The organism is Saccharothrix algeriensis, assembly GCF_016907655.1.
In the GTDB taxonomy this organism is placed as follows: domain Bacteria; phylum Actinomycetota; class Actinomycetes; order Mycobacteriales; family Pseudonocardiaceae; genus Actinosynnema; species Actinosynnema algeriense.
The window spans coordinates 748298-1664251 of record NZ_JAFBCL010000001.1; the positions used below are offsets into that span (position 1 = coordinate 748298).

Here is a 915954-nt window from a genome sequence, read left to right on the forward strand (position 1 = left end):
GCCAGTTGATCGGGGCGCTGGGCGTGGGCCCAGCCCCAGATCGCCGGGTCGTGCGCCCACTCGTCGAGGTGGAAGTGCCCACGGCCCACGGCCGCGGTGGGCAGGGGCCACTCCGCTGCGGATCCGGGCAGCGCGGGTGCGCTGGTGCGGTGGGGGGCGGTGCGGGTGGGGCCGACGGTGCTGCCCACATGTCCCTGCGGGTTGGCCAGCCACACGACCTGCTCGCCGGGGGCGACCCAGTGCCGCTGGGCGATCTCGCCGATCTTCGTCCGGTTCTTGGGCACGTCGTTTCCTAGGCGTTGACGAGGGCAAGCAGCCGTTGCGCGATTTCCGGGCGGCCCTTGGCCAGCACGTCCACGCCGGAGCCGTCGACCAGGGACACGCGCAGCACGGCCACAGAGCCGGGCACGGAGCCACGGGGCATCCTGCGCTCGGCGAGCGCGACGCCGGTGATGTGCTGTCGGGGCACCTCGGCGGTCGAGGTGACCGCGGCGGTGGGCACTGGTTGGTGTGGCGGATAAGGGCTCTTGCCGGCGAACGCGTCGCGGGCACCACGGGCGAGGTCGCCGACCCGGTCGAACAACGACTTCTCCGGCTCGGGCTCGACCGGCTCAGGCACGGCCGCCACCCAGGCCAGGCGGCGCGGGGTGAGGACCAGCCAGGCCACGGCGGCCTGCCGGGCGGCTGCGGCGGCCGCCGGCACGAGCGCGTCGGGCGAGGCGCCGAAGACGACGAGGCCGGGCAGTTCCCGGGCGCCGAGATCCTCGTTCGCCGCGGCGGAGACGACGCTGCCGGCGAAGCCCGCCACGCCCCGCAGCGCCCTGCCCGCCAGTCCGGCGGCGGGGTCGCCGGACCAGTCCAGGCCGGGCACGTCGAACCGCGTGGACGCCCCGGCCGCACTCGCGCACAGCAGCACGGGTTCGTCCGGCGCGGCCCAGTGCTCCCTGATCGCCAAGACCCCGTCGAGCCTCACCAGGTGAACCCGCGTTCCTGCGCCTCGCGGCGCTCCTGCTCCGACGGCGCGTTGCGCGCCTGGTCGTAGACCTCCTGGGTGCCGAACTTGACCGCGCCGTCCACGGCCGCATCCACACCGGCGCTGAAGGCGGCGCCGCCGACCCGGGTCTGACCGCCGAGCATGCCGCTGAGCACGGTCTGGGCGATGTTGCCGGCCAGGGCGCCCTCGCCGGTGACGTTCTGCATGAACCGGTTTCCCGTGGTGGAGGCCAGCGAGACGTCGTCGGCCCTGGTCATGATGTTGACCAGCGGGTTCGAGCCCAGATGGCGGCCGGCGAACTGCTGGGCCATGTTGCCTCCGCGCAGGCCGTTCATCCGCTGGATGACCTGGCGCAGCGGGCCGCGCAGCCGGGTGAGCAGGGCCTCCAACCGCTTGACGATCTTGAACAACTCCATCTGGAGCTTGGACACGCGCATGGTGATGCGCATACCCGTGCTGCCGACCTGGACGGTGGTGGTGGCCCCGGCGGCGGCCACCGAGCCGCCCGCGGTGATCCAGGAGGCGGCCAGCGCGGCCAGCCACTGCACGATCAGGCCGATGATCAGCTCGGTCAGGATCTGGACCACGAACTCGACGAACATGTCGAACAGCTCAGCGATCATGTCCAGGGTCTGCTTGAGGCCCCGCACGTCCTCGGCCAGCGCCGACACGCCCTCACCGAACTCGGTGACCTGGGCGCGGAAGGCGTCGCCCGCGGCGCCCTCCCACACCCCGGCGGTGGCCTGGGCGCGCTTCTTCTCGGCCTCGGCGACCTCGTCCAGCCAGCCGGCGACCTGTTCCCAGCCGGCGCCGGTGGCGCGCATCTGCTCCGGGTCGCCGACCGCCCACTCGGCGATCTCGATCAGCGGGCTGAGCACGATGGAGACCAGGAAGCCCAGGCCGTTGTCCAGCAGCGCCTGACCGGGGCCGGCCATCGTCTGGAGCAGCTCCACGCGCCCGGAGATCGTGGCCGCGGCCATCTCCGGCGGGCTGGTGGCGTCGGCCAGGTCCTGCAACGCCCCGATGCCCGAGCTGCCGCGCCCGGCGGCCTGCTCGAACCAGTTCTTCTGCTCACCCCCGTTGAGGTCGGCGAACGTGCCCGGACCCGACGCGCCGGTCATCGGCCACCGCCCAGGCCGCCGCCGATCTGCGTCAGCGCTTGCGAGATGCCGTCGTCAACACCGCGGTAGACCTCGAAGCTGTCGCGCAACTGCTCGCCGGTCTGCTCCAGGAAGTCCTTGGCGTCGTTCGCCAGCTGCCGGCACTCGTCCAGGCTGGAGAAGTAGCCGCTGCTCAGCCCCACCGCGTCACCGATCAGCCCGAAGCACTGGTCGTCCACCCTGGCCTGTTCCAGCAGTTCGGCGAGCTGCCCGAACTTCCCGGCCAGGCTCTCGCTACCGGCCGCGAAGGCGGTCAACGCCTCCGGGACGATGCTGAACGCCATCCGCCCCTCCCCTCAACGCAAGTACGTGCTCGGCGGTTCGTCGTCTTCGACGCCGGCTGGAGCCGGACGGTTCCGCGGCGGTCGGCTGGATGGCGGAGCAGGCGGTGGCTGCCCGAACCGCGGCCCTGTGGCAGGTGCCGCAGGCTGCCCCGACTGCGGCGGCGTGGCCTGGGGCTGCCCGGCCGGCGGGGGCGCAGACGGCATGATCGGCTCGACGCCGGACGCCGCCATGCCCTGCTTGAACTGCTCCAACCGGTCACCCAGGATCGGGGCCAGCGCCGCGTCGAGCTGCCGGGCGGCATCCTGGGTGGCCGCCCGGATCGCGTCCAGGATCTCCTGCTGCAACGCCACGTGCGAGCGCCCCATCGCAGCCGGCGCAAGCTGCAACCCCAGCACGGCCCCGGACGGCGCCGCGGTCACGGTCACCGCACCGTCCCGGCTGCGCCCGACCCCGCGCAGCTCCTTCATCGCCTCCTGGAGCTGACTGGCCTTCGCCGCCTGCTCCTGGAAAGTCCGCAGCATGTCCTGCACACGCCTCTGCGGATCGACCACGACAACCCTCCGTTCGGTGGAACACCCGCTTCCGCCCAGGCTCCTGGGACCACGGGGACCTCGCCAGCACGGTAGCGGCACCGGTCCCGTCCGGCGGCGGCAACCGGACAACTCCCGGACCGATGACAAGATTGATGTTCGCCGGGAGATCGTGTCGACAGGGACGCGGTCCGCCGCCGACCACTGTGATCGTCACGCTATCGCGAGTGCCGTCATGGCGTGCTGCGAGTGGACGCGCGGTGCAGTTCAACGAGGACACCGAGCTGGACACGCCACAAGTCTCGACCAGCTTGGTGTGGGTGGTCGGCCGCGTCGCAGTCGCAGGAGCCGACCCGGACGGTCACGGGAGGTCGAAGGGGGCGGGGAAGTGGCCTTCCCAGACCTGACGGGACGCCTGTTCGGGGTAGGGCAGGGTCTTCGACTCGGTGTCCAGGACGCGGGTGAGGTGCTCGCCGGGCAGATGGGCGGACCAGCCCGCGTCGCCGGTGGTGACGAAGCGGACCCATGCCTCCCGGAGTTCGCGGGAGAGCGCGACGGCTTCGGCAGTGGGCTCCTCGCCGATGAGCTGGGTGCCGACGGGGCTGTCCAGCGTGCCGAACGCCAGGGGCATGTCGAGGCTGTGGCAGGCGCCCAGGATGCCGTCGAGGACCGGGGCGACCCAACGCAGCTCGAACAGGTACGAGGTGCCGCCGGCTGCGGTGTTCGCCTCGGCCAGCTTCTGTGATGGCATGCGGAAGAAGGCGTCGGAGTACACCGTCTCCACCAGCTCCTCCGGGGTCGCCTGCGGGAACGCGGCGCGGTAGGCCCGCGCGCCGTCCGGCTGCGGGGCGTGCGCTTCCAGGGCCACGCGGGCGTCCTCCTCGGTGAAGGTGCCGTACCGTCCGCTCACGACGCTGAAGTACCGGAATTCGTCCCGGGTGTGGCCGACGAGCAGTTCGGTCCCGCTGGCGCGCGCGCCGGTCAGCGCGGGCCAAGGCATTTCCGGGAGGACTTCGCCGTCGACGACGGGGCACAGCGCGGTGCCGGCCTCCGCGAGGCGTCCCCAGCTCTCCCGGTGCGCGTGGAGACCGGCGTTGAAGGAGGTGAGCTCGGCGGCCAGGCGCCACGGGTCGATGTCGCGCAGGGCCTCGGCGGTGGGGGCCGCCGCGCCGAGCCGGTCCGCGAACGCGGCGGTGGCCTGCCGTGCCAGCGCGGGGGTGCTGTACAGCCCCGGCACCGAGTGGGCGATGGCCCGCCGGAACAGGCCGCGCGCGGACTTCATCGTCAGCAGGGCGGCGACCGAGCCCGCCCCGGCGGACACCCCGCCCACGGTGACCCGGCCGGGGTCGCCCCCGAAGGCGGCGATGTTGCGCTGCACCCACTCCAGCGCCGCGATCTGGTCGAGGAACCCGCGGTTGGGCGGCACGTCGTCGAGGAACGCGAACCCCTCCGCGCCCACGCGGCAGTTGGCGGTCACCACGACGACCCCCGCCTCGGCCAGCGCTGCCGGGTCGAACATCGGGTCGCTCGACGCCGCCGAGAGGTAGCCGCCCACGGGGATCCACACCAGCACCGGCAGTCCCGCCGCGCCGGGGTCCGGGGTGCTGACGTTGAGCGTCAGCCAGTCGGGGCCCTGCGGGGACACGTCGACCGGCAGGGACAGCGGCACCGCGGGGCCGAACTCGACCGCCTGCCTCGTCCCCTCCCAGCGGTGCGGCGGCGCGGGTGCGGCGAAGCGGAGCGCTCCGACCGGGGGCTGGGCGTAGGGGATGCCGCGGAACACCGCGTGCCCCTGCCGCCGGCGCCCCTGCACCACGCCTTCCGCGGTCCGCACCTTCGGCTGCTCGGACATGGCGATTCCTTCCCTCGAGTGGATCCCAGGGTTATGGGTCAGATGTATTATGTCAACCGTATTGGAACGGGCACGGGCACGGAAGAGGGGCCGGCGATGCCGAAGCAGGTGGATCACCGCGGACGCCGCGAAGCGATCGCCCGCGCACTGTGGCGGGTGGTGGAGCAGCGCGGCGTCACGCAGCTGACGATGCGCGTGGTGGCGCAGGAGGCGGGCATGTCACTCGGGCAGCTGCAGCACTACTTCGCCTCCCGGACCGCCATGCTCTCCTTCGCCATGGATTTCGCGTCCGAGCAGACCTCGGCGCGCGTGCACCAGGGGCTCGAGAAGCTCGGTGACCGCCCGCACCCCCGTGACGTGCTGCGACTGACGCTCGCGGAAATGCTCCCCCTGCACGCCGACGCCCGCGCGACCAGCCGGATGAGCGCCGCCTACGTCCTGGAGGCGCTGCACGACGAGGCCGTGCGCGAGCAGGCGCGCCGCGGCCTCGTCCAAGGACGGGCCCTCGTCGAGCAGCTGATCCGCCGGGCGATCGCCGACGGGCACATCGATTCCGCCCGCGACCCGGCGACCGAGACCAACCTGCTCCTCGCCCTCACCGGCTTCACCCCCCTGATCGAACTCGACGTGATCGAGCCCCAGGACGCGCTCGCCGCGATCGACGTGCACCTGGACCGGCTGTTCAGGAGCACGTGACCTGCCCCCGGGCACGCTCGAAAGCCGCCTCCGACACGATCCCCTCCGATCACGGGACGAGCGGAATTGACGTGCCGCGCCGTCGCATTTAGAGTGAACTTCTGTTCATTCAATACTCCGGCGGAGGACGCGGTTGCCGAGGACCGAGGCGCAGTACGAGGCCATGCGGGCCGACACCCGGCGCCGGATCGAGATCGCGGCGGTGAGGCTCTTCGCGCGGCAGGGCTTCGCGGCCACGAGCGTGCGGGACATCGCGCGCGAGGCGGGGATCAGCACGGGGTTGATGTACCGGCACTACCAGACCAAGCAAGACCTGTTCGGCGACCTGGTCGCCCGGGCGGCGGACGGCCTCGGCGCCCTCGCCCGGCGGTTTCGGGACGACGTGCCCCCGGCCGCGCTGATCCGGGAGTTCACACGGGAGTTCGTGCACGACGTCCTGGCCGGCGACGGGTTCGTCGAGTTCTTCCTGATCATGAACCAGTCGTTCACCATGGCGGAACCGCCGGCGCAGGTGCGCGCGCTCAGAGCACGGCACGTCACGATGATGCGCAGCGCTGTCGGGCTGATCGGGAGAGGGCAACGGCTCGGCCAGTTCGACCAGGGGGACGCCGCGGAACTGGCGAGCTGTTACTTCGCCGCGCTCGGCGGGCTGGCGATGATGAGTTTCACGCTCGGGGATCGGTTCGTGGCGCCCAACCCCGCGATGCTGACGAACTTCTTGATCAAGGAGGGTACCGGTGCTGGAGATCCGACGGGCCGATGAGCTCGGCGAGAGCGCGCGGGCCGGGATCTGCGCGGTCTTCGTCGACGGTTTCGGCGAGTACCTGGACTACTTCGCGAAGGACCGGGCGAGGCTGGTGGACGCGTTCGCGCACATGCTGGTCCTCGACCTGTTCCACGTCGCCGTGATCGACGGGCAGCCCGCGGGCATCGCCGCCTGCACGGACGGGCAGCAGTTGCCGCTCCGGCACGATCGGGCGGTACTGCGGCAGCAGCTGGGCTTCGTCAAGGGGACGATCGCCGACTTCGTGTTCCGGCGCGAGTTCCAGAAGCCGTGGGCGACGACGACGGACGGGGTGGCGTCCGTCGAGTTCGTCGCGACCGCAGCGCAACACCGGGGCAGAGGCGTCGCGACCGCCTTGTTGAACCACCTGCTCGCGCTGCCGCAGTACCACGAGTACGTGCTGGAGGACGTCGCCGACACGAACGCGCCCGCGCTCGCCGTCTACGAAAAGCTCGGATTCCGCGAGTTCAGGCGGGAGAAGGTGCGACACACCAGGCGGACCGGCATCAACTACTACGTGTCGCTGAAGCTCGTTCAGGAGTAGGTCGGCGCGCCAGGACCATGTCACCACCTGCAGCCGCGGCCCGGTGCCAAGGAACCGAGCCGGTCACATCCCGCGGCCGAGCAGACTGCCATGCGGATCACCGCAACTCAGCGGTCCTCAGCAGTCAACTGGTGAACAAGCACCCCGGCATCTTCAACCACACCGCTGCACTCGCCACCACTGCCTCGGACACCCGGTCCGAGACCTGCCCATCACCGACCGCCCGGACAGCGCCCTCCCGGGGGAGCGTGAACCTGTTGCGGATCATGACGTTGGTGACGGCTGTCAAGGGCCGAGCAAGGGGACGGGTCTTCGGCGGCAGGATGGAAGTGCGGCCAACACATCCGCCGAGCAGAAAGACCCGTCCATGCTCCACCGTGACGCCCCGCTGTCCGTCGAAGGCCGCCACCGCCTGGTCCAACGCTGCCGAACCCGCCCGATCTCCCACGTCGCGGTCGAGATGGGCATCTCACGCCAGTGCGCTTTGAAATGGACCGCTATCGCCGCTTCGGCGAGGCCGGTCCGGTCGACCGTCCCAGTGCTCCGCACCGGCAGCCCACCGCGACCCCGGCCGCAGTGGTGGTCCGGATCGAGCGGCTGCGGCGGGAGCGCAAGTGGTCGGCCCGCCGCATCGCCCCGGAGCTCGGGGCCGAGGGCACGGCCGTGTCGGTGCGCACCGTCGGCCGGCACCTGGCCCACCTGGGGTTCAACCGCCGCCGGTTCCCCGACCCGACCGGGGAGAACAACCACGCGCCGCGGCGGATCGTCGCCCGGTGGCCCGGCCACATGGTCGACCTGGACGTCAAGAAGGTCGGGGTGATCCCTGACGGCGGAGGGTGGGGAGTCCACGGCCTGGCCAGTGAGCAGGCCGAACAGGTCGAACGCGCCAAGCACACCGGCACCGGCAAGACCGCTACGCGGCGCAGTCACACCTACCGCACTCCGCGGTCGACGGATTCTCCCGCCTGGCCTACAGCCTCATACACCTAGGCGGGACGCGCCTTCGTCACGATGGCGCTCATCGCGACCTCGAACAGGCGCTCGGCGCGCGCCTCCAGCCCCGGCTGGTCGCTGAGCCAGACGAGTGAGGAGACCAGGGCGAACAGGTCGGCGCCGTCGAGGTCGGCGCGTGCAGCGCCGGCCTCCTGGGCGCGGGTGAGCAGCCGCGCCCCGGACCCGCGCATCGCGACGCAGGAGGTGTGCAGCGCCGATTCGGGGTCTTCGATCGCCTGCACCATCGCCGTGACGACGCCGCGGTAGTTCGTGCAGACCGCGATGAAGTCGCGCAGCCACAGCACCAGCGCCTCGTCGGGCGGGTTCGAGGTCTCGACCTGCGCCGCCCGTTCGGTCAGCTCGTCGAAACCCGTGCGGAGCAGGGCTTCGAGCAGCGACTCCCGGGTCGGGAAGTGCCGCTGCAACGTGGCGAGCCCGACCCCGGCGCGGCGCGCGATGTCGCGCATCGACGCCTCGGCGCCCTGCTCGGTGATGACGGCGCCGGCGGCGACGAGCAGGCGGTCGTGGTTGACCCGGGCGTCCGCCCTCATCCGCTCTCCTTGCCTAAACGGGTCACTGACCCGTATTATCGGGTCAGTGACCCGGAAAAACGGGTCTCTGACTCGTTTCGAGTCTACCCCCGCGGGACGTGGAGGCAGCTGTGCCGACGGAGACCATGAACGCGATCCGCCTGCACGAGTACGGCGGACCCGAGGTGCTGCGCTACGAGGCGGTGCCCGTGCCCGAGCCGGGGCCGGGCCGGCTGCTCGTCCGGGTGCACGCGGTCGGCGTCAACCCTCCCGACTGGTATGCGCGCGAGGGGATGCCCGGCGTGCCGGCCGAGCTGAAGCCGCCGGTCGAGCTGCCCCTGATCCCGGGGACCGACGTCTCGGGCGTCGTCGCGGCGGTCGGCACCGGCGTCGAGGGCTTCGCGGTCGGCGACGAGGTGTTCGGCCTGCTGAACTTCCCGACCTCCTTGCAGGGCAACGCCTACGCCGAGTACGTCACCGCGTCGGCGGCGGACTTCGCGCACAAGCCGGCCGGTGTCGACCACGAGCACGCCGCGGCCGTGGCCATGTCGGGGCTGACGGCGTGGCAGTTCCTGATCGAGCTCGGCCACGACTTCCCCTCACCGTTCCAGCAGGCCCAGCACCGCCCGATGGCGCTCGACGCCGGGAGCACGGTCCTGGTCAACGGCGCCGCCGGCGGCGTCGGGCACCTCGCGCTGCAGCTCGCCAAGTGGCAGGGCGCGCGGGTCGTCGCCGTCGCCTCCGGCGCCCATGACGCGTTCCTGCGCGACCTCGGCGCCGACGAGGTCATCGACTACACGAAGGACCGCCCCGAGGAGGTCGCCCACGACGTCGACCTCGTCCTGGATTGCGTCGGCGGACCGCGGAGCAAGCGCTTCCTCAAGGCGATCAAGCGCGGCGGCTCCCTCTACCCGGTCTACTTCGGCGAGTTCGACGACGAGGAGAACGCGAGGCTGGGCATCACGGTCACGGCCACGCAGGTCCGGTCGAGCGGCGCGCAGCTGGCCGCGATCGGCCGCCTGCTCGAAGACGGCGCCCTCCGCGTCGCGATCGACAGCGCCTTCCCGCTCGAGGACGCCCGAGCCGCGCACGAGCGAGCCGCGCAGGGGCACCTCCAGGGCAAGATCGTGCTCACCGTCGCATGAGCCCGGCAGAGCGGCTTACCGTCCACGGGCCCCGGCCCGCTGCGCCTGCGCGCCGGACCGGCCTGATCGACAGGCGGAAGTAGGCCGTGGGAGCAGAACGGGAGCCATCCGGCGCGTTCAACCGCACCGAACCGCACCCGATGCCCTCGACAGCTTCACCCCATCTGCGAAAAGTGTGTCTTCCCGGTGGAGGGCCCGCATGGGATTCATTCCCACCGGAGAGGTCACCGGTCCGATCCCGATATCGCCCACAGGACACTTACCCGGTCAACGCCCATAGACGATTTTTGCCTGCGGACCGCTGACCGTTGCGAGGAGCAATCGCTCCCGACGTCACGGCACCCCCGGCTCAGCGCGTGTTCGTGATCAGCAGCACGACGTCCAGGACGGCGATCAGGAGGGTCAGCCGGAACGCCACGGGGCTGCGCGGTGCGCGGATCGCGGCCGCGGTGGTGGCGGCGGCCAGCGCGATCCCGAGCGCCGGCACGGCCAGCGCGAACCCCGTCGACGTGCCCGCGGGGGCGAGGCCGAGCACGACCGACGCGGCGGCCAGCGCCAGGGCCATGGCGATCACGCCGGCACGGGGGCCGAGCCGGTGGGGAAGCCCGCGCACCCCGGTCGCCGCGTCCGCCCGCAAGTCGGGTAGGACGTTGGCGAAGTGGGCGCCGAACCCGAGCAGCGCGCCGACGACCGGCACCCACCACGGCGGCCACTGCTGCCCGGGCAGCGCGGCGTAGGGCGCGACGGGCAGGGCGCCGAAGGCGAGCAGGTAGGCCGCGCCGGACCAGATCGTGGACTTGAGCCCGAGGTTGTACGCCCAACCGGCCGCGACCACGACCAGCAGGGCCGCCGCGGCGGCCGGCCCGAGCAGCGCGGACAACACGGCCGTCACCACCAGGGCGGTCGTCGCGGCGGCGGCGATCACCGCCCGCGGCACGGTCCCGGCGGCGACCGGCTTGTCCGTTCGCCCGACGGCGCGGTCCCGCGCGGCGTCGATCCAGTCGTTGGACCAACCGATCGACAGCTGGCCGGTGAACACCGCGGCGCCGAGCAGCGCGACCCGCCCCGCGGGGAGCCCCGTGCCGGCGGCCAGCGCCACGGCCACCGCGGTCACCGCCAGCCCCGGCACGGGGTGGCAGGCGCCCGCGAGGCCCCGCGACAACTCCAGCCTGGTCCGCGTTGCGCCCGGTACTGCCGTCGAGCCGGTCATCTGCCGAGTGTAGGCACAAGCCGTACCGTGGCACCGGTGACGACGATCCCGGCGGTCCGCGGTGTCCTGGCGCCGCACCGATACCCGCAGGAGCAGCTGACCGAGTGGTTCGGTCGGCTGTGCCTGCCCGACCGGACCGCGCGAGCCGTGGCGAGCCGGCTCCACACCAGTGCCCGGGTCGAGTCCCGCCACCTGGCGTTACCGCTGGAGCGCTACACCGAGCTGGACGGCTTCACGGCGGCGAACGACGCGTTCCTCCCGGTCGCGGTGGACCTCGGCTGCGAGGCCGCGCTCGCCGCCCTCGCCGACGCGGGCCTCGCGCCCTCCGACGTGGACCTGGTGGTGTCCACGACCGTGACCGGCATGGCGGTGCCCTCCCTCGACGCGCGCATCGCGTCGCGGATCGGCCTGCGCCCGGACGTCAAGCGGCTGCCCGTCTTCGGGCTGGGCTGCGTGGCCGGTGCGGCGGGGATCGCGCGGCTGCACGACTTCCTGCGCGGCTGGCCGGACTCGGTGGCGATGCTGGTGTCGGTCGAGCTGTGCTCGCTCACCCTCCAGCGCGAGGACGCCAGCACCGCCAACATGGTCGCGTCCGGGCTGTTCGGCGACGGCGCCGCCGCGGTGGTCGCGGTGGGTGAGCGGCACCCGGCCGCGACGGCGGGACCGCGCGTGGTCGACTCGGTCAGCCACCTGTACGAGAACTCCGAACGCGCGATGGGCTGGGACATCGGCAGCACCGGGCTGAAGGTGGTGCTCGGCGCGGAGGTCCCCGAACTCGTGCGCGCGCACCTCGCGGAGGACGTCGAGCGGCTGCTGTCGCCGCACGGTTTGGAAGTCGGCGACGTCGCGCGCTGGATCTGCCACCCCGGCGGGCCGAAGGTGATCGAGGCGATCCAGTCGGTGCTGGGCCTGGACGAGGACGACCTGGCGATGACGTGGAACTCGCTGCGGCGGATCGGCAACCTGTCGTCGGCCTCGGTGCTGCACGTGTTCGCCGACACGCTGGCCGACCGGGCGGCGGCCAGCGGTGATTGGGGCGTGGTCATGGCGATGGGCCCGGGGTTCTGCGCCGAACTGGTGCTGCTGCGGTGGTGAGCCAGGTGTGGTACTCGGTCCTGGTCGGGCTGGTCGCCGTCGAGCGGCTGGCCGAGCTGGTCGTGGCGAAGCGCAACCTGGCGTGGAGCCTGGCCCGGGGAGGGCGGGAGACCGGGTTCGGGCACTACCCGTTCATGGTGGCGCTGCACACCGGGCTCCTCGCCGGGTGCCTGGTCGAGGTGTGGGCCGCCGACCGGCCCTTCGCGCCCGCGCTCGGCTGGTCGATGCTGGCGCTGGTGGTGGCCTCGCAGGCGCTGCGGTGGTGGTGCATCCGCGTCCTCGGCCGGCAGTGGAACACCCGCGTCGTGGTCGTCCCCGGGCTGCCCCGCGTCACCGGCGGCCCGTACCGCCTGGTCCCGCACCCCAACTACGTCGCCGTCGTCGTCGAGGGCTTCGCCCTGCCGCTGGTGCACGGCGCGTGGCTGACGGCCGTCGCGTTCACCGCCCTGAACGCCGGGCTGCTGGCGGTGCGCATCCGCGCGGAGGACCGGGCGCTGGAGTCGGCCGGTGCCTGAACGCCTGCACGACGTGCTCGTCGTCGGAGGAGGTCCGGCCGGGCTCGCGGTGGCGCTGGGCTGCGCGCGTGCGGGCATGGACGTGGTGGTGTGCGAGAAGCGCGCCGGGGTCATCGACAAGGCGTGCGGCGAGGGCCTGATGCCCGGCGCCGTGCGCGCCCTGGCCGCGCTCGGCGTCGACCCGCCGGGGTACCCCATCGAGGGCATCACCTACCGGCAGGGCCCGCTGACCGCGCACGCCGCGTTCCGCACGGGGCCCGGCAGGGGGGTGCGGCGCACCGTGCTGCACGACGCGCTGCTCGGCGAGGTGCTCCGGCACGGCGTGCCGGTCCTGCCGATCGCGGTCGCGGACCTCTCGCAGCACGACGACCACGTGCGGGCCGGCGGCCTGCGGGCGCGCTACCTGGTCGCCGCCGACGGGCTGCACTCCGCGGTCCGCGGCCTCGTCGGCCTGGCCGGGGGCGGCGCGGGCACGCCCCGCTGGGGGCTGCGCCGCCACTACGCCCTCGCGCCGACCACCACCGCGGTCGAGGTGACGTGGGCGGCGCGGTCGGAGGCTTACGTGACGCCGGTCGGGCCGGGCACGCTCGGCGTCGCGATCCTCTCGTCGGCGCGCGGCGGGTTCGCCGAGCAGCTCGCCGCCTTCCCCGACCTCGCGGCCCGGGTCCGCGGGGCGGAGCCGGTCTCCCCGGTCCGGGGCGCGGGCCCGCTGCGGCAGCGGGCGTCGGGCCGGGTCGCGGGGCGGGTCCTGCTCGTCGGGGACGCGGCGGGCTACGTCGACGCCCTCACCGGGGAGGGGCTCGCGCTGTCCCTGACCACCGCGGCCGAACTCGTCCGCTGCCTGCGCGCGGGCCGCCCCGCCGACTACGACCGCGCCTGGAAGCGGACGTCGCGGCGGTCGCGCTGGCTGACCGAGGCCCTGCTGTGGGCGCGCGGGCGCCCCGCGCTCGCCCGTCGGATCGTGCCGGCCGGCGCCCGGGCGCCGGGGTTGTTCGCCGCCGTCGTCGACCAGCTCGCGCGCTGATGAGCGGGGTCGACTGGGACGTGGTGGTCGTCGGGGCCGGGCCCGCCGGGTCGACGGCGGCGATCGCCGCGCTGCGCGCCGACCCGTCCGCGCGCGTGCTCGTGCTGGACGCCGCCGACTTCCCGCGGGACAAGGTGTGCGGTGACGGCGTCGCGCCGCACGCCCTGGACGTGCTCGCCGGCCTCGGCGTGGACGTCGCCGGGCTCGCGGCCGGCACCGGGCCGGTCACCGCGCTGCGCCTGGTGTCGCCCAACGGCGTGCAGGCCAGGCGGGGCTTCGCGCGGCCGGCCTCCGTCATCCCCCGCGTGCTGTTCGACGCGAGGCTCGTGCGGGCCGCCCAGGACGCCGGCGCGGTGCTCCGGCGGCACCGCGTCCGCACGCTGGTCCAGCAGGACCGGGCGGTGCTCGTCGACGGCGCGATCCGCGCCCGGACCGTCATCGGCGGGGACGGCGCGGAGTCCGTGGTGCGGCGGCGGTGCGGCGCGGGGAGTGCGCGGGCCGGCACCGTCGCGATCGCGCTGCGCGGCTACACCGGCGCCGACCCGTGGCCGGGCGACGAGCAGCGGCTCGTCATGACCACCGCCCACTGGCCCGCCTACGCCTGGGTGTTCCCGGTCGGCGACGGCACCGCGAACGTCGGCTACGGCCAGCTCGTCCGCACCCCGCCGCCCACCCGCGCGGAGCTGACCGCGCGGCTGCACGACCTGCTCCCCGACCTGCCGCCGGTGCCGCTGCGCGGGCACCGGCTGCCGCTGTCACCGGGGCGCCCCGGCGTCGCACACGGCCGGGTGCTGCTGGCGGGCGACGCCGCGTCGCTGATCAACCCGCTGACCGGCGAGGGCATCTACTACGCGGTCCTCTCCGGCGCCCTGGCCGGCGCCGCCGCCGTGACGCCGGACCCGGCGGGCTCCTACCGCCGGTCCCTGCGGCACCGGCTGGGCAGGCACCTGCGGCACACCGACGTGCTCGCCCGGCTCACCCGCGGGCCGCGGCTGGTCGACCTGGCCACGGCCGCGGCCCGCGACGGCCGGCGCGCCTTCGACCGCCTCGTCGAGATCGGCCTCGGCGCGGGCACGCTCGACCTCCCGCTGGCCGCGGCGGTGCTCACCGCCTCCGTGCGGCGCGAGAACGCGCCGTGACCCGGGCCCGGGGGTCTCCCGATCCGGGGCATCCGGTGTCGGCCGGGATCGAACGGGTATGCCACTCCCATGTTCCCCAAACGGCCGGTCGAAGGTCGAGTCGTGCTGGTGACGGGCGGTTCCGCGGGCATCGGGCGCTCGGTCGCGGCCCGTCTCGCGGCCTCCGGCGCGACCGTCGTGACGTGCGCCCGCGACGGGACGCGGTTGCGGGCGCAGGCCCGCGACCTCCCCGGGAACGTCGACCCCGTCGCCTGCGACCTCACCGACCACCGACAGCGCCGTGAGCTGGTCGACCGCGTCGTCGAGCGCCACGGCCGGCTCGACGCGCTCGTCAACAACGCCGGCCAGGGCCGGGTCGGGATGCTCGCCGACCTGGACGCGGACGCCGTCGACGAGGTGATGGCGCTCAACGTCGTCGCGGTCACCGACCTCACCCGGCTGGCCCTGCCGCACCTCGCGGCGCGGCGCGGCGACGTGGTGATGATCGCCTCCGTCGCCGGGTGGGTGCCGATCCCGCCCCTGTCGCTGTACTCGGCCACCAAGGCGGCGGTCGACGGGCTCGTCCACGCCCTGCGGCGCGAATCACCGCCCGGGCTGCGCGTGCACAGCGTCAACCCCGGCCCGGTGCGCACGGAGTGGCTGCTGCGCGCGGCGGGTCTCCGGCCGAGCGACGACGAGGGCCGACGCGGGCACACGTTCGGCGTCCGACCGGAACGCGTCGCCGACGAGGTGCACCGGTGCCTCACCGGACGCCGGCACCGCACCGTCACCGTGCCGCGCTGGCTCGGTCCCGCGCGGTTGGCCGGCGCGCCGCCGCTGAGCAACGCCCTCGACCTCGTCCTGCCACCGATCGCGCCCCTGGTGGCGCGGTGGGGGCGCCGCTACCAGGACACGCTGGTGCGCCGGGCACGCGACCAAGGGCAACGGGACGACGACCCGGCCGCGCCATGAAGCCGCCCGGAGGTGCGCCGGCATGACGGCTCGGCCCGGAGGGGCGGATCGCCTCGGGCGACCGAGGAGCACTTCGGACACGCTGCCCTCGATGAGCCGGGTCTGACGTCGGGGCGCCGGCCGCGGTGGTCCTGGAGCAGAGTGGTCAGGGATCGCGGCAGGTTCACCCCGGCCACCTGCGGTCGGGCGAAGTTCGCGACAGGGATCAGCCCCGATCAGGCCCTCGCGGAACGCCCCTTTCAGGTGAACGTTACGCCCGGTCGGTGTAGGGCTGCCCCCTTCCGTGAACCCTGCCTGCGAGTCAGCAGCGGTTGGGCGCCGCAAGGAGGCGTGGGAGGACCGCCTGTGCCTCGGCGCCCTGGCGCGGACCACGGGGGTTTCCGACCGCACGCGGCCGGGGCGGTCGAGCGAACCCGCAGTCCGGCTGCCCGGGACTGCCTGAACTCCACGGGAGGCGTTTCCCACGTGTTCATGGAGCCTTTTCGCATCAAGGTGGTGGAACCCATCCCGCTGCCGTCCGCCGAGCAGCGGTCCGCCGCCCTGCGCAACGCGGCGTACAACGTCTTCGGCCTCCACTCCGAGGAGGTGACCATCGACCTGCTCACTGATTCGGGGACAGGCGCGATGTCGACTTCCCAGTGGAGCGCCCTGATGAAGGGGGACGAGTCCTACGCGGGGGCCGCCTCGTTCGAGCTCTTCGAGTCGGCCGTGCGCGAGTTGACGGGATTCCCCCACGTCCTGCCGACGCACCAGGGTCGCGGCGCGGAACACGTCCTGTTCAGCCTGCTGCTGGACGAAGGGGCGATCACCGTCAGCAACGGGCACTTCGACACGACCGCCGCCAACGTGAAGCTCGCCGGCGGTGAACCGGTGGACCTGCCGTGCGAGGAGTCGAAGTCGGCGGAAAGCGACTTCCCCTTCAAGGGCAACCTCGGCCTGGCGGCGCTGGAGGAACTGCTGGCCGGCGACCGGGGCGGCGACGTGGCGGCCGTGATCCTCACGCTCACCGACAACGCCAGTGGCGGCCACCCCGTTTCACCGGCCAACGCCCGCCGCGCGCGGGAGATCTGCGCAGCCCACGGGCTGCCGCTGTTCCTGGACGCGGCCCGCTTCGCGGAGAACGCTTACCTGGTCACCCAGCGCGATCCCGACTACCGCGAGAAGCCCGTTCACGAAGTAGCCCGGGAGTTCTTCGGGATGGCCGACGGAGCCTGGTGCTCGCTGAAGAAGGACGGTTTCGGCAACATCGGCGCTTTCCTCGCCCTCGAGGACGAAGGTCTGGCCGACCGCTGCCGCCAACTGGTCATCGCCACCGAGGGTTTCCCGACTTACGGCGGACTCTCCGGACGCGACCTCGAAGCGCTGGCCGCGGGGATCAAGGAGGCGGTCGACCCCCACCACCTCGCCTACCGGGCCGCCGGCGCCGAGTGGCTGGCCAGCGCCTTGGACGAGGTGGGGGTACCGGTCGTGCAGCCGACCGGCTGCCACGCCGTCTACGTGGACGCGGGCCGGTTCCTCCCGCACTTGGAACCGCAGGAGTTGCCCGGCGTGTCCCTGTCCTGCGAGTTGTACCTGGCGGGCGGCATCCGCACGGCGGAGATGGGCACGCTGGCGATGGGCCACCCCGATCCCGACGGTGGACCGGATGCTCCCGCACCGCGCGAACTGCTGCGCTTGGCCTTGCCGCGCCGCGTCTACACGCGAAGCCACCTGGAGTACGTCGTCCGCACGGCAGCCGGAATCGTCGAGCGCGCGGCGGAACTCCCGGCGTACCGCATCACGTCCCAACCCGAGCAGCTCAGGCACTTCTCGGCGAGCCTGGCCCCGATTCCCGGGGGCTGACCGGCGATCCGCTCCGCGGGCGAGGAAGGCCACCGGAGCACCCGGTGGACGTGTCCGGTGATCCACGCCGGCGTTCGCGGTGGAAAACCCGGTGCCCGGGACCGGCCGCACCGCACAGCAGGAGGAAGGGTGAACCGCTCCACGCGAGACGACCGCGGTGAACGCCGGGGGGAACCGGCGAAGGACGGCGGATCGGTCATGGTGACGGCCCGCCGGTTCTGGGACGGGGTGTCCCGCTCCCCCACCGGTCCCGTCGAGGTGCTCGTGCAAGGGCGGACCATCACCGCCGTCGGCAACGGGTTGGAACGGCCGCGCGGCACGTCCGTGATCGACCTGGAGGACCGCACGCTGCTGCCGGGGTTCATCGACTGCCACGTGCACACCGTCGACAGCCCTCCCGAGACGACCATCAGCGGGCAGACCCTCGCGGCGCTGCCGGCCCTGCGTTCCCTGCTCGCCAACGGCTTCACCACGGTTCGGGACCTGGGCTGCGCCGACCGGTCGGTCACCGTCGACTTGCGACAGGCCCAGCGGGACGGGATCGTCCAGGGGCCCGCGATGATCGTCGCGCCGCACATCATCTCCGCCCGCGGCGGCCACGGCGACAAGTCCATCGCGTTCGCCCCCCGGTTCGACGTGGAGGTCGGGACCCTGGCCGACGGGGTCGAGGAGATCCTCCGGGCCGTCCGGAGCGAAGTGCGCCTCGGCGCCGACTGGATCAAGTTCGCGGCGACCGGCGGGTTCAACTTCCCGCAGGACGACCCGGAACGGGTCACCTACACCGCGGAAGAGATGACCGCGCTCGTGGCGGCGGCGCGCGACCTGGGGATGCCCAGCGCCGCACACGCCTTCAACGACGAGGGGGTGCGGCGGTGCGTGCACGCGGGCGTCCGGACGGTGGAGCACGCCGCTCTCGCCGCACCGGACACGCTGGCGTTGATCGCCGGCCGCCGCGACTGCTGGCTGGTGCCGACCCACATGGTCACCGTCGGGCACCTGGCGCACCTCGACGACGACGCGTTCTGGACCGACAAGCCCGCGCACGTCCGGGAAAAGGTCCGGCAACACGAGGACCGGCTGCGGCGGAGCATTTCCACCCCGATCTCCGACGACATCCGGGTCGCGTTCGGGTCCGACTCCAGCGTCTTCCCGCACGAGGAGAACTGGCGCGAGTTCACCGCGATGGTGTCCACCGGCATGACCCCGCTGCGCGCGTTGCGGGCGGCCACCGTCGAAGCCGCCGCGCTGCTCGCCGTGCCCGACCGCGGCGCGGTGCGCCCCGGCCTGCTCGCCGACCTCGTGGCGATGCCGGGCAATCCCTTCGACGACATCGCCGCGACCGGAGAGGTCGACTTCGTCATGCAGCACGGCGCCGTCGTCAGCGGGCCCGGACAGCGAGGGGGCGCAGTCGCACGCGGGCAAGCCTGACGCGACCGCGAAACGTGTTGCGCCCCGATCGGCGCCGGGCGGTTTTTCTGGCGGATCGATCACGTGCCCCTGCGGGGAAACACCTGTTCGAGTGAAGGTCGAATTCGACGCCTCTGATCTTACCGGTGTTTTCGCCTCGCAGCGGAGTGGGTTGACGACGCCCGATCGGGGAACTCGAGTCACATGTGATGCGCGTTCACGTGAACGTGGGCGCGCGCGAAGACGACGGAGGTCGGGATGGGCGTCAGGGTGAACGGGAATCCGCCACCGATCCCGGGCGAGGACACCTTCCCCCGTCGAACGGCGACGCGGATCACCGCCGGCGGGGCCGGTGTCCGGTCGTCCGCCCGGACTGCGGGACGGGTCGGCGCCGGAGCCCCCACGCGGACGGGTGAGCGAGGGGCGTCGGCGACACCGCGTTCGAGGCATCGACCGTGCTGCCCGACGGCACCGGCGTGACGATCGGGGTGGAGGAGGAGTTCCTCCTGGTCAGCCGCGAATCCCTGCTGCCCGTCGACGGCGCCGCGGCGGTGCTGGCCGGCGTGGCGCCCACCGAGCTGGCCGGTGGGAGCCACGCGTCGCGCGAGCTGTGGGACACCGAGGTCGAGACGAGCACCGGGGTCTGCTCAGACCTCGCGCAGGTGCGGGACCAGCTCGCCCGCAACCGCGCCGCGCTGCGGCGTTCGGCTCGGGCCCACGGCCTGGAGCTGGTCCCGGCGGGACACCCGCTGTTCGGCGCGGAGACCGCACCGCCCAGGCGTGACGGCCACTACAGGTGGATGAGCGACACCTACGCGGGAGCCCTGGCCGACCAGGAGATCTGCGGCTGCCACGTCCACGTCGGGCTCGGCGACCGCGACACCGGCGTCGCCGTGCTCAACCACCTGGCGCCGTGGTTGCCGACCCTGCTGGCGCTCACCGCGAACTCGCCCTTCCGCCGGGGACGGGACACCGGGTTCCACAGCTGGCGGATGATGGTCCTGACCCGCGTGCCCGCCTCCGGCATCCCCCCGTGGTTCGGCTCGGCCGCCGAGTACGACGCCGACCTGGCCCGCCTTCGGGAATGCGGTCTGCTGCCCCCCGACCACGGTGGCTCGCGCCTGGCACGCCTGTCCAACCACCTGCCCACCATCGAGGTCCGCGTCGCCGACACCGTTGCCACGACCGATGAAGCGGTGCTCTACGCCGCCTTGGTCCGCGCCCTCGTGCGCACCGCGCTGGGCGAGTTGGACGCCGGTCGGGAAGGCCGCCGATCCAGCGACACCGTGCTCGGCGACGCGCTGTGGGCAGCCGCTCGGCACGGCCTCGACGGCTCTGCCGTCGACCCGTGGAGCGGCACGCGCGCATCACCGCACGCGATGGCGTCGCGCCTCTACCGGCACACCGAGGACGCCTTGACCACGACGGGCGACCTCGACGAGGTGCGCACGCTGCTCCGCACGCTGCTCACCCGCGGCAACGGGGCCATGCGGCAGCGCCTCGCCGCCGCGCGGCACGGCGTGCCGGGTGCGCTCGACATGCTCGCCCGGGACACGGGGGCGGAACACCTGCACCGCTCGGAAAGTCATCATCTCCGGTAGTCCTCCGGCTCGACCACCACGACGTGGTCCCGGTGCCACCCGGTGGTGTCGATCACCGGGAACGTCCGGCACGGCCTCGCCGGCCAGAGCCACCGCTCGACGCCAGGTGCGGAATGTGGACATGAGGGCTCTCCTTGCGTCAGGGTGGTCGGCACCGCTGTTCACATGTCGGTACCGGCCGACAAGAGATCCGGCGACGTGGTGCAGGAGTGGCTCGGGAACGCCCGCTGGGCACCGGTCGGGCCACCGGGAGTTCCCCCTCTGCCGACACTCGCCGCCGGAAACCGCGGTCACTGCGGGGCGACGTCGGCGCAGTCGACCCTCTTGTCCGGCAGCCGGCCGGTGGTCAGGAACGTCACCGTCGCCTCGTCCACGCACGTGGAGCCCTGGTTGTAGACGTAGTGGCCGCCGTTGTCCGCGCCGACGAAAGCCGCCCGCTCGCCGAGGACCCCGTACAGCCCGAGGCCGTCCTCCCACGGCGTGGCGTTGTCCCTGCGGTTCTGCAGGATCAGCGTGTTGCGCGGCCCCTTGTCGGTCACGCGGACGGGCTCTTCGACCGGCTCCGGCCAGAACGCGCACGCCCAGACGTTGGCCGGCATCCCCGCGGTGAGCGGCCAGGCCGCGCGGTCCTCGGCGGTGCGGCGGGCGTACTGCTCGACGTCGTCGGGCCACTGCGCGTCACCACAGGTCAGTGCCAGGAACATGGTGGCCTGGTTGTCGGCCGGCACGCCCGGGGTCGGCGGCGGCGCGGTGAACACCTGCCGCAGCACCTGGCCGTCCGCCTCGGTGAGCGTGCCGTCGGCCAGCGCGACGGCGGCCTTCCAGAACTGCGCGAGCACCGGGAGGGTGTCGTTGTGCAGCAGGAGGCTGTAGGTGACGGTGCGCAGCACCGAACCCGTCAGGGCCTGTGAGGTGCCGGGGACGGGCGCGGGGGTGCGGTCGAGGCGGTCGGCGAGGGCGAGGTACTTGCGGGTCACCTCGTCGGCGGTGCCGCCCAGCCCGAGCGTGGCGTGCTGCGCCGCGGCGACCTTCGCCGCGTCGGGGAAGCGTTCCGACATGGCCTTGCCCCAGTTGTCCGTCGCGTCGGCCCAGACCTTCGTGGGGTCGACGTTGCCTTCCAGGACCACCCGGTCGGCGCGATCCGGGAACAGCGAGGCGTAGACGGTGCCGAGGTACGTGCCGTAGGACTGGCCCCAGTAGGAGATCTTCTCCTCACCGAGCCCCATGCGGATGCGGTCCATGTCGCGGGCGGTGTTGGCGGTGGTGAAGTGCCGGAGCTCCTTGCCGGCGTTCGTCGCGCACCGCTCGGCGTCGGTGCGGGCGTGGTCGACGTTCGCGGTGATCGAGCCGTCCGCGGCCGGGTACGGGAAGAGGCCGGCCAGGGACGGGTCGTCCAGACCGCAGCTCTGCGGGGTGCTGTGCCCGACCCCGCGCGGGTCGAAGCCGATCAGGTCGTAGGCCGCCAGCACCGACGGCGGCAGGGTCGGCGCCACGGCACCCGGCGTGTCCAGGCCGGGCGAGGCCGGGCCGCCCGGGTTCAGCAGCAGGGCACCGCGGCGGTCGCCGGACTCCGCCGCCGGCAGCTTCGAGACGGCCACCTCGATCTCCCCGCCACCGGGGTTCCGGTAGTCGAGCGGGACCTTCACCGTCGCGCAGGTGAGCCGGGGGTCGCGACTGGCGCCCTCGGCCAACGCCGGGCACGCGCCCCAGGTGATGCGCGGCGCGGCGACCGCCTCGGTGACGGCCGGTGGTGCGCCCCCGCCGGTCGCGTCCCCTTCCGAGGCGGCGTCACAGGCCGCCACCGCCGCGACGGTGAACGCCACCGCGATCACCCTTCCGGCCCCTGTTGACCGTTGCACTGTCTTCAACGCCCTTGCCCTCCGGTTTCTCGGCGTGCCGCAACGCACTGACGCCGTCGCTGACGAAACCTACGAGAGGCTGCGACGCCACGAATCCCCCTGGCGTGGACACTCCCCTGTAGTCCTCACGGGGGACAACGGCCTGCGGTCGACCGACCGTCGCCCGATGCGTGGGCGGCGTCGCCCGAGAGCTGATCGAGTGGCCGAGCAACGACTTTTCGCGTGGGTCCGAACAAGGCCCGAGCGGTTTGCGCGGAACACGACGGCCTGGCAAGCAAAACGGTGTCCGCCCGAAACCTCGGCCCATCACCCGGAGGGTTGATTTCGTTTCGGCGTGAATTCGGCAATCGCTAGGCTGTCCCTGCTCCCGCCTCTTCCGCGGTCATCGAAGGAGATCGGATGCGCGCCCCGTCACGCCTGGCCTGGGCCCTGCTGGCCGTGGTGCTGGCCGCCCCGGCGCCGATGCCCGTGGCCGCCCAGCGGTTGCGCACCGGCGCGCCGCAGTGCTCGGTCGACCCGGTGACGCCCGACCCGACGCCGCAGGCGCGCAAGCTGCTCTGCTACGTGTACTCGCAGTACGGCAACCACATCCTCTCCGGCCAGCAGGAGTCGACGTGGATCGGCGGCCCGGACTACGAGATCGACCACATCCACGACAACACGGGCGAGCACCCGGCCATCCGCGGCCTGGACTTCGGCGACTCCAAGGACCTCGCGCCGCGCGCCATCGCGTGGTGGAACGCGGGCGGCATCCCCATGATCGGCTACCACATGGGCGCCCCCACCGAGCCCGACACCTACGACGGCACGAAGACGCCGGTGTCGATCGAGGCCGTGCTGACGCCGGGCACGGCCGAGCACCGCTCGTTCACCGACCGCCTGGACCAGGCCGCGGCCATGCTCCAGCAGCTGGAGGACGCGGGCGCGGCGGTGATCTGGCGGCCGTTCCACGAGGCCGGCGGCACGTGGTTCTGGTGGAGCATGGAGGGCGGGGCGCAGTACAACCGCCTGTGGAACTTCATGTTCGACCGCTTCACCCGCGTCAAGGGCCTGAACAACCTGGTGTGGCTGCACGGCTACGACGGCCGGCCGCAGTCGTCGTTCCACCCGGGCAAGGCCGTCGTGGACATCGACGGCGCCGACACCTACGCCGGCGACGGCGACTACGACCCGCAGAACGCCCTGTACAACTCCGTGCGCGACATCGTCGGCTCGTCGATCCCGATCGCGCTGCACGAGAACGGCCCCATCCCCGACCCCGACCTGCTCCGGTCCACCGGCACCCGGTGGGTGCTGTTCGGCACCTGGCACGGCAACCACCTGACCGCCGGCAACAGCGTCAGCCACCTGCGGAAGGTCTACGGCCACAGCTACGTCGTCACCCGCGACGAGCTGCCCGACCTCGGGTAACGGCCCCCGCGGGCGTCGGGGACGAGCGCCTCGACGTCGGCCGGGTGCGGCGGGCCGGTCCGGCCGAGCCCACGACCCGGTGAAAATCCGTGCCGCGAGTTTCCCGCTCGGCCGGTTTCTGGTTGCGTGGGCCGCATCGTCTTCCCGGAGGTGTCGTGCGCCGGTCGGTAGCCAAGGTCGCGCTCGCGGTGCTGTTCGCCTCCGCGGTGGTCGGGGTGGCGCCTCCCGCGGTCCACCCGGTGTCGGCGGGCTTGGCGCCGACTCCCCCGATGGGGTGGAACACGTGGAACCGGTTCGGTTGCGACGTGGGAGAGCGGATGGTCCGCGAGATCGCGGACGTGATGGTGGCGTCGGGTATGCGCGACGCCGGCTACACGTACCTGAACCTGGACGACTGCTGGATGGCGCGTGACCGGGACGAGCGGGGCAGGCTCGTGCCGGACCCGGTGAAGTTCCCCCACGGCCTCGCGCCGGTGGCGGACTACGTGCACGAGCGCGGGTTGAAGTTCGGCGTCTACGCCGACGCGGGCTCGAAGACGTGCGCCGGTTACCCCGGCAGCCTGGGGCACGAGCAGGTCGACGCGCGCAGCTTCGCCGAGTGGGGTGTCGACTACCTCAAGTACGACAACTGCAACAACGACGGCAGCCCGGCGGCCGAGCGGTACGCGACGATGGGGCGCGCGTTGCGCGAGTCGGGCAGGCCGATCGTGTTCAGCATCTGCGAGTGGGGGCACGAGCGCCCCTGGGAGGGCTGGGGGCGCAAGGCGGGCGGGCACCTGTGGCGCACGACCCGCGACATCGCCGACTCCTGGGCCAGTTGGACGGCGCTGCTGGACCTCCAGGTCGGGTTGGAGGAGCACTCCGGGCCGAACGGCTGGAACGACCCGGACATGCTGGAGGTCGGCAACGGCGGCATGGCCGAGCACGAGGACCGGGCGCACTTCACGATGTGGGCGCTGCTGAACGCGCCGTTGATCGCGGGGAACGACCTGCGGGTGATGAGCCCGGTGACCAGGGGCATCCTGCTGGACCGCGACGTCATCGCCGTGAACCAGGACTGGGGCGGGAAGCAGGGGCACCGGCTGCACGACGACGGCGAGCAGGAGGTGTGGGTGAAGCCGATGTCGGACGGGTCGGCCGCGGTGGTGCTGTTCAACCGGGGGTTGTCGGACCGCGAGATCGGCATCACCGTCGACGCGGTCGGCCTCCCGTCCGCGGCGGAGTACCGGGTGCTCGACCTGTGGACCAAGCAGCAGAGCACGACCACCGACGAGCTGCGCGCCCGCGTGCCGGCGCACTCCGTCGTGGCCTACCGGGTCTGGCTGACGTGAGCGATCCTGTCTGAAATCCCGGGGAAATCACCCGCACGAGTGCCGTCCGGTTCGTCGCGTGGGGGGTGCGGGGATTCCCCGGTAACGTCGTCCTGGTTCCGTCCCCGGACGAGGAAATTGATCAAAAATGACCTTTGGAACAGCGAGAAAACTGCTCACCTTGGCGGCCTCCATTGTCGTCTGCGGTTCCGTCATCGGCTTCGCGGGCACCGCGTCGGCCCAGGACGGCATCACGGTCCGCAACAGCAGCAGCGCCCGTTGCCTGGACGCCGACCTGGGCACCATCAGCGGCAACGGGACCAAGGTGCAGCTGTGGGACTGCCACAACGACGACAACCAGCTGTGGGACTTCGAGCACGGCGGCCTCATCCGCAACAACCAGAGCGGGCGCTGCCTGGACGCCGAACTGGACGACATCGCGCACAACGGCACGAAGGTCCAGTTGTGGGACTGCCACGGCGACAAGAACCAGATCTGGGATTACGACGCCGATCGCGGGGCGCTGGTCAACTACCTGAGCGGGCGCTGCCTGGACGCCGATCCGGGCGCGATCAACGGCAACGGCACGGGGATCCACCTGTGGGATTGCGACGGCCGGGCCAACCAGCAGTGGCGGTTCCAGTCGCCCTGAGGCGGCCGGGGCGTCGGTGGCGAAGCACCCGTGGAGGCGTGACAGGACTCGCGTGGGTCGGCTCCGGCCCACGCGGGTCAGTCGAGCGGTTGCCGGAGCGGCGCGTGGCGTTCCCCGTGCTCCCCCACCAGGCCGTGGCGCGTGAGCTCCCAGTGGTGGCGCTTGCCGGGGCGCAGCAGTTGGACCAGCGCCTTGTAGGCGGCGACGCTCATCAGCGCCCAGTACAGGGGAACGGTGAGCATGGTGGGCACGGCGCGGTGCAGGTCGCGCTGCATGCAGCCGGCCATGACCTGGTAGAGCATGGCGAGGTTCCCCGCGAGCATGGCGGCCGTTCCCGCGTAGAGCGCCGCCGGGGTGAACAGCGGTTGGATCAGCTCGGGACCGGTGACGAGGTACAGGCACGTCAACGACCAGAACAGCGGGTTGACCAGCGTGGTGAGGGTGGTGAAGCCGAACGTCAGCTGGAAGGCGAGGAACCCCCGCGGTCCCAGGTCCCGCAGCAGTCGCCAGGGGTCGCGCATGTGCACCAGCCAGGTCTGGAGGTAGCCCTTGATCCAGCGGCTGCGCTGGCGCACCCAGTTGCCCAGCTCGCTGTTGGCCTCCTCGTAGGTGACCGAGTCGAAGATCCGCACCTCCCAGCCGCGGCGGGCGATGCGCACGCCCAGGTCCGCGTCCTCGGTGACGTTGTGCGGGTCCCAACCGCCGAGCACGCGCAGGGCGTCCACCCGGAAGTGGTTGGACGTGCCGCCCAGCGGGATGGGCAGCCGGAAGCGGTCGAGCCCGCGCAGCGCCAGCGCGAAGTTCACGGCGTACTCGGCGGCGAAGTGGCGGGTCAGCCAGTTCGTCCAGGGGTTCCAGTAGGCCAGCTCGGCCTGCACGCACACCACCCGGTCCGGTTGGGCCTCCAGCGCCGCGGCCGCCTTGCGCAGCTGGTCGGCCTCGGGTCGGTCCTCCGCGTCGTAGATGACGCACAGCTCACCGGTGGCGCGGGCCAGACCGGCGTTGCACGCGTTCGGCTTGGTGCGTGGCCCGCCCTCGGGCACGAGCACCACCTCGAACTCCGGCGGCAGATCGAGGCGGTCCAGCGCCGCGCGGGTGACCTCGTCGTCCTGCTCGACCAGCAGCAGCACCTGGAGCCGTTGCGCGGGGTAGTCGAGCCGGTGGACGGTCTCGACCAGCTTCGGCAGCACCACCGCCTCGCGGTGCACCGGGAGGAGCACCGTGTAGGGCGGCAGGTCCCGGTCGGGGGTCCGGGCTCCGTCCCGCGCCCGGATGATGCGCGCGCCGGGGCCTGCGATCACCAGCAGGCACCGGAAGGAGATCAAGACCACGTAGACGGCCGTGACAGCGGCCACCGACGCCCGCGCCCACCACAGCGGGCTCGGCGCGGCGGCGGTCACGGCGCCCGCCACGACCGCGCCCGCCAGGGCGACGGACACCGCGGCCAGGGCGACCCGCTGCCCGCGGCCGAGCAGCCTGCGGGCGCTGAACCGCTCGGGGAGGACGGGGTGACCCGCCTGGTGCGGTGGGGAGCCGGTCGTCATGCGCGGCGCGGTTCCGCGTTCCGCCGCGGGAACCCGTTCGGGCGGTTCACGAAGACCTCCTCGCCGTGGCGGATCACCGTGTCGCGGCCCGTGCTCGCGGGCGGGCTCGTGCCGGTGACGGGTTTCACCGGTTCAGCATCCGGTCGCCCGGCTGCGCGGACCGGTCCGGCGCGGCCTGCGCCGGAACGCGCGGGTCGGTGGCCGTGCGCACGGACGAGACGGTGTAGAGGGGCCGGCCCTGCGCCTCGGCGTAGGTGCGGCCGATGTAGCTGCCCAGCACCCCCTGCATGGTGATCTGCACACCGCTGAGGAAGAACAGCGCGATGGAGGTGAAGGCCCAACCGGGCACCGCCGTCTCCGGCGCCAGGACCTTCACCCCGACCGTGTACACGATCCCCAGGAAGCTCAACAGCGAGATCGCGTAACCGAGCCGGCTGATCAACCTGAGCGGGGCGACGGAGAAACCGAGGAGGGCGTCCGCCGCCAACCGCAGCATCTTGCTCAGGGAGTAGCCCGTGGTGCCGGCGTGCCGCCGGTCCCGGTCGAACAGCACCCCGGTCTGGCGGAAGCCGATGTAGCTGACCAGGCCCCGGAGGAACCGGTCGCGCTCGCGGAACCGGCGCAGCTCCTCGACCACCTTGCGGTCCAGCAGCCTGAAGTCGCCGGTGTCACGCGGGATGTCGATCGAGGCGATCCTGCGCAGGACCCAGTAGAACGCGCTCGCGGTGAGCTTCTTGAACGTCGGGTCGCGGCGCGAGCGGCGTTGGGCGTACACCACCTCGTAGCCCTGCTGCCACTTCGCGATCAGCTCCAGGCTCACCCGTGGCGGGTCCTGCAGGTCGCTGTCCATGATGATCACGGCGTCGGCGTCGGCGAGGTCCAGGCCCGCGGTGACCGCCGTCTGGTGGCCGAAGTTGCGCGCCAGTTCGATCACCGTGACCCGGTCGTCCGCGTCGGCCAGCGCCTGCAGCCGACCGGCGGAGTCGTCCTCGCTGCCGTCGTCGACGTAGATGAAGGTGAAGCGGTAGCGGTCGGCGAGGTCCTGCGTGACCCGGCACACCGTGCCGTGCAGCAATTCGACGTTCTCCGCCTCGTTGTACACCGGGAAGACATACGCGATGGATCGCCGCCCGTCCCGTTGCCCGCCTCGGTCCACGGTGCCACCAACCCTTCCTTACTCGGGAACCGCTCGTGGGGTGGGCTGACCCGGTGCGGTGAGGTCCACGCGCCGGTAGAAGACGTGGTGGTCGTCGGCGTAGGCCGGTTCGTACCCGGAGCGCACCAGGGGGCTGTCGTGCAGGCGCCGCCACACCTCGTCCTCGCCACCGGGGGTGCGTCGCATGTGGATCCAGCGGATCCCCTGCGCGACCGGGTCGTGGAGAGCCTGCTCCCACTGGCGGAAGCTGCCCTCGTAGACGATCCGCCCCGTGGGCGCCCGGGAGTCGAAGCTGACGGTCTCGTTGCTCCACGACTGCATCAGCACCCGGCCGCCGTCGTAGTGCTCGCGCAGCCAGGAAGCGGCCTGCGCGTTGACGCGTTCGGCGGCGCTCGCGCGGAAGACCTCCGCTTCCCGCGCCGTGACCGGTGCGGCCAGGAGGAGCTGACCGCAGCCCGCCAGCACCGCCGCCGCGGGCAGGAGCCTGAGCGGCACCCGATCCGCGGCCACGGCGAGGTAGGCGGTGAACACCGCGGCGGGCAGCACCATGACGAGCGCGAACCGGACGTTGTAGAGGTCGCCGCCGATCTCGGGCACGTGCAGCGGCCGTTGGCCGGAGTACAGCGCGCAGACGAAGAACGGCAGGAACACCAGCAGGGGCAACGGCGCCAGGGCCGCGCCCCGCAGCCTGGTCCGCCACGCGAAGCAGGCCAGGCCGACCGCGCTCAGCGCCGCCACGACCGGCCCGAGGACGTGGACCGCGGCGTGCGCGTAGGTCCGCAGCGACGTGCTCCAGTCGCCGACGGCCCGCTCTGCCCCGTCGACCCACAGCGCGGGCTTGGCGAACTCGCCCCGCAGGAAGTGCAGCGGGTCGCCGAAGATCGCGGCGTTCCACATCACCCAGCCGACCGCGCCGCTGACCGCCAGGCAGCCGAAGAAGAGCAGGTCGGCTCGCACGAGGACCAGGGGCTCCGGTGCGCCCCTCGACCGCTGCCACGAGCGCACCGCGACGACGACCGCCACCGCCGCCAGGAACACCCAGCCCTCGTAGCGCACCAACGTCGAGCAGAACACGGCGAGGGCGGTCGCCAGCAGGTGCCGGTAGTCGCCCTCCCGGCACCAGAGCAGCAGGTGCCAGGTCGCCGCGGCCAGGCAGGCCAGCAGCAGCGCCTCGGTCATCGGCGTGCTCTGCAGGTACAGGACGTTGGGGTTCGCGCAGAACACCAGCGCCGCCGCCACCGCGCCCGCGCGGCGCCCGGTGAGCGCCAGGCCGATGCGGTACAGCCACCCCGCGGTGGCGACGTAGGCGCACATGGACACCGCGCTCGGCAGGACGCCGGCGTGGTACCAGGGCTCCGCCACGACGAGCGGCAGGGCCAGCACGTGCGGCAGCGGCAGCCAGACCCCGCCGAGCTGCGCGGCCCCGGGCGTCGAGGCGTCGAGCACCCGGCGGGTGATCAGCAGGTGCGACACCGCGTCCGGGTACGCCAGCGTCATCCCGCTCGCGGCCACCGCGGCGCAGGCGCCGACCGACAACACCACCGCGACCGCCAGCACCGCAGGCAGGAGCGGGTCGCGTGGCCGGACGACCCGGTCGGCGACGCGGCGGACCAGGCCCTTCCGGAGGTCCGGCACGCTCACCACCGGACCACCGCCGTCCCGTCCGGGCGCGGTCCGGACCAGGATCCTCGCGTCACGTCGACGCAGCTCGTCGAGCAGGTGCTCGCGCGTCCCGGCGGATCGCGCGGTCAGGTCCAGGTCGGCGAGCGTCCGCCGGTCGACGAGGTGGTGGGCCGGGCCCCGGCGGAGGCGGCCGGTGCGCGGCGCGGCCGGGAGCACCGCGGACCGCAGCCACGACAGCCCGCGACGCGGCGCGTCGGCCCGGTCGCGCCAGTACGCGACCACGAGGTCGGCCCGCTCCGCCCGCGCCGTCGCGAGCATGAAGGGCAGTTGCGCCGCGGGGATGCGGCCGTCGGTCAGGAAGATCCGCCGGTGGTCGGTCTCCGCCAGGGCCACCGCCAGCCCCGCGCGCGGCGACCCGTGCTCGCCCTCACCCGTCCCGTGGCGGACCGCCCTCACCCGGTCCGGGTAGCGGTCCGCCAGCCCGGCGGCGACGTCGCCGGTGGCGGGAGGGCTGTCGTCGGCGAGCACGAGGAGCACGCAATGCCGTTCGCCGGCCCGGTCCAAGGTGGACAGCATGTCGTCCACCGCGACTGCCAGGTCGCCCTGGTCCCGCTGCACGGACATGACCACGGTGACGCCCTCGGCGGCGCGCGGCTCGGCTGGACCCGGGCGGGGCATCTGGGTAGTCACCTCTCGTGGCGGGGACCGGCTCGTCGCGGTACGGCCGACGCGACCGGATCGCGATCACCCGACGGCCCTCTACCGCGACCGAGCATGGATGTGGCGCACCGTTGCCGCAAACGGAACGGATGCGATAGCGAGCCCTTACACCCGTGCAGGTGACGACGGGGCAGCGCCGTGATCGTGACGCCCGTCCAGGGCGCGAGGTCGACCGAGCAGGTCCTGGCCGGTTCGCCGGGCCAGGGCACCGACGAGTCGCGGCTGCGCCATCGTGCAAGCGGCCGAACGCCTTCGGCTCAACACGTGCGTGGTGTGATCCACGCGTTCAACGAGCGGGGGTTCGCTGCGCTGAACCCGAAATGAAGTGGGGGACGCCAAGGTGATCGGTGAGCTGTGCGGTAGCAGTGGCCCATTGTGCGGACTGCGGGCACACCATGTCCTACAAGCTATCGTGCAGCGCAAGGTAGCCTGTAGAGCATGAGCGATGGGCGGGACCCGTTGACGCAAATGCGGCGCGGGGTGGTCGAGTACTGCGTGCTCGCGCTGCTGGGGCAGCGGGAGCGGTACGCGGTGGAGCTTGTCTCCGTGCTGGGTCGGCACGGGCTGATCGGCGGTGAGGGCACGATCTACCCGTTGCTGTCCAGGTTGCGCAGGCAGGGACTCGTGGAGACGACCTGGCAGGAGAGCGCGACCGGACCACCACGCCGCTACTACCGGATCAGTCCGCAGGGCGCCGCGGCGGTGGAGCGGTTCGCCCGGGACTGGACGGCGTTGAGCGAGTCGGTGCGCGAGATCATGACTGGAGAGGGCGATCGGGCATGAGCAAGTCGGTGACGCAGCACCCGCTGATCTCCTCCTACCTGGACCGGCTCACGCGTGAGGCCGTGCCGCTGACGCCGTCTCGCCGTGAGGAACTGGTGCAGGAGATCCGGTCGCACATCGAGGACCTGCTGCCCGCCGGTCCGTCCGAAGCGGAGGTCTCCGACGTGCTGGGCAGACTGGGCACGCCCGAGGAGATCGTGGAAGCGGAACTGGTCGACATCGAGGAGGCCACCGGCGGACGAGCAGGCAGGTCGCCGCTGCGCACCGCGATCGCCTCACTGCGGCCACGGGATGTGCTCGGGATGGTCCTGTTGTTGACAGGAGGCGCGGTGCTGCCTCCTGTGGGCTACCTGGCCGGCGCCGCGCTGGTGGGCCTGTCGCCACGCTGGTCGCCGGCGGCGCGACTGCTGCTGGTGGCGCTGCCCTGCACGGCGGGGATGATCGTCCTGACCGGTTTGGACGGCTGGTACACGCCGGCCGATCTGGTGGAGGACCCCCGCCGGATGTTGACGGGGTTCCTCCACCTGGGCTTCGACGTGCTGCCCTGCACCGCTGTCCAGGTTCTGGCGCTGATTGCGGTACGGCTCCTGCCCGGTCGGCTCGGCGCCGGGCGCAGGTGAGTCCGACGGCAGCACCGGTCGCCTGTCGGCGACCCGTCCGCCTCGGCGGCGCCGACCGATCGTTGTGTGCCACCCGGCCCGGGTGGCACACAACGATTCCGGCTGCGCAGCGAACGCGCTCTCGTGACTAGCAGTTCCTCATCCGGTCGACCGGCGTCCAACTTCCGCTGGCATCCTTGCTGTGCGCGGGCGGCGTCTCGTAGATCACCGTGCCGGCATCGTTCATCATCCGCGCCACGGTGTTCTTCGACTGGTTGTTGTCCCACGATCCCGGACCGACCCACGTTTCAGGGATGTCGTACACCTTGCAGGCGTACATGTCGATGTGCGTTCCGGTGAACCCCTCACCCCGGTATGCGCAGAAGTGCAGGTGGTCCGCGTGCCTTCCGTCGCAGTTCGCGTCCAGGGCGCCGGGGCCGAGCTTCCGGGGCTGCGCCTCGCCCGGCAGCGCGATCCTGATGGTGGCGCCGTCGAGTTCGATCCGGTTCAGCGCGACCTGCCTGCCGCCGAGTTCTTCCAGGTACCCGTCGGCCTCGGCTTGCAGGGTGTCGACCTGCGCGGTGGTCAGCCCGGCCGCTGCCCCCTGCGCGGCGAAGTCGCCACCGACGACGGGTGCGGCGTGGGCCGCCGCAGCTCCACCGATGGAGAGCACCGCGGACAACAACACGGTGCCGAGCCTGCTCGTGAATCGCATGTGAAATCCCTCCGCTTTTCGCACTTTCCTCGATCGGATCGCAGTGGTCCGTGGACGAGGAGAACTCCCCTCCTCCACCGGCCCGGTCCGCCGGGTGTTCCGGGCACCCCCCGTTCTTCCGGCCCGGCCACCCGGCAGGATCGACCTGTTGCGCTCGACCCGCGGACCGGCGACACCATGGCAGACGGAAGCTGAAGGCGACCTGTAGAAGCCTGAAGCGGATTTCAGGGACAAGCGGCGGCGGCTGCGCCATGGTGGAGGTATGCGGGTACTGGTGGTGGAGGACGACCGGCGTCTGGCGGGCCTGCTCGTTCGTGGACTCGTCGCCGAGAATTTCGCGGTCGACGTGGAGCACGACGGCTCGGACGGCCTGTGGCGGGCGACCGAACACGCCTATGACGTGATCGTGTTGGACGTGATGCTCCCGGGCCTCAACGGCTACCGGGTGTGCGGCCGACTGCGCGCCGCCGGGGTGTGGACACCGATCCTCATGCTCACCGCCAAGGACGGCGAACTGGACGAGACCGAGGGCTTGGACACCGGCGCCGACGACTACCTGACCAAGCCGTTCTCCTACCCGGTCCTGGTCGCCCGGCTGCGGGCACTGGTGCGCCGCGGCGGCCCGGCCCGCCCGGTCGTGCTGCGCGCCGGGGACCTGGAACTGGACCCGGCCGCCCGGACCTGTCGGCGCGGGCACCAGGCCATCGCCCTCACCGCCAAGGAGTTCGCGGTGCTGGAACTCCTGCTGCGCCACCAAGGGCGAGTGGTGACCAAAGCCGAGATCATCTCCGGGGCCTGGGACGAGGCCCGCGAACCGGACCCGAACCTGGTCGAGGTCTACATCAGCACCCTGCGCCGCAAGATCGACGCACCGTTCCACCGGCACACCATCACCACCGTCCGCGGCGTCGGCTACCGCCTCGACGGCCGTTGAGAGGCCCACCCGTGAACGGACGGACTTCCCAGTCGCGCGGGCTGCGCCGACGCGTGACCGCGATCGCCACGGCGGTCCTCGCCGCGCCTGTCCTCGCCGTCGCCGCGTTGGCGGCGGTCTTCCTGCGGGAACAGGCCATGCGGCCGGACGCCGCCCCCTACCGGTACGCGATCATCTGCGCCGGGACGTCCGCCGACAGCACCAAGCCACGAGTATCCCTTGCCGGCGAACCTTCGCCGTCCACACCCCTCCGGGACCGCCACTGCGTCCGTGATGCGAACCGCATCGAGACGCCTTCTCTGAGGCTCGGTGACCTCGGGCCGCGCAAGTTACTGGACCCGGACGACACGGTGCGCGTCTTCGCGTACCACTACTCGACCGTCTCTGTTCCCGACTTGTCGTTGTGGCCATTCACGGACCCCTACGACATCATGCACGTGCAGATGGTCGCCTTCGGCGAAACGGCTGGTTTCCACCCGTTACCGGCAGGGGAGAGCACGCGCATCGAAGAATTCGAGTCGGTGACCGCGGTGAGCATGGAGGTGCAGAAGGCACGGGAACAACTGGCGCAGGCACAACGAACCCTCAACCACCAAGTGCTGTCGCTGTCGGGCGGCGCGTTGGTGCTGATCGGTCTGTTCGGGTGCGTGGTGTGGGTTGCGATGGGTCGGGTGCTACGGCCCGTGGAGGCGATCCGACGTGAGATGGCCGACATCACCGAGCACGACCTGTCCCGCCGCGTTCCCGTACCCCGCAGGCTCAACGAGGTCGCCCACCTGGCCGCCACCGTCAACGCCAACCTGGACCGACTGGAAGTCGCCGTGGAGGACAACCGGCGCTTCGTCGCCGACGCCTCGCACGAACTGCGCAGCCCCCTCGCCGCACTGCGCGCCGAACTGGAGATCGCCACCGCACACCCCGGACAGGCCGACTGGCCGGCCGTGGTCGACGCCGCCCTGGCCGACACCGACCGCCTGCAACGCCTGGCCACCGACCTGCTCCTGCTCGCCCGCCTCGACCACACCACCAGCGCGGGTGCCGCCGGTGAGAACGTCGACCTGATCGCCCTGGTCCGCGACCACACCACCCACCGCCGCAGCCGCCACGCCCTCACCGTCGGCCTGCCCGACCGCCCGACACCGATGCGCGGCCGGCGCGCCTTGCTGGAGCGCCTGCTGGGCAACCTGCTCGACAACGCCGAACGCCACGCCGCCACCACCATCACCGTCCGCCTGAGCACCGTTGACGGCCGCACGGTCTTGGAGGTTCTCGACGACGGCCCCGGCATCCCGCCCGAAGACCGCGAACGCATCTTCGACCGCTTCACCCGCTTGGACGACGCCCGCACCCGCGACACCGGCGGCACCGGACTCGGCCTGCCCATCGCCCGCCGCATCGCCGCCGCCCACCACGGCACCCTCCACGCCACCGACCGCCCCGACACCGCCGGCGCACGACTCGTCGCCGCCTTTCCCAGCGGCCCGCACGACACTTCGAGGAACACCGGTACCGGCGCGGAGCACACCACCACGGACCGCGGAGGGCGGTGACCGCCTCAGGCGGCAGCAGCGGCGTCACCACCGGGTCCAGCGGAATCCTCAGGCGGCGCAGGCACCTCCGCTGGAGCAGGCCGTGGGCAGCGCACCCGACACCTCCACCCCCGCCGCGGTCGAGCACGCCGCGGGTATGCATCCCCTCGATCCGCACCCCGCACACACGCAGCCGACGCCGCCCGCACAAACCGCACGGCGACAAGGCTTACGACACCGCCACCTGCGCGACCGGTTACGCGCCCAGGGCATCATCCCGCGCATCGCCACGCCGGACGCGGCACCGCAACCCGCCCAGGCCACCGCTGCCGGGTCGTCGAACGCACCCTGTCCCGGCTCGCCGCCTTCCCCGGCCGACAGGCGTCCAGGTCATCGTGCATCGTTCGCGCACAACGATCGCCTCGTCCGCCTGGTCACAGCTGCACGGCGCGGATGGCGCCCGCCCACGGCTCGGCTTCGAGGTGCGTGAGGTCGGGGTTCGCGTCGAGGCGCACGGCCGCCGCCGACACCAGCCGCTGGAACGGCAGCACGGTCACCAGCGGGCGCGCCAGCGGGTGGGTCGCCGCGAACCGCACGTCGCCGTCCTCGGCGACGATCAGCGTCGTCGCGCCCAGCTCGTCGAGCAGGCCCTTCAGGTCGGCGGTCCGGCCGCCGTCGGCCGCGGAGCGGAGGAGGAACGCGGCGGTCGAGGAGGAGAACACCGCGGGCGTGCCGTGCAGCGCGAACTCGGTGTGCAGGCCCTCCGCCCAGCGGTAGGTGCCCTCCTTGAGCTTCAGGGCCGCCTCGTCCGCCGTGATCGCGTCGAGCCCGGTGCCGGTGACGATGGTCGGCGTCGCGGACACGACCGCGTCCACCGCGTCGGCGGGAAGCGGCAGGGCGAGGGTCTCCCTCATCGCCGCGGGCGCCTCGGCGAGCGCCTCGGCCAGCCCGGTGGCGTCGAACGCCCGCGCCACGAGGCGTCCCAGCACGACGAGCGCCGCCGTGTACGACACCGTGTGCGTGCTCGCCTTCTCCTGGGGGCAGGTATGCACGACCGCGTCGGCGACGGGGGCGTCGACCCCCGCGCCGGTGACCGCGATCGTCGACGCCCCGGCCTCCCGGGCCGCGGCCAGCACCCGGTTCGGGTAGCGCTTGGTGCCCCTGTGGCTGACCACGACGACCTGGTCGGCCGGCTGCACGGACTCGCCCAGCGCGAGGTCGTGCGCGTCGATCGCGGCCGGGCGGACGCGGCCGTCGGTGGCGATCCTGGTCCACGCCGCCGCCACCCGGCAGGCGTGCAGCGACGTGCCGATCCCGGTGAACACGACGGGGCGGTCGGGGTCGAGCGCGGGCAGTTCGGCGTCCAGCAGCGCCGCGACCACGTCCGGCTGCTGTAGGACGTGCTGGTCGAAGGCGAAGCCCGTCATGGCGTGGTGTCCTGTCCGTCCTGGTAGCGCGATAGGTTCTCGGGGAAGACCAGCTGGAAGACCGCGAGGTCCACCAGCCTGCCCAGCTTCATCCCGATGTGCCGGATCAAGCCGGTGCGCACGAACCCGTGCCGCTCGACCATCCGGATCGACGCGGTGTTGGTGTCCGTGTTGAAGCTGATGATGGTGCTGTAGCCCACCTCGCGCGCGAAGTCCACCAGCCACCCGGTCAACGTCCCGCCGACGCCCGTGCCCCGGGCGTCGGCCGCGACGTAGATCGAGATCTCCGTGCTGGGGAAGTACCCGCCTCGGGCCGCGAACGGGCTCAGGGTGCCGTAGCCGAGGACGCGACCGTCCCGCTCGGCGACCACCGCGGCGTTGCGACCGCTGTGCGCGGCCAGCCACGCGACCATCTGCTCGGCCGTCTTCTCCTCGGTGTCGAGGGTGGCATCGGTGTGCCGCACCGCGTGGTTGTAGATCGCCCGCACGGCCTCCAGGTCGGCGGCGGTGGCCGCCCGGACGGTCGTGGTGGGTGCGGAGGTGGTCATCCGGTGGACTCCTTCAAGCGGACCGGGTTCTTCGAAGCGGTCACGTGCCGCCGGGTCGCGAACGGCGTGCGGCGCTCCGGGGGCGCGGTCGCCGGTTCGGCCGTTCCCCCGGCGCCGGCTCGGACGAGCGCGGCCTTCGGGCGCGCGGTGAGGGCGGGTACAACCGGTGGACAGCCCGTTCACCCCTCACACGGCAGCCCGTTCCTCCGGTACACGCCGACGCCTTCGGACGTCGGGATCACGCGGTGCACGTCGTAGAACTCCCCCAGGTGCGCCGCCCACTTGGCGAACTGGGCCTTGTTGTCGGCGATGCGGCCCGCGAAGTAGCGGTTCCCGGTCGGGTTGTCCAGCAGCACGTTGTGCGCCACGAGCAACGCGCCCGGCGGCAGCGCGTGGCTGGTCGCCCGCGTGTGCGGGTAGTAGATCGCCTTGTCCCGCAGGTCGGGGTCCGGCGCGTCGAGGGGGCCCTCGGCGTCCAGCACGCACAGGTCCACGTCGCGCAGCGTGCGCGCGTACTCGGATGCGTCGGCGACCACGAAGTCGACCAGGTCCGAGTAGCCGAGCGCGGCGATGTTGCGCTCCGCCAGCGACATCACGCCCTCGTCGATGTCGACGAGCGTCACGCGCCCGCCCGCGGCGGCGACGGCCGGCAGCGCCCAGATCGCCCAGTACCCGTAGTAGGAGCCGAGGAACACCGGGTTGCGCGGTCGCACCTGGTGCGAGAGCGCGAACATCAGCCGGGCTTCCTCGGGGAAGATGAAGGTCGTCCGGCCGGCGTGGTCCCACCCTTTCGCCACGCGTTCGGCGAGTGCGTCGAACGCGTCGACCGGGTAGTCGCTGCCCGGCACGAGGCCGTCTTCCGCGAGCAGCTCGAGCGCGTTCGTCACGAAGGCGTGGTCGTCCACCGGAAAACGCGTGGACAGGTTCTGCTTGTCGCGGTCGAGTCCGAGTTCGGCCAGCTCGTCGAACCGCGACTCGACCCAGCACGAGTAGTCCGCGCGTGCCATCAGCCCGTTCCGGAAGTTCCGGTATTCCGCGTAGCCGCGCAATGTCGCGTCGATGACGGCGTAGGCCGTAGCCAACCGCACGGTGGCAGTCATTGAATCTCCCTGTGGGACTCGCGGCGGATTCGCCTTCGCGGGTTCGCCGGGAACCGGTCGGGCGAGTGGTGGGTGTTCACTCCTCCGGCGGGAGGCCGGCGCGCGCCGGGGCCGCCGGGCTCTTCCGCGCGGTCGCGGCCGAGGTGCGCCACACCGGGGCGGCCTGCCGCCAATCGGAGCATCGCCGCAGGTAGGAGGGCAGGTCGAAGGCTTCCCTGGCCCAGTCGCGGGGAAGCACCCCCCAGTCGGCGTCCGCACGTGCGCCCGCGACGTACGCCCCACCGCGGCCGACGTCGAGGTCGATCTCGCGCAGTTCGTAAGAACGCGCTTCGAACGCGTCCACTATCCGCCATTCGGTTGACGTGAGGTCGGTGAGGAGCACACCGACGGCTACTCCCGCACCGGGCACGAGAACGGGGAAGGGCCGGTCGCGCAAGGCGGCAATACGCCATCCGGGTGCTGTTGCCGGCACGGCCGCCGGAACACGGCCGAGCAGGACTTCCAGCACTTCCGGGAAGGTGAGGCTGCCATACGCGAACAGCGCATCGGGCCGGTCCGCGAGTCGGTCGCGCCCAGTGGGGTCGATCACGCCTGCCACTGTTCCGGAAGCCTCCCGAAGTGGAAAGGAAGCCCTGGGAATCGACGTGTGATCTTCATCACACCACATTGTGCGTGAAATGCCCCCGTGTGAATGTGCGTGGGTGGGCAGCGCACGAGGGGGCGGTTTCGGGCTGCTGTGGGCCGGTCAGACGGCCAGCGTGGTCGGGGGCCAGATCGGCGACGTGTCCGTGCGGCTGTTCGCCGCGACCGCGCTCGCCGCGACACCACTCCAGCTGGGCTTCCTGTCCGCGGCCCAGACCATCGGCTTCCTGCTCGTCGCGCTGCCCGCCGGAGTGCTGGCCGACCGGGTGCGCCGTCGTCCCGTGCTGATCACCTGCAACCTGCTGCGCGCGGGTCTGCTCGCGCTCGTGCCCCTGCTGTGGTGGCTCGACCTGCTGACGCTCCCCCAGCTGCTCGCCGTCGTGGTCGCCGCGGGCCTCGCGCAGGTCGTGTTCGACGTGACCTACCAGTCGTACGTGCCCGCCCTGGTCGGTCGCGCGGGACTGGTGGCCGCCAACGGACGCCTGGAGTCCACCCGCTCGACGGCGGTGGCCGCGGGCCCGGCTCTCGGCGGCGTGCTGTCCCAGGCCCTCGGGGCCGTCAACGCCGTCTTCCTGACCTCCATCGGCTACCTCGCCTCGGCGTTCCTGCTGTCCCGCATACGCGCGGTGGAGGAACGGCCCGCGCGTCCCGAGGCGCGCTCGCTGCGCGGTGAGATCGCCGAGGGTCTGAAGTTCGTGCTGGGCAACGGTCTGCTGCGCGCGACCACGGTGGCGGCCACGATCTTCAACTTCAGCTACGGCATGACCCAGCCGCTGGTCATCGTGCTGCTGGTGCGCGAGCTGGCGCTGACGGAGGCCGCGGTCGGTGCGATGCTCGCGCTGGCGGGGGCAGGCGGCCTGGTCGGCGCCCTGGTGGCGGGCAAGGTCGCCGACAGGATCGGCCGCTCGCGCGCCATCTGGGTGTCGGAACTCGCGTGCGTGCCCGCGTTCCTGTTGCTGCCGCTGTCGTTCCCGGGTCGAGGGCTCGCGTTCTTCGCCGTGGGCTTCTTCCTGATGCACCTGATCCTGTCGGTGTTCAACGTGTCGAACCTCAGTTTCCGCCAGGCGATCTGCCCCGACCGGCTGCTCGGTCGCATGAACGCGAGCGTGCGCTTCCTGATGTGGGGCGCGCTGCCGCTGGGTGGTGTGGCGGGAGGTGCGCTGGGCACGGCGCTCGGCACGCGTTGGGCCCTGGTGGTGGCCGGCGCCGGTTTCCTCTTCGCCGCCCTGGTGCTGCTGGCCTCCCCGCTGCGGCGGTTGCGGGACCTCCCCGAGGCGGTGGCGGCGTGAACCCGGTGACGGCGCGGTACCTCTCGAACCCGGCGCTGGTCGACGCGGTCGGTGAGGCGGAGGTGCCGCCCGCCTACCGGCACTACCGGAACGGCAACCTGCTGTCCCGCCCGCTCTTCGTGCCGGAGACCGAGCTGCTGGCGTGCGCCCGCGACGCGATCGCCGTGCTGGACCTGCTGGGATCGCTGCCCTCGCGCGTGTTCGACGGCGACGTGGCGCGCTACTGCTCGGCCCTGGGCATCGATCCGGCGACCTCGGACCTGCTCGTGTCCTACCACGACGGACCACCCGTCCGGTACGGCCGCGCGGACTTCTACCACGACGGCTCCTCGTTCAGGATGCTGGAGTTCAACGTCGCCAGCGACCTCGGCGGCCTGGACAACGCCTCGCTGCACCGGGCGCTGCTGGGCGTGCCCGCGTTCGCCTCGTTCGCCGCGGAGCACCGGCTGGGGTACGTCGACACGGCCGCCGAGGTGGCCCGGTCGTTGCGCGCGGCGGCGGGGGCGCCCGATCCGGTGGTGGCCCTGGTGTGCGCCGACTCCGACCTGCCCGCGTACCGCGACCTCCTGGGTTCCGCGCTCGAGGCGTTGTCCCGGGCCGGCCTGGAGGTGGTGCTGGCCGGGCTGGGCGGGGTGCGTGCCCGCTCCGGGCGGCTGCTCGTCGGCAGCAGGCGGGTCGACGTGGTGCTGCGGTACTTCACCGTCGACCACGTGCCGGCGAACGCTCCGGCGGTCGCCCGGATCCTGAAGGCCCACGCCGACGGCACGTGCGTGCTGTTCACGCCGATGAGCAGCTCGCTGTACTCCAACAAGGGCGCACTCGCGCTGCTGTCCGACGCGCGCTGGACGTCCGCCGCGGAACGGGCGCTGGTCGACCGCGTGCTGCCGTGGACCAGGCGGATCACCCGCGACCTCGTGGACCAGTGCGTCCAGGAGCGCGAGCAGCTGATCGTGAAGCCGTCGCGCGACTTCGGTGGCCGCGGTGTGGTCGCGGGCTGGGAGACGCCCGAGGAGGACTGGAAGGTGTTGTTGGACGAGGCCGTGCGACGGTGCCACGTGGTGCAACGCCGCGTGGTCCCGGCAACCGAGCCGATGGTGGACGTGACGACGGGCGAGGTGGGCGACTGGACGCCAACCTGGGGCCTGTTCGTGACGCCGGAGGGCTTCGCCGGCTCGATGATCCGGGCGGCGCCGCGAGGCAGCGGCGCGGTGGTGAACCTGGGCGCGAACTCGAAGGCCCGAGCGACCGTGGCCTTCACCTATCGCGACTGACCCTCCCCGGACGGCCGGGCGGGGCCGGGTCGCCGGCGGCGCCCTGACCGCCACCACGACGAGCGCCCGCTGACAGGCGCTGGAGGACGGGGTCGGGGTCCACCGAGGTGGAGAGGGTCGAGGCGGACGGCGCCGAGCAGTGGTTCGGCGTGCGGTCCCCGGTCACGCCGTCCGGTTGAACTCGTGCACCCGCCAGGCCGCTGACCGGCGTCGACCGACCTGTCGCCCCCGTCGGCGCGGCCCCCGGTCGCGATGGCGGCGTTCCGCTCCGCGTGGTTTGGTGGGCGGTGCCGTCGAAGGCGGCATCAGGCGGAGGGGAGCGGAATGCGTCTCGACCTGACCGGGAAGACGGCTCTGGTCACCGGTTCCACGCAGGGCATCGGTGAGGCCATCGCCACCGCCCTGGCCCGTGCGGGCGCCCGGACGGCGGTGAACGGGCGCAAGCCCGACGCGGTGGCGGGCGCCGTCGCGCGGATCCGGGCCGAGGCGCCGGGCGCGGAGCTGGTCGAGGCCGTCGGTGACGTGGCGTCGGCGGAGGGCGTGGCCGGGCTGCGGTCGGCGGTGCCCGAGGTGGACGTGCTGGTGAACAACGTCGGCGTCTTCGGCGCGCGGCCCGCGTTGGAGATCGGCGACGACGAGTGGCGGCGCTACTTCGAGGTCAACGTGCTGTCCGCGGTCCGGCTGACGCGCACGTACCTGCCCGGCATGAAGGAGCGCGGTTGGGGCCGGGTCCAGTACATCGCCAGCGACTCGGCCGTGGCGATCCCGGCCGAGATGATCCACTACGGGGTGTCCAAGACGGCGCTGCTGGGCGTGTCGCGCGGGTTCGCCAAGGAAGCGGCCGGGACGGGTGTGACGGTGAACAGCGTCATCGCGGGCCCCACGCACACCGGCGGTGTCGAGGGCTTCGTCCACGAGTTGGTGGACGACTCCCTGCCGTGGGAGCAGGCGCAGCGCGAGTTCATGCGCCTGCACCGCCCCCAGTCCCTGCTCGGCAGGCTGATCGAACCGGAGGAGATCGCCAACCTGGTGGTCTACCTCAGCTCCCCGCAGGCTTCCGCCACGACCGGCGCCGCCGTCCGCGTGGACGGCGGCTACGTGGACTCCATCCTGCCGTGACCCGGCGTGGGGCAGGTCGGCTTCATCGGCGGCCCGGCGGGTCGAGGCGGTCGGCCCTGTCGTGCAGGTACCGCTGTTCGACGTGGTTGTCCGTGAGGGCGGCTGCCTCGCGGTAGAGGGTGGCCGCGTCGGCGGTGTCGCCGGTCAGCTGGAGCAGGTGGGCGCGGACGGCGCGTTCCCGTTGGCGGGTCAGCGGATCCCGGTCCAGGCGGTGGCGCCGGTTGAGGTCGTCGAGCAGTGCCAGCCCCCGTCCGGGGCCGTGGGCCCGGGCTACCGCGACGACCCGGCTGAGCCGGACCGGTGCGGTGGGGGCGAGTCGCTCCAGCCACAGGTAGAGCGCCGCGATCCGCGGCCAGTCGGTCAGCTCGGCCGACCCGGCGGTGGCGTGCGCGGCGGCGATCGCGGCCTGCAGCCGGTACGGGCCGATCCCGCGCCGGTGCCGGACGCCGTCGAGCAGCGCGGTCCCCTCGCGGATGAGGTCCGCCCGCCACCGCGTCCGGTCCTGTTCCTCCAACGGCACCAGTTCGCCGTCGTCGCCCGTGCGGGCCGGCTGCCGGGCCTCGGTGAGCAGCATCAGCGCCAGCAGGCCGGTCGCCTCGGCGGTTGTCGCGTCGTCGGCCGGCAGGCTGTCGCGGAGCATCCGGGTGAGCCGGATCGCCTCGCGGGTCAGGTCGACGCGGGTCAGCTCGTCGCCGGACGAGGTCGTGTAGCCCTCGTTGAAGACCAGGTACAGCACCTGCATGACGGCGGCCACCCGGTCGGCCCGGTCGGCGTCGGAGGGCGGGGTGAAGCGGGCGCCCGCGCGGACGAGCTGCTGCTTGGCGCGGGCGATCCGCGTGCCCATCGTGTTCTCCGAGACGCCGTGGGCGTGGGCGATCTCGGCGGTGGTCAGGCCGCCCACCGCGCGCAGCGTGAGCGCCACCCGGGAGGTGGTGGACAGCGCGGGGTGGCAGCAGAGCAGCAGCAGGGTGAGGCTGTCGTCGGTGTCCGGTGGCGGGCCTGCGGCACGGGCGGGTTCGCGCATCGCCGACTCGGCGAGGCCGGCTTCCTGCTCGCGCCTGCGCCGGGCCCGGTCGGAGCGGAGCAGGTCGACCATCCTGCGGTAGCCGACGCGGATCAGCCAGCTGCGCGGGTCGTCCGGCACGCCGTCGGCGGGCCACGCCCGGCTCGCGGCGAGCAGCGCTTCCTGCACCGCGTCCTCGGCGGTGTCGAACCGGCCGAACCGCCGCACCAGCGCGCCGAGCACCTGCGGCGCCTCGGCGCGCAGCAGGTGCTCGACGGTCGCGGTGCGGTCGCTCACCCGGTGAAGTCCTCGCCCGTGATCGGGCGGATCTCGATCGGTTCGCCCAGCACCTCGACGATGCGCGCGGCGATCTGGACGGCCCGCTCGTGGCTGGCCACGTCGATCACGGCGAAGCTGGCCAGGACCTCCTTGAGCTCGGCGAACGGCCCGTCGGTCGCCACCACGCCGTCCGCCGTCCTGCGGACGGTGGTGCTGACCGCGGGGTGACCGAGGCCCTCGCTGCCGACGAACTCGCCGGTCTCGACCAGTTCCTGCTCGAACTCGCGGTACGCGGCGAACGCGGCCAGCGCGTCCTCGGAGGGTGTGTCGGCGGTGTCGGCGTCCCAGGCGGCGGCCGGGGTGTAGCCGAGCAGCAGGTACTTCACGGTGGTCCCTCTTCCTCGATCGTGCCCGGCAACGGTACGTGGCCCGGGCGGCGTCACGCAGTGACAGCGCGACGGCGGTGGTCACGGCTCCTCCCCGAGTGAGTGCTCGCCGTGACCACGTCGCCGGTCCGCTCGCCTCGACACGGTTCGAGTGTGACCCGGGTCACGACAGGTGGGTGTCGAGACCGCGGTGACGCCTCCGAGGTACCGGCGACCAGCAAGCGACCCGAGGAGGACGAGATGTCCGGAACGACCACCCGACCGAGCGCCGACCTGCAGGCCCTGGACCGACTGGTGGGCACGTGGGCGGTGAGCGGTGGCGCCGGGGGAACCGTGCGGTACGAGTGGATGCCCGGCCGGTTCTTCCTGCTCCAGCACGTCGAGCTGACCCAGTTCGGGCAGCCGGTCACGGGCCTGGAGGTGATCGGCAACCTGCGCCCGTTCGGCGAACCCGCCGGCGCGGACGTGGTGTCCCGGTTCTACGACTCGACCGGCAACACCCTCGACTACGTCTACGAGCTGACCGGCGACACCCTGACCATCTGGGGTGGCGCGAAGGGCGGCCCGGCCTACTACCGGGGCACGTTCAGCGCCGACGGCGCCACCGTCACCGGGGAGTGGGTCTACCCCGGCGGCGGCGGGTACCCGTCCACCATGACGCGGGTCTGATCCCGGCCGGGAGCGGTGGCCCTGCCGGAACACGCCACCGCTCCCGGCCGGGCGCCGATCCCGGCGGTCCGCTTCCACCCGGTGGGGCGGCACTCCCCTGCTCGACCCGGCACCGCCTGCCGCGGTCGCGGCGCCCGCAGAGGCGGGCCGGCGACCGGTGCGAGGACGCCGGGGCCGCCGCGCCCGAAGGGGGGCGCCGCCCCACGACGGTGTCGCGGGGCGGCGCGTCCTCCGACCCGTCCGGCGTCAAGGCCGCCGAACCGGGTGGCCGAGCGCGTGTTCCGGAAGGGCCGGACCAGGGGGCTCCGGGGTCGCTGCTTCGAGGACGTGGCGTCGGCCACGGTGCAGTGCGACCGTTCCGCCCTCGTCCGGGTGCGGGCTGTGCCATGCTGCTCGTCGCTGTTGATCGACGGGGGCACGGGAGTACGCGGTGAAGACGCCCGACGAGTGGATGCGGGAGTTCGAGGCGAAGATCGCCGACGCGCAGCGCAAGGCTGCCGCGGTGCAGGAGGGGTTGGCGAGCGCCCAGGGGTCCGCGACCTCGAAGGACGGGTCGATCTCCGTCACGGTCGCGCCCAACGGCGCGCTGACCGACCTGAGGTTCACCGCCGACGTCATGCGCAGGTCGCACACGCAGCTCGCCGCGGAGGTCGTGGCCGTCGCGAGGGAGGCCCAGCGGGCGGCCGCGGTGCAGGTCGCGGAGACGTTCGGGGCGATCGAGGGCACCGACTCCGAGACGTACCGGGTCATCACCGAGTACCTGCCCGAGCCGGTCGAGGACGAGCCGGAACGGCCGCGGTACGCGTTCGAGCAGGAGCTCGACGGGCCGGCGGCGCGCAGCGACCCGCCGCCGCGCCGGTCCGCGCCGCCGCGTCCGGTGGACGACGACGACCGCGATTTCAGCAGCGAGTCGATTTTCCGGAACCAGTAGGTCGGTCGGCGGGTAACAGTGGCAGAAGAAGAGAGCACCACCACCTGGTCCACCGGCGCAGGTGTGTTCGACAGCGTCAACGGGCTGGTCACCTCGCTGACCGCGGAGTCCGAGGGCGAGGGCGTCGACGTCATCGACGTCGCGCTGGGCGGCGCGGGCGTCGTGGTGGACCTGGTCGGCGTGGCGGTGAACCCGCTGGGCGCGCTGGCGTCGGCGGGCGTGGGGTGGCTGCTGGAGCACGTGAGCTTCATCCGGGAGCCGCTGGACGCGTTGCTGGGCAACCCGGACGAGATCAACGCCAACGTCGACCAGCTCAAGCAGGCGGCGCTGGAGATGAAGGTGATCGCCGAGGAGCACCGCCGGGACCTGGACTCGGTGTCCGGCTGGGAGGGCCGGTCCGGCGACGCGTTCCGCTCCGAGATGGACACCATGGCGGCCGAGTACGAGGCGCTCGGGTCGACCATGGACGGCACGGCGGCGATCTACGCGCTGTCCGGCGCGCTGGTGTGCGAGCTGCGGGCGCTGATCTTCGGGTGGATCTCCGACCTGATCGGGGAGCTGATCGCGGGCGCGCTGATCGCGGCGGCGTCGGCGGTGGTGACCGCGGGCGGGTCGATCGCGGCGTACGCCGGGTACGCGGGCACGCGGGCGGCGATGCTGGCGACCAGGATGGCGACGCGGCTGTCGAAGCTGGGCGCGGCGATGGCGCGCATGGGCGGCCGGATCGCGAAGCTGGCCGACAAGATGCAGGGCCTGGTCAAGGGGCTGGAGCGGTTCGCCGAGTACGGCGGCTACGCCAAGACGGCCTACGACGCGGTCAAGCCGTACGAAATGCCGCCGGCCAACGCCTGATGGCCGGCAACCGGACCGGTCGCGGTCCGTCCTCGCACCGCGGCGGTGACGACGGCAGGTCGTCGTCACCGCCGGCGGCGTCCACCCCCGCCGGCACCGGGGGTTCGATCGGCGGTCGCGGCACGCGGATGGACACCGACGCCGTCGAGAACCTCGGCGGGCGGATCACCGGCCGCGGCGAGCAGCTGCGGACCGGTGTCGCGGCGAAGCTGAACATCAGCGCCGGTTCGAGCAGCGCGGGCGTGTTCGGGCAGGTCGCGATGATCCAGGCCGACCGCGCCATCGCGACCGCGCGCAACGGCGCGGACAAGGCGGCGGAGGCGGCGGACAACGCGGGCGCGAAGACCAAGGCCACCGCGCAGACGGCCCGCGACACCGACCAGTCGGCGGCGAACTCCCTGCGCCGCATCGAGAGCCGCCCCCCGGTCACGACGTCCACCGGTTCGACGGGCACGGGCACGTCGTCGTCCCCGTCCTCGTCCTCGGCCGGCCGCACGTCCGCCGCGCCGACGCTGCCCGGCGGTCCCGCCGGCACGTCGAGCCCGGCCCGGCCCGGCGGCGCCTCGACGCCCGCGAGCCCGCCGCCGTCGTTGGGCAACCGCCTCGGCGGGCCGCCGGCGACCGGTGGGCCCTCGACCACGCCCGGCCGGTCCGGTGGCCCGGTCCCGCCGGTCACCCGGCCCGGTGGCCCCGCGCCCGGTGGCCTTCCGGGTGGTTCTCCGGGTGGCTCTCCGGGTGGTCTTCCGGGCAGCCCGGCTCCCGGGACCACGCGACCCGGTGGCGCGCCGGCCGCGCTCGACCGGCACGCCGGCGGGCCGCAGGCGGCGACGCGTCCCGATGGCGTGCCGCGCGCCGGGGGCGTGCCGGGCGGGCTCCCCGCCAGCGGGCCGCAGGCTGGTGGGGCCCAGGCTGGTGGGGCGCGTCCGGGCGGTGTGCCCGGTGGGAGCGCGCCCGGTGGTGCTCCGCGGACCGGTGGGGTTCCGGGCGGTGGGGTTCCGGGCGGGACGCCTGGCGCGCCGCGGGCGAGCAATGCGCCCGGTGGGATGCCGAGTGGTGTGCCCGCTGCGACGCCGAGTGGTGGGGCGCGGCCCGGCGGTGCGCCAGGCGCTGTCCCGGGTGGTGCGCCTGGCACTGCCCCCGGTGGTGCGCCGCGGCCCGCCGGCACGCCTGGTGGGATGCCGCCGCAGGGCGGGATCCCACCGCGAGGTGGGCACACTCCCCCAGGGGGCGGGATGCCGCCGCAGGGCGGGCCCGCGCGACCGGGTGGACCGCACGACCGCCCGTCTCCCGGCACCGCGCCAGGGGGGCGGCCGATGCCGGCCGGGAACGCGCCGCACCCCGGGCCCCCGCCTTCCCCGCAGCAGCCGAACCCCGGCCGGCCACCGCACCCCGGACAACCGCACACCGGACAGCCGCACACCGGACAAGCACACCCCGGGCAGCCGCACACCGGGCGGTCGCACACAGCGCCTTCGCACGCCGGCCAACCGCACGCCGGCCAACCGCACGCCGGGCAACCGCGCCCGGAACAGCCGTTCTCCAGGCCGCACACCGGACAGCCGCACCCTGCGCAACCGCACACCGCACACCCTCACAACGCTCAACCTCGCGCCGCGCAACCTCATCCCGGGCAACCTCACCCCGGGCAGACGCCGCGCCCCGGCCAGGTGCCGCACTCCGGGCCACCACCTCGGTCCACCCCACCGCCGAGTGGAATGCACGCGCCCCGGGCGGGCACCGGTCCGTTCGCCCCGCCGCACGGCGGGCAGCAGACGCGCCCCGGCGGTCCGCCCGCACCCGGCCGCGCGCCGGACTTCGGGCAGCGGCCCCACCAGCCCGCGCCGTGGGCCCCGCCGGGCGCGGCTCCCCCGCCCGAGCGGGCGAACGCCGGGGGCGCGCCTCCGCAGGGCCCGCCGGACAGCGGAACCGCCCCGCGCCAGGACGGGCCGCCACCGGTCGCGCTGCACCACGTCGACCCGTCGACGTACGGCGTGTCCACTGTGGTCACGAGGGACGTCGAAGGGTGGGCGCGGGACGAGAACGCGCTCTACCGCGGGGACACCCGGTCGCCGGAGGAGGTCCGCGCGGCGGGCGGGTTCCACCCGCACCGGCCGGACGCGCCCGACCTGCGGCAGCACGTCCACGGTGACACGAACGCGTTCGTCAGCACGTCCACCGACCAGGAGGTCGGCGTGGAGCGGGCCGGGCGCGGCGCCGTCTACGTGATCCACGCGCCGGGCGGGGTCCTGACCGACCCGACCATGCGCGCCAACGGGGACACCCGCGGGTACGGCGAGTCGGAGGTGCTGTTCCCGGGCGGGGTGGACTGGCGGTACGTCGCCGGGTGGCACGAGGTCCGGTACGACCCGGGCGAGCGCAGGTTGGTGCCCGGACCGTTCGTGCCCAACCCGAACTACATCGGTGACCGGGTGGCGGGCACGCCCGGCTCCGGCGCCGTTTCCCGCTCCGACGCGTCGCCGAGCACGCCGCAGGCCGCCGACCCGACGCCGAGCCGGGCACCGGACCCCGCACCGCCGCCGCCCCGGACCGCACCCGATGTCGCCACGCACAGCCCCGCGCAGGCGTGGCCGCCGGCCAGGCAGGAGCCGGCGGCGCAGGGCCGGCCGGGAGACGCGCGGCAGCCCGCCCCCGGACAGCCCGCCCCCGGACAGTCGGGCCACGGACAGGCGCGGACCGACCACCCCCACGGCGGGCAGCCCCGGCAAGACGGCGCGCCCCACCAGGGCCGGCAGCACCCCGGTCAGCAGCCGGGCCAGCAGCACCCGGGCCAGCAGCACTTGGGCCAGCAGCACTTGGGCCAGCAGCACCCAGGACAGCAGCACCCAGGGCAGCGCCAGCCGGGACAACAGCACCCGGGACAGCACCAGCCGGGACAGCACCAGCCGGGCAACCGGCACCCGGGCCAGCAGTCGCCGGTCGGCCAGGCGCAGCCGCACGCGCCGTTCCGCGGCGACCAGTTCCCGCCGCCCACCGACCGCGCACAGCAGCCCCACCCCTACGACGCCCACAGCCGGCCACCGGCCGGCCCGTTCGATCCGCGGGTGCAGCAGCCCAGGCCGCACGACGCCCCGCCGAACCCGTACGCGGATCGGACCCAGCCCCAACACACCCAGCCCCAACACACCCAGCCCCAGCACTTCCCGCCCGGTCACCCGCCCACCCAGCAGCCCTCGTTCGGCCCGATGGGCAGCGAGGCGTGGGAGGCGCAGCGGCGCGAAGCGGAGGCCGAGCAGGCGCGGCAGGCCCAGCGGACCGCCGAGCAGGAGCGACCGCGCAGGTTCGAGGCGCCGCCGCGGGAGGAGCGACCCCGGCGGCCGTTGGGCGAGCGGCTCCGGGAGCTGCCCGACGAGCGGCTGGACCGCCACCGGCAGCACATGCAGGCCACGCCCGCCGGCATGTCGATCTTCCCCAGCGGCGAGAGCGGCGAGCGGTACTCGGCCAACCAGGTGCCGAAGATCCCCGGCAGGTTCGTGGTCGACGTGCACGGCTCCGCCGGGGCGGTCCGCGTCGACCGCTCGAACCTGAGCGCGGACGACCTCGCCGACATCCTGATGGCCAACCCGGACTGGGACGGCAAGACGCCGATCACGCTCGCGGGCTGCCGGACGGGCCAACTGCCGGACGGGTTCGCGGCCCGGCTCGCGGAGCGCACGGGCGTGCCGGTCACCGCGCCGACCACCGACGCGTGGGTCGACTACGACGGCAACATGTTCGCGTCCGACACGCACGGCACGCCCAACGGCGACCGCCCGGGTTGGCCGCCGAACGGCGAGTGGCACACCTTCGGCCCCGACGGCTCCCACCACGTCGACGAAAGCCCTTACCCGCCGGGCCACCCCCCGACGTGGGGCGACGACCTGCCGGCCGAGGCCCCGTCGCACGCGACCCAGCGCGGCGAGGTGGTGTCGGAGCTGAAGGTCCTGGAACCGAACCAGGTCTCCGGCCGCTCGATCCTCAAGGACGTGCGGGAGGAGTACGTGCGGGACTACCGCGACCGGATCGAGCAGCAGGGCAAGCAGGTCGCGGTGATCCGGTTCGACCCGCAGCCGACCGACCCGGACTCGTGGAAGGCCAAGATGGACGCCTCGCGCGCCTCGGCCGACCAGAAGGAGAAGAACATCGGGGCGCTCGGCTACCAGGTGCACCACCACCTGCTGCCCCCGAACGCGAGCCGCGAAGACCTGCAAGCGCTGATGGACCGGTTCAACAACGACAGCGACGTGAGCGGCATCATCCTCCAGATGCCCGCACCGCAGCGTTTCCAGGACTTCGTCGAGCAGATCAGCCCCGAGAAGGACATCGACGCGCTGCTGCACGACGACGCCTCGCCGCACGACGCGTGCGCGACCGCGGACGGCATCGTGCGCGTGGTGGACCCCTTCCTGGAGGGGCGGCCCACGGTGGCGGTGGTCGGCTCGGACGGGTTCGTCGGCGGCGGTGTGGTGCGGCTGCTGGAGCAGCGCAGCGCCGAGATGGTGCTGCTGGACCAGGGCAGCGACCTGATGCGCGTCCGGGACGCGGACATCGTCGTCTCGGTCACGGGCGCGCCGCGCATCCTGGGGCCGGAGCACCTGCACGAGGGTCACCTGCTCGTGGTGGACTCCGGGTTCGTGCCCCAGCCGGGCACGAAGACGATCCTCAGCGACGTGCAGCAGGAGGCGTCCGCGCTCCCCCGGCTGGTCACGCCCGTGCCGGGCGGCATCGGGCCGGTGGAGATGGCGGTGCTGCTGGACCGCCTGGTGCGCCGGGACGTCGACCCGGACCTGCCGCCGTGGCGGGTGGTGCGCCCGGAGGGGACGTGACCGGGTCAGAACTCCCAGCCGAGCGCCCGCACCGTCTCGGGCACCGGGTCGAGCCCGAGGTCGCCGTACAGCTCCTCGAACTCCGCCGCCCGGTAGTTGCGGTGCTTCTTGATGTCGTCGTGGTAGTGCCCGTTGAAGTAGAGCAGGTCGGTGACGACGAACTCCTCGGGAGCGCCGTCGATGTACCGGTCGGAGAACTCACCGAAGTGCTGCACCCACAGGACTTGGTCCCACGGCACCTCCACCGAGTCGCCGACCGCCGCGCGCAGCGCCTCGGCCGGCCGGTCGAAGTAGCCGAGCGACCAGTGCCGGGAGTTGCTGCGGATCTCGGTGAACACCGCGACCGGCGGCAGCGGCGGCTCGCGCAGGACGAGCCGGGCCAGGCAGTGGGCGTCCCGGCTGTCGCGCAGGTGCTCGTAGCGCAGGATCATCCGGATCTGGGCGCCCTGCTCCTTGGTCACCACGTCGCGGTGGTCCTGCCCCATCGGCGCACCTCGTCGGAATCGGCTCCGGGAGCGGGGCCCGGTCGGCTCCGGGCGCGCCCGCGGGACGAACGCTACCAGCCCCGCCACCGGTTTTCGGCCGTTCCGCCGACGACCGCCGACCGCCGGGCGATATCGTCGGGCGCACCGAGTGCAGGGGAGATTTCCGCGTGAGCGAGCCGTTCGACATCGCGATCCGGGGCGCGGAGGCGTTCCGCTTCGAGCACGCGCCCGAGGCGACGGCGTACGTCGCGCCCGAGGCGACGGCGGACGAGAGCTGGCCGCCGTTCGACCTGGACGGTCGGTCGGTGCGCCGCATCCCGCTGTCGGAGTTCGAATCGGTCGTGTCGATCCGGACGTGGCGGGTGCCCGCCGACGGCGCGCCGGAGCGGATCGACGTCGACCCGTTCGAGGGGCGCCTGGCGGCCGGGGAGCGACTGGTGCAGGTGCGCGAGGACGCGCCGCCGCCGGGCCTGTGGCCGCCGTACCCGGTGGTGCCCGCCGGCGACTCGTGGCCGCCCGACCACGAGTCGCTGTTGGACACCGTCGAGGAGGAGCTGCCGAAGCTCGCGCCCGAGGGGTGGCGGGTGCTCGCGGTGGAGTGCCGGGCCACGGCGCGGCGCGTCGAGTTGGAGGCCGGTGTCACGTTCGACGACGGCGTGGCGCGCGCGTGGTCGCCGCCGCCGTTGGTCGGGCAGTGGCTGCACCGGCTGCGGATGCGGGACTACAGGTCCACGCTCGGCGTGTGGTACACGGCGCGGTTGGAGTTCACCCGGGACGAGCCCGTGCGGCGGCACTTCGACATCGAGGGCAAGCCCGCGTGGGTGGCGCCCCTGTCGTTCCGCGAGGAGCTGGACCACTACGCCGACGAGCTGCGGCTGCTGCCGCGCCGCCCGGAAGCGATCCTCCCGTGGCTGTACGAGGCGGCGGCGAAGGCCCAGCAGCACGCGATGGCGGGTGTGCTGGCGCGCCCGGACCGCGTGGACCCGGAGGACGAGCCGGCGGCGCTGATCGCGCCCGTGTTCGACGACGTCGACGCGAGCGGCCGTCCCGTGGCGTACCGGCCGATGGTCGGCGCGCGCGAGCGGCACGCGATCCTGGAGTACCTCGACGGCGCGCCGCTCGCGCTGTCGGGGCGCGGCCTGGCCGTGGACCGGTTGAGCGACGACGACGAGCCGGTCGTCCCCCTGGGCTACCGGACCGACGGCCGTTGGGTGTGGCACACGTCCGTGCCGTACTACCTGCGCAAGTACCACGTGTCCCCGGCCCTGCCGCTGGTGGACCACATCCGGCGGCGGCGCTACCGGCTGCCCGAGCGGGTGCCGTCGATCGCGCTGGGACGCGCGGCGGACCTCGCGATGGGCCGGTACGACAACGGGTCGCGGGCGGAGAGGGCGCTCGGGCGGGCGCTGGAGCCGCTGTTCGACGTGCTGCGGACGTGCCAGACGAGCCCCCGGCACTACCGGCTGGACGGTCACCAGGACCAGTCGTGGTGCCTGGTCCGCGAGGGCGACTGGTACCTCGTGTACTGGGCGGAGGGCAAGGAGAAGCAGCGGCTCGTGCGGTTCGCGGACGTGCGGGAGGCGGTCGCCTGCTTCGCCGGGCACGTGCAGCTGGAGCAGGGCGCGCTGCGGTACGACGTGGACGAGGAGCTGCCGTGGTGGCAGGTCCCGTTCACCGTGGTGTCCGAAGTGGACCCCCCGCTGTCGGAGTACGGCGAGGTGGCGCTGACGGTGGCCGTCGACCTGGAGGTCGACCGGTACGGCACGCCGGACGGCAACACCGGGTACGTCGCCGACACGCCGTTCGAGCAGCGCGGGCTGCCCGCCGAGCACGCGGGGCGCGAGTACCACCGGTACCGGCTGCGCGGGCCGTGGAAGCTGGTGACGGCGGTGTCGCCGGCCGGCGGGCGGCTGTACGTGCTGCCCCGGCCGTTCGCGGACTACCTGGCGTCGGGCGACGTCGAGGAGGTCACGCCCGACCACCCCGGCCTGCCGCCGGTCACGGACGCCCTGCGCGCCGAGGCGCGGCGCAACCCGGGCGGCTGGGTGTGGTGCGCCGACCCGGACGTCGACCCGCGCTTCATCCAGGGCGTGCCGGACTTCGCCCTGCTGGGCGCCTACCGCGTCGGCCCGTCCGGCGAGCTGACCGGCGAGACGCACCTGAACCCCTCCTACCGCCCCTCCCCCCGCCGCCGCGGCTACCCGGAACCGCAGTCGGACTTCGAGGCGGTGCTCGGCTTCGTCGCGGCCGGCTGGCTGCCCCAGGACCGCGTGCTCCAGGCCGCGCTGGAGGGGCTGTTCCTGGTGGAGGCGGACCCGCAGGGCAGCTTCCGGCTGGGCCAGACCCCGGCCGGCGCGCGCTTCCTGGCGGTCTACACGTCACCGGGGTACGTGCCCGCGGGCGCGAACACCGTGCAGGTGCCGGGGCGCGCGCTGCTGCCCGTGCTGGCGGGCACGACGCTGGTGATCAACCCCGGTGGGCAGATGGGCATCGAGCTGCCGGGCGACGACCTCCTCGCGGCGGGGTCCTGAGCGGTGGCCGCGGCGCCCGTGCCGCGGCTCGCCGGGGAGGGCGCCGCCGTCGGGCCGGCCTCCGAGTGATCGGGCGGGCGCCGGGCCGGGGTGCCGGGGCATTGGTGCCAACAGGGGTACCGGGCGCTTCCCGGGCGGCTACGGTCGGGTGTCGAGCGGTACCCCACTGCAGGAGTTCGTCCGCTGCCGGACTTCCTCGTCCTGTAGGAGGTCGACGACATGTCATGGGTTTCACGCATTTCCTTGATCGCGGCTGCCGTTGTCGCCGGGTCGTTCATCGCCGGACCCGCGTCGGCGGTCGAGTCGCCGGGGGGAACGCAGGTCGGGCCCGCCATCATCGGCGGCAGGGTCGTCACCACGCCCTATTCGTTCTTCGCCTCGCTGCAACGCGGTGGCCGGCACTTCTGCGGGGCGTCGCTCATCGCCCCGCAGTGGCTCGTCACCGCCAGGCACTGCGTCCAGGGTTCCACCGGTGGCGGTTTCTCCGCTCGGATCGGATCGCTCACCACGGGATCCGGTGGTGAACTCGTCACCGCGGCCGGCGCGATCCTCGGCGAGAACGACATCGCCGTGGTGAAGCTGTCCAGGCCCGCCGCCTCCCAGCCCATCCGGATCGCGGCGAGCAGCCCGGCCGTGGGCACCGTCAACAAGCTGATCGGCCATGGGCAGACGTGCGGCACCCCGGGTTGCGGCGGCCCTTCGCCGCAGCTCCGCGAAGTGGACACGAACACCGTCGCGGATTCCCGGTGCACGGCCTCCTTCAAGAGGGGCAAGGAGATCTGCTTCCAGGGCGCACCGGGCACCAGCGCCTGCTACGGCGACTCCGGCGGGCCGTCCGTCCTGGGCGGCGAGCTGACCGGCGCCACCAGCCGATCCGGCAACAACAGCCGCAACTGCCTCGACGGTCCCGGCATCTACAACAGCGTTCCCGGCTACCGGGCCTGGATCGACCGGGTCACCGGTGGCGCGGTGAGCGCGTGGGAGGCGACGCCGCAGGCGTGGGCCACCGGGGCGTCGGCGTCGGCGAGCTGAAGGGGTTCGGCCGCTGGTGAACGCCTTTTCCGGAGGCCCCTGCCGATCCGGTCGAGCCCGCTCACGCCCGGCGGGAGCGGGCTCGCTGGATCAGCAGGATCGCGACCGCCATCGCGGTGACGACGGCGCCGTTGCCGAACGCCCACAGCACCGCGTGGTCGTGCACGACGTCACGGGTGGCGGTCGGATCGCGGAACACCGGGTTGACCCGCGTGATCAGCAGGACCTTCAGCACGACCGACACCGCGAGGCACCCGAGCGCCGGCCGCGGCACGCGCGCGACGACCGCCAGCACGACACCGAGCGGCCCCCACGGCAGGTAGTAGTAGATCGGGCTGCCCGCCGCGAACACGCCGACGAGCGAGCCCGGCCGCGGGTCGACCAGCACCTGCGGGTTCCACACGACCTGCTCGTAGAGGTTCCCGAAGAACCACATGCTCAGCAAGGGCACGACCAGCTTCGAAGGGATCACCGGACCATGATGTCGCGCACCACGACCGGCCGGCCTCGTCGCGCGTCGCCTGCCCACCGCGACCCGGGCGGCGCCCGCGAGACCGCCGAGAACCCCACCGCCACCGGGTGATCGCAATTCCTCGACCCTGGGGCAGCGGTGACGGCGAATATTCCACAATAATGTTCTACCACCCGAAAAAATCATCGGATTCGACCGGACAGGCCCTTCCGCAAAACCCGCCGCCCTTGCAGCATGGGGCACGGGGAGAAGCACACTTCCAGTCGCCGATCGCACCTTGCGAACGGCGTCGGGACCGGCACTGCGGAGGGCGCGATGGACAGTCGAACGGATGCCGAGCGGACGACCACGATCGACGACATCAAGGGGGCGGTCGAATCGGACGGCGGCGTCGACCTGGTGGAGCTCGGCGAGTACGCCGAGAGCTGCTGGACGGGCTGCTGAAGCGATCCGAAAACCTTCGGTCGCCTTGAAGCGGGCGGAGCCCTGCCCGGATCCGGGCAGGGCTCCCACCGGTCCCGACGCGTGGAGGGTTCCGCCATGGGTGCTCCGAGGATCGAGGACTACATCCCCGAGGCCGTCTACGAAACCCTGCGCAAGCGCCTGCCCGGCCGCAGCTCCGCCGAACTGCGGCTGCAGACGGAGGAGTGCCTGAAGTTCCTCGTCATCGCGTCGGAGGCCGATCCGCTGTTCATCCCGATGACGCGCGAGGTGGACGAGGTGTGGCACGAGCTGATCCTGCAGACCCACTTCTACGCCGAGCTCTGCGCGCGGCTGCCGGGCAGCAGGTTCATCCACCACCAGACGGTCGGGATCGGCGAGTACGCGGCCGGCGGGCGAAGGGCCGGCCTGCTCGACGAGCTGGTGTCCTGGATACCGGCGTACGTCAGCCGGTTCGGGGAGTTCACGCCCGAGCGGGCGCGGTACTGGAGCGTGCTGCGGTACCTGGCCGAGAAGCACGGGATACCGCTGGACGCGATCAACTCGGCGGGCCGCTCGGCACTTCGGGGATGAGGCATGGGACAGCTGCCGGGCGAACGGCCCATCGGGGCGTGCGCGGGGGCGCCCGACCCGCTGCGGGAGGCGGTGCTCCGGGACCTGCGGGAAGCGCGCTGGCACCAGCAGCCCCGGCTCGGCGGGGAGTTGCGCGCGCGGATCGGCGCCCACTACGGGGTCGCGCCGGAGAACGTGCTGGTCGCCAGGGGGTGCACCGAGGCGGTGGCCTGGGCTTTCTCGTGGGCGGTCCGCACCGCCCCGCGACACCGGCGCGCCGTCCTGGCGATACCGCGGCCGAGTTGGCCGGGTTTCACCCGCCTGGCGGACCACGCGGGGATCGCGTGGTCGCACTACGACGCGGGTGATCCCCCCGCCCCGGACCGGATCCCCGTCGTCTGCTCACCGAACAACCCCACCGGGCACGTCGTCGACGAGACCCGGTTGGCGCGGTGGTGCTCGAGCGCGACGGTCCCGGTGGTGGTCGACTGCACCTACGACGACTTCGCCGACGACCCGGTGCTCCCCCGCGCGCACCGGTACCTCGGCGGCCCCGTCGCCTTCTGCGCCAACCTGACCAAGTCCACCGGGCTGGTCGGCGTGCGCCTGGGGCTGCTGATCGCCGCCGCGGACGTCGTGGCCGGGATCGAGGCCGGCGTCGACCCGTTCCGCCTCGACCTGTTCCAACTGGCCGTGCTGAACGCGCTGTTCACCACCAGCGGCCGGGCAGCGTGGCGGGACCTGGTCGTCAGGACGCGCGACGCCGGTGCGCGTTGCGCCGCGTTGTTGGCCGAGTTGCTGCCGTGCGGCGCCATCGGCCCCACTGTCGGCAACGTCGTGTACGGGCGATCGGACGGCTGCTGCGACGAGCACCGCGCGCTTCTGGCCGCGATGGCGGACGTGACCGTGTTCCCGGTCGAGCGCCGTTTCCGGCTGCACGTCGACGACGGCACCGCGGAGGCGCTCACCGCGCTTGCCCGCGACGGGAAGGGGTGCCGATGACCCAGGCGCCGAGGCTCGCACCGGAGGAACTGCTCATGGCGCTGGCGGACCGGTTCTACGCGGAGGTCTCCGCGGACGAGGTGCTCCGCGCGCTCTACCCCGACGAGGACCTGACCGACGCGGCACGGCACCTCGGCTGGTTCCTGGTGCAGGCCCGGGGCGGCCCGCTGACCTACTTCGACCGCCGAGGGCACCCGAGCCTGCGCGCGAGGCACGTCCCGTTCCCGATCACCGGCGGTCTGCGGGACCGGTGGCTCCGCCACATGCGCACCGCGCTCGACGGCAGCGGTATCGACGACGGCGAGCGGGCGAAGCTGTGGCGGTGGTTCGTCGCGAGCGCGGACGCGCTGGTGAACGTGCCGTGAACGAGCACGCGCACGACACCTCCGCCGCGGCGGAGGCCCGTGCGAACGCCCTGCTCCGCGCCGGACGCACCAGGGGCGCGGCAGCGGCCTTTCGCACGGCCATGGCCCTCGCCATCGCCGAACACCCGCACGACGGGGACCGGCTCGTCGCGCTGCGGCACCGCCTCGCCTGGTCGTTGTGGGAATCGGGCCGCAGCGACGAGGCCATCGCGGTGTACGAGGAGGAACGGGTGCCGCTGGATCACCACGGGTGCCGCACCCTGGGCGACCTGTACGTCGAGACCGGGCGGCTCGCCGAGGCGCTGCGGGCTTACACGGTCGTGCTGGACTGGGTCCGGCGGCGGCTGGCAGCCCGGTTCGCCGGCATGGCGGTGCTGGCCGAGGCCCTGGCGACCGCGCCGGGCCGCGGGCTCAACCTCCTCGTCGTCGACGTGCTGCGCGAGAACCTGCACGGCCTCGGCGCGGGCTACCGGCGCAGGTCCCTGGGGTTGCCGATGCTGTGGTCGTGCCTGGCGGACGTGCACCGGCGGCTCGGCGAACGCCGTGAAGAGGCCCGCTACCGCGAGGACTTCCTGCGGTACTGGGCGTGGTACGCCGGCCGGGAGCACGAAAGCGTCCTGGCACTGGCACGTGGAGGTGGTCCGCATGCGTGAGTTCGACCTGGCCCCCGCGCGCGGTGCGCACGCCGCGCCGGTCGAGGAGGCGCGGCGGGCGCTCGTCGAGGACGGGTGCCTGCTGCTGAGGGGCGCGCTGCCCGTCCCAGCGGTCCGGCGACTCCGGCGGGAGCTGGCCGGCTCCTACTCCCGGCTCACGGGCGAGAGCTGGGACTGGGCGCGCCTGCGCCGGTCCGCGGCGGACGACGACCTGCTCGGCCTGCGACGGGCGCTGTTCGGCTGCGCGTCGAACGGCGCCCTGTTCCGGCACCGCCGGCTGGTGTCCTTCCTCGAAGGTCTGCTCGGCGCGCCGCCCTACCTCCACCCCCGGCGGTGGTTGCGCCTGAACCCGCCCGGCGGCGGGCTGGGGCAGTGGGCGGTGCCGTACCACCAGGACTACCGGTTCGTGCAAGGCACGCCTGACGTGGTGACGGTGTGGCTGCCCCTCCACCGGTGCCACGGCGGCGGCATCCGGGTCGAGTCGCGGTCGCACCGCCGCGGGCTGCGGCCACTGGGTGACCGGATCCCCTCGAACCACCTGCGGCCCGTGGCCGGCGTCAGGCAGGAACGCGTCGACGAGCCCGCCTGCGACATGGGCGACGTGGTCCTGTTCCACAGCCTCACCGTGCACGGCACCGCGCCGAACACCGGCTCGTTGAACCGCATCTCGGTGGACGCCCGGTTCCAGCGCCGGGACGACCCGATCGCGCGCGAGCAGTTGCGGCCGGCGATCGCACCGCAGGACGGTCTGCCCATCGGCGTTCCCGGCGCCACCGCCGAGGACCCCTCGGCGTGGTCGGGTGATGCGCTCGCCGACCCGGCGGCCGACATGCCGCTCGTGCCGGCCGGCCCCTTCTCCGCCGACCGGCTGCTCACCTCGTCCCGGTTCGTCCCCGCCGGCTGACGCCCGGCCGACCGATCACCGCGCTGCGAGGGGGACACCCGGTGGCCAAGGAAGTCGTCTACCTCTGCCGGGGCCACGGGTTCGGCCACGCCGCCCGCGCGCTGCCCGTCCTGTCGGCCCTGCGGGCCAGGAGGCCGGACGTGCGGGTCCGGGTCGCGTCCGGCACGACCGGGCTGTCCTACCTCAGGGCGAACGGGCAACCCTGCGACGACCTCGCCTGGACCGACCGCCTGGACCACTCGGCGCCCGTGGTGCGGGAGGTTCACCGGTACCTGGGGCGAAGCGGCGACGACCTGGCCCTGGTCGTCTCGGACGAGTTGGCCTACGTCCCGATGCTGTGCCGGAGGATGGGCCTGCCCTCGCTGTTCCTCACGTGCCGGCTCGGCAGCGAGAAGGGCTCGCCGCGGCTCGACCACGCGCTCGGCCGGGTGGGGCGTGAAATCGTCATCCCGGACTGGGCCTTCGCCCACCGGGTGCCGGACTTCCTGGCGGACCTCGTGACGTTCACCGGACCGATCGCGCCCATCATCCCGTTCGACCGGTCCCGCGCCCGCGCCCTCGTCGGAGCGGATCCCGAGGAGTACCTCGCGGTCGTGTCCTGGGGCGCGCCGCACCCCGCGAAAGCGCGGTTGCAGCGGAAGATGGCGGCTTCGGTGCTCGACCTGTGGAGGCGGGACCGGCCGGCCGGCGGGCGGCTCGTGGTGCTGGCCGACGAGGGCGAGACCGCTGCCCGGCTGGGGGTCGACACCCGGGTCCCCGGTGTCGAGTGGCCGGGATTCCGCGCCGACGCCCCGGCGTTCCACCGGGCGGCGGACGTCGTGTTCGCCTCGGGCGGTTCGACGGCCCTCGAACTGGCGCGCAACCGGGTGCCGACGGTGGCGTTCTGCTCCTCGGGCGGGTCCGTCGTCCCGAGGCGCCTCCGCGCACTCGAGCGGTGCGGTTTGCTGGCGTTGTCCGAAGGGCTCCGACCGGACGGCGTCGACCGGTTGAGCGGACTCGTGGAACGAGCGACGGCACGGGGTGCGCCGCACCGGGGCTGCGAACTGCGCTGGGGCGACCCGGAGCAGGTCGTCGACATGATCGTGGACGCGGTGGACTCGGTGGACGCCACCGGGTAGCCGAAGGGCCGCCGGGAGCGCCCCTCGACCGGTCGGTCCCGCTGCCCGCCACCGCGCATCCCCGCAGCGACAGCGCCCTGCCACGCGGGACGGGACGACCTCACTGCGTGATCGCGGGTCCGGGTCGCCGCTCCAACGGTTGGGCTATCGGGTGGTCGGAACGGGCCGGAGTTGCCCGGTGGGCGGGTTCTGCTCACGGTGGGGGTGAAGGCGCGGTCCGCGCGGCGTCCCCTCACGGCCGCCGCGCACGCCGCGGCGGGCATCGCCGAGGTGGTGGGCGCTTGCGGAGCGGAACGGTTGGGGCACCGGGTGGGGACACAGGACGGCGACGGGCGGATCGGCGGCGCGCGGCAGGCCGCGGCGGGTTCGGGCGGGTTGCGATGAGCGGGCCGGAACCGGTCCGGGGCGTTCGCGGGGGACGGCCGTGAGCGTCTTCGACCTGCCCCGGCTGCACTTCCGCGGCACCGCGCGGACCAGCCTGCCCACCGGGCCGCGCTGCGGTCTGGTGGACGTGACCACCAACACCGCGCTCACGCACGAGGGTCCGTTCCCGGTGGACCGCCCGGCCCACGAGTACCACGACTACCTGGCGAACCGGGGCGCCCGGTACGACGCCGCGGGCCGACCGTGCCGCGACGGGGTGTTCAGCGAGGTCATGGGCTGGAACTTCGGCGGCAACGGGCATTTCGCGACCGAGGCGGCGATCACCGGCGTGGAGCGCGAAGCCGGGCGGGTGGAGGTGGACGACCCGCTGGTGGGCAGCAGCGTGGACATGTGGGGCCACTACAACGAGTACCTCGCGACCACCGTCAACCGGGCGCGGGTCTTCGACGTCGACCCGACCGCCACGGACACGATGACCCTGATGGTCGGCCAGTTCGGCTTCGGCCGCGTCGGGCGGTCGCACGACGTCGGGTACGTGGTCACCGGGCGGGTGAGGGGCACGTCGCCGCCGCGGTGGCAGAACCCGCACCACGCGCTCGACGTCGGCGAGCACTTCATGGCGGCGGAACTGCGCCGGTCGGTGGTCTACCAGTTCGCGGTCGAGGACCCGCAGTGGCTGGAAGGCCCTTCCCCCGCGGTCGAGCACCTGAGGTCCGCGGCGGGCGAAGGGCTGGTGGTCCAGTTCGCGCTGTGCCACATGGCCGCGCCCACGGCGCCGGACACGCCGAACCGGTGGCGGCTGCGGGGCACCATCGCGCCGTGGCACGCGGCGGAACTGCGCACCTACCCCGCCGGGCGGCTGCTCGTGCCGTGCGGCGAGCGCACCGGGGTGCACACCCTCAGCGTCGACGTGTCGCCGACGCACGTCACGTTCAACCTGATCACCGCCGTGCCCCGGCCCTGGGACGGGGGCGACCTGCTGCTGCGCACGGCCGACTCCGACGAGCTGGTCGCGACCGTGCCCGCCAAGGCGCACGAGCACACGCCGACCGGCGGGATCGTCACCGTGCCGGCGGCGTCCGGGGCGCCCTCGGCGCACGACCAGGCGTTGCGACTGGTCCACCTCGACCGGCACGCGCGCCCCGTGGACCTCCTGCGCGAGGTCGAGCTGAACGTCCAGTCCGACGAGGCGAGCCTGATCCTCGACCACACCGACGGCACCCCGGAGCACGACGCGCTGGTGACGTTCCGGGCGTTCCTGCGCGGCCGGCCGCACCCGGTCGCCCCCGTCGTGCGCCCGCGGGACGACCTGCTCGGGATCGGCGAGGTCGGCGTCGACGGCGCCGGCCGGGGCCGCTTCACCGTCCGCGGGCTGCGAGCCGGTGTCACCCGGATCCCGCTCGGACCGCACGGCGCCGTGGCGGTCCGGGTCCTGCCCGACGACCGGGACCTCGACGCCGTCCCGGAACAGGACGTGACCTTCGAGCTGGTGCACGAGAAGGTGCTGGCCTACTACGAGCTGGTGTCCTCGTTCATGCGCGCCGAGGTGTTCAGCCTGGCCGACCGGTGCAAGGTCGAGACCTACGCGACGCTGATGTGGCAGATGTGCGACCCGCGGAACAAGGACAAGACCTACTACATGCCGCCCACCAGGGACCTCTCGGCGCCGAAGGCGCGGCTGCTGCTGAAGTACCTGCGCCGGCAACAGCGCCACGCGCCGCGCCCGGCGCCGCTGGAGACGCCGTGGACGCCCCCGATCACCACCCGCGGCGAACTGGTCGCCGCGCTGCGCCAAGCCGTCACCCTCGAACTGGCGGTGATGCTGCAGTACCTGTACGCCGCCTACTCCGTGCCGACCTACGGCGCCGGCGAGGCGCGGGTGCGCGAAGGTTTGTGGACCGCGGAGCAGCTCGCGCTCGCCTGCGGCGACGGCGGTCGGACGCTGCGCACCGGGATCCGGGGCAGCCTGCTCGAAGTCGCCCGCGAGGAGATGGTCCACTACCTGGTCGTCAACAACGTCCTCATGGCCGTCGGCGAGCCGTTCTTCGTGCCCCGGGTGGACTTCGCCACGATCAACGCCGACCTGCCGCTGCCGGTGGACTTCGCGCTCGAACCGCTGCACCTCGGGAGCGCGCAGCGGTTCATCGCCATCGAGGAGCCCTGCGACGGCCGGGTCGGCGGCGGGCCGTACCGGTCGCTGAGCGAGCTGTACGGCGCCATCCGCGAGGGCCTGTCCCGGGTGCCGGACCTGTTCCTGGTCGACCGCGGCCGGGGCGGCGGCGAGCACCACCTGTTCCTGCGCGAGTCGGTCAACCTGACCCACCCCGACTACCAGTTCGAGGTGGACGACCTGTCCAGCGCGCTGTTCGCGGTCGACTTCGTGACCGAGCAGGGCGAAGGCGCCGTGCTGCCCGCGACCGGCGACCCCGGCCCGTCGCACCACGAGACCTTCCGCCGGATCGCCGGCCTGCTGATGACCGAGCAACTGCGCGGCGGCGGCCGGCCGTGGGACCCGGCCTACCCGGTGCTGCGCAACCCGACCGCGGACCCCGGTCGCGGAGCGGGCCGGCTCGTCACCGACCCCGGCACCGCGCCGGTCATGGCGCTGTTCAACCGGGCCTACCACATGATGCTGCTCCTGATGGCGCAGCACTTCGCCGAACGGCCGGACGCCAGCCTGCGCCGGTCCGAGCTGATGAACGCCGCGATCGACGTCATGACCGGGATGATGCGGCCCCTCGCGGAACTGCTGGTGACGCTGCCCTCCGGCGTGCCCGGCCGCACCGCGGGCCCCTCCTTCGAGCTGCCGGAGCCGCCCGTCCCGGTGTCGCGGCCCGACGTGGCCCGCCGCGGGATCGCGCTGCGGTTCGAGCACCTGGCGGCGGGGTGCCGCCGGGACGCCCGGGTGCCGGAACGGGTGGCCGGGATGAGCGCCCACCTCGCGGCGCAGTTCGGCAGGCCGCCGTGCTGACCGGACCGCCGCCCGCCGACCCGTTCCCCGAGGAGCCGACGTGACCGACCTGGTCGAGATCCGCCTCGACGTGGGCCCCGGCGACGTCCAGGAGCGCCTGCTCGACGTGGCGCGCCGCCACCCGCTGGCCCGCGTGGCCTGGGCCGGCGGCGAGGTGTGGCTGGTGAACGAACCCGACCTGGTCCGCCTGGCGTTCTGCGACCACCGGCTCACCAAGGAGGCCGGCGCGGCGCCGCCCTGGTTCGACGACGTGACCGGGCTGATCGGCTCCGCGCAGACCTCCCGCGCCGCCGAGATGATCACCAGCGAGGGCGCCGAGCACACCCGGCAGCGCCGGCTGCACGCCGCGATCTTCTCGCCCCGGCACCGGGCGCGCTGGCAGCAGCTGATCACCGGTGTCGTGCACGACCTGCTGGGGTCGCTCGACGGTGAGGTGGACCTGGTGCCCCGGCTCGCCTACCCGCTCCCGGTGGCGGTCATCAGCGCCGTGCTCGGCCTGCCGCCCGACATGCGCGAACCGCTGACCACCGCGTGCCGGCTGGTCACCCACGGCGCCGACGAGGCCGAGCGCGAGCGGGGGCGCGTGCAGCTCTACGGCGGCGTCGGGGCCTTCCTCGGCCCGCGCCGGCACGAGCTGCGCCCCGGCATGATCGCCGACCTGCTGGCGCTGCACGAGGCCGACGGCTCGGTCAGCACCGTCGAGATCGCGACCTGGACGCCCGGGCTCGTCATCCCGGGGCACGAGTCCACGACGAGCGTGCTGGCCGCGCTGCTGGCCGACGTGCTGGCCGAACCACCCGACGAGCGCCCGTCCACCGACGAGGAGATCGGGGCGCGCGTCGAGCGCGCCCTGCGCGACAACCCGCCGTTCCCCCTGGCCACCTGGCGGTTCAGCACCTCCCGGGTGCTGTTGCAGGGGCACGAGATCCCGGCGGCCGTGCCCGTCCTGCTGAACATCTCCGCCCTCAACCACGCCTCACCGTCCACACCGCACTACACCTTCGGCTACGGCGCCCACTACTGCGTGGGCGCGGGCCTGGCGCGCACCGAACTGCGGATCGCCCTGGCCGAGTTCCTCCGGCGGTTCCCGGGCGCCACGCGGAAAGCCGGCGAGCCCCGCTGGGTGAGCGGCTACGCCATCCGGCAGCTCACCTCGCTGCCGGTCCACCTCACCCCCGCCCGGAGCGCGGCGAGGTCCTCGGCCGCGCGGTGAAGGCTCCCGGCGCACTCGCGTTGCGCGGCAAGGCGATGGCAGCGGCACGGCGATGGCGGCACGGCGGGCGATCGGTCACACCGGCCAACCGGTGCGCAGCGGCAGGGTTTCCGGGCCGTGGAAGATCAGGTCGCGGTGGTAGCGCACCGGCCGCTCGGCGACCCGGGGCGCGGGCAGGCCGCGCACCAGCGCGGTCAGCGCGACCTGCGCCTCCAGGCCGGCCAGGGCCGCGCCCAGGCACCGGTGGGCGCCGTGCCCGAACCCGCAGTGCCGGCGGGGCGACCGGTCCAGCCGCAGCTCGTCGGGCTGCTCGAAGCGGTCGTGGTCGCGGTTGGCGGCGCCGAGCACCAGCACCACCTTGTCGTCCGCCCGGACCCGCCGGCCGCCCAGCACCACGTCCCGCCTGGCCCGTCGGCTCACCATCTGCACCGGACCGTCGTAGCGGATCAGCTCGTCCACGTGGTCGCCGGTGCACACCGGCCGCGACCGCAGCACCCGCGGCCGGCCCAGCAGCGCCAGCATGGACTTGCCGATCAGGTGGGCGGTGGTCTCGTGGCCCGCGGTGAGCAGGTGCACGCCCGTGCCGGCGACCTCGTCGAGGTCGCACCCGGCCCGGACGAGCGGCGCGAGGAGCCCGTGCTCGGCCGGTTCCCGGGCCGCCCGGCGGAAGTAGTCGCCGAGTTCGCGGGCCGCCCGCTCGGCGGCGGCGTAGTCGCCCCGGCGGGTCGAGCTGGCCTGCTGGAGCGCGAGCGCGCTGCGGTGCAGCCACGCCCGGTCGGCCGCGGGCAGGCCGAGCAGGTCGCACATCACGTACAGCGGCAGCCGGGTCGCGAAGTCGGCCACCAGGTCGATCTCCGGGCGCCGCCCGAGAGCGGCGACGAGGTCGTCCGCGACCCGCTGGACGCGCGGGCGGAGGGAGCGCACCGCGGCGTGCGTGAACCTGCCGGCGAGCACCGACCGCAGCCGCGTGTGCCGCGGTGGGTCGAGGAACACCATCCAGGTGCTCACGAGGTCGGCGAGCGCGTCGCAGCCGGGCGGGAAGCTCAGCCTGCCGCGGGTGAAGTCCCGGCTCGCCAACACCTCCACCGTCGGCTGGTAGGCGAACACGTACCACGCGCCGCTCGCGGCGCTCCAGTGCACCGGCTCCGCCGCCCGGTACCGCCGGTACAGCGGGTACGGGTGGGCGATCTCCTCCTCGCCCAGGGCCAGCGGGTCGAACGGCGGCAGGTCGGGCGCGCTCACGCCGGCACCGCCGCGCGCGACCGGCTGTCCAGGTGGATGCGCCGCACGGCGTCGACCGCGGACTGGATGGCGCCGTCGATCCACGCCGGGTTCGCCGAGCAGTGGTCGCCCGCGAAGTACAGCCCGTTCTCCGGGCTCTGCGCCCGCGCCCGCTCCTGCGAGCGGGTCGCGCTGTCCAGCTCCCACTGGCTGACCGCCGCGCCGCTGCTCCACCAGTGCTGGCCCCAGGCCATGCTGGCGGCGTCGAGCACCATGCCGGGCTCCAGCAGTTCCGGGTGCATCCGGCTCAGCTCCCGCAACACCGCCTCGTGGCGGTCGACCACGGGCATCCGGCCGAAGGCGTCGGCCTCCTCCCCCAGCGTGTAGCTGGCGAGCAGCACGGCCCCGTCGGCCGGTTCGCCGTCGGCCGGCACGTAGTAGGTCTGGCGGACGCGGCCACCGCTGAACGAGGCGCCGCCGGAGATCCCGTCCCTGCCCCAGAACGCCTCCCGGCAGTGGAAGGCGACCTTCGTCGCCGACCAGTAGGTCATCCCGCGGATGGCGGCGACCTTGGTCCGGCTCAGGTTGCGCAGCCTGAGCCGGCGCAGGACCGAGAAGGGCAGCGTGCACAGCACCTTGGAGCGACTTCGCGTGACCACGCGGTCGCCGATGCGGAGGTCCACCAGCACCCGCCGGTCGCGCACGTCCAGCCCGACCACCTCGCAGCCGAGGCGGATCGGCGACCGCACCCGCGACACCAGCCGGCGGACCAGCTGGTCCATCCCGCCCTCCAGCCGCACCAGCTCGGGGCTGGTCTCCGACAGCACGTCGTCGATGAACCTGGCCAGCCGGCCACCGCAGCCGGCCCGGACCTCCGGGTGCCCGGCGAAGAAGCCGTGCAGGTCGATCTGGTCGCGGCCGGCGCCGACCACGAACGGCCCCAGGTCGATCCGGTCCACCGCGTCCAGCAGCTCCACCGTGAACCGGCGGTCGCGGAAACCCGCCGGGCCGATCGCGTTGCCCATCGCCGTCAGCCACGCGCCGAACAGCACGGTCTCCTCCCGGTACCGGCCGTGGGGCAGGTCCGCGCGGAACCCCTCGACGAGGATGCGCGCGGCCTGGTCGAGGCGGACGTAGCCCCGGCCGGTGGCGTGGTAGGCCCGCGGCTCGGAGAACAGGCTGCGGAACGGCCGGATCCGGTCGGACAGGCCGAGTTCGGCGATGTAGTCCAGGGTGTGCTGGTGGGTGCTCGGCACCCGCATGGCGCCGAACTCCACCAGCGGCCCGGTGGCGTCGGAGCCGAAGCGGTGGGTGAGGATGCGGCCGCCCACGCGGTGGCTGCCCTCCAGGACCTCCACGCGGTAGCCCAGCCGCTCCAGCTCGTACGCGGCCACCAGCCCGGCGATGCCCGCGCCCAGGATCGTGATCGGTCCGGCGCCCGCACGGGGCTCGGCTGCCGGGCACCCGGTCGGGATCACGACCGGGGCACCGCGCGCCGGAGCGGGCAGCGTCGCCCCGCCCTGGGCGCCGGTGCCGGAAAGCGGTGGTCGGCCACGTGCACGGCGGACATCGAACCTCCTCGGATCGGAGCGCCGCGACGACCACGGCTCAACCCCTCGCCCCGCAACCACGGTGAGCAGAACCCCGTTGCCGCAGCAACCCCGCGGCCCTGCGGCCACCCGAAATCGCAACCGTCAGAGCGGCTGCCGGGACACCGGTGACCCAGTGAAACCGGCGCGCACAAGGGAAAGGGGCGACCCGGGCGTCCCGGCGGGCGCCACCTCCGTCCTCACCGGACCGGCGGGAAGCGGGTCTTCCCGAGCCTGCCACCTGATCGGATGACCGAAGGTGTGGGCGCGCCGCCCCGGCGGGAGAATCCACATCGGACGCAACCAGGTCCGACGATGTCCGGAGGTGGTCCCCGTGCCTGCCCGCGGCAAGCCCTCGCCCTCCCGCGAGACGGACGTCCTGGTCGTCGGGGCCGGCCCGGTGGGCATGGCGATGGCGCTGGACCTCCGGTACCGCGGGGTCGACCACCTGGTCGTCGAACGCCGCGACGGGCGCACCCCCCTGCCCGGGGTGAGCACGATCGGGCCGCGCTCGATGGAGCTGTTCCGGAGGTGGGGCCTGGCGGACAGGATCCGCGCCGCCGGCTGGCCGCCGGACCACCCGCTGGACGTCGCGTGGGTCACCCAGGTCGGCGGGCACGAGCTGCACCGCTTCGAGCGGGGCACCGCCGCCACCCGCCCGGAGTTCCGGCACACGCCCGAACCGGACCAGGTCTGCCCGGCGCACTGGCTGCAACCGCTGCTGCTGGCCGCGGTGGGCAGGGCACCGGACGGCCCGCTGCTGCTGCGCCACCGGCTGGACGCGTTCACCCAGGACGACGACGGCGTCACCGCGCACGTCACCGACCTCGACGCCGGCGCGACGACCGCGATCCGAGCCCGGTACCTGGTCGCGTGCGACGGCGCCTCGTCCCCGGTCAGGCGCGAGTGCGGCATCGGCGCGCCCGCGCGGCACGAGGCCAGGGTGCTGCGCAACATCCTGTTCCGGGCGCCGGAGCTGACCGACCAGCTGCGCGCACGCGGCCGGCGGGTCGCCATGGTCTACTTCCTCATGCTCTCGAACGAGCTGCGCTACCCGCTGCGGTCGATGGACGGCCGGGAGCTGTTCAACCTCACGGTGTCCGGCCCGGCGCTGGCGGCGGACGCGAAGGCGCTGCTGCGGGACGCGATCGCCTTCCCCACGCCGGCCGAACCCGTGTCCGACGGCGAGTGGCACCTCACCCACTGGGTCGCCGACCGCTACCGGCACGGCCGGGTCTTCCTGGTCGGGGACGCCGCCCACACCGTGGCGCCGTCCGGCGGGTTCGGGATGAACATCGGCATCGGCGACGCCGCGGACCTGGGCTGGAAGCTGGCCGCCCAGCTGCGCGGCTGGGCGGGCGAGCGCCTGCTGGACAGCTACGAGGCCGAGCGGCGGCCGGTCGCCCTGCGGAGCCTGGAAGCCGCCAACCGGCACCTGCGGCGGACGCTGAGCCGCGAGCTGCCCGCCGACCTGCGCGCGGACACGCCGGCGGGCGCGCGGAAGCGCGCGGAGGCGGCCGAACGGCTGCGCGCCAGTGGCGCGAGCACGGAGTTCGACAACCCCGAGATCCACTTCGGCTACCGCTACCGGTCCCCGCTCGTCGTCGGCGACGCCGGTGCGGACGTGACGCCGGACTGGCGGCCGGGCAGCGACCCCGGCACCCGGGCCGCCCACGCCTGGCTGCGCCCCGGGCTGTCCACATTGGACGTCTTCGGCGAGGCGTTCGTCCTGCTGTGCTTCGAGGACGACCCGCGCGGCGCCCGGGGGGTGCGCGCGGGTTTCGACGCGCGGGACGTCCCGCTGCGCGTCCTGGAGTGCGACGACCCGGAGCTGGCGCGGTTGTACGCGTGCCCCTTCGTGCTGGTCCGCCCGGACGGCCACGTCGCCTGGCGGGGTGAGCGGCTGCCCGCCGAACCGGCCGGGCTGGTCGACGCGGTCCGCGGTTCGGCCTGAACGGCCACGCGCCCCGCCCCCGGCTCAGGCCCGCTCGACGAGGTCGTGGCCGTCCGCGCCGACCTGCTCCGGGATCCCGGCGCCGGCGCCGCGGCCGGCGACCTGCTCCAGGCGCGGGACGAGGTCCTCGATCGGCGGCAGGGCGAGCATGTGGCGCTGCGCGAGCCGGGCCCGCGCGATCGCCGCCGGGTCGGTCAGCAGGGTCCGGCACACCGCGGCGATCCCCTCCGCCGCGCCGTCGGTCACGCGCAGGCCCAGGCCGAGGGCGTCGACCCGGTCGGCGTTGGCGAACTGGTCGCCGAACCGGGGCAGCACGGCCATGGGCACGCCGGCCACGACCGACTCGCGGATGCTGTTGTAGCCGCCGTGGGTGATGAACAGCTGCGCGCAGCGCAGCAGCAGGGGCTGGGGGAAGTGGTCGACGAGTCGGACGTGGCCGGGCGCCGGGGAGTCGGCCGGGACCAGCCCGCCGGTGGCGACCACGCCCACGCAGTCGAGGTCGCCGAGCGCGGTGGTGACGGCCAGCAGGGCCGACAGGGCGTCGGCCTGCACGCCGACCGTGAACGGGTCGGTGGCCTGCTCGCGCAGCTTGGGGATGACCGTCCCGATCGACGCCAGCACCAGGGGGCGGTCCGCGGGCAGGGCGAGGACCCAGTCCGGCAGGACCTCGCCCCGGGCGACGGTGTCCGGCTGCCGGTAGGTGATCGCGGCCGGCAGGTCGGGCGGGGTGAACGGGTACCGCGCGGGCATGAAGTCCAGCCGCCCGTGGCGGTGGAGCGGCCCGAGGTCGTCCCACCCGGGTCGGGCCAGTTCGAGGTTGCGGGCGTTGAGCAGGGACAGCAGGTCGTCCGCCGGGAGCGCGTTGGCGCTCCCGGAGGGGGCCGAGACGTGCGGGACGCCGAGGTGCTCGGCGAGCAGCACGGCCGCGAACTCGGCCCCGCCGCGCAGCACGAGGTCCGGGCGGAACCGCTCGGCCACCGCCGCGAGGGCGCGGTAGCCGTCGGTGATGTGCGGGCCGGCGAAGAGGCGGGCGCTCATCCTGCCGGCGAGGGCGATGTCGTCCTCCTCGCCGGTCAGGGCCCCGGCCAGGTCCGCGAGGGATTCGTTCGCCCGGGGGAACGGCGCCGGCAGGTCCGGCCGGGCGCGGAACGGCTCGCCGTCGAACACGCGCAGCAGCGGCGCCGTCGTCGCCATCCGGACTTCGTGCCCCGCGTGCGCCAGGACGCGCGCCACCGGCAGCAGTGCCCTGGCGTGGGAGACAGAGGTGGACACGCAGCAAAGAACCCGCATGGTGAACCCTTCGGACGGCACGTGATCCGATCACAGCCCGGTGCGCCGATTGCCCTTCGACGGCAACGATAGGGCGAATCGGGTCGCGCCACACGCGCACGCACCTGAACGGGTTGGCGTGCCCCGGGGTGCGGTGCGACCCGTCCGTCCGCGTCGCGGGGTGCGCGCACCCCGGCGGGCGGGCAACTCGTGGCGAGAGCGGGTGAACCCTCGCCTCGGCAGGGTGAACACGGGCATGGGGCCGGCGCAGCGGGTGGCGGCGGCGGTAGGCACGGTATGTGGGCGGCAGCGGTCGCGGCCGTCCCGTCAACGGTTGTCTGCCACGAGGATGGGCGATGTCCGCGCCGACGATGAACCACCAGGCCACCGGGTACGACGCACAGCAGGCGTACTGCACGGCCAAAGCCGCCGAGCTGGCCTACCGGGACCACGAGCAGATCGAGGCCACCGCCCGCGAGTGGGGCTTCGACCGCGTCCGCCACCACCGGTCGACGTTCTCAGCGCGGAAGAGGCTCCCGTTCGCCCCGATCCCCGTGGGCGACGTACGTCCACTTCGGACCGTGAAGGCTCGGCCGCGGGCACGCCGGATCCGTTCCCGGCACAGCGCGCTGTGCTCCATCGGAGTGCGATGACGGCGAACCGACCGCCGGGGGCTGCGGCGCCCGATAACGTCCCGGCCGTGAGGAAGAAGAGCCGCAGCGCCTTATGGCCGACGACGATGTGCTTGCTGGCGACCGCCTGCACGGCCTCGCCGCCACCGGCCCCGGTCACCGTCACCGTCACACAACCGACGAGTTCCACGCCCTCCGGCCCCACCACCACTTCGGCGGCGCCGTCGATCGTCGCCAGCGGGTACTACGCGGTGTGCGAGGGCCGCGGCTTCCCCGACGCCGCGGCCTACGCCGGTCCGGGCCCGCACCCGATCGGCATAGCGGTCCTGTCCGCGAAGGGGCCGGCGACCGGGGTCGACGTCGACCTGACCTCGGACGTCGCCACGGTGCCCGCCGAGTGGAAGTCGCCCGCGAACACGGCCCTGCAACTGGTCGCGTGCGTGACGGTGCTCGACGTGGTGGAGGTGCGGGAGTGCGAGTACCGGGTGATCGGCGGCACCGCGGGGAACGCCCTGTTCAAGAACCGCCTGTTCAACCGCGTCCTGCGCATCGAGGTGCTGTCCGCCCGCACCGGCGAGCCGGTCGCCGACGCCGTCCGGGCGACGACCGGGACGACCACGTGCGCGGCCAGCGCCAAGCAGCCGCCGGTCGGTTCGAGCGCGAGCCCGAACCAGTTCGGCACGCTGACCGACGCCGAGCGCGACGCCCTGCTCGGCGGCGTGGTCACCGCGACGGTCTGACCGACCGCGCCCACCGGCGGGCCGGGCGCCGGGGCGGGTCGCCCGGACCGACCCGCCCCGGCGCGGGTCAGTCCGCGAACCCGATGGCGAGGTGGGCGAGGGCGGCGTCGGCGGCGACGGCGGCCTCGGCCGGGGTGTCGGCGGCGGTGATGACGTAACCGAGGCGTTCGTGGCTGTTCGTCGGCCAGCGCGTGGTGGCACCCGGGCCGACCTTGACGCGGTGGCCGACGACCTCGGGGAAGTGCTCCGCCAGGTCGTCCACGCCGGAGACCGACGTGACCGTGCCCGCCCGGCCGCCGATGAAGCGGATGGCCGAGCCCCGGCGCCACCGGGGTTCGAGGTCGGGCGCGCCGCCGGTGTGGGCGGTGATGGACCGGGCCAGCAGGGGCACGCCCAGGGCGTTGCCGACCAGGTCGGGGATGAAGTCGCCGCCGGTGCGGGCGTTGATCTCGATGAGCACCGGGCCGCGCGGGGTGAGCTTGACCTCGACGTGGGCCGGGCCGAAGTCGAACCCGATCGCGTCCAGCGCGGCGCGCACCACGCCGACGGCCGCGTCGGTCACCGCGGCGGGCAGGACCGACGGGAACGTGTGCCCCAGCTCCAGGAAGTGCGGCGTGGCGCCGAGCAGCTTGTCGGTGACACCCAGCACGACCGTGCGCCCGTCGTGGGCGAAGACCTCGACGCTGACCTCGTGGCCGAACAGGCACTCCTCGACCAGCCCGCCCGGCCTGGTGGCCTGGCCCTTGGAGTTGGCGGTGCGCCCGGCCAGCTCGGTGATCCGCGCCACCACCTGCTCGCGCGTGCGGCACAGCGTGACGCCGATGCTCGCCGACTCGTCCACCGGCTTCACCACGCACGGCAGCCCGACCTCGGCCAGCGCACCGTCCACTTCGGACAGCTCGCCGACGTAGCGGAAGCGCGGCACCGGCACCCCGGCCGCCGCGCACACCGTGCGGGTGGCGAGCTTGTCGCGCGCGGTGCGCGCCGCCCGCGGCGAGAGGCCCGGCAGGCCGAGCGCGCTCGCCGCGGCGGCCACCACCGGCACGTAGTACTCCATCACCGTCATCAGGCCGTCGGGCTGCAACCCGTTGTCCCGCAGGCACTTCTCCACCGCGACCGGGTCGGTCGTGTCACACGCCAGGACGTGCTCGACCTCGCCGGTGATGGTGTCGAACGCCACCGGGTCCACCCGGTAGCGGTCGAGGTCGGCGGTGAGGAACGCCAGCCGCAGGCCCTGCTCCTTGGCCAGGGTGATCGCCTGCACGCCGGTGCCGGTCAGGTTGCTCTCCACGAACGCCAGCAGGCCCGCCATCAGTGCTTCCGCCCCTTCGAAGACGGGATCCAGTACGACTGCGCGTTCTCGTCCCACCGGCGGGCCATCGGGTCGCGCACGAGCCGCGCGACGAGCCCGATCGGCGTCACCACCAGGAAGTAGAGCGCTCCGAGCAGCAGCGTTCTCACGTTGTTCACCCCTCCGCCCGCTCAGTCGAGCGGGATCTCGTCGCGCCAGTCGCGGTCCTCGCGCCACTGCGGCTGCTCCGCCTTGTCCAGGAGGAAGTTGCCGAGCGCCAAGTGGTCGATGTCGGTGCGCATGAAGCAGGCGTACGCGTCGCGCGGGGTGTTCACGATCGGCTCACCGCGCACGTTGAACGACGTGTTGACCAGCACCGGGCACCCGGTCTCGGCCTTGAAGGCGCTCAGCAGCGCGTGGTAGGCCGGGTTGCTCGTCGGCGTGACGGTCTGCACCCGTGCCGAGTAGTCCACGTGCGTCACCGCCGGGATGGTCGAGCGGTGCACCTTGAGCAGGTCGAGGCCCTTCGCCGCCGAGGTCGCCTCCAGCCGCTGCGCGGACGCGACCGGCGCGACGACGAGCATGTACGGGCTCTCCTGGGGCAGGTCGAAGTAGTCCTTGGCGTCCTCGGCCGGCACCGAGGGCGCGAACGGCCGGAACGACTCGCGGAACTTGATCTTGAGGTTCATCTGGGTCTGCGTCGCCGGGTCGCGCGGGTCGCCCAGGATCGACCGCGCGCCCAGCGCGCGCGGCCCGAACTCCATCCGGCCCTGGAACCACCCGACGATCCGCCCCTCCGCCAGCAGCCCGGCCACCGTCGTGGCCAGGTCCGCCGGGTCGAGGCGCCGGTGCGGGATGCCCTCCGCGGCCAGGAAGGCCGCGATCTCCTCGTCGTCGTAGCCGGGGCCGAGCAGCGACGACGACATCGCGTCCCGCCCGGTGCCCAGGTGCGCCCGGCCCGCGCCGCGCTCGACGGCCACGGCCAGCGCCGCGCCCAGCGCGCCGCCCGCGTCGCCCGCGGCGGGCTGCACCCACACCTCGTCGAAGACGCCCTGCTCGATGACCTTGCCGTTGGCCACGCAGTTCAACGCGACCCCGCCGGCCAGGCACAGCCGCGACTCGCCGGTCACCGCGCGCGCGTGCCGGGCCAGCTTGAGCACGACCTCCTCGGTGACCTCCTGCACCGACGCGGCGAGGTCGAACTCGCGCTCGGTCAGCGGGCCCTCCGGCTGCCTGCGCGGCCCGCCGAACAGCTGCTCGAACCCGCGGCCGGTCATCACCTGGCCGCGCAGGTACTCGAAGTAGGCCATGTCGAGCCGGAACGACCCGTCCGGCTTGACGTCGATGAGCCGCTCGCGGATCAGGTCGGCGTGGACCGGCTTGCCGTAGGGCGCCAGGCCCATCAGCTTGTACTCGCCGGAGTCGACCTTGAACCCGCAGAAGTAGGTGAACGCCGAGTACAGCAGGCCCAGCGAGTGCGGGAAGCGGATCTCCGAGATCGGCCGCACCTCGTCGCCCCGGCCGTGCCACAGCGTCGTGGTCGCCCACTCGCCGACGCCGTCGACGCACAGCACCGCCGCGGAGTCGTAGGGGCTCGGCAGGAACGCCGACGCGGCGTGCGACTCGTGGTGCCGGCGCACGACGACCTCCGGCACCGGCCCGCCGATCGCGGCGAGCCGGTCGCGCACCACGTCGGCGGTCCTGCGCTTCCACGACAGCCACTGGGGCAGCGTCTCGCGGAACGACGCGAAACCGCCCGGGGCCGCGGCGGCCAGCGTGCTCAGCACCCGGCCGAACTTCAGCCCCGGGTCCTCGTAGTAGGCGACGGCGCCCAGGTCGCCGACGCCGATGCCCGCCTGCTCCAGGCAGTAGCGCACCGCCGAGGCGGGGAACGCGGAGTCGTGCCTGCGCCTGCTGAACCGCTCCTCCTGCGCGGCGGCGACGGTGACCCCGTCCACCACCAGGGCGGCTGCGCTGTCGTGGTAGAAGGCCGAGATCCCCAGGATCGGGGCGCTGCCGGTCATGGGTGCTCCACGGGGGTTCACCGGCGCGCCGCCTTGCGCTGCGCGCGGCGGGCCAGGTGGCCGTCGGGTGGGGTGAGGGAGCGGAAGCCGACGCGGACGCGCGACCACGCGTGGTCCGTCGCGTCCGCCGGCAACGCGCACATGTAGGTGGCGATGGCGTCGGCCGCCCAGGCGGAGTGGCCGCTCGCGACGTTGTCGATGGTGTTGTGGATGTCGACGAAGCGGGTGCTGAACCCGTGCTCCTTCAAGGCGATCCGCGCCCGGCGGTAGCTGCCGCCCACGCCGGACAGCTCCATCGCCAGGTTCATGCCGAGCACCTCGGGCAGGAAGGTGCGCGGGAACCGGCCGAGGCTGAGCCAGTACACCGGCAGCTCGAACGACCGGTCGTGGAAACCCTCCCACCGCGCGAACGCGGGCGTCGCCGTCGGCGGCGGCTCGACGCCCATCTCGCGCAGCAGCGCCCGGTAGATCAGCGGGTGGTTCAGCCGCACCTCGCCGTTGCCCAGCTCGTCCCAGTAGGTCTCGAACAGCGAGAACCCGATCTGGCCGGACGCCTGCTCGTAGTCGGTGAAGCCCTGGAGCCAGGAGCCGTCGATCAGGGTCAGCGGCGCGAGCTGCACGGTGGACTCGACCAGCGCCTGCCTGCTGGGCACCGTCCCGCCCGAGCCCGCCTCGAACTCGCGGTCGTGCCGGTCGTGCTGCTCGACCAGCCACGGGCGCAGCCCCTCCGCGGGCCAGGCGCGCGGCAGCATCAGCTCGGTGTCGTCGATGTGGTGCGCCGAGCGGGCCAGCCAGCCGCGCACGTACCGGCGCGCCCACGCGCGCAGCGCCGGTGTGTCGGCGCGCGACAGCAGGCGGTGGTACGCGTCGCGGATGTCCGCCGGCTCGGTCCCGTGCTCGTCGGGTTCCAGCGGCGGCAGCGCGGGCAGCGCCGTGCCGACCCGCGGCGGGGCCGTCCGGGCGTCGGGCAGGCCGTCGATCCACCGGCGGATCACCGTGACGTCCTCGGGGGCGAACACCCGGAACATCGGGCCGCGCTCGCCGATCAGCCCGTTCACCAGCGGGCTGCCGTCGGCGTCGCCCGGCTTGACCAGCCTGCTGCCCGCCAGCGCGGCCAGCACCGGCGCCGGGTCGGTGCGGGCCCGCGCGAGCAGCGCCGAGAGGGTGTCCTCGCCGAGCCGGTAGTCCTGGTGGTAGACCGCGCCCTCCCTGGCCCGCAGCCGGATCAGCTCCGCCATGTCGTGCGCCGGGTCGAGCGCGGCGTCCAGGTCGGCGCGCAGGTCCTCGTTCCAGCGGCGCAGCGCCGCGCACGCCCACCGGAAGCCCAGGGCGACCCGCTCGGCGTCGGCGGCCCGCGCGGTCGCGACCTCCTCGGCCAGCGCGAGCGCCGGCTCGCCGCCCGGTTCGCGCGCGCAGGCCGGGTCGATGGCGGCCCAGTCGGCCGGCACCGAGTCGCGCGGCAGCCGGAGCGCGGGCAGCAGCCCCACCGTGCGCAGGCACAGGTCGGCGCCGAGCAGTTCGGCGTCGAACTCGTCGGGCCGCCTGCTCATCAGCAGCAGCACGGCGGGCACGTGGAACGCCCAGTCCGGCACGCGCTCGTCGAGCACCAGGTTGGCCGCGGGCACGGCGTGCTCGGCCAGCCGCAGCTCCCGCAGCACCGCCAGGAACGCCGCGCCGCGCGACGCGTGCGGGTGGCCGGCCCCGACGTCCCCGGCGTAGAGCGCCAGCACGCGCAGCGACACCGCGTCCTCGGCGCGGCCCATGCCGCTGAGCCACTGGAGCCACGCGCCGGAGCGCAGCGCCAGCGGCGCGCAGCCCAGCACGGCCCGGCGGACCAGGCTGGCCCGGTCGCCGTCGCCGACGGCCTTCTCCCCCAGGGCGAGGTACCTGTCGCGCTCGGCCCGCGCCCACGCAGCGACGTCGGCGCGCAGCTCGGGCAGCGGGCGCGCCGGGTCCGCGTCGCGGTCCAGCACCGCGCGCAGGCCGCGGACGACCGCCTCGCCCGACAGCAGGCACTCCGGGTCCAACGCGCTCGCGTAGGCGGAGCGCGCGGTGGTCAGGTCGGCGCTCATCAGAACATCGGGTAGATCGAGGCGTCGTCGGCCTTCTTCTTCTTGCGGCCGAACAACTTCGCCACGAGTCGACGGAGGAAGCTCATCGGGTGGTCCACCTCTCCTGACGCGTCAGTTCGATAATCCGAGGACGTGCTTGGCCAGCAGGCCGGAGACCAGGTCGTGGCCTTCGTCGGTGAAGTGGATCCGGTCGACGAAGACCCAGTCGCGGGGGCCGACCGCGTCGGCCAGGACGGGGTTCAGGTCGACGAACGGGACCCCCAGGCGCGCGCAGCCCTCGGCGAGCCCGGCCGCGTAGCGCCGGCCCGAGGACATGGCCGCGATGTCGCCGTAGGCGCGGCCGAAGTCGGAGATCGCGTCCAGCTCGGCGAACAGGGCCCGCTCCTGCGGGGCGTGCTCCTCGCGCACCCACGTGGCCAGCGGCTGGAGCACGTAGGTCAGCTTGGCGCCGGTCGCCTGCGCCAGCAGCCGCCAGATGTCGAGGTGGCGCAGCGTCAGGTCGACCGCGATGGCGATCTGCTCGTCGAGCTCCGGCACGGGCTCCGGCGCGGGCGCGGGCCGCGACCGCAGCCGGGAGAAGGCGGACTTGCGCCCCTTGGCGCGCAGGTCGTCGATCGCCTCGAAGAACTCGGCGGAGTTGAAGAACCCGCCGTGGTCGCCGCGCTTGGACTCGGGCAGCCGGGCCAGGCCCAGGTTGTTGAACCCCGAGAACAGCACGATCTCCTCGACCTGCGGCACCAGGTGCCGGTACAGCAGGAACAGCATCAGCTCCTGCGTCGAGTTGTGGCTGCGACCGCCGAAGTTCAACCACGGCGTCGACGGCGCGTGCTCGGTCCACAGCCGCGAGGCGAGCGTCGCCTCGTCGCGGGAGGCGCCGATGCCGAAGACGGTGGACGAGCCCGCGATCAGCCGCACCGGCCCGTCGGGCACCCGGCCGCCCGCCGAGGCGTGGCCGTCCGCGCCGTGCGAGAGGCGGAAGCCCAGCGCGTCGGTGTTGACCACCTCGCTGCGGTGGTCGGTGGGGTGGAAGTACATCAGGTAGGGCAGCCAGCGGATGTCGCCGCGGTCGTCGAACTTCTCGGCGTACTGGAGCATCTGTGGCGTCAGCTCAGCGCGTTGCGATGTCACGAGAGTGGTGTCCCTGTTCCCAGTCGAGGCGCGGACGGCAGCTTTTCTTCGGTTGTCGCGATCCTGGTGTACCGGTCCCTGGTTCGTTCGGCCCAGGCGACCACGAAGGGGGTGACCAGCCCGGCGGCGGCGAACAGCGCGCCCACCACGAGCCAGCCGGGCGCGCCCCACCCGATGCACAGCGCGGTCAGCAGGGCGGGTCCGGTGCTCTCGGCCAGGGCCATGCCGATCCCGAACACGCCGAGGTACTGGCCCTGCGCCCGGGTGGGCGCGAGCGCGAAGGACAGCTCGAACCCGCCCGCGGCCTGCCACAGCTCGCCGATGGTGTGGATCACGGCGGCGACCAGCAGCAGGGCCACCGCCGCCCACGTCGGGGCGCCCGCCGACCAGGCGATCACGACGCAGGCCGCGAGGAGCGCGAACCCGGCCCGGCGCATGGTCCGGCCGCCCTCGGCGGGCGTGTCGACGTTCCGGGCGGCCCGCACCTGGAACAGGACCACGATCGCCGTGTTGAGCACGACGATCGCCGAGATGACCCAGCGCGGGGCCGTGGTGGCGGTGACCACCCACAGCGGGATGGCCACGGTGAGCACCCGGTACTGGATCGACAGCACGCCGTCGAGCAGGGACACCGCCAGGTACGGCAGGTCGCGCAGCGCGGTCCAGGTCGGCCCGTCCGCCTTCGGCTCCGGTCGGATCGCGGGCACCCGCAGCATCACCGCGGCCGACCCGACCAGGCAGGCCGCGTTGAGCAGCAGCACCAGGACGTAAGCCTGGCGGGTGTCCACAGTGGCCACCCACCCGGCCAGCGCGGCGCCCGCCGCGATGCCGACGTTGGTCACCGACCGGATGTAGGCGCGGAACTCCTGCGGCCGGGCGCCGCCGTACCGGTTGATGATCGGGCCCCTGGCCACCAGGCCCGCGGACTGCGCCGCGGTGGCCACCGCCGCCAGCACCAGGAACACCCAGAACGAACCGACCAGCGTGAACGCCCCGGTGGACGCGCCGCCGGTGACCAGGCACGCGACGTATGCGCCGCGCGGCCCCCACCGGTCGGCCGCCCGGCCGACCAGGATCCCGCTGACCACCGCCACGAACCCGGCGACGCTGAGCCCCAGCCCCACCAGCTCCGGTTCGAGGCGCACCACCCGGACGAAGTACAGCACGGCCGCGGTGAGGAAGATGCCCTTCCCGACCGTGCCGATCAGGGTGGCCGCGGCCAGCGTCCTCTTCGGGCCGGGCTCAGGAAGCAGCGGCACCGGTGCGCCCAGCCGACAGCGCGATTTCCCGCACCACTCGATTCACCCAGCCCACGGCGATACCGCGCGCGTGTTTCGCTGACAAGATTTCCCCCAGAGCCGACGACGAACACCGCCGATATTTAAATCACGCTACATACGCTCTTTTCACCGGTCAATCGTGATGCGTGTCACAAGGGGTGAACGGAGTGCGGATTGATCCGGACCACGGGTGGACCGGCGTTTCACCACTGCTCCGTTCGAGTGGTGACCGGAACTCTTCCCACATCGCGGGAGCAAAAGCCCTGCTCGCCCGGCTCGCGTCTCAGTTGGCGCCCGACGGGTCAGGAGCGTTGGCGAAGACCGAACCAGCGCCGGCGGCCGGGCACGGCGCTTTCATCGGAGGCCGCGGGGACGTGACGCACTGCGGGTTCACGCAGTGGATCGCGGCAAATCGGGATCGGGCGGTTCGCGTGCCCGTCGGACTTCACCACCGGTCGCCGAAAGCGCATTCATCCGGCATACCGGACACCGACACCTCGCCGAAATCACGTGCCTGAATAGACCGCCCACTCCGGGCAGGGCATTGTGGAAGGGTTCGGGCGCGCGCGGGGCGCTCCGGGCGTCGCACCGCCGTGGTGCCCGCGCCCGGCACGAGCGGGTCGGGCGGCGGGTGCGCCGGCGGCGCGGCAGGCGCTCAGCCCGGGTGACCGCCGACGTCCGGGTTCGCCGACGCGGCGACCCGGAGGAGGCGCAATTGCCCGATCTCGGACACGTTCTTCATCAGTTCGGCGTTCACCCACGCCACGGTGTGCCCGACCGTGCGGTCCCGCCACGGGAAGGTGGACGGCGCGGACAGGTCCAGGGTCGGCAGCAGCCCGGTCCACTCGTCGCGCAGGCCGCGCAGCCAGTCCGCCGCCCGGTCCGGCCCGGGCCACGAGACCTCCGCGCGGTGGCGCGGGGTGCGCCCCAGCACGTGGTCGATCGCGACCGACCACCACCAGCCCACGTGCCAGGACACCCAGGCGATGGTGGGCACCGGCACCGGTTCGGGCTCGGTCTCGGCCCAGTCCGGCGCCCCGTCCCGGATCGTCCACACCGAGCCGACCGGTTCCCAGAGGTGGTCCTCGGGCGCCAGCCGTTCCAGGTGGTACTCGAACAGCGACCAGGTCAGGTCGAACTGCCAGCGGAGCAGGTCGCGATCGGGCACGCCGTGATTGTGCACGGCGCGCGGCGGACCGCGGAAGCCGATTTCACCGACCTGCCGCCGGCCGGCTCCGGGGCGGCGCTCCCCGCCCCGGAGCCGGCCGGCGGGCCCCTCGTGCCGCTCGACCTCGGCCGGGGCGGCGCATCACCGCTGGTGAGCGGGCCTCTGTCACCCAGACGAGTAAATCTGTGCCAGCGGGAGTAGACATTCGCGCCCCACTGCGTGTAGTGTTCTCCTCGTCGGAAGAGAAGGATTCGATGGCACGGGAGATGACGAACTGCCCGTGAGTTCGAGGCAAGACGGTCGGACGTGCCGGGGGCCAGTCGGTGAAGGGGCCTCGCGGCAGTGGACCAGGGGTCGATCGGCGGTCAAGACCGGAGGAACGATTCCGGCGCCGGCGACCGGGTGAAGTGGAAAGTGGTCGAAGCAGTAGCAAGAGGTAGCAGCAGGTGCAGTACGGCCAGGTCTGCCGGAGCCGATCGGTGAAAGGGGCTCCGCGCAGGTGGCCGAGGGCGGTCGGCGAGGTGATTCCGGCATGTGCACCAGGACCGGTGCCGACCGTCACGTGAGGTTGTACGAGTCAGTGATCAGAGGAGAAGGGAAGGGTTGCACACCATCGGATCGCCCGGTCTCGGTTGAACTCGACCGGACGGGTACCGCGGTTCCATCGGAACGGAAGGTGGTCTTCGGTCACGCACAAGCGATCCCCGCAGCGCCCGCTTCCAGTGCGGGTGGCGCGGACAGAGGAAGCCGGTCTCACGGTCGGCTAGGTGGAAGTGGAACCCAACACCCCGGGGCCCCGGCGCTACTGCGCCGGGGCCCCTCGTGATGCGGAGGCGCGATGACCCCAGACGAAGCCCACGAACGGCAGAACGCGGAAGCGCGGGCCAAGGCCGAGAAGCCCAAGGCCGAGAAGTTCGACGACGACGACTACCCCGCCTACACCATGGGGCGGGCCGCGGAGATGCTCGACACCTCGGCGGGGTTCCTGCGGAGCCTGGACGAGGCCGGGCTGATCGCACCGCAGCGCTCGGCCGGCGGCCACCGCCGGTACTCCCGTTCCCAACTGCGCTTGGCCGCCCGCGTCCGGGAACTGGTCGACCAGGGCACCGGCCTGGATGCCGCCTGCCGGATCGTCACCCTGGAGGACCAGCTCGAAGAAGCCAGGAACGCCAACAGGTCGCAACACCCGCCCGGCGAGCCCTACCCGCCCCTGCGGGGGGTGTGACCCGGCCCGACCGCTCCGGCGCGGCCGGGGTCGGATCGCCACCGACCGCCTCGGCGGGAGTTGAGCGCGCCGGAACAATTCGATAGGACTGAGGACTCGGCAGGCACGGCAGCCGCCCTGGGGGGAGGGAGTCCCTTGCGCTACGCCTTCCACCCGACCCTGTCCGCGGGGGAACCCGACACCACGGCGCCGCGGCGCGACGGCCGTCGCGCCGCGACCCGGGCGGAGTGACACCGTGGGGACGCCGAGGAAGCGGGCCGGGGAAGCGTCCACGAGCCTGCGGGCCATTTTCTCCGGGCGGCGCGGCGCGATCCTGCTCGCGCTGCTGTTCACCGAGTTCGGCGGAGCCGTCCAGAGCATCGCCTACTCGTCGGTGCTGCCGATCGCCGCCGACGACCTCGACGGCGCGAGCCTGTACGGCGCGACGCTCGCCGCCGGGTCGTTCGCCCAGATCCTGGTCCTGGCGGTGGGTTCCGCGCCGTTCGCGCGGCTGCGGCCGATCACCCTGCTGGGCGTGGCGACCGGCCTGTTCGTCCTGGGGTCGGTGCTGGCGGTCGCGGCGGTCGGGATGCCGATGATCCTGATCGGCACGGTCGTCCGCGGCGTCGCGGGCGGGATGCTCGCCGGGTTCGGGCTGTCGATCCTCGGCGGGCTGTTCCAGGACGAGGAGCGCACCCGCGTCTACGGCCTGTTCGCGATCATGTGGCTGCTGCCCTCGATGGTCGGCCCGGCGATCAACGCCGTGGTCACCCTCGCGTGGGGCTGGCGGGCCGCGTTGGCCTGGCCCGCGCTGCTGGTCGTCGTCGGCCGGGTGCTGATCGGCAAGCAGATCGACCTGGTGCCGTGGCAGCGCAGCACGGCGGCGCGCCCGTCGCTGGTCTGGGTGGCCGCGCTGCTGGGCGGGCTGTTGCTGGCGACCTCGGCCACCCTCCCCGGGGGCGCGGCCGGCATCGGCCTGCTGGCCGCGGGCTGCGCGGTGGCCGTCGTCGCGAGCCTGCGCATCCTGCGCGCCCAGGTCGGGCCGGAGCGGGCCCGGCTGGGCAAGGTGGTGCTGCTGCACCTGCTGTGCCTGTGCTACTTCGGCGGGGCGGGCATCATCTCGCTCGCCGCGATCACCGGTCTGGGCCACGACATCGTGGCCGGCACGGTCGCCGTCGGCGCGGGCCTGGCCGCCTGGTCCATCACCGGGTTCAAGCCGGAGCTGGCCGAGCGGTGGCTGCCCCGGCCGCAGGTCGTCGGCCTCGCCCTGGTCACCCTCGGGCTGCTCGCCGCGCTCGCCACGCAGACCGCCCTCGGCGGGACGGTGGCGCTGGTCGTGCTGATCGGCGGGTGGTTCGCCGCGGGGCTCGGGATGGGGGTCGCCTACCCGAGGTTCTCGGCCACGGCCATGGACGACCTGCCCGCCGACCGGGTGCTCCCGGTGGCGACGGCGGTCGCGTTCTCCGAGACGTCGGCCACCGCGATCGCCGGTTTCGTCGGTGGCGGCACCTACTCGGTGGGCCGCTCCCTGGCCCTCTCCCCGACCACCGCGCTGAGCTGGGCCTTCGCCCTGCTCGTCGGGTTCGGCGCGGCGTCGGTCGCGCTGCACCGGCGGCTGGGCGCGGGTGGGCCGGCGGCGAGCGCCGACCCGGCGGAACCGGCGGCGCGGTCGGGTTCGCCGGACCGGGAGTAGCCGCGCGGCCGGGCGCGCCCCACCCGGCGTGCTCGCCGCGACCGGGACCGGGACCGGGCTCAGCGCCTGCGCGCACGGATGACATGGGTCCGCGACGGCACCTCGAACTCCCGGTCCGCGCCCAGGGCGTCGGTCAGCGCGGCCCGCGTCGAGGCCAGCCGCCGCGCCCGTTCCGGCTCCGGCAGCCGCAGCAGCGCCGAGTACGTCGCGATCGTGCTCACCAACGAGTCGACGGTGTGCCGGCGCGGGTTGGCGAAGGAGCGGTGCGACTCGTCGGTGAACAGCCGGTCCGGGAAGTACCCCTCCCACCGGGCGTCCTCCCCGGCCGCGTCCTTCCCGGCCGCGTCCTCCTCGTTCAGGACCTGCGCGATCCACTGGAGCTCGTCGGAGTTCCACAGCCCCGCGACGGCGCCGCCGGGCCGCAGGACCCGCGCCACCTCCGGGTAGGCCCGCTCGCCGTCCACCCAGTGCAGCACCTGCCCGGCGAGCACGGCGTCGACGTCCGAGTCCGGCAGCGGGATCCGCTCCGCCGAGCCGACCAGCGCCGGGACCCCGGCGTGGGCCGCGGACAACTCGGCCAGCATCGCGGGATCCGGTTCCACGGCGACCACCTCGTGCCCGGCGGCGAGCAGCGCGGCGGTGAGCTTCCCCGTTCCCGCGCCGAGGTCCAGCACCCGGGCCGGGTGGTCGAGACCGATCGCCCACGCCACCGCCTCCGGCGGATAGCCTGGCCTGTGCAGCGCGTACTCGCGAGCATTCGCGCCGAACACCGACTGCGCTTCACCGAAATCCATGAAATCCACTCCTGCGGACTCGTGCGGCGCGTTCGAAAGGGCCCGGGTCGCACCCCCGGCAACAGAAGATCACCTCGCCCACGCCGTGGTCGGCGTACTGGTCCACGGTCCTGCGGAGACCTTCGGGGGTGGTGACCGTGTAATCGACGATGCGGTGCGCTTCACCCGTGCAGCCGTAACCGGCCGGCACGGCCGGCGTGACCAGTAGACGAGGGAAATGGGGTCGTGGAGTGGCAGGCTGATTCCTACTTCCACGGTTCCCTCCCCCGGGTCGATGCAGGACGGCCGATATGCGCGCCGCTTTCTCCAGGTCGACTCGAATCGCAGGGCGCGGTGCCGCGAACGGACCACCGGCGATCCGGGAATCGGATGGCCCCTCCCTGGGCCAGTGCACCCCATGATCCTCATGAGCCGCCCGTGACTACCATCCGCCATACAGGTGACGAGATAACGACGATCAGTGGCAAGGGGGTGGCGCGGAGATCCACCGGAAGTCCCCGACCACGTGCGGGTTCCGTTCAGGATTAAAGGGCCCCTGACCGGTCCTCTTTTGCCGCAGGAGACCGCTGAGCCGGGCCGACGGGTCGGGTGCGGGTCCGGTCGACCTGCGGCGGTGCGGGCGCGGATCACGGCCGGGGTCGGGCGGCGTCGGTTCCCGGTCCACCGGGTGGTGGTTACCATGGCAAGTCGTGCGCGCCGTTTTCCCCGGCTCCTTCGACCCCGCCACGCAGGGGCACCTCGACGTGGCGCGCCGCGCCGCCGGCCTGTTCGACGAGGTCGTCCTGTGCGTGCTGACCAACCCGGACAAGGCGGGCCGGCTCCCCCTGGCCGAGCGCCTGGCCCTGCTGACCCGGATGACCGGCGACTTGGCCAACGTCGTGGTGGACTCCAGCCCCGGCCGACTGCTGGTCGACTACTGCCGCGCGGCGGGGATCGACGTGATCGTGCGCGGCGTGCGCACCCCGGCCGACCTGGCGCACGAGTTGCCGATGGCCCGGATGAACCGCCACCTCGGCGGCATCGAGACGCTCTTCGTCCCGACCAGTCCCGGGCAGGCGCACATCTCCTCGACCCTGGTCGCGGCCACGGCCCGGCGGTAGCCGCCGGCCCTGGTCGCCGGGCGGATCGTCGTCAGCGGCCGGGTCCACGACCGGCCGGCGTCGGCGAGGTCGTGACCGCCGGGCAGGACGCGCCGCCGCGGTCCGCCACCGTCAGGGCATCCGGGCGGCGATGGCGGCGGCGACGGGTTCGAGGCGGGCGCGCATGTCGGCGGGGGTCCAGTCCGCGTTGCCGTTGGTGAGCCCGCAGTCGACGCGGACCTGGTGGGCGCCCTTCGTGAACACCAGGGCGAAGGCGGAGCCGGCCACTCCGAACACGGCGCCGTCGCCGAGGCCGGGGAGGTCCACCGCGCCGGAGATGCCGCGCCGGTCCTTCGCCGCCGCCGCCCGCGCGGCGGCGGCATCGGGGTGCCGGGTGGTCGTGACCTTGGGCGCCATCGCCCCTTCCAGGTAGGTGGTGCCCTCCGGGGCCGGGCGCTTGCGGTCGAGCGTGGCGGTGGTGCGCCTGCACGTCCTGGTGACCGCGCCCACCAGCGTCGTGTGGTAGCCGCGGTGGACGTTGGTCGGGTCGACGACGTAGTCCACCGCGTCCTGGAAGTCCTCGCCGGTGAACACGGTGCAGGCGTCGGTCACCGTCGCGCAGCTCACCGAGGTCCGCGGGCGCGCTGGGGGCGTCGGCCACCCCTTTGACGATGCCATCGACCAGCGCGGTGAGCGTCGTGTCGGGGATGGGCGGTTTCCTGTTGCTCCAGACCAGGTCCAGCCTGAAGCGCGTGTTGCGGACCCGGCCGAAGACCTTCGCGGCGCCGTCCTCGTCCTGCACGACGGCGTTGTCGACGCCCGGCAGCGACCGGCCCCGCTGGGCGGTTCCCTCCTCCACCACCCCGTCCTTGGAGTACTGCTCCAGCTCCAACGTCACCGTGCGGAACGCCGCCTTCTCGTAGTCGACGGTCCTGACGTCGCAGCGCGACCGCACCGAGAAGGGCCACGTCGGCGGCGAGGCCGGGTCCGCGGTCGGCAGGGGGTCGCTGAAGGACTCCTGCACGTGCAGGCCGTCGTTGCCGATCGGTCCGATCCGGGCGGCCGTGCTCGACGGGTCGAGCAGGCCGCAGGCGTTGACGTACCGGTACCCGCCGATGCAGTAGTCGCCCGAACACCCCGCGTCGTCGGCCGCGTTGCCGTCCCGGGCGTCACCCGGAGACCCGCTGTCGTCACCGCCCAGGGTCAGCCAGGCCGCGACGCCACCGGCCACCAGCACCACGACCAGCGCCAGGACCACCCACACCACCCCGCTCCTGCGCGGCGGGGGCGGAAGCGGGGGCGGCGGCCACGTCGGTCCACTGTGCACCGGCCCGGTGGGGTACGCGGGCCAGGGCTGAGGTCCACTACCCGGCCCCGGTCCGCCCAGACCCTGCGGATGCGGTGGTGGCGACGACATGCGCGACACTCAATCACACCCACCGCCCCGGGCAGGTCGGGAGCCTTATCACATCTTCCGGACGAGGAAGCCCTGCTCCGGGCGGACAACGGCCGTCGGCGTGGGCGGCACCGCGGTGGAGCGCCGACCGGGCCGGTCCTCTCACGCGCGTGAGAGGACCGGCCCGGCCACCGGCTCGCGGACCGCGCTACAGCCGCGGTGCGGGCCCCTCGCACGAGGGCCGCACGCGGTCAGCCGAAGGTGAACGGCACGGAGTTGCTCTGGCCGTTGCTGCCCAGCAGCCAGGTCGACCCGACGCCCGCGGTCATCCCCGACGGGACCACGGAGGTCGCCGACGCCCCACCGCCCAGAGCGGCGGCCGGCACGACGTTCGTGTTGTTGGCGGAATCCTTGAAAGCCGCCCCCTGGACCTGGCCCAGGTTGTAACCGTTGTAGGTGATGGCGGCGCCTCCGGCGCCGGAGTTCGGCTGCGCCGAGGTGAGCACCATCGTGCCGGCCGCGACGGACACCGTCTCGGTCTCGACATCGCTTGCATCCGAAGTCACTGCGCCTCCCAATGGACAGGAAAAGACCTGGGATATGTCGACTCCCCGGGGAGACGACCTCCCGGGCACATCGTCGCAAATCGCACGATAGTGACCGGCGGTTCCCGGAGCAATCGTCCGGTTGTGTCAGCTTGACGAGCCCCCGCGAGGTGCGCGATCCACTGCGCCGCAAGACCACCTGCAACTTTCGGGCTAACACCCGGATAACGAGCCGCACTCACTTCCCGACCTCCCCGATCAGGCCCGGAAGATCATCGCCGAGCTGGGACGCCGACCCGGTCCGCCTGCGGGAGGCCAAGGGCCGGGAGGACGTGACGGCGGAGCGGGACGACACGAAGGCGCTTTCGGTATGAGCCTCCGCCACACGGCGCTATTCGCAAAGTAAGTACTTCCGACCGACCTATCACAACGGGCATCAGGCGCAACCACGTGTTTCCATCGCCTTGCACCTCTCCCCCACCTCGACGGAACAGCCGAGCAGGTTTCACCGAACGCGCCGGCACGGGGTTGTGAGGGCCGTCCACCATTTCTGCTCACCGTTCTTGCGGATCAACCGCAAAACTGTTCTGCCATACCGCGCGTCGGGTGGCACCTTGCCGTCGGTGCGGTAAGCCGTCCCGGTGTGCTCAAGGTGCGCCCAGGCCACGTCGGCGATGTCCGCCGGCCACGAGGAACAGCGCAAGAACGGCGTAGTGCTGCCACGACCACAGGGGCAGAACCGTGTGGCCCAGCAGCCGGACTGGTTGGACACTCTCTGCGGTTCGGTGGGCTGCGGCGTGGACATCGTGAGCGAGGGTGGCGTCGGGGCACTTGAGCGCAGGCGGTCATGACCATGCCGTGGCCGAAGACCTGAGGCGTCGCGCGGGTCTGAGTGGCGGGGGTCACTCGGCTTGGTAGACCTCGGGTCGCAGCACGGTTCGTTTGACGACATGGCGGCGATCGTGCATCCGTTCCAGCACGTGGACAGCGTTCTCGGCGAGGTGGTGCGCATCCTGGACCACGGTCGCCCGCAACGGGCTCGTGCCTGCGTCGATCATGGTCCGGACCTCCGGGATGCCATCGACGCCGATCACCACCGTGGCGGCGGTGATCGGCGAGGCGAAAGCGTGAAGCGCGTCGACCGCGCCTAGGGCCATTTCGTCGTTGGTGCAGAACACGGCGTCCAAGCGGCCGCGTCTCCGGTCGAGCAAGCGGATGTGGGACTGGACTGCGTCGTATGCCTTCGAGCGGCGGTAGGCGCAACCGTCGTTGATGGTGATGTCGACGTCGGGAACGCGGTGTCGCAGGACTTCAGCACAACACGTCTGCCGATCCTGGTGCTCCAGGCTGGCCACGATCAGCACGTGGGGCTGTCGCAGGCCACGTGGCCGCAGGTAGGACGCCAACCACTGACCGGCCAGGGCACCGATGTCCGCGCTGAGGTACCCGACGAAGGCCGCGTTCTCCGGGTACTGGTCCTCCCCTTCGAACGGCTCCAGGTCGGTGAAGACCACCGGCACCGCCGACTCGCCGCAGAACTCGACCAGGTCGCGCCGCATCCGGTGCACCTCCGCCGCGAGGACGAAGCCACCGACGAAGTCGTGCCGAGCGGTCAGCACCCGACGCATGTGGTGCGCCTGCGCCGCGGCGTCGTAGTCCCGGTCGGGCACCTTGAGCACCAGGTCGATCCCGCTGCGGTCGAGCGCGCCGTGCAGTCGCTGGACGAACCCCGCCAGCCAGTGCTTCTCGCTGAATGCCGATACCACCAGGAACACACGCCGCGCGGATCCACGCCGTCTCCGCTTCCCCGTGTGCAGCACCAGGGCGGCAACCAGGACACCTGTGATCGGGATGATCCACGCCGGCACCGGTCGCAGCAATGCTCCCCCGTGAACCACCGTCCCGACACCGGCCACCACCGCGATCCCGGTGAACACGGCGAGAACGCCGGCACCTGAGCGCGTCAACCACACCGCCGCCCGTGAACTCGGGTGCACGTGATGCTGGATGGTGAGGCTGAGATCCCGACCCGCTTGGACCACCGAACCGGAGGACCCCACCCGCGCCCGCTGCACGCTTCCCAGTGCGCTCCTCGGGACTCCCCCGCCCCCTTGATCCACAGCACCGCCTGGGCGGTCGTGGGCACTGTCTGACCGGCCATCGCGCACGGGGAGATGGTCCCGCACGAATCGTCACCGTGTGGCCGGATCCCGCAGATAGCCGACTCGGGCCATGACGAGGTGGTCCGCACGGGTCGACCAGGCCCGAAGCAGCCCCACCGACGACGCCCATCAAGTCGGTGCCCGAACCGGAGTGCCGCCGTTCACCGGCACCGACAGACTCCACCATCGCGACCACCGGTCGTAGCGATGATCCGGCACCGTCGCGGTGACGACTGCCGGACATCACTCGGTCGAGGCTTTTCGGCACCTGTTCAGGCGTTGTCCGGCCACTCCCGGCCGCACCATCCTGTGCTTTTCGCGCCGAACGATCTCCCACGGAGGGTTCATGCCGGTCAACGACCTGCTCAAAGCGAAGATCAACCACGGGTTCGACCACCTCGACGTCGACGGGGACGGGCTGCTCACCGAGCAGGACCACGTCCTGATGGGCAGCCGGGCCGCCGACTCCCTCGGGCACGCGCCCGGTTCGCCGCAGGAGCGGCGCATCGTCGACGCCTACCTGCGGATCTGGCACGACCTGCACCTGCCCCACGTCCCCGACGGCGGCACGGCCATCTCGCGCGAGCAGTTCCTCGCCTCCACCGGCTCGCTCGCCGACGACCCGCACGCCGCCCGCGCCGGCGTCGGCGCGCTGGCCGAGGCGTTCCTGGCCATCGCCGACACCGACACCGACGGCCGCGTGAACGCCGCCGAGTACCTGGTGTTCCAGCGCGGCCACTTCCCCGGCCTCACCGAAGCCGAGGCCGCCGAGGCGTTCGAGCACCTCGACACCGACGGCGACGGCCACCTCACCGCCGAGGAGTTCGTCCGCGCGTGCGTGGAGTTCTGGTCCAGCACCGACCCGGAGGCGCCGGGCAACTGGTGGATGGGGCGCCCGGTGACGTGATCCGGGCCGACCCTCGACCGCCGACCGCCGCGGCAGGGCGTCCGCGGCCGTCGCGGCCCCGGGTCGGGGACGCGCTACTGTTCAACCCCGTCCACCTGCACGCGGTGCGCCCCCGCGAGGGGCGTCGTGCGGCGTTCGCGTCCCTCGCGGGGTCGACCGCCGTCGACCGCCCGGTCGTGACCACGGAAAGGCTGTTGTGGAAGCACTGTCCTACGACGACGTCCTCGCCGCCGCCGCGCGCGTCGAGGGCGTGGTCCGCCCCGTCTCGCTGCTGCCCGCGGACGCCGACGCCCTCGGCCCGGCGGAGGTCTGGCTGGCAGCGGAGTACATGCAGCACACCGGCTCGTTCAAGGCCCGCGGCGCGGTCAACTTCACCGCGGCGCACCTGAAGGGCGGCGCCATGCCGGACGCGGGGGTCGTCATCGCCTCCGGGGGCAACGCGGGGCTGGCCTGCGCCTGGGCGGCGCGGCGGCACGGCATCGCCGCGACGGTGTTCGTGCCCGAGACGGCGCCACCGGTCAAGGTCGCCAGGCTGCTGACCTACGGCGCGCAGGTGCGCCAGGTCGGCACCGAGTACGCGCAGGCCCTGGAGGCTTCCCACGAGTTCGCCGAGGCCACCGGCGCCATCGCCTCGCACGCCTACGACAACCCCCTCATCGCCGCGGGCGCGGGCACCCTGGCCGAGGAGATCGTGGAGTCGCTCCGGCGCCGCTCGACGTCCCCGGCGGTGACGACGATCGTGACGGCCGTGGGCGGCGGCGGCCTGTTCGCCGGGATCGGCGCGGTCGCCGCGCACCACGGGCTGCGGGTGGTGGCCGTCGAGCCCGAGCACAGCCGCGCGTTGAACGCCGCGCTGGAGCACGGGCGACCGGTCGACGTCCCCGTCAGCTCGATCGCCGCCGACTCCCTCGGCGCCCGCCGCGCCTCCGCCACGGCGCTGGAGGTCGCCCAGCGCGTCCGGGCGACCTCGGTCCTGGTCGACGACGCCTCGATCGCCGCCGCCCGCCAGGCCCTGTGGGACCACCGGCGCGTCGTCGTCGAGCACGGCGCGGCCACCGCGCTGGCCGCGCTGCTCACCGGCGCCTACCGGCCCCGGCCCGACGAGCGCGTGGTCGTCGTGCTCTGCGGCGCCAACACCGACCCCGCCGACCTGGTCAGCCGGGCGTGAGCGACCGGCCGCGCCACGCGGCCCGGCACCGGGCCGGTTCCCCGCCGCGGCCGGGCCGGCGGTGCTCGCCGCGGGCGCCGGGCCGGGGCCGGCCGGGCTGAGCGGTCGGGGCCGGCGCCTCCCCACCGGACCGTCCACTTCGGACAGGCGGAGCCGGCCCCCGTCACCGCCCGCGGCGGACCGCGTGCGCGCTCAGCAGCACCCGGTAGGCCAGCAGCAGGACGATGTGCAGCAGGTACAGCCACAGGCCCAGGGCGGCCACCGCGCCCACCGCCGTCAGCCCGGCGAACGGGAACGCCCAGTCCACCGGGATGGCCAGGAACAGCAGGAAGCCGTGCAGGAACCCGGTCAGCACCGCGCCCGTGCAGAACCCGCCGGCGACGGCGAGCCCGCGCGGCAGCAGGCTCGGGCCCGTGGTCAGGAACACCAGGCAGATCGCCACCGACAGCGCGATCCAGTCGACGTGGAACGACACGACCACGCCCCACGCCGCCGACCAGCCGCCCGCCCGGTAGTCGGGGGCGACCGACGGCGCGAGCGCGAGCGGCGCGGCCACCAGCACCGGTGCGGCGAGCAGCACCGGCACGAAGCCGATCCGGCCCAGCCACCCGGTCTTCGCGCCGGCCGGCTCGCCCGCGATCTGCAGCAGGCCGCGGCGCAGCCCCTCGCCGTACAGGCTGGCGGGCAGCAGGGTGGACAGCAGCACGGGCCAGGACGCGCCCAGCGCGGCGTCGGTCAGCGCGCGCAGCGCGGGCCCCGGGTCCTGCGCGTCGGGCAGGGCCTCGCCCAGCAGCCGCGCGCCGTCGGTGACCAGCCCCGGTCCGAAGAGGACGGCGGCGCCGCGCAGCGCCAGCAGCAGCACCGGGACCACCGCCAGGGCCGCGAAGAAGGTGATCCCGGCCGCCCACAGGGCCAGGTCGCGCCCGCGCAGCGCCGTCAGGGCGTGCCGCAGCACCGCGCGGACCGTTCGCATGGTCGCGTGTACCCCGCGTCCGGCAAGCGCACACCGGCCGACCTACGGTGGTGCGGTGGACGAGGTGCGGGGTTGGTCACGGCTGCACGGGCACGACGTGTCCGGCAACCCGCTGGCGGTGGGGTGGATCAGGCTCGTCCACGTGCTGGCGAAGGGCCTGCTGCGGGTGCCGCCCGACGTGCTGTCGGCGGCGGGCGTGGTGGCCGCCGCGGGCGCGGTGGGCGTGGCGGCGGCGGGCGGGCGGTGGGCGCTGGCGGCGGGCGCGCTGGTCGTGGTGTCGGGGCTGCTCGACGGCGTGGACGGGGCGGTGGCGCTGCGCACGGGCCGCGCCCGCCCGCTGGGCGCGGTGGTGGACGCGGTGGCCGACCGGCTCGCCGACGTGTGCCTGGTGGTGCTGCTGGTCGTGCTGGGCGGGCCGGGGTGGCTCGCGGCGGCGGTGGGCGGGTCGCTGTTGCTGCACGAGTACGCCCGCGCCCGCGCCCAGGGCGCGGGCATGGCCGGCGCGGGCGCGATCACGGTGGCCGAGCGCCCGACGCGCGTGGTGATCGCGGCGGTGGCCTGCCTGGGCGCGGGGCTGTGGACCGGCGGCACGCCGTGGACGGGGTGGTCGTGGGGGGTGGTGTGCCTGGCGCTGTGGGCGGTGGTGGCCGCGGCCGGCGGCGCGCACCTGGCGGTCGCGCTGCGCCGGGAGCTGCGCGACCGCGTCGGGCCGGACCTCACGCCGGGCCGATGAGGTCCGCGGCGATCCTGGCCGACATGGCCACCAGCGGCAGCCCGCCGCCGGGGTGGGCGGAGCCGCCGACCAGGTAGAGGCCGGGCACGGGGCTGCGGTTGGCCGGGCGCAGCAGCGCGGCGCGCGCCCCGTTGGACGACGAGCCGTACAGCGCGCCGCCGACCGAGCCCGTGTCGCGCTCCCAGTCGGCCGGGGTGCGGACCTCGCGCCACAGCAGGCGGTCGCGCACGTCGTGCCCGCGGTCGGCCAGCACGGCGAGCACGTGGTCGGCGTACCGCTCGGCGACGCCGGGCGCGGTCCAGTCGACCTGGCCCTGGCGCGGGGCGTTGACCAGCACGAACCACGCCTCGTGACCGGCCGGGGCGACGGCCGGGTCGGCCGGGGAGCACACGTAGACCGCCGGGTCGGGCACCGGGCGCGGCGCGGGGCCGAACAGGGCGTCGAACTCGGCGTCGTAGTCGGCGGGGAACAGCACGCGGTGGTGGCGCGGGCGCGGCGAGCGCCCGCGCAGCGCCAGCAGCAGCACGAACCCGGACAGGGACGGCACCGCGCGGGCCAGGGCGCGGCGCGGCCGGCGGGCCCGGCGGTCGGTGAGCAGCCCGTCGTAGAGGTGCCGCGCGTCCGCGTCGGAGACGACGACGTCGGCGGGCACGACCGCGCCGCCGGCCAGCACCACCCCGCCGCCGGCCGGGCGCACCGCCGTGACGCGGGCCCCGAACTCGAAGCGCACGCCCAGCCCGCGGCAGTGCGCGAGCAGCGCGTCGCCGAGCCGGCGCAGGCCGCCGCGCACGTACCAGCCGCCGTAGCGCTGCTCGATGTAGGGCACGACGGTCATCAGGCCGGGCAGGCGGCGCGGGTCCGAGCCGCTGTAGGTGGCGTAGCGGTCGAGCAGCACCCGGGCGCGCGGGTCCGACAGCCGCCGGCCCACCGCGCGCAGCGTCCGCCACGGCGCGAGCGCCCACAGGTCGCGCACGCTCGTCGAGCGCCGCAGCAGGTCGCCCACGCCGTTGAGCGGGCGCTGCAGCACGGACTCGCCCACCAGGTCCCACAGCCGGGCGGCGTCGGCCATCAGCTCGGCCCACTCCCGCCCGGCGCCGCCGCCGAACGCCGCCTCCAGCGCGCCGGGCACGGCAGCCGGGTCGTGCGGGAGGTCCACCTCCGACCCGTCGGCGAACCGGTAGTGGCACGTGGGGTCCACCGGCTCGATCCGCACCGCCGCGTCCAGGTCGCCGCCGGTCTCGGCGAACAGGTCGCGGTAGACGTGCGGCAGGGTCAGCAGCGACGGCCCGGTGTCGAACGAGAACCCGTCGCGCCGCAGCTCGCCGAGCTTGCCGCCGTGCGTGCCGGACTGCTCCAGCACCGTCACCCGGTGCCCGGTGGCGGCCAGGCGCGCGGCGGCGGCCAGCCCGCCCATGCCCGCGCCGACCACGACGACTCGCGCCATCAGCGGCTCCCGTGCAGCGGTCGGTTCTTCCAGGTCAGCGTGCCCGCGCGGCGGGCCCGCCAGGAGCGCGCCAGCAGGCGCAGCAGCACGCCGACCGACACCGGGTGCGCCAGCGCGTCCGGCCACGCCCGGCCGCCGGTGCGCCGGGCCGTCACCGCGCGCCCGGCCACCGCCGCCGCGTACCCCAGCAGCCCCGCCCCCGACCCGGTCAGCGCGGCCAGCGGCGGCAGCAGGAACACCCACCCCAGCAGGGCGGCGAGCAGCGCCGCGCGCACCGGGCTGCCGGTGGCCGCCCACAGCGACTTCTCGTAGCCCGCCGCGACCTCCGCCCACCCCCGGTACATGCGGCACCGCGCCACGCCCGACCCGTCGGCCACCGCCCCGCGCCCGCCGGAGCGCTTCACCGCCCGCATGAGCGCGATGTCGTCGAGCACCGCGTCGGCCACCGCCTCGAACCCGCCGCAGCGGCGCAGGGCGTCCGCGTCGATGACGAAGAACTGGCCGTTGGCCGCGCTCAGCGCCTCGCGCGGGGACCGCTCGGCCACCCGCAGCGGCAGGAACACCAGCCAGGACCACTGCAGCAGCGGCTGCACCAGGCGCGTCGCGGCGTCGTCGGCCAGCTGGCGCGGGAACGGCGAGACCGCGTCGAGCCCCGCCGACCGCAGCAGGTGCGCGGCGGCGGCCACCGCGTGCGGCTCCAGCACGACGTCGGCGTCCACGCACACCAGCACCCGGCCGCGCGCCTCGGCGGCCAGCCGCGCGCACGCGCCGGGTTTGCCGGGCAGGCCGTCCGGAGGGGGCGAGCCGGTGATCAACCGCACCCTCGGGTCGCCGGCGACGACGGCGCGCACCACGTCGGCGGTGCCGTCGGTGGACCCGTCGTCGCAGACCAGCACCTCCAGGTCGGGCACGCCCCGCTGCGCCAGCAGCGACCGCAGCGTCGGCGCGATGCGGTGCGCCTCGTCCCGGGCGGGCACCAGCACCGACACCGGTTCCGCGCACGGCGGCGGGTCGGCGGCCGGCGCGCGCACGAGCCGGGCGTTGACCAGGGCGTGCGCCGTGCCCAGCGCGGCGACCGCCGACCCGCCCGCGACCAGGGCGCCCAGCACCCGCCTCACCGGTGCGCCCGCCACAGCGCGACCGCGAACGGCACCGCGACCGCGCCCATCAGCAGCCCGCCGACCAGCGACGAGCCGGGCCGGTCGAAGAACGCCGCGTGCGCCCACACCGACGAGCCGTAGGTCCACAGGTACAGCACGGGCGCGGGACCGCGGCGCAGGTCCACGGCGAGCGAGGGGCCGCGCCGCAGGTCCACGTCGGGCGTGGGGCCGCGCCGCCGGTCCGCGCCGCCCAGCAGAACGTGCAGCGCGCCGGTGATCAGCGCGGCGACCAGCAGCCAGCCCGCGAAGTTGGTCAGCGGGACGTCGGCCACGCCGGGCAGCGCGGGCGTCGGGTGCGCCCACGTCCAGTGGCCCGCGTCGACCATCTGCGGGTCCAGGAACACGTCCCACGACGCCAGCGCCCACGTCGCGACCGGGACCACCGCCCGGCCGCCGCCCGGCAGCCGGGCGCCCAGCGCGCGCCCCACCAGCAGCGCCGGCCAGGCCATCATGACCCACGCCATCGGCACCACCACCGGGACGCCCAGCAGCTGCGCGCCCAGCGTCCCGGTGTAGGCGTACCGGCCGAACGGGAACCCGGTGTGCACGCCCACCGCCTCGGCCAGCAGCCCGCCGCCGCCGGCGACGAGGACCAGCAGCCCGGCGGCGCGGGCGCCGAACCGGGCGGCGGCGTCGAGCACCGAGGCCGCGCAGAACAGCGCGACCGAGAGCACCGTGGTGACGATCCGGTCGGCGGGGTCGGTCATCGAGTAGACGATCTGGGCCAGCACCACGCCGGCCGCCAGGACCCAGGCGGCGACCGGGGCCGCGCGGGCGGGAACGCGGAGGGCCGGGCGCGTCGACATGTCACGAAACCCTAGCGGCGGTCACCCGATCGGGCCGGACGAGCGGGTTCCCGCTCATCGGGCGGGACGGGTGCGGCGGTGCCAGGATCGCTGGCATGACCGCGTCCCCCGGCCTGCCCCTGCTCCTGCTCACCGGCCGGAGGTCCCCGCCGGCCGGTCGCGACCGCCGCGCGCGCCTGCTGCCCGGCCACCCCGGGCGGGCGCGGCCCGAGCGCGGGCGCGAGCCGCGCGTCGCCGTCGTCGGCGGGGGCGTCGCCGGGGTGGCCGCGGCGGTCGCGCTGGCCGAGCGCGGCGTGCGGGTGGTGCTGCACGAGCGGCACGACGAGCTGGGCGGCCGGGTGCGCGGGTGGACCACCCCGACCGGCGAGACGATGACGCGCGGCTTCCACGCCTTCTTCCGGCAGTACTACAACCTGCGGGCCCTGCTGCGCCGCGCCGACCCGGACCTGGCGCGGCTGCGGCCGGTGCCGGACTACCCGCTGCTGCACGCCAACGGCACGCGGGAGAGCTTCGCGCGGTTGCCGCTGACGCCGCCGTGGAACGTGGCCGGGTTCGTGCTGCGCAGCGAGACGTTCACGCTGCGGGACCTGACGAGGATGGACACCCGCGCGGCCACCGCGCTGTTCGACGTGTCGCTGCCGCGCACCTACACCGAGCTGGACGGCGTGGACGCCGACGGGTTCCTGCGCGGCATCCGCTTCCCCGAGGCGGCCCGGCACCTGGCGTTCGAGGTGTTCTCGCGCAGCTTCTTCGCCCACCCGTCGGCGCTGTCGGCCGCCGAGCTGGCGACCATGTTCCACATCTACTTCCTCGGCTCCAGCGAGGGCCTGCTGTTCGACGTGCCGGACGACACCTACCCGGCGGCGATCTGGGAGCCGATGCGCCGGCACCTGGCGGCGCTCGGCGTGCAGGTGCGCACCGGCAGCGCGGTCGAGCGGGTGACCCGCCGCGCCGACGGCTACCGGGTGGTCGCCGGCGGCGAGGAGGACGTCGACGCGGTGGTGCTGGCGGTGGACGTCACCGGCCTGCGCGCCCTGGTCGGGGCCTCGCCGGAGCTGGCCACCCCGGGGTGGCGCGCGCGGGTGGCCGACCTGCGCACGACCCCGCCGTTCCTGGTGAGCAGGCTGTGGCTGGACCGCCCCGCCCGCCCCGACCGCGCCCCGTTCCTGGGCACCAGCGGCTTCGGGCGGCTGGACAACGTCAGCGTGCTCGACCACTTCGAGGCCGAGGCGCGCGCCTACCGCGACCGCACCGGCGGCTCGGTCGTGGAGCTGCACGCCTACGCCCTGGCCGAGGACTGCGACCAGGACGAGGTGGTGGCCACGCTGGTGCGCGAGCTGGAGGCGGTGTACCCGGAGCTGTCCGGCGCGCGGGTGCGCCAGGAGGAGCACGTCCTGTCCGCGGACTGCCCCCTGTTCGCGCCCGGCTCGTTCACCGCCCGCCCCACCGTCACCACCCCCGACCCGACGCTGGTGGTCGCCGGCGACCTGGCCCGGGTGGACCTGCCCGTCGCCCTGATGGAACGCGCCGCCACCACCGGTTTCCTCGCCGCCAACAGCCTGCTCGGCCGCTGGGGCCTGCGCGGCCACGACCTGTGGACGGTGCCCAACCGAGGCCGTTCCGCCCTGCTGCGCCACGCCGCGACCAGGGCACGGGCGGTGGCACGGGTCTGAGGCGGGTGGCCCGCCCGGCGCCGGGCGGACTGTCCACACCGGAAACCCCTGGTGGGCGGGAGGGGTGCGGCCACGCGCAACACCCGCGCGACCGCACCGGGTCACTCCGCCCAGGGCAGCGGGATCTCGTTGTCCGAGCCGGACATCCGGGCCCTGCCGCCGACGGCCATGGCGACCAGCGCCTCGGCGTCGCCGACCGCGGTGACCACGCGGACCTCGCCGGCGGCGATGGTGGCGGCCTGGCCGACGCCGACCTCCTCGGTGGTGTCCCAGACCCTCCATGCCCTGGAGGCCGAACTCGCCGCGAAACTGGGTGATCCACCCTCTGCGGGGAGATGACCGGCCTGATCCGGGCCATGGCGGGCGACGACGTGCCCCCTCTGCGCCCCATCTGGTGAAGGGCCGCACCCCGTCCGACGGGACGGGCGGCCCGCACCCGCCGACGAGCACCACCGGCCCTGCCGGCGGCCCCGCCGTCGACGCGACAAGGCTCATCCGGTCCACTGTGGACGGTGGGATTTCCTCCGGTGCCACAGCAGAGCCCTTGGGAGCGCACACCCAGCGCGGCGCCGATCAGCAGCACGTGGTCCCCGGGGAGTGCCGGGCGCAGCGCGACGTGGGCGTCGAGCAGGCACGGCAGGGCCGTGCCGGGGCGGTGGCCTCCCCGCCCCGGCACGGCCGTCGGTCCGCGGTGCGGGCCGCGTCGCTCAGAGGTGCCCGAAGAACAGGCTGCCCGCGCTGTCGGGGTCGGTCGAGTGGTAGTACTCGCGCAGGGAGCGGATGAACTCCTGCCGGGAGATCCTGCCGTCGCCGTCGGCGTCCAGCTTGGCGAAGGACTCCATGGCGTCGGGGGCGGCGATCCGCCAGACGTCCCTGAGGTAGCGCTCGAACTCGGCCCGGTTGATCTGGTTGTCGCCGTCGGCGTCGACGCAGTCGAAGATCGCGTGGCTGGCGCCCTCGACCACGTTGAGCCGGCTGGTGTCGATGCTCGCGAGGCGGTTGGCCGTGACGAACTGCTCCTTGGTGAGCCGGTCGCCCTCCACGCCCGCGTGGCGCAGCAGCTCGACCCAGTACAGCTGGCAGAAGGCTTGGATCCCCCTGGCCCGGCGGTCGTCCCGGTCGAGGTCGTAGGCCGTCAGGTAGCGGTCGACCAGGCTCTGGTAGTCCGACCACTCCAGGTAGCCGTTCCGATCGGCGTCCAGGGTGTCGAACGCGCGCTCGATCTTTTCGCTGATGATGTCCGAAGTGGCGGTGGTCATTGTGTTCAGGCCCTCCCGTGGACGGTGGCTGTCGGCAAGGGGGATTGTTCTGCCGTCCCGGGAAGGGCGTGGGCCGAGAACCGCTTGTTCACCTCTTCAGGTGGAGTGCGGGTTTCGGCCGGCCCTCCGCGGCGCGTTCAGCCCAGGAAGCCGGCGACGGTGTCGGCGCCGAGCTGGACCACGGCGAGGAAACCCGGCGCGGGCAGGATCCCGTCGTCGTCGAAGGCCGAGCGGTAGTCGCCGGGCACCGAGCGGTTCGGTGGCCTCCAGCCGGGCACCGGCGCCCGGTGGCCGGAGCCCCGGTCGAGTTCCTGCCACACCAGGTCCGCGCCGGTGTCGGTGGAGCACAGGCGCAGCAGCGTGGTGCGCGTGCCGGCCACCGTGAGCTGCCGGGCGCACGGCACCTCGGCGACCGCGCGGACCGCGTCGGTGGCGGGGTCGGCCACGAAGGTGGCGGTGACCGCGTTGTCGGTGTCGCGGACCTGGCCCACCGGCAACGGCCCGGCGCTCGCCCAGAACCGCGGGCGCGGGTCGGGTTCGGCGATGGGGCGGCCGTCGCGGGAGTGGATCAGGGAGCCGGTGGTGAAGTGGGCGGTCAGCGACACCACGTCGCCGTCGTGGCCGACGTCGGCCACGAGCCGCTCCGGCTGCCCGGTCCGGGTCAGGGAGCGCCAGCGCTCGTGCCCGTCCCGGTCGTCCAGCCCGGCCAGGCCGTGCTCCTGCCCGCACGTCAGCGGGACCAGCACGGTGTCGGCCGCGGCCTCGATCACGGGGTGGGGCGACCGGCACCCGTCCGGGGCGCGCCACGTCCACAGCCGCCGCCCGGTGCGCAGCTCCACCGCCGCGGCGGTGTACTCGACCTGCCCCAGCGGCAGGTCGGTCCGCTCCCACGTCACGGCCGCGGTGTCGGTGGGGCGCGGGTAGGTCGCGTCGGCCGCCGGCCCCGCCCACTGCCGCACCACCGCGCCGGTCACCGGGTCGAGCACCACCCACAGGGCCTCGTCGCGCTCGAACGGCCCGGAGCCGCCGAACACGGCCACCACCAGCGACCCGTCCGGCGTGGCGCGCAGCGCGGTCACCTCCGCCCCGGCGCGCCGGTACCGCCAGCCCTGCTCGCCGCCGCGCACGACGAGGGCGACGGCGCCCGTCCTCGTGCCGACCACCACGCCCGGACCGGCCGCGACCGCCGCCACCACCGGGCCGTCCGCGGTCCACCGCCACGGCGCGCCGGTCGGGCGGTCGGCGATGTCGCCCGCGGGCAGCGGGCGCGCCCCGGCCGCGTCCACCACCACCGACCGCGCCACCCGTGGCACGACCAGCACACCGGCGCCCGCCACGACGAGCACGACCACACCGGCCACCGCGGCCCACCGCGCACCGGACGGCCTGCGCCGCACCGCACCGGCCACCAGCACCAGCACCGCCCCCAGCAGCAGCGCCGACGCACCGCCGCCGGAAACACCCGAGGCCAGGTCCCCCGCCAGCAGGAGGCCCGCGCCGAGCACGCCCGCGACCGCGGCCACGACACCGGCCACCCGCTTGCCGGCGAGCACCACCCAGGCCGCCACCAGGACGACGGCCACGCCGAGCACCAGCCACGTCGGGTCGGCGCGCGGCGCGTCGCCGCCGAACACCACCCCGCCGGTCCGAGCCACCTCCGGCACCTCGAACAGCACCGACGACGCCGCGAGCACCGCGCCCGCGACCGCCACCACGACACCGACCACCGGCCCCACCCCCGTCCGGTCGACGTCGCGCGAGGGGCGGGCGTTCCCCCGGTCACCCGGATGGCAGCGGCGCCCGGCACGGCCGCCCGGCACCCGATCGGCGGCTCCCCGGTCGCGGCGGTCCTGCGCGAGGTCGCCTGCCCCCGCTCGGCCGGGCCCCGCTCCCGGGGGAGAGCGGGCCGGCCCGCCGCCGCGGGGGTGTCAGCGGTTGCGGCCGGACAGCGCGTCGCGCAGCCGGTCGATCAGGCCGGTGCCGGGGTTGAGCAGCAGGTTGGCCGGGGGCCTGTCCGGCGCCGCCGGGTGGGGGCGGGTGGGCGCGACCTTCTTGGCCGCGATGACCTTGCGCCCCAGCTCCTGCAGGTCCTCGGCCGAGCAGCGGGTGGCCAGCTCCGGCAGCAGGTCCTCCTCCTCGTCCGCGATGTGGTGGCGGATGTCGCGCATCAGCTCGCCCAGCAGCTCGTCGAAGCGCGGGTCGGTGGGCTCCAGCCCCTCCAGCTCCTTCATCACCCGCTCGGCCTCGGCGTGCTCCTCGATCTCGTGGTCGGCCAGCTCGTCGCCGTTGGGCAGGACCTTGCGCGCGGCCGGGTACAGGAACTGCTCCTCGGCCACCGAGTGGCGCACCAGCTGGGTGATGACGTGGTCGGCCAGCGCACGCCGGTGCTCCGGGGTGCCCTGCCCGGACTCCAGCTCCCGGAACACCTGCTCGACCTCGCGGTGGTCGGCGGTGATCACACGGATCAGGTCGGTGTCGTGCTCGCGCTCAACGGCCATGGGATCTCCTCCGGAGGTCGGTCCACCGCCACTTACCCGGAGCGGGGGCGGCCAACCCGGGCGTCACCCGATCAGGCCAACATCACCCGTTGCCGGTCCTGGCGCGACCGGACCCGCCCGGCCGGGTCCGGTCGTCACGGGTCCCCGCCCCGCCGGGTGGCGGTGGCTCCTGCCACGCGTCCCCGGGCCGGGAGTGCGGATGCCCGTGGGACCGGGATAATCGGATGTCCCGGCACTTCGGGACGAGGCCGGGGCGCGTCCGCGACGTACCGCGTTCGTGCGAGAGGCCACCGAGGGCGGCGAGCACGGCGGGCGCCTGGTCCTCGTCGGCTCTCACCTGCGACGACGGGGACGGGTGTTGGACGGGCAGCGTCGGGAGCGGCTGGCGCGGGCGGTCGCGGGGAGCACGGCCTCCCCCGGCCGCGCCGGGTGGGCGCAGGCGCTGTGCGAGGTGTGCGTCCGGGTCCTGACCGGCGTCGACGCCGCCGCGATGACGCTGCGCACCCGCTCGCGGGCCCAGGAACTGCTCGGTGCGAGCGAGCGCTGGGCCGCGGTGCTGGAGGAGCTCCAGTACACCGCCGGGGAGGGTCCTGGGGTGGCGGCGTTCACCACCGGCGAGCCGGTGCTGGTGGCGGACCTGAGCGCGCGCCGCGAGAGGTGGCCCGGTTTCGCCGACCTGGCCGAGGGCGAGGGGCTGGCGGCAGCGTGCGCCTTCCCGCTCCAGCTCGGCGGCATCCGGCTCGGCACGCTGACCCTCTACCGCCGCCGGCCGGGCGGCCTGCCGCCCGACGTCGTCACCGACGCCGCCGTGCTGGCCGACCTGACGGTCCTGGCGCTGCTCGACCACGGCCGGGCCGGCACCGGGGGGTTGCGCGTCGAGGTCTCCTACCAGGACGTCAACATCGCCACCGGGATGCTCTCGGCGCAGCTGCGGATCAGCCTGGAGGACTCCTTCGCCAGGCTGCGGGCGCACGCCTTCGCCAGCCGCCGGTCGGTGCTCGACGTCGCGCGGGACGTGCTGGCGCGGCGCCTGCCGCTGGACCGGCTCGCGGACTGACCGCCACGGCGCACCGCACCCGCGGCGCGCCGTGTGCCGCCGACGTGCCCAGCACCGACCGGATCGCCGCCGCGTCGAGCGGGATCACCGGCGCGCTGGTCGACGGTTCCCCGGACCCGGCCACCGACGCTGCCCCCCCCCCCCCCCCGGCCGACACTGCCCCGGCCGACACTGCCGCCACAGTCGCTGCCCTGGCCGACGTGCGCAGGCCGACGTGCGCAGGTCGCTGTGCACAGGTCGCTGTGCACAGGTCGCGGCCGCCGGCCGGCTAACGCCCGTCCCAGTCCGGATCGGCCCGCCCGTCCGCCGCCTCGTCCACGATCGCCGCCATGCGGGCGGCTTCCGCCCGGCAGTGGGCGTCGTCGTACCGGGCGGAGAACCGCTCCTCGGCCGACGTCGGGTCACCACCGCCCACCCCGCCCCGGACGATGCCGACCGCCTCGTACACCGCGCCGCGGTCGACCACCTCGGCCAGCAGCCGCCGCGCCGCGGCGACGTGGTCGAGGGGGCTGCCCGCCGGGTGCGCCATCACCCCACCATCCTCCCCGGCCCGGACGGGCGCCACACCAGGACGCCCCTGGCCCGGTCGATCACGGCCCGGGAGGCGAGCGCGGTCCGCGGCTGCTCGGCCCTGTCCCGGGCCTGCCGGTAGCGCCGGGCGGCCTCGGCGGCCCGCGGACGTCCCTCCACAGGGTCAGCCGACCCGCGACCTGCTCAACCCCCGCCCCTGATCGCCGTGCGCTCCACCGGGAACCGGTTGTCCGACAGGTGGTCCACCGCCCGTTCGGCTTCCGCGCAGGTGCCGTGGGAGCCCACCACCTGCCCCGGACCGGTTCCCCGCTGTGGTCGGGTCACCGCACCCGGCTCCTCGGCCTCGTCCGCGCTCCCGCCGCGCGCTCGGCTTCCCCGCTCCGGGGGTTCAACCGCGGGGCGCGCGCCGGGCGTCGGCTCGTGCGGCCGGCGGGCCGCCCACCGCGGCGGCGCTCGCCCGCAGCGCGAGCATCGCCGCGGCGACCTCGTCGGCGGCCGGGTCGGGGATCGCGGTCGAGGCCGCGTCGAGCACCAGCAGCCGCGCGCCGGGGATCTCGCGGGCCAGCGCCTCGCCGTTGCCGAGCGGGAAGAACGGGTTGCGGCGGCCGTGCACCACCAGCGTCGGCAGGGCGAGGCCGGGCAGGCGTTCGCGCCAGCGCGGCGTGCAGTCGAGCCGGGAGAACACCATGCCCAGCTGGTTCGCCATCGCGACCGCGGGCCGCGTGCTCGGCGTGCGGTCGAAGACGCGCTCGGCGGTCGCGCGCGCGGCCGCGGGGTCGTCGCCGAGGACCTCGGCGCCGGCGGCGGCGAACCGCGCCACGGCCGCGCGGTCGGACCAGTCGGGCAGCGGCAGCGCGAACCTCCGCCGCATCGTCTCCGCGTCGTGGTCGGGCAGGTCGTCGTCGACCGGGCCCGGCGCGACGGGCCGCGTCCCGACGAGGGTCAGCGCCGAGAACGCGTCCGGGTGGTCGAGCGCGGCGACCTGGGCGACCATCCCGCCGACGCCGATGCCCGCCAGGTGCGCCGGCCGGTCGTCGAGCCCGCGGGCGAGCGCGGCGGCGTCGGCGGCGAGGTCGCACAGCGCGTACGCCGGCGCCTCGGGGTCGACGGTGGTCGACGCGCCGGCGTCGCGCAGGTCGTAGCGCACGACGTGCCGCCCGCCGCGGGCGAGGGCCCGGCAGAGCGCGTCGGGCCAGGAGAGCATGGTCGTGCTGCCCGCGAGCAGCACGAGGGGCGCTGCCCCGTCACCGAAGTGCTCGACCCCGAGCGTGACGCCGTCGGGCGTGCGGAACGACCGGACCGTCGAGGACATCGTCAACTCCAGGGCAGCTGAGGGGGACCGCGGCACACCCTACGGGCGGGCACCGACAATCCGGCTCGACGCCCGCCGAGCCCGCCGCGCCGCCCCGGGCGGGATCGGCCGGTGGCCGCCACTCGCGCCGCGGAGTGGGTCCGTTGGGCCGATTGTGGCTTCCCGCGCGCTCCTGAACACTGCGTTGACCTGATCGGGTGATGGAATTCCGGAGGCGACCTGTGGGATCGACGGCCAGGGCACTGGGCGGTCTGGGGGCGGTGCTCGCCCTCGTCGCGGGGGCGGTGGTCCCGGGAGCGGCGGCGGTGGCCTCCGGCGCGCCGCAGGAGGACTTCCGGCCCGCCGCCGTCGACTGGGCCCCGTGCCCCGAACTGCCCGAGGTCGAGTGCGGCACGCTGCGGCTGCCGGTCGACTGGGCCAGGCCGCGCGGTGAGGCGTTCGACCTCGCCCTGGCCAGGCGCAGGGCGACGGACCCGGCCCGGCGCGTCGGCAGCCTGGTGATCCACCCCGGCGGTCCCGGGCCGTCCGGTGTCGAGTTCGCCTTCGCCGCGCCCCAGTGGTTCAGCCCGCGGCTCCTGGCCCGGTTCGACGTCGTCGGCTTCGACCCGCGCGGCGTCGGGCGCAGCGCGCCGATCACCTGCTCCGCCGACCTGATCGCCCGCGGCCCGTCGACCCGCCCCACGACGCAGGCCGGTTTCCAGGCGCTGGGCCGCCACAACCGCGACCTCGCCGCCGACTGCCGCGCGCGCAGCGGCCCGATCTTCGACCACGTCGACTCGGCGGCGGTGGCCGAGGACGTGGACGCGATCCGCCGGGCGCTGGGCGAGCGGAGGATCAGCTACTACGGCCTGTCCTACGGCACGCTGGTCGGGCAGCAGTACGCCGAGCGACACGGGCGCAACCTGCGCGCCATGGTCAACGACTCCAACCTCGACCACGGCCTGGACGCGTGGAGCTTCAACGAGGGCACGGCGAGGGCCGCCGAGGACTCGTTCCGCGAGTTCGCGAAGTGGTGCGGCGCCACGCCGTCCTGCGCGCTGCACGGCCGGGACGTCGGCGCGTTCTGGGACGACCTGATCGCCCGTGCCGACCGCGGCGAGGTCACCGAGCCCGGCGACCCCACCCGGCCGGTGCCGGCGAGCCGGATCGTCGACTACGCCCTGCTGTCCTTCTACGACCCGAGCTGGACCCAACTGGCGGAGTGGCTGCTCGCGCTCGCGCGCACCGCGCCGGCGGCGGTCCGGGCCGCCCCGGCGCAGCAGGAGGAGGCGGTGGCCTTCCCGTTCCCGGCGGCGTTCTGCCAGGACTGGCAGATCCGGCCGCGCTCGCTGCGCGAGTACACGAGCCTGCTGCGCCGCGCCGACCAGCTCGCGCCGCACATGTCCCGCGCCTTCCTCGGCCACCAGGTCGCGCACAGCTGCGTCGGCCTGCCCGACGCGACCAACCCGCAGCACCGGCCGCGGCTCGACGACGCGCCGAAGATCCTGCTGCTGAACAACCTGCACGACCCGTCGACCGGCTACGACTGGGCCAGGTCCCTGCACCGCCGGACCCGGGGCGCCACCGTGCTGCTCACCTACGAGGGCTGGGGCCACGGTTCCTACATCCGGACGGACTGCGTGCGCGACGCGGCCGACCGCTACCTGATCACCCTGGACCCACCGGCCGACGGCGCCCGCTGCGCGCCCGCCGAATCACCCGAGCTGCCCGTCCCGACCGCGGCGCGATCCGCGGCACCGCGCCCGGCCCCCGTCGGCCGGTAGCGTCCACGGAGGACGGTTCCGGGCGGGCTCGGGCGCAGCCCTACTCCATGCCCTGGTAGTGCTGCACCACCTTGCCGCCCGCGTCGATGGTGAACGTCGCCGTGGCGATCGTCCCGTCGAGGTGCTTGAAAGCGGGCGAGGTACTGCGGACCGTGACCGAGCACTTCCACTTGATCCCGCCGCCGTCGGGGCGCCCCACCGCCGTGCCCTGGCAGGTGGCGACGTCGCCGCCGTCGGCGGCGGTCACGACGCTGTGGGCCGAGCCCAGCAGGAACCCGCCCTCCTGCGCCCTGGACACGTAGGTGATCACGTCGGTGACCTCCCGGCCGTCGAACGTGCCCCCGCCCGCGTAGGAGTACTCGACGTTGGCCCGGCCGTCCTCCGCCGGCAGCACCCGGGTCGCGGTGATGCTCCCGGTCAACTCGGCGGTGAATTTCCTGCCCATGACTACCTCCGGTTCGAAAGCGGGACCTCACCCAGGCAACCACCCGCGATCGACGCGGTGCAATTCGGCGGGAGAGGTGCACTCGAACAGCCGAGCAGCGGAGTCCGTTCGGGAATTTTGTCGCCACTGACGTCCGGGGCACCGCGGAAGGGTTGCGGAGGGACGTCCGCCGGGCCGCGGAAGGCACAGCGTGCCGCTGGCGGAGGAATGCGCCCCGACGCATTGGACCCTGTGGGTGACCAGTGCGGTTTTCGACCACACGGTCGGACAAATCCCTGGTCACCCTGCGCGCCAGGGCCCGTTCACCGCTCCGGCGCAGTTGCCGTTCCGCGCAGCGGAACCATTCGCACTCGCCTGGACCGCGGACGGGGGCGGGCCCGTCGGAATCGCCGCGTCTTCCGCCCCACCGGGAAGAGGGCCGGGTGTTCCGACGCGCGGAACGATTGCTTGGCCGCGACACCGCGGCGAAATACGATCCGACTGCCGGCCCGCGCTGCGCCACTCGCGGAGCGCATTCTCGCCATTCCACCCGGGAGGAACGCCACCGATGCCGCCGGACTGCTGCGACGAATGCGACCGCTCCGCCGTGGATTTCGGTGACGCCGCGCTGTACGCGAACGGCCACCCCCACGCGGTGCTGGAGGGGTTGCGCGCTGCGGCGCCGGTGCACCGGTTGTCCTCGCCCGCGCTCGGGCACGACTTCTGGGGCGTGTTCCGCGCCGAGCAGGCGCGGGAGGTCCTGGCCGACGACAGGACCTTCGTCTCCGGCCTGGGCGTGTTCCCGTGGAACGGGCCGCACAACCCCGACCCGCTACGCGGCAGCATCCTCATCGCCTCCGACGGCGCGCGGCGCGCCACGGTGCGCGCCGCCGTGGCGGGGCTGTTCACCCGCCAGGCCGTCGAGTCGCGCCGCCCCGGGCCGGCCGCGCTGTTCGAGCGGTTGCTGGCGCCGCGGCTCGACGGCGGAGCGTTCGACTTCGGCTCCGACGTCGCCCGGCCCGCGGCCATGGCCGCGGTGGCGGACCTCGTGGGGCTCCGGGCCGAGCACGCCGCCCGGGTGGACGAGCAGGTCGCGGGCGTCCTCGGCGACACCGGCCCGGTCGAGGGCGTGCGCGGCGACCGGGCCGCTGCCGGTGGCGCGTTCGCCCGTGCGGCGCAGGTGCTCGACGAGGCCGTGGCGGAGCGCCGCGGCGCCGACGCGGACGACGTCATCGGCGCGCTGGAACGCGCCCGCCGCAGCGGCTCGCTGTCCCGGCGGGACGTGCTGTCCAACCTGATCGGCGTCGTCGTGGGCGGCACCGAGGCACCGCGCCTGGTGCTGACCGGTGTCGCCGTGGTGCTCGCCCACCGGCCGGACTGGCACGACCGGCTGCGCGAGGACCCGGCCCTGCTGCCCGGCTTCGTCGACGAGGCGCTGCGCTGGACGGCCCCGACGACGATGGTGGGCCGCACCGCCGCTCGGGACGTGCGCCTCGGGGGCAGGCAGGTCCGCCGGGGTGACGTGGTGCGCGTCATGCTCGCCTCGGTGTGCCGCGACCCGGCGCTGCACCCCGACCCCGGCACGTTCGACCCCCGGCGGGCGGGGCGCGCCGATCTCGCCTTCGGGCACGGGCCGCACCGCTGCCTCGGCGCGGCGCCGGCCAGGGCGCAGGTGGCCGCGCTGCTGGAAACCCTGGTGCGGCTGGACGCCCGGCTCGTGCCCGCCGGTCCGACCACCGGCGCCCGGTCCAACGCCTTCTCCGGTCACCTCGACGCACGCCTGGTGCTGCGCCGCGGCGCCCGCCGACCGGACCCCACCGCCCCCGACGCCGACCCGGCCCGCTCACCGGGCGGGCGGAGGACCGACACCGACCAGGAGGCCACCCCGTGACCACCCGACCGACCGGCGCCGGCACGCAGGACGAAATCGTCGCCGTGCTGGCCTCGGTGCTGCTGCTGGAACCCGAGCAGGTCGACCGCTCGCTGCCGTTCGTGGACATCGGCCTGGACTCCATCCTGGCCGTGGAGTTCGTCACCGCGCTGCGCGCCGGGTTCAGCGGCGACATCTCGCTGGACACGCTCTACGCCCACCCCAGCGTGACGGAGCTGGCGGAGCACCTGGACCGCACGGCCACGCGGGTGCCCTGATGGCGGCGCCGACCCGGGACGAGGTGTTCGCCGTCCTCAAGGAGCAGGTGCTGGCCGTCGCACCGGACCTCGACCCGGTGGCCGTCGTGCCGGGCGCGAGCATGGCCGAGCTGGGGGTGGACTCCCTGGACCGGGTGGACGTCGTGGTCGCCGCGGTGGAGGCGCTGGGCGTCGACGCGCCGCTGCACGGCCTCGGCCGGGCGGCGAACCTCGGCGAGCTGACCGAGTTGCTGCGCGCGGGGGTCGCGCCGTGACCGCTGCCGACGGCGTCGGGGTCGGGGTCGGCGTCGAGGACATCGGGGCCTACTTCGGCACCGCGAGCGTCGAGGTCGCCGACCTGTTCGCCGCGCGCGGCCTGGACCGCTCCCGCCTGCCGAACCTGATGATGCGGCGCAAGAGCGTCGCCCTGCCGTGCGAGGACGTCGTCTCCTACGCGGTCAACGCGGCCCGCCCGGTGCTGGAGCGGCTGGGCGAGGAGGGGCGCGCCGAGGTCGAGACCCTGGTCGTCGCCACGGAGAGCGGCGTCGACCTGGCGAAGTCGGCCGCCGCCTTCGCGCACGGCTTCCTCGACCTGCCCCGGACGTGCCGGCTGTTCGAGGTCAAGCAGGCGTGCCACGGCGGGGTGGCGGCGCTGCAGGTCGTCGCCGCCACCCTCGCGGCGGACCCGCGGCGGCGCGGCAAGGCGCTCGTCATCGCCGGTGACCTCCCCCGGCCCGCGCGCCACAGCTACGCCGAGCCCAGCCAGGGAGCGGGCGCGATCGCCGTCCTGCTCGGCGAACCGCGCCTGGCCGCCTGGCACCCCGGCAGGCACGGCAGCCACAGCTTCGCCAACACCGACTTCGCCCGCCCCGCCGCGGACGTGGACGTGATCGACGTCGACCTGTCGATCATGTCCTACGTGGACTGCCTCCTGGAGTCCTACTCGGACTACGCGCGGAAGGAGGGTTCCGACTTCCGCTCCTCGTTCGGGGCCCTGGCGATGCACACGCCGTTCCCCGGCATGGTGCGGGGCGCGCACCGCACCGCCGCCCGGCGCCTGGCCGGCCTTGGCCGCGACGAGGCCGACGACGACTTCCGGCGCAGGGTGGAGGCGTCGGTGCTGGTGCCGCGCGAGGTCGGCAACATCTACTCGGGGTGCGCGCTGATGGCCGCGGCCAGCTCCCTGCGCCACCACTCGACGCCGACCGGCCACGAGCTCGGCCTCTACTCCTACGGGGGCGGCTGCTCCTCGGAGTTCGTCGGCCTCACCGCGGCCGGCGACACCGCGCTGGCCCCGTTCGCCGGGCAGCTCGACGACGCCCTCGCCGCACGCGTCCCGATCCCCGTCGACCGCTACGACGCCGTGCTGGACCGCGCCGGCAGCACGGTCCTGGGCGCCAGGACCGTCGACGCCGGGATCGACGCGCACGCCGACCTCATCGCCGGCGCGCGACGAGCCGGCCCGCTGCTCATGCTCGACTCCATCGACGACCACCGGCGGACCTACCGCTGGTGCGGCCGGGACGCGCCGTGAGGACCGGCGGCGCGGTGCGGGCGACCCGCAAGCCGGGGCACCTGCTGGTCGAGCTGGTCGGCGAGGGCACGCGCAACGCCCTGACCCCCGAACTCGTCGCGGCGCTGCACGGGGTCCTGGACCGCGCGGAGGCCGACCCGGACTGCCGGCTCGTCGTGTTCGCCGCGACCGGCGAGGCGTTCTGCGCGGGCAGCCACCTCGCGCAGCTCGACGCCGAGCGGTTCCGGGGGCTCAGCACCGGCTTCTGGGAGCTGCTGCGCCGGATCTCGGGCAGCAGGCTGCCCGCCGTCGCCCTGGTCGAGGGCTGGGCCGCGGGCGGCGGTGTCGGGCTGGCCGCCGCGTGCGACGTGGTGATCGCCGCGCCCCCCGTGACCTTCCGGCTCACCGAGGTGTGCTTCGGGATGCTGCCGACGATCGTCATGCCGTGGGTCGCGCGCCGCGTGGGCGAGCACCGGGCCCTGCGGCTGGCGCTCCTCGCCGAGCGGCTCACCGCCGCCGACGCGCAGCGCTGCGGCCTGGTCGACGTGGTCGACGACGCGCCCCGGCAGGCGCTGCGCCGGGTGCTGGCCGCCGTGCGCCGGTCCGACCGCGACACGCTCGGCGACCTCAAGGACGTGCACCGGGTGCTGTTCCCCGTCGACAACCGCTACGGGCTGCTCGCCGAACGCGTGTTCGGCGCCCGCATCGACGACCCGAAGGTCTCCGCGCGCATCCGCGCGCTGGTGGAGGAAGGTCTGCTGTGACCGGTGACCGGGAGTTCGGCGCCATCTCCGTGCAGTTCGGCGCGCCGCTGGCGACGGTGCGGTTCGCCGACCGCGCGCACGGCAACACCTTCCGCCGCGAGTGGCTGGACGACCTGGTCGCCGCGGTGGACGCCGCCACCGCCGCACCCGGGACGCGCGTCGTCGTGGCCGCCGGGCTGCCCTCGGTGTTCTGCGCGGGCGCCACCAAGGACACCCTGGTGGGCATCGCCGACGGGCTGCCGCTGCCGGAGTACCGGCGCTTCGCGCGGGTGTTCGCCACCAGCCCGGTGCCCGTGGTGGCCGAGATGCAGGGCCACGCCCTGGGCGGCGGGTTGGTGCTGGGCCTGTACGCCGACGTGGCGGTGCTGAGCGAGCGGTCCTACTACGCGGCCAACTTCCTGCAGTACGGCGTGGCCCCGTACGTCGGCGCCACCTACGTCGTCCCGGCCCGGATGGGCGAGGCCCTGGGCACGGAGATGCTGCTGACGGCCCGCGGCTACCGGGGCGCCGAGCTCAAGCGGCGCGGCTGCGGGGTGGCCGTGGTCGCGCACGACGACGTGCCGGCGCACGCCCGGGACATGGCGCTGACCATCGCCCGCACGCCCCGCGCCGGCCTGGAACTGCTCAAGCAGGAGCTGAGCCGCAAGTGCTTGCTCGCCTCGGACGCGGCGATGGACCTGGAACTGGGGCCGCACCTGGCGTCGCGCGCGCTCGCCGACGTCGCCGCCCTCGCCGAGAGGAGCTACGGCGTGCTGCGCACGGTGGACCGATGAGCACGTCGCCGGGGTGGTCCGGCGGTGCGGCGCCCCGGCCGCCGGACCGGCGCCTCCCCCGCCCTCACCGCGGGCCGCGACCGACCGGGGCCCGGCGGTGACCGTCGGGCTGCCCTTCCCCGGCCGGGGTTCGCCCGGGGCGGGCCCGGGGCTCGACCTGCTCGACCGGTTCGCCGGCCTCGCCTCGCAGCGCCCCGGCCCGGTCCTGCGCGAGGTGCGGGCCGACGGGCGGCGGCTCGCGCGCACCCGCCGCGCCCGGCCCGCCGCGCACGTGGTGGACGCGCCGGCGCGGCGGGCCGCCCGCGAGGGGGGCTCGGCCCCCGACGTCGTGCTCGGCCACAGCCCCGGTGGGCACGACGCGCCGGGGGCCGGCGCGTCCGGCTTCGCCGACGACCTCGACCCGGTGCGCCGCCGGGCGGGCACCACCGCGGCGTCGCCCGGCGGCGCGGTGACCGCCGTCCGGGCTCCAAGCGGGGACGCCCTGCGCGACCCCTTCGCCCCGGCCGGCCCGGAGGGGGTCGAACCGGCCGGCCTCGACACGCCCGTCCCGGCCGTCCCGGCCGCTTCCCGCGACGGGGTCGCCGCGGCGGAGGAGCCGGCGCGGCCCCCGCGCGCGGTGGACGCGCGGCGGCTGCCGGTCGCCGGCGCCTTCCACAGCAGCCGCACGCGGGCGGCTGCCCGGCGCTTCACCGACGTGCTCGCGGCGTCCCCCCTCCGCCCGCCGGGCGCCCCGGTCGTCGCCGACCCCGCGGCGCGACCGCACACCGCCGGCACCGCGGCGACGCCGACCACCCGGTCGCGCCACCCCGTGCGCCGGCGCGGAGCCGTGCCGCGGGTGGTGCGGCGGCACCCGGACCCCCGGTTCCACCGGCCGGGGCCGAGCCGGGCCCCGGCGCGGGCGCCGCGGCAGGACCCCGGCGTCGCCCCGAGCGCCGCGCCGCCACCGCCCGGCCGGGCCGCCGCGACCGCGAAGCGGCGGCGATGAGCGCCGCGGGAGCGGCGCCGGTGGCCGTCGTGGGCATGGCCGCGCGGGTGCCCGGCGCGGACGACGCCGAGGCGTTCTGGCGCCTGCTGGTGAGCGGCGCCCGCACCGGTCGCCCCGCACCCGCCGACCGGCTGCTGGGCTACCGCCCCGACCTCGCGGGCGTCGCCGACCCCGTGGTGTCCCTGCTGCCCGACGTGGGCGAGTTCGAGCCGGGCCTGTTCGGGATCACCCCCCGCATGGCGGCCTGGCTGGACCCGCAGCAGCGCCTCGTGCTGGAGTCCGCGTGGCACGCGCTGGAGTCGGCGGGCATCGCGCCGGCCACCCTCGCCGGACGGGACGTCGGGGTCTTCGTCGCCACGACCGGCGCCGACATGCGCGACCGGATGGCCGGCCTGCACGTCGTGGACCGCTACAGCGCCATCGGCCTGCTGTCCGCGTTCACCGCCAACCGGGTCTCCCACCAGTTCGACCTGCGCGGGCCCAGCGTCACGGTGGACGCGGCCTGCGCGGGCGGGTTGACCGCCGTCACCCAGGCGGTGTCCGGCCTGCGCGCCGGCGAGTTCGGGACGGCGCTCGTCGGCAGCGCCAACGTCCTGCTGCACGGCCACATGCAGGCCGTCATGCAGCGCTTCGGCGCGTTGTCCCCCACCGGTTCGGCCCGGTGCTTCAGCGCCGACGCCGACGGGTACGTCCGCGGCGAGGGCGTGTTCTGCTTCGTGCTCAAGCTGCTGGCCGACGCCGTGTCGGACGGCGACCCGGTGCTCGCGGTGATCCGCGGCTGCGCGCTCAACCACGACGGCCGGCGCGGCACCCTGACCCGCTCCGACCCCGGCTCGCAGGTCGAGCTGCTGGGCCGCGCGCTGGCCCAGGCCGGCTGGGAGCCGGCCGAGCTGGGCTACGTCGAGTCGCACGCGGCGGGCACGGGCAAGGGCGACCCGATCGAGGTCCGCGCGGTGCTGGAGCTGCTGCGCTCCCGGCCGGGGCCGCCCGCGGCGGCCGGTCCCGGCGGCAAGCTGTGGATGGGGTCGGCGAAGGGCGGCATCGGCCACCTCGAAGGGGCGGCGGGGGCCGCCGGTCTGGCCAGGGCCGTGCAGGTCCTGCGGCACCGGGTGATCCCGCCGACGCCGGGGATCTCGGCGCTGCACCCGGACATCCCCGCCGACCGCCACCCGGTGGAGATCGCTTCGGCAGCCGTGCCCTGGCCGGACGGGGCGCCGCGGCGGGTGGGCGTCACGGCGCTGGGGGTGGGCGGCGCCAACGCGCACGTCGTGCTGGAGGAGGCCCCCGTGCTGCCCGGCGCCGGCCGGCGGCGTCCCGGGCGGTGGCCGGTCCCGGTGAGCGCCCGCACCGCCAACAGCCTCGCCCGCCTGGCCGCGGGCCTGGCCGACCTGCTCACCGGCGCGCCCCCCTCCGCCCCGCCGCCGCCCGACTTCCCGGCCGCGGTGTGGACGCTGCAGACCGGTCGGGCCGGCCTGGCGCGGCGCGCGGTGGTGGCGGCCTCCGGCCCGCGGGAGTTCGGCGACGCCGTCGGGGCGCTCGCCCGCGGTGAGCCGCACCCGCTGGTCTTCCGCCCGGACGACGCCGACCGGCGCCGCCTGGTCGACGTGGGGCTGGCCGCGGGCGAGGCGGCCATGGCGGAGCGGTGGCTGGGCGGTGCGGTGGTCGACTGGGCCGCGCTGTGGCCGCACGACCGGAGGCCGCGCCGCGTCCCGCTGGTCGCCTACCCGTTCGACCGGGTCCCGTGCTGGCCGGAGGAGGCCGGTCCGCTCCCCCGCGACCGCGCCGACGCGCCCCGGGAGGACACGTGAGCGCACTGCGGGCCCCGCCCGGGGCACGACCCCCCGCTCGGCAGCGGCACCCCGTCCGACCGACCCCCTCGTGGAAGCGAGTTGCGCCGTGAACACCATCTTCCAGCGAATCGGCGAGATCCTCGTGGGCGACTTCGACGTCGCCCCGGACGCCCTGCGCGAGGACGCCTCCTGGGAACAGCTGGACCTCGACTCGCTGGCCCGGGTGGAGCTGGGCGAAGTGCTCGGCGACGACTTCGGCGTCGACATCGCCGACGACGAGTTCGCCCGGCTGCGGACGCTCACCGAGGTGGTCGCGCTGCTGCGCGCCAAGGGGGCTACCGGATGAGGAGCGGGTTCGCCGCCGTCGTCACGGGGCTGGGCGTGGTCAGCCCCGCCGGGCACGGGGTCGCCGACAACTGGGCCGCGGTCGTGCGCGGCGACCCCGTCGCCGCGGCGCACCCCGACCTGGCGGGGCTGCCCGTCGACGTCGCCTGCCGCGTGCCGGCCTTCGACGCCGCACGGGCGTTCGGCGCGCAACGGGCCCGCGGCACGGACCGCTACGCCCAGCTCGCCCTGCTGGCCGCCCGCGAGGCCGTGGCCGACTCCCGGCTCGACACCGGCTCGTGGGACGCCGCGCGCGTGGCGGTCGTCCTCGGCACCGCCGCGGCGGGCACGGCGACCGCGGAGGAGCAGCAGGCCCGCCTGCTGGACCGGGGGGCGCACCGGGTCTCGGCGGCGACCCTGCCGATGGCCCTGTCGAACGTGGCGGCGGCCCGGGTGGCGATGGAGTTCGGGGCGCGCGGGCCGAGCCTGTCGGTGTCCACCGCGTGCGCGTCGGGCGCCACCGCCATCGGCGTGGGGCGGGACCTGCTGCGCACCGGCACGGTGGACGTGGTGATCGCCGGTGCGGCCGACGCCGCGGTGACCCCGCTGTACATCGGCGCGTTCCACCGGATGCGGGCGCTCTCGCGCGGGCGGCCCGACCCGTCGACCGCCTCCCGGCCGTTCGACCGGGAACGCGACGGGTTCGTGCTCGGCGAAGGCGCGGGGGTGCTGGTGCTGGAGACCGAGCGGCACGCCGCCGGGCGCGGCGCACGGGTCCTCGGTTCGGTCCGCGGCCACGGCGCCACGTGCGACGCGCACCACATCACCGCGCCCGACCCCGAGGGCACGGGCGCGGAGCAGGCGATGCGCGCGGCGCTGCGCGACGCCGGGGTCGACGCCCGCGAGGTCGGCTACGTCAACGCGCACGGCACGTCGACGCGGCTCAACGACGCCGTCGAGGCCGCGGTCGTGCACCGCGTCCTCGGCGGTGGGGCGGCGGTCAGCTCGACCAAGGGCGTCATCGGGCACCCGCTGGGCGCCGCCGGCGCCATCGAAGCGGTCTACTGCGTGCTGGCGCTGCGCGAGGGGCGGCTGCCGCCGACCGCCAACTTCGTCGAGGGGGATCCCGGGATGGCCCTGGACCTGGTGACCGGCGCCGCCCGCGACCGCCGGACCTCGGTGGCGCTGAGCAACTCGTTCGGGTTCGGCGGCCACAACGCCGTGCTGCTGTTCACCTCGGAGTGATGGCCGGGCGGGCCGGCCTCGGCGACCCGTTCCGCCGCGGGGCGGGGTTCGGCGGACGTTGTGCGCGCAGGTCGCGTTGTCGGTGTCGAGGGTGCGGCTGTCGAGCAGGGCCCGTCGGTCCACCCGGGGTCGTCGCCGACCCGGGGTGGACCGCGGCGCCGGCCTCCGTCCCGGAGACCCCGAACGCGCCCGGCACCTCCGCGGTGGCACCCGGCGTCACCGACACCCGAAAGGACTTCCGCACGACGTCGCCCCGTGAAGTCGACGGGGAACCGGGCAGGCCCGACGGCCCGGACCGGGAAGGCGTGGAACACCCCGCGCCGCGTCGACGGGCGCCTGAACCCCGCGTGCCCTCTCTGCCTCTCGAACGGGTGATGGCGACCGCCTTCGTCACGCGTCGGCCGCGTCGCCCCGATCGTCGCGCTCCTCGAGATCGCCGGTCGGCTCGTCCCCAGGCAGCGAGGCCCTCCTCCTGCTCGGTGGCCGGCTTCGCCAGGCCGGCGCGCACGGCTTCCTCCTCGGGTCCGGCCCCGTCGATGTCCTCCATACCGGTCCGACACCCGGCCGGAGGTGCCGAAACACAGGGATTGCGCCGAGCTGCGCGGGCGTTGCACACCATAGGTGGTCGGTGCGCCTGGCCGTGGGTTGGAGCCGCGCGACGGGGGTAGCACCACCGTATGACTTCTTCGCTGACCGCACTCGCGTTGACCTGCACGCTCAAGCCCTCGCCCGCGCCGTCGAGCAGCGACAGGATCGCCCGGCAGGTGCTGGACGAGCTCGCCGCGCACGGCGTGGAGGGCGACGTCATCCGGGTGGTGGACTTCGACGTGCGCCCCGGGGTGCAGACCGACATGGGCGAGGGCGACCAGTGGCCGCGCATCCGGGAGCGGATCCTGGCCGCGGACATCCTGCTGCTGTCCACCCCGACCTGGGTGGGACACCCCTCCAGCGTCGCCCAGCGGGTCATGGAGCGGTTGGACGCGGAGCTGTCCGAGACCGACGACCAGGGCCGCCCGTCGATGTACGGCAAGGTCGCGGTGGTGGCGGTGGTGGGCAACGAGGACGGCGCGCACAAGATCATCGCCGACTGCTTCCAGGCGCTCGACGACATCGGCTTCACCATCCCCGCCAGTGGCGGGACGTACTGGAACTCCGAGGCGATGAACCCCAAGGACTACATCGAGCTGGAGCAGACCCCGGACCCGGTCGCCGCGACCAACAAGAAGCTCGCGAGCAACGCCGCCCACCTGGCGCGCTTGCTCAAGCAGTCCCAGTACCCGCCCGTCGACTGAGCCCGCCGCGGCGACGCGGCCGAGCCGGCGAAGGGCTCGGCGGAAGAGGGCTTCCCCGCCGCGCGAACCGGCCGGCGGGAACCCTACGAGCCCCCGGCGCGGGCCGCGACCGGCGACGCCCTCACCGCGCCGCCCGCGCCGGTCGGATCCGCTCGGGGCGTGGTCGGTGTCGTGCACGGCCATTTCTCCTTCGGATCGCGAGGGCTGCGCGAGCCCCCGCGATCCGCCTTCACCGGCGACGACGCATTCCCGGTGGCCATGGGTGGCGTCCCGGCCCCGGTCGCCGGCTCCGACCTGATCACGCGCGCCGAGGCGTGGAGCGCCCCATCGGCGCACCGGACGGCGCGGAGCGCAGCGAACGGCGGTGCGGCTCACCATCGCCGCCCGGGACGCCGTGAGCGGCGGTCAGGCCGCTCGTCGGCCTTCCGCCGGCACCACGACGACCGGGCACAGCGCGTGCTCCAGGCAGTGCCTGATCACCGACCCGAGGACGGTGACCCCGCCCCGGCTGTACCCGTGCCGGCCGAGCACCAGGCCGTCGGCTCCCCCCGCCAGCTCCACCAGCGCCGGGCCGGGTTCGCCGTCGAGCACCGACTCCTCCACGTGCACGCCCCCGCCCAGCCGCACCCGCGTGACGGCGTCATGCACCCTGCGCGAGCGGATCGCGTGGAAGACGTCCGCGCCGCCGTTGGGCGTCCGGATCCCGCACACCGAGACCGCCACCACGACCCCACCGGCCCGCGTGTGCCCCACCGCCCACTCCAAGGCCGCGGCACTGGCCGCCGAGTTGTCCATGCCGACGACGATCCGACCGGCCTCCATCACGCCTCCTCGCACGCGGCGCCCCGCCTCGGGCCCGCTCACCGAACCCCGACCACTCCCGACCCTCGCGTCGGCCCGGCCGGGCACCGCACCGGGACTCCGGAATGCGCAGCCCTGCCGGGACGCCGTCGAACGCGCACGAGAATGGTGGAACCGCCGCACATTCCCGTCGAGCCGCCGGCGACGATATTTACACTAATTTTATAACGCCCGCCGATCGAATAAAAAGAAGATCTACCAACCCTTCACACCCCTTTGACCCGCACACCGCCGAGCGTGCGGAGGCAACGGTCGAATACAAAGCGAGGAATCCTCCCGAAAAGCGCCCCCAGGTGCCCGGTCCCCGGCCCCGGTCCGGCGACGACCACACGATCAACACCGCGTTCGGCGTGAACCCGCAACCCGCGCAACCGCAGGGCAACGCTCCACCGAGCCTCCCGCAGGCACCCGCTCGCGCAACCGGCGTACCGTCACGGCGCGTGCCGCCCTTACCCTCCCGACCCGAACAGCCCGCGTGGTACCTCGAAGTTCCGCTGCTGATCGCCGGCTACATCGCGTTCGGCCTCGCCCGAGCGGCAGTCGACCGCGGCGAACCCGCGGCGACCGACAACGCCTTGAGGGTCCAGCGCCTGGAGCAACTCCTCCACATCGCGATCGAGCACCCGCTCAACAACGCGGTGCTCGCCCACCCCGCCGCGATCCACTCGACCGGCTACTTCTACCGCCTCAGCGTCCTGGCCGTGCCGGCCGTCCTGATCTGGCTCCGCCTCGCCCGGCGGACGCACTACGGCCACCTGCGGACCGCACTGGTCGTGACGATGCTCCTCGACCTGCCGCTCGTGTGGCTCTACCCGGAGGCCCCGCCGCGCTTCGCCCAACCCGGCATCGTCGACTACATGGCCACCCACGACATCCTCCACAGCGCCCAGTCCCGCGTTCCCCGTCCCGGCGTGAACCTGTTGGCGGCCATGCCGAGCATGCACGTCGCCTGGACGACCTGGTGCGCCTACGCCGTGTGGTCCGCCCTGCGCGACCGCGCTCCACGGGCCGCCCACGCGGCCTGGCTGTTCCCCTCGGCCACCGCGTTCGTCGTCCTCGTCACCGGGCACCACTACGTCCTGGACGTCCTGGCCGGTGTCGCCCTCGTGGCGGTCGCGGTCGCCTTGACCGGGTGGGTGACCCGGTGGTCGCGGCGGCGGTCGGGTGAATTTCTGCCCGCACTGAAGCAATAGTGCATAACATGAAAAGTTCTCACGACGAGGGGCCGCGCCCCTGCGGGGTGGCGCAGGCGGACGGGTGAATTTCCCCGGCGCCGAGCGGGAGCCCGGCGCCGGGGTGCGACGCTGAGGTGATCCGCGGACCGGGAGCCGGAACGGGATCGCACCGCACGACGTCGACGCGCGATGGGGGAATCCAGCATGACCGACACCACCGACGCTCCGGGGAGCTCGCTGGTCGACTCGGTGACCTACTCGACCGACACCCGCCGGCTGACGGTCGAGGAGGAGCGCGAGCACCGCACGAGCAGGCTCGTCGCGGCGGTGCGCACCTTCTCCGACCTCGGGTTCGACGAGGGGGTCGCCGGCCACATCACCGTGCGCGACCCGGAGGACCCCGAGTCGTTCTGGGTCAACCCCTACGGCGTGCACTTCTCCCTGGTGCGCCGGTCCGACCTGGTGCGGCTCGACGCCGACGGCCGGGTCGTGGCCGGGCGGCACCGGGTCAACAAGGCGGCGTTCGCCATCCACCACGCCATCCACCGGGCGCGGCCCGACGTCGTCGCGGCGGCGCACGCGCACACCGTGCACGGCCGGGCGTGGTCCACGCTCGGCCGGCCGGTCGCGCCGATCGTCCAGGAAGCCTGCGCGTTCCTGGACAACCACGCGGTCGTCTCCGACTACGGCGGGCTGATCACCGAGGACTCCGAGGCCGAGGCGGTCGTCAAGGGCCTGGGCCACCGCCGCGCGGTCACCCTCATGCACCACGGCAACATCACGGTGGGCGGCTCGGTCGAGGAGGCCGCGTGGTGGTTCGTCGTGCTCGACCGGTGCTGCCGGATCCAGCTGCTGGCCGAGGCGGCCGGCACCCCGGCCCGGATCCCGCCGGAGGGCGCCGCGCTGGCGGCCCGGCAGTTCGGCAGCCCCGCCAAGGCCCGCGTCAGCTTCGAGATGCTCTACCAGGTGGCGCTGGCCAAGCACCCCGACATGCTCGACTGAGCGGCCGGGCGCTCACGCCAGGTGGGCGCGCAGGGTGGCGGCGAAGTCCTCGGCGCGGGCCAGCTGGACGCGCAGCCTGTCGATCTGCTCGACGGCGGCGCGTTCGTAGCGGCGCACGCGCTCCAGCAGGGCCGCGCGCTCACCGGGGTCGAGGTCGCCGCCGCCGTCGAGGCGGTCGGTGGCCGCCAGCAGGTCGCGCATCTGGTCCAGGCTGAAGCCCAGCGGTTTCATCCGGCGGATCACCATGAGGCGGGCGACGTCGGCCTCGGTGTAGAGGCGGAAGCCGCCGCGGGAGCGCGCCGAGGGCACGACCAGGCCGGTCTCCTCGTAGTGGCGGATCGTGCGCAGGGACAGCCCGGTGCGCGCGGCGACCTCGCCGATCTGCATGTGGTCGTCGTCCACTTCCCGCGCCCTCGTCCCGCCGCCCCGCGGGACGTCCGACACACCCCGCACGAAACTACCCTAACGTCAGGGTAGAGTTCCCCGCGGCGATGGCGGCCGCCCGCCGTCGTGTCGGGGTCGGTGCCGCCTCCGGTCGAGAGTCGAATCGCGCAGGAGACGAGCGTGCCCGAACCCATGACGCCCGGCGCCGCGGCCTGTCCGCCGTGACGCCCGCGCCCTAGGAGTCCGGGGCGCCGCCCTGCCCTCCCCTGCCCTCCCCCTGCCGGCCCGTCCCGCACGGGCCCTCCTCGCGGGGCGCCGACCCGGTGCCGCCGCGTCCCACCGCGCGCCCCGCCGGGTGCGCGCCCGAGCACGACAGGTGCCTGTTCCCGTGCCCTTCCCCACCCCTTCGCCCGCGCCCGGACGCCTGCGCGCCCTGACACCCGACTGGCTGCGCGATCCCCGGGTCTGGCGCACCGAGGTCCTGGCCGGCCTCGTCGTCGCGCTGGCGCTGATCCCCGAGGCGATCTCGTTCTCCATCATCGCCGGTGTCGACCCCGCCGTGGGCCTGTTCGCCTCGTTCACCATGGCCGTGGTGATCTCCGTGGTCGGCGGTCGCCGCGCCATGATCTCCGCCGCCACCGGGGCGGTAGCCCTGGTCATCGCACCGCTCAACCACGAACACGGACTGGGCCACCTCGTCGCCGCGGTCATCCTCGCGGGCGTGTTCCAGGTCGTGCTGGGCGCGCTCGGCGTGGCCCGGCTGATGCGCTTCATCCCCCGCTCGGTGATGGTGGGCTTCGTCAACTCCCTGGCGATCCTGATCTTCCTGGCCCAGGTGCCGGAGCTGCGCGACGTCCCCTGGGCGGTCTACCCGCTCGTGCTCGGCGGCCTGGCGCTGATGGTGCTCTTCCCGAAGGTCACCACCGCGGTGCCCGCCCCGCTGGTCTCGATCCTCGCGCTGACCCTCATCACGATCGGCGCGGGCATCGCCGTGCCGACCGTCGGCGACAAGGGCTCGCTGCCCTCGTCGCTGCCCGTGCCGGGCCTGCCGGACGTCCCGCTCACCCTGGACACCCTGACCACCATCGCCCCCTACGCCTTCGCCATGGCGCTGGTGGGGCTGATGGAGTCGCTGATGACCGCCAAGCTGGTCGACGACATCACCGACACCCACTCCGACAAGACGCGCGAGTCCGTCGGCCAGGGCGTGGCCAACATCGTCACCGGGTTCTTCGGCGGCATGGGCGGCTGCGCGATGATCGGCCAGACGATGATCAACGTGAAGGTCTCCGGCGCCCGCACCCGCCTGTCGACCTTCCTGGCCGGGGTGTTCCTGATGGTGCTGTGCATCGCCTTCGGACCGGTCGTGTCCGACATCCCGATGGCCGCCCTCGTCGCGGTCATGGTCATGGTCTCGTTCGCGACCTTCGACTGGCACTCCGTCGCGCCGGCGACCCTGCGCCGGCTGCCGCTGGGCGAGATCGCCGTCATGGCGACCACGGTCGCCTGCGTGGTGATCACCCACAACCTCGCGATCGGCGTCGTCGTCGGCTCGGTCGCCGCGATGGTCGTCTTCGCCAAGCGCGTCGCCCACCTCGCCGAGGTCACCGCGGTCACCGACCCCGACGGGGGGACCGTGGTCTACCGGGTCACCGGCGAGCTGTTCTTCGCCTCCTCCAACGACCTCGTCGGCCGGTTCGACTACGCCGGCGACCCGCCCCGCGTCATCGTCGACCTGAGCGCGGCGCACGTCTGGGACGCCTCCTCGGTCGCCGCGCTGGACGCGATCGAGACCAAGTACGCCAGGCGCGGCAAGACCGTCGAGATCACCGGGCTCAACCCCCACAGCGCCCGCCTGCACCGCAAGCTCACCGGCGAGCTGACCGCGAACCACTGAGCGGGGACCACTGACCGCGAACCACCGGGCGACGGGCGGCACCGCCGCCGCGCCCCGGTCGCCCCGCGGCTCGGCGCTCGGGCGCGGGCTCGACTCCCACCAACCGGAGGCAGGGCAGCGGAAGGACCTCCGGGCGGCTCGGGCGCTGGCGGACGAAGCGCTCGAACGTGCGCGTGCCGCTCCCGGGCGTCGGCGCCACCACCGTCACGACCACCACCACCGACGACAGGAGGACCAGCAGCCCCGCCAACGCGATGCCCGGCCATCGCCCTCCCACAGCGCCTCCCCCGAATCCACGCCCGCCGGGCCGCCGCCCGCCGGGCCGGTGGACGCCCGGCAGGGCGCGGTCCTCGACGCGCCACCCTGGTCGGGGGACCGACCGGTCGCACCCGCCCCCCGACGTGGCCGCCCCTCCGGCCGGTCCCCCGCGACACCGCGGTGTCGACGTGGCACCGATGCTGCCGCGCGGGATCCCGCCGGACAACGCCGTCGCCCGGCGGATCGGTGGCGGTGTTGCTTGCCGACTGTCGGCAAGGTCGGGGCGAGAGCAGGCGGGAACCCGGCACGGCCGCCCTGGGCCGGTGCGCCACCCGGCCCCGCCGATCACCCCGGGACGCGCACGCCGGAGCGGCGGCCGACCCCGCTCCGCCACTCGGCCGCCGCCCTGACGACCGCGCCCAGCGACGCGACCACGACCACACCGCCGGTGACCACGTCGTTGAGGGCCATGCGCCCCGCTTCCGGCAACCCCCCGGTGGGCGGCGCGACGACCAGCCAGGTCCCCATCACCAGCAGGGCCACGCCCAGCCACGGCGTCTCCCGCACCGCCATGACGTGCACCAGGGAGCACACGGCCACCGCGAACCCGACGAGCACGGAGTTCCAGTGTGCGCCGAAATCCACCTCGATGGTGTCGTAGCCCAGCGCGAACGGCGCCATGACCAGCCACAGGCCGGCCAGGAAGCTCACCGCCGGCCCGAACGAGGCCGCCGCCTCAGCCACGGGCGCGAGCCGCGCCGCGACGCGGCGGCGCAACCCGGCCGACCGTGCTCCTCCGGACATCACCGCACCCCCTCCAGCGGACCGCGAACGGCCGCGCACCGCCGCGCGGACCGACTCGATCATGGCACCGCCCGACGCCGTCGAACCTGACGCCTGCCTTGCGATGCGCCGGCCCGGCACGACCGCGCCGCCGGCCGACCACCGCACGCGATCGGTCACCGCACGCGATCGGTCACCGCACGCGCGGTCCGGAGTGGACCTCGCGGGCTCACCCCTCGCACTCGGCGCACCGGTGCGGGCCGAGCCACCGGTCGAACCCCCGCCACCCCGCGGCCGTCGCCCGCTCCCACAGCCGTCGCCAGCCCTGCACGGGTTCCGCGCCGTCGAACGCGCGGCCGCAGTCGTCACAGATCAGGAGCAGCGTGGAGCGGTGCTGACCACCGGGGATGGCTGTCACAGCAGGAGGGGTCGACTTCCATGACGGGTACGTGCCGGCCCGCGCGGTGGCGGCCGCCGGCCGCACCCGGGCGGCGACGCCGGCTCCCGCGCGGCTTCTCACGCAACACTGTTGTGGAAGACCGGGCTCAGTAGTGCGCAATCTCCTTGCGGTCTCCTTGCGATTGCCGCCGGCCGGCCCGCGCTCGGGGATGATGGACGCCCCGGGTCCGGTGGCCGACCGGCCGCCGGCCGCCCGGGAGGCGGTTCGCACAACGTGGAGGCGTGCCGGGACCAGCGGGCGGTGGCGGGCTGCCGATCACCCGCCACCGCTCGGGCCCGGGACCGCGGGGTCGGCCCGCTCGCGAGGGCGGCGCCCGGCGGCGGAGCGCCCCGGCGCCGGGGCGGCCGTCAGCGGTTGGCCAGGCCGTCCACGCGCAGCGTCGTGGACGCGTCCCGGTGGGTTCCGGTGCTGCCGACGTGCTTGTCGCTGATCTCGACGCCGTTCTTGAGCACGTGGTGGAGCGCCATGCCGTGACCGCGCCCCAGGCCGTAGTCGGCCTTGAGCCAGTCGAGGACCACGCCCGCCTTGGTGGTCGCGCCGTAGCCGCGCTCGGCGGCCTCGGCCAGCAGCTCGGCCGGGGTCTTGCCGGTCTTGTTCTCGATGGCGTCGAGGTAAGCCTGGAAGGACATGTCGGTCTCCGTTCGTCGTCGGCGCGGCCAGCCTATGACAACTTCTCTTGTACTGACAAGTTTAGTTTTCGGTGAGGTCCGGGTCCCCGGACCGGCTCCGGCCGCACACCCGACCGGGCTGCACGGCGGTGGCGTCGGGATGCGGGACACCGGCCGGGGTTGTAGACGTGGAGGTGGTGCGCCGGCTCTCGTGCGCAGCAGGTGGACGGGCGCGGGAGGTTCCGGTGCGGATTTCGATGGTGTCGCTGAGCGCCGACCCGCTGGCCGCGCCGGGCGACGGCGAGGCGGGAGGGCTGTGCGGGCACCTGGGCGACCTGTGCCCGGCGCTGGCCGCCGCCGGGCACGACGTGGAGGTCCACACCCTGGCCCGCGACGGGGAGCACTCGGTGGCGGAGGTCCCACCGGGCTTCCGCGTGGTGCGCCTGCCCGTCACCGGCCACCGCGCCGCGATGCCCGACCCCACCCAGGTCGACCTGTGGGTGAGCGGGGCCGAGGTGCCCGTGCAGGGCCCGCGACCGGGCACGCCGGCGCCGGACCTGGCCGACGTGGTGGAGCACCTGCGGGACCGGTGGGCGGGCCGGCCCCCGGACGTGGTGCACGCCCACGGGTGGACCTCGGCCCTGGTGGCGTTGGCCGCCGCGGCCGCCACGCCGGTCCCGGTGCTGGTCAGCCCGCACGGCGCCCACCCCGGCGGGGGCGAGGCGGTGCGGCGGCGCGCGGCGGGCTCCGGGATGGCGCGGGCGGTGGGCTGCCGGGTGGCGGGGGTGCTGACGGCCGGCCCGTTCCAGACCGGGCGGCTGGTCGACGCCGGGCTGCACCGCGCCGACCTGCTGGCCGTGCCCTACGGGGTGGACACCGACCTGTTCAACCCCGACGGGCCCGCCGCGCCCCGCACCGCGCGCCACCGCCTGCTGGCCGCCGGCCGCCTGGTGGACCACGACGGCCTGGGGCGCCTGGTCGCCGCGCTGGGCGCGCTGCCGGACACCGAGCTGGTCGTCGTGGGCGGCCCCGCCGGCGACGCGCCGGACCACGACCCGGCGGCGCGGGCGCTGGCCGAGGCCGCCCGGCGCGCGGGGGCGCACGACCGGGTGCACCTGCTCGGCCGCGTCCCGCGCGCCGCGATGCCCGCCCTGCTGCGCTCGGCCGACGTCGTGGTCTGCCCGGCGCGCCACCAGCCGCTGGGCCTGCTCGCGCTGGAGGCCATGGCCTGCGGCGTCCCGGTCGTGGCCACCACCGCCGGCGTCCTGCCGGACCTGGTGGTGCACGGCGCCACCGGGCTGCTCGTCCCCTCGGGCGACACCGCGGCCCTGACCCGGGAGCTGCGCGCCCTGCTGGCCGACACCACCCGGCGCGAAGCCTACGGCGCGGCCGCCGCCGACCGCGTCCACGCCCGGTACACCCTGGCCCGCACCACCGCCGACACCGTCAACGCCTACCGGCAGGTCCGCGCCCGCCCGCCCCGCGCCGGCAGCGGCGTCGCCACGACCTCCGGCCCGCGCGGCTGACCGGGCGCCCGGACCCGCGGCCCGGTGCGCCCGGTGTCCCGAGGACGGGTTCCCCGCGCGACCCGATCGGGCGGCACCGGCCCGGCGTTCCCGGGCAGCTGGAATGGCCGGGTTTCCCGGACCGGCCGCCGGGCACTCAGACACATGCGCACACCACTGCTGGACGACTCGCTCGGCCTGCTCGCCCACGGCTACAGCTGGCTGCCCGGCCTGCGGCGCGACGCACCGGACGGTGTCGCGCTGACGCGGGTCATGGGTCAGCGGGCGGTGGGCGTCTGCGGGCCGGAGGCGACGCGCTTCTTCTACGACGAGGACCACGTCCAGCGCCGCACGGCCATCCCCGGGCCGGTGCAGAGCACGCTGTTCGGCCACCACGCCGTGCACACCCTCGACGGGGCGGACCACCGCCGCCGCAAGGGGCTGTTCCTGTCGGTGCTGACACCCGACGGCGTCGCCGACCTGACCGGGCACGCGGCGCGGGCCTGGGACGACGCGGTCGCCTCCTGGCGGCCCGGCCGGGACGTGGTGCTGTTCGACGCGGCCGCCCGCGTCCTGACCAGGGCGGTCTGCCGGTGGGCCGGCGTGCCGCTGGAGGACGGCGAGGTGGCCGGCCTCGCCGCCGACCTCACCGCCATGGTGGACGGCTTCGCCACCCCCGGTCCGCGGCACTGGCGCGCCCGCCGCGCCCGCGGCCGGCGGGAGGCGTGGCTGGCGGGCCTGGTCGAGGACGTGCGCGACGGCCGGGCGGTGGCGCCGCCGCGCTCGGCGCTCGACCGGGCCGCCCACCACCGCGAGGACGGCGGCGAGCTGCTCGAGCCGCGCCTGGCCGCGGTCGAGCTGCTGAACTTCGTGCGCCCGACCGTCGCGGTCGCCTGGTTCGTCGCGTTCGCCGCGCACGCGCTGCACCGGTGGGAGGGGCACCGCGCACCGCTGGCCTCCGGCGACCCGGCGTTCGCCACCGCGTTCGTGCACGAGATCCGCCGGTTCTACCCGTTCGCGCCGTTCCTGGGCGGCCGGGCGGTGCGCGACCTGTCCTGGCGCGGCGTGCCCGTCCCGGCCGGCTCGCTGGTGCTGCTGGACGTCTACGGCCAGAACCACGACGCCGGGCTGTGGGGCGACCCCTACGCGTTCCGGCCGCAGCGCTTCCTGGACCGGCCGATCAGCGCCTTCGACCTGATCCCCCAGGGCGGCGGCGACCCCGCCACCGGCCACCGCTGCCCCGGCGAGACCGCGACGATCGGCCTGCTGGAGACCCTCGCCACCCGCCTGGCGGGTGCGGACTACGAGGTGCCCGACCAGGACCTGACCATCTCGCTGCGCCGCATGCCCGCCCTCGTGGAGAGCGGGTTCGTCATCACCCCCGCCGCGTGACGACCCCGGCCCGGCCCGCTCTGGCGGGCCGGGCCGGGGTCGCGCGGGCCCCGTGGCTCCGGGCGCTCAGAGGAGCGCGCAAAGGAGCGCGCAGAGAAGGGCTCAGGGGAGCGCTCAAGGGCGGAAGACCGACCGGGTGCAGTCGTCCTCCTTGGTCTTGAAGATCTCGTACCCGCGCGGCGCCTCCTCCAGCGGCATCACGTGGGTGGCCAGGTGGGTGGTGGTGATCTCGCCGGCGGCGATGCGGTCCAGCAGCATCGGGATGTAGCGCTGCCCGTGCTGCTGCGCCCCGCGCAGCGTCAGGCCCTTGTTGATCACCGCGCCGAGCGGGAACTTGTCCACGAACCCGCTGAACACGCCGAGCACGAACACCGTGCCGCCCTTGCGGCAGGCGTGGATCGCGTCGCGCACGGCGATGGGGCGGTCGGTCTCCAGCTTCAGCTTGCTCTTGACCTGGTCGTAGACGTGCTGGGGGCCGTAGCTGTGCGCCTCGCAGCCGACCGCCTCGATGCACACGTCCGGGCCCCGGCCGCCGGTCATCTCCCGCAGCGCCGCGCCGACGTCGGTGCGCCCGTAGTTGAGCGTCTCGACCCCGAACACCCGCTCGGCCTGCTCCAGCCGGTAGTCGAAGCGGTCGATCACCACCACCCGCTCCGCGCCCAGCAGCTGCGCCGCGCGGGCGGCCATCTGCCCCACCGCGCCGCAGCCCCACACCGCCACCACGTCGCCGGGCGCGACCCCGCCCAGGTCCGCGCCCATCCAGCCGGTGGGCACCGAGTCGGAGACGAACAGGGCGCTCAGGTCGTCGACCCCGCCCGGGATCGCGATCGCGGTGTGGTCGGCGAACGGCACCCGCACGTACTCGGCGTGGCTGCCCTTGAACCCGCCCATCGCGTGCGAGTAGCCGAAGATCCCGCCCGGGTCGGCTCCCCAGAGCGCCTGGGTGATCCCCGGGTTGGTGTTGGTGTTGTCACACAACGACCACAGGTCGTGCTTGCAGTACCAGCACGAGCCGCAGCCGATGAACGAGCACACCACCACGCGGTCGCCCGGCCGGTGCTTCGTCACGCCCGGACCGACCTCGACCACCTCGCCCATGAACTCGTGGCCGATGACGTCACCGGCCTGCATGAACGGGATGTGCCCGGTGATCAGGTGCAGGTCCGAGCCGCACGACGTGCTCAGCCCCACCTTCAGGATCAGGTCCTGGTCGTTGAGGATCCGCGGGTCGGGGACCTGCTGGACCTTCAGGTCGTTGACGCCTTCCCAGCACAGCGCTTTCACAGCCTGCCCTCCCCCTTCGCCCGGCGCGTCACCAGCCGCAGCACCCGCCCGGCCGGGCCGGGGTGGGTCGCGGGCGGGTCCGGCCGCAGCACCGACCCGGTCTCGATCAGGGACTTCGCCTGCCGCAGGGCGGTCCGCAGGTCGGCGCGCGACACGTCGCCGATCGGCCGGGCCAGCACCTCGGTGCCCTTGTCCCCGGTGGCGGGCCGGATCCTGATCTCGACGTCCGCGCGCAACCGCGCCAGGGGCTCCGGCAGCTCGTGGACCTGCTCCGGCGAGCAGTTCACCGTCACCGCCAGCCAGCGGTCATCCCGGTCGGACGCCTTCCTGCCCACGACGGCGCGCCCGCCGATCGCCACCGCGGCGCCGGCGCCCACCCACACCGCGGCTTTGGTCGATGTCTTCATCATCAGCCCTCTCGTCCGGTCCTGCGGGTACCCCGGCGGCCGGCGGGCAACCAGGCCGGGGCGCCGGGAAAACCGGTGGCCCGCCCCGGTGCGCCGCACAGCCCGGCAGCGGTGACCGCGGGTGACGGGAAGGGCGTGCCGACGCCCCCGTCGAGTGGTCGACGGGGGCGGGGGACGAGCAACCTCCGGCCGCGCTGGGGGGAGGCGGCGGCCGGAGGCGGGTTGAAGGGGTCGGTGCGGCGGTCGCCTCTCGGCGAGTAGCACGACGCGGCTCCAGCCGAACGGTATTCCGCGAAGGCGTTGAGATGAGGCCCGGGGGACACGGACCGCACCGACCACTCGTCACAACGGCTCGGCGGGCCCCGGTGTTCCCGGCCCGGAGTGCCCTGCGTCTCACCCGTTCGCGGGTGCCGGGAGGCGCCCGCCGTGCTCACCCGGCCGCGATGAGGGCCTGGGGCGCGGCCTGCTTGATCCGGGTGCGCAGCCAGGTCAACTGGCGGGCGGTGTCCTGCTCGCAGGTGTCGACGACGTCGAGCAGCTCGTGGTCGCGCAGCCCCTGGGCGGCCTGGCCGACGACGGTCCAGGTGATGTCGGTCAGGGCGGCCAGGGTGTAGAGGTCCTGCAGGTCGCGCAGCAGGCCCACCGGGCCGCTGCGGGTGGAGTCCAGACCGGTGGCGTGCAGGCGTTCGGGCTCCTCCTCGCGGTGCTCGCCGTAGCGCCGCACGACCGGCGCCAGGGCCTCGGCCTGGCGCTCGACGCGACCGGCCAGGACCTGGCAGGTGTGCTGCACGTCGGGTTCCTCGCCGTGGCCGCGCCCGACCTCGCGGAAGGCGTCGGCCAGCGTGGTCAGCGAGGTGTGCAGCAGTCCCAGGTAGGTGGCCAGGTGCACGGTTCAGCCCTCCGGCGGCACGTTCGGGGTGTGGTCGGGGGTCGGCGGCGGCGCGGGCGGGTCGGTCGGCGCGAGGTCCTCGCGCACGTCGTCCTCGCCCGCGGTCGGGGCGACGCCGGCCGGGTCGTGCGGAGCCGACGCCGTGGTGGTGGGCGCGGGCGCGGGACCGGTGGCGTCGGCCAGCTTGACCACCCGCGCCGCGCCGATCTTGAACAGCGGCTGCTTGGACACCGGGTCCCACTCGGTGAGCGTGACCTCGTTGGCCGCCCGCACGTGCCGGTCGTCCTCGGCGTCCCAGTAGCCGTAGTGGAACGGCAGGAAGACCACACCATCGCGGCCCCGGCCGACGCGGGCGGGCGCCTCGACCCGGCCGCGGGGCGACTCCACGCGGACCAGGTCGCCCTCGCCGACGCCCAGGGCGGCGGCGTCGCGGGCGGACAGCTCCACCCACGGCCGCGGGGCCGCGCGGCGCAGCTGCCGGGACCGGCCGGTTTTGGTGCGGGTGTGGAAGTGGTAGGCGGTGCGGCCGGTGGTGACCGCGAACGGGTACTCCTCGCTCGGCCGCTCCGGTGGCGGGGTGTGCTCGGCGGCTTTGAGGAACGCCCGGCCGTCGGGGCGTTGCGCCTTGTACCGCTCGGGTGAGGTGGTGCCGCCGGTGAGCAGGTCGTGGCCGTAGCTCTCGCACACGTCCGGGTGCGTGGGGAACACGCCGTCGGCGTAGAGCCGGTCGCACCCGTCCGGGTGCTCGGCGTCGCACGGCCAGGGGATGCCGCTGCCGCCGCGCAGCTTGGCGTAGGACAGGCCGGTGTAGTCGCACAGCCGACCGCGGCTGCACTCCTTCCACGCCTCGAACGCGCCCTCGGGATCCGACCACTTGACCAGCGGCGCGCCGTCGAGGTCGCGGAAGTCCATGCGGCGGGCGTAGTCCAGGAAGATGTCCAGGTCCGAACGCGCTTCGCCCGGTGGCTCGACGGCCTTGTCCGACAGGTGCACGGTGCGGTTGACGTTGGTGAAGGTGCCCTGCTTCTCGCCCCACAGCGCCGCCGGGAGCACCACGTCGGCGCACTCGGCGGTCTCGGTGCGGAACCCGTCCTGCACCACCACGAACAGCTCCTGCCGCCCGAGGATCTCCCGGACGCGCCGCAGCTCGGGCAGCGACACCGCCGGGTTGGTCGCGGAGATCCACAGGAACCGGATCGAGCCCTGCTCGGCGTAGCGCCAGATCTGCATGGCGTGGGTGGGCGGCGCCCAGTGCGGGATGGTCAGCGGGTCGACGTTCCACAGCTCGGCCAGCTCCCGGATGTGCTCGGGGTTGTCCCAGTTGCGGAAGCCCGGCAGGTCGCCGTCCGCGCCCGTCTCGCGGGTGTTCTGCGCGGTGGGCTGGCCGTTCATCTGCAGGATGCCGCAGCCGGGCGCCCCGATCAGCCCGCGCAGCAGGTGCAGGTTGTTGACCTGGCAGGACGCCGCGGTGGCCTGGTGGGACTGGTAGAAGCCCTGGAGCACGGTGGACAGCACGCGGTCGGAGGTGCCGAAGACCCGCGCCGCCCGCCGGACGTCGTCGGCGTCGACGCCGCAGGCGCCCGCCACGTGCTCGGGCGTGTACGGCTCGACGGTGGCGGCCAGCTCGTCGTAGCCGAGGGTGTGCGCGGCGACGTAGTCCCGGTCCACCCACCCGTTCACGATCAGCTCGCGGACCAGGCCGTTCATCAGGGCCTGGTTGGTGCCGGGCAGCGGGGCCAGGTGCACTCCCCCGGACTCCACCGCCGCGGCGGCCACGTCCGTGCGGCGCGGGTCGACGGCCACGACCACCGGCCGGTCCGGGCCGCGCAGCCGGTCGAGCACCCGCGCCCACAGCACCGTCTGCGTCTCGGCCATGTTGTGGCCGAACAGGAACAGCGCGTCGCAGAAGTCGATGTCGGTGTAGCTGCCGGGCTGGCCGTCGGAGCCGAAGCTCTCCTTCATCGCCGCCGCCGCCGTCGCCGTGCACAACCGCGTGTTGCCGTCCATGTGCGGCGTGCCCAGACCCGCTTTGCCGATCACGCCCAGGGTGTAGTACTCCTCCAGGAACAACTGGCCACTGGTGTAGAACCCGTGCGACAACGGCCCGACCTCGTCGAGCAGCTCCCGCGACCGACGCACCACCAGGTCCATCGCGGTGTCCCAATCGGACTCCACCAGCACACCGCCGCGCCGCACCAGCGGCCGGGTCAGGCGGTCCTCCCCGTTCCACTGCCACGAGCCGTACAGGCCCTTGGGCCCCAACCTCCCGTGGTTGACCACATCCCCGGCACGACCGCGCACACCGACCATGCGCCCACCCTTGACCGCGATGTCACACCCGCAGCCGTTGCTGCACAGCACGCACGCGGACTGCACCCACTGGTCCACATCGGACTCCGACAGCCCCCGGTCCAGGTGCAGGTCCACCCGCACCGGCCACGGGTCGCCCTTGGCGTGCGGGGTACGCGCTCCCCAGATGTCCGAGATGCGGTCGGCCATGCGATCCCTCCGTCGAACCGAGGCAGTCTCCTCGTCGGCTACCCCCGATCCCGACCACCAACCACCCCCAGCGCCCCCCAGCGCTCCCACGACCCACAACTCCCGACTCGCCGCTTGACGCCGGCGACTCGCCGCGTGCGGCTTTCGCTTTCGGTTTTCGGCACGCCCCGTGCAGACCGGTGCTCTCGTGTTCTCCCCGTATGGCCTGCCCGGAGGGCTACCATGCTTTCTTGGGGGGTGCAAGCACGCTTTTCGCTTGCACCCCCCAAGAAAGCATGGTCGTCTTTGACAGGTCATGCGGGGAGAACACGACCGCTGTTTCTTTTCCTTCTCCTTGGCGGCCTGCCTGTCCGGCGAGGACTCTTTTGGTTTTTAATCTTGGATCGGTACGGCACCTGATATTTCCTGGATCGGTGCGGGACCCAAGTATGAAGAGCGGCCGGGAGGCCCCCAAGGAGGAGGGAAGTGCGTCGTGTTCTCCCCGCACGGCCTGCCGGAGGCAATCATGTTTTCCGGGGGGCGTCAAGCGAAGAGCGTGCTTGACGCCCCCCGGAAAACATGATTGGGCTGCGCCCAGGCCGTACGGGGAGAACACGAGGCACACGGCTGCGCTGAAGCGCCGCCGCGCGGAGCGCGGCTGAGGCTAGAGCTGCAGCGCCGCCGCGCGGAGCGCGGCTTGCGGTGCGAGCTGAAGCGCCATCGCGCGGGGCGTCAACCGCCTGCCGGAATCACTCCCCGTGCCCCTCGGCGGCGCGCTGGCGGCGCAGGTGCTCCCGTTCCGCGCCGCCCTCGGGCTCCTGGTCCAACCCCTGGTGGATCTTCGCCACCTTCTCGTCCGGCAGGTGCGGCGCCAGCAGGGGCACGGCCGGGTCCACGACGGCTTCCACGACCACCGGCCGGTCCGCGTCGAACGCCTCGCGCCAGGCGCCGCCGACCTGGTCCGGCGAGTCGACCCGGATGCCGCGCAGGCCGAGCAGCTCGGCGTAACCGGCGTAGGGGAAGTCGGGGACGCGCTGCGAGGTCGGGAACCGCGGGTCGCCCTCCATCTCCCGCTGCTCCCAGGTGACCTCGTTGAGGTCCCGGTTGTGCAGCACCAGCACGACGAACCTCGGGTCGGCCCAGGTCCGCCACAGGTCGGCGACGGTGATCAGCTCCAGCAGGCCGCTCATCTGCATGGCGCCGTCGCCGACCAGCGCGACCACCGGCCGGTCGGGGGCGCGCAGCTTCGCCGCCACCCCGTAGGGCAGGGCGCAGCCCATGGACGCCAGGTAGCTGGACGTGTGAGCGGGCGCGCCGACCGGCAGGGCCAGGTGGCGGGCGTACCAGTACGTGGACGAGCCGACGTCCACGGCGACCTGCACGTCCGGCGGCAGGGCGCCCGACAGCTCGTGCACCACCAGCTCGGGGTTCAGCGGGTCGGCGGGTGTGCGGGCGCGCTCCCCCGCCAGGGTGCGCCACCGGGACACGTCGGCGAACACCTTCTGCTCCCAGTCGCGGTCGGGGTTGTGCCGCAGCAGCGGCAGCAGGGCGCGCAGCGTCTCGCCGGAGTCCCCGACCAGCGCCGCCTCCACCGGGTACTTGCTGCCCACCACGCGCGCCTCGATGTCGACCTGCACGGCGCGGGCCTGCCCCGGCTCGGGGTAGAACTCGGTCCACGGGTCGTTGCAGCCCACGATCAGCAGCGTGTCGCACCCGGCCATCAGCTCGGCGGAGGCGGTGGTGCCCAGGTGGCCCATGACGCCGGTGTGCCACGGCGCGTCCTCGGGGACGACCGGCTTGCCCACCAGCGACGCGGTGGCGCCCGCGCCCAGCGCCTCGACCACCCGGGCGATCTCGTGCTCCGCGCCGGCGGCGCCGCGGCCGATCAGCAGCGCGGGCCTGCGCCCGGCGTTGAGCACGTCGGCGGCGCGGCGCAGGTCGTCCTCCCGGGGCAGCACGCGGGGCCGGGCGGTGACCGCCGAGGAGGGCACCACCCCGTGGCTGTGCGGCAGGTCGTCCACGGCGTCGGCGCGCTGCACGTCGTGCGGGATGATCAGGCACGTCGGCACGCGCTCGGAGATGGCGGTGCGCATGGCGTTGTCCAGCAGCACGGGCAGTTGCTCGGCCGCGAACACCGTCTGCAGGTACTGGCCGCACACGTCCTTGAACAACGCGTGCAGGTCGACCTCCTGCAGGTAGCCGGTGCCCAGCGCGGTCGAGACCACCTGGCCCACGATCGCCACGACCGGGCGGCGGTCGAGCTTGGCGTCGTAGAGACCGTTGAGCAGGTGGATCGCGCCCGGTCCCTGGGTCGCCAGGCAGACGCCGACCTCGCCGGTGTACTTGGCGTGCCCGGTGGCCATGAACGCGGCCATCTCCTCGTGCCGCGCGGGGACGAACTCCGGGTCGCCGCCGGAGCGGTGCAGGGCGGCCAGGATGGGGTCGATGCCGTCGCCCGCGTACCCGAACACCCTCGGCACGCCCCACGTGCGCAGCCGTTGGACCAAGGCGTCGGCGACGGTGCTCATGCGATGTCCGGGGTGGTGTCGAGGTGGTCATCGCCGTGCGCGTGCAGCGCTTGACCGGCGACAGGATCGCCGCCGGGCGGCGCGAGGGGTGATTCGGGCGCGCACGGGGGCACGAGTGGTGTCTGCTTCGTAGAGGCCATGCACGGTGCCTACCCGCGCGTGCCACCGCCCCAACCCGACAGGCCGGGTGAAAGTGCCGGGCTCCCGCCACCGCGAGGCCGCCCGCCCGCTCCGGGGGCCGAGGACCGGGCCGGCGCGGTGCGCGGGCGCCGGCGCCCTGCGGCGCGGCGCCGGCGCGGCGGAAAACCGGTTCACACGGGTGTCTGCGACGCCTTGTCGGGATCACCGTGCCGCTTCCGGGCCGCGCGCTCCCGCAGGCGGTCCAGGAGCCGGATCGCCGGGGTCGCGGTGACGCCGTGCAGGACGATCGAGCCGATCACCACCAGGCCGACCACGCGCCAGATCGCGTGCTGGTCCGCGAAGTGGCCCTCCTGGAGGGCGTAGGCGACGTAGAACAGCGAGCCGACGCCGCGCACGCCGAAGAACGAGATGACGGCGCGCTCGCGCGGCCCGGTCTTGCCGCGGGCCAGGCCGACCAGCCCGGTCACCGGCCGCACCACGAGCAGGATCACCAGCGCCACGACCACTTCCCGCCACCCGGCGCCCGCCAGCAGGCCGGTCACGGCCGCCCCGCCGAGCAGGAAGATGATCAGCACGGTGAGCATCCGCTCGACCTGCTCGACGTACTGGTGCAGGACGCGGTGGTAGCCGTGGGACCGCTCACCCGCCCGGATCGTGCAGGCGCACACGAACACCGCGATGAAGCCGTACCCCTCGGCCAGCTCGGTCAGGCCGTAGGCCAGGAACGTGGCGGCGAGCGCGACGAAGCCCTCCGCGTGCTCCGCCAGGCGGAACTTCTCCGACGGCGCGGCGAAGAACAGCTTGCGCAGCACCCAGCCGGTGAGCAGGCCGACCAGGAGGCCGCACGCCAGCCGCCACAGCAGGTCCACCGCGAGCCAGTGCGGCAGCCAGGCGGCCGGCGCGACCCCGACGACGCTGATCGCGACCGCGGCGTAGGTGAACGGGAACGCCAGGCCGTCGTTGAGGCCCGCCTCCGAGGTCAGCGCGAACCGGGCCTCGTCCTCCGCCGAGCCGGGGTCGTCGGGGCGCTCGGCGGGCTCGGCCACCTGGACCTCGCCGGCCAGCACCGGGTCGGTGGGCGCGATCACCGCCGCCAGCAGGACCGCCGACGCCGCGCCCAGGCCCAGCGCGCCCCACCCGAGCAGGCCGATGGCGAGCATGGACAGCGGCATCGTGACGGCCAGCAGCCGCCAAGTGGTCGCCCAGCGGCGCAGGCCGACCGGCCGGTTGAGCGCCAGGCCCGCGCCCATCAGCGAGATGATCACGCACAGCTCGGTGAGGTGCAGCGCGACGCCGCCGTACCGGATCGGGTCGGGGTCGGGCAGCGGGTCGATGACCGTGAACGCGACCGCGCCCGCGGCCAGGAACACCATCGGCATCGAGACCGGGGCCTTGCCCAGGGCGCGCGGCAGCAGCGCGGCCAGGAGCGTCGCGACGCCGGCACCGGTGTACACCACGGCGTTCGCACTCACCACCAGGCTCCTCTCCGCCGGTCGACGGGTCGAAGGGGTTCCGGCCGCCGCCCCGGCCAGGTACCCGGGCACGCCACCGCTTACCCCTCCCCCGGCGCACCGACCGCGGGGGCGCCACCACTCACTAGCCGACTTTGGCTAGTGAGTGGTACCTTCGCGGCGACAGGTAGCCAAATTTGGTCAGTCAGGAGGTGGGCATGACCTCGGTGACGCCCTACGTCATGGTGGACAACGCGAACACCTACAGCGGTTTCCTCGAAAGCGCCTTCGAGGCCGAGGTGGGCAACGTGCTGCGGTTGCCCTCGGACCCCGAGCGGGTGCTGCACGCCGAAGCGCGGATCGGCGCCGCGGTGGTGTTCTTCGCCGACTCCGGCGCGAACGGCTCGCGGTGCCTGCGCTCGCCCTCCGAGCCGGCGCACGTCCAGCTGTGGGCCACCGTGCCGGACGCCGACGCGGTCTACGCGCGGGCGGTGGCCGCCGGCGCCACGCCGGCCCAGGAGATCACCGCGCAGGAGGACGGCAGCCGGATGGGCGGCTTCGTCGACCCCTTCGGCACACTGTGGTGGATCAGCACCGACCGGCCCAGCGCCGGCTGACGGGGGGAGGGCGCGTGTCGGCGGTTCGCCTGCTGGTGCTCGGCGCGGTGCGGCGGCGCGGTCGGGCGCACGGCTACCAGGTGCGGTCCGACCTGGAGTCGTGGGGCGCGCACGAGTGGTCCAACGCCACGTCGGGATCGGTCTACCACGCGCTCAAGGCCATGAGCGCGCAAGGTCTGCTGCTCCCGCACGAGACCACGCCGAGCGAGGCGGGCGGGCCGCCGCGCCTGGAGTACGAGGTGACCGAGGAGGGCGAGCGGGAGTACTTCGCCCTGCTCCGCGCGGCGCTCACCCGCCACGACCCGCGGCTGGACGTGCTGGCCGCCGCCGTCGGCCTCATCGAGGACCTGCCCCGCCCGCAGGCGGTCGACCTGCTGCGGGAGCGCGCGCGGGCGATGGACGACTGGCGCACGGCCGTCGCCGGGCAGCTGCCGCCGGGGACCGACCTGGAGACCTGGGGCCCGGTCGGCGAGGTCATCGGGCTGTGGCTGCACACCGCCGAGAGCCGCGCGCAGTGGACCCACCGGCTCATCGGACGCCTGGAGGCGGGTGCGTTCCGCATGGCCGGTGAGGACTGACGTCGTGGGAGGCCGACGGCGCGGTCCCCGGCTTCGCCGCGGCCGGCGGGCTCACCGGGGCCGCACCGGGACGGGATCGCCGGGGACTCCCCCGGCGATCCCGCCGGGACCGGGCCGTCAGTCGCCGACGCGCTCCGGCGAGCGGGCCTGCGCTCCGCTCGCCGCGCCGGCGCGCCTGCGCCGCACGGCGTTCGCCGCGGCGAGCACGACCCCCAGCCCCACCAGCACCAGCCCGCGCGCCCACACACCGGCCTCCACCTGCGTGAACAGCAGCAGGCACGACCCGATGCCCAGCACCGGCACGACGAGCGGCACCCGGAAGTGCTCGGCGTCGCCGGGGTCGCGGCGCAGCACGAGCACGGCGGCGTTGACGGCGGTGAACACCACCAGGAGCAGCAGCACCAGCGTGGTGGCGAGCGCTTCGACCTCCCCGGTCAGCGCCAGGACCAGCGACGCGCCGGACGTGGTCAGCGCGGCCACCCAGGGCGTGCGGCGGCCGGGCAGGACGCGGCCGAGCACGGCGGGCAGCAGGCCGTCGCGGGCCATGCCGTAGGCCAGGCGGGAGGACATGATGCCGGTCAGCAGCGCGCCGTTGGCCACCGCGACCAGGGCGACCAGGCCGAACAGCCACTCGGGCACGCCGCCGGCGGCCCGGACCACCTCCAGCAGCGGCCCGCTGGAGGCCGCCAGCCGGTCGGTCGGCACGGACGCGCTGGTCACCAGCCCGATGAGCAGGTAGACGACGCCGACGGTGGCCAGCGCGCCGAACAGCGCCCGCGGGTAGGAGCGCCGCGGGTCGCGCACCTCCTCGGCGAGGTTGACCGAGGTCTCGAAGCCGACGAACGAGTAGTAGGCGAGCACCGTCCCGGCGAGCACCGCGCCGAACGCCCCGTGCCCGGTGTCGACCTGCGCGAGCCGGGCGGGCTCCGCGTCGCCGCGCAGCACCACCCAGGCCCCGAGCCCGATCACCAGCAGCAGCCCGCCGAGCTCGACGACCGTGGCGGCGGCGTTGGCCCGCAACGACTCCTTGACGCCCCTGATGTTGAGCAGCGCCAGCCCGGCCAGCAGCAGCACGACGACCAGGACCACCGGCACGGACACCATCGTCGCCAGGTAGTCGCCGGCGAACGCGCGGGCCAGCGCGCCCACCGACACGATCCCGGCGGCGAGCATGCAGAACCCGACCACGGAGCCGACCGCGTTCCCGAACGCCCTCGTCGCGTAGTGCGCCGACCCGCCCGCCCTGGGGTACTTCGTGGCCAGCTCGGCGTAGGAGGCGCCGGTGAGCGTCGCCAGCGCGAGCGCGCACAGCAACGGCAGCCACACCGCTCCCCCGGCCTTCCCCGCGACCGAGCCGACCAGGACGTACACGCCGGCGCCGAGGATGTCGCCGAGGATGAAGAAGTACAGCAACCGCCCGCTCACGGCCCGCTTCAACGAGAGCACCATGCCCGCTCCCTTACCCGGCGGCGGAAACCCCGAACCCGCTGCCGCCTGGTCGTGACCTTCGTCGCCGCCCCGAGCAGCGTCCCGAGCGGCGCCCCGGCCGGTTTCGCGGCGCCGGGTCGCGGTTGGGTGCGGCCGTGCCGGGTACGCCGAGCGCATGACTGACGACACCGGCACGATCCGCGGGCGGGACCTGCGCCGCCTGCTCGACTCCGACCTGGCCGACCCGACCCTGGTGCTGGTGGAGGGCCGGGTCGAGGTGGTGTCCGCCGCCGACCGGCAGGGCGGGGGCCTGGAACTGGTCACCCGCCGGGACTTCCTCCACCGCGCGGGGCAGGAGGGGTTCACCGACGCGGAGCTGGAGCAGCACGCCGTGAAGCTGTCCGCCGCGGTGGACAACCTCGGCGGCTAGCCGACCGGCGCCGGTCAGCTCCGGCGGGGCCGGGGCAGCAGCAGGTGGACGGCGAAGGCGGCGGCGGTGGTGAGGACCGCCTGGTGCAGGGTGGACAGCTCGCGGTGCGGGGCGATGGCGAACACCGCGTCCAGCCCGGTCGGCACGATGCCCGCGAGGGTGACCAGGCCGGTGGCGTGCCAGCCGAAGAAGCCGGCCGCCCACGCGGTCAGGGGCCAGCGGCTGTGGGCGGGGCGGCGCAGCAGCCACGCGGCCGAGGCGACGGCGGCGGCGTTGAGCGCCACGGCGACCACCGCCGGTTCGCCGCCCGGACCGGTGAGCAGCACCGCCAGGACCTGCGCCGCCGCCAGGGCGATCATCAGCCACGCGCCGAGCCGGGTCCGGTCCACGCCCGGATGCTAGTGGCACCGCCCGCGGGGCCGGACCGGTGGTCGCCCACCCGGCGTCCCGGCCGGTCCCGGGCGGGACCGGCCGGGAGGGCGCGGGCGGGGTCGCCGCCCGCGCCCGGTGCGCGCCCCGCGCGGTCGGGCGACGGGGCGGGCGCCGCGGCGCTACGCGCAGTCGCCGTCGGTCGTGCAGACCGACGTCGGCGCCGCCGCGACGCCGGCGTGCCCGGCGGCCGGGCCCGCGTCGAGCAGGCGGGCCACGGCCGCGGCGACGGTCATGTCGTCGACCGCCCCGAGCTGGTGGCCGCGCACGTTGCCGTCGCGGTCGATGAGCACCAGGGAAGGCGTGCCCCGCATCCGGTAGCGGGCGAAGGTGACCGGGGTCGGGTCCTCGCCCCGGTGGGCGTCCACCGCCACGGGGAAGCGGATCCGGTACTCGTGCAGGAACGCTTCGAGGCTGGTCGGGGTCATGGCCGCGTGGTGCTCGAAGACGCTGTGCAGGCCGATCACGGCGAGGTCGTCGCCGAAGGTCTGGGTCAGTCGCACGGCCTGCGGCAGGCCGTGGGCGACGCACCCCGGGCACAGCATCTGGAACGCTTCGAGGACGACCACCCGGCCGCGCAGGTCGGCCAGCTCCAGCGGGTCACTGTTGAACCACCGGGTCGTCGTCCACGGCGGCGCCGGTGTGACGGGCCCGGAGGCGGGTGAGGGGACGATCGGCACGGCTGCTCCTGTGGTTGCGGTCGATCACCAGGCCGTGCCGGCGTAGGGCTGCGACCACAGGGCGATCTGGAGGGTGACGGCCTTGAACCAGGCTTGGAACATGGCCTCGACCTCGGCCTCGTCGTGCCCGTTCGCGGCCAGGAAGGGCCGGATCGTCGCGGTGATCGGGTAGATGAACGCGATGAGGTAGCGCAGCGGGATGTACGGCGTCGAGTCGACGCCGTCGGTCGCGTTCTTCTTCTCCCGCGTGTGCCGCAGGGCGATCTCCTGCTGGTAGGCCAGCCACTGCTCGTCGTAGGTGCGGGTGCAGGTGTCGATGATCCAGCGCCCGAAGCGCGCCCGCACCCGGTCCAGGTACTCGCCGATCGGCTCGCCGGAGGGCGTGGAGAAGTAGGCGAGCAGGTGCGGGTGCGAGCCGACGAAGCCGTACCAGACGTCGAGGACCTGCTCGACCTGCCCGCCGAGGACCTCGCCCGCGGTGCGCAGCGCGGCCTGGTCCTCGGGGCCGAACAGCACGCTGGCCAGCAGCTTGTCGAGGTCGTCCTTGGTGACCGGCGAGGGGGCGAGCGCGGCGTCGTCGTGCAGGTAGCCGGGGATGTCGTCGCTCATCTGGACTCCTTCGTGGTGGTGGGAGGAGAAGCGGGCGCGGATCCGCCCTGCCCGGCGGCCGGCGTCGTGCCGTGCAGCCGGGCCGTCTGGTCGTCGAGCCGTCCGTCCAGGCGCTGCCGCAGCAGCCCGACCCACGAGTCGGGCAGCACCTCGGGGTGGTCGAGCAGGCGCCGCGCGGCGGCCAGGTCGGCGCGGTCGACGTTGATCACGCGGTGCGCCTCGGCCGCGGTGATGCCGTGCCCCGGCCGGGAGAGCAGGTCGACCCGGTCGCCGGCGGCCACGTGGCCGGGGGTCAGCACGCGGCAGTAGAAGCCGGTGCGGCCGGTGCGCTGGGTCAGCACGGCCATGTCGGCGACGCCGTGGTGGGCGGCCAGCCGGTAGCAGGGCCGGCGCGGCTGGGTCACCTGCACCACGGCGGCGCCGATGGCGTAGACCGCGCCGAGCACGGCGTCGCCCTCCAGGATCCCGGCGGTGGTGAGGTTCTCGCCGAACGCCGGCGCGGTGAGGTCGCCGAGCTGCCCGGCCCAGGCCGGGTAGTGCTCGCTCGGGTAGAGCAGGACCGCCTTGTCCGGTCCGCCGTGGCGCTTGAGGTCGCCCTGCTGGTCGCCCGCCACGCCGTGCTCGGTCAGCTCCACCGGGCCGGCCACGGGCGACTTCCTGATGCCGGAGAGCACGGTGCGCCCGTGCCAGGGCAGCGGCTGCACGGCGCCGACGGACACGACCAGCACCCGGGCGCCGGTCATCGCCGGGCCTGCAGCGGCGCGGCCGACCTCGCTCGCGGGCGCTCGGACAGGGCGGACCGGACCACTACCGCGTGCACACGGGCCTCCTCGTTGTCGTGCGGACGCGCACAGCATGCCACAAAATCGTTAGGAGTCCTATATACCTCGTGGCGTGGCCCGGGACACACCCGCCCTCCTGCGGCAGGGCGCCGCCGTGCGGGTGCTCGTGCGGGGAAACAGCCGGGACCTCCGAGCGCGCCTGCTCGTGGCGGGGCCGTTCGGGAGGGCGCCGGCTACGGGGTGTCGTCCACGGTGTGCTCGACCCAGACGTTGGGTTCGACGTAGACGCCCACGTCCGACGCCGTCGACGCCAGCACCGGGGCCAGGGCGCCGCGGACGACGTTCTGCCCGTCGACCAGCGGCGACCCGGTCCACGACTCCCACTGGGCCAGGCTGCCGACGACGGTCATCGAGAACGGGGCCACCTTCACCACCCGCGCGCCGAGGCGTTCGTGGGTGCGCAGCCACGGGTCGCGGGACAGGCCGTCCGGGCGACGCCGCGCGAGGAACTCCGCCATGCCCAGCCGCGGTCGCCGGTCCTTGGACGTCGGGCGGACCGGGATCACCAGCCGGCGCAGGCGCTTCCGGCGCGCGGCGGCCCGCAGGGCGTCCAGCGCCACCGCCGCGATCCCCTGCCCGCGCCGGTCGCCGGCGACCTGGACGTCCAGCGCCGCCAGGCAGGTCGGGGCCCGCCCGTCGAGCGCGTCCTCGGCCGCCCACAGGACGGCCCCGTCCCACCCGTGGTCGGGCAGCTGCTCCCGGCCGGGCTCGGGGAACACCAGCGGCACGCCGACCGCCCGCGCCACCGGGACGTCGCCGTCGAGCACGACCAGGAAGCAGTCCGGCCAGCGCGCCGCCAGCCGGCGCGCCCGCGCCAACCCGCCCACCCGGTCGTGCCGCATGAACTCGTGGCCGACGCCGCCCAGCTCCACCGCCGGCCCCAGCAGGTCGGGCCGCTCGGCCACACTCGTGACGATCACGGCTCGACCCCCTCCGGGCGCGACGGCGCGGCGCGGCGAACGTCGCACCGACGCCCCCGCGCCGGCAACCCGTTTTCCGGCGCGGCCCGCTGCCCGCGCCGGCGCGCACCCGTCGTGGTCGGCCGCGGCGGAGGTCTTCGGGGCTCAGGGCCGGCGCGGCGCCACCGCGCCGGGACGTGCGCCTGCTCCCGCGCGCCCGGTCAGACGACCTGGTCGGCGGGGACCGCGAACTCGGTGCGCCCCGACCGGTCGGCGACGCCGTGGCGGAGTGCGACGACCACCAGCTCCCGGCCGTGCCGGTCGCGTTCGCGTCGGAGGACCCGGCACGCCAACTCGACCGGGACGGGGAGCGGCGTGCCCGCCGTCACCCCGTCCAGGCCGAACGCCGGGACCTTGTCCGTCAGCGCGGCGACGGTGCCGTCCGCCTCGACCAGCCGCACCTCGACCCACCCCGGGAAGGCGTCGTCCACCCACCGGGTCACCGCGCACCTGATCCGTGCCATGCCGCCCAAGCTGCCACATCACGGTCGGTGTGCCGCGCGGGCCGCGGCGGTCTTGATCGCGGCGACCGCCGCGTGCGGCTCGTCGGCGCGGAAGCGCACCGCCACGGCCTCGCCGGTGGGGCCGCCGGGGTCCGCGACGGTCACCGGCTCGGACAGCACCAGCAGGACGTCGGTCTGGTTGCCGGCCGCGATGCTCAGCTCCGCACCGCCCTCCGGGCCCGGCCGGGCGGTCAGCTCCCTGGTCCGTCCACTGTGGAGCCTGCGGTCGACCCGGACCGCCGCCACCGAGGCCAGCGGCACGCGCACCTCGAACAGCGCCCCTTCGCGCAGCACCAGCACGTCGTCGTGGAGGTAGTGGGGCCGGGTCACGGCGATCGCAGCGACGCCGAGCACCTGGAGCACGGCGAGCGCGTCGAGCACGTGCACCGCGGGCCACGGCACGAGGAAGCCCACGACCGCCGCCTCCACGGCCAGCACCCCCGCCAGCGCGACGGTCATCGACGTCCGGTCGCGGGCGTGGCCCAGCGCCACGTCGCCGGGCCCGACGTCCTGCCGCCGACCGCGGACCCACCACCACAGGCTCGCCACCCCCCTCGCCTGGTGCAGCAGCGCGCGCCGGGCACGGCCGCTCACCGCGCGCCCTCGCCGCGGTCCGCGAGGATGCGCAGGGCCCGGCGGACGACCTCGGCCTGCGCCGGGGCCATCGCGTCCAGCACGACGGCGCTGAACGGGTGGTCCGGGCCGAACTCGGCGGGCGGCGGGAGGACGGCCAGCAGCTCCCGCGGCACGCTGTCGGCCAGCTCCGCGGCGAGCGGCGGCACGCGGGGGTCGTCCACCGGCGCGTCCGACAGCTCGTCCAGCCGCCGGTGCACCTCCTGCCCGCGCGCCACCGCCGCGGGGTCGTCGGCCTGCGCGCGCAGCACCGCGACCACGCGGTCGCGCTCGGCCGGCTCGGCGGTGGTGTCCAGCAGGGCCAGCAGCTCCCGCTCCGCGGCGGCCACCGGCGACGCCGGCTCGGCGCCGGTGGGCCCGTCGAAGCTCCTGAGCACCTCGGCCAGGTCCGCCGACACGGCGTCGTCGGCCCGGACGCCGCCGCGCGCGATCAGCTCCGCCAGGCGCGCGCGGCGATCGCGGATCCGGGCCTCCTGCCGGGCCAGGTCGCCGTCCAGCTCGACCAGGATCTCGTGCAGGTCCCGGCCGCGGTCGTCGGCGAGGGCGTCGTGCACCTCGTCCAGGCTCAGCCCCAGTTCCGCCAGCCTCCGGATGCGCGCCAGCGCGATGGCCTCGCGCAGCCCGTAGTCGCGGTAGCCGTTCGACCGCCGGGGCGGCTCGGGCAGCAGCCCTCGGCGGTGGTAGTGGCGGATCGCCCTCGGGGACGACCCCACCAGGGCGGCGAGTTCACCGATCTGCATGGGACGAGTACAAACCCCGTCCCTGCGACAAGGTCAAGAGCGGGGAGCGGGGTCAGAGGCGCCGGCCGAGCACCTCGGCCTCCGCGCGCAGGCGCTCGGCGAGGTCGGTGCGGCCCAACCGCTCGTACTCCCGCGCGGCGACCGAGCGCTCCCGCACCTCGCCCTCGACGATCGAGCGCAGGTCGGCGTCGGTGAGGTGGCGGCGTTCGACCTCCGCCGCACCCAGGCCGCCCACCGCTCCCGCGACGTGCTCGCTCGTGGCCGCGGTGGCGCCCGCCGGTCGGTCGACCGGAACCGCCTCGGCGTTCTCGATCGCGGCCAGGGCGGAGCGCAACGCCGTGACGGCGACCCGGTCCCGGCTCTTGAGGGCCGCTTTCAGGTCGTCGCGCAAGCTCGTGCGGATCATCGGGGTCCTCGGGGCGGGGGATCTCGGTCGCGGACGACGGTAGCAGCACGACCGGGTGACCCCGGGACCTCGACCGCGGTCAGCGACCGATCCCGGGCACGCGGGAGGTCCACCCGCGCGCCGCCGGTCCAGCGGCGGCACGGCCCCGGGTCGTGCCGCGGGTCAGCGGAGCCGGTCATCCGGTGGGCGGTAGGCCGCCGAGCACACCGGGCAGCGGGCCGGCTGCGGCGCCAGGGGGACCTGCGTGGCCGGGACGGTGTCGCCGCGCAGGCACGCCGCGGCCTCACCGCGGGTGGTCACGCCCAGCTTGCTGAAGATGCTGTGCAGGTGGGACTTCACGGTGCGCTCGGAGATCCGGAGCTGCCGGGCGATCGACCGGTTCGGCATCCCGGTGACCATCAGGGTGATGACCTGGCTCTCCCGCGGCGTCAGGTGCACCAGCGGAGTGGTCTGCCGCCTGCGCGACCGGGGTGGCTGGGGCTGGGCCGGAGGCGGCGGCTGGGATTGCGGCGACTGGGGTTGCGGCAGCGGCGACTGCGGCAGCGGAGACTGCGGCAGCGGGGATTGCAGCGGCGGGGATTGCGGCGACTGGGGTGGGGACTGCGGCTGGACCGCCTGCGGCTGGGTGGCCTGCGCCCGCTGGACCTGCGCCCACGCCTCGCAGGCCAGGCGCTGCAGCTCGAGGGCTCTGCCCAGTGCTCGGTGGAAGTCGTCCTCCGGTGGTGGGGGCATCCGGACCGTCCTGCGTCTGTGGTCGGGCAGCGCCGGCACTGCCGCTACCTGGCGTGACATTAGCATTTACGTTGCGTCACCCACAGACTCTGAACGGTCGGTTCGAGGTATCGGACGGACGCGTACCGGTAGTAGGGCGAAGGTTCGATGTCCGCCGGGCCGCGCGCGGTTAGGGTGAAAGCCGGGGAATGAGCAGAGGAGCGGCGCGGTGAACGGCAGCGCAATCGTGGACGAGTTTCCCGTGGCGGTCCGGGAACACGTGGAGAACAACGAACTGCTCGCGGCGGCGCGCGCCGAGCAGGTCGACCTCAACCAGCTCAAACGGCTCCTCATCGCCGAATTCCAGTCGCAGGAAGCCGAGTTCACCACCTATTCGACCCTGGTCGCCCGGTTCCACCACGAGGTGCCCGGCAGCCTCTTCGTGTTCATCGCCGACACGTTGATGGCGGCGCGGCGCTTCCTCGTCCAGGAGGTGCTGGGATCGGTCGGGCTGACCGCCGACGAACTCCGCCGGACGGGCATATCGCCTCAGGTGAAGCGGTTCACCGAATTCATCTCGTGGGTGGCCCTGCACGCGGGCGCGGGCGAGGCCGCGCTGCTGGCGCGCACCGACTTCGTGCTGTGGTGCGGGGTGTGCGCGCCGCTGGCCGAGGCGCTGGACGACGCCGGCGTGCCCGCCGAGGTGCAGCAGTACGTGCAGCAGTACGCGGAGCTGCCCCCGGAGGTCGCGGACGGCGCGGTCGAGGTCGTCGACTTCGGCCTGGCGGCGGGGGAACGCCCGGAGTGGATCACCCGCAGCGCGCCGGCCATGGAACCGCTGCTGCGCGGGTTCTGGCACTTCGTCGCCGCGGGCTGACCGGCGAACGCCCAGGCGACCCGGCCGGCGCCGCGCCGGCCCCCTCCCCCGTTGACGGCCAGCGCCCCGCAGGAGGCAGTCGTGCCCGAACCACCGCCCGCCGACCTCCAGGTCGACTTCCCGTTCGACTACGCCGCCTACGTGGGGCAGGGCCGGCACATAGGCAGGCTGCCCGCACGGGCGCTGGGCACGCCGGTCGCGATCGTCGGCGCGGGCGGCAGCGGGCTGACCGCCGCCTACGAGCTGCTGCGGATCGGCTGCCGGCCGATCGTCTACGAGGCGGAGACCTCGGCGTCCGGACCGGGGGGCCGGCGGCTGGGCGGGCGGATGTTCTCGCTGCGGATGGCGCCGCAGGACAGCGCCGTGGTGGAGCTGGGCTGCATGCGGGTGCCCGAGTCGGCCAAGCTGCTGCGGCAGTACACCGACCTGTTCGGCCTGCACTGGCGGCCGTTCCGGGACGACTACGCCGCCGACGTCACCCCGTGGACGGTGCTCGACGTCGACGGGGTGACCCGGGCGGTGCGCGAGATCACCGACCTCTACCCCGGCGACGAGCTGTTCCGGCAGGCCCACACCCGGTGGCAGGAGGCGTTGGAGCGGGTCGGCCTGACCGCCCTGCGGGAGGCGGTGGCGGCGCGCGACCCGGCCGGGATCCGCCGGACCTGGGGCGGGCTGGTCGCCCGCTTCGAGACCTGGAGCTTCTACCGCTTCCTGCGCGACCCCGACGGCGTGGGGCTGACCTGGGACCAGGCCCGCCTGCTGGGCACGGCGGGCGTGGGGACCGCCGCGTGGGACACCTTCTACGAGCTGGGCGTGCTGGAGGTCTTCCGCCTGCTGCTGGCCACCGAGGGCGGCAGCACGCACTACCTGCACGAGGGGCTCAGCGCGGTGGCCGAGGCGTTCTGGACGCGCCGCACCAGCGCGCCGGACGGCCGGTTCACCAGCCTCGCCGAGGTCAACGGCGGCGCGCCCCGGCCGCGGGTCACCGCCCTGGAGGTCGGCGAGACCGCCGACGAGGGCGTGGTCGTGCACAGCGAGGACGGCCGGGCCGAGCACTTCTCCGCGGTGGTGTTCACCCCGCAGCTGCACGTGCTGGAGACCTCGGTCGAGGTCCGCCCGGCCCGGCCCGGCGGGGCCGCGCCGTTCGGCCCGCGGCTGCTGCGCGCCATCCGGCGGCTCAACTACTGGCAGTCCGCGAAGACCGCGCTGGTGACCGACACCCCGTTCTGGACCGGGACCAGCCTGGACGGCGTCACCCTCACCGACCGGCTGCCGCGGGCGACCTACACCCTGGACTACGGGGAGCCGCCCGAGCCGGGCGGGCGGCGCGCCGTGCTGGTGCTGAGCTTCACCTGGGCCAAGGACGCCGTGAAGGTCGGTCCGTCCACACTGGACGAACGGGTCGCGGTGCTCACCCGCGAGCTGGCGCGCGTGCACCCGGAGGTGGCCGAGGAGCTGCGGCGGCGGGTGGCCCGCGGTGGCGCCTGCACGATCTCCTGGGAGCTGGAGCGCAACTTCCGCGGCCTGTGCCGGTTCTCCCGGCCCGGCGAGCACAACTACCAGTGGGACCTGTTCGCGCACTTCATGAAGGACTTCGCGGGCGCGCCCGCGGTGCCCGGCGAGGCGCCGAACCCGCTGTTCCTCGCCGGCGACGACACCGCGTGGTCCTCCGGGTGGCTCGACCACGCCCTGGCCTCGGGCCTGAACGCGGCCTGGGGCGTGCTGCGCTACCTCGGCGGCGACACCCTGCCCGACAACCCCGGCCCCGGTGACGTGTGGGGCGACCGGCTGTACCGGCCCGTCACCGCGCCCACCGCCGCGACCACCTCCGCACCGGGACCGGGGTCCGACCGCGCGGAACCGGGGTCCGACGCGGAACCGGGTCCGGGACCCGGCACGGGGTCCGACCGCGCGACCGCCGCCACCTCGGTCCACGAGCCCGCGGAGGGCCGCGACCGGCTGGTGACCGCCGAGCGGCTGTGGGACGGCGAGCGGATGCGGTCGGGCCGCGCGGCCCGGGTGCTGGTCCGGGACGGCCGCTTCGAGGCGGTGGGCGAGGACGTGGCGCCGCCGGCCGACGCCGAGGTGGTCGACCTGCCGGGGCACACCCTGCTGGCGGGGCTGATCGACTGCCACGTGCACGTGCTCGACGAGGGCCTGAACACCGCCCCGATCGGGACGCAGCTGCTGCGGGCGCTGCCCGCCCTGCGGGACCTGCTCGCCAACGGGTTCACCACCGTCCGCGACCTGGGCAGCGGCGACCACCCCGGCACCGTCGACCTGCGGGACGCGCTGGCGGCCGGGATCGTCGAGGGGCCGCGCATGGTCGTCGCGCCCAACATCCTGTCCGCGAGCGGGGGCCACGGCGACAAGGAGCCCGCGCTGACCACCCGGTTCGGCCTCCGGGTCGGCACGCTGGCCGACGGGGTGGAGCAGGTGGTCAACCAGGTGCGGGGGCAGGCGCGGGCGGGCGCGGACTGGATCAAGTTCGCCGCCAGCGGCGGGTTCTCCTCCCCCGTCGACAGCCCCGCCACCGTGACCTACGGGCAGGCCGAGGTCGACGCGCTGGTCGGGGCGGCGACCGACCTCGGGCTGCCGTGCGCCGTCCACGCGTTCAACGACGAGGCCGTCCGGCGGTCCGTGCGGGCCGGGGTGCGCTCGGTCGAGCACGCCAACCTGGCCGGCGCCGAGACCTTCGCCCTGCTCGCCGAGCGGGGGGTGTTCCTGGTCCCCACCCTGCAGGTCGTGTTCCACCACCTCGACCGGTTGGACGACGACGGGTTCTGGGCGGACAAGCCCGGGTTCCTCAGGACCAAGTTCGCCGACCTCGCCGAGCCGCTGCGGGCCTCCGCCGGCCTGCTGGCCGACAGCGACGTCACCCTGGCCTTCGGCACCGACGCCAGCCTGGTGCCCTACGACGAGACGTGGCGGGAGTTCACCGCCATGACGCGGGTCGGCATCAGCCCCGAGCGCGCGCTGGCCGCGGCGACCGGCGCCGCGGCGGACCTGCTGCGCGCGCCGGACCTCGGCCGGGTGCGGCCGGGGTGCGTGGCGGACCTGGTCGCCGTGCCCGGCGACCCGCTGGCGGACATCGCGGTCATGGGCGGGGTCGACTTCGTGATGCAGGCGGGCGTGGTCCGCCGGCGGTGAGGCGGCGACCCGCCCGGCCGCGGCGACCGGCGGGCCCGACCGCCGCAGCCGGGCTCCGGGTTCCGACCACCGGAGTCCGGCCGGCGGGTTCCGATCACCGGGTTCCGACCGCCGCAGCCGATCACCGGGTTCCGATCACCGACCACCGGGTTCCGGGTTCCGATCACCGACCGCGGTCGCCGAAGGCCCGTCCAGCACGCGATTCCGCCGCGCGCCGGACGGGCACCGGTACGTTCGGCGCGGGAGCCGATCCGGTTCACCCCGATTTCCGGTCCGGGCGGAACCGCCGGTCAGGGCGCTCCGGCCGGGCGGTGGTGGCCGTACGGGACGGCGTCGAGCAGGGTCACGCGGACGGTGCCGCCGGCGGGGACCCGGTAGGTGCGCTGCTCGCCCCGGCGCGCGCCCGACAGCGCCGCGCCCAGGGGCGAGTCCGGGGAGTAGACCTCGATGTCGCCGTGCTCGGCGGCGCGCATCCCCAGCAGGAACGTCTCGGTGTCGGCGGTGTCGTCGTACCGGACGGTGAGGACCATGCCCGGCTCGGCGACGCCGTCGTCGGGCGGGTCCTCGCCGACCACGGCGGTGTTGAGCAGCTCCTGGATCTCGCGGATGCGCTCCTGGCGCTGCCGGCGGCGGGCGGGGCTGCGCAGGTCGCCGTCGGGGTCGCCGGCCTCGTCGGCGACCCCGACGACCGGGGTCGCGTCGACGGCGAACAGGTCGGCGAGCTCGGCCCGCAGTCGTCGGTGGGCGTCCGGGGTCAGCCAGACGCGCTTGGTGGCGTGGTGGGTGCTGGTCATGGTCAGGCCCTCGTGGGTCGGGTGGCCGGGCGGCGGTGCGCCCGGCGCGGGAGCGGAACGCGGTGCGGGAGTGCGGGGTGCGGTGCCGTCAGGGCGGCCGGGGGTGGGCCGCCCTGACGGCGGAGCGTCCGTGGGACCGGGTGGTGTTCGGCGCCGGTCCCGCGGACGGGAGGGTGGTCGGTGTGCTCAGCGGCGCGGCGGTCCGCCGGCGGTCCCGGGCGGCGCGGTCCCGGGCGGCACGGCCCCGGGCGGCGCGGTCCCGGGCGGCGCGGTGTCGGCGGCCGGCACCCTCGGCGGCTCCGACGCCGCGCCGGCCCCGGCGCGGCGGCCGAGGATGACCTCGACGTCGCGGGCGTAGCCGGTGGCGATGCGGGTGAGCATGTCGCGCTGCACGCGCAGCAGCTCGTTCTCCGCGCGCAGCCAGGTCAGCTCGGCGCGCTCCTCGCCGGTCAGCGGGACGCCGGCGGGCTCTGCGGTGTCCACGCCGCCGCTCAGCGCAGCGGGTCGAACGCGCGCAGCGCCTCGGGCTGCTTGCCGGTGGTGATCCGCTCGGCCAGCAGCCGCCCGGTGACCGGCCCGTGGGCCAGCCCCCACATGCCGTGCCCGCCCGCGACGTAGACGTGCCGGGCCCGCACCGCGCCGATCAGCGGCCGGCCGTCCGGGGTGACCGGGCGCGGGCCGACCCAGACGTCGCGGCGCTCGTCCCAGCGCACCCCGTCGAGCAGCGGCCGGGCCGAGGCGATGATCGCCGCGAGCCGCGCCGGGACGCCGGGGTCGTCGGGGCCGCGGAACTCCATCGTGCCCGCCACCCGCAGCGCGCCCTGGTACGGCGTGCACGCCACCCGCACGTCGGGCAGGTAGACCGGACCGGGCACCGGGCGGTCCACGGGCACGGTGAAGGAGTAGCCGCGGCCGGCCCGCACCGGGACGCGCACGCCCCACCTGCGCGCCATCCCGGACAGCCACGCCCCGGTGGCCACGACCGCCACGTCGGCCGCCACGGCCTCGCCGCTGCGCGGGTGGACCGTGACCCCGGTGGGGTGGGTGCGGATGCCGACGGCCTCGAACAGCCGGATCGTGGCGCCCCGGGCGACCACCGCCCGGGCCAGGGCCTGCACGAAGCCGCCCGGGTCGAGGTAGCGCTGCCCCTCGATGCGCACGCCGGCGTTGAGCGCGGGCGAGGCCAGCGGCACGTGCTCGCGCAGCCGGTCGCCGGACAGCTCGGTGTGCTCCACCGGCTGCCCGGCCTCGGCCATCCGGCGCAGCTCCCGCAGCAGCCCCCGCGCCTGCCGCGGGGTCTCGAACGCGGCGGTGATCGGCGCGTCGAGCGTGGGCGCGTCCACGCCGTTGGCGGTGAGGACGTCGAAAGCCTCCAGGCACTCGTCGTTGAGCGGCAGGTTGGCCCGGACCGCGCGGGTCCAGGACGACCAGCGGCAGTGGGCGGCGAACCGCAGCAGGAACGACCACAGCCCCGGGTCGGCCGACAGGGGGATGTGCAGCGGCGCGGTCGGGCTCAGCAGCGACCGCAGGCCGTAGCGCAGCACGGAGGGCTCGTTGAGCGGGATCGCGAGGCCGGGCGCGATCCACCCGGCGTTGCCCCAGGACGCGCCGGCGGCCACGCCCTTGCGGTCGACCACGGTCACCGCGACACCGCGCTCCTGGAGGAACCACGCGGTCGACAGGCCCACGATCCCCGCGCCGACCACGACCGCCGACCGCGGCCCGCCGTCGATGCGCTCGACGTCGACCATGACCACCTCCACCTGCGTCGTGCCTGCTGACGAAGCCAGCATCACCCGGACGCCCGAGCGGGGCGTTGTCCGTCCCCGACAATCTCGACCCGCGGTCTTGTCAGGGGTCGACAGCACTGCGGCCACGGGACTGCGCGAGCGCCCCGACCACGGGCTCGCCGGGCGCCCGCGGGGCCCCGGCCGGCGCCGGGATCAGTCGTCCCCGGCCGCGGCGAGGTCGATGATCATGGCCAGCCGCTTGCGCGGGTCGTCCAGGCCGAGGGCGGTCACCTCGGCCATCCGGCGCAGCCGGTACCGGATGGTGTTCTGGTGCACGCCGAGCCGTTCGCCCGCCCGCACGAGGTCGCCCTGCGCCTCCAGCCACGCGCGCAGCGTCGGCACGTAGTGGGTGGCGTGCTCGCGGTCGTGGCGGCGCAGCTCGGCCACCGGACCGCGCGCCGGGGTCCGCCCCGACCGGGCGGCGGCCCGCAGGCGCTGCAGCAGGATGTCGTCCCAGGACTCGTCGTAGGCGGGCGGCGCGGCCTCCGGGGTGCGCGCCTCGTGCAGCGCCAGGCACTCGTCGGCCTCCTGCCTGCTCGCGGGCAGGTCCGTGGCCGTCGCCGGTCCACCGATGCCGGCGGTCACCGTCACCTGCGCGGGCAGCGCGGCGCGCAGCAGCGCCACCCACTCCCGCGCCGCCACCACCTGCTCGCCGGGCAGGATCGTGTAGAGCGTGTTGCCCGACAGGGTGCTGCGGCCCGGCCGCGACCAGCCGAAACCGGTCGTGGCGCGCTCGAAGGCCAGCAGGAGCGCGGCGTGCCGCTCCGCGGCGATGTGCGCGCGCACCGCGATGATGCGCAGGCAGTCCTGGGGCAGCCCGAGCCGGCTGAGCACCGTCGCGGCGTCCGCGGTGCCCTCCAGCAGCCGCATCGTCAGGTCGGACTCGACCTGGCGCTCCAGGTCGGCGCTGGCCCGCGAGCGCAGCAGGTGCAGCGCGACCGTGCGGGCGCCGTCGGCCAGCGCGGCGCACCGCGCGCCGGTCAGCGGGCCGCCGCAGGTCACCCACACCGACCCCAGCAGCTCCCGGCCGGCGCGCACCGCCACCACCATGCGCCCCTTCAGGCCCTGCCCGGCGTCCGGCTCGACGAACAGCGGCTCGTCGGAGGCCGCCAGGTGGGCGAACACGCCGCGCCCCTCGAACAGCCCGCGCAACCGGTCGGGCGCCTGCCGCCCCAGGATGGTCTCCAGGCGGGCCGGGTCCGCGCCCTGCTGCGAGCTGGAGTAGGCCAGCACCCGGGACAGCCGGTCCTCGATGGTCACCGCGCCGCCGACCGCGCCGGCCAGGCTGTCGGCCAGCGCGAACAGGTCGGTCGGGCCCCGGCCGGACTCGGTCTCGCGGCCTTCCAGCACCAGCCCGTAGACCACGCCGGCGAGGTGGCTCCACGACACCTCGGGGTCCACCACCATCACCGCGACCCGCGCGGCCTCGCCGGCCGGCACGGCCGCCCGCTCGGCCTCGGGACCGCCGTGCACCAGGACCACGCAGGCCCGCGCCGCCACCGCCCACTCCACGGCCCGGTCCACCGACTCCGCGCCCACGGCCAGGAACACGTCGCCGTCCACGGCCCGCGTCCCGGCGGCCTCGCGGATCGCCACGCTGCGCAGCTCCGCCGACCGCGGGACCGGGCAGCAGGCCAACCGCACCCCGTAGCCGCCCAGCACGTTCACCAGGCGGTCCAACCTGACCATGAGCACCCCTGTCCCGAAGCCGACGACCCACCGTAACCGGCTGCGGGCGCGCCCCGCGCCGGGAGGAGAATGGGCCCGACAACCGCGCCGCGCGGTCGCGGCGCGCGGGGGCGAGGAGGAGGGGACCGCGGATGGCGGAGTCCGACGAGGGCGGCGACCCGGTGTGCTGGCTGTCGCGGGTGTGCCCGGAGTGCGGGGCGTTCGTCGAGGACGAGCCGCCGGCGGCGTGCCCGCGGTGCGGCGCGGTGGTGGCCGGGGGCGGTGCCCGGTGATCCTCGCCGCGGGCTCCCCCGGCGCGACCGCCACCGCGGTGGTCGCGGGCGCCGCCTGGGTGTGGCTGGGGATGGTGCTGGCGATCTCCTTCCTGGAGGCGCCGCTGAAGTTCCGGGCGCCCGGCGTGACGATCGCGCTCGGGCTGGGCATCGGCCGGCTGGTGTTCCGGGCGCTGAACACCGCCGAGGTGGTGCTGGCGGCGGTCGCGGTGGCGGCGGTCGCGGTGGGCGGGCCGCCCGCCCCGGTGCCGGTCGCGGTCGGCGTGGCGGTGGCCGTGCTGCTGGCGCAGCTGGCCGCGGTCCGGCCGGTGCTCAACCGGCGGTCCGACCGGGTCCTGGCGGGCGAGGACCCGCCCCGGTCGCGGGCCCACCTGGCCTACGTGGCGCTGGAGGTCGTCAAGGTGGTGGCGCTGGTCGTGCTGGGCGTGGCCGCGCTGGCGGCGGTGTGAGCGGCGGCCGGTCCGGCGGCGACCACCCCTGGGGGTCACCGGACCGGCCGGCGGGTCAGACGGTCTCCACGTGCTTGCCGGTCAGGTCGTAGCGGACCTGCTTGGAACCGCGCGGCGCGGACACGTTGACCAGGATCCGCAGGTCCTCGCTGCACGGGAGCACCCGCTTGACGATGGCGTTGGTCGTCTTCGCGTCGGCCAGGCCGGTGGAGCCCGCCGCCTCGACCGGCTGGACGAGGCGTGGCGGCGGCACGCCGCCGCCCTGGCCCTGGCCACCGACCTCGGCGTGCCCGACAGCACCGCCGCGGCCCTGACCGCGCTGGGGTCCACCCGCGCCGCGCTGGGCCGCCGGGCGGAGGCGGTCGACCACCACCGGCGGGCGCTGGAGCCTGCGCGCGACATCGGCGACCGGGAGACCGAGGCGCCGGCCCACTGCGGCCTGTCCGAGCTGGGCGAGGACCCCGGGCGCCACCGCGCCGAGGCGCTGCGGCCGGCCGAGGAGCTCGCCGACCACGCCATCGGCGTGCGCGCCCGCGCCCTGCTGCCCGGCTGAGCCGGGCGCGCGGGGCGGTCGTCCCCTGCTGCCCGGCCGCCCGGTCCTCAGACGCCCGGTCCCCGGCCGCCCGGTCCCCGATCCTCAGCGCCAGGTCCTCGGCGCCAGGTCCTCGGCGCCAGGTCCTCGGCGCCCGGTCCTCGGCGCCCGGTCCTCGGCGCCCGGTCCTCAGCGCTCGCCGAGCTGCCACTCCGGCCGGACGTAGTGGCAGGTGTAGCCGTTCGGGAAGCGCTCCAGGTAGTCCTGGTGCTCCGGCTCGGCCTCCCAGAAGTCACCGGCCTGGGTGACCTCGGTGACGACCTTGGCGGGCCACTTGCCCGACGCGTCCACGTCGGCGATGGTCTCCTCCGCGATCCGCTTCTGCTCGTCGCCGTCGTAGAAGATCGCCGAGCGGTAGCTCGTGCCGACGTCGTTGCCCTGGCGGTCGCGGGTCGTCGGGTCGTGGACCTGGAAGAAGAACTCCAGGACCTGCCGGTAGGTCAGCTGCGCCGGGTCGAAGACGACCTCGATGGCCTCGGCGTGGCCGCCGTGGTGGCGGTAGGTCGCGTTCGGGACGTCGCCGCCGGTGTAGCCGACCCGGGTGGACAGGACGCCCGGGTGCCGGCGGAACAGGTCTTGCATGCCCCAGAAACAACCGCCGGCGAGGACGGCCTTCTCGGTCACGGTGGCCATGTGGTCGCTCCGCTCCTCAAGTCTCGGGCGCCTCGTGTCGTGGCGCCCACTCGGCTGAACGCCGCCGGGGCCGCGGATCATCCCGGCGCGGCTGTGACCCGCGACCGGTCGCGGGGACCGGTCGCGGGTCAGCCCTGCGAGCGGGCCGGGTTGAGGTCCTCGACCAGGTCGAACAGCGGGGCGAGCAGGTCGAGGACCACCTCGCGGACCGGCGGCACCAGGATCACCAGCGCCACCAGCAGCGCCACGTACGGCGCCACACCGCCCCTGCGCTTCGCGGCCATGCTCGCTCACCCCCGCACACGTTGCCGATCACAGCATGGCACGCGCCCGGCCGGCCCGAGGGCTACGGGGCCGCCACCAGGGGTTCGGCCGAGAACACCGCGCTGTCGTCCGGGGCCGGGCCCGCCGGGGACGCCGGTCGGCGCGACCAGAACCGGTCGACGGCCGCGCGCTCCTGCGCGTTGGGCTGCGCGTTGTCGCACCGGCCGCCGGCCATCACCTTGTCGCAGTTGCCGATGTCCTGCGGGTGGTTGAGCCCCAGGACGTGGCCGAACTCGTGCACGACGACCCGCAGCGTGCCCGCGCCGGACTGCTTGATCTGGTTGCGGTAGAAGGTGATCGTGCCCCTGGTGCAGCCGACGCAGCTCGCCGTGCCCGGCGCGGGCCCGTTCTGCGCGGTGACCGCGCTGATGCCGCCGGCGCCCTTGACCAGCCGGACGGCGGTGACGCCGGAGTTCCAGACCTGCGCCGCTTCGTCCACCAGGGGCGCCAGCTCGGCCGCCCGGCTCGCCTCGTAGTAGATGGTCCGCACCGCGGCTTCCGCCCGTGGCCGCGCGGTGGCGGCCGGCGCGCCGACCAGGCCGGCCGCGGTCGCACCGGCGATCAGCGCGGCGACAATCCTCGTTCGGGACAAGGGAGTGGCTCCTTCGCTCGCCCGACGTCGGCGCGGCGGTCCCGACACCGGTGGGTGACCAGCCCGAACGTAGCGGCGCGCGGTCCCGCCGACCAGATAGCAGCCGGCTATAACACCCCCCGCCGAATACCGCGCCGGCTCGGGGCGCCCTCGGCCCGCGATCGACCAGGGCACCGCTCAGTCCACATCGGACGAATTTGCCGGATTTCACGTCGATCACCGCTCGTCTGGAACTCCTGGCGTTGATCGCTCGTCCACCTGGACCACAGCACGGTATCGCCTGCCCTCGGGCTCGGGTTGCGAACGGTAGCGGGTCCGCCGGATCGCGTCGGCGGAGGCGCGCGGGCACTCGGAGTGCTGCCGGGAACGGGCCGGGGGTGTGGCCGGGGACGCGCCGACGGGCACGGCCGGTCCCTGCACCGGTTCGGACCCCGGCAGCGCTGACCGGCAGCGCGGGCCGGTGCCCGAGAAGACCCGTCACGGGGGCGGCGCGTCCTCACGGCGGGCGCCGGGCCGGGGGTCCGCCTACGATCCCAGGGCCACGGCCGGCACGGCGGTGGTGGGTTCGCGGCACGGGTGGGGAGGGCGTCACGGCATCGGTCGGGGTACCGCGCGCGCCGCGCCGGCGGCCGGTCCGCGAGGCGCTGCTGCGCTACCGGCGGTCGGCGAGCAGTGTCGGGTTGGCGTTCGCGACGGTGTTCTTCGCCTGGTCGATGACGCCCTCGCTGCTGCCCCGGCCGTGGTACCTCCAGGGGGTCGCGGCGGGGATCTGCTCGGCCACCGGGTACCTCGTCGGGGTCGGGGTCGCCCGGTTGACGCGGTGGTTCGGGGTGCGGCCCCGGTGGTCGCCCGAGACCCGGCGGTGGGGCAACGCGGTGTTCGCCGCCGTCGCCGCGGTCTGGGTGCCCGGGTCGCTGGTGCTGGGGGCGCGCTGGCAGCGGCAGGTCCGCGAGCTGGTCGGGGTCGACCCGGACCAGCCCTTCTACTACGGCCTGGTGCTCGCCGTCGCCCTGGCCGTGGCGGTCGGGCTGCGGGAGGTCGGGCGGCTGCTGCGGGCGGCGTCGCGGCGGGTGGCCCGGTTCTGCGGGCGGTTCGTGCCGGTGGGGGTCGCGCGGTTCGCCGCCGTCGTGGTGGTGGCCGTGCTGACCGTGACGTTCGTCGACGGCGCGCTGGTCAACGGCTTCCTGGGCGTGGTCAACCGGATCGCGGCCACGGCCGACCGCGGTGACGGCCCGGGCGTGGTGCGGCCGGCCGCGGCCGAGCGGTCCGGGTCGCCCTCGTCGCGGGTGAGCTGGGAGTCGCTGGGCCGGGAGGGCCGCGCCTTCGTCGCGGGCGGCCCCACGGCGGCCGAGCTGTCGGCGTTCACCGGCCGTCCCGCGCCGACGCCGATCCGCGTGTACGGCGGCCTGTCCTCGGCCGGCTCCCTGGCCGGGGTCGCCGAGTTGGTGGTCGCCGAGCTGGAGCGCACCGGGGCGTTCGACCGCGCCGTGCTCGCCGTCGCGACCACCACCGGCACCGGCTGGGTCGACCCGGCGACGGCCGAGGCGCTGGAGTACGTCCTGGGCGGCGACACCGCGATCGCCGCCCTCCAGTACTCCTACCTGCCCAGCTGGGCCGCGTTCGTGGCCGACCGGGACAGCCCGCGGGCCGCGGGCTCGACGCTGTTCGACCAGGTCCACGCCGCCTGGGAGCGGCAGCCGCCCGACCGCAGGCCCCGGCTGGTCGCCTTCGGGGAGAGCCTCGGGGCCTTCGGCGGCCAGGCGGCGTTCAGCGGCCTGCAGGACATGGCCACCCGGACCTCCGGCGCCCTCTGGGTCGGCACCCCGAACTCCACGGCGGTGTGGGAGGAGCTGACCGCCGCCCGCGACCCCGGCACCCCGGAACGGCTCCCGGTCGTCGGCGACGGCGCCCGGGTGCGCTTCGCCGACCGGCCCGCCGACCTCGACCTGGGCACGCCGTGGGAACCAGGCCGCGTCGTCTACCTGCAGCACGCCACCGACCCGGTGGTCTGGTGGTCACCCCGGCTGCTCACCGGGCGCCCGGACTGGCTGGCCGAACCGCTGGGCCCCGACGTGAGCCCGCAGATGACCTGGCTGCCCGCCGTCACGTTCTGGCAGCTCACCATGGACATGGTCTTCTCCACCGGCGTCCCGCCCGGCCACGGCCACCACTACGGCCCCGTGGAGAACGTCGAGGCGTGGTCGCGGATCCTCGCGCCGCCCGGCTGGACGGCCGAGGACACCGCGCGGTACGGGGACCTGGTCGAGGCGCGCGCGGGCCGGTGAGGCCGCCGGCGACCGCCCTCCTCGGCCGGTTCGCCGTTGTCGCGCAGGAACCTCTCCAGCGCGGCCACCGACGCCGGCGGTGCCCGCGCCCGGCGGCGTGCCGCACGAGCCGGCGGACGGCGAGCACGTACCGCCACAGCAGCGCCTCGGCCGCCGGCGCGGTCGACCCGGCCGGCGCGAAGCGGCGCAGTTCCCCGCCGGCGGCGTCGTCCGGCGTGATCAGGCAGGTCTCGCCGGGGCCCGCGCCGCCCGGCACCAGGCGCGCGCAGATCGCGCTCTTGTCGGAACCCCGGCTCCCGATGACCGGTTCCTGCGCCCGGTCAGCACTTCGGAGCAGGCCGTGGTGGGCAGGAAGCCCTGGTGCAGCAGGCCGTGCGCCAGGTCGTGCTCGGCGTCGTCGCGGCCGAAGGGCAGCGGGCCGACCACGTCCACGTCGTCGGGGATCACCGCTGCCCCGGCCCCCGGTCCGGCGCGCGCGAGCCGGCCGACCGGGTCGGCCACCGGCCGCCGGGCCGGCCGGTCCGGCCGTGGCGCCCGGTGACCGGGAGCCACGGACGGACCGGGACGGGCGTCACTTGGGCGGGGCCGGGATCTTCGGGATCCCCACGGTGGTTTCGTTGGCGTTGGCTTCGTCTTCCTCGGTGCCGTGCCGGGTGGTCATGCCGGTTCCTCCTCTCTGCTCTCGCGATTCGGGTGCGGGACCGGGGAACCCGGTGGCGCGCAGCGCCGCCGGCGCCACGGGGGCGCGGGCGGCGCGGCGCGCGACCGGAGGACTGGAGCGGTCGCGGCGCGGAGCGTAGCCACCCTGATCCCTTCAGCCGGTCTGTCACTCCCCAGAGTGGAGGCGATGCCGCCGGCCCGTCCAGCCCCGCTCATCCGGTCGAGTGAGGGAGACGACCGGTGTGGGGCAGCCCGGCGAGTCGGGCCGGCGGTCACCGGCGAACCCCTCAGAAGAACTCGTCGAGCAGGCGGTAGTAGCCGGTGCGCCACGGGTCCGCCCCGGTGCGCCGGGCGACCCGCTCCGCCGGTCCCGGGCCGTAGGCCGGGTTGAGGTCGGTCGCGGCCAGCGAGCGGGTGAGCAGGGCGATGTCCTGGTGGCGGTCGGCGACGCCGAGGCGGCCGACGTCCAGCACCCCGGTCACCTCCAGGGTGTCCGGGTCGAGCAGCACGTTGGGCAGGCAGAAGTCGCCGTGGCAGACCGCGAGGTCCGCCGGTTCCAGGGCCTCGGCCCGCTCCCGGCCGGCCACGAGGTCGGCCAGGACGCCCGCCGCGGTCCGCCCCCGGCGCTCGGCGTCGAAGTCGGTCTCGTCCACCCGTCCCGCCGCGACGTTGGCCGCCGCCAGCGGGACGGTCACCGCCAGCCGCCGGTCGAAGGGGCACTCGCGCACCGGGATCCCGTGCAGGTCGGCGAGGAACTCCACCAGCCGCCGCGCCACCGCGTCGGCCCGGCGCCGGGGGAACCCGCAGGCGGGCGTCCCGGGCAGTGCGGAGGTGACGAGCGTGGCGCGGCCGTCCCGCTCCTGCCAGTCGAGCACGCGCGGGACGCCGATGCCCACCGAAGCCGACCACACCAACCGCTCCCGCTCATCGCGCAGCTCGGCCGACGTGGCCGCCGGCGTCGTCTTGGCGTAGCTGCGGCCATCGGGGCTGCGGCGCACCAGCGCCGAGGAGTGCCCCGTGGTCACCGGTTCCCAGTCGCGCACACGAGCCAGTCTGCCAGCGCGATCGGGGCGGACCCGGTGGAGCGCGCCCCACGACGCCGCGCCGACGACGGGCGTGTTCGCGCGGGCGGTCCCACGACCGCCCCGCCACCGCGTTCCCGCATCGCGAATACCGAATATCCGACAAAGCGACACGAAACACACCCCGACCGTTCCGGGAACCGCTTTCCGATTCCCGGCCTCGGCCATTGCCGGCGACGCGGCGACGTCGCCGGTGGGAGGCCCGTCGGGGGCCCCGGTCCGGCGGCCCTGCCCGCCCTGCGCCCGAGCTGGACGCCGCTGACCAGGCACGTCCCAGCATTGGCAACGGAAGTTGTGCTTTTGCCACCCCTGGATCCAACCTAGGGAGCCGGAGGTGACCACCCCGCGCAAAGCGCTGGACAACCGGAAGACCCGTGCCGGGCGCGACTGACGGGCGTATTCCACGCCAATGCGGCCAGGACGGCGCGGTCGGTCGTCCGGGCGTCGCCGTCGACCAGGACCGGCGGCCGGGGCGGAACCGCCGAGAGCACCGTCGCGACCATTCGGTGATCAGCCGCGCGCACGCCCCGATCCGCACATCGAACAAGGAGATCCCCAGGTGCACAACACGCCAGGTGTGGTGAAAGCCGTCACCGCGCAGACGTTTTCCGAGCACGTGCTCCAGGCCGAGCGGCCCGTCCTCATCCAGTTCTGGGCTACCTGGTGCCGGCCGTGCCTGATGGTCACCCCCATCGTCGAGCAGCTGGCCGCCGAGCGGGCCGACGAGCTCGACGTCGTCAAGGTCGACCTGGACCAGAACCCCGAGCTGGCGGCCCGCCACGGCATCTCGGCCGTGCCCGCGTTCGTCGTCTACTCCGGCGGCCGGCCCATCGGCGCGTGGACCGGCGCGGCGCCCAAGCACGTGCTCGCGGACAAGCTCGCCGCCACCATGCGCGCCGGTGGTGCCGCGCGATGACCACCACGACCGCGCCGGTCGAGCCGACCACGCGAAGACTGCCCTTCGGCGTCTACCTGCTCTCGTTCACGCTCTTCGCGATGGGTAGCGCCGAATTCCTGGTGGCGGGCGTCCTGCCGGCGGTCTCGGCGGACCTCGGCATCTCGCTGTCCGCGGCGGGCGCGATGATCGCGGCGTTCGCGATCGGCGTCGTGATCGGCGGGCCACCGATGGCGGTGCTGACCCTGCGCTGGCCGCGGCGGACCACCCTGGTCGTCACGCAGGCCGTCTTCGCCGCCTCGGTGGCGGCCGGCCTGCTGACCGACGACTACACCCTCGTGCTGGCCACCCGCTTCGTGTCCGGCCTGGCCTACGCCGGGTACTTCGCGGTCGCGACGGTCACCGCGATCAGCCTCGTCACCCCCGACCGCACCGCGCGCGCCTCCGGCGTCGTGATCAGCGGGCTCAGCCTCGCCATGCTCGCCGGTGGCCCGGCCAGCGCGCTGATCAGCCACTTCACCGGGTGGCGCGGCGGGTTCTGGGCCGTGGTGGTGCTGACCGGCATCGGCGCGGTGCTGACGGCCACCGCCCTGCCCTCGACCCGCGCGGAGGTCGAGCCCAGCCTGCGGCGCGAGATGCGCACCATGCGCAAGCCGCAGATCTGGCTGGTCCTGCTCATCACCGTGCTGAGCACCGGCGCCTACATGATCACCTACAACTTCCTCGCGGCGTTCCTGACCGAGGTCACCGGCATCGGCGCGGTCTGGGTGCCGCCGATCCTGACGCTGTTCGGCATCGGGGCCTTCGTCGGGCTGTCCATCGGCGGCCGGATCTCCGACGTGCGGCCCCACCAGGCGCTGCTGATCGGCGCGGCCGGCATCGCGGTCTGCTCCGCGCTGCTGGCCACCGTCTCCGACCAGGCCGTCGTCGTGGTCGCCCTGGTGCTGCTGCTGGGCATCGCGGGCTTCGTGCTGAACCCGGCCATCTACGGGCGGCTGTTCGCGGTCGCGTCGGACGCGCCGACCCTCGCCAGCGCCACGTCGATCTCGTCGTTCCAGCTCGGCATCAGCCTCGTGCCGGTGCTCGCGGGCGTGGCGCTCAACGCCGGCGCCGGCGTCGGGTCGATCCCGTGGATCGGCGTCGCCCTGGCCCTGCTCACGATCCCGGTCGTCCTCCTGGAACGGGCCCTCGCCCGGACCCGGGGCTGACCCCGGCGACCACGCGGGAACCGACCCGCCCGAATTGCCCGCCGGCGCTCCCGCCACCACTTCCGCTCACCTGATCCGGTTCGCCGTTGCCGATTTCGGGACGGCAATTGACCGGTCCGGGGCGCCGTGCCACGGTTCCCCCCGACCGAATCGGTCGACAGTGGGCGCAGTGGTTTCGCGGCGCCCCGGTGGTGCGGCGGAACCGCACGGCGCAGCCGCCATCGCGGTTGTGCCGTGCGAATCCGCTGCTCCCTCCCGACCATTCGCCCGGTGAATCCGGGGCGAATCGCGGGAACAGCTTCCCGGCGCGTTTTCCGGTTCCGCCGGGTGCGCACCGGCGAACACCCACTCCCCGTGCACGAGTTCCGAGGGCGGCGACCCCGGGCTCCTTCCGAACGGGCGGGTCCGACGGCGTGGGCGCCTGGCAGGGATAAAGCCCCCGCACGTCGGTGTGCCCGCCCCCGAGGCCGGCCGGACGGGTTGGCGCGGCGCAGCCGCCGTGGCACGACGTGGTGCCACCGGCCGCCTCGGGCCGGGCGCGACACCGCCCGCCCACCGCCACCGCCCGGCCGGCCGAGGTGGGACCGGGACGGGACCACCCCGCCGCCACCGCCGGGCCTCCGCGCACGGGCGGCCCCTTCTCCCGGGCGCCGCCCGCCGCCCACTCGGGCCGGCCGGGCCCGACAGCCCGGCGCACCCCGCCCGGCGCACCCCGCCCGGCCCCTCCCCGCCCGGCCCCTCCCCGCCCGACCATCCGGTCGCCCACCTGGTCCCCGCCCGCCCCTGCGCCCGCCCCCTCCCCGGAGCGCCCTCGTCCGCCTCGCCCACGGACCCCTCGTCCACGCGCACCCCCGCCCGCGTGCGCCCGGACGTGTGCCGGGTGTTGCCATTTCCGGGACGTTCGTTGTCACCAACCGCTCACAGGCGGTAACTTCGCCAACGCGCCGCGACCGTTCGCGCTTCCCCTCCCGCTCACCCAGGACGCCGACCCTCCCCGGGAGTCGACCCCCGGCGTGGGCGGGACGGCGTGACCGGCACCGCCGGCGTCACCGTCATCGGAGGAGTTGTTTGATGCCGAGCGATATCGCCCCCAGGGCAGGTCTGCGCGAGTGGATCGGACTTGTCACGCTCACCTGTCCCGCCCTGTTGATCGGCCTTGACTTCACGGTGCTGCACCTGGTGCTGCCGCACCTCGCGGCGGAGCTGAACCCGAGCAGCGTCGAGATGCTGTGGATCGTGGACATCTACGGCTTCGTGATCGCCGGGCTGCTGATCCCGATGGGCGCCCTGGGCGACCGGATCGGCCGGCGGCGGATGCTGCTGATCGGCAGCGTGCTGTTCGCGCTGGCGTCGGTGCTGACGGCCTACGCCAACAGCCCGGAGATGGTCATCGCGACACGGGCGCTGCTGGGGTTGACCGGGGCCACCCTGCTGCCGTCCACGCTGTCGCTGATCACCAACATGTTCCGCGACGACAACCAGCGCCGGCTGGCGATCGCGGTGTGGAGCACCGCCTTCAGCATCGGCAACGCGGCCGGCCCGGTGGTCGGCGGCGCGATGCTGGAGCACTTCTGGTGGGGCTCGGTCTTCCTGCTGGCGCTGCCGGTGATGCTCGCGCTGATGGTGCTCAGCCCGTTCGTGGTGCCCGAGTACCGCGACGCCGAGGCTTCCGGCCGGATCGACATGACCAGCGTGGCGCTGCTGCTGGCGTCGCTGCTCACGATCGTCTACGGGATCAAGGAGATCGCCAAGGACGGCCTCGGCCTCGTGCCGGTCGCCGCCATCGTCGTGGGCCTGGCCGTCGGCGCGGTGTTCCTGCGCCGCCAGCGGAAGCTGCCGGACCCGCTGCTGGACCTGGTGCTGTTCACCCGCCGGGCGTTCACGGTGTCCATCGGCGCGCAGATGCTGGTGCTGTTCACCCTGGCCGCGTTCCAGTTCTTCCTGATGCAGTACCTCCAGCTGGTGCTGGGCCTGTCGCCGCTGACCGCCGGGCTGTGGACGCTGCCGGGCATGCTCGCCGGCGTCGTCGGCGCGCTGCTCGGGCCCGTCTTCACCCGCAAGTACACGCCGCACCAGGTGATCACCGGTGGCCTGGTCGTGGCGACGGTCGGCCTCGTCGGCGCGGTGTGGGCGGTGCAGGCCCTGCTGCCCACCGTCGTCGCGTTCGTCGTGATGAACCTGGCGATCAACATCGTCTGGGCGCTGAGCTACGACCAGATCCTCAGCGCCGCGCCGCCGGAGCGCGCGGGCACCGCCTCGGGCGCCGCGGAGACCGGCAACGAGCTGGGCATCGCGCTGGGTGTGGCGCTGTCGGGCAGCCTGGGCGCCGCCGTCTACCACGCCTCGGTCGCCGATTCGCTGCCGGCGGGCCTGTCGCCCGAGGACGCCGACGCCGCCGCCGACACCCTGACCGGCGCCACCGCCGTGGCCGAGCGGGTGCCGCGGGAGCTGGCCGACCAGGTGCTGGAGGTCACCCGCGACGCCTTCACCAACAGCATGCAGCTCACCACGGGCGTGCTCGCGGTGCTGATGGCCGGCATGGCGCTGGCCGTCGGGAGGCTGCTGCGCAACCGGTCCCGGGACGGCGAGCCCGCGCAGGACGACACCGCGACGGAGCAGCCCGCCGGCTGACCGCCCGGTTCTCGGAGAACGGTCCGGGCCACCTCTCGCGAGAGGTGGCCCGGACCGTTTCCCGTTGCGGTGGCGGCTGCCCGGCGCAACCGCCGGGGCGCGGGGGAATTGGCTGGAATGCGCGTCGAGGCCGTCCCTATGCTCGGCGGATGCGCTTGTTGTTCGTCGTGCTCACCGGGGACGGGCACATCATCCCGACCTTGCCGCTGGTGCGGGAACTGGTGGAGCGCGGGCACGTCGTGCAGTACGCGACCGGGGCCGAGAACGCCGACGCGGTGCGGCGGTCCGGGGCCGACTGGGTGGCGTTGCCGCCGCTGCCCCCGTTCGCACCGCCGTCGCGCATCGGCCCCGAGGTGCTGGCGGTGTGGCTGCGGCACTACTTCGCGGCCCTGAGCGCCACCTACCCGGTGCTGGTCGCGCACTGCGCCGCCGCCCGGCCCGACGGCGTGGTGTACGACGCGACGAACTGGCCGGCGCGGCTGGCGGCCCGGCGGGCGGGGGTGCCCGCGGTGCGGTGCCTGCCGCACCTGGCCTCCGACGGGTCGTTCTCGATGGGCGACCGGATGACCGCCGGGCTCGGCGAGGGCGACCCGGCCCTGGCCGCCGACTGCGCCCGCTTCTCGGCCGCGCACGGGGTGGACCTCGACGTCGCGGGCACCCTGGACGTGCCCGAGGACCTCAACCTGGTGTTCGTCCCGCGCCGCTTCCAGCCCGGGGGCGACGGCTTCGACGAGCGGTTCCGCTTCCTCGGGCCGACCGCCGCCGACCGGCCCGGGGACTTCGCGCCGCGCGACCCCGGCGCGCCGCTGGTGTACGTGTCGCTGGGCAGCCTGCTGACCGACGTCGCCTTCTACCGCACGTGCGCGGCGGCGCTGGGCGACGGCCCGTGGCAGGTGGCGATGGCCGTCGGCGGCACGGACCGGGCCGACCTCGGCCCGCTGCCGCCGACCGTGGAGGTCCGGCCGCGCTACCCGCAGCCGGCCGTGCTCCGGCACGCCGCCGCGTTCGTGACCCACGCCGGCATGAACTCCACGATGGAGGCGCTGCGCGCGGGCGTCCCGCTGGTCGCGGTCCCCCGCACCCCGGAGCAGGTCGTCAACGCCGAACGCGTCGAGCAGCTCGGCCTGGGCGTCCACCTGTCCCCGGACGGGCTCACCGCGCGGGCGCTGCGCGACGCCGTCGCCGGCGTCGTGGACGACCCGGCCGTGCGCGCCAACCTCGCCGCCATGCGGGACGAGATCGCCGCGGCCGGCGGGGCGGCCCGAGGCGCCGACGAGATCGAGCGCCACCTCTCCCCCACCGCCGGCCGCGGCTGAACGCCCGGCCCCTGTCGCCGGAACCGGGCGGCGCCGCCCGGGGCCGACCGCTCTCCGGGGCTCTGCGACGGGCAGGGCGGCGGGCAGGGCGGCGGGCGGAGCGGCCCAGGCGGGCTGGGCACCGGGCAGGGTGACCCGGATGGGCGGAGCGGCCCAGGCGGACAGGGCAGGCGGGGCGCTCGGACGGGCGGGGCGGTGGGCGGTCGGACTAACCTGCTCGGTGTGCCCGCCGGGCGGCCCCCGCTCCCCGGCGCGCCGCCGGCACGCAGCGCCTCGCAGGGAGCCACGACATGACCGACCAGCCGACCCGCCCCGACGCGACCACCGCCGTCACCGGCGCGACCGGGCGCCTCGGCGGGCGCGTCGCCCGGCGGCTGGCCGCCGCCGGCGTCCCCCAGCGGCTGGTGGTGCGCGACCCCGCCCGCGCCCCGGAGCTGCCCGGGGCCTCGGCCGTGCCGGGCGACTACGCCGACCGGGCGGCCGTCCGCGCCGCCCTGGCGGGGGTGGACCGCGTGCTGATGGTCTCCGCGCCGGAGACCGCCGACCGGGTGGACCAGCACCGCTCGTTCGTCGAGGCCGCGGCCGAGGCCGGGGTGCGCCACCTGGTCTACATCTCGTTCTACGCCGCCGCGCCGGACGCGACGTTCACCCTGGCGCGCGACCACCACGCCACCGAGGAGCACATCCGCGCCTCGGGCCTGGCCCACACCTTCCTGCGCGACAACATGTACGCCGACCTCATGCCCTCGCTCGCCGGCGACGACGGCGTGATCCGCGGGCCCGCCGGGGACGGCCGGGTCGCCGCGGTCGCGCTGGACGACATCGCCGACGCCGCCACCGCGGTGCTGCTGGACGCGGAGCGGCACGCCGGCGCGACCTACGAGCTGACCGGCCCCGAGGCCCTCACCCTGGACCGGGTCGCCGAGGTGCTGACCGAGGTCACCGGGCGCGCCACGACCTACCACCGCGAGACGGTGGAGGAGGCGTACCGCTCGCGCGCCCCCTACGACGCGCCGGACTGGCTGCTCGACGCGTGGGTCTCCACCTACACCGCCATCGCCAACGGCGAGCTGGCCGGCGTCACCGACCACGTCGAATGCCTCACCGGCCACCCCGCCACGCCGCTGGCCGACGTCGTCCGCGCGCAGCGCGCCACCGGCTGACCCCGACCGCCCGCGGGAGGACGTCCGACGAGCCCCGGCTCCCCGGGGCGCACCGCCCCGGGGTCCGCGCGCCCGCCGCCCCGGGCCGACCGGGTCCCGAGGGGGTTTCACGACGCGGGGACGAGGTATCTGCTGACCATGACCGCACAGCCGACCGAGCGGACCCCGTCGGCTCCCTCCGCCTGGGCCCCGCTGCGCCGCCGGACCTACCGCGCCCTGTGGCTGGCCCAGTTCGCGTCCAACATCGGGACGTGGGCGCAGACCGTCGGCGCGCAGTGGTTCATGGGCGACCTCGGCGGCAGCGAGCTGGAGATCGCGCTGGTCCAGGCCGCCACGACGCTGCCGGTGTTCCTGCTGGTCGTGCCGTCGGGAGCGGTCGGCGACATCCTCGACCGGCGGCGGGTGCTGATGTCCGGCCAAGCCCTGATGCTGGTCGGGGCCGCCGCGCTGGTGGTGCTGGCGGCCGGTGGCGCGGCCTCGCCGGCGACGCTGCTGGCGTTCATCGCGGTGATGGGCGTGGGGCAGGCGCTGTCCATGCCGTCGTTCCAGGCCATCCAGCCCGAGCTGGTCTCGCGCGAGGAGATCCCGCAGGCGGCGCTGCTCAACGGCGTGAACATGAACGTCGGGCGCGCCATCGGGCCCGCGCTGGGCGGGGTGCTGATCGCGGCGGTCGGGCCGGAGGCCACGTTCGCGTTCAACACCCTGTCCTTCCTCGGGGTGCTGCTGGTGCTGTGGCGGTGGCGGCGGCCGTCCGACCTCCGGCCGCTGGGCGCGGAGCACGTGGTCACCGCCGTGCGCAGCGGCGCGCGGTACGTGCGCAGCTCACCGCTGTTCTCCCGGGTGCTGGTGCGGTGCGTGCTGTTCGTGGTGTTCGGCAGCGGGCTGTGGGCGCTGCTGCCCGCCATCGCCCGCGGCCCGCTCGGGCTCGGCGCGGGCGGCTACGGCGTGCTGCTCGGCTGCATCGGCGCGGGGGCGATCGGCGGGGCGTTCGTGGTGCCCCGGCTGCTGCGGCGGATCGGGAAGAACCTGCTGATCACCATCGCGACCGGCGCGTACGCGGTGGCGATGGTGGTGGCCGGGCTCACCTCGTCGATGGCGGTGGCCGTGCCGGCGATGCTGGTCGCGGGGTCGTCGTGGATCGCCGTGCTGTCCACGCTCAACGCCACCGCCCAGGTGCTGCTCCCGGCGTGGACCAGGGCCCGCGCCCTGGCGTACTACCAGCTGATGTTCATGGGCGGCCAGGCGTTCGGCGCGGTGGCCTGGGGCGCGGTCGCCACCGCGGCGGACCTGCGGGTGGCGATGCTCGCCCCGGCGGCGGCGATGGTGCTGGTGGGGCTGTTCGCGGCCCGCCGGCTGCCGCTGACCGACCGGCGGCTGGACACCACGCCCGCGAGCCTGTGGGACGCGCCGCCGGAGGTCGTCGACGCCGGGACGGGGCCGGTGCTGGTGACCGCCGAGTGGCGGGTGCCGGCGGCGCGGGCGGAGGCGTTCGCCGAGGCGATGCTCCGGGTCGGCCGGTCGCGCAGGCGCACCGGGGCGACGACGTGGGGCCTGTTCCGCGACTCCGAGGACCCGGAGCTGTTCCTGGAGACCTTCCTGGTCGCGACCTGGCACGAGCACCTCCGCCAGCACCTGGAGCGCACCACCGCCGTCGACGTCGCCGCGGAGCAGGCCGCCCGGGAGCTGGCCACGGGCGCGCCGCGGGTGCGGCACCTGCTGTGGGCCCGCCCCGGCGGCGACCGGCCGGGCGCCACGCCGGCGCCGAAGCCGGAGGCGTGACGGGCCCCGCGCCCGCACCACGCCGGGTCCCGTCACGCCGCTCCGCCCGACGCCCGCCGCGCCCGGCCACGGCCCCTCACCGACGCCCGTACCTCGTTCGTCCCAGCGCACTGCGCCGACCGGGCGCGAGGAGCCGCCGGCGGCCGTGACCCGCCCCACCCGCGGAATACGACCCCGACTGGTTCCGTTGAACCGGGCATCGGCGCCCTCAGCGGCGCGTGGGCGAAACCGCCGTTCCCGGACCGCCCCCCTCGATTCCCTGGTCACCACGACCCCGCCACGGCTGTGGCGGGGTCGCCACCCGGCAAGGAGACGGTCATGACGACGATGCAGAAGCCCCGCCCGACGCGTCCGGCCTCGACCGGTCGCGAGTGGTCGGCCGACGCCGACCTGGTGGGCCACTACCTGCGCGAGGTGGGCGCCACCCCGCTGCTGACCGCCGACGAGGAAGTCGACCTCGCCCGGCGGATCGAGGCGGGCGTGTACGCCGCCGAGCTGCTGCGCCGCGCGGACGAGCACGTGGACGAAGGCGCCCTCGACCCCGAGCGCCGCCGCGCGCTGCGGGCCGTGGCCGCGGATGGCGAGCGCGCGAAGGAGCACATGATCCGGGCGAACCTGCGCCTGGTGGTCTCGGTGGCCAAGAAGCACTCGTTCCGGGGGCTGCCGTTCCTGGACGTGGTGCAGGAGGGCAACCTGGGCCTGATCCGCGCGGTGGAGAAGTTCGACTACGCCAAGGGCTACAAGTTCTCCACCTACGCCATCTGGTGGATCCGCCAGGCCATCGAACGCGGCCTGGCCGACCAGACGCGCACCGTCCGGCTGCCGGTCCACGTGGTCGAGGAGCTCAACCGCACGGTCCGGTCCGAGCAGCGGCTGCGGCGGGAGCTGGACCGCGAGCCGACCGACGACGAGGTCGCCGCGGCGGCGCGGGTGTCGGTCGCGCGGCTGGCGGAGCTGCGCCAGGCCGGCCGCACCGTGATCAGCCTGGAGACGCCGGTCGGCGACGACGGCGGCGCCTCGGTGGCCGACCTGATCGAGGACGCCGACGCGGTGCAGGCGCAGGAGGTCGTCGAGCAGGCCCAGCTGACCGCCGCCCTGCACGCCCTGGTGAACACCCTGCCCGAGCGGCAGGCGCGCATCCTCAGCCGCCGCTACGGCCTGGACGGCGGCCGGCCGCTGACCCTCCAGGAGGTCGCCGGCGAACTCGGCCTGACCCGCGAGCGCATCCGCCAGCTGGAGAAGGAGTCGCTGCGCCTGCTGCGCGACCCGGAGCGCAACCGGGCGGTGCTGGAGCTGGCCGGCTGACCGCGCCCGGCCACCACGACCCCGTCCCCGACGGCACCGCCCCACCGGGGCTGGACCCCGACCGCGCCGCCCGCACCCCGCGGGCGGCGCGGTTCAGCTCCTGCGCAGCACCACCAGCGCGATGTCGTCGCGCTTGTCCTGGCCGAACCGGTCGAGCAGGCGGTCGCACAGCTCGTCCATGTCGTCGGTGTGGGACACCGCCGCCCGGAGCATCTCCATGCCGTGGTCCAGGTCCTCGCCGGAGCGCTCCACCAGGCCGTCCGTGGTCAGCAGCACGGTGGTGCCCGGCGGCAGCGGGAACACCGCGGCCTCGGGCCGCTCCAGGCCGATGCCCAGCAGCGGCCCGCCGACGTCGAGGTAGCGCGTGCCGCGCTCGTCGGCCACCAGCGGCGGCACGTGGCCCGCGTTGGCGACCGCCACCGTGCCGGCGGCGAGGTCGACCTCCAGCAGGCACATGGTGGTCAGGCCGCCCACCGGGTGGAAGCGGTCCAGCATGGTGTCCAGCCAGCGCAGGATCCCGGCCGGCGAGTGGCCCTCGACGGCGTAGGCGCGCAGCGCGTGCCGCACCTCGCCCATGATCGTGGCCGCCCGGATCGAGTGCCCGCACACGTCGCCGATGGAGATCAGCGTGCGGCCGTCCAGCTCGGTGACGTCGTAGAAGTCGCCGCCGATCTCGGCGTTGCGCGACGCGGGCAGGTAGCGGGCGGTCATCGGCAGGTCGGGGCAGTCGGGCAGGGCGCGGGGCAGCAGGCTGCGCTGGAGGGTCAGCGCGAGGCCGTGCTCCTCGGCGAAGGTGCGCAGCCCCTCCGCGGCCAGCGCGGTCGCCTGGGCCAGCTGCAGCAGCAGGTTGCGGTCGTCGTCGCTGCCCGCCGCGTCGGGCGCGACCGCGACGCAGACCGGCGGCCGGCTCGACTTGGTGCGCGCGAAGGCCGCCAGGGCGGGCGTCGCGGGTCGCCACGGCGGCCCGTCGACCGCGCAGACGGCCGCGCCGGCCTCCGGCGCGGCCGAGGCCAGCCAGTCGCCCAGGGCGGTGGACTCGGAGCGGACCCCGGTCGGGCGGTCGCCGCCCGACGTGGCCGCCCGCGCCACGCCCGAGGGGGTGACCAGGACCGCGGTCGCCTCGGTGTCCAGGACGGCGGCGGCGCCGTTCGCCGCGGCGGCGGCCAGCTCGTCGAACGTCGTCGCCGCGTTGATGCGCAGCGTCGCGCCGGTCAGCCGGGTGAGCCGCTCGGCCAGGTGCTCGGCCAGCGCCCGCGCCCGGTGGTAGCGCAGGGCCGCCTCCACGTTGGCCAGCAGCTCGCCGGGGTCGACCGGTTCGGTCAGGTAGGCGTCCGCGCCGCGGGTGAGGCCGGCGATCTTGTCCTCGGGCTCGATCGAGGTGGCCGAGATCAGCACGACCGGGATGGAGCCGGTGCGGGGGTCGGCCTTGATCCGCTCGGTGATGTCGTACCCGCCCATGTCCGGCAGGTTCACGTCCAGCAGGACCAGGTCGAACTCCTCGGCGGCCAGCGCGGCGAACGCCTCGGCGCCGGTGGTCGCCTCGGCCACGGTGTGCCCGGCCCGGCGCAGCCAGCTCGCGGCGATGAAGCGGCTGGCCTCGCGGTCGTCGACCACCAGGACGCGGGCCGGGCGGGCTGCCGCGGGCGGCGGTGTCGTCGGGGTGGTCATCGGCTCTTCGTCCTCCGCGCCGCGAACTGGGCGTCGCGCACCGCGCGGCGCACGCTCTCCGGTGAGATCCGCGAGTGGTGCAGCAGGGCCGCGCCGAGCCCGGTCACCGTCCGGGCCAAGCCGCCCGGGTCGTCGCCGCACACCACGACGACCGGGGTCCCCTCCAGCACCGGGTCCAGGCGCAGCACCGACAGCACCGCGCTGCCGCTCATCAGGGGCGTGCTCGCGTCGAGGAAGACCAGGTCGGGCCGCCGGTCCTTGGCCTCGGCCAGCGCGCCGCGCCCGTCGCCGGCCTCCACGACCTCCGCCACGAGGTCGCCCAGGGCGGCCCGCAGCCGCCCGCGGGCCGCGGCGTCCTCGTCGGCGATCAGCGCGCGGGCGACCGGGGCGGGCGGGGTGTCGTCGGCCGTGCCGACCGGGAGCGTGAACACCACCTCGGTGCCGACGCCCGGCTCGCTGGTCAGGGTGAGCGTGCCGCCGAGGATCTCGGCGAGCCGGCGCGCGTAGGGCAGGCCGAGCCCGGTGCCGCCCGCGCCGACCTGCAGCGCGCTGGGCACCTGGTAGAACTCCTCGAAGACCTTGCGCTGCTCGTCGGCCGGGATGCCGATGCCGGTGTCGGTGACCACGAGCCGGATCTCGCCCTGCTCCCGGTCGGGGCGCACCGACAGGCGGACCTCGCCCTCGGTGGTGAACTTCACCGCGTTGGACAGCACGTTGCGCAGCACGCGCACCAGCATGGTCTCGTCGGTGACCAGCGGCGGCAGCTCGGGCAGCGGGTCGACCACCAGGCGCACGTCGCCGGAGCGCAGCACGGGCTGCAGCGCGGCGCGCAGCTGGACCACCACGTAGTCCAGGGCGACCGGCGCGGGCCGGGGCCGCAGGCTGCCCGATTCCGCCTTCGCGGTGTCCAGCAGCTCGTTCACCAGCGCCAGCAGCGTCGCGGCGGACTCGTTGATCAGCTGGACGTGCTGCCGCTGGCCGTCGGTCATCGGGTCGCCGCCCGGCGCGCCGAGCAGGCGGGTCAGGCCGACCACCGAGTTGATCGGCGCGCGCAGCTCGTGGCTGATGTTGGACCAGAAGCGGATGCGCGCCGCCGCGGCCTCGCGCAGCTCGGCGGACTTGGCGTCCAGCTCGGCGTAGAGGGCGACCACGCCCTGGTTGGTCTGCTCCAGCTCGTCGGACAGCTCCTGGTAGAGCGCGACGACACCCCGGTTGGTGTCCTCCAGCTCCTCGTTGAGGCGCTCCAGCTCCCGGCTCTTGTGCTCCAGGGTCTCCAGGGTCTCCAGCAGCTCCTGGTTCTGCGCCCGCAGCTCGTCCAGCGCCGTGCCGCCGTCCGCGTCGCCGAGCCGGCGGCGCAGGTCCGCCACGCGGTCCGGGGCGAGTGCGGCGGCGCCCGGCTGGGCCGCCTTCACCAGCGTCGTGGCGGCGCCCGCGGTGTGGACCTCGTCCATCAGCCGGCGCGCGGTGTCCCAGCCGGGGCCGGAGTCGGTGGACACCGCGCCCTGCCAGCTCAGCTCCACCAGCAGCGCCGGCCGCGGCTCGCGGCGCAGCCGGAACACCACGGTCGCCGACGCGCCCTGGCGCACCAGGTCGCGGCCCACGTCGCTGAGCGCGGTGGCCACCCGGACCTGGTCCTGGCCGTCGAGCCCGAGGGCCGCCGCCACCTGCCGGCCGCGCTGCCGGACGCGGAACACGCCCGGCTCGTCCGCGATCACCACGCGCAGCAGCTCCTCGGGTGCGCCGCCCGCCGTCATGTCGGTTTGCCGACCAGCACGCAGGCGTCGTCGTTGCGGACGCCCGCCTCGCGCAGCAGCGTCGCGGCGATGAGGACGGGCGCGTCGACGGCCAGGTCGCTGCCGTGGTCCACGCCCCACCGCTCGGTGAGCCCGTCGGAGTGCAACACCACCACCGCCCCTTCCGGCAGCGCGTAGTCGAACGCCCGGATCGTGCGGGCCTGGTGGCCGGCGACGCCCGGCACGGAGATCATCCCCTGCTTGCGCCCCTGCCCCAGCACCGCGCCGGCGATGTTGCCGAGCCCGGCGAAGCGGACGGTGCGGGCGGCGGAGTCCACGTCGGCGACCGCCACGGCGCCGCCGCGGGTGCCGCGCAGCACCGCGTGCAGGCGGGCGACGGTCTCCTCCGGCGGCGCGGTCGGCCGGCTGCGGAACTCCCGCACCGCGGCGGCCGACGCGGCGGCGGCCAGCAGGCCGTGCCCGGACCCGTCGCACACCATCAGCACCAGCCGGTCGGGCAGGCGGCACACCGCGTAGGCGTCGCCGCACACCGACTCGCCGCCGATCGGCCTGGTCAGCCCGGCCGCGAGGGCGTCGCCCCGCTCCGGCGCGGACCTGGCCGACTGCTCGAACCGGGCGACCAGCGCGGTGCCCAGGCCCGGCCGCGAGGTCATCGAGCAGGTGTTCGACAGCCGCGCCACCGCGCCCAGGCCGAGGCCGAGCGTGCCCGTGGTGGACTGGCCGTCCTCCCGGGCCAGCGCGAGGTCGCCGATGCCCGGACCGCGGTCGAGCGCGACGACCTCCACGGCGGCGTCGCGCTCGCCGCGGACCGACCGGACGAGCACGGCGCCCTGCCGGGCGTGCTTGTGCAGGTTGGTGCCGACCTCGGTGACCGCGAGGCCGACCTCGGCCGCGCGCGCGGCCGGGAAGCCGAGCTGCTCGGCCAGCGCCGTCGCCACCCGCCGCGCCCGCCCGACGTGGGCGGGCTCCTCGACCGGCAGCCAGGCGACGTCCTCGACCACCGGCAGGCAGGAGGGGTCGCTCACCGCTTCCACTTGACCACCGTCACCGTCGTGCCCCGGCCCACCTCGGTGTCCAGGTCGAACCGGTCGACCAGGCGGCGGGCGCCGCTGAGCCCCAGGCCCAGCCCGCGCCCGCTGCTCCAGCCGTCGGCCAGGGCGAGGGTGAGGTCGGGGATGCCCGGCCCCTCGTCGTGGAAGGACGCGCGGACGCCCACGCGGTGGCCGTCGACGACCTCCTCGACCCGCGCGAAGCCCCCGCCGCCGTAGATCAGCGTGTTGCGCGCCAGCTCGCTGGTCGCGGTGACCAGCTTCGTCTGGTCGACCAGCGACAGCCTGGCCCGCTGCGCGTAGACCCGCGCCAGCTGCCGCACCCGGACCACGTCGTCGTCGCCGGTGATCGGCAGGTCCTCCCCTCCGCCGGCTCCCCCGTCGGTCCGGGAGGTCACCGGGAGTCCTGCGGCGGCTCGCCCGAACGCGCCCGCGCGCCCCGGCGCTCGGCGCCCAGCTGCCCCAGGATCTTCATGCCGCGCTCCAGGTCCAGGGCGGTCCGGACGCCGCCGAGGGTCAGCCCCAGCTCCACCAGCGTGATGGCGACCGCCGGGCGCATCCCGACCACGACCGTGTCCGCGTCGAACAGCCGGGAGATCGAGGCGATGGTGGCGAACATCCGGCCGATGAACGAGTCGACGATGTCCACCGCCGAGATGTCGATCACCACGCCGTGCGCGCCGGTCGCGCTGATCTTCTCCGCCAGGTCCTCCTGCAGGGCCAGCACGCTCTGGTCCTGCAGGTCGATCTGGATCGAGACCAGCAGCACGCCGCCGATCTTGAGAATCGGCACGCGCTCCATCAGGTCGTCCCCTGGCCCGCGCGGCGCACCACGTCGAAGCCCTCGCGGCGCAGCGCGTGGCGCAGGGCGTCGGCCAGCGACGCCTTGGTGACGATGTCGCCGAACTCGATGCCGAGCGCGACGATCGTCTGGGCGATCTGCGGCCGGATGCCGGACACGGTGCACTCCGCGCCCATCAGGCGGGCCGCGACCACGGTCTTGAGCAGGTGCTGGGCGACCTGGGTGTCCACCGCCAGCACACCGGTGATGTCGATGATGGCGTGCTCGGACCCGGTCTCCACCAGCGCTTCGAGCAGCTTCTCCATCACCACCTGGGTGCGCGCGGAGTCCAGGGTGCCCACCAGCGGCACCGCCAGCACGCCCTCCCAGAGCTTGACCACCGGGGTGGTCAGCTCCAGCAGCTGCTCGGACTGGTCCTTGATGATCTCCTCGCGGGCCCGGCTGTAGCTCTCGAACGTCCACAGCCCCAGCGCGTCCAGCAGGCCGGAGAAGGCCACGAGCTGCTTGAACAGCTGCGCGTCGGCGTCCTCGCCGACCAGCTCGAACACTTCCCGCTTGAGCAGGAACACGCTCGACGCGGTCTCCGACGGCGTGAAGCCCTGCCGGGCGCGCGACCGGGAGTACTCCTCCAGCAGCGACCTGATCTCGACGAACTCCGGGCCCGCCAGGCCCCGGCCGTCGTGGTGGGCCACCGGCACCAGCGCCTGGAAGAACTCGCGCAGGTCGCGTTCGACCTCGGCCGCCGTGGCACGGCCGCGCAGCGTGGCCGCCACGGCCCCGACCCACTGGTCCAGCAGCGGTTCGGCGTTGGTCCGCAACAACTCCGCCAAGCGGTGGTCCTGCCCCGCGTTCGCAGTCACTCCAGCCTCCTCAGGCTTCGCACACGTAGGCAGACACTAGTCCGCGCGACACGGGCGCCCGTCACCCGGAACCCTCTCGTTCCGCCGGGGGCGCGTCGTGATGATCGAACACGGTGGCCGACACGATGGTCGCGCGGTGATCGAACACGTGGTCGACGCGGTGGTCGAACGCGGTGCGCGGGAACGCGGCAGGCGAACGCGGCAGGCGAACGCGGTGCGGGCGGATCGGGGCGTTCCGGGCGGGAGGCGGGGCGGGTCGCGCGGGCGGGCGCGGGCGCGGCGGTCGCCCCCTTCCGAGGACCGCCGCGCCCGCGCCGCCCGCCCGCGCCGGCCGCCCACCCGCGGTGACCGCGTCAGGCGCGCCGCAGGCCCCGGACGCCCGCCTCGACCACGAAGGTGGCGTCGGTGCCGATCACGGCCTTGGCGGGGTCGGTCTGCCGGACGTCGGAGACCACCCGGAAGTCCGCCGTCAGCAGCTGCGGCGTGGCCGTCACGCGGAGGTAGCCGCGCTCGTTGCGCGCGTACTTCACGTGCGGGTTGCGGGCGAACCAGGTCGCGTCCGGCGGCCCGGAGTCGTTGTTGCTGGTGACCGACGTGACCACCAGCTCGGAGCCGACGACCGGGTCGCCGTGGTCCCAGTAGTCCTGCCGCAGGTCGGCCGCCCAGTGCCGGTGCACGTCGCCGGTGAGCACCACCGGGTTGGGCACCCGGCGGTCCACCCAGCCCCGGGTGATCCGGTCCCGGGAGGCCGCGTAGCCGTTCCAGGAGTCCGGCGCGTGGCAGGTCGCCCGGTCGCCGTCGTCGTCGCGCTGGGCGAAGAAGACCTGCTGGCCCAGGAAGTCCCAGGTGGCCGGGTGGGTCTCGAAGTTCTTCAGCAGCCACTGCTCCTGCGCGGCGCCGGTGATGGTGCGCCTGGTGTCCCGGTAGGGCCCGCAGTCGCTGCCCTTGGCCTGCGCGCTGCGGTGCTGGCGGGTGTCGAGCAGGTGGAACCGGGCCAGGTCGCCCCACAGGACGTCGCGGTGGAGCCGGATGCCCGCCCCGCTCGGCCGCGCCGTCGAGCGCAGCGGCATGTTCTCGTAGAACGCCTGGAAGGCGGCGGCCTTGCGGGCGCCGGGAGCCGGGTCGTCGGTGCTGTTCCAGTTGTTGTCGACCTCGTGGTCGTCGAAGACCACCAGCCACGGGGCGACGGCGTGCGCGGCCTGGAGGTGGGGGTCGGTGCGGTACTGGCCGTAGCGGGCGCGGTAGTGCGCCAGGCCCGTGGTCTCCTCGGTGAAGGCGACCTGGCGGACCTTGTCGGCCGCGGGCAGGCCGGAGGGCTTCTCGTAGATGTAGTCGCCCAGGAACAGCACCAGGTCCGGGTGGTCGGCGGCGATGCCGCGGTGCGCGTGGTACCAGCCGTCCTCCCACTGCTGGCAGGAGGCGACGCAGTACTCCAGCCTGCCCACCGCGGCGCCCGCGGCCGGCGCGGTCCGGGTCCGGCCCACCGGCGAGACGTGCCCGCCCGCGCGGAAGCGGTAGAAGTACTCGCGCCCCGGCGCGAGGCCGGCCGGTTCGACGTGCACGCTGTGGCCCAGCGCGCGGGTCGTGGTGGTGGTGCCGCGCAGCACCACCGAGCCGAACGCCTCGTCGGTGGCCACCTCCCAGTCGACGTCGTAGGCGGCGTCGGGCATCCCGCCGTGGCCGTCGGGGTTCAGCGGGGCCGGGGCCAGCCGGGTCCACAGCACCACGCCGTCGGGCAGCGGGTCGCCGGAGGCCACGCCGAGCCGGAACGGGTCGCGGATCGGCGGCGCCGCCGCGGTGGTGCGGGTGTCCGCCCACGACGGCAGGGCGGGCAGGGCCGCCGCGCCCGCGGCGGCCAGCCCGCCGAGCAGCACGGCGCGTCGGTTCATCGGGGCCATGGTCCGTCCTCTCAAGCCGCGTAGTCGGTCAGCCCGGCGCTGCACGCCAGGAGCTTCGGGTCGGTGGCCGAGTAGTCGGCGACGCAGACCCGGTAGTAGACCCAGTCGTCGCGGGCCGCGGCGACGGGCCGGTCCACGGCGGTGCCGTTGCCGCCGGAGTTCCAGGCGTACAGCGGGCCGATCCCGCCCCCGAGCCAGTAGGCCACCACCGCGGACCTGCCGTCGGCGGCGCGGTCGCGGACGGTGAAGGTCCGGGCGGCCGAGTCGAACGAGGCTTCGCCCGCGCACGCGCCGGTCGAGCACGCCGCGCTGCCGGTGCCCACGCCGCAGTCGGGCGCGACCCGGCCGTCGGAGCCGGTGCGGACGTAGGCGTCGGAGACGTACCCGCCCAGGGCGGGCACGTGGTCCCAGATCGTGGTCGTGCCCAGCGGGCCGGTGACCGACGTGCCGGTGGTCTGGCAGTCGATGGCGACCGACGCGCCGTCGGCGACGGCGCCGACCGCGCTCGCCGAGGTCGTGGGCGCCCGGCGGACGGTGAGCGGGCCGCCCGAGGTCTCCACCGTGCCGGTCACCGCCGCCGCGGCGGGTGTCGTGAGCGCCGTCAGTCCCGTCGCGGTGGCGGCGAGCACCGCCGAGGCCGCGGCGAGGCGCCGAATCCGTGAAGAGGTCATCCGGCGAGGGTCGCCACCGCCCGTACACGAGCCGTACATCCCGAGCGGTTATCACGTTGTCACCGTCCGTAGGCGGCCCATACCATTCCGGGCACGGACGGAACGGCGAGGTCCTGGGGGGGGAGCCGCCCGCGTGACTGCCATCGAATTCCGGCTGCTGGGCCCGTTGGAGGTCGTGGTCGGGGGGCGGCCGGCGCCCCTGGGCGGGGTCAAGCCGCGCGCGCTGCTGGCCGCGCTGGCGCTGGAGCCGGGGGTGACGGTGTCCGGCGACGGGCTCGCCGACGTGCTGTGGCCGCAGGGCCCGCCGCGCTCGGCCGCCGCCAACATCCGCACCTACGTGCACACCCTGCGCCGGGTGCTGGCCCGGCACGACGCCGGGCTCGCCGACCGCATCGAGAGCCGGTCGGCCGGGTACGCGCTGCGCGCGGCGCCCGAGGAGGTCGACCGCGCGGTGTTCGAGTCGCTGGTGGCCGCCGCGCACCGGGCGCTGGAGGCGGGCGAGCCGACGGCCGCGCTGGCCGACCTGGCCCGCGCGGAGCGCCTGTGGCGGGGGTCGGTCCTGGCCGACCTGCCCCACGCGCACGGCTGGAGCGCGCCGCTGGCCCGGCTGACCGAGCAGCGGCTGGCCGCCCAGGAGCTGCGCACGCGGGTGCAGATCGAGCTGGGCCGCTACGACGACGCGGTGGTGGAGCTGCGCGGCCTGCTCACCGACGACCCGCTGCGCGAGGAGCGCTGGACGCAGCTGGTGACGGCCCTGGACGCGGCGGGGCGGCGGGCCGAGGCGCTGGGCGCGTACGCCGAGGCCGAGCGGGTGCTGCGCGCGGAGCTGGCCACCGGGCCGGGACCGCGGCTGCGCCGGATCCGGTCGTCGCTGGCCTCGGTCGCCGACGTGCAGCGGGCGCCGGTCTGCCAGTTACCGCTGGACCTGCCGGACTTCACCGGCCGGCAGGCCGAGGTGGACCGGCTGGTGGGGCTGCTGCGCGCGCGGGGGCGCGACAACCTGCCCGCCGTCGCCGTCGTCACGGGGCCGCCCGGCGTCGGCAAGACCGCCGTCGCCGTGCGGGTGGCGCACGCGGTGCGGGAGCTGTTCCCCGACGGGCAGCTGCACGTCGACCTCGGCGGCACCACCGACAACCCGCGAAGACCGGCGGACGTGCTGGCCGAGCTGCTGCGGGCGCTCTGCGTGCCGGAGGCGGCGCTGAGCCGCGACCTGTCGGGCCGGGCGGCGCTGCTGCGCTCCCGGCTGGCCGGGGCGCGGGTGCTGGTCCTGCTCGACGACGCGGGCGAGGCCGCGCAGGTCCGGCCGCTGCTGCCGGGCGCGGGCGCGTCGGCGGTGCTGGTGACCAACCGGGGGCGGATGCCGGACCTGGCGGGCGCGCACACCGTCGAGCTGGACGTGCTGCCGCCGGCCGAGGCGGCGGACCTGCTGGCGGGCGTCATCGGCGCGGACCGGGTCGCCGCGGAGCCCGCCGGCGCGGCGGCCATCCTGGAGTCCTGCGGTTGCCTGCCCCTGGCGATCCGGATCGTCGGCGCCCGCCTGGCCAACCGGCCGAACTGGACGTTGGGGCGGATCGCCGAGCGGCTGGCCGACGAGCGGCGGCTGCTCGACGAGCTGCGGGTGGGCGACCTCGCGGTGCGCGCCAGCGTGGCGCTGAGCTACGAGCAGCTGCCCGGCACGGCGGCCCGCGCGTTCCGCAGCCTGGGGCTGATCGGGCGGGAGCGGTTCCCCGCGTGGGTCGTGGCGGCGCTGCTGGACCGGCCGGAGGCCGACGACGTGCTGGACGCCCTGGTGGACGCGCACCTGGTCGAGCAGACCGAGCCCGACATCATCGGCGAGCCCCTGTACCGGCTGCACGACCTGCTGCGGGTCTACGCGCGCGAGCAGGTCGACGCCGAGCCGCACGCGGTGCGCGCCGCCGCCGTGCGCCGCATCGCGGAGGGCTACCTGACGCTCGCCTCCCAGGCGGCGAAGGGGCTGCCCGCGGACTACTTCGGCCTGGTCCCGGAGTGGGACGCCGAGTGGGACGCCACGAGCGCGTGGCACGCGCGGCCTCCGGCGGCCCTGACGAGCGACGCCGCCCGCTGGTACGACGCGGCCGGCCGCATCGGGGTCATCGGCGTCTCCGGCGCCGTCGAGTGGGGGCACGACGACCTGGCCTGGCGGATCGCCGCCACCCTGGCCCCGTACTTCGACCTGCGCGGCAGGCACGAGGACTGGCTGGCCACCCACCGGGTCGCGCTGGACGCGGCGCGCCGGGCGGGCGACGAGCGCGGGCAGGCGATCGTGCTGCGCAACCTCGGCCAGGTGCACCTGTACCAGGACGGCTACGCCGAGGCGCGGGCCGCCTTCGAGACCTCCCGCGAGCTGTTCGCCCGCGTCGGCGACGAGCACGGCGCGGCGGTCGCGCTGGCCGGCACGCTCACCGTGGCGCGCGTCCTGGGCGAGCACGACGACGCGCTGGAGCGCGGCAGGCGGGCGCTGGCGGTGTTCGTCCGGCTCGGCGACGGGCGGCGGGAGGCGGCGCTGCGGCTGTCGCTGGGCTCCGCGCACCTGGCCCTGGGCGACCACGACGAGGCCGGGCGGTGGTTCGCCGACGCGCTGGCGCTGGCCGAGTCGCTGGGCGACCGGCACCGCGCCGCGCACGCCCGGCACCGGCTCGCCGGGCTGGCCCGGCTGCGCGGGCGGCTGGACGAGGCGCGCGAGCTGCTGGACGCGGCCATCACGGCGTTCGACGAGCTGGGCGACCACAAGTGCGTCGTCTACTCGCACCAGGCGCTGGGCGAGGTCCACCTGCTCGACGGCGACCTCGCGCACGCGGAGGTGCTGCTGGGCAACTGCCTGGCGGCCCACCACCGCCACCGCGACCGGCGTTCGGCGGCGAGGGTCTGCGAGCTGCTGGGCGAGCTGCACCAGCGGTCCCGGCGCCCGGAGCTGGCCCGCGGCCACTTCGAGGCCGCGCTCGCCCTGTGGCGGGAGCTGGCGGCGGAGACCGAGGAGCGGGCCCTGCTGGCGCGGCTGCGCACCGCGCCGGCCTGAGCGCCGGCGGCGGGCGCGGCGGGTCTTGTACGGATCGTGTAGCCGCGGTCCCTTGACTGCTGCCCAGGCGCGGGACGCCCGCGCCACTGGGGAAGGGAACTCCGGCATTGACCAGGAACACCAGGGCCACCGGACGGGCCGTCGCGCTCGGGCTGGCGGCGCTGACGCTGCCCGTCCTGCCGGCGGCGCCCGCGCAGGCCGAGCCGACCGGCGCGGCGTGGTCCGCCGACCTGTCCGTCGTGGACTCCGATGACGTCAACGTCGCCGTGCGCGGCGACGCGCTCACGCTGCGCGACCCGGCGTGGCGGCCCGCCGAGGGGGCGGGCCAGGGCTACCTGCTGTCGGCCGAGCGGACCGTCGACCGGCCGGTCGACCGGATCACCGCCCGGACCCTGGCCGAGGTGCCCGCCGGCGCCGCGGTCGAGGTCGACGTGCGGGGCAGGACCGCGGGAGGGGGCTGGACCGGGTGGGCGCCGGCGGGCGGGGTGCTGCCCGAGCCGGTGACCACCGTGCAGGTGCGGGTCGCGCTGACCGCGACCGGCGCGGCGCCGGTGGTCGAGCGGGTCGACCTCGTCGGCGACCGGGCGCCCGCGGCGGGCGCCGCGGTGGCCGCCGCGCCGCTGACCTACCGCGTGTTCGCCACGCGGGAGGGCCTGCCCGGCGGCACCACCGCCAACGGGCACGTCATCAAGGCCCGCGACCACTTCGTCGCCCTGCCCTCGCGGCGCGGCCTCGCGCCGCGCGACACCGGCGACTACACCGTCCGGGTGTGCCGCACCGACCGCAGCCGCTGCGAGTACGCGCCGGTGTGGGACGTCGGCCCGTGGAACACCAAGGACGACTACTGGAACCCGCCCGCCCAGCGCCAGATGTGGAAGGACCTGCCGCAGGGCAAGCCCGAGGCGCAGGCCGCCCACCAGAACGGCTACAACGGCGGCAAGGACGAGTTCGGCCGCCGGGTGGCCAACCCGGCCGGCATCGACCTGGCCGACGGCACCTTCTGGGACGGCCTGAAGATGTCCGACAACGGCTGGGTGGACGTGTCCTACCTGTGGACCGGCTCCGGCCCGACCGGCGTGGTGACCACGGCCGGCGACCCGCTGAACGTGCGCGCGGGCGCGAGCACCACCGCCGCGGTCAAGGGCCTGGCCGCCAACAGGGCGCGGGTGGTCGTCGAGTGCCACGTCGAGGGCGAGTCGGTCACCGGCCCGCTGGGCACCAGCACCATCTGGGACCGCATCGGCCCCGACCACTACGTCTCCGACACCTACCTGAGGACCGGCTCGGACGAGCCGGTCGCGCCGAAGTGCTGACCCGACCGGGGAGGAAACCCACCATGAGGCTCGCAACCCTGGCCCTGGCCGCCGCGACGGCGCTGGCCGGCCTGGTGCTCACCGGCCCGCCCGCGTCGGCGGAACCGCTGTTCCAGCTGCCGTTCCCCTGCGGCCAGGTCTGGAACGGCGACAACGACGACAGCAGCGCGCACAAGTCCTACGAGATCGACTTCAACCGGGGCAGCTCCGGCAACGCCGACGAGGGCGACACCGTCCTCGCGGCGGCGAGCGGCAAGGTCGAGATCTCCGCGCACCAGGGCTCGACCAACCGCTTCGGCAACCTGGTCAAGATCGACCACGGCGGCGGCTGGTTCACCTACTACGCCCACCTGCGCGTGCGCAGCGTCAGCGCCGGGGAGCAGGTCGAGCAGGGGCAGAAGATCGGCGAGGTCGGCCGCACCAGCTCGCCGGGCAACAACATCATGGCCCACCTGCACTACGAGGTGCGCGTGCCGGGCACCTGGCCGGGCAACATCCGCCCCGCCTACTTCAACGGCGTGAAGTTCGGCTACCCCAACCAGAACGTCAGGTCGCACAACGACTGCGACGGCAACCCCTACGAGGCCAAGGACGTCTGCTCGGGCGCCGGCTACCGGGTGATCGACTCGGCGGCGCTGCCCGGTTCGGCGGGCACGGTGCACCTGCTCTACGACGCCACCACCGCCAAGAACTGCGTCGCCACCATCAAGGGCGCCTCGATCGGCGCCGCCAGCCCGACGTCGGCCTACCTGGAGGTGCAGGGGGCCGCCAGGCAGACCGACGAGGGCAGCTTCACCCACTACGCCGGACCGGTGAGCGCGCAAGCCGGTGACCGGTGCGTCAAGTGGGGCGGCTCGGTCGGCGACGCCCGGTACGACAGCGAGTTCGAGCACTGCGACTGAGGGGGACCGACGATGCGAGTGCTGACCGGGGCGGTGGTCGCGCTGACCGCCGCCTCGGCCGTCGGGGCGCTCCCGCCGGCCGAGGCGCGCGCCGCCAACGACGTGCCGAACACCGTGGTGTACCAGGAGAAGAGCGAGGGCTACGACTGCTTCCGCATCCCGGCGGTGGTCCGGGCGGGCAACGGCGACCTGCTCGCGTTCGCCGAGGGCCGCAACGGCGGCGACAGGTTCTGCAGCGACCTGGGCGACATCGACCTGGTCCTCAAGCGGTCCACCGACGGCGGCCGGACCTGGGGCCCGCTGAAGGTCGTCATCCAGGGCCACGGCGACACCAAGGGCAACCCGACGCCGATCGCCGTGCCCGGCACCGGCCGGGTCGTCCTGCTGTCGGTGATGCAGTGCCACACCAGCCCGGCGTGCGGTCGCGTCCCGCGGGTGTCGATCAGCGACGACAACGGCGCCACCTGGGGCGTGCCCAGGGTGCTCACCGAGCAGCTGGGCTTCCCGACCGCGCCGCGGTGGCTGGCCACCGGCCCGTCGCACGGCCTGGTCCTGACCAGGGGCGCGCACGCGGGCCGGCTGGTGGCCGGCATGAACCACCAGGTCGACGGCGGCGCCCACGGCTCGATCATCTACAGCGACGACCAGGGCGCGACCTGGCGGCGCGGCGCCACCGCACCGGGTGGCGCGGGCCTGATCCCGCAGGAGATCAGCCTGGTGGAACTGGTCGACGGCCGCCTCTACGCCGCGGCGCGCAACAACGCCAACCAGGACGACAAGTGCCTCGACGGCGGGCGGCGCAACCGCGCCTACGCCGTCAGCCCGGACGGCGGGGCGAGCTTCTCCACCGGCTTCGCCTTCGAGGAGGACCTGGTGACACCGGTCGTGCAGGCCGCCACGCTGCGGATGAGCGCGACCGACCGGGGCGGCTCGCACAACCGCGTGCTGTTCGCCGCGCCGGCCACCTGCGACCGCCGCAGGGAGCTGGTCGTGCGCTCGTCGTTCGACGAGGGCGGCAACTGGACGCCCGGGGCCGACGGCGTCCTGGTCTGGGACCAGGGCGCGGCCTACACCGACCTGGTCCAGCTCGGCGCCACCTCGGTGGGCGTGCTCTACGAGGCGGGTCCGGCCAACAACGCCAACGCCTCGATCCGCTGGTCGGTGGTCACCGAGACCGACCTCGGCGCACCGGTGTGCGGCAGCGGGTACCGGGTGGTGGACTCCGAGCGGCTGCCGGGCTCGGCCGGCACGGTGCACCTGTCCTACAACGCGGCCACCGGCGCCAACTGCGTGGCCACCACCAAGGCCGCGGAGGTGGGGACGGCGTCGCAGACCTCGGCCTTCCTGGAGGTCCGGGGCGCGGCCCGGCGCACCGATGCCGGCCGGTTCGGCTACTTCGCCGGCCCCGTCGTCGCGCCGGCGGCCGGGAAGTGCGTCCGGTGGGGCGGGAGCGTGGGCTCGGCGGCCTACGAGAGCCCGTTCGAGCACTGCGGCTGATCCGGCGGGAACGGACGAGCGCACGCCGCCTCGGGCAGGTGGCGTGCGCTCGTCCGTTCCCGCGCTCGTCCGTTCCCGCGCTCCCCCGCCGGCGGCAGTCCGCGTGCGACGGTCCACCACCACCGGCGGTCGGCTCGTCGCCCACAACCGCCGCGCGCAGCGGTCACAACGCGCGGTTGTGCCTCTATGGTCCGTGCGTGGATCTCAACGCCGTGCGCACCTTCGTAGTCGTTGCGGACACGGGCCGGTTCCAGGACGCGGCCACCGACCTCTCGGTCACCCAGCAGGCCGTCTCCAAGCGCGTCGCCGCACTGGAGAAGGACCTCGGCGTGCGGCTGCTCACCCGCACCGCGCGCGGGGCGCGGCTCACCGCCGACGGGCAGACCTTCCTGCCCCACGCACGCGACCTGCTGCGCGCGGCGGAGCGGGCGGCGTCCTCGGTGCGGCCCGACCGGCGGGCGCTGCGCGTCGACGTGATCGGCCGGCAGCTCCCGCCGGCGGGCCTGCTGCGCGACTTCCACCGCACCCACCCCGGCACCGCGCTGGACGTGGTCACCCTGTTCGACGCCGCCGGGGCGATCGACGCCGTCCGGTCCGGCGCGATCGACGCGACCTTCCGCGCCCTGACCGGGCCCGACCGGCTGCCCGGGTGCGTCGCGGCCCTGCCCGTCCTCGACGAGCCCCTCCAGCTGCTCACCGGGCCGGACCACGCGCTGGCCGCCGCCGCCGAGGTCGCGCCCGCCGACCTGGCCGGGCACCGCATCTGGATGCCCGGGAACGCCGCCGGCACCGAGTGGGCCGCCTACTACGACCGGTTCGCCGCCGCGTTCGGGCTCACCATCGACTCGCTGGGCCCCGACTTCGGCGTCGAGGCGCTGCTCGACGCGGTCGCCGCCGGCCCGACCGTGGCGACCCTCGTCGGCGAGCGCATCGAGTTCGCCGACCGCGGCCTGCGGCGCATCGCCCTGCGCGGCCCCACGCCGGTCTACCCGCACTCGCTGCTGTGGCGGACCGACAACCCGCACCCCGCGCTGGCGTCGCTGCGCGCCCACCTCTCCGCCACCCGGCCCGACCGGCCCCGCCGCGACACCTGGGCGCCGGGGCGGTAGCGACCGCCGGTGCTGAGACGTCGGTCACCGCTGGCCGGCGGGTGTCACGTCGCGGGCCCCCGCCCCGTCCACCTGTCACCGGACAGGACGGCAGGAGGAGCACACGGTGAAGGTCGCGGTAGTGGGAGCAGGCGGGCGGGTCGGGCGCGAGGTGGTCGACGTCCTGGCCGAGCGGGGGCAGGAGGTCGTGGGGATCAGCCGGACGGCCGGCGTCGACGTCCGGACCGGCGAGGGGCTCGCGGGGGCGCTGGCCGGGGTGGACGTGGTCGTGGACGCGCTGAGCACCCCCGACAGGGAGACCGAGGCGGTGACCGGGTTCTTCACCGAGGCGGCGCGCAACCTCCAGCGGGAGGCGGCGGCGGCCGGCGTGCGGCGGATCGTCCTGGTCTCCATCATCGGCATCGACGGGTTCGCGGGCGGGCACCAGGCCGGGAAGCTCGCCCAGGAGCGGGTGCTGCGGGAGGGGCCGGTGCCGGTGCGGATCGTGCGCGCCGCCCAGTTCCACGAGTTCCCCGGCATGGTGCTGGAGTGGACCACCCAGGGGTCCGTCGCGCGCGTCCCGGCGGCGCGCACGCAGCTGGTGGACATCCGCGCGGTCGCCGAGAAGCTCGTCGAGGTGGCCCTCGACGAGGGGGACGTGCCCGCGCTGATCGACATCGCCGGGCCGGAGGAGGTCCGGCTCGCCGACGCGGCGGCGGCGCTGGCCGCGCGGCGGGGCTTCCCGGAGCGCGTGGAGGAGTTCACCGACGAGAACGACCCGGACCTGGTGCTCCAGGCCGGCGGCGCGCTGCTGCCCGGACCGGGCGCGGTCCTCGCCGGGCAGTCCTTCGGCGAGTGGCTGGACCGGCACCACCCGGCCCGCTGACCCGCCGGGCGCCTGCGCCGCGGGGATGACGCCGGTCGCCCGTCATCCCCGCGCGGTACCCGGGGTGCCCCCGCCGACCGACGCGCCCGCGAGCCGGGCGCCCCTGGCGTTCACCGGGTCGGCGGCGACGGCCGCCGACCCGGTGACCGAGGGAGACCGACGATGACCACACCCGCGAACCCGCCGCGCCGCCGCGCCGCCGCCGCCCGGTCGGCGCTCCGGCGCGGTGGCGCGGCCGCCGTCGCCGGCCTGCTGCTGGTGACGGCGGGGGCCGCCGGCGCGGCCGCGGCCACGCCGGACCGGGCGCGGGCCGGCGTGCCGCGCCTGCCCGCGCCGACCGGCCCGCACGCGGTCGGCCGGACGGTGCTGCACCTGACCGACACCTCCCGGCCCGACCCGTGGGTGCCCGGGGTCCGCGGCGCGGGAGCTGATGGTGTCGGTGTGGTACCCGGCGGAGCGCTCCGCCGGCCCGCGGGCGCGGTTCATGACGCCGGCGGAGTCGGAGCTGCTGCTCGCGCGGGGCGGGGTGACCGGTGTGCCGCCCGACGTGCTGAGCACGACGCGGACCAACGCGGTCGAGGGCGCGCGGCCGGTGGGCCGCCGGCACGGCCTGCCGCTGGTCGTGCTCTCGCCCGGCTTCACCAAACCCCGCGCCACGCTGACCTCCCTGGCCGAGGACCTGGCGAGCCGGGGCTACGCGGTGGTCGGCGTCGACCACACCCACGAGAGCGTCGGCACGTCCTTCCCGGACGGGCGGGTCGCCACCTGCGCGGCCTGCGCGGTGCCGCACGACCCGGCGTTCCGGGAGGAGCTGGTGGCGGGCCGGGTGGCCGACACGTCCTTCGTGCTCGACGAGCTGACCGGGCCGCGCCCGCCGTGGCCGGACGCCTGGCGGCTCGACCCGGCCCGGATCGCGGTGGCCGGCCACTCCGCCGGCGGCGCGAGCGCCCTCGCCGCCCTGGCGGGCGACCCCCGCGTCCGGGCCGGCGTCGACGTCGACGGCAGCACGACCGCGCCGCTGCCGGCCGGCGGCGTGGCCCGGCCGTTCCTGTTCCTGGGCAGGCGGTCCCAGCACACCCCGGGCAGCGGCCCGGCGGCCGGGACGTGGGAGCGCGACTGGGCCCACCTGACCGGGTGGAAGCGCTGGCTGGTCGTGACGGGCGCCGAGCACGCCTCGTTCACCGACGTCGGGCTGGTGGGCGAGCAGCTCGGCCTGGACCTCGGCGCGGACCTGCCCGCCGCCCGCGCCTCGGAGATCACCCGCGCCTACACCGGCGCGTTCCTCGACCGGCGCCTGCGCGGCCGGCCGCAACCCCTGCTGGACCGGCCGTCGCCGCGCCACCCCGAGGTCGGGTTCTGCGCGGTCGAGGCCGGGGCCTGCGGGTAGCGGACCGGGAGGGGGAGGGCCCCGGGCGCGGACCGGTGACCGGTCCGCGCTCAGGGCTCGAGCACCAGGCGGATGGGGTCGCCCTCCTTGCGGATCAGCCGGTCGACGGCCTCCTGCGCCCGGTCCAGGGGCAGCACGTCGGAGATGGAGCGGCCGAACTCCACCCGGCCGTGCGCGACCAGGTTCACCAGTTCGGTGAGGTGCACCGGCTCCGAGCCGTAGTGGCCGCGCACCTGCTGCTGGAAGTAGCTGAACGCGGTGCCGTTGCTGATGGTCAGCGGCTTGTTCGTCAGCCCCACCAGCACCAGCCGCCCGCGCGCGTCCAGGCACGCCACCGCCTGCTCCCGCACCGCGGCCACCCCGGCGAAGTCGAACGCGACCGCCAGCCCCCGGCCGCCGGTCGCCTCCCGCACCTGCCGCGGCAGCTCCGCGTCCGCCGGGTCGAGGGCCAGGTCCGCGCCGAACGCCACCGCGCGCTCCCGGGCCGCCGGCAACGGGTCGACGGCGATCACCGGGGCCGCGCCCACCAGCCGCAGCAGCTGGACGGCGTGCGCGCCCAGCCCCCCGGCGCCCCACACCCCGACCGCCTCCGCCGGCCGCACCTGCCCGGTGGCGGTGATCGCCGCCCACGGCGTGCTCACCGCGTCGGGCAGGATCGCCGCCTGATCGAAGGGCAGGCTGTCCGGGATGGGGATGACCGTGTCGGCCGCGGCGAGCGCGTACTGCGCCCACCCCCCGTCGTAGTCCACACCGCGCGTGTAGATGACGCCCTCGCGCTCTTCACCGGCTTGCAGCAGCACCCGCTGCCCTTCGGCCAGGGTCGTCACACCGGGACCCAGGGCCTCCACGGTGCCCGCGACCTCGTGGCCGAGGGTGACCGTGTCACCGGCCAGGAACAGCGGCGCGAGGCTGCCGTCGATGAGGTGCACGTCGGACAGGCACACGCCCGCGGCGGCCACCTCGATGCGCACCTGCCCCGGCCCCGGCTCCGGCGTCGGCACCTCCTCCATCGCCAACGAGCGCGTCTTGACGTTCAACCGGGCAGCCAACATGAGCACTCCTCGGCGGACCAACCTGCGGAACCGGACTGCTCCGTCCTACTTTCCCCGGCAGGCACCCGCAACAGGAGACGGGATGACTGCACCCAGGGTCACCACACTTTCAGCCCGACCCACGAAGGAGTGGCGCACCCGACGCACCCCCCACAAAGCGGCAGCGCACCCAGCGCGCACCCCACAAAGCGGCAGCGCACCCAGTGCGCACACCGGTCGCTTCGTGTTCTCCTCCCCGTACGGCCTGGGCGCAGCCCAATCAGATTTGTCCGGGGGTGTCAAGCACGCTTTACCGCTTGACACCCCCGGACAAATCTGATTGCCTTCGGCAGGCCGTACGGGGAGGAGAACACGACCGCCCTTTCTTTTCCTCCTCCTTGGGGGCCTCTCGGCCGCTCTTCTTACTGAGATCGCGCACCGATCCAGGTGATATTAGGTACTGTACCGATCGAGGCTGAAGAGCTTTAAAGAGTCCTCGCCGGACAGGCAGGCCGCCAAGGAGAATGAAAAGAAACAGCGGTCGTGTTCCCCCCGCATGGCCTGTCTAAAGACGACCATGCTTTTCCTGGGGGTGCAAGCGAAAAGCGTGCTTGCACCCCCAGGAAAAGCATGGTAGCCCTCCGGGCAGGCCATACTGATCTTCAATTGTTGGGGTCTGTGGTGGCTTGTGTCGGTGGGTGGGGCTGTCCCGGGGGTACCCGTGGGGTATGCGCTATCCCGATGGTGGTGGCCTGACCGGACGGGAACGGGCCCGACGTGAGGCGGTGCGGATGCAGGCCGCCGACTGGTTCGAGCGTGGTGTGGGCGCCTGCGAGGTCGCTCGTGGTCTGCGGGTGTCGACCAAGTCCGCCTATGCCTGGCGGCGTTTGTGGCGTGCCGGGGGCCGGCAGGCCCTGCGCTCCAGGGGGCCGGGCGGGCCGGACTGCCGTCTGGACCGGGCCCGGCTCGACCGGCTGGTCCAGGCCCTGGAGCAGGGGCCGGCCGCCCACGGGTACACCGAGGATCGACGCTGGACCCTGGCCAGGGTCGCGGAGCTGGTCGCGCGGTTGTTCGCGGTGCGCTACACCCCGGCCGGGATGTCGCTGGTGCTGCACCGCATCGGTTACAGCCCCCAGGTGCCGGCCCGGCGGGCCGACCGCCGTGACGAGGCCGCGGTCACCGCCTGGCGGCGGGAGTCGTGGGCGCGGGGAAAACCCTAGCCGCGGACCTGGGCGCCTGGTTGTGCTTCGAGGACGAGACCGGCTGCAACACCCGCCCGCACAAGGCCCGCACCTGGGCAAGGCGCGGCCACACCCCGGTCCTGCCCTACTGGGCCGGTTCCCAGGGTCGGATCTCGGTGGCCGGCCTGCTCTGCGTCAAACCCGGCGAACGCACCCGGCTGCTGCACCGGGTGCTCGTGCACCACCGCCGCCGCAGCCCGCCGGCCCCGCGCAGCTTCCTCGAGCGGCACTACCTCGCGCTGCTGGACGACGCCCACCGTCGCCTGGGCGGCCCGATCGTGCTGATCTGGGACAACCTCGACCGGCACATCAGCGCCCGGATACGGCCCGCCCTCGCCGCCCGGGACTGGCTGCACGTGATCCGACTACCCGCCTACGCCCCGGAACTCAACCCGGTGGAAGGGGTGTGGTCACACCTCAAACGCGGTCTGGCCAACCTCGCCCCCGTCGGTCTGAACGACCTGGTCCCGATCGTGCGCCGCCGACTCCGCCTCATCCGGAACCGGCCCGACCTGCTCGACGGATTCCTCGCCCACACCGGCCTGACCCTCACCCCCGAACCAACCTGACCCCAACAATTGAAGATCAGTACGGGGAGAACACGAAGGCACCGGTCTGCACGGGGCGTGCCGAAAACCCCAAAGCTCACGAGTTCGGATCGGGCCGTAGGTGGGCGGTGGGTGGGGATGGTCGCGCGGGCCGCGGTGGGCAGTGGGGGCGCGGCGGCCCGCGCGAGTCGGGGTTACCGCTCCTGGCCGCCCGCGTAGTAGTCCCGCAGGTCGGCCGGCACCGCAGGGATCTCGACGGGCACGCCGCCCGAGCGCAGTGACTCCGTGGCCGCGCAGCCCGTGGCCACAGCTTCCCGCGCGGCGACCGGAGAGGTGAGCGTCTCGCCGCCCTCCCGCACGAACCGGAGGAACTCCGCCACGATCCCGGGGTCGGCGCCGCCGTGGCCGCCTTCCGCGGCGGCGACCGGCACGACGAGGTCGGCCGGGGCGTGCCCGCGGTGGCGGCGGTTCCACACGTGGACCGTCGCGTCGGACGTGTCGCCGATGTTCTCCAGCCGGCCCTCGGTGCCGATCACCGTGTAGTTGCGCCAGTAGTCGGGCGTGTAGTGGCACTGCTCGTAGGAGGCCAGCACGCCGTTGTCCAGCGCCATGTTGACCATGCTCAGGTCCTCGACGTCGATCACGGGGTGGAGCCCGGTCTGCGCCAGCGGCGGCCAGGTGTCCAGCACGTGGCTCGCCTTGTACTCCGAGAACGGCGCGACCGGCGCGCGGTCGGTCACGCGGTCGTACAGGGTGAGCGCGCCCATCGCGTTGACCCGCCTGGTGTAGCCGCCGGCCAGCCAGTGGATCACGTCGATGTCGTGGGCGGCCTTCTGCAGCAGCAGGCCGGTCCCCTTGGCGCGCTCGGCGTGCCAGTCCTTGAAGTAGTAGTCGCCGCCGTGGCCGACGAAGTGCCTGCACCACACGGCTTTCACCTCGCCGATGGCGCCGTCGCCGATCAGCTCGCGCATCGTCCGGACCACCGGCATGTGCCGCATGTTGTGCCCGATGTAGAGCTTCACCCCGGCCTCGCGCGCCCGGTCGAGCAGCACGTCGCACTGCTCCAGCGTGATCGCCAGCGGCTTCTCCAGGTACACCGGCACGCCCGCCTCGAACGCCGCGAGCGCGTGGTCGAAGTGCAGGTGGTCCGGGCTGAGCACGAACACCGCGTCCAGCCCGGCCGCCAGCACCTCGGCGGCGTCGTCGGTGACCAGCGCGCCCGGCCCGAAGTCGGCCGCGGCCGTCTCCCGGCGCTCCGGCCGGGGGTCGGCCACCGCGACCACCGCCGAGCCCTCGCCCGGCCGGTGGGCGTGGTGCGCCAACGGCCCGCGCAGCCCGTAGCCGACGACTCCGACCCGCAGGTCCTCCATGCCCTACCCCTTCGTTCCGGTGAAGGCGATGCCTTCGAGGACCCGGCGCTGCATGACGACGAACACCGCGATGACCGGCAGCGTGGCCAGCAGCGACCCCGCCATCAGCACCGGGTAGTCGGTCAGGTGCTCGCCCTTGAGCGTGGCGAGCCCGGCCGAGAGCGTCATCTTCTCCGGGTCGTTGTTGGCCACCAGCGGCCACAGCAGGTCGTTCCACGACCACAGCACGGTGAGGATGCCCAGCGCCACCAGGCCCGGCCGGGCCAGCGGCAGCATGACGTGCCAGTAGATGCGCAGCGGGTTCGCGCCGTCCAGCGCCGCGGCCTCCTCCAGGTCCTTGGGCAGGGACAGGAAGAACTGCCGCAGCAGGAACGTGCCGAACGCGCTGAACATGCCCGGCACGATCAGCGCCGCCAGGGAGTTCAGCCAGCCCAGCTCCTGCATGATCTGGTACTGCGGGATCAGGAACAGCTGGCTCGGCACCATCAGCACCGACAGGAACAGCAGGAAGAACGCGTCCCGGCCGGGGAACTGCAGCCGCGCGAACGCGTAGGCCGCCATCGAGCACATCAGCAGCTGCCCGGCGGTGCGCCCGACCGTCATCAGCACCGTGTTCAGGAACTGCTGCCCGAACGGGATCGCCTCGAACACCTTGCCGTAGTTGGACCAGTCCCAGGTCTCCGGCAGGATCGTCGGCGGCATCCGCACCGACTCGCCGAACGACTTCACCGAGGTGAGGAACTCCCACAGCAGGGGCGCGACCATGACCAGGGCGCCGACCACGAGCACGACGTGCACGTGCCAGGTGGGGTGGCGCCGATCGACCCGGCTAGGCATAGTGCACCCACTTCTTCTGCGCCCGGAACTGGATGGCGGTCAGCACCAGGATCACCAGCAGCAGCACGAACGCCACGGCCGCCGCGTAGCCCTTGTCGTTGTCCACGAACGCCCGTTCGTAGAACAGGAACACGATCGTCTTGTTCTCGTCGATCGCCGGGTTGCGCAGCGCGGAGCTGTTCGTGCCCAGCATCAGGTAGATCACGTCGAACACCTGCAGCGCGCCGATGGAGGTCAGCACGGTGATGAAGAACGCGGTGGGGCTGAGCATCGGCAGCGTGATGGAGAAGAACTGCCGGATGCGGCCCGCGCCGTCCAGCTCGGCGGCCTCGTAGTAGTCGCGCGGGATGCCGTTGAGGCCGGCCGCGAAGATCACCATGTTGTAGCCGACGGTCATCCAGATGCCCACGACGACCGTGGCGTACAGGGCGAAGCGCGGGTCGGCCACCCAGTGCTGCCCGCTGATGCCGAACAGCGAGAGCACGTAGTTGACCAGGCCGAGGTCGCCGTTGTAAAGCCACCGCCACACCATGCCCACCGCGGCGGGCATGGTGACCACGGGCAGGAAGTACAGCACCCGGTACACCGGCGCGCCGCGCAGGCCGGGCGTGTTGATCAGCGCGGCGAGCACCAGCGAGACGGGGACGCCGAGCAGCACCAGGCCCGCGTAGACCAGCGTGTTCTTCAGCGCCTTGAGCACTTCCGGGTCGCCCAGCAGCTTCGCGTAGTTCTCCAGGCCCACCCACCGGTGGCCGCCGAACGCGCCCCACTCGGTGAAGCTGAAGTACAGGGTCTGGAACACCGGCCAGATGTAGAAGGCCAGCAGGCCCAGGCCGGTCGGCGCGATGAAGGCCAGGCCCCACAGCCACTCCCGCCGCCCGGCGATGCCGGTGGGCCGGGACCTGCGCCGGGGTCCGCGCGCGGCGGGCGCTTCCGCCGCCGCGGCCACGGGCTGCTCCGCGACGGCGGTCACTTCTCGTTGCCCAACTCGGCGTCCACTGCCTCGGCCAGCGACCTGGCGACCTCCGCGACGTCCTGCTCACCCGACCACGCCTTGAGCAGCGACTCCTCGGTCTTCTTCGTCCACGCCGCGGTGTTCTTGGAGCGCGGCAGCGGCACCGAGTCGGGCACCTGGTCCAGGAACGACTGGAGCCGGTACTGCGGCATCGCCTTGAGCCAGCCCTCCTGCGTGCCGTCGTGGGCGGAGATCACCGCGCCGGTCTCGGCCTGGATGCGCTGCGCCTCCCGGGACCCGGCGAACACCGCGAACTGCGCGGCCTGCTCGGGGTGCTCGGACTTCGCGTAGACCACGTTGGACAGGCCGTGGATGACGACGGCCTCCTGCTTGCCCCTGGGCAGCGGCGCGACGTCCACCTTGCCGGTCAGGTCGGCGTTCTTGGCGAACCCGACGGCCTCCCACGAGCCGCCGTAGTACATCGCGACCTTGCCGGAGGAGAACATCTGCGCGGGCTCGGTGTCCGACATCTGCTGGACGGTCGGCGACACCTTGTCCTTGTTGATCAGGTCGACCCAGAACCGCAGGCCCTCGATCGTCGCCGGGTCGCCGAAACCGGACTTCTTCCCGTCCGGCGCGATGACCGAGCCGCCGGCCTGGAAGATCGTGTTGTAGTAGTTGGCCTGCGAGTCGGCCGCCGCGGCGATCCCGTACTGCCCCTTGGCCGGGTCGGTCAGCTTCCGCGCGGCCTCGCGCAGGTCGTCCCACGTCCAGTCCGCGGTCGGGTGGGCCACGCCGGCCGCGTCGAACAGCGCCTTGTTGTACCAGAGGCCGATCGTGTCGAAGTCCTTGGGCAGGCCGTACTTCTTGTCCTCGAAGGTGTAGAGGTCGACCAGCTGCCGGGGGTAGGCCCCGGTGTCGACCCCGGCGGCGGCGATCTGCTCGTCCAGCGGCAGCAGCACGCCCTGCGAGGCGTAGAGCTGGAACCGGGGGCCGTTCATCCAGAACACGTCGGGGGCGCTGCCGCCGGTGACCGCCGTCTGGAGCTTGGTCCAGTACTCCTTGTTGGAGGTGAGCTGGACCTTCACGTCGACGTCCGGGTGGGACTTCTCGAACTCGGCCGCGATCTTCTCCATCGCGGGCACCTGCTCCTTGTCCCAGACCGCGTAGGTGAGGGTGACGGGCCCGTCCGAGGACGCCGCGCCGCCACAGGCGCCGGCTCCCAGGACGGCCACCGCCGCCAGGGCCACCTTCCACCAACGATTGCTCATCCAGACTCCTCGCGCTGCTCTGCGCCGCCGGCCGTGACACTGCCGACCGGGGTCGACAGCCGTTGCGATGGAGCGGACACTACGTGCGCAATGTTGCTCAGTCAACGGCGGTTTGAGACATCTTCGAGCAAGTCATCCACCGCCGACTGCAATGACACGGCCGAACGGACCAGTCCTGTTGTAGTCCTCCGCCCCGCGCGGCAGCCGGTCGACCCCCCGAGCCCGCCGACCCGACAGCGGACGGCACCGGAGCGGTGTCCGGGCGTGACGGGAAGGGCCCGGCGGGCGGCGCCGAACGGGCACGGCGGACGGCGCCGGGCGGCGCGGGGCGGGCACGGCGGGCGGCGGGCGGCCGGGCGCGGGCAGCGACGCCCGCCGCGTCGCGGCGAGCCGTTCCGCAGAAATCGGGCATTGCGCCGACCGGGCGCGCCGGGCGCGCCGGATTGCGGTTCACCGAAAGCCGCGAAGTCGGGTATTCCGGTTCACCTGTCATTGGATCATAAATTGTCCGCACCCGGTTCCCGTACCGCCGTGCGGGCCCGGTGAACGGCGTCCTGCTCCGCTCAACGGCGCATTGCCGGACCAACGCCCGCCGGTACTGTGTAGCCGTGGCGGATCGCCGTTTCCTCCCCCTTCTCCTGGCCCTGCTCACCGGAGTGGTCGGCTGCCACCCGGGACCGCCGGCGCCGCCCATTCCGACCGGATCGGGCGGCGGGCTGGTCTACCAGCTCCAGGGGTACGCGGACGGGCGGCTGGACGCGGTGGCCGGCGCGTCGGCCCGGTTCGCCGTGATCGACCTCGCGCGCGACGGCGGGGACTCCTACTTCACCCCGGCGGAGATCGCCCGGGTGAGGGAGTCGGGCACAACGGTGCTCGCCTACTTCGAGATCGGCTCGATCGAGTCGTTCCGCCCGGACTTCGCCGAGGTCCGCGCCGACCCGGCCGACCTGCTGCTCAACGAGTGGCCGAGCTGGCCCGGCGAGCACTTCGTCCGCTACTGGGAGCCGAGCTGGTGGGAGGTGGCCGTCCGGCCACGGCTGGACCGCGCCCTGGCCGCCGGCTTCGACGGCGTCTACCTGGACACGCCGCTGGCCTACGAGGAGATCGACCTGGGCCTGCTCGACGGCGAGGGGCGCGACGAGCTGGGCCGCCGGATGGTCGACCTGCTGGTCCGGGTCAGCGAGCACGTCGAGCGCGCCCGGCCGGGCTTCCTGGTCTTCCCGCAGAACTCGCCGGAACTGCTGCGCCACCCCGGCTACCTGGCCGCGGTGGACGGCATCGGCCTGGAGGAGCTGTTCTACGAGGCCACCGACCGGCCGTGCTCGGCGGATTACTGCCGGAGCAACCTCGCAGCCACCAGGGAGCTGCGGAAAGCCGGGAAGACGGTGTTGGCGGTGGACTACGCGACCGATCCGGAGAACGTCGCGATCGCCTGCCGCCGCTATCGCGAGGAAGGGTTCGAGGGGTATGTGACGGTACGCGCGCTGGACCGGATCAGCGCGCCGTGCCGGTGACCGCGCAAAAGCACCGGACGGACAAGGAGCGGAATGTGACGGACGTGTCGCCCGAATTGCGTCGGGTCGGAATAGTCGGAATGGGTTACGTCGGCCTGACCCTGGCCGCCGCGATGGCCCGGCGGGGGTACGAGGTGCACGGCGTCGACACCCAGTCCGCCGTGCTGGACTCGCTGTCGCGGGGCCGTCCGCACATCTTCGAGCCCGGCGTCGAGGAGGTCTTCGGCGAGTGGGTCGGCAAGCGCATCTTCCTGTCGCCGGAGCTGCCCGACAACGGGGTGGACGCGGCGGTCATCTGCGTCTCCACGCCGGTGGACCAGGCCGGGCACGAGCCGTACCTGGACAACCTGGCCGCCGCCGCCGAGCAGATCGCGAAGCGGTGCTCGCCGGACACCCTGGTGGTGGTGCGCAGCACGGTCCCGGTCGGCGCGACCCGGTCGGTCGTGCTGCCCCGCCTGGTCGACGCGTGGGGCTCGGCCCGGCTGGTGATGGCGCCCGAGCGCACCATCCAGGGCCAGGCGCTGCGCGAGCTGGTCGAGCTGCCGCAGGTCGTCGGCGGCCTGGACGCGGAGAGCCTGCGGCTGGGCGTCGAGCTGTTCGGCGGGCTGTCGAGCCAGGTCGTGCCGGTGTCCGGGCTGGAGACCGCCGAGCTGGTCAAGCTGACCAACAACTGCCACACCGACGTGATCTACTCCTTCGGCAACGAGGTCGCCCGGCTGACCGAGCGGCTGGGCCTGGACCCGCTGGAGGTGATCCGGGCGACCAACCTGGACTACCCCCGGCCCGACATCGCCAAGCCGGGCTACGTCGGCGGCGGCTGCCTGTCCAAGGACCCCTACATCCTGCTCTCCAGCGCCGAGCGGGCCGGGTACCCGCTGCCGCTGATCCGCGCGGCCCGCGAGGTCAACGAGGAGACCCCGGTGCACGTCGCCGGCCGGGTGGTCGACCTGATGGCGCAGACCGGCGGCCGGACGCTGCTGGTGCTGGGCTGGGCCTACAAGGGCTGGCCGCCCACCGACGACATGCGCGGCACGCCGATCGCGTCGATGATGCCCGCGTTCACCGCCGCCGGGCTGCGGGTGCTCGGGCACGACCCGCTGGTCCCCGACGACGTGGTCCGCGGCTACGGCGGCGAGCCGGTCGGGCTGGCCGACGGGTTCGCGGCGGCCGACGCGGTGCTGGTGATCACCGACCACCCGGAGTACCGGGGGCTGGACGTCGACGCCGTGCTGCCGGGGTCGAACGTCCGCCTGGTCTACGACTCGTGGCGCGTGCTCGACGGCGACCGGGTCGCCGGGCACGGCGTGCGCTACGCCGGCCTGGGCTACGAGCGGGGCGAGCGGTGAGGGCGCTGCTGCTGGGTGGCGCCGGGTTCATCGGCGTGCACCTGGCCCGGCGGCTGCTGGCCGACGGCCACGAGGTCGGCATCGTGGACGACTTCTCGCGCGGGCGGGACGACCCGGAGCTGGCGGCGCTGGACGTGCCGGTGTTCTCCGCCGACCTCACCGACCCGGCGGCGCTCGCGGCCGTCCCCGGCGACTACGACCACGTCTACCTGCTGGCCGCGGTGGTCGGCGTGCGCAACGTCGAGCGCGACCCGGAGCGGGTGATCCGGGTCAACACCCTGGCCGTGCTCAACGCGCTGGCGTGGGTGAAGCCGCACCAGAAGCTGTTCTTCGCCTCCACCAGCGAGACCTACGCGGGCGGGGTGACCGCGGGAGTGGTGCCGGTGCCCACGCCCGAGACCGTCCCGCTGGTGGTGCAGGACGTCACCGCGCCGAGGTTCGCCTACGGCATCAGCAAGATGCTCGGCGAGGCCGCGGTGGTGCACGCCGGGCGGGCCAAGGGCGTGCCGGTCGTGGTCGGCCGGTTCCACAACGTCTACGGCCCCCGGATGGGCGCGGACCACGTCATCCCCGAGCTGTCGCTGCGGGCGATCCGGCAGGAGGACCCGTTCCGGGTCTACGGCGCGGACCAGTTCCGGGCGTTCTGCCACGTGGACGACGCGGTGGACGCGGTGGTGCGGCTGATGGCCGCCGACGACGCGGCCGGCCGCATCGTGCACATCGGCAACGACTCGGTGGAGACCAACATCGGCGAGCTGACCGAGCTGGTGCTCAAGGTGGCCGGGCACGCGCCGCGGCTGGAGCACGTGCCCGCGCCGCAGGGCTCGGTGCACCGGCGGTGCCCCGACCTCACCGCGCTGCGGGAGCTGACCGGCTTCGAGCCGGCCGTGTCGCTGGAGGACGGGGTCCGGCGGACCTTCGAGTGGTACCGCGACAACTGGGCGTGAGGTCCCGGGTGGGTGGAAAGGTCGTCGTCACGGCCGTTCCACCCACTCACGCGCGTCAGCGGGACGCGGCCCACAGGTCGTGGACCGAGGCGCGCAGGTCGTGCCGGGGCGACCAGCCCAGCGCCCGGCGGACCCGGGTCAGGTCCGCCTCGATCCAGCCCACCGCGCCGGACCGGGCGGGCGCGGGGTCGGCCTCCACGACCCGGCCGGTGAACCCGGCCGCCTCGACCAGCAGCTTGACCGCTTCCCGCACCGGGACCGCCGCGCCGCTGCCGACGTTGAGCACCGGCTCGGGCGCGCCGTCCGCCAGCGCCGCCGCCGCGACCGCGCCGGCCACGTCGCGCACGTCGACGAAGTCCCGGTGCGCGTCGAGCGGCCCGAGCCGGACGTCGCCGCCGGGCGCCGCCGCCCGGATCGCCGCCGCCGCCCGGCCGAGCACCGTGTCGGCGGGCATCCCCGCCCCGATCGGGTTGAACACCCGCAGCACCACCGCGTCCAGCCGACCCGCGCCGACCGCCGCCCGGACCAGCGCGGTGCCCGCGGACTTGGTGATGCCGTAGGGGGCGACCGGGGCGACCGGGGCGTCCTCGGCGACCGGCACGCCGTCGGGCACCACCCCGTACTCCGCCGCGGACCCGAGCGCGACCAGCCGGGCCGCCGGCGCGGCGGCCGGTATCGCGTCGAGCAGCCGGGCGGTGGCCGTCACGTTGGCCGCCACCAGCTCCGCGAGCGTCCCGCCGAGCAGGCCGACGCAGTTGACCACCGCGTCCGGCGCGGTCGCGCGCAGCAGGTCGGCGAGGTCGTCCGGGCTGCCCGCCACCAGGTCGTGGCGGGCCCAGCCCCGCTCGTCCGGCGCCGTCCGGCCGACCCGGACGACCCGCGCGCCGCGCGGGTGCGCCGCCAGCGCCCGGTCGACCTCGCGGCCGAGGTACCCCGAGGCGCCGAACAGCAGCACCCGGGCGACGGTCACGAGACCGCTCCCAGCGGCGCCGTGCTGCGCGGACCGGGCAGCAGCGCCGAGCGCACCTGCTCGAAGCACCGGTTCGCCTCGTCGTAGTCGTCGGGGCGGCCGATGTCGAGCCAGTAGCCGTCGAACTCGTAGGCGGCGGGCCCCTGGTCGCGGGCCAGCAGGTCGAGCACCAGCTCGTCGAGCCCGAACGGGACGTCGCGCGGGTACGGCGCGAGCGTCTCGCGGGCCATCGCGTAGACGCCCATGCTCACGCCGTAGGACAGCTCGGGCTTCTCCACGAACTCCACGATCCGCCCGTGGTCGGTCTCCAGCGTGCCGAAGTCGATCTTCACCTTGCGCCGGTAGGTGGCCACCGTCAGCGGCGCGCCGGCGGCCATGTGGTGGTCGAGCAGGTCGAGGTAGTCCAGGTCGGTCAGCACGTCCCCGTTCATCACCAGGAACTGCTCCGGCAGCCGGTCCAGGAAGTTGAGCAGGGGCCCGATGGTGGACAGCGGCTTGGTCTCCTCCGCGTAGTCCACCTCGATGTCCCACTTGGCCCCGTCGCCCACGAACGCCCGGATCAGCGCGCCGAGGTGGCCGATGGCGAGGGTGACGCGCTTGAAGGAGTGCGCGCGCAGCTGCTGGAGGATGATGTCGAGGATCGCGTACTCCTCGCCGATGGGGACCAAGGGCTTGGGCAGCGCCGTGGTGTAGGGCCGCAGTCGCACACCCTGACCGCCGGCGAGTATCACCGCGTGCATTCGGGGTTTCCCCTTCCGTCATCTGTAGTGGCGAACTTGTCCGACGCTCCGCCGGAGCGCCGCGAGCAGGATGACCGACAGGACGGCGCAGGCCCCGGCGAAGACCGGCACGTCCAGGTGGGCGCCCGGGTCGCCGGCGGTGGCGGCGACCAGCACGACGTCCAGCAGCAGCACCGCGCCCAGGCAGGCCGAGGCCCAGCCCGCGCCGCCGGTGCGGATCAGCACGAAACCGAGGAAGAACGCGCCGCCGAGCACGATGTGCGCGTCGATCAGCAGCGCGCCGTGCACGGTCAGCGCACCGGCCCACTTGAGCGCGGCCAGCAGCGCCAGGGCGACCGCGCCGAGCGCGAGCAGGCAGGTGGCGAACTCGCGCAGCAGCAGCCGCCACATCGCCCGGTCGAACAGCTCGGGCGAGGGCGTGCTCCGCAGCAGGGCGGCGGCCTGCTCGAACAGCCGGTGGACCCGCCACTCGACCGCGCCCATGCCGATCACCAGGGGCGTCACGCCGACGGCGAGGTCCACCGGGCCCATGACGTAGCGCGCGTCGGCGTGCAGCAGGAACGCCGCGCACAGCGCCGCGTAGACCGTGCTGGGCAGCGCGCCCAGCGCCAGCACCCGGGCGGGCGGCACCTGGCCGGGGTCGCCGGTCGGCCCGGTGAGCCCCGCGCGGCGCGCGAAGCCCAGCGCGAGCGCCACCGAGCAGCCGCCCAGCACCAGCACGGGCGCCACCGGCCAGTCGGCGTAGCCCGTCGCCAGGTGCACCAGCCCGGCGGCGGTCACCGGCAGCATGGCGGCCAGCAGCCGCCCCTCCGCGCGGTGGAAGACGAGGATGCCCGACGCGATCTGGAACCCGGTCTGCGCCAGCACGAACAGCACCAGCGCCGGCCCGCCGCCGAACCACCGGTGCAGCACCAGCGCGCCGGCCAGCGCCAGCGCCAGGCCGACGCCGCCGAGCAGCAGCATCGAGCGCGCCGCCACCCGCGCGGCGCCCGCGCCGGCCAGCCGGTGGGCGACCCAGCTCGTGCCCGCGCCCCAGATCCACCCGGTGGTGGTCGCGAAGATCAGGCCGCGCAGCATCCCCGGGCCGCCGAGGACCGCGAACACCGCGGGGTAGGCGGCGCTGGGCATCAGGTACAGCACGCCGTGCGACACGTCGGTCCACCACCGGCGGGGCGGTTCGCCGCCGTCGGGCCCGCCGTCGGGCGCCGCGCCGGCCGCCGCGTCGGGCGCTTCGGCCAGCAGCCGGAGGTGGACCTCCTGCGCCAGCTCGAAGACGTCGGCCGTCCCGTACCGCTCGACGGCCGCGTCGTCGGTGACGCCCTGGCTCTCCAGCACCGCCGCGACCTGCAGCTCATCCACCGGTTCGGGCAGCAGCGGCCGGATGCGGCCGACCAGCTCGTCCAGCATCAGCCCGACCTCCCCAGCAGGGCGAGCTCGGCGTACCTGGCCTGGTAGCTGTCGTTCCAGCGCTGGAGCGTGAAGTGCTCCAGCACGCGCCGGCGGGCCAGCTGCCCGAGCCGGTGCCGCAGGCCGCTGTCGGTCAGCAGCTTGACGCAGGCCCGCGCGACGGCCTCGTGGTCGCGCGGCGGCACCACGAACCCGGCGTCGCCGACCGCCTCGGGCACGCCGCCGACGTTGGTGCACACCGTCGGCCGGCCGGTGGACATGGCTTCCACCAGGGAGAACGGGAAGCCCTCCGACTTGCTGGTCAGCGCGACGACGTGCCCGGCGTGGTAGGCGTCGACCTGGCGGGGCACGCGGCCCTCGAACACCGCCGAGTCCGCCAGCCCCAGCTCCCGCACCAGGTCGACGCAGCTCGCGTGGTAGGTCTCGTTGGCGCGGGTCACCGGCCCGAACATGCGCAGCCGGGCCGTGGGCAGCTCGGTGCGGACCACGCGGAAGGCCCGGATCAGCGTGTGCAGGTCCTTGAGCGGGTCGATGCGGCCGACGAACACGATGGTCGGCTCGTCCGGTTCCCCCTGCGCCAGGGGGAAGTCCTCCGGGTCGATGCCGTTGTACATGGTCCGCGTCCGCGCCTCGTCGGCGCCGTTGCGCAGCTGCCACCGGCGGTTGTAGCCGGAGTGCGGCGCCAGCATGTCGCAGCTGCGGTAGGCGGCGCCGGCCAGCGCGCGGTGGAAGCCCAGCAGCAGCCCCTTGACCGCGCGCGGCATCTTCTCGTCGACCAGCCCGAGGTAGCGCTCGCGCAGGTAGACGCCGTGCTCGGACATCAGCACGGGCGTGCCGTGGGCCCACTTCGCCGCCAGGCCGACCAGCGCGCTGAGCCCGTTCATCGCCAGGTGGCAGACGTCGGCGCGCACCGGCGGGTGGGACAGCGGCCGGAGCATGTGCTCGAACATGTCGGCCACCAGCACGGCGTGGTGCAGCGGCAGCGGTGCGCCGTGCGCCTGCGCGGCGACCTCGACCAGCCGGCCGACCGCCTCGTTGGACACCAGCGCCGCGCCGAGGTCCGAGGTCTGCGCGAGGTCGAACAGCCGCCGCAGCGCGGCCAGGAACGCGTCGGGGGTGTCCGCGGTGTGCGGGATGAACGAGCGCAGGAACGCCTCGTGCGCCTCGGCGAACCCCTTCGGCCTGCCCCGGGCTCGCCGGGGCCGTCTCCCCCACAGCGGCAGGCTGACCACCTCCACGAGGTTGTCCGGGCTCGCCCAGGTCTGCCGCTCCGAACCGTCGACGGTCAGGGTGACGACCGTGAAGGCGTGCTCGGGCATCCCCCGGACGAGCTGGTCGCACCACAGGCTCACGCCGCCGGGGTGGAACGGGTAGGTGCCCTCGGACACGAGCGCGATGCGGGTCCGGGTGTCCGGTAACGAGGTCGTCCTCGTGACCGGGAGCGCTTCGCGGGTCGTCATGGGCGGGGGCTCGCCCTCAGGACGACCCGCTCGCCCCTGGTCAGCCCCAGTCGCGACACCGGGTCGGACCCGTAGGTCTCCCCCTCGTCGGGCGAGGTCTGGTCCGCCTCGGTGGCGGGCCTGGTCCCGACGCCGGTCACGAACAGCGCCCCGCCGCCGTCGGCGGTGTACTCGACCGCACCGGTCGCCCGGTTCCACACCGCGTCGCGGCGGGAGGACAGCTGCGCGAAGTGCGCGTTGCGCGCCTCGACGTAGCCGGCCAGGAAGAGCCAGTCGGGGTTCTTCAGCGGCACGGAGTAGTAGGCGGCGTACTTGGCGACAGTGGCGTTGATCCAGTCGAACGCCAGGCTGCGACCCGGCGCATACTCGCGGACGTTGCCCTGGTGCAGGGTGTGCGCGTAGGCCGAGCCGCTCATCAGGTGCTGGGCGGCGGTGTCGGCCTCCACCTCGACGATCTCCTCGTAGGTCAGGTCTCGGTCGCCGTGCTCCGGCTCGGTGCCGGCACGGCCGTAGGCGGCGTTGAACAGGGCCGTCTGCTCCTCGGGGTCCGTGGCCTCGAACGCGATCGAGGTGGGCCAGTCGGGCACGACGAAGATCTCGCCGCGCAACGGGTGGTGGATGCCGCAGTTGGCGCAGGAGGGCCGGTGGCCGGCGAACGACATGTTGCCCTGCAGGTAGCGCACGCCCAGGTCGTGCGCGGCGTCCAGCAGGGCCTTGTTCGACCCGGCGAGGCCGAAGTCGGTCGGCGGGCCGGAGGTCGCGGAGCGGTCCGGGTGGTAGACGCCCAGGCCGGAGTACTCGGGCGTCTTGAGGATCGTCGGCGGCACCGGCAGCCCGGCGAACGCGGCCAGCTCCAGGTTGCGCTCGATCTCGGCGCGGCTGACCGCGTAGTCGGTGTCGTTCATCTGCGGGTGGTTCGCGGTGTGGTTGATCCACCGGAACCGGTCGACCAGGTGCTTGGAGCAGCCGCTGAGCGTGTCCGCCGCGCCGGTGTCCTCGCACGTGGCGGGCGCGTCGGTGGCCAGGCGGCTGCCGTTGTAGGGCAGGTTGAGCTTGAACCCGGCGGCCTGCGGGTGGCGCCGCTCCAGGTCCTGCTGCGCGGTGTGGGCGGCCACGGCGTCCCGGCCGGTGAGCCGGAACAGCTCCGCGCCGCCGTCGGCGCGCCGCCGGGTGGTGACGTTGAACCAGTCGTCGACGTCCACGCTGAACCAGTGCCGCTGCTCGCCCAGCAGCACGCCGCGCGCGGCCCACCGCAGCAGGCCGTAGCCCAGCAGCAGCTCGGGCGTCGTGCCCGCGCTCAGCGAGAACGCCACCGCCAGCCGCTCCCGGCCGTCGGGCGACCGGCTGGTCACCGCGACCACGTCGTCCCCGGCGGTCAGCAGGGGTTCGGCGGCGCAGCCGGGCGCCAGGCCCGCCCGGTACAGGTAGGAGCCGGCCAGCGGCACCCGCGCGTCCGGGTGGAGGTAGTCGAAGACCGGCCGGCCCGCCGGGGCGATCCCGAGCGGCACCGGGGTCTCGCCGACGGCGGTTTCACCGCGGTGGCTCAGGCAGTAGTCCTCCGGCGAGGTGGTCTGCGAGGTGTTCAAGGCGACCTGGCGCACCCGGTAGGCGCGCTCGTAGTCCCACAGCGCCGTCCACTGTGGGCTGTCCAGCGCGGCGGTGTACGAGCCGTCCGGTCCGGCGCGCAGCAAACCGCTGCTGGCCAACAGGATCGCGTTGTACCGCCCGGTGCCGTCCGGCATGACCAACCGCTCCGGGGTGATCGGCTCCGAGCCGGCCAGCAGCACGTCGTACGGCGAGCCGACGCGGTCCAGCACGGACTTCCAGGCCGCCAGGCCGGTGTCGTCCGGCCCGGTGGCCACGACGAGCGGGCGCAGCGCCACCAGGTCGCCCCGGCGCGGCGGGTCGGCGGGCGCCGCGGCGAGCCGCACCGGCACCTCCCGCTTGGCCGCGACGGGCACCGGGACGGCCGCCGGCGGCGCGCCGCCGGGCCCCGGTTCGACTCCACCCGGTTGGTCCACCGCGGACGGGCTGGTCACTGTGATCACCCCGATCGCGAGGGCGAGGACCGTCAACAGGGGGACGCGGAGGGAGGAGCCGAACCGGGAGCGGGTCATCAGCGCGGGACCGCCGTGGTCACGACGCGGGCGCCCGCCTTGACGGGGATCCGGGTGATGCGGTCCGTCCCGTACTTGTCGGTCTCCCCGCCACCGCCGGTCACGCCGGTGAGGAACAGGGAGCCGGTCGTGGCGGCGGTGTGGGTGACGGTCTTGCCGGCGCGGTCCCACACCGGGTCGCGCTTCGCGGCGGTCTCGGCGAAGTGCTCGGTGCGCGACTGCACGTACTTCGACAGGGCGGGCCAGTCCGGGTTGCGCAGCGGCACCTGGTAGCGCTCGCTGTACTTGGCGGCGACCACCCGCAGCCAGTCGAAGGTGAGGCTGCTGCCCTTCGCGTACTCGCGCAGGTTGCCCTGGTGCAGCGTGTGGGCGTAGGCCGAGCCGGACATGACGTGCTGGAGGGTGATCTCCGCCTCGTAGTCGAGCATCTCGGCGTAGGTCAGGTCGTGGTCGAAGGCGGGGAACTTGCCCTTGGGCCCGTACATGCTGTTGTAGAACAGGATCTGCTCGGACGCCGCGGTGGTGTGGTAGCCGATGTTGGTCGGCCAGTCCGGCACGACGAGGATCTCCGGCCGCAGCGGGTGCCGGATGCCGCAGTTGAAGCAGGCCGGCTTGTGGCTCTCGAACGACATGTTGCCGTGCACGTACCGCACGCCGGCGTCATGGGCCGCGTCGAGCATCGCCTTGTTGGACTTGCGGAGCCCGAAGTCCGTCGGCGGGTCGGTGTCCGGCGCGTTCGGGTCCGGGTTGTAGACGCCGAGCCCGGAGTAGGCGGGCGTCTTGAGCACCTCGGTCGGCACGGTCAGCCCGATCCCGCGGCCGATCTCGAGGTTGTCCTGGATCTCGGCGCGGCTCTCGGCGTACTCGGTGAAGTTCAGCTCCGGGTGGTTGACCGTGTGGTTGACCCACCGGAAGTTGCCCGACAGGCAACGGGTGTAGCTGGTCAGCGCGTCCGAGGTGTTGGTGCCCGAGCAGCGCTTGGGCGCGTCGGGGTCGAGGTCGCCGCCGTTGTAGGGCAGGTTGAGGGTGAAGCCCGTGGCGAGCGGGAAGTTGGCCCGCAGCGACTTCTGCTGGGTGTTGGCGGCGTTGGCGTCCTCGCCGGTCATCCGGTAGCCCGGGTCGGTCTCCAGGCGACCGTCCGGGTGGAGGTGGTCGGTGTGGTTGAACCAGTCGTCGACGTCGACGTTGATCCAGTGCCGGTGCTCGCCGACGAGCACGCCGCGCGTGGCCCACCGCACCAGGCCGTAGCCGAGCATGTCGGTCTGGGCCAGGGCCTCGTGGGAGGAGAACGTCAGGCCGGCGCGCTCGCGCCCGTCGGCCGACGTGCTGGACACGCCGACGACGTGGTTGCCGACCTTCAGCAGCGGCTCGGCCCGGCAGCCCGGCGCCAGGGTCGACCGGTAGGTGTAGGAGAAGGAGACCGGGACGCGCGCGTTCGGCCTGAGGTAGTCGAAGAACCGGGCGCCGACGGGGGTCAGGTCCGCCGTGAAGGCGTGGTCGTTCTCGGTGCCGGGCCGCAGGCAGTAGTCCTCGGGGAAGGTGCCCCAGGAGGTGAACAGCGACGCCTGCCGGACTTTGTAGGCGCTCTCGTAGGCCCACAGGGCCTGCCACTCCGCCGCGTCCAGCGCGCTGACGTAGTCGCCGGAGCCGTCCGGCAGCAACAGCGCGTTGTCGGTCAGCAGGATCGCGCTGTAGCGGCCGGTGCCGTCGGGCAGCACCAGCCGGTCGGCGGTGAGCCGCTCGGTCCTGGCGCGCAGGACGTCGTAGGGCGAGCCGATCCGGTCGAGCACGGCCTTCCAGGTGGGCAGGCCGATGTCGGTGTCGTCCGTGGCGACGATCAGCGGCCGGAGCGCCACCCTGTCAGTGGCCGCGGGCGACGCCGCGAGGACCGGGAGCGGGCCGTCGACCGGCCGCAGCCGGGTGGGAGGAGGCGGTTGGGGGCGCGTGACCGCGCCGAGGATGTGGCCGTGCCGGTGCGACCTCCGGTCGTCGCCGGCGGCTTCCGCCGTCGGCGCCAGCACGCCCGCCGCTACGACGAGCGCAGCCAGCACGGGTGCGATGCGCTTCGCACGTGAACAAAGTGCCACCTGGTCAGAACCCCTTCAAGTAGTCGCAGAAATCCGCAATTTTGCGGTCGACCGAAGGACAACCGACCGGCCCGACTCCCTTCCCGACCGCCGTCGAGAAGATGCGGCACCAAGCCCGGAAGAACCTTCGGCGACCATTCACGGCAACCGATCACCGCATTTTGCGGTCCCGTCCCAGGTGCGATGGCAACCCCTCAAGGCGGCCTCCGGCCCTCCCCACCCGACGAGCCCCGAAACATACCTCGAATAAGGTAGACGGTTTACTTCGGCGACCGGTACCGCAATTCGCAGTACTCACGTTTTGCCCTGGAGTAGCCTTCGGGGACCCGAACGGCCCACGACTCGAAGCCGGCTACCAGGACGTTCAGGCGAACCGGCTCGGTCGGGCGGAATATTCCAGGTGAGCCGAGCACCGCTCCCCCGGTTCCCCGCCGGTCGCCACCAGCCCCCCTCATTACGCGCGCACCGGACGATCTCCGCACATTGCCGGACACCCGGATTGCCCCCGACGCGAACATGAGCACCACTCGGTCGGCCATCCCCGATCGCCCGGCCACCGCAACCACCGACCATATCGAGCAGGTACGCGCGCCGTACCGGGAATGACCGGAATCCTCGGGGTCGGAGTTTCCGGCGCCGCGCCGGCCGACATGCGCAGGGGCATTGCGCGCCGAGCCGGCGGCGGGGTCGTGACCGGGGCGCGCTCCGCCCGTTCGGCGCACCGGTGGCGCGGCCGGTCGCCCGGGTCCGGGCCGGCCGGTGGGAGGACCGGTCCTTGGCGCCACCGGCCCCGGGTGGGGCGCCCGCACCGTTCCGTCGGCCCACCGCAACACCGGCCGCCCCGCTCACCACTCCGGACGGCTCGGCCACCCCTTTCGCACGGGCGCGCGCAGGCCCAAGTGACGTTCACAGCAGGAATTGCGTTTATCCGCCGTTGACGGGAAGCGGTTTCCCGCGATGCGTGGAATTCCCGCCCGGCCCGCGCTCCCGGGAGCCGCCCCGGGTGGTCCGGCGACGGGTGGTCCGGCCCCAGGTGGTCCGGCCCCAGGTGGTCCGGCCCCAGGTGGTCCGGCCCCAGGTGGTCCGGCCCCAGGTGGTCCGGCCCCAGGTGGTCCGGCGTCGGGAAGCGCCCGCCGGGCGACCGGTCACCCGGCGGGCGGCCAGTTCCGCAGCAGCGCGTCGAGGGCGTCCAGCGTCCGCGACCACGAGGTGTCCGACCCGCGCGGCCGGTGGCTGAACCCCCCGGTCGCCTCCAGGCTCACGTAGCCGTGGAACGCGCTGTGCAGCAACCGCACCGCGTCGGTCTGGTCGGGCTCCGCCAGCCGGTAGCCGCGCAGGATCGCCCGCGTCATCTCCGCGTGGCGGCGGGCCGCGCTGGCCGCCAGCGTCTCCGCGTCGAGCTCCACCTGCAGCGCGGCGTACCTGCCGGGGTGCTCCCGCGCGTAGTCCCGGTAGGCGTTCGCGAAGGCCACCAGGGCGTCCTTGCCCGCGCGCCCGGCCAGCGCGGCGGCGACCCGGTCCGCCAGCTCGGCCAGCGCGAGCACCGCCACCCTGACCTTCAGCTCCCGCACGTTCCGCACGTGCGAGTACAGGCTCGCGTCCGTGACGCCGAACCCGCGGGCCAGCGCCGACACCGTCACGTTCCCGAAGCCCACCTCGTCGGCCAGGTCCGCCGCCGCCCTGGTCAGGCGTTCGACCGTCACCCCCGCACGCGCCATGCCTCCCCCTCGGATACCTAGGAGGTCTAGGTTAGCGGTTAATCAGTCGCGCCAGGGTCAACGGGTGGGTAGCTTCCCGCCCATGAGACCGGCAACCGAACGCGACATCCGCGCGTCGTTCGTGAACTGCACCAAGGGCGAGGCCAAGCGCCTGCACGTGCCGCGCGACCTGGCCGAGCGCCCCTGGGCCGACCTGGACTTCCTCGGCTGGCGCGACCCGGCCTCGCCGCAGCGGGCCTACCTGGTCACCGAGTCCAGCGACGGGTTCGTGGGGGTGGCCCTGCGGCTGGCCGCGCCCGGCGCCGCGCACACGCGGCGCACCATGTGCGCGCTGTGCCTGACCACGCACAAGGGCGACGGCGTCTCGCTGATGACCGCGCGCAAGGCGGGCCGCGAGGGGCAGGCGGGCAACTCGGTGGGCACCTACCTGTGCAGCGACCTGGCGTGCTCGCTCTACCTGCGCGGGAAGAAGGACGTCGAGCCCGGCGGGCGGCACCACGAGTCGCTCACGCTGGAGGAGAAGGTCGAGCGGACGGTCGCGAACCTGGCCGGGTTCCTGGCCAAGGTGGTCGCCTGACCCGGCCGCGCCCGGGAAGCGCGCGGCCCGGCCGCGCGCCGGCCCCGGGCCGGGTCAGGCGGACGGGTCGCGGAAGGCCGGCAGCCGCTGCTCGACCTCGTCGAACGGTCCGATCGCGACGACGCGCCCGCCGTCGAGCGCGACCACGGTGTCGGCCAGCCGCACGGTGGTGTCGCGGTGGGCGATCACCAGCAGCGCGCACTCGGTGGCGACCTGCCCGATGGTGCGGGCGAACGCGGCCTCGTTGGCGGCGTCGAGGTGCGCGGTCGGCTCGTCCAGCAGCAGCAGCCGCGGGCGCGGCAGCAGGGCGCGGGCGATGGCCAGCCGCTGGCGCTCGCCGCCGGAGATCATGCTGCCGTGCTCGCCGACCTGGGTCTCCAGGCCGTCGGGCAGCCGGTCGACCATCCCGGTCAGGTTGGTCATGGCCAGCACGCGGCGGATCTCCTCCTCGGGCGCGTCCGGCACGGCGTAGGCGACGTTCTCGCGCAGCGTGCCGTGCAGGACCGGCGAGGTCTGCTCGACCAGGCCGATGAGCGCCCTGGCCTGCGCGATGGTCAGGTCGTCGTGCAGGTCCCGCCCGTCGAGCCGGATCACGCCCCGGTCCGGGTCGTAGAAGCGCTCGACCAGCGCGAAGATCGTGGACTTCCCCGCGCCGGACCCGCCGACGAGCGCGACGTGCCCGTGGTGCGGGACGGTGAACGACACCCCACGCAGCACCGGCCGGTCCGGCTGGTAGCCGAACCAGACGTCGCGCAGCTCCAGCGCCGGCCGGGCCGGGTCGTCCGGGCGCGGCGCGGTCGCGGTCGCGGCGGCGCGGTGCGGGGCGGGGCGGTCGGCCTCCACCGGCAGGTCGGTCACGTCGCGGACCCGCTGCAGCGCGGCCAGTCCCTTCTGGAGGGTCCCGGCGACCTCGAACAGGCCGGCCGCCGGCATGGCGATGTAGCTGACGTAGAGCAGGAACGCCACCAGCTCGGCGAGGGTGAGGTGGCCGTGGGCGACCCGCGTGCCGCCGATCACCAGCACCACGATCAGCGAGCCGTGCGCGGACAGCGTCACCGCCGGGCCGGAGATGGAGTCCAGCCGGGCCGAGCGCAGGTTCTGCCGGTAGCTGACGCGGGCGCACTCGGCGATCCGCTCCTTCTCCCGGTCCTCGGCGCGCATCGCGCGGACGGTGCGGATGGCGGTCAGCGCCCGCTCCAGCTCCGCCGACATGCGGCCGAGGTTGTCCTGGGCGCTCTCGGTGGCGTTGCGGATGCCGCTGAGCACGAACAGCGTCACCCCGCCGATGCCGCCGACGACGACCGCGACGATGAGGAACAGCAGCGGGTCCAGCCACACCATCGCCGCCAGCCCGCCGACGACGATGAACGCGCCGGAGAACATGTCCACCAGGTCGTAGGCGATGGCGTCGCGCAGGAGCGTGGTGTCGCTGGTGGTGCGCGAGAGCAGGTCGCCCAGGCGGTGCCGGTCGTAGGCGCGCATCGGCAGCCGCAGCAGGCGGTCGACCAGGCGGATCCGCAGGCTCAGCACGATGCCCTCGCCGGAGCGCTCCAGCCAGTACCGCCCGAAGGTGTCGATCACGGCCTCGGCCACGAACATGACCGCGAGCAGCGCCAGCAGCCACCCGATCACCCCGCCGGCGGTGACGGTCTCGATGGTACGCATGGCCACCAGCGGCTGGACCAGGCCCAGCCCGGCGCCCAGCAGCGTCAGCGCGAGGGCCAGGGCGATGCTGCGGCGGTGGCCGCGCGTGGTGGCGAACAGCTCGCGCAGGCCGACGCGGGGGCGTTCCGGCTCCTCCCGCACCGCGGTCGGTCCGGGGGCGTGCTCGGGCGGTGCGACGACCGTCATCCGGTGTGGTCCTCTTCTCCGGTCGGGCGAGGGGCGGGTCGGGGGTTCGGGGGGCGCGCGGTGGTCACCCGCGCCCGGCGGTTCAGCGGTCAACCGGCCCCTCGCCCGGGTCGCGGGCGCCGGGCGGGCCGGGCGGCGGGACGGTCATCAGGACGTGGAGGCGGTCGGTGCCCGGCGGCTCCGCCACCGGCCGGCCCTCGGCCTCCACCCAGGCGTGCGCGGAGAACGGGGAGGTGCGCACCCCCACCCGCCACGTCGGCCACGCCCCGCGCAGCCGGCACAGCAGGGCGGTGGCGATGGAGCGCGGCAGGCACCCCGGCCCCGCGCACCGGAGGCTGACCGCGGTGACCGTGCGCCGCGCGGCCTCCGCCTCGGCGTAGCTCGCCGGCCGGGCCCGCGCGCTGGCCAGCGCCAGCGCGGACCGGATCCACCGCGGCGGCAGCACGGCCAGCGCCCGCGCCACCGCGGTGACGCCCCAGCCGACGACCCGCCGGCCCGCGCCCACCGCGCCGGAGCCGCCCGGCAGCGCGGCGGGGGCGCTCACCGGCGCACCGCCAGGCCCGCGGCGCACAGGTGCGCCACGACCTCGGCGACGTCCGCGTCGACCGTCGCCGCGTCGGCGCCCTGCCGCTCCACCAGCAGCCGGGCGGCGCCGGCCTGGTCGCCGCCGTCGAGCAGGGTGTGCAGCACCGCGGAGCCGGCGGGGTTGAGCTGCCAGTACCGGCCGGTGCGCTCGTCCAGCAGCACCGCCCCGTCCTCCGTCCTGGTCACCGACACGTGGTCGGCCAAGCGCAGCGTCATCCGGGCGCTCCCGTCATGAGGGCCGTGGGGGAACCGGTGGGCTCCAGGTCGCGCAGCCAGCGCTCGCAGCCGACGGTCTGCTCGACCATGATCGGCATCGCGTCGGTCAGCCAGACCCCGTGCAGCGCCGACCGCAGCCGGTCGACGTCGACCAGGCCCAGCTCGGCGAGCCGGGAACCCTCGCACAGGGCCAGCAGGTCCGGCCGGTACCGGGGCAGGGCGGCGTACTCGGGCGTGGTGCCGCCCTTGGTGGCGCGGGCCAGCGACCGCTCCGGGACGATGCCGCGCAGGGCTTCGGCCGCCAGCGGCTTGTACCGCCAGGGCGTCGTGCGCTCGTGCGGCCGGACGGCCAGGCACGCCTCCACGACGCGGTCGTCGAGGAGCGGCGCGGCCACCGGGAACCCGTCGGCCGCCGCCGCCTGGGCGGTGCGGCGCTGCAGCCGGCCGCCGTGGCGGACCAGCTCCACCGCGTCGCGCAGCGCCCGGTCCCGCCCCGTCGGGTCCGCCTCGTCCGCGGCCCGGCGCAGCAGCTCCCGCGCGGCGTCCACGGCGGCCGGCGTCGCCCACGGGGGCAACCGCACGGCGTCGGGGCGGCCGTCGTCCGGCCGGGTGAGCGCGCGGGCCTGCGCCAGCAGCGCGCGCCGCTCGTCGCGCGGCGGCGCCAGCGCGCGCCGGACCTCCGACCACGACCAGGCGTGCAGGGCCCGGTGCCCGCGCAGGTGCGCCAGCCCCAGCAGCGGGCGGCGGCGCAGCAGCTCGGGCAGGTAGGCCGGGGACGCGTGCAGCACCTCGTCGCCGCCGTCGCCGGTCAGGTGCAGCTCGGCGCCGTGCGCGGCCAGCAGGCGGGCGCGGGCGGCGTCCTCGGCCCGCAGGTGGATGTCCGGGTAGGGCTCGTCCCTGGCCACGCCGGGGTCGAGGATGCCCGTGTAGGGCGCCGGGAGGTCGTCGTCGGTCACCACCAGGTGGTGCACCGAGGGCAGGCCCGCGGCGGCGACCGCGGCCCAGTGGCCGTCGTCGTCGGCCGGGTCGGGACTGGCGACGGTGAAGGCGGGCAGCCGGTCGACCCGGGCCGCGGCCACCGAGCACACGGCGGTGGAGTCGACACCGCCGGACAGGTCTGCGCTGACCGCGCGCCCCGACCCCGTCCGGGCGGCCACGGCCGCGACCAGCGCCTCGCGCAGCAGCGGCGCGCCCTCGCGCAGCGAGCGGGTCGGCCGCGGCGGCTGCCACCAGCGCACGGTGCGGGCCCGGCCGCCGCGGGGCAGCAGCAGGTAGTCCTGCTCGGGCACGGCCACGACCTCGCGCCACAGCGAAGCGCCGGCCACCGCCGGGGGCGCGGCCGGGAACATCAGGCAGGACACCAGCCGGCGCTCGTCCACCCCGGACCCGGTGAGCAGGGCGAGGACGTCGGCGCGGTCGGCGGCCACGTCCGAGCCGCCGGCGCGGGCGCGGAACACCCGCCGCGTGCCGAAGGCGCTGCCCTGCACGCGGACCGCCCCGTCGACGCTCGCGACCAGGTGGAAGCTGCCCACCAGCGAACCCGCCACCCGGTCGAGGTCGGCCGGGTGCGCCGTGCGCCGGGCGATCGCCGCGAGGTCCTCGGCCGTGGCCGGGCAGTGCCCCACCACCGCGACCCTGGTCCGCCCGGCCGCGCCGACCACGAGGTCGCGCGGGTCCCAGTCGCCGATCAGCCACGGCCGGCCGGACGGGTGGTCGAGCCGCCGCGCCGCGGTGAACGGACCGGCGCCCGACCCCAGCGCGGCGGCCACGGCGGGAGCGGACTCGTCGTCCGGGAGGACGACGAACCACTCCTCGCCGCGGCCGGTGGCCGGAAGACCTGCGCTCACAGCCGGTTTCCCCTCGGTCACCCGCTGGTTCCCGCTACCGGTCAGTTCTTCTGCCTGCGCCGGGAGTCGCGCTGGCGACCCCGGGAGCCCAGGGTCAGCCCGGCGAACCTGCCGACCTCCACCAACAGCGGCTTGACGTACGCGGACGGCTTCTCCTGCATGGTCGAGTCCTTCCGTCGGAAACAGCTCCGGACGAACCCACCGTGGCACAAGCCGACCGGTCCGAGAACCACCTGCCGACGCCTCCACACCTTCGTGCGGGGGCGTTCACCGTGACGGGCGCGGGGTGCTTCCCGGCCATGACGGAACGCGCAAAGTCACGGCGTGGTGGGGAGTTCGTACGTGTCACCGCGGTAGACGTAGGTGACGGACGTGTCGGGCCGCCGACGCCGCACCTCGACCACGAAGTCCGACAGCGGCGACTTCATCACGCCGTAGTCGTCGTAGTGCACCGGCACGGCGTGGCGCGGTTCGAGCAGCTCCAACAGGTCCACGCCCTGCTCGCCGTCCATGGTGAGCAGGATGCCGAGCACCCTGGTGCCGCCCAGGTGCAGGACCGCCACGTCGATCTCCGGGAACCGCTCGCGCACCTCGTGGAGCCCGTTGTGCATCAACGTGTCCCCGCTGAGGTAGATGCGCAGGGGCCGCGCGCCGGCGGTCGGGCGGTACTCCAGCATCGAGCCCATCACGGGCGGCAGCAGCGCGTTGAGCAGGCCGGGTCCGTGCCGCCCCGGCAGCGCCGTGACGGTCAACGTCGCGCCCTGCTTGGCGAAGATGTGCTCCTGCCAGGTGGACAGCGCCTCCGGCGCGCGGAAACCGCGGCGGGACAGGCGTTTCGCGGCGTGCGCGGTGGTGACGATCGGCAGGTCCCGGTCCAGCTCGCGGCTCGCCACCCGGTCGAAGTGGTCGCCGTGCAGGTGCGAGAGCACGATCCCGTCCAGGGCGGGCAGGTCGGCGACGGTGATGGCCGGTTCGGTGCGGCGACGCGACACCAGTCCCTGGCCGATGTGCGTCCACTGCCCCCGGTGCAGGAAGTTCGGGTCGGTGAGCAGCGTGAACGGCCCCAGGGTCAACACCGTCGTCGCGGTGCCCACGAAGTACAGCGAATCAGCCATCGGATCCCCGTTCCCGGTGTCGGGCCGTGATGTCAGTCGAAAGTGGACAGCAGTTCCCGACAGGCGCGTTCGCAGGCCCGGCAGGCTTCGGCGCAGATCCGGCAGTGCTCGTGCATGGACGCGTGGCTCTCGCACTCGTCACCGCACGTCTTGCACGCCACCACGCACGCCTCCAGCACCGCGCGGCTGATGTCGGCGTCGTAGTGGGTGTGGCGCGAGAGCACCCTGGCGGTGGTCGCGCAGATGTCGGCGCAGTCCAGGTCGGTGCGCACGCACTTGGTCAACTCCGCCACCGAGTCCTCGCTCAGGCAGGCGTCCGCGCACGCCGTGCACGTCTGCGCGCACGTCGTCAGCGCGTCGATCGCCTCGGCCAGCCTGCCGCGGTCGAAGCCGATCTTCGCCGGGTGGGACTCCAGCATGGGCGTGGTCGTCGTGGACATCGCGATCACCTCTCGTCGGCAGTGGTGTGCTCCACTCCGGCTACCCCCTCCGGCCACGGCGAACCCGCGCGGCGCCCGGTGGCGGGAACGCCGGCGGGGGTGTGAGCGCGCTTCCCGGGGGAAGACCGTTGGCATGAGCGATGACCTGCCACCCCCGGCCCCTCCGCGCAGCGCGCTGACCCTGCGCCTCTGGCTGGCCGGTTTCGGCATCGTCTTCAACGGCGTCGCGGCCGTGCTGGCGGCCAGGGCCGGGCTGACCTGGCTCGCGTGGCTGCTGGGCGTGCTCGTCGTCGTCCTGGTGGTCGACCTCGGCCGGGTTATCCAGCGCAAGCGGCGCGGTGAGCCCGGGTGACACCGGGACGTGCACCCTCGGTCCGGCGGGGCGCGCGCCGCCGGGGGCCCGGCGGCGCGGGTCCGCCGGCGAGAGGCCCACGACGTGGCAAAAGCGCGGATCTATACTGGACGCGGGCGTTCCGCGATGTGGGAGGCCCACCCGTCGGGTGTCGACCGGCGTCGCGCCCGCGGGGCTCCCGCGGGAGCCCCGCGGCGCCCGTGCGGCACGAACCCACGAAAGGCCGCGACCGCATGACCGAATCAAGGAACGACCGCAACCAGCGGATCGTCGCGGAGTTCCGCGCGAACGGGGGTGTGGTCGGCGGGCCCTTCGAGGGCCGCGACCTCCTGCTGCTGACCACCACCGGGGCCAGGAGCGGGCAGCCGCGGCTCACGCCGCTGGTCCACACCCGCGACGGCGACCGCCTCGTCGTCGCCGCCTCCTACGGCGGCGCGCCCAAGCACCCGGACTGGTACCACAACCTGGTGGCCAACCCGAAGGTCACGGTCGAGGTCGGCACGGAGAAGTTCGAGGCGACCGCGACGGTGGTGACCGACCGCGCCGAGCGCGACCGCCTGTACGCCGGCATGGTCGCGCACGCCGAGGGCTTCGCCGACTACGAGAAGAAGACCGACCGCCTGATCCCGGTCGTCGTGCTCGAGCGCTGACCACCGGCCCGCCGGCCGCGGCGCCGGGGTGGGCGCGCCCGCCCCGGCGCCCGGACGCGGTCGGGGGCCGGGGCGGGCGCCCGGGTCCCGGCCCGGTCAGGTGGTGCAGTTCCTCTGGGCGTCGAGGCGCACCTTGCGGCCGGTGAACTCCTCCAGGACCGAGATGTTCTCCGGCGCGTAGTTCGCGGCGGTGATCTTGTCGGCGGCGGCGCTGCCCAGCTTGCCCGTGTAGGGCGCGGACTTGTCCAGCCAGTAGGCCGTGCGCAGGAACTGGGTCAGCACCAGGTCGCGCAGCTTGGGCTCGTTCCTGATCTTCGCCCAGTAGGTCGGGTACCGGTCCTTGGCCACGCGCAGGTACAGCAGCAGGTACCGCAGGTTGGTCGCGGCGATGTCGCGGGCGTTGCTCGCGCCCACGCCCTTGATGTGCTCCTGCACGACGGTCACCGCGGGCAGGCCCGTCAGACCGGCGTTCAGCTCCGCCAGCACGCCTTGGAGGTGGTACTCGCCCTGCGTCCGGTCGCGCAGGTAGATGCCGTCCATGGAGTCGCTGAGCCGGTCCTTGATCAGCGGCAGGATCTCCTTGCGGGCGAAGCCGTCGTGCAGCGGCACCGCCGTGACCTGCCGGGAGGCGTCGATCCACGCGGCGGTGTGCACGTTCCACCGCGTCCGGGACGGGTCGAGGTCCCACATGTGGGTCTCCTCGTGGATCGCCACCATCATCGACTCGGCGAACGCCTCGAAGCTGGTCTTCTTCACGAACTGGTTCCAGTACGGGTCCTTGGCCTGCGCGATCGCCAGCGCCTCGCCGCTGGGCCAGCGCCGCTTGTACATCGCCTGGAGCGTCTGCATCCAGTTCGCGGAGGTGAACCGGGCCTTCAGGTCGCTCAGGTCGGCCTGCGGCTGCGAGGGCTCCTCGTAGCAGTAGGGCGCGGCGGTGCGGCCGGGGCCGGTCGGCGTGGTGGCGGCGGCGGTTCCCGCGCCCAGGGACAGGGCCAGGAGCGCGGTCGCCACGCGCAGGACGGGGGTGCGACTCACGGGGACCTCATTTCGCGGGCGGCGCGGGCGGTGCAGGGGCCCGGGGCCGCTCGTGGCTAGTCGTCACCCGGACCGTAGCGACCGCGCCGCCCGCGCACCCACTCCCAGCAGGCCATAACACCGGGGCCCGGCACGCCCCCTCGCCCGTGCCGGACCTCCGGCGCGCCCGGCGCCGCACCCGGTGCCGCCGGCTCCGGGCCGACCACTGCCGCAGGGCCGCGGTCAGGGCCGCGCGGTCGGGGTCGACAGCGTCGGCTCCGCCACCCCCGGACCGCCGCAGCAGCCGCCCGCCGCGGCGTCCGCTCCGACCCCGGGCCCCGGCTCGGCGTCGAACACGCCGGAGCCGCCGCACACCCCGGTCTCCGGCAGGGTCAGCTCGACCCGCGCCGCCGCCGCGCGGTCCCCGGCGATCTCCGCCACCACGCTGCGGACCTGCTCGTACCCGGTCAGCGCGAGGAAGGTCGGCGCGCGGCCGTAGCTCTTCATCCCGACCAGGTACACGCCCGGCTCGGGCTGGCGCAGCTCGGCCGCCCCGTGCGGCGGCACCGTGCCGCACGAGTGCGCGTTCGGGTCGATCAGCGGGGCCAGCGCCCCGGGCGCCTGCAGCACCGGGTCCAGGTCGAGGCGCACCTCCGACAGCCACGACAGGTCCGGCCGGAACCCGGTCAGCGCCACCACCTCGGCCACCGGGTCGAGCCGGCGCCCGTCCTGCGACACCAGCACCAGGCCGTCGGCCGCCCGCTCGACCGCCGCCGTGCGGAACCCGGTGACGACCTCGACGTGGCCGGCCCGCACCGCGGCCCGCGCCCGCAGCCCCAGCGCCCCGCGCGCGGGCAACTCGTCGGCCTCGCCGCCGCCGAACGCGGAGCCGACCGCGCCGCGCCGCAGCAGCCACGTCACGTGCGTGCCGGGGTGCTGCTCCACGAGCCCCGCCAGGGCCACCAGCGCGGTGAGCGCCGAGTGCCCGCTGCCCGCGACCGCGATCCGCCGACCCGCGTAGCGCCGGCGCTCCACCACCGGGTCCGGCACCCGGTAGGCGATCCGGTCCGCCGCCGCCGACTCCCCCAGCGCCGGCAGGCCGTCACCGCCCAGCGGGTTGGGCGAGCCCCACGTGCCCGACGCGTCGACCACCGCGCGGGCTTCGACGCGCTCGCCGGCCAGGTGCACCGTCAGCGGCTCGCTGCCGCGGCCGGCGTCCACCACCCGGTCACGCCCCCGGCGCGCCACCCCGACGACCCGCGCGTCGTACCGGACGTGGTCGGCCAGCGCGCGGGCCAGCGGCTCCAGGTAGCCCGACACCCACTCGGCGCCGGTCGGCCGCCCCTCCGGGACGCGCCAGCCGGTCGGCTCCAGCAGCCGCCGCGCCGCCGGGTCGACCAGCTCCGGCCAGGCGGAGAACAGCCGCACGTGGTTCCACCGGGCGACCGCCGCGCCGGCCCGCGACCCCGCTTCCAGCACCAACGGCCGCACGCCGCGTTCGAGCAGGTGCGCCGCCGCCGCCAGCCCGACCGGGCCCGCACCCACCACGACCACCGGGAGCCCGTTCACGAGCCCACCACCCTTCATAGATGTTCTTCTATCAATCTGACGGGAATCTATAGACAATCACCTATCAACGCAAGCATCGATGTCGGTCGATAGAGTGGTGCCATGACGCCGCCGCCCGGACTCCCCCTCCAGGACGCCACCACCTACGCGCAGTGGTTCGCCTGCCTGTCCGACCCCACCCGCGTCCGGCTCCTGCACACCGTCGCCACCCACCCCGGCGAGATCACCGTCGGAGCGCTCAGCGAGGCCCTCGGCGTCACCCAGCCCACCTGCTCCCACCACCTGCGCAAGCTCGCGGACACCGGTTTCGTCCGCCTCCGCCGGGAGGGCACCGCCACGCTCGTGTCGGTCAACCCGGCCTGCTGCACCGGCCTGCCGCACGCCGCCGACGCCGTCATGGGCACCATCGCCGCCCGCGCCTGCTGCCCGGCCGACCTGCCCGACGACGTCACCGTCCGCGCCCTGGCCGACGACGACTGGGCCGACGTCCGCCGCGTCTACGCCGAGGGCATCGCCACCGGCAACGCCACCTTCGAGACCGAGCCGCCCAGCCAACGCGCGCTGGACGCCAGGTGGCTGCCCGACCACCGCTGGGTCGCCGAGGTCGACGGGCGCGTCGCCGGCTGGGCCGCCGCCGCCCCCGTCTCCGCCCGCGAGTGCTACGCGGGCGTCGCCGAGACCTCGGTCTACGTCGGCGCCGGGCTCCGCGGCCGGGGCGTCGGGAAAGCGCTGCTGCACCGGCAGGTCACCGCCGCGGACGCGGGCGGCCTGTGGACGCTGCAAACCGCGATCTTCCCCGAGAACCGCGCCAGCATCGCCCTGCACCACTCCGCCGGCTTCCGCACCGTCGGGGTCCGCGAGCGCATCGCCCGACACCACGGCGTGTGGCGCAACACCGTCATGCTCGAACGCCGCGCCGAGACCACCCCGGCCTCTGCCCGCTGATCCACCGATCGGCGGGCGCGGTGACCGGACCGGAGTGCCGGACCGCCTGCGCCGCAAGGGGTTCCTCGCGCGTCACCCACCCGCCGGCGGCGCCCAACTGGGGCCGAACCGCAACCGGAAGTCGGTGAGGACGACCCCGAACAGCGGGCGCGCGCCCCGCAGCCAGGCCAGCGGCCCGGTGGGCTCGACGCGCCACCGCACCCGCGCGAGCGCGACGCTCCCGCGCACCCGCACCGGCGTCCGGACCGTCCCACCGGGAACGTCCTGCCACATCGACGCGCCCGCCCGGACCGGGACGCCCCACCGCGGCGGCCGGGCGAGGCGCGCCGCGGCGATGACCCCGCTCCCGTCGCGCGCGGCGGCGGCGAACCGCGGCCGCCCGGTCAGCTCGAAGCGCGCCATCTCCTTGGGGATGCCCCACAGCGCCCGCCCGCCGGCCCGCGAGGTGTGGCTGTCGACCCAGGCGTGCGTGCTCGTCAGGCCGAGCCGCGCGCCCTGGCGCACCAGCACCGCGGCCAGCAGCTCGCGGTAGACCAGCACGCCGCCCGGCCGGTAGTCGGCGAACGCGGTCGCCACGACGGCCTTGCCCAGCACCGCCACCGGCTCCACGGGCGCGGGCAGGGCGGGCAGCGCCGCCGCGTCCACCAGCCACGCCGTCGCCCAGCCGGCGCCGCGCAACCGCCAGGGCTCGGGAGGATGAACCGCACCGTCCACTCCGGACTCCCCTCGTCGGGCACGCGCCCCTCCCCGAACAGTACCCAAGTGGACCGGTCGCCTCAGCGCGGCGCACCGGGTCCTGTTCGCCCGCCGGGCACGCGGGACCCCGGGCCGCGCACGGCTCCGGACCCCGCCCGGCCCGTCACCCGTCAGGTGCGCGGGACTCCCCGAACGGGGAGGTCCGCGGGTCGGCGGGCTGCGGTAGCGTCGCTTCCCGGCCGGCAGGTCCGCCCGGGTCGCCCCGCGATCCGCCGAGCACCCCCGGGAGGGCGCCGTCGAACCCGTAGCCGTCGTCGGGCAGGGCTGCGTCCTGCCCGACGCGCTGACCCCGGCCGCCCTGTGGCGCAACGTCCGCGACGGGGTGTGCGGCATCGGTCCCGTCCCACCCGGCAGCTGGGGCCTGCCGCGGGAGGCCGACGAGGGCCGCGGCGGTGTCGTGCGGGGGTTCGAGGCGGTGTTCGACCCCGGCGGCTTCCGGGTGCCCGCCGCCGAGCTGGCCGGTCTGGACGAGGTGTTCCGGTGGGTGCTGCACGCCGGGCGCGAGGCGTTGCGGGAGTGCGGCGGCGAGCACCTGCTGCCGCGCGCGGCGCTGGTGCTGGGCACCCTCTCCTACCCGTCGCCGGGCGCGGTGCGCTGGGCGGCGGGGGCGTGGCTGTCGGCCGGGCCGGGCGCGGACCCGCGCGACCGGTTCTTCTCCGGCCTGCCCGCGCACCTCGCGGCCCGCGCGCTCGGGCTCGGTCTGGGCGGGTTCGCGCTGGACGCGGCGTGCGCGTCCTCCCTCTACGCGGTCAAGCTCGCCTGCGACCGCCTGTCGCGCGGCGCGGCCGACCTGGTGCTGGCCGGCGGGGTCAGCCACGCCGACCCGGTGCTGCTGCACCGCGGCTTCCGCGAGCTGGCGGCGCTGAGCCCGACCGGCCGCAGCCGCCCGTTCCACCGGGACGCCGACGGGCTGGTGCCCGCCGAGGGCGCCGGGGTCGTGGCCCTGGTGCGGCTGGCCGACGCGCGGGCGGCCGGGATGCCGGTGGCGGCGGTGATCCGGGGCGTCGGCCTGGGCAACGACGGCGCGGCCGGCGGCCTGCTCGTCCCGTCGGGCGAGGGCCAGGAGCGGGTGCTGCGGCAGACCTACCGGGCGGCGGGCGTCGACCCGGCGACCGTGTCGCTGGTGGAGTGCCACGCGACGGGCACGCCGGTCGGCGACGCCACCGAGGCGCGCGCCGTGGCGCGGGTGTTCGCGGGGCGGCGGGACCTGCCGATCGGGTCGGTGAAGGCGAACCTCGGCCACGCGCTGGCCGCGGCCGGGATGGCCGGCCTGCTGAAGGTGGTGGGGGCGCTGCGGGCCGGGGTGGTGCCACCCGCGCCGCACGCCGACGAGCCCGCGGAGGCGTTGCGCGGCACCGCTCTGCGCCTGGTGCGGGAGCCCGAGGAGTGGCGGGGGCCGCGCCGGGCGGCGGTCAACGCCTTCGGGTTCGGCGGCGCCAACGCGCACGTGGTCCTGGACGCGGGTGATGACGGGGGTGGCGGCGGGGTCGGCGCGCCCCTGCCGCCGGACCGCACCGGCCGCCCGGCCGCCCACCGCAGCGGGTCCGCCGGGGTGGAGGACCGGGTCGGGGTCGCCGTCGTCGGGCTGGCGGTGCGGGTGGGCGGGGTCGGCACCGCGGAGTTCCGGCGCGGCGTGCGCGCGGGCGAGCCGCGCGGCGGCCCGGTCGAGGCGGTGGAGGTCGGCCTGCCCGGGTTGCGGTTCCCGCCGGCGGACCTCGCGGACGCCCTCGGCCAGCAGCTGCTGGTGCTCGACGCGGCCACCGAGGCCGCCCGGGGCCGCGCGCTGCCCCGCGACCGCACCGCCGTGGTCGTGGGCATGGGCGGGGACCTGCGGGCCGCCCGGCACGGCGTCTCCTGGCGGCACGGCGGCGACGTGCCGCCGCTGACCGCGGCGGGGGTCACCGGCACCATGCCGAACCTCGTCGCCAACCGGATCAGCGTGCAGCTCGACCTGGCCGGGCCGGGGTTCACCGTGTCGGCGGAGGAGGGCTCGGGACTGGTGGCGCTCGACGTCGCGGCGCAGGCGCTGCGCGCGGGCGAGTGCGACGCCGCGCTGGTCGGGGCCGTGGACCTGGCGCACGAGCCGGCGCACCGGGCCGCGGCGGTCGCGCTCGGCCTGCCCGACGCGCCGGGCGACGCCGCGGTGGCGCTGGTGCTCAGGCGGCTCGACGACGCCGACCGGGCCGGCGAGCCGGTGCTGGCGGTGCTGGACGACGGCGCCGCCCCGCCGGACCTGACCGTCGGCGACCTGGGCCGGCCGGGCGCACCGCACCTCGACCCGACCGCCCTGTTCGGCCGGCCGCACGCGGCGGTGGGCCTGCTGGCGGTGGCCGCCGCGATCACCGCGCTCGACCACGCGCCGCCCGCCTCTGCGGACCCGGAGCCCGCGGCCACCCCGCGAGCGGACCCGGGAACCGCTGCCCCACAAGGAAATCCAGAGGCCACCGCCCCACGAGCGAACCCGGAGGACACCGGCCCACGAGCGAACCCGGAGGACACCGGCCCACGAGCGGGCCCGGGGACCGCTGTCCCACGAGCGGACCCGGAGCCCGCCGCAGCCCCACGAGCGGACCCGGGGTCGGTCCTCCCGCGGGCGGTCGTCGTGGAAGTCGCGGTGCGCGTCCTGGGCGCACGACCCCGGCGCGTGCGGTTGCGCCGCCCGGCGGCGGTCGGGAACCGGGAGGCCCCGCTCGGCGCGTCGGCGCGGGCGACCGCCGAGGCACGGCCGGAGCCGACGATCTCCCTGCCGGCCCTCCGCCCACCGGTCCGCCCCACCGCCACCGCCCCGGTCGCCCTCGCGCCCGCCCCACCGCTGCCGCCGGTCCCCGACGACCCGGTCGCACCCGTCCCGCCCCCGGCCGACCCGCTCCGCGCCGACCCGATTCCGGCCGACCCGATTCCGGCCGACCCGTCCCCGGGCAGCCCGATCCCCGACGACCCGGCCCCCGACGACCCGCCCCGGCGCGCACCGAACCCGGCCGTCCCGGCCCGGAGCGCTCCGGCCCCGAGCGCTCCGGGCGCCCTGGCCGTGCGCGAACCGCTCCCGGGCGGTGCGGAGCGGGTGGGTGCGGCGACCGGGGAACCGGCCGCGATCGCCGCCCACCGCCGCGCGACGGTCGAGGCGCACCGGGGCCTGATCGGGCAAGCGAGCGACGCGCACACCCGGTTCCTGCGGACCCGCGCCGCCTGGCACCGGTTGCTCCTGACCACGGCCCGGGGCGCCGCGCCCACCGTCGAGCCGGTCGGGCAGCGGCCCGCCGACGGCCCGCTGTTCGACCGCGCCCAGCTCGAGCACCTGGCCACCGGCCGGATCTCCGACCTGTTCGGGCCCCGGTTCGCCGCGCAGGACCACCGGCCCAGGCAGACCCGCCTGCCCGCCCCGCCCCTGCTGCTGGTGGACCGGGTGCTGGCCATCGACGCGCCGCCGCTGCGCCTGGGCCCCGGCGCCATCCGCACCGAGACCGACGTGCGGGTCGACAGCGGGCACCTGGACCCGGCCGGCCGCCTGCCCGCCGGGCTGCTGGTCGAGGCGGGGCAGGCCGACCTGCTGCTGATCAGCTGGATGGGCGTCGACCTGGTGCTCACCGAGGACCGGGTGTACCGGCTGCTCGGCTGCGAGGTCACCTTCCACGGCCCGCTGCCCGCTCCGGGGGAGACCCTGCGCCACGAGATCCACGTCGACGGGCACGCCGAGCACGGCGGCGTCCGGCTGTTCTCCTTCCACTCCGACTGCCGGGTGGGCGACGAGCTGCGGCTGACGGTGCGCGGCGGGCAGGCGGGCTACTTCACCGACGCCGAGCTGGCCGCGACCGGCGGCGTCGACTGGGACCCGGCCGCCGACCGGCCGGAGCCCGCCCGGGTGGACCCGCCGGTGATCGCCGGCGCGGCGCGGTCGTTCGACGCCGCGGCGGTCCGGGCGTTCGCCGAGGGCGACCCGGTCGCCTGCTTCGGGCCGCGGTGGCGCGTCGCCGGCAGCCACGTCCGCACGCCCCGCATCGGCTCGGGCCGCTCGCTGCTGCTGCACGAGGTGGCGGAGTTCGACCCGGCGGGCGGTCCGTGGGGGCGCGGGTACCTGCGCGCGCAGACCCCGGTGAGCGGCGCCGAGTGGTTCTTCGACGGGCACTTCCACAACGACCCCTGCATGCCCGGCACGCTGATGCTGGAGGGCTGCCTGCAGGCGATGGCGTTCCACCTCGCCGCGCTGGGCCACACGGCCGACCACGACGGGTGGCGGTTCGAGCCGGAGCGGGGCAGGACCAGCGCCCTGCGGTGCCGGGGGCAGGTGACGCCCCGGTCGCGGCGGCTGGTCTACGAGGTGTTCGCGGTGTCGGTGACCGCCGGGCCGGTGCCGACCCTGGTCGCCGACGTGCTGTGCTCGGTCGACGGTGTCCCGGCCTTCCACGCCGCGCGGCTGGGGCTGCGGCTGGTCCCGGACTGGCCGCTGGACCACTGGCGGCTGCTGGGCCCGCACCGGGAGCAGGCGACCGGCGACCCCGTGCCGCTGCCCCTGCTGGGCGGGCTGCGCGGCCACGCCGAGGCCGGGCCGGTGGCCCTGGTCGACGGCGTCCCGGCGGGGTTGCCCGCGGTGCTGGCGGCGGCGTGGGGGCGGCCGTCGGAGGCGTTCGGTGAGCGGTTCGCCGTGTTCGACGGCGTCCGGCGCTGCCCGCGGCTGCCGGGCCCGCCGTACCTGTTCCTGAGCCGGGTCGTCGCCGTCGACGGGCCGTTCGCCGGGATGCGGCCGGGCAGCCGGGTGACGGCGGAGTACGACGTGCCCGACCGGGCCTGGTACTTCGACCGGGACCGCCCGGCGATGCCGTTCGCGGTGCTGATGGAGGTGGCGCTGCAGCCGTGCGGCTGGCTGGCCACCTACGTCGGCAGCACGCTGGGCCGCGAGGACGTGGTGTTCCGCAACCTCGACGGCGACGGCACCGTGCTCGGCGAGGTCGGGCCGGGCGTCCGCGTGCTGCGCACCGAGGTGGGGCTGGTCAGCACCAGCGAGCACGGCGGGGTGGTCGTCCAGGTGTTCACCGCGCGGTGCAGCGCCGACGGCGTGCCGGTGTTCGACGTCCGCGCCGCGTTCGGCTTCTTCCCGCCCTCGGCGTTCGCCGACCAGCCGGGACTGCCGCCGACCGACGCCGACCGCGCCCGGCTGCGCGCGCCCGGCGGCCCGGTGGCGCCCCTGGCCGCGCCGGCCGCGCCGATGCTGCGGGTGCTGGACCGCGTCACGGGCCACTGGCCGCGGGGCGGGCGGGCCGGGCTGGGGCGGCTGCGCGCGGAGAAGGACGTCGACCCCGGCGACTGGTACTTCCGCGCGCACTTCTTCCAGGACCCGGTGCAGCCCGGCTCGCTCGGCGTCGAGGCGGTCTGCCTGCTGCTGCGCCACCACCTCGTGGTCACCGGGTTGGTCGACGGGAGCGCCGGGTTCGAGCCGGTGCTGCCGGGCGCGATCGCCTGGAAGTACCGGGGCCAGGTGACGCCGGCCGATCGCCTGGTGACCGTGGAGCTGGAGGTGACGGAGGTCGGGACGGACGCCCGCGGCTGCTACGCGCTGGGCGAGGCGTGGCTGTGGGTGGACGGGCGGCGGATCTACCACGTGCCGCGCATCGGGGTGCGCGCGCCGGCCCACGAGGTCGTGGACCCGGCCGTCGACACGTGGGTGCGCGACCACCGCCCGACGTGGGCGGTCCCGGTGCTGCCGTTCATGTCGGTGGTGGACGCCCTCGCCCGCGCGGTGGCCCGGCGCACGGGCGGCGCGGTGGGCGAGGTGCGCGACGTCCGGCTGCGCGGCTGGCTCGTGGCCGACCGGCCGGTGCGGTTGCTCACGGCGGTGCGCCGGGTCGGGCCGCACCACGAGGTCACCCTGACCACCGCCGACGCGAGCGCCCAGCCTGCCGCGCCCCCGCCCGCCGACTCAAGCGCGCAACCACCGGCGACCCCGCCCACCGACCTCAGCGCGCAACCACCGGCGACCCCATCCACCGATCCAGGCGCGCAGCCCTCCACGACCCCACCCACCGACGGCGCGCGACCCCACGGACCCCCACTCCCCGACCCGGGCGCACGACCACCGGCGACCCCGCCCACCGACCACGACGCGCAGCCACCCGGCCACCCGCCCACCGGCCCCGGCGCGCAGCCCCTGGCGACCGGGACCGTGGTCGTGGGCGCCCCCGCCGGGCAGCGACCCGCGCCGTTCGCCCCGTTGACCGACGCCCGCCCCGCGCCCGACCCGTACCGCGGCGGGATGCTGTTCCACGGCGAGGCGTTCCACTACCTCGCCGAGCACTCGATCGGCTCCGCGGGGGCCTCCGGCACGCTCGTCGCCGACGCGGGCGCGCTGCCCCGGGGCCAGTTGCACCAGGGCCTGCTGGACGGGGCCCTGCACGTGGTACCCCACCAGGCGCTGTGGCGGTGGTCGCCGGACATCGACCGCGACCGGGTCTCGGTGCCGCACCGGCTCGTCGTGCTGCGGGTGTTCGAGCCGCTGCCGGACGCGGGCGCGGTGGGCGTCGAGGCGCGGTTCGCCGGGTTCGACGGCGGCAACCGCCTCCTGCCCGTGGTGGACCTCCAGCTGCTCGTCGCCGATCGCGTGGCGGTGGCGCTGCGCGTGGTGCTGGCGCTGGTGCCGCTGGGCCGCCTGGGCGCCGCGGGGCCGGCCGAGCGCCGGGCGTTCCTGCGCGACCGCCGACCGGTGCCCGGCCTGGGGTTGTCCACCACCACCGACGGCGTCACGGCGCTGGCCGTCGACGACGTGGCCGCCGTGGACTGGCTGCCCGGCACGGTGGCCGACCTCTACGGCCTGCCGCCCACCGCCGACGTCCGCGACCACGCCGCCGCGATCGCGGTGCGGGAGCACGTCGCGCGGCTGGCCGGGGTCCACCCGTCGGCCGTCGACGGGGACCTGCGCGCGGCCGGACCGCGCGACCGCCCCGACGAGCGCTACCCGGTCCGGGTCGACCGGCGGGCCGGCGTGGTGACCGTCCGGTCCGCCTGACCGCGCGGCAGCCACCAGTTCGCCGCGCCGAGCAGCCGCACCGAGGCCGGGACCAGGACGGCCCGCACGAGCGTGGCGTCCACCGCGACCGCGACGAAGATCCCCACGCACAGCTGCTTGACGAACATGACCTCGCTGGTCGCCGTCACGGCCGCCACCACCATCACCACCAGCGCCGCGCCGGTGAACACCGGCGCCGAGCGCCGCAGGCCCGCCACGACCGCCGCGGCGGTGTCGCCGGTCCGGTCGTACTCCTCGCGGATGCGCGACAGCAGGAAGAACTCGTAGTCCACCGCCAGCCCCACCGCGATGACCAGCAGCAGGAACGGCTGGAAGACGTCCAGGTGGCCGGTGGCGCCCGCGCCGACCAGCCAGGCGAGGTTGCCGTCCTGGAAGACCCAGGTGAGCACGCCGAACGAGGCCCCCAGCGGCAGGACGTCGACCACGAGGGCCTTGATCGGCAGGACGAGCGACCGCAGCGCCACCGCGAACATCGCGAAGGCGGAGCAGGCGATCACCAGCAGCACCCACGGCAGCCGGTCGCGCAGCAGGTCCAGCACGTCGACCGCCATCGCCGAGGCCCCGCCGACCAGCACCGAGCCCCCCTCGGGCGGCGGCAGCGCCCGCACCGCGCGCACCACGTCGAGCGCCGCCGGGGACTCCGCCGCGCCCGCGTGCAGGTAGAGCACGGCGTGGTGGCCCGACTCGGCCGCCGTCACCACCCACCGCACCCCCGGCAGGCCCGCCAGCCGCCGGGTCCAGTCGCGCGCGGCCCCGGCGCGGGCCGGGTCGCCCACCGGGGCGTCGAACGCGGTGACGACCTGCACCAGGTCGAGCGCGGGGAAGGCGAAGTCGCGGCGCTGCTCCTCGGTCGCCACCCTGGCCGGGTCGCCCGCCGGCAGCGTCCGCTGGTCCGGGAAGCCCAGGGTGACGTGCAGGAACGGGACGGTCAGCACCACCAGCACCACCACGGCGGTGATCAGGTGGGCCACCGGCTCGGCCACCACCGCCCGGCCGACGCGCGCCCAGAACCGGTCCACCACGCCCGGCCGGACCAGGCGCGGGACGGGCAGCCGCAGCAGGTCCACGCGACGCCCCAGCACGGCCAGCAGGGCCGGCACGGCGGTGAGGCTCACCACCGTGCCCGCGGCCATCGCGACGGCCGTGCACAACCCGAGGGAGCGGGTCACGCCGACGGGGAACAGCACCAGGCTCAGCGCCACCACGCCGACGGTCAGCCCGGAGAAGAAGCACGTGCGGCCCGCGGTGGCGACCGTGGCGACCACGGCGCGGCCGACGTCACCGCCGTCACCGCCCCGGGCCAGCTCCTCGCGGAACCGCCCGACCACGAACAGCGCGCTGTCCACGGCCAGCGCCAGGCACAGCACGCTCAGCGCGTTGACCGCCAGCACCGAGATGTCCAGCACCCCGGTCAGCGGTCGCAGCAGCGCGAAGGTCACGGCCAGCGCCGCCGCGCCGGCCAGCACCGGCAGCAGCGCCGCGACCAGGCTGCGGAACAGCAGCACCAGCAGCAGGAACACCGCCGGCAGCGCCAGCAGCTCCCGGTGCAGCAGCTCGTCCCGCGCTTCGGTGACCACGGCCTCCCGGATCGCGACCGGGCCGGAGAACGACACCTCGACCCCGGCCGCCCGGACGGCGGCGCGCAGCACGCGGTAGTTCCTCGTCCGCTCGGTGTCGTCCGCGCCCGCGAGCACGACGGCGACCACGGTGGCGCGGCCGTCCACGGAGTCCAGCGCGGGCAGCCCGTCGCGCCAGGACGTCAGGGTCCCGGTCACCAGCCCCGCGGGCGCGCCGGCCAGCGAGGTCTCCACGGCGCGCCGGAAACCGGGGTCGCGCGCGGTGGTGGGGCTCCGGTAGGTGAGCAGGACGTCGGCGCCGCCGCGCCCGACGTGGTCGCGCACGGCGTCGGCGGCGCGGGCGGACTCGGCGTCCTGCTGGAGCTCCCCGCCGTAGCCGAACCGGTCGAGCCCGCCGACGCCGACGACCGAGGCCAGCGCGACGACCGCGAGCGCCGCGGCCAGCACCTGCCACCGGCGCCGGACGGCGAACTCCCCCAGCGCGACGAAGGCGCCCCGACCGCTGCCGTCGGCCGGCGGCGGGCAAGGCGCGCCACCGCCCGCCGGGGCGCGCCCGTCGGCCGGGGGGCCGGGAGCCCCGGTCCGGGCGCCGTCGTCCGCCGCCGGCGCGGAACGCGCCACCCGTCAGTCCTCGTCGACGCACAGCACGAGGTCCACGTCCAGCATTTCGAGCACGGGCACGCCGCCGTCGTCGAGCAGCGCCACGTCGCACAGCGCGTCGGAGTGGTGCACCCGCCGCGCCAGCAGCACGCAGCGGCCGACACCGGCCAGCGGGCCGGGCCGGTGCACTCGGGTCTCCCCGACGGCCATCGGCAGGCAGCGACCGCCCAGCACGCGCTCCGCCCACAGGCAGGCCAGCTGCAGCCCGCCGTCGGCGGCGGCCGGGTCGACCAGCCAGTCGCCCGCCTCCCAGCCCAGCTTCGCGGCGCCCACCACCGCGCCCGCCGCCCCGGCCGCCGACACCCCGTCCACGGCGACCAGGGACTGGAAGCGGGGGCCGTGGAACAGGACGTGGCCGTCGTAGACGTCCCTGCCCAGCGCCTGCAGGTCGGCGGGCGGCGCCCACCCCGTCCCCGGCGCGGCGTCGCGCGGGTCGCCCGGCCGGGCGCGGTAGTGCAGGACGCCGTCGGCGGCGCGCAGCTCCACCAGCGGGCCGCCCGGGTCCGCCGCGGTGTGCAGGAACAGCCGCCCGTGCCCGCCCGGCAGCGCGACCTTGCGCAGCACCCGCAGGTCCCGCAGCACCAGGCGCTGCGCCTCGCCCTCCCGCGCGGCGGCGGCGAACCAGTCCAGCACCACCGCGACGGGCAGCACCGGCACCCCCGCGAGCACATGGTCGGCGAGCTGCGGGTGCGTGCGCGGGTCGACGCGGACCTCCCGCGGCCCCACCGGTCCGAACGCCGGGCGCGGGTCGCCGGCGGCGACGAGCACCCGCGCGTCCTCGACCGGGCCGTCCAGCTCGGCGGTGAACGCCTCCGCGCCGTCGTCGGGCCGGATGAGCGCCAGGCCGGTGGAGCGGAACCGGTCCGCGTGCGCCGGGGTGACCATCCCGCCGTCCCACGGCCCCCAGGCGATCGACCGGACCAGGCAGTCCGGCCGCCGGGCGCGCTCGGCCGAGGCCACCCGGTCCAGCACGGCGTTGGCCATCGCGTAGTCGGCCTGCCCGGCGTTGCCGAAGCACCCGACCACCGAGGAGAACAGGCACAGCAGCCGCAGCGGGTCGTCCGCGGTGGCCGCCAGCAGGGCGTGCAGGCCCGCCACCTTCGTGTCGAAGACCTGCCGGAACCGCTCGTCGGTCTGGTCGGCGATGGCGCTGTCGGCCAGCGCGCCCGCGCCGTGCACGATCCCGGTGATCGGGCCCCACTCCGCGCGGACCTCGGCGATCACCGCCGCCACGGCGGTGGCGTCGCGGACGTCCACCGCGCTGTAGCGGACCTGCGCGCCGGCCTGCCGCAGCGCGTCGAGCGCCGCGCGCACCTCGCGCACGGCCAGCACGCGGCGGGCCTCGGCGGTCAGCGCCAGCGGCGGCCGTCCCGGCTCGCGCACGGCCAGGGCCCGGACCAGGGCGGCCTCGTCGGCGGTGGCGGGCAGGCCGTCGGGTTCGGCGTCCAGGGCGGTGCGGCCCAGCACCAGCAGCCGCGGCCGGCGGGCGCGGGCCAGGTCGAGCAGCGCCCGCGCGGTCATGCCCCGCGCGCCGCCGGTCACCACGAGCACCGAGCCGGGGTCGACGCGCGCGGCGCCCACCGCGGCCGGCGGAGCCGGGTCCCAGCGCGGGACGAGCCGGCTGCCGTCGGCGCGCAGCCCCACGTCGGGTTCCGCGCCGCCGCCGAGCAGTTCGCGGACCACGGCGTCGGCGACGGCCTGCGGGTCGCGCCCGCACTGCTCGCAGTCCACGGCCTTGACCGACGCGCGCGGCCACTCGGCGGCGGCCGTGCGGGCGAGCGCGCCGAACCCGCCGAACCAGGCCCGGCCGGCCGGTCGGCCGCCCAACCCGAAGTCGCCCCCGGTGTCCTGCACCGCCACGAGCAGCCCGCCGTCGGCCCGGAACCGGGCCGCCACCGACCGCACGGCGCGGAACGCCTCCAGCGCCACGTCCGCCGCCCGTGCGGCGGGTGACGCGGCGGCCGGTTCGGGGCCGGCCTCGCCGAGCCCGCCGAGCAGCACCAGGCCGCGCGCCGCCGGCGGCGGCCGGTCGGTCACCTCGGCCGGCACGCCGTGCTCGGCGAGCCCGCGCGCCACCAGGCCGGCCACCGCCGCCGGTCCGCCGACCACCGCGACCGGGCCGTCCCCCAGGCCGGGCACCGGCACGCCGGGGGCGGGCTCGGCCACCGCCCGCAGCGCCAGCCTGGTGAGCGGCGGCGGGAGCGGCCGGCCCCCGACCCGCGCGGCGGGCGGCGGGAGCGGTTCGGGGCCGATGTCCGCGCCGGGCGGGGAGAACGGCTCAGCGTCCACCGCGGGGGGTGGCTCGTCCGCGGTCGGCGGCGTCCCGCTCGCGGTCCGCGCGGCCGGTGGCGGGAGCAGTTCGGGGTCGACCCGCTCGGGCAGCGGCGGGAACGGCCCGGCCCCGGGCGGCGGCGGGAGCGGTCCGGGCTCGGGCGGCGGCGGAGGCGGCTCGCCGGTCCCCCGCGCAGGCGGCGGGTCCGGTTCGCCCGCGGCAGCACCCGGGTGGGCGTCCCGGCCGCCGATCCGGTCGGCGACCTCCCGCAGCGTGCGCAGCTTGGACAGCTCGGTCAGCTCCCCGATCGGCGACGCGCCCGCCACCCCGTCGCCGATCCGCTGCCGCAGCGCGGAGAAGATCTCGACCCGCTTGATGGAGTCGATGCCCAGGTCCTCGTCCAGGGCCATGTCCAGCCGCACCATGTCCTCGGGGTAGCCGGTGCGGTCGGCCACCACGGACAGCAACTCCCGCTCCACCTCCCGCGCGTCGGCTCCCGCCCGCGCGGCCGGTTCCTCCCGCACGACCGGCTCGACCAGCACGACCGGCTCAGCCCGCTCGGCCCGCTCGACCGGGATCAGCGGCGCGGGCGCGGGCTCGGGCATCGGCGTGGACGCCACCACGACGGCCGGCGGCGGGAGCGGTTCGGCAGCGGGCACGTCGACCGGAACGGCCGGCGGCCCGGCCGGCGCGGCGGCGGGCGCCCCGACCGGTGTCGGCGCCGGGCGGTCCGCTGCGACACCGCCGGAGCGCGCGCCCTCCACGCCGAGCAGCATCGCGAACGACGCCTCCGACATGCGCAGGAACGCCAGGTGGCTCTCCGTCAGGCTGCGCTGGTACTCCTCGTGCGCCCGGGCCGTCTCCCGCTGCGCCTCCGCGAACAGCCGCAGCAGCCCCGCGTCCACGGCCCCCGCGGCGGCCCGGACTGGCGGGCCGGCCCCCTCGTCGGGCGCACCGGCGACCACGACCGGCGGCGCGGCGGCGGGCGGCTCGGGGTTGGGCGGCGGCAGCGCGGACGCCCCGCCGGCGGGCGGGTAGGGCTTGCCGTGGTTGGCGCCGTTGATCTGCACTGTCATCCCCTGCTTCCGCTCCGGCGCGGTGCGCGCGTAGGGCTCCCACAGGGCGGCGAGGTCGAGTTCGACGCCCGCCGCGGCCAGCCGCGCCAGCCCCCGGTGGAGTTCGGTCATCCCGTTGTGCCGCGGGCGCTGCAGGCCGACCACCAGGTGGTCGCGGCCGGCCAGGACCGCGCCGGTCAGCCCGCACAGCGTCGTGCGGGCGCCCACCTCCACGAACGTCCGCACGCCGTCGGCGTACATGGCCTCGACGGTGTCCGCGAAGCGGACCGGCGACACCACCTGCTCGGCGATCCGCCCGCGCACCGCGCCGGGGTCGCCCGGGTACGGCGCGGCGTCGGCGTTGCCGTAGACCGGGATGCGCGGCGGGGCCACGTCGACCCGGTCCAGGAACGCCCGCAGCGGCCCCACCGCGCCCGCCACCAGCGGGCTGTGGAACGCGGTGGCCGCCGCCAGCCCCACGACGTCGTGACCGTCCGCGCGCAACCGCCGCGCGACCGCTCCCACCGCGTCCACGGCCCCGGACAGCACCACCTGCGCGGGCCCGTTGTCGTTGGCGATCCAGACGCGCGGCTCGTCGCAGCGGGCCAGCGCGGCGGCGACCTCCGCCCGGCCGGCCGCGACGGCGACCATGGCGCCGGGCGCGGCGGCGGCGGCCACCGCCTCGCCGCGCTCCCGCGCCAGGGCGACCAGGTCCGCCGCGGTGAGCACGCCGGCGCAGTGCAGGGCGGTCAGCTCGCCGAAGCTGTGCCCGGCCGCGCAGTCCGGCCGCAGGCCCACGGCGGCCAGCACCTCCAGCAGCGCCAGGGCGTGCACGGCCAGCGCGGGCTGCGCCCACTCGGTGCGGGTGAGCAGGTCCCGCTGCGCGGCGCGCTCCTCGTCGGTGAAGGCCGGCGGCGGGAACACCACCCGGTGCAGCGGGCCGTCGCCGAGGTCGGCGGTGGCGTGGCGGTCCCACGCGGCCAGGGCGCGCGGCTCGTGCATCGCGAGGTCCGCGCCCATGCCCACGTGCTGGGAACCCTGGCCGGGGAACAGGAACGCCACCCGGCCGGTCCGGGCGGGGCCGGCGGCGTAGCACGTGCCGGCCGGGGTGGCGAAGGGCGCGCCCGGCCGCTGCCGGACCGACCGCGCGGCGCGGGCCAGCTCGGCGCGCAGCCCGTCCGCGTCGCCGGCGACGACGGCGAGGCGGTGCGACCGGGCCGCGGAGAACGCCCGCGCGGCGTCGCGCGCGAGGTCGGCCGGCGCCCGGCCGGTGTCCAGGCCGTCGATCCGGGCCAGCAGCTCCTCCGCCGAGTCCGCGCCGAGCAGCACCAGTTCGGTCGGCGCGGTCCGGAGCCGCCCCGCGCCCGACGGCGCGTGCTCCTCCAGGGTCAGGTGGAAGTTGCTGCCGCCGAAGCCGAAGCTCGACACCGCGGCGCGGCGCGGGTGGTCCGGGCCGCGCACCCACGGGCGCGCCACCGTGTTCAGGTAGAAGGGGCTGCCGGCGAAGTCCAGCTCCGGGTTCGGCCGGTCCACCTTGATCGTCGGCGGCAGCACCCCGTGGTGCACCGCCAGCACGGCCTTGAGCAGGCCGGCCGCGCCCGCGGCGGCCTTGGTGTGCCCGATCTGCGACTTCACCGAGCCCAGCGCGCACCACCGGCGGTCCTCCCGGTCGCCGTCGTCGAACACCTCGCGCAGCGCCCGGAACTCGGCCCGGTCACCGGCCGCGGTCCCGGTGCCGTGCGCCTCGACCAGCTCGACGGTGCCCGGCCCGTAGCCCGCCTGCCGGTAGGCGCGGCGCAGCGCCCGCGCCTGCCCCTGCGGCACGGGCGCGTAGATCGCCGTGCCGCCGCCGTCGGAGGACGCGCCGAGGCCGCGCAGCACCGCGTACACGCGGTCGCCGGCACGCTCGGCGTCGGCCAGCCGCTTGAGGGCGAACATCGCCAGGCCCTCGCCCAGCATCGTGCCGTCGGCCCCGGCGGAGAACGGGCGGCAGTCCTCGGTCGGGGACAGCGCGGGCGTCTCGGTGAAGCACATGAACGTGTCGATGCCGTTGGCGGCGTCCACGCCCCCGGTCAGCACCAGGTCGGCCCGGCCGAGGGCCAGCTCGGCGACGGCGCCGTGCACCGCCGCCAGCGAGCTGGCGCAGGCCGCGTCGGTGGTGTGGTTGGCGCCGTGCAGGTCGAACCGGTTGGCGATGCGGCCCGCCACCACGTTGGTCAGCAGGCCCGGGAAGGTGGCCTCGGTGCCCGGCGCGTACTGCGCCGAGATGGCGTCGACCGCCGCCCGCACCCGCGACTCGGGCAGCCCCTGCTCCCGCAGCGCCTTGCGCCACAGGGGGTACTGCACCCGGCAGGCGACCGTGGACAGCAGCTCCAGGCTGGAGGCGCCCAGGATCACGGAGACCCGCTCCCGGTCCAGCCCCGCCAGGCCGCCGGCGAGGTCGGCCAGCACCTGCTCCGCGACCACCAGCCCCAGCAGCTGCGCGGTGTCGGTCATCGGCACGTCCCTGGGCGGCACCCGGTGCCACAGCGGGTCGAAGTCGACCGGGGGCAGGAACGCGCCGCGCCGGACGTAGGTCTTGCCCGGCGTGCCGGGCTCGGGGCTGTAGTAGTCCTCGACCAGCCAGTGGTCCGGCGGGACGTCGGTGATCAGGTCCCGCCCGTCGACCGCGTTGCGCCAGAAGCCGCGCACGTCGACCGCGCCCGGCATGATCGCGCCCAGGCCGACCACCGCGACCGGCACCTGCTCGTGCTCCCGCCCGGCGTCGGCGCGCGGGCCGCTCCCCCGCACGGTCAGCACCCCAACCGGCGCGGGCGGAAGGCGAACGCCCGGCCCGGGACCGGCAGGCCGGCGGAGCGCAGCTGCTGGGCCCTGGTCACCACCGCGGCGCCCTCCAGCAGGTTCAGGGCGATCTGCACGGCGGTCCGGTCCGCGGGCTCGGCCAGGAAGCCGCCCGCCACCCACCGGTTGAACGCGCCCATCGCCGGGCCGCACCAGACCTGGTAGTCGGCCCGGCGCGCGGTCTCGCCCGCGATCGCCCAGCGGCTGGACATGCCCAGGTACCAGCGGAAGACCAGGGCCATGCGGTGCTTGGGGTCGCGCTCGGCGCGGTCGACCTCGGCGGGGTCGCGGTGCTGCCAGAACAGGCGGGTCCGCGCCCACACCCGGTCCACCGGCTCGCCCAGCACGTCCCGCTCGATGTCCGCGAGCAGCGGCGCGGGCACCGCCTCCAGCGACGGGTGGTCGACGTAGGTCCGGTAGAGGCGGGCGGCCCGCGCGGCGAACATCGTCCCCCGGCCCAGCACCTGGAGCCGGACGCCCTGCTCGAACATGTCGGCGGCCGGGGCCATGGCCACGTCGGCGACGCCCGCGGCGGCGAGCATCCGCTTGGCGTCCCCGGACAACCCCGACTCGACCGCCGCCTGGTTCACCGAGCCGGTCACCACGTAGGCCGCGCCGGCGGCGAACGCGGCGGCCACCGCGCCCGGCGTGCCCAGGCCGCCGGCCGCGCCCACCCGCGGCGGGCGCGCGTAGCCGAAGCGGCGCGCCAGGTCGTCGCGCAGCCCCAGGACCGCGGGCAGCACGGACACCAGCGGGCGGTTGTCGGTGTGCCCGCCGCTGTCCGCCTCGACCGTGACGTCCTGGGCGATCGGCACGTGGCAGGCCAGCTCGGCCTCCGCCCCGGTGAGCGCGCCGCGCCGCACCAGCTCGCGCAGCACGTCCGCCGGCGCGGGCGAGAGGAACCGCTCGGCCACCTCCGGCCGCGACACCTTGGCGAAGACCCGGACCGGCCGCACGACCCGCCCGCCCCGGTCGCGCCGCAGCCCCGAGGCCGCGCACCGGACCGCCGCCGGCGTCGGCGCGGTGAAGGCGGACAGCGAGACCACCGGCACCGCCTGGCCCAGCAGCAGGTCCGCGACCCGCTCCTCCAGGGCGGGTTCGTTCGGGGTGTGGATCAGGTTGACGCCCCAGTTCGGCCGCCCGCCCAGCTCGCCGCGCAGCTCGGCCACCGCCCGCTCGACGGCGGGCAGGTCGAGCCCCGCCGCGCCGAAAAAGCCGAGCAGCCCCGCCCGCGCCACGGCCGCGACCAGGCGGGTGGTCGCGATGCCGCCCGCCATCTCCCCCGCCGCGTAGGGGAACCGCGTGCCGTGCGCCTCGCAGAACGACCGGTCGCCCAGCCGTTCCGGGTACAGCGGCGGCAGCACGCCGACGACCGGGTGGCCCGCGCCCGGCTCCGGCCCGCCCGCGTCGGCCGCGACCGCGCCGCCGAGCGCGAACCCCAGGCCGCCGGTCGCCTCGTCGAGCACCACGTACCCGGTCTCGCGCACCCGCTCGACCGCGGCGACCAGCTCGGCGGGGGTGAACGCCGCCGGGTGCGCGTCGGGGCGCCACGTCAGCCGGGCGCCCGCCACCGTGCCGGTCAGCACCGCGCGGCCGGGCTGGGCGGGCACTCGGCGGGCCGGTCTTCAGCGGGCCGGTCTTCAGCGGACCGGTCGGTAGCGGCTGCCGGATCGCCGGCAGCCGCCGGATCGGTGGCAGGTGACGGGTCGGTGGCAGGTGACGGGTCGGTGACTGTTGACGGGTCGGTGACGGGTGACGGGTCGGTGGCGGGTGACGGGTCGGTGGCGGCGCGGGGCGCGGCGGCGGCCAGGTCGTCCAGGGCCCGCTGCCACAGCCGGCACAGCTCCTCGCCGTCGGGCAGCGACGAGTCGACCGCGAAGCCGACGCACACCCGGTCGTCGTGGGTGATGAGGTAGGCGGCCAGCGGGTGGCCGCGGGGGACGAAGCCCAGCGGGGCCATCCGCTCCAGCGGGACGCCCTCGTACTCCAGCACCCACCGCGGTCCGCGCACGTTGCTGGCCAGGAGGTCGATGTGCGCGCGGGAGAACGTCAGCGCGAACACCGCCCGCACGAACCACCCCGGCAGCGAGCGCTCGGCGGCGCCGGCCACCCCGATCCGGCCGTCGCCCTTGGCCCGCGCCGTCGCGCGGCCGATCGCGCGCAGCCGCCGCAGCGGGTCCGGCTCGTCGCAGGGCAGCGGGACGCGCAGGTTGACCACCCTGGTCCTCAGCTCGTGGTCCTCGTGCCGGTCGTGCAGGTCCACCGGCACGAGCGTCCACACCGGACGGGCGCCGCGCCGCCACGGGGTGTGCGGCCACTCGCGCAGCACCGCGGCCAGCGCGGCGAGGAAGACGTCGTTGCGCGTGCAGCCGTGCGCGTCGGCCAACTCCCGCAGCCGGGCCGCCGACGTGGTGGTCCACGCGAAGCGCCGCTGCCCGGTGCGGCCGGCGGTGGTGAAGGCGCGGGTGGCCGGCGGCAGGAACCGGGCCAGGTAGCCGACCGCGCCGCGCGCCACCGTGCCGAGATCGGCCCGGCGGACCCGCCGGGCGCGCCGGGGCGCGGGCGGGCGGTCCGGCCCGCGGCCCGCCAGCAGGCACGTCGCCTCGATCAGCGACGCGCCGTCCAGCAGGGCGTGGTGCGCCTTGAACAGGATCGCCCACTCGTCGTCGGCGTGGCCGCGCACCAGCCAGAACTCCCACGGCGGCGCGCCCCGGACCAGCCGGCGCGCCATGATCGCGTCCGCCGCCGCCCGCAGCCCGCCCGGCGCGGCCACCCACTCGTGGACGTGCCGCGCGGGGTCCGCGCCCGACCGACGCACCCAGCGCAGCCGCCCGCCCTCGCGGCGCAGCGCCGAGGACAGCGCCGGCAGCGCGTCGAGCTTCGCCGCCACGAACCGGCGCACGTCGACCAGCTCCGGCGGCCGGCCCGCGAACGACGACAGCCCGCCGATCTGGAGGTTGCCCACCGGCAGGCGGGACTCGTAGCGGACGAACGCGTGCTCCAGCCCGGTCAGCGGGCGCGCCGCGGGCCTCACGGGGCCGCCCCGACCGCCGGCGCGCCGGCCCGCAGCCCGGCGAGCAGGTAGTCCGCGTCGACCACCCGCGGGGCGGGGCGGCTGCCCAGCACCTGGCGCACCCGGCTGTCGTCGTAGCGGCGGCGGTGGCGCAGGTAGGGCGCGAAACCCGCCATCGGCAGGACCGGCGCGCCCGCCGGCGCGCGCCGGTCCACCAGCTCCGACCGGATCCGGAACAGCCGCTCGAACGCCTGCCGCAGCTCGGTGACGGCCACGTCGCGCTCGTGGACGACGTGGTAGGTGTCGACCAGCCCGGACGGCGGGGCCTCGACCAGCTTGACGATCAGCTCGGCCGCGTCGTCCACCGGCATGAGGTTGAGGTGGGCGTCGGGCTCGCCCGCGACCCGCACCGGGGGCGCGGCGCGGCGGAGCGGTTCGTGGTCGGGCAGCCCCCGCCCGCGCACCACGTCGAGCCGCGCCCCGCGGTCGGACCCGCCGCGCGGGCCGCGGTCGGACCGCCCGTCGCCGCCCGGGTCGTCGCCGCGCGCACCGCCGGCGCGCGGCCGGTGGTCGGACCGCTTGCCGCGCGGCCCGCCGGCGCCCCGCCCGTCACCGCGCACCCCGTCGCCGCCCCTCCCGTCACCGCGCGCACCACCGCCGAGCGAGCCGCCGCCCAGCGGACCGCGGCCGGGCAGGGCGTCGCGCGAGCCGTCGCGGGCCTGCGGGAGCCCGCCGACCGTCGCCGCCACCACGCGCGCCACCACCTGCAGCGGGTGCGCGGGCAGGCCGGGCTCCGGCGGCCGGTCGTCCACCAGGATGCTCGGCCGCAGCACGACCGCGGCCCGCCGCTGCCGCGCCGACCAGGCGCGCACCAGCAGCTCCGCCTCGTACTTGGACTGCTCGTACGGGTTCTCGAAGCCCCAGCTGCCGTCCAGCTCGTCCTCGTAGACCACGCCCGAGCGGCGCGCGCCCGCCACGAACGCCGTGCTGACGTGGCACAGCAGGGGGCGGCGGCGGCCGGCGGTGGCCAGCTCCAGCACGTGCCGCGTGCCGCCGACGTTGACCGCGCGCAGCGCGGACAGGCGGCCCTCCAGGTCGATGCCGCCGGCGCAGTGCACCACCAGGTCCAGCTCGTCGGCCAGGTCCCGGAACCGCGCGGCCGGTAACCCCAGGTTCGGCGCGGTCAGCTCGATCCCGACCACGCGCAGCCGGTGCCCGAGGCCCGCCTCGGGCACCCCGGCCCGCTGGAAGTGCCGCGCGATGCGCTCGACCGGGTCCGCCGAACCGGCGTGGGCGAGGACGGAGATGCGTTCGTACCGGGCCAGCAGCTCGCGCACCAGGCGGACGCCGAGGAATCCCGTGGCACCGGTCAACGCGATGTGCATCGGCACGACCTTTCGCTCCACCGCCAGTGCCGCCACGACCGTTGCACCGGTGACCGCCGAGCGGCAACAACCGTGCTTCCTTCGGGTGAACGCGCGGGTCCGCGCCGCCGGAGCGCCGATTCCCGCGGCCGACCGGGCCGATTACTGCGGTCTCACACGATCGGTAAGCGCAAATATCACCGAAAAGAAGTAAAGAATCACCGTGTCGTTGAAGCGTCGATTTCCTCCGTGCCACAGTCGCGGCACCGGCCGCCGATTGTTCCGGCGGACTCGACACGGGGAGTCGACATGGCAACTTCGGACGGGACGACGGACGCGACCCGACCCGCGCGCCGCCGGGGCGCCCTGGTGGCGGCGGTCGCCGTGGTGGTGGGAGCGGCGCTCCTGCTGCCCCGGCTGGTCGGCGCGGCCGAGCGGGCCGACGCGGCGGACGGGGCCGCGCAGCAGGACGCGGTGCGGTGCTCGCTGTGGGCGATGGCCGTGCCGACCGTGCCGGTGGCGGCCGAGGGCGAGCCGGTGGAGGTCGGCGGGGCGCTGGAGGCGGGCACGGCGCGGTGCGAGGACCCGCGGGGCGAGATCAGCGGCGTGCGGTACGAGATGGCCGAGGAGGCCCGGGTCCTGGCCACCTGCTCGCGGCTGGAGGTCGCCGACGCGGAGGTCGCGGTCGAGTGGGTGCTCGCCGACGGGTCGACGCAGCGGAGCACCCTGCGGATCGGCAGGCTCACGGTCGACGGGACCGGCCCCGCGCTGGCGGACGCCGTCGTCGAGGGCGGTCCGGCCGCCGTGGCGGGCAAGCCGGTGGCGGTGTCGGCGGACCAGGAGACCATCGACGCCGCCAAGGCCGCCGCCGCGACCCAGTGCACCACCGGCGGCGTCAAGAGCCTCGTCGGCACCGTCGAGGTCCGGTTCGGCTGATCGCCGGCCACCCGACCCGCGCCCGGCACGACCGACCGGCGGTGACCGGCCGGGGTGCGCCGGGCCGCGGGCGCGTGGGATCTTGGTCGGGCGGCGGCGGGCGCTTCGCGCCGGTCGACCGCGCTCGGCCGGGTCGGCGCAGGAGGAGGGTGGCATGGTGACGCGGGTGTTCCTGGTGGATGACCACGAGGTCGTCCGGGTCGGTGTCCGCGAACTGCTCAACGGCGACGGCGGCTTGGAGGTGGTGGGTGAGGCCGGGTCGGTGGCCGAGGCGTTGGCCCTGGTGCCGGTCAGCGGTGCCGAGGTGGCGGTGTTGGACGTGCGGTTGCCCGATGGCAACGGCATCGAGTTGTGCCGTGAGCTGCGTTCCCGGATGCCGGAGCTGAAGTGCCTGATGCTGACCTCGTTCACCGATGACGAGGCCCTGTTCGACGCGATCATGGCCGGTGCGTCGGGGTTCGTGCTCAAGCGCATCCTGGGCCACGACCTGCAGAACGCCGTGCGCACCGTCGCCGCCGGCGAGTCGCTGCTCGACGCCCGTTCCACCTCGGCCCTGCTGAGCCGCATCCGCCGGGAGCGTGAGCAGGGCGATCCCACCCGGTCGTTGACCGAGCAGGAACGCGCCGTGTTCGACCTCATCGGTGAGGGCCTGACCAACCGCCAGATCGCTGAGAGGATGTTCCTGGCCGAGAAGACGGTCAAGAACTACGTCTCCCACCTGCTGGCCAAACTCGGCCTGGAACGCCGCACCCAGGCCGCCGTCTTGGCCACCCGACTGCGCAAACCCACCCCCTCCGACGAGGAGTGATCACAACGGCACCCGCCACGTCAGGCGCGTGCCACGTGCTCGGACACCCCGACGCCGTCGTCCACCACCGGGCTCACCAGCGCGTCGGCCGCCTCGGCGGTCGGGCCTTCCGCACCTCGCCGGGCGGCTCGTCCAGGCGCGAACCGCCCGGCAAGCGGTGCGGGCGGTCGTGCTCGGCGAGCACGGGCCAAGGCTCGCACGGGTCGAGCGGGCCGCCATCCCGGCCGGGTCAGTCCTGGGCGGCCCGCTTCGCGAGGTCGTAGCCCAGGTGCAGCCAGTCCGAGCCGGCCACCGCCGCGAGCGCGCCCGCGACCAGGCGGCTCGCCCGCGGCGCCAGCACCAGGCCCGCGGTCAGCGCGCCGGCGATCCACACGCCCGAGCAGAACGGGCAGCTGACCAGCTCGCCGACCGAGTGCCGGACACCGCTGCCGCCGCGCACCGACTCGTTGACCTCGGCGAGTCCGGCGGGTTCCTCGTAGCGGGTGAACGGCGCCCGCACGGCGCTGCCGACCGCGCTCTTGGTCAGCAGCCGGCTGGACTTGTGCGTGGCCACCGCGAGCAGGGCGATGTCGCCCGCCGACAGGCGCTCCGGCAGGCGCGCGCCCCTGCGGCGGCCCACCGCGACGGCGACGCCCACCAACCCGGCGTAGGTGCCCATCGCGGCCAGGTAGCCGCCCAGTGGGCGATCCGCCTCCCCCGAGTAGGCGCTGCGGACACGGTCGAACATCGCGGCGATCGACATGGGCGAGGGATAGCCGTCGGCGGGAACTCCAAACCGCCCGTCGCGGGGCGGGTCGCGCGGCCCGCCCCCGCGCGACCCGCCCGACGCCTCAGCCGCGCGGGGACGTCCCGGACCGCCGCGCCACCGCGGCCAGGCCCGCCGCCCCCAGCGCCGACGCCACCAGCAGCGCGGCGACCACCGCCGGGGAGCGGTGGCCGAAGCCCGCGGCGAGGGCCGCGCCGCCCAGCAGGGGTCCGGCGGTCGCGCCCGCGTTGAGGGCCGCGGTCGCGAACGAGCCGCCCAGCGACGGGGCCTCGTCCGCCGCGTAGAGCACCCGCGTGATCAGCGTGGACCCGACCGCGAACGACAGCGCCCCCTGCGCGAACACCAGCGCGGCCAGCGCCACCGGGTCGCCCGCCGTCGCCGCGAGCAGCAGCCAACCGCCCAGCAGCGCCACCCCGCCGGGCAGCAGGACGACCCGCGGCCGCGCGTCCGACAGCCGCCCGCCGACGGTCACGCCGACGAACGTCCCCAGGCCGAACAGCGCCAGCAGCACCGGCACCCGGTCGGGGCCGTACCCGCCGACCTCGGTGACGAGCGGGGCCAGGTAGGTGAACGCGCAGAAGGTCCCGCCGTTCACCAGGGCCGTCACCAGCAGGGTCACCAGCAGCCGGGGACGGCGCAGCGCCCGCAGCTCCCGCCGCGCGCCCGGCGCCCCGGCGGCCGGCGGCCCGGCCGGGACCGACCGCAGGACCGCGAGGACCGCCGGGGCCGAGAGGGCGGCCACCGCCCAGAACGCCGAGCGCCAGCCCCACGCCTGGCCCAGCGCGGCCCCGGCGGGCACCCCCGCGACGCAGGCGAGGGTGACGCCGCCGAGCAGCACGGCGGTGGCCCGCCCCTTGGCGTCCGGCGCGACCAGGCCGGTGGCCGTCGCGAGGCCCACGGCCAGGAACCCGGCGTTGGCCAGCGCCGCGGCGAAGCGGGTGGCGAGCAGGACGCCGAAGTCGGTGGTCAGCGCGCCGACGACGTGCGCGGCCACGAAGGACAGCAGGAACACCAGCAGCGCCCGCCGCCGCGGCCGGCGCAGCGACAGGACCGCCGCCGACGGGGCCCCGACGACCATCCCCAGGGCGAACGCCGAGGTGAGGGCCCCGGCCTGCGGGACGGACACCCCCAGGTCGGCGGCGATCCCCGGCACGAGGCCGGACAGCATGAACTCGGACGTCCCCTGGGCGAAGACGGCCATTGCGAGCAGGTAGACGGCAAAGGGCATGACGAACTCCAACCGCGTCGCGAACGGGTGCGCGGTGGACCTCGGCGGCCGGACGGCTCGGCGGTCGTCCGGGCGCGCGGGGGGCCGCCGCGCGGGGGGAGCCCGGGGCGCGCGGCAACGCGGTCGGCAGGACCGCGGCGCGGCGTCCGGGCGGGACGGCCCGGCGATCCGGTGGGGTGGCGTGCCCGTCGACGCCGATCAGCCGACGCCGATCAGCCGACGCCGATCAGCGGGCGCCGATCAGCGGGCGCCGATCAGCGGGCGCCGACCTGACAGGGCCGACCCGACAGGGCCGACGGCGGGACCGGCCGCGCCGGCGCACCGCGCTCGGCGGTGCGGGAGGAGCGCTCCCGGTGCGGTGCGGTCGGTGCGGTCGGTGCGACGAGGTCGGCACGGCGCAGGTCGGCGCGGTCAGCGTGCGGGCGCGGTGAGCCACCGGAAGACCGGTGGCCGGGGTCTGGACGCCTCGGGGCTGGACACGGCGCGAACCCTAGCCACTGCCCGCTCGCGCCGTCCACCGCGTTGCCGCCGGGACGTCGCCGCCGGCCGCACCGAGGACCGGCCGGTGGTCGCCGGTCGTCGTCGTTCGGGCGTCATCGCCGCCACCCTCGCGCCCGGCTCAGCCGGGAATCCCGGCCGGATCCCGAACGCGCGGGCCAGGCGGGCGGACCGGGTGCCGATCTTGATCGGATCAGTGCCGCGCCGGGGATTAGCCGATCACCGCCCGGGGGTATCCGGGGCCGCGCGCCGAGGGGCCGGCGCCAGGGGCAGACGAGCAGCGGGCGGTGAGTGCGGTGGACGAGGAATTCGACGACGCGGTGGCTCGGGAGCTGCGGCGCTACATCAAGCGGGTCACGGCGGCCCTCGGGCTCGGTGGCGAGTCCTCCTACGTCGACGCGGGCCCGCCCGCGAACGCCTACCTCGCGCTGGAGGGCAGGCTCCCGTCGTTCCCCGACCAGGACGTCGCCCTGCTGTGGGACGAGGAGTACGGCTGGTCCGCCGCGATCGAGGCGCCGGTCGTCGGGCAGGACCGGGTCGTCGCCTACCTGCACGGCCGGCCGGTGCCGCCGCCGGCCGAGGTCGCGCGGTTCGCCCAGGGGCTGCTGCGCGGCGAGCGCCTCGGCGACCCGCGACCGGTCCGCCTGGCCACCCCCGGCGACCACCGCACCGGCCTGCTCCCGCGGCTGCGCGCGGTGACCGGGGCCGAGCTGGTCGAGGTGCTGCGCCTGCCGAACCGCCCCGCGGCCGAACCGCTGCGCCTGGTGGCGGACGCCCGGCCGGCCGCCGAGCCGGCGCCCCGCCGGGCGGGGTGACGGCGAGCGGACGTGACGACGAGAGCAGGCGTGACGACGAGCGGGAGTGACGACGAGCGGGAGTGACGACGAGCGGGAGTGACGACGAGCGGCGTGAGGGCGAGCCGGCCCGGCGGGTCCGGCTCGTCGCCGCGGGCGGGGCGCCGCGGCGCGGGGCGGGTCAGCCGCGCGCGCCCAGGTCGAGCACGACCCGGACGGTCGTGCCGCCCGCCCCGGTGTGCACGCGGACCAGGTCGGCCAGGTCGTTGACCAGCAGCAGGCCCCGTCCCGACCGCTGACCGGGCTCCGCCGGCCTGCGCCCGGCCAGCGGGTCGGCCAGCCGGCCGGTGTCGCGGACCTCGCACACCAGCCGGTCGTGCTCACGCCGGACGGACAGCCGGCACGGCCCGTCGGTGTGCCGCAGGCCGTTGGTGGTCAGCTCGGTGACGATCAGTTCGAGGTCGGGCACCCGGTCGGCGGGCAGCCCGAGCGCCGCGGCCCACCGGGCGGCGGCGCGCCGGGCCGGCGCCAGGTCGGCGGTCACCGCGATGACGACCACCTCGCCGGCGTCCGGGAAGGGCTCGTTGTAGCGGGCGACCACCGCGTCGGGCGCGTAGCGGTCGCTGGGCAGGCGTCGGGCGCCCTCCCAGATCTCCGGGTGGGTGGCCCTGGCGTCGGCCAGCGCGCGGTCGTCCAGGGCGGAGACGTCGTACGGGCACAGGATGGTGACGTCGCGCCCGGTGAAGGCGGTGTTGATCAGCGCCTCGTGCTGGGCGCACGCCGGGTACTCCTGGTCCGTGCGGCCGGCCCAGACCGGTTCGCCGACGATGCGCACGCGCCGGTCCCGGTGCCGGTCGGCGAAGCGGCGCAGCACCCGGGCGATGATCCGGCCGGGGTTGCGCCCCTCCCGCGCCATGTCGAGCAGCGTGACGTGCCGGGCGTGGCCGCCCAGGCCGTCCCGGACGAGGTCGAGCCGGCGGCCGGGCACGGCGACGGCGACCGGCTGGTCCGCCGCGAGGCCGTCGACGGCGAACGGGACGAGCGCGGCGAGGTAGTCCTCGTCGGTGCGGTAGAACAGGGCGGGGTGGACGAACCCGTCGTCGGCCGGTGCGGTCATCCCAGGGGCTCCACCCGCACGTCGGCCAGGTCGAGGGCGTCGACGACGCGCGCCGCGCCGAGCCAGCCGGTGCGCAGCACCGCGGTCGTCCCCCGCTGCCGGGCGTAGGCGGCCAGCGCCAGCAGGCCCTGGTGGTCGATGAAGGTCAGCTCGGGCGCGTGCAGGACGATCTCCCCGCCCTCCGGGCGCAGGTCGACGTGCGCCAGCAGCGCCTTGAACCGGTCCTGCCCGTTGAGGTCGAGCTCGCCGGCCAGCCGGGCGCTGACGCCGGGCTCGGCCGTGGCGTGCAGCCGGAACGGCCCCGGCCGGTTGGTGCGGGGGTGCACGCCGGCGAGCCACGCCACGGCGTCCTCCCCCAGGACCGAGGTGTCGTAGGCGCACAGCGCGGAGAACGGGTGCCCGGCCGCGTAGCGGTCCACCAGGTGCTCGTAGCGCAGGAAGGCGGCCAGCTGCTCCGGCGTGCGCACCAGCGGCGTGGCCTGGGCGGCGACCCGCAGGCCGGTGTAGCCGTCGGCGAGGGCCCGCTCGGTGGCCGCGGCGTAGGCGTCGACCTGGGCGGGTGGGTCCACGACGCCGCCGCCGCCGTAGGTGTCGTCGATCGAGCAGACCTCGGCCGCGCCGGTGGCCAGCGCCGCCGCCGCCCCCTCCACCCCGCTCAGCGCGGCGGCCAGGGACTCCGGGCTGCCGGGGCCGACCAGCAGGACTCGTCGGCCCAGCGCGAGCCCTTCGTCCAGGAACTCCGCCGCGCCGCGCTGGAATTCGGCGTGCCCGTCGTAGGACCAGCACACGTGGGCGTGCCCGGTGGCGTCCGCTCCGTGCCCGTCGAGCCGGTGATCACCGCTGTGCGGCATGGCGCTCGGTCGACCCTTCCGTGGGAACCCGCGTGGGATTCGGCGCGGCGGGCGCCTTCCCGCGACCGCGGCCGGTCCTGGTGCCGGCCCGTCCGGTGCCGCCGTGGTGGCGCTCCGGCCCCCACCGGAGCCCGCTCGCCACCGGCCGGCTGCTCGACCTGCGGCGTCATCGCTCCGACGGGGTCCTGTGGCCCCCGCGACGACTGGTCACGATACAGCCCCGTCCACCGGGTTCGGTGTCCAACACCGCGGATCGGGCACGCCACCGGCGGGCGCCGGAGCGGCCCACGACCGGGGGACCGGAGTGGTGGTCCGCGAGCCCGCGGCGACCGGTGCGGACCGGCCCGCGCCCCTCGCGCTCCGAACAACGCCGAAAACCCGATGCGGCGGCCGGGTCCGCTGTCGGGTGCAGTCGAAAGGGGCCCCCGGGGCAATTGTTCCCGGAGCGGTACCACACGCCTTCCCGGTCACCCGATTCGCGGACCGGTCACCCGTTGTCCACTCGGTCACCGCAGGTGACAACCCCTTCACACGTCCGCGCGGCGCGGTGGCCGAAGTGGTTGAACCCGGTTTTCCGGCCGGCGGGGAGCGATCCGCCCAGTACGCTGCCCCGGGGAGTGGAAATGGCCCGAAAACATTTCCGATTTTCCCACCGCCGCCTCGTGGCGGCCCACCCGGCCAGACCGCCGCCGCTTCGGCGCGGCTTCTTCCGCAGCACGCCCGACGGAGGGGTCCCACCGTGACCGACACCCGGCGACCGGCGCCCGAACTCCCGGCGGTCCGGTGGAGCGCGCCGGCCGGGCCGGCGCTGCTCGCCCTGTTCGCCCTGCTCCACACCACCGCGCAGTACCTCCTGCAGGTCAAGGGGTGGCACCCGGCGGCGGCCGGCCTGGGCGTCCTGCCGTTCGCCCTGGGCCTGCACGCGGTGGCCGGCCGGAACGCGGCCATGGCGCGCGTGCTGGGCGAACGGCCGCTGATCACGGCGGGTGCGCTGCTGCTGGCCTGCGCGCTGCTGCTGATGTCCACCGCGCGGGCGCACACCCCTTATGCCCTCTACTGCCTGTGCCTGGCGCTGGCGGGCGTCGGCGCCGGGATGTGCGCGCCCCCGCTGGCCGCCATCGCCGGCGCCCCGCCCCCCGGTCCGGAACCGGGCCCGACCCCGGCGCGCACCGGCCCGGCCCGCACCGGGTTCCCGCGCCACCTCGGCCCCGTGCTCGGCCTCCTCGTGCCGGGAGCGGTCCTGGCCGCGGCGCCCGCCTCCCCGCCGCCGTCCGCGCGCGCCGCGCTGGGCGGCCCCGCCGCGTCCGCGCCCGACGCGGCGGGGCCACCCGTTATGTCCATTGTGGATAGTCAGGTCGCCGCGGCGGCCGTCACCGACGGGATGCGCGTCGCCTTCACGGCCGGCGCGGCGGTGCTGATCGCGTTCAGCCTGCTCCACGCCCTGCTCCACCGGGGCGATCCGGGTCCCTCCCGGCCGTGACCCTCCACTGTGGAATGCGTCACCCCCGCTCGCGACGCCGCACCGCACGGGGTCGCTGGACGGCGCACCGGAACGGATCGCCGGTGTTCCGGGCCGGTTTCCGGGGAACCCGGCACCCATGGCGCACGCACCCGACGCACCGACGCAACTGCCGAAGCGGTCCTGGTGGGCCGTCCTGAAGCGGACGGTCAAGGAGTTCAACGACGACAACCTCACCGACTGGGCCGCCGCGCTGACCTACTACGCGGTGCTGTCGCTGTTCCCCGGGCTGCTGCTGCTCACCTCGCTGCTGGGGCTGCTCGGACCGGACGCCACGCAGTCGATCAAGGACAGCCTGGACGTGCTCGGGCCCGGCGAGGCCAAGGACCTGATCGTCGGCGGGATCGACAACCTCCAGAAGTCCAGCGGCGTCGCCGGGCCGCTGGCGATCGTCGGCCTGGTCACCGCGCTGTGGTCGGCCTCCGGGTACGTGGGCGCGTTCATGCGCGCCGCGAACTCCATCTACGACGTCGAGGAGGGCCGCCCGTTCTGGAAGGTGATCCCGCTGCGGCTCGCGCTGACCGTCGGCGTCGTGGTGCTGCTGGCGCTGACCGCGCTGGGCGTCACGCTGACCGGCGGCGTGGCCCGGTGGCTGGGCGACCTGCTCGGCCTGGGCGAGACGTTCGTCTCGGTGTGGGACATCGCCAAGTGGCCGGTGCTGTTCCTGCTGGCCAGCCTGGCGATCGGCCTGCTGTTCTGGGCCTCGCCGAACGTGCGGCAGCCCAGCTGGCTGTGGATCACGCCGGGCGGCGTGCTGGCCGTGCTGGCCTGGGTGGTGGCGTCCACGGGTTTCGCGCTGTACGTCGCCAACGCCGGTTCCTACAACAAGACCTACGGCTCGCTGGCCGGCGTGATCGTCTTCCTGGTGTGGCTGTGGATCTCCAACCTCGCCCTGCTGCTCGGCGCCGAGCTGGACGCCGAGCTGGAGCGCGGCCGGCGCATGGCGGCGGGCGAGTCCGACGGCGCGGACCCGGTCGCCCCGCCGCGCGACACGCAGGCAATGGACGAGCCGGACGACGGGCGGCAGCGCCCGGCCGGCGGCCTGTGAGGGGTTCCCCGCGCCGCCGCGCCGGACCGGTCGCCGCCCGGTAATCCTCCGGCGGAATGCGTTCATTGTTGCTCACAATTGACTGCACCACTCCTTAGCCCTCTCGCAGTAACCGCGATTGCTCTGCCCCGAATTGCCGACCCAAGGCCCTTGACGGCCGTTCCGCGCGTCCCCGATGATCGAGCGGCTCACCGGTTTGTGGTCCGCCTTATTCGTCGACCACGCCGAAAATCGCGGCTTCTCCGGGGGAGGTCCCGTGCGCGTCGTCCACCTGCTCGTCGCCGCGCTGGTCGGGCTCGCCCTCGTCACGGGTGCGCACGCCACCGAGTCGAGCACCCGCTGCGAAGCCGACCGGGCACACCTGGCCTCGACGGCTCCCGCCACCGTGTTCACCCACCCTGACCTGGGGTTCGCGGAAGAGGCCAAGCCCTGCGAACCCGCCGTCGCGCACCTGTGGACCACCGTCCGCACGGCGGTCGCCGCCCCGGTGGCGCCGACCGCCGCCCGCGTCGACACCCGGGTCGCCCGCGGGCCGCCGGGCGTTCGCTGAATCACCCCAGCCGCACCGCCGTCGCCGAAAACCGACCGCGGTGGCCCTGTCGCGCCCATAAAAAGGACAATTCGATGCCCGGCCAACCCAATCGTGCCCGGCCGACCGGTCGACCGCCCGCCGCGACGACCCGCCGACCTCCGAAATCCGACCTGAAGTCCGGTTTCCTGGTCGCCCTGATCGCGTTGCCGCTGTGCCTGGGCATCGCGGTGGCCAGCGGTTTCCCACCCATCGCGGGGGTGCTCACGGCCATTGTCGGCGGCATCCTCGGCGGGCTGCTCGGCGGCGCCCCGATGACCGTCAAGGGCCCCGCCGCCGGGCTGATCGTGATCGCCGTCGGAGCCGTGCACGACCTCGGCCAGGGCGACCTGCTCGCGGGCTACCGGCGAGCCCTGGCGGTCGGCGTGGTCGCCGCCCTGGTGCAGATCGCGTTCGGGCTGCTCCGCGCGGCGGGCGTCGGCGTGGCGATGTCGCCCTCGGTGGTGCACGGGATGCTGGCCGCCATCGGCGTGATCATCATCGCCAAGCAGGCGCACGTCGTGCTGGGGGTGCAGCCGACCGCCGGGACGCCGTTCGGCCTGCTCGCCGAGCTGCCGCGCAGCGCGGCGCACGCCAACCCGTACATCCTGCTGGTGGGCGCGGTGTCGCTGGTGCTGCTGTTCGGGCTGCCGCTGGTGCGCGCCCGCTGGAGCAGGGTGGTGCCCGCGCCGCTGGCGGTGCTCGCGGTGGCCATCCCGATCAGCCTGTGGCTGCACCTGGACCGGCCGCACGACTACACCTTCCTCGGCGCGAGCCACCACCTCGGCCCGGAGCACCTGGTGCGCTTGCCCGGCTCGCTGCTCGACGCGATCGCCTTCCCCGACTTCTCCCGGGTGTTCAGCGCCACGTCGATCCAGTACGTCGTGATGTTCGCGCTGATCGGCACGATCGAGTCCACGCTGACCGTGCTCGCCGTCGACTCGGTGGACCCCGCCAAGCGCGTCTCGGACGTCAACCGCGACCTGCTGGCGATCGGCGCGGGCAACCTCACCTCGTCCCTCGTCGGCGGCCTGCCGATGATCTCCGAGATCGTGCGCAGCAAGGCCAACCTCGACGCGGGCGCGACCAGCCGGTGGTCCAACGTCTGCCACGGCGCGGTCCTGCTGCTGTTCGTGGCGCTCATCCCCGGCGTGGTGCAGACGATCCCGCTCGCCGCGCTGGCCGCGATGCTGGTCTACACCGGGTTCCGGCTCGCCTCGCCCCGCGGGATCGGGCACATCGCCCGGATCGGCCGGGACCAGCTCGCGCTGTTCCTGACCACCCTGCTGGTCACGCTGGCGACCGACCTGCTGGTCGGCGTCGCCTCCGGGCTGGTGCTCAAGGTGGTGCTGCACCTGGCGCGCGGCGTGCCGCTGCCCGCGTTCCTGCCCCGGCCCCTGGTCTCCACCGCCGACGGGGAGCTGCGCGTCCGGGTGCGCGGCGCGGCGATCTTCCCGGCGCTGCTGCCGGTGCGCAGGCTCCTGGACCGGGCCGGGCCGGGGATCACGCGGGTGGTCGTGGACGTGCGGGGCGCGACCCTGGTCGACCACACGTTCCTGGCCCGCCTGGCGGAGCTGGGCCGGGAGCTGCCGACGGCGACGCTGACCGTCGAGGGCCTCGACGAGCTGGAGCCCGTCTCGGCCGACCCGCACGCCACCCGCCGCAGGCGGTCGCGGTGAACCTCACCGAGCTGGTGGAGCGCGCCGCGCGGCTGCTGCCCGAGCAGGGACCGCTGCAGGCTTTCGTGCACCACAACACGTTGCACGCGTTCGAGCACCTGCCCTTCACCGACGCGGTGGCGCGGGCGGCCGAGGTGTTCGGCGCCGAGCCCTACCAGAGCGAGGCCGCGTTCCACGGCTTCCTGCGCGCGGGCCGGATCACCTCAGACGACCTGGACGCGGTGGTGGCGGCCGAGGTCGCCGACGACGGCGTGCCGGTCGTGCCCGGCGGCCCGACGCCGCGCCGCTTCCACGCCACCCGGCTGCGCCACCACGTCGAGGTGCCGCGCGGGCCGGCGCTGGGGTGGCTGCTCGCCGAGACCGACGCCGTGGACACCGCCGACCCGCGGTGGGACCTGCTGCGGGCGAGCGCCGCGCCACCGGCCGCCGCGCCACCGCCCCGGCGCCCGCGCGACCGCCTCCTCGCCGCGACCGGGGTCGACGCCGACCACCTGGCGCACCCGCTGCTGATCCGCTTCACGGCGGCGTTCCTGGACCAGGGCGTCGCGTACTGGCCGATGCCGGAGCGCGAGCACGGCCTGCTGGCGGCGTTCCGCGCCCTCTACGGCCGGGCGGGCGGCCCGCCGGACCCGTTCCTGCGCGGGCTCCCGGCGTGCCTGCGCGCGCAGCGGGGGTGGGCGGCCGAGCGCACCGCCCGGTGGGCGCTGGCCGAGCTCGGCGTGCCCGAGGAGGACCACGCCGAGGTGGTCACGGCGACGCTGTTGTCGTTGCGCGGCTGGGCGGGCATGGTGCGCCAGTTCGAGGTGCGCCCCGACCGCGCGCCGGTCGAGCCGCGGCCCGCGCGACTGGTCGACTACCTGGCGGTGCAGCTCACGCTGGACCTGTTCGCCGCCCGGCACGTCGCGGCGACCGCGGACCCGGCGCCCGTCGCGCCGCCGGCGGCGCGGCTGGAACTGGTCTACGAGGCGTTCGTGCTGGCGCGGCTGATGGACGTGCCGCTGGCCGACCGGGAGCGGGCGGCGGCGTGGCTGGCGGTCGTGGACGGCTGCGACGCGGTGGAGCGCCGCCGGCTGCTGCACCTGGCCTACGAGCGCCGGCACCGGATCGGCGTGCTGGACGGGCTCGCCGCCCACCAGGGCAGGTCGGCGCCGGTCGGCGCGCCGGCGTTCCAGGCGGTGTTCTGCCTGGACGAGCGCGAGGAGTCGGTGCGCAGGCACCTGGAGGAGTGCTGCCCGTCGGCCGAGACGTTCGGCTTCGCGGGGTTCTTCGGCGTCGCGATGAACTACCGGGGCGTCGAGGACGTCCGCCCGCGCCCGCTGTGCCCGGTGGTCGTCACACCCCGGCACGCCGTGGTCGAGCGGCCGGTGCGCCCCGGGCGGGAACCCCGCCGCCTGCGCGCCCGGTGGGCGCGCTCGGTCGCGGTGGGCAGTCGCACGCTGGCGCGCGGCGGGGTCGCCAGCATCGCGCTCGGGGTCTTCGGCCTGGCGTCGCTGGTGGGCCGGTGCCTGTTCCCGCTCGTCGCGCACCGCCTGTCGCAGCGGCACAGCACGGCCGCGCCGACCCGGCTGGACCTGGGGTTCACCACCGCCGAGCAGGTCGACGTCGTCGCCGGGGTGCTGCGCACCACCGGGCTGAGCCGCGCGCTCGCGCCGCTGGTGCTGGTGGTCGGGCACGGGTCGTCCAGCCTGAACAACCCGCACGAGTCCGCGCACGACTGCGGCGCGACCGGCGGCGGGCGCGGCGGGCCGAACGCGCGGGCGTTCGCGGCGATGGCCAACGACCCGGCCGTCCGAAGTGGACTGGCCGAGCGCGGGATCGCGATCCCGAGCACCACCTGGTTCGTCGGCGGCTACCACGACACGTGCGACGACACGGTGGTCTACTACGACCGGGACCTGGTGCCGGACGGGCACCGGGAACCGCTGCGGCGGGCCGAGGAGGCCCTGGCCGAGGCGTGCGCCCGGGCCGCGCACGAGCGGTGCCGCCGGTTCGAGTCGGCCCCGCCCGACCTCGCCCACGCCGACGCGCTCGCGCACGCCGGGACCCACGCCGTCGACCTGGGCCAGCCCCGGCCCGAGTACGGGCACGCCACCAACGCGGTGTGCGTGGTCGGCCGCCGGTCCCGCACCCGCGGGCTCTTCCTGGACCGCCGGGCGTTCCTGGTCTCCTACGAACCGGCCGCCGACACCGGCGACGAGCTGCTGGCCGCGCTGCTGGCGGCGGTCGGCCCGGTGTGCGCGGGCATCAACCTGGAGTACTACTTCAGCTTCGTCGACCCGGTGGGCTACGGCTGCGGGACCAAGCTGCCGCACAACATCACCGGCCTGATCGGCGTGATGGACGGCCACTCCTCCGACCTGCGCACCGGGCTGCCGTGGCAGATGGTGGAGATCCACGAGCCGGTGCGCCTGCTGCTGGTGGTCGAGGCCGCGCCGCGGCGGCTCGCCGCCCTCGTGGCGGCGAACCCGGCGCTGGACCGGCTGGTCTCCGGCGGCTGGATCCAGCTCGTGGCCTGGGAGGCCGACGCCCTGCACGTGTTCCGGGACGGCGCCTTCCAGCCGCACCGGCCGGAGCGCACCGCGTTCCCGGTGGTGGCGCGGTCGGCCGACGTCTACGCCGGGCGGCGCGACCACCTCGACTGCGCGCACGTGCTGGCCGGCGCCGACGTGCCGGTGCCGGTCCCGTGAGCGGGGTGCTGGCCGCGGCGGCGGCGGTCCCGTTCGCCGCGGTCCCGGTGCTGGGCGCGCTGTCCTGGCTGGGCCGGCCGCCGGCGGAGCGGGCGGTGGCGGCGGTGGTGGTGCTGTCGGCCGCCGCGTCGGCCGGGCTGGTGGTCGCGGCGGCGTGGTCCGGTCCGGCGCGGGCCGACCTCGGGCCCTGGTTCGCCGGGTTCCCGCTGGTCCTGGTGGCCGACGGGTGGTCGGCGCCGGTCGGGGCGGTGGCGGGGCTGCTGGGCGCGCTGATCGGCGCGTTCTCCCGGCGCTACCTGCACCGCGACCCCGGTTACCTGCGGTTCTACCTGCTGCTGGCGCTGTTCGTCGCGGGCGTGCAGCTCGTGGTGCTGGCGGGCGCGCTGGACCTGCTGGTGGTCGGCTGGGAGCTGACCGGGCTGGCGTCCGCGCTGCTGATCGCCTTCTTCCACCGCAGGCGGGGGCCGGTCGCGCACGGGCTGCGGGCGTTCGTCACCTACCGGGTGTGCGACGTCGGGCTCGTCGGCGCGGTCGTGGTCGCGCACCACGGCGGCCCGCCGCTCGCGATCGGGTTGCTGCTGCTGTGGGGTTCGATGGGCAAGGCCGCGCAGTTCCCGCTCGGCGGGTGGCTGCCGCGGGCGATGGAGGGGCCGACGCCGTCCAGCGCGATCTGCTACGGCGCGATCTCGGTCAGCCTCGGCCCGTACCTGCTGCTGCGCACCGGACCGGTGTGGTCGCAGGCCCCGGCGGTGCCCGTGCTGATCGCGGTCGTCGGCGGGCTGACCGCGCTGCACGCCACGCTGGTCGGGCGCGCGCAGACCGACGTCAAGACGTCCCTGGCCTACGCCTCGGCCACCCAGGTCGGCCTGGTGTTCGTGGAGATCGGCCTCGGGTGGCACGCGCTGGCGCTGGCGCACCTGCTCGGGCACGCCGCCCTGCGCAGCGCCCAGGTCCTGCGCTCCCCCAGCCTGCTGCACGACCACCACCACCTGGAGCAGGCGCTGGGCGGGCCGGTGCCGCGCACCGGGGCGTTCTGGGAGCGGGTGGTGCCCCGGCCGGCGCGGCTGTGGCTGTACCGGTTCGCCCTGGAGCGCGGCTACCTGGACGCGGTGGTGGTGGACCGGGTCGCCGGCGGCTTCGCGCGGCTGGTCCGGCGGTTCGCCGCCGCCGACGAGCGCTGGGTGCGGCGGTTGGCGGCGACCCGGTGATCGCCTCGCTCGCGGTCGTCGTGGTGTGGCTGGCCACGGCGGTGGTGGCCGGGGCGGAGGCCGACGCCCGCGCGGCGCGGCGCAAGGCGGTGCTCGGGGCCGCGGTGGCGTTGCCGGTGTCGTTGGCGGCGTTCCCCGACGGCCTGCTGCTCACGGCGTTCTGCCTGGCCGGGGTGCTGGTGGCGGCGCTGAGCCCGGTGGCGGCGCACCCGCCGCGCGTGCTGGCCAGGGCGCTGGTGCTGGTGGGGCTGGCGTGCGCGTTCACGGCCGTGCGCTCCGAAGCCGTCGACGCGGTGCTGTGGGCGTTGACGGCGGTCGTGGCGTGGACGGGCGCGCGGGACCGGCGGCTGTTCGCGGTGTACCACGTGCCGAGCGTGCTGCTGGTGGTCGTCGGGGCGGTGCTGCCCTCCCCCGCGGGGGAGGTGCTGGTGCTGCTCGGCGTCGCGGTGCGCGCGGCGGTGGTGCCGCTGCACAGCTGGTTCCCCCGGTTCGTGGCGCGCACGCCGATGGCCGTGGTGGCGGCGTTCCTGCTGCCGGTGGGCCTGGTGGTGCCCGACACTCCGGCCGCGGCGGTGGTGGGCGCCCTGGCGGCCCTGGTCGGCGCCGTGTTCGCGGTGGTGCAGGCGGACGGGGCGCGGGCGCTGGCGTTCCTGCTGGCCGGCGTGAACGGGCTGGCGCTGGTGGGCGGCGCGCAGCCGGCGGCGGCGGTGGCGGCCACCGGGCTGGCGATGACCGTGGCGGCGCTGGTCGCCCGCCGGGGCCCGCTGTCGCCGACCGCGCCGGCGGGCGACCTGGCGCGGACGCCCCGGCTCGCCACGGCCTACCTCGGCTTCGGCCTGGCGCTGGCGGGCTTCCCGCTGCTGCCCGGGTTCGCCGACGTGCACCGCCTGCTGGAGCACCCGGCGGCGTTCGTGGTGTCGGCGGTCGTGGTGGCCGTGGCGGTCAACGGGATGACGGTGCTGCGCGGTTTCCTGGGCCTGTTCGCGGGCCACCCCGGCGAGACCGGGGAGCGCGACCTGACGCCGTTGGAGCACCGCGCCGTGGCCCTGGCCCTGGCGCTGCTGGTGATCGGCGGTGTGGCGCCGGGGTTGCTGGCGCGGTGAGGCGCCCCGGCGGCCGTTCACACCGGGGTTCACCCGATCCGGGGGTTTACGAGTCATGATCGTTCCGCTGGTCGCCGGGGCTCCTACAGTGGTGATCGTGACCAGCGTGCCGGCGGGGAACCCCCAGGTGTGGCTGCCCACCTATGACCGGGGTCTGGTGCGGGCGGACCTGCTCATGCGAGTGGGCGCGGCACTGCTGCTCACCCCCGACCCGCCCCAGCCCTACGGGATCGTCGTCCAGCTGCACGGCGACGCGGACGGGCAGCGCGGCCGGGCGCACGAGTATGTGATCGCCCACGCCGACACGCTGGAGCGCGCCCAGCTGGTGCTGCTGGAGATCCTCGCCGAGGTCGACCGGGCGCTGGCGACCGGCCAGTCCGGCGTGATCGAGTTCGACGCCAACAGCCACCCCGTCCTGGTCAACCTGCAACACCCGGTGGAGGCGCCGGAGCAGCGGACACCCGCCGATCACGTGATCGAATGACCTGATCGACTACTATTCGTCAGCCTTCTTCACTGATTGTCCACTGCGCCATCCGGGCGTATGGTGAGGGCGCAGCACCGCGGCCGGATGTCCCGGGGGCCGCGCGGCCGTTCGAGCAGCCGGCCTCGTCCGGCGGCCCGCAGGCGGGAGGCGTTCTCGTGGACGACCGGCTCGACAGGGGTGGCCAGGCCAGGGTGGAGACGACCGAGGTGCGGGGCGCGGTCGTCGTGACGGTGACCGGCGACGTCGACATGGCCCCGGCGTGCAGCCCCCGCGAAGAGGTGCTCGACCGGCTCGACCACCGCCCCAGCGCCCTCGTGGTGGACCTGACCGGGGTGACGTTCTTCGGCTCGCCCGGCATCTCGGCGCTGGTGGCGGCCAGCCGGCGGGCCGAGCGCCTCGGCGTCCCGTTCGCCGTCGTGGCCGACCACCGCGCGGTGCTCCGACCGCTCCACGTCACCGGCGTGGCCGAGACCCTCGACGTGTACGCCACGCGGGCCGCCGCGTTCGCCGCGCTGCCGAGCACCTCCTCGCCGTGACGGCCCCTCGCGGCGCCGGCTGGACCGGGGCGCCGGGCTCCGGCCGGGGGCGGCGGCCTGGGCGGCGGCCGAGCCGGCGGCGACGGGCCGCCGCCGGGGTGACGACGGCGGTGTGATCCCCGACCTGACCGGGTACCCGGCGTCCGCCGTGTGCGCGTGCGCGCGTGATCTGCACGGTAGGGCCGCTGCGGCGGCTCGCCCTGACCCGGCGCGGTGTCGTTGAAACACCCAGCGCCCGTGCCGGGTCAGGGTTTCCCGCCGGGGCCCCTCCGTGCGCGGGCAGCGGCAGCGACCACCCGCGCGCGACCGGGCCGCCCCGCGCGGCGACCGGACCGGGCCGCACAATGCGGGGGTGCCCACCGATCGCCCCCTCGACGAGTTCGAGGCGCAGCGCACCCGCCTGTTCGGCCTCGCCTACCGGCTGCTCGGCTCGGCGCACGACGCGGAGGACGTCGTGCAGGACGCCTACCTCCGGTGGCACGGCGCGGACGGGGTGCGCACCCCGTCCGCCTGGCTCACCCGCGTGGTCACCAACCTGTGCCTCAACCGGCTGACCTCCGCGCGGGCCCGGCGGGAGCGCTACGTCGGGCCGTGGCTGCCCGAGCCGGTGCCCACCGCCGACGGCGCGCTGGGCCCGCTGGAGACGGCCGAGCAGCGCGAGTCGGTGTCGTTCGCCTTCCTGGTGCTGCTGGAACGGCTCACCCCGGCCGAGCGGGCGGTGTTCGTGCTGCACCGGGCGTTCGGCTACGGCCACCGCGAGATCGCCGAGCTGACCGGCCTGTCCGAGGCGAACTGCCGCCAGCTGCACCACCGGGCGCGGCAGCACGTGGCGCGGGCCGCCCCCCGCTTCCCCGGCGACCGCGCGGCCGGGGCCCGGCTCGTCGAGCGCTTCCTCGCGGCGGCGCGCGGCGGCGACGTGGCCGGCCTCGCGGAGCTGCTGGCGGCCGACGTCACGTCGTGGGCCGACGGCGGCGGCCGGGTGTCGGTCGCGCGCCGCCCGGTGGTGGGCCGGGACCGGGTGATCCGCTACCTCGTCGGCGGGATCACCCGCTTCGGCGCCGGGCTGGACGCCGCGGTCGTCGAGGTCAACGGCCTGCCCGCGGTGCTGGGGACGGCCGGCGGCGCGGTCGTCGGCGTGCTGGCGCCCGACCTCGCGGACGGGCGGATCACGGCGCTGCGGATCGTCGCCAACCCGGCGAAGCTGGAATTCCTGCGCCGCGGGCTGTCACATCCGGGCGGCCTCGTCGGTTCCTGACGGGTGACACACGACCCGGGAGGAGCTTCTCGTGCGGATTCTGGTGACCGGTGGGACCGGCGTGCTCGGCCGGCCGGTGGTCCGGCGGCTGGTGGACGCGGGGCAGGAGGTGCGCGTGCTGAGCCGCGGCGCGCCCGTCGACGACCGCCACGCGTCGGCGGACCTGGCGACCGGGCGCGGGGTGGCGCGGGCGCTGGCCGGCGTCGACGTGGTGGTCCACTGCGCCACCGCGTTCGGCCGGCGGGCGGAGGTCGCGCTCGCCGGGACCCTGGTGCGGGCGGCGCTGGGCGCGGCCCGGCCGCACCTGGTGTACGTCTCGATCGTCGGCGTCGACCGCGTCCCCCTGGGCTACTACCGGGGCAAGCTGGCGGCCGAGCGGCTGATCGCGGGCTCCGGCCTGCCGCACACGATCCTGCGCGCGACCCAGTTCCACGACCTGGTGCGCGTGCTGCTGGCCAAGGGGTCCCGCCTGCCGGTGCTGCCGGTGCCCGCGCTGCGCTGCCAGCCGGTCGACGTCGTCGACGTGGCGGGCCGCCTGGCCGAGCTGGCGGTCGGCTCCCCCGCCGGCCGCGCGCCCGACTTCGGCGGCCCCGAGACCCTGGACGCGCGGGAGCTAGCCCGGTCGTTCCTCCGGGTCACCGGCCTGCGCAAGCGGTTGGCGCCGGTCCGGCTGCCCGGCCGGGTGTTCCGCGCCTACCGCGCGGGCGGGCACCTCGCGGCCGACCACGCGGGCCGGATCACGTTCGAGGACCACCTGGCCGCCCACCCGGACCCGCTCGGCGGGTACCGGGCGTGAGGGCGCCCGGGCCGGGCGCACGAGGGGCGCGCCCGGCCCGGGCCCGCTCCCCGGAGGGGCCCCGGCGGGCCCGCGTCAGGACGAGGGCCACGGGTTGGGGGTGCACGACTTGCCGTCGGGCGGGATCACCGCGCCCTGGTCGACCCCGGAGGTGATGGCGGCCAGCTCGTCGTTGTCGGTGCTCAGCGTCTGCTGCATCATCAGGGGGGCCGGGGCGCCGTCCACCGGGCACGGCTCGTGGCCGTGCCCGAGGAAGTGGCCGACCTCGTGGTTGACCATGTAGAGCCGGTAGGCCCGCAACTCGCCGCCGTACGCGTGCGAGCCGCGGAACCAGCGGGCCGAGCTGAGGTAGACCTCCGCGCCGATCCGGCAGGACGTGTCGAAGGGCAGGTCGAACCCGCACAGCCGCCGTGCCGTGTCCTGCGAGGCCAACCGGATGCGCAGGGCCGGCTCGGCGGCGGCGTCGACGCGGTGGAACCGGTGGCCCGCCCGCGCCCAGCCGCGCGGGTGGGCCAGCGCGTAGTCGACCACGGCGGCGAAGTTGTCGTCGCCGCGCGGGAGCGACACGCCGTCCTCGACCTCGACCGAGTACGGGGTGCCGCCCGTGCCGGTCGTGCCCGGCACGACCCGCCACGTGCCCGCGCCGCGCAGCGGGAACGGCGGGCCCGGCGGCAGGTCGGCCGTGCGGGCGGAGACCAGCGGCGGCGCGGGCGGGGGCGCGGGCGACCGGTCGGTGGACCGGGCGGCCTCCGGCACCGCCACCACCTCGGGCGCCGGCCACCGGACGGTGGCCGTCGGGGCCGCCGCCCCGAACTCCAGCGCCAGCACGGTGGTCACCGCCAGGCACAGGCCGGTCAGGTAGGCGACGAAGGGCACCGCCCTCATGCGGGCTCCAAACCGGCCGAGCCGTAGTCGCACGCCGCGTTCCACAGCAGGAACGACGGGGCCCCCGCGTCCCGGGTGGCCGTGACCTGGGCCTGGATCTCGCCGGGACCGTAGTGGTGGCCCAGCGAGAACGCCTGGAGCCACGGGATGACGACCGTGCCGGTGCCGCGGGTCAGGTCCAGGAAGTTCGCGACCGACGCGCGCACGATGTCGTACGGCTGGGCGTTGGGGTTGGCCACGCCGTACTCGTCCGGGCCCCAGTGCGAGGGGTAGACCATCGGCGAGACGTAGTCCACGTGCGGCGACATACCGGGGATGTCCTGCGCCACGTCGCCGGGGCTGTGCGCCGCAATGCCGAACACCGACGCGCCCAGGTACGCACCCAGCGGGCGGACGGCGGCGCGGCTGTCCCGCAGGAAGTCCACGATGGACTGCTCGGGCGAGGTCGCCAGGCCGGGGAAGGACATCTGGCCGAGCGGGCCGTCCGGCCGGCGCACGTAGTCGTAGAGGATGTCGTCGAAGCCCAGCTGCGCGGCCTCCTTGGCGATGGCGATGTTGTAGTCGCGCACCTCGGTGTTGGCGAAGTTGGTGAACGCGTACTCGCCGTAGTGCGCCGACCAGGGCGCGCCGGAGGTGTTCTGGGTGACGCGGTCGCGGGCGCCGGACTCCCACGACGCCCTGCCCAGCACCGGGTCGCGGAAGGCCACCAGCCGGCCGACCACGCGCAGCCCCATGCCGTGCAGCTCGTCCAGCGCGGCGCGGGCGTCGTAGTAGGCGCGGGTCGCGCCGATCTCCCTGGCCAGCGGCACCTGGGAGTCGTAGCCGATCTCGCCGCTCTCGTCCTTGATGTCGAGCTGCACCGTGTCGATGCGGCGTTCGCGCGCCATCGCCAGCACCGGGTCGCGCAGCTCCGGCGTGGCCCACGCGGTGGCGCTCATGTGGACCGCGCGCATCCCCGGGTGGGTGACCTTCACGGGGACGTCCTGCTGCGCGGTGTTGCCGGCGGCGTCGACGGCGCGGACCCGCAGCTGCGCGGGCACGGAGTCCAGCGACGCCTCGAACCGGCCGTCGCGCACCGGCACCTCCTGGTCGCCCAGGTGGACCGCGTCCGCGCCGTCGGCGGTGCCGCGCACGGTCAGCGGGCCGCGCGGCGACTTCGCCTCGGCCAGCTCGACGGTCACGGCGGGCGGCGTGGCGTCGATGGTGAAGACCCGCTCGACGGTGGCGTCGGGCAGCCACGGCAGCGGGTTGGGCACCCGCACCGACAGCGTGTGCTCGCCCTCCCCCAGCTCCGTGCCGGCCAGCGTCATCCGGCCGTCGGTCTGCCGGACCTCGACCGGCCGGCCGTCCACCTGCACCGAGACCCGCTGGAGCTCGGCCGGGTCGTCCGCCGTGATCGCCACCTGCTGGACGCCGGACGGGGTGATGGAGGAGCCGTCGGCGAGGTCGGCGACGGCCAGGCTGACGTCGCGGCTGTGCACGACCGTGGTGACGACACCTGCCACCACCAGCAGCACCGCGATCGCGACTACTGGTATCAGGACGCGCTTCGCCCTGAGTGGTGAATCCGACACCGGCGGCTCCCATCTTGGTGCGGCATAGTCAAGCAGCGACTAGCCCACCGGGCGGTCCGGCAAACGGAAGGTCATCCGAAGGTGGGTATGTGGTTTCCCGGGGCCGTCGCGCAGCGGGATCCGCGCCACCATCAGGACGTGAACAGCACAACCACGACCGCCCGCCGGAGCCCGCTCGCCGTCGCCCTCCTCGCGGCCGTCTGCTGCGCGTGCTCCGCGCAGCCCGTGCCCGAGGCGCCCGCCGCCGCACCCGCGAGCGCGGCGCAGCCCGCCGCGCAGGACTCGTCCCCGCCGCCCGACCCGGTCTCGGTGGGGGCCAACGAGCTGGGCGAGGTGCCGGTCCTGATGTACCACCGCCTGACCGCGCAGCCGTCGTCGGTCTACGACCGGACGCCGGAGGCGTACCGGGCGGAGCTGGAGCGGCTGGCGGCCGAGGGCTACGTGCCGGTGACGGCGGCCGAGTACGCCACCGGCCGCCTCGACCTCCCGGCCGGGCGTCACCCGGTCGTGCTGACGTTCGACGACGGCGACCCGACCCAGTTCGCGCTGGGGCCGGACGGCCAACCGGTGGCGGGCACGGCGATCGCGATCCTGCTCGACGTCGCCGCGCGCAACCCCGGCTTCCGCCCGGTCGCGAGCCTGTACGTCAACGCCGCGCCGTTCGGCACGGCCGACGGCGCGGGGGTGCTGCCGTGGCTGCGCGACCACGGCTTCGAGATCGGCAACCACACCCAGCAGCACACCAACCTGTCGGCCGCCGGCGACGAGCAGGTGCAGGAGGCGATCGTGCTGGGGCAGCGCGAGATCCAGCGCGCCGTGCCGGACTACCCGGTGGTCAGCCTCTCGCTGCCGTTCGGCGCGATCCCCGGCAACGGGCCGCTCGCCCTGCGCGGCGCGTTCGACGGCACGTCCTACGAGCACCGGTGCGCGCTGCTGGTCGGCGCGGGCCCGGCGCCGTCGCCGTACTCGGCGGGCTTCGACCCGCAGAACGTGCCGCGCATCCGCTCGCAGGACGCGTCCGGGGACGAGGCCGAGTTCGGCTCCACCGCGTGGCTGGACAAGCTGGCCGCGAACCCGGCGACGCGCTACACCTCCGACGGCGTGGCGGACCGGATCTCCTTCCCGGCCGCGGCGGGCGCGGAGCCGGCGCAGCAGTACGCCGACAAGGTCTTCAAGTACTGAACAGGCCGCCTCGCGCGACGGCGCTCCGACCCCCGTAGGCCGCGCCCCGCGCGACGGCGCTGCAGCTCTCGCAGGCCCCGCCCCGCGCGACGGCGCTTCAACTCTCGCAGGCCGCGCCCCGCGCGGCGGCGCTTCAGCGCAGCCGTGTGCCTCGTGTTCTCCCCGTACGGCCTGGGCGCAGCCCGATCATGTTTTCCGGGGGGCGTCAAGCACGCCCTTCGCTTGACGCCCCCCGGAAAACATGATTGCCTCCGGCAGGCCGTGCGGGGAGAACACGACGCACTTCCCTTCTCCTTGGGGGCCTCCCGGCCGCTTTTCTCACCAAGATCGCGCACCGATCCGGGTGAGATTTGGGGCCGTACCGATCTAAGCTGAAGAACTTTAAAGAGTCCTCGCCGGACAGGCAGGCCGCCAAGGAGAATGAAAAGAAACAGCGGTCGTGTTCCCCCCGCATGACCTGTCAAAGACAACCATGCTTTTCCTGGGGGTGCAAGCGAAAAGCGTGCTTGCACCCCCAGGAAAAGCATGGTAGCCCTCCGGGCAGGCCATACGGGGAGAACACGAGAGCACCGGACTGCACGGGGCGTGCCGAAGGCCAAAAGCCGGAAGCCGCGAACTTCGGGCTTCAGGCTGGAGTTGTCGGGGCTTGGGGCGTGGGGCCGTCGGCTGCCGGTGGGTGGTGTCAGCGGAGGCGTTGGAGGTAGCCGTTGTCGAGCAGCCAGAGCACGTTGAGGCGTTCCGGCGCGCCGGGTACGAGGTCGCCGCGCAATTGGTACTGGAGGCCGCCGCCGAGCTGGTGGAACCAGGGTGCGATCGGGCCCGCGTCCACCCGGAACGGCCTGGTCACCAAGTACACGTGGTAGTTGCAGCCCGCTGCCGGGGTGGAGACCAGGTTCTGCGGCGGGATGGAGCGGGTGGTGTAGGGCAGGCCGGCGGGGGCCAGGAAAGCGCCGTACTCGCTGCCGTAGCGGTCGATGCGCTGTCCGGTGCGCAGGTCCTGCTGCCACTTGACCGGGTCACCCGAGGGGGTCAGCAGGTAGCCGTCCTTCGGCGGGTACCGCCACGTGTTGCCGGCCTGGTCGTAGTAGGTGGCGAGGAACTGCTCCTCGGAGCGGTGGCCGGTGCGGCTGTAGCCGACCAGTTGCAGGCCCACCGGGCCGAGCACGGGCAGCCGCTCGGGGCCCAACCTCCGGTCGCCGCGGTGGTGCTCGGCGGAGCACTCGGTGAGCCCGGTGGGCGCGGCCTGCGCCGGCGTTGCGCCGGTCAGGGCAGTCGCCAAGGCCAGTGACGCCGCGGCCACCGCCGTCGCGGTGTGCCTGGTCAACCGGCGTAACCACTTCATCCGAACACCCTCCCGAGATCGAAGTCCGGGGAGACGCTAGCGCCGCCCGGCGCGCGCCCGGGGCGCGTCGGAGCGGGTTCACCTGATCCGCCGATGGTGATCCACTGTGAGTGGTCCCCGGTCCGCGACCGGCCCGGGTTTTCCGGTCGGCCGCCGGGGTAGCCGAGCACCTGACCCACCGAGAGGAGCGACGATGGCTGACCAACGACCCCGTTCCGAGCAGCAGGAGGAGCTGGACCGCGGCACACCGGTCGGCGACTCGGTCGACGAGTCGGTGAACGACGCCGGAGGGGACGGCACGAGCGGGCCTCAGTTCACTCGCCCGGAGGATGCCGGCACGTCCCGGGACGAGGAGCCGACCGAGATCGCCGAGGCCGCGGGCCTGGACTACACCGCCGGGCCGGAGGAACGCGCGATGCGCGTCGAGGACGGCGGCTGACCCCGGCGCTCACCCGTGGTGGCCCGGCGGGCGGCGGACCAGTTCCGCGAACGGCGTGACCAGGCCGTCGCGGGCGGTCCGGGCGAAGTCGCGGCGGTGGCGGGCGAACTGGAGCAGCGCCAGCGCCCCGTACACCGCCGACAGCACGATGATCACCACCCGGTTGCCCTCGGCGGGCAGCGTCAGGCTCGCCGTGAACTGCACCGCGAACAGCACCACCAGGGTGATCGCGCCGATGCTGGTCAGCGCCAGGTCGGCCAGGATCGCGACCGCGAACAGCGACTGCGCGGCGGTGATCAGCAGTTCGAGGCGCTGGTGGCCGTCCAGCGGCAGGCCGTGCGTGGTGCCGGCGGACAGCGCGAACACGATCGGGATGGTGCCGACCAGCAGCGTCCACTGGTTGACCTTGCTGGACAGCAGGGTGCCCAGCGACTCCGACGCCTTGAGCCGCGCGGCGAACAGGCAGGCGACGATCAGCTCCGGCGACTCGCTGGCCAGCGGCGCGATCCACTGCACGAGCAGGAACTCGTCCACCCCGAGCCGGGCGCCGGTGCCGACCAGGTTCTCCGCGAAGTGCTCGGCGGTGGTCAGGATGACCAGCCCGGCGACCGCGAACAGGCCGATCACCAGGCTCCGGCGGGCGCGGGCCGGTTTGCCGCCCACCCAGGCCGAGACGCCCGCCAGGTCGGGCTCCTCCGCCGGGGCCTTGGACAGCCGCCACGCGTACGCGGCGAAGATCGCGACGAACACCGCGGCGTCGACGAGGGTCAGCGAGGAGCGCAGCGGCAGGGTCAGCGAGTACAGCGTCGCCACGCCGAGGAACACCACGTCGGCCGACATGGCCGGGGCCAGCGCCACGCGCCCCGGCCGGGCGGAGTCGCTGCGCCGGCGCGCCCGCACCGCCGCCACGCTGGCCACCAGCACCACCAGCGGCCAGCCCACCCCGACCAGGATGCGGTTGGCCCCGGTCATGTTGGCCAGCGCGAGCGAGCACGGGTTCACCCCGCCGGGCTGCCCGCAACTGCCCTGCTCGGCGTACTGCTGCCCGGCCTGGAAGGTGAACACCAGGTCCACCGCGTACTCCGGCAGGACCGCGAGCACCGCCAGCAGGGCGATCGCGAGCCCCGCGCCGATGTCCACCTGCGCCGCCTCGGCCGCCCACGACAGCAGGAAGGCCGCGCCGACGATGGCCGCCCCGAACACGGCGGCGGCCACCGGCGGCTCCAGGTGCGGGTGCGGCAGGCCCAGGTAGTCGGCGGCCCCGAGCAGCGCGCCGGGCGCCACCACGGCCACCGCCCACCACAGCCGGGCGACCACCCCCGACCGGGGCGGCACGGCGGCGGACGTCGACGAGCCCGGTTTGTCGCGCATGGTCCGTGGTGTTCCCCTGCGACGGCCCGATGATGCGGCGCGCCGCCCACTCACCCGGTGGAACCACCGGCGCCGACTCGCCCCTCACGCGGGCCCCCGATCGTGCAGGGTGGTGCCATGACCTCACCCGACCAGCCCGCGGAGGTGCCCGCGCGGCCCCCGGGATCGTCCGACCTGCCCCCGGTGGCCGCTCCACCGGCGCGGCGGCGCGCTCGCGGCTGGTGGCTGCTGGGCGTGTTCCTCGTCGCCGAGGTGGTGATGGTGCTGGCGGCCGTGCTGGTGCTGGTGCCGTTCGCCGCGGCCGACCCGGACCTGCTGGAGGGCAGGCTGCCGCCGTGGCCGCTGCTGGCCCTGCTGGTGGTGCCGACCGCGGTGGCGGCGCTGGCCGCCGCGGGCGGGACGGCGCTGCTGGGCGGTGGTCCGCGAGCGGGCCGGGTGCGGCGGGAGCTGGCGCTCCGCTGGGACCTGCGGGACGCGGGCAGGGGGCTGGTGTTCGGGGCCGGCGGCCTGCTGCTGACCATCCCCGCCGCCGCGCTGTGGGCGGCGTGGGTCGGGGGCGACGCGAACTCGGCGGTGGGTGACGCGTTCGCCGGGCGGCAGTTGGGGCCGGTGGCCGCGGGCGTCGCGTTCCTGGCCGTGTGGCTGCTCGCGCCGCTGGGAGAGGAGGTGCTGTTCCGCGGTGTGCTGTGGCGGGCGCTGGAGCACTGGGGCTGGAACCGGTGGGTGGTGTTCGCCGTGACCACCGTGGTGTTCTCGGTGGCGCACCTGGAGCTGGTGCGCACGCCGCTGCTGCTGGTGCTGTCGGTGCCGATCGGGTTGGCCCGGGTGTTCACCGGCAACCTGCTGGCGTCGATCGTCGCGCACCAGGTCAACAACTTCCTGCCCGCCGTGGCGGTCCTGCTCACCACGACCGGCGTGCTGGGGTGAGCGCCGCGTCATATCGATTGCGGCGGGGGCGGTCCTTCACCGACCATTGCGCGCACTGACCGGTCGGCGCGATCAAGGGGAGAACGGCATGGCGGAGCACACCTACCGGGTCATGGTGCGCGGCCGGTTCGCCGACCTGGACGACGCCGGGCGCGCGCGGCTGCTGGCGGCGGTCGACCGGCACGGCGTGCTGGTCAACGGCTTCTCCGAGGAGGGCGCGCTGTCCTACGACCGGGGCCTGGACTTCTTCAGCTTCCGCGTGCAGCTGCGCGCCGAGGTCGAGGCGACCGACCGGGCGGTGTGCGATCGGGCGCTCGCCCTGGCCGCCGAGGCGGTCGAGCGGTACGGGGTGGACTTCCGCGACCTGCGCGCCTCGGCCACCGACATGGACCTGATCAAGGTCCGGCGGCCCAGGGGCGCGGCCAGGAGCTGACGCGGCGGGGTGCGGGCGCGGGCCGCGGGGACCTGCGGGGCCGGAGGCGTGCGCGGCCCTGCGAGGCGCGGGCCTGCGGAACGCGACCCTGCGGGACGCGGGCCTACAGGACGCGGGCCTACGGGACGCGGGCCTCGGTCCAGGCGCGGTCGAGGATTTCGGCGACCGTCTCGTCCGGCGTCTGCTCCGAGGTGTCCAGCCAGAGCCCCAGGCGCGGCGTGCCGTGGCGCAGCACGTCGTCCAGCGCGGCGGCGGTCCACTCGTCGTAGGCGTGCTTCGCGCGGGCGGCCTCCCGCTCGGCGATCGCCCGCAGCCCCGGCGCGAGCACCACCACCAGCAGCGGCCTGGACCGGATCAGCCCGACCACCTCGGCGAGGTGCGGGCCGAGGACCACGTCCTGGGCCACGACGGTGAAGCCCGCCTCGCGGTAGGCGTCGGCCGTGGCGGCCGTGAGCCGGTGGCGCAGCCGCAGCTGCCGCACCGCCTCCTCGGACGGGTCGGGGGTCATGTCCTCCCGACCGCCGACCACCATGCGCCGGAACACGTCGCCGCGCAGGTGCACCGAACGGGGCAGCCGTTCGGCCAGCAGCTGGGCCACCGTCGACTTCCCGGCCGCCTGGACGCCCGTGACGAGGACGACGGCCGGGTCCCGCTCGGCGGGCCCCGACCTCACCGGGCGGCCGACGGCGGTTCCTGGAACAGCATCACCGGGATGTCGCGGGCCTCCCGCCGCGCACCGCCGTCCGCGCGGTCGAAGGAGGCGGCGGTCAGCGCGATCTCCGGCGCCTCGGGCACTTCGACGGGCTGCGGCTCGGGCGCTTCGAGCGTGGCCTTGGCGGGAGCGGTCGGCGTGAGGTGCTGCTGGGCCTGGTTGACCCACAGCAGCCACATGACCTCGTCGCGGTGGCCGCGGAACTCGGCCTTCAGCCCCGCCAGGGCGCCCCGCACGCGCGCGGCGAGCACCTGGTCCTCCCCCACGACCTCCCAGACGGCCCGGGCCCGCGCGTCGTGGGCCTTCACGGTCAGCCGCACCTGCTCCGCCAACTCCCCGGTCGACAGGGTCGACCAGACCGCCGCGGTCTTTCGAGCTTGATTCACGCCGCCATTTTCGCCGATGTCCGGTCGAATTCCGGGCAGGACGCGAAGTAATCCATATCTCGTTTCACAATGCGGACGGCCGGTGGGCGACGGGACCACCGGCGGCCGGTGGTCCGGTCGACCGGCCGGGGCCAGGGACGGGAGGGCGACCGCCGCGGTGGGGAACGGCCGGCCGCCCGCGCCGCCCCCTCGGCACCCGCCCGCGCGGACCACCGCCGGGAGCGGTCAGAGGTCCAGCTCGGGGTCCTCGGCCACCGACCGCAGCGGGGTCAGCGTCGGGTGGCCCTCGGCCAGCAGCGCGGCGTCGCTGCCCGGCGGCAGCTCGCCCTCCACGAAGACCGCGTTGAGGCTGATCGAGCCGTCGTCGGTCTCCTGGATCAGGCTGCGCACCGCGCCGAACTCGGCCAGGCCCGCCCGGCGCGGCGCGCCGACCTCGGCGGCGTTGGGCACGTTGAGGTTGAGCGTCGTGCCCGGCGGCAGCGCGGCGAGCCGGTCGAACAGGCTCGCCGCCACCGCGACGGCGGTGTCCCAGTGGTGCTCGACGACCCCGTCCAGCCCCACGTCGAGGGAGACCGCCATCGCGCGCGCGCCGTTGATGGACGCGGTCAGCGCGGCGCCCACGGTGCCGGAGTGCAGCACGGCGCGGCCGACGTTCGCGCCCCGGTTCACGCCCGAGAGCACGATGTCGGGCGCGTCGCCGAACGCGCCCTGGGACGCCACCAGGGCGATCAGCCCCGGGTGCGCGGAGACCGCGTAGCCCGCCACGCCCGGCAGCCCCGGCAGCTCCCGGCGCTCGACCCGCACCCGCCGCTCGTCGCCGGCGGCCGTCAGGCCCGCGCTGGTGCCGCTGGACTCCCCGGCGGGCGCGGCGACCACCGTCGCCCACCCGTGGTCCACCGCACCGCGGGCCAGGGCCGCCAGCCCCGGCGAGTCGATGCCGTCGTCGTTGGTGATGAGCACCCTCACCTGTCGTCCTCCCACCGCTCCAGTCGCACGCGGCCGACCAGCTCGCGCACCACGTCACCGCTGCCCGAGCCCAGCCCGTGCCGCATGACGTTCACCGCGCCGGCCGCCGCGCCCAGCTTCAAAGAGTCCAGAGTGGACAAACCCTGGGCCAGCCCGGCGGCCAGGCCCGCGGTCATCGAGTCACCACCGCCCTTCGTGTCCACAGTGGACAGCTTAGGCGACGCGACGAGGTAGAACCCGCCGTCGACCAGCGCCAGCGTGTCGTCGGCGGCGCGCGACACCACGACCGCGCCGACACCCGACGACGTCAACCGCTCGCAGGCGGTCGCCAGGTCGGGCAGCGAGTCGGACTTCGCCAGCCCGTCGGACACCAGTTCCTCGTGGCTGACCTTCACCACCGCCGGCCCGCCCTCGACCGCCGCGGCGAGCCGCTCGCCGGACAGGTCGACCACGACCCGGCACCCGTTGCCGCCCAGGTCGCGGGCCAACCGCTCGTAGACCGAGTGCGGCACCGGCTCGTCGTCCGCGGCGGGCCCGCTGAGCACCGCCACCCCCGCCGACAACGCCTCCACGAGCGTCATCTCGTACAGGTCGTCCAACTCGTGCCGGGACAGCGGGTCCGCCGGCATCACCACCACCGGATCCCGCACGCCGTCCCGCCGGTCGTGCACGTACCCGCCGTTGCGCGCGGTCACGTCCCGCGCCTTCAACTCCACGTCGACCAGGTGCTTCAACACCCGTCCGGTCTCCCCGCCCAACGCCGCGCAGAGCACCACCTCGACACCCAGGGACTCGATCATCCGCGACTGCCACACCCCTTGCCCACCCGCGTGGATGTGGATGTCGGGCGCGCCGTCCAGCTCCTCCACCGTCACCGTCAACTGCGGGGACGGTGCGAACACCGCCACTCGACCTGTCGTCATGGACACCAGTTACCCGTTTTGCCCGATTACCAACGCCCCGTTCCGCAGCCCCCCGAAGGCGCCCCGACCCGCCCGTCCCGGACGGGCCGCGGTCCGGCTAGTTTGGCGCTCCGTGGACAGCATCCAGGAACGCCTGTACCCCTCGTTGCCCTGCTTCGGCTGCGGCCACGCGAACCCCAACGGCCTGCGGCTGCGCAGCTACCCCGGCGACGACGGCGTGGTCACCGCTTCGTTCAAGCCCTGGCCGGAGCACGACAACGGGTTGGGGTTCCTCAACGGCGGCATCATCTGCACGGTGCTGGACTGCCACAGCGCCGCCGCCGTCATGCTGGAGGCCGACCGGCAGGGCTGGAAGCCGCTGGGCGACGCGGCGCTGTCGTACGTCACGGCCGGCCTGGACGTGCACTACCTCCGCCCTTCACCGCTGCACGAGGCGGTCGAGCTGCGCGCGTCGGTGCGGGAAGCCTCCGAACCGCAGATGACCGTCGACGTGCAACTGATCTGGGACGGCAAGGTCCGCGCCGAGGCAAGCGCCCTGTGGAAGCGCTGGCGCCCCCGCATTTAGAACACACCACGCTTCCACCTCGACCAACGGCTTTTGCTTCTGGCTTTCGGCACGCCCCGTGCAGTCCGGTGTCTTCGTGTTCTCCCCGTATGGCCTGCCCGGAGGGCTACCATGCTTTCTTGGGGGGTGCAAGCACGCTTTTCGCTTGCACCCCCCAAGAAAGCATGGTCGTCTTTGACAGGTCATGCGGGGAGAACACGACCGCTCTTTCTTTTCATTCTCCTTGGCGGCCTGCCTGTCCGGCGAGGACTCTTTTAGTTTTTGATCTTAGATCGGTACAGCACCTAATATTTCCAGGCTCGGTGCGCGATCTTGGTAAGAAAAGCGGCCGAGAGGCCCCCAAGGAGAAGGGAAGTGCGTCGTGTTCTCCCCGTACGGCCTGCCGGAGGCAATCATGCCGAGCTGGGGGTGTCAAGCGGTGAAGCGTGCTTGACACCCCCAGCTCGGCATGATTGGGCTGCGCCCAGGCCGTACGGGGAGAACACGAGGCACACGGCTGCGCTGAAGCGCCGCCGCGCCGAGCGCGACCGAGGCGAAAGCTGAAGCGCCGCCGCGCGGAGCGCGGCCCACGCGCAAAGCCATGGGGAGCGCGGCTCGGTTAAGACTCGGCTCGGTCCGCCTCGACGCTGCTCAGCCCAAATGGCCGGCCAGCGCCTCGGCGATCGCGGCAGCGCTCACCCAACCGTCCGATTCCCGGGCCACCTGCTCGACGGTCACCACCGCAGGTCCGGCAAGCGCGATTCCCGGACCGGCCGGGTAGATGCGCACGACAGTCGAACCGGGGCGCAGCGGGATCACCACCGGAGCGCCCGCCACCGACCCCGCGACCGCCATCACCTGGTGGTCGTCCTCAGCGGGATCGACGCGGACCTGGTCGACTTCCGCCCGGATCCCCCGCGCGGCCAGGAGCGCGACCACCGCGTCCGCCAGGCCGTCGCTGATCGCGATCAGCCGGGCACGGCGGAGGATGTCGGTGTACCGCTCGCCCGGCGCGTGCTCCACGCCCCGGTCGTCCCGGACGGGCGGGACGGTCGTGTCGAGGTCGGCGAAGCGGCTGCGCGCTTCCTGTTCGAGGCGCGCGGGATCGGCGGTCTTCGCCACGGTCGGGGTGCTCCTTGCCTGGTCGTGCTTGCGGTGCGGACAGACCATACGTCGCCGGGCCGCAAAATTGCGGTTCGATCTACACCCGAACGGCCGATCACGCGCGTCCTGTTGCGTACGGTCATGGCATGACCACAGCAACGCGTCGCCGCCCCCTCCGGACGGCGGTCCGGCCATGACCGTCGCCCGTTCACTGGTGCTGTTCGCCCTCGCGGCGCTCGCCGAGATCGGCGGCGCGTGGCTGATCTGGCAGGGCGTGCGCGAGCACCGGGGTCTGCTGTGGATCGCCGCCGGCGTCGTCTCGCTCGGCGCGTACGGGTTCGTCGCGACCCTCCAGCCCGACGCCGACTTCGGCCGCATCCTCGCCGCCTACGGCGGGGTGTTCGTCGCCGGCTCCCTGGCCTGGGGCGTGGTGGTCGACGAGTTCCACCCCGACCGGTGGGACTACCTCGGCGCGGCGATCTGCCTGCTGGGCGTGGCCGTGATCATGTACGCGCCCCGCGGCTGACGCCCTCCCGCAGCCGTCCGTCGCGCACCTCGACCACGCGGTCGACCTCCGCCAGGTGCGCGTGGTCGTGGGTGACCAGGACCGTCGCGGTGGGCGTCCGGCGGGTCAGGTCGGTCAGCAGGGCGACGACCGCCGCGCCGCGCTCGTGGTCCAGGGCGCTGGTGGGCTCGTCCACCAGCAGCACGGCCGGCTCGTTCACCAGCGCTCGGGCGATGGCGACGCGCTGGCGCTGGCCGCCGGAGAGCTGGTGCGGCCGGCGGTCGGCCAGGTCGGCCAGGTCCACGGCGGCCAGCAGGTCGCGGGCGCGGTGGTGGGCGCGGTGGCGGGTGGCGCGTGGTGGCCGGCCGCCGAGGTGCGCCATCACCAGCAGCTGCTCGACCGCCGTCAGCGACGGCAGCAGGTTGGGCTGCTGGAAGACGATGCCGACGGTGTCGCGGCGCAGGCGGGCCAGGTCGGACCGGCTCAGGCCGGCGGTCGGCGTGCCGTCGACGACCACCGCGCCGGAGTCGGGCTCGACCAGCGTCGCGGCGACCGCCAGCAGGCTGGACTTGCCCGATCCGGACGGCCCGATGACGGCGGTCACGCAGCCCTTCGGGACGTCCAGGCCGACACCGTCCAGCGCGGTCAGCCGGCCGCCGCCGTCGGGGTAGGTCAGCGTGACGTCGGTCAGGCTCAGGCTCATCGGACGCTCCCCAGCGCGGTCAGCGGGTCGACGGAGGTGATCCGGCGGACGGACAGGGCGGCCCCGAGCGCGCCGAGCGCGACCATCACGGCGGCGGGGAGCAGGACGGTGCCCGGTGACAGCGCGAACGGCACGGCGGAGCCGCCGACGAGCGCGCCGACCCCCGCGGCGAGCGCCGTGCCGACGAGGGTGCCGCCGATCAGCAGGACGAGGGCCTGGCCCAGCGCGTCGCGCAGGACGGCGGACGTGGGCGCGCCCAGGGCTTTCAGCACCGCGATGTCACCGCTGCGCTGGATCGTCCACACGGTGAAGAACGCGCCGACCACCAGGGCCGAGATGGCGAACAGGAAGCCGCGCATCAGTTGCAGCGAGCCGTTCTCCGCCGCGTACGAGCCGATCGCGGGCAGCGAGTCGCCGACGGTGGTGGTCCGGGTGCCGAACCGGGCGTCCAGCGCCGCGGTGTCCACCCCGGGAGCGGTGTCCAGCGCGATGACCGTGGCGCCGGGCCCGCCGGTCCGCTGCCAGTCGGCCAACGTGGTCCACACGACCGGCAGGTGGCTGTGGGCCGCGTCGCCGGACACCGCCGCCACGGTGGCCGCCCGGCCGCCCACGGTCACGGTGTCACCGGGCCGCGCGCCCAACTCGTCGGCGGCGGTGCGGGACAGCACCACGCGGCCGTCGGCGGGCGGGGCGGGCGCGAGCCCGGACCCCGGCGGCACGCCGAACGCCGCGACCGGGAGGCCGAGGTCGCCCGCGCCGGCCCGCGTGGTCGCGATGCCCAGCGGGTGGGCGGCGGTCACGCCGGGCGCGGCGGCCCACTGCCGCCACTGCTCCTCGGTGACCTCGGAGTCGGCGTAGGACGGCGACCTGCCCGCGGCCGGGGCGGCGAACGCGATCCGGTCGGCCGGCAGCCCGGTGATCGCGGAGGTGTTCTGCCGCGCCAGGCCGGCGGTCAGGCCGGACAGCAGTCCCACCAGCAGCGTGACGAGCACGATCACCGAGCCCACCAGGGCGAACCGCCCCTTGGCGAACCGCAGGTCGCGCCAGGCGACGAACATCGGGAGTCCCTTCGGTCGGGGCGTGGTCGGTACCTCCCCAGCGTCGCCGCCGGACCCCGGCGCGGGCATCGCGCCGAGGATCGCCCCGTGCGCGCCGGAGGTGGGCGCCGGACTTCAACCCTTCGATCGATGCGCCCGGCGGCAGCGCCCCTAGGCTGGGACGATCGTGAACGTGACAGCGCCGACCCGTGTCGCGCCCGTGCTGGTCCGGTGCGTGCACCTGCTGGTCGCGGGCCTGCTGGCGTTGGTGGCGGTGCGCGCCGCGCTCGGCGGCGACGCCCCGGCGCTGGTCCTGTGCGGGGTGCTGGCCGCGGTGTACGCGGTCGGGCCGGCGGCGCGGGTCGGTTCGTCGGGCGTGGCCACCGCGCTGTGGCTGCTCGCGCTGGGCGGCGCGTGGCTGGGGCTGCTGGCCGTGTCCGCCGACGGGATCTGGTTGGCGTTCCCGCTGTTCTTCCTGCAACTGCACCTGCTGCCCCGGCGGGCCGGCCTGATCGCCGTGGTCGCCACCACCGCCGCCGCCGTCGCGGGGTTCGCCCGCCAGCAGGGCGCGTCGTCCCCGGCGGTGGTCATCGGGCCGGCGCTCGGCGCGGCGGTGGCCGTCGCCGTGGTGCGGGGCTACCAGTCGCTGTACCGGCAGAGCGAGGAGCGCCGCCGGCTGATCGAGCAGCTCACCGCCACCCGCGCCGACCTGGCCGCCGCCCAGCACACGGCCGGCGCCCTGGCCGAGCGGGAGCGGCTGGCCCGCGAGATCCACGACACCCTGGCCCAGGGGCTGTCCAGCATCACGCTGCTGCTGCGCGCCGCCGAGCGCGCCCTGCCGCCCGGGGCCGACACCGCCGCCCGCCACGTCGGGCAGGCCCGGCAGGCGGCGGCGGACAACCTCGCCGAGGCCCGCCGCTTCGTCGCCGCGCTCGCGCCGCCCGCGCTGGACGGCACGACGCTGCACGCGGCGCTGGAGCGGCTGTGCGCCACCACCGCGGCCCGGCACCCGGTCGCGGCGGCGTTCCACCTGACCGGCGACCCGGTGCCGCTGCCCGCCGCGCACGAGGCGGCGCTGCTGCGCGTCGCGCAGTCCGCGCTCACCAACACCGTGCGCCACGCCGACGCCCGCACCGTCGACGTCACCCTGAGCTACCTCGGCGACGCGGTGGCGCTCGACGTCGTCGACGACGGCAGGGGCTTCGACCCGGCCCGACCGACCCCGGCCGCCCTCGCGGCGGGTCCTCCGGCCGAGGCCGCCACCGGTCCCGCCACCGACCCTGTCACCGATCCCGCCACCGACTCCGGGGGCGGCCCCGCGGCCGGTTTCGCGGCCGGCGGTTTCGGGCTGGCCGCCATGCGGGCCCGGATGCACGCGCTCGGCGGCGCGCTGACCGTCGAGTCCGCGCCCGGCGCGGGCACCGCCGTCGCCGCCCAGCTCCCGCACCCCGGCGGGCGGCCGTGACCACCCGGCTGCTGATCGCCGACGACCACCCCGTGGTCCGCGCCGGGCTGCGGGCCGTGCTGGAGACCGAGCCGGACCTCGTCGTCGTCGCCGAGGCCGCCACCGCCGAGCAGGCCGTGGCCCTCGCCGCCGAGCTGCAGGTCGACGTCGTGCTGATGGACCTGCGCTTCGGCCGCGGCATGACCGGCGCCCAGGCCACCGCCGCCATCACCGCCCGGCCCGACCCGCCGCGCGTGCTGGTGGTGACCACCTACGACACCGACGCGGACACCCTGCCCGCGCTGGCCGCCGGCGCGACCGGCTACCTGCTCAAGGACGCGCCGCCGGAGGACCTCGCCGCCGCCGTCCGCACCGCCGCGGCGGGCCGCGCCGCCCTCGCCCCGTCCGTCGCGGACCGGCTGGTCAGCCGGATGCGCACCCCAGCGACCTCGCTGACCGGCCGGGAGACCGAGGTGCTCGCGCTGGTGGCCCGGGGGCTGTCCAACCAGGCCGTCAGCGCCCGGCTGCACCTGAGCCAGGCCACGGTCAAGTCCCACCTGGTGCACATCTACGCCAAGCTCGGCGTCGACTCCCGCACCGCCGCCGTCGCCGCCGCGACCGAACGGGGCTTCATCCGCCCGCACGGCCTGTAGTCCACTGTGGATATTAAAGAACCACCGAAGGCGCACCGCACCGGATCCGATTGCGCCGTATGTCCATAGAGGACTCAGCGGGCATCGGCCCCGGACGACCGGTGGCGCGCGAGCACTCGATCGGTCAAGCGCGCCGACGCCCCCGTGTAGCCCGCCGGGTCGCACAGGGCTCGCCAGTGGTCCGCGTCGCCGTGCTCCGGCAACCGCTCGGCCAGCACCTCCGGCAACCGGGCCGGGTCGTCGGCGGTCGCCCGCGTCGCCTCGGTGAGCAACCGCTTCGCGGCGGCCTTGCCCAGCAGCGGGGCCAGCACGGCGGTCAGGCGCTCCGAGACGATCGCGCCGCCGGTCAGCTCCAGGTTGGCCCGCATCCGGTCCGGGTGGGCGGTGAGGCCGCCGGTCAGGTCGGCCGCGTTGCGGGCCGCGCCGGCGGCCAGGCGCAGGCACTCCCGCAGCGGCTGCCACTCGGCGTGCCAGCCGCCAGCGGACCGCTCGTCGGGCACGACCATGGACTGGTGCAGCACCGACACCAGCGCGGGCACCTGCCGGGACGCGGTCAGGATCGCCGTGGCGTAGACCGGGTTGCGCTTCTGCGGCATCGCCGAGGACCCGCCGCGCCCCGGCGCGGACGGCTCGGTCAGCTCGCCGATCTCGGTGCGGGAGAGCACTTCCACGTCCGCCGCGAGCTTGCCCAGGGTGCCGGTGACCAGGGCGAGCAGACCGCCGGTCCGGGCGACCGGCGCGCGGGAGCCGTGCCACGGCACGAGCGGGGCGGCCAGCCCCAGCTCGGCGGCGAACGGCCCCACGAGGTCCAGCGCGTCGTCGGTGGCCTCCTGGTAGGCGGCCAGCGTGCCGGCCGCGCCGCCCAGCGAGACCGGCAGCTCGTGGTCCGCCAGCAGGTCCAGGCAGTCCAGCACGGCGTTGAGCCAGCCCGCCGCCTTGAGCCCGAACGTCATCGGCACGGCGTGCTGGGTCAGCGTGCGGCCGGCCATCAGCGTGTCGCGGTGCTCGGCCGCCAGCGCCGCCAGCGCGTCGGCGACGCGCGCCAGGTCCTGCCGGACCCGGTCGAGGACCGAGCGGCAGATGAGCATGGTGGCGGTGTCCAGGACGTCCTGGCTGGTGCTGCCCCGGTGCACGTGCTCGGCGGCCTCCGGGTCGCGCTCGGCGACGAACCCGGTCAGCGCCCCGACGAACGCCACGACCGGGTTGCCGCTGGCCCGGACCCCGGCCGCCAGGGCGGGCAGGTCGAACCGGTCCGGGTCGACGGCGGCGATCGCCTCGGCCACCCCCGGCGGCACCGCGCCCAGCCGCTCCTGGGCGCGGGCGAGGGCGGCCTCCACCGCGATCATCGCGGCCACCCACGCGCGGTCGTCCACGAGGGACTCCGCGCCGGTGTCCGCCCAGCCGGGTGAGAGCAGGCCGCTGTCGCCGATCATGGCACCGAGCGTGCCCCACCCGGCCGCCGAACGCACGCCGCGCCCGGTCAGCCGGCGTCCGCCTGGTGGTCGATGGCCCAGCCGTCGCCCGCCCGGACCAGCGTGTACCGGTGCCGTTCCACGAGGGTCGAGCCGTTCTTGTAGACGTAGGTCACGGTGGCCGTCACCCGGTCGCCGTCGACCTGGACGCCGTCGAGCAGGATGTCCTGCTTGTCGGACCAGAACTGCCGGTAGGTCGCGAGCGTCTGGTTGCGGTCCGCCTTGAACCGGTCGGTGAGGCGGGCGAAGCCGGCCTCGGTGTCCTCGGGCAGCAGGCCGTAGTAGGCGATCAGCGCCTGGTCCGGCCCGGCGGGCTGGGGCGGCGGCGTCGTGGTGGCCTGTTGCGCGGTGGTGGTCGTCGTCGGCTGCTGGGTGGTGGTCGTCGGCTGCTGGGTCGGCGGCGGCTGGACGGGCGGCGTCCCCCCGGTGGGCTGCCCGTCGGGCTGCCCGTCGGACGGGGCCGAGGTGGGCGTGCCGGAGCCGGTCCCCTGGGCGGCCGGGGACGGGTCGCCGTCGCCCCGGTTGAGCCACACCACCAGCGCGACGACCAGCAGCGCCGCCAGCACGCCCGTGGCGAGCAGGGCGGCCCGCTTGCGGTTCGGCTCGGGCTCGCCGTCGGGCGGGGCCGGTGGGGCGCCGGGGTGCGGCACGCGGGTCGGTGGGGCGTCGGCCGGCGCCGGGTGGGCCGTCGGGGAGGCGGAGGAGCCGGCCGGCAGCGGTGTCGTGGCGGCCGGTGTCGTGGCGGCCGGTGTCGTGGCGGCGGCCCGGTCCCCGGTCGGCGGCGGGGCTGCCGCGCCCCGGGCGGCGTGATCCTGGGCGGCGTGATCCTGGGCAGCTTGGCCCTGGGCAGCGGAGTCCTGCGCGGCAGGGGCTTGAGCGGCGGAATCCCCGGCAGCCGCGTCCTGGGCAGCGGAGTCCCGGGCAGCCACGTCCTGGGCAGCCACGTCCTGGGCAGCCGCGTCCTGAGCAGCCGCGTCCTGAGCAGCGACGTCCTGCGCGGTCGGGTCCGCGGCGGGCGGCGCGGTGTCCGCCGGGGGCTCCTCGGCGGGCGCGGGCGGGACCACGATGCGGGTCGCCGCGGCGGCGGGCAGGGCCGAGGCGAGCACCGTGGGCGGCTCGGCGGAGTCCTCGGCCAGCATCCGCACGGCCTCGGCCATGCTCGGCCGCGTGTCCGGGTCCGGGTCGAGCAGGCGCGTCAGCACCGGCTCCAGCGACCCCGCGTTCGCCGGTGGCGCGTACTTGCCCTCGGCCGCCCGGTGCAGCAGCACGATCGGGTTGCCGTCCAACCCGAACGGGGGCGTGCCCTCCACCGCGGCGTAGAGCGTCGCGCCGACGCCGAACACGTCGGCGGGGAAGCCCGGCTCGCCGCCCCGGGCGACCTCCGGCGCGAGGTAGGCGGGCGTGCCGACGAGCAGCCCGGACCCGGTGAGCGTGCCCTCGCCGGCGACCCGCGAGGTGCCGAAGTCGGTCACCTTCACCGTGCCGAACTCGGTGACCAGCACGTTGCCGGGCTTGACGTCCCGGTGCACGACGCCCGCGTCGTGCGCGGCGGCCAGGCCCGCCGTGAGCTGCCGGCCGATCCGGCGGGCCTCGTCGGGCGGCAGCGCGCCCCGGTCGGCCAGGATGCCCGCCAGGCTGCGCGACGGCAGGTACTCCATGACCAGCCACGGCCGGCCCTCGTCCTCGATCACGTCGTAGAGCGCGATGACGTTGGGGTGCTGGAGCCGGGCCGCGATCCGGCCCTCGCGCACCGCGCGCTTGGCGGAGTCGGCGTCGAACCCGTTGCGGGTCAGCAGCTCCTTGACCGCGACGATCCGCCGCAGCCGGGTGTCCTCGGCGCGCCAGACCACGCCCATGCCACCCTCGCCGATCCGGGCCGTCAACCGGTACCGGCCCGCGATGGTGCGCTCGTCCACCACTGCTCCCATTCCCCCAGCGCGCTCGTCGACTACCACCGAAACCCGATCAAGCGACCGCCGATCGTGTGTACCCGCTCACGATGCCGGCCAACCGCCGCGCGGGAGGCGAACGCCTCGCGGTGTGTCGCGCCCGCGGGCCCGGCCGAGCCGCCCGGAAACCGGTTCCCGAGAACGGCCCGCAGGTATTTCCACATTCCATGGTTAGCCTTACCTAAATGTGCCCGTGTTGCGACCGCGGAATACCGGTGGCAATCTTGGTGAACACCCGAACCTGCCGATCGAGGAGCGGTCATGACCACCACAGAAATGCCCGCCGTCAGCGAGTGCACCGTCGCGGGCTGTTCCTACAACCACGACGGCTGCCACGCCTTCGCGATCACGGTCAGCGGCGCCAACGGGGCCGCCGACTGCGGCACCTTCGTCCCCCTGGGCACCAAGGGCGGCCTGCCCAAGGTGGTGGCGCAGGTCGGCGCGTGCTCGCGCACCGACTGCGTCCACAACGCCAACCTGGAATGCACCGCCAGCGCCGTCCGGGTCGGCCCGGGGGTCGGCGACCACGACGCGAACTGCCTGACCTACACGCGCGGCTGATCCTTTCAGCGAATGCGGATCGCGGGGGCCCGACCGCCCTCGCGATTTCGTGCGCGTCGGTTGTTCACGGGCGGGCGGATTTCGCCGCCAGGTCGCGCGCCCGGCGGTGGTGCCGCTCGGCGTCGCCCGGTCGGCCCAGCGCGGCGGCGAGGTCGCCGAGGTAGCGGGCGACGGGGCCGAGGGTGAGCACCCCGCTGCCCGCGCCGGCCAGCTCGCCGGCCGCCGGCAGCAGCTCCCGGTACACCCGCCGCATGAGCGCGTGGTCGCCCAGGCCGATCGCGACGGTCGCCGTCAGGCACGTCCTGGCTTCGTGGAGCAGGTCGCGCGGCGACTCCCGGACCGCCGCGCGGGCCTGCTCGGGCCGGCCGGCGGCGAGCGAGCGCACCGCCCGCGCCCACGGCCGGTACGGGCCGAACTCCTCGTCCGCCCACGGCCACGGGTCGGGCAGCCGGCCGGCGCGGACGTCCAGGCACAGCAGGGCGAACGGCAGGATGCCCGCCTCCAGCCCGGTCATCCCCGTGCCGCCCAGCCGCGCGGCGGTGGTGCGGTAGGCGGCCCGCGCCTCGTCGTCGCGCCCGGCCACCGCCGAGCGCAGCGCGCCGTAGAAGCCGGTGAACACGCCGACCAGCGGCAGGTCGTGGCGCGCGGCGAGGCGGTCCGCCGTCGCGGCGTGCTCGTCGGCGGTGGCGAACTCGGCCTGCGCGGCGGCGGCCTGGACCAGCACGAGGTGGGCGAGCACCTCGAACACCACCAGGCGGTGCCCGGTGGCCACGGCCAGCAGGTCCCGCCCGATCACCGCCCGCAGGGGCGCGCGGCCGGCGCGGTCGAAGGACTGCATGAACCGGCCGTTGAGCGCGAACGCCAGCAGGGCCGGGTCGGCCAGCCGGCGCGCGATCGCCTCCGCCTCGCGCGCCGCCTCCCGCCCCCGCTCCCCCGCCGTGCCGCGCAGCTCCAGCGCCAGCGTGGCGAGCAGCCTGCCGCGCGTGGCCGGGACGTCGGGACCGAGCGCGGCCAGCGTGCGCTCGGTGACCTCGACCACGTGGCCGGACAGGGCCGGGTCGTCGTTGCCGGTCCAGATCGCGGGGACGTCGAACGACCCGATCACCGCCGCCGTCAGCGCGGGGTCGCCCAGCCGCTCGGCGGCGGTCAGCGCCTCGGCGCGGTGCCGGCGGGCGGCGGCCAGCTCGCCCGTGACGGCCAGCGCCCGCACCATGCCCGTGACGCAGGCGAGCCGGGCGCGCACGTCGTCCGAGCCCGAGCGGTCGTGCGCGCCGATCGCGTCGCGCCACAGCCTCGCGGCCTCGTGCGGGGCGAACCGCCGCTCGGCGCGTTCGGCCGCCGCGCGCGCGTAGCGGGCGGCGCGGGCCGCGGTGGCGCGGCTGCCCGCGCGGAGGTAGTGGTGCGCGAGCAGGTCCACGTCGTCGGGCCGGGTGCGCTCGACCTCCTCCGCGACGGCGGTGTGCCACCGCGACCGGCGTGACCGGGGCACGTCGGAGTACAGGGCGTCGAGCACCAGGTCGTGCGCGAACCGCACCTCGTCCGGGCCGCGCTCGGTCACGAAGCCCTTGAGCTGGGCGGACTCCACCGCGTCGAGCACGGCCTCCTCGTCGCCGGACAGCGCGATCAGCAGGTCCAGGTCGACGTCCCGGCCGAGGACCGAGGCTTGGCGCAGCACCAGCCGGGCGGGCTCGGGCAGGGTCGCGACCCGGCGGCGGATGACGTCCCGCACGCCCTCCGGCACGGCGGACAGCACCTCGGCGCCCTCGTCCTCCAGCAGCCGGGCCAGTTCCCGCGCGAAGAACGGGTTGCCGCCGCTGCGCCGGTGGATCACGCGGACGGTGTCGTCGTCGACCTCCCGGAAGGCGGTGTCCCGCACGAGCCGGGCGACGGCGGGGCCGTCCAGCCCGCCGAGGTGGACGCGGGTCGGCTCGGACCGGGCGAACCTGGCCAGCGCCTCGCCGAGGGCGGCGGTGGTGTCGGTGGGCCGGTAGGCGCCGACGACCAGGACCGGCGCGTCGACCGGGTCGGCGACCAGGGAGGCCAGCAGCGCCGGCGCCTCGTCGCCTGCCCAGTGCAGGTCGTCCACCACCAGCAGGACCGGCGCGTCGGCGGCCATCGCGGTCAGGTGGGCGGCGACGGCGGCGAGCCGCCGGGACCGCTCCGCGGCGGGGTCCTCGGTGGCGGCGGACGGGTCGACGGTGGACGGGCCGGCGGCGGGCGGGTCGGGCACTTCGGGGAGGAACCGGCCACCGCCGTGTTCCGGGTTGCGGCTGTGGAGCACGGTCCAGCCCCGGTCGGTCAGCCGCCGCGCCAGCACCTCCGCCAGCGCCGTCTTGCCCGCCCCGGCGTCGCCCGAGATCAGCGCCAGGCCCAGCCGGCCGCGCGCGACGACGTCCGCCGCCGCGGCCTCCAGCCGGGCCACCTCCGCCGCGCGCCCCACGAACGACCGGTCCACCACGACCGGCCCGGGCGCCCTCGCCGGCTCGCCCGCCAGGTGCGGCGCCTGGTCGAGGATGTCGGCCTCCAGCCGGCGCAGGTCCGGCCCGGGGTCGACGCCCAGGTCGTCCGCCAGGGTCCGCCGCGCCCGCCGCAGGGCGGTCAGCGCGTCCGCCTGCCGCCCCGACCGGTACAGCGCGAGGGCCAGCAGCCGCCAGCCGTCCTCCCGCCACGGCCGCCCGGCGACGTGGGCCGCCAGGTCGGCCGCCGCCTCCGCGGGCCGGCCCAGCGCGAGCACCGCCTCGGCCCGGCGCTCCGCGGCGAGCAGGCGCAGCTCGTCCAGCCGCGACGCCTCGCCCCGCGCCCAGTCCGCCTCGGCGAACTCCGAGTACGCCGGGCCCCGCCACAGCCCCAACGCGTCGTCCAGGGTGGACAGCGCGGCCTCCGCGCCGCCCGCCGCGAGCAGGTCGCGCGCCGCGTGCACGGCCGACTCGAACCGCACGGCGTCCACCCCGTCCCCGGCGTGCAGCGCGTAGCCCGGCGCGGCCGTCACCAGCAGCCGGGACGGCGTGCGGGGCGGCCGATCGGGTTCCAGGGCGCGGCGCAGGGTGAAGACGAAGCTCTGGACCGCGCCGACCGCGCCCTCCGGCGGCTCCGCCCACAGGTCGTCCACCAGCCACGACACCGGCACGACCCGCCCCCGGGCGACCAGCAGCCGGGCCAGCACGGCGCGGTGCCGGGGCCCCTTGAGGTCGACCGGCCCCCGGTCGCCGCCGGCTACCAGCGGACCGAGCACCCCGAAGACCACCGACACACCGCCAGCCTAACTCCCCTGGTCAGGCCGGGAAGCCGACGCTGATCGGCTGCTGATCGGGCGCGCGCAGGCTGGTCACCGAACCGACCGAGAGGAACCACCCGTGACCATCACCGGATTCGACCGCCGGCGCGTCACCGTCGCCGACGGCGTGCGGCTCACCGCGGCCGTCGGCGGCTCCGGCCCGCCGGTCGTGCTGCTGCACGGCTTCCCGCAGACGCACCTGATGTGGCGGCACGTGGCCGCCGACCTGGCGGCCGACCACACCGTGCTGTGCCCCGACCTGCGCGGCTACGGCGACAGCGACAAGCCCGTCGACGGGCCGTACGACAAGCGCACCATGGCGGCGGACGTGGTGGCCCTGGCGCGGGCGTTCGGCTTCGACCGCTTCGCCCTCGCGGGCCACGACCGGGGCGCGCTGGTCGCCGTCCGGGCGGGCCTGGACCACCCGGACGCGATCACCCACCTGGCGGCGCTGGACGTGCTGCCGACGCTGCCCATGTGGGAGGTGCTGAAGGGCCGTTCGGCGGCGGTGGGCTTCCACCTGTACCTGATGGCCCAGGCGCCCGACCTGCCCGAACGGCTCATCGCCGGCGCGCCCGACGCGTTCTTCGGCCACTTCCTGGACACCTGGGCCACCACCCCGGGCGCCATCCCGGCCGACGTGCGCGAGGCTTACCTCGCGGCGTCGCGGGCGGCCGTGCCGTCGATCGTGGCGGACTACCGGGCCTCCGCCACGGTCGACGTGGAGCACGACGAGGCCGACCGGCGCGCGGGCAACCGGCTGCGGATGCCGGTGGCGGTGGTGCAGCAGGACTGGGGCGCGGCGCTGGGCTTCGACGCCGAGGAGCTGTGGCGGCGGTGGGCGGACGACCTCGTGCACCGGACCGTGGCGTGCGGGCACTTCATGGCCGAGGAATCCCCGACCGACGTGGTGAAGGCGTTGCGGGACCTGCTGGCCCGGTAGCGCCCGCGGCGCCCGGTCGACCGGGCGCCGCGGGTTGCACCCGCGGCGGCGGGCCTGCGGAAGGGCCGGCCCCGCGGCCCGGGGCTTGCGAGCGGGACGGCCCGAGGCGCGGGTCCTGTGGGTGGGGCGGCCCGGGGTCCGCCGGTGGACCCCGGGCCGCCGCGCCCGGTCAGGCGACCGGCGCGGGCGCCTTCGGCCGGGTGGCCGCGGTGACCGGGCGGGCGTCGGGGGTGGTGCCCCGGAACCCGCGCAGCCGCAGGCTGTTGGTCACCACGAAGACCGACGACAGCGCCATCGCCGCGCCCGCGATCATCGGGTTCAGCAGCCCCGCCGCCGCGAGCGGCAGGGCGGCCACGTTGTAGGCGAACGCCCAGAACAGGTTGCCCCTGATCGTGGCCAGCGTCCGCCGCGACAGCCGGATCGCGTCCACCGCCGCCAGCAGGTCGCCCCGGACCAGCGTCAGGTCGCTCGCCTCGATCGCCGCGTCGGCGCCGGTGCCCACGGCCAGCCCGAGGTCCGCCCTGGCCAGCGCCGCCGCGTCGTTCACGCCGTCGCCCACCACGGCGACGACCCGGCCCTCGGCCTGCAGCCGCGCCACCACGGCGACCTTGTCCTCCGGCAGCACCTCGGCGATGACCTCGTCGATGCCGACCTCGGCCGCGACCGCCCGCGCGGCGGCCTCGTTGTCGCCGGTCAGCAGCACGGGGGTCAGGCCGAGGCCGCGCAGCCGCCGCACGGCCTCCGCCGAGGTCGGCTTCACCGCGTCGGCGACCACCAGGACCGCCCGCGCCGCGCCGTCCCACGCCACCAGCACGGCCGTGCGGCCCTGCTCCTCGGCGGCGCGCTTGGCCCGCGCCAGCTCCCCGTCCAGGTGCACGCCCCACTCGGCGAGCAGGCGCTCCCGGCCGACGACGACCGCGTGGCCGTCGACCACGCCCTGCACGCCCAGACCTTCCGCGTTCCGGAAGCCCTCCACCGGGGGCAGGTCGCCGACCCGGTCGGCCGCGCCCGCCGCGACGGCCTTCGCGATCGGGTGCTCGGAGGCGTTCTCCAGCGCGCCCGCCAGCCGCAGCACCTCGTGCTCGGGCGTGCCGGCCGCGGTGTGCACGGCGAGCAGGCTCATGCGGCCCGTGGTGACGGTGCCGGTCTTGTCCAGCACCACCGCGTCCACCCGGCGCGTCGACTCCAGCACCTCCGGCCCCTTGATCAGGACGCCCAGCTGCGCGCCGCGCCCGGTGCCCACCAGCAGCGCGGTCGGCGTGGCCAGGCCCAGCGCGCACGGGCAGGCGATGATCAGCACCGCCACGGCCGCCGTGAACGCCGCCGCGACCCCGCCGCCGGCGCCCAGCCAGAACGCGAGCGTCCCGACCGAGAGCGCGATGACGACCGGCACGAACACCGCCGACACCCGGTCGGCCAGCCGCTGCACGCGCGCCTTGCCGTTCTGCGCGTCCTCCACCAGCTTCGCCATCTGCGCGAGGCGGGTGTCCGCGCCGACCCGGACGGCCCGCACCACCAGCCGGCCGCCGGCGTTGACCGTCGCGCCGACCACGGCGTCACCCGGGCCGACCTCCACGGGCACCGACTCGCCGGTCAGCATGCTGACGTCGACCGCCGAACCGCCCTGCTCGACCACGCCGTCGGTGGCGACCTTCTCGCCCGGCCGCACGACGAACCGGTCGCCCACCGCCAGCTCGTCGGCCGGGATCCGCACCTCGCGGCCGTCCCGCAGCACCGCGACGTCCTTCGCGCCCAGGTCCAGCAGCGCCCGCAGCGCCGCGCCGGCCCGGCGCTTCGACCGCGCCTCGAAGTACCGGCCCGCCAGGATGAACGTGGTCACCCCGGCCGCGACCTCCAGGTAGATCGAGCCCGCGCCGTCCGTCGGCGCGATGGTCAGCTCGAACGGGTGCGTCATGCCCGGCTCGCCCGCCGTGCCGAACAGCAGCGCGTACAGCGACCAGGCGAAGGCCGCCAGCGTCCCCATCGAGACCAGCGTGTCCATGGTGGCCGCGCCGTGGCGCAGGTTGGTCCACGCCGCGCGGTGGAACGGCAGCGCGCCCCACACCAGCACCGGCGCCGCCAGGGTCAGCGAGATCCACTGCCAGTGGGTGAACTGCAGCGCCGGGACCATGGCCAGCAGGACCACCGGCGCGGACAGCGCCGCCGAGACGACCAGCCGCTGTCGCAGCGACCGCACGGGGTCGTCCGCCGCAGCGGGCGCCCGCTCCTCGGGGGCGGGCAGCGCCGCGCCGTACCCGGCCGCCTCCACCTGCTCGACCAGCGCCTTCGGGTCGAGGTCGGCGGGGAAGGAGACCTTCGCCTTCTCGGTGGCGTAGTTGACCGTCGCGGTCACGCCGTCGAGCTTGTTGAGCCTGCGCTCGATCCGGGCGGCGCACGAGGCGCACGTCATGCCGGTGATCGACAGCTCCAGGTCAGTGGACACGACCGGCCTCCACGGTGAACTCGGCGGTGCGCACCGCGCCCGCGCGCCGGAAGTCCAGGAACAACCGGTAGCGGCCGGCGGTGGGCGCCTCGACGACGAACGGGACGTCCGGCCCCGGCGCGGTCTTCCCGTCACCGGGCGCGCCCACGGGGTGCACGTGCAGGTAGGCGAGGTCGCCCTCGCGCAGGGCCACCAGGTGCCCGTAGGCGCCCAGGTGGGGTTGGAGGTCGGTGACCGGCCGCCCGTCCTCGGTCACGGTGAGCCGGACCGGGGAAGCCTCGCCCGGCACCAGTTCCCCGGTCAGCCGGACCCGGAGGCCGTCGACCTCGGCGACCCGCGACGGCGCGTGCCGGCGCGGTTCGTAGTGGCCCGCGACCGACACGTCCACGCCCAGCGCGGTGGCCTCGCCACCGGTCGGCCGGAAGTCGGCGAAGACCCGGTACGACCCGCCCTCGGTCAGGTCCAGCGGCGCGGACCACGTGCCGTCGGCGGCCATCTCCGGGTGCACGTGGCGGTAGTTCGCGGTGTCGCGGCGGACGACGACGAGGTGCATCCGCTGGTCGTGCTCGACCTCGAACGCGGTGACGGCGCGGCCGTCGCGGTCGAGGACGCGGAAGGTGAACGGTGTCCCCGCGGTCAGCGTCGAGTCGGTGGGCGCGAGGGTGAGACCGCCCCTGGACGACGCCAACCCGGCGGGCTGGTCCTGCTCGGCCCCCGCGACGGTGGCGCCGTGGTCGTCCCCGTGGCCGGCGTCCTCCGCGCCGCGCGTCCCGCCGTGACCGCGCTCGGCGGAGTCGGCGGGCAGGGGACCGACAGCGCTCCCGGCCGCCCAGGCCGCGCCGGCGACCAGGGCGAGCACCGCACCGTAGGCGGAGAGCTTCGCTGCTGTGTTCATGGTGATCCTCGGACCGGGGAGCCCGCCGCGCGGGCGGGCTCCGGGTGGGTGGTGCTCAGCCGGCGAGCGCGTAGCCCGCTTCCTCGACCGCCGCGCGCACGTCCGCCTCGGCGACCGGTTCGGTGCTGGTGACCTCGACCGCGCCGGTGGGCAGGTCGACGGACACGGCGCTGACGCCCGCGATCCGCGAGACCTCGTCGGTCACGGACGCCGCGCAGTGACCGCAGGTCATGCCGGTGACGGTGAAAGTGGACTCGAAAGTGGGTTCGGACATCGTGGTGCCTCCTCGTTCGTCGGGTCAGGACCGCACCAGGCGGGCGATCGCGTCGCTCGCCTCGCGCACCTTGTGCTCGGCGCCCTCGCCGCCCTGCGCCAGCGCCTCGGCGACGCAGTGCCGGAGGTGCGCGTCCAGCAGGCCGAGCGAGACCGCTTGGAGCGCCTTGGTCGCGGCTGCGATCTGGGTGAGGACGTCGATGCAGTACTCGTCGCCCTCCACCATCCGCTGAAGACCGCGGACCTGGCCCTCGACGCGGCGCAGCCGCGCCAGGTAGTCGTCCTTGCCGGTGCTGTAACCCCGCATGTCCCGCTCCTCCCTGCCACCGCATTTATACCCCCCTAGGGTATCTGGGGGTCAAGCCGACGAGACGCGCGTTACACCCCCAGGGGGTATGAAGCCGTGATCGGGCCGGAATCCCCGTCCACTCGGGACTTAAGACCCTGCGCAGCACCCCTCCGCCGGTGGCACCTTGGTGGAGGTCGCCGCCACCGCGGACTTCGCGGGACGGACGCGGGGTGGTCGGACCGGTACTCGGAGCGGGTGATTCGGGCGCCCGCTCCCGCCCGGCGACGCCGGGGACGGCGCCCTAAGCCACCCCGCGGGTCGCGCCCGGACGGACCACCCGGCTCCCGCCGGGTGGTCGTCCCGGGCCCACCGGCCGCGGACATCGGATCACGGGGCGCTTCGGCCGCATCGGCCGCTCGCCGCACCGCAGCCGCCCAGGGTGCCGCGGTTCCCCGGACACCGCAGCTCCCAGGGGCGCCGCGGTCGCCCGGGACACCGCAGCCCCCAGGGCACCGCGATCGCCCGGGGTGCCGCGGTGATCGTCCGGGATGCCACAGTGGGAGCCATGGCCTACGACGTCGACGCCCTCCGCGCCCGCTTCCCGTCCCTCGGCGCCACCGCCCACTTCGACTCCCCCGGCGGCTCGCAGGTGCCCGCCGCGGTCGCCGACGCCGTCCGGGACGCGCTGACCTCCTCGCTGGCCAACCGCGGCCGGGTCACCGCCGCCGAGCGCGCCGCCGACCACATCGTCACCGAGGCCCGCCGGGCCATGGCCGACCTGCTGGCCGCCGACCCGTCCGGCGTCGTGTTCGGCCGCAGCTCGACCCAGCTGACCTACGACTTCGCCCGCGCGCTGGCCAAGACCTGGCGGCCCGGCGACGAGGTGGTGGTCACCCGCCTGGACCACGACGCCAACGTGCGCCCGTGGGTGCAGGCCGCCGAGGCGGTGGGCGCGGTGGTGCGGTGGGCCGGGTTCGACCCCGCCACGGGCGAGCTGACGCCCGACGACGTGGCCGAGCAGCTGTCCGACCGCACCCGCCTGGTGGCGGTGACCGGCGCGTCCAACCTCATCGGCACCAGGCCCCCGGTGGCCGACATCGCCGCGCTCGCGCACCGCAGCGGCGCGCTGCTCTTCGTCGACGCGGTGCACCTGGCGGCGCACCACCCGGTGGACCTCGCCGCGCTCGGCGCGGACCTCCTGGTCTGCTCCCCGTACAAGTTCTTCGGGCCGCACTGCGGCGTGCTCGCGGGCCGCCCCGAGGTGCTGGCCGACCTGCGCCCGGACAAGCTGCTGCCGTCCGGCGACGCCGTGCCCGAGCGGTTCGAGCTGGGCACGCTGCCCTACGAGCTGCTGGCCGGCTGCACCGCGACGGTCGACTTCATCGCGGGCATCGCGCCGGTCGGGGCGGACCGGCGGGCGCGGGTCGTGTCGTCCCTGGAGGCCGTCGCCGAGCACGAGGACCGCCTCCGGGCGCGCGTCGAAGCGGGGCTCGCGGAGCTGCCGGGCGCCACCGTGTGGTCGCGGGCGGAGCTGCGCACGCCGACGCTGCTGGTGACCTTCGCCGACCGCGACCCGGCGGAGGCGTACCGGTTCCTGGCGACGCTCGACGTCAACGCGCCGGCCGGGTCGTTCTACGCCCTGGAGACCTCGCGGTGGCTCGGCCTCGGCGACGCGGGCGGGCTGCGCGTCGGCCTGGCCGCGTACTCGACCGACGCCGAGGTCGACCGGTTGTTGGACGGTCTCGGCCGGTTCCTGCGCTGAACAACCCCGGTCGAGGGAAACCGCTTGACCGATCGGGCGACATTCCGGGGACGCGCGTGACGGACGTTGCGTGCGCGCAACTATCATCGGCGGGGTGAGCGCAGACCAGAACACACCGTCGCCCCTGTGGACCTACATCGAGACCAACCTGGAGAACCGCGGCCTCACCACCGGAGACCTGGCCCGCGCCACGGGCGTGCACCGCAGCCGCTTCACCGACTGGCGACGCGGCAAGTCCATCAGCATCGAGACCGCGCGGGCCATCGCGACCCTCTTCCAGGTGAGCCCGCTGGAGGTGCTGGTCGCCGCCGAGCTGATCACGGCCGAGGAGGCGCAGCTGCGGCACACCCGGCCGGACCCGGCGGCGCTGAGCGACGAGGAGCTGGTCGCGGAGCTGCGGCGGCGGCTCAAGCGCAAGTAGGCCCGCGGGGCAGCCGGGCCCGCCCTCCGCGGGGGCGGGCCCGGCCACCGCCGGCGAGCGCGCCGGCGGCCGGCTCCGACGGGAGCGCCCCTACCTGCCCCCGGCCTCGGCGGCGCGCTTGAGCCGGGCCAGCGTGGCCTCGATGTTCAGCCGGTTCTGCCGGCCGCGGTCCCGCACTCCGGTGGTCAGCGCGCTCACCGGGCGGAACCAGGCGGGTCGGCGGTCCCAGGTGCTCTCGGTGACGCGGCAGCCGTCGGCCGCGGGCTCGATGTCGTACTGCCAGCGCGACACCGGCACGCCCAGCGAGCGCACCTCGAAGGCGAACCGGTCGGGCCCCGCGTCGGTCACGGTGGCGACGGTGGACCAGGAGCGCCCCCCGCGCCGGTTCGCCCCCTTGAACCGCGCGCCGACCCGCGGCCCGCCGGCGGGGTCCAGCCACCTGCCGCCCGTGTACTCCGCGGCCAGGCTCCCCATCCCCGCCAGGTCGCTGATCAGCCCGTACACCCGTTCAGCGGGTGCGGCCACGTCGATGCTGCCACTCGCGTCCGGTGCGTCCACCCCTCGCAATCTACTGATCGCGGTGACGCGGGGAACCCCGCGTTCCGGTTGACCGGCGCCGCAGGCGGTCGTATGTTCGTATGTAGAACTTCTGTTCGGGATGCGAACAAGTGAGGATGTCCAGTGGCGGAGATCGCAACGTTGGCGGACGCGGTCGGCGAGCTGGTGGCCGACGGCGACGTGGTGGCCCTCGAGGGCTTCACCCACCTCATACCGACGGCGGCCGGGCACGAGATCATCCGGCAGGGCCGGCGCGACCTGACCCTGGTGCGGATGACGCCCGACATCGTCTACGACCAGCTCATCGGCGCCGGCTGCGCGCGCAAGCTGGTGTTCTCGTGGGGCGGCAACCCCGGTGTCGGCTCGCTGCACCGGTTCCGGGACGCGGTGCAGAACTCCTGGCCCGCGCCGCTGGAGATCGAGGAGCACAGCCACGCCGGGATGGCCAACCGGTACGTCGCGGGCGCGTCCGGGCTGCCGTTCGCGGTGCTGCGCGGGTACGTCGGCACCGACCTGCCGTCCGTCACGGCCACGATCAAGCCGATCACCTGCCCGTTCACCGGCGAGCAGCTGACCGCCGTGCCGGCGCTGAACCCGGACGTCGCGATCGTCCACGCCCAGCGCGCCGACCGCGAGGGCAACGTCCAGCTGTGGGGCCTGCTCGGCGTGCAGAAGGAGGCCGTGCTCGCGGCGCGGCGCAGCCTCGTCACCGTCGAGGAGGTCGTCGACGAGCTGACCCCCGTCCCGGGGGCGGTCGTGCTGCCGACGTGGGCGGTCACGAAGGTCGCCGAGGTGCCCGGCGGGGCGCACCCCTCCTACGCGCAGGGGTACTCCGAGCGGGACAACGCCTACTACGCGGCCTGGGACCCGATCAGCAGGGACCGCGAGGAGTTCGCGAACTGGCTGCGCCAGATCCGGGAAGGGGTGCCGGCATGAGCCACACGGCCGACGAGATGATGGCAGTGGCCGCCGCCCGCGCGCTGTCGGGCCGGCAGCGGGTGTTCGTGGGCATCGGGCTGCCCTCCACCGCCGCCAACCTGGCCCGCCGCACCCACGCGCCGGACCTGGTGCTGGTCTACGAGTCGGGCACGCTCGGGTCCAAGCCCGACCGGCTGCCCGCCTCCATCGGCGACGGCATCCTGGCCGAGACCGCCGACGCGGTGATCAGCGTCCCCGAGGTGTTCAACTACTGGCTCCAGCCCGGCCGGATCGACGTGGGCTTCCTCGGCGCGGCCCAGCTCGACCGGTTCGGCAACATCAACACCACGGTCATCGGCGGCGACTACCACCACCCGAAGGTGCGGCTGCCCGGGGCGGGCGGCGCGCCGGAGATCGCCGCCTCCTGCCGCGAGGTGTACGTCGTGGTGCGCCAGACCCGCCGCAGCTTCGTGGACCGGGTCGACTTCGTCACCTCGTTCGGGCACGGCACCGGCAAGGGCGACCGCGAGCGGCTGGGGCTGCGCGGCGCGGGCCCGACGCTGGTGATCACCGACCTCGGCGTGTTCCGGCCCGACCCGGCGACGGCGGAGCTGGTGCTCACCGACCTGCACGAGGGCGTGGCGCTGGACGACGTGCGCGCGGCCACCGGCTGGGACCTGAAGACCTCGGCCGACCTGGGCCGCACTCCCCCACCCACCGCCGAGGAGCTGGCCGCGCTGCGGGCGCTCAAGGAGGCATCGAAGTGACCGACGTGTTCGTGCTCGACGGCGTGCGCACCCCGTTCGGCCGCTACGGCGGCGCGCTGTCCCGCGTACGGCCGGACGACCTCGCCGCGCACGTCGTGCGGGAGCTGACCGAGCGCTCGGGCCTGGACCCGGCGACGGTGGACGAGGTGGTCCTCGGCGACGCCAACCAGGCGGGCGAGGACAACCGCAACGTCGCGCGGATGGCGGCGCTGCTGGCGGGCTGGCCGACGTCCGTGCCGGGGACCACGGTGAACCGCCTGTGCGGGTCCGGGATGGACGCCGTCATGCAGGCGTCGCGCACCATCGCCGTCGGGGACGCCTCGCTGGTCCTCGCGGGCGGCGTCGAGTCGATGAGCCGCGCGCCGTGGGTGCTGCTCAAGCCCGGCAAGGGCTACCCGGCCGGGCACGAGACGCTGCACTCCACCACGCTCGGGTGGCGGATGACGAACCCGGCGATGCCGGCGGAGTGGACCGTGTCGCTGGGCGAGGCCACCGAGCAGCTCGCCGAGCGCTACGGCATCACCCGGGAGCAGCAGGACGAGTTCGCCCTGCGCAGCCACCAGCTCGCCGCGAAGGCTTGGGACAACGGCTTCTACGACAGCCACGTGACGGCGGTGCCGGGCGTGGACCTGGCGCGCGACGAGGGGATCCGCGCCGACACCAGCCCGGAGAAGCTCGCGGGCCTCAAGCCGGCGTTCCGCCCGCAGGGGACCGTCACCGCGGGCAACGCCTCGCCGCTCAACGACGGGGCCTCCGCCCTGCTGCTGGGCGACCGGGCGGCAGCCGACCGCCTCGGCGCCACCCCGCTGGCGCGGATCGCCGGCCGGGGCGCGGCGGGCGTCGACCCGCAGGTGTTCGGCATCGGCCCGGTGCAGGCCGCCGAGACCGCGCTGCGGCGGGCCGGCATCGGGTGGTCGGACCTGGCGGCGGTGGAGCTGAACGAGGCGTTCGCCGCGCAGTCCCTGGCGTGCCTGGCCGACTGGCCCGACCTGGACCCGGAGATCGTCAACGTCAACGGCGGCGCGATCGCCCTCGGCCACCCGCTCGGCGCGTCCGGCGGCCGGGTGGTCCTCCAGCTGGCGCACGAGCTGCGGCGGCGTGGCGGCGGCTGGGGGCTGGCGGCGCTGTGCATCGGCGTCGGCCAGGGCTTGGCCGTGGTCCTGGAAGCCTGAGGTCGGGGAAGTCGCGGCGCGGCCCAGCCGGACCGGACCGGGCCACGCCGGCCGGACTGGACCACACCGGACCGCACCGGGCTGGACCACGCTGCCGCAGACGGTCCCGGGCGGCCATCGCGGGGTGGCGGCACGACCGCCGTAGCCGCCACTACTGCCGGATAGGGTGGGCGACACCATGGTGGAGCAGGACGAGTCGAACGGGCGCGGCGCGCACTACGTGCAGTCGTTGGAGCGCGGCCTGGCGGTGATCCGCGCGTTCACCGCCGCCACGCCCGCGTTGACGCTGACGGACGTGGCCAAGTCCACCGGGCTCACGCGGGCGGCTGCGCGGCGGTTCCTGCTCACCTTGGCGGACCTGGGTTACGTGCGCACGGACGGCAAGCACTTCTCGCTGACCGCCCGGGTGCTGGAACTCGGTTACGCGTTCCTGTCCGGCACGTCCCTGCCCGATGTCGCCCAGCCGCACCTGGAACGGCTGTCCGGCGCGGTCCGCGAGTCGACCTCCGCTTCGGTGCTCGACGGCCCGGACGTGGTGTACGTGGCCCGGTTCGCGGTGTCGCGGATCATGGCTGTGTCGATCACCGTCGGCACGCGGTTCCCGGCCTACGCGACGTCCATGGGCCACGTGCTGCTCGCGGGCCTGCCGGCCGCCGAGCTGGACGGGTACCTGGACGGCGTGCGGCTGGAGCCGTTGACCCCGCACACCATCACGTCGCCGGAACGGCTGCGCGCCGAGCTGGACGGGGTCCGCGCCCAGGGCTGGGCGGTCGTGGACCAGGAGCTGGAGGAAGGTCTGCGCTCGGTAGCCGCTCCCGTCCGGGACCGCTCGGGGCGGGTGGTGGCCGCCGTCAACGTCTCCACGCACGCCAGCCGCACACCGCTGGACCGGATCGAGCGCGAGATCCTGCCGCCGCTGCTGGCCGCCTGCGACGGGATCGAGAAGGACCTGGCCGCCGACCCTCGCCCGAACGCCGGCCGGCTCCGATAACGCCCCGCACCCCTACCGGCGGCGCCCCCTGCCCCGTACCGGCCCGCCTCCCGGCGCGCGCCGACGATCACGGCCCTGCCGACCCGCGATGTGAGCACCGAACCGCAGCAGGAACCGTGCAGCACGCACAACGCGCCGCCGTGGACGCCCACCGCGTCCTCGTGGGAACCCTGCAGCGGGTCGCCGGGACCGCCCGTTGCGGGGCCGGCCGCCGGCGCCCGAGCCGGCTTCAGCGCGCGCCGAGCCGGCGGGCGGGCCGCCGCGCCAGCATCCGCGCCAGGCGCACGCCCTGCCGGACGCCCAGGCCCGGCAGGTAGGCCCGCCCCACCGCGTTCGCGATCCGGGGCAGCGCCGCCGGGTCCGGGTAGGCCATGAACATCGGCTTGTACAGGGGCTGGAACTTCGCCTTGAAGGCGAACAGCGAGCGGAAGCCGTAGACCGGTTCCAGCACCTGCCCCGTGAAGTCCAGCAGGCGCTGCAACCGGCAGGGCCGCACGCCCCGGTCGAGCCGCGCCAGCGGCGCGCCGGACAGGCTGAGGAACCCCGCGCCCTCCTCCTTCAGCGTCATCGCCGCCGACGCGATGAGGAACTCCATCGACCCGGTGAAGGCGTTGCCCCGCCGCCGCATGAAGTCCAGCGTCCACCCCGCGACCCGACCGTCCACGTACACCGGCAGCCAGCTCGTCACCCCGTGCACGGTCCGGTCGGCGTCCACGGCGATCAGGCACCGCACGCCCTCGCCGGACAGCTCCGCCAGCCCGCCGAGCGTGAAGCCCATCTCGGGCAGCCCCTTGTCCGCCACCCACTCCGCCGAGATGGAGCGGATCTGGTCGGTCAGCGCGGGCGGCGCGTCCGGGTAGTGCCACCACTCGGCCGTGATCCCCTGCTTGGCCGCCTTGTTCAGCGCGGTGCGCACGTCCTGCCACTTCTTGCCGGTGAACCGCAAGTCCTCCAACGGGATCACGGTGTCCTCGGCGACCTGCACCGCGTGCCACCCCAGCGGGGCGACCTCGTCCCGCAGCTCCTCGCTGATGCTGTAGAGGCACGGCGTCCAGCCCTTGTGCGCGCAGAACTCGGAGAACCCGCGCACCGCGTCCCGACACGCCTCGGGCGGGCCGATCGGGTCGCCGACGGTCAGCGCGATCGTCGCCACGACCCGGTAGGCGACCACGGCCCGACCGTCGGGCGTGAACCAGTACCGGTTGCCGCGCCAGGTCGTCATGTAGGACAGCGAAGTCCCGCCGTGGCGCACCACCAGCTCACGGGCCCGAGCGGCGGCGCCCGCGTCCTCCACGACGCCGGCGCTCCACGTGGCCCGCAGCAGCGCGTACAGCACCAGCGACCAGAACGCCACACCCGTGTACTGGAACAGTACCGCGGCGATGAGGTCGTCCGGCCGGTACGGCATGGACACCAGCCCCAGGTAGCCCGGCGGCAGGAAGCGCGCGGGCAGGTCCGCCACGAGGTCGGCGAAACCGGGCTGCGGCACGAATTCCGAGCGCACCAGCATCCCGCCGAGCACGTACACCGCGCCGAGCCCGACGAACCCGCCCGCGGCCATCCCCCAGAACCGGCGCACGGGTGTCGCCAGCGGGAAGTGCCGCCGCGTGGCCAGCAGCACGACCACCATCCCGAGCGGCAGCAGGACCGGGACGCAGTACTCCGCCAGCACCACCGGTGACACCGAAGTGCCCGCCAGCAGCAGGGATTCCCGGACGTACCAACCGATCAGCCCCGCCATGCCCGCGTTGAGCACCAGCGCCGCCCACCACGCGAACCGCCGACCGCGCCGCAACCCCTCGGCCAGCACGAGCAGCAGCAGCGCGGGCATGACCGACATCAGCAGGGCGGGCACGCGGTCGTACGCGGCCTGGGCCTCCACCGTGCGGCACAGGTCCACTAGGACGGGGTCCGCGCAGTAGGACGCGACGGTCTCCGCGTCCGGCTGCGGCACCGCGAGGACGTCGGCGAACCACGAGAGCGGTCCATCCGCATGAGACGACAGCAGCACCACCACGGGGCCCAAGGCGGACGCGGCGATCAGCAGCGCGACGAGCACCCGCGTTTCCTCACGCGAAGGCGGCGCCGGCGCGGGACGCCCGCGCACCGCCAACGCGCCCACCAGCAACCCGACCGCACCGCCGCACAGCCGGAGCACGTCCTCCAGGTGCCCCGAGTACAGCGCCGGCACCAGCAGCCCGAGCACGACGAGCAGCCGGACACGTCGACGCCACAACGGTGACAGCCGGAAGCTCGACGCGAGCGCGAGCCCCGCCGCACCCGGCGACGGACCGACCGCGAGGTCGTGGTTCAGGTGGGACAGCCAGCTCCACGCCTCGCCCGCCCGGACCAGGCCCACCCCGGCCGACACCCCGAGCACGTGCGTCACGCCGACGAGGCCCAGCGCGCGGACCGTGCCGAACTCGCGTTCCGCGACGGGTCCGAACAGCAGCAGCAACACCGTCGTGGCGAGGTAGCCCGTGAGGTCGGCGCACCACAGCGCCGAGGTCGCCACCGTCCACAGCGGCGAGGACACCCCGGTCCCGACGGTGTCGAGCAGCCCGTCGGGCGGCCCCGACCACAGGCTGCCGGTGGCCGCGCCGAGCACCCACAGCGCCACCACCGCGCCGACGGTGCCGGGGGCGCGGCGGATCACCGCGCCGAACCGGTCCGCGGCGCGGGTCACGGCGGGCCGCACGGCCCCGACCACGACACGCCCCCGCCGCGCCCACCGGGCGACCCGGCCCGGCGCACGTCCATCCCCGCCCGTTGACACGCCTCGAACACCTTCCTGCCCACGTCGCGTTAGCACGGGTCGCACCGACCCGTGACGACGACGCGGCCGTGACCGGCGACCCGGTGGTCGCCGGTCACGGGCCCGTCGAGCAACGAGGTGTCGAGCGGGTTGGTCATCGGTTCCCCGTCACATCAGTGCGATGCGACCAGTCCACCCCTTGACCGCGTGCCACCACATCGGACCAACGGCTCGTCCTCGTCCGCCCCTGGTGTGAAGGACCGTCAGCCCGGAGGCGGACGGGGGTGTCAGCCGTTGGTCACCACGACCCCGAGGTCACCGGCGCAGGGCCCGGTCGAAGAACGACCCGACGAGCCCCCTGACCAGCGGCACGGACCGCGCCGGCCCGATCGCCCCGACCAGCCGCACCCGGTCCTCCCGGGTCATCAGCCCCGCGGCCTGGAACTGCGGCGCCATCGCGGCGAAGTCGGTGAACACCCAGTGCGTCGCGTCGGCCACCTCGCGGTGGGTGGTGGGCCCGCCGTGGGCGAGCATCGCGGCCCACGAGCTGTCGTACCGCGCGTCGCGGTAGCCGTCGGTGCCCAGCAGGAGCAGCGGCCGGTCCACGCCGTGCCGCGCGACGGGCAGCAGCTCACCGGGCTGCCCGGGTTGCCCGGTGCCGTGGTCGAGGTAGCCCTCCAGGTTCACCGCCGCGTCGACGCGGCGGTCCTCGTACATCAGCTCGGCCGCCGTCGTGCCGCCCGCCGAGTGCCCGTACGCGCCGACCCGCCGCAGGTCCAGCGCCCGCCCGAGGTGGCGGGGCAGCGCGCGCCCGGTCACGTCGGGGTTCCCCCCGCCGGCCAGCACCGCCAACCGGTCGAGCACGAACTTCGCGTCGGCCAGCCGGGTGTCGATCATGGCCCGGAAGACGGCCGGGTCGACGCGCGGGTCCGCGGGCAGGGCGATGGTGCGCACCCGGCCGTCGGGGAACTCGACCTCGCTGGTCTCGCCGGGGTGGTCGAACGACACCACCACGTAGCCGCGGCTCGCCAGGTCCTCGGCCAGGGTGGTGTTCAGCGTGCGCGGGTCGGCCGCGCCGGGGCTGTAGAGCAGCACCGGGCGGCGGACCGGCGACGCGGGCGCGCCCACGTGCGAGTGCGTCCTGGTCGCCGCCCAGTCCACACCGGACTTCGGCAGCTCCGGGTGCGCGTGGTGGACGTCGATCTGCGCGAACTTCTCCGCCGCGCCCGGCGTCATCTGCGGTGCGACCGGGTACCCGCGCACGTCGCGAGCCGGGTAGAACACCGTGGCCACCAGCTCGCGCGGCGCCCCGGCGGCATCCGGCCACGGGTCCGGCCGGTCGTGGTCGACCAGGTGCAGGGTGGTGACGCCGACCCGGTGCGGTCCGGTCGGCGCGGGCAGCCGGACGGTGTCGGCGGCCTGCGCGACACCTCCCCCGGCGATCAGCAGCGCTGCCGCCGCAGCGGCGGTCGTGCGCAGCATCATGGGATCCCCCTTCGGTTCTCGGGCGATGTCGCCCGGGTCGTGCGGTCGGGTGCCCGGCGCACCCCCCAGATCCGCCGGGCACCGGTCAGCGCGCGGCCGAGTGCACCCGGCTCACGTAGTCCCACAGGCCGTCGTCCAGGTCGGACAGCGGCTGGTCGGGCAGCACCTCGCGGAGCAGGCCGTGCCCGTGCTGCCGGAAGAACGCGCTCATCGAGCGGAGGATGCCCGGGTCGCTGCCCGCGAAGTCGCGCCCGATGCGGGCCAACCGCCGCCCCAGCTCCCGCACCTCCGGGTCGTCGACCGGGGTGTTCGCGCGGTGGTGCGCGATGATCCCGGCGAGCACCCTGGGCCACTCCGCGTCCAGCTCCCTGCGCCCGGTCTCACCGAGCCGGTCGGCCAGCTCCGCCAGCGCTTCCCGCTGCTCGTCGTTCAGGTGCTCGTCGAAGATGCCGGTGCAGCCCAGGACGGACAGCAGCGCGGCGGGGTCCTGCCGGGGCGGCCCGTCGAGCTGGTCCAGCAGCCCCTTGGTCTGCCGGCGCAGCGCTTCCAGTCGCCACATCCGGTCGTCCAGCTCTTCCAGGTGGCTCGTGAGCACCTCGCGCAGCGGGCCGTGGGACGGGTCGGCCAGCACTTGGCCGACCTCCTCCAACGACATGCCGAGCCGCCGCAGGAGGAGGACCCGGTAGAGCCGCCGGAGGTCCGACTCGGTGTAGCGGCGATGCCCGGACGGCGTCCGCTCACTGGGGCGCAGCAGGCCGAGCTCGTCGTAGTGGTGCAGGGTCCGCACGGTCAGCCCGGTCACCTTCGCCAGCGCTCCGACGCTCCAGCGCCGCTGCTCCACGTGCTCGGTCACGCAGACGACTGTAAAACCTCACGGGACGTCAGGTTCAAGGGCGAATCCCGGGCAGCGGCCCCTTCAGCCCCAGCAGGCCGCGCTCCACGCGACGGCGCTTCAGCTCTCGCCTCAAGCCGCGCTCCGCGCGGCGGCGCTTCGCTCTCGCCGCAAGCCGCGCCCCGCGCGGCGGCGCTTCAGCGCAGCCGTGTGCCTCGTGTTCTCCCCGTACGGCCTGGGCGCAGCCCGATCATCTTTGTCGGGGGGTGTCAAGCACGCCCTTCGCTTGACACCCCCCGACAAAGATGATTGCCTCCGGCAGGCCGTACGGGGAGAACACGACGCACTTCCCTCCTCCTTGGGGGCCTCCCGGCCGCTCTTCATACTTGGGTCCCGCACGGATCCGGGTGAGATTTGGGGCCGTACCGCCCGAAGCTGAAAAGAAAAAGAGTCCTCGCCGGACAGGCAGGCCGCCAAGGAGAAGGAAAAGAAACAGCGGTCGTGTTCCCCCCGCATGACCTGTCTAAAGACAACCATGCTTTTCTGGGGGGTGCAAGCGAAAAGCGTGCTTGCACCCCCCAGAAAAGCATGGTAGCCCTCCGGGCAGGCCATACGGGGAGAACACGAGAGCACCGGACTGCACGGGGCGTGCCGAGGGCCAAGAGCCATGAGTTCCGGGTGGGTTGAGTCGGGTTGCTGTGCGGGTTCTTGCGGGGGTGGGTTCAGGTCCATTCCCAGCCGATGCCGAGCACGCCGGGCTGGACGTCCCTCGCCGTGAGGTGGACCATTCGTCCGGGTGGGAGGTCGAGGTCTTCCTCCTGGGTCAGCACGCCTTCCGCGCCGAGCTGCGACAAGCCGAAGCAACGTACCGGGAGCTGCGGTTCGGTGAATTGCACGCTCAGCACGTAAGCGCCCACCGGGTAGCGGAAGGCACGTCGGTAGTCGTGGGCGCGGGTGCCTTCTGCAACGGTGAAGCAGTACTCCAGCAGGTGTGTTCGACCGGTCGGCAGGGGGTGGTCGAAGAGCAGCTCCACCGCGATGACCGGGGCGCGCGGGTGGCGGCGGACGCGGCCCAGGCGGCAGTTCGCGACCGCCTCGGCCGTGATCGAGGCCGGTGAGGTTCCCGGGTCGCCGCAGTACACCGCGACGTGCCGGTCGGGGTGGCCGTCGACCGCCCGCAGCACCTGCCGCGTGTGGATGCGGCGGATCACGCCGGCCTCGTCGACCGCCACCGCGTCGTCCTGGGACCACAGCCGCAGGTCGTCGTCGGAGGGGCCGACCAGTGCCTCCACCGTCTCCGCCAGCGACTGCGCGGGCTCCAGCATCCGCCCGTACCGCCGGGCCTGCCGCTGCCGGGCCACCCACCGGCCGCGCGGGCGGGGTGGGCCCAGCAGGGCCTCCAGGGAGCGGCGGGGCAGGCCGAGGATCGTCTCGATGGCCTGCACGGCGCGCAGCGAGTCGGCGCGCTCCGGCCGGCTGCGGCCCAGTCGCCAGTAGCTCAGGGTGGACAGGCTGACGTGGATGCCGCGGCGGTCCAGGCGGTCGCGCAGGCGTTCCAGGGTGAGCCCGCTGCGTTCGACGGCCGCGCGCAGGGCCTCGTGGAACGGGCCCGTCCGGAGCAGCACGTCGACCTCGTGGTCCGCGCCGTCGGCGCCGTTCGGTCTAGCGGCCACCGCTGGTCCCCTCGACTGTGGAAGAACACAGTTTAGGAGCCGGCCCCCTCGCCGTGACCGGGACGGCGGTGGGTAGTCCTCCACAGTTTTGCCCTGCGCCTCCACAGTTTCGGCGCGCGGCGGCCGGCGACCTTGACCGCGTCGGACCGCCGGTATGTCATCGGCGCGGCGGCCGGCCTGCACCGGTTGCCATCCCCTGCCCGTGTGCCGATTCCCTGGAGGGCACATGTCGAACCCGCACGCCGCGCGACGGTTCGCCGCGCTGTTCGCGGCTGTCACCGCCGGTATCGCGGTCCTGGTCGTGCCGCAGACCGCTGCCGCCGGCCCCACCGAGGACGACCTCGCCGCCACCGTGCGCGCGACCGTGCTCCAGCAGCACGGCGAGTCGTTGAAGCAGCAGTGGGGCACGCAGTCCCTGCGTGAACCGCTGTTCGAGCCGACCCGCAGGGCCGGCTCATGGGTCTTCGGCAGCACCACCGTGCCGATGACCTACCACCAGGAGCACGGGACGCCGTTGATGGCGCTGTTCCTGGCCCGCCGTGACCGGTCCGCCTGGCGGGTCGAACTCGACGGAACGGCCGGCTTCGCCGAACTGGCCGCCCAGGCGCCGACGGCTGTGCTCAGCGAGGGCGAGAAGCAGACGTTCGCGCGCAACCACACCAGCACTGCACTGGCCGACACCGGTCTCGGCCTGCCCTGGCCGCAGGGCGTGGCGTGGTGGATGGGCGGTGGCCCGCACGGCAACAGCGGCAACAGCCGGCCGTTCAGCTCGATCGACTTCAACGGCGGCGACGGGCGCGTGCTGTCCGCCGGGCCCGGTCGCGTCTACAAGAGCTGCGTCGTGGGGCGCAGTGCCGTCGTGAAAGTCGTGCACGACAACGGTTACAACACCACCTACTACCACATGTACGACCTGACGACATTGGCCGACGGCAGCGCCGTGCGGACCGGGACGTACCTGGGGCACATCGGCAACGAACTGCCGTGCGGTGGCTCCAGCACGGGTGCGCACGTGCACTTCTCGTTGCTGCGCGGGAACAACCACATCAGCGTCAACGGGATGACCATCGGCGGCTGGACGTTCTACGAGGGGTCACAGGCTTACGGCGGCTACGCCCAGCGGGGCTCGGCGCGGGTCGGCGTCGGCGGTCGGGTCACGAACTACGGCGGTGGTGGCACGACCCTGCCCACCGGCACGGTCGACGGCGGCCCCAACAGCACCGTCAACCTGCGTTCGGGCCCCGGGTTGAGCTTCGCCGCCGTGGGAACGGTCGCGGACGGCGCGGTGGTCTCGATCTCGTGCACGGCGCGCGGTGAAGCGGTGGACGGCGTCTGGGGCCGGACCGACCTGTGGAACCGGCTCCAGGACGGCAAGTGGATCAGCGACGGCTTCGTGGACACCGGTTCCAACGAACCGGTCGCGCCCGCTTGCTGAACCGCAGGGGGACGGGGTCGGCGCCCAACCGACCCCGCCTCCCTGCCCCACGACCACCCGGCCGGGCCGGCACCGGTCCTCGCCCGAGGGCGCGGTGCTGCGCGAGCTGGTGGGCGGCATCGGCGCGACCGAACTGCCGGCGCAGCTGCGCGACGAGGTGGCCGACGCGGGCAGCGCGCTGTGGCCGACCGTCCCGGGCCGGGCCGTGGCGCGCGGTGAAGCGCGGCCGGAGGCGTTGCACCCCCCGCGTCGCCACGGTCGCGATCGCCTTGCTGCGCAACGAATTCCCCACCAGCGGCACGCCCGCCGTGCCCGACGGCGCGCTGGTCGGGACCGTCGGCGAGGTCTACCTGCCGCTGGTGGGCAACCGGTGAGCTACTGGACGGGGCGCAGTTCGCGGCCGGACGCGACGAGGTGCTCCCAGGTGCGACCGCGCTGGCTGGGCGGCACGTCGCCGTCCGCGGTGCGCATCGGGTACACCAGCCCGAACGGCGTGGGCTGGTCGAACTCGTCGCCGCTGCGGATGTCGATCAAGTTGCGGACGTGTGCCATCACGACCTCCTTGCGGGAATGGGGTCCCCGCCGCGGCAGCGGGGGCGTATCGGGTGTGCGCGTTGAATACCCCGTGCGCACCGCCGACAAGCTGCGACATCAGGGTGAAAACAGCCCCGCCGCGGCGTGTCCCGCCCCGGACGCGGAGCGCCCCCCGGAGCGGCCCCCGAAATTGTCCACTGTGGACACGCGGCCCGCCGCTCAGGGCAGCGCGGGCGCGCCCACGATCCGGCACACGTCGGTGAGCGCCCGCCCCAGCGGCAGGTCCACGCGAGCCGTCGCGTGGGCGTCGCCCCGCGTCTCGCCCCGGTTCACGATCACCACCGGCTTGCCCGCCTTCGCCGCGTGCCGGACGAACCGCAGGCCCGACATCACCGTCAGCGAAGAACCCAGCACCAGCACCGCCCGCGCCTCGTCCACCAGCCGGTAGCACTGCCGCACGCGGGGCGGGGGCACGTTCTCGCCGAAGAACACCACGTCCGGCTTCAGCACTCCCCCGCAGGCCGCGCAGTCGACCACGCGGAAGTCGCGCACGTCCTCGTCGGCCAGGTCCACGTCGCCGTCCGGGTTGATCCGCGCGGCGGTGGCGGTGAAGCCCGGGTTCGCCGCGCGCAGCCTGCGGTCCAGCTCCTCGCGCGGACCGGTCCGGCGGCAGCCCAGGCACACCACCCGGTCCAGGTTGCCGTGCAGCTCGACGGCGTCGGCCGTGCCCGCCGCGCGGTGCAGGCCGTCGACGTTCTGGGTGATCACACCGGCCAGGAAGCCCCCGGCGCGCAGCGCCGCCACGGCGTGGTGGCCCGCGTTCGGGTCGGCGCGGGCGATGGTGCGCCACCCGAGGTGGCTGCGCGCCCAGTACCGGCGGCGGCCCGCCGCGCTGCCGGTGAACTCGTCGTAGGTCATCGGGGAGTGCCGGCGCAGGCTGCCGGCCTCACCGCGGTAGTCCGGGATGCCCGACTCGGTGGACAGCCCCGCTCCGCTGAGCACGACCGCGCCGCCCGCGGCGACCACCCGCACGACCTCGTCCAGGCTCGTCGTGCGCGGCAGCGGCTCGCCGGTGGCGGTCCAGGTCAGCGTCGGCCGAGTGCGCACCGCACCAGCTTACGTGCTGCTCAGGCCCACCCGCCGCGCTGCGCGGGGGCGGCGCCCCGACCCGACGCGGTGAGCGGGACGTCGCGCCCCGCCCACCACGCCAGGAGCGTGGGGGTTGGTCAGAACTTGACGGTCGCGCAGCCCACGCGCGGACCGGCCGTGCCCGCCTTGCCGGGCTCGGTGGCGGTCTTCTCGGCGTGGATCACGACCGAACCCGCGCGGCGGTCGTCGAACCGCCACGGCACGGTGGTCGTCACCGTGGCGCGACCGCGGGCGTCGGTGGTGAAGTCGAGCCAGATCTCGTTGGTCGGGTTGGCGTAGGCCGGGTCCACCGACGGCTGGTTCGGGTCGACCACGTGCTGGTGGTGCGCGCCCGAGTCGGCGGGCAGCTGCCCGCACTGCTTCTGGTGGGCGTGCGAGCCGTACGTGCGGTTGGGCACCAGCCCGTACACGCTCAGCTGCACCTTCGTGGAACGCCACTTTGGCGTGGCCACCACCATGACCTTCGCGCCCGGCGCGATCAGCGCCGTGTCGTAGGTGAAGGCGTTGGTGGCCGTCGCGGGCGGCGCGAACCGCCCGTGGGTCACGACGACGCCGCCGCGGCCGTGGCCGAAGCCGTCGGAGCCGACGGGCTGGTCGGGGCTGTACGCGAGGGCGGTGCCTGCGGCTGCCACCAGGGCGGTGGCCGCTCCGAGCAGGGGGAGGAGACGCTTCACACCTCATGCCTTTCCGAGTGGTCGGCGGCCGTTTTGTCCGTACCGCCCGACGCTAGCACAATGATCATGAAGCGATTCCCGCGTGGAATCGTCGGTGTTCCCCCGAACCGGTGAAACGCGACGAGCCGGCGAATTCACTGTGAATAGTGGAGGACCCCACACGTCCGGCTGGTGCCGGCGGCGGTGTCCGCCGGGGCGATTCCCGCTCCCGCAAGGCGTCGCGGATCCCGTCAGGCCCCCGCGGACTGCCGCGCCCGTGCCGGGTGGACGCCGCGGGTCTTCTCGGGGCGCGGGTCGGGCTCTTGTTCCACCGGCACCCGGCGACGACGCGCAGGACCACCTCGTCGGAGGACCCGGAAATCACCCGCACGGCCGTGGAGCGCACCGGGCGGGGCACTCCGCGCCGATCACCGGTCGGCGTGGAAGAACCGCCGGACGCCGCGCACCACGGCGGCGCTGTGCTCGGGGTGGTGGCGCGGGTCGTCCTCGTCGCAGAAGCCGTCCTCGGCGTCGTAGACGTCGACCGCCACCGTCGGCCCGGCCAGCCGCCCGGCGAGGTCGCGGGGCGCGGGACCCGGCCCCCGCGCGGCGACGACCAGCAGGCAGGGCCGGCGCGGCCGGTGGTCGGCGTGGTCGTGCAGGCGGGCGCAGCACACGCAGGCGATGGCGTCGAACGCCTCCGCGGCCAGCCACGCGGCGGTCGCGCCGGCGCTGAACCCCAGGCACAGCAGGCGGTCGTGGTCGGCGCGCAGGGCGGCGGCGTGCGCGGCCAGCGCGGCGGCCAGCGCCACCGCACCCGTTTCCGCGCCGGGTTCCGCACCCGTTCCCGCGCTCGTTCCCGCGCTCGTTCCCGCACCGGCCGCCCGGCCCGCGCCGGCCGCGAGCACCGGCCGGAGGTCGGGGACCGACACCGTCCACTCCGGACGGCGCACCGCCGCCGCGAGCCGGTGGGCGTGCCGGTCCGGGCCGCGGCCCTCGTGCACGACGACCAGTGCCGTGCTCATGCGGGGTAGGTCCGGATCTCGGTGGCTTCGAGCGCCGCCCACAGCCGGTCGCCGGGGCGCACCCGCAGGTCCGCCAGCGCCGCCGTGGTGATGTCGGCCAGCACGGCCGGCGGGCCGGCCAGCCGGAGCCGGGTGGTGTGGGCGTGCTGCTCGACATCCGTCACGGTGACCTGCCAGGCGTTGCGGGGGCTGCCGGCGGGCGGCCCGGGGTGGAGGCTGACGGCGCTGGGCGGGAACGCGACGTGCACCGTACCGGTCGCGGGTCCGGCGACGGTCAGGACACCCCCGCCCGCCAGGGTGACGGTGGCGCCGGCGGCCTCGCCCCGGTGCAGGTTGAGCCCGACCAGGTTGGCGACGTACGGGGTGCGCGGGTGGCGGGCCACCTCGCCGGGCGGCCCCTGCTGGACCTCCCGGCCGCCCTCCACGATCACCAGCCGGTCGGCCAGCACCATGGCGTCGAGCGGGTCGTGGGTGACCAGCAGGGTGTGGCCGGGGAAGTCGGCGAGGTGGCGGCCCAGTTCCGCGCGCACGGCCAGCCGGGTGCTCGCGTCCAGCGCCGCCAGCGGCTCGTCGAGCAGCAGCAGGCGCGGCCCGGTCGCCAGGGCGCGGGCCAGCGCCACGCGCTGCGCCTGGCCGCCGGACAGCGCGCGGGGCTTGGCGTCGGCGTGCTCGGCCAGGCCGACGCGGTCCAGCCACCGCCGGGCGAGCGCGCGGGCGGCGGTCCGGCGCGCGCCGCGCGCCCGCGGTCCGAAGGCGACGTTCTCCAGCGCGGACAGGTGCCCGAACAGCAGGTGGTCCTGGAACACCACCCCGATCGGCCGGCGCTCGACGGGCACGAAGGTCGCCGGCGGCTCGTCCCACGGCTCGCCGTCGAGCCGGACGTGCCCGGCGGTGAGCGGCTGCAGGCCCGCCAGCGCCCGCAGCGCCGTGGTCTTGCCCGCGCCGTTGGGGCCGAGCAGGGCGACCACCTCGCCGGGCTCGACGGTCAGGTCGAGGTCGAGCCGGAACGCGCCCCGGGTGACCCGCAGCGCGGCGCGCACCGTCACGTCGCACCGCCGGTCCACCGGTCCCGCAGCCCGGCCAGCACGCCCACCGACACCAGCAGCAGCACGACGCTGAGCACGACCGCCGCGTCCGGGTCGGTCTCCAGGGCGAGGTAGACCGCCAGCGGCACGGTCGTCGTCTCGCCGGGGAAGTTGCCCGCGAACGTGATGGTCGCGCCGAACTCGCCCAGCGCCCGCGCCCAGCACAGCACCGCGCCGGCCACCACGCCCGGCAGCACCGACGGCAGCGTGACGCGGCGGAACGCCAGCCACCGCGACGCGCCGAGGGTCGCGGCGGCCTCCTCGTAGCGGCGGTCGGCCGCGCGCAGCGCGCCCTCCACCGAGATCACCAGGAACGGCATGGCCACGAACGCCTCCGCCACCACCACGCCGGCGGTGGTGAACGGCAGCGACACCCCGAACCACGCGTCGAGGTGCTGCCCCACCAGCCCCCGCCTGCCCAGCACCAGCAGCAGCGCCACGCCGCCCACCACGGGCGGCAGCACCAGCGGCACGGTGACCAGCGCCCGCAGGAAGCCGCGCCCCGGCAGGTCGCCGCGGGCCAGCAGCCACGCCAGGGGGACGCCGAGCAGCAGGCACACCGCCGTCGCCAGGGTGGCGCACACGACCGAGAGCCGCAGCGCCTCGCCCACCTCGGGGCTGAGCAGCCGCGCGGGCAGGTCGGCCCACGGCGCGCGGACCAGCAGCCCGACCAGCGGCAGCAGCAGGAACAGCAGCCCCAGCGCGGCGGGCAGCACCAGGACCGCCGGCAGCCGCCCCCGCGCGCGTCGCGGCGTCACGGGGTGTCGAACCCGGCCCCGGCGAGCACCGCGCGACCCTCGTCGGACCGCACGAAGGCCACGAAGGCGCGGGCCCCCGCCGCGTTGGGCGCCGCGGCCAGCGGCGCGATCGGGTAGTCGTTGGCGGCGCGGTCGGCCTCGGGGAAGTCGATCCCCTCCACCTCCGCCCCGGCGGCGCGCACGTCGGTGCGGTAGACCAGCGCGGCGTCGACCTCGCCGAGCCGGACCTTCACCAGCGCCGCCTTGACGTCCTGCTCGACGGTGTCCGGCCGGGGCGTGACGCCGGCCGCACCGAACACCTGCTCCGCCGCCGCACCGCACGGCACCTGCGCGGCGCACAGCGCGATCCTGGCCTCCTCGCGGCCGAAGTCGGCGAGCCCGGTCACCCGGCCGGGGTTGCCCCTGGGCACGGCGATCCGCAGCGCGTTGCGGGCGAAGACCTCGGGTTCGCCCGCGACGCCGCCGGCGTCGGACACCTGCCGCATGGGCGCGGGCGCGGCGGAGGCGAACACGTCGGCCGGCGCGCCCTGGCCGATCTGCCGGGCCAGCCCGGAGCTGCCCGCGAAGTTGAACCGCACCCGCGCGCCGGGGTGCGCGGCCTCGAACTGCTCGCCCAGGTCGGTGAACGCCTCGGTGAGCGACGCCGCGGCGAACACGACGACGTCCCCGGCGCCGGCCGACCCCGCCGCCGTCCTCGCCTCCGGCCCCGCGCACCCGGCCAGGAGCACCGCGGCGGTGAGCGCCAGCGCGCCGCGCGGCACGGCTCAGCCCTCCGGGATCTCGACGACGACGTGCGTGGACTTGATGGAGGCGACCGCGACGCTGCCCACCTCCAGGCCGAGGTCGTCGGCGGCTTCCCGGCTCATCAGCGACACGACGCGGAACGGCCCGGCCTGCATCTCCACCTGCGCCATCACCCCGTCCTTCACCACGCGCGTGACGATGCCCCGCATCCGGTTGCGGGCGGACGCGGCGACCGTCGCGCCCGGCTCGGCCGCCTCGCCGAGCCGCTGGGCGAACTCGGCCAGGTCCCGGCCGCCGACCCCCTTGCGACCGCTGTCCAACCGCACCGCGGGCAGCCGCCCCTGGTCGATCCACCGCCGCACGGTGTCGTCGCTGACGCCCAGCAGGGCGGCGGCCTCACTGATCCGCAGGTTCGGCACCCGAGCATCGTAAACGCCGCGAACGCGGACCGGGAAGGCAGTTCTGCGGCGCAGGTGCGCCCGGAGCCCGGCGCGGGCCGCTCCGCACGCGCGGGCCGGCCCCCGACGACGCGCGCCGACGGTCGGCCCGGCTCCCGACTTCCGGCTGTGCCGCACCGGCGAACCGCTACGTAACCTCCCGCTCGACCCCTTCCACCACTCGCGAGGGAACCTCGATGCGAAGACTCCTGATCGGTACCGCCGCGCTGGCGCTGATCGGCGCGGGCATCACCGCCGTGCCCGCGGCAGCCGCCCCGGACACCGTCCCCGAACCGGCGGCGCAGCAGCGGCTGGACGAGCTGCCCAACCCGCTGGAGGACAAGCGGCGGGCGATGCGCCAGGAGGCGCTGGCCAAGGTGCTGACCGGCGAGGCGACCGCGGAGCAGCGCGGCCCGAGCAAGGTCGTCAAGCTCGGCCGCAAGGCCGAGGCCGGCAAGCGGCGGCAGGTCGACGAGTACGTGGAGCTGGAGCGGGAGAAGGTCGACAAGGTCTTCGTCGTGCTCGCCGAGTTCGGCGACGAGCGCCACCCGCAGTACCCCGACCAGGACACCGCGCCGCACGTCCCCGGCCCGCAGCGCTTCGACGGCCCGCGGCACAACCAGATCCCCCAGCCGAACCGGGCGGTGGACAACACCACCATCTGGCAGCCGGACTTCAGCCGCCGGTACTTCGAGGACCTCTACTTCTCCACCGCGCCGGGCGCCAACTCGGTCGCCAACTACTTCGACAAGCAGTCCTCCGGCCGCTACAGCGTCAGCGGCGCGGTGACCGACTGGGTCAAGGTCCGCTACAACGAGGCCCGCTACGGCCGCTCCGACGGCTACCCGTGCGCGTCCAACCTGTGCAACAACAGCTACGAGCTGGTCAAGGACGCGGTCACCCAGTGGGTCGCCGACCGGAAGGCCGCCGGGCTCACCACCGAGCAGATCCGGGCGGAGCTGGCGCGGTTCGACGAGTGGGACCGCTACGACCACGACGGCGACGGCGAGTTCAACGAGCCGGACGGCTACCTCGACCACTTCCAGATCGTCCACGCGGGCGGCGACCAGGCCGACCGCGACCCATGGCAGGGCGAGGACGCCATCTGGAGCCACCGGGGCTACGCGTTCAAGAACTACAACACCGGTCCGGGCACCAACAAGCTGGGCGGCACGCCGATCGGCGACACGGGCCTGTGGGTCGGCGACTACACGATGCAGCCGGAGAACGGCGGCGTCAGCGTGTTCGCCCACGAGTACGGCCACGACCTCGGCCTGCCCGACCACTACGACACCACCAACGCCGGCACCAACGGCGTCAACTGGTGGTCGCTGATGGGTCAGACGCGCGTCGGCGAGCCGGGCGAGGCGCCGGGCACGCGGGCCAACGAGCTGTCCGCCTGGGACAAGCTCCAGCTGGGCTGGCTGGACTACGAGGTCGCGGTCGCCGGGCAGGAGCGCACCTTCGAGCTGGGCCCGCACGAGTACAACACCGACCGCGCCCAGGGCCTCGTGGTGGTGCTGCCCGACGTGCAGAAGAAGTTCGAGTACGGCGCGCCGTTCGCCGGGTCGAGGATGTGGTGGAGCGACCGGGGCAACGACCTGGACAACTGGATGGCCCGGCCGCTGGACCTGACCGGGAAGTCCACCGCGGAGCTGACCCTCAAGGCGCGCTACGACCTGGAGGCGGACTTCGACTACCTCTACGTGGAGGCGCAGAACGCCGACGGCAGCTGGACCCAGCTGGACGGCACGGCCGACGGCCGGGCGTTCGCCCGCGACTCCGGCGACGCGCCCGCGCTCAACGGCTCCTCGGCGGACCGCTGGGTCGACGTCCGCGTGCCGCTGACCGCCTACGCCGGCAAGAACACCAGGATCCGCTTCGCCTACCGCACCGACGGCGGCCTGGCGCTGCAGGGCTTCTTCGCCGACGACATCGCGGTGACCGCCGACGGCGCGCCGGTGTTCCGGGACGGCGCGGAGGACGGCACGGGCTGGACCACCAAGGGCTTCCGGGCCACGGCGGGCTCCGAGACCAAGTCGTTCGACCAGTTCTACATCGCGTCGAACCGCACCTACGAGTCCTACGGCAAGTACAACCGCACCGGTCCTTACCGGTACAGCTTCCCGAACAAGCCGAAGTGGGTCGAGCACTTCCCGTACCAGGACGGCCTGCTGGTGTCCTTGTGGGACACCAGCCACCTGGACAACAACACCAGCGAGCACCCCGGTGAGGGCCTGATCCTGCCGATCGACGCCAACCCCGCGCCGATCTACAACCTGGAGGGCGCGGCGTGGCCGCCCACGGTCGCCGGGTACGACGCGCCGTTCGGGTTGCAGAAGTCCGACTCGTTCACCCTGCACGTCAACGGCAAGCCGTCCTATGTGCGCGGACAGGCGGCCAAGCCGGTGTTCGACGACACCAAGCAGTTCTTCTACCCGGAGACGCCCACCACGGGCGTCAAGCTGCCCGCCGCGGGCGTGGGCCTGCGGGTGCTCTCGCAGTCCGGCACGTCGATGAAGGTCAAGCTGTTCCGCACCAGGTAGCAGGCGCTGCTAGGCCGTTCGGCGCCGGACGTGATCCATTCAGTGTCACGTCCGGCGTCCGTCCGGCGATGTAGAGGGACATGGTGAGATCACGTGGTGCGGTGGCCGCCGCCGTCCTGGTCGCGGGTGTCTCGATCGCGGGCTGCGCGCAGCAGGTCGAGTCGGCGGGCCCCGCCGGCTCGACCACCGGGACGACCGAGCCGCTGCGCATCAGCCTCTGCGACAAGCCGGGCGACCTGACGGCGTGGATGCGCGCCGAAGGTCTGCCGGTCGACGCCGCCCGCTGCACCGCCGAGCCGCCCGACGGGCGGGCGGTGCGCGCGTTCGGCAAGTGGGCGTTCCCGGCCGGCGGCCGGCCCCGGGTGGAGTCGGTGGAGATCGCCGTGTTCGCCGACCGGGGCGCGGACGGCGCCAGCGCGTTCGAGCGCCTCAAGGGCTCCTACCCGCCGCACGAGCAGCGCTCGGTGGCCGGGCACTACTCGCGGGTGGCGCACGCGCGCGGCCGGACCCTGGTCAACCTGCCGGAGTTGGCCGAGCCGCTGGACATCACCGTCACCACGGCGGTGGTCGACGCCTCGGAGGCGGAGTACGCCGACATCCGGGCCGCCCACCTGGGCGCGTTGGAGCAGCTGGTCCCCGCGCTCGCCAAGCCCTGAGCGCGGCGGGCCGGCCGGGGGCCGCTGCGGTCCGGTGGCGGTGTCAGCCGCGGAACCAGGCGCGCCGCACCGGCTCGCCCACGGCCAGCACCTCGCCCAGCGACCGGGCGACCAGGCCGCGCGCGCCGAGGGCCCGCAGCAGCGAGCGGGTCAGCCCGCCCCGGTCCACCAGGGGCGCGGGGCCGTCGTCCACGCCGTCGGCCGGCCCCGCGAAGCCGTCGTGCCCCAGCACGATCGCCCCGGCCCGGCTGCCGCGCAGCGCGCTCGCCACCCGGTCGGCCTGCGGCACGTCCGAGGTGTCCCGCAGCGTCGGCCCCCACAGCACCGGCACGAGGCCCGCCCGCACCACCGCCCGCCACGTCCGCAGCGACTGCGCCCCGTAGGGCGGGCGGAACCAGGCGACGCGGCGCCCGGTCAGGTCCTCCAGCTCGGCCCGGCCGGCCCGGGTGCGCCGCTCGACCTCGGCGCCGGGGAATTGCGTGAGCCGGCGGTGGTCCACCCCGTGCAGGGCTATCTCGTGCCCGGCCGAAACGATTTCCCCGAGCAGCCTCGGAAACCGCCGGGCGCGGGTCAGCAGCACGAAGAAGGTGGCCGTCGCGTGGAAATCGGCGAGCGCCGCCAACACCGCCCCGGTGCCGCCCGGCTCCGGCCCGTCGTCGTAGGTCAGCACGACGTGCGGCGTCTCGGTCCGCACCGCGCACACCGACCCGGCCACTCCGCCGAAGAGGTGCTCCACCGGTCTCGCCAGCCGCCGCGCCTCGAATGAACTCCCCACCCGGACCACACCCCCGGTCGTCGGTCCCCTCACCTCTAGCACGCGAACCGGCACCCCCTCCACCGCACTCCTGCGGAACCGGCCGGATCGCACCCGACAGGCCCAGCCCCGGCCCGAAAAAGAATCCCCGAAGCCCCTCCGGGCGCGACGCGCCCCTGTGCTGCCGCGACGTGGAATATTCCCGAATGGTGGAAATAAGCGCCCGATCCCGCCGATTCCCGCCCGATCCGCACCGGAATGAGGTATGGCGCCCGCGCGGTCCTGCGCGTTTCGCACTTTCACCCGTTCAGCCGCTTTCGGCCCTCCGGGACCGCCTAATACCGTCTCGCTCGAACCGCGCTCCCGAGGTGAGCGTGGTTCCACTGGGGGACAGGGTTCGCTTTAACGCACTCTCCACCCTGCTCATTCGCACAATGGGCAGACACCGTTGCCACGCTTCGCGTCAGGCGAGGTCCCCCAGTCCCGCCTGACGCCTGCGAGGGTCGGGGAGTCCGTCCACGGGACTCCCCGGCCCGGTAACAACCCCGGCCACACCACTCCGGACGGTCCGTCGCACCACGACACAACCCGGCCACACCACGACATCGCCCAACCCCTGTGGCCCACCTCACGCACCACACGCGACCGTCCACACCCGCAGCCCCACCCCGCAGCCCCAACCCTGCGGCCCGCAACTCCCCGCACAGCCCCATGCCGCCTCCGGCACACCCCGCACAGCCCCATGCCGCCTCCGGCACACCCCGCACAGCCCCATGCCGCCTTCCGCACGCCCCGTGCAGACCGGTGCCTTCGTGTTCTCCCCGTATGGCCTGCCCGGAGGGCTACCATGCTTTTCCTGGGGGTGCAAGCACGCTTTTCGCTTGCACCCCCAGGAAAAGCATGGTCGTCTTTGACAGGTCATGCGGGGAGAACACGACCGCAGTTTCTTTTCATTCTCCTTGGCGGCCTGCCCGTCCGGCGAGGACTCTTTTGTTTTTGTCTTAGATCCGCACTGCACCTATATATCACCTGGATCGGTGCGCAACCCAAGTATGAAGAGCGGCCGAGAGGCCCCCAAGGAGGAGGAAAAGAAAGGGCGGTCGTGTTCTCCTCCCCGCACGGCCTGCCGAAGGCAATCGCATTTGTCGGGGGGTGTCAAGCGAAGAGCGTGCTTGACACCCCCCGACAAATGCGATCGGGCTGCGCCCAGGCCGTACGGGGAGGAGAACACGAAGCGACCGGTATGCGCATCGGTGCGCGGCTGGTGGGTCCGGGTGGCGGGGGTCCGGGTGGCTGGGGGCCTGGGTGGCTGGTGGACCTGGGCAGCTGGCGGGCCCGGGTGTCAGTGCCCGAGTGGCGTCACCTCGGCGGCGGTGCCCACGGGCCCGGGGTTGCCTACCTCGGGCAACGCGCAGCCGCACGTACCGGGCCTCGACGGGGCGCAGCGCGGGTCGGGCCCCAGGTCCTGGGTCCCCGTCCCCGAGCACCGGGACAGCCTCCCCTCGCCGTGGAGCCGGAGAATTATTTACACGAATGGATGGCAGTCGGGCAGGCGGCCGGGAAGGGCTCGCGCCCTCCGCCGACGTGCGAGCGAGTGCTCGGAGGCGCAGCCCACCAGCAGCGCCCCCGACAGCAGGACCAGCGATTCACCGCCCTGGACCGCGCACGCGCAGACCAGGACGGTCCATAGCAGCAGTCTCATGGAACAAGGCTAGGGACCCGGACCACAGCGGTCGACGGATTTGAGGGAGCCTTAGGGTTTTCCTGCCCGGGAAACCCTGATATTGCGGACTGCGCCCCGATTTCTCAGGCAACCGCGTGCAAGTTGCCGTCCGCCCCTTGCAGGCAGCGGGCCGCGGGCGCGCCGCCCCGGACGAATTCGGTGACGCAGCGCCCCAGCTGCGCGTGCGCGGCGGCGTTGGGGTGGAACGACTGCTGAGCCAGGTGCAGGCCGATGGCGTCCAGGCCGCCGTTGACCAACGCGTACGGATCCACGGTCAGGCGGCGCTGCCACTCCCCGACCGGGCTCACCCCCCGGCTGCACCCCTCGCGGCCCTCCGTCGCCCGGGAGAGGTCGAGGAACTTCACGCCGGTCCGGTCCGCCACCCCGCGCAGGGCCTCGGACAGCTGCGGCACGGCCACCGTCCGGCCGTAGCCGGCGTCGGCGAGCCGCAACGGGCAGCCCTGCGGGCCGTGCAGCAGCTTGTCCATCTTCTCCGTCACCGGGGATGCGTACGAGGTGAGCACCAGCGAGTACGCCTCCGGCGGGTACCCGGCCAGCTCCATCGCCGACCGCACGTCCCGCACGGCCTGCTCGACCTTCGGCGCCATCGCGGCCAGCCGGGCGGGCCACCGGGCGGCCAGCTCCGACCGGCAGCCCGCGCGCAACGGGTTCACCCAGGCCGCGACGCAGTCGACCATCGTGTCGGCGAACCTCGGGTCGTCGTTGGCCCCGACCTGCACCAGCACGGTGGTCACCCGGTACTGCCGGGCGACCTCGACCAGCCGCCGGGCCTGGGAGCCCTCGGTGTAGTGGGTGGTGTCGGCCAGCGACACGTGGGCGGAGTCCGCGCCCGAGCACGCCAGGTTCACCGTGCGCTCGGCGAGCCGGGTCATGTGCACCATGGACCGCGTGGAGCGGTGGCACCAGTTGCCGTTCTCGCCTTCGGTGCCCTCCTCGTACGAACCCGCGCCCTCGCCCGACATGGCGCTGTCCCCTAACGAGACCACCGCCGTCTCCCGGGTGTCCACCGCGCCGGCGGACACCGGCAGCGCCACCAGCGAGGCGCCCACGAGTGCCACCGCGCCCACGACCCGACTCCACGTCACCGCGAGACCTCCAGCCGCTCGGGGCGCCCGCGCTCGGGCGCCAGCCCACGGTAAGGGCGTTGGCAGGCAACGACAATGAGCCGATCCGGCTATTCGCGCCGCGCGCGGAGCGGGCAGCCGCACCGCCTCGGGCCCGGGTGCTCCGGCGCTCGGCGGGGTCAGCGGGCCGGCCGGGCGCCGAGCGACCACAGGTAGCTCAGGGGTTCGCCGTCGGGGTCGTCGCGGCCGGTGAAGTCGCCGAGCAGCTCCTCCAGGCGGGCCTTCAGCTCGGCCTGGGACTCCGCGTTGAGGCGCAGCACGCCGCGCGCCACCTCCCGGTAGGCGTCGGGTCCCGCCTCCACCAGCTCCGCGCGGTGCGCCGCCAGCATCGCCAGGTCCACCTGCTGCACCAGGCCGACGCCCTCGACGTCGATCAGGCCCAGCCGCCAGGTGCGGCGGGTGGTGCGGTACGGGCGTTCCAGGGCGCCCTTCGCGCCGGTGCGGACCGGTTCGGCCGCCAGGAAGCCCTGCTCGACCAGCGCGCGCACGTGGCGCAGCGCGGTGGCCGGCGCGATCCCCAGCCGCTCGGCCAGCTCCTGGTTGGTCCACGCCCGGTCCAGGCACAGCCGCAGGATGCGCCAGCGCAGCGGGTGCGCCAGCGCCTTCAGCTCTTCCACGGAGGCGGTGCGCTCGGGCTGGTCGGTGGGCACGGCCAAGAGGCTAACCGAGGAGGGCCTTGCCCGGCGCGGCGGTGGTTTGGTTCACTGACATCGATTGCAGAAAATGAAATCACTTGGGGGGCCGCATGGAGTTGGCCGAACGGGTCGCCGGCTGGGTGCGGGACCGGGAGCCGGAGCTGCTGGCCGAACTCGCCGCGTGGATCGCCCAGCCGAGCGTGAGCCGCACCGGCGAGGGGATGGCGGAGGCTGCCGCGCACGGCGTGGAGCTGTTGCGCCGCAGCGGTCTGACGCCCGAGGTGGTCGCGACGGGCGGCCGGCCCGCGCTGGTCGGCACCGCGCCCGGCCCGCCCGGCGCGCCGCACGTGCTGGTCTACGGCCACTACGACGTGCAGCCCGCCGGGCCCCTGCACGAGTGGGTCACGCCGCCGTTCGAGCCGGATTTCCGGGACGGCCGGGTCTACGGCCGGGGCGCGGCGGACAACAAGGGCCAGCACCTGGCCCAGCTGCTGGGCCTGCGGGCGCTGCGCGAGGTCGGCGGCGGGCTGCCGTGCCGGGTGACCGTGCTGCTCGACGGCGAGGAGGAGGTCGGCAGCCCCAACCTCGCGAAGGCGTTGCGCGGCCTGGACAAGCCGGACCTGGTGCTGTGGAGCGACGGGCCGGTGCACGAGTCCGGGCGCGCGTCGGTGGTGCTCGGGGTGCGCGGCGTCGTCACGTTCGAGCTGCGGGTGCGGGGCGCGTCCGGGGTGCTGCACTCGGGCAACTGGGGCGGTGTCGCGCCCAACCCCGCCTGGCGGCTGGTGCACGTGCTGGCCGGGATGCGCGACGCGCGGGGCCGGGTGCTGGTCGACGGGTTCGCCGACGGCGCGGCGCCGCTGAGCCCCGGCGAGCGGGACGCGCTGGCCGAGCTGCCGGTGGACGTGCCGGGGGTGCTGGCCGGCATCGGCGTGTCGGGCATGGAACCGCCGAGCGGGCCCGGCTTCCACGAGCGGCTGACCGGGCCCACGTTCAGCATCAACTCGCTGACCTGCGAGGACGGCGGCGAGCACCGGACGGTGATCCCGAACGTCGCGGTCGCCCGGTGCGACATGAGGCTGGCCGGCGGCCAGCGGGTGGACGACGTGCTCGCGGCCCTGCGCGCGCACCTGGCCCGGCACGCCCCCGACGTCGAACTCGTCCCGGGCGGCGCGATGAACCCGTCCCGGACGCTGCCGGAGGCGCGCTGGACCGGCGCCGTGGTGCGCGGCGCGGCGGCCGGCCTCGGCGAGGAGCCGCTGCTGCTGCCCGCCCTGGGCGGGAGCCTGCCGATCGCGGCGTTCAGCGACGAGCTGGGCGTGCCCTGCTACGGCGTGCCGCTGGCCAACGTGGACGAGCGCAACCACGCGCCCAACGAGAACCTGGCGCTGGACTGGTTCCGCCGGGGCGTCGTGGCGGCGGCGACCCTCCAGCGGGCGATCGCGGAGGAGGGCCGGTGACGCTGACGGACTTCGCGTGGGTGTGGGGCTCGGACGTCGGGCCGGACGACCGGGTGGCGTGGATCAGCGACGCCACCGGCCGCCCGCAGCCGTGGGTGGACGGGCGGCCCCTGCCGGTCCCCGGCGCGGTGCGGCGGTGCGCGTGGCGGCCGGACGGCGCGCGGCTGCTGGTGCTGGTCGACCCGGACGGCGGCGAGGACCACCGGTTGGGCGAGCTGGACCCGGCGACCGGCGAGGTGGAGTGGCTGGTCGCGGAGGAGGGGGTGCGCTGCGAGGTCGGCGCCCCCTACGGCAGCACCGGGAACCCGTACAGCGCCGACGGGTCCATGCTCGCCTACGCCGACAACGCCCGTGACCGCACGGTGTTCGACGTCCTGGTGCGCGACGCGAACGGCACGCGCACCGTGCTGCGCGGCGACGACCGCTACCTGCCGATGGGCTTCTCCCCCGACTCGCGGCTGCTGCTGGTGCTGAAGCTGCACCAGAACGCCGACCACGAGCTGTTCGTGGTGGACCTGGCCACCGACACCACGCGGCAGTGGACGCGGTTCGACGGCCCGGCGAAGTACGAGCCGATCGCGTGGCTGCCCGACTCCGCCGGCATCCTCCTGTGCACCACGCAGGGGCGCGACCACCTCGGCCTGGCGATACTGGCCCTGGACGGCGCGCTCACCTGGCTGGACACGCCCGAGTCCGATGTGGAGGGTGGCGCGCTGTCGGCCGACGGCTCCCGCATCGCCTGGGGCCGCAACGAAGACGGGTGCACCAGGCTGCTGTGGTCCGAGGCGGGCGGCGCGCCCCGCGAGGTCACCGGGCTGCCGCGCGGCCTCGCGGTCACCGAGTTCGGCCTCGGCGGGCACGCGCTGCGCTTCACCCGCTCCGGCGAGCTGCTCGTGCAGCTCGCGCGGGGTGACGCGGCGACCGAGCTGTACCTGGCCGACCTCGACGCGGGCACGGCGCGCCGCCTGACCGACTTCGGCGCGGGGCTGCCCGACGACCTGGTCGCGCCGACCGTCGTGCGCGCGACGAGTTCCGACGGCCTGGTGGTGCCGTGCCTGCTCTACCGGCCCCCGTCCGCGAGCGCCGACGCGCCCGCGCCGGTCGTCATGACGGTGCACGGCGGGCCGGAGAGCCAGGCTTACCCCGCGTTCGACCCGGTGGTGCAGGCGCTGCTGGCCAACGGGATCGGCGTCATCGCGCCCAACTACCGGGGCTCCTCCGGCTACGGCCTGCGCTTCCAGCGGCTGATCTACCGCGACTGGGGCGGCGGCGACCTGGCGGACCTGGCCGCCGCCGTCGCGCTGCTGGCGGACGTCGAGTGGGCGGACGCGTCCAGGCTCGGCGTGCACGGCGCGTCCTACGGCGGTTTCGCCGCCCTGTCCTGCGCCTCCCGGCTGCCCCACCTGTTCCGGGCCGCGGTCAGCGAGTGCGGCACGTCCGACCAGCTCACCGACATCCGGGACGCGCCGCCGACGTGGCGGCGGCGGATGCTCGAATGGGTCGGCGACCCCGACGACCCCGAGGACCGCGCGCGGCTGGTCGAGCACAGCCCGCTGCACCACGCGCACCGGGTGCGGGCCCCGGTGCTGCTGCTGCACGGCGAGAACGACACCCGCGTGAACCCCGAGGAGTCGGAGCGGATGTACCGGCGGCTGAAGGAGCTGGGCAAACCGGTGCGGCTGCTCCTGCACCCCGGCGTCGGGCACGAGGTCGACCGCGGGGGCCTGGCCGACACGGTGGCGCTGGTCGTCGGCTGGTTCACCGACCACCTGTGAACGCCGGGGCCGCCCGGCCCGGCTGCCCGGGGCGTCGTCGGAAACGTTCTCCGGCGGCGTGGAATAATTTCCTCTGATCAATTTTTCACGTATCGGATCACACTTCTCCCGATCATTTTCCTGTATCCACCGAATGGCCGTCGGCACCTGTCCTGGTGAGGGCGGCGGCAGGGGGTGCGGCCGCCCCGACGGGGGTTGTCGACACCAACACGGGGGGACAGGGTGGAGCACCACGGCATCGAGAGCTTCTTCGTAGTGGGCGAGGGGGTGCTGGAGTTCGACGGGTCCGGGCGGCCCGCGACCCGGCAGCCGCTCGGCGTCGAGGAGCTGAGGAGGTTCCGGTTCTCGCGACTGGGCCCGGAGGGACCGCAGGTACCCGAGGACACCCGGATCGCACTGGCCACCGCGGTGACCGCCGACGTGCCGCAGCCGGACTCGGCGGACCCGGTCGTCCCGGCCGGGTTCACCTACCTCGGCCAGTTCGTCGACCACGACCTGACGCTGGACCGCACCGGGACCCGGCTCGGCGCGGACGTCAACCTGGACGACCTGGTGCAGGGCCGCTCGCCCGCGCTCGACCTGGACGCGGTCTACGGCCGCGGTCCGCACGACCCGGTCGACCGGGCCTTCTACGCCGACGACCAGGTCAAGCTCAAGGTCGGCAAGACCTCGGCCACGACGTTCCCCGACGAGCGGGTCAACGTCGAGCTGGAGGGCTTCGACCTGCCCAGGGCCGGGTCCGGCGCGACCCGCGCCGACCGGCGGCGCCCGCTGATCCCGGACGCCCGCAACGACGAGAACCTGGCGGTCGCCCAGACCCACCTGGCGTTCATCCGGTTCCACAACCGGGTCGTGGACGAGCTGGCGCTGACCGGGCTGTCCGGCCGGCGGCTGTTCCAGGCGGCGCGGGAGCAGGTCGTCCGGCACTACCAGTGGCTGCTGCGCACCGACTACCTGCCGCGCGTCGTCGACCCCGCGATCGTGGACGACGTGTTCGGCAACGGCCGCCGCTTCTTCGAGGCGCCCGGCCGCGGCTACGCGGGCGCGAACCAGCCGCCGACCATGCCGCTGGAGTTCTCGGTGGCGGCCTACCGGCTCGGCCACAGCCAGATCCGGGCGCTCTACCAGTGGAACCGGGTGTTCAACGGCGAGGGCCCCGGCGCGCCCGCGACCCTGCTGCAGCTGTTCACCTTCTCCGGGACCAGCGGCAACTTCGAGGGCGGTTCGGGCCTGCCGCAGCTGGACGACCCGGACTCGGGCACGGTCGACACGCTGCCGACCAACTGGGTGGCGGACTTCCGCCGGCTGTTCGACTTCACCGAGGCCGACCGGCCGGACCTGGCGCCGGGCGCGGGCGGCGGCAACGTGGCCAAGCGGGTCGACACGCTGCTGGTCAACCCGCTCACGCAGCTGCCGGCGGGCGCGTTCGAGGGCCGCGGCAGGCAGGTCGCCGACCTGCACCGCAACCTCGCGTTCCGCAACCTGACCCGGGCGAACATGGTCAGGCTGGCCAGCGGTCAGCAGATGGCGTCGCTGTTCAACCAGCCGCCGCTGACCGCCGAGCAGATCCTGGACGGCAACGGGGGCGTGGTGCTGGACTCGCTGACCGGGCAGCAGCGCGCGGCGGTGGTCGAGGCGACCCCGCTGTGGTTCTACGTCCTGCGGGAGGCCGAGGTCGGCAACGGCCTGCTCGGGCCGGTGGGCGGTCGCGTCGTGGCCGAGGTCTTCCACCGGGCGATGGAAGCCTCGCGCACGTCGATCGTGCGGGAACCGTGGTGGCGGCCGGTGCTCGGGCCGGACGCCGACACGTTCCGGATGACCGACCTGCTGCTGTTCGCGTTCGAGGGCAAGGCCGACCTGCTCAACCCGCTGGGTGACTGACGTGCCCGCGGCCGAGGACCGCGGGGGCGGGCGGGCCGGCCACCACCGACCGACCGGTCGGTGATCCGGACGGCCCTGCCGGCGCCACGGGGCCCGGCAGGGCCGTCGCCGGGTGCGGCTTGGACCGCCCGGTGCCGCCGGGCCGTCCGGTGCCGCCGGGCCGTCCGGTGCCGCTGGGACCGCCCGGTGCCGCTTGGGCCGTCCGGCGCCGTCGCCGGGGCCGCCCGTGCTCCGCGGCGCCGTCAGCCCACCGAGGCGGGCCGGCGCTCGGCCAGGGCGCGGCCGGTGGTCACCAGTTCGGACGCCACCCGGTCCACCGCCTCGGTGAACTCCGGTTCGTCGCAGTCCCAGTCGACCAGCTTGCCGCGCAGCCAGTCACGCCAGGAGCCCACCAGCCGGGCGAACACCTCGGTGCCCTGCGGGGTGAACCGGTAGCGGTCGCCCGATTCGGTCACCAGGCCCTTGACCAGGAGCTGGCGCGCCACCGGCTCGAACACGCCGGCCGGGACCCCGGTGTCCTCGGCCAGCCGTTCCAGGGTCGCGTCGCCGTGGCGGGCGCTCTGGCGGAACACCTTGACCACCAGCCACGCCTGGGCGTGGCTGAGCGGCAGGCCCGACGCGGCGACGACCTGCGGCGTCGGGTCGCGCCGCTCCTTGCGCACCACCAAGGCGACCAGCTTCTCGAACTCGTGGTCGGACTCCCACGTCTGGGGCACGGCGAAGCTCTCGCCCACCCCGTTGTTGCCCGACGCCGCCGTGCGTGCGGTGTCGCGCAGCGGCACCTCGCGCAGGAACAGGGCCACGACGAACGCGACGGCCGCCACCGGGGCGGCGGCCAGGAAGACGTCCTGGAGGGTCTCGGCGTAGGCGGCGACGATCGGGGCTTTCACCTGGTCGGGCAAGGTGTGCAGGGTTTGCACGTCGGACGCGGCCCGCGGGTCGAGGCCCGGTGGGATCGCGGTGGCCAGCCGGTCGGGCAGGGTGCTCGCGTAGATCGTGCCGAAGATCGCCACGCCGAAGGAGCTGCCCAGCGTGCGCAGGAAGCTCACGCCCGAGGTGGCCACGCCCAGGTCCTCGTAGCTGCTGGTGCTCTGCACGACCACGACGGGCACCGGCATGCACATGCCCACGCCCAGGCCGAGCACCAGCATGTACCCGGCGGCCTGCCAGAACGACGTGTCGACGTCCAGCAGGGACAGCAGGAGCAGCCCGCACACCATCAGCACGCTGCCCACGAGCGGGAACACGCGGTAGCGGCCGGTCTTGCCGATCACGGTTCCGGTGACGACGGACGCGATGAGCAGCCCGACCACCAGCGGCAGCATCTCCAGGCCCGACTGCGTGGCCGACGCGCCGTGCACGTACTGCAGGTAGGTGGGCAGGAACGTGACACCGCCCAGCATCGCGAACCCGACCACGAAGCTCAGCACGCTGCACACGGTGAACACCCGGCCGCGGAACAGCCGCATGGGCAGCATGGGCTCCGCCGCCCGCTGCTCCACCGCGACGAACAGCCCCAGCGCCACCAGCGAGCCCGCCGCCATCCACAGGATCGTCGGCGAGGTCCAGTCGTACTCGACGCCGCCCCAGCTCGTGACCAGGGTCAGGCCGGTGGCCGCCAGCCCGATCAGCAGGATGCCCGCGTAGTCGATGCGCGGCTTGCCCCTGGCCCGCACCCCGGGCATCGCGAGCGCGCCGACGACCAGGACCACCACGCCCAGCGGCAGGTTCACGTAGAACGCCCAGCGCCAGCTCAGGTGGTCCACGAACAGCCCGCCCAGCAGCGGGCCGACCACGGTCGAGACGCCGAACAGCGCGCCGATGAGCCCCTGGTACTTGCCGCGCTCGGACAGCGGCACGACGTCCGCGATCACGGCGCTGGAGGTGACCATCAGGCCGCCCGCGCCCAGGCCCTGGACCGCCCTGGCCAGGATCAGCCACGTCATCGAGTCGGCCCAGCCGCACAGGAACGAGCCGGCCATGAACAGCGCGACGCTGGCCAGGAAGGCGGGCTTGCGGCCGTAGAGGTCGCCGAACTTGCCGACCAGGGCCGTCATGATGGTCTCGGCGAGCAGGTACGAGGTGACCACCCAGGACAGGTGCCCGGCGCCGCCGAGGTCGCTGACGATGGTCGGCAGCGCGGTGGCGACGATCGTCTGGTCCAGCGCCGCCAGCAGCATCCCGAGCATGATCACGGCGACGACGGCGTTGCGCGTCCCCCGCCCCACCTCGACCCGTTCGACCACGCGGAACCTCCCGAGTGGACGATAGGGCCACCGCCCCGACTCCGCCCGCCGTGCGCGACCGCTCAGGCCAGGTCGAAGACGCCCAGCTTCGCGCCCCGCGTGAAGAACTCCCACTCGGCGTAGGTGAACCGCTGCGGAGCCTCACCCGGCCGGTTCGAGTTGCGGACCAGGACCTCGTCAGTGATGGCAGGGCTGAGCCGCGCACGGCTCACCTGAAGGTGGCGTCGAAGACAAGCCTCGACTGGGTCGGTATAGCGCGCGTGCGTCGCTGCGGGGACGTCTACCGGCTGGCACTATCAGACCTTCGTCTGCACGAGGGGACCAGAAGCATTGACATCACTGGGCGACGTGGCCGGGAGCGTAGCCGCTGCATGTGACAAGGCGTCGTTGTGCAGGGACGCCTTGGGCACAGCCGCGGACCTGGCCGAGGACGCCCGAACCAGCCTCGGTATCGCTTTGGCGGGTGATACCACGGGCGAAAAGGACATCGTTCTGGCGTACTTCCAGGAGGTAGTCGACAGGGGTACGGCGTTGTGGAAGACCTTGAGCAGGGGCATGGATCACGCACAAAAGGCGCTCGACGCTCTTCAAGTGCCCGCCGCGCCGCCTTCAGCTTCCCGATCCCCGATGATCTCAAGCGGGCGGGCGCGTACTACCACGGCGTCATCGGCCTCACTGCGACCAACCTCAACACAGCCACTCTCACCGCATCGCATCGAGGAACTGCGCCAGGAACTGCCGCCACCAGTGGAACCGGGCACCGGACAGAAAACCCATGGCCGGTGGGTTGCGCCCGACGGCAGCACCCAAACCATCGTCAGCGAACGCGACCAGTGGTCGACCAAGGTCAACGAGGCCCTGACCGCCGAGGGCTGCCCCAAGATTCCGGTGATCACCGATGGAGACGTGGAACTGAAACTGGCCGCTCGTATGCGCGAGGAGGGCCCGGTCGACCCGGCAATGCGACACGTGACTGTCGTGATCAACCACGTGATCTGTCAGGGACCATTGAGTTGTGACACGCTGGTCCCCGTCGTTCTGCCCGAGGGTTACACCCTGACCGTTCACGGCCCCGGCTACTACAAGCAGTTCACAGGAGGTACACCACCTTGGCGTCGCTGATCGCCCACTACCAGGCGAGCGAAGATCCTGTTCCGGTTCAGGCCGTCGCCGACCTCGACGCGCTGCTGGACCGCATGGCCGCCGACCACGCCACCCGGTCGGGACCGGTACCACCGATGGTGGAACTTTCGCGTCCCGACCCGTGGGCCGAAGGCTGGGTGATCGTGCGCTTGGGCGTCGACCACGACCGGGGCTTCCTCGCCCACGCCGACGCCTCCGGCTCGTTCATCACCACCGGTGGCGCCGACCGGCACGGCACCGCGGTGGTCTACGACCACATGGGCCACCCTCGCGAGTTTCCCGCCGACGCCGAAGTGCCCCTGCACGACCTGCGCAAGGCAGCCCATGACCTGATCACCACCGACGGCGGCCGGTCACCGGCCGTGGCGTGGCGGCCCTGGGAACGCTGAGCCCGCTCGCCACTGCACCGCGACACCCCTGGACCGCCCTGGCCGGGATCAGCCACGTCATCGAGTCGGCCCAGCCGCACAGGTCGGCAGCGCGGTGGCGACGATCGTCTGGTCCAGCGCCGCCAGCAGCATCCCGAGCATGATCACGGCGACGACGGCGTTGCGCGTCCCCCGCCCCACCTCGACCCGTTCGACCACGCGGAACCTCCCGAGTGGACGATAGGGCCACCACCCCGACTCCGCCCGCCGTGCGCGTCGCCCGAGCCGTGACCACCGGGCAGGCCCGCGCGGGCGTGCGACGGGGGTCGTCCCGCTGCGCGGGGCGGGGGTCGGTGCCCTCGATCGCCGGAGCACACCCCGAGGTTGCCACTCTTTCGGGTGGATCCGTCGAAGGAGGACAACCGCCTCCGGCGGCCGATATCACGCCGGGCGGGAGGCGCACGGACGTGGACATCCGGGGTGGACTTCGTCGCGCCTCGGGATCGGGAATACCCCGAGGGGGCGCCGGAACTCCCCAGGGCGTTCCGAGTGGAGTCGAATTCTGTTGTGGTGCAACGGGGTTCGGCCGTTCCGTGGATCGCCAACCGTTTGCCGGATGGTCGATGGTGGGGGTACTGGTGAGCGAGAGGGGTGCTGATGCGCGGGAATGTTTCGGTGGTCGGGGTCCTGGTGTTGGGTGTGGGTGTGGTGGTCGTGCCGCCGGCTGTTGCGGTCGCGAGGCAGGTTCCGTGTGACACGCCGAGTCTGGTGAAGGCGGTCGGGGATGCCAACGCGGCGGGAAAGCGGGTTCGGTTGTCGTTGGCGGGTGGGTGCACGTATCGGGTGGATCGGGCGATCGGGGACAACGGGTTCCCGGTGGTCACGGGGGATGTGGAGTTGGTGGGTGCGGGGACGGTGATCTCGCGGCATCCGGCCGCGCCGCGGTTCCGGTTCTTCCGGGTGGCGGTGGGTGGGCGGTTGGGTATCGAGGGTCTGGTGGTCACCGGTGGGCATACCCGTGACGGTCTGGCGCCGGGTGGTTCCGGTGGTGACGGTGGCGCCGTGCACAGTTCCGGTGAGTTGGTGATCGGTCGTAGCACGTTGTCGGGCAACCGCACGGGTGACGGCGCCGTCGGCGTGATCGGCGCGGACGGGAACCTCGACACCGCCCGGGGCGGCGGGGGTGGTCACGGTGGTGCGGTCTTCAGTGACGGCATCGCGCTGCGGATCTCGAAGTCGGACCTGAAGGGCAACAGCACCGGTCGGGGTGGCTGGGGCGCCCACGGGCTCCGCGGCAAGGACAATGCCGCCGACGCGGAGCAGCTTCGCGGCGGGCCCGGTGGCGAGGGCGGCTGGGGTGGGGATGGTGGCGCGATCGCGAACCACGCCGGGGTGTTCGAGTTGCTGCACTCCTCGGTCGAGGGCAACCGGACCGGGGCGGGTGGGCCGGGCGGTGCGTCCGGTCGCGGCGGCGACAACGCCAACGGACCCGGCGGCGACGGCGCCAGGCCCGTGTCGGGCGGTCCTGGCGGTTCCGGCGGCGCGATCGACCTGAGAGACAGCGAGGTGAACGTCCAGGGCGGTTCGGCGACGGGGAACACCACCGGCGACGGCGGCCCAGCCGGCCGCGCCGGCGACGGCGGCAACGGGGTCGAAGGGGGCAAGGGCGGGGGCCGAGCCGGCGGGCGCGGGCGGGCCTCGGGCGGCGACGGCGGTTCGGGCGGCGCCCTGTCGATCCGCCCCATCACACCGGGGGAACGGACGGTCACCCTGTTCGGCTTCGAGGCGAAGGGCAACCGGACCGGCAACGGCGGCAACGGCGGGGACGGGGGCTTCGGCGTCCCGGGGCTCCAGGAGGGCCACGGCGGCTCCGGCGGCAGGGGCGGCAACGGCGGCGGCCTGCACGTCGCGAGGCGAGGTCCCGTGCACCTCACGCTCGACTACTTCGTGCACAACGCCACCGGGGCCGGTGGCCGGGGCGGCCTGTCCCCCGCTCCCGACATCCCCGACGCCGGCCCCGGAAACCGCGGCGTCGGCGGCGCCATCGACAGGGAGTCGCTGACCACGGAGGTCACGCTGAACCAGGTGTACTTCACGGACAACGACCCGGACAACTGCCGCGACATCCCCGGGTGCTGACCGACGCGCGGCCCCACCTCACGCAGGCCGGGGCCGCGCACCACCGCGTGCGGGAGCTCGGGCAGCGGTCACCGGACAGGGCGGGACCGCCCGACCCGCGAACCCGGCAGCGCCCCCGACCTTCGCATCGTCATTGGGCCGATGAGGTGAGCGGGACGGCGGTCGGGATCTGCCCGGTGCCGCCACCCCTCAGGTCAGGTCGAAGACGCCCAGCTTCGCGCCCCGCGTGAAGAACTCCCACTCGGCGTAGGTGAACCGCTGCGGAGCCTCACCCGGCCGGTTCGAGTTGCGGACCAAGACCTCGTCGGCAGTGCGCATCACCTCGACGCAGTTGGAGCCGTTGGCACTGTGCTTGGTCCACTCGTGCAACTTCAGGGTCATCTCGTGTCCTTCATGATCCGGGCCAGGAGTTCACGGCTCTCCTCGATTCCCAGCGCCTTCGCACGAGTGTGGTCGAACCAACGGCTCGCCTTCTCCACCTGCTCGGGCCGGTCCACGAAGTGGTCGCCAAACGGCGTGTCGACGCTGATCAGCGACGGCAACCCGTCGGGCAGCCGGAACAAGGTCAGCGTAGTCCCGGTGAGCGCGTGCGCTCCTGCCCCCTCGGGCATCACCTGCACGTCGACGTGCGCCAGTTCGGATATCCCGAGGATGTACTCGATCTGGTCTTTCATCACCCGCGGGCCGCCGAAGTTCGCGCGCAACAAGGGTTCCGCGAGCACTGCCCACAGGCGCAGCGGTGGCTTCCGGTCGGTAAGCAGTGCGCGTCGACCTGCCCGCAACTCCAGGTTCTTCTCCAGCGCCTCGCCCGTCACACCGCCACCGACCATGAGCGCACGGGTGTAGCCCTCGGTCTGAAGGGCCGCCGGAACCAACTCGAACGATGAGTAGAGCGCCTCCGTCGCGCTGGCCTCGACGTCCAGGATGCGACGCATGTACGGGGCGATCATCCCGCCGATCTTGCTCCGCTGACGCCGGCGGTGGGCTTCGGAGTTCAGGCCGAGCAGGTCTTCGCGAGTCTCCTCGTCCGCTTGGTACAAGTCCAGGAGCTTCTCCAACTCGGCCTGCCGGATGCCGCTCACAGCGGTCTCGATGTTGCCGATCTTGGTGAGCGTGCAGTTCAACACTTCGGTCGCCCGCTCACGAGGAAGTCCGGCCTCCTCTCGCATCCGTCGCAGCGTGGTTCCGACCTGGATCCGCGCGGCGCTGCGATGGGGGTTGGTCATGGCGCGCTCCTCACAGGTTCACCCGTTAGCACAGGTGACAACATCGGGTACCCAATATAGCCTCCCCATATCCGTAGAGTATATGCCTGTAGCAGGGAGTGATGATCAGTGGCCCGTCGGTTCCAGCAGTTGAGCGTCATCGAGAGCACCGGGCGGCAGTCGGCCTACCGCCTCCTGGAACGCCTGGAGGAGGTGACCGAGCAGACCCTGGAGCAGTGGGCGGCCGAGCGGCTGCTCGCCGGCGGCTACGCGAGGGGGCTCTACGTCGCCGAGCGCGGGCGCGTCGCGGACGACTGGCCCGAGGAGGAGTTCGACGCGGACGTCGAGATCGTCTCCGACGGCCTCGGGACGGTGAAGGTGGTGTGAGCCGCCCGGAGCCGCTCAGGACTCCTTCAGGCCCAGGGCTCCCAGGAAGGTCCGGAACTTCGCGCTGGTCTCGGCCAGCTCGGCCGCCGGCGTGGAGCCGGGCACCACGCCCGCCCCCGCGTACAGCCGCAGCGTCCGGTCGGTCACCTCGCCGCACCGGATGGCGATCACCCACTCGCCGTCGCCCCGGTCGTCGGTCCAGCCCACCAGCCCGGTGTAGAAACCCCGGTCGAACGGCTCCAGCTCACCGATCAGCGAGCGCGCCGCCTCGACCGGCACCCCGCACACCGCGGGCGTCGGGTGCAGCGCCGCGGCCAGCTCCAGCGCCGAGGTCCCCTCGTCGCGCAGGGTCCCGGTCACTTTGGTGGACAGGTGCCACATCGTCCTGGTGGGCAGCAGCTCCGGCGCGCTCGGCACGACCAGCTCGCGGCAGAACGGGGCCAGCGCGTCCGCCACCGCGCCGACGACGAACGCGTGCTCGCGCAGGTCCTTGGGCGAGGACAGCAGCTCCGTGGCGTTGCGGCCGTCCTGCTCGGGGTCGGCGCCGCGCGGGCGCGACCCGGCCAGCGGGTTGGACACGACGTCCCGCCCCGTGCGCCGGACCAGCAGCTCCGGGCTGGTGCCGACGAGCGTGCCGCCGCCCAGGTCGGTGGCGAAGGTGTAGCCGCGCGGGTCGCGGGCGGCCAGCGCGGCGAGCACCTGGCGCACGTCGATGCGCTCGGCGGCGGTGAGGTCCAGCGTGCGCGCCAGCACGACCTTGTCCAGCGCTCCGCCGGCCATCGCCTCCAGCGCCCGCCGCACCCCGGCGGTGTAGGACTCCGCGTCACCGCGCTGGTCCAACCACCGACCGCCGGGCGTGGGGCGCTCGGGCAGCGACACGGTGTGCAGCGGCGCGCCCCGCAGCACCGCGCGCGGCACGGTCAGGCGCGGTGGCACGTCCGGCCGGAACGGCAGCGCGCCGACCGCGGTCCGGCCCGGCGGCACCACTCCCCCGTACCGGTCCCCCGCCCCCTGCGCGGTCACGACGCCGAGCGGCGAGGCGAAGAAGAACCCGCCCTCCCGGTAGGCGTCCAGGCCGGACGCGGGGTCCACCCGGTCGGCGGAGGTCCGGTCGGCGGAGGTCTGGTCGGCGGGGATCTGGGCCGCTGGCACCGGCTGCTCCGTTCGGTCCGCGTGGCTCAGGCGCGCAGCGTCGCGCCGCCGTCCACGTAGAGGTTCTGCATGGTGATGTGCCGGGCCTGGTGGGAGACCAGGAACAGCACGGCGTCGGCGATGTCGGCCGGGTCGGCGATGCGCCCCAGCGGGATGCCCACGCGGAACGTCGCCAGGTCCCCCGCGATCACCCGGTCCGGCGCGGCGTCGTCGGTCCACAGCCCGCGCTGCATGGCGGTGTCGGTGGAGCCGGGGGACACGACGTTGCACCGGATGCCGTGCTCGGCCAGCTCCAGTCCGAGGCACCGGGTGAACATCGTGGTGGCGGCCTTGGAGGCGGCGTAGGCGCCCATTCCCGCACGGGGCACGCCCGCCGCGTTGGAGCCGACCGTGACGATGGCGCCGGACTTCCGGGGCGCCATCCGCCGCGCAACGGCCCGCGACACGTGGAACACGCCGTCGGTGTTGACCGCGAACGTGCGCCGCCAGTCCTCGTCGGTGGTGTCCAGGATCCGGCCCGTCCGCAGGATCCCGGCGACGTTGACCAGGATGCCGATCGGCCCGGCGGTCCGCTCCACGCGGTCGACCACCGCTTCGACGGCGTCCGCGTCGGAGACGTCCACCCGGTGGTCCGCGCCGTCGAGGTCGACCCCCGCGACGACCGCGCCCGCCTTGGCCAGCGCCGCCGCCACGGCGGCCCCGATGCCCTGCGCCGCGCCGGTCACGAGGGCGACCGTCCCCGCGATACCCCTGTCGTCCATGGTGGTTGCTCCCGGTGAAAGCTGTGGACCTGATCGTCACCCTACCGTGTTATTTAGGTAAGGCTAACCTACTTTAGTAGGTGATCAGGAGCTCTCCCCGGAGCGGACCGCTGCGCCCGCGTCTCGACCGGAGGGCGAACAGCCCTCCGGTCAGTCCTCGTCCTCGGAGTGGTGGTCGAAGTTCTCCTGGCCGCGCTTCCAGTAGCCGTCCACGTCGCAGGCGTCGCGGTGCAGCCCGCGCTCGTCGCGCAGGTGGCGGCGGAGGGGCTTGAGCGCGCCGGCCTCGCCCGCCACCCACGCGAACCCGTCGCCCTCGGGCAGCACCAGCGCGGCGATCGCGTCGTGCAGCAGCGTGGTCGTGCCCGCCGGCGCGCCGGCGCGGTGCAGCCACGTCAGCCGGACGTCCGCCGCGGACGGCAGGGGCTGCTGCTCGGCCTCGTCGGCGACCTCCACGAACGCGAAGACCCGCGTGCCCGCCTCGGCCTGCGCCAGCCACCGCGCGATCGCGGGCAGGGCGGTCTCGTCCCCGCCGATCACGTACCAGGCGAGCCCCTTCGGGACCAGCACCGAACCGCGCGGCCCGAGCACGCCCACCGCGTTGCCCTCCACCGCGCCCGCCGCCCACGTCGAACCGGGGCCGTCGCCGTGCACCACGAAGTCGATGTCGAGTTCGCCGGCGTCGGCGCGGTGCTCGCGCACGGTGTAGTCCCGGAACACGGGGCGCGGCGCGCCCGGGTCCCGCTCCAGCCCCGCGGGGCCGACCTTCGGCATCACCGGCAGGCCGTCGCGCTCGGCCGGGAAGAACAGCTTCACGTGGTCGGCGGGCCCGGCCTCGCGGAACCCGGCCAGGTCCGGGCCGGCCAGCGTCACCCGGACCATGCGCGGGGTCAGCCGGCGGACCGCCTTCACCCGCAGCACGCGGGGCACGAGCTCGTAGCGCACGACCTCCGGCGCGGCAGCGGTCACCGCGCGTCCGTCAGGCTGCGGGGGCGCAGGTCGGTCCACTCCCGCTCGACGTGGTCCAGGCACGCCTGCCGGGTGTCGGGTCCGTGCGCGACCGACCACCCGGCGGGCACCTCGGCGAAAGCGGGCCACAGCGAGTGCTGGCCCTCGTCGTTGACCAGCACCAGGAAGGTGCCGGCGTCGTCGTCGAACGGGTTGGTCACGACCGACTCCTCGTGTTGAAGGTAAGGCTCACCTTACCTTCGCAGGCGCGCTCCCGCCATGCTCGGCCACTCCACCCCGAAGCCGGCTCCCCTGACCGTGACGGCCATGACCCAGAACCCGGAACGGCCTTCGGAGCGCCGCGGGCACGTGGTCGCCGAGCCCCCGGCCGGGGCTCCCGGGCGCCGCTGCCCACCGGGGCCGGGGCCTGCCCGGCTCCCCCCGCCCCACTAGGCTCGGCGGTGCTGGTGGTCCGCCCCGTTCCGACGGGGCGGGGCAAGAGGGAACCCGGTGCGAGTCCGGGACTGCCCCGCAGCGGTGAGTGGGAACGAAAGCCGTAGTCACAAGCACTGGAAGCCTCCGGGAAGCCACGGCCGGTAGGGACGAGACCGACGCCCACGAGTCCGAAGACCTGCCACCGGTCCGCGCGCCGCCCGGCGCGCGGTGGTCCGGGGCCTCTCGGGTGGGCGACGCGGACGCGGCACGTCGTGCCGCCCGCGCAGCGCGCCCGGAACACGGCCCGGACCTGTCCGCACGCTCGCGAGGAGAGAGCTTGTGAACACCATCGGGGCCACCGTCCTGGGTTACCCGCGCATCGGTCCGCGCAGGGAGCTGAAGCGCGCCGTGGAGCGGTACTGGTCCGGCGCGATCGACGCGCCCGCCCTGCACGGGGTCGGCGCGGACCTGCGCGCCGCGACCTGGCTGGACCTGCGCGACGCCGGGCTGGGCTCGATCCCCGGCAACACGTTCTCGTACTACGACCAGGTGCTGGACACGGCGGTGCTGTTCGACGCCGTGCCGCGGCGGTTCCGCGCGCTGGATCTGTCCGAAGTGGACACCTACTTCGCCATGGCCCGCGGGCACGGCGACGCGCCGCCGCTGGAGCTGACCAAGTGGTTCGACACCAACTACCACTACCTGGTGCCCGAGATCGAGCCCGACACGAGCTTCCGGCTCGTGGGCGACAAGCCGCTCGCGGAGTACCGGGAGGCGCTGGCGCTGGGCGTGACCACCCGGCCGGTGCTGCTGGGGCCCGTGACGTTCCTGCTGCTGGCCAAGGGCCGGGGCCGGCCGGGGCTGCTGGGCGGGCTCCTCGACTGCTACGCCGAGCTGCTGTGGACGATGGCCGCCGAGGGCGTGGAGTGGGTGCAGTTCGACGAGCCCGCCTTCGTCGGCGACCGCTCGGCGGGCGACCTGGCCGCGCTGCGCGAGGCGTACCACCGGCTGGGCGAGCTGGTCGACCGCCCGCGGATGCTGGTGACGGGGTACTACGGCGACCTGGGACCGGCGCTGGACGTGCTGGCGTCCACCCCGGTGGAGGCGATCGCGCTGGACCTGGTCGCGGGCCGGGTGCCGGCGCTGCACGCGTTGCGGGACAAGACGGTCGTGGCGGGCGTGGTGGACGGGCGCAACATCTGGCGCACCGACGTCCCCGCGGCGGTCGCGACGGCGGCGACGCTGCTGGGCACGGCCGGCGAGGTGGCGGTGTCCACCTCGTCCACGCTGCTGCACGTGCCCTACGACCTCGACGCCGAGCAGTCGCTGCCGGCGCCGGTGCGGGACCGGCTGGCGTTCGCCCGGCAGAAGGTCCGCGAGGTCGTGCGGATCGCGGAGGCCCTGCGCGGCGCGGCCGGCCCGGAGCCCGCGCCGGCCGCGGTCGTCCGCCGGGACGACCACGTGCGGGCGCGGATCGCGTCGCTGCGCCCGGAGCACCGGGTGCGGGCGCCGTACGCCGACCGGGCGGCGGCGCAGGAGGCCCGCCTCGGCCTGCCGCCGCTGGCGACGACGACGATCGGGTCGTTCCCGCAGACCCCGGCGATCCGCGCGGCGCGGGCCGACCTGCGAGCCGGCCGCCTGGACGACGCCGGGTACGCCGAGCGGATGCGCGCGGAGATCGGGCGCATCATCGCGCTCCAGGAGGACATCGGCCTGGACGTGCTGGTGCACGGCGAGCCGGAGCGCAACGACATGGTGCAGTACTTCGCCGAGCACCTGGAGGGGTTCGCCACCACCGAGCACGGATGGGTGCAGTCCTACGGCTCGCGGTGCGTGCGACCGCCGGTCCTGCACGGCGACGTGTCCCGGCCCGCGCCGATCACCGTGCCGTGGAGCACCTACGCGCAGTCGCTGACCGACCGGCCGGTCAAGGGGATGCTGACCGGGCCGGTGACGATCCTGGCGTGGTCGTTCGTGCGCGACGACCAGCCGTTGGCGGAGACGGCGAACCAGGTGGCGCTGGCGCTGCGCGACGAGATTCGCGACCTGGAGGCCGCCGGCATCCGGATCGTGCAGGTGGACGAGCCCGCGCTGCGCGAGCTGCTGCCGCTGCGGGCCGCGGAGCAGGCCGCGTACCTGGAGTGGGCGGTGGGCGCGTTCCGGCTGGCCACGGCCGGCGCGTCGCCGGCCACGCAGGTCCACACCCACCTGTGCTACTCGGAGTTCGGGGAGGTGATCGACGCCATCGACGGGCTGGACGCCGACGTCACCACCATCGAGGCCGCGCGCTCGAAGATGGAGGTCCTGTCCGACCTGGACCGGGCGGGGTTCGGGCGCGGGGTCGGGCCGGGCGTGTACGACATCCACTCGCCCCGCGTCCCGACCACCGAGGAGGTGGTGTCGCTGCTGGAGGAGGCCGCGCGGGTGGTGCCGGGGACGCGGCTGTGGGTGAACCCGGACTGCGGCCTGAAGACCCGCGCCTACGCCGAGGTCGAACCGGCGCTGCGCAACCTCGTGGCGGCGGCCCGGCAGGTGCGGGCCGCCCGCTGACGGGGCCACCCGGCAGCGGGGCGCACCGCTGACGGGGCCACCCGGTGACGAGGTCGCCCGGTGACCGGGGCCGACCCGTTCGGGGTCGTCGGGCGTCCCGCCCGACGACCCCGAACGGCGGGCGCGCGCGAGGGCGCGCCCGCCGAGGTCGTCACCACTGGATGTCGTCCAGGGAGTCCAGCGGTTCGCGCTCGTCCAACGACTCCGGCACCACGACCGTGTCCGCCGCGCGCAGCGCCGCCGGGAACGTGAAGCCGCACCGCGCCTCCACCTCCGCCAGCTTCACCTGGAACACGCGGAACTCGTCGAGTTCCAGCGCCTCCAACTGGTTCAGGTTCTGGGTGAGCACGAACGCCCGCGCCTTGAGCGCGCCCCGCTCCACGAACGCGATGACCTTCCAGTACTCGCGCGGCAGCCGGACGCCCCGGAACACCCGGTCGTCCTCGTGGAACACCGGACCGCCGTAGACGCTGACCCGCAGGTCGTCCACGTCGACGTCGGACAGCACCGCGTCCTCCAGCCTGCCCCACAGGCCCTTGCGCGCGCTCTGGTTGAAGTCGTCCATCTGGGGCGCGATGTTGGTGAAGAAGAACGAGTCGGCGTTCGCCCGCTCGGCCTCCTTCTTGCTGCCCCACAACAGGTCCGCGCGCCGCGCCAGGTGGCCCCGGTCGAGCCGGTTGCCCTTGTACAGCTCGTCGCCGACCTGGAACTCGGCCGGGATGCGCGGGTCCAGGACGAACCGGGTGCCGCTGCGGCTGATCGCCTTCAGCGTCCTGCCGTCGACGTTCCAGGCCACCCAGAACGCGAACCGCCGCGACTTGCTCTGCGCCAGCGAGAAGTGCGTGTAGTCCACCACCTCGGAGCCGTCGACCAGCACGGCGTCGGCCCTGGCCGCCTCGCCCAGCACCGGCACGCCCGCCGCGACGCCCAGGAAGTCCGCCGCGAAGCCCTTCGCGGCCAGGGCTTCCGGCTTCGGCGGCTTGATCGTGACGTCCAGCTTCTCGAACACCGACTGCGGCAGGCAGGCGAGCGCGTGCTCGTCGGCGCTGCCACCGGCCTCACCGCCGAAGTGCAGGCCCGCCAGCGTCCTGCCGACCCGGCCGTTGGCGGACTTGAACAACCACGCCGCGCCCGAGTCACCGCCCATGCTGATCTCACCGCCGGGCGCGGGGCGCGCCGGGTCGGGCCCGATCTCGAAGCAGCCGATCTCCTTGACCCCCACCGAGCCGCCGTAGTCCAGCTTCACGATGGTGTCGACGCGGCGCACGATCCCGTGCGTCACCCCGGTCGTCCGACCGCTCTTGACGACCTTGTCCCCCAGCTCCGGCTCCCCGATCCGATCCGCCACCACGCCGAGTTCCACGATGTCGCAGATGAAGTCCCGGTCCTCGATGGTCGCGATCGCGCAGTCGCCCGCCGCACCGAGGTGCGACCGGACCAGCCTGCCCAACCGGTTGCGGTCGACGCGGTTGTCGTCGTGCGGGCCGGGCTGGACGACCACGTCACCCAGCTCGCCGTCCGGCCCGTGCAGGACGTGCCAGTTCGACAGCACGTACGGCGTCCCGTCGACCCGGTCGTAGACGATGCAGCCGACGGTGCCGGCGGGCACCTTCGGGTGCCCCACGCTGATGCCCGGTGCGATCGTGTCGAGGCGGGCCTTGCGATCGCCGGAAGCGCGCTCCGGCACGACCTGGAAGTCGGCGCGGTAGTCGCGCTGCACCACGTCGGTCGGCACTTCCACGCCGTCCACGGTGACGCACTCCGGCAGCAGCACCGTGCCCAGCGCGCCCAACGCCTCCGGCTCCGCCTTCTCCCGGACGGTGAACTGGACCGCGATCTCGTCGGTCGGCTTGCCGTCCACGACCTTGTAGCCGATGCCGATCGAGGACACGTTGCCGTCGCGCAGGTAGTCCGACCCCTTCGCGCGCACGAACCGCCGCAACGCGGCCAGCAGTGCATCGTTCTTCTTCTTGGCCATGACCGCATCCCCCTGAAGTGCGCACGTCGATCGCCCTGCTGTCGACGTGCCGCGAAGCGTTGTTAGCAGCGAACGAACGGGTTCACCCGTTCAGCCCAGGTGCAGCCGCCGAACGCCGCTATGATCAAGCTTCTCCAAGCAGGGCAACAAGAACACCAACGACGAGCGACCCGACGCTGAACGAGCGGTAGCCGATCACCCCCGCTCGCAGCCGGCGGCTTCGCCTCCCGGCACGCCCCGTACAGCCCTATGCCCCCTCCGGCACACCTCGCACAGCCCCATGCCGCTTTCCGCACGCCCCGTGCAGTCCCATTCCCCTTCCGCACACCCCGTGCAGACCGGTGCCTTCGTGTTCTCCCCGTATGGCCTGCCCGGAGGGCTACCATGCTTTTCCTGGGGGTGCAAGCACGCTTTTCGCTTGCACCCCCAGGAAAAGCATGGTCGTCTTTGACAGGCCATACGGGGAGAACACGACCGCTCTTGCTCTTCCTCCTCCTTGGCGGCCTGCCTGTCCGGCGAGGACTCTTTAAAGCTCTTCAGCCTCGGGCGGTACAGCACCGAATCTCACCTAGATCGGTGCGCGATCCTAGTAAGAAGAGCGGCCGAGAGGCCCCCAAGGAGGAGGAAAAGAAAGAGCGGTCGTGTTCTCCTCCCCGTACGGCCTGCCGGAGGCAATCATGTCGAGCAGGGGGTGTCAAGCGGTGAAGCGTGCTTGACACCCCCTGCTCGACATGATTGGGCTGCGCCCAGGCCGTACGGGGAGGAGAACACGAAGCGACCGGTATGCGCACTAGGTGCGCTGCTGCTGGCTGCAAAAGCGCGGGGGCGTAAGGGCGCGGGGGCAGGTTGACCGCGAGGTCGCATCACGTTTGTCGGCCATTCGGGCGAAATCACGTACTGCAGCCGGTTCGGCACCCCGCGTGTACACCTTGCGGACGGCCGGGGATCACCTTCCGGGTGTACGCACTGACCATGTCCCCACTGACACGGCGAACCCTGATCGCCGGCGGCATCGCCAGTGCCGGCGTCACGGTCCTCGCTCCCCCTTCCGCAAGCGCCATCGCCTATCCGTTCACGCTCGGTGTCGCGGCCGGTGAGCCCGCGCCGGACGGGTTCGTCATCTGGACGCGCCTCGCGCCCAGCCCGCTCGACGCCGACGGTTTCGGCGGGATGCCCGCCGAGAACGTCGCGGTGGACTGGCAGGTCGCCACGGACCGCCGGTTCACGCAGGTCGTGAAGTCCGGCACGCACACCGCTGCCCGGACGTGGGCGCACAGCGCCCACGTCGAGGTGACCGGGTTGCAAGCGGGCCGGGAGTACTTCTACCGGTTCCGCGCGCTGGGTTTCCTCTCACCGGTCGGCCGCGGGGTGACCGCGCCCGCGCCGGGCACCTCCCCGGCGCTGACGATGCTGTTCACGTCGTGCTCGCACTACGAGGCCGGGTACTTCACCGCCTACCGGCGGATGGCGGAGGAGAACCCGCACCTGATCCTGCACCTGGGCGACTACATCTACGAGGGCGCGGCGTCGACGACGAACGTCCGCAAGCACGCGCCCTCGCCCGAGATCTCGAACCTGGCCGACTACCGGGTGCGCCACGCCCAGTACAAGACCGACCCGGACCTCCAGGCCGCGCACGCCGCCGCGCCGTGGCTGGTCGTGTGGGACGACCACGAGGTGGAGAACAACTACGCCGACCTGATCCGCAACGACGGCTCCCCCGCCGGGGACTTCAAGGCCCGCCGCGCGGCGGCGTACAAGGCGTACTACGAGCACATGCCGCTGCGCCCGGCACAGGCCCCGGTCGCGGAGAACATGCAGCTCTACCGGCGGGTGCGGTGGGGCGGCCTGGCGACGTTCCACATGCTCGACACCCGTCAGCACCGCGACGACCAGGCTTGCGGCGACGGCACCAAGGTGTGCCCGGAGGCCGACAACCCGGCCCGCACGCTCATCGGCGCCGCGCAGGAGACCTGGCTGCTGGACGGGATGCGGCAGAAGCTCGGCACCTGGGACTTCCTGGGCCAGCAGGTGTTCTTCGCGCAGAAGCTGGCTTCCGCGGAGGGCGCCAAGTCGATGGACTCGTGGGACGGCTACAGCGCCAACCGCGACCGGCTCCAACGCGGGTGGGACGCGGCGGGGCTGCGCAACACCGTGGTGCTGACCGGTGACGTGCACCGGTCCTGGGCCGCCGACCTGATGCTCGACTACAGGACCCAAAACCGGGTCGTCGGCACCGAACTGGTCACCACGTCGGTGACCTCGGGCGGCAACGGCAACGCCGCCGACAACGCGCTGTCCGGCCTCAACCCGCACGTGAAGTTCTACAAGAACCTGCGCGGTTACGTCCGCACCGTCACCACGCCGAGCCAGGTCGCGGTCGACTTCCGCTTCGTGGACAAGGTGACCGCGCGCGACTACCCCGTCCGGACGTTGCAGAGCTACGTCATCGAGGCGGGCAACCCCGGATTGCAGGCGCCGTGAAGAAGATCATCGCTCTGACCGCCACCGCCGCGCTCCTGCTGGTCGGCACGGGCGCCGCGACCGCCGCCGTCGCCTGGACCACCGCCAACTCCACCGCGACCGGCGACCAGGACAACGCCGCCGTGTCGGCCGTCCGCAGCGGCTACACGGCCGTGGTGTGGGAGGACGACCGCGATTCGGCGAACCCCGGCGACCCCGTGCACAGCGACGTGTGGATCAGGCTGTTCGAGGGCGGCGTGTCGCGGTACGAGAAGAAGCTGTCGGCCGGTGGCAGCGGGAACTGGCGGCACGTGCAGCCGGACGTGGCGCTGCACGACGACGGCAGCGCGGTCGTGGTGTGGTCGGAGGACCCGGACGGCAACGGGTTCTACAACATCGCGGTCCGGGTCGTGCGCACCGACGGCACGATCGCGGGCTCGGCGACCGCCAACGCCTCGGCCGCCGGGCAGCAGCGCTTCCCGGCGGTGGCCGCCGACCCGGACACCGCCGGTTTCGCGGTGGCCTGGGAGGACGAGCAGTCCGGCGCGGGGACCACCGTGCGCGTGTCGGGTTTCGCGTCCGTGACGACCAAGACCTACGAGGCGCAGGTCCACGCCGCCGGCGGCGCCCACCGGCGCCCGGACGTGGCGATGGGGGCGGCGGGCAACGCCGTCGTGGTGTGGGACGAGGACGGCGACGGCAACGGCTTCTTCAACATCGGCCGCAAGGTCCTCACCCCGTCCGGCGGGGTGAAGCTGGCGCAGGGCGTGGTGAACGCCGACGGTGGCGGGCAGCAGCGGCACGCGGCCGTGGCGGCGAACTTCAACGGTGACTTCGCGGTGGCGTGGGAGACCGACCACACCGGCGCGCTTCGGACCGCCGTCCGCTCGTTCAGCGCCAACGGCGTCGCCCAGTCCGCTGTGGACGTGCTCGTGGACGGCGTCGACCCGCAGGTCGGCATCGACGACCAGCGCGGCGTCGTGGTCACCTCGGTGGTCGCGTCCGACGTGCACACCCAGGGGCTCGACCCGGACGGCTCGGTCGAGGGCAGGCTGCCGCGGCAGGCGACCGTCCAGACCGCGACGGGCCGGCAGGACGAACCCGCGCTCGGCGTCGACGCGTGGGGCCTGATCACCATCGCCTACACCGACGACTCCGACGGCAACGGGTTCGACCAGGTCCGCCTGGGCACCGGGTGGCAGAACAGCACCTGGTGACGCCCGCGTGGTGCGGCGCGCCCACCGGGACCGCGCCGCACCACGACTCGCCCGGCACCACGACTCGCCCGGCACCGCGGCGCGCCGGCGCGCCGCCCACCGGGGACGAGCGGCTTCCCTCAGGGCTTGTCCGCCAGGAACCGCTCCGCCAGCCGCCGGGGCGCCCTGCACAGCCACGCCTCGGTGAGCAGCTCGGCCAGCTCGCCCTCGCCGATCCGGTCCAGCCGGACCAGGATCGTGGCGTAGCCGTCGAAGTGCGGAACGGTGAAGTAGACGTCCGGGTCGTCGGCGAGCAGGGCGTCCTTCGCGCCGAGGTCCGGCACGCTCGCCGCGAGCACCGGTCCGTCGGGGGCCGCCCGGCCCAGGGCGGCGGTGTCGGTGCGGCGCAGCGGTCGCTCCCAGGTGAACAGCTTGTCCTTCACCCGCCAGGCGGGCACGCCCCCCGCCGTCGGGCGTTCGGTGACTTCGGGCAGGGCCGTGGCGAGCCGGCGCACGTCGTCCCAGGTGGCCATGTCGCACGATAACCCGATCGCGCCTTCGCGCAACGCCTGCCCGGCCTTCTCCCGGCGGCACCGCCGGGAGGTGGTCACCGGAGTCGACCGACAGGGGGAATCACGACACGGCGGCGTGGCGCGGGGCTGCCGAAGGCGTCGCGGCCCGGTGCCAGGGGGGAGACCGGGGCGGCGGCGCGGCGTCAGGCCACCAGCGCCAGGGAGATCCCGGTCGCCGTCACGACGACCGCCACCGCGCCGTCGAGCACCCGCCAGGCCGACGGCCGGGTGAACAGGCCCGACAGCCACCGCGCGCCGAACCCGAGGGTGGTGAACCACAGCGCGCTGCCCGTCATCGCACCGAGGCCGAACCACCAGCGGTCGTCGCCGAACGACGTGGACGCGGTGCCCAGCAGCAGCACGGTGTCGAGGTAGACGTGCGGGTTGAGCCAGGTCAGCGCCAGGCACGTGACGATGGCCGCCGACGCCGCGCCGCCGAGCTGCAACGCCGCCGGCCGCAGCACCCGCCGCGCCGCGAGCACCCCGTAACCGACGAGGAACGCCGCGCCGAGCCACCGGACGGCGGTGAGCGCGGCGGGCCACGCGGCGAGCACCGCGCCGACACCGCCGACGCCCAGGGCGATCAGCAGCGCGTCGGACGCCGCGCAGATCGCCACGATCGCCGGGACTTGTTGGCGCAGCACGCCTTGGCGGAGCACCAGCGCGTTCTGCGCGCCGATGACGACGATCAGGGACAGCCCGGCGCCGAGCCCGGCGAGCAGCGCGTACATCACGGGATCCACGCTAGGAACCGCGTTCACATAAGGCCAGCTACACTTCCTTAAGTATCATTAGCGTTCGTGATGCTGGACCCGGAGTCGGTGCGGACCCTGCTGGCCGTCGTGGACGAAGGCACGTTCGACGCGGCGGCCCGCGTGCTGCACGTCACGCCGTCGGCCGTGAGCCAGCGCATCAAGGCGTTGGAGCAGCGCACCGGCCGCGTGCTGCTGGTCCGCGCGAAACCCGCCCGGCTCACCGAGTCCGGCGCGGTGATCGCCCGCTACGGCCGCCAGCTCGCGCTGCTGGAGCAGGACGCGTTCGCGGGCCTGGGCCTGGCCGAGCGCCCGACGCCGATCCAGGTGGCGGTCAACGCGGACTCGCTGTCGACGTGGTTCCGCACCGTGGTCAAGGAGCTGGCGGGCGAGGACGACATCGTCCTCGGGCTGCTGCGCGACGACCAGGACCACACCGCCGAGGCCCTGCGCCGGGGGCTGGTCGTCGCGGCCGTCACCTCGTCGCCGCAGCCGGTGCAGGGGTGCAGCGTCCGCCCGCTCGGGAGCATCCGCTACCACGCGGTGGCCGGCCGGGCGTTCGCGCGGCGCTGGCGGGACCGGCCGCTGTCGGACCTGCCGGTGGTGGTGTTCGACGAGAAGGACGACCTCCAGGACGCGTTCTGCCGCGCCGTCACCGGCCGCGCCGCCTCGGGGCACCGCCACTTCCTGCCCGACGGCCCGGTGTTCGAGGACGCGGTGGCGGCGGGCGCGGGGTGGGCGCTGCTCAGCGAGCACCAGGTCAGGCGCCACCGCGGCCTGGTCCACCTGCACCCCGACCGGCCGGTCGACGTGCCGCTGCACTGGCAGCAGTGGAAGCTGGACTCGCCGCCGCTGCAACGCGTCGCCGACGCCGTTTTCCGCGCCGCGCGGGCGGAGCTGCGCTGAAGCGCGCCCCGGGCCCCGATCGGGCGCGGGGGCCGGCCGGGGTCAACCGCCGATCCGGCCGAACCAGCCGCGTTCGCCGACCACGACCCGGCGCAGCCCGCCGCGCTCGTCGGCGATGAACAGCACGTCGGTGGTCGGCGTCGTGATCGGGAAGTTCAGCCGGCCGTGCAGCTCGGTCGACGCCGCGACGACCAGCTGCCCGGACGGCGCCGTCATGGCGCGGACGACATCACCGTCGATCCCGGCAGTCGCGGTGGGTTCGCCGGTGGCCAGGTCCACGACGGTGAGGGACCTGGTGTCGGCGTTGAGGTCGGTCCTGCTCAGGATCACCGCGTGCCCCGACGCGAGCACGGCCGTCCTGGCGGTGTGCGGACGGCCTCCCGGGTGGACGTCCTCGTGCGGCGCGCGGCCGGGGCAGGCGCGCCGCCGCGGCTCGACCGGGGTGTGGTCCACCAGGAAGCCCGGTTCGGCGAAGTCGGTCGCGGACAGCTCGCGGTGGGTCCGGTCGCCCGGCCCGCGCTCGTGCAGGCGCAGCAGCGGCAGGCCCCTGGGGCGTCCGACGGGCCGCGCGAGCGCGACCGTCCGGCCGCCGGGCAGCGCGGCGGTCTCCGCGGTGCCGTCGTAGTCGGCGGGTGCCGCGCCGCTCCTGCCCAGCAGGCACGACCAGGTGTCGGTGAGGTCGGCGTCGGCGGGCGCGGCGGCCGTGCCGTCGAGCGGGACGGCCCGGACCTGGCCGGCTGCGGTGACGGTGACGATCGCGTTCCGCGCGCGGTCGTACCGGTACGCGCCGGCCGCGCCGACGCCGACGTAGCGGTCCGCGCCCAGCCCCTCGACCGACTCGGCCTCGGCGACGACCTCGCCGTCGGCCAGGGAGACGATGTCGAGACCCGCGCCGCTGCGGACGTAGGCGAGGCTCCGCCCCGCCGCGACGACCTCCGGGAGGTGGTGGCCGTCGGGCAGCGGCTGGTCCCAGAGGGTGTCCCCGGTGGCCAGGTCGACGGCCGTCACCCTGCGCTCCGTGCCGCCTCGCACACCGGCGAACCCGGTGGCCTCGTAGGCGAGGACGACGGCGTCGCGGCCGTTGACCGCGGCGAACGCCATCTCGGCGCCGATGGCGCTGGAAGTGCTGATGACCGGGCCGGGCACGACGAAGAACACCAGCAGCAGCACCGGCACCAGCGAGTAGCCGAGCACCGAGGCCGCTTTGCGCAGGACCCGTCCGAGGGTGCGGAGAGCGGTCGGTCCCGGTCCCGGCGCGCCGTTCGTCGGGTTCACGTGGTCACCCCCTCGTCAGAAGCCGATGAAGTCGACATCGCCGACCGGGCAGCCGTGGATGCCGTCGGCGGTGACGACGACGAGCGAGCCCAGGAGCACGCCGTCGACCTCGTCCGCGGTCAGCACGACGACACGTCCGCGCGGGGACACCACGGCGTTGCGCACGCCGTCCGCGGAGTTGTAGGTGTGCTCGACGCGGCCCGTGGCCCGATCGACCACCCTCAGCGCGGACCCGTGGGTGGAGTTCTCGACCACGAGGTCGCGATCGGCCCGGCCGGGCAGGGCGATGGACTCCGGGACGTCCTCCGACTCGGTGGCGGCCAGCGGTCTCCGGTCGTCGTCGAGGTTGAGCCGGTCGCGCCACCGGGCCGCGGTCGACTCGCCCGCCGGGCGCGCCGCGATGTCGTCCAGCGGGATCGCCAGCACCTCGCCGCGCGCGGTCAGCGCGACCACCGCGCGTTCGTCGGCGTCGTAGGCGTAGGCGGTGCGGGAGGCCAGGTACGCCCCGCCGAGGCCGGCGAGGCCGGCGCCCCTCGCCACGACGTCACCGGTGCGCAGGTCCAGGACGGCCAGGCCGAGGTGGTCCGCCACGTAGGCGAGCCGGTCGCCGACGGCGACGACCACCGCCTGCCGCGACTCGCGCCCGGTGGAGATCCCGGTCCGCCACAGCTCCTCCCGCGTGTCCAGGTCGATCGCCGCGACCTCGGCGTGGTGGAGGTCCACCAGCCACGCCGGCACCCCGAGCAGGCCCGCGGGCGCGTCCGACCCGTAGGGCACGATCGCGACCTCGCGCCCGTCCAGGGCGCCGAAACCGATGTCCAGCGACGGCACGGTCACCGGGTTCAGCGCGTGGTACCGGACGGCGCCGACGATCAGCGAGCCCATCGCGGTGTAGAGGGCCAGGGCGGCCAGCGCCGCCCGCGCCAGGCCGCGGGCGGTGGACCGGAGCCGTGACCGCGGCGTGGTGGGGGCCGGTTGCTGCGGATCGGTCATGCCGCGATCGTGCCGCACCCCGCCCCCTACCGATCACAACTCCGGCGCGGGGAGGTCAGGCGCGGCGGGGGCCGACGTCCTGGAGCAGGTCGAACCCGATGCCCGCCTTCGCCAGCCGCGAGGTCAGCGCGTCGCCCATCGCCACGGCGGTGGTCACCTGGCCCGAGGTCGCCGGCAGGCGGTCGAAGGCCAGGCACAGCGCGGATTCCGCCAGCATCTTCGCCGTCTCGTCGTAGCCCGGGTCGCCGCCCGAGACCTCGGTCACCACGCGCCGGCCGCCGCCCTCGCCGAAGAAGCGCACCCGGAACCACGCGCGGGCCCGCTGCCGGGCCGAGGGGCCGTCGCCCGGCTTCCACCGCTCCTGCAACCACTTCCGGGCCGGCGGCAGCTGGGCCAGCGCGACGAGGGCGCCCACCCCGCCCGCGACGCCCACGGCGGTCGGCAGGTCCTGCACGGTGATGTGGTGGCGGTAGGTGAACCGCGGGCCGTAGCGGTCCAGGGCCGCCGCCGAGCGCAGCACCACCCGCGGGTCGATCGTCGGCGCGGGCAGCGTCCACGCGTCGAGCCGCTTGTCGTGGCGCGCCCGGCCGGGCAGGCCGAGCACGACCCGCCCGGCCGGCCGGCCCTCGACCTCCCGCCGCCGCCGGGCCGCCTCGGCGGCGGGGCGCAGGCGGGAGAACGCCGTCAGCGCCGAGCCGAACGTGCCGCCGGAGAACGTGCCCGACGCGCTGACGAAGCCCTCCAGCGCGATCGGCACGCCCTCGGGCAGCTGCCGGACGGTGAAGAGGGCTCCCAGGTCGTGCGGGATCGAGTCGAAGCCGCACGAGTGCACCAGCCGCGCCCCCGACTCCACCGCCGCGGCGTGGTGGCGCAGGTAGGTGCGGTCGACGAACTCCGGTTCGCCGCACAGGTCGACGTAGTCCGCGCCGGCCCGCGCGCACGCCGCCACCAGGCCGTCGCCGTGGCGGGTGTAGGGGCCGACGGTCGTGAGGACCACTCGCGCCGACTCCGCCACCACCGCCAGCGACCGGGCGTCGGTCACGTCGGCGGTGAGCAGGTCGAGGTCCGCCGCCGCCGGGTCGACCGAGCGCAGCCGGTCGCGCACCGCCGCGAGCTTCGCCGGGTTGCGGCCCGCCAACGCCCAGCGCGTGCCTTCGGGCGCGTGCGCCGCCAGGTACGCCGCCGTCAGCTCGCCGGTGAAACCGGTCGCCCCGAACAGCACCAAGTCGTACATCCGCCGCCCTTCCGAGGATCCGTCGCATCGTCCAACGAGCACGAGTATGCGGGGTCGCGCAGCGAGGAGCGGCGTTAGCGCGCAGTTCACCGACCCGCCGCCGCGCGATCACCCCACCGTGCTCGCGCGTCCCTAGCGTTCCCCAGGCCCTTGTCCCGTGCATCAGGAAGCGAAGGGTTTCGGCATGTCAGGTCGTAGGGCCCCGTTAGCGGTGCTCGCCGTGGGCGCGTTCGTCGCGGCCACCCTCACCACCGTCGCCACGTCGGACAACGCGCCCGCCGCGTCGGCCGCCACCACCACCTTCACCCCCTCCGCGGACACCTACGTCGACAACTCCGCGACCGGTACGAACCACGGCGCCTCCGGTCAGCTCGGCGTGGACAACTCGCCGGTCAAGCGGGCGTTCCTGAAGTTCACCGTGTCGGGCGTGTCCGGCGCGGTCGGCAGCGCCAAGCTGCGCGTGCACACCGACGACGTCTCGGGTTCGCAGAGCCCCAGCGGAGGCACGTTCAGGTCCATGACCGACACCACCTGGTCGGAGACCGGTGTCACCTGGAACGACCAGCCCGCCATCGACGGCGGCACGCTGGGCTCGCTCGGCCCGGTGTCCCGCAACGCCTGGTACGAGGTCGACGTGACCTCCTACGTCACCGGCAACGGCACGTTCTCCTTCGGCATCACCTCGTCGAGCACCGACGGAGCCGACTACGACTCCCGGGAGAGCGGGGCCACCGCTCCGCAGCTGGTCGTCACCACCGGGACGACGCCCACCACCACGACCACGGCTCCCGGCGGCGACCCGGTGCTCGTCGGCGCGGGCGACATCTCCAACTCCGGTTCGGGCGACAGCGCCACCGCCGCCCTGCTCGACGGCATCCCCGGCACGGTGTTCACCACCGGCGACAACGTCTACAACAGCGGCACCACCACGGAGTTCAACAACTACTACAACCCGACGTGGGGCAGGCACAAGGCCCGCACCCGGCCGTCGCCGGGCAACCACGACTACAACACCAGCGGCGCGAGCGGCTACTACAACTACTTCGGCTCGCTGGCCGGTCCGTCGGGCCAGGGCTACTACTCCTACGACCTGGGCAACTGGCACATCGTCTCGCTGAACTCGAACATCAGCACGGCGGCCGGCTCGGCCCAGGAGCAGTGGCTGCGCAACGACCTGGCGGCCAGCACCAAGCCCTGCACCGCGGCGTACTGGCACCACCCGCTGTTCACCTCGGGCGCCAACCACGCCCCCTCGACGGCGACGCGCCCGCTGTTCCAGGCGCTGTACGACCACAACGCCGACGTGGTGCTGTTCGGCCACAACCACCAGTACGAGCGCTTCGCGCCGCAGAACCCGAGCGGCGCGCTGGACACCACCCGCGGCATCCGGACGTTCGTCGCGGGCATGGGCGGCGCCAGCCACTACGGCTTCGGCACGATCAAGCCCAACAGCGAGGTGCGCAACAGCGACACCTACGGGGTGCTGAAGCTGACCCTGCGCAGCAACAGCTTCGACTGGCAGTTCGTGCCCGTGGCGGGCAAGTCCTTCACCGACAGCGGCACCACCGCCTGTCACTGACCCCCGACCGCGCCGCGCCCGGCCCTTCGTCGACCGGGCGCGGCGCCCCTGCCCGTGAAGGAGGTCCGCCGTGTACCTGTCCACGATCGACCGCCCGAAGGCCGGCGGCTGGAAGGGCGTGAGCGCCAACGTCTTCGCGCTGGGCGCCGTCAGCCTGGTCACCGACGTCTCGTCGGAGATGGTGGCCGCCGTCCTGCCGCTCTACCTCGTCGTCGGGCTCCAGCTCAGCCCCGCCGCGTACGGCGTGGTCGACGGGGTCTACACGGGGGCGACGACGCTGCTGCGGCTGGTCGGCGGTTACCTGGCCGACCGCACCACCAGGCGCAAGGCGGTGGCCGGGTTCGGCTACGCGCTCTCGGCGGTGGCGAAGCTGGGCCTGCTCGCCGCCGGCACGTCCACCGCGCTGCTGGGCGCGGTGGTCACCGCCGACCGCGCGGGCAAGGGGCTGCGCACCGCTCCCCGGGACGCGCTGATCACGCTGTCCACCCCGGCCGGCGACCTCGGGCGGGCGTTCGGCGTGCACCGGATGATGGACGGGATCGGCGCGTTCGCCGGGCCGCTGGTGGCGTTGGCGGTGCTGGCCGCCGCGGGCGGGTCGTTCGACTCGGTGTTCGTGACCAGCTTCTGCGTCGCCGCCCTGGGCGTGGTGATCCTGGTGATGTTCGTGCGGGACCACCGCTCCCCCGTGTCCACCGCGCCCGTGCGCCCGATGGCGGTCGGCGGGCTGTTGCGGGACAAGGGCGTCCGCCGGGTGGTGCTGGCGGCCTCGGTGCTGGGGCTGGCCACCATCGGCGACGGGTTCGTGTACCTGCTGCTGCAGAAGCGGGAGGGCCTGTCGATCGGCTGGTTCCCGCTGCTGGCCGTGGGGACGAGCCTGGTGTACCTGCTGCTGGCCGCCCCGCTGGGCGCGCTGGCCGACCGCGTCGGGCGGCTGCCGGTGGTGCTGGGCGGCTACACCGCGCTGGTCGCCGTGTACCTGCTGATCTTCGGCCCGCTGGGCGGCTGGTCCCTGGTCGCGGTGGTGCTGGTGCTGTACGGCGTCTTCTACGCCGCCACCGACGGGGTGCTCATGGCGCTGGCCGGCCCGCTGCTGCCGGAGCGGTTGCGCACCACCGGTCTCGCGCTGGTCCAGAGTGGACAGGCGCTGGGCTACCTCGGGTCGTCGGTGCTGTTCGGCCTCGCCTGGCAGTTCTGGGGTCCGGAGACCGCGACCCGCCTCGCCGCCCTCGGGGTGGCCCTCGCCCTCGTCGCCACCGCCGCACTGATGGGACGCAAGCGGTGAACCCCCTGTCGAACCGCGCCCGGGTCGCCGTCACCGCCGTCGCCGCCGCGGTGCTGGCCGGTGTCGCCATCGGCTACACCTCCCTGTCGACCGCCCCCGGGAGCGACGTCGAGTCCGGCGCCGTGACCGGGCCGAGGTTGCAGGTGCTCGGCAACGGCCGGCTGTCGGTGGTGTCGCGCACCGACCCCGCCGGGCCGCGCGAGGTCACCGACCAGCGCTGCGACCGGGCGTACGCGGCGGGCGGGACGATCGCCTGCCTGCGCCCGGTGGGCGCGCTGAAAGCGGGCGGGCTGGTGGTGCTCGACTCCGCGCTGCGCGAGCTGCGGTCCGTGCCGCTGACCGGTTTCCCCAACCGGGCGCGGGTGTCGGCGAGCGGGCGGATGGTGGCGTGGACGCTGTTCGTGGACGGCCACTCGTACGCGGCCAACGGGTTCTCCACCAGCACGGGCATCCTGGACACCCGGACCGGGGCCCTCGTGCCGTCCCTGGAGGAGTTCACGTCCACGGTGGACGGCGTGCCCGTGACGGCGGTCGACCGCAACTACTGGGGCGTCACCTTCACCGCCGACGACAACCGCTTCTACGCCACGATGTCGACCGGCGGCCACCGGTACCTGGTGGAGGGCGACTTCGCGGCGCGGACCGTGAAGGCGTTGGCGGACAACGTCGAGTGCCCGTCGCTCTCGCCGGACGGCAGGCGGATCGCGTACAAGGCGGCGGTCGGCGGCGACCCGCAGCGGGGGTGGCGGCTGTCGACGATGGACCTGGCGACGGGGGCCGTCACGCCGCTGGCCGAGACGCGCAGCGTGGACGACCAGCCCACCTGGCTGGACGACGACACCATCGCCTACGGCGTGCAGCGCAGCGACGGCCTCAACGACGTGTGGGTCGTGCCGGCCGACGCCACCGGCTCGCCGAGCCTGCTGGTGCGGGAGGCGAACTCGCCCGCGCCGCTGTAGCGACCCGGCGGAGCCCCGGTCGGGCCGCGCCACCGGACCGGGGCGCCGGGGTAGCGCCACCGGGGTCGGGGCGCCGCCGGGAGCCGGTCGGGGCGCCGCCGCGGCTCAGACCTGGACGACCTCGACGCCCCGCTCGCGGAACCGGCGCACGTCCTCCTCGCGGGCCTCCGTGTCGGTCACCAGCACGTGCACCTGGCTGATCGCGCAGATGGCCGCGAAGGCCCGCGCGCCGATCTTGGACGAGTCCGCCACCACGACGACCCGGCGCGCGCGCTCGGCGAGCATCCGGTTGATGTCGGCCTCGCCCTCGTGGTGGGCCGACGCGCCCGCGTCGGGGTCGATCGCGTCCACGCCGAGGAACGTCACGTCCAGGCTGAGCCCGCTCAGGATGCGGCCGGCCAGCGGGCTCATCAGCTCGTAGGACTGCGGGCGGGCCACGCCGCCGGTCACCACCAGCTTCACCTGCGGTCGCACGGCCAGCTCGTTGGCGATGTTGAGCGCGTTGGTGACCACGGTGATCACCCCGTCGCCGTCCGCGCCGCCGACGTCGGCACTGGTCATCAGCGCGCGGGCGACCTCCGTGGTGGTGGTGCCGCCGTTCATGCCGACCACCGCGCCGCGCGCGACCTGCTCGGCCGCGGCGCGCCCGATGCGCTGCTTCTCCCCCGCCCTGCGCACCGTCTTGTACCGCAGCGGCAGGTCGTAGGCCACCGAGTGCGCCACCGCGCCGCCCCGGGTCCGGGTGAGCAGCTGCTGCTCGGCGAGGTGGTCGAGGTCGCGCCGGATGGTCGCCCCGGAGACGTCCAGCTCCTCGGCGATGTCGTCCACCTCGATCTTGCCGCGCTCGGCCAAGAGCTCCAGCAGCGCGTTCAACCGCTCGTACCGATTCACTGGCTACCTCCTGCGCTTGAACATTAATGCACATTACAGATGCGCAGAAGCGTTCCGGCGCGCTTGCCTTCAGACAGGCTCGACCACCACGCCGTCGTGCAGGTCGCGCGCCAGCGCGGCGTCGACGCTGCCCGCGACCGGGACCGCGACCGCCGCCGCCGACCAGGCCACCGCCGCGCGCAGCCGCGCCGGCCACGGCGACCGCTCGACCAGCCCGTTCGCCAGCGCCGCCACGGCCGCGTCGCCCGCGCCGGTCGGGTTGCCGCGCACCGGGAACGGCGGGGCCGCGCGCCAGCGGCCCTCCTCGGTCACCGCGACCAGCCCGTCCGGCCCCAGCGACAGCACGACGGCCCGCGCGCCCATCGCGCGCAGCGCCTCCGCGCCCGCCACCGGGTCGTCGGCGGCCACGACCTCGCGCAGCTCGGCGGCGTTCGGCTTGACCACGTCCGCGCCGGCCCTCGCGGCGGCGAGCAGGGCCGGGCCGCTGGTGTCGACCACCACCGGCACCCCCGCGCCCCGCGCGACCGCGACGACCCGCGCGCACAGGTCGGGCGGCGCGCCCCGCGGCAGGCTGCCCGAGCACACCGCGGCGCGCGCGCCGGCCAGCCGGGAGCGCACCAGGTCCAGCAGCCGGTCCCACTCGGTGTCCGGCAGCGCCGCGCCCGCCTCGTTGAACAGCGTGGCGTCCTCGTCGTCCACGACGGCCACCGTCATCCGGGTCGGCGCGGCCACTTCGAGCAGCGCGTGCGGCACCCCGGAGGCCACCAGGTCCGCCCGCAGCGACTCGCCGAGCACGCCGCCCACCGGGCCCACCGCCAGCGTGCCCACGCCCCGCTCGTGCAGCACGCGGCTGACGTTGAAACCCTTGCCGCCGGCCCGTTCCCGCACCGACCGCACCCGGTGCGCGGACCCGTGCACGAGCCGGTCCACCCGGTAGCTCACGTCCAGCGCCGGGTTGGGCGTGACGGTGACGATCACCGGACGCTCCCGGCGGGCACCGCGTCGAGCACGCCGAGCAGCCGGGCGACCTCCTCGGCCACCCGGTCCCGCGCCGGCCCGAGGTACTTGCGGGTGTCGACGAGCCGCCCGTCGCCGAGCCGGTGGCGCACCTCGTCGGTGAAGACCTTGTTGAGGTGCGTGGAGATGTTCACCTTCGTGATGCCCGACCGCACCGCCCGCGCCAGGTCCCCGTCGGGCACGCCGGACGAGCCGTGCAGCACCAGCGGGACGTCCACAGCGGACTTGATGGCGGTGATGAGGTCGAAGTCGAGCCGGGCGTCCCGGGTGGTCATGGCGTGCGAGCTGCCCACCGCCACGGCCAGCGCGTCCACGCCCGTGGCGGCCACGAACTCCCGCGCCTCGGCCGGGTCGGTGCGCACGCCGGGCGCGTGGACGCCGTCCTTGCCGCCGACCTCGCCCAGCTCGGCCTCCACCCAGATGCCGCGCGCGTGGCAGAACTCGGCGATCTGCCTGGTGGCGGCGACGTTCTCCGCGTAGGGCGCGGTCGAGGCGTCGAACATCACCGACCCGATGCGGTGCGTCGCGCCGTCGCGCACCAGCGAGGCGGTCTCGACGTGGTCCAGGTGCACGGCGACCGGGACGGACGACTCCGCCGCCACCGCGAGCGCGCCCTCCAGGACCGGCGTCAGGGAGCGGTGGTAGCGCACGCAGTTCTCGCTGATCTGGAGCAGCACCGCCGTGCCGGCCCGTTCCGCGCCCGCGACGATCGCCGCCGCGTGCTCCAGCTGGACGACGTTGAACGCGCCCACGCCGTGCCCGCCCGCTACGGCGGCGGACACGATGTCGGCAGTTGGCCTCAGCACGGTGTTCTCCTCACGGTGACGTCAACGCCGGGGCCGCGCCGCGAGCAGGGCCGCGCCCCGGCACCCGGCGAGCCCCCCGAGTTCCGCCGCCACCAGGCGTGGCCGGCGTTGGAAGGTCAGCCGCCGGCCGAGCGCCTCGGCCAGGGGGTCGAGCAGCAGGCCGCCGGCCGCCGACAGCCCGCCGCCGACGACCACCACCTCCGGGGCCAGGACGCCCGCCGTCCACGCCAGCGCGAGCGCCAGCGCCTCCACCGCGTCCCGCCACACCGCGCGCGCGTCGGCGTCCCCGGCGGCGACGAGCCCGGCGACGTCGACCGCCCGCGCCCGGCGGCCGGTGCGCGCGGTGAAGCGGCGGGCGATGGCGGAGGCGGAGGCGACGGCCTCCAGGCACCCGGTCCGCCCGCAGGCGCAGGGTTCGCCGTGGCCGACGTCGACGTGCCCGATCTCGCCGGCGTACCCGCCCGCGTCGTGCACCCGGCCGCCGAGCACCAGGGCCGCGGCGATCCCCGTGCCCACCGGCAGGAACAGCGCGTCCCGGGCGCCCCGCCCGCCGCCCGCGGCGGCCTCGGCCAGCCCGCCGGCCCGCACGTCGTGCCCGAAGGCCACCGGCCGGGCGAACCGCTCGGCGAGCAGCGCGGCGAACGGGACGTCCCGCCAGCCGAGGTTCTCCGACCACACCCCGGCGCCGCGCGCCTCGTCCACGATCCCCGGCACCACGACCCCGACCGGGCTCCGGCCCGGGTCCAGCTCGGCGACCAGCCCGGAGACGACGTCGAGCACGCGCTCGACCACGCCCGGCCCGGGGCGGGGCGTCGGCCGGGAGGTCTCGGCGACCACCCGGGGGCCGTCGACCAGGACGGCCTTGGTGGCCGTACCCCCCACGTCGACGCCCACCACCAGCCCCACCGAACACCCCGCCTGTTCATCACTGCTTCCAATGTGGCGTAACTATGCACTTTTGAACACAGAATGTGCAAGACCTGAGCAGGGCAAGACACGCCACACCGGGCCGGGAGGTCACGGCGACACCGGCGCCGCCGATGACCGCGACGCCGCCGCCCACCGCGCCCTCTCCAGCCCAGATGTCCGTACATGAACGCCGGCGGGGCGCGCACCACTGGGCAGGGCAGTGCGAAACTGCGCGGGTGACACCCCGAGCACTGGACCGGTCCGGACCGACGCCGCTGTGGCGCCAGCTCCAGGACGACCTGGTCGCCCGGCTGCGGTCGGGCGAGTTCGACGCGGGCTTCCCCGGCGAGCTGGCCCTCGTGGAGGACTACGGCGTCAGCCGCTACACCGTGCGCCAGGCCCTGCAGCGGCTGCGCGCCGACGGGCTGGTGGTGGCCGAGCGCGGGCGGCAGCCCAGGGTCAGCCCGGCCGCCGACGTCGAGCAGCCGCTGGACACCCTCTACAGCCTGTTCGCCTCGGTGGAGGCGGCCGGGCTGGAGCAGCGCAGCCTCGTGCGGGTGCTCGACGTCCGGGCCGACGGCGTCATCGCCGACCAGCTCGACCTGGAGGGCTCCACCCCGCTGGTGCACCTGGAGCGGCTGCGGCTGGCCGGCGGCCGGCCGTTCGCGATCGACCGGGTGTGGCTGCCCGCCGACCTGGCCCGCCCGGTCCTGACCGCCGACTTCACCCGCACCAGCCTGTACGCGGTGCTCGCCGAGCGGACCGGCGTCCGGCTGGACACCAGCCGGGAGGACATCCGGGCCGTGGTGCCGACCGCCGCCGAGCGCGCGCTGCTGGGGTGCGGGCCGGAGGTGGCGTGCCTGTCCATCCACCGCCAGGGCCGGGCGGCGGGGCGGCCGGTGGAGTGGCGGCACACGATGGTGCGCGGCGACCGGTTCGCCGTCACGGCCGAGTTCGCCGCCGCCGGCGGCCGGGTCTCCCGGTCGGTGTCGGCCCGCTGACACCTCCCGCCTCCGTCCGGCATAATGTACGGACATTAGACGGGAGGCGTCATGAAGGTCGAGACGATCGACACCCCGGCCCTGGGCGACCGGAGCTACCTGGTGCACGACGGCGCGGCGGCGCTGGTGGTCGACCCGCAGCGCGACGTCGACCGCGTGGAGGAGCTGGCCGCCCGGCTGGGCGTGCGCATCACGCACGTGGCCGAGACCCACGTGCACAACGACTACCTGACCGGCGGGCTGGAGCTGGCCCGCCGGCACGGGGCCGACTACCTGGTGGCCGCCGCCGAGGACGTCTCCTACCGGCGCCTGCCGGTGCGCCCCGGCGACGAGTTCCGGGTCGGCGGCATGGCGGTCACCGCGGTCGCCACCCCCGGCCACACCGAGCACCACCTCGCCTACCTCGTCAGCCACGACGGGCGGCAGGCCGTGTTCTCCGGCGGCAGCCTGCTGTTCGGCTCGGTCGGGCGCACCGACCTGGTCGCGCCGGAGCTGACCGAGCAGCTGACCCGCGCCCAGTACCGCTCGGCCCGCGCCCTCGCGGGGCACGCCCACCGGGACGCGACCCTGCACCCCACCCACGGCTTCGGCAGCTTCTGCTCGTCCGGCCCGGCGACCGGGGCCGGGCGGTCCACCATCGGCGAGCAGCTGACGACCAACCACGCCCTGACCGACGGCGACGAGCAGCACTTCGTCGCGACCCTGATCGCCAACCTGACCGAGTACCCGTCGTACTACTCGCACATGGCGCCGCTCAACCGCAGCGGCCCCGGCGCGCCCGACCTGTCGGTGCCCGAACCGCTGCGCCCGGACGAGCTGCGCGCGCGGGTCGATGCCGGGCACTGGGTGGTCGACCTGCGGTCCCGGGTCGCGTTCGCGGCGGGCCACGTGGCGGGCACGGTCAGCGTCGAGTACGGCGACAGCTTCACCACCTACCTGGGCTGGGTCCTGCCGTGGGGCGAGCCGGTGGTCCTGGTCGGCTCGGCGGACGACGTCCGCGCGGCCATCCGCGACCTGTCCCGGATCGGCGTCGACCGGCCGGCCGTCGGCGCGGTGGACGGCCTGCCGACCACCGGGTACCGCCGCGTCGGCTGGGACGCGCTGGCCGGGCGCCCCCCGGGGTCGGTGGTGCTCGACGTCCGGCGGGCCGACGAGCACCGCGCCGGGCGCCTCCCGGGCGCGGTGCACGTCCCGCTGCACGACCTGGTGCGCCGGATCGGGGAGGTGCCGCCGGGCGAGGTGTGGGTGCACTGCGCCTCCGGCTACCGGGCCGGCATCGCCGCGAGCCTGCTGCACCGCGCCGGCCGGGACGTCGTGCACGTCGACGACGACTGGGCGCGTGTCCCGGCATGACGGCCCTGGTGCTCGCCCTGGTCGCCGGGGCGGTCGTGGGGCTGTCCCTGGGCTCGCTGGGCGGCGGCGGCAGCGTGCTGGCCGTGCCGGCGCTGGTCTACCTGCTGGGCTTCAGCCCGCAGCAGGCCACGACCGCGAGCCTGCTGATCGTCGTGGCGACCTCGGCGACCGCGCTGTTCGCCCACGCCAGGGCGGGCGCGGTGCGCTGGCGGCTGGGCGCGCTGTTCGCGGCGGCCGGCGCGGGCCCGGCCGCCGCGGCCGGGCTGCTCACGCACCGGGTGCCGGGCGCGGTGCTGACCGGGGCGTTCGCGGTGGTGGCCGTGGTCGCGGCGGTGCTGGTGCTGCGGCGGCGGGCGCCCGCGGCCGGCGCGACGCGGCCGGCGCGCGCGGCGGGGGTCGGGGCCGGGCTCGGCGCGCTGACCGGCTTCCTCGGCGTGGGCGGCGGGTTCCTCGCCGTGCCCGCGCTGGTCGGGGTGCTGGCCGTGCCCCTGTCGGCGGCGGTGGGCACGGGCCTGCTGGTCACCTCGGTCAACGCGGCGGCGGCGTTCGCCGCGCGGATCGGGACGGTGACGGCGGTGAACTGGGCGCTGGTGGGGCCGTTCGCCGCGACGGCGCTGCTGGGCGCGTGGGACGGCAGGCGGCTGGCCGCCAGGGTCCGACCCGTTGTCCTCCAACGGGTGTTCGCCGCGGCGCTGCTGACCGTGGCGGCGCTCATGGTGGTCGACGCCGTCCTGATCCCCTGACCGCGCAACGCCTCCGGCGCGTCACCGGCTCCCGGTGAACGCGGTGAGGCGGGCCGCCAGGTCGCGGGCGTGCGGATCGGCGCCGTGCCGCTCGGCCAGGTGGCGCAGCGGGCGCAGCCGGTCGGTCACGCGCGTCGAGCCGACCCCCGCCGCCGCCGCGACCGCCCGCTGCCCGATCAGGTCGGCCTGCGCGAAGTCGTTGTCCAGCAGGTGGTTGGTGGCCAGCGCCACCAGGGCCAGCGCGCGGCTGCGGGCCATCCCGGCGGAGTAGCCCGCGACGGCGGCGGTCAGCGCCGGGATCGCGGTGGCGGTGTGCGCCGGGTCGACCGTCCGGGCCAGCTCGGTGTGGACCACGCCGGTCAGGGCGGCCAGGTCGGTCCCGTCGAAGAACCGCGCCCAGCCGGGGGCCGGGTCCGGCGACGACCGCGCGAAGTCCTCGTGCGCCTGGCGCAGGCGCAGCACGGCCATCCCCCGGTCGCCCAGGCCGGCGTGCGCCCAGGCTTCGTTGGCGCGCAGCATGGCGGTCGCGTGGTAGGAGCCCGCGCGCCGCGCCGCCACCACGCCCAGGCCGAAGACCTCCAGCGCCGCGCGCCGGTCGCCCCGGTGCAGGCTCAGCCGGCCGGACCGGTAGTGGATGTTGGCCACCAGGTCCTGGTGACCGGCCTCGTCGGCCAGCCGCAGCGCGCGGCCCCAGTGCCGCTCGGCCGCCTGGTCCAGCCCCGTGTCGAAGCACGTCCACCCCGCCAGGTTGTGCGCGTCGGCCAGCGCCGCGCGCAGCCGGGCCCGCACCGCGGGCGCCGCCGCCGACCGCAGCAGCTGCCCGTGCCACGCGGCGGTCACGACCACCGCGTCCCGGCAGGCCGCCCCGCCCCGCCGGTAGTCCAGACCTCGCAGTAGCTCGATTTCGGCTTCCAGCCGCGCCACGTCCGCCACCCCGATGCGCGCCGGCACGCGCCGCCGTCCCGCCATCGCCGCACCTCGCAGTCGTCTTCGAGCGGTGGCAAGAAGGAAACCCCCGGGCCGGGCGCGGTGGCGCGGGTGCACCGGCGGTACCACCCCGCCGGACTCCCCCGGCCACGCGGGCACGGCGGTCGCCGGGTGCGACCATTGGTCCCTACCAGAGTGGTGGCGTGATCACTTCCGATGCGCAACGGCGTGGCTGCGCCCAGCCGGCGCGCGGAGGAGTACTCATGTACCGACAGGCGCAGCGCCCGCGTCGCGGTCGGGAGGTGCGGAGGACACCGCTGGATCCGCGCGACACCGGGGAACCGGCCGGGGCGGTCGGGCGGTGCGCGCGTGGCGTCCGGGGTGCGAAGCGGGGCGGTGTGCGGTGTGCGGTGTGGGCCGGTGGGGAGCCGGCGCGGCGGTGACGGTCGTGGACGGCGCATGACGCGTCCCCGCGCCGACGTCACGATGGTGGTCGAGAAGCTGGTGGCCCGGTGGGCCGCGAAGGACACGGCCGGGCTCAGCAGGCTGTTCTCCACCGGTGTCCGGTGGTGGACCGCCCCGGTGCCGGGCGCGCCGTGGCCGGCGGAGGTGCGCAACCCGCGCGAGGTGGAATCGTTCTTCCTGGCGTTCCGGGCGGTCCTGGAGCTGACCGGGATCACCACGCGGGGCCTGGTGGTGGACGGGCCGGACGCGGTGCTCACCGGGCGGCTGCACGCCAGGGTGCAGGCCACCGGCGCGGCGCTGTCCTACGACTTCGCGGTGGCGGTCACCGTCCACGGCGGACTGGTCAGCGAGTTCCGCATGTATGCGGACACGCTCGCCATTGCACGTGCACTCACACAGGATGTTCCGCCGGTATCACCGTGATGCTTTCCCGACGGGTCGGCACGCGCTGGAAGAATGGCGGGCATCCCGTGGGAGACAGCAGAAAGGGCGTCGCCGTGCCGCAATCGGGACCGATCAGCGAAATCCTCGCCCAGCTCAGGCGCGGTCGCGGGCTGACCCAGGACGACCTGGCCGCGCGGCTGCACGCCGCGTCCGGCAACACCAGCGTGACCAGGGAGGAGGTGTCCCGGTGGGAGCGCGGCAAGCGCATCCCCGGCCCGTACTGGCGCGGCTGGCTGGGCCAGGTCCTGGACACCCCGCAGCACGAATTGGAGCGCGCCGCCGCAATCGAGCGCGCCGCCCGCCGACGGCATTGACCGGCGCATTCGACGGCCTTTGCGACCACCGCATTGCCCGCGCCGGGCGCCGGCGCGCCCGACCAGCCCGCAATGAGCGTGCACATCCACCCACCGCCGGCGCGCCGCGCGCGGATCACCCCCGGCCCCCTCCGGGACCCGCCTCCCCGTCCGGTTCCGGGCCCGCGTCCGGTTCCGCGGTCGGGTCGGCGTGGAACGACAACCGGTGCGCCAGCACGTCGGCCGCCACGTCGGCGAGCCGCCGCCCCGTGCGGTAGGCGTGCGCGCGCAGCCGGACGAACGCGGTGGCCCGGTCGCTGCGCAGCTGCGCGGACAGCGCGCCGGTGGCCCGGTGCACCGCCGCCCACCGCGCCTGCACCGCCTCCGCGAACGGGTCCGCGCCCGCCGGCAGCGGTTCCGCCCGCAGCAGCGACAACATCGCCGCGTCCGCCAGCAGCAGGCCGTCCACCACCTCGTCGCGGCTGGGCGTGCCGGGCTCCGGGCGCAGCACCTCCAGGCACCCCACCACGATCGCGCCCATCACCAAGGGGAACGCGAAGATCCCCGCGATTCCACGCGCCAGCGCATAGGGGGCGAGCACCGGCCACCGCGCCGCCCCGCCGCGCGCCAGGTCGTCGGCCAGCACCGGGTGCTCGTCGCGCAGGCAGTCCAGCGCGGGCCCCTCGCCGAAGGTGATCTCGGCTTCGCTCGACCAGTCCCCCAGCGGCCCGGTGACGCTCACCGGCTCGCACCGGTTGCCGTCGACCAGTTGGTACACCACGGTCTCGCGCGCGCCGAGCACCGCCGCGGCGGTCAGCCCGACGTGGCGCACGCCCACCGGGACGCCCTCGTCGGAGGCGAGGCGGCGGATGCGGCTCCACAGCCGGGCGCGGCGCTCCTCGTCCGGTGGTCGGCTCTCCACCCCCGCCATGCTCGCAGACCGCGCTTGTGCCGCGCCTGCCCGGCCGAGGACAATCGAGGCGGTGTCGACAACCAGGGACGGCCTGCTGACGGCGGCTGCCGCCGCGTTCGACCGGGACGGCTACGCGCGCGCGACCATCGACGACGTGTGCGACCGCGCCGGGGTGACGAAAGGCGCGCTGTACGGCCACTTCAGCTCGAAGAAGGCGCTCGCGCTGGCGCTGCTGGACCGCCAGGCGCAGGAGTGGGCGCGCACCAGGGAACGCCTGCAACGCCTGCACCGCAGCCCCCTGCAGGTGCTGGTGGACCTGGGCTACGCGGTCAACCGGGACCGGGTGGTGGTGCAGCGGCTGCTGTTCCAGGCGCCGATCTGCGACGACGTGGCGGACCGCCAGATCGCGCGGTGGACCTCGGCCGTGCTCGACCTGCTGCGCGCCGCCGACCGGCGCGGCGAGCTGCGGGCCGGGCTGGACCTGCCCGCGTGCGCGGACGCCGTGGTCTCCGCGCTGGTCGGCGTGCACCTGATGTCCATGGCGGTGGACGACCCGGAAGGCGTGGCGCGGCAGTTGGCGCGGGTGTGGCGGAGCTGGCTGCCGGCGCTGGCGCGGCCGGAGGTCTGCGCGACCCTGCGGGTGGAGGCGCCGCGCCGGCTGCCCGGCTGAACCGGCGCGTCCCGAATCACCCCGACGTGGAATCACCGCCGCGGCGCGGGACCCGGTTGCCCGGTGGCGTGGAATCGTTGCGGCGGAAGGGCATCGCGGTCACGCGTTGAGGACGGCCCACATCAGCGTGCCGTCGGACCACGTCGTCGACCACCCGCAGCGGTTGGCGCCCATCGCCGCGTAGCGCAGGTCGAGCGGGTCGCAGGGCACGAGGGCGTCCTCGCTCGCGCCGACCACGAGCCGGCCGCGCCACCACTCGAACACCACGGTCGGGCGGATGCCGCGGGCCGCCAGGCCCACCAGCCCGTCGGCGATGTCGGCCGCCTCGTCGGAGATCCCGGTCAGCTTCCACACCCGGCACGTCTGCTCCGCCAGCAGGCGCGCGAAGCCGCAACTGCCCCGCAGCGGCAGCGGCGCCCGCACCACCCAGCGCGTCGGGGGCGCGCCCACCGCGGCCAGCGCGTCCTGCACGGTCGCGTAGCTGGGCAGCGACCAGTCCACCGGGTGCGGGGGCGCGGCCAGCAGGATCGGCACGCCCGGCCAGTCCGCCACCTGCGTCCACACCCCGTGGAACACCGAGGCCGCCGTGTCCCGGTCGACGGTCAGGTCGCTCAGGTCCACCACGACGGCCGTCGGCTGGGCCAGCACGGTCTTCAGCAGCACATCGCGCATCCGGGTGTAGGTCGACGGCACGAGCGCTCCGAGCGGTGACAGGACCGCGACGCCGTCCTCCCCCGACAGCTCTACGCGGAGTAATCCTTCACGCATCAGGAGTCCCGTTGATATCGGCGTGTTGACCGGATTCTGGCCGGCTCCCTACCCTGGGTGACCACCTTTGCGCAGTCCGTCGAGATGAGGGCTCTTTGAACGACCTGGCACAGGGCGCCCGCACCAGGGCCGGGCTCGTCGCGGCGAGCATCGAGCTGTTCGACCGGGACGGGTACGAGGGCACCTCGCTCGACGCCGTGTGCCGCGCCATCTCGGTCACCAAAGGCGCGCTGTACCGCCACTTCCCCTCCAAGCAAGCCCTGGCGGTGGCCGTCGTGGAGGAGCACTTCCGGCGCTGGCACGAGGTGCGCGCCGAGGTGGAGGGCTCCGGCGCGGGGCCGTTGCAGACGCTGATCGACCTGACGCACCGGATGGGCGCCCTCACCCGCACCGACCGCACCGTCCGGGTCGGCGTCCGGCTGCTGTTCACCAGCGAGCTGTTCGAACTGCTGGCGGGCGTGCACTTCGTCAGCCTGGTGGCCATGGTGCGGGACCTGCTCGGCCAGGCGGTCGCGGCGGGCGAGGTCCGGCCCGGCCTGGACACGCGCGAGGAGGCCGACGGGATCGCCGCCGCCGTCATCGGCGCGCAGGCGATGAGCGTGATCACCGACCGGGGCGACCCGGAGGCCCGGCTGACCACGACGTGGCAGCACCGCCTGGAGCACCTCGTCGCCCCGGAGCACCGGGTGCGCCTGCGCACCTCGGCGCTGGCCCGCTGACCGCCGCGCGCGCGGCACGACCCGACCACCGGGCGGCCGGCCCACGCGCGTCCCCCCGGCACGCGGCCCGCGCCCCTCGGCCCACCAGCAGACCCGCCAGCCAGCACGCTCCGAACTTGCCCGCGATGCCCACCGCGACGCAAGCCTCCGCCAGGGCGAGCCCGGGTGGTGGGACCATCGGTCCGTTCCCCTGATGGGCGCGCAGTGGCGGAAACCCGCGCACCGGACGCCCCGACGCCGCCTACCCTGCGCGCATCACCACCCGATCGGCTCCCGCCGGACGGGGGAAGCAGCCATCCGCCGCCTCGTGGAGGGGCGCGCCCGACGGGACGCGCTCCCACCGCTTGCACCGGACCGCCGATGACCGACCGCACGAGGCGCGGACATCCCTGCGAGGTCGTCGGTGCCGGCTTGCGCGGCACGGTCGACAGGCATCGGGTGCGGCGCACGGCGACGCGTTGGCGGAGCGGGTCGCCGAGTCGGTGCGGCGGGGCCGGACACTCGATGCGCCGGTACCGTTCGCCGGCCTGGTGTCGCCGGGCTTCGGCGTCCATTCCGCCGGGCACCGCGGAGGCCGTGGAGCGGCACTTCGACTCTGCACGGCCCCCTGGCGCTCACAACCCGCCGCTTTCGCTTGCAGCACTTGGCACTCCCCGCGCCGCCCGGCGCCTTCGCGCTCTCCCGCACGGCTTTCCCGTCCGACGAGGACTCCTCCGGAGCGCGTCCCGGCGCTCCTGCTGTGGACGGCGATCACGCGGGTCCCGGTCGGTTGTCGCCGGTGCGCGCAGCAGGCGGCCCGCCCACCGTCGACCATATCCCGGAGGAGGCCCGGCCATTCGGTGGCTTGCCCCGACGGCACGGGCAGCGCGAAGCTGCTGTGGTCCGCGAAGAACCGGCCGGGCGGGGCGAACAAGTGGACGAACTGGAAAGACTCGACGACCTCCGCGCCCGTCACGGGCCGATCTTCCGGCGCGGACCGGGCGTGCTCTACGTGGGCGAGCCGGCCGCGGCGAAAGCCGTCCTCGCCAACACCGGATCCCGCTACCGGGAGCACTCGGACTTCTTCCGGACCGGCAGGGGCACTTTCGGGCCGCGTTCGGCGCAGCAGGAGGTCGGCCGGGCGGCGCGGAACCTGCTGGGCGAGCACTGGACCGCCCGGTCGGACCGGCTGGCGGCGACCGTCGAGCGGGTGATCGGGCCGGAGAGCCGCTGGCCGGACGCGGGGAACCTGTTGTTCCACCAGTGCTTCCGCGACGTGCTGACGCCGGAGGGCGAGCTGCGCGGACTCGTCGACCAGGTGGTCCGGCACGCGGTGTCGGCCGGCGCGCGGGACCGGCGGTCGGTGCTGTCGCGGGCCGTGCTGCGGAGCAGGGTCCGCCGCGCGCTGGTCGCCGAGCTGTCCCGCCGGCGCGCCCGGCCCGCGCGGTCGCCGGCCGACCTGCTCGACGTCCTCGCCGCCGCCGCGCCGGGCGCCTCCTCGCGCACGGCGCAGGCGCAGCTGGCGGAGGTGTTCCTGTCCTTCCTGTTCGCGGTCACGGGCTCGACGGGGTTCCTGCTGGGCTGGTCGGTCTACCTGCTGGGCGCCAACCCCGCGGCGGGCGGCGACCTGACCGGCGTGGTGCGCGAGGCGTTGCGGCTCCGGCCGGTGGCCTGGAACTTCGGCCGCTCCCCCGCCGAGCCCCACCGGTTGGCCGGGTTCGAGGTCACGACGTCCGACGAGGTGGTGGTGTGCAGCTACCTCGTGCACCGGGACAGCCGCTTCTGGCCCGACCCCGACGAGTTCCTCCCGCAGCGGTGGTCGGCCGGCGCGCCGCGGGGCGACGCGGAGGCGTTCATCCCGTTCGGCTGGGGCGCGCACACCTGCGTGGCGGCGGGTTTCGCCGTGCGGCTGGTCGAGGACGTCCTGCGGCTGCTGCCGCCGGCCCGGCGGTGGCGGGTCGAGGCCCACCGGCGCCGGCCGCACGTCGCGGCTGCCCTCGCACCGCCGGAGTTCACCCTGCGCACGAACAGTGCCCCCACGGGTCGAGGGAGGTGAACATGGCCAAGATCATCCACGCCGCGCTCGTGGCGCTCAACATCCGCAAGAGCGATGCCGAGTACCGCTGGTACGTGTACCACCACATCTGATCGGTGCGGGTGGGGGGCGTGGCCACGCGCTCCCCACCCACCGGGAGGCACGTGATGACCGGTCGCGAGGACCCCGACCTGCTGGCGAACCTGCGCGCCCCCAACGCCGAGCACGGCGGGGTGTTCCGGCACGGCGACGGGCGGCTGATGGTGTTCGACGCCGACGCGGCGAGCCGGGCCAACGCCGAGAACTTCGCCGACCTGACGCTGCCCGACCGGTTCGTCGACCGGATCCGGGGCCGCCGCAGCCCGGCCGTGTCGTGGCGGCAGGTGCGTTCGCTGTGGCTGTCCCGGCTGCGGGTGTACGGCGAGGAGAGCCGGCTGCGCGCGCTGGCCGACCGCATGGCCGCGGTCCTGGACGGCCGCCTCGACCGGCACGTGGACCTCGCGTGGCTGTCGCACGAGGTGATGTTCCGCTCCCTGCTCCCCGTGGTGGTCGACGGGCTGTCCACTTCGGACCGGGCTTGGCTCGAGCGCGACGCGATCGCGAAGCTGACCCGGCTGGACGCGAGACCGGGCGGGCGGACCCGCCGGCAGGAGTGGCAGGCCGTCGTCGCCCAGCTGCACACCGGCCGGGTCGTGCGCAAGGAGATCCGCCGCCGGGCGCGCGGCGGGCGCGCCCGCGACGACCTCACCCAGCCCGTCGTGGACCGGTTGCTGCCCTCCCTCGGCCCGGACCGCGCGCTGGAGGCGGTGACGACGGTCCTGACCGCGATCGCCGGGCCACCCGGTGCGGTCGCCGGCTGCCTGATGTACGAACTGGCGAAACGCCCCGAGTGGGCGGCCACCCTGGCGGAGGAGTTCGCGACCGGCTCCGCCGAGCAGCTGTACCGGACGGGCACCCGGTCCGCGCCGACCGCGCACCGGTTCGTGAAAGAGGTCCTGCGGATGTGGTCGGCGCCGCTGCTGATGACCCGCAGCGCGCGGGTCCCCCTGACGGTCCGCGGCCACCGGCTCGCGGTGGGCCGGCACTACCTGGTGAGCCCTTACCTGGTCAACCACGACGAGCGGCACTGGTCCGACCCGGAGGTGTTCGACCCGCACCGGTGGTCGGACGAGGCGGCCCGCCGCCCGCCCGGCGGGCACTACTACGTGCCGTTCGGGTGGGCGCCCACCACCTGCGTCGGCGCCGGGCTGGGGAGCGCCCAGCTGGTGCTGCTGGCCCACCTGCTGTGCACCCGGTACCGGTTGGAGCTGCGCGCGCCCGACGACGCCCGGGTGGCCCTGGGGGCCGTGCCGCGGCCCCTGGACTTCGACGGGTGGGTCCGCCGCCGCGACCCCTCCGGGGCCGGCGCCCCGTAGCGCGGGCCGACCACGCGGCCCGGCGTCAGGCGCGCACCCCCTCGTACTCCGACCGCACCACGTCCAACAACGACCGCACCCCCTCCCCGAACACCGCGCTCTCGCGCAGCTGCCGGAAACTCCTCAAGTGGCCGCGCACGTCGTCCGGGTCGGTCATCACCACGTTGCCCGCCAGCAGGTCGCACACCACCATCGCCTCGTCGAACACCGCGAAGCCCGCCTCCGGCAGCTCGACCCCCAGGTGCCAGCGGATCACGCCCACCTCGACGTTGGACCGCAGGCTGACCTGCCGCAGCCGCTCCCAGTGCGCGGGCGAGGACCGCATCGCGCCCTCGGCCAGCACCACCACCAGCCGCTGGTCCGGGTGCGTCTCGCGGAGCAGCCGCGCGGGCACCCCGCAGGGCGCGAACGCCCGCACGGTCCGCGCGGCGGCCTCCGCCCGCGAGACCGCCACCTGCCGGCGCGCCACGCCCCGGTGCAGCACCGCCCTGCGGTGCTCCGCGTCGCGCACCACCTTCTCCGCCAGCAGGAGCAGCCGGCTGCGCACCTCGGGCGGCACCTCGTAGACGTCGGCCAGCCGCTCCACGTCCGCGACCTTGGGCAGCAGCCGCCCGGTCTCCACCTTGGAGACCTTGGACTGGCTGATGCCCGCCCGCTGCCCCGCCGCCGCCCCGGTCAGCCCGGACGCCAGGCGGGCCTGCAGCAGCTCCACCGACAGTTCCTCGCGCCTGGCCCGCGCGTCGGCCACCGCCATCATCGTCGTCACCGGCCGGTGGCCCCGCCTGCGCAGCCGGACGCCCTCGGCCACCAGGGCGCTGCGCACCGTCCCGTACGAGCGGCCGGTCGCGGCGGCCAGGGAGCGGATCGTCTCGCCCTGCGCGTACCCCCTGGCGACGAACGCCTTGAAGCTCATCGCCCCCGCCTCCCCGCTCACCGCGCGCACGTCGGCCTCCCCGGGCCCTCGTCGCGCCGCGCGGGCGAGGCCGCGATGCCCTCGTGGGCGCGCCACGCGGTGTCGCAGACCTCGCAGGTCGGCCAGCACCAGTGGACGTAGGACCGGGTGGCCGGGACGGTGAAGGTCAACCCGCACAGCGTCTCGGCCGCGTCGCGCGGCGCGACGCCTGTGCGGATGGCGTGCCGGCGGCCGTCGTGCGGCATCCAGCGGAAAGCGCGGGTCATCGGGTCCTCCCCTGCCTGAACGGGCGGACCAACCGTAAAGGCTGCACGTGCAGGTTGGGCAGTACACCATCGTGTGAAGGACGATCCACCCGCCTTCCGGCACACTGATCGGCACCGCGGAGCAGACGAGGAAAGCCGAGGTGGCCATGGCCGGCAGCGGGGCGAGCCCGACGGTCTACAAGCGACAGCTGGGGCAGGCGCTCACGTCGATGCGCGAGAAGGTGGGCAAGACGCAGGACCACGCGGCCGAGGTGCTGGAGTGCTCGCCGGCGAAGATCCGGCGCATCGAGGTCGGCGACGTGGCGATCCGGGCCGCCGAGCTGTCGGTGCTGCTGGACTTCTACGGCGCGCCGCGGCAGGCCCGCAAGCCTATCGAGGAGCTGGCGCGGGCGGCCCGCAAGCGCCGCGCGCCCACCCCCTACGGCACGGTGCTGCCCGGCTTCTTCCGCCGGTTCTTCCACCTGGAGCAGATCGCGACGGAAGTCCTGCGCTACCACGCCGAGCTGGTGCCGGGCCCGCTCCAGACGCCGGAGTACGCCCGCGCCGTGATCGAGGCCAACCCGTTCCACCAGGAGGAGCACGTCGACCGGCTGGTCGAGGCGCGCCAGGCCCGCCAGGCGCACCTGGTCGAGAGCGGCCGGCGCCTGCACCTGGTGCTGCACGAGGCCGCGGTCCGCACGGTCGTGGGCGGTCCGGCCGTGCAGCGGGCCCAGCTGCTCCACCTGCGCGAGCTGGCCGGGCTCCAGCACGTCACGGTGCAGGTGGTGCCGTTCTCCGCCGGGGCGCACGCCCTGTCCAACTACCCGTTCGTCCTGCTGCGCTTCCCCGACGGCCCGCGGCCCATCGTCTACCTGGAGGGCCTGACCTCGGCCGGCCCCGTGGAGGACCCGGCGCACGTCGCCCAGTACGACACGGCCTTCCAGCACCTGCTGACCGCCGCGCTGTCCCCGGCCAGGACCTCGACCCTGCTGGCCGCGGCGGCGGCCGAGCTGCGGCCGCGCCGAGGGGGCGCGGGCTCATGACCCCGGACACCCCCACCCGGTGGCGCAAGTCCAGCCACAGCGGCGGCAACGGCGCGGACTGCGTGGAGCTGGCGCGCACCGGCGCCGGGCTGCTGGTGCGCGACTCGAAGAACCCCGCCGGCGCGGTGCTCGCCTTCGACCGCGCGCGGTTCGCCGGTTTCCTGGCGGCGCTCAGGGGCGCGTGACCGGCCCGCCCCCGGCGAGCGCCCGGGGGCGCGTCAGCGGCTCGCCCGCCACTGGTCCACCACGTGCTCGACGTCGAACGGCATCAGGTTCAGCGGCGGCCCGGACATCGGCTTGCGGATCGCGTCGACGATCCTGGCGTTGATCTCGCCCAGGACGCGCCGCACCTCCTCCTCCGACCCGGCCCGCGCGGCGGCCTCGCGCGCGGCGGCGGCCTCCTTGCGCAGCAGGAGGGTCGGCGGCAGCACCGAGCCCTCCTCCCGGCGCACCTTCTCCTTGACCCACCACAGCTCGTCGTGCGGCCCGGACAGCCCGCCCAGCGGCTTCCCCGCGCCCGGCAGGCCCTCGAACTCGCCCCGGTCCCGGGCTTCGCGGATCTGCCGGTCGACCCACGACTCGAAGCTCGTCCCGGCGGGTTTGCGCTCGGTCATGCCCATCACCCCTGGTCCCAGGCTACCGCTCGGCGCGGGCCAGCCGGGACGCCCGCGCCAGCAGGTACCGCCGCTCCGGGGTGCTGGTGGTGCGGGCGGCGGCGGCGCGGTAGTGCTCGACCGCCCGGTCGGCGTCGCCGGCCCGCTCGTGCAGGTGCGCCCGGACGGCGGCCACGCGGTGGTGGCCGGGCAGCCGCGGCTCCACCCGGTCGACCAGCTCCAGGCCGGCGGCCGGCCCGTGCACCATCGCGACGGCGACGGCCCGGTTCAGCGACACCACCGGGTTGTCCGTCATGCGCTCCAGCAACCCGTACATGGCCAGGATCTGCGGCCAGTCGGTGTCCTCCGCGCGCAGGGCGTCGTCGTGCAGGGCCGCGATGGACGCCTGCACCTGGTACTCCCCGACCGCGCCGCGCGCGACGGCGGCCAGGAGCAGGTCGACGCCCTCGGTGATCAGCGCCCCGTCCCACAGCGCGCGGTCCTGCTCCGCCAGCGGGACCAGCTCGCCGTCGGGCCCCGTCCGGGCGGCGCGGCGGGCGTCGGTCAGCAGCATCAGCGCCAGCAGCCCGGCGACCTCGCCGTCGGCGGGCAGCCGCGCGTGCACGGCGCGGGCCAGGCGGATCGCCTCGCCGGACAGCTCGGTGCGGTGCAGCTCGCCGCCGACGCTGCTGGTGTAGCCCTCGTTGAAGATCAGGTACAGCACGTGCAGCACGGACCGCAGCCGCCCGGCCCACTCGTCCGGGCCGGGCGCGGCGAACGCGGAGCCGGCCTTCTTCACGGTCTGCTTCGCGCGGCTGATCCGCTGCGCCATCGTCGCCTCCGGCACCAGGAAGGCGTTCGCGACCTCGGCCGTGGTCAGGCCGCCGACGGCGCGCAGGGTCAGCGCGATCGCCGACGCGGGCGTCAGCGCGGAGTGGCAGCACAGGAACAGCAGGAGCAGCGTGTCGTCCCGCGCGGGCACCTCGCCGGGCGGCGGTTCGAGCGCGACCGCGTCCTCGCGCCGGCGCCGGGCGGCCTCGCTGCGCAGCAGGTCGGTCGCCTTCCGCACGGCGACCTGGACCAACCAGCCGCGCGGGTTGGCCGGCACGCCGTCCCGCGGCCAGTGCACGGCCGCCGCCAGCAACGCCTCCTGCACGGCGTCCTCGCCCAGCGCGAAGTCGCCGAACCGGCGCACGACCACCCCGAGGACCTGCGGCGCGAGGTCGCGCAGCAGGCCCTCGACCGGGCCGCTCACAGGTCGGTGGCGGCGGGCGCGCCCATCACCTCGCGGACCTCGATCCGCTGGCCCAGCGGCACCCCGCCCGGACCCGGCGCGGCGGAGGCCGCGGCGGCGATCTCCAGCGCGCGGTCGAGCGTGGTGTCGACCAGCCAGTAGCCTGCGAGCAGCTCCTTGGACTCGGGGAACGGCCCGTCGGTCACGACCGGCGCGCCCTGCCCGGTGGACACGACGCTCTTGGCCAGCTCCGGGCCGGACAGTCCCTGCGCGTCGACCAGCTCGCCGTTGTCGGTCAGCTCCCTGCCCAGCTCGTGCTGGAAGTCGATGTGGGCCTTGACGTCCTCCGGCGCCCACTGCTCCATCGGGACGTCGCAGTTCGCGGTGGCGCCGTAGTTCATCAGCAGCAGGAACTTGGCCATGTCGGGCTCCTCGTCTCGTTCGCGCCCATCTTGGCGCTCCACCTGTAGGACGGCGCCCGGCCGGCGCTCTCTACATCGCCGTTCGTGACCTGCGACACACCTGTTTCGTTTCAGCCGGCCGTCCTCGGGTACGGCAGTGCCATGCGGATCGCCGTGGTGGGTCAGATCGCCCGCGACCTGGTGCTGGTCGTGCCGGAGGTGCCCGACGCCTCGGGCACCGCCCCGGTGCTCGAACGGCGCGAGGTGCTCGGCGGGAAGGGCGCCAACATCGCCGTCGGCGCGGTCCAGCTGGGCGCCTCGGCCACCGTGGTCGGCGTGGTCGGCGACGACGAGGTGGGCCGGGGGCTGGTCGACCGGCTCCGGGCGGACGGCGTCGACACGTCCGCCGTCGCGCGGCGCGGTCGCAGCGCGCTGATCGTGGACGTGGTCTGCGACGGGAGGTGGCGCTACCTCCAGGACCTGCCGGACAGCTCCCTGGTGCGCCCGGAGGACGTCCGGACGCCCGCGGTGGCCGACGCGGACGCCGTCGTGGTGCAGCTCCAGCAGCCCGCCGACGCCGCGCTCGCCGCCGTCCGCCACGCGAGCGGGCTGGTCGTGCTGGACGGCGTGGCCGGCGACGAGCAGCTGGCCGGGGCCGACGTCCTGCGCGCGGACCACCGGGAGGGCGAGCAGCTGACCGGGCGGCGGATCTCCTCGGCCGACGACGCCGTGGCGGCGGGGCGGGACCTGCTGGCGCGCGGGCCGTCGGTGGTGGCGCTGGAGGTCGGGGGCGAGGCGAACGTCCTGGTGTGGTCCTCCGGCGAGGCCGTGGTGCCGCTGACCGACGAGGACGTCGTGGACACCACCGGCGGCGGTGACGCGTTCGTCGCCGCGCTGACCGTGGCGCTCGCGCGCGGGGACCATCCGCACGACGCGGGCCGCCTCGCGGTGGCCGCCGCCGGCCGTGCCGTCGGGCACGCGGGCGGGCGGTCCGACCTGACCGGGCTGCGCGCGTGACGGGGTCGGCCCGCGCGGGGAGCACCGGCCGCCGGCGGGGCGGGGCCGGCGCCCGCCACCCGCGGGGCGGGCGTGACCGGGCCGGGAGCGCGGCGCCGGTGGACCCCTCGCGACCCGCCCGACACGGGCTCGGACCCTGATGGACTAACGGGTCGCCGTTCCGTAGCCTGACCGCGATCCGAGCGGGGGGTGACCCGCTCGGGCACCGGTTTCCGAGGAGGACCGCGCGGCCGTGGCGTCGTACCCCGTTCAGCGCACCGCCCGCACGGCCGTCGCGGTCGCCGCCGCCCTCGTGCTGGTCTGCGGGTCGGTCGCGCCCCGGGCCGCCGCCGACCCGGCTCCCCCGAACGCCTCCGAGGCGTTGCAGAGGTACGGCGAGCTGGCCACCCAGGCCGAGGCGCTCAACGAGGAGCACCTGCGCGCCCAGGACGAGCTGACCAAGGCGCAGGACGAGCTGGACCGGGCCAACCGCGACCTCGGCGACGCCGAGCGGGCCCAGGAGCAGCTGCGCGGCCGGGTCGACCTGCTCACCGAGGCCGCGTTCGAGGGCGCCCGGTTCAACCAGCTCTCGGCGCTGCTGGTCAGCGAGTCCCAGCAGGACTTCCTCAACCGGATGTCCGCGCTGGGCGTTCTCGCCGGCGAGAACGCCCAGGCGGTGGCCGACCTGGGCGCCGCCGTGGACGAGGCCGACGACGCGGCCCGCCGCGCCACCGAGGCCGCCGGGAGCGCCACCAGGGCGATCGAGGAGATCGGGCAGCGCAAGGCGGCGCTGGACCAGCAGATCACCGAGGCGCGCGACGCCTACCGGGCGCTGCCGAAGTCCGACCGGGACGCGCTCGCCGACGAGGGCTACACCGGGCACGTGCCGGTGCCGCCGGGCCAGGTGGGCCGGGCGCTGGCGTTCGCCCTGTCGCAGCGGGGCAAGCCCTACGTCTTCGGGTCCAACGGCCCCGACACGTGGGACTGCTCCAGCCTCATGCAGGCCGCCTACCGCGACGCCGGGATCGGCATCCCCCGCACCACCTACGGGCAGGCGACCATCGGCCGGGCCGTGTCGCTCGACGAGGTGAAGCCCGGCGACCTGGTCATCTACTACGCCGGGCAGACCCACGTGTCGATGGCGATCGACGGCATCCGCGCCGTGCACGCGTCGACCGAGGGCGTGCCGGTGAAGATCCAGGACATCGAGTCCATCGGGCCGATCAGCACGATCCGGCGGGTAGTCGGCTGACCCGGTGGGTATACCCGCGTCACCCCGACGTGAGGAGAACCCGCGATGACCGATGTCGTCGACCTGATCATGGCGGACCACCGCGAGGTGGAGCGGCTGTTCGACGAGCTGAAGCACCACCCGGAGAAGCGACCGCTGCTCGTCCCGGTGCTCTCGGCCGTGCTCACCGCGCACAGCCGCGCCGAGGAGGACTCGGTCTACCCGGTGGCGCGCGACGAGGCGGACGAGGCGGACGAGGTCGCGCACAGCCAGGAGGAGCACGTCGAGGCCGAGGAGCTGCTCGCGCGGCTCGTGGCGACCGACCCCGCCTCGGCCCGGTTCGACGAGGTGCTGGAGAAGCTGGTCGAGGGCGTGCTGCACCACGTGGAGGAAGAGGAGTCCAAGGTGCTGCCCGGGATGCGGGCGCAGCTGGGCGACGAGCGCCGCGCCGAGCTGGGCCGCGCCTTCGCCGAGAGCCGTGCCCGGCACATGGGCGACCTGCCGGGCCGGGCTTCCCGCGACGAGCTGCTGGCGCAGGCGAGGAACGCCGGGGTCCCCGGCGCGTCGGGCATGAGCAAGCAGCAGCTGAAGCAGCAGCTCCGGTCGTCGTGAGGCGGCGTCGGCCCGGACCGGCCCGACCGCCGGCCCGGGCCGACCCGTGCGGCGGTCGCCCGGTGGTGATCACCCGCCGCGGTCCGCGGCCGATCACCGGTCCGCTCGTTACCATTCCGGCCGGTGGAATTCTGCGGATGGCGGTGTGCGTGTGCGCTGGAGTGCCGGAGCGGTCGCGCGGATGCTCGGCGTCTCGCCCGTCACGCTGCGCACCTGGGACCGCCGCTACGGGCTCGGGCCGAGCAACCGCGAGGAGGGCAGGCACCGCCGCTACAGCGAGGACGACGTGGCCCGGCTGCGGCGGATGCTGGAGCTGACCGGCCGGGGCGCTTCGCCCGCCTCGGCCGCGGCCGTCGTCCTGGGCGAGGCGCCGCCGCCGCGGGCGAGGTCCGGCGGCGGGCCGCGGGCGCTCGCCGTGGAGCCGGAGGAGGCGCGCGGGTTCGCCCGCGCCGCGGCCCGGCTCGACCAACCGCTGATGGGCTCGCTCGCCGCGTCGCTGATCGCCCGGGACGGCGTGGTGCGGGCGTGGCAGGACGTGCTGATGCCGTTCCTGGTGGCGCTGGGCGAGCGGATCCGGGCGCAGGGGTCCGGGGTGGAGGTCGAGCACTGCGCCACCGCCGCGATCGTCGGCGCGCTGCGGACGGGGGGACCGCCGGTGTCGGGGCGGCTGCCCGCCCTGCTGGCGTGCGCGCCGGAGGAGCAGCACAGCCTGCCGCTGGACGTGCTGGCCGCGGCGCTCGCCGAGCGTGACCTCGCCGCGCGGAACCTCGGGGCGCGGGTGCCGGCGCGGGCGCTGCTCGACGCGGTGAGCCTGCTCGCACCCGCGGTGGTCGTGCTGTGGGCGCACGCGCCCGGGTACGCGGCCCTGGCGCCGGTGGCCGACCTGGTCGGACGGGGTCAGGCCGTGGTGCTGGGCGGGCCGGGGTGGGAGCCCGTCCCGGCCGGCGCGCGGTGGGCGGCGTCGTTGCCCGAAGCGGTCGACCTCGTGCTCGAGTTGAACCGTTTTTGAATCGAATTTAGGCTGTGCAGGGTCGGCCCGACCACAGGACGTGATCCCATGCCCGAGTTGTCCCGCCTGCCCGAGCCGGTCACCGCTTCCTGGGACTGGCAGCTGAGAGGTCTGTGCCGCGGCATGGACAGCGCCCTGTTCTTCCACACCCCCAACGAGCGCGGCTCGGCCCGCGAGCAGCGCGAGGCGCGCGCCAAGGCGGTCTGCGCGCGCTGCCCGGTGGTGACCGAGTGCCGCAACCACGCGCTGACCGTCGAGGAGACCTACGGCATCTGGGGCGGGCTCGGCGAGAGCGAGCTGCGCAGGCTGATCTCCCTCAACCACAAGCGCACCTGAGCCGAGTGCCCGGCGGCCGGGCGGTCAGCTCGCCGGCGCCGCGCTCCTGGGCCGCCACCGGGTGTAGCCCGCCCGCTCGGCCTCGGCGGCGGAGCGGAAGGTGACGTCGCCCTTCATGCGCTTGAAGTACGGCGAGTCCGGGGTGTGGAAGATCATCGACTTGGGGCTGCCCTTGACCTGGGGCTCGGGGCGCGCGGAACGGGTGGGGGTCGCGTCGGGCCGCCCGGCGCGGACGGTGCGCGCGGCAGGCCGCGGCGCGCTCGCCCGGCCGGCGGCCGACCGGGTCGGGTTCGAGCGGGCGGCGTCGGGCCGCTCGACACCTTCCTGGGCGGCGCCCGGCGCTTCGGAGCCCGACATCCCGGCGGCCGGCTCCGTGGCGGTCGGCTCCGGGGCGGGCGGCTCTGCGGCGGTCGGCTCCGTGGCGGGCGGCTCCGGGGCGGTCGACTTCGCGGCGGGCGGCTCCGGGGCGCGTCGCTCGATCTCCCGCGGTGCCACCCGCTCGGCGAGGACCACGGCGGTCGCGGGGATGGCCGGGCGCGGGACCGGGTCGGCGAGCTCGGCGCGCAGGCCGCGGATGGTGGCCCGCAGGGGCAGCCACGTGAGCGCGGCCCCCGCGGCGAACGCCACCCCGCACAGGACGAACATCTGGGTGAACAACCAGAACACTGCCACTCCTAGCTCATCAGGACGTCTGCCGGCAGGCGGCCGGGTTCGAACCCCTCCGGCCCGGGGTGGGGGGCGCCGCCCCGCCGCGACGCGGGGAGCGACTCGACCCCGGACCCCGCGCGGACGGCCGCGCACGCGCGAAAACCCCTGATCCCGCAAGGAGGGCGGGCACGACGAGGGCGCCCACGAGCCAAGCGCGCCACGCCGGGGATCTCAGCACCGGGCGTTCGTACCGGAAGTGCCGTGCCGGATGCCACCGGCACCGCCCGTCCGCGCCGAACCACCCTCGGCATTTCACCCGTCCAAGTGACCTGAGAACGGCCGCCCCCACGTGATCACGACCCGGTCGGACGGGGTAGTCTGTGATCTCCGGCGGGCGGGGTGGCCACCCCGTCCGGGCACGGCGAAGCCCCGCTCCGGCGCGGCGGAGCCGACCGGGCGCCGGCACGCCGATCGGCCTCGCGGCAGCACGACCGGAACGGCAGCGCGACCGGGTGGTGGAGTTGCGGCGTGATCAGGGCGGTAGCGTGATCAAGGCGGCGGCGTGATCAGGGCGGCGCAGACCTGACCGGGCGCGTGCGACCGGGGCCGCGGGGCCTGCCGCGACCGGTTCCGGGGCGGTACCGGGCACCTCGCGCCGGGTTCTCGGGGCAGCGCTGAACGCGCGGTCTCGACCGTGCGGTCGGATCGCTTCCCGGAGCCCACCTCGCCGGGTCGGGCCGGTCGTCCCACGAGCGGGCGGGCTTCGCGCTCGGGCACGTGATCGCGTGGCGGGCCATGACCGCCTCGCACCGAGGGCGGCCCTCGGGCTCCGCGCGGCGGGCGCCGCCGGGACCCCCGGCTCACTCAGGCGGCACGAGCCACCACCCCCGTCCGGCAACCGCAGCGGCTGCACACCGGGTGCGACCGCGCCGGCGTGATCTCGGCCAGCAGCTTGCGCGAGTCCTCGAACGTCGGCGCCCGCAGACCGGGGACCAGGAGGGCGTCCAGCGCCTCCTGCCACCGCCGGGCGCGGGCGCGGGAGCGCTCCACCGGGTCGCGCAGGCGGGCCCGGACCCGCTCCCGCGACTGCTCCTGGGCCAGCCGCCCGGCCTCGCCCAGCGGCCGGCGCGGCCGGGGCTGGGTGAGCCGGGCGTTGCGGCGGTTGACCCGCCACCACTGGCCGAGGGTCATGCCGGCGACCGGGGGGCGCGCTCGCCGCGCGCCCCCCTGCCACCACGACCGGAGCCGCGCGCGGAGGAAGTCGTGCGCAACCTGGTCGCGGTTCCTGGGGCTGCCCTGCCTGCTCCCGTCCGGCTTGCTGTCCACGGCCACCAGCAGGGCGTCGACGCTCCACCCCGCGCCGAACCAGGGCTCGACGACCGCGCGGACGCCCGCGCGGTCGGCGTCGACCCAGTTCGCCCGCAGGCACAGCGCCTCGACGGCCGTGTCGATCTCGACGTCGGTCTCGGGGATGACACGGCCGGGCCACTGCCGGGGATCGAGTTGTACGCGCATCCCTAGCTCCCTTCCGAACTCGTACCGAACACCTGTTCGACATAGTGCCAGGTGGGTACGACAATTCCAGGAACTCCGCTTTGACTTATATAAGCCGGGTCTTAAAATCGCTGGTCGTGAACGTGTTCGACGTTCTCGGCGATACGGTGCGCCGCCGAGTCCTGGAGCTGCTGGCCGACGGCGAGCGGACCTCCGGCGACCTCACGGCGGTGATCCGGCGCGAGTTCGGGATCTCCCAGCCGGCCGTGTCCCAGCACCTGCGGGTGCTCCGGGAGAACGGCCTCGCCACCGTCCGCCCCGAGGGCGTCCGCCGGGTCTACGCCGTGGACCGGCGGGGGCTGCGCGAGGCCGACGAGTGGCTGGCGCGGTTCCGGGTCGGGCCCCCGGACCGGTGAGCGCCCCGGCCCGGGTTTCGGCCGCGGGGAAAGCGGCAATCCTGCGCCCCATGAACGACACCCTGTGGGACGAGTTCCACCGCGTAGTGAACATGACCTCGAACGAGCTGGAGGACTGGCTGCGCACCCGCTCGACGGACGAGGAGACCGAGGAGCTGCCCGACCAGGCGGGCACCCCCACCGGCCAGGAGGTGCTGCGGGTGCTGCGCAAACGCAGGACCGACCTGACCACCGAGGACGTGCGGGTGATGCAGAAGGTGGTGGACCGGGTGCACGCGCAGCGCCGCGAGGACCTGGAGCCGACGGCGGGCGAGGCCCACTGGCGGCACCGCCTGATGTCCATCGGCCACGACCCGCTGAAGCCCGCCTGACCCCGAGCGCCCCGCCCGCACCGCCCGGCCCCGACGCGGCCGGGCGCTTTCGCGCGTCCGCGGGCCGGACGGGCGCCGGTCCGACCGGTTCCGGGGCCGGAGCCTGCTCCTCAGTGCCCTGTTCGCCGGGGCCGGCTCCTCAGGAGCGCACGGCCGGCCCCGCGTCGACCCGGTCGGCGTCGGACAGCCGGACGCCGGAGGCGGGCACCAAGCCGAACTGCACGACCTGCCGCCGGGCCAGCAGCTCGGTCAGCCAGTCCACCGCCACCCGCAGCCGGTTGCCCGGCATCGCCAGCAGGTGGTAGCCGCGCGCCACGACCTTCGCGGGCCACCCCGTCAGCGGCACGTGCAGCGGGTCGGCCACCGCCTGCCCGCCGCCCAGGTCCACCACGAACCCCAGGTCGCGGTGCCGGTAGGGCCGGCACTCGCCGTAGCCGAGGGACGCCGCCACGTTGCGCCCGGCGAGCCTGCCCTGCCGCTCCGCATGCTGGGCGGTCATCGGCGTGGGCTTGCCGCCGTTGTAGACGTCCGGCACGGCCGCCACGTCGCCCGCAGCGAACACGTGCGGGTGACCGGGCACGGAGAGGTCCTGGCCCACCACCAGCCTGCCCTTCTCCGTCGGCAGGTCCACCGACGACACCAGCGGGTCCGGCCGCACGCCCACGCACCACACCACGGTCCGGGTCGGGATCTCCGTGCCGTCGGTGAGCTTCACGCAGGTCCCGGTGACCTCGGACACGCTGGTCTCCAGCCGCACGTCCACGCCGCGCTCGCGCAGCACCCGCTCGGCCGGGCCGGACAGCCGCTCGTCCAGGCCCGGCAGCACGCGCGGCGCGAGGTCCACCAGCACCCAGCGCAGCGGCGGCAGGGCCGACCGGCCGCGCCGCGCGGCCTTGGTCAGCTGCATTCCCTGCGCGACCAGCTCGGTGCCGGTGTAGCCCGCGCCGACCACGACGAACGTGGTCCGCGCCGCCCGCTCGGCCGGGTCGTCGGCCTGCTCGGCCAGCTCGACCTGGCGCAGCACGTGGTCGCGCAGGAACACCGCCTCGGCCACCGACTTGAACCCGAACGCGTGCTCGGCCACGCCCGGCAGGGACATCAACCGGGTCACGCTGCCGGAGGTGAGCACGATCCGGTCCCACTCGACCACCTGGGTGCGGCCTTCCACGTCGACCGCCGTGCACGTGCGCTCACCGAGGTCCACGCTGGTGGCATGTGCCTGCACGAGCCGGGTCCGGGGCAGCTTGGGTCGCAGCGGCACCGCGACCCGGCGCGGGTCCAGCGTCCCGCCGGCCACCTCCGGCAGCAGCGGCACGTACAGCATGTAGTCCGTGGGGTTGACCGCGACCAGGTCCGCCGCGTCCGGCGGGAGCGCGCGCTCCAGCCCGCGCAGGCAGTGGTACCCCGCGAATCCCGTGCCGACGACCAGCACGCGTGGCTTGCCCATGGTGCGACCACCTCCAGGCCGACCGGGTACCCCGCGACGCGAACGGGTAGACACGCACCATGAAACTCGGGCTGCCGGACGGGATCACCGCCTGTCTCTTCGACCTCGACGGGGTGCTGACCAGCACCGCCGTCCTGCACCGCCGCGCGTGGCGGCGGACGTTCGACGACTACCTGCTGCCCCGCGGCCTGCCGCCGTTCACCGAGGCCGACTACCTCAACCACGTGGACGGCCGGCCGCGGTACGACGGGGTGCGGGCGTTCCTGGCGTCGCGGGGCATCACGGTGCCCGAGGGCACGCCGGGCGACCCGCCGGAGCTGGACACCGTGCACGGCATCGGCAACCGCAAGAACGCGCTGATCGACACGATCATCCGGGAGGAGGGCGTGACGCCCTACCCCGGCACGGTGCGGTACCTGGAGGCCGCGCGGGAGCTGTTCAAGATCGGCGTCGTGACGTCGTCGGCGAACGCCACGCGGGTGCTGGACGCGGCGCGCCTGCTGCCGTACGTGCAGGCGCAGGTGGACGGTCTGGTGATCGTCCGGGACGGGTTGCGCGGCAAGCCCGCGCCCGACTCGTTCCTGGCGGGCGCGCGCCTGCTGGGCGTGGAACCCGCGCGGGCCGCGGTGTTCGAGGACGCGCTCTCCGGTGTCGCGGCGGGTCGCGCGGGCGGTTTCGGGTACGTGGTGGGCGTGGACCGGGCGGGGCAGGCGGAGGCGTTGCGGGGCAACGGGGCGGACGTGGTGGTCGAGGACTTGGCGGAGCTGCTGTGACCGGTTACGACATCGCACCGTGGTCGCTGCCGTGGCGCGGCCTCTCGGTGCCCGAGCTGCGCCGCACCGAGTCGACGTTCGCGCTGTCGAACGGGCACATCGGGATGCGGGGGACGCTGGACGAGGGCGAGCCGCGCGGGCTGCCCGGCACCTACCTCAACGGCTTCTACGAGGAGCACTCGCTGCCCTACGGCGAAGCCGGGTACGGCTACCCGGAGGCGGGGCAGACGGTCGTCAACGTCACCGACGGCAAGGTGATCCGCCTGCTGGTGGAGGACGAGCCGCTGGACATGCGCTACGGCCACGCCCTGGAGCACGACCGCGAGCTGGACTTCCGGTCGGGGACGCTGCGGCGGCGCACGCTGTGGGAGTCCCCCACCGGCCGGCGGGTCACCGTGCGCAGCGAGCGGCTGGTGTCGTTCACGCAGCGCGCGGTCGCCGCGATCCACTACGTGGTGGAGCCCGAGGACAAGCTGCAACTGGTCGTGCAGTCCGACCTGCTGGCCAACGAGCCGGTCGAGCACCGCGCCGGCGACCCGCGCGTGGCGGCGGCGCTGGACTCGCCGCTGGTGTCCGACTTCGCGTGGGCGGAGGGCTCGCGGGCGGTGCTCGCGCACCACACGCGGCACTCCGAACTGCGGATGGCCGCCGGGATGGACCACGAGCTGGTCGCCGGCGAGGGCGTGCGCACGGGCATCCACGCCGAGGGCGACCTGGCCCGGTTCACCGTCGCGGTGGACGTGCCGGCGGGCGGCGCGCTGCGGCTGACCAAGTACCTGGGCTACGGGTGGTCGGCGCAGCGGTCGGTGCCGGCGCTGCGGGCCCAGGTCGACGCGGCGCTGGCGGGCGCGCGGCAGACCGGCTGGGAGGGGCTGCTGGCCGAGCAGCGGGCGTTCCTGGACGACTTCTGGGAGGCCGCCGACATCGAGGTCGACGGCGACGAGGAGCTGCAGCAGGCGCTGCGGTTCGGGCTGTTCCACATCCTCCAGGCCGGGGCGCGCGGTGAGACGCGGGCCATCGCGGGCAAGGGGCTCACCGGGCCCGGGTACGACGGGCACGCGTTCTGGGACACGGAGATGTTCGTGCTCCCGGTGCTGACCTACACGGTGCCGGACGCGGCGCGCGACGCCCTGCGCTGGCGTCACTCCACCGTGGACAAGGCACGGGAGCGCGCGGAGGTCCTGGGGCAGCGCGGTACCGCGTTCCCGTGGCGTTCCATCAACGGCGCGGAGTGCTCCGCGTACTGGCCGGCGGGCACGGCCGCGTTCCACGTCTCCGGCGACGTCGCGCACGCCGTCGCCCAGTACCTCGCGGCGACCGGGGACGAGGAGTTCGACCGGGAGTGCGGCACGGAACTGCTCGTGCAGACCGCCCGGCTGTGGATGTCGTTGGGGCACAACGACCCTCACGACGGGTTCCGCATCGACGGGGTCACCGGTCCCGACGAGTACTCGGCGATCGTGGACAACAACGTCTACACCAACCTGATCGCGCAGAAGAACCTGCGGTCGGCGGCCGACGGCTGCGAGCGCAACCCCGGGGTGGCCGAGGGCCTGGATGTCTCCGAGGAGGAGGTGTCGGCGTGGCGGGCCGCCGCGGACCGGATGCGCATCCCGTTCGACACCATGCTGGGCGTGCACGAGCAGGCCGAGGGCTTCACCGCGCACGCCGAGTGGGACTTCGAGGGCACCGCGGCCGACGAGTACCCGTTGCTGCTCAACAAGCCGTACTTCGACCTGTACCGCAAGCAGGTGGTGAAGCAGGCGGACCTGGTGCTGGCCATGCACGTGCGGGGTGACGCGTTCAGCGACGAGGAGAAGGCCGCGAACTTCGCCTACTACGAGGCGCGGACCGTGCGGGACTCCTCGCTGTCGGCCGGCACGCAGTCGGTGCTGGCGGCCGAGGTGGGGCACCTGCAACTGGCGTACGACTACCTGGCGGAGGCCGCGTTCACCGACCTGCACGACCTGCACCACAACGTCCACAACGGACTGCACATGGCGTCCCTGGCCGGCGCGTGGATCGGCCTGGTGGCCGGGTTCGGCGGGATGCGCGACCACAGCGGGCTGACCTTCGCGCCCCGGCTGGCGCCGGGCCTGGACCGGATGGCGTTCCGGATGTCGTTCCGCGGCACCAGGTTCTCGGTCGAGGTGACGCGGGACGAGGCCACCTACCGGATCGTGTCCGGCGGGCCGCTGCGCACCGCGCACCACGGCGAGCCGATCGTGGTCGAGCCGGACTCCCCGGTGACCCTGCCCATCCCGGACCCGCCGACGCCACCGGAGGTGCGCCAGCCCGCGGGGCGCGCCCCGGTGCGGCGCATCCCGCCGGGCAGCTGAGCGCGCCGGGTCGGTCGGGCGGTCCTCGCGATCGCCCGGCCGACCCGGGGTGGCGCTTTCGGCCCTCGAACGACGCCTCCCGGCCCCGCCGCGGTCTCAGCCCTCGTGCGGGCGCAGCGCGGACGGCTTGTGGACCGCGTCCTTCCCGCTCTTGGCGCTGCGCACCCGGTACTGCGGGTCGTCCTCGGACGCCCGCACGGTCCGGCCGGCCGCCTCGGTGTCCGAGGTGATCTCCTCCTCGACCTCGCCGTGCGTCGTGCTGCCGTGCGAGGACCACTCGACCTCGTCACCCTTGTGGAACTTCTCGCCCATGACCGCTCCTCCGCCGCGAATCCCCCTCGTCCGTAGTCCCCGGTTCCGGAATACCCCGGAACGGCTCAAGCCAACGGAGGCGGGCACGGCCGACGACCGCCACAGGCGCGAGGTGGCCGGCTGCGTGAAGCGGCGCCTCGCCCAACGGGCGGAGAAAAACGTCCGCGACACGCCCTGACGGCACTCCCCCGACGAACCGGGGGTACGACCGGATCGAGCGACGCCGGTGCCCGGCCGGGCCTCCTGGGGGGAGTGGAGTCCCGGCCGGGTCTTCTCAGGCGGCCTTGGGGGGCGGTGGCCACCTACGCCATCATCGTGCGCGCGGTCGCGGCCGTTACGCCGTGACCAAGCGTTCGCGGTGCGTCGACAGGATCGTATTTCGGCGAAGTCCGGAACGGATCGAGCGGACCATCCACTGTGGCCCGCGACGCGCGCCAGGGGGACCGCCCTGCGGTGCGGACCGCCCTCCGGGAGCGAGGCCGGCCCGCACGGGGTCGGGGCCTCCGGGCGGACCAGAGGCATCCCTGGCCGGTGGCGAGCAGCCGTACCGGGGAGTGGAACCCGATTCCGCACAACTGCGGCCCTGAGCTGCTCGGACTTCACCCACAAAGGTGAGATGTGCGGCGGCGGGCCCCGGGGCCGGACAGTATCCCGAAATGTGAGTTCAACACCGATCTACGACGAGCTGGCGGCCACCTACCTCGCCGACACCGACCTCGGCCGGCCGGCGAGCCCGGAGCCCGGCGCCGCGGCCGAACCCCCGCCGGCCGAGCCCCGGTCGCGCGAGCGGACCAACGCCTGATCTTGACACGCCCTCCCGCACCGGGGTACGACCACTGACGTCCTGTTTGACGAGGCCGCCGCCTGTGTCGAAGGGTTCGAGCGGCATGACTGTGCGGGCACTGCTCACGGCGGTCCTCCTGTTCGCCGCCGCGGCGTGCGGCGGCGCGACCCCGGAACCGGAGCCGGAACCGGTCGAGGAGGTCACCCTCACCTGGTGGGACTACCTGGACCACTCCCCCACCGCGGACCAGGCGGTGGACTCGCTGGTCAAGCGCTACCAGGAGGCGCACCCCGGCGTGACGATCGAGCGGACGGCCATCCCCCGGGCCGAGTTCGCGGCCAGGCTGGACGAGGCCGCCGCGGCGGGCTCGTTCCCCGACATCGCGGTGGTCGACGTGGCCGCGCTGCCCCGGTTGGCCGAGCGGGGCGCGATCGCCGACCTGACGCCCCGGTTCTCGTCGTGGGAGCTGCGGGACAGGTTCCTGGAGCCGGTGCGGGAGAGCGTCCGGCACGGTGACGCGTTCTACGGCGTGCCGCTGCGCACCAGGACGACCGCGCTGCTCTACAACCGCGAGGTGTTCAAGGCCGCGGGGGTCGACGGGCCGCCCGGGACGTGGGACGAGCTGCGCGCCACCGCCAAGGCCCTGACCACCGGGGACCGGTTCGGGCTGTGCTTCGCCGCGCCGGCGGGCGACGACCTGACCACGACGTTCCTGCCGTTCCTGTGGCAGGCGGGCGGCGCCGTGGCGGACATCGGCGGCGCGGCCTCGGTGCGCGCCCTGTCCTATGTGGACGACCTGGTGAACGCCGACCGCAGCGCGCCGGCGGACGTGCTGCGGTGGACCAGCTCCGACGCCGAGCGCGAGTTCGTCGCCGGGCGGTGCGCGATGATGATCAACGGACCGGGGTCGATCCCGGCGATGAACCAGGCCGGGCTGGACTGGGTGTCCGCGCCGCTGCCGGCCGGCCAGGCGGGCAGCGTCGCCCCGCTGGGCGGCGAGGCGTGGGCGCTCGGGCGGACCGGGCAGCACGCCGACCGCGCCTGGGACGTGCTGCGGTGGCTGGCCGAGGAGCGCGACAACGCCACCGAGTTCGGCGCCTCGCTGAGCGCGCTGCCCAACCGGGCCGACACCATCGACGACCTCGGGTGGCAGTGGGACCCGAACGTGCCCGCGTTCGCGGCCCAGCTGTCCCGCGCGCGCCTCGCCTACGGCCCGAACTACCCGCAGGTCTCGGAGGCGATCTGGACCATGGCGCACCAGGTGCTGGCCGGCGAGCGCTCACCGGCCGACGCGGCCGGCGACGCGCGGACCCGCCTGGAACCGCTGCTGCGCTGACCCGCGCGGCCGACGGGCCCCGAGAGCCGTCACGGTCGCCGGGAGCCGCCGGAGGCGTCGGAACCGCCGGGGCCGCCGGGAGGCGCCGCGACACCAGCCGCTCCGGCGCTCACAGGAGCACCGCGCGGTTCTCCGGCGCGGCAGCACGCGGGGTGCTGCACGGCTCCCGGCGCGCAGGAGGCCGGATCCGGGACGCGTGGCCGCCGAACTCCGTGGTGAACGGCCGTCCGGGCTGCCCCGGACGGCCGTGTTCGCGCGCCGCCGTTTGCCGCTCCCGCCCGATCCCATGCCCCTTGCCGGCGAGTCCACCCGAAAGTGCGGACAAGCCCTCGTGGAAAGGGAGAACGGCCCGGACCCGAGCTTGTCCCCGAATGGGCCCGGGTATTCCGAGCCCATGCGGAAAGAGGCACCGGCGAGGAGCACCGCCGGGAAGAACGCCACCGGGAAGGGCGGCGACACCGGGACGAAGCCCCGGGTGAGCCGGGCGCAGCTGCTCGCGCTCGTCGTCGGGACGCTCCAGGTCCTCGCCGCGCTGGTGCCCGTGCTCCCGCTCAGCCAGGCGCACCACACCCTGCACCTGTGCACGGGTCTGGCCGGCGTCGTGCTCGCGTGGAAGCACGAGCACGCCCGGCTCTACGGGGTCGCGCTGCTGCTGCTCTACGGCAAGCTCCTGTTCGACGACATGAACGCCTCCACCACGTGGCTTCAGCTGCCGACGCTGGACACCGTCGCGTACGGACGGTCCGCGGTGGCCGGTCTGGTGATCACGTTCGTGCCCGCGTCCGGCCGGCGGTAGTCGCCGGCGGTCATCGTGCCGTCGGGGTGGAAGCGCAGCTTCGGGCTGGGGCTGCGGGCGATGGACTCGAACATCACCAGGTCGGCGGGCGTGGTCGGCTGCCAGTACATGTGGGCGCCGTGGGTGACGCCCATGTCCAGGTCGATCATGGTCGCCACGGCCCGGTCGTAGCGCCGCTCGGTCAGCGCCCGGCCGCCGGAGGCGTGGATGTCGAACACGTCGTGGTCGCCGGTCAGCGGGCGCAGCCACCCCCGCCGGTCGTAACCGTGGACCACGCCGTCCCGCACCAGGTATTCACCGCGGCGTTCCAATTGGGCCATCTTGGGTCCCAGCGCCGTGAACTCCTCGCGCCGCTGGGCGAAGCGGGCGAGCAGCCGCTCGGTGACGCCGTGGCGCGGTAACCGCGGCCGGAAGAAGCCGACCAGCCCGCGGTGCCGGACCCGCGCGCCCAGTCGGACGTCCAGGTCGTCGATCGTCTTGGCCTTGACCGGAGCGGGCTTGGGCAGCGCGCCGTCGCGCAGCCACGCCACGGCGTGCGGGTTGGTCGCCCGCACGTCGATGACGAGGTCCTGCTCCGCGGCCACCTGCTGGAATTTTCGGGCGTGCTCGGTGGGCATGCCGAAGACGGGCTCCACCGATGCCAGGGGGAAGAGGTGATCAGTGCGCACGGGTATTAAGGTCCGCCCCCGATAGGGGTGCGACAGAGCGCCGGGTCCGGTTAGCTCTTGACGTGACTCCTGGCGAACTGATCGGGCTGCTGGCCGACCCCGTCCGGTTGCGGGTGGTGTCCGCGCTGGTCCTGGGGGCCCGGAGCCCGGCGGAGGTGGTCGGGATGACCGGTGTGGACGCCCGGCGGGTGGACGGCGCGCTGCGCAGGCTCCGCGCCTCCGGGCTGGTCGCCGGGCAGCCCGGCGAGATGCTGGTCCGCCAGGATCTGTTCGAACAGGCCGGTCGGGTGCCGCGCCCGCCCGCTGATCCGTTCCTGCGGGACGGTCGCCTGCTCAGGCTGCCCGCGCAGCGCGGGCGGCGGCGCGCGGTGCTGGAGCGGGTGTGCGTGGTGTTCGAACCGGGCCGGCACTACTCCGAGCGCGAGGTGACGGACCTGCTGCGCGGGTGGTGCGACGGGGGCGAGGTCGACCACGTGACGGTGCGCCGGTACCTCGTGGACGAAGGGCTGCTCGACCGGGCGGACGGGCGGTACTGGCGCTCCGGCGGCCCGGTCGAGGTCTGAGGGCGGGGCTCCGGCGGACTCGGCCTCGGGCCGGGGCTCGGCCGGGCAGGCGGGGCCGGCGGGAGCGGGTGGTTCCGGCGGTCCGACGGGGCAGGCGGGTCCGGCCGGGCAGGCGGGGTAGGCAGGCAGGCGGCCCCGGCGGGGGCGGCCGTGCGGGCACGGGGACGGGTGGGTCCCCGGAGGGAGCGGGCAGGCCCCGGGAGCGGGCCGGATCGGCGGCGCGGGTGGACCCGGTGGGGGCGGGTGGCGCTCCGGCCCGCTCGGCGGCCCGGGGCGGCCGGAGCGGATCGGCCGGGACCCGAGCGGCCGGGCCCGAGCGGCCGGCCCGAGAGGTCTGGACCAGAGCGCCCGGGACCGGAGGAGCCGGGCCGGAGCGCCCCGAGCCGGGGGTCGGGCGGCTCAGTTCACCTCGTCCGGGTGCGGCCCGACCCGCTGACCGGTGTCCAGGGTCGCGATGCGGTCCAGGTCGCCCTGGTCCAGCTCGAAGTCGAACACGGCGAAGTTCTCCGCGATCCGGCTCGGCGTGACGGACTTGGGGATCACCACGTTGCCCAGCTGGAGGTGCCAGCGCAGCACGACCTGCGCCGGGGTGCGGCCGTGCTTGTCGGCGATCCCGGTCAGCACCTCCTCGCGCAGCAGGTCGCCGCCCTGGGCCAGCGGGCTCCAAGCCTCCGTGGCGATGCCGTGCTCGGCGTGGAAGCGGCGCAGCTCCTCCTGCGGGAGCCGGGGGTGCAGCTCGACCTGGTTGACGGCGGGCACGGTGTCGGTCGCCTCGATCACCTTCTCCAGGTGGGCGGGCTGGAAGTTGGACACGCCGATCGCCCGCACCCGGCCGTCCGCGAGCAGCTTGCCCAGCGCGCGCCAGCTGTCGACGTACCGGTCGCGCGCGGCGGCGGGCCAGTGGATCAGGTAGAGGTCGAGCTGCTCCAGGCCGAGCTTGCCCATGCTGGTGTCGAACGCGCGCAGCGCCTCGTCGTAGCCCTGGTCGGTGTTCCACAGCTTGGTGGTGACGAACAGCTCGTCCCGCGCGACGCCGGACGCGGCGAGCGCCCGGCCGACGGGCTCCTCGTTGCCGTAGATCGCGGCGGTGTCGATGCTGCGGTAGCCCACCCGCAACGCCTCGGCGACCGCGTCCTCGGTGTCCTGAGTGGACACCTGGAACACGCCGAAACCGAGCTGCGGCATGGTCACGCCGTTGTTCAGGGTGATGGTATTCGTCATGACCCCATCATGCCCGCTGTCAACGGCTCCCACGTCCTGGACGGCGTTGACGCCCCTTCCGCGCGGCTGGTCCGATGCACGGGTGGCCGCAGTGCAGGCAATCCCCGACACGACTGCCGATGACGTGACGACCGTCGACGTGACCGTCCTCATCCGCCTCAGCGCCCCGACGGCTCAGGTGGTCGACACGGCCGCGCAGTTCGCGGAAGCGCTGCGGACCGCGCTGGACCTGTCCGACGCCGACGTCGACGTCGTGGTGGAGCTGCCGAGGCCGAGGGCCGAGCCCGAGGTGCGCATCCTCGCGGACTCCCGCCGGGTGCTGCACCGAGGGGTGGACGTGGAGCTGACCAGGTTGGAGTTCGACCTGCTGCACCACCTGTGCACCCACCCGCACCAGGTGCACCGCCGGACCTCGCTGATGAGCAGCGTGTGGGGGTCGACCAGTTTCGTCGACACGCGAACGGTGGACGTGCACGTGCGCCGGATTCGCCGGAAACTGGGCGAGGCGGCCTCCCTGATCACCACGGTGCGCGGTGTCGGATACCGGATGGACAGCCCTCTCGCGGTTTCGGTGGAACACGACGCACTGGCAGTCTGATTGCGCTTCGCACGCAGCGGCGCCGCATCTCGTGCGCTTAGCACGAAGCGGTGCTGCACTTCGTGCACACACCGGTCGCTTCGTGTTCTCCTCCCCGTACGGCCTGGGCGCAGCCCAATCAGATTCGTCCGGGGGTGTCAAGCACGCTTTACCGCTTGACACCCCCGGACGAATCTGATTGCCTTCGGCAGGCCGTGCGGGGAGGAGAACACGACCGCTGTTTCTTTTCCTCCTCCTTGGGGGCCTCTCGGCCGCTCTTCATACTTGTGTCCTGCACGGATCCAGGTGAGATTCGGTGCTGTGCCGCCCGAGGCTGAAGGGATTAAAAGAGTCCTCGCCGGACAGGCAGGCCGCCAAGGAGGAGGAAGAGCAAGAGCGGTCGTGTTCTCCCCGCATGGCCTGTCAAAGACGACCATGCTTTCTTGGGGGGTGCAAGCGAAAAGCGTGCTTGCACCCCCCAAGAAAGCATGGTAGCCCTCCGGGCAGGCCATACGGGGAGAACACGAAGGCACCGGTCTGCACGGGGCGTGCGGAAAAGACGAAAGCTGAAAGCTGGAGCGCAAGGTTTGCGGTGCGGGGGGTGAGGGTGGTGGTTGTGTGGAGTGGTGGTGGGGAGGTCGGTTAGCTCAGTAAGGCGATCTGGCGTTCCACCTCGGGGGGAAGTCTGCGGCGGTGGCGGGCTACTGCCGGTAGGCGGGCGGCGGCTGCGGCCAGGGCTGCTCGGGCGTCCTGGTCGGACAGGGCTCGGCGGGCGAGGGTGAGGGCGTCGCCCAGTGCCCGGGGCAGGGGGCGGCGCAGCCAGGTGGTGAGCAGGTCGTTGCGCAGTTCGGTGCGGCGGCCGGTGGCGCTGGGCGGGCGGGAGCGGGACGGGTGGTGGTGGGCCACGACGTCGGGCACGTAGGCGCACGCCCAGCCGGCCGCGGCCAGGTCCCACGAGAACAGGCGCTCCTCGCCCCGGAAGAACAGCACCGGGTGGAAGCCGCCGACGCGCAGGAAGGCCGTGCGCCGCACGATCGCCCCGCAGCACAGGAAGCCGAGCACCGCCGGACCGGGCAGGTCCGGTGGTGTGCCGAGGGCGGAGTCGGCCATGATCGCGCACATCGGGTCGGTGCGGCCCTCGGGTTCGACCAGGGTGCGCGCGGCGACCAGGCCGAGCCTCGGGTGCTGCTCGAACAGCGCCTCGGCGCGGGTGACGGCGTCGGGCGCCCACCAGGAGTCGTCGTCGCTGAACGCCACGTAGGGCGTCCGGGCGTGGCGCACGCCCCGGTTGCGGGCGAGTGCGCCCTCGTTGCGGCCCAGCGGCAGCACCTCGACCTCGGGGAAGTCCCTGGCGACGCGGTCCACCGTGTCGTCGGACGAGCCGTTGTCCACCACCACGATCGGTACGGCCAAGGCCCTGAGGTGGGTCAACGTGCGGGTCAGCTCCTCGGCTCGGTCACGGGTCGCGATCACCACCGTCGTATCCGCCACCGCTGGGTATTACCCCCGGGAGAAGTGGTTACACCCGGATTCCACGGGTAGGCCCTTCGACATGGGCTTCGAACGAGCGGTCGTGACCGGTGGGGCGGGCTTCCTCGGGTCGCACGTGTGCGAGGCGTTGCTGCGCCGCGGCACGAAGGTGGTGTGCGTGGACGACTTCAGCACGGGGTCCCCGGACAACGTGCCGGACGGCGCCGGGCTGGTGGTGGCCGACGTGGGCAAGCCGCTGGACCTGCTCGGCGACGTCGACCTGGTGCTGCACCTGGCGTGCCCGGCGTCGCCCGCCGACTACCTGCGGGCGCCGGTGGAGACCATGAAGTCGGGCGGTTTCGGCACGCTGCACGCGCTGGAGCTGGCCGCGCGCAAGGGCGCGCGGATCGTCGTGGCGTCCACCAGCGAGGTCTACGGCGACCCGTTGGAGCACCCGCAGCGTGAAACCTACTGGGGCAACGTCAACCCGATCGGCCCGCGCAGCGTCTACGACGAGGCCAAGCGCTTCGGTGAGGCGCTGACCTGCGCGTTCCGCCGGGAGCACGGCGTGGACACGGGCATCGTGCGGATCTTCAACACCTACGGGCCGCGGATGCGGCCCGACGACGGGCGGATGATCCCGACGTTCGTGCGGCAGGCGCGGGCGGGTGAGCCGCTGACGGTGCACGGCGACGGCACGCAGACGCGGTCGCTGTGCCACGTGGACGACCTGGTGCGCGGGCTGCTCACCATGGCCGAGTGCGACCACCCCGGTCCGGTGAACCTGGGCAACCCGGAGGAGGTCACGGTGCTGGAGGTGGCACGCCGGGTGATCGAGGTGACCGGCGGGTCGTCGGGCATCCGGCACGTCGAGCCGATGCAGGACGACCCGCGCCGCCGCCGGCCGGACATCGCGCTGGCCCGCGAGCTGCTGGGCTGGCAACCGGAGATCGACCTCGCCGAGGGGCTGCGCCGCTCGTTCGGCCGACACCTCGTCGGGTAGTGCCCGGCCAACGGACGAAAGGGGAACAACCGTGCGCGTGCTCGGAATCAACGCCGTCTTCCACGACCCGGCGGCGGCGCTGGTGGTCGACGGCAGGATCGTGGCCGCCGCCGAGGAGGAGCGCTTCTCCCGCCGCAAGCACGGCAAGCGGCCGGTGCCGTTCTCGACGTGGGAGCTGCCGGAGCAGGCCGCCCGCTGGTGCCTGGCGCACGCGGGCCTGACCCCCGGAGACCTGGACGCGGTCGCCTACTCCTACGACCCGTCGATGGCGCTGCCCGACAGCGACGTGCCGTGGGAGGACCTGCGCACCGAGTACGCCCGCCGCGCGCCGCAGTTCCTGGCCACCGCCCTGCCGGGGCTCGACCCGGCGATCGTGCGGTTCGTGCCGCACCACGTGGCGCACGCGGGTTCCACCGGGCTGGCCGCGCCGTTCGGCGGCGACTGCGCGGTGCTGGTGTCCGACGGCCGGGGCGAGTGCGGCTCGCACCTGGCCGGCAGCTACCGCGGCCACCGGCTGGAAACCCTTGCCGCGCAGCAGCTCCCCCACTCGCTCGGGCTGCTCTACGAGGACCTGACCGAGCACCTGGGCTTCCTGCGCTCCAGCGACGAGTACAAGGTGATGGCGCTGGCGTCCTACGCCTCGCCCGTGCACCTGGACCTGATGCGCGAGCACATCCGGGCGACCGGGGACGGCGGTTTCCACGTGGCGCCGGTCGACTGGGCCACCCTGGCCAAGCGCCGGGGGCCGGACGAGGAGGTGACCCGCGAGCACGCGGAGCTGGCGGCCAGCGTGCAGGTCCGGGTGGAGGAGGTGCTGCTGGACCTGGTGCGGTGGCTGCACGAGCGGACCGGCCAGCGGCGGCTGACCATGGCGGGCGGTGTCGCGCTGAACTGCGTGGCCAACACGCGGATCTTCGCCGAGGGCCCGTTCGACGAGGTGTGGGTGCAGCCGGCGGCCGGTGACGCGGGCACCGCGCTGGGCGCGGCGCTGCACGTCGTGGCGCACGAGGGCGAGCCGGCCGCGGCGATGCCGGGCGCGGACCTGGGCCGCGGCTGGACCGACGACGAGATCGAGGAGTACCTGCGGCGGGCCAGGATCGCCTACGAGGAGCCGGCCGACGTCGCCGCGGCGGTGGCCGAGGCGTTGGCGGACAACCAGGTGGTGGCGTGGTTCCAGGGCCGCAGCGAGTACGGGCCGCGCGCGCTGGGCCGCCGCTCGCTGCTGGCCAACCCGTGCTTCGCGGAGAACCTGGCCCGGCTCAACGACGTCAAGGGGCGCGAGCAGTTCCGGCCGGTCGCGCCGATGGTGCTGGCCGACCGGGCGCGGGAGCTGTTCACCCGCGGCCCGATCCCCAGCCCCTACATGCTGTTCGTGCACGACGTCCGTCCGGAGTGGAAGGACCGCATCCCGGCGGTGGTCCACGTGGACGGCACCGCTCGGGTGCAGACGGTCGACCCGGCGCAGGAGCCGCTGATGGCGCGGGTGCTGACCGGTTTCGCCGAGCGCACCGGGGTGCCGGTCGTGGTGAACACCAGCCTCAACACCGCCGGCAGGCCGATGGTGGACGACCCGCGCGACGCGCTGGAGTGCTTCGGCTCCGCGCCGGTCGACCTGCTGGCCATCGGGCGATTCGTGGTGCGCCGATGAACCCCGGGACGAACCCGGGAACCAGCCCCGGAACGGACCCGGGAACGAATTCGGGAACCAGCCCGGGGATGAGCCCGGACTACGCGGTGGTGATCCCCACGGTGGGCCGCGACAACCTCGGCGTCGTGCTGGACGCCCTGGAGCACGGCTCCGGTCCACCGCCGCGCGAGGTGATCGTCGTGGACGACCGGCCGGAGCCGGGGCCGCTGCCGCCGACGCACTCCGCGCGCGTGCTGCGCAGCGGCGGCAAGGGGCCCGCCGCCGCCCGGAACGCGGGCTGGCGGGCGGCCTGCTGTGAGTGGATCGCCTTCCTGGACGACGACGTGGTGCCGCCGCGGGACTGGAAGCTCCGGCTGGCGCGCGACCTGGCCGGGCTGGGCCTGGAGGTCGCCGGGTCGCAGGCCCGGATCGCCGTGCCGCTGCCGGCGGACCGCAGGCCGACCGACTGGGAGCGCGGCACGGCCGGCCTGGCGGATGCGCTGTGGATCACCGCCGACATGGCCTACCGGCGGGCGGCGCTGGCCCACGTCGGCGGGTTCGACGAGCGCTTCCCCCGCGCCTACCGGGAGGACGCCGAGCTGGCGCTGCGCCTGCAGGGCCAGGGGTACCGGATCGTGCGCGGCGACCGGCTGACCACGCACCCGGTGCGGCCCGCGGACTTCCTGGCCAGCCTGCGCCAGCAGCGCGGCAACGCCGACGACGCGCTGATGCGCCGGCTGCTCGGCGCCGGCTGGCGCTCCCGCATCGGCGGCCACCCGGGGCGGTTGCGCCGGCACGCGGTCACCACCGCGGCGGGCGCGCTGACCGTCCTGCTGGCGCTGGCCAGGTCGAGGGCGGCGGTCCTGACCGGCGCGGTGTGGGCGGCGCTGACCGCGCGCTTCGCCGCCGAGCGCATCGCGCCCGGTCCGCGGACGCCCGACGAGGTGCTGCGGATGGTCGTGACCAGCGTGGCCATCCCGCCGGCCGCCTGCGCCCACCGGGTGCGCGGCGAGCTGCGCCACCGGGCGGTGGGCCGATGAGGATCCTGGTGCTGCGCGCGCTGGGCCTGGGCGACCTGCTGACCGCGGTGCCCGCGCTGCGGGGGCTGCGCCGCGCCCACCCGGACGCGGAGATCGCGCTCGCCGCGCCGGCGTGGCTGGCCGACGCCGTGGAGCGGGTCGAGGCGGTCGACCGGCTGCTGCCGACCGAGGGCCTGGCCCCGGTGGACTTCCCCCGGCCGGACCTCGCGGTGAACCTGCACGGCCGCGGCCCGCAGAGCACCGACCTGCTGCGCGTGACCGGGCCGGAGCGGCTCATCGCGCACGGCACGCACGTGCCCTGGCGGGACGACCAGCACGAGGTGGACCGCTGGTGCCGGCTGCTGATGCTGCACGGCATCCCCTGCGACCCCGACGACCTGCACCTGCCCCGCCCCGAGCGCACCACCGGCGACGTCGTGGTGCACCCCGGCGCCAGCCACGGCGCGCGGCGGTGGCCGGTGGAGCGGTTCCGGGCCGTCGTGCGGGAGCTGGGGCCGGCCGCGGTGGTCACCGGCAGCCCGGCGGAGGCGGACCTGGTGCGCGCGGTCGCGGACGGCCGCGCGCGCACGTCGCTGGGCAGCCTGGCCTCGCTGCTGGACCTGATCGCCGGCGCCCGCGCGGTGCTGTGCGGCGACACCGGGGCGGCCCACGTCGCCACCGCCTACCGCACCCCGTCGGTGCTGCTGTTCGGCCCGGTGGCGCCGGACCGGTGGGGGCCGCGCTCCGGCCCGCACCGCGTCCTGTGGCACGGCTCCACCGGGGACACGTTCGCCGACCGGCCGGACCCCGGCCTGCTGCGGATCACGGTCGGGGAAGTCCTCGATGCGATGGGAGGTGTGCCATGGCCCGGATCGGTGTCATCGGCGCGGGCTACGTCGGTCTGACCACGGCGGCGTGCTTCGCCCACCTCGGCCACCGCGTGGTGTGCGCCGACGTGGACGAGGGCAAGGTCGCCGCGCTGCGCCGGGCCGAGGTCGGCGCGCACGAGCCCGGCCTGGCGGAGCTGGTCTCCACCGGCGTGCGGACCGGCGACCTGGTGTTCACCGCGGACAACGACGTGGCGCTGGCCGGGGCGGAGTTCGTGTTCCTGTGCCTGCCCACCCCCACCGGCGAGCGCGGCGAGGCGGACCTCAGCGCGATCGACGCCGTGCTGGGGCGGGCGGACCTGCGCGACGGCGTGCTGGTGGTGAAGTCCACCGTGCCGATCGGGACCGCCGACCGGATCGCGCGGTCGCAGCGGGTGCCGGTGGTGTCCAACCCGGAATTCCTGCGCGAGGGCTGCGCGGTGGACGACTTCCTGCGCCCGCAGCGGGTTGTGGTCGGCTCGGACGACGAGTCGGCCGCGCGGGGCGTCCTCGGCCTGTACCCCGACGCGCCCGCGCTGGTCACCGACCGGGCCAGCGCGGAGCTGGTGAAGTACGCGAGCAACTGCTTCCTGGCCATGAAGCTGTCCTACGTCAACAGCCTGGCGGAGCTGTGCGAGCGGGCCGGCGCGGACATCGACGACGTCACCGAGGGGATGCGGCTCGACGAGCGGATCGGGGCGGCCTTCCTGCGGCCGGGACCGGGCTGGGGCGGCTCCTGCTTCCCCAAGGACACCCGGGCCCTGCTGTGCACCTCGGCCGACGCGCACGTCGACTTCCCCCTGCTGCGGGCGACCATCGACACCAACGAGCGGCAGGCGCACCGGGTGGTGGACAAGGTCCGCGAGGCCGCCGGCCCGCTGGCCGGCGCCCGGATCGGGCTGCTGGGCCTGACGTTCAAGGCGGGCACGGACGACCTGCGCGACTCGCCCGCGCTCGCGGTCGCCGGCCTGCTGGCCGGCGAGGGCGCGGTGCTCACCGGCTACGACCCGTGCGTCGGCGCCGACACCGGGCCGGTGCGCGTGGCCGGGTCGGCGCTGGACGCGGCGCGCGACGCCGACGCGCTGGTCGTGCTGACCGAGTGGCCGGAGTTCGCGGAGCTGGACTGGCCGGCGGTGGCGGCCGGGATGAGCCGCCCGGTCATCGTGGACACCAGGAACCTGTTGCCCGCGGACAAGGTCACGGAGAGCGGCATCCGGCTGGTCGGCACCGGGCGCGCCGTGACCTGAGGACCCGCCGGCCGGACCCCAGCGGAAGGGGCCCGGCCGGCGGGGCGCGCGGGTCAGGTCCGCGCGCCCCAGCGGAACAGGCGGACCGCCAGCGCGCCGCCCACCGCCGTCCACCCGAGCAGCGACAGCGCCGCCAGGCCCGGGTCCCCGGGGCCGCCCCAGGCGACCTCCACCAGCTCGGCCACCCCGCCGCCGGGCGCCAGCAGCGTGCGGGCGTCGGTCGACCCGAGCGACCAGATGCCGCCGCCGAGCAGGGCGAGGAAGAACGGCCCGGTGGTGATCTGGGCCAGCTCGGCGGTCGAGGTCACGCCGCTGGTGGCCACGCCGGCCGCGCAGCACGCCGCGGCGCCGCCCACCACCGCCAGCGCCAGCAGGTCCGGCCGCGCCGGCAGCGGCGCCCCCGCCGCCAGGCTGACGCCCAGCAGCAGCGCCGCCTGGGCCAGTGCCAGCAGCAGGGGAGGCAGCAGCACGCCGGTCAGCACCACCGCGTCCGACGCCGCGCCGGTTCGCAGGCGCTTGAGGTAGTGGTCCTGGCGGCGGGAGGCGAGCGAGGTCGTCGTCGTCACGTAGACCGTGAAGCCCAGCGTGGACAGCAGTTGCAGGGCGACGGCGGTCGACCAGCCCTCGTCGCCGAACGCCAGGGCGAAGTAGCCGCCGAGCAGCAGGGGCATCCCGAACGCCAGCGACGCGGCGGTCCGGTTGCGCAGCAGGAGCTTGAACTCGGCCGCGCCCAGTGCGGTGATCACGCCGCGACCACCTCCCGGCCGGTGCGGGCGGCGTGGAAGACGTCCTCCAGGGACGCCTGGTGCGCGCGCAGCCTGCCCAGCACCAGGCCGTCGCGGCGCGCCCACGCCAGCAGGGCGCCCAGGTCCTCCTGCAGGTCGCGGGTGCGCACGTCGACCCGGCCGGACGGGGCGTGCACCACGTCGCCGGTCAGCATGGGCAGCGAGGCGACGTCGTGGCGGCCGGGCATGTCGAACGAGATCCGCGCCGGCTGCGCGGCCAGCACGTCGACCAGCGCGCCGGACACCGCGACCACGCCCTCGTGCAGGATCGCCAGCCGGTGGGCCAGCGACTCGGCCTCCTCCAGGTAGTGCGTGGTCAGCAGGACCGTCGTGCCCTCGGCCAGCAGGCCGCGCACCACCTCCCAGGTGCGCTGCCGCGACTCCGGGTCCAGGCCGGTGGTCGGCTCGTCGAGGAACAGCAGCTCGGGGCGGCCCAGGACGGCCAGCAGCAGGTCCAGCTGGCGCCGCTCGCCGCCGGAGAGCTGCTTGATCCGCACGTCCCGCCGGTGCGCCAGGTCCAGCCGCTCCAGCTCGGGGCCGTGGTCGCCGCGCCGCCACAGGCGGGCCATCTCCCCCACCGTCAGGTCGGCCGGGAAACCGCTCTCCTGGAGCACGACGCCGGTCCGCGCCCGGATCGCCGACCGCTCGCGGTGCGGGTCGACGCCCAGCACTCGCACCCGTCCCCCGCTCGGCGCGCGCAGGCCCTCCAGCGCCTCCAGCACGGTCGTCTTGCCCGCGCCGTTGGTGCCCAGCAGCGCGAACAGCTCCCCCCGGGCCACTTCGAGGTCGACCCCCCGCACCGCCTCGAAGTCCCCGTACCGGCAGCGCAGCCCCGTCACGTCGATCACCGGATTCCGCATGGGCCCATGCTCGCGGCCCCCGCGGGGGCGCGGGCAGTGCCGCGGCGCACCGATCACCGTGACAGATGTCAGCAGACACCGGTGCGGTCCGGCTCGTAGATTCGTGCCGTGACGACACCGCTCAAGGTCCTGCGCCGCGTGACCTGGCTCTCGGTGACCGGCGCGGGCCTGATGGTCGCGGTGGTCACGGCGCTGGACCTGTCCGGCGGCCGGTACGGGTGGCACGCCGTGCCGCTGGTGGCGGCCGTGGTGGTGGTCAGCGTCCAGCACGCGCGCTACCTGCGGCAGGCGATGGGCGGCCTGGGCCGGGGCGGGCAGCGGGTGGTGGAGCACCTGGTGACGTTCGCGGTGGCGCTCGGCGCGCTGGCGCTCGCCGGGGCGCGGGCGCCCACGTCGATCGCGTGGTCGCTGCTGCCGGCCGCCGTGATCGCGCACGTGGTGGCCAACCAGCCGAAGGGCTCGCGGTGGCTCGTCGTGGCGGGCGGGACGGCCGCCGTCGTCCTGGTGGGCGGGTTGACCGGCTCGCACGACGTGGTGGGCTCGATCGTGGTGCCGGCGGTGGTGGTGGGCATGTTCGTGGTGGCCGACCTGGCGCAGCTGTGGTTCTGGGACGCGGCGCTGGAGCTGGACCGGGCGCGGCAGACCTCCGAGGCGCTGGCCGTGGCCGAGGAGCGGTTGCGGTTCGCGGCCGACCTGCACGACGTCCAGGGCCACCACCTCCAGGCCATCGCGCTGAAGGGCGAGCTGACCTCCCGGTTGATCGGCCGGGACGACGAGGCGGCCCGGCGGCACGCCGACGAGGTCGCCGACCTGGCCCGCACCGCGCTGCGCGAGACGCGCGAGGTGGTGCTCGGCTACCGGCGGGCCAGCCTGGGCACCGAGATCACCAACGCGGTGGGCGTGCTGCGGGCGGCGGGCATCGAGACTGCGGTGTCCGGGGACGCCGCCGACGTGCCGCCGCCGCTGCAGCCGCTGTTCGGGGCCCTGGTGCGGGAGGGGACGACGAATGTGCTGCGGCACAGCCGGGCGCGGCGGTGCGACGTGGCCATCAGCGTGTCCGACGGGCAGGTGAGCGTGCGGCTGCGCAACGACGGGGCGCGGTCCGAGGACGGGGCCGCGGCCGGGTCGGGGCTGGCCGGGCTGCGGGAGCGGTTCGCGACCGTGGGCGGGCGGGTCGAGGTCGGCGCGACGGGCGCGGACGGCTTCGAGCTGGTCGGGCTGGTGCGGTCGTGACCGGGCCGGCGCCGGTCGGCGGGAGCGCGGCGATCCGGGTCGTGCTGGCCGACGACGAGGACCTGATCCGGGGCGCGCTGGCGGCCCTGCTGGAGCTGGAGGACGACCTGTCGGTGGTCGCGCAGACCAGCGACGGCGACGCGGCCGTCGCCGCCGTGCGCGCCCACCGGCCCGACATCGCCGTGTTCGACCTGGAGATGCCGGGCCGCGACGGGGTGCTGGCCGCCGAGGCCGTCCGGGACCTGGCCGGGGTCGCGGTCGTCCTGGTCACCCGGCACGCCCGGCCCGGCGTGCTGCGCCGCGCCCTCAGCGCCGGGGTGCGGGGGTTCGTGCCCAAGACGACCCCGGCCGCCAAGCTCGCGTCGATCCTGCGCGACGTGCACGCCGGCCGCCGCTACGTGGACTCCGAGATCGCCGCCGCCGCGCTCACCGAGGACGCCTGCCCGCTGACCGCCCGCGAGCTGGACGTCCTGCGGCACGCCCTGCGCGGCGGCACGGTGACCGCGATCGCGCGGGAGGCGCACCTGGCCGCGGGCACCGTCCGCAACTACCTGTCCTCCGCGATGACCAAGCTCGGCGTCAGCACCCGCTACGAGGCCGCCCGGCTGGCCTGGGACGAGGGCTGGATCTGACCCACGTGCACCACCTTCGTGGTGGTCATCTCGTCGAGCAGCTCCGGCCCGTACCCGAAGCCGGTGCCCGACAGCCGCCGGGGCTGGGCCGCGCCGCCGGGGGCGCCGCCGAACACCGCGTTGACCTTGACCGTGCCCACCGGCAGCGACCGCCACGCCTGCTGGGCGTGCGCCATCGAACCGGTTAGCACCGTCGCCGCGAGCCCGTGCTCGTCCCGCGCCGCCTCGGCGAGCCCCTGCTCGAACGACTCCACCACGCGCACCGGCACGACCGGGCCGAAGGTCTCCTCCCGCATCACGCGCATGTCCGGCGTGCACCCCTGGAGCACCGTGGCCGGGTAGAACGCGCCGTCGCCGTCGGGGACCTCGCCGCCGACCAGCGCCGAGGCGCCGGCCGCCACGGCCTCCGACACGTGCGCGTGGACGTGCGCGCGCTGCCGGGCGTCCACCAGCGGCTGCGGCGTCCAGTCGCGGGCGGCCTTGCACACCGCCTCCAGGAACTCCTCCGCGATCGCCTCGTGCACGTAGACCCGCTCCACCGAGGTGCACAGCTGGCCCGCGTTGGTGAACGCGCCCAGCGCCGCCTGCTCGGCCGCCCACGCCGGGTCCACGTCGGAGTCGACCACCAGCGCGTCGTTGCCGCCGTTCTCCAGCAGCGCCTTCGCCCCTGTCACAGCGGTGGCCGCGGCGATGGAGCGGCCCGTGGCGGTGCTGCCGACGTGCGCGACAACGTCCACGCCGCGGTCGGCGACCAGCCGCGCGCCCACCGCCCCGTCCCCGGTCAGGCCCTGCAGGACGCCGTCCGGGAACTCCGGCGCCAGCAGCCCGCACAGCAGCTCGCCCACGTGCGGGCAGCGCTCGCTCGCCTTGTGCACCACGGTGTTGCCGGTGACCAGCGCGGCGCCCAGCAGCCCGCACGCCACCGCCACCGGGTCGTTCCACGGGGTCAGCGCCACCACCACGCCGCGCGGCTCGGGCACCATGAAGTCCGTCGCGTCCCAGGAGCCCAGCAGCGAGCGGCCCCGGTGGACCGGCCCCAGCTCGGCGTACTGCTCCAGGGTCGACGCCCCGGCCAGCACGCCCTCCCGCGCCGAGTCGAGGGGGCGGCCGGTCTCGGCCCGCACCAGCTCGGCCAGCTCCCCGGCGCGCGCCCGCACGGCCGCCGCCGCCGCGCGCAGCGCCGCGCCGCGCTGGGCGGCCGGGGTCGCCGCCCAGCCCGCCAGGGCGGCGCGGGCCGTGCGGAGCGCACCGGCGACATCCTCTTCCGAGGCGGTGGGCAACGAGCCGACCAGTCGGCCGTCGAGTGGGCTGTGGACGTCGAGGGCGCGCATGTCGGTCATGCCGTCCGGGTACCCGTGGCCCCCAGCCGAAACACGAGGAGGGGCCATGCCCGGACGCCAGGAACTGCCCAGCACGGTGGCGCGGTCGTCGAAGAAGGCGCAGCGCACGTGGATCAAGGCGCACGACTCCGCCGTCGAGACCTACGGCGAGGGCGAGCGGTCGCACCGCACGGCGTTCTCGGCGCTCAAGCACTCGTTCGAGAAGGTCGGCGACCACTGGGAGCCCAAGGACCACAAAGGACCGTCGGACGCCCAGGCCGCTCGCAGCACCCCCAAGCGCGGCCGGACCGCCGGCGGCGTGGACGCGAACGCGAGCAAGCAGCACCTGTACGACCTGGCCAAGGAGCTGGACGTGCCCGGCCGGTCGACCATGACCAAGCAGGAGCTGGTCGAGGCGATCGACAAGGCCAACCGCAGGAGGACTAGGGCTCGCGCCAGTTCGAGTCGGTGAGCCGCTCGGACGCCTGGGGGCCCATCAGCAGCATCCCACCGTCCACCACGAACGACGCCCCGGTCACGTAGCCGGCCGCCGGTGTGGCGAGGAACGCCACCACCGCCGCGACCTCCTCCGCGTGGCCGGGGCGTCCGAGCGGGTAGCCCGGCCGGGGCTGCTCGCGCGGGTCCACGTCCTCCTGGCCGGTCATCGGCGTGGCGATCTCGCCCGGCGCCACGGAGTTGACCGTGATGTCGTGCTCGGCCAGTTCCAGCGCCAGCACCTTGGTCAGCGCGCCCAACCCGGCCTTGGCGGCGCAGTACGGCGCGGCGCCGACGCGCGGGGTGTGCTCGTGCACGGACGTGATGTTGATGATCCGCCCGCCCCGGCCCTCCCGCACCATGTGCCGGGCCGCGCGCTGCGAGCACAGGAAGGCGCCGTCCAGGTCGACCGACAGCACCGAGCGCCAGGTGTCGAAGTCCATGTCCAGCGCCTTGGTCCTGGTGCCCGTGCCGGCGCAGTTGACCAGCACGTCGACACCGCCCAGTTCGTCGGCCAGCTCGTCGACCACGGCCGCGCCGGTGGGCAGGTCGGTGAGGTCCAGCCGGCGCACGGCCGCCCGCACGCCCAGCTCGCGGACCTGCTCGGCGGTGCGCTCGGCGCCGTCGGCGTCCTCGTGGTAGGTGATGCCGACGTCGACGCCGCCGCCTGCGAGGGCCACCGCGATCGCCTTGCCGATGCCCGAATCGGACCCGGTCACCACGGCGCGCTGCGGCGCGCCCCTGCGGTCTTGCGGAAGTGGGGTTCCCATGCGCGGCGGATACCCCGCGGGGTGCGCCGCACACCGCCGGACGTTTGCCGGCCACCCGTCAGGGAACGCCCCGAGGGACGAAGGGAGAGCCACATGAAGGCCGTCACCTGGCACGGGAAACGGGATGTCCGAGTGGACGAAGTGCCCGACCCGGCGCTCAAGGACCCGACGGACGTCATCGTCCGGGTCACCTCGACCGGGCTGTGCGGGTCCGATTTGCACCTCTACGAGGTGATGGGGCCGTTCCTCGACGAAGGCGACATCCTCGGCCACGAGGCGATGGGCGTGATCGAGGAGGTGGGCGCCGACGTCACCGCGGTCAAGCCCGGCGACCGGGTGGTGATCCCGTTCAACGTCTCGTGCAACTCGTGCTTCATGTGCGACCAGGGGCTCCAGTCCCAGTGCGAGACCACCCAGGTGCGCGAGCAGGGCACCGGCGCGGCGCTGTTCGGCTACACGAAGCTCTACGGGCAGGTTCCCGGCGGGCAGGCCGAGTACCTGCGGGTGCCGTTCGGCAACACGCTGCCGATCCGGGTCCCGGAAGGACCGCCGGACGACCGGTTCGTCTACCTGTCCGATGTGCTGCCGACCTCGTGGCAGGCGGTGCGGTACGCGGGCGTGAGCCGGGAGGAGGACAGCCTCGTCGTGCTGGGCCTGGGCCCGATCGGCGACATGTCCACGCGCATCGCCCGGCAGCTCGGGGTGGGCACCGTCATCGGCGTCGACCTGGTGCCGGCGCGGATGGAGCGGGCGCGCAGGCGCGGCACCACCGTGCTGGACGTGCGCGACACCCACCTGGTGGACCACATCCGGGACCTGACCGGCGGGCGCGGGCCGAACGCCGTGATCGACGCGGTGGGCATGGAGGCGCACGGCGCGCCGGTGGCGAAGCTCGCCCACCAGGCCGTGGGGATGCTGCCCGACGCCATCGCGGCGCGGTTCATGAAGACCGCGGGCGTGGACCGGCTGCACGCGCTGCGGCTGGCGATCGAGATCGTCCGTCGCGGTGGGACGATCTCGCTGTCCGGTGTGTACGGCGGCATGGCCGACCCGCTGCCGATGCTGACCCTGTTCGACAAGCAGGTCCAGCTGCGGATGGGCCAGGCCAACGTGTGGCGCTGGGTGGAGGACCTGCTGCCGCTGCTCGGCGACGACGACCCGCTGGGCACGGAGGACTTCGCCACCCACCGCCTGCCGCTGGCCGAGGCCCCGCACGCGTACGAGATCTTCCAGCAGAAGAAGGACGACGCCGTCAAGGTGCTGTTCCAGCCGTGACGCCCTGAGGGGCCGGGCCGCTCACCGGGGTGGTGGTTGCGAGCGGATGTGCCCCACGCGCTTCCGGTGGGTCGCCGAGGACTTCGGTTCGGCGGCCCACCGGACGTGCTCCCCGGTCCCGAAGAGACTCGATAGTCCATTGTGGACTGCCATGGGCCCGTCGCCGGGCGGGGTCAGTCCAGGTCGTCCCGGTCGGCCCCGCCGTTGCCCTCCTTGCGCTCGCGCCACGGCAGGAAGAACCACAGGGTGCCGAAGAACAGCGCCGCCACACCGCCCAGGACGAACGAGGGCCAGCCACCGATGATGATCTCGCCGAGCAGCAGTATGGTCCCGGTCATCGCGAAGGCCAGGCAGGCCAGGCCCACCACGGCGAAGCGGTTCGCCACCTCGATGATGTCCTCGCGCCGACCGCGCCGGAACAGGATGCGGTGCCACGCCGCCGGCGCGGTGAGCAGCGCCACCGCGCCGGCCGCGAAGAAGACGGTGACCAGGTGCGTCGCCCGCACGTAGGTGTCGGCCGACGCGTAGCGCTCGGTGAACGCGATGGACAGCAGGAAGCCGAACAGGATCTGCACGCCGCCCTGGGCCACCCTCAGCTCCTGGAGCAGCTCGCCCAGGTTGCGGGCCAACCGCCGCTGATCCGACTCTTCGGCTTCGCTCACCCGCGCCGAATACCCATCATCATCGCTGGTCAACCGCCCTGACCGGCCTCGGCGACCCGTCGGTGGGGCCGGGCGGGGACATGTCCGCCCCGTGCCCGTGAGCAGGTGGTCGACCACCGCCTCGGTGATCACCTCGCCGGGCGGCGCGGAGTGGGCACGGGCCGAGCGTCGCGGGGCGGCGCCGCCTGCTCCGGCCCACCGGGCTCGGGCGGGTCGCCCGGCCGCGGTCCCCCGATGAGCGCACGGCGCGGCGGCCGGTGCCCCCCGGTGCCCTACCGGGACGCACCGGCCGCGCGACGGCGCCCTACCGGGAGGCTACGGCCACGAGCCCTCCTCGCTGTGGGCCACGACCAGCTCCCGCAGCTCGCACCCGGCCGGCTGGCGCAGCGCGAACACGATCGCGTCGGCCACGTGCTCGGGCGGGTTGAGCCGGCTGTCGTCCGGCGGCCGGTACTGCTCGGCGCGGTCGTCGAAGAAGTGCGTGCGCATCCCGCCGGGGATCACCAGCGTCACGCCGACGCGGCCCGCCGTCTCGGCCGCCAGCGCCCGCGTGAACCCGACCACGCCGAACTTCGAGGCGCAGTAGGCCGTGGCGTCGCTGACCGCCTTGATGCCGAGGGTGGACGCGATCGTCACCACCCGCCCACCGTCCAGGTGGGGCAGCGCCGCGCGCACCACCGCGGCCGTGCCGAGCAGGTTGACCATGACGACCCGCTCCCAGTCGGCCGCCGGCACCTCGTCCAGCCGCCCGCACGCGTCGGTGCCCGCCGCCGTCACCACGGCCCGCAGGCCGCCGTTGCGCTCGGCGATGGCGCGCACCGCCTCCTCCGCCGCCCTGGTGTCGCTCAGGTCGACCGACTCGAAGTCGGCCACCTCGTCGGACGTGGGCGCCGCCTTGTCCAGCACCAGCGGCGTCCCGCCCAGCTCGTGGACGGCGTGCACGACGGCCGCGCCCAGCCCGGACGCCCCGCCGGTCACCAGCACCTGTCCCGGTCCCATCTCAGCCCCTCCTCGCCAGCAGTTCCGTGGTCGACCGACCCCGGTGGTAGGGCACGACGACGGTCCGCCCGCCCCACGTGCGCACCAGGTCGGCCTCGGGCAGGGATTCGGCGCGGTAGTCGCCGCCCTTCACCCAGATGTCCGGCCGCAGCTCGGCGAGCACCCGCTCGGGGGTGTCCTCGCCGAACACGACCACCTCGTCCACGCAGCCCAGCGCGCGCAGCACCTCCGCCCGGTCGTGCTGGCGGGTGACCGGGCGCTCGGGGCCCTTGAGCCGCCGCACGGACTCGTCGGAGTTGAGGCACACCACCAGGCAGTCGCCCAGCGCGCGGGCGGCCTCCAGCGTCCGGACGTGGCCCGCGTGCAGCAGGTCGAAGCAGCCACCGGTCGCGACCACCACGCCGCCGCGCGCCCGCGTGGCGTCCACGGTGGACCGGTGGGCCGGGCGGAAGCCCGACGCGCCGCCCTCGGCCAGGAAGTCGGCGGCAGAGGCCACCGCGGCGGCCACGGCGTCGTCCGCGGCCGCGCCCGCCATGAGGCGCGCGGCGGCCGTCACGGCGAACCGGTCGCCCGCGCCGCACGGGTCGAGCACCGCGACCTTCGGCGCGGGCACCGCGACCGGCGTGCCGCCGGTGTCCAGCAGCGCGCCCTCGGAGCCGAGCGTGACCACCACGGCGCGGGCCGACCACCGCTCGCGCAGCGCGCGGGCGGCGTCCTGCGCGTCCCGCTCGCCGCTGAACCGCTCGGCCTCGCCGTGGTTGGGCGTCACCAGCCGCGCGCCGGGCGTCGGCGCGGGGCCGCGCGGGTGCGGGTCCCACACCACCGGGCGGTCCGCGAGCGCGGCGCGCAGCCGCTCGTCGCGCGCCAGCCCGCGGCCGTAGTCCGACACCAGCACCAGGTCGGCGGCGCGCACCGCGTCGAGCATCTCGTCGGTGGCGCGGGGGTCGCCCGGCCCGCCGCCCCGGTCCATCCGGGCGATGGACCGGCCGCCGCTGCGCAGCCGCGCCTTCACCGGCGTGGCGGCCGGCGAGGGCCCGAACACCGCGGGGACGCCGGCCAGCGCGTCGCGCAGCCGCACCCCGTCGGCGTCGGCGGCCAGCGCGGTCACCAGCGTCACGTCGAGGCCGTCCCGCGCCGCCAGCGCGGCGGCCAGGCCCGCGCCGCCCGGCCGGACGTGCTCGGCCCGCACGTCCACCACGGGCACGGGCGCATCCGGGCACAGCCGCTCCGCGGTGCCCTCGATGTCGATGTCCAGCAGCGAGTCGCCGACCACCGCGAGCTTCACGACACCCTCCGCGCGGCGGCGGGCAGCGCGGCCTCGAACGCCGCGCACAGCGCGTGCACCGCGACCAGCTGGGCCTCCTGCACGTTGGCCGGCTCGCCGGGCAGCGCGAGCGCCTCGTCCGCCTCGGCGGCCAGCGGGTTGGGCGCGGGTCCGGTCAGCGCCCACACCCGCGCGCCGACCTCCCGGCCGGCGCGGACCGCCTCCAGCAGGTTCGGGCTCCGGCCGCTGGTGGACAGCAGCACCACCACGTCGTCGGGCCGGGCGTGCGCGGTGACCTGCCGGGCGAAGACCTGGTCGTAGCCGTAGTCGTTGCCGATCGCGGTCACGCTGGAGGTCTCCGAGCACAGCGCGATCGCCGAGAACGGCGCGCGGTCGTCGCGGAACCGGCCCACCAGCTCGGCGGTCAGGTGCTGCGCCTCGGCCGCCGAACCGCCGTTGCCCGCCGCGAGCAGCCGCCCGCCCTCGCTCAGCCGGCGCGCCAGCAGCCCGCCCCAGCGGGTGATCCTGGGCGCCTGCGCGCGCAGCCCGGCCAGCGACTCCGCCAGCCCGCTCAAGTGCTGCTCGACGCTCATCGGGCTCCTCCCGCCGCCACGGCCGGGGACCGCTCGGCGCCGATCCGCGCGTAGAGCCGCTCGGTGTCCTGGGCGATCCGGTCCCACGTGTAGCGGGCCTGCACCCGGTCGGTGCCGGCCAGCCCGTAAGCCTCCCGGCGCGCCGGGTCGACCAGCAGCGACCGCAGCGCCCTGGCCAGCGCGATCGGGTCGCGGGGCGGCACCAGCGCGCCGGTCACCCCGTCCACCACGGTGTCGGTCAGCCCGCCGACCGCGGAGGCCACGACCGGCACGCCGCAGGCCATGGCCTCCAGCGGCACGATCCCGAACGGCTCGTACCACGGCACGCACACCACGGCGTCGGCCGAGCGCAGCAGCGACGGCATCGCGCGGCGCGACACCTGGCCCGCCAGCCGCACCCGGTCGGCCACGCCCAGCGCCCGCGCGTGGTCGAGCAGCCGCCGCGCCTCCGGCTCGGACCGCACGTCCGCCGAGCCGCCCGCGATCACCAGCTCGGTGTCCGGCAGCGACCGCAGCGCGGTGATCAGGTCGGCGAAGCCCTTGCGCGGCACCAGCCTGCCCACCGCGACGACCCGGTGCGGCAGCCCCCGGCGGTCGCGCGGGCCCTCCGGCCGGAACAGCCGGGGGTCCACACCGCACGGCACCACCGCGATCCGCGACCGGGGCACGCCCATGCGGATCAGCTCGAACACCTCGTCGCCGCAGGTGGCCGCCACCCGGTCCACCTCGCGCCCGATCAGCCGCTCGGTGGCCACCCGCTCCGGCGGGCTGGTGTCGTCCTCGCCCTGGTGCCGCCGCTTGACCACGCCCAGCGCGTGGAAGGTCTGCACCACCGGCACGTCCAGCCCGCGCGTCGCCAGGACGGAGGCCAGGCCGGACATCCAGAAGTGGCCGTGCACCACGTCGGGGTGCTCGGCGCGCCACCGGTCCCGCAGGAACTCCGCGAAGTCGCCCATGTGCGGCAGCAGGCGGTCCTTCGGGACGTGCGCGGCGGGCCCGGCCGGCACGTGCACCACGTCGTAGCCCTGGTCGGTGCGCACCCGCTCGGGCAGGTCCGGGTCGTCGCGCCGGGTGTAGACAGTGACCTCGTGCCGCAGCCGGGCCAGCGCCGCCGACAGGTCGGCCACGTGCACGTTCTGCCCGCCCGCGTCCACGCCGCCCAGGGCGGCCAACGGGCTGGCGTGCTCGGACACCATCGCGATCCTCATGAACTCACCTCCGCCAACAACCGGTCCCAGTTCCTCAGGAACGCTTCGAGGCCGTACCGGGCCAGGGCGAACTCCCTGGCCTGCTTGCCGTGCTCCCGCGCCAGCGCCGGATCCGCGATCAGCGCGGCCATGCCGCGGGTCAGCTCCGCCACGTCGGTGGACACCACCCCCGCCTCCGGCGGCACCGCACGCACGACCTCCGTGCACGCCAGCGCCACCACGGGCATCCCCACGTGCATCGCCTCGATCAGCGACAGCCCGAGGGAGGTCCAGCGCACCGGGTGCAGGTACAGCCGCCGGCTCGCCAGCTCCCGGTGCAGCGCGCCCAGCGGGTGGTCGCCGCGCCCGCCCAGCTCCTCGGTGCCCATCCCGTACAGGTCCAGCGGCGCCACCGCCGCGAACCGCTCCAGCAGGTCCGTGCCCACCACGCGGCCCCGGCGGACCGGTTCGTTCACCACGACGGCCGCGCGCGGCAGCTCGCCGGTGTAGAGGTGGCCGGGGTCGACGACGCCGTGCTCCACCACGACCGTGCGCGTGGCGCCGCAGTCCCACATCAGGTCGTTGAAGTGGGTGACGTGCACCAGCAGCCCCGGCCAGTCCGCCATCGGGTGCCGCTGGTTCGGCTGCGCGGGCGTGTTGTGCTCCAGGTAGATCACCGGGACGCCGCGCGGCACCCGCGCCAGCTCCTCGACCCGCTGCACGACCGCGACGTCGACGGCGTCGGAGTCCACTTCGGACAGACGGACCTCGCGGGCGGCGGGCCAGTCCCGCCCGGCCAGCCCCACCCCGTCCGGCGGCGCGGGCAGCAGGTAGTCGTGTCCGCCCCGGACGAACGCTTCCGTCCAGGACCCGTGCACGTGCCACAGCAACACTCTCACGTCCGCACTCCCACTAGTTCGGCGACGGCGGCGACCACTTCGGCCGGCGTGACCCGGTCCAGGCAGGGGTGACCGGGCACCGGGCACTCGCGCGCCCGCGAGCCCGCGCACGGCGCGCCCTGGTCACCCAGCAGGACGTGCCGCCCGTGCGGCGCCCAGCGCTCGGCCGGCACGACGGGCGCGAACAGCGACACCACGGGCGTGCCGACGGCGACCGCGAGGTGCGCCGGGCCGGTGTTGCCGACCACCACGGCGTCCGCGCCGGCCAGCACCCCGGACAGCTCGGCGAACGTCGTGCGCCCGCCCAGGTCGAGCCCGTGCTCGCCGGCGACGTGCGCGGTCAGCGCCGTCTCCTCGGGCCCACCGGTGACCACGACCCGGTGCCCCGCCGCGGCCAGCGCGCGCACCGCTCCGGCGCACCGGTCCGGCGACCACGCCCGCGCGGGCACCGAGGCCCCGGGGTGGAGCACCACATAGGGTCCGGGAACGGGTGATTCCGGCGGTGGCAGGACGGAAAGCCGCCCGTCGTCGCCCGGCGGCAGCTCGAAGCCCGCGGCCCGCGCGACGCTGAGCGCCCGCTCGGACTCCGGCACGGACGGCTCGTCGCGCAGCCGGACGTCCAGCAGCGAGCCGGGGTAGTCGGTGGACCGCGCCACGATCCGCGGCACGCCCGCCAGGCGCAGCAGCAGCGCCAGCGGCAGCGGGCTCTGGTGGAACGACGTCAGGATCAGCGCCACGTCCGCGCGGACCTCCCGGAGCAGGGCCACGACCGCGTCGACGTCCGGTCCGCGCACGGGGGGCGGGGACGCCGCGATCCACGGGCAGTCCCACGTCAGCACCCGCCGCACGCCGGGCAGCAGCCGGCCGGCCTGCGCGCCGGAGTTCCCGCACAGCAGCACGACCTCGCCCGCCGCCGCGGCGGCCCGGACCGCCGGGCCCGCCAGCAGCACGTCGCCGTCGTTGTCCAACCGGGCCACGAGCGTGCGCACCGCGGTCACCTGATCGCCGCCAACGCGCCGGCGAGGTCCTGCGCCACCACCGGGGCGCGCTCGACCTCCGCGCGCAGCGTCCGCGGCGTGGGCACCATGACCGCCGACGCGCCGGCCGCCAGCGCCGCGTCCACATCGGCCCCGATGTCGCCGACGACCACGGTCCGCGCCGGGTCGACCGACAGGGCCGCGCACGCGGCCAGCACCAGCCCCGGCATCGGCTTGCGGCACGCGCACCCGTCGTCCGGGTGGTGCGGGCACACCTGCCAGGTGTCGAACGGGCCGAGCAGCTCGTCCACCCGGGCGTTGACCGCGCGGACCTCGTCCCACCCCAGCATCCCGCGCCCGATGCCGGACTGGTTGCTCACCACGCCGGTCCGCACGCCCCGCGCGCGCAGCGCGCGTACAGTTTCCACTGCGCCTGGCATCAGGGAAACCCTTGCCGGATCACCGTTGTACGGCACATCGCGAATGAGCGTGCCGTCCCGGTCGAACAGCACGGCTTCGGGGTACTGGTCCACAGAGGAGAGTTAGCCGGCCACCTCGTCGGCGAAACACTTCTCGGGGAAGCGCTACTCACTGTCACCCATGTGTGAAGACCCGCGCAGGGGGTATCCACCCCCTGAACGCGATCCAGAGGAGAGGTTGTTTTCTGTGACGACGATCGAGAAGTCCGTGGACGTCGACGTTCCGGTCACGACCGCGTACAACCAGTGGACCCAGTTCGAGTCGTTCCCGCGCTTCATGGAGGGCGTCGAGAGCATCCAGCAGGTCACGGCAACCCGGACCCACTGGGTGACCAAGATCGCCGGCGTGCAGCGCGAGTTCGACGCGGAGATCACCGAGCAGCACCCGGACGAGCGGGTGGCCTGGCACAGCGTGGACGGCCCTCCGCAGGGCGGCGTGGTGACCTTCCACCGCATCAGCGACACGTCCACCCGCGTTCACGTGCAGATGGAGTACGACCCCCAGACGCTGGTCGAGAAGGCCGGTTCGGCGCTGGGCGTCGTCGAGCACCGCATCAACGGCGACCTGAAGCGGTTCAAGGAGTTCATCGAGGGCCGCGGCAGCGAGACCGGCGGCTGGCGCGGTGACGTGAGCCGGCCGCCGCAGGCCGGCGAGACGCGCCACGACCTGCCCGACGGCGGCAGGCCCGGCGACCCGATCCGGTGAGCGGGGCGGGCGGCCGGGCGCCACAGCCGGGAGGGCTCCTCCCGCTCCCCTGCCACGGCCGCCCGTCGCCACTCGGCGCGGTCGGGTGACCGCAGGTCCATCGCGTTTGGGGTGGCCGGACCAGGTCCGGCCACCCTTTCGCGCGTTTTTCTTCGCCATCGAGTGGGAAATTCCTCACTCGATCGGAGTAAATTTTTTCCGCAGCCCGCACAACCCGCAGCCATCTCCGCGTTCCCATCCGCTGATCGATCACCCCACGGGCACCGCGCACCGGCGAACAGGTGTGGACCTGAAAACCATTCAGGGCGCGTCGGCACCCCGGGGAGCGCGGCTCACGCTCGACTCGTGCGCGGTGCACAAAAGCGGAATTCCGCGCGAACCCGGCACGCGATCGAAACCCGTTCGGCCCGGACATCTCGGGATGTCCGGGCCGAACGGGTTCGCGCCATTGGGGTCGTCAGCCGCGCTTGAGGCGCTCGGCCACCTGGTACACCGACTGCCACAGCGCCGTCGCCGCGTCACCCAGCAGCGAGCTCTCGGCGGGCTTCCCGCCCTCCGTGATGTCCAACCCGGCGTCGGGCGGCACCACGTCCTGCGCCAGCAGCTTCTCCAGCACCGCCATCACCACGTCCGGGTGGCCCAGCGGCAGCGGCGCGGCGAACGTCTGCACGGAGCGGATCTGCTCCCGGTGCCGGTCGGCCAGTTCGCCGACGTCCGCGCCGGCCGCCGCGCCCGCCACCAGGTGGACCCGCCGGTCCCGCAGCTCGGCCAGGACCACCTCCGCCTCCCGCAGCGGGTCGTCGGTGACCGGCAGGCGGCACCAGACGACCTGGAGGTGCTCGGTGAGCGGTCGCCAGGTCGCCGGCAGCTCGCCGTGCGGGGCCGCGCCGGCCGGGTCCAGGACGAGCACCACGGGCGCGTCGGACGGACCCGCCCAGACCACGGACGGGCCGGTCGGTTCGGTCTGCGTCATGCCGACACCTCCACTCCAGCGGGTTCCACGGAGGGTTCCACGCAGTACACGGTGAACGCCGAACGGATGATCGGCTGGGCCACGTTGCGCACCCGGACCCCGCCGGGCGTCATGCCCTGCTCCACGCCGAAGTGGGCGTGCCCGTGCACGGCCAGGTGCGTGCCGGTCGCGTCGATCGCCTCGCCCAGCAGGTAGGAGCCGAGGAACGGGTAGATCTCCGGCGGCTCGCCGCGCAGCGTGTCCGGCACCGGGGCGTAGTGGGTCAACGCCACCTTCACGTCGGTGTCGAGGCCGCGCAGGGCGCTCTCCAGCTGCTCGGCGATCCCCATGGTGTGGCAGATGAACGCCTTCATCTCCGGCTCGCCGAACGCGCTGCCGCACTTGCCGGCGAACCCGCCGCCGAAGCCCTTCACGCCCGCGACGCCCAGCGTGCGGCCGTCGACCTCGACCCGGGCGGTGTCGCCCTCCAGCACCGTCACGCCCGCGTCCGCCAGGACGCGGGTGACCTCGGCGGGCTTGTCGTCGTGGTAGTCGTGGTTGCCCAGCACCGCGATCACGGGCACCGGCAGGCCGGTGAACTCGTCGGCCACCACCCGCGCCTCCGCCACGGTGCCGTGCCTGGTCAGGTCACCCGCCAGCAGCAGCACGTCGGCGTGCTCGCCGACGTTCTCCAACGCGGGCCGAAGGCGCCCGCGGGCGTCCTCGCCGAGGTGCACGTCCCCGACGGCGGCAACGCGGATCATCGCAACTCCTCCCTGCCGTCCGGTTCCCCGACCGGCACGACCTTCACGTCGTCCAGCACGGTCAGCTCCGGCGCCACGTCGTGGATCACCGCCTCCAGCTCGTCCTTGCGCTCGGCGCAGGCGACGTCCCCGGACAGCAGCACGTTGTCGCCGCGCACGGTCACCCGCACCCCCAGTTCGGTGGTGCGGGGGTCTTCGGCCAGCGCCCGGCGCAAGCGGGCGGCCAGGTACTGTTCAGCGGTCATGGCTAGCTCCTGATGTCAAGGCGCCGCGTGAGCACGAGGAACGCCTCGGCGTACGGGGAATGGGCGGTCGCTGCCTCCACCTGCCGCCAGTCGATCTGCTCGCGGCAGGCGCGGGCGAACGGCAGCAGTTCGCTGAAGTCGCACCGGTGCCCGTCCAGCACCAGCAGCTTGCTGATCATCACATCGGTCGCGGGCATCACCGGCAGCGTCACCGAGCCGACCGCCTGGTCCTCGGCGCGCGCCAGCGTCTCGTCGGTCACCTGCACCTCGTTGGGGCGGAACAGCAGGTCCACCAGCGAGTCACCGTCGTAGACCTTGAGCAACCAGTCCTCGGGGGCGTCCGCCGCCCGCATCCCGGCCGCCACCAGCGCGCTCACCGCGCTCTTCGCGTCCTCCTCGCGCACCAGGATGTCGACGTCGTGCTCGGTCGCCGGGCCGCCCCGCGCGTACACCGCACACCCCCCGGTCAGGGCGAACGGGATCTCCTGCGTGCGCAACGCCTTCGCCACCTTGGTCAACGTGCGCAGCAACTCGTCTTGAACGCCGCTCATGGTTGTGACTACCCCGACCCCCCGCGCTTCACACTGCGCCGGACGGGTATCCGGTGACCATGACAGCCATCCCGCCCGACCCCGATCCCGCCCAGACCCCGGGCCTGGAACCCGGTGGCGGCGTCGCCCCCGGCGACACCCCACCGGACTCCGGGCAGACCGCCGGCCTGTCCCACGACCCGCCCATCCCGCCCCGCAGCCGCAACATCGTGGCCCTGGTCCTCGTGACGATCCTGGTGGTGCTGGCGCTGGGCTTCGTGGTGGCGCAGATCCTGGGCTGGGCCAAGATCTTCTGATCGCCCGCCGCTCCCGATCCCCCGCCGGCCGCCGGCGCGGGTCCGGGCGCCGGGGCTCCTCCCGGGAGCCGGCGCTCGACCGCCGGACCCGGGGATCGAGGCTCGGCCGCCGGTGCCCGGGAACCAGTGCCCTGGGACCAGGGCCCGGGGGTCAGGGCTTGAGCGGCGGGCTGGCGGTCACGCCCTCCTTGCGCCCCATGCCGTCCAGCAGCGACCCCAGCACCTCGCGCGCGTCGTGCCGGGGCGCCCAGCCCAGTTCCTCGCGCGCCCGCGCGGAGTCCAGCAGCGGCGTGGTCAGGGCGAGGTCCACCCAGCCGTGCGAGGTGGGCTGGAGCCGCAGGTGCCAGGTGACCCGCGCCAGGCCGCGCAGCACCGCCGGCGGGATCGGGACGTGCTTGCTGCGTATGACCTCCGCCAGCACCCGCGGCGTGACGACGGGATCGGAAGCCAGGTTGAACGCTCCCCCGGGCTTGTCCCGCAGCACGCGCACCACGGCGTCGGCCACGTCGTCGGCGTGCACGAACTGCAGCACCATGGTGTTGGGCAGCGGCAGCACCGGCAGGTTGAGCCGGAAGAGCCCGAACGGCACCAGCGGCCCCAGGAAGTAGCGCTTGATCTCGGTCGCCGCGTCCGCCTGGAGGATCAGCGCCGGCCGCACGCGCGTCACCACCAGGTCGGGGTTGGCGCGCTCGACCTGGTCGAGCTGCCGCTCGACGGCCGCCTTGTGGCGGCTGTAGTAGGAGGTGGACACCCCGTCGGTCGGCCAGCTCTCGTCGACCGCGTGGTCCTTGGCCGCCGGCGAGTACGCGCCCACCGAGGACATGTGCACCAGGTGCGGCACCCCGGCCTTGCGGACGGCGCGGAACACGCGGTCGCTGCCCGCCACGTTGACCCGGTACAGCGCGGCCTGGTCGTGGCCCGGCTGGATCTTCCACGCCAGGTGCACCACCGCGTCCGCGCCGCGCGCCACCTCGGCCAGCGGCTCCTCCGCGCCGGGCCGGGACAGGTCCAGCGGGGTCCACTCGATGTCGTAGGGCGGTTCGGGGGACGGCGGGCGGCGTGACACGCCGTGCACCTCGATGTCCGGTTCCCCCGCGAGCCTGCGCAGCAGAGCGGTGCCCACGTTGCCGGTCGCGCCGGTCACGACGATCCTCATGGACAGCGGTTACCCACACGTGCCGGTCACTACCCGCGGCACGCCGTCGCCACGGGAGGTGACAAGTGCTCGAAGCTGCGGGATGGGGGCTCCTCGCCGGGTCGGCGCTGCTGGTCGGGGCGCTCGTCGGGTACCTGGCGCGGGTGCCGCGCGGGGTCATCGCGGCGGTGATGGGCTTCGGCAGCGGCGTGCTGATCTCGGCGGTGTCGTTCGACCTGATCGCCGAGGCGCACGAGCTGGGCGGCCTCGTGCCGACGGCCGTCGGCTCCGCGATCGGGGCCGTGGTCTACACGGCGGCGAACGTGGCGCTGGCCCGGCGCGGCGCGCGGCACCGCAAGCGCTCCGGCGGGTTGCAGCCCAGCGAGGACCAGCAGGGCGGGTCGGGCACGGCCATCGCGATCGGGGCGCTGCTGGACGGCATCCCCGAGTCGGTGGTCATCGGGGCGAGCCTGATCAGCGGCGGCGGGGTCAGCCTGGTGACCGTGGCCGCGGTGTTCGTCAGCAACGTGCCCGAGGGCCTGTCCAGCGCGGCCGGGATGCGCACCGCGGGCCGCGGCCCGCGGTACGTCTTCGGCCTGTGGACCGGGATCGCGCTGGTCAGCGGACTGGCCGCGCTGGCGGGCTACGGGCTGCTCGCCGGCGCGCCCCCGCAGTGGCTGGCCGGGATCACCGCGTTCGCGGGCGGCGCGATCCTCGCGATGATCGCGGACACGATGATCCCGGAAGCCTTCGACGACGCGCACCTGCTGGTGGGCCTGTCGACGGTGGCCGGCTTCCTGTCGGCCTTCGCCCTGTCCCACGCCTGAGCGGCCCGCGGCGGCCGTCACGCGCCCGCCGGCGCGCGGTCGGCGCCGGCGCGCGCGGCGGTCACCGCCCCAGGGCGGAGCGGATCAGGTCGCGCGCCCGGTCCATGATCGCCACGGGCGGCCCGAGCAGCATGTTCGCGGCGGGCGACTCCACGCCGGGGTGCGGCCGGGTCGGCGCGATCGCCTCGGCGGCGCGGACGGCCTTGGCCAGCGTCCGCAGCCGGTCCTCGTCGTACTGGGCGCGCAGCCGGGGGAACTCCTCGTGCTCCTCGTGCCGGGCGTGGGCGAGGACGTCGTCGCGCAGGTCGCGCAGCAGCGTGTCGAAGCCCTCGGCGTCGGGACCGATCCGGTCCAGCGTGGACAGCAGCTCCTTGGCCCGGCGCTCCTCGGCGACCCGGGCGTCGACGATCGCGTCGCCGCCCTCGCCCTTGCGCGCGGCCGGGTGCACGACCTCCTCCTCGGCGGTCTCGTGGACCGCGAGCAGGCGCACCAGCCGGCGGAAGGCGGCGGTGCGCTCATCCCCGTGCGCGGTCTCGACCTCGTCGAACAGCTCTCGGATCTCGCCGTGCTGGCGAACCAGCAGCGCGATCACGTCCTCATCGTCAGCCATGCGCGGTGGGTTACCCGCAGCCGACCGGCCGAACCGCCCGGACCCGATCAGCGCTCGGAGGGCGGCTCGCGGCGGGCGCGGTGCCGGCGTCCGAGCCACGACCCCTCACGACCGGGTGGACGAGTCGGAACCCGCGACGAGGGTCGCCAACGCGCCCCTGTCGACGGCTGCGGAGGAAGGGCACACCCGGGAACCGTTGTCACTGCACGGGATCGGCTCGATCATGTCCACAGTGGACTTACTCGGCGAAAGGGCGGACCGGCACCACGACCTCGGACGGGCGCTCGAACGGCCCCGCCACCGCCCCCAGGCGGCACCACGCCGTCGCACGGCACGGTCGGGGACGCCCGCAGCGCAGATCGGCAAGGCGCACGGTAGTCCATTCAGACGGCACGCACGTCCACCGGAGTACCCGCACCCCCGCCGTTCGGACGTAGGCAACCGGCGAACACCCGCCGAGAACCATGCGGAACCGATGGACCGGGCGACCGAGCCCGGTCGCCCGGAGCCCGCCCGAGGAGGGGAACACCGGCGAACGGCCCTGGAGATGTTCACCCGTATGCGCGCACCCGGCGCGACACGGTGCGGAGCGACGCGGAAAACCTTGTCGACACCCCGGCCGCTGCGGAGAATTCGGGGAACCTTGTCAGGGGGTGAACCCGGTGCCGCGTGGAGAGCGCCCGTTGGACGTCGGCGACAGTCCGCTGCTGAAGTTCGCAGCCGACCTGAGGGCGCTGCGGGACAAGGCCGGTGGTTGCAGCTACCGGCAGCTCGGAGCCCGCGCGCACTACTCGGCGACCACGCTGTCGGACGCGGCGGGCGGGCGGAAGCTGCCCAGCCTGGCCGTGACGCTGGCCTACGTGCGCGCCTGCGAGGGCGACGTGGACGAGTGGGAGGACCGCTGGCGCCGGGTCGCCGCCGAGGTCCAGCCCGCGCCGGCCGCGAACCCGGACGAGGCCCACCCGCCCTACGCGGGCCTCGCCCCGTACGGCACGCGGGACGCCGAGTGGTTCTTCGGCCGCGACCGCGTCCTGGAGGACCTGGAAGCGCGCATCACCGCCCGCCGGTTCGTCGCGGTGTTCGGCGCGTCCGGCGCGGGCAAGTCCTCGCTGCTGCGCGCCGGCCTCGTGCCGCGCCTGCCCGGCACGACCGTGCTGACCACGCCCGGCGAGCTGGACGTGCTGCCGGAGAAGCTGGACCTGACCCACGACCTGCTCGTCGTCGACCAGTTCGAGGAGGTCTTCACCCTCTGCCCGGACGCCGAGCAGCGCGCCGCCTTCGTGGACGCCCTGCTCACCGCCCCGTGCCGGGTGGTGCTCGGCGTGCGCGCCGACTTCTACGGCCACTGCGCCCAGCACCCCCGGCTGGTCGACGCGCTGACCGACGCCCAGCTGCTGCTGGGCCCGATGGGCCCGGAGGAGCTGCGCCAGGTGATCATGCAGCCCGCCGTCAAGGCGTCCTGCACGGTGGAGACGGCCCTGGTCAGCAGGCTCATCGCGGACGCGACGGGCCAGGCCGGGGTGCTGCCGCTGCTGTCGCACGCGCTGCTGGAGACCTGGCGGCGGCGGCGCGGCACCACCCTGACCCTGGCGGGCTACGAGGCGGCCGGCGGCATCCAGCACGCCATCGCCCAGACCGCCGAGCGCACCTTCACCTCCCTGGAGAAGCACCAGCGCGTCCTGGCCCGCCAGGTGTTCCTGCGGCTGACCGCCCTGGGCGACGGCACCGAGGACACCAAGCGCCGCCTGCCGCGCGCCGAGCTGGACGCCGACGTGGACGTGGACGTCGTCCTGGACCGCCTGGCCCACGCCCGGCTGCTGACGCTGGACCGGGACACGGTGGAGATCGCCCACGAGGCGCTGATCCGCTCGTGGCCGCGGCTGCGCAACTGGCTGGCCAACGACCGGGACGGCCTGCGCACCATGCGCCGGCTCACCGAGGCCGCCGCGACCTGGGACTCGCTGGACCGCGACCCGGACGCGCTGTACCGGGGCTCCCCCCTGGACGCGGCCGTGGAGTGGACGCGGCGCGACGGCGTGCGCCCCAGCGCGATGGAGCGCGACTTCCTGGCCGCCAGCCTGGCCGCCCGCGACCAGGAGCGCACGCTGGCCCACCGCCGCACCCGCCGGCTGCACCAGCTCGTCGCGCTGCTGCTGGTGCTGCTGGTGTTCGCCACCAGCGCGGTGGTCCTGGCGATCCGCGCGCAGAAGCAGGCGGCGGCCGAGCGGAACCTGTCGGTGGCCCGCTACGTCGCCAACGAGGCGCAGAGCCGCCGCGACGCGGGCAACCCCGACCTGGCCAACCAGATGATGATCGCGGCCTACCGCCTCAGCGGCACCGACGACCTGCGCGACCAGGTGCTCAGCGCCCACGCGGCGAGCGGCCTGGACATGGTCAGCCGCTCGGTGCTGCCCTCCGGCCCGGTGGTGATCCCCGACGGCGCGCAGGTCCCGACCGCCCGCGCGCCGGAGATCGCCGACGACCGGATCTACCAGCGGCTCGGCCGCCTGCTGACCCCGCGCAACACCGTGACCTCCTTCGCCGTCACGCAGTCCCAGCGCGCCTACGCGACGACCGCGGAGCAGCCGGACGCCCGCGTCTGGGACGTGACCGACGCCCGCAACCCCGTGGTCGCGCACACCTTCACCGGCGCGGTCACCCGCATCGCGTTCGCCCCGTCGGGCGGGAGCCTGCTGGTGACGGTGGAGCGCGCCGCCGAGGCGAAGGTCTGGGACACCACCAACCCGGACGAGCCGTCCCTGCTGGCCGTCCTGTCCGGCCACCCGCACTGGATCAGCGACATCGCGTTCAGCCCGAACGGCAGGGTCCTGGCCACCATCGACAACCAGAGCACGGTCCGGCTGTGGAGCCTGGCCGACCCGCGGCAGCCGCGGCAGATCGGTGAGCTGGACGACGGGCGCGACGTCTCGACCCTCGCCCTGGGCCACGACGGCCGCACCATCGCCGTGGCCGGGGCGACCGGCGCCATCCGCCTGTGGGACCTGACCGACCCGTGGGCGCCGACCCAGGTCGCCACCCTGGAGGGCCACTCGGACAAGGTGCTGAGCCTGGGGTTCCGCCGCGACGGCCGCGCCCTGGCCTCCGCGGGCAAGGACGGCACGGTCCGGCTGTGGGACCTGGCCGACCGGGACCGGCCGGCGCAGCGCGCCCGGATCAGCGGTCACACCGAGGGCGTGTACGGCATCGGCTTCGGTGACACCCCGGACTGGGTGGTGACCTCGAACGCCGACGGCACGACCCGGTCCTGGGAGTTCGACGTGGAGGTCGTCATCGCGAAGCTGTGCGAGGCCGCGGACGAGCCGATCGCCGAGGACGAGTGGCGGCGCACCTTCGAGGGCATCGACTACCGCCCACCGTGCGGATGACGCCCGGCAGGCCGATAATCGCGGCGTGACCACTCCCCGTGACGAGGACCGCACCGCCGCGATCCCGGCCGCCCCGGTCCCGGACGGTCCGCCCCCGGCCACCACCCCGGTGGACCCCACGCCCACCCCGGTGGGTCCCGCGCCCACCCCGGGCCACAAGCCGAGGCCGACCAGGATCAGCGGCACCTGGGTGGCGGTGGTGGCCTCCATCGTCGTGCTGATCGTCCTGCTGGTCTTCATCCTCCAGAACCTCACCGACGCGACGATCACCTTCTTCGGCGTGTCCAGCACCCTGCCCCTCGGCCTGGCGCTGCTGTTCGCCGCGATGGGCGGCGCGGTGGTGGTGGCGCTGGTCGGCGCGGCCCGCATCCTCCAGCTGCGCCGCCAGGCCAAGCGGGAGCTGCACCGGCGCTGACACCGCGACCGGCGGGCTCCCGCCCGCCGTCGGCCGCGATCACGGCCGCGGTCAGGAGCTGGAGCGCACCACCAGCGCGGTCGGCAGCAGCACGAACGGCGGCAGGTCGTCCTCACCGGCCAGCTCCGCCATCAGCCGCCACGTCAGCGTGCGGCCCAGCTGCTCGACGTCCTGCCGGACCGTGGTCAGCGGCGGCTCGGCGGCCGACGCGGTCAGCAGGTCGTCGAAGCCGACCACCGCCACGTCCTGCGGCACCCGCCTGCCCCGCTCGCGCAGGGTCCGCAGCGCGCCCAGGGCCATGACGTCCGAGGCGACGAACACCGCGTCCAGGTCGGGCGCGCGGTCCAGCAGCTCCGCCATCGCCGCCGCGCCGCCCTCCGGCGTGAAATCGCCGTGGGCCACCAGGTCCGCCGGCAACCGGGCCTGCCCCAGCTCCCGCTTCCACCCGGAGAGCCGGTCGATGCCCGCCGCCATGTCCTGCGGGCCGGCGATCGTGGCGATGCGCTGGCGACCCCCCGACACCAGGTGCCGGGCCGCCGCCACCGCGCCGTTGAAGTTGTCCGAGTCCACGTAGGGCACTCCCCCGGCGCCCAGCGGCCGGCCGCCGACGACGGCGGGCAGGCCCGCGTCGATCAGCGTGCGGGGCAACGGGTCCTGGCCGTGCAGGCTGACCACCAGCACGCCGTCGACGTGGCCGCCGCACAGGTAGTTCACCAGGTCCTGCTCGTCGCCCTCCTTGCTCATCATCAGCACGAGCTGGACCCGCTTGCCCGCCAGTTCCGCGTACGCGCCGCGCAGGACGCCCGCGAAGAACGGGTCGGCCAGCACCCTGCTGCCCGGCTCGGAGACCACCAGGGCGATGCAGTTCGCCCGGTTGCCCGCCAGCGTGCGGGCCGCCTGGTTGGGGCTGTAGCCCAGGCGCGCGATGGCCTGGCGCACCGCGTCCCGCGCCTTGGGGCTGACGTACGGCTCGCCGTTGATGACCCGCGACACGGTCGACTTCGACACCCCGGCCGCCCGCGCCACCTCGGCCAGCCGGGCACCCGACCGACGCCCTTTCGACGGGCCGACGACGCCGCTCACGGGGCGTCCGCCGCTGCGGGCGCGCTGATGGGAGCTGCGTGCTGGTAACCCATGGCGATCATCTTATGGCGTATCCGCCGGATTGCCGATGCGGTCAGGGGGTGCAACGGGGAGGAAGCCCGACGACGAGGCGTTCCCGGCCGCGCGCAGTGCCGAAATGCGCACCGAACCAGCACACCCCTGCTCTTTTCACCCGGGAAAGGCGCACCTTCGCGCAGTGAACGAAGGTACGCCTTTGCGCAGCGGACGAAGCGACAGCACCCTGCTCCGCTTCCCACGAAGCAGCGCCGCACCTAGTGCGCTTTGCACGCAGCGGTGCTGCACCTCGTGCACACACCGGTCGCTTCGTGTTCTCCTCCCCGTACGGCCTGGGCGCAGCCCGATCAGGGTTTCTGGGGGGTGTCAAGCACGCTTTTCGCTTGACACCCCCCAGAAACCCTGATTGCCTTCGGCAGGCCGTGCGGGGAGGAGAACACGACCGCCCTTTCTTTTCCTCCTCCTTGGGGGCCTCCCGGCCGCTCTTCATACCTGGGTCGCGCACCGATCCGGGTGAGATTAGGTGCTGTACCGATCGAGGCTGAAGAGCTTTAAAGAGTCCTCGCCGGACAGGCAGGCCGCCAAGGAGAAGGAAAAGAAAGAGCGGTCGTGTTCCCCCCGCATGACCTGTCAAAGACAACCATGCTTTTCCTGGGGGTGCAAGCGAAAAGCGTGCTTGCACCCCCAGGAAAAGCATGGTAGCCCTCCGGGCAGGCCATACGGGGAGAACACGAAGGCACCGGGCTGCACGGGGCGTGCCGAACCCAAGAGCAAGAGGCGGAGCGTGGGTCGGTCGGGGTGTGGTCGGCGGTTGCCGCCGGGCGCGGGGTGTTCCGGCCCGGCGGCAGTGGGGCCGGGGTCAGCGGCCGTCCTCCAGGTCGCCCTCGGTCTGGAGGTAGACCGCGCGCAGCGCTTCCAGCGTGTCCGCCTCCGGGTGCTCCCACATCCCCCGGTCGGCCGCCTCCAGCAGGCGTTCGGAGATGCCGTGCAGCGCCCAGGGGTTCGACTCGGTCAGGAACTTCTGGTTCTCCGGGTCCAGCACGTAGCTGGCGGCCAGCTGCTCGTACATCCAGTCCGCGACCACGCCCGTGGTCGCGTCGTAGCCGAACAGGTAGTCGACCGTCGCGGCCAGCTCGAAAGCGCCCTTGTACCCGTGCTTGCGCATGGCGGCCAACCAGCGCGGGTTCACCACGCGTGCCCGGAAGATCCGGTTGGTCTCCTCGTGCAGCGTGCGGGTGCGCACGGCGTCGGGGCGGGTGCTGTCGCCGACGTAGGCGGCGGGGGCCTTGCCGGTCAACGCGCGGACGGTCGCCACCATGCCGCCGTGGTACTGGAAGTAGTCGTCCGAGTCGGCGATGTCGTGCTCGCGCGTGTCGATGTTCTTGGCCGCCACGGCGATCCGCTTGTACGCGCTCTCCATGTCCGGCCGCGCGGCGACGCCGTCCAGCTCGCGGCCGTAGGCGTAACCGCCCCACACGGCGTAGACCTCGGCGAGGTCGGCGTCGTCGCGCCAGTTCCGGCTGTCGATCAGCGGCAGCAGGCCCGCGCCGTACGCGCCCGGCTTGGAGCCGAAGATCCGCATGGTGGCGCGGCGCTCGTCGCCGTGCTCGGTCAGCGCCGCCCGGGCGTGGGCGCGGACGAAGTTGTCCTGCGCGGGCTCGTCGAGCGCGGCCACCATGCGCACCGCGTCGTCCAGCAGCGCGACCACGTGCGGGAAGGCGTCCCGGAAGAAGCCGCTGATCCGCACCGTCACGTCGATCCGGGGCCGGCCCAGCTCCGCCAGGGGCACGGTCTCCAGGCCGGTCACCCGCCGCGACTGGTCGTCCCACACCGGCCGGACGCCCAGCAGCGCGAGGACTTCCGCGATGTCGTCGCCGGAGGTGCGCATCGCGCTGGTGCCCCACACCGACAGGCCGACCGAGGGCGGCCACTCGCCGGTGTCGGCGCGGTAGCGCTCCAGCAGCGAGTCCGCCATCGCCTGACCGGTCTCCCAGGCCAGCTTCGAGGGCACCGCCTTGGGGTCGACCGAGTAGAAGTTGCGGCCGGTCGGCAGGACGTTCACCAGTCCGCGCAACGGGGAACCGCTCGGGCCCGCCGGCACGTAGCCGCCGTTCAGCGCGTGCAGCAGGTTGGCCACCTCGTCCGTGGTGCGCGCCAACCGGGGAACGACCTCGATCGCGCCGAACTCCAGGATGCGCGCCACGTCCTCGGAGTCGGTCAGCGTGCGCGCCACCGCCGGGTCCCAGTCCGCGTCCTCCATGGCCTGCACCAGTTCGCGGGCCCGCGCCTCCACCGCGTCGGTGGCCGCGCGGGTGTCGTCGGCGAGCCCCAGCGCTTCGCGCAGCCCCGGCAGGGCGGCCACCTGGCCGGCCCACATCTGCTTGGCCTGCAGGATCGACAGCACGAGGTTGACGCGGGTCTGCCCGGTCGGCGCCTCGCCGAGGACGTGCAGGCCGTCGCGGATCTGGACGTCCTTGATCTCGCACAGCCAGCCGTCGACGTGCAGGATCAGCTCGTCGAACTCGGCGTCGTGCGGCCGGTCGGTGATGCCGAGGTCGTGGTCGAGCTTCGCGGCCTGGATCAGCGTCCAGATCTGCGCGCGGATCGCGGGCAGCTTCGCCGGGTCCATCGCGGCGATGTTGCCGTGCTCGTCCAGCAGCTGCTCCAGGCGGGCGATGTCGCCGTAGCTGTCGGCGCGCGCCATCGGCGGCACCAGGTGGTCGACCAGGGTGGCGTGGGCGCGGCGCTTGGCCTGCGTGCCCTCGCCGGGGTCGTTGACCAGGAACGGGTAGATCAGCGGCAGGTCGCCCAGCGCGGCGTCGGGGCCGCAGCCCGCCGACATGCCGACGGTCTTGCCCGGCAGCCACTCCAGGTTGCCGTGCTTGCCGACGTGCACCACGGCGTCGGCGCGGAACTCGTCCTCCAGCCAGCGGTAGGCGGCCAGGTAGTGGTGGCTGGGCGGCAGGTCCGGGTCGTGGTAGATGGCGATCGGGTTCTCGCCGAAGCCGCGCGGCGGCTGCACCATCACCACGACGTTGCCCGACCGCAGCGCGGCCAGCACGATCTCCCCGTCGGGGTCCCGCGAGCGGTCGACGAACAGCTCGCCGGGCGCCTGCCCCCAGTGCCGCTCCATCTCCTCGCGGGCGTCCTCGGGCAGCGTCGCGTACCACTCGCGGTAGCGGGCGGCGGGCAGGCGCACCGGGTTGCCCTGGAGCTGCTCCTCGGTCAGCCAGTCGGCGTCCTGGCCGCCGGCCGCGATGAGGGCGTGGATCAGCGCGTCGCCGTCGAGGTTGACCACGCCCGGCAGGTCCTCGCCGATGTCGTACCCGTTGTCCTGCAACGCCCGCAGCAGCCGCACGACGCTGGCGGGCGTGTCCAGGCCCACCGCGTTGCCGATGCGGGAGTGCTTGGTCGGGTACGCGGAGAGCATGACGCAGATCCGCCGCCGCGCGGGCGGCACGTGCCGCAGCCGCCCGTGCCGCACGGCGGTGCCGGCCACCCGCAGCGCCCGTTCCGGGTCGGCGACGTAGACGGTCAGGCCGTCCTCGTCGATCTCCTTGAACGAGAAGGGGACGGTGATGATCCGGCCGTCGAACTCGGGGATCGCGACCTGCGTCGCGGTGTCCAGCGGGGAGAGCCCGTCGTCGTTGGCCTCCCACGCCGCGCGGCTGCTGGTGAGGCACAGCCCCTGGAGGATCGGGACGTCCAGCGCGGCCAGCGCGCCCACGTCCCAGGCGTCGTCCTCGCCACCGGCCGAGGCGGCGGCGGGCTTCGAGCCGCCGGCCGCGAGCACGGTCACCACCAGCGCGTCGGCCTTGCCCAGCTCCGCCAGCAGCTCCGGCTCCGCGGTGCGCAGCGACGCGCAGTAGATCGGCAGCGGGCGCCCGCCCTTGACCTCGATCGCGTCGCACAGGGCGTGCACGAACGCCGTGTTCCCCGCCACGTGGTGCGCCCGGTAGTACAGGACCGCGACCACCGGGCGGGTGTCCGCGGCTGCCCCGTCCGGGTTGCCGTCGCCCGGGTCGCCCGCGGGCGCGGTGCGCTCCAGCACGCCCCAGCTCGGCGTCGCCCGCGGCGGCGCGAACCCGAAGCCGGTCAGCAGGACCGTGTCGGACAGGAAGTCGTGCAGCTCCGCGAGGTTCGCCGGTCCGCCGTGCGCCAGGTAGGCGTGCGCCTCGGCGCAGACGCCGCCGGGCACGGTCGACAGCTCCATCAGCGGCGCGTCGGGGTTCTGCTCGCCGCCGAGCACCACCACCGGCCGGGGGCCGGCCAGCAGCCAGTCCAGCCCCTCCTCCCACATCCGCCGGCCGCCCAGGATGCGGACCACGACCAGGTCCGCGCCCTCCACCAGGGCGGGCAGGTCGTCCACGGTCAGCCGGGCGGGGTTGCCCAGCCGGAAGTCGGCGCCGCTGGAACGGGCGGACAGCAGGTCTGTGTCGGAGGTCGACAGCAGCAGGATCACGTGCGGCTCCATCCCTCGGGGGTCCTCGCCCCAGGTCGTAGGGGACGGCGGAGCGGAGTTCCTGACTCCCGGGCTGGCGCCCGGTCACAGTGGCGGGACCGCGCCGGATTCGCACCGGCTTCCTCCTGTTGCTTCGCCGTTCGAACGACACCCTAACCGCCAGCTAGCATCCAGCCCATGCCCCAGGACCGTGAGCGCCCCGACGCCTGCCCCGGCGCGGTCGACGTGCACCGGGCGGCCGACGGCGGGCTGGCCCGCGTCCGGGTGCCCGGCGGCACGCTGTCGGCGGCCCGGTTCGACGCCGTGCGCACCGCCGCGCTGGAGCTGGGCGACGGGTGGATCGAGCTGACCTCGCGGGCGAACCTGCAGATCAGGGGCCTGGCGCCGGGCGCGGAGCACGAGCTGGGGGCGCGCCTGCGGGAGGCCGGCCTGCTGCCCTCGCGCACCCACGAGCGGGTGCGCAACATCGTGGCCGCGCCGCTGGAGGACAACCAGGCCCTGGTCGACGAGGTCGACCGGGCGCTGTGCCGGGTTCCCGAACTGTCCGAGCTGCCGGGCCGGTTCCTGGTCACGGTGGGCGCGGCGGTCGCCGGCCTGGGCGGCGACGTCGGGCTGGTCGGGGACGCGCTGCTGCTGGCGGGCCGGGACACCGGGCTGCGGGTGGCCGACCCGGTGGCCGCGGTGGTGCGGGCGGCCCGGCTGTTCCAGCGGCTGCGCGGCCCCGCGTGGCGGCTGTCCGAAGTGGACGGCGGTGTGCGGGAGATCACCGCCGCGCTGGGCGTCGCGGGCCCGCCGGCGCTGGACACCGCTGTGACTCCGGTCGCACCGGGCCCGGTGGGCGACCGGGTGGTGGCCGGGGTGCCGCTGGGCCGGCTGGACGCCCGCCTGCTGGCCGGGACGCCGGTGCGCATCACGCCGTGGCGCAGCCTGGTGCTGCCGGCGGGCGCGGACACCTCCGGCCTGTTCACCGACCCGGCCTCGCCGTGGCACGGGGTGAGCGCGTGCACCGGCCGGCCGGGGTGCGCCAAGTCGCTGGCGGACGTGCGGGCCGACGCGGCACGGTGGATCGGAGCACCGCACGACGGCCCGGTGCACTGGTCGGGCTGCGCGCGGCGGTGCGGTCGCCCGGCGGGCGACGTGGTGGAGTTCGTCGCGACCGGGCACGGGTACGAGGAGATCAGGTGACCAGCTACATCAAGGACGGGGCGGAGATCTACCGCCGGTCGTTCGCCACCATCCGCGCGGAGGCCGACCTGGGCGGGCTGCCCGCCGACGTCGCGCGCGTCGCGGTGCGGATGATCCACGCCTGCGGCATGGTCGACCTGGTCCGGGACATCGCCTGCTCCCCCGGCGTCGTGTCGGCGGCGCGGGCCGCGCTGGAGGCGGGCGCGCCCGTCCTGTGCGACGCGCAGATGGTCGCCTCCGGGGTGACCCGCCGCCGGCTGCCGCGGGACAACGAGGTGCTGTGCGCGCTGGGCGACCCGCGGGTCCCCGAACTCGCCGCGAAGCTGGGCAACACCCGCAGCGCCGCCGCCCTGGAGCTGTGGGGCGACCGGCTGGGCGGCGCGGTGGTCGCCATCGGCAACGCCCCGACCGCCCTGTTCCACCTGCTCGACCTCGTCGCGGCGGGCGCGCCCCGCCCGGCGGCCGTGCTGGGCATCCCGGTCGGCTTCATCGGCGCGGCCGAGTCCAAGCAGGCGCTGGCCGACAGCGACCTGGAGCACCTGGTCGTGCACGGGCGGCGCGGTGGCAGCGCCATGGCCGCGGCGGCCGTCAACGCGATCGCGAGCGAGGAAGAATGACCGGCAGGCTGTACGGCGTGGGGGTGGGTCCGGGCGACCCGGAACTGGTGACGGTCAAGGCGGCCCGCCTGATCGGCGAGGCCGACGTCGTGGTCTACCACAGCGCCCGGCACGGCCGCAGCGTCGCGCGCGCGATCGCCGAGCCCTACCTGCGCGGCGACCAGGTGGAGGAGCAGCTGGTCTACCCGGTGACGACCGAGGACTCCCCCGACTACCAGGGCGAGATCGACGCGTTCTACGCCGAGTGCGCCGAACGGCTGGCCGCGCACCTGGACGCCGGCCGCACGGTGGTGGTGCTGGCCGCCGGCGACCCGTTCTTCTACGGCTCGTACATGCACCTGCACAAGCGCCTCGCCGACCGCTACCCCGCCGAGGTCGTGCCGGGGGTCACGTCGGTCAGCGCCGGGGCGGCCGTGCTCGGCAAGCCGCTGGTGGAGCGGGACGAGGTGCTGACCGTGCTGCCGGGCACGCTGCCGGTGGACGTGCTGGCCGAGCACCTGGCGGCGGGCGACCCGGTGGCGGTCGTGAAGCTGGGCCGCACCTTCCCGCGCGTGCGGGAGGCGCTGGAGCGCGCCGGGCGGCTGGACCAGGCGTGGTACGTGGAGCGCGCCACCACGGGCGGGCAGCGCACCGCGCCGCTGTCCGAAGTGGACGCCGACGGCGTGCCGTACTTCTCGCTGGCCCTGCTGCCCAGCCGGGCCGACGCGCGGCCGGCGCCGGACGGGGCCGCCGGGCCGGGCGAGGTCGTCGTCGTGGGGCTCGGGCCGGCCGGTCCGCGGTGGCTGACCCCCGAGGCGCGCCGGGCGCTCGCCGAGGCCGACGACCTGGTGGGCTACGTCACCTACCTGGACCGCGTCACCACCGCCCCGCGGCAGCGCAGGCACGCCTCGGACAACAAGGTCGAGTCCGAGCGGGCGGCGTTCGCGCTGGACCTGGCCAGGCGCGGCCGGCGGGTCGCCGTGGTCTCCTCGGGCGACCCCGGGGTGTTCGCGATGGCCAGCGCCGTGCTGGAGGTCGCCGCCGAGGAGCAGTTCGCGGACGTCCCGGTGCGCGTGCTGCCCGGCCTGACCGCCGCGCACGCCGTGGCCAGCCGGGCGGGCGCGCCGCTCGGGCACGACTACTGCGTGGTGTCGCTGTCGGACCGGCTCAAGCCGTGGGACGTCATCGCCGGGCGGCTGGCCGCCGCCGCCGCGGCGGACCTGGTGCTGGCGATCTACAACCCGGCGTCGCGCAGCCGCACCTGGCAGGTGGCCGCGGCCCGGGACCTGCTGCTGGAGCACCGGTCGCCGGACACGCCGGTGGTGATCGGCCGGGACGTCGGCGGGCCGGAGGAGACCGTCTGGGTGGTGCGGCTGGCCGACCTCGACCCGAACGACGTCGACATGCGCTGCCTGCTGCTGATCGGCTCGTCGCAGACCCGCCGCACCGACCGGGGCGCGGTGTTCACGCCCCGGCGCTACCCGTCCTGAGCCAGTCCAGCGCCGCGTCGACGGTCGCGACCGTCGGCGCGGCGGGCGCGGGCGGGCGGCGCACCAGCACCACCGGCAGGCCCAGCAGGCGGGCGGCGTCGAGCTTGGCGGCGGTCATCGAGCCGCCGCTGTCCTTGGTCACCAGGACCTCCACGGCGTGCCGGCGCATCAGCGCCACCTCGCCGTCGAGGGTGTAGGGCCCGCGGTCGAGGACGACTTCCAGCGCGGTGGCGCCCTCGGGCGGGTCGACGGTGCGCGCCACGCCGCGCGCGAACGCGCCCAGCCCCTGCCGCCCGGTGGTGACCAGCGCGCGCCGCCCGCCGACCACCGCCGCCGCCTCGGCGATCGAGTCGACCCACGTCCAGCGGTCGCCCTCCCGCTCGGTCCAGCCGGGGCGGCGCAGCACCAGCAGCGGCACGCCCGCCGCGGCGGTCGCGGCGAGGGCGTTGGCCGTGATGCGGTCGGCGAACGGGTGCGTGGCGTCGACCACGGCGTCGACCCGCTCCGCCCGCAGGTAGGCGACCAGGCCGTCGACCCCGCCGAAGCCGCCGACCCGGACCTCGCCCTCGGGCAGCCGGGGCGAGCTGACGCGCCCGGCCAGCGAGGAGACCACCCGCGCCGCGCCGAGCGCCCGCCGGGCCAGCTCGCGCGCCTCGCCGGTGCCGCCCAGCACCAGCACGGTCCTCCCCTGCCCGGTCCTCCCCGGCGCGGTCACGACCGGCAGCGGGCCGTCGAGTAGAGGTGGCTGTCGAGGAAGTCCTGGGCGGTCAGGACGGCCCCGACGACGATCACCGCCGTCCGCTTCACCCCCGCCGCCGCGACCTGGTCGGAGATCGTGGCGAGCGTGCCGCGCAGCACCAGCTCGTCCGGTCGACTCGCGTAGGCGACGACGGCCACCGGGCAGTCGGGCCCGTAGTTGGGCGTCAGCTCCGCCACGACCTCGGAGATCCGCTGCACGGCCAGGTGCAGCACCAGCGTGGAGCGGGACCGGCCCAGCGCCGCCAGGTCCTCGCCGGGCGGCATGGGGGTGGCGCGGGCCGCGGTCCGGGTCAGCACGACGGTCTGGCCGACGCCGGGGACGGTCAGCTCCCGGCGCAGCGCCGCCGCCGCCGCCGCGAACGCCGGCACACCGGGTGTCACGTCGTAGGGGATGCCCAGCGCGTCCAGCCGGCGCATCTGCTCGGCCATCGCGCTGAACACCGACGGGTCGCCGGAGTGCAGCCGCGCCACGTCCGCGCCGGCCGCGTGGGCGGCGGCCAGCTCGTCGGTGATCCGGTCGAGGTCGAGGTTGGCGGTGTCGACCAGCCGCGCGCCCTCCGGGCAGTGCGCCAGGACCTCGGTGGGCACCAGCGCGCCCGCGTACAGGCACACCGGGGAGGTCTCCAGCAGGCGCACCGCCCGCACGGTCAGCAGGTCGGCCGCGCCCGGCCCCGCGCCGATGAAGTGCACGGTCACTGGTCTACCTCCGCTGCGGTGTCGGTCCCGGTCACTGCCCGCCCCTTCGTCACGGCCCAGGTGGTCACCGGCATGTGGGTCCGCCAGCCGGTGAACCCGCCCACGGGCTTGTCCCGGCTGACCGAGAGCCGGGTGAGCGAGCCGCCCAGCACGCCGCGCCACCGGGCGAGCACGGCCTCGGACTCCAGGGTGACGGCGTTGGCCACCAGCCGGCCACCCGGCCGCAGCGCCGCCCAGCAGCGCTCGACCACGCCGGGCGCGGTCAGCCCGCCGCCGATGAACACCGCGTCCGGCGTCGGCAGGTCCAGCGCGCCGGGGACCGCCCCGACGACGACCTCGACACCGGGCACGCCCAGCGCGGCGGCGTTGCGGCCGATCCGGGCGGCGCGGGCGGCGTCGCGCTCGACGGCGATCGCCCGGCACGCCGGGTGCGTGCGCGACCACTCGACCGAGATGCTGCCCGAGCCCGCGCCCACGTCCCACAGCAGCTCGCCGGGCCGCGGTCCCAGCAGCGCCAGCGCCACCGCCCGCACCTCGCGCTTGGTGAGCTGGCCGTCGTGCTCGAAGGCGTCGTCGGGCAGGCCGGGGACCAGCGGGTGCCCGCCCTCCGCGCACTCCACCGCCAGCACGTGCAGCGGGTCGGCGTCGGCGAGGTCGTGGTGCACGCGCTCGTCGGGGCCGCCCAGCCGCTCCAGCACGGTCAGGCGGGCGTCGCCGGTCAGCGCGGCGACCTCGGCGGGGGACCCGCCCAGCACCAGGACCCGCCGGCCGGGGTGCAGGTGCGGCACCAGCAGCGACGCCGGCCTGCCCACCAGGCTCACCACGTCCACCGAGTCCAGCGCCCACCCGAGCCGGGCGCAGGCCAGCGACACCGACGAGGGGTGCGGCACCACGCGCACGGCGTCGGCCCCGAGCAGCCGCACGAGGGTGGAGCCGATGCCGTGGAACATCGGGTCGCCGCTGGCCAGCACGCACACGCGGCGGCCGGCGTGCGCGGCCAGCAGGCCCGGCAGCGCCGGGACCAGCGGCGAGGGCCACGCCACCCGCTCGGCCCCGCCCGGGACCAGGGCGAGCTGGCGGGCGCTGCCCAGCAGGACGTCGGCGGCGGCGACCTCGCGGCGGGCCGCGTCCGACAGGCCCTCCCAGCCGTCCGCGCCGATGCCGACGACGGCGATCACGTCGTGCGCGCCGCCCTGGCCGGCACCGCCCTGGTCAGCGCTGTTCACGCCGGCACCACCCTGGTCAGCGCTGCTCACGCCCGCGCCACCCACCCGCTCACGGCCGCTCACACCGTGCCCAGCACGCGCGTGACGGCGATCTCGATCACGACCCGCTCCGGGTTGGGGCGCGGCTGCCGGTAGCGCCGCGCGTACCGGCGCTCGGCGTCGGCCACCTCGTCCGCCTCCTGCCGGATCACCGCGCGCCCCTCCAGGGTCGACCACCGCGCACCGTCCACCTGGCACACCGCGACCCGGGCGCCGTCCGGTCCGGCGGCGAGCACCTGGCGCACCTTGTGCGAACCGCGGGAGGCGATGACCCGTGCGGTGGCCGACTCCACGTCCAGCGTGACGCCCACCGGCACGACGTGGGGCGTGCCGTCGGCGCGCAGGGTGGTCAGCGTGCACAGGTGGCGCTCGGTCCAGAACGCCCGGAAGTCCTCGCCCTTGGCAGACAGCATGGGTGCATCATGCGGCACGACCGCGCCGCGGTCGAAAACGCGCCGCGCCGGTTCGGCCGCCTCCGGCCGGGAACGCCGGTCCGGGGCGGGCGCCGGTTCAGGGACGCCGGTCCGGGGTCACCGGTTCGGGGCGCCGGTCCGGGGCAGGCCGCTTCGGGAAGCCGTCGGGTCGGCGACGGGACCGCTTCGGGAAGCCGGGGGGTTCGCGGGGCCGCCCAGCTCAGCCGCCCGCTCAGCCGCGCAGCGGGCGCAGCGCCGCCGCGACGAGGGCCACCGCCTCGGCCGTCGTGGACGCGTGCGGCGAGAGCCGGACCCGGCCCGACCGCGCGGTCGCCGTCACGCCGGCCCGCGCCAGCGCCCGGCCCACCACCTGCGCCGGCACGCCGGGCAGCGTGAACGACAGGATGCCCGCCCGCCGCGCCCACGGGGCCGCCACGGTCCCGCCCGCCGACCGCACCGCCTCCGCCAGCTCGTCGGACCGCTCGACGATCCGCTCGTGCAGCGCGGGGACGCCGGCCGACTCGACCAGCTCCAGCGCCGTCGCGAGCGCGCCCGCCGCGATCGGGTTCGGGTTGGTGACCGACCACGCCGCCGCGCCGGGCGCCACCGGGTGCGGCGCCCCGTCGAACACGCCGGGGTCCACCACGCCGGTCCAGCCGGACAGCACCGGGCTCAGGCGGTCCAGTGCCCGGTCCGACAGCGCCGCGAAGCCGGTCGACCACCCGGCGCGCAGCCACTTCTGGCCACCGACGACCACGACGTCGGCCGCGGACCACGGCTCGTCCACCACGCCGAACCCCTGGATGCCGTCGACCACCAGCAGCCGGTCGCCGACCACCTCGCGCAGGGCCGCCAGGTCAGCGCGGTACCCGGTGTGGAAGTCCACGGCGCTCACCGACACCGCCGTGACCTCGTCGGACAGCGCGTCGCGCACCGATTCGGGCGTCACCGGACCGGGCCGCAGCCACCGCACCCGCGCGCGGCCGGCCCGCACCCACGGGTAGGTGTTCGCCGGGAACTCGGCCGGCGACACCGCGACCTCCCCGGAGAGCCCCAGCGCCATCCCGAACAGCCCCGTGCTGGTGTTCGGCAGCAGCACGACGTTCCCGGCGCCCGCACCGCACAGCCGGGCGGCGGCGGCCTCGGCCCGCGCCTCCTGCCGCATCAGGTCGTCCACGGTGGACGGCCCGGCGGTCATCGCCCGCTCCGCCAACCGCGCGGTCAGCTCCACCACGGCGTGCGCGGGCGGCCCGAACCGGGCGAAGTCGAGGTAGCCCACCGGCTCGCGGAACTGGGCCAGGTAGGACGGCGGGATGCTCGTGACCACCTGTGACACCTTCACGAAAGACTGACCGTGCGCGCTGCAAACTACACCCGTACGGGTTGCCATACATCACTCAAATGGAATGCTTCGGGTGTCCCGTTCGTTGAACGGGGTAACCGGGGGCCGCAAACCCCCCACCAGTCGAGCGAGGAGTACCTATGGCCACGGTGGAGCTGACCACGGAGAACTTCGACGAGGTGGTCGGCGGCTCCGACATGGTCCTGGTCGACTTCTGGGCGGCCTGGTGCGCGCCGTGCCTGCGGTTCGCGCCGGTCTACGAGAAGTCCTCGCAGAAGCACACCGACATCGTGTTCGGCAAGGTCGACACCGAGGACCAGCAGCAGCTGGCCGCCGCTTTCCAGATCCGGTCGATCCCGACCCTGATGATCGTGCGCGACGGCGTGGTGCTCTACGCCCAGCCGGGCGCGCTGCCCGAGGCGGCCCTGGAGGACCTGATCGACCAGGCCCGCAAGGTCGACATGGACGAGGTGCACAAGCAGGTCGCCGAGCAGCAAGCCTGACCGGCGAGCCCGAGGGGCGCCGACCGCGCGCGGTCGGCGCCCCTCGGCGTCCCGGGCCCGGCGGACGGGGTCAGGCCAGGCTCCCGGGCAGCCCGAACGGCCGGAAGTGCTCCGCGCCCACGAACGACGTGATCGCGGAGATCAGCCCGTCCCGCAGGGTCAGCACGTTCACCGACCACGCCAGGTGCGCGCCGGCCGCCCCGTCCCACAGGTAGCAGCCCACGGCCGGCTGCCCGTTCGCGCTCAGCGGCAGGTGCCGCCACGCGCCGCACGAGGTCAGCGGCACCCGCACCGCGAAGTCCATCGCCGCCTCCCGCCCCGCGTACCAGCCGGTCATCGGCGGCATCGACCAGGTCACGTCCTCGGTGAGCAGCGCGACCAGGGCGTCCGCGTCACCGCGCTCCAGCGCCGTCGCGAACCCGGTGACGACCTCCCGCAGCCGCACGTCGTCGATCTTGCGCAGGGCCTGCTGCTGGGAGACCGCCGGCACCTTCCGCGCCACGACCCGCCGGGCCCGCGCCAGGGCCGAGTTCACCGAGGTGGTGGAGGTGCCCATGATCCCCGCGATCTCCGCGACGGCGAAGCCCAGCACCTCGAACAGCAGCAGCGCCGCGCGCTGGTTGCCCGGCAGGTGCTGCAGCGCGGCGACGAACGCCAGCTCCACCGCCTCGCGCTGCTCGTACCGCGCGCCCGGCCCGGCCGGCGCGGCGGCCAGGCCCGCGTCCGGGTAGGGGCCGAGCCAGGCCACGTCCGCGCCCTGCCCGCCGCCGGACCCGGCCCCGTCGCCGGACGGCCCGAGGTCCATCGGCAGCGCCCGCCTGCCCCGGTGCTGCACGGCGTCCAGGCAGGTCCGCGTGGCCACCGAGTAGAGCCACGACCGCAGCGAGCCGCGCCCCTCGAACCGCCCCAGCCCCCGCCACGCCCGCAGCAGGGCCTCCTGCAGCGCGTCGTCGGCGTCGTGGGTCGACCCGAGCATCCGGTAGCAGTGCGCGTGCAGCTCGCGACGCAGCGGCTCCACCAGGCGGGTGAACGCGGCGTCATCCCCGGCGCGCGCCAGGTCCAGTTCGGCGTCCGGTTCGGGCGGGGCGGGAAAAACTTCGCTCACGACCGACGATTCTGCCCCGCGGCGGGAGTCACCACTGCGAACGGCCATCGACGACACCTGGAGGCTCCCATGAGCAGCACGCACACCGTCACCGTCGGCACCCTGAGGGTGGACGACGCGTCACTGCACTACGAGGTGCGCGGCCGGGGCCCGCTGGTGGTGCTGGTCGGCGCGCCGATGGACGCCCGGTCGTTCGAGCCGCTGGCCGACCTGCTGGCCGCCGACCACACCGTGCTCACCACGGACCCGCGCGGCATCAACCGCAGCCCGGTGGACGACCGCGAGCGCGACTCGACCCCGGAGCAGCGCGCCGACGACCTGTTCCGGCTCATCGGGCACGTGGCCGCCGGCCCGGCGGCGGTGCTCGGCTCCAGCGGCGGCGCGGTCAGCGCCCTGGCCCTCGCGCAGGCGCACCCCGAGGTCGTGCACACGGCCGTCGCCCACGAGCCGCCGCTCGCCGAACTGCTGGAGGACCGCGAGGAACTGCGGGCGCGGACCGAGGAGATCATCGCCACCTACGAGGCCGGCGACCCGGTGGGCGCGTTCCGGAAGTTCCTGGAGGTGGCGAACATCTTCCTGCCGGAGGAGGTGCTCCAGCAGATGGCCGGCAGCGAGCGCGACGCCCAGGCCGTCGCCGACGACGACTACCAGTACCGGCGGATGCTGCGCGCGACCACGCTCTGGGCGCCGGACCTGGACGTCCTGCGCGCGTCGCCGTGCCGGGTCGTGGTCGGCCTCGGCGAGGAGTCCGGCGGCCAGCTCTGCGACCGCACGTCCCGGGCGCTGGCGCGGGAACTGGGCGTGGAGCCGACCATGTTCCCCGGTGACCACGTGGGTTTCGCGGGTGACCCGGAGGCGTTCGCGACCCGGCTGCGGGTCGTGCTGAAGGGCTGAGCCCCCAAGGCCGCCGGGTCGGGGCCCGAGGGCCGGGAGGGGCGCCGTCGCCGGCGCCCCTTCCCTCGCGTGGATCGCCGGCGGCAGGTGGGTCCACCCGTCCTCTGCTTCCGGCGTCACGGCATCGCTGCCGTGCCGGTGAAACCCGGTGCGACCTGCTCTCACCTACGGGTCGGCCGTCGATCCTCGCACCCTGGTTTCCCCGTAACCCGGCGCCTACACCCGAAACGATCCGGTGCGTACTCCCGGGGCCCACTGGGTAGCCCTGGGCCGATGAGAGGAGGCGGCCCATGAACCACCCCGCCCACGACCCGTCCACCGCGGAGCTGGTCGGCCGACTGTCCGAACAGGTCAGCAGGCTCGCCCGCGAGGAGATCCAGCTCGCGGTGGCCGAGGTGAAGACCAAGGGACGGCACGTCGGCATGGGCGCCGGACTGCTGGGCGGGGCGGGTGTGCTCGCCTGGTTCGGCGGGATGGCGTTGATCGCGGGGCTGGTCCTGGTGCTGGCGCTGGTGATGCCCGCGTGGCTGGCGGCCTTCGTCGTCGCCGTCGCGGTGTTCGCGATCGCCGGCGTCCTGGCCCTGATGGGCCGCAAGCAGGTCAGCCAGGGCTCGCCGCCCATCCCCGAGCAGGCCGTGAGCGGCGTGAAGCGGGACATCTCGCAGGTGAAGGAGAGGGCCCACCGATGAGCAAGGACGTTCCGCAGGACCCGGACGCGCTGCGCGCGGACATCGAGAAGACCCGTGGCGAACTCGGAGACACCGTGGAGGCGCTGGTGCACAAAGTGGACGTGCCCACCCGTGTGAAGGAAACCGCGCACGAGAGTGTGGAGCAGGTGAAGGAGGGCGCGGCGGCCGTGGCCGGCCGCGTGAACTCCGCGGCCGTCGTCGCCGCGGAGAAGGCGCAGGAGACGGCCGCGAAGGCGCAGGAGACGGCCGTCAAGGTGACTTCGCAGGTGTCGGACAGGGCCTCGCAGGCCGTTGACTCCCTGCCGCCGCCGGTCGCCGAGCAGGTGCGCCGGCACCCGGCCCTGATCGCCGCGGGCGTCGTCGCGGCGATCCTGCTGGTGTGGCGGGTGCTGCGGGGGTGCCGGTCGTGAACAAGCTGCTCTACCGACCGCTCGGGATGCTGTTCAGCGTGCTCGGCGGGTTGGCCGCGAGCAAGCTGTTCGGCCAGGTGTGGAAGCTGATCAGCGGTGACAAGGTGGCGCCCACCGCCACCCAGCGGGATCGCGGCTGGGGCGAGGTGCTGCTCGCGGCCACCATCCAGGGCGCGATCTTCGGCCTGGTGAAGGCCGCGATCGACCGCGGCGGCGCCACCGGCTACGACAAGCTGACCGGCGAGTGGCCCGGCGACACCCAGGACGTCGACAAGTAGCGCGGCTTCCCCGCCGCGACGCGGTCCCCACGACAGGAAGCCTTGGCAGGCAACGAATCCGCCGGGTGGCACCACCTCCGGCCCCCGCTCGGCGAGCAGGGGCCGGAGGGCGGGGCCCCACCCGGCGGTTTCCCGCGTCCGGACGCGCCGACGGAACGGCGCCCGCCGGTCAGAACCGGGGCGGGCGCTTCTCCAGGAAGGCCCGCACGCCCTCCTCGTACTCGGCGCTGTGCACGGCCTCGTCGTACAGGGCTCGGACTTCACCGGTCTCCTCGCACCGGCCGTCGGTGACGAGGTCCACGATCGTCTTCGCACCGCGCACGCTCACCTGCGCCCGCGCCGCGATCAACGCCGACAACCGCTCCACCCTGGCGTCCACGTCCTCGTGGACCTCGTTCACCAGGCCGATCCGCAGGGCGGTCGACGCGTCGAGCAGTTCCGCGCCGAACAGGATCTGCTTGGCCCAGGCCGGGCCGACCGCGTCCACCAGCCGCTTGGTCGAGGGCAGGCTGTAGACGATCCCCAGCTTCGCGGGCGGGATGCCGAACCGCGCGCCGGTCGACGCGACCCGGATGTCGCACGCCAGCGCGATCTCGCACCCGCCCCCCACGCAGTAGCCGCTGACGGCCGCGATCGTCGGCTTCCCGAGCGACGCGATGGCCTGCGCGCCGCCGTGCACCGCCTCTCCGTAGCGCGCCGCCCCGTCCGCTCCCCGGCGCAACCGCGTGAACTCGCCGATGTCCGCGCCCGCCGAGAAGTGCTCCCCGCCCCGGATCACCAGCACCCGCACGGCCGAGGCGTCCCGGACCCGCCCGAGCAGGGCGGGGAGCGCCGACCACATCTCGTAGCTCAGGGCGTTGCGCTTGGCGGGCCGGTCGATCGTCAGCGTCGCGACCGGGCCGGACGTGTCCAGTCTCAGCGTCATCACCGGAGAGTAGGGCGACCGCCGCCGGCGCGGGCCGTGAGCACCCTCACGCCAGCCACCAGAACGTCAGGCCGCCGACCACCAGGCCCAGCACGGCGCCGCCGACCACCTGCGCCACCGTGTGGTCCCCCAGCGCCACCCGCGACCACCCCACCAGGGCCACGGCGGGCGCGAACACCAGCGTCCACCACCCGAAGGTCACGACCAGCACGCCCAGCGCCCCCGCCGCGACCGCCGTGTGCACCGAGACCTTCCAGCCCCGCCCGCCCCGCACCGGGGCCGCGAACGTGATCGCGATGCTCACCACCAGGCTGAGGAACATCGACAGCGACAGCGCCAGCATCCGCTGCGGCGCGCCGCCGAAGACCAGCACCGCGATACCGGTGCCCAGCGAGGCCGCGCAGGTGAACAGCGGCACCAGCCGGCCTTCGCGGTTGGTCACGTGGTGGCCGTCCCACCGGCCCCGCCTGGCCCCGCGCACCACCACCGCCATCGGGATCGCCGAGCCGGTCACGCCGACGACCAGGCCCCACACCGCGGTCTGCGCCGCGTCGCCCGTGGCGTGCCAGGCGACCAGCAGCGGGAGGCTCAGCACGAGCACCCACGGCGCGAGGACCTCGGTCACCACGCGGGCGAGCAGGGGTGGCGGTTGCGCGGCCATGCGCGGAGCCTAAGGCGGGGTGGTGGCCGGCGGAGCGGTGGCCGCAGGTGATCACCGGTTGGGGTGATGTGCCAGCGGCTCCGGCCGCGTTGCGCCAACACGTCGGAGGGCGGGCGGTGATGGCCGACCAACTCCGGCACCTCACGACCACGGCCGAGGAGCACCCGGAGACGATCGAGGTCCGGGTCATCCCGTTCACCGCCGACTGCTACAACGCACTCGACGGCTCGGGCTTCTACGTCATGGACTTCGCCAGTGTCCGGCTCCCGCAGTTGGTGTGGCAGGAGACCATCTCCACTACCGACCTGATCGAACAACCCATGCGCATCCGCGAGTACAGTCTCGCCTACGAGCAAGCGATGGGCTTCGCGCTCGATCGAACCGGTTCGCTCCGCTTGATCGAGCAGATCAGGAAGGAGTTCGAGTGAAGCACTCCGACTGGCTCAAGTCGAGCCACAGCGCGAACAACGCCCAGTGCGTCGAAGTCCGCCTCACGGCCGACGCAGTGGGCGTCCGCGACTCCAAACACCCCACCGGCCCCCACCTCTCCTTCCCCCGCACCACCTGGACCAAGTTCCTCACCTCCCGCACCTGACACCGCCCCGCCCGCTCCAGGCCCAGGCCGGTCACCACCTCCCCAGGAACCGGCCCCGGTCGGCGGCTCCCTGGTTGCCGCACTCCCACCGCCACGTCAACGGTGCGGCCGGCCTTCCCACATCCTGAAGCCCCCTTGGCCGGTGCCCGGTCCGGGTGCCAGCATCGGGCCATGTCCCCGGCACCCGCCCTGTGCACGCGCCGCCACGTCGACTTCCGTCGGCAGGCGAGCGCGATGTGTGCCGCCCCCGCCTGACCAGTCCACTGTGGACCCGGCAACCCCGAGCGGGGAGGGACAGGGATGCGACCACGTCGCAGGACCACGACCGCGGCGACCGTCCTGCGGTCGGTGCTGGACAACGGCCCGGTGGCGCGCAGCACCATCGCGCGGCTGACCGGGCTGTCCGCCGCCGCCGTCACCCGGCAGTACGCGGAGCTGGCCGACCTCGGCCTGCTGCGCGAGGTGGCGGAGGCGCGCGTGCCCAGGGTGACGGTGGGCCGGCCGCACGTGCCGGTGGACATCGACGTGGCGCGGTACGCGGTGTGCGGTGTGCACATCGCCTTGTCGCACACCACCTTGTCGCTGGTGGACCTGCGCGGGCGGGTCCTGAGCCGGAGCCGCGAGCCGCACCCCGGGCCGGACCCGGCGGCGGTGTTCGGGCAGGTCCGGCGGCGGCTGCCCGGCTTCCTGCGCGACCACCTGGGCGAGCGCACCGCGCTGGGCCTCGGGCTGGCGATCGGCGGCTGGGTGGACCCGGAGCGCGGCACGGTCGTCCGGCACAGCCAGCTCGGCTGGCGGGACGTCCCGGCGCGCGAGGCGCTGGAGCCGCTGGGCCTGCCGGTGCACGTGGAGAGCCACAGCCGGGCGCTGGCCCGCGCGGAGCAGCTGTTCGGCGACCAGCGCAGCCGCTCCAGCGTGGTGCACCTGTTCGTCGGCAACGTGGTCGACGCGGCGATCGCCACCGCCGGCGCCGTGCACCACGGGCCGCGCTCGGCCGCCGGCAACGTCGCCCACCTGCGGCTGGACGGCAGCACCGCGGACTGCCCGTGCGGGCGCCGCGGCTGCTTCCAGGCCACGGTGTCCGACCGGGCCGTGGCCGAGCGGGCGGCCCGCGCGGGCCTGATCCCGGAGCCGTCCCTGCCGCTGCTGGTGGACCGGGCGCGCGCCGGCGACGGCCGCGCCCGCGACGTGCTGCGGGAGCGCGCCCGGCACGTCGGGCAGGCGGTCGGGCTGCTGCTCGACCTGGTCAACCCCGAGGTGCTGGTGCTCGCCGAAGCCGGTGTCGTGCACCTGCCCGAGTGCCTGGACGAGGTGCGCGCCCAGGTCGGCGACCGGGCCGGCGCGGTGGCGCCGACCAGTTTCGGGCCGGACGTGCTGAGCGTCGCGGCGGGTTCCGTGGTGTTGGACGCCATTTACGGCAGCCCGCTCGACCTGTGCGCCTGAAGTTAATTCACCGAATCGCAAAATTGACCACGACGGAACCGCGCGGGAAACTGTACGAGTAACCGCCGTAAACCCCACTCGACCTGCGAAGGTCTCTTTTCGCACAGCTGGAGGAATACACCGTGACGAGCACCTTGAACGCGGTCTCGGTACGCCCCGTGGCGGGCCTGATCGGCGCGGACATCTCGGGGGTCGACCTTTCCCGGCCACTGGGCGAGGAAATCGTGGAACTGATCGGGAATGCGCTGCACGAGTACAAGGTGCTGTTCTTCCGGGACCAGGACCTCGACCACGCGAGCCAGATCGCGTTCGGCCGCCGGTTCGGCGAGCTGACCTACGCGCACCCGCACGACGACGCGCCGCCCGGGGGTTTCCCGGAGATCTTCACCATCGACCCGCGCCGCTACGAGGAGCGCTACGGCCCGGACTTCACGCGGCAGGCGCGCCGCCGCCGGTACAGCTACTTCTCGGGGTGGCACACCGACGTGACCGCCGCGGTGAACCCGCCGTCGGGCTCGATCCTGCGCGCGGAGGTCGTGCCCGAGCGCGGCGGCGACACGACGTGGACCAACCTCGTCGCCGCCTACGAGGGCCTGTCCGCGCCGCTTCGGTCCTTCGTGGACGGATTGCGGGCGGAGCACCGCTACGGCGGGGCGGACCGGCCCGCCGGCGACGCCTACGCCAAGCGGGTCGACGACAACCTGTTGGTGGCGGTGCACCCGGTGGTGCGCGTCCACCCGGTGACCGGCGAGCGGGCGCTGTTCGTCAACCCCGGCTTCACCAGCCACGTCGTCGACCTGTCGCCGAGCGAGTCGAAGGCGGTGCTGGACCTGCTCTACGCCGAGATCACCCGCCCCGAGTACACCGTGCGGTTCCGCTGGGAGCCGGGCAGCGTGGCGTTCTGGGACAACCGCGCGACCGCCCACCTGGCCCCGCGCGACCTGGAGCACCTGGACGTCGAGCGCCGCCTGCACCGCGTGACGCTGGTGGGCGACGTGCCGGTCGGGCCGGACGGCCGCGCGTCGGAACTGGTGGCGGGCAAGCCGTTCACCGCCGAGCACACGGTCAAGGTGGGCTGATGGCCGCCCCCCACGCGGTGGCCGCAGCCGCTCCTGGCGCGCCACCGGCGAAACCGCTGCCGGTGAACGCACTCCCGGTCGACGCGGCGCGGTTCCGCCGGGTGTTCCGCCGCCACCCGGCGGGTGTCGTGGTGATCACGGTCGACTCCGAGGCCGGCCCGGCCGGGTTCACCGCCACCTCGCTGACGTCGGTGAGCGCGCAGCCGCCGTCGGTGTCCTTCGGGATCTCCGCGCGCTCCTCGACCTGGCCGCACGTGCGCGACGCAGGGAGCGTCGTCGTGAACTTCCTGGGAGCGCACCAGGAAGGGCTGGCACGGCGTTTCGCCACCAGCGGCCTGGACCGGTTCGCCGCCCCGACGAGGTGGCGCAGGCTCGCGGGCGGCGAACCGGTGCTCGACGGCGTGACCGGGTGGCTGCGGGCCGAGGTCCGGTCGCTGATCCCGGTGGGCGACCACCACCTCGTGCTGGCGCAGGTGGTCGAGACCGACCTGCGCGAGGGCTCCGCTCCCCTGCTCTACCACGACGGCCGCTACCACTCGATCCAGGACTACCGCACATGACACTGCCACCCCCGTCGGCCGTCGGCCGGCGATCCTTCCTGACCGGACTGGCAGGCGCGGGGGCGCTCGGCCTCCTCGGCTGCTCCGCGGCGGGCGGCGCGAGCGGTCCGGCCCCGGCCGGGCCGCTGCCCACCGCCGTGCCACCCGGCACGGAGCTGACCATCTCCATCCGCACCACCCTCAAGCAACTGGAAGCCTCCGGGGAACTGGCGAAGCTGCCGTTCGAGGTGCCGGAGTGGCCGAACCTGACCGCCGGGCCGGACGTCATCCAGGCGTTCCGGGCCGGGTCGGTCGACCTCGCCTCCAACGCGGGCATCCCGCCCATCCAGGCCGCCGCGATGCGGTTCGACGCCAGGATCGTCGCGGTCGCGCACCGGGAGACGCCGACCTACCAGTTCGCGACCGCGCCCGGTTCGGACATCCGGTCCCGGTCGGACTTCAGGGGCCGCCGGATCGCCTTCTCCCAGGGCCAGGCGCAGGGCGTGATCGTGCTGCGCACGCTCAGGGAACTGGGGCTGGGCAAGGAGGACGTGCGGTTGGTCGCGTTGAACAGCCCGCAGTTCCTCACCGCGCTGCAGTCCGGCCAGGTCGACGTGGCCGTCCTGGCCGAGCCCAGCACCACGAAGTACCTGGAGCAGTACGGGAAGGACGGCGCGCGCACCATCGAGGTGGCGGCGGTGGACCTCCTGACCGTCCTGTGGGCGCCCACCTCCGTGCTGCGCGACGACGCGAAAGCCGCCGCGATCCGGGCGTTCATCCCGTTCTGGGCGCGGGGCCAGGTGTGGGCGTGGGAGCACCCCGAGCAGTGGGTCGAGCACTACTACGTCGAGGACCAGAACCTCAGCGCGGCCGACGGGCGCCGGATCGTCACCTCCCACCCCCGGCCCCACTTCCCGCCGAGCTGGGACCGGGCCGTCGCCTGGGAGCAGGAGACCGCCGACCTGCTGGCCCAGGGCGGGTTCACCCCGCCGACGAAGGCCGCCGACCTGTTCGACCGGCGGTTCGAAGGCATCGCCGCGGACTCCGTCCCCGCCACCTACCGGAGCGCACCATGACGCAGACCCTCGCGCCGCCCGCCCGCACGGCGGTCGTGCCGCCGCGCGCCGCCGCACCCGCGGTCCGCAGGCGCAGGCTGGGACCCGGCAAACCCATCCCCTACGGCCGGGCCGCCGGGCCGCTGCTGGTGGTGGCGCTGTGGTGCGCCGCCTCCGCGACCGGCTGGCTCGACCCGCGCCTGCTGTCCGCGCCGTGGACGGTGGTGGACACCGGCGTCGCGCTGGTCCGGGACGGCACGCTGCCCGACAGCGTCCTGACCTCGTTGCGGCGGGCGGGCCTCGGCTTCCTGATCGGCGGCGTCGCGGGCACGGCGCTCGCGCTCGCGGCCGGGCTCAGCCGCGTCGGCGAGGCGCTGATCGACGGCACCGTGCAGGTCAAGCGGGCGATCCCGTCGCTGGGCCTGATCCCGCTGCTGATCCTGTGGCTGGGCATCGGCGAGGGCTTCAAGGTCGTGGTCATCGCCATCGGCGTGGCCGTCACCCTCTACCTCCAGACGCACGCCTCGCTGACCGGCATCGACAAGCGGTACGTGGAGCTGGCGGAGGTGGTGGGGCTGAGCCGCCGGCAGTTCGTGCGCAAGGTGGTCTTCCCCGGCGCCCTGCCCGGCTTCTTCGTCGGCCTGCGGCTGGGCGTGACCGGCTCGTGGCTGTTCCTGATCGTGCTGGAGCAGATCAACGCCACCAGCGGCATCGGCTACCTGATGTTCCAGGCGCAGAACTACGGCCAGAGCGACGTGATCGTCGTCGGCCTGGTGGTCTACGGCCTGTTCGGCTTCGCCTCCGACGCCGTGCTCCGACTGGTCGAGCGGAGGGTGCTGTCGTGGCGGCGCACGCTGAGCGGGTGAGCGCGGTGAGCGCGGTGAGCGTTCGCGGCCTCGTGCGGCGCTTCGGGCAGCGGACCGTGCTCGACGGGCTGGACCTGGACATCGCGCCCGGCGAGTTCGTGGCCCTGCTGGGGCGCAGCGGCTCGGGCAAGTCGACCCTGCTGCGGGCCGTCGCGGGGCTGGACTACGACGTGGTGGGCGGCGGCGAGCTGCGGGTGCCGCGGGAGGTCGCGGTGGCGTTCCAGGACTCCCGGCTGCTGCCGTGGCTGCGGGTGCTGGACAACGTGGTGCTCGGGATCCCCGGCGACGCGCGGGAGCGCGGCCGGCGCGCGCTGGCCGAGGTGGGCCTGGGCGGGCGGGAGCGCGCGTGGCCCGACCAGCTCTCCGGCGGCGAGCAGCAGCGCGTCGCGCTGGCGCGCTGCCTGGTCCGCGAACCCGCCGTGCTGCTGGCCGACGAGCCGTTCGGCGCGCTGGACGCGTTGACCCGCATCAGGATGCACGACCTGCTGCGCGAGCTGTGCGCGCGGCACCGCCCCGCGGTCCTGCTGGTCACGCACGACGTGGACGAGGCCGTGGAGCTGGCCGACCGGGTCGTCGTGCTGGAGGAGGGCCGGATCGCGCTCGACGTGCCGATCACCCTGCCCGCGCCGCGCTCGCACCGCGACCCGCTGTTCCAGTCCCACCGCGACCGACTGCTGCTCGCGCTGGGCATCACCGAGGGGACCACACCGTGACCCAGTTGCACCTCAACCTGTTCCTGCACGACACCGGGCACCACGAGGCGTCCTGGCGGCTGCCGGGCAGCGACCCGCACGGCCACGTCAGCGTCGACTACCACGAGCGGCTGGCCCGCACCGCCGAGGCCGCGGCGTTCGACTCGGTGTTCCTGGCCGACTCGCCGGTGCTGTGGGGTCGGGTCGGGCGCCGCCCGTCGGGCCGCCTGGAGCCCACCGTGCTGCTCACCGCGCTGGCCCGCGCCACGTCCCGGATCGGCCTGATCGCCACCGCCTCCACCACTTACAACGAACCGTTCAACCTGGCCCGCCGGTTCGCCTCGCTCGACCACGTCAGCGGCGGCCGGGCCGGGTGGAACATCGTGACGACGGCGGGCGACGACGCGGCGCGCAACTTCGGGCTCGACGCCCAGCCCGCGCACGTCGACCGCTACGAGCGGGCCGACGAGTTCCTGGAGGTGGCCAAGAAGCTGTGGGACTCCTGGGACGACGACGCGATCGTGGCCGACCGGGAGCGCGGCGTGCACGCGGAGGACGACCGCGTGCGCACGATCGACCACGAGGGCAGGCACTTCCGCGTCCGCGGGCCGCTGAACGTGCCGCGCTCGCCGCAGGCGTACCCGCTGCTGGTGCAGGCCGGGTCCTCCGCGGACGGCCGCGGCTTCGCCGCCCGGCACGCCGAGGCGGTGTTCACCGCCCAGCAGGGCCTGGCCGAGGCCAGGGCCTTCTACGCGGACGTCAAGGGCCGCGCCCGCGCGGCCGGCCGGGACCCGGACCACGTCAAGGTCCTGCCCGGCCTGGTGCCGGTGATCGGGTCCACGGAGGCCGAGGCGCTGGCCGCCGACGCGGAGCTGGACCGGCTGATCGTGGCCGAGCACGCGCGCGACCAGCTCGCCGGGCTGCTGCGGGTCGACCCGGCCGCGCTGGAGCTGGACGCGCCGCTGCCCGCCGACCTGCCGCCGGAGGACGCGATCGAGGGCGCGAAGTCCCGCTACACGCTGGTGGTGGAGCTGGCGCGGCGGGAGTCGCTGACCGTGCGGCAGCTCATCGGGCGGCTCGGCGGCGGGCGGGGGCACAAGACGTTCGCCGGGACGCCGGAGCAGGTGGCCGACACCATCGAGCACTGGTTCCGGGAGGGCGCGGCGGACGGGTTCAACATCATGCCCGCCGTGCTGCCGTCGGGGCTGGAGCTGTTCGCGTCCGAGGTGGTGCCGATCCTCCGGCGGCGCGGCCTGTTCCGCACCGGGTACACCGGCTCCACGCTGCGGGAGCACTACGGCCTGCCGCGCCCGGCCAACCGGTTCGACCGCTCGCTCACGGCGGTGTGACCGCGGCGGGGCGCGAGGGCCGCGCCGCCCCGGAGGCCGGGATCCCGGGGGCCGCGGCGGCGCGGTCGGGGATCCGACCGCGCGGACGGCGCGGCCGGGAGGGGCGCGGCTCCGGCGTCGTCGGCCGCGTCCCCGGACCGGCGAACGGCCCACCGCTCGACGCGACCGTCCGTGACAGCTGTTCACCCGAACGGCCGAGCCGGGGCGCGACCCGCCCGGAGTCGCCCCTGCACCCCCGCACGGGGCGGGTGCGGGCAGAATGCTGCCGTGACCACAGCCATCCACCAGAGGATCGCCGAGGAGCTGGGGGTGCGCGCCGGGCAGGTCGGCGCCGCCGTCGAGCTGCTCGACGGCGGCTCGACCGTGCCGTTCATCGCCCGCTACCGCAAGGAGGCGACCGGCGCGCTGGACGACGCCCAGCTGCGCGCGCTGGAAGAGCGGCTGGGCTACCTGCGCGAGCTGGAGGAGCGCCGGGCCGCCGTGCTCGACTCGATCCGGTCGCAGGGCAAGCTCGACGACGCGCTGGAAGCCTCGATCCTCGCCGCCGACTCCAAGGCCCGGCTCGAAGACCTCTACCTGCCCTACAAGCCCAAGCGGCGGACGAAGGCGCAGATCGCCCGCGAGCAGGGGCTGGAGCCGCTGGCCGACGCGCTGCTGGCCGACCCGTCGCTCGACCCGCGGCAGGCGGCCGGGGCTTACCTGACCGAGGAGGTCGCCGACGCGGCCGCCGCGCTGCAGGGCGCGCGGGCGGTGCTCGTGGAGCGCTTCGGCGAGGACGGCGACCTGATCGGCGAGCTGCGGGAACGCCTGTGGTCGCAGGGCCGGGTCACGTCCAGGGTGCGCGAGGGCAAGGAGGAGGAGGGCGCGAAGTTCTCCGACTACTTCGACTTCTCCGAGCCGTTCGCGAAGCTGCCCTCGCACCGCATCCTCGCCCTGTTCCGGGGCGAGAAGGAGGACGTCCTCGACCTCCAGTTCGACCCGGGCGACGAGGACGAGCCCACCGGCTACGAGGTGCGCATCGCCGCCCGCTTCGGCGTCGACGACCGGGGCCGCCCGGCGGACCGCTGGCTGGCCGACACGGTGCGCTGGGCGTGGCGCACCCGCATCCTCGTGCACCTGGGCATCGACCTGCGGTCGCGGCTGCGGCAGTTCGCCGAGGACGAGGCGGTCCGGGTGTTCGCGTCCAACCTGCGCGACCTGCTGCTGGCCGCGCCCGCCGGCACCCGCGCGACCATGGGCCTGGACCCGGGCTTCCGCACCGGCGTCAAGGTCGCCGTGGTCGACGCGACCGGCAAGGTGGTCGCCACCGACGTGGTCCACCCGCACGTGCCGGCCAACCGCTGGGACGAGTCGATCGCCAAGCTGGCCGCGCTGGCCCGCGCGCACGCCGTCGAGCTGATCGCCATCGGCAACGGCACGGCCTCCCGCGAGACCGACAAGCTCGCCGGCGACCTGCTCAAGCGGCACCCCGACCTCAAGCTCACCAAGGTGGTGGTGTCCGAGGCGGGCGCCTCGGTGTACTCGGCGTCGGCGTTCGCGTCGGCCGAGCTGCCCGGCCTGGACGTCTCGCTGCGCGGCGCGGTGTCCATCGCGCGCCGGCTCCAGGACCCGCTGGCCGAGCTGGTCAAGATCGACCCGAAGTCCATCGGGGTCGGCCAGTACCAGCACGACCTGTCCGAGTCGAAGCTGTCCCGCTCGCTCGACGCGGTGGTGGAGGACTGCGTGAACGCGGTCGGGGTCGACCTCAACACCGCGTCCGCGCCGCTGCTGACCCGGGTCTCCGGCATCACCGCGGGCCTCGCGGAGAACATCGTGCAGCACCGCGACGAGAACGGCCCGTTCCGGTCCCGCACGGCGCTGAAGGCCGTCCCGCGCCTGGGCCCGAAGGCGTTCGAGCAGTGCGCGGGCTTCCTGCGCATCCCCAACGGCGACGACCCGCTGGACGCGTCGGCCGTGCACCCCGAGGCGTACCCGGTGGTGCGGCGCATCCAGCAGCACGCCGCGGCCGAGCTGATCGGCAACACCGCGGTGCTGAAGACGTTGCGCCCGCAGGACTTCGTGGACGACAAGTTCGGCCTGCCGACGGTCACCGACATCCTGCGCGAGCTGGAGAAGCCGGGCCGCGACCCGCGTCCGGCGTTCAAGACCGCGACCTTCGCCGACGGCGTGGAGAAGATCGCCGACCTCCGGCCGGGCATGGTGCTGGAGGGCGTGGTGACGAACGTGGCGGCGTTCGGCGCGTTCGTCGACGTCGGCGTGCACCAGGACGGCCTGGTGCACATCTCGGCGCTGTCGGACGACTACGTCAAGGACCCGCGGGACGTGGTCAAGTCCGGCGACGTGGTGCGGGTGAAGGTGCTGGAGGTCGACATCGCCCGCAAGCGGATCGGCCTGAGCCTGCGGTTGCAGGACGAGCCGGGCCGCAAGGCCGCGCCCCGGGGCCCGCAGCAGCGCGACCAGCGCGGTGGCGGGCGGTCCCGGCAGCAGGGCGGTCGGCAGCAGGGCGGTCGGCAGCAGGACGGCAGGCAGCAGCGGCCGGAGCGGGCGCCCGCGAACGGCGCGATGGCCGAAGCGCTGCGGCGCGCCGGGCTTGGCGGCTCCGCCTAGGGGTACCCCCGTGGCATGAGGGTCGTCGTCACGGGGGCCAGCGGCAGCGTCGGCACGGCCCTGCGGCGGGTCCTGCGCGCCGAGGCGCCGGGTGTGGACGTGCTGGGCGTCGCGCGCCGCGTGCCCGGTGGCGGGTCGCGTGACGACGACCCCCGGCACGCGTCCGACGGCTCCCGGCACGCGCCCGGCGACCCCCGGCACGCGGTGCGCGACGGCGACCCCGGGGACGTGCCCGGCCGCACGTCCTGGCTGAGCTGCGACATCGGCGCGCCCTCGGCGGAGGCCCGGCTGGCCGGCGCCTTCGCCGGGGCGGACGCCGTGGTGCACCTGGCCTGGGCGGTCCAGCCCGGCTCGGACGAGCCCGACATGCGGCGCACCAACCTCGACGGCAGCGGGCACGTCCTCGCGGCGGCGCGGCGGGCCGGCGTGCCGCACGTCGTGGTGGCCTCGTCGATCGCCGCGTACTCCCCCGCCGACCACCCGGTCACCGAGGACTGGCCGTGCGGCGGCGTGCCGGGCAGCGCGTACAGCAGGCAGAAGGCCGAGCTGGAGCGGATGCTCGAAGGCCGCGCCGACGTGGCCGTGCTCCGGCCGTGCGCGGTCGTCCAGCCGGGCGCGGGCGCCGAGCTGGGCCGCTGGGCGGTCAGCCCGCTGTTCCCGCCGGCCCTGCTCGGGCGGCGGTGGTTGCCGGTGCCGCTGTGGTCCGGCCTGCGGGCTCAGGTCGTGCACGCCGAGGACGTCGGGCGGGCCATCTCGCTGATCCTGCGCGAGCGGTCGACCGGCGCGTTCAACGTGGCCTCCGAGCAGGTGCTCGGCGCGGACGAGCTGGCCTCGGTGCTCGGCGGCTTCCGGCTGCCGGTTCCGCTGCGCCTGCTGGAGGGGCTAGCCTGGCCGACGTGGCGGGCCGGCGTGCAGCCGGTGCACCCGGGCTGGCTGCGGCTGGCCGCCCAGGCGTCCACTGTGGACAGCTCCCGCCTGCGGTCGCTGGGGTGGCGCCCGCGGCACGGCCCGCGCGAGGCGCTGGCCGCGACGGTCGCCGCGGTGGCGCGGGGCCAGGGCTCGTGGGGTCCGCTCGCGCCGCGCGCCGGTGGCCGGTGGCGCGAGCTGGGTTGGGGTTTTCCGGTGCGGCAGAGCCAAGGGGGCTGAGTGAGCGACGAAGTGGACGCCGTGGTCATCGGGTCCGGTCCGAACGGGCTGGTGGCGGCGAACCTGCTGGCCGACGCCGGGTGGGACGTGCTGGTGCTGGAGGCGGCCGACGAGCCCGGCGGCGCGGTGCGGACCGCCGAGCTGACCGCGCCCGGCTTCCGCAACGACGTGTTCAGCGCGTTCTACCCGCTCGGCGCCGCGTCGCCGGTGATCGCCGGCCTGGAGCTGGAGCGGCACGGGCTGCGGTGGCGGCGGGCGCCCGAGGTGCTGGCGCACGTGCTGCCCGACGACCGGGCCGTTCTGCTGTCCATGGACGCCGACCGGACCGCGGCGTCGGTGGAGTCCTTCGGCGCGGGCGACGGCGACGCGTGGCTCGCGGAGTTCGCCCGCTGGCAGCAGGTCCGCGACGAGCTGATCGAGGCGCTGATGCGGCCGTTCCCGCCGGTGCGGGCCGGCGCGGGGATGCTGGGCGCGCTGGGGCCCGCCGAGGCGCTGCGGTTCGCGCGGATGTTCGTGCAGTCGGTGCGGGCGTTCGGCAACGAGCGGTTCAGCGGTCCGGGCGCGCCGGCGCTGATGGCGGGCAACGCGATGCACACCGACCTGGGCCCGGACCAGGCGGGCGGCACGGCGTTCGGGTGGCTGCTGTCCATGCTGGGCCAGGACTTCGGCTACCCGGTGCCCGAGGGCGGCGCGGGGCGGTTCACCGAGGCGCTGGTGCACCGGCTGGGCGGCCGGGTCGAGTGCGGGCGCGCGGTGACCGGGGTCGTGGTGTCGCAGGGGCGGGCGCTCGGCGTGCGGGACGCGTCCGGCGGGCTGGTGCGCGCCCGCAAGGCCGTGCTGGCCGACGTGCCCGCGCCCACCCTCTACCTCGGGCTCGTCGGCGCCGAGCACCTGCCCGCGCGGCTGGTGGACGACCTGGCGAAGTTCGAGTGGGACGACGCGACGGTGAAGGTGGACTGGGCGCTGTCCGGGCCGATCCCGTGGACGGCGGCCGAGGCCAGGGGCGCGGGCACCGTGCACCTCGGCGGCGACCTGAACGGCCTGGCCGTCAGCAGCACGGAGATCGCGACCGGGCGCCTGCCGCGCACGCCGTTCGTGATCCTCGGGCAGATGACCACGACCGACCCGACGCGGTCGCCGGCGGGCACCGAGTCGGCGTGGGCCTACACGCACGTGCCGCGCGGGGAGAGCTGGTCGCCCGACCGGGCGCGGCGGCGGGCCGACCGCGTGGAGCAGCTCGTCGAGCAGCACGCGCCGGGGTTCCGCGACCTGGTGGTGGGGCGCGCGGTGCACGGGCCGGAAGACCTGGAGGCGCGCAACAGGAGCCTGGTCGGCGGCTCGATCAACGCGGGCACGGCGGCGATCCACCAGCAACTGGTGTTCCGGCCCGTGCCGGGGCTGGGGCGGTCGGACACACCGGTGGACCGGCTGTTCCTGGCGGGCGCGTCCGCGCACCCCGGTGGCGGCGTGCACGGCGCGGCGGGCGCGAACGCGGCACGGGCGGCGTTGGCGCGCAACGGTTTGGCGGGCGACGGCTACCGCTTGGTCATGCGCGGCCTGCACCGCGCCGTGTACCGCTGAGCGGCGCGGCCCGCCGCCCGGCCGGTGGGCGGCGGGCCGCGCCGCCGGGAAGTCCGAGCGGTCCGTCTGGGAGCCCGACCGGCGCACTGCCCGGGGGCTGTGCCGTGCGGACCTGGAGGTCGAGCGCTGAAGTCGAGCGCTGGACGCGGTGGTGCGCGTGGTGCGCCGGGAACGGGCGCAGGGAACGGGCGCGGGCGAAAGGCGCCGGGAATGGGCGCGAGGAAACGGCGCGGGGAAACGGCGCGGGCGTCAGCGCTCGGCTTGGCGTCGCTCCGCCAGGTGGGAGAGCCGGTTCAGCGTCTCCCGGTTGCGCGGGGCCAGCAGCAGCGCCTGGACGGGTTCGGGCACCAGGGACAGCGGGCCCTTCTCCACCTCTTCGCGCATCCGCACGGTCGTCGCGCCGCCCGCTTCGACCAGGTCGAACCGGATGTGCGCCGCGCCGACCGGCCACATGCGGGCCTCCAGCTCCAGCATCCGGCCGGGCTCCACGGCCCGGACCTTGGTGACGTCCTCCACCTGCATCGGCCACAACCCGACGCTGTGGTGGATGCGCGAGCCGAGGCCGGGCCAGTCCCCGTCGACCTCGCGGATGTGCGCGGCGCCGACCACCCAGCCCGCGTAGGACCAGCCGTCGGCCAGCACGGAGAACACCTGTTCCGCCGGGGCGTCGATCCGCAGGCTCACTTCGACCATGCGCTGCGGGTTCCCCCGCGGCGCATGGTCGAAACTCCCTCGTCCGGGTGCCCTTGCGCCCCACCGGGGCCGCCGGGTCCGGGCTCGCCGGGGGCGACGCCTCCACCGGCGCCGGTCGCGGCGGTGAAGTCCTGGTCGCGGTCCGAAGTGGCCTCGCGGCGCCCGCCGACGCCGGGGTCGCGATCCCACCGGTCCGATTCGACGGTCCACTGCGCGGTCCCGCCGGGTCGGCCCGCGTTCGCCCGGGGACGGTCGCCGCAAGATATTTGCCCGTGGGACCAGCCGCATCGCCTAGCCTTGTGAGATGACCCACTCCGCGAACCACCGGGCCGGCAAGTCGCACCAGGAGATCGAGCAGGGCGTCGTCGGAATCAATTCCGAGAACCCTTCCAGGACCGGTCCGGCCGAACGGAGCAGCCACGGGCGCGTCGCGGTGTGAGCGCGAGGGGTGCTGCCCGTGAACGATCAAGGTTCCGGTGCCGGGATCGGCCGATCACCAGGAGTGTCCGCATGACGCCACCGCGCACCAGCTCCCCCGTCCTGGTCGGCCGGGGCGACGAGCTGGCGGTGCTGCTGCGGGTGGTCTCGACGCAGCCGTCCGTCGCGCTCGTGGAGGGCGAGGCGGGGATCGGCAAGAGCCGCCTGGTGCGCGAGCTGCTGGGCCGGCCGGAGGTGGCGCCGCTGCGCGTGCTGACCGGGTTCTGCCAGCCGCTGCGCGAGCCGTTCCCGTACGGCGCGGTGCTGGACGCGCTGCGCGGTGTCGGCGGGCTGCTCGGCCGCGTGCCGCTCAGCCCCGTCACCGGGGTGCTGCGCCCGCTGCTGCCGGAGATCGCCGAGCGCCTGCCCGAGCCGGCGCCGCGGCCCGAGGACCCCCGGCACGAGCGCCACCACCTGTTCCGGGCGGTGCGCGAGGTGGTCGCGGCGCTCGGCCCGGTGCTGCTGGTCGTGGAGGACCTGCACTGGGCCGACGACGGGTGCCGGCACCTGCTGCGGTTCCTGATGGCCGACCCGCCGCCGAACCTGACCGTGCTGGTGACCTACCGCCGCGAGGACGCGCCCGGCGGGATGGCGCTGGGCAGCGCCTACCGCCCGCCCGCCGGGGTGACCGGCGCGGTCGTGGAGCTGGCGCCGCTGGACGTGGCGCAGGTGCACGACCTGACCGCCGCGATCCTGGGCGTGGACGGGGTTCCCGCCGAGTTCGCCGCCCGGCTGCACGAGCGCACCGCCGGCATCCCGTTCGTGGTCGAGGAGATGCTGCGCGCGCTGCACCGCCCGGACTGGCGGCTGCTGGACCGGGTCGAGGTGCCGGCGCTGCTGCGCGACGCGATGGCCGAGCGGCTGGACCGGCTGCCCACCACCGGCCGCCGCATCGCGCAGGCGGCGGCGGTGCTCGGCGTGCCCGCCGCGGAGGAGCTGCTGGCCGAGGTCGGGGCGGTCGAACCGGACCGCGCGCGGGCGGCGCTGACGCACGCGCTGCACAGCGGGGTGCTGCACGAGGTCTCGGACATGAGGTACGGGTTCCGGCACTCGCTCGCCCAGCAGGCGGTGTACGACACGCTGACCGGGCCGGAGCGGCAGCGGCTGCACCTGCGGGCACTGGACGCGCTGGAGGGCGTGCGGCCCCGGCCGCTCACCCGGCTCGCCGAGCACAGCCGCCGCGCCGGGCGGCTCGCCGACTGGCTGCGCCACGGCGAGGCCGCCGCCGACCGGGCGCTGGAGGTGGGCGACCCGTCCACCGCCACCCGGACCTACCGGCAGCTGCTGGACGAGGCGTCCCTGACACCGTCCGATGTGGACAGGCTGGCGGTGAAGCTGGGCCGGGTGGCCCGCGGCGGGATCGACCAGCACGACCCCCGCACCACGCTGGAGCGGCTGCTCGGCGACCGCAGGCTGTCCCGCGCCGCGCGCGGCCAGGTGCGGATGGACCTCGGTTTCCTGCTGATCAGGCAGTTCGGGGGCACGGTGCAGGCCAGGCTCCAGCTCGAACGGGCCGTGGCGGAGCTGACCGACCAGCCCGGCGTGGCGATGCGCGCGCGGGCCGTGCTCGCGCAGCCGTTCATCGGCGCCACGCCGCTGTCCGAGCACCTGCGCTGGATGCGCGTGGTGGACTCCTACATCGAGGCGTGCGACGACCCGCTGGTGCGCTACTCGCTGCTGGCCAACGAACTGGGCTCGCGCGTGTCCATCGGCGACCACAGCGCGGTGGCCGAGCTGCACCGGCTGCCCGCCACGTCCGACGACGTGGAGACCCGCCGCCACCTGGCCCGCGCCCACTGCAACGTCGCCGACGCGTGCGCCCTGGTCGGGCACTTCGACCTGGCGCGCGACTTCCTGGACAAGGGCCTGCGGCTGACCGCCGGGGCGGGCGTGCCGTTCACCGAGAGCACCGGCCAGTCCACCCGCATCCACCTCGACTGGTACACCGGCGACTGGGGCTCGCTGGTGCCGCGGGCCACGCGGCTGCTAGAGGAGTACCGCGAGCTGCTGCCGGTGGCCAGTGAGAGCGCGCTGGTGCTGGGCGGTGTGGCGGTGGCGCGCGGCGACTGGGACGAGGCGGAGCGCCACCTCGCGGAGAGCGGCGTCCGCTCGGTGGAGAACTCCATCACCCCCATCGCGCTCGGCGGGTTCGCCGCGCTGTGCCGGCTGTGGTTGGAGCGCGGCGACCGAGCGCGGGCGTGCGAGGAAGCCGACCGGGGTTTGGACCTGCTGCGGCGCAAGGGGGTGTGGGCCTGGGCGGGCGAACTCGCCCCGGCCGCCGCCGACGCCTACCTCGCGGCCGGGCGGTCGGCGGACGCGGCGGCCCTGGTGGACGAGCTGGCGGCGGGCATCGCCGGCCGCGACGCGCCGCTGGCCGAGGTGGCGCTGAAGACGTGCCGGGCGCTGGTGGCGACCGGGGGCGAGGGCGACGCCGTGCCGTTGTTGCAGGAGGCGCGCAGCGCGGCCGACGCGCTCGGGCTCGCGTACTACTCCGCGATGCTGTCCGAGCGGATCGCGTTGTGCGGCTTGGAGGGCGGTGACGACTCGGCGGTGGTGGCGCTGAGCGCGGTCGCCGACCGGTTCGACGCCTTGGGCGCCAGCCGCGACGCGGCGCGCTGCCGGCACCTCTTGCGGGGTACCGGAGTCGCTACCCCTTCCCGACGCGGGCGGCGCGGGTATGGCAACGCCCTGTCGCCGCGCGAGCAGGACGTCGCGCGGTTGTTGGCGCAGGGGCGGACGAACCGGGAAATCGCCGACGTGCTGTTCTTATCACCTCGGACGGTCGAGCAGCACGTGGCCCGGGTGCTCCGCAAGCTCGGCGTGACTTCACGCGTCGAACTGCTCGCGTAAACGACTCGAACAATCCACGACAGGGGGACACCCCGCACACGACCACCCCTTCACGAATTCCACACACGACCCTTGACCACAACCCGCGCCTTTTGGCCCTTGGCACGCCCCGTGCAGCCCGGTGGCCTCGTGTTCTCCCCGTATGGCCTGCCCGGAGGGCTACCATGCTTTTCTGGGGGGTGCAAGCACGCTTTTCGCTTGCACCCCCCAGAAAAGCATGGTCGTCTTTGACAGGCCATGCGGGGAGAACACGACCGCTCTTTCTTTTCCTTCTCCTTGGCGGCCTGCCTGTCCGGCGAGGACTCTTTTTGTTTTTAACTTAGATCCGTACCGCACCAAATATTTCCTGGATCGGTGCGCGACCCAAGTATGAAGAGCGGCCGGGAGGCCCCCAAGGAGGAGGGAAGTGCGTCGTGTTCTCCCCGCACGGCCTGCCGGAGGCAATCACAGTTGTCGAGGGGGGTCAAGCGAAGAGCGTGCTTGACCCCCCTCGACAACTGTGATCGGGCTGCGCCCAGGCCGTACGGGGAGAACACGAGGCACACGGCTGCGCTGAAGCGCCGCCGCGCGGAGCGCGGCGCTGAGGCGAGGGCTGAAGCTCCGTCGTGCCACTACCACCACAGCGCCGCCACCGCCACCGCCACGCGGAAACCGACAGTGGCTATTCCTTCCGCATAGGTAGGGTGATCATGTGATCGGCAACCGCCCGGTGCGATGGCCGGACGACAAACCGCAAATTGACGGAGAAGGCTTGTGATACCGGTTCCCGATGCCCTGATCGCATCGCACAGCGGGCCAGCGGGTCGGGTGTGGCTCGCCGGGTTGCCCGGTCTGGTCGGCGACTTCCTCGACCGCTGGGGCCTGCGCCAGGACGGGCCGACGCGCAACGGCATGGCGTCGTTGGTGGTGCCGGTGACCGGTGTGGACGGTGCGCGCGCCGTGCTGCGGTGCCAGCCGCCCGGCGAGGAGACCACCGCGGCGGTGATCGGTCTGCGGACGTGGGGCGGCGACGGCGTGGTGCGGTTGCTCGACCACGACCCCGACCTCGGTGTGATGCTGCTGGAACGGCTGGACCCCGATCGGTCGCTGTCCGCCGTCCCCGACGACGAGGAGGCCCAGCGGCTGCTGGCCGGCCTGCTCGCGCGCCTGACCGCCGTGCCGGCGCCGCCCGGGCTGAGCGGTCTCGGCGAGGTCGCCGCCGCCATGCTGCGCGACGTGCCCGACGCCCTGCCCCGGCTCTCCGACGACGCCGAGCGCGCACTGGTGCGGACGTGCGCGGCGGCCGTGTCGGAGGTGCTCGACGCGCCCGGCGACCGCCTACTGCACTGGGACCTGCACTACGACAACGTCCTGGCCGGGCAACGCGAACCGTGGCTGGCGATCGACCCCGAGCCGCTGGCCGGCGACCCCGGCTTCGACCTGTGGCCGGCGCTGGACAGCCGGTGGGACGCGGTGGTCGGCAGCGGTGACGTGCCGCGGGCCGTGGTGCGCCGGTTCGACCTGCTGACCGAGGCGCTGGAGCTGGACCGGGAGCGGGCGGCGGCGTGGACGCTCGGTCGCGTGCTCCAGAACGCGCTGTGGGACGTCGAGGACGGCAAGCACCGCCTGGAGCCGGCGCAGGTGGCCGTCGCGGCGGCGCTGCTGGGGCGGTGACGCGCCCGGCGGGAACGCCCCCGGCGGGAGCCGCGGTGCGGCCGGAACGCGGTACAGGGCCAGGAGGAGTGCCCCCTGGCCCTGCGGACCCGTGCTGCGCCTACAGGTACGAGCGCTGCCCCCACGGCATCGCGGCGGCGAGCTGGGCCCGTCGACCGATGTCGAGCTTGCGGTAGATCCGCGTGATGTGGAGTTCGACGGCCCGCGTGGACACCGAGAAGTGCTCGGCTATCTGGCGGTTGGTCATGCCCTCCAGCATCATCAGGGCGATGCGGTGCTCGTGCGGCGTCAGCGGTTCGCGCGAGCGCGACTCGGCGGTCTGGCCGTCGCGCGGCCGGACCATGCCCGGCACCCGCTCGCCCTCCGGGAGGCCCAGCAGCACGTGCCACTGGCGGATGCGGACCTCCGCGATCGACTGCGAGCGCACGTACGGGTCGCCGCGCACCAGGTCGCGCGCGGCGGCCTCGTCGGGCACCTGGCAGATCAACAGGACACCGGAGCCGTCCGCCCACGGCCCGGTGCCGACCAGCACGCCCTGCTCGGCGAGCGGGCGCCAGTATTCGCGATGCGCGAGATGAATGGATCTGCGCACTTGCCGCGCATCACGAAATGTCAACTCAACGGCGAAAGCCACTGGACTGATCCCCATTTCATATCCGCGGCCAACTTTCGCCACACACTCAACTGGGGGGCCTATTCACTGTCAAGTGAGACACCTCACACGGGGGATGCCGAAACCTGATGGCAGCTATAGGGGCTTCTGGAACCAGTGCTCCGCATAGCGGTCCCGGTTGAAGGGTGCTACCTCACGGTAACCGTGCTTGGCGTACAGCCCGCGGGCTTCGACCAGGTCAGAGCGGGTGTCCAGCCGGATGGCGGAGGCGCCAATCGAGACGGCGGCGGCTTCCGCGGCGGCCAGCAGCGCGGCCCCGCCGCCCCGCCCGCGCGCGTCCGGATGGACGAACAGGCGTTTGAGCTCGGCGGTTTCCGGGCACGCCACCCGGATGCCCGCGCAGGCCAGCGGCCGGTCGCCGAGCCGGCCCACGAAGAAGGCCACGAGGTCGTCGGTCGGGTCCTCGGCGATCGCCCGGGTGATCTCGGCCTCGGTCGCCGGGCGGTGGTGGTAGCGGCTGATGATGTCCGCCAGGTAGGCCCTGATCAGGGCCCGCGCCTCCGCTCCCGCGGGGTCGACGGACTGGGTGGTCCACGTGTTCACCGCGCGATTGTCGACCCGATTGCGCCATTCGGACACCCGGTTTTCACCATTCCGGACGCGTGTAAAGTGCTGGGCCGTGGCAGCGCAACAGGTCCGCGTCGAGCGGGACGCGGCGGGGCTGGCCGTGCTCACCGTCGACGCTCCCCCGCTGAACCTCTACACCGCCGAACTCCAGGACCTGCTGGACGCCGCGATCGGCGACCTGGAGGACCGGCCCGCGCGGGCGCTGCTGGTGCGCGCCGAGGGCGGGGTCGTCAGCGGCGGGGTGGACGTGAACCTGTTCGCCGCGCAGCGGACCCGCGGGCACGCCAAGGCGCTGCTCGACCAGATGCTCGACCTGCCCGACCGGGTGGCCGCGCTGCCGTTCCCGACCGTGTTCGCCGCGCACGGGCTGTGCCTGACGTGGGCGTTCGAGGTCGCGGTCGCGTGCGACGTCCTGCTGGCCGCGCAGCGGGCGCAGTTCGGGCTGGTGGAGAAGGTCATCGGGCTGACCCCGACGATGGGCGGCACGCAGCGGCTGGCCGCCCGCGCCGGCGTGGGGCGGGCCAAGGAGCTGGTGATGACCGGCGAGCGCTACGACGCCGCGACCCTGGAGCGGTGGAACGTGGTCAACCGCGTGCTGCCCGACGAGGGCTTCGACGACGCGGCGCTGCGGTTCGCCGCGGACCTGGCCACCGGGCCGACCCTCGCCCACGCCGCGACCAAGCGGGTGCTGGCGCACTACGAGCGCGGTGGCGTCGCCGGGGCCAACGCGCACGTCACGGCCATCGCCGCCGACCTGTTCGACACCGAGGACCTGCGCGGCGGCGTGCGGTCGTTCCTCGCCGACGGGCCGGGCCGGGCGACGTTCAGCGGTCGCTGACCCGGCAGCGGCCGGCCCCCGGTCGACGCCGGGGCCCACGCCCTAGCGGGCGTCGTAGACCGAGGGCCCGTACCAGGCCAGGGCCGAGCGCAGCTCCGCCACGTCCCGGTCCCGCCGCTTGCGGTAGCGCTCGTGCGAGATCGGGTAGACCCGCAGCCCGCCCTTGTGGGGCTGGAAGCTGCCGCGCCCCAGGGTCTCCGGGGCCTTGGCCGCGCCGACCAGCCACACCACGACCCACGGCCGCGAGCTCGGGCCCTCCACCTTGACCCGCGAGATCGCGTACCAGGGCAGCCGCCGCTGCCGCTCGCCGCTGGAGAGCGTGATCCCGTCCGGCCCGATGTCGACGGCCAGCGGCGAGCGCAGCACGCCCACCAGCAGCCGGACCCCGATCAGGGCGAACACCGCGAACGCGACCAGCGCCGCCAGCTGCACGCCCCGCGACGCGCCGGTCGCCGGGTTGGCGATCATCGCCGTCACCGCCGCCGCGAACCCGTGCGCGGCCGTCCACCCCAGGCCGACCGCCCGGGACGTGCGGAACCGCGCCCCGCTCTTCTTCACCGGCGGCGTGTAGGGCCGGATCGGCCCGCTCGGCGGCGCGGCCGGCGACGGCCGCGCCGCGGGCGGGTCCTCCACCAGCACCCGGGTCGCCGGCCTGCGCTCCTCGGCGAGCACCCGGGTGGGCGGCTTGGCGGGCAGCTCGCGCAGCTCGGTGTGCCGCTGCTCGACCAGCGACCGGATCTGCGCGGGCAGCCACGACGGCTCGCTGGACGGTGGCCCGACCAGCTCCAGCAGCCGCGCCGGGGTCGGCCGGTGCGCCGGCTCGCGCACCAGGCACGGCACGATCAGCGGCACCAGGCCCGGCGGCACCCGCGACAGGTCCGGCTCCTGGTGCACCACCCGGTAGACCAGCGCCGACGTGGCGCCCTCGCCGAAGGGCCCCGCGCCGGTCGCCGCGAACACCAGCACCGAGCCGAGCGCGAAGACGTCGCTGCCTGGGGTGATCTCCGACCCGACGACCTGCTCGGGCGAGAGGTAGCCGGGCGTGCCGAACACGATCCCGGCCTCGGTCAGCGCCGAGTGCTCCAGCGCCCGCGCGATGCCGAAGTCGATGACCCGCGGCCCGTCGTCGGCCAGCAGGACGTTCGACGGCTTGAGGTCCCGGTGCACCAGGCCCGCGCCGTGGATCGCGACCAGCGCCTCGGCCAGGCCGCCCGCGAGCCGCCGCACGGCCCGCTCGGGCAGCGGCCCGAAGTCCTGGACCGCCTGCTGGAGGGTGGGGCCGGGCACGTACTCGGTGGCCATCCAGGGCCGGTCGGCGTCCGGGTCGGCGCCGACCACGGTCGCCGTCCAGAACCCGCCGACCGACCGCGCCATCTCGACCTCCCGCCGGAACCGCTCGCGGAACTGGGGGTTGTCCGCCAGTTCGGCGCGCGCGACCTTGACGGCGACGGGCCGCCCGCCGCGCGACCGGGCGAGGTAGACGGAACCCATCGCCCCTCGGCCCAGGGCGGCGAGCAGCGTGTAGTCGCCGATCCGCGGAGGGGCGTTCGGTGGCAGTGGCTGCACGACACCCACATTAGTTGCGCCGGCGGCCCGGGTCGGCCAAGACGAGTAGTTCTACCCAGCGCCGGTCAGCGGGACTCGGCGCGCGCCACCAGCTCGGCGGCCCGGGAGCGCCACGAGTGGCGGGTGACCGACGCGCGCAGGGCGGCCGCGGGCTGCGGCGGGCCCTCGGCCAGCGACCGGCGCACCGCGTCCACGAACCCGGCGTGGTCGGTGGCCACCCGCACCCGGTCGGTGTAGCCGGCCAGCTCGGCGAAGTCCGTGCTGACCACCGGCAGGCCCAGGGCCAGGTACTCCTTGAGCTTGATCGGGTTGGAGTGCCGGATCCAGCTGTTGTCCTGCCACGGCATGATCGCGACGTCGAACGCCGAGCCGTAGGCCGGGATCTCCTCGTAGGGCCGGAAACCGAGCCAGTGGACGTTCGGGTACTTGTCGAAGCGCTCCATGGGGTGAGTCGCGTCACCGATGAGCACCAGCGACGCGGTCGGCAGCTCCGCCGCGAGGCGTTCGAGCAGGTCGAAGTCGACCACGAAGTCGTCCAGGGCGCCGAAGAAGCCGATCCGCGGGCCGTCGACGGCGCGGATGTCGGCGGGCCACTCGGACTCCGGGCGGGCGGTGAAGTGGTCGACGTCGACGCCGTGGTCGAGGAAGTGGGCCCGGTCACCGGTGCGGGGCCGCTCCTCGTCCAGCAGCGCGTGGCTGACGTAGACGACGTGGTCGGCGTTCTCCAGCAGCCGGTGCTCCAGGGCCTCGATCGACGCGCGGTCCGCCTCGGGGAAGTCGGAGTGCCGGTCGGAGCGGTTGAACACCAGGCTGCGCCGCCGCATCGGGGCGACCACGTCCCAGGCCGTCGGGATGGTGACCATGATCACGGGGGTGCGCAGCCCCAGCGCCGCGGCGACCAGCCGCACCTGCGCGCGCACCAGCACCGCGTTCACCCGGCGCAGCAGCGGCGAGCCGTAGAACGGCAGCGGCAGCGGGGACATCACGTGGAAGTCGGGCAGCGGGCGGCGCACGAACTTCGCGACGCTGCGCAGCTTGCGCAGGATGCGCCGGGCCACGTGCGTGCTGTTGCCCGGCGTCGGCATCCGCATCCCGATGCTGTTGACCACCAGCACCCGGCGCTGCCCGGCGACCGAGCGCATGAGCTGGAAGTCCGAGTGCGCCCGGTTGTGGTACCACCAGTCCTGGGCGGAGAAGCAGATCCAGCCCGGTCCGCCGCCGGGCCGCGCCGGCCAGCGCCGCCAGCGCACCAGGTCGCCGATCGCCTTGCGGTGCTTGGGTTCGCGCGGCGCGCGGAGCAGTTCGTTGAGCAGCACGGCCCACCACATCGCGACCGCGGCCGGGCGGCGGTGGCGCTCGCGGGCCAGCCGGACCCGGTTGGTGGTGGCCAGCGACCACAGCACCGGCGAGGTGGACTGCTCGCCGCCCAGGTGGACGGCGCGGGCGCGCGGCTCGTAGCGGATGCCGAACCCGCGCTCGCCGGCGCGCAGCATGTACTCGGTCTCCTCCGAGTACAGGAAGTAGCGCTCCTCCAGCGTCCCGGTGGCCGCGCGGCACTCGCGGGAGACCAGCCACGCCGCGCCGGTCACCCAGTCCGCCGGGCCCGGAGCCTCGTAGCGGCGCCGGTCCACGACCAGCTCGCCCAGCGCGGCGACGCGCCCCGCGCGGGTGCCGCCGAGCAGCGCTTCGCCCAGCGCCCGCAGCGCGGTCGGCGCGCGGCGCAGGGACAGCTGCTGGGTGCCGTCGGCGTTGAGCAGCCGGGGCGCGGCGATGCCGACGCCGGGCCGGGCCAGCGCGGCGCGCAGCGGCCCGATCGCGTCCGGCTCCAGCCGCACGTCCGGGTTGAGCACGAGGACGTCGCAGTCCGGCGCGGCGGCGAACCCGGCGTTGACGCCCGCCGCGAAGCCGTCGTTGCCCTGCCGCGCCACCACTTGCGCCTCGGGGGCGACGCGCGCGACCACGTCCAGGGTGTCGTCGGTGGACGCGTTGTCCACCACGACGACCCGACCGTCCGGAATGGACTCCAAGGCCACCGCGAGCGATTCCAGGCACTCCCGGACCACGGCGGCGCTGTTGTAGGTCACCACGACCACGGCGAGCGGCACGGTCACTTCTCCCTGCTGCGAAGGCGGGTGCGGACGGCGCCGGAGAGCAGGCGCAGGGCGAACGGCAGGTCGTCGCGCAGGTAGCGCCCGGCCAGCCGGCGCGGTTCGAGGGCCAGGCGGTGCAGCCACTCCGCGCCCATCCGCTGCACCACGCCCGAGGCCCGCCGGAACTCGCCGGCGGCCATCGGGATGCCCGCGCCGCAGCCCAGGAACCAGGTCCGGGGCAGCTGGGCGCGCAGCAGCCTGATCAGCCGCTCCTGCTTGGGGAAGCCCAGGCCCACCAGCACCAGGTCCGGCTCGGCCGCCACCACCTTGGCGACGGCGTCGGCGGTCGCGCCCGGGTCGGTGTCGAAGCCGAACGGCGGCGAGTCCGTGCCGGCGACCCGCAGGCCCGGGTAGCGCGCCCGCAGCGCCTCGGCGGCCTTCTCCGGCACGCCCTCGTCGCCGCCCAGCAGGTACACCGAGCGGCCCAGCCGCGCGGCGGTCCCGGACAGGGTGAACACCAGCGACGCGCCGGTGACGCGCTCGGGCAGCGGCACGCCCGCCAGCCGGCCCGCCCAGACCACGGGCATCCCGTCGGCGACGACCACTTCGGACTCCGCGATCAGCGCGGCCAGCTCGGGCCTGCGGGTCGCGGCGCGGACGATGTCGACGTTGGCGGTGACGATCGCGCCGCCCTCGCCCCGCTGCCAGGAGCGCGCCACGTGCTCCGCGACGCCGGGCTCGCGCACGGACCACACGTCGACGGCGCCCACGCGCACGCGGGGCTGCGGGATCTGCGGCATACCCGCGTCATCGGCTCCGGGGAACTCCTCGTTACCGGTGGCGGACGTGATCGACGACGCGGTAACGGGTACCGGCCAGGACCGATAACGAGGTCATGTACGTCGCTTCCACCCGGCCGTCCGAACGGGTCAGGGGCAGGGTTCCCGGCACCGTGGTGGCGCTGGGGGCGGTGAGCCTCCTGACCGACGTCTCGGCCGAGATGATCACCGCGTTCATGCCCGTCTACCTCCTCTTCACGCTCCAGATGGGTTACGCGCAGTTCGGTGTCCTGGACGGGGTGTACACGGGGGCGACGGCCCTGCTGCGCTTGGTCGGCGGCCACGTCTCCGACCGCACGCACCGGCACAAGGCGGTCGCGGCCACCGGGTACGGGCTCTCGGCGGCCACCAAGCTGATCTTCCCGGTGGTCGGGGCGAACGCGTTCGGCATCGGCGCGACGATGGCCGCCGACCGCGCGGGCAAGGGCCTGCGCACCGCGCCGCGCGACGCGCTGATCTCGCTGTCGACCCCGCCGGACCGGCTCGGCGCGGCGTTCGGCCTGCACCGCAGCATGGACACGGTGGGCGCGCTGCTCGGCCCGCTGGTGACCTTCCTGCTGCTGTCCCAGATCGGCATCGTGGCCGGTCCGGTGTTCGTGGTCAGCGCCTGCTTCGCGGTGGTCGGGCTGATCGTCCTGATCGCGTTCGTGCGCGAGCGGCCGGTCCCGGCGCGCACGGGGCCCAAGCCGTCGATCAGGGCGGGCCTGGCGCTGCTGAAGGGGGCGGGCTACCGCCGGGTGGCGATCGCGGCGGCCGTGCTCGGCCTCGCGACGCTGTCCGACGCGTTCGTGTTCATCCTGGTGCAGAAGGCGACCGACGTCCCCCAGGCCGTCCTGCCGCTGATGCCGCTGGGCACCGCGCTGGTGTTCCTGGCCGCCGCCGCGCCGCTGGGCCGGCTCGCGGACAAGGTCGGCGGGTCGGTGGTCTTCCTGGGCGGGCACGTGCTGCTGCTCGCCGTGTACGTGCTGCTGCTGGCGTCGGGCACGGGCTACGTGGGGGTGGGCGTGGCGCTGCTGCTGCACGGCCTGTTCTACGCCGCCACGGATGGCGTGCTGTCCGCCCGGGTGAGCGCCCTGGTGCCCGAATCATTGCGGGCTTCCGGCCTTTCCGTCGTCCAAACCGGGCAAGCCCTCACCCGCTTGGTGTCCTCGGTCGGATTCGGCTTCCTGCTGCAGTTCGCCGCGTTCGACACGGCCGTGTACACCGCGATCGGATCACTCGTGATCGCCGTCGTGCTGGCCTGGCGGATGACCTGACACCGGACGCGTCGCCTCGACATCGTGGCGCACCTCTTGCGCTTTGCACGCAGGAGCACCGCCCCAGAGCGCAGTGCGCGAAGCGGTGGCGCACCCAGTGCGCACACCGGTTGCTTCGTGTTCTCCTCCCCGTACGGCCTGGGCGCAGCCCGATCGCATTTGTCGGGGGGTGTCAAGCACGCTCTTCGCTTGACACCCCCCGACAAATGCGATTGCCTTCGGCAGGCCGTGCGGGGAGGAGAACACGACCGCCCTTTCTTTTCCTCCTCCTTGGGGGCCTCTCGGCCGCTCTTCCTACTTGTGTCCCGCACGGATCTGGGTGATATTCGGTGCTGTACCGCCCGAGGCTGAAGAGCTAAAAGAGTCCTCGCCGGACGGGCAGGCCGCCAAGGAGGAGGAAGAGCAAGAGCGGTCGTGTTCTCCCCGCATGACCTGTCAAAGACGACCATGCTTTTCCTGGGGGCGCAAGCGAAAAGCGTGCTTGCACCCCCAGGAAAAGCATGGTAGCCCTCCGGGCAGGCCATACGGGGAGAACACGAAGGCACCGGTCTGCACGGGGCGTGCCGCGAGCCCGAGGCTATGAAAGGGTGCTCTGCGCTGCGCGTTCCGCCTTGGCGATGCGCAGCATGGCGCCGCACAAGCCGATCATGGTGAAGACGAGGCCGGTCGCCACGCCGAAGCCCAGCAGGTCGAAGGTGAAGGAGCCGATGCCTCCCGCGAGCACCCCCGCCAACCCACAGGCGGCCAGGCCGCGCAGGTGCTCGTCCCCGCTCAGCATCCGCACGCGGATCACCGCGAAGCCGGCGGCGAGGAACATGCCGATCAGCGCGAACAGGCCCAGGTAGCCGTTCTCGATCAGGGTCAGCAGGAACTGGTTGTCCAGGATCGTGTACTTGGTCGGCAGGAACGTGCTGAAACCGCGGCCCAGCAACGGGTTCAGGTCGATCTGCTCGGCTGCCGCCGCGTAGTCCGCGGTGCGCGCCTTCACGCTGGGGTCGTCCTCGATGTTGGAGAACATGCCGCGCAGCGTGCCGAACAGCCCCGGCACGACCAGGCTGGCGCCGATGAAGAAGCCGCCGCCGACGACCATCGCGGTGATCTTCCGCTTGCGCGGCAGGGTGAGCACCATCACGACGCCGGCGACGACCATGGCGAGGATCGCCGTGCGGGACAGCGCGGTCATGGCGCCCAGGCCGACCAGCGCCAGGCAGATCAGCCACCGGACATACGGGGCGCCCTCGTCGCGCGCCTTGAACACGTAGTGCGCGCCCAGCGGCACGGCCATCGCGCACACCAGGCCGTATTCGATCGGGTGGTTCGTGGTCCCGGTGGGGCGGCGGAAGATGGAGCGCGACTCCATCACCGCGTAGCCGTTCTCCTGCGCCCGCAGGCCGGGGATGCTCACGTACCCGGCGAGGTCGACGCCCGCGCCGAACTGCACCAAGCCGACGAACGCGATCACCGCGGCGCAGCCCAGGATCAGCTTGAGGACCTTGTCCAACCGCTCCCTGGTGCGCACCGCGTCGCAGATGAACACGGCCACGCTGATGGTGGCCACGATGCGGACGATGCCGGAGTCGGCCGTGGTCAGCTCGTCGGTGGGCAGCCAGCGCCGCGTGGCCACCCCGTAGGTCGCCAGGTGCGCGGCCAGGTACAGCGCCACGGCCGTGCGCACCACGTTGAGGCCCTTGCCCATGCCGAGCGTGTCGACCATCTGCGTGGCCAGCCACAGCACGCCCAGCAGCAGGGCGATGACGAGGGCGGGCGGGAGCGTCATGGGCACGAACGACAGCACCAGCCGCGCCGGGATGATCAGCAGGGCGAGGAGGTAGACGCAGACCAGGGTCGCGCCGTCCGCCCGTTGCCGCACCCGCTGGAGCCGCTCGGTCAAGGTCTGTCTTCGGTGTTCGGCCACGCCGGGCCCGGTGCGGGCGGTGGCACGGCGATCTTCACGGTCCGCTCGCTGGCGGTCGGCTGGGCGTTCGGCTTCACCGCCGGCTGCCCGCCCGGCTGCCCCGCCGGCTTGGCCGCCGGTTGCCCGCTGTGCGGTCCGGTCGGCTGCCCGCCCTGGCCCGGTTTCCCGCCCTGGCCCGGGTTCTGGTGGGTGGACGGCGGCGGGGCCTGCACCTTGACCGTCTGCTCGCTCGCCGTGGGCCGGGGGCGGCGGGCGGGCGGGCCCGGCGCCCGGCGCGGCGCGCCGTTGAGCGGTGGCTTGGTCTGGTGGTTGGTGGGCGGGGCCTTCGGCGGGGCCTCGGCCGGCGCGGCGGCGGGCGGGGTGTCGTCCTCGTCCGGCTCGTCCGGTTCCGCCGCCTCGCCGGCGGCTTCCCGCTCGCGGCGGCGGCGCAGGTGGTTGAGCACGCTGTCCGAGCCGAAGGTGGCCGCCGTGGTGAGCAGCATGAGCAACACGAACGCCGCGCCCGCGTACCGGACCTTCCCGCCGATCTGCGCCTCGGCCTCGGTCGGGTTCACGATCACCTGCGAGGTGATGAACGTCGACTCCGGCGCCTTGAGCTTGCGCTGCTGGTCCTCCAGCTCCCTGGTGGCGAACTCCAGCACCGTGGTGACCATCTTCTCGGCCGCCGCCGGGTCGTCGCCGTCGCCCACCACGAACAGGAACGGGCCGTTCTGCCCGCCGCCGGTGACCGTGTAGTTCAGCGTCGAGTCCTTGGTGATGCCCAGCCGCTCGCGGGTCTTCGGGTCGGCCAGGATCTGCGACAGGATCTGCGAGGTGGTGGCCAGGCTGCCGTCGAACGCCAGCAGCGGGTTGATCTTCACCGCTTCCTCGGGCGTGACCTTCTCCGAGAACGTCCCGCCCGCCGCGGGCGTGGTCAGCACCATCACACCCGAGGACTGGTAGCGGGTGGGGATGGACAGGAAGATGCCTGCCGCCACCGCGACGGCGACCACCGCCGACGGCACGGCGATGTACCACCGCCGCCGCAGCGTCCGCACGGCGCCCCAGAAATCCATCCGCTCCCCGATCCACGTTTACCCTGAGTGCGTGACCGCAAGGTGTTGCTACTCTGAAATCGGCCGACTCGCGCCCTGTCGTTACAGGTGGTGATGGACATGGGCTCGCGACGCGTCGTGCTCGCCGTCGGCGCCATCGTACTGGTCGTGGCGGCGGGTGTCGTGTACGTGACCAGCGTCGTCCGGCAGCAGCCCGCGGTCCCGGCGGCCTCTGTGGACGCGGACCTGATGTTCGTCGAACTGGCCGACGGCCGCAGCCGGGTGGAGCAGGTGGCGCTGGCCGACCCGGGCGCCCGCAGCGGCACGGACCTGGCCTGCCAGCGGGTGTACCGGGCCGGTGGGACCACGGTGTGCCTGCGGCTGGCCGGACCGGGCCCGACGTACGCGGCGGAGGTGACGCGCGACGACGGGACCGGGCGCACGGTCCCGCTGCCCGGTGTGCCCAGCCGGGCCAAGGTCTCCGCCTCGGGGCAGGTCGTGTCGTGGACGTCGTTCGTGACCGGCGACTCGTACTCGGTGCCCGGCGGCTTCTCCACGCGGACGGGGTACCTGGACCTGCGCACCGGTGAGGCGGTGGAGTCGTTGGAGGGCTTCACGGCCGTGGTCGAGGGCAACGTCCACACGGCACAGGACGTGAACTACTGGGGACTGACCGTGGGCGCGGACGACCGGACGTTCTACGCGACCCTCGCCTCCGGCGGCTTCACCTGGCTGGTGCGGGGCGACCTGGTGGAGCGCCGGGTCACGTCGCTGCGCCGCGACGCGGAGTGCCCCTCCCTGTCGCCGGACGGCACGAAGATCGCCTACAAGAAGCGCATCGGCCGCCTGGGCCCGTGGGACCTGGCGGTGCTGGACCTGGCGACGGGCGAGGAGCGGCGGCTGCCCGGCACCGCGGGCGTCGACGACCAGGCGACCTGGCTGGACGACGAGCGGCTGGCCTTCGCGGCGGTGCCGAGGGGCACGAAGCTCGCGGCGGTCCACGTGGTGCCGGCCGACGGCTCGGCCGACGCCCGGCTCCTGGTCCCGGACGCGACCTCGCCCTCGCCCCTCTGACGCCCCTCCGGGCGCCGGGCTCCGCGGGGCCCGGCGCTCAGGCGAGCAGTTCCCGCCGGAGCACCTTCTCCAGCTCGTGCCCGGCCGCGTCCCAGGACCGGCCGGACACGCCGGCGGAGGCGTTCTGGGCCACGGTGGCGAAGTCCGGCGTGGCGACCGCCTCCGACAGGGCCCGCGCCAGGTCGTGCGGCGTGGCGGGCGCGTAGCGGACGTGGTCGTTGTCCAGCACGACGCGGTTGTGCGGCGCGTCGTTGACCACAGGCAGGCAGCCGGCGGCCAGCATCTCGTGCGGCACCAGGGAGACGTTGGTCATGGACAGCGACAGGCCCGCGTAGCAGCGGTTGTAGATGTCGTTGAGCCGGTCGGGCGTCACCAGGCCGTGGTCGACGTGCCGCGGGCCCAGGGAGCCGATCCGCTCGCCGTAGGTGTGCACGGTGATGTCGGGGTGGCGCTCGGCGAACAGCTCCAGCGCCAGCAGCCCGATCTCGATGGCGCGCCGCGGCGCGAGGCGGCGGGCGTAGAACACGACGCCGTCCCGGGCGGTGTTCTCCTTGAGGTGGTAGCGGTCGGTGTCGCAGCCGAAGTCGAACCAGTCGGCGGGCATCCCCGTCTCGGCGCGCAGCTTCTCGGCCAGGAACCGGCCGGCGGTGAACCCGTGGAAGCCCATCCGGTAGGTGTTCTCCGCCAGCGCGGACAGCCCGCCCACCGGGAAGAACCACGGCTCGTAGTCCTGCACGAGGTAGAACCGCTTGCCCGCGCACGGGTCGTTGAACGCCGGGTAGGCCGTCATCCACGCCGAGGCGAACACGGCGTGCGCGTCGGCCATGCCGTCCAGGACGTCGAGCACCGGGCCGCGGAAGCCGGGGTAGGCCGACCGGATCACCGGCTCGTGGTCCACCGCGCGGCTGCCGTAGACGTCGTACAGGTACAGCCGGCAGGTGTGGCCCAGCGACTCCAGGTGCGCGATGAGCCGGAACATCGTGGTGTGGCCGCCGGAACCGGGCGCGGGCGGCGTGCTGACCCAGTTGACGGTCAGCGAGCCGTCGGTCGGGATCGGCGGCACCACGACGGGTCTGCGCTCGCCGATGTCCGCCGCGCGCACGTCCTCCAACCGCACCGGGAACACCTCGGAGTCCGCGCCGAGCCGCTTCGCCGCGGTGCGCAGCACCCGCGCGCCGAGCTGCCGCACGCCCTCGTCGCGCACGATCCGCGACACCTGGTGCGCGCGCCGCTGGAACACCTGGACAGCCCTCACGACTTACCCCTCCGGAGCAGACCCAGCGCCTCGTGGCGCAACGGGAAGACGACGGCGGCGTAGGCCGCCAGCGACAGCGCGCCGCCGATGACCAGGCGCCACAGCGCACCCGGCACGAACCACTGGACGGCTTCCGCGACGGCGACCATGACCACGCCGCCGAGCACCGGCCGCGCCACGGCCGCGCCCAGCGCCCGCGGGCGCACCCCGTAGGGCCGGAACGCGATCAGGTACGCGGGCACGATGAACACCAGCACGACGACGCTCTGCGCCAGGGCCACGCCCCGGATGCCGTCCAGGTGCGCGCCCAGCGCCAGCAGCGGCACCAGGGCCACCAGCCACACGAGGTGGATGACCAGGATGGCCCGCGACCGCCCGGCGCTGGCCAGGTAGTCGTAGCCCAGCTCCAGCGCGACGCGCAGGGCGCCCAGCAGCACCAGGGCGGCCAGCGCGGCGGCCGTCGGCGCCCACCGCTCGCCGTACACGGTGCGCACCAGCGGGTCGGCCAGCGCGGCCAGCAGCACGCACGCGGGGACGGTGAACAGCGCCAGCAGCCCCAGTGCGCGCGCGAAGGTGCGCTGGAACAGGTCCGGGTCGTCGCGCACCTTCGAGAACGCCGCCAGCGACACGCTGCGCACCGGCTGGGAGAACGCGCCCACCGGCCAGTTCGCCAGGTTCGTCGCCAGCAGGTAGTAGCCCAGCGGCACCGTGCCGAGCACGCTGCCGACGATGATGCCGTCCACGTTCAGCACGCCGAAGACCAGCAGCGACGCGCCGGCCAGCGGGAGGCCGAAGCCGAGCAGCTCCTTGGCCCGCCCGGGGTCGAACCCGGGCCGGAAGCGCTGCTTGGTGAACGCGAACATCACGACGGCGGCGGTGAGGTTGGTCGCGATCCGCGACCACGCCAGGCTCCACGCCCCGAAGCCCAGCACCGCCAGCACGACCACCACGGTCGTGCCGACGACGAACGCCGACGTGTCGGCCGCGAACTTGTGGTCCTGCCGGAACTCCCGCTGCAGCAGCGCGCCCGGCACGGCGGACGCGCCGGCGATGACCAGCGCCACCGACATCAACTGGATGACGCCGGTGGCCTGCGGGGTGCCCATGGCCTCCGCGAACCACGGCGCGCCCACCACGCAGATCCCGCACAGCAGGCACCCGGACAGGATCGACAGCGTGGTCACCGTCGGCGCGAGCCGCTCGACGGGCTCGTCGGTGCGCACCAGCGCCACGCTCACGCCCATCTCGCTGACGCTGAGCACGATGTTGAGCACGACCAGGGCGACGGCGAACACGCCGAACTGCTCGGGCGCGATGAGCCGCGCCAGCAGCACGCCGACGCCGACCTGGGACACCCGCTGCACCAGGCTGTTGACGGCGCTCCAGCGGATCGCCGAGGTGACCTTGCCCTCCAGGGTGGTCACTGCCCGCGCCACTTCCAGACCTGCTTGCCCAGCAGGCCCCGGCCGCGCTTGACCAGGTGCGCGCCGACGAACAACTGCGTGCGGCTGCACAGCGCGGGACCCAGCGCCCTGCGCCGCCGCAACGCCCGGTACTCGGGCAGTCGCTCGGCGTGCGGGTAGACCCGGCGGGCGAACTCGACCAGCTCCTCGACCGGGATCTCGGCGAGCTTGTCGCGGTCGTAGGCCCGGACCGCCCGCCACAGGGCGTCCTTGGCGATGGAGCGGTTGGCGAGGTGCTTCAGCCGCGGCGGCAGGTCGGGGTGCTCGGTGAAGAAGCGGTCGAACACGGCCTGCCGCTGCTCCAGGTCGGCGAAGACCGACGAGAACCGGGTGCGGAACATGCTCTGCTGGTGCACGCGGTAGTACGCGGCGGGCTTGCCGCGCACGTAGCCGATGTCGGAGACCGCCGCGATCCGCATCCACATCTCCAGGTCCCCCGCGTGCGGCAGGTCGGGCCGGTAGCCGCCGACCTGCTGCTGCACCGACGTGCGCACCACGGCCTCCGGTGAGGACAGCACGTTCTGCCCGGTGCGGCAGCGGTTCTCGATCCAGTCCACACCGGACCACACCGTGCGCCCGGCGGGCGGTGCGATGATCTTCGGCAGGTCGGTGCGGCCGGCGGCCCCGTCCTCCTCGCCGACGGTGTAGTAGACCACCCGGCCGTAGACCATGCCGACGCCGGGGTTGGCCTCGAAGACCTCGGCGGCACGGGCGAGGGAGCCCGGCGCCAGCAGGTCGTCAGCGGACAGCAACACCGTGTAGTCGGCCTTGGCCCACTCCAGGAGCCCTTCGTTGTAGGTCGCGATGTGCCCCTGGTTCACCTCGTGCCGCCGGCCCTCGACCCGCGGGTCCCGCATGAGCTCCGCCATCACCTGCGGGGTGTCATCGGTCGAGGTGTCGTCGATGATGAGCACGCGCACGTCCACACCGGGCTGGTCGAGCACGCTGCGCACACATGCCCGGAGGAACCGCGCGTAGTTGTAGCAGGGGATGACGACGTCGACCGTGGGTCGTGCCGGGGCTTGAGTCACGCCCTAGACATCGTCGCGGGCGGTGGATCGTTAACCGCCCGCCGGCAGCCGCGGTCGCGGATCGCCCCGCGCCGGCCGAGATCGTGGTCACCGCGCGGATAACGGCGGGACCGCTATCCCGATGTACCGGGCAACGGGAAGGGGTCGTGATGGACCACGTCATTCTGACGCGCTTCAACCTGCCGTCCGTCGGTGCCGAGAGCATCGTGCGGGCGCGGGAGGGGTGGTTGACCGAGCGCGTCGGGCTGTTCGAGCGGTACTGCCTGCCCTCCGTGCGCGCGCAGACCTCCCCCGACTTCCGGTGGCTGATCTACTTCGACCCGGAGAGCCCGGAGTGGCTCAAGGACCGCATCCGCGAGCACGGCGACGCGTACACGCCGGTGTTCCGCGAGCAGGTCAGCCGCGCCGAGCTGGTCGAGGACATCGCGAAGCTGTTCCCCACCAGGGGCGACGGGCTGATCACCACGAACCTGGACAACGACGACGGCCTGGCCGCCGACTTCGTGGCGCGCCTGCAGGCCGTGCCGCCGACCGGCCGCCGCACCGCCCTGTACTTGGCCAACGGGTTGGTCAAGAGCCCCGGCGGGCTGTTCGCCCACCACGACCGGGACAACGCCTTCGCGTCCCTGCGGGAGGGCTGGGACGCGCCGGTCACCTGCTGGGTCGACTGGCACAACCGGCTGCACCGGCACGCCGAGGTCGTGTCGCTGGGCGGCGCGCCGGGCTGGCTCCAGGTCGTCCACGGCCGCAACGTGAGCAACCGCACGCGCGGCCGGCTGGTCTCGCCCGCGCCGCACCGCCCGCTGTTCGGCGCGGCCCTGGACGACGTGCCCGAGCCGGACGCCCGCGTGCTGGTCCGCGACCGGTTCGTGGGGCGCCCGCTGCGGGCCGCCCGCGACGGCGCGCGGCAGGTGGCCAAGACCACGGCGATGCGGGTGCTGGGGCCGGCCGGCTTCGAGAAGGCCAAGAAGGTCATCGCCGCGCGCGGCCGGGTGAAGTCGCCGAGGTGAACACCGCCCGCGCTCGTCTGATCGCCGCCGCCGCCGCCGCGGTCCTCGCCGCCGCGGCCTGCACCGCGGAGGCCGGCCCGCCGCCGACCACCCCACCGCCGCCGCCCGCGCCCGCGGTCGACTACTACAAGAAGTGGGCGAACGGCCCGAACCCGACCGGCGACCCGGCGGTCTTCCCGGTCAACGTGTGGATGCAGGACCCGTCCTCGGTGGAGAACGGCCGCAAGATCGGCTCGGTGTACCCGGAGATCGGCATCGACTTCGGCCTCGGGCTGTGGGAGGACGAGTGGTGGTACCTCCGGCGGGAAGGTCTGCTGGAGACCGGCTGGCGCGCCTACGCCGACGCCAAGCGCGTCGACGACGTCCTCGCGGACACCGCGCACGCGCGCAACTACGTCGGGTACCTGATCGCCGACGAGCCCGACATGAACAAGGTCTACGGCGACGTGTTCCACCCGGACATGCAGCCCTCGGCCATCCTCGCGAAAGCCGACCGGACGCGCGCCAAGGACCCGTCGCGCCCGACCTACCTCAACTTCGGCGTGTGGATGGGGACGCCGGGCGGTGGTGTCGGCTACGGCTACATCGAGAAGTCCTACGAGGAGGACATGCGGACCTACTGCGCGGCGGCGGACATCGCTTCGGCGGACTACTACGGGTGGACGCACCCGGACCGCGGTGACCGGGTCGGCGCGTTCAGCTACGGCGAGGTCATCGACACCATGCGCAAGTGGTGCGGGCCGGACAAGCCGATCTACGGGTTCGTCGAGACCGGGCACCCGCACACGCACGGCGAGACCATCACCCCCGACCAACTCGAAGCCGCCGTGTGGAACACGATCCTGCACGGCGCCACGGGCATCAACTACTTCGCGCACAGCTTCTACACCGAGGGGCGCGGCGAGTACTCCAGCGTCCTCACGCGCCCGGAGATCACCGAGCGGGTCAAGGCGGTGAACGCGCGGCTGAAGTCGCTCGCGCCCGTGTTGAACGCCGCGAACCTGCCCGGCGTTTCGGCCAGGAGCGGCAACGACATCCCGGTCTCGGTGCTGCACAAGGAAACCTCGGGCGCCAGGTGGGTGATCGCCCAGACCGACGGCGACACCCGCAACCCGCGCAGCGGCGCGGCACGCGTGGAGATCACCGTGCCGGTGGAGTCCGGCACCGCGACCGTCGTGGACGAGAACCGAACCGTGCCCATCGAGAACGGCAGGATCGTGGACGACTTCGGCCCGTACCAGGTCCACGTATACCGATTCTGAACACCCACCCGTCACCCACCTCCACCCCCCACTGCCGGCTTCCGCCTTGGCTCATGGCTCCAGGTCCGCAGCGGCTTGCAGCTCCAGGTCCGCGGCACACCCCGTGCAGACCGGTGCCTTCGTGTTCTCCCCGTATGGCCTGCCCGGAGGGCTACCATGCTTTCTTGGGGGGTGCAAGCACGCTTTTCGCTTGCACCCCCCAAGAAAGCATGGTCGTCTTTGACAGGCCATGCGGGGAGAACACGACCGCTCTTGCTCTTCCTCCTCCTTGGCGGCCTGCCTGTCCGGCGAGGACTCTTTTAATCCCTTCAGCTTCGTGCTCTACCGCACCAATGAGATCGGTACAGCACCAAATCTCACCCGGATCGGTGCGCGACACAAGTATGAAGAGCGGCCGAGAGGCCCCCAAGGAGGAGGAAAAAGCAAGAGCGGTCGTGTTCTCCTCCCCGCACGGCCTGCCGGAGGCAATCATGCCGAGCAGGGGGTGTCAAGCGGTGAAGCGTGCTTGACACCCCCTGCTCGGCATGATCGGGCTGCGCCCAGGCCGTACGGGGAGGAGAACACGAAGCGACTGGTGTGTGCACGAGGTGCAGCACCGCTTCGTGCAAAGCGCACTAGGGTGCGGCACGGCTGCGTGCAAAGCGCGAGAAGTGCGCCAGCCTGGCCCTCAGCCCTTCGGCACCAGGCCCTTGTCGCCCTCCGCATAGCGGTTCCCGCACTCCGGGCACGTCAGCTCGGCGTCCAGCCGCTGCCCGCAAGAGCACACCCACCCCTTGTGCCGAGCGGGGTTGCCGGCGACGAAGGAGTGCGCGGGGACGTCCTTGGTGACCACGGAGCCGGCCGCGGCGAACGCGTGCTCCCCGATCTCCACCCCGCACACCACGACCGTCCCCGCCCCGAGCGAAGCACCCCGCCGGACCACGGTGGACAGCAGCTCGTCCCCGGTGCGGCGGATCGCCGCGCGCGGGCGCAGGTCGTTGGTGAACAGCACGTTGGGGCCGAGGAAGACCTCGTCCTCGCACACGACGCCGTCGAAGACCAGGGTGCCGTTCTTCACGGTCACCCGGTCGCCCAGCACCGCTTTGCCCTCGACGAAAGCGTTGTCGCAGATGTTGCAGTCCCGCCCCACGCGAGCACCGGGCAGCACGTGGGCGAAAGCCCACACCCGCGTGCCGTCGCCGACGTCGTCGCTCTCGCACAACCCCTTGGGGTGGACGAAGACGCTCATCGCACGGCCTCCGCCAACGCCGCCACGACCCGCTCCTGCTGCCCGGCGGTGATCTCCGGGAACAGCGGCAGCGACAGGATCTCCCCCGCGATCGCCTCGGTGACCGGGAAGTCGCCGGGCGCGTGGCCCAGCGAGTCGAACGCGCCGGTCAGGTGCACGGGCGTCGGGTAGTGGATGCCCGCGCCGACACCGGCCTCGTGCAGGGCGGCCAGCACGCGGTCGCGCTCGGGCACGCGCACCACGTACAGGTGCCACACCGGGAGGTTGCCCTCCAGCACCACGGGCAGCGTCACCCCGGGCACCGCAGCCAGCAGCGCCGAGTACCGCTCGGCCGCGGCGCGGCGGCGCTCATTCCACGCCTCCAGGCGGCGCAGCTTCGCCGACAGCACCACGGCCTGCAACGTGTCCAACCGGCTGTTGAAGCCCAGCACGGTGTGCTCGTACTTGCGCGGCGAGCCGTGCTCCCGCAGCAGCCGCACCGCCGACGCCAGCTCGTCGGAGACGGTCAGCACGGCGCCGCCGTCGCCGTACGCGCCGAGGTTCTTGCCGGGGTAGAAGCTGGTCGCCGCGATGTCGCCGAGACCGCCGACGGCCACGCCGTGCCGCCGCGCGCCCTGCGCCTGCGCCGCGTCCTCGACCACGGGGACGCCGAAGGCGCGCAACCGCTCCACCGGGGCCGCCTGCCCGTACAGGTGCACCGGCAGGATCGCCTTGGTGCGCGGGGTCAGCGCGCCGGGCACCTGGTCGACGTCGATGAGGCCGGTGTCGGCGACGCAGTCCACCAGCACGGGTGTCGCGCCGGTCCGCGCCACGGCCTCGGCGGTGGCGATGAACGTGTTGGCGGGCAGCACGCACTCGTCGCCGGGCCCGACCTCCAGCGCCCGCAGCGCCAGCTCGATGGCGTCGGTGCCGTTGCCGACGCCGACGCAGTGCGGCACCTCCTGGTAGGCGGCGAACTCGGCCTCGAACTCGGCCACCTGCCTGCCACCGATGAACGCCGTGGTCTTGAGCACCTGCGCCCAGCCCTCGGCTACCTCGTCGGCGACCTGCTCGTGCTGCGCACGCAGGTCCACCAGCGGGATGTCGATCACGAACCGTTCCCCTCTCGCAGCCGCCGGGCGGGGACTCCCGCCCAGACCTCACCCGCGGGCACGTCCGAGAGCACCACCGAGCCCATGCCCACGACCGCGCCCGCACCGATCGACACGCCTTCCCGCACCGCCGAGCCCTGGCCGAGGTAGGCGCTCTCGCCGACCCGGACCGCGCCGCCCAGCGACGCGCGGCCGGCGAAGGTCACCCCGTCGCCGACCTCGTCGTCGTGGGTCACCAGCACGTGGGGCATGGCGACCACGTGCGCCCCCAAGCGCAGCGGCGTCGTCACCACCACCCCGGCCAGCAGGACCGTTCCCGGCCCCAGGACGGCCCCTGGCGGCACGCAGGCCGCCGGGTGCGCCACGGTGGCCCACCGCTCGTCCGGCAGCCCCAGCCGCCGCACCACGCCCAGCCGGGCCGACGGCCGGCGCGCGCTGGCGACGCACACCAGCACGGCCGCGTCGGGCCGGTCGTGCACCAGCTCCGACCCGCCCAGCACGGGCAGGCCGTCCAGGTCAGCGCCGTGCCGGCCCGGGTCGTCGTCCAGCGCCCCCACGGGTTCCCACTCCGCCGGCAGGAGCCGGACGGCGGCGAGCACCTCGCGCGCCAGCCCTCCCCCGCCGACCAGCAGCAGCGGCCGTGGTGCCATCGCCCATCCCCTCGAAGCGCGCCGGTTGTGCCCGGCCGGTGGTTCAGCCGGTCGTGAAGACGACGTCGACCCAGTAGTGGTTGCCCTGGTAGCTGTCGGTCGGGAACCCGCTGCCGACCCGGTACAGGCCGTTCGGGGCGCCCTCCGCGGTGGCCGGCGCGGTCAGCGGCGGCGAAGTCGCGGTGTAGCCCGCGAAGTAGCCGTGGTTCACCGAGTAGTGGCCGTGAGGCGCGGTGTAGGACGCGACGTACGTCGTGCCCGCCGTCACCTGGAGCGGCGCGTCGAACGTCAGCGTCTGCCAGCCGCTCGCCGTCTCGCCGCCGAACGTGCCGGTCCTGAGCGGCGCGCCGTCGGCCGACCAGATCGTGCCGGTGTGGGTGCCGGTGTTCCCGCTGCCCTTGTGGAACTTCACGCCGGTGATCCGGCCGTCGGTCGACGGCGTGAACCGCACGCCCAGCTCGTACGCGCCGCCGTCGTCCGCCGACGGCACCGTGGGCACCGTCGCCGCGCTGACCAGCGAGCACGGGCACGTCTGGCTGGTGGACGCGGTGAACGACCACGTCAGCGGCGTCGCCATGATGTTGCCGCCGGTGTCGGCCGCGCGCACGGTCACCGTGTACCTGGTCGACGCCGCCAGCGGGGCGGCCGGCGTCCAGATCACCGTCTGCTGGTCCGCCGAGCGGGTCAGCGCGCCGTCGAGCTTCGCGCCGCCGGTGTCGCTGACCGAGAACTGCGTGTTGGTCAGGTCGATCGGCTCGTCGAAGCTCGCGGTCACCTGGCCGGTGAGCGGGACGTCCACCGCGTCGGTCAGCGGGGTGTGGCCGGAGCTGACCGGCGCGGTCGTGTCGCTGTTGGGCGTGTAGACGACGTCGACCCAGTAGTTGTTGCCCTGGTGGGACATCGTCGGGAAACCGCCGCCGGGCTGGAACACGCCGTTGGGGCTGCCGTCACCGGTCTGCGGCGCGGTCAGCGGCGGCGCGTTCACCCCGGTGGCCTGGAAGTAGCCGTTGTCGATGGCGTAGCGCCCGTTGGGCGTGTAGTACGACGCCGTGTACACCAGGCCGGGCGCCACCGTGACCGGGGTGTCGAACGTCAGCGTCTGCCACCCGTTCGCCGTCTCACCGGTGAACGTCCCGGTCGCCAGGCGGACACCCGCCGAGGACCACAGCGAGCCGGTGTGCGTGCCGGTGTTGCCCTCGCCCTTGTAGAACTTCACGCCGGTGATCCGACCGCTCCGCGTCGGGCTGAACCGCACGCCCAGCTCGTACGCGCCGTTGTCGTCGGCGGAGGTCACCGTCGGCGTGGTCGCCGTGCTGAACAGCGAGCACGGGCAGGACGCGGTGGTGGACGTGGTGAACGACCAGGTGGCCGCCGAGGGCATCGCGTTGCCGTTGACGTCGGCGAGCAGGGCGCTGGCCGTGTAGCGGGTGTTGGGCTTCAGCGGGCCGTCCGGCGTCCACAGCACGGTCTTCTGGTCGCCGGAGAGCGACACCGTGCCGCGCAGCTTCGCGCCGCCCGGGTCGGACAGCCAGACCTGCGTGGAGGCCGGGTCCATCGGCTCGGAGAACGCCAGCGACAGCGAGGAGTTCAGCCCGACGTTCGTCGCGTCCGGCCCCGGCGTGCGGGACTCCAGCGTCGGCGGCGTGGTGTCGCCGTTGAGCCCGTTGCGGTAGACGGCGTCGACCCAGTAGTTCGCCGCGTTGAACGACGTCGTGGGGAACCCGCCGCCGGCGCCGTAGCGGTAGACGCCGTTCGGGCCGTCGACGCCGTTGGCCAGCGCGCGCATCGCGCCGTAGCTCGCGCCCTGGCCGTCGAAGTAGCCGGGCGTCACGGAGTAGTGGCCGTTGGGCGCGTAGTACGACACCACGTAGGTGGTGTTGGCCTGGACGACCACCGGGGAGGCGAAGGTCAGGGTCTGCCAGCCGCTCGCGGACTCGCCGCTGAACGTGCCGGTGCCCAGCAGCAGGCCGCCGGCCGACCACAGGGAGCCCTTGTGCGTCCCGGTGTTGCCCGCGCCCTTGTAGAACCGGACGCCGAGCACCTCGCCCTTGCCGTTGAAGCGGACCTTCGTGCCGACCTCCACCGGGGTGGCGTCGTCCGCGCTCGGCGTGGCCGGCGAGGCGAAGTCGTCCCAGATCGTGCACGGGCAGGACGCCGGGCGGTCGGCCCCGGTGGTGAAGGTCCAGCTGTGCTGCGCGGTCTGGTTGCCCGCGGCGTCCTTGGCCCTGATGCTCGCCGTGTACGTCGTCGCGGGGGACAGCGCGGAGCCCGGGGTGAACTGCGCGGTCTTGCCGTTGCCGGTCACCGAGGTGGCGCCCGCCACGGACCCGCCGGGACCGGTCAGCGTGAACTGCGCGGTGCCCGGGTTCAGGGCCTCGTCGTAGGTGGCGGTCAGCGTCGGGTTCAGCCCCACGCTGGCGGCGTCGGACAGCGGGTTGGTGGCCACCAGCTCCGGCGCGCGGGTGTCGGGACCGGGGTCCGGCGCCCACATCACGTCGACCCAGTAGTTGCTGTCCTGCGAGCTGCGGTCGGGGAAGCCCGGCCCGGAGCGGAACACGCCGTTGGCCCCGTGCACGCCGGTCTGGAGCGCGGTCAGCGGCTCCAGGTAGCGGGAGCTGCGGCTGAAGTACTCGGTGTCGACCGAGAAGTGCCCGGTCGGCGACAGGTAGGACACGACGTAGGTGGTGTTGCCCGACACCGCGACCGGCACCGGGAACAGCATGGTCTGCCAGCCCGACGCGGTCTCGTTGACGAACGTGCCGGTGGCCAGCTGCAGGCCGTCGGCGCTCCACAGGGTGCCGGTGTGCGTGCCGGTGTTGCCGGGGCCCTTGTAGAACCGCACGCCGCGGACGTAGCCGTCGGTGTTGGCCCGCCACTTCACGCCCAGCTCCAGCGCGGAGCCGTCGAGCATGTCCGGCGTCTTCGGGGTGTCGTTGTCGGTCCACATCCCGCACGGGCAGGTGCGGGCCGCGACGCCCGGCGACGCGGTGACCGGGGTGGACAGGTTCAGCGAGTCGTCGACCGCGCGCACCCGCAGCTGCGCGGGGCCGGATGCGGGCGGCGTGTAGGTGTAGCTCCACGCGGTCTGCCCCGCCTGCCACACCGCCGGGTGCCAGCGCACGCCGCCGTCGGTGGAGACCTCGACCCCGGTCACCTGGCCGGCGTCGGTCACCGAGCCGGAGAACGTGTAGGGCTGGCCGACCTTCGAGATCGCCGGGACGTTGGTGTAGGCCACGGTCGGCGGCGTGGTGTCGGTGGACGCGGTCGCCTGCACCAGGCCGGGCATCAGGGTGGTGGCCTGGACGCCCATGTCGGCCAGGAGGTTCACCGTCGCCTGCTGCATCCGGATGTCGGAGGTCGGGGTGTTGGTGAGGAACGCGTGCTCGTCGTCCAGGCCCCACGCCCACTGCACCGTGCCCGCGCCGAACACCAGCGACCCGGAGGGGTGCTTGTAGTAGGTGATGGCGTGGGTCTTGGTGTCGGGCGTGTAGTAGTCGCCGTGGTTCTGCAGCACGTACGGGCCGTCGAGCATGGCGACCGTCGTGCGGGAGAACTGGCCGACGCCGGCGGGCTGGTACCCGTTGTCCTCCACGGTGTTCCACTCGTAGCCGAGCGTGCCGGGCTGGAACGTGTAGGTGGTGCCGGGAGCCATGTCCTGCAACGGGGTGTGCCGCCACAGCCGCATCTTGCCGTAGGCGGCCGGGACCTGCAGCGAGTCGTCGCGGCGGCCGTTGACGGTGAAGATGTTGCCCAGCAGGGCGTTCTCCGGCCGGCCGCCGTCCTGCGGCGGGCTGTAGCGCGGGTCGCGCCAGGTGCCGGTCCAGTCGTCCAGGTTGTCGTTCTGGGTGCCCTTGGTCTCCTTGTAGCAGGCGAGCGTGCGCCAGTCGGTTTCCGAGGAGTCGATGCTCTTCTCCCAGCGGGTCTTCCAGAAGATCTCGTTGCCGGTCAGGAACGCCAGGTGCACGCCCGCCTCCCGGGCGGCCTCCACGTTGGCGCGCTGCTCGTTCGACCAGTACTCGTCGTGGCCGACGGCCATGAACACCTGGTGGTTCTTGATCAGGTGCCCGCGCCGGGCGCTGTCGACGTCGGTGGTGTAGCTCAGGTCGTAGCCGTTGCGCTCCAGGAACCGCAGCATCGGGTACTCGGCGTTGAAGATGAAGTTCTCGTCGCCGTCGCCGCCGGTGTAGGGGCGGTTGTAGCTGACCTTGTAAGCCTGCCCGCCCTGGCCGGGGCCGTCACCGAAGTACAGCGAGTTCCCGCCGTAGCGGTTGTAGGCCACCCACGTCGAGTCCGAGGTCTGGAACAGGATCTTGGACTTGCTGGTGTCGTCGCGGACGACGAACACGATCTCGTTCTTGAGGTCGTTGTCGTGCCGGGTCACGCGGGCGTAGTAGATGCCCGAGACGGCGTCCGCGGGCACGTCCCAGGTGACCGACACCGCCCAGTTGCCGCAGTCGATGAGCGCGCTGGGCGTGTCGCGCAGGCACGGCGGCTGGTTCTGCGGTGTGGTGCGGGACACCGAGCCGACCTGCCGCGCGCCGACGCCGCCGTACCAACCGAGCCGGAAGATGTCGAGGGTGTAGGCGGAGGCGTTGGTCAGCATCTTGAACGCCACCTGGCCGCCGGGGGTGGTGCTGATGTCGGTGGTGTAGCCCAGGATGGAGTCGTCGCGCGACGAGACCTGCCAGTCCGGCGTCCCCGGCTTGCTGTTCTCGCACAGCACCTGGTTGACCACCGGGGCGTCGCACGGCGCCGCGTTCGCGACCGTCGCGGTGAGGAGCACGAGGGGGGTGACGCAGCCGGTCACCATCAGCACAGCGCACAAAGCCCTGACAAGACGTCCAACCGGCGACGCCATCGACCACTCATCTCCTCGAACGCACGTTCCGCGGTGCGGTCGCCGCTACTGCGCGCAGGGCAACCTCGTTGCTCCGGACGTCGGTGTGAAACGTGAAACCGTTACTACACCGTCGGTCTCGATTGGATGACGACCCGGAGCGGTCGCCGTCCGGCCCGGCCGGGCCCCGGCGGCGGGGACCCGGGTGGCCGGGCCGTGCCCCCGACCACCCGGGTCCCCGCCGCCGGCCGCTAGGCGGTGGCGGCGTTCAGCGCGGCGACCACCTCGTCCTGCTCCTCGTCGGTCAGGCCGACGAAGTGGGGCAGCAGGATGTGGTCGGCGGCCACCCGCTCCGTCACCGGCAGCGACGGGGTGGCCTCGCCCGCGTGGTACACGGGCTCCAGGTGGCACGCGGTGATGCGCCGGGTGGCGACACCGCGCTGCGCCATGGAGTTCATCACGTCGACGCGGGCGTGGTCCTTCAACCGCACCAGGTACGACTGGTAGACGTGCCCGAACCCGGCCGGCTCGTGCGGCAGGACCAGCGACCCGTTGCCCGCCAGCAGCTCGTCGTAGCGGGCGGCCAGGGCGCGGCGGGTCTTGATGACGTGGTCCAGCTTGCCCAGCTGCACGATGCCGACCGCGGCGGCCACGTCGGTCATCTTGTAGTTGAAGCCGACCTCGTCGTAGCTCTCCGAGATGACCGCGGTCGACGTGTGCCGGGCCAGCGTCGAGATCGAGGCCGCGTGGGCGCGCAGCGCCCTCATCCGCGCCGCCAGCTCGGCGTCGTCGGTGGTGACCACGCCGCCCTCGCCGGTGGTGAGGATCTTGCGCGCGTCGAAGGAGAACACCGTGACGTCGCTGATGGTGCCCAGCCGCACGCCGTCGATGGTCGCGCCGTAGGCGGGCGCGGCGTCCTCGACCAGGCGCAGGCCGTGCCGGTCGGCGATCTCGCGCAGCGCGTGCAGGTCGGCGGGCAGGCCGATCTGCGAGGCGGGCAGGATCGCCTTGGTGCGCGGCGTGATCAGCTGCTCGACGTGCGCCGGGTCGATGTTGTAGGTGCGCTCGTCGATCTCGGCGAACACCGGCGTGGCCCCGGTGTAGCGGATCGCGTTCGGCGTCGCGATGAAGGTGAACGAGGGGCAGATCACCTCGTCGCCCTCGCCGACGCCCAGCGCGGCCAGCGCCAGGTGCAGGCCGGTGGTGGCGCTGTTGACCGCCACCGCGTGCCGCGCGCCGACCTGCTCGGCGACCAGCTCCTCGAACTTCGCCGCGCGGGGGCCGACCGACAGCCACCCGGACAGCACCGCCTCGGCGGCGGCGTCGGCTTCCTCCTGGCCGACGTACAGGCGGGTGATGGGGATCATGCCTCGGCTCCTTGCAGCTTCCGGTCGGCGGCGGCCTTGGCCGTCTCGTCCCGCCACCACGCGACGAGTTCGGTCAGACCTTCGTGGAGGGACACGCGGGCCTCGAAGCCCAGCTTCTCCTGGGCGGCCTCGGTGCTCGCCAGCCGGCGGGGCACCGCGTTGACCTTGCGCTCCGGGCCGTGCTCGGGCTTGAGGTCCGGGCGCCCCATGACCTCCAGCAGCGCGTCGGCCAGCTGCGCGAGGCTGGTCTCCGCGCCCGAGGCCACGTTGAACACCTCGTCGGTGACGTCGGACTTGGCCGCCAGCACGTTGGCGCGGGCGATGTCGGAGATGTAGACGAAGTCCATGGTCTGGCTGCCGTCGCCGAGGATCAGCGGCGGGGTGCCGGCGGCGATGCGCTCCATCCAGCGCACCAGGACCTCGGTGTAGACGCCGAAGACGTCCATGCGCGGGCCGTACACGTTGAAGTAGCGCAGGGCCACGTAGTCCAGGCCGTACATCTCGTTGAAGCTGCGCAGCAGGCCCTCGTTGTAGACCTTCGCCGCGCCGTAGAGGGTGCGGTTGGCGTAGGCGTGGTGGTCCTCCCCGGTCGGGAACACCTCGGCCAGGCCGTACACCGAGGCCGACGAGGCGGCGACCACCTTGGTCACGTTCGCCCGCACCGCGGCCTCCAGCACGTTGAACGTGCCGGTGGCCAGCACGTCGTGCGCCAGCCGGGGCTCCTCGGCGCACTGCGTGATGCGGATGGCCGCCTGGTGGAACACCAGGTCCACGCCGTCCATGGTGGACTCGACGGTCTCGGCGTCGCGCAGGTCGCCCTCCACGAACCGCACCGCGCCGGCGGCCAGCGGGCCGGCCAGGTTCTCCAGCCGGCCGCGCACCAGGTTGTCCAGCACGACGATCTCGGCGACGCCCTCGTCGAGCAGCTGGTCGGCGATGGTCGAGCCGATCAGGCCCGCACCGCCGGTGATCAGGACACGTGCGTCACGCAGGTTCACGCTGTCTCTCCGTAGTGGAAGGCCGGGTTGGCCAGGTAGGTCGTCAGGCTGGGGTTCGAGCTGTCCTTGGCGGACAGGATCGGGTTCTCCACCGGCCACGGCACGTTGACGTCCGGGTCGTCCCACGCGAGCAGACCCTCGGCCGCCGGGTTGTGGAAGCCGGTCGTCTTGTACTGCACCTCGGCCACGTCGGACAGCACGGCGAAGCCGTGCGCGAACTCCGGGCCCATCAGCAGCTGGGTGCGGTTGTCCGCGGACAGCTCGATGCCGAACCACCTGCCGAACGTCGGCGAGCCGGCGCGCAGGTCGACCACCACGTCCCAGATCGCGCCGACCGTGCAGCGGACCAGGCGGTGCTGCGGGGCCAGGCCGTTCTGGAAGTGGAAGCCGCGCAGCACCCCCTTGCCGGATCGGGAGTGGTTGTCCTGCACGAAGTCCAGGTGGAGGCCGTGCTGCTCCCAACGGCGCTTGCTGTAGGACTCGAAGAAGAAACCCCGCTCGTCCTCGAACCACTCCGGCTGGACGACGAACACGCCCTCGATCTCGGTCGGCGTGACCGTCATGTCCATGCCCTGCTTCGGGGCCGCTACCCCTGTCATGCAACCGCCTCTTCCAACTCGGCCGGACCCACGTCCCGCACTGTCACGTACTCGCCGCCGGCGGCCAGGCTCGCCGACGCGGCTTCCAGGATGGACAACACCCGCAGGCCCGACCAGCCGTCGGTCAGCGGCGCCCGCTTCTCGGTGATGGCCGCCGCGAACTCCGCCATGACGCCGCGCAGCGCCTCGCGCTCGGGCAGCGCCGGCGCGACCGTGTCGCCGCGGCGGTAGGAGATGATCGCCTGCGTGCGCTCCTCGTCGCCCTCGATGACGTCCGCGCCCCGGTCGTGCACCGAGAGTCGCTGGACGACGTTCAGGTCGTCCCACACCACGGTGCGGCGCGAGCCGCCCACGATCATGGTGCGGATCTTGGTCGGGGACAGCCAGTTCACGTGCACGTGGGCCAGCACGCCGTCGGACAGCTCCAGCGCCAGGTGGCCGATGCACGCGCGGCCCGCGCCGATCGGGTCCGAGCCGTGCGCCGAGACCCGCGCCACCCGCACGCCGTCGGGCAGGATCGCGTCGAAGATCGACAGGTCGTGCGGCGCGAGGTCCCACAGGACGTCCACGTCCGGCTGCACGAGGCCGAGGTTGACCCGCACCGAGTCCAGGTACTGCAGGGTGCCGATCTCGCCGCCGCGCACCAGCTCCCGCAGGTGCTGCACGGTCGGGGTGTAGACGAAGGTGTGGTCGAGCATCAGCGCCAGGCCGCGCGCGTCCGCCTCCCGCACCAGCTCCAGGCCCTCGGCGTAGTCGGCCGCGAGCGGCTTCTCCACCAGCACGTGCTTGCCGGCGCGCAGCGCGGCCAGGGCGACCGGCAGGTGGGTGGCGGCGGGCGTGGCGATCGCGACGGCGTCCACGGCGGGGTCGGCGAGCACGTCGTCCAGCGAGCCGGAGACCCGCACGGTCGAGTAGTCGCCGAGCACCCGGCGGGCGCGCTCGGTGTCCAGGTCGCACAGGTAGCGCAGCTTCAGGCCGGGTGTCGCCTGGGCGTTGCGGACCAGGTTCGGTCCCCAGTACCCGGCGCCGACGACGGCGAGGCCGATCGGCTGGTCCATCTCCATCTCCTTGTCGCCGCCTCCGCGCGGAGACGGTTCTGGGCGGGTCATCAGTAGGCCCCCTGACCGCCGAACACGGCCCGGATCGTCTTCCAGAGGATCAGCGCGTCCAGCGCCAGCGACCAGTCCTCGACGTAGCGCAGGTCCAGCCGGACGGACTCCTCCCACGACAGGTCGCTGCGCCCGGAGACCTGCCACAGGCCGGTGAGGCCGGGCTTGACCAGCAGGCGGCGGCGCACGTCGGGCGCGTACCGCGCGCTCTCCTCCGGCAGCGGCGGTCGCGGCCCGACCAGCGACATCGACCCGGCGAGCACGTTGAACAGCTGGGGCAGCTCGTCGAGCGAGTAGCGGCGCAGCACCCGGCCGACGGCGGTCACCCGCGGGTCGCGCCGCATCTTGAACAGCACGCCCGCGCCCTCGTTCACCTGCTCCAGCTTCGCCCGCAGCGCGTCGGCGTTGGTCACCATGGTGCGGAACTTGAGGATGGTGAACGGGACGCCGTCCTTGCCGACGCGGCGCTGCTTGTAGAGCACCGGCCCCCTGGTGTCGACCAGGATCGCCACCGCGCACGCGAGCAGCACCGGCGCCAGCAGGGCGACCAGCAGCAGCGACCCGACCTTGTCCACCAGGGCCTTGACCACCCGGCGGAACCCGGTGAACGACGGTTCGGTGACCCGCAGCAGCGGCATCCCCAGCACGCCGGTCACGTGCAGCCGCGGGCCGGCGAAGTCCATCAGGGCGGGCGCGACGACCATCTCCGCGCCGGTGCCCTCCAGGTCCCAGGCCAGCTGCTGCAGCCGCCGGGGCGTCCAGTAGGCGTCCGGCGTGACGGCCACGATCCGGTAGCCGCCCCGGCGCACCTGCTCGGCCAGCTCGCCGAAGCGGCCCACCACGGGGATGCCGTCGAGCTCGACGCCGACCTGCGCCCGACCGTCCACGGTGCACACCGCATCGACCCGCCACCCGAGGTGCGGCGCGCGGCGGGTGCGCCCGATCAGGTCCTTGACGGTGTCCACGTTGCCCGCGGCGAGCACCGGCAGCAGGCACCTGCCCTCGCCGCGCGCCCGGTGCAGGGGCCTGCGCAGCGCGTAGCGGACCGGGAACGCCACCAGCGCGATCGCCGGTCCGACCAGGAACACCCACAGCCGCGCGCCGGGCATCCCGGCGGCCAGCGCGCCCAGCCCCAGCGCGACGACCGAGCCGAACAGGCCGCGGCCGAGCCGGCGGAACTCCTCCGCGCCCTGGCCGAGCACCGCGGTGTTCCAGACCCGGTTGAGGAACAGGGAGGCCAGGACGATGCCGACCGTCACCGTCTCCAGGCCGATCAGCGACAGCGGGCCGAACGTGACGTGCTTGGCCGACAGCACCGCGCCCGCGAGCACCACCACCAGCACGGTGCAGACGACGTCGGCGGCGATGACGCCGTACCGGTAGGCGGGCTCCCAGCCGCCGACCGTGGGCTGGGTGGTGCGGTTGGGCGTGGTCACCCCCGCGACCGGTCTGCGGCGCGTGGGTTGGACCTGCTCGCTCATCGCTGTGCTCCCCCGGGTTGGTCCGGTTCGGACGTGCAACATCGCAGGGCATCCCCGACTGGACCCGCGCGTGGTGTGTTCCGGCAAATGTGCGGTCGGCGTTTTCACCGCCTCGGCAAACCGTCATTCGTCGCGCCGGGCCGAGGCGTTACACGGACAGTGAACAGCATCCCCGGAGGGGTTTCCGCAGGACCCTCCACCGGGCACTGACGAGCACCACGACGTGACGACCGGTCACCGGATCGGTGGTTGCGAAATGGCCTCGGCCGGTCCTCCGCGGACCGGTCCACAGTGGCCCGCGGGCGGGGCGCGCACGAGCGGGCAGAACCATCGAATGTGGAACGCCCCGCGTTACACCCGTCGGAGAACCGACGCCGAACGGTGCCGAAAAATCCCCGGGGCCACCCCTGGAAGGCCCGGTGGTGGCACCGCGAAGTCACCCATTCACAGGAGGGGAGCAGCTATTCGGCGCAACGTTCCGGATGCCTCCCGTCACAGCGGCACAAATGCGACCGCGGCCCCGGCGGGAATCGGTGACCTACTTCACTGCGGGCCGGCGGCGCCCGCGGTGGCGGGCCGCGACGGGCCGGCAGCGCACCGCGAGGGACCGGCCCCGCGCCGGTGCGGCCCGACGCCGGCGCACGCGGCGTGACCGAGGCCACGCCGCCGGGATCCCACGCCGCGGGGTGCGCCGGGGGCCACCGCCTCAGGGGCGGTGGGCGACCAGGCGGGCCTTCTCCGCGCCGACCGCGATCACGTCGCCGTCGTGCAGCTGCGCGCCCCGGCGCTCCTCGACCCGGCCGTTGACGGTGACCTCGCCGTCCTCCACCAGCTCCCGGGCGTGCGCGCCGTTCTCCGCCAGCCCCGCCAGCTTGAGGAACTGGCCGAGCCTGATCATGTCGTCGGAGATCTCCACCTCGCGGATGCGCATCGCACCATCATCGCGCACCCCGTCGCGCGCGACCGCCCGCGCGGCCGGCCCCGGCCCGGTCCGGTCCCGCGCGACCGCCGAGCGCAGCTCGCCGAACACCTCGGCCAGGTCCGCCAGCCGGTAGTGGGCGTTGAGCCCGCTGGGGTTGGGCAGCACCCACAGCCGGGAACCGGCGATCGGCTCCGGCTGGGGGCCGACGCGGGCGTGGCGGCGGTCGAAGGCGGTGCGGTAGGCGGTGATGCCGACCACCGCGACGACCCGGGGCCGGTAGGCCGCCGCCAGCTCCGCCAGGCGGACGCCGCCCGCGCGCAGCTCCTGCGCCGTCAGCTCGTCGGCCCGCGCGGTGGGGCGGGCGGCCAGGTTGGTGATGCCCAGGCCGTGGTCGAGCAGTTCGTCCTGCTCGTCGGGCCGCAGCAGCCGGGGCGTGAAGCCGGACAGGTGCAGCGCCGGCCAGAACCGGTTGCCCGGCCGCGCGAAGTGCTGCCCCCGGGCCGCGGAGAGCAGCCCCGGGTTGATGCCGCAGAACAGCACGTCCAGGTCCGGCCCGATCACGTCGGAGACGGTCACGCGACCACCACCGGGACGCCGCCGATGAGCGGTGCGCGGCGGTGGGCGGGTGATCCGGTCATACCCCCGACCTTATTCACCCCGGCGCGCCGGCGCCGCACGCGTGCGGCCGGGGCGCGGACGCCTCGCCGGTCCGCGGCCGGGCGGCGACCGGCGCTCCGGCGGGAGCGCCGGTCGTCATCCGGCGGCCCTACCGGGTGGGTGGCTGCCCCTGGTCGTCGTCGCGCCCGCCGGGTGGCTGCCCCTGGCCGTCGCCGGGCGGCTGCCGCCGGTTGCCGTCCTGGCCGCGGCCGGCGCGGACGTCGCCCTCCACGATGGTGCGAGCGGCGCCGTCGTCGTCGGAGACGAGCATGACGGTGTCGCCCTCGTCGAGGTCGTCGACGCCCTGCCCGCCGTTGACCGCGGTGTCGTCGGTGATCGTGTAGGTCCTGGTGAAGCCGTCGGTGCTCTTGAGCGTGATGGAGGAGTCGCCGACCTCGGTGATCTCGCCGTTCTGGAACCGGCCGTGCGCGGTGCCGCCGAACGGGCCGGGGCCGATCAGCGCCATGCCCGGCCCGCCCCGGCCGTACCCGCGCGGGCCGTCCACGCCCATCCGGGCCGCGTCGGAGTTGCCCGCGGCGTAGATGACCCCTCCGCCCACGGCGGCGATGCCGACGGCGACCGCGACCGCGGCGATGGTCTTGCGGCCGGACCAGCGCGGTCCGGGAGCAGCGGCCTGCGGCGGCGGCGCCTCGCCCCAGGTCGGGTTCTCGGTTTCGGTAGTCATGGCGACCAAGGTGTCCACGAACCCTGTGCGCGGGCTGTGCGACCGTTGGGCACGCGCTGTGCGTCACCCGCCCGCCGCCCGAGCGGCCGGGTCCGTTCACAGGTGGTACACAGGATCGGCACAGGGCGGGCTCAAGGGAGGACCTCACAATGGGGCCATGCGCGCGGTGACCTCCTCCGAACTCCGCCGGCCCGACGGGAGCCCGGTCCGGGTCCTCGTCGTGGACGACGAGCCCACCCTGGCCGAGCTGATGTCCATGGCGCTGCGGATGGAGAAGTGGGAGGTCCGCACCGCGCTGGACGGCACGTCGGCCGTGCGGGCCGCGCGGGGGTTCCGGCCCGACGCGGTGGTGCTGGACGTGATGCTGCCCGACTTCGACGGGCTGGAGGTGCTGCGGCGGCTGCGGGCCGACGCGCCCGCGCTGCCCGTGCTGTTCCTGACGGCCAAGGACGCCGTGGAGGACCGCATCGCCGGGCTGACCGCCGGCGGCGACGACTACGTGACCAAGCCGTTCAGCCTGGAGGAGGTCGTGCTGCGGCTGCGCGGGCTGCTGCGGCGCACCGGGGTGACCGAGGCGTCGGCCGGCGCCGAGCTGGTCGTCGGCGACCTGGTGCTGGACGAGGAGACCCGCGAGGTGCGCCGCGGCGAGCGGTCGGTCGAGCTGACGGCCACCGAGTTCGAGCTGCTGCGGTTCCTGATGCGCAACCCGAGGCGGGTGCTGAGCAAGGCGCAGATCCTGGACCGCGTGTGGAGCTACGACTTCGGCGGCCAGGCGAACATCGTCGAGCTGTACATCTCCTACCTGCGCAAGAAGATCGACGCGGGCCACCCGCCGATGATCCACACGATGCGGGGCGCGGGCTATGTCCTCAAGCCCGCACCCTAGGCGCTGGTCGCTGCGCACCCGGCTGATCGTCGAGCAGGTGGTGCTGATCGCGCTGGTGTGCGCGGCCATCGGCGTGGTCAGCGTGTTCGCCCTGCGGGAGTTCCTGGTCGACCGGGTCGACCGGCAGCTGGTCGAGACCACCGAGCAGGTGGTGCGCAGCGTGCCCCCGATGCGCGCCGCGCCGCCGCGCAACCCGCTCGACCGGCCGGGGTTCGGCGCCGGCACGCTGGTCGTGCTCATCCGGCCGGACGGCATCGACGGCGCGCGGGTGCGGTCCACCGGCGACGGCCCGGAGGACCTGCCGGTGGGCGAGCTGTCGGCGCTCGGGTCGGTGCCGCCCGACGGCCGCCCGCGCACCGTGCTCGTCAGCGACGGGCTGGGCGACTACCGCGTGATCGCCGTGCGGGTGCCGGGCGGCACCGTGGTGGTCACCGGCCTGTCGCTGGGCGAGGCCGACGACACCGTGCTGCGGACCGGGTTCATCGTCGGCGGGGTGGCGCTGGCCGGGCTGATCGCGGTGAGCCTGGCGGGCGCGCTGATCATCCGCCGGGCGCTGCGACCGCTGGAGCGCGTCGCCGCCACGGCCGGCCGGGTGGCGGAACTGCCGCTGCACCAGGGGAAGGTGGCCCTGGCCGAGCGGGTGCCGGAGCAGGACACCGACCCCGACACCGAGGTCGGGCAGGTCGGGCAGGCGCTCAACCGGATGCTCGACCACGTCGGCAGCGCGCTGGACGCCCGGTACGCCAGCGAGACCCGCGTGCGGCAGTTCGTCGCCGATGCCAGCCACGAGCTGCGCACCCCGCTGGCGGCGATCCGCGGTTACGCCGAGCTGACCCGCCGGAGCGCCGACGAGGTGCCGCCGCAGGTCGGCCACGCCCTGCGGCGGGTGGAGTCCGAGGCGGTGCGGATGACCTCGCTGGTGGAGGACCTGCTGCTGCTGGCCCGGTTGGACGCGGGGCGCCCGCCGGCGCGCGACCCGGTCGACCTGTCGCTCGCGGTCGTGGACGGGGTGAGCGACGCGCGGATCGCCGGGCCCGACCACGACTGGCGGCTGGAGCTGCCGCCGGAGCCGGTCGTGGTGCGCGGCGACGGGCACAAGCTCCAGCAGGTGCTGGCCAACCTGCTGTCCAACGCCCGCACCCACACCCCGCCCGGCACGACCGTGACGACGGCGCTGCGCCCCACCGGCGGCGGCGTGGAGCTGACCGTCGCCGACGACGGGCCGGGGATCCCGGCCGGGCTCCAGCCCGAGGTGTTCGAGCGGTTCGCGCGCGGCGACACCTCGCGGTCGCGGGCCGCCGGCAGCACCGGGCTCGGCCTGGCCATCGTCGCGGCGGTCGTCGCGGCGCACGGCGGCGAGGTCTCCGTCGACAGCCGGCCGGGCCGCACGGTGTTCACCGTGCGGCTGCCCGGCTGACCCGGCGACGCCGGCCGCGACCGCACAGCCGCCGCACAGGAAGGGCACAAGCCCCACCCAGCCGCCGCCACCACGCTCGGGGCCATGCGAGCGCGACTACCCCTGTTGCTGTTGCTGGCCGGGACGGCGGTGCTGTACCTGTGGCGCCTGGGCGACTCCGGATGGGCCAACGCCTACTACTCGGCCGCCGCGCAGGCCGGCGCGACGAGCTGGAAGGCGTGGTTCTTCGGCGCCACGGACGCGGCCGGCTCGATCACCGTCGACAAGGCGCCGGCCGCCACGTGGGTGATGGGCCTGTCCGCCCGGCTGTTCGGCGTCAACGCCTGGAGCATCCTGGTCCCCCAGGCCCTGATGGGCGTGGCGAGCGTCGGGCTGCTGCACGCCACCGTGAAGCGCACGGCGGGCGAGGCCGCCGGGCTGATCGCCGGCGCGGTGCTGGCGCTGACCCCGGTCGCGGTGCTGATGTTCCGGTTCAACAACCCGGACGCGCTGATGGTCCTGCTGCTCGTGGCGGGCGCGTACTGCGCGGTGCGGGCGACGGAGCGGGCCTCGTGGCGGTGGCCGGCGCTGGCCGGCGTCGCCGTCGGGTTCGCGTTCCTGGCCAAGATGCTCCAGGCGTTCCTGGTGCTGCCCGCGTTCGCCCTGGTGTACCTGGTGGCCGCGCCCGCGCCGGTCGCGCGCAAGCTCGGCCACCTCGGGATCGCGCTGGGCGCGGTGGTCGTGGCCGGCGGCTGGTGGGTGCTGGCGGTGGAGCTGACGCCGGCCGCCTCCCGCCCGCACGTCGGCGGCTCGCAGGGCAACAGCGTGCTGGAACTCGCCCTGGGCTACAACGGCCTGGGCCGGCTCACCGGCGACGAGGTCGGCAGCGTCGGCGGTGGCCTCGGCTGGGGCACGACCGGCTGGAACCGGTTGCTGGGCCCGGAGATGGGCGACCAGATCGCGTGGCTGCTGCCGACCGCGCTGGTGCTGCTGGTGGCGGGGGCCTGGGCGGGCGACCGCCGGCGGCGCGCGGGCCTGGTGCTGTGGGGCGGGTGGTTGGTGGTCACCGGCGTGGTGTTCAGCTTCATGAACGGGATCATCCACTCCTACTACACGGTGGCGCTCGCGCCGGCGATCGGCGCGATCACCGGCATCGGCGCGGTCGCGCTGTGGCGCAGGCGGCAGGAACCCGTCGCGGCGGCGGCGCTGGCCGGCGCGGCGGCCGTCACCGCCCTCCAGTGCCACCTGCTGCTGCTGGGCTGGTCGACCGGGTTGGCCACCGCGGTCCTCGTCCTGGGCCTGTTGGCCGCGGTGGGCCTGTTCCTGTCGGCGGTCGCACCGCCGGCCGCGGTGGTGCCGGTCGCCGCGGTGGCGGCGCTGCTGGGGCCGGGCGCGTACTCCGTCGCCACGGCCGCGACACCGCACTCGGGCGCGCTGCCCAGCGCCGGACCGGGCGCCGGCACGGCCGGCGTGGTGGTCGTCGGGCCGGGTGGCGGGCGCGCCGGCGGCGGCCTGCTCTCCGCGCCGACGCCCGGACCCGAACTGGTCGCGCTGCTGCGCTCCGACGCCGACCGCTTCCGGTGGGCCGCGGCGGCGGTCGGGTCGAACAACGCGGCGGGCCACCAGCTCGGCAGCGGCGTGCCGGTGATGGCCGTGGGCGGGTTCAACGGCACCGATCCCGCGCCCACGCTGGAGCAGTTCCAGCAGTACGTCCTCAGTGGACAGGTCCACTACTTCGTCGGCGGCGCCGGGATGCCCGCCGAGACCGGCAGCGACGCGGCAGAGCGGATCGGGGCGTGGGTGCAGGACACCTTCGAGGCCGTCACGGTGGACGGCGTCGCGGTCCACGACCTCACAGCGGGGGCACAGCGATGACACACCGGGCGCCCAGCGACGCTCCCGAACCTGGCGGCATGACACTCGCGACGCTCACGACGACCCCCGTGCTCGACGTGGTGGTCCCGGTCCACAACGAGGAGCGCGACCTCGCACCGTGCGTGCGCGCGCTGCACGCCGACCTGAGCCGGACCTTCCCGTACCGGTTCCGCATCACGATCGCCGACAACGCCAGCACCGACGGCACCCTGGCGGTCGCCGAGGAGCTGGCGGCCGAGTTCGACGACGTGGTCGCGGTCCACCTGGACCGCAAGGGCCGCGGCCGGGCGCTGGCCGCCGCGTGGTCGTCCTCCGACGCGGCGGTGCTGGCGTACATGGACGTCGACCTGTCCACGGACCTGGCCGCGCTCGCACCGCTGGTCGCACCGCTGATCTCGGGCCACTCCGACGTGGCCATCGGCAGCCGGCTCGCCCGCGGCGCGCGGGTCGTGCGCGGGCCGAAGCGGGAATTCATCTCGCGCTGCTACAACCTGATCCTGCGCGGCGCGCTGGCCGCCCGGTTCTCCGACGCCCAGTGCGGCTTCAAGGCGATCCGCGCGGACGTGGCCCACCGGCTGCTGCCGCACGTGGAGGACACCGGCTGGTTCTTCGACACCGAGCTGCTGGTGCTGGCCGAGCGGGCGGGCGCGCGCATCCACGAGGTCCCCGTCGACTGGGTGGACGACCCGGACAGCCGGGTCGACCTCGTGGCCACCGCGGTCGCCGACCTCAGGGGCGTGGCGCGGGTCGCGCGCGGCCTGCTCACCGGGCGCACCCCGATCGCCGAGCTGCGCGCGCAGCTGGGCAGGCGGCCCCTGGAGCCCGACCAGCCCGGTGTGCCCAGGGGGCTGTTCCGCCAGCTGGTCCGGTTCGCCGCCGTCGGCGTCGCCAGCACGCTCGCCTACCTGCTGCTGTTCGTGCTGCTGCGCGGCGGGCTGGGCGCGCAGGGCGCGAACCTGGTGGCGCTGCTGGTGACCGCGGTCGCCAACACCGCCGCCAACCGCCGCTTCACCTTCGGCGTGCGCGGCCTGCGCGGCGCGGGCCGCCACCAGTTCGAGGGGCTGCTCGTGTTCGCCCTGGGCCTGGCGCTCACCAGCGGCTCGCTCGCCGCGCTGCACCACTTCTCCGCGCCCGGCGGCCCCGCCGAACTGGCCGCCGTCGTCGGCGCGAACCTGCTCGCCACCGTCCTGCGGTTCCTGTTGCTGCGCAACTGGGTCTTCCGCGGCCGTCCCCTGGAGCCCACCTCATGACCGCCACCCTCGCGGCGCCCTCGCCCGCACCCACCGCGCCGCGCGCCCGGCGCGGCCGACCGTCACCGGCGCTGGTCGCGCTGCTGGCGGGCACGGCCGCGCTGTACCTGTGGAACCTCACCGACTCCGGCTGGGGCAACAGCTACTACGCCGCCGCCACCCAGGCCGGCGCGCAGAGCTGGACGGCGTGGCTGTTCGGCGGCCTGGACGCGGGCGGCGTGATCACCGTCGACAAACCGCCCGCCGCGCTGTGGGTCAGCGGGCTGTTCGCCCGGGTGCTCGGGTTCTCCAGCTGGGCGGTCCTGGCGCCGCAGGCGATCGAGGGCGTGCTCGCGGTGTGGTTGTTGCACGCCACCGTGAAGCGCACCTCCGGCCCGGTGGCCGGGCTGCTGGCGGGCGCGGCGCTGGCGCTGACCCCGGTGGCGGTGCTGGTGTTCCGGTTCAACCTGCCCGACGCCCTGCTGGTGCTGCTGATGGTCGCGGGCGCCTACTGCACGGTGCGGGCGCTGGAGAAGGCGTCGTGGAAGTGGCTGGCACTGGCCGGCGTCGCGGTCGGGTTCGCCTTCCTGGCCAAGATGGGGCAAGCCTTCCTGGTGCTGCCCGCGTTCGCCGTGGCCTACCTGGTGGCCGCGCCGACCGCGCTGGGCAGGCGGCTGCTGCACCTGCTGGGCGCGGCCGGCGCGGTCGTCGTGTCGGCCGGGTGGTTCATCGCGCTGGTCGAGCTGTGGCCGGCGGGGTCGCGGCCCTACGTCGGCGGCTCGTCGAACGACTCGCTGTGGCAACTGGCCGTGGGCTACAACGGGCTCGGCCGGATCTTCGGCGGCTCGCGCGGCGGCGTGGTGGTCGGCGACGGCGGCGGGAACCTCGGCTTCGGCGGCGAGGCGGGCATCGGGCGGCTGTTCGGGGCGAGCATGGGCGCGGAGGTCTCGTGGCTGCTGCCCGCGGCGATCGCGGGCCTCGTGGCCGGGCTGTGGTTCACCCGCCGCGCGCCGCGCACCGACCGCACGCGGGCCGCGCTGCTGCTGTGGGGCTCGTGGGTCCTGGTCAACGGGGTCGTGTTCAGCTTCATGAGCGGCATCACGCACCCGTACTACACGGTGGCCGTCGCGCCGGGCGTGGCCGCGATCGTCGCGATCGCCGGCCGGGAGATGTGGCGGGGGCGGGCGCACCCGCCGGTCCGCGCGTCGCTGGCGGTGCTGGTCGCCGCGGCGGGCTTCTGGGGTTTCGCCCTGCTCGACCGGTACCCCGACTGGGCGCCGGCGATCCGGTGGGCGGTCCTGGCGCTGACCGTCGCCGTCGCCACGGCCGTCGTCATGGGCGTCCGGCGCCTGGCCGCGGTCGCCGCGGTCACCGCCCTGCTGCCCTCGGCCGCGTTCGGCGTCGCGACCGCCGGCGCGACGCACGCCGGGTCCATCCCGATGTCCGGCCCGGCCGAGTACACCTCGGACGCCGGCGGCGCGGTGCGGGCGCCCGGCGCCGGCGACGGCGCTCCGGACGAGGTGGCCGACCTGCTCCGGGCCACCACCGGCACGTGGGCCGCGGCGACGGTGAGCGCCCAGGCCGCGGCGGAGCTGTCGCTGGCCAGCGGCAAGGCCGTCATCGGCATCGGCGGGTGGAGCGGCGGCGACCCCGCGCCGACGCTGGAGGAATTCCAGCGGTACGTGGCGGAGGGCCGGATCGGCTACTTCGTGTCCGGCGGGCGGGCGGGCGGACCGGGCGGCGGCGACAGCGACATCTCCGCGTGGGTCGCGGAGGAGTACCCGGCCACGACGGTCGGCGACCGGACCGTCTACCGGCTCAGCTAGCGCGTTCGGCCTCGACGGCGCGGTGGTCGCGGACGTCCGCGACCACCGCGCCCGGCTGGGCAGCACCGGTCCACGAGCGGTAGAGGATGGCCGCCGCGTACGGCACCAGGTCCCGGCCGCGCCGCCACAGCCACGGGACGCCCTTGAACACCAGCCACCCCGCGTGGTGCAGCGGGGTGACGCGGATGCCGCCGGTGCACTCCAGGCTCACCGGCCGGACGACCGCGCACCCCTGCTCGGCCAAGCGGTCCGCGAACGCCCGCGCCAGCCTCCGGTGCCCCAGCTCCGACGGGTGCAGCCGGTCCACCGCCCAGGTCCGCAGGCAGTACGCGCCCTCCATCAGGTCCAGGTCGACGCACCCGACGCGGTGCCGCCGCACCACGGCGTCGATCACCCGGTTCAGCTCCCCGATCCGCGCCGTCAGCGCCCGCCGCAGCGCGCCCGGCAGCCGGAACACCCGGCCGTGGTCGTGGAACCGCACCGTCACCACCGAGGCGCCGACGCCCACCAGCGCGCCGACGACCGCGTCCAGGTCCTCGTGCAGCCGGACCGGGTCGAAGTCCGAGCGCAGCGCGTCGTTCATGCCCACCAGCAGCACGGCGGCGTCCGGGCGGGCCCGCAGCGCCGCCGGCAGCTGCTCGTACCGGACCGACGCCACCCGCGCGCCGGTGAACGACGGGTTCAGGTAGCGCGCACCCGGGAAGGACGCCGCCAGCAGCGGGCCGACGCCCCGCCACCCGCCGCGGACCGGGTCGCCCACCCCGACCGTCGTCGAATCACCCAGGACCACCAGGCTGCGCACTTGTCCGGGCACCTCTCCGGGCACCGCTCCGCGCACCACTCCGGACGCCTCTTCGACCACGCGACGACGATCGCGCAGCCACGTGTCCACCCGGGAACGGCCGGCGGAACCTTACCGGAATGCCGGGTACAGCGGCAGTTCCGCGGCCTGCGGCCCGTACCGGGCGACCAGGGCGGACACCATCGCCCCCGCGTGCTCCGCCACCTGCTCCTCGCCCAGCGCCAGCGCGTCCGAGCGCAGCCGCAGCCACCGCGTGGTCAGCACCGTGCTGCGCGGCGGCGAGTCCAGCGGCCGGTGCCCCGAGGGCAGCGCCGAGTCCAGCCCCGGCAGGCCGCGCCAGGTGGCCAGCCACACCCACAGCAGCTGCGCCTGCAGCAGCCGGGGCAGGAACACCGCGTCGTCGTCCAGGTCCGGCCACACCGAGCCGACCTCGGCCCGCCACGCCGCGACCATCGCCTCGGACATGCCGGCGGGCAGCCCGTAGGCGCACCAGCACGACGGGAACGGCACCCGCAGGCAGGCCGCGTCGAACACGACGTCGCGGACGCAGCCGCCCTCGAAGTCGAGGAACCGGACGCCCCTGCTGGTCACCAGGTGGTTGTCCGGGCAGGACGTGGACGGGCTGAACGCGCGCCACCGGGCCGTGCCGAACCCGCGCGCGGCGCGCACCGCGAAGTCGAGCACGGCGGGCGCGGTCCGCACCCCCAGCGCGCCGGCCAGCAGCTCGGGCAGCCCGGCCAGCGCCGCGTGCACGTCCACCGCGATCGGGTCGGCGCAGCACTGGCTGCCCTGCCGCCGCATCAGCGCGTCGAAGTCCGCGTCCCGGCCCGCGGTGGTGGCGTGCAGCCTGCCCATGGCGTGCGCCCAGGACAGCAGGCCGCGCTCGGCGGCCCGCGCGTCGGGCCCGAGCAGCTTCTCCGCCAGCCGCGGCGCCCGGCCCAGGTCCTCCAGCACGACCAGCCGCTCGCGGTTGTCCTGCGCGACCAGCTCGGGCGTCAGCCGGTCCTCGCCGGGCAGCGCGGTGAGCAGCTTGTGCGACACGGCCTCGTGCGCGAACGGGTCCCGGTCGGCCACCGCCGACGGGTAGCGCTTCACCACCAGCGTGCGCGGCAGCGAGAACGGCGTCGACGCCACCCGCACCCGGACGACCACGGACCGGCCCGCTCCCCCGAGCCGCTCGGGATCGGCCAGCCGCACCGCCGCGCCGAACCGGCCGCTCAGCACGGACTCCGCGGCCGCCACCGTCTCCAGCAGGTCGGGATCGGCGGCGTCGTCGATGTCCGCCGGGCCGGCGGTGATCTCCAAGCTCATCCCCTCCGACCCTACCCCGGTGGCCGCTGACCTGACAGAACCCGTCCGGGCACCGTGACGCTAGTGCTCATATGCGTAGTTGGACCACCATTTGCCGACAACTGCAACCAACCCGTCCCCGGGCGCCGGCGCGGGGACGGCCGCGGCCCTCAGCCCTGCGGGAGCGGTCGTCCCTGGTCACGGCCGCGGCGACGGCGGTTGCGCAGGGCCAGCACCAGCGCGGCGGCCAGGACGATGCCCACCAGGTTGACCACGAGCTGGAGCACCGACTGCCCGCAGATGGCCCACTCGCCGAGCACGGCCGCGATCACCGCGAAACCCGCCGCCGGCACGGTCGTCACCGAGATGAACACCCCGACCAGCGCCGCCGACTTCGCCGAGGTCATCGACAGCATCCCCGCCGCGCCCGCGAGCAGCGCCACGATCAGCGAGAACGGGCCCACCCGGAACACGAAGTCCACCTGGTGGGCGGCCAGCACCACGTCGCGGTCGAACAGCCCGGCGCGGGAGCCGAGGACCGCGCCGACGAAGGTCACCAGCATCGCCACCGGGAACCCGACCGCCAGCGCCAGCGCCGCGCGCCGCACCAGGTCCCGGCGCCGCAGCACCGCGCCCACCGCGATGGCCGCCAGCGGCCCGAACTCCGGGCCGACGACCATCGCGCCGACGATCGTCACCGGCGAGTCGGTCACCACGCCCACCGCGGCCAGCAGGCACGCGATGGTCAGGAACGCCACGAACGTGGCGTTGAGCCGCGACTCCTCGCCGGTGCGGCCGAGCAGCTCCTCCCACACCACGGCGTCGGCGCCCTGGCCCGGCGCCGCCCGCTCCGCCCGGTCGGCGGCGTCGGACAGCGCCGTGTCCAGCAGCTCCAGCGTCAGGCCGCCGCTGCGGTCGACGCCCAGCCCGCACAGCGCGTCGACCACCTCGTCGGCGGCCTCGCGGGCCAGGTCGGCCTCCACCACGTCGCCCGCCGGGTCGACGGCCGCGCCGCGCAGCAGCACGACGTGCGCCGCGCCGGGGTGCTCCTTCAGCGCGGCGAGCACCTGCTCGGTGCGGTCGACCGGGCACAGCGCCCTCAGGTGCAGCATGGCCACGACTGTGCCCGATCGGCCCGGCTACCGCTCCCGGATCACGCCTGCGGCTGCTGCGGCTTGGCGTCCACCCCGGCCTCCTTGCGCTGCTGCGCGGTGATCGGGGCGGGCGCGGCGGTCAGCGGGTCGTAGCCGCCGCCGCTCTTGGGGAACGCGATGACCTCGCGGATCGAGTCCGCGCCGGCCAGCAGCATGGTGATCCGGTCCCAGCCGAACGCGATGCCGCCGTGCGGCGGGGCGCCGTACTTGAAGGCGTCGAGCAGGAAGCCGAACTTCTCCTGCGCCTCCTGCGGGCCGATGCCCATCACGTCGAACGCCCGCTGCTGCACGTCCGCGCGGTGGATCCGGATGGACCCGCCGCCGATCTCGTTGCCGTTGCAGACGATGTCGTAGGCGTAGGCTTTGGCGTTGCCCGGGTCCTCCTCGAAGCGGTCGACCCACTCCGGGGTCGGCGAGGTGAACGCGTGGTGCAGCGCGGTCCACTTGCCACCGCCGACGGCCACGTCGTCGGTCTTGTCGGTGGCCTCGAACATCGGGAAGTCCACGACCCACACGAACGACCAGGAGCCCTCCTCGATCAGCCCGATCCGGTTCGCGATCTCCACCCGGGCCGCGCCGAGCAGCGCCCGCGCGCCGTCCGGGTCGCCCGCGCCGAAGAACACGCAGTCGCCGGGGTTCGCGCCCACGGCCTTCGCCAGGCCCTCGCGCTCGGCGTCGGAGAGGTTCTTGGCCACCGGGCCGCCCAGCGTGCCGTCCTCGTTGACCAGCACGTAGGCCAGGCCCCTCGCGCCGCGCTGCTTGGCCCACTCCTGCCAGGCGTCGAGCGTGCGGCGGGGCTGGTCGGCGCCGCCGGGCATGACCACCGCGCCCACGTAGGGCGCCTGGAAGACCCGGAACGGGGTGTCCTTGAAGTACTCGGTCAGCTCGGTCAGCTCCAGGTCGAAGCGCAGGTCCGGCTTGTCCGAGCCGTACTTGGCCATCGCCTCGGCGTAGGAGATGCGGCGGAACGGCCGCGCGATCTCGTGGCCGGCCAGCTCGCGCCACAGCGCGGTGATGATCTGCTCGCCCAGCTCGATCACGTCGTCCTGCTCGACGAAGCTCATCTCGATGTCGAGCTGGGTGAACTCCGGCTGCCGGTCGGCGCGGAAGTCCTCGTCCCGGTAGCAGCGGGCGATCTGGTAGTACCGCTCCAGCCCGCCGACCATCAGCAGCTGCTTGAACAGCTGCGGCGACTGCGGCAGCGCGTACCAGGACCCGGGCCGCAGCCGAGCGGGCACCAGGAAGTCCCGCGCGCCCTCCGGCGTGGAGCGGGTCAGCGTGGGGGTCTCGACCTCCACGAAGTCCCGCTCGTGCAGCACCTCGCGCGCGATCCGGTTGGCCTCGCTGCGCAGCCGCATCGCCTTGGCCGGGCCGCTGCGGCGCAGGTCCAGGTAGCGGTGCTTGAGGCGGGCCTCCTCGCCGACCTCCAGGTGCTCGTCGAGCTGGAAGGGCAGCGGCGCGGCCTCGTTGAGCACCTCCAGCTCGGAGGCGTAGACCTCGATCGCCCCGGTGGGCAGGTCGGGGTTCTCGCTGCCCTCGGGGCGCAGCGTCACCTCGCCGACGACCTTCACCACGAACTCCGAGCGCAGCCGGTGGGCGCGCTCGGCCATCTCGCCCTCCCGGAACACGACCTGCGCGACACCGGAGGCGTCCCGGAAGTCGATGAAGATCACGCCCCCGTGATCGCGCCGGCGGGCCACCCACCCGGTCAGGGTGACGGACTGCCCGGCGTGCTCGGCGCGGAGCGTCCCGGCCTCGTGCGTGCGCATCACGGGTGCTGCTCTCCTCGGGTTCGTGGTCGGCTCGGCCGACGTCGTGGGTGGTGATAGCGGAACAGCGACTGGTCGTCAAGGCTATCCAACGGCGCACCGGAAGACGCCACCAGGTTTCTCCGGGGCTCACCGCGGGGCCCGCCGCGCCCCTACGATCCCCGCGTGCGCAGACGCCTGCTGTTGACCGCCGTGCTCCTTCTGCTGACCACCGGTTGCGCGTACACCGTCCAGGGCAGGCCGGTCGCAGGCCCCCTCCCGCCGGTCCCGACCACCCAGTGCCAGTACCCGCGCGACCCGGACTCGGCCACGAGCACCCGCGTGCAACCGCCCGGCGAGTACGAGGTGCCGCTGAAGGGCACGTCGGTCTTCACCCTGGCCACCGGCGAGGGCGACATCGAGCTGACCCTCGACGCGGCCTCCGCCCCCTGCGCCGTGCACAACTTCCGCCACCTGGTCGGGAAGCGCTTCTACGACGGGACCAAGTGCCACCGGCTCGTGACGGAGGGCATCCGGATCATCCAGTGCGGCGACCCGACGGGCACCGGCAGCGGCGGACCGGGGTACCGCTACGACGACCCGAAGGCCAAGACCGGTGGGTACGCGCGCGGTGTCGTCGGGATGGCGAACCGGGGGACGCCGGGCACCAACGGCAGCCAGTTCTTCATCGTGTACGAGGACAGCGAGTTCCCGCCGCACTACCCGGTGATCGGGAGGGTGACGCGCGGGCTGGACGTGGTCGAGGAGGTCGCGGCCCTCGGCGTGCAGCCGACGTACACGGAGGACCGCAAAACCGTCCAGCAGACGGACGGCCCACCGGTCGTCGACTTCAAGTTCACCACAGTGCGGGAGAAGTAACCCGCCCCTTCACACCCCTGCTCCCCACGCCAGGCGAACGGCACCAGCCCCCCACCCCGAACCGCCCCTCAAGCGCTTGTGGTGGTCCGCACGCCCCGTGCAGACCGGTCGCTTCGTGTTCTCCCCGTAGGACCCAACGCCGCCAACTTAAGCTTTCGGCTGGTCAAGACCCCGGTCGTTCACCGAACAGGCCGGATGGCACCGCACCGCACAGGCACAGATTCCCAGGTCACTTGTCGTCGCGACGAGGCCGAGGCGATCTGGATCGGATCGCACCGAACACAAGCTGAATCGATCTGAGCTGAGTAGATAATGTTCAGGTCAGCGGCATTGGGCCACGGCTTCGTCAGCGCGCTGCCGGCTTCGCGGCCAGGACTCAAGAAACTCTGCGAGTTGCGGTTGCCGTTCAGCGGGACGCTGCAACGACCACACGGTGATCTCGGGTCGCCGCGGGTGCGCAATCGCTCGTACGACCCTCCACCCCTGCTGTCGGTAGTACCGAACCAAGCCGCGGTTGTCCTTACCCGTGGTCAGGACACCACGTCGGACCCAGTCGTGCCCGAGCCCGGCCGCGTAGTCGAGTGCCCAAAAGGCGATGACGACTCCCAGCCCTCGCCCGACGAAACGCGGGTCCGTGACCGTGGACTGCAGGAACGTGGCGCTCTGCGCCTGTTCCTCGGGACTCCAACCGAGGGCGGGGGTGAGCGGAGACGCCGAGGTGACTCCGACGACACCGCCGCGCGATTCGCACAGCACCCAGGTGGGCCAGCGGTCGTCCCCCACCTGGCCGGCCAACTCGTCAGCGTGCCGGTTCCAACTCGTCCACCGACCCTGGCCGGCCTCGCGCATCCAGGCCGCCCGAGCGCGGATCATGCCTGCGACCTCCGGACGGTCGGTCGCCACGCCCGGACGCATCACGTATGCGGTCGCTACCGTCGTCACGACAGCAATCCTCGCAGACCCAGTTCAAGCCGAAGGTATCCGAACAACCGCGTGTCGATCCTGCCCGTGGAGGCCGCGTCCCGCACGGCTCGAAGGCGGTCGGGGTCCACGAAGCCCAGATCCACTAGCGGCGATTCCTCCAGGTACTCGTCAACCAGAGGTACGCCGTACTCGACAAGCCCGCGCTCCATGACGTGGACGAAGTTCTCACGATGCCGCGGGTGCACCACATCGTCGGAAAAGCCCAGCCGCCGAAGTCGTTCGCGGGCGATGAACTTGCCTTCACGGAACCTGACGGGCAACTGCTCCCCGAATCTGATCAAGCGACCGGAAGCGAGCGGGGACAACGGCCACAGACCAGCCGCCATGAACTGTGGCGTCCTGCAAGCGAAGCCGAGGTGGGTCGCTTCGTTGAGCACAGTGACCGGCGCAAGGTCGCTGTCAATCCGGGCGAGCAACTCAACGGCTCGACACCCGAGCCAGTCGGGCGGGTTTCGATGAGGGTTGTTGCGCCCTTGCACCCGGCCGGTCCGCCCCCATTCCTCGCCACGCAGCGAGAGGAGTTCGTCACCGCCGTCACCGGTGAACACGGTGGTCAGACCGTGGGCGGTGGCGCTTTCCAACATCGCTTCGACCGCTTCATGGTAGGGCTCGTCCATCGGGTTGAGCGGATCACCCAGCGCTCTACCTCCTAGCGGGTGCAGAGGCGGCCAGTCGATCGCAGGTACCCGGAAGTCCCGGAAACCCGCAAAGTCGATCATGGCGTTGCGTCGCCGCAGCTGCTGCTCACCGATCTCGCCCGCGAGGATCAGTGCGTATGACCGGATCTTCCCGGGAAAAAGTCCGGCAAGGGTCATGGCGACGTTCGCGGAGTCCATCCCACCTGACAGCTCGACAGCAGTTCGTTCCGGGTCGATCTCCCAGAGCCGGACCGCCCTCTGCAACTCAGCCTCGTAGACGTCGAGGATGTCCACGCCCTCGCGGATCTCCCGGGGAAGGGCGCGCATCGCCGGTTCCGGGTAGCGGAAGTCCAGACCCGACACCGGGTCATAGGTGACTCTCATCCGCTCGGTGATCTGCTTTACCGGAGCGAACAGGGTGTGCATGGAGTAGCGCGGCCGGCCGGCGAGAATACTCGTGACCGTCGGCGGGTGAAGTTCACCGAAGCGCATGTGCGCCCGCAGATCCCCGTAGTACCACGAGCCATGCAACCGGCCCCGTCCCTCTACTACGTAGACGGGCGCATTACCCCACTGGCCCGCGTAGAGACGGAACGCGCCCTGAGGATCTTGCTCAATCATGAAGAAGTCGGTGGCCGAGGCGAGCAGCCGATGCCTCAACTCACCGTATGCCGGAGGTGTAAGTGCCACCGGTTCGGGTGTACCGAGCTGGATCACATCGGACGCTCGCTCTCTGACGACAACAAGGCTCGACGTGCCATCCGTCGCGGCGAAGTCTTCGAGGTTCGGATGCCTGAAGGGTTCGATCCAGCTTGCCCCCGACACCCACCGCCCTCCGTCCGAGCGCCACGGCGGGCGGTTCCCCTCGTGGATCAACTCCATCTTGAGCACAGTATGCCTCCGCACTGAGGAACGTCGAGGACGGGCGCACTGCCCGCCCCCGACGCCGTGATCAGATTTCGTCGTACTGGTTCTTGGTGTCGCTGCTACCCGCAACCTTCGTGTACTCGCTGGGAAGTACCGCCAGCGTCTCGCCGCCCACGAAGACGTCCGCGAACATGTCGTGGTTTTCCATCCTTTGCCCTCCTTTCGCGTCTAGTCGCCTGTCACCTCACCGAGTGGGTGCCAGCCGCGCCCGCGCTGACTCTTCGACCACTTCAGCGAAGGCACCCACGGACTGATACAAGAGCGACGGACCCGCGAGAGGGGCCGTCTTGCCCGATGCATCGCTCAATCGGGCGTACACCGCCCTACGGTCGTCCCATGCTTGAACGACCTCAGTCACTCCCGGTCGCGTGAAGCGATGGAAATAGAGGCCACTCGGGTGACCGTTGGAGGCGAGCAAAGGCGCGGCCTGGTCGAGCACGAGACGACCGCTGTCGTTCAGCGCATCCGGGATCCGCTGATCGTGCCCGCTCTCTGCCAGACCTTCGAGTACGCCGCAGCCATCATCGCCGGCGTAGAACGAGGTGTCGTGATCTTCAGCGCAGAGGCGTTCCAGAGCTTCCTGCGGTCCGCGAAGCTTGAGCCCCGAGCCTGGCAGGCCCGGATCGGGACTGGTCACGTCACACCCGATCCGGACTTGCCAAGCTCAGCGACCAGTCGTCCGGCCGTGACGGTCCGAGTCGTTCGGCACGACCGAATGCGCGGTGCCCTCCAAGCGCACCCGCGCACCTCGGCGCAGCTGACCCGCGCCACGGATGAGGGGCGACCCCGTCACGTGCTCACCGGCACCGGTACACCACAGGAGTCCGCGATCCGTACGAAACTCGGGTTTCCCGGGTCAGGGCTGATCTTCCGCTGGGTCGGCTTCGGCGTTGCCCACTCGGCGGGACTTCCAACGCCGGACCGCAGAAACACCTCCGCCGATGCTCATCAGCAGCCCGATCCCAATGCCGAGACCGCCGAGCAGGCCCTTCTGGCCAAGTACCTTCGCCACTGCGAACAGCTCCGTTGCGACCAGGACCGCAAGGCCGTCCAGCAGACGGACGGCCCACCGGTCGTCGACTTCAAGTTCACCACGGTGCGGGAGAAGTAACCCGCCCCTTCACCCCCCTGCTCCTCCACCCTCTGTTCCCCACGCCCCTGCCCCTCATGCCAGGCGAACGGCACCAGCCCCCACCCCGAACCGCCCCTCAAGCGCTTGTGGTGGTCCGCACGCCCCGTGCAGACCGGTCGCTTCGTGTTCTCCCCGTATGGCCTGCCCGGAGGGCTACCATGCTTTTCCTGGGGGTGCAAGCACGCTTTTCGCTTGCACCCCCAGGAAAAGCATGGTCGTCTTTAGACAGGTCATACGGGGAGAACACGACCGCTCTTGCTCTTCCTCCTCCTTGGCGGCCTGCCCGTCCGGCGAGGACTCTTTAAAGCTCTTCAACTTAGATCCGCACCGCCCCGAATCTCACCCGGATCGGTGCGCGACAAAAGTATGAAGAGCAGCCGAGAGGCCGCCAAGGATGACACAAAGACCAAGCTCAGGGCGTCGCGCCACCCCCGCATGGCCTGGTCGGAGACAACCACATGCGTCAAGGGGAGATCGAACCGGGTGTGCGGTGACCGGGTGTCCCGATCTCCCCTTGACACATGCGGTTCGCTGCGCGCAGGCCATACGGGGATGACACGCAGCCCACACCGGGGTGCGCGCTGCGCGCGGCTTCAAAACGATTTCGGGGCGGTGCGGGGTGGGTTCGGGCCGAGCCGGTTGTGGGCGGTGCGGGGTGGGTGGTGAAAGGGCCTGGGCCGCCTCCGGTGGAGGTGGCCGTGCCCGATCGTCGGGTTCGCGGTGCCGGTCAGTCGGGGGAAGTTGCGCGACCGGCGTTTTCCCGGACCCCGGGCCCACTGGTGGGGCGCGGGCGCTACCTTGCCCGGATGCGCCTGGAACCTGTCACCGAGGACAACTACCGCGCCGTCATCGACCTCGAAGTGCACGAGGAGCAGCGGGGTTTCGTCGCCTCGAACCTGCACTCGCTGGCCGACGCGTGGATCCACCGGCCGAAGATGGAGCCGCTCGCGCTGCGCTCGGGCGAGGAGCTGGTGGGCTTCACCCTGCTCCACCGGGACGACCCGCGGGAGCTGCACGTCGTCCGCTTCATGATCGACCGGCGGGCGCAGGGGCGGGGTCTGGGCCGCAAGGGCCTGGCCGCCATCGCCGACCTCGCGCGGGCGGAGGGTCGCACGCGGCTGAGCCTGAGCCTGGTGCCCGGCAACGCCGTCGCGCGCGGCCTGTACGCGGCGTTCGGGTTCGTCGAGACCGGTGAGGTGGTGGAGGGCGAGGTCGTGATGAGGCACGACCTCGCCCCGACCGGTCACCTGGCGGGCGACCAGTAGAGCAGGTTGCCCCACGGCAGCGGCGTGGACTCGCGCACGATCTCGGCCTGCACCTGGTCGGGCGTCGCCGCCCGGTGGGCGTGCAGGTACCGCAGCGCCACGCCGGAGACGTACCCGGTCGACATGGACGTGCCGCTCAACGTGTTCGTGGCCGTGTCGCCGGTGTGCCACGCCGAGGTGATGTTCACGCCCGGCGCGTACACGTCGACCACCTTGCCGTAGTTGGAGAACGACGCCCTGGCGTCGGCGCTGGTGGACGAGCCGGAGGTGATCGCCTCCACGACGCGCGCCGGCGAGGAGCCCGCGGCGTCGCCGTTGCCGCCGCCGGCGGTGACCGACGCCGTCACGCCGGAGGCGATCAGCCGGCGCACCGCGTCGTCGAGCGCCGTGGACGCGCCGCCGCCGAGGCTGAGGTTGGCCACGGCGGGCTTCCTCGCGTTGGCCGCCACCCAGTCGATGCCCGCGATGACGCCCGCCGTGGTGCCGGTGCCGTTCTTGTCCAGCACCCGCACGCCGCACACCCGCGCCTGCTTGGCCACGCCGTAGGTCTTGCCCGCGATGAGGCCGGCGACGTGCGTGCCGTGGCCGTTGTCGTCCTGGGCGACGTCGTCCTTGTCGACCGCGTCCCAGCCGTTGCACGCCCGACCGCGGAACTCCTCGTGGGTGACGCGGATGCCGGTGTCGATCACGTACGCCGTGGTGCCGCGCCCGGTGGTCGTGTACTCGTACCGGGTGTCCAGCGGCAGCTTGCGCTGGTCGATGCGGTCCAGGCCCCAGGGCGCGTTCTCCTGCGTCGTGAAGGCCCGCACGACCTGGTCCTGCTCGACGTACTCCACGGCCGGGTCGGCGGCGAGCCGACGGGCCTGCCCGGCGCTCAACCGGACCGAGAAACCCTTGAACGGCCCGGAGAACACCCGGTCCACCCGGTCGAACCGGGCGGTCACGTCGCTCAGCGCCGAGAAGTCCCGGAGCTTGACCACGTAGCTGCCGGGCACGGCCCGCGGGGAGCCGGCGTGCAGGACCGCGCCCTCCGCCTGGGCCGGGACGGCCGACAAACCGACGGCCAGGGCGGCTGCGCCGAGGCCGGGCAACAACTTGCGCATGGGGTCTTCCTTCGCGGGGTTCGCAGGGAACGCGGCACGGGTCGCGTGCCGCGGGTACTACCGGGCGTCGAGCACCCGCACGGCTCCCACCGGCACGCCCTCCGCCACGTCGTGCGCCCGGCCGGGTGGCGGCGTGCGCGCCGGCCTCCCTCGCGGGGACGGGAAACCCCGGCGCGGTTCGCGCGCCGGGGTTTCCGCTTCGGGCTCGGGCCGTCAGGCCGTGGGGGCCCAGTACAGCAACCGGTTCGGGGAGCCCGAGCCGGGGTTGGTGACCTTGCCGCTGGTGGCGGCGCTCACGATCGCCGACTGCGCCTGGGCCGGCGTGGCCGACCGGTTGGCCTGCAGGTAGCGGGCCACGACGCCGACCACGTGCGGGGTCGCCATCGAGGTGCCGCTGATCGTGTTGGTCGCGGTGTCGCTGGTGTGCCAGGCGGAGGTGATGTCGGAGCCGGGCGCGAAGACGTCCACCACCGAGCCGTAGTTCGAGAAGCTCGACCGCGCGTCGGTCCGGGTGGTGGAGCCGACCGTGATCGCCTCGGTCACCCGCGCGGGAGACGAGGTCGACGCGTTGGTGTTGCTGTTGCCCGCCGCCACGCCGTAGGTGACGCCCGCGGCGATGGACCGGCGCACGGCCGCGTCCAGCGTCGTGGAGGCGCCGCCGCCGAGGCTCATGTTCGCCGCGGCCGGCTTGACGTGGTTGCGGGTCACCCAGTCGATGCCCGCCACCACGCCGGCGGTGGTGCCGCTGCCGGAGTTGTTCAGCACGCGCACGGCGTGGATCGTGGCGCCCTTGGCGATGCCGTGCGCACGGCCGGCGATGGTGCCCGCCACGTGCGTGCCGTGGCCGTTGCCGTCCTGGGCGATGTTGTCGTTGTCGACCGCGTCGTAGCCGTTCTTCGCCTGGCCGCCGAAGTCGCTGTGGCTGATGCGCACACCGGTGTCGATGACGTAGACGTTCACGCCCGCGCCGGTGGTGTTGTAGGTGTAGCTCCGGTCGAGCGGCAGGTTGCGCTGGTCGACCCGGTCCAGCCCCCACGACGGCGGGTTGGACTGGGTGGCGTCGGCGTGCACCACCTGGTCCTGCTCGACGTAGTCGACCGCCGGGTGCGCGGCCAGGCGCTTGGCGGCCCGCTCGGACAGGGTCGCGGAGAACCCGTTCAACGCCGTGGAGAAAATGCGGTCGACCCGGCCGCCGAAGCGCGCCGCGAGCGAGTTCGCATCCGCCGTGGAGAAATCCTTCAGCTTCACCAGGTAGCTGTTCGGGATCGCCTCGGCGGTCCCGGCGGAGAGGATCGTGCCCTCCGCGGCCTGGGCGGGCGGCGCCACCAGGGCGCACACCGCCACCCCGGCGCCGACCCCGGCGATCCAACTGAGCTTGCGCATGTGCGTGTCCGTTCTTCGCAGGGAACGGTCGTCGACGCCCGCCAGCGGCAGGGGGCGGGGCCTCGACCGCGCGGGGTGTGCCTCACATCACCCCACGTCCCGAGGCTATGGGGCGCTTCGGCTACCGGGAAGCGGCCGGACGTCCCAGCGCCGGTGGGACGATCGCGCGGCCCCGACCTTCACACCGGTGCTGTTAATGAGAATTCAAACATTCCATGGCCGACCGGATTTTGCCCGCCGATTCGGTTAAATTCACGTCGGGAAACCCGATCGGCTGTACCGTCGAGGCGATTTCGCACGATAACGTCGCTCGCCTTGTCCTCGGAGAACGGAGTGGAGATGCCTACGCCAGTCGTCGGACCGGAATCGCGGGTACGCGATCCCCGACGCATCGACGCCGGAGCGGACCCCTTCGCGGACGCTTTGCGCTCCGCGATCCGGGCGAAAGGGCTCAGCCTGGAGCGCATCCAGCACAAGCTGCGGTCACGGGGCGTGGCGGTGAGCATCGCCGCGCTGAGCTATTGGCAGTCGGGGCGGCGACGGCCGGAACGGCCCGACTCACTGACCGCAGTCGGGCACCTGGAGGAGATCCTGGAGGTCGGCGAGGGCGGGCTGCGCGCGCTGCTGGGGCCGCCCCGGCCGCGCGGCAAGGCTCGGCCCAGGACGCGGCCGGTCGGCCCGGAAGCCTGGGCGGCGGCGGGGGACTACGAGTCGATGGCCGAGCTGCTGGCCGACGTGGACACCAGCACCGACCAGGACCTGACCCGGCTCAGCCTGCGCGACCAGGTGGAGCTGGCGATGGACGGCAGCACCCGCCGGGTGCGGTCGCGGCAGGTGCTGCGGGCCGAGCGGGCCGGGGTGGACCGCGTGCTGCTGGGCTACGACACCCGGCTGCCCGGCGACCCGCTGCCGGTGATCGGCACGCTGCGCTCGTGCAGACTGGGGCGGGTCTCCGCCGACCCGCGCAACGGTCTGATGATCGCCGAACTGCTGTTCGACCGGCCACTGCGCAGGGGGGAGCGCACCGCCGTGGAGTACGAGCTCATCCACGTCGCGCCGCACCACCCGACCTACGACAACACCCACTCGCGCCGGTTCCGGCACCCGGTTCGGGAGTACGTGCTGGAAGTCCGGTACGACTCGCGGTGCCGACCCGCGCGCTGCGAGCAGTTCACCTCGGACCTGTCCGGCGGCGAACCCGCCGAGGTGCGGGAGACCCCGGTGGACACCTGGGGCTACGCCTACGCCGTCGCCCTGGACTTCGGGCCCGGTGTGGTGGGCCTGCGCTGGCAGTGGACGTGAGCCGGTAGGAGCGCGGCAACTCCAGCGCGTGCCGTGCCACGGAGTTCAGGACCACCTCGCGGCTCACCGACGCGAACCGGGACGCCCGGGACGCGGCGAGCAGGGCGCCGAGTCCGTACTCGGAGGCCGACCCGTCGCCGCCGCGCACCCGGATGGCCCGGTCCACCGCCACCACCACCGCCCCCCGCCGCGCACTCGGCCATGTCGGCCGCCCCCCGCAGCCCGGTCTTCTCCAGCGTCGTGGAGCCGCGGCCTTTCACGCCCTCAGCCGAGCGGGTTCGCCCCGGGTCGCGCACCGCACCAACGGGCGCGCGACGCCCTGGTGCGCTCCGATCGGCGCGGGTCCGGGCGTGGTCGGCCGCCGGTCCAGGGCGCGGCGGGACGTGCCGGTGGGTGAAGCCGGGGGCGTCGGTCGGCACGACCACCGACGACAGCGGCAGCCGGCGGCGCCCTGCCCGCCGCCCTGCCCGCCCGCGGACCCGGGCGGCCACCGCCGTTCCCGCTCCGGTGCGCCAAACCGCGCGATTACGGTCGCGCGGATCGCCGGCGGTACGACCATCGGCAGCATCGGGCATCCGGCGGCTGCCGGCTCCTCGCACACCGCCGCCAAGTCGGCGACGGCCACGCGCAGCGCCCGCCCGGGTCGTCGTGCACGGCGGCGGTGGAGGCCCCGCGGATACCGCTGCGTTCCCGGGCGACTTCGCTGCGTGACACCGCCGCCTCCCGCACACCGGGATCGGCGACGACGCCGTCGCGGTTGTGCCGGTAGACCACCGCCATGGTTTCGCCGGCGAATTCAAACACTGTTTCCCGGGGTTGCGGCGGGAGATTCCGCCACCCCAGCCGTAGGTTCGTCCGACGATTTCCGGACAACGCCGGGGCGGTGGCCGACGCGGCGGGGCGCACGTCCACTTCCGGCCCGCGAGAAGCCCGCGCCGCGCCGGGAAACCGGTGTGGGCGCCGCCGGCTCCGAAGGCCGGATGGCGCAACGCGCGAACCGGGAGCCGCCGGTTGACGACCAACCCGTGTACGGCCGAGCGGCCCAGTGCCGTGGCCGGTTTGCCGATCGCGGCCCGGCGGGTCGGCGCCCGGGCGATCGACTCGGCCGGGCGCCGCCCGTTCCGGCACCGCCCGCCCGACCCGCCACCCGACGAGCGTCCCGCGTCACCGACAGGCGCAGAAGACCGCCCGCCGGTGACGCAGGCCCGCCTCACCCGGTCACCAGCCGCCCTGGACCATCGTCTGGAACCGCCACTCGCCGGCGACCTTCACCAGCAGGTCGCCGTACCGCACGACCTGCGAGAAGTCGCCCACCGTGATGGTCGCGTCGGTGATCACGAAGACCAGGCCGGCGTTGACGAAGACCGGCGTGCGCACCGACTCCATCCGCACGTCGCCATCACCCAACTGGGCAGCCATGTCCTTCAGGAACCGCTCGCGGTCCCACAACTCGGCCGCCCCGTCGGTCACCGCGTTGACGGGGAACAGCGCCATCCCGGCCATCGCCTCGACGTCCTTGGCCACCGCCAGCGCGTCCCACCGCGCGAACCAGTCGAGGACCCCCGCCACGTCCTCGTCCGTCGGCACGAACCCAGCACCACTACCCGGCACACCACTCATGCCGTACAACGTACCGTACGCCGTACGCTCCCGCCACCTACGACGCCACGACGCCACGACGCCACGACGCCACGACGAGCAACCCCCCGGATCCGCCCCTCAAGCGTTCTTGGTCCTTGTTCTTCCTAAGCAGCGGGACCACAGCAGAGGGACCACGACGCAAGGCGAACGTCCGCACGCAGGTCCGCACTCAAGTCGGGAACGCTAATCAGCGGGACCACACCATCGCTTGTACACCAATCCGCCGGTGGGATCCCCCATCTTTTTCCCTCGGCCCGGAGAAATCCGACACATCGGATCGCGTGCGCGCACGAGGACGACAGACGGGAGATCCGTCCAGCGGATTGGTATACAAGCGAAAGTGTGGTCCCGCTGCGTAGCGTTCCCGACTTGAGCCCAGACCGCCGTTCTTAGCGTTCGCCTTGCGTCGTGGTCCCTCTGCGGTGGTCCCGCTGCTTCATTCAAACACCCTCTGAGCTGCACTGATGTGCTGAAGAGCGCCCCAGAGCAGCATTGACGGGTCAAAACACCTTACGGCAGCTCGTGGCCTCACAAGCGCTTGGAAGCACTTCAGGAGCGGTATCGGCGCCCGGAAGCGCTTCAGGAGCGGTTCGGGGCGGGGGCGCGGAGGACCTTCGTCCCGGCCCGCGTGCGGAATGGCTCCAGGGTGGCCCGCTGGCGCTCGGCGCGTTCCAGGAGGTGGTCGAAGTCGATGTCCGGCAGGCGTTCGCGCAGCCCCGCCAAATCGGCGACGGTGTTCCACAACTGCTTCTTGCCGTCGATCCCCATGGTCACGGCCTCCAATTCCACGAAACGGCTCAACGGCGAGTAACCGCCCAGCCGGCCGTTGAGCTTGAGCCGCCCCACCCGCTCGGACACGGCCGCGGAAGCGGTTTTGAGCCGGCTCGGGCGGACGCCCACCCGTTCCATGATCGACCGGAACGTCTCCACGTCCTCGGCGATGCCCGTCGCCACCTCCGCCAGCGCCTCGCCCAGCGGGGTGCCCTGGTTGTTGCGCTGCGCGCGGCGGGCCAGCTCGCGCCACAGCACGCCCATCGCGAACTGGTCCTTCAGGTAGATGCCCAGGTACGTGTCCATGAGGTGGAACTACCCGGCCGGCGGCCGGAGAACCCCCGATCGGGCGGCTCGGCCGGCGGCGGGACCCCTCACAGGAGGGTGAGCTGCCCCCGGTCGAGGCCGCGCGGGTTCGGTGTCGAGGCGGGCAGGCTGCCCCCGGGCCACGCGCCGTCGTCGTCATCGGGCTCGCCCGACAGCTCGACGCGGTGCTGCACGGCCAGGCCGTGCTTGCGCAGCAGCGGTTCGACCCTGGCCGCCAGGCGACGCCGGTAGTGGGCGTCGACGTAGGCGCCGCGCGCGTACAGCTTCCGGTAGCCGTCGACCAGGTCGGGGCGCTCGCGCGCCAGCCACCGCGCGAACCACTCCCGCGCGCCCGGCCGCAGGTGCAGGGGCAGCACGGTCACCCCGGTGGCCCCCGCCGCCGCGATCCCGGCCAGCAGCTCGTCCAGGCGTTGCGCCGAGTCCGTCAGGCCCGGCAGCACGGGGGCGACGAACACCCCGCACGGCAACCCGGCCTCGCGCACCCTGCGCACCAGCTCCAGCCGCGCCTGCGGGCTCGGCGTGCCCGGTTCCAGGCCCGCCTGCAGCTCCCGGTCCAGCAGGGCGATCGACACGCCGATGCCGACCGGCACCTGCCCCGCCGCCTCGCTCAGCAGCGGGATGTCGCGCGACAGCACGGTCCCCTTCGTCAGGACCGAGAACGGCGTGCCGGAGTCCGCCAGCGCCCGGATGATGCCCGGCATCAGCGCGTAGCGGCCCTCGGCCCGCTGGTACGGGTCGGTGTTCGTGCCCATCGCCACGTGCTCGCGCCGCCACCGCCGCGACTTCAGCTGCGCGGTCAGGACTTCCACCGCGTTGACCTTGACCACGACCTGCGAGTCGAAGTCGTGGCCGGCGTCCAGGTCGAGGTAGGTGTGCGAGTTGCGGGCGAAGCAGTTGTGGCTCACCAGGCCGTTGGCCACGAAGTCGCCCGTGCCGGTGGTGATGTCGTAGAGGGTCCGCGTCACGCCCAGCGCCTCCACCGACAGGACGCCGAGCCGCGCCCCGCGCGGGACCGGCGTGCCCTCCACCGCGTTGCCGCGCGCCACCGCCGGGTTCACCAGGTGCAGGAAGCGGAGCTTCTCCGCCAGCCCCCCGGTGATCCGCACGCCGCGCACCTCCACCACGTGCGCGATCCTCAGGCGCAGCAGCGCCAGCACCGCCGCCTCGAACACGGTGCTGTCCGAACTGGACAGCACGAGCTCGCCACCGGTCGCGGTGCCGCGCGCGTCGAACAGGCCGGCCAGGAAGCCCTTGCTCCACTCGTCACCGGGCGCCGCCGGCCACTCGACCAGCTCGCCGTCGCGCGGGATCACCCCGCCCCCGAAGTCCCGCGCCCGCGCCAGCACGTCCGGGTCGCCGGGCAGCCCGCCGCGCACCACGCCCCACAGGTAGCCGCGCCGGTAGTCGTCGTCGGCCGCGGGCGGCGCGGTGAAGCGGCCGGTCCCGACCAGGCGGGCGCCCTTCACCAGGAACGGCCGCTCGTCGGAGTCCGCGCAGCGGCCCGGCGTGAGGTGCCGCCAGCCGTCCTCGGTGAGGAACCGGTGGTCGCCGCTGGCCACGACCTGCGTGCCGTCCTCCAGGGTCAGCCGGTAGGCGGGCTTCTCGGTGGTCCACAGCGCCTTCACCCGCGTCGCGACGAAGCGGCCCTCGCGGGTGCCGAACACCTGTTCCCCCACCGCCAGCCGGGAGATGGGCTTCGTGCGGCCGTCGGCCAGCAGGACGGGCGTGTCACCGGCCAGGCAGTAGGTGCAGCCGTGCGTGCAGCCCCGGTACGGGTTGACCGTCCAGCCGAACGGCAGCCGCCCACCGGGGACCCTGTTCAGCACGGACTTGGCGCGCACCTCGTGGAACACGACGTCGGCGAAGTCGGGGGTGCGCACGCTGCGGACCAGTCCCGGCAACCCCGGTAGCGCCTGCTGCCGGTCCCCCACGTCCTTCTGCCCGTCCCATCGCATGTCCACATCCGAACATATGTTCGAAAACCCGTCAAACGGAGTACCGACGCCGCTTCCTCCGCCCCTTCACCACCTCGACGGAGCCACGGAAAGGTGGTCGAGCGCCGATGGCGGTGGACCACCGCCGAAGTGATCTACGTTCCGTTGTACGCCTACGACGGCCGTGGCCCGCGGCGTTCCTGTACGTGGGATCGCGCGTGCCGCGCACGCCGGACCTGCGGTATCGGGCGCGCGCACCGCGCACGGACCGGGAACCGGCATGACGCAGTTCACACTGCGGCCGGCCGGCCCCACCCAGTCGGCGGCACCGGTTGGACCGCGACGCCCGCACGGGTCGCGGTGGTCTGGGCCGAGAGCACCGGCACGACCACGCTGTCGCGACAACTCGCGGCGCACCTCGGCACTTCCCGGGTACCCGGGCATGGCCTGCTTCACACCGAACGGAAGCCCCACAAGGGGATTCGACCCGGTGAAGACTGCCGACCGTCCCTTGTGGACGGTCCACGGCCGCCCCGGCCGGGCACCTCCACCACGCGGAGGCGCCGCGCCACGGGCGTCCGGGCCGCTAGACGATGACCAGGACCTGGTCCAGCGACTTGCGCACCAGGTTCGGGACCACGCAGTCGTCGGCCGGGTAGCCGATCGGGATGACCGCGAACGCCTTCTCGTTGCGCGGGCGGCCCAGCACCTCGCCGAGGAACTTCATCGGCGACGGGGTGTGCGTCAGCGCCGCGAGCCCCGCCAGGTGCAGCGCGGTGAGCAGCATCCCGACCGCGATGCCCACCGACTCGTCGACGTAGTAGTGCTTGCGGCTGCTGCCGTCGGGCTCCAGGTAGAAGCGCTGCTGGAAGACCACGACCAGCTCCGGCGCGTCGGTGAGGTGCGGCTTGACGTCGTCGGTGCCCAGCGGGCGCAGCGCTTCGAGCCACTCCTCGCCCAGCCGGCCCTCGTAGGAGATGCGCTCCTCGTGCTCGGCGGCGTCGCGGATCGCCTTGCGCACGTCCGGGTCGACCACCCGCACGAAGGTCCACGGCTGCTGGTGCGCGCCGCTGGGCGCGGTCGAGGCGACGGCGATGGCGTCCAGCACGACCTGCGTCGGCACCGGGTCGGTGGAGAACATGCGCACCGTGCGGCGCTGGTCCATGCGCTCGCGCAACTCGGCCGCCGTGCGCAGGGACTGCTCGGCCGGCATCCGGGCGGGCCGGTAGGGCACCGGGTCGAAGTCCTGACCGTGGGTGGGGGTCCAGTTCGTCACAACGAGGCACTGTGGCACCGAGGTCGCCCGGGAGAAAGCCCTCGGCCCGAAATTCGCACCGAAATGTCCGGTGAGCGGACGAATGGTCTCGACCACCTCGACGCGACCGACCTGGTCACTCCACTGTGGACACACCGACGAGGCGCGCGCGGCCACGGGCCGGGGAGGCCACGGCCCGCGCGTCGGGTTCCCGGTGATCGGGCAGGATGTGCCCTGTGCACGCCAAGGACCTGATCACCGGCCACGGCCACGGGCACGGCCACGACACCGGGCCCGCGTCCGCGCCGGTCCGCAAGCTGCTGCTGGTCCTGGTGCTGCCGCTGGTGCTGGCCACCGTCGTCGGCGCGCTGCTGCTCTACCCGTTCGGCCACGACCAGCCGACCGGCGCGGACGCGGGGCTCACCCAGGTGCCGGTGCGCGGCGACGTCACGGCCGTCGCGCGCGGCGGCTGCGGGCCGGACGCCGACCAGGCCGGCGCGACCGGGTGCGTCCTGGTCACCGTCCGGATGACCGACGGCGCGGCGGCCGGGCGCGAGGTGCGGCTGCCGGTGCCGGAGCAGGACTCCTCGCCGACGTTCACCGTCGGCGACGCGGTCGTCCTGTCCTTCGGCGGCGGCGACCCGGCGTCGAGCCAGTCCTACCAGCTCGCCGACTTCCAGCGCGGCGTGCCGATGCTGCTGCTCGCGGTGCTGTTCGTGGCGGCCGTGCTGCTGCTCGGGCGGTGGCGGGGGCTGGCCGCGCTGGGCGCGCTCGCGCTGAGCTTCGCGGTGCTGGTGCTGTTCGTGCTGCCCGCGATCCTGGCGGGAGAGGACCCGGTGTGGGTGGCCGTGGTCGGCTCCGGGTTGATCATGTTCCTGGTGCTGTACCTGACGCACGGCTTCTCCGCCCGCACGTCCGCGGCGGTGCTGGGGACGCTGGTCAGCCTCGCGCTGATCGGCGTGCTCGGCCTGGTGTTCTCGGCGCTGGGCAAGCTCACCGGGCTGGACCAGGACACCGCGAACCTGGTGTCCCTGCTCGGGCACGGCGTCGACACGCGCGGCCTGCTGCTCGCCGGGACCGTCATCGGCGCGCTGGGCGTGCTGGACGACGTGACGGTGACCCAGACCAGCGCGGTGTGGGAGCTGCGGCGGGCCAACCCGGCGCTGGGGTTCCGCGAGCTGTACGCGGCCGGGTCGCGGATCGGGCGCGACCACCTCGCGTCGGTGGTCAACACGCTGGTCATGGCGTACGCGGGCACGGCGCTGCCGCTGCTGCTGGCGTTCTCGCTGTCCGGCCGGGACCTGGGCGAGATCCTGACCGCGCAGCAGGTGGCCCAGGAGGTCGTGCGGACCCTGGTGGGCAGCATCGGCCTGGTGGCGGCCGTGCCGATCACGACGGCGCTGGCCGCGTTCGTCGTGGGGCGCGAGGACGTGCCCGCGCACCCCGCGGCGGCGGACCCGGAGGACGACCCCGAGGACGACCCCGCCGACGAGCCCGAGGACGCCCTCGACGGCCGCGCCGGCGGGGGCGGCCGGGAGGAGCCCGAACCCGCGCCCCGGCGGTTCGCGCGGATGACCGGCGACCTGCGGACCGGGTACGACCCGGCCAAGGGCCCGTGGCGCCGCCCCGGCCCGCCCCGCTGACGACGGCGCCGGCCGACGACCGCCCCCGCCCGTGCCCCGGCCACCGGCGGCGCGCCCGCGGCCCACCGGGATAATCCCCGCCGTGGGACGCACCCGGAAGACCGACCAGACCGTCACGAGGGAGGTCGACTCGGGCATCGCGGAACTGGTCCCCGACCCGGACGTGCCCCGCGCGTGGACGCTGCGCCTCAACGGCACCCCCCAGTCGCACGTGGACCTGGACGACCCGCGCCACCTGGAGTTCGAGTACGTCCGCCGGCTCGGGCACCTCGTGGACCTCGTCGCGCCCGACGACGACCCGATCCGCGCCCTGCACCTGGGCGGCGGCGGGCTGACCCTGCCGCGGTACGTCGCCGAGACCCGGCCGCGCTCGGCGCAGCAGGTCGTGGAGGTCGACGCGGCGCTGGTCGACCTGGTGCGGGGGCTGCTGCCGCTGGAGCGCACCTGGCGGGTGAAGATCCGCACCGGCGACGCGCGGGAGGTGCTGGCCAAGGCCCCGGAGGACACCTTCGACCTGGTCGTCACCGACGTGTTCGCGGGCGCGCGCACCCCGGCGCACCTGACGTCGGTCGAGTTCGTGGAGCTGGCGGCCCGCGCGCTGCGCGGCGGCGGGGTCTACGCGGCCAACATCGGCGACGGCGGCGCGCTGGCGTTCGCGAAGGCCCAGGCCGCGACCGTGCGGGCGGTGTTCCGGCACGTGTGCGTCATCGCCGAGCCCGCGGTGTTCCGGGGTCGGCGCTTCGGCAACTTCGTCCTGCTCGGCTCGCACGTCGCCCTGCCCGTCCGGGACCTGGTCCGCCGCACGGCGGGCGACCCGTTCCCCGGCCGCGTCGAGCACGACGACGCGCTGGTCCGGTTCATCGGCGGCGCGCCCGCCACGACGGACGCCACCGCCACGCAGTCCCCTCCCCCGCCGAAGGGCACCTGGGGGCTGCCCGCCGACTGACCGACCCGGGCGCCCGGGTCAGTCCAGGGTCGACACGAACCGCGAGATCGCGTCCGGGTTGAGCTTCTGCGCCAGCCGCCCGCCCGGCGCCAGCGACCCGAGCTGGTACAGCGGCCGGTCCGCCGCCGCCAGCCCGCGCGCCTCCGCCCGCAGCTGCGCCACCAGCAGCTCGGAGAACACCAGGCCCGGCGCGTCGCCCCGGCCCGCCAGCACGTCGGCCAGCCTGCGCAGCCCCAGCACGCCCTGCTCGCGCCCGCCCGTGCCGGCGTAGATCGCCAGCGCCAGGTTGATCGCCTTGCCGCCGCCGCGCACGAACAGCCCCACCGTCCGGGCGCCGCGCACGTCGGTCACCAGCAGGTCGAGCTGGTCGGCGGCGCGCAGGTCGACCGAGCGCGTGCCGAAGGCGCGCACGGACAGGACGTGGCCCTCCAGCCACACCCGCCGCCGCGCCTCCGCCCACGCCAGCAGCAGCAGCGGCGCGCCGACCGCGACCGCCGCGACCAGGCCCGCCGTCCGGCCCGCGAGCAGCCCCAGCAACCCGCCGAACGCGGCGGCCACGATCAGCGCGCCGACCGCGACCGTCCGGGCGCGCTTGCGCACCGCGGCCGGGTCCAGCAGGTCCAGCGGGGTCTGCTCGCTCACCGGCCCAACGCCTCCCGCACCGAGATCACCGCGTCCACCAGCGGCACCTCGCGCTGGTCGCCGGTGGCCAGCTCCTTGAGCTGCACGACGCCCGCCTCGATGTCCCGCTCGCCCAGCACCAGCGCGAACCGCGCGCCCGACCGGTCGGCGCCCTTCATCGCGCCCTTGAGGCCCTTGCCGCCGTACGCCAGGTCGAACCGCACCCCGGCCGCGCGCAGCGACCCCGACAGCGCCACCAGGCGCGCCTTCGCGGCCTCGCCCAGCGGCACGCCGTACACGTCGCACCGGGAGGTGTCGCCCGGCTGCACGCCCTCGACCTGGCACGCCAGCAGCGAGCGGTCCACGCCCAGGCCGAACCCGACGCCGGACAGCGGCGGGCCGCCCAGCTGCTCCATCAGCCCGTCGTACCGGCCGCCGCCGCCGATGGCGGACTGCGCGCCCAGGCCGTCGTGCACGAACTCGAAGCAGGTCTTGGTGTAGTAGTCCAGGCCGCGCACCATCCGCGGGTTCTCCACGTACTTCACGCCCAGGTCGCCCAGGTGGGCCTTGACCTGCTCGTAGTGCGCGCGCGAGGCGTCGGACAGGTGGTCGCGCATCAGCGGCGCGCCCTCCACCATCGCCCGCACCTCGGGCCGCTTGTCGTCCAGCACGCGCAGCGGGTTGATCCCCGCCCGCCGGCGGGTCTCGGCGTCCAGCGGCAGCCCCGCCAGGAACGCCTGGAGCAGCTCCCGGTAGGCGGGCCGGTCCGACGAGTCGCCCAGCGAGGTCAGCTCCAGCCGGTAGCCGGTCAGGCCCATCCGCCGGAACGCCTCGTCGGCGATGGCGATGACCTCGGCGTCCAGCGCCGGGTCGTCCACGCCGATCGCCTCGACGCCGACCTGGTGGAACTGCCGGTAGCGGCCCGACTGCGGCTGCTCGGCCCGGAAGAACTGGCCGGCGTAGGCGAGCTTCACCGGCAGCTGGCCCCGGTCGAGGCCGTGCTCGATGACGGCCCGCATCACGCCCGCGGTGCCCTCGGGGCGCAGCGTGATGGACCGGCCGCCGCGGTCGGTGAAGGTGTACATCTCCTTGGTGACCACGTCGGTGGACTCGCCGACGCCGCGCGCGAACAGCGCGGTGTCCTCGAAGACGGGCAGCTCGACGTAGCCGTACCCGGCGCGGCGCGCGGAGTCCACCAGGGTCTCGCGGACGGCCAGGAAGGAGGCGGAGGTGGGCGGGAGGTAATCGGGCACGCCCTTGGGGGCGGAGAACGCGGTCACGGCTTCTACAGTCCTCGGTGCGGTGCGGCGGGCGCTTCGTCGCCCAGTTCCAGCAGGAACGGGTTGCCGACGCGCTCGCGGCCGATGGTCGTCGTGGGCCCGTGGCCGGGCAGCACCACCGTGTCGTCCTGCAGCGTCAGCACCTTCGTGCGCAGTGACGCCAGCATGGCGCGGTGGTCGCCGCCCGGCAGGTCGGTGCGTCCGATGGAGCCGGCGAAGAGGGTGTCGCCGGACAGCACGAGCCGCCCGCCCTCCTCGGTGCCGGCGCGGAACATCACCGACCCGCCGGTATGGCCCGGTGTGTGGTCGACGGTCAGCCGCAGCCCCGCCAGGTCCAGCTCCGCCGCGTCGGCCAGCTCGCGCACCTCGCGCGGCTCCCGCATCTCCAGGTTGCCGCCGAAGAACGAGCGCGACTCGGCGCTGATGCCCCGCAGCGGGTCGGACAGCAGGGCGCGGTCCTCCGGGTGGACCCACGCCGGCACGTCGTTGCCGTCGCAGACCGGCGCGACGGAGAAGGCGTGGTCGAAGTGCCCGTGGGTCAGCAGCACGGCGACCGGTGTCAGGCGGTGCTCGCGCAGCGCCCGCTCGACCGGCTCGGCCGCGTCCTGGCCCGGGTCGACCACCACGCACGGCCCGCCCGCGTCCGGGGCGAGCAGGTAGCAGTTGGCCTGGAGGGCGCCGGTGGCGAACCCGATCACCAGCACGCGGACACCTCTCGTCGGCAACGGAACGGCAACGGATGCCTGTGGACCGAAGACCAGACTATCCGCCTGACGCCGGCCATATACCAGCCCCCTAGACTGCACACCGATCGTCGCCGGTCGACGCGAGAACAGGGAGGTTGCAGGTGCCGACCAACGTGCAGCGCCGCGAGCAGGCCAAGCGGAAGCTGGAGCGACAGCTCGTCCGCCGGGCGGAGCGCGCGAAGCGGCGCCGGGTCCTGGCCGTGGTCGTGACGGCGGCCCTCGTGGTCGCGGTCGCGGGTGGGGCGTACTTCCTCGCGACAGCCGACTTCGGCGGCGACGGCGACAACGCCGCCGCCTCGTCCACCCCGCCCCAGCCCATCCAGATCCCGACCGAGGTCAAGGCGCTGCCCCAGCGCCCGACGCCGCTGGCGGACCCGGTGAGCTGCGAGTACCGCACGTCGGCGGAGGGCGCGGCGAAGGAGGGCACCAAGGCCCCCGAAGCCACCGGCGTCCCGTCGACCGGGACCGTGGCCGCCACCGTCAAGGCCAACATCGGCGAGCTGCAGCTGACCCTGGACCGCTCGCTGGCCCCGTGCACCGTCAACAGCTTCGTGAGCCTGGTCAAGCAGGGCTACTACGACGGCACCACCTGCCACCGCATCGGCACCGAGGGCCTGCAGATGCTCCAGTGCGGCGACCCGACCGGCACCGGCAGCGGCGGCCCCGGCTACGCGTTCGACAACGAGACCTGGCCGGAGCTGACCTACGGCCGCGGCTACCTGGCCATGGCCAACGCCGGCCAGGACAAGGAGACCCAGAAGGGCACGAACGGCAGCCAGTTCTTCATCGTCTACGGCGACGCCCAGCTGCCCGCCGACTACACCGTCTTCGGCAGCGTGGACGAGGCCGGCCTCAAGCTGATCGACGAGGTGGCCCGCGCCGGCCACGACGGCTCGTTCGACCCGGCGCCGGGTGGCGGCAAGCCGAACAAGGAAGTGAAGTTCGAGACGGTCACCACGGCCTGACCGGCGGCCGACGCGAAGGGGCCCCGCACCCGGGAGAGGGGTGCGGGGCCCTTCGTCTTCCCCGCCGGGGTGTGCAGCCCCGGTGCAAAAATCGTGGCAGCCCTACCTGACGTTTCGCTGACGCCACACCGCCGGAAGAACCACCCGATCAGGGCACTCGACCAGCCCACCGGGTCAGGTGTGCCCCCGCCCGACCGGCCGCTCCCGCGGGGTCACGAAGCGGAGGTCACCCGGTAGACGTCGTAGACGCCCTCGACGCTGCGGACGGCCTTCAGGACGTGCCCGAGGTGCTTGGGGTCGCCCATCTCGAACGAGAACCGGCTCACCGCCACCCGGTCCCGCGAGGTCGTCACCGAGGCCGAGAGGATGTTCACCTTCTCGTCGGCCAGCACCTTGGTGACGTCCGACAGCAGCCGGTGCCGGTCCAGCGCCTCCACCTGGATCGCCACCAGGAACACCGACGAGGCCGACGGCGCCCACTCCACGTCCAGCAGCCGCTCGGGGGTCTTGAGCAGCTCGTCGGCGTTGGTGCAGTCCGTGCGGTGCACCGACACCCCGCCGCCGCGCGTGACGAACCCGAGGATGTCGTCCCCCGGCACGGGCGTGCAGCAGCGGGCCAGCTTGGCCCACACGTCCGCCGCGTCCTTGACGATGACGCCGGCGTCCCCGGTGACCCGCCGCCGGGCCACGGTGGACGGCGTGGAGCGCTCCGCCAGCTCCTCCTCGGCGTGGTCGACGCCGCCGAGCTGCGCGACCAGCCGCTGCACCACGTGCCGGGCGGAGGTGTGCCCCTCCCCCACCGCCGCGTACAGCGCCGACACGTCCGGGTAGTGCAGCTCCTTCGACAGCGCGCCCATCGAGTCGGCGGACACCAGGCGCTGCAGCGGGAGGCCGACCCGCCGCACCTCCTTGGCGATGGCGTCCTTGCCCACCTCGATGGCCTCTTCCTTGCGCTCCTTCGCGAACCACTGCTTGATCTTCGCCTTGGCCCGCGGCGAGGACACGAACGACAGCCAGTCCCGCGACGGCCCCGCGCCCTCCGCCTTGGAGGTGAAGATCTCGATGACCTCGCCGTTCTCCAGCTTGCGCTCCAGCGCCACCAGCCGGCCGTTGACCCGCGCGCCGATGCAGCGGTGGCCGACCTCGGTGTGCACGGCGTAGGCGAAGTCGACCGGGGTCGAGCCGGTCGGCAGGGTCACCACGTCGCCCTTGGGCGTGAAGACGAAGATCTCCCGCGCGGCCAGGTCGAAGCGCAGGGACTCCAGGAACTCGCCGGGGTCGGCGGCCTCCCGCTGCCAGTCCAGCAGCTGGCGCATCCACGCCATCTCGTCGACCTCGACGCCCTTGCCGCTGTGCGTGCCCCGGGTCTCCTTGTACCGCCAGTGCGCCGCGATGCCGTACTCGGCGGTGCGGTGCATGTCGTAGGTCCGGATCTGCACCTCCAGCGGCTTGCCGTCCGGGCCGATCACGGTGGTGTGCAGCGACTGGTAGACGCCGAACCGGGGCTGGGCGATGTAGTCCTTGAAGCGGCCGGGCATCGGCTGCCACAGCGCGTGCACCACGCCCATCGCCGCGTAGCAGTCGCGCACCTCGTCGACCTGGATGCGCACGCCCACCAGGTCGTGGATGTCGTCGAAGTCGCGGCCCCGCACGATCATCTTCTGGTGGATCGAGTAGTAGTGCTTGGGGCGGCCCTCGACCTTCGCGGTGATCCGCGCGCCCTCCAGCTGGCCGGACAGCTCGTTGATCACGCCGCTGAGGTAGGTGTCGCGCGACGGCGCGCGGTTGGCCACCAGGCGCACGATCTCGTCGTACTTCTTGGGCTGGAGGATGGCGAAGGCCAGGTCCTCCAGCTCCCACTTCACCGTGGCCATGCCCAGGCGGTGCGCCAGCGGGGCCAGCACCTCCAGGGTCTCCCGCGCCTTGCGGGCCTGCTTCTCCGGCGGCAGGAACCGCATCGTGCGCATGTTGTGCAGGCGGTCGGCCAGCTTGATGACCAGGACCCGGGGGTCCTTCGCCATCGCGATCACCATCTTGCGGATGGTCTCCGCCTCGGCCGCCGCGCCCAGCTTGACCTTGTCCAGCTTGGTGACCCCGTCGACCAGCAGGGCCACCTCGTTGCCGAAGTCCACCCGGAGCTGGTCCAGCGAGTAGTCGGTGTCCTCGACCGTGTCGTGCAGCAGGGCCGCGACCAGGGTCGTGGTGTCCATGCCCAGCTCGGCCAGGATCGTCGCCACCGCGAGCGGGTGAGTGATGTACGGGTCGCCGGACTTGCGGCGCTGCGGGCGGTGCTTCTCCTCGGCGACGTCGTAGGCGTTCTGGAGCAGGGCCAGGTCGGCCTTGGGGTGCAGGTCCCGGTGCACCGCGGCCAGCGGTTCGAGGACCTGCTTGACCGGGGCCGCCCGCTGCGCGGTGATCCGGCGGGCGAGACGTGCGCGCACGCGCCTGGTGGCCGACGGGGGCCGTGCGGGCACGGGCGGCGTCGTCGCGGCGGGTTCGGTTTCCTGGCTCAACCACGCTCCTCGGGGCTAGGAACCGAGGATAACTCCGCGGAGGGGGTTGGCCGGGTACCCGACCGATGAGCGGTGAACTTCACACGACGAGCTGCACCCGGCGCTTCGGTCGGGGCTATCGGCGCCCGGCCCCGCGCGGCGGGGGGTCAGACCGCGACCAGGGAGTCCACCGAGCGGCCGGCCAGGCGGTCCCGGCCGCCCAGGGCCGGGATCTCCAGCAGCACCGACACGCCGGTCACCACGCCGCCCGCCCGCTCCACCAGGGTGCAGGCGGCCTCCGCCGTGCCGCCGGTGGCCAGCACGTCGTCCACCACCACGACCGGCTGACCGGGCGCGATGGAGCCGGCCGGCAGCTCCAGGGCGGCGGCGCCGTACTCCAGGTCGTAGGAGACCCGGTGGGCCACCGCCGGCAGCTTGCCCGGCTTGCGCAGCGGGACCACGCCGTAGTGCCAGCCGTAGCCCAGGGCCGCGCCGAGGAGGAAGCCGCGGGACTCGATCGCGGCCACCACCTGCGTGTCCGGGTGGATCCGGTCCTGGAGCGCGTCCACCACGGCGCGCAGCGCGTCGGGGTCGGCCAGGACCGGCGTGAGGTCCCGGAAGACGACCCCCGGTCGGGGGAAGTCCGGGACCTCACGCAGCAGCCCGAGGGCTCGGTCCAGCTTCAACGGTGCTTCTTGCCGGTCGGGCGGCGCCGGGCGTCGGCGGCCTTGCCGGTGCGCGAGGGCACGCCGGCCGCCGCCGTCAGCGCCTTCTCCTTGCGCAGCTCCGCCTCCAGCGACTCGTCGTCGGTGGACTCGACGATCGCGTCGCCGGTCACCGGCTCGCCCGACGCCTTGCGGGCCAGGTTGTCGCGGCGGGCCTGCACGCGGGCGGCCTGGGCCCGGTAGCGCGGGTCGCGCATCTTCAGGTCCACCGCGACCGGGGTGGCGATGTAGATCGACGACAGCGCGCCGATCGCCATACCGGTCAGCTGGACCAGGGCCAGGTCCTTCAGCGTGCCGACGCCGAGCAGGCCCACGCCGATCGCCAGCAGGCCCAGGACGGGCAGCAGGGCGATCAGGGAGGTGTTGATCGAGCGCATCAGCGTCTGGTTGACCGCCAGGTTGGCCGCCTCGCCGTAGGTGCGGCGGGTCAGGCCCAGGATGCCCCTGGTGTTCTCCTTGACCTTGTCGAACACCACGACCGTGTCGTAGAGCGAGAAGCCGAGGATGGTCAGCAGACCGATCACCGTCGCCGGCGAGACCTCGAAGCCGACCAGCGAGTAGATGCCCGCGGTGATGACGACGTCGTGCACCACCGCCACCAGGGCGGCCACCGCCATCTGCCACTCGAAGTACAGCGCCAGGAAGATCGCCACGGCGAGGAAGAACACCCCGAGCGCGATCAGGGCCTGGGTGGTGATCGAGCCGCCCCAGGACGCCGACACGGCGCTGTCGCTGATCGTGCCGATGCCGCCGGTGGGCTGGAGGTCGTTGTTCAGGGCCTCCTTGAGGCGCCCGACCTGGTCGGCGTCCAGCGTCTCGGAGCGGATCTGGAGGGTGGCCGAGTCGCCGGTGCCCACGGACTGCACGGCCGTCGGCTCGCCGCCCATGGCGTTGGTGTAGCTCTCCTTGGCCGCCTCCACGCTGATGGGGCCGGAGGCCGACACGGCGGGCAGCTGGATGCGCGTGCCGCCGGTGAAGTCGATGCCCAGGTTGAAGCCCTTGAGCACGATCGACGCCGTGCACACCAGCAGGATCAGGCCGAACAGGACGTACCAGCGCTTGCGCTTGCCGACGATGTCGAACGCGCCGGTCCCGACGTAGAGCCGGTGGAACACGCTGCCCTTGGGGTTCGCCATCGGGTCAGACCTCCTTCACGGCGGCGCGCTTGCCGGCCGACAGCGCCCGCTCGTCGGCGCCCGCCTGCGCGGCCCCGCCCAGGCCGGACAGCTTCGGGTGGGACAGGGACTTCGACTTGGAGACCAGCACGACCAGCGGGTGCGTGACCAGGAAGACCACGACCAGGTCGAGGACGGTCGACATGCCGAGGGTGAACGCGAAGCCCTTCACCTGGCCGACCGCGATGACCCACAGGATGGCCGAGGCGAGGAAGCTGACCGCGTCCGCCGACAGGATGGTGCGGCGGGAGCGGACCCAGGCGCGCGGGACGGCGGAGCGGAACGTCCGGCCCTCCCGCACCTCGTCCTTGAGCCGTTCGAAGAACACCACGAACGAGTCCGCGGTGATGCCGATGGCGACGATGAAGCCGGCGATGCCCGCGAGGTCCAGGGTGAGCCCCATCAGGCGACCCAGCAGCACCAGCACCGCGTAGACCACCACGCCGGACAGCACCAGCGACAGGATCGTCAGCAGGCCCAGCAGGCGGTAGTAGAGCAGGCAGTACAGGAAGACCAGCGCGAGGCCGATGCCGCCCGCGATCAGGCCCGCCTTCAGCGAGGCCAGGCCGAGCGTCGCGGACACCGTCTCCGCCTCGGAGGACTCGAACGACAGCGGCAGCGAGCCGTACTTCAGCACGTTGGCCAGGCCGTCGGCCTCGGTCTGGGTGAACTTGCCGGAGATCTGCGTCGAGCCGCCGAGGATGGGCTCGTTGATGTTCGGCGCGGACACCACCTGGGTGTCGAGCACCACGGCGACCTGCTGGGACACGTTCGCCGAGGTGAACTTGCCCCACTTCTCGCCGCCGGAGCCCTTGAACGTCAGGTTGACGATGAAGCCGGCGCCCTGCGGGTCGGTGCCCGACACGGCGTTGTCGACGTCCTCACCGGTCAGCCGGGAGTACAGGCTGAAGTCGTCGTCCTTGACGCTGCCGTCCGACGGCGGGTTGACCGGCGCCAGGACGTACTTGAACTCGTTCTTCTGGTCGCACGTCAGCAGCGGCAGCGCCGGGTCGTCGTTGCCCAGCAGCGGGTCCTTGGTCGGGCAGGTGAACGCGGCCAGCGCCTGGCCGACGGTCTGCGCGTCCAGCGTGGTCAGCGCCGGGTCCTGGCGGCAGGTCCGCGACTCGCGGATGGCCTCCTGGGTGTCCTCGGAGTACTGGCCGTCGAACACCTTGCGGCAGTCGACCTCCGGCTGGGCCGGCGCGGACGTCGTCGTGGCGGGCGCCGTCGTGGTCGCGGGCGCCGTCGTGGTCTCCGGCTGGCCCTCCAGCGCCGGGGCCGGGCGGCCCTGGGCGGTGGTGGTGGGCGCGGACGCGGTCTCCGAGCCGGCGGGGGCGCCCGGCGTCGTGGTCGGCGCGGCGGAGCCCGAGGAGGTCGGCGCGCTGGACGACGTCTGGGGCTGCGGCTGGGCGTTGGGCTGCGGCGAGCCGACGACCTTGCGGAAGTTCAGCTTCGCCGTCTGACCCAGCTGCTTGGCGCCCTCGCTGTCGTCACCGGGGACGGTGATCACCAGGTTGCTGCCGTCGCGGACGACCTCCGCACCGGTGACGCCGAGCCCGTTCACGCGGGTCTCGATCAACTCCCGAGCCTGGTCGAGCGCCTGGTCCGACGGCGTCTGCCCGTCGGGAGCGCGTGCGGTCAGCGTGACCCGCGTGCCACCCTGGAGGTCGATGCCGAGCTTGGGAGTCGCTTTGCCGTTCCCGGTGAAGAACACCAAGGAGTACAGCGCGACCACGATGAGGACAAACGCGCCCAAGTACTTCGCGGGGCGGATCTGTCCGGCCGGAGGTGCCACGGTCCGTCCGTCTCCTAGAACTCCGAAGATGATGTCGACGCCGCCGCGACCGTGGTGAACGGATCAGGGCAGCGCTTGCCCGCCCGGCACTGCCCTGCCGGGTGATTGCGCAGCGTACCCCGCACCGCGTGAGTTGTCTGTCACCGGTTGCGCTGGATCCGGCGGTCGCGCCGGCGGCCATAAGGCGTCCGCCGGGGCGGGGGGAGGGTCCGTTCGTCGTTCACACTTGACCCCCCGGCCGGCGGTGCGCACCGGCGGCCGGCGCGCGGCGGCGAGAGGATTGTGCCGACCGCGCGGCACAACCCCGAATGCCCTTTCCCGCTACTTCTTGGTGTCCTGCTGCGCCGGCCGGACCGGCTCGTCGGCGACCGCGGCCGGCTCGTCGACGTCGGCGGTGTCGTCCACCACGGCGTCGGTGTCGTCGACGTCCGCCACGACCTTCTCCCGGACCGCCTGCCGCAGCCACGTCGTGACGACGCCGTCGGCGATCTCCAGGTCGATGGTCGTGTCGTCGCTCGCGTCGGCGACGGTCGCGTAGAGCCCGGAGGTCGTCATGACCCGGTCGCCCGGCTCCAGCGAGTTGAGCAGCGCCTGCTGCTCGGCGACCGCCTTCTTCTGCTTGCGCGCGCTGAGGAACAGCGGCACGGCCAGCAGCACGAGCAGCAGCGGGAACATCAAGGAAGACAGGTTGCCCATCATTCTCCGTTCAACCGGCGCGGCGGGGCAGGTCTGCCCGGAACGTCCGGATTTCTGGGGTACCGCCGCCGATTGTGCCAGGTCAGCACTCCCGCTCAGTCGCCGGCGTCGTCGAACAGCGTGCGGGTGGCCTCACCAGGGGCGTTCGCCGGGGGCTGGAGGCCCAGGTGCAGCCACGCCGAAGCGGTCGCGACCCGGCCACGCGGCGTGCGCGCCAACATACCGGCCCGCACGAGGTAGGGCTCGCAGACCTCCTCGACGGTGGTCGGCTCCTCGCCCACCGCCACGGCCAGCGTCGACACGCCGACCGGCCCGCCGCCGAAGGACCGGACCAGCGCGCCCAGCACCGCCCGGTCCAGCCGGTCCAGGCCCAGCTCGTCCACGTCGTACACGGCCAGGGCGGCGCGGGCGACCTCGCGGGTGACCGCGCCGTCCGCGCGCACCTCGGCGAAGTCCCGCACGCGCCGCAGCAGCCGGTTGGCGATGCGGGGCGTGCCGCGCGAGCGCCCGGCGATCTCCCGGCCGCCGTCCTCGCGCAGGTCGACGCCCAGGATGCCCGCCGACCGGCGGATGATCAGCTCCAGCTCGTCGGGCCGGTAGAACTCCATGTGCCCGGTGAACCCGAACCGGTCGCGCAGCGGGCCGGTCAGGGCGCCCGACCGGGTGGTCGCGCCGACCAGCGTGAACGGGGCGATGTCGAGCGGGATGCTGGTCGCGCCCGGCCCCTTGCCCACGACCACGTCGACCCGGAAGTCCTCCATCGCCAGGTAGAGCATCTCCTCGGCGGGGCGGGCCATCCGGTGGATCTCGTCGATGAACAGCACGTCGCCCTCGACCAGGTTGGACAGCATCGCGGCGAGGTCGCCCGCGCGCTCCAGCGCCGGCCCCGAGGTGACGCGCAGCGACGCGCCCAGCTCGGCCGCGATGATCATCGCGAGGCTGGTCTTGCCCAGGCCGGGCGGCCCGGACAGCAGCACGTGGTCCGGGGGCGCGCCGCGCCGCAGCGCGCCGTGCAGCACCAGTTCGAGCTGCTCGCGCACCTTGGCCTGGCCGACGAACTCGCCCAGGTCCCTCGGGCGCAGGGTCGACTCGACGTCCCGCTCGGCCGGGTCGGGCAGCGGGTCGAGGGCGCCGTCCTGCTCGGCCCCGGCGTTCACACCGCCTCCGCGCGGGCGCCCCGGGACGCGTCGCCGCCGCGGCGCGCCCGCCCGGACGTGTCGGCGCGGCTCACCGCTTGCGCCCCAGCGCGGCCAGCGCCCGGCGCAGCGCCTCGGACGTGCTCAGCGCGCCGTCCTCGGCGAGCACCGCGTCCACGGCCTGCTCGGCCTGCTTGGCCGGGAACCCGAGGCCGAGCAGCGCCTCCGCGACCTGCGCGCGCACCTGCCCGGAGCCCTGCGCCGCGGCGGGCGCGGCGGCGAGCCGCCCCACCTTGTCCCGCAGCTCGACGACGAGCCGCTCGGCGCCCTTGCGGCCGATGCCGGGCACCCGGGTGAGCGCGGTGATGTTGCCCTCGGCCAGCGCGGCGCGCAGCTCGTCCGGCTCCAGCACGGCCAGCGTCGCCAGCGCGATCCGGGGGCCGATGCCGGACACCGTCTGCAGCAGCCCGAACAGCTCGCGCGCCTCCGCGTCGGCGAACCCGAACAGGGTCAGCGAGTCCTCCCGCACCACCAGGGCGGTGGCCAGGGCCGCCTCCTCGCCCCGGCGCAGCGCCGCGAGCGTGGCGGGCGTGGCCTGCACGGCGAAGCCGACCCCCCCGACCTCCACGACCGCGTGATCGAGTCCGATGGACAGCACCTGCCCACGAAGCGACGAAATCACTGGGTCTTCCCTCCGGTCTCGGCCGCCGGTCGGCCCGGCGCTCGGGCACTGGCCCGGGCAAGTCTCGCGCGGTGGGTCCGGGCCAGCTCGGCCGCCCTCGCCTCGGCCTCCGCCAGCCGCGTCCGCATGGGCGCGCGCCACAGGTGGCAGATGGCCAGCGCGAGGGCGTCGGCGGCGTCGGCGGGCCGGGGCGCGGTCTTGAGCCCCAGCAGCTTGGTCACCATGGCGGTGACCTGGGCCTTGTCGGCCCGGCCGGACCCGGTGACGGCGGCCTTGACCTCGCTGGGCGTGTGGAAGACCACCGGCAGGCCGCGGCGCGCGGCGGCCAGCGCCACCACGCCGCCCGCCTGCGCGGTGCCCATCGCGGTGCGCACGTTGTGCTGGCTGAACACCCGCTCCACCGCCACCACCTGCGGCCGGTGCCGGTCGAGCCACTCCTCCACCGCGTCGGACAGCTGCAGCAGCCGCACGGCCAGGTCGGCGTCCGCGGGGGTGCGCACGACGTCCACCGCCACGGCGCGCACGGTGCGCCCCGGGCCGCCGTCGACCACCCCGAACCCGCACCGGGTCAAACCGGGGTCGACTCCGAACACGCGCACGCTGGTCCCCTCGGAAGTCCTGCCACGAACACCAGTTCGAACCGTACCGGGTGGCCGCGCGCGCCCCCGGACCGACACGCGCCGATCACCCCCGGGAGCCCCCAGGTCGACACAGCGTCACCGGGTCACTACAGTGGCTCGGTCCCACTGATCGACTCCGGTCGCGGCCTAGGCGGGGTGCCATGACCCTGAGGCGGTTCGGCGTCCTCACCGCTGCCGTCGGCCTCCTGCTGGTCGGGGTGGTCGCCCTGGTCGTCTCCGGCGCGCTGGACCGGGCGGCGGCGGTCGCGGTCGACAAGTTCACGCAGCTGGCCGGCGCCTCGGCCGCGATGGTCTGCTACTGGCGCGCGGCCCGCCGCCGGCAGGGCGTGGCGCGGCGGTGGCGGCTGTGGATGGCCGCCTCGATGGCGAGCCTGGTCGCGGGGCTGTGCGCGTGGACGTGGGGCCAGGTGTTCCTGGGCGTGGCGCTGCCGTCGACCACGGTCGCGCCGCTGGGGTTCATCCTGGTGCCGCTGCTGGCCCTGTTCGCGGTGCTGGTCCTCGGCCACGGCGGCGCGGGCTCGCTGCCCAACCACCGCAGCCGCGTGGTGATCGTGCTGGACGGGCTGATCGTGGTCGGCTCGCTGTTCGTGCTGACCTGGGTGTCGCTGCTGGAGTCGGTGGTGCGGGCCTGGGCGACCTCCGGCCCGGGTTTCGCGACCGTGGTGGCGCACCCGGCGGCCTACCTGGTGCTGCTGGTGGCGCTGCTGGTGTCGTCGTGGTCGCACCGCTCGGTGCGGCAGCTGCCGATGCTGTTCGTGGCGCTGGCGGCGCTGGGGCAGTCCGCGTCCGGCTGGGTGTTCGCGCTGCTGGTGAGCCGGGGCGCGCCCGAGATCCCGCCGGCCGCCGACATCGGCTTCATGGTGTGCCCGGCGCTGTTCTTCCTGTCCTCGGTCGCGCCGAGCAGCGGCAGCCGGGAGCGCGCGGCGGCCGGGCGGCTGCGCGCGGGCGAGCTGCTGCACGTCCTGGTGCCGTACCTGCCGATGCTGGTCACCGGGCTGTTCATCGTGGTGGGCACGGCGACCGGGGTGCGGCTGAACCCGTTCGAGATCTACGTCGGCCTGGCGGTGGTGCTGCTGGTCATCGCGCGGCAGCTGTTCACCCTGATCGACAACGTGCGGCTGCTGGAGCAGCTGCGGGACAGCCGCGAGCGGCTGCGCCACCAGGCTTACCACGACCCGCTGACCGGGGTGGCCAACCGCGTGCTGTTCCGCGAACGCCTCGACACCGCCCTGGCCGGCCCCGAACCGCTGGTGGTGCTGTTCATCGACGTGGACGGGTTCAAGGACGTCAACGACAACCACGGCCACGCGGAGGGCGACGCGGTGCTGCGCATCGTCGCCGAGCGGCTCCAGCACTGCGTGCGCCCGCAGGACACGGTGGCGCGGTTGGGCGGCGACGAGTTCGGCATCCTCGTGGAGGGCTACTCGTCGCCGCCGGAGGAGATCGGCGACCGGGTGCTGGCGGCGATGTCCCACCCGCACCGGACGGCCGGCGGCGAGCACCTCATCCGCGCCAGCATCGGCATCTCGCACCGCGCCGCGCACGACCGGGGGCTGACCGCGGACGACCTGCTGGGCAGCGCCGACGCGGCGATGTACGCGGCGAAGCGGCTGGGCAAGGGCATGGTCGTGGTGCACGGGACGGTGGAGGCGGAGCTGACGTGACCCCCGACGAGGCGATCGAGCTGCTGGGGCTGGCGGAGCTGCCGGTGGAGGGCGGGCACTTCGGGCAGTCGTGGCGGTCGGCGGAGGCGTCGGCCATCTACTACCTGCTGCGCGCCCCGGAGTTCTCCGGGCTGCACCGGCTGTCGCACCTGGAGCTGTACGCGCACCACGCGGGCGCGCCGCTGCGGATGCTGCTGCTGCACCCCGGCGGCGCGGTGACCGAACCCGTGCTGGGCCCCGACCTGGCGGCGGGCCAGCGCCCGCAGGTCGCCGTGGAGCCGGGGGTGTGGCAGGCGAGCGCCCCGGCGGGCGACTGGTCGCTGGTGGGCACGGTCGTGGTCCCGCCGTACACCGACGACGTGGTGGAGTTCGCGAAGGCCGCCGACCTCGTCCCGGCCTACCCCTCGCACGCGGGGCCGATCCGGCGCTTCGCGCGGTTCTGAACGCGGCTCCGGGCCCGGGACCGCCTCCGGGCCGGGGCGCGAGCCGGCGCCGCCGACCGGTCGTGCGCCACCGCGCTGCCGGGCCGGGGCCGCCGCGGGCCGGCGGGGTCAGCCCAGCTCGCGCAGCAGGGGCACGACGTCCTCGGAGAACTGGGCGAGGAAGCGCTCCTGGTCGTGGCCGGGGCCGTGGAAGACCAGGTGGTTGAGGCCGGCGTCGAGGTAGGGCTTGATCTGCGCCACCGCGTCCTGCGGGTCGGACGCGACGATCCAGCGCTTGGCCACCTGCTCGATCGGCAGCTCGTCGGCCAGCCGCTCCATCTCCTCGGCGCTGTCCACGGAGTGCTTCTGCTCGGGCGTGAGGGACAGCGGGGCCCAGAAGCGGGTGTTCTCCAGCGCCGCCGCCGGGTCGCGGTCGTAGGACAGCTTGACCTCGATCATCCGGTCCACCTCGGCCGGGTCGCGGCCGGCGGCCTGCGCGCCGGCCGCGACGGCGGGCAGCAGCTGCTCGGTGTAGAGGTCCATGCCCTTGCCGGAGGTGCAGATGAAGCCGTCGCCGGCGCGGCCGGCGTACTTGGCGACGGTCGGGCCGCCGGCCGCGACGTAGATCGGCACCGGGCGCTCGGGCCGGTCGTAGACCTTCGCGTTGACCAGGGTGTAGTAGTCACCGGAGAAGTTGACGTTGTCGCTGGTCCACAGCTCGCGGATGAGCTTGACGGCCTCGCGCAGCCGGGCGAAGCGCTCCTTGAACCCGGGCCACTCCCGGCCGGACACGGCGGTCTCGTTGAGCGCCTCGCCGGTGCCCACGCCGAGCATCACGCGGCCCTCGTGCAGCAGGGCCATGGTGGCGAACGCCTGCGCGACCACCGCGGGGTTGTAGCGGAAGGTCGGCGTGAGCACGCTGGTGCCGATCAGGACGCGGCTGGTCCGCTCCCCCACGGCGGCCATCCAGGACAGCGCGAACGGGGCGTGGCCGCCCTCATGCCGCCAGGGCAGGAAGTGGTCGGACACCGTCACGCTGTCCAGGCCCACCTCCTCGGCCCGGACGGCGTACTCGACGAGGTCACGGGGTCCGAACTGCTCCGCGGAGGCTTTGTAGCCGATCTTCAACCCCATTGCCGCTCCCTGTCTCCGCCGATCCCACCCGCACTCTACGGACCCCGGTCGACAGGCGGCGCGGGGTCCGGCTCAGCCCATGCTCCGCTGCCCGTCCAGGGTCTCGCGGATGATGTCGGCGTGCCCGGCGTGCTGGGAGGTCTCCGCGATCAGGTGCAGCAGGACCCGGCGGACGGTCCAGGACGCGCCCGCCTCGAACCAGGGCGCCTCCGGCAGCGGGTGGGCGGTGTCCATGTCCAGCCCGGCGACCAGCTCCTCGGTCCTGCGCGCGGTCTCCTCGTAGGCGGCGAGCACCCCCTCCAGGGTCTCGTCGGGCAGCAGGCGGAAGCCGTTCTCCCAGTCGCCCTGCGCGCTCGTCATCAGCTCCGCGCCGCCGACGGCGAACCGCAGCCAGCTCTCCTCCACGTCGCGGACGTGCTTGATCAGGCCGCCGAGGGACAGCGCGCTGGCGGTCGGGGTCTCCCGGGCCTGGTCGTCGGTGAGGCCCTGGACGGTGAAGCGGAGGAAGCGGCGGTGGTTGGCCAGCGTCGTCAGCAGGTCGGTCTGCTCGGTGGTCGGCTGCGCGGTGCGGGTCATGACTGCCTTCTTCCGTCGTCGTTGTGACCAACGGTAGAGGGCATTGCGGTCAACTCCGGTCCTCGATCCGCCGCGGAGGTGAAGTTCCCGGCGCGGGACCGGACCTGCGCGGGGTCAGGCGATGGCCGCCGCCGCTTGGCGGAAGGCTTCGACCAGCTGCGGCCACCGGGTGGCCCGGTCGCGGTTGATGGACTGCGGGGACGGGTGGGGCGCGTTGAAGACCTTCAGGCCGTAGCCGCGGCCGGACAGGTTCCAGCCGGTGCCGGCCGGGGTGCCGAGGACGACGACCGCCTTCAGGTCCTTGAGGATGCGCAGCAGCTCCACCAGGTAGGGCACGGCCGCCCGCAGCTCGGCCGGCGTCGGCGCGTGGCCCTTGAGGTACCACGGGACGATGTTCCAGTTCAGGCACGCCTGGCGCGACAGGCCCGCCTCCTTGAGCGCGGTGAAGCCGTTGACGGCGGTCTGGTCGTCGTTGTCCAGCGAGATCAGGCCGGAGCCCGACCGGGACGCCGCCGACGCCGGGCCGGGCGACTCCAGCAGCAGGAGGACCTTCGCGTTGACGCCCCCGCTGGCCGGGTCGAACAGCGGGACGTCGACCTTCCGCTCCTCGGCGATCCGCCGGGCGAACTCGGTCAGCGGCTTCATGTGCGGGGCCTGGAGGAGCGTCATCTTGCGGGCGACGATCCGGGGGTCGCGGTGGCCCTTGGGCGACGCCGGGAACACGGTGGAGGACACCAGGCGACTTTCCACCGGAACGAGGACTTGCGGCCATCCTCCGTCCGGGCGGAAGAACCTGCTGCGCAGCGTTCTCGGTGACCGAGCGTGACGATCGGCGGCTCGGGCGAGGTGCGGGCGCTCCCGGGGTCCGCCGCCCGGAACCCCGCCCGGAACCTCGCCCGCGCCCGCGGCGTCCGGGCCGCCGTGCCCGGTCCACCTCCGTGAGCGGGGCGATGACGCCCGCGCCCGCGGCGCCCGGGCCGCCGACGCCACGCCGGCGCGCTCAGGCCCGGACCGCCCGGCGCTGCGGCGCCCGGTAGGCCCAGTGCCACACCGCTTCGACCGGACCGCGCCGGAACCGGCCCATCCACCACGACGCGCCGACCACGAGCAGGGCCGACACCAGCAGCCACATCGCCGCGGTGAACCACGCGCCCAGGTGCCCGAACCGGCCCACCAGGTCGAGCCCCCACCGGTAGCACAGGACCGACGCGATCAGGTTCTGCGCGATGTAGCACGTCAGGGCGGACCGCCCGACCGCCGTCACCCCCCGTCGCAACGGCCCCTCCGGCGCGCGCATCCGGTGCACCAGGGCGGTGATCCCGCCGAGCAGCCCGAACGCCACCAGGGGCGCGCACAGGTACCGGTCGACGGCGAACCACTCCACGCCGGACAGCGAGGTCAGCACGTTGAGCGGCAGCCCGACCCCCAGCCCCCACACCACCAGGCGGCGCTGGATCCGCCGGCCGCGCTCGGAGTCCTCCAGCGCGCCCGCCCGCAGCAGCCGCGCCCCGGCCAGGAACAGCACCGTGCTCAACGGCAGCACGAACACCGCTTCGGACCGCAGCACCAGGAAGTTGTCCAGCCTCGACCGGACGTGCGCGGGCCAGCTCGACGTGTCGATCGCCAACGCCTCACCGCCGATCGACGCCTCACCGGCGAGCAACCCCAGCGTCAGCAGCGCGACGAACGCCACGTGCACGACGGCGGCGCCGGCGAGCCAGCCCCACACGACCCGGCCGCTGCGCCCGACGACGTACGCCACCAGCACGGACACCAGCGCGTAGAACACCAGCACGTCGTACTCGAAGATCAGCGCGAAGTGCAGCAGCCCCTCGACCAGCAGCAGCGCCGACCGCCACAGGTACCAGCCGGGCCACCGCAGGCCCCGCTCGACCGCCGAGCCGTGCTGCAGCGCCAGCCCGATGCCGAACATGATCGACAGCAGCGCGAGGAACTTGCCGTTGCTGACCATCCGCAGCAGCGCCTCGCCGACCCCCGACGGCCCGGCGAGGAACCCGCCCGGCCCCGCCGGGTCGGTGAAGATCCAGATGTTGGTGCCCAGCGTGCCCAGGATCGCCACGCCGCGCAGCACGTCCAAGGCCGTGATCCGACCGCCCATAGCCCCCTCCGGTGGAAATTCCCCGGACGACGGTAGGGGGCGGCGGCGCTGCGCCGAGTCGGTCTTTGGTGCCTCCGGGTGTCACACCTTCGATCGACACGGGCGGCGAGCGGGCGCCTCGGAGGAGCAGGCGGCGCGATCCCCGGCGCGGCGGTCCGGCAGGCGGCGCGGTCCGGCAGGCGGCGCGGTCCGGCAGGCGGCGCGGTCGGTCAGGCGGCGCGGTCGGTCAGCGGTGCCGGGCGTGCAGGCGGGCCAGGGCTCCCGCGGCCAGGATCAGGATGACCGCCACCAGGCCCCAGCGGCGCTGGTCGCGGATGTTGCGGTTCAGCTCGGTGACCGTGTCGGCGCGCGGGTCCTGGACCCGGAACCTGGCCTTCGTGGTCTCCGGGGGCGGGGCTTCGGTGGGGGGCGCCGGTTCGGCTGCGGGGGGTTCGGCGGGCGGCGGTTGCGGCTGCTCGCCCGGCGGGTCACCCGGTCGCGGGGGGAGCAGCGGGGCCGGCGGGACCACCGGGAGCGCCGGGACGGCGGGCGGGGAGGTGGACGTCCTGGCCGGCGGTGTGGCCGTGGGGGTGGGGGCCGGCGGGAGCGTGGGGGTGGGAGCCGGCGGGAGCGTCGGAGTCGGATCCGAGGTCGGTGTCGGTGTCTGGGTGGGTGTGGGCGTCTGGGTCGTTGTCGGCGTCTGGGTGGGTGTGGGTGTCTGGGTCGGTGTCGACGTCTGAGTGGGTGTCCGGGTCGGTGTCGGTGTCTGGGTGGGCGTAGGGGTCGGTGTCGGTGTTTGCGTCGGAGTCGGGGTGGGCGTCGGAGTGGGTGTCGGGGTGGGTGTGGGTGTCGGCTGGGGCGGGTCCTCGGGGGGCAGGCAGCCGGACGCGTCGAGCGTGCGCACCGCCGGGCGCGACGACAGCTCCGCCACCTCCCCCGAGCCGTCCAGCGCGACCCGGTACAGCCTGCTCCGCCCCTCCTCCCGGTTGCTGGTCGCGTACAGCGCGCCGTCCCGCCCGAACACCGCCGCCCCGTACGCGCTCCCGGCCGGCAGCCGCCCCGCGCCGGCCACCCTGCGCACCTCGCCGCTCGACGGGTCCAGCGTCACCGGGTGGGACCGGCCGTGCGGCGGGGTCGCCACGCCGTACAGCAGCCCGTCGGCCGGGTTGAGGTCGAAGTCGTCCACCGAGATCGCGTCCGGCGCCGGCCACAGCCACGTCCGGTCCACGACCTGCAGGTAGCGGTCGCTGCCCGGGTCCACGTCGATCGACAGCAGGAAGTGCCCGACCCGCACGACCAGCCGCTCGTCGACCACCGCGCCGGCCGTGGCCTGCCGCAGCACCGGCGAGGGGCGCGACGGGAGGTCGACCCGCCGCCCCGCGCGGTCGAGGGCGACGACGCGGCCGTCGGCGTCCAGGCCGTACACCCGGCCCTGCGGCGCCGAGTAGCCGATCGCGTTGAGCCGCACGTCCAGGGTGCTCAGCGGGCGCGCCGCGCCGGTGGGCAGGTCGACCAGGTAGACCGTCGACGGGCCGCGGTCGCCCGCCTCGACCTGGATGGTCGAGCACACCAGCGCCAGCGCCTCCAGGATCATTCGAGTCTCGCCACTGCCGCCGTGAACGCGTTCGGCTCCAGCTCCGCGCCGCCGCCGTACGGGTTCTGCAGCTGGTAGGTCGCGAACAGCAGGAGGGTGATCGTCGCGGCCAGGGTGGCGACGATGACCACGTGCGTGCGCATCAGCGGGCCGCCGAACAGCAGGGGCAGGGTGATCGTCAGCAACGAGCCGACCACCAGCACGAACCACACGACCGTGCCGACGCCGCCGCCGGCGGACTCCAGCCGCCCCTGCCGCGCCTGGTAGACCTGCCACAGCTGGTGGGCGGCCTCGGTCTTGCGGCCGACCTGCCACTCGTCGTCGGCGGGCGCGACGGCGACCGCCTGCCGCATCCGCTCCAGCTGCGACCAGCCGGGCGACTCGAACTCCCTGGCCGCGGCCAGGTTCGGCCACTCCACGTCGATCACGGTCGTCGCGTACTCGCGGGCCAGCCGCCGGACCTCCTCGCCGGTCTGCGGGGACAGCGCCTCGGCCGCCCAGCTCGCCGCCACCAGGCCGTCGGCCTCCTTGTACGAGGACTCCTCGGCCTTGCCCACGCCGTCGAACAGGGCGATCAGGACGAACGCCACCAGGACCGCGTTCAGGCCGCCCACGATCGTGAACACCTGCCCCGCGGCCTCGTTGTTGGCCGAGCGCCCCTCCGCGTCGCCGTGCTTGCGGATGAGGTAGGCGAGCGCCGCCGCGACGACGGCCGCGCCGCCGACCCACAGCAACCCCGTGACGTAGACGTTCATCGCGGTCCTCTCACGACCCGGAATGAATTCCACAGACCCGCGAATTCACTGCTTGTGAAAGGTAATGAACGGTTCGTTCCGACAACAAGGTCATTCATCCGTGTGCGACGCAACGCCAAACCGACGGGTGAACCCGTGACACCAGCAGGGGGTGACCCGCTGGTCTGGTCCGCTCAAGTGCGGACTGAACCCGCTGAAGGGGCTATTTCACTAACACGATCGTGCAGGTACCTGCGCGACGCTCCGTCGCAAAGGGGGCGTCCACACCGCTGCTCGCGGCTCCGGGGGGCCGCCCGCCCGGAGCCGCGCGACGGCGACGGGGCCGGCCCACCCTCGCAGGAGGCCGGCCCCGTCACGGGCGTGGTCGGATCAGGTGCTCAGAAGGTGAGCTTCCAGGAGTCGATGTAACCGCTGTCCTGGCGGTACACGTCCTGCGCCTTGAGCCGCCACGTGCCGTTGGCGACCTCGGACGACGCGTTCACCGTGTAGGTGGCGTTCACGTTGGGGGTGCTGGAGCTGCTCGCGCTCTTCAGCCGGAAGGCCGAACCGCCCGGCGAGACCAGGTCCAGCACCACGTCGCCGCTCCACGTGTGCTTGACGTCCACGGTCACCTTCAGCGCGGTCGGCGCGGCGCCGGCGACGCCGCTGACCGCCACGTCGCTGAAGACGGCCGAGCCGGCGTCCGGGATCGCGACGTCGGCGGTGCTCTCGAAGGTCTTGCCGGGCGGGACGGGCGTGCCGCCGAGGCTGTCCGCCGCCGCCCTGATGGCCGCCGCGAACGTGCTGACCTCGGTGTAGACGCCCGGGTTGTTGGGCCGCGCGCACCCGTTGCCGTGGCTGACGATGCCGACCTGGACCCAGGAGCCGGCGCTGTCGCGGCGGAACATCGGGCCGCCCGAGTCGCCCTGGCAGGTGTCCACGCCGCCCCGGGCGAGGTCGCCCGCGCAGATCTCGGCGGCCGGCTTGAGGGAGCGGTAGTACGAGCCGGCGTTCTTGCACGTGGTGTCGTCGATGAAGTCCACCTGGGCCTTCATCTGGTGGCGCGACTGGCCGCCGCCCTCGCGGGTGGCGCCCCAGCCCGCGACGGTGAACCGGCCGGTGTTGAGGTCGGGGGCGGTCGCGATGGGCAGCAGCGCCGCGCCGGCGATCGGGCTGGAGAGCTTGATCAGCGCCCAGTCGCCGCCGGTCGCGGTCGGGTAGGTGGGCGAGCGGTGGACGTAGGTGGACGACCGCCGCACCGCGGAGGAGTCCTGGAGGTCCACCACGCCGTAGGTGGCGGTGATGCCGGTGTTGTTGCCCGACCGGTCCACGCAGTGCGCGGCGGTGAGCACGAGCTGTTCGGTGTACATGGCGCCGCCGCAGCCCATGGACAGCCGGACCATCCACGGGAACTCGCCCTTGGCGGCCGGGCTGCCCCCGACGACCTGCGGGGTGACGCCGTCGGCGCCGGGTCTCGGCGGCGCCGCGGAGGACTGGCCGCCGAACGCGGCCAGGATCGCGGCGATGCCCGCGGCAAGGGCAAGCGCCTTCTTCGCTGTCGTGCGCACAGTCGTTCCTTCCCGCGCCCGACCGGGTGGTGCTCGCAGGGTGGCCGGACGTCGAGTCAGCAGGGATCGAACACCGGCAGAGCGCCGGCGGCCCATGATGCGGGGGCGGAAGGCCGGCTCACAATCCGACGAACGACGGGAATTCTTCCGGCTCTTCACCGGTTTCCAGCGGTGTTCATCCCTGCACATCCCCCTTTCGGCGGAATCCGTCCGAGTGCGGCCGCGATTGACACCGATAACTGTGAGTGATTGGTTAATCCCATGCCGAGCACCGGGCGCCGCCTGTCCACCGCCGACGAGCGCCGGGAGACGGTGCTGCGCACCGCGCTGGGCGCGTTCGGCGCCAAGGGCTACTACGGCACCACCACCGGCGAGGTCGCCAAGGCGGCCGGCATCTCGCAGGCTTACGTCTACCGGCTGTTCCCGGACAAGGAGGCGCTGTTCCTCGCCGTGGTGGAGCGGTGCTTCACCCGGATCAGGGAGAGCTTCGGCGACGGCGTGGCCGAGGCGGGCGGCAGCTCGCCCGAGGCCGTGCTGCACGCCATGGGCGACGTCTACGCGCGGCTCATCGCCGAGGAGAACGCGCTGCTGCTGGTGCAGATGCACGCCCAGTGCGCGGCCGTCTCGGAACCCGCCGTGCGCGAAGTCCTGCAACGCGGGTACGCCCGCACCGTGGAGTACGTGCGCGGCACGTCCGGCGCCACCGAGGCGCAGGTTCAGGGGTTCTTCGCGCGCGGGATGCTGTGCCACCTCGTGGTCGCCGTGGACGCGGCCGAGGTCGACGCCCCCTGGGCCCGCACCCTGTCCGCCGGCATCCGGCGTCACTGACCGGCTGTCCCGCGCCGCCAGGCTGTCCCGCTCCGCCGGGCCGTTCGGCGGCGCCGGGCCGCTCGGCGGCGCCGGGCCGCTCGGCGGCGCCGGTCGAGCACGACCGTTCTCCATCCCGAGCAGTGAGTGGTCGACCAGTCCCGGTACGGCCGGCTCGTGCGCCGGCCGCGCGGTTGACAGCCGCCCCACCGCTGCGTCACAGTCATTCCACTAGTTGATTAGTGGAAGGGTCGGGGTTGATCGAGTTCCGGGTCGACCGCCGCTGCGGGGTGGCCACCTACCTCCAGCTCGTGCAGCAGGTCAAGCAGGCGCTGCGGCTGGGGCTGCTCGGCCCCGGCGACCGGCTGCCCACCGCGCGCGAGGTGGTGGAGCGGACCGGGATCAACCCCAACACGGTGCTGAAGGCGTACCGCGAGCTGGAGCGCGAGGACCTGGTCGAGCCCCGGCCGGGGCTGGGCACCTTCGTGCGCCGGTCCCTGGCCGCGCCGGGCGCGGCCGAGGGCTCGCCGCTGCGGGCCGACCTGCTGGCGTGGCTGGACCGGGCGCGTTCGCTCGGCCTGGGTCGCGAGGACGTCGAGGCGCTGTTCCAAGCCGTGCTGGACCGGGAGTTCTGACCTTGGGGGACGTGGTGGGTGTTGCCGTGCGGGCGCGGGGCCTGGGCCTGCGGTACCGGCGGGGGTGGGCGTTGCGGGACTGCTCGTTCGAGCTGCCCGCGGGCCGGGTGGCCGCGCTGGTGGGCGCGAACGGCGCGGGCAAGTCGACGCTGCTGGCGCTGGCCGCCGGGCTGCTGCGGCCCACCGAGGGCGCGGTCGAGGTCCGCGGCGCGGTCGGGTTCGTGGCGCAGGACAAGCCGCTGTACCGCGGTTTCACCGTCGCCGAGACCCTGCGCTTCGGCCGGGAGGCCAACCCCGGCTGGGACGCCGACTACGCGGACCGGCTGGTGGAGGAGGCCCGGCTGCCGCGCGGAGCCAGGGTGCGCCGCCTGTCCGGCGGCCAGCGCGCGCGCCTGGCCCACGTCCTGGCGCTCGCGCGGCGGCCGGAGGTCCTCCTGCTGGACGAGCCGATGTCCGAACTGGACCCCCTGGCGCGGCACGACTTCCTGCGCTGCCTGATGCTCGCCGTGGCCGAGACCGCGGTGACGGTGGTGCTGTCCTCGCACGCCGTGGGCGAGCTGGCCGACGCCTGCGACCACCTGCTGCTGCTGGACGGGGGCCGAGTCCGGCTCGCGGGCGAGGTCGACGAGCTGATCGACGGCCACCGCCTGGTGACCGCGCCGCGGGACGCCGACCTCGGGGCGCACGAGGTGGTCGAATCCCGTGCGGGAGAGCGGAACCTGACCGCCCTGCTGCGCGTGGCGGGGCCGCTGGACCTGGCGCGGGGCGGCGTGGCCGCGCCGACCCTGGACGAGCTCGTGCTGGCGTACCTGCGGCGAGAGCGGGTGGCGGCGTGATCTGGCTCGCCTGGCGGCAGCAGCGCGCCCTGGTCCTCGCGCTCGCCGCGTACGCGCTGCTCGGCGTCGCGACGATGGCCTTCCTGCGGTCCGAAATGCTCGCCGACGTCGCCGACAACGACCTGTGGCCCTGCGTCGCCGACTCGGTGTCCTCGGAGTGCCGGCACCTCCTCGCCGACGCGCCGGGCGCCCTGTCCTTCTCCCGGCTGCCCTTCTCCCGGGCGCTCGACGCGGCGCGACTGGCGCTGCTGGGCTACGCGGCGCTCGCCGGGGTGTTCCTCGGCGCGCCGGCGGTGGCGCGCGAGTGGGAGCGGCGCACCCACCTGCTCGCGCTGACCCAGTCGGCGAGCCCGCGCCGCTGGTTCGCCGCCAAGGTCGCCGTCGTGGCCGTCCCGGCGGCGCTCGGCGCGGTCGTGCTGGGCGTGACGTACGTGTGGTGGACCTCGGCGCTGGGCGACCTGGCCGGCGCGCGACTGCGGCTGGTCACCGGGCCGTTCGAGGCGCAGCCGCTCGCGCTGCTCGGCTACACCCTGTTCGCCGTGGCGCTCGGCCTCGTGGTCGGGCTGGTGGTGCGGCGGACGGTGCCGGCCATGGCGTCGACGCTCGTCGTCTGGTCCGGGGTGGTGCTCGCGGTCCGCTGGTTCGTCCGGCCGCACTACCTGCCTCCGGTCGTGTTGAGCACCCGGTACGACGAGGAGGCCCCGGCACGGGCGGTCGACCCGAACCCGTGGGTCTTCGAAGCGGGTCACCTGGACCGGAACGGCGATTTCCTCAGCTTCACGGCGGCGCGGTCGATGGCCCCGTCGTGCAACACCCACCTGAACACGGGCAGGCGCCTGGAGTGCCTGATCGACCACGGTGTCGTCGGCTCGGCGGTCAAGCTGCACCCCGGCGACCGGTTCTGGCTGTTCCAGTCCATCGAGGCGGCGCTGTTCACCGCCCTGGCCGCCGCCCTCGTGGTGTCGGCGGCGTGGTGGCTGCGCAAGCGGTTCCGCTGACGCCGCCGGCGACCGCACCCGAGGGCGGGTGCGGTCGCCGGCGCAGGGCGGCGCTTGCGATAGTGCGGTGTGGCTGAACGCAGACGAGGCGCCCCGACACCGCCCACCGACACGACGGTCCTCGACCGGGACTGGACGGTCAACGAGATCACCGGCGAGCAGTACGAGCGCACGGCGTTCATCGACGTCGACATGGCCGACCTGGCGAACCGGGGCTCGACGTTCACCGAGTGCGTGTTCCGGGGTGTGGAGTTCAACGCCTCCACCCACACCGGGGCGGCGTTCCTCAACTGCACGTTCGTCCGGTGCGAGTTCTTCGACGCGACGTTCACCGACTGCAAGGCGGTCGGGAGCATGTTCGACGGGGGCAGCTTCGACCTGCTCAAGGTCGTCGGCGGCGACTGGTCCTTCGCCGGGATGCCGGGCCTGGACCTGCGCCGGGCGTCGTTCACCGGGGTGCGGATGCACGACGTGGACCTCACCGGCGCCCGCTGCCAGGGGGCGGAGTTCGCGGGCGTCGACCTGACCGAGGCGTGGCTGCACGGCGCCGACTTCACCAAGGCCGACCTGCGCGGCTCCGACCTGTCCGGCACCGACCCGACCGCGGTCAAGCTGACCGGCGCCCGGATCGAGCCGGAGCAGGCCATCACCATCGCCCTTGCGCTGGGGCTGCGCATCGGCTGAGCGCGGCCCGGGACGGTCCCGCGGTCGGCCGGGCGCCGTGGGCGGGCGCGAACGGGCCGGCCGCGCCCGCCGGCCGCGCCCGCCGACTGCGCTGCCGCGCCGACCTGCGGACGCAGCACGAGGCGACCGAGCGCTTCACCGCCGCCGCGCCGGGCGGCGCCCCGTGGTCAGCGCCCTGTGGTCAACGCCCTGTGCTCAACGCCCTGTGCTCTACGCCCTGTGCTCAACGCCCCGTGGTGAGCGCCCCGCGGTCAGCGCCCGTAGAGGCCCGACGGCGCGTCGTCGGTGAAGTGGCCGGCCACCAGGCGCTCCACGGTCGCCATCGGGAGCAGCTTGCCGTCCGGCTTCAGCGCCTCCCGGATCAGCGGCGCGTCGCCGGGGTGCGCGCCCAGCGCGACGACGATCTCCGCGACGTGCTCGATGTCCACGATCCCCTCCGGCGTCGCGCCGCACTCCCGGATCGCGACCACGTCCGCCGCGCCGACCCGGCGCGCCAGGTCGCCGGCGCCCAGCGCGGCCACGAAGCCCGCCCGCGTCACCTGCCCGTCGACCCCGCAGGCCGCCAGCAGGGACAGCCATAACATCTCGTAGGCGGCCCTGACGCGCTCCGCCCCGACCGAGTCGCCCGGCACGCGGAACCGCCGCACCAGCCGCTCCGCGAGGCCGGCCAGGTCGCGCTGCCGCACGACCCCGTCACCGTTCGAGTCGAACATGTCGAACCGCTTGGCGTGCTTGTCGCGCAACCGCGCCGAGCCTCCCATGACCGGTCCTCCCCCTGGGGAAAAGGGCACACCACCGCACCACGGATACATGGTCTCGGCCACCACCGGCCCATCGGTGACCTGTTGGGGTGAACATCGCCACCGGTGGCGATCACGGCCGCTAGCGTCGGTGGCTCGGGCGCGTCTGGTCAGGAGGTCGCGGTGGCGAACCCCGGGGTGCGCGTGGTCGAGCGGGACGGCTCGGCGCGCGGCTACGCGATCAAGGACTTCCTGGCACGCAACCAGGTGCCGTTCTCGACCGGGAGCGACCCGGGCCGCTCCTCGGTCGTGGTGGAGCTGCCCGACGGCTCGGCCCTCGCCGAGCCCAGCCTCATCCGGCTCGCCACCGCCCTGGGCCTCACCGACGAGGCCGCCGGCGACCGCTGCGACCTGGTCGTCGTCGGGGGCGGCCCGGCCGGGCTGGCCGCCGCCGTGCACGCGGCGTGCGAGGGCCTGCGGGTGGTGATCGTCGAGGACGACGCGCCGGGCGGCCAGGCCGGGCGCACCTCGCGCGTCGAGAACCACTTCGGCTTCCCCGCCGGGCTGTCCGGCGGCGAGCTGGCGCAGCGCGCGCTGGCGCAGGCCCGGCGGTTCGGCGTGCGGTGGCTGGCCGGCCGCCGGGCGACCGGGCTGCGCCGCGACGGCGGGACGTGGGCGGTGACCGGCGACGACGGCACGACCGTGCGCGGCGCGGCGGTGCTGGTGGCGACCGGGATGCGGTGGCGCGAGCTGGACGTGCCGGGGGCGGCCGGGCTGCGCGACGCGGGCGTCTTCCACGGTGCGGGCACGCCGGTGGCGGTGCGCACGGCGGGCGAGCACGCCTTCGTGCTGGGCTCGGGGAACCCGGCCGGGCAGGCGGCGCTGCACCTCGCCCGGCACGGCCGCCGCGTGACCCTGCTGGTGCGCGGGCCGTCACTGGCCGGCAGCCCCATGTCCCGGTACCTGGTGGAGCGGATCCGGGACTCGCCGCTGGTGGCCGTCCGGCCGCACGCGGAGGTGGTGGCCGTCGGCGGGACCGACCGGTTGACGCGGATCTCGTTGCGGGACAGCCGCTCCGGCGCCGTCACCGACGTGCCGGCCACCTCGCTGCACGTGCTGGTGGGGATGAGGCCGTGCACCGGGTGGCTGGGCGGGCAGGCCGCCACGGACGCCCGCGGCTTCCTGGTCACCGGCTCGGACCTGCTGCGGGTGCCCGGCGCGTGGGGGCTGGACCGGGCGCCGCTGCCGGGCGAGACCGGGCTGCCGGGCGTGTTCGCGGCCGGTGACGTGCGGTCCGGGACGGTCAAGCGGATCGGTTCGGCGGTCGGGCAGGGCGCGGCGGTGGGGCAGGCGATCACCGAGCACCTCCGGGAGTCCGCGCGGCAGCGGATCCCGGAGCTGCCGCGGGTGTCGACGTTCGACCTGCTCGACAGCGACCGGGACGGGGTGCTCAGCGCGGGCGACCTCGTGGCGTTCGGCCGGCGGCTGGTGGCCGCGTTCGACGAGCCGCCGGACACCGAGCGGGCGCGGCGCGTGCACGAGGCGTGCCGCGAGCTGTGGTCGGTGCTGGCGTGGTTCTCCGACGGGGGGCTGCCGGCCGGCGGGCACGCGGGCAGCGGGGCGCCGGGCAGCGGGTTCGCGGGCAACGGGTTCGCGGGCAGTGGTCTTCCGGGCGGTGGTTTCCCGGGCGGTGCGTTCCCGGCGGGTGGGCTCGCGAGCGGCGGCCCCGCGGGGGGCGGGTCGGTGGTCGGGCGGGCCGGGGCCGGTGGTCCGGTGGGCGGCGGCGCGGGTGGTCCGGCGGACGGCCGCCGGGTCGGCCGGGAGGCGTTCGCCGACGCGGTGGACGAACTGGTCGCGCTGGACGCGTTCGCGCCGTTGACCGACGCCGTGTTCCTGCTGTCGGACACGGACTTCGACGGCTCGCTCACGCTCGGCGAGTTCCAGCGGCTGCTGGCCGCCCTGGGCACGCCGGCCGACGCGGCGGCGGCCGCGTTCGGCCTGCTCGACCCCGAGCGCACCGGCTACCTGGACACCGCGCGCCTGGCCGCGGCGGGCGTTCTGCTCGGCCGGGCCTGAGGGGCCCGGCCGAGCGGGGGGCGCTCAGGCGCGCATCACGGTCGCGATGGGGATGCGCGCGGCCCGCAGCGCCGGCACCAGCCCGCCCAGCACACCCGCCACCAGGCCGGCCACCACCCCGGCGACGCCGGCCTGCCACGGGAACTCGACGTCCTGCAGCGACGAGAGCCGCGAGCCGAACACCCCCGCCCCGACCCGCAGCCCCACCACGCCCACGCCGATCGCCGCCGCCGCCGTCAGCAACCCGGTCAGCAGCGTCTCGGCCAGCACGATGCCCGCCAGCAGCAGGCGCGGTGTGCCCACCGCCCGGCGCAGCGCGAACTCCTCGATCCGCTCGCCCACCGTGGCCAGGCCGACGTTGAGGATGCCCGCGACGCCGATCAGCAGCACCAGCGCCGCCATGCCGAGGAAGATCAGCCGCATCAGGCGCAGCTGGGTCGCCATGCGCTCCAGCGTGCTGACCGTGTTCACGTGGATCTGCTCCGGCGGCGTGCCGCTCGCCACCAGCCGCGCCCGCAGCGCGTGCTCGACCTCCACCGCCGTCGGCGACATCCAGACCTGCAGGGAGGGGCCGCCTCGGCTGCCGCCCGCGCCCACGTCGCCGACCGGCAGCCAGTTGAGCAGCTCGTCGGTGCGCAGGTAGGCGGCGGGCCGGTACCCGCCGTCCTCCACGACGCCGATGAAGCGCGGCGTCGCGTTGGCCGACGAGCCCTGCATCCGCAGCTCGGCCGGCACCCGGTAGCGCTGGAAAGCCTCGGCCGCCTTGGTGTTGAGCACCAGCCGGGGCGCGAGCGACGGGTCGCCGCCGAACTCCAGCCACTGCCCCGACTCCACCCGGAACGGCCGGAAGGCGCGGATGTCGCCGGTCAGCCCGACCAGCTCCAGCTCCACGGCCTGGCCGGACGGCGCGCCCTCGTTGCCGGTGGGCACCTCGCGGCAGCCGTTCGCGTCGCAGGTCATGTTGGGCCCGTAGCCGCCGGGCTGGTCGATCGGGCCGCCGCCCTCGTTGACCGGCTTGACCCCCGGCTCGCCGATGATCGCCTGGACCGAGGTCGTCGCCACCGCGTCGGACCGGCCCGCCAGCACGTCGAGCGCGGTCTCGACGGTGTCGCCCCCTGGTTCCAGGTACATCTGGCGGGTGCCGTCCTTGCCCTGCGACAGCTCGACGTCCGCGAGCATCGCGCGGTTCGCGATCTCGGCGCCCGCCTGCACCACGACCACCGCGAGGACACCCATGAACAGGCTGATCATGGACAGGAACGTGCGCAGCTTGCGCGCCCGGATCCCCTGCCCACCGATGATCAGCGACGAGCGCAGCCGCCCGGACAGCCGGATCACGCGACCACCCGCTCGTCCGCCGGGTTCAGCACGCCGTCCGACAGCCGCAGCACCCGGCCCATCTTCGCCGCGTGGTCCCGGTCGTGGGTGACCAGCACCAGCCCGCAGCCCTGGAGCGTGGTGGACAGCAGCGCCTGCACCACGAGGTTGCCGGTCTCGGTGTCCAGCGCGCCGGTCGGCTCGTCGGCCAGCAGCACGCGGGGCTCGCGCACCAGCGCCCGCGCGATCGCGACCCGCTGCTGCTCGCCGCCGGAGAGCCGGGGCGGCTTGTGCTTGGCCAGGTGCGCGACGCCGACCCGGTCCAGCGCGGCCAGCACCTGCGCGCGGCGCTTGCGGCGCGGCAGCCAGCCCTGGCCGTTCACCAGGGCCATGGCGACGTTCTGCGCGGCGGTGAGGTGCTTGAGCAGGAAGAACCGCTGGAACACGAAACCGAACTCGGCACTGCGCAGCGCGGCGGCCCGGCGCTCGGGGATGCGCGTGATGTCCTGCTCCCCCAACAGGTACTGCCCGGCGTCCGGCCGGTCGAACAGGCCGATGACGCTGAGCAGCGTGCTCTTGCCGGAGCCGGAGCGGCCGAGGATGGCGACGCTGTCGCCGCTGTGGACGGTCAGGTCGACGCCGGCGAGGATGGTGCGCGGCTCCTGCTGGCCCTTGAGCGTCTTGGTCACGCCGGTGAGCCGGATGAGCGGCGTCATCGCGAACCCGCCCCCGGCTCGGCCTGGCCCTCCGGCGCGCGCGGCAGGTCGGGGCCCGGCACCGCCAGCGTCTCCTCGCCGGTCAGGCCCTCCTTGACCTCGACCACCTTGCCGTCGGTGAGGCCGAGCACGACGTCGGTGGTCCGCTTGGAGCCGTCCGCGCCGAGCACGTCCACCTTGCCCTTGCCGTGACCGCCCGCGACCGCCTCGACCGGGACGACGAGGGCGTTCACGGCGGTGGCCGTGACGACCTCCAGCGTGGCGGCCGCGCCGTTGATCAGCTTGATGTCGGCGGGGGCGGTGCACACCAGCCGCAGCCCCGTCGGGTCCGAGGAGCCGGCGGGCTGCTCGGGCCTGCGGTCGCCGGTGGGCGGTTCCCCCTGCTCCTCCTTTCCGGCTTGCTCGGGCTGCTCGGGTGGCGGCGCCGGCGCGGTGCCCGCGGGCAGCGCGGCGATCGTGCCCAGCAGGGTGCAGGCGAACGGCCCGGGGCCGTTCTTGATCTGCGCCTGCACGGTGCCCTGCGTGGCGTCGGAGATCCGGTACGCCTGCTCGCCGTCGATGTCGGCGACGATGCCGTAACCGGCGTACTTGGCCGACACGACCGGCATGCCGGCGGTGACCGTGGAGTGGTCGTCCACCAGCCGCCCGCCGAACGTGGCGCCGGCGGGCACCTCGACGTAGTGGGGCAGGCCCTGCGCCCAGACCGTCGCGACGCGGGTGGGCCTGGTCGGCGTGCTCTTGGCCTCGGCGACCTCGAAGTAGCGGACCTGCCCGGCGACCGGGGCGGTGAGCCCGAAGATCGGGTTCATGGTGACCTTGCCGGTGAGGCTCACCTTGTTGGTGAGGTCCTGGCGCGTCGGCTTGGCCGTGGTCATCGTCGTGCCGCGCGGGGCCAGCTCGGGGCCGGGGCCCTGCGGCGCGGCCGACGTGCACGCCTGGACCGAGGCCAGCACCAACGCCAACCCGAAGACGCGCGGCAACACTCGTTTCGACACCGCAATTCCCCCCAAGGCAGATCCGTGCCGGTTCCGGCCAACCTACCGACATGACGTCCGGGGGTCGCAGGGGGTTGCTTTCCCGGCGGCGCAATGCGACCCGATGGCCTAGCCTGGGGGCGCTGCGCGGTCGACCGGTTTTCACCTCGGTGCGGTCGGCGGTCGGGGTTGCGGACACGGTCGGGGTTGCGAACACGGTCGGGGCGCGGTTGATTCGCCTGATTCGCCCCAACCGCCAAGCATCGCTCCTTGTAGTGAATAGGCCCGCGACCAGGCACTTCTCGGGCATGCTGTTCGTTGCCGGAGAAAAACGGCGCGGCCCCCGGCGGCCCCCCGGTCCAACCCCGCCCCGCCCCCTACCGACCCCTCTGCCGACCCCGCTACCGCTGCCGACCGAGTGCCACTGACCGAATGCCACTGACCGAGTACCGCCGACCGGAGTCTGACCAAGTACCGCTGACCGAAGCCTGACCGAGTACCGCTAACCGGGTCAGGCCGAGTGCCGCTGACCGAGTTGCCACGCTGCCGCAACTGGTCGAATTGGCCGGTTGACTAGTCGAACTGGTCGGTTGCGGCCGGAGGAAGCAACTGGAGGAAGTTGCCACGTGCCGATCAGGCGGCACTCGGTCAGTATCGGTCGGTCGATCGAGGAGTTGCCACGTCAGCACCGCTGGAAAGTCGGATGTCGGCCGTCCAGCCATCGGGTTGCCGTATCACGCAGAGCGTCGAGTCGCCATGTCGACCACACTTCGAGCGGAATACCGCACCAGTCGGCCCAGTCGGCGTCGGCGCGGTGAAACACAGCCGACATCCGACTTTCCAGCGGTGCGGGCACCAGTGGTGCGGTGCGGCCCACGCCGATCGCAGTCCGCCCCCTGGACAGGCGCGTAGAGGCCCCTGGGCAGGCGCGTGGACATCGCCTCCGGCGGGGGGTGGAGTCCGGCGGGAGTGGAGGGCGCGGTCGGTCAGCGCGGGTCGGTCAGCGCGGCCGGTCAGCGCGGCCGGTCAACGCGGCCGGTCAACGCGGGTCAGTCGGTCAGGGAGGCGTGGATGGCGGCTCGGTACACGTCGGCGGCCAGGGCTTGGTGCTGTGGGCCGGCCTGGCTGAAGTGTTCGAGGGTCACGCCGCTGTTGATCTCCAGCACCATCGGCGCACCGCCGACGAGGGCGATGTCCACGCTGGCGAACCGCAGCTCCAGGGCTCGCATCGCGTCCCGCACCATCGGCACGAGCGCGGCCCTCGTGGCCGGTGGGACGGCCGGGTCCGGGCGGGCGCCGAACTTCAGGCTGTGGCGCCACTCCCCCGGTGCGATGACCTTGCGGTAGACCAGCAGCACCTCCCCGTCCAGCACCACGACGCGGTACTCGTCGTCGATCACCAGGAACGGTGACACCGCGATCGCCCGGGACCTCGCCGCCAGGTGACCCAGCACGCGCGCCGCGTCCTCGGCCGTGCGCGCCCGCAGGACGTCCACGCCGCTGCTCTCGCGGTGCAGTTTCAGCACCGCCGGCAGCCCCACCAGCGACCTGGCCAGCGCCACCGGGTCGGCGAGGTCCGCGAAGCGCAGCAGGTGGTGCGGCACCGCGGGCACGCCGGCGTCGCCCAGCAGGCGGCACGTCGCCACCTTGTCCGTCGCCACCTGGTTGTCCGTCGCCACCTGGGCCGACGCGGCGTTGTTCAGCGGGAACACCTGGCCGATCACCAGCACGCGCCGGTCGTCCCCCACCACCTCGGCCAGCCAGTGGTCGGAGTGCCGGCGCACCTTGGCGCCGGACGCCGCGGCGGCCTGCTCGACCAGGGCCACGAAGTGCCGCAGCCCGGTCCGGGGGAAACGCCCGTTCGCCACGCGCCACAGCCAAGCACGCCCGGCCTGCTCCCGGCGGACCACCCGTCTTCCGCCGTGCGCCGGGTGCGCCTAGCGTGCGTGGTATGGAGCTTGAGCTGCGCCATTTCCGACTGGTATGCGCTGTCGCGGACGCCGGCAGCATCACCCGCGCCGCCGCCGTCCTGGGTCTCGCTCAGCCCGCCGTCACCACGCAGCTGCGGCGGATCGAGCAGTCGGTCGGCGGCGCGCTGTTCGAACGGGGCCGGCGGGGCAGCAGACCCACGGCCCTGGGCGAGCTGGTGCTGGCCCGGGCGAAGGTGCTGCTGTCCACGGCGTCCGGGCTGCGGGAGGACATCGCCCGGCTGGCCGCCGACTCGGGGTCCGCGCCCACCCGGCTGCGGCTGGGCGGCGCGACGGGCCGGGTGCTGGGCGGGCTGGTGCACCAGCTGACCGCCGGGCACCCGGAGCTGGAGGTGACCACGCAGGTGTCGTGGTCGGTCGAGGAGCTGGCCGCGATGGCGGCCGAGGGGCGGGTCGACTTCACCGTCGCCGGGGTGTGCGGGGACCAGCGCCCGCCGGGCGGGCCGGGGATGACGTGGCGGGCGCTGTCGGTCGAGCCGGTGTGGGTGCTGCTGTCGGCCCGGCACCCGCTGGCCGCGCGTGAGGAGGTCGACCTGGCCGAGCTGGCGCACGAGCACTGGGCGGGGCCGCCGGGCGACGGGTGCCTGGCGGACTGCCTGGTCGCGGCGTGCAGCCGGGCCGGGTTCACGCCGCTGAGCATCAAGGAGGCCGATGTGGTCAGCTGCGTCGAGCTGGTGGAGAAGGGTGACGTGGTCGGTGTGGCGCAGCCGCTGGTGCGCGGCATCCCGGGTCTGGTGGCGGTGGCGATCGCGGGCAGCCCGCTGCGCTGGCGGACGCTGATCGGCTGGCACGCGGCCAACCCGGCGGCGGCGTTCGCCGACCGGGTGGTGGCGGCGGCGCGGGCCGCGTACCGGGACATCGTCGCGCGCCAGCCCCGCTACACGCGTTTCCTGGAGCGCAACCCGGAGTTCGGGGAGGAGCCGCCGGGGGCCGGGGTCGTGCGCTGAGCGCTGACCGGTGTCGGCCCCGGCTCCCCGAACCGGCTGCTGCGCGTGCGGGCTCCTTCGACACCGGACCCGCTGGGCGCACCGGGCGACCGCCTCGGCGGCCCGGGCCGCGTCGGGCCGGGCCGCCGGGCGCGGCGGGGGCCGTCACAGGCGCGGGTCCACGGGTTCGGACTCCAAGGCCAGGACGGCGAACACGCACTCGTGCACGCGCCACAGCGGCTCGCCGCGGGCGGCCCGTTCCAGCGCCTCCAGGCCGAGCGCGTACTCGCGCAGCGCGAGGGAGCGCTTCGCGCCCAGCGACCGGCGGCGCAGCCGGGCCAGGTTCTCCGGCTCGGTGTAGTCCGGGCCGTAGACGATGCGCAGGTACTGCCTGCCGCGCACCTTGAGGCCCGGCTGCACCAGCCCCCGCTCCCCCCGGGTCAGGTTGGCCAGCGGCTTGACGACCACGCCCTCGCCGCCGGCCGCCGTCAGCTCCTCCCACCAGCGGATGCCGGCGGCCACCTGCTCGTCGTCGGCCGTGTCCACCACCAGGCGCCTGGTGGCGAGGAAGTGCTCCCCCTCCAGCGCGGACAGGACGTCGAGGTGCCAGAGGTGGTCGCGGTCGTGGAAGGTCCGCCCGCGCGCCGCCAGGAGCTGGAACGGGGCCAGGCGCACGCCGGTCAGGCCGTCGGTCGGCCGGCAGTGCCGCCGGTAGGCTTCCCGGTAGTCGATCGCGTTGGCCAGGCGGGACGCGGTGCGCGCCGACAGCTGCGCCACGTCCAGGCCCCGGTCGCGGGCCGCCGCCAGCAGCGGCCCGGCCGAGCCGAGGGCCGCCACCGCCGCCGCGCCGACCGACGCGTACTGCTCCCGGATGAGGCCCGCGGCCTTCGCGTTCCACGGCAGCAGCTCGGTGTCCAGCAGCAGCCAGTCGGTCTCGAAGCGCTCCCACAGCCCGGCCGCGGTCACCGACTCCCGCACCACCGCCAGCAGCTCGTCCGCCACCGGGCCGGTGAAGAACGGCCGCCCGGTGCGGGTGTGGATCGTCCCGGAGTCCCGGCGCACCGACACCACGGCGCGCGAGCCCATGTGCTTCTCCTCGCAGATCACCTGCCGCACACCGGCTTCGCGGTACTCGGCGAAGGCGTCCTCCGGGTGCTCCAGCACGTCCGGCCGCCGCGAGGTCGCCACCGGGGCCATCGTCGGCGGCAGGTACAGCAGCTCGCGCGGGTCGACCGCGAAGCGGCTCATCACCTCCAGGGCCGAGGCCGCCTGCTCCGGGCGCACGGTGATCCGGCCGCGGTGGGCGGTCTCGATCGCGCGGCGGCCCGTGACGTCGGCCAGGGCGGGCACGTCCGGCGGGCGCTCCGGGGAGGCCGGGGCCAGGGGGCGCACCGGCTCGTACCAGACCTCGCGCGCCGGCACGGACACCACCTCGCGCTCCGGGTAGCGCAGCGCGGTCAGCTTGCCGCCGAACACCACGCCGGTGTCCAGGCACATGGTGTTGTTGACCCACTCGGCTTCCGGGGTCGGCGTGTGTCCGTAGAGGACGGTCGCCCTGCCGCGGTACTCGTCCGCCCACGGGTAGCGCACCGGCAGGCCGTACTCGTCGGTCTCGCCGGTGGTGTCGCCGTACAGGGCGAAGCTGCGCACGCGCCCGGAGGCGCGGCCGTGGAAGCGCTCCGGCAGGCCGGCGTGCGCCAGCACCAGATCACCGCCGTCGAGCACGTAGTGCGCGATCAGGCCGTCGCAGAACTCCTCCACGCGCTCGCGGAACTCCGCCGGTTCCCCGGCCAGCTGCTCCAGCGACTCGGCCAGGCCGTTCTTGAGCTGGACGTTGCGCCCGCGCAGCGCGCGCACGAGCTTCTGCTCGTGGTTGCCGCACACCGCGAACGCGTGCCCGGCCTCGACCATGCCCATCACCAGCCGCAGCACACCGGGCGTGTCCGGGCCGCGGTCGACCAGGTCGCCGACGAACGCCGCCCGCCGCCCGGCGGGCGGCACCGCGTCCACCGCGCGGCCCTCCCCGTCCCGCACCAGGTCGTAGCCCAGGGTCAGCAGCAGGTCCTCCAGCTCGGCGCGGCAGCCGTGCACGTCGCCGATGACGTCGAACGGCCCGGCCTCGTGCCGCAGGTCGTTGAGCAGCTTCTCGCGCACGACCACCGCACTGTCCACTTCGGACTGCTCGCGCAGCACGTGCACGCGCCTGAAGCCCTCCTTGCCGAGGAACTTCAGCGACTTGCGCAGCGCCGCCCGCTGCCTGCGCACCACGTGCGGCCCGAAGTCGCGGTCGGGGCGGGAGGCGTTGCGCGCCAGGCACACCTCCTCCGGGGTGTCCAGCACGATCGCCACCGGCAGCACGTCGTGCGCACGCGCCAGCTCCACCAGGTGGGCGCGGTCGGACCGCTGCACGCTGGTCGCGTCGACCACCGTCGTGCGGCCCGCGCCCAGCCTCTTGCCCGCCACGAAGTGCAGGGCCTCGAACGCCGCGCCGGAGGCCGACTGGTCGTTCTCGTCGTCGGCGACCATGCCGCGGAAGTAGTCGCTGGACAGGACCTGCGTCGGCGCGAAGTGCCTGCGCGCGAACGTGGACTTGCCCGAGCCGGACGCGCCGACCAGCACGACCAGGCACAGGTCCGGGATCCTCAGTTCCATCAGTCGTCCCCCAGGGTGAAAACCGCGAGCTGGGTCGGCGCGCCGCGCACGGCGTCCTCCGGCCCGACCGGCAGGTGCCGCGCGGTGTAGCCGCGCCGCGCGCAGACGCCGTCCGCCCACGCGCGGAACTCGGCCCGGGTCCACTCGAAGCGGTGGTCGGCGTGCCGGAACCGCCCGACCGGCAACGTCTCGAACAGCGCGTTGTACTCGACGTTCGGCGTGGTGACCAGGACGGTGCGCGGCCGGGCCACGGCGAACACGGAGTGCTCCAGCGCGGGCAGCCGCGCCGGGTCCAGGTGCTCCACCACCTCCATCAGCACCGCCGCGTCGTAGCCGGCCAGCTCCGGGTCGGCGTAGGTCAGCGACGACTGGCGCAGCGTCACCCGCGCGCGCTGCCGCTCGGGCATCCGGTCCACGCGGAGCTTGCGCTCGGCGACCCGCAACGCCTGGACGGACACGTCCACACCGTGCACCTCGGTGAACTCCGGCTCTTCCAGCAGGGCGCGCAGCAGCGCGCCGCTCCCGCAGCCCAGGTCGAGCACCCGCCGCGCGCCGGCCTCCTTCAGCCGGGCCAGCACGGCCTCGCGGCGCTGCGCGGCCAGTGAGACGCGCGGCTCGACGAGCGCGTTGTCCAGCTCCTCCGGCTCGATCTCCTCCACCTCGGCGAGCCTGGACAGCGCCGACTGCACCAGCGGGCGGCGGCGCACGAGGTAGCGGGTGGTGATCAGCTCGCGGTCGGGGTGGCCGCCCAGCCAGCCTTCACCGGCTCGCAGCAGCTTGTCGACCTCGTCCTCGGACACGTAGTAGTGCTTGCTGCCGTCCAGCACGGGAAGCAGCACGTACAGGTGCTTGAGGGCGTCGGAAAGGGTGAGCTTTCCGGTGAGCGTGACGTCGGCGTAGCGGGAATCGGTGCTGCCGGAATCGGTGTCGTCGGGATCGGTGTCGCCGGGACTGGTTTCGTCGGGGTCAGGATCGGCGTACTCGTTCAAGGGGATCGGCGTGATGTGCGCGGTCCAGCCCAGTGGGGTGAAGAGGCGCTCCACCAGGTGGTGCGGCAGCACGGGGATCCGCACGGTCAACGGGATGGGCGTGGCGGCCAATTCCTCTCGACTGCCACTGCGGCCGTTCATGGCGGTGCGGAACACCGAGCCGAGCGCGACGGTGAACAACGAGCCGGCCACGTAGGGGCGGTCGTTGACGTACTGGGTGAGGGTGCCGCCAGGACCTCGCACCAACGCCACCGGATCGACTTCCAGCAGGAGCGCGACAGTGCACTCCTCCTCGTCCGCTCGTGGGTAGAACACGTGTGCGGCGCCGGAGGAAGTGGTGAACGACTGCGCCCGATCGGGATGCTTGTGCAGCAGGTGCCCGAGGTCGGTCGCGGGGCGATGAGTGGTCGTCAACGTCAGCAGCACTTGGGCAGTGTGGGGGATGCCGTGCCGCGGGCGCGCCTGATTAACGCCGGCGCAGGAGGCGGACGGTGGCAGCTGCACACTCTTGGCGTAGCGCACGCACCAGTGCCGCACCTTCTGCGCCTTGCCCGCGGGAGCGCCGCACCCAGCGCGCTTTCCCCACAGGAGTGCCGCACCTAGTGCGCTTCCCTATAGGAGCGCCGCACCTAGTGCGCATACCGGTTGCCTCGTGTTCTCCTCCCCGTACGGCCTGGGCGCAGCCCAATCAGATTCGTCCGGGGGTGTCAAGCACGCTTCACCGCTTGACACCCCCGGACGAATCTGATTGCCTTCGGCAGGCCGTACGGGGAGGAGAACACGACCGCTCTTTCTTTTCCTCCTCCTTGGGGGCCTCTCGGCCGCTCTTCATACCAAGATCGCGCACCGATCCAGGTAATAATTGGTGCCGTACCGCCCGAGGCTGAAAAACAAAAAGAGTCCTCGCCGGACAGGCAGGCCGCCAAGGAGAAGGAAAAGAAACAGCGGTCGTGTTCCCCCCGCATGGCCTGTCTAAAGACGACCATGCTTTTCCGGGGGGTGCAAGCGAAAAGCGTGCTTGCACCCCCCGGAAAAGCATGGTAGCCCTCCGGGCAGGCCATACGGGGAGAACACGAAGAGACCGGTCTGCACGGGGCGTGCGGACCGAAAAGCTTCAAGCCGTCGGTGGTATCGGGTGTTGGCGTTTGTCCACAGTGGACTTACTGTCGGAGGAAGACGTGTGCTGCCCAGGGTTGCAGGGTGATGTGGTCGTCCTTCGTGTGCACTGACTCGACGTTGGACAGCACGAGGTCCGTTGGGGACCAGTCGCCCTCCACGGTGGCGATGCGCTCCTGACCGCTGAGGTTCGCCACCACCAGCAGCCGAGTGCCCTCCAGGGTCCGTTGGTAGGCATACACGTGCGGGTCGTCGGGCAGCAGCATCCGGAAGTCGCCCAGAGCCACCACGGGATGCGTGTGGCGCAGCTCGATCAGTTGTCGGTAGTGGTGGAAGACCGACTCGGGGTCGTCGTACTGGGCCTGCGCGTTCAGCCAGGTGTGGTTGGGGTTCACCGGCATCCACGGGGTGCCGGTGGTGAAGCCGGCGGCGTGGGAGGCGTCCCACTGGACCGGTGTCCGGGCGTTGTCGCGGCCCATCGCGCGCAGGCCGCGCAGCACCGCCTCGGGTTCGGCGCCCGCCGCCACCGCCTGTCGGTAGTGGTTGAGCGATTCCACGTCGTGCATGTCCTCGATGCTCGCGAAGGGAGCGTTGGTCATGCCCAGTTCCTCGCCCTGGTACACGTAAGGCGTTCCGCGGTGCAGGTGCAGCACCGTCGCCAGCGCGGTCGCGGACTCGCGCCAGTGCTCACCGTCGTCGCCGAACCGCGACACCACGCGCGGTTGGTCGTGGTTGTTCCAGTACAGGCTGTTCCAACCGGTGTCGGCCAGCGCGGTCTGCCAGTGGCCCAGGGACGCCTTGAGGTCGCGCAGGCCCAACGGCTTCGGGTCGAACTTGCCGCCGGGGCCGTGGTCCAGCGACACGTGCTCGAACTGGAAGACCATGTCCAGTTCGCGGCGCGCGGGATCGGTGAACAGCCTGGCCTGCTCCCACGTGACGCCGGGCATCTCGCCGACGGTCAGGAGGCCGCCCCCGCGGCCCTCGAACACCTCGCGGTGCATCTCCTGCAGGAACTCGTGGATGCGCGGGCCCGTGCCGTAGTGCGGGAAGCCGTCGCCGAGCGCGCCGCGGCCGGTCGGCGCGCCGTCGGGCAACGCCGGGTCCTTGGAGATGAGGTTGATGACGTCCATCCGGAAGCCGTCGACGCCGCGGTCCAGCCACCACCGCATCATGGCGTGCACCGCCTGCCGCACCTCGGGGTTCTCCCAGTTCAGGTCGGGCTGCTTGCGGTCGAACAGGTGCAGGTAGTACTCGCCGGTGGCCTCGTCCAGGGTCCAGGCGGGGCCGGAGAAGAACGACTCCCAGTTGGTCGGCTCCGCGCCCGGCTCGCCGGGCCCGAAGCCGTCGCGCGCCGGGCGCCACCAGTACCAGTCCCGCTTGGGGTTGTCCCGGGAGGAGCGGGACTCCGCGAACCACGGGTGCTCGTCGGAGGTGTGGTTGACCACCAGGTCCATGACCAGCTTCATGCCGCGCGCGTGCACCTCGGCGAGCAGCCGGTCGAAGTCCTCCAGCGTCCCGAACACCGGGTCGACGGCCTGGTAGTCGGAGATGTCGTAGCCGTTGTCGGCCTGGGGCGAGGCGTACACCGGGGACAACCAGACGACGTCCACGCCGAGCCGCGCCAGGTGGTCGAGCCGGGCGGTGATCCCGCCGAGGTCGCCGATCCCGTCGCCGTCGGAGTCGGCGAAGCTGCGCGGGTACACCTGGTAGACGACGGCGGAGGTCCACCACGGAGCCTCGGTCACGCTCGCGACCTCCCATGTCCGGTCCGGTGCGGCGCCCATCGGCCACCGGACGGCCACCGGGCCCACCCCGCGCACGGCGCCGCGTCCGGTCACAGGAAGCCGGTGTCCGGGAAAAGGACACCGGCGACTCCGAAGAGACCTGCCCGTTGCGCCACCTGTCGCAGTGGACCCGCTTCCACCCACTCGGGTTACCGTTTTCCGGACCACACAACCCTACGTACGGGTCTGGTCATCCTCGGCTACGCATGGTTGCTTGAGAGCGGGAGCCTTCCCTGTCAACCGGCTCCCGGCTGTTCCCTGCTCAAAGGAGATCACCATGCTCGTGCGAAAGGCCGCGCGTGCTGCCGCACTGGCCCTGGGTCTGCTGCTGCCGCTGGTGGCGGTCGGTGCGCCCACCGCGTCGGCGACGGCGGACACGAAGGCGCTGGTGCGCACGCTGTACTACGACACCAGCCAGGCCCAGGAGTTCGTGGCGGACTGGGACAAGGCCGCGGAGAACTGGAACAAGTCCGTGGTCAACGTCAAGCTGGCCAAGAAGGGCCCCGGCACGCCGACCAACATCCGGATCTACGCGGACAACGGCTGGCCCCGCGCCATCACGACGTCCCTGGGCAACGGAACCGTCTACATGGGCCGCCAGGCCGTCCAGCAGGGCCACTACCGGCCCCGCATCACCACCCACGAGATCGGCCACATCCTCGGTCTGCCCGACCGCCGGACCGGCCTGTGCACGGACCTGATGTCGGGCTCCAGCGCCCCGGCGTCGTGCAAGAACGACCTGCCGAACGCGGCGGAGCGGGCCGAGGTCGACCGCAAGTTCCGCGGTGCGCTGGCCACGGCCGACGTCCGCGCGGCGAGCTACGCGAGCGAAGAGTGCTTCGTGTACTGAGCCCGTGACGCTCCCGCGGGGCGGCGACCGGCCGCCCCGCGGGAGCACCGGCCGCCCTGCGGGCGCACCCCTCGTGACCTGCCGCTACGTTCTCCGGCATGACGACCGCCGCCGACCACGACACCCCGTGCCCGCACGGTCACGCGGACGACCCGGCGTGGAGCGGGTGGCAGCGGCCCGGCCCCTCCCCCGCGCGGCGGCGGCAGGACGTCGGGCTCGCGCTCGCCGTCGCGGCGGGCGCGCTGGTGATGACCGTCCTGGTCAACAGCATGGGCGCGGGCGTGGGCGCCGACGCGCCCCACCTGGCCGAGCAGCTGCTGTGGAGCGTGGCGGTGCCGCTGCCGCTGGTGGTGCGGCGCAGCTTCCCGCTCGCCGTCCCGGTCGTGGTGGGCGCGCTGTTCATCGCCGCCCAGGCGCGGCAGGTCGGCGACAACCTGGTGCCGTCGATCTCGCTGTTCGTCGCGCTCTACACCGCCGGCGCGTGGGGGCGCGACCGGACCGCCGCGCGGCGCGTGCGGGTCGCCGTGGTCGTGGTCATGTTCTGCTGGCTGGGCTACGGGCTCGTGCGGTTCCTGGTGCGGCCCGCGCCGCCGTTCGAGGGCGCCGCCGGCCCGCTCGACCCGATGCTCGCGTCGGTGCTCTACGGGATCGCGTTCAACCTCGTGTTCTTCCTGTCCGCGTACTTCTTCGGCGACATGGCCTGGCTGTCGGCGCGCCGGCAGGCCGAGCTGGAGCACCGGGCCGAGCAGCTGCGGCGCTCGCAGGAGCAGAACACGCGCGGCGCGATCGTCGCCGAACGGGTGCGCATCGCCCGGGACCTGCACGACGTGGTGGCGCACCACGTGTCGGTGATGGGCGTGCAGGCGGGCGCGGCGCGGCGGGTGCTGGACCGCGACCCCGCCCTGGCGCGGGACGCGCTGCGGACCGTCGAGGGCACCGCGCGGACCGCGATCGGCGAGCTGCGCGGGCTGCTGGGCGTGCTGCGCGCCGAACCCGCCGACGAGGTCCCCGACGCGGCGGGCGGCGAGACGTCGTCGCCGGGGCTGGACCAGCTGCCCGCGCTCGCGTCCGCGGCGCGGTCCGCGGGGCTCGACGTGGAGCACGGCGTGTACGGCGAGCCTCGGCCGGTGCCCGAGGGGGTGGCCCTGTCGGTGTACCGGGTGGTGCAGGAGTCGCTGACCAACGTGGTCAAGCACGCGGGCGCGCGCAAGGCGGACGTCCGGGTGCGGTTCCTGGAGTCCTCGGTGGAGGTCGAGGTCGCCGACGACGGGCGCGGCGCGGCCGCCGGGGACCGGGGCGGCGGGCTCGGCCTGCTGGGCATGCGGGAGCGGGTCGCGGTCCACGGCGGCGAGCTGGAGGCCGGGCCCCGCCGGGACGGCGGTTACCTGGTCCGCGCGAGGTTCCCGGCGTGAGCGCGCTGCGCGTGGTGCTGGCCGACGACCAGGACCTGGTGCGGGCGGGCTTCCGGGTCATCCTCGGCACCGAGGACGACATCGCGGTGGTCGGCGAGGCGCGGGACGGCCTGGAGGCCGTGTCGGTCGTCGAGCGGCTCCGGCCCGACGTGGTGCTGATGGACGTCCGGATGCCCGGGGTGGACGGGTTGGAGGCCACCCGGCGCATCCTCGGGCCGGCGGGGGCGGACAACCCGATCAAGGTCGTGATCCTGACCACCTTCGACCGCGAGGACTACCTGTTCGAGGCGTTGCGGGCGGGGGCGAGCGGCTTCCTGCTCAAGAACTCCTCGCCGGAGGACCTGGTCGAGTCGGTGCGGGTCGTGGCGCGCGGGGACGCCCTGCTGTCCCCGGAGGTCACCCGCCGCGTCATCGCCCGCTTCGGCACGCCCTCGCCGGCGGCCGGCTCCCACCGTCCGCCGCAGCTGACCGACCGGGAGTTCGAGGTCCTGGTGCACCTGGCGCGGGGCGCCAGCAACGCCGAGATCGCCACGGCGCTCCACCTGGGCGAGACCACGGTGAAGACCCACGTGTCGCGCATCCTGGCGAAGCTGGACCTGCGGGACCGGACGCACGCCGTGGTCTACGCCTACGAGCAGGGGATCGTCGCGCCCGGCCGGAGCTGACCGGCGCGCCCCGGAGGCGGGGGTCCTCCGCCAGGAGGACCCCGGCGGTCGGTCGCGCGCGGGACGCGCCGAGGTGCGCGCGGCGCATAGCCTCGCGGCCATGTTGACAGTGACGTCGATCGGCCGGAGCTTCGGCGACCACCGGGTTCTCGACGGGGTGTCGTTCGAGGTCCGGCCCGGCCGGATGACGGGGTTCCTGGGGGCCAACGGTTCGGGCAAGACCACCACCATGCGCATCGTCCTGGGGGTGCTCGCCGCCCACAGCGGCACGGTGACCTGGCAGGGCCGGCCGGTGGACCAGGCAGTGCGGCAGCGGTTCGGCTACATGCCCGAGGAGCGCGGGCTGTACCCGAAGACGGGCGTGGCCGAGCAGATCAGCTGGCTGGGACAGCTGCACGGGCTCGACCAGGCCACCGCCCGGCGCAACACCGAGCGGCTGCTCGACCAGCTCGAACTGGGCCACCGCGCGAAGGACCGGCTGGAGGAGCTGTCCCTGGGCAACCAGCAGCGCGCGCAGATCGCCGCCGCGCTGGTGCACGACCCCGTGCTGCTCATCCTGGACGAGCCGTTCTCCGGCCTGGACCCGATCGCCGTGGAGACCGTGCTGGGCGTGCTGCGGGAACGGGCCGCGGCGGGGGTCCCGGTGCTGTTCTCCAGCCACCAGCTGTCGGTCGTGGAACGCCTGTGCGACGACGTGGTCATCATCTCCGGCGGCCGGATCACCGCCGCCGGCGCGCGGGACGAGCTGCGGGCCCGGTACGGCACCACGCGGTTCGAGCTGGTCGTCGGCTCCGACGCGGGGTGGGTGCGCGACGTGCCCGGCGTCCGGGTGGTCGACGGGGACGGCGCCCGGGTGGTGTTCGAGCTCGACGGCCGACCCGACGCCGAGCAGGAGGTGCTCGCCGCCGCGCTGGGCCGGGGACCGGTCCGCAGCTTCACCCCCGTCGTGCCGACGCTCGACGAGATCTTCATGGAGGCGATCTGATGCCCACCGGGAGCAGCACGCGCGGCTTCGTCGCCGCCACCCGCCTGATCGCCGAGCGCGAGGTGAAGACCTTCCTGCGTGCCAAGGGTTTCTGGATCGGGCTGGCGGTGGTCGTGGTCGGCCTGTTCGCGATGTCGATCCTGCCCACCGCGCTCGGCGGCGGCACGACGAAGGTCGCCGCGGTCGGCGCCGAGGCCGCGAAGGTGCTGGCGGGCACGGACCTGGAGGTCCGCGAGGCGCCCGACGTGGCCGCCGCCCGGGACCTCGTCCGCGCGGAGGAGGTCGAGGCGGCCGTCGTGCCGGACACCGGCGGCGAGTCCGCCACCGGTGTGCGGGTGGTGGCGCTGGCCGACCCGCCGACCGACGTCGTGGCGGCCCTGCGCACCGCGCCGCCGGTGGACCTGCTGGACCCGTCCGAGGTCGGCCAGGGGCAGCGACAACTGGTGATCATGGTGTTCGCGCTGGTGTTCCTCGTGTTCGGCATGGGCGGCACGGCCATCGCGCAGAGCACGGTGACCGAGAAGCAGACCCGGATCGTGGAGATCCTGGTGTCGACGGTGCCGGTGCGGGCGCTGCTGGCGGGCAAGATCGCGGGGCACGTGCTGCTGACCATCGGGCAGGTGCTGGTGATCGCGGTGGCCGCGCCGCTGGCGCTGCGGCTGGGCGGCCACTCGGACCTGCTGGCGCTGGTGGCGCCCGCGCTGGGCTGGTTCGTGCCGTTCCTCGTCCTGGGCTTCGTGCTGCTGGCGGCGATGTGGGCGGTCGCCGGGTCGCTGGTCAGCCGCCAGGAGGACCTGGGGTCGAGCATGGGCCTGGTCGTGATGCTGGTGCTGGGGCCGTACTTCGGCGTGATGTTCTTCGCCGACAACGAGCCCGTGCTCACCGTGATGTCGTTCGTGCCGTTCTCGTCGGCCATCGCGATGCCCGTGCGCCTGTTCGCCGGGCAGGCGGCGGCGTGGGAGGTGCTGGTGTCGATGGGCCTGCTGGCCGGCACGGCGGTCCTGGTCGTGCTGCTGGCCAGTCGGCTGTACTCCGGGTCGCTGCTGCACACCGGCGGCAAGCTCGGCCTGGCGAAGGCGTGGCAGCGCCAGGAGTGACCGCCCCGGGAAGTGGCCGCCCCGGGGGTGACGACCCCGGGGCGGCGGCAGTGCCCGCCGGCGAGCCGTTGCGCCGCAACCGGATTCCCCGCGACCGGCGCCTATACTGCGCACCACCGATCTTGTGGGGGCGTGCGGTGGCGGTGGGCAGTGACGAGTTCTTCCGGGTCCTGGACGGGCTGGCCGGCGTGGAGCGCGTGCCGGGCGACCGGCACAGCTCGTTCAGCGTGGGCGGCAAGCGGTTCGGCTACCACTGGCCGCGCACCGGCACGGTCGGCCTGAAGCAGACGCTGTCGGAGCAGCGCGCGCTGGTGGCCGAGCGGCCGGAGGTGTTCGAGGAGCAGTTCACCGCCGGCGGGTTCGGCTGGGTCGTGGTCCACCTGGCCGGCGTCGACGCCGACGAGCTGGCCGAGCTGGTCTTCGAGGCGTGGCGGCTGACCGCGCCGGCCGAGCTGGTCGCCGCGGCGCCCGACCCGGCCGCCCGCCCCTGCTGAAGCTGTGGCCGGCGCGATCCGGCAGTAGCGTTTGTGACCACTCGTTCGGCTGATGCGGGGTGGTTGTGGACGGCTACGGATTCACCGTCGCGCTGGTCGTGGTGCTGGTGCTGCTCAACGCGGTGTTCGCGGGCAGCGAGATGGCGCTGATCTCCCTGCGCGAGGGGCAGTTGCGGGCGCTGGAGCGCGACGGCCGGGCGGGCGCGCGCACCCTGGTGAAGCTGGCCCGGGACCCGAACCGGTTCCTGGCCACCATCCAGATCGGGATCACCCTGGCCGGGTTCCTGGCCTCGGCGACGGCCGCGGTGTCGCTGGCCGCGCCGCTGGTGCCGCTGCTGTCGTTCCTGGGCGGCGCGGCCGACGCGGTGGCGGTGGCGCTGGTGACGGTCGTGCTGACGTTCCTGACGCTGGTGTTCGGCGAGCTGGCGCCCAAGCGGCTGGCGATGCAGAACGCGCTGCGGTGGGCGCTGCTGGTGGCCCGGCCGCTGGACGTGCTCTCGACGATCTCCCGCCCGGCGGTGTGGGCGCTGAGCGCCTCCACCAACCTGGTGGTGCGGCTGCTGGGCGGCCGGGCCGAGGTGGACCCCGACCAGCTCTCGCCGGAGGAGCTGCGGGAGCTGGTCTCCGCCCAGCGCGGCCTCAACCCCGAGCAGCGGATGATCATCACCGGCGCGCTGGAGATCCACGAGCGCCGGCTGCGCGAGGTGCTGGTGCCGCGCCGGTCCGTGGTCACGCTGGCCGCGGAGCTGGGCGTGGCGGCGGCGCGCGCCGAGCTGGCCGCCTCCGGCCACTCCCGCGCGCCGGTGGCCCGCGGCGGGCACCTGGACGACCTGGTCGGCGTGGTGCACCTGCGCGACCTGCTGGGCGACGACGTGCCGCTGGCACGGGTGGCGCGGCCCGCGCTGGTGGTCCCGGACTCGGTGCGGGTCTCCGACGCGCTGCGCCGGTTCAAGGCCGAGCGCGAGCAGCTGGCGCTGGTGGTCGACGAGCACGGCTCGGTGGCGGGCATGGTCACGCTGGAGGACCTGCTGGAGGAGGTCGTCGGCGAGATCTACGACGAGACCGACCGGGACGTGATGGCGGTCCGCAACGCCCAGGACGGCTCGCTGGTGCTGCCCGGCACGTTCCCCGTGCACGACCTGGTCGACGTCGGGGTGGAGCTGCCGGACGCGCCCGAGGGCGACTACGCCACCATCGCCGGCCTGGTGCTGGTGCTGCTGGGCCACATCCCGGAGCGGCCGGGCGAGCGGGTGGCGGTGTCGGGCTGGACGGTCGAGGTCCGCCGCGTGGAGCACCACGCCATCACCGAGGTGCTGCTGCGGCGCGGGTCAGGGCAGGGGGAGGTCGGGCGGGATCTGCAGGGCGACGGTGATCAGGGAGTGGACGCGGGTGGCGACGGCGGCCAGTAAGCCGTGCACCTCGGGCGAGGCCGCCTCCGCCGCCGTCTGCAGGGTGCGCAGGTCCTCGTCGATGCGGTCCAGGATCGCGCCCACGTCGACCTGCGGGCCGCGCAGGGCCGACGCGATCTCCTCCAGCGGCACGCCCTGCACCTCCAGGCGCTGCACGAGGTGGATGCGGTCGACGTCGGCCGGGTGGTAGAGCCGGTAGTTGCCCGCCGTGCGCTTGGCGGGGCACAGCAGGCCCAGGGAGGTGTAGTAGTCGACGGTGCGGGGGCTGACCTGGGCGCGGGCGGCGAGTTCACCGATCTTGAGCAGGACGTCGGTCACCCTGGCCACACCTCCGCGTACTCACCGTCAACCGTACAGTGCCACGTGCTAGTGTGAAGTATGCCCGACAGCGCCGACACCGACGGCTGTAGTAGGAGGCCGGGCCCGACCCGGCTGATCATGGTCCTTCCGCTCGTGGCGGGTGCGCCGTGCTGATCCTCAGCGGCCTGCTCGCGATCGTGGCCCTCACCGCGGCCACGGGTTACTTCGTCGCCCAGGAGTTCGCCTACATGGCGGTCGACCGGGGGCGGCTGCGCCGGATGGCGGAGAACGGCGACAGGGCCGCCGCCCGCGCCCTGGACGTCACCCAGCGGCTGTCCTTCATGCTCTCCGGCGCCCAGTTCGGCATCACGGTCACCGCGCTGCTCGCGGGTTACGTGGCCGAACCGCTGCTGGGCACCGGCCTGGCCGACCTGCTCGGCGTGACCGGCCTGCCGCAGGCCGTCGCCGTGTCGCTGTCGATGGCGGTGGCGCTGGTGTTCGCCACGGTCGTGCAGATGGTGCTGGGCGAGCTGCTGCCGAAGAACTTCGCCATCGCCCGGCCCGAACCGCTGGCCAAGGCGCTGAGCGCGTCCACCCTGGGCTACCTCAAGGTCGCGGGCCCGGTGATCCGGCTGTTCGACGCGGCGGCCAACCGGCTGCTGCGCGCGGTGGGCATCGAGCCGGTGGAGGAGCTGCCGCAGGGCGCCACCCCGGAGGACCTGAGGCAGATCATCGGCGACGCGAGCAGCGAGGGCCACCTGGACCCGGAGCTGTCCGGCCTGCTGGAGCGCGGGCTGGGCTTCCGCGAGCTGGTCGCCGAGCAGGCGATGACGCCGCGCGTGGCCGTGCGGACCGTGCGCGCCGACGAGCCCGCCGCCCGCGTGGTCGACCTGCTGGACACCGGCCACTCCCGCTTCCCCGTGTTCGGCGAGGACCTGGACGACCTGCGCGGCGTCGTCGGCCTGGCCGAGGTGCTGACCGTGGCGCCCGAGCGCCGCGCGGGCACCCCGGTCGGCGACATCGCCTCGCCCGCCCTGGTGGTGCCCGCGACGCTGCCGCTGCCCGCCGTGCTGGAGCGGCTGCGCGCCGAGCGCCGGCAGCTCGCGTGCGTGGTGGACGAGTTCGGCGGCTTCGCCGGCGTCGTGTCGCTGGAGGACCTGGCCGAGGAGCTGGTCGGGGAGATCCGCGACGAGGACGACCCCGACGAGGACCGCATCGAGCCGCTGGGCGAGGGCGCCTGGCGGGTGCCCGGCCGGATGCGGGTGGACGAGGTCGCCGACACCACCGGCGTGGAGCTGCCGCCGCACGACAGCTACGACACCGTGTCGGGCCTGGTGCTGCACCGGCTCGGCCGCACCGCGCGGGTCGGCGACGAGGTCGGGCTCGACGGCGTGTCGGTGCGGGTCACCGCCGTGGCGCGCAACGTGCCCGCCAGCGTCGTGCTGGCCACCGCCGGGCGGGGTGAGGTCCGATGAGCACCGCCTGGTCGCTGTCGCTGTCGCTGGTGCTGCTGGTGGCCAACGCCTTCTTCGTCGCCGCCGAGTTCGCGCTGATCGCCGCCAAGCGGCACCGCCTGGAAGCCGACGCCGGCACCAGCCGCGCCGCCCGCGCGGCCGTGGCCGGGGTGCGCGAGCTGTCGCTGATGCTCGCGGGCGCGCAGCTCGGCATCACCCTGTGCACGCTGGGCCTGGGCGCGCTGGCCAAGCCGGCCGTCGCCGACCTGCTCGACCCGCTGCTGGCCGCCACCGGGCTGCCGGCCGGGGTGTCCTACGGGGTGGCGTTCGCGATCAGCCTGGTGCTGGTGGTGTTCCTGCACATGGTCGTGGGCGAGATGGCGCCCAAGTCGTGGGCGATCTCGCACCCGGAGCGCTCCGCGCGGCTGCTGGCGCTGCCGTTCCGGGCGTTCGCGCACTCGGTGCGCTGGGTGCTCAGCGGGCTCAACGGCGCGACCAACGCGCTGCTGCGGCTGATGAAGGTCCAGCCGCAGGACGAGCTGGCCCAGGCCCACCGCCCGGACGACCTGCGGATGCTGGTGCGCCAGTCCGCCGAGCACGGCCTGATCCCCGAGGGCCAGCAGCGGCTGCTCACGCGGATGCTGCAGGTGCAGAACACCACCGTGGCGCAGGTGATGGTGCCCGTCGACCGCACGCTGAGCGTGCCCGAGGACACCGGGGCGCGCGAGGTCGAGCGGCGCAGCCTGGAGTCGGGGCGCTCGCGCTTCCCGGTGACCGACGCGCGCGGCCGGTTCGTCGGCCTGGTGCACGTGCGCGACGCCGTCCGCGCCACCGCGGCCGGCGGCGAGCCGCCGGCCCGCGAGCTGATGGGCGAACCGCTGACGCTGCGGGCCGCCATGCCGGTCGCGCAGGCGGTCACCGCGATGCGCGCCGGGCGCGCGCAGCTCGCGCTGGTGGCCGAGGACGACCGCGTGGTGGGCATCGCCGCGCTCGAAGACCTCCTCGAGGAGCTGATCGGCGACTTCGAGGACGAGACAGACAAACCGCCCCACCCCAGCTGAAACCCCTCCCGGAGGAAGAAGCCTGATGTTCAAACGGATGCTGAGCGCCTTCGGCGTCGGCGGACCGTCCGTCGACACCGTCCTGGACACCCCGCACGCCACGCCCGGCCAGGTGATCACCGGTCAGGTCCGCATCCAGGGCGGCACCGCCGAGGCGCGCATCGACCGGGTCGTGCTGTCGCTGGTGACCCGCGTCGAGGTCGAGAGCGGCGACCACGAGTACGGCGGCGTGTCGGAGTTCCTGCGCGTCGAGGTCGCGCGGGACGTGCGGGTGGCGGCGGGGCAGCCGCTGGCCGTGCCGTTCCAGCTGCCGCTGCCGTGGGAGACCCCGATCACCGCCGTGGGCGGGCAGCCGCTGCCCGGCATGACCGTCGGCGTGCGCACCGAGCTGGTGATCTCCGGCGCGCCCGACAAGGGCGACCTGGACCCCGTCCTGGTCGGCCCGCTGCCCTCGCAGGACCGCGTGCTCGACGCGTTCGGGCAGCTGGGCTTCCAGTTCCGCAGCGCCGACGTGGAGGCCGGGCGCATCCACGGCGTGCACCAGGAACTGGGCTTCTACCAGGAGATCGAGTTCTTCCCGCCGGCGCAGTTCGCCGGCCGGGTCAACCAGGTCGAGCTGACCTTCGTCACCAGCCCGCACGAGCTGGTGGTGGTGCTGGAGGCCGACAAGCGCGGCGGGATGTTCTCCTCCGGCGGCGACGCGTTCGGCCGCTTCCACGCCTCGCACGAGGACGCGGTGCGCACCGACTGGGCCGCGGCCGTGGGCCAGTGGCTGGCGCAGGTGGCCGAGCGCGGCGGGCACTCGGCGTTCGGTCAGCCGGGCTACGGCCAGCCGGGCTACGGCCAGCCTGGGTACGGTCAGCCGGGCTACGGCTACCCGGAGCACGGGCACCACGGCCACCACGGGCACCACCGCGGTCCGGGCATGGGCGGCGTGGTCGCGGGCGCGGCGGCGGGTGTCGTCGGCGGCATGGTGCTCGGCGAGGTGCTGGACGACGCGTTCGAGGGCGGCGAGGAGGACATGGGCTTCGAGGAGTGAACCGGCCGCCGGCGGGGTATGTGCGACACACCTGAACCCCGAAGGAGTGAACGTGACCGTCACCGGAATCATCAGCGCGCTGATCGTCGGCCTGATCATCGGTCTGCTGGGCCGCCTCGTGGTGCCCGGCAAGCAGCGCATCCCGATCTGGCTGACAATACTGATCGGCGTCATCGCCGCCCTCATCGGCACGTTCCTCGCCAACGCCCTGGGCGTGGGCGACACCAACGGGATCGACTGGATCGAGGTGTTCATCCAGGTGGCCCTGGCGGCGGTCGGCGTCAGCCTCGCCGCCGGGATGTACGGCCGCAGGCGGGTCTGACACCCCACGGACCGGCGCGGCAGGCGGCTCCCCTCACCGCCTGCCGCGCTTTCGGCTTCCCGGCCCCGTTCCCCGCCCGCCGGGCCTGCGCGGAACCGGCCGCACCGGTGCGGGCCCGACACGCGGTCCACTGTGGACTGACAGCTCCCACCACCCGGGCGGCCGAGCGGACAGGCGTGGCATAACCCTTGCTGCACAAGGGAAGTAGCGCTCAGGACACCGAGGCCCGCTGCTCCCGCGCGCCCACCGCGGCGTAGTGCGCGAGCCCCACGACGCCGAGGACCACGGCCGCCGCGGTCGCGGCCGGCGCGTCGGGCGGCTGCGCGGGCCACGTCAGCACGCGCACCACCAGCGGGCCCCCGGTCACCGGCACGACGGCCGCGACACCGGCCCACACCACGGGCGGCGCCCACGACAGCCGCCTGCCCAGCACCGCCGCGCCCAGCGCGGTGAGCCCGGCCAGGCCCACCGCGGCGCGCAGGACCAGGCCGACGGGCGCGAAGCCCGCCGCGGCGACCGCGGCGGCCACCACCGCGGCGATGGCCAGGACGTGCAGGCCCCGCCGCAGCGGCCAGCGGATCGCCGCCGTGCGCTCCAGCGCCGGGTCCGCTCCCCCGAGCCCCGCGCCCAGGACCGCCGCGCCGAACCCGACGGCGAGCACGGCGAGGACCGGGCCGTTGCGCTCGTGCACCGCCGCCCGCAGCGCCGCGGTCGCCACCACCACCGCCACCAGCGCGCCCGGCACGTGGCGGGAGCGCAGGTACAGCCCCAGCCACCTCACCGCGCACCGCCCGCGGCCGGCAGGGCGCCCGGACCGCCCTCGCAGCCCAGCGCGGCGGTCCGCCACGCGACCACGCTCCGCGCCTGCTCCTCGGCGGGCAGGGCGCGCAGCCGCTCCCACACCAGGCGGCGCTCCCCGATCGCGGCGCCCGACTCCGGCAGCGAGCCCGCCAGCCACGCCCCGACGACGGCCCGCACGTCCCGGTCCCCGTCGTGGCACGGCCGGGTGCCCGCGCCGGCCAGGACGCGGGCCACCAGCTCCGACCCCGTCCCCGACCACGCCCCGCCCGGCTCCAGGTTGTCGCTGTGGAACCAGACCTCGTCCGCGGGCTGGCGGCGGGTGCGCCACCGGTCCAGGTCGCCGGTGATCTCGTGGAACGACGTGGGCGCGTCCGGCAGCGCGCCGAGGACGGCCAGGGCTTCCCGGGCGGGGCCGGTGAGGGCGGGCAGCGCCGCGGCGTGCGCGGCGGCCACGCAGACCCGCGGGCCCCCGTCGGTCGTGCACACCTCGGCGCTCGCGCGGGCGTCGTCCTCGAACCCGGTGGCGGGCGCCGCGGCGAGCAGCGGGAGCGCCAGCGCCAGCCCGGCCGCCACCGGCGCGGCGGCCGGCGCGGCGGAGCGCGCGCGGGCGGCGGCGGCCAGCACGAACCCGCCGGCGGCGAGGGCGGCGAACCACAGCGCCTGGCCCAGGTTCACCGCCCCGGCGACGCGGGCGAACTCCCCCGCGGTCGTGCCGAACGCCGGCGACAGCAGGGCCACCGCGCCGACGGAGCCCTCCTTGGCCAGCTGCACCGGGGTGAGCAGGAGGACGAACCCGACCAGCACCAGCACGGGCGGGGTGTGGACCGAGGGCCGCAGCCGGCCGATGCCCATGCCCAACCAGGCCGCCGCGACCAGGGACAGCGCGCCGACGGCCGTGACCGCCACCCAGTCGAGATGGGCGTAGGACGTCGCGCCCGCCACCCGGACGGCCCCCGCCGCCGACACCGCGGCGTAGGCCGCCACGAGCGCGATCGCCAGCGCGCAGGCCGTCGGCGCGACGCGCTGCCGCACCGGGCGCGGGGTCGTCGCCAGCAGCTCCACCACCCGCGCCCGGTGGTCCCGCCAGGCTTGCCACGCGCCCGCGCCCAGCACCAGCGGCCACAGCACCACCAGCGTGATCCGCTGGAACACCGCGAGGGAGGTCCACTGGGTGTCCCACAGCGAGGTCTGGTCGGTCAGCGCCGGCGCGTAGAGGGCCAGCGCGCCCAGCAGCCCGACCAGCAGGCCGGCGGCGGGCGCGGACGAGCGGCGCAGCTCGACGCCCAGGACCCGGCCGGTCACGCGGTCCGCTCCCGGTGCGCGGCCAGCAGCGCGGAGTACCCGCGCTCCAGGGGGCTGTCGCCGACGTCGCCGGTCCCGCCGCGGGCCGCCACCTCCTCGGGCGTGCCCTCGAAGACCAGCCGGCCCGCGTCGACCAGCACGACCGCGGTGCACGCGGCGGAGACGTCCTCGATCAGGTGGGTGGACACCAGCACGCACGACTCCTCGCCCAGGGCGCGCAGCAGGGTGCGGAACTCCAGCCGCTGCGTGGGGTCCAGCCCGACGGTCGGCTCGTCGAGCAGCAGCAGGTCGGGGTCGTTGACGACCGCCTGCGCGATCCCGGCGCGCCGCAGCATCCCGCCGGAGAGGGTCTTCATCCGGTCGTCCGCGCGCTCGGCCAGCCCGACCCGCTCGACGGCGCGCTGCGCCGCGCCCGGCACGTCGCGCGCGGGCACCTCCTTCAACCAGGCCATGTACTCGACGAACTCCCGCACGGTGAACTTCGGGTAGTAGCCGAACTCCTGCGGCAGGTAGCCCAGCCGGCGGCGGAACGCGCGCAGGTCCGCGCCCCGGCCGATCCGGTGGCCGAGCAGCTCCAGCGCGCCCCGGTCGGGCGCGAGCACCGTCGCCAGCGCGCGGATCAGGGTCGTCTTGCCCGCGCCGTTGGGCCCGAGCAGGCCGTGCACGCCCGTGCCCAGCCGGAGGTCCAGCCCGTCGACGGCGACCCGCCGCCCGGCCCGCACCCGCAGGCCGCTCGCGTCGACGTGCCAGCCGTAGCCGGTCGGTTCGACGTCCACCGCGCTCAACGCGCGCACCATCGCATCTCCTCCGTGCGCTTCTGGTCCAACAGGTCAGTTCCGGCACCGCACCACGAGGTAGGCCGCCGCCCGCAGGCGCACCGCCACGGCCGCCACCGCGGCGGCCAGCCCCCACCAGGGCAGGCCGGCCGGTTCGAGCACCACCGGCGGCGCGGTGCTGCCCCAGCCGGCCAGGAGCACCGCGACGGCCCAGCAGGCGGCCAGGGCGCACGCCGCCCGGCCCACGCCGACGGCCGTGCCCAGGGCGAGCGCGCCGAGGGTGAACGCCAGGCACGGCAGCAGCCACAAGACCGGCGACACGCCGGCGACCAGGCCGGCGACCGCCACCACCGGGATCACCACGGCGAGCACCGCCGCGGTGCGCTGGAGCACCAGGCGCAGCCCCGCCCTCGGCGCGGAGGCGATCAGCTCGTGCATCGGGTCCAGCGGGCGCGCCCACGCCGCCGCGACGCCGAGCAGCGGCGCCACCGGCGCGATCAGCAGCACCGGCGAGGGCAGCGCCACGTGGCCCGACCACGCCGAGACGTCCAGCAGCAGCGCCGCGAGCACCACGAGCACCGTCATCGCCAACCAGGGCCCCATCGCCGGGGACGCCCAGGTGAGCAGCCACCGCGCCACCCGCGACCGGACCGGCGCCCGCGCGGCGCCCGCCCCGGCCGCCGCCGCGGCGCCCTCGCCCGCGTCCACCGCGGCGTCCACCGCGGCCCACACCGCGTCCAGCGCCTCGACCCGCTCCGGCCGGCCCGCCGTGAACGCCGCCGCGAGCCGCTCCCGGCAGTCCGGGCAGGTCTCCAGGTGCGCCTCCAGCGCCCACTCGCGGTCCGGCGCGATGGCCGGCAAGCCCGCGGCGTAGGCGTCGAGCAGCCGCGCGGACGCGCACCCCGACCGGTCGTTCACGACATCGCCTCCCGCATCGCGATCCGCGCCCGGCGGGCCCGCGTCTTCACGGTGCCCTCCGGGATCCCCAGCAGCACGGAGGTCTCCCGCACCGACAGCCCGTCGAGCACCATCGCCCGCAGGACCTCCCGCAGCTCCGGCGCCAGGCTGTCCAGCGCGTCGCCGACCTCGCCGGACAGCGCCCGGGCGAGCGCGGCCTCCTCCGCCGCGGGCTCGACCCGCTCGGCCGCCGCCGCGGCGGGCAGCCGCGCCGCCCGCCCCTCGCGGCGGAACGCGTCGACCAGCCGCCGCGCCGCGATGGTCCACAGCCAGCCCAGCGAACTGCCCCGGGCCGCGGTGCCGGCGAACGAGCCGGCCGCCTGCCACACCGACAAGTAGGTCTCCTGGAGCACGTCGGTGACCAGGTGGTCGTCGGCGCAGCGGCGGCGCAGCCGCGCCGCCAGCCACGGCGAGGTCCGGCGGTAGAACTCGTGGAACGCCGAGCGGTCGCCGCGCGCGATCGCGCGCAGCAGCTGCTCCTCGTCGGCGGTCCGCCGGGCCATCGGTTCGCCCCTCACACCCGGTCTGTCGTCCGCGGGCGCCACCGAGGTTCTCCGACGGGTGTGAAGCGCGCCACCCGGCCGGCGATGTCACCGGGACGAGTGGCTTGGTTCACACCCCCCGGTGGGAAACCCCGCACGGTGGAACTCCTCGGAGCCGGTCCCGCGCTGCGCCGGCGATCCTGCTGGGCGGCAACCTCGGCGAGATCGCGTTCAGCGTGCCCGGCTCGGCGCTCACCGGGCGGTCTCCGCCGACCGCCCGGCAGCTGCTCCTGGTCAACCTGCCGACCGACCTGGGGCATCGCGCCGGCCGCCGCCGGCGCGAACCTGCTCGGCCCGGTCCTGGGCCCGCTGCTCGAACCGCGCGCCGACCCCGAGCCGACCGACGGGGCCGGCTGACGGGGCCGACCGTCGAGACCGACCGGTCCGGGGTCCGGCGCCGGGCGGTCGAGAACCGCCGCGCCGGCGCGGTCACCGTTCCACGTGCTGGGTGACGGCGCCGCGCACGAAGTGCCGCTGCGCCACCAGGAACAGCAGCACCACCGGCGCGGTGGCGATCGCGCTCGCCGCCAGCACCAGCTCCCACTGCTCCTCGCCGCCCTTGCCGAACCGGTCGAGCACCGCCTGCAACCCGCGCGGCAGGGTGTAGAGGTCCGGCTCCCGCAGGTAGATCAGCGGTTTGATCAGGTCCGTCCAGGCCGCCTTCAGCTCGAACACGAACACCACGACCAGCCCCGGGCGCGCCAGCGGCAGCGCCATGCCGGTGAACAGCCGCCACGCGTTCGCGCCGTCCACCTTGGCCGCGTCGAACACCTCCCGCGGCAGGGCCAGGAAGAACTGCCGCAGCAGGAAGACGTAGAACGCCGAGCCGAACAGGTTCTGCGCCCACAGCGGGATCTGCGTGGTGGCCAGCCCCAGCGCGTGCCACTCCAGGTACACCGGCACCATGGTGACCGCGCCGGGCAGCATCATCGTGGCCAGCACCAGCCCGAACAGCAGGTTGCGACCGGGGAAGCGGAACAGCGCGAACCCGAACGCCACCAGCGCGCTCGCCAGCGTCGCCGCCACGGCGGCGGCCACCCCGACGGCGACGCTGTTGCCGATCCAGGTCAGCAGCGGCACCGCCCGCCAGACCTCCGCGTAGTTGCCCGGCGAGAACGGGTCCGGCAGCAGCGCGTTGTCGAACACGTGCGCCCGGTCCTTGAGCGACGCGCTCACCAGCCACCAGAACGGGTAGCCGAACGCCACCGTGACGACCAGCAGCCCCAGCCACGTCGCGATCCGCTTCACGACCGCTCGCCCTCGTAGTGCACGTAACGGCGGGACAGCCGCACCTGCACCGCCGTGATGGCCGCGATCACCACGAACAGGCCCCACGCCAACGCCGACGCGTACCCCATCCGCAACGAGTCGAACGCCTCGCGGAAGAGGTGGATCACGTAGAACAGCGCCGCGTCGCCCTCGCTGGACTGCGACGCGCGGGCGCCGAAGAACATCGAGTACGCCTCGGTGAACACCTGCAGCGACGCGATCGTGTTCACCACCACCGTGAAGTACACGGTGCCGCTGATGCCGGGCAGCGTCACGTGCCAGAACTGCCGCCACGGGCTCGCGCCGTCCAGCTGCGCCGCCTCGTACCGCTCGGCCGGCACGCGGGTGAGCGCCGCCAGGTACAGCACGGCGGTGCTGCCCACGGTCCACAGGCTCATCAGCACCAGGCCCGGTTTGACCCACGCCGGGTCGGTCGTCCAGTTCGGCCCGGTGAAGCCGAACCAGCCGAGGAAGGCGTTGATCGCGCCGTTCTGCCCGTTGAGCAGCAGCAGGAACATCGCGGCCAGCGCCACCGGCGGCGTCATCACCGGCAGGTACAGCACCGTGCGGAAGAAGCCCGCCGCCCGCCCGGCCCGGCGCAGCAGGCCCGCCAGCGCCAGCGCCAGCGCGACCTGGGCGGGCACGTGCAGGGCCGTGTAGAACAGCGTGTTCCCCATCGCCGTCGCGACGCGCTCGTCGACCAGGGCCTCGCGGTAGTTGTCCAGGCCGATGAACTCCGGCGGCTTGAGCATGTCGTAGCGGGTCAACGACAACCACAGGCTGAACAGCATCGGGCCCGCCGTGAACGCCAGGAACCCGACCACCCACGGCAGCAGGAACAGCAGCCCCGCCCGGGACTCGCGCCGGCCCACCGTCGCCACGGCGCTACCTCCCGCCCACGCGCCGCAGCGCCCGCTCGGCTTCCCGCTGGGCCTGCGCCATGGCCTCGGCGGGGTCCTGCCGCCCGGTCAACACCCGGTTCACCCCGCCCTCCCAGGCGCGCACCAGCTCGCTCGCCGCCGGGCTGGGCGCCACCGCGAAAGCCTTGTCCTGCAACGCCAGCACCTGCGGCACCCCGCGTTCGAGGATGCGGTTGCCGCCGGGGTCGAACACCTCGCGGAAGATCCGCTCGTCGGCCGCCCGGTTGGCGGTGAACGTGCCGCCGTAGGGCTTCCCGGCCCGCGCCAGCGCGTCCCGGCGGGCGGTCGCGGCGGCGACCCAGGTGTCCTCCGCGGTCATCTTCACCAGGAAGCGGCAGGCCAGTCCGGGGTGCCGGGCCCCCTTCGGGATCGCCCACGCCTGCCCGCCCGCCTCGGTCAGCGGCACGCCCCGCCGGTCGGTGAACGGGGCGATGGTCACGTCGGCGTCCGGCGAGTTCGCCGCCAGGGTGTTGAGGTACCAGGACTCCATCGGCATCGCGGCCAGCTGCCCGGTCACGTAGGCGTTGTCCGCGCCGAACTGGTCGAAGGTGTCCCGCAGCGCCTTGAACGACGCCCAGCCGCCCTGCCGCCGCACCAGGTCGGTCGCGTAGCGGACCGCCTCCACCACGCGCGGGTCGTCCAGCCGCGCGCCCAGGCCGTCCTCGCCCACCAGGTCCGCGCCGTTCGCCTTGGCCCACGTGGGCAGGAACTCGGGCACCTTGGGGTCGAACCCGATGCGCCGGGGGCGGCCGTCCTCCAGCCGCGCCAACCGGTCGGTCAGCTCCACCAGCGCCGGCCAGTCCGCCGTGGACAGCGCGGCCGGGTCGAGGCCGGCGGCGCGCACCACCGGGTTGTTGACGATCAGCAGCCGGACGCTGGCGAAGTCGGGCAGCCCGTGCACCTCGTCGCGGTAGGTCACCTCGCGCAGCGCCGCCTCCCGGAACCGGCCCAGGTCCACGCCGTGCTCCCGGACGCAGTCCGCCAGGCCCAGCACCGCTCCCCTGGCCGCGTAGCTGCCGAGCTTGCGCCGCTCCGCGTAGACGACGTCGGGCGGGTCGCCCGCCGCGACCGCGGACAGGAACTGCTGCTCGTCGAACGCGCCCTCGTTGATCCGCAGGTCCACCCGCGGGTTGGCGGCGCGGAAGGCGGCCACCCGCGCGGTCGCGTGCTCGTCGGGCAGGCCGAACCCCATGGTCACCAGCGTGTCGGGCCCGTCGGCCCCGTCGGACCCGAGCCCGCCGCAGCCGCTGAGCACCAGCAGGGGCAGCACCGCCGCGACCAGCAATCCCCGCACGACCGCCTCCCCCGCGTCGAGCACCAACGGTGCTGTTCCCGCCCGGCGCGCCGGCTACACCCGGCTCACCCGGACGGCGCAGCGGGCGCGGTGCGACGTAGGGTGGCGGTCGCCGCCGCCCCCGCACCCGAGGAACACCGAAACCATGCGCGTCGACATCTGGAGCGACCTGGTCTGCCCGTGGTGCTACATCGGCACCACCCGCTTCCACCGGGCGCTGGAGGACTTCGAGCACCGCGACCGCGTGGAGGTCGTCTACCGGTCGTTCGAGCTGGACCCGACGCGCGAGCCCGGCCGGACCGAGCCGGTGACCAGGATGCTCACCGACAGGTACGGCCCGCAGGGCGCGGGCATGGACGACCAGGTCGCCGAGCTGGCCCGCGCCGACGGCCTCGGGTACCGCACCGACCGCGAGGTCGGCAGCACGCTGGACGCCCACCGCCTGCTGCACCTGGCGGCCCGGCACGGGCTCCAGCGCCGCCTGCTGGCGGCGCTGTTCGAGGGGCACTTCGCCGAGGGCGCGTCGCTGTTCACCCCGGAGGCGCTGGTCGGGTTCGCCGAGCGGGTCGGGCTGGACCCCGACGAGGCGCGCCGCGTGCTGCACGACCCGGACGCCTACCTGGAACCGGTCCGCGCCGACGAGCAGGAGGCCGCGCGGCTGGGCGCCGGCGGGGTGCCGTTCTTCGTCGTCGACGGCCGCTACGGCGTCTCGGGCGCGCAGCCGGTCGAGACCTTCGCCCGCGCGCTGCGCGCGGCGTGGGACGAGCGCGAGCGGGGCTGAGCCCGGCCGGGTGTTGATGTCAAAAGCCCGACCGGCGCGGCCCCGGGTGGGCGTGACCAGCCGGGGTGGGCCGGTGACCACCGGTGACGGCGTCGCGGAGAACCTGCCGACGACAGCCCGGCGTGCTTAGGTAGGTCTGTGACAGCGCAGGAAAAGGGCCCGTGGACACGGGTCGAGACCGCGGCCGAGGGCCAGGCGGTGCTGGTGAAGGTCGGCGGTGACATCGACCAGGGCACGATCGCCACCTTGGACGAAGGCTTGGACGAGGGCCTGGCGCGGGCCAAGGACGGCGCCGCCGCGCTGCTGGCCGTCGACCTGCACGAGGTCGGGATGCTGGCCTCGGTCGGCCTGTCCTCCCTGATCAGGGCGCACAACCAGGCCCGGGAGGACGGTGTGGAGCTGGTCGTCGTGGTCGACTCCGACCACCAGCTGACGCGGCTGCTGTGGACCACCGCGCTGACCCGCATCCTGACCGTGGCCACCTCGGTCGGGGAAGCCCTCACCCGCGTGCCGCGCAACCCGGCCTGACGAGGCGGGATATCGGGCGCGGCGGCGAGGCGGTCGCGGTCACAATCAGGGCGTGACGGAGCAGAAGGAACTGCCGCCCTGGCCCACCACGCCCCCGGCGCACGGCCCGGTCGTGCTGCGCGAGTTCGCCGCCGAGGACGTGCGCCTGGCGCTGGAACTGGGCGACGACCCCTACATCCCGCTGATCGGCAGCCTGCCCGCGTCCCCCACCGAGCAGCAGGCGCTGGAGTGGATCGAGCGCAACCGCGGCCGGCACGCGGAGGGCTTCGGGATGTCGTTCGCCATTGCCGACGCCGCGACCGGCCGCGCCCTGGGCACCATCGGGCTGTGGCTGGGCGAGCTGCCGACGGGTCGCGCCACGGCCGGGTACTCGGTGTCGCCGGCGCACCGGGGGCGGGGCGTGGGCAGCAACGCGCTGCGGGCGCTGACCGCATTCGCCTGGACGATCCCCGAGCTGCACCGGGTGCAGCTGCACATCGAGCCGTGGAACGACGGGTCGGTCCGCGTGGCGGAGGCGGCCGGGTACCGGCGGGAGGGCCTGCTGCGCAGCCACCAGGAGATCGGCGGCGTCCGGCGGGACATGCTGCTCTACGCCGCGATCCGCCCCTGACCGCCGCGGAGCCCCGCCCCTGACCGCCGCGGGGCCGCTCCGACCGGGCGGCGCGCCCCGCGGCGCTCGCGGGGCGCGCCGCGGAGCCAGGTCAGGCGGAGCCAGATCAGGCGGGGTCGGATCAGGCGGGGTCGGGTCGGGCGGGGTCGGGTCGGGCGGGGTCAGGTCGGCTCGGCGCCCGGCGTCCCCGACCAGGGCGGCACCTCTTCGGCCAGTTCGCGGTACCGGTCGACCTCCTGCGGTGTGGGGTCGACGCCCACGTCCTCGGCGAACTCTTCCGGGTCCTGCTCGGCGCCCGTCTCCGCGCCCGTCGGGTCGGTCATGGTCCGCCTCCTCCTCCGATCGCCCCAGGGGTGGGTGCCCGCGGCCGGCCGGCGCAAACCCCGCCGCGGGCCGGTCGGCGCCGCGCCCACCTGGTCCCCGGGTCGCCGTCGCGGCAGGTAGGGTCCCGGTCCGGGAACCGCGGAACGGGCGTCGGGGATCGGGCGCGTCGAGGAAGTTGAGGTCCATGAACGCACGCAGCCAGGATCCCGACCACGGCCCCGGCGCGCCGCGGGACGTGCTCGACGAGCTGCCGGCGGTCGTCTACGAGGCCGACGCCCGCACCGGCGAGGTGCTGTCGGTCAACCGGTGCGCGGAGCGGCTGTTCGGCCGCCCGGTCGCCTGGTGGCGGGGCAACCGGGCCGCGTGGGACTCCGTCGTGCACCCCGACGACCGCGCCGACACCGCCCGGGACCGGGCCGCGGGCGTCGCCGGGGGCGAGGAGTTCGCGCTGGGCTACCGCGCCGTCGCCGCCGACGGCCGCGTGCTGTGGGTCGACGAGCGGGTCCGGGTCGCCCGCGACGCCCGCGGCGAGGCCCACCGGCTGCGCGGGGTGCTGCTGGACGCGACCGAGGAGCGGGCGGCCCGCGAGCGGGAGCGCTTCTTCGCCCGGCTGGACGGCGAGCTCCAGCGTCTGGACGACGCCGAGGAGATCATGTCCGCCGCCACGCGGCTGCTCGGCGAGCACCTGGCGGTGGACCGGTGCGCCTACGCCCAGACCGAGGCCGACGAGAACCACTTCCTGATGAGCGGCGACCACGCCACCGGGCTGCCGCCGCTGCCGGGCCGGTTCGCCATGCGCGAGTTCGGCGAGGGCGCGCTGCTGGCCATGCGCGCCGGGCGGCCCTGGGTCGTCGTGGACAGCGAGGACGACCCGCGCCTGGCCGAGGAGGACCTGGCCGCCTACCGGCTCACCGGCATCCGGGCGGTGATCTGCCTGCCACTGCTGCGCGGCGACCGGTTCGTCGCCGCGATGGCCGTGCACCAGGCCGTCCCCCGGCGGTGGACCGACGCCGAGGTGGACCTGGTGTCGGTGGCCGTCAACCGGTGCTGGGAGTCGCTGCAGCGGGTGCACGCCGACCGCGCCCTGCGCGAGAGCGAGCAGGTGCACCGCCAGCTGGTCGAGCAGGCCACCGACGCCATCTGGACGCTGGACCGGGACCTGCGCTTCACCGAGGCGAACCCGGCCGCGTGCGCGTTCCTCGGCTACCCGCGGGAGGACCTGGTCGGCGTCGACTTCGCGGGCCTGGCCGAGCCGCGGGACGTGGCGCGGCTGCGCGAGCTGGTCGCCGACGTCACCCGGCCGGGGTCGGTCATCGACGTGTGGAACCTGCGCCGGGCCGACGGCTCGGTCGTCGCCGTGGAGCTGAGCGCGCAGACCACCCGCAACGGCGTGCAGGCCATCGGCCGGGACGTCACCGAGCGGCTGCGCGCCGAAGCGGAGCGGGAGCTGCTGCTCCAGCGCGAGCACGAGATCGCCGAGACGCTCCAGCGCAGCCTGCTGCCCCGCGAGCTGCCCGCGCTGGACCGGCTGGCGGTCTCCGCCCGGTACCTGCCCGCGTCCGCGCACGGCCAGGTCGGCGGCGACTGGTACGAGGTGCTGGCCCTGGGCGGCACCTCGGTCGCGCTGTCGGTCGGCGACGTCGTGGGCAAGGGCCCGACCGCCGCGGCCGTGATGGGCCAGCTGCGCAGCGCCCTGGCCGGCTACCTGCTCGACGGGCACTCCCCCGCCGCCGCGCTGGAGCGCCTGGACGCGTTCGCCGCGCGGGTCGACGGCGCGGTGGGCAGCACCTGCGCCTGCCTCACCTTCGACTGGTCCACCGGCGACCTGCGCTGGGCGGTGGCGGGCCACCCGCCGCCGGTCGTCGTCGACCGGGACGGCACCCGGCTGCTGCCCGGCGACGGCGCCGTGCTCGGCGCGCCGGGGCGCGCGCCGTACCGGGACCGGCGGGCGGCGCTCGCGCCCGGCACCTCGATCCTGCTCTACACCGACGGCCTGGTGGAGCGGCCCGGCCACCACCTCGACCGCGGCCTCGACGCGCTGCTGGCCGTCACCGGGCAGGCCCACGAGCAGGCGCCGGACGCCCTCGCCGACGCCGTGGTGGACGCGCTGCTGGCCGACGGGCAGGACGACGACGTGGCCCTGGTCGTGGCCCGCTGCCTGCCCGCGCCGCTGCGCCGCCGGGCGCCCGCCCGGCCGGCCGAGCTGGCCGTCCTGCGCAGGTGCGCCGGCGACTGGTCCCGGCTCGCCGGCCTGTCCGCCGACCAGGCTTACGACCTGCAGCTGGCCCTCGGCGAGGCCGCCGCCAACGCGGTCGACCACGCCTACGCCGGCGACCCGGGCGATTTCGACTACCTGGTCCGGCACACCGCGACCGGCATCCGGGTCACCGTCCGCGACCACGGCCGGTGGCGACCGCCGACGACCGGCCCGACCACGCGCGGCCGGGGCCTGAAGATCATCCAGGCGCTGGCCGAGGACGTGGTCCTGCGGCACGACGACGGCACCACGATCACGTTCGTGCTGCCCTCCCGACCGGTGGACGGCCCGGCGGACGGACCGGCGCCGCCGCCCCCGCCGGCCTCGGAGCAGGGCGCGGTCACCCTGCGCGACGACGAGTCCGACGACGCCGTGCAGCACCTGCGGCTGACCGGCGACCTCGACACGCACACGGCGGCCGGCCTGCGCGGGCCGCTGCTGGCCCGGATCGGCGGACCGGACCGGCGGCCGGTCCTGGTCGACCTGACCGACCTGGGCTACCTCAGCAGCTCCGGCGTCGCCCTGCTGCTGGAGGCCAGGGCCGCGGCCGCCGCCCACGACCGCCCGCTCACCATCGCGACCGCCCCCGCGAGCCCCCCGGCCCGCATCCTGGCCCTGTCGGGGCTGGCGGAATCGGCCACCGCGGGGCCGCGGGGCGCCGCGCCGGGCGGAGCGGGCGGATCCACAGGTCTCCCGCCGGCGGGAATGGGTACACCGGGGCCATGACCGAAACCGAGAAGCCACCGCTCAACCCGGACCCGCCGCACTCCCCCGGCACCCCGGAACCGCCCGACCTGGACGTGGACGCCGAGCAGTTCCTGAGCGAGGAGGAGCGGGCGGACCGGCGGCGCGGGGCCGACGGGCCGCCCGAGCCGCCCTCCTGAGGGGTCGGGGCCGCGGATCCCCCGGCGAGCCGGCGAGACCGGTCCGCCGGAGGGCTGCGGTCCCGATGACCGCCCGGTCCTCCCGCGGGGTTTCAGCGGGGGCAGTCCCGGGCGGTCGTCGCGCCCACCGGGCCTGTCACCGCGCGCAGGGCCGCCTCCGGCGTGGCGTGCAGGTCCACGGCCCGCGCCACGTCGGTGATCTCCAGGGGCCTGAGCACGCAACGGCTGTCGGCGACCACCGCGAACCGGGTGCCGCCCCTGACAGCCGCCCGCAGGGCGTCGACCACCAGGGCCACGCCCTGGGAACCGAAGAACGTCACCCGGCGGAGGTCGAGCACCAGGGCGCGCGGTTGCCGCGCCAGCAGGGCGAGGACCCGGTCCCGGGGATCGCGCTCGGGGGCGGCGTCGATCTCGCCGGCCAGCCGCACGACGACCGCGCCGTCCCGCTCGGCCTGCTCGACCGCGACGGGGGTCGGGTCGGATGCGGTGTCGTTCACCAGAGCAGCCTCCTGGTGTCGCTTGAACCACGCACGCAGGCTGGCTGCTCAACCCGCGACCGTGTCACCTGCACGGTGGCGGTCGATCGCACTCTTCGGGAGCCGACTCTACTGACCGCGCCCTCCCGGCACAAACAGCGCCTCGACCCGGCGTGGCGGCGCCGCGCGGGGCGGTCCGCGACCGGCGGCCGGCTCAGCGGCGGCGACCGCCCGCGACCCGCAGGCACGCCCCGGACATGACGGTGAGCACGCCCGCGAAGATGAGCGGAAACACGACGGTGACCGCGCCCAGGGCGATGAGGAACGCCCCGACGACGGCCACCGCGAGCGGGCTCGCCCACCGGCGGCCGGGCGGGCGGGGGCCGTCGCCGAGCAGGCGGGCCAGGGCGGGGTCGGATTCGGCGAACCGCCGCTCGATGTCGGCGAGCTCGCGCCGTTCGTGGGGTCCGAGCATCGGGTGCTCCAAACCGGTCGTCGTCGCGCGCGGCGAGTACCCGGCGCGGTGACCGGCAAACTGCGGCCGGACCGGTCCCACCCGAACGGGGAGCCGGTTCAGCGGTCGCCGCCCTCGCGGACGAGCAGGTCGTTGTCCCGCACGTCGGCCAGGGCCAGGGTCTTGTAGCCCACCTCGTCGAACAGGACGGTCACCCGGTCCTGCTCGACGGACATCACCGCGCCGGCGCCCCACTCCGGGTGGCGGACGGTGCTGTCCACCGGGAACCCGCCGTCGTCGGCCGGGCGGCGCGTGGCGGTCCCGGCCTCGCAGGTGTCGCAGTTGCCGCACGGGTCGAGCAGCCGCTCGCCGAAGTAGCCCAGCAGGTGCTGCCGGCGGCAGCCGGTCGTCTCGGCGTAGGCGCGCACCATCCGGATGCGCGAGCGGATCAGCCGCTGGTGGGCCTCGGCGGCGGCCACGGCCTGCGCGACCGCCTCGTCCGGGTCGACGCCGGGCGCGGCGGCCAGCCTGCCCCCGGTCGCGGTGACGGCCCCGACCTGCTCCAGCAGGTTGACGGCCCTGGTGCGGCGGGCGGGCGAGGCGTCGACCTCGGCGGCGAGCCGGCCCGGCCGGACCGGCTCGCCGAGCCGGCGCAGGGCCCGCGCGACCTCGGCGAGGGTGTCCTCGGGCGCCCTGCTCGCGGTGAGGAACTTCTGCAGGCTCAGGTCCTCCGGGCGGTAGCACAGGACGATCGAGGCCGGCTCGCCGTCGCGGCCGGCGCGCCCGATCTGCTGGTAGTAGGAGTCCAGGGAGTCCGGGACCGAGGCGTGCACGACGAACCGCACGTCGGGCTTGTCGATGCCCATGCCGAACGCCGAGGTGGCCACCACGACGTCGACCTCGTCGGCGAGGAAGGCCCGGTGCACCTCCTCCCGGTCGGCCGCCTTCATCCCGGCGTGGTAGGCGGCCACGCGCACCCCGGCGGCGGCCAGCGCGTCCGCGTACTGCCCGGTGTCCTTGCGGCTGGCCGCGTAGACCAGCCCGCGGCGGGTCGCGGGGTCGGCGGTCAGCGCGCGGACCCGCTCGACGACGGCCGCGCGCTTCCCCGCGTCCTCGGTGAACCGCTCGACCGCCAGGTGCAGGTTGGGCCGGTCGAACCCGGCGACCACCTCGCGGTGGTCGCGCAGGCCCAGCCGCGCGGCGATGTCGCGGCGCACCGGCGGCGCGGCGGTGGCCGTGAGCGCGACGACCCGCGGGTGGCCGAGCCGGTCGACCACGTGGCCCAGCCGCAGGTAGTCCGGCCGGAAGTCGTGGCCCCAGGACGAGACGCAGTGCGCCTCGTCCACGACGAACAGCGACACGTCGAGCCCGGCCAGCGCGTCGACCAGCTCGTCCTTGGCCAGCTGCTCGGGCGAGAGGAACACGTACTCGGCGGAGCCCCGGCGCAGGGCGTCCCAGGCGTCCCGGCGCTCGGCGCCGCGCTGCGCGGAGTTCAGCGCGACGGCCTCCGGCGCCCGGCTGTCGTCCAGGCCCTCCATCTGGTCGTTCTGCAGCGCGATCAGCGGCGAGACGACCACCGTCGGGCCGTCCAGCAGCAGCGCGGGCACCTGGTAGATCGCGGACTTGCCCGCGCCGGTGGGCAGCACCACCAGCACGTCGTGCCCGGCCATCACCTGCTCCATCGCCGCCGCCTGCTCGTCGCGCAACCGCGACCAGCCGAACTTCTCGGCAGCCAGCCGCCGCAACCGGTCGCCGTGCCCGGGGGGATTCGTCACCGCGGGGGCATACCACCACCCGGCCGCCGGAAACGCCGGGCGCCGGATCGGGTCGCGTTCGCGGCCTCGATCACACTTCGCTTTCGACCAGGCCGCGCCCCGCGCGGCGCTTTTCAGCGTGGCGGCGCTGTTCAGCACGGCGGCGCTGTTCAGCGCAGCCGTGTGCCTCGTGTTCTCCCCGTACGGCCTGGGCGCAGCCCAATCATGTTTTCCGGGGGGCGTCAAGCACGCTCTTCGCTTGACGCCCCCCGGAAAACATGATTGCCTTCGGCAGGCCGTACGGGGAGAACACGACGCACTTCCCTTCTCCTTGGGGGCCTCTCGGCCGCTCTTCTTACTTGGGTTACGCACGGATCCAGGTCAGATTTGGGGCCGCACCGCCCGAAGCTGAAGAGCTTAAAAGAGTCCTCGCCGGACAGGCAGGCCGCCAAGGAGAATGAAAAACAAGAGCGGTCGTGTTCCCCCCGTATGACCTGTCAAAGACAACCATGCTTTCTTGGGGGGTGCAAGCGAAAAGCGTGCTTGCACCCCCCAAGAAAGCATGGTAGCCCTCCGGGCAGGCCATACGGGGAGAACACGAAGGCACCGGTCTGCACGGGGCGTGCCGAAAACCCAAAAGCCGAAAGCGTAAAAGTGGTGGGCGGTTAACGGCCGGGGTCGTGTTGGCGTGTGGTGTCGTCCTGCGGGTGTCGGGGGTGAGGGGGGAAGTGCTGTGGGGGGTGGGGTTGGTGCTGGGTGGGGCGCGGATGCCGATCGGGGTGGGGGCGTTGTGCGGGCGGGCGTGGGGCGGGGTGGGGGCGTTGTGGCTGGGGCGCCCGTCCGGGCCGGCGCGGGGTGTCCTGTGCCGGCAGTCGGACCGTGCGCTCGTCGGCGGGTGCGCGTTCGATGACCCGGGTGGGCGCGTCGCTCGGCGCGGGCGGGGTCGCGGCCAGCAGGCGGCCGAGCACCGGGTGGCCGGTGAACCGGGTGACCAGGGCGCCGACCGGCGCGGTCAGCACCCGGACGAGCAGCCACGCCACGACGGCGCCGAGGGTCAGGCCGGCGAGCACGTCGTGCGGGTAGTGCGCGCCCACGAACACCCGGGAGAACGCCATCGCCACGGCCAGGCCGACCACCCACGGCGCGAGGCCGCGCGACACGAGGATCAGCCCGACGGCCGCCGCGGCGGCGATGGTCGAGTGGTTGCTCGGGAACGACCAGTCCCCCACCTCGGGGCACGTGACGACCGTCGCGCCGGCGGGCAGGCCGCGGCACGGCCGCTCCGCGTCGAAGACCGTCTTCAGCAGCTCGCTCACGACGTACGCGACGACCGTGGCCACCGGGGCCAGCAGGGTCGGCGCCACCGCCCCGGGGTCACCGCCGCGCCGCGCCCGCCACCACACCACCAGGAACAGCGCCCCGAAGATCAGCAAGCCGACCTCGGTGTAGAGCGTGAACAGGCCGCGCAGCCAACCGGGCGCGGCGCCCGCGAACCCCGTGATGCCGTCGTACAGGCCACTGCCCGACCCCGCCCGGATCCGTTCCACCGCCACGTCGGCACTCCCCTCCTCCTGGCCCGCGACCGCGCGGGCCGACCTCCGGCTCGTCGGCTGAAAGCTAGGGGCGGGGAGGGGGCCTGCACCGCGCCCGATCGGCACCGGTCCGGTTGACCTTCGACATCCCGTTGATCTTACTTTTGTCAGTTTTCCGGGTTTGTTCACCCCTCGGCAAGGCCCGCTTCATATCCGGCGATCACCAGTTGGGCGCGGTCGCGGGCGGCCAGCTTGGCCATCAGGTGGCCGATGTGGGTCTTGACCGTGTGACGGCTCAGGTGCAGGGCCTGCTCGATCTCGGTGTTGGACAGGCCGCGGGTGATCAGCGCGAGGACCTCCCGCTCGCGCGGGGTCACGCCGGGCAGCGGCCGGGCGCGGCGGGGCGGGGTGCGCAGGAACTCCGCGATGAGCCGGCGGGTGACGGTCGGCGCGAGCAGCGCCTCGCCCGCCGCGACCGTCCGGACGGCGTCGAGCAGCCGGGCCGGCGGGACGTCCTTGAGCAGGAAGCCGCTCGCACCCGCGCGCAGCGCCTCGTGGACCACGCCGTCGAGGTCGAACGTGGTCAGGATGAGCACCTTCGGCGCGCCGGGCGGCGCGGTGATGAGCCCGGTCGCGGCGACGCCGTCCAGGTCGGGCATCCGGACGTCGAGCACCGCGACGTCCGGCCGGTGCTCCCGGGCCGCCGCGACCGCCGCCCGGCCGGCGCCCACCGCCGCGACGACCTCGATGCCGGGGTCCGCGGCCAGCAGCACCCGGACGGTGTCGAGGTAGAGCGGTTCGTCGTCGGCGAGCAGGACGCGGATCGGCTCACCCGGCACGGCGCGCGCCCTCGCCGAACGGCAGCGCGGCGTGGACGGCGAACCCGCCGCCGGGCGCCGGCCCGGCGCGCAGGGAGCCGCCGTGCAGCGCGACCCGCTCCCCCATGCCGAGCAGCCCGTGCCCCGGCCGGGCGGGCGCGGTCGCGGCGCCCTCGTCGACGACGGAGACGAGCAGCCGGTCGGGTTCGAGGGTCGTGGTCAGGTGGCAGCGCGGCGGGCGGCTGTGCCGCCGCACGTTGGTCAGCGCCTCCTGGACGATGCGGTAGGCCGAGACCCGCACGGCGGCCGGCGCGCGGGCCAGGTCGGCCTGGTCGGCGGTCACCGCGACGCCGGCCGAGCGCGCGTCCGCCACCAGCCGGTCCAGGCTGCCCGCGCCCGGCGGCGCGGACGGGTCGCGCAGCCCGCCCAGCACGGTCCGGACGTCCTCCAGCGCCGCGCGGCTGACCTGCTCGATGCTCCGCAGCGCCGCCTCCCGCTCGTCGGGACCGCCGCCGCCGGCCTCGAGGTGGTTGGCCACCGCGGCCTTCATGGCGATCAGGCTCAGGTTGTGCCCCACGACGTCGTGGATGTCGCGGGCGATGTGCAGCCGCTCCCGGGCCACCGCCTGGCTCGTGCGCAGCTCGGCGAGTTCGGCCGCGTGCCGCCTGCGGGTGCGGACGGCGGCGGCCAGCGCCCAGGAGCCGGTGATCAGCACGGCGCTGTAGAGCAGCGTGGTGACCGGCGCGGTGCGGAACGACTCCGCGCCTTCCTCCACGGGGACCAGGGCCAGGCCGGGGAACGCCGCCACCGCCGCACCGGCCGCCGCCACGACCGCCACCGCCGCGACCGCGCCCACCACACCGGACCGCGCCGAGGACAGCACGACGGGGTAGAGCGCCGACGCGATGGCCAGCAGCACGGCGTCGTTGCCGGCTCCGACGACGACGACCACCGCGCCGACCGACACCACGACCGCCAGCACGGCCACCGGTCGCCGCCGTCGCAGCAGCAGTGCGCCGCCCAGCGACGCCACCACCCACGTGAGCGCATCCACCTGCGGCGCGCGAAAAAACGCCAGCACCACCACGACGATCGCCACCACCGCATCGCTCGCCGGCGCGACCCACGGACCGAGTTTCCCCACCCCGGCACGGTAACCCGGACGCGGCGGGCGCAACTCGGACCACGGTCCGATGCCGATCCCCCGGCAACCGGCCGAGAATCCGGTCGTGCTCACCTCGATCCTCTCCACCGCGCTCGTCACCGCCGCTTTCCTCGGCCCGACCACCGGAGCGCCACCGGCCACCGTCGACGGTGCGGCCGTCGACGCCCTCGTGGAGCAGTACCGGGAAGAAGCGGCAGTGCCCGGTGTGGCGGTGGCCGTCACGCGGGGCACCACCGTGGTGCACACCGCCGGCTACGGCCGCACGCCCGACGGCGAGGCGGTTTCCGACCGCACCACCATGGCGGCGGCCTCGGTGAGCAAGTCGTTCACGGCGCTGGCCGCGGTGCAACTCGCGGAGAGCGGGCGCATCCGGCTGGACGACCCGGTGCGGGCGCACCTGCCGGAGTTCGCGATGGCCGACCCGCGGGCCGACGCGATCACCGTGCGGCAGCTGCTCGACCAGACCTCCGGCATGTCCGACACGACCTTCCGCTCGTTCAGCGGTCCGCAGGTGCGCACGCTGCGCGAGGCCGTGGCGTCGATGCGCGGCGCGGGGCTCGCCGCCGCGCCCGGCACGCGCTGGGAGTACCACAACCCGAACTTCCAGGTGGCCGCGCGCCTGGTCGAGGTCGTCAGCGGGCTGTCGTTCGACGACTACCTGCGCCGCACCGTGTTCGGGCCGCTCGGCATGGTCGACAGCCGCACCGCCGACACCGCGCGTGACCTGCCGCCCGGCGCCCGGGGGCACCTCAAGGTGCTCGACCGGCCCGTCGCCCTGCCCGAGCCCCCGGCCTTCGGCAACGGGTCCGGCGGCGTGCTCACCTCGGCCCGTGACCTGGCGGCGTGGCTGATCGCGCAGAACGACGGGGGGCGTGGCCCCGGCGGCACGTCGATCGCCTCGCCGCAGGGCATCGCCGCGACGCACACCCCTTCGGCCGCGTCCGGTTCCTACGGCCTCGGCTGGTTCGTGGGGACCACGCCGTCCGGCGCGCCGCTGGTCCACCACGGCGGCGACCTGTTCACGTCCACGGCGTACCAGGCGCTGCTGCCGGCGTCGGGCCACGGCATCGCCGTCATGGCGAACACCGGGATGCAGTACGGCGACGCCCAGGCGATCGGCGATCGCCTCGTCGCCCTGGTCGAGGGCGGGCGGTCGCCGGCCGCGGGCGATTCCTACCTCGTCGCGGACATCGTGCTGCTGGTCCTCGCCCTGGCCGTCGTGCCGGTGTCGGTGCGCGGGGTGGTGCGCTCGCGGCGGTGGGCGGCGCGCCGGTCGTCGGGCTGGCGGGCGGTGGCGCGCCTGCTGCCGCTGCTGCTGCCGGCCGCGCTCGCCGCGGTGGTCCACCGGGTGGTGGGCTTCCTCTACCGGGGCCGCGACGTGTCGTGGGTCCAGGTGTCGTACCTCTACCCGACGTTCATGGTTCTGCTGGTGGTGGCGGCGCTGGGCTGCACCGCCGTGCTGGTGGGCAGGGTGCTGGCGCTGTTCCGAGAAGTCCACACGTCCGTGTGAGCCGTCACGACGAAGGGCGAAGGGGCGAGGTCTCGAACCCCGCCACCACCCCACGAAAGTGGACGTGCACGACCCGCCCGTGGGAGACGGCGCCGGCCGGCGCGCCCACGTTCGGGCACGGCCGGGCGGGCGGCGCGGGTGTCGCACCTTCGGGTGGAGGGGCGACCGGGCTGTTCCGCGACGCCGGCGGTACGCGCGATGCTGTTCGGCGGGCCGGCCCGGTGAGGCCGGCCGGACATCGCGGGTCGGAGAGAATCCCCATGCGCTTCACCACGAACAGCACGCCGTCCTCCGCCGACGGCGGCACGACCGCCGTCGGAGCCGCCGGCGCGGCCGGCCCGGCGGGCGTCCCGGAGCACGCGGAGGGGCGGTCGCACGCCCCGGCCCCGCTCGTGCAGCCGCCGGGCGGGCCGATGGGCTGGCAGCTGGACGCCCTGCGGATGATCGTCGTGTGACGGCGGCGCTCCGGGCGGGGACCCGTCCGGAGCGCCGCGGCGCCGGCGGCCCGAGCAGCCCCGTCCCCACCGGCCCACCCGGCCCGGCTCCGCACCACCCCCACCGCACCGCAGCACCACCGCCCCACCGCCCCGGGCCGCAGCACCCGCGAGGACCGCTGCGGCGGAACGCGCGCGGCACGACCGTCCACTGAGGACGAACGGCCGGCCCGGACCACCCTCGATCCCGAGCGCGTCCGGCGTCCCGGCAGTCCGGCTGCCGCCGCCCCGGGCCGGCCCGGTCCCGGGCGCGGTACGGCTCGCGCCGCGCCGCCCCGGGACCGCAACGGCGGTCAGACCTTCGACCAGCCCGGCACCCAGGCGCCGTCGCGGACCTCGAAGTCGCCGAACAGGGCGGGCGCCTCCGCGCGCATGACGCGGCCCACCTTGTCGAACACCAGCCGGATCTCCTCCTCCGCGCCCGGCGCGGTGCGGGCCTCCAGGACGTGCCGGATGGCGCGCACGTTCGCCGTCCACACCAGGCCGGTCGCCACGCCGTCGGGCGCGAAGCGGCGCATGAACGACGTGCGGTGCTTGCGGTAGCCGAAGTCGCGGTCGTCGGAGTCCAGGTCGAAGTGCTCGGACAGCCACTGCTGGAACCGCTCGGACTCCTCCAGGAACTCCGCCGAGCGGGCCATCAGCTCCTCGTCGCCCTCCGCCCACTCGGGGAACGGGAAGGGCAGCTCGGTCAGCCGCACGAACCGCATCGACTCCTGCGACACCGCGGTCCCCGCGCGGTGGCGGACCAGCTCATGGGTCAGCACCCGCGACACGTTGTGCAGCACGAACGTGAAGTTCGCGTGCTCCAGCACCGACCCGTGCGCCTGCTTGAGCAGGTTGCGCAGGTAGTCGTCCTGGTTCGCGCGCACCCGCCGCACGTTCGGGTTCAACCCCGGCTCCCACGACCGGTAGCACAGCCGCCCGGCGAACTCCAGCAGGTCCGCGGTGGCCCGCGACCCGACCGGCTCCCGGTCGCCGTCCTCCGAGCGGGACAGCCACGCCTGCCCCGACACCGCCTTGAGGTAGCGCGACATTTCGTCGTAGTCCACGGCCGGACGGGCGATCAGGAACACTTCCGGTTCAACTCGCTTCACGCGGCCACCCTACTGCCGGCGATCACGGCCGGAACCGCACCGGCACCGACCAGTACCCGTGGGGGTTGAGGTGCGGGCCGAGCACCGGCGGGCCGTCGGCGCGCAGGCCGGGGAAGGCCGCGAACAGCTCCGGGACGGCGATCCGGACGTGCAGCCGGGCCAGCGGCGCGCCCAGGCAGTAGTGCACGCCGCCGCCGAAGCCCAGCGCCGGCCCGGTCCGCCCCAGGTCGATCGCGTCCGGCTCGGGGAACACCGCCGGGTCGCGGTTGGCCGCGCCGAGCAGCAGCACGACGTGCGCCCCGTCGGGCAGCGCCGCGCCGGCCACCTCCGCCCCGCCCCGGACCCACCGGTCGACCAGGTGGATGGGCGTGCCGATCCGGACCAGCTCGTCCACCGCCCGGTCGTCGAGCGGTCCGGCCGCCACCGCCGCGGCCACCGCGGGCTGCCGCAGGATCGCCGCGGTCGCGTTCGCCAGCAGCCCCACGGTCGTCTCCACCCCGGCGACCACCACGGCCGACAGCGTGGCCACCAGGTCGTGCCGCGCGAGCCGCCCGGCGCGCTGCTCGCCCACCAGCACCCGGACCAGGCCGTCGGGCGCGCACCGGTCCGCCTCGCGCGCCAGGGACTCCAGGAACGCCACCAGCCGGTCGCTCGCCGCCGCGGCCCGCCGCCGCCAGGCGTCGTCCGACCACATCCGCGGCGTGCCCAGGACCACCAGGTCCGGCATCAGCCCCCGCACGTGCGCGACCGCCGGGCGCGGCACGCCCAGCAGCGCGGCCAGCGAGTTGAGCTGGACCGGCCAGGCGAAGTCCTCGTAGGCGTCGAACGCCCCGGACGGCCGCGCGGCCAGCTCGCGCAGCAGGTCGCGGGCGAACGAGCGCAGCCGGTCCTCCAGGCGCGCCAGCGCCCGCGGGGTGAACAGCGACTGCACCACCGAGCGCACCCGCCGGTGGGCGTCGCCGTTGAGGAACAGGATCGAGTCGTAGAACGGCGACAGCTCCCCGTCGCCGACCGACCGCGCCCGCCGCCGCAGCGGCCGGTCCTCCACGTGCAGCCCCGGCTGGCGCAGCGCGTCCCGGCAGGCCGCGTACCCGGAGACGTACACCGTGCCCAGCGGCGACCGGAAGCTGCTGCCGCGCGCGTGCAGCTCCTGGTAGAGCGGGTGCGGGTCGGGCCGGGGCTCGGTCCGGAACAGCTCGCCCAGCACGCGGACCGCGCTGCGCGGCCGGTCGGTCGCCGCCGTCACGGCGCACCGGTCCCGACCGCGCTGACCCGGCCCGCCAGCAGCTGCGCCTCGGCCCAGTCGCGGTCGCCGGGGCGCACCCGCAGCGCCACGGACCGCCGCCCGCGCAGCACGTCGTGCTCGGCGGTGCGCTCCAGCAGGTCGACCAGGCCGACGCGGGTGGCGGCGTCCAGCCGGTCCACCAGCACCTCCACCGGCCCCGGCGCCGCCAGCGCGGCCGCCGCGCCCGGGTCCTCGGGGTAGCGCACCGCCCGCGCGCCGCCGGCCCCCGCGACCGGCCGCTTGCGGGCGCGCGCCACCAGCTCGTCGTGCAGCGACGGGTTGTCCACCCGAAGCCGCGACGTCGTGCCCTGCCCCGTCCGGGTCACCAGCGACCACGCCAGCTCCGCCTCCGACAGCTCCGACCAGCGCGCCGGCAGCGACGCCCACCACGCCGCGCTGCGCCGGCCCAGCGCCTGCACGCGGCCGGTCTCCGGGCGGCGCACGGCGGCGTAGCCGTCCATCCCGGTCGCCACGTCCGGCGCGTCGCGCAGGTGCTCGGCGAGGCTGAGCGCGTCGTCCAGCGCCATGGTGGTGCCGGAGCCGACGGAGAAGTGCGCGCTGTGCGCGGCGTCGCCGATCAGCACCCTGCGGCCGGTGCGCCACCGCGGCGCGGTCCGGGTGCGGAACGAGCGCAGCCGCGTGGCCGCGCCGAGCAGCTCGTGCCCGGCCAGCACCTCCGCGAACGCCGACCGCACCGCCGCGCGCAGCCGGGCCCCGTCGTCCGGGCCGCGCCGCCCGCCCAGCACCGCCCGCCACGCGCTCGCCGGGCCCTCCACGATGAACGCCGACCGGTCCGGCCCGTACGGGTAGGTGTGCGCGGTCAGCACGCCCGCGCCGGTCTCCACGAGCACGAACGTCAGGCACGGGAACCGGCGGTCGGTCGCGTACCAGACGTGGTGCACCTCCTCGGTGCCCGCCTCGACCTCGGCGAGCGTGAACGCCCGGTGCCGCGCGCCGCGCGCGTCCACGACCCCGTCCGCGTCGGGGAAGTCGGCCTCGTCGGCCTCCGCGCCGTCGACCAGCGCGCAGCCCAGCGACCGGGCCTCGCGGCGCATCGCGCCCACCAGCAGGCTGCGGGCGACCGCGCGGGCCGGGTGGCCCGCGACGGTGACCGGCTCGCGCGCGGACAGCACCGCCAGCCCGCCCCACGAGGCCGTCGAGCCGGCGACCTCCTGCGCCCAGGCGAAGCCCAGCGCGGCGTAGCGGGCGACGGTGCGCGGGCTCAGGATCAGCCCGAAGCCGTCCTGGCCGGGGTCCCGGCGGTCGTGCACGGTCACCTCGGCCCGCGGGCCGAGGGCGCGTTTGACGGAGATCGCGGCGCCGAGACCGGCCGGCCCGCCTCCGATGACGGTGAAGCGCATGTCACCCCCGGGAGATCACCTGGGTCAGCTCCGCCTGGCAGCAGAGGACCCCGAACTGCTCGACCCGCACGGCCACGTCCACCAGCCGCGCCCCGACGCCGCGCGGCACGGCGGTGAACGTCACCGGCTTGCCGTCGACCGGCCGCACGAACCGGACCCTCAGGTCCGCCGTGAGGAAACCCGCGGCCGACCCCAGGTGCGCGGCGGTGGCGACGCCCGCGACGTGGTCGACGACGCACGCCAGCCACCCGCCGAACACCGTCTCCCGCTGCCCCAGCAGGTCCGCGTCGGGCTCGGCGCGCGCGACGAACGAGCCGTCCGCCGCCGCCGTCACCTCCGGCAGCGCCAGGCGCCGCCCGAGCGCGCCGCTCCACAGGTCCGGCACGGCGGCCGCGCCCGGTGGCCCGCTCACGTCGCGCCCCGCCGCTTGGCGGTGAGGAACAGCAGCGCCACGGCCGCGAACAGCACCGCCTCGTAGCCCAGGCCGCGCAGGAACGCGGTGGACACCACCTCGTGCGGCACGCCGCCGAGGTCGAGCGGGAAGAACAGGCCGAACACGACGATGCCCAGCGCGCCACCGATCTGCTGGCCGGTGGTCAGCGCGCCGCCGACCGCGCCCGCGTCCGACGGGGGCGCCAGCGACAGCACCACGCCCAGCACCGGCGCGACCACCAGGCCCAGGCCGGCGCCGGTCACCAGCAGCGCGGGCGCGACCCCGTAGGCCAGGGCGCCCGCGGGCAGCGCCCACACCAGCACGCCGGTCAGCGCCGTGCCCACCACGCAGACCGCCGCGCCCGCCGCGACCACCAGCCGCGGCTCCCACCGGCCGGTCAGCCGCGCGGACAGCCGCGAGGTCACCGCCGCGCCCACGCCGTAGGGCGCCAGCGCCAGGCCCGCGACCAGCGGCGAGGCGTCGGCGCCGGTTTGCAGCAGGAGGGAGAAGTACAGGAAGAAGCACGTGCTGGCGGCGAAGAACAGCAGGTAGCCGAACACGCCGCGCAGCAGCGTCGGGTCGCGGAACGCGCCGATCGGGACGATGCACTGCCGCCCGGCCGCGTACCGGCGCTGCTCGTAGACGCCGTACCCGACGGCCAGCGGCACCGCCGCCACCGCCACGACCCACGCCCACACCGGCCACCCGAAGGAGCGGCCCAGGGTGAGCGGGACGGCGATCGCGGCGATCGTCGCGGCGGTCAGCGCCCCGCCCACCGCGTCGAGCCCGCCGCCGGCGTCCCCGCCGCCCGCCGCCCGGCCGCGCACCGCGAGCCACCACACCAGCAGGCACACCGGCAGGTTGACCAGGAAGATCAGCCGCCAGCCCACCGCGTCCGGCGCGACCGCCACCAGGACGCCCGCGACCACCGGCGCGACCACGGTCGCCAGCGCCATCACCATGCCCAGCGAGCCCAGCGCCCGGTTGCGGGCCTGCGGGTCCTCCAGCGCCCGCACGATCGCGAGCACCTGCGGGAACAGCAGGCCGGCCGCGACGCCCTGGACCAGGCGCGCCGCGATCAGCACGCCCATCCCGCCCGCCGCGCCCGCGGCCAGCGACGCGAGCGCGAACAGCACCAGGCCCCAGCGCAGCACCGGGGGCCTGCCCCAGCGGTCGCCCAGCCGGCCGCCGATCACCAGCACCGAGGCGTAGGCGACCTGGTAGCCCGCCACGGCCAGTTGCAGCTCGGCCACGCTCGCCGAGAAGCTCCGCTCGATCAGCGGCGCCACCACGTTGAGGATGGACGTGTCGGCGAGCACCATCGCCGCGCCCAGCAGGACCGGCCAGACGCGCGCGCCGCCTCCCCCCTCAGCGGTGCCGTTGGTGCTCAACCCTTGCACGGAGCTCACGACGCAGTACCTTTCCGGACGGGCTCACCGGGATCTGTTCCACTACCACGATCTCGGAGGGCAGCTTGTAGCTGGCCAACCGACTCGCGCACCACTGGGTGATCTGGGCGGGGGTCACGTCGGCCCCGGGTTCGAGGGTCACGAACGCGACGGGCGTCTGTCCCCACAGCTGCGACGCCGCGCCCACCACGGCGGCCTCCGCGACGCCGGGCAGCCCCCGCAGCACCGACTCGACCTCCGCCGGGTACACGTTCTGGCCGCCGCGCAGGATGAGGTCGGTGCGGCGGTCCAGGATCCAGTGCAGGCCGCTGCCGTCGACCAGCACGACGTCCTGGGTGCGCAGCCAGCCGTCGTCGTCGACCGCGGCGGCGGTGGCGCCCGGGTCGCGCCAGTAGCCGGTCATCAGGCCGGGCCAGCGCAGCCGCAGCTCGCCGGGCTCGCCGACCGCGGCGGGCCGGCCGTCCTCGGCCACGACCCTGGCCCGCACGCCGGACATCGGGACGCCGATGGGGGTCGCGCCGGCGGCGGGCGCCTCGGCGGCGCGGGGCAGCGGGCCGCCGATCGCCGGGCCGCCGCCCTCGGTGATGCCGTAGACGCTGTGCAGCTCCACGCCCAGCGCCTCGCGGCACCGCCGCGCCAGCTCGGGCGGCATGGGCGCGGCGCCGTGGCCGATCAGCTCCAGCGACTCGAACTGCGTGGTGTCCAGGTGCGGCGTCCGCAGCAGCAGCTCCACCATGGTGGGCACCAGGAACGTCTGCGTGATGCCCCACTTCCGCACGGCCGCCGAGAACGGCCGGGGCGCGAACCTCGGCAGCACGTGCACCGGGCGGCCGGCGACCAGGTAGTCCAGCGCGATGACCGAGCTGCCGTGGAACAGCGGGCAGGCGCTGAGGAAGCGCGCCGGGCCGTGCGCGGGCAGCACGTCCAGCGCCCAGGCCAGCGCGTTGGCCATCAGCGACCGCTCGGCGACCTCGACGCCCTTGGACCGGCCGGTGGTCGCCGAGGTGAAGAACACCACCGCGGCCTCGTCGTCGGTCAGCGGGTCCGACGCCGCGCCGTCGCCGGCCCCGGTGTCGGACCTGGCGTCGTCCAGCGGCACCACGGCCACCGGCGCGTCGCCCACCGCGCCGGTCGCGAACCCGACCAGGTCCGGTTCGGCCACCAGCACCGCCGGCTCGACCAGCGCCAGCTGGTGCGCCAGCTCCGGCGCGGTGAGCGAGGGGTTCATCGGCACGAAGGTCCGCCCCGCGCCCGCGCAGGCGAACAGCAGCTCGAAGTGCTCCTTGCGCCCGTGGGCGAGGTAGGCGACCCGGTCGAGCCGGTCGGTCGCGCCCTCCAGGAACGCCCGCCGCGCCGCGACCCGCGCGGCGAACTCCCGCCAGGTCAGCTCGCCGCCCTCGTCGACCAGCGCCACCGCGTCCGGGGACAGGGCCAGCCGCCCCCGCAGCACCCGCGTCAGCCACATGGCCTACCCGGCCTTCAGCAGGCGCGCCACGTCGGTGATGGTGGCGAGCGAGGCCAGCTCGGCGTCGGAGAGCGGGCGGCCCAGCCTGCGCTCGCACTCCACGGTCACCAGGATCAGCTCACCGGAGTTCACGCCGGCGGCCAGCAGGTCCTGGTCGTCGGCGACCTCGTCGAGCAGGTGCGGCGAGTCCAGGCAGCCCTGGACCAGTTCACGCGCGTTCGGGGCTTCGGGCACGGTCATGCCTCCTCGATCGGACCGGCGCTGATGGCGGCCGTCACCCAGTGCGGCGCGGTGCCATCGGCGAGCGTGAGCAGGGGTTCGGCTTCGGTGGTGCGGCAGGGCAGGAAGCGGTTGAAGCTGCTGCCCAGGCAGGCGTCGAAGAAGTCGGGGTGCGGGGTGAAGCCCAGGTCCCGCAGGCGGCCCGTGGCCAGGCCGGCCGCCACCGGGTCGACCTGCTTCCAGCGGCCGTCCTCCCACACCTCGGCCCACGCGTGGTCGCTGCCCATCAGGCCGAGCAGGTACCCGCGCCGGGCGCGCGCCCGGAAACCGCCGGCGCGCAGGCGTTCGGCGAGGACCTTGGCGACGACCACGCAGTCGGCGACGCCGAGCTCCCACGCCCGCCCGGCCGCGCCGCGCAGGTTCTCCGGCACCGTCTGGTAGGACACCGCGCCGGCCAGCAGCGCGTCGAGCACCTCGGTGTGGGCGGCGACGACCTCCGGCGCGCGCACGGTGTCGTGCCTGCCGCGCAACCGGACCCGGTAGCCCAGGCCGGCCGGCGGCAGCGCCACGCGGTCGGCGCCCGCCGCGACCCCGTCGGCCGGGTCCAGCGGCGCGACGTCCAGCTCCCGCACCGCGTCGCAGTCCGCGTCGGGCAGGCGGACCAGCAGGTCGACCCCCTCCGGCGGCTTGACCTTGACCGACCAGTCGCGCGGGGCGAACCAGGTCTCCGGCGGCTCGGCGGCGAACCGCATCAGGAACCGCAGCGCCAGCTCGAACAGGCTGCGCCCGCGACCGCTGAGCGCGGCCAGGTTGTACAGGTCGGCGAACTCGAACAGCGGCACGCCGCCCGGCCCGGTCCGGTGCCGCACGCCCTCGTCGGCCAGGCCCACCACGTCCTCGCGGGCCACCTGGAGGAACCGGGCGGCGACCTCGGGCGTGGTGGAGTAGTCGGCGAAGTCCGCGGGGACCGGCCGGAGCCGGTGCACCGCGTCGGCCAGCCGGGCGACGTCGCTCACCGCCGCCCCTCCCCCAGCACCCAGTCCGCCAGCTCGTCCAGCGTGCCGATCCCGTAGAGCGCCTCGTCCGGGATCACGACGCCGAGCTGCTCCTCCAGCACGGCGACCGCGCGCAGGAAGCGGACCGACTCCATGCCCGGCAGGTCGGCCAGCGGCCCCGCCGGGTCGAGCTCCGCCTCCGGCGCCTCCAGCGCCCTGGCGAACGCCGACCGCACCACCTTCACCACCACGTCCCGGTCACCGCGGACCGGCTCGTCGGGCACCGCCATCGCGAACTCCCCCATCGTCGAACCGTCAAGCGCGCAGCGACAGCTGCTGCCGCTGGACCTTCCCGGAACTGGTGTGCGGGATGGACCGGGGCAGCACGCCCACCACGTCCACCGGGATCGCGCCCAGCGCGTGCGCGATCCCCTCGCGCACGCGCTTCTCCTCCGCCGCGCGGTCCGCGCCCTCCGCGGAGGTCTCGAACACCACGCGGACCGACTCGGCGCCGTCGTCGTCCACCCCGGCCACCGCGCCGCACCGGACGTGGCCGCCCAGCACCGAGCGCACCACGTCCTCGACGTCTTCGGCGTGGACGTTGTGGCCGTTGACCGACGCCATGTTCTTGAGCCGGCCGGTGATGAACAGCTCGCCGTCCTGCACGAAACCCAGGTCGCCGGTCCGCAGCCAGCCGGTCGGGGTGCGCGGCCCGGCCGACGGCGGCAGGTCGAGGTAGCCGGGCGTGATCGTGGGGCCGTGCAGCTGGATCTCGCCGAGGCTGCCCGGCGGCAGCTCGCGGTCGCCGTCGGCGATGCGCAACGCCGTGCGGCGCAACGGCCTGCCGCAGGCCACCACCGCCCGCGCGCCCGGCCCCCCGGCGCGGAAGGCGACCGGGGCGCCGAACGCGAGCCGGTCGCGGTCGACGTGGCGGACCGCGTACGGGCGGCCGGGTTCCTGCAGCGTGCCGGGCAGGGTCGCCTCGGCCAGCCCGTAGACCGGCCACAGCGCGGCCGGGTGGAAGCCCAGCGGCGCGAGGGCCTCGGTGAACCGGCGGACGCTCTCGGCGCGCACGGTCTCCGCGCCGTTGAGCGCGAACCGCCAGCCGCGCAGGTCCGCGGCGGGCGGCTCGTCCGCCTCCGCCACGGCCGTCGCGAGGGCCTCGTAGAAGAAGTTGGGCGCCGCCAGCGTGGTGCAGCCCGCGGCGGCGAACTGCTCCAGCCACCGCAGCGGGCGGCGCACGGCCTCGCTCGGCGTCCACAGCTCGACGCCCGCGCCCGAGGCGAACGCGGTCAGCGTCATGAACAGGCCCATGTCGTGGAACAGCGGCAGCCAGCTGCCCAGCCGGTCGGTGGGCGTCAGGAACAGCTGGTCGCGCAGGATCTCCAGCGCCGCCACCACGTTCGCCTGGGTCAGCACGACGCCCTTGGGCCGGCCCGTGCTGCCGGAGGTGAACTGCACGACGCACGGCCGGTCGGCGTCGGCCGGGGCCGGCGCGACGTCGGCGACCGGGCACTCGGCGATGTCCACGAACTCGACGCCGGGGGCCCGCTGCCGGATGCGCTTGAGCGTGGGCGTCATCGCCGCGCCGTGCACCAGGACGGCGTCCAGCCGGGCCGTCTCCGCGATGAGCAGGACGTGCTCGACGTAAGCCTGCGGGCCGACGAAGCCCGCGGGCAGCGGCAGCGGGATCGCCATCGCGCCCGCGGCCATGGCGGCGAACAGCGCCTCGTACCAGGAAGCGCTGTTGGGCATCAGGATCCCGACGCGCGCCTGGCCGTCGCGGCCGGCCGGGACGGAGCCGGCCTTGCCGACGCCGGCGGCGAGCAGGTCCGACAGCGGGCGGGTGCGACCGGCGACGTGGTCGTGCAGCGCGGGGTCCACCCACCGCGCGGCGCCGGCGAGGGCGGCCAGGACGAGGTGCTCGCTCATCGGGCGCCACCCACCGCGCCGCGCAGGACGTGCCGGCGCACCTTCTTCGAGCCGGTCACCGGCAGGTCCTCCGGCGCGAGCGCGACGACCTCCTCCGGCGTCGCGCCCAGCTCCTCGACCGCCTTGCCCACCAGCGCCCGGTCGGCCGACGCGCCGGGCCGGGCCACCACCACGACCCGAACGCCGCGCCGCGCGCCGGGCAGCACCAGCGCCTCCTGGAGTTCGGGGAACCGGTCCAGCAGCGCGTCCTCCAGCGCCAGGGCGCTGGCCACGCCGGGGACCCGGTCGACCACGCGGTCGAGCAGCTCGATCGCGCCGTCCGCGCGCAGGCGGCCCCAGTCGCCCATCGGCCACCACTCGACGCCGGGCGACTCCCGCCCCACGTAGCCGACCATCCGGGACACCGCGCGCACCTCGATGTGCCCGGCGACGCCGACCGGAACGGGCTCGCCCGCCTCGTCCACGACCCGCGCCTCGCGGCCCTCGGCCGGGACGCCCACCACGCGCGTGTCGTGGCCCAGCGGGTCCTCCCGCGTCATGGCCCGCGCGGCGACCGGGCCCGTCTCGGTCTGGCCGTAAGCCTGGAGGAAGAACGCGTCCGGGACGTCCGTGCCGGACAGCAGGCGGCGCACGGTGCGCGGGTGGATGGCGTCGAACGTGCTGCTGAACCGGGCGACCGAGGCCAGCGGGCGGTCGGGCAGGTCCGCGATCGGCTCCCACCGGAGGTAGGTGTTGGGGTGCGCCTCCAGGCTGTGCGGGCGCAGCAGGGCCAGCAGCGCCGCCACCGCCTCGGGCCGGTCGTCGGTCGCGAAGGCCAGCGGTTGGCCGACCACCAGGGCGGTGATCAGCGCGGAGGTGGCGCGCGCGTGCGCGCAGGAGATGGCCTTGACGGCCAGGCGGTCCGCGCCGAACTCCAGCATCAGCCGCACCTGCGGCGCGGCGTGCTCGTGGATCGAGGCGGAGGAGTGGGCGACCAGCTTGGGCGCCGCCGTGGTGCCGGAGGTGTGCGTGATCAGCGCGACCTCGTGCGGGTTCAGCGCGCCGACCGGGAACGCCGCGGGCGCCGGGAGGTCCGCGCGGCGCAGCAGGCGGGTGTGCGCGCCGAGCAGGTCGAGCACGCCGGGGGCCGGCTCCGGGGCGGAGCCCTGCGGGGCGTTGTCGGCGGCGTTGTCCGCGGCGTTGCCCGGGGCGTCCTCCCCGGAGTCCACGAGCGTCCACGCCGGGTGCAGCGCCGCCACCGACTCGACCAGGTGCTCGGCGGGCATCGAGGCGGCCAGCAGCGCGGGCACCGCGCCGAGGCGGTGCAGGGCGAACGCCGCGAGCTGCACGCGGGGGTGGTTCGGCAGCACGACGGCGACCACCTGCCGGGGCCGCACGCCCGCCGCCCACAGCCGGCCCGCCAGGTGCTCGACCGCGGCGTGGAACGACGCGACGTCGCGCACCGGTCCGGGCTGCTCCGGCCACCCGTCGTCGGCGAACAGCGGCGTGGCCGGGTGCTCCCGGGTCGCCGTGGCGACCAAGCGGGATAAATCGGGCGAACGCCCCGATTCCAGGCGCGCGTCAACCGATGTCGACATAGCTCCCCCTAATGCCTGTCGATCAATTCCACCCAGTCGGTCCGATTCGACCGGCCACCTCCGGCGGGCTCTCCCACCGGGCCCGGCCGACACCGGATCTGCCCCACGCGGAGTGGCCGTCGAAAACTGGCACACACCGCACGGAGGTGTCAAGCGGTCCCGAATGCGGACCCGCTCGGCGGGGCCGCGGAGTGGTGGTTGCCGGGCCGGGCCACCCCGGCTACGTTCCAATGCGGAACCGCCGCGGCGCACGCGGTGAACCTGCGCTTCCGCGATATGACACACGCTGTGGAATAGGCGGTCGGCGCTGATCGCGGGCTCGTGGGGAGCGGTGCCGGTACGCCGCGCCCCGCCCCGCCCGGCGGGTGCTCCGGGGAGTCCCGGTAGCCGGCGGGCCCGCGTGACCGGCATCCTGCCGCGCACCCCGGCCCACCTTCCGCACACCCGGGCAGACCGGGTCCGACCTGCGCAAGAACCACCTCGGGGGGATGTCCGACGTGATAACCGCGATAGTCCAGATCGACTGCGGGACCGACGCCGTCACCACGGCCGCGAACGCCCTGGCGAACGTGGCCGGGGTCGCCGAGGTCTACTCGGTGACCGGGCGCAAGGACCTGATCGCGATACTGCGCGTGCCGCACCTCGATTCCGTGGCGGACGTGGTGACGACGAAGATCCTGCGGATACCGGGAGTGGTGAATACGCAAACCCAACTCGCGTTTCGCGTCCACGCCACTCGCGGGGCGGACCGCGAGTCGATCGACGACGTCCCCGAATCGACCACCGGCGTCCCGGAGCCGGCAATCCGCTGACCGGTTTCGCGCGTGCGCCACCGGACGACTTCGCGGCTCCGCACCCGGCCGCGAAGTCGTGTTGTCGTGATGTGATTCACAGCCGGTCCCACCGCAGCCCGAAAGCGGACCCGGAAGCGAGTCCGGAAGCGGGCGGGGACGGCGCTCGACATTCACCGGCCCGCGCCGCGAACCGAGACGGGGGACGGGCTAATTCGCCATCCCGAACCCGCCGGGTCCCGCGGCCCCGACAACGGGGCGCCCGTGCCACCGCCCGGCGCGGGCTCGGCCCCGAGGGCGTGGACCCGACCGGCCGCTCACCGCTCCCGGCCGGACCGCGGGCCTGCCGGCGCGCCTCCGGGCAGTCCTCAGGGGACCTCCGGGCGGCCGGCCCCCGACCGCCCGCGGACCTCCTCCAGCTCCGCCCGCGCCCTGGCGGCTTCCGCCGGCCGACCGAGCAGGTCGTGCAGGCGGGCCAGTTCCTCCAGCGCCAGCGCCAACTCCTGGGCGTCGTGCTCGCTCCTGCCCGCCAGCGGGCGCAGCGTCGCCACGGCGTCGGCCACCGCCTCGGCCGCCTCGTCGGGCCGGTGCATCCCGACGTAGGCCCGCGCGAGGTTGCGGTGCAGCACGGCGAGCGTGCGCCGGTGCCGCAGCGCCCTCAACCGCCGGTGGCCCCTGATCGCCTCCAGCAGGGTGTTGCGGGCGTCCCAGTAGCGACCCATCCGCATCAGCTGGTCCGCGTAGTGCCGCAGCAACCCCGCCAGGCGCGCGCCGGCGTTCAGCGAGCGCCGGATGTCGACCGCCTCGGACAGCGCCGGCAGCGACTCCTCGGTCCGGCCGAGGCCGTCGAGCAGGTCGGCGTGCTGCACCAGCGCCGCGGCCAGGTCCGACCGGCGCTGGGGCAGGCCGTCCGCGGCGAGCGCGCGCCGCAGGTCGACCGCCTCCTGGGCCGCGGCGCCCGCCCGCTCGCCCAGGCCGGCGCGGACCAGGAAGCCCGCCAGGTGCAGCAGCGCGCCGGAGAGCTTCTCGCCGCCGTCGTGGGCGGCCAGTCCGCGGTGGACGGTGACGCACTCCTCCATCGAGGCCAGCGCCTCCTCCCCGCGGCGCAGCGAGTCCAGCCACTCCGCCCGCAGCTGGAGGGAGCGGGCCAGCGCCAGGGCGTGCGGCTCGCCCAGCTCCCGGTGCAGGGCCGCCGCGTCGGCGGCGAAGTCCCCCGCCTCGTCGACCGCGCCGTGCGCCACCAGGCACTGGGCCGCCGTCATGAGCGCGGTCGCGAGGCCGGCGCGGTGCTGCTCCGGGCGCGCCCGCACCAGGGCGCGGAAGACCCGCACGAGCTCGCGGCCGGCCGCCGCGGCGGGCCCGGTGCGCCCCAGCTCGGACAGCCGCCGGGTGAGGTTGCCCAGCGCCATCGCCAGGTCCTGGTCGTGCGCCTCGGGGTTGGCCTCGGCCAGCCGCCGCAGGATCGCCACCGCCTCCTCGCTCGCCCGCAGCCCCTTCTCGGTGTCCTCCCGCCGCCGGTACTGGTTGGACAGGTTGTTCAGCGACGAGGCCAGCTGCACGCCGTAGGCGTCCGGTTCGGCCTTGGCCAGCTCGCGGCGGATGCCCAGCGCCTCCTCGATCGCAGCCAGCGCCTCGCCCCGGCGGCCGTCCAGGCCCCGCTGGACGCCCAGGATGTTCAGCGACGTGGCCAGGCCGGGCCGCTGGGCCTCGCCGCCGGGCGCCCGCACCAGCTCGCGGTTGATGTCGACGGCCTGCTGGGCGACCCTCGCGGCCTCGCGGTGCCGCCCGGCGAGCCCCAGCCGGGTGGCGAAGCCGTTCAGCGCGCCGGCCAGGTGCGCCTGCGCGGCGGGGTCGGCGGTCGCGGCGCGGCGGGCGATGGCGACCGACCGCTTGCTGACCGCCAGCGACTCGGGCAGCCGGTGCAGCCGGCTGAGCTGGTCGGCGAGCCCGTCCAGCGCGTTGCCCAGGTCGACCAGGTGGGTGCTGTCCGCCGGGTCGACCAGCCGGTCGAACAGCTCGATGGCCTGCTCGTTGACCCGGACCGCGTCCTCGAACCTCCCGCGGTTGCGCAGCCGCCTGGCCAGCTGCGCCAGCGCGCGCGGGCGCGCCAGGGCGTCCGCGTCCGGGGCGGCCTCGTAGGCGGCGGCGAGGCGTTCGAGCACCTTGATCGCGATGTCGTTGAGGACCTGCGTGCGCACCGGGATGGCGGCGGCGAGCGCGGCCAGCAGCCCGGTGTCGGCGGAGGCCACGACCTGCTCCAGGCTCGCCAGCAGCGGCGCCGGGTTCTCCGACCGCACGGCGACCGACAGGGCGGCGGGCCCGGTGACGCGCGGCGCGGCGGCGACCACCGCCCCGATCACGGGGTCCAGGTGCCGCGCGTCGACGGCGGCGCGGGTCAGCACGGTGAGCGCGTGCTCCACCTGGGCGGGGGACGCGACCCGCACCAGCGCCGTGGCCAGCTCGGGCCGCACGTGCAGCACGCGCGCGACGTGGTGCTCGCCGAGCCGGTCGGGCTGGAGCGCCCCCCAGTGGCCGCCGGAGCCCGGCAGGGCGTCCGCCAGCCAGCGGACGGCGGTGTGGCGGCGGTCCTCGGGCAGGCCGGGCAGCGCCGCGACCAGCGCCAGCGCGTCGTGCTCGGTCGCCGCGCCGAACAGGGTCGCCATGGCCACGGCGGACGCCAGGGTGTGCTTCTCGGCCGTGAACTGCCGGGCGCCGGCCAGCCACTTCCAGTACCGCTCCTCGTGGCGGAGCAGGGTGTCCACCGGCGAGCTGCCGGTCTTGTCCGGCTCGGTGGCGGCCAGCAGCGCCGCCAGGGCGTCGATGTGGATGCCGAGGATCGGCCCGCCGTCGCCCTGCTCCTCGGTGAGCGAGCGCGGCGGCGCGGCGGCGACGGCGTCGGCGTGGGCGCCCGCGCCCTCGTAGCCGCGGAACCGGGACAGCGCCCGCGCGAGCGAGGACACGGCTTCGCGCCACGCGTCCAGCCGGCCGTGGGTCGTGCGCTCCAGGGCTTCCAGCTGCAGCACCGGCGCGTGCACGAGGTACTCCAGGTAGTGCTCGACGGCGCTGTCGTCGCGCCACTCGCCGGCCGACCTGGCCAGCAGCAGCAGGCGCACGGCGGTCTCGGTCCGCCGGGTGGCCTCGGTGAGCGCGCGGATGGTGCCCGCGCTGGTCTCGGCGTAGTCGACCACCAGCAGCGCGGGCCGGCGCAGGGCGGCCAAGCCCGCCGCCGCCTCCCGGTCCAGGTCGCCGGTGACGAAGCCCGCGACCCACCCGGCCGCGGCCAGCTCGTCGGCCAGCCGGGCGGCGAGGCGGGTCTTGCCCTGCCCGCCGGGCCCGGTGACGATGTGCGCGGAGAACCCCTCGTCGCGGGCGCACCACTCGCGCAGCCGCGCCAGTTCGGCGTCCCGGCCGCGGAAGCCCACCGTGTGCGACCGCGCGACCAGCAGCGTGGCCGGCGAGGACAGCGGCTGCACCTCGGTGAACAGCGTGTCGAGGTCCACCGGCCGCAGCACCGGTTCCCCGTCGCAGACCTCGGCGACCAGCCGGCGGAACTCCGGGTCGGCGGCGCACCGCTCGACGGGCACGGCGGCCAGCCGCCTGCTCGCGAAGTGCGCCGCGTCGTGCCGCACCACGCCGACCACGGCGCCGCCGCAGACCACCGCGGCGCCGGACATGCCCTCCCACAGCGACCGGTCGCCGGTCAGCTCGACCGGCGCGCTGTCGACGTCGACCGACAGCCGCTCCGCGTCCACCCCGGTCAGCGGGTTGATCCGCCCGGTGACCTGGGACGCGACCAGCTCGTGCGCGGGGCCCCGCCCCTCGTAGGCCGGGAAGCCGACCGCGTGGCAGGGCTGACCGGGCGCGGAGGTCGCGAAGCGGCCCCACCGCACCGGCTGCCGCCGGACCGGCAGCTCCGCCCCCGGCGCGACGACCCGCAGCAGCGCCGCGTCGACCTCGTCGGCCCCGCACCAGACCACCTCGCAGCCGAGCAGCGCCGCCGCGCCCCGGAGGTGGATCAGCACGTTCTCCCGGGGCGAGCCGTCCTTCGCCCGCACGACGTGGCGGGAGGTGAGGACGAGCGACCCGCCGAGGTGGTACCCCGAACCGGTGGACCAGGCCCCGCCCGCGGCCGGGCGGGCGTAGACCGCGACGTGCCGGTCAGCCTGCGACATTCGGCAGGCGCGTGGTCGTGCCCTCGACCTCGATGGGCTTCTCACCCGCGCTGGGCAGCAGCTCCAGCCGCAGCTTGTGCGTCGTGGCGGACGACCGCGACCCCTTGCCCTCGGCCGAGACGATGCCGAACTTGAAGCCCGCCTTGCCCTCCGCGGTCGCCCGCACCTCCAGCGCCAGCTCGATCTCCGCCTTGCCCACGGTGAACAGGATCTCCTCGCCCGCGGCGAGGTCGCGGGCCTCGGCCAACTGCTGCCGCAACTGCCCGATCGCCGAAGCCAGCTCCACCCAGTCACCATCGGTCACGAGAGCACCCCTTCGCCGCAGTCACGATGTCGAGGAAGTCGACAGCACCGCACAGCGCGTTACGGTCCTCTGATCATTGTGCCCTGCCCGCCCGCTCGGGCGGGGAACGGGGCGACCGGCGCGACGCCGGTCGCAGGGCGTCACCGCCAGATTCACCCGAAGGTGCTACAGCCCTGTTCTGCCGGTCGCACAAGGGAAATAGCCCTGGTCCGCGCCCCGCGGCCGGGTGGCCGCTGTGGGGACCGCACAAGTGCGGACGGGCTCCTGGCGTTGCGCGGACGCACGTCTGCGCTGCTCGCACCGCGTTCGCGAGGCCGGGACCGCGCCAATGAGTTGATCTTGTGAGCCGGGTCGTCGGAATTTGCCCGGAAAGGCGTCGCTGAGCCAGAGTCCTTGCCATGCCGAAGGTGTCCGCTTCCTCAGGCGTGGCCGGGGAGCACGGGCCGCCGGGGGACGTCCCGTCGTACGTGCCCGTGCTGCCGCCCGGGGAACCGCACCTCCCACCGCGGGTGCAGGGCGCGTTGTGCCTGGCGGAGAACGCGGCCGGCGAGCTGAACCAGGCGCTGCGACGGGTTCCCGACCCCGAGGCGTTCGTGGCGAGCCTGCGGCTGCGCGAGGCGCTGCGGTCCGCGCGGCTGACCGACCTCACCGCCATGCCCACGGAGGTGTGGGTGGTGGCGCTGCGGCTGCCCACCCTCGACGACGCGGGTGACGCGGGCGACCCGGCCGCGGACGGCGGGTCGCCCGCGCTCCGCCACCCCGTCGGCCGGTTCGTCCACGGCTCCGCCCTGCTCGACCGGGAGGTCGCGCGCGGCGCGCACAACGGCGTCGAACTGCTCGGCGCGGTCAGCGCGGTGCTCACCGGCCGCCCGGCGAGCCCGGCGGCGCGGGGCCTGCGGCAGGCCGAGGGGTTCCTCACCGCCGGCGACCGGCGCACCCCCTACGTGCGGACCGCGCCGCCCGGCGAGCCGCTGGCGCGCGCGGTGCGCGCGTGGGACCGGTGGGTCGCGCAGCCCTACGAGGGGCCGCGGCTGGCGAAGATCGCCACGGCGCACCTGCTGCTGGAGCTGCTGCAGCCCTACCCGTGGGCCAACGGCCACCTCGCGCGGCAGTTCACGCGCGGGGAGGTGGTGCGCCGCGGCGTGGTCGACCGACCGGTGCTGTCGCTGTCGCCCTGGCTGGACGACCACGCCGACGAGTACCGCAGCCGCATCCGGGCCGTGGTCGCGGGCGGCCCGCCGTGGGAGTGGGTGGAGTTCTTCGCCCTCGCCGTGCGGGAGCAGGCCCTGCGCAACGTGGCGCTGATCGACCGGTTGGCCGACGTGCGCGCCGAGCTGGTCGACCGGGCGTGGGCCTCGCGCCCGGCGCGCCGGGTCCTCGCCGCGCTGCCCACCTCGCCGGTGACCGACGTGCCGACCCTGGCCGCGCAGCACGGTCTCCCGCCCCGGGGCGCCGCCGCAATCCTCCGCCGCCTGGAGGCCGAGGGCGTGCTGCGCAAGCCGCCCGGCCACCCCGTCAAGGTGTTCGTGTGCGACGCCGCGCTGGACGCGCTGGTCTTCGACGACCTCCCGCCCCCGACCGACCGGCAGGTGCTGGAACCCGCGCCCGGGGCGGGCGCCGATGAGAACCACACCCGAGAAGAGCAGAAGTGACCCGTTACCGGAGCCCCCGCCCCCTTCGACCCTCCTGCCTGCCGGCGCCCCGCCGGCACGGCCCGCCCCGACGCCGGGCCGCCGCGCCCGCGCCGCCCCGGACCCGGCGGTCCCGGCTGCGCGCGGTGGGCTCCGCCCTGGTGAAGGGCGCGTCCCTGGTGGTCGGGATCTCGAACTTAGTGCTCGACCACGTCATCCCGTGGTTCTCACGCCGCGGGTGAGGGCTCCGGGGGCGGGTAGCGGTCGGGCGCGGCGGGCGGCAGCGGGCGGTCCTGGTCGTGGGCCAGCAGCAGGCGGACGCGGTCGGCCCCCTCGTCGTCGACGTCGACCAGCAGCGCCAGGGCCTCGCTGAACCTCCGCCGGGCCGGGCCGGTCGCGCCGGTCGCCCACAGGGCGCGCCCGGACCACTCCAGGACCAGCGCCTGCTCCACCGGGGGGAAGTCGGGCAGCGCGCGCACCACGCCCTCCGCGCGGCGCGCCCAGTCCGCCGCCGCGTCCGCCCGGTCGTAGGACAGCAGCGCCGCCGCCGTCGCCGCCCGGACCCGCGCCAGGGCGGCGCGGTCGCCGGTCTCGTCGCACAGCGACTCCAGCCGCTCGAAGCAGCGCAGCTCCAGGTCGCCGCGACCACGCAGGCGGAACATCCCGGCCCGCCACCACAGCAGCCGGGCGGCCTCGGCCGGCCGGCCCGCCCGCCGCCACAGGTCCCACTCCCGCACCGCGTACCGCTCCGCCGCCGCGGGGTCGCCGCGCCGCGCGAACCACACCCACGCCGAGCGCAGCAGGTCGGCCATGGTCCCCGCGGCGCGCTCGGCCACCGCCGCCCGCGTGCCCACGTCGGTCAGCGCCGTGACGAACCCCGCGTCGGAACCCGCGTCGGACCCGGCGTCGGGCGGGCTGTCGGCCGGGGCCGCGCCCCCGACCCCCCACAGCAGCACCGCCAGGGACAGCGCGGTCGAGGTCAGCCCCGCCTCGTTCGCCGCCCCCGCCACGCCCAGCAGGCACTCCCGGTGCTCGCGGACCCAGCGCCCGGCCGAGCCCGGCGACGGCTCGCCGCGCGACCGCGCCGCGGCGGCCCCCAGCCGGTCCAGCGCTTCCGCGGCGACCCGCCCGACGACCTCGCGCCGCCGCCCGGCGTCGACCGGCCGGCGGGTGGGCGCCAAGACGACCCAGCCGTCCGGTCTCCGGCCGGCCGGGAGCAGCCCGGCGGGCAGCCCGTCCACGGCCGCCACGTCGACCCCGGCCGCCCGCGCCACCAGCCAGGCCGGCGCGGCGCCCGCCCCGAGGGCACCGGACAGCACCGGTAACACGTCGACCACGGCGGACCCGTCCCGCGCCTGTCCCACCGGCAACAACTCCTCGGCCGCTCCTGCAACTGCCCGCCCGCGGCCGTCCCGACCGCCCCGCGACGCGACGCGCGCAACCACTGATCATCCCAAAAACGGGGACCGGGCCAAGTCCCCTCCACCGTTGCGCGCAGCCCCGCCGGGTAACCCGAACAGCCCAGCGCCCGCCGGCGGCCAGCGGGAACCACCCCAGTCATCCCACGAAATGATCATCAAAGTCAACCGTTGGGGTGAACGCCCCGCAGGGTGCGGACGGGATCGCCGGGCCCCGCCGGAACGGCGCCGTGCCCGGCCGGCCGGTCGCAGCCGGGACCGGAGCAGGGCAGGCCCGGCCCCCCGAAGCCGCGCCACCGTCCACTCAGGACCGACGAGCCCCGGGACCCCGGTGGCGCGCGGGCGATGCCGGCCTCCCGCGGAGGGGTGAACCAAGTCGGCGGGCGGATTCCGATGATTCCTCATCACCGGTGGGCAGGAATTACCGGAATTCGCCCGGCCCGCGTCGCGCGCGAATCCGCGGCGGAACGCGGGTGGCCGGGACAACCCGGACCTGCGGCGCGCTTTCCCGGTCGGAATCCGACCCCCCGGCCGCGGGAACGCCGGAGGCCGGGACGCCACCGCGTCCCGGCCTCCGGCGCGCCCGGCTCGCGCCGCTACGCCGGGCTCTCGTGCTTGCCGCCGCGGACGGCGAAGGAACCGGCCACCGCGACCACCGAGAGGACCGCCGCCAGCAGGAACGCCGTGTGCAGGCCGCCCATCTCGGCGGCGACCTTCGCCTGGCCGGAGTCGAGCAGGCCGGCGGCGCGCGCGCTCATCACGCTCACCAGCAGCGCCACCCCGGCCGCGGCGGCGAGCTGCTGGGTCGTGCTGAAGATCGCGCTGCCGTGGGAGTACAGCCGGGCGGGCAGCGCGCCCAGGCCGGAGGAGAACAGCGGCGTGAACGAGAACGCCAGCCCCAGGCTCAGCACCAGGTGGAACACCAGCACCAGCGCCGCCGGCGTCGAGCCGTCGAACCCGCTGGCGAACCACAGGGACGCGCTGGTCGCGACCGTCCCGACGACCAGCAGGACGCGCGGGCCCACCCGGTCGTAGAGCCGGCCGACCACCGGCGAGAGCAGGCCCATCAGCAGGCCGCCGGGCAGCAGCAGCAAGCCGGTGGCCAGCGGTTCGAGCCCCAGGACGGTCTGCAGGTAGATCGGCAGGATCGTCGCGACGCCCAGCAGCAGGCCCATCATCACCATCATCAGGCCGCTGGTGACGGTGAACGTGCGGAAGGCGAAGGTCCGCAGGTCCAGCAGGGCGCGCTCGTGGCGCTGGAGCGCCACCTGGCGCAGCACGAACGCCGCGATGCCCAGCACGCCCACCGCCAGCGACACCCACAGGGTCGCGGCCGAGCCGCCGCCGGAGTGCCCGATGCTGGACAGGCCGTAGACCAGGCCGCCGAAGCCGAACACCGACAGCACGACCGACAGCAGGTCGATCGGCGTGCTGCTGGTCTCGCCGATGCTCGTCACCCGGCGCAGGCCCAGCGCCAGCGCCGCCAGCGAGATCGGCAGCACCACCCAGAACATCGCGCGCCAGCCGAACAGGTCCAGCACCACGCCCGACACCGTCGGGCCGATGGCCGGCGCGACGGAGATGACGATGGAGATGTTGCCCATCAGGGCGCCCCGGCGGGCCGGCGGCACCAGCGTCATCACCGTCGTCATCAGCAGCGGCAGCATGATCGCGGTGCCGCACGCCTGCACGACGCGGGCCGCCATCAGCACCGGGAAGCCCGGCGCCAGCGCGGCCAGCAGCGTGCCCGCGCTGAACAGGCTCATCGCCACCCCGAACAGCACTCGGGTCGGCACCCGCTGGATGAGGTAGCCGGTGACCGGGATGACCACCGACATGGTCAGCAGGAAGCCCGCGGTGAGCCACTGCCCCACCGACGCCGTCACGTGCAGCTCCTCGAGCAGCACCGGGAGCGCCACGCCCATGATGGTTTCGTTGAGGATGACCACGAACGTGGCCACGAGCAGCACGCCGATCACGGTGCGATCACCGCGGCTGAGCGCGGGCGGCGACACGGCGTCGGCCACACCTGCGGAAGTCATGCGAAATCCCCCAGAGAAGAACGGGCGCGGGAAAGGGCTGCGGCGCCGGCGAACACGCCAACCCTACCCGTGCCGGTCCACCGGCGGGCCCCCATTTCCGCCGGCGGTGAACGTTGTCACGGCGCGGCGGGCGGCCCTGCGGGGTCCGGCGGCGCCGCGCGCCGCCGCCACCCCGGCCACTGTGGAGGAACGCGGCGCAAACGTTGCCGTTGCGGGTATTCCGGTCGACCGCACGGTGAACCTCCCGGGCCGGCGCGGGTCGCGGGTCGCGCCGCGCCCGGTCCGCGCCCCGACCCGGCCCACCAGGTGGGAACGTGTCCCATCACACCCCGCGGCACGGGCCGCGGCGCCGGTTCCGCGCCGGGCGGGACGCCGGTCGGCCCCTTTCGGCAGCCGCACCGCGCCACCCCCCGCTCGCGGCGGCTGCCCGGCGGCGGAAATCGGCGATCCCTCCGCGAACGGGACAGCCGAATTCCCTCCCCCGTCGTGGCGACAATGCCGATCGGCGGCGTCCCGAACCGCGGGAATTCTTTTTCACGGCCCCGGTCGACCGCCGCATTCCCGAATCGGGACGGCCGTCGATTCCGCGCAGCCCCCGCCCACCGCTCGGACGCGGTCCCGCGCCGTCAGCCGGCGATCCCCGGGTCGTCGCGCACGGCCGCGACCGCCTCCACCTCCACGAGCTGGTCGTCGTAGCCGAGGACCGTGACGCCCAGCAGCGTGCTCGGCACGTCGTGGTCGCCGAACGCGGCGCGCACCACGCGCCACGCCGTCACCAGGTCGGCCTGGCGGGTGGTGGCGACCAGCACGCGCGTGCTGATGACGTCCTCGACGCCCGCGCCGGCCGCGGCCAGCGCGGTGCGCATGTTCTCCACCGCCTTGGCCGCCTGCGCGGCGTAGTCCCCCACCCCGACGGTCCTGCCGTCGGCGTCCAGCGGGCACGCGCCGGCCAGGAACACCAGGCGGGCGTCGGCGGGCGCGGTCGCGGCGTACGCGTACTCCGCGACGTCGGACAGCTCGGACGAACGGATCAGCGTAACGGACTTGGCCATCGACTCCCCCTGGCGCGGATCGGTGCTCGGACCGCCGATCATGGCACGAGCCGGGACGACCGCCGGCACGCGTTTCCCACCGGGGGTCGCCGATCCCGCCCGGCCGCTGCCCGCACCGGCGCGTCCGCCGATCGTGCGACCCGGTCACACGTCCGATGCCGTTCACCCGCAAGCCGTTTGCCGACCCGCGGCGGAGGTGTTCCAATCCACAGTGGACTCCGGCACCGGGCGTCGCGGCACGGGAAGGGCACGACATGCGCATCGGGTACAAACTGGCTTCGGAGGCGTACGGCCCGCAGGAGCTGGTCCGCCAGGCCGTGCGCGCCGAGGAAGCGGGCTTCGACTTCGTCGAGATCAGCGACCACTTCCACCCGTGGCTGGACAACCAGGGGCACTCGCCGTTCACCTGGACCGTGCTGGGCGCCATCGCGGCGCGGACCGAGCGGGTCGGACTGGTCACCGGGGTCACCTGCCCGACCGTGCGGTACCACCCGGCGATCATCGCCCAGGCGGCGGCCACGCTGGCGCTGGTGTCCGACGGCCGGTTCGCGCTCGGGGTCGGCTCGGGCGAGCGGTTGAACGAGCACGTGGTCGGCCGCGGTTTCCCCGCCGTGCGGGTCCGGCAGAAGATGCTGCGCGAGGCGCTGGAGATCATCCGCCTGCTGTGGCGGGGCGGTTACCGGTCCTACGACGGGGAGTACCTGCAGCTGGAGGACGCCCGCGTGTTCGACCTGCCGGACACCCCGCCGGTGATCGCCGTGGCGGCCGGCGGCGGGGACGCGGCGACGATCGCGGCGGAGCTGGGCGACGGGCTGTTCGCCACCGAGCCGCGCGCCGACCTGGTCGAGCGGTACCGCGCGGCCGGCGGCGCGGGCCCCCGCTACGCCGAGGCCCCGCTCGCCTGGGCGCCCGACGAGCAGACCGCGGTCCGGGCCGCGCTCGACACCTCGCGGTGGGCGGTGACCGGGTGGAAGGTGATGAGCGAGCTGCCCAACCCCGCCAACTTCGCCGCCGCCACCACGACGGTCACCGAGGCCGACGTGCGCGCGCAGTTCGCCTGCGGCCCCGACCCGCGCCGGCACCTCGAAGTGGTGCGGCCGTTCGTCGAGGCCGGGTTCGACCACGTCGTGCTGCAGAACGCGGGCCCCGACCCCGACGGCTTCATCGACTTCTTCCGCGCCGAGCTGGCGCAGGAGCTGCGCGCCCTCTCGCCCCAGCCGATCGGGCTGTGACCCCGGCCGCCGGGCCGGGGTGGCCGCCCGGGGTCCGGCTGCGCGCCCCCGCCGCGGGCGGCGGGGGCGGCGCCGCGGTGATCAGGTGTACCAGGTGGGCTCCGGGATCTCGCCGAGCAGCGCGTACCGGCCGACCTCGGCCCGCTTGTGCGCGATCGGGTCGTGCAGGCTGTGGGTGCGGATGTTGCGCCAGAAGATGTCCAGCCCGACCGAGTTGGCCGTCGCCCGCGCGCCGGTGACCTCGAAGACGCGGTTGCCGATCTCCAGCCCGGTGTCGATCGCGCGCTGCTTGGCCGCCGCGATGACGACCGCGGCCTCGCCGCGCTCCCGCTCGGTGACCTCGTCGGCGTGGGCGTTGATCGCCTCGATGAGCCCGGCCGCGCGATCGGCCAGGGCCTCGGCCGCCCACAGCTTGGCCTGGAGGTCGCCGTAGGTCTCCAGGACGTGGAACTCCTCGACCGCGGAAGACTTGACGTCCAGCGCGTAGGGCCACGGCCGGGTCTTGTCCTTGGTGTAGGCCGCAGCCGTGGTGAGCGCGCCCTTGGCGATGCCGAGGTAGAAGTTGGTGAACACCAACTGGATCAGGGGCACGTTGAGCGTGTTGTACGTCCTGGGGCGGAATTCCCCGTCGACGTACCCGGCGGCCTGGGACCAGGGCACGCGCACGCCCTCCACCCGCACGCCGCCGCTCTCGGTGAGCCGCTGGCCGAGGTTGTCCCAGTCGTCCTCGAACACGATGCCGTCCTGGTGGGACGGGACGATCGCGAAGACGTGCCGGTCGGTGCCCGCCAGCACGCCCTCCAGCACCGTCACGTCGGAGACCTTGCCGCCGGTGGAGAAGGACTTGCGGCCGGTGAACACCAGCTCGTCGCCCTCCTCGGTGATGACCAGGTCGTCGTCGCGCGGGTTCACCGCGCCGCCGAAGAACCACCGCTCGCGGGTCGCCCGCTCCTCCACCGCGGCCACCTGCTCCGGGGTGGCGACCAGCCGGGCGGCCCAGGACCACAGGTAGTGGTAGCCGATCAGCTGGCCGATCGAGCCGTCGCCCGCGGCGACCTCGCGGGTCACCCGGTAGGCCGTGGTCCAGTCCTGCCCGCCGCCGCCGTGCTCGGCCGGGCCGAGCAGGGTGACCAGCCCGGCGTCCTTGAGCAGCCGGACCTCGGCGTGCGGGGTGGCGCCCGCGCGGTCGCGGGCCACCGCGTCGGTGGCCAGCAGCGTGGCGACCTGCTGCGCGCGGGCGACCCACTCCTCGGGACCGGTGGGCGTGGTGTGCCAGGTGTGCTGTGCGGAGAGGGTCACGGTCGGGCTCCGATCGGTTCCGGGTCGGTCTTCGGCTCGGGGTCGGCTGCCGGCTGGGCGGCGGACGGTTCGGCGGCGGTGGTGGGTCCCGCGGCGGTGGTGGGTCCCGCGGCTGTGGTGGGTTCCGCGGCGGACGGTTCGGCGGCGGCGATCGGCTCGACGGTAACGGGCTCGGTGGCGGCGGGCTCGGTGATGGGTCCGGCGGCCTGAGCCACGGCGGCGGCCCGGGCCACGGCGGCGGTCGGCTCCGCGACGGCGGCCGAGGCGTCGAGGGACGCTTCGAGCTCGCGCACGATCGGCAGCACGGTGCGGCCGAAGTGGGCGACTTCCTCGTGGTAGTGCAGGAAGCCGAGCAGCAGCAGGTCGACGCCGCGCCGCCGGTACTCCACGATCCGGTGAGCGACCTGCTCGGGCGTGCCGATCAGGCGGGAGCGGAAGCCGTCGTTGTACTGCACCAGGTCGTCGAACGTCGAGTCGGCCCACATGCCCTTCCTGTCGCCCGTGGCGGCGCCCGCCTGCCGGACGGCGTCGCGGAACCCCCGCACCGCCTCGACGTCGGCCTTGGCGACGATCTCCCGCAGCGTCTCGCGCGCCTCGGCCTCGGTGTCGCGGGCGATGAGGAAGCCGTTGAGCCCGAAGCGCACCCGGCGCCCGTGCGCCCGTGCCGCGGCCCCCACCTCCTCGACCTGCTCGGTGACGCCCTCGAAGTCCTTGCCGTTGCTGAAGTACCAGTCCGACACGCGCCCGGCCATGGCCCGCGCGGCCGTCGAGTTGCCGCCCTGGAACACCTCCGGGTGCGCGCGGCCGGGGACGGCCGGGGGCTTGGGCCTGAGGTCGTAGCCGCGCAGCCGGTAGAAGTCGCCCGCGAACTCGGCGGGCTCCTCGGTCCAGCTCGCCCGCAGCACGCGGATGAACTCCTCGGCGCGCCGGTAGCGCTCGTCGTGCTCCAGCCACGGTTCGCCCAGGGCGGTGAACTCGCCCTTGAACCACCCGCTGACGACGTTGACCGCCGCGCGCCCGCCGGAGAGGTGGTCGGCGGTGGCGACGAGCTTGGCCAGCACGGCGGGGTGCCACAGGCCGGGGTGCACGGCGGCGATCACCTTCAGCCGCCGCGTGGCCAGCAGCAGCGCGAGGCTGAAGGCGGTGGACTCTTGCTGGTAGGCGGCGCCGTACCCGGCCAGGTAACGCACCTGGGTGAGCGCGTAGTCGAACCCGTTGCGCTCCGCGAGCACGGCCAGCTCGCGGTTGTAGTCGTAGGACCAGTCGGTCCGCTGCTCGATGTTGCTGACGACGAGACCACCGCTGACGTTGGGCACCCAGTAGGCGAACTTCAACGGCTCCCGCTCCCGGTTCTCGGGCACGGCAGGACTCCGGATCGTGGTGTCGGGCGAGCACTGTCCTCAGTGGACAGCTGTGGGCGGTTGCGGCCTAGCGGGGGCAACAGCGCTGGCCGGCGACGCGGACGAAGTCCACGTGCCGGCGCCTGGTCAACACGGTCGGTCGCGGCACGGCCCCACTCCAACAGCACCGCACCGCCCGGTCAACGCGGAGCAGCGCGGTCCCACAGAGTGAACGCGGGCCGCAATCGGACGGTCACCGGCCCGATCGGCGAGCCGGGTGACGACACCTCCCGTCCGGGTGAACCGGTGCACTCGGCGGTTCCGGGGCGGCGCGACCGGGCGTGCCAGTGCCCGACGGCCCGGGGCGTTAGTTTGGAAGCGTGGCGGAGGTAGGGGGCACCCGGTCGTCGGCGCGGCTCCGGAGGGCGGTGCTCGACGCCCTGCGGGTGCTGGTGTTCGTCGTGGTGAAGGGGACGGGCCCGGCCCCGGGCAGCAGCCCGCGGGTCCGGTCGACGGTCGTCCTCGGGGCCGCCCTGGCGGTGTTCTTCGCGATCGTGCCGGTCACCCCGGTCCCGTCCGCCACCGGGGGCCTCGTCGTGGTGGTCGGCGGGCTGCTGGCCGCCCTGCCGGCGCTGGCGGTGCTGTGGCGCCCGCTGGTGGCGTGGCGGTTGGCCGTGCTGCAGCTGCTGGTCGCGCCGCTGGTCTACGCCCCGCACGTGGACCTCTCCCGGATGTGGGGCTGGCCGTGGACGATGGGGCTGTCCCTCACCGCGGCGTCCGTGCTCTACCTGGTCGCCGAGACCAACGAGAAGCCGGTCCTGCTCCAGGTGTGGGCGCTGACCACCGCCGCGGTGGCGCCGCACCTGCCCGACTGGCGCAACCTGCTGCTCGTGGCCGCGCTCGCGGCGGGCGTGGTGCTGCTCGGCAACGCGGTGCGGCTGCGCCGGCAGGCCGACCACCGGCGGCTGGTCGAGCAGTCCAAGGCGCACGCGCTGGAGGAGCGCGCCCGCATCGCCCGCGAGCTGCACGACGTCGTCAGCCACCACATGTCCGCGCTCGTGCTGCGCGCCGACGCGGCGGCGTACCGGCTGCCCGACCTGACCCCCGAGGTGCGCGCCGAGTTCGACGTGGTGCAGCGGATGGCCCGCGACGGGCTCGCCGAGATGCGCCGGATGCTCGGCGTGCTGCGGTCGCCCGACGACGCGCCGGGCGCCGCGCCGCAGCCCGGCCCGGAGGACGTGGCCGGGATGGTGGCGCGGTTCCGGGCGACGGGCGCCGAGGTCGCCCTGCGGGTGGACGGCGACCTGGGCCGGCTGCCCGCGGGCGTCGGGCTCTCGGCCTACCGGATCGTCCAGGAAGCGCTGAGCAACAGCGGGCGGCACGCGCCGGGCGCCGCCGTCTCGGTCGAGCTGGCCGTCGTCGGCGGGCGGCTGCGGGTCACCGCGCGGAACGCGGCGGGGCTGCGGCCGGCGCTCGACGTGGACCCGGCCCGGCCCCGGCACGGCCTGGTGGGCATGGGCGAGCGGGTCCGGGCGCTGGGCGGCGGGTTCTCCGCGGGCCCCACCCCGGACGGGGGCTTCGCGGTGGTCGCGGACCTGCCGCTGGACGAGGGGGGCGACGGGTGACGACGACGGTGCTGATCGCGGACGACCAGGCGATGATCCGGGAGAGCTTCCGGGTCGCCCTGGACAGCCGGCCGGACCTGGCGGTGGTCGGCGAGGCCGCGACCGGCTCCGAGGCGGTGGCCCTGGCCCGCGCCCTCGCGCCGGACGTCGTGCTGATGGACGTCCGGATGCCGCTGATGGACGGCCTGGAGGCCACCCGGCGCATCCTGGCCGACGGCGCCGGGCGATCGCGGGTGCTGGTGCTCACGACGTTCGACCTCGACGAGCACGTCTACGGGGCGCTGCGCGCCGGTGCGAGCGGGTTCATGCTGAAGGACTCGCCGCTGGCGGACCTGATGAACGCGGTCCGGGTGGTGGCGGCGGGCCACACGCTGTTCGCGCCCTCGGTCACCCGCCGCCTGGTCGCCGCGTTCGCCGAGCGCGCCGCCGGCCGGCCCGACCCCGCGGCCCTGGCCGGGCTGACCCCCCGCGAGGTGGAGGTGCTGCGCCTGGTCGCGCGCGGCCTGTCGAACGCCGAGATCGCCGGCGCGCTCACGATCGCCGAGCAGACGGCCAAGAGTCACGTCAGCCGGGTGCTGACCAAGCTCGGGCTGCGCGACCGCGCCCAGGCCGTCGTGCTGGCCTACGAATCGGGCCTGGTGACGCCGAACGAGGGCCCCAGGGAGTAGGACCCGGCCGACCGCACCCCGGCCGACCGCACCCCGGCCGACCGCACCCCGGCCGACTGCACCCCGGCCGGCAGCGCCCCGGCCGGCAGCGCCCTGCGGACCGCGACCCGGTCGACCGCTACCCGAGGGGTGGTACCCCGGTACTGCCCCCGGCCGACCCGGTACCGGCGGGCGAGGGCAGGACACCACCGCGGCGGGACGACCTGCGCGCCGCCCGTGCCTACCGTCCGGTGGGTGATCGACACCGCGCCGCCCCGCTCCCCGCTCCTGTCGCGCCCGGCCCACCGGACCCTGGTCGCCGGCGGTCTGGCCGGGGTCGCGGTCGTCGCGGTCGCGCTGCTGTGGTGGCGGTGGGGGTGGCCCCTGGGGATCGACAGCGCGGTGTACCGCTCCGGGGCGTTGGCCGTGGTCGACGGCCAGGACCTCTACGGGCGGCTGGCCGCGACCCCGGAGTGGTCGCCGGACCTCCCGTTCGCCTACCCGCCGACCGCGGCGCTGCTGTTCCTCCCGCTGGCCGTGCTGCCAGCGCAGCTCGCCTGGGGCGCCATGGCGCTGTCGACCGTCGCGGGCCTGGTCGTAGTGGTGCGCCTGGTGCACGCGCACTCGCCGTCCGCCGCGCGGTCCGCGCCTCCCCTGCTGCTCCTGCTCGCGCTGGAACCGGTGTGGCGCACGCTCGGGCTCGGGCAGGTCAACGTCGTGCTCATGGCGCTGGTCTTCGTGGACGTGCTGGTGCTGCGCGGTTCCCGCTGCGGCGGGGTGCTCGTCGGCCTCGCCGCGGCGATCAAGCTGACGCCGTTGATCTTCGTGCTGCACCTGCTGGTCACGCGTCGGCGCGCCGACGCGCTGCGGGCGCTCGGCGCGTTCGCCGGGCTCGGCGGCGTGGCGTTCGCGGTGCTGCCCGGTGACACGGCGCGGTACTGGGGCACGGCCGTCCTGGGCGCCAACGGCGCGATGTCCAACGCCTGGTGGGGCAACCAGTCGCTCAACGGCCTGGTCCAGCGACCGGCGGGCGATCGGCTCGTGGCGACACCGGTCCTGGTGCTGCTGGTCGCCGCCTGCGCCACGGCCGCGGCGCTGCTCGCGCGGGCCGCCGAACAGCGCGGCGACCGGGTGGAGGCCCTGCTGGTCACGGGTTTCTGCGGGGTGCTCGTCAGCCCGGTCTCGTGGACCCACCACTGGGTGTGGGTGGCGCCGCTGTGCGTGCTGGTCGCGGCGCGGGGCCGGCGGGCGGTGCCGGTCGTCGCCCTGGTCGTGGCGTGGTCCAGCGGTTGGGCGTTCGGGCTCGTGCCGCGCGGCGACGGCCGGGAGCAGGCGTGGACGCCGCTGGAGTCGTTGGCGGGCAACGCCTACGTCCTCGGCGCGCTGGTGGCGGGCGCGGCCCTCGCCGCCCGCTCGGCCAAGCGCCGGTCCGGGACCGGGCCGAGCGCCGGCCGGAGCGGTGGAGGCCCCGCGGACCGCGGTGGCGGCGGCTCGTGCTCGTCGGCGGACGAGGCGCCCGGGACAGCGCCGGGCGCCCGTTCGACCTGGTCCGACAGGGGCGCGGCGACCTCCGGCACCGAGGGGGAGGCCGGGTCCGGGGTGGCGCGTTCGTGAACGGCTGTAGTTAGGACTCCTGAAGGTTGAGCTGTCGCCGATCCCGTGCCAGGAGGTATGGTTAGGAGTCCTCAGCAACACGATCGGGGGTGGACCGGGAGTGCGAGACCAGGGCGGCGACAGCACGCAGGGCGACGACGCCGACGAGAACGGCACCGACGGCGCCCTGCCCGCCGAGACCACGGCGGTGGCCAAGGCCGACACCGAGCTCGACCGGCGGCTGGTCGCGGCGCTGGAGCGGATCGGCCACGTCACCCGCACCCTGCTGTGGCGTGACGCCTACAGCACCGGGATGAGCCCCATGCAGGCCCAACTGCTGCTGCACCTGGACACCAGGCGGCAGGCGCACCGGGTGGGCGACCTCGCCGCCGAGTTCGACGTCTCGCCCCCGACGATCAGCGACGCCCTCGCCGCCCTGCGCCGCAAGGGGCTCGTCGCCCGCGAGCAGGACCCGAACGACCGCCGCAGCTTCAGCTTCACCCCGACCCCGGAGGGCGCCCGCGTCGCGGCGGACCTCACGTCGTGGGCCGACCCGATCACCGCGCAGCTGCCGGTGGTCACCGCGGAGCAGAAGGCCGCGACGCTCCGGCTGCTGCTGACGATGATCGCCGGGCTGCACCGGCAGGGCGTGCTCGCCGTCGCCCGGACGTGCCTGACCTGCCGGTTCTTCGTGCGCGACGCGCACCCGGACACCGACCTGGTCCACCACTGCCGCCTGCTGGACACCGCGTTCTCCGACGCCGCGCTGCGCGTGGACTGCGCCGAGCACCAAGCGGCCGACCCCACCGGCTGAGGGCCGCCCGGCCGGGGTGGAGCACCCGCCGAGCGCACCCGCCGGCCCGTTCAGCCGATGGTGGCCCCGCCAAGCCGCACTTGTGGGGAGAACCCCCGCCCCGGCTCGACCACGATGCGCTCCCATGAGCGATGACGACCTGGTGCCCGACGAACTCCGGCTCATCCCGGTGAGCAACACCGCGGACGGCGCCTTCACCGGCGTCCAGGCGGGCGTGATCCACGGCGGGGTGCGGCTGGGCGTCGACCGGACGCCCCGGCTCGTCGCGCTGCGGGCCACCCACGCCGAGCTGGACGACGTGCGGCGGTACTTCGAGCGGCCCGGCGGCTACACCACCGCGCGGCGGCTGCTGGTCGACGTCGGCGCGGAGGAGGTCGTCGAGGCCAACCGCGAACGGCCGCTGGGCGCGTTCGACGACCTCGCCGCCGGAAGTACGGCGGTGGCTGCCGCACCCCACCGTGGCGGGCTGAAGGCGTTGTTGCCATGGGTGGCGCGAGTCCTTCGGCTCCACGGCGTGTCGGCGCGCGACCCGCTGGTGCGTGACCTCGACTTGGCCGAGGTCGAAGTGCCGCTCACCGACGAGCACGACCCCGGCCGGTGGTGCCGTCCGCGCCATCAGCGTGCTCATCGAACGCGGCGATAACCCCAGGGGTCGGCACCGGCTATGGATCCCGGCCGTGTGTCAGCCGGTCGCGCCTGGGGCCGGGCATCGCCCGAGAGCGACCGCCATGTGAGGTCCAGGGCTGAACCGGACGTCGACGCCGACGCGACCACTACTAACCGTTATCCGTTGAGTCCGCCACCCGTTCCAGTGGATGACAGGACGCGTCGAACCGCGATATGCCTTCCCAGTGGATAATGGTGCCACCGTACCGAGTAAGCCATGGTCATGAGCCTGCGGCACGGCAGCGGGCCATCACTTCGACCCACCGCCCCGCCGACAGCGGAACTAGCGGGGCGCCACCCCGCCCGATTCCCAGCGGATATCGCGCCGGTTTCACCTGCCGGCAGCAACCCGATGGGTAGATACCTTGCCGAGCAAGTTTCTTTCCTAAATTTTCCTCAAGTCTCCTCGCAGAGAGGCGACCGTGACTACGACCGCCATTCGGGTGATCTTCGGGGCTGTCGACCCTCACTGCGCGTGAAGCCTTTCCCCACTTCGGCGACCCCGGTGATGGACATGCGTATCCAGTGTCGCTAGACAAACGTCCGGAACGACGGCCGGGTTCCGGATGGTCGATCCGACAGCGTGGTCGGCTTCGGGTTCACCTCGACCCGTCCCGCAGTGGGATCCGATGCAATACCCGGTCCACGGCACTCGCTCCAGGAAAACCGATATCCGACCGAAAACCCTTGGGGGGTTCCGGATGAGTGTGAAGACGAGGACACGCGCATTGTGTGTCGCCGTGGCGGCGACAGCGGCGGCGATGGTGTTGGGACAGGTGGGGCAAGCCGCGGCGGTGACCGCCGAGCAGGATCACGCCGAGGCGGTGCGCACGACGGCGGAAGCCGCCGGTGCGCTGATCGAGCGGGTCTCCCCGGCCGCAGCGCAGGCCGCAGACCTGGAGCCGGGCGTGCGGGCGGACTCCGCACGCGGCCCGGTGGGGGTGACGCTGCCCAAAGCGGGCGCGGACGCCCTGTTGTTGGAGGCGGGAGGCGTGAGTGTCGGCCTGGGCCTTCCCGAGCAGGCCAGAGGCCGTGACGCGCGCACGCTGGCGGACGGCAAGGTCGTGCTGACCGATCCCGCCAGTCCCGTGCAGGTGGTGACCGAGCGGGTCGACGACCTGTCGGCCCGGACGCTGGTCGTGCTCAACGACGCCTCGGCGCCCGCCGAGTACCGGTTCGACCTGCGCGCACCGCAGGGAAGCACGCTGGCGGCGCAGGCCGACGGCGGCGTGCACGTCCTGGACGCCAAGGGCGAGGTGCTGGCTCAGGTGGCCGCCCCATGGGCCAAGGACGCCGCGGGCAAGGACGTCGCCACCTCGTACCGCATCGACGGCGATGCGCTGGTGCAGTCGGTGCGGACGAACTCGACCACGCAGTTCCCGGTGGTCGCCGACCCCAAGCTCACCTACGGGTTCGGCGTCTACCTGAACCTGTGGGGCTTCGAGGCCCGCGCCTACGGCGCCGCGATCGCACTGGTCGTCGCCGGCGGCGCGATCGCCGTGTGCACCTCGGCCAACATCCCTGCGGCCATCGCCTACCTGGTCAAGCTCGTCTGTTCGGCCGGGATCGGCACCGCTGCCTGGGACCTGCTGAAGAACATGGACAGCTGGATCAAGTCCGGCGGCATCAACAACAACACCTGCTACCAGAAGAAGATCATCCCCAACACCGGTGGCTGGGTCGGCGTGGACGGCAGCAACTGCCAGTAAACCGCCCGCGGACAACCCCAAGCCGAGTAGGATGTCGATATGAGCAAATTTCTGGGTGCACTCGAAGGGGCTCTCTACCTGGCTCTGGGCATCACCTTGGCAGCCTTCGACATCCCGCTGTGGGCACGAGTCCTCATCGTGGTTTTGGCGCTCGGAATCGCGATAGTCTCCAACACCAGGGTTCGCCTCGGCCGGCGTGACGGCGGCACGAGGGCGGAACAGAACCGGGCATGACGGTGTTGATCTCCGATCTTTCTTCCGACTGAGTGGTCCGACCGCTTCGACCTCAGCTCGTCGACCGGCCGGTGACACACCGGACGACCGTTACGCCGACCGGCGGCGGCGCCACTCCCCTAATCGATGTCCTCCCCATCGGTGCACCGATGGGGAGGACATCGACTTTGTGGCCGGTCGGCGGACTCGCGCTCTCTCGACGGAAATCGCACTCGGCCGCCCAAAACGAATTCCGACCATTTGTGAAACGACGAGAAGATGAGCCGCACAAGGACCGCCCCGCAGACTTCCGACAGTCTCCGACCGGCGCGGGGGGCTCCGGGGAGCCAGGTCGAGGTCATCCAGGAGGCACGGCGGGTGCTTGCCGAGCTGAACGTGCACCTGGACCGCTGCGGGCTCGCGCCGAACACGATCAAGGCGTACCGCCGGCAGGCCGCTACTTATCTGCACTGGCTGACCGAACACGCCGACGACCACCCTGACGCGCTGTCCGACCCCAGGGCCGCGACGGCCGCGGTCACGGCCTGGCAACAGCACCTGACCCACACTCGCCGCCTCGGGCCGTCGACCGTCAACCAGGCTTCGGTCGCGGTCACGCTGTTCTACGAACACTGCGCACGCTTACCCATCCAGGTCCGTCGGGTTCGCATCCAGCATCCGGGACGCCCTACAGCCCTCACCATGCGACAGCAGACCGAGGTCGAACGAGCCTCCATCCGACGCGGCGAACGGGACGCGGCGATCATCGCCGTACTGCTGTACACGGGCCTGCAAGTCGCAGACTGCGCCCGCCTGAACAGCACGGACGTCTTCATCACCGGCCATACCGGACATCTGCGTCAGCGCAGCCCCAACGGCAAAACCAGCATCGTGCAGCTCCCCGAACCCGCCCTCGACCGGGTCGTGGCCTGGGGGCGGGTGCGTAAGAGCGGCCCAGGTCCCCTCTGGCTCGGCCAACGCGGACGGCTGACCGTCTCCGGCATCACCCAGGTAGTGCTCGCCGTGGGCAATGCCGCCGGCATCGACGGACTGCGGCCGCAATGGCTGCGCCACACCTACACCGCGCGGTTCCACCGCAACACCGCGTCGGGACGATGACCTCGGAGGCGGACGTGCGGCCGGCACGGCCGAGGACCGGCTCGGGTCCGAGATGACCGAACAAGATCCGGTTTTGACGCGGTTTCGTGTCTGGAACCGTTGAAGGCCGCCGTGTAGCCCCGGTGGCGACATGGTCCCCGTAGAGCATGGTAGTGGCCGTGGTCGGTGACGCAGTCGACGCATCCGAGGTTCGTCTTCGGCACAGTCGCGTGTCCACCGCGGTGGTACAGAACTCCGACCAGGGGCTTCTCGCTATCTTGCACTTCATCGGATGCAGGAGCCCGGCTCGGCAGACCATTCCACTCCGCCATCGTTGCCGTATGCCTGGCCACATCGATGCCGATGGATCATGGCTCCGCCGACCGGGTCAACGCGGCCGCGCAACGCGATCCCGGGCCGCCCACCGCGCAGAGCGGCTTCGGCCACGCCGCAGAAGTCGTAGGGTCGGCTCGGCCGCACGCCGCGCGAGCATGCCGTCGTGCTTGCCACGCGGTGCATGCCCAAGACAGCCAGGCAGCCGCTCAGCCGCTACCGACTGCTCAAGATGTGTGGCAGTGGAAACAGATCAGCTGAGACGCGGAAGACTTCAGCACGCGTTCAGTCCATTGCGGACACTGAAACCGGCGGAAGGCGGTGCTGGAGCTGTGCGCGGCGGCCCCGGACGGCCGCGGCACGCTGTACCGGGCGTTCCGCGTGGCGGCCCGGGTGCGGGAAGCGGCCTGAGCCCGGTGGGGCGCCGCGCCGCCGTCGGGGGCCGGCGGTCCGCGCGTGCGCGGCTGTCGCATTCGGTCGCACGACTGTGACGAAGCCGTGGACGGACCCGCACGGTCCGCGCCGACCATGGGGCATGGGCACGGACCGCGTCATCACCGGGCGGCCCCCGCCCTGGACCGCCCGGCCCGCTCGCGCCGGCCGGTCCGGCGCGGGGGTCGGCGCGGCGTGCGTGGACCGTTCGGCGTAACCGCTGGTATACCGTTGCCCCGCAGAAACCCGCTACCGGCGAGGAGCCCCACCAGTGTCGCGGTTGTTGCTCGTGGAGGACGATGCGGCGCTGGCCGAGGCGCTGTCGCGCGCGCTGCGCGGGCTCGGGCACGAGGTCACCGTGGCGGCGACCGGCGAGCAGGCCCTGGAGTCCGTGCTCGACCGGCGCGCGCCGACCGACCTGGTGCTGCTGGACGTGATGCTGCCCGGTGTCGACGGGTTCGAGGTGTGCCGCCGCATCCGCGCGAGCGAGGCGGTCCCGGTGATCCTGCTGACCGCGCGCGGCGACGCGGTGGACGTCGTGGTGGGCCTGGAGTGCGGCGCCGACGACTACGTGGTGAAACCGGTCGAGCCGCGGGTGCTCGACGCGCGGGTCAAGGCGATCCTGCGCCGGGCGGCGCCCGCGCGGCCGACCAGGCGGCACGTGCACACCGTCGGCGACCTGGAGCTGGACACCGTCGCCATGGTGGTGACCCGGGGCGGGGTCGAGGTGAACCTCACCGCCACCGAGATCCGGCTGCTGATCGAGTTCGTCGAGCACGCCGGTCAGGTCCTGAGCAGGCAGGCGCTGCTCAAGCGGGTGTGGGACTACGGCTTCGCCGGCGACTCGCGCCTGGTCGACGCGGCGGTGGCCCGGCTGCGGGCCAAGATCGAGCCGGAACCGGCCAACCCCGTGCTGCTGCGCACCGTCCGGGGGTTCGGCTACCGCCTGGTCCGCCCGTGACCTGGCGGCCCGGCCTGCGGGCCGGCATCGTGCTGACCGTCGTGCTGGTCACCCTCGTCACCACCGTCGCCATGGCGCTGACGACCTACGGCCTGCAGGCCGGGGCCGCCCGGGAGCGGTTCGCCGCCTCCGCCCGGGCCGGGTTCGACTCCGACGCCCAGCAGGCGCACCAGTTCCTGGTCCACAGCGCCGCCTTCGAGTCCCCGGTCGCCGGCGTGGCCGAGTACATGCGCGCCCGGCTCGGCCTCACCTGGGCGCTGGTGAACTTCACCGGGACCTCCGGCCCGCTCTCCTCCGCCGAGGGCGGGCACTACGTCCCGGTCGCGGGGTCCGCGGGCTCGTCGCCCGACCGGCTCCCGGTGGCGGAGGTCGACCGCGCGCGGCAGCGGCGGACGCCGCTGAGCTACCCCGTGGACACCCCGGACGGGCCGCAGCTGGCGATCGTCGGCGAGGTCGAGCCGGGCCTGCTGCTGGCCGAGTTCTACAACATGCGCGGCCTCGACGACGAGCTGGCCACCCTGCGCCGCCGGCTCGCCGCGGTGGCGGCGGTCATCGCCCTGCTCGGCGGCGGGCTGGGCGTGCTCGTCGCGCGCCGCGTCCAGCGGCCGGTGCGCACGGCCGCCGCCGCGGCCCGCGAGTTCGGGGCGGGCGCGCTGGGCACCAGGCTGCCGGTGCGGGGGCGCGACGAGCTGGCCGACCTCGCCGGGTCGTTCAACGCGATGGCGCAGCGGCTGGGCGAGTCCATCGAGCAGCTGCGGGCGAAGGACCGGCAGCAGCGCCGGTTCGTCGCCGACGTGGCGCACGACCTGCGCACCCCGGTGGCGTCGGTGATCGCGGCGGCGGACGGCCTGCGCAGCCCGGACGAGGCGGACCGGGAGCGGTCGGCGGAGCTGCTCGGCGCCCAGGCGCGGCGGCTGGGCGCCCTGGTCGAGGACCTGCTGGAGATGTCGCGGTTCGACGCGGGCGCCGCCGAGTACCGGCCCGAGGTCGTCGACCTGCGCGCGCTGGTGGACGACGCCGTCGAGCTGAGCGCGCCGGGGGTCGACGTCGCCGTGCGGTGCGCCGGGGACGTCACCGTCGTCGGCGATCCCCGCCGCCTGCACACGATCGTGCGCAACCTGGTGTCCAACGCCGTGCGGCACGGCGCGCCGCCGGTCGCGGTGACCATCGACGGGACGGACCCCGACCTGGCGCGGGTGGTCGTCGCCGACTCCGGGCCCGGCCTGCCCGCCGAGCTGGCGCCGGTCGCCTTCGACCGCTTCGTGCGCGGCGACCGGGCCCGCGGGCGCACCGGGGGCAGCGGCCTGGGCCTGGCCATTGCGCGGGAGAACGCCCGGCTGCACGGCGGCCGGCTGGAGGTCGGCCACGACGGCGGCGCGGTGTTCACCCTGACCGTGCCGCGGGGCCGCGTGGGGTGACCCGGGCGGCCGGTCCCGTCACACGACCGTCACGGTCCGCGGACCGGGCGCGCACACGGCGGCGGCAGGCTCGGTGGGGCGGCCGGTCCCGGCCGCCGGCCCACCGGGGAGGACGACTTGTCAGCAGTGGAACACCGGCCGGTCGCCGCCGGGCTCGACGCGCGCGGGGCGGTGCGGGCGCCCCGCGACCGGGTCCCCGCCGCCCCGGTGGCGGAGGCGCGGGTCGACCTGGGCGCCGTCGCGGACAACGTCGGGCTGGTCGCGAGGAGCACCGACGCCGGCGTGATGGCCGTGGTCAAGGCCGACGGCTTCGGCCACGGCGGCGTGCGGACCGCCCGGGCCGCCGTGGCCGGCGGGGCGGGCTGGCTGGGCGTGACCTCCGGCGCGGAGGCGCTGGAGCTGCGCGCCGCCGGGGTGACCGCGCCGATCCTGTGCTGGCTGACCGCGCCGGCCCAGGACTTCCGCGCGGTGATCGCGGCCGACGTGGACGTCGCGGTGTCCACCGTGCCGCACCTGCGCTCGGTCGCCGAGGACGCGGCCCGGCTCTCGACGCGCGCGGTGGTCCAGCTGGAGGCCGACACCGGCCTGTCCCGCAACGGGGCCCGCCCCGGCGACTGGTGCGAACTGGTCGCGGCGGCGCGCCGCCTGGAGCGCCGGGGCCTGGTGCGGGTCCGGGGGATCTGGTCGCACCTCGCCCACGCCGACCGCCCGTGGCACCCCGGTGTCGACGAGCAGCGGCGGCTGTTCGACGAGCTGGTCGGGCAGGCCCGCGCCGGCGGGCTGGACCCGGAGCTGCTGCACCTGGCGAACTCGGCGGCGGCGCTCGGCCACCCCGGCACGCACTACGACCTGGTGCGCGCGGGGTTGGCGGTCTACGGCGTGGAGCCGGTCGCGGGCCGGGTCTTCGGGCTGCGGCCGGCGATGACGCTGTGCGCCCGCCTGATCAACGCCAAGCGGGTGCCCGCGGGCACCGGGGTGTCCTACGGCCACCGGTACACCACGGCCGCGGCGGGCGCGCTCGGCCTGGTGCCGCTGGGCTACGCCGACGGCGTGCCCAGGGCCGCGAGCGGCAGCGCCGAGGTGTGGGTCGGCGGCGCCCGGCGCCCGGTGGCCGGGCTGGTCTGCATGGACCAGTTCGTGGTGGACCTGGGCGGCGGCGGGGCGGCGACCGGCGACGAGGTGGTGCTGTTCGGGCCGGGTGACCGCGGCGAGCCCACGGTCCTGGACTGGGCCCGGTGGGCGCGGACGAACCCGCACGAGGTCCTGACCGGGATCGGCGGTCGCGTCCCGCGCCGCTACCCCCGGGCGGCGGGTGCGCCCCGTGGCTGAGTCGCGCGTGCGGATCGCGGTGCTGTTCGGTGGCCGCAACGGCGAGCACGAGGTCTCCTGCCGGTCCGCGGAGGGCGTGCTGGCCGCCCTGGACCCCGCGCGGTACGACGTCCTGCCCGTCCGGATCACCAGGGCGGGCCGCTGGGAGGTCGGTGGGGCCGCCGGCGTCGGCGTCTTCGCCGCGGTGCGGGCGCTGCGCGCCGTGGACGTCGCCTTCCCGCTGCTGCACGGGCCGTTCGGCGAGGACGGGACCGTGCAGGCCGCCCTGCGGCACGCGGGGATCCGGCACGTCGGCAGCGACGCCCCGGCCTGCGCCATCGGCATGGACAAGGAGTGCACGAAGAAGTTGTTGGCCGACAACGGGATCGCGGTGGCGGAGTCGGTCGTGCTGCGTTCGGCGGCGTGCTCGCTGTCCCACCGCGAGCGCGAAGCCCTGGGGCTGCCGGTGTTCGTCAAGCCCGCCCGCGCCGGGTCGAGCGTCGGTGTGTCCAGGGTGGACGGTTGGGACCGGTTGGGCGCAGCGGTGGCGGCGGCGCGGGCGGTGGACCCGAAGGTGCTGGTGGAGCGGGCGGTGCCGGGCCGGGAGGTCGACGTCGGCGTGCTGGAGCTCCCGGACGGCGGCCTCGCGGTGAGCCCGCCGCTGGAGATCGGTGTCGCGGGCGGGCGCGACTTCTTCGACTTCGAGGCGAAGTACCGCGCCGGCGGCGCGGTCTTCACGGTCCCGGCGGCGCTGGGCGAACCGCTCGGGGCGCGGCTGCGCGCCCTGGCCGTGCGCGCCTTCCGCGCGCTGGGCTGCCGGGGCCTGCTGCGCGTCGACTTCCTGCTCGGTGACGGCGACGAGCCGGTGGTCAACGAGGTGAACACGATGCCGGGCTTCACCCACGCCTCGCAGTTCCCGAGGATGTGGCAGGCGGCGGGGATCGGCTACGGGCGGTTGCTCGACACCCTCGTGGAGACCGCGCTGAGCCGCTGAGCCCACCGGTCGGCGGCGGGCGCGCCGGGAACGGGCGCCCCGGTCGGGCGCTCGCCGACCCGGGACCGGCGCCGGGCGGACTACCGCCGCGGGCGGCGGGCGCCGCCGTGCCGGCGGGGCGGCGGCTCGTCGGCGGGCTCGTCATGGTGCGGGCCGCCCGGCGGCTCCTGGAACACCGCGACCGGGAACCGGCCGGCGTCGGCGGGCGCGAGGGGCTTCGTCGGGCGCGGGGCGTCCGGGTGGCTGAACAGCGCGTCCGTGTGGCGGGTCGACACCGGACGCGTTCCGGCGGGGGAGGCGTGCTGGGATGACATGTTTTTCCGTCTTTCTCCGCGTCCCGTGGGCACTCGCTGCGAGCGATGTGGCAGCCGCCTCACGACGCGGGGGATTCGGGTGGACTCCGCGTGAACCCGCCCGATGGCACCGACGCTACACCCCGCGACGCCTCCGCGTGCGGTCGGTGCGCTCCGGCCCACGGGTGGGCCGCGCCCCGGTGCGCGGGGCGCGCAGGTCACGGGCTCGCGCATCGGTCGATCGGTGGACTTCGCGGAGCCGGGGTGGAGGTCGGGGATCGGTTGATCCACCGATCCGCCGCGCCGCGCGGCCGAGCACGCTGGGGCCATGTCGTTCAACGGAGCAAGCACGGGAGTGGGACCGGTCACCGCCCGGGAGCGGATGCTCGCCCCGGACCTCGCGCGGGGGCTGATGCTGGCGCTGATCGCGTTGGCCAACTCGGTGGTGTACCTCTACGGCCGCCCCTACGGCGTGCGGCAGCACATCGTGGAGCACGGCGTGGTCGACCGCGTCGTCAGCGTGCTCGACGTGACCCTGGTCGACGCGCGCGCGTACCCGATGTTCGCCGCGCTGTTCGCCTACGGCGTCGTGCAGGTGCTGCAACGGCAACGGGCGGCCGGCGTCCCGGAGGGCGAGGCCAAGCGGCTGCTGCGGCGGCGGAGCCGTTGGCTGATCGCGTTCGGGTTCGTGCACGCGGTGCTGCTGTTCCCCGGTGACGTGCTGGGCCTGTACGGGGTCCTGGGCTTCGCGCTCGTCGCGCTGACGCGGGTGTCGGACCGCGCGCTGCTCATCGCCGCCGTCGCCTGGCTGGTGGTCGTGGCGGTGGTCCAGGGGGCCGCCTACGCGGTGCCCGCGGACGGCGGGCGCTCCTTCTTCTGGTCGTTCGAGACGGCGGACCCGGTCGAGGCGATGTCCCTGCGCCCGATGGAGTGGCTGATGACCCCGTTCGGGTTGGTGGGCGTGGGCAGCGCCGCCCTGGTGGGCACGTGGGCGGCCCGGCGCGGGGTGCTCGCCGACCCGGCCGCGCACCGCGTCCTGCTGGCGCGCACGGCGGTCGGCGGGCTGGTGGCGGCCGTCGCGGGCGGGTTGCCGGCGGGGCTGGCGGTGGGCGGCTACTGGGAGCCGGCCTCGTCGCTGGCGCTGTGGGGCTCCTCGGCGCTGCACGCGGTGACCGGGATCGCCGGCGGCCTGGGGTACGCGGCGCTGATCGGGTTGCTCGCGCTCCGCGTCGGCGACCGGCGCGGCCCGGTGGTGCGGGCGGTCGCGGCGTGCGGGCAGCGCTCGCTGAGCTGCTACCTGTTCCAGTCGGTGGTGTTCGTGGCGCTGCTGGCGCCCTCCGCCCTCGGGCTGGGCGGGACGCTCGGGACGGCGCAGACCGCGCTGGTCGCCCTGGGGACGTGGCTGGTCTCGGTGCTGCTGGCCGACCTGCTGCGGCGCGCGGGGCGCCGGGGCCCGGCGGAGGCGCTGCTGCGCCGGCTGACCTACCGGGCCCCGGCGGGGAAGATGGCGCGGTGACTTCGGTGGAGCAACGGCTGGGCCTGGTGCGGGAGCAGCGGTGGAACCTGACGTGGGCGCTCGCCCCGTACGGCCTGCTGGTCCTGGCCTGCGCGATGTCGCTGGCGCAGCCGGGCGCCGCGGGGTGGCGGCACGACCTGGTCACGCTGGGCGTCGCCGCCGGGCTCGGGCTGTGGCACTGGTGGTTCGTCGTGGCGCACCCGCAGTGGTGCGAGCGCCTGACGTGGTTCATGGCGGTGTACTTCGTCGGCCTGCTCGGCTTCACCACGGTCCTGGTGCAGCGCAGCGACGCCTTCCAGCTGTTCGTCCCGGCGTGCTACGTGCTGGCGTTCGTCACGATGCCGGGGTGGCCCGCGTACCCGGGCGTGGTGGCGGCGGGCGTCCCGTGGCTGCTGGCGCCGGGGACCGACCTCCGGATGACGCTGTTCGACATCGCGATGGCCACGCCGCTGGCCGCGCTGGTCGGCGGGGTGATCCGGGCCATGGAGCGGGAGGCGATCCGGCGGCGGGAGGTCAACGGCGAGCTGGTCGCCATGGCCGCGGAGAACGCCCGGCTGCACGAGCTGCTGGTGACCCGGGCCAGGGAGGCGGGGATCGCGGAGGAGCGCGCGCGGATGGCCCGCGAGATCCACGACACCGTGGCGCAGGGGCTGACCGGGATCGTCACGCAGCTGGAGGCGGCCGGGGAGCTGCCGGCCCCCGACCCGGTGCGCGGCCGGATCGACACCGCCCGGAACCTGGCGCGCACCAGCCTGGTGGAGGTCCGCCGGTCGATCGAGGCGCTGCGCCCCGGCCCGCTGCAGGGCGCGCGGCTCGGCGAGGCCGTGCGGCAGGCGGTGGCGACCTGGCGGGAGCAGTACGACGTCCCGGTGACCTTCACCGTGACCGGGGAGCCGCAGCCGGCGCACTCGGAGGTCGAGGTGACCGTCCTGCGCGCGGCGCAGGAGGCCCTGTCCAACGCCGGTCGGCACGCGCGGGCGCGCCGGGTGGACGTCACGCTGTCCTACATGGAGGACGTCATCGTCCTGGACGTGCGCGACGACGGGGTGGGCTTCGAGCCGGCGGCGGTCGGGGGGTTCGGCCTGACCGCCCTCCGGCAGCGGGTGCGGTCGCTGTCGGGGTTCGTGGACGTCGAGTCCGCGCCGGGGGCGGGGACGGCGGTCAGCGTGTGCGTCCCGGTGATCGAGGTGGAGCGGTGACGCCCCTGCGGCTGGTGGTCGTGGACGACCACCCGGTGGTGCGCGACGGGTTGCGCGGGATGCTCGGCTCCCAGCCGGACTTCGAGATCGTCGGCGAGGCCGCGAGCGGCGCCGAGGCGCTGACCGTGGTGGCCGCCGCGCGGCCGGACGTGGTGCTGACCGACCTGCGGATGCCCGAGCCCAGCGGCGGCGCGCTGATCCGGCTGCTGCGCGAACGCGTCCCCACCGCCCGGGTCCTGGTGCTCACCACCCACGACACGGACTCCGACGTGCTGCCCGCGGTGGAGGCGGGCGCGATCGGGTACCTGCTCAAGGACGCGCCCCGCGAGGAGCTGTTCCGCGCGGTGCGCGCCGCCGCGCGCGGCGAGTCCGTGCTCTCGCCGTCGGTCGCCGCCCTGCTGCTCGACCGGGTCCGCCCGCGCCGCCCCCTGCCGCGGGCCCGGTTGAGCGCGCGGGAGCGGGAGGTCCTCGCGCTGATCGCCCGGGGCCGGACCAACCGGGAGGCCGCGGCGGCGCTGCACATCAGCGAGGCCACGGTCAAGACCCACCTCCTGCACATCTACGCCAAGCTGGAGGTGCCCGACCGCGCCTCCGCCGTGGCCGCCGCCTTCCAGCGGGGCATCCTGAGCTGACCGCGGTGCCGGGATCGGGCGGGACTACCCGAGCCGGTGGCGGGCGGCGGCGTTCGAGGTCGGCGGCCACCGGTTCGCCACGGCCGAGCACTGCGTGATGCGGCCGGACCATGAAGCGGCGGTGCCTGCTGAACACCTCACGAGCCGTCCCGAGGCACTGCCGATCAACGCTTGGCGTCACCTGACAGCTGCACTACCCCGCAGGAGCACGCAAAGTATTTTCCACGCAGGAGTGGCGCACCTCGTGCGCATACCGGTCGCTTCGTGTTCTCCTCCCCGTACGGCCTGGGCGCAGCCCAATCATGCCGAGCAGGGGGTGTCAAGCACGCTTCACCGCTTGACACCCCCTGCTCGGCATGATTGCCTCCGGCAGGCCGTACGGGGAGGAGAACACGACCGCTCTTTCTTTTCCTCCTCCTTGGGGGCCTCTCGGCCGCTCTTCTTACTTGTGTCCCGCACCGATCCGGGTAAGAATTGGTGCTGTACCGCCCGAGGCTGGAAAGAAAAAGAGTCCTCGCCGGACAGGCAGGCCGCCAAGGAGAATGAAAAGAAACTGCGGTCGTGTTCCCCCCGCATGACCTGTCAAAGACGACCATGCTTTTCCTGGGGGTGCAAGCGAAAAGCGTGCTTGCACCCCCAGGAAAAGCATGGTAGCCCTCCGGGCAGGCCATACGGGGAGAACACGAAGGCACCGGTCTGCACGGGGCGTGTTGAGAGCCAAAAGGCAAAAGCGGCGAGTCGGGCTGCGCGGGGTGTGCCGAGAGCCGAAGGTTTCGGGCGGCGGGGTCTGTGCGGGCGGATCGGTGCTGCTCGCGCTTTCGGGGGCTTGGCGAGTCGACGGACTTCGACGGGGTACCCGCACCGGGTGACCGAACACCGCGCCCGAGAACACGACACCCGAGGACACCGCGTTCGAGGACACCGCGTCCGGGAACGCCGCGCCGGAGAACGCCGCGCCGAAGGGCACGCCCCCGGCAGCGGTCGCCGGCGTGCGAGCGGACCCCGCACCGAGGGCGTCTGATCGCCATGCGCATCACCCGCAAGCCCACGGGCCAGAAGTTCTTCGACCTGTTCACCGAGGTCGGCTCCAACATCGGCGCCAGCGTCGAGGTGTTGCGCGACTTCGTGCGCGCCCCAGTCGACCGGCGCGCCGACCTGGCCGAGCGGATGCACGCGCTGGAGAACGTCGGCGACGACGCCACCCACGCCATCATCGAGCACCTGGACCGGTCGTTCGTCACGCCGTTCGACCGGGACGACATCTACCGTCTGGCGGTCCGGCTCGACGACGTGGTCGACCACATGGACGCCGCCGTCGACCTGGCGACCCTCTACCGGGTGAGCGAGCTGCCCGAGGGCGTGGAGGCGCAGGTGGACCTGCTGTGCCGGGCGGCCCGGCTGACCGCCGAGGCGATGCCGCGCCTGGCCGCGCCGCAGGAGCTGACCGCCTACTGGGTGGAGGTCAACGGGCTGGAGAACGAGGCCGACCGGGTCTACCGGCGGCTGCTGTCGGCGCTGTTCGACGGGCGGCGGGACGCGCTGGAGGTCATGAAGCTCAAGGACGTCGTGGAGGAGCTGGAGCAGGCCGCCGACGCGTTCGAGCACGTCGCCGACGTCGTGCACTCGATCGCGGTCAAGGAGTCCTGATGCTCACGGCCGGGCTGGTGCTCGTGGTGGTGCTCGCCCTGGCGTTCGACTTCACCAACGGCTTCCACGACGCGGCCAACGCCATCGCGAGCGCCGTGTCCACCCGCGCGCTGACCCTTCGGGCCGCGCTGGCGCTGGCCGCGGTGATGAACCTGGTCGGCGCGCTGCTGGGCACCGGTGTCGCGGTCACCATCGCCTCGGGGGTCATCGACACGCCGGTCGGCGCGGACGCCCTGCACGTGGTGACCGCCGCACTGGTCGGGGCGATCGCCTGGAACCTCGTCACGTGGTACTTCGGCCTGCCCTCCTCCTCGTCGCACGCCCTGGTCGGCGGGCTGGTCGGCGCCGCGCTGGCGTCGGCGACCTCGGTGCGCTGGGCGGGCGTGCTGGAGAAGGTGGTGGTCCCGATGGTGGTCTCCCCCGTCATCGGCCTGGTGCTCGGCTACCTGGTGATGACCGCGATCCAGTGGGCGTTCCGCAACGCCAACGCCCACCGCGCCGGCCGCCTGATGCGCCGGGCGCAGGTGGTCTCGGCCGCGAGCCTCGCCCTGGGCCACGGCCTGCAGGACGCGCAGAAGAGCATGGGCGTCATCGTGCTGGCCCTGGTGGTGACCGGGCGCCAGGGCGACTACTCGGTGCCGCTGTGGGTGGTCGTGGCGTGCGCGCTGGCGCTGTCGGCGGGCACCTGGTCCGGCGGCCTGCGGATCATGCGCACGCTGGGCAGGCGCATCTTCCACCTGACCCCGCCGCACGGCTTCGCCGCCGAGCTGTCGGCGTCGTCGGTGCTGTACCTGACGGCGTTCGCGTTCGCCGCGCCGGTCTCCACCACGCACGTGATCACCTCGGCGGTGATGGGGGTGGGCGCGACCACCCGGCGCTCGGCCGTGCGGTGGTCGGTGGCGGCCGACATCGCCAAGGGCTGGGTGCTGACCCTGCCGGCGTCGGCCGCCGCCGCCGCCGCTTACGGCGTCACGGCGCTCCTGTGAGGACTCCCCGGACCGCTCACGGCGCGGTCGCGGCGGCGCGGCGGACCAGGTCCGCGTACACCCCGGGGTCGTCGTGCTCGACCACCGGGAACCCGGTGTCCGGCTCGCCCACCCACTTGAGCCCGACACCGGGGTTGAGCACGTCGTGCCCGTCGGCGAAGAACAGGTGCGGGCAGCCCCGCACCGCGTCCCGGTTGGCCCGGTAGTCGCGCATCATCGGCCCGCGCGCCCGCCCGTCGTCCAACGCCTCGCCCAGCGCGTCGGCGTCCACGTTCGGGCACTTGCGGGCGATGTCGACGATCTCGTGCCGCAGCGACACGCACCGGCTGTCGCGGAACAGCGCCGTCCGCAGCGCCAGGTCCAGCTCCTCCGCGGCGCGCGGCGACTGCTCCTTGGCCGCGTGCACGGCCTCGCTCGCCGGCGCGGTGGTCACCGGCCACGTGGCCGGGTCCGCCTGCCAGAGCTTCCAGCCCAGGTCGGGCTCCAGCGCGCCGACCGCCGGGATCTCCGACTCCACGAGCCTCTTGGGCGTCGGGACGCCGTTGACGTCCTCCAGCAGGAAGGTCCGGTGGTCCAGGCTCACCCGGTCGACCAGCCCCGCCTCCTCCCGCGCGCGCAGCAGCCGCACGACCGCCACCGTCGACCACGGGCACCCGATGTCGGTGTAGATCACGATCGTCCCGGGCCGGACCTCTGGGCGTGGCACGTCTCCACCTCGTATTCAACGTCGACGGCGAACTCGGGACAACCAAGTACCGCAGGAGGCGCGACGGGCGCAACGCGACACCCGGCCGGGCGGTGGCCGCGCCCGGCCGAGCGCGGCCCACCCCGCGTCCCGGCCGGGCGCGGCCCACCCACGACCGGGCTGCCGGCGGCTCACCCAGACCCGGCCGAGCGCGGGCTCGCCCCACGTCCCGGCCGGGAGCGGGCTCGCCCCCGCGACCCGGCCGGGCGCGGCTCAGCCCACGTCCCGGCCGAGCGCGCGGCCGGCCGCCCGCCCGGAGAAGACGCAGCCGCCCAGGAAGCCGCCTTCCAGCGCGTTGTAGCCGTGCACCCCTCCCCCGCCGAACCCGGCCGTCTCGCCGGCCGCGTACAGGCCGTCGACGACCGTCCCGTCCGGCCGCACCACCTGGGAGTCGAGGGTGGTCTGCACCCCGCCCAGCGTCTTGCGGGTGAACACGTTGAGGCGGACCGCCACCAGCGGCCCGTGGGAGGGGTCGAGCAGGCGGTGCGGCCGGGCGGTGCGGGTGAACCGCTCGGGCAGGTACGAGCGCACGTTGCGCAGGGACATCAGCTGCATGTCCTTGACGTAGTCGTTGCGCAGCTGGCGGTCGCGTGCCGCGGCCTCCCGCTCCACCTGCTCCGGCTCCAGCGGCGCCTGGGGGGTCAGCCCGTTCATCGCCTCCACCAGCGCGGGCAGCGTCCGGCGGATGACGACGTCCTCGCCGCGTTCGAGGAAGGCGCGCACCCTGCCCATCAGGCTCTTCTTCAGCCGCAGCGGCAGCAGCGCCCAGTTCTTGCCGGTCAGGTCGGGGTTCTGCTCCGAACCGGACAGGCCGAACTCCTTGTCCACCATCGAGTGCGTCATGATCAGCCAGGAGTGGGAGTGACCGCTCCGCACCACGTGCTCCAGCGCCCGCAGCTCGGTGTGGCCGGGGAACACCGGCGTGGGCAGGCGCCGGCCGGTCGCGTCCAGCCACAGCGGCGACGGGCCGGGCAGGAGGTGCACCGCGTGCTGCGGCCAGACCGGGCTGTGGTTGCGCAGGCCGTCGGGGTAGTGCCACATGCGGTCCAGGTTGACCAGCGCGCCGCCGGCGCGTTCGGTGATGCCGAGCATCCGCCCGTCGACGTGCACCGGCACCCCCCTGAGCAGCGTCGCGGGCGCCGGGCCGAGGCGGTCGGTCGGCCAGTGCTCGCGCACCAGGTCGAAGTTGCCGCCCAGGCCGCCCGCGGCGACCACCACCGCCTGGGCCCGCAGTTCGAACTCCCCGACCACCTCCCGCGAGGAGGGCACGCCGCGCGGCTCGGCCGAGGGGACCAGCAGCGAGCCGCGCACGCCGACCGCGGCGCCGCCCTCGACGATGATCTCGTCGACCCGGTGCCGGTGCTCGAAGGTCACCTGCCCGCGCGCGGCGGCGGCGAGCACCGGCTCGCGGAAGACCCGCACGAGGTCGGGTCCGGTGCCCCAGGTGTAGTGGAACCGGGGCACGGAGTTGCCGGTGCCGGTCGCGAGGCCGTCGCCCCGCTCGGGCCAGCCCACCAGCGGGAGCAGGCGCAGCCCGCGCCCGTACAGGTAGCTGCGCTTGTCGCCGGCGGCGAAGTCCACGTACGCCTCGGCCCACGCGCGGGCCCAGCGGTCCTCGCGGGCGCGGTCGAAGCGGGCCGAGCCCAGCCAGTCCGACAGCGCCAGCTCGGCCGAGTCCCGGATGCCCAGCCGGCGCTGCTCGGGGCTGCCGACCAGGAACAGGCCGCCCTGGGACCAGTGCGCCTGGCCGCCGAGGTTGGCCTCGTTCTCCTGGTCCACGACGACCACCCGCCGGCCGGCCCGGGTCAGCTCGTAGGTGGCGACCAGGCCGGCCAGCCCGGCGCCCACGACGATGACGTCCGCGGCGTCGCTCATGACCGGCCTCCCCCGACCAGCGGACCGGTGTCGTCCCCACCGGCGGCCACGTCGACGGCGGTGCCCGGGGTGGCGGCTCCGGCCAGGAAGGGCAGGACGGCTCCCAGCAGGGCTTCGGGGGCTTCCACCGGCAGCAGGTGGCCGGCGCCGGGGAACAGCCGCAACCGCCCGCGGCGCAGCCTGCGCCGGGCGGCGATCCCCTGCCAGAAGGGCACCATGAGGTCGCCCAGCCCCCAGGCGACCAGGGTGGGCATCGACAGCTCCGGCAACCGGCCGAGGGCCAGGTTGCGCTGCCCCAGTGGGCCCACCGAGGCGCGCATGGAGTTCAGGCTGGTGGTCAGCGAGCCCGGCGTGGCGACGGCCTGGACCTGGCTGGACCACCACAGCGCGGACATCCGCCACGGCCGGCGGGCCCCGATCAGCGCCGTCCCGCCGACGAGCGCCTTCGGGCCGAAGGGCAGCACGGGGATCAGCCGCACGGTCAGGTCCCCGAGCGGGGTGACCGACTGCACCACCATGGCCGGGTTGATGGCGCGGCCCATGCCGGAGGGGCTGACCAGCACCAGCGCCGAGAGCCGGTCGGGCCGCTGCAGGGCCGCGGTGACGGCCACGCCGCCGCCCAGCGAGTGCCCGACGAGGGCGTGGCGCTCCAGGCGGAGCGTCCGGGTGAAGGCGTGGACGAACGCGGCGAGCGCCGCCGGGGAGCTGTCGGGGATCGGCTTGGTGTAGCCGTAACCCGGCAGGTCCACGGCGACGGCCCGGTGGTGGCCGGCGGCGAGGCCCTGCAGGACGTCGTGCCACTGCTCGGCGACACCGCCCTCGCCGTGGAGCAGCACGACAGGGCTTCCCCTGCCCGCTTCCAGGTAGCGGGTCTCCGTGCCGTCCACGACCGTCCAGTGCTCTTCCACTGCGTGCGCCCGCCCTGTGGTGGACGTGGTCATCGCGATCTCCTGTTCCCGTCATCCGGCTGCGCGGAAGCCGCGGGCGGTGCGCGCGGGCGCCGGGGCGCCGGCTGCGGCACCGTCTCGCCGCGACGAGTGAAATCCGTCAGCCGGAAGGTATTCGCGCGCCGTGCGCCGCCGGCAGGCGTGCGCGACGCCATCGGGAGCGCGCCCGCGGGGTGGTGCGCGCGCTCGCTCGCGCGGCGGCGCCCGCGGGGCGCGCGGTGCGAACGGGGGGCGCGCGCCCTCGCCGCCGGACCCCCTCCGCCCGCGCGGTGGTGGCGCGGCCCGGGTTCGCACCGATCCGGGGCCGCACCGGTCCGGGGCCGCACCGGTCCGGGGCCGCACCGGTCGTCCGGTGAACGGCCGCGCGCCGCGCGGCGGGGCGGGCCCGCGACCGGGCTGGGCCACCGGCCTGGAATTCCCCGCGAATGGGTGCCGCGCGCCACCCGCCGCAGCGTTCGGCCGGTCCGGTCATCCCGTCGGCCTAGCCCGCTTGTCGACACCGGGGCCCGAACGGGTTACTTTTTACCGGAGAACGCGCGAAACGCCCATGTTCACCCCATCGGCTTATATCCAAACCCCGCGCCGCTTCGCCTAGCATAACTTTAACCCTGAACGAAATGACGCTCTCGCCAATGGGGTGAGCAATGGGAGAAGCAGAGTCGGGCACACCACGGGAACGGGAGCCGGCATCGGGTCAAATGTGAACCGGGCGGCCACCGCGCCGCCCCGGCTCCGGGCGACCGCCCGGGCGGGGCGTGCCCGCGGGCGGTGACGCGCTCGCCCACCCGGCGCTCCCGGGCGGGGCCGACCACCGGCCGTGACCACCAGGTCGCAGCCACCGGTCGCAGCCACCGGTCACGACCTGCGGTCGACCGGTGCGACGCCGCTCCCACCGCGCGGCACCCGCCGACCGGCGCCGCGCAGCGCGCCGCGACCCGCTCCCGGGACCGGCGGGCGCCGATCCCGCCGGCGCCCGCCGAACGGCGCCCGGACCACCGCTTCGCCTCGGCCGGGCATTCCCCTCCCCGGCCCGCCGGCCGGAATCCGGTGGCCGATCGAAACCGGGGAGGGAGTCCGCGCAGCGCTGCCGGGCGAACGACCGACCCGCATTCGCGAACACGGCCGCCGCAGCGACCGGAAGCGCTGGACCACGCCCTTAGAAGGCACGTGGCCCCGCATTTTCCGGCCGGTCGCCGACCGGTGCTCCGGGTAACCGCCGAACCGGTTGCGGAACAAATCCGTCCGCCCCGGGTCCGCCCAGGGGAAATGCGAAGGAGACACGAGAGCTATGGGCGTACGACCGCCCGCTGGCCGGAAGTCGAACGAGCGGCTGCGCGCCGTGATGGAGGAGGCCGGGTGCTCCAACACCGGGCTGGCCCGCCGGGTCAACGTCTGCGGCGCCGAGCACGGGGTGGACCTGAGGTACGACAAGACGTCGGTCGCCCGGTGGCTGCGCGGCCAGCAGCCGCGGGGCCGCGCGCCCGTGATCATCGCCCAGGCGCTCGGGCACAAGCTGGGCCGCGTGGTGACCGTCGAGGAGATCGGCATGGCGCAGCCCCACGGCGCGGCGCCCGCCGCGGGGCTGCGGTTCGAGCCGGTCCTCGCCGGCGCCCTCCGCCAGGCGCGCGCCCTGTGGCACAGCGACGCCGACCGCGCCGGCCACCCCGCCGGCGAGCGGCTGTCGCCCTCCGTGCTCGTCCAGCCCAGCCGCGACTGGCTGATCACCGCACCGGACGCCGCCGTCGCCGGTCGCGGGCCGGCCGCGGTCGGCGCGGCGGACGTCGCGGCGGTGCGGGCGACGACCGCCGCGTTCGCCGACCTCGACCACCGCTTCGGCAGCGCCCTCATCCGCCCGGTCGTCGTCCACTACCTCGACAGCGTCGTCTCCCGGCTGCTGGGTGACTCCTACGGCGAGTCCACGGGCCGGCAGCTGTTCACCGCCGCGGCCCGGCTCACCGAGCTGGCCGGCTACCTGGCGGTCGACACCGGGCGACCCGGTCTCGCGCAGCGCTACTACATCCAGGCCCTGCGCCTGTCGCAGGCGGCGGACGACCGCGGGATGGGCGGCTACGTGCTGGCCGCCGGCATGAGCCGGGTGGCCCTGGCGCTGGGCAGCCCCCACGAGGCCGTCCAGCTCGCCCGCGTGGCGCTGGAGGGCTCACGCGGGCGCAGCACCCCGGCGGTGCGGGCGGTCTGCCACGCGGCCGAGGCCCGCGGCCACGCCCTGCTGGGCGACGCGCGGGCCTGCGAGCGGGCCACCGGGCGGGCGGTCGAGGAGCTGGCGCAGGGCGACCCGGCCGAGGAGCCGGAGTGGGCCGCCCACGTCGACCGGGCGCACCTGGCCGAGGAGCTGGCCCGCTGCGCCGCGGACCTCGACCGGCCCGCGACCGCCGTGCGGTGGGCCCGGGAAGCCCTCCAGGGCTGCCCGCCCGGCCGGTGGCGGCGGCGGGCGCTCCGGCTGCTGCTCCTGGCCTCGGCGCAGGTGCGCGCGGGCGACGTCGACCAGGGCCACCGCACCGCGACGCAGGCCGTGGAGGTGCTGCGGGGGCTGTGCTCCGCGCAGTGCGCCGACGAGCTGGAGGACTTCCGCGGCCGGCTGGAGGCGTCGGGGTGGCGCGCGGAGGCCCGCGAGCTGGTCGCCGGGGTAGACCGCGGCTGAGCGCGCGGCCCGGGGGCCCGGCCGCGCGGGCCGGGCCCCCGGGAGCCTCCCCTCGCTCAGGGCACCCACCTGGCCCGGTCCGGCCTGTTGACGACCATGCGCTTGAGCGCCGCCGGCACGTCGTCCTTGCCGACGAACACCTCGACGAGGACCATCCGGTCGGTGGTGCCGACCGCGCGGGCGAGCGCGCGGTCCAGCGCGGCGGGCGTGCGGGCGGTCAGCACCAGCGGGTTGCGCACCCCCAGGGCGGCCGGGACGTCGGCCCAGCGCCAGCGCGGGATGTCGTTGTAGACGGCGCGCAGGCCGTGGGTGATCCGCTCGACGGTGTAGCCGTCGTTGTTCACCAGCACCACGATCGGCTTGACCCGGTGGTGGTCGAGGACGCCCAGCTCCGACGCGGTGAGCTGCGCCGCGCCGTCGCCGATGAGCAGCAGCCCGCGCCGGGCGGGTTCGGCGAGCTGGGCGCCGAGGAGCGCGGGGATGCAGTAGCCGATGGAGGCCCACAGCGGCTGGGCGACGAACCGCGCGCCGCGGGGGAAGCGGCGGTCCGCGATGCCCAGCATGGCGGTGCCGTTGTCGGCGCACACGACGTGTTCGGGCCGCACGGCGTCGCCCACGGCCTTCCACAGGTAGGACTGGGTCAGCGGGAGCACCGACCCGCACACCTTGCGCCCCACCGCGAGGGCGGACTCCTTGATCGCGGCCGGCAGGTCCGCGGCCGGCAGGTTCCCAGCCGGCGGGTCCGCGGCCGACGGGTCCGCGGCCGGCCGCTCGGGTCCGACCGCGGCCGGGCGCCGTTCGCCGACCAGCTCCGCCAGCACCGCCAGCGCCGCCGCCAGCGGCACGCCGGGGAAGGCGACGCCGTCCACCGCGGCGGCCGTCGGCCCGAGGTCGATGCCCTCGCCGGGGTCGAACTCGTGGGTGAACTTGCCGGTGGTCGTGTCGGCGAGCAGCACGCCCGCGCGGATCAGCAGGTCGGCCCGGTCGATGGTGGCGCGGACCGCCGCCCCGCTCATGGCGCCCGAGTACAGCCCGAGGAACCCCGGCGCGCTCTCGTCCACGACGGTCTTGCCCGTCGCCAGCACCGCGTGCGGGAAGGAGCCCGCCGCCAGCAGGGCGGCCAGTTCCGCGCGGGCGTGGAACCGGTCGACCAGGAAGTCGGCCAGGACCGCGACGCGGCGGGCCGCGGCGAGCCGCCGCGCGGCCGCCGCGCGGAACGCCGCCAGGTCGGCCGCGTCGGCCGCCTTCGGGTCGGGCGCGTCGAACGGCGCCGCCGCCCCGGCCGGCGCCAGGGCGACGTCGCGCGGCACCCGCAGGTACCCGGGGCGGCTCTCGCGCAGGCAGGTCGCCAGCACGCGGTCGACCTCCGCGAGCGCGTCACCGGGCCGCAGCACGGCGTCCGCGCACACCACCTGGCGGTGCGCGCGGGCGAACCGGTCGAAGTCCCCGTCCCCCATCGTGTGGTGGACCACGCTGCCGGCCTCTTCGGTGGCCGTCGTGGGCCCGAGGACGACGTGGAGCAGCGGGACGCGTTCGGCGTACGCGCCGGCCACGCCGTTGATCGCGTTCAGCTCGCCCACCCCGAAGGTGGTCAGGAGCGCGCCGAAGCCGTTGGCGCGGCCGTAGCCGTCGGCGGCGTACGCGGCGCTCAGCTCGTTCGCCGTGCCGACCCAGTCCACCCTCGGGTGGGCGACCACGCGGTCGAGCACCCGGAGGTTGTAGTCGCCGGGCATCCCGAACAGGTGCCGCACCCCCAAGGCGCTCAAGCGGTCCAGGATGTGGTCCATCACCGTGGCGGGCGTTTCCGGAGTGCTGGTCGTCATGTCTGGTCTCCTTCCTGGTCGCCGCCGGCGGGCGCGAGGCGGCATCGGGTGTGTCCGGGGCTCAGGGGTGGCGCGCGGGTCCGGGGCGCGCGTCCGGGGGCGCGGGGGTGGCGCGGGGCCTGCCCGGTGGCCGGCGAACGACCCCGGACCGCCTTGTCGGGAACGCGGCGGGTGCCATGCTTCGGCGCTGTGGAAGGAAATCTGCCCGGACGACTGGTTCCCGATCCACTGTGGACGGTCGTCGCACCGCTGCTGCCGGGGTTCCGCCCCCGTCCGCAGGGCGGCGGGACCGTCCCGCGCGCCGGTCGCGAGGTCTTCACCGCGGTGGTGTTCGTCCTGACGAGCGGGTGCGCCTGGCGCGACCTGCCGCCGTCCTTCGGCGTCCCGCCGGCGACGGCGCACCGCCGCTTCACCGCGTGGGCGGAGGCGGGGCTGTGGGAACGGCTGCGGCGGGCGCTGGCCCGGGAGCCGGGCCTCGGCGCCGACCGGGAGTGGGCGGCGGCGATCGTCGACGCCGCGCTGTCCCGGCGCGGGCGCGTCACATCCCGATGAGCCCCGCCCGGCCGGTGGCGCCGGACCCGCCGGGCCGCCTGCCCAGGTGCACGACGTCGAGCCGGCCCTGCGCGTACTGGTCCTGGAGGCGCCGCTTGTCGTACTTGCCCACCGAGGTCTTGGGCACCGGGTCCACGACCACCCACCGCTCGGGCACCATCCACGAGTCGACGCGCCGGCTGACGAAGTCGCGCAGGTCCTCCAGCCCGACGCCGGCCGCGCGCCACGACACCGCCGCCAGGGGCCGCTCGCCCCAGTGGTCGTCGGGCACGGCGACCACGACCGCCTCGGCCACCGCCGGGTGCTCCGCCAGGACGTTCTCCAGCTCCACGCTGGAGATGAACTCGCCGCCGGACTTGATGACGTCCTTCGCGCGGTCGGTGAGCGTCAGGAAGCCCTCCGGGGACACCTTCCCGACGTCGCCGGTCCGCAGCCAGCCGTCGGGGGTGAAGCTCTCCGCCGGCCGCTGCGGCGGCGCGCCGACGCCGCCGTGGTAGGCGCCGGTCACGCAGGGCCCGCTGACCTGCAGCTCACCGGTGGTCGCGCCGTCGGCGGGCAGGACCGCGCCGTCCGGGCCCACGACGCGGAACCGGACCGACACCGGGAACTGGCCCTGGCTGACGCGGTAGGCCCAGTCCCGCTCGGCGTCCGCGCCCCGCGGCGGCAGCGCGGTGGTCGCCAGCGACGACGTCTCGGCCATCCCCCAGGCGTGCAGGAGTTCGACCCGGTGGCGGTCCCGGTAGGCGGCCATCAGCGCGGGCGGGCAGGCCGAGCCGCCCACGAGGCCCCGGCGCAGGCTCGACGTGTCGCGAGGGCGGGCGTCCAGCTCCGCCAGCAGGGACGTCCAGACCGTCGGCACCGCGGACGCGAAGTCCGGCCGCCCGGCCTCGACGATGCGGGCCAGGGACGCGGGGGTCGTGTGCCGGTCGGCCAGCAGGAGGTCCGCGCCGGTGGAGAACGCGGCGTGCGGCACGGTCCAGGCGTTGACGTGGAACATGGGCGCGATCGGGAAGGCGGTCCGGCGGTGGGTGAGGTCGTAGCGGTTCGGCGCGGCGACCTGGAGGCAGTGCAGGTAGATCGACCGGTGGCTGTAGACGACGCCCTTGGGGTCCCCGGTGGTCCCGGAGGTGTAGCACATCGTCGCGGCGGCGCGCTCGTCCAGCCCCTCGTCCCAGGGGTAGTCGTTCGGCAGGCCGTCGATCAGCTCCTCGTAGTCGTGCACCTCGCCGGCGAACCCCTCCAGCGCCGCGGGGTCGACGGGGCCGGTGACGACGATGTGCCGCACGGTGGCCGACAGCCGGGGCAGCACGGGGGCGAGGGCGTCGACCAGGCCCGCGTCCACGACGATCACCTCGTCGCCGGCGTGCCGGGCGGTGTAGGCCAGCTGCGCGGCCGGCATCCGCACGTTGAGGGTGTGCAGGACCGCGCCCATGGCGGGGACCGCCAGGAACAGCTCCAGGTGGCGGGAGTTGTTCCACATGAAGGTGCCCACGACGCCCTGCTCGTCCTCCGGCCGGGCGCCGACGCCCACCCCGAGCCGGGTGCGCAGCGCGTGCGCCAGGCGGGCGGCCCGCTCGCCCACCTCCGCGTACGTCCTGCGGTCGAAGCCGTCGCCGTTCCAGGTGGCCGCGGTGGAGGCGCCCTGGACCGTCGAGCCGTGCCGCAGGATGCGGGCGATGGTCAGCGGGGTGTCCGACATGGTGCTGTGCATGGATTTCCTCCGGATCGGATGTCGCTGCCGGGTTGGTCCGGACCGCCGGGCGCCCGCAAGTCCTCGCCGCCGAACGTAGGCCGCGCCCGCACCGCCTGTCGCCCTCGCCGGAGGTCTCGCGTGGCGGCCCGCGCGACGCGCTCGTCGCCGTGCGCCTGTGCCGCGGGAAGAAAGGCCGGATCAGCGTTTTGCCGTGGTGCGGCGCATTCCGCCCCGTTTCGCGGGCCGTGCCCGGGAAAGCGCCGAGCGGCTTCGGGCGATCCGGGTCGTGCCACGTCACCGGGCGTCCCACGTGGGACGCGTCCCCGTTGTCGCATTCGGTTGCGCGGCCGGGGGATCGCGCGCTCCCCCGCACCCCTGCCGCGCGCCCTGCGCCCTCCCGGGCGACGGGGCGCGCCACGGACCCCCAACGCGCCTGCCGCCGCGCTGCGCCCGGTTCTACGTTTCTGCCACAGGACGTGGATGCCACCGGACTTCCGCCCGCTCCGCGCGGGGTGCATCCGACACCACGACGTGAAGGCCGACCGGCCTGGCGAGGAGCGCGACCGGTGAACCCGTGCAGCAGCAACGCCCCGACGACCGAGGGATCGACGCGGCACGGGGAGCGGCGCGCCAGGGCGCCGCTCCTGTCGGCACGGCGCCGGGCGCAGGCGCGGTTGTTCGCCCGGCTCCTCGCCGATGCCCTGGACCCGGCGAACTTCCTGCTGGGCAACCCCGCCGCGCTGCGCCGGGCGGTGGCCACCCGCGGCACGAGCCTGGCCCGGGGCGCGGGCAACTTCCTGGACGACCTGGTGCGCCGGCGGGGCCGCCCCGCCAAGGTGCCGCCCGGCTCCTACCGCCTGGGCCGGGACCTGGCGGCCACCCCCGGCCGGGTCGTGCACCGCGACGACCTGGTGGAGGTGATCCAGTACGAACCGCGGACCGGCGAGGTGCACCGCACGCCGCTGCTGCTGATCCCCGCGTGGGTCAACAAGTTCTACATCTACGACCTCGCGCCGGGCCGCAGCCTGGTGGAGTGGGCGGTCCGCGAGGGCTTCACGGTGTTCGCGATCAGCCAGCGCACCCCCCTGCCCCGGCACGCCGACGTGGGCCTGGACGAGTACTTCCGACGGGTCCCGCTGCGCGCCTGGGACGTCGTGCGGGAGATCACCGGCTCACCGCGGGTCCACCTGGTCGGAGTGTGCGCCGGCGGGGTGCTCGCCGCGTCCCTGGCCGCCTGGCTCGCGGCGGGCGACGAGGAGGGCGCGGCGACCCTGACGCTGCTGATGTCCGCTCTCGACCACACCCCGCCGGACGGCCGCGACGACCCCTGGTCGACGGCCGAGACCGAGGCGCTGACCCGGCTCCTGACCAACCGGGAGGGGCTCGTCGACGGCGGGAGGGTCGGGCTGCTGTTCGACCTGCTGCGCTCGCGGGACACCGTGTGGCGGCCCATGGTCTCCGGCTGGCTGCTGGGCGAGCGGCCGAAGCCGTTCGACATCTGGGCGTGGAGCGAGGACGCCGTCGACGTCCCGCCGGTCCTCTTCGGACAGACCATGCGCATCGCGGCGGACAACGTGCTGGCGCGCGGCCGGTTGCGGCTGGCGGGGCGGCCGGTGGACCTCTCCGCCGTGACGCAGGACGCCTTCGTCGTGGCCGGTTCCCGCGACCACATCGTGCCCTGGGAGGCGGTCTACCGCAGCGCGCGGCTGCTCGGCGGCGACGTCGCCTTCCACCTGGTGCCCTCCGGGCACGTGGGCGGCATCGTCAACCCGCCGCGCCCCGCGGCGCGGTACCGGACCGGCTCGGGCCCGCTGCCCGAGGACGCCGCGGTGTGGGCCGCGCGGTCGGCGGCGCGGCAGGAGTCCTGGTGGTCGGCCTGGTCGCGGTGGCTCGCCACCCGCTCGGGCCCGCGCGTGCCCGCCCGGCCCGCGGGCAGCGCGCGACACCCCGCCGGCGCCCCCGCGCCCGGGCGCCACGTGCGGGCGCGGTGAGACCGCGCCGCCGGGTGGGCGGGGCACGGCATCGAAGTCGCTTTCCGAGGAGGAGCACCATGAACACGTTCACCAGCAGCGCGCCGGCCGCGGCGCTCGGCCCGGTCCCCTTCGACCACGAGCAGGTCGTGCTGTGCCAGGACGCGGCCTCGGGGTTGAAGGCGGTCATCGCCCTGCACTCCACCGCCCTGGGCCCGGCCCTGGGCGGCGTCCGGTTCCGCGCCTACGCCGACGACGAGGAGGCGGTCGTGGACGCGCTGCACCTCGCGCGCGGCATGTCCTACAAGAACGCGGTGGCCGGGCTCGACTTCGGCGGCGGCAAGGCCGTCATCATCGGGGACCCGGCGCGGGACAAGACCGCGGAGCGGCTGTCGGCGTTCGGCCGGTTCGCCGCCTCCCTGGGCGGCCGGTACGTGGCCGGGTGCGACCTGGGCACCGACGCGGCGGACCTGGACGTCATCGCGCGCACGTGCCGGTGGACCGTGGGCGGTTCGCGGGTGGGAGCCGGCGCGGCCGACGGGTCGATCTTCACCGCCCGCGGCGTGGTCCAGGCCATGCGGGCGGCGGCGCACCACCGCTGGGGCACGGCATCGCTGCGGGGCCGCTCGGTCGGCGTGGCGGGGCTGGGCAAGGTCGGGTACCTGCTGGTCGGGCTGCTGGTGGCCGAAGGCGCGGACGTGGTGGTCACCGACGTGCTCGACGGGGCGGTCCGCCGCGTCGTGGACAGGTTCGGCCAGGTCGTCGTGGTGGACGACACCGAGGCGCTGCTCCGGTTCGAGGGCCTGGACGTCTACGCGCCGTGCGCGGTGGGCGGCGCGCTGGACCCCGAGGTCGTGCCGGTGATCACCGCCGAGGTCGTGTGCGGCGCGGCGAACAACCAGCTGGCCGAGCCCGACGTGGAGCGGCGGCTCGCGGACCGCGGGGTGCTCTACGTCCCGGACTACGTCGTCAACGCCGGCGGCGCGATCCACGCCGCCGGCGACCTGCTCGGGCACTCGCCCCAGCAGGTCGCCGACGGCGTCGAGCGGATCTTCGGCACCACGCTGGCCGTGCTGGAGCACGCCGAGTCCGAGGGCCTCCTGCCCGGCGCCGCCGCCGACCGGATCGCCGAGCGGCGCATGGCCGAGGCGCGGGCGCGGGGCGCCCACCGGGGCGCCACCACCGCCCACGGAGGGCCCGCGGGGGGCCGGGCGTGATCCTCGACCTCTTCCGGCTGGACGGCCGGGTCGCGGTCGTGACCGGGGCCGGCCGGGGCATCGGCGCGGCCAGCGCCGTGGCGCTGGCCGAGGCGGGGGCCGACGTGGTGCTGGCCGCGCGCGCGGAGCCCGACCTGCTCGCCGTGGCCGAGCGGGTGCGGCGCGCCGGGCGCCGGGCGCACGTCGTGCCGGGCGACCTGGCGGACCCGGAGGCCGCCGCGGCGCTGGCCACCCGCGCCGACGCCGAGTTCGGGCGGATCGACGTGGTGGTCAACAACGTCGGCGGCGGGCTGCCCAGGGCGTTGGCGCGGACCACGCCGGAGTCGCTCGTCAAGGCGTTCCGCTTCAACGTCTCCACCGCGCACGCCCTGACCCGGGCCGCGGCCGGGGTGATGCTGCGCGGCGGCGGCGGCGCGGTGGTCAACGTCTCCTCGGTGGTGGGCCGCGTCGCCGGCCGGGGCTTCCTCGCCTACGGCACGGCCAAGGCGGCGGTGGCCCACTACACCCGGCTCGCGGCGGCGGACCTGTCGCCCCGGATCCGGGTCAACGCCGTGGCGCCGGGCACCGTGCGCACGTCGGCGCTGGACGCGGTGGTCGGCGAGGACGCGCTGCGCACCCGGGTCGAGCAGGCGACGCCGCTGCGGCGGATCGGCACGCCGCTGGACGTCGCCGCCGCGGTCCTGTACCTCGCCTCGGACGCCGGCGCGTACCTGACCGGGAAGGTGATCGAGGTGGACGGCGGGTTGCAGGCCCTCAACATCGACCTCGGCCTGCCCGACCCATGACACCGGGCCGCCCGGGAGGCCCGGCGTCCGGTGGCCGTCCGGGTCCGGCGCGGGCGGCGTTCGCGGCGCGCTCCCCCCGGCCCGCGGACGCAGCCCGCGCCGCTGCACGGGTCGGACCCGCGACGCCGACAATGCGTGACGACACCGACACCGACACCGCGCGGCGCCGCCGCGCACCGACCGGGGGACACCGATGCCGATGATCCGCTTCGCCAGCACCAACGCCATCAAGCTGGAGGAGGCCCGTGCGCTCCTCGGCGAGATCGAGCCGATCGCGCTGGACCTGCCCGAGATCCAGTCGGTCGACCCCTCGGTCGTCGTCCGCCACAAGCTGGCCGGCATCGCGGACCTCGGGCTGGACGGGCCGGTCCTGGTCGAGGACACCGCGCTGGTGGTCGACGCGTGGGACGGCCTGCCCGGCGCGCTGGTGAAGTGGTTCGTGGAGACCTGGGGGCCGGCGGGCCTGGCCCGCCGCACCCTGGCCGCCGGCGGCGCCGGCGGCGCGCTGGCGGTCAGCGCGGTGGGCGTACTCGACCGGGGCCGCACCGGGCTGTGGACGGGCGCGCTGCGCGGGCGCATCGTCGCCCCGCGGGGCGAGCTGGGCGGCTGGACGTCGATCTTCGAGGTCGACGGCCACGGCAGGACGCTGGCGGAGCTGGCGTTCGACGAGCGCCTGGCCGTGACCATGCGCCGCGCCCCGCTGCTCGAAGCGCGCGCCTGGCTGCTCGACCGCGCCCGGTCCGCGTGACCACCGCACCGATGCCGGGGCCTACCGCGGCGGACGGCTACCGCTCGGCGTCCCGGGGCAGCAGCGGCCACGAGCGACCGCGGTCGCGGACGTCCGCGGCCCGTGCCCGCAGCCGGTCGGCCCCGGCGGTGTCGCCGTTGGACGACCGGGCCGCCGCGTAGCCCTCCAGCTTGTCCGCGTAGGCGATCTCGCCGACCCGGAACCAGTCGGCCTGGTGGTCGTGCAGGACCTGCGGGGCCACCAGCCCCACCGCGTCCGGGTACACCCTGGCCAGCCGCCACGCCAGCCGGGCCGCCGCGATCGCGTCGCCCGCGCTGGTGTGGGCGCCCTCCAGGCGGACCCGGTAGTGCTCGCACACCGCGGTCAGCGTCCGCTTGCCCGCGCGGTGCGGGTCGACGTGCCGGTCGATGCACCACGGGTCGACCACCGGGCCGCCGAGCTCCAGGCCCTGGCCGTGGTGCCGCCGGAGTTCGGCGTCGAGCATCGTCAGGTCGAACGCGGCGTTGAAGGCGCACAGCGGCGTCGTCGGCGTCCACACCTCGGCCAGCACTCCGGCCACCTCGCCGACCACCTCCGCCGCGGGACGGCCCTCCCGGCGCGCCTGCTCCGTGCTGATGCCGTGGATGGCCGTGGCCTCGGCCGGGATCTCGACCCCCGGATCGGCCAGCCAGGTGCGGGTGACGACCTCCGGGCGCGCCCCGGGGCTCCCCGGCGTGACGATCACGACGGCGGCGGTCACCACCCGGTCCCGACGCGGGTCGACGTCGGTGGTCTCCAGGTCCAGGGCGAGGATGCGCCCGTCGGCCCAGGACACCGACAGCAGTTCGGTCATGCGCCGCAGCGTAGTGTCGCCGCCCACGACCCCGGCCGCCCAGCGGGGACGTGTCGGCACGCCCCTTCGGTGTCGCGCCCCCTCCAACGACTCCCGGCTTTCGTCTCCCGACTTCGAGCACACCCCGCGCAGTTCAGCTTTCAGGTTTTCGGCACGCCCCGTGCAGACCGGTGCCTTCGTGTTCTCCCCGTATGGCCTGCCCGGAGGGCTACCATGCTTTTCCTGGGGGTGCAAGCACGCTTTTCGCTTGCACCCCCAGGAAAAGCATGGTCGTCTTTGACAGGCCATGCGGGGAGAACACGACCGCTCTTGCTCTTCCTCCTCCTTGGCGGCCTGCCCGTCCGGCGAGGACTCTTTTAATCTTTTCAGCTTCGAGCGCTACTGATCTTCAATTGTTGGGGTCAGGTTGGTTCGGGGGTGAGGGTCAGGCCGGTGTGGGCGAGGAATCCGTCGAGCAGGTCGGGCCGGTTCCGGATGAGGCGGAGTCGGCGGCGCACGATCGGGACCAGGTCGTTCAGACCGACGGGGGCGAGGTTGGCCAGACCGCGTTTGAGGTGTGACCACACCCCTTCCACCGGGTTGAGTTCCGGGGCGTAGGCGGGTAGTCGGATCACGTGCAGCCAGTCCCGGGCGGCGAGGGCGGGCCGTATCCGGGCGCTGATGTGCCGGTCGAGGTTGTCCCAGATCAGCACGATCGGGCCGCCCAGGCGACGGTGGGCGTCGTCCAGCAGCGCGAGGTAGTGCCGCTCGAGGAAGCTGCGCGGGGCCGGCGGGCTGCGGCGGCGGTGGTGCACGAGCACCCGGTGCAGCAGCCGGGTGCGTTCGCCGGGTTTGACGCAGAGCAGGCCGGCCACCGAGATCCGACCCTGGGAACCGGCCCAGTAGGGCAGGACCGGGGTGTGGCCGCGCCTTGCCCAGGTGCGGGCCTTGTGCGGGCGGGTGTTGCAGCCGGTCTCGTCCTCGAAGCACAACCAGGCGCCCAGGTCCGCGGCTAGGGTTTTCCCCGCGCCCACGACTCCCGCCGCCAGGCGGTGACCGCGGCCTCGTCACGGCGGTCGGCCCGCCGGGCCGGCACCTGGGGGCTGTAACCGATGCGGTGCAGCACCAGCGACATCCCGGCCGGGGTGTAGCGCACCGCGAACAACCGCGCGACCAGCTCCGCGACCCTGGCCAGGGTCCAGCGTCGATCCTCGGTGTACCCGTGGGCGGCCGGCCCCTGCTCCAGGGCCTGGACCAGCCGGTCGAGCCGGGCCCGGTCCAGACGGCAGTCCGGCCCGCCCGGCCCCCTGGAGCGCAGGGCCTGCCGGCCCCCGGCACGCCACAAACGCCGCCAGGCATAGGCGGACTTGGTCGACACCCGCAGACCACGAGCGACCTCGCAGGCGCCCACACCACGCTCGAACCAGTCGGCGGCCTGCATCCGCACCGCCTCACGTCGGGCCCGTTCCCGTCCGGTCAGGCCACCACCATCGGGATAGCGCATACCCCACGGGTACCCCCGGGACAGCCCCACCCACCGACACAAGCCACCACAGACCCCAACAATTGAAGATCAGTACGGCACCAATTATTACCTGGATCCGTGCGCGACCCAAGTATGAAGAGCGGCCGAGAGGCCCCCAAGGAGGAGGAAAAGAAAGGGCGGTCGTGTTCTCCTCCCCGCACGGCCTGCCGAAGGCAATCGCATTTGTCGGGGGGTGTCAAGCGAAGAGCGTGCTTGACACCCCCCGACAAATGCGATCGGGCTGCGCCCAGGCCGTACGGGGAGGAGAACACGAAGCGACCGGTATGGCACGAGGTGCGGCGCTGCCGGTGCAGGCGCGCCGGGTGAGCGGCTCGTGCGTGGACTGGGCGGGGTCGCTCGACCCGGCGGCGGGTGGCGGGGTTGACCGGACCTCGGGGCGGGTACCTCGAACGGGCGTTCGAGTGAGAGGAGACGGCCGTGAACCGCACACCGGAGAAGGACCCGGAGGACTGGACGACCGGCGACGAGCCGATGACCGGACCGCAGGAGTCCTACCTGCACACGCTGGCGCAGGAGGCGGGCGAGGAGGTGCCCGCCGACCTGACCAAGGTCCAGGCGTCGCAGATGATCGACCGCCTCCAGGAGGAGACCGGCCGCGGCAGGTGACCGCGACCGACCGGACCGCGGCCGGCCGGGCTCTGCGCCGGCCCGGCCGGCGTCATCCCGGCCCGGGTCAGAAGGCGTCCTCGGGCACCGACGCGAGCAGGCCGTCGGTGGCCTTGGCGGCGGACAGGTGGGCGGTGACCTGGGGCAGGACGGTGCGGGCGAACCAGCGGGCGGTGGCGACCTTGCCCTCGTAGAACGCCTTGTCCACCGCCGTCGGCAGGGCGGCGGCGGCCACCTCCGCCTGGGTCAGCAGCAGCCAGGCGACCACCACGTCGCCGAGGGCGTGCAGGAACCTGGTCGTGTTCTCCCCCACCAGGTGCATCCGCGGCGGCTCGGCCGTCAGGTGCCCGATCATCACGCCCAGCAGCGACTGGACCTCCTCCAGCGCGGTCTTGAGCAGGTCGGCGTCGGGCCCGCAGTAGCCGGAGATCCGGTTCGACAGGGCGCCGAAGGACGCGCCGCGGTCGCGGACGACCTTGCGGAAGAACAGGTCCATCGACTGGATCGCCGTGGTGCCCTCGTAGAGGCTGTCGATCCGCGCGTCGCGGACGTACTGCTCCAGCGGGTAGTCCTGGAGGTAGCCCGACCCGCCCAGGACCTGCAGCGCGTGCATCAGCTGCTCCGAGGAGCGCTCCGCGCCGTAGCCCTTGACCAGCGGCAGCAGCAGGTCGTTGAGGCCGGCCGCCGCCGGGTCGCCCAGCGCGGCGGCCTCCTGGCAGCCCGCGGTGAACGCCACCAGGGCGCGCAGGCCCTCGGCGTAGGCTTTCTGGGTCAGCAGGCTGCGGCGGACCTCGGGGTGGTTGACGATCGTCACGCGCGGGGCGGTCTTGTCCGCCATCCGGCTGATGTCCGGGCCCTGCACGCGGGTGCGCGCGTACTCCAGGGCGGTGAGGTAGCCGGTGGACAGCGTGGCGATCGCCTTGGTGCCCACCGTCATCCGGGCGTTCTCGATGATCAGGAACATCTGGGCGATGCCGTCGTGCACCTCGCCCAGCAGCCAGCCCTTCGCGGGCCGCTCGCCGCCGAAGACCAGCTCGCACGTGGTGGACGCCTTCAGGCCCATCTTGTGCTCGACGTTCGTGGCGTGCACGCCGTTGCGCTCGCCCAGCTCGCCGGTGTCCCAGTCGAAGTCGTACTTCGGGACCAGGAACAGCGACAGGCCCTTGGTGCCGGGGCCGGCGCCCTCCGGGCGGGCCAGGACGAAGTGCACGATGTTCTCGGCCAGGTCGTGCTCGCCGCTGGTGATGAAGCGCTTGACGCCCTCGACGTGCCAGCTGCCGTCGTCCTGCCGGACGGCCTTGGCGCGGCCCGCGCCCACGTCGGAGCCGGCGTCCGGCTCGGTGAGCACCATGGTCGCGCCCCACGCCCGCTCCACCAGCAGGCGGGCGACCTTCTGCTGCTCGGCGGTGCCCTTGTCGTGGATCAGGCGCGCGAAGTTCACCGCCGCCGCGTACAGGAACACCGCCGGGTTCGCGCCCAGCACCAGCTCCGCGAGGGCCCACAGCAGGCGCGGCGGCGCGGGCGTGCCGCCCAGCTCCGGCGGCAGGCCGAGCCGCCAGTACCCGGCGTCGCGCCAGGCGCGGAACGACTCGGCGAACGCCTCCGGGACGGCCACCTCCCGGGTCAGCGGGTCGTAGACCGGCGGCTGCCGGTCGGTGGCGGCGAACGACGCGGCCACCTTGCCGGTCGCCAGCCGGGCCGCCTCCGCCAGGACCTGCCGGGCGGTGTCGACGTCGACCTCCGCGTAGGGCCCCTGCCCGTACGCGGAGGTCGCGCCGGGCATCTCGAAGAGGACGAATTCGAGGTCGCGGAGGTTCGGCCGGTAGTGGCTCATGGACCGCGAGTCTAGGGACCCGGCCGCGGCCGGCTGGCCGTTTTGTCCACTAGTTGACACGCGGTCGCGCGGAGCCCTCCGCCAGGTCCCGGAAGGTCAGCAACTGCTTGCGCATCATCATCAGGTCGCCCCACGCGATCGCCCGCCTGCGCGCCTCGTGCAGCCCGCCCGCCGGTCCGCCGACCAGCAGCTTGGCCACCAGGCGGCTGCGGCCCGGCGCGGTCTCGCGCACGTCGTAGGTGAGGGCGAAGTCGCCGAACAGGCGCAGGCCGGTGCTGGAGCGCATCCGGATGGTCAGGTGCTCGTCCGGGGCGAAGGAGACCAGCTCGAAGATGTACATGATGCGCTGGCCCACCGCCAGCTCCTCCGCGCCCGGGGTGAGGGTGCGGGGGCTGCGGCGGCCCAGGTTGTCCAGCAGGTCGTAGCTGTAGGGGGCGACCCGCAGCTGGCACAGCCAGCGGTAGACCACGGGCGCGGGCGCGGCGACGTCGACACCGCGGTACCAGGTGGCCCTGGGCCGCGGCATCAGGTCGTCGCACGGGTAGTGGCGGGTGGTCTCGGCTGGGGTGACGCCCCAGTGCTCGGGCAGTCGCATCAGCCGAGGTTCCGCTCTAGGAAGGACAACACCGTCTCCTGGTAGAGGTCTGGGTCTGCTTTGACGCCTTGGAGGTGCTCGGCGCCGGGGATCACGCGGTGCTCCGCGTGCGGGTAGCGGGCGGCGACGGCCCCGACCGCGGAGGCCGGGACGATCGCGTCCCGCTCGCCCGCCAGGAACAGCAGCCCGATGCCGTCGTACCGCTCGGCGGGCGGCGGCCACCGCGCGCGCACCATCGCGGCGCTGAGGCCGGCGAACACCGGCTCCACCAGCCACCGCGCCGGACCGACCAGGAACGGCGCGGGGATCGGCAGCGCGCCGGTGTCCAGGAAGTTGCGGAACAGCGGCCCGGTGTCCACCGCCGGCCCGCTGTCGCAGATGATCGCCGCGACCGGGGTCCGCCCGCGCATCGGGACGTACAGGATGGGGAAGGTCGAGAACGAGAAGCCCCACACGGCGAACCGGGCGCCCGCGTGCGCCGCCCGCCCCCGGAAGTGGTCGACCACCGCGGCCACGTCCGAGGTGAAGCGGGCGCTGAGCCCGAACGCGGAGGCGTCCTGGCTGCTGCGGCCGTGGTTGCGGTGGTCGAACAGCACGACGGTGTAGCCCGCCTCGTGCAGGAACTTCGCGTGCGGCAGGCTCGCGGACTTGCTCAGGCCGATGCCGTGGCCGACCACCACCACCCGGTCCGGGTCGCCCTCGCACACCCACAGGTGCAGCGAGCCCTTCCGGTCGGGCAGGGGCAGCACCAGCTCGGTGGCGGGCAGGTCGTAGTCGGCCGGCGAGCGGTGGTGCCGGCGCCGCGGCGGGTGGTAGATCCGGTACGCCAGGAAGGCCCCGAACAGCGGGGCCAGCGGTGTGAGCAGGACCGACGCCGCTCTCGTCGCCGGCCCGCGCCGCTTCGCCCCCATGGACCCTCCCCGGTTCCGCACCCGGCCCAGCACCGGATCACCCGCAGCCTAACGGCGTCAGCCGCATCCTCCAGCGTGACCGAAGTCGCTGTCCGCGGTGTTGAGCGCCACCTCGGGCAGCGCCGGGGCTGCCGCCCCGTCCGCCGGCCGCGACCCGCGCACCGCCGCGGCGAACGCGGGCAGCCGGTCCAGGCCCCAGTACTTGTCGCGGCCGTGGACGAAGAACGGCACGCCGAACACGTCGTCGCGGTAGACGTCCATCAGGGCGGCCGTGGCCCGCTCCCGCAGCGCGCCCGAGGTGGTGTCCGGCGCCTCGAAGCCGAGGTCGCGGCAGATGCCCCCGATCACGTCGGGGTCGCAGATGTCGCGGCCCTCCCGCCACCGGGCGCTCTGCACGGCCTCGACGTAGCGCTGCCCCACGCCCGCGTCGGACGCGGCGAACCACGGCAGGTGCGGCACCTCCCAGTCCGGGTCGCGGTCCACCGGCCACGTCACCGACAGCCCGCGCGCGGCGGCCAGCCGCCGCACGTCCTGGAGGATGTAGAGGTGCTTCTCCTTGGACATCGGGGTGTAGACGAAGCGCCCGCCGGCCGCGGCCAGCTCGGCGCCGCCGCGCTGCCCCGGCTCCCAGAACGGCCGCCACTCCAGCGCCTCGGCCACGTCCGGGTAGCGGCCGGCCAGGTCGTGCTGGGCCAGCCACGCGTACGGGCTGCGCAGCGAGAAGTAGTACAGCGTCTTCTTCGGCTTCACAGCACGATACCGCCGTCGATCTGCATGACGGTGCCGGTGATGTAGGCCGCGCGGTCCGAGGCCAGGTAGGACACCAGGTCGGCGACCTCCTCCGGCTGCCCCAGGCGGCCGAGCGGGATGCTCTTGAGCGCCGTCTGCTTGACCTTGTCCGACAGCGCGCCGGTCATGTCGGTCTCGATGAACCCGGGCGCGACCACGTTGACCCGGATCCCGTAGCGGCCGACCTCCTTGGCCAGGGCCTGGCTGAAGCCGATGATGCCGGCCTTGGACGCGGAGTAGTTGGTCTGCGTCGGGTTGCCGTAGACGCCCGCGACCGACGAGATGTTGACGATGCTGCCGGAGCGGCGCTTCATCATCTCGAACACCACCGCGCGGCACGCGTTGAACGTGCCGTCGAGGTTGGTGTCGAGCACCTCGTGCCACTGCTGCTCGGTCATCATCATCAGCGGGTTGTCCCGCACGATGCCCGCCGACGTGACGAGCACGTCGACGTCGCCGAGGCGCTCGGCGACGGTCGACACCAACTCGCGCACCGCGGCGTGGTCGGCCACGTCGCACTGCCAGGCCAGCGCGCGCACGCCCAGCTCGCCGACCTCCTTCTCCAGCTCGCGCGCCGCGTCGGGGTTGGAGCGGTAGCAGAAGGCGACGTCGAAGCCGTCGCGGGCCAGCCGCAGGACGCTCGCGCGGCCGATACCCCGCGAGCCGCCGGTGACCAGGGCGATCCGGTTGGACACGATGTTCTCCTCGTTGCGGGGGTCGTTCAGGGGGACAGTTCCCCGGCGGGCCGCATCGCCATCACGACGCGGCCGACGCGCAGCACGGTCTCGCCGTCGACCAGGGCCTCGCCCTCGAAGATGACGGTGTCGCTGAGCGCGCGGACCAGGCGGACGCGGTGCTCCAGGACGGAGCCGGGCAGCACCGGCGCCAGGAACTCGATGTCGGCCATGCTGCCGAACAGCATCACCTGGCCGCTGAGCACGTCCGGGTTCGGCTCGGCCCAGGCCACCAGCACGCCCGCGGACTGGCACCAGGACTCGACCAGCAGCACCTTCGGGTAGGCCGGGTCCGCGCCCTCGGGCAGGGCCGGGTACCACGGCTCGTTGGCGGTGACCGCCTTGTAGGCGGTCAGGCCGACGCCGGGGACCAGGTCGACGACCCGGTCGACCAGCAGCATCGGGTAGCGGTGCGGGAGCACGCGCCGGATGTCGGCCAGGCCCAGGTCGGCCACCGCCGCCCCGTTGACGACCGCGGTCATCTCATTCCCCCTCGACGACGTAGCGGAGCCGGACCTGCGCGACCCGGCCGCGGGCGTTGTGCACCTGCGCCTTGCACAGCCAGGCGTCCCCGGCGGCCACCCAGTCCACTTCGGACCGGAGGGTGTCGCCGGGGAACACCGGGCCCTGGAAGCGGGTGGACTGCACGCCCGCCAGGGTCAGCCGGGCGCCCGGCACCGGCGGCGCGGCCTGGGCGCCCAGGTTCACGCACTCGACCACGCAGACGCCCGGGAAGATGGGGAACCCCGGGTAGTGCCCAGGGAACACCGGCTGCTCCGGGTCGATGACGACCTCGGTGACGGCGCGGCCGTCGGCGTGCTCCAGCACCGTCACCGGGGCGGTGACGGGGCTGGCGGCGGCGGGCGCGGTCATCAGGCGGCCTTCAGCTTCTCGGTGAGCAGGTCGTACGCCTTCTTCAGGTTGGTGACCTCGCGCAGCTCGGACTCGGCGATCTTCACACCGTACTTCTTCTCCAGCACGACCATGACCTCCAGGGCCATCAGCGAGTCGACGCCGAGGTCCTCGATGAAGTCGACGTCGTCGGTGACCTCCTCGACGTCCACGTCGAGCACGTCGGCGACGGTGGCGCGCAGGTCCTCGCGCTCCAGGGCGACAGCGGACATTGTGGTTCCTCCTGTTGGTGTGTCTTGTGTTCGGTGTGTCAGGTGAGCGCTTCGACGATGTCGAGGCGGTAGTCGCCGGTGCGGAACCTCTCGTCGCGCACCAGCCTGCGGTGGAAGTCCGCGTTGGTCGTGATGCCCGAGCAGGAGAACTCGCCGAGCGCGCGGTCGAGCCGGCGCAGGGCCTCCTCGCGGGTGGGCGCGGTCACGATCAGCTTGGCCAGCAGGGAGTCGTAGTAGGGCGGCACGACGTAACCGCTGTGCGCGTGGGTGTCCACGCGCACGCCGGACCCGCCGGGCAGCACGATGCGCTCGATGGCGCCCGCGGAGCCCGCCCAGTCCCGGTCCGGGTCCTCGGCGTTGATCCGGGCCTCGATGGAGAAGCCGGTGGGCCGGACGTCGTCCTGGGTCATGCCCAGCCGCTCGCCCGCGGCCACCCGGATCATCCACTGGACGATGTCGACCCCGGTGCGCTCCTCGGTGACCGGGTGCTCGACCTGCAGGCGGGTGTTCATCTCGATGAAGTACGGCGTGCCCGCCTCGTCCACCAGGAACTCGAACGTGCCGGCGCTGGCGTAGCCGATGGCCCGCGCGCCGGCCACCGCCGCGGCGCACAGGTCGGCGCGCTGCCGCTCGTCCAGGAACGGCGACGGCGACTCCTCCACCAGCTTCTGCTGCTTGCGCTGCACCGAGCAGTCGCGCTCGCCGAGGTGCACCACGTTGCCGTGCTCGTCGGCGAGCACCTGGACCTCGACGTGCCGGGCGGCGCCGACGAACTTCTCCAGGTAGACGCGCTCGTCGTGGAACAGCGTGCGCGCGGTCGCGGTGGTGGCGCGGTAGGCGTCGGCCAGGTCCGCCGGGTCGCGCACGATGGCGATGCCCCGCCCGCCGCCGCCCGCCGCGGCCTTGATCACCACCGGGTAGCCGATCTCGTCGGCGACGGCGGTGACCTCGCCCAGCGACGTGACCGGGCCGTCGGAGCCGGGCAGCACCGGCACGCCCGCCGCGCGCATGGCGGCGCGGGCGGCGATCTTGTCGCCCATCAGCGAGATCAGCTCGGCCGGCGGGCCGATGAACTTGATCCCGACCTCGGCGCAGGCCCGGGCGAACACCGCGTTCTCGGACAGGAAGCCGTAGCCGGGGTGCACGGCGTCCGCGCCGGTGCGGGCGCAGGCGTAGAGGATGGCCGGCATGTTCAGGTAGCTGCGCGCCGAGGGGCCGGGGCCGATGCACACCGCCTCGTCGGCGACGCGCACCGCCATGCTGTCGCGGTCGGCGGTGGAGTGCGCCACCACGGCGCGCAGGCCGAGGTCCTTGCACGCCCGCACGATCCGCACCGCGATCTCGCCCCGGTTGCACACCAGGACGGTCCGGATCTCCTCGCCCACCTCAGCTCGCCCCGATCACGAACAGCGGCTGGTCGAACTCCACGACCTCGCCGTCCCGGGCGGGCACGGCGGCGACGACGCCCGCGCGGTCGGCGGTGACCGGGTTCATCGTCTTCATCGCCTCCACGATGCCCAGCTGCTGCCCGGCCTCGACCCGGTCGCCGACCTCGACGAACGGCGGCTCGCCGGGCGCGGGGCACCGGTAGAAGACGCCGACCAGCAGCGCCCGGACCTCGGCGCCGGCCGGCGGCTCGGCGGGGGCCGCGACGGCGGCGGTGGTGGTGACGGCGGTGGTCGTGACCGCCGCGGCCGGGGGGCCGGCGGCGACGGCGGGCGCTGCGGCGACGGCGGGTGGCTCGGCCTCGATCTCCACCCGGAAGGCGTCGGACTCGATGCGGATGCGGCTGACGGAGGTGGTGTGCACCAGCTCGACCAGTTCGCGCACCTGCTCGACGAGGGTGGCCGGGGTCTGCTCAGGCATGGGCGCTCTCCACGATCGGGGACCGCTCCGCGGCGGTCGGGGGCTCACCGGTCCGCCGGGCGGCGTCCGGGCCGGGCAGGGTGGCCGACCCGTAGGCGCGCAGCCGGCGGTAGCGGGCGGCCACCAGCTCGTCGGGGTCGGTGCGGACCAGCTCGCCCAGCGCGCGGCGCAGGGCGTCGGCGACGGCGTCGGCCGCGGCGGCGGGGTCGGTGTGCGCGCCGCCCGCGGGCTCGGGGACCAGCTCGTCGGCCACGCCGAGGCGGTAGACCTCCGGCGCGCTCAGCCGCAGCGCGCGGGCGGCCTCGGGGGCCTTGCCCGCGTCGCCGAACAGGATGGTGGCGCAGCCCTCCGGGCTGATCACCGAGTACACCGCGTTCTCCTGCATCAGCAGCCGGTCGCCGGTGGCCAGGGCCAGCGCGCCGCCGCTGCCGCCCTCGCCGGTGACCACGGTGACGATCGGCACGCGCAGCCCGGCGGAGAGCACCAGCGCCTCGGCGATCGCGCCGCTCTGGTTGTCCTCCTCGGCCTTCCGGCCCGGGTACGCGCCGGGGGTGTCCACCAGGGTCACCACGGGCACGCCGAACCGCTCGGCGAGGGTCATCAGGCGCATGGCCTTGCGGTAGCCGTGCGGGTGGGGCATCCCGAAGTTGCGGCGGACGTTCTCCGGGGTGTCGCGGCCCTTGCAGTGGCCGATGACCACCACCGGCGCGTCGTCCAGCCACGCCAGCCCGCCGATCACGGCCTCGTCGTCGCCGGACCAGCGGTCGCCGTGCAGCGGGGTGAACCGGTTGAACACCCGCTCGACGTAGCCCAGGGCGTTGGGGCGGCCGGTGTGGCGGGCCAGCCGGACGGCCTCCCACGGGTCGGTCGCGCGCGCGGCGATCCGGGTGGCCGGGAACGGCTCGGCCGGTCCGGGCCGGGTGCCGGCCGCGGCGTGGAAGGCGACGATGTCGCGCAGCACCAGCTGCAGCTCGCCCCGGTTGAGCACCAGGTCGAGGTGGCCGTGCTCGTGCAGGAACTCGGCCGTCTGGAAGCGCTTGGGCAGCGCCTCGCGGAGGGTCTGCTCGATCACCTGGCGCCCGGCGAAGCCCGCGCGGGTGCCCGTCTCGGCCAGGACCACGTCGCCGAGGGCGGCGAAGCTGGCCGACACCCCGCCGTAGACGGGGTCGGCCAGGACGCTGATGAACGGCACGCCCGCGGCGCGCAGCCGGCCGATGGCCGCGGCGGTCTTGGCCATCTGCAGCAGCGAGAGGATGCCCTCCTGCATCCGGGCGCCGCCGGAGGAGGACACCGCGATCAGCGGCACGCGCCGCGTGGCGGCCAGCTCGGCGGCGTAGGCGATCTTCTCCCCCACCACCGAGCCCATGCTGCCGCCGAGGAAGGCGAAGTCGAGCACGGCCAGCACCGCGGGCCTGCCGCCCAGCTCGGCGATGCCGACCACGGCGGCCTCGGTCAGGCCGGTGTCCTTGCGGGCGCGGGCCACCCGCTCGGGGTAGGCCAGCCGGTCGGTGAACTCCAGCGGGTCCCCGGCGGCGGTGTCGGCGTGGTGCTCGGTGAACGTGCCGGGGTCGGCGAGCTGGGCGATGCGCTCGCGCGCGCCCAGCCGGCCGTGGTGCCCGCACTCGGGGCACACGCCCGCCGTGCGGCGCAGCCTGGAGCCGTGCAGCACGGCCCGGCAGCCGCGGCACGAGGTCCACGCGTCCTCGGGCAGGGCCGCGAGTCGCGCCAGGGTCTCCCGGCCTCGCTGGGGGACGACCATGGGACCCCCTCCTTTCGGTGCGGTAGGGACGTGGGCGGTCAGCGCAGGCGGAGCACGGCCGCCGCGACGACGCCGTCGTGGTCGACCGAGGTGATCACCGCCGCCCGGCCGGCCAGCTCGGGCCGGTCCTCGGCGGTGGCCAGCACCGCGGTGGTCTGGAAGGCCGCGGACGCGGCGGAGGTGTCGCCGATGACCTCAGCGCAGCGCACCGGCTCGGCCCCGGGCAGCGCGTCGCGCACGCCGTCGGCCTCGCCCTCGAAGCCGGACTCGGCGACCAGGGCCACGTCGGCGACGTCGACGTCGGCGCGCCGCAGGGCGCGCAGCACCAGGTCCCCGACCACCGACCGGACCTCGGCGTGGTCGTTGTACAGGGCGGTCTCCAGGCCGCGGACCTCGGCCAGGCCCTCGCCGCCGGGCTCGACGCGCAGCACCGCGCAGCCCTCGCCGAGCAGGGCGACGTGGCCGCGGGCACGCTGCTCCAGCCAGGCGCGGGCGTGCGAGAACTCCTCCACCGCGCCGACCAGCACGGCGTCGGCGTGCCGGTTGCGCTGCAGCCGCAGGGCGTAGCGCAGGGCCAGCAGCCCGGAGGCGCGGCCGGCGGCGATGGTGGTGTTGGGGCCCTGGAGCTTGTGCCAGATGGCGCACTGGCCCGCCGCGCAGTTCATCACCGTGTTGGGGAAGCGGGCCGGGTCGACCAGGTGCGGGCGCGCGCCGGTGAGCGAGTCGCGGGTGAAGTCCATGATGGACTGCGCGCTGCCGGTGCTGGTGCCCAGCACCAGGGCGGTGCGCTCGTCGCCCTGCGCGCCGTCGAGCAGCCGGCCGACGGCGGTGACGGCCAGGCCGGTGGCCCGGTCCATCGAGCGGGTGCCCTTGCGGCCCAGGATCGCCTTGATGTCGAAGTCGGGCACCAGGCACGCCTGCTCCACCGGGGCGTCCCAGGTCGGGTCGACCTCGGCCACGGCGGTGCGGCCGGCGCGCAGGCCGTCGCTGAACGCCGCGCGCCCCAGGCCCAGCGGGGAGACGGCGGACCAGGCCGCGATGACGGGGTAGCTGGTGGTGGTGGTCACGGATTCTCCTTCAGAGGAACCAGACGGCTCGGTAGTCGGACCAGCGGGCCGCACCGCGCACCACGCCGGGTAGCAGGGGGACGTCGCCCGGCAGGCCCGCGGCCGCCAGGTCGGCGTCGGCGACCGTGACGGCGACGCCCTCGTCGAGCAGGGTGCGCAGCGACGCGCGCGGGTCGGGCAGCGCGTCCACGCCCACCGCGGGCGCGACCGGGGCCGCCGCCACGGCGTAGGTGACCGCCAGGCCGCGCAGGCTCAGGTCCAGCCCGCCGAACTGCCGGTTCAGCTCGCGCACGAGGTAGAGCACGTCGGCGAACTGGGTCTCCACCGAGCCGCGGTAACCGCGCTCGACCACCGCCAGGTAGCGCACCTCAGATCACCCCCGTGAACAGCGTCTTGCGGGCGGCGGCCACGTGCTCGCCGAACTTGAACGGCGGCCGGACCCGCACCTCGGGGATGTGGGCGGTGACGCCGCGCTCCTCGCCGCAGAAGCGGCACGAGTACCAGGACAGGGCGCCTGCGGAGGCGGCGATCAGGTCGCGGACGACCGCCGCGGTGGACGGGTAGTCGCGCGACCAGTCGACCACGTTGCGGGGCTTGGCCGCGCCCAGCGAGGCTTGGGTGAGCATCGTGGCGTAGCCGCAGGTCCACACCTGGACCCGGCCGCCCTGCCCGACCACGGCCTCGGCGATCCGCAGCACGGAGGTCGCCAGGTCCGACGCGTGCGGCGCGCCCATGACGGCGAGCAGCAGGTCGGCTTCGGGGATGCGCGCCATCAGTGCCACACCGCCCGCACGTCGGGGTCGAGCAGCGCGCTCGCCACCCGGTCCACGTCGACCAGCTCGACGCCCGCCGGCCGGGCTGCGGCGGTCAGCGCCCGCTGGTCCACCGAGAACCGGTCGACCCACACGGTGGCGCCCGCCGCCAGCAGTCCGTCCACTTCGGACAGCGTCGTGCCGACGGCCGCGGTGACCCCGTCCTGGAGCAGGAACAGGCACACCCGGTCGCCCGCCGCCAGCAGGTCGGCGGCGTCGGCCAGGAAGCGGGCGCAGCCGGGACCCGCCCACGGGCCCTGGGTCTCGATCATCAGGTAGGTGCTCACGCCGCACCGCCGAACGCCTCGGCCAGGAACGCGGTGACGCGCTCCCGGTACTCGTCGCGGTCCAGGCGGACGGCGTTGATGTGCTGGGCCTGCGGGGCCACCCACCGCCGGGCCGCCGGGTACTCCGCCGCCACCCGCATCACCTGGGACGCGGGCACCACCGGGTCGTTGGCCCCGCCGATGAACAGCATCCGCGTGGCCACCGAGGGCAGCGGCGGCGGCCAGCCCCGCACGGCCAGCATCCGCGTGCCGCACAGGGTGAACGCCTTGCGGTACAGGGCGAACGCGCCGGGCCGCCGCAGCGGCTCGGGCAGCGAGGCCCGGCGCAGCGAGGTGAAGTGCCGGAACCCGCCGGGGATGTCGTGCATCGGGCCGCTGTCGCAGACGATCGCCGCGACCGGCGGCCCGCCGCCCTGCAGCGCGTACACCGCGGGCCAGGTCGAGAAGGAGAACGCCAGCACCGCCAGCTTCCCGCGGTTCATCCGCGGGTCGGCGGCCACGAAGCGCAGCACGTCGCGCAGGTCGCCGGTGAACCGGTCGGCCATGCGGGTGACCTTGCCGTCGTGGCCGCTCGCGCCGTGGTTGCGCAGGTCGTAGGCCAGCACGTGGTGGCCCGCCTCGTGCAGCAGCTTGACGTGGTCGAGCACGGCGTTCTTGGTGCGGCCCATGCCGTGGCAGACGACCACGGTGTGCGGGCCGTCGCCGGGCACGAACCAGCCGTCGAGGCGGACGCGGTCGCGGGAGGTGACGACGTGCACCGGTTCGGCCACCAGCCCCTTCTGCTGCGGCGTGCGACCGGGCTTGCCGGCGGGCGGGTGGTAGACGCGGTAGGCGTCCTGCACCCCGAGCCGCAGCGCCGACCACCACGCGCGCGCGGTGGCGGGCACCGCTGACCCGCGCGGCGCGGCGACGGTCCTCGCTGTCTCGGTCACTGCTCGACTTCCCTCGTCCGGTGGGGTTTTCCTCAGGCGGTCAGCGCTTCGCCGCCGTCGACGCCGATGACGTTCCCGGTGATCCAGGACGAGTCGGTGGACGACAGCAGGACGACGGCCTCGGCGACGTCCTCGCAGCGGGTCAGCCGCCCGTGCGGGTTGGTGCGGGTGGCCAGCTCGACCAGCCGCTCGTGCTCGGGGATGCGCTCCAGCGACGGGGTCACGGTGACGCCCGCGCGCAGCGAGTTCGCCGAGATGCCCTCGGGGGCCAGCTCCAGCGCCAGCTGCCGGACGTGGGACTCCAGGGCGCACTTGGCCGCGGAGACCCCGCCGTAGTTGGGCGAGACCTTCTCGTCGCCCGCGCTGGTCATCGCGAAGATCTTCGCGCCGCGGCGCAGCAGGCCCGCGCGGTGCACGTCCTGGGTCCAGTAGACCAGGCTGTGCGCCATCACGTTCAGCGTCATGTCCATCTGCCGGGGCGTGAACGCCTTGCGCTTGTCCTCGGCGATGAACGGCACCAGGCTGCCGAAGGCCAGCGAGTGCATGAGCACCCGGATGCCCGCGTCGCCGACCAGCTCCGCGAAGGCGGGCACCAGCTCGGCGCGGGTGTCCGCGCTGGCCGCGTTGGCGTTGAAGAAGTGCGCCTGGCCGCCCTGCGAGCGCAGCTCCTCCTGGAGCACGGCCACCTTCTCCTGGCGCTCCGCGGTGTCGAAGTGGACGCCGAGGACGTTGCCGCCGGCCCGCGCCCAGGCGCGCGCGGTGGCCTCGCCCATGCCGCTGGACGCGCCGAGGACCAGGCACCACTTGCCCTGCAACGAGGTGAGCATCAGTTCCCTCCGGGGGTGACGAGCGCGAACGCGACGTTTCCTTGGGCGGCGGCGGTGACCACCAGCTCGGCCCGGTCGCCGCCCAGCACGGCCGCGACCTCCGCGACCGGCCGCAGGCAGCCCGAGCCCGCGGGCACGACGGCCGCGTCCGGGCCCAGCGCCGCCAGCAGGGCCCGCGCCACCGGCGACGAGTCGACCACCGCCCGCACGGGCACGCGGCCCGCCCAGGCGAGCACGGGCTCGACCACGGCGCCGACCAGCTCGGGGGTCAGGCCGGCGGGCGGCAGGAAGGCCGTGCGCACCGCGCAGCGGCCCAGCACCCGGCCGCCGCGCGCGACCGCCGCGGCGGCGGGCTCCAGCACCAGGGCGACCGCGCCCGACTCGGCGCCGCCCGCGCCCGGCTCGGCCGGGTCCAGCGCCTCCTCCGCGGCGCCGGCGACCAGCCACTCGGCGCGGCCCAGGGCCACCGACCGACCGCCGGTCTGCACGGCCTCCAGGCCCGCCACGCGCGGGCTGGTGACGGTGAGGTTGAAGCCCTTGAGCGCGTGCTCGGTGGCCAGCCTGCTGCCGAACAGGTTGATCGAGAAGTACGGCGCGGTGGCCGGGCTCAGGTCGTTGGCGTCGCCGTCCAGGACGGTGCGGTCCATCCCGGCGTGCAGCGCCGACGCGGCGCAGTTGGTGCCCACGGCCGCGGCGCGCAGCTCCTCCGGCACCCGCTCCAGGGTGTCGCCCGCCGCGGCGACGGCGCGCTTGGTGGCGGCCAGCAGGTACTGCGTGGCCGTCGGGAGGTACTTGTAGCCGCGGGGGCCCAGTTCGGTGCGGTGGTCGAAGCCGTGCGCGGGGTCGAGCACCCCGATGCCGGTCACCACCAGGTCGGTGCTCACGAACCCGCCTCCTGCAGCACGAGGGACACGTTGTTGCCGCCGAAGGCGTAGGCGTTGACCAGCACCGCGGAACCCCGCAGGGGCACGGCCCCGGTCGGCAGCAGGACCGGGCACTCCGGGTCCTGCTCGCCCAGCGGGACGTTCGGCGGGACCTCCCGGTCGGCCACGATCAGCGCGCCCGCCAGCGCGGCCAGCGCGCCCGCCGCCCCGCCGGTGTGCCCGATCAGGCCCTTGAGGCTGTACAGCGGCGGGCCGTCCGCGCCGAGCACCTCGACCAGCGCGCCGCTCTCCACCACGTCGTTGAGCTGGGTGCCGGTGCCGTGCGGCACCACCGCGCCGACGTCGCCCGCCTTCACGCCCGCGTCGTCGAACGCCTGGCGCATGGCCCGCACGATCTGGCCGCCGGTCGGCTCGGGCGCGGTGGAGTGGTAGGCGTCGCAGCTCCAGCCCGCCCCCGCCAGGGTGGCGTAGGCCCGCGCGCCGCGCGCGGCGGCGTGCTCGGCCGACTCCAGCACCATGATCGCGGCGCCCTCGCCGAACACCGTGCCGCCGCGGTGGCGGTCGAACGGCCTGCACCGCTCGGCGTCGATGGCGCCGAGCCGGTTGAAGCAGCCCAGCGCGACCCGGGAGTACGCCTCGGCGCCACCCGCGATCACCACGTCCGCCTCGCCGGACCGGATCAGGTCCGCGGCGACGGAGAGCCCGAAACCGCTGGCGGCGCAGGCGTTGCTGATGCTGGTGTTGGCCCCGGCCGCCCCGACCAGGCCGCCGATGGCGGCGGCCGGGGTGAACACCGGGGCCCACTCGCCCGCGGGCGCCCCGTCGACGTGCCACTGCTCGTGCGCCCCGGAGTCGCCCATGCCGGTGCCCACCACCACCGCCAGCCGCCGCGGGTCGGCGACCCGGCCCAGGCCCGCGTCGGCCACCGCCTCGGCGGCGGCGGCCAGCGCGTAGCGCGACGCCATGCCCACCGGGGTCGACCCCAGCGGGGACGAGGCCGGCGCGGGCGGGACGTCGGCCTCGGGCACGGAGTACATCAGCGGGCGCGCCATGTTGGCGTGCGGGTCGGCCGCGCGGCGGGGAGCGCTGCGCGCGGCGCGCATCCCCGCCCGGAAGCTGTCGACGCCGGCGCCCAGGCAGGACAGCACGCCCAGGCCGGTGATGTGCACGGTCATGCGGATCAGCCCTGCAGCGCCGCGAGCACGCGCTCGTCGAAGTTGACCAGGCTCCAGTCCTTGCGGTCGTGGAAGATCGCGTAGCCGTGGGTGATCGTGCCGGTGGAGGTGAGCACCAGCCTGCCGTCGCGCACGACGTAGGTGTCCATCCGCGAGGTGTAGGTGACGCCCTTGAAGACCTCCTCCACGGTGTAGATCGTGTAGAGGTCCTCCTCCATCCACGCCTCGTCGACCTGGGTGATCTTCGAGTGCGGGACGACCGGGATCCACTTGCGGTCGTCGAGCAGGGTCTTGATGGAGATGCCGCGGTCGGCCAGGAACAGGTCCACGACCTCCTCCATCAGGCGCAGGTAGCCCGACATCTGGAGGCGCTCGTTGTTGTGGCAGTAGGGGTAGGGGATCCGCCACTTCCAGCCGAAGGCGTTGCGGTCGCGGGTGAGCTGGGCCAGCACGTCGTCCTCGGCGGCCGGACCGGCCTCGCCGCCGCCGATGCGGTCGACCGAGAACGGCGCCAGCTCCGCGGGAACGACGTTCTCCGGGGAGACGTAGGTCTCGCGGCGCAGCGTGACCTTCACCTTGGCGGTCACGTCCTTGCCGGTGTTGCCCTCCTTGGAGATGACGACCTTGAACGCCAGCTCGTCCTCGGCGGTCGGGGTGACCGTCGCGACGCCGACCTCGTCGAGGTGGAAGGCGTTGAGGATGCGGGTGTCGATCGTGGTGATCTCCAGGCCCAGGCCGTAGTCCTCGAACAGCACCCGGGTCGGCAGGCCGGCGGAGCGGAAGTGCTCCAGCACGGCCTCCTCCACCAGGTAGTTGACGTGCTTGAAGCCGATCCAGGTGTTGATGTTGTTGCCCTCGTAGCGCGGGCGCAGCGACACCGTGGTGGTGCCGGTCAGCAGCGCCTTGAGCGCGGTCTGGACGTCCGCGGCGGCGGGGTTGGCTTGTGGGCTCACTTCAGTGGCTCCCATGCTCGGTTGCGCAGAATGTCGGTGAGGAATCGGTTGACCAGGGCCGCGAACGCCTCGGCCTGCTCGACCATCGCGAAGTGGCCGCAGCCGGCGACGACGTGCACGCGCGCGTCGGGCAGCCCGGCCGCCAGCGCGATGGCGTCGGCGGGGAAGGCGGCGAAGTCGGTCTCCCCGGCCACCACCAGGCACGGCACGCCGATCCGGTCCAGCGGCAGGCGCGGGGTGCCCAGGTAGGTGCTGAAGAACCGCACCCACCCGTAGGCGCCCACCCGCTCGCGGACCTTCAGGGCCATGGCCTCCTGGCGGTCGGGCGCCAGCCGCCCGCCGGAGCGGACCCGGATGCCGTCGGCCAGGATGCGGTGGAAGTCGTTGAGGTAGTAGTCGATGGCGGCCCAGTCGAAATCGGCCGCCGACGGTCGGTAGAACGGCGAGACGAGCACGACCGCGCTCGGCGTCGCCGCCGCTTCGACCAGGTGGGCGAGCAGGGCGTTGGCGCCGAAGGAGTGCGCCACGACCACGTCCGCGCCGCCGGGCACCCCGGCCAGCGCCTCGGCGGCCCAGCCGCCCACGTCGTCGCGCTCGGCCCACCCCGGCACGCCCTCGCCGCGCCAGGGCAGCTCGGCCACCCACAGCTCGCAGTCGTCGTCCGCCAGCGGCGCGAAGGCGTCCCAGGTCGCGCCGCTGCTCGCCAGGCCGTGCAGGAGCAGCACGCGGACCGGGCGCCCGGCCGGTCCCCGCGCCGCCCGCACCCGCCGGACGACGACCGGCGCGTCCTGGTCGGTCATGACGCCGCGCCGCCCACCGGCAGCAGGACCAGGCCCGCCGCCGCCTCGTGGCCGTCGTTGCTGACCACGACCGGGTCCGCCGCGCCCGCGCGCAGCAGCCCGGAGGCCGCGACGCACTGCAGGACGCCCAGGGCGCCGCCGCAGCGGCCGAAGGACTCGGCCAGGTCGCGCCGGGTGGCGCCGGCGAGACCCGGGATCGGGGCCTCGCCCCGGAAGCCCTCGGGGACGAACCAGGTGCCCGCCGTGCCGGTGACCACCTCGGCCAGCGAACCGCCGCGGGCGAAGCGGCCCAGCGGCACGCCGTCCCCCTCCGCCGACAGCACCAGGCCGGCCGCGCCGTCGAGCAGGTCGGTGGTGCCGGTGAAGCGCTCGGTGACCGGGTTGGCCACCTCGACGCCGATCACCAGCGCGTGCCGGGCGCGGCCCGCGGCCAGCAGGACCGCGGCCCAGTGCACCGCGTCCAGGCCGGACGTGGCGCCGTTGCACACCATCAGGTTGGGGCCCTTGAGCCCGAACCGGATCGCGGCGGTGGAGGCGATCACGTTGCTGGAGGCGTTGGGCAGGTCCATCGGGCTGGTGCCGGTGACGCCCTCGTCGGCGATGGTGGCCGAGACGCCGCAGACGGTGTCCAGGTTGCCGAGGTTGGAGCTGGCCAGCACGGCGACGGTCTCGCCGGGCACGGTCAGCGCGCCGTCGGCCCACAGGCCCGCGTCGACCAGGGCGTCGTGCGCGGCGACCAGGCCGAGCTGGGTCGCGCGGTCCTTGTAGCGCAAGCCCTTGCGCCCGATCCGGGCGGCGGGCTCCACCGGCTCGCTGCGGTCGGCCGCGCCCGCCACGAAGGCGTCCACGCCGGACACCCCGGGCAGCGCGACGCCGACCCCGACAACGCTGGTCATGCGCTGGTCCTCTCGATCACGGCCACGGCGTTGACGCCGCCGAAGCCGAAGGCGTCGACCTGGGCCACCGACAGCTCGGCCACCGGGTCGCCCGCGCGGGCGAAGCGGAAGTCGGCGGCCTCGGGCACCGGGTCGACCAGGCCGACGGTGGGCGGGACGCGCCCCTCGGCCAGGGCGCGGGTGGCCAGCACCAGCCCGAGCAGGCCGGAGCCGCCGGAGGTGTGGCCGGTCATGGACTTCACCGCGGTCATCACCGGCGCGCCCGCGTGCTCGCCGAACACCTCGGCCACCGCGGCGGCCTCGGCCTCGTCGTTGAGCAGCGTCCCGGTGCCGTGCAGCATCACCAGGTCCACGTCCTCGGGCTTGATGCCGGCCCGCGCGTGCGCCTGGCGCACCGACGCGGCGATGCCCGCCGGGTCCGGCGCGGTGACGTGGAAGGCGTCGCAGGACAGCCCGACGGCCCGCAGCACGGCCTTGGCCGCGGTGGGGTCCACCCCGTCCGGCTTGCGCAGCACGACCGCCGCCGCGCCCTCGCCCATCAGCACGCCCTTGCGCTCGCGGTCGAACGGGCGGACCGCCTCGGGCGGCTCCGGGTGCACCCGGTCGAGCAGGCCGTGCATGCTCGTGGTGATGCCGTCGACGCCCGCGACCACCACCGTCTCCGCGCCGCCGACGGTGAGCAGGTCGGTGGCCAGCGCGAGGGCGTACAGCGACGCCGAGCACGCGTTGGAGAACGTGTAGGTGTCCGTGGCGCCGAACCGCTCGCGCAGGGCGGTGCCGAAGTGCAGGCGGTCCGGCTCGCCCGGCCCCGCGTCCTCCCGCGCCCACCACAGCTCGACCGAGCGCAGCTCGCGCAGGCCGGTGCCGACCAGGACGGGGACCTTCGACAGGTCCTCGCCCAGCCCGGCGTCGGCCAGGGCCTCGGCGATGGCGTCGAGCAGCCAGGCCGTGGCCCGGCCGGGGACGTCGGCGCCGCCGTCGCGGTCGTCGACCTCGTAGGCGCGGGTGACGCGGAACTTGTCGTGCTCGAACGAGCGCAGCGGGTTCAGGCCCGTGGTGCCCGAGCACAGCGCCTCGAACACCGCGTCGGTGCCGCGGCCCACGCTGCACACCGCGCCGGTCCCCGTGACCAGCCAGCTCATGACGCTTCCTCCCGGTAGCGGCCGAAGATGGTCACCGCGTTGTTGCCGCCGAAGGCCAGCCCGTTGTTCTGCACCACGTTCAGCTCGGCCTCGACGGCGTGGTTGGGCACGCAGTCGAGGTCGATCTCCGGGTCGGTGCGCTCGTGGTTGATCGTCGGCGGGATGAACCCGTCGGTGATCGCCAGGGCGCAGCCGATGGAGGCCAGCGCGCTGGCCGCGCCCATCGAGTGGCCGATCATGGACTTGATCGACACCGTGCGCGGCGGGCGGTCGCCGAACACCTGGCGGATCGCGCCCGCCTCGGTGACGTCGTTGGCCTTGGTGCCGGTGCCGTGCGCGGAGATGAAGTCCACTTCCCCGGGCTTGACGCCCGAGTTCTCCAGCGCCAGGCGCATGCACCGGGCCACGCCCGCCTGGTTGGGCGCCACCGGGTGGTCGGCGTCGCAGCTGAGGCCGTAGCCCAGCACCTCGGCGTAGATGCGCGCGCCGCGGGCCCGCGCGGACTCCTCGCTCTCCAGCAGCAGCACGCCGGCGCCCTCGCCGGTGAGGATGCCCTTGCGGTCCGCGTCGAACGGCCGGCACCGCTCCGGGGCGATGGTGCCCAGCCGGTAGAAGCCGGTGAACGTCTTGCGGCACAGGGCGTCCGCACCGCCCGCGAGGGCGAAGTCGACCTCGCCGGAGCGGACCGCGTCGTAGCCGTAGCCGATGGCGTAGTTCCCCGCCGAGCACGCGGTGGGGATGGTGACCGCCTCGGTGTCGGTGAGCGCGAACTCCCGGGCGATGGCCGCGGCCAGCCGGCCGGCGGGCACGCGCCGCGCCGCGACGGGGTCCATGGCCGCCGGGCCCTCGGTCACCTCGACCTCGACCAGGCCGTCCAGGTCGCGGGACTCGCCGTCGGTGGTGCCGATGGTCACCAGCGACCGGGAGTCCCGCAGCCGCGGCACGGACAGCGCGGCGTCCTCGACCGCCATCCGCGCCGCGGCGACGGCGAACTGGCTCGCCCGGCCCAGCTCGGTCGGCACCAGCCGCCGGATCCAGGTCTCGGGCTCGAAACCCGTGATCTCGCAACCATTGGCGTGGTCGAACCCGCGAGTGTCGAAGGCGGTGATGGGCCTCGCGGTGTCCCGCCCCGCCCGCAGGCCGGCGCGGAACTCGTCCACGCCCAGCCCCATGCTGGACACGACACCCAGGCCGGTGATCACGACCCGATTGGCTGCCTGGGTCATGTCAGTTCCAGTCAGCGCTCTCGGCGACGACCGTGTACACGCCCTCCAGGTTGACCATCCGCGGCAGCTCGCTCTGGTCGATGGTCACGTTGAACGCCTTCTCCAGCGACGCGAGGATCTCGATCGCGCGCAGCGAGTCCGCGTCGTGGTCCTCCTTGAAAAGGCTGGTGGGCGTGACCTCTTCCGGCTCGATCTCCAGGATGTCGCAGACGATGTCCTTGATCTGCGCCATGCGCTCTTCCGCAATCGTGGGCACGAAGGATCTCCAATGTCCGAAGTGGAGGTGGATGACCCGAGACTATGGCCGGCGACGCCCGCTGCGCCCCACTTCGGCGTTCCTTGCCCACAAGCTGTCATGGCTCGCGGGTGGCTGGCACGTTCCTGACAGGACGCTCGAACGCGGCGGCGAGGAAGTCCAGGACGGCCGAGGAGTAAGTGTCACCCAGCGTTTTCAATCCGGCAAGGTGCCCGGTGCCCGGGAGCGACCGGAACTGCCCGAGGGGGAACCGCCGCGCCAGCTCGCGCACGCCCGCGGCGGGGACCACCACGTCGTCCTCCCCCGCCAGGAACAGGACGGGGGTGTCGGCGTACGGCTCGACCGGCGGCGGCCACTGGGCCTGGAGCATCCCCGTGCCCAGGGCGGCGAAGGTGCCCTCCAGCGCCCTGCGGGCCGGCCCCCGGCGCAGCGCGGCGGGCACCGGGATGCCGTCGGTGTCGAGGAAGCCCCGGAACAGCGACGGGATGTCGACCACCGGGCCGCTGTCGCAGACGATGGCGCTCACCCGCGCCTCCGGCCGCGTCGGGACGTAGGAGACGGGGAAGGTGGAGAAGGAGAAGCCGTACACGGCGAAGCGGGCGTCGGCGTGGCCGGGCAGCGCGCGCACGTGCTCGACCACGGTGACCACGTCGGTGGTGAACCGGTGGCCCAGCTTCCAGAAGGCGCGGTCCTGGCTGCTGCGGCCGTGGTTGCGGTGGTCGAACAGCACGACGGTGTAGCCCGCCTCGTGCAGGAACTTCGCGTGCCGCAGGCTGGCCGACCGGCTCAGGCCGATGCCGTGGCCGACCACCACGACGCGCTCCGGGTCGTTGCGGAACAGCCAGGCCGCCAGCCGGCCGCCGCCGGGCAGCGGCACCACCAGGTCCTCGGGGGTGAGGCCGACCTCGGCGGGCGCGCGGCGGTCGCGGCGGCGCGGCGGGTGGTAGATCAGGTAGGACAGGAACGCGCCGTGCAGCGGCGCGTACGGGGTGAGCAGGGTGGACAGCAGCGCGCTCATGGTGGTGCCTCTCGCTTCGGTGGGCGGCCGGGTCCGCGACCTGGCCGGGAACGCGAAGGTGCCGGCCGCGCGGGGCGACCGGCACCTGTCCGCCTCGCGCGGGTCAGCGGTGGTGGGGGCACCCGCTCGCGGGCGCTGCGCCACCGGTCGGTCCGGCGGCGTCGACCGGTCCGCCCGCGCCGGCCGGTCCGCGCGCGCCGGCCGGTCCGCCCGCGCCGGCCGGTCCGCCCGCGCCGGCCGGTCCGCCCGCGCCGGCCGGTCCGGCGGCGTCGACCGGACCGCCCGCGGCGCGCGTGCGGCGCCGGACCACCATCGGCAGGCCGTCCTTGGGGCGCAGGGTGACCATCGGCTCGGGCACCGGCACGTGGCCGGGCACCGCCTCGAAGCGCACGCGCTGCGCCATGGTCGCCAGCGCGACCTGGCCGCTGAGCAGCGCGTGGTTGTTGCCGATGCAGACCCGGTGGCCCGCGCCGAACGGCAGGTAGGCGTGCCGGTGCAGCGCCGCCTCGTTCTCCGGGGAGAAGCGGTCGGGGTCGAACCGCTCGGGGTCGGGGAACAGGTCCGGGCGGCGGTGCAGCGCGTAGGGGCTGAACACGACCGCCGACCCGGCCGGGATGAGGTGCCCGCCGATGGTCACGTCGCGCGTCGGCTGGCGGGTGAACATGTAGACCGGCGGGTAGAGGCGCAGCACCTCCTTGAACACCTGGAGGGTGTACCGCAGCGCGGGCAGGTCCTCGACCACGGCCGGCCGCCCGCCCAGCACGGCGTCGACCTCGGCCACCACGCGGTCGTACACCTCGGGGTGCCCGGCCAGCAGGTGCCAGCTCCAGGTCAGCGCGGTCGCGGTGGTCTCGTGGCCGGGCATGAACATGTTGAGCGCCTCGTCGCGCAGCTGGACGTCGGTCATCGACGTGCCGGCCTGCTCCTGGCACTCCAGCAGCAGCGTCAGCCAGTCGTCCGGCCGCTCGCCGCTCGCCCGGCGCTGCGCCAGGAACTCGTGGAAGGTGCGCTCCAGGCGCTTGATGGCGCGGCGGTAGCGCAGGTTCGCGGGCGTCGGCCACTCGATGGTCAGCGGGACCATCGCGCTGGCCTGCGCGTCGAAGCCGTGGATGGCGTCGGTGAGCGCGCCGCCCAGCTCGTCGGCCTCGGCCAGCACGTCGCGGCTGAACAGGTTGCGGCCCACCACGCCCAGCACCAGGCGGACCATGTCCCGGCGGACGTCGCGCACCTCGCCGTCGGCCCACCCGTCGGCCAGCCGCGCCGAGACCGCGGCCACGACGTCGGTGGAGCTGCGCACCACGGCCTTGGTGAACTTCGGCTGGATCAGCCGCCGGTTGCCCAGGTGCTCGGCGTTGGGCACGGTGAGCAGGCCGTTGCCCAGCAGCGGCCGGGCGAACGCGCGGAACCGGTCGGTCTTCTCGAACACCGAGCCGTGCTTGATCAGCACCTCGTGGACGAGGTCGACCGAGTTGACCAGGTGGAAGCGCTGCCGGCCGATGGTGTAGACGCCGATGTCGCCGCACTCGGCCGCCACCCGGGTGAACAGCCCGAGGCGGTCGCGCTTGAACTCCAGCGCGTTGCCGAGCGGTCCCCTCCCGGACAGCCTGGGTATCGGCGCGTGGTCGGGACGGGGGACGGGTTCGGACAGAAGGGTCATTTCCGGTGGTCCTGTTCCTGTGCGGACCGCCGGGGGTCAGGCCGGGTCGCGGCGCCGGCGGAAGAAGATCACGGCCACGACGACGCCGAGCAGCGACACGGCCGCCCCCACGACGGTGGTGACGTGCATCGAGTGGATGAACGAGGTGTTGGCGACGTCGACCAGCTGCGGCAGGCCGGCCTGCCCGGCCACGACCCGCGCGCCCTCGGCCGACTCCTCGGCCGCCGCGCGGGCGCCCTCGGGCAGCGGCGGCAGCTTGCCGGCGACGTCGTCGGAGTAGGTCATGGACAGCACCGAGCCGAGCACGGCGACGCCGAGCACGCCGCCGAGCTGCCGCATCGCGTTGTTGACCGCCGAGCCCGCGCCGGAGCTCTCCGGCGGCAGCGAGGCCATGATCGCCTCGGTGGTCGGGGCCATCACCGCGCCCAGCGCGAGGCCCTGCACCACCATCAGGACGGTGAACCACCCGAGCGGGGTGTCCAGGTCGAACCACACGTAGGCGTAGAAGGTGGCCACCGCGACGAGCATCGCCACCGACACGACGGCGCGGATGCCGAGCTTGCGCACCAGCACCGCCGACACCGGGGCGCCCACGACGACGCCGGCCGCCACCGGGGCCAGGGCCAGGCCGCACTCCAGCGGTGACAGCCCGCGCGTGCCCTGGAGGTAGAGGTTGGAGTAGTACATGGTGCCGGTGAGGCCGAAGAAGGTCAGCATCACCGAGACGCTGCCGCCGGTGAACCAGGAGTTGCGGAACAGCCGCACGTCGAAGCTGGGCGCGCTGATCCGCAGCTCCACCACCACGAAGGCGACCAGCAGCAGCGCGCCGAGCACCAGCGGGCCGAGCACCTCCAGCGCGACCCAGGTGCCCTGGTGGCCGCCCTCGATGACGCCGTAGACCAGCGCGACGAGGCCGGCGGTGGACAGCGCCACGCCCAGCGGGTCGAACTTGGGCCGCGTGGTGGCCCGGCGGTCGGCGATGAACGCCAGCGCGCCCACCGTGCCGACCACCACGAACGGCAGGTTCACCAGGAAGATCGAGCCCCACCAGAAGTGCTCCAGCAGCGCGCCGGACACCAGCGGGCCCGCGGCGATGGCCAGGCCGCTCGACCCGGACCACACGGCGATGGCGGTGGCGCGCTCCTTGCCGTCGAAGACCTGGTTGATGATCGCCAGGGTGGCGGGCATGACCAGCGCGCTGCCCACGCCCATCACCGCGCGCGCCGCGATCAGCTCGCCGGCGCTGCCCGCGTAGGCCGCCCAGGCCGACGAGGCGCCGAAGACGAGCATCCCCAGCAGGAGCACCCGCCGGTAGCCCTGCCGGTCGCCGAGCACGCCGCCGGTGAACAGCAGCGCGGCGAAGACCAGGGTGTAGGAGCTGATGCTCCACTGCAGCTCGCTGGGCGACGCGCCGACGCCGCGCACCGGGTCGGCCAGGGTGCTGATGGCGACGTTGAGGATGGTGTTGTCCAGCCACACCGTCAGCTGGGCCACGACGAGGACGGCCAGCGCGAACCACCGCCGGGGCTCCCGAACGGCGTGCGACTGCGGCGGTGCGTCCGACTGGGCGGTCATGCGCTGAAACGTAGGGCATCGGTTCAGCCGCCACCCGAGGTTGGCACAAAGCTGCCACGGACCGGCCGATGGCGGACAGCCGCCTGCTCCGAACGGTCCACTACCGCCGGGTATCACGACACCTTGTTGCCGCGACGGCACCGGGAGCGCCACCCCCTACATCTACTCTCCGGGCAGTCGGCGACGGCGCGGTCCCGGCGAGCGGTGGCGTGACCGCACCGGGCTCTCCGCGGCCGGGAATCCACAGTGGAGGTCTGGTTGGAAGCGCGCTCGGGACCGGGTTCCGCGGAAGGGGCCGACCTCGTCGGCGTCCTGCGCGAGGCCCAGACGTTGATCCAGTCCGCCATCACCCACCACCGGTCCGACCGCGGCGCCGAGGCCGGGGTGGGGCTGCCGGTGGGGGCGGTCGAGGTGCGGGCGCTGGCCGCGCGGCTGGCCCGGCAGGCGGTGGCCGACCTGACGTGGGCGCTGCCGGCGGGCGAGCTGGGGGCGTTCGACGCCGACCTGGTGCTGGAGGCGGTGACCACGGCGGCCCGCGCGGGCGTGCGGGCGCGGGTGCTGTGCCCCCCGATGTCCTTGCAGGACAAGAAGTGCGCGCGGCTGCTGGCCGCGCTGGACGCGGTGGCCGGCGTGCGGCTGGGCCCGTTGCCGGTGGGCGACCTGATGGTGTGCGACGGCCGGGTGGCGCTGCTGCGCGACGGCGCGTCGTCGGTGGGCGCGGTGCTGCTGCGCGACCGGGCCGCGGTGGCGGCGGTGGAGCTGCTGGTCGACTCGGCGTGGTCGGCGGCGGCCCCGCGCGCGGAGCTGGCGCGGCTGCGCGTGCCGCTGGACCTGACGCGGCGGATCCTCACGCTCCTCGACGGCGGGCACACCGACGAGGTCGCCGCCCGCGCGCTGAACATCTCCGTGCGCACCTATCGCCGTTACGTGGCTCAAATCACCCGGGACCTCGGGGCCACGTCGCGCTTCCAGGCGGGAGTGCGCGCCGGGCGGCTCGGGCTGATTGAATCCTGAATCATCCCGTCACGAATCGTGACGATCGCTCGACCCACCGTGTCAATTTTTAGACAACGGCATTTCCCAACCCACCCTTGATTACCCATGAGAACGACGTGCGCACGTTTTGTAGCGCACCCCACCAAATGAGATGACGGCAACGGTTCGTGGACACTCCGCAAAAAGGTGAAATTTACTCGCCGATTCACCCTTTCGGCGCATTACCCATGCCGGAACTGTATTCAACCCCATTGATCGATCAGAGGAGTGCGCCCACCGCCCCGCGCCGCGCCCGTACGATCCACCTCAAGGGGAAAGTGGCAGATGAACGACCCCGGTCGAGGGCGTCGGGCGGTTCCGGGGGAGGCCGCGCGGCGGTCGACAACCCTCGTCGGAGCCTGGGGGCGGCCGGGGTCCCAGCCGTGGGAGGCGGCATGACGCAGACCGCGTTGAAAGACAAAAGCTACGAGTTGGAACAAGTGCTGCTGCAAGCACATTCGCTGCTGGAACTGGCGATGTCCCAGGAAGTGGGCCAGCCGCGCCACCTGACGGTGCGCATCGCACCGACCGACCAGGCCGTGCTGGCCGCGGCCGAGGAGCTGACCGCCTCGGCCCGGCACGAACTGGTGGCCGTCCTGCCGCAGCGCCGGATGTCGCCGGCGTGCCTGCAGGTGATGAACGGTTCGTTGAACGCCGTGGTCAAGAGAGGGGTCAAGGTCCGACTGCTGTGGTCGCCCGACTCGGTCGGCATCACCCGTGAGCCCTGGTTCGCGGACGCGGTGACCCCGGAGGTGGAGCTGCGGGTGGCCAACTGCTCCCGCGAGGAGATCATCATCGTGGACGGCAACGCGGCGATCGTGCACGGCGCCCAGCCCGACCACGACTACGCGATCATCCTGCACCAACCGGCCATCGCCAACGCGTTGCAGACGCTCATGAACAGCATCTGGGACACCGCGATCCCCGCGCCGCGGGGCCGCGACGGCGTGGACGAGGCGCCCACCGCGAAGGTGCTCGGCTGCCTGGCCAGCGGCCAGACCGACGAGAGCGCGGCCCGGGAGCTGGGGGTCTCGGTGCGCACCTACCGGCGCTACGTCGCCCGGATCATGCAGGACATCGGCGCGACCTCGCGCTTCCAGGCGGGCGTGCTGGCCGGGCGACTGGGCCTGGTCCCGCACTCCACCCGCGGCTGACCCGGCGCCGACCGGGAACACCCGACCGGCGCCGCCGGCGGGACCGGCCTACCCCGGTTCCCGCCGGCGGCGTCGCGCCGGCCCCCTCCCCCGCCACCGGGCGCTCAGCCCGCCGCCACCGCGCGTTCCCCGCGAATTCCCCGTGGCACTCCCGACTTCGCCGCGCAACGGCCGTCAGGGCCGATCGGGGCGGCGCAGCACGCGGCCGAGGGCGCGCGCCGCGTCCGGGAAGGCACCGGGGTCGGGGCCCGCGTAGTCGAGCCGGAGGAAGTGGCCGGTCGGTTCGGCCGGGAACCACTCGTCGCCCGGACCGACGACGACGCCCGCCGCCGCGCACTCCTCGACCACCCGCCCGGGGTCGACCTCGTCGGGCAGCCGCACCCAGAGGTTCAGCCCGCCCCGCGGCACGGCGTCCAGCCGCGCGTCGGGCGCGTGCTCGCGCAGGCTCGCGACGAGGAGGTCCCGGCGGGCCGTGAGCTGCCGGCGCAGCCGGCGCAGGTGCGCCTGCCAGGCGGGCTGCGTCACGACGTCGAGCGCGACCGCCTGCAGCACGCCGCTGACGTAGCCGGACTCGGCCCGCGCGTCGGCGAGGATCCGCTTGCGCGCCGGACCGCGCGACCAGGCCCGCGACCCGGACCGCCGGCGAGACGCTCTTGCTCAGCGAGCGCAGGTAGACCACGTGCCCGCCGTCGTCCCGCGCGGCGATCGGCCGCGGGTCCGCGGTCATGCCGAAGTCGTGCGCCGAGTCGTCCTCGACGAGGAACGCCCCGTGCCGCCGCACCACGTCCAGGACCCGGTCGGCCAGGTCCGGCTCCCACAGCGCCCCGGTGGGGCCGGCGAAGCTCGGCTGGGCGTGGAAGGCGCGCGCGCCGGTCTGCTCGAACGCGAGCGCGTCCGGGTCGGGGCCGTCGGGGCCGCTGGGCACCGGGACGAGCGCCACGCCGACCTGGGCGGCGGCCAGGATCGCGCCCCAGTAGGTCGGCGACTCCACCAGCAGCGGCCGGCCCGCCCCGACCAGGGCGCGGAACGCGGTGCTCAGCCCGCCCTGGCTGCCCGGGATGATCACGACGTCGCCGCGGGCGACCGGCGTGACCCCGGTCGGGGTCACCGCCGCCGGCTCCGCGGCGAACCAGGACCGCAGCTCCGGCAGGCCCGCCGTCGGCAGCCGGTCGACCAGCGCGCCGGTGCGGGCCGCGCGGGTGAACGCCGCGCGGACCAGGCGCTCGGGCAGCAGCTCGCGGTCGGGATGGTCCGAGTGCAGGGCCACCACGTCGTTCAGGGCGGACCGCAGCGCCGCCGGGGCCTCCGGGACCCGGTGGTGGGACGGCCCGAGCGCCGCCGTCTGCCACCCGTAGTCGTGGGGCCGCGCGACCCGGACCGCGCGCACGAACGTGCCCACGCCGGGGCGGCTGTCGACCACGCCCCTGCGCGGCCAGCGCCCGCAGCGCCTTCTGCACCGTGACCGGGCTGGCCCCGTACTGCGCCACCAGCGCCCGCGTCGACGTCGGCCCGCGCGGTCGTCGCGGCGCTCCGGCAGCCGCCGTCGGCGACACCGGCGCAGTGGGCGGCGTTCGGCTACCTGGCGGTGGTGAGCATGTTCCTCGGGTTCTTCGCCCGGTACCGCGGCCTGGCCGTCGGACCGATGGCGCGGGTCGGCCAGGTGCAGCTGGTGCAGCCCGTGCTGGGCGTCGCCTGGGCAGCGCTGCCGGGCGAGCAGCCGACCTGGCCGACCCTCCTCGGCGGGGTCGCCGTCGTGCTGTGCGCGGGCCTGGCCGTCCGCAGCCGCCGGCGCTGAGGCGGTGGCGCGGAAGGGCCCGCCGACGGCTCAGACGCCGAGGAAGCGGAAGACGGCGGTGCGCAGCTCGTCGCCCGCCAGCGCGCCGAGGTGGTCGCCGGGCACGTGCTCCAACCGCGCGCCGGGGACGCGGGCGACGACCTGGTCGATGCCCTGGGCCATCTGGTCCTCCTTGCCCGCGAGGAAGAGCGTCGGCGCCTCGGGCGCGCGGGCGGCCGGGTCGAACGGCTCGCGGGCCAGGCCCTCGACCAGGCGCAGCAGCGACTCGGCGTCCTGACCCGGGCCGGAGACCATGCTCGTGATGATGCCGGTCAGCATGTCCGTCGGCTGCGGGCCGCCCTGGACCGCGGCGCGGGCGGCGGCGAGGTCGACCGCGCCGAACGGCTCCACCGGGCTGAGGCCGCCGAGCACCAGCCGGCGCACCCGGAGCGCGCCGGTGGCGGCGAGGTCCCAGGCGAGGCGGGCGCCGAGGGAGTAGCCGACCACGTCGACCTCGTCCTGGCCGATGCCCTCCGCCAGCCGCCGCAGCAGCCGCGCGGTGGTCACCTCGTCGGCCGAGGCGACGGCCGGGCCGCCCGCGTGGCCGGGCAGGTGCACCACGACGGTCTCGCGGCCCGCCTCCGCCAGCGGGCCGGCCCAGCGCTCGGCGGGCCAGTCGGTGGCCCCGGCGGCGGCGAAGCCGTGGATGAGCACGACGGGCGGGCCGGTGACCTCGGAGGTGGGTTGGGTGCGGGTGGCCGGCAGCGCGGCGACACTTGTCATTCTACGAGCGTAGACAAAAGATCGGGGCCGGTCCAGGAGTCAGCCGGCGATCCGCTTCACAAGCCCCTCGACGTAGGCGCCGTAGCGCTCCACCAGCTCGCCGACCGGGTGCATCAGGCTGGCCACGTTGGCGCCGATGGCCACGGAGATGATCTCGTCGGCGAGCACACCCGCGGCCGGCCCGGCCGGCGCCGCGCGCCGGGACCGGGCGGCCGTGATCCGCCGGACCAGCTCCGCCCGCCAGGTCGTCAGCAGGTCGCGGTACTGCCGGGCCAGCTCGGGGTTGGCGACCGAGTGCTCCCACAGCACCAGCAGCACGCGGGCGGAGGTGATCCGGTGCGCGTCCAGCGGCATGGCCGCCTCCACGAACCCGCGCAGCGCCGCCACCGGGTCGACCTCGGGGTCCACGGTGGACATCCGCTGCGCGGTCTCCTGCAGGACGCTGTCGAACGTCGCCGCGATGATCTCGTCCTTGCTGGCGAAGTAGTGCTTGAGGGCGCCGTTGGCGAACCCGGCAGCCGTGACGATGCTGCGCATCGTGGCCGCCTCGAAGCCGCCCTCGGTGATCAGCTTCTTGGCGACCTCGACGATCTCCCGGCGCCGCTGGTCGTGGTCGATGACCTTCGGCATGGTTACGACTCTAATGCAGTGCTCATGCCGAATCCCGGAGTCCGAGCCAGGTGCTGCGGCGCTCGGCCTGGCGGGCCGGGTCGGCGACGGGCGCGGCGAGCAGCAGCCGCCGCGTGTAGGGGTGCTGCGGCTCGCGGGTGACGGCGGGGGTGTCGCCGGACTCGACGATCTCGCCGTGGTACATCACCGAGACGCGGTGGCAGATGCGCCGCACCACGCCGAGGTCGTGCGAGACGAACAGGTAAGACACCCCCGTCTCCCGCTGGATGTCGATGAACAGGTCCAGGATCGTCGCCTGGGTGGTGAGGTCCAGCGCGCTCACCGGCTCGTCGCAGACGATCAGCCGGGGCTTGCGGACCAGCGCCCGCGCGATGGCGATCCGCTGCCGCTGCCCGCCGGAGAACTCGCTGGGGTACCGGTGCAGGGCGTCGGCGGGCAGCCGCACGTGGTCGAGCATCTCGGCGACCACCGCGCGCGCCCTTGCCTTCGGCGTCCCGGTCGCCACCAGCGGCTCGGCCAGCACCTCGCCCACCGTCATCGTCGGGTCGAGCGAGCCGTACGGGTCCTGGAAGACGACCTGGATGTCGTTGGCCAGGCGGCGGCGCGCCGCGCCACGCGCGTGGGTGATGTCCTCGCCGTCGAAGGTGATCCGCCCGGAGGTGACCGCGGCCAGGCCCAGCACCGCCTTGCCGAGCGTGGACTTGCCCGACCCGCTCTCCCCCACCAGCCCGACGCACTCACCGGGGCCGACCGAGAGCGAGACGCCCTTCAACGCGCGCAGCCGCAGCTTGCGGTGCAGCCGGTAGTCGACCACCAAGTCCTCCACCGCCAGCAGCGGCGCGGTGTCCAAGGGCGCGATCATCGTGCGTCGTCCTCTCCGCCCACGTGCGCGGCGCTCCGGGGCCGGTTCGGGTCCGACTCGCGGGCCCAGACCTCGTCCAGTTCGTCCCGTCCCTCGGTGTCGTCCAGGGACGCGCTGATCAGCTCGGCCGTGTACGGGTCCTCCGGGCGGCGGAAGATCCGCTCCACCGGGCCCGTCTCGACGATCCGGCCGTCCTTCATCACCACGACCCGGTCGCAGATGTCCGCGACGACGCCGAAGTTGTGCGTGACGATCACCAGCGCCATGTCGTACTCCTGCTGCAGCTCCCGCAGCAGCTCCAGCACCTCCGCCTGCACGGTGACGTCGAGCGCGGTGGTCGGCTCGTCGGCCACCAGCAGCGACGGCCGCCCGGCGACGGCGCCGGCGATGAGCACGCGCTGGGCCATGCCGCCGGAGATCTGGTGCGGGTAGGAGGCCAGCACGCGGTCGGGGTCGGTCAGCCCCACCCGCACGAGGACCTCCCGCGCCCGGCTGCGGGCCTCGGCCTTGGACAGGCCGTGCACGTGCCGCAGCGGCTCGACCAGCTGGTGCTCGATCGTGTAGCACGGGTCGAGGTTGCTCATCGGCTCCTGCGGCACGTAGCCGATCGAGCGGCCGAGCAGCGCGGCGCGCTCGCCGGAGGACAGCTTGCCGACCTCCCGGCCGCAGACCCAGATGCCGTCCGCGACCGCGGTGCCGCCCGAGGGCAGCAGGTCGAGCACGGTGAAGATGGTCTGCGTCTTGCCGGAGCCGGACTCGCCGACGATGCCCAGCACCTCGCCGGGCGCCGCGTCCAGGGACACGCCGCGGACGACCTCCTTGACCCCGTGCTGGGTCGCGTAGCCGACCCGCAGGTTCTCCACCCGCAGGGCGCAGTCCTCGACGCTGTGCTCGTGCGTGCCGCTGGCGACCCGCTCGGGCAGGTCGCCCGGCGCCGGCGCGGCCAGCTCCTGCCGCACCCGCGCCCGGGCCCGCCGGTTGGGCTGCTCCGCGCGGACGCTGATCAGGTCGGCCAGGGTCGACCCGATGAACGCCAGGGCGGCGATGGTGACGCCCAGCGCGATCGACGGCCACAGCAGGATCAGCGGGTAGGTCAGCATGTTCTTGAAGCCGTCGTTCATCATCTCGCCCCAGCTCGGCGTCGACGCCGAGCCGATGCCGAGGAACTGCAGGCCCGCCTGCATACCGATGGCGATGCCGGCGGTCAGGGCCGTCTGCACCACGATCGGCGCGTAGACCGCGCGCAGCATGTGCGTGCGCAGGATGCGCGGGTTGGTCACGCCGGCGACGCGCGCGGCGTCGATGTAGGGCTCCTTGCGGACCGCCAGCGCCCGCGCCCGGGTGATCCGGTAGTAGCCGGGCGCCATGAACACGCCCAGCGCCACCATCAGCACCACGAACGACTGACCCGTGCCCGCGGCGACCACCAGCAGCACGATCATGCCGGGGACCGACTGCAGCGCGTCGCTGATCCACGAGCACACGCGGTCGGTGACGCCGCCGAAGTAGCCGGCCACCACGCCCGCCGGGACGCCCAGCAGCAGCCCGGCCACGCAGGTGATCACCGCGCCGAACAGCGTGGTCTGGGCGCCGTAGAGCAGCCGGCTGAGGATGTCGCGCCCGGCGGAGTCGCCGCCGAGGGGGTGCCCGTCGCCGGGGCCGGCGTGGGTGATGGCGAAGTCGACCAGGTTGGGGTCGAACGGCGCGAGCCACGGCGCGAGGAGCGCGGCGGCGACCACGACCCCCAGCACGGCGAGCGCGACCACGCCGAGGGGGCGGCGCAGGTAGCGCCGCCACAGCGAGATCCGCTTGACGGGCGCCAGGGCGGCGGGGAAAGGAGCTGCGGTCATCGCTCGCGCACCTTCGGGTTGACCCACCCGAGCACGAGGTCGAGCAGGAAGTTGACGATGACGACGAACACCACCGTGACGGCGGTCAGGCCGAGCAGCACCGGGATGTCGCCGATCTGCGAGGCCGACTGGGTCAGGCTGCCGATGCCGGGCAGGTTGAACACGATCTCCACGACGATGGCGCCGCCGAGCAGCCCCACGAACATCAGCGCCAGCACGGTCAGCGCCGCCGGCGAGGCGTTGCGCAGCACGTGCGTGGTGACGCGGCGGTTGGACAGGCCGCGGGCCCGCAGCGTGCGCACGAAGTCCTGGTTGGCGACCTGGATGAAGCCGTTGCGCAACTGCTCCGCGACCATGACGATCGCGCCGAGCGCCAGGGACACCGACGGCAGCGTGATCGACATGAGCCAGTCCCCGACCGACTGCTCCGGCGAGACGTAGCCGATCGCCGGGAACCACCTCAGCTCGATGGCGAACCACATGACCAGCACGAGGCTGACCCAGAAGCCGGGCAGGGCGAACAGCACCACGGACGCGAGCTTGAGGACGCGGTCCAGCACGCCACCGGGCCGCAGGCCGCACACGACGCCCACTACCAGGCCGAGAACGGCCGAGAGCAGGGTCGCGAAGACCACGACCGACAGCGTCACCGGGACGCGCAGCGCGATCTGGTCGCCGACCGGCTGGAAGTTGCGCCACGAGGTGCCGAAGTCACCGGTGGCGGCGTGCGACAGCCAGTTCCAGAACTGGACCAGCACCGGCTGGTCGTACCCGATCTTGGCGCGCAGGGCTGCCTGCTGGGCCGGTGTGGCGCTGTTGCCCAGCAGGCCCGGGGTCGGGTCCCCGACGGCCAGGTAGGCGAGGAAGAACGTCCCGCTCGTGACCACCACGAGCAGCAGGATCCCCGACAGCAGGCGTTTCGCGATGAAGGACAGCATTCTCGGCTCCTCACCGGCGGGCCCGTCCGCAGTGGACGGACCCGCCGGAGCACGGGCGCGTCAGCCGCGCTGGATGAACCGCAACGTCGGGAACATCATGCCGGTGACCGGCGTCACCGTGATCCCCTTGACGCTGAAGTAGTTGTTGTTCGCCTGGTACCACACGCTCCACCAGGCCAGGTCCACCAGCTTGGTGTTGAGCTGCTTGAGCAGCTCCGTCTGCTGCTGGCCCGGCTCGGCCTGCTCGACCTGCTCGACCAGCGCCTTCACCTCGGGGAAGGCGTCGACCGACGGGTTCGGGTTGTACCACTGGGAGGTGGTCACCTGGTCGGACAGCGTGGCCATGTCGTTGCCGCTCATGGCGATCACGGCGAGGAACATGGGGTAGGTCGGCGCGTTCTTCTGGTAGTCGGGCATGGCCATGTCCTGCCACTCGACCTTGATGCCCAGCTCGCCGAAGGTCTGGTTGGCGGCCGGCTGCCACGCCGCGAAGATCGGCGACATCGGCATCTTCAGGCTGAAGCCGTCGGCGTACCCGGCCTCGGCGAGCAGCTGCTTGGCCTTGGCCATGTCCGTCTTGTACTTGTCGTTCATCGACTTGTCGTAGACGGCGCTGTTGTCCGAGGGGAACAGCTGGTTGGTGACGGTGCCGGCGTCGTAGGCGACGGCCTTGAGGATGCCGGCCGAGTCGAAGGCGTAGCTGATCGCCTGCCGGACGCGCTGGTCACCCAGGGCCTTGACCTGGCTGCCGGTGCGGTCGGCGAACTGCACGCCCACCCACGACGACGGCTTGGACGCGATGTTCCAGCCGTTCTGCTCGGCCTTGGCCAGGTTCGCGGCGTTGGCGAACTGGACGTTGAGCTGACCGGACAGCATCGCGTTGAAGCTGGCCGTCTGGTCGGTGATCGGGAACAGCCGCACCGTCGGGAACTGGTAGGTGGCGTCGTCCCAGTGGCCCTGCTTCTTGGTGAAGACGTACTGCGACTGCGGCGCCGAGGAAGCCTTGTCGTAGTTGTACGGGCCGGAGCCGACCGGGCCGTTGGCCAGCGTGCCGGCCTGGATGGCCGCCGGCGAGGCCATCCAGCTGCGGCCCAGGCCCATGAAGTACAGCAGCGAGTCGTCCCGCTTGGACAGCTTGATCTCGATCGTGTCCTCGTCCTTGGCCAGGACGTCGGCCACGTTCAGGTAAGCCTGGCCGGAGCGGACGCCGGACTTCAGGTGCTTGAGGTTGGCGACCGCCGCGGCGGAGTCGAACTTCTGGCCGTCGTCGAACGTGACGCCCTGGCGCAGGTCGGCGGTGAGGGTCAGCCGGTCGGCGGACCACTCCCAGGACGTGGCCAGCGCGGGCACCGGCTTGCCGTCCTTGTCCAGCGCCACGAGCGGGTCGTAGACCGCCGACAGGTACGGGCCGTCGAAGCCGATGTCGGCGCTGGCCGGGTCCCACGAGGTCACGTCGAGGAACACCCCGGCCTTGAGCTCGCTCGTGTCCGCGGTGGCCGCACCACCGCCGCCGCCTGAGCCGCCGCTGCATCCGGCGAGCGCGGTGGCCGCCGCGACGGCCACCGCGACCAATGCCGCTGTCCGTGTCCTCGTCATCGAGTCCTTCTCTCGGGTGATGGACTGCCGGCGGGGGTCTCGCGCCGCTGCCGCGGGCTGGTCCTCGCCTGGAGCTGGTAGATCAACGGGTGAGACGTGGCTCACTGGGATGCGGATAGTCTACGGCCGTCGGAAAAAAAATCAACGGTTGACCGAGCAGTATTCGCCCCGGAAGTAAGTGACTACCCACGGTTGGGGGAAAGGCGGGAAATCGTATACGAATCGGCGGTCAGACCGCGTCGGCGACCAGCACGCGCGGGCTGCCCGGCAGCGCGAGCACCTCGCGCGCCCGCCACCCGGCGCCCTCCAGCCACGAGCGGACCTCGGACTCTGGGTAGACCACGGTGCCGTCGATGACGAAGTACTCCCCCGCGTGCAGCGCGTCGATGCGGCGCTGGCGCTCGTCGTCGTCGAGGAAGAAGTCGAGCAGCAGCAGGGTCGCGCCCTCCTTGGCCGCCGCGCGGGCGTTGGCCAGGATCGCCCGGTTCTGCTCGGCGTCGAACCGGTGGATCACGTGGTTGAGCATGACGATGTCGTGCTCGCCGCCGGGCGCGGCGGTCTCGGTGTCGGCGGGCTCCACGCTCGCCCGGTCGGTCAGGCCCGCGGCGGCCAGCGCGTCGTTGAGGCCCTGCGTCGACATGGGCGCGAAGACGAACCGCACCGACAGCTCCGGGTTGGCCCGCAGCGCGCCGATGGCGAACTCCGGCGACAGGCCGCCCATGTCCAGCATCGACCGGTAGGGCGTGAAGTCGAAGCCCCGCGCCAGCATCGCGGCGTGCAGGGAGTTGTACTTCATCACGCCGGCCATGAACGTGGCCCACCGGGCGTCGTCCATCTGCAGGTCGCCGGGCTTGGTGGTGTCCACCGTGGTGTCGAACTGCAGCCAGTGGCCGTAGCTGATCTCGTTGAGGAACGTCAGGAACGGCGCGAGGTCGGTGCCACCGCCGCCGGCGAGGTACTCCGCGGCGTCGGGCGCGAGGGAGTACCGGCCGTCCTGCCGGTCCAGCAGGCCCTGCGCGTTCATCGCGTCGGCCAGGATGCGGACCATCTGCTCGCTCGCGCCGGTGGCCGAGGCCAGCTCGGGCGCCGTGCGCGCGCCGTCGGCGAGGGCCTTGAACAGGCCGATCCGGGACGCGGCGAACAGCTGCTTGGCGCCCATGTAGCCGATGGCGATGTCGACGATGCGGTCCGGTGCGGGTCCGGTCATGACGGCTCCTCCAAGGGGATGCGGGCGACCTGAGGGCACCCGGGACGAGAGGAGTGTTAGTCTACGCACGTCGACTAAAAGCGCCAGCCCCCCGAACGGGGTTTCCGCGACGGAAACCCGATTGATACGAGATTCGGCGTTTCGGCCCCCGCCGTTGGACCGCGCGTCCGCGGTCCACCACGACGCCGCGCCGCCGCCGACCGCACGACCGCGCGGTTCGCCTTGTGGTCCAACGTGTTTATTTTCTACGCTTGTATACCGTAAAGCCCCGACCGGAACCCCGGTCCGCCGAGAGGAACCTCGATGACCTCTGCCCGCACCGTGTTGGTTACCGGAGGAGCCGGCGGCATCGGCCGCGCGATCGCCACCGCCTTCGCCACCCTCGGTGACAACGTTGTCATCGCCGACGTCGGCGGCGTGCCGGAAGCCGCCGCCGCGCTCGGCGTGCGCGGGGTGACCGCGGACATCACCGACGAGGGCTCGATCAGCCGGGCGCTCGACGAGGTCGGCCCGGTGGACGTGCTGGTCAACAACGCCGGCCTGCTGAGCGTCCACGGCCGCCTGCTGGAGCTGCCCGCCGCGGACATGTTCCGCATCCTCCAGACCAACGTCCACGGCACTTTCCTGATGACGCAACAGGTCGCGCGCCGGATGGTCGAGCGCGGGGTGCGCGGCGCGGTGGTCAACCTGTCCTCCATCGGCGGTCGCCAGCCCACCCCGGGCATGGGCGGCTACGAGAGCAGCAAGGCCGCGGTCGACGCGCTGACCCGGTGGGCGGCGGTCGAGCTGGCCGAGCACGGCATCCGCGTGAACGCGGTGGCGCCCGGCCCGGTGCTCACCCCGATGCTGGCCGCCGGGATGCCCGAGGGCTCCCCCGCGCGCGAGGCGTGGGTGAGCCGGATCCCGCTGCGGCAGATGGCCGCGGTGGAGGACGTGGCCGCGGCGGTGGTGTTCCTGGCCGGCGACGGCGCGGCCCACATCACCGGCACCAGCCTCCCGGTCGACGGCGGCCAGCTGCTGACCTGACGGGCACGGCCGGTGACCCGACCGGCACGGCGGGTCCCCGACGGCGAAGGGGCCGGACCTCTCCAGGTCCGGCCCCTTCGCCCACCGCGGGTCACGACCCCGTCACGCGACGGCCTGCACCCCGCGCTCGAAGACCACCCGACCGTCCAGGACGGTCAGGTCGACGTCCACGTCGGGCAGCTCGGCGGCGGTCAGCGCCAGCGGGTCGGCGGCCAGCACGCACAGGTCGGCCACCATGCCCTCGGCGAGGGTGCCCTTCCAGTCGGCGGCCCCGTCCTGGCGGGCGGGGTGCACGGTGTAGCAGCGCAGCAGCTCCGCCAGGCGCTGCCGCGGGTCCGCGGCCGGGCCCATCCACCGGTCGGCCGCGGCGATCTCGCGGCGCCAGTCGGGGGCGAGCACGGGCGCGTCGGAGGTCAGGCACAGCGGCACCCCGGCCGCCAGGGCCTCCCGGAACGGCCACGCGCTCCGCGCCCGCCCCTCGCCCAGGGCCGCGTCCACCACGCCGACCGTGCGCACGGCGATCCCGGCCTGCGCGGACAGGCCGACGCCGAGCCGGGCCATCCGCCGCAGCTGGTCCGGGCTGACCAGGTCGCCGTGGATGACGTAGTGGCCGAGGTCGACGTCGCGCTCGGCGCGGGCGCGCTCCACCGCGTCGAGCATCAGGTCGATCGCCCGGTCGCCGGTGGCGTGCAGGCCCACCTGGAGCCCGGCGTGGTGGGCGGCCAGGATCATGCCGGTGAGGTTGTGCTCGCGCTCGGCGTCGTCGTCCCCCGCCACGAGCAGCTCCGCCCGCGTCCCGTCGGCGTAGCAGTGGTGGGTGTAGGCCGAGCGCATCGGCGGGATGCCGTCGGCGAAGATCTTCACCCCGGCGAACCGGAGCCGCCGCGGGTCGGGGTCGGCGCCGTCCACAGTGGCCAGTCCGGCGCGGAAGTCCGCGATGGTGCTGGGGCCGTCCAGCTCGCCGTAGAGCCAGAGCGCGGTGACCCGCGCCCGCAGCAGCCCCTCGGCCGCCAGCTCGCGGTACTGCTGCACGACCGACGTGCCGAACGCGCCCGTGCGGCCGGCGTCCTCGCCCGGGCCCAGCCCCGGTTCGGTGTAGCTGGTGATCCCCAGCCCGGCCAACAGGTCCCCGGCCCGGAGGATGGCCGCCCGGCGCTCGGCGGGCGTGTGCAGCGGGCGCTCCGGCGGGAAGCCCGGCGCGCCGTCGCCGCCGAACAGGGTGTGGGGCCACAGCGCGCCCAGCCAGGTCGCGTGCAGGTGGGCGTCGTTGATGCCGGGCAGGACGGCGCGCCCGGCCAGCTCGACGACCTCGGTGCCCGGCCCGACCAGGCCGAGGACGTCCTCGTCGGTCCCGACGCGCAGCACTCGCCCGCTCCGGATGGCCAGCGCGGTCGCGGGGCCGGTGTCGGCCATGGTGTGGACCGGTCCGCCGCGCAGGACCAGGTCTGCGACTGGAGTCGACACTGGCGCTCCCTGTTGTGTCCGGGGTCTCGACATTTTTGTCGACGGCCGTAGACTAACCCACCGGGCGGCCAGTTCGCGCCTCCCGCCAACGGAAGGAGTCCGATGACCGTTCCGACCTCCACCCGTGCGGCGGTGCTGACCGAGCACGGCAAACCGCTGCACCTGACCGAGCTCCCGCTGCCCGCCGAGGTCGAGCCCGGCGCGGCGCTGGTGCGGGTGTCCTGCGCGACGCTCTGCGGCACGGACGTGGAAATCTGGTCCGGCAAGATGAGCTTCCCCGGGATGCTGCCGATGGTCCTGGGCCACGAGATGGTCGGCGAGGTCGTCGCCGTCGGTCCGGGCACCAGGGACGCGCTCGGCCGGGACGTCCCGGTCGGCGCGCGGATCGGCTGGTCCGAGTCGACCTGCGGCGAGTGCTACGGCTGCACCGTCCTGCGCGAGCCCGTCGCGTGCTCCCGGCGCGGCTACGGGTTCCTGCAGCGCTCCGACGTCCACCCGTACGCGACCGCCGGCCTGTGCGAGTACGCCTACGTCGTGCCGGGCGCGGCGAAGCTGCTGCTGCCCGACGAGCTGCCGGGCACCTGGGCGGCCATGGCGGGCTGCGCGGCCAAGACCGTGCTGCGCGCCTTCTCCTACGTGGGCGGGCTGACCGGGCAGCGGGTCGTGGTCCAGGGCTCGGGCGCGCTCGGCCTGTTCGCCACCGCCGTCGCCCACATCTCCGGCGCGGCCAAGGTGATCACCGTCGGCGCGCCGGCGTCCCGGCTGGCCCTGGCCGGCCGGTTCGGCGCCGACGCCGCCGTCGACATCGCGGAGGGCTCGGACGGCATCGTCGAGCGGGTCCGCGAGCTGACCGGCGGGCACGGCGCCGACCTGGTGATGGACTTCGCCGGCGCGCCCACCGTCGGCCGGGAGGCCGTCGCGATGGCCGCCCAGCGCGGCCGGGTGGTCATCGTCGGCAGCACCGGCCCCGAGCCCGCACCGCTGCCGCTGGGCACGGTGATGGGCAAGGAGCTGTCCGTGTTCGGCTCCCTCAACGGCGACATCTCCGACTACCACCGGGCGATCGAGTTCTTCGCCGCCTTCGGTGACCGGATGCCGTGGAACGACCTGTTCGGCACGCCCGTCGGGCTGTCGGCCGCGTCCGACCGGATCGAGGCCATGCACCGGCTCGACGAGGTCAAGGCCGTCGTCGACCCCCGGCTCCCCTGACCACTAGGAGGCACCGTGTCCCCCCTTCCCCGCCGCCGCGTCGGCACGTCCGACCTGGACGTCTCGCTGCTCTCGCTCGGCTCGTGGCACACCTACGACCGCATGGACTTCGCCGACACCGTCACGATGATCCGCGCGGCCGTGGACGCCGGGATCAACCTGTTCGACGTCGGCGTCTACGGGATGCCGGGCAAGCCGCCGGTGTTCACCGACGTCATCTGGGGCGCGGCCATGCGCGCCTCGGGCATCCCCCGGGACGAGTACCTGGTCTCGGCCAAGCTGTGGATCGAGGGCTTCGGCGAGCAGGGCTTCCGCCCGCAGCTGGAGAACGCGTTCCTGCGCGCCGGCTACGATGTCGCCGACCTGGTGATCCTGGGCGACCTGCGGCGCGACGACGTCGCGCTGGAGGACCTGGTCGACGACCTGACCGGGCTGGCCCGCGCCGGGCTGATCCGGGCGTGGGGCGTGAACAACTGGTCCGCGGGCAACGTCCGCCGCCTGCGGGAGATCGCCGCCGAGCGCGGCGTCGACGGGCCGCAGATCGCGCAGCTGAAGTACAGCATCAGCCGGCGGTCCATCCCGGACGGCGAGCCGTTCGGCAAGCTGTTCGCCGAGGGCTTCACCATGCAGGCGTCCGACGTCCTCGAAGGCGGCATCCTGGCCGGCAACACCAACCCCTCCCGCGAGATCGGCCGCGACCCGGGCGGCATCCGGGAGGCGATCACGCGCAGCGCCACCGGCGTCGTCGCGACCGCGCAGGGGCTGGGCACGACCGCGGCGCGCCTCGCCGTCGCCTTCACCCTGACCCACCCGGCCAACGTGACCACCCTGTTCGGCGCGAGCCGGATGTCCCAGCTGGAGGACAACCTCGCCGCCGTCGACCTGGTGCGCCAGGTCGGCGCCGAGGAGCTGCGCGCGCTGGTCGAGCCGTTCTGGGTCGACCGCGGCGTGGTCGACCCGGAGGGGCCGTGATGTCCCGACCCACGAGCGAGGAGCCCGCCGTGTCCCATCCCCCCGTCCCGTTCGACCCGGAGATCGAGCCCGCGCTGGCGCAGATCGTCCAGCCGGACGCGCCGCCGTTCACGCCCGAGACGATCCCCGCCATGCGGCAGTCCATGGCGGCGATGTTCCCGCCCGCCGCCGAGGTGGTCGGGGACGCCCCCGTGGACGTGGTCGAGCGGACCGTCCCCGGTCCCGAGGGCGCGCCCGACCTGGAGATCACGATCCTGTCCCCGCGCGACCTCGCGGGGCCGGTGCCCGGCCTGTACAACATCCACGGCGGCGGCATGATGGTCGGCCACCGCAACATGGACGTCTCCCGGCTGGTGGCCCTGGTGCTGGAGCTGGGCGTCGTCGCGGTCAACGTCGAGTACCGGCTCGCCCCCGAGCACCCGCACCCGGCGCCGGTGGAGGACTGCTACGCCGGTCTGAAGTGGATGGTCGAGCACGCCGACGAGCTGGGTGTCGACCCGGACCGCGTCGTGGTGATGGGCGGCAGCGCCGGCGGCGGCCTGTCCGCCGGCGTGGCGCTGCTGGCCCGCGACCGGGGCGGCCCCGCGCTGGCCGGGCAGCTGCTGCTGTGCCCGATGATCGACGACACCAACACCACGATCGCCAGCCGGCAGTACAGCGGCCTGGGCACCTGGACCCGCGAGGCGAACCTGGCGGGCTGGCGGTCGCTGCTGGGCGACGCCGTCGGCACCGACGAGGTCTCGCCCTACGCGGCGCCCACCCGGGCCACCGACCTGTCCGGGCTGCCGCCCGCGTTCATCGAGGTGGGCAGCGCCGAGCCGTTCCGCGACGAGGACACCGAGTACGCGCTGCGGATCTGGGCCACCGGCGGGCAGGCCGAGCTGCACGTGTGGAGCGGCGCCTTCCACGGGTTCGACATGTACGTGCCCGAGTGGCACGTCAGCCGGATCGCGATCGAGACCCGGAACTCGTGGCTGCGCCGCGTCCTCGGGCTGGTCGGGAGGTGAGCGCCGGGCAGCACCGACCCGTCCCGTACGACCCCGAGCTGGAACCGGGGCTGGCGGCGTTCCTCGACCTGGTAGAGCGCATCCCGCTGCGGGCGGACACGATCCTGGCCAACCGCGCCCACTTCGCGACCATCATCCCGCCGGTCGAGCAGATCGTCGGCGACCGCCCCGTCACGGTCGAGGACCGCACGGTGCCCGGCCCGCCCGGCGCGCCGGACGTCGTGGTGACGGTCGTCCGCCCGCGCGAGGGCGTCTCCGCCGCGCCGGCGTTCTACAGCATCCACGGCGGCGGGATGGTCCTGGGCAACCGGTACTTCGGCATCGACGGGCTGATCGACGACGTGCTGCGCTTCGGCGCGGTCGGCGTGACGGTCGAGTACCGGCTGGCCCCGGAGCACCCCGCGCCCGCCGCGGTCGAGGACTGCTACGCCGGCCTGGTGTGGCTGGCCGAGCACGCCGACGAGCTCGGCGTCGACCGCGACCGGGTCGTCGTGACCGGGGCCAGCGCCGGCGGCGGGCTCTCCGCCGGGGTGGCGCTGCTGGCCCGCGACCGGGGCGGCCCGGCGATCGCCGGGCAGGGGCTGATCTGCCCGATGCTCGACGACCGCAACGTCTCGGTGTCGACGCGGCAGTACGACGGCCTCGGCGCGTGGGACCGCAACAACAACGACACCGCGTGGAACGCCATCCTCGGCCCGCTGCGCGGCACCGACGAGGTCTCGCCGTACGCGGCGCCGGCCCGGATGGCGGACCTGTCCGGCCTGCCGCCCGCGTTCATCGACGTCGGGGCCGCGGAGATCTTCCGGGACGAGGCGACCGAGTACGCGCTGCGGATCTGGGCCACCGGCGGGCAGGCCGAGCTGCACGTGTGGGCGGGCGGCTACCACGGCTTCACCGGGTTCTCCCCCGGCGCCGAGGTCTCCCGGGCCGCCGCGGCGGCCCGGCTGTCCTGGCTGCGGCGGATCCTGCGGTCCCCGTGAGCCTGCGCCGCGTCGCCGTCGTCCTGGGCCTGCTGGAGACCTTCGGGCCGATCTCGATGGACCTCTACATGCCCGCCCTGCCCCAGCTCGCCGCCGACCTCGACACCAGCGAGAGCCTGGCGCAGGCGACGATGTCGGCGTGCATGCTGGGGCTGGCGCTCGGCCAGCTGGTCCTGGGTCCGCTCAGCGACCGGTTCGGCCGGCGCCGGCCGCTGCTGGCCGGCGTGGGGCTGTTCGCGCTGCTGTCGCTGCTGTGCGCGGTGACGCCCTCCGTCGAGCTGCTGCTGGCCGCCCGGTTCTTCCAGGGGCTGTGCGGGTCCGCCGGGATCGTGATCGCGCTGGCCGTCGCGCGGGACCTGACCGACGGCGTGGAACTGGTGCGGCTGCTGGCGATGCTGACCACGGTCGGGGCGATCGCGCCGATCGTGGCGCCGGTCGTCGGCGGGCAGCTGGCGCCGGTGATGGGGTGGCGCGGCATCTTCGCCGTGCTCGCCGGGATCGGCGTCGCGCTGTTCCTGCTGGCGTTGACGTCGCTGCCGGAGAGCCTGCCACCGCAGGACCGGCACGCCCGGGGCGCCGGGTTCCACTTCGGCGCGGTGCTGCAGGACCGGCTGTTCGTCTGCTTCCTGCTCGTCAGCGCGTGCGGCGGCGTCGCGTTCTTCACCTACCTCGCGTCGATCAGCTTCGTGCTGCAGGACAGCTTCTCGCTGTCACCGCAGGTGTTCAGCCTCTGCTTCGCCGCCAACGCGGTGATGTCCGTGGTGGGCGCGCTGATCAACCGGGCCTTGGTGCGGCGCGCGGGGCCGGCGCGGATGTACGCCATCGGCACGACCACGACGGCGGTGGCCTCCGTGGCGATGCTCGTCGCGGTGCTGTGCGGCGCCGGGCTCATCGGGTTGCTGATCCCGCTGGGGTTGCTGATGCTCGTGGCCGGCGGCTCGCAGGCCAACGGGTCGGCGCTCGCGCTGGGCGACCACCGGCAGCGGGCGGGGACGGCGGCGGCGCTGCTCGGGATGGCGTCGTTCGCGATCGGCCCGGTGGTGGCCCCGCTGGTGTCGTTGAGCGGCACCAGCCCGGTGACGATGAGCCTGACGATGGCGGTGGCGTACGGGCTCGCGGTGGCGCTGGTGTGGTTGGCCGTGCTGCCCCGCCTGCGCCGCCGCGCGGTGGTGGTGGACGAGGTCGAGGTCGAGCCCGTGCCGCCCGACCGGCGGTGACCGCCCGGTTCGCCGGCAGGGCCGGGGAGCCCGCTCGCCTCGTCGCAGGCGAGCGGGCTCCCCGCCGTTCCGGCCTCAGTCGCGCTGGAAGACCCGGCGCCCGGCGAACCACGTCTCGGTCACCGCGGTGGCGTGCAGCTCCGTCACCGGGCTCTCGAAGGGGTTGCGGTCGAGCACGACGAAGTCGGCGGACTTGCCCGGCGCCAGCGAGCCGGTGACGTCGTCCACGCCCATCGCGCGCGCGCCCGAGAGGGTGAACGCCTCGACGGCCTCGGCGAGGGAGATGGCCTGCTCGGCCCACAGCGCGCCGGGGTGCGCGCCCGTCGGGTCCTGCCGGGTCACCAGGCCCTGGATGCCCTCCCAGGCGTTGGGCGACTCGCTGACCGGCCAGTCCGACCCGCCCGCGACCAGGGCGCCGCTGTCGAGCAGCGAGCGGTTGGGCTGCATCCGGGACGCGCGCTCGGCGGGCAGCACGTTCGCGATGGCCGTCGGGATGACGCCGGGCACCCACAGGAACGGCGAGATGTCCGCGACGACGCCCAGCGCGCCGAACCGCGCGAGGTCGTCGGGGTGCACGAACTGCCCGTGCGCCACCTGGAACAGGGTGTCAGTGTGGCCCTCGGCGCGCAGCTTCTCCACCGCGTCCAGCGTGGCGCGCACCGAGGCGTCGCCGGTGCAGTGGACCTTGGCGGACAGCCCCGCCGAGGCGGCGGCGCGCAGCCAGCCCTCCAGCTCGTCGGGCGGCATGGTCGGCGCGCCGTGGAAGCAGGCGCCGTGCGCCTCGTCGGGCAGGTAGGGCTCCAGGAACGCCGCCGTGCGGGTCGGCGGGACGCCATCGAGGAAGATCTTCACGAAGTCCGGCCGGTGGTGCTCGCCGCGGTAGCGCTCGGCCAGCTCCATCAGCGCCGACCCGATCGGGTCGAAGCCGAAGATCGGGTCGTTGACGAGCAGCGACGTGACCACCCAGGCGTCCAGCCGGCCGGCGTCGTCCAGGGACTTGAGCGCGTTGAGGATGTCGACCGACACCCCGGCGTCCTGGAAGGCGGTGACGCCGTAGGAGTGCAGGACCTCGATCGCGCGCTGCGACGCGCGCGCGTGCTGCTCCTCGGTCAGCGTGCCGGTTTTCCGCAGGGCGCGCTCGACCTGCACGCCCGCGGCCTCCAGCAGCACCCCGGTCGGCGCGCCGGTGGCCGGGTCGCGGACGATCACCCCGCCCGCCGGGTCCGGGGTCGCCGCGGTGACGCCGGCCAGCTCCAGCGCCCGGCTGCTGACCCACCGGTTGTGCCTGCTGTCGTCGGTGAGCATGACCGGCCGACCGCCCGCCGCGGTGTCCAGCGCGTGCCGGGCGGACTCCCGCGACAGCGCGTCCACCAGCGTCGACGCCCAGGCCCCGCCGACCACCCACTCGTCCGGGCCGAGGTCGCGGCACCGGTCCCGGACCGCGTCCAGGATCGCCTCGAAGCCGTGGTCGCCGCCGAAGGTCAGCTCGAACAGCTCGGCCCGCCCGGCCAGGGCGTGGTGGTTGTGCACGTCGACCAGGCCGGGCATGACGAACGCGCCGCCCAGGTCGCGGACTTCGGTGCCCGGCCCGTGCTCCACCGCGTCGGGGGCGACCACCCGGCCGCCCGCGACGGCCAGCTCGGTGGCCCACGGGCGCGCGCTGTCGACCGTGTAGACGGTGGCGTTGGTGAGGATCAGATCGGCTGCCAAGGTGCGGTCACTTTCCGGTCAGGCCGCGGGGCCGGGCGCGGCGGCACCGGGCAGCCGTCCTGGCACGCCGGAGGCGGGCTGGCGGAGTTCGGGCCGGTCCGCCCAGCGGGCCGGCACGCGGCACCCGGACTGGACATGCGGCGCTCCTCACTCCCCGACGCAGGCAGTCTCGGCGCGCACGGGCGCCGGGCGGAACCGCCGCGCGGCGGCCTGTGCGGCGCCGGACAAGAAGGATGCGCTGACGGCCAACTGCCCGCCACCGGGGGCGCCGGCCGCCCGTCGGCCCGGAACCCCGACCGGCCGTCCTGTTCTGCTCCCCCCGGCGAGCCCCACCGACTACACTCCGGCAGCACGGTGCGACACTTGGCGACGACAGGTGGTGCGAATGGACGACATCCTCGATCCGGACGGCGCCCGCGAGCGCCTGGCCGCCTGGAAGGGCCGGATCGACCGGCTGGCCGCCGACACCAAGGCGATGAGCGAGCGGTTGCAGGAGGTCCGGGTCACCGCCGCCGACCCGAACGGGCTGGCCGAGGTCACCGTCGACTCGACCGGCGCGCTGGTCGACCTGCGGCTGACCGACCGGATCGCGCGGGTCGCGCCGACCGTCGTCGCCCAGGCGGTCATGGCGACGCTCGGCGACGCGAGGACCCGGTTGGCCGACCGTTCCCAGGAGATCATCGCGGACACCGTGGGCACCGAATCCCCTGCGGCCCGGGCGATCGCGGAGAACGTCGACCGGCACCTGCGAGGCGGGTCCGCCCCGCGGCGCCCGGTCCACCACGACGATGACGACGACGAGGGCTACGAGGGCCGCTCGTACCTCCGGGGGCGGTGAACGTGACCTCCGGGTACCACGTCGACGTCGAACAGTTGCGCCGCCACGCGGGCAACATCGAGGCGCTCAAGGCGCGTTTCGAGGCCGTGAAGTCGGCCAGCGCGCACATCGCGCAGGACGACCAAGCCTACGGGCTGCTGTGCGGGTGGATCTCCGGGATCCTCGAAGCCCGGCACACCCGGCAGGACGAGCTGATCGCCTACGTGGAGGAGAACCTGGCGCTGGCCGCGGAATCGCTGCGCGCCACGGCCGACGACTACCGGGCCGTCGAGGACGCCAACGCGAGCCTGGTCCGCTCCGCCGGGCGGGGTGCGCGATGACGGACGGTTCGCTGGTCGCCCCGGTGCGGTCGTCCCGGGAGGCGTGGACCGGTTCGGGGCTCGCGGACAGCGTCGAAGGTCTCGTCGACGCGATCAGGACCGAGGGCTGGGTGGACGACGCGCTGGCCGGCGCGGCGCTCGGGGTCGAGGTCGCTGCCACGGTGATGGACCCGATCAGCGCCCTGCTGGCCAACGGCCTGGGTTGGGCGATGGAGTACTTCGAGCCGCTGCGCGAGGTGCTCGACGAGCTGACCGGCAAACCCGACGTGGTCAAGTCGCACGCAGCGACGTGGAACAACATGTCCACCGAGCTGCACGCGATGGCGGAGGACCTGCGCTCGCACCTGGCCGATGACCTCCCCGGCTGGCAGGGCGAAGCCGCGGGGGCCTACCAGCGCCTGATGGCCAACAACGTGGAGGCCATCGGCGGCCTGGCAGCGGTGTCGGCGGCGCTGGCGGTGGCCACCGAGGGCGCGGGCGGCCTGGTGGAGCTGACCCGGGAGATCGTCCGGGACCTGATCGCCGACCTGGTGGCGCGGGTGATCGTGTGGGCGGTCGAGGCGATCTTCGTGGTGACCATCCCGGTGATCGCCTCGCAGATCGCCGCGGCGGTGGTGAAGTGGGCCGGCCGCATCCTGGTCTACACCACCGCCCTGATCACCAGCCTCCAGAACCTCTCCAAGCTCCTCGACGGGTAGGCGGCCGTGAAGACCCTGCTCGCGCTGCTCGCGCTCGTCGCCCGGCTCGCCCTGCACCAGCGCAAGGGAACCACCGGTGGAGCCGGTCCCGGCAACCCTGGCGGGGGCAACCAGCCCTCGCAGCAGTCCCCCTCGATCAGCCCCGGCGCGGGCTGCACCAGCGCCCAGACCGCCATCGCCACCAAGGCGAAGCACGGCCGGGCGAACACCGGCTCCGGGCAGCAGCCCACGACGCCCAGCGACGCCGACCTCCAACGGGACCTCAGCCCGACGCCGCGCCCCGGCGAGACCCCGGAACAGGCCGCCGACCGCGTCGAGGCCGCCCAGTCGGAAATCGCGCTGCGCAAGGCCACCGAGATCTACAACGCGCTGGGCGACGACCCGCCCCGGCTGAACCTGGACCAGAACGACGCCGACCACTCCAGCAGCGGCGCGCACACCGTTGAGCGCCACGGCGCCGATGTCGCGCTCAACCGGGGCGACGCCCCGGCCGGGGGCCGGACCATCGAAGGCCGCATCTACGGCGACCCGCCCTGGGGCAACCCCCAGAACTGGTCGTACCGCTGGAGCGACGACTCGACGATGAACCGCACGGTCAACGACCACATCCAGGCCAACTGGGAGACCATCCGCAGCGACCTCGCGCTCAACGGCGAGTACTCGGTGACCTTCGACGCCGGGCACCGCACCGGGGAGGGTTTCTACAACGACGGCATGTACGGGGCGGGCCCGCGATCCGCGCACTACGCGCAGACCAGCTACGCCACCCTGCGCATGCGGCTGATTCCCGGCGACCCGCCGTCGTTCTTCGTCGTCACCGCGTTCCCGTCCGGGCTACCCTGATCGCCATGGAGGTCCCCGACAAGCTGCGCGCCCGCGCGAACCGCCCGCTCCCGCCGGCGCTCGACCAGGTCCGCTCGTTCCTGCGCGGCTACCTGGCCGACGCCGACGGGCTCGACGACGTGCGGGCGGAGTTGGCCAGGACGGCGCAGGTGAACCGGGAGACCGTGCGCCGCAACGCGGTCGCCATCGACTCCCTGCTCGCCGACCCGCCGCCGCCGGGCGTGCTGGCGGCGCTGGTGGCCGTGGACGGCAACTGGGTGCTGGACGACGAGACCTCCGACACCGCCGCGGCCGCCTGGCTCGCCGGCCTCGCCGACCTCGTCCGCGAAGTCCTCGAACCGGGTGGCGCGACCGGTCGGTGACCCGCGACCGCGGCCCTGGATCACCGCATCAGGCACCGCGCCCGGCCACGAGCACCGGACCGCCTGCTCCGCCACCGCCGGCAGCGACGGGTCCGCCCGTTCGGCCCGGCGTCGGCGGCGCACCGGGGGCCGGGCAGGCCCGCGGGGCTCTCCTGCCCTCGGCGGCCCCGGCCCGGCCGGGGGCGAGGGGACGGTCGTGCGCGCCGCCACCGGGCCGTCCGATAGAACTGTTCCCACACGGCGCCGGCCACGACGGCCGTCCTCGGGGCGCTCGCGAGCGCCCCGGAGGGGAGCCCGGCGGTGGGCGCGGTGGCGGGCAGCCTGGGGAGGGGCCGTTGCACAAGCGTGTCGTGGTGGTGGTCGCGGTGGCGTTGTACGCGCTGCTGGCGCTGGTCGCGGCGATAGTCACCGACCTGCACGACCGGGAGCACCCGCAGGCCCTCGGCGCCCACAGCAGGCTGGGGCTCGACTTCGCCGGCTCCCGGTTCTCCGACCCCGAGGCGTTCGCGGAGCTGGCGGCGCTGGACGCGAGGTGGGGCCTCGGCCTGGTCAAGGTCGCGCCCGACCCCACGGGCGACGGGCAGGTCTTCGCGGCCCTGGGCGAGGGGCGGCAGCCGGGCGGGTTCCGCTGGTTCGACGGTCGGACGGCCGAGGTCGTCGGCGTGCAGCGGCTGGCCAACTCGCACGCCACCGGCTCCTACCTGGTGACCGGCGACGGCGCCCGGCTCGACGAGTTCGCGGAGGCGCTGCGCGCGGCGGGGGTGGTGGTCGACCGCCGGGACGCCGCGATCACCGACGCCCTCGACTTCGTCGTCGCGGAGGCCGGTTTCTCCGCCGCGGTCGTCGCCGTGTTCGCGCTGGTCGTGGCGCTGGCGCTGTTCTGGTTGTCGGTGAAGGCGCGCGGCCGGGCGCTGCGGGTGCTGGGCGGCTGCCCGGTCGCGCGCATCCACGTGCAGGACCTGGGCGGTTTCCTGGTCCTGCTGCTGGTCCCGGCGGTCGCCGTCGCCCTGGTCGCGACGGCCTGGGTGGGGGTGACCCGCGGCTGGGTCCACGCCAGGCCCTTCCTCGCGGCGCTGGGCGGCCTGGAGGCCGCGGTCGTCGGCGCGGCCCTGCTCGCGGCGCTGGCCATGTCCGCGACCGCGTGGCCCGGCGCCCGCGTGCTGGCCACCCGGCAGCCCGCGGTGCGCAGCCTGCGCCCGGCGGCCGTCGTGGTCCAGGCGCTCACGTTCCTCCTGGTGGTGACCGCGGCCGGACCCGCGTGGGCGGCCTACCGGCAGTCCTCCGCCACCGCCGCCGAGATGGCGCAGTGGCGGCAGCTCTCCGACCAGGTCGGCATCTCGTTCGCGGTGCGGGGCCGGGGGATGGAGGAGGTCGAGCCGCGGATCGGCCGACTGGTGCGGGAAGCCGAGTCGCAGGGCGTCCTCGCGTTCTCCTACGCGTTCGCCGGGAAGTCGCTGCCGCCGGGCTTCGGCAGCCACTCCGCGGTCGCCCTGGTGAACCAGCGCTGGCTGGACCTGGTGACCAGGGGCGTGTCGCAGCCCGCGCTGGCCCCCGTCCCGCACGAGCAGGTGCGGGAGGGCCTGCGGGGGCTCGGGGAAACGCTCGCGCTGTGGTCGAGGAGCGGCGCGCCCGGCCCGGAGGTCCTGGAGGGGTTGCGGTTCTTCGAGCCGGCCGGCGGTCTGCGGCTGCCGGTGGCCGGGGGTGGCGGGGGCGGCAGCCTCAGCTTCCTCGATGACGTCCTCGTCGCCGTGGTGCCCTCCGTGCACGACGCGGTCGACGACAGCAACCTGACGTCGATGACCTCCACCCGCAACATCGTGTTCACGGGCGTGGCGACCGCCCAGCAACTGCTGGAGAGCCAGGGTCTCTCCCCGCAGGCGTTGCGGGACAACGGCTTCACCGGCACGCTGCAGGTGGTCTACATCGCGGAGGAGGGGATCCTGCGGGCGCAGTACACCGCGTACGTGGTGTGGCTGCGCAACCTCGCGCTGGTGGCGCTGGCCGTCGCGTTCGCCGTCGCCGCTGCGATCAGCGCGCTGATCACCGCCCTGCTGCGCGCCAGGCGAGACTTCCCGCTGCGGGTGGCCGGCCGGTCCTGGCCGTCGATCCTGCGCGGTCGCGTCGTTCGGGAGCTGTTGGCCGGCGTCGTCCTGATGGCGGTCGTGCTGCTGTTCGCCGAGCCCGGCGCGACGGGCCCGGTCCTCGTGGCCGCGGCCTTCGGGCTGCTGGTCGCCCCGTTGAGCCACCTGCTGGCCGCGCGCTGGTGCTTCGCCGGCGTCGGCCGGCGTCGGATGTGATCGGAGACTTGGGGATGCTGGTCGAGGCCGAGGGTGTCTCGGTGGTGATCGGTGGTCGTCGCGTGCTCGACGGGGAGTCCGTCCGCTGCGCGCCGGGGACCATGACGGCGCTGGTGGGCCCGAGCGGTTCGGGGAAGACCACCCTGCTGCACTGCCTGGGGTTGCTGCTGCCGGTCGACGGGGGGCGGGTCACGATCGGCGGGAAGGACGTCACCGGGTACCGCGCCGCGGCGCGGCGGCGGTTCTGGCGCGACCACGCGGCGTTCGTGCTGCAGGACTACGGGATCATGGACGAGGAGTCGGTCGCCTTCAACGTCACGATGCGGGCCGGTGTCCTGGGCCGGCGCGCCGGCGGCGACCGGGAACGCCTGGCGGGGGTGCTGGAGCGCACCGGCCTGGCCGGGCGGCAGGACGAGCCGGCCGGGCGCCTCAGCGGCGGTGAGAAGCAGCGGCTGGCCCTGGCCCGCGCCGTCTACAAACGAGCCGACGTGGTCTTCGTCGACGAGCCGACCGCCTCGCTGGACGCCGCCAACCGCCGCAGGGTCATCGACCTGTTCGCGGAGTTCGCCGCCGACGGCCGCACGGTCGTGGTCTCGACGCACGACGCCGAGATGATCGACGCGTGCGGCGCCCGGCACGAGATCGGCTCCGGCGGCGCGGACCCGGCCCGCCGGGGCTGAGCGCCCCGGTGCGGCCGGCGCGCCGCACCGGGGCGGAGCCGCCTCAGGCCGCGTCGACCAGGTGGGCCACCTCGCGGTCGAGCGTGGCCGGGTCGTTGAAGTACGCGGTGTGGCCGACGCCCGACCAGACCAGGTGCCGCGCGCCGCGGATCTGGCGGGTCAGGCCGTCGCCCCACTCCCGGGGCGTGGCCGGGTCGTGCTCGCCGCTGACCACCAGGACGTTCGCCGCGCCGCGGACGTGCAGCGGCGACCAGGGGTTGGCCGGGCGGATCGGCCACCCCGCGCACCCCGCCTGCACGTCCCAGCCCTCCACGAACCCGCGGGTCACCGGGGCCGACCGCTCGATCGCCCGCCGGCGCGCCGACAGGTCGTGGAACGACCGCACGTCGCTGGGGAAGTCGTGGCAGGCGATCACGCGGTAGGCGGCGTCGGTGGACGGCGACCGGCCGAAGACCCCGGCGTCCGGGTCCGGCGCCATCGCGTCCCGCAGCGCCTCGGCCAGCGGGCCCCAGGTGCCCTTCAGGTAGAGCAGGGAGTAGACGCCGAAACCGATCTGCTCGGCCGTCACACCGCCCGGGATCCCCTCGGCCGGGACGTTCTCCCGGTCCGCCCTGGCCAGCAGCGCCCGGTACTCGGCCCGGACGTCCCGGCCGTGCAGCGCGCAGGTCCGCGTCGCGTCGCACCACCGCGCGAACGCGGCGAAGACCTGCTCGGTGCTGCGCGCCTCGTCCTCGGCCATCCGCCTGGTGCCGACGGTGTGGTCCACCGCGCCGTCCAGCACGGCCGCCCGCACCCTGGAGGGGAACAGCTGGGCGTAGGTGGCGCCGAGCAGGGTGCCGTAGGACAGCCCCAGCCAGCTCACCCGGTCCTCGCCCAGCGCGCCGCGCACCGCGTCGAAGTCCTTGGCGGCGCTGACGGTGTCGACGTGGTCGATCAGCGGGCCGGTCGCCCCGCGGCACGCCTCGGCGACCCGGCGGTTGTAGGACACCAGGGCCTGGAACCGCTGCGCCGTCGCGGGGAACCTGGTCACCCGCGGGTCGACCGGCGGCGTGGGGCAGGTGATCGCCGGCCGGCTGTCGCCGACGCCCCTGGGGTCCACGCCCACGATGTCGAAGCGCTCCCGCAACCGCTGCGGGAACGCCTCGGCCGCGTGGTCGCGGACCATGGGCACGGCCGGCCCGCCGGGCCCGCCGGGGTTCACGAACAGCACGCCGACCCGGCGCGCCGGGTCGGCCGCCGACAGCCTGGACACGGCCAGGCTGATGCGCTCGCCACCCGGTTCGGACCAGTCCAGCGGCACCTCCACGGTGGCGCACTCGGCGCCCCGCTCGCCGCACGCCCGCCAGTCCGGCGGCTGCGCCCGTGCTCGTGCGGCGGCGGGAACCGCCACCGTGACGGCCAATCCCACCGCGGTGGCCACGGCCAGTGCTCGTCTCATGTCATCCCCTCGGGTCCGGTCGCGCCCGATCATGGCCGCGGCCGGCGTCACCGGGCGTCGGCCGGCGGGATGACACCGGCCTCATCCCGCCGGCCCAGGCGGGATGAGGCCGCGGAGCGCACCGGCCGGGAGGCGTCGCGGCGACCGCTCGACCGCCACCGCACGACGCGGCCCGGCCGGGAGGTCGCCTCAGCCGCCGACGTACGCCGCGAGGTGCTCACCGGTGAGGGTGGAGCGCGCGGCCACGAGGTCCGCGGGGGCGCCCTCGAACACGACCCGGCCGCCGTCGTGGCCGGCGCCCGGACCGAGGTCGACGACCCAGTCCGCGTGCGCCACGACCGCCTGGTGGTGCTCGACGACGATGACCGACTTGCCCTGCTCGACCAGCCGGTCGAGCAGGGCGAGCAGCTGCTCCACGTCGGCCGGGTGCAGGCCGGTGGTCGGCTCGTCCAGGACGTACACGCCGCCCTTGTCCCCCATGTGGGTGGCCAGCTTCAGCCGCTGCCGCTCGCCGCCGGACAGCGTGGTCAGCGGCTGCCCGAGGCCGAGGTAGCCGAGCCCGACGTCGGCGAGCCGGCGCAGGACGGCGTGCGCGGCCGGGGTGCGCGCCTCGCCGGAGCCGAAGAACCCCTCGGCCTCGGTCACCGACATCGCGAGCACCTCGCTGATGTCGCGGCCGTCGAAGCGGTACTCCAGCACCGACGCGTCGAACCGCCTGCCCTCGCACTCCTCGCAGGTCGTGGCGACGCCCGCCATCATCCCCAGGTCGGTGTGGACGACGCCCGCGCCGCCGCAGCCGGGGCAGGCGCCCTCGGAGTTGGCGCTGAACAGCGCCGGCTTCACGCCGTTGGCCTTGGCGAACGCCTTGCGGATCGGGTCGAGCAGCCCGGTGTAGGTCGCCGGGTTGCTGCGCCGCGAACCGCGGATGGGCGACTGGTCGACCGACACCACGCCCGCCGAGGCCGGGAGGCTGCCGTGGACCAGCGAGCTCTTGCCGGAGCCGGCGACCCCGGTCACGACGCACAGGACACCCAGCGGGATGTCCACGTCCACGTCCCGGAGGTTGTGGCGGTTCGCGCCGCGGACCGCCAGCACGCCGGTGGGCGTGCGCACCGACTCCTTGAGGGCGGCCCGGTCGTCGAGGTGGCGGCCGGTGGCGGTGCCGGCGGCCCGCAGGCCCTCCAGCGCGCCCTCGTAGCAGATGGTCCCGCCGGCCGTGCCGGCTCCCGGGCCGAGGTCGACCACGTGGTCGGCGATCGCGATCACCTCCGGCTCGTGCTCCACGACGAGCACCGTGTTCCCCTTGTCCCGCAACCGCAGCAGCAGGCGGTTCATCCGCTGGACGTCGTGCGGGTGCATCCCGGTGGTCGGCTCGTCGAAGACGTAGGTGACGTCGGTGAGCGAGGAGCCGAGGTGGCGGATCATCTTGACCCGCTGCGCCTCCCCGCCCGACAGCGTGCCCGACGGCCGGTCGAGCGAGAGGTAGCCCAGCCCGATCTCCACGAACGAGTCGAGGGTGTGCCGCAGCGCGGCGAGCAGCGGCGCGACCGACGGCTCGGCCAGGCCGCCGACCCAGTCGGCCAGGTCGCTGACCTGCATCGCGCAGGCGTCGGCGATGGAGAGGCCGGCGACCTTCGAGGAGCGGGCGGTCGCGCTCAGGCGGGTGCCGGCGCACTCGGGGCAGGTGGTGAAGGTGACGGCCCGCTCCACGAACGCCCGGATGTGCGGTTGCAGCGTGTCGGGGTCCTTGGACAGGAACGACTTGCGGATCTTGGGGATCAGCCCCTCGTAGGTGAGGTTGACGCCGTCGACCTTGACCTTGACCGCCTCCTTGTGGAGGAAGTCGTCCATCTCCCTCTTGGTGTACTCGCGGATCGGCTTGTCCGGGTCGACGAAGCCCGACTCGGCGTAGACCCGCACCGTCCAGAAGCTGTCGGACTTCCAGCCGGGGATGGTGAAAGCGCCCTGGGACAACGACTTGGAGTCGTCGTAGAGCTGGGTGAGGTCGATGTCGGACACCGTGCCCCGGCCCTCGCAGCGCGGGCACATGCCGCCGACAACGGTGAAGCTGCGCCGCTCCTTCAAGGTCTTCCCGCCGCGCTCCAGCGTGACCGCGCCCGCGCCGCTGATCGACGCGACGTTGAAGGAGAACGCCTGGGGCGAGCCGATGCGCGGCTCGCCGAGCCGGCTGAACAGGATGCGCAGCAGGGCGTTGGCGTCGGTGGCGGTGCCGACCGTGGAGCGGGGGTCCGCGCCGATCCGCTGCTGGTCCACCACGATCGCGGTCGTCAGGCCGTCGAGCACGTCGACCTCGGGCCGCGCCAGGGTCGGCAGGAAGCCCTGCACGAAGGCGCTGTAGGTCTCGTTGATCATCCGCTGCGACTCCGCGGCGATCGTGCCGAACACCAGCGAGCTCTTGCCCGAGCCGGAGACGCCGGTGAACACCGTCAGCCGGCGCTTGGGGATCTCGACGCTGATGTCCTTGAGGTTGTTGACGCGCGCGCCCTGCACGCGGATCCAGTCGTGCCGGTCGGCGACGTGCGGCGCGGGTGGCCGCGCGTCCGCGCTCGGGGCGTTGCTCATCGTGTCTCCCTGCTGTTCTGCCGCGTGGTCGGGTGCCCGGTCGCGGCGGCCCGGGGCGCCGGTCACCCGCGGCCGGCGGTCACAGACGGGCCGGCGACCACGGGCGGGCCGGCGCCGCTACCGCTCCGGGTGGGCGGGACCGGACCTCAGCGCCGCTCCTGGATGCGGATCATGTTGCCCGCGGGGTCGCGGAAGGCGCAGTCGCGGACCCCGTACGGCTGCTCGGTCGGCTCCTGGACGACCTCCGCACCGGCGTCGGCCAGCTTCGCGAAGGTGGCGTCGAGGTCGGCGGTGGCCAGGTTGACGCCGAAGTAGCTGCCCTTGGCCATCAGTTCGAGGATGGTGCGGCGCTCGTCGTCGGTGAGGCCGGGGTTGGCCGTCGGCGGGTGCAGCACGATGGAGGTGTCGGGCTGGTCGGCGGGGCCGACCGTGATCCAGCGCTGCCCCCCGTAGCCGACGTCGCCGCGGACCTCGAAGCCGAGGGTGTCGCGGTAGAAGGCCAGGGCCGCGTCCGGGTCGTCCTGCGGGAGGTAGCTGGCGTGAACGGTGATGTCCATGGCGGTCACGCTAGGTGCGGCCGGGGAGCCGGCGCTTCTCGATTCCTGATCGGTCTGGTGACCTGCTTGGCCACGCAGGACGGCATCCCCGCCGTCGCGCGCACCGCCTCCCGCCGGTAGACGCTGGGCGGCACGCCGACCAGCTCGGTGAAGCGGGTGCTGAAGGTGCCCAGCGACGAGCAGCCGACCGCGAAGCAGACCTCGGTGACGCTGAGGTCGCCGCAGCGCAGCAACGCCATCGCGCGTTCGATGCGCCGCGTCATCAGGTAGGCGTACGGTGACTCGCCGTAGGCTCGGCGGAACTGGCGGCTGAGGTGCCCGGCCGACATGTTCACGCCGCGGGCGAGCGCTTCGACGTCCAGCGGCTGCGCGTACTCCCGGTCGATCCGGTCGCGAACGCGACGCAACCGCGCGAGGTCGCGCAGGTGCTGCGCCGTGGCGGGTGTGCTGTCCACCTGCGCGATCGTGCCACATGCGACAGTGCCGGCACAGGACGCGGGCCCGCTCACCACTGTGATCTCCGCTTGAGCCCGGTGGAGCGGTACGCGCGGCGGCATTTCACGATGCGCCGATTAGTCCACTGTGGACTGGACGCTCATGGTCGCGCACCGGACCCGATCCGGCCTCCGCACCGCGCCGAAACCGGCTTGATCCCACCCCGCACCGCCCCGAAACCGGCTTGAAGCCGCGCCGCGCCGCCCCGATGTCGGCTTGAAGCCGCGCGCAGCGCGCACCCCGGTGTGGGCTGCGTGTCATCCCCGTATGGCCTGCGCGCAGCGAACCGCATGTGTCAAGGGGAGATCGAGGCACCCGGTGGAACCACCCCGGGTTCGATCTCCCCTTGACACATGTGGTTGTCTTTGACCAGGCCATGCGGGGATGGCACGACGCCCTGAGCTTGGTCTTTGTGTCATCCTTGGCGGCCTCTCGGCCGCTCTTCTTACCTCTGTCCCGCACGGATCCGGGTGAGATTCGGTGCTGTACGGATCCAGGTTAAAAACCAAAAGAGTCCTCGCCGGACAGGCAGGCCGCCAAGGAGAATGAAAAGAAACAGCGGTCGTGTTCCCCCCGCATGACCTGTCAAAGACGACCATGCTTTTCCTGGGGGTGCAAGCGAAAAGCGTGCTTGCACCCCCAGGAAAAGCATGGTAGCCCTCCGGGCAGGCCATACGGGGAGAACACGAAGGCGCCGGTCTGCACGGGGCGTGCGGAAAGCCCAAAAGCCGCGGACATGGGCTGAGGGGTTCTACTCGTTGGTCGTGAGGCGGGTGGCGAACTGTCGGCACGCTGTCCGGAAGGTGGTGGGTTCGTGGATGGTGAAGTCGGCGTCCAGGAAGGCCAGGGGCGGTAGGAGCCACTGCCAGGTGTCGAGCATGAGGACGGCGCGGGTTGTGGAGCGGGTGATGGGGGTGAGGGTGATGTCCTCGTGCTTGAACGCGTCCGCCACCGCGGTCATCGGGGCGTCGATGGTCAGGACCACCCGCTGCCGCTGCCTGTTGAGCCCCTGGCGCAGGTAGTCGACGGCGGTGTCGGCGGGCAGGGGGCGGGGGGTGAAGGTCCGGGTCCGCCGGCGCGGGTTGGTGATGCGGTCGGTGCGGAAGGTCCGCCAGTCCTGCTTGTCCGTGTCCCAGGCGAGCAGGTACCAGCGCAGGTGCTGGTGGACCTGGCGGTGCGGTTCGACCCTGCGGGCGGTCGTGGAGCCGGACGGGTCGGTGTAGTCGAAGTCCACCGGGCGCCTGTGGTGGATGGCGTCGGCGAGCGTGCTCAGCGTTTCGGCGCTGGTGCTCGGGGCCGGGGTGCGGGTGGTCTCCAGGCCCGCGCGCAGGGCCGCCGCCCGGGGCCGCAGGCGCTTGGGCAGGTACTGGTCGACCTTGCCATAGGCCCGGATCGCCGCGTCCTCCAGGCTCCCCTCGCCGGCGCTGCCGGCCGCCGCGAGGGTGGCCAGCCCCAGCAGGGTCGCGACGGCCTCGTCGTCCTCCAGCAGCAGCGGCGGCATGGTGCTCCCGGCCGAGAGCCGGTAGTAGCCGCCCGGCCCCGGCCGGGTCTCGACCGGGTAGCCGTAGGCGCGGAGCCGCTCGGCGTCGCGGCGCAGCGTGCGCGGGCTGACCGCGAGGCGCGCGGCGAGCTCGTCGCCGGTGAACGCCCTGCCCGTCTGGAGGACCGCCAGCATCGTGAGGACTCGGTGCGCGACGTCGGCCATGAGCCCCATCCTCCCGCGAATCGCGGCCGTTTTCCGGCCGCGTCCGGTCGTAGGGTCGCGCCATGTCGCAGCGGAGCATCCGGGTCCGAGGGGCCCGGACCAACAACCTCAAGTCGCTCGACGTCGACGTGCCGCGCGGGCGGGTGGTGGTGTTCGCGGGGCGGTCCGGGTCGGGCAAGTCGTCGCTGGTGTTCGACACGATCGCCGCCGAGGCCGGCTACCAGCTCAACGAGACCTTCCCGCCGTTCGCCCGCAACCGGCTGCCGAAGTGGGCCCGGCCGGAGGTCGACCGGATCGACGGCCTGTCGCCGGTGGTGGTGGTCGACCAGCGCCGCATGGGCGGGAACGCCCGGTCCACGGTCGGCACCGCCACCGACGCGTGGACCTACCTCCGGTTGCTGCTCTCCCGCCTGAGCACGCCGCACGTCGGCGAGTCGAACCGCTTCTCCTTCAACCACCCCGCCGGCATGTGCCCCACGTGCTCGGGGCTGGGCGAGGTGGTCGTCAGCGCCGTCGACCGCTTCCTGGACCTGGACAGGTCGCTGAAGACCGGCGCCATCCTGCTGCCGGGGTTCGGCGACGGGGGCTACTGGTACTCCCGGTACGCCGACATCGGCGCCTTCGACGTCGACACCCCGCTGCGCGACTGGAGCCGGGCGGAGCGGGACGCGCTGCTGTTCGGCGGGGAGCACGCCGCGCGGCTGGGCACCAGGCCGCCGAAGGACTACGAGGGCGTCGTGGAGCGGTTCGAGCGGATCCACCTGCGGACCTCCGACGACCTGTCCGACCGCAAGCGGGAGGCCATCGCCCGGTTCACCCGCTCCGCGGTGTGCCCCGAGTGCCGCGGCGACCGGCTCAACGAGGCCGCCCGCACCGCCGAGCTACTCGGCCGCACCCCCGGCGAGCTGGCGCGGGTGGAGATCGGCGAACTCGCGGCCCTGGTGGCGGGGGTGACCGACGCGAGCGTCGCGCCGGTCGTGGCCGCCCTGGCGGACCGGCTGGCCGCGCTGGTCACCGTCGGGCTCGGCTACCTGCACCTGGGCCGCGCCACCACCACCCTGTCCGGTGGCGAGTCGCAGCGGATCAAGACCGTCAAGCACCTGGGCAGCAGCCTGGTCGAGCTGCTCTACATCTTCGACGAGCCGACCGCGGGCCTCCACCCGCACGACGTGCACGCCATGACGGCCCTGCTCGAACAGTTGCGGGACAAGGGGAACAGCGTCCTGGTGGTCGAGCACGACCCCGCGGTCATGGCCATCGCCGACCAGGTGGTCGAGATCGGACCGGGCGCGGGCGAGCGGGGTGGCGAGCTGGTGTTCCAGGGTGACTTCGCCGCGCTCCGGCGGTCCGGCTCCCCCACCGCCGCCGCGCTGGCGCGGCGCCGGCCCGCCGAGGACCGCCCGCGGACGCCGCGCGGCGCCATCACGGTCGCCGGCGCCACCCGCAACAACCTCCGCGCCGTGACCGCCGACATCCCGACCGGCGTCCTGACCGTGCTCACCGGGGTCGCCGGCTCGGGGAAGTCCAGCTTCGCCGCCGAGCTGGTCGACCGGCACGACGCCGTGGTCGTCGACCAGAAACCGGTCAGCGCCAACCGCCGTTCGACGCCCGTGACCTACACCGGCATCGCGACGCCGATCCGGAAGCTGTTCGCCCGCCGCAACGGCGTCCCCGCGAGCCTGTTCAGCGCCAACTCGGGGGGCGCGTGCCCCGACTGCGCCGGCCTCGGCGTCGTCCACACCGACCTGGCCTTCCTGGAGGGCCAGGAGACGGTCTGCGAGACCTGCGAGGGGCGGCGGTTCACCCCGGAAGTGCTGCGGCACCGGGTCGACGGGCTCTCCATCGCCGACGTGGGCGACCTGACGATCGCCGAGGCCCTGCACCGGCTCCCCGACCCGGCGATCACGGGGGCGCTCCGCCACCTGGTCGGGGTCGGCCTCGGCTACCTGCGGCTCGGCCAGCCCCTGACCACCCTCTCCGGCGGCGAGTGCCAGCGCGTCAAGATCGCCCGGGAGCTGCGCGACACCGCGGGCCCGGCGCTCTACGTCCTGGACGAGCCGACCACCGGGCTGCACCTCGACGACGTCGACACCCTGCTGGGCGTCCTCGACGCCCTGGTGGACCAGGGGCACACCGTCGTCGTCATCGAGCACGACCTGAGCGTCATCCGGCGAGCCGACTGGCTCATCGACCTCGGTCCGGGGCCGGGGAGGCACGGCGGGCGGGTCCTCTACCAGGGCCACCCCGCGGGCATCACCGGCACCCCCACCGCCCGAGCCCTGCGCGACGCCGCCCCGGCCGCGGCCGGCCGGGGCGGCGCGCGGCCGGTCACGGGTTGATCAGCGGGTTGAACGCGGCGTGCACGTCGGCGTCGGACGCGGTGACGTACATGTCGGCCGCCGGCCCGGTGTCGAGCCGGTTGTAGGTGGTGTAGTTGACGACCGAGGGGCAGCTCTCGCCGTTGACCTCCAGGGTGGTGCTGGTGATCAACCGGCCGGTCTTCACCTCGTAGACCCGGACCGGGATCGCGATCCGGTGGAACGACACGTCCTTCTCCCCGCTCAGGACGCCCGAGTACAGGTACGTGCAGGTCTGCGCGACCGAGCCGTGGGCGACGGCGCCGGCGCAGATCACCACCGCGGCGTTGGCGACGTCGTCGACCACCCAGTCCCCGGGCAGCCGGTTGGTGTGCTCGTTCCTGCCCGCCACCCACGCGCGGTTGGGGCTCTGCGCGCCGTAGGGCGCGGCGGCGCTGTACGGGGAGGGCTTGTCGCAGTACTCGGGCCGGTCCGGGGACGGGGAGGACAGCAGCGACCGCACCGTCCCCAGCTCGATCGCCCACGTGGCCTTCTGCACGCCTTCCCCGGCCCTGGGCGCGAGTTCGTGGTCCGGGTGCTCGTCCAGCAGCTCCTGGTACAGCTCGCGGGCCCGGACGAACGAGGTGGAGGTCATGTGGCTGTCCGCGCACTGCACGATCGCCTCCGGCGCGACGCGCGGCACCACCTCGGTCACCCGGTCCAGCGCGTTGCCCTGGTTCCCGCGCTCGCGCAGCCACGCGGTGATGTCCCTGGTGTCGCAGGCGTCCTTGGTGGGCAGGCCGGCCAGGAAGCCGTCGAGCACGCGCTCGACGACCGCGTCGTAGCCGGGCAGCTCGGCCAGGGCCGTCGTCAGGCCGGTGAACCCGTTGTCCAGGGCCTGCGTGTCACCGGTCAACCCGGTGCGCAGTTGGTCCGCGGCCGTGTCGAGCCGCGTGCACGCCCGCACCGTGTCGTCGCCGCGGGCGGTGAGGGGCGCGTTGGCCAGGTGGTGGCCGAACCACAGCCGGTCCACCGCGGCCACGGCCGCGGGGCAGTCGCCCGCGGCGCGGGCCTGCGCGGCGTCCCGCTCGACGCCCGCGGCGTCGAAGCGCAGGAAGCCCACCGCCAGCAGCACCGGGAGCGTGCCGGCCAGCGCGACCAGCCGTTGCCGCCGGGCGCGGGGGCCCGGGGTGCGCCCGCGCCCACCGGCGAGGCGCCAGGCGTGCGCGATGACGACCACCCACCACAGCAGGACGGCCACCTCCAGCCACGCGGAGCGGGTGATCGAGGCGAGGAGGACGAGGAGGACGACGGTGACCAGGCCGGCCAGGGCGGCGGCCCGCCTGCGGCCCAGCATCAGGTAGCCGATGCCGAGCAGGGAGGCGTTGGCCAGCGCGGCGGCGGGCGGGTCGACGACCCGTTCGGCGGCAGGCGGCTCGTGCGGCGGTCGGTGCGGCTCGTGCGGCAGTCCGTGCGGCGGTCCGTTCAGCGGTCCCTGCGGTCCGGGTTCCGGCGTTCCGGGCCGCTCGGGACCGCACGGCGGGGGCCACGACGCGACCGGCCCCGGGTACTGCCAGGGCGAGGCGGCCGCGACCTCCGGCGTGTCGTGCTCCGCCGTGCCGGACGCCCAGCCGGGCTGTGCCGCACCGGGCTGTGTCGCACCGGTTTCCGGGGTCGTGTGCTCCGCGGTGCCCGCGGCATCCGCGGGTGCGGGTTCGGCGGCGTTCTTGGGGCCGTCCTGCGATGTCCCCACCGCGGGTTCGGGAGCGGTTCCCGGGGTGTCGTGGGGAGGGGTGCCCTGCGGGCCTCCGGTCGGCGGTCGCGGTGCTGCCGCCGTCGGCTCCGGCGCCGGTGGCTGTGCTGCCTGGGCGTGCCCCGAGGTCTCCGGGGTGGGTTCCGACGGGGTCGATGGGTCCACTGCAGTCCTTCCGGGGGGAGGTGCCAGTCGAGACGGTGCTCCCCATGCTGGCGGCTCGCCCCGGCCGCCGTCCCGCAATCCGGCGGTCTCCAGGTGCGGAAACTTCCTGTTGCCCACCACGCGATCCCCGGTGCGCCCGGACACCCCAGCCCGCACGGGCAACCAGCCGAACGCGGCGGTGCGGACCCGCACCGCACCGGTCGCGCGCGACAGCCACGCCACGCACCCGCCCGCCGCGGCAGTGCGTGCCGGCGTCGGCGTTGCGCACACGAAGGGCTCGATTGAGGGCGGAAGTTGTCCGCTATAGGTGTCAGGATGACCCCTGACAGCCGACGGAGCTACGAACGGGAGCACCCCCGATGAGCCGCCACTTCCAGGTCACCTTCGACGCCCACGACCCGCGGGCGCTGGCCTCGTTCTGGCGTGACGTGCTGGGTTACGCCCATCCCGGTCCGCCCGGGGTCGAACTGCCCGAGGGCGCGGACCCGCTGGCCGCGTGGGACGACTTCCTCGCGCGGATCGGCGTGCCCGAGGAGCAGCGCAACACGCGATCGGCCGTCGAGGACCCGGAGGGCAACGGCCCCCGGCTGTTCTTCCAGCAGGTGCCCGAAGGCAAGGCCGCCAAGAACCGCGTGCACCTCGACGTCCGGGTGGCCCCCGGGCTCCAGGGGGAGGAGCGGATGGCGGCGCTGGAGGCCGAGTGCGACCGGCTCGTCGCGCTGGGGGCGAAGCGGGTGCGCCGCTACGAGGCCGCTCCCCCGCTGAGCGCCGGCTTCATCGTGATGGCCGACCCCGAGGGCAACGAGTTCTGCCTGGACTGAACCCGCCGCGGGACCGCCGGAGGACGACCCGCCGCGCTGGGGGTGCGGCGGGGGCGCAGTGCCCCGTCGCCGACTCGGTGCTCACGCCCGAGCGGCGACGGTGGGGCTGCGGCGGGGCTGTTTCCGGCCCCGGAGCACGACGGGGTGGTGACGCCGGTCACCCGAGGAGATCCCGCGGAGGGCGCTGCCGGCCCCACCCGCGCCGGCTCACTTCAGGAGGCGTTGGTGGCGCCCGCGTCCGGTGTGGGGCTCGGGGCCGGCTGCTGGCCGTCGGACGCGCCGGTCGACCCCGCGGTCCAGTCCGACCCGAGCCTGGTCCGGCGGGGATTGGCGACCGCGCCCCCGAAGTCTGTCTCCTGCATGTTCTCCTCCAAGTGAAAGTGCCCGCGCACCTTGGTGATTACCGGCAACCGACGCCGGCCAAACGATGACGAACGTCACCCCGGCCCCGCGCGGCCACCGGCGGGACGGCCGGACCCCGCGTGCGGACGCGGGCCCGGCCAGGTGATCGTCTGTCACGTCTCGCGGCGCTGTCCCGTCTCGTCGGTGCACGTGGTTGCCGACAGGATACGGAGACGGGGATGGCACGGGAAATCGTTGTGGTCGGCGGTGGGCTGGCCGGGCTGGCGGCGAGCATCGCCTGCGCGGAGGCGGGGGCGGCGGTCACCCTGCACGAGGCGCACTCCACCCTCGGCGGCCGGGGTCGGGCGACCCCGCCGCCGTACGTGGCGCACGAGGGCGCCCACGTGTTCTACGCCGACGGTCCGCACTGGACCTGGCTGGTCGAGCGCGGCCTGGTCGGCGACCTGGCCCGGATCCCGGTCCGCGCGGCGCTGGTGGCGGGTTTCCGCTACGGCGGCGAGCTGCGCCGCCGCCCCTTCCCCGGCCTGCTGCGCATGATCCGCGACCGCCGCCGCGCCGCGCCCGTGGACCGGGACTTCGCGAGCTGGGCGGGCGAGCGGTACGGCGAGGAGGCCGCGCGGGCGGCGGCCAACGCGATCGCCGTCGTCACGTTCGACGCCGACACCGGCCGGCTGTCGGCGGCGTTCGTGTGGGAGCTGCTGCACCGCGTCTTCGCCCCGGCGCCGCCCGCCGTCCGCTACGTGGTCGGCGGCTGGCCGACGGTGTTCGAGCGGATGGCGCGGCGGGCCCGGCAGCTCGGCGTGCGGATCGAGCTGAACTCGCGGGTCACGCGGATCCCGTCGACGCCGACGATCGTGGCCACCGAGCTGGCCAGCGCCCGCTCCCTGCTCGGCGACGACACCCTGGAGTGGGAGAGCGGCCGGTGCGTCATGCTCGACCTGGCGGTGCGCCGCAGGCGCGGCGACTTCTTCATCGTGTTCGACGCCGACCAGGGCGGCTTCCACGAGTGCTACACGATGCAGGACCCGTCGCTCGCGCCGGCGGGCGAGTCGCTGTTCCAGCTCGACATGCCGATCCGGTCCGGCGAGTCCCGCGCCGACGCGACGACCAGGGTCGAGCGGCTGGCCGACCTCGCCGTCCCGGGCTGGCGGGAACGCACCACCTGGAAGCGCACCGCCGTCGCGCGCGGGCGCAGCGGCGCCCTCGACCTGCCGGGCCGGACCTGGCGCGACCGCCCGGCGATCGTGCGCGGTGGCGACGTGTTCCTGGCGGGCGACATGGTCGCCGCGCCGGGGATGCGCGGCGAGATCTCCCTGAACAGCGCCGTCGTCGCGGCGCGGGCGGCCCTGCGCGCGGCGGGCGTCCCGGCGACCGCGCGGCGCTGACGCCGCGGTGGGCGCGGCGCCGCGCGCCGGGCTCAGGTGATGAACCTGGTGTCGGGGTGGCGGGGGTTGTCGTGGCGGAACAGGTGGCGGTCGCGGTGCTTGAGGTGCAGGTCGAAGAACGCGGCGACGTAGTCGCGCTGCGCGCGCAGCGACCGCCGCGGGTCGATGTCGCCGATCATCTGCTCGCGCTGCTCCGGCGTGAGCAGGTGGGACAGCTGCGGCACGACGGCTTGCAGGTCGGTGAAGCTGTTGTGGGCCGCCCCGTCGAAGTGCAGGTCGCGCTTCCAGGCCCGCTGGTTGGCCCAGAACCGGTTCCAGGTGGGGTCCAGCTCGGTGTCCAGGTGCGAGTGCTCGTGCACGCGGCCCGTCGCCGGGTCGACGATGTCGCTGCCCACCAACAGGAACGGGCCGTCGACCCCGTGCTGCACGATCTTGCCCGGGTCGTTCCCGTCGCCGGCCGCCATCCCGCCGTCGAGGTTGATCCCGGCGTCGACGCGCCGGTCGTGGTACATCGTCTCACCGGCGGTGAACCCGCCGTAGGAGTGGCCGAACATGCCCACCGCGGACAGGTCGAGCGAGCCGGCCAGGCCGCGCGGCAGCGGGTCGCGCTCGGCGTCGGGGTTCTCGCCGCGGTCCAGGCGGGCCAGCACGTCGAGCACGAACCGGCTGTCGGCGACGCGCGCGTCCAGCGCGGTCCGCAGCGCCGCCGGGTCGGAGCCGACGCTGCGCGTGACGACGCGCCCGCCCGGGAACTCCACCGCGCCCGCCTCGTGCGTGTGGGAGACGGACACGACGACGTAGCCGTGGGCGGCCAGGTCGTCGGCGAGGACCGAGCCGAACTCCCGCTGGGTGCCGAACCCGTGCGAGAACAGCACGACCGGCCAGCCCCCGCGCGAGCGGTCCACCGGCGCCGACGTGCGGGCGTGGCGCCGGGCGCCGGCCCAGTCGACCGCGCCCGGCGGCAGGCTCGGGTCGATCCGGTCGAACACGTCGGCCACACCCGGCGGCAGCCAGGGCGCCCGCTCGCCGCCCCGCTGCGCGGGGTAGGTCACGGTCACCATCAGCTCCCGCTTCTCCGACGGCCGCCACGGGTCCTGGTGGGCGGCCACCAGGTGCAGGTCCGCGGTGCCGATGGGGTGGCGGCCGGTCGGCGGCGGCAGCGCGATCGGCACACCGGCCGCCTGCGGCGCGGTCCGCGCCGGCGCGGCGTGGGCCGGCGCTCCGGGCAGGACCGACGCGGACAGGACCGACGCGAGCAGGGCCGTCACGGCCAGTCCGGCGACCGGCGCCGGCACGCGTTCGTCCACAAGAGACATTCGTGGTTCCCCCTCGTCAACCATGCGCACTACACCGATCATGGTGGCGCAAGGCGGGCGGGGGCGCGTCCACCTGAAGGTGGAGACGACGTAGCCGCAGGGGGGTGGACCGGGGCGGCCGATCGTGGTGGCGGCACCGCCGCGAGGTGGACCGCGCCGGAACGGGCAGCGGAATCGCCACGGCACCGCCGACGACGGGCCGCTCCGGGCGGGGCCCGCTCGTGATCGCGCGAGCGGGCCCCGCGGTGGCCGTTCAGCAGGCGCGCACGGAGCTGACCCGGCCGCGGATGTGGTCGGCGATCTTGCCCTGGAAGCTGTCCGGGATCGTGTCGATCGGCGACTCGTAGCCCGCGTGCTCGTACAGGCACCACGCCTTGCCGCTGATGTTGCGCGCCGAGTACACGTGGTCGTTGAGCTTGCCGCCGGAGATGCCGCCCAGGTCGTAGGCGCCCTTCTTCATGCCCAGCCGCGGCGGTTCGCCGTTCTCGCCGTGGTAGATGCAGAACGACCACTCCTCGCACTCCCAGTTAGCCGGTGCGGCGGTGGTCGGGCTGATCGCGGCCGCCGTCGCGCCGACGGCCAGAGCGGTCGCGGTGATCGCGCGTCGAATGCGCATAATGCTCCCCCTTGCTGTTGCCCCGGCCGACTCCTGACGCCGGCCGGCGGTGCGGTGCGCGGCTCCGATCGCCCGTGGTCGCGCGTCGGAGCGCTCCGGTCCCTGCCGATTCCTCCTCGCTTCCCCGGAAATGGCACGGGGGTCGACAGGAAGAACCGCTTTCCGGACGCGTCGGCACGCCGCCGACGCCCGTTGCCGTGCACCGGCCCACCCCGGAACTCGCGAGGCGGCGGTGCGGCGTCGAACCCCCCGGTGCGACTCGGGCGGACCGACCCGAGGCACCTGTCATCGAGGCTAACCCGCCCGTCGAGCGGAGAACACCACCATCACCCGATCGAGGACCTCCGGCATTTCAGGAATGATCCACTCGCCGCGCCACCGGATATCGCTCGCGGTGACAGGAATGCGCACGGCGATCCCCCCGATTCCCGCGGCCGGCCGCCGGTGAACGGTTCGCCCGCGACCCGGGAGCCGGGGAATGCCCCGGGGGGAGGCACCGGGGAGGCTCCGGGCCACCGGGGTGAGGTGAGCCGGACCGGCTGTTCGGACCGCTGCGCGCCCACCGGTCCGCTCCCGGGCCACCGGCCGGCGACCGGCGCGCGGGAAGTCCCGCGTATTCCACGCCGGCACGACGAAAACAATCCCGCCGATAGTCCGTCAGGGGCAGGCGACAGCGGTGTCCGTGACCGTTGGTGCACATCACCGGAACCGCGGGACCGCCGGTGCTCCTGATCCACAAAAACCTCGCCGCTTACCGACTAAAGGCGGTACTGGGGGTGCGGTGTCCGGGAACAGGCTGGGGTGCGCCGGAACTGTCCGGGGCCGGTCACGGGCGACGTGCCCGGTCCAACCCACTGAGCGGCGCGGTCCCCCCGCGCACCCCTGTGAAAGTGAGTTGCCGGTATGCGCAAGATCGTCATGGGGCGGCGTTTCGCCGCCCGTTCCGCCACCGCCCTGCTGGCCGGTGTCACGGCTGCCGGTTTCCTGGCCGCGCCCGTCGCCTCGGCCACCGGTGTCGACGGGTACGCACCGGAGGTGGCACAGGTCGCGATCGCCGACCTGAGCGCCGAAGAGGGGATCTCGCCCGCCGCAGCGGCCGAGGTCCTGCGCGTGCAGGAGGTCGGCGTGCGAACGCTGGACCGGATCAGCGGCGGCCTGGGCGACCGCGCCGCGGGCGGTTACCTGGACGCGAAGGGCAAGCCGGTGGTGAACGTGCTGGACGCCGCCGCCGCCGACCAGGTCCGCGCGTCGGGCGCCGAGGCCAAGCTCGTGCGGCACTCCACCCGGGCGCTGGCGTCCGCCCAGGACGCCCTGGAAGCGGTGCCCGCGGTGACCCACACCTCGATCGGGCTGGACCCGAAGACCAACCAGGTCGTGGTGAGCGTGTCGGACGCGGCGACCGGCGGCGACCTCGCCGCGCTGCTGCGCACCGCCGACCGGCTCGGCGACCGCGTGCGGGTCGAGCGGGTCAGCGGTGAGATGCACCTGGCCATCTACAACGGTGAGGCCATCACCGGCGGCGGCACCCGCTGCTCGGTCGGGTTCAACGCCAACAAGGGCGGCCAGAACTACATCGTCGACGCCGGGCACTGCACCCGCGCGGTGTCCCAGTGGAACGTCGGGCCGTCCCAGGGCGCCAGCTTCCCGACCAACGACTACGGGTTGATCCGCAACACCACCGGCAGCGCCCCCGGTGCGGTCACCCTGTGGAACGGCTCGACCCAGAAGATCAGCTCGCACGCGGCGGCGACCGTCGGGCAGCGGATCCAGAAGAGCGGCAGCACCACGCGCCTCACCTCGGGTTCCGTGCAGCGGCTCAACGTCACGGTGAACTACTCCGAGGGCTCGGTGCACCAGCTGATCCAGACCAGCGCGCTGGCCAACCCCGGTGACTCCGGTGGCTGCATGTTCGCCGGCAGCGTGGGCCTGGGCATCACCTCGGGCAAGGGCAGCGGCACCTCGTACTACCAGCCGGTCGGCGAGGCGCTGAGCGCCTACGGCGTGACGCTCAACAGCTGAGGGCCCGCCCCACAGCGGGGTCGTGGGCGGGGAGGGGTCGCGACGGCGATCCCTCCCCGCCCACGACCCTTTGCGTTGCGCGCCCCGGGGGCTGCCCGCCGGACGGCCACGTGGTCGAGGCGGCGGGTCCACCCGCTTCGCCCCGGGCCGGCCACCGACCACCCCGAGCCGCCGAGCGAACTACGGCGTGCTGCCGCACCACCTCGGCCAGGCGGAAGCCGCCGAGCGGGAACAGCGCTCCACCCTGGCGCTGTGCACCGAGGTCCTCGGCGCGGAGCACCCCGTCACCGTCGGCTGCCACCACGGCCTGGACGTCGTGCGGGGAACCGCCTGGCCCCCCGGCGCGACAGGCGACGCGGTCGTCCCGGTGGCGCGCCGGGACGACCGCGGTCCTGGGTCGCGGGCGTGGCCCTACGCCGGGCCGCGCCCGCGGTCACCGATCACCGGTCACACGCAGGAGTGCCCGATGGTCTCCGGCTGCTCGAACGGGTTGTCCGGGTCCACGTAGGTGACCAGGTGCACGCAGATGTGGTCGATGGCGGGGGTGGTCTGCGGGTAGACGTTGAGGTCCTGCCAGGTGTCCCCGGCGTCGACCCACTGCGCCTCCCTGGGGTTGCTGTCCGCCACGCCGCCGGCGAACACGACGACGTCGACGAACACGTACCGGCGGCTGGTGCAGTCGACCGTCCAACCGGCTTCCCGCGCCGACGGGTCGACGTGGATGTTCGTGGTGACGCAGCCGGCGTTCGACGCGGACACGCCCGAGGCGCCGGTCGCCGCGGCCGACGGGCCGGCCGCGACGGTGAGGGCGCCGGCGGCCATGGCCACGGCGGCCACGGTCCGGGCGACGCGCTTGCGGTTGGTGGAACTCCGCACAGTGCCTCCACTCCGAGATTGGTCTGGACCTCTCCGAGCCTGCCGAGCAGGCGCCGGAACACCTACCGCCGTCCGGGCGCGTCCACCGTCACAGCCCGGCGGCCTTGCCAACCAACGCCTCCTGTGGCAAACGGAATCGGGGAGTCCACAGTGGACCGCAAGGTGCCGCCCCGGCGGTGGTCGGCGACCGGTGGACCCCGCCGGCAGCGGCGGGCGGAATCCCCCGGACCCGTCCGCCCGGCCCGGGGCAACCCACCGGACGAATTATTCGGCAGGAATTTTCCACCGCCCCGCGCGAGACGACCCGGCGCCGCACGGCCTGAAATAAAACCCGCTCGCGGAAATGGTGCGCCGGCGCGGTCGACATCGCCGGCGCGACGCGCCCCGCTCCCCCGTGTCGAAGACGGGCCGCAGCGGGTATCCCCCCGTCATGAGCCCCCAGCCCTGCGTCGCCGCGTCCAGCCAGTGGGTCGACGAGGACGGCGTCCGGCAGCCGTCCGGCGAGGTGCACGCCTGGCTGCCCGGCACCAACCAGACGCTGTGCGGACAGGCGCTCAGCCGCAGCCGGCTGGGCCGGTTCCGGCACGTGCCGTGGGCGGACGCCGTGTGGCTGGCGCAGACCGCGGGGCGGAACCTGTGGCTGTGCCCGCGCTGCGTCGCCGCCACCACGCCCCGGGCCGAGCGGGGCGGGCGCAGGTGGACGCGGGTGCGCCCGCGCCCGTGAGCGCCCGCCGTGCGCCTACCCGCGAGTAGCCGATTTCGGCGAAATCGCGTTCACCGGCCCGCCAGGCCACCCGGGAAATGGCGGCCCGACCTCACGGCCACCGGCCCCGGTGGCGGTTCGGGCCGCTTTTCCGGCCGGCCGGCCGGGGCGGGGCGCACCGGCCGCCGACGCGCCCGGCGGTCACGCCGTGAGGAACAGCGCGATCGAGGCGAGCAGGACGAGGGCGGAGGTCACGATCAACGCCTTGCGGCGCTTGGACTCGTCCTCCGGCTTCGAGGTCCCGTACCGGATCACCACGACCACCTGCACCACGAGGAGGACGATCCCGAGGAAAATCAGCACAGAGGGTTGAACGCGCGCCGCACCGCTCCGGTTCCGACCGGGTTCCCGGACCGCGACCGCGATCACACCCCCGCCCGGCGCGGGTCACCGGCCGGTGAGGCCCGTTTCGGTGACGCCCCGCACCAGGTGCCGCTGGAGCAGGGCGAACACCAGCACGATCGGCAGCAGGGACACCGCCGCCGCGGCGAACAGCAGCGGCACCTGCGGGTTCTGGGCGGTCAGCAGGCTCGACAGCGCCACCTGCACGGTCCAGGACGACGAGTCCTGCGCGATGACCAGGGGCCAGAGGAACTGGTTCCAGCTGCCGACGAAGTCGATGACCGCGACGGCGGCGAAGACGCCGGTCGAGTTGGGGACCACGACGCGCCGGAAGACGCCCCACCGGGACAGGCCGTCCAGGCGGCCGGCCTCCTCCAGCGCCGCCGGGAAGTCCAGGAAGTACTGGCGGAACAGGAACACGTTCAGCGCGCTGAACAGGCCCGGCACCACCAGCCCGCGCAGGTCCGACAGCCAGCCGAGGCTGGAGACCACCACGAACGACGGCACGAACGTCACGGCGGTCGGCACCAGCAGCGTCGCCACGATCGCGTGGCGCACCGCGGGTTCGCCCCGGAACGGGATCCGCGCCAGGCCGTAGCCCGCCGTCGAGCACAGCAGCAGCTGGCCCGCCGTCTGCAGCACCGCGACGGCGGTCGAGTTCAGCAGGCTGCGGCCGAACGGGATCCGGTCGTCGGCGAACACGTCCGGCAGCGCGGCCAGGCCGTCCCGGACCAGGACGGCGAACGGCAGCAGGAACAGCACCGCCGCGACCACCAGCGCGACCCAGCGCGCGACCGCCCCGACCGGGTTCCGGCGACCCGCGGGGCGCATCAGCCCGCCCTCCGGAGCACCCGGCCGGACAGCAGCGTCGCCAGCGCGATCACCAGCGCCAGGACGAGCGCGCCCGCGCTGCCCCGCCCGAGGTCCTGGCCACCCGAGCCGAGCGAGGTGTAGTAGAGGTACACCAGGGGCGGGCGGGCGAACGGCGGGTAGCCGCGCGAGTCGCCGAGGATGTTGTAGAACTCGTCGAACGCCTGGTAGGCGTTGACCAGGTTCAGCACCAGCACGGCGACCAGCACCCCGCGCAGGCCGGGCAGCGTGACGTGCCGGAACGTCTGCCACCCCGGCGAGGCGCCGTCGATCCACGCCGCCTCGTAGCGGTGCGCCGGGATGCGCTGCAGCGCCGCGACGAACAGGATCAGGTAGAAGCCGACCTGCAACCACAGCCGGGCGGTGACGAGCACGACCCAGTACAGCGGCGGGTCGACCGTGCCGACCCAAGCCTGCGGCCCGACGCCGAACCAGCCGAGCGCGGTGTTGACCACCCCGCTGTCCAGCCCGGAGAACAGCGCCGTCCTCCACACCAGCGCGGCCACCACGTAGGAGCACGCGAACGGCAGGAAGAACACCGACCGGAAGAACGCCTTCGCCACCGGCACCCGGTCCACCAGCAGGGCGAGCCCCAGCGACAGCGCCACCGTGACCGGGATGACGAAGGCGGCGAACGCGGTGAACGTGCCGATGCTGTCGAGGAAGGCCCGGTCGGTGAGCACGTCGGCGTAGTTGGCCAGGCCGACGAACCGCGTCGGCGTCACGGTGTTGCGCGCGTCGTAGAGGCTCAGGTAGGCGCTCCACCCGATCGGCACGTAGGTGAAGACCAGCAGCCCGGCGGCGAACGGGCCGACGAACCCCCAGAACGCGAGCGCGCCGCGCCGCCGGGTCACCGGTCGAGCCGGGTGATCTCGGCCCGCGCCACGTCGAGCGCCGCGCGCAGTTCCGCCGCCGCGTCGGCGCCCTGCCGCGCGATCCTGGACACCGCGTCGGACAGCGCGGTGTTGGCCCGCGCCGGCCAGCGGGCGGGGGTGGCGATCCGCCCGCTGCGCGTGACGAACCCGACGACCTGCTCGCCGGGGCCCGAGGCGAGCCGCTCGGCCCGTTCGGCCAGGCTGCGCCGCGCGGGCAGGTGCGCGCCGAACGCGGTGGCGAACTCCTGCTGGTGGTCGGTCCGCTCCACCCAGAGCCACTCGACGTACGCCTTGGCCGCCTCGACGTCGGCGCTGCGCGCGTTCACCATCGCGCTGTACGCCCCGACCGGCACCGAGTCGCCCCCGGCGGCGTCCAGGCGCGGGAACGGCAGCACGCCGACGTCGTCACCGTGCGCCTCGATGATCTTCGGCAGGTTCCACAGGCCGGTCCACTGCATCGCGACGAGCCCGTCCGCGAACGCGCCGGGGTCCGCCCAGTCGGTGGGCGCGCCGAGCAGCAGGCCGCCGTCCCGGTTCAGGTCGCGGAGCTTGCCGAACGCCACCGCCGCGCGCGGGTCGTCGAAGCCGGGCGCCCTGCCGTCCGGGGACAGGAAGTCCAGGCCCGCCGACCACAGCAGCGGCCCGGTGAGCACGCCCACGCCGCCGTCGTTGCCGGCGAACAGGCCGCGCACTCCCCCGCCGGTGAGCCGCTTCGCGGCGTCGAGGAGCTCGTCGACGGTGGTGGGCGGGCTGACGCCCGCGTCGCGGAGCAGGCTCGGCCGGTAGTACAGGACCTGGGTGTCGATGGCCTGCGGGACGCCGTAGAGGCGGCCGTCGACCGTCTGGGAGTCCAGCAGCGCGCGGACGAAGTCGTCCCGCGCGTCGCCGAGCAGGTCGTCCAGCGGCACGACCTGCCCCTGCCGCACCCAGTCCACCTTGACCTGCGCCTCGAACACGTCCGGCACGGCGCTGTTCTGCAGCGCGGTGAGGACCTTGGAGTCGTAGTCGCCGGGATTCCACTGCACTTCGACTCGCGCGTGCGGGTAGGCGGCGGCGTAGCGGCGCACCGCGTCCTGGACGCCGTCCTCGCCGTACGCGTGGTACCAGTGCCGCAGCGTGCCGTCGGCCGACCCCTCCCGACCGGTGTCAGACCCACAGGCGCCGACCCCCAGCAGGCCCGCGACCAGCAGGAACGACCGGCGATCCAGCTCAGCACCCATCACGCACCCCCGACTCGGCCCTCACCGCATTATCGAAGCACGACGACCAGGCCCCGAACGGGTTCCACTGGCGGGAACACCCTTGCGCCTCGGCCGGTCCCGTGCTCCACCAACACCCGATGGGGTGACCCGGCCGGTGTCGGCGGCCCGCGGCGGGAACACCGTGCCGGCCGACCGCGCCGGACCGCTCGCCACCGCCGCGCCCTGACCGACCTCCGCGACGGGCGGCTGCCCGTGCCCCGCTGAGCACGGCGCCCCGCCCCGCTCGGCGGGGCGGGGCGGGGCGGGGTGCCGACGCGGTGGGGCTACGACTCGCCGGTGATCCGGGCCGAGCCGATCGAAGCCGCGGTGATCGCCCTGGCCGCGGTCCGGGTGGACGAGGTGGAGTCCAGGTTGGTCAGCGACGCCCGGTTGAGCGCGTGGACGACGAACTCGTAGGTGTTCACCGTCGAGGGGGAGCAAGGCCCCTGGTAGCCGTACAGGCTCGCGCTCCCCCGGTAGTAGACCTGCCGGGCCCCCGCCGGGACCGGGGGTCGGTGGACGTGCTCGACGTTCTGGGGCAGCGAGGTCACGCTCGCCGGGATGTCGTAGATGACCCAGTGGATGAGGTCGGCGTTGTCGAGGTCGCGCATGACGACCGCGTAGCTCTTGGCCGCGGCCGGGGCGCCCGCCCAGGCCAGGGGCGGGGACTCGTTCTTCTTCGCGGGGTCGTTGCCGCCGCCGCTGGTGCACTCGTGGATCTTGGGGATGGCACCGCCGTCGGCGAAGGCGGAGCTGGACAGGGTGAACGCGCTGTGGCCTGCCGGCGCGCCCACGGCGGCGGGCGAGAGGCCGAAGGTCCAGGCCATGAGCAGGGCGTACAGCACGATTCCGGTGCTTCTCACTGGAAACTCCCGAGGATGCTCGTGGTTCCTTTGGTCCATCCGTGGGACGAACGTGGTGCACGTGCGCCGGACCAGCGTATGGCTCCCGGATTCCGGCGGCCAACACCACTTCCCCATATGCGGGGCCAACACCACGTTCCCCTTGCGCAGTGCAGCAATCGGCGCGAACACCACCGTTCGTGTGCCCGCCGACCGGCGCGACCTGTCCTGATTCCAGGGGAAAGGGAGAGCCGTGGGGGGCTTGGGGCGTCGGGAATTCCTGTCCTGGCCGGCCAGGGGGCGTTCGGAGCGGCGGTGGCCGGCGGCGCGCTGACGGCCGCGCCGCCGGTCGCGGCGGCCACCGGCAGCACCGTGCTGGTGGGGCCACGGTCATCGACGGGGACGGGGCGACCGCCGTCGTCGACGACCCGTCGGGTGCGTTGCCGGACGCCGACCGGGTGCGGACCGAGGCTGAGGCGCGCGCGGCCGTGCACCGGGCCGAGGACGGCAGCGACCACACCCCGCCGGGGTGGAACACCGTGCCGGCGGAGAGCGCGAGCAGCGCCGCGCCCCCGGTCACGGCCGCCGAGCGGTCGGCGCCGAGCGGAACGCGAGCACGCCGAACACCAAGCCCCACGAGGCCGACGCCGCACCGGCGTTGCGGGAAGCGACCGGCGCGCGGCTCACGCGGTTGCGGGCGGCCTGTCCGGGCCGACGCCGAGGAGCGCCTTCGCGGCCACCGCCGCCCCGTCGGTCCGGATCGTGGCGGCCACGGCTCGCGCCCGCGCCCGAACCCCGGCCGACGAAGCCGCGGCCAGCGCGGCGGACAGGGAGTCGGCGGTCGGCGTCGAACCCCCGTGCGCCACACCGATGCCCAACTCGGCCACCCGGCCGGCCCAGTACGGCTGGTCCGCGATCCTCGGCACCACCACCTGCGGCGCGCCGGCGCGGGCGGCCGTCGTGGTGGTGCCCGCACCGCCGTGGTGCACGACCGCGGCCACCCGGCGGAACAGCGCCTGCTGGTTGACCTCGCCGACGACGAAGCAGTCCTCGGCGTCGTCGACCGGGGCCAGCCCGGCCCAGCCGCGGGCGAGCACGATCCGGCGGCCCCGCGCGCGGACCGCCTCGGTGGCCGCGCGGGCGATGCCCTCCGGCGCGTGCGCGGCCATGCTGCCGAAACCCACGTACACCGGGGGCGCGCCGGCGTCCAGGAACGCCGACAGCCCGTCCGGGAGCGGGCGGTCGTCGGGCAGGAGCCACGCCCCGGTCTGCACGACGTCGAGGTCGGTCATGCCCTCCGACGGGCACAGCACCGGGTCCGCCGCCAACCACGGCCGGTCGGTGAAGACGTGGTCGCGGACGTCGTCCACCGGAGGCAGGCCGATCGCCGCCCGGTGGCCGTTGAGCGCCGCGCCGTACAGGGCGTGCACCCTCCGGGCGTCCTCTTCCCACAACGCCCGGTTGTCGGTCGTGTCCGGTGTGGACCGCGTGCCCGGCCGCTGCCCCGGGGCGAAGACCCGCGACGGCAACCCGTAGAGCTGCAAGCACGCGTACACGTAGCGGATGCCCGACTTCTCGGCCACGTCCCGCGCGCCGGCCGGCAGCAGGCCGGCCGCCAGCAGCACGTCGCACCCCTCGGCCGCGGCACCGAGCACGTCGAACCGCGCGGCGACCAGCTCGGGCGCCAGCCGGAACGCGTCCTGCGCCGTCGGCGGCTTCGGGCCGGCGACCACCGAGCGCACCGTCGGCCCCAGCGGCACCAGCGGCACGCCGACGCGCGCCAGCAGCTCCCGGAAGTCCTCGTCGGGCGGCACGCACAACCGCACCTCCGCGCCGAGCCCCCGCAGCGCCACCGCGAGCCCCACCAGCGGTTCGACGTCCCCGCGCGATCCCCACGTCGTCAACAGCACGCGCATTCCCGGATTCCCCGCTTCCCCTCGTCCCGGCTCCCGGCCGGCAAGTCTGGGGCAGGGCCCGGGTCTTGCCGCAAGCCCCTGTGCCCGCTATACGTTGAAGGTGGCGGGAAGTGCGGTTCCCACGCCTCCGCCATTCCCCCACCGACGTCCCTCCCGGTGGCCCCTCCCGACACCGCGCCCCCGCCGGTCCCTCCCCTGACATCCCGTGTCGGCGTCGTGTCAGGGCCGTGTCAGGTCGGTCGGCCATCGTGGTGGCAACGACCACCACGAGAGGAAAACGATGAGCCGCACGGTTCCCGTCCCGCAGGGCCTGCCCATGGAGCGCGACGCGGGCCCCTTCGACCCGCCCCGCCGGATCACCGAGCTGCGCGGGGCGCGCCCGGTCAGCCCGATGACCTTCCCCGACGGCCACGAGGGCTGGCTCGTCACCGGCTACGACGCGGCCCGCCGGCTCCTGGCCGACACCCGGTTCAGCTCCCGCCAGGACATCGGGGTCGTCCACGTGCCGTACGAGACCCCCGGGATGCCGACGCCCACCGAACCGTCCCCTCAGGTGCCGGGCCTGTTCATCGCCATGGACCCGCCGGACCACACCCGGCTGCGGCGCAAGCTCACCGGCGCCTTCACCGTCAAGCGCATGAAGCAGCTCGAAGAGCGCATCGCCGACATCGTCGAACGGCAGCTCGACGAGATGGCCCGCCTGACCCCACCGGTCGACCTGGTCGAGGAGTTCGCGCTGCCGGTGCCGTCGCTGGTGATCTGCGAGCTGCTCGGCGTGCCCTACGCGGACCGGGAGGGCTTCCAGGCCGACTCGGCCAGGTTCATGCTCAAAGAGGTGTCGCTGGACGAGAAGATGGCCGCGTACGGCGCCCTGACGACGTACCTGTCCGAACTGGTCACGGGCAAGCGCGCCGCCCCCGGCGAGGACATCCTGTCCGACCTGGCCCGCCAGGACGACCTGACCACCGAGGAGCTGACCGGCATCGCCTTCCTGCTGCTGCTCGCCGGCCACGAGACGACCGCCAACATGCTGGGGCTGGGCGCTTTCGCCCTCCTGGAGCACCCCGACCAGTGGGCCGCGCTGCGCGCCGACCCGGACCTGGTGCCCGGAGCGGTCGAGGAGCTCCTGCGCCACCTGTCCGTCGCCGACATCTTCTTCCGCTACGCCACCGAGGACGTCGAGCTCGGCGGCGAGACCATCCCCGCGGGGTCGACCGTCGTGGTCTCCCTGCTGGCGGCCAACCGCGACCCCGGGCGCTTCGACGACCCCGACGCCCTGGACGTCCACCGCACGGCCCGCGGCCACCTGTCCTTCGGCCACGGCGTCCACCAGTGCCTCGGGCAGCAGCTGGCCCGCATCGAGATGCGCGCCGGTTTCGCGGGGCTGCTGCGCCGCTTCCCGACCCTCGAACTCGCCGTCCCCGCCGACGAGGTGCGGCTCAGGACCGACATGAACATCTACGGCGTCCACGAACTGCCGGTCACGTGGACGGACGCGACCCGGTAGAGCCGGTGGCCGAACGCGCTTCCCGCGCGGTCGCGCTGTCCCGGCCGCGCTGTCCCGGCCGCGCTGTCGTCGGCCGTGCGCGGGCGCAGCTCACCCGGCGAGCACGACCTCGGCCAGCTCGCGCCAGTCCGCCCGCTCCCCCTCCCGCGTCGCCTCGGTGAACCGCGCGTCACCGAGGCGGCTCCGGGCAGCCCGCTCGATCCGCCCCGCGTCCGGTTGGGAGAGGTCCGGCAGACCGCGCACGCAAGCGCTCGCGGCGAGCAGGCGCGCGGCCTGCTCGTGCTGCCCCTGGCGCAGCGCCAGGTCCGCGACGCCGATGAGCACCTGGGCGAGCTGGGGCGCGTGCCCCGCCTCGGCCGCCGCCCGGAGGGCCGCGGCGCGGTGTTCGCGGGATTCGCCGACGCCCTCGGCGAGGTAGCCGAGCAGGTCGTGCGTCACCGCGCGGACGTTCACCCGCTCGGCGCCGTCGCCCAGCATGGCCTTGGCGGCCTCGAGCTGCCGGCGCGCCTCCCCGGTGTCCCCGCCCCAGTGCGCGAGGCGCGCCTTCGCCAGGGCCAGTTCGGCCAGGGCGTCCGGCCAGGCGACCCGTTCCGCGTGGCGCTGGGCCTCCGCCATGGCGGCCGCGCCGGCGGCCTCGTCGCCCGCCAGCCAGTGCAGCTGCGCCTGCCGCGACCGCATCCCGACGACGTCCTCGACGGCGCCGACCTCGGTGACGACCTCGATCGCGCGCTCGTAGCGCTCGCACGCGTCGGCGAACCCGCCGCGCACGGCGATCCGGTCCGCCGACTCGGTCAGGGCGAACGCCATCCCCCACCGCTCGCCGAGGGCGCGGAACTCGGCGAGCGCCTCGTCGAGGTGGGCGTCGGCGTCCCACCCGCCGTGGCCGAGCACGACCCGCATCTTGCCCAGGTGCAGCCGCGCGAGGGCGCGCACCCAGGGGTCCGCGTCGGACAGCAGCGGTTCGACCGCCAGCAGGAACGCCTCCGGCGACTGCACCATGCGCTCCAGCGGGGCCAGGAACCCCATCAGCGGGTGCTTGCTCCGGCTGCGCAGGCTGCTGCGGTACGCCCGGTGGATCCACTCCCGCGCCTGGTACTGGTCGCCCCACCCGGAGCTGAGGAACACCGTCACGAACCCGTAGACCAGGGCCCGCAGGTCGTCGGTCACCTCGCCCGGCACGGCGGTGGCCGCCACGATCAGCTCGTTGCCCTCGGCCTTGTGCCCGCCCAGCCACCAGTACCAGCCGGCCGCGGCCGCGAGCCGCATCGCGCCCTGCGCGTCGCCGGCCGCGATCGCGCCCCGCAGCGCGGCGCCGATGTTGTCGTGCTCGACCCGGAGCACGGCGAGCCACTGCACCTGCTCGGCGCGCCGCAGGTGCGGTTCCGCGGCCTCGGCGAGGTCGGTGAAGTGAGCCAGGTGCGCTCGGCGCGCCAGGTCCGCCTCCCCCGCCTCCGCGAGCCGGTGCCGGGCGTACTCCTTGATCGTGCCGAGCATCCGGTAGCGCGGCGCCCGGTCGCCCCCGGCGAGCACCAGCGACTTCTCCACCAGCGCGGTCAGCAGTTCGAGCACCCGCCCCGGCTCGACCCCCTCGCCCGAGCAGACCCGCTCGGCCGCCTCCAGGCCCGCCCCGTCGGCGAACACCGACAGCCTGCGCAGCACCGACCGCTCGGCGTCGTCGAGCAGCTCCCAGCTCCAGTCGACCACCGCGCGCAGCGTCCGGTGGCGCGGCAGCGCGGTGCGGCTGCCGCCGGTCAGCAGGCGGAACCGGTCGTCGAGCCGGTCGGCGAGCTGGTCGAGCGACATGGTGCGCAGCCTGGCCGCGGCGAGTTCGACGGCCAGCGGCATCCCGTCCAGCGCCCGGCACACGCGCGCCATGGTCGACAGCGCGGGCGCGTCGACCACGAGGTCCTTGCGCACCGCGCCGGCCCGGTCCCGCAGCAGCCGGACGGCCGGGGACGACTCGACCTCGTCCGGGCCGGCGCCCCGCGCGGGCGGCTCCAGCGGCAGGACCTGCCACAGGGCCTCGCCGGTGATGCCGAGCGGTTCCCGGCTCGTGGCCAGGACCCGCAGCCGCGGGCACTCCCCCAGCACCCGGTGGGCGAACACCGCGGCCGACTCGACCACGTGCTCGCAGTTGTCCAGGACCAGCAGCACCTCCCGCTCGCGGACCGCGGCGACCACCCGGTCGGTCGGGTCCGCGCCCGGCGCCCCGCCGAGCAGCGCGTCCCGCTGCCCGAGCGCGGCGAGCGTCGGCTGCGCCACGTCGCCGCCCGCGCCGACGGCGGCGAGTTCGACCAGCCAGACCCCGCCCGGCAGGTCGCCGAGCAGCGTGCGCGCGGTTTCCGCGGCCAGCCTGGTCTTCCCGGAGCCGCCCGGCCCGACCAGGGTGGTGAGCCGGTGCCCGGTGACGAGCCCGCGGACCGCGGCGACCTCGGCGTCCCTGCCCACGAAGCTGGTCAGCTCGGCGCGCAGGTTGGTCCTCGGGCCCTCCTGCCGCCGGCCCGGCTGCCCCCGCAGCAGCGCGACGTGCAGCGCGGACAGCTCCGGCGAGGGGTCGACGCCCAGCGCGTCGGCGAGGGCTTCGCGCGCCCGCTGGTACACGACCAGCGCCTCGGGGCCCCGACCGGCCGCGCCGAGGGCGCGCATCAGGGCGCCGACCAGCCGCTCGCGCACCGGGTGCGCGGCCACCAGGTCGGTCAGCTCCGCGACCAGCTCCGCACCGCCGCCGAGGCGGACCTCGGCCTCGAACCGGTCCTCCGCCGCGGCCAGGCGCAGCCCCTCCAGCCGGGTGACCGCCGCGTCGAACGCCGCGCTGTCCCGCGCGCCGACGTCCTGCAGGGCCGCGCCGCGCCACAGCCCCAGGGCCTCGCGCAGCAGCCCGGCCCGCTGCCCGTCCCCGGCGTCGCGCGCCCGGCCGACCAGGCGCTCGAACCGCGCGGCGTCGACGCGGTCCGGCTCCACCGCCAACCGGTAGCCGCCCACCCGCCCGTCGACCACCCCGTCCGGCAGCACCCGTCGCAGCCGGGAAGCCAGGCGCTGCAAGGCGTTCGCCGCGTCGGCCGGCGGCCGGCCACCCCAGATCCAGTCGACCAGCGCCGCATTCGGGACCACCCGGCCGGGTTCGAGCGCGAGGGCGACCAGCAGCGCGCGCAGCCGGGCGCCCGGCACGTGCGCCACGACGCCGTCGGCCGCGTGCACCTCCAGTGGCCCGAGCACCCCGATCCGCACTCCGCCGATTGTGCCCCAGGCGTCCCGCGCGCCTCCGGTCAGCGCCGGTGGGCCCGGCCCGGACCGGCGCCGCCGGCGAAGTGCGGCAGGACCAGGTCGACCAGCGCGGCGACGTCGGCGTCGGCCATGGGCTCGCCGGTCATGCCCATCCGGTGCAGCAGGGTCCCGACGACGACGTCGATGAGGAACAGCACGCGGTCCTCCGGTTCGCCCAGCGCGTCCTGGAGCGCGAGCCGGTAGGGGTCCTGGAGCCGGGTGGCCAGGACGTCGCGCAGGGCCGGGTCGCTCACGGCGTCGCTGAACACGCCGGCGAACGCGTCGCCGACCCCGGGCTCGCCGATCTTCGCCGCGATCCAGCGGATGGCGGTGGCCACGACCTCGGCCCGGTCGGCGCCCTCCAGCGGCAGCGGGCCGAACGCATCCAGGAGGCAGTCCACGACCAGCGCGCCCTTGGACGGCCAGCGGCGGTAGATCGTGGTCTTGGCCACGCCGGCCTCGGCGGCGATGCGGTCGACGGTGGCGCGCGCGTAGCCGAGCCGGTGGACCGCGCCGAGCGTGGCGGCGAAGACCACCGCGTTGACGCCGGCGCGGGGGCGGCCGGGCGGCCGGGCGGGTGTGGTCGGGGCCATGGCCACACGCTAACAGGTTGCGCTACCTTTAGTATCGAAACTTGATGTAGCGAAACCTGCGAGGGGAGAAGACGGTGGACGAGGCCATCACGGCGGGGCGACCGCCGGAGCCGGACTGGTCGACGGTGACGGCCGAGGAGCTGCTCGCCTACCGCGACGCGGAGAACCGCTTCCGGTCCTCCAGCGCCGCGCGGGCGGTCACCGGGGAGCCGGAACCCCACGTGGACATCTGCCGGCAGGAGCTGGCGCTGCCCGGCCGCACGCTGCCGGTCCGGGCGCACCGGCCGCTGCCCGGGGACACCGACGGGCCGCTGCCGCTCGTGCTCCACGTGCACGGGGGCGGTTTCGTGGGCACGGCGGCGCAGAGCGACTGGGTGAACAGCCACCTCGCCGCCCGGCTGCCCGCGGTCGTGGTCTCGGTCGACCACCGCCTCCTGGACCGGGCGACACCGCTGTCGGCGGCCGTCGACGACGGCTGGGACGCGCTGCGGCACGTGGCGCGGTGGGACGTCGACCCGACGCGGACCGCCGTCTTCGGCGAGAGCTGCGGCGCGCTGATCTGCGCCCTGGCGGCGATCCGGGCCGCGGGGGCGGGTGTGCGCCTCCGGGCGCAGGTCCTGGTCAACCCCGTGGTCGACGTGACCGGGGGGATGCTCGACCACGCCTCGGCCACCCGGCACGCCGACAGCCCGACCCTCGACGCGCGGCAGCTGCGGCTGCTCCAGCGGCTCGCCGTCCCGCCGGGAACCGACCCCCGCCCGCTCTCACCGCTGTTCGCCGACGACCTGGGCGGGCTGGCGCCGGCGCTGGTGGTGGTGCCGACCGAGGACCCGCTGGCCGACCAGGGCCGCCGCTACGCCGAACGCCTGCACGCGGCCGGGACCCCCGCGCGGCTGGCCGAGTACCCCGGAGCGGGGCACGCCTTCCTCAGCATGCCGGGCATCGCGCGGCAGGCGCAGCCCGCTCGGGCGGAGATCCTCCGGTTCCTGCGCGCCTGCTTCGCCCCGCCGGCCGGTCGGGGCGCGGCCGGCTGACGAAGCCGGATCGCGGCAGCCGGGGTCGGGGCGGATGCCCTGCTCCACAGCTCCTCCGTCCCGTCGTGCCGTTCGGCGGAGGGGTCGGCGAACTCCGGTTCGGCGGCCCCGGATCTGCCCGGCGCGCCGTGCTGCGCGGGACCGACCACCGGCACGACCTCGGTTGCGATGCGGGTTAAACCAACGGAAACGATTGTCGTTTCCAAACAGGAGGTGACCGTGTCCGCACGGAGCCGCCGGGCCACCGGGCGCAGACCCGGCTGCGGTAAGCAGGTCCCGCGCTCCCCCCGGCGCGCGTCGCGGCGCCGGCGGTTCCGACCGGCGTCGGAGAACCGGTTCGTGGTGCTGACGCTGCACGCGCAGCGGGTGACCACAGTGGACTGGAAGGACGTCGTCCTGCTGCGCGAGTTCGTCCCCGACCGCGGCAAGATCCGCTCCCGCCGGGTCACCGGACTGACGCCGCAACAGCAGCGCCAGGTCGCCGCCGCGATCAAGAACGCCCGCGAGGTGGCCCTGCTCCCCCACCCCGCCACAAGCCGCTGACCGACCGGTGTGCTCCGCCGGACCGGCGGGGCGCACCGGGCAGGCGGCTCCGCGGTCGGGACCGGGGCTACTGCCAGAACCAGGGTTCGTCGAAGGCGGGCTTGAGGTCGGTGAACCACACCGCGTGCTCGTCGACCTTCGCGAAGAAGGGCAACCCCACCCAGGCCGGGTCGCGGGCCTGCAGGAACCGGCAGCAGAACACCTCCTCGCCGGCGACCCGCGCGATGCCGTCGACGACCACCTTGCCCCACGACGTCGACATGACCGGTCCGCGGGCGGTGCGCTCCAGGCCGGAGACCGCCGCGATCGCGTCGCGGTAGATCCCGACGGCGCGCCGGAGCGGCAGCTCGAAGTACTGGCTGGCCCCGGTGTCCCGCTCGACGAACATGTAGTAGGGCACGACGCCGAGGTTGGTCATGCGCCGCCACATCTGCGACCACACCGCCGGGTCGTCGTTGACGTGGCGCACGAGGGGCGCCTGGGCGCGGATCACCGCCCCGGTGTCGCGGATGCGGCGGATGGCCTGCTGGACCGCGTCGGTCTCCAGCTCGCGCCCGTGCGAGAAGTGCGCCATCACCGCGACGTGCCTGCCCGCCGCGCAAGCCGCCTCCAGCAGGCGCAGCAGGTCGTCGGCGTCGTCGTCGGTGGTGAAGCGGTAGGGCCAGTACGACAGCGCCTTGGTGCCGAAGCGGATGTTGCGGATGTGGTCGAACCGGGGTTGCAGGAGCTGTTCCACGTGGTCCCGGATCCGGTCGGTGGACATGATCATCGGATCGCCGCCGGTGAAGAGCACGTCCGACACCTCGCGGTGCGCGGCGAGGTAGCCCAGGGCGGCCTCCGGCCCGGACACGGCCTGCTTCAGCTCGGAGACGCCGATGAACTGGGCCCAGCGGAAGCAGTAGCCGCAGTAGGCGTGGCACGTCTGCCCCTGGCCGGGGAACACGAGCACGGTCTCGCGGTACTTGTGCTGCAGCCCGTTGACCGGTTCGTCGCCGACCTTCGGCACGTTGGCCTTGAGCTGGTCGCCGGGGTGGGGGTTGAGGCCCAGGCGCGCCTTGGCCACGGACTCGCGCAGCTCGGCCTTGCCTGCGTTGCGGTCGACGAGGCCGGCGATCTCGTCGTAGACCGCCGCGGGGAGCATGTCGCGGTGCGGGAAGGTCAGCCGGTAGATCGGGTCGTCGGGGGCCGCGTCCCAGTCGATCAGCTCGTCCAGCACGTAGTTGTTGACCTTGAAGGGCAGGACGGCGCTGACGACCTCGATCTCGCGCCGCAGCGCGGGGTCCGACCGCCGCAGCTGGGGCAGCCCGGACAGCCGCGCCCCGGGGACCGCGCGCATCTTCGGCTTGTCCGCCGCAGGGGTTCGCATGACCATGTCACTCCTACGCTCGGCCCGCCCGCGCGTGCCGGTTCACCGGTCGGGCCGGGGCGGCTGGGGGCGGTTGTCGGTCGACTGCGCGGTCTTGACCGCGTCGGAGATGATCTGCAACGCCTCGTCGACCTGCTGGTCGGTCACCACGAGCGCGGGCAGCATCCGCAGGACGTTGCGCCACGGGCCGCCGATCTGCAGGAGGAGGCCGCGGCCGAGGGCTTCCTGCTGCACGCGGAGCGCGGCGGCGGGGTCCGGCTCGCCCTCGGGGGTGGCGAACTCGCAGCCGAGCATCAGGCCGAGCCCGCGGACGTCGCCGATGACGTCGTTGTCCGCGGCGATGCGCCGCAGGCCGTCGGCCAGCCGCCGGCCCTGGAAGGCCGCGTTGCCGACGAGCCCCTCGTCCTCGATCACGTCGAGCGTGGCGATCGCCGCGGCGCACGCGACGGCGTTGCCGCCGTAGGTGCCGCCCTGCGAGCCGGGCAGGGCCTTGCCCATGAGGGCTTCCGGGGCCGCGATGAAGGACAGGGGCAGCCCGCTGGTCAGCCCCTTGGCCGCGACCAGGACGTCGGGCCGGGCGTCGAAGTGCTGGTGGCCCCAGAACCGCCCGGTGCGGCCGACCCCGGTCTGCACCTCGTCCGCCACGAGGAGGAAGCCGTGCCGGTCGGCGCGCTCGCGCAGACCCCGGAGGAACGCGGTGTTCGCCGGGACGAAACCGCCCTCCCCCAGCACCGGTTCCAGCACCAGCGCCGCCGTGTCGTCCGGCGAGCTGACCGTCGCCAGCAGGAAGTCCAGCTCCTGCAACGCGAACCGGGTGGCCTCCGCCTCGTCCCAGCCGTACCGGTAGGCGTGCGGGAACGGCGCGATGTGCACCCCGCCCATCAACGGCGCGTACCCGGTGCGGAAGCGCGTGCTGGAGGTGGTCATGGAGGCCGCCCCGACGGTCCGCCCGTGGAAGCCGCCGTGGAACACGATGACGTTCGGGCGCCCGGTGGCCTGCCGGACGAGGCGCAGCGCCGCCTCCATCGCCTCGCTGCCGGAGTTGACGAAGAACAACGACCGGAGGTGGGCGGGCAGGACCTGTTCCAGGCGGTCGCACAGCGTCAGCAGCGGGCGGTGCTTCACCGTGACGTACTGGCCGTGGATCAGCTTGCCGGCCTGGTCGGCGATGGCCCGCACGACGCGGGGGTGGCAGTGGCCGGTGCTGGTCACGCCGATGCCCGCGGTGAAGTCGAGGTAGCGCCGGCCGTCTTCGCCGACCACGACGAGCCCCTCGGCGTGGCTGACCGTGATCGGTGTCGCCTGTTTGAGGATGGGTGACAGCTGTGCCATGGCGTCCACTCCCGGTGGTGCCTCCAGGTCCCCGCTTCTGCGCGTGAACTGGTGCCGACCGTAGCCACCCCCCGCCGCATAGGCAACCGGTTGGTCGGTTTTTTACTCCTCTCGTCTCAAGAGTCGACCCCCGGGGCTGGCACCACCCGGTGCAGCACTCCACGGCCGAATTCGATGAAGGGCATGGGTTTCCCCGCCCAGTCTCACCGCCATCTCGACATCCCCCGGGCGATGAATCCCGCACCTCACCGGAAGTTGTGTTGACAAAACCGCTCGGTCGGTTTGGTATGGAGGGACGGCGGCGAGGATCGCCGCCTGCCGGGGGAGCCGGGCGCGGGAGGGCGGGCCCGTCGGCCGCGCCCCGGGCCGGGGGTCCGCTTCACCGCCGCGCGCGCAGGAAGCGCCGGTACCAGTCGGCGCACCGTTCGAGGCCGACCTCGAACGGCGCGCCCGGGTCCAGGCCGGTGACGTCCCAGACGCGACGTGACTCGTACCAGCGGTCGTGCGCGAGCACCGCGAGGTGCCGCCGGTGGCGACCGCCTTCGGGCAGGAGCCGCTCGAAGGCCACGAGGGGCGCGGAGCGGTCCGGGACGTCCGGCGCCAGCGCGTCGGCGACCGCCTCGCCGAGCGCGCGCACCGAAGTCGGCTCCGGGTGGTTGACGTCGAGGGCCGCGCCCCGGTGCGGCCGGTCGTCCTCCAGCGCGGCGAGGGCGCACACCGCTCGGGCGAGGTCGTCGACCAGGATGGTCGAGACGAGGGCCGGCGAGTCGATGCGAGCGCCGGCGGCCACCAGGAGGCCCGCGAGCGCCGGGACGAACCAGCGGTCGCCCCTGCCGTAGACCAGGTGCGGCCGGACCACCACGCCCCCGTGGTCGCGGACGACCCGCTCGGCGACGAGGCGGCTGCGACTGGCCGCGGACGACGGCCGGTACCCGGCCGCCGGCGGCGGCGCACCGCAGTGGGGGCCGCGCCCGTAGACCGACGCGGTGCTGACGTGGACGATGCGCGCCACCCCCGCGCGGTGAGCGGCTGCCACGAGGGCGGCCGTGCCCGCGGCGTTGACCGCCCAGCACCGCCGCGGGTCCTCACCGACCTCGGAGGCCGCGTGCACGACGGTGTCCACGCCGCGGCACGCGGCCTCCAGGGAAGCCGGCTCGGTCAGGTCACCGAGGACGAACCGGGCGGAATCGCCGCCGGGAGCGCGGCGGACCAACCCGCGCGCGGCGACGCCGGGGCGCGCGGCCAGGGCGCGGAGCACCGCGGAGCCGATGAAGCCGGTCGCGCCCGTGACGAGGACCTGTCGCGCGTTCATGACGATGACCGCGTTCGTCGCGCTCCACCGCCGACCGCCGCACCGCGTGGTGTATCGTCCTTTGCAGACAAACCAACCGACCGGTTCGCTTGGGGGTCCCAGGGGGCGGCAGCAGTCGGGGGAGCCGACAGTGGGGAGCGCTCGATGCCCAAGCAGGAACGTGCCGAGGTCACCCGGCAGTCGATCATCCGCGGCGCCGCGGAGGTGTTCGACCGGTACGGGTACTCCGCGGCCACCCTCGGCGACGTGATCGGGCACGGCGGTGTCACCAAGGGGGCGCTGTACTTCCACTTCAAGTCGAAGGAGGACGTCGCCCGCGCGGTGGTGGAGCAGCAGCACGAGCTGTCGGTCGCCCCGACCCGCGCCTGGCTGACCGAGGAGGGCAGCGGCCTGGAGGCGGTCATCCGGGCGACGCAGCTCATGGCGACGCAGCTGATGACCAACGTGATCGTGCGGGCGGGGATCCGCCTGACGTTGGAGCAGGGGACGTTCGGCGCCCTCCGGGTCGACCCGTACGCCGAGTGGACCGACGTCGTGAAGCAGCTGCTGCAGCGGGCCGTCGACGAGGGCGACGTCCGGTCGCCGGTGGGCGCGGACGAGCTGGCCCACTTCGTGTGCGGCGCGTTCACCGGCATCCAGATCCTCTCCGAGGTCTTCACCAGGCGGCAGGACCTGTGCCGCCGGGTCGAGGAGATGTGGGCCGTCCTGCTGCCTTCCCTCGCCCCGGCCCGCAAGGTCGGGCACTTCCGGCGGATCGCCGCCGCCCCGCTGCAGAAGGGGAACGTCCCGAGCGCCGCGACGTCGTGACGCCCGCGGCCGGGCCCGCGCCCGACCGGGCGGACGACGGCGCGGGCGACGGCCGAGGGGTGGGCGGGGGCCGGCGCTAGGCCGCGATCGCCCCGGAGTCCCGGGCGCAGACCTCCACGGTGCCCGACACCGCCGTCCGCCCGTCCTGCACCACGCGCACCGCGAGCGAGGCGCCGGACGCCGCCCGCCGCCGCACCCGCGCGAGCACGACCGGCGTCGGGTCGAACTCCAGGTACCTCGTGAACCCGACGTCGCAGCCGGTGAGCTGCGCGCCCGGTAAGCCGAGCAGGGCGCGCCCGGCTTGGCGGAACCCCTCGAACACCAGCATCCCGGGCACGTGGTCGAGCGGGTGGTCGAACAGGACGGGGTGCTCGGTGCGGACGCGGAGCGGCCAGGCGCCGCGGTCGAGCGCGGCGCCGAGCACGACGTCCGCCTCGGTGCTCATGCCGACCACCCGCGCGTCGACCGGCGGCGGGACGGCGGCCGGGCGGGTCGCGGCGCCCGCGCGCTCACCGCGCAGCCTGCGGTAGAGCGCGGGGGCGACGCAGCGCATCCGGGCGCCGCCGGTGGCGAACACCCGGCCGTCGTGCCGGAACCGCACGTCCAGGCGCAGGTGCGCCGCCGAGCGGGTGCCCTTGCGCAGCGGGGAGAGCCCGGCTTCGAGGAGCACGTCGGCGGGGGCGCCGCCGGCGCGCAGCCCGGCCGGGTGCACCGAGATCGCCATGCCGTCCATGACGAACTTCCAGTCCAGCGGCACGCCCTCGGCGCTGTGCGCGAGCAGGATCCCGGTCTGCCGCAGGGTTTCCGCGGCCAGCAGCGGGTCGTGGTGGCCGTCCAGCACGCGGTAGAGGCTGTGCCCGCGCGGCCACTGCGCGGCGCAGAGGTAGGCGCCGTCCCCGGTCCTGCGCCAGTCGGTGAGCAGCACCTCGGCCAGGGCGCTGCGGTGCACCAGGTGGCGCGGCACGTTGCTGCTGAACGACAGCCCGGCGTGGTCCGACCCCGGGGCGTCGGCGGGGGCCTGCTGCGAGTGGTGGCCGGCGGCAGTCATCGGGTCCTCCTCTGCTGTGCGGCGCGTTGCGGAGTGACCAGGAAAACAAACCAACCACAAGGTTTTCTTCTAAATTTGCTCCAATCACCCGTTCGAGTGAAGATCGCCTCGGGCCGACTGCCGCCGATCGGACAACCCGCATAGCAAGGAGAACAATTCGGACACCGAGGCATGTTCGGTGTCGCCACCCGGAGGCCAGCCGGCGGCCCGCCTACCCGGATGGCGCGGTCGTCTGATGAAAAACAGACCGGTTGGTTTCTTCTGGGTCATCAACCGGTCGACCGCCACCACCCCGGGCGGTTCCGGCGGCGACACCCCGACCGCACACGAGTCCCCCGTGGACAGGACGAGCAACCGGCAGCGCACCGGGCGCGGGAACCCGGCGCCCGGTGCGCTGCGCGCTCACCCCCGCGCCGACCGGCGGGTGACGGCGACCTGGGCCAGTGCGATCCCGGAGAGCATGACGGCGGCCCCGAGGAGTTGGGCGCCGGTCATCACCTCCCCCAGCACGAAGTAGGCCAGGACGGCCCCGGCCGCCACCTCCAGCGTCAGCAGCAGGCTCGCCGAGGTGGGCGGGAGCCTGCGCTGCGCGGCCACCCCGAGCGCGATCCCGCCGGCCATGCCGATCAGGCCGACCCAGACCACCAGGGCGCCCATCGGCACCGGGGCGCCCCGGAGGTCGACGTCCTGGGACAGGACCGCGAACGGGAACGGCTCGACCACCCCGGCCAGCGCGAGCACGACGGCGCTCAGCGCGGTGCCCCACGCCGCCATGACCAGCGGGTCGTAGCTGCGCAGGCCGCGCTCGGCGAGCAGGAAGCGGGCGGCCAGGGTGAGCGCGGCGAGCAGCCCCAGCAGGACGCCGACCCCGTCGAGGTCGAAACCGGACCAGACCTCGCCCACCAGCGCGAGCCCGACCAGGGTCAGGGCGATGCCCGCCCACACCAGGCCGGAGACGTCCCGGCGCTGCACGAGCCGCACCCACAGGGCGACCAGCACCGGCGACAGGTACTCCAGGAGCAGGGCGACGCCCACCGGCAGCCTGGCCAGCGACATGGTGAACACCACCTGGTTGACCGCGAGGCTGATCACCCCGTACAGCGCGACCAGCCACCAGTCCCCGACCCGGACCTTCATACGCCGCCCGCTGACCACCGCGGCGACGAGCAGCAGGACGACCGCGCCGACCGCGGTGCGGGCCTGGATGACGTTCACCGCCGACAGGCCGCCGGACCCCATGGCCTTCAACGCCGGCGCGGCCCCGCCCATCGCGACGGCCGCGCCGACGGCCAGGCCCAAGCCCACCCGGATCTCCGCGCGGGTCCGCCGCGCCGGTCGGGCGGCGTCCGGCGCGCCGCCGACCGCCGCCGCGCCGCGGTCCCCCCGCTGCTCGTCGACCCCGGACGCCTCCCCCATCAGCCGGCGCCCGTCACGGGCGCCAGGTGGTGCGGCCGGGTCAGGAAGCCGCGGTCCAGCTCGGCGACGGTCGAGGTGCCCAGCTGGAGCAGGGCGTCGCCGAACTCGGCCCCGATCAGCTCCAGCACCCGCTCGACCCCCTGCCGACCCGCCAGGCCGAGCCCCCAGAGGTAGGGCCGGCCGATGCAGACCGCCCGCGCCCCGAGCGCGACCGCCTTGGCGACGTCGACCCCGGAGCGCACGCCGCCGTCGAGCAGGACCGGGTGCTGCGCCGGGACGGCGTCGACCACCCCCGCCAGGGCGAACAGGGTGGGGACGACGCCGTCGAGCTGGCGCCCGCCGTGGTTGGAGACGATGGCGCCGTCCGCGCCGAGGTCGACGCACCGCTTCGCGTCCACCGGCCGGAGCACGCCCTTGACCAGCATCGGCAGGGCCGTCCGCGACCGGATCCACTCCAGGTCGGCCCAGGTGATCGGCAGCTTGTCGTGCCTGCCGCCGACCGGCGGGTCCCCGCGGAGGATGCCCAGCGCCCGCAGCGTGCCGTAGTCGACCCCGGCGGGGAGCCGGTACCCCGCCCGCTGGGTGGACAGCCGCCGCGCCGCGAAGGACGCGTCGACGGTGACCACGATCGCCGACGCCCCGCAGCTCTCGGCGAACTCCAGCGTGGCCTCGACGTGCCGCCGGGACCGGTAGGCGAACAGCTGGAACCACGTGCGGCCGGGGGCTGCCTCGGCGATCTCGGAGTAGGGGTAGTGCGAGTCGGTGCTGACGATCGACACCACGCCCCGCGCGGCCGCGGCCCGCGCGGTCGCCAGCTCGGCGTCGGGGTGCACCAGCCGCTGCGGGCTGGTCGGCGCGAGCACGACCGGGAACGCCAGCCGCCGGCCGAACAGCGCGGTCGTCGTGTCGAGGTTCACCGGGCCTTCGTGCACCCCCCGCGGTTGCAGCCACACCTCGTCGAAGGCGGCGGCGTTGGCGGCGACCACGCCGTCCGAGCCCGCGCCGCCGGCCACGTACTGCCCGATGGCCCGATCGGCCTGCGCCATCCACCGCCGCTCGAAGTCGGCCGCCGACAGCAGCGAGTCGAGGGTCGTCATCGTCGTCTCCCACCCCACGGCGACCGGTTACCAGATGCCGCTGATGGCCGGGATCGGCGGGACGACGCGCGAACCGGCCATCATCTGCGTGACCGAGCTGGGGATGGACTTGATCGAGTAGAACCTGCGGAGCCAGCGGTCGTGCCCGTCGTAGCGGGGCGCGAACGCCGAGCGGCCGTGCGCCGCGACGTTGTTGTCCAGGATCGCGCAGTCACCGGGCCGCAGCACCACGTCGTGGCAGACGCTCTCCAGGGCCTCGGTCAGCGCGCGCAGCGCGGCGCGGCCGGCCTTGCTCATCGAGATGGTGTTGTGCGAGTTGAACCGCATGAACGGTGTGCCGGCCGAGCCGAAGAGGACCGGGTGCGGGCCCGCGGGCGGCGGCTCGGTGGTGGTGTTGCGGGTGAAGGAACCCGGGTAGTTGCTGTAGAACTGGCGCTGCCGCAGCGCGTCCACCTCGGCCGGCTCGAGCAGCTCGACCGCCTCCCGGCAGGAGGCGATCCGCGTGGCCGCCACGCCGTCGTGGTCCTGGCGCAGGCACACCAGGCCGATGAAGTCCGGCCGCAGGGGGTGGTGCACGTTCTCGACGTGGAAGTCGAACGCCACCGCGCCCGAGCCCTCGACCCGGTCCTCCTCGCCGGGCAGGGGCTGCACGTCGTGGACCAGCTCGCCCCCCTTCTCGTCGGCGTAGCCGATCATCGTGCCGAGCGCGTCGGCGAGGAGCATCGCCGAGCCGGCGGTGCCGTGGCCGGGCAGCGTGGCGGGTTCGCCGGCGGAGTGCGTCGGCGGGAGCTGGCCGACCTCGAGGCCGCGCAGCAGGAGGAACCCCGTCCGGCCCGAGTCGCGCCCGAAGGCGCGCACGACCTCCCGGAGCCCCTCGGGCAGCTTGTCGGCGGTGGCCTCCGCCGGTCCTCCGCGCACCACGTCCTCGGCGCGGTTCCACAGCTCGCGTCGCTCCTCTTGGGACAGTTCATACGGCGTCGTGCTCATCTGGCTTCTCACAATCCCTGCTTGATCGACGAGTGATCAACAGCTGGTGATGTCCGGCGAGCCGTCGTGAGGACCAACCTGCCACTGTCATATAAAACCGATCGACCGGTTTTGTCAACCGTGACGGCGGCAGGTCGGAATGAGCCGGAACCCCCGGCGCCCCAGGGCAGTGCCGAGCAAAAAGGTGATCACCACAGGTCTTCTCGACCAACCACGCGCACCGGCCGACCTGCCGCGCCTCGCGAGCGAACCCGCCCGGAAGCGAGGTTCCGAAAAAACAAACCGACCGACCTGTTGCATTTCGCACAGTCGTTACGGCACGAGGCAGCTGGCCACTACAAGGGGAACAACTCACCCGATCGGGCAGCGGCGCGGCTACCCCATGACGCGGAAGGGCTCCCCGCCGTCGTCGATCGGCGTCGTCCCGTCGCGGCCCCGGTAGGTCCAGTCCAGCTCCAGCCGCCACTCCACCTGGTGCCCGACCGTGCGGGGCGTGATGGTGAACATCTCCGGGTCCAGCGGGCTGACCACGTAGGGGAACCCCGCTCTCCCGGAGCGGCGCAGGAGGCGGCCGAGCCGGCTCCGACCGGCGCTGCCGGCGGGGACGAGGCGAGGGGTCTCGGCGTCCAGGTCCACCTCGAAGCGACGCGGGGTCATGATGCCCGCGGTCGACACGACGAGGGACGTCGGCTGCGACGGGCGGCGCGAGAGCACGACCGGGCGCAGCGAGCGCAGCGTGACGGCGCGGGCGCCCCTGGCCTCGACCAGGACGTCGACCGACCCCGACCCGCCGGCCGTGAACGAGTGGGGCGAGCCCTCCGGGAACAGGTGGCAGGATGCCCGGACCTCCACCCGCACGAAGACCGGCGCGCCGGCCCCCTCGTCCGCCTCGCCGATCCGCACGTCGCCGTGGAGGACGCCGACCTGGACCAGGTTGCCGCCGACCGCGCCCCCGACCTCGTTGCGCACCGCGGGGCCGGCGCCGTCCACGTCGACGCCGAGCGCGTTGAGCCGAGCCGCCTGCGCGGCGTCCACCTCCGGGCCGTTCGCCAGGAACTCCCGCAGTGCCCGCACGAGCGCGTCGTGCAGCATCCGGGTGAGCTGCTCGTCCCGGTAGTAGGAGGCGTAGAAGGGCTCGGCGCGCACCACGCCCTCCACCCGCGCCGCGATGGCCTTGCGGAGGTCCTCCGCCCCGGCCCCCGCCGGGAGCTCCCGTCCCGGCGGCGCGGCGAAGCACGTGCGCAGGTCCCGGGCGAGCTTGCCGTGCCCGTAGGCGAGGGCCGGTCCGACCACCCCGGCCACGGCGCCGTGGACGACCTCCCGCAGCCGCGCCTCCTCCCCGGGCAACCGCACCCCGCTGCCGGCCAGGACCGCGACCAGCCACCGGGTCACCAGCCCGGCCAACGCCCGCGTCCCCCCGTCGTCCGCCACCCCGCGACCCTACGACGACCGGACCGGGGCCGGAACCTGAAGTTACCCTCGCGTACACACCCGGGCCGGCGCGAAGTCACCGCCGATCACCGCAGACGTCCTACCTTCGGCCCGTTCGTGCCGGTGCGAGCTGAATGTGGGTGTCCGAATGGATCGCAGGTCGTTCATGCTGACCACGGGTGGCGCGCTGGCCGCGACCACCGCGCTGGGCGCCCGGGCCGAGGCCGCCCCCGGCCGGGACCCGCTGGGCCTGGCCGTGCGGTTCAACATCATCAGCGACATCCAGGGCGACCTGGCCGACTTCGGCAAGGCCCTGGACGACATCAACGCCACCAACCCGCGCAGCGCCGGCCTCGGCGTGGCGGGCGACATCACCCCGCGCGGCTACGACTTCGAGTACGCCCAGGTGCGGTCGGTGCTCGACCGGCACCCGCACCCGAAGAACGTGGTCTGGGCCATCGGCAACCACGAGTTCTACGTGCCCAAGTGGCGCGACCCGGACACCCTCGCCCAGGAGACCTGGCCCAACGGCGCCACCGAGGACTCGCTGTTCCGCAGCTTCTACAACTTCGCCGGGCGCAACACGGTCTACTCGGAGACCTCGTTCGGCGGGATCCCGGTGCTGTGCCTGGGCACCGAGCGCTACGCCAAGTACCACGACCCGAAGCTGTGGGACGAGGTGTGGCTCAGCGACCAGCAGTTCACCTGGCTGGAGCGGCGGCTGGCGCACTGGGACCGGTGGCGCAAGCCGGTGATGGTGCTGACCCACCACCCGCTGCCCAACACCGTGTCCGGCACCCGCAACAAGCTCTACCTCAACGACTACCTGCAGGCCGACCGGCTGCTCGCGGTGCTCGGCAGGTACCGGGACGTGTTCCTGTTCTCCGGGCACACCCACTGGGACCTCACCCTGTCCGACTGGGTGGTGCGCCGGGTCGTCCCGGGCAGCGGCAACCCCGAGGGCTTCACCGTGGTCAACACCGGCGCCGTCCAGACCGGCTGGGTGGACGACGGCAAGGGCGGCGAGACCTCCCTGGGCGGCAGCTTCAACCAGGGCCTCCAGGTCGAGGTGCACCACCGGGCCGTGGTGATCAAGGCCCGCGACTTCACCACCGGCACGTGGCTCAAGCAGATCACCGTGCCGCTGCGCGACAGCCTCTGACCGCGGCGGCGCCCCGCCGGTCGGCTCACCCCCCGGCGGGGCGCCGCTCCGAGAACGTGTCCGGCGCGGACTCGGGCACTTCGGTGCGCACCTCGGAGTCCCGCAGCACCTCGCGCGCCTGCGCCTCGGGGTCGGCGCTGCCCGACCGCTGCTCCTCGGGCAGCAGCTCGGCCCGCGTCACCGCCCGCTCGTCGACCCCGGTGCGCCGGTCGAACTCCTCCGGGCGGTCGAGGTCGTGCTCGCGCCGCACCCGCTCCTCCTGCTCGGCGGACAGGTCGGTGGCGCCCAGGTCCAGCGGTTGTTCGCTCATGGCCATGACCTACCCCTCCCCCGCCCCGCCCACACGCCGAAGCGGGATCCCGCACGCAGCCTCATCGCCCCGCCGGGGAGCCGGCTCCCCGGCGATCCGGACGGCTCGTGCGGGCGCGTGCCGTCGCGCCGGCCCACCACCGGGAACCGGGTGCTCAGCCCAGCCTGGACGCCGCGACCCTCGCGTGCTCGACCCAGGTCCCGGCCGACGAGGCGGGCAACCGGACCCAGTCCTTCATCGGACGGCCCGTCCCGGCCGGGTCGAACGGCTCGGCGCCCTCCGCGGCCAGCGCCGCGGTCAGTTCTCCGGTGCCCGCACCCAGCTTGAAGGCGACGCCCTCGCCCTGGAGCGCCACGATCGCCTTGCCACCGTACTTCAGGCAGGGCAGCCCGAACATCCTGGAAACCGTGAACCCCTGCGGGGCCACTTCCTCGGCGAGTTCCTCGAACGCCTCTTTAGCGCCGGCAGTCATCGCGCGGACCTTCCTTCCTCGTGTTGCGCGGCCTTCGGGAGCACGGCGGATCCAGCCTTCACCAGCAGGGCGACCCCACCGCCGGGCCCGGGGTGATCACCGGGGCCGCCGCGTTCGCGGCCACGGCGGCCAGGACCGCCGAGTCGAGCGCGTCGTCGATGGACCGGAGCTGCGAAAAACCTTAAGCGGAACCGGAACTCCCATTCCGTTTACGGGTCAGGACCATACGACTGCCGTATCCTGGTGTCAAGTCCTCGGTAGAATGGGGGTGTGCCCCAGAACACCGATCAACCCCTTGGGCGCCGCCTCCGCTCCGATGCCCGGCGCAACCGGGAACGCATCCTCACCGCAGCCAAGGCGGCGCTCGGGAAGGACGGCGCGGACGTGCAGATGGAGGCCATCGCCAAGGGCGCGCAGGTCGGCATCGGCACCCTCTACCGCCACTTCCCCACCAAGCACGCGCTGCTCGCGGAGATCACCAGGCAGTGGGTGTTGGACCGGATCGCGAACGCCACCTCGGCGCTGGACTCCACCGATCCGTGGGCGGGCTTGACGTCCTTCCTCGTCGGCAGCGGTGAGGCGATGTCGCGCGATGCGGGCCTGTGCGACGTGTTCGGCCAGGTCGCGACGTTCGACCTGTGCGAGGACGAGAGCGCGGAGTACGCGCGGTTGCTCAAGGTCCTGGTGGACCAGGCCCACGCAGCGGGCGCACTGCGCGCCGATGTCACCGTGGAAGACCTCCAGGGGCTGCTCTACGGGCTGTCCCACTCCATCGCGTTGGACAGCGCCCGCTGGCAGCTGTTCGTCGACGTGCTGGTCCAGGGTCTGCGCCGGGCTCCCTGATCACTCCCGGGGCCCGCTGCGCACCTGGTCCTCCAGCCGGACGGGTTCGCGCAGGCAGCGGGTGGCGAGCCACCCCAGGCCGGGCAGCGCGATCAGCGGGACCAGGGCGGTGCGCAGGGAGGTGGCGTCGGCGAGGGCGCCCACCAGCGGGCTCGCGAGTCCGCCGATGCTGACCGCGAGGCCGAGCGTCACGCCGCTCGCCGTGCCGGGGTGGCGCGGCAGGTAGTCCTGGCCGAGGGTGATGTGCAGCGAGAAGGGCACCGACAGACCGATCGACGTGGCGGTCACGAACAGGAAGAGCGCCGGCCCGGGGACGAGCACGACCCCGGCGACGGCGGGCACGGCCAGGGCGTAGGACCAGCGGATGACGCGGAGCCGGCCGAACCGGGTGGCCAGCCCGCCGCCGGCCACGGTGCCGACCGCTCCGCCCAGGTAGAGGACGAACAGGGCGGCGGTGCCACCGCCGCCGACCCGTTCCTCGACGTGGAGGGCGAGGAACGTGCCCAGGCAGACGAAGACGACCGACCGGCACGCGACCGCGCCGGACAGCCGGGCGAACGACGCCCAGTCGTCACGGCCCGGGGAGGTCCGGGCCGGGCCCGCACTCCGCGGCGCCGACCGCCGCATCGACCGCAGCGCGGCGGCGCAGAGGAGCGCCCCGGCGAGCGCCGGCAGGACCAGCAGCGGTGACGCGGCAAGCCCCCCGGTCGCGACCACCGCGGCGACCAGCAGCGGCGAGGTGGCGAACCCCAGGTTGCCGCCGAGGCCGTACCACCCCATCGACGTGTGGCTGCCCCGGCCGGCGATCCGCGCGACCCGGGCCGCCTCGGGGTGGTAGGCGGCCACCCCGAGGCCCGAGAGGGCCACGACCGCCAGGGTGGGCCCGTACTGGTGGGTGAGGCCGCACAGCGCCACGCCGATGCCGGCCGCCAGCGTGCTCGCCGGCAGCAGCCAGGGCATCGACCAGCGGTCGGCGAGCACGCCGAAGAGCGGTTGCGCCACGGAGGACAGCAGCGACGCGGCCAGCACCAGACCTGCCGCGGTCGCGTACGGGTAAGCCCGTTCGGCCACGAAGAACGGCACCAGGGCGGCCACCGACCCCTGGTAGACGTCCACGCACGCGTGCCCGAGGGACAGCAGGGTCACCGGGCCGGCGCGTCGACGGGAACTGTTCACCATGCCCCCGAGTCTCGACGCCGGGGCCGCTGTCCCGCTTCCGATAAAGTGCCGGGTCGTGTCGGAAATCCGTCATCTCCCCCGGGCGCCGACGCGGAGGCGGAGGCTGCCGCCGTCGGCGGGCATCGGCGCGCACCGCCACGACGAGCACCAGATCGCGTACGCGGCCTCCGGCGTCGTGGCGGTGACGACGGACGCGGGCACCTGGTTCGCCCCGGCGACGCAGGCGATCTGGGTGCCGGCGGGGACCGTGCACGCCCACCGCGCCCACGGCCTGGTCGACCTGCGCCTGATCGGCCTGCCCGCGCGGACCGACCCGCTCGGCCTGCGCGCCCCCGCGGTGCTGGCCGTGGGTCCCCTGCTGCGGGAGCTGATCCTCGCCTACACCCTCGACCCGGCGGAGGACAGCCCGGAACGGCGCCGGCTGCGCGCCGTGTTCCTCGACCGGTTGCGCACCTCGCCCCAGCGGGCCGTCCAGCTCCCCACCCCGCGCGACCCGCGGCTGGTCGCGCTCTGCGCGGTGCTGCGGGGCAACCCGGCCGACGCGCGCACCCTGGTCGAGCTGGGCGCATCCGTCGGCGTCGGCGCGCGCACGGCCGGCCGCCTGTTCCGCGCCGACCTGGGGATGACCTTCCCGCAGTGGCGCACCCAGCTGCGCCTCTACCACGCCCTGCGGATGCTGGCCGACGACGTTCCCGTGACCACCGTGGCGCACCGCTGCGGGTGGTCGACGGCCAGCGCCTTCATCGACGTCTTCCGCCGCTCGTTCGGACACACCCCGGGCTCCCTCCACCGCCGCGACCAACCCTGATCCGCGGGCGCCCCGCCGAGGCGTGACGAGCCGTTCGTCCTTGGGCGCCAGGGGTTTCGGTGTCGTGCGCCAGGCAGCGGTCTTCGCGTGCCGGTCGACCGGGCAGTGCTCCTCGGTGGCGCGCAAAGCCTTGCCCGCGCACGGTCCTGGCAGGCCGACTCCTCGGCGCACCGCGCGAATGATGGCGCCGATGTCATGGCATAGGGGGAATCCGGCTCGGGAAGCCCTTTCAGGACAACCGGAGTGGCATGGAGCAGCACGGCGTGATCCCGCCCGACCCGCACCGCTCGGCAGCCGGCCGGAGCCGGTCGAGGCGTTCGGAGCAACTTCCGCCCGATCACCGCCCGCCCGTCGGGCCGGCGCTAGCATGGCGGCGTTCGACGAACACCTTGTGGTTCCTCGCAAAGCCGGATCGCACCCCTCAGCACGAGACGTTCGGCAATCCCACGGCACGAACGCCACGCAGGAGGAACAACGTGCTCACCCGTCGAAGAAAAGCACTGTCCGGCGCGCTGATCGCCGTGGTCGCGCTCATCGCGAGCGCCCCGGCTCACGCGGCTCCCGAACCCCCGACCCCGCACAGCGGTGAACCGCGGCAGAGCGGGTTGTTCGCCACCGACAGCCGGTTGGGCGCGCTGGTCGCCGAGAAGGGCGCACTGGGCCACTACTACGACGAGCGGCTCGACCGCTTCGTGGTCGTGCTGCCCGCGTCCGGCCCGGGGAGCACGCGCACCGCCGCCGACTTCGCCGTCGGCGGTTCCGCCCCGGTCGTCAAGCGCAGCAGCACCACCCGGTCCCAGGTCGACGCGGTCCACGAGCGGATCCGCGCCGAAGCGGCGCGGAACAGCAGCGCCGGGCACGTCTACGGCTCCGCTTTCGACATCACCCGCGACGTCGTGGTCGTGACGTCGGACGCACCCCCCGACCTCGCCGGGACGCTGTCCGCCGGGCTGTCGGTCAAGGTGGAGCACCGGCGCGGAACCGGCGGCCGGAACTCCCGGCAGTTCGACCCCCGCCCGTTCCGGGGCGGCGCGGCGGTCACCATCGGGACCGTGAACTGCAGCAGCGGCTTCACCGTGCAGGACCCGGAGGGCAACCGCTACCTGCTGGGGGCGGCCCACTGCGGGCACATCCAGGGCGTGCCGATCGGTCGACCGGTGGAGAACACCGGCAGCGGCGAGCACATGGGCTACTTCTACTACTGGAACTTCCCGGATCGGGACATCGGGCTCATCTCCCACCTGGAAACCGGTTTCTACGGCCACCACATCTACGTCGGCGACGCGACCGGCAAGCAGATCCGGGTGGCGGGCGCGTCCGACCCGGTGGTCAACCGCAGCGACTACTGCCGCAGCGGCATCACCACGTTCGAGAAGTGCGGCCAGCGCGTCTTCGACCTCAAGGGCCAGTTCTGCGACAAGGCGGGGTGCACCCAGGACCTGATCGCCTACGACAAGGGCACGATCGCGCAGGGCGGCGACTCCGGCGCGCCGTTCTACTCCTACAACGCCGACCGGACCGCCGTCGTCGTCCACGGGATGCACATAGCGCAGAGCGGGGGTTGGCAGTACGCCGAGAAGTGGAGCCGCATCGCGAGCAGCCAGGGCGTCTCCGTCGTCACCGCTCCGTGACCGCCGACCCGCACGGGAACCCGGATCTCCCGCCCGCGCTCCGGCCCCGCCGCCCGGTCGTGGTCCACCGCGACCGGGCCGTGGCGTCCCGCTGAGGCCGAACGCCCGGCAGCGACGGCCGTGGAGCCCGTGGCCGCCGAAGCGGTCACGGGCTCCACGCGTTTCCCGGCGGCGGCGACGGATCACGTGCCCGCCGGTCCGGGGGTCATCGGACGGTTCACCGGACGGTGAGGGTGTACTCCGCGGTCCCGGTCTTGCCGGCGCTGTCCGTCGCGGTGATGGTCACCTTGTAGGTGCCGCGCTGGTACGGGCCCATGAGCGTCATCCGCGAAGTGCCGCCGGGGTTGACGGTCTGCGGCGTGAACATGGGCGCGTGGGGCAGGCCGGCGCCGCTGAGCCGGACGGGGCCCGTGCCGCCGGTGACGGTGATCACCGCGTTGGCGTAGCCGCCGGGCGGGACGGTGCCGGAGTTCGGCGAGGTGGACGGCTTCGGGCCGTTGGTGGTGCCGCCGTCGCCGACCGTGAGGGTGTACTCGGCGGTCTTGGTCCCGGAGGCGCCCTTGGCCGTGACGGTGACCTTGTAGGTGCCCGCCCGGGTGCTCGTCGAGGGCTGCAGGGTCAGCTTGGCCACCTCACCGGAGTCGATGGCCGACGCGGGCTGGAAGGTCGCCGTCGTCCCGGCGGGCAGCCCGGACGCGCTGAGGTCCAGCTTCTCCGGGCCCTGGTCGCCCGCGGTGGTGGTGACGCTGGTGGAGACGTGCTTGCCGGGCTCGGCCTTGCCGGAGGTCGGCGACAGCGCGACCGCGAACTTGCCGTCGCCGGGCGGGGTGTCGCCGATCTCGGAGCGGGCCCAGTCCCCCATCTCGTTGGTCAGCCGCGCCATGATGCTGTAGCGGTCGCAGGCGCTCGCGCCCCACGACGAGACGCCGACGATCACGCCGTCCACGATGAACGGACCGCCGCTGTCGCCCGAGCAGTTGGCGGTGCGCCCGTCGTTGTAGCCCGTGCACACCATCAGGTCGCCGTTGACCCGGATGTCGAAGACCTGGCAGCCGCCGGGGTCGTTGACCGGCAGGGTGGTCTTGCGCAGCACGCCGGAGCCGCCGCTCGCCGTCGTCTTGCCGTAGCCGAGGGAGATCCCGGACTTGCCCGGCTGGGTGAGCGCGCCGTCGCCCGAGCCGGCCACCTCGGCCCACTGGTCCTCGGGCACCGGGAGGTCGTCGACGGTGGTGACCACCGCGACGTCGTAGCCGGTCCGCCAGCCGCCGGAGCCGGTGTACCGGGGGTGGGTCTTGAACGAGTCGACGGCGGTGCGGAACGTCTCGTCGCCGGGGGTGGTCAGGTCGTCGTCACCGTAGATGTAGCTCTTGGCGCCGGTGGAGTCGATCATGCAGTGCGCCGCGGTGAGGATCTTGCGCTTGCCGACCACGGAGGCGGTGCAGGACTGCCCCTGCGGGCCGCCGCCCCCGACGCGCATGCCCGCGATGACGAACGGGTGCTCCTTGACGGTGGTGCGCTCCCCGTTGACGATCCGGGTCCCGGCGTCCCCGGTGCGGAGCTGGTCGGTCGGGGTCGCCGCGGTGCTGATCCGGTCGGTCGACGCGGCGCCGGCGGTGTTCGCGGCGGGCAGGGCCACCGCGGCCAGTGCCAGGGTCAGTGCCGCGACCAGGCGTGGTGCTCTCATCGTTCTCCTTCGATGGCAGGGTGGGAGGAGGGGACGGCGCTGTCCGTCCACAACGGTCAGAATGTGATCGACCAGCCCGTGAGCGTGCCGACGTCGAACCGGTAGGTGTCGCGCACCGAGAGCTGCCACGTGCCGTTCGCGTCCTCGCGCGAGGCGTCGACGGTGAAGCTCCGGTGCACGCCGCCCGGCTCGCCGACGCCGCCGGCGCGCTTGAGCGGGTAGGACGTCCCGCTCGGCCCGACCAGGTCGACGGCGAGGTCCCCGGTGTAGCCGTGGTCGATGTCGACCCGCACCGACAACGTGGCCGGAGCCTTGCCCTGGCAGGAGTCCTGGGTCACGGAGGAGCCCACCGCCGAGCCCGCGTCGGGGATGGCCACGTCCTGGTCGTTGCCCTTGACCCCGCACCTGACCGGCCCGCCGCCGATGTCGCCGACGTAGAGCACCCTGTCGGGCGAGTCCTTGCCGGGGTTGGTGACCAGGCCCGGGCTGGCGCTGCGCACCAGCGCCTCGCCGACCTGCTGCGGGGTCGCGCCGGGGTTCGCGGACAGGTGCAGCGCGGCCGCGCCCGCGACGTGGGGCGAGGCCATGGACGTGCCGCTGCCGGTGCGGAAGGACCCGTTGTGGTCGCTGGAGTAGATGTTGCCGCCCGGCGCGAACAGGTCGATGCAGCGGCCGTGGTTCCCGCCGCGGGTGCGGTCCTTGTTGAGCCAGCCGACGGTGATCGCCTCGGGGACGCGCGCCGGGCTGACCCCGCACGCGTCCTCGCCGTTGTTGCCCGCGGAGACCGCAACCGTGATCCCCTTGGCCACCATGGCCTTGACCTGCTCGTCACCGACGCCGGGGGTGTCCATGCCCAGGCTCATGTTGACCACCGCGGGCCGCACGGCGTTCTCGGCCACCCACTCCATGGCGGCGACCGTGGCCGAGTCCGGGCCGGACCCCTTGCAGTCCAGCGAGCGCACGGCCACGACCTTGGCCTTCTTCGCCACGCCGACGGTCCTGCCCGCGATCGTGCCCGCCACGTGCGAGCCGTGCCAGTAGCAGTCGCTCGCGTCGGCGTCGCCGTCGAGGACGTCGTACCCGTGGCCGGCCCGGTCCTCGAACTCGGGGTGCCGGGTGTTGATCCCGGAGTCGATGACGTAGGCGGTCACGCCCTCGCCCGAGTTCGGGAAGGTGTACTTCTTGTCCAGGGCGGCGGTGCGCTGGTCGATCTGGTCCAGGCCCCACGACGGCGGGTCCGCCTGCTCGCCCGCCGCCGTGGTCGTGCCGTCCTGGTGCACCGACTTGACCGCCGGGTCGGCGGCCAGGCGCCGCGCCTGCCGTTCGGACAGGTCGCGGACCGCGAAGCCGTTCAGGGTGACCGAGTACGTGTCGGTCACCTCGCCACCGTAGCGCTGGGCGAGGGCCGCGGCGTGGCCCTCGGCCGCGGCGCGGGCGCCGTTCTCCAGCACCACGATGTACTGGCCGGGATGAGGCCGGTCGGCTCGGACGACGTCCTCTTCCGCCTGCTGCGCCACGGCTTCGCCCGTGGCGGTCGCCACCGCGGCGGCGGCGACCGCGGCGGTGAGCAGGGTCGACGGCCACCGTTTCCTGCGCTCGTGCATCGATTCCTCCATCGCGCGTTCGAGCGGCCGTTGCAGGGTGTCGGGACATCGGGCCGCTCGGGGACCACCCTTCGGCCCGGGCGACGGGGGAACAAGCGTGGTCACGACCCGTAGGGGTACGGGATCGTGCGGGGGCGCGGGCGGCCCGTGCCCACGGGGTTACGGCGCCCCGCCCGGCCGACCTATCCTGGCGGGCATTCCTCTTCGGGTGGATCGGCGACGGGAGCGGACATGGGCCACGGTCGCGCGGACCCCCTCCCCGTCCGGTCCGCGCCGATGATCGGCCGGGACGCGGAGCTGGCCGCCCTGCTCGACGCGGCCGGGCGCGCGCCGTCGGCCGTCTTCGTGGAGGGCCCGGCCGGGATGGGCAAGACCAGGCTGGTCACCGAGTTCGCCGCCGCCGCCCGCGCCGGGGGCGCGCGCGTGGTCGCGGGCGCGTGCCAGCCGCTGCCCGAGCCGTTCCCGTACGGGGTGCTCCTCGACTGCCTCAGCCGGTGCCGCGACCTGCTGGTCGACCCCGGCCCGGTGACCGGCGCGCTGCGCGACCACCTGCCCGAGCTGGCCGACGGCCTGCCGCCCGCGCCGCGCGCCCTCGGCGACCCCGGCGCCGAGCGGCACCGGCTCTTCCGCGCCGTGCGCGACCTGCTGCGCTCCTTGGGGCCCGCCGTGCTCGTGCTCGAGGACCTGCACTGGGCGGACGAGGGGACCCGCCGGGTGCTGCGGTTCGTGGTGGCCGACCCGCCGCCGGGCCTGTCGGTCGTGGCGACCTACCGCCGCGAGGACCTGCCCGCCGGCGCCCCGCTCGGCCGCGTCCTGCACGTGCCGACCCTGGTCCTGCGCCCCTTCGACGCGGCGGGCGTGCGCGCCGCGGTCGACGCGCTCGTGGGGGCCGCGGTGACGTCGGAGCGGTTCGCCGAGGCCGTCCTGCGCGAGACGGCGGGGATCCCGTTCGTGGTGCAGGAGGCGGTGCGCGCGCTGCGCGACCCGCTGCGGGACGTGCGCGCCGAGGGCGACCTGGCCGGGCGGGTCCTGGCCGGGATCGACGTGCCGGTCCTGGTGGCGGACGAGGTCAGGGAGCGGGTGGGCGCCCTGCCCGACGCCGCGCGGTCGGTCGCCGAGGCCGCCGCGGTGCTGGGCATGCCGGAGACGGCCGGCGTGCTGGGCGCCGTGGCGCAGGCGGGGGCGGAGCACCTGGTCGCGCTGGTGGAGTCCGGTGTGCTCGTGGAGGCGGCGGCGGGCAGGTTCGGTTTCCGGCACGGCCTCGCCGGGCGCGCGGTGTGCGCTTCGCTGCCCGGCCCGCGGCGGCGGGAGCTGCACGAGCGCGCCGTGGCGGTGCTCTCCGCCCTCGACCGCGCGCCGGTCGCCCGCCTGTGCGCGCACGCCAGGGCGGCGGGCATGGGGGCCGAGTGGCTGCGGTACGGCGAACTGGCCGCCGATGCCGCGGAGGAGGCCGGGGACGTGCCCACCGCGGTCGACCTGCTGTCCGAGGTGCTGGCCGATCCGGGCACCGGCCCCGAGGACGCGAACCGGCTGGCCGCCAAGCTGTGCGGCCACGCCCTGACGGGGCTGCCCGGCGGGGTGGTGACCGAGCGGGTCGAGGGCCTGCTGTCGGACCCGCGGCTGGCCCCGGACGTCCGGGGCGAGGTGCACCTGTGGTTCGGGCTGCTGCTGCAGCGCGAGACCGGGGAGGTCGACCGCGGCGCCGAGGAGCTCGCCCAGGCCGTCGACCTGCTCGGCGACCAGCCGGAGCGCACCGTGCGCGGCCTGGCGGCCATGGCGGGGCCGTACCTGGGCACCGCGCCCATCGCCGAGCACCGGGCCTCGCTCGGCCGGGTGGAGGCGGTCGTCGAGCACCTGCCCACCCGCGCCCTGCGCACCGCCCTGCTGGCCACGACGCTCGGCGGGCGGCTCGTCGTCGGCGACCCGAGCACCTGGGAACGCGTCGCGGAGCTGCCCTCCCCCTCGGACGTGCACGACCCCGACGAGGTCCACCACCTGGCGCGGGCGCACTGCAACCTGGCGGACGCGTGCTCGTGGATCGGCCACTACTCCCGGGCGCGGGAGTTCCTGCGCAGCGGCGTCGCCCTGACCAAGCGGGTCGCCGCTCCCTACGTCGTCGGCACCGCCGAGGCCACGCAGGCCCGGCTGGACTGGCTCGGCGGGCGGTGGTCGGGGCTGGGGCAGCGGATCGACCGCTTGCTCGGCGCCTACGCGAACCTGCTGCTGACCACCGACCTGAACCTCACGCGGGGCTGGCTGGCGACCGCGCGCGGCGAGTGGGTGCGGGCCGAGAGGTCCTTCCGGGCGGCGGCGGGCTCGCACCCGGCCGCCCGGGTGTTCCCGGTGGGCGTCTCGGCGGCCGGGGGGATGGCGGGGATGCTGCTCAGCCGGGGCGACGCCGGCGCCGCGGAGGAGCACGTGGAGCGCGGCGTGGCGGTGCTGCGGAGCAAGGGGGCCTGGGTGTGGTCGGGCGACATCCTGCCCCAGGCCGTCGACTGCTACCTGGCGGTCGACCGCGCCGACGCCGCGCGGCGGCTCGTCGCGGAGGCGACCGCCGGCCTGGGCGGCGTGGACGCCCCGCTGGCCCGCGCGGCGCTGACGGCCTGCCGGGCGCGGCTGGCCGCGGCCGAGGGCGACCGCGAGGGGGCCGACCTGCTCTACCGGGAGGCGGTCGACCTGCACCGGGACCTGGGCCTGCCCTACCGGGCCACCCAACTCGCCGAGCAGGCCGGGGGCGCCGCCGACGCCGCGGCGCTCGACGCGCTGGCCCGGTCCTACGACTCCCTGGGCGCGACCGTCGACGCCGCCCGCTGCCGCCACCGCATCCGCAGCGCCGGCGTGGCCACCCCGTCGCGCCGCGGCAGGCGCGGCTACGGCAGCGAGCTGTCCCCGCGCGAGCGGGACGTCGCCCGCCTGCTGGCGGGCGGCCACACCAACCGCGAGATCGCCCAGGCCCTGTTCCTGTCCCGTCGCACGGTCGAGGAGTACGTCGTCAAGGTCCGCCGCAAGCTGAACGCCCCGTCCCGCCACGACGTCCGGCTCTGACGGGCGCCGGGCCGGATCGCGCGCCGCGCCCCCGCCCGGCCGGGGGCGCGGCGCGCGGGCGGTCAGGCGGACGGCGCCCGCCCGAGGGCCAGGAAGTGCGCGCTGGCGTTGACGAGCAGCGGATCCCGCTCGACGAGGCGGGCGCAGCGCAGCGCTGCCGGCACGAGCCTCGGGAACTCGTCCGCGCCGGCGGCGTCGAGCGCCGCCCAGCCCGGTCCTTCGACCCCGTAGACCTCGACGTCCGCCAGGCCGGCGGCCCGGACCTCGGCGCGCAGCTCGTCCGCGGTGTGCCAGTGGGCCGCGGTGAACCCGACGTGCCCGTCGTAGCGGCCGGTCGCCACCACCGCCTCCACCGAGGGAACCAGGTCGGCGTCGAGCGCGCCGTTGGCGCCCGCCTCCACGACCGAGAGGTAGCGGCTGATCCCCGCCGCCGCCAGCACGCCCCCCGGCCGCAGCACGCGCCGCGCTTCCGCCAGCGCCCGCGCGCGGTCGGCCGGGTCGGTGAGGTGGTAGAGGGGGCCGAGCACCAGCACGGCGTCGACGCTCCCGTCCGCGACGGGCAACCGGCGGGCATCGCCCAGGAGCGCGGTGACCCCGGGCAGCACCGCCGCGGCGTCGACGTGCGCCGGGACCACGTCGACGAGGTGCACCGCGTGCCCGTCGCGCGCGAGCCACTCGGCGTGGACCCCCGTCCCGCCTCCCACGTCGAGCACCGTCGCCGGTGCCGTGAGGAACCGGCGGAGGATCTCCTGCGTGCGCAGGAATTCCAGGCGACCGTGAGGAGTCCTGGCCAGTCGGGTGCTCTCCGCGCCGTCGGCGTAGTGCCGGACGAGGTCGGTGGTCATGGGGCATGGTCCTGGGCGGCGCGACAAGCGGTCAACGCCATTTCGCCGGACCGGGACGACACCGCCCGCCCCGGGGCTCCCACCGGGCGGGTTGCGCTCCGGCCGGTTCTGCGGGTGTCCCGTGGTGCTGTCGACGGTCATGCCGTAGGCGGTGCCGCGGTATCCGGCCGGGCGCGGGAGTTCGCGCTCGAAGGAAGCGCACCTCCTCGTGGCGGACGAGGTCAACGCGCGCTGCGGACCCTGGCCACGACCAGGATGCCGCCGAGCGCGCACAGCGCGGTGAACGTGTACAGAGCGGTGTAGTTCTGCCCGCTGCCGATCGCCAGCAGCAGCGGCGCGAAGGCGGGGCCGATGGACTGCGGCAGCACGTTGGCGATGTTGATGACGCCGAGGTCCTTGGCGGTGTTGTCGGGGTCGGGCAGCACCGAGGTGCACAGGGCCACGTCCACCGCGAAGTACAACCCGGTGGCCAGCCCCTGCACGGCCTGGGCGACGACCACCCCGGCCAGGCTGTCGGCCGTGGCCAGCAGGACCATGCCGACGGCCATGACCACCGCGGCGGCGATGACGAACGGCTTGCGCCGCCCGACCCGGTCCGACAACCGGCCGCACAGCGACGACGTCAGCGAACTGATCCCGTACTCGACGAGCGTGAGCAGCGCGAGCGTGCCGGCCAGCGCCCCCGCGGTGATCCCGATGCGGTCGCCGAGGTAGAACGCCAGGTACGACACCGGGGTGAACAGGGCCAGGAACAGCACGAAGCGGGTGAGCCACATCCACCCGAAGTCCGGATGCTCGCGCGGGCTGGTCCAGAACGTGCCGAGGAAGGCCCTGGGCGTCAGCCTCGGCAGCCGCTCCGCGACCCGGTGGTCGGGCAGGGTGATGGTGAACAGCGCCACCAGCGCGGTCGCGGCCAGGGCCGGCACGAGGAACCGGATGACCGCGTCGCCGAACAGCGCCGCGGACGCCGCTCCCAGCGGCACGGCGATGAGCTGGCTGAAGCCCACGGCGCCGGACACGGTTCCCCTGCGGTCGACCGGCACCTGGTCCGGGATCGTGGCGCTCAACGCCGACAGCGTGGCGTTGAAGGACATCTGCGCCAGGCACCAGCCGACCGCGATGGCCGGCACGGCGGGGACCACCGCGATGAGCATCAACCCCGCCGAGCCGCCCAGCACCCCGCCGATCAGCCACGGCCGGCGGCGCCCGAACCGCGACGTGGTCCGATCGGAGAGACGACCGAACAGCGGGTTCGCGACCACCGCCACCAGCGCGCCCAGCGCGACGATCAGCCCCAGGCTGCGCTCCTTGCCGTCCGGGTCGACCTCGGCGACCCGGAGGGGCACGGTGACCAGCGCCGAGGCCAGCAGGGCGGTGTAGAGCCCCAGGTAGGCCAAGGCGATGCGGACGGTGAAACCCCGCGGCATCGTGGTGGGAGCGGTCGATGCCGCCATCACCGCGCCTCCTCTTCAGTCGTCCGCGCCTGATCCGATCAGCAGTGGTCCGCATCCGGGTAGGAGTTGACAAGAGTGCCGTCCAAGAGCTTTAGCAGAGTGATGTGGCGTGTGCGGTGCCGGGGCACCCGGTGGGTATGCGAAGCCGAAGCCGTGGACGGCCGATGACGAAGTGCGAAGGCTTGTCAAGCCGTGGATCCCGGTCCGGCCGCGTCGGTTCCGGTATCCCGCCGCCAGCCTGCCTGTGCCCGCAAGGGGTCCTGTTCGTGCTCTACAACGGGATCTCCTGGGAGCGTCTGCCCCCGTGAGCTGGGGTTCGGGCCCAGGACGACCTGTTGACGCCGGCTGCGGGTCGGATCGGTGGACCGACCGCCCGCCGCCACCGCGGAGCGACTGCGCCGCACCAGCCCGGTCGGGAGCCACCTCCTCCCGACACCTCCGGACGAAGTGAGGACCGCTTGAACGCCGACGCCGTCACGCCTCGGAAGACCCGTCTACCCGCCGAAGCGCGCACCCTCTGGTACGCGAGCGCGGGCAACTCCCTCGCGCTCTGGATGCTCCAGATCGCGGTGGCGGTGCACGTGCTGGAGAGCCACTCGGTAGCCACGCTCGCGGTAGTGGGCTTGGCGGGCAGCCTCCCGGCCCTGGTCTGCACCCCCGTCGCCGGACTCGTCGCCGACCGGTACGACGTGCGCCGGATCGCGCTGGCCGCCATCGGCGGCCAGGTCGTCGTCCTGCTGCTCGTGGTCGTGGTCGGCAGGTTCGGCCTGGGGCTGTTGGCCGCGCTGTACGCGGTCCAAGGCGTGCTGGCCTCGTTCTGGCCTCCGGCGCGCCAACGGTGGCTGTACGGCGTGGTCCCGATCGGGCTGCGGCACCGCGCCAACGCCTCGATCGGCTCGATCAACGGCATGATGACGCTCGTCGGCGCCACCCTCGGCGGCCTGCTGTCGTCGTGGAACGCCTTCGCGGCTTTCGGGACCGCGGCGGTCTGCCAGGTCGTGGCAGCCACCCAGCTGTTGCGCACGCGCAGCCCGGGGTCCGCGGCCGCCACGCCCACGTCGTTCGCGGCCGACCTGCGGGACGGCGTGCGCGCCGCGCGGGACTTCCCGCTGGCCCGGTCCGTGGTGTGGATCGGCATCGCGTGGGGCCTGGTCGGTGGCGGCTACAGCGTCCTGCTGGCCGGCCACGTCACCGTGGACCTGGGTGCCGGCGCGTTCGTGCTCGGCGTGGTCTACGCCGCCGACGGGATCAGCGTGATGGCGGCGACCGCGGTCGCCGGGCGGCTGAACCGACGGCGCCACCTCGCGGTGTACGGGTCGGCGTACGTCGTGCAGGGCGCCGCGTGGGCACTGATCTTCGTCTCCGACCACGTCGCGCCGCTGCTGGTGTGCGTGGTCCTGATGCGGTTCGCGAGCGGGTTCATCATCGCGCTGGACACCGGGATCCTGCTCGACACCGTGCCCGACCACGTCCGCGGCCGGGTCACCAGCGTGCACATGACTACCTACAACGCCGTAGGGCGGCTGTCCCTGGCCGGCTTGGGTGCGCTGCTGACCGTCGTCAGCATCAAGACTGTTGGCGTCGCCGCGGGCATCTCCTCGGCCGTCTTCGGCATCATCTGGTGGCTGTGGTCGGGTCGGCGCGCCAAGCACGCCTACGTCGTCGCGGACGCGAAGGGAACAGCATGACCGCCATTACATCCTCGGACACCGTGTCCCTGCTGGAGAACCGTTTCAGCGCCCGCAGCTTCCGCGACGTCCCGGTCGACGACGACCTGCTCGATCGCGTCTTGGCAGCCGCGACGCGGGCACCTACCTCGTTCAACTTCCAGGGTTACGCGCTGGTGGTGATACGCGACCCGGCCAGGCGCGCCGCGCTGGCCGAGCTGATCGGCAAGACCTTCGTGGCGGTCGCCCCGGCCTTCGTGCTGGTATGCGCCGACCCCGGCAGGCTCTGGGCCGTCGGGGAGCGGCACGCCGTGCCGGTCGGTCCGCAGCACGACGACCTGGGGCTGAGCTCGGTGGTCGACGCGTCTCTCGCCGGGATGTGCCTGGCGCTCGCGGCAGAGTCGGTGGGGCTCGGCACGGTGATGGTCGGCGCGGTGCGCAACCGGGTGGGCGCGGTGTCCGTGCTGCTCGACCTGCCAGAGGGGGCACGCGTGCTGTTCGGCATGGCGATCGGATGGTCCGACGAGGTCCGCCGACCACGTCCCCGCCTGCGCCCCGACCTCGTCGTGCACCGCGAACGCTACTCCGCCGCTGTCCGCGCCACCACGGCGATGGCGATCTGGGCGTTGCTGATGTTCCAGCTCTGGACCGACACGCGAGCGAGCGCGCAGCTCAGGTCGGAGGTGGCCTGATGCTGGCGCACGTCCTGCAGGCGGAGGGCAGCCCCTGCCCGACGCTCGTGCTGCCGGCGGAAGCCCTGCCATCCGACGAGCCGAGGCTCGTGCACGCCTTGGCCGCGATCCGCCGGTGGATGCGCGCGATCGGTGCGGGCCACGTGCTGAAGTTCGCTGTGGTCGGCCGTTCCAGCACCGCGGAGCACGACCTGGAGTACCGGTTCGTGCAGTGCCTGCCCGGCGACGAGTCGAGGTTCGAGTTGCGGGGCAGTTGCGGGCACTCGGTGCTGGCGGCCGTAGCGGCGAGCGCCGAACGCGGGTTGATCCCGCGATTGCGGCCCGGTTCGCGGGTGCGGGTGGTGGTGCGCAACAATGGAAACTCGATCAGGTGCCGGGTCGACGAGGTCGTCGACGGCACGGTGGTGTTCACCGTCCGGTTCGCCCGGCGCGACCGTCCCGACCTCGTCGACCTGCTGTTGCTCGGCGAGCCGCGGACGGAGATCCGGTACGCTGGCGGGCGGGTGCTCGCTTCGCTGGTGTCGATGGGCAACCCCTACCTCTTCGTGGACGCCCGCGAACTGGGAGTCGACTCGTCGGCTGCCCTATTCGCCGGCCGTGAGCGGCTGTTCGACGTCCTGTCGCGGTGCGCGTAGCGGGTGAGCGCCTGCTCGGCTGGCCACCGGGCGTGTTTCCCAAGATCGCGGCTCTGATGCCGGACGAGGGTGGCGCGGTCGCCGCCCGGGCTGTCTCGGTGCCGTCGTGGCACCCGACGCTGGCTTTGACGGGCGCGGTGTGCGTTGCCGCGGCGGCCGCGATTCCCGGGACCGTACCCGCCCTGTAGGGCAGGCCGGTGAGTGGCCGGTTGACCGTCACCGGTCCGCTCGGCACCACCACCGTCATGTCGTCCGTCGTAGCAGGCCGCCTGATCTGGGTCAGCGTGTCACCCAAGGTCGTACGCCCCGTCACCGTGCTCCACGTCCCGGTATTCACCCGCCGAGCGGCGCTCGCGGCCTGAGAGGAACCGAGATGACCCGATACGACGTACTGGTTCGCGGGGGCACGGTCGTCACCCCGAAGGGAACCACCGCAGCGGACGTGGCCATGGCCGGTGGCGTGGTCTCCGCACTCCTGCGGCCTGGCACCGACGCGGTGGCGGACCGGGTGGTCGACGCCCGCCGCAGGTTCGTGCTGCCCGGTCTGATCGACTCACACGTGCACTTCAGGACCCCCGGGCTGGCGCACAAGGAGACCTGGACGACCGGGTCCCGGGCCGCCGTCGCGGGAGGGATCACGACGGTGGTGGACATGCCCAACACCAAACCACCACTCGTCACCCCGGCGGATGCCGCCGCCAAGCACCGGGACATCACCGGCACGAGCCTGGTCGACTACCGGTTCCACGCCGGGGTCGACCCGCGCCGACTGGAGGCCGTACTCGACCTGTCACCGCGCGACGCCGTGACGGTCAAGGTGTTCCTGTGCGGCCACCACACCGCACCGGACGTGCTACGCGACCCGGCGGACCTGGAGCGGCTGTTCCGCCTCGCCGCACGTGCCGGGCTGGTACTGGTGTGCCACGCCGAGGACGAGGCGACCTTCGCCCTGCTCGACGCCTGGCACGGTGCCCCCGAGCGGTCGGTGCACTACGAGCCGCGCAGGCCCCGCACCGCCGCGATCATCGCGGTCGCCCGCCTCGTCGAACTGGCCCGGCGGCACGGCACCCGTGTGCACATCCTGCACGTGTCGAGCCGCGAGGAGGTCGACCTGCTGATCGCGGCCGCCGACGCGGGCATCCCGGTCACCTTCGAGGTCACCGCACACCACCTGACTTTCACCGACGCCGACACGGTTCGGGTCGGCACCCGGCTCTGGCTGCGCCCGGCCATCCGCGACGAGGCCGACCGCGACCGGTTGTGGCGTGCTGTGGTTGACGGCCATGCCTTCACCGTCGGCAGCGACCACGCGCCCCACACAGTGGTGGAGAAGTCGCTACCCGGCGCCGAGGCACCCCCTGGGTTGCCGGGCGTCCAGGAGCTGCTGCCCGCCCTGTGGACAGGTCTGCGGCGGCACTTCGGTCTGTCGGTGCACGGAGCTCTGGCCGTGGTGCGGCGCGTCCTCGCCGAGAACCCGGCACGGCTGTGCGGGCTGGTGCGGCGCAAGGGTTCCGTCGAGGTCGGGAAGGACGCCGACCTCGTCGTCTTCGACCCGAGCCGGACCCGGACGTTCACCTCGGCGGAAGTGCACGCCCTGTGCGGGTGGTCGGCCTACGAGGGCCGCGAGCTGGACGGTGGCGTCGACGTGGTGCTGCGGCGCGGTGAGGTCGTCCACGAACACGGGCGGTTCGGCAGTCCGTCGGGGGTATGGTTGGACGCCGCAGCGCCGGTGTAGTTGGACGGGCCGTGAAAGCGCAGGCTGCGACCTTGTACAAGCCGCCCTTTCCGACTCGATCCCTCCGGCTTCCCTCCCCGCTCCGGAGTGTGCTCGAGCACGCCGGCCCTGAACACGGAGGGAGGAGCAGCCGTGCGGCACGTCAAGCCCGTTGACGACACGCGCACGACCGCCTTCACCGCCGAACAGGACCGCGCACCGCCCTCGTCGGGATCCTCACCGGGTCCTGCAAGGTGCTTGTGGTCGACGTGGGGCGGACGACCGGCGAACCCGGCCTGCTCAGGACGGACGTGCCGGCGGGCACGAACCTGTGAGCCGGCCTCTGCGACAGCGGCACCAGCGGTGAAGACGACCAGGCCGCATTCCGGCGGCCGGCGCGCGGGCGTTGGCCGGCTTGGAGCGCATCACCACCGCGTTGACCGCCTTGGACGTGACAACCGCCATGCGGGACTTGGTCCTCGGCGACGAGCGCAGCCGACCAGCGCCACGTGACCGACCGTGCCTGTGGCAAGTGGAGGGCTTGGTCGGCCGAGTGGGCCAGGCCGCTCGGGCGGCGGTCGACATCGCCACCGCGGTGTGGAACGCCCGCGATCTGATGAACACCCTGCTCAACGAGCCGTCGCCCGCCGCGTTCGCCGATAGGGTGAACGACATGAGCGCCGCGCTGGACCGGGGAGCTGAAGTGCTCGACGAGGTCGAACTGGAGGCCCAGAGCTACGGCGGGGTGGCCGCGGTCGGCAGGCACCGGTGAATGCCCTCGGCGGCGCCACGGGCGGACGCTGTTCACAGTCTTCGACCGCCAGTCCGATCCGGCCGCGGCTGACGAGGTGGCTCGATCAGGACCTGCGGCTGACGCCGCACCAGCACGTACAGGCGGTGCGCTCCCAGCCCCGCCCCGCACGCACGTCGGACGGCCGGCTACTGCTGGTTCGACTCCAAACGCCCCGACACAGGGAAAGCCGTCCACCGAGGTGGAGGGGTCTCGGTGGAAGCCAGCTGATCGACCTCTGGAGCGACACGCTCACCAAACCGGGCGTCGAGCTCTGCCGGCCATGACCTCCGGTGACCCGGGAGTGACGGCTGCTCCGGTGAGAACACCTCCATCCGCGGACCGGAGGAGCGCTGCGCGCAGCAGTTCGGCGAGCAGGCGGCGGAGCACGTGGTTGTCCGCGTTCGGTGGCCTGGTCCGTCGCTCCGGGAGGAGCTTCACGGGGTCAAGGCCGTGGCGAACCCCACCGACGTGACTCCAGCCGGTGGTTCTTCGTGAACATGCCGGAACTCGGTGCCGGCGACATCAGCAACGTCCCTGTGACGGACTTGGCCGACCGACGAGACCATGCCTCACAATGACCGCCGGGTGGAAGTAACATCGACCATGCACATGCCTTACGAGGCCAGGCGGTTCGCGCCCTCTTCGCCCACCGCCGCGTTGATCGGGTCGGGCTCGGCGGTCCTAGTGGGCTTCATCGGCTCACCGGCCAGCGCCCTGACGGCGACAAAGCGAACCTCGAACCGCTGACCGGCGAGCCGCGTCGCCCCTTGTTCACCAAGGTGGAACAGGACCGCTGGGCCATCCTGTGCCGCGGACCTTCCGGCTCACCTCCGACACCGCCGGGGAGCCCCTGGTGAACCGGGGCCTCGTCTGCAAGTCCACGTCGGTCTACGGCGGCTAGGATGTCGCGCTCGCCGGAGCACCGGTGCCGCGACCCTCGAAGCTTGCTCGGTCGGTGATCGGGATCACTACGTCCTCCGGCACCGACCCTCGGCCGCCACACGCGAAGGCCGTGCCGAGGTGCCGTGGAAGTATGTTTCGGTCAGGTGGTGCCCGGCGGCCAGTGAGCAGGCAGTCTGGTCCGCCAAGCCTGACCAACGGCACAGCGGTGATCAACTCGACCGGAGCGCGGAGCGAGCATGATGCTGACGGCAGTGGACGGGTCGGGTTGGAAGCCCTCGAAGACGCAGGCAGCCACGCGCGGTTCCCGGTCCGTAACGGGAAGTCTCCGGCCAGCCCACAACACCCACCGTCCCACCAGGGCGTCGCCGGCGCCCGCTCTTCATCGACCGCCGTCGCTCCCCATCACCGACCGAGCCCGACCCAGGACACGACGTTGGGACGACCGTGCTCGGACGGCTGCCCTGTCGAGTGGCCCGGAAGACCAGCGGTTCCCGACGAGCGGGGTTCAGGCAGTCTCACAGCGGAAGCACGTCGTCCACCCGTTGCCCGGCGAGGTGAGGTGGGTACGGGCGTACCGGATGTCGACCAGACCCGCGGGGTAGGTCTCGACGGCCTTCTCCCAATACCGTCTGGCGCCTTCGACCTCACCTCGCGCGAACGACAGGTGCGCCAACCCTTCCAGCGCGCGGGCCTGGTATCGGATCGACTGGTAGCGCTCACCCATCTGGCCCACCTCCACGAACACCTGCTGAGCCCGCTCGGTGTCGGCCAACAGGAAGAACGCCTCGCCGAGACAGCTGAGCGCTTCGCACTCGAACTCGCGGAAGCCGAACTCCCGCGCGGATCTCAACGCTCGCCGCCCGTGCTCCACCGATGCCATGAGGTCGCCCAAGTGCCGGTACACGGAGGACATGCCCATCAACGCCATCGCCTCACCGTAAGCGAACCTATCCGCCGTGGCCTCGTCCAGCACCTGCCCGAACGCGTGCAGAGCCGCTTGGTGATCGCCGCGCAGGTGCAGCGCGGTGCCCAGGACGCCCTCGGTGATCAGCCTGTCTCGCGACGAATGCCCCGGCATCTCGAGTGCTCGGCGGAGGTGGTCGAGCGCCAGGTCGAACTCGCCGAGGTCCCGACAAAGCACCCCCAGGTTGTTCACGACCGCAGAACGCAGGCGGGTATCCGTAGACCCGGCGAGCAGCCGGTCCGCCGCCAGATACAGATCGCGTGCCTGCGGCAGGCGGTCCGCCCGGAACATCAGGTTGCCGAGGTCTACGGTTTGGTGCGCTTCCCGATCGACGTCGCCCACCCGTCTCATGAGTTCGAGCGCGCGGTTGAGATGCTCGACCGCCTCGGTGACGGTCCGTTGCTCTCTGCAGGCTCCCGAGAGACCCTGCAGAGAGATCGACTCACCGAACTCGTCACCCGCCGCACGCGCGGCCTCAGCGGCGCTCTTGTAGAGATCGTATGCTTTCCCACCGAAGTTACGCAGCTTCAGAAACGGATGAAGCGTGCACACCAACTGCCATGCGTGCCGGTGCCAACCGCGCTGCGCGGCGAACAGCGCGGCCGCAGTAAGGTTGGCGAACTCGGCGTTCAGCGCGTCGACGGCTCCCTTGTAGGAATCGACCTCGCGGATCTCCCCCAGCACGTGGTCTACCCTGGGTGCGTTGCGGTAGATACCGGGGTCCAGAAGCCCGCACCAGGTGTGCGCCACTTGGAGGTAGTAGTCGAGCAGCCGGTGCACGGCTGCTCGTTCCTCCTGCTCCTCAGCGGCTTCGGCGAGCAACTGGCCCGCGCAGTCACCGATGAGGTCGTGAAAGTAGTAGCGCCCGGCGACGTTCTGCTTCAACAGGTTGTCGTCGTACAGCGATTCCAACACGTCCACCGCCTCCTCGACATCGACACCGCCGAGCGCGGCGGCCGTGTACGCGTCGAAGTCCGTGCCCGGATGCAGGCTCAGCAGCCGGAAGAGCCGCTGTTGCGATGGCGCCAGGTAGCGGTACGACACCCTCAGCACCGCCATCACGCTCTGACCGCCCGCACGTAGGAACAGCGAACGCTGCCTCTGCGTCCGCAACCGGTCCATTAGGTCGGCGACCGTCCAGCTCGACCTGTCCCGCAGCCGTGCGGCGGCAATCCTGATTGCCAGCGGCAGGCGACCGCACAGCTCGACCACGGTGTCGACGGCGTCCGGCTCGCTTCCGGCGCGGTGGGCGCCGACCACCGTGGTGAACAGGGAAACCCCGTCTTCTCTGGTCATCACGTCCAATGAGAGCGGTACCGCGCCCTCCAGCGCGGTAAGTTTGCGGCGGCTGGTGACCACCACGAGCACGCCGGCGGTGCCAGGCAGCAGAGGCGTCACCTGAGCGGCATCGGCGGCGTTGTCGAGCACGAGTAGCGCGCGCTGCCCGGCCATGCGCGAACGCCACAGCGCACTGCGCCGTTCCAGGTCCACCGGCACTAACTCGGGCGGCACTCCGCTGTCGAGCAACAACGCGTCGAGAGCCTGCTCCGGCGTGACGGGGTCCATCCCCGGGCTGAACCCGCGCAGGTCGATGAAGTACTGACCGTCGGGGTACTCATCCGCGATGTGGTGGGCGAGGTGGATCGCCAGGGTCGTCTTGCCCACCCCTCCCATGCCGTCGATAGCGGAGATCACCAATGCAGTCGGCAGTGCGTTCCTCGTCCCCTCGACCAGCTCAACGAGTTCGGCGGACCGCCCGGAGAAGCTCGTCGTGTCGTGCGGTAGGTAGGACCTGGTCGGTTCTGGCCGTGCTGCGGCCCGCTCGACTTCATCGACGGGCGGGGCAACGGAGTCGGCGGCACCGCTCAGGATAGCCGCATGGATCTCACGCAAACGCTGGCCAGGGTCGAGACCGAGCTCGTCGGCCAACAGCCGCTTGCCTTCCGCGTAGGCGGCCAGCGCATCGGGCTGCCGCCCACTGCGGTGCAGGGTGAGCATCAGGCTGCCGCGCAACGACTCCCGGAGCGGGTGCTCGGCGACCAGCTGTGTGAGTTCACCGACCAGCGACGCGGACTCCCCCGCACGTAGGCGGAGGGCGAACAGCTCCTCCAAGCAGAGGAGCCGCTGCTCGTTCAGGTTCGCAGCCGCACTCTCGATCGCACTCCCGCTGAGGCCGGCGAAGGCGTCACCACGCCACACGGCGAGCGCGGACCGCAGCAGCTCCACGGCTTTTGGCAGGTGTCCCAGCTCCTCCGCCTGCTTCGCGTCTTGCACTGCGGTGACGAAGTGGTAGGTGTCCACAGCGTCGTCCGGTATGTCTAGCCGGTACCCGAACTCGGTCCGGACCAGCCGGACACCCCCGCCCTCCGCGCCGAGCGATCGGCGGAGAGCGCCGACCGCGTTGTGCACCTGCTGCCGCACCGACGCGGGCGGCTCGCTCCACAGCTCGTCAACCAGCCGGTCCACCGGCACCACCCGGCCGGGCTGGAGCAGGAGCAGGGCGAGAAGCTTCTGCTGGCGTGGCCCCTCGATCCGGACGCGTTCGCCCGAGGCGAGCACCTCGAGCGGACCCAGGACCCGAAATTCCGCCGTCATGTCCCCCTGGCTCCCCCACCGGCCGGGCCCGATCCCACCCGACGTCATGAACGTAACGGTAGATCCTTGCCCTACTGATGGTAGCATCGCGTGTACTCTACGTTGCTCACATGCGAGCACGGAAAGCGCACATTGGGGGAACTGATGACGCGTTCGTTCTTGGGGGGACTGGCTTCAGCGTTGGGAGCGCTGGCACTTCTGGTGAGCACCGCGGTGTCCGCCGAGGAGCCGGTGGACCAGCCATCAGTGAACGTGGTCGTACCCAACGACTTCGACGGCAGCATGAAAGCGCTCTGATGTCCCGGAGACCCTGGGAGGAGGTCTCGGACGCGGCACGGGCGGAGCGAAGCGCCGTACTGACCGGCACACTGCTGATGACCAGCCTGGTCATCGCCGTGGTGGCACAGTTCGACCTGGGTTCGATGAGCGGCCGGTTGGCCGGATATCAGGTGTTGTGGCCACAGAACTGGTGGTTCTTCACCGGTCTCCACCGGCCTACGCTCACCGCGTACCGGATCGAGCTCGGCACGGCGGTCCTGGATCCGCGCGACGAACGGCACGAGAGGGTCGAGCGGCTGTGGGGACTGAACCGGATCGATGACGTGCGGCAGACCGAGGTAAAGCCGCTCGCCAGGCTCGTGCCCGGCCGGTACTGGCAGACGTGTGCGCAGGAGCTGCTGACATCATGCGTGAACGGGCTGGACCGCAGTCTGTCGTACCGGGTGCGGAATCCTGCGCATCGGCCGGTGGTGTGCGGCTCCACCGCGGTGGCCGTCGAGCTCGCGGTGACTCCTGACTCCGGCCGTCTGCCGAACCGCCCGAGCCGCGTGGTTCAGGTCGCGTTCACGGAGGTGGAGTGCGTGAGCTGAGGGCAGCGGGTCCGGTGCGCCGTCTGCGGTGGGCGGTCGAGCAAGCGGAACCACGTGTGCGGTCGTTGGCGTTCGGCCGCACTCTGCTCGCCGCTGTGCCGCTCGCCACCCTGCTCGCCAACCCGGACTCCACGCTGTTTTCGTCCAGTGCCGAGGCACCGCGTTGCGCGGGTATGCGTGCCATGTCGTTGTGGTGCCTGATCGGCCCGACTGACACCGGCCTACTGCTCAGCCGGATCCTCTCGGTTGCCGTCCTGGTGGTCGTCGTCTCCGGATACCGTCCACGTTGGACTTGCGTGCCACACTGGTACATCGCGTTCAGCCTGACCGTGAGCGCTTCCATCTCGGACGGAGGTGACAGGATAACCCAGATCGCTGCCATGCTGCTCATCCCGGTTTGCCTGGGTGACGGCAGGCGGTGGCAGTGGTCACCGCCCACCGCCCCGCTGACGCCGGGTTGGCGGGGCAGCGCGTTCGCGGGCCTGCTCGTCCTGAGGGTGCAGGTCGCCGTCATCTACGCCACTGCGGTCGTGACGAAGCTCAACGACCCGCTTTGGCACCAAGGCAGCGCTATGTACGTGGTCGTGCACGATCCCGACTACGGCTTCCCTGCCCCCGTCCGCACACTCCTCGAACCGGCGCTGAGTTCGTTCCCGGCGGTGGCCGCGGCCACCTGGTCCGTGATCGGGGTGCAAGCGGTGCTCGCGTTCGCGATCCTCGGGGGAGCGCGACTGCGCAGGATCGTCCTGGCGCTCGGCATCGGCCTGCACCTGGGCATAGCGCTGCTGATGAACCTGCCTGTTTTCGGGATGGCCATGATCGGGTTGCTGATCATCGGCACGATGGCGCCGAACCCGTCCGGCAGGGGCGGCTCTGCCGGTGCCGGTCGACGGGATGAGCCGGCGACTACCCGTTGACGAGGTCGCGGACGATCGCCCGCCCGGTCAACCGCAGGAACCGGGCACGGCCTGCCGCATCAGCGTCGCCGAGTCCGTAGACCACGTGCCTGCCCTCCTGCGGTACCAGGGTGATCAATGCGTCCTCGTTCAACGCGACCAACTCGAGTTCCTCCTCGTCCTCGTCCTCATCCGACGACGACACGCGGACCCACGCGCGGCCGTCGGCGTCCACGCGCACCACCCAGTCGCCCGCGGAGGACCGATACGTTCCGACCACCCGGTTCGCGTCGACAGGCCGAGGGTTCTCAGGGGGTGAGGGAAGTTCGGGCTGGCGCACGCCGGCCAGCTCGTGCAGCAAGTGCCCGAACACCTCGGTGAACACCGGGTACACATCACCGCCGTTGGTCAGCATCGCCACCGCGACACCCGCATCGGGCACGACCCGCACGAACGCGCGTTGCCCCATCGTGTAGCCGCTGTGGCCCACCACGACAGGCCCGCCGTAGTCGGGCATCGACCAACCCAGGCCCCAGTGGCCGTTGATCAGCCCCGGCTCGGGCACTTCGACCTGGAGCTTTCGCATCGCGTTGTATTCGGGCGTCGAGAGGTGGTGCCGGACGAAGCCGAGCAGCTCACGCGCGCTCATCGCGAGCATCGCACCGACGGGAGCCGTAGCGGGCACGAGCGACCACTTCTTCACCGGTTCGAGGAGCCCGCCCGGCCGCGCGCGCTCGTGCCCGACCGCGGGCATGGCCAGGATCGCCTCATCGACGCACGTCGCGACGTGGGTCAGACCGAGCGGGGTGATCAGGTGCTCGCGCAGCGCGCGGTTGTACGACTTCCCGCGCAGCACCTCCACCAGCCTGCCGAGCACCATGTAACCGCTGTTGCAGTAGGAGAAACGCTCACCGGGCGCGAAGTACTGGACTGCCTCGGCGAGACCCTCGACGTACTTCCGCACCGCGTCCTCGTTGCGGCCGGTGTCCGTCCAGATATCCCCGTCGAAACCACCGGTGTGGCTCAGGAGTTGCCGGATGGTCACGGCCCTGCTCGCGGCCTCGTCGGCGAGCCGGAACCTGTCGAGGTACTCGGACACCGGCCGGTCCAGGTCGACCGCTCCTTCGCGCACCAACTGCATCACCAGCGTCGCGGTCCACACCTTGGTGATCGAGCCGATCTGGAACAACGCCTCGCTGGTCACCGGCACACCGGTGGCCAGGTTGAGCACCCCGGTCGCGGCATCCACGACCTCCCCGTCCACCAACACGGCCACCTGGGCGCCGGGCAGTCCGTGCCGGGCCGCAAGCTCCGGCAGCACCTCGCCGATCCACTCACCAGCCGCTCGTGCCCGACCCGGCAATTCCCCGCTCCGCTCCACTTAATGCCTTCCCCTCGGTGCGCGCCTCACCGAGACTACTGCGCCACGCACGTCCGACAGCGATGACCATTCACGGTGAACACCGCAGTGAAGCCCGTCGACCTCCGATCAGACCACCCCGTATGGATGCCCTGGCCAAGTCTTCCCGGCCCCCACGTCTGGTGGCGGGTCACGGCCGACCGGCGACCGGTGCGGATGCACCTGTTCAGCAGGGGGCGAGGTTCGAGCACCAGGTGCTGCTCGCGCGACCCGTCCCGGACGTGCCTGACGACCAGTGCGACAGCGACGCGAAGACGGTCGACCTCGCGCGGCACGCCACGAACTTCGCGTACTTCGCGATGTGGTGCTCGAACGCCGCGCCGGCCTGCACCGCCCGGGTGGGGCGGTGGAAATCCCCATCGACCTGGTGAACGCCTTCTCGACAGCGGGTGACGACCTTCCGCGGTGGCGGGCGGCATTGTGTGCGATGGGCATGACGCTCAGGGGCGTCGACGCCGACAACGAGCTGTACGAGGTGGAGGCGGGCGACGTGGTCACGGCCCCTTCGCCGTGCGCTCGACGCTGATCTGCCCGAACCACCTCAACGTCGGGCAGGTCTGCCGGCTGGGGCTGTCGGTGACCGTGGGCGCGGAGAAGGTGTCGGCCTACCTGGTCGAGCGGGGCCGCTCGTCGCCGCCCGTGGTGGTGGCCCACCGGGACGCAGCGCCGCCGGACCTGCTCGACCGCGTGTCGGACGAGGTAATCGGCACGACGGCCGATCCCACCAGCGGCTCCTCGTTCCTGCCCCACCTGCACGATCGCCGGCGGATCCACCGCTCCCCCGGTGACCACCGGCAGGTTCGGCGGCGCCTCACCGAGCGGGTCCCGCGGCCGGTCGCGCCGTCCCCCCTTCCTCCAACGCCGCGATCGTGCGGTTCAGGGCGTCCTCGTCGTGCCGGTGATCGTGCAGCAGCCGGATGAGGCGGTCGGCCACGAACACCGGAGGTTTCTTGATCAGGCGGGCGAGGGTGTTCCTCAACAGCGCCCGCTGAGGGTCCAGGAGGACGCGCTGCGCGGGTTCTCCCGACGGGTGCGGGGTCAGCGCGCGGGCGAGGCCGACGAGTCGGCCGAGGTCCCGGCTGTGCGCGCTCACCTCGTCGTAGTCGACCGGGAGGCCGACCGACGCGGCCAGCGCGCCGCTGACGGCGTTCAGGTCGGGTTCGGGACGCACCGTGGTCCTGGCCCGGATGCCGCGGTCGACCGTGCGGATCCCGTCGCGTTCCTTGATCGTGATGTCGGGTTCGACGACCATCCAGTCGAGGCGGCGCCACAGGTCGTCGAAGCCGGTGGTGGGGCTGCCGGAGCGCCACAGGCCGACCACGGGTTCGACGTGGCGGGACCGCGCGGCGTGCAGGCCGAGGTGGCGGCACAGGCGGACGGCCAGGTCGCCGCACAGGTCGCGGACCGCTCCCGGCGGCGCCTCCGCGCTGATCGAGTCCACGACGAGGACGGCGGCCAGCACCGGCACGGCGTCGAGCGTCGTCTCGGAGGTCAGGTGGAGGGCGTCACGTCCGTGGGACCGCAGCCAGTCGAGCGCGACGGCGCGGATGTCCTCGCCGGCGCGCACGGCGGCCACGACCGGGGCGTGGACGGCCGCCCCGTCGGCCTCGGACCACATCGGCGGCCGGTCGGGCCGTTCCGGTCGTGTGATCCACTGCGGCAGGTCCACCGCCACCCGGCGGGTGCCGGGCTGGGCCGCGACGACCACGACCCGGCCGTTCTCGAACCGCACGGAATCGACCTCGCACACCACGACCGAACCCGGCTCGGGCGGCTCCGCCAGCGGGTCCCGGTCGACGCGCAGGAGCATGTCGGACAGGTGCGCCCGGGCGAGGAACCGCACGCGCCGCTCGTCGACGACCCGGTGGGTGTCGACGATCTCCACACGGATGGCGTCACCGGCCCGGAGGTGGCGGCTGCGCTGCTCGTTGACCGCCCGCCGGGCCATCGACGCGGTGCCGTCGCGCAGGACGCGGGCGGCGAGTTCGCGCTGCCCGCGCACGACGTGCCGTTCGACCTCGTCGTCGGTCAGGTCCGTCCAGCCGATCGCGGTCGCGGGCAGCCAGCGCGGCCTGCCCCGGCGGGTGTCCCAGCACAGCACCCCGCGCTCGTCGCCACCGCCCATGAGGGCGAGTGGGCGCAGGCTCACCTCTTCGCGGTCCGCGGCGTCGGCGTCCGGGTCGGGCAGCCCGACCCGGAGGCGCCCCTCGGAGTCGGTGTGGATCCACAGCTCCTCGTCCAAGCCGGCCAAGCGCTCGACCACCTCGTCGAGGAGGTGCGCGGGCAGACCCGGGACCAGGTCCCGCTCCTGGCACAGCGACAGCTTCCCACCGCGCCGGAGCAGGACGCGCTTGTCCGCCAGTCCGCCGAGGGGGCGCACCGGCACGAGCCGGTCCGCCTTGAGGGCGAAGTCGCCCTGCCTGCTCCTGGACACGGTGACCGCCCCGGCATCCGCCTCTTCCACGGTCACCGGGATCGCGCCGCGGCAGAGCCCGATCAGCCGCGCCCGCTGGGCGGGGTCGCTCAGGGCTTCCCTCATCCAGCCCGCCCAACCGCCGTCCGCGAGGGTGACCCGAGTCCCCGGCGCGCCCAGGACCTCCAGCTCTCCGTCCCGCAGGCCCAGCAGGACGACGTCGCGCGGACGCGGGGGGCTCGGCGGGACCACCTCGTTCCCGGGGGTGAGCCGGACGTGTCCGTTCGGCGGTTCGGTCCCGGGTTCGAGCGGGAAGTCCAGCAGCCAGACACCCGCACCGAGCCGCACGAGCCCGGCGTCGCGGTCGACCGCGGCGACCGGCAGCAGCGCGTGCGCGCCGAACGCCCCGCGGGGGCCCGGGGTCCAGCGGCGCAGCACGATGGACGGGATTTCGGTCGACGTCGTCGACTCCGCCCGCAGCCGCAGCAGGTCGCCCGGCGCGAGGTGCTCCCAGGCAAAGCCGCCCAGCGGCACGGTGGTGTCACCGGCGCGTGCGGTGAGCATGGCGCCGGTCAGGTGCACCAGCCGGCCGGGCGCCTGCTCGACCCACACGCCGTCGGGCCTGCGCCGGTCACCGGACAGGGCCGCGACGGGGAAGGTGGCCTCCCGGCGGGCGTGGGTCAACACGTCGATCAGCCCGGTGGCGGGGAATCCGTACCGGGGGATCTCCTGCGGCTTGTGGCGCAGCGTCCACCCGGGTGAGAAGAACGCGGGCTCGGTGGTGAGCTTGGCCCGCCGGGGGAGCGCGGTGGGCGGCACGACCAGGTCGGGGTTGTCGGGATCGCGGTGGCTGGTCGTGGTGTCGTGGTAGGTCCACCACAGGCGCTGCACGCGTTCGGCGACCTGGAGCGCGCTCCCGTCGAAGAAGGACAGCGCCGACAGGCGGATCGGGTGCCTTTCCCCGCCCGCCGTCGCCACGACCACCGCGTTGCCCGCCCCCTCGAAGGCGACGGTGCCCGCAGCCACCTCCGCGTCGCTGAGCACCGGGGTCCCGCCCGAGGTGGGCCGCAACCAGGCGACGCGGGGGTGCGGGGTGGTGATCAGCGTGCGCTCGAAGGGCGTCGGTTCCGTGTCCGGCTTCGCCGCCCGCACGGTGACCGAGGGGAGCCCGGCCACGGAATAGGTGCCTCCTGACAGGGCTTCGCGCGCGGTCTTGTGGGCGGAGACGGTGTTCTGCATCGGGAGCAGCAGGACGGGCCTGCCTTCGGCGGGCAGGTAGGCGGAGTCGCCGATCAACGCAGTGCGCAGCTCGATCCGGTTGTCCCGGTCCAGCGACAACCGCGCCAGCGATCCCCGGGGCAGGTCGGTGGCCCCGGACAGTTCCGACAGGGCCAGCTTGAACACCACGTTCGGCTCGATCTCCAGTTCGACCCTGCCCTGCTCCGGCAGCGGCGTCACGGCCGCGAGGCACGGTGCCTCCGCGTTGTGCAACAGGCTGACCAGTGCTCGGGCGTTGCGGCTGAGGGCGTCGCGGATCAGCCCCGAGCGGATCGCCTTCGCGTGGCCGCGGAGCTTGACCAGGTACACCGATCCCCGGAGCTCGTCCTCCCCGGCGCCCTTGCCCCCGCCGGACTGGTAGATGTTCTGCAGCAGCTGCGACCGCCGGGAGAAGTCGCGTTTGATCACCCCGACGGTGAGCGGCCGCCTGCCCTCGGCGCCGAGGACGTCGGCGAGGACCAGGTGCAGCCTGACGTCGTTGACCAGTGGTCTGATCCCGGTCGCGGTCATGAGCACCCGGCTGCCCGCGGGCAACTGGTGGGGCGTGAGGTAGTCGAAGTGCACCTCGTCGCCCCGGCTGTCGAGGAAGGTCCCGGTCCTGAGCTTCACGAGGGCGTGGACGGGAGCGGAGTCCTGGTCGGTCCCGGACCGCTCCTTCAGCCACGCCTGCTTGACCAGCTCTCGCGCCGCTGGGCCGAACTGGGCGCGGTCCAGGCGGACCGTCGTCACGCCCCTGTGCTCGTTGTCGCCGCGTCGGCCGTTCGGGTCCTGGGTGTGCACGCGCACGATCCGCGCTCGTTCGCCGTCCGGGTCGAGTTCCACCTCGGCGAGGTGCACTGTGCCCTGGTCGGCTTCGTGGAAGATCTGCGAGTACCAACCCCACCTGAGGTCACGGGTGGCGATGTCGAGCCGGTACTCCCCGCGCGCCGCCGCGGTCACCGTGACCGCGCGCACGACGTCTCCGTGGAACAACACCTTCGAGCGCGTGGACAGCGACGCGCCGTCGAGGGTCAGGTCCTGGTCGAGGACCTCGACGACCTTGCCGTACCCCCATTCCAGGCGGTGCACCACCCCGCGGGGTGTGGTCCTCCGATCCACGTAGTTGAGCGGGGTCCGGAGCACGCTGCGCACCCCGACGACCAAACCCTGCCGCTCGAACTCGGCGACGAACCGGTCGAGCGCGACGGGTGGCGTCCTGCGGTAGCTCACCCGCTGGTCGTGCTCGTCTCCGCACAGCACGACCAAGCACCCGCGGTCGTAGGTGGCGTCGACCCAGGGCCGCTCCCCCTCTGCGAGCGGAACGGTCCAGGACGGTCGCCCCGCCACGGGCACCTGCCAGCCGGTGGTGAGCCGCACGGGACCGCCGCCCAGTTGAGCGGCCAGCGGAAGTCTGGGACCGGCGAGGTAGTGGCGGTAGTCCGCCAGGGAGTCGGGTCCGGGGGCGGGCACGGGAACCGGACCCGAGCCGCGGGCGTCGTCGAGCGTGAAGACGCGTTGCACGACCACGTGGTGGGCGTCCACCTGTCGCAGCCGCATGTGGATGGCGGTCGCCCGCGCGTGCTGACCGGGGTTCGTCTCGCGGGTCTCCCCCGCGTACAGCGCCGCCCGCTCCCCGGCTCCGATTCGGAGTGCGATGCGCTGGTAGGGGTGGCTGAAGATGCCGGAGGTCTCCACCGAGCCGGTGGCGGGGTCGACGCCGCCGCCACCGCTGCGGGCCTTGCTGAGGTGGTTCGACGACCGCCACGCCTGCGTCGGTGTGATGTGCAGGGTCGGACCGGACGCCGACTGGATGAGCGCGCCGGGCCGGCCGCGCCACTGCACGACGCCCAGGAAGAGGTCGCGGTCGCCCGTCGGGTCCGACTCGCTGACCGTCCACAGCGCCCGGACCCGCACCTTGCGGACGTGTGCGGTGAAGACCCAGCCGCGGCGGGTCAACCGGGCGGACACGATCGCGCCGACACCGGTCGGGGGGTGCTCGAAGGCCGAGTGGGGCAGCGATACCGAGAACACGGTGTCCTGGGCCTCCAACCACACCGTGGACCGGTGGGACCCCCGGTCCGGCCTGCTTCCCGGGGTGGAGCCGCCGCGTTTCGGGACGGAGACGACGAGGCCGCGCAGCTCTTTGGCGCGGACCAGGGCGTCTTCGGCGACCGAGCGGCGATCGTGCCCCACCAAGCCGAGGAGCTCTTCGGTGGGCAGCGGGCTGTGGTCGCGCGGGCCGCCGCGCTCGGCGGGGTGGTACACCGAAGCGACCTGCAACTCCCGGCCCTTGACCAGGTGGCGGTCCAACGGTGCCTTCCCGACCGGTCCGAGCGTCAGCGACTCGGCCTCGATGTCGACGGGCAGGTTCTCCGCTGTGTAGCCGCGCATCAACCCCCACGAGACACCCGGCAGCACGGTGTTCAACCGCAGCCGGTCGGGCTTGTCGAGGTCGACGATCCGGCGGAACTCACCCACCGCGGGCCGGCCCAGCCGCAGGTCCCAGGACGGTGCGGCACGGCCCTCGACCCGCGCCCGGCGCTGGTCCGCGTCCTCCCAGCGGACCGGGACGAACCCGGTGGCCGCGTCCTCGCTGGCCAGGCCCTCGACGACGATCTCCGGCAGGTCCGGGTCGTTGGTGGCGCACCTCCAGACGCCGTCGGCCCCGCGGACGGCCCAGGTCTCGTCGCCGACCCGGAAGTGCTCGCGCCACCTGGCGTTGCGGTGGTCCACCCGCCGGTCCTCGGGCTCCAACCGGTCGTCCGCCACGATCCGCAACCGCGGCCTGCCGTTGTCGTCCGCCACCTCGACCGACACCGCAAGCCCGAAGGCGCCGCGCGCTTCGACGTCGGCGCGCAGTTCCCGCAGGTCGTCCGGGTACCACGCGGAGTCGGGGATGACCACGACCCGACCGGGGGCGCTCGAACAGCGCAGGGCCTCCGCGTCGCGCAGGTCGTCGATCAGCACCAGGCGCAGCGGCGCGCCGGCGCTGTTCGCCACGTCCGTGGCGAGGAACTCGGGCATGCCCCAGTCGACGGGCAACCACCGCCCGCCGTCCCAGCGGACCATCGTCTCGACCCGGGTCACCGGACGGCCCGCGAGTGCCCGCAGCACGTCGGGGTCCCAGCGGCGCAGGGCCACCGCGTCGCCCAGGTCGTCCATCCGGTCGGTGGTCCACGACCGTGCCGCCATCCCGCGACCGGACGCCAGCGTGATCCGCAGCCACGTCCTGCCCCCGACCTCGTGCCCGGTGACCGCGGCGGGCCGGATGTCCCCGATCTGCGGCTCGCCCTCGAGGAACCGGACCGGCCCGGTGGCCCGGTACGCGGGATGGGTGGAGCGCGCCAAGGGGACGGCGACGAGGTCACCGAGCCCGACGCCGCCGCCGGGGGGCACGTCGGCTTCGACGGGGGCGCCCACGCCGCAGTTGACCCACACGGAGGTCGGCGTGGCCGCGCACACCACGCCCGCGACACCGGCGATCCCCGGTCCGAGCCTCTTGCCGACTTCACCCGCGCCGAGCTGGTGGGGGTCGAGCACGACGCCCCCGGTCGTCAACAGCGGCCTCCGGGCGAGGTGCAGCTGGAGGGTGTCGCGCACCGGGTCGACCGTCACCCCGAGGAGCCTGCGACCGTCGACCAGGCGGGGGTCGATCCGATCGGTGAGCGCCACGTCCTGCCGCACCAGGTCGTGGGTCTGGTTGGCCGTCTGCCAGAGGGCGGGGATCGTGTCGTGCAGGTGCTCCCGCCCGGCGACCGGCGCGGCGCTCCGGCCGAGCCGGAAGACGAACGACTGCAACAGCCGGTCCAGCAGCGCGTCGGACCGCTCCTGGGTGATCACCTCCCACGGGCTCTGCGCGGAGGACCGCTCCTCGGCCACCGAGCGGCGGTGGTAGAGCCCGAGCAGCAGGCGCATCCGCAGGGCTTGCTCGAGTTGCTCGTACGGCGAGCCCACCCGGCTGAGCCGGTCGAACAACGCCCACCGGTCGGCCGGTGTGCCCATGCCGAACTCGAGCTCGATGTCGATCACGTCTTCGAGCACCACGCGCTGGGAGGGATCGCCGGGCACCGATGTCGCCAGCAGGTCGACCAAGCGCATCCGCGCAGGGCGCGACAGCTGCACGACCTCCCGGACTTCCTGGTGGGCGGCCCGCCACTCGTCGACCCAGCGGTCGACCTCCGGCCAGGACCGGGCGTCGGCGTCGTGGAACACGGCCAGCAGGCGCTCGGTGGTCATGGCGCGCACGACCTCCGGTTTCGGGTTCAGCACGGGGGACGTGGGCAGGTCCCGCCAGTCGGCGGCGGTGAGCCACCCCACCCCGATGACCTCCCACACGCTGCGCACCTGGTCCGCGGTGACCCGCTTGTGCCACGAGTTCAGCTTCGTGCGCGCGGTGTCGTCGACCCGCAGGTACGCCGCGAGCAGCGCCGCGGGTTTGGCCGCGATCCCCCGCGGCTGGAGGCGCAGGCTGTGGTCGAGCGCCCACTCGGCCAGGCTCCGGCTCCCCGGCTCCCCGACCGGGGCGAGCCACCGGCCCGCGAGCCGGTCGACGTCGTCGGGCACGGCCGCGCTGAGGGCGTCGGTCACCCAGAAGTCCACGACGTTCGTCGCGGGCACCCCGCGCAGCAAGGACTCCTGCCGGGGGGTTTCGTGCGGCCGGCCGGGCTGGACGGCGAAGTCGACGAACCACCGCGGTTCGATGGTGGGGAACTTGCCCTGCCCGGCGCGGTCGACGACCCGTTTCACGTGCAGGGCCAGCGCCGACAGCGGTCGGGTCATCGAGGGCGCTTCGAACTTGTTGTGGGCCAGGGCCGTCACGTGCCGGCGGTGCGCCTTGTCCAGCAGGACGTCCGCCGCGTGCACGGTCAGCGCGACCAACCGCTCGCGCTCGTGCTCGGTGCCCCGCACGGTCCGCAGCAGCCGCACGGCGAGGGGCACCGCGCAGAACAGCCGCAACAGCACCAGCCCGTCCTTGCCGCGGGGGAACTTCGACTCGCTGTTCGACCAGCGGTTGTCGACCCGGTTCACCCACGGGGACAGCACGAGCACGGCCACCAGGCTGGAGGCGCGGAGGGCGCCGTGGCCGGCGTGGAACCTCACCTCCTCGGCGTCCGGCCCGGTCCGCAGCCGGGACAGGTCGGTGAGGTCCTGGCGCCACTGGCGCGGTGACGACACGGGGCCGCTGACGAGCACCTTCCCCTGCGGCCGGTGCTCGGGGATCCAGCACTCCGCGACCAGGCGGGACGTGGCGGTCGCGTCGATGTCGACAGCCAGCTCCCACAGCACCGACTGCCACAGCACCGCGGAGATGACGGGAGCCGGGTCGCCTTCGACGCCGAGGCGGGTGACGGCTTCGCGCACCCGCGCCGAGGGCGTGGGCGTCGCGGGCCTCCGCCGGATCCCGCGCAGCAGTTCCAGGGTGAACACCTCGCCGCGGATGGCGTCCACCGCGTCCGCCGCGGGCGCGTCGTGGCCGGGCGACCCCGGGCTGCCGAAGGCGAGGCGGGCGTGCGCGGCGAGCAGGTCGGGCTCGTAGGCGAGGGCTTCGGCGTCCGGCGTGGCCTTGGCGCGCAACTCGTCGCGGCTGATCAGGCGGTCGCCCGCGAAGGCGGCCACGTCGACGGCGAGGATCAGCGCCCGGCGCCCGAGCCGGGCGTTGAGCGCCCGGTGGACCAAGCCGACCAGGTCGTCGCGTTCGACGACCGCCTCCACCAGGGTGGGTTCCTGCCGGAGGACCTGGAGGGTGACCGACAGCAGCAGGACCTCGGCGGTGAAGTCCTCGGTGTCCAGGTAGGGACTGGTCGAGGCGGCCGACAGCGGGCGCTGGCGCGTCGAGCGGGCCGCGGCGGTCAGGTGACCCACGACCTCGTCGCCGCTGTCGTCGAGCAGCGTCCGCACGGCCTGCCTCAGCGGCGCGCGGACGGACTGGTCGAGCGTTTCCAGGCTGTGCTCCACCTCGCGCCGGACCGCGGCGACGACCTTGGGCGAGGCGCTGTGCCGCCGGCCCGCGGCCAGCACCGGGAGCAGCGCGTACCGGCGCGCGGCCGGCTCCAGGCGGGCGAGCTCGGCCAAGGCGGCGAGCAGCAACTGCGGGTCCTCGCCCTGCCGCGTTCCTCCGGGCGCTTCCGAGCCGTTGGGCCGCAAGCACTCGAGCACGTCCAGGAACGTCTGGGTCTCCTGGGGCGAGAGGTCCACGCAGGAGCAGAAGTACCAGTCGTCGATCATGCCGAATCCCGCTCCCTCGTGGCCACGTACCGCAGCACTCGTCGACACCTGGTGACGTCCTCGACCAACACCGCTTCCGGGTTCGCGACCACCATGCCGACGGCCGCCCGCAGGGCGTGCAGGTGCGTCGGCACGGCCAGCAGGACGCGCAGGGTCTCCGGACCCACCGGGTGGGCCGCGAGGGCCGCCCACAACTCCTTGCTGCGCCACACCTGTGCGGGTGCGCCCGCCGGGTCGAAGTCGACGCGCCGACCGGCTCGGGGCGCCGGCACCACCGCGGTCCAGTCCAAGTGGACGAGGTCCGCCATGGTCAGGTCACCGCAGGGGTGACGCGAGGTCCACGAGCACAGCTCCGCCACGCCCCGGGACACGTCCTGCTCACCCCACCGGCCGGCCGTGTCCGTCTCGCCGCGCCGCAGGTGCGCCAGGCACATCGCGTCGCACAGCCACGACTCCGGCAGGTCGGTCATCAGGTCGGGGCCGACCGCACCGCCCGCGGCCTCCAGCCAGACGTCGAGGTCGGCGTCATGGACCGCGGCCACGGCCGCTGCCGCGGACCACACCGGTCCGCGGGACCTGCCGGCGTAGGCCCGCAGCAGCGGCAGGTACCACTGCGGGGCCAGGTCCCGCACCGCGCACAGCAACCCGGACTCGACCTCCGGATCAGGTGTGTCCACCTCGTCCGCGGCCCGGACGACCGCCTTGACGGCGTCCGCGGCGGCGAGGGAGCCGGCGTCGTGGTGGTCGTCCTCGCCGAGGTGGCGCGGGTACCAGGTCGGCGGGTCGAGCCCCCTCAGGGCCGCTTGGTGGCGGAGGTGCCCCAGGACGGCGGCGATGGTCGGCGTCTGCCGCGAGGACGTGACCGCCTGCCGCTTCGGGGCGGTGCCCGGGCGGTTGCGGGCGAAGACCGGCCAGCGCCCCTCCGCCCCGTCCGCCGGCACCCGCAGCAGGCGCGCGGTCCGCTGGGCGGCCGGCACGGAGTCCACCGGGGCTTCGGCGGTCACCTGGACCACGATGTCGACGCCGGGGACGGCCCGGTCAAGGGCGTGCGCCCAGCGCTTGACCGCCTCGTCCGCCTGCTGGTCGCGGTGGACCGGGGCGGCGCACTCCACCCGCAGGACGACGGCGGGTACCGCGGCGCCTTGTCGCGAGCAGGCCAGGACTTCGGCCAGGTCGGCCGGGAAGGGCCTGGTCACGTCGATGCTGCGCCATTCCCTGACCGGTGACGGGCCCTCGGTCGTGCCGGCGATCTGCTGCTCGACCACGTTGAGCTCGAAGCCGAGGTCGGCGTCGGCGTGGTCGGCGAGGACGGCGCGGACCCGGGTGCGGTCCAGGCACCAGGCGACGTCCAGGCGGCACGCCGCCGCGGAACCGCACCCCTCGTTGCGCGCCAAGGGTTTCCAGTCACCGGCCGCGAACGCCCCGAGGTCGTACCGGTGGACCGGCTCGGCGCCGTCGCGGCCGACGTCGATGACGGTGGGTTCCTTCTCGGAATCCTTCTGGAAGATGAGCGACGTCGGGGTGGGGATACCGCCCTCGCCCCGTGCGGCCAGCATGACCGCGGTGACCAGACCGGCCGAGTCCGGGTCGGCCGCGAACGAGGGGCCACGGCCTTCGAGCTCGGCCAGCACCAGCTTGGAGAACAAGCCCCCGCGCTGTTCGGTGGAGTACGACGCCGACTCGCCGCGGGCGCAGGCGTACAGGATGGTCTGGCCGATGGAGTCCTGGCGGCCGAGCGGCTCGATCCACGGCTGGACCGGGTCCGGGTCGGCGATTCTCGCGGCGTCCATCCGACAGGCGTCGACTACGAACACCTGCCGTCTGAAGCTCTTCACGTGCCGGTCGGTGCAGGAGGTGGTCACCGCGCCGAAAGAGATGTTCGTCGGCCGAGTGGGACGCGCGTTGGCCATGATCATGCGGACGTCGATCCCGTTCTGGTAGCCGTGCCCGGCCCAGAACACCCACAGGACGTCACCGTCGGCGGCGAGCAGATCGGTGAGCACTTCGCGCACCTTGTCCGCGCCGCTGGGTCGGTCGGCGCAGACCAGGCCGTCAGGCAGATCGGCCCGGGGCGGGGAGAGCAGCAGCTCGATGTTGTCCGCCGGGACACCGCTCCGCCTCAGCCACCGGGCGAACCTCACCGCGTCCTCGTCCAACCCCTTCCGCTCGAAGTCGGGCCACACCGGGTATTCGGCGATCCCGACGACCAACGCGCGGACCCGGCCGGCGTCCGGAGCGGCGCTGCTCATCCTCCGGCGCCTTCCGCAGGCGCCGTGGCGATGACGTTCACCAGCGAGTCGTAGAACGCCTGGTTGTCGAAGTAGGCGCTGTGGGCGTCCGGCATGTAGCAGCCGCTGTCGAGCTCCACGTCCCTGGCCCGGCCGGCGAAGACCGGTTCGGCCAGGTAGGACAGCACGTCCCTGCGGTCGTAGTAGTTGACCCAGTCGGGGAGCGTGTCGGGGATCGCGGCGCCCACCTTGAGGCCGGGCAGGGCGTCGAGCTCGTACAGCAGAGGACCCTGCGACCCGACCGTCACCAGGGTCCGCACCGACGGCAGGGGCGTCGTCAGCAGGAGGTCGAGACAGGCGATCCCACCCAGGCTGTGCCCGACCAGGACGACGTCGTCACCGGCGGCGGCGGTGGTCTCGGCGATGGCCGACCGCAGCGCGGCGCCCCGGGTCAGGTACCACACGACATCGCCGAGCGCAGGCTGCGCGCCGTCGCTGATCGGCTGCCGCCAGCGGTCGAACGCCCAGGTGCCCGCTCGCAGGAGCACTCGAGCGGCCAGTCCGCCGACGGCACGGGCCGCACCGAGCTTGGCGTAGCCCAGCCTGTCCTCGACCAGGCCGATCAGGTAGGCGCGGCCGGCCCCGTGCAGCGGGGTGCTGATGCCCTCCGCGAGCACGGCCTGGCGCAGGGTTTCCGCGATGATGCCCCTGGCCAGCGCGGTGGTCACCCGGGCCTGGTCCTCCGGGCCGACGGCTTGCAGGATGGCCTGCTGGGTGACCGGCGCGTCGCCGACCTGCGGCACGGCCGACACGAAGTGGGCCAGCAGGTCGCGGTCCAGGAGTTCACGGGCGAGCGGGTCCGGTCCCGGCAGCGCGTTGAGCCTGGCCCTGATCTCGTCGGGGAAGGACACCGCGCCGGGCGGCAGGAGCGTGCCCGCGCCCCGGTCCTTCGTGGTCAGGGCCAGGAACCGCAGGTCGTGCAGCGGATCCGCGGTGAGCACGGCGAAATCGGCGTCCCCGGCCGGTTCGGCATCGGCTCGCTTCCGGTCGCGCGGTCGTCCGTCGTGGCCCGGGATGCTGGCACCACCGAACGCGAAGGTGGTACCCAGGAAATCCCCCCAACCGCACGGGGCGACCGCGATGTCGGCGGCGCGCTTCCCGACGTTCGCCCGAAAAGCCTCGAACACGCGCGAGTAGCTCTCGCCGCGGACACCGGTGCCGTGGACGAAAACGATCGTGGTCATGCGGTTCTCCCGCCTCGACAGGGCTTCGTGAGTCGTGAATCGCCATGGCGAAAGGATGCGTTACGCACGAGAGCGCCCCTATGCGGCGGTGGCGGACGATCTACGTGTACGACTCATGTTCTCCATGCTCAGCACGCGCGACGGCAGGCGGTAAGGCCACGGGCGCTGTCAGCGGTGTCGAACGAAAGGATCTCGTACTTGATGTGCTCACCCCCGGTTCATCATCTCCACCGGAGACGTCGCGATACTGTCATGCCGCACACCGCGAGTCGCCTTCAGTCGAAGCCCGAAGAGATAACCCCCTGGCCAACTACTGTGCTGCGAACTCGAGTCGGCCATCACCGAACCCACACCAGCCGACTGGAGTCGCTGTTCCGCTCGTCCGGAGTGGCCGGCCACCCTACCGCGAGGTCTTCGTGCGGCCCGTGCCGCACGACGGGCTCGGCCGCCGAATCCCAAAGCGGGACACGAGTCACGTCGGGCGGCCGAATGTGAGCCGCGCAGCCGAACAGACCGGGAAGGAACCGTCGGCGAGCGGGACATCGACCGGGAGGTAGTCGAGGCGGTCCCCTTCCGCGGCAACTACCGCAGGACCGCGGAAGCGCTGGGCAAGGCGCAGAAGGACGGCGGCGCGGTCGGCATGGGAGAGGCCGAACTCCCGGGCAACAACTCGCCGAACGCCAGACAGCTCCCTGCCTGGGACGAGGGGTCCCACCACCCGCCCTTGCCCGTCCTGCGCCCCCTTGTCGGACAGCGCTAACGGTCACCCTGAACTGCGGCGCGGGCTGCGGCTTTCTTGCGCTGGACGTACCCGACGGGATCCGCGTCGTAGCTGCGGCAGTCGTCCTGCCAGGCCGCGAGCGCCTGCCGGATATCACTCGCCGAGTGCACATACGCCTCGGAACCCCCGTGCCGGACGGTGGTCCGCGCGACGTCCGTCCACACCAGGTCGAACCCGTGCAACCGCTGCAACGCCGACAACACCATCCGATCGAGGACCTCCGCGTCGTCGGCCTCGATCCAGCGAGCCGCCCAGCGGTGGGCCTCGTCCCTGCTGAGGGAGCCGTCGATCACGGCCTGCCATACCTCGCCGACCGTCGTCCTGGTCGCCTGCTCGGGCAAGGTCATTCCCACCACCCACGATCGATGCGGCTCTGCAACTGGCTCTCGGTCAGCGCGTCGAGCACGGTGGTCGGCGCGCCGGACGGGTTGGACATGTCTCTGATGACGACCGAATAGGTCTTGCCATCGCCGTTGAGGAGGACCTTGACGACCTGCCCATCGCCCTGAATGTACATCTCGCCGTTTTGCCACACGTGATCCACGTCGACCTCGCGCTGGCCCGTGCGCATCCGGCCGTGCACGTCGCGGTCGGAGGTCACGTCCGTGGGCCTGGCCTCGTGCTCCAGGTCGCTCGTAATCCGCTGGGCACTGGTCAGGCCCGCACCCGCGTCGACGGGCCCGTGCTGCTGCGACGGTTTGCCCGGGTTCCGAGGCCCGCCGGGAGGAGGGCCGGGTTTGGGTGGCCTCTGGTGCAGCGCGAACCGCACGAGCAACAACAGGAGCAGCAGTGTTCGCATGGCCGCCTACCCGTTCAAGAGCTTCGTCAGGCTGGTCAGACTGTTGATCAGCGCCATCGTGTAGGTGAGGATGCGGCCTGCCCACTTGACCACAGCCGCGACGATCTGCGCGGCGATGAGCGGGATCGTCACGACGAAGATCGCCTCGACCGCCCACACGATCACCCTGGCCACCAGGTCGGCGATCAGGTCGCGGACGATCTCGCGGGTCATCTCCACCAGATTGCCGGCGCCCTCGGTGGCCGCGGCCATCGCCGCGGAGATCGCTCCCAGTGCGCCGATGGCCTCGACGTTCTTCGCCATCTTGGCCCGGTAGGCGTCTGCCGCCGCGCCGTGCCAGCCAGGAATGTCCGCCTCGACGCACGACTTGAGGTCTTCCGACATGCTGTAGAGCTCCTTGGCCATGTTCTCCCAGGTCGTGGCGTGCGACCTGACGACATCCGGCTTGCCGGTGAGCTCGTCGAGCACCTCCCGCAACGGTTCGAAGTACTCGATCGCCCAACCGAGCCCGTTGGACAGCAGGCCGTTGATCGGGTCGAGCGCGAAGGCGACGACCTCCACGGCCGCACCCGCCCCGGCCAGCAGGTCGTCGACCCAGCCGTCCGCCTTGATGGCGTCGACGAGCCCTTCGATGCTGTCGGCGACCCCGGAGCCGGTCCACACCTCCCGCGACGACTCGACAGGAGCCACCAGACCGGTCATGACGGTCCTCCCCCGCCCGCCGCACGCACGAGGCTCGCGTTGTCCGCATCGACGGTCTCGTAGTCGTCCGAGCTGACCAGCAGCGTCTTCACGACGATGCCGAGCGTCTCCTCCTGGTAGGCGATCAGCTCGTCCTGCTCCGTGTGCCTGCCTTCCAGCACCCCGGAGATCCACTCGCACAACACCCCGTAAGCCTGGCCATCCTGCGTGATGTGCGCGCTCGCGGCCTTCACCGCGGCGAACCGCGCCTGGATCTCGGCGACGTTCGCCGCATGGGCGCGCAACTGCTCGACATCGACTTGGAACGTCATGGTCACCGCTCCCTGAGGTAGGTGCGCGAGTCGTTGCCGTCGTCCTCGTCTTGTGGGACCACACGGGCGCTTTCGCTGCCACGCAGCTGGTTGCCGACCCGCTCGGCGATGGCCCGCGCTGCCGGCGAGTCGCCGACCGTGTCCGTGATGATCTCCTGCGACCGGTCGGCCAGCTCACCCCGCGCCTGACCCAGCGTCGCCAGGATCGCCCGCGCCACCTCGTCCGGCGGGACCCGGTGGATCCGGTCGGTGAGCCGCAGGTCCACCATCGCACCGGTCGAGTCGACCGTCACTTGGGCGAGCCCATTCCGATCATCCACAGTGACCCGCACGTTCTGGAAACGCTCGCCCATCGCCTGCGTGTCGGCGGCAAGTTTGTCGATGCGCCCCTTCCAAGCCTCGAGACGGTCGCGTGCGCCGTCCGGATCGAGGATGCCTCCTGCCACGTCGCTCCCCTGTCTCGTGTCGTGCCGGCCGGACCGAGGGTAGGAGCGGAACTGCGCACGGCTATGGGGAACGCTGATATTCACCCTGAAGTGGGTATCTGCCTCCTCCTCTTCCTGCCGTTCCCGCCTTGCCCGTGTCCCGGTTCCTCGTCTGTCTTCTTGCAGCGCTGCGGCGATCTCCGGCAGGTCGTGGCGCGGGTGCCGGTCGGCGGCCAACCAGCGCACGTTGCCATCAGCACCGGCGCCACTGCGCCCACCACCTGCGGATCGCAGTCCAGCAGGATCAGCCGGTTGCGCTCCAACCACGGCTCGTTCCCCACCAACGTGCCCGTCGTGGCCCGTCCACCAGCGCCCCACGTAGTGGCGCTGCCCCTTGTAGGAAGGGAACCGGCGCACCGGCAGGCACGCCTCGAACGGCACCCGCCACGCATCCCCAACTCCAGGCGATGCTCACCGTCCTGATCGACGAACGCAACCTCCGACTCCCCGTCCGGCGACGGCGGACCTGGTCTACGCCACGGCGCCCGAACGGGCGGACACGAAGACCCGGGCGAGTCTCCCGTTCTCCCACTGCAAGCCGAGTCGGTGCTCGGCGAGGTCGTAGTTGACGGTGACCTCGCCGGTGGAGCGATCCTCCCAACTGTTGTGCGCACGGGCGCCGTGCGCCCGCACGTGGGCATCGACCGATCCGCGTTGCCCGTCGAGGTCGAGCCCGGAGATCACGCGGTCGGCGGTCGGGCAGAGCGCGACGTCGACGGTGACCTTCCGCACCAGCCCGTCGAGCAACGCGATGTCGACGCCGTCGGGACTCGGGCCCGCAGGCCCCAGCACGCCCTGCCGGACGGTCGAGCCGGGGAAGGTCCTGCGCAGCTCCGCATACGGCGCAGAGTGCTCGGGCGCACCCAGGGCGGCGTACATCGTCGCGATGGCGCCGGTCAGCGACGTCCCGGGGACAGGGGGCGGGTCGGCCGGGAGGGCCTCGGTCCTCCGGGGCGCCGGTCGGGGGTCCTGACCGCCGAAGTCGGCCACCCGGTCCCAGAGCCAGTCGGCCATCGACGCGGCGACGGGCTCGTCGGGGCGCCCGGGTCGGCGCTTGACCAGCGCCCCGAACGCGACGATGACCAGGTACGCCCCGGCGTCGTCGGTCATCACCTGCTCCCAGGCTTCGTTCTCGGGCCAGTCCGGGTGCGCTGCCGGGTCGGCCTCGATCCCGGCGCACATGGCGATGATCTCGGCCGCCGACATCAGGCGGAACGGCTCGGCCAGTCCCCAGGCGGCGCCGGAGCCGGGCCGCTGGCCGTCGTGCCAGGCCACCAGGTCCTCCGCGGCTATGGACCCGATCCTGTCGCTCTCGGGCTCATCGGAGAGCGAGGCTCCCGGCCGCAGGGTGGCGCGCAGGTCGGCGGGCATCACGTCGTCCAGCGCCGCCAGCGCGGAAGCCAGGTCGGTGCCGAGCACCCGGTCGCGGAGTTGTCGCCACGCCAGCTCGATCACCCCGGTGCGGCGGATGTCCTCCAGCGAGATGTCCTGGGCGTGCGCGTTCTCGACGACCTGCAGCATGGTCCGGGCCGTGCCCACCAGGTTCTGCAGCAGCTCCTCGGTCGGGTCCTCGCGCAGCAGCCGCAGGCCGAGCTGCTCGGCGTCGGCGAACCGGTACTGCACCAGGTAGGCCCAGCCGAGCATCAGGGCGACCCAGGAGTTCGCCGCGTCGGCCCGGACGGCCGCCTCGGCCGCGGGGACGAACCGGTCGGGCGGCGCGAAGCTCCCCAACAGGTACGCCGCGCGTTTCCCCAGCGCGTCGGGGAGTTCGTCCGGCGCCGTCCGGGAGCACAGCGCCACCGCCTCGTCCAGTTGGCGCCACCCGTCCTCGTGCTCCCCGCAGAGCGCCTGGGCGGAGCCCAGCTCCATCCAGTCGTCCCACCCCTCGTGCTCCTCGCCCAGCACCGCGCGCGCCCACCGCAGCGCTTCGGGGTGGTCGTGCCGGGCCGACGCCAGGTGCCGGAGGGCGCGAGCCGCGTTGACGAACTGGTTGTCGCGTCGACCGGCCACCCGGAGGTAGAGGCGCCGCGCCTCGTCCACCTCGCCGCAGAACTCGCGGTGGTTGCCGAGCAACAGCGACACGCTGCTCCGCTCCGGCTGGACCGCGAGCACCTGCAACGCCAGCTCGGCGACCTTGGGGTGCGTCGGCTGCGCCCCGAACAGCTCCCAGGCCAGGTCCAGGTTTCGCTCCACGGCGTCGTCGGCGGCCGTGCGGCCGAAGTCACTCATCGCATCCCCCGCTTGACCCGGTACGCCCGCAGCTGATCGAAGGTGCCGTCGTCGACGCCGTACTCCAACACCGGCGCCACCTGGTCGAACCAGGACGTCGTGGACGGGGTGATGCCGCCGACCGCGGCCAGCATCGCGTCGGTGGTGACCGGCACCAGCTCGCCCCTGTCCATCGACTCGACCATCGCCTGCTGCAGGACGGTGGTCGCCAAGTGACTGAGGTCGGCGCCGGAGAACCCCTCGGTCGCCGCCGCGACGGCAGCGGCGTCGACGGCGTCGGCGGGCTTGCCCTCCAGCGCGCCCCGGACGATCGCCGCCCTGGCGACCGCGTCCGGTGGCAGCACCAGCACCGTCTTGTCGATCCGGCCCGGTCGGCGCAGCGCGGAGTCGATGTCCCACGGCCGGTTCGTCGCGGCCAGGAAGTAGACCCCGTCGTTCGCGCCGGCCACGCCGTCGAGCTCCTCCAGCAGCTGGGTGACGAGCATCCGCATGGACTGCGACCCGCCGCCGCCGGAGGTGCGCCGTCCGCCGAGCGCGTCGAACTCGTCGAAGAAGATCACGCACGGCGCTGCCGCGCGGGCGTTGCGGAACACGCTCTGGACGGCCTTCTCGCTCTCCCCGACCCACTTGCTGAGCAGGTCCGCGAGGGTCACGTGGATGAAGGACGCGCCGAGGTCGCCTGCGATCGCCCTGGCGATGAACGTCTTGCCGCACCCGGGCGGGCCGTACATCAGCAGCGACCCGCCCGGCTTCTGCCCGAACGCCGCGGCCAGCTCGGGGTTGCGCAGCGGGGCCAGGAACGCGGTGTCCAGGTGCCGCTTGACCTCGGCGAGCCCCGCGACGTCGGCCAGCGTCACCGCCGGGCGTTCGGCGTCCCACAGCGACGCCGCCGCGGCAGCGCCGCTGTCCAGGCGGTCCTCGTCGGCCGGGGACGGAACCGGTTCCGGCCCGCTGCCCCCGGTCCGCGCCGCCGGCGCGGGGGGCGCGGCCGGGGGCGCCGCGCTCCCGGCGGGCGGCGGCGGGTTCGAGGTCCGCAACCGCGCCGCCATCAGCCGGGCGCGCAGCAGGCGGACCCGCGCCGGATCACCGCCGAGGGCTTCGAACGCCTTCAGCTCGGTGGCGGCGCGGTCCGGGTCCTGCCCCAGCAGCAGCGTGACGAAGTCCTCGCGCAGCGCCAGGTTGCCGGGGTCGGCCGCCACCTCGCGCGCGATCACCTCGACGAAGCCGTCGTCCGGATCGGCGCCGTTCACCGCCCGGTCCCTTCGCTCCAGCCCTTGAGCAGCCCCAGGTTCGCCATCGGGATGTAGTGGCCGAGCCGCGGGTGGTCCAGCGTCACGCCGAAGACACCGGACCTGCCGAACGAGGCGACGTAGTCGATCGCGGCCGGCATCGGCACGCCGAACAACGGCGCCGCGCCACCTTCCGGGTCGACCACCCCGAGGGCGCGGGCGGCTTCGCCCGCCCGTGCGGCGCTGCTGTAGAGGCAGATCATCGGCCCCTGCTCGGCGGCCACGGCATAGGGACGGGGTTGGTCGGCCGAGCCACGCGCGATGAAGAACCAGTGCTCCAGCGCGGTCACCTGCCGCCACAGCGCGATCTGCGCCGTCGTGTCGCCCGCGGGCGCCGCTTTGACCGCCTCTTCGAGGCGGTCCAGCTCGGCGACCACCTCGGGGTCGTTGTCCCTGGTCACTCGGTTCTCCCTCATCTGCTCAGCGGTCCACGGTGGAGGTCGCGGCCCCGAACGCGCGCACCGGTCCGGTTGCCAGACCAGGGACAAGCATGCCGTCCAGCGCGGTGAAAATGAGGTTGGACATGTCACTGCGGACCCGGTTTCTCCTCACATCGACCAGGCCGGCCCACTGCTCGTGCCACCCGTCATCGCGTCGAGCGATCACGACGCGAACCGGGTCCGATCACTCTTTGTGCCCGCGCAGTAATTCCCCGTCGTGCGGCCGGGCGCAGAAGGCCGTCGATTCCCCGAAGGACGGAGCCATGTGGACTTCACCGGTCGCGACCTCCAGGACCACCGCCCGAAGTGAGCAGAATCGAAGCAGACCGGATCCGGGGTGACCAGCGGAGCGCGCCGGCACGTCCACTGCCCGCCTGAGGCCCTGTGCGCTCCAGAGCACCTCCGAGGTGCCGCCGCAATGCCGCCGAAATGTCGGAAGACGTTCTGCCTGCCTCGCTGGGGAAAGCGGATCACGGCCGACCTCGACCTCGCCCCGCGGTGGTCGGGTTTCAGTCCATGAGCCCGTGCTGCCAGGCCCAGATCGCGATTTCCACCCTGTTGCGGGCGCCGATCTTGCCCTGCACGGACGCCAGGTGCGTCTTGACCGTCGACCGCGACAGGTAGAGCTCGTGCGCGATCTCGGGGTTCGTGCGTCCCCGGGACACGGCTCGGACGACGTCGAGTTCGCGGTCGGACAACTCGACCGGTGGCCGAGGAGGTGTCCGCCCGGACTCGCGCAGGTTCCGGATCAGCCGCAGGGTGACCTCCGGCGAGACCAGGGCGTCCCCGCGCGCCGCAGCGCGGACCGCAGCGACCAGCAGGGCGGGTTCGGCGTCCTTGAGGAGGAAGCCGAGAGCGCCGACGGTGAGCGCGTCCATGACGTACTCGTCGAAGTCGAAGGTCGTCACCACCACGACGCCGATCGGGTCCGGGACGTCGGGACCCGCGAGTTCGCGGGTCACCGCGAAGCCGTCCAAACCGGGCATGCGGATGTCCACCAGGCAGACGTCGGGACGCAGGGCACGGGCCGCGCTGACCGCCGCGGCGCCGTCGGGCACGTCGCCGACGACCTCGATGTCGGGCTCCTGGGCCAGGATCATGCGGAACCCCGCGCGCACCATGTGCTGGTCGTCGGCGATCAGGACCCGGATCACCGATCACCACGCCCGTTCCGCCCGACCAGCGGGATCTCCGCCCGCACCTCCCAGCCGCGGCCCGCGGGGCCGGCTCGGAGCCTGCCGCCGAGCAGCTGTGCCCGCTCGCGCATACCGATCAACCCGTACCCGGGGTCCTTCGCGGCCGAGGAGCGGACGCCGTTGTCCCGCACCGACAGGCTCAGCGAACGCTCGTCGCCGGTCACCTCGACGTCCACCCGGCTGGGGGCCTGCGCGTGCTTGCCCACGTTGGTCAGCGACTCCCGGACGATCCGCAGCACCGACCCGGCGATGTCGGGCGCCAGCCCGCCCACCCCGTCCACCGCGACGACGACCGGCAGGCGGTACCCGGCGGCCAGCGAGCGCAGGTCGGCGTCCAGGTCACCGGTGGGCTGCGCTTCCCCGGTGGTGTCCCCGACGCCGCGCTGCGCGTCGTCGATGTGGCGCAAGGTGTGCACCAACCTGCGCATCGCGGTCATCGCCTCGCTCCCCGCGGCCTCGATGTCGGGCATCACGCGCTGTGCCACGTCCGGGCTGCTCGCCCGCTTCGCGGCTTTGGCCTGCACGATGATGCCCGTCAGGTGGTAGGCGACCAGGTCGTGCAGCTCCCGGGCCAGCGTCAGCCGCTCGGACTGCCGCGCGCCCTCGACGAGCACGCGGACGTCGCGGGCGCGGACGTGGTCGCGTTGCCGCAGGAACAGGCCGCCCGCTGCGGCGATGCCCAGCAGGAGCAGGGGCTGCGACTCCAAGCCGCCCTCTGCGGTCGTCACCTGGAACACCGGCCGCAGGTTCGACGCGACGAGCACGGCGGCGGCCAGCCCCACCGCGGTGGGCACGGCCCGCCTGCGGGGCGCGTAGCGGACGCACGCCAGCAGCGTCACGCACAGACCCGCCATGGCGGTCATCGCGATCCCGCCGAAGAGCCTGGGCCCGGGCTCGGCGACCAAGGCGGCGAGCACGGTCTCGCCGACGAGCAGCACGGCGCTGCCGCACGCCATGGCGACCGGGTAGCGGGTCGCGGCCACCGCGGCGGCGCCCAGGGCGGCGGCGAACGGGAGCTGCCACGCCGACAGCTCACCCGGCCCGCCGACCAGCGTCATCGCCTCGGCGGTGAACGCGGAGACCACGACGAGGGCCACCGGCCAGTGCTGACCGGTCAGCGCCGACCAACCACCGAACCGCCCCACCCGCCCAGCCTACCGCCAACCGCTCATGGCCAACCGGCCGGTGATTCCGGCCGGTTGGCCCGATCCGGATGGCCGGGAAGGTCCACTAGGCCGATGGTCCGGCCGCCCACGCCCCGCCACGCTTCACCCCATGTACCACCCAACCCGCCACGCCCCGCCACGCACCGGCCGCCCCGGACCCGCCGAGACCGCCGTCGCCGCGACGGGGCTCAGCAAGACCTACCCCGGTGCGAACGGCGGTGTCCCGGCCGTGGACGACGTGTCCATCGAGTTCGCCTCGGGCACGTTCACCGCGATCATGGGTCCGTCCGGTTCCGGCAAGTCGACCCTGATGCACTGCCTGTCCGGCCTCGACACGCCGACCTCGGGCCTGGTCGAGCTGGCGGGCGTCGACCTCACCGCGCTCGCCGACCAGGAGCTCACCAGGTTGCGCCGGGACCACATCGGTTTCCTGTTCCAGGCGTTCAACCTGCTGCCCACGCTCACCGCCGAGGAGAACATCCTGCTCCCGCTGACCCTGTCGGGCGCGGCGGTCGACCCCGGGTGGTTCACGCTGCTGGTGACGGCGCTGGGCGTCGACCAGCGGTTGGGCCACCGCCCCGCCCAGCTCTCCGGCGGTCAGCAGCAGCGGGTGGCCGCCGCCCGGTCGCTGATCCACCGGCCCGCGGTGCTGTTCGCCGACGAGCCCACGGGCGCCCTGGACTCCAACTCCGGCGCCACGCTGCTCGGCTTCCTGCGGGCGATGGTCGACGACCACGGCCAGACGGTCGTGATGGTCACCCACGACGCCACCGCGGCGACTTACGCCGACCGCGTCCAGCTGATCGTCGACGGCAGGCTCACCGACGTGGTCGAGGCGCCGACCCGCGCCCGCGTGCTGCAGGCGTTGAGCCGGGTCGGGGGGTGAGGGCGGTGCCACCCACCCGGCCACGCCCGCCCACCCTGCCGGCCGTCGCGCTGAAGCTGGCCAGGGGTCGCGGCGGGAGGCTCACCACGACCCTGGTCGCGATCGCGACAGCTGTCGCCTTCGCGGCGGCGATCGCCGTGCTCACCGGCTCGCTGCGCGCCTCGACGGAGGCGGCGGTGGCCGGGCAGGCCCGCGCCGCCGACGTCGTGGTCACCCCGCTGGGCCGCGGGGACATCGGTCCGGCCGGCCACGAGATCGCCGCGGTGCCCGGGGTGCGAGCGGTGGAGCCGGTCCGGGAGGCTTACCTGGACGTGTCGATCGGCACGACTGCGACGCTCGGCCGGGTCCGCTCGCTGCCGGGGACGCCGGAACTGCGCACGGTGACCCTCGTCGAGGGCGACTGGCCCGGTCCCGGCGCGGTGGTGGTGGACCAGGGGACCGCCTCGGACGCCGGCGTGGGCCCGGGGTCGTCGGTGGCGCTCCGGTCGCGGGACGGGGCGTCGACGTCGGCGGTCGTCTCCGGGCTGGTGGAGCTGCCCGTGTCGTTCGGCGACGACCTGCCCACGGTGCTCGCGGCGGACGCCGACGTCGCCGCCTGGACCGGCGCGAATCCCACTGCGATCTACGTGCTCGGCCGCGACGACCCCGCCGACCTGCGCGCCGCCGTCGCGGACGCGGTCGACAACGGCGTCGTGCGCACCGGGGCCGAGCAGGCCGAACGCGACGTGGCGGCGTTCACCGGCGACTCCGACGTGCTGACGACCGGGCTGCTCGGGGCCGCCGCGGTGGCGCTGGCGGTCGCGGCCATGGTCATCGCCAACACCTTCCGCGTGGTCGTCGCCCAGCGCGCCGGGGAGTTCGCCCTGCTGCGCTGCACGGGGGCGACCCGCGCGCAGGTCGCCCGCTCGGTGCTGATCGAGGCGACGGCGCTCGCCGTGCTGGGCGCGGCGCCCGGCGCGGCGCTGGGCGTCGGTGTCGGCCTCGGCGCCACGGCGCTGCTGGCCGCATCGAGCGCGGGCCTGCCGCTCACCGAGATCACCGTGCCGGTGCCCGGGGTGCTGACCGCGCTTGCCGTCGGGGTGCTGGCGACCCTGCTGGCGGCGATCGGTCCCGCGCGCGAGGCCAGTCGCCACCGCCCGCTCGCCGCGCTGCGCGAGGTCGCCCTGTCGGTCGGCGATTCGCGGCCGGGCCGCGTGCGACCCGCCTGCGGGGCGCTGCTGCTGGTGGCAGGGGCGGCCGCGCTGGCCTTCGGGGCGAGCGCGGGCTCGGTGCCGATCACCGTCGCGGGCGGGTTCCTCGCCACCGCGGGGACGGTGCTGCTGTCGACGCTGACCACGCCCGCGCTGGTCCGGGCCCTGCGCGGACCGCTGGCGCGCGTGGCCGGTCCCGCGGGCGGGCTGGCGTGGGTCAACCTGCGGCGCGACCCGCGCCGGGCCGCCGCGGCCTCCACCGCGTTGCTGGTCGGCGTCACCCTGGTGGCCACCGTCCTGGTCGGGATGGCGACGACCCGGGCGAGCCTGACCAGCGAGGTGGAGGCGCGCTACCCGGTCGACGCCGAGGTGCTGGCGCTGCGGCAGCCGTTGCCCGAGGAGCTGCCCCCGACGCTCGGCTCGATCGACGGGGTGCGCGTGGCCGCGGCGGTGCCGGGCACGAGCGCCGACATCGGTTCGCGCACGATGACCGTGCTGGCAGTGCCCGACGACGTCCGCGGCGTCGCGCGCGCCGGCCTGGTCGTTCCCGAGCGCGGGGAACTCCTGCTGCCGCCATCGGTGGCGCGCAACAACGACATCCGGGCGGGCGAGACGGTTCCGGTGCGCGGTCCCGGCGGCGTCGCGGACCTGCGCGCCACGCTCGCCGCCGCCGACCTCGGCGCGCCCCTGGTCTCCCGGGCCGATCTCACCCGCCTCGACCCCGACCCCGCCGTGCACGGCGTCTGGCTGCGCACCGAACCGGACGCCGCCGCCGCGGTCGTCGTGGAGGACGTCCGGCGCGCAATGGACGCCAGCGGGGCCGAGGCCATCGTCAACGGCGCGGTCCGGTTGCGCGACGCGTACGAGACCGGCCTCACCGTGGCGGGGCTGGTCGCCCTCGCCCTGCTCGCCGTCTCGGTGCTGATCGCGCTGGTCGGCATCACCAACACGCTGACCTTGTCGGTCCTGGAGCGCAAACGCGAGTCCGCGCTGCTGAGGGCCCTCGGCCTGACCCGGCGCGGCCTGCGGACCAGCCTGGCCTGGGAGGCCGCCGTGCTCGCGGTCGTGGCCGCGCTGCTCGGCGTCGTCCTGGGATCGGTCTTCGGCGTCACGGCCGCGCGGAGCATGCTCGAGTTCGGCGACCGGACCGTCCCGGACCTGCCGGTCACCCAACTCGCGGCCCTGGTCGCCGCGACCGTGCTGCTCGCCGCGCTGGCCTCGGTGATCCCCGCCCGCCTCGCCGCGCGGGTGCCGCCCGCCCAGGTGCTCGCCTCGGAATGACCGCCGGAGGGCCCGGGTGCGCGTGACGGTGCGCCGCGACCCCGGGCCCGCGCCCGGAGCAGTGAGGAGGTGGAACGCGCCCGCCGGAGACCTCGACGCCCGGGCGGGACGCCTCGTCGACGTCCGGGGCGGCTGACTGCCACAGATCCTCCCGGCACGCATCGGCCAACTGGCCGGCCTCACCCGCCTGGGCGTGGCCTGTTGGCGGGTTGCCCCCTACCTGGGCGGTCGTAGGCTCGATTTGCTCCGGACTCGCCGATCGCGGTCCGGGCACCGCGAGCAAGGGGGGAAGACCATTGAATTTGTGCCGCACCACCAGTGCCGAGTTAAGAAGGCTGACCGTTCCCGTTCCCGTTCCCGCGCCCGACGAGACGCTGCTCGTGCGGGTGCTGATCGAGCACCCGGTGATGCGAGCGGGGTGGGAATCGATCCTGGCCGCCATGTCCGACATCGACGTGATCAGCGACGAAGGGCCGCAACGGGATGACTGGGACCTGACGTTCATCGACCTGAACGACTTCGCCGGTCGGGACGCGCTCACCGCGGCGCCCGCCGAGCCGCTGGTCGTGGCCATGACGGAGGAGCAGTTGACCGACATCCTGCCGCACGCGCTCGGCGGGGTGGTGCGCGCCATGATCAGCCCGGAGGATCCGGTGGACGACATACGGGCGGCGCTCAGCGCGAGCGCCCAGGGGCACCTGTGGGTGTCGGCGTCGCTGCGCGAGTCGCTGAGTGCGCCCCTCGAGGAGCAGGTGGCGCCGACCGACGAGCTGACCGGCCGGGAGTTGGAGATGGCGCGGATGCTGCTGACCGGTGCGACGAACGCCGAGATCGCCGAGGTGTACGGGATAAGCGTGAGCACCGTGAAGTACCACGTGTCGAATCTGATGCGCAAGCTCGGCATCGCGCGCCGGTCCCAGATCGCACGGGCGTTGAACAGGTTCTGATCCGCGGACGGGTGCGGGGCCGGATCTCCGGATCCGACCCCGCACCCGTCCGCCGGCCGCTCAACCCTCGCCCGCGGCACCCGCGAGGAAATCCGCCGACAGGTGCCGCGAAGCGCCGTGCACCTCCACGCCGACGAGCCGGTCCTCCTTGAAGTCGAGGACGACCAGGGTGGGCACGGCCGGTGGCTCCAGTGGAATGCTCCGCCTACCGGGCGACAGGGTTTCGTCGGTCAGATGAATGTAAGCCGAGTCCGTTTCCCGATCATGTGTGACGCGCATGGGACCCAGCCTACCCCTCTTTCCACTCAGAATACGGTGATGACTCGACCGTCCTCGTCGATCACGACCGAGATTCCCCAGTTCGTGATTTTGTAGCTGTCGGGCGCGTGCCCCGGCTCGACCCGCGACTGGTTCGACCCCACCACGGCCTCCACCTGGTCGGTGGTGATGCCGCGCTGGGCCATCCGGCTGAGCGCGTGGTTGGAGTAGCTGGTGACGTACCACGGCCGGGCCTGGACGACCACCCCGGAGGCCGGCGCCACCACCTCGGCCTGCGCGGTCGCCGCCATCGCGGCGCCACCGCCTGCGAGCGCGATCGCCGCACCGAAAGCCGTGACGGTGGCGGCGATCCGCGCTCCGATTCGTGATGCGTTCATCATCCGTCCTCTCCTCGCGGTTCAAACCTGCCCTGCCGACGCTACGGATCCCGGGAAATCCACGACACCGCCATGAGGACAGGTCCGACCGCATTCCCGACCTGGCCGGACGGCCAAGGCGGACCTGGCCGCCCCGAATAGGACCACCGCCCCCGGAGAACTGGCCGGGTGACGAGGTGCGCCCACTCCGTGAATCGCCGGATCGGTGGTACCCGACCCACCCCTGGAAAGCCAGGATGAACTCCGAAATATCCATTCCGACTCACAGGAAATGAGGGACAAGAATGACCCCACTGGTGTACCGCACCGACATCTCCCATTCCGCCGACGTGGCGGTGCTGACCGCGGCCAGGGAGACCGCACCGCCGCTGGAGTGCTGCGGCTGCCCCGACGACGACGAGTGCCGCGAGTACTGCGTGGCCAACTACGGCGCCGTCGGCGGCTACTGCGAGGGCTTCCTCGACCTGCGCTGCGTGTGCGTCTACTGACGCGCGCGCCGCTCCAGTGATCCCACTCGCCAACGGATGCCCCCTGGGGCTCCGTTGGCGGGTCCACGCAGAGAGGCTCCGGGTGTCCACCACCTCACCACCGCGCGCGCCGTTCGCGCTCGAGGTCGACCTGTCCCGCCCGCGCGGTGAGGTCGCGCTCGCGGCGCCCGCCGAATTCGGCGCGATCACCGTGCACGAGCGCCACGTCACCGTCGACCGCTCCCGCGTCCACCTCGGCGACCTGTTCTACGCCGTGGACGGGGCCGTGATCCGGTTCAGCGCGGACCCGTCGGCACTGGCCGGGCCGCCCGCTCTCACCGACCACCTCCTGCACCACTTGCTGGCCCGCACCCTGGACATCCGCGGGGAGGTCGACCGGACGGCGCTGGCAGGGGTGCGCAGGCTCCCCGCACGCGGCGTCACCCGGATCTCGCCGGAGATGGCCCGCGGCCGCTGTGCGCCGTTCCCGTGGGCGCCTCCCCGGGTCGCCCGCGGCAGGCGGGCGCGCGAGGTCGAGGCCCGGCTCGCCGAGCTGGCGGGCGCGGTGGTGGGCGACACCCTCGCGGTCAGCGGCGGGATCTCCTCGGCGTTCCTGCACCGGTGCGCGCCGGGCGCACGCACCCTGACCATCGCGCCGCAGGACGTCGCGCTCACCACCCCACCGCTGGTCCACGCCCTGGCCGTGGCGCCTGCCCGATCACTGGCCAGCGGGCTGGGGCTGCGCCCGCTGTTCACCGCGAGCCGGACAAGCGCCGTGGTCGACAAGCCGCGCCGAGGGGAGAGCGGGGCGCCCGCGCGGCCCGTCGTGCCGTGGCTGACCGCCGCCGGCGCTCGCGTCGCCCACGACCTGGTGGAGTCCTCCCGGCACAGCTGGGAAACCTGGCTGTCCGAAGTAGACGGTGAAGAGGCCGGGCTGGCCTGGTCCTGGTCCGCTCCCGACGTCGGCGCCGTCATTACCGAAGCGGATCGGCTGGGCGTGGCGCACCGCAGCCCGGCGCAGGTCCCCGAGTTCGTGGAGCTGGCCCGCGCGCTGCCCCGGGCCGCCCGCTCCGACCTGGCGTTCCTGCGCCGGGACGCGGCTCCCGGGACCTTCGTGTCCAGCGGGGAGCAGCGCGTGCGCAGGCTCGCCGTCGACCGGGCGGACGCCCGAGCCGGGCGGCCGCTGCCCACCTTGGTCCTCGCCGACGCCGGGCTGGTCGACCCGAACGCCTTCGCCGCGGTGCTGGCCCACCCGTTCCTGCGCGAGCAGCACGCGCTCGCGCTCATCCGCACCCTGGAGGTCGAGCAATGGCTGAGCACCCGCTGACCCCCGACCGCTGGTCGATGCCGGACCGGTTCACCACCGCCGACCTGGGCGGCGGCCGGGCGGCGGTCGTGGACCTGGAGCGCATCGAGGTCCACGAGGTCGACGCCACCGCGGTCGCCCTCCTGCGCCGGGGCCACCCGGGTGGGCCGACGACCCCGGAGCAGGCCGGGTTCCTGCGCTTCGCCGTCGAGGGCGGTTGGATCGTCCCCACCGGGGGCTCCCGGTGATCCCCTGGCTCACCCTGCTCGCGGCGGGGGGCCTGCTGGGCGCGGGCGCGACGAAGGGCGTGCTGCTCCTGCGCGGCCGACTCGACTGGCCGCCGTTGCGCCCGCTCGGCATTCCGATCGGTCCGCTCCCGGTGGCAGCGGGCGAGGTCCTGGTGGCCGCCGCCGCCGCGGTGGCGCCCCCGAGCGCGGCTGCGGGCCTGCTCGCCGCCGCGTACCTCGGGCTGACCTGCGCTGCGGCCGCGCTGTTGGGCCGGGAGTGCGCCTGCTTCGGCGGCCGGGGCGTCGTCAGCCCGATCCGGGTAGGGCTCAACGCCGTCATCGCCGCGGTGATGGCGGTCATCGCGATCGTGGGCGGTGAGGGACCACCGGTCGGCGTTCGGGCGGCTGTGGTGGGCGGTGTCGCCGTCGCCGTGGTCGCGGTCTCGCTGCGGCGGGCGGCGGACGCGCCCGACGAACCGAGCACCCCCACCGATCCCGCCCGGATCGCCACGCTGACCATCGTCGTGAGCCCGGACTGCCCCGCCTGCGCCCGGCTGCGCGCCCGGCTGCGCGACTACCCGCCGCACTGGATCGACTGGCAGGACAGCGGGTCCGGGTCGTGGGCCGAGCAGGCGAAGGGCACCTACCCGTGCGCCATCGCGACCGACGCCGCGGGTGTGCCGCTGGGCGCGCCCCGGTGGGGCGTGTCCTCGATCGCCGAACTGGCCGACGGGTACGCCGCGCACCGGATCACGGCGGGCTCATGACCGGCCGGGGCGACTTCCGCCGTGTGCTGGCGCTGCTGCGGCCTCGCCGGTACCGGATCGCCGGGCTGCTCGGTGCCGTGACGCTGACCGCGCTGTGCACCGCGCTGCCCGCGTTGGCGTACCAGCAGATCATCGACTCCGGCATCAGCCGGGGTGATCTGGGCGCGGTGGCGGGTTTTTCCGCGCTCGCCGTCGGCGCCGTGGTGACGGCGGCGGGCGCGCAGTGGGTGGGCCAGTGGCTGACGGTGTCGCTGAGCAACCACCTCGGGTACGAGTTGCGCACCCGGATCTTCGACCGGGTGCAGCGCCTCGGAGTGGACTTCCACACCGCGCGGCCGACCGGCGACCTGCTGGCTCGGTTGAACAGCGACGTGCAGGCGGCCCAGGGCATCGTGTCCAACCTGGTGGTGAACATCGTGGCCAACGCCGTCCGGCTCGCCTTGGTGGTCGCGGCGATGACCTACTTCAGCTGGGAGCTCGTCGGGTTGGCGCTGGTCGCACCCGTCCTGGCGGTGCCGATCACCTGGCGGACCGCGCGGGTGGTCAAACGGCTCGGCGAGCGCAGGCAACAGGGGTTGTCGGCGCTGAACAGCTTCTTGGTGGACCGGTTGACCGTGGACGGGACCACGCTCTCCGCGCTGAACGACGGTCGAGGTCCGGACACGGCCGCCCTCGCCGGGCTGGCCGAGCGGGTTCGACGCGACACCGTGCGGACCGCGACCGTCAGCGGGGCCTTCCAGGCGTCGCTGACCTCGGTCACGGGCCTGTCCGTGGCGCTGGTCTACCTGTGCGGGGGTCTGCTCGTCGTCGGCGGGCACATGACGGTGGGCATGCTCGTCGGCTTCGTCTCGCTGCTGCCGTCCCTGCACGGGCCGCTCACCGGCATCGTCAACGCCAGGGTGGAGGTGGTGGGGGCGATGGTCGGCTTCCGGCGCATCTTCGAACTGCTCGACCAGCGACCGGCCGTCGCCGAGAACCCCGAGGCCCGGCCACTCGCTGCCCGACCCACGCGCCTGTCGTTCGACGGTGTCTGCTTCGCCCACGCGGCCGAGGCCCAGTCGTGGCGGCTCGACGACATCTCCTTCGAACTGCGGACGGGGCAGGTGGTGGCGCTGGTCGGGCCGAGCGGCGCGGGCAAGAGCACCATCGCCCACCTGTGCGCGCGGTTGAGGGACCCGGACTCGGGCGTGGTCCGGCTCGACGGGCGGGCGCTGCCGGAGCTGCCGCTGTCCTCGGTGACCGCCCAGGTCGGCCTGCTCAGCCAGACCAGCTACTTCTTCCACGAGTCGGTGGCGGCGAACTTGCGCTACGCCGACCCGGCGGCCACCGACGCCGAACTGGTCGACGCCCTGCGCGCGGCCTCGATCTGGTCGGGCCTGGTCGCCCGGATGCCGGCAGGGCTGGACACCGTCCTCGGCGACCACGGCAACCGGCTGTCGGGAGGTGAGCGCCAGCGCCTGGCCATCGCCCGGTTGCTGTTGCGCCGCCCGGCCTTCGTGGTCCTCGACGAGGCGACCGCGAGCCTGGATGCCGCGACCGCGCGGACGGTGCTCGACACCGTGTTCGAGGTCTTCGCGGACTGCGGCATCCTCGTGATCACCCACGATCCCGCGGTGGCGGCCCGCGCCGACCAGGTCATCGTGCTGCGCGACGGGACGGTGGTGGACCGCGGCGCGCCTGCCGAGCTGGCCCGCCGTGCCGACCTCACCGGGGCGGGCGCGCCGTGACCGCCGGCGCCGTCCCGCTGCGGGACCACATCGCCCACCTGGCCGATGACCTGGCCGCCCGCGAGGTCGTCGACGAGCACCGGTGCGGGTCCCTGACCGCTCGGTTCACCGGCCCCCGCTACCCGGTGCGGGCACAAGCGCCCCGCCGCTGGGTCCACTCGCACGGCGTGGCCTTCGACCTCGTCGCGCTGGCCACCGCAGGCCGGGCGGGCGGTGTCGGAACCGTCCACGTCGACGGCCTGCGCATCCCCGCCCGGCGGACCCCGTTGACGTGGTCCGCCCGCGGGGGACCACCGGTGCTGGCAGGGGTGACGCCCGGGCCGAGCGCCCCGGAGCTGTGGCTCCACCGGCCAGGTCACGACGAGCGGCCACGCCCGACCGGGATCGCGGTCAACCACTCGCTCCTGGGCGGTGCGGCGCCGCTGCAGTGGACCGCCGACGGAGCGCTGGTGGTGCTCGCCGACCACCCGGCAGCTCCTACCGACCCCGACCGCGTGCACGATTCGAGCGAGGGCCGCTCCGTGCTGGACGACCCGGACGCGCTGGTGGCGGCGGCCGCAGCGACGGTTCGGGTGCTGGCACCCCGGGACGGGCAACGGGTGCTCTCCGGCCCGCACGCGGTGTGCAGGCTGGACCTGTCCCCCGACCGGACGCGTGTGCTGATCGGCGCCGTCCGGGACGCCGCCGCCTTCGAGCGGCTGGTCCGGGATCGGCTGGCCGAGTTCAGCATCCACGACCTGACCGGCGCCGCGCCCGCCCGCCACCTCGGCGAGTGCCGGGTCGACCGCGACTTCTGGGACGGCGCCGACACCGCAAGGCCCGCCCGCCGCCGATCGGTGCGCCCACCCGAGCACCGGCAGATCTCCCCGGACATCGCGCTGCACGGCGACGGAGGGCCCGTCGTGCTGTGGATCAGCCCGCGCCCGGACGTCCCCGACCGCACCGCGTTCGCCCCGTACGCGGGAGCGGGCGCCGCCGAACCCCCCGGGCCCTTGTGGACCTACCGACCGCGGTGCGCGGTGGCGATGGTCCGGCTCTGGCACCCGCGGCAGAACGGCCCCGCCACCTTCGCCGAGATCGCCGCGCGGGTGGTGGACGGCGTCCGGGACGCGGCCGAACGCGTGCGGCGGGAACTGGGCGAGGTGCCGCTGGTCCTCGGCGGTCACAGCTTCGGCGCCGCGCTCGCCGCCGTCGCGCTGCCCGAACTGGGTTCGGTGCTGCGGTGCGCGGTGCTGCGCAGCGGCGCGTACAACCGCACCTTGACCCCTGCGGGTTTCCAGTTGGAGCGCCGGCCGATCTGGGCCGCGCCGGACATGTACCACGGCTTCACCGCCGTGCACAGCGCGCACCGGATCACCGTCCCGACGCTGCTCACGCAGGGAGCGTCCGACCCGAACTCGGCGACGACGGTGTGGCAGGCCCGGCTGTTCTACGAAGCGCTGCGGATCGCGGGCACGCCTGCACGACTGGTCCTGCTCGACGCCGAGGGCCACCACTTCGGCACCGCCGACGGCATCCTGCGGGCCGCGACCGAGGAGAACGAGTGGATCGACCGGTGGTGCCGGGAGAGGAGCACGTGATGTCGACGACGATGCGGGCGGTGCGGGCGGCGGCGGACGCGGTCCGCGGGGATCGCGCCGCAGCGGCCCGGGGACTGCGCCGCGCCGCCCCGCCCCCGCCGGCTCCCGGCAGGCTCGACGTGGATCGCGTCCGCGCCGCCGTCGAGGAGTTGCGGCCCGCCGTCGATCCCCGGGACGTCGACCTGGTGCTCGCCATCGCGCTGCGCCGCCTCGGCCACGATGCCCGGCTCGTCCTGGGTCGCGAGCACGCCCCGAGGAACCGAGCCGCGGAGTGCGCGGTGTGGGTGGAGGTCGACGGCCGGGTGGTGTCGACGACCGAACCGGTGCACGAGGTGTTCCGCGTGCTCGCCCGGCTGCCCGGGGGTGACCGGTGAACGCGGGCGAGGTCGACGTGGCCGTGGTGGGCGGGGGCGCGGCGGGTCTCGGCGCCGCGCTCACCCTCGCCCAGGCGTTCCGCCGGGTCGTCGTCATCGACGACGGCGACCCGGCGAACGCGGCCTCGCCCGGCATCCGCGGCTATCCCGGCCACGACGGGGTCGAACCCCGGCGCTACCTGGACCAGGTGCGGTACGAGGTGACCCGGGCGGGTGGGCGGGTGGTGAGCGGTCGGGTGCGCGCTCTCACAGGTCGCTCACCCGAGTTCCTCGTGCACACCGAGGAGCGCATCACGTGGCGGGCGCGCAGGGTGGTGCTCGCCACCGGCGCGCACCACCGCCTGCCGGGCGTGCCCGGACTGGCGGGACTGTGGGGGACCCTCGTGCAGAACTGCCCCTACTGCCACGACTGGGGCGGCAGGCGGGCGCGGTCGGTGGCGGTCCTCGGCGCGACCGCGGGCGCGGTCCGGCTGGCCGGCCTGCTCACGCAGTGGTCGGTGGAGGTCGTGCTGCTGCCCGGCGACGCCCGGCCGGTGCGCTCGCTCCCCGGCGTCCGGGTCGTGCACGGCGCGGTGCGGGCGGTGGAGCGAGCGGTGCCGGGCGTACGCGTCCTGCTGGAGCCCGACAACCGGCTGGAAGTCGACGCGTGCTTCCTGGACGCACCACCGGAACCCCGGCTGGGCCTGCTCGAACCGCTCCGCCCGGACCTCCGCGGCGAACCCCTGCGGCCGGACCCGACCGGCCGCACCCCCGTGGACGGCGTCTGGGTCGTCGGGACGGCGGCCGGGCCCACCCAGAAGGTGATCACCGCAGCGGGCCACGGGGTGGCGGCGGGCCAGGCGATCAACGCGGCGCTGGTCGAGGAGGACCTCGCCGCACGACGAGCAGAGGAGCGAACGGCGTGACCACCACCGAGCCGACGGAATCCCTCTCCGACCACATCAGTGCCCGCTACCGCCGCGCCCGCTGCTGGAACCCGATCTCGGCCGCGGGCATCGACGAGGTGGCCGACCTGCTGGACCTCAGGTCGGCGCGCACCCTGCTGGACATCGGTACCGGCGCCGGTGGTGTCCTCTGCGACTGGGTGGCGCGATTCGGGTTGACCGCCACCGGGGTCGACATCTCGGCCGGCTTCATCCGCCGGGCGAGCGAGGAGGCCGCTGCCCGCGGGGTGGTCGACCGGGTCCGGTTCGAGGTGGCTGACGGGCGCTCTCCGAAGCTCGCCGAGCGAGCCCACGAGCGGGTCGTGCTCCTCGGCGCCGCAGGCGGGCTGGGCGGTTTCTTCGCCGCGGTGGACCTCGCCGCCCGTTCGACCGCCCCCGGCGGCCGGTTCGCCGTCGGCGACCAGCTCCCGGCGGGGCGGGACCACCTGGAACGCCTCGACCACCCGGTCGTCGGCGTGGTGCGCTCCACGCGGTCGGACTGGGACCGCTACTACACCGACCAGTGGCGGGCCGTCCACTCGTGGGCGGCGGCCGAGCCGGACCACCCCGAGGTGGAGCGGAGGCTCGCTGCGGTGCGCGAGCACCAACTCCGATACCTCGCGGGCGAAGCGTCCGACCTGGACTGGGGGGTGCTCGTCTTCGGCAAGCGGGCCTGAACCCGGTCCGGCCGGCAACGCGAGCCGCTGCGGTTCCGCAGACCACCGTCGGGACCACTCCCGGCCGGGCACTGCCGGACCACGCGAAATCCGATGTCGCATCGACGGGCACGGGCGGCTCCACCCCGCAGTACGCATCGGCGCACGTGCCACGGGAAAGCACCGGCCCCGTACCGCAGGTGCCCGGCCGGCGGTGACGCGCGACTGCTCGGAAATGGCCGGTCCGCTGCCACCGCAGTGCCCTGCGGGGTGCCGAGGTTCCGCGCCGGCCCGCTCTTTCCGCGGCGATCGTTCACCACGGACTCGGCGATCGACCTCGGCGGCCCCTCCGACAACGCTTCACCGACCACTTCGACACCCACTTGAAGCGACACCGCATCCCGCTGCCCCACGGCTCATGGGACCGGCAGTGCGCCTTCTGCGGCTTCGACGGGCAACTCGGCGCCGCCACCGTCGGCGTCGAGGCCGCGCACATCCGCTGGTTCGCCTTCGACGGACCCGACACCCCCGACAACGGACTGGCCCTGTGCTCCTTACACCACAAACTGTTCGACCACGGCGCCCTCGGCCTGGCCCAGGACTTGCGCATCACCGTGTCCGCCAAGTTCACCAGCCGCACCACAACCGGATGAACCGTCTACCAACTGCACGAACGCCCGCTCGACCCCAGGCCCGGCACCACACCACCCGCTCCCGCCCACATCACCTGGCACACCCGCGAAGTCTTCAAAGGCCCAGCGCTGACCACCTGACCGGCTCCGGCCGAACGCCCACTGCCGGTGATCACGAGGACCGGGGATGGCGCTTTCGCGTCCCAGCGCCCGACTCGACCGCACCACGCCCGACACGCGGTGCCCGCCACGAAGCACCTCATCAACCCACCTACCGTGGCAGGGTCGTGACCTGAAGGGTTCGCAGTGCTTGTCGTCAGGAGGCCCGGTGAACACCCAGCCCATGGACACCGTCCGTGCCGCACGCAGCAGGAGGCGGGATGACCGCTGACGCGAAGCTCGCCGTGCTGATCGACGCCGACAACACCCGCCCCGGGGTGGTGCAGGCGTTGTTGACCGAAGTCGCCACGTACGGCACCGCGCACGTCAAGCGCGCCTACGGCGACTGGACCGGTCCGAACCTGAAGGGCTGGAAGGAACAGCTGCTGGCCTGGTCGATCCAGCCGGTGCAGCAGTTCGCCTACACCACCGGCAAGAACGCCACCGACGCCGCCATGGTCATCGACGCCATGGACCTGCTCTACACCGGCCGCCTCGACGCCTTCTGCCTCGTCTCCAGCGACAGCGACTTCACCCGCCTGGCCGCACGCCTGCGCGAATCAGGTCTGACCGTCTACGGTTTCGGCGAACGCCGCACACCCGCACCGTTCGTCGCCGCCTGCGACAAGTTCATCCACCTCGACAACCTCACCACCGACACCACCCCCGACCGGCCCGACACCCCGGAGCACACCCACCCGGCGCCGGCCCCGCCGTCACCGCGGCGCGACACCACCCTGCACACGCTGCTCGACCAAGCCGTCGACGCCGGCTCCGACGCCGACGGCTGGGCGCCCCTGGCCCACGTCGGCCACATCATCACCACCCAACACCCCGACTTCGACCCCCGCACCTACCGCCACGCCAAACTCACCAACCTCGTCGAGGCCACCGGCCGCTTCGACGTCGACCGCCGCTACCCCGCCGAGGACAAGCCCGCGGTCGTCTACATCCGCCGACGACCCCCCTCCGACCCGAACGCGGACCACGACGCGGACGAGACACACCGGGAACCCGACCTCTGAGCACGCCGCCGACACACCGGAACCAGGTGAACGACGCGCTCGTCGAAACACGTCTCGACCACCACGACTCCCTTCGTGGCACCGATGCAGCACAGCCAGAGCATTCGGGACCTGGTGACCGACGTGATGCCCACGGCATTCCCTTAGTGCTGCATCTCGGAAGGTCGACCCGGTAATCGGCCAGAAGGGCCGGCCGGCCGGGCTGGCGAAGCTTCGCGACCATCTGCACGATCGCGGCACCCTGGTGGCGATCAGCAGGAAGATGCTGCGCCGCATCCTGCACGCCGGAGGCGTGTCCCGGCAGGTCACCTCCACCCGAAAGGCGTCCACCGACCCGGACTTCCTGGCCCGGTCTCACCGGGTCCCTGACCTCTACGACCATCCACCCGCCGACAGCCGGGTGTTTCACCGATCCGCACCCGAACCGATTACCTGGCCGAGGTTGCATGACGCAGCACTAGACGCCTCCCGGCCCTCGTGGGGAAGACGGCAGGCCGGCGCAGTCGGTCATCCCAGCAACCCGGCCAGTACACCACCCGAGTTCGGGGGATCACCCGGATCGGCCTTGCCTCGGGCGTCACGGTCGATCCAGCTCTTCCCCTCTGCTGCGATGCCCTCGAGGATATGCAGGGTGTGCGCGAATCCGGCCGAGTCGAGGTTGGTTTCCGAAAACGTGGCCAGGCTTTCCCCGTAGTCGGCCTGTTTTCCCTCCGAGTCCACGACACGGATGCTCCTCGACGGCCCGTTGAACAGGGTCAACTCCAGGGTGCAACTGGATACCCCTTGCTCGGCGACCTGAACCGAGGAGACCGCGTCGAAACGATAGTTGTTGCGTTCCTGACTGTTGAGCACCACGTGTTCGAAGTCCAGTTCGGCGCTGACCTCTCGAACACCATCCTGCGTGATCAGAAAGAGCCGGATGTCGTACCTCGAATAACGCCACGGCCCACCTCTGACGCGCGCGCGTTTGTAGTTTTTCGCGGGCGTTTGCAGAAATGCGTGGGTGATGACCTCCCGCCATACCAACCCGTAGTGCTGCAGTGCGGCGTCGAGGAGCATGGTCTTGTCGGAGTGCAGCCAGCTTTCCATCTCACTCTCGGAGGGGCGTGTGGCGTCCAGCTTGTCCTTCCACCGTCCATACGCGGCCTGTCGTGCCTCCAACTGGCGTTCGTATTCTTGTCGGTCTTCCGCGAATCGCCTGTCCTCGCTGATGATGTGGAACCAGCGCAGAGTAGCGGTCCGCGCGCCGACCAGACCCGCGATCACTGCGACTGCTGCGGGGAGCGGGTCGACCTGCACTGCCGCGATGAAAACCTCCAGCGATGCAAGCACCAAGGTGATGCAAGCCAGTGAGCAAGATGCTTTAGTCGCGGGTTCAATCCGATAGTGATCGCGGTACGACTGCAGGTCTCCTGCCTCTTGGCGCGCTCGGACGTCACTGACGAGGTGGCGGATCAACCAGTTGATGCGTTCGACAGGAACCCTGCTCTCGCGGTAGAGCTCCACGACCTCGTCCCGTAAGGTGGTGCGGATCCCTGCCGTGCGGGCGAGCCACAGCTCGCGATCCGTGCCTGAAGGTACGTATCTGGCGAAGTAGTGGGCGAACGAGTGTCCGACCCTGTTCGCGAACCCGCCCTCCGACGCCCGTTCGGCGCTGTGGTGACCGAGGTGGTCACGTTCCTTGGTGGCCAGGCGCACGGACCGGTAGCGCCATTCCAGCCCGCTCCGAGCAGCGACGTATCCAGCGGCGATCAGGATGACGCACGCGACCGCGGGGAGGGGCTTGCCAAGGCTGAGAACAACCTGGCCGAGGTAGATGAACGCGATCGCTGTCAGTATCGACCAACAGGTGGCCTGCACGCGGTCGCCTGGAGCGGTGGACTTGCCGACTGGTGGCCGGGCCCGCGGACCGATGGGATCGGGGTGGAAATAGGCCCACACCCGGTCGAGCCGGTTGTTATCCAGCCGCGCGTTTTCGACAGCCCGACGGGTTTCCGCCCACAGTGTGTCCTTCACCCCTCCGGTGAGGACGAGATCGAGGTGGCGGACGATCATGTCACGTTGGCGGAGTGGGAGGCCACGCAGCTGCTCAAGCACGGGTCCGCAGTCCTGGGTGGCGCCCTGGAGACGGTTCAGCAGTTCGCACACCGCTACCAGTGCGTGCCTCCACCGGTCATCGGCGTAGCCGTGCACCAGCTGGGAAACATGCTCCAACTGTGCGTGTTCGACGGCGGTGAGGTCGCGCAAGGATCGTTTGCCGAGCATCGCGAGTACCCAGTGGAACCGTACCTCGCCATTGTCGTACCCGTGTGCGATTGCGTCGTTGATCAGTTCTCGTGCCCGGACCGGGACCCCGTCTTCCAGGTAGCGCACGCCGACTTCGAATTTCTGGCGCGGTGACGCGTCGGGAAGTACCTGGTAGACCGTGGAGTTGTGGACTGTTTCAGCTTGGATGCCGACTGTCGCACCGGCCTCAGCGGTGTTGGTGACGGCTTCAGAGGCGTGTCCAGTCACGACAGCCCCTGGGCTGCAGCGATCACGGCTCCGATCTTTGTCGCCAGCTCAGCCACATCCTCGATGAGGCCGCGTAGCCGCTTGAGCGCCAGGACGACTTTGTTGCGCCGCTCGGGTGCGTTGTCCTCCAGCGCTTTGCTCGCGATGTCGAGTTCGGCCGTTGCAGCGTTGTAGGTCGCGTCATCGATGCTGCCCGTGGAACGGCTGCGCGCCAGCAGATCACGCAAAGCAGCCAACTCGCGATCGAGGTCGCCGGCGAACAGCGTGTGCGGAGCCATGCCCATCCAGACATGGCTTCCGGTGACCTGCGCGGCTTGGATGCCGACCTGGCCGGAGGAGTTGTTGGTGATGGTGCCGTGGTACTCGCGTTCCTCGGTCTCGCGCATCGCGACGTGCTCCACTCGTTGCTCCATCAGTTCCACGGCGAGCCGCGCGGCGAAGGCGGCCGCGTTGGCGGCGGCCGCCGGCTGCCAGGTGGCGTCCCCGTCGGTGGCCTTGGTGCCGTCGGCACGGTCGCTGATACCGCGGATGACGGCTACCGGCGCACCGCTCAAATGGCCCGCCTGCGCGACGCCGGCGGCTTCCATCTCGATGGCGAGTGCGTCGTTGTAGTGCTGCCGGATCCACTCTGCTTCACGGGAGATGCGTGAGTTCTGCACGATCTCACCGGCTGCAATCGCTCCGAAGTGGACACCCGGTGGATCGTGGAGGGACAGCTTGTCCGTCCAGTCGCCTGCACGCCCCACGTGGGCGGCGACTTGTGCGATCTCGTGGGCGGTCTCCCAAGCACGGGGACGCGCCTTGAGCCCGTCGTCCTCGCTCGTGCCTCCGTGGTAGGCGTAGACGTGGGTGGCCACTACGACATCACCGAGCGGCGTGTCCCACAACGCTCCAGCGACACCCACGAACAGCACGGCCAGCGGTGAGAACTCCTGGATTGCCCGCTCCGCCAGCACCGCGGCGGGATGGTTTCCCTTCCCCGTCAGCCCCAGCACGACTCTGCAGCGGGTCCCCCGCAGCATGCCGACCTCGAACCTCGTACCTCTCTCGTGAAGGTGCACCCGAGGGTCCACCATCTTTCGCCGCACGGCGTCGTACTCAAGGTTGAAGGCGGTGAGCATCACCACCGGGCTTTCCATCAGTTGTTCCCCTCGTTCGACATCATCGGATCGGGTCGCGCTATCGGCGGATGCAGCGCCGTCCGGTCGCCTGCTCGGAAAAGTCGCGCCGGCCGCCCCCGTGTCGCCTTGCGATCCGGCCCGACTGGCTCGATGAAGCCGGACACACCTTGGACCTTGCGGTAGAAGTTCCTCGGATCGAGCCGGATCCCCCATACCGCCTCGTAGACCTGCTGCAGTTCCGAGATCGTGAAGGTGTCTCCGCAGAACGCGATCGCAAGCGCTGTGTGCTCCAGCTTGGCGCGGGCGCGCTCAACTCCGTCCTCGACGATTTCCTGGTGGTCGAAGGCCAGTTGCAGCTTCCCGCTGAGCACCTCGTCGACCGGCTGCCACCACGCACTGGACGCGTCGGTGCCGGCGACCGGCTCCGGAAGACTAGGAGCGATAGCCAAGTACGCGATGGAGACGACGCGCCCACGTGGATCACGCCCTGGAGTCCCGTAGGCGCCTAACTGCTCCAGGTGCAGACGTGCCCCGTCGAGGTCGGCCTCCTCCTGGAGCTCACGATGCGCGGCAGTCAGGACGTCCTCTTCGACGTCCTTCAGAAAGCCGCCAGGCAGGGCCTGGTGCCCGCTGTACGGCTCGACACCGCGCTGCACGAGCAGCACATGAAGCTGCGAGGCGCGCAGCGTGAGGATCACGAGATCGACCGCGATCAGGGCCGCCGGCGGCGACCAGGTCTCTTCGGGCACGGGAACGACCGTAGCTTACTGTCACTATGACAGTAAGTGCCCGTTCGGGTGACCGACGCGAAGGTATGGGTCAGGCGCAGCGGAAGCGGAACACCACGCCGTGACGGGTTGAGCGTGACCCGGTGTCGCGCGCTCATGCTGATCTCCACCGTCATCGCGGCCCGATGAGGCGGTCTGAGGTCGGTTTGGCTCGCGCCGGCTTCCGCTGTTGTCCGGCGGAATGCCTGGTCGAAGGTGACCCCGCCCCCTCCCGTCCGCGCAGAAGAGGATCCGGTGGACCGCCGCTGCGCGGCCTTCGGGGATCCTGACCTCAACCGAGGCCGTGCTCGGCGCCCCGTTCGCGGATCGGTACCTGTTCAAGGAGTGGTCGAGCATCATCGTGTCGGTGACCGGCCACGAGCGGCAGAGCGTGCTGGCCACATAGCTGGAGATGGCCCGGTACATCAACGGGCTGATCGAGTCGACCCGCTGGGCCTCTCACCCGCGCCAGGCGGCTCGCACGCACTCGGCACCGGCTCGCACACCAACCCGCTGCCACCCCAGATCCCCGGCCCGATCTCCATGGACGAAGCGGTCGAACTGGGCGCCCGGCACGCCGGCAGGGCGTGCGGTCGTGACATTGGAGCGGAGCAACAGCAGCGCGAAGATCAGGTTCAGGTGATCCGACACCGGCGCGGCCGGTCGAATCAGATCCGGCACGAGCTGACAGCGCGGTCAGGCCGGAGGCGTGGCCGCCCCATCGCACCGAGGCCGGCCGCAGGACGTCCAAGGAGGCCAGCGGGAAGTCGGGCTCTGCACATGCAGGAGCAGGCGCGCGGTCCAGGGCCGAGGAGGATGAGGGGCAGGTCAAAGCCTTCCGGCGATGGGGCGGGCACCGCCGGGCCCTGATGCCACTCAGTGCCGGTGAACGGTGCCCTGAGGGGTGAATCAGGCAGGGGTCAGGGGAAACCCTGATGGCAGGGTGTCCAGCCACGGGCATGCTGGAGTCGTCAAGGGACATCAGCAGTTCGAGGAGAGTCATGAGCGAATTCAAGCCCGAGTCCCCCCGTGCCGCCGTCGACGCCGTGGTCGGCGCCGTTCGCGGGTTGGTCGACGAGGGCATCAATCGCCGCGTGGTCGTGCGTGACAGCAAGAACGACGTGGTGCTGGAGGTGCCGGTGGCTGTCGGGGTGGTCGCGGTGCTGGCCGCTCCGGTGGCGACGACCATCGGTGCCGGTGTCGCGCTGGCCGGCAAGTGCGGTATCTCCTTGGAAAAGCGCCACCAGCCGGGTAACCAGCCCGCGACGACCGTCGACACCGAGCAGGTGTAGTCGGCAGCAGGCCAGCACGTGCCGTTCGCAACTTCCCGGTGGACCTCCGATCGCGGGTGCTCTGCGGCGCGTACCCGACGTGGCTCCGGTTGAGCGCACTTGACGCCTCGGTCGAGTGATCCGAGCATCGAGTGGCGACTAGCTCCTACCTCGCCGATCCGGGCCGATCGACGGCGGCAAGCCTTCTTCGGAGATCCACCGGGTGGCCACCCGGCAGGTCGTGTGGAGCCGACCCCAGCAGTCGGGCAGAGCGACGTCAGGAGGTTTATGCGCCGGCTGCCCGGATTGTCCGGGCGGCCTGGTAGACAGTGGGGCATGTTCCGCGACTTCAACTTCAAGCTGCTGGTCATCGACAAGCTCATGTACCAGGACAAGCTGATCCAGCCTCGTTTCCGGATCGCCGACGTCCTCCACGCCAAGGGCGCCACCGGCGACCTGTGGAAGTACCTGTACGAGCAGGACCTGCTGTACACCGTCCTCGAGGAAGCCCGCCAGTACTTCACCGACTTGGAGATCAGCCCCGACCAACTGGCCACTGTGGACGAACTGACGACCGACGGCGGCTTGGAGATCTACCACCAGTGCTCGCCGTTCTGGGACGGAGAGGACGACCTCTTCGACGTCACCTCGCTGGACGACCTCGCCCTGCTGCCCAACCTCCGCGTGATCCACGGCGGCGACGAGGCCATGATGGCCGCCCCCGGTGCCCAGGACACCCTCAAGGCCCGCGGAATCGCCGTGAAATGAGCAGCCGCGTCCAGGCGACGTCGTCGGAGTCCACCACCGGTGCGAGCAGTCGGTTCGCGTCGGCTGACGGCTCGTCCTCCAGCCGGCACCTCGCGAAGGTGACGATGGCGAAACTCGTTTCGGCTACGGACCACACCGGCAACCGGTAGGGGCCACGGACAAGCCGGCTGATCGGCCGCGATGACTTTCCGAGCGGCACAGGATCGTGCACGACGCGGGCATCGACCCGGCACCCGCCGTACAGGTCCGACCCGGCGTCAGTTCCCCATCGCCCGGGGCATCGTCGCGGCGGACTTCCCCCACCTCGACGCCGTGCTCGGTCGAGGGCCCTACGCACTGTGTTCCCCTAATACGGCACCCGCCACCTGCACGTCACCGACGGCACCTCCCACCCGACACGGGAGTGGACGACGCAGCAGGCCAAGAACCCACCGCCGACCCCGCACACCGGATGGAGTCCCTGCGCTTCCTGATCCGCAGCCGCGGCGACAAGCATGGCCACACACCTCCGGCGGCACAGCCTGCGCCACACCGGCCTGACTTGGATGGCCGACGCCGGGGTCCCCGTGCACCACCTCCAGCGCATCGCCGGACACGGCTCCCTGAGCACCACCCAGCGCTACCTCCACCCGGACAAGCGCTCGGTCACCGACGCCGGCGAACTGCTGTCGGCACACCTGCGGTCCCCACGCAGACCCAACCTCCGGGCGTGTGAGAGACCGTGAGACGCGGTCCCCACGTGGTCCCCAAGACCCGCCGGAAACGATCTCGGCCATGATCACCGCGGGAACAGCGAAGAGGCCGCCTCACCTGTGCTTCTACCCTAGTGAGACGGCCTCTCAGCGACCATCGGGACGACAGGATTTGAACCCGCGACCCCTTGCCCCCAGAATCACCCGAACCTTGCTCTGACCTGAGAAACCAGTAAACGAGCAGGTTGCGATGGTGCAGTTGAGCACACTTCGGCGAAGTTCGCTCCGGTTTATTCACCTTGAATCCCCCCAATTTCCTCCCATGGCGGGCGCACGTCGACCGCTGCGGGCGTTGAACACGTGTGCGCAGATGAAGTGACCGGGTTCGCGAAGATGCGTCGACGTCTGCCCGCCCGGACGGCAGGCCGAGGGGCGAGGCCACCGACCGGGGCAAGCGGTTGGGCCGATCCGGTCATCTTGGGGGCGAATCGGCCCGGGGGGTTGTCTCAGGCGCAGTAGCTTGGCCCGACCGCTACGTCGCCGGAAGGGGGAGCCGATGACCGATCCGTTGGCCGACGTGCAGCGTTTGGTGGACGACTGGGAGCGCAACGCGGAGGAGAGGGCGGCGCGGTACGAGTCGATGCGGCAGGAGGTGGAGCGGATCTCCATCACCGCTTCGGCCGCGAATGGCGCGGTGAGCGTGACCGTCGGCCCCAACGGCATCCCCAGTGCGGTGACGATGACCGAGGGGGTGTCGCGGTTGCGGCCGGAGCAGGTCGCGGCGGCGGTGATGGAGGCGATGGGCAAGGCGCAGGCGGGTTATCCGGCCGAGTTGGCGCGGATCGTCGGGGAGACGGTGGGCCAGACCCCGTCGGGGCAGCACATCGTGGCCGTGGCCGAGCGGAACTTCCCCCGGCCCGAGCCGGACGCGCGACCGTCGACGCCGCCGCGTCGACCCGGTGATGACGGTGACTTCACCGACGAGAGCTACCTGAGGTGAGGCGATGACGGGCTACGAGGTCGTCACCGGCGAGATCGGGGCGTTGGCCGGTCGGGTGGAGGGACTGGCGGACCGGTTGCGCGCGGCGGCGGACGCGGCGCGGACGGTGGCGATGAACGAGGCCGCCTACGGCGTGGTGTGTCAACCGTTCGCGATGCTGTTGCAGCCATTCGAGGAGATGGGCGTGCAGGCCCTGGCCAAGGCGGCGGAGACGGTGGCCGACAACGCCGCGAACCTGCGCGGGACCTCTCGCGCCTACGACGAGCGGGAGACCGGTGAGGCGGCGCGCTTCGACGGGATGAACACGTGAGCAACCCCCTGGTCGCCACCGCGAAGAGCGACACGACGGCGGTCACCGGCATCGGCATCGCCGAGTCGGCGGGCGACCTGGCGAGCGGCATCTCCGACGGCAGCTGGGTCGAGGCCGGGCTGGGCGGTGTCGGCGTCGGCCTGGAAGTGCTGTCGATGGTGCTCGACCCCATCGGCACGGTGGCCTCCTACGGGGTGTCGTGGCTGATCGAGCACGTGCAGCCGCTCAAGGAGGCGCTGGACTGGTTCGCCGGGGACCCGCCGGTGATCCGCTCGTTCAGCGAGACCTGGTCCAACGTCGCCGCCGAAGTCGGCCGCATCGCCGCCGACCTGGCCGCCCAGGACGCGCCCGGCTGGCAGGGCGCGGCTGCCGACACCTACCGCGGCCACGCCGCCCGGACCGCCGACGCCATCGCCGGCGCCGCCACGCTGGCCGAGGGCGTCGGCACCGGCGTCATGATCATGGGCGAGGTCGTCGCCGCCGTCCGCGAGATCATCCGCGACCTGGTCGCCGAGGTCGTCGGCAAACTCATCACCTGGGCGCTGGAAGCCGTCGCCACCCTCGGCCTGGCCACCCCGCTCATCGTCGCCCAGGCCACCTCCACCATCGCCAAGGTCTGCAACCGCATCGCCGACCTGGTCCGCAAGCTGGTCAAGACCATCGGCAACGTCACCCCCCGCATCCGCAAAGTCCTGGACAAACTCGGCGAAATCATGGAAAAGCTGGGCAAACTCGGCCGCAAAGCCGACGGCCCGAGCAGCCCCGGCACCACCACCCCGTCCAGCACCCCGCACACTCCTAAGACCGACGTCCCCATGGTCGGCGACGCCGACTCCCCCACCACGCCTTCGAGCGCCTCCACCGACGTCACGTCCCCATCGGGCACCACATCGCCCTCCGGGACGATATCCCCGAGCGGAACCTCGACCGATACCAGCCCCAACCGGCCCGCGGATCCGAACGACACCAGGACACCGGAGCCCGACCGCGTCTGCGAGAACGACCCGATCGACGTCGTCAGCGGTGAGATGGTCCTCGCCCACACCGATCTCGACCTGCCGGGCGTGCTGCCGCTGGTGTTGGGCCGGACCCACGTGTCGTCTTACCACGCGGGCCGCTCGTTCGGGTCGTCCTGGGCGTCCACGTTGGACCAGCGGTTGGAGTTCGACGCGCGTGGCGCGTTGTTCCTAGCAGAAGACGGCATGGTGCTGGTCTACCCGGAGCCCGCCGGGCACCCCGTGCTGCCCGAGGTGGGACCGCGGTGGCCGCTGTCACGGGTAGGGGAAGGCTATGCGATCGCCCAGCGAGGAACCGGTCGCACGCTGTGGTTCGGTGCCGACGGCCCACTCGTGGCGGTGACCGACCGCAACGGTAACCGGATTGACTTCGATCGCGACGCTTCGGGAACGGTCAAGGCGGTGCGGCACAGCGGCGGTTACCACGTCGACGTGCACAGCGACCGCGGGTTGGTGACCGAGCTGCGGCTGCGCGGTGCTGACGTCAGCGTCGTCCGGTTCGGCTACGACGACGCCAGGCTCACCGAGGTCGTCAACTCCTCCGGCAGACCGATGCGGTTCGACTACGATCACGCGGGCCGAATCACACAGTGGACCGACCGCAACGGCGAGTGGTACCGCTACCACTACGACGGGCACGGCCGGTGCGTCGGCAACGAGGGCTCAGGCGGATTCCTCGACGGCGCGTTCGAGTACGGCGAGGGCACGACCCGGTTCACCGACGCGCTCGGTGCGACCACGACGTACCGGTTCGACGACCGGCGGCGCCTGATCGCCAGGACCGACCCGCTGCGCAACACCGTCACCCAGGAGTGGGACGAGTCCGACCGGTTGGTCGCCCGCACGGACGAGCTCGGGCACACCACCCGCTTCACCTACGACGAAGCGGGCAACTTGGTCACCACCACCCGGCCCGACGGCACCCAGGCCATCGCCGAGTACGACGAGCACGGCATGGTCACCACGTTCATCGCCCCCGACGGCGGGGTGTGGCGGCAGGTCTTCGACGTGCGCGGCAACCTGCTTGCCGAGACCGACCCGGCAGGGGCGGTCACCAGCTACACCTACGACGACCGCGGTCGCCGACGCGGCGTCACCGACGCCCTCGGCGCGGTGCGGCGCATCGAGACCGACGGCGCGGGCATCCCGATCGCGGTCACCGACGCGGCGGGCTCGACGACCCGGTACGTCCGCGACGCGTTCGGCCGTGCCGCCGCGGTGATCGATCCGCTCGGTGGGCGCACCGAGTACACCTGGACCGTCGAGGGCAAACCGCTGACCCGCACCCGCCCCGACGGGGCCACCGAGCGATGGCGCTACGACGCCGAAGGCAACGAGGTCGAGCACGTCGACCCCTTGGGTCGGGTGCGCAGGGTCGTCACCACGCACTTCAACCTGCCCTCGGCCGAGATCCGGCCTGACGGAAGCCGGATCGAGTTCGGCTACGACCGGACCCTGCGGCTGACCGCTGTCACCAACGCCCGGGGTCTGGTCTGGCGCTACGAGTACGACCCGGCTGGCAACCTGGTCCGGGAGACCGACTTCAACGGCCGCGTGCTGACCTACCGGCACGACGCGGCGGGCAGGCTCGTCGAACGGGTCAACGGCGCGGGCCAGACCGCCACGTTCACCCGCGACGCCTTGGGCAACATCATCGAGCGGCGTTGCGGCGACGCGGTCACCACCATCGAGTACGACGAGCTCGGTCGGATCACCCGCGCCCGCAACGCCGATGCGGAGCTGTCCTACACCCGCGATCCGCTGGGCCGCGTGCTCGCCGAGACGATCAACGGACGCAGCGTCGCCTCCACGTACGACGCGCTCGGCAGGCGCGTACGCAGGTACACCCCGACCGGCGCCATCACTTCCTGGGAGTACGACGCCGCCTCCCGGCCCACCCGGCTCACCGCAGGCGGCCGCGTCACGGCATTCGACTACGACGCGGCAGGTCACGAGAGCAGCCGCTCGACCGGTGACCTGGTGCTCGGCCAGTCGTGGGATGCCAACCACCGGTTGACCGGGCAGGCGCTGCTCTCCGGCGGTCGGGAAGTGGCGCACCGCCGGTACCACTACGAGGCCGACGACAACCTCGCCGCAGTCCGCGACTCGTCCGGCTCGTCGCGGAACTACCGCGTCGACTCCCTAGGACGGGTCACCGGTGTCGACGGACCCGGGTGGCGCGAGCGGTACGCCTACGACGCGGCGGGCAACGTCACCGCGTCCGACACCGCCCACACGGGCACCCTGGTGCGCACTTCGGGCGACGCGCGTTACGAGCACGATGCGCAGGGCCGCGTCGTGTTGCGACAGCGCAAAAGGCTGTCTCGCAAACCCGATACCTGGCGCTACCAGTGGGACGCCGACGACCGCCTCATCGCGGTCACCACACCGGACGGCACGAGATGGTCCTACCGGTACGACCCGCTGGGCCGCCGCATCGCCAAGCTGCGGCTCACCTCCGACGGGTCGGTGGCCGAACGCGTCGACTTCGCGTGGGACGGCTCGGTCCTGGCCGAGCAGACTCATTCGGCCGGACATGCCACGACCTGGGAGTTCGCCCCGGACAGCTTCCGGCCGCTCACCCAGACCGAACGTACGCGAACTGGCCAGGACTGGGTCGACCAGCGCTTCTACGCCATCATCACCGACATCGTGGGTACGCCCACGGAACTGGTCGACGAACGCGGGATCCCCGCTTGGCGGCAGGAATCGACGCTGTGGGGACTGTTCGCCGCCCGCGGCGGCGTCGCGGACACGCCGTTGCGGTTCCCCGGCCAGTACTACGACACCGAAACCGGGCTGCACTACAACTACCTGCGTTACTACGACCCGCTCGCTGCCCGCTACACCAGCCCTGATCCGCTGGGGCTGTTCGGTGGACCGTCTCCGCACGGGTACGTGCACAACCCCACCGGGTGGAGCGACGCGCTCGGCCTCACCGAGAACAGCGACATCGAGTTCCTCGACCCCAACGACATCAACTTCTCCCAGCGCAGCATCACCCAGAACGATTACGCGGAAGCGATGCGCAACGGCCAGTGGGACTGGAACCGCTCACCGGTGCACGTCATGGAGATCGACGGTCAGCTCGTCAGCTACGATAATCGCCGCCTCGACGCCGCACGGGAGGCAGGCGTGCCGGTAGGCGTCCAGCGAGTCGACCCCAACGCCCCGCACCCCGAGTCGACCACCGGCAAGACGTGGGCCGAGAAGTTCCAGGAACGCTTCCGCGACCCGCGCAACAGGCTCAACGGCGAGCCGGTTCCCAACACCGGCCTGGACGACCGACCGACCTCCCTGCCTCCGGGCTGCGGCGGAGGGCGGCGCAGGAGACGCAGATGAGCGACATCACCACCCTCTGGTCCGCCGCCCGCCTGCCCATCGAGGACGGCCTCTACTTCGCGGACGGCCGCTCCTACGCGGTCGAGGCCGACGAGCGCGGTCTGCGCCTCGTCGAAGCCTTCGACCTGGGCGAACTGCTGACTGAAGACCCCGAGTGGCTGACCTCGATCGACATCACCAAGGAGATCCACGTCCCCGGCGGCTACGCGTGCGCCGGCGAGGGCTCGCACGGCTCGGAGGGCTTCTTCGCCCGGCTGGACGAGGACCACTCGCTGATCTGGGTCTGCTACCTGTCCGAGTCCAACCCGTTCGGAGAACTCAGCGTCGAGGCATCGACCCTGACCGCGACCTCGACGTCCGGTCTGTCGATCACCCTTCCCCTCGACGATCCGGACAAGGCACTACCGGACCAGCACTGACCTTGAGCACCGCTCCCCCGGCAGCGACAGCGCTGTTCCTGCTGAAAACCTCATCCACGAGATAGGGGACGTTGTGCCGCTCGAAAAGCCATCGCCACAGGTCACCCGCTCATGCCGGCGTTCTGGCTGACGACGAGAGAACTGGTGCGGTTGCTGTACGAGCGCAAGGGCGTACGTCGCGGGCGCGTCAGAGCCGATGGTGCTGCGCTCGCCGGGCGTGAACTGGCAGATCACCTCCGACAGCCGACAGAAGACCGCCACCGCGGTCGTTCGGCCGCCCGGCAGACTGACCACAGGTCAGGCTACGTGGCCGACTTTTGACACCCCACAGGCAGCGGATCACCGGCTCGACTCGGGCTACCGGTACAACCGGGCTTCACGGACCCGGGCTCGGCGGCGCACTCCTCCGGTGGCGCTACGGACGACTCCCCTCAGACCGCACCAGACCACGTCCGGAAAGCCTCCGAGCTACCGGAACGCATCGGTACTGGTCTAGAGGTCGCCGTCGGGCGCTCCGACGTCACTGGTCTTCAGGTGTTCGTCCTCGATGAGCCGGGCCAACATGTGGATCTTTCTCCCGGCATACCGCCCGGTGTCGGCGTATCGACCCTGAGCGCGTGCGAGGTAGCTCCTGACCGAACTCTGACTGATGTTCAACCTGCGCGCCACCTGCGGGATCGAAGCCCCGGTGCACCAGGTGATCATCACCTCCATCTCGCGGTGGGTGAAGTTCGGGCGTTGGGGGGACCGGTCGGATGCCATGATCCCGCTGTGTTCCGGCGCGGTGTAGTGCCCACCCTTCGCAGCAGCGCGGATCGCCGGTATGAGGTGCTGTTTCCCTTCGTCCTTCGTGATGAACGCCTTGGCTCCCATCCTGGTGCACCGCAGCACCATCTCGGGCGCGGTTTTTCCGGAGAAGACGACCACGTTGCGTCCGTGCCGGACGAGCTTGTCGAGTTCGCCGAACTCCGGTGTGCCCTCGACGCGCATACACAGGTCGAAGATCACCACATCGGCGCTGCCACCCGGACCGGTCCAAGCGTGGTTGAGGTTGGTGCCCGCATCGATGATCGAAATGGGTGGTGTCGCGTCCTCGCACCAACCGCGGACGCCATCGGTGACCACGGGGTGGTTCTCCAAGATTACCGCGGTGGTCAGTTGACGATCCATCGCGTTTCCACCCACAGGTCGCCTCCACTCACGTCCACGTACGCCTGGATCTGTTCGCCGGCGAGAGCCGGTGGGCCGGTGAGCACACCGTCGCAGCGCACGCTCACCGTCACCAGGTCCGGCGTGCCGATCACCGTGACACGTGCCCGGCTCACCGCTGCGGCGAGCGCTGCGAGGGGTAGGTCGACGAGGGCGCGCCTGATCTCGACGGAGACCGGCGGCACGTCGCCGTGGGTCCGCAGCTCGGCTCGGATGCCGCGCCGGGTCGCCGCTCTCACACACTGGCCAAGTTCGTGCAGCAGCGGATCGGGCGCCTCGTCTGCTTCCGCGAACAGGCGGCGCATCCGGGCCGCCTCGATCCAACACCGCTTCTGCACTTCGGGGTCTTCCGGGTCCAGCGTGCCGTGGGCGAAGCCGCGCAGCAGCGGGACGGCCGTCACCGACAGGTCCGAATAGCGACGTTGCCCCGCGGCGGCGCGCTCTGCCTCCGCCTTGGCCGCCGTGCGCTCCTCCTCCGCCGAGCGCCGGGCGTGCTCGGCCTTGCGGGCGACGTCGCGCAACACCGTGGCGGCGAGGCCGGTGGCGAGCGGGTAGCCGATGGCGCCGATCGACCCTGCGATGAAGTTCAGCAACTCGGCTTCGCCCGGCGTCCCGGACAGCACCAGGTTCACCGCTGTGATCGCTTCGTGCGCCCCGAGGAACCCGATGAGTTCGCCGATCGGCCGGTCCAGCATGAGGATGACGCCCGCCCAGCCCACCGTGCCGAATGCCCAGTCGTCGGAGGTGATCGACGACCCTGCGGGTAACGAGGCGCAGGATGCGACCGACGCCCCCAACGCCAGCACGACGGCGGGCAGGCGCAGGCGCCGCCATCGCCGCTTGCGGATTAGCAGGACGGCTTCGGTGGCCGCGATCGCCAGCAAGACGGTGTACGAGACGATCTGCGGCCACACCGGGTCGTAGACGGAGGACGGGCGCAGCACGCCGGCGCCGACCGGTACTGAGGCGAGTACGACCCAAGTGATCGCCGACACGGCTTGACGGAGCCCGTTCGCGAACTCCGCTTCAGTATTCCTGATCGTTTCATCACTCATCACGCCTCCGACCACCGCAAACCGACCGTCGTGCCCTTCCCCGGCGCGGAGTGCACGAGAGCAGAACCGCCAATAGCGCTCATCCGCTCCCGAATGGAATCCCGCAAGCCCCGGCCTGCCGTGGTCTCCCCGGGCGGGTCGAAGCCCGTGCCTTTGTCGGTGACCCTGACGAGCACTCCAGTCTTCTCCACACGGACGTCCACGTGGCACGTCAAAACTCCGGCATGCCACATGACGTTGCTCAAGGCTTCCGCAGCCGCGTCGACAAGCGTGCGTGCCACTCGGGGTGGCAGCACGACCTGCTCCGGGGCGTCCAGCACCACTGTGAGGTCCACCAGTTCGATGGCCGCGCGCAGAAGTTGCACGAGGTCCGGACACGTCGGCAGGGTCTCCTCCCAGGACCGGAGCGCTTCGAGGTCACGCTTAGCCTGCGCCACCAGCAGATCCGAGTGCCGGCTCACTTCCCCGACACCGACCATGAGCAGCGTCGACGCGGCAGTGTCGTGCAGGCGGCGGTTGTACTCCTGTTGAGCCGCCCGCACTTCTGCGGCCACCGCCCTTGCGCTTCTCGCATCTTCCGCCTCCGCAGCCAGCTCGTCGGCTCTCGTTCCACCGCGCTTGACCAGCGTCCAGAGCACCCTGGCAAGCACCGCCAACGCCGCCGACCAGACGGCAGTGACCAGGCTGTCGGCCTCCCCGCCGGCCGGAATGGCCACCGTCGTTCCGGTCACCACGCCGAGGACCACAACCAGCGCGGCTACGCCCCCCAGCGCCGCGCTCGCGTAATACTGGTACCCAACGCAGGCGAACGCTGTGAAGGGCAACACCCAGGATCTGCCGTCGGCGAACCAGGCCGTGGGGACCGACCACGGCGACGTCAGCCCCACACCGGCGAGGACCGCGGCGTCGGTGATCGTGACCCATCGGCGGGGACCGACGAGCAGTAGCCGGACATAGACGGCGCTCCAGCCCGCGACCACCAGGAGGGCGCAGACCAGCACTGCGACTTTCGGGGTCTCCCCCACCAGGAGCAGTGCGATGATCCCGGTCGGGATGAGGGTGATGACCCGGATGGCGGCCACGTACTGGCGGCCTTGCAGGGTCAGCTTCTCGACCGCGTCACCTGATTTGGTGAAGTTCGCCGCTGATCCGCCCACGTTCCGTCACCTCTCTGCCGGTGTTGCGCTGTCGATCGGATCTTGCCCGTGCAGTCGCGGAAAAGCTGTCGGTAGATCGCCCGTCACACCGTGGGGCCTTCGCTCCCTAACTTCGTTGACGTCAGGGATTTTCACCCGGTCCGAGACACACGGAGGAGACGATGGGGAAGTTCAGGGGAGCGATCGCGGTGGCAGCCGTGGCGGCGGGCGCGTTGCTGCCCGTTGCCGTGTCAGTCCCGGCTGTGGCCCAGTCCAACTGCAGTGCCGGCACGTGGGGTGGTGTCTGGGGTTGGGGTGACTGCCGCGGTGAAGGCAAGTGGCAGGTGAAGGTCTCCTGCACCTGGGGTGGTAGCGCCACCAGCGCGGTGCTGACGGGGCCCGGCCACATCGACGTCAAGTGCCCGTGGGGCAGTGCCCGCAACGCATCGATCATCCACCTGTGACACGGGGGGTGGGGTGTGCTCCCGCAGCACACCCCACCCGCCCAACGCACCTCCGGAGGAATTCTCATGAACCGCAAGGTACCGCTGTTCTCGTTGTTCTTCGCTGCGCTGATCGCGGTGGGGACGATGCCGGGCATAGCGCCCAGTGCCTCCGCCACGACTGAGCCGGGGGTGAACGCCGTCCCCTCCAACGAAGGTGGCGAGTGGTGGTCCACCGACGGGTGCACCGCGGTGCCCGACTCAGGAACGGATGCCGGTGGCAGGTTCGACTTCTACCACGCCTGCGAGCACCACGACGGGTGCTACCGCTACCACTGGTCGAACCGCGTGACGTGCGACAGGTGGTTCGTCAACGACATGTTCGCCTCCTGCTCCGCGCTGCGCTCGTACACCACGTGCTACGCACGTGCCGCTGTGTACTACCAGGGAGTTCGCGCTTTCGGGGGTATCGCCTGGGACAACCGGGATGTGCGGGTCGCGATGAACCAGTACCTGGAGGGCTAGATACCGGTGACTCAGAGCTGGTCTCACGTGGTGGTCGTGATGCTGCCCTGATCCGTGCTGTGGTCGATCGTTTGGCGTTGAGTTTGGTGCCGGATGAGTTGTGGGCGCTGGTGGAGCCGTTGATCCCGAGGTTCGCCGTGCGTCCGCAGGGTGGTGGGAGGGCTCCGGTGGACGATCGGGCGGTATTCGCCGCAATCGTGTTCGTGCTGACCAGTGGGTGTCGGTGGCGGGACCTGCCACTGTCGTTCGGGGTGTCAGTGCCCACGGCGCACTGCAGGTTCACGCAGTGGGCCGAGGCCGCCGGCGCAGGCTGCACCAGGCGGTGCTCGACCGGCTCGGCGTCCAGGGCGTGGTGAACTGGTCGCGGAAGATCCTGGACAGCGCCTCGGTGCGGGCGAGAAAGGGTGCTGCCTGACCGGATCGAGTCCGGTCGACCGCGGCAAACCGGGTTCGAGGATCCACCTGGTGACCGATCGCGCCGGCCTGCAGCTCGCGGTCGGTGTCCCGGCGGGCGACCTGCACGGCAGTCAGGCGCTCAGGCCGATGCGTCGCGCGTCCGGTCACGACGCGGACCGCGACGCTCCAGGCCCGCGAAGCTCCACGCCGGCAACTACTGTGCCTTCGCCACCTTCATCTGCTTCAGGCAACTCACCAAGACCACCACATGAGACCAGCTCTAAGCCGCCTGACCTACGCGGACGACATTTTCGGCAAGCACACCGCCCACATCAGCGTCACCGCCGGCGTCTACGCCCACGTAAGGCTCCGTCTCCAACGCCAAGCCATCGACACCCTGAACCACGCCCTCGGCCCAACCGACGACGACCCCGACGATCCGCCCGCGACAGCAGTCGTCCGCTGACGTTGCCGTCAGCGTTGATGTCAAACACCCCAGAGGCCCCGCCGGATCCGGCGGGGCTTCTCATTCGTGCCCGGAATTAGATCCGATCAGATTCTATGACACGACTATTCGATCCACCTCCGGGAGCGAAGTCGGGGGTTCATCGCCATACCAGGCGTATTCAAGGCCGGACAACATGCCCGCTTCAGTCCAGAGAATGATTTCGCCAATAAGCTCCCCCTCCTCGTCAATAACCGTGCAGGTTACGGGCACAACCCCATCCGGGACAGGAGCAGGAGGCGCGTCATCCGCGACTCGCAAGTCGACACTTGCAGAATCGGGTCCCCACAGGGCCACCACCCGAACCCGATCAAGCTGATGGCGGAACTCTGCCGCTCCGGGGAAACCCAGTCGCAGAATCCGCTCTACTACTGCCCGCTCCTTAGCGGTCAGCGGGCGCGGCTCAACGGGGACCCGCATCCAATTACCTCCAGGGAACTTATCTGGGTTGAACGCCGTGTCGATTCCCGGAACGCCGTTCACGACAGCTCCTCGAATAGTCACGTTCTCACCATCAATGACTCGACCCACTTCAAATCGCCCCGCTGCCGGAAGGTCGCTCACATCTCCCAGGCTGTCCACGATACGTCGCATGGCCTGCTCGCGTCCGCCAGAACGGGCGACCAGGTCAGGAAAGCCATACTCCTCCGAGTCGATAACATGCTCCAGCTTTGCTGGCGTACTCGCCGACTTGCACCATCGTGGCGTTGATCGAGCGCATGGCGCGGGAGAACACCGGCCGGGGCTACCGCAGGATCCAAGGCGAACCGCTCAAGCTCGGCCACCGGGTGGCCGCCGCAACGGTTCGCCGCGTGCTCAAGCGCCTGTGAGTCCCGCCCGCGCCCCAGCGCGACACCGACACCTCCCGGCGACGATTCCTCCGCGCCCAGGCCACGAGCATGTTGGCCTGCGACTTCTTCCACGTCAACTGCGCCGTCACCCTCAAACGGGTCTACGTGTTCTTCGTGATGGAGGTCGCTACCCGCTACGTCCACATCCTCGGCGCCACCAGGAATCCCGACGGGGCATGGATCACCCAACAAGCCCGCAACCTGCTCATGGACCTCGGAGACCGGGCAGACGGCTCCCGATTCCCCATCCGCGACCGGGCCGGCCAGTCCACCGCCTCGTTCGACGCGGCCCTCTCCGACACAGGTATCCAAGTCGCGAAGGTCCCACCACGGTGCCCGCGAGCCAACGCCCACGCCGAACGGTTCGTCCAGACCGTTCGACGCGAAGCCACCGACCGACTGCTCATCATCAACGAACACCACCTGCGGGCAGTGCTGTAGCGCTACGCGAAGCACTACAACCACCGCAGACCACACCAAGCCCTACAACTCGCCCCACCACAACCAGACTATCCGATCGCAGAGCCAGGCTGCACCTCGACACGCCGCCGATCAGTCCTCGGTGGCCTGACCAACGAGTACGAACACGCAGCCGCCTAACCGCAGGTCAGGTCCTGCGGGCGACTTCTGACACCCCACAGGCCCAACCTCCGGACCGTGTGAGAGATCGTGAGACGTGGTCCCCAAGACCCTCCGGAAACGATCTTGTCCATGATCACCACGGGAACAGCAAAGAGGCCGTCTCACCTGGGCTTCTACCCTAGTGAGACGGCCTCTCAACGACCGTCGGGACGACAGGATTTGGACCTGCGACCCCTTGACCCCCAGTCGCAGAACGACTGAGTGGCGTGGTTGGCCCTGTTCTTCCAGGTTGTTCCCTAGTGTAACTGGCCGAGTAAAGGGGTCTATCAAACCGCCGTTCTGATCATGAAATCCGTTGAGCTCGATCGAGTCGGTTGTCCAGGTATATAGCCCTCCGGACTACGACGTACGTGCCCCGCGCGCGAGCAGGGCGCGGGCCCGTCGGCGGCGCATTCCCAGCGAACGGTTATCCAGCTCGATCTGCCCGTCGTCGAGCCGGAGCAGGACGTAGCCTACCCACGACTCAGCCGCACGCGCCTCCGCACGCGGGATACCGACGGCCGGTCCAGTAAGCAGGTCCGCCAACTCGTCGACCTCGTAACCGTCATCCCACGTGAGCTTCGCCGCGCAGGTGCTGCGACGGGAACTGCTCAGGGTGACCTTGTCGGACATGTTCCACAGGAGTCCGCAACGCGCCATCAGCCCGCTCAACAAACGCGTCACCGGCGTATAGGCCCAGTGTTCATTGACACTGTCCTCGATCGGGTGGAGGTCGTCCCGGTACCAGAACGGAATCACCCGTCCTACACCGCCCATGGGCCGGCCCTGCCTCCTGGCCTCCGTGGCAAGGTGCCTCCTGACCTGGGCCTCGGTCCGCCCCATACCGTCGATGATGTCAAGACGTCCTCCGGTAGGCAGGTGCACGAGCTTGATGGTTCGCGGGGCGTAACCGGCGACACGGAGCCCGGGAATCCCAGCGTGGACGAAGGACCCGTCGCCGAAGATCTGCGGGTGTGGCAAGAGGTAAGACGCCACCCTGCCGGAGACCGCGCATTCGATCATAAGCCGGTCGGGCTGAGGAGAGACCCAGTCGATGTAGTGGCGCAGATCGGCGAAGCTACGACCGCCCATGCTGTCCCAAGGATGATCGCGATCGAGACTGTTGAGACAAGCGAACAGTACGGCCTGAAAGACCTGCTGGCCTCGCACAGCTGTGTCCAACACGCGGCGCCCGTCGACTCGCCAAGCGGCGTGTAGGCGAGACGGCCCTCCGAGTAGATTCACGCACTCCCGGTAAAGAGCCTTGTCGTTTGTGTGCGGCATATCGTCCTCATCCGTTGGCGCACATCCCGGACTGTGGCCAGCTAAGGCTCAACTGCCACTATGACCAGCAAAGAGTTACACGGACTGAGCATCGCACCCTTGGGAGAGCTGGGTCGCGTCCGGGCGCACCAGTCACCAGAGCCTGTCCGTGAGGCTACAAGAGCCTACAGTCGCCCGGGCTTATGAAGCAACCCGCGTCCCCCAGAGAGGGCATCCGGTCTCACCAAGCGATTATGCTGGTTACGAGAAGAGCCGGGTGCCACCGGTGCCACTTGGTCCAGGGCTCCCGTCAGCAACGCGGGGCGGGAAACGGCTCGGCGGTTGGCGGTCGGACCGGGGCCATGTCGATCTCCTTCAGTATCCTCTTCATGCTCTCGACCACCTCCGGTACGGCGGCGTTGACCCGCGCGGTGTACGCGGTGCCGTGCTTGCTCCGTAGGTGATCGGCGATGTGGAAAGCCCTCGTGCCGAACCGCTTCTCGAGATCCAGGAAAGCCGCTGTCGCTTGCTGGACCAGTGCCGCTTCGGCGTCGTCGACCGGATGCGACTCGACGACGCACGCGGAGAGCCGCCCGTGGCCCTTTACTTGCGCCTCCTCCAGTGACCGGACGTTGCCCGATCGGACAGTACGTGAGGTGTGATCCCGTGCTGCCTCTTGCGGGGCTATGTCACGGTTGATGCGGGCGACCTCGCCAGCGAGGTCCAGAAACCAATCGCCCAACTGTCGGATTTGAGCTGCGGTCACGTCCCATGCTTTTGCGCTGTTGGAATTGAAGTAGATCAACGCTCGGGCGAGTGAGGTCGCCGGCAGTCCGTACCCGTCTCGGACGATCTTCGCGTGCGCGACCTGCATACCGTTGTCATGCCGCATGACAGCGATCGACGGACGCTGATCCGCTCGACACCACAGCTGATGGAGCGTACGCGGGCGGTCGGCGCCGGGGCAGGTGCGGCACGCGTAGACCGTGGGGCACAACATCCTCCTCGGTAGCAGCTGGCCCAGAACCCGAATCCCCACAAGAAGGAGATGCTGCGCGATGGACTCCGGATCAACCTCTACCGGTATTTATTGAATCGAAAGTGATCGGTTGCCTGTAGGCTGGGCGAGTGGTTGAGGTCGAGGGTGCGCATCGGTTGTCGCCTGTCGAGCAGGAGGTGCTGCGCCTGCGGGTGGTGGCGGCGTTGGAGTCCGGGAAGGTCGAGGGCTATCGGCAGGCCGCGGAGGTGTTCGGGGTCTCGGTGCGGTCGGTGGGCACTTGGTGGCGGTCCTATCAACAGGAGGGTCGCGATGGCCTGGCGACCCGCAAAGGGCGTCCCGGCCCGGCCGAACTGATCGGCGCGGAGGACCGGGGCACGCTGTTCGCGGCGATGGCCGACTACACGCCCGAGGAGTTGCTAATCGGCGGCCCGTTGTGGACCCGCCAGGCGGTGGTTGAGCTGATCCGCCTGGTCGTGGGTGTGGACATGACCGAGCAGGGTGTGGGGTTGTGGTTGCGTCGGCACGGGTTCACCCCGCAGCGTCCGGCACGGCGCGCCTACGAGCAGCAGCCCGCCGCGGTGCGCGCGTGGCTGGACGAGAAGTATCCGGCGATCGAGGCGCACGCGAAGGCCGAGGGTGCGGCGGTTGCCTGGGTCGACCAGTGCGGGCTGCGGTCGGATGCCGCCCCGCCCGGCCGGTCCTGGGCGCCGAAGGGGCGCACGCCGATCGTGCGGGTGACCGGGAAACGGCTGCGGGTCAACGTCATGTCCGCGGTCGCCTCGCGCGGCGCGCTGTGGTTCACCGTATTCACCGACCGCTTCACCGCGACCGTGTTCACTACGTTCCTCGACCGCGTCGCCCGCCAAGCGGGCCGGAAGGTGCACGTCGTCGCCGACCGGCACCCGGTGCACCGCAGCAAGGCCGTCCGCTCCTGGCTGGAGGACAACGCCGACCGGGTCGAGCTGCACCTGATGCCCGGCTACAGCCCCGAGCTCAACCCCGACGAGCTTCTCAACGCCGACCTCAAACGCAACGTCAACGCCTCACGCGCCCACAACCTCGACCGACTCGCCCACGAGACCCGACGCTTCCTGCGTCGCCGCCAACGCCAGCCGCACATCGTCCGCGGCTACTTCCAGGTTCGCCACGTCCGCTACGCCAGCATGTAGGCAATCGAACACTTTCAGCTCAATAAAGGATTTGGGACCCTCAGGGGAACGGGCCACCGACGGAGCTGCGCGTTCGGCCGTGACCGGCGCCCATGTGGTTCTTGGGCGGTGGTGCCATCCGGTGTTGCCGGACGGGTGAGCCGGCGGGAGCGACGAAGGGTGGCCGCGCTGGGAGCGCGCTCATCGTCCGGCGTTTCGCTCTTCTCGTCGTGCGCCTGGTGCTCGTTGCCGATCGACGGCTCGGGCTGGGCGTCGTTCTGCCGGGCGCGCCGCCTTCTCGGCCACCTGCACCGACTCCGCGCGCGGCCGACGGGCGGAGCGGAGCGGGAGCCCGGCGAGCCGCGATGCGGGGAGCCGGTGCAACGTGAGCGGGCTGGGGCCGCGCGCCGCCGCAGGCGGCGCGCCTTGATCCCATAAAGCAGAATTCGTCAGTGCACGATGCGACCGTGAACGTGTGACGGGATCAGCGGGACGGCAGGGAGGCCCGGAAGGCGGCCAGCTCCTCTTCAAGCGGCTTGGCCGCGGGATCGCCCGGCAGGAGTTCGCGCAGCTTCTCCGACAGCTCGTCGGCCAGCATCGCCAGGTGCGTGACGGACCTGCGGTCGGCGTTGAACGCCTCGTGTGCCCAACTCGCCGATGCCTCGACGTCGCCGGACTCCAGCGCTGAGACGGCCAGGGTCAAGCGGGCCTCGCTGGCGCGCATCGGACTGCGTTCGGTGCCGTCGGGCTTCCTCGACAGCTTCAGCACCTCGTGCGCGTGCTCGGACGCCCGGTCGTTGTCCCCCACCAAGCGGTAGCAGTCCATCGCGTAGAAGTCCCACTTGGTCGGGTCGATCACGAAGTGGTTCTCGGGACGCAACGGGTGCTGATGCTGACCCAGGAGCCGGTACCCCTCGTCCAGGATCTTCTCCACTTCGGCGCGGTTGCCCATCCGGGCTTGCGCCTTGGCGGCCTGCGCGGAGAGCTGGACGACCACCGAAGAGTTGGGGGCCGCGTTGCTGCCGGCCTCGGTGTACTCGGCGACCGAGCGCAAGCGGTCCTGGGTCAGGGCGAACCACGCGCTCATCTCGAACGACCAGGCCACGATCTCCCCGTGCCCCGACTCGCGTCCGAGCTGGTACGCGGCGGTGCGTGCGCTCTCGGCGTGCCTCGGCAGCCCCAGGTCGTAGTCGACGCATCCGATCAACAGGGTGAGCCAACCGGCGTTGACCATGAGTTCGCGGTGTTCGTGCAATGTTGTCGGGCCGTTCAGGAGCTGGCCAACGTATTCGAGCTGCATTTGCGCGTCCCGCCGTAGATCGTCGGCGTTCCGCCACGCGTACTCGCAGCACAGCTCCTCGGTGATCACGGAGAGCTGGTCGATCGTCTCGTGCCCCACGTCGGTGCGGTGGATCTGCCGCATCAGGTCGCTGATCGCCCAGGGTGCCTTCTCCACCGGCACCCCACCGCTGCTGCTCGGACTGCTCGCCAGGTGGGCTTTGATCAGCGTTCCCCTGGCCTGCAAGAGCTGGTCCAGGCGCGCCACCGTGGCTTCGTCTGGTACGAACCGGCCGCTCTCCGCCCGGCTGACCTGGCTCTGGCTCCAGGCAGCGGCCTTCGCCAGCTCGGCCTGGCTGAGCCTCGCTGCCATGCGGAGGCGGCGTAGGGCGTCACCGAACGTCTCCACCGCTCACCTACCTCTGGATCATGCGTATGCGCATGTCATGCACGCATCGCGCATATCGTGTCCCTCACCCACCCTAGCGCCGATAGTTCAGATGACGGGTCATCCGACCTGTCGTCGCTATCCATGGGAGGTGGGATGGGAATGGACGTGGTCGTGCGCCCCCGGTTCGGGGACTCGGCGAAGGTCTCGGCGGACGATGCCGACCGGCCGCAGCTCGTTGTCGACGTCGGCAGCGGTTCCCTGGTGATCGAACTTGACGACGAGCCGGGGAGCGTCGAGTTGGCGGCCTGCTTCGCGGACGCCCTGGCGGATGCCGCGCTGGCCTTCGCCGCGCGCTGTCGAGAGCACATGGGGGGCAAGGCCGCGTCCGCGGGCTGAGCACATGTCCGGGCAAGGGGCTCACCGACGATCGGGGGAAGTTGTGCGCGAGGTGCCGACAGCCGGCCCATCCGGGCTGACCGAGGAGCAGTGGCGCGAAGTGGCGGACGGTGTCGAACGGCTCGCTCGGCGGGTAGAGGAGTTGGCTACCCGGTTGGACCTGGTCGAGAGCCGTCTACCTGGTCCAGGCGTCGTTCAACAGCGGTCAGCCGGTCCGACAGGTGGTCAACGGTCCGTTCGAGCTGGTGGAGCATCGTGATCACCTGGCTTCCGGACGCCGGCACCTCACCGGCCTCCGGCTTCCTCAGGACGAACACCCCCTTGCCCTGCCGTGCGACGACCAAGCCCTCCTTCGCGAGCAACTTGATGGACTCGCGGACCGTCATCACGGCGATGCCGTGGGACTCGGCGAGTTCGTTCATCGTCGGGAGCTGATCGCCCGGCTCGTACTTGCCTGCGTCGATCGCTCTGCGCAGTGCGTCCGCGAGCTGTTGAAGCCTGCTGCGGTGCGGTTGTTCCGCCCGTTGTTGGAGGTGGGGTCGTGACCGGCGCCAGTCACAGGATCGTCGGCGGGGTGGATGTGTCGTCGGTGATGGGTGCCCGGTTGGGTCGTGGGCCGGGTGTGCCGGCGGGGTACCGACCGGAGGCGTTGCGGTCGGTGGTGCTGGTGTTGCTGCGGGACTCGGACGGGCGGGTCGTGTTGGTCGACTTGCCCCGGAAGGCCGGTTGTGGGGAGCAGGCGGCCCGGTCGGTGTGCGGGGACTTGGCGGCGGTGGGGCACGTGACGGTCGGGACGGAGCTGGTCCACCGTTGGGCGCGTTCGGTGCGTCGCAAGGTCTACCGGCTCACGCCGGAGGGCAGGGAGTTCTACCGGCCGATGCTGGCGGTTGATCCGGACCCCGAACCGCGGGACGCGCTGGGCGGGTTGGACGTGTCGTCGGTGGTGGGTGCCCGGTTCGAGGCGGGGTTGGACCCGACGGGCAGGGGTTCCTACAGCCGGTGGGCGCTGGGGGCCATCGTGATGGTGTTCCTGCGGTCGCGGCACGGGGCTGAGCTGGTGGTCAAGACGGTGGGGCAGTTGGCGGGCCTGAACCAGGCGACCGCACGGATGGTGTGCCGGGATCTGCGGGCGGCGGGACATCTGGGTGTGCGTTTGGAGAACAACGGCGGCCACTGCACCACGTGGTACCGGTTGACGCCGGAGGGCGCGTGGTTCTACCGGTCGTTGCCGGAGGTGTGGCGGTGAACGCCTCGGCGGGGAAGGTCATCGGCGGGGTGGATCTGTCGTGGGTGATGGGCGCGCGGTTCCGGGTGGGCCTGGACCCTGGCAACGGCAGCTACGGAGCGGCGTCGTTCGCGGCGGTGGTGTCGGCGTTCCTGCGGGTTCCGGATCGGGAGCTGAGCGTCGCGGAGGCGGCTCGGCGGGCGCGGGTGGCCTCGGAGACGGTGCGGAAGGTGTGCCGGGACCTGGTCGCGGTCGGGCACATGGGCAACCGGATCGTGGGGGTCAATGCCGCCGGTGTCGCCTTGGCCAACGGCTACCGAAGGGCGACCCGGCGAGCGGGTTCACGGTGAAACGCCTGCCGATTTTCGCGCCCACCGCGCTGGCCGGACTCGCCGGGCGGATGCCCGACACCATCACCACCCGCGCCATCACCATCCACCTGCGCCGCCGTCGCCACGACGAGCAGGTGGAGCCATACCGGGAAGCGAAGGTCATCCGGCAGGTCGAACCGATCCGCGACGCGCTGAGCACCTGGGTGACCGGTATCGGGGAACGGCTGGTGGAGGCCGAACCGCCGATGCCGCCCGGGGTGGACGACCGACCGGCCGAAATCTGGGAACCGCTGCTGGCCATCGCGGACGAGGCGGGCGGGCACTGGCCGACCACCGCCCGCGCCGCGTGCACGCACTTCGTACTCAACCAGAAGATCACGCCATCGCTCGGCGTGCGGCTGCTGGCCGACCTGCGCTCGCTATTCACCACGGCGGGCACCGACCGGATGCACAGCGCCGACCTGGTGGCCCGGCTGCGCGCCATCGATGACGCGCCGTGGTCGGACCTGAACGGCAAACCGATCGACGCGCAACGGCTCGCCCGGGAATTGAGCGTCTACCAGGTCGCGCCGTTGACGTTCAAGCACGAGGGCACCAACGCCAAGGGCTACGTCACCTACCCGACCACCAGCCAGGTGGAACAGGTCGGGTTGGCCGACGCCTGGGCGCGCTACCTGCCGATGATCGACAACCGGACCGACGAGGGGGAACGGTGAACGACACCACGGTGGTCACCGAATTGACCAAGTACCTCTACCGGGTGCCCGAGGCCATGAAGTTGCTGTCGTTGAGCCGCAGCACCTTTTACGAGCAGATGCGCGCCGGGCGGATCAAGTTTGTCAAGCAGGGCAGCGCGACGCTGATCCCGGCGTCCGCGATCCGGGCCTACGTAGCGCTGTTGGAGCAGGAAGCGGGGGTGTCCTATGACGAAACGGCGTAGCCGCGGAGACGGCGGGCTGCACTGGGACGACAAGCGGCAACGGTGGATCGCCACCGCGACCATCGGCTACAACGCCAAGGGCAAGCGGATCACCCGCAAGGCCAGCGGCAGGACCAAGACCGAAGCTAAGGACAAGCTCAAGGAGATTCTGCGCGACCTTGACGACGGGTTGGCCATCACGCCGCACGGCTACACCGTCAAGGACGCCGTCACCACTTGGTTGGATTACGGACTCCGTGGACGCGATCCCGAGACGGTGAAGAACTACCGCTACCAGGCCGAAGGGCACATCATTCCGAACCTGGGGGCCCGGAAACTGCGCGAGCTGACCGCCGACGACGTGGACGAGTTCTTGGCCGAACTGTCGTTGGCGCTGTCCACGCGGACGTTGCGGCTGGTGTACTCGATCCTCAACCGGTCGGTGCGCATGGCTCAGGCCCGGGACAAGGTCAAGCGCAATGTCGTGCCGCTGTGCGAGGTGCCGACTGGGCAACCTGGCCGTCCGTCGAAAGCGCTCACGCTCGACCAGGTGGCCGCGGTGCTCGACGCGTCGGAGAACACGCCGATGCACGCCTACATCGTGCTGTCGCTGCTGATCGGCGCACGTACCGAGGAGTTGCGTGCGTTGACGTGGAAGCACGTGGACCTTGAGGGCAAGCCGAACGCCGATCCGATCGTCTTACCGTCCATCTCCGTGTGGCGGTCGGTACGCCAGGATGGCGACACCAAGACCCGCAAGTCACGGCGCACGCTGGCCATGCCAACGCGGTGCGTGGACGCGCTCAAGGCGCACCGCGTCTACCAGGACGCCCGGCGCGAACTCGCGGGCAAGCGATGGCAGGAACACGGACTGGTGTTCGCCTCACAGGTCGGTACCGAACTGGACTCGCACAACGTCCGGCGCGCGTTCCGGCGAGTGGTCAAGGCCGCTGGACTCAACCCGAAGGACTGGACACCTCGGGAGATGCGGCACAGCTTTGTGTCGGTACTGTCCGCATCCGGCATGCGGCTGGAGGACATTGCACGCCTGGTCGGACACAGCGGCACTGCGGTCACGGAAGCCATCTACCGGCACCAAATTGTGCCCGTGATGGTCGAAGGCGCGACCGCAATGGACCACATCTTCCCCAAAGCGAGTTAGCTCCGTTCGCCGCACACATGACTAGAAAACAAGTCAACTAAGACTATAACCAAAGCCGAGGCCCGCTGACTTCAATTGCCAGCGGGCCTCAGTATACTCAGACAGCAACAAGTCGTCCGCGAGAAACCTTGCCCGAATCCTGCTGTCGGATAATCTCGCTAAGGGTGGTCTCTTCAGTCCACCCCAACTCGGATAGGGTAGCCCACGGAGAGTCATCCCCCTCTACCGATCCCGTACCGAAGAACTGGGTTCGAATCATCTCAGACGAGGCGCTAATTACGACACACGCGGCGTCGTTCTTATCCAACTGCCGAACTATCCAACCCACAGTATCGGTCGGCTCTGCGCAGATAAACAAAGCCTCTCCGGTTGGCCGCCTTGGCACAGATAGTAAAGGGGTCAACTGGTCGGCGATATTCAGTGCAGCAGTAAGCTGCTGCCCGGCAGTCCATCTAGCATCGAATTTCGAATCACGAGCAATGCGAATCAGGAACTCATCGCCGCTCATTAGGACACGATGTTTCTGGAGATGAAGGAGGCGCGGATTTCCATCTGTAGCACCACCAAAAGCCAAGAGCTTATCTAGGTCCGCGACAAGCTCCTCATAGCTTTCTCTGCCACCGATCAACTCAGGGAGCTGTGGGCTGCTGATTCCCCAACCGAACTGGCCATAGTCGGTGAGCAAAACGTGCACCACACTCTCAGCCACGCCGCACCACCCTCCTCGCCTCGTCCAGTGTAAGGCCAGCCTGCCTCATCAGGACGTTGCGCACCTCGATCGGAGCAAGCTCCCGTGCGTCATGGAACGCCCAGCGGATGCGAGGTCTTCCCTCGGCGACCAACCAGACATGGCTGCCGTCTCGGGTGTCAGGGTCCTCCCTGTACCCCAGGGCGCGCTCCAACAGGCGGCGCATCTTCCTGGCCCCCATAGAGGGGAACCCTGGTACAGGGCTCACCAACACACTCCCTGAGGCTCAGATCACGTTACGTTGCGTAAGCATACGCATCCAATGGCGGACCACTGCACTCACCCTAGCGATAGCCAGACGCTTCCACGCCCCCGACACCCAGCCTGCAGCGGCGAAGTCGACATCACAGCTTGCTACCTCAGTCACTCAGTTAGTCACTCACCGCTGTGTGAGGCAACTACAAGATCAACGTGAAGATCGTCCCTCTGAACTGAAAAAGCCCGCTGACCAGGTGTTTTACCTGAATCAGCGGGCTCTTTCGGCCGTCGGGACGACAGGATTTGAACCTGCGACCCCTTGACCCCCAGTCAAGTGCGCTACCAAACTGCGCCACGTCCCGGCCGCATCCCGTTGTGGGGTGCGCGATCAGCTTAGCGCATCCGCCAACGGACCCCCGACGCGGCCCCCCGTGTTCGCCCGACAGGCGGCTGACCTGGGGTTTCGGCGGAGGCCCGTGCACCACGGGCCTCCGCTTCCCCTCGGTCGACTTGCCGCTCCCCCGAGCATCGACGCACTGTCACTATGCGTTCGCTCGGTCGTGGGCACTACCGCCTAAAGTTGAGTCGTCCGGGTCTACTTTCGACGGACCGGAGGGTAGGTCGGCTTCCAGTTCCCAGCTGCCGTCCGCCTTCGGGGTGGTCTTCAGCGTCCCCCCTACCAGGCGTATGCGCTCCGACAGGCCGTGCAGGCCCATCCCGCCCTGGTCGGCCGTCGACGGGTGCAGGGGGCGGCCGTTGACCACCGACACCTTCAGGCGCCCGTCGGCCTTCGTCAGGCTCACCCGGACCGCCGCGCCGGGCGCGTGCTTGGTGACGTTGGTGAGCGCTTCCTGGACCACGCGGAACGCCGCTCGGCTGATCGGCGGCGGCAGGTCCTTCACCCCGTCGTCCAAGCGGATGGCCAGGCCGGCGGCCCGGGCGCGGTCCACCAGTTGCGGGATGTCCTCGTGGCCCTGGGTGGGCTCGGTGTTGAGCAGGCCCAGGGCCGCCCTCATCTCCGCCAGCGCGTCCTTCGCCAGCGCCCGCAGCCGCCGGGCGGTGGCCTGCACCTCCGGGGAGTCGCTGGTCGCCGCCAGCGCCGCGGACTCCACCGCGATGAGCGTCGCGTGGTGCCCGACCGCGTCGTGGATCTCGCGCGCGATCCGCGCCCGCTCCGACGCCCGCGCGCCCGCCTCCCGCGCCTCCAGCTCCGCCTCCCGCGCCCGGGACGCCTCGGCCAGGCTCCCGGTGAGCTCCTGCCGCGTCGCGATCAGCGCGCCCAGCGCCGTCGGCGCGCCGGACATGAACACCGTGAACGAGTAGGTGAGCGCGATGGCGCCCACCGCCAGGTCCTGGGTCGCCACCACCATCGTCGCCGGGACCGCCGTGGTGACCGCCACCCACCCGATCATCACCCGCGGGGTGGAGGTGCGGCCCACCCGGTAGAGGGCCACGACCGCCGGTGGCCAGCCCAGGCCGCCGGCCAGCGCCGGGAGGCAGGCGACGACCGCGAGCCACGGCCACCAGCGGCGCACCGGGAGCAGCGCGCAGGCGACCAGGGCCGCGGGGATCGACCACGGGAACGGCCCGCCGTCGGCCAGGAGCACCATCGCGGCCGGGACGGCGACGGCCAGGACCTGGCGGGCGATCACCACGAGCCGCCCACCTGGTGGGCGACCAGGGCCGCCTGCACGCGGTTCTCCACGCCCAGCTTCGTCAGCACCGTGGACACGTAGCTCTTCACCGTCGCCTCGCTCAGGCCCAGGCCCGCGGCGATGGTGCTGTTCGACTGCCCGCTCGCGATCCGGGCCAGCACCTGCTTCTCGCGCGCGCTGAGCGCGCCCAGCTGCGGGTTGTGCCGGAACCGGCCGGCGGCGCGCAGCTTGGGCAGCAGGCGGGCGGTGATCCTCGGGTCGAGCACCGCGCCGCCGGCGGCCAGGTCGACCACGGCGCGGACCAGCGCCTCGGGCTCCGCGTCCTTGAGCAGGAAGCCCTGCGCGCCCAGCTCCAGGGCCGTGGCCACGTAGTCGTCCAGGTCGAAGGTCGTCAGCACCGCCACGGCGGGCGGGTCGGTCCACGCCAGCAGCGCGCGCAGCGCCGACAGCCCGTCCATCCCCGGCATCTGGACGTCGACCAGCGCCACGTCCGGGCGGTGGCGGCGCACGGCCTCCAGCAGCGCCGCGCCGTCCGCGGCCTCGGCGACGACGCGCACCCTGCCGTCGGCTTCCAGCAGCACCCGCAGCCCCCGCCGCAGCAGCGCCTCGTCGTCCGCGAGGACCAATCGCACCGGCACCACGTCAGGCAACCGCATTCCGCCTGCCGGGGCAACCGATCACTTCTTCGGGCGCTTCTCCCGCACCCGGACCGAGATCCGCACCGGGCTGCCCTCGAAGCCGAACTCCTCGCGCAGCCTGCGCTCGACGAACCGCCGGTAGCCCGCCTCCAGGAAACCGGTCGTGAACAGCACGAACGTCGGCGGCCTGGTGCCCGCCTGGGTCGCGAACAGCACCTTGGGCTGCTTGCCGCCGCGCACCGGCGGCGGGGTGGCCTGGATCAGGTCGTTGAGCCACGAGTTCAGCCGCCCGGTGGGCACGCGGGTGTCCCACGAGGTCAGCGCGGTGCGCAGGGCCGGCGCCAGCTTGCGCACGGCGCGCCCGGTCAGCGCGGAGATGTTCACCCGCTCGGCCCACGGCACGCGCACCAGGCCGCGCTCCAGCTCCCGCACCATGGCGTTGCGCCGGTCCTCGTCGACCAGGTCCCACTTGTTGAACGCCAGCACGCAGGCCCGCCCCGACTCGACGACCATCGTCAGCACCCTGAGGTCCTGCTCGCTGATCGGCTCGGACGCGTCCAACAGCACGATCGCCACCTCGGCGGACTCGATCGCGGCCTTGGTGCGCAGCGACGCGTAGTACTCCGCGCCGGAGGCGAAGTTCACCCGCTTGCGCAGGCCGGCGGTGTCCACGAACCGCCACAGCTCGTCGTCCAGCTCCACCAGCGAGTCGACCGGGTCGACGGTGGTGCCCGCCACCGAGTCGACCACCGAGCGCTCCTCGCCGGTCAGCCGGTTGAGCAGCGAGGACTTGCCCACGTTGGGCCGGCCCACCAGCGCGACGCGGCGCGGGCCGCCGGCCGGGGCGCCGAACGTGTCGCGGGGCGTCTCGGGCAGCGCGCCCAGGATCCGGTCCAGCAGGTCGCCGGACCCGCGCCCGTGCAGGCCGCTGACCGGGATCGGCTCGCCCAGGCCCAGCGACCACAGCATCGCGACCTCGCCCATCAGCCGCTCGTCGTCGACCTTGTTGGCCACCAGCAGCACGGGCCGCTTGGAGCGCCGCAGCACCTTCACGGCGGCCTCGTCGGTGGTGGTGGCGCCGACCGTGGCGTCGACCACGAACAGGATCGCGTCGGCGGTGGACATCGCCAGCTCGGCCTGCGCCGCGACGGCGGCCATCATGCCGGTCGCGTCGGGCTCCCAGCCGCCGGTGTCGACGACGGTGAACTTGCGGCCGTTCCACAGCGCGTCGTAGGCGACCCGGTCGCGGGTCACGCCCGGCACGTCCTGCACGACCGCCTCCCGGCGGCCGATGATGCGGTTGACCAGCGTCGACTTGCCCACGTTCGGGCGGCCGACGACGGCCAGCACCGGCTGCGGGACGCCCGCGCCCCCCTCGTCACCGACCTCGTCGCCGTCGAACGCGGTCCAGTCGGACTCGTCCGCCCAGGTGCCGTCCAAGTCCGTCATCGTGCTTCTCCACTCGCGCTTCGCTTGCTGTCCAGCTCGGCCACCAGCGTGGCCAAGCGATCGCGGACCTGCTCGGTGGCCTTCTCCAGCGCCGCCCGGCCCTTCTCGGCCGGCAGCTCGAACGGCTCGCCCACCAGCACGTCCACCACGGGCCGGAACCGGCGCCCGGAACCGGGGGGCCGCAGGGTGCCCCGGCACGCGACCGGCACCACCGCGGCGCCGGTCGTGCGGGCCAGCCACGCCGCGCCCTGCTGGGCCTGCGCCACGTCGCCGGCGCCGCGCGTGCCCTCGGGGAACACGCCGACGACCCCGCCGGCGCGCAGCACCCCCTGGGCCGCGACCAGCGGCGCCCGGTCGGGCGCGCCGCGCCGCACGGCGAGTTGGCCGATCCGCCGCAGGCCCCAGCCCGCGGGACCGCGGAACATCTCCTGCTTGATCAGGAACACCACGCGGCGGGGCAGGACGCCGAACAGGATGGGCCCGTCCACCATCGAGCTGTGGTTGGCGACCACCACGACCGGGCCGTGCGCCGGCACCCTCGACCGGCCCGACACGCGCACCCGGAACGCCCACGCGAACGGCCCGCGGCCGATCCACCGGCCGAGGTCGTGCAGCCGGGGCCACGCGCCGGGTGGCAGCTGACCGCTCACCCACCCACCGCCACGACGCGCAGCCCGCGCCGCTCCACCAGGTCCACCAGCGCCGCCAGCACGCCCTTGAGGTCCAGCGACGTGGTGTCCAGCTCGACGGCGTCCGCGGCGGGCCGCAGCGGCGACACCGCCCGCGTCGAGTCGTAGGCGTCCCGCCGCCGCACGTCCGCCAGCGTCGCGTCCACCGTGGACGCACGGCCGGAGGCGCTGTCCTGCCGGGCGCGCCGCTGCGCGCGGGCCTGCGCGTCGGCGGTCAGGTAGACCTTCAGCCCGGCGTCGGGCGCGACGACCGTGCCGATGTCGCGGCCCTCCACCACGATCCCGCCCGCCTCCGCCAGCGCGGCGGCGATGATCGCGCGCTGCCGCGCCACGAGCAGCTCCCGCACCTGCGGCACGGCCGACACCGGCGACACCGCGAGGGTCACCTCGGGGCCGCGGATCTCCGCGCCGACGTCGGCGCCGTCCAGCACCGTGGTCGAGCGCTCCGGGTCGTCGCCCTGCTCCAGCGCCGCGGCGCGGGCGACCTCGGCGACGCGCTCGGCGTCCTCCGGGTCGACGCCCGCCCGCAGCACGGCCAGCGCGATCGCGCGGTACATCGCGCCGGTGTCCAGGTAGCGCGCGCCCAGCGCGGCCGCCAGCCGGCGCGCGGCGGAGGACTTGCCGGTGCCCGACGGCCCGTCCAGGGCCACCACACCGCGCAGCTCACCGTGTCCCACCGGGGTTTCCTCCTCAACGCGACGGTCCGCGACCTGGACGCCTCCGGGGCGCCGCCCGGGCGTCGACCCCACCATTGTGCCCGGTGCGGCCCGTCACACCGGCGGCAGGGCGCGCGGGGATCAGTCCAGGTCGGCCAGCAGGAGACCGCTGCGCGGCTTGGGCGTGAAGTAGGTGCTCTTGCGCGGCATCCGGCCACCCGCCGCGTGCACGGCCAGCACGTCGGCCACCGGGACCGGCGCGATCAGCAGCAGGGCGTCGGCGTCCAGCGGCACGCCGCCGGTCACCGGGCGCACGTGCGGGCTCTCCGGGTCCAGCCCCAGCGCCCGCTCCAGCAGGTGCGACTCGACGAAGGCGTGGTCGACGCCGGCCGAGGGCAGCTCCACCCGCAGCGCCCGCGCGCCGGAGACCGCCACCACCGCGCCGGGCGACGGGCGCGCCGACGCGTCGGCCTCGGCCACCCGCAACCCGAGGCCGCGCCACGCCGAGGCCAGCGCGTCCAGCCCCAGGCCGGTGCCGACCAGGGCGCGGTGGATGGGCCCGACCCGCAGGTCCGGCCCGGCGGCGACCAGGGCGAGCAGGCCGGTGAGCCCGGCCGCCGCGGCCGCCGCGACCCGGTGGTTGCCGTCGGCGACCATCAGCGGGTGCGCGCCGGCGGCGGCCAGCAGGGCGTCCTGCCGGCAGCCGGGCCCGACCAGCCACAGCCAGTGCCGCCGCCCGCCCGGGTCGACCACCGACACGGCGGGCTCCTCGGCGACCTCGGCCACCAGCCGGGTCAGCTCGGACGGCCCGGCGACGCCCCGGCCGGGCCGCCGGGCCGGCCACCCGGAGGTGTCCTCGGGCACCGGTACCAGCAGCGCGGCGCTGGTCGCGCAGCCCAGGCCGGACAGCACGCGGGCGCGCTCGGCCACCACGTCCGGGTAGACGTCCTCGGTGTGCCCGACGGCCGCCGGGTCGACCATGCACAGCAGCCCGTACGCCGTGCCGTCCGGGCCGTCCACCCGGTAGGGCGCGACGACGTCGGTGACCTGGCGGTAGGCCGTGCGGCACAGGTAGGCCAGCTCGGCGCGCGCGGCCGGCAGCGCGTCGAGCAGGCCCAGCCCGGCGGCCAGCGCCGAGGGGGTGCGGTGCGGGTGCTGCACCGCCAGCAGGGTGCCGTTGCGCGTGGCGGCCAGCGCCTCCACCACGCGCTCGGGCTCGGCGAACTCGTCCACGTCAGGTCCCGGCACGCGGTCCCGGACCACCCAACCGCTGCGCACCGCCCGTACCCGATCAGTCATGGCTATTACTATCCGGACCCATGAACGTCGAGGTCACGCCTTTGCCCGGAATCGGCACCCGCCAGGACTTCATGATCCGCGCGGGCCGCCGCATCGGGGTCATCACCTACCGCGACGGCAAGTTCGAGCTGATCGTGTCGCGCAAGGACGACCCCGACGACTGCTCGGCCTCCGTGGCGCTCACCCCGGCCGAGGCCGGCACGCTGGCCGGGCTGCTGGGCGCGCCGCAGCTGGTCGCGCACCTGGACGAGCAGCACCGCGACGTGGCGGGCATCTCGACCAGGCAGTTCCCGATCGTCCCCGGCTCCCGGTTCGACGGCCGCACGCTGGGCGAGACCGAGCTGCGCACCCGCACCGGCGCGTCCATCGTGGCCGTGGTGCGCGCCGGCTCGGTGCACCCGTCGCCGCGCCCGGACTTCCCGTTCGAGGGCGGCGACCTGGTGGTCGTGGTCGGCACGGCCGAGGGCCTGGCCAAGACGACAGACGTCCTGGACGGTTGAGCCCTTGCACGACACCGCGATCGCCCTGATCCAGCTCGGCGCCGTCTTCTTCGGCCTCGGCCTGCTCGGCAAGATGGCCTGGCGGATCGGCATCTCCCCCATCCCCCTGTACCTGATCGGCGGCCTGGCCTTCGGGCAGGGCGGCCTGGTCCCCCTGCACGGCATCGAGGGCTTCTCCCACATCGCCAGCGAGATCGGCGTCATCCTGCTGCTGCTCCTGCTCGGCCTGGAGTACTCGGCCGCCGAGCTGATGACCGGGCTGAAGCGGTCCTGGACCGCCGGCCTGGTCGACATCGTGCTCAACGCCGCGCCGGGCGCGATCGCCGCGCTCGTCCTGGGCTGGGGCCCGGTGGGCGCGCTGGCGATGGCCGGCGTCACCTACATCTCCTCGTCCGGGATCATCGCCAAGGTGCTGGGCGACCTGGGCCGGCTGGGCAACCGGGAGACCCCGGTGGTGCTGTCCGTGCTGGTCTTCGAGGACCTGGCGATGGCCGTCTACCTGCCCATCCTGACCGCCGTGCTGGCGGGCGTGAGCTTCCTGGGCGGGCTGAGCGCGGTCGGCATCTCGCTGGCCGCCATCACCGTCGTGCTGGTCGTGGCGCTGAAGTTCGGCCGGTACGTGTCGGCCGTGGTGGACAGCCCCGACCCCGAGGTGTTCCTGCTCAAGCTGCTCGGCGCGGCGCTGCTGGTGGCCGGCCTGGCCTCGCAGCTGCAGGTGTCGGCGGCGGTGGGCGCGTTCCTGCTCGGCATCGCGATCTCCGGCTCGACCGCGGAGAACGCGACGCGGATGCTGGAACCGCTGCGCGACCTGTTCGCGGCGATGTTCTTCGTCGTGTTCGGGCTCAACACCGATCCCGCGTCCATCCCCCCCGTGCTGGCGCTGGCGGTCGCGCTCGCGGTGGTCACCACGCTGACCAAGGTCGCCACCGGCTGGTGGGCGGCCAAGCGCCAGGGGATCGGGAAGCTGGGCCGGGCGCGGGCGGGCGCGGCGCTGGTGGCGCGCGGCGAGTTCTCCATCGTCATCGCGAGCCTCACCGTGGCCTCCGGCGCGGTGGACGGGGAGCTGGCGGCCCTGGCCACGGCCTACGTGCTGCTGATGGCGGTGCTCGGCCCGGTGGCCGCGCGCGTCGTCGAACCGCTGGCGAAATCGGTCCGCGGGCGTTCGGCGGAGGCCGCCGCGGTCTGATTCGGGGTTCCTCGCGGACCCGCTTCCCGGGCTCGGCGGAAAAGCCGCTTTCGGCCCCTTGTAGGGGGGTGACCGGCAGGGCTACACCTGATTTCCGCCTTGCCCGAGAAGGGGGCCGCCATGCCCGACCAGAGCGAGACGACGACCGGCCGCTACCTGGTGCTCCTGGAGGGCGGCTCGGTCGCCGCCGGCGCCCGGGAGATGAGCCGCGTGGCCGGGATCACCGCGACCGCGACCGTCGAGTCGGTCACCGCCGGGCAGTGGGGCGCCTCCGACGGCGTCATCTTCCACGACCTCGGCATCGCCCTGGTCGACGCCGACCCGGACCAGGCGGGCGCCCTGGCGCGGGCCGTCGACCGGCCCGGCCCCATCGCCGTGGTGGAGCCGGAGCGGGTCGTGCGGGCGATCGCCGCACCCGCCCCGGAGGACACCGGGGCGGGCGGTTCCGCGGTGGTCGACGAGAGCGCGTTCACCTGGGGCCTGCAGGCCGTGGGCGCGCCGCTGAGCACGGCGTCCGGCGCGGGCGTCCGGATCGCCGTGCTGGACACCGGGTTCACCACCGACCACCCGGACTTCGCCGGCCGGACGGTGCTGACCCACTCGTTCGTCGAGGGCGAGACGGCGGAGGACGCGCACGGCCACGGCACGCACTGCGCCGGCTCCGCCGCGGGACCGCGCGAACCCGCGTCCGGCGGCCCCGGCTACGGCGTGGCCCACGAGGCCGAGCTGTACGCGGGCAAGGTGCTGGCGAACTCGGGCCTCGGCGCGGACGGCGGCATCCTCGCCGGCATCGCCTGGGCGGTCGCCAACGGCTGCGCGGTCGTGTCGATGTCGCTGGGCGCGGCGGTGCGGCCGGGCACGCCGCACTCGCAGGTCTTCGAGCAGGCCGCGCAGCGCGCGCTGGCCAGGAACACGCTGATCGTGGCGGCGGCGGGCAACGAGAGCAGGCGCCCCGACGTGGTCGCGCCGGTCGGCCACCCGGCCAACTGCCCGTCGATCCTGTCCGTCGGCGCGATCGACGAGCGGCGGGCCACCGCGCCGTTCTCCTGCGGGTCGGTGGACACCACCGGCCAGGTCGACGTGGCCGGGCCCGGTGTCAACGTGTACTCCAGCTGGAACGGCCGGACCCCCGGGACCAGGCACAAGCGCACCCAGGGCACCAGCATGGCGACCCCGCACGTGGCGGGCGTCGCGGCGCTGCTGGCCCAGCGGCACGGCGCGCGCGGCTGGGAGCTGTGGGCCCGGCTGATGCAGTCCGGCCACCGGCTGGGCCTGCCGTCCACCGACGTCGGGGCGGGCCTGGTGCAAGCCTGCCCCTGACCGGCCGCGACGGGTCCGACGGGCGGGGCGCGGGAGGTGGTTTGGGCCGGCGAGCGGGGGTAACCGTTCGGTGAGCCGAATCACCCCCTCCGAGGAGGTCGAACGATGAATGCCCTGCTCGCCGTGCAGACGGCGCAGGCCCAAGGCATCGGTGAGGCCGCCGGTGACGCCTTGCGGTCAGTGGTGACCTTCCTGCCGAAGCTCGTCGGGTTCCTCGTCGTGCTGCTCATCGGGTGGATCGTCGCCCGACTGCTGCGCACCGCCGTGCACAAGGTGCTCGAACGGGTGCACTTCGACCGCGCCGTGCAGCGCGGGGGCATCGGCGACGCGATGGCGCGCTCGAAGTTCGACGCCTCCGGGCTGGTCGCGCAGATCGTCTACTACGGCATCCTGCTGATCGCGCTGCAGATCGCGTTCGGCCTGTTCGGGTCCAACCCGGTCAGCAACCTGCTGACCGAGATCGTGGCCTGGCTGCCCCGCGCGATCGTCGCCATCGTGATCATCGTGGTCGCCGCCGCCATCGCCCGCGCCGTGCGCGACCTCGCGAGCCGCGCGCTGGGCAGCCTGTCCTACGGCCGCACGATCGCGAACGTGGCGTCCTGGTTCATCATCGGCCTGGGCGTGATCGCCGCGCTGAACCAGATCGGCGTCGCCACCGCGGTCACCCTGCCCATCCTGATCACCATCCTGGCCACCGTCGGCGGCATCGCCGTCGTGGGCGTCGGCGGCGGCCTGGTCAAGCCCATGCAGCAGCGCTGGGAGGGCTGGCTGACCCGCGCCGAGAACGAGGTGCCGCAGGCCAGGGCCCAGGCCGAGGCGTACCAGCGGGGTCGCGAGGACGTGCGGCGCACGCAGGAGGCCCCGACGCAGCACGTGCGCCCCGTCGGCGAGACGCCGGCGCACGCCGCCACCATGCCAACCCCGCCGGTCGGGAACCCGGTTCAGCCCCAACCGAACCCCGGCCAACGCCCGCCGCAGTGAGGCGGTCGTAACGGGGGGAGGCGGTGGCGCCCGGCGCCGCCGCCTCCCCCCTCCGGCGCGTCAGGACTCCAGCGCGTACTCGTCCTCGTCGGCGCCGCGCGCCAGCGAGCACACCGCCGCCAGCCGCAGCGTCGTCCAGTCCGCGCGCGGCCAGTCCACCAGCGGCGGCGGGCTCCAGCCGTGCGCCCTCGCCTCGTCCAGCACGCCCCTGGCGTAGCCCGCCAGGAGGATCTCCGCCGCTGCCGCCGGCGCGCCGTGCGCGAGGATGTCGCGCACCGCCGCCGAGTGCTGGTCCACCGCCGCGAGCACCCCCACGGGCAGTGCCGCCGCGATTCCGATTTCGCCACCGAGCCGGTCCAGGAACCGGCGGGCGGACATGTCCCGCCATCCGCTCACAAGGCCGACACCCTACGCTGTGCGGGGCAACCGACCCAGCATCGAACAGTTGTTCTATGATCCCGCCGGGTCGGGCCGGACGCGCAGAGAGGACCAGAACGTGCAGGCGGACACGCTCGTGGAGCAGCAGGACCAGGTGGACGCCGAGGCGCCCGCCGCACCCGTGCCGGCGGAGGACGGGCCCGCCACCGCGCAGCAGGAGGACGAACCTGCCGCGCCCCGGCAGGAGGAGCCGGCGCCCGCCCAGCCGGCGGCCAAGCCCGCGAAGACCCGGGCGCCCAAGAGCACGGCCAAGAAGACCCGCACGGTCGAGCTGACGCTGACCGTCACCGGCACCGCCGACGGCGAGTGGCAGGCCGACCTGGTGCACGGCACCAAGCGGGTCGTGCAGGGCCTGGCGATCTCCGCCGCCGCCGTGTCGAAGGCGGCCAAGGAGCTGCACGAGGACATCGCCGGCGGCATCGACGAGGTCATCGAGGCCGCCCGGTCCCAGCACCGCACCCGCATGGAGGAGCTGGAGGCCGAGCTGGCCAAGGTCAAGGCCGCGCTCGCCGAGCTGAGCGAGTGACCGGACCGGCCGGCCGGGTCGTCGGCCGGTCGTCGCGCTGAGCGGGTGATCCGGGCGGGGCCGCCACCCGCGCGGGGGTGGCCCCGCCCGGTGGTCCCACCCGGCGCCACCGCGCAGGCCCCCCGACGAAGGACTCCCGCGAAGGACTCCCGCGGGGGAGCCCGGCGGGGTCACCGCGAGGGGTCCAGCACCAGCTTCCCGGTCGTCCGGCGCGACCGCAGGTCCTCGTGCGCCCGGCGGACCTCCGACAGCCCGTACTCGCCGCCCGGCACCGCCCGCAGCTCCCCCGCCTCCACCAGCTCGAACAGCTCCGCCACGGCCCGGTGCACGACCCGTCCGGGCAGGCCGAACGCGTGCGGCAGCCACATGCCGGCGATGGCCGCGGAACGCCCGAGCAGCTCACCCGGGTCGACCGGCGTCGGCCGCTCCCGGCTGGCCATCCCGTAGAAGGCCAGCCGCCCGAACGGGGCCAGCGCGGCCAGGCTCTGGTCGGTCACCGCGCCGCCGGTCATGTCCAGCACCACGTCGACCCGCCGCCCGCCGTTGGCCTCGCGCAGGGTTTCGGTCATGTCGCCGGCGGTCGAGTCCACGGCGACGTCCGCGCCCAGCTCCAGCGCCAGCCGCCGCTTCGCCTCGCTGCTGGCGGTGGCGATGACCCGGCCCGCGCCCCACCTCTTGGCCAGCTGCACGGCGATCGACCCGACCCCGCCCGCGGCGGCGTGGACGACCACGCTCTCCCCCGGCTCCAGGTGGGTGCTGCGGCGCAGCAGCAGCCACGCGCTGACCCCCTGCACGACCATGCTCAGCGCGGTCAGGTCGTCCACGCCGTCGGGCACGTCGAAGGCGGTGCCCTCGGGGACCACCGCCTTCTGCGCGTACCCGCCGGAGTTCACCAGGGCGACGACCCGGCGGCCCTGCGGCGTGCGGCCGACGACCTCGCCGCCGGGCACCATGGGCAGCCGCATCCGCGCCAGGTAGGAGTTCTCCGCCTGGTGCGTGTCGGCGTAGTTCAGGCCCGCCCGGCTGACCTCCACGAGCAGTTCACCCGGACCGGGCGCCGGGTCGGGCAGCTCGACCTCGGTCAGCACCTCGGGTCCGCCGAATTCGGTGATCTGGATGGCGCGCAAGGGTGTCCAGCCTTCCTGGGACGGGTCGGGCGGCGCCCCGCGCCCGCCGTCGCCGGTGCGCGGGCCGGGCAGGTCGGGCAACCGGAGCGGTCCGCCGGGCCGACCGGCCTGGACGTACCAGCATTCACCGGTTCCGCCGGCGCGCAACACGGCGGGGCCGGCAGCCGCGGCCCGCGAGCCGCCGGGCGACGCCCGCGCCGATCCCGCCCCCGCCGCCGGCGACCAGGGCGACCCGCTCCGAACCCCACGCGCGCATCCCGACCGGTCGGTACGCTGATCGTGCCGGGTGGTGGCGTCGAGCACGGCGGCACCGGTAGGTTCTCCGGCGCTCGCTCACAGCGCTTGTCCACCGGACTCGTTCACAGCGCTTGTTCACCGGACCTGTTCGCAGGGCTTGCTCAAGGAGGATCTCGTGGCCGGGACGGACGCACGGGTGGCCATCGTCACGGGCGCCGCGCGCGGCATCGGCGCGGCGGTGGCGGCGCGACTGGCGCGCGACGGGCTCGCCGTGGCCCTGCTGGACCTGCAGGAGAGCGGCTGCGCGGCCGGGGTGGAGCGGATCACCGCCGCCGGCGGGCGCGCGATCGCGGTGGGCGCGGACGTCAGCGACCGTGCGGCGGTCGACGCGGCCGTCGAGCGGGTGGCCGACGAGCTGGGCGCGCCGACCGTGCTGGTGAACAACGCGGGCATCCTGCGCGACAACCTGCTGTTCAAGATGACCGACGACGACTGGGACGCGGTGATGGGCGTGCACCTGCGCGGCGCGTTCCTGATGAGCCGGGCGGTGCAGGTCTTCCAGACCAAGGCCGGCTGGGGCCGCATCGTCAACCTGTCCAGCACCAGCGCCCTGGGCAACCGCGGGCAGGCCAACTACTCGGCGGCCAAGGCGGGCCTGCAGGGGTTCACCAAGACCCTCGCGATCGAGCTGGGCAAGTTCGGCGTCACGGTCAACGCCATCGCGCCGGGCCTCGTCGCCACCGACATGACCGCCGCGACGGCCGCCCGGCTGGGCATCGACTTCGAGGACTTCAAGAAGGGCGCGGCGGCCGCGATCCCGGTCGGCCGCGTCGGCGTCCCCGAGGACATCGCGCACGCCGCGTCGTTCTTCGTCAGCGAGGGCGCGGGCTTCGTGTCCGGCCAGGTCCTCTACGTCGCCGGCGGGCCGAAGGACTGACCGTGCGGGTCTTCGCCGACCTCGACGAGTTCGCGGCCGCCCGGGGCGAGCACCTGGGGCACGGCGGCTGGCACGAGGTCACCCAGGAGCAGGTCGACCTGTTCGCCGACGCCACCGGCGACCACCAGTGGATCCACGTGGACCCGGTGAAGGCCGCGGCGGGCCCGTTTGGGGCGCCGGTGGCCCACGGCTACCTGACCCTGTCGCTGATCCCCTCGCTGGTGCGGGACGCCTACACCGTGCGGGGCCTGCGGATGGGCGTGAACTACGGCCTGAACAGGGTCCGCTTCCCCAGCCCGGTGGTCGTGGGCTCGCGGGTGCGGGCGGGCGCGGAACTGCTGTCGGTCACCGACCTGCCGCCCGGGAAGCAGGCCGTGGTGAAGGTGACCGTGGAGATCGAGGGCGAGCCGAAACCGGGCTGCGTGGCCGAAACGGTCGTGCTCCTGGTGCCCTGACCGTCCACAAGCGACGGTGGTCCCCGTCAGGGGCGCAGCGAGCCGAGCAGCAGGTCCGCGTAGTGGCGGGCGACCTGCTCGGCCGACAGCTCGCCCGAGGCGTGGTACCAGGCGCCGAGGTGGTGCACCGCGCCGAAGAAGTTGTGCACGACGAGGTCCGCCGGCACGTCCGCCCGGAACACGCCCGCGGCCTGCCCCTCCTCCACCAGCGACCGGAACCGCTCGTGGTAGCGGCGGCGCTCGGCGCGCATCGCCCGCCGCCGGTCCTCGGCCAGCCGGTCGGCCGACCGGAAGTACACCTTGGCCTGGTCGAAGTTCTCCACCGAGGTCACCACGACGTCCAGCGCGGCGGCGTGCAGCCGCTCGGCCACCGGGGCCGGGCCGGCGGCGACGCGCTCCAGCCGCTCGGTCTGCACCCGCAGCAGGCTGCCGTAGATCTCGTGCAGCAGGTCGTCCTTGGACCCGAAGTAGTGGTACATCGCGCCCTTGGTGACGCCGGCCAGGTCGACGACCTCCTGCACCGCGACCCGGTCGAAGCCCTTGTCGGCGAACAGCCTGGTGGCCGCCTCGATCAGCCGCTCCGGCACGGTGCCCATGCGCAGCAGCATAAACGCCACCGGACCGGGACGAGCCGGTCAGCTCCCGACGGTCGCGCCGCCGTCCACCACGAAGGTCGCGCCGGTGGTGTAGCCGCCCGCGGGCGACGCGAGGAACACCACGGCCGCCGCCAGCTCCTCGGGGTCGCCCACGCGCCCCATGGGCAGCCGGGCGACGTGCGCGTCCAGGTAGCCCTCCGGGTACTGGTCGGTCATCTCCGAGGCGAAGTAGCCGGGCGCGATCGCGTTGACCCGGATGCCCTTGCGGCCGGTCCACTGCTGCGCGAGGTCCCGCGTCAGGCCGAGCAGGCCGGCCTTCGACGCGGAGTACGCGGCCTGCGGCAGGCCGCCGGACACGAGGCCGAGCACGCTGGAGATGTTGACGATCGAACCGCCGTCGGCCATCACCGCCGCGGCGGCCTGCGCCATCAGGAACGCGCCGGTGAGGTTGACGTCCACCACGCCGCGGAACTGCTCGGGCGCCTCGCGGGAGGCCGGCACGGCCGACGCGACACCGGCGTTGTTCACCAGCACGCCGACGGGGCCGAACTCCGCGGCGGCCCGCGCCACCTCGCGGCAGTCCTCGGGCCGCGCCACGTCCGCGCGCACCACCAGCGCCCGGCGGCCCGCCCGCTCCACGAGCGCCGCGGTGTCGGCCAGCCGGTCGGCGCGGCGCGCCGCGAGCACGACGTCCGCGCCCGCCTCGGCCAGGCCCTTGGCGAAGGCCACGCCGAGGCCGGAGGACGCCCCGGTGACGATCGCGACCCGCCCGTCGAGCCGGAACTTGTCGAGGATTCCCATGGTCGGCCTGCCCCTCCCGGTTCCCGTGCGCCCTCGTGCCGGCGCCTGCTCGTGCCGGCGCCGCCCGATCGTGCCGGCGCCGGCTCGACCACGTCGGCGACGCTCACCGTACTAAGCGGTTGCTCGGCCCCGGGCGCGCGCTCGGCCGGCGTCGGGCCGGCGGCCCGCTCTCGCGCCGGAGGGCCTCCCGGGCTGACCCGGGAGGCCCTCCGGCGCGCGGTCGCCGGGCCCGGTCGCGGTCCCGTCGGCGGACCCCTGTCGGCGGGCCCCCGCCGGCGAGCCCGGTCTGCGGACCCCGGGTCAGCCGGTCCCGGTCAGCGGGCCTGCCTCTTGCCCCAGAACCCCGCCACCAGGCTCACCCCGATGGCCGCGAGCACCACCTGCACGATGACCTCGATCCAGTCGATGCCCGGCGTGTCCTCGACCCCGAGTGCCCGGGCGATGAAGGTGCCCAGGAAAGCCGCCACGATGCCGACCACGATCGTCAGCCAGACGGGGATGTTCTGCTTGCCCGGCGCCACGAGCCGGCCGAGGAACCCGATGACGAGACCCACGATCAGAGCGCTGATCAGACCGCCGATGCCCACGATGCCTCCTGCGGTGTAGTCGCCTTCGAAGAAGTCCCCGACCTCGCCGAGGGCCTCGCCGACAATCATCCCACCGAACCCGCCGACCGCAGCCCCGGCGACGGGCCCGCCGGCGCGGTCCCCCCGCCGCGGCGACCTCGTGGTGGTCGCCCGACAAGCCGTGTCAGCGGGAAGATCGCCGCCCCGCGACCTGGTCCATCCACTGGTGCAGCACCGCCGCCCAGTCCGTGCGGATCACCTCATCGTGCGACATCGCGAAGTGCCCGAACGTGTCGCCGCCCTGCCGGAACAACCCGCCCCGGCGGTCCGCCTCCAGCACCACGTGGAGGTGGTGCGGGTCGGCGACGAAGGTCAGCTCGACCTGGCTGACCCTGCCGTGGAACTGCTGCGGCGGCAGGAACTCGATCTCCTGGTAGAACGGCAGCTGCTGCGGCACGCCGTGGACGCGGCCCTGCTCCGAGTCGGCGCGGGTGAAGCGGAAGCCCAGCGCGCCGAACGCGTTGAGCACGTGCTCCTGGGAGCGGATCGGGTGCACGGCGACCGGGTCGAGGTCGCCGGGGTCGATCGCGCCGCGGACCTCCAGCTCGGTGCGCAGGCCCATCGTCATGCCGTGCAGGTGGGCGCCGTGCACGACGGTCAGCGGCGTCTCCAGCGGCACGGGGAACCGGAAGGGCAGCGCCAGCTGCCGGCCGGGGTGGACCTGGACCTGCCGCCCGACGACGACCCGGGCGAACTCGACGTTGCGGTTGTACTCGTTGTCCCCGCTCTCCACCTCGACCCGCGTGACGAGCGACAGCTTGACCTGGTCGATGTCGGCGGCGGTGTCGCCGCCGGCGATGCGCACCTCACCGGTCAGCAGCTCGCCGGGGCGGACGTTCGGGTTGGCCAGGACGGTGTCCACCGAGGGACCGCCGACCCCGAACGCGCGCAACATCCTCTTCAACACCACGGTGGTCCTCCTGAACGGCTCGTGCTCGCACACCGGCACGTGATTCGCCCCGAGGACGCCTCACGTTCCAGAGACGTCCGATCGGGGGCGTCGGTTCCACCCGGGGGCGGACTCCCGGCACGAGCTGCCCGGGTGAGGAGGCGCGCACGGCGGGTGCGGACCCCCTCGCGAGCGGCGGCCGTCAGCGCCGCCGGACCAGCTTGACCAGGCCCTTGAAAGTCTCCTCCAGGCCGGAGGAGAAGGGGTTGTCGTTGACCAGGTAGGTCCAGGTCGTGTTCGGCCGCTGCACACCGGCCTCCGCCAGGTGCGCGCCCTCCTCGTCGATCTCGACCTTCGCGAAGGTCTCCTCCGCCTCGTCCCACGCGTCGGGCACGATCTTGCGGTACGCCGGGATCGCCTCGCGGTGGAACTCGTCCAGCGGGTTCTGCCTCGCCAGCGCCCTGAGGTGGATGCCCTCGCGCAGGTCGGTCAGGAACGTCAGGTGGTCGCTCCACCGCTGGTCCAGGTGGTGCAGGACGATCAGCCGGGCCGCCCTCACCAGGATCTCCGACGGGAGGTCGGCCAGCTCCGCCGCCCGCTCCGGCAGGCGCCCGGACAGCTCCCGCCACGCCTCGTCGGTCAGCAGCAGCTTGTCCCGGTACTCCAGCAGCAGGGTGCGCTGGTGCTCGATGAGCTTGTTGTACCGCCACGTGTTGCGGTGGATCTCCAGCTGCACGCCCTCGGCCACGCGCTGCGCGTGCTCGACCGTGTGCAGCGTGCCGGCGTCGGTCACGCGGCCGTCGTCGTCGACCTCGGCGGGCTCGTCGTGGTCGGGCACGTACTGCGCCACCAGGTCGTCCTGCAGCGACGAGAAGAACACCGAGCCGCCCGGGTCGCCCTGGCGGCCGGCCCGGCCGCGCAGCTGGTCGTCCAGCCGGGACGAGGAGTGCCGCCCGGTGCCGATGACGTAGAGGCCGCCCAGCTCGGCGATGCGCTCGCGGTCGGTGGAGTCGTGGCCGCCCAGGCGGATGTCGGTGCCGCGGCCCGCCATCTGGGTGGAGACGGTGATCCGCCCGTGCGACCCGGCGTCGGCGATGATGGCCGCCTCCTCCGCGTCGTTCTTCGCGTTGAGCACGACGCACTCCAGGCCCGCTTCGCCGAGCTTGCGGGACAGCCGCTCGGACTCGGCGACGTCCAGGGTGCCGACCAGGATGGGCCGCCCGGTGCGGTGGACCTGCTCGATCTCCGCGACGACGGCGGCTTCCTTCAGCTCCAGCGTCGTGTAGAGGCGGGGCGCCTCGTCCTCGCGGACGCACTCCACGTTGGACGGGATGACCAGCACTTCCAGCTGGTAGAAGTCGCGCAGCTGCTCGGCGACGGCCACCGCGGTGCCGGTCATGCCGCACACCGTCGGGTAGCGGCTGAGCAGGGCCTGGACGGTGATCGAGTCGAGCACCTCGCCGGAGTCGGTGGTCTGCACGGCCTCCTTGGCCTCGACCGCCGCCTGGAGGCCGTCCGGCCAGCGCTGGAGCTTCGCGATGCGGCCGCGGGTGTCGTTGATCAGGTGCACCTTGCCGTCGCGGACGATGTAGTCGACGTCGCGGTGCAGCAGGACCTGCGCGTGCAGGGCCACGTTGACCTTGCTCAGCGTGGTGGAGACGTGCTCGTCGGAGTACAGGTCGATGCCGCCCAGGGCGCGTTCGACCAGCTCGGAGCCGGCCCCGGTGAGGTAGACGTTGCGCTCCTCGTCGTCGACCTCGAAGTGCAGGTCCCGGCGCAGCCGCTTGACCAGGTCGGCCAGGGCCGGGTCGACGGCGGGGCCCGCGGTGGAGCCGGCCAGGACCAGCGGCACGCGGGCCTCGTCCACCAGGACCGAGTCGGCCTCGTCCACCAGGGCGACGCGCGGGGACGGCACGACGCGGTCGGCCTCGTCCACGGCGAGCCGGTCGCGCAGGACGTCGAACCCGATCTCGGACACCGACGCGTAGGTGACCTCGGCCTCGTAGGCGGCACGGCGCTCGTCGGGCTTGCTGCTCTGGCTGAGCCAGCCGACGGACACGCCGAGCAGCTCGTACAGCGGGCCCATCCACTCCGCGTCGCGCTGGGCCAGGTAGTCGTTGACCGACACCACGTGGACGTGGTCGCCGCGCAGCGCGAAGCCGGCGGCGGCGATGGCGCCGGACAGCGTCTTGCCCTCGCCGGTGGCCATCTCGACGACGTGGCCCTCCAGCAGCCCGAGCGCGCCCAGGACCTGCACGTCGAACGGCCGCAGGCCCAGCGCCCGGTCGGCGGCCTCGCGGCCGAGGGCGCAGACCTCCACCAGCTCGGCGCGCCCGAACTCGGACCTCTCCCGCAGGGCGACCGCCGCCTCGGTGAGCTGCGCGTCGCTGAGCGCGCCCACGCGGTCCGCCTGCTCGTTGACCTCGGCGAGCAGCGAGCGGTACGGCGTGAGGTCGGCCGAGCCGGGCTTCTGTGCGAACCGGCGCAGCCGCTGCTTGAACCGTCCCAGGAGAGTGGTCACGGCACGGCAACGTACGGCACGCACCCAACGTTCCGCACGTCACCCGGTTGACTTTTCACGTTCGGCGGGCCGGTGGCGGCCCCGGCCGGGGGCGGGCCGGGCGCGGTCCCGGCCCGCGGGCGGCGCTAGACGGCGGGTGCGCGCAGGTGGGCGTCGTCGACCGGGTCGGCCTGGCGGGGCAGGCCGGCGGCTCTGCCGAGCCCGGCGGCCACCGCCTGCTCGGTGAGGGTGCGGATCTCCGCCAGGATGTCCAGGTGCTCCTGGGAGGGGGGCGGCCCCACCAGGTTGGAGTGGTTGAACGCGGTGCGTTCGGCGCGGTGCGCCAGGTTCTGGATGCGTCGGATGAGGTCCGATTCCCGGTTGGTGGGCTCAGAGCGCCGTTGCTCAGTCACCCCGGAAGCGTTCACCTCACGCCGGGTGAAGGTAAATCACCTGGTAGTGCGAACTTCGCTGGGTCATCCCAGCTACCCCGGCCAGTCGCACCGAAACGCCACCATCGTGCGACTCAAGCTTCCACCGCCGGGCCGAGCACCACGCCCCGCAGGGGCCGAAGCCCAGCACGAGGGCCACTTCGGTGAGGCGGACCGCCCCCGATCGCCCACCGATCACAACTCGTGCGGGTGAACCGCGCCGGTGCTGAGGGCCGTTGACCCGCTGTCGTCCGGGTGGCACGAACGGGGGACGCCCGGTCCAGCGGGCGGAACTCCCCTCTGGCCGTTCGTGGCCGAGCGCCGGGCCGGGGTCGCCCGCCGGCGTCGGCGCGGTCGCCGGGCGGGGTCGCGAGCGCTTGCGCGGTGCGGGCCGGCTCGGCGCTCCGCCGTCGCGCGCCGCGGCCCCGCCCCCGTCGCCGCCGGGGCGCGCCCGCCGCCGGGGCGCGCCCGCCGCCGGGTGCGCCCGCGGCCGGGTGCGCCCCGGCGCCCGACCCGCTCGTGACCTGCGGCTTCCGGGCGCGTTTAGTCGCCCGTTAGCGAGACGGCGGGGCAGTTGCCCGATACCGGGTGAAGTGGACACCCGATCATGAGTAGGCTGCCTTGGCCCGATCGGGGGACGAACCAGACTGAGGGGGTTACTAAGTGTCACTCACGCCGATCTACGACGACCTGCTGCGCGAGTTCCAGGGCATCATCGAGGCCAGCGCGAACGTCGAGGCCGACGACGCGGGCGCCACCGCGCCGGCCGCCGCCGGGACGACGCCCGCCGCGCCGGCGGCCGGGGGCTGACGGCCGCGGCGCGGGCCCGGCGCGCCGGCGGGCCCGACCGCGGCGGACCGGCCTACTTCGGCTGCTGCAGCAGGTCGGCCGGCACCGGCTCGTCCTTCTCCAGCGCGCCGAACAGCCGCAGGGCGTTGGTGCGGTCCCACTGCACGACCGAACCCGCGCCCGGCACCGTCGGGGTGCCGCCGACCGGCACCGTCACGTTGTCCACGCCGCCGCTCATCCCGAACGCCATGCCGGCCAGGTCGTGCAGGTGGTCGTCGTCGTCCACGGAGATGGAGTCGGTGGCCGCGAACAGCAGCGGGAACGCCCGGAACGGGTTGATCAGCGTCCCGGCGCTGGTCGCCTTGTCCGACAGGGCGGAGAGGAACTCGCGCTGGTTCTGCACGCGCTGGAGGTCGGCCGAGGCGAACGCCCTGGTGCGGACGAACCCGAGCGCCTGCGCGCCGTCGAGCTCCTGGCAGCCCGGCTGGAGGTCGAGCCCGGCCAGCGGGTCGTTCATCGGCTCCTCGATGCACATGTCCACGCCGCCCACGGCGTCGACGATGCCCGCGAAGCCGCCGAACCCGATCTCCATGTAGTGGTCGACGCGCAGGCCGGTCGCGCCCTCGACGGTCTGCACCAGCAGCGGCGCGCCGCCGAACGCGAACGCCGCGTTGATCTTGTTCTTGCCGTTGCCGGGGATGTCCACGTAGGAGTCGCGCGGCACGCTCACCAGGGTCGCCTTCCCGGAGCCGTCCGGGATGTGCAGGACCATGATGGTGTCGGTGCGCCGCCCGCCCGCGTCGCCGGTGGCCAGCGCGGACTTCTGCTCCTCGCTCAGGTCGTCCCGCGCGTCCGAGCCCACCAGCAGCCAGTTCGTGCCGGGGGTGTCCGCGGGGCGGCCCTCGTAGTCGGGCAGGGCGTCGATGCGGCGCAGCGAGGAGTCGACGTAGACCCACAGGCCGACGACGAGCGCCAGCAGCAGCACCAGGACCACCAGGACGATCCGGCCGACCCTGGGCTTGCGGCGCTTGGGCGCGGGCCGGTACCCCGCCCGCTGGTACCCCTGGTGGTAGCCGGCGCTCATGTCAGCGACCCCGATCCCGTGTGTTGGCTTGCGTCTCGCACCTAAAGACGCGGTGTGCGCCGCGAGGTTGCCAGCCTAGTGCCCCGGCGGCAGCACCAGCGTGCGCAGGAGGTGCTCCAGGGACGCCTCCGGGTCGTCGGTCAGGCCGGTGTGCGCGGGCGAGGTCTGGATCACGGTGCTGCGCGGCGCGGTCAGCCAGCGGAACCGCCGGCCGGGCGTGGTCGCGGCCACCGGGCCGGCCTTCGGGTCGCCGTCGCAGGACACCCCCAGGTGCGCCAGGTGCGCCCGGAGCAGTTCGACGTCCGCGGACGGGTCGAGCGCGCGCAGGCGGTGCTCGTCGACGTGCACGCGCGCGCCGAGGTAGTCCAGCGGAGCGCAGTAGACGAGCACGCCGACGTTGACGAACTCACCCCGCTCCGGCCTGGGCACGGCGCGCAGCAGCGCGTACTCAAACACGTGCGGCACGGGCGGCCTCCAGGGCGTCCACCCAGGCGCGCGGCTGGGCGAGGCGGGTCGCGAAGAACTGCTCATAGGCTGCGCGAACCTTATCGGGCGTGCCGAAGACCTCGTCCTGGGCGAGCCACTCGTCGGGCGCCAGCGCCAGGACCTCGCGGACCAGCTCGGGCGTCACGCGCGCGGACAGCTCCGCGTCGACCTCGGCCAGCGGCCCGGCGAAGGGCGTCATCAGGTGGTCGGCGGCGTCGAAGCGGTAGGTCGCGGCCGGGAAGCGGTCGGGTCGCCACGAGTGGTGGAAGTACAGCGAGGCGCCGTGGTCGATCAGCCACAGCTCGCGGTGCCACAGCAGGGTGTTGGGGTTGCGCCAGCTGCGGTCGACGTTGAGCGTCAGGGCGTCCAGCCACAGCAGGCGCGCCGCCGTCTCCGCGGACGGCTCGCGCACCACCGGGTTGTAGTCGAACGAGCCGGGCAGGTAGTCCAGGCCCAGGTTGACGCCGCCGCTGGCGCGCAGCAGCTCCTGCACCTCCTGGTCGGGCTCGGCGGAGGCCAGCTGCGGGTCCAGGTCGACCAGGACGATCTCGGGCACGCGGAAGCCCAGCCGCCGGGCCAGCTCGCCGACCACCACCTCGGCGATCAGCGCCTTCACGCCCTGGCCCGCGCCGCGGAACTTCAGCACGTACATGCCGAGGTCGTCGGCCTCGACCAGGCCGGGCAGGGAGCCGCCCTCCCGGAAGGGCGTGACGTAGCGGGTGGCGGCGACCGTGCGCAGCCCGTTCGTGGCGTTCACGCCCGGCATCATCGTCGGTCGCGGGCCACCGGCGCCAACCGGTTGACGCCCGCGCGCGGCGCGGCGGGCGGACCCGCGGGCGGGCCGGGCCCGCGGAGCGTTGCGCGCCAGGGGTTTCCGAGCCCGGGGCCCGCGGGGCCGCCCGCGCCGGAACTTCCCGCCGCGGGGTTTCCCGCAGCGGGTTGCTGCAGCGGGTTGCTGCAGCGGGTTGCTGCAGCGGGGTTCCTGCCGGGGGTTTCCCGCTACGGGGCCGCCCGCGTCAGGGCAGGCAGGTAGCCGAGGCGGTGGCCGTCGGAGTTGGGGTGGTAGGAGTCGCTGATCGTGAGGGACAGGTCGTTGATCCACGGGTCGTCGGAGCACACGCCGTGCCCCTCGAAGGCGTCGCGGACGTCGGCGAACCCGAAGCCGGCCGCTTCGGCGCGGGCGCGCACCACCTCGTTGAGCACGTCGGCGGCCCGGTTGAGCGCCGCCCGCTTGTCCACGCTGAGCGAGCAACCGCCGCGCGGCGCGAACAGGCGGGGGTAGCCCAGCACGACGACCGGCGCGGACGTGCGCTCCCGCACCCGCGCGTTCAGCTCGTCGAGCCGCTCGGGCAGCTCCTCGCGCAGGAACCGCTCGGCGCCGGCGACCCGGCGCTCGCACGCCTCATCGCCGCGCAGCACGCACGCGGTCAGCACGTCGGTGAACCCGGCGTCGTTGCCGCCCACCGTCAGCGTGACCAGCGAGGTCTCCGGGGTGATCCGCTCGACCTGCTCCTCGACCTCCTCCGTGGTCGCGCCGCCGCAGGCCGCGAAGACCAGCTCCAGCCCCTTCGCCGAGGCGTACAGCGCAGGGTGGGCGTTGGCGGTGCGCCCGCAGTCCTCGCGGTGCGCGCCGACCCCCGCCGCGTAGGAGTCGCCCAAGGCGACGTACTCGGGCGCGACGGGGGCCGGTGCGGGCGTCAGGGCGGCCACCAGCAGTGCGGGCAGGATGTTCATGCACCGGAGTTACCACTGTGGACGGTCCCGCGCCCGCGGTGTGCCCCTATAGGGCGACGCACACCGGGATCGGCGCCGGGAACGTGCTGGTGAGCTTCAACCGCCCGGTCGCGCGGTCCACCGCGAACGTCGTCACCGTGTTGGAGTTCTGGTTCGACGCGAACAGCAGGCCGCCGGTCGGGTCCAGGGCGATGTGCCGGGGGAAGTCGCCGCCGACCGGGGTGGCCTCCAGCAGCCGCAGCGACGCGCCGCCGTCCTCGACGGCGAACACCGCCACGCTGTCGTGGCCCCGGTTGGACAGGTACACGAACCGGCCGTCGGCCGAGACGACGACCTCGGCCGGGTAGTTGCGCGGGGTCGTGGGCGCGCCCGCGGGCAGGGTGTCGAACTTCCGGCCCGGGGTGAGCGCACCGCGCTCGTAGGAGGCGACCACGACCGTGGAGTCCAGCTCGTTCGCGATGTAGGCGTGCCGACCGGACGGGTGGAACGCCAGGTGCCGCGGCCCGGCGCCGGGGTGCAGCCGGGCGGTGGACACGCGGGTCAGCCTGCCGCCGTCGAGCCGGTAGCCGAACACCGCGTCCGCGCCCAGGTCGACGGCGTGCACGAACGCGCCGGCCGGGTCGACGACCACCTGGTGCGCGTGCGGGCCGTCCTGCCGGTCCGGGTCGGGGCCGGAACCCTTGTGCCGCACCAGGTCCGTGCGCGGGCCCAGGCCGCCGTCGGGGCGCACCGGGTGCACCGACACGCTGCCCGAGCTGTAGTTCGCGGCCAGCACGTGCCCGCGGTGCAGCACCAGGTGGCACGGGTCCGCTCCCCCGGTGCTCTGCACGTTGAGCACCTTCGGCACGCCGTCGGCGCCCACGGCGAGCGCGGTGACCGTGCCCTTCGACTGCTCGTTGACCGCGTAGACCCGACGGCCCGCGTTGATCACGAACGACGGGTTCGGCACGCCCGCCACCACCCCGGTCGACCGCAGCCGGCCGGTGGCCGCGTCGTAGGACGCCAGCCCCAGACCCGTGCCACCGCCCGACCAGGTCGTGTAGGTGCCCAGGTAGACCCGGACCTCCGCGCGCGCCCCGGCGACACCCTCGGTCATCAGCAACCCCGCTCCAACGCCCACGGCCCCCAGGAACCGCCGCCTGTCCACTGTCACGTCAGACCTCCGCTCCACCTTGCCCGCGGCGGTTCCCACAGTGGACTAGACCACTCCGGGAGGGCAATAGGTGCAATGAAGATTGCGCTCAGCGCAACGGGTCGGCCTCCCGGAGACGAGCCAATTCGACCAGTGGATCGTACGAGGGCTCGGGGAAGGTCGGCGCCATCTGCTCCAGCGCCTCCCGCAGCAGCTGGGCGACGGCCCAGTTCCGGTACCACTTGCGGTCCGACGGGATGGCGTACCAGGGCGCGACCGTCGTCGAGCAGCGCACCAGCGCGTCCTGGTAGGCCGCCTGGTACTCGGTGAACCTCGCCCGCACCGCCAGGTCGTGCGGGTCGTACTTCCACCGCTTCGCCGGGTTCTCCAGCCGCGCGACCAGGCGCTCCTTCTGCCGCTCCGGCGAGATGTGCAGGAAGCACTTGACGATCGTCACGCCGCTCGCGGCCAGCTCCGCCTCGAACTCGTTGATCAGCCGGTACCGGCGGCGCCACTCGGCGGCGGGCACCAGCCCGTCCACCCGCGCGACCAGCACGTCCTCGTAGTGCGAGCGGTCGAACACGCCGATGCGGCCCGGCGCGGGCACCTGCCTGCGGACGCGCCACAGGAAGTCGCGCCGCAGCTCGGCGGCGGTCGGCTTCTTGAACGAGGCGATGTGCAGGCCCTGCGGGTTCACCAGGCCGGCGACGTGCCGGATCGTGCCGCCCTTGCCGGAGGTGTCCAGGCCCTGCAGCACCAGCAGCGCCCGCCGCCGCCCGCCGCCGGTCCCCTCGGCGTAGAGGGTCTCCTGCAGCACGTCCAGCGCCGCGCCCACCTCGCGCACCCGCTCGGCGGCGGCGACCTTGGACCGGGGCCCGACGGGCGTGGCGGCCGGGTCGAGCGCGGCCAGGTCGAAGTCCTCCGGGACCACCCGGAAGGCGTCGGCGGCCGAACGGGGCCGGGCCGCCTTCCCGGCCGCGGACCTCTTCGCCGTGGTAGCGGTCTTCTTCGCCATCGTCGGACTCTAACCGCGCGATCTTCGCCCCGCCGGGTGCGCAACACTTCGCCGCTCAGACGTCGAACTGCGCAACGATTACACCTGATGCGCAACGCTCCACGGATGAAATCGCCAGCCTGACCCCTCTAGCCTGGTGACATGACCGCCATCGCCGCACCGGCCACCGCGCAGTTCATCGCGCTCGACGACCAGTGGAGCACGCACAACTACCACCCGCTGCCGGTCGTGATCTCCCACGGCGAGGGCGCCTGGGTGACCGACGTCGAGGGGCGCCGCTACCTGGACTTCCTGTCCGGCTACTCGTCCCTCAACTTCGGGCACCGGCACCCCGACCTGGTGGCCGCCGCGGTGGAGCAGCTCGGCCGCGTCACGCTGACCAGCCGCGCGTTCCACCACGACCAGTTCGGCCTGTTCTGCCGCGAGCTGGCCGAGCTGACCGGCACCGAGATGGTGCTCGCGATGAACTCCGGCGCCGAGGCCGTCGAATCGGCCATCAAGGTCGCCCGCAAGTGGGCCTACCGGGTGAAGGGCGTGCCGGAGGGCGCGGCGGAGATCGTCGTCGCCGGCTCCAACTTCCACGGCCGCACCACCACGATCGTGTCGTTCTCCACCGACAGCACCGCGCGCGCGGACTTCGGGCCGTTCACCCCCGGCTTCCGGGCGGTCAAGTACGGCGACCTGGACGCGCTGGCGGACGCGATCACCGACCGCACCGCCGCCGTGCTGATCGAGCCCATCCAGGGCGAGGCCGGCGTCGTCGTGCCGCCGGCCGGCTACCTCGCGGGCATCCGCGCGCTGTGCGACGAGCGCGGCGCGCTGCTGATCGCCGACGAGATCCAGTCCGGCCTGGGCCGCACCGGTGACCTGCTGGCGCTGGACCACGAGGGCGTGCGGGCCGACCTGTACACGCTGGGCAAGGCGCTGGGCGGCGGCATCCTGCCGGTCTCGGCGGTGGTGGGCAGCCGGGCGGTGCTGGGCGTGCTCAAGCCCGGCGAGCACGGCTCGACCTTCGGCGGCAACCCGCTGGCGTGCGCCGTGGGCCGCGCGGTGGTGCGGCTGCTGGCCACCGGCGAGTTCCAGCAGCGGTCGCGCGAGCTGGGCGGCCGGATGCACGCCCGGCTGGGCGAGCTGGTCGGGCGGGGCGTCGCCGAGGTGCGCGGGCGCGGGCTGTGGGCGGGCGTGGAGATCGCGCCCGGCGGGCCGCGCGGGCGCGAGGCGTCCGAGGCGCTGGTGCAGCGGGGCGTGCTGTGCAAGGAGACCCAGGACACCACGCTCCGCGTCGCGCCGCCCCTGGTGGTCACCGAGGAGGAGCTGGACCGGGGCGTCGACGCCATCGCCGAGGTGCTGACGCGCTGACGCGGCGGTCGCGGTCGCGGCGGTCGCGGCGGGCACGCTCCGCGACCGCCCGGACGCGGTGGGCGCGGGGCGTGCCCGCTTTGCACGGTGAGCCCGATTCCGCAGGTCACGACTGGTGCGCGTGGGAGGTGTCCGGCGGCTCCCGCGTGCTACATCTCCGGTATGGGTGAACAGAGGCGGGCCGAGGCGGCTGTCGCGTTGGGACGCTGGACCGAGCCGGAAGAGGTGCTGGCGCGGGGGCGCGCGCTGCGCGACGCGGTCCCGCACGGGGCGCACCGGGCGATGGCGCTCGCGCCCGACCGCCCGTCGGTGGTGCGGTACGTGGAAGCCTCGAACGCCGGGCGGCTGCCCGCGCTGGCGCCGCTGCGCGTCGGTCGGATGGCGGCGTCGCCGTTCGCGTTCTTCCGGGGCAGCGCGGGGCTGATGGCGGGCGACCTGGCGGTGGGGCCGCGCAGCGGGCTGGACGCCCAGCTGTGCGGCGACGCCCACGCCGCGAACTTCGGCCTCTACGGCACGCCCGAGGGCCGGATCGTGATGGACATCAACGACTTCGACGAGACGCTGCCCGGACCGTGGGAGTGGGACCTCAAGCGGCTGGCCACGTCGCTCGTCCTCGCCGGCCGCGAGGGCGGCGTGTCGGAGAGGGGCTGCCGCGACGCGGCGTCGGACGCGGTGCGGGCCTACCGCGGCGCGGCGCGGCACCTGGCCGAGCTGCCGTTCCTGGAGTCGTGGAGCGCGCTGGGCGACGAGTCGGTGCTGAGCCGGTCCCAGGCCGACGACCTGCTCGACGAGTTCAGCAAGGCCGCGTCCAAGGCGCGCAAGAACACCAGCGCGAAGGTCGCCGCCAAGTGGACCCGGCGGGAGGGCGAGCACTGGCGCTTCATCGCCGACCCGCCCGTGCTGACCCGGATCCCGGACGCCGAGGCGCAGTCCGTCGTGGACGCCCTTCCATCCTATGTGGACACCCTGCGCGAGTCGCGCTACGACCTGATCATGCGCTACGGCGTGTCCGACGTGGCGTTCCGCGTGGTCGGCACGGGCAGCGTCGGCCTGCGCAACTACCTGGTCCTGTTGCACGGCAACGGGGACGAGGCGTTGGTCCTGCAGGTGAAGGAGGCCAGGCGGTCGGCGCTGGCCCCGTTCCTGGACGTGCCGGACGCCAAGCACGAGGGCAAGCGGGTCGTGCACGGCGCGCGGCTCGTGCAGGCCGAGACCGACATCCTGCTGGGGTGGACGACCATCGGGGAGCGCCACTTCATCGTCCGCCAGTTCCGCAACCGCAAGGGCGGGATCGACGCGACCACGCTCAAGCGGAACGACCTGGACGACTACGGCCGGTTCGCGGGCGCGCTGCTGGCGCGGGCGCACTCGCGGTCGGTCGACCCGCGGTTGCTGGCGGGGTACTGCGCGGGCGGGGACGAGCTGGACGAGGCGTTCACCCGGTACGCGGTGGACTACGCCGACCGCACGACGGCCGACCACGAGGAGGTGGTCAAGGCGGTGAAGGCCGGGCGGTTGCCCGCGGACCCGGCTTAGGGGCGGGCGGCGGGAGGCGCGTCAGCGCACCCGGTCCACCCGCTGTTCGTCCCAGACCGGTTCGGGCACCTCGACCACCTCGCCGTCCGACCGGAACAGCAGGAAGCGGTCGAAGGCGCGGGCGAACCAGCGGTCGTGGGTGACCGCCACCACGGTGCCGGTGAAGCTCGACAGGGCGTCCTGCAGCGCTTCCGCCGAGTTCAGGTCGAGGTTGTCGGTCGGCTCGTCGAGCAGCAGCAGCGTCGCGCCGGACAGCTCCAGCAGCAGCACCTGGAACCGGGCCTGCTGGCCGCCCGATAGCGACTCGAACCGCTGGTCGCCGGAGCGCGCCAGGCCGTACCGGTCGAGGGCCGCCATCGCCGCGCCGCGGTCGCGGCCCGCCCGGCCGTCGTCGCCGTGCCACAGGAGGTCCACCAGCGTGCGGCCGATCCACTCCGGGTGCTGGTGGGTCTGCGCGAACAGGCCCGGCACGACCCGCGCGCCCAGCCGCCACGCCCCGGTGTGCGCGACGTCGCCGCCGCCGAGCAGCCGCAGGAAGTGGCTCTTGCCCGACCCGTTGGAGCCGAGCACGGCCACCCGGTCGCCGAAGAAGATCTCCGCGTCGAACGGCTTCATCAGGCCGGTCAGCCCCAGCCCGGCGCAGGTGATCGCGCGCAGCCCGGTCCGGCCGCCGCGCAGCCGCGGCGCCACCCGCTCCTCGGTCGGCAGCTCCGGCGGCGGGCCGGCCGCCTCGAACCGCTCCAGCCGCGACCGCGTCGCCCGGTACTTCGCGGCGACGGCCTCGCTGGTCTTCGCCTGCACCTGCAGGGTGCGGACCAGCTCCCGGAGCCGCTCGTGCTCCTCGTCCCAGCGGCGGTGCAGCTCGGCCAGCCGCTCGACGCGCGCGGCGCGGGCGGCGTGCCAGGTGCCGAACGACCCGGTGTGCGTCCACGCCGAGTGCGCCTCCACGGTGACCACGTGCGTCGCGGCGACGGCGAGCAGCTCGCGGTCGTGGCTGACCAGCAGCACGCCCTTGTCGGTCTCGGCGAGCCGCTGCTCCAGCCACCGCTTGCCCGGCACGTCCAGGTAGTTGTCCGGCTCGTCGAGCAGCAGCACCTGCTCGGGCCCGCGCAGCAGCGCCTCCAGCACCAGCCGCTTCTGCTCGCCGCCGGACAGCGTGCGCACCTCGCGGAACCGGGCCCGGTCGAACGGCACGCCCAGCGCCGCCACCGTCACCGTGTCCCACAGCACCTCGGCTTCGTAGCCGCCGGCCTCGCCCCAGTCGGCCAGCGCGCCGGCGTAGCGCAGCTGGGTCGGCTCGTCGTCGGTCCCCATCAGCGCCAGCTCGGCCGCGTCCAGCTCCCGCGCCGCGTCCCGCAGCGGCTTCGGCGACGCGGCCAGCAGCAGGTCCCGCACCGTGCTCGAATCCCGCACCGACCCGACGAACTGCGGCATCACGCCCAGCCCGCCCTGGACCCGCACGCCGCCGGCGGCGGGCGCCAGCTCGCCGGACAGGATGCGCAGCAGGGTCGTCTTGCCCACGCCGTTCGCGCCGACCAGCGCGACCACCGAGCCCTGGCCGACCTTGAACGACACGTCGCGGAACAGCTCGCGGCCGTCGGGCAGGCGGAAGGCGAGGCCGTTCGCGTCGAGGAATCCCACACCGCGCATCGTCGCCGGTCACGGCCCGCGGGGCCACCGAGTTTCGCGTGCTCGCGCCTGGCCGTGCGGACGGCCGGTGGCGGCGGAGGTCGGGGTGGCGCCCACCAGGGGGCGGGCTCGGCGCAGGACGGGGCTCGACGCGGGATCGGGCTCGGCGCGGGGTCGGGCTCAGCGCAGGGTGAAGCCGCGCAGCAGGACGCTGACCGCCGCGCACCCGAAGGACGCGAGCGCCGGCCCGAGCGAGCCGAGGGTCAGCAGCAGCACCCCCAGCGCGCCGAACGTGGCGGCCAGCGCGTAGGACAGGGTGGGGTGGCGAGGGCGACCGGCGACCAGCGCGTTGGCCAGTGCAGGCTCCTCCACGGCGAGTCTGTGCTCTATCTCGTTCAGCGTCCGGCGCTCCGCATCGCTCATCACGCATGCGGGATACCCGGCGCCCACCCCCGAAAACCGGCGCGAACGGGGGCCGGGGCTAACGCGAAAGGGCTACCAGTCGGGATACCGCCCGCAGGTACTTCTTGCGGTAGCCGCCGCGCAGCATCTCGTCGGTGAACAGCTCCGACAGCGGCGCGCCGGACACCGCCACCGGGATGTCGCGGTCGTAGAGCCGGTCGCCCAGCGCCACCAGCCGCAGCGCCACCGCCTGGTCCGGCGCGGGCGCCACGCCCCGCAGGTGCACGGCCGTGACGCCGTCCAGCAGCCGCCCGTAGCGCGAGGGGTGCAGGCGGGCCAGGTGCGCGCACAGGTCGTCGAAGTCGTCGAGGGTCGCGCCGGGCGTGCTCTCCGCCTTCGCGGCCAGCTCCCCGTCGCCCATCGGCTCCGGCGCGTCGGGCAGGCCGCGGTGCCGGTAGTCCGGGCCGTCCACGCGCACGACGGTGAACTTCTCCGCCATGGACTGGATCTCGCGCAGGAAGTCCGCCGCCGCGAACCGGCCCTCCCCCAGCTTGTCCGGCAGCGTGTTCGAGGTCGCCGCGACCGCGACGCCCGCCGCGGACAGCTCCTTGATCAGCCGCGTCACCAGCATCGTGTCGCCCGGGTCGTCCAGCTCGAACTCGTCGATGGCCAGCAGCTCGTGCCCGGACAGCCGCGCCACGGTCTCGGCGAAGCCCAGCGCGCCCACCAGGTTCGTCAGCTCCACGAACGTCCCGTAGGACTTGGGGCCCGGCACGGCGTGCCAGGTGGAGGCGAGCAGGTGGGTCTTGCCGACGCCGAACCCGCCGTCGAGGTACAGGCCGGGCTTGTCCTGCCCGCCCTTGCGGAACAGCGAGCCGAACCAGCCCTTCGGCCCCTCCGGCACCCGCTCGGCGAACGACCGGCACGCCGCCACCGCCGCGGCCTGGCTCGGCTCGTCCGGGTTGGGCAGGTAGGTGTCGAACCGGACGGCGTCGAAGCGGGGCGGCGGGACCATCGCCCGGACCAGTTCGTCCGGCTCGACGCGGGGGTCGCGGTCGGACAGGCGGGGGGCTGACATGCCCGAAGCGTAACGGCGTGCTGGGATGGGCACGTGCAGATGTTGTGGCCGCCACCCTCCCCGGGCGCCGGGGCGACCGGGCTCACCGACGCCGAGCTGGAACGGCTCTACGACTACCCGCCCGACCTCGACCGGCCCTGGGTGCAGGTGAACTTCGTCGCCAGCGTGGACGGGGCGGTCACCGTCGCCGGGAAGTCCGGCGGGCTGGGCAACCCGGCGGACAAGAAGGTGTTCGCGCTGGGCCGCGACCTGGCCGACGTGGTGCTGGTCGGCGCGCGCACCGCGCTCATCGAGGGCTACCAGGGCGTGAAGGCGGGCGAGGTGCGGCGGGAGCGCCGGGCCCGGCTGGGCCTCGCGGAGGTGCCGCCGATCGCCGTCGTGACCGCGCGGTGCTCCGTCGAGCCCACCTCGCCGCTGCTGACCGGGACGACCGCGCCGCCGATCGTGCTGACCACGTCCTCGGCGCCGGCCGAGCGGCGGGCCGCCCTCGCCGCGGCGGGCGCGGACGTCGTCGTGGCCGGTGACGACGAGGTGGACCCGCGCGCCGCGCTGGCGGCGCTGGACGAGCGCGGGCTGCGGCGGGTCGACTGCGAGGGCGGGCCGACGCTGTTCGGCGCGCTCATCGCCGAGGACCTGGTGGACGTGCTGTGCGTGACGTTCGCGCCGCTGCTCACCGGCGGCGACGCCGGGCGCATCGCCACCGGCCCGCTGCCCGCCGCGCCGCGCGACCTGGAGCTGGCGTCGGTGCTGCGGCACGAGAGCGCACTGCTGCTGAGGTACACCCGATCGGGTGGGTGACACCGGACCGCCCCCGCGGCGGCCCGGGCGCGCGGCAGGCCGTGCCGGTGTGATGCGCGTCACACTGCCGTGATGACGGGGACGCGGGCGGCCTCCGAACCAGTGCAGAACGATTCGGCACCGGATCCTGGAGGACCCCATGTCCCAGACGACCGCCTCGACAGCGTCCAAGCCGGACACCGGCACCGTGCCCGCCCGGCTGGCCGACGAGACCACCCAGGGCAAGACCACCATCGCGTCCTCGGTCGTGCAGAAGGTCGCCGGCATCGCGGCCCGCGAGATCTCCGGCGTGCACGCGCTGGGCGGCGGGGTGTCGCGGGCGTTCGGGGCGCTGCGCGAGCGCATCCCCGGCGCGGGCACCTCGGCCACCAGCGGGGTCAGCGTCGAGGTGGGCGAGAAGCAGGCCGCGGTCGACCTCGACCTCGTGGTCGAGTACGGGGCGGGCATCGTCGACCTGGCCCGCGCCGTGCGGCGCAACGTCATCACGGCGGTGGAGCGCATCACCGGCCTGGAGGTCATCGAGGTCAACATCGCGGTCAACGACATCCACTTCCCCGAGGACGACGACGAGCAGGAACCGGCCCCGTCCCGCGTCGAGTGATGGCCCCGTCGGGACGACCGGCGGACCCGTCGGGACGACCGGTGGAGCTGCCGGAACGGCTGGCGGAGGTGCTGCTGGCCCACCCGTCGGTGGCCCGCCTCGGCGGCGGCTTCGCGTCCTACCTGCCCGGCCGCCGGGTGGTGGGCGTGCGGGCGGAGGACCGGCGGGTCGGCGTGTCGGTGGTCCTGCGCCCGGACCGGCCCATCCCCGAGGTGGTGGCCGAGCTGCGCGCGGTGGTCACCGCGGTGGCGGGTGACGTGCCGGTGGACGTGGAGGTGGCGGACCTCGCCGAACCCGAACCCGGGCCTGAACCCGAACCCGGCCCGCTCAAGCCCGGTCGCGGCGAGCCCGGCTCCGGGGCTCCCGCGCCGCCGCGGAACCCGTGACCGCGATCCGCCCCGGCCGCACGTCGGGAGCGCGCCGAGCGGGAACCCCGTGTCCAGAGGACGCGACGAGGCTGGAGGAACCATGTCTCGACCTACACGATCCGGTGAATTCCGTGCCGAGCTCCGGGCGTTCGTCCGGGCCAACCACCCCGATGTCGGGGGTGATCCGGAGGTGTTCGCCCGCGGGCTGGCCGAGTTGCGGGACCGGGCGCGTGCGGGAGCGTGTGACGGGAGCGGGTCCGGGCGACCGGGCGACGAGCGGCGCGCCGACCGGTACGACGCGCCCGTGGTGCTGGTGCGGCGCCGGTTCTGGCACCGGCTGTTCAAGCGCCGGGTGCGGCGCGACCTGATCTAGGAGCCTGAGGAGTGCTGCGCATGAACGGAACACAGACCGGGTTGTTGGCGGGCCTCGTCCTGGGGCTGGCCGCCACCGGCGGTTTCACCGCGTTCCTGGTCACCCTCGCGGTCGGCGTCATCGGCCTGGTGGTGGGCCGGGTGCTCGACGGCGAGCTGGACCTCGGCGACCTCCTCGGGCGGGGGCGGGACAGGTGACCCTCGCCGACGCGCCGACGCGCGCGCCCGTCGACGGGCGGGACGGCGACGACGGCGGCGACCGGGGCGGGCTGGAGGTCCACCGGTCCGTGGTCCGCAAGGTCGCCGCCCACGCCGTCGCGCGGGTGCCCGACGCGCTGCCCGGGGCGTCGGTGAAGGTCCACGGCGACGGGCCGGACGTCGAGATCGCCGTCAAGGTCGCGCTGCGCTACCCCGCCCCGGTGCGGGAGGCCGCCCGGGAGGTGCGGCGCTCGGTCGCCGACGAGGTGGAGCGGATCACCGGCCACCGGGTGCTGGACGTGACGGTGGCGGTGACCGCGCTGCGCACCGCGACCCGACCACGAGTGGAGTGAAGCCGTGCGCGTGCTGCTGCGCCTGCTGTCCCCGTTCCTCGGGCTGGCCGTGGCCTGCGCCGGCGCGCTGCTGGTCGCCGAGGTCGCCTGGCACTGGGCGGGCAACGGGCACCTGGCGCCCCGCCCGCCGACCGGCGTGACCTGGACCGACGACCGGGTGCGGCCCATCGCCCTGGCGACCGCCGTCGCCGGGCTGCTGCTCCTGCTGATCGCCCTGACCGCGCGGCGCAGGTTCGTCCGCCTGCACGACCCGGCGGACGGCGTCGTCGTCACCACCACGCCGACCGCACTGGCCCGGGTGGTCGGCAACCGGGTGCGCGCCGAGGAGGGCGTCGCCGGCGCGTCGGTCACCGCGTCCCGGCGCAGGATCCGCGTGCGGGCCACCAGCCGCCTGCACGACGAGGCCGCGCTGCGCCCCCGCCTGCTCGACGTGGCGGGCAGGACGGTGAAGGCCCTGCCCCTGCCGTCCCCGCCCAAGGTGTCCGTCGTCGTCAGCTCGCCCAAGGACCGCGCGCCCCGCAAGCGCTTGGACCGCGAAGCCCACGAGCACCGCCCGCCGGAGCGGCCGGCCGCGGGCGCCGACCACCGGGAGGGCCGATGATCGCCCGCTCCAACCGCCTGGAACGGGTCTGCGCGGGCCTGCTCGGCGCGCTGGCCCTGCTCGCCGGCGCGGGCGCGCTCGCGCTGCACCTGCGCCGCGTCGACCGCCCCGTCCTGGACCCGGCCCTGCGCGACTGGGTGCGCGACCACCTCCTGCCCGTCCGGGTCGGGGCGATCGTCCTGGGCCTGCTGCTGGTCGTGGTGGGGCTGCGCTGGGCGTGGCGGGCCGTCACGCCCGAGAAGCACCCCGACCTGGACCTGGAGGACGGGCTGGTGGTCACCTCCGACGCGCTCGCCGACGCCGTGAAGGCCGACGTCGAGCAGGTGGGCGGCGTGGCGTCGGCCGGCGTCAAGGTGGTCGGCGAGCCCGCGCTGCGGCTGAAGCTGACCCTGCGGCAGGGCGCGGACGTGCGGGCGGTGTGGCAGGAGCTGGACGGGGTGCTGGGCCGGGCGCGGGACGCCCTGGGCGTGCGGGTGCTGCCCGCGGCCGTGCGGCTGGACCTGGCGGCGCGGCACCGGCGGCGCGTGCGCTGAGGCCGACCGCCGAAGACCGGCCGGCGGGGTCCGGTTGTCGCGGAACCGCGTGCGTCGACCGGGCCCACCAGGCAGGATGGCGCGCGTGGCGCTCCCCCTGACCCCGCCCCTGCAGCCGATGCTGGCCACCGCGGTGGACGAGATCCCGACCGGCTCGGACTGGGTGTACGAGCCGAAGTGGGACGGCTACCGCTGCCTGGTGTTCCGCGACGGCGACGACCTGGTCCTCCAGTCGCGCAGCGGCAAGCCGCTCAACCGGTACTTCCCGGAGGCGGTGGCCGCGCTGGCGCGCACCCTGCCCCGGCGGGTCGTGGTGGACGGCGAGCTGGTCGTGGCCAAGGGCGACAAGCTCGACTTCGACGCCCTGACCGAGCGCATCCACCCGGCCGCGAGCCGGGTGCGGCTGCTGTCCGAGCTGACGCCCGCGAGCTTCGTGGCGTTCGACCTGCTCGCGGTGGACGACGAGGTGCTGCTGGACCGGTCGTGCGCCGAGCGGCGGGCACGGCTGGAGGCCCTGGTCTCCCCCGGTGACTCGCTGCACCTGACGCCGGCCACCGCGGACCCCGCCCTGGCCCGCCAGTGGTTCGAGCTGTTCGAGGGCGCGGGGCTGGACGGCGTGATCGGCAAGCCCGCGTCCGCCGGGTACTCGCCGGGCAAGCGCACCATGATCAAGGTCAAGCACGCGCGGACCGCCGACTGCGTGGTCGCGGGCCTGCGCTGGCACAAGGACACCGAACCGGGCACGGCCGTCGGGTCGCTGCTGCTGGGCCTGCACGACGAGCGGGGCGTGCTGCACCACGTGGGGGTCGTCGGCTCGTTCAAGGCGGCCGAGCGGCGCGCGCTGGCGCAGGAGCTGGGCGGCCTGGCCACCGACGGCGAGCACCCGTGGCTGGTCGAGCCGGACGGCCGCCGCCTGCCCGGCGAGGTCAACCGGTGGCGCGGCAAGCATGCCGACTGGGTGGCGCTGCGCCCGGAACGCGTGCTGGAGATCGCCTACACCCAGACCGAGGGCGCCGCTCCGGCGCGCCTGCGGCACAACGGCCAGTTCCGCCGCTGGCGGCCGGACCGCGATCCCGCGTCGTGCTGCTACGACCAGCTCGACCAGCCCGCCCGCTACGACGTGGAATCCGTCCTGCGCGGCGAGGTCCGCCCGGCCTGAGGCCGGCCCCGTGCCGACGGCCGTCGGACCGCGACCGCGGTGCGGCGAATTCGCCACGCGATGCGGAGCCGGCCGCGTACCGTGATGGGCTGTGGCGGATGTCGACGCGTTGGTGGGGGAACTCGACGACCGGATGAGCCGGGACTGCCGGTCGCTGACGAAGTGGCGACACGTGCACCGCAGCACCGGTGTGGTCTACACGATCGTGCTCATCCTGGTGCCCGCCGTGCTCGCGGTCGGGTTCACCTCCTCGGAAACCGTGCTGGGCAAGACCCTGCTGCTGGTGGCCGCCGTCGTCGGTGGGCTCAACGTGACGTTCAAGCCTTACCTGCACAGCCAGAAGCGACGGGCGGACGTGAACACCATGCGGCTGCTGCGCGACCGGTTCCGGGCGGAGGTCGCGAAGGCCGATGACGTGATCGCGGTGTACGAGAAGTACGCGGCGCAGTACGCGGCGATCTTCGAGGCGCGGGGGCGGGAGTTGGTCGACGGCCACCTCGGCAAGGAAGAACCCGCAACCGAGCCCCCAGCCGAGCCCCCAGCCGAGCCTTCAGCCGGACCTTCAGCCGGGTCTTCAACCGGGTCCGCTCCGGCGCGCAGGGCTGATTAAGGCCGGTCGCAACACACCCGAACGCGAACGGGACCGGGATGAACGCACCCCGGACTGCCCAAAGACCCAGGCCGCGCTCCGCGCGGCGGCGCTTCAGCGCAGCCGTGTGCCTCGTGTTCTCCCCGTACGGCCTGGGCGCAGCCCAATCATCTTTGTCGGGGGGTGTCAAGCACGCCCTTCGCTTGACACCCCCCGACAAAGATGATTGCCTCCGGCAGGCCGTACGGGGAGAACACGACGCACTTCCCTCCTCCTTGGGGGCCTCTCGGCCGCTCTTCTTACTAAGATCGCGCACCGATCCAGGAAATATTTGGTGCGGTACGGATCCAGGTAAAAACCAAAAGAGTCCTCGCCGGACAGGCAGGCCGCCAAGGAGAATGAAAAGAAACAGCGGTCGTGTTCCCCCCGCATGACCTGTCAAAGACGACCATGCTTTCTCGGGGGGCGCAAGCGAAAAGCGTGCTTGCACCCCCCAAGAAAGCATGGTAGCCCTCCGGGCAGGCCATACGGGGAGAACACGAGAGCACCGGACTGCACGGGGCGTGCCGAAAGCCAAAAGCAGGGTCGGGGTGCGCCAGTCGTGTGGAGGGTGTCAGGGCCTGTTGTCAGCGCCTGTTGTCAGGGCTCGGGTCTGGCGCTGCGGGTCGCGCCTACCGAAGCGAGGACCACGCAGCACACCGCGACCCACTGCGAAGGTCGCAGAGCCTCGTGCAGCACGACCAGGCCGGCGAACGCCGCGACCGCCGGTTCGAGGCTCATCAGGATGCCGAAGACCCTGGGCGGGATGCGGCGCAGCGCTTCCAGCTCCAGCGAGTACGGGATGACCGAGGACAGCAGCGCGACCGCCGCGCCCGCGATCAGCACGACCGGGTCGAGCAGCGCCGTGCCTGCGTCGGCCATCCCGAACGGCAGGACCAGGGCCGAGCCGAACACCATCGCCAGCGCCAGCCCCTTGCCGTCGGACGTGCGGCTGCCCAGCGCGGCGGCCAGCAGGATGTACGCGGCCCAGCACGCGGCGGCGGCGAGGGCGAACAGCACGCCGGTCAGCTCCAGCCCGCCGTCGGCCCTGGTGAGCAGGACCACGCCGAGGGCGGCGAGCAGCGCCCACAGCCCGTCCACCCAGCGCCGCGACCCGAGCACGGCCACCGCCAGCGGCCCCAGGAACTCGATGGTCACCGCCGCGCCCAGCGGGATGCGCTCGATGGCCTGGTAGAAGGTCAGGTTCATCGTCCCGAGGACCGCGCCGTAGCCGGCGACGACCAGCAGCGTGCGCCGGTCCAGCCGGAACGACGGCCGCCACACCACCAGCAGCACCGCGGCCGCCAGCACCAGCCGGAGCGTCACCGTGCCGGCCGAGCCCACCAGCGGGAACAGCTGCTTGGCCACCGCCGCGCCCACCTGGACGCTGACCACGCCCAGCAGCACGAGGGCGGGTGGCGGGACCGCGCCGAAGGCCCGCGCCGCGACGGCGGGCACACCGGAACCGGGCAGCCGCCGCTCGGGCAGACCTTCGACGCGCACCATGACCACGGCGCCCATCTTCCCAGCCCGCTCACCGAAGTCTCACCTGCGCTGTGTGAGGCTTTCCACCTGCCGTCGGAGATGAGAGCGAGGGACAACCGTGCCGCGTCGGCGTCGCGCCGCCCTGTTGCTGGTGGCCCTGAGCGCGCTGACCGCGTGCAGCGCGGGCCCGTCGAACCGCCCGGTGATCGCCGTGCACGGCGAGGGCGACCAGACCCGGGCCGCGACCCCGACCGGTCCCCGCGAGGTCCCGCCGCTGGAGAGCTACCGGTCGACCCTGGCCTGGTCGCCGTGCACCGAGCAGACCCGGGCGCGGATGGGCTCGTCCGCGCCGGCCGGTGGTGGCGAGTACGAGTGCGCGCGGCTGACCGTGACGCTCGACGCGCCCAGCCGGCCCGGTCGCGGCAACCTCGGCATGGCGCTGCTGCGCGTGGGCACGGGGGCGAGCGCCCTGGTCGTGGTGGGCGACCCGGACGGCGAGCCGGGCACGCTCAAGGCCGCCCGGCTGGCCGCGGCGCTGCCGCCCGCGGTGCTGAGCACGTTCACGCTGATCGGCGTCGACCGGCGGGGCACCGGGCGGTCGGACGGGGTGCAGTGCGTGCCGGAGGGCGCGCGGGTCGACGTGGTGGAGTCGGACCCGGCCTCGCCGTCCCACGACGAGCTGCTGGAGGCCATCGGCCGGGCCAGCCAGGAGTGCGTGCTGGACCTGGAGAACCGGCTGCCCGCCGTCGACTCCTGGCGCACGGCGGCCGACCTGGAGCGGCTGCGCGACGCCCTGGGCACCCCCCACCTGAACGCCATCGGCATCGGCGACGGGTCGAGGGTCCTCACCCTCTACGCGAGCCGCTACCCCGACCGGGTGGGGCGGATGGTGTTCGACGGCGCGCCGGACCCGACCGTGGACGTGCCGGGGGTGGCCGAGGCGCGGGCCGTCGCGGCGGAGGCGACGTTCACCGAGTTCGGCGAGGACTGCGCGATCCGGTCCTGCCCGCTGGGCGCGGACGCGGCCAAGCGGTTCACCGCGCTGCTGTCGGCCCTGCGCACCAAGCCGCTGCGCGGCGCCGAGCTGGACCTGACGCCCGGCACCGCCACCACCGCGGTCCTGGTGGGCCTGGCCGACCGCGCGCGCTGGCCCGCGCTGGCCGAGGCCATCGCGGCGGCCGAGGGCGGCGACGCCGCGCCGCTGACCGGCTTCGCGCTCCCGCTGGTCCTGGACGACGAGGACGGCCTGGCGCTGTTCGACCCCGGCTTCGTCATCGGCTGCAACGACACGACCACCCGCATCCCGCCGGAGAGCGTGGCGGGCCTGGTGGAGAGCTGGCGCGACAAGTACCCCCTGTTCGGGGCGTGGCACGCGCGCCGACTGCTGCTGTGCGGGCCGTTCCCGGTGCCGCAGCCGGAGCCGGTGCCGGCGCTGACCAGCGCGCCGCCGGTGCTGGTGGTCACCACGGCCAACGACCCGGTCACGCCGCAGGGCGGCAGCGAGCGCGCGGCCCAGGCGCTGCCCGCCGGGGTCGTCGTCGGCTGGCAGGGCAGCGGGCACGGCGCGCTCGGCCGGTCCTCGTGCGCCGCGCAGGCCGTGGAGGAATTCCTCGTCAACGGCCGGGCGCCGGCCGGCGGAACCGTTTGCCCGCCCTGATCGTATTTGTTCCCGATAAATGCACCCGGCGCGCCGGCCGACAAAGGGGACGCATTCTCGCTTTTCCCCGTCCGCGGCGCCGCCGGGCGCCTCGCGGCACCGGCGGGCGACGGCCCCCGGGCGCGGAGCACCCGGGGGCCGTCGCCGATCCCGCAGCGGAGTTCAGCAGCTGGAACAGCACCCGCAGCCGGGACCCGTGCAGCCGCCGCAGCAGCCGCACCCACTGGCCTGGACCTGTTCCGTGGTCGTGATTTCTACCGTCATCATGGCCTCCGTGATTGCGCGGACATCCAGCATCGGCACGGTGTGACGGTCCCCAGAGTGCGCTGCGCCGCCGGCCGAGGGAAGTGGCTTCACCCGATCGCGGAACATTAATCATCAGAATGTCGCACTACGTGGCCGCAATTCAGCCGGTCAGCTCGTCCAATGCCCGTTGGGCTGCTTCCAACTCCGCGCGCAGTTGCTCGACGCGAGCCAGGTGCCGTTCCCGGGCGGCGCTCAGCACCGCCTCCACGGCCTCGTCCACCTCCGGCGGCAGCAGCTTCGCGGCCTGCGCCACCGCCGAGGCCGCGACCGGCGCGGCCCGGAGCACCCGCTTCGCACCCGTCTGCACGTCGACCGTCCACTCCCCCTCGGCCGTCGACGTCAGCGTCACCGTGACCTCGGCGGGCGCGGCCTTCTTGCGGGCCGCGGGCCGGGCCGGCCTCGCCTCGGCCGGAGCGGGCTTCGGCGCGGGCTTGGCGGGCGCCGGCTTGACGGGCGCGGGCTTCGGCTCCGGGGTGTAGATGTGCTCGACGGGAGCCGGCCGCGGGGCGGGCGCGGGCTCGGGCGCCTTGGGCGGCGGCGTCCGCTTGCGCGGCGCGGGCTTCTCCAGGGTCAGCTCCGCGGGCGAGAACGACAGCTCGTCCTTCTCGCCGGTCGGCCGCACCTGGATGAAGTCGCCCTCCGCCGGCTCGGTGAACGCCACGACCTTGGCCGACCGCCCCGCCTCCACGCCGACGGCGGCGGAGGTGAACCACACCGCGGCCGGGCGACCCGCCTCGAGCTCCGCGCGCAGGTGGTCCACGTCCTCGGGGGACAGGGAGTTCTGCTTCGCCTTCGCCATGGGGGAACCTCCGCTGCGATCAAGATCCGTCGCGTGCAGCTTGCCCTACGGCACCGACAGTTCCGCGAGCCGCCGGTCGTGCACGCGGGCGAGCACCCACTGTGCGACCAGCGCGCCCACGAGCGCAAGCAGCATGTCCCAGTGGCTGTCCCACACGTCGCCCTGCGTGCCGAGGAAGTCCTCGGCGGACTCGCCGCCGAGGACCGCGCCGAGCCACTCCAGCAACTCGTAGCACGCGCTGATCGCCAGGCACACGGCGGTGACGAGGGTGAACGTCCAGCCGCCCGGCCGCAGCGGCGTCCGGCGCAGCAGGACCTCGCGCACCACGACCGCCGGGACGAACCCCTGCACGAAGTGGGCGAACCGGTCGTAGTGGTTGCGGTCGGCCCACGGCAGCTCGCCCAGCGGCACCTCCGCGTAGGTGTGGTGCGCGCCCAGCGCCAGCACCAGCGCGTGCCCGAACAGCAGCCCGTAGGCCAAGCCGGTCAACGGGAACCGCCGGCGGGTCAGCACCAGGACAGGCAGGGCGAGCAGGATCGGCGCGACCTCCAGCAGCCAGGTCGGGTAGCTCCTGGGCCGGATCGCGGACACCGCGACGGCCGCGGCGGTGAGCACCGCGAGGGCGGCCGGGAAGCGCGCGCCGCGCCCCGCCGCACCCCCTCGACCCCGTCCGTCCACTTCGGACTCATCCGGCTCCGCCACCGCTGCCCCGCCACGCCCTACCGGTCGGCGGCGCCCTGCTGCTCGGTGGCGTCCTCCGCCCGGAGCCGGTACTCGCACCCGTACTCGACCGCGTACTGGAGGTCGTAGTGGTGGACGATCTTGGGGCCGCCGTGCAGGTGCACGTGGGTGACCGTCGGCTTGGGCGCGTCCTCCGGCTTGCTGACGGAGTCGACCCGGCCGTCGAGGGGACCGCCGACGAACCGCACCACGTACGCACTGGTCACCGCTGGCCTCCCGCTCGTCGGCGTCCCGCCCATGGTACGAGAGGTGCAGTGGAATCGCGGCCGAACCGCGGTGACGACCAGCCGGTTGGCCCAAACCGGCGCACCTCCGGGCCGTCCGGAGTGGTCACGCCGGCGAGTAGCCTTGCCGGCTGTGGACCTGCTGCCGTTCGACGAGTACGCCGCGTCCCTGAACCGGAAGCGCGCCGCGGCCGGAGCCCTGTTCCGGGACGACGCCTCCCGCGTGCTGCTGGTCGAGCCCACGTACAAGCCGGAGTGGGAGATCCCGGGCGGGTCGGTGGACGCCGACGAGCCGCCGTGGCGCACCGCCGCGCGGGAGGTGGCGGAGGAGATCGGCCTGGACCGGCCGCTGGGGCGCCTGCTGGTGATCGACCACATGCCCGCCGACCCACCCCTGCCCGAGGGCCTGGCATTCATCTTCGACGGCGGCCTGGTCACCGCCGACGAGGTGGCCGCGATCGAGCCGGTCGACCCCGAGATCCGCTCGGTCGGCCTCTACCCGCCGGCGCGGGTCCGCGCCCTGGTCAAACCGGCGCTGGCCCGCCGCGTCGAGGCCGCCCTGGCCGCGGTCGCGGCGGGCGGGTTGGTGCTGTGCGAGTCCGGCGTGCCGGTCGACCGGACCGCCTGCCCCTGATCGCGCCGGGAGGCGGCTCGCGTAGGTCCTGCGCGACCTCCGGTCCCCTCGGCTCCGCGCTACAGGTACTCGCTCCAGCACACGCTGCACCGGCCCTTGCCGCGGTCCCTGGCCTGCCGGGCGGTCACCTGCTCCACGGGGTTGGGCTCGCGGCCGTGCCTGAGCGAATTGCGGACGCCCTGCCGGTAACCGGAGCACTCCGCATCGCGGTGGAAGGTCCGCCCGCCGACCGTGACGATGCCGGGGGTGTCCGGCGGCGGCCACGGCTGGTCGAGCTGGTAACCCCATCCCTGCGCGTCGTCAACGTTCACACCGGGACCATGCCAGGCCCGGGAACCGGGCGGAAGCGGCACTTCCACCCGACACCATGCCTCATGTCGCGATGGGGTGCAGCCGGCAGGCAAGGTGACGGACAGGACGCCGTGGCGTTCGCACCGGCAGCCGAGGAAACCCGGACCGCGCAAGGCATGGGGACGACGCACACGGTCCGGTCCTAGCCCCGCTTCCGATCAGGTCCTCCGGCACGTGCAGCCCGCCCGTCGGTCGCGGCAGCAACCGGTCGACCGCGTCACGCACGTCGAGCCGGCGTTCGACGCGGCGTTGGCGCCGGCGGAAGTCCCGGTAGTCCTGTCGGGCCCACGGCCGCGAGCACCCGCCGAACCGGTCGCGCGCACGTGAGCCGTCGAGCCCTGCCCCCGCCCGGCCTTCGCCGCCATCTGCGCGCTGGACAGGTGCAGCAACCCCAGGGCCTCGGTCGGCGCGGAGTCCGGCGCGGACGGATCGGGCACGTCCACCAGGCGCTCCAACTCGGTCGCTGCGATGAGCAGCACGGCCCGGTCGCGGATGCCGGTCAGGGGTGGCGGGGCACCACTCCAACCACGCCTCCACCTCTGCGAGGCGTCAGTTCGCTGGGCTGGGATACGCCACTGCATGTCAGTGAGCACGCATCGGCTTGTGTCAGTGGTTCGGCGGGTGGTGTGCCCGTCCCGGGCGTCAGTAGCGAGCCCGGGGTTGCTGCGGTCACCGGAGTACGGGGATTGCCAGGCACCTCGGACCCGGCAGCCGGACCGGCGCCTCAATCGCACCCGAAACCGCCCAACAGGGAAGGTTCCGCCCGCTCGACGGGGTAGCGTGAGCCGTGCCCGACGACCTGGACCACTCCCCGCTCACCGCCCCGGTCGACCCGGCCGCGGCATTGGCGCACGCGAAAGCGAACGGCGACCACCCGGGCCGCGACATGGCGTGCAGCGCACTCGTGTTCGCCGTGATCGTCGCCGCCTTCTTCGGTTTCTTGAGCATTCCGCTCGACATGTACCTCACCGGCGCCCATCCGGACGGCGGCGTCGGCGTCCGGCTCCTCGGGCTGCTGCCGCTGGTGATCGGTCTCGGGCTGATCGTCCTGGTCGTCGTCCAGGGCCGAAAAGGTAGCGGGCGGATCCGGGTCGACCACTACCGCATCATGCAGTTCGCCGCCCGCAACGGCATGGGCTACCGGATGAAGGTCAAGGACCCGGAGCAGGCCGCCGGGATCTTCGACATCGGCAACAACCGCTGCGCCGTCGACGTCGTCAGCATCGAAGGGCCACGTCCGATGGAGATCGGCCAGTACCGCTACACGGCCGGGTACCACGGCGCGGAAACGTACCACCTGGGCTACGCAACCACCCCTCTCGACGCCCACCTCCCCCACCTGCTGCTGACCTCGCGGGCGAAAGGCACGGGCGTTCCGCACATGTCCGGCGGGGCTTCCCTCGGGAACCCCGACCTGCGCGGCCCCGGCGCCGAAACTTTCACAGTCTCCGGGCCGTTCGGCAGAGCCGGGGAGATCCAGGCCCTGCTGGACCGCACCCTCTTCTCCCCCGACCTCCTGGCCCGCTACGCCGAACGCCCGGTCCACATCGAAATCGTCGAGAACCGCCTGTACTTCTTCTCCCCTGAGCCGCTGTCCACCACCGACCCGCAAACCTGGCGCTGGCTCCTCGCCCTGCTCGCCGACACCGCGGAGCGCCTGGAATCCTGAGCGCGGCCCACTGGAAACGAAGCTGTGGCCTGACGGCGCGGAGGCGTGCGCCGCCGGAGTGCGTCAAGAACTACAACGTTTCACTTCGTGCCCACCCCGAGGCTGTCCGGAACCAGAGCCTCGATGCCGAGGGCATCGACCGTCTCATCGCGCGACGCCCACCGGGATCGTGGGTGTCGGACCGGGCTCCTCGGTGGCGCCCGACATCGTGGTCGAGGCGCCGGAGCACTCGTGCGCCTGCGCTACTTCGTCGCGGAACCGTTCTGAAGCGGCATCATCGACTCACCGTCGAAGGTAATCGGCCCTGGCCGCTTGAGGTCTGCGAACGGGTGCGGTGGTCGCCCCGACGATGTCATGGGCGACCACCCGCCTGTTACGCGCGCCGATCGAAAAGATCGGACACCCGCCGGGGCGGTGATGCCCGGTCGACAGCACCCGGGTATCACATGCCGGTCTTTTTCTCCTTACGCCACCTCTGTATGCCCGCCATGACAAGGGATCCGGCGAGACAACCCACGACCACCGGAGCCCAAGGCGCTCGATCACTGATCGCGAAAGCCCCTACCAGCAGGAGTAAGCAGAGCGCTGCCGCGACCGAGTAGAACATGCGATAGCGGGTCGACTCCGGTGTGCGCCTCATCCAAAGATCCCTTCGATTTATTCGTGAACCGTCCCGCCCCACCGAGACCACCGCCGGTAATTCCCCCCAGCCCGTCGTCGGCGACTTCTTGCGAGCTGCCGCCCGCGATCTGCGAACCCAATGCCGCACCGGCACCACCCAGTAGACCCCCCATGACTGCACCGGCCGCGATGCAACCGACTCCACCGGTCACCGCGCAGGTGCTGACCAGGCCGATACCGATTCCGGTACCGATGAAGCCACCGATTCAACGCCTCACCCGAAGACTCACGCGAACTGTCCCGGCACACCGCGCCCAGGCTGTCCGACCACGACCTCGCCCACCTCGGCGCCTACCACGCCGCCGCCCGCCTCGTCCTCCACGGCGAACAGGCCCAGCCCTTCACCATGCCCACCTGGCCACTCCCGCCCGCCGTGCCCGGACGTGCCAGGGAAATCCGCGCCATAGCGCGCCGCACCGCCCGCACTCGCCCGACCGAGACCGCTACCAGCCGCAGCTCCCAGCCCGTCCGCGTCCGGCCTTCTCGCAACCCGTCGGGTTCCTCGCACCCCGCGGAGCGGATCGAGCCCGTCGCACGCCCACACAGCGCCGACCCCCGCCGCCACGCCTGACCCACTCCTCCCGCCGTTCCACCCACCCACTCCGCCTCGGCGCACCTCACGCCCCGGCGGCTTCACCCTGCCGATCCGGAGGCACCCACCATGATCACCAACCCCACCCGCCAACGTGCCTTGCGCGGCCACAAGCCCACCCGCCCTCATCCGCGTGCGGCCAACACCGCCGAACACCAGGCCCTCCTGGCGTGGCGGCTGACACCGCGCGACCGCTGGATCGCCCGGATGCTCTGGGAGCACCGGGTGCTCACCGCCCACCAGATCACCACCCTGGCCTTCCCGTCGTTCCGGTCCGGGCGCCAGCGGCTGCGCGAGCTCTACACCTGGGGCATCGTCGACCGCTTCCAACCGTTCGTCACCATCGGCACCGCCCCCATGCACTACGTCCTGGCCCCTGCCGGAGCGGCCGTGCTCGCCGCCGAGGACGGCCTGGACGTCAAAGACCTCGGCTACCGGCACGACCGGGTCTTCGGCATCGCCCACAGCCTGCGCCTGGCCCACACCATCGGCGTCAACGAGTGGTTCACCGCCCTGGTCGACCGAGCCCGCCACCCCCAGCCCGGCGAACAGGTCGCGCTGACGGCCTGGTGGTCGGAGACCCGCTGCGCCCGCCACTTCGGCGACCTGATCAAACCCGACGCCTACGGCCGCTGGCACGACGGCGACCGACAGGTCGAGTGGTTCCTCGAGTACGACTTCGGCACCGACCCGCCCTCTTGGTGCCTGCCGCCGAGCACGAGCACCGCGCCGGAGGGATTGGCGTAGGCGCGCACGTCGGCCAGGACCAGGGTGCCGTTGGAGTGGATGCGGACGGTGTAAGGGGCACCGTGCCCAGGGCGATTCCGGGTGCACTCCTCGCCCACCCGAACCAGGCCGACGGCGAGCAGGTCCACGACCGAGGCCCACACCGCAAGTTCCACCTCGGCAAGGCGGTCGGGAGCGCCTGCCCGGGCCGCCGCCGCGCAGGCGTCCAGCTCGGGCGATCACGACCGGTTGTGGCCGCCGACCTTCTCGGCCCACAGGAGACCTTCACCGGGACAGAGACCGGGACAGGGACGCGCTCGATCGTCATGCGGCTGATTCGGTTATACCTCGACCTGCTCTACCTGGGCGTGACCGTCCTCGCCGGTCCACGACGCGGAAGCTCGCGGGCAACGCGCAGGTCGCGGGGGACGACATGGGAGTCGTCCCCCGCGACCAGGGATCAGCGCGGCCGCCGCTCGTCCTTGAGCCGCTTGGCCGCTTTGAGGACCATGTACGCGACACAGGCCAGGCACGCGATCAGCAGGGCGATCACCACGGGGACCGGGCCGCCGTTCAGCGTCACGACCACCCCGATCGCCGACAGCGCGATCAACGCCATCAAGGCGAGGAAGACGTGCTTGTCCATCCCGTTCTTCTTCGTCATCGACACCTTCCTCGGCTTGATCGGGCTACTTCGCCACCAGGGTCAGAAGCTCCTGGCAAGCCACTGGGCCCCCTTGACGGCCAGACCACCGGTGCCGGCGCCGAGCGCGCCCCCGATGGCCCCACTGATGGCGGCGTCGCGAACCTTCGCCTGATCGCCGCCGCCGATGAGCGCTCCCGCCATGGCCCCGAAGGAGCCGAACATGGCACCGGCCGCGACGCCTCCGACGAGACACCCGACGCCCGCCGTCCCCGCGCACACCGCGCCGCCGATTGCGAGACCGACGATCTGACCCCCGTGGCTGCCGATGTCCTGCCCCAGGTCGGCCCAGCTGTAGGCGCCGGTTGGGTCGCTGTTGTTGATGGGGTCGCCTTGGGCGTAGTTGTAGGGGTTGGGTTCCTGGCCGGTGGGGTCGGGTGAGCGGAAGCGGGCGTAGGCGCTGTCGTAGACGCGGTAGCCCAGCAGGTAGTGACCGCGCTGGAGCTGGTAGGCGCCGAGGTAGCGGAACGGGTTGGCCGCCGCCGCGGGACCGGTGGCGCTGACGGCGCCGTAGGGGGCGTAGGTGTACTCGGCGGCGAGGTTGCCGGCGGTGTCGACCAGCGCGAGGACGCTGCCCTGGTGGTCGGTGACCGCGCCGTAGCGGGCGCCCGCCTTGTCCTTGAGGCCGATGAGCAGGCCGTCGGTGTCGCGGGTGTAGCTGGAGCGCCCCCCGTTGTCCACGGTTTCTGTTACCCCGAGGGCGGTGCGGGTGAACACGTGCGTGACGGCGGTGCCGCCGGTCGGGGTCTCGGTGATGGTGCGGGGTTGGGTCTGGTCGCTGGTGTCGTAGGCGAAGTCCAACACCTTGGTGGTGCCGAGGTTGCCGGTGAGCACCTGGTTGGTGGGGCTGTAGGTGAAGTTGCTGTCGGGGTTGGTGGTGGACTTGTAATTGCCCGCGCCGTCGAAGGCCACCACCGTGTCGTCGACCTTGGTGCACCGGGGCGCCGGTGATGATCGTGTTCCACGAGGTCGTGGCGTGCCTCTGGTAGGTCGCGGCGACCCCGACGCCGTCCTCGGTGGGCTTGGTCAGCCGCAGGGTCGACAGGCCGTACTCGAACCGGTAAGCGCGGCCTGCGGGTCGATCACCGCGCTGGGCAGGTTCGAGTACCCCGGCGTGTACTCGACCTTGGTCTTGCCGCCGGCGCGGTCGCCGAACTCCGCGAGGTTGCCGTTCGTGTTGTAGACGCGCTCGCCGTCCGGCAACTGACGCCAGGCTGGGTCACGCAGGCGTGAGACCGACCGGTCTCAGCAGCTCAAGCCTTCTTCCGCGACGGCTGCACGCGCGGCGGCTCGCCGGGCATCTTCGGGTAGTCCGGGGGGTAGGGCAGTTCGCCCCGGTCGTCGGCCGCGTACCACTCCAGCAGCGTCTCCAGGCCGAACGCCGCGGAGTCCAGGTCGGCGTGCGGGTCGCCGTGCTCGGCCAGGTACGCCGGCACGGTGAGGACGTCGAAGTCGTCCGGGTCCACTGTGGACAGCAGGTCCCAGGTGACGGGGGTGGAGACGGTGGCGCGGGGTGTGCCGCGGACCGACCAGGCCGACGCCACCGTGCGGTCGCGGGCGGCCTGGTTGTAGTCCAGGAAGACCCGCTCGCCGCGTTCCTCCTTCCACCACGACGTGGTGGCCAGGTCCGGCGCGCGGCGCTCCACCTCGCGGGCCAGGGCGATGACCGCGTGCCGCACCTCGACGAAGTCCCACTCCGGCCTGATGCGCACCGCCACGTGGACGCCCCGGCCGCCGGAGGTCTTCGGGTAGCCGGTCATCCCCAGCTCGGCCAGCACCTCGCGCAGCACCAGCGCGACCCGCACGGCGTCGGCGAAGTCCGTGCCGGGCTGCGGGTCGAGGTCCACCCGCAGCTCGTCGGGGTGGTCGGTGTCGGGCTGCCGCACCGGCCACGGGTGGAAGTCGAACGTGCCGAGGTTCGCCGCCCAGGCCAGGACCGCGGGCTCGGTGGGGCACACCTCGTCGGCCGGGCGGCCGGACGGGAACCTGACCCGGGCGGTCCGCACCCACTCGGGAGCGCCCTTGGGCAGCCGCTTCTGGTAGAACGCCTCGCCGGTCACGCCGTCGACGTACCGCTTGAGCGTCGTCGGGCGGTCCCGCAGGACCTTCAGCAGCGGTTCCGCCACCGCCAGGTAGTACTCCACGACCTGGCGCTTGGTGATGCCGCGCTCGGGGAAGTAGGGCTTGTCCGGGTTGGACACCCGCACCACGCGCTCGCCGACGGTCAGTTCCAGAGCCTGGGCCACCCGTCGAGCCTAACCCGCGACCCCGTCAACCGGGACCGCGTGCCGCCAGGCCGGTCACGAAGGCGTCCAGTGCCAACTCGAAGCTGTCGCGGTCCGGCTCGCGCGCCACCGACCGCGGCAGGTGCGCCTCGTCCGGGTTCGGGTAGCGGTCCCCGGTGAACGAGCCGAGCGCCGCCCCGAGCACCAGGTACACCAACGCCTCCGCGATCATGGCGGCCTCGCGGCGCGTCCAGCCGGCGGCGACCAGGGCGCCGTGCACCGCGTCCAGCCGCCGCAACGGGGTCTCGCGGTGCGCCGGGCCGCGGGCCAGGAACGGCACGATGTTCGGGTGCTCGGCCAGCGCCGCCCGGTAGGAGCGCCCGCAGGTGACCAGGCCGTGCCGCCAGTCGCCGGCGGCGAAGCCGGAGACGTCGACCTCGGCCAGGACGTCGCCGGCGACCTCGTGCAGCAGGTCGTCCTTGGTCGCCACGTGCCCGTAGAGGGACGCGGCGCGCACGCCCAGCTCGGCGGCCAGCTTCCGCATCGACAGGCCGGCCGGCCCGTCCCGGTCGATGATGGCCAGGGCGGTCGCCCGGATGCGGGAGGCGCTCAGGACCGGCTTCCTCGGCACCGCGCCTCCTCTTGCACCGGGTTCGCCCGCGCGCCTACGTTGGAAAACTAACACCGTTCGGCAAGGAGGCCACGGGGTGGACCTGCGCATCTCCGACGAGCACGAGCAGCTCAGGCGACTGGCCCACCGGTTCACCGAGGAGCGGATCGTCCCGCACGCCACCCGCTGGGACCGGGACGAGGCGATCGACCGCGACCTGGTGCCCGCGCTGGGCGAGGTCGGGTTCCTCGGCCTGGGCGTCGCCGAGGAGCACGGCGGCTCCGGCGGCGACCACCTCGCGTACTGCCTGGTCCTGGAGGAGGTCGCGCGCGGCGACTCGGCGGTGCGCGGCATCGTGTCCGTCTCGCTCGGGCTGGTCGCGAAGTCCGTCGCCGAGCACGGCACCGAGGAGCAGAAGCGGCGGTGGCTGCCCGAGCTGTGCTCGGGCCGGGCGCTGGCCTGCTTCGGCCTCACCGAGCCCGGCACCGGCTCCGACGCGGCGTCGCTGGCCGCGCGGGCCGTGCGGGACGGCGGCGACTGGCTCCTCACCGGCCGGAAGGTGTTCATCACCAACGGGACGTGGGCCGACGTGGCGCTGGTCTTCGCCCGCACGGGCGGGCCCGGCCCCAGGGGCATCACGGCGTTCCTCGTGCCCACCGACTCCCCCGGCTTCGAGGCCCGCGAGATCCGGGGCAAGCTCGGGATGCGCGGGCAGGCCACGGCGGAGCTGGTGCTCGACGGGGTCCGCGTGCCGGACGCGGACCGGCTGGGCGACGAGGGCGCCGGCTTCCGGCTGGCGATGGCGGCGCTCGACCGGGGCCGGATGTCCGTCGCCGCCGGGTGCGTGGGCGCGGCCCGCGGCGCGCTGGAGGCGAGCGTCCGGTACGCCAAGGAGCGCGAGCAGTTCGGCAGGCCCATCGCGGGCTTCCAGCTCGTGCAGGAGCTGCTGGCGGACATGGCGGTGGAGACCGACGCCGCCCGCCTGCTCACGTGGCGCTGCGCCGACCTCGCCGACCGGGGCGAGCCGTACCGCACGGAGGCGTCCATGGCGAAGCTGTACGCCAGCGAGGCGGCCGTGCGGGTGGCGAACAACGCCATCCAGGTCTTCGGCGGCTACGGCTACGTCGACGAGTACCCGGTCGGCAAGTACCTGCGCGACACCAGGGTCACCACCCTGTACGAGGGCACCAGCCAGATCCAGAAGCTGCTCATCGGCCGGGCGCTGACGGGCATCGACGCGTTCGCGTGACGCGGGCAGAGGAGGACGTCATGGACTTCGCGCTCGACGAGGAGCAGAGGGGGATCCGCGACTGGGTGCGGACCTTCGTGCGCAAGGAGGTCGTGCCGCTGGAACCGGAAGTCCTGCGCCGCGAGCGCGCGGGCGAGCCGGGGCTGCGCCGCGACGAGCTGAAAGCGCTGCAGGACAAGGCGAAGGCCGCCGGGTTCTTCGGCGTCCTGACGCCCCGGGAGTACGGCGGCATGGGCCTGGGCGCGCTGATGGCGGCCCTGGTGGAGCAGGAGCTGGGTCGCAGCTTCGTGCCGTTCCGGTTCGGCGGCCAGGCCGACAACATCCTGTTCCACGGCACCGAGGAGCAGCGCCGCCGCTACCTGCTGCCCACCATCGCGGGCGACCGGGTGTCGTGCTTCGCGATCACCGAGCCGGGCGCGGGCTCGGACGCCAAGGCCATCCGCACCACCGCCCGCAGGGACGGCGACGAGTGGGTGGTCAACGGCGAGAAGACGTTCATCACGCAGGGCGACGAGGCCGACTTCGCGATGGTGTTCGCCGTGACCGACAAGGAGAAGGGCGCCGACGGCGGCGTCACGTGCTTCCTGGTCGACCGCGAGCTGGGCTGGCGGTCCGAGCCGATCCGGACCATGGGGCAGTGGGGGCCGGCGGCGCTGGTGTTCGAGGACGTGCGGGTGCCCGCGGCCAACGTCCTCGGCGAGGTCGGCCAGGGCTTCCGGCTGGCCATGCAGTGGATCGGCCAGGGCCGCTACCTGCTGCCCGCGCGGGCGCTGGGCGCGTGCGAGCGGCTGGTGGAGATGGCCGTGGAGCAGGCGCGGAACCGGGTGACGTTCGGGCGGCCGATCGCCGAGTACCAGGCGATCCAGTGGATGCTGGCGGATTCGGCGGTCGAGGTCGAGGCGCTGCGCTGGCTGGTGCTGCACGCGGCGTGGCTGGTGGACCGCGGCGCCGACTCGCGGCAGGCGCAGAGCATCGCCAAGCTGTACGGCGGCGTCAAGGCCAACGAGATCGTGGACCGGGTGCTCCAGATCCACGGCGGCATGGGCTACACGCGCGAGCTGCCGATCGAGCGGTGGTACCGGGAGCTGCGGCTGCTGCGGATCTACGAGGGGACCGACGAGATCCAGCGCCGCACGATCGCGCGGAACCTGTTGAAGGGGCACGCGAAGGTCACCGGGTCACTGGGGTGACCGGCGGTGGCCGGCCGGCGCCGGGACGACCGGCCGGCACTGGGACGACCGGTACTGGGACGGCTGGCACCGGGGTGACTGACCGGCGCCGGGTGACCGGCGCGCTGAGGTGACCGGCGCCGGGGTGACCCGCCGGCGCGGGGCCGCGCCCGGAGCGCCGCCGCGGCCGGACCGGTCAGCCGAGGTTGGCCAGCATCTGGGCGCAGACCCGGGCCAGGTGCCCGCGCATCACCTCCGCCGCGCGGGGCACCTCGCCCGCCGCCACGGCGTCCACCAGGGTGTCGTGCTCGTCCAGGGACGCGTGCTGGTGGGGCGGGTCGTCGCGCAGGCCGCTGCGCAGCAGGACCACGCGCTGCTGCACCAGGCGGACCTGCTCGGCGATGCGGGGCGAGCGCGCCGCGTCCAGCAGCGCCCGGTGGAACGCCAGGTCCAGCCGGTGCGGGAAGCGCTCGCCCGCCTGGTAGGTCCGGCGGGACTCGGCGCAGACCGCGCGCAGGCGCGCGACGTCCTCGTCGGTGCGGCGGGAGGCGGCCAGCTCGGCGGCGGCGCACTCCAGGGCGGTGCGCAGCTCGAACAGCGCCCGCACGTCCGCCGCCGTCGCGTCCGGGACGTGCGCGCCCCGGTGCGGGACGAGGACCAGCAGCCCCTCGGACGCCAGGTGGCGGATCGCCTCGCGCAGCGGGCCCCGGCTGATGCCCAGGCGGCCCGCCAGCTCCACCTCGTTGACGCGGGCGCCGGGCCGGATCTCGCCGGTCAGGACCAGCTCGCGCAGCGCGTCCACGGCCTGGCCGGCCAGGCTCAGGTGCAGGGGTGGTGTCACGGACGTCTCCTGGCGCGGATCGTGGCCATGTTGTTGACTGTCGACAGTTGGCAGCGTAGCCGGGAGGGACGTCGATGGGGCACGAACTGGTCGCCGAGGTGTGGCGCAACGGGTTCGCGGAGTCGGAGCACCACGGCTCGGTGGTCGCGCTGGGGCCGTCCGGCGAGCCGGAGCTGCTGGTCGGGCAGCCCGCGCAGGTCGCCTTCCCGCGGTCGACGAACAAGCCGTTCCAAGCGCTCGCGATGCTGCGCAACGGCCTGGAGCTGGACGACGAGCTGCTCGCCCTCGCGTGCGGCAGCCACTCCGGCGAGGACTTCCACGTGGCGGGCGCGCTGCGGATCCTCGAAGGCGCGGGGCTGGACGAGGGCGCCCTGCAGTGCACCCCCGACCTGCCCATCGGCGAGCAGGCCCGCGAGGCCCACCTCAGGGCCGGGCGGGGCCGGGCGCCCAAGTACATGAACTGCTCGGGCAAGCACGCCGCCATGCTGGCCACCTGCGTGGTCAACGACTGGCCCACCGGGAGCTACCTCGACCCCGCGCACCCCTTGCAGCTGGCGATCCGGGAGACCCTGGAGGAGGTGGCCGGCGAGCGCGTCGGCGCGCAGGGCGTGGACGGCTGCGGCGCTCCCCTGCTCGGCATCAGCCTGGTCGGCCTCGCCCGCGCGTTCGCGCGCCTGACCACCTCCGACGGCCGGCACGAGCGCCGGGTCGCGCACGCCATGAGCACCTACCCGGAGTGGGTCGCCGGCACCGGGCGGGACGTGACCCGGCTGGTGCGCGCCCTGCCCGGCGCGGTGGCCAAGGACGGCGCGGAGGGCGTCTACGCGGTCGGCCTGCCCACCGGCGAGGCCGTGGTGTGCAAGATCGCCGACGGGTCGAGCCGCGCCAGGGCGCTGGTGGTCGTCGCCGCCCTGCGCCGGCTGGGGGTGGACGCGCCCGCCGAGCTGGCCGCCGTCCCGGTCCTCGGGCACGGTCGCACGGTCGGTGCAATCCGGCCCGCGGGCGCGCTCGCGGGTTGAACCGGCCATTACCCTGGCCGCATGGCCAGTGCGCGCGCCGCCGACACCCCGGAGGACGACCCGCCCCCCGGTCGGTCCGCCGAGGGGCCGCCCAGCATCGAGGACGAGCTGGTGGGGCTGGACCCGGACGACCCGGAGACCCGGGCGTTCGCCGAGCACCTGGACCGGATGCAGCGCCAGCAGCCCGCGTTCACCGTCGAGGGCTACCTCGCGGGCGTGGCGAACTTCGCCGACTCGGCCAACCGCGCCGGCGGGCTGCGCCGGCAGACCGCCGTGCTGGTGGTGGTGCTGATCCTGCTGGGCGTGGGGGTCAGCGTCTGGTTCGGCCTCGGCGAGATAGTGGCCACGTTCTTCGATTAACGTGGAGGTATGGAACCTGTCGTCGGCGCCACCCCGAAGGTGGTCCACTCCGAGCTGGAGTGGCGGGAGATCCTGACCCCCAAGGAGTACTCGGTGCTGCGCGAGGCGGGCACCGAGCCGGCGTGGACCGGCGAGTACACCGAGACCGGGACGACCGGGGTCTACTCCTGCCGCGCCTGCGGCGCCGAGCTGTTCCGCAGTGACACCAAGTTCGACTCGCACTGCGGGTGGCCGTCGTTCTTCTCCCCGCTGGCCGCCGATTCGGTGATCCTGCGGGAGGACCGGGCCTACGGCATGGTGCGCACGGAAGTGCTCTGCGCCACATGCCACAGCCACCTCGGGCACGTTTTCGAGGGTGAGGGCTACGACACCCCGACCGATCAGCGGTATTGCATCAACAGCATCAGCTTGCGTCTGGTCGAGGACCCCGCCGGTCAAGCAGACTGAGGGGCGCTACTCCGAATGTCGAGTGGTACCCACCAGAGGAGGAACCATGCGCATCTTCAAGGGCACTGACGGCGAGGGCTCCGGCGGCGTGGACGGCGCTTCGTCGTCCTGACGCGGGGGAGGCGCAACCCTAAGGGTTGCTGAAGTCCTCTTGCCGGGGTGTGGCCCGACGCACACGATTGCCTCTCGACAGCGGTGGACCCCGTCCGCCGCCGGCCCGCAGGGGGTGGACCGTGGAGCGACCGTGGGGTTTGTCGGGCCCGGAGTTCCTTGAGCTGTACTGGATCGCGCTGGCCGCGTCACTGGTCGTCGCGATCGTTGTCCGGGTGCGCCTGCGGGGGGCGCGGGGAGGCGACCCCGCGGGCGTGCTCGACCGCTGCGAACTGGCTTTCCTGACCGGTGGGCCGCGCCGGGCGGTCGAGACCTCCGTCGCGTCGCTGATCGACGCCGGCGCGCTGCGCTCCTCGCGGCACGGCGCGGTGCGGGTGGTCGGCGCACCGGTGGCGCACGACCCGGTCGACCGCGCCGTGCTGGCCGACGCGACCCGCTACCGCAACCGGACGCTGACGCTGCTGATCACCGCCGTCGCCGAGCACCACGCGGTGCGCGCGGTCGGCGACCGGCTGGTCGAGCGGGGCTACCTGGTCCCGCCGCGGACCGCGCGGCGGCGGCTGCTCGGGGGCGTGGCGCCGATGGCGCTGGTGGCCGCCGCCGGGCTGGCGCGCTGGGTGAACGGGCTGGCGATCGGCGCGCCCGTCGGCCTGCTGACGCTGCAACTGGTCCTCACCGGGGTGCTGATCGCCCTGCTGCGCAAGGCGAACCCGTTGACGCGCACCTCGCGGGGCGTCGACGCGATCGCCCGCGCCCG

At 74.2% G+C, this 915954-nt stretch carries 834 protein-coding genes, 1 tRNA gene, 13 pseudogenes and 2 riboswitches (2 of these 850 only partly in view); of the genes and pseudogenes, 389 read left to right on the forward strand and 459 right to left on the reverse strand.

Going from position 1 to position 915954, the window contains the following annotated elements; translation table 11 throughout:
- The 6 genes from JOE68_RS03025 to JOE68_RS03050 all read right to left on the reverse strand — a co-directional run.
- Nucleotides 1-284, reverse strand: partial view of a hypothetical protein gene (locus tag JOE68_RS03025; protein ID WP_204840816.1) — the start only. Its footprint begins 349 nt before the window's first position; the window shows 284 of its 633 coding nt (coding positions 1-284); it begins with the start codon at nt 282-284; its stop codon lies beyond the left edge, outside the window.
- Nucleotides 285-292: 8 nt separating this feature from the next.
- The gene (locus JOE68_RS03030; RefSeq protein ID WP_204840817.1) at nt 293-973 is read right to left on the reverse strand and encodes a hypothetical protein; all 681 of its coding nucleotides are present in this window, start codon (nt 971-973) and stop codon (nt 293-295) included.
- The gene (locus tag JOE68_RS03035; protein WP_204840818.1) at nt 970-2115 is read right to left on the reverse strand and encodes a WXG100 family type VII secretion target; all 1146 of its coding nucleotides are present in this window, start codon (nt 2113-2115) and stop codon (nt 970-972) included. Before JOE68_RS03035 ends, JOE68_RS03030 begins: the two co-directional genes overlap by 4 nt.
- Nucleotides 2112-2438: a hypothetical protein gene (locus JOE68_RS03040; RefSeq protein WP_204840819.1), complete on the reverse strand. Its 327-nt coding sequence runs from the start codon at nt 2436-2438 to the stop codon at nt 2112-2114. Before JOE68_RS03040 ends, JOE68_RS03035 begins: the two co-directional genes overlap by 4 nt.
- A 12-nt stretch (nt 2439-2450) precedes the next feature.
- On the reverse strand, nt 2451-2990 hold the full coding sequence (locus JOE68_RS03045; RefSeq protein WP_307819470.1) for a YbaB/EbfC family nucleoid-associated protein: 540 nt from the start codon (nt 2988-2990) through the stop codon (nt 2451-2453).
- Nucleotides 2991-3330: 340 nt separating this feature from the next.
- Complete coding sequence (locus JOE68_RS03050; RefSeq protein WP_204840820.1) at nt 3331-4821, reverse strand: carboxylesterase/lipase family protein; 1491 nt, start codon at nt 4819-4821, stop codon at nt 3331-3333.
- 42 nt (nt 4822-4863) lie between these two features.
- On the opposite strand from JOE68_RS03050, the gene JOE68_RS03055 reads away from it, so the two are divergent.
- The 4 genes and pseudogenes from JOE68_RS03055 to JOE68_RS03070 all read left to right on the forward strand — a co-directional run.
- Nucleotides 4864-5517, forward strand: coding sequence for a TetR/AcrR family transcriptional regulator (locus tag JOE68_RS03055; RefSeq protein ID WP_239562108.1), 654 nt, complete (start codon nt 4864-4866; stop codon nt 5515-5517).
- Nucleotides 5518-5650: 133 nt separating this feature from the next.
- On the forward strand, nt 5651-6280 hold the full coding sequence (locus JOE68_RS03060; RefSeq protein ID WP_204840821.1) for a TetR/AcrR family transcriptional regulator: 630 nt from the start codon (nt 5651-5653) through the stop codon (nt 6278-6280).
- Entirely contained in the window at nt 6255-6845 is a 591-nt protein-coding gene (locus tag JOE68_RS03065; protein ID WP_204840822.1) for a GNAT family N-acetyltransferase, read from the forward strand. The genes JOE68_RS03060 and JOE68_RS03065 overlap by 26 nt, the downstream gene beginning before the upstream one ends.
- 367 nt (nt 6846-7212) lie before the next feature.
- Nucleotides 7213-7822: pseudogene (locus tag JOE68_RS03070) on the forward strand (helix-turn-helix domain-containing protein); the annotation flags it as partial.
- A gap of 9 nt (nt 7823-7831) precedes the next feature.
- Here JOE68_RS03070 and JOE68_RS03075 read toward each other — a convergent pair.
- Nucleotides 7832-8389 (reverse strand): TetR/AcrR family transcriptional regulator, encoded by a 558-nt coding sequence (locus JOE68_RS03075; protein WP_204840823.1) that lies wholly within the window; start codon nt 8387-8389, stop codon nt 7832-7834.
- A gap of 110 nt (nt 8390-8499) precedes the next feature.
- Here JOE68_RS03075 and JOE68_RS03080 point away from each other — a divergent pair, with 110 nt between their 5' ends.
- Nucleotides 8500-9513 (forward strand): NADP-dependent oxidoreductase, encoded by a 1014-nt coding sequence (locus tag JOE68_RS03080; RefSeq protein WP_307819471.1) that lies wholly within the window; start codon nt 8500-8502, stop codon nt 9511-9513.
- Nucleotides 9514-9862: 349 nt separating this feature from the next.
- Here the strand turns inward: JOE68_RS03080 and JOE68_RS03085 are convergent, their stop codons facing one another.
- Complete coding sequence (locus tag JOE68_RS03085) at nt 9863-10723, reverse strand: UbiA family prenyltransferase (RefSeq protein WP_204840824.1); 861 nt, start codon at nt 10721-10723, stop codon at nt 9863-9865.
- A 36-nt stretch (nt 10724-10759) separates the two neighbouring features.
- Here JOE68_RS03085 and JOE68_RS03090 point away from each other — a divergent pair, with 36 nt between their 5' ends.
- The 8 genes from JOE68_RS03090 (at nt 10760) to JOE68_RS03125 (ending at nt 20297) form a co-directional block, all read left to right on the forward strand.
- On the forward strand, nt 10760-11818 hold the full coding sequence (locus JOE68_RS03090) for a type III polyketide synthase (protein WP_204840825.1): 1059 nt from the start codon (nt 10760-10762) through the stop codon (nt 11816-11818).
- Nucleotides 11815-12333 carry an isoprenylcysteine carboxyl methyltransferase family protein gene (locus JOE68_RS32095; protein ID WP_307819472.1) on the forward strand — a complete coding sequence of 173 codons (519 nt, stop codon included), beginning with the start codon at nt 11815-11817 and terminating at the stop codon, nt 12331-12333. The genes JOE68_RS03090 and JOE68_RS32095 overlap by 4 nt, the downstream gene beginning before the upstream one ends.
- Nucleotides 12326-13357 carry an NAD(P)/FAD-dependent oxidoreductase gene (locus tag JOE68_RS03100; RefSeq protein ID WP_307819474.1) on the forward strand — a complete coding sequence of 344 codons (1032 nt, stop codon included), beginning with the start codon at nt 12326-12328 and terminating at the stop codon, nt 13355-13357. Before JOE68_RS32095 ends, JOE68_RS03100 begins: the two co-directional genes overlap by 8 nt.
- Nucleotides 13357-14496 (forward strand): NAD(P)/FAD-dependent oxidoreductase, encoded by a 1140-nt coding sequence (locus JOE68_RS03105; RefSeq protein WP_204840826.1) that lies wholly within the window; start codon nt 13357-13359, stop codon nt 14494-14496. Before JOE68_RS03100 ends, JOE68_RS03105 begins: the two co-directional genes overlap by 1 nt.
- 69 nt (nt 14497-14565) lie before the next feature.
- Nucleotides 14566-15447 (forward strand): SDR family NAD(P)-dependent oxidoreductase, encoded by an 882-nt coding sequence (locus tag JOE68_RS03110; protein WP_204840827.1) that lies wholly within the window; start codon nt 14566-14568, stop codon nt 15445-15447.
- Nucleotides 15448-15918: 471 nt separating this feature from the next.
- On the forward strand, nt 15919-17289 hold the full coding sequence (locus tag JOE68_RS03115) for a tryptophanase (protein ID WP_204840828.1): 1371 nt from the start codon (nt 15919-15921) through the stop codon (nt 17287-17289).
- Between the two features lie 198 nt (nt 17290-17487).
- Nucleotides 17488-18717 (forward strand): metal-dependent hydrolase family protein, encoded by a 1230-nt coding sequence (locus JOE68_RS03120; protein ID WP_204840829.1) that lies wholly within the window; start codon nt 17488-17490, stop codon nt 18715-18717.
- Nucleotides 18718-19151: 434 nt separating this feature from the next.
- Nucleotides 19152-20297 (forward strand): carboxylate-amine ligase, encoded by a 1146-nt coding sequence (locus JOE68_RS03125; RefSeq protein WP_204840830.1) that lies wholly within the window; start codon nt 19152-19154, stop codon nt 20295-20297.
- Nucleotides 20298-20587: 290 nt separating this feature from the next.
- Here JOE68_RS03125 and JOE68_RS03130 read toward each other — a convergent pair whose 3' ends face one another.
- Entirely contained in the window at nt 20588-22120 is a 1533-nt protein-coding gene (locus tag JOE68_RS03130; RefSeq protein WP_307819475.1) for an alpha/beta hydrolase, read from the reverse strand.
- A 435-nt stretch (nt 22121-22555) separates the two neighbouring features.
- On the opposite strand from JOE68_RS03130, the gene JOE68_RS03135 reads away from it, so the two are divergent.
- The 3 genes from JOE68_RS03135 (at nt 22556) to JOE68_RS03145 (ending at nt 25528) form a co-directional block, all read left to right on the forward strand.
- Nucleotides 22556-23566 carry a glycosyl hydrolase gene (locus JOE68_RS03135; RefSeq protein WP_204840832.1) on the forward strand — a complete coding sequence of 337 codons (1011 nt, stop codon included), beginning with the start codon at nt 22556-22558 and terminating at the stop codon, nt 23564-23566.
- 155 nt (nt 23567-23721) lie between these two features.
- The gene (locus JOE68_RS03140; protein WP_307819478.1) at nt 23722-24897 is read left to right on the forward strand and encodes a glycoside hydrolase family 27 protein; all 1176 of its coding nucleotides are present in this window, start codon (nt 23722-23724) and stop codon (nt 24895-24897) included.
- Between the two features lie 160 nt (nt 24898-25057).
- Entirely contained in the window at nt 25058-25528 is a 471-nt protein-coding gene (locus JOE68_RS03145; RefSeq protein WP_204840833.1) for an RICIN domain-containing protein, read from the forward strand.
- Nucleotides 25529-25605: 77 nt separating this feature from the next.
- Here JOE68_RS03145 and JOE68_RS03150 read toward each other — a convergent pair whose 3' ends face one another.
- The 3 genes from JOE68_RS03150 to JOE68_RS03160 form a co-directional block, all read right to left on the reverse strand.
- Nucleotides 25606-27072, reverse strand: coding sequence for a glycosyltransferase family 2 protein (locus JOE68_RS03150; RefSeq protein ID WP_204840834.1), 1467 nt, complete (start codon nt 27070-27072; stop codon nt 25606-25608).
- A gap of 124 nt (nt 27073-27196) precedes the next feature.
- Nucleotides 27197-28174, reverse strand: coding sequence for a glycosyltransferase family 2 protein (locus tag JOE68_RS03155; protein ID WP_307819480.1), 978 nt, complete (start codon nt 28172-28174; stop codon nt 27197-27199).
- A gap of 72 nt (nt 28175-28246) precedes the next feature.
- Entirely contained in the window at nt 28247-30529 is a 2283-nt protein-coding gene (locus JOE68_RS03160) for a glycosyltransferase family 39 protein (protein ID WP_204840836.1), read from the reverse strand.
- 480 nt (nt 30530-31009) lie between these two features.
- Between JOE68_RS03160 and JOE68_RS03165 the strand changes: the two genes are divergently transcribed.
- A complete protein-coding gene (locus tag JOE68_RS03165) occupies nt 31010-31354 on the forward strand; it encodes a PadR family transcriptional regulator (RefSeq protein ID WP_204840837.1) in 345 nt (114 codons plus the stop codon).
- A complete protein-coding gene (locus JOE68_RS03170; protein WP_204840838.1) occupies nt 31351-31974 on the forward strand; it encodes an HAAS signaling domain-containing protein in 624 nt (207 codons plus the stop codon). The genes JOE68_RS03165 and JOE68_RS03170 overlap by 4 nt, the downstream gene beginning before the upstream one ends.
- A 127-nt stretch (nt 31975-32101) precedes the next feature.
- Here the strand turns inward: JOE68_RS03170 and JOE68_RS03175 are convergent, their stop codons facing one another.
- Nucleotides 32102-32668, reverse strand: a complete 567-nt coding sequence (locus JOE68_RS03175; protein WP_204840839.1) for a hypothetical protein — start codon at nt 32666-32668, stop codon at nt 32102-32104.
- A gap of 262 nt (nt 32669-32930) precedes the next feature.
- On the opposite strand from JOE68_RS03175, the gene JOE68_RS03180 reads away from it, so the two are divergent.
- Together JOE68_RS03180 and JOE68_RS03185 are read left to right on the forward strand one after the other, a co-directional pair.
- Entirely contained in the window at nt 32931-33602 is a 672-nt protein-coding gene (locus JOE68_RS03180) for a response regulator transcription factor (RefSeq protein ID WP_204840840.1), read from the forward strand.
- 53 nt (nt 33603-33655) lie between these two features.
- Nucleotides 33656-35152 carry a sensor histidine kinase gene (locus JOE68_RS03185; protein ID WP_307819482.1) on the forward strand — a complete coding sequence of 499 codons (1497 nt, stop codon included), beginning with the start codon at nt 33656-33658 and terminating at the stop codon, nt 35150-35152.
- Between the two features lie 413 nt (nt 35153-35565).
- On the opposite strand, the gene JOE68_RS03190 is transcribed toward JOE68_RS03185, so the two are convergent.
- The 4 genes from JOE68_RS03190 to JOE68_RS03205 all read right to left on the reverse strand — a co-directional run bounded on the left by JOE68_RS03190 (nt 35566) and on the right by JOE68_RS03205 (nt 38795).
- The gene (locus JOE68_RS03190; RefSeq protein WP_204840841.1) at nt 35566-36558 is read right to left on the reverse strand and encodes an SIS domain-containing protein; all 993 of its coding nucleotides are present in this window, start codon (nt 36556-36558) and stop codon (nt 35566-35568) included.
- Nucleotides 36555-37106 (reverse strand): GNAT family N-acetyltransferase, encoded by a 552-nt coding sequence (locus JOE68_RS03195; RefSeq protein WP_204840842.1) that lies wholly within the window; start codon nt 37104-37106, stop codon nt 36555-36557. Before JOE68_RS03195 ends, JOE68_RS03190 begins: the two co-directional genes overlap by 4 nt.
- Before the next feature lie 179 nt (nt 37107-37285).
- Nucleotides 37286-38206 carry an O-methyltransferase gene (locus JOE68_RS03200; protein WP_204840843.1) on the reverse strand — a complete coding sequence of 307 codons (921 nt, stop codon included), beginning with the start codon at nt 38204-38206 and terminating at the stop codon, nt 37286-37288.
- 76 nt (nt 38207-38282) lie between these two features.
- The gene (locus JOE68_RS03205; RefSeq protein ID WP_204840844.1) at nt 38283-38795 is read right to left on the reverse strand and encodes a gamma-glutamylcyclotransferase family protein; all 513 of its coding nucleotides are present in this window, start codon (nt 38793-38795) and stop codon (nt 38283-38285) included.
- Between the two features lie 112 nt (nt 38796-38907).
- Here JOE68_RS03205 and JOE68_RS03210 point away from each other — a divergent pair, with 112 nt between their 5' ends.
- The 3 genes from JOE68_RS03210 to JOE68_RS03220 all read left to right on the forward strand — a co-directional run bounded on the left by JOE68_RS03210 (nt 38908) and on the right by JOE68_RS03220 (nt 42527).
- On the forward strand, nt 38908-40137 hold the full coding sequence (locus JOE68_RS03210) for an MFS transporter (protein WP_307819484.1): 1230 nt from the start codon (nt 38908-38910) through the stop codon (nt 40135-40137).
- Complete coding sequence (locus JOE68_RS03215; protein ID WP_204840846.1) at nt 40134-41408, forward strand: hypothetical protein; 1275 nt, start codon at nt 40134-40136, stop codon at nt 41406-41408. Before JOE68_RS03210 ends, JOE68_RS03215 begins: the two co-directional genes overlap by 4 nt.
- 324 nt (nt 41409-41732) lie before the next feature.
- Nucleotides 41733-42527, forward strand: a complete 795-nt coding sequence (locus JOE68_RS03220) for an SDR family NAD(P)-dependent oxidoreductase (RefSeq protein ID WP_204840847.1) — start codon at nt 41733-41735, stop codon at nt 42525-42527.
- A gap of 22 nt (nt 42528-42549) precedes the next feature.
- Here JOE68_RS03220 and JOE68_RS03225 read toward each other — a convergent pair whose 3' ends face one another.
- Both JOE68_RS03225 and JOE68_RS03230 read right to left on the reverse strand, forming a co-directional pair.
- On the reverse strand, nt 42550-43827 hold the full coding sequence (locus JOE68_RS03225; RefSeq protein WP_204840848.1) for an RNA polymerase sigma factor: 1278 nt from the start codon (nt 43825-43827) through the stop codon (nt 42550-42552).
- Nucleotides 43824-44195: a YciI family protein gene (locus JOE68_RS03230; protein WP_204840849.1), complete on the reverse strand. Its 372-nt coding sequence runs from the start codon at nt 44193-44195 to the stop codon at nt 43824-43826. Before JOE68_RS03230 ends, JOE68_RS03225 begins: the two co-directional genes overlap by 4 nt.
- Nucleotides 44196-44435: 240 nt before the next feature.
- Between JOE68_RS03230 and JOE68_RS03235 the strand changes: the two genes are divergently transcribed.
- The 3 genes from JOE68_RS03235 (at nt 44436) to JOE68_RS03245 (ending at nt 46647) form a co-directional block, all read left to right on the forward strand.
- The gene (locus JOE68_RS03235; protein WP_204840850.1) at nt 44436-44864 is read left to right on the forward strand and encodes a hypothetical protein; all 429 of its coding nucleotides are present in this window, start codon (nt 44436-44438) and stop codon (nt 44862-44864) included.
- Nucleotides 44865-45294: 430 nt separating this feature from the next.
- Entirely contained in the window at nt 45295-45795 is a 501-nt protein-coding gene (locus JOE68_RS03240; RefSeq protein ID WP_204840851.1) for a YbaB/EbfC family nucleoid-associated protein, read from the forward strand.
- A gap of 18 nt (nt 45796-45813) precedes the next feature.
- A complete protein-coding gene (locus JOE68_RS03245) occupies nt 45814-46647 on the forward strand; it encodes a WXG100 family type VII secretion target (RefSeq protein ID WP_204840852.1) in 834 nt (277 codons plus the stop codon).
- On the opposite strand, the gene JOE68_RS03250 is transcribed toward JOE68_RS03245, so the two are convergent.
- Nucleotides 46613-47287 (reverse strand): hypothetical protein, encoded by a 675-nt coding sequence (locus JOE68_RS03250; RefSeq protein WP_204840853.1) that lies wholly within the window; start codon nt 47285-47287, stop codon nt 46613-46615. The two genes, JOE68_RS03245 and JOE68_RS03250, sit on opposite strands and share 35 nt — an antisense overlap.
- A 1075-nt stretch (nt 47288-48362) precedes the next feature.
- Here JOE68_RS03250 and JOE68_RS03255 point away from each other — a divergent pair.
- Nucleotides 48363-51470, forward strand: a complete 3108-nt coding sequence (locus JOE68_RS03255; RefSeq protein WP_204840855.1) for a DUF8616 domain-containing protein — start codon at nt 48363-48365, stop codon at nt 51468-51470.
- Between the two features lie 5 nt (nt 51471-51475).
- Here the strand turns inward: JOE68_RS03255 and JOE68_RS03260 are convergent, their stop codons facing one another.
- Nucleotides 51476-51955: a hypothetical protein gene (locus JOE68_RS03260; protein WP_204840856.1), complete on the reverse strand. Its 480-nt coding sequence runs from the start codon at nt 51953-51955 to the stop codon at nt 51476-51478.
- 167 nt (nt 51956-52122) lie between these two features.
- Here JOE68_RS03260 and JOE68_RS32100 point away from each other — a divergent pair, with 167 nt between their 5' ends.
- Both JOE68_RS32100 and JOE68_RS03270 read left to right on the forward strand, forming a co-directional pair.
- Nucleotides 52123-54486, forward strand: coding sequence for a type VII secretion system-associated protein (locus tag JOE68_RS32100; protein WP_204840858.1), 2364 nt, complete (start codon nt 52123-52125; stop codon nt 54484-54486).
- 243 nt (nt 54487-54729) lie between these two features.
- Nucleotides 54730-55518 (forward strand): S1 family peptidase, encoded by a 789-nt coding sequence (locus tag JOE68_RS03270; protein ID WP_239562111.1) that lies wholly within the window; start codon nt 54730-54732, stop codon nt 55516-55518.
- A gap of 61 nt (nt 55519-55579) precedes the next feature.
- Here the strand turns inward: JOE68_RS03270 and JOE68_RS03275 are convergent, their stop codons facing one another.
- The gene (locus JOE68_RS03275; protein WP_204840860.1) at nt 55580-55990 is read right to left on the reverse strand and encodes a hypothetical protein; all 411 of its coding nucleotides are present in this window, start codon (nt 55988-55990) and stop codon (nt 55580-55582) included.
- A 315-nt stretch (nt 55991-56305) separates the two neighbouring features.
- Between JOE68_RS03275 and JOE68_RS31670 the strand changes: the two genes are divergently transcribed.
- The 9 genes from JOE68_RS31670 (at nt 56306) to JOE68_RS03315 (ending at nt 65593) form a co-directional block, all read left to right on the forward strand.
- On the forward strand, nt 56306-56434 hold the full coding sequence (locus JOE68_RS31670) for a hypothetical protein (protein WP_275584699.1): 129 nt from the start codon (nt 56306-56308) through the stop codon (nt 56432-56434).
- A 96-nt stretch (nt 56435-56530) separates the two neighbouring features.
- Nucleotides 56531-57004 carry a UCP032817 domain-containing protein gene (locus JOE68_RS03280; protein ID WP_204840861.1) on the forward strand — a complete coding sequence of 158 codons (474 nt, stop codon included), beginning with the start codon at nt 56531-56533 and terminating at the stop codon, nt 57002-57004.
- A gap of 3 nt (nt 57005-57007) precedes the next feature.
- The gene (locus JOE68_RS03285) at nt 57008-57985 is read left to right on the forward strand and encodes an aminotransferase class I/II-fold pyridoxal phosphate-dependent enzyme (RefSeq protein ID WP_204840863.1); all 978 of its coding nucleotides are present in this window, start codon (nt 57008-57010) and stop codon (nt 57983-57985) included.
- Nucleotides 57982-58350, forward strand: coding sequence for a globin domain-containing protein (locus JOE68_RS03290; protein ID WP_204840864.1), 369 nt, complete (start codon nt 57982-57984; stop codon nt 58348-58350). Before JOE68_RS03285 ends, JOE68_RS03290 begins: the two co-directional genes overlap by 4 nt.
- Nucleotides 58347-59003 carry a tetratricopeptide repeat protein gene (locus tag JOE68_RS03295; protein ID WP_204840865.1) on the forward strand — a complete coding sequence of 219 codons (657 nt, stop codon included), beginning with the start codon at nt 58347-58349 and terminating at the stop codon, nt 59001-59003. The genes JOE68_RS03290 and JOE68_RS03295 overlap by 4 nt, the downstream gene beginning before the upstream one ends.
- Nucleotides 58996-59907 (forward strand): phytanoyl-CoA dioxygenase family protein, encoded by a 912-nt coding sequence (locus JOE68_RS03300; protein WP_204840867.1) that lies wholly within the window; start codon nt 58996-58998, stop codon nt 59905-59907. Before JOE68_RS03295 ends, JOE68_RS03300 begins: the two co-directional genes overlap by 8 nt.
- A gap of 41 nt (nt 59908-59948) precedes the next feature.
- On the forward strand, nt 59949-61025 hold the full coding sequence (locus JOE68_RS03305) for a hypothetical protein (protein WP_204840868.1): 1077 nt from the start codon (nt 59949-59951) through the stop codon (nt 61023-61025).
- 424 nt (nt 61026-61449) lie between these two features.
- Nucleotides 61450-64380 (forward strand): ferritin-like domain-containing protein, encoded by a 2931-nt coding sequence (locus tag JOE68_RS32105; RefSeq protein WP_204840869.1) that lies wholly within the window; start codon nt 61450-61452, stop codon nt 64378-64380.
- Nucleotides 64381-64420: 40 nt separating this feature from the next.
- On the forward strand, nt 64421-65593 hold the full coding sequence (locus tag JOE68_RS03315; RefSeq protein WP_204840871.1) for a cytochrome P450: 1173 nt from the start codon (nt 64421-64423) through the stop codon (nt 65591-65593).
- Between the two features lie 75 nt (nt 65594-65668).
- On the opposite strand, the gene JOE68_RS32110 is transcribed toward JOE68_RS03315, so the two are convergent.
- Nucleotides 65669-66835: a cytochrome P450 gene (locus tag JOE68_RS32110; protein ID WP_204840872.1), complete on the reverse strand. Its 1167-nt coding sequence runs from the start codon at nt 66833-66835 to the stop codon at nt 65669-65671.
- A complete protein-coding gene (locus JOE68_RS03325) occupies nt 66832-68292 on the reverse strand; it encodes a flavin monoamine oxidase family protein (protein WP_204840873.1) in 1461 nt (486 codons plus the stop codon). Before JOE68_RS03325 ends, JOE68_RS32110 begins: the two co-directional genes overlap by 4 nt.
- Nucleotides 68293-68737: 445 nt before the next feature.
- On the opposite strand from JOE68_RS03325, the gene JOE68_RS03330 reads away from it, so the two are divergent.
- Nucleotides 68738-70357 (forward strand): FAD-dependent monooxygenase, encoded by a 1620-nt coding sequence (locus tag JOE68_RS03330; RefSeq protein WP_307819486.1) that lies wholly within the window; start codon nt 68738-68740, stop codon nt 70355-70357.
- A gap of 24 nt (nt 70358-70381) precedes the next feature.
- Here the strand turns inward: JOE68_RS03330 and JOE68_RS03335 are convergent, their stop codons facing one another.
- Nucleotides 70382-71629, reverse strand: coding sequence for a glycosyltransferase (locus JOE68_RS03335; RefSeq protein ID WP_307819487.1), 1248 nt, complete (start codon nt 71627-71629; stop codon nt 70382-70384).
- Between the two features lie 353 nt (nt 71630-71982).
- Between JOE68_RS03335 and JOE68_RS03340 the strand changes: the two genes are divergently transcribed.
- Together JOE68_RS03340 and JOE68_RS03345 are read left to right on the forward strand one after the other, a co-directional pair.
- Entirely contained in the window at nt 71983-72279 is a 297-nt protein-coding gene (locus tag JOE68_RS03340) for a hypothetical protein (protein ID WP_204840875.1), read from the forward strand.
- A gap of 47 nt (nt 72280-72326) precedes the next feature.
- A complete protein-coding gene (locus tag JOE68_RS03345) occupies nt 72327-72998 on the forward strand; it encodes a hypothetical protein (protein ID WP_204840877.1) in 672 nt (223 codons plus the stop codon).
- Between the two features lie 67 nt (nt 72999-73065).
- Here JOE68_RS03345 and JOE68_RS03350 read toward each other — a convergent pair whose 3' ends face one another.
- From JOE68_RS03350 to JOE68_RS03380, 7 genes are all read right to left on the reverse strand, one after another.
- Nucleotides 73066-74310, reverse strand: a complete 1245-nt coding sequence (locus tag JOE68_RS03350; protein WP_204840878.1) for an ATP-grasp domain-containing protein — start codon at nt 74308-74310, stop codon at nt 73066-73068.
- Nucleotides 74310-74459, reverse strand: a complete 150-nt coding sequence (locus JOE68_RS03355; protein ID WP_204840879.1) for a hypothetical protein — start codon at nt 74457-74459, stop codon at nt 74310-74312. The genes JOE68_RS03350 and JOE68_RS03355 overlap by 1 nt, the downstream gene beginning before the upstream one ends.
- Nucleotides 74460-74480: 21 nt before the next feature.
- Nucleotides 74481-76313 (reverse strand): carbamoyltransferase family protein, encoded by a 1833-nt coding sequence (locus JOE68_RS03360; RefSeq protein ID WP_204840881.1) that lies wholly within the window; start codon nt 76311-76313, stop codon nt 74481-74483.
- 17 nt (nt 76314-76330) lie between these two features.
- A complete protein-coding gene (locus JOE68_RS03365; RefSeq protein WP_204840882.1) occupies nt 76331-78385 on the reverse strand; it encodes an iron-containing redox enzyme family protein in 2055 nt (684 codons plus the stop codon).
- 111 nt (nt 78386-78496) lie between these two features.
- On the reverse strand, nt 78497-79480 hold the full coding sequence (locus tag JOE68_RS03370; protein ID WP_204840883.1) for an SGNH/GDSL hydrolase family protein: 984 nt from the start codon (nt 79478-79480) through the stop codon (nt 78497-78499).
- 29 nt (nt 79481-79509) lie between these two features.
- Nucleotides 79510-80772 (reverse strand): MFS transporter, encoded by a 1263-nt coding sequence (locus JOE68_RS03375; RefSeq protein ID WP_204840885.1) that lies wholly within the window; start codon nt 80770-80772, stop codon nt 79510-79512.
- A gap of 676 nt (nt 80773-81448) precedes the next feature.
- Nucleotides 81449-81961 (reverse strand): DinB family protein, encoded by a 513-nt coding sequence (locus JOE68_RS03380; protein WP_307819488.1) that lies wholly within the window; start codon nt 81959-81961, stop codon nt 81449-81451.
- 838 nt (nt 81962-82799) lie between these two features.
- On the opposite strand from JOE68_RS03380, the gene JOE68_RS03385 reads away from it, so the two are divergent.
- Together JOE68_RS03385 and JOE68_RS03390 are read left to right on the forward strand one after the other, a co-directional pair.
- A complete protein-coding gene (locus tag JOE68_RS03385; RefSeq protein WP_204840887.1) occupies nt 82800-83186 on the forward strand; it encodes a helix-turn-helix domain-containing protein in 387 nt (128 codons plus the stop codon).
- Between the two features lie 235 nt (nt 83187-83421).
- A complete protein-coding gene (locus JOE68_RS03390) occupies nt 83422-84858 on the forward strand; it encodes an MFS transporter (protein WP_204840889.1) in 1437 nt (478 codons plus the stop codon).
- A gap of 59 nt (nt 84859-84917) precedes the next feature.
- Here JOE68_RS03390 and JOE68_RS03395 read toward each other — a convergent pair whose 3' ends face one another.
- The gene (locus JOE68_RS03395) at nt 84918-85652 is read right to left on the reverse strand and encodes a class I SAM-dependent methyltransferase (RefSeq protein WP_204840891.1); all 735 of its coding nucleotides are present in this window, start codon (nt 85650-85652) and stop codon (nt 84918-84920) included.
- A gap of 689 nt (nt 85653-86341) precedes the next feature.
- Between JOE68_RS03395 and coaD the strand changes: the two genes are divergently transcribed.
- Nucleotides 86342-86752 (forward strand): pantetheine-phosphate adenylyltransferase, encoded by a 411-nt coding sequence (coaD, locus tag JOE68_RS03400; protein ID WP_204840893.1) that lies wholly within the window; start codon nt 86342-86344, stop codon nt 86750-86752.
- A 111-nt stretch (nt 86753-86863) separates the two neighbouring features.
- Here coaD and JOE68_RS03405 read toward each other — a convergent pair whose 3' ends face one another.
- Nucleotides 86864-87343 (reverse strand): hypothetical protein, encoded by a 480-nt coding sequence (locus JOE68_RS03405; RefSeq protein WP_204840894.1) that lies wholly within the window; start codon nt 87341-87343, stop codon nt 86864-86866.
- Between the two features lie 59 nt (nt 87344-87402).
- On the opposite strand from JOE68_RS03405, the gene JOE68_RS03410 reads away from it, so the two are divergent.
- Nucleotides 87403-87654 (forward strand): hypothetical protein, encoded by a 252-nt coding sequence (locus JOE68_RS03410; protein WP_204840895.1) that lies wholly within the window; start codon nt 87403-87405, stop codon nt 87652-87654.
- 724 nt (nt 87655-88378) lie between these two features.
- On the opposite strand, the gene JOE68_RS03415 is transcribed toward JOE68_RS03410, so the two are convergent.
- Nucleotides 88379-88693: a hypothetical protein gene (locus JOE68_RS03415; protein WP_204840896.1), complete on the reverse strand. Its 315-nt coding sequence runs from the start codon at nt 88691-88693 to the stop codon at nt 88379-88381.
- An 881-nt stretch (nt 88694-89574) separates the two neighbouring features.
- Complete coding sequence (locus JOE68_RS03420; RefSeq protein WP_204840897.1) at nt 89575-90609, reverse strand: sugar ABC transporter substrate-binding protein; 1035 nt, start codon at nt 90607-90609, stop codon at nt 89575-89577.
- Nucleotides 90610-91180: 571 nt separating this feature from the next.
- On the opposite strand from JOE68_RS03420, the gene JOE68_RS03425 reads away from it, so the two are divergent.
- Both JOE68_RS03425 and JOE68_RS03430 read left to right on the forward strand, forming a co-directional pair.
- Nucleotides 91181-91741, forward strand: a complete 561-nt coding sequence (locus JOE68_RS03425) for an EF-hand domain-containing protein (RefSeq protein ID WP_204840898.1) — start codon at nt 91181-91183, stop codon at nt 91739-91741.
- A 196-nt stretch (nt 91742-91937) separates the two neighbouring features.
- Nucleotides 91938-92909 carry a serine/threonine dehydratase gene (locus JOE68_RS03430; RefSeq protein ID WP_307819489.1) on the forward strand — a complete coding sequence of 324 codons (972 nt, stop codon included), beginning with the start codon at nt 91938-91940 and terminating at the stop codon, nt 92907-92909.
- A gap of 163 nt (nt 92910-93072) precedes the next feature.
- Here the strand turns inward: JOE68_RS03430 and JOE68_RS03435 are convergent, their stop codons facing one another.
- Nucleotides 93073-93882: a YhjD/YihY/BrkB family envelope integrity protein gene (locus JOE68_RS03435; RefSeq protein WP_204840899.1), complete on the reverse strand. Its 810-nt coding sequence runs from the start codon at nt 93880-93882 to the stop codon at nt 93073-93075.
- Between the two features lie 55 nt (nt 93883-93937).
- Between JOE68_RS03435 and JOE68_RS03440 the strand changes: the two genes are divergently transcribed.
- Nucleotides 93938-94615: a CDP-alcohol phosphatidyltransferase family protein gene (locus JOE68_RS03440; RefSeq protein ID WP_307819490.1), complete on the forward strand. Its 678-nt coding sequence runs from the start codon at nt 93938-93940 to the stop codon at nt 94613-94615.
- Here the strand turns inward: JOE68_RS03440 and JOE68_RS03445 are convergent.
- Genes JOE68_RS03445 through JOE68_RS03455 form a run of 3 tightly spaced genes read right to left on the reverse strand, consistent with a single transcriptional unit; the run spans nt 94599 to nt 98025 of the window.
- Nucleotides 94599-96059 (reverse strand): phytoene desaturase family protein, encoded by a 1461-nt coding sequence (locus tag JOE68_RS03445; protein ID WP_204840900.1) that lies wholly within the window; start codon nt 96057-96059, stop codon nt 94599-94601. The two genes, JOE68_RS03440 and JOE68_RS03445, sit on opposite strands and share 17 nt — an antisense overlap.
- Complete coding sequence (locus JOE68_RS03450; protein ID WP_204840901.1) at nt 96059-97177, reverse strand: glycosyltransferase family 2 protein; 1119 nt, start codon at nt 97175-97177, stop codon at nt 96059-96061. Before JOE68_RS03450 ends, JOE68_RS03445 begins: the two co-directional genes overlap by 1 nt.
- Entirely contained in the window at nt 97174-98025 is an 852-nt protein-coding gene (locus JOE68_RS03455) for a carotenoid biosynthesis protein (RefSeq protein WP_204840902.1), read from the reverse strand. Before JOE68_RS03455 ends, JOE68_RS03450 begins: the two co-directional genes overlap by 4 nt.
- 95 nt (nt 98026-98120) lie before the next feature.
- On the opposite strand from JOE68_RS03455, the gene JOE68_RS03460 reads away from it, so the two are divergent.
- On the forward strand, nt 98121-99698 hold the full coding sequence (locus JOE68_RS03460) for an FAD-dependent oxidoreductase (protein ID WP_204840903.1): 1578 nt from the start codon (nt 98121-98123) through the stop codon (nt 99696-99698).
- Between the two features lie 707 nt (nt 99699-100405).
- On the opposite strand, the gene JOE68_RS03465 is transcribed toward JOE68_RS03460, so the two are convergent.
- From JOE68_RS03465 to JOE68_RS03475, 3 genes are all read right to left on the reverse strand, one after another.
- Complete coding sequence (locus tag JOE68_RS03465) at nt 100406-100957, reverse strand: EF-hand domain-containing protein (protein ID WP_204840904.1); 552 nt, start codon at nt 100955-100957, stop codon at nt 100406-100408.
- 137 nt (nt 100958-101094) lie between these two features.
- Entirely contained in the window at nt 101095-102684 is a 1590-nt protein-coding gene (locus tag JOE68_RS03470) for a hypothetical protein (protein WP_204840905.1), read from the reverse strand.
- Nucleotides 102685-102885: 201 nt separating this feature from the next.
- Nucleotides 102886-103455: a hemerythrin domain-containing protein gene (locus JOE68_RS03475; RefSeq protein WP_204840906.1), complete on the reverse strand. Its 570-nt coding sequence runs from the start codon at nt 103453-103455 to the stop codon at nt 102886-102888.
- 277 nt (nt 103456-103732) lie between these two features.
- On the opposite strand from JOE68_RS03475, the gene JOE68_RS03480 reads away from it, so the two are divergent.
- On the forward strand, nt 103733-104512 hold the full coding sequence (locus JOE68_RS03480; protein ID WP_307819492.1) for a GAF and ANTAR domain-containing protein: 780 nt from the start codon (nt 103733-103735) through the stop codon (nt 104510-104512).
- A 268-nt stretch (nt 104513-104780) separates the two neighbouring features.
- On the opposite strand, the gene JOE68_RS03485 is transcribed toward JOE68_RS03480, so the two are convergent.
- The 4 genes from JOE68_RS03485 to JOE68_RS03500 form a co-directional block, all read right to left on the reverse strand.
- A complete protein-coding gene (locus JOE68_RS03485; RefSeq protein WP_204840907.1) occupies nt 104781-105044 on the reverse strand; it encodes a hypothetical protein in 264 nt (87 codons plus the stop codon).
- Nucleotides 105041-105202, reverse strand: a complete 162-nt coding sequence (locus JOE68_RS03490) for a hypothetical protein (RefSeq protein ID WP_204846388.1) — start codon at nt 105200-105202, stop codon at nt 105041-105043. Before JOE68_RS03490 ends, JOE68_RS03485 begins: the two co-directional genes overlap by 4 nt.
- 24 nt (nt 105203-105226) lie before the next feature.
- The gene (locus JOE68_RS30850; protein WP_239562113.1) at nt 105227-105367 is read right to left on the reverse strand and encodes a hypothetical protein; all 141 of its coding nucleotides are present in this window, start codon (nt 105365-105367) and stop codon (nt 105227-105229) included.
- Nucleotides 105368-105431: 64 nt separating this feature from the next.
- Nucleotides 105432-106355: an alpha/beta fold hydrolase gene (locus JOE68_RS03500; RefSeq protein ID WP_204840908.1), complete on the reverse strand. Its 924-nt coding sequence runs from the start codon at nt 106353-106355 to the stop codon at nt 105432-105434.
- 221 nt (nt 106356-106576) lie between these two features.
- On the opposite strand from JOE68_RS03500, the gene JOE68_RS03505 reads away from it, so the two are divergent.
- Entirely contained in the window at nt 106577-108118 is a 1542-nt protein-coding gene (locus JOE68_RS03505; protein WP_204840909.1) for an alpha/beta hydrolase, read from the forward strand.
- Nucleotides 108119-108158: 40 nt separating this feature from the next.
- Here JOE68_RS03505 and JOE68_RS03510 read toward each other — a convergent pair whose 3' ends face one another.
- Nucleotides 108159-108563, reverse strand: coding sequence for a hypothetical protein (locus JOE68_RS03510; RefSeq protein ID WP_204840910.1), 405 nt, complete (start codon nt 108561-108563; stop codon nt 108159-108161).
- A gap of 586 nt (nt 108564-109149) precedes the next feature.
- Here JOE68_RS03510 and JOE68_RS32115 point away from each other — a divergent pair.
- The 11 genes from JOE68_RS32115 (at nt 109150) to JOE68_RS03565 (ending at nt 119355) form a co-directional block, all read left to right on the forward strand.
- Nucleotides 109150-110433 carry a cytochrome P450 gene (locus tag JOE68_RS32115; protein ID WP_204840911.1) on the forward strand — a complete coding sequence of 428 codons (1284 nt, stop codon included), beginning with the start codon at nt 109150-109152 and terminating at the stop codon, nt 110431-110433.
- Nucleotides 110430-110690: an acyl carrier protein gene (locus JOE68_RS32120; protein WP_204840912.1), complete on the forward strand. Its 261-nt coding sequence runs from the start codon at nt 110430-110432 to the stop codon at nt 110688-110690. Before JOE68_RS32115 ends, JOE68_RS32120 begins: the two co-directional genes overlap by 4 nt.
- The gene (locus tag JOE68_RS03525) at nt 110690-110944 is read left to right on the forward strand and encodes a phosphopantetheine-binding protein (RefSeq protein ID WP_204840913.1); all 255 of its coding nucleotides are present in this window, start codon (nt 110690-110692) and stop codon (nt 110942-110944) included. The genes JOE68_RS32120 and JOE68_RS03525 overlap by 1 nt, the downstream gene beginning before the upstream one ends.
- On the forward strand, nt 110941-112203 hold the full coding sequence (locus JOE68_RS32125) for a hydroxymethylglutaryl-CoA synthase family protein (RefSeq protein ID WP_204840914.1): 1263 nt from the start codon (nt 110941-110943) through the stop codon (nt 112201-112203). Before JOE68_RS03525 ends, JOE68_RS32125 begins: the two co-directional genes overlap by 4 nt.
- The gene (locus JOE68_RS03535; RefSeq protein ID WP_204840915.1) at nt 112200-112946 is read left to right on the forward strand and encodes an enoyl-CoA hydratase/isomerase family protein; all 747 of its coding nucleotides are present in this window, start codon (nt 112200-112202) and stop codon (nt 112944-112946) included. Before JOE68_RS32125 ends, JOE68_RS03535 begins: the two co-directional genes overlap by 4 nt.
- The gene (locus JOE68_RS03540; RefSeq protein ID WP_204840916.1) at nt 112943-113719 is read left to right on the forward strand and encodes a polyketide synthase; all 777 of its coding nucleotides are present in this window, start codon (nt 112943-112945) and stop codon (nt 113717-113719) included. Before JOE68_RS03535 ends, JOE68_RS03540 begins: the two co-directional genes overlap by 4 nt.
- A 97-nt stretch (nt 113720-113816) precedes the next feature.
- On the forward strand, nt 113817-114704 hold the full coding sequence (locus JOE68_RS03545; protein ID WP_204840917.1) for an ACP S-malonyltransferase: 888 nt from the start codon (nt 113817-113819) through the stop codon (nt 114702-114704).
- The gene (locus JOE68_RS03550) at nt 114701-116512 is read left to right on the forward strand and encodes a beta-ketoacyl [acyl carrier protein] synthase domain-containing protein (RefSeq protein ID WP_204840918.1); all 1812 of its coding nucleotides are present in this window, start codon (nt 114701-114703) and stop codon (nt 116510-116512) included. The genes JOE68_RS03545 and JOE68_RS03550 overlap by 4 nt, the downstream gene beginning before the upstream one ends.
- Nucleotides 116513-116600: 88 nt before the next feature.
- Nucleotides 116601-116840: an acyl carrier protein gene (locus JOE68_RS03555; RefSeq protein ID WP_204840919.1), complete on the forward strand. Its 240-nt coding sequence runs from the start codon at nt 116601-116603 to the stop codon at nt 116838-116840.
- A complete protein-coding gene (locus tag JOE68_RS03560; protein ID WP_204840920.1) occupies nt 116837-118063 on the forward strand; it encodes a beta-ketoacyl-[acyl-carrier-protein] synthase family protein in 1227 nt (408 codons plus the stop codon). Before JOE68_RS03555 ends, JOE68_RS03560 begins: the two co-directional genes overlap by 4 nt.
- Before the next feature lie 677 nt (nt 118064-118740).
- Nucleotides 118741-119355 (forward strand): flavodoxin family protein, encoded by a 615-nt coding sequence (locus tag JOE68_RS03565; protein ID WP_204840921.1) that lies wholly within the window; start codon nt 118741-118743, stop codon nt 119353-119355.
- A 405-nt stretch (nt 119356-119760) separates the two neighbouring features.
- On the opposite strand, the gene JOE68_RS03570 is transcribed toward JOE68_RS03565, so the two are convergent.
- Nucleotides 119761-120177: a universal stress protein gene (locus JOE68_RS03570; RefSeq protein WP_204840922.1), complete on the reverse strand. Its 417-nt coding sequence runs from the start codon at nt 120175-120177 to the stop codon at nt 119761-119763.
- A 479-nt stretch (nt 120178-120656) separates the two neighbouring features.
- Here JOE68_RS03570 and JOE68_RS03575 point away from each other — a divergent pair, with 479 nt between their 5' ends.
- A complete protein-coding gene (locus tag JOE68_RS03575) occupies nt 120657-121409 on the forward strand; it encodes a phosphatase PAP2 family protein (protein ID WP_204840923.1) in 753 nt (250 codons plus the stop codon).
- Between the two features lie 186 nt (nt 121410-121595).
- Complete coding sequence (locus JOE68_RS03580) at nt 121596-122393, forward strand: class II aldolase/adducin family protein (RefSeq protein WP_204840924.1); 798 nt, start codon at nt 121596-121598, stop codon at nt 122391-122393.
- A 12-nt stretch (nt 122394-122405) separates the two neighbouring features.
- Here the strand turns inward: JOE68_RS03580 and JOE68_RS03585 are convergent, their stop codons facing one another.
- Nucleotides 122406-122780 (reverse strand): MerR family transcriptional regulator, encoded by a 375-nt coding sequence (locus tag JOE68_RS03585; RefSeq protein ID WP_204845893.1) that lies wholly within the window; start codon nt 122778-122780, stop codon nt 122406-122408.
- A 385-nt stretch (nt 122781-123165) separates the two neighbouring features.
- Here JOE68_RS03585 and JOE68_RS03590 point away from each other — a divergent pair, with 385 nt between their 5' ends.
- Nucleotides 123166-124674, forward strand: a complete 1509-nt coding sequence (locus JOE68_RS03590) for a SulP family inorganic anion transporter (protein WP_372443266.1) — start codon at nt 123166-123168, stop codon at nt 124672-124674.
- A 603-nt stretch (nt 124675-125277) separates the two neighbouring features.
- Here the strand turns inward: JOE68_RS03590 and JOE68_RS03595 are convergent.
- From JOE68_RS03595 to JOE68_RS03605, 3 genes are all read right to left on the reverse strand, one after another.
- Nucleotides 125278-125736, reverse strand: coding sequence for an SPW repeat domain-containing protein (locus tag JOE68_RS03595; protein WP_204840925.1), 459 nt, complete (start codon nt 125734-125736; stop codon nt 125278-125280).
- 208 nt (nt 125737-125944) lie between these two features.
- Complete coding sequence (locus tag JOE68_RS03600; protein WP_204840926.1) at nt 125945-126133, reverse strand: hypothetical protein; 189 nt, start codon at nt 126131-126133, stop codon at nt 125945-125947.
- A 389-nt stretch (nt 126134-126522) separates the two neighbouring features.
- Nucleotides 126523-126804 (reverse strand): DUF4287 domain-containing protein, encoded by a 282-nt coding sequence (locus JOE68_RS03605; RefSeq protein ID WP_204840927.1) that lies wholly within the window; start codon nt 126802-126804, stop codon nt 126523-126525.
- A 224-nt stretch (nt 126805-127028) separates the two neighbouring features.
- Here JOE68_RS03605 and JOE68_RS03610 point away from each other — a divergent pair, with 224 nt between their 5' ends.
- Both JOE68_RS03610 and JOE68_RS03615 read left to right on the forward strand, forming a co-directional pair.
- Nucleotides 127029-128309 (forward strand): glycosyltransferase, encoded by a 1281-nt coding sequence (locus JOE68_RS03610; RefSeq protein WP_204840928.1) that lies wholly within the window; start codon nt 127029-127031, stop codon nt 128307-128309.
- 144 nt (nt 128310-128453) lie between these two features.
- A complete protein-coding gene (locus JOE68_RS03615; protein WP_204840929.1) occupies nt 128454-129680 on the forward strand; it encodes a cytochrome P450 in 1227 nt (408 codons plus the stop codon).
- A 114-nt stretch (nt 129681-129794) separates the two neighbouring features.
- Here the strand turns inward: JOE68_RS03615 and JOE68_RS03620 are convergent, their stop codons facing one another.
- From JOE68_RS03620 to JOE68_RS03645, 6 genes are all read right to left on the reverse strand, one after another.
- Nucleotides 129795-130964 carry a zinc-dependent alcohol dehydrogenase gene (locus JOE68_RS03620; protein ID WP_204840930.1) on the reverse strand — a complete coding sequence of 390 codons (1170 nt, stop codon included), beginning with the start codon at nt 130962-130964 and terminating at the stop codon, nt 129795-129797.
- Complete coding sequence (locus JOE68_RS03625) at nt 130961-131374, reverse strand: hypothetical protein (protein ID WP_239562114.1); 414 nt, start codon at nt 131372-131374, stop codon at nt 130961-130963. The genes JOE68_RS03620 and JOE68_RS03625 overlap by 4 nt, the downstream gene beginning before the upstream one ends.
- A gap of 427 nt (nt 131375-131801) precedes the next feature.
- Complete coding sequence (locus JOE68_RS03630) at nt 131802-132260, reverse strand: hypothetical protein (protein WP_204840931.1); 459 nt, start codon at nt 132258-132260, stop codon at nt 131802-131804.
- Between the two features lie 3 nt (nt 132261-132263).
- A complete protein-coding gene (locus JOE68_RS03635) occupies nt 132264-134759 on the reverse strand; it encodes a molybdopterin oxidoreductase family protein (protein ID WP_204840932.1) in 2496 nt (831 codons plus the stop codon).
- A 728-nt stretch (nt 134760-135487) separates the two neighbouring features.
- A complete protein-coding gene (locus JOE68_RS03640) occupies nt 135488-137266 on the reverse strand; it encodes a thiamine pyrophosphate-requiring protein (protein ID WP_204840933.1) in 1779 nt (592 codons plus the stop codon).
- Nucleotides 137267-137577: 311 nt separating this feature from the next.
- Nucleotides 137578-138879, reverse strand: a complete 1302-nt coding sequence (locus tag JOE68_RS03645; RefSeq protein WP_307819495.1) for a cation:proton antiporter — start codon at nt 138877-138879, stop codon at nt 137578-137580.
- Between the two features lie 197 nt (nt 138880-139076).
- Between JOE68_RS03645 and JOE68_RS03650 the strand changes: the two genes are divergently transcribed.
- Together JOE68_RS03650 and JOE68_RS03655 are read left to right on the forward strand one after the other, a co-directional pair.
- Nucleotides 139077-139475, forward strand: coding sequence for a VOC family protein (locus JOE68_RS03650; RefSeq protein WP_239562115.1), 399 nt, complete (start codon nt 139077-139079; stop codon nt 139473-139475).
- A gap of 14 nt (nt 139476-139489) precedes the next feature.
- The gene (locus JOE68_RS03655; protein ID WP_307819496.1) at nt 139490-140053 is read left to right on the forward strand and encodes a PadR family transcriptional regulator; all 564 of its coding nucleotides are present in this window, start codon (nt 139490-139492) and stop codon (nt 140051-140053) included.
- Nucleotides 140054-140170: 117 nt separating this feature from the next.
- Here JOE68_RS03655 and JOE68_RS03660 read toward each other — a convergent pair whose 3' ends face one another.
- Nucleotides 140171-141502, reverse strand: coding sequence for an APC family permease (locus JOE68_RS03660; RefSeq protein ID WP_204840935.1), 1332 nt, complete (start codon nt 141500-141502; stop codon nt 140171-140173).
- A 154-nt stretch (nt 141503-141656) separates the two neighbouring features.
- Between JOE68_RS03660 and JOE68_RS03665 the strand changes: the two genes are divergently transcribed.
- On the forward strand, nt 141657-141911 hold the full coding sequence (locus tag JOE68_RS03665) for a hypothetical protein (protein ID WP_204840936.1): 255 nt from the start codon (nt 141657-141659) through the stop codon (nt 141909-141911).
- Nucleotides 141912-141925: 14 nt separating this feature from the next.
- On the opposite strand, the gene JOE68_RS03670 is transcribed toward JOE68_RS03665, so the two are convergent.
- The 10 genes from JOE68_RS03670 to JOE68_RS03715 all read right to left on the reverse strand — a co-directional run bounded on the left by JOE68_RS03670 (nt 141926) and on the right by JOE68_RS03715 (nt 148444).
- Nucleotides 141926-142300, reverse strand: coding sequence for a hypothetical protein (locus JOE68_RS03670; protein WP_204840937.1), 375 nt, complete (start codon nt 142298-142300; stop codon nt 141926-141928).
- A 162-nt stretch (nt 142301-142462) separates the two neighbouring features.
- The gene (locus JOE68_RS03675; protein ID WP_204840938.1) at nt 142463-143020 is read right to left on the reverse strand and encodes a redoxin domain-containing protein; all 558 of its coding nucleotides are present in this window, start codon (nt 143018-143020) and stop codon (nt 142463-142465) included.
- 24 nt (nt 143021-143044) lie between these two features.
- Nucleotides 143045-143629, reverse strand: a complete 585-nt coding sequence (locus JOE68_RS03680; protein ID WP_204840939.1) for a protoglobin domain-containing protein — start codon at nt 143627-143629, stop codon at nt 143045-143047.
- Nucleotides 143626-144372: an MOSC domain-containing protein gene (locus JOE68_RS03685; protein WP_204840940.1), complete on the reverse strand. Its 747-nt coding sequence runs from the start codon at nt 144370-144372 to the stop codon at nt 143626-143628. Before JOE68_RS03685 ends, JOE68_RS03680 begins: the two co-directional genes overlap by 4 nt.
- A 272-nt stretch (nt 144373-144644) precedes the next feature.
- Entirely contained in the window at nt 144645-145391 is a 747-nt protein-coding gene (locus tag JOE68_RS03690) for a Long-chain-fatty-acid--CoA ligase (RefSeq protein WP_204840941.1), read from the reverse strand.
- A gap of 200 nt (nt 145392-145591) precedes the next feature.
- Nucleotides 145592-145894, reverse strand: coding sequence for a hypothetical protein (locus JOE68_RS03695; protein WP_204840942.1), 303 nt, complete (start codon nt 145892-145894; stop codon nt 145592-145594).
- A gap of 18 nt (nt 145895-145912) precedes the next feature.
- Entirely contained in the window at nt 145913-146527 is a 615-nt protein-coding gene (locus tag JOE68_RS03700; protein WP_204840943.1) for a hypothetical protein, read from the reverse strand.
- A complete protein-coding gene (locus JOE68_RS03705; RefSeq protein WP_204840944.1) occupies nt 146524-147306 on the reverse strand; it encodes a MerR family transcriptional regulator in 783 nt (260 codons plus the stop codon). The genes JOE68_RS03700 and JOE68_RS03705 overlap by 4 nt, the downstream gene beginning before the upstream one ends.
- Before the next feature lie 52 nt (nt 147307-147358).
- Nucleotides 147359-147712 carry a GatB/YqeY domain-containing protein gene (locus JOE68_RS03710; protein ID WP_239562116.1) on the reverse strand — a complete coding sequence of 118 codons (354 nt, stop codon included), beginning with the start codon at nt 147710-147712 and terminating at the stop codon, nt 147359-147361.
- A gap of 162 nt (nt 147713-147874) precedes the next feature.
- On the reverse strand, nt 147875-148444 hold the full coding sequence (locus JOE68_RS03715) for a helix-turn-helix transcriptional regulator (RefSeq protein WP_239562117.1): 570 nt from the start codon (nt 148442-148444) through the stop codon (nt 147875-147877).
- A 208-nt stretch (nt 148445-148652) separates the two neighbouring features.
- Between JOE68_RS03715 and JOE68_RS03720 the strand changes: the two genes are divergently transcribed.
- Together JOE68_RS03720 and JOE68_RS03725 are read left to right on the forward strand one after the other, a co-directional pair.
- Nucleotides 148653-149300: a hypothetical protein gene (locus tag JOE68_RS03720; RefSeq protein WP_204840946.1), complete on the forward strand. Its 648-nt coding sequence runs from the start codon at nt 148653-148655 to the stop codon at nt 149298-149300.
- An 81-nt stretch (nt 149301-149381) separates the two neighbouring features.
- Nucleotides 149382-152450 (forward strand): FAD-dependent oxidoreductase, encoded by a 3069-nt coding sequence (locus JOE68_RS03725; RefSeq protein WP_204840947.1) that lies wholly within the window; start codon nt 149382-149384, stop codon nt 152448-152450.
- Nucleotides 152451-152740: 290 nt separating this feature from the next.
- Here JOE68_RS03725 and JOE68_RS03730 read toward each other — a convergent pair whose 3' ends face one another.
- From JOE68_RS03730 to JOE68_RS03745, 4 genes are all read right to left on the reverse strand, one after another.
- Nucleotides 152741-153244 carry a GreA/GreB family elongation factor gene (locus JOE68_RS03730; RefSeq protein WP_204840948.1) on the reverse strand — a complete coding sequence of 168 codons (504 nt, stop codon included), beginning with the start codon at nt 153242-153244 and terminating at the stop codon, nt 152741-152743.
- Between the two features lie 186 nt (nt 153245-153430).
- Nucleotides 153431-153727: a hypothetical protein gene (locus JOE68_RS03735; protein WP_204846389.1), complete on the reverse strand. Its 297-nt coding sequence runs from the start codon at nt 153725-153727 to the stop codon at nt 153431-153433.
- 8 nt (nt 153728-153735) lie between these two features.
- Nucleotides 153736-154995 (reverse strand): NAD(P)/FAD-dependent oxidoreductase, encoded by a 1260-nt coding sequence (locus JOE68_RS03740; RefSeq protein ID WP_204840949.1) that lies wholly within the window; start codon nt 154993-154995, stop codon nt 153736-153738.
- A 192-nt stretch (nt 154996-155187) separates the two neighbouring features.
- Complete coding sequence (locus JOE68_RS03745; RefSeq protein WP_204840950.1) at nt 155188-156723, reverse strand: PucR family transcriptional regulator; 1536 nt, start codon at nt 156721-156723, stop codon at nt 155188-155190.
- A gap of 131 nt (nt 156724-156854) precedes the next feature.
- Between JOE68_RS03745 and JOE68_RS03750 the strand changes: the two genes are divergently transcribed.
- The gene (locus JOE68_RS03750) at nt 156855-156995 is read left to right on the forward strand and encodes a hypothetical protein (protein ID WP_204840951.1); all 141 of its coding nucleotides are present in this window, start codon (nt 156855-156857) and stop codon (nt 156993-156995) included.
- A gap of 71 nt (nt 156996-157066) precedes the next feature.
- Nucleotides 157067-157444, forward strand: a complete 378-nt coding sequence (locus JOE68_RS03755; protein WP_204845899.1) for a hypothetical protein — start codon at nt 157067-157069, stop codon at nt 157442-157444.
- Nucleotides 157445-157499: 55 nt separating this feature from the next.
- Here JOE68_RS03755 and JOE68_RS30860 read toward each other — a convergent pair whose 3' ends face one another.
- Nucleotides 157500-157697, reverse strand: coding sequence for a hypothetical protein (locus tag JOE68_RS30860; protein WP_239565091.1), 198 nt, complete (start codon nt 157695-157697; stop codon nt 157500-157502).
- Nucleotides 157698-157706: 9 nt separating this feature from the next.
- Between JOE68_RS30860 and JOE68_RS03760 the strand changes: the two genes are divergently transcribed.
- Nucleotides 157707-157997 (forward strand): tetratricopeptide repeat protein, encoded by a 291-nt coding sequence (locus tag JOE68_RS03760; protein ID WP_372443351.1) that lies wholly within the window; start codon nt 157707-157709, stop codon nt 157995-157997.
- A 168-nt stretch (nt 157998-158165) separates the two neighbouring features.
- On the opposite strand, the gene msrA is transcribed toward JOE68_RS03760, so the two are convergent.
- The 3 genes from msrA to JOE68_RS03775 all read right to left on the reverse strand — a co-directional run bounded on the left by msrA (nt 158166) and on the right by JOE68_RS03775 (nt 159585).
- Nucleotides 158166-158669 carry a peptide-methionine (S)-S-oxide reductase MsrA gene (gene msrA, locus JOE68_RS03765; RefSeq protein WP_204840953.1) on the reverse strand — a complete coding sequence of 168 codons (504 nt, stop codon included), beginning with the start codon at nt 158667-158669 and terminating at the stop codon, nt 158166-158168.
- 128 nt (nt 158670-158797) lie between these two features.
- Entirely contained in the window at nt 158798-158953 is a 156-nt protein-coding gene (locus JOE68_RS03770) for a hypothetical protein (RefSeq protein WP_204840954.1), read from the reverse strand.
- 62 nt (nt 158954-159015) lie between these two features.
- On the reverse strand, nt 159016-159585 hold the full coding sequence (locus JOE68_RS03775) for a snapalysin family zinc-dependent metalloprotease (protein WP_204840955.1): 570 nt from the start codon (nt 159583-159585) through the stop codon (nt 159016-159018).
- Nucleotides 159586-160265: 680 nt separating this feature from the next.
- Here JOE68_RS03775 and JOE68_RS03780 point away from each other — a divergent pair.
- Entirely contained in the window at nt 160266-161870 is a 1605-nt protein-coding gene (locus JOE68_RS03780) for an alpha/beta hydrolase (protein ID WP_239562119.1), read from the forward strand.
- A 219-nt stretch (nt 161871-162089) separates the two neighbouring features.
- Here the strand turns inward: JOE68_RS03780 and JOE68_RS03785 are convergent, their stop codons facing one another.
- Entirely contained in the window at nt 162090-162317 is a 228-nt protein-coding gene (locus JOE68_RS03785) for a hypothetical protein (protein WP_204840956.1), read from the reverse strand.
- Nucleotides 162318-162817: 500 nt separating this feature from the next.
- Entirely contained in the window at nt 162818-163573 is a 756-nt protein-coding gene (locus JOE68_RS03790) for an APH(3') family aminoglycoside O-phosphotransferase (RefSeq protein ID WP_307819499.1), read from the reverse strand.
- A gap of 598 nt (nt 163574-164171) precedes the next feature.
- Between JOE68_RS03790 and JOE68_RS03795 the strand changes: the two genes are divergently transcribed.
- From JOE68_RS03795 to JOE68_RS03825, 7 genes are all read left to right on the forward strand, one after another.
- Entirely contained in the window at nt 164172-164528 is a 357-nt protein-coding gene (locus tag JOE68_RS03795) for a thioredoxin family protein (protein WP_204840958.1), read from the forward strand.
- Nucleotides 164525-165715 carry an MFS transporter gene (locus tag JOE68_RS03800; RefSeq protein WP_204840959.1) on the forward strand — a complete coding sequence of 397 codons (1191 nt, stop codon included), beginning with the start codon at nt 164525-164527 and terminating at the stop codon, nt 165713-165715. Before JOE68_RS03795 ends, JOE68_RS03800 begins: the two co-directional genes overlap by 4 nt.
- A gap of 1071 nt (nt 165716-166786) precedes the next feature.
- Entirely contained in the window at nt 166787-168346 is a 1560-nt protein-coding gene (locus JOE68_RS03805) for an MFS transporter (protein WP_204840960.1), read from the forward strand.
- A gap of 149 nt (nt 168347-168495) precedes the next feature.
- Entirely contained in the window at nt 168496-169662 is a 1167-nt protein-coding gene (locus tag JOE68_RS03810) for a macrolide family glycosyltransferase (RefSeq protein WP_204840961.1), read from the forward strand.
- 290 nt (nt 169663-169952) lie between these two features.
- On the forward strand, nt 169953-170825 hold the full coding sequence (locus tag JOE68_RS03815; protein WP_204840962.1) for an SDR family oxidoreductase: 873 nt from the start codon (nt 169953-169955) through the stop codon (nt 170823-170825).
- A 138-nt stretch (nt 170826-170963) separates the two neighbouring features.
- The gene (locus JOE68_RS03820) at nt 170964-172604 is read left to right on the forward strand and encodes an MFS transporter (protein WP_204840963.1); all 1641 of its coding nucleotides are present in this window, start codon (nt 170964-170966) and stop codon (nt 172602-172604) included.
- Nucleotides 172605-172922: 318 nt separating this feature from the next.
- Nucleotides 172923-173909, forward strand: coding sequence for a sigma-70 family RNA polymerase sigma factor (locus JOE68_RS03825; RefSeq protein ID WP_239562121.1), 987 nt, complete (start codon nt 172923-172925; stop codon nt 173907-173909).
- 93 nt (nt 173910-174002) lie between these two features.
- On the opposite strand, the gene JOE68_RS03830 is transcribed toward JOE68_RS03825, so the two are convergent.
- The 8 genes from JOE68_RS03830 to JOE68_RS03865 form a co-directional block, all read right to left on the reverse strand.
- Entirely contained in the window at nt 174003-175577 is a 1575-nt protein-coding gene (locus JOE68_RS03830; protein WP_204840964.1) for a fused response regulator/phosphatase, read from the reverse strand.
- Nucleotides 175574-177331, reverse strand: a complete 1758-nt coding sequence (locus tag JOE68_RS03835) for an ATP-binding response regulator (RefSeq protein ID WP_204840965.1) — start codon at nt 177329-177331, stop codon at nt 175574-175576. Before JOE68_RS03835 ends, JOE68_RS03830 begins: the two co-directional genes overlap by 4 nt.
- Nucleotides 177328-178356, reverse strand: a complete 1029-nt coding sequence (locus JOE68_RS03840; protein WP_307819502.1) for an ATP-binding protein — start codon at nt 178354-178356, stop codon at nt 177328-177330. Before JOE68_RS03840 ends, JOE68_RS03835 begins: the two co-directional genes overlap by 4 nt.
- Entirely contained in the window at nt 178353-178778 is a 426-nt protein-coding gene (locus JOE68_RS03845) for an ATP-binding protein (RefSeq protein WP_204840967.1), read from the reverse strand. Before JOE68_RS03845 ends, JOE68_RS03840 begins: the two co-directional genes overlap by 4 nt.
- Nucleotides 178775-179182 (reverse strand): STAS domain-containing protein, encoded by a 408-nt coding sequence (locus tag JOE68_RS03850; protein WP_204840968.1) that lies wholly within the window; start codon nt 179180-179182, stop codon nt 178775-178777. The genes JOE68_RS03845 and JOE68_RS03850 overlap by 4 nt, the downstream gene beginning before the upstream one ends.
- On the reverse strand, nt 179182-180042 hold the full coding sequence (locus JOE68_RS03855) for an STAS domain-containing protein (protein WP_204840969.1): 861 nt from the start codon (nt 180040-180042) through the stop codon (nt 179182-179184). The genes JOE68_RS03850 and JOE68_RS03855 overlap by 1 nt, the downstream gene beginning before the upstream one ends.
- A gap of 353 nt (nt 180043-180395) precedes the next feature.
- Nucleotides 180396-181940, reverse strand: a complete 1545-nt coding sequence (locus JOE68_RS03860) for an alkaline phosphatase D family protein (RefSeq protein ID WP_204840970.1) — start codon at nt 181938-181940, stop codon at nt 180396-180398.
- Nucleotides 181941-181951: 11 nt separating this feature from the next.
- Nucleotides 181952-182611 (reverse strand): hypothetical protein, encoded by a 660-nt coding sequence (locus tag JOE68_RS03865; protein ID WP_204840971.1) that lies wholly within the window; start codon nt 182609-182611, stop codon nt 181952-181954.
- A gap of 133 nt (nt 182612-182744) precedes the next feature.
- Here JOE68_RS03865 and JOE68_RS03870 point away from each other — a divergent pair, with 133 nt between their 5' ends.
- The 7 genes from JOE68_RS03870 (at nt 182745) to JOE68_RS03900 (ending at nt 192721) form a co-directional block, all read left to right on the forward strand.
- On the forward strand, nt 182745-185648 hold the full coding sequence (locus tag JOE68_RS03870) for an AfsR/SARP family transcriptional regulator (RefSeq protein WP_204840972.1): 2904 nt from the start codon (nt 182745-182747) through the stop codon (nt 185646-185648).
- Nucleotides 185649-185755: 107 nt separating this feature from the next.
- The gene (locus JOE68_RS03875) at nt 185756-186961 is read left to right on the forward strand and encodes a DUF8814 domain-containing protein (protein ID WP_204840973.1); all 1206 of its coding nucleotides are present in this window, start codon (nt 185756-185758) and stop codon (nt 186959-186961) included.
- A 23-nt stretch (nt 186962-186984) separates the two neighbouring features.
- The gene (locus JOE68_RS03880; protein ID WP_204840974.1) at nt 186985-187863 is read left to right on the forward strand and encodes a M23 family metallopeptidase; all 879 of its coding nucleotides are present in this window, start codon (nt 186985-186987) and stop codon (nt 187861-187863) included.
- 12 nt (nt 187864-187875) lie between these two features.
- A complete protein-coding gene (locus tag JOE68_RS03885) occupies nt 187876-189360 on the forward strand; it encodes a sialidase family protein (RefSeq protein ID WP_204840975.1) in 1485 nt (494 codons plus the stop codon).
- Nucleotides 189361-189557: 197 nt separating this feature from the next.
- Nucleotides 189558-190469: a LysR family transcriptional regulator gene (locus JOE68_RS03890; protein WP_204840976.1), complete on the forward strand. Its 912-nt coding sequence runs from the start codon at nt 189558-189560 to the stop codon at nt 190467-190469.
- 106 nt (nt 190470-190575) lie between these two features.
- The gene (locus JOE68_RS03895; RefSeq protein WP_204840977.1) at nt 190576-191334 is read left to right on the forward strand and encodes an SDR family oxidoreductase; all 759 of its coding nucleotides are present in this window, start codon (nt 190576-190578) and stop codon (nt 191332-191334) included.
- Nucleotides 191335-191764: 430 nt separating this feature from the next.
- A complete protein-coding gene (locus tag JOE68_RS03900) occupies nt 191765-192721 on the forward strand; it encodes an alpha/beta hydrolase family protein (RefSeq protein ID WP_239562122.1) in 957 nt (318 codons plus the stop codon).
- A gap of 50 nt (nt 192722-192771) precedes the next feature.
- On the opposite strand, the gene JOE68_RS03905 is transcribed toward JOE68_RS03900, so the two are convergent.
- Nucleotides 192772-193773: a zinc-binding dehydrogenase gene (locus JOE68_RS03905; protein WP_204840978.1), complete on the reverse strand. Its 1002-nt coding sequence runs from the start codon at nt 193771-193773 to the stop codon at nt 192772-192774.
- Between the two features lie 707 nt (nt 193774-194480).
- Between JOE68_RS03905 and JOE68_RS03910 the strand changes: the two genes are divergently transcribed.
- Together JOE68_RS03910 and JOE68_RS03915 are read left to right on the forward strand one after the other, a co-directional pair.
- Entirely contained in the window at nt 194481-194972 is a 492-nt protein-coding gene (locus JOE68_RS03910) for a winged helix-turn-helix domain-containing protein (protein ID WP_204840485.1), read from the forward strand.
- On the forward strand, nt 194951-195562 hold the full coding sequence (locus JOE68_RS03915) for a transposase (RefSeq protein ID WP_307819415.1): 612 nt from the start codon (nt 194951-194953) through the stop codon (nt 195560-195562). Before JOE68_RS03910 ends, JOE68_RS03915 begins: the two co-directional genes overlap by 22 nt.
- Before the next feature lie 173 nt (nt 195563-195735).
- On the opposite strand, the gene JOE68_RS03920 is transcribed toward JOE68_RS03915, so the two are convergent.
- From JOE68_RS03920 to JOE68_RS03935, 4 genes are read right to left on the reverse strand one after another with little or no spacing between them, the layout of a single operon-like run.
- On the reverse strand, nt 195736-196911 hold the full coding sequence (locus tag JOE68_RS03920) for a Gfo/Idh/MocA family protein (protein ID WP_204840979.1): 1176 nt from the start codon (nt 196909-196911) through the stop codon (nt 195736-195738).
- 3 nt (nt 196912-196914) lie between these two features.
- Entirely contained in the window at nt 196915-197748 is an 834-nt protein-coding gene (locus JOE68_RS03925; protein WP_204840980.1) for a carbohydrate ABC transporter permease, read from the reverse strand.
- A complete protein-coding gene (locus JOE68_RS30865; protein WP_204840981.1) occupies nt 197741-198721 on the reverse strand; it encodes a carbohydrate ABC transporter permease in 981 nt (326 codons plus the stop codon). The genes JOE68_RS03925 and JOE68_RS30865 overlap by 8 nt, the downstream gene beginning before the upstream one ends.
- Nucleotides 198718-199974, reverse strand: a complete 1257-nt coding sequence (locus tag JOE68_RS03935; protein WP_204840982.1) for an ABC transporter substrate-binding protein — start codon at nt 199972-199974, stop codon at nt 198718-198720. Before JOE68_RS03935 ends, JOE68_RS30865 begins: the two co-directional genes overlap by 4 nt.
- Before the next feature lie 608 nt (nt 199975-200582).
- On the opposite strand from JOE68_RS03935, the gene JOE68_RS03940 reads away from it, so the two are divergent.
- The 3 genes from JOE68_RS03940 to JOE68_RS03950 are packed head-to-tail and all read left to right on the forward strand — an operon-like array spanning nt 200583 to nt 203781.
- Nucleotides 200583-201488, forward strand: coding sequence for a glycoside hydrolase family 191 protein (locus JOE68_RS03940; protein WP_307819504.1), 906 nt, complete (start codon nt 200583-200585; stop codon nt 201486-201488).
- A 44-nt stretch (nt 201489-201532) separates the two neighbouring features.
- The gene (locus JOE68_RS03945; RefSeq protein ID WP_307820020.1) at nt 201533-202834 is read left to right on the forward strand and encodes a nucleotide sugar dehydrogenase; all 1302 of its coding nucleotides are present in this window, start codon (nt 201533-201535) and stop codon (nt 202832-202834) included.
- On the forward strand, nt 202831-203781 hold the full coding sequence (locus JOE68_RS03950; protein ID WP_204840984.1) for an NAD-dependent epimerase/dehydratase family protein: 951 nt from the start codon (nt 202831-202833) through the stop codon (nt 203779-203781). The genes JOE68_RS03945 and JOE68_RS03950 overlap by 4 nt, the downstream gene beginning before the upstream one ends.
- Nucleotides 203782-203836: 55 nt before the next feature.
- Here the strand turns inward: JOE68_RS03950 and JOE68_RS03955 are convergent, their stop codons facing one another.
- From JOE68_RS03955 to JOE68_RS03980, 7 genes are all read right to left on the reverse strand, one after another.
- Complete coding sequence (locus JOE68_RS03955; protein WP_204840985.1) at nt 203837-204751, reverse strand: NAD-dependent epimerase/dehydratase family protein; 915 nt, start codon at nt 204749-204751, stop codon at nt 203837-203839.
- Entirely contained in the window at nt 204748-205491 is a 744-nt protein-coding gene (locus JOE68_RS03960) for a nucleotidyltransferase family protein (protein WP_204840986.1), read from the reverse strand. Before JOE68_RS03960 ends, JOE68_RS03955 begins: the two co-directional genes overlap by 4 nt.
- An 18-nt stretch (nt 205492-205509) precedes the next feature.
- Nucleotides 205510-206898, reverse strand: a complete 1389-nt coding sequence (locus JOE68_RS03965) for a hypothetical protein (protein ID WP_204840987.1) — start codon at nt 206896-206898, stop codon at nt 205510-205512.
- Nucleotides 206898-208358, reverse strand: coding sequence for a GT4 family glycosyltransferase PelF (pelF, locus tag JOE68_RS03970; RefSeq protein ID WP_204840988.1), 1461 nt, complete (start codon nt 208356-208358; stop codon nt 206898-206900). The genes JOE68_RS03965 and pelF overlap by 1 nt, the downstream gene beginning before the upstream one ends.
- The gene (locus JOE68_RS03975) at nt 208355-210397 is read right to left on the reverse strand and encodes an Agd3-related carbohydrate-binding protein (protein ID WP_307819506.1); all 2043 of its coding nucleotides are present in this window, start codon (nt 210395-210397) and stop codon (nt 208355-208357) included. The genes pelF and JOE68_RS03975 overlap by 4 nt, the downstream gene beginning before the upstream one ends.
- A 77-nt stretch (nt 210398-210474) precedes the next feature.
- Nucleotides 210475-212526: an Agd3-related carbohydrate-binding protein gene (locus JOE68_RS30870; RefSeq protein ID WP_307819507.1), complete on the reverse strand. Its 2052-nt coding sequence runs from the start codon at nt 212524-212526 to the stop codon at nt 210475-210477.
- A gap of 1181 nt (nt 212527-213707) precedes the next feature.
- Nucleotides 213708-214280 carry a TetR/AcrR family transcriptional regulator gene (locus JOE68_RS03980; RefSeq protein ID WP_204840990.1) on the reverse strand — a complete coding sequence of 191 codons (573 nt, stop codon included), beginning with the start codon at nt 214278-214280 and terminating at the stop codon, nt 213708-213710.
- Nucleotides 214281-214362: 82 nt separating this feature from the next.
- On the opposite strand from JOE68_RS03980, the gene JOE68_RS03985 reads away from it, so the two are divergent.
- Complete coding sequence (locus tag JOE68_RS03985) at nt 214363-214857, forward strand: FBP domain-containing protein (RefSeq protein WP_204840991.1); 495 nt, start codon at nt 214363-214365, stop codon at nt 214855-214857.
- A 54-nt stretch (nt 214858-214911) separates the two neighbouring features.
- Here the strand turns inward: JOE68_RS03985 and JOE68_RS03990 are convergent, their stop codons facing one another.
- From JOE68_RS03990 to JOE68_RS04020, 7 genes are all read right to left on the reverse strand, one after another.
- Entirely contained in the window at nt 214912-216708 is a 1797-nt protein-coding gene (locus tag JOE68_RS03990) for an ABC transporter ATP-binding protein (RefSeq protein WP_204840992.1), read from the reverse strand.
- 82 nt (nt 216709-216790) lie between these two features.
- On the reverse strand, nt 216791-217252 hold the full coding sequence (locus JOE68_RS03995) for a lasso peptide biosynthesis B2 protein (RefSeq protein WP_307819508.1): 462 nt from the start codon (nt 217250-217252) through the stop codon (nt 216791-216793).
- On the reverse strand, nt 217249-217509 hold the full coding sequence (locus JOE68_RS04000; protein ID WP_239562125.1) for a lasso peptide biosynthesis PqqD family chaperone: 261 nt from the start codon (nt 217507-217509) through the stop codon (nt 217249-217251). The genes JOE68_RS03995 and JOE68_RS04000 overlap by 4 nt, the downstream gene beginning before the upstream one ends.
- Entirely contained in the window at nt 217506-219356 is a 1851-nt protein-coding gene (locus JOE68_RS04005; RefSeq protein ID WP_204840993.1) for an asparagine synthase-related protein, read from the reverse strand. The genes JOE68_RS04000 and JOE68_RS04005 overlap by 4 nt, the downstream gene beginning before the upstream one ends.
- Nucleotides 219357-219397: 41 nt before the next feature.
- Nucleotides 219398-219517 (reverse strand): lasso RiPP family leader peptide-containing protein, encoded by a 120-nt coding sequence (locus JOE68_RS04010; RefSeq protein WP_204840994.1) that lies wholly within the window; start codon nt 219515-219517, stop codon nt 219398-219400.
- Nucleotides 219518-219673: 156 nt separating this feature from the next.
- Nucleotides 219674-220471 (reverse strand): MBL fold metallo-hydrolase, encoded by a 798-nt coding sequence (locus tag JOE68_RS04015; protein WP_204840995.1) that lies wholly within the window; start codon nt 220469-220471, stop codon nt 219674-219676.
- 32 nt (nt 220472-220503) lie between these two features.
- Nucleotides 220504-220911: a four-helix bundle copper-binding protein gene (locus tag JOE68_RS04020; RefSeq protein WP_204840996.1), complete on the reverse strand. Its 408-nt coding sequence runs from the start codon at nt 220909-220911 to the stop codon at nt 220504-220506.
- Between the two features lie 133 nt (nt 220912-221044).
- Between JOE68_RS04020 and JOE68_RS04025 the strand changes: the two genes are divergently transcribed.
- Both JOE68_RS04025 and JOE68_RS04030 read left to right on the forward strand, forming a co-directional pair.
- Nucleotides 221045-221263 (forward strand): DUF6343 family protein, encoded by a 219-nt coding sequence (locus tag JOE68_RS04025; protein WP_204840997.1) that lies wholly within the window; start codon nt 221045-221047, stop codon nt 221261-221263.
- Nucleotides 221264-221496: 233 nt separating this feature from the next.
- The gene (locus JOE68_RS04030) at nt 221497-221913 is read left to right on the forward strand and encodes a nitroreductase family deazaflavin-dependent oxidoreductase (RefSeq protein ID WP_204840998.1); all 417 of its coding nucleotides are present in this window, start codon (nt 221497-221499) and stop codon (nt 221911-221913) included.
- Between the two features lie 96 nt (nt 221914-222009).
- On the opposite strand, the gene JOE68_RS04035 is transcribed toward JOE68_RS04030, so the two are convergent.
- Together JOE68_RS04035 and JOE68_RS04040 are read right to left on the reverse strand one after the other, a co-directional pair.
- Nucleotides 222010-222948, reverse strand: a complete 939-nt coding sequence (locus JOE68_RS04035) for a hypothetical protein (RefSeq protein WP_307819509.1) — start codon at nt 222946-222948, stop codon at nt 222010-222012.
- 222 nt (nt 222949-223170) lie between these two features.
- Nucleotides 223171-224496, reverse strand: a complete 1326-nt coding sequence (locus JOE68_RS04040) for an NAD(P)-binding domain-containing protein (RefSeq protein WP_204840999.1) — start codon at nt 224494-224496, stop codon at nt 223171-223173.
- A gap of 102 nt (nt 224497-224598) precedes the next feature.
- On the opposite strand from JOE68_RS04040, the gene JOE68_RS04045 reads away from it, so the two are divergent.
- Nucleotides 224599-225441: a helix-turn-helix domain-containing GNAT family N-acetyltransferase gene (locus JOE68_RS04045; protein WP_204841000.1), complete on the forward strand. Its 843-nt coding sequence runs from the start codon at nt 224599-224601 to the stop codon at nt 225439-225441.
- 72 nt (nt 225442-225513) lie between these two features.
- Here the strand turns inward: JOE68_RS04045 and JOE68_RS30875 are convergent, their stop codons facing one another.
- A complete protein-coding gene (locus JOE68_RS30875; RefSeq protein ID WP_307819510.1) occupies nt 225514-226155 on the reverse strand; it encodes an acetoacetate decarboxylase family protein in 642 nt (213 codons plus the stop codon).
- Nucleotides 226156-226447: 292 nt separating this feature from the next.
- Between JOE68_RS30875 and JOE68_RS32395 the strand changes: the two are divergent.
- Both JOE68_RS32395 and JOE68_RS32400 read left to right on the forward strand, forming a co-directional pair.
- Nucleotides 226448-227149: pseudogene (locus tag JOE68_RS32395) on the forward strand (beta-ketoacyl synthase N-terminal-like domain-containing protein); the annotation flags it as partial.
- Between the two features lie 24 nt (nt 227150-227173).
- The gene (locus JOE68_RS32400; protein WP_346038957.1) at nt 227174-233191 is read left to right on the forward strand and encodes a beta-ketoacyl synthase N-terminal-like domain-containing protein; all 6018 of its coding nucleotides are present in this window, start codon (nt 227174-227176) and stop codon (nt 233189-233191) included.
- Here the strand turns inward: JOE68_RS32400 and JOE68_RS04060 are convergent.
- Genes JOE68_RS04060 through JOE68_RS04080 form a run of 5 tightly spaced genes read right to left on the reverse strand, consistent with a single transcriptional unit; the run spans nt 233137 to nt 246015 of the window.
- Nucleotides 233137-235410, reverse strand: coding sequence for an MMPL family transporter (locus tag JOE68_RS04060; protein WP_204841003.1), 2274 nt, complete (start codon nt 235408-235410; stop codon nt 233137-233139). The genes JOE68_RS32400 and JOE68_RS04060 overlap by 55 nt on opposite strands.
- Nucleotides 235411-235413: 3 nt before the next feature.
- On the reverse strand, nt 235414-241566 hold the full coding sequence (locus JOE68_RS04065; protein ID WP_204841004.1) for a type I polyketide synthase: 6153 nt from the start codon (nt 241564-241566) through the stop codon (nt 235414-235416).
- Nucleotides 241567-241568: 2 nt separating this feature from the next.
- On the reverse strand, nt 241569-243227 hold the full coding sequence (locus tag JOE68_RS04070) for a PfaD family polyunsaturated fatty acid/polyketide biosynthesis protein (RefSeq protein ID WP_307819511.1): 1659 nt from the start codon (nt 243225-243227) through the stop codon (nt 241569-241571).
- A complete protein-coding gene (locus tag JOE68_RS04075) occupies nt 243197-244651 on the reverse strand; it encodes a wax ester/triacylglycerol synthase domain-containing protein (protein ID WP_204841005.1) in 1455 nt (484 codons plus the stop codon). The genes JOE68_RS04070 and JOE68_RS04075 overlap by 31 nt, the downstream gene beginning before the upstream one ends.
- Nucleotides 244648-246015, reverse strand: a complete 1368-nt coding sequence (locus JOE68_RS04080) for an SDR family oxidoreductase (RefSeq protein ID WP_204841006.1) — start codon at nt 246013-246015, stop codon at nt 244648-244650. Before JOE68_RS04080 ends, JOE68_RS04075 begins: the two co-directional genes overlap by 4 nt.
- Before the next feature lie 288 nt (nt 246016-246303).
- Between JOE68_RS04080 and JOE68_RS04085 the strand changes: the two genes are divergently transcribed.
- Together JOE68_RS04085 and JOE68_RS04090 are read left to right on the forward strand one after the other, a co-directional pair.
- On the forward strand, nt 246304-246930 hold the full coding sequence (locus JOE68_RS04085; protein WP_204841007.1) for a hypothetical protein: 627 nt from the start codon (nt 246304-246306) through the stop codon (nt 246928-246930).
- A gap of 154 nt (nt 246931-247084) precedes the next feature.
- Nucleotides 247085-247738, forward strand: a complete 654-nt coding sequence (locus tag JOE68_RS04090; RefSeq protein ID WP_239562126.1) for a response regulator transcription factor — start codon at nt 247085-247087, stop codon at nt 247736-247738.
- 229 nt (nt 247739-247967) lie between these two features.
- Here the strand turns inward: JOE68_RS04090 and JOE68_RS04095 are convergent, their stop codons facing one another.
- A complete protein-coding gene (locus JOE68_RS04095) occupies nt 247968-248480 on the reverse strand; it encodes a DUF1360 domain-containing protein (RefSeq protein ID WP_204841008.1) in 513 nt (170 codons plus the stop codon).
- 88 nt (nt 248481-248568) lie between these two features.
- On the reverse strand, nt 248569-249732 hold the full coding sequence (locus tag JOE68_RS04100) for a Cmx/CmrA family chloramphenicol efflux MFS transporter (protein WP_204841009.1): 1164 nt from the start codon (nt 249730-249732) through the stop codon (nt 248569-248571).
- Nucleotides 249733-250526: 794 nt separating this feature from the next.
- On the opposite strand from JOE68_RS04100, the gene JOE68_RS04105 reads away from it, so the two are divergent.
- Nucleotides 250527-251045 (forward strand): DUF6292 family protein, encoded by a 519-nt coding sequence (locus JOE68_RS04105; protein WP_204841010.1) that lies wholly within the window; start codon nt 250527-250529, stop codon nt 251043-251045.
- Nucleotides 251046-251205: 160 nt separating this feature from the next.
- Here JOE68_RS04105 and JOE68_RS04110 read toward each other — a convergent pair whose 3' ends face one another.
- Both JOE68_RS04110 and JOE68_RS04115 read right to left on the reverse strand, forming a co-directional pair.
- Complete coding sequence (locus JOE68_RS04110; protein ID WP_204841011.1) at nt 251206-252141, reverse strand: anti-sigma factor RsbA family regulatory protein; 936 nt, start codon at nt 252139-252141, stop codon at nt 251206-251208.
- On the reverse strand, nt 252138-252992 hold the full coding sequence (locus JOE68_RS04115) for an MEDS domain-containing protein (protein ID WP_204841012.1): 855 nt from the start codon (nt 252990-252992) through the stop codon (nt 252138-252140). The genes JOE68_RS04110 and JOE68_RS04115 overlap by 4 nt, the downstream gene beginning before the upstream one ends.
- Before the next feature lie 739 nt (nt 252993-253731).
- On the opposite strand from JOE68_RS04115, the gene JOE68_RS04120 reads away from it, so the two are divergent.
- The 11 genes from JOE68_RS04120 (at nt 253732) to JOE68_RS04170 (ending at nt 265878) form a co-directional block, all read left to right on the forward strand.
- Complete coding sequence (locus JOE68_RS04120; protein WP_204841013.1) at nt 253732-254472, forward strand: MFS transporter; 741 nt, start codon at nt 253732-253734, stop codon at nt 254470-254472.
- Nucleotides 254473-254590: 118 nt separating this feature from the next.
- Nucleotides 254591-255559 carry a YihY/virulence factor BrkB family protein gene (locus JOE68_RS04125; RefSeq protein ID WP_204841014.1) on the forward strand — a complete coding sequence of 323 codons (969 nt, stop codon included), beginning with the start codon at nt 254591-254593 and terminating at the stop codon, nt 255557-255559.
- Between the two features lie 256 nt (nt 255560-255815).
- Complete coding sequence (locus tag JOE68_RS04130; protein WP_204841015.1) at nt 255816-256109, forward strand: hypothetical protein; 294 nt, start codon at nt 255816-255818, stop codon at nt 256107-256109.
- A 74-nt stretch (nt 256110-256183) separates the two neighbouring features.
- Nucleotides 256184-257806: a SulP family inorganic anion transporter gene (locus JOE68_RS04135; RefSeq protein ID WP_204841016.1), complete on the forward strand. Its 1623-nt coding sequence runs from the start codon at nt 256184-256186 to the stop codon at nt 257804-257806.
- Entirely contained in the window at nt 257803-260493 is a 2691-nt protein-coding gene (locus tag JOE68_RS04140; protein WP_204841017.1) for a YbcC family protein, read from the forward strand. Before JOE68_RS04135 ends, JOE68_RS04140 begins: the two co-directional genes overlap by 4 nt.
- The gene (locus JOE68_RS04145; protein ID WP_204841018.1) at nt 260490-261701 is read left to right on the forward strand and encodes a proton-conducting transporter transmembrane domain-containing protein; all 1212 of its coding nucleotides are present in this window, start codon (nt 260490-260492) and stop codon (nt 261699-261701) included. Before JOE68_RS04140 ends, JOE68_RS04145 begins: the two co-directional genes overlap by 4 nt.
- A complete protein-coding gene (locus JOE68_RS04150; RefSeq protein ID WP_204841019.1) occupies nt 261698-262804 on the forward strand; it encodes a hypothetical protein in 1107 nt (368 codons plus the stop codon). Before JOE68_RS04145 ends, JOE68_RS04150 begins: the two co-directional genes overlap by 4 nt.
- A gap of 55 nt (nt 262805-262859) precedes the next feature.
- Nucleotides 262860-263288, forward strand: a complete 429-nt coding sequence (locus JOE68_RS04155) for a hypothetical protein (RefSeq protein WP_204841020.1) — start codon at nt 262860-262862, stop codon at nt 263286-263288.
- A gap of 158 nt (nt 263289-263446) precedes the next feature.
- A complete protein-coding gene (locus JOE68_RS31705) occupies nt 263447-263827 on the forward strand; it encodes an STAS domain-containing protein (RefSeq protein ID WP_204841021.1) in 381 nt (126 codons plus the stop codon).
- A 352-nt stretch (nt 263828-264179) separates the two neighbouring features.
- The gene (locus JOE68_RS04165; protein ID WP_204841022.1) at nt 264180-265082 is read left to right on the forward strand and encodes an RNA polymerase sigma-70 factor; all 903 of its coding nucleotides are present in this window, start codon (nt 264180-264182) and stop codon (nt 265080-265082) included.
- Nucleotides 265083-265113: 31 nt separating this feature from the next.
- Nucleotides 265114-265878, forward strand: coding sequence for an SDR family oxidoreductase (locus JOE68_RS04170; protein WP_204841023.1), 765 nt, complete (start codon nt 265114-265116; stop codon nt 265876-265878).
- A 75-nt stretch (nt 265879-265953) separates the two neighbouring features.
- Here the strand turns inward: JOE68_RS04170 and JOE68_RS04175 are convergent, their stop codons facing one another.
- Complete coding sequence (locus tag JOE68_RS04175; protein WP_204841024.1) at nt 265954-266763, reverse strand: DUF3152 domain-containing protein; 810 nt, start codon at nt 266761-266763, stop codon at nt 265954-265956.
- Nucleotides 266760-268337: a putative glycoside hydrolase gene (locus JOE68_RS04180; RefSeq protein WP_204841025.1), complete on the reverse strand. Its 1578-nt coding sequence runs from the start codon at nt 268335-268337 to the stop codon at nt 266760-266762. The genes JOE68_RS04175 and JOE68_RS04180 overlap by 4 nt, the downstream gene beginning before the upstream one ends.
- Nucleotides 268338-268475: 138 nt before the next feature.
- Between JOE68_RS04180 and JOE68_RS04185 the strand changes: the two genes are divergently transcribed.
- Nucleotides 268476-269519, forward strand: a complete 1044-nt coding sequence (locus JOE68_RS04185; protein WP_307819512.1) for a polysaccharide deacetylase family protein — start codon at nt 268476-268478, stop codon at nt 269517-269519.
- 682 nt (nt 269520-270201) lie between these two features.
- On the opposite strand, the gene JOE68_RS04190 is transcribed toward JOE68_RS04185, so the two are convergent.
- Entirely contained in the window at nt 270202-270861 is a 660-nt protein-coding gene (locus JOE68_RS04190; RefSeq protein ID WP_204841027.1) for a TNT domain-containing protein, read from the reverse strand.
- Nucleotides 270862-271054: 193 nt separating this feature from the next.
- Here JOE68_RS04190 and JOE68_RS04195 point away from each other — a divergent pair, with 193 nt between their 5' ends.
- The gene (locus JOE68_RS04195) at nt 271055-271300 is read left to right on the forward strand and encodes a hypothetical protein (protein ID WP_204841028.1); all 246 of its coding nucleotides are present in this window, start codon (nt 271055-271057) and stop codon (nt 271298-271300) included.
- 9 nt (nt 271301-271309) lie between these two features.
- Here the strand turns inward: JOE68_RS04195 and JOE68_RS04200 are convergent, their stop codons facing one another.
- Nucleotides 271310-272671, reverse strand: a complete 1362-nt coding sequence (locus JOE68_RS04200; protein ID WP_204841029.1) for a sodium/calcium exchanger protein — start codon at nt 272669-272671, stop codon at nt 271310-271312.
- A gap of 117 nt (nt 272672-272788) precedes the next feature.
- Between JOE68_RS04200 and JOE68_RS04205 the strand changes: the two genes are divergently transcribed.
- Both JOE68_RS04205 and JOE68_RS04210 read left to right on the forward strand, forming a co-directional pair.
- Nucleotides 272789-273598: a CPBP family intramembrane glutamic endopeptidase gene (locus tag JOE68_RS04205; RefSeq protein ID WP_239562127.1), complete on the forward strand. Its 810-nt coding sequence runs from the start codon at nt 272789-272791 to the stop codon at nt 273596-273598.
- A gap of 88 nt (nt 273599-273686) precedes the next feature.
- Nucleotides 273687-274031 carry a DUF6204 family protein gene (locus tag JOE68_RS04210; protein WP_204841030.1) on the forward strand — a complete coding sequence of 115 codons (345 nt, stop codon included), beginning with the start codon at nt 273687-273689 and terminating at the stop codon, nt 274029-274031.
- 118 nt (nt 274032-274149) lie between these two features.
- Here JOE68_RS04210 and JOE68_RS04215 read toward each other — a convergent pair whose 3' ends face one another.
- The 4 genes from JOE68_RS04215 to JOE68_RS04230 all read right to left on the reverse strand — a co-directional run bounded on the left by JOE68_RS04215 (nt 274150) and on the right by JOE68_RS04230 (nt 277018).
- Entirely contained in the window at nt 274150-274704 is a 555-nt protein-coding gene (locus JOE68_RS04215) for an AAA family ATPase (protein ID WP_204841031.1), read from the reverse strand.
- A complete protein-coding gene (locus JOE68_RS04220; RefSeq protein WP_204841032.1) occupies nt 274701-275129 on the reverse strand; it encodes a hypothetical protein in 429 nt (142 codons plus the stop codon). Before JOE68_RS04220 ends, JOE68_RS04215 begins: the two co-directional genes overlap by 4 nt.
- A 225-nt stretch (nt 275130-275354) precedes the next feature.
- Nucleotides 275355-276095, reverse strand: coding sequence for a 5'/3'-nucleotidase SurE (gene surE, locus JOE68_RS04225; protein ID WP_204841033.1), 741 nt, complete (start codon nt 276093-276095; stop codon nt 275355-275357).
- The gene (locus tag JOE68_RS04230; protein ID WP_239562128.1) at nt 276092-277018 is read right to left on the reverse strand and encodes a 1-phosphofructokinase family hexose kinase; all 927 of its coding nucleotides are present in this window, start codon (nt 277016-277018) and stop codon (nt 276092-276094) included. Before JOE68_RS04230 ends, surE begins: the two co-directional genes overlap by 4 nt.
- 112 nt (nt 277019-277130) lie before the next feature.
- Between JOE68_RS04230 and JOE68_RS04235 the strand changes: the two genes are divergently transcribed.
- Nucleotides 277131-277583, forward strand: a complete 453-nt coding sequence (locus JOE68_RS04235; protein WP_307819513.1) for a PaaI family thioesterase — start codon at nt 277131-277133, stop codon at nt 277581-277583.
- 630 nt (nt 277584-278213) lie between these two features.
- Here JOE68_RS04235 and JOE68_RS04240 read toward each other — a convergent pair.
- Nucleotides 278214-278861: a hypothetical protein gene (locus tag JOE68_RS04240; RefSeq protein ID WP_204841035.1), complete on the reverse strand. Its 648-nt coding sequence runs from the start codon at nt 278859-278861 to the stop codon at nt 278214-278216.
- Here JOE68_RS04240 and JOE68_RS04245 point away from each other — a divergent pair.
- The gene (locus JOE68_RS04245; protein WP_204841036.1) at nt 278860-279192 is read left to right on the forward strand and encodes a YnfA family protein; all 333 of its coding nucleotides are present in this window, start codon (nt 278860-278862) and stop codon (nt 279190-279192) included. The genes JOE68_RS04240 and JOE68_RS04245 overlap by 2 nt on opposite strands.
- Here JOE68_RS04245 and JOE68_RS04250 read toward each other — a convergent pair.
- Both JOE68_RS04250 and JOE68_RS04255 read right to left on the reverse strand, forming a co-directional pair.
- A complete protein-coding gene (locus JOE68_RS04250; protein WP_204841037.1) occupies nt 279170-279874 on the reverse strand; it encodes an ABC transporter ATP-binding protein in 705 nt (234 codons plus the stop codon). The genes JOE68_RS04245 and JOE68_RS04250 overlap by 23 nt on opposite strands.
- The gene (locus tag JOE68_RS04255; protein WP_204841038.1) at nt 279871-280932 is read right to left on the reverse strand and encodes an ABC transporter permease; all 1062 of its coding nucleotides are present in this window, start codon (nt 280930-280932) and stop codon (nt 279871-279873) included. Before JOE68_RS04255 ends, JOE68_RS04250 begins: the two co-directional genes overlap by 4 nt.
- A gap of 166 nt (nt 280933-281098) precedes the next feature.
- Here JOE68_RS04255 and JOE68_RS04260 point away from each other — a divergent pair, with 166 nt between their 5' ends.
- Both JOE68_RS04260 and JOE68_RS04265 read left to right on the forward strand, forming a co-directional pair.
- Entirely contained in the window at nt 281099-282376 is a 1278-nt protein-coding gene (locus JOE68_RS04260; RefSeq protein ID WP_372443269.1) for a sensor histidine kinase, read from the forward strand.
- Nucleotides 282373-283008, forward strand: coding sequence for a response regulator (locus JOE68_RS04265; RefSeq protein WP_204841039.1), 636 nt, complete (start codon nt 282373-282375; stop codon nt 283006-283008). Before JOE68_RS04260 ends, JOE68_RS04265 begins: the two co-directional genes overlap by 4 nt.
- 74 nt (nt 283009-283082) lie before the next feature.
- On the opposite strand, the gene pcaB is transcribed toward JOE68_RS04265, so the two are convergent.
- Both pcaB and JOE68_RS04275 read right to left on the reverse strand, forming a co-directional pair.
- Nucleotides 283083-284441: a 3-carboxy-cis,cis-muconate cycloisomerase gene (gene pcaB / locus JOE68_RS04270; protein ID WP_204841040.1), complete on the reverse strand. Its 1359-nt coding sequence runs from the start codon at nt 284439-284441 to the stop codon at nt 283083-283085.
- A 47-nt stretch (nt 284442-284488) separates the two neighbouring features.
- Entirely contained in the window at nt 284489-286408 is a 1920-nt protein-coding gene (locus JOE68_RS04275) for a serine/threonine-protein kinase (RefSeq protein ID WP_204841041.1), read from the reverse strand.
- A 282-nt stretch (nt 286409-286690) separates the two neighbouring features.
- On the opposite strand from JOE68_RS04275, the gene JOE68_RS04280 reads away from it, so the two are divergent.
- Nucleotides 286691-286990, forward strand: a complete 300-nt coding sequence (locus tag JOE68_RS04280; protein ID WP_204841042.1) for a DUF1540 domain-containing protein — start codon at nt 286691-286693, stop codon at nt 286988-286990.
- Between the two features lie 64 nt (nt 286991-287054).
- Here JOE68_RS04280 and JOE68_RS04285 read toward each other — a convergent pair whose 3' ends face one another.
- The gene (locus JOE68_RS04285; protein ID WP_307819515.1) at nt 287055-290240 is read right to left on the reverse strand and encodes an ATP-binding protein; all 3186 of its coding nucleotides are present in this window, start codon (nt 290238-290240) and stop codon (nt 287055-287057) included.
- Between the two features lie 103 nt (nt 290241-290343).
- Here JOE68_RS04285 and JOE68_RS04290 point away from each other — a divergent pair, with 103 nt between their 5' ends.
- On the forward strand, nt 290344-291207 hold the full coding sequence (locus JOE68_RS04290; protein ID WP_204841043.1) for an alpha/beta fold hydrolase: 864 nt from the start codon (nt 290344-290346) through the stop codon (nt 291205-291207).
- Nucleotides 291208-291376: 169 nt separating this feature from the next.
- On the opposite strand, the gene JOE68_RS04295 is transcribed toward JOE68_RS04290, so the two are convergent.
- The 4 genes from JOE68_RS04295 to JOE68_RS04310 are packed head-to-tail and all read right to left on the reverse strand — an operon-like array spanning nt 291377 to nt 295125.
- Nucleotides 291377-293617 (reverse strand): heavy metal translocating P-type ATPase, encoded by a 2241-nt coding sequence (locus JOE68_RS04295; RefSeq protein WP_204845912.1) that lies wholly within the window; start codon nt 293615-293617, stop codon nt 291377-291379.
- 22 nt (nt 293618-293639) lie between these two features.
- On the reverse strand, nt 293640-294545 hold the full coding sequence (locus tag JOE68_RS04300; RefSeq protein WP_204841044.1) for a DUF8832 domain-containing protein: 906 nt from the start codon (nt 294543-294545) through the stop codon (nt 293640-293642).
- 55 nt (nt 294546-294600) lie between these two features.
- Nucleotides 294601-294819, reverse strand: coding sequence for a heavy-metal-associated domain-containing protein (locus tag JOE68_RS04305; protein ID WP_204841045.1), 219 nt, complete (start codon nt 294817-294819; stop codon nt 294601-294603).
- Between the two features lie 24 nt (nt 294820-294843).
- Nucleotides 294844-295125, reverse strand: coding sequence for a metal-sensitive transcriptional regulator (locus JOE68_RS04310; protein ID WP_204841046.1), 282 nt, complete (start codon nt 295123-295125; stop codon nt 294844-294846).
- A 547-nt stretch (nt 295126-295672) separates the two neighbouring features.
- On the opposite strand from JOE68_RS04310, the gene JOE68_RS04315 reads away from it, so the two are divergent.
- Nucleotides 295673-296869: a cysteine desulfurase-like protein gene (locus JOE68_RS04315; protein ID WP_204841047.1), complete on the forward strand. Its 1197-nt coding sequence runs from the start codon at nt 295673-295675 to the stop codon at nt 296867-296869.
- 94 nt (nt 296870-296963) lie between these two features.
- Nucleotides 296964-297290, forward strand: coding sequence for a helix-turn-helix domain-containing protein (locus JOE68_RS04320; RefSeq protein WP_307819517.1), 327 nt, complete (start codon nt 296964-296966; stop codon nt 297288-297290).
- Nucleotides 297291-297380: 90 nt separating this feature from the next.
- Here JOE68_RS04320 and JOE68_RS04325 read toward each other — a convergent pair whose 3' ends face one another.
- The gene (locus tag JOE68_RS04325) at nt 297381-297848 is read right to left on the reverse strand and encodes an SRPBCC family protein (protein WP_204841048.1); all 468 of its coding nucleotides are present in this window, start codon (nt 297846-297848) and stop codon (nt 297381-297383) included.
- 123 nt (nt 297849-297971) lie between these two features.
- On the opposite strand from JOE68_RS04325, the gene JOE68_RS04330 reads away from it, so the two are divergent.
- The 4 genes from JOE68_RS04330 (at nt 297972) to JOE68_RS04345 (ending at nt 301696) form a co-directional block, all read left to right on the forward strand.
- Entirely contained in the window at nt 297972-298784 is an 813-nt protein-coding gene (locus JOE68_RS04330) for a CoA transferase subunit A (RefSeq protein ID WP_204841049.1), read from the forward strand.
- Nucleotides 298781-299533 (forward strand): CoA-transferase subunit beta, encoded by a 753-nt coding sequence (locus tag JOE68_RS04335; RefSeq protein ID WP_204841050.1) that lies wholly within the window; start codon nt 298781-298783, stop codon nt 299531-299533. Before JOE68_RS04330 ends, JOE68_RS04335 begins: the two co-directional genes overlap by 4 nt.
- A complete protein-coding gene (locus tag JOE68_RS04340) occupies nt 299530-300705 on the forward strand; it encodes a thiolase family protein (protein ID WP_204841051.1) in 1176 nt (391 codons plus the stop codon). The genes JOE68_RS04335 and JOE68_RS04340 overlap by 4 nt, the downstream gene beginning before the upstream one ends.
- Nucleotides 300706-300883: 178 nt before the next feature.
- Nucleotides 300884-301696, forward strand: a complete 813-nt coding sequence (locus JOE68_RS04345; RefSeq protein WP_204845914.1) for an IclR family transcriptional regulator domain-containing protein — start codon at nt 300884-300886, stop codon at nt 301694-301696.
- Between the two features lie 229 nt (nt 301697-301925).
- On the opposite strand, the gene JOE68_RS32130 is transcribed toward JOE68_RS04345, so the two are convergent.
- From JOE68_RS32130 to JOE68_RS04365, 4 genes are all read right to left on the reverse strand, one after another.
- Entirely contained in the window at nt 301926-304472 is a 2547-nt protein-coding gene (locus JOE68_RS32130; protein ID WP_204841052.1) for a bifunctional lysylphosphatidylglycerol flippase/synthetase MprF, read from the reverse strand.
- A 294-nt stretch (nt 304473-304766) separates the two neighbouring features.
- A complete protein-coding gene (locus JOE68_RS04355) occupies nt 304767-305936 on the reverse strand; it encodes an alpha/beta hydrolase family protein (protein WP_239562129.1) in 1170 nt (389 codons plus the stop codon).
- Between the two features lie 85 nt (nt 305937-306021).
- Complete coding sequence (locus tag JOE68_RS04360; RefSeq protein ID WP_307819518.1) at nt 306022-306789, reverse strand: MerR family transcriptional regulator; 768 nt, start codon at nt 306787-306789, stop codon at nt 306022-306024.
- A gap of 701 nt (nt 306790-307490) precedes the next feature.
- Nucleotides 307491-308441: a hypothetical protein gene (locus JOE68_RS04365; RefSeq protein WP_204841053.1), complete on the reverse strand. Its 951-nt coding sequence runs from the start codon at nt 308439-308441 to the stop codon at nt 307491-307493.
- A gap of 226 nt (nt 308442-308667) precedes the next feature.
- Between JOE68_RS04365 and JOE68_RS04370 the strand changes: the two genes are divergently transcribed.
- Complete coding sequence (locus JOE68_RS04370; RefSeq protein ID WP_204841054.1) at nt 308668-309876, forward strand: M23 family metallopeptidase; 1209 nt, start codon at nt 308668-308670, stop codon at nt 309874-309876.
- A gap of 375 nt (nt 309877-310251) precedes the next feature.
- Here JOE68_RS04370 and JOE68_RS04375 read toward each other — a convergent pair whose 3' ends face one another.
- The 8 genes from JOE68_RS04375 to JOE68_RS04410 form a co-directional block, all read right to left on the reverse strand.
- Complete coding sequence (locus JOE68_RS04375) at nt 310252-310428, reverse strand: hypothetical protein (RefSeq protein WP_204841055.1); 177 nt, start codon at nt 310426-310428, stop codon at nt 310252-310254.
- Between the two features lie 201 nt (nt 310429-310629).
- Complete coding sequence (locus tag JOE68_RS04380) at nt 310630-311517, reverse strand: NAD-dependent protein deacetylase (protein WP_204841056.1); 888 nt, start codon at nt 311515-311517, stop codon at nt 310630-310632.
- 119 nt (nt 311518-311636) lie between these two features.
- Nucleotides 311637-312233: a superoxide dismutase family protein gene (locus JOE68_RS04385; protein ID WP_204841057.1), complete on the reverse strand. Its 597-nt coding sequence runs from the start codon at nt 312231-312233 to the stop codon at nt 311637-311639.
- A gap of 407 nt (nt 312234-312640) precedes the next feature.
- Nucleotides 312641-313237, reverse strand: coding sequence for a hypothetical protein (locus JOE68_RS04390; RefSeq protein ID WP_204841058.1), 597 nt, complete (start codon nt 313235-313237; stop codon nt 312641-312643).
- On the reverse strand, nt 313234-314283 hold the full coding sequence (locus tag JOE68_RS04395; protein ID WP_204841059.1) for an ABC transporter ATP-binding protein: 1050 nt from the start codon (nt 314281-314283) through the stop codon (nt 313234-313236). The genes JOE68_RS04390 and JOE68_RS04395 overlap by 4 nt, the downstream gene beginning before the upstream one ends.
- Entirely contained in the window at nt 314280-315080 is an 801-nt protein-coding gene (modB, locus tag JOE68_RS04400) for a molybdate ABC transporter permease subunit (protein WP_307819519.1), read from the reverse strand. Before modB ends, JOE68_RS04395 begins: the two co-directional genes overlap by 4 nt.
- Entirely contained in the window at nt 315077-315841 is a 765-nt protein-coding gene (gene modA / locus JOE68_RS04405; protein WP_204841060.1) for a molybdate ABC transporter substrate-binding protein, read from the reverse strand. Before modA ends, modB begins: the two co-directional genes overlap by 4 nt.
- A 3-nt stretch (nt 315842-315844) precedes the next feature.
- Entirely contained in the window at nt 315845-316243 is a 399-nt protein-coding gene (locus tag JOE68_RS04410; RefSeq protein ID WP_204841061.1) for a TOBE domain-containing protein, read from the reverse strand.
- Nucleotides 316244-316458: 215 nt separating this feature from the next.
- Between JOE68_RS04410 and JOE68_RS04415 the strand changes: the two genes are divergently transcribed.
- Nucleotides 316459-318807, forward strand: a complete 2349-nt coding sequence (locus JOE68_RS04415; RefSeq protein WP_204841062.1) for an immune inhibitor A domain-containing protein — start codon at nt 316459-316461, stop codon at nt 318805-318807.
- Nucleotides 318808-318887: 80 nt separating this feature from the next.
- Nucleotides 318888-319463 (forward strand): hypothetical protein, encoded by a 576-nt coding sequence (locus JOE68_RS04420; RefSeq protein WP_204841063.1) that lies wholly within the window; start codon nt 318888-318890, stop codon nt 319461-319463.
- A gap of 43 nt (nt 319464-319506) precedes the next feature.
- On the opposite strand, the gene JOE68_RS04425 is transcribed toward JOE68_RS04420, so the two are convergent.
- The 4 genes from JOE68_RS04425 to JOE68_RS04440 form a co-directional block, all read right to left on the reverse strand.
- Nucleotides 319507-320238, reverse strand: a complete 732-nt coding sequence (locus tag JOE68_RS04425; RefSeq protein ID WP_204841064.1) for a polysaccharide deacetylase family protein — start codon at nt 320236-320238, stop codon at nt 319507-319509.
- 1504 nt (nt 320239-321742) lie between these two features.
- Complete coding sequence (locus JOE68_RS04430; RefSeq protein WP_204841065.1) at nt 321743-321919, reverse strand: hypothetical protein; 177 nt, start codon at nt 321917-321919, stop codon at nt 321743-321745.
- A 104-nt stretch (nt 321920-322023) separates the two neighbouring features.
- Nucleotides 322024-323046 (reverse strand): GDSL-type esterase/lipase family protein, encoded by a 1023-nt coding sequence (locus JOE68_RS04435; RefSeq protein WP_204841066.1) that lies wholly within the window; start codon nt 323044-323046, stop codon nt 322024-322026.
- Nucleotides 323047-323204: 158 nt separating this feature from the next.
- Entirely contained in the window at nt 323205-323735 is a 531-nt protein-coding gene (locus tag JOE68_RS04440; protein ID WP_204841067.1) for an ArsR/SmtB family transcription factor, read from the reverse strand.
- A 95-nt stretch (nt 323736-323830) separates the two neighbouring features.
- On the opposite strand from JOE68_RS04440, the gene JOE68_RS04445 reads away from it, so the two are divergent.
- The 3 genes from JOE68_RS04445 to JOE68_RS04455 all read left to right on the forward strand — a co-directional run bounded on the left by JOE68_RS04445 (nt 323831) and on the right by JOE68_RS04455 (nt 328833).
- Nucleotides 323831-325177: a M20/M25/M40 family metallo-hydrolase gene (locus tag JOE68_RS04445; protein WP_204841068.1), complete on the forward strand. Its 1347-nt coding sequence runs from the start codon at nt 323831-323833 to the stop codon at nt 325175-325177.
- On the forward strand, nt 325174-326952 hold the full coding sequence (locus JOE68_RS04450; RefSeq protein WP_204841069.1) for a S9 family peptidase: 1779 nt from the start codon (nt 325174-325176) through the stop codon (nt 326950-326952). Before JOE68_RS04445 ends, JOE68_RS04450 begins: the two co-directional genes overlap by 4 nt.
- Nucleotides 326953-327174: 222 nt before the next feature.
- On the forward strand, nt 327175-328833 hold the full coding sequence (locus tag JOE68_RS04455; protein ID WP_204841070.1) for a peroxidase family protein: 1659 nt from the start codon (nt 327175-327177) through the stop codon (nt 328831-328833).
- A gap of 242 nt (nt 328834-329075) precedes the next feature.
- Here JOE68_RS04455 and JOE68_RS04460 read toward each other — a convergent pair whose 3' ends face one another.
- Together JOE68_RS04460 and JOE68_RS04465 are read right to left on the reverse strand one after the other, a co-directional pair.
- Complete coding sequence (locus tag JOE68_RS04460) at nt 329076-331022, reverse strand: MDR family MFS transporter (protein WP_204845918.1); 1947 nt, start codon at nt 331020-331022, stop codon at nt 329076-329078.
- A 119-nt stretch (nt 331023-331141) separates the two neighbouring features.
- The gene (locus JOE68_RS04465; RefSeq protein WP_307819520.1) at nt 331142-331291 is read right to left on the reverse strand and encodes a DUF397 domain-containing protein; all 150 of its coding nucleotides are present in this window, start codon (nt 331289-331291) and stop codon (nt 331142-331144) included.
- A 190-nt stretch (nt 331292-331481) separates the two neighbouring features.
- On the opposite strand from JOE68_RS04465, the gene JOE68_RS04470 reads away from it, so the two are divergent.
- Nucleotides 331482-332201, forward strand: a complete 720-nt coding sequence (locus tag JOE68_RS04470; protein ID WP_239562131.1) for a DddA-like double-stranded DNA deaminase toxin — start codon at nt 331482-331484, stop codon at nt 332199-332201.
- A complete protein-coding gene (locus JOE68_RS04475) occupies nt 332189-332611 on the forward strand; it encodes an Imm1 family immunity protein (RefSeq protein WP_204841071.1) in 423 nt (140 codons plus the stop codon). The genes JOE68_RS04470 and JOE68_RS04475 overlap by 13 nt, the downstream gene beginning before the upstream one ends.
- A gap of 57 nt (nt 332612-332668) precedes the next feature.
- Here JOE68_RS04475 and JOE68_RS04480 read toward each other — a convergent pair whose 3' ends face one another.
- Nucleotides 332669-332809 (reverse strand): hypothetical protein, encoded by a 141-nt coding sequence (locus tag JOE68_RS04480; RefSeq protein WP_204841072.1) that lies wholly within the window; start codon nt 332807-332809, stop codon nt 332669-332671.
- Nucleotides 332810-333673: 864 nt separating this feature from the next.
- Here JOE68_RS04480 and JOE68_RS04485 point away from each other — a divergent pair.
- Nucleotides 333674-334729, forward strand: a complete 1056-nt coding sequence (locus tag JOE68_RS04485; protein ID WP_204841073.1) for a hypothetical protein — start codon at nt 333674-333676, stop codon at nt 334727-334729.
- Between the two features lie 189 nt (nt 334730-334918).
- Here the strand turns inward: JOE68_RS04485 and JOE68_RS04490 are convergent, their stop codons facing one another.
- Complete coding sequence (locus JOE68_RS04490; RefSeq protein ID WP_204841074.1) at nt 334919-335110, reverse strand: DUF397 domain-containing protein; 192 nt, start codon at nt 335108-335110, stop codon at nt 334919-334921.
- The gene (locus JOE68_RS04495) at nt 335107-335955 is read right to left on the reverse strand and encodes a helix-turn-helix domain-containing protein (protein WP_204841075.1); all 849 of its coding nucleotides are present in this window, start codon (nt 335953-335955) and stop codon (nt 335107-335109) included. Before JOE68_RS04495 ends, JOE68_RS04490 begins: the two co-directional genes overlap by 4 nt.
- Nucleotides 335956-336063: 108 nt before the next feature.
- On the opposite strand from JOE68_RS04495, the gene JOE68_RS04500 reads away from it, so the two are divergent.
- Nucleotides 336064-336321, forward strand: a complete 258-nt coding sequence (locus JOE68_RS04500) for a hypothetical protein (protein ID WP_204841076.1) — start codon at nt 336064-336066, stop codon at nt 336319-336321.
- A 15-nt stretch (nt 336322-336336) separates the two neighbouring features.
- On the opposite strand, the gene JOE68_RS04505 is transcribed toward JOE68_RS04500, so the two are convergent.
- The 4 genes from JOE68_RS04505 to JOE68_RS04520 form a co-directional block, all read right to left on the reverse strand.
- On the reverse strand, nt 336337-337413 hold the full coding sequence (locus JOE68_RS04505) for an isochorismate synthase (RefSeq protein ID WP_443705453.1): 1077 nt from the start codon (nt 337411-337413) through the stop codon (nt 336337-336339).
- Nucleotides 337414-337499: 86 nt separating this feature from the next.
- A complete protein-coding gene (locus JOE68_RS04510) occupies nt 337500-338234 on the reverse strand; it encodes a 2,3-dihydro-2,3-dihydroxybenzoate dehydrogenase (protein WP_204841078.1) in 735 nt (244 codons plus the stop codon).
- 150 nt (nt 338235-338384) lie between these two features.
- Nucleotides 338385-339200 carry a siderophore-interacting protein gene (locus tag JOE68_RS04515; RefSeq protein WP_204841079.1) on the reverse strand — a complete coding sequence of 272 codons (816 nt, stop codon included), beginning with the start codon at nt 339198-339200 and terminating at the stop codon, nt 338385-338387.
- Nucleotides 339197-339400: an MbtH family protein gene (locus JOE68_RS04520; RefSeq protein WP_204841080.1), complete on the reverse strand. Its 204-nt coding sequence runs from the start codon at nt 339398-339400 to the stop codon at nt 339197-339199. Before JOE68_RS04520 ends, JOE68_RS04515 begins: the two co-directional genes overlap by 4 nt.
- A gap of 229 nt (nt 339401-339629) precedes the next feature.
- Nucleotides 339630-339832, forward strand: a riboswitch (cobalamin riboswitch).
- Nucleotides 339833-339953: 121 nt separating this feature from the next.
- Here JOE68_RS04520 and metE point away from each other — a divergent pair.
- Nucleotides 339954-342164, forward strand: coding sequence for a 5-methyltetrahydropteroyltriglutamate--homocysteine S-methyltransferase (gene metE / locus JOE68_RS04525; RefSeq protein ID WP_204841081.1), 2211 nt, complete (start codon nt 339954-339956; stop codon nt 342162-342164).
- A gap of 151 nt (nt 342165-342315) precedes the next feature.
- Here the strand turns inward: metE and JOE68_RS04530 are convergent, their stop codons facing one another.
- Nucleotides 342316-344142, reverse strand: a complete 1827-nt coding sequence (locus JOE68_RS04530; RefSeq protein ID WP_204841082.1) for a DNA/RNA non-specific endonuclease — start codon at nt 344140-344142, stop codon at nt 342316-342318.
- A 972-nt stretch (nt 344143-345114) separates the two neighbouring features.
- Here JOE68_RS04530 and JOE68_RS04535 point away from each other — a divergent pair.
- Together JOE68_RS04535 and JOE68_RS04540 are read left to right on the forward strand one after the other, a co-directional pair.
- Entirely contained in the window at nt 345115-346626 is a 1512-nt protein-coding gene (locus JOE68_RS04535) for an alkaline phosphatase D family protein (RefSeq protein WP_204841083.1), read from the forward strand.
- A complete protein-coding gene (locus tag JOE68_RS04540) occupies nt 346623-347822 on the forward strand; it encodes a hypothetical protein (RefSeq protein ID WP_204841084.1) in 1200 nt (399 codons plus the stop codon). Before JOE68_RS04535 ends, JOE68_RS04540 begins: the two co-directional genes overlap by 4 nt.
- Before the next feature lie 119 nt (nt 347823-347941).
- Here JOE68_RS04540 and JOE68_RS04545 read toward each other — a convergent pair whose 3' ends face one another.
- Both JOE68_RS04545 and JOE68_RS04550 read right to left on the reverse strand, forming a co-directional pair.
- The gene (locus JOE68_RS04545) at nt 347942-348412 is read right to left on the reverse strand and encodes an MmcQ/YjbR family DNA-binding protein (protein WP_307819521.1); all 471 of its coding nucleotides are present in this window, start codon (nt 348410-348412) and stop codon (nt 347942-347944) included.
- Between the two features lie 104 nt (nt 348413-348516).
- Complete coding sequence (locus tag JOE68_RS04550; protein WP_204845921.1) at nt 348517-349104, reverse strand: LysE/ArgO family amino acid transporter; 588 nt, start codon at nt 349102-349104, stop codon at nt 348517-348519.
- A 72-nt stretch (nt 349105-349176) separates the two neighbouring features.
- Between JOE68_RS04550 and JOE68_RS04555 the strand changes: the two genes are divergently transcribed.
- A complete protein-coding gene (locus JOE68_RS04555) occupies nt 349177-350031 on the forward strand; it encodes a LysR family transcriptional regulator ArgP (RefSeq protein ID WP_204845922.1) in 855 nt (284 codons plus the stop codon).
- Nucleotides 350032-350073: 42 nt separating this feature from the next.
- Here the strand turns inward: JOE68_RS04555 and JOE68_RS04560 are convergent, their stop codons facing one another.
- The 3 genes from JOE68_RS04560 to JOE68_RS04570 are packed head-to-tail and all read right to left on the reverse strand — an operon-like array spanning nt 350074 to nt 353533.
- A complete protein-coding gene (locus tag JOE68_RS04560) occupies nt 350074-351306 on the reverse strand; it encodes a PA2928 family protein (protein WP_204841085.1) in 1233 nt (410 codons plus the stop codon).
- Nucleotides 351307-351321: 15 nt separating this feature from the next.
- Nucleotides 351322-352299: a PA2928 family protein gene (locus JOE68_RS04565; RefSeq protein WP_204841086.1), complete on the reverse strand. Its 978-nt coding sequence runs from the start codon at nt 352297-352299 to the stop codon at nt 351322-351324.
- 55 nt (nt 352300-352354) lie between these two features.
- Nucleotides 352355-353533 (reverse strand): saccharopine dehydrogenase family protein, encoded by a 1179-nt coding sequence (locus tag JOE68_RS04570; protein WP_204841087.1) that lies wholly within the window; start codon nt 353531-353533, stop codon nt 352355-352357.
- Nucleotides 353534-353717: 184 nt separating this feature from the next.
- Here JOE68_RS04570 and JOE68_RS04575 point away from each other — a divergent pair, with 184 nt between their 5' ends.
- The 3 genes from JOE68_RS04575 to JOE68_RS04585 all read left to right on the forward strand — a co-directional run bounded on the left by JOE68_RS04575 (nt 353718) and on the right by JOE68_RS04585 (nt 357353).
- The gene (locus JOE68_RS04575) at nt 353718-355112 is read left to right on the forward strand and encodes a CBM96 family carbohydrate-binding protein (RefSeq protein WP_204841088.1); all 1395 of its coding nucleotides are present in this window, start codon (nt 353718-353720) and stop codon (nt 355110-355112) included.
- A 70-nt stretch (nt 355113-355182) separates the two neighbouring features.
- Nucleotides 355183-356394, forward strand: a complete 1212-nt coding sequence (locus tag JOE68_RS04580) for an MFS transporter (RefSeq protein WP_204841089.1) — start codon at nt 355183-355185, stop codon at nt 356392-356394.
- A 5-nt stretch (nt 356395-356399) separates the two neighbouring features.
- The gene (locus tag JOE68_RS04585; RefSeq protein ID WP_239562815.1) at nt 356400-357353 is read left to right on the forward strand and encodes a hypothetical protein; all 954 of its coding nucleotides are present in this window, start codon (nt 356400-356402) and stop codon (nt 357351-357353) included.
- 105 nt (nt 357354-357458) lie between these two features.
- Here JOE68_RS04585 and JOE68_RS04590 read toward each other — a convergent pair whose 3' ends face one another.
- The 4 genes from JOE68_RS04590 to JOE68_RS04605 all read right to left on the reverse strand — a co-directional run bounded on the left by JOE68_RS04590 (nt 357459) and on the right by JOE68_RS04605 (nt 360973).
- Nucleotides 357459-358244, reverse strand: coding sequence for a DeoR/GlpR family DNA-binding transcription regulator (locus tag JOE68_RS04590; protein ID WP_204841091.1), 786 nt, complete (start codon nt 358242-358244; stop codon nt 357459-357461).
- Nucleotides 358245-358313: 69 nt separating this feature from the next.
- The gene (locus JOE68_RS04595; protein ID WP_204841092.1) at nt 358314-359222 is read right to left on the reverse strand and encodes a 1-phosphofructokinase family hexose kinase; all 909 of its coding nucleotides are present in this window, start codon (nt 359220-359222) and stop codon (nt 358314-358316) included.
- Nucleotides 359219-360067 (reverse strand): class II fructose-bisphosphate aldolase, encoded by an 849-nt coding sequence (locus JOE68_RS04600; RefSeq protein WP_307819522.1) that lies wholly within the window; start codon nt 360065-360067, stop codon nt 359219-359221. Before JOE68_RS04600 ends, JOE68_RS04595 begins: the two co-directional genes overlap by 4 nt.
- A 21-nt stretch (nt 360068-360088) precedes the next feature.
- Nucleotides 360089-360973: an ROK family protein gene (locus JOE68_RS04605; protein ID WP_346039052.1), complete on the reverse strand. Its 885-nt coding sequence runs from the start codon at nt 360971-360973 to the stop codon at nt 360089-360091.
- Nucleotides 360974-361212: 239 nt separating this feature from the next.
- Between JOE68_RS04605 and JOE68_RS04610 the strand changes: the two genes are divergently transcribed.
- Genes JOE68_RS04610 through JOE68_RS04620 form a run of 3 tightly spaced genes read left to right on the forward strand, consistent with a single transcriptional unit; the run spans nt 361213 to nt 364073 of the window.
- Entirely contained in the window at nt 361213-361977 is a 765-nt protein-coding gene (locus tag JOE68_RS04610; RefSeq protein ID WP_204841093.1) for a GntR family transcriptional regulator, read from the forward strand.
- A gap of 51 nt (nt 361978-362028) precedes the next feature.
- Nucleotides 362029-363330, forward strand: coding sequence for an MBL fold metallo-hydrolase (locus tag JOE68_RS04615; RefSeq protein WP_204841094.1), 1302 nt, complete (start codon nt 362029-362031; stop codon nt 363328-363330).
- A complete protein-coding gene (locus JOE68_RS04620) occupies nt 363327-364073 on the forward strand; it encodes a sulfite exporter TauE/SafE family protein (protein WP_204841095.1) in 747 nt (248 codons plus the stop codon). Before JOE68_RS04615 ends, JOE68_RS04620 begins: the two co-directional genes overlap by 4 nt.
- 21 nt (nt 364074-364094) lie before the next feature.
- Here JOE68_RS04620 and JOE68_RS04625 read toward each other — a convergent pair whose 3' ends face one another.
- Nucleotides 364095-365159 carry an NsdA family TPR-like regulatory protein gene (locus JOE68_RS04625; RefSeq protein WP_504739690.1) on the reverse strand — a complete coding sequence of 355 codons (1065 nt, stop codon included), beginning with the start codon at nt 365157-365159 and terminating at the stop codon, nt 364095-364097.
- A 300-nt stretch (nt 365160-365459) separates the two neighbouring features.
- Here JOE68_RS04625 and JOE68_RS04630 point away from each other — a divergent pair, with 300 nt between their 5' ends.
- Both JOE68_RS04630 and JOE68_RS04635 read left to right on the forward strand, forming a co-directional pair.
- A complete protein-coding gene (locus tag JOE68_RS04630) occupies nt 365460-365888 on the forward strand; it encodes a nuclear transport factor 2 family protein (protein ID WP_204841097.1) in 429 nt (142 codons plus the stop codon).
- Between the two features lie 47 nt (nt 365889-365935).
- Nucleotides 365936-366223 carry a helix-turn-helix transcriptional regulator gene (locus JOE68_RS04635; RefSeq protein ID WP_307819523.1) on the forward strand — a complete coding sequence of 96 codons (288 nt, stop codon included), beginning with the start codon at nt 365936-365938 and terminating at the stop codon, nt 366221-366223.
- A gap of 115 nt (nt 366224-366338) precedes the next feature.
- Here the strand turns inward: JOE68_RS04635 and JOE68_RS32135 are convergent, their stop codons facing one another.
- Complete coding sequence (locus JOE68_RS32135; protein WP_204841098.1) at nt 366339-367124, reverse strand: GAF and ANTAR domain-containing protein; 786 nt, start codon at nt 367122-367124, stop codon at nt 366339-366341.
- A 61-nt stretch (nt 367125-367185) separates the two neighbouring features.
- On the opposite strand from JOE68_RS32135, the gene JOE68_RS04645 reads away from it, so the two are divergent.
- Nucleotides 367186-367785, forward strand: a complete 600-nt coding sequence (locus JOE68_RS04645) for a TetR family transcriptional regulator (RefSeq protein WP_204841099.1) — start codon at nt 367186-367188, stop codon at nt 367783-367785.
- 99 nt (nt 367786-367884) lie between these two features.
- Here the strand turns inward: JOE68_RS04645 and JOE68_RS04650 are convergent, their stop codons facing one another.
- Nucleotides 367885-368553, reverse strand: a complete 669-nt coding sequence (locus tag JOE68_RS04650; RefSeq protein WP_204841100.1) for a hypothetical protein — start codon at nt 368551-368553, stop codon at nt 367885-367887.
- Nucleotides 368554-368648: 95 nt separating this feature from the next.
- Between JOE68_RS04650 and JOE68_RS04655 the strand changes: the two genes are divergently transcribed.
- The 4 genes from JOE68_RS04655 (at nt 368649) to JOE68_RS04665 (ending at nt 372701) form a co-directional block, all read left to right on the forward strand.
- Nucleotides 368649-369272 (forward strand): TetR family transcriptional regulator, encoded by a 624-nt coding sequence (locus tag JOE68_RS04655; RefSeq protein ID WP_204841101.1) that lies wholly within the window; start codon nt 368649-368651, stop codon nt 369270-369272.
- A gap of 913 nt (nt 369273-370185) precedes the next feature.
- Complete coding sequence (locus JOE68_RS04660) at nt 370186-371307, forward strand: cytochrome P450 (RefSeq protein WP_204841102.1); 1122 nt, start codon at nt 370186-370188, stop codon at nt 371305-371307.
- Between the two features lie 2 nt (nt 371308-371309).
- Nucleotides 371310-371399 (forward strand): hyalucidin A family RiPP precursor, encoded by a 90-nt coding sequence (locus tag JOE68_RS32520; protein ID WP_459178536.1) that lies wholly within the window; start codon nt 371310-371312, stop codon nt 371397-371399.
- 54 nt (nt 371400-371453) lie between these two features.
- Nucleotides 371454-372701, forward strand: coding sequence for a cytochrome P450 (locus JOE68_RS04665; RefSeq protein ID WP_204841103.1), 1248 nt, complete (start codon nt 371454-371456; stop codon nt 372699-372701).
- A 25-nt stretch (nt 372702-372726) separates the two neighbouring features.
- Here JOE68_RS04665 and JOE68_RS04670 read toward each other — a convergent pair whose 3' ends face one another.
- Nucleotides 372727-373644, reverse strand: coding sequence for a Scr1 family TA system antitoxin-like transcriptional regulator (locus tag JOE68_RS04670; RefSeq protein WP_204841104.1), 918 nt, complete (start codon nt 373642-373644; stop codon nt 372727-372729).
- A complete protein-coding gene (locus tag JOE68_RS04675; RefSeq protein ID WP_204841105.1) occupies nt 373632-373880 on the reverse strand; it encodes an HC3 family zinc finger protein in 249 nt (82 codons plus the stop codon). The genes JOE68_RS04670 and JOE68_RS04675 overlap by 13 nt, the downstream gene beginning before the upstream one ends.
- Nucleotides 373881-374026: 146 nt before the next feature.
- Here JOE68_RS04675 and JOE68_RS04680 point away from each other — a divergent pair, with 146 nt between their 5' ends.
- Both JOE68_RS04680 and JOE68_RS04685 read left to right on the forward strand, forming a co-directional pair.
- Nucleotides 374027-374902: a helix-turn-helix domain-containing protein gene (locus JOE68_RS04680; RefSeq protein ID WP_239562133.1), complete on the forward strand. Its 876-nt coding sequence runs from the start codon at nt 374027-374029 to the stop codon at nt 374900-374902.
- Nucleotides 374899-375087, forward strand: a complete 189-nt coding sequence (locus tag JOE68_RS04685) for a DUF397 domain-containing protein (protein WP_204841107.1) — start codon at nt 374899-374901, stop codon at nt 375085-375087. Before JOE68_RS04680 ends, JOE68_RS04685 begins: the two co-directional genes overlap by 4 nt.
- A 33-nt stretch (nt 375088-375120) precedes the next feature.
- Here JOE68_RS04685 and JOE68_RS04690 read toward each other — a convergent pair whose 3' ends face one another.
- Genes JOE68_RS04690 through JOE68_RS04700 form a run of 3 tightly spaced genes read right to left on the reverse strand, consistent with a single transcriptional unit; the run spans nt 375121 to nt 377151 of the window.
- A complete protein-coding gene (locus JOE68_RS04690; protein WP_204841108.1) occupies nt 375121-375516 on the reverse strand; it encodes a DnaJ family domain-containing protein in 396 nt (131 codons plus the stop codon).
- A 22-nt stretch (nt 375517-375538) separates the two neighbouring features.
- A complete protein-coding gene (locus JOE68_RS04695; protein WP_204841109.1) occupies nt 375539-376750 on the reverse strand; it encodes an RNA polymerase sigma factor in 1212 nt (403 codons plus the stop codon).
- Nucleotides 376747-377151: a YciI family protein gene (locus JOE68_RS04700; protein WP_204841110.1), complete on the reverse strand. Its 405-nt coding sequence runs from the start codon at nt 377149-377151 to the stop codon at nt 376747-376749. Before JOE68_RS04700 ends, JOE68_RS04695 begins: the two co-directional genes overlap by 4 nt.
- A gap of 141 nt (nt 377152-377292) precedes the next feature.
- Between JOE68_RS04700 and JOE68_RS04705 the strand changes: the two genes are divergently transcribed.
- The 5 genes from JOE68_RS04705 to JOE68_RS04725 all read left to right on the forward strand — a co-directional run bounded on the left by JOE68_RS04705 (nt 377293) and on the right by JOE68_RS04725 (nt 381314).
- Nucleotides 377293-378147 (forward strand): PfkB family carbohydrate kinase, encoded by an 855-nt coding sequence (locus JOE68_RS04705; RefSeq protein WP_204841111.1) that lies wholly within the window; start codon nt 377293-377295, stop codon nt 378145-378147.
- A 232-nt stretch (nt 378148-378379) separates the two neighbouring features.
- Nucleotides 378380-379378 (forward strand): C40 family peptidase, encoded by a 999-nt coding sequence (locus tag JOE68_RS32140; RefSeq protein WP_204841112.1) that lies wholly within the window; start codon nt 378380-378382, stop codon nt 379376-379378.
- A 45-nt stretch (nt 379379-379423) separates the two neighbouring features.
- The gene (locus tag JOE68_RS04715) at nt 379424-379969 is read left to right on the forward strand and encodes a hemerythrin domain-containing protein (protein ID WP_204841113.1); all 546 of its coding nucleotides are present in this window, start codon (nt 379424-379426) and stop codon (nt 379967-379969) included.
- A 151-nt stretch (nt 379970-380120) separates the two neighbouring features.
- Nucleotides 380121-380978 carry a MerR family transcriptional regulator gene (locus JOE68_RS04720; protein ID WP_204841114.1) on the forward strand — a complete coding sequence of 286 codons (858 nt, stop codon included), beginning with the start codon at nt 380121-380123 and terminating at the stop codon, nt 380976-380978.
- Nucleotides 380979-381026: 48 nt separating this feature from the next.
- Nucleotides 381027-381314: a WhiB family transcriptional regulator gene (locus tag JOE68_RS04725; RefSeq protein ID WP_204841115.1), complete on the forward strand. Its 288-nt coding sequence runs from the start codon at nt 381027-381029 to the stop codon at nt 381312-381314.
- A gap of 24 nt (nt 381315-381338) precedes the next feature.
- Here JOE68_RS04725 and JOE68_RS04730 read toward each other — a convergent pair whose 3' ends face one another.
- Both JOE68_RS04730 and JOE68_RS04735 read right to left on the reverse strand, forming a co-directional pair.
- The gene (locus JOE68_RS04730; protein WP_204841116.1) at nt 381339-381980 is read right to left on the reverse strand and encodes a sunset domain-containing protein; all 642 of its coding nucleotides are present in this window, start codon (nt 381978-381980) and stop codon (nt 381339-381341) included.
- A gap of 846 nt (nt 381981-382826) precedes the next feature.
- Entirely contained in the window at nt 382827-383477 is a 651-nt protein-coding gene (locus tag JOE68_RS04735; protein WP_204841117.1) for a hypothetical protein, read from the reverse strand.
- 116 nt (nt 383478-383593) lie between these two features.
- On the opposite strand from JOE68_RS04735, the gene JOE68_RS04740 reads away from it, so the two are divergent.
- Complete coding sequence (locus tag JOE68_RS04740; protein WP_204841118.1) at nt 383594-383872, forward strand: ArsR/SmtB family transcription factor; 279 nt, start codon at nt 383594-383596, stop codon at nt 383870-383872.
- Nucleotides 383873-383922: 50 nt separating this feature from the next.
- A complete protein-coding gene (locus tag JOE68_RS04745) occupies nt 383923-384243 on the forward strand; it encodes a DUF3140 domain-containing protein (RefSeq protein WP_204841119.1) in 321 nt (106 codons plus the stop codon).
- Between the two features lie 139 nt (nt 384244-384382).
- On the opposite strand, the gene JOE68_RS04750 is transcribed toward JOE68_RS04745, so the two are convergent.
- The gene (locus JOE68_RS04750) at nt 384383-385690 is read right to left on the reverse strand and encodes an NAD(P)/FAD-dependent oxidoreductase (protein WP_204841120.1); all 1308 of its coding nucleotides are present in this window, start codon (nt 385688-385690) and stop codon (nt 384383-384385) included.
- Nucleotides 385691-385749: 59 nt separating this feature from the next.
- On the opposite strand from JOE68_RS04750, the gene JOE68_RS04755 reads away from it, so the two are divergent.
- Both JOE68_RS04755 and JOE68_RS04760 read left to right on the forward strand, forming a co-directional pair.
- Nucleotides 385750-386463 (forward strand): HAD family hydrolase, encoded by a 714-nt coding sequence (locus JOE68_RS04755; RefSeq protein WP_204841121.1) that lies wholly within the window; start codon nt 385750-385752, stop codon nt 386461-386463.
- Complete coding sequence (locus JOE68_RS04760; RefSeq protein WP_204841122.1) at nt 386460-388802, forward strand: glycoside hydrolase family 65 protein; 2343 nt, start codon at nt 386460-386462, stop codon at nt 388800-388802. The genes JOE68_RS04755 and JOE68_RS04760 overlap by 4 nt, the downstream gene beginning before the upstream one ends.
- 96 nt (nt 388803-388898) lie before the next feature.
- Here the strand turns inward: JOE68_RS04760 and JOE68_RS04765 are convergent, their stop codons facing one another.
- The gene (locus JOE68_RS04765) at nt 388899-389114 is read right to left on the reverse strand and encodes a hypervirulence associated TUDOR domain-containing protein (RefSeq protein WP_204841123.1); all 216 of its coding nucleotides are present in this window, start codon (nt 389112-389114) and stop codon (nt 388899-388901) included.
- 658 nt (nt 389115-389772) lie between these two features.
- On the opposite strand from JOE68_RS04765, the gene JOE68_RS04770 reads away from it, so the two are divergent.
- The 3 genes from JOE68_RS04770 to JOE68_RS04780 all read left to right on the forward strand — a co-directional run bounded on the left by JOE68_RS04770 (nt 389773) and on the right by JOE68_RS04780 (nt 392030).
- Nucleotides 389773-389916 carry a hypothetical protein gene (locus JOE68_RS04770; protein ID WP_204841124.1) on the forward strand — a complete coding sequence of 48 codons (144 nt, stop codon included), beginning with the start codon at nt 389773-389775 and terminating at the stop codon, nt 389914-389916.
- Nucleotides 389917-390001: 85 nt separating this feature from the next.
- Nucleotides 390002-391234 (forward strand): ABC transporter substrate-binding protein, encoded by a 1233-nt coding sequence (locus JOE68_RS04775; protein ID WP_204841125.1) that lies wholly within the window; start codon nt 390002-390004, stop codon nt 391232-391234.
- Between the two features lie 394 nt (nt 391235-391628).
- On the forward strand, nt 391629-392030 hold the full coding sequence (locus tag JOE68_RS04780) for a hypothetical protein (protein ID WP_204841126.1): 402 nt from the start codon (nt 391629-391631) through the stop codon (nt 392028-392030).
- Here JOE68_RS04780 and JOE68_RS04785 read toward each other — a convergent pair.
- Complete coding sequence (locus tag JOE68_RS04785) at nt 391940-392698, reverse strand: anthrax toxin-like adenylyl cyclase domain-containing protein (RefSeq protein WP_307819524.1); 759 nt, start codon at nt 392696-392698, stop codon at nt 391940-391942. The two genes, JOE68_RS04780 and JOE68_RS04785, sit on opposite strands and share 91 nt — an antisense overlap.
- Before the next feature lie 62 nt (nt 392699-392760).
- Between JOE68_RS04785 and JOE68_RS32145 the strand changes: the two genes are divergently transcribed.
- Nucleotides 392761-393261, forward strand: a complete 501-nt coding sequence (locus JOE68_RS32145) for a DUF2087 domain-containing protein (protein ID WP_204841127.1) — start codon at nt 392761-392763, stop codon at nt 393259-393261.
- 399 nt (nt 393262-393660) lie between these two features.
- Here JOE68_RS32145 and JOE68_RS04795 read toward each other — a convergent pair whose 3' ends face one another.
- Nucleotides 393661-394482, reverse strand: coding sequence for an aldo/keto reductase (locus tag JOE68_RS04795; protein ID WP_204841128.1), 822 nt, complete (start codon nt 394480-394482; stop codon nt 393661-393663).
- Between the two features lie 124 nt (nt 394483-394606).
- On the opposite strand from JOE68_RS04795, the gene JOE68_RS04800 reads away from it, so the two are divergent.
- A complete protein-coding gene (locus JOE68_RS04800; protein ID WP_307819526.1) occupies nt 394607-395080 on the forward strand; it encodes a winged helix-turn-helix domain-containing protein in 474 nt (157 codons plus the stop codon).
- Nucleotides 395081-395701: 621 nt separating this feature from the next.
- Here the strand turns inward: JOE68_RS04800 and JOE68_RS04805 are convergent.
- Entirely contained in the window at nt 395702-396550 is an 849-nt protein-coding gene (locus JOE68_RS04805) for a glycosyltransferase family 2 protein (protein ID WP_204841129.1), read from the reverse strand.
- 61 nt (nt 396551-396611) lie between these two features.
- Here JOE68_RS04805 and JOE68_RS04810 point away from each other — a divergent pair, with 61 nt between their 5' ends.
- The 5 genes from JOE68_RS04810 to JOE68_RS04830 all read left to right on the forward strand — a co-directional run bounded on the left by JOE68_RS04810 (nt 396612) and on the right by JOE68_RS04830 (nt 402291).
- Nucleotides 396612-397532 carry a UDP-glucuronic acid decarboxylase family protein gene (locus JOE68_RS04810; protein WP_204841130.1) on the forward strand — a complete coding sequence of 307 codons (921 nt, stop codon included), beginning with the start codon at nt 396612-396614 and terminating at the stop codon, nt 397530-397532.
- A 31-nt stretch (nt 397533-397563) separates the two neighbouring features.
- Nucleotides 397564-399180 (forward strand): carbamoyltransferase family protein, encoded by a 1617-nt coding sequence (locus tag JOE68_RS04815; protein ID WP_204841131.1) that lies wholly within the window; start codon nt 397564-397566, stop codon nt 399178-399180.
- Between the two features lie 68 nt (nt 399181-399248).
- Nucleotides 399249-400199 carry a glycosyltransferase family 2 protein gene (locus JOE68_RS04820; protein WP_204841132.1) on the forward strand — a complete coding sequence of 317 codons (951 nt, stop codon included), beginning with the start codon at nt 399249-399251 and terminating at the stop codon, nt 400197-400199.
- The gene (locus tag JOE68_RS04825) at nt 400196-401083 is read left to right on the forward strand and encodes a glycosyltransferase family 9 protein (RefSeq protein WP_204841133.1); all 888 of its coding nucleotides are present in this window, start codon (nt 400196-400198) and stop codon (nt 401081-401083) included. Before JOE68_RS04820 ends, JOE68_RS04825 begins: the two co-directional genes overlap by 4 nt.
- Entirely contained in the window at nt 401041-402291 is a 1251-nt protein-coding gene (locus JOE68_RS04830) for a UDP-glucose dehydrogenase family protein (RefSeq protein WP_204841134.1), read from the forward strand. The genes JOE68_RS04825 and JOE68_RS04830 overlap by 43 nt, the downstream gene beginning before the upstream one ends.
- 53 nt (nt 402292-402344) lie before the next feature.
- Here the strand turns inward: JOE68_RS04830 and JOE68_RS04835 are convergent, their stop codons facing one another.
- Complete coding sequence (locus JOE68_RS04835) at nt 402345-403037, reverse strand: ABC transporter permease (RefSeq protein ID WP_204841135.1); 693 nt, start codon at nt 403035-403037, stop codon at nt 402345-402347.
- Complete coding sequence (locus tag JOE68_RS04840; RefSeq protein ID WP_204841136.1) at nt 403034-403936, reverse strand: ABC transporter ATP-binding protein; 903 nt, start codon at nt 403934-403936, stop codon at nt 403034-403036. Before JOE68_RS04840 ends, JOE68_RS04835 begins: the two co-directional genes overlap by 4 nt.
- A 108-nt stretch (nt 403937-404044) precedes the next feature.
- On the opposite strand from JOE68_RS04840, the gene JOE68_RS04845 reads away from it, so the two are divergent.
- Both JOE68_RS04845 and JOE68_RS04850 read left to right on the forward strand, forming a co-directional pair.
- Nucleotides 404045-405169: a sensor histidine kinase gene (locus JOE68_RS04845; RefSeq protein ID WP_307819527.1), complete on the forward strand. Its 1125-nt coding sequence runs from the start codon at nt 404045-404047 to the stop codon at nt 405167-405169.
- A complete protein-coding gene (locus tag JOE68_RS04850) occupies nt 405166-405801 on the forward strand; it encodes a response regulator transcription factor (RefSeq protein WP_307819529.1) in 636 nt (211 codons plus the stop codon). The genes JOE68_RS04845 and JOE68_RS04850 overlap by 4 nt, the downstream gene beginning before the upstream one ends.
- Here JOE68_RS04850 and JOE68_RS04855 read toward each other — a convergent pair.
- Nucleotides 405759-407141 (reverse strand): aldehyde dehydrogenase family protein, encoded by a 1383-nt coding sequence (locus JOE68_RS04855; RefSeq protein ID WP_204841137.1) that lies wholly within the window; start codon nt 407139-407141, stop codon nt 405759-405761. The two genes, JOE68_RS04850 and JOE68_RS04855, sit on opposite strands and share 43 nt — an antisense overlap.
- 46 nt (nt 407142-407187) lie before the next feature.
- On the opposite strand from JOE68_RS04855, the gene JOE68_RS04860 reads away from it, so the two are divergent.
- On the forward strand, nt 407188-407592 hold the full coding sequence (locus tag JOE68_RS04860; protein WP_204841138.1) for a ChaB family protein: 405 nt from the start codon (nt 407188-407190) through the stop codon (nt 407590-407592).
- Here JOE68_RS04860 and JOE68_RS04865 read toward each other — a convergent pair.
- On the reverse strand, nt 407564-408385 hold the full coding sequence (locus JOE68_RS04865) for an SDR family oxidoreductase (protein WP_204841139.1): 822 nt from the start codon (nt 408383-408385) through the stop codon (nt 407564-407566). The genes JOE68_RS04860 and JOE68_RS04865 overlap by 29 nt on opposite strands.
- Before the next feature lie 93 nt (nt 408386-408478).
- On the opposite strand from JOE68_RS04865, the gene JOE68_RS04870 reads away from it, so the two are divergent.
- Complete coding sequence (locus JOE68_RS04870) at nt 408479-409660, forward strand: alcohol dehydrogenase catalytic domain-containing protein (RefSeq protein WP_204841140.1); 1182 nt, start codon at nt 408479-408481, stop codon at nt 409658-409660.
- Nucleotides 409661-409833: 173 nt separating this feature from the next.
- On the opposite strand, the gene JOE68_RS04875 is transcribed toward JOE68_RS04870, so the two are convergent.
- The 8 genes from JOE68_RS04875 to JOE68_RS04910 all read right to left on the reverse strand — a co-directional run bounded on the left by JOE68_RS04875 (nt 409834) and on the right by JOE68_RS04910 (nt 416774).
- Complete coding sequence (locus JOE68_RS04875; RefSeq protein WP_204841141.1) at nt 409834-410322, reverse strand: DUF6328 family protein; 489 nt, start codon at nt 410320-410322, stop codon at nt 409834-409836.
- 315 nt (nt 410323-410637) lie between these two features.
- On the reverse strand, nt 410638-411321 hold the full coding sequence (locus JOE68_RS04880; protein ID WP_204841142.1) for an SDR family oxidoreductase: 684 nt from the start codon (nt 411319-411321) through the stop codon (nt 410638-410640).
- Nucleotide 411322: 1 nt separating this feature from the next.
- Nucleotides 411323-412606 (reverse strand): D-glycero-beta-D-manno-heptose 1-phosphate adenylyltransferase, encoded by a 1284-nt coding sequence (gene rfaE2, locus JOE68_RS04885; protein WP_204841143.1) that lies wholly within the window; start codon nt 412604-412606, stop codon nt 411323-411325.
- A complete protein-coding gene (locus JOE68_RS04890; protein WP_204841144.1) occupies nt 412603-413178 on the reverse strand; it encodes a D-sedoheptulose-7-phosphate isomerase in 576 nt (191 codons plus the stop codon). The genes rfaE2 and JOE68_RS04890 overlap by 4 nt, the downstream gene beginning before the upstream one ends.
- Entirely contained in the window at nt 413175-414386 is a 1212-nt protein-coding gene (locus JOE68_RS04895) for a glycosyltransferase (RefSeq protein WP_204841145.1), read from the reverse strand. Before JOE68_RS04895 ends, JOE68_RS04890 begins: the two co-directional genes overlap by 4 nt.
- The gene (locus JOE68_RS04900) at nt 414383-415264 is read right to left on the reverse strand and encodes a glycosyltransferase (RefSeq protein ID WP_204841146.1); all 882 of its coding nucleotides are present in this window, start codon (nt 415262-415264) and stop codon (nt 414383-414385) included. The genes JOE68_RS04895 and JOE68_RS04900 overlap by 4 nt, the downstream gene beginning before the upstream one ends.
- Entirely contained in the window at nt 415261-416253 is a 993-nt protein-coding gene (locus JOE68_RS04905; protein WP_204841147.1) for a glycosyltransferase family 9 protein, read from the reverse strand. The genes JOE68_RS04900 and JOE68_RS04905 overlap by 4 nt, the downstream gene beginning before the upstream one ends.
- 5 nt (nt 416254-416258) lie before the next feature.
- Nucleotides 416259-416774: a D-glycero-alpha-D-manno-heptose-1,7-bisphosphate 7-phosphatase gene (locus tag JOE68_RS04910; RefSeq protein WP_204841148.1), complete on the reverse strand. Its 516-nt coding sequence runs from the start codon at nt 416772-416774 to the stop codon at nt 416259-416261.
- 133 nt (nt 416775-416907) lie between these two features.
- On the opposite strand from JOE68_RS04910, the gene JOE68_RS04915 reads away from it, so the two are divergent.
- Nucleotides 416908-417426 (forward strand): SRPBCC family protein, encoded by a 519-nt coding sequence (locus JOE68_RS04915; protein ID WP_204841149.1) that lies wholly within the window; start codon nt 416908-416910, stop codon nt 417424-417426.
- Between the two features lie 457 nt (nt 417427-417883).
- On the opposite strand, the gene JOE68_RS04920 is transcribed toward JOE68_RS04915, so the two are convergent.
- Genes JOE68_RS04920 through JOE68_RS04935 form a run of 4 tightly spaced genes read right to left on the reverse strand, consistent with a single transcriptional unit; the run spans nt 417884 to nt 419938 of the window.
- Nucleotides 417884-418399, reverse strand: coding sequence for a hypothetical protein (locus JOE68_RS04920; RefSeq protein WP_204846390.1), 516 nt, complete (start codon nt 418397-418399; stop codon nt 417884-417886).
- Nucleotides 418396-419142: a metallophosphoesterase family protein gene (locus JOE68_RS04925; RefSeq protein WP_204841150.1), complete on the reverse strand. Its 747-nt coding sequence runs from the start codon at nt 419140-419142 to the stop codon at nt 418396-418398. The genes JOE68_RS04920 and JOE68_RS04925 overlap by 4 nt, the downstream gene beginning before the upstream one ends.
- On the reverse strand, nt 419139-419387 hold the full coding sequence (locus tag JOE68_RS04930) for a BON domain-containing protein (protein WP_204841151.1): 249 nt from the start codon (nt 419385-419387) through the stop codon (nt 419139-419141). Before JOE68_RS04930 ends, JOE68_RS04925 begins: the two co-directional genes overlap by 4 nt.
- Before the next feature lie 2 nt (nt 419388-419389).
- On the reverse strand, nt 419390-419938 hold the full coding sequence (locus JOE68_RS04935) for a nucleotidyltransferase family protein (protein ID WP_204841152.1): 549 nt from the start codon (nt 419936-419938) through the stop codon (nt 419390-419392).
- A 59-nt stretch (nt 419939-419997) separates the two neighbouring features.
- Between JOE68_RS04935 and JOE68_RS04940 the strand changes: the two genes are divergently transcribed.
- Nucleotides 419998-420234 (forward strand): DUF6480 family protein, encoded by a 237-nt coding sequence (locus JOE68_RS04940; RefSeq protein WP_204841153.1) that lies wholly within the window; start codon nt 419998-420000, stop codon nt 420232-420234.
- A 151-nt stretch (nt 420235-420385) separates the two neighbouring features.
- Here the strand turns inward: JOE68_RS04940 and JOE68_RS04945 are convergent, their stop codons facing one another.
- Complete coding sequence (locus tag JOE68_RS04945; protein ID WP_204841154.1) at nt 420386-421390, reverse strand: NAD-dependent epimerase/dehydratase family protein; 1005 nt, start codon at nt 421388-421390, stop codon at nt 420386-420388.
- A gap of 65 nt (nt 421391-421455) precedes the next feature.
- Here JOE68_RS04945 and JOE68_RS04950 point away from each other — a divergent pair, with 65 nt between their 5' ends.
- Nucleotides 421456-422196 carry a ZIP family metal transporter gene (locus tag JOE68_RS04950; protein ID WP_204841155.1) on the forward strand — a complete coding sequence of 247 codons (741 nt, stop codon included), beginning with the start codon at nt 421456-421458 and terminating at the stop codon, nt 422194-422196.
- Nucleotides 422197-422257: 61 nt separating this feature from the next.
- Here the strand turns inward: JOE68_RS04950 and JOE68_RS04955 are convergent, their stop codons facing one another.
- The gene (locus JOE68_RS04955; RefSeq protein ID WP_204841156.1) at nt 422258-422806 is read right to left on the reverse strand and encodes a hemerythrin domain-containing protein; all 549 of its coding nucleotides are present in this window, start codon (nt 422804-422806) and stop codon (nt 422258-422260) included.
- Between the two features lie 662 nt (nt 422807-423468).
- Here JOE68_RS04955 and JOE68_RS04960 point away from each other — a divergent pair.
- Together JOE68_RS04960 and JOE68_RS32150 are read left to right on the forward strand one after the other, a co-directional pair.
- A complete protein-coding gene (locus JOE68_RS04960) occupies nt 423469-426192 on the forward strand; it encodes an nSTAND1 domain-containing NTPase (RefSeq protein ID WP_204841157.1) in 2724 nt (907 codons plus the stop codon).
- Nucleotides 426193-426217: 25 nt separating this feature from the next.
- Nucleotides 426218-426607, forward strand: a complete 390-nt coding sequence (locus JOE68_RS32150) for a LapA family protein (RefSeq protein ID WP_204841158.1) — start codon at nt 426218-426220, stop codon at nt 426605-426607.
- A 51-nt stretch (nt 426608-426658) separates the two neighbouring features.
- Here the strand turns inward: JOE68_RS32150 and JOE68_RS04970 are convergent, their stop codons facing one another.
- On the reverse strand, nt 426659-427690 hold the full coding sequence (locus tag JOE68_RS04970; protein ID WP_204841159.1) for a LacI family DNA-binding transcriptional regulator: 1032 nt from the start codon (nt 427688-427690) through the stop codon (nt 426659-426661).
- A gap of 895 nt (nt 427691-428585) precedes the next feature.
- Nucleotides 428586-432188: a cobaltochelatase subunit CobN gene (gene cobN / locus JOE68_RS04975; RefSeq protein ID WP_204841160.1), complete on the reverse strand. Its 3603-nt coding sequence runs from the start codon at nt 432186-432188 to the stop codon at nt 428586-428588.
- 34 nt (nt 432189-432222) lie between these two features.
- A riboswitch (cobalamin riboswitch) is annotated at nt 432223-432358 on the reverse strand.
- A 7-nt stretch (nt 432359-432365) separates the two neighbouring features.
- Between cobN and JOE68_RS04980 the strand changes: the two genes are divergently transcribed.
- Genes JOE68_RS04980 through cobJ form a run of 3 tightly spaced genes read left to right on the forward strand, consistent with a single transcriptional unit; the run spans nt 432366 to nt 435459 of the window.
- The gene (locus JOE68_RS04980) at nt 432366-433373 is read left to right on the forward strand and encodes a ferredoxin-like domain-containing protein (protein WP_204841161.1); all 1008 of its coding nucleotides are present in this window, start codon (nt 432366-432368) and stop codon (nt 433371-433373) included.
- Nucleotides 433370-433990, forward strand: coding sequence for a precorrin-8X methylmutase (locus tag JOE68_RS04985; RefSeq protein ID WP_204841162.1), 621 nt, complete (start codon nt 433370-433372; stop codon nt 433988-433990). The genes JOE68_RS04980 and JOE68_RS04985 overlap by 4 nt, the downstream gene beginning before the upstream one ends.
- Nucleotides 433987-435459: a precorrin-3B C(17)-methyltransferase gene (gene cobJ / locus JOE68_RS04990; protein ID WP_204841163.1), complete on the forward strand. Its 1473-nt coding sequence runs from the start codon at nt 433987-433989 to the stop codon at nt 435457-435459. Before JOE68_RS04985 ends, cobJ begins: the two co-directional genes overlap by 4 nt.
- Here the strand turns inward: cobJ and JOE68_RS04995 are convergent.
- From JOE68_RS04995 to JOE68_RS05015, 5 genes and pseudogenes are all read right to left on the reverse strand, one after another.
- Nucleotides 435434-436174, reverse strand: a complete 741-nt coding sequence (locus JOE68_RS04995; RefSeq protein ID WP_307819530.1) for a cobalt-precorrin-6A reductase — start codon at nt 436172-436174, stop codon at nt 435434-435436. The two genes, cobJ and JOE68_RS04995, sit on opposite strands and share 26 nt — an antisense overlap.
- Nucleotides 436171-436914 carry a precorrin-4 C(11)-methyltransferase gene (gene cobM / locus JOE68_RS05000; protein WP_204841164.1) on the reverse strand — a complete coding sequence of 248 codons (744 nt, stop codon included), beginning with the start codon at nt 436912-436914 and terminating at the stop codon, nt 436171-436173. The genes JOE68_RS04995 and cobM overlap by 4 nt, the downstream gene beginning before the upstream one ends.
- Nucleotides 436911-438140: a precorrin-6y C5,15-methyltransferase (decarboxylating) subunit CbiE gene (gene cbiE, locus JOE68_RS05005; RefSeq protein WP_307819531.1), complete on the reverse strand. Its 1230-nt coding sequence runs from the start codon at nt 438138-438140 to the stop codon at nt 436911-436913. Before cbiE ends, cobM begins: the two co-directional genes overlap by 4 nt.
- 59 nt (nt 438141-438199) lie before the next feature.
- Nucleotides 438200-438592, reverse strand: a complete 393-nt coding sequence (locus tag JOE68_RS05010) for a pyridoxamine 5'-phosphate oxidase family protein (protein ID WP_204841165.1) — start codon at nt 438590-438592, stop codon at nt 438200-438202.
- Nucleotides 438593-438833: 241 nt separating this feature from the next.
- Nucleotides 438834-439907, reverse strand: a pseudogene (locus tag JOE68_RS05015) (aminotransferase class V-fold PLP-dependent enzyme); the annotation flags it as partial.
- A 167-nt stretch (nt 439908-440074) separates the two neighbouring features.
- Between JOE68_RS05015 and trxA the strand changes: the two are divergent.
- Nucleotides 440075-440437: a thioredoxin gene (gene trxA, locus JOE68_RS05020; protein WP_204841167.1), complete on the forward strand. Its 363-nt coding sequence runs from the start codon at nt 440075-440077 to the stop codon at nt 440435-440437.
- Between the two features lie 70 nt (nt 440438-440507).
- Here trxA and JOE68_RS05025 read toward each other — a convergent pair whose 3' ends face one another.
- On the reverse strand, nt 440508-441542 hold the full coding sequence (locus tag JOE68_RS05025) for a sigma-70 family RNA polymerase sigma factor (protein WP_307819532.1): 1035 nt from the start codon (nt 441540-441542) through the stop codon (nt 440508-440510).
- A 69-nt stretch (nt 441543-441611) separates the two neighbouring features.
- On the opposite strand from JOE68_RS05025, the gene JOE68_RS05030 reads away from it, so the two are divergent.
- The 4 genes from JOE68_RS05030 (at nt 441612) to JOE68_RS05045 (ending at nt 443813) form a co-directional block, all read left to right on the forward strand.
- Complete coding sequence (locus JOE68_RS05030) at nt 441612-442436, forward strand: alpha/beta fold hydrolase (RefSeq protein ID WP_204841169.1); 825 nt, start codon at nt 441612-441614, stop codon at nt 442434-442436.
- 290 nt (nt 442437-442726) lie between these two features.
- A complete protein-coding gene (locus tag JOE68_RS05035; protein WP_204841170.1) occupies nt 442727-443125 on the forward strand; it encodes a phage holin family protein in 399 nt (132 codons plus the stop codon).
- Complete coding sequence (locus tag JOE68_RS05040) at nt 443122-443535, forward strand: DUF3618 domain-containing protein (RefSeq protein ID WP_204841171.1); 414 nt, start codon at nt 443122-443124, stop codon at nt 443533-443535. Before JOE68_RS05035 ends, JOE68_RS05040 begins: the two co-directional genes overlap by 4 nt.
- Nucleotides 443532-443813 (forward strand): DUF4235 domain-containing protein, encoded by a 282-nt coding sequence (locus JOE68_RS05045; RefSeq protein WP_307819533.1) that lies wholly within the window; start codon nt 443532-443534, stop codon nt 443811-443813. Before JOE68_RS05040 ends, JOE68_RS05045 begins: the two co-directional genes overlap by 4 nt.
- A gap of 169 nt (nt 443814-443982) precedes the next feature.
- Here the strand turns inward: JOE68_RS05045 and JOE68_RS05050 are convergent, their stop codons facing one another.
- The gene (locus tag JOE68_RS05050; RefSeq protein WP_204841172.1) at nt 443983-444738 is read right to left on the reverse strand and encodes an enoyl-CoA hydratase/isomerase family protein; all 756 of its coding nucleotides are present in this window, start codon (nt 444736-444738) and stop codon (nt 443983-443985) included.
- A 46-nt stretch (nt 444739-444784) separates the two neighbouring features.
- Nucleotides 444785-445399: a phosphatase PAP2 family protein gene (locus JOE68_RS05055; RefSeq protein WP_204841173.1), complete on the reverse strand. Its 615-nt coding sequence runs from the start codon at nt 445397-445399 to the stop codon at nt 444785-444787.
- A gap of 47 nt (nt 445400-445446) precedes the next feature.
- Between JOE68_RS05055 and JOE68_RS05060 the strand changes: the two genes are divergently transcribed.
- The 12 genes from JOE68_RS05060 (at nt 445447) to JOE68_RS05115 (ending at nt 458351) form a co-directional block, all read left to right on the forward strand.
- Nucleotides 445447-445827: a Scr1 family TA system antitoxin-like transcriptional regulator gene (locus tag JOE68_RS05060; protein WP_204841174.1), complete on the forward strand. Its 381-nt coding sequence runs from the start codon at nt 445447-445449 to the stop codon at nt 445825-445827.
- Nucleotides 445824-445994 (forward strand): DUF397 domain-containing protein, encoded by a 171-nt coding sequence (locus JOE68_RS05065; protein WP_204841175.1) that lies wholly within the window; start codon nt 445824-445826, stop codon nt 445992-445994. Before JOE68_RS05060 ends, JOE68_RS05065 begins: the two co-directional genes overlap by 4 nt.
- 300 nt (nt 445995-446294) lie before the next feature.
- Nucleotides 446295-447437, forward strand: a complete 1143-nt coding sequence (locus JOE68_RS05070; RefSeq protein ID WP_204841176.1) for an ROK family transcriptional regulator — start codon at nt 446295-446297, stop codon at nt 447435-447437.
- Between the two features lie 122 nt (nt 447438-447559).
- On the forward strand, nt 447560-448516 hold the full coding sequence (locus tag JOE68_RS05075; RefSeq protein WP_204841177.1) for a TauD/TfdA dioxygenase family protein: 957 nt from the start codon (nt 447560-447562) through the stop codon (nt 448514-448516).
- Nucleotides 448517-448578: 62 nt separating this feature from the next.
- On the forward strand, nt 448579-449076 hold the full coding sequence (locus tag JOE68_RS05080) for a flavin reductase family protein (RefSeq protein ID WP_307819534.1): 498 nt from the start codon (nt 448579-448581) through the stop codon (nt 449074-449076).
- A complete protein-coding gene (locus tag JOE68_RS05085; protein WP_204841179.1) occupies nt 449073-450131 on the forward strand; it encodes an ABC transporter substrate-binding protein in 1059 nt (352 codons plus the stop codon). Before JOE68_RS05080 ends, JOE68_RS05085 begins: the two co-directional genes overlap by 4 nt.
- Nucleotides 450128-450976: an ABC transporter permease gene (locus JOE68_RS05090; protein ID WP_204841180.1), complete on the forward strand. Its 849-nt coding sequence runs from the start codon at nt 450128-450130 to the stop codon at nt 450974-450976. Before JOE68_RS05085 ends, JOE68_RS05090 begins: the two co-directional genes overlap by 4 nt.
- Nucleotides 450973-451689, forward strand: coding sequence for an ABC transporter ATP-binding protein (locus JOE68_RS05095; protein ID WP_307819535.1), 717 nt, complete (start codon nt 450973-450975; stop codon nt 451687-451689). Before JOE68_RS05090 ends, JOE68_RS05095 begins: the two co-directional genes overlap by 4 nt.
- Nucleotides 451686-453017, forward strand: coding sequence for an LLM class flavin-dependent oxidoreductase (locus JOE68_RS05100; RefSeq protein WP_204841182.1), 1332 nt, complete (start codon nt 451686-451688; stop codon nt 453015-453017). Before JOE68_RS05095 ends, JOE68_RS05100 begins: the two co-directional genes overlap by 4 nt.
- A gap of 267 nt (nt 453018-453284) precedes the next feature.
- Nucleotides 453285-455624, forward strand: coding sequence for a Tex family protein (locus tag JOE68_RS05105; protein WP_204841183.1), 2340 nt, complete (start codon nt 453285-453287; stop codon nt 455622-455624).
- 15 nt (nt 455625-455639) lie between these two features.
- A complete protein-coding gene (locus tag JOE68_RS05110) occupies nt 455640-456770 on the forward strand; it encodes an NAD-dependent epimerase/dehydratase family protein (protein ID WP_204841184.1) in 1131 nt (376 codons plus the stop codon).
- Nucleotides 456771-458351, forward strand: a complete 1581-nt coding sequence (locus JOE68_RS05115) for a phytoene desaturase family protein (protein ID WP_204841185.1) — start codon at nt 456771-456773, stop codon at nt 458349-458351.
- Nucleotides 458352-458600: 249 nt separating this feature from the next.
- Here the strand turns inward: JOE68_RS05115 and JOE68_RS05120 are convergent, their stop codons facing one another.
- Nucleotides 458601-459044 carry an SRPBCC family protein gene (locus tag JOE68_RS05120; RefSeq protein ID WP_204841186.1) on the reverse strand — a complete coding sequence of 148 codons (444 nt, stop codon included), beginning with the start codon at nt 459042-459044 and terminating at the stop codon, nt 458601-458603.
- 304 nt (nt 459045-459348) lie between these two features.
- Between JOE68_RS05120 and JOE68_RS31720 the strand changes: the two genes are divergently transcribed.
- The 3 genes from JOE68_RS31720 to JOE68_RS05130 all read left to right on the forward strand — a co-directional run bounded on the left by JOE68_RS31720 (nt 459349) and on the right by JOE68_RS05130 (nt 464024).
- Nucleotides 459349-459483, forward strand: coding sequence for a hypothetical protein (locus JOE68_RS31720; RefSeq protein ID WP_275584701.1), 135 nt, complete (start codon nt 459349-459351; stop codon nt 459481-459483).
- A 71-nt stretch (nt 459484-459554) separates the two neighbouring features.
- Nucleotides 459555-462371 carry a helix-turn-helix transcriptional regulator gene (locus tag JOE68_RS05125; protein ID WP_204841187.1) on the forward strand — a complete coding sequence of 939 codons (2817 nt, stop codon included), beginning with the start codon at nt 459555-459557 and terminating at the stop codon, nt 462369-462371.
- Nucleotides 462372-463124: 753 nt separating this feature from the next.
- Nucleotides 463125-464024, forward strand: a complete 900-nt coding sequence (locus JOE68_RS05130; protein ID WP_204841188.1) for an aminoglycoside phosphotransferase family protein — start codon at nt 463125-463127, stop codon at nt 464022-464024.
- A 100-nt stretch (nt 464025-464124) separates the two neighbouring features.
- Here JOE68_RS05130 and JOE68_RS05135 read toward each other — a convergent pair whose 3' ends face one another.
- Together JOE68_RS05135 and JOE68_RS05140 are read right to left on the reverse strand one after the other, a co-directional pair.
- Nucleotides 464125-464616, reverse strand: coding sequence for a LuxR C-terminal-related transcriptional regulator (locus tag JOE68_RS05135; RefSeq protein WP_307819536.1), 492 nt, complete (start codon nt 464614-464616; stop codon nt 464125-464127).
- Between the two features lie 156 nt (nt 464617-464772).
- Nucleotides 464773-465276 carry a GNAT family N-acetyltransferase gene (locus tag JOE68_RS05140; RefSeq protein WP_307819537.1) on the reverse strand — a complete coding sequence of 168 codons (504 nt, stop codon included), beginning with the start codon at nt 465274-465276 and terminating at the stop codon, nt 464773-464775.
- A gap of 40 nt (nt 465277-465316) precedes the next feature.
- Here JOE68_RS05140 and JOE68_RS05145 point away from each other — a divergent pair, with 40 nt between their 5' ends.
- The gene (locus JOE68_RS05145; protein WP_204841191.1) at nt 465317-466102 is read left to right on the forward strand and encodes an enoyl-CoA hydratase/isomerase family protein; all 786 of its coding nucleotides are present in this window, start codon (nt 465317-465319) and stop codon (nt 466100-466102) included.
- A gap of 42 nt (nt 466103-466144) precedes the next feature.
- Here the strand turns inward: JOE68_RS05145 and JOE68_RS05150 are convergent, their stop codons facing one another.
- From JOE68_RS05150 to JOE68_RS05160, 3 genes are all read right to left on the reverse strand, one after another.
- Nucleotides 466145-467668 carry a serine/threonine-protein kinase gene (locus JOE68_RS05150; protein WP_307819538.1) on the reverse strand — a complete coding sequence of 508 codons (1524 nt, stop codon included), beginning with the start codon at nt 467666-467668 and terminating at the stop codon, nt 466145-466147.
- 65 nt (nt 467669-467733) lie between these two features.
- Nucleotides 467734-469779: a glycosyltransferase gene (locus tag JOE68_RS32155; RefSeq protein ID WP_307819539.1), complete on the reverse strand. Its 2046-nt coding sequence runs from the start codon at nt 469777-469779 to the stop codon at nt 467734-467736.
- The gene (locus JOE68_RS05160) at nt 469776-470558 is read right to left on the reverse strand and encodes a WecB/TagA/CpsF family glycosyltransferase (protein ID WP_204841193.1); all 783 of its coding nucleotides are present in this window, start codon (nt 470556-470558) and stop codon (nt 469776-469778) included. The genes JOE68_RS32155 and JOE68_RS05160 overlap by 4 nt, the downstream gene beginning before the upstream one ends.
- Nucleotides 470559-470653: 95 nt before the next feature.
- Between JOE68_RS05160 and JOE68_RS05165 the strand changes: the two genes are divergently transcribed.
- Entirely contained in the window at nt 470654-471853 is a 1200-nt protein-coding gene (locus tag JOE68_RS05165) for an MFS transporter (protein ID WP_204841194.1), read from the forward strand.
- A 577-nt stretch (nt 471854-472430) separates the two neighbouring features.
- On the opposite strand, the gene JOE68_RS05170 is transcribed toward JOE68_RS05165, so the two are convergent.
- The gene (locus JOE68_RS05170; RefSeq protein ID WP_204841195.1) at nt 472431-473744 is read right to left on the reverse strand and encodes an O-antigen ligase family protein; all 1314 of its coding nucleotides are present in this window, start codon (nt 473742-473744) and stop codon (nt 472431-472433) included.
- A complete protein-coding gene (locus JOE68_RS05175) occupies nt 473741-474823 on the reverse strand; it encodes a hypothetical protein (RefSeq protein ID WP_204841196.1) in 1083 nt (360 codons plus the stop codon). The genes JOE68_RS05170 and JOE68_RS05175 overlap by 4 nt, the downstream gene beginning before the upstream one ends.
- 99 nt (nt 474824-474922) lie before the next feature.
- Here JOE68_RS05175 and JOE68_RS05180 point away from each other — a divergent pair, with 99 nt between their 5' ends.
- Nucleotides 474923-475876, forward strand: a complete 954-nt coding sequence (locus JOE68_RS05180; RefSeq protein ID WP_239562136.1) for a TolB family protein — start codon at nt 474923-474925, stop codon at nt 475874-475876.
- 37 nt (nt 475877-475913) lie between these two features.
- On the opposite strand, the gene JOE68_RS05185 is transcribed toward JOE68_RS05180, so the two are convergent.
- The 3 genes from JOE68_RS05185 to JOE68_RS05195 are packed head-to-tail and all read right to left on the reverse strand — an operon-like array spanning nt 475914 to nt 479625.
- Nucleotides 475914-477131 (reverse strand): rhamnosyltransferase WsaF family glycosyltransferase, encoded by a 1218-nt coding sequence (locus JOE68_RS05185; protein ID WP_239562137.1) that lies wholly within the window; start codon nt 477129-477131, stop codon nt 475914-475916.
- On the reverse strand, nt 477128-478567 hold the full coding sequence (locus JOE68_RS05190) for a lipopolysaccharide biosynthesis protein (protein WP_307819540.1): 1440 nt from the start codon (nt 478565-478567) through the stop codon (nt 477128-477130). Before JOE68_RS05190 ends, JOE68_RS05185 begins: the two co-directional genes overlap by 4 nt.
- Nucleotides 478552-479625: a glycosyltransferase family 2 protein gene (locus JOE68_RS05195; RefSeq protein WP_204841198.1), complete on the reverse strand. Its 1074-nt coding sequence runs from the start codon at nt 479623-479625 to the stop codon at nt 478552-478554. Before JOE68_RS05195 ends, JOE68_RS05190 begins: the two co-directional genes overlap by 16 nt.
- Before the next feature lie 149 nt (nt 479626-479774).
- On the opposite strand from JOE68_RS05195, the gene JOE68_RS05200 reads away from it, so the two are divergent.
- On the forward strand, nt 479775-480635 hold the full coding sequence (locus JOE68_RS05200; protein WP_204841199.1) for a glycosyltransferase: 861 nt from the start codon (nt 479775-479777) through the stop codon (nt 480633-480635).
- Complete coding sequence (locus JOE68_RS05205; RefSeq protein ID WP_204841200.1) at nt 480632-481897, forward strand: hypothetical protein; 1266 nt, start codon at nt 480632-480634, stop codon at nt 481895-481897. The genes JOE68_RS05200 and JOE68_RS05205 overlap by 4 nt, the downstream gene beginning before the upstream one ends.
- A 667-nt stretch (nt 481898-482564) precedes the next feature.
- Here the strand turns inward: JOE68_RS05205 and JOE68_RS05210 are convergent.
- The 12 genes and pseudogenes from JOE68_RS05210 to JOE68_RS05265 form a co-directional block, all read right to left on the reverse strand.
- Nucleotides 482565-483125, reverse strand: a complete 561-nt coding sequence (locus JOE68_RS05210) for an acyltransferase (protein ID WP_204841201.1) — start codon at nt 483123-483125, stop codon at nt 482565-482567.
- On the reverse strand, nt 483122-484213 hold the full coding sequence (locus JOE68_RS05215) for a DegT/DnrJ/EryC1/StrS family aminotransferase (protein ID WP_204845936.1): 1092 nt from the start codon (nt 484211-484213) through the stop codon (nt 483122-483124). The genes JOE68_RS05210 and JOE68_RS05215 overlap by 4 nt, the downstream gene beginning before the upstream one ends.
- Entirely contained in the window at nt 484213-484866 is a 654-nt protein-coding gene (locus JOE68_RS05220; protein ID WP_204841202.1) for a NeuD/PglB/VioB family sugar acetyltransferase, read from the reverse strand. Before JOE68_RS05220 ends, JOE68_RS05215 begins: the two co-directional genes overlap by 1 nt.
- A gap of 43 nt (nt 484867-484909) precedes the next feature.
- Nucleotides 484910-489676 (reverse strand): DUF4082 domain-containing protein, encoded by a 4767-nt coding sequence (locus tag JOE68_RS05225; RefSeq protein ID WP_239562138.1) that lies wholly within the window; start codon nt 489674-489676, stop codon nt 484910-484912.
- Between the two features lie 278 nt (nt 489677-489954).
- On the reverse strand, nt 489955-491070 hold the full coding sequence (locus JOE68_RS05230) for a DegT/DnrJ/EryC1/StrS family aminotransferase (protein ID WP_204841204.1): 1116 nt from the start codon (nt 491068-491070) through the stop codon (nt 489955-489957).
- Nucleotides 491067-492068 (reverse strand): NAD-dependent epimerase/dehydratase family protein, encoded by a 1002-nt coding sequence (locus JOE68_RS05235; RefSeq protein WP_204841205.1) that lies wholly within the window; start codon nt 492066-492068, stop codon nt 491067-491069. Before JOE68_RS05235 ends, JOE68_RS05230 begins: the two co-directional genes overlap by 4 nt.
- Nucleotides 492065-492667: a dTDP-4-dehydrorhamnose 3,5-epimerase gene (gene rfbC, locus JOE68_RS05240; RefSeq protein WP_204841206.1), complete on the reverse strand. Its 603-nt coding sequence runs from the start codon at nt 492665-492667 to the stop codon at nt 492065-492067. Before rfbC ends, JOE68_RS05235 begins: the two co-directional genes overlap by 4 nt.
- Entirely contained in the window at nt 492664-493725 is a 1062-nt protein-coding gene (locus tag JOE68_RS05245) for a Gfo/Idh/MocA family protein (RefSeq protein WP_239562139.1), read from the reverse strand. Before JOE68_RS05245 ends, rfbC begins: the two co-directional genes overlap by 4 nt.
- 50 nt (nt 493726-493775) lie before the next feature.
- Nucleotides 493776-495257 carry a sugar transferase gene (locus tag JOE68_RS05250; protein WP_204841207.1) on the reverse strand — a complete coding sequence of 494 codons (1482 nt, stop codon included), beginning with the start codon at nt 495255-495257 and terminating at the stop codon, nt 493776-493778.
- A 706-nt stretch (nt 495258-495963) separates the two neighbouring features.
- Entirely contained in the window at nt 495964-496188 is a 225-nt protein-coding gene (locus JOE68_RS05255; RefSeq protein WP_204845938.1) for an RNA-binding S4 domain-containing protein, read from the reverse strand.
- A 72-nt stretch (nt 496189-496260) separates the two neighbouring features.
- Nucleotides 496261-496755: pseudogene (gene mug, locus JOE68_RS05260) on the reverse strand (G/U mismatch-specific DNA glycosylase); the annotation flags it as partial.
- Between the two features lie 190 nt (nt 496756-496945).
- Entirely contained in the window at nt 496946-497521 is a 576-nt protein-coding gene (locus JOE68_RS05265) for a hypothetical protein (RefSeq protein WP_204841208.1), read from the reverse strand.
- A gap of 157 nt (nt 497522-497678) precedes the next feature.
- On the opposite strand from JOE68_RS05265, the gene JOE68_RS05270 reads away from it, so the two are divergent.
- From JOE68_RS05270 to JOE68_RS05290, 5 genes are all read left to right on the forward strand, one after another.
- A complete protein-coding gene (locus JOE68_RS05270; protein WP_204841209.1) occupies nt 497679-498407 on the forward strand; it encodes a response regulator transcription factor in 729 nt (242 codons plus the stop codon).
- Nucleotides 498385-499824, forward strand: coding sequence for a sensor histidine kinase (locus JOE68_RS05275; RefSeq protein ID WP_204841210.1), 1440 nt, complete (start codon nt 498385-498387; stop codon nt 499822-499824). The genes JOE68_RS05270 and JOE68_RS05275 overlap by 23 nt, the downstream gene beginning before the upstream one ends.
- A gap of 84 nt (nt 499825-499908) precedes the next feature.
- Nucleotides 499909-501678, forward strand: coding sequence for an ArnT family glycosyltransferase (locus JOE68_RS05280; RefSeq protein WP_204841211.1), 1770 nt, complete (start codon nt 499909-499911; stop codon nt 501676-501678).
- Nucleotides 501675-502928: a bifunctional glycosyltransferase family 2/GtrA family protein gene (locus JOE68_RS05285; protein ID WP_204841212.1), complete on the forward strand. Its 1254-nt coding sequence runs from the start codon at nt 501675-501677 to the stop codon at nt 502926-502928. Before JOE68_RS05280 ends, JOE68_RS05285 begins: the two co-directional genes overlap by 4 nt.
- Nucleotides 502925-504733 carry a glycosyltransferase family 39 protein gene (locus JOE68_RS05290; protein WP_204841213.1) on the forward strand — a complete coding sequence of 603 codons (1809 nt, stop codon included), beginning with the start codon at nt 502925-502927 and terminating at the stop codon, nt 504731-504733. The genes JOE68_RS05285 and JOE68_RS05290 overlap by 4 nt, the downstream gene beginning before the upstream one ends.
- On the opposite strand, the gene JOE68_RS05295 is transcribed toward JOE68_RS05290, so the two are convergent.
- The 4 genes from JOE68_RS05295 to aspS form a co-directional block, all read right to left on the reverse strand.
- Entirely contained in the window at nt 504726-505535 is an 810-nt protein-coding gene (locus tag JOE68_RS05295; protein ID WP_307819541.1) for an SGNH/GDSL hydrolase family protein, read from the reverse strand. The two genes, JOE68_RS05290 and JOE68_RS05295, sit on opposite strands and share 8 nt — an antisense overlap.
- A gap of 111 nt (nt 505536-505646) precedes the next feature.
- Nucleotides 505647-506846: a hypothetical protein gene (locus tag JOE68_RS05300; protein ID WP_204841214.1), complete on the reverse strand. Its 1200-nt coding sequence runs from the start codon at nt 506844-506846 to the stop codon at nt 505647-505649.
- A gap of 149 nt (nt 506847-506995) precedes the next feature.
- The gene (locus JOE68_RS05305; RefSeq protein WP_204841215.1) at nt 506996-507937 is read right to left on the reverse strand and encodes a DUF389 domain-containing protein; all 942 of its coding nucleotides are present in this window, start codon (nt 507935-507937) and stop codon (nt 506996-506998) included.
- Between the two features lie 41 nt (nt 507938-507978).
- Nucleotides 507979-509751 (reverse strand): aspartate--tRNA ligase, encoded by a 1773-nt coding sequence (aspS, locus tag JOE68_RS05310; protein ID WP_204841216.1) that lies wholly within the window; start codon nt 509749-509751, stop codon nt 507979-507981.
- Nucleotides 509752-509913: 162 nt separating this feature from the next.
- Between aspS and JOE68_RS05315 the strand changes: the two genes are divergently transcribed.
- Nucleotides 509914-510606 (forward strand): peptidylprolyl isomerase, encoded by a 693-nt coding sequence (locus JOE68_RS05315; protein WP_204841217.1) that lies wholly within the window; start codon nt 509914-509916, stop codon nt 510604-510606.
- Between the two features lie 321 nt (nt 510607-510927).
- Here JOE68_RS05315 and JOE68_RS05320 read toward each other — a convergent pair whose 3' ends face one another.
- From JOE68_RS05320 to JOE68_RS31735, 3 genes are all read right to left on the reverse strand, one after another.
- Nucleotides 510928-511548, reverse strand: coding sequence for a GNAT family N-acetyltransferase (locus tag JOE68_RS05320; RefSeq protein WP_204841218.1), 621 nt, complete (start codon nt 511546-511548; stop codon nt 510928-510930).
- Nucleotides 511545-513110 carry an asparagine synthase-related protein gene (locus tag JOE68_RS05325; RefSeq protein WP_204841219.1) on the reverse strand — a complete coding sequence of 522 codons (1566 nt, stop codon included), beginning with the start codon at nt 513108-513110 and terminating at the stop codon, nt 511545-511547. Before JOE68_RS05325 ends, JOE68_RS05320 begins: the two co-directional genes overlap by 4 nt.
- Nucleotides 513111-513180: 70 nt before the next feature.
- Nucleotides 513181-513303: a hypothetical protein gene (locus JOE68_RS31735; protein WP_275584702.1), complete on the reverse strand. Its 123-nt coding sequence runs from the start codon at nt 513301-513303 to the stop codon at nt 513181-513183.
- A gap of 192 nt (nt 513304-513495) precedes the next feature.
- Here JOE68_RS31735 and JOE68_RS05330 point away from each other — a divergent pair, with 192 nt between their 5' ends.
- Nucleotides 513496-514266, forward strand: coding sequence for a hypothetical protein (locus JOE68_RS05330; protein ID WP_204841220.1), 771 nt, complete (start codon nt 513496-513498; stop codon nt 514264-514266).
- Between the two features lie 827 nt (nt 514267-515093).
- Complete coding sequence (locus JOE68_RS05335) at nt 515094-515552, forward strand: GNAT family N-acetyltransferase (RefSeq protein ID WP_204841221.1); 459 nt, start codon at nt 515094-515096, stop codon at nt 515550-515552.
- On the opposite strand, the gene JOE68_RS05340 is transcribed toward JOE68_RS05335, so the two are convergent.
- Both JOE68_RS05340 and JOE68_RS05345 read right to left on the reverse strand, forming a co-directional pair.
- On the reverse strand, nt 515531-516655 hold the full coding sequence (locus JOE68_RS05340) for a S8 family peptidase (protein WP_204841222.1): 1125 nt from the start codon (nt 516653-516655) through the stop codon (nt 515531-515533). The genes JOE68_RS05335 and JOE68_RS05340 overlap by 22 nt on opposite strands.
- Before the next feature lie 213 nt (nt 516656-516868).
- On the reverse strand, nt 516869-518038 hold the full coding sequence (locus JOE68_RS05345; RefSeq protein WP_204841223.1) for a S8 family peptidase: 1170 nt from the start codon (nt 518036-518038) through the stop codon (nt 516869-516871).
- A 423-nt stretch (nt 518039-518461) separates the two neighbouring features.
- Between JOE68_RS05345 and JOE68_RS05350 the strand changes: the two genes are divergently transcribed.
- Nucleotides 518462-519340: a hypothetical protein gene (locus tag JOE68_RS05350; protein ID WP_239562141.1), complete on the forward strand. Its 879-nt coding sequence runs from the start codon at nt 518462-518464 to the stop codon at nt 519338-519340.
- A gap of 1218 nt (nt 519341-520558) precedes the next feature.
- On the opposite strand, the gene JOE68_RS05355 is transcribed toward JOE68_RS05350, so the two are convergent.
- The 4 genes from JOE68_RS05355 to JOE68_RS05370 all read right to left on the reverse strand — a co-directional run bounded on the left by JOE68_RS05355 (nt 520559) and on the right by JOE68_RS05370 (nt 525226).
- Entirely contained in the window at nt 520559-520960 is a 402-nt protein-coding gene (locus tag JOE68_RS05355) for a nuclear transport factor 2 family protein (RefSeq protein WP_204841225.1), read from the reverse strand.
- Nucleotides 520961-521560: 600 nt separating this feature from the next.
- The gene (locus JOE68_RS05360; protein ID WP_204841226.1) at nt 521561-522058 is read right to left on the reverse strand and encodes a hypothetical protein; all 498 of its coding nucleotides are present in this window, start codon (nt 522056-522058) and stop codon (nt 521561-521563) included.
- A 68-nt stretch (nt 522059-522126) separates the two neighbouring features.
- Entirely contained in the window at nt 522127-524034 is a 1908-nt protein-coding gene (locus JOE68_RS05365) for an intein-containing Rv2578c family radical SAM protein (protein WP_204841227.1), read from the reverse strand.
- Between the two features lie 565 nt (nt 524035-524599).
- Nucleotides 524600-525226 carry a nitroreductase family protein gene (locus JOE68_RS05370; protein ID WP_239562896.1) on the reverse strand — a complete coding sequence of 209 codons (627 nt, stop codon included), beginning with the start codon at nt 525224-525226 and terminating at the stop codon, nt 524600-524602.
- A gap of 269 nt (nt 525227-525495) precedes the next feature.
- On the opposite strand from JOE68_RS05370, the gene JOE68_RS05375 reads away from it, so the two are divergent.
- Both JOE68_RS05375 and JOE68_RS05380 read left to right on the forward strand, forming a co-directional pair.
- The gene (locus tag JOE68_RS05375) at nt 525496-526911 is read left to right on the forward strand and encodes a YibE/F family protein (RefSeq protein WP_204841229.1); all 1416 of its coding nucleotides are present in this window, start codon (nt 525496-525498) and stop codon (nt 526909-526911) included.
- Nucleotides 526912-526993: 82 nt separating this feature from the next.
- Nucleotides 526994-527857 (forward strand): spermidine synthase, encoded by an 864-nt coding sequence (locus JOE68_RS05380; RefSeq protein WP_204841230.1) that lies wholly within the window; start codon nt 526994-526996, stop codon nt 527855-527857.
- Nucleotides 527858-527875: 18 nt separating this feature from the next.
- On the opposite strand, the gene JOE68_RS05385 is transcribed toward JOE68_RS05380, so the two are convergent.
- From JOE68_RS05385 to JOE68_RS05395, 3 genes are read right to left on the reverse strand one after another with little or no spacing between them, the layout of a single operon-like run.
- Nucleotides 527876-528499 carry a hypothetical protein gene (locus JOE68_RS05385; RefSeq protein ID WP_204841231.1) on the reverse strand — a complete coding sequence of 208 codons (624 nt, stop codon included), beginning with the start codon at nt 528497-528499 and terminating at the stop codon, nt 527876-527878.
- Nucleotides 528496-529758, reverse strand: coding sequence for a histidine--tRNA ligase (gene hisS, locus JOE68_RS05390; protein WP_204841232.1), 1263 nt, complete (start codon nt 529756-529758; stop codon nt 528496-528498). Before hisS ends, JOE68_RS05385 begins: the two co-directional genes overlap by 4 nt.
- A 5-nt stretch (nt 529759-529763) precedes the next feature.
- The gene (locus JOE68_RS05395; protein WP_204841233.1) at nt 529764-530462 is read right to left on the reverse strand and encodes an MBL fold metallo-hydrolase; all 699 of its coding nucleotides are present in this window, start codon (nt 530460-530462) and stop codon (nt 529764-529766) included.
- A 143-nt stretch (nt 530463-530605) separates the two neighbouring features.
- Here JOE68_RS05395 and JOE68_RS05400 point away from each other — a divergent pair, with 143 nt between their 5' ends.
- Complete coding sequence (locus tag JOE68_RS05400; RefSeq protein WP_204841234.1) at nt 530606-531469, forward strand: peptidylprolyl isomerase; 864 nt, start codon at nt 530606-530608, stop codon at nt 531467-531469.
- A 212-nt stretch (nt 531470-531681) separates the two neighbouring features.
- On the opposite strand, the gene JOE68_RS05405 is transcribed toward JOE68_RS05400, so the two are convergent.
- From JOE68_RS05405 to ruvC, 8 genes are all read right to left on the reverse strand, one after another.
- Complete coding sequence (locus tag JOE68_RS05405) at nt 531682-533982, reverse strand: RelA/SpoT family protein (protein WP_204841235.1); 2301 nt, start codon at nt 533980-533982, stop codon at nt 531682-531684.
- 146 nt (nt 533983-534128) lie between these two features.
- The gene (locus tag JOE68_RS05410; protein ID WP_204841236.1) at nt 534129-534647 is read right to left on the reverse strand and encodes an adenine phosphoribosyltransferase; all 519 of its coding nucleotides are present in this window, start codon (nt 534645-534647) and stop codon (nt 534129-534131) included.
- Nucleotides 534644-535822 carry a protein translocase subunit SecF gene (secF, locus tag JOE68_RS05415; protein ID WP_204841237.1) on the reverse strand — a complete coding sequence of 393 codons (1179 nt, stop codon included), beginning with the start codon at nt 535820-535822 and terminating at the stop codon, nt 534644-534646. The genes JOE68_RS05410 and secF overlap by 4 nt, the downstream gene beginning before the upstream one ends.
- A 4-nt stretch (nt 535823-535826) precedes the next feature.
- Nucleotides 535827-537656 carry a protein translocase subunit SecD gene (gene secD, locus JOE68_RS05420; RefSeq protein WP_204841238.1) on the reverse strand — a complete coding sequence of 610 codons (1830 nt, stop codon included), beginning with the start codon at nt 537654-537656 and terminating at the stop codon, nt 535827-535829.
- 321 nt (nt 537657-537977) lie between these two features.
- Nucleotides 537978-538343 carry a preprotein translocase subunit YajC gene (gene yajC / locus JOE68_RS05425; protein WP_204845940.1) on the reverse strand — a complete coding sequence of 122 codons (366 nt, stop codon included), beginning with the start codon at nt 538341-538343 and terminating at the stop codon, nt 537978-537980.
- Nucleotides 538344-538447: 104 nt separating this feature from the next.
- Nucleotides 538448-539509, reverse strand: coding sequence for a Holliday junction branch migration DNA helicase RuvB (gene ruvB / locus JOE68_RS05430; protein ID WP_204841239.1), 1062 nt, complete (start codon nt 539507-539509; stop codon nt 538448-538450).
- 70 nt (nt 539510-539579) lie between these two features.
- The gene (gene ruvA, locus JOE68_RS05435) at nt 539580-540170 is read right to left on the reverse strand and encodes a Holliday junction branch migration protein RuvA (protein ID WP_204841240.1); all 591 of its coding nucleotides are present in this window, start codon (nt 540168-540170) and stop codon (nt 539580-539582) included.
- Complete coding sequence (gene ruvC, locus JOE68_RS05440; protein WP_204841241.1) at nt 540167-540769, reverse strand: crossover junction endodeoxyribonuclease RuvC; 603 nt, start codon at nt 540767-540769, stop codon at nt 540167-540169. The genes ruvA and ruvC overlap by 4 nt, the downstream gene beginning before the upstream one ends.
- A 182-nt stretch (nt 540770-540951) precedes the next feature.
- Between ruvC and JOE68_RS05445 the strand changes: the two genes are divergently transcribed.
- Nucleotides 540952-542475 carry a GGDEF domain-containing protein gene (locus JOE68_RS05445; protein WP_204841242.1) on the forward strand — a complete coding sequence of 508 codons (1524 nt, stop codon included), beginning with the start codon at nt 540952-540954 and terminating at the stop codon, nt 542473-542475.
- Nucleotides 542472-542918 (forward strand): cupin domain-containing protein, encoded by a 447-nt coding sequence (locus tag JOE68_RS05450; RefSeq protein WP_204841243.1) that lies wholly within the window; start codon nt 542472-542474, stop codon nt 542916-542918. Before JOE68_RS05445 ends, JOE68_RS05450 begins: the two co-directional genes overlap by 4 nt.
- 108 nt (nt 542919-543026) lie before the next feature.
- Here the strand turns inward: JOE68_RS05450 and fgd are convergent, their stop codons facing one another.
- The 8 genes and pseudogenes from fgd to JOE68_RS05485 form a co-directional block, all read right to left on the reverse strand.
- Complete coding sequence (fgd, locus tag JOE68_RS05455; RefSeq protein WP_204841244.1) at nt 543027-544031, reverse strand: glucose-6-phosphate dehydrogenase (coenzyme-F420); 1005 nt, start codon at nt 544029-544031, stop codon at nt 543027-543029.
- 72 nt (nt 544032-544103) lie between these two features.
- The gene (locus JOE68_RS05460) at nt 544104-544607 is read right to left on the reverse strand and encodes a DinB family protein (RefSeq protein ID WP_204841245.1); all 504 of its coding nucleotides are present in this window, start codon (nt 544605-544607) and stop codon (nt 544104-544106) included.
- Between the two features lie 114 nt (nt 544608-544721).
- Nucleotides 544722-545342 (reverse strand): uracil-DNA glycosylase, encoded by a 621-nt coding sequence (locus tag JOE68_RS05465; RefSeq protein ID WP_204841246.1) that lies wholly within the window; start codon nt 545340-545342, stop codon nt 544722-544724.
- Between the two features lie 265 nt (nt 545343-545607).
- Nucleotides 545608-546726 carry a DUF418 domain-containing protein gene (locus JOE68_RS05470; RefSeq protein ID WP_204841247.1) on the reverse strand — a complete coding sequence of 373 codons (1119 nt, stop codon included), beginning with the start codon at nt 546724-546726 and terminating at the stop codon, nt 545608-545610.
- Between the two features lie 226 nt (nt 546727-546952).
- Nucleotides 546953-548299, reverse strand: a complete 1347-nt coding sequence (locus tag JOE68_RS05475) for a serine protease (RefSeq protein ID WP_204841248.1) — start codon at nt 548297-548299, stop codon at nt 546953-546955.
- Complete coding sequence (locus tag JOE68_RS05480) at nt 548296-549054, reverse strand: bestrophin-like domain (RefSeq protein WP_204841249.1); 759 nt, start codon at nt 549052-549054, stop codon at nt 548296-548298. The genes JOE68_RS05475 and JOE68_RS05480 overlap by 4 nt, the downstream gene beginning before the upstream one ends.
- A 377-nt stretch (nt 549055-549431) precedes the next feature.
- The gene (locus tag JOE68_RS32405) at nt 549432-549710 is read right to left on the reverse strand and encodes a proprotein convertase P-domain-containing protein (RefSeq protein ID WP_372443352.1); all 279 of its coding nucleotides are present in this window, start codon (nt 549708-549710) and stop codon (nt 549432-549434) included.
- A gap of 87 nt (nt 549711-549797) precedes the next feature.
- A pseudogene (locus JOE68_RS05485) lies at nt 549798-550601 on the reverse strand (S1 family peptidase); the annotation flags it as partial.
- 261 nt (nt 550602-550862) lie between these two features.
- On the opposite strand from JOE68_RS05485, the gene JOE68_RS05490 reads away from it, so the two are divergent.
- From JOE68_RS05490 to JOE68_RS32160, 5 genes are all read left to right on the forward strand, one after another.
- Nucleotides 550863-551429 carry a TetR/AcrR family transcriptional regulator gene (locus tag JOE68_RS05490; protein ID WP_239562143.1) on the forward strand — a complete coding sequence of 189 codons (567 nt, stop codon included), beginning with the start codon at nt 550863-550865 and terminating at the stop codon, nt 551427-551429.
- A 236-nt stretch (nt 551430-551665) separates the two neighbouring features.
- Nucleotides 551666-552043 (forward strand): GntR family transcriptional regulator, encoded by a 378-nt coding sequence (locus tag JOE68_RS05495; protein WP_204841252.1) that lies wholly within the window; start codon nt 551666-551668, stop codon nt 552041-552043.
- Between the two features lie 14 nt (nt 552044-552057).
- Entirely contained in the window at nt 552058-552879 is an 822-nt protein-coding gene (locus JOE68_RS05500) for an ATP-binding cassette domain-containing protein (protein WP_372443353.1), read from the forward strand.
- On the forward strand, nt 552876-553877 hold the full coding sequence (locus tag JOE68_RS05505) for an ABC-2 membrane transporter-related protein (protein WP_204841254.1): 1002 nt from the start codon (nt 552876-552878) through the stop codon (nt 553875-553877). Before JOE68_RS05500 ends, JOE68_RS05505 begins: the two co-directional genes overlap by 4 nt.
- 69 nt (nt 553878-553946) lie before the next feature.
- On the forward strand, nt 553947-554561 hold the full coding sequence (locus tag JOE68_RS32160) for a pentapeptide repeat-containing protein (protein WP_204841255.1): 615 nt from the start codon (nt 553947-553949) through the stop codon (nt 554559-554561).
- Nucleotides 554562-554812: 251 nt separating this feature from the next.
- On the opposite strand, the gene JOE68_RS05515 is transcribed toward JOE68_RS32160, so the two are convergent.
- Nucleotides 554813-555322, reverse strand: coding sequence for an EF-hand domain-containing protein (locus JOE68_RS05515; RefSeq protein WP_204841256.1), 510 nt, complete (start codon nt 555320-555322; stop codon nt 554813-554815).
- Between the two features lie 162 nt (nt 555323-555484).
- Here JOE68_RS05515 and JOE68_RS05520 point away from each other — a divergent pair, with 162 nt between their 5' ends.
- Nucleotides 555485-557377 carry an FAD-dependent oxidoreductase gene (locus tag JOE68_RS05520; RefSeq protein WP_307819542.1) on the forward strand — a complete coding sequence of 631 codons (1893 nt, stop codon included), beginning with the start codon at nt 555485-555487 and terminating at the stop codon, nt 557375-557377.
- A gap of 24 nt (nt 557378-557401) precedes the next feature.
- Here the strand turns inward: JOE68_RS05520 and JOE68_RS05525 are convergent, their stop codons facing one another.
- The 4 genes from JOE68_RS05525 to JOE68_RS05540 all read right to left on the reverse strand — a co-directional run bounded on the left by JOE68_RS05525 (nt 557402) and on the right by JOE68_RS05540 (nt 562252).
- Nucleotides 557402-558715 carry an ABC transporter permease gene (locus JOE68_RS05525; RefSeq protein WP_307819543.1) on the reverse strand — a complete coding sequence of 438 codons (1314 nt, stop codon included), beginning with the start codon at nt 558713-558715 and terminating at the stop codon, nt 557402-557404.
- Nucleotides 558712-559410, reverse strand: a complete 699-nt coding sequence (locus tag JOE68_RS05530) for an ABC transporter ATP-binding protein (RefSeq protein WP_204841257.1) — start codon at nt 559408-559410, stop codon at nt 558712-558714. The genes JOE68_RS05525 and JOE68_RS05530 overlap by 4 nt, the downstream gene beginning before the upstream one ends.
- Complete coding sequence (locus JOE68_RS05535) at nt 559407-560405, reverse strand: efflux RND transporter periplasmic adaptor subunit (protein ID WP_204841258.1); 999 nt, start codon at nt 560403-560405, stop codon at nt 559407-559409. Before JOE68_RS05535 ends, JOE68_RS05530 begins: the two co-directional genes overlap by 4 nt.
- A gap of 1028 nt (nt 560406-561433) precedes the next feature.
- Nucleotides 561434-562252 (reverse strand): ATP-grasp domain-containing protein, encoded by an 819-nt coding sequence (locus JOE68_RS05540; protein ID WP_204841259.1) that lies wholly within the window; start codon nt 562250-562252, stop codon nt 561434-561436.
- Nucleotides 562253-562335: 83 nt separating this feature from the next.
- Between JOE68_RS05540 and JOE68_RS05545 the strand changes: the two genes are divergently transcribed.
- The gene (locus JOE68_RS05545) at nt 562336-563319 is read left to right on the forward strand and encodes a LysR family transcriptional regulator (RefSeq protein WP_204841260.1); all 984 of its coding nucleotides are present in this window, start codon (nt 562336-562338) and stop codon (nt 563317-563319) included.
- Between the two features lie 144 nt (nt 563320-563463).
- Here the strand turns inward: JOE68_RS05545 and JOE68_RS05550 are convergent, their stop codons facing one another.
- From JOE68_RS05550 to JOE68_RS05560, 3 genes are all read right to left on the reverse strand, one after another.
- Nucleotides 563464-565950: a polynucleotide kinase-phosphatase gene (locus JOE68_RS05550; RefSeq protein ID WP_204841261.1), complete on the reverse strand. Its 2487-nt coding sequence runs from the start codon at nt 565948-565950 to the stop codon at nt 563464-563466.
- A complete protein-coding gene (locus tag JOE68_RS05555) occupies nt 565950-567365 on the reverse strand; it encodes a 3' terminal RNA ribose 2'-O-methyltransferase Hen1 (protein ID WP_204841262.1) in 1416 nt (471 codons plus the stop codon). Before JOE68_RS05555 ends, JOE68_RS05550 begins: the two co-directional genes overlap by 1 nt.
- Nucleotides 567366-568099: 734 nt before the next feature.
- A complete protein-coding gene (locus tag JOE68_RS05560; RefSeq protein WP_307819544.1) occupies nt 568100-569800 on the reverse strand; it encodes a glycoside hydrolase family 13 protein in 1701 nt (566 codons plus the stop codon).
- Between the two features lie 316 nt (nt 569801-570116).
- Here JOE68_RS05560 and JOE68_RS05565 point away from each other — a divergent pair, with 316 nt between their 5' ends.
- From JOE68_RS05565 to JOE68_RS05595, 7 genes are all read left to right on the forward strand, one after another.
- The gene (locus JOE68_RS05565; protein ID WP_204841263.1) at nt 570117-570689 is read left to right on the forward strand and encodes a snapalysin family zinc-dependent metalloprotease; all 573 of its coding nucleotides are present in this window, start codon (nt 570117-570119) and stop codon (nt 570687-570689) included.
- Between the two features lie 98 nt (nt 570690-570787).
- A complete protein-coding gene (locus tag JOE68_RS05570) occupies nt 570788-572101 on the forward strand; it encodes a sensor histidine kinase (protein ID WP_204841264.1) in 1314 nt (437 codons plus the stop codon).
- Nucleotides 572098-572766, forward strand: a complete 669-nt coding sequence (locus JOE68_RS05575) for a response regulator (protein WP_204841265.1) — start codon at nt 572098-572100, stop codon at nt 572764-572766. The genes JOE68_RS05570 and JOE68_RS05575 overlap by 4 nt, the downstream gene beginning before the upstream one ends.
- 100 nt (nt 572767-572866) lie before the next feature.
- The gene (locus JOE68_RS05580) at nt 572867-573751 is read left to right on the forward strand and encodes an ABC transporter ATP-binding protein (protein WP_204841266.1); all 885 of its coding nucleotides are present in this window, start codon (nt 572867-572869) and stop codon (nt 573749-573751) included.
- Entirely contained in the window at nt 573751-574848 is a 1098-nt protein-coding gene (locus JOE68_RS05585) for an ABC transporter permease (RefSeq protein WP_204841267.1), read from the forward strand. The genes JOE68_RS05580 and JOE68_RS05585 overlap by 1 nt, the downstream gene beginning before the upstream one ends.
- 137 nt (nt 574849-574985) lie before the next feature.
- A complete protein-coding gene (locus JOE68_RS05590) occupies nt 574986-575342 on the forward strand; it encodes an MmcQ/YjbR family DNA-binding protein (RefSeq protein ID WP_204841268.1) in 357 nt (118 codons plus the stop codon).
- A 65-nt stretch (nt 575343-575407) separates the two neighbouring features.
- Nucleotides 575408-576751: a hemolysin family protein gene (locus tag JOE68_RS05595; protein WP_204841269.1), complete on the forward strand. Its 1344-nt coding sequence runs from the start codon at nt 575408-575410 to the stop codon at nt 576749-576751.
- Here JOE68_RS05595 and JOE68_RS05600 read toward each other — a convergent pair.
- Nucleotides 576671-577069 (reverse strand): helix-turn-helix domain-containing protein, encoded by a 399-nt coding sequence (locus JOE68_RS05600; protein WP_204841270.1) that lies wholly within the window; start codon nt 577067-577069, stop codon nt 576671-576673. The genes JOE68_RS05595 and JOE68_RS05600 overlap by 81 nt on opposite strands.
- 149 nt (nt 577070-577218) lie before the next feature.
- On the opposite strand from JOE68_RS05600, the gene JOE68_RS05605 reads away from it, so the two are divergent.
- Genes JOE68_RS05605 through JOE68_RS05620 form a run of 4 tightly spaced genes read left to right on the forward strand, consistent with a single transcriptional unit; the run spans nt 577219 to nt 580927 of the window.
- The gene (locus tag JOE68_RS05605) at nt 577219-578526 is read left to right on the forward strand and encodes a hemolysin family protein (RefSeq protein WP_204841271.1); all 1308 of its coding nucleotides are present in this window, start codon (nt 577219-577221) and stop codon (nt 578524-578526) included.
- The gene (locus tag JOE68_RS05610) at nt 578523-579566 is read left to right on the forward strand and encodes a hemolysin family protein (protein ID WP_204841272.1); all 1044 of its coding nucleotides are present in this window, start codon (nt 578523-578525) and stop codon (nt 579564-579566) included. Before JOE68_RS05605 ends, JOE68_RS05610 begins: the two co-directional genes overlap by 4 nt.
- A gap of 25 nt (nt 579567-579591) precedes the next feature.
- The gene (locus JOE68_RS05615; protein WP_204841273.1) at nt 579592-580605 is read left to right on the forward strand and encodes a sporulation protein; all 1014 of its coding nucleotides are present in this window, start codon (nt 579592-579594) and stop codon (nt 580603-580605) included.
- A gap of 52 nt (nt 580606-580657) precedes the next feature.
- Nucleotides 580658-580927, forward strand: coding sequence for a GlsB/YeaQ/YmgE family stress response membrane protein (locus JOE68_RS05620; RefSeq protein ID WP_204841274.1), 270 nt, complete (start codon nt 580658-580660; stop codon nt 580925-580927).
- Nucleotides 580928-581138: 211 nt separating this feature from the next.
- Here JOE68_RS05620 and JOE68_RS05625 read toward each other — a convergent pair whose 3' ends face one another.
- From JOE68_RS05625 to JOE68_RS05660, 8 genes are all read right to left on the reverse strand, one after another.
- Nucleotides 581139-581708, reverse strand: a complete 570-nt coding sequence (locus JOE68_RS05625) for a hypothetical protein (RefSeq protein ID WP_204841275.1) — start codon at nt 581706-581708, stop codon at nt 581139-581141.
- Entirely contained in the window at nt 581705-583030 is a 1326-nt protein-coding gene (locus JOE68_RS05630; RefSeq protein WP_204841276.1) for a hypothetical protein, read from the reverse strand. Before JOE68_RS05630 ends, JOE68_RS05625 begins: the two co-directional genes overlap by 4 nt.
- The gene (locus JOE68_RS05635; RefSeq protein ID WP_204845943.1) at nt 583027-583824 is read right to left on the reverse strand and encodes an ABC transporter ATP-binding protein; all 798 of its coding nucleotides are present in this window, start codon (nt 583822-583824) and stop codon (nt 583027-583029) included. The genes JOE68_RS05630 and JOE68_RS05635 overlap by 4 nt, the downstream gene beginning before the upstream one ends.
- A 36-nt stretch (nt 583825-583860) precedes the next feature.
- Complete coding sequence (locus JOE68_RS05640) at nt 583861-584724, reverse strand: zf-HC2 domain-containing protein (RefSeq protein WP_204841277.1); 864 nt, start codon at nt 584722-584724, stop codon at nt 583861-583863.
- Nucleotides 584721-585266, reverse strand: coding sequence for an RNA polymerase sigma factor (locus JOE68_RS05645; RefSeq protein ID WP_204841278.1), 546 nt, complete (start codon nt 585264-585266; stop codon nt 584721-584723). The genes JOE68_RS05640 and JOE68_RS05645 overlap by 4 nt, the downstream gene beginning before the upstream one ends.
- Before the next feature lie 468 nt (nt 585267-585734).
- Nucleotides 585735-586553 carry a carbohydrate ABC transporter permease gene (locus JOE68_RS05650; RefSeq protein ID WP_204841279.1) on the reverse strand — a complete coding sequence of 273 codons (819 nt, stop codon included), beginning with the start codon at nt 586551-586553 and terminating at the stop codon, nt 585735-585737.
- Nucleotides 586550-587455: a carbohydrate ABC transporter permease gene (locus JOE68_RS05655; RefSeq protein WP_204841280.1), complete on the reverse strand. Its 906-nt coding sequence runs from the start codon at nt 587453-587455 to the stop codon at nt 586550-586552. The genes JOE68_RS05650 and JOE68_RS05655 overlap by 4 nt, the downstream gene beginning before the upstream one ends.
- Nucleotides 587456-587459: 4 nt before the next feature.
- A complete protein-coding gene (locus tag JOE68_RS05660) occupies nt 587460-588788 on the reverse strand; it encodes an extracellular solute-binding protein (RefSeq protein WP_307819545.1) in 1329 nt (442 codons plus the stop codon).
- Between the two features lie 145 nt (nt 588789-588933).
- On the opposite strand from JOE68_RS05660, the gene JOE68_RS05665 reads away from it, so the two are divergent.
- From JOE68_RS05665 to JOE68_RS05675, 3 genes are all read left to right on the forward strand, one after another.
- The gene (locus JOE68_RS05665) at nt 588934-589569 is read left to right on the forward strand and encodes a DsbA family oxidoreductase (protein WP_204841281.1); all 636 of its coding nucleotides are present in this window, start codon (nt 588934-588936) and stop codon (nt 589567-589569) included.
- A 138-nt stretch (nt 589570-589707) separates the two neighbouring features.
- On the forward strand, nt 589708-590097 hold the full coding sequence (locus tag JOE68_RS05670; protein ID WP_204841282.1) for an STAS domain-containing protein: 390 nt from the start codon (nt 589708-589710) through the stop codon (nt 590095-590097).
- Between the two features lie 52 nt (nt 590098-590149).
- Entirely contained in the window at nt 590150-590707 is a 558-nt protein-coding gene (locus JOE68_RS05675; RefSeq protein ID WP_204841283.1) for a GNAT family N-acetyltransferase, read from the forward strand.
- A gap of 161 nt (nt 590708-590868) precedes the next feature.
- Here JOE68_RS05675 and JOE68_RS05680 read toward each other — a convergent pair whose 3' ends face one another.
- Entirely contained in the window at nt 590869-591030 is a 162-nt protein-coding gene (locus JOE68_RS05680) for a hypothetical protein (protein WP_204841284.1), read from the reverse strand.
- A gap of 185 nt (nt 591031-591215) precedes the next feature.
- Here JOE68_RS05680 and JOE68_RS05685 point away from each other — a divergent pair, with 185 nt between their 5' ends.
- Nucleotides 591216-594014, forward strand: a complete 2799-nt coding sequence (locus JOE68_RS05685; RefSeq protein ID WP_204841285.1) for a SpoIIE family protein phosphatase — start codon at nt 591216-591218, stop codon at nt 594012-594014.
- Nucleotides 594011-594172: a hypothetical protein gene (locus tag JOE68_RS05690; RefSeq protein ID WP_204841286.1), complete on the forward strand. Its 162-nt coding sequence runs from the start codon at nt 594011-594013 to the stop codon at nt 594170-594172. Before JOE68_RS05685 ends, JOE68_RS05690 begins: the two co-directional genes overlap by 4 nt.
- Before the next feature lie 92 nt (nt 594173-594264).
- On the opposite strand, the gene JOE68_RS05695 is transcribed toward JOE68_RS05690, so the two are convergent.
- The 6 genes from JOE68_RS05695 to JOE68_RS05720 form a co-directional block, all read right to left on the reverse strand.
- Nucleotides 594265-594669, reverse strand: a complete 405-nt coding sequence (locus tag JOE68_RS05695; RefSeq protein ID WP_204841287.1) for an STAS domain-containing protein — start codon at nt 594667-594669, stop codon at nt 594265-594267.
- A gap of 193 nt (nt 594670-594862) precedes the next feature.
- A complete protein-coding gene (locus tag JOE68_RS05700; protein ID WP_204841288.1) occupies nt 594863-595123 on the reverse strand; it encodes a DUF3040 domain-containing protein in 261 nt (86 codons plus the stop codon).
- 98 nt (nt 595124-595221) lie between these two features.
- Nucleotides 595222-596877 (reverse strand): RecQ family ATP-dependent DNA helicase, encoded by a 1656-nt coding sequence (locus tag JOE68_RS05705; RefSeq protein ID WP_307819546.1) that lies wholly within the window; start codon nt 596875-596877, stop codon nt 595222-595224.
- 644 nt (nt 596878-597521) lie between these two features.
- Entirely contained in the window at nt 597522-598409 is an 888-nt protein-coding gene (locus tag JOE68_RS05710; RefSeq protein ID WP_307819547.1) for a phosphatase PAP2 family protein, read from the reverse strand.
- Nucleotides 598410-598573: 164 nt separating this feature from the next.
- Nucleotides 598574-599227, reverse strand: a complete 654-nt coding sequence (locus JOE68_RS05715; RefSeq protein WP_204841289.1) for a response regulator — start codon at nt 599225-599227, stop codon at nt 598574-598576.
- On the reverse strand, nt 599217-600350 hold the full coding sequence (locus JOE68_RS05720) for a sensor histidine kinase (protein ID WP_204841290.1): 1134 nt from the start codon (nt 600348-600350) through the stop codon (nt 599217-599219). The genes JOE68_RS05715 and JOE68_RS05720 overlap by 11 nt, the downstream gene beginning before the upstream one ends.
- Before the next feature lie 85 nt (nt 600351-600435).
- Between JOE68_RS05720 and JOE68_RS05725 the strand changes: the two genes are divergently transcribed.
- Both JOE68_RS05725 and JOE68_RS05730 read left to right on the forward strand, forming a co-directional pair.
- The gene (locus JOE68_RS05725) at nt 600436-601881 is read left to right on the forward strand and encodes a serine hydrolase domain-containing protein (protein ID WP_204841291.1); all 1446 of its coding nucleotides are present in this window, start codon (nt 600436-600438) and stop codon (nt 601879-601881) included.
- A 260-nt stretch (nt 601882-602141) separates the two neighbouring features.
- Nucleotides 602142-602336: a hypothetical protein gene (locus tag JOE68_RS05730; RefSeq protein ID WP_204841292.1), complete on the forward strand. Its 195-nt coding sequence runs from the start codon at nt 602142-602144 to the stop codon at nt 602334-602336.
- Between the two features lie 332 nt (nt 602337-602668).
- Here JOE68_RS05730 and thyX read toward each other — a convergent pair whose 3' ends face one another.
- Genes thyX through JOE68_RS05785 form a run of 11 tightly spaced genes read right to left on the reverse strand, consistent with a single transcriptional unit; the run spans nt 602669 to nt 614145 of the window.
- The gene (gene thyX, locus JOE68_RS05735; protein WP_204841293.1) at nt 602669-603469 is read right to left on the reverse strand and encodes an FAD-dependent thymidylate synthase; all 801 of its coding nucleotides are present in this window, start codon (nt 603467-603469) and stop codon (nt 602669-602671) included.
- Nucleotides 603470-603491: 22 nt separating this feature from the next.
- Entirely contained in the window at nt 603492-604715 is a 1224-nt protein-coding gene (locus JOE68_RS32165; protein ID WP_204841294.1) for a cytochrome P450, read from the reverse strand.
- Nucleotides 604712-606115, reverse strand: a complete 1404-nt coding sequence (locus JOE68_RS05745) for an FAD-dependent monooxygenase (protein WP_204841295.1) — start codon at nt 606113-606115, stop codon at nt 604712-604714. Before JOE68_RS05745 ends, JOE68_RS32165 begins: the two co-directional genes overlap by 4 nt.
- A 1-nt stretch (nt 606116) precedes the next feature.
- Complete coding sequence (locus JOE68_RS30920; RefSeq protein WP_204841296.1) at nt 606117-606527, reverse strand: PaaI family thioesterase; 411 nt, start codon at nt 606525-606527, stop codon at nt 606117-606119.
- Nucleotides 606524-607957: an MFS transporter gene (locus tag JOE68_RS05755; RefSeq protein ID WP_204841297.1), complete on the reverse strand. Its 1434-nt coding sequence runs from the start codon at nt 607955-607957 to the stop codon at nt 606524-606526. Before JOE68_RS05755 ends, JOE68_RS30920 begins: the two co-directional genes overlap by 4 nt.
- Complete coding sequence (locus tag JOE68_RS05760; RefSeq protein ID WP_204841298.1) at nt 607917-609422, reverse strand: class I adenylate-forming enzyme family protein; 1506 nt, start codon at nt 609420-609422, stop codon at nt 607917-607919. The genes JOE68_RS05755 and JOE68_RS05760 overlap by 41 nt, the downstream gene beginning before the upstream one ends.
- Before the next feature lie 3 nt (nt 609423-609425).
- Complete coding sequence (locus JOE68_RS05765; protein WP_204841299.1) at nt 609426-609662, reverse strand: acyl carrier protein; 237 nt, start codon at nt 609660-609662, stop codon at nt 609426-609428.
- On the reverse strand, nt 609659-610657 hold the full coding sequence (locus JOE68_RS05770) for a transglutaminase-like domain-containing protein (RefSeq protein ID WP_204841300.1): 999 nt from the start codon (nt 610655-610657) through the stop codon (nt 609659-609661). Before JOE68_RS05770 ends, JOE68_RS05765 begins: the two co-directional genes overlap by 4 nt.
- On the reverse strand, nt 610654-610941 hold the full coding sequence (locus JOE68_RS05775) for an acyl carrier protein (protein ID WP_204841301.1): 288 nt from the start codon (nt 610939-610941) through the stop codon (nt 610654-610656). The genes JOE68_RS05770 and JOE68_RS05775 overlap by 4 nt, the downstream gene beginning before the upstream one ends.
- 10 nt (nt 610942-610951) lie before the next feature.
- Nucleotides 610952-612568 carry an AMP-binding protein gene (locus JOE68_RS05780; RefSeq protein ID WP_204841302.1) on the reverse strand — a complete coding sequence of 539 codons (1617 nt, stop codon included), beginning with the start codon at nt 612566-612568 and terminating at the stop codon, nt 610952-610954.
- Entirely contained in the window at nt 612565-614145 is a 1581-nt protein-coding gene (locus JOE68_RS05785) for an AMP-binding protein (protein WP_204841303.1), read from the reverse strand. The genes JOE68_RS05780 and JOE68_RS05785 overlap by 4 nt, the downstream gene beginning before the upstream one ends.
- Before the next feature lie 488 nt (nt 614146-614633).
- Between JOE68_RS05785 and JOE68_RS05790 the strand changes: the two genes are divergently transcribed.
- Nucleotides 614634-614957: an Lrp/AsnC family transcriptional regulator gene (locus JOE68_RS05790; RefSeq protein ID WP_239562147.1), complete on the forward strand. Its 324-nt coding sequence runs from the start codon at nt 614634-614636 to the stop codon at nt 614955-614957.
- Nucleotides 614958-615304: 347 nt separating this feature from the next.
- Here JOE68_RS05790 and JOE68_RS31740 read toward each other — a convergent pair whose 3' ends face one another.
- Nucleotides 615305-619108: a trypsin-like peptidase domain-containing protein gene (locus JOE68_RS31740; protein ID WP_204841304.1), complete on the reverse strand. Its 3804-nt coding sequence runs from the start codon at nt 619106-619108 to the stop codon at nt 615305-615307.
- Nucleotides 619095-619412 carry a trypco2 family protein gene (locus JOE68_RS05800; protein ID WP_204841305.1) on the reverse strand — a complete coding sequence of 106 codons (318 nt, stop codon included), beginning with the start codon at nt 619410-619412 and terminating at the stop codon, nt 619095-619097. The genes JOE68_RS31740 and JOE68_RS05800 overlap by 14 nt, the downstream gene beginning before the upstream one ends.
- Nucleotides 619413-619819: 407 nt before the next feature.
- Between JOE68_RS05800 and JOE68_RS05805 the strand changes: the two genes are divergently transcribed.
- Nucleotides 619820-621064 (forward strand): hypothetical protein, encoded by a 1245-nt coding sequence (locus JOE68_RS05805; RefSeq protein WP_204841306.1) that lies wholly within the window; start codon nt 619820-619822, stop codon nt 621062-621064.
- A gap of 206 nt (nt 621065-621270) precedes the next feature.
- Here JOE68_RS05805 and JOE68_RS05810 read toward each other — a convergent pair whose 3' ends face one another.
- From JOE68_RS05810 to JOE68_RS05820, 3 genes are all read right to left on the reverse strand, one after another.
- On the reverse strand, nt 621271-622407 hold the full coding sequence (locus JOE68_RS05810; protein ID WP_204841307.1) for a hypothetical protein: 1137 nt from the start codon (nt 622405-622407) through the stop codon (nt 621271-621273).
- A 650-nt stretch (nt 622408-623057) separates the two neighbouring features.
- The gene (locus JOE68_RS05815; protein ID WP_204841308.1) at nt 623058-624503 is read right to left on the reverse strand and encodes a DHA2 family efflux MFS transporter permease subunit; all 1446 of its coding nucleotides are present in this window, start codon (nt 624501-624503) and stop codon (nt 623058-623060) included.
- Between the two features lie 626 nt (nt 624504-625129).
- Nucleotides 625130-625555, reverse strand: a complete 426-nt coding sequence (locus tag JOE68_RS05820; protein WP_204841309.1) for a RidA family protein — start codon at nt 625553-625555, stop codon at nt 625130-625132.
- Nucleotides 625556-625809: 254 nt separating this feature from the next.
- On the opposite strand from JOE68_RS05820, the gene JOE68_RS05825 reads away from it, so the two are divergent.
- Nucleotides 625810-626787 carry a TIGR03557 family F420-dependent LLM class oxidoreductase gene (locus JOE68_RS05825; protein ID WP_204841310.1) on the forward strand — a complete coding sequence of 326 codons (978 nt, stop codon included), beginning with the start codon at nt 625810-625812 and terminating at the stop codon, nt 626785-626787.
- Between the two features lie 81 nt (nt 626788-626868).
- On the opposite strand, the gene JOE68_RS05830 is transcribed toward JOE68_RS05825, so the two are convergent.
- Both JOE68_RS05830 and sfnG read right to left on the reverse strand, forming a co-directional pair.
- Nucleotides 626869-628086: an acyl-CoA dehydrogenase family protein gene (locus tag JOE68_RS05830; RefSeq protein ID WP_204841311.1), complete on the reverse strand. Its 1218-nt coding sequence runs from the start codon at nt 628084-628086 to the stop codon at nt 626869-626871.
- 236 nt (nt 628087-628322) lie between these two features.
- A pseudogene (sfnG, locus tag JOE68_RS05835) lies at nt 628323-629447 on the reverse strand (dimethylsulfone monooxygenase SfnG); the annotation flags it as partial.
- A 359-nt stretch (nt 629448-629806) separates the two neighbouring features.
- Between sfnG and JOE68_RS30935 the strand changes: the two are divergent.
- The 12 genes from JOE68_RS30935 to JOE68_RS05895 all read left to right on the forward strand — a co-directional run bounded on the left by JOE68_RS30935 (nt 629807) and on the right by JOE68_RS05895 (nt 643237).
- On the forward strand, nt 629807-631051 hold the full coding sequence (locus tag JOE68_RS30935; RefSeq protein WP_204841312.1) for a sensor histidine kinase: 1245 nt from the start codon (nt 629807-629809) through the stop codon (nt 631049-631051).
- Nucleotides 631048-631719 carry a response regulator gene (locus JOE68_RS05845; RefSeq protein WP_204841313.1) on the forward strand — a complete coding sequence of 224 codons (672 nt, stop codon included), beginning with the start codon at nt 631048-631050 and terminating at the stop codon, nt 631717-631719. The genes JOE68_RS30935 and JOE68_RS05845 overlap by 4 nt, the downstream gene beginning before the upstream one ends.
- 234 nt (nt 631720-631953) lie before the next feature.
- Nucleotides 631954-633312 carry a glycosyltransferase 87 family protein gene (locus tag JOE68_RS05850; protein ID WP_307819548.1) on the forward strand — a complete coding sequence of 453 codons (1359 nt, stop codon included), beginning with the start codon at nt 631954-631956 and terminating at the stop codon, nt 633310-633312.
- Nucleotides 633313-633412: 100 nt separating this feature from the next.
- Nucleotides 633413-634105 carry a MarR family winged helix-turn-helix transcriptional regulator gene (locus JOE68_RS05855; RefSeq protein WP_204841314.1) on the forward strand — a complete coding sequence of 231 codons (693 nt, stop codon included), beginning with the start codon at nt 633413-633415 and terminating at the stop codon, nt 634103-634105.
- 124 nt (nt 634106-634229) lie between these two features.
- Nucleotides 634230-634748: a hypothetical protein gene (locus JOE68_RS05860; protein ID WP_204841315.1), complete on the forward strand. Its 519-nt coding sequence runs from the start codon at nt 634230-634232 to the stop codon at nt 634746-634748.
- Nucleotides 634749-635511: 763 nt separating this feature from the next.
- Complete coding sequence (locus JOE68_RS05865; protein ID WP_204841316.1) at nt 635512-636480, forward strand: hypothetical protein; 969 nt, start codon at nt 635512-635514, stop codon at nt 636478-636480.
- 39 nt (nt 636481-636519) lie between these two features.
- Entirely contained in the window at nt 636520-636714 is a 195-nt protein-coding gene (locus JOE68_RS05870) for a hypothetical protein (RefSeq protein ID WP_204841317.1), read from the forward strand.
- A gap of 357 nt (nt 636715-637071) precedes the next feature.
- Complete coding sequence (locus tag JOE68_RS05875) at nt 637072-637812, forward strand: tyrosine-type recombinase/integrase (RefSeq protein WP_204841318.1); 741 nt, start codon at nt 637072-637074, stop codon at nt 637810-637812.
- Between the two features lie 1015 nt (nt 637813-638827).
- Entirely contained in the window at nt 638828-639517 is a 690-nt protein-coding gene (locus tag JOE68_RS05880; RefSeq protein WP_204841319.1) for a response regulator, read from the forward strand.
- Nucleotides 639514-640935: a sensor histidine kinase gene (locus JOE68_RS05885; protein WP_307819549.1), complete on the forward strand. Its 1422-nt coding sequence runs from the start codon at nt 639514-639516 to the stop codon at nt 640933-640935. Before JOE68_RS05880 ends, JOE68_RS05885 begins: the two co-directional genes overlap by 4 nt.
- A gap of 207 nt (nt 640936-641142) precedes the next feature.
- Nucleotides 641143-642264 carry an alanine racemase gene (gene alr / locus JOE68_RS05890; RefSeq protein WP_204845950.1) on the forward strand — a complete coding sequence of 374 codons (1122 nt, stop codon included), beginning with the start codon at nt 641143-641145 and terminating at the stop codon, nt 642262-642264.
- On the forward strand, nt 642257-643237 hold the full coding sequence (locus tag JOE68_RS05895; protein WP_204841320.1) for a D-alanine--D-alanine ligase family protein: 981 nt from the start codon (nt 642257-642259) through the stop codon (nt 643235-643237). Before alr ends, JOE68_RS05895 begins: the two co-directional genes overlap by 8 nt.
- Before the next feature lie 80 nt (nt 643238-643317).
- On the opposite strand, the gene JOE68_RS05900 is transcribed toward JOE68_RS05895, so the two are convergent.
- Nucleotides 643318-643512 (reverse strand): hypothetical protein, encoded by a 195-nt coding sequence (locus JOE68_RS05900; RefSeq protein WP_204841321.1) that lies wholly within the window; start codon nt 643510-643512, stop codon nt 643318-643320.
- 346 nt (nt 643513-643858) lie between these two features.
- Between JOE68_RS05900 and JOE68_RS05905 the strand changes: the two genes are divergently transcribed.
- From JOE68_RS05905 to JOE68_RS05925, 5 genes are all read left to right on the forward strand, one after another.
- Nucleotides 643859-645046 carry a DUF418 domain-containing protein gene (locus tag JOE68_RS05905; RefSeq protein ID WP_204841322.1) on the forward strand — a complete coding sequence of 396 codons (1188 nt, stop codon included), beginning with the start codon at nt 643859-643861 and terminating at the stop codon, nt 645044-645046.
- Nucleotides 645043-646245, forward strand: coding sequence for a sensor histidine kinase (locus JOE68_RS32170; RefSeq protein ID WP_204841323.1), 1203 nt, complete (start codon nt 645043-645045; stop codon nt 646243-646245). Before JOE68_RS05905 ends, JOE68_RS32170 begins: the two co-directional genes overlap by 4 nt.
- Nucleotides 646242-646877, forward strand: coding sequence for a response regulator (locus tag JOE68_RS05915; protein ID WP_204841324.1), 636 nt, complete (start codon nt 646242-646244; stop codon nt 646875-646877). The genes JOE68_RS32170 and JOE68_RS05915 overlap by 4 nt, the downstream gene beginning before the upstream one ends.
- Nucleotides 646878-647903: 1026 nt before the next feature.
- Nucleotides 647904-648524, forward strand: a complete 621-nt coding sequence (locus JOE68_RS05920; protein WP_204841325.1) for a DUF47 domain-containing protein — start codon at nt 647904-647906, stop codon at nt 648522-648524.
- A complete protein-coding gene (locus tag JOE68_RS05925; RefSeq protein WP_204841326.1) occupies nt 648524-649510 on the forward strand; it encodes an inorganic phosphate transporter in 987 nt (328 codons plus the stop codon). Before JOE68_RS05920 ends, JOE68_RS05925 begins: the two co-directional genes overlap by 1 nt.
- A gap of 16 nt (nt 649511-649526) precedes the next feature.
- Here the strand turns inward: JOE68_RS05925 and JOE68_RS05930 are convergent, their stop codons facing one another.
- From JOE68_RS05930 to JOE68_RS05940, 3 genes are all read right to left on the reverse strand, one after another.
- Nucleotides 649527-650216 (reverse strand): DsbA family oxidoreductase, encoded by a 690-nt coding sequence (locus tag JOE68_RS05930; protein ID WP_204841327.1) that lies wholly within the window; start codon nt 650214-650216, stop codon nt 649527-649529.
- A 252-nt stretch (nt 650217-650468) separates the two neighbouring features.
- Nucleotides 650469-652130, reverse strand: coding sequence for an FAD-binding dehydrogenase (locus tag JOE68_RS05935; protein WP_204841328.1), 1662 nt, complete (start codon nt 652128-652130; stop codon nt 650469-650471).
- Nucleotides 652127-653071, reverse strand: coding sequence for an alpha/beta fold hydrolase (locus JOE68_RS05940; RefSeq protein WP_204841329.1), 945 nt, complete (start codon nt 653069-653071; stop codon nt 652127-652129). Before JOE68_RS05940 ends, JOE68_RS05935 begins: the two co-directional genes overlap by 4 nt.
- A gap of 1294 nt (nt 653072-654365) precedes the next feature.
- Here JOE68_RS05940 and JOE68_RS05945 point away from each other — a divergent pair.
- On the forward strand, nt 654366-655736 hold the full coding sequence (locus JOE68_RS05945) for an NsdA family TPR-like regulatory protein (RefSeq protein ID WP_204841330.1): 1371 nt from the start codon (nt 654366-654368) through the stop codon (nt 655734-655736).
- A gap of 56 nt (nt 655737-655792) precedes the next feature.
- Here the strand turns inward: JOE68_RS05945 and JOE68_RS05950 are convergent, their stop codons facing one another.
- Nucleotides 655793-657559 carry an alpha-keto acid decarboxylase family protein gene (locus JOE68_RS05950; RefSeq protein ID WP_204841331.1) on the reverse strand — a complete coding sequence of 589 codons (1767 nt, stop codon included), beginning with the start codon at nt 657557-657559 and terminating at the stop codon, nt 655793-655795.
- Between the two features lie 189 nt (nt 657560-657748).
- On the opposite strand from JOE68_RS05950, the gene JOE68_RS05955 reads away from it, so the two are divergent.
- Nucleotides 657749-658111, forward strand: coding sequence for a transposase (locus JOE68_RS05955; protein ID WP_204841332.1), 363 nt, complete (start codon nt 657749-657751; stop codon nt 658109-658111).
- Here JOE68_RS05955 and JOE68_RS05960 read toward each other — a convergent pair.
- Complete coding sequence (locus JOE68_RS05960) at nt 658098-659822, reverse strand: long-chain-fatty-acid--CoA ligase (RefSeq protein WP_204841333.1); 1725 nt, start codon at nt 659820-659822, stop codon at nt 658098-658100. The two genes, JOE68_RS05955 and JOE68_RS05960, sit on opposite strands and share 14 nt — an antisense overlap.
- A gap of 548 nt (nt 659823-660370) precedes the next feature.
- Between JOE68_RS05960 and JOE68_RS05965 the strand changes: the two genes are divergently transcribed.
- The 4 genes from JOE68_RS05965 to JOE68_RS05980 all read left to right on the forward strand — a co-directional run bounded on the left by JOE68_RS05965 (nt 660371) and on the right by JOE68_RS05980 (nt 664524).
- Complete coding sequence (locus JOE68_RS05965) at nt 660371-661795, forward strand: PHA/PHB synthase family protein (protein WP_204841334.1); 1425 nt, start codon at nt 660371-660373, stop codon at nt 661793-661795.
- Between the two features lie 59 nt (nt 661796-661854).
- Nucleotides 661855-662991 carry a Leu/Phe/Val dehydrogenase gene (locus JOE68_RS05970; RefSeq protein WP_204841335.1) on the forward strand — a complete coding sequence of 379 codons (1137 nt, stop codon included), beginning with the start codon at nt 661855-661857 and terminating at the stop codon, nt 662989-662991.
- Nucleotides 662988-663776 carry an SDR family oxidoreductase gene (locus tag JOE68_RS05975; RefSeq protein ID WP_204841336.1) on the forward strand — a complete coding sequence of 263 codons (789 nt, stop codon included), beginning with the start codon at nt 662988-662990 and terminating at the stop codon, nt 663774-663776. The genes JOE68_RS05970 and JOE68_RS05975 overlap by 4 nt, the downstream gene beginning before the upstream one ends.
- 199 nt (nt 663777-663975) lie before the next feature.
- Nucleotides 663976-664524: a non-canonical purine NTP pyrophosphatase gene (locus JOE68_RS05980; protein ID WP_204841337.1), complete on the forward strand. Its 549-nt coding sequence runs from the start codon at nt 663976-663978 to the stop codon at nt 664522-664524.
- A gap of 37 nt (nt 664525-664561) precedes the next feature.
- Here JOE68_RS05980 and JOE68_RS05985 read toward each other — a convergent pair whose 3' ends face one another.
- The 3 genes from JOE68_RS05985 to JOE68_RS05995 all read right to left on the reverse strand — a co-directional run bounded on the left by JOE68_RS05985 (nt 664562) and on the right by JOE68_RS05995 (nt 666839).
- A complete protein-coding gene (locus JOE68_RS05985) occupies nt 664562-665356 on the reverse strand; it encodes an exonuclease domain-containing protein (protein ID WP_204841338.1) in 795 nt (264 codons plus the stop codon).
- A 401-nt stretch (nt 665357-665757) separates the two neighbouring features.
- A complete protein-coding gene (locus JOE68_RS05990) occupies nt 665758-666369 on the reverse strand; it encodes a transposase (RefSeq protein WP_307819415.1) in 612 nt (203 codons plus the stop codon).
- A complete protein-coding gene (locus tag JOE68_RS05995; RefSeq protein ID WP_204840485.1) occupies nt 666348-666839 on the reverse strand; it encodes a winged helix-turn-helix domain-containing protein in 492 nt (163 codons plus the stop codon). The genes JOE68_RS05990 and JOE68_RS05995 overlap by 22 nt, the downstream gene beginning before the upstream one ends.
- 459 nt (nt 666840-667298) lie before the next feature.
- Here JOE68_RS05995 and JOE68_RS06000 point away from each other — a divergent pair, with 459 nt between their 5' ends.
- Nucleotides 667299-667487: a DUF3072 domain-containing protein gene (locus JOE68_RS06000; protein WP_204841339.1), complete on the forward strand. Its 189-nt coding sequence runs from the start codon at nt 667299-667301 to the stop codon at nt 667485-667487.
- Nucleotides 667488-667554: 67 nt separating this feature from the next.
- On the opposite strand, the gene JOE68_RS06005 is transcribed toward JOE68_RS06000, so the two are convergent.
- The 28 genes from JOE68_RS06005 to JOE68_RS06140 form a co-directional block, all read right to left on the reverse strand.
- Entirely contained in the window at nt 667555-669321 is a 1767-nt protein-coding gene (locus JOE68_RS06005; RefSeq protein WP_204841340.1) for an acyl-CoA dehydrogenase, read from the reverse strand.
- Nucleotides 669322-669370: 49 nt separating this feature from the next.
- A complete protein-coding gene (locus JOE68_RS06010) occupies nt 669371-669916 on the reverse strand; it encodes a hypothetical protein (protein WP_204841341.1) in 546 nt (181 codons plus the stop codon).
- Complete coding sequence (locus JOE68_RS06015; RefSeq protein ID WP_204841342.1) at nt 669916-670827, reverse strand: alpha/beta hydrolase; 912 nt, start codon at nt 670825-670827, stop codon at nt 669916-669918. The genes JOE68_RS06010 and JOE68_RS06015 overlap by 1 nt, the downstream gene beginning before the upstream one ends.
- Nucleotides 670828-670884: 57 nt before the next feature.
- Nucleotides 670885-671577, reverse strand: coding sequence for a 2-hydroxychromene-2-carboxylate isomerase (locus JOE68_RS06020; RefSeq protein ID WP_204841343.1), 693 nt, complete (start codon nt 671575-671577; stop codon nt 670885-670887).
- Entirely contained in the window at nt 671574-672314 is a 741-nt protein-coding gene (fabG, locus tag JOE68_RS06025; protein ID WP_204845951.1) for a 3-oxoacyl-[acyl-carrier-protein] reductase, read from the reverse strand. The genes JOE68_RS06020 and fabG overlap by 4 nt, the downstream gene beginning before the upstream one ends.
- Nucleotides 672315-672337: 23 nt before the next feature.
- Nucleotides 672338-672832 (reverse strand): 3-hydroxyacyl-ACP dehydratase FabZ family protein, encoded by a 495-nt coding sequence (locus tag JOE68_RS06030; protein ID WP_204841344.1) that lies wholly within the window; start codon nt 672830-672832, stop codon nt 672338-672340.
- Between the two features lies 1 nt (nt 672833).
- The gene (locus JOE68_RS06035) at nt 672834-673223 is read right to left on the reverse strand and encodes a 3-hydroxyacyl-ACP dehydratase FabZ family protein (protein WP_204841345.1); all 390 of its coding nucleotides are present in this window, start codon (nt 673221-673223) and stop codon (nt 672834-672836) included.
- Nucleotides 673223-673474, reverse strand: coding sequence for an acyl carrier protein (locus JOE68_RS06040; RefSeq protein WP_204841346.1), 252 nt, complete (start codon nt 673472-673474; stop codon nt 673223-673225). The genes JOE68_RS06035 and JOE68_RS06040 overlap by 1 nt, the downstream gene beginning before the upstream one ends.
- A 38-nt stretch (nt 673475-673512) precedes the next feature.
- Nucleotides 673513-674859: an acetyl-CoA carboxylase biotin carboxylase subunit gene (locus tag JOE68_RS06045; RefSeq protein WP_204841347.1), complete on the reverse strand. Its 1347-nt coding sequence runs from the start codon at nt 674857-674859 to the stop codon at nt 673513-673515.
- Nucleotide 674860: 1 nt separating this feature from the next.
- The gene (gene accB, locus JOE68_RS06050) at nt 674861-675340 is read right to left on the reverse strand and encodes an acetyl-CoA carboxylase biotin carboxyl carrier protein (RefSeq protein ID WP_204841348.1); all 480 of its coding nucleotides are present in this window, start codon (nt 675338-675340) and stop codon (nt 674861-674863) included.
- Nucleotides 675333-677099 carry an acetyl-CoA carboxylase carboxyltransferase subunit alpha gene (locus tag JOE68_RS06055; protein WP_204841349.1) on the reverse strand — a complete coding sequence of 589 codons (1767 nt, stop codon included), beginning with the start codon at nt 677097-677099 and terminating at the stop codon, nt 675333-675335. Before JOE68_RS06055 ends, accB begins: the two co-directional genes overlap by 8 nt.
- Nucleotides 677100-677137: 38 nt before the next feature.
- Nucleotides 677138-678166: a beta-ketoacyl synthase N-terminal-like domain-containing protein gene (locus JOE68_RS06060; protein ID WP_204841350.1), complete on the reverse strand. Its 1029-nt coding sequence runs from the start codon at nt 678164-678166 to the stop codon at nt 677138-677140.
- Nucleotides 678167-678176: 10 nt separating this feature from the next.
- The gene (locus JOE68_RS06065; protein ID WP_204841351.1) at nt 678177-678533 is read right to left on the reverse strand and encodes a hypothetical protein; all 357 of its coding nucleotides are present in this window, start codon (nt 678531-678533) and stop codon (nt 678177-678179) included.
- Between the two features lies 1 nt (nt 678534).
- On the reverse strand, nt 678535-678939 hold the full coding sequence (locus JOE68_RS06070) for a hypothetical protein (RefSeq protein ID WP_204841352.1): 405 nt from the start codon (nt 678937-678939) through the stop codon (nt 678535-678537).
- The gene (locus JOE68_RS06075; RefSeq protein WP_204841353.1) at nt 678939-679265 is read right to left on the reverse strand and encodes a hypothetical protein; all 327 of its coding nucleotides are present in this window, start codon (nt 679263-679265) and stop codon (nt 678939-678941) included. Before JOE68_RS06075 ends, JOE68_RS06070 begins: the two co-directional genes overlap by 1 nt.
- Entirely contained in the window at nt 679262-680197 is a 936-nt protein-coding gene (locus tag JOE68_RS06080; protein WP_204841354.1) for an alpha/beta hydrolase, read from the reverse strand. Before JOE68_RS06080 ends, JOE68_RS06075 begins: the two co-directional genes overlap by 4 nt.
- 32 nt (nt 680198-680229) lie before the next feature.
- Nucleotides 680230-681024, reverse strand: coding sequence for an SDR family oxidoreductase (locus JOE68_RS06085; protein WP_204841355.1), 795 nt, complete (start codon nt 681022-681024; stop codon nt 680230-680232).
- Complete coding sequence (locus JOE68_RS06090) at nt 681024-681908, reverse strand: beta-ketoacyl synthase N-terminal-like domain-containing protein (RefSeq protein WP_204841356.1); 885 nt, start codon at nt 681906-681908, stop codon at nt 681024-681026. The genes JOE68_RS06085 and JOE68_RS06090 overlap by 1 nt, the downstream gene beginning before the upstream one ends.
- Nucleotides 681905-683083 (reverse strand): beta-ketoacyl-[acyl-carrier-protein] synthase family protein, encoded by a 1179-nt coding sequence (locus JOE68_RS06095; protein WP_204841357.1) that lies wholly within the window; start codon nt 683081-683083, stop codon nt 681905-681907. The genes JOE68_RS06090 and JOE68_RS06095 overlap by 4 nt, the downstream gene beginning before the upstream one ends.
- A 5-nt stretch (nt 683084-683088) precedes the next feature.
- The gene (locus tag JOE68_RS06100) at nt 683089-684036 is read right to left on the reverse strand and encodes a hypothetical protein (RefSeq protein ID WP_307819550.1); all 948 of its coding nucleotides are present in this window, start codon (nt 684034-684036) and stop codon (nt 683089-683091) included.
- Nucleotides 684033-684836, reverse strand: a complete 804-nt coding sequence (locus tag JOE68_RS06105; protein WP_204841359.1) for an alpha/beta fold hydrolase — start codon at nt 684834-684836, stop codon at nt 684033-684035. Before JOE68_RS06105 ends, JOE68_RS06100 begins: the two co-directional genes overlap by 4 nt.
- Nucleotides 684833-685732: a beta-ketoacyl synthase N-terminal-like domain-containing protein gene (locus tag JOE68_RS06110; protein WP_204841360.1), complete on the reverse strand. Its 900-nt coding sequence runs from the start codon at nt 685730-685732 to the stop codon at nt 684833-684835. The genes JOE68_RS06105 and JOE68_RS06110 overlap by 4 nt, the downstream gene beginning before the upstream one ends.
- Nucleotides 685729-686874 (reverse strand): beta-ketoacyl synthase N-terminal-like domain-containing protein, encoded by a 1146-nt coding sequence (locus JOE68_RS06115; protein WP_204841361.1) that lies wholly within the window; start codon nt 686872-686874, stop codon nt 685729-685731. The genes JOE68_RS06110 and JOE68_RS06115 overlap by 4 nt, the downstream gene beginning before the upstream one ends.
- The gene (locus JOE68_RS06120) at nt 686871-688100 is read right to left on the reverse strand and encodes a beta-ketoacyl-[acyl-carrier-protein] synthase family protein (RefSeq protein ID WP_204841362.1); all 1230 of its coding nucleotides are present in this window, start codon (nt 688098-688100) and stop codon (nt 686871-686873) included. Before JOE68_RS06120 ends, JOE68_RS06115 begins: the two co-directional genes overlap by 4 nt.
- Nucleotide 688101: 1 nt before the next feature.
- A complete protein-coding gene (locus JOE68_RS06125) occupies nt 688102-688356 on the reverse strand; it encodes an acyl carrier protein (protein ID WP_307819551.1) in 255 nt (84 codons plus the stop codon).
- A 97-nt stretch (nt 688357-688453) separates the two neighbouring features.
- Nucleotides 688454-689374, reverse strand: a complete 921-nt coding sequence (locus tag JOE68_RS06130; RefSeq protein WP_204841363.1) for an alpha/beta hydrolase — start codon at nt 689372-689374, stop codon at nt 688454-688456.
- A gap of 103 nt (nt 689375-689477) precedes the next feature.
- Complete coding sequence (locus tag JOE68_RS06135; RefSeq protein WP_204841364.1) at nt 689478-691031, reverse strand: cytochrome P450; 1554 nt, start codon at nt 691029-691031, stop codon at nt 689478-689480.
- 36 nt (nt 691032-691067) lie between these two features.
- A complete protein-coding gene (locus JOE68_RS06140; protein ID WP_204841365.1) occupies nt 691068-692606 on the reverse strand; it encodes an MFS transporter in 1539 nt (512 codons plus the stop codon).
- A 258-nt stretch (nt 692607-692864) separates the two neighbouring features.
- On the opposite strand from JOE68_RS06140, the gene JOE68_RS06145 reads away from it, so the two are divergent.
- Together JOE68_RS06145 and JOE68_RS06150 are read left to right on the forward strand one after the other, a co-directional pair.
- The gene (locus JOE68_RS06145) at nt 692865-693620 is read left to right on the forward strand and encodes a helix-turn-helix transcriptional regulator (protein WP_204841366.1); all 756 of its coding nucleotides are present in this window, start codon (nt 692865-692867) and stop codon (nt 693618-693620) included.
- Nucleotides 693621-694036: 416 nt separating this feature from the next.
- Nucleotides 694037-694795: a helix-turn-helix transcriptional regulator gene (locus JOE68_RS06150; RefSeq protein WP_204841367.1), complete on the forward strand. Its 759-nt coding sequence runs from the start codon at nt 694037-694039 to the stop codon at nt 694793-694795.
- Nucleotides 694796-694969: 174 nt separating this feature from the next.
- On the opposite strand, the gene JOE68_RS30945 is transcribed toward JOE68_RS06150, so the two are convergent.
- Both JOE68_RS30945 and JOE68_RS30950 read right to left on the reverse strand, forming a co-directional pair.
- Nucleotides 694970-695347 carry an aminotransferase-like domain-containing protein gene (locus tag JOE68_RS30945; protein WP_239565092.1) on the reverse strand — a complete coding sequence of 126 codons (378 nt, stop codon included), beginning with the start codon at nt 695345-695347 and terminating at the stop codon, nt 694970-694972.
- A gap of 115 nt (nt 695348-695462) precedes the next feature.
- Nucleotides 695463-695972, reverse strand: a pseudogene (locus JOE68_RS30950) (aminotransferase class I/II-fold pyridoxal phosphate-dependent enzyme); the annotation flags it as partial.
- On the opposite strand from JOE68_RS30950, the gene JOE68_RS30955 reads away from it, so the two are divergent.
- Nucleotides 695854-696150: a hypothetical protein gene (locus tag JOE68_RS30955; RefSeq protein ID WP_239565093.1), complete on the forward strand. Its 297-nt coding sequence runs from the start codon at nt 695854-695856 to the stop codon at nt 696148-696150. The pseudogene JOE68_RS30950 and the gene JOE68_RS30955 overlap by 119 nt on opposite strands.
- Nucleotides 696151-696374: 224 nt before the next feature.
- Nucleotides 696375-696590, forward strand: coding sequence for an EamA family transporter (locus tag JOE68_RS06160; protein ID WP_204845953.1), 216 nt, complete (start codon nt 696375-696377; stop codon nt 696588-696590).
- A 30-nt stretch (nt 696591-696620) separates the two neighbouring features.
- On the opposite strand, the gene JOE68_RS06165 is transcribed toward JOE68_RS06160, so the two are convergent.
- The 7 genes from JOE68_RS06165 to JOE68_RS06195 form a co-directional block, all read right to left on the reverse strand.
- The gene (locus tag JOE68_RS06165) at nt 696621-697352 is read right to left on the reverse strand and encodes an alpha/beta fold hydrolase (protein ID WP_204841368.1); all 732 of its coding nucleotides are present in this window, start codon (nt 697350-697352) and stop codon (nt 696621-696623) included.
- Nucleotides 697353-697391: 39 nt separating this feature from the next.
- Nucleotides 697392-697982 carry a TetR/AcrR family transcriptional regulator gene (locus tag JOE68_RS06170; RefSeq protein ID WP_204841369.1) on the reverse strand — a complete coding sequence of 197 codons (591 nt, stop codon included), beginning with the start codon at nt 697980-697982 and terminating at the stop codon, nt 697392-697394.
- Between the two features lie 22 nt (nt 697983-698004).
- Nucleotides 698005-698844 carry an ABC transporter ATP-binding protein gene (locus tag JOE68_RS06175; protein ID WP_204841370.1) on the reverse strand — a complete coding sequence of 280 codons (840 nt, stop codon included), beginning with the start codon at nt 698842-698844 and terminating at the stop codon, nt 698005-698007.
- Nucleotides 698841-700694 (reverse strand): dipeptide/oligopeptide/nickel ABC transporter permease/ATP-binding protein, encoded by a 1854-nt coding sequence (locus tag JOE68_RS06180; RefSeq protein ID WP_204841371.1) that lies wholly within the window; start codon nt 700692-700694, stop codon nt 698841-698843. Before JOE68_RS06180 ends, JOE68_RS06175 begins: the two co-directional genes overlap by 4 nt.
- Complete coding sequence (locus JOE68_RS06185; protein ID WP_204841372.1) at nt 700691-701632, reverse strand: ABC transporter permease; 942 nt, start codon at nt 701630-701632, stop codon at nt 700691-700693. The genes JOE68_RS06180 and JOE68_RS06185 overlap by 4 nt, the downstream gene beginning before the upstream one ends.
- A gap of 60 nt (nt 701633-701692) precedes the next feature.
- Complete coding sequence (locus JOE68_RS06190) at nt 701693-703228, reverse strand: ABC transporter substrate-binding protein (RefSeq protein WP_204841373.1); 1536 nt, start codon at nt 703226-703228, stop codon at nt 701693-701695.
- A gap of 229 nt (nt 703229-703457) precedes the next feature.
- On the reverse strand, nt 703458-704435 hold the full coding sequence (locus JOE68_RS06195) for a methyltransferase family protein (protein WP_204841374.1): 978 nt from the start codon (nt 704433-704435) through the stop codon (nt 703458-703460).
- 303 nt (nt 704436-704738) lie between these two features.
- Here JOE68_RS06195 and JOE68_RS06200 point away from each other — a divergent pair, with 303 nt between their 5' ends.
- A complete protein-coding gene (locus JOE68_RS06200) occupies nt 704739-705461 on the forward strand; it encodes an SDR family NAD(P)-dependent oxidoreductase (protein ID WP_204841375.1) in 723 nt (240 codons plus the stop codon).
- Nucleotides 705462-705563: 102 nt separating this feature from the next.
- On the opposite strand, the gene JOE68_RS06205 is transcribed toward JOE68_RS06200, so the two are convergent.
- Nucleotides 705564-706925, reverse strand: a complete 1362-nt coding sequence (locus JOE68_RS06205; RefSeq protein WP_204841376.1) for an amidohydrolase — start codon at nt 706923-706925, stop codon at nt 705564-705566.
- 102 nt (nt 706926-707027) lie between these two features.
- Here JOE68_RS06205 and JOE68_RS06210 point away from each other — a divergent pair, with 102 nt between their 5' ends.
- Genes JOE68_RS06210 through JOE68_RS06230 form a run of 5 tightly spaced genes read left to right on the forward strand, consistent with a single transcriptional unit; the run spans nt 707028 to nt 712310 of the window.
- Complete coding sequence (locus tag JOE68_RS06210; protein ID WP_204841377.1) at nt 707028-708134, forward strand: zinc-binding dehydrogenase; 1107 nt, start codon at nt 707028-707030, stop codon at nt 708132-708134.
- Between the two features lie 15 nt (nt 708135-708149).
- On the forward strand, nt 708150-709106 hold the full coding sequence (locus JOE68_RS06215) for an aldo/keto reductase (protein WP_204841378.1): 957 nt from the start codon (nt 708150-708152) through the stop codon (nt 709104-709106).
- A complete protein-coding gene (locus JOE68_RS06220; protein ID WP_204841379.1) occupies nt 709106-710113 on the forward strand; it encodes an alpha/beta hydrolase in 1008 nt (335 codons plus the stop codon). The genes JOE68_RS06215 and JOE68_RS06220 overlap by 1 nt, the downstream gene beginning before the upstream one ends.
- Nucleotides 710110-711093, forward strand: a complete 984-nt coding sequence (locus tag JOE68_RS06225; RefSeq protein ID WP_204841380.1) for an alpha/beta hydrolase — start codon at nt 710110-710112, stop codon at nt 711091-711093. Before JOE68_RS06220 ends, JOE68_RS06225 begins: the two co-directional genes overlap by 4 nt.
- Nucleotides 711090-712310: a multidrug effflux MFS transporter gene (locus JOE68_RS06230; protein WP_204841381.1), complete on the forward strand. Its 1221-nt coding sequence runs from the start codon at nt 711090-711092 to the stop codon at nt 712308-712310. Before JOE68_RS06225 ends, JOE68_RS06230 begins: the two co-directional genes overlap by 4 nt.
- A gap of 75 nt (nt 712311-712385) precedes the next feature.
- On the opposite strand, the gene JOE68_RS06235 is transcribed toward JOE68_RS06230, so the two are convergent.
- Nucleotides 712386-714020, reverse strand: coding sequence for an amidohydrolase (locus JOE68_RS06235; protein ID WP_204841382.1), 1635 nt, complete (start codon nt 714018-714020; stop codon nt 712386-712388).
- Nucleotides 714021-714405: 385 nt separating this feature from the next.
- Here JOE68_RS06235 and JOE68_RS06240 point away from each other — a divergent pair, with 385 nt between their 5' ends.
- The 7 genes from JOE68_RS06240 to JOE68_RS06270 all read left to right on the forward strand — a co-directional run bounded on the left by JOE68_RS06240 (nt 714406) and on the right by JOE68_RS06270 (nt 720058).
- A complete protein-coding gene (locus JOE68_RS06240; protein ID WP_204841383.1) occupies nt 714406-714858 on the forward strand; it encodes a YbaB/EbfC family nucleoid-associated protein in 453 nt (150 codons plus the stop codon).
- Entirely contained in the window at nt 714855-715178 is a 324-nt protein-coding gene (locus JOE68_RS06245; RefSeq protein ID WP_307819554.1) for a type VII secretion target, read from the forward strand. The genes JOE68_RS06240 and JOE68_RS06245 overlap by 4 nt, the downstream gene beginning before the upstream one ends.
- Entirely contained in the window at nt 715175-715876 is a 702-nt protein-coding gene (locus tag JOE68_RS06250; protein WP_204841384.1) for a WXG100 family type VII secretion target, read from the forward strand. Before JOE68_RS06245 ends, JOE68_RS06250 begins: the two co-directional genes overlap by 4 nt.
- A gap of 6 nt (nt 715877-715882) precedes the next feature.
- Nucleotides 715883-716719: a hypothetical protein gene (locus tag JOE68_RS06255; protein WP_204841385.1), complete on the forward strand. Its 837-nt coding sequence runs from the start codon at nt 715883-715885 to the stop codon at nt 716717-716719.
- A gap of 5 nt (nt 716720-716724) precedes the next feature.
- Nucleotides 716725-717081, forward strand: coding sequence for a hypothetical protein (locus JOE68_RS06260; RefSeq protein WP_204841386.1), 357 nt, complete (start codon nt 716725-716727; stop codon nt 717079-717081).
- Between the two features lie 335 nt (nt 717082-717416).
- On the forward strand, nt 717417-719378 hold the full coding sequence (locus JOE68_RS06265) for a bacteriocin-associated integral membrane family protein (protein ID WP_204841387.1): 1962 nt from the start codon (nt 717417-717419) through the stop codon (nt 719376-719378).
- A gap of 14 nt (nt 719379-719392) precedes the next feature.
- Complete coding sequence (locus JOE68_RS06270; protein WP_204845955.1) at nt 719393-720058, forward strand: ABC transporter ATP-binding protein; 666 nt, start codon at nt 719393-719395, stop codon at nt 720056-720058.
- 43 nt (nt 720059-720101) lie between these two features.
- Here the strand turns inward: JOE68_RS06270 and JOE68_RS06275 are convergent, their stop codons facing one another.
- The 5 genes from JOE68_RS06275 to JOE68_RS06295 all read right to left on the reverse strand — a co-directional run bounded on the left by JOE68_RS06275 (nt 720102) and on the right by JOE68_RS06295 (nt 726836).
- Nucleotides 720102-721496, reverse strand: coding sequence for an alpha/beta hydrolase (locus JOE68_RS06275; RefSeq protein WP_204841388.1), 1395 nt, complete (start codon nt 721494-721496; stop codon nt 720102-720104).
- Between the two features lie 189 nt (nt 721497-721685).
- Nucleotides 721686-724079, reverse strand: coding sequence for an ATP-binding cassette domain-containing protein (locus tag JOE68_RS06280; RefSeq protein ID WP_204841389.1), 2394 nt, complete (start codon nt 724077-724079; stop codon nt 721686-721688).
- Between the two features lie 146 nt (nt 724080-724225).
- Nucleotides 724226-724636: a VOC family protein gene (locus tag JOE68_RS06285; protein WP_204841390.1), complete on the reverse strand. Its 411-nt coding sequence runs from the start codon at nt 724634-724636 to the stop codon at nt 724226-724228.
- 5 nt (nt 724637-724641) lie between these two features.
- Nucleotides 724642-725091, reverse strand: a complete 450-nt coding sequence (locus JOE68_RS06290; RefSeq protein WP_204841391.1) for a helix-turn-helix transcriptional regulator — start codon at nt 725089-725091, stop codon at nt 724642-724644.
- 791 nt (nt 725092-725882) lie between these two features.
- Nucleotides 725883-726836: a helix-turn-helix transcriptional regulator gene (locus JOE68_RS06295; RefSeq protein WP_204841392.1), complete on the reverse strand. Its 954-nt coding sequence runs from the start codon at nt 726834-726836 to the stop codon at nt 725883-725885.
- A 62-nt stretch (nt 726837-726898) separates the two neighbouring features.
- Here JOE68_RS06295 and JOE68_RS06300 point away from each other — a divergent pair, with 62 nt between their 5' ends.
- Nucleotides 726899-729175: an ATP-binding cassette domain-containing protein gene (locus JOE68_RS06300; protein ID WP_204841393.1), complete on the forward strand. Its 2277-nt coding sequence runs from the start codon at nt 726899-726901 to the stop codon at nt 729173-729175.
- Here JOE68_RS06300 and JOE68_RS06305 read toward each other — a convergent pair.
- Nucleotides 729165-730886, reverse strand: coding sequence for a hypothetical protein (locus JOE68_RS06305; protein WP_204841394.1), 1722 nt, complete (start codon nt 730884-730886; stop codon nt 729165-729167). The two genes, JOE68_RS06300 and JOE68_RS06305, sit on opposite strands and share 11 nt — an antisense overlap.
- 524 nt (nt 730887-731410) lie before the next feature.
- Between JOE68_RS06305 and JOE68_RS06310 the strand changes: the two genes are divergently transcribed.
- Complete coding sequence (locus tag JOE68_RS06310; RefSeq protein ID WP_204841395.1) at nt 731411-731872, forward strand: VOC family protein; 462 nt, start codon at nt 731411-731413, stop codon at nt 731870-731872.
- Nucleotides 731873-732084: 212 nt separating this feature from the next.
- Here JOE68_RS06310 and JOE68_RS06315 read toward each other — a convergent pair whose 3' ends face one another.
- Entirely contained in the window at nt 732085-732234 is a 150-nt protein-coding gene (locus tag JOE68_RS06315) for a hypothetical protein (protein WP_204841396.1), read from the reverse strand.
- 219 nt (nt 732235-732453) lie between these two features.
- Here JOE68_RS06315 and JOE68_RS06320 point away from each other — a divergent pair, with 219 nt between their 5' ends.
- On the forward strand, nt 732454-733620 hold the full coding sequence (locus tag JOE68_RS06320) for an FAD-dependent oxidoreductase (RefSeq protein WP_204841397.1): 1167 nt from the start codon (nt 732454-732456) through the stop codon (nt 733618-733620).
- Nucleotides 733621-733652: 32 nt separating this feature from the next.
- Here the strand turns inward: JOE68_RS06320 and JOE68_RS06325 are convergent, their stop codons facing one another.
- Nucleotides 733653-734936, reverse strand: a complete 1284-nt coding sequence (locus JOE68_RS06325; protein WP_204841398.1) for an alpha/beta hydrolase family protein — start codon at nt 734934-734936, stop codon at nt 733653-733655.
- Between the two features lie 253 nt (nt 734937-735189).
- Entirely contained in the window at nt 735190-735552 is a 363-nt protein-coding gene (locus tag JOE68_RS06330) for a peptidase inhibitor family I36 protein (RefSeq protein WP_204841399.1), read from the reverse strand.
- A 903-nt stretch (nt 735553-736455) separates the two neighbouring features.
- Here JOE68_RS06330 and JOE68_RS06335 point away from each other — a divergent pair.
- Nucleotides 736456-737571, forward strand: coding sequence for a S1 family peptidase (locus tag JOE68_RS06335; protein WP_204841400.1), 1116 nt, complete (start codon nt 736456-736458; stop codon nt 737569-737571).
- Between the two features lie 187 nt (nt 737572-737758).
- Nucleotides 737759-738079: a tetratricopeptide repeat protein gene (locus tag JOE68_RS06340; RefSeq protein WP_204841401.1), complete on the forward strand. Its 321-nt coding sequence runs from the start codon at nt 737759-737761 to the stop codon at nt 738077-738079.
- Here the strand turns inward: JOE68_RS06340 and JOE68_RS06345 are convergent.
- Nucleotides 738019-738447: a hypothetical protein gene (locus tag JOE68_RS06345; RefSeq protein WP_204841402.1), complete on the reverse strand. Its 429-nt coding sequence runs from the start codon at nt 738445-738447 to the stop codon at nt 738019-738021. The two genes, JOE68_RS06340 and JOE68_RS06345, sit on opposite strands and share 61 nt — an antisense overlap.
- Before the next feature lie 430 nt (nt 738448-738877).
- Here JOE68_RS06345 and JOE68_RS06350 point away from each other — a divergent pair, with 430 nt between their 5' ends.
- Nucleotides 738878-739171, forward strand: coding sequence for a hypothetical protein (locus tag JOE68_RS06350; protein WP_204841403.1), 294 nt, complete (start codon nt 738878-738880; stop codon nt 739169-739171).
- Nucleotides 739172-739351: 180 nt separating this feature from the next.
- Here JOE68_RS06350 and JOE68_RS06355 read toward each other — a convergent pair whose 3' ends face one another.
- The 6 genes from JOE68_RS06355 to JOE68_RS06380 form a co-directional block, all read right to left on the reverse strand.
- Entirely contained in the window at nt 739352-739513 is a 162-nt protein-coding gene (locus tag JOE68_RS06355; protein ID WP_204841404.1) for a hypothetical protein, read from the reverse strand.
- Between the two features lie 84 nt (nt 739514-739597).
- A complete protein-coding gene (locus JOE68_RS06360) occupies nt 739598-740383 on the reverse strand; it encodes a carbohydrate ABC transporter permease (RefSeq protein ID WP_204841405.1) in 786 nt (261 codons plus the stop codon).
- Nucleotides 740383-741276, reverse strand: a complete 894-nt coding sequence (locus JOE68_RS06365) for a carbohydrate ABC transporter permease (protein ID WP_204841406.1) — start codon at nt 741274-741276, stop codon at nt 740383-740385. The genes JOE68_RS06360 and JOE68_RS06365 overlap by 1 nt, the downstream gene beginning before the upstream one ends.
- Nucleotides 741273-742517, reverse strand: a complete 1245-nt coding sequence (locus JOE68_RS06370; protein ID WP_204841407.1) for an ABC transporter substrate-binding protein — start codon at nt 742515-742517, stop codon at nt 741273-741275. Before JOE68_RS06370 ends, JOE68_RS06365 begins: the two co-directional genes overlap by 4 nt.
- Nucleotides 742518-742822: 305 nt before the next feature.
- Nucleotides 742823-743365 (reverse strand): YbhB/YbcL family Raf kinase inhibitor-like protein, encoded by a 543-nt coding sequence (locus JOE68_RS06375; protein WP_204845956.1) that lies wholly within the window; start codon nt 743363-743365, stop codon nt 742823-742825.
- A gap of 698 nt (nt 743366-744063) precedes the next feature.
- Entirely contained in the window at nt 744064-745296 is a 1233-nt protein-coding gene (locus JOE68_RS06380) for a glycosyltransferase (protein WP_204841408.1), read from the reverse strand.
- 280 nt (nt 745297-745576) lie between these two features.
- Here JOE68_RS06380 and JOE68_RS06385 point away from each other — a divergent pair, with 280 nt between their 5' ends.
- A complete protein-coding gene (locus JOE68_RS06385; protein WP_204841409.1) occupies nt 745577-746803 on the forward strand; it encodes a cytochrome P450 in 1227 nt (408 codons plus the stop codon).
- Nucleotides 746804-746893: 90 nt separating this feature from the next.
- On the opposite strand, the gene JOE68_RS06390 is transcribed toward JOE68_RS06385, so the two are convergent.
- Both JOE68_RS06390 and JOE68_RS06395 read right to left on the reverse strand, forming a co-directional pair.
- Nucleotides 746894-750031 carry an ATP-binding protein gene (locus tag JOE68_RS06390; RefSeq protein ID WP_204841410.1) on the reverse strand — a complete coding sequence of 1046 codons (3138 nt, stop codon included), beginning with the start codon at nt 750029-750031 and terminating at the stop codon, nt 746894-746896.
- A gap of 38 nt (nt 750032-750069) precedes the next feature.
- Nucleotides 750070-750660, reverse strand: coding sequence for a TetR/AcrR family transcriptional regulator (locus JOE68_RS06395; RefSeq protein WP_204841411.1), 591 nt, complete (start codon nt 750658-750660; stop codon nt 750070-750072).
- Nucleotides 750661-750734: 74 nt separating this feature from the next.
- Here JOE68_RS06395 and JOE68_RS06400 point away from each other — a divergent pair, with 74 nt between their 5' ends.
- Both JOE68_RS06400 and rpsR read left to right on the forward strand, forming a co-directional pair.
- The gene (locus JOE68_RS06400) at nt 750735-751694 is read left to right on the forward strand and encodes an alpha/beta hydrolase (protein ID WP_204841412.1); all 960 of its coding nucleotides are present in this window, start codon (nt 750735-750737) and stop codon (nt 751692-751694) included.
- 339 nt (nt 751695-752033) lie between these two features.
- Complete coding sequence (gene rpsR, locus JOE68_RS30960; RefSeq protein WP_307820021.1) at nt 752034-752237, forward strand: 30S ribosomal protein S18; 204 nt, start codon at nt 752034-752036, stop codon at nt 752235-752237.
- A gap of 67 nt (nt 752238-752304) precedes the next feature.
- Here the strand turns inward: rpsR and JOE68_RS06410 are convergent, their stop codons facing one another.
- From JOE68_RS06410 to JOE68_RS06420, 3 genes are all read right to left on the reverse strand, one after another.
- On the reverse strand, nt 752305-753603 hold the full coding sequence (locus JOE68_RS06410) for a KamA family radical SAM protein (protein ID WP_204841414.1): 1299 nt from the start codon (nt 753601-753603) through the stop codon (nt 752305-752307).
- Between the two features lie 42 nt (nt 753604-753645).
- Nucleotides 753646-754935, reverse strand: a complete 1290-nt coding sequence (locus tag JOE68_RS06415; RefSeq protein WP_204841415.1) for an aspartate aminotransferase family protein — start codon at nt 754933-754935, stop codon at nt 753646-753648.
- 379 nt (nt 754936-755314) lie between these two features.
- Nucleotides 755315-756247, reverse strand: a complete 933-nt coding sequence (locus tag JOE68_RS06420) for an NAD-dependent epimerase/dehydratase family protein (RefSeq protein WP_204841416.1) — start codon at nt 756245-756247, stop codon at nt 755315-755317.
- 144 nt (nt 756248-756391) lie between these two features.
- Between JOE68_RS06420 and JOE68_RS06425 the strand changes: the two genes are divergently transcribed.
- The gene (locus JOE68_RS06425; protein ID WP_204841417.1) at nt 756392-757054 is read left to right on the forward strand and encodes a ScbR family autoregulator-binding transcription factor; all 663 of its coding nucleotides are present in this window, start codon (nt 756392-756394) and stop codon (nt 757052-757054) included.
- A gap of 76 nt (nt 757055-757130) precedes the next feature.
- Here JOE68_RS06425 and JOE68_RS06430 read toward each other — a convergent pair whose 3' ends face one another.
- The 5 genes from JOE68_RS06430 to JOE68_RS06450 all read right to left on the reverse strand — a co-directional run bounded on the left by JOE68_RS06430 (nt 757131) and on the right by JOE68_RS06450 (nt 763033).
- Nucleotides 757131-758102, reverse strand: coding sequence for a ScbA/BarX family gamma-butyrolactone biosynthesis protein (locus JOE68_RS06430; protein ID WP_204841418.1), 972 nt, complete (start codon nt 758100-758102; stop codon nt 757131-757133).
- Between the two features lie 402 nt (nt 758103-758504).
- On the reverse strand, nt 758505-759518 hold the full coding sequence (locus tag JOE68_RS06435; RefSeq protein WP_204841419.1) for an EamA family transporter: 1014 nt from the start codon (nt 759516-759518) through the stop codon (nt 758505-758507).
- Nucleotides 759518-760615 carry an alpha-hydroxy acid oxidase gene (locus tag JOE68_RS06440; RefSeq protein WP_204841420.1) on the reverse strand — a complete coding sequence of 366 codons (1098 nt, stop codon included), beginning with the start codon at nt 760613-760615 and terminating at the stop codon, nt 759518-759520. Before JOE68_RS06440 ends, JOE68_RS06435 begins: the two co-directional genes overlap by 1 nt.
- Before the next feature lie 27 nt (nt 760616-760642).
- Nucleotides 760643-761602, reverse strand: a complete 960-nt coding sequence (locus JOE68_RS06445) for a TauD/TfdA family dioxygenase (RefSeq protein WP_204841421.1) — start codon at nt 761600-761602, stop codon at nt 760643-760645.
- A gap of 375 nt (nt 761603-761977) precedes the next feature.
- On the reverse strand, nt 761978-763033 hold the full coding sequence (locus JOE68_RS06450; RefSeq protein ID WP_204841422.1) for a hypothetical protein: 1056 nt from the start codon (nt 763031-763033) through the stop codon (nt 761978-761980).
- A gap of 148 nt (nt 763034-763181) precedes the next feature.
- Between JOE68_RS06450 and JOE68_RS06455 the strand changes: the two genes are divergently transcribed.
- Complete coding sequence (locus JOE68_RS06455; protein ID WP_204841423.1) at nt 763182-764195, forward strand: metallophosphoesterase family protein; 1014 nt, start codon at nt 763182-763184, stop codon at nt 764193-764195.
- Between the two features lie 25 nt (nt 764196-764220).
- Here the strand turns inward: JOE68_RS06455 and JOE68_RS06460 are convergent, their stop codons facing one another.
- Nucleotides 764221-764505 carry a hypothetical protein gene (locus tag JOE68_RS06460; RefSeq protein ID WP_239562150.1) on the reverse strand — a complete coding sequence of 95 codons (285 nt, stop codon included), beginning with the start codon at nt 764503-764505 and terminating at the stop codon, nt 764221-764223.
- 154 nt (nt 764506-764659) lie between these two features.
- Nucleotides 764660-764977, reverse strand: a complete 318-nt coding sequence (locus tag JOE68_RS06465) for a hypothetical protein (RefSeq protein ID WP_204841425.1) — start codon at nt 764975-764977, stop codon at nt 764660-764662.
- 270 nt (nt 764978-765247) lie between these two features.
- Here JOE68_RS06465 and JOE68_RS06470 point away from each other — a divergent pair, with 270 nt between their 5' ends.
- Nucleotides 765248-765820 (forward strand): TetR/AcrR family transcriptional regulator, encoded by a 573-nt coding sequence (locus tag JOE68_RS06470; RefSeq protein ID WP_204841426.1) that lies wholly within the window; start codon nt 765248-765250, stop codon nt 765818-765820.
- Here the strand turns inward: JOE68_RS06470 and JOE68_RS06475 are convergent, their stop codons facing one another.
- Nucleotides 765821-766999 (reverse strand): MFS transporter, encoded by a 1179-nt coding sequence (locus tag JOE68_RS06475; protein WP_204841427.1) that lies wholly within the window; start codon nt 766997-766999, stop codon nt 765821-765823.
- A 55-nt stretch (nt 767000-767054) separates the two neighbouring features.
- Here JOE68_RS06475 and JOE68_RS06480 point away from each other — a divergent pair, with 55 nt between their 5' ends.
- Together JOE68_RS06480 and JOE68_RS06485 are read left to right on the forward strand one after the other, a co-directional pair.
- On the forward strand, nt 767055-767807 hold the full coding sequence (locus JOE68_RS06480) for an AraC family transcriptional regulator (RefSeq protein WP_204841428.1): 753 nt from the start codon (nt 767055-767057) through the stop codon (nt 767805-767807).
- 476 nt (nt 767808-768283) lie between these two features.
- Nucleotides 768284-769438 (forward strand): S1 family peptidase, encoded by a 1155-nt coding sequence (locus JOE68_RS06485; protein ID WP_204841429.1) that lies wholly within the window; start codon nt 768284-768286, stop codon nt 769436-769438.
- Between the two features lie 217 nt (nt 769439-769655).
- Here the strand turns inward: JOE68_RS06485 and JOE68_RS06490 are convergent, their stop codons facing one another.
- On the reverse strand, nt 769656-771122 hold the full coding sequence (locus JOE68_RS06490; RefSeq protein WP_204841430.1) for a trypsin-like serine protease: 1467 nt from the start codon (nt 771120-771122) through the stop codon (nt 769656-769658).
- A 56-nt stretch (nt 771123-771178) separates the two neighbouring features.
- Complete coding sequence (locus JOE68_RS06495; protein ID WP_204841431.1) at nt 771179-772726, reverse strand: S8 family serine peptidase; 1548 nt, start codon at nt 772724-772726, stop codon at nt 771179-771181.
- A 231-nt stretch (nt 772727-772957) separates the two neighbouring features.
- On the opposite strand from JOE68_RS06495, the gene JOE68_RS06500 reads away from it, so the two are divergent.
- A complete protein-coding gene (locus tag JOE68_RS06500; RefSeq protein ID WP_239562152.1) occupies nt 772958-775771 on the forward strand; it encodes an ATP-binding protein in 2814 nt (937 codons plus the stop codon).
- Between the two features lie 62 nt (nt 775772-775833).
- Here the strand turns inward: JOE68_RS06500 and JOE68_RS06505 are convergent, their stop codons facing one another.
- Complete coding sequence (locus JOE68_RS06505) at nt 775834-776616, reverse strand: class I SAM-dependent methyltransferase (RefSeq protein ID WP_204841432.1); 783 nt, start codon at nt 776614-776616, stop codon at nt 775834-775836.
- Nucleotides 776617-776837: 221 nt separating this feature from the next.
- On the reverse strand, nt 776838-778070 hold the full coding sequence (locus tag JOE68_RS06510; protein ID WP_204841433.1) for an MFS transporter: 1233 nt from the start codon (nt 778068-778070) through the stop codon (nt 776838-776840).
- Between the two features lie 458 nt (nt 778071-778528).
- Here JOE68_RS06510 and JOE68_RS06515 point away from each other — a divergent pair, with 458 nt between their 5' ends.
- The 5 genes from JOE68_RS06515 (at nt 778529) to JOE68_RS06540 (ending at nt 783550) form a co-directional block, all read left to right on the forward strand.
- A complete protein-coding gene (locus JOE68_RS06515) occupies nt 778529-779758 on the forward strand; it encodes an MFS transporter (protein WP_204841434.1) in 1230 nt (409 codons plus the stop codon).
- A gap of 23 nt (nt 779759-779781) precedes the next feature.
- Nucleotides 779782-780429, forward strand: a complete 648-nt coding sequence (locus JOE68_RS06520) for a nitroreductase family protein (protein WP_204841435.1) — start codon at nt 779782-779784, stop codon at nt 780427-780429.
- A complete protein-coding gene (locus JOE68_RS06525) occupies nt 780429-781064 on the forward strand; it encodes a PrpF domain-containing protein (RefSeq protein ID WP_204841436.1) in 636 nt (211 codons plus the stop codon). Before JOE68_RS06520 ends, JOE68_RS06525 begins: the two co-directional genes overlap by 1 nt.
- 373 nt (nt 781065-781437) lie before the next feature.
- Nucleotides 781438-782799: a dihydroorotase gene (locus tag JOE68_RS06535; RefSeq protein ID WP_204841438.1), complete on the forward strand. Its 1362-nt coding sequence runs from the start codon at nt 781438-781440 to the stop codon at nt 782797-782799.
- A 532-nt stretch (nt 782800-783331) separates the two neighbouring features.
- Entirely contained in the window at nt 783332-783550 is a 219-nt protein-coding gene (locus tag JOE68_RS06540; RefSeq protein WP_204841439.1) for a hypothetical protein, read from the forward strand.
- Between the two features lie 1429 nt (nt 783551-784979).
- Here the strand turns inward: JOE68_RS06540 and JOE68_RS06545 are convergent.
- Nucleotides 784980-788033, reverse strand: coding sequence for an AfsR/SARP family transcriptional regulator (locus JOE68_RS06545; RefSeq protein ID WP_204841440.1), 3054 nt, complete (start codon nt 788031-788033; stop codon nt 784980-784982).
- A gap of 144 nt (nt 788034-788177) precedes the next feature.
- Between JOE68_RS06545 and JOE68_RS06550 the strand changes: the two genes are divergently transcribed.
- The 3 genes from JOE68_RS06550 to JOE68_RS06560 all read left to right on the forward strand — a co-directional run bounded on the left by JOE68_RS06550 (nt 788178) and on the right by JOE68_RS06560 (nt 789819).
- The gene (locus JOE68_RS06550) at nt 788178-788330 is read left to right on the forward strand and encodes a hypothetical protein (RefSeq protein WP_204841441.1); all 153 of its coding nucleotides are present in this window, start codon (nt 788178-788180) and stop codon (nt 788328-788330) included.
- Between the two features lie 77 nt (nt 788331-788407).
- Nucleotides 788408-788902, forward strand: coding sequence for a hypothetical protein (locus JOE68_RS06555; protein WP_204841442.1), 495 nt, complete (start codon nt 788408-788410; stop codon nt 788900-788902).
- Nucleotides 788890-789819, forward strand: coding sequence for a sporulation-delaying protein SdpB family protein (locus JOE68_RS06560; protein ID WP_204841443.1), 930 nt, complete (start codon nt 788890-788892; stop codon nt 789817-789819). Before JOE68_RS06555 ends, JOE68_RS06560 begins: the two co-directional genes overlap by 13 nt.
- On the opposite strand, the gene JOE68_RS06565 is transcribed toward JOE68_RS06560, so the two are convergent.
- Nucleotides 789809-791179 carry a serine hydrolase domain-containing protein gene (locus tag JOE68_RS06565; protein WP_307819555.1) on the reverse strand — a complete coding sequence of 457 codons (1371 nt, stop codon included), beginning with the start codon at nt 791177-791179 and terminating at the stop codon, nt 789809-789811. The genes JOE68_RS06560 and JOE68_RS06565 overlap by 11 nt on opposite strands.
- Nucleotides 791180-791412: 233 nt before the next feature.
- Here JOE68_RS06565 and JOE68_RS06570 point away from each other — a divergent pair, with 233 nt between their 5' ends.
- The gene (locus tag JOE68_RS06570; RefSeq protein ID WP_204841444.1) at nt 791413-791589 is read left to right on the forward strand and encodes a hypothetical protein; all 177 of its coding nucleotides are present in this window, start codon (nt 791413-791415) and stop codon (nt 791587-791589) included.
- Nucleotides 791565-791744, forward strand: a complete 180-nt coding sequence (locus tag JOE68_RS06575; RefSeq protein ID WP_204841445.1) for a hypothetical protein — start codon at nt 791565-791567, stop codon at nt 791742-791744. The genes JOE68_RS06570 and JOE68_RS06575 overlap by 25 nt, the downstream gene beginning before the upstream one ends.
- 285 nt (nt 791745-792029) lie before the next feature.
- On the opposite strand, the gene JOE68_RS06580 is transcribed toward JOE68_RS06575, so the two are convergent.
- The 14 genes from JOE68_RS06580 to JOE68_RS06645 form a co-directional block, all read right to left on the reverse strand.
- Nucleotides 792030-801113, reverse strand: a complete 9084-nt coding sequence (locus JOE68_RS06580; RefSeq protein ID WP_204841446.1) for a hypothetical protein — start codon at nt 801111-801113, stop codon at nt 792030-792032.
- Complete coding sequence (locus JOE68_RS06585) at nt 801110-803362, reverse strand: caspase family protein (protein WP_204841447.1); 2253 nt, start codon at nt 803360-803362, stop codon at nt 801110-801112. The genes JOE68_RS06580 and JOE68_RS06585 overlap by 4 nt, the downstream gene beginning before the upstream one ends.
- Nucleotides 803359-804585 (reverse strand): lipase family protein, encoded by a 1227-nt coding sequence (locus tag JOE68_RS06590; protein ID WP_204841448.1) that lies wholly within the window; start codon nt 804583-804585, stop codon nt 803359-803361. The genes JOE68_RS06585 and JOE68_RS06590 overlap by 4 nt, the downstream gene beginning before the upstream one ends.
- A 756-nt stretch (nt 804586-805341) precedes the next feature.
- Nucleotides 805342-805713 (reverse strand): YxzC family protein, encoded by a 372-nt coding sequence (locus JOE68_RS06595; RefSeq protein WP_204841449.1) that lies wholly within the window; start codon nt 805711-805713, stop codon nt 805342-805344.
- Nucleotides 805710-806165 carry a hypothetical protein gene (locus tag JOE68_RS06600; RefSeq protein ID WP_204841450.1) on the reverse strand — a complete coding sequence of 152 codons (456 nt, stop codon included), beginning with the start codon at nt 806163-806165 and terminating at the stop codon, nt 805710-805712. The genes JOE68_RS06595 and JOE68_RS06600 overlap by 4 nt, the downstream gene beginning before the upstream one ends.
- 6 nt (nt 806166-806171) lie before the next feature.
- On the reverse strand, nt 806172-806867 hold the full coding sequence (locus tag JOE68_RS06605) for a WXG100 family type VII secretion target (protein ID WP_204841451.1): 696 nt from the start codon (nt 806865-806867) through the stop codon (nt 806172-806174).
- On the reverse strand, nt 806864-807178 hold the full coding sequence (locus JOE68_RS06610) for a hypothetical protein (RefSeq protein ID WP_239562153.1): 315 nt from the start codon (nt 807176-807178) through the stop codon (nt 806864-806866). Before JOE68_RS06610 ends, JOE68_RS06605 begins: the two co-directional genes overlap by 4 nt.
- A gap of 2 nt (nt 807179-807180) precedes the next feature.
- The gene (locus JOE68_RS06615) at nt 807181-807840 is read right to left on the reverse strand and encodes a YbaB/EbfC family nucleoid-associated protein (RefSeq protein ID WP_239562154.1); all 660 of its coding nucleotides are present in this window, start codon (nt 807838-807840) and stop codon (nt 807181-807183) included.
- 294 nt (nt 807841-808134) lie between these two features.
- A complete protein-coding gene (locus tag JOE68_RS06620) occupies nt 808135-809892 on the reverse strand; it encodes a tetratricopeptide repeat protein (RefSeq protein ID WP_204841453.1) in 1758 nt (585 codons plus the stop codon).
- A complete protein-coding gene (locus tag JOE68_RS06625) occupies nt 809889-811142 on the reverse strand; it encodes an ATP-binding protein (RefSeq protein ID WP_204841454.1) in 1254 nt (417 codons plus the stop codon). Before JOE68_RS06625 ends, JOE68_RS06620 begins: the two co-directional genes overlap by 4 nt.
- Nucleotides 811139-811582 carry a hypothetical protein gene (locus tag JOE68_RS06630; RefSeq protein WP_204841455.1) on the reverse strand — a complete coding sequence of 148 codons (444 nt, stop codon included), beginning with the start codon at nt 811580-811582 and terminating at the stop codon, nt 811139-811141. The genes JOE68_RS06625 and JOE68_RS06630 overlap by 4 nt, the downstream gene beginning before the upstream one ends.
- A 19-nt stretch (nt 811583-811601) precedes the next feature.
- A complete protein-coding gene (locus JOE68_RS06635; RefSeq protein WP_204841456.1) occupies nt 811602-811787 on the reverse strand; it encodes a hypothetical protein in 186 nt (61 codons plus the stop codon).
- Nucleotides 811788-812130: 343 nt separating this feature from the next.
- Nucleotides 812131-812775: a response regulator gene (locus tag JOE68_RS06640; protein ID WP_204841457.1), complete on the reverse strand. Its 645-nt coding sequence runs from the start codon at nt 812773-812775 to the stop codon at nt 812131-812133.
- Nucleotides 812772-813962: a sensor histidine kinase gene (locus tag JOE68_RS06645; RefSeq protein ID WP_204841458.1), complete on the reverse strand. Its 1191-nt coding sequence runs from the start codon at nt 813960-813962 to the stop codon at nt 812772-812774. Before JOE68_RS06645 ends, JOE68_RS06640 begins: the two co-directional genes overlap by 4 nt.
- Before the next feature lie 130 nt (nt 813963-814092).
- On the opposite strand from JOE68_RS06645, the gene JOE68_RS06650 reads away from it, so the two are divergent.
- The 3 genes from JOE68_RS06650 to JOE68_RS06660 all read left to right on the forward strand — a co-directional run bounded on the left by JOE68_RS06650 (nt 814093) and on the right by JOE68_RS06660 (nt 818287).
- Complete coding sequence (locus JOE68_RS06650) at nt 814093-814869, forward strand: ABC transporter ATP-binding protein (RefSeq protein ID WP_204841459.1); 777 nt, start codon at nt 814093-814095, stop codon at nt 814867-814869.
- Nucleotides 814870-814874: 5 nt separating this feature from the next.
- Nucleotides 814875-817340 (forward strand): ABC transporter permease, encoded by a 2466-nt coding sequence (locus JOE68_RS06655; protein WP_204841460.1) that lies wholly within the window; start codon nt 814875-814877, stop codon nt 817338-817340.
- A 380-nt stretch (nt 817341-817720) separates the two neighbouring features.
- Nucleotides 817721-818287, forward strand: coding sequence for a helix-turn-helix transcriptional regulator (locus JOE68_RS06660; RefSeq protein ID WP_204841461.1), 567 nt, complete (start codon nt 817721-817723; stop codon nt 818285-818287).
- A 305-nt stretch (nt 818288-818592) separates the two neighbouring features.
- Here JOE68_RS06660 and JOE68_RS06670 read toward each other — a convergent pair whose 3' ends face one another.
- Nucleotides 818593-818946: a DUF4258 domain-containing protein gene (locus JOE68_RS06670; protein WP_204841463.1), complete on the reverse strand. Its 354-nt coding sequence runs from the start codon at nt 818944-818946 to the stop codon at nt 818593-818595.
- A gap of 281 nt (nt 818947-819227) precedes the next feature.
- Here JOE68_RS06670 and JOE68_RS06675 point away from each other — a divergent pair, with 281 nt between their 5' ends.
- From JOE68_RS06675 to JOE68_RS06725, 11 genes and pseudogenes are all read left to right on the forward strand, one after another.
- A complete protein-coding gene (locus JOE68_RS06675; RefSeq protein ID WP_204841464.1) occupies nt 819228-819431 on the forward strand; it encodes a hypothetical protein in 204 nt (67 codons plus the stop codon).
- A gap of 82 nt (nt 819432-819513) precedes the next feature.
- Nucleotides 819514-820737 (forward strand): hypothetical protein, encoded by a 1224-nt coding sequence (locus JOE68_RS06680; protein ID WP_204841465.1) that lies wholly within the window; start codon nt 819514-819516, stop codon nt 820735-820737.
- Entirely contained in the window at nt 820719-820964 is a 246-nt protein-coding gene (locus tag JOE68_RS06685; protein ID WP_204841466.1) for a hypothetical protein, read from the forward strand. Before JOE68_RS06680 ends, JOE68_RS06685 begins: the two co-directional genes overlap by 19 nt.
- On the forward strand, nt 820961-821710 hold the full coding sequence (locus JOE68_RS06690) for a hypothetical protein (protein ID WP_204841467.1): 750 nt from the start codon (nt 820961-820963) through the stop codon (nt 821708-821710). Before JOE68_RS06685 ends, JOE68_RS06690 begins: the two co-directional genes overlap by 4 nt.
- The gene (locus JOE68_RS06695; protein WP_204841468.1) at nt 821707-823437 is read left to right on the forward strand and encodes an ABC transporter ATP-binding protein; all 1731 of its coding nucleotides are present in this window, start codon (nt 821707-821709) and stop codon (nt 823435-823437) included. Before JOE68_RS06690 ends, JOE68_RS06695 begins: the two co-directional genes overlap by 4 nt.
- Nucleotides 823434-825017: an alpha/beta hydrolase family protein gene (locus JOE68_RS32175; protein WP_204841469.1), complete on the forward strand. Its 1584-nt coding sequence runs from the start codon at nt 823434-823436 to the stop codon at nt 825015-825017. The genes JOE68_RS06695 and JOE68_RS32175 overlap by 4 nt, the downstream gene beginning before the upstream one ends.
- A complete protein-coding gene (locus JOE68_RS06705; RefSeq protein WP_204841470.1) occupies nt 824981-825391 on the forward strand; it encodes a lasso peptide biosynthesis protein in 411 nt (136 codons plus the stop codon). Before JOE68_RS32175 ends, JOE68_RS06705 begins: the two co-directional genes overlap by 37 nt.
- Nucleotides 825388-826296, forward strand: a complete 909-nt coding sequence (locus tag JOE68_RS06710; protein WP_204841471.1) for an NAD(P)/FAD-dependent oxidoreductase — start codon at nt 825388-825390, stop codon at nt 826294-826296. The genes JOE68_RS06705 and JOE68_RS06710 overlap by 4 nt, the downstream gene beginning before the upstream one ends.
- On the forward strand, nt 826293-826991 hold the full coding sequence (locus JOE68_RS06715) for an SAM-dependent methyltransferase (protein ID WP_204841472.1): 699 nt from the start codon (nt 826293-826295) through the stop codon (nt 826989-826991). Before JOE68_RS06710 ends, JOE68_RS06715 begins: the two co-directional genes overlap by 4 nt.
- Before the next feature lie 395 nt (nt 826992-827386).
- Nucleotides 827387-827743, forward strand: a pseudogene (locus tag JOE68_RS06720) (HNH endonuclease); the annotation flags it as partial.
- Between the two features lie 239 nt (nt 827744-827982).
- Nucleotides 827983-828786 (forward strand): NYN domain-containing protein, encoded by an 804-nt coding sequence (locus JOE68_RS06725; protein WP_204841474.1) that lies wholly within the window; start codon nt 827983-827985, stop codon nt 828784-828786.
- A gap of 507 nt (nt 828787-829293) precedes the next feature.
- Here the strand turns inward: JOE68_RS06725 and JOE68_RS06730 are convergent.
- The 3 genes from JOE68_RS06730 to JOE68_RS06740 are packed head-to-tail and all read right to left on the reverse strand — an operon-like array spanning nt 829294 to nt 833170.
- Nucleotides 829294-831300, reverse strand: a complete 2007-nt coding sequence (locus JOE68_RS06730; RefSeq protein WP_204841475.1) for a hypothetical protein — start codon at nt 831298-831300, stop codon at nt 829294-829296.
- Entirely contained in the window at nt 831297-832439 is a 1143-nt protein-coding gene (locus JOE68_RS06735; protein WP_307819556.1) for a 5'-methylthioadenosine/S-adenosylhomocysteine nucleosidase family protein, read from the reverse strand. The genes JOE68_RS06730 and JOE68_RS06735 overlap by 4 nt, the downstream gene beginning before the upstream one ends.
- A complete protein-coding gene (locus tag JOE68_RS06740; RefSeq protein ID WP_204841476.1) occupies nt 832439-833170 on the reverse strand; it encodes an NUDIX hydrolase in 732 nt (243 codons plus the stop codon). The genes JOE68_RS06735 and JOE68_RS06740 overlap by 1 nt, the downstream gene beginning before the upstream one ends.
- Nucleotides 833171-834189: 1019 nt before the next feature.
- Between JOE68_RS06740 and JOE68_RS06745 the strand changes: the two genes are divergently transcribed.
- From JOE68_RS06745 to JOE68_RS30970, 8 genes are all read left to right on the forward strand, one after another.
- Entirely contained in the window at nt 834190-834480 is a 291-nt protein-coding gene (locus JOE68_RS06745; protein ID WP_204841477.1) for a DUF4342 domain-containing protein, read from the forward strand.
- Nucleotides 834481-834795: 315 nt separating this feature from the next.
- Nucleotides 834796-835227, forward strand: a complete 432-nt coding sequence (locus JOE68_RS06750; protein ID WP_204841478.1) for a DUF6892 domain-containing protein — start codon at nt 834796-834798, stop codon at nt 835225-835227.
- Nucleotides 835228-835721: 494 nt separating this feature from the next.
- On the forward strand, nt 835722-835952 hold the full coding sequence (locus JOE68_RS06755; RefSeq protein WP_275584705.1) for a tyrosine-type recombinase/integrase: 231 nt from the start codon (nt 835722-835724) through the stop codon (nt 835950-835952).
- 523 nt (nt 835953-836475) lie between these two features.
- Nucleotides 836476-836919 (forward strand): YbaB/EbfC family nucleoid-associated protein, encoded by a 444-nt coding sequence (locus JOE68_RS06760; protein ID WP_204841479.1) that lies wholly within the window; start codon nt 836476-836478, stop codon nt 836917-836919.
- 4 nt (nt 836920-836923) lie between these two features.
- Nucleotides 836924-837229, forward strand: coding sequence for a type VII secretion target (locus JOE68_RS06765; protein WP_204841480.1), 306 nt, complete (start codon nt 836924-836926; stop codon nt 837227-837229).
- A complete protein-coding gene (locus JOE68_RS06770) occupies nt 837226-841587 on the forward strand; it encodes a DUF6531 domain-containing protein (protein ID WP_204841481.1) in 4362 nt (1453 codons plus the stop codon). The genes JOE68_RS06765 and JOE68_RS06770 overlap by 4 nt, the downstream gene beginning before the upstream one ends.
- Nucleotides 841584-842006 carry a hypothetical protein gene (locus JOE68_RS06775; protein ID WP_204841482.1) on the forward strand — a complete coding sequence of 141 codons (423 nt, stop codon included), beginning with the start codon at nt 841584-841586 and terminating at the stop codon, nt 842004-842006. The genes JOE68_RS06770 and JOE68_RS06775 overlap by 4 nt, the downstream gene beginning before the upstream one ends.
- Before the next feature lie 196 nt (nt 842007-842202).
- Nucleotides 842203-842502, forward strand: a complete 300-nt coding sequence (locus tag JOE68_RS30970; RefSeq protein ID WP_239562155.1) for a trehalase-like domain-containing protein — start codon at nt 842203-842205, stop codon at nt 842500-842502.
- Here JOE68_RS30970 and JOE68_RS06780 read toward each other — a convergent pair.
- Genes JOE68_RS06780 through JOE68_RS06790 form a run of 3 tightly spaced genes read right to left on the reverse strand, consistent with a single transcriptional unit; the run spans nt 842499 to nt 845427 of the window.
- Nucleotides 842499-843176, reverse strand: coding sequence for a response regulator (locus tag JOE68_RS06780; RefSeq protein WP_204841483.1), 678 nt, complete (start codon nt 843174-843176; stop codon nt 842499-842501). The genes JOE68_RS30970 and JOE68_RS06780 overlap by 4 nt on opposite strands.
- The gene (locus JOE68_RS06785) at nt 843161-844270 is read right to left on the reverse strand and encodes a hypothetical protein (RefSeq protein WP_204841484.1); all 1110 of its coding nucleotides are present in this window, start codon (nt 844268-844270) and stop codon (nt 843161-843163) included. The genes JOE68_RS06780 and JOE68_RS06785 overlap by 16 nt, the downstream gene beginning before the upstream one ends.
- Nucleotides 844270-845427, reverse strand: a complete 1158-nt coding sequence (locus JOE68_RS06790) for a sensor histidine kinase (RefSeq protein WP_204841485.1) — start codon at nt 845425-845427, stop codon at nt 844270-844272. The genes JOE68_RS06785 and JOE68_RS06790 overlap by 1 nt, the downstream gene beginning before the upstream one ends.
- 161 nt (nt 845428-845588) lie before the next feature.
- Here JOE68_RS06790 and JOE68_RS06795 point away from each other — a divergent pair, with 161 nt between their 5' ends.
- From JOE68_RS06795 to JOE68_RS06815, 5 genes and pseudogenes are all read left to right on the forward strand, one after another.
- Nucleotides 845589-845870 carry a hypothetical protein gene (locus tag JOE68_RS06795; protein WP_204841486.1) on the forward strand — a complete coding sequence of 94 codons (282 nt, stop codon included), beginning with the start codon at nt 845589-845591 and terminating at the stop codon, nt 845868-845870.
- A gap of 66 nt (nt 845871-845936) precedes the next feature.
- Nucleotides 845937-846374: a phospholipase A2 gene (locus tag JOE68_RS06800; RefSeq protein WP_204841487.1), complete on the forward strand. Its 438-nt coding sequence runs from the start codon at nt 845937-845939 to the stop codon at nt 846372-846374.
- Nucleotides 846375-846433: 59 nt separating this feature from the next.
- Nucleotides 846434-846979 (forward strand): annotated as a pseudogene (locus JOE68_RS30975) (IS5 family transposase); the annotation flags it as partial.
- Nucleotides 846980-847946: 967 nt separating this feature from the next.
- Entirely contained in the window at nt 847947-848105 is a 159-nt protein-coding gene (locus tag JOE68_RS06810) for a hypothetical protein (RefSeq protein WP_239562156.1), read from the forward strand.
- 69 nt (nt 848106-848174) lie between these two features.
- A complete protein-coding gene (locus JOE68_RS06815) occupies nt 848175-848567 on the forward strand; it encodes an integrase (protein WP_239562157.1) in 393 nt (130 codons plus the stop codon).
- 540 nt (nt 848568-849107) lie between these two features.
- Here the strand turns inward: JOE68_RS06815 and JOE68_RS06820 are convergent.
- Both JOE68_RS06820 and JOE68_RS06825 read right to left on the reverse strand, forming a co-directional pair.
- Nucleotides 849108-849917, reverse strand: coding sequence for a hypothetical protein (locus JOE68_RS06820; RefSeq protein ID WP_204841489.1), 810 nt, complete (start codon nt 849915-849917; stop codon nt 849108-849110).
- 403 nt (nt 849918-850320) lie between these two features.
- Nucleotides 850321-850902 carry a hypothetical protein gene (locus JOE68_RS06825; protein ID WP_204841490.1) on the reverse strand — a complete coding sequence of 194 codons (582 nt, stop codon included), beginning with the start codon at nt 850900-850902 and terminating at the stop codon, nt 850321-850323.
- Nucleotides 850903-851138: 236 nt separating this feature from the next.
- Between JOE68_RS06825 and JOE68_RS06830 the strand changes: the two genes are divergently transcribed.
- The gene (locus JOE68_RS06830) at nt 851139-852179 is read left to right on the forward strand and encodes an IS630 family transposase (RefSeq protein ID WP_204841491.1); all 1041 of its coding nucleotides are present in this window, start codon (nt 851139-851141) and stop codon (nt 852177-852179) included.
- A 463-nt stretch (nt 852180-852642) separates the two neighbouring features.
- On the opposite strand, the gene JOE68_RS06835 is transcribed toward JOE68_RS06830, so the two are convergent.
- Nucleotides 852643-853845 (reverse strand): helix-turn-helix domain-containing protein, encoded by a 1203-nt coding sequence (locus JOE68_RS06835; protein WP_204841492.1) that lies wholly within the window; start codon nt 853843-853845, stop codon nt 852643-852645.
- 141 nt (nt 853846-853986) lie between these two features.
- Between JOE68_RS06835 and JOE68_RS06840 the strand changes: the two genes are divergently transcribed.
- On the forward strand, nt 853987-854223 hold the full coding sequence (locus JOE68_RS06840; protein WP_204841493.1) for a hypothetical protein: 237 nt from the start codon (nt 853987-853989) through the stop codon (nt 854221-854223).
- 146 nt (nt 854224-854369) lie between these two features.
- Here JOE68_RS06840 and JOE68_RS06845 read toward each other — a convergent pair.
- Nucleotides 854370-854705: pseudogene (locus JOE68_RS06845) on the reverse strand (winged helix-turn-helix domain-containing protein); the annotation flags it as partial.
- A gap of 59 nt (nt 854706-854764) precedes the next feature.
- Here JOE68_RS06845 and JOE68_RS06850 point away from each other — a divergent pair.
- Genes JOE68_RS06850 through JOE68_RS06870 form a run of 5 tightly spaced genes read left to right on the forward strand, consistent with a single transcriptional unit; the run spans nt 854765 to nt 857861 of the window.
- Nucleotides 854765-855469 carry a hypothetical protein gene (locus JOE68_RS06850; RefSeq protein WP_204841494.1) on the forward strand — a complete coding sequence of 235 codons (705 nt, stop codon included), beginning with the start codon at nt 854765-854767 and terminating at the stop codon, nt 855467-855469.
- Nucleotides 855466-855798: a hypothetical protein gene (locus tag JOE68_RS06855; protein WP_204841495.1), complete on the forward strand. Its 333-nt coding sequence runs from the start codon at nt 855466-855468 to the stop codon at nt 855796-855798. The genes JOE68_RS06850 and JOE68_RS06855 overlap by 4 nt, the downstream gene beginning before the upstream one ends.
- Nucleotides 855795-856496, forward strand: a complete 702-nt coding sequence (locus JOE68_RS06860) for a DUF3631 domain-containing protein (protein WP_307819557.1) — start codon at nt 855795-855797, stop codon at nt 856494-856496. The genes JOE68_RS06855 and JOE68_RS06860 overlap by 4 nt, the downstream gene beginning before the upstream one ends.
- On the forward strand, nt 856493-856720 hold the full coding sequence (locus JOE68_RS06865) for a helix-turn-helix domain-containing protein (protein ID WP_307819558.1): 228 nt from the start codon (nt 856493-856495) through the stop codon (nt 856718-856720). Before JOE68_RS06860 ends, JOE68_RS06865 begins: the two co-directional genes overlap by 4 nt.
- The gene (locus tag JOE68_RS06870; protein ID WP_204841496.1) at nt 856704-857861 is read left to right on the forward strand and encodes a site-specific integrase; all 1158 of its coding nucleotides are present in this window, start codon (nt 856704-856706) and stop codon (nt 857859-857861) included. The genes JOE68_RS06865 and JOE68_RS06870 overlap by 17 nt, the downstream gene beginning before the upstream one ends.
- Nucleotides 857862-857958: 97 nt before the next feature.
- Here JOE68_RS06870 and JOE68_RS06875 read toward each other — a convergent pair whose 3' ends face one another.
- From JOE68_RS06875 to JOE68_RS06915, 9 genes are all read right to left on the reverse strand, one after another.
- The gene (locus JOE68_RS06875) at nt 857959-858570 is read right to left on the reverse strand and encodes a hypothetical protein (protein ID WP_204841497.1); all 612 of its coding nucleotides are present in this window, start codon (nt 858568-858570) and stop codon (nt 857959-857961) included.
- Complete coding sequence (locus JOE68_RS32410) at nt 858563-858790, reverse strand: type II toxin-antitoxin system HicA family toxin (protein WP_204841498.1); 228 nt, start codon at nt 858788-858790, stop codon at nt 858563-858565. The genes JOE68_RS06875 and JOE68_RS32410 overlap by 8 nt, the downstream gene beginning before the upstream one ends.
- Before the next feature lie 305 nt (nt 858791-859095).
- A tRNA-Pro gene (locus JOE68_RS06885) sits at nt 859096-859169 on the reverse strand.
- 180 nt (nt 859170-859349) lie between these two features.
- Nucleotides 859350-860462, reverse strand: coding sequence for a sensor histidine kinase (locus tag JOE68_RS06890; protein WP_307819559.1), 1113 nt, complete (start codon nt 860460-860462; stop codon nt 859350-859352).
- Nucleotides 860456-861118 (reverse strand): response regulator, encoded by a 663-nt coding sequence (locus JOE68_RS06895; protein WP_204841499.1) that lies wholly within the window; start codon nt 861116-861118, stop codon nt 860456-860458. The genes JOE68_RS06890 and JOE68_RS06895 overlap by 7 nt, the downstream gene beginning before the upstream one ends.
- Nucleotides 861119-861139: 21 nt before the next feature.
- Nucleotides 861140-862549, reverse strand: coding sequence for a ribosome biogenesis GTPase Der (gene der / locus JOE68_RS06900; RefSeq protein ID WP_204841500.1), 1410 nt, complete (start codon nt 862547-862549; stop codon nt 861140-861142).
- The gene (locus JOE68_RS06905) at nt 862546-863199 is read right to left on the reverse strand and encodes a lysophospholipid acyltransferase family protein (protein ID WP_204841501.1); all 654 of its coding nucleotides are present in this window, start codon (nt 863197-863199) and stop codon (nt 862546-862548) included. Before JOE68_RS06905 ends, der begins: the two co-directional genes overlap by 4 nt.
- Nucleotides 863196-863915: a (d)CMP kinase gene (gene cmk, locus JOE68_RS06910; protein ID WP_204841502.1), complete on the reverse strand. Its 720-nt coding sequence runs from the start codon at nt 863913-863915 to the stop codon at nt 863196-863198. The genes JOE68_RS06905 and cmk overlap by 4 nt, the downstream gene beginning before the upstream one ends.
- 120 nt (nt 863916-864035) lie before the next feature.
- Entirely contained in the window at nt 864036-865193 is a 1158-nt protein-coding gene (locus tag JOE68_RS06915) for a DUF1015 family protein (protein ID WP_204841503.1), read from the reverse strand.
- 20 nt (nt 865194-865213) lie between these two features.
- On the opposite strand from JOE68_RS06915, the gene JOE68_RS06920 reads away from it, so the two are divergent.
- The 4 genes from JOE68_RS06920 (at nt 865214) to JOE68_RS06935 (ending at nt 869180) form a co-directional block, all read left to right on the forward strand.
- The gene (locus tag JOE68_RS06920; protein ID WP_204841504.1) at nt 865214-865693 is read left to right on the forward strand and encodes a cation:proton antiporter regulatory subunit; all 480 of its coding nucleotides are present in this window, start codon (nt 865214-865216) and stop codon (nt 865691-865693) included.
- Between the two features lie 4 nt (nt 865694-865697).
- Complete coding sequence (locus JOE68_RS06925; RefSeq protein WP_204841505.1) at nt 865698-866879, forward strand: cation:proton antiporter; 1182 nt, start codon at nt 865698-865700, stop codon at nt 866877-866879.
- Between the two features lie 120 nt (nt 866880-866999).
- Nucleotides 867000-868199 (forward strand): S8 family serine peptidase, encoded by a 1200-nt coding sequence (locus JOE68_RS06930; protein ID WP_204841506.1) that lies wholly within the window; start codon nt 867000-867002, stop codon nt 868197-868199.
- A gap of 105 nt (nt 868200-868304) precedes the next feature.
- On the forward strand, nt 868305-869180 hold the full coding sequence (locus JOE68_RS06935; RefSeq protein ID WP_204841507.1) for a mechanosensitive ion channel family protein: 876 nt from the start codon (nt 868305-868307) through the stop codon (nt 869178-869180).
- Nucleotides 869181-869240: 60 nt separating this feature from the next.
- Here the strand turns inward: JOE68_RS06935 and JOE68_RS06940 are convergent, their stop codons facing one another.
- Nucleotides 869241-869576: a DUF6401 family natural product biosynthesis protein gene (locus JOE68_RS06940; RefSeq protein WP_307819560.1), complete on the reverse strand. Its 336-nt coding sequence runs from the start codon at nt 869574-869576 to the stop codon at nt 869241-869243.
- Nucleotides 869577-869625: 49 nt separating this feature from the next.
- Between JOE68_RS06940 and JOE68_RS06945 the strand changes: the two genes are divergently transcribed.
- Nucleotides 869626-870144, forward strand: a complete 519-nt coding sequence (locus JOE68_RS06945) for a DUF6319 family protein (protein ID WP_239562159.1) — start codon at nt 869626-869628, stop codon at nt 870142-870144.
- A gap of 170 nt (nt 870145-870314) precedes the next feature.
- Here the strand turns inward: JOE68_RS06945 and JOE68_RS06950 are convergent, their stop codons facing one another.
- Nucleotides 870315-871271, reverse strand: coding sequence for a quinone oxidoreductase family protein (locus tag JOE68_RS06950; RefSeq protein WP_204841509.1), 957 nt, complete (start codon nt 871269-871271; stop codon nt 870315-870317).
- Nucleotides 871272-871683: 412 nt separating this feature from the next.
- On the opposite strand from JOE68_RS06950, the gene JOE68_RS06955 reads away from it, so the two are divergent.
- A complete protein-coding gene (locus JOE68_RS06955; protein ID WP_204841510.1) occupies nt 871684-872445 on the forward strand; it encodes an SDR family oxidoreductase in 762 nt (253 codons plus the stop codon).
- Nucleotides 872446-872447: 2 nt separating this feature from the next.
- On the forward strand, nt 872448-872900 hold the full coding sequence (locus tag JOE68_RS06960) for a MaoC family dehydratase (protein ID WP_204841511.1): 453 nt from the start codon (nt 872448-872450) through the stop codon (nt 872898-872900).
- Between the two features lie 26 nt (nt 872901-872926).
- On the opposite strand, the gene JOE68_RS06965 is transcribed toward JOE68_RS06960, so the two are convergent.
- The 6 genes from JOE68_RS06965 to JOE68_RS06990 form a co-directional block, all read right to left on the reverse strand.
- Nucleotides 872927-873496: a TetR/AcrR family transcriptional regulator gene (locus tag JOE68_RS06965; RefSeq protein ID WP_204841512.1), complete on the reverse strand. Its 570-nt coding sequence runs from the start codon at nt 873494-873496 to the stop codon at nt 872927-872929.
- A 39-nt stretch (nt 873497-873535) separates the two neighbouring features.
- Nucleotides 873536-874297 carry an SDR family NAD(P)-dependent oxidoreductase gene (locus JOE68_RS06970; protein ID WP_204841513.1) on the reverse strand — a complete coding sequence of 254 codons (762 nt, stop codon included), beginning with the start codon at nt 874295-874297 and terminating at the stop codon, nt 873536-873538.
- 314 nt (nt 874298-874611) lie between these two features.
- Nucleotides 874612-874884, reverse strand: a complete 273-nt coding sequence (locus tag JOE68_RS06975) for a GlsB/YeaQ/YmgE family stress response membrane protein (RefSeq protein WP_204845965.1) — start codon at nt 874882-874884, stop codon at nt 874612-874614.
- Nucleotides 874885-875047: 163 nt separating this feature from the next.
- On the reverse strand, nt 875048-875833 hold the full coding sequence (locus JOE68_RS06980) for a sporulation protein (RefSeq protein ID WP_204841514.1): 786 nt from the start codon (nt 875831-875833) through the stop codon (nt 875048-875050).
- A gap of 181 nt (nt 875834-876014) precedes the next feature.
- On the reverse strand, nt 876015-878333 hold the full coding sequence (gene secA2 / locus JOE68_RS06985; protein WP_204841515.1) for an accessory Sec system translocase SecA2: 2319 nt from the start codon (nt 878331-878333) through the stop codon (nt 876015-876017).
- 125 nt (nt 878334-878458) lie between these two features.
- A complete protein-coding gene (locus JOE68_RS06990; protein WP_204841516.1) occupies nt 878459-878725 on the reverse strand; it encodes a hypothetical protein in 267 nt (88 codons plus the stop codon).
- A 681-nt stretch (nt 878726-879406) separates the two neighbouring features.
- On the opposite strand from JOE68_RS06990, the gene JOE68_RS06995 reads away from it, so the two are divergent.
- On the forward strand, nt 879407-879553 hold the full coding sequence (locus JOE68_RS06995) for a hypothetical protein (protein WP_204841517.1): 147 nt from the start codon (nt 879407-879409) through the stop codon (nt 879551-879553).
- 52 nt (nt 879554-879605) lie between these two features.
- Here the strand turns inward: JOE68_RS06995 and JOE68_RS07000 are convergent, their stop codons facing one another.
- The 6 genes from JOE68_RS07000 to JOE68_RS07025 all read right to left on the reverse strand — a co-directional run bounded on the left by JOE68_RS07000 (nt 879606) and on the right by JOE68_RS07025 (nt 884983).
- Nucleotides 879606-880616 carry an LCP family protein gene (locus JOE68_RS07000; RefSeq protein WP_204841518.1) on the reverse strand — a complete coding sequence of 337 codons (1011 nt, stop codon included), beginning with the start codon at nt 880614-880616 and terminating at the stop codon, nt 879606-879608.
- Nucleotides 880617-880691: 75 nt separating this feature from the next.
- Entirely contained in the window at nt 880692-881081 is a 390-nt protein-coding gene (locus JOE68_RS07005) for a DUF3037 domain-containing protein (protein WP_204841519.1), read from the reverse strand.
- A complete protein-coding gene (locus tag JOE68_RS07010; RefSeq protein WP_346039065.1) occupies nt 881065-881859 on the reverse strand; it encodes a HipA family kinase in 795 nt (264 codons plus the stop codon). Before JOE68_RS07010 ends, JOE68_RS07005 begins: the two co-directional genes overlap by 17 nt.
- A gap of 242 nt (nt 881860-882101) precedes the next feature.
- Nucleotides 882102-882836 carry an SGNH/GDSL hydrolase family protein gene (locus JOE68_RS07015; RefSeq protein ID WP_204841520.1) on the reverse strand — a complete coding sequence of 245 codons (735 nt, stop codon included), beginning with the start codon at nt 882834-882836 and terminating at the stop codon, nt 882102-882104.
- A gap of 46 nt (nt 882837-882882) precedes the next feature.
- Entirely contained in the window at nt 882883-883932 is a 1050-nt protein-coding gene (locus JOE68_RS07020; protein ID WP_239562161.1) for a lactonase family protein, read from the reverse strand.
- Between the two features lie 145 nt (nt 883933-884077).
- Nucleotides 884078-884983 carry a PPK2 family polyphosphate kinase gene (locus tag JOE68_RS07025; protein ID WP_204841521.1) on the reverse strand — a complete coding sequence of 302 codons (906 nt, stop codon included), beginning with the start codon at nt 884981-884983 and terminating at the stop codon, nt 884078-884080.
- Between the two features lie 141 nt (nt 884984-885124).
- On the opposite strand from JOE68_RS07025, the gene rocD reads away from it, so the two are divergent.
- Both rocD and JOE68_RS07035 read left to right on the forward strand, forming a co-directional pair.
- Complete coding sequence (gene rocD, locus JOE68_RS07030; protein WP_204841522.1) at nt 885125-886342, forward strand: ornithine--oxo-acid transaminase; 1218 nt, start codon at nt 885125-885127, stop codon at nt 886340-886342.
- Nucleotides 886343-886504: 162 nt separating this feature from the next.
- Nucleotides 886505-887878 (forward strand): DUF2252 domain-containing protein, encoded by a 1374-nt coding sequence (locus tag JOE68_RS07035; protein WP_204841523.1) that lies wholly within the window; start codon nt 886505-886507, stop codon nt 887876-887878.
- 21 nt (nt 887879-887899) lie between these two features.
- Here JOE68_RS07035 and JOE68_RS07040 read toward each other — a convergent pair whose 3' ends face one another.
- The 3 genes from JOE68_RS07040 to zapE all read right to left on the reverse strand — a co-directional run bounded on the left by JOE68_RS07040 (nt 887900) and on the right by zapE (nt 890987).
- The gene (locus JOE68_RS07040; RefSeq protein WP_204841524.1) at nt 887900-889528 is read right to left on the reverse strand and encodes an ABC-F family ATP-binding cassette domain-containing protein; all 1629 of its coding nucleotides are present in this window, start codon (nt 889526-889528) and stop codon (nt 887900-887902) included.
- Between the two features lie 159 nt (nt 889529-889687).
- On the reverse strand, nt 889688-889930 hold the full coding sequence (locus JOE68_RS07045; protein ID WP_239563047.1) for a DUF3040 domain-containing protein: 243 nt from the start codon (nt 889928-889930) through the stop codon (nt 889688-889690).
- A gap of 58 nt (nt 889931-889988) precedes the next feature.
- Nucleotides 889989-890987, reverse strand: coding sequence for a cell division protein ZapE (zapE, locus tag JOE68_RS07050; RefSeq protein WP_204841526.1), 999 nt, complete (start codon nt 890985-890987; stop codon nt 889989-889991).
- Between the two features lie 39 nt (nt 890988-891026).
- Here zapE and JOE68_RS07055 point away from each other — a divergent pair, with 39 nt between their 5' ends.
- The 10 genes from JOE68_RS07055 (at nt 891027) to JOE68_RS07100 (ending at nt 896580) form a co-directional block, all read left to right on the forward strand.
- Complete coding sequence (locus JOE68_RS07055; RefSeq protein WP_204845968.1) at nt 891027-891785, forward strand: pyrimidine reductase family protein; 759 nt, start codon at nt 891027-891029, stop codon at nt 891783-891785.
- 139 nt (nt 891786-891924) lie between these two features.
- Complete coding sequence (locus JOE68_RS07060; RefSeq protein WP_204841527.1) at nt 891925-892386, forward strand: Asp23/Gls24 family envelope stress response protein; 462 nt, start codon at nt 891925-891927, stop codon at nt 892384-892386.
- A gap of 41 nt (nt 892387-892427) precedes the next feature.
- Nucleotides 892428-892772, forward strand: coding sequence for a hypothetical protein (locus JOE68_RS07065; RefSeq protein WP_307819561.1), 345 nt, complete (start codon nt 892428-892430; stop codon nt 892770-892772).
- A 172-nt stretch (nt 892773-892944) separates the two neighbouring features.
- The gene (locus JOE68_RS07070; protein WP_204846391.1) at nt 892945-893127 is read left to right on the forward strand and encodes a hypothetical protein; all 183 of its coding nucleotides are present in this window, start codon (nt 892945-892947) and stop codon (nt 893125-893127) included.
- A gap of 20 nt (nt 893128-893147) precedes the next feature.
- Nucleotides 893148-893324, forward strand: a complete 177-nt coding sequence (locus JOE68_RS07075) for a hypothetical protein (protein ID WP_204841528.1) — start codon at nt 893148-893150, stop codon at nt 893322-893324.
- Nucleotides 893321-893677, forward strand: coding sequence for an Asp23/Gls24 family envelope stress response protein (locus tag JOE68_RS07080; RefSeq protein WP_204841529.1), 357 nt, complete (start codon nt 893321-893323; stop codon nt 893675-893677). Before JOE68_RS07075 ends, JOE68_RS07080 begins: the two co-directional genes overlap by 4 nt.
- A 4-nt stretch (nt 893678-893681) precedes the next feature.
- Complete coding sequence (locus tag JOE68_RS07085) at nt 893682-894278, forward strand: DUF6286 domain-containing protein (protein WP_307819562.1); 597 nt, start codon at nt 893682-893684, stop codon at nt 894276-894278.
- Nucleotides 894275-894811: an alkaline shock response membrane anchor protein AmaP gene (locus JOE68_RS07090; RefSeq protein WP_204841530.1), complete on the forward strand. Its 537-nt coding sequence runs from the start codon at nt 894275-894277 to the stop codon at nt 894809-894811. Before JOE68_RS07085 ends, JOE68_RS07090 begins: the two co-directional genes overlap by 4 nt.
- A 76-nt stretch (nt 894812-894887) precedes the next feature.
- The gene (locus tag JOE68_RS07095) at nt 894888-895970 is read left to right on the forward strand and encodes an ATP-dependent DNA ligase (protein WP_204841531.1); all 1083 of its coding nucleotides are present in this window, start codon (nt 894888-894890) and stop codon (nt 895968-895970) included.
- Nucleotides 895971-896061: 91 nt separating this feature from the next.
- The gene (locus JOE68_RS07100; RefSeq protein ID WP_204841532.1) at nt 896062-896580 is read left to right on the forward strand and encodes a hypothetical protein; all 519 of its coding nucleotides are present in this window, start codon (nt 896062-896064) and stop codon (nt 896578-896580) included.
- Nucleotides 896581-897198: 618 nt separating this feature from the next.
- Here JOE68_RS07100 and JOE68_RS07105 read toward each other — a convergent pair.
- The gene (locus tag JOE68_RS07105) at nt 897199-898119 is read right to left on the reverse strand and encodes an EamA family transporter (protein ID WP_204841533.1); all 921 of its coding nucleotides are present in this window, start codon (nt 898117-898119) and stop codon (nt 897199-897201) included.
- 82 nt (nt 898120-898201) lie between these two features.
- Between JOE68_RS07105 and JOE68_RS07110 the strand changes: the two genes are divergently transcribed.
- A complete protein-coding gene (locus JOE68_RS07110) occupies nt 898202-899740 on the forward strand; it encodes an alpha/beta hydrolase (protein ID WP_204841534.1) in 1539 nt (512 codons plus the stop codon).
- Nucleotides 899741-900146: 406 nt separating this feature from the next.
- Here the strand turns inward: JOE68_RS07110 and JOE68_RS07115 are convergent, their stop codons facing one another.
- From JOE68_RS07115 to JOE68_RS07125, 3 genes are read right to left on the reverse strand one after another with little or no spacing between them, the layout of a single operon-like run.
- A complete protein-coding gene (locus JOE68_RS07115; protein WP_204841535.1) occupies nt 900147-900845 on the reverse strand; it encodes a DUF6319 family protein in 699 nt (232 codons plus the stop codon).
- Nucleotides 900846-900890: 45 nt separating this feature from the next.
- Nucleotides 900891-901523 (reverse strand): DUF2238 domain-containing protein, encoded by a 633-nt coding sequence (locus JOE68_RS07120; RefSeq protein ID WP_307819563.1) that lies wholly within the window; start codon nt 901521-901523, stop codon nt 900891-900893.
- Between the two features lie 41 nt (nt 901524-901564).
- Nucleotides 901565-901792 (reverse strand): DUF8847 domain-containing protein, encoded by a 228-nt coding sequence (locus tag JOE68_RS07125; protein WP_204841536.1) that lies wholly within the window; start codon nt 901790-901792, stop codon nt 901565-901567.
- Between the two features lie 151 nt (nt 901793-901943).
- Between JOE68_RS07125 and JOE68_RS07130 the strand changes: the two genes are divergently transcribed.
- Nucleotides 901944-902444: an NUDIX domain-containing protein gene (locus JOE68_RS07130; RefSeq protein ID WP_204841537.1), complete on the forward strand. Its 501-nt coding sequence runs from the start codon at nt 901944-901946 to the stop codon at nt 902442-902444.
- A gap of 59 nt (nt 902445-902503) precedes the next feature.
- On the opposite strand, the gene JOE68_RS07135 is transcribed toward JOE68_RS07130, so the two are convergent.
- Nucleotides 902504-902755: a hypothetical protein gene (locus tag JOE68_RS07135; protein ID WP_204841538.1), complete on the reverse strand. Its 252-nt coding sequence runs from the start codon at nt 902753-902755 to the stop codon at nt 902504-902506.
- Nucleotides 902756-902953: 198 nt separating this feature from the next.
- The gene (locus tag JOE68_RS07140) at nt 902954-903274 is read right to left on the reverse strand and encodes a hypothetical protein (protein ID WP_204841539.1); all 321 of its coding nucleotides are present in this window, start codon (nt 903272-903274) and stop codon (nt 902954-902956) included.
- 308 nt (nt 903275-903582) lie between these two features.
- On the opposite strand from JOE68_RS07140, the gene JOE68_RS07145 reads away from it, so the two are divergent.
- From JOE68_RS07145 to JOE68_RS07150, 3 genes and pseudogenes are all read left to right on the forward strand, one after another.
- Complete coding sequence (locus JOE68_RS07145; protein ID WP_204841540.1) at nt 903583-904464, forward strand: hypothetical protein; 882 nt, start codon at nt 903583-903585, stop codon at nt 904462-904464.
- 886 nt (nt 904465-905350) lie between these two features.
- A pseudogene (locus tag JOE68_RS30980) lies at nt 905351-905716 on the forward strand (type VI secretion protein); the annotation flags it as partial.
- Between the two features lie 90 nt (nt 905717-905806).
- Nucleotides 905807-906427 (forward strand): annotated as a pseudogene (locus tag JOE68_RS07150) (replication-relaxation family protein); the annotation flags it as partial.
- Nucleotides 906428-906923: 496 nt separating this feature from the next.
- Here the strand turns inward: JOE68_RS07150 and JOE68_RS07155 are convergent.
- The 5 genes and pseudogenes from JOE68_RS07155 to JOE68_RS07175 form a co-directional block, all read right to left on the reverse strand.
- On the reverse strand, nt 906924-907127 hold the full coding sequence (locus tag JOE68_RS07155; protein ID WP_204841541.1) for a hypothetical protein: 204 nt from the start codon (nt 907125-907127) through the stop codon (nt 906924-906926).
- A gap of 42 nt (nt 907128-907169) precedes the next feature.
- Nucleotides 907170-908093, reverse strand: a pseudogene (locus JOE68_RS07160) (RHS repeat-associated core domain-containing protein); the annotation flags it as partial.
- 99 nt (nt 908094-908192) lie between these two features.
- Nucleotides 908193-908369 (reverse strand): hypothetical protein, encoded by a 177-nt coding sequence (locus JOE68_RS07165; protein ID WP_204841543.1) that lies wholly within the window; start codon nt 908367-908369, stop codon nt 908193-908195.
- Nucleotides 908370-908419: 50 nt separating this feature from the next.
- Nucleotides 908420-909412, reverse strand: a complete 993-nt coding sequence (gene ligD, locus JOE68_RS07170) for a non-homologous end-joining DNA ligase (RefSeq protein ID WP_204841544.1) — start codon at nt 909410-909412, stop codon at nt 908420-908422.
- A 25-nt stretch (nt 909413-909437) separates the two neighbouring features.
- Entirely contained in the window at nt 909438-910022 is a 585-nt protein-coding gene (locus JOE68_RS07175) for a TetR/AcrR family transcriptional regulator (RefSeq protein WP_204841545.1), read from the reverse strand.
- 76 nt (nt 910023-910098) lie between these two features.
- Between JOE68_RS07175 and JOE68_RS07180 the strand changes: the two genes are divergently transcribed.
- Entirely contained in the window at nt 910099-911250 is a 1152-nt protein-coding gene (locus JOE68_RS07180; protein WP_204841546.1) for an acyl-CoA dehydrogenase family protein, read from the forward strand.
- A 20-nt stretch (nt 911251-911270) separates the two neighbouring features.
- Nucleotides 911271-912440, forward strand: coding sequence for an acyl-CoA dehydrogenase family protein (locus JOE68_RS07185; protein WP_204841547.1), 1170 nt, complete (start codon nt 911271-911273; stop codon nt 912438-912440).
- A 175-nt stretch (nt 912441-912615) separates the two neighbouring features.
- Here the strand turns inward: JOE68_RS07185 and JOE68_RS07190 are convergent, their stop codons facing one another.
- Nucleotides 912616-913260, reverse strand: coding sequence for a GntR family transcriptional regulator (locus tag JOE68_RS07190; RefSeq protein ID WP_204841548.1), 645 nt, complete (start codon nt 913258-913260; stop codon nt 912616-912618).
- A gap of 74 nt (nt 913261-913334) precedes the next feature.
- Here JOE68_RS07190 and JOE68_RS07195 point away from each other — a divergent pair, with 74 nt between their 5' ends.
- The 4 genes from JOE68_RS07195 to JOE68_RS07210 all read left to right on the forward strand — a co-directional run.
- Entirely contained in the window at nt 913335-914279 is a 945-nt protein-coding gene (locus tag JOE68_RS07195) for an asparaginase (RefSeq protein WP_204841549.1), read from the forward strand.
- A 21-nt stretch (nt 914280-914300) separates the two neighbouring features.
- Nucleotides 914301-914639, forward strand: a complete 339-nt coding sequence (locus JOE68_RS07200) for a hypothetical protein (RefSeq protein ID WP_239562163.1) — start codon at nt 914301-914303, stop codon at nt 914637-914639.
- A gap of 9 nt (nt 914640-914648) precedes the next feature.
- Nucleotides 914649-915086, forward strand: a complete 438-nt coding sequence (gene msrB, locus JOE68_RS07205; RefSeq protein WP_204841550.1) for a peptide-methionine (R)-S-oxide reductase MsrB — start codon at nt 914649-914651, stop codon at nt 915084-915086.
- Nucleotides 915087-915319: 233 nt separating this feature from the next.
- Nucleotides 915320-915954: the 5' portion of a TIGR04222 domain-containing membrane protein gene (locus JOE68_RS07210; RefSeq protein ID WP_204841551.1), read on the forward strand. 259 nt of this gene lie beyond the right edge of the window; only the first 635 of its 894 coding nucleotides appear in the window; the start codon lies at nt 915320-915322; the stop codon falls past the right edge of the window.

Excerpts from the sequence above, each read along its gene's own strand:
- JOE68_RS03035 (WP_204840818.1), bottom strand. The coding sequence starts at position 2,115 with ATGACCGGCGCGTCGGGTCCGGGCACGTTCGCCGACCTCAACGGGGGT.
- JOE68_RS03040 (WP_204840819.1), bottom strand. The coding sequence starts at position 2,438 with ATGGCGTTCAGCATCGTCCCGGAGGCGTTGACCGCCTTCGCGGCCGGT.
- JOE68_RS03050 (WP_204840820.1), bottom strand. The coding sequence starts at position 4,821 with ATGTCCGAGCAGCCGAAGGTGCGGACCGCGGAAGGCGTGGTGCAGGGG.
- JOE68_RS03055 (WP_239562108.1), top strand. The coding sequence starts at position 4,864 with ATGTATTATGTCAACCGTATTGGAACGGGCACGGGCACGGAAGAGGGG.
- JOE68_RS03075 (WP_204840823.1), bottom strand. The coding sequence starts at position 8,389 with ATGAGGGCGGACGCCCGGGTCAACCACGACCGCCTGCTCGTCGCCGCC.
- JOE68_RS03085 (WP_204840824.1), bottom strand. The coding sequence starts at position 10,723 with ATGACCGGCTCGACGGCAGTACCGGGCGCAACGCGGACCAGGCTGGAG.
- JOE68_RS03105 (WP_204840826.1), top strand. The coding sequence starts at position 13,357 with ATGAGCGGGGTCGACTGGGACGTGGTGGTCGTCGGGGCCGGGCCCGCC.
- JOE68_RS03110 (WP_204840827.1), top strand. The coding sequence starts at position 14,566 with ATGTTCCCCAAACGGCCGGTCGAAGGTCGAGTCGTGCTGGTGACGGGC.
- JOE68_RS03115 (WP_204840828.1), top strand. The coding sequence starts at position 15,919 with ATGGAGCCTTTTCGCATCAAGGTGGTGGAACCCATCCCGCTGCCGTCC.
- JOE68_RS03120 (WP_204840829.1), top strand. The coding sequence starts at position 17,488 with ATGGTGACGGCCCGCCGGTTCTGGGACGGGGTGTCCCGCTCCCCCACC.
- JOE68_RS03135 (WP_204840832.1), top strand. The coding sequence starts at position 22,556 with ATGCGCGCCCCGTCACGCCTGGCCTGGGCCCTGCTGGCCGTGGTGCTG.
- JOE68_RS03150 (WP_204840834.1), bottom strand. The coding sequence starts at position 27,072 with ATGACGACCGGCTCCCCACCGCACCAGGCGGGTCACCCCGTCCTCCCC.
- JOE68_RS03160 (WP_204840836.1), bottom strand. The coding sequence starts at position 30,529 with ATGCCCCGCCCGGGTCCAGCCGAGCCGCGCGCCGCCGAGGGCGTCACC.
- JOE68_RS03165 (WP_204840837.1), top strand. The coding sequence starts at position 31,010 with ATGAGCGATGGGCGGGACCCGTTGACGCAAATGCGGCGCGGGGTGGTC.
- JOE68_RS03170 (WP_204840838.1), top strand. The coding sequence starts at position 31,351 with ATGAGCAAGTCGGTGACGCAGCACCCGCTGATCTCCTCCTACCTGGAC.
- JOE68_RS03175 (WP_204840839.1), bottom strand. The coding sequence starts at position 32,668 with ATGCGATTCACGAGCAGGCTCGGCACCGTGTTGTTGTCCGCGGTGCTC.
- JOE68_RS03180 (WP_204840840.1), top strand. The coding sequence starts at position 32,931 with ATGCGGGTACTGGTGGTGGAGGACGACCGGCGTCTGGCGGGCCTGCTC.
- JOE68_RS03190 (WP_204840841.1), bottom strand. The coding sequence starts at position 36,558 with ATGACGGGCTTCGCCTTCGACCAGCACGTCCTACAGCAGCCGGACGTG.
- JOE68_RS03195 (WP_204840842.1), bottom strand. The coding sequence starts at position 37,106 with ATGACCACCTCCGCACCCACCACGACCGTCCGGGCGGCCACCGCCGCC.
- JOE68_RS03200 (WP_204840843.1), bottom strand. The coding sequence starts at position 38,206 with ATGACTGCCACCGTGCGGTTGGCTACGGCCTACGCCGTCATCGACGCG.
- JOE68_RS03220 (WP_204840847.1), top strand. The coding sequence starts at position 41,733 with ATGCGTCTCGACCTGACCGGGAAGACGGCTCTGGTCACCGGTTCCACG.
- JOE68_RS03235 (WP_204840850.1), top strand. The coding sequence starts at position 44,436 with ATGTCCGGAACGACCACCCGACCGAGCGCCGACCTGCAGGCCCTGGAC.
- JOE68_RS03255 (WP_204840855.1), top strand. The coding sequence starts at position 48,363 with ATGCACGCGCCCCGGGCGGGCACCGGTCCGTTCGCCCCGCCGCACGGC.
- JOE68_RS03260 (WP_204840856.1), bottom strand. The coding sequence starts at position 51,955 with ATGGGGCAGGACCACCGCGACGTGGTGACCAAGGAGCAGGGCGCCCAG.
- JOE68_RS31670 (WP_275584699.1), top strand. The coding sequence starts at position 56,306 with ATGGACAGTCGAACGGATGCCGAGCGGACGACCACGATCGACGACATC.
- JOE68_RS03280 (WP_204840861.1), top strand. The coding sequence starts at position 56,531 with ATGGGTGCTCCGAGGATCGAGGACTACATCCCCGAGGCCGTCTACGAA.
- JOE68_RS03285 (WP_204840863.1), top strand. The coding sequence starts at position 57,008 with ATGGGACAGCTGCCGGGCGAACGGCCCATCGGGGCGTGCGCGGGGGCG.
- JOE68_RS03290 (WP_204840864.1), top strand. The coding sequence starts at position 57,982 with ATGACCCAGGCGCCGAGGCTCGCACCGGAGGAACTGCTCATGGCGCTG.
- JOE68_RS03300 (WP_204840867.1), top strand. The coding sequence starts at position 58,996 with ATGCGTGAGTTCGACCTGGCCCCCGCGCGCGGTGCGCACGCCGCGCCG.
- JOE68_RS03340 (WP_204840875.1), top strand. The coding sequence starts at position 71,983 with ATGTCCGCGCCGACGATGAACCACCAGGCCACCGGGTACGACGCACAG.
- JOE68_RS03350 (WP_204840878.1), bottom strand. The coding sequence starts at position 74,310 with ATGGCGGGCCTGCTGGCGTTCGTGGAGAGCAACCTGACCGGCACCGGC.
- JOE68_RS03360 (WP_204840881.1), bottom strand. The coding sequence starts at position 76,313 with ATGACCGGCAGCGCCCCGATCCTGGGGATCTCGGCCTTCTACCACGAC.
- JOE68_RS03365 (WP_204840882.1), bottom strand. The coding sequence starts at position 78,385 with ATGAGCGCCGACCTGACCACCGCGCGCTCCGCCTACGCGAGCGCGTTG.
- JOE68_RS03370 (WP_204840883.1), bottom strand. The coding sequence starts at position 79,480 with ATGCTCCAGTACGCCGAGAAGTTCGACGACCGCGGCGACATCCGCTGG.
- JOE68_RS03385 (WP_204840887.1), top strand. The coding sequence starts at position 82,800 with ATGACCCCAGACGAAGCCCACGAACGGCAGAACGCGGAAGCGCGGGCC.
- JOE68_RS03395 (WP_204840891.1), bottom strand. The coding sequence starts at position 85,652 with ATGGATTTCGGTGAAGCGCAGTCGGTGTTCGGCGCGAATGCTCGCGAG.
- JOE68_RS03410 (WP_204840895.1), top strand. The coding sequence starts at position 87,403 with ATGCCATCGACCAGCGCGGTGAGCGTCGTGTCGGGGATGGGCGGTTTC.
- JOE68_RS03425 (WP_204840898.1), top strand. The coding sequence starts at position 91,181 with ATGCCGGTCAACGACCTGCTCAAAGCGAAGATCAACCACGGGTTCGAC.
- JOE68_RS03435 (WP_204840899.1), bottom strand. The coding sequence starts at position 93,882 with ATGCGAACGGTCCGCGCGGTGCTGCGGCACGCCCTGACGGCGCTGCGC.
- JOE68_RS03445 (WP_204840900.1), bottom strand. The coding sequence starts at position 96,059 with ATGGCGCGAGTCGTCGTGGTCGGCGCGGGCATGGGCGGGCTGGCCGCC.
- JOE68_RS03455 (WP_204840902.1), bottom strand. The coding sequence starts at position 98,025 with ATGTCGACGCGCCCGGCCCTCCGCGTTCCCGCCCGCGCGGCCCCGGTC.
- JOE68_RS03460 (WP_204840903.1), top strand. The coding sequence starts at position 98,121 with ATGACCGCGTCCCCCGGCCTGCCCCTGCTCCTGCTCACCGGCCGGAGG.
- JOE68_RS03465 (WP_204840904.1), bottom strand. The coding sequence starts at position 100,957 with ATGACCACCGCCACTTCGGACATCATCAGCGAAAAGATCGAGCGCGCG.
- JOE68_RS03475 (WP_204840906.1), bottom strand. The coding sequence starts at position 103,455 with ATGGCCGTTGAGCGCGAGCACGACACCGACCTGATCCGTGTGATCACC.
- JOE68_RS03500 (WP_204840908.1), bottom strand. The coding sequence starts at position 106,355 with ATGTCCTCGACGGTCCGGTCGTTCCGCACGCCCGACGGCGTCACGCTC.
- JOE68_RS03510 (WP_204840910.1), bottom strand. The coding sequence starts at position 108,563 with ATGGGCAGGAAATTCACCGCCGAGTTGACCGGGAGCATCACCGCGACC.
- JOE68_RS03525 (WP_204840913.1), top strand. The coding sequence starts at position 110,690 with ATGGCGGCGCCGACCCGGGACGAGGTGTTCGCCGTCCTCAAGGAGCAG.
- JOE68_RS03550 (WP_204840918.1), top strand. The coding sequence starts at position 114,701 with ATGAGCGCCGCGGGAGCGGCGCCGGTGGCCGTCGTGGGCATGGCCGCG.
- JOE68_RS03560 (WP_204840920.1), top strand. The coding sequence starts at position 116,837 with ATGAGGAGCGGGTTCGCCGCCGTCGTCACGGGGCTGGGCGTGGTCAGC.
- JOE68_RS03565 (WP_204840921.1), top strand. The coding sequence starts at position 118,741 with ATGACTTCTTCGCTGACCGCACTCGCGTTGACCTGCACGCTCAAGCCC.
- JOE68_RS03570 (WP_204840922.1), bottom strand. The coding sequence starts at position 120,177 with ATGGAGGCCGGTCGGATCGTCGTCGGCATGGACAACTCGGCGGCCAGT.
- JOE68_RS03580 (WP_204840924.1), top strand. The coding sequence starts at position 121,596 with ATGACCGACACCACCGACGCTCCGGGGAGCTCGCTGGTCGACTCGGTG.
- JOE68_RS03585 (WP_204845893.1), bottom strand. The coding sequence starts at position 122,780 with ATGCAGATCGGCGAGGTCGCCGCGCGCACCGGGCTGTCCCTGCGCACG.
- JOE68_RS03595 (WP_204840925.1), bottom strand. The coding sequence starts at position 125,736 with ATGTCCGGAGGAGCACGGTCGGCCGGGTTGCGCCGCCGCGTCGCGGCG.
- JOE68_RS03605 (WP_204840927.1), bottom strand. The coding sequence starts at position 126,804 with ATGTCCTTCCAGGCTTACCTCGACGCCATCGAGAACAAGACCGGCAAG.
- JOE68_RS03615 (WP_204840929.1), top strand. The coding sequence starts at position 128,454 with ATGCGCACACCACTGCTGGACGACTCGCTCGGCCTGCTCGCCCACGGC.
- JOE68_RS03625 (WP_239562114.1), bottom strand. The coding sequence starts at position 131,374 with ATGATGAAGACATCGACCAAAGCCGCGGTGTGGGTGGGCGCCGGCGCC.
- JOE68_RS03635 (WP_204840932.1), bottom strand. The coding sequence starts at position 134,759 with ATGGCCGACCGCATCTCGGACATCTGGGGAGCGCGTACCCCGCACGCC.
- JOE68_RS03640 (WP_204840933.1), bottom strand. The coding sequence starts at position 137,266 with ATGAGCACCGTCGCCGACGCCTTGGTCCAACGGCTGCGCACGTGGGGC.
- JOE68_RS03650 (WP_239562115.1), top strand. The coding sequence starts at position 139,077 with ATGACCTCGGTGACGCCCTACGTCATGGTGGACAACGCGAACACCTAC.
- JOE68_RS03660 (WP_204840935.1), bottom strand. The coding sequence starts at position 141,502 with ATGGTGCTCTCGTTGAAGCGGGCCGTGAGCGGGCGGTTGCTGTACTTC.
- JOE68_RS03665 (WP_204840936.1), top strand. The coding sequence starts at position 141,657 with ATGACTGACGACACCGGCACGATCCGCGGGCGGGACCTGCGCCGCCTG.
- JOE68_RS03680 (WP_204840939.1), bottom strand. The coding sequence starts at position 143,629 with ATGAGCGACGACATCCCCGGCTACCTGCACGACGACGCCGCGCTCGCC.
- JOE68_RS03685 (WP_204840940.1), bottom strand. The coding sequence starts at position 144,372 with ATGACCGGCGCCCGGGTGCTGGTCGTGTCCGTCGGCGCCGTGCAGCCG.
- JOE68_RS03695 (WP_204840942.1), bottom strand. The coding sequence starts at position 145,894 with ATGGCACGGATCAGGTGCGCGGTGACCCGGTGGGTGGACGACGCCTTC.
- JOE68_RS03705 (WP_204840944.1), bottom strand. The coding sequence starts at position 147,306 with ATGCAGATCGGTGAACTCGCCGCCCTGGTGGGGTCGTCCCCGAGGGCG.
- JOE68_RS03710 (WP_239562116.1), bottom strand. The coding sequence starts at position 147,712 with ATGATCCGCACGAGCTTGCGCGACGACCTGAAAGCGGCCCTCAAGAGC.
- JOE68_RS03715 (WP_239562117.1), bottom strand. The coding sequence starts at position 148,444 with ATGCCCCCACCACCGGAGGACGACTTCCACCGAGCACTGGGCAGAGCC.
- JOE68_RS03730 (WP_204840948.1), bottom strand. The coding sequence starts at position 153,244 with ATGACCAGCACCCACCACGCCACCAAGCGCGTCTGGCTGACCCCGGAC.
- JOE68_RS03740 (WP_204840949.1), bottom strand. The coding sequence starts at position 154,995 with ATGGTCGACGTCGAGCGCATCGACGGCGGGCCGCGGTCGGCGGTCGTG.
- JOE68_RS03745 (WP_204840950.1), bottom strand. The coding sequence starts at position 156,723 with ATGGTCAGGTTGGACCGCCTGGTGAACGTGCTGGGCGGCTACGGGGTG.
- JOE68_RS03750 (WP_204840951.1), top strand. The coding sequence starts at position 156,855 with ATGGCGGAGTCCGACGAGGGCGGCGACCCGGTGTGCTGGCTGTCGCGG.
- JOE68_RS03755 (WP_204845899.1), top strand. The coding sequence starts at position 157,067 with ATGGTGCTGGCGATCTCCTTCCTGGAGGCGCCGCTGAAGTTCCGGGCG.
- msrA (WP_204840953.1), bottom strand. The coding sequence starts at position 158,669 with ATGGCCACCGTGACCGAGAAGGCCGTCCTCGCCGGCGGTTGTTTCTGG.
- JOE68_RS03770 (WP_204840954.1), bottom strand. The coding sequence starts at position 158,953 with ATGGCCGCGAAGCGCAGGGGCGGTGTGGCGCCGTACGTGGCGCTGCTG.
- JOE68_RS03800 (WP_204840959.1), top strand. The coding sequence starts at position 164,525 with ATGACCACCACGACCGCGCCGGTCGAGCCGACCACGCGAAGACTGCCC.
- JOE68_RS03805 (WP_204840960.1), top strand. The coding sequence starts at position 166,787 with ATGCCGAGCGATATCGCCCCCAGGGCAGGTCTGCGCGAGTGGATCGGA.
- JOE68_RS03810 (WP_204840961.1), top strand. The coding sequence starts at position 168,496 with ATGCGCTTGTTGTTCGTCGTGCTCACCGGGGACGGGCACATCATCCCG.
- JOE68_RS03815 (WP_204840962.1), top strand. The coding sequence starts at position 169,953 with ATGACCGACCAGCCGACCCGCCCCGACGCGACCACCGCCGTCACCGGC.
- JOE68_RS03820 (WP_204840963.1), top strand. The coding sequence starts at position 170,964 with ATGACCGCACAGCCGACCGAGCGGACCCCGTCGGCTCCCTCCGCCTGG.
- JOE68_RS03825 (WP_239562121.1), top strand. The coding sequence starts at position 172,923 with ATGACGACGATGCAGAAGCCCCGCCCGACGCGTCCGGCCTCGACCGGT.
- JOE68_RS03830 (WP_204840964.1), bottom strand. The coding sequence starts at position 175,577 with ATGACCACCCCGACGACACCGCCGCCCGCGGCAGCCCGCCCGGCCCGC.
- JOE68_RS03835 (WP_204840965.1), bottom strand. The coding sequence starts at position 177,331 with ATGACGGCGGGCGGCGCACCCGAGGAGCTGCTGCGCGTGGTGATCGCG.
- JOE68_RS03850 (WP_204840968.1), bottom strand. The coding sequence starts at position 179,182 with ATGGAGCGCGTGCCGATTCTCAAGATCGGCGGCGTGCTGCTGGTCTCG.
- JOE68_RS03860 (WP_204840970.1), bottom strand. The coding sequence starts at position 181,940 with ATGGCCCCGATGAACCGACGCGCCGTGCTGCTCGGCGGGCTGGCCGCC.
- JOE68_RS03865 (WP_204840971.1), bottom strand. The coding sequence starts at position 182,611 with ATGACCTCTTCACGGATTCGGCGCCTCGCCGCGGCCTCGGCGGTGCTC.
- JOE68_RS03880 (WP_204840974.1), top strand. The coding sequence starts at position 186,985 with ATGAGGCTCGCAACCCTGGCCCTGGCCGCCGCGACGGCGCTGGCCGGC.
- JOE68_RS03885 (WP_204840975.1), top strand. The coding sequence starts at position 187,876 with ATGCGAGTGCTGACCGGGGCGGTGGTCGCGCTGACCGCCGCCTCGGCC.
- JOE68_RS03900 (WP_239562122.1), top strand. The coding sequence starts at position 191,765 with ATGGTGTCGGTGTGGTACCCGGCGGAGCGCTCCGCCGGCCCGCGGGCG.
- JOE68_RS03905 (WP_204840978.1), bottom strand. The coding sequence starts at position 193,773 with ATGTTGGCTGCCCGGTTGAACGTCAAGACGCGCTCGTTGGCGATGGAG.
- JOE68_RS03910 (WP_204840485.1), top strand. The coding sequence starts at position 194,481 with ATGCGCTATCCCGATGGTGGTGGCCTGACCGGACGGGAACGGGCCCGA.
- JOE68_RS03920 (WP_204840979.1), bottom strand. The coding sequence starts at position 196,911 with ATGGAGGACCTGCGGGTCGGAGTCGTCGGCTACGGGCTGCGCGGGCCG.
- JOE68_RS03925 (WP_204840980.1), bottom strand. The coding sequence starts at position 197,748 with ATGCCTAGCCGGGTCGATCGGCGCCACCCCACCTGGCACGTGCACGTC.
- JOE68_RS03935 (WP_204840982.1), bottom strand. The coding sequence starts at position 199,974 with ATGAGCAATCGTTGGTGGAAGGTGGCCCTGGCGGCGGTGGCCGTCCTG.
- JOE68_RS03960 (WP_204840986.1), bottom strand. The coding sequence starts at position 205,491 with ATGCACGCGGTGATACTCGCCGGCGGTCAGGGTGTGCGACTGCGGCCC.
- JOE68_RS03965 (WP_204840987.1), bottom strand. The coding sequence starts at position 206,898 with ATGCTGGACGAGCTGGTCGGCCGCATCCGGCCGCTGCTGCCCGAACCG.
- pelF (WP_204840988.1), bottom strand. The coding sequence starts at position 208,358 with ATGACGACCCGCGAAGCGCTCCCGGTCACGAGGACGACCTCGTTACCG.
- JOE68_RS03980 (WP_204840990.1), bottom strand. The coding sequence starts at position 214,280 with ATGGCGCGTGCGGGGGTGACGGTCGAACGCCTGACCAGGGCGGCGGCG.
- JOE68_RS03985 (WP_204840991.1), top strand. The coding sequence starts at position 214,363 with ATGAGACCGGCAACCGAACGCGACATCCGCGCGTCGTTCGTGAACTGC.
- JOE68_RS03990 (WP_204840992.1), bottom strand. The coding sequence starts at position 216,708 with ATGACGGTCGTCGCACCGCCCGAGCACGCCCCCGGACCGACCGCGGTG.
- JOE68_RS04000 (WP_239562125.1), bottom strand. The coding sequence starts at position 217,509 with ATGACGCTGCGCTTGGCCGACCACGTGTCGGTGACCAGGACGGAGGAC.
- JOE68_RS04010 (WP_204840994.1), bottom strand. The coding sequence starts at position 219,517 with ATGCAGGAGAAGCCGTCCGCGTACGTCAAGCCGCTGTTGGTGGAGGTC.
- JOE68_RS04015 (WP_204840995.1), bottom strand. The coding sequence starts at position 220,471 with ATGGCTGATTCGCTGTACTTCGTGGGCACCGCGACGACGGTGTTGACC.
- JOE68_RS04020 (WP_204840996.1), bottom strand. The coding sequence starts at position 220,911 with ATGTCCACGACGACCACGCCCATGCTGGAGTCCCACCCGGCGAAGATC.
- JOE68_RS04025 (WP_204840997.1), top strand. The coding sequence starts at position 221,045 with ATGAGCGATGACCTGCCACCCCCGGCCCCTCCGCGCAGCGCGCTGACC.
- JOE68_RS04030 (WP_204840998.1), top strand. The coding sequence starts at position 221,497 with ATGACCGAATCAAGGAACGACCGCAACCAGCGGATCGTCGCGGAGTTC.
- JOE68_RS04045 (WP_204841000.1), top strand. The coding sequence starts at position 224,599 with ATGACGCCGCCGCCCGGACTCCCCCTCCAGGACGCCACCACCTACGCG.
- JOE68_RS32400 (WP_346038957.1), top strand. The coding sequence starts at position 227,174 with ATGCCGGTGGCGGCGGTGATCCGGGGCGTCGGCCTGGGCAACGACGGC.
- JOE68_RS04080 (WP_204841006.1), bottom strand. The coding sequence starts at position 246,015 with ATGCACATCGCGTTGACCGGTGCCACGGGATTCCTCGGCGTCCGCCTG.
- JOE68_RS04085 (WP_204841007.1), top strand. The coding sequence starts at position 246,304 with ATGGCAACTTCGGACGGGACGACGGACGCGACCCGACCCGCGCGCCGC.
- JOE68_RS04090 (WP_239562126.1), top strand. The coding sequence starts at position 247,085 with ATGGTGACGCGGGTGTTCCTGGTGGATGACCACGAGGTCGTCCGGGTC.
- JOE68_RS04095 (WP_204841008.1), bottom strand. The coding sequence starts at position 248,480 with ATGTCGATCGCCGCGATGTTCGACCGTGTCCGCAGCGCCTACTCGGGG.
- JOE68_RS04100 (WP_204841009.1), bottom strand. The coding sequence starts at position 249,732 with ATGCCCTTTGCCGTCTACCTGCTCGCAATGGCCGTCTTCGCCCAGGGG.
- JOE68_RS04110 (WP_204841011.1), bottom strand. The coding sequence starts at position 252,141 with ATGACCGCACCGGCCGACGACGGGTTCGTCCACCCCGCCCTGTTCTAC.
- JOE68_RS04115 (WP_204841012.1), bottom strand. The coding sequence starts at position 252,992 with ATGCCGCACAGCGGTGATCACCGGCTCGACGGGCACGGAGCGGACGCC.
- JOE68_RS04125 (WP_204841014.1), top strand. The coding sequence starts at position 254,591 with ATGGCGCACGCACCCGACGCACCGACGCAACTGCCGAAGCGGTCCTGG.
- JOE68_RS04135 (WP_204841016.1), top strand. The coding sequence starts at position 256,184 with ATGCCCGGCCAACCCAATCGTGCCCGGCCGACCGGTCGACCGCCCGCC.
- JOE68_RS04155 (WP_204841020.1), top strand. The coding sequence starts at position 262,860 with ATGATCGTTCCGCTGGTCGCCGGGGCTCCTACAGTGGTGATCGTGACC.
- JOE68_RS04175 (WP_204841024.1), bottom strand. The coding sequence starts at position 266,763 with ATGAGGGCGGTGCCCTTCGTCGCCTACCTGACCGGCCTGTGCCTGGCG.
- JOE68_RS04190 (WP_204841027.1), bottom strand. The coding sequence starts at position 270,861 with ATGAAGTGGTTACGCCGGTTGACCAGGCACACCGCGACGGCGGTGGCC.
- JOE68_RS04195 (WP_204841028.1), top strand. The coding sequence starts at position 271,055 with ATGGCTGACCAACGACCCCGTTCCGAGCAGCAGGAGGAGCTGGACCGC.
- JOE68_RS04200 (WP_204841029.1), bottom strand. The coding sequence starts at position 272,671 with ATGCGCGACAAACCGGGCTCGTCGACGTCCGCCGCCGTGCCGCCCCGG.
- JOE68_RS04205 (WP_239562127.1), top strand. The coding sequence starts at position 272,789 with ATGACCTCACCCGACCAGCCCGCGGAGGTGCCCGCGCGGCCCCCGGGA.
- JOE68_RS04210 (WP_204841030.1), top strand. The coding sequence starts at position 273,687 with ATGGCGGAGCACACCTACCGGGTCATGGTGCGCGGCCGGTTCGCCGAC.
- JOE68_RS04230 (WP_239562128.1), bottom strand. The coding sequence starts at position 277,018 with ATGACGACAGGTCGAGTGGCGGTGTTCGCACCGTCCCCGCAGTTGACG.
- JOE68_RS04245 (WP_204841036.1), top strand. The coding sequence starts at position 278,860 with ATGACCGTCGCCCGTTCACTGGTGCTGTTCGCCCTCGCGGCGCTCGCC.
- JOE68_RS04240 (WP_204841035.1), bottom strand. The coding sequence starts at position 278,861 with ATGGCCGGACCGCCGTCCGGAGGGGGCGGCGACGCGTTGCTGTGGTCA.
- JOE68_RS04250 (WP_204841037.1), bottom strand. The coding sequence starts at position 279,874 with ATGAGCCTGAGCCTGACCGACGTCACGCTGACCTACCCCGACGGCGGC.
- JOE68_RS04255 (WP_204841038.1), bottom strand. The coding sequence starts at position 280,932 with ATGTTCGTCGCCTGGCGCGACCTGCGGTTCGCCAAGGGGCGGTTCGCC.
- pcaB (WP_204841040.1), bottom strand. The coding sequence starts at position 284,441 with ATGATCGGCGACAGCGGCCTGCTCTCACCCGGCTGGGCGGACACCGGC.
- JOE68_RS04275 (WP_204841041.1), bottom strand. The coding sequence starts at position 286,408 with ATGGGAGCAGTGGTGGACGAGCGCACCATCGCGGGCCGGTACCGGTTG.
- JOE68_RS04280 (WP_204841042.1), top strand. The coding sequence starts at position 286,691 with ATGACCACCACAGAAATGCCCGCCGTCAGCGAGTGCACCGTCGCGGGC.
- JOE68_RS04295 (WP_204845912.1), bottom strand. The coding sequence starts at position 293,617 with ATGACGTGCGCCTCGTGCGCCGCCCGGATCGAGCGCAGGCTCAACAAG.
- JOE68_RS04300 (WP_204841044.1), bottom strand. The coding sequence starts at position 294,545 with ATGAACACAGCAGCGAAGCTCTCCGCCTACGGTGCGGTGCTCGCCCTG.
- JOE68_RS04305 (WP_204841045.1), bottom strand. The coding sequence starts at position 294,819 with ATGTCCGAACCCACTTTCGAGTCCACTTTCACCGTCACCGGCATGACC.
- JOE68_RS04310 (WP_204841046.1), bottom strand. The coding sequence starts at position 295,125 with ATGCGGGGTTACAGCACCGGCAAGGACGACTACCTGGCGCGGCTGCGC.
- JOE68_RS04315 (WP_204841047.1), top strand. The coding sequence starts at position 295,673 with ATGGCCTACGACGTCGACGCCCTCCGCGCCCGCTTCCCGTCCCTCGGC.
- JOE68_RS04335 (WP_204841050.1), top strand. The coding sequence starts at position 298,781 with ATGAGCCACACGGCCGACGAGATGATGGCAGTGGCCGCCGCCCGCGCG.
- JOE68_RS04345 (WP_204845914.1), top strand. The coding sequence starts at position 300,884 with ATGGTGGAGCAGGACGAGTCGAACGGGCGCGGCGCGCACTACGTGCAG.
- JOE68_RS04355 (WP_239562129.1), bottom strand. The coding sequence starts at position 305,936 with ATGATGCTGCGCACGACCGCCGCTGCGGCGGCAGCGCTGCTGATCGCC.
- JOE68_RS04370 (WP_204841054.1), top strand. The coding sequence starts at position 308,668 with ATGTCGAACCCGCACGCCGCGCGACGGTTCGCCGCGCTGTTCGCGGCT.
- JOE68_RS04375 (WP_204841055.1), bottom strand. The coding sequence starts at position 310,428 with ATGGCACACGTCCGCAACTTGATCGACATCCGCAGCGGCGACGAGTTC.
- JOE68_RS04390 (WP_204841058.1), bottom strand. The coding sequence starts at position 313,237 with ATGAGCACGGCACTGGTCGTCGTGCACGAGGGCCGCGGCCCGGACCGG.
- JOE68_RS04415 (WP_204841062.1), top strand. The coding sequence starts at position 316,459 with ATGCGAAGACTCCTGATCGGTACCGCCGCGCTGGCGCTGATCGGCGCG.
- JOE68_RS04420 (WP_204841063.1), top strand. The coding sequence starts at position 318,888 with ATGGTGAGATCACGTGGTGCGGTGGCCGCCGCCGTCCTGGTCGCGGGT.
- JOE68_RS04430 (WP_204841065.1), bottom strand. The coding sequence starts at position 321,919 with ATGAGACTGCTGCTATGGACCGTCCTGGTCTGCGCGTGCGCGGTCCAG.
- JOE68_RS04445 (WP_204841068.1), top strand. The coding sequence starts at position 323,831 with ATGGAGTTGGCCGAACGGGTCGCCGGCTGGGTGCGGGACCGGGAGCCG.
- JOE68_RS04460 (WP_204845918.1), bottom strand. The coding sequence starts at position 331,022 with ATGCTCGGGATGCTGCTGGCGGCGCTGGACCAGACGATCGTCGCCACC.
- JOE68_RS04490 (WP_204841074.1), bottom strand. The coding sequence starts at position 335,110 with ATGACCCTGAAGTTGCACGAGTGGACCAAGCACAGTGCCAACGGCTCC.
- JOE68_RS04495 (WP_204841075.1), bottom strand. The coding sequence starts at position 335,955 with ATGACCAACCCCCATCGCAGCGCCGCGCGGATCCAGGTCGGAACCACG.
- JOE68_RS04510 (WP_204841078.1), bottom strand. The coding sequence starts at position 338,234 with ATGGACGACAGGGGTATCGCGGGGACGGTCGCCCTCGTGACCGGCGCG.
- JOE68_RS04530 (WP_204841082.1), bottom strand. The coding sequence starts at position 344,142 with ATGGCCAAGAAGAAGAACGATGCACTGCTGGCCGCGTTGCGGCGGTTC.
- JOE68_RS04535 (WP_204841083.1), top strand. The coding sequence starts at position 345,115 with ATGTCCCCACTGACACGGCGAACCCTGATCGCCGGCGGCATCGCCAGT.
- JOE68_RS04550 (WP_204845921.1), bottom strand. The coding sequence starts at position 349,104 with ATGTACGCGCTGCTCGCCGGGCTCGGCGCCGGGCTGTCCCTGATCGTC.
- JOE68_RS04555 (WP_204845922.1), top strand. The coding sequence starts at position 349,177 with ATGCTGGACCCGGAGTCGGTGCGGACCCTGCTGGCCGTCGTGGACGAA.
- JOE68_RS04565 (WP_204841086.1), bottom strand. The coding sequence starts at position 352,299 with ATGACCGATCCGCAGCAACCGGCCCCCACCACGCCGCGGTCACGGCTC.
- JOE68_RS04570 (WP_204841087.1), bottom strand. The coding sequence starts at position 353,533 with ATGTACGACTTGGTGCTGTTCGGGGCGACCGGTTTCACCGGCGAGCTG.
- JOE68_RS04575 (WP_204841088.1), top strand. The coding sequence starts at position 353,718 with ATGTCAGGTCGTAGGGCCCCGTTAGCGGTGCTCGCCGTGGGCGCGTTC.
- JOE68_RS04615 (WP_204841094.1), top strand. The coding sequence starts at position 362,029 with ATGAAGGTCGAGACGATCGACACCCCGGCCCTGGGCGACCGGAGCTAC.
- JOE68_RS04620 (WP_204841095.1), top strand. The coding sequence starts at position 363,327 with ATGACGGCCCTGGTGCTCGCCCTGGTCGCCGGGGCGGTCGTGGGGCTG.
- JOE68_RS04630 (WP_204841097.1), top strand. The coding sequence starts at position 365,460 with ATGACGCGTCCCCGCGCCGACGTCACGATGGTGGTCGAGAAGCTGGTG.
- JOE68_RS04650 (WP_204841100.1), bottom strand. The coding sequence starts at position 368,553 with ATGCGTGAAGGATTACTCCGCGTAGAGCTGTCGGGGGAGGACGGCGTC.
- JOE68_RS32520 (WP_459178536.1), top strand. The coding sequence starts at position 371,310 with ATGGCCAAGATCATCCACGCCGCGCTCGTGGCGCTCAACATCCGCAAG.
- JOE68_RS04665 (WP_204841103.1), top strand. The coding sequence starts at position 371,454 with ATGACCGGTCGCGAGGACCCCGACCTGCTGGCGAACCTGCGCGCCCCC.
- JOE68_RS04675 (WP_204841105.1), bottom strand. The coding sequence starts at position 373,880 with ATGACCCGCGCTTTCCGCTGGATGCCGCACGACGGCCGCCGGCACGCC.
- JOE68_RS04680 (WP_239562133.1), top strand. The coding sequence starts at position 374,027 with ATGGCCGGCAGCGGGGCGAGCCCGACGGTCTACAAGCGACAGCTGGGG.
- JOE68_RS04685 (WP_204841107.1), top strand. The coding sequence starts at position 374,899 with ATGACCCCGGACACCCCCACCCGGTGGCGCAAGTCCAGCCACAGCGGC.
- JOE68_RS04690 (WP_204841108.1), bottom strand. The coding sequence starts at position 375,516 with ATGACCGAGCGCAAACCCGCCGGGACGAGCTTCGAGTCGTGGGTCGAC.
- JOE68_RS04700 (WP_204841110.1), bottom strand. The coding sequence starts at position 377,151 with ATGGCCAAGTTCCTGCTGCTGATGAACTACGGCGCCACCGCGAACTGC.
- JOE68_RS04705 (WP_204841111.1), top strand. The coding sequence starts at position 377,293 with ATGCGGATCGCCGTGGTGGGTCAGATCGCCCGCGACCTGGTGCTGGTC.
- JOE68_RS04715 (WP_204841113.1), top strand. The coding sequence starts at position 379,424 with ATGACCGATGTCGTCGACCTGATCATGGCGGACCACCGCGAGGTGGAG.
- JOE68_RS04725 (WP_204841115.1), top strand. The coding sequence starts at position 381,027 with ATGCCCGAGTTGTCCCGCCTGCCCGAGCCGGTCACCGCTTCCTGGGAC.
- JOE68_RS04735 (WP_204841117.1), bottom strand. The coding sequence starts at position 383,477 with ATGCGCGTACAACTCGATCCCCGGCAGTGGCCCGGCCGTGTCATCCCC.
- JOE68_RS04745 (WP_204841119.1), top strand. The coding sequence starts at position 383,923 with ATGAACGACACCCTGTGGGACGAGTTCCACCGCGTAGTGAACATGACC.
- JOE68_RS04750 (WP_204841120.1), bottom strand. The coding sequence starts at position 385,690 with ATGGGCAAGCCACGCGTGCTGGTCGTCGGCACGGGATTCGCGGGGTAC.
- JOE68_RS04755 (WP_204841121.1), top strand. The coding sequence starts at position 385,750 with ATGAAACTCGGGCTGCCGGACGGGATCACCGCCTGTCTCTTCGACCTC.
- JOE68_RS04765 (WP_204841123.1), bottom strand. The coding sequence starts at position 389,114 with ATGGGCGAGAAGTTCCACAAGGGTGACGAGGTCGAGTGGTCCTCGCAC.
- JOE68_RS04775 (WP_204841125.1), top strand. The coding sequence starts at position 390,002 with ATGACTGTGCGGGCACTGCTCACGGCGGTCCTCCTGTTCGCCGCCGCG.
- JOE68_RS04780 (WP_204841126.1), top strand. The coding sequence starts at position 391,629 with ATGCGGAAAGAGGCACCGGCGAGGAGCACCGCCGGGAAGAACGCCACC.
- JOE68_RS04795 (WP_204841128.1), bottom strand. The coding sequence starts at position 394,482 with ATGACGAATACCATCACCCTGAACAACGGCGTGACCATGCCGCAGCTC.
- JOE68_RS04810 (WP_204841130.1), top strand. The coding sequence starts at position 396,612 with ATGGGCTTCGAACGAGCGGTCGTGACCGGTGGGGCGGGCTTCCTCGGG.
- JOE68_RS04820 (WP_204841132.1), top strand. The coding sequence starts at position 399,249 with ATGAGCCCGGACTACGCGGTGGTGATCCCCACGGTGGGCCGCGACAAC.
- JOE68_RS04825 (WP_204841133.1), top strand. The coding sequence starts at position 400,196 with ATGAGGATCCTGGTGCTGCGCGCGCTGGGCCTGGGCGACCTGCTGACC.
- JOE68_RS04830 (WP_204841134.1), top strand. The coding sequence starts at position 401,041 with ATGGCCCGGATCGGTGTCATCGGCGCGGGCTACGTCGGTCTGACCACG.
- JOE68_RS04840 (WP_204841136.1), bottom strand. The coding sequence starts at position 403,936 with ATGCGGAATCCGGTGATCGACGTGACGGGGCTGCGCTGCCGGTACGGG.
- JOE68_RS04855 (WP_204841137.1), bottom strand. The coding sequence starts at position 407,141 with ATGACCGACATGCGCGCCCTCGACGTCCACAGCCCACTCGACGGCCGA.
- JOE68_RS04860 (WP_204841138.1), top strand. The coding sequence starts at position 407,188 with ATGCCCGGACGCCAGGAACTGCCCAGCACGGTGGCGCGGTCGTCGAAG.
- JOE68_RS04865 (WP_204841139.1), bottom strand. The coding sequence starts at position 408,385 with ATGGGAACCCCACTTCCGCAAGACCGCAGGGGCGCGCCGCAGCGCGCC.
- JOE68_RS04870 (WP_204841140.1), top strand. The coding sequence starts at position 408,479 with ATGAAGGCCGTCACCTGGCACGGGAAACGGGATGTCCGAGTGGACGAA.
- JOE68_RS04880 (WP_204841142.1), bottom strand. The coding sequence starts at position 411,321 with ATGGGACCGGGACAGGTGCTGGTGACCGGCGGGGCGTCCGGGCTGGGC.
- JOE68_RS04890 (WP_204841144.1), bottom strand. The coding sequence starts at position 413,178 with ATGAGCGTCGAGCAGCACTTGAGCGGGCTGGCGGAGTCGCTGGCCGGG.
- JOE68_RS04895 (WP_204841145.1), bottom strand. The coding sequence starts at position 414,386 with ATGAGGATCGCGATGGTGTCCGAGCACGCCAGCCCGTTGGCCGCCCTG.
- JOE68_RS04920 (WP_204846390.1), bottom strand. The coding sequence starts at position 418,399 with ATGACGCAGACCGAACCGACCGGCCCGTCCGTGGTCTGGGCGGGTCCG.
- JOE68_RS04925 (WP_204841150.1), bottom strand. The coding sequence starts at position 419,142 with ATGATCCGCGTTGCCGCCGTCGGGGACGTGCACCTCGGCGAGGACGCC.
- JOE68_RS04930 (WP_204841151.1), bottom strand. The coding sequence starts at position 419,387 with ATGACCGCTGAACAGTACCTGGCCGCCCGCTTGCGCCGGGCGCTGGCC.
- JOE68_RS04935 (WP_204841152.1), bottom strand. The coding sequence starts at position 419,938 with ATGAGCGGCGTTCAAGACGAGTTGCTGCGCACGTTGACCAAGGTGGCG.
- JOE68_RS04940 (WP_204841153.1), top strand. The coding sequence starts at position 419,998 with ATGACAGCCATCCCGCCCGACCCCGATCCCGCCCAGACCCCGGGCCTG.
- JOE68_RS04945 (WP_204841154.1), bottom strand. The coding sequence starts at position 421,390 with ATGAGGATCGTCGTGACCGGCGCGACCGGCAACGTGGGCACCGCTCTG.
- JOE68_RS04955 (WP_204841156.1), bottom strand. The coding sequence starts at position 422,806 with ATGGCTGACGATGAGGACGTGATCGCGCTGCTGGTTCGCCAGCACGGC.
- JOE68_RS04980 (WP_204841161.1), top strand. The coding sequence starts at position 432,366 with ATGCCCCAGGACCGTGAGCGCCCCGACGCCTGCCCCGGCGCGGTCGAC.
- cobJ (WP_204841163.1), top strand. The coding sequence starts at position 433,987 with ATGACCGGCAGGCTGTACGGCGTGGGGGTGGGTCCGGGCGACCCGGAA.
- JOE68_RS05010 (WP_204841165.1), bottom strand. The coding sequence starts at position 438,592 with ATGCTGTCTGCCAAGGGCGAGGACTTCCGGGCGTTCTGGACCGAGCGC.
- trxA (WP_204841167.1), top strand. The coding sequence starts at position 440,075 with ATGGCCACGGTGGAGCTGACCACGGAGAACTTCGACGAGGTGGTCGGC.
- JOE68_RS05030 (WP_204841169.1), top strand. The coding sequence starts at position 441,612 with ATGAGCAGCACGCACACCGTCACCGTCGGCACCCTGAGGGTGGACGAC.
- JOE68_RS05035 (WP_204841170.1), top strand. The coding sequence starts at position 442,727 with ATGAACCACCCCGCCCACGACCCGTCCACCGCGGAGCTGGTCGGCCGA.
- JOE68_RS05040 (WP_204841171.1), top strand. The coding sequence starts at position 443,122 with ATGAGCAAGGACGTTCCGCAGGACCCGGACGCGCTGCGCGCGGACATC.
- JOE68_RS05050 (WP_204841172.1), bottom strand. The coding sequence starts at position 444,738 with ATGACGCTGAGACTGGACACGTCCGGCCCGGTCGCGACGCTGACGATC.
- JOE68_RS05055 (WP_204841173.1), bottom strand. The coding sequence starts at position 445,399 with ATGGCCGCGCAACCGCCACCCCTGCTCGCCCGCGTGGTGACCGAGGTC.
- JOE68_RS05070 (WP_204841176.1), top strand. The coding sequence starts at position 446,295 with ATGCGACCACGTCGCAGGACCACGACCGCGGCGACCGTCCTGCGGTCG.
- JOE68_RS05085 (WP_204841179.1), top strand. The coding sequence starts at position 449,073 with ATGACACTGCCACCCCCGTCGGCCGTCGGCCGGCGATCCTTCCTGACC.
- JOE68_RS05090 (WP_204841180.1), top strand. The coding sequence starts at position 450,128 with ATGACGCAGACCCTCGCGCCGCCCGCCCGCACGGCGGTCGTGCCGCCG.
- JOE68_RS05110 (WP_204841184.1), top strand. The coding sequence starts at position 455,640 with ATGAGGGTCGTCGTCACGGGGGCCAGCGGCAGCGTCGGCACGGCCCTG.
- JOE68_RS05120 (WP_204841186.1), bottom strand. The coding sequence starts at position 459,044 with ATGGTCGAAGTGAGCCTGCGGATCGACGCCCCGGCGGAACAGGTGTTC.
- JOE68_RS31720 (WP_275584701.1), top strand. The coding sequence starts at position 459,349 with ATGACCCACTCCGCGAACCACCGGGCCGGCAAGTCGCACCAGGAGATC.
- JOE68_RS05125 (WP_204841187.1), top strand. The coding sequence starts at position 459,555 with ATGACGCCACCGCGCACCAGCTCCCCCGTCCTGGTCGGCCGGGGCGAC.
- JOE68_RS05160 (WP_204841193.1), bottom strand. The coding sequence starts at position 470,558 with ATGCCGCAGATCCCGCAGCCCCGCGTGCGCGTGGGCGCCGTCGACGTG.
- JOE68_RS05165 (WP_204841194.1), top strand. The coding sequence starts at position 470,654 with ATGTACGTCGCTTCCACCCGGCCGTCCGAACGGGTCAGGGGCAGGGTT.
- JOE68_RS05175 (WP_204841196.1), bottom strand. The coding sequence starts at position 474,823 with ATGGATTTCTGGGGCGCCGTGCGGACGCTGCGGCGGCGGTGGTACATC.
- JOE68_RS05180 (WP_239562136.1), top strand. The coding sequence starts at position 474,923 with ATGGGCTCGCGACGCGTCGTGCTCGCCGTCGGCGCCATCGTACTGGTC.
- JOE68_RS05200 (WP_204841199.1), top strand. The coding sequence starts at position 479,775 with ATGGACCACGTCATTCTGACGCGCTTCAACCTGCCGTCCGTCGGTGCC.
- JOE68_RS05210 (WP_204841201.1), bottom strand. The coding sequence starts at position 483,125 with ATGAGCGTCTTCGTCCACCCCAAGGGGTTGTGCGAGAGCGACGACGTC.
- JOE68_RS05220 (WP_204841202.1), bottom strand. The coding sequence starts at position 484,866 with ATGGCACCACGGCCGCTGCTGCTGGTCGGCGGGGGAGGGCTGGCGCGC.
- JOE68_RS05225 (WP_239562138.1), bottom strand. The coding sequence starts at position 489,676 with ATGGTGACCGGCTGCGTCACCCCCCTCGTGCTCCTCACCGCGACGGTC.
- JOE68_RS05230 (WP_204841204.1), bottom strand. The coding sequence starts at position 491,070 with ATGATCCCCATCACCCGCCTGTACGTCGGCCAGGAGGAAGCCGACGCC.
- rfbC (WP_204841206.1), bottom strand. The coding sequence starts at position 492,667 with ATGACAGGGGTAGCGGCCCCGAAGCAGGGCATGGACATGACGGTCACG.
- JOE68_RS05245 (WP_239562139.1), bottom strand. The coding sequence starts at position 493,725 with ATGGACCAGCCGATCGGCCTCGCCGTCGTCGGCGCCGGGTACTGGGGA.
- JOE68_RS05250 (WP_204841207.1), bottom strand. The coding sequence starts at position 495,257 with ATGAGCGAGCAGGTCCAACCCACGCGCCGCAGACCGGTCGCGGGGGTG.
- JOE68_RS05255 (WP_204845938.1), bottom strand. The coding sequence starts at position 496,188 with ATGCGCATCCGCGAGGTGGAGATCTCCGACGACATGATCAGGCTCGGC.
- JOE68_RS05265 (WP_204841208.1), bottom strand. The coding sequence starts at position 497,521 with ATGACTACCGAAACCGAGAACCCGACCTGGGGCGAGGCGCCGCCGCCG.
- JOE68_RS05270 (WP_204841209.1), top strand. The coding sequence starts at position 497,679 with ATGCGCGCGGTGACCTCCTCCGAACTCCGCCGGCCCGACGGGAGCCCG.
- JOE68_RS05275 (WP_204841210.1), top strand. The coding sequence starts at position 498,385 with ATGTCCTCAAGCCCGCACCCTAGGCGCTGGTCGCTGCGCACCCGGCTG.
- JOE68_RS05280 (WP_204841211.1), top strand. The coding sequence starts at position 499,909 with ATGCGAGCGCGACTACCCCTGTTGCTGTTGCTGGCCGGGACGGCGGTG.
- JOE68_RS05285 (WP_204841212.1), top strand. The coding sequence starts at position 501,675 with ATGACACACCGGGCGCCCAGCGACGCTCCCGAACCTGGCGGCATGACA.
- JOE68_RS05290 (WP_204841213.1), top strand. The coding sequence starts at position 502,925 with ATGACCGCCACCCTCGCGGCGCCCTCGCCCGCACCCACCGCGCCGCGC.
- JOE68_RS05300 (WP_204841214.1), bottom strand. The coding sequence starts at position 506,846 with ATGAGCTTGGAGATCACCGCCGGCCCGGCGGACATCGACGACGCCGCC.
- JOE68_RS05305 (WP_204841215.1), bottom strand. The coding sequence starts at position 507,937 with ATGCTGCACCTGAGGGCGCTGTGCCCGGTCGACCGCACCGAGCAGGTG.
- JOE68_RS05325 (WP_204841219.1), bottom strand. The coding sequence starts at position 513,110 with ATGGAGTTGATCCACGAGGGGAACCGCCCGCCGTGGCGCTCGGACGGA.
- JOE68_RS31735 (WP_275584702.1), bottom strand. The coding sequence starts at position 513,303 with ATGGAAAACCACGACATGTTCGCGGACGTCTTCGTGGGCGGCGAGACG.
- JOE68_RS05335 (WP_204841221.1), top strand. The coding sequence starts at position 515,094 with ATGCGCCTGGAACCTGTCACCGAGGACAACTACCGCGCCGTCATCGAC.
- JOE68_RS05340 (WP_204841222.1), bottom strand. The coding sequence starts at position 516,655 with ATGCGCAAGTTGTTGCCCGGCCTCGGCGCAGCCGCCCTGGCCGTCGGT.
- JOE68_RS05345 (WP_204841223.1), bottom strand. The coding sequence starts at position 518,038 with ATGCGCAAGCTCAGTTGGATCGCCGGGGTCGGCGCCGGGGTGGCGGTG.
- JOE68_RS05355 (WP_204841225.1), bottom strand. The coding sequence starts at position 520,960 with ATGAGTGGTGTGCCGGGTAGTGGTGCTGGGTTCGTGCCGACGGACGAG.
- JOE68_RS05360 (WP_204841226.1), bottom strand. The coding sequence starts at position 522,058 with ATGGACACGTACCTGGGCATCTACCTGAAGGACCAGTTCGCGATGGGC.
- JOE68_RS05365 (WP_204841227.1), bottom strand. The coding sequence starts at position 524,034 with ATGCGATGGGACGGGCAGAAGGACGTGGGGGACCGGCAGCAGGCGCTA.
- JOE68_RS05370 (WP_239562896.1), bottom strand. The coding sequence starts at position 525,226 with ATGCCGGCCGAGCAGTCCCTGCGCACGGCGGCCGAGTTGCGCGAGCGC.
- JOE68_RS05375 (WP_204841229.1), top strand. The coding sequence starts at position 525,496 with ATGTGCCCTGTGCACGCCAAGGACCTGATCACCGGCCACGGCCACGGG.
- secF (WP_204841237.1), bottom strand. The coding sequence starts at position 535,822 with ATGGCGAACCCCAAGGGCAGCGTGTTCCACCGGCTCTACGTCGGGACC.
- JOE68_RS05445 (WP_204841242.1), top strand. The coding sequence starts at position 540,952 with ATGACCCTGAGGCGGTTCGGCGTCCTCACCGCTGCCGTCGGCCTCCTG.
- fgd (WP_204841244.1), bottom strand. The coding sequence starts at position 544,031 with ATGGGGTTGAAGATCGGCTACAAAGCCTCCGCGGAGCAGTTCGGACCC.
- JOE68_RS05460 (WP_204841245.1), bottom strand. The coding sequence starts at position 544,607 with ATGACCCGCACCGCGCAGCCGACCACCGAGCAGACCGACCTGCTGACG.
- JOE68_RS05470 (WP_204841247.1), bottom strand. The coding sequence starts at position 546,726 with ATGGGCGGTCGGATCACGGCCTTGGACGTGCTGCGCGGCGTGGCGATC.
- JOE68_RS05475 (WP_204841248.1), bottom strand. The coding sequence starts at position 548,299 with ATGATCCTGGAGGCGCTGGCGCTGGTGTGCTCGACCATCCAGGTCGAG.
- JOE68_RS05480 (WP_204841249.1), bottom strand. The coding sequence starts at position 549,054 with ATGAACGTCTACGTCACGGGGTTGCTGTGGGTCGGCGGCGCGGCCGTC.
- JOE68_RS05490 (WP_239562143.1), top strand. The coding sequence starts at position 550,863 with ATGCCGAGCACCGGGCGCCGCCTGTCCACCGCCGACGAGCGCCGGGAG.
- JOE68_RS05515 (WP_204841256.1), bottom strand. The coding sequence starts at position 555,322 with ATGGGAGGCTCGGCGCGGTTGCGCGACAAGCACGCCAAGCGGTTCGAC.
- JOE68_RS05530 (WP_204841257.1), bottom strand. The coding sequence starts at position 559,410 with ATGACGCCGCTCATCCGGCTCACCGGCGTGACCAAGACGCTCAAGGGC.
- JOE68_RS05545 (WP_204841260.1), top strand. The coding sequence starts at position 562,336 with ATGGAGCTTGAGCTGCGCCATTTCCGACTGGTATGCGCTGTCGCGGAC.
- JOE68_RS05550 (WP_204841261.1), bottom strand. The coding sequence starts at position 565,950 with ATGGAACTGAGGATCCCGGACCTGTGCCTGGTCGTGCTGGTCGGCGCG.
- JOE68_RS05565 (WP_204841263.1), top strand. The coding sequence starts at position 570,117 with ATGCTCGTGCGAAAGGCCGCGCGTGCTGCCGCACTGGCCCTGGGTCTG.
- JOE68_RS05570 (WP_204841264.1), top strand. The coding sequence starts at position 570,788 with ATGACGACCGCCGCCGACCACGACACCCCGTGCCCGCACGGTCACGCG.
- JOE68_RS05580 (WP_204841266.1), top strand. The coding sequence starts at position 572,867 with ATGTTGACAGTGACGTCGATCGGCCGGAGCTTCGGCGACCACCGGGTT.
- JOE68_RS05585 (WP_204841267.1), top strand. The coding sequence starts at position 573,751 with ATGCCCACCGGGAGCAGCACGCGCGGCTTCGTCGCCGCCACCCGCCTG.
- JOE68_RS05610 (WP_204841272.1), top strand. The coding sequence starts at position 578,523 with ATGAGCACCGCCTGGTCGCTGTCGCTGTCGCTGGTGCTGCTGGTGGCC.
- JOE68_RS05615 (WP_204841273.1), top strand. The coding sequence starts at position 579,592 with ATGTTCAAACGGATGCTGAGCGCCTTCGGCGTCGGCGGACCGTCCGTC.
- JOE68_RS05645 (WP_204841278.1), bottom strand. The coding sequence starts at position 585,266 with ATGGCCCGGCGGACCGCCGACGAGGAGCAGCTGCTGCGCGCGATCGCG.
- JOE68_RS05665 (WP_204841281.1), top strand. The coding sequence starts at position 588,934 with ATGCGCGTCGACATCTGGAGCGACCTGGTCTGCCCGTGGTGCTACATC.
- JOE68_RS05680 (WP_204841284.1), bottom strand. The coding sequence starts at position 591,030 with ATGACCGACCCGACGGGCGCGGAGACGGGCGCCGAGCAGGACCCGGAA.
- JOE68_RS05685 (WP_204841285.1), top strand. The coding sequence starts at position 591,216 with ATGAACGCACGCAGCCAGGATCCCGACCACGGCCCCGGCGCGCCGCGG.
- JOE68_RS05690 (WP_204841286.1), top strand. The coding sequence starts at position 594,011 with ATGACCGAAACCGAGAAGCCACCGCTCAACCCGGACCCGCCGCACTCC.
- JOE68_RS05700 (WP_204841288.1), bottom strand. The coding sequence starts at position 595,123 with ATGCTCGGACCCCACGAACGGCGCGAGCTCGCCGACATCGAGCGGCGG.
- JOE68_RS05730 (WP_204841292.1), top strand. The coding sequence starts at position 602,142 with ATGCGCTTCACCACGAACAGCACGCCGTCCTCCGCCGACGGCGGCACG.
- JOE68_RS05745 (WP_204841295.1), bottom strand. The coding sequence starts at position 606,115 with ATGCGCTTCACCGTCATCGGAGGCGGGCCGGCCGGTCTCGGCGCCGCG.
- JOE68_RS05760 (WP_204841298.1), bottom strand. The coding sequence starts at position 609,422 with ATGTGGCTGACGCGGGTGCTGCGGGGGCGGCTGGCCCTGTCCCCGGAC.
- JOE68_RS05765 (WP_204841299.1), bottom strand. The coding sequence starts at position 609,662 with ATGACCGTGCCCGAAGCCCCGAACGCGCGTGAACTGGTCCAGGGCTGC.
- JOE68_RS05775 (WP_204841301.1), bottom strand. The coding sequence starts at position 610,941 with ATGGGGGAGTTCGCGATGGCGGTGCCCGACGAGCCGGTCCGCGGTGAC.
- JOE68_RS05780 (WP_204841302.1), bottom strand. The coding sequence starts at position 612,568 with ATGAGCGAGCACCTCGTCCTGGCCGCCCTCGCCGGCGCCGCGCGGTGG.
- JOE68_RS05785 (WP_204841303.1), bottom strand. The coding sequence starts at position 614,145 with ATGTCGACATCGGTTGACGCGCGCCTGGAATCGGGGCGTTCGCCCGAT.
- JOE68_RS05790 (WP_239562147.1), top strand. The coding sequence starts at position 614,634 with ATGTCCGACGTGATAACCGCGATAGTCCAGATCGACTGCGGGACCGAC.
- JOE68_RS31740 (WP_204841304.1), bottom strand. The coding sequence starts at position 619,108 with ATGTCGCAGGCTGACCGGCACGTCGCGGTCTACGCCCGCCCGGCCGCG.
- JOE68_RS05815 (WP_204841308.1), bottom strand. The coding sequence starts at position 624,503 with ATGACTTCCGCAGGTGTGGCCGACGCCGTGTCGCCGCCCGCGCTCAGC.
- JOE68_RS05820 (WP_204841309.1), bottom strand. The coding sequence starts at position 625,555 with ATGGCCAAGTCCGTTACGCTGATCCGTTCGTCCGAGCTGTCCGACGTC.
- JOE68_RS05825 (WP_204841310.1), top strand. The coding sequence starts at position 625,810 with ATGCGCATCGGGTACAAACTGGCTTCGGAGGCGTACGGCCCGCAGGAG.
- JOE68_RS05860 (WP_204841315.1), top strand. The coding sequence starts at position 634,230 with ATGAGCGATGACGACCTGGTGCCCGACGAACTCCGGCTCATCCCGGTG.
- JOE68_RS05870 (WP_204841317.1), top strand. The coding sequence starts at position 636,520 with ATGAGCAAATTTCTGGGTGCACTCGAAGGGGCTCTCTACCTGGCTCTG.
- JOE68_RS05905 (WP_204841322.1), top strand. The coding sequence starts at position 643,859 with ATGTCGTTCAACGGAGCAAGCACGGGAGTGGGACCGGTCACCGCCCGG.
- JOE68_RS05920 (WP_204841325.1), top strand. The coding sequence starts at position 647,904 with ATGCGCATCACCCGCAAGCCCACGGGCCAGAAGTTCTTCGACCTGTTC.
- JOE68_RS05925 (WP_204841326.1), top strand. The coding sequence starts at position 648,524 with ATGCTCACGGCCGGGCTGGTGCTCGTGGTGGTGCTCGCCCTGGCGTTC.
- JOE68_RS05935 (WP_204841328.1), bottom strand. The coding sequence starts at position 652,130 with ATGAGCGACGCCGCGGACGTCATCGTCGTGGGCGCCGGGCTGGCCGGC.
- JOE68_RS05940 (WP_204841329.1), bottom strand. The coding sequence starts at position 653,071 with ATGACCACGTCCACCACAGGGCGGGCGCACGCAGTGGAAGAGCACTGG.
- JOE68_RS05945 (WP_204841330.1), top strand. The coding sequence starts at position 654,366 with ATGGGCGTACGACCGCCCGCTGGCCGGAAGTCGAACGAGCGGCTGCGC.
- JOE68_RS05950 (WP_204841331.1), bottom strand. The coding sequence starts at position 657,559 with ATGACGACCAGCACTCCGGAAACGCCCGCCACGGTGATGGACCACATC.
- JOE68_RS05960 (WP_204841333.1), bottom strand. The coding sequence starts at position 659,822 with ATGCACAGCACCATGTCGGACACCCCGCTGACCATCGCCCGCATCCTG.
- JOE68_RS05970 (WP_204841335.1), top strand. The coding sequence starts at position 661,855 with ATGAACACGTTCACCAGCAGCGCGCCGGCCGCGGCGCTCGGCCCGGTC.
- JOE68_RS05980 (WP_204841337.1), top strand. The coding sequence starts at position 663,976 with ATGATCCGCTTCGCCAGCACCAACGCCATCAAGCTGGAGGAGGCCCGT.
- JOE68_RS05985 (WP_204841338.1), bottom strand. The coding sequence starts at position 665,356 with ATGACCGAACTGCTGTCGGTGTCCTGGGCCGACGGGCGCATCCTCGCC.
- JOE68_RS05995 (WP_204840485.1), bottom strand. The coding sequence starts at position 666,839 with ATGCGCTATCCCGATGGTGGTGGCCTGACCGGACGGGAACGGGCCCGA.
- JOE68_RS06005 (WP_204841340.1), bottom strand. The coding sequence starts at position 669,321 with ATGAGCCACTACCGGCCGAACCTCCGCGACCTCGAATTCGTCCTCTTC.
- JOE68_RS06010 (WP_204841341.1), bottom strand. The coding sequence starts at position 669,916 with ATGCGACTGCCCGAGCACTGGGGCGTCACCCCAGCCGAGACCACCCGC.
- JOE68_RS06015 (WP_204841342.1), bottom strand. The coding sequence starts at position 670,827 with ATGGGGGCGAAGCGGCGCGGGCCGGCGACGAGAGCGGCGTCGGTCCTG.
- JOE68_RS06030 (WP_204841344.1), bottom strand. The coding sequence starts at position 672,832 with ATGACCGCGGTCGTCAACGGGGCGGCGGTGGCCGACCTGGGCCTGGCC.
- JOE68_RS06035 (WP_204841345.1), bottom strand. The coding sequence starts at position 673,223 with ATGACCGCGCCCGCCGCCGCCAGCCCCGTCACCGCCCCGGTGACGGTG.
- JOE68_RS06040 (WP_204841346.1), bottom strand. The coding sequence starts at position 673,474 with ATGTCCGCTGTCGCCCTGGAGCGCGAGGACCTGCGCGCCACCGTCGCC.
- accB (WP_204841348.1), bottom strand. The coding sequence starts at position 675,340 with ATGCCTGAGCAGACCCCGGCCACCCTCGTCGAGCAGGTGCGCGAACTG.
- JOE68_RS06055 (WP_204841349.1), bottom strand. The coding sequence starts at position 677,099 with ATGGTCGTCCCCCAGCGAGGCCGGGAGACCCTGGCGCGACTCGCGGCC.
- JOE68_RS06070 (WP_204841352.1), bottom strand. The coding sequence starts at position 678,939 with ATGGCGCGCATCCCCGAAGCCGACCTGCTGCTCGCCGTCATGGGCGCG.
- JOE68_RS06085 (WP_204841355.1), bottom strand. The coding sequence starts at position 681,024 with ATGCTCACCTCGTTGCAGGGCAAGTGGTGCCTGGTCCTCGGCGCGTCC.
- JOE68_RS06095 (WP_204841357.1), bottom strand. The coding sequence starts at position 683,083 with ATGACCGTGCACATCACCGGCCTGGGCGTGCTGTCCTGCCTGGGCGCC.
- JOE68_RS06105 (WP_204841359.1), bottom strand. The coding sequence starts at position 684,836 with ATGACCGACCAGGACGCGCCGGTCGTCGTCCGGCGGGTGCGGGCGGCG.
- JOE68_RS06110 (WP_204841360.1), bottom strand. The coding sequence starts at position 685,732 with ATGACCAGCGTTGTCGGGGTCGGCGTCGCGCTGCCCGGGGTGTCCGGC.
- JOE68_RS06115 (WP_204841361.1), bottom strand. The coding sequence starts at position 686,874 with ATGAGCTGGCTGGTCACGGGGACCGGCGCGGTGTGCAGCGTGGGCCGC.
- JOE68_RS06120 (WP_204841362.1), bottom strand. The coding sequence starts at position 688,100 with ATGACCCAGGCAGCCAATCGGGTCGTGATCACCGGCCTGGGTGTCGTG.
- JOE68_RS06130 (WP_204841363.1), bottom strand. The coding sequence starts at position 689,374 with ATGAGCGCGCTGCTGTCCACCCTGCTCACCCCGTACGCGCCGCTGCAC.
- JOE68_RS06135 (WP_204841364.1), bottom strand. The coding sequence starts at position 691,031 with ATGACCCTTCTGTCCGAACCCGTCCCCCGTCCCGACCACGCGCCGATA.
- JOE68_RS06140 (WP_204841365.1), bottom strand. The coding sequence starts at position 692,606 with ATGACCGCCCAGTCGGACGCACCGCCGCAGTCGCACGCCGTTCGGGAG.
- JOE68_RS06150 (WP_204841367.1), top strand. The coding sequence starts at position 694,037 with ATGACGCAGACCGCGTTGAAAGACAAAAGCTACGAGTTGGAACAAGTG.
- JOE68_RS30955 (WP_239565093.1), top strand. The coding sequence starts at position 695,854 with ATGATCACGACGTCGCCGCGGGCGACCGGCGTGACCCCGGTCGGGGTC.
- JOE68_RS06165 (WP_204841368.1), bottom strand. The coding sequence starts at position 697,352 with ATGACAAGTGTCGCCGCGCTGCCGGCCACCCGCACCCAACCCACCTCC.
- JOE68_RS06170 (WP_204841369.1), bottom strand. The coding sequence starts at position 697,982 with ATGCCGAAGGTCATCGACCACGACCAGCGGCGCCGGGAGATCGTCGAG.
- JOE68_RS06175 (WP_204841370.1), bottom strand. The coding sequence starts at position 698,844 with ATGATCGCGCCCTTGGACACCGCGCCGCTGCTGGCGGTGGAGGACTTG.
- JOE68_RS06180 (WP_204841371.1), bottom strand. The coding sequence starts at position 700,694 with ATGACCGCAGCTCCTTTCCCCGCCGCCCTGGCGCCCGTCAAGCGGATC.
- JOE68_RS06185 (WP_204841372.1), bottom strand. The coding sequence starts at position 701,632 with ATGCTGTCCTTCATCGCGAAACGCCTGCTGTCGGGGATCCTGCTGCTC.
- JOE68_RS06190 (WP_204841373.1), bottom strand. The coding sequence starts at position 703,228 with ATGACGAGGACACGGACAGCGGCATTGGTCGCGGTGGCCGTCGCGGCG.
- JOE68_RS06195 (WP_204841374.1), bottom strand. The coding sequence starts at position 704,435 with ATGACCGGACCCGCACCGGACCGCATCGTCGACATCGCCATCGGCTAC.
- JOE68_RS06200 (WP_204841375.1), top strand. The coding sequence starts at position 704,739 with ATGACCTCTGCCCGCACCGTGTTGGTTACCGGAGGAGCCGGCGGCATC.
- JOE68_RS06210 (WP_204841377.1), top strand. The coding sequence starts at position 707,028 with ATGACCGTTCCGACCTCCACCCGTGCGGCGGTGCTGACCGAGCACGGC.
- JOE68_RS06220 (WP_204841379.1), top strand. The coding sequence starts at position 709,106 with ATGTCCCGACCCACGAGCGAGGAGCCCGCCGTGTCCCATCCCCCCGTC.
- JOE68_RS06240 (WP_204841383.1), top strand. The coding sequence starts at position 714,406 with ATGGACGACATCCTCGATCCGGACGGCGCCCGCGAGCGCCTGGCCGCC.
- JOE68_RS06250 (WP_204841384.1), top strand. The coding sequence starts at position 715,175 with ATGACGGACGGTTCGCTGGTCGCCCCGGTGCGGTCGTCCCGGGAGGCG.
- JOE68_RS06260 (WP_204841386.1), top strand. The coding sequence starts at position 716,725 with ATGGAGGTCCCCGACAAGCTGCGCGCCCGCGCGAACCGCCCGCTCCCG.
- JOE68_RS06270 (WP_204845955.1), top strand. The coding sequence starts at position 719,393 with ATGCTGGTCGAGGCCGAGGGTGTCTCGGTGGTGATCGGTGGTCGTCGC.
- JOE68_RS06275 (WP_204841388.1), bottom strand. The coding sequence starts at position 721,496 with ATGAGACGAGCACTGGCCGTGGCCACCGCGGTGGGATTGGCCGTCACG.
- JOE68_RS06280 (WP_204841389.1), bottom strand. The coding sequence starts at position 724,079 with ATGAGCAACGCCCCGAGCGCGGACGCGCGGCCACCCGCGCCGCACGTC.
- JOE68_RS06285 (WP_204841390.1), bottom strand. The coding sequence starts at position 724,636 with ATGGACATCACCGTTCACGCCAGCTACCTCCCGCAGGACGACCCGGAC.
- JOE68_RS06295 (WP_204841392.1), bottom strand. The coding sequence starts at position 726,836 with ATGGCCGACGTCGCGCACCGAGTCCTCACGATGCTGGCGGTCCTCCAG.
- JOE68_RS06300 (WP_204841393.1), top strand. The coding sequence starts at position 726,899 with ATGTCGCAGCGGAGCATCCGGGTCCGAGGGGCCCGGACCAACAACCTC.
- JOE68_RS06310 (WP_204841395.1), top strand. The coding sequence starts at position 731,411 with ATGAGCCGCCACTTCCAGGTCACCTTCGACGCCCACGACCCGCGGGCG.
- JOE68_RS06315 (WP_204841396.1), bottom strand. The coding sequence starts at position 732,234 with ATGCAGGAGACAGACTTCGGGGGCGCGGTCGCCAATCCCCGCCGGACC.
- JOE68_RS06320 (WP_204841397.1), top strand. The coding sequence starts at position 732,454 with ATGGCACGGGAAATCGTTGTGGTCGGCGGTGGGCTGGCCGGGCTGGCG.
- JOE68_RS06325 (WP_204841398.1), bottom strand. The coding sequence starts at position 734,936 with ATGTCTCTTGTGGACGAACGCGTGCCGGCGCCGGTCGCCGGACTGGCC.
- JOE68_RS06330 (WP_204841399.1), bottom strand. The coding sequence starts at position 735,552 with ATGCGCATTCGACGCGCGATCACCGCGACCGCTCTGGCCGTCGGCGCG.
- JOE68_RS06335 (WP_204841400.1), top strand. The coding sequence starts at position 736,456 with ATGCGCAAGATCGTCATGGGGCGGCGTTTCGCCGCCCGTTCCGCCACC.
- JOE68_RS06350 (WP_204841403.1), top strand. The coding sequence starts at position 738,878 with ATGAGCCCCCAGCCCTGCGTCGCCGCGTCCAGCCAGTGGGTCGACGAG.
- JOE68_RS06360 (WP_204841405.1), bottom strand. The coding sequence starts at position 740,383 with ATGCGCCCCGCGGGTCGCCGGAACCCGGTCGGGGCGGTCGCGCGCTGG.
- JOE68_RS06370 (WP_204841407.1), bottom strand. The coding sequence starts at position 742,517 with ATGGGTGCTGAGCTGGATCGCCGGTCGTTCCTGCTGGTCGCGGGCCTG.
- JOE68_RS06375 (WP_204845956.1), bottom strand. The coding sequence starts at position 743,365 with ATGGCCTGGACCTTCGGCCTCTCGCCCGCCGCCGTGGGCGCGCCGGCA.
- JOE68_RS06380 (WP_204841408.1), bottom strand. The coding sequence starts at position 745,296 with ATGCGCGTGCTGTTGACGACGTGGGGATCGCGCGGGGACGTCGAACCG.
- JOE68_RS06385 (WP_204841409.1), top strand. The coding sequence starts at position 745,577 with ATGAGCCGCACGGTTCCCGTCCCGCAGGGCCTGCCCATGGAGCGCGAC.
- JOE68_RS06395 (WP_204841411.1), bottom strand. The coding sequence starts at position 750,660 with ATGGCCCCGACCACACCCGCCCGGCCGCCCGGCCGCCCCCGCGCCGGC.
- JOE68_RS06410 (WP_204841414.1), bottom strand. The coding sequence starts at position 753,603 with ATGCGAACCCCTGCGGCGGACAAGCCGAAGATGCGCGCGGTCCCCGGG.
- JOE68_RS06415 (WP_204841415.1), bottom strand. The coding sequence starts at position 754,935 with ATGGCACAGCTGTCACCCATCCTCAAACAGGCGACACCGATCACGGTC.
- JOE68_RS06420 (WP_204841416.1), bottom strand. The coding sequence starts at position 756,247 with ATGAACGCGCGACAGGTCCTCGTCACGGGCGCGACCGGCTTCATCGGC.
- JOE68_RS06425 (WP_204841417.1), top strand. The coding sequence starts at position 756,392 with ATGCCCAAGCAGGAACGTGCCGAGGTCACCCGGCAGTCGATCATCCGC.
- JOE68_RS06430 (WP_204841418.1), bottom strand. The coding sequence starts at position 758,102 with ATGACTGCCGCCGGCCACCACTCGCAGCAGGCCCCCGCCGACGCCCCG.
- JOE68_RS06435 (WP_204841419.1), bottom strand. The coding sequence starts at position 759,518 with ATGGGGGAGGCGTCCGGGGTCGACGAGCAGCGGGGGGACCGCGGCGCG.
- JOE68_RS06440 (WP_204841420.1), bottom strand. The coding sequence starts at position 760,615 with ATGACGACCCTCGACTCGCTGCTGTCGGCGGCCGACTTCGAGCGGCGG.
- JOE68_RS06445 (WP_204841421.1), bottom strand. The coding sequence starts at position 761,602 with ATGAGCACGACGCCGTATGAACTGTCCCAAGAGGAGCGACGCGAGCTG.
- JOE68_RS06455 (WP_204841423.1), top strand. The coding sequence starts at position 763,182 with ATGGATCGCAGGTCGTTCATGCTGACCACGGGTGGCGCGCTGGCCGCG.
- JOE68_RS06460 (WP_239562150.1), bottom strand. The coding sequence starts at position 764,505 with ATGAGCGAACAACCGCTGGACCTGGGCGCCACCGACCTGTCCGCCGAG.
- JOE68_RS06465 (WP_204841425.1), bottom strand. The coding sequence starts at position 764,977 with ATGACTGCCGGCGCTAAAGAGGCGTTCGAGGAACTCGCCGAGGAAGTG.
- JOE68_RS06475 (WP_204841427.1), bottom strand. The coding sequence starts at position 766,999 with ATGGTGAACAGTTCCCGTCGACGCGCCGGCCCGGTGACCCTGCTGTCC.
- JOE68_RS06490 (WP_204841430.1), bottom strand. The coding sequence starts at position 771,122 with ATGAGAGCACCACGCCTGGTCGCGGCACTGACCCTGGCACTGGCCGCG.
- JOE68_RS06495 (WP_204841431.1), bottom strand. The coding sequence starts at position 772,726 with ATGCACGAGCGCAGGAAACGGTGGCCGTCGACCCTGCTCACCGCCGCG.
- JOE68_RS06500 (WP_239562152.1), top strand. The coding sequence starts at position 772,958 with ATGGGCCACGGTCGCGCGGACCCCCTCCCCGTCCGGTCCGCGCCGATG.
- JOE68_RS06505 (WP_204841432.1), bottom strand. The coding sequence starts at position 776,616 with ATGACCACCGACCTCGTCCGGCACTACGCCGACGGCGCGGAGAGCACC.
- JOE68_RS06510 (WP_204841433.1), bottom strand. The coding sequence starts at position 778,070 with ATGGCGGCATCGACCGCTCCCACCACGATGCCGCGGGGTTTCACCGTC.
- JOE68_RS06525 (WP_204841436.1), top strand. The coding sequence starts at position 780,429 with ATGCTGGCGCACGTCCTGCAGGCGGAGGGCAGCCCCTGCCCGACGCTC.
- JOE68_RS06535 (WP_204841438.1), top strand. The coding sequence starts at position 781,438 with ATGACCCGATACGACGTACTGGTTCGCGGGGGCACGGTCGTCACCCCG.
- JOE68_RS06545 (WP_204841440.1), bottom strand. The coding sequence starts at position 788,033 with ATGACGGCGGAATTTCGGGTCCTGGGTCCGCTCGAGGTGCTCGCCTCG.
- JOE68_RS06550 (WP_204841441.1), top strand. The coding sequence starts at position 788,178 with ATGACGCGTTCGTTCTTGGGGGGACTGGCTTCAGCGTTGGGAGCGCTG.
- JOE68_RS06555 (WP_204841442.1), top strand. The coding sequence starts at position 788,408 with ATGACCAGCCTGGTCATCGCCGTGGTGGCACAGTTCGACCTGGGTTCG.
- JOE68_RS06580 (WP_204841446.1), bottom strand. The coding sequence starts at position 801,113 with ATGATCGACGACTGGTACTTCTGCTCCTGCGTGGACCTCTCGCCCCAG.
- JOE68_RS06585 (WP_204841447.1), bottom strand. The coding sequence starts at position 803,362 with ATGAGCAGCGCCGCTCCGGACGCCGGCCGGGTCCGCGCGTTGGTCGTC.
- JOE68_RS06590 (WP_204841448.1), bottom strand. The coding sequence starts at position 804,585 with ATGACCACGATCGTTTTCGTCCACGGCACCGGTGTCCGCGGCGAGAGC.
- JOE68_RS06595 (WP_204841449.1), bottom strand. The coding sequence starts at position 805,713 with ATGACCTTGCCCGAGCAGGCGACCAGGACGACGGTCGGCGAGGTATGG.
- JOE68_RS06600 (WP_204841450.1), bottom strand. The coding sequence starts at position 806,165 with ATGCGAACACTGCTGCTCCTGTTGTTGCTCGTGCGGTTCGCGCTGCAC.
- JOE68_RS06605 (WP_204841451.1), bottom strand. The coding sequence starts at position 806,867 with ATGACCGGTCTGGTGGCTCCTGTCGAGTCGTCGCGGGAGGTGTGGACC.
- JOE68_RS06610 (WP_239562153.1), bottom strand. The coding sequence starts at position 807,178 with ATGACGTTCCAAGTCGATGTCGAGCAGTTGCGCGCCCATGCGGCGAAC.
- JOE68_RS06620 (WP_204841453.1), bottom strand. The coding sequence starts at position 809,892 with ATGAGTGACTTCGGCCGCACGGCCGCCGACGACGCCGTGGAGCGAAAC.
- JOE68_RS06650 (WP_204841459.1), top strand. The coding sequence starts at position 814,093 with ATGTACCACCCAACCCGCCACGCCCCGCCACGCACCGGCCGCCCCGGA.
- JOE68_RS06670 (WP_204841463.1), bottom strand. The coding sequence starts at position 818,946 with ATGATGAACGCATCACGAATCGGAGCGCGGATCGCCGCCACCGTCACG.
- JOE68_RS06675 (WP_204841464.1), top strand. The coding sequence starts at position 819,228 with ATGACCCCACTGGTGTACCGCACCGACATCTCCCATTCCGCCGACGTG.
- JOE68_RS06685 (WP_204841466.1), top strand. The coding sequence starts at position 820,719 with ATGGCTGAGCACCCGCTGACCCCCGACCGCTGGTCGATGCCGGACCGG.
- JOE68_RS06695 (WP_204841468.1), top strand. The coding sequence starts at position 821,707 with ATGACCGGCCGGGGCGACTTCCGCCGTGTGCTGGCGCTGCTGCGGCCT.
- JOE68_RS06725 (WP_204841474.1), top strand. The coding sequence starts at position 827,983 with ATGACCGCTGACGCGAAGCTCGCCGTGCTGATCGACGCCGACAACACC.
- JOE68_RS06735 (WP_307819556.1), bottom strand. The coding sequence starts at position 832,439 with ATGGAAAGCCCGGTGGTGATGCTCACCGCCTTCAACCTTGAGTACGAC.
- JOE68_RS06745 (WP_204841477.1), top strand. The coding sequence starts at position 834,190 with ATGAGCGAATTCAAGCCCGAGTCCCCCCGTGCCGCCGTCGACGCCGTG.
- JOE68_RS06750 (WP_204841478.1), top strand. The coding sequence starts at position 834,796 with ATGTTCCGCGACTTCAACTTCAAGCTGCTGGTCATCGACAAGCTCATG.
- JOE68_RS06755 (WP_275584705.1), top strand. The coding sequence starts at position 835,722 with ATGGCCACACACCTCCGGCGGCACAGCCTGCGCCACACCGGCCTGACT.
- JOE68_RS06760 (WP_204841479.1), top strand. The coding sequence starts at position 836,476 with ATGACCGATCCGTTGGCCGACGTGCAGCGTTTGGTGGACGACTGGGAG.
- JOE68_RS06765 (WP_204841480.1), top strand. The coding sequence starts at position 836,924 with ATGACGGGCTACGAGGTCGTCACCGGCGAGATCGGGGCGTTGGCCGGT.
- JOE68_RS06775 (WP_204841482.1), top strand. The coding sequence starts at position 841,584 with ATGAGCGACATCACCACCCTCTGGTCCGCCGCCCGCCTGCCCATCGAG.
- JOE68_RS30970 (WP_239562155.1), top strand. The coding sequence starts at position 842,203 with ATGGTGCTGCGCTCGCCGGGCGTGAACTGGCAGATCACCTCCGACAGC.
- JOE68_RS06780 (WP_204841483.1), bottom strand. The coding sequence starts at position 843,176 with ATGGATCGTCAACTGACCACCGCGGTAATCTTGGAGAACCACCCCGTG.
- JOE68_RS06785 (WP_204841484.1), bottom strand. The coding sequence starts at position 844,270 with ATGAGTGATGAAACGATCAGGAATACTGAAGCGGAGTTCGCGAACGGG.
- JOE68_RS06795 (WP_204841486.1), top strand. The coding sequence starts at position 845,589 with ATGGGGAAGTTCAGGGGAGCGATCGCGGTGGCAGCCGTGGCGGCGGGC.
- JOE68_RS06800 (WP_204841487.1), top strand. The coding sequence starts at position 845,937 with ATGAACCGCAAGGTACCGCTGTTCTCGTTGTTCTTCGCTGCGCTGATC.
- JOE68_RS06815 (WP_239562157.1), top strand. The coding sequence starts at position 848,175 with ATGTTGGCCTGCGACTTCTTCCACGTCAACTGCGCCGTCACCCTCAAA.
- JOE68_RS06825 (WP_204841490.1), bottom strand. The coding sequence starts at position 850,902 with ATGCGGCATGACAACGGTATGCAGGTCGCGCACGCGAAGATCGTCCGA.
- JOE68_RS06840 (WP_204841493.1), top strand. The coding sequence starts at position 853,987 with ATGGACGTGGTCGTGCGCCCCCGGTTCGGGGACTCGGCGAAGGTCTCG.
- JOE68_RS06870 (WP_204841496.1), top strand. The coding sequence starts at position 856,704 with ATGACGAAACGGCGTAGCCGCGGAGACGGCGGGCTGCACTGGGACGAC.
- JOE68_RS32410 (WP_204841498.1), bottom strand. The coding sequence starts at position 858,790 with ATGGGGGCCAGGAAGATGCGCCGCCTGTTGGAGCGCGCCCTGGGGTAC.
- JOE68_RS06895 (WP_204841499.1), bottom strand. The coding sequence starts at position 861,118 with ATGCGGTTGCCTGACGTGGTGCCGGTGCGATTGGTCCTCGCGGACGAC.
- der (WP_204841500.1), bottom strand. The coding sequence starts at position 862,549 with ATGACGGACTTGGACGGCACCTGGGCGGACGAGTCCGACTGGACCGCG.
- JOE68_RS06915 (WP_204841503.1), bottom strand. The coding sequence starts at position 865,193 with ATGACTGATCGGGTACGGGCGGTGCGCAGCGGTTGGGTGGTCCGGGAC.
- JOE68_RS06920 (WP_204841504.1), top strand. The coding sequence starts at position 865,214 with ATGAACGTCGAGGTCACGCCTTTGCCCGGAATCGGCACCCGCCAGGAC.
- JOE68_RS06930 (WP_204841506.1), top strand. The coding sequence starts at position 867,000 with ATGCCCGACCAGAGCGAGACGACGACCGGCCGCTACCTGGTGCTCCTG.
- JOE68_RS06935 (WP_204841507.1), top strand. The coding sequence starts at position 868,305 with ATGAATGCCCTGCTCGCCGTGCAGACGGCGCAGGCCCAAGGCATCGGT.
- JOE68_RS06965 (WP_204841512.1), bottom strand. The coding sequence starts at position 873,496 with ATGGGCACCGTGCCGGAGCGGCTGATCGAGGCGGCCACCAGGCTGTTC.
- JOE68_RS06970 (WP_204841513.1), bottom strand. The coding sequence starts at position 874,297 with ATGGGAATCCTCGACAAGTTCCGGCTCGACGGGCGGGTCGCGATCGTC.
- JOE68_RS07000 (WP_204841518.1), bottom strand. The coding sequence starts at position 880,616 with ATGAGCGCCGGCTACCACCAGGGGTACCAGCGGGCGGGGTACCGGCCC.
- JOE68_RS07015 (WP_204841520.1), bottom strand. The coding sequence starts at position 882,836 with ATGAACATCCTGCCCGCACTGCTGGTGGCCGCCCTGACGCCCGCACCG.
- JOE68_RS07020 (WP_239562161.1), bottom strand. The coding sequence starts at position 883,932 with ATGACCGAGGGTGTCGCCGGGGCGCGCGCGGAGGTCCGGGTCTACCTG.
- JOE68_RS07025 (WP_204841521.1), bottom strand. The coding sequence starts at position 884,983 with ATGGCGAAGAAGACCGCTACCACGGCGAAGAGGTCCGCGGCCGGGAAG.
- rocD (WP_204841522.1), top strand. The coding sequence starts at position 885,125 with ATGACCGCCATCGCCGCACCGGCCACCGCGCAGTTCATCGCGCTCGAC.
- JOE68_RS07035 (WP_204841523.1), top strand. The coding sequence starts at position 886,505 with ATGGGTGAACAGAGGCGGGCCGAGGCGGCTGTCGCGTTGGGACGCTGG.
- JOE68_RS07040 (WP_204841524.1), bottom strand. The coding sequence starts at position 889,528 with ATGCGCGGTGTGGGATTCCTCGACGCGAACGGCCTCGCCTTCCGCCTG.
- JOE68_RS07045 (WP_239563047.1), bottom strand. The coding sequence starts at position 889,930 with ATGAGCGATGCGGAGCGCCGGACGCTGAACGAGATAGAGCACAGACTC.
- zapE (WP_204841526.1), bottom strand. The coding sequence starts at position 890,987 with ATGTCAGCCCCCCGCCTGTCCGACCGCGACCCCCGCGTCGAGCCGGAC.
- JOE68_RS07055 (WP_204845968.1), top strand. The coding sequence starts at position 891,027 with ATGTTGTGGCCGCCACCCTCCCCGGGCGCCGGGGCGACCGGGCTCACC.
- JOE68_RS07060 (WP_204841527.1), top strand. The coding sequence starts at position 891,925 with ATGTCCCAGACGACCGCCTCGACAGCGTCCAAGCCGGACACCGGCACC.
- JOE68_RS07075 (WP_204841528.1), top strand. The coding sequence starts at position 893,148 with ATGAACGGAACACAGACCGGGTTGTTGGCGGGCCTCGTCCTGGGGCTG.
- JOE68_RS07090 (WP_204841530.1), top strand. The coding sequence starts at position 894,275 with ATGATCGCCCGCTCCAACCGCCTGGAACGGGTCTGCGCGGGCCTGCTC.
- JOE68_RS07095 (WP_204841531.1), top strand. The coding sequence starts at position 894,888 with ATGGCGCGCGTGGCGCTCCCCCTGACCCCGCCCCTGCAGCCGATGCTG.
- JOE68_RS07105 (WP_204841533.1), bottom strand. The coding sequence starts at position 898,119 with ATGGGCGCCGTGGTCATGGTGCGCGTCGAAGGTCTGCCCGAGCGGCGG.
- JOE68_RS07115 (WP_204841535.1), bottom strand. The coding sequence starts at position 900,845 with ATGGCGAAGGCGAAGCAGAACTCCCTGTCCCCCGAGGACGTGGACCAC.
- JOE68_RS07155 (WP_204841541.1), bottom strand. The coding sequence starts at position 907,127 with ATGACGAAGAAGAACGGGATGGACAAGCACGTCTTCCTCGCCTTGATG.
- JOE68_RS07185 (WP_204841547.1), top strand. The coding sequence starts at position 911,271 with ATGGACTTCGCGCTCGACGAGGAGCAGAGGGGGATCCGCGACTGGGTG.
- JOE68_RS07195 (WP_204841549.1), top strand. The coding sequence starts at position 913,335 with ATGGGGCACGAACTGGTCGCCGAGGTGTGGCGCAACGGGTTCGCGGAG.
- JOE68_RS07200 (WP_239562163.1), top strand. The coding sequence starts at position 914,301 with ATGGCCAGTGCGCGCGCCGCCGACACCCCGGAGGACGACCCGCCCCCC.
- msrB (WP_204841550.1), top strand. The coding sequence starts at position 914,649 with ATGGAACCTGTCGTCGGCGCCACCCCGAAGGTGGTCCACTCCGAGCTG.